The organism is Maribacter confluentis (assembly GCF_030505015.1).
Lineage (GTDB): Bacteria > Bacteroidota > Bacteroidia > Flavobacteriales > Flavobacteriaceae > Maribacter > Maribacter sedimenticola.
On record NZ_JAUKUC010000001.1, the window covers coordinates 173015 to 1095760 of the forward strand.

Genomic DNA, 922746 nt, shown 5'->3' on the forward strand with positions numbered 1-922746 from the left:
CATATCCAATTCCGTTAGTTGGCCTTTTGATTCTTCATCAATAACTGTTAAGTAATAAGCATTATCTACATATTCATTAGCGGTCAATACAAATAACCTTCCAGTAGAAGGTATCATATCCACAGGTTTTTTATCCAACATAATATCTACAAACGAAGCCTGACCACCCGTTCTTGAAATGGACCGTATAGCGAATTGGTCATTCTTGCTGGCTAATTTCTATATATAGGCTATATATATTGCATTTTCAGTATAAGCAATAGCAGTAACTTCAATATCACATGGATTTATATCGGTAAATGCGGTTATGACAAAGGAATTATCATTTTGTGCGTTGAACACTTGAACAAAGGCTTGACAATTATTGGTATAATAATAACCTATACTTTGTTGGTCCCTATAGTTTTGGGAAGTATTAGGAATCTTTTCAAATCCCACGGATTCTTCCTTTTGTTCCATACCATCTTCCGCAGCGGCCAAAATCACTGCAGATGTAAGGCCATCCTTTTCCAAAATAACAGTATAATCGGCATCGATTAAGGAAGAAGGCTCTTCCGTATCAATATTGGTAACCGTATCACAAGCTAGGATACTTAGGGCCATACCAATATAGGCCACATAGTTGTAGGTTTTCATAAAACATTGATTTGGGTTAATCTATTTTATGCTTAAACAGCGTACATCTTATTACGTTGCTCCTTTAATGCCTTGTCAGACATATATTCATCAAACGTAGAATACCGATCAATGTTGCCCTTAGGAGTTAATTCTATAATCCTATTTGCAACCGTTTGGGCAAATTCATGATCATGGGTGGTAAACAGTACCGTTCCCTTAAAATTCTTTAGCGAGTTATTAAATGCAGTAATACTTTCCAGATCTAAATGGTTGGTAGGTTCATCCAACATTAACACATTGGCCCTTAATAACATCATTCTACTAAGCATACAGCGTACTTTTTCTCCTCCGGAAAGAACCGTACATTTCTTTAATGCCTCTTCTCCACTGAATAACATTTTACCAAGAAATCCTCTAATATATACTTCTTCTCGCTCTTCCTCGGTTTTGGCATACTGTCTTAACCAATCTACAAGATTTATGTTTTCGTTAAAAAATTCAGCATTATCTGCCGGAAGATAGGATTGTGTAGTGGTAACACCCCATTGAAAAGATCCCTTATCCGCCTTTTTGTTCCCGTTTATAATTTCATAAAAAGCTGTTGTAGCCCTTGAATCCCTTGAAATTACAGCAATTTTATCCCCTTTGGCGAGATTTATATTGATATTGTTAAACAACAATTCTCCTTCATCCGTAGAAGCGGAAAGTCCTTCTACCTGTAAAATCTGATCGCCGGCCTCTCGTTCCCTATCAAAGATAATTGCCGGATATCTTCTACTAGAAGGCTTAATATCATCTACCTTTAATTTGGACAACATCTTCTTACGAGATGTAGCTTGTTTACTTTTAGCTACGTTGGCACTAAAACGTGCAATAAACTCTTGCAACTCCTTGGCTTTCTCTTCAGATTTCTTATTCTGTTGTGCTCTTTGGCGGGCTGCCAATTGGCTACTCTCATACCAAAATGTGTAGTTACCCGAGTATAGATTAAGTTTTCCAAAATCAATATCCCCAATATCCGTACATACCGTATCCAAAAAGTGACGGTCATGCGAAACTACGATCACTGTATTTTCATAATCTGCCAAAAAGTTCTCTAGCCAACTAATTGTTTCATAATCCAGATCATTGGTAGGTTCATCCATAATCAATACATCCGGATTTCCAAATAAGGCCTGTGCCAAAAGTACCCTTACCTTTAATTTGGAATCAAGTTCCGACATCAACGTATAATGATATTCTTCATTGATTCCTAAATTGGAAAGTAAAGCCGCGGCATTGCTATCCGCGTTCCATCCGTTCATTTCTTCAAAGCTAACCTGCAGCTCCCCTATCCTATCTGCATTCTTATCATCATAATCAGCATAAAGTGCATCTATTTCCTTTTTAATTTCATACAAAGGCTTATTACCCATTACCACGGTTTCCAATACCGTATAGGCATCGGCAGAATTATGGTTCTGCTCCAAAATGGACATTCTTTTACCTGGCTCTAGATGAACATGGCCGGAAGTAGGTTCAATTTGTCCTGCAAGAATCTTTAAGAATGTAGATTTACCTGCACCATTGGCACCAATGATACCATAACAGTTTCCTTGGGTGAAAGCAACGTTTACTTCATCGAACAACACCCTTTTTCCAAATTGTACAGAAAGATTAGATACAGAAAGCATAATAACAGTAATTTAAAAATCCGTGCAAAAATACAGAATAAATAAGCTTTTTCAAGTATGTAAAGCATCTATTTCCATTAAGTTATTATACTTTCAACTTCACAATATTTAACTAGCCGTTAACAGCTACCAGCCCTTACGTTCCTTATTTTTGGAATGTATCAGTCCCTAATACCATATGATTAGAATTCTACTCTGTACAATTGTACTTTTTTCTGTAGCCTGCACCTCTTCCAAAAAGGATTCGGAAACCGTTCTATTCGCAGGCGAAATCGTAAACCCTACCAGTGACCAAGTAGTACTTTTTAAGGGCGGGGAAAAAATTGATTCTGCCAAACTGGACAGTAAGAATAGATTTAAATTCAATTTGGCCAATATAGAAAATGGTCTTTACCATTTTAACCTTGCTCCCGAGTACCAGTATGTATATCTAGAAAAAGGAGATAGTTTAATGGTTAGGCTCAACACCATTTATTTTGATGAATCCTTAGTGTTTTCCGGAACAAACGAGGAGCTTAACAATTTTCTTTTGGAATTGTTTTTATCTGCAGAAGAGGAAGATAGAGCAATGTACGCTGAATATTATGAAATGGAACCTCAGGAATTTCTTTCCAAAATTTCAAGTCTTAAGAATGATAAGTTAAAACGATTGAACGAACTAAGAGCAGAAACTGCCATTTCTGATGATGGCTATGAACTTTTGGCCGGTAATATTGAATATACGTACAATAGGTATAAGGAAATTTATCCTTTTCAACATAGAAGAAAAACTGCAGAGGAAAATATACATGAACTCCCAAAAGGTTTTTATGCCTACCGTAACACCATTAATTACAACAATAAGAATTTTACCTACCTAAGACCCTATTACGATTTCATGAAGGCCCATTTTGGTAATATGTCCTATATGAACTGTATAAAAGGCTGCGAAAATAGAAACTTTAATACCAGCAAACATTTACATTTTAACAAGCACAAACTGCAATTGATCGACAGTCTTGTTGTGGAGAAGGAATTAAGGGATAATTTGTTCAGAAATGTGGCTTTTGACTATCTTTTAAAAAGAAAGGACAAACCTGAGTACAATGAAATGTTCTTGAATGAATTTAAAACGGTCTCCAAAAACAACATGCATATAGAGGAGATTGAAAATCTATACCAAGGAATAGCTAACCTACAGCCTTCCAAGGTCATACCTAATTTAAGCGTTGCCTCATTTGATAATGAGACCAGAACACTGTCAGAGATTGGAAAGAACAAAAAGGTAATGTTCTATTTTTGGTCAGGAAACAATAAAAAACAATACCAAGAAATTTTTAAAAGAGTAGCGGAACTAAAGGACAAAAAACCCGACCACGAATTTGTAGGTATCAACATTAGGACGGACTACAGCGATTGGAAGGTCATTTTAAAAAACCTAGGTGTGGACACCCGATCCCAATACCATACGGACAACTATAAGGAATTTACCGAAACATTGGTCATCTACCCTATGAACAAGGCCATAATAACCAATAATGGCGTAATAGTAGACGGTTTTTCCAACATTTATTATAATTGAATTTAAATCCGGTATTCTTCCGGTATATCCTTAATTGGCGCTATGCCGCTCCAATAATCTTTCAAACCAAAGACCCGGCAAAACACTTTTAAGAGTCAATGAAAGTTTTTGAATAAAAGACCCAACCTTGTAATGGGGCCTAGGATTTTTTGTTTCAATAATTTTAGCAATCTTTCTGCCAACATCACGTGGATCGCCACCACCGTCCACATCTTGATCAATAGATTCCAATGTGCTTTGATACTTTTCTTTATAAGGAGAGTTTTCAAATACAGGAGTGTGATACCTCCCTGAAGCTATATTAGTTGCAAAATCCCCTGGTGCCAAAGTGGTAAATTTCACCCCAAAAGGTTTGGTCTCCATTCTGTAACTTTCAGTTACCAATTCCAAAGCTGCCTTACTTGCAGAATAAATACCCCTATAAGGTAATCCCATATAACCGGCTATTGAAGTAATATTGATTATTAAACCATGTTGCTGACGACGCATTATGGGCAAAACTTCATTGATGACACTGAGAGGACCGTTAAAATTAGTAGCAAAGGCCTTAATGATTTCCTCTTGAGGAGTTTCTTCCATAGGTCCCGTAATACCCACTCCGGCATTGTTTATCAAAACATCCAAGGTATCTTCTTTTTCCATTAGCGTTGAAACCGCTTTAGCTATGGTAGCAGTGTTACGAACATCCATTTCCAAAAGTGGAAAATCTTTAAACAAGGGGTATTTTGACTTGTTACGTGTAGTGCCATAAACTTTATATCCTTGCTCTGTTAGATAAATGCCTACCGCCTTTCCTATTCCCGAAGAACCGCCTGTTATTAAAACTACTTTTGAATTCATTTTTCAGAAAAATAAGTGAATCAAAACCATAGATAATTCTGGTTTTTAACAAGTTACCTTTTTAAAAATTATTTGAATATAAGGTACAAAAAAAGGCAAGCTACCTACATCGCACCGCTACGACCATATACCCTTGCTGCGTTCCCGCCCTGGGGGATTCTACAGGAGCTGGTCGTGTAGGACTTGCCAGCTGCAAATATACAATCTTTTAAATCTTTCACAATCCTTTTAGTTTCTAATTTTTATGAATTAAATTGCCTTCTCTAAACAGCAATTCTTACGTGCTGAAAATCAGTATAGAAACATAAATACCAAAAATTTTTAATGAGAATAGTTAAGATAATTTGCATAATTCTTATACCGAGCCTTTATATGGCATGTGGCAGTGGCAATCAAAAAGCATCGAATTTATTTGAAATCACCATTGATAAAAATGTCAAAAAAATTACACAATTTGATGAAATAGGTGTTACCATTAAAAATAAAAAAAATAAGGATATTAACCAGGTCACCTATAGTATAGACGGTAAAGATGTTCCACTTACCAACAATACAATTAAAATTGATGTATCCACTCTAGGGAATAAAACCCTTACCGCTAAAATTAATTTTGAAGGTGAAACCGTTATAATCAATAAGAACATTAAAGTTTTTTCAGCAAAAGCTCCTGAAATATATACGTATAACATTATAAAGGAATATCCTCATGATACAGGTGCCTATACACAAGGATTGGAGTTCTTCAATGACACCCTATATGAAAGTACGGGTAAGAACGGAAAATCATTTTTAAGGAAATTAGATTTTTCAACTGGCAAGGTTTATGAACAAATAAATTTGGACGATAGTTATTTTGGAGAAGGCATTACCATATTAAACGACAAAATTTACCAACTTACTTGGAAAAGCGGACTTGGATTTATTTATGACCTACATACCTTTAAGAAATTGGATAATTTTCAATATGGAAAAAGTCGTGAAGGATGGGGACTTGCCAATGACGGCAATAAAATATTTAAGAGTGATGGAACGGAAAAGATTTGGTTCATAAACCCTAATACCATGACCGAGGATGGTTATATTGAAACCGTTACCAATTCATCTATCGTAAATTCCGCAAATGAATTGGAATTTGTTGATGGAAAACTTTATGCCAATGTATATCAAAAGCCTAGTGTCATGATTATCGATAGTAATTCTGGTGCCATCGAAGGAGTTATTAATTTTAGCGGACTTAGTGATTTAATAACAAAATCGGCAGATTGGGACAAGGTAAACAATGTTTTGAACGGTATAGCTTATCATCCTGAACGGAAAACTTTTTTCGTTACCGGAAAATTCTGGGATAAAATGTTTGAAGTAAAAATCCAGAAAAAATAATATGGATGTATACAGGAAAGAACTTATAGTTTCTAAAGATGACCTGGATGACCTGAACCATGTTAACAATGTTCGTTATGTCCAATGGATTCAAAATATATCAAAAGAGCATTGGCAGCACAAAGCCCCCAATGAGCTGCAAGAAGAAGTAATTTGGGTAGTACTAAGTCACCATATTGAATACAAATCTGCGGCATTTTTAAATGACCCTATAGTCATGACAACTTATATCAAGACGAGCATAGGAGCAAAATCTACCAGAATTGTAGAAATGATTCATGGAAAAACACAAAAGGTATTGGTTCTTGCCCGTACGGAATGGTGTTTATTGAACAATAAGACCAATAGGCCTATTAGGGTGTCCGATAAACTAAAGGATATTTTCCTTTAACCTGAAAAATATAACGGTTGTGCGAGTAAATTTTCTTATTGTATTCTCTGCCATCATTGCCTTAATTGTTACTACTTCCTGTAGAAAGAATTTTGAATATTCCCCAAGTATGGGGCAATTGACCTTTTCCAAGGACACGGTTTTTCTCGATACCGTATTTACCAATATTGGCAGCAGTACATACACATTAAAAGTGTATAACCGCACTAAAGAGGATATGTTTATCCCTGAAATATCCTTAAGAAACGGCGCCGATAGTTATTATAGATTAAATGTGGACGGTGTGGCGGGTAAAACATTTAACAATATTCCATTATACGCTCAAGACAGTCTGTATATACTAATTGAAACGACTATTGAGATTACGGATAATAGTAATGAAATTATATATACGGATGCCATTTTGTTTGATCAATCTCCTTTTCAACAATCCGTTGAATTGATTACATTGGCAAAAGACGCCATTTTTTTGCATCCCAATAATTGGGGAAGCAATGCAAACAATATCACTTTATATACCGATGAAAATGGTGATGAAGTAAGCGTAAACGGTTTTGAACTTAGTGAAGATTCGTTACATTTTACTGCCAATAAACCATATGTGATTTTTGGTTACGCCATAGTACCTGATGAAAAAGAACTTCATATCGATGCTGGTGCAAGGGTATATTTTCACAACAATTCCGGTTTGGTCGTAAGGGAAAAAGCTCGTATTACAATTAATGGCAAATTGAGTAATGATAAGGAGCGTTTAGAAAATCAAGTGATTTTTGAAGGAGACAGACTTGAACCTGCTTATAATGATATGCCCGGTCAATGGGGGACTATCTGGATAAGTAAAGGAAGTATTGGAAACACTATAGATTATCTGACCATTAAAAATGCGCAGATCGGATTATTTATTGAAGGGGAAGCAATACAAAATACAGAATCACTGGTCATAAGAAATAGTCAGGTTTATAATAATGGCCAACATAATATCTGGGCCAAACAAGCAATTATAATAGCAGAAAACCTTGTTTTAGGTGGTGCAGGCTCTACCTCCTTGCAAATAGAAAACGGAGGCCACTATAATTTTACGCATTGTACCATTGCCAATTATTGGAATAAAGGGTTTAGAATTGTACCAACCCTTACCGTTTCCAATAGTTCCAGAAGTAATCCAGAACTTCATTTTGATTTAGTACAACTTGATTTTAAAAATAGCATCATTGATGGCAATACGGCATATGAACTAGAACTTACCCCATCTAATGATAAATTGTTCAACTTCAGTTTTCTAAATTGCCATATACAATATACACAAGACCAACTACCCGCTGAGGATGGTCCGTTATATGATTTTCTAAATACGGATTATTATTCCAACATCTATACGGGAGGTAATTTGGATTATTTCAAACCTTCCAGCAATGATTTTAGAATAGGTCTGGATTCTTATGTAATTGGTAAAGGCGACCAAAATATTGCCAACAATGTACCAAATGACCTACTTGGAACCACCCGGACATTAACTTCAGATTTGGGTGCATATCAAGCAATAATGAAAGAAACGAGCGAATAACAAGCTTCAACTTGAAAGGTTTTTCTCTCACAAAGCCTATATACATTGATTTTATCAAAAAGTCCTCCATTTTTATAAGGACATTCTTGGTCCGTAATTAGCTGGCTATAAGTAATTTCGTAGAAGACACTAATTTCTTTTGGATTACACGTACACCATAATAGATTCTGATGCTGTTTCCAATTTGCAGTTACATGCATTTTTGGATGAATATGGTGATTTTGAATGTATTAATACCACCACAAATCCCAATGATGGATTAAACGATATTTTAAAGTTTAGTCCAGATATCGTGTTTATCAACCTTAACCATGATTATGCATCCATATTTTTAATGGTCATGGAAATACACCAATACGTAAATGAACTACCTATACTTATTGGTATAGCTACTTCCAAGGATTATGCCTATGATGCTATAAAAAATGGCTTCTTTGATTATTGGCTTCAACCCTTTAATGAATTTGACATTAGAAAATCATTATTAAAGTTGAAAAAGAGGATGCCAAAGGAGAAAGCACCCGCAACCTTGTGCTTAAAATCATATAACGATTTTCAGTATTTGAACACTAATGATATCCTTTATTTAAAAGCCGACAATAATACTACAGAGTTTTTTATGAAGGACGGTACCGTAACCAATGCCTTCAAGACACTAAAAACCTTTGAAAATACGTTACCTAATAACTTTATACGTATTCACCAGAGTTATATCGTCAATACTGATTATGTTTCTAGGATAAATTTTGGAAAATCTATTTGCGCTTTAAAGACCGTCAACGAACAATTACCGTTCTCTAAAACGTATAGGGAAAATATGAACAACCTTAAGAAAGTATTGTCTAGAAATACACTAAGTTCCCTAAATTAACGAATTCTCTCAAAATCAGGTCATTTACTAGCAGATTCCACCTTTTCACTAAAGTGTGGAAAAACAAACTATTTAAGTGTTATATGGATATTACTTTGGCAGTATAATAAACCAAAAACCCCTAAAAACACACAAAATGAAAAAAGTAACGAGTATTTTAGCAGTAGCAGTAATGGCGTTAGGCATGGCAACTTTTGTAATTGAGAATAGTGCCAATGAATTTGATTTTTTAAATGATATTTCTAAAGCTTTGGCTTGTTCTGATTGTTCAGCTGAATTGCCTCCTAGAGGTGGACAGTCTGGCGTAAGCTAGTCAGCTACTATTACCATATAAAAAGTCTTCAACCTGCGGTTGAAGACTTTTTTTTTATACCTTGGTTTCAATAATATCCCTTAAACCTATTTCTTGCTTAAAAAATACCTGCATACAATTCTAATCTTAATCTCACTTCAAGCTTGTACCAACTCGGATATTAAATTGGACGATAACGTTCCATCTACTAACAATGATAGCATTAGTATTTGGATTAAGGAGGGTCAAAGTATCAAGAATAACAATGATAAGAAACTACAATTACTGCAAAAAGCGGTACAGTATGCCGACCAACAACCATTCGATACTGTAAAAGCCAAATACTATTCCCAATTATCCTTTAACCAAAGTTTTACCTTTGATAGTACACTCTTCCGTTTAATCAACAAAAAAGCAATACAACTAAATGAGAGAATCCAGGATTCTTTGTCCTTAGCCAATAGCTATTGGGATCTGGCTCTTTATTATGATAAATATGCCGTTCAGGATAGTGCATATTACGCATTTAACGAAGCTCAAAAAGTCTTTGAAAGACTCAATGAAATAGAATTATCTGGAAGGATACTGTTAGAAATGGCTAAAATTCAAATTGAAATAAAAGACTATATAGGAAGTGAATCAGCAATTATAAAAGCTATTGAACAATTTAAAAAAACGGACAATACACTTTTGCTTTACCACAGCTATAACTTATTAGGTATTTTATCAGGTGCTTTGGGTGAGTATGACAATTCTCTTTCTTACTATAATGAAGCATTGTATTATCTAAGTTTCTTAAATTTTAAAAATTACGAAGAAGCGCAAGTTATCAATAATATAGGGGTTCTATATAGAGATAAAAAAGAATACAAGAATGCAATTGAAAATTTTTTCAAAGTAATTACAACTAAAAACATATTACAGGACAAACCTAAGTTATATGCTATAGCGTTAAGCAATTTAGCAGCTTGCAAACTTTATAGCGAAGACACTTTAGGGGTAAAAAGCATTTTTAAGCGAGCAATTGACATTAAGACTAAAGAAGAACAAACTGCAAGCCTTGCCGGTTCTTATTTTAATTTTTCTGAATACTTAGTTTATTCTAAGGACACATTAGCAGCTATAACAAGTGCCAAAAAAGCGGAAACTCTTTCATTGGAAAGTGAAAACCTTGAAATCCTACTTCAAACTTGGTCACTATTGGCGACTTTAGACAAAAAAAATTCAATAGATTATTTTGAAAAATATATTCAATTAGACGATAGTTTACAAAAAGAAGAACGTAAACAACAAAACAAATTTGCACGTATCCGGTTTGAAACCGATGAATTTATTGCAGAAAATGTGGAGCTTGAAAGTGAAAAGAACATTCTTTCCAGACAACGCAGTATTTGGATTGCCATTGCAGGGGGGTTATTTTTATTAGGACTATCCATCTATATCATTATTACCCAACGTGCCAAAAACCAAAAACTTCGTTTTGACCAACAACAGCAGGCCAATAACCAGGAAATTTTTAACCTTATGCTTACCCAAAAACAAAAAGTTGACGAGGTTAAACGGTTGGAACAGAAAAGAATTTCAGAAGAGTTGCATGACGGCGTACTTGGCAAAATGCTGGGCGCTAGAATGATTTTGACCGGATTAAATAAACGTGTTACTGAAGAAGCCATTGCCGAAAAATCAAAGGCATTGGGCTCTCTCCAAGAAATTGAGAATGAGATTCGTTCAATTTCTCATGAACTGAGCCATACCGCTTACCAGAAGATCAACAACTTTACAGATTCTATAGAATCACTTTTAGATGCTGCTAAAAGAAATGTGGCCATTAATACTTTCTTTAAATTCAATGAAGATGAGGATTGGGATAGTTTGGACGGGGATATTAAGATCAATGCCTACAGAATTATCCAAGAAACGTTTCAAAATGCAATTAAACATGCCCAATGCAGCATATTTGAAATAACGTTTCTTAGAACGGATGATGAATTTAAGATAATTATGAGTGATAATGGGGTAGGTTTTAAAAATGTAAAAGGCAAAAAAGGTATAGGTATCAGAAATATTACTTCTAGGATCAATAAGCTAAACGGTGCATGGAACATAGAATCCGCAAAAGGTAAAGGAACCACAATTACGTTAAGGATACCCATTAAAAATAAATCAAATAATTTTATTGATAATAATAATACAAGGTTTGAAAACGTTTAGTAACTTACAATAGCATAGAATAACCATAATGGATTCAACAGTAAGGATTTTAGCGGTAGATGATCATGAAATGACGACTTTAGGATATAAATATATCTTGGAAGATTCTGATTTTAATGATTTTAACGTAAAAGTTGAAATCGCAAAAAGTTTTGAAAAAGGTAAGGCCAAGATTGAACTATCAAAAAGAGCCATTCCCTATGATATCATTCTATTGGACATCCAGCTTTTCTCAGTAGAATCCAAAGACCCCAGAACTGGTATTGACCTTGGTATTTTAGCAAGAGAAGAAGTACCTAAATCAAAAGTTGTATTTATGTCTTCATACAGTGACAATTACCGTATCAACAATATTTTTAAAAAAGTTAATCCGGACGGCTACATGGTAAAGTCAGAGATAGATGAACTTTCTTTAAAAAGTATGGTAGAGACAATTATGAAGAATTCATCTTATTATACTGCGAGTGCCTTGGCTGCCATAAGAAGAAGAATGTCCAGTGATATTGTAATCGATGATCAAGATCAAAAAATTCTTTATCATCTATCACAAGGAATCCATACCAGGGATATTGCCCCTTTGATCGGTTCTGCCAATACTACGGTCGAAGCTCGTAAAAGACAACTGAAAGCGTTATTTGATATAAAAAACGGCAACGATTTAGCACTAATCAACGAAGCCAAAAATCGTGGTTTTCTTTGAATATCAACTACTTGAATTAAGTAATTGATTTACAGGTGATTATGATTTATCATTATCATTTTATTATAATATCCTCCAAAATTATATGGTTTTCCTAGTTTTATAAAATTGAGGGGAAAAGTATCTTTATAGAAAGAATGCTATAAAAAATTGCTTATGCCTTTCAATTTTGAAAACTTTATCAACAATTCTAGATTAAAATTAGAATACAATAAAGAGATAATTGGCTTAGATGAATTTCTATCTACCCTAGAGTTTTATTACTTTTCTACAATAAAATTAAAGAGTAAGAGTATAACCTCTAACGGAATAAATCTGGTACTGGAATTTGATTGTAACTTGGATTTAATGGAATTATTTTCACATTTCAATACAGGTAGATGGGGCAATAACCATAAAAACGAAGCGCCTTTACAACACGGTTTGGAAGTACTTAATTTGAAAAACAAACATGTAATAGATATAGATGAGCTTACAATTTCGTTAAATGATACCAGTATTGTAATAAAGCGCATTTATGATAAAAGTATTCCTACTCAAATTAATGATATTTTAAAACAGATTGCGTGTAATTATGTCTTTATGACCAAGGGACTTACACAAAAACCTTATGAAATTTTTGTGCCCATTTTTGAAGAAAATTTGGAAAATTCAGAAATTTCAGATTCAGCCATAGATTTTGCCCCAAAATCTTATTTAGAATTCTGGGGCATTTATCTTGACAAGGATGATGAGGCCTCTATTTATGACGTAATGCGTAATACTTACGTTAGCGGAGACCTCGAGTTTCTAACAGAATAAATAGATTCATGACCTAGGCGTTGAAAATAGGCCTGGTATTCATCATTGCATTAACCTTGGACTTTACGGTTTTCAAGGTTTCTTCATCTTCTGGGTTGTTGATGACCTGATCAATTAAATCAACCACAACCCCCATATCCGCTTCTACTAGACCACGTGTGGTAATTGCTGCAGTACCAAATCTAATACCAGAAGTTACAAAAGGTGATTTATCGTCAAAAGGTACCATATTTTTATTTGCGGTAATATCTGCTTCTACCAATGCTTTTTCGGCATCTTTACCGGATATATTTTTATTTCGCAAATCGATCAACATCATGTGGTTATCCGTACCGCCAGAAATAATATGATAATTACGCTTTACAAATGCCTTGGCCATTGCATCGGCATTTTTCTTTACCTGCTCAATATATGTTGCATACTCACTTGTTAAAGCTTCACCGAAAGCAATAGCTTTACCAGCTATCACATGTTCTAACGGACCTCCTTGGTTGCCAGGAAAAACGGCCAAATCCAATAAAGTTGACATTTTTCTTAGCTTACCGTTTTTTAAGGTTATCCCAAACGGATTTTCAAAATCTTTTCCCATCAATATTAAACCTCCCCTTGGCCCTCGCAAAGTTTTGTGCGTTGTTGTAGTCACAATATGGCAATGCGGTATTGGATTGCTCAATAAACCTTTTGCAATTAAACCTGCAGGGTGAGATATATCTGCCAATAAAATAGCGTTCACACTATCCGCAATTTTTCTAAAACGGGCAAAATCCATGTCTCTACTATAAGCAGAAGCACCTGCAATTATCAACTTAGGTTGCTCTTTGGTAGCGATCTCTTGAATTTTATCATAATCCAATCTACCAGTCTCCTTATCCACCCCATAAAATACAGGCTTATACAATCTTCCCGAAAAGTTAACCGGAGATCCGTGGGTCAAATGCCCACCGTGCGATAAGTCAAAACCTAAAATTTTATCTCCTGGCTTTAAACATGCATGATAAACGGCAGCGTTTGCTTGCGAACCCGAATGTGGCTGCACATTGGCATATGCGGCACCAAATAGCTCTTTTGCACGATCAATGGCCAACTGTTCTACCTTATCCACAACTTCACAACCACCATAGTAACGCTTTCCAGGGTAGCCTTCTGCGTACTTATTTGTTAGAACGGAACCTTGGGCCTCCATTACTTGGGGACTGGTAAAATTTTCTGAAGCTATCAATTCAATTCCATTGATCTGACGTTGCTTTTCTTCTTCTATTAGATTAAAAATCGTAGTGTCGCGTTGCATGCTGTTCTTTCTTTTGAATAAGTTGCAAAAATACAAATAGACTATCTAATGAAATATAAAAAAGTTCAAAAGGGATTATTTTTTATTAAATAAAAGTTAATAACTATCTATGGTTTATCTGTTTTATTCCAACCATGTATGGATTTCATCGAAAATATACTATTAATCACCCCCATTCGTTATCTATTCAGCTATTTGTGGCACGGCTGTTGAAATAGCTCTATTGAATTCTAAAATTATCAGTCATGAAAAAATTTCTACTATTCAGTTTTATAGGAATACTCCTTTCATGTAGCGGAGTTAAAAAAACACAAGAAGCCCTAAATACAGGCAATTACCTTGGCGCAATCAACAAGGCACTTGTAAACATTGCAGAAAACAAGACCAAAAAAAGCAATCAGACCTATATTGTTCTTTTGGAAGAAGGTTTTAAAAAACATGCTGAGCGGGAATTACAGCATATAAAATTTTTAAAAAAAGATGGCAATCCTGCTAATTTTGAAGAGATATACAATACCTATAACAACCTAAAGGCTATCCAAGAGCGGATCAAACCGTTATTGCCGTTATATATTCAGGATGAAAACAGGAAGGCTCAATTTAGTTTTAAAAATTACGATGATAATATCATAGCTTCTAAATTGAATCTATCTGACTATTTATATGATAGGGCAAACAACCTAATAAACAACGCCACTTATAAATCTGATTATAGGACTGCTTACAATGAGCTGAATTATTTACAGCAACTTAATCCTAATTTTAAAGATGTAACTTTAAAAATAGATGAAGCTTACCAAAAAGGATTGGATTATGTTTTGGTAGAGATGAACAATAATACGGATATGGTTATTCCACGACGTTTAGAGGATGAACTCTTGAATTTAAATACTTACGGACTTAACAACCAGTGGACGGAATACCATACCAATGAAATTAAAAATAGGGTGTACGACTATTTAATGGAGCTATCTTTTGAAAATATAAATATTTCACCGGAACAGATAAGCGAAAAGCAAATAAGCAAGGAGAAGCAGATTAAGGATGGGTATACGTTTGTGGAGGATCGCAATGGCAATGTGGTATCGGACAGTTTAGGGAATAGCATTAAAATAGATAAGTTCAAGACGGTTCGTTGTGATTTTTATCAATTTACACAATTTAAGAGTGCGGAAGTTACTGGTGTTGTAAATTTTATAGATTTAAAAAAACAACAAAAAATAAATCAATACCCTTTGAGCAGCCAATTTGTTTTTGAGCATATATATGCCAACTATAGCGGTGACAAAAGAGCCTTGGACAATAATTTAACGGCATTGTTACAGCGTGCAAGAGTACCTTTTCCAAGCAATGAGCAAATGGTATATGATGCAGGGGAAGACTTAAAGAACAACCTCAAAAATATTCTGAACAGACAAAGTTTTAACTAAAAAAAAGCCCCAAATTTCTGGGGCTTTTTTTTATACATATTCTTCTAAGTCTACATCTGAAATTGCACCATGGGAATTATGGTAGACCACTACCCCATTTTTAATGATGAGCATCTGGGGCGATTGATGCATAACGTTAAACGTAGCGGCAATTGCATTGGACACCTCTCTATAGGCAAGTAAGTCTAAAAAATGAAAATCCATTTGCCCTTCATCCAGCTTATAATTGCCCTTGAACATATTCAGGACCATTCTACTGATACCACATGTGGTAGAATGTTTAAAAATTACTTGTGGCCTTGCGGCGGATGCTTGCTTTATTTCTTCTAATTGGGCAACCATGGTCAAATCTTGCCAAGGAATTGATTTACTATTTTGCTCTCCTTTGTTTTTTGCCCCTCCAAAAATTCCACTAAATATTCCCATAAATTATCTTCGGTTTAATGTTCTTGATACACATTGAACCTGACTATTTGTCTGTTATTTTTTATTAAATCAAGCCATTTTGTCTTACCTTATTACTTGGTAAGATTATTGAACATCACACCTCAAAAGTATTACAATTAACTAAAAATACAGATAATGAACATAAATAATTTTACTATAAAATCCCAAGAGGCTATACAGCATGCCCAACAGATTGCACACAATTTGGGGCATCAACAAATAGAGAATGAACATTTATTCAAGGCCTTAACAGAGGTTGAGGAAAATGTTATGCCCTTTTTACTTAAAAAATTAGGGGTAAATTTTACATTGGTACAACAGATATTGGATAAAGAGCTACAGAGTTTTCCTAAAGTAACGGGTGGTGACATTCAGTTTTCAAGAGAAGCAGGCAAATCGCTCAATGAAGCCAGTGCCATTGCAAAGGAAATGGGAGATGAATTCGTTTCCATTGAACATTTGTTTATATCCATTTTACGCTCTAAAAGCAAAATTGCCCAAATATTAAAAGACCAAGGTGTTGCGGAAAAACAATTGAATACCGCAATTGCAGAATTAAGAAATGGTGATAAAGTCACCTCGCAAAGTGCTGAGGATAATTACAATTCATTACAGAAATATGCAAAAAACCTAAATCAACTTGCAGATAGTGGTAAATTGGACCCAGTTATTGGTAGGGATGAGGAGATTCGTAGAATTTTACAAATCCTATCTAGGCGCACCAAGAACAATCCAATTTTAGTAGGCGAACCTGGTGTGGGTAAAACAGCCATTGTAGAAGGTTTGGCGCATAGAATTATTCAAGGGGATATACCGGAAAACCTCAAGGAAAAAGTTATCTATTCCTTGGATATGGGCGCCTTGATTGCAGGAGCTAAATATAAAGGTGAATTTGAAGAGCGCCTTAAAGCGGTTATTAAGGAAGTAGTTAGTGCAGATGGCAACATTATCCTATTCATAGATGAAATACATACTTTGGTAGGTGCCGGTGGCGGCCAAGGTGCCATGGATGCGGCCAATATTCTAAAGCCGGCCTTGGCACGTGGTGAATTAAGGGCAATTGGGGCTACCACATTAGATGAATATCAAAAGTACTTTGAACAGGACAAGGCTCTTGAACGAAGGTTTCAAAAAGTTGTCGTAGACCAACCTGATACTGAAAGCGCAATTTCCATCTTACGGGGTATCAAGGAAAAATATGAGGCCCACCATAAGGTCCGTATAAAGGACGAGGCCGTCATTGCTGCCGTTGAACTTTCCCAACGTTATATTTCCAATAGGTTCTTACCGGATAAAGCTATTGACTTAATGGATGAAGCAGCATCCAAGTTACGAATGGAAATTAATTCCAAACCAGAGGAATTGGATGTGCTTGACCGTAAAATCATGCAATTAGAAATTGAAATTGAAGCCATAAAGCGTGAAAACGATAAACAAAAGCTAAAGGTCTTAAATTTAGACTTAGCCAATGTTAAGGAAGAACGTAATGAAATATTTGCTCAATGGGAAAGTGAAAAAACAGTTGTGGACAATATTCAACAAACAAAGTTGGACATTGAAAACTACAAGGCAGAAGCCGAGCGTGCAGAACGTAACGGGGATTATGGTACGGTTGCCGAAATTAGATATGGCAAGATTAAAGAGGCACAGGAAAAACTTACCAAGTTGCAAGATGACCTCAATGCGCAACAAAATTCGGGAACACTTATTAAAGAAGAGGTTACCAGTGAGGATATTGCAGAGGTAATTGCCAAATGGACTGGAATTCCGGTTACCAAGATGCTACAGAGTGAACGTGAAAAATTGCTGAAATTAGAAAAGGTATTGCACAAACGTGTGGTTGGCCAAGAGGAGGCTATTGAGGCCGTTTCAGATGCCATACGAAGAAGTAGGGCCGGCTTGCAAGATGCCAAGAAACCAATTGGATCGTTCTTATTCTTAGGCACTACAGGTGTTGGTAAGACTGAATTGGCCAAAACATTGGCAGCATATCTGTTTGATGATGAAAACGCAATGACCCGAATAGATATGAGCGAATATCAAGAACGCCATTCGGTTAGTAGATTAGTAGGCGCCCCTCCAGGATATGTGGGGTATGATGAAGGAGGCCAATTGACAGAAGCGGTCAGAAGAAGACCATATTCAGTAGTACTTTTGGATGAAATTGAAAAAGCCCATCCAGATACGTTCAATATTCTTTTACAAGTATTGGATGAAGGTAGGTTAACCGATAATAAAGGTAGGGTTGCAGATTTTAAAAACACTATTATAATCATGACAAGTAACATGGGTAGTGCAATCATTCAAGAGAAATTTGAAAATACAGATGATATCTATAGTGCAACTGAAGCGGCTAGGATTGAAGTTCTTGGTCTACTGAAAAAAACGATTAGACCTGAATTTATCAATAGGATAGACGATATTGTAATGTTTACGCCTTTGACCAAAGATAACATTGAGGAAATTGTAAAGTTGCAGTTAGAAAATTTGAAGAAGATGTTGGATAAGCAACAAATTACTTTGGATGCTACCCAGGAAGCTATAGAATATTTGGCAAACAAGGGATATGATCCACAATTTGGAGCACGGCCCGTCAAAAGAACGATACAGCGGGAAGTGTTGAACAATCTTTCCAAATCGTTGTTAGGCGGTGAAATCAAATCTGATAGTGTAGTACTGTTAGATGCTTTTGACAACAGCCTTGTATTTAGAAATCAAGAGGATATTACCGTATAATTTTATAAATTGATAATTAAGCGTCCATATAAATAATATGGACGCTTTTTTTTATCAACAATATATACCATACAGTATAGATTTTTTATATTCGCATAAAACCGTCGAATATGTCTACCAAAGCCGAAAGAACGACCGCCTATATTATTGAGACAGTCGCACCAGTGTTCAACAAGCACGGTTATATTGGCACCAGTATGAGCGATTTGACCGAAGCCACCAATTTAACCAAAGGAGCGTTATATGGCAATTTCGAAAATAAGGAGGCGTTGGCCCTATCTGCCTTTGAATATAACCGCACTTTGTTATTAAACGCGATAGATGAACAACTGGCCATTGAGGGCACCGCAATGGAGAAAATCGGTAACTTAATCGCTTTTTATAAAAAATATGATGTATTTACCCTTACTATGGGTGGCTGCCCCATTCTTAATGTGGGTATAGATGCACAACATAATAACCGGTTACTGGCTTCCGCTACAAAGGAAACCATTAAGGACATTGAGGGTAAAATTGCATTGGTCCTTGAAAACGGGGTAAATAAGGGCGAATTTAAACTTCCTGTTACGCCCTTACAGTTTGCAAAGCAATTATTTACCATTATACAAGGCTCTATTGCAATGGCAACCTTGACCAAGGATAGAAAATATTTATTGAATACGGTTACCTACTTGGAAGTGCTCATTAGGAGAGAACTTAAATAAAACTTAATACCCTTTTATAAAAAAAGGGCATCCTTTCACAATAGATAAAAGCAATACTGGGTATAGGTATTATACCCCATAACTATTTACCCGTAACCCTAAATATCCATAACTTTTCAGTATAACGGCCATTTAACTTTGAATCTCTAGCCTGTCTGGCTTCTTTTATTGTGTTATACTTTCCTAAATATACATAATTGTACTTATTCAATGAACGGTAAAAAGATTTAGGATTTAAGCCTTTTTTACCCATATCCGCCATAAAGGCATCTAAATACTTCTTGGTTCCAAATACATTAGCTATTAAATAATAACCTGGGGTCAAAGAGCCTTCTTTTTCCACTTCTTCATACTTCTCTCCTGCCCTTGGCTGTACCACTTCATTACGTGCGGCCAATTGCTCCGCTTCGGCAATAGCGGCATTTGCCTTTGCTATTGAATTTTGCTTTTGCTGCTGCAACGCCGCTAAGGCCTCTTCCTTTTGTCTTATATCCAATGCTATGGAATCCTGCTTCCTTTTTTGATCCAACGCCCTTGCTTCGGCTAGTGCTTGTGCTGCTTTGGCTTCTGCAATGGAATCACGCATTTTTCGTAAATCTCTTTTGGAAATCTTTTCCTCAGCTTCAGCCAATCGTGTAGATTCCGATATGGAATCCTGTATTCTTTGGGCCTGCAACTTTTCCAAACGGTCTTGCTTTTTGGCCTCTCTTTTAACGGCAAGCTTTTCTGCCCTAGTCAATTCATCCTTAACCAGTTCTTCTTTTTCCTTTTGGGCCGCTATCAACTCTTCTTCAAGTTGATCCTCCGTAGATTGTAATTTGCCCAATTTATAAGACGTTACCAATTCAAAGGATGGGTCCTGACCTTTCAGGTCGTTATTGGTACCTACTTCAACAAGAGCACCTATGGACAATCGTTTAAAAAACCTGCCACCTACTCCACCAGATATACCATAAAAACTATTATAACCTCCTTGCACCCAATATTTGTTAGTGGTCAACAACGCTTGTAGCCCCAATTGATTATCCACGCCCGGTACGGTTTTATAATATAAGGAAGGTCTTAGAACTGAATTATTATCCCCATTTAAAATTGAAATGGGAATATCGTAACTGGCCAACGCAAAAAACATTCGGTCACCCGGGTCGGAGTTACGTTCATTTGTGCTAAAGTTATAGTCAAACAAATTTTCGGACATTAAACCTATATTGAATTTATCGACCCTTAAATTTATACCTGGCGCCATTTGAATAATAAAATCATTGCTAATGGTGGCCTGAATTGGATTGGGCACAAAAAAGCGTTGATCGGCCAATTTTTGCTGAAATGCAAAAAGGTTAAGTCCAACACCCAGAAATACATCCTCATTCAATTGAATGTTGTACGCATAGTTCAATGCTGCGCCCGTATTTAAATAAATACCGGTATTATGTTGAAAAAAACCCACACCTGCTGCGGAGACTTCATTGATATTGGCCGTATAGTTTATAAATAATGATGTAGGATCGGCATCATACGTTTGCCATTGCCATCTGGCCCACATGGCAATGGAAGACGGATTGTTGCGCCCTAAGCTATATGCCGGATTTAATAAGCTACTATTATATTCAGTAAGGTTTTGTTGTCTAAAATCAGTAGGCAGTACGACATCCTGCGCCCTTAAGCCTAAAACTACAAAACCAATAAGAAGTGCCCCACAGAATTTTTTCATATGCAAAAAAACAAAAAATAGACTATTTATAGTACTATTTTAAACTAATTTTAGTTATTAAATTAATCCAATAAATTTAATTTTATGAAAGTTGTAAAATTTGCGCTTCTTATACTGCTAACCTTTACACTATCCTGCAAGGAAGAACCAGCAAAAGATAAACCAAACGAAGAAATTACGGTTTCAACTTTTTACTTGATTAGACATGCGGAAAAAATAAGAAGTAACCCAGATGATGCGGATCCAGAATTAAACCAAAAGGGTTTGGGTAGGGCAATGCATTGGGCAGAAATATTTAATGACGTAGAGTTGGATGCCATTTACTCTACCAATTATAACAGAACATCCATGACTGCTGCTCCCACATCGGTCAAAAAAAATATTGACGTTCAATATTACGACCCTAGAATCCTTGACATTGAACAATTTAAGGCAGATAACCTCAATAAAAATGTTCTTATCGTAGGCCATAGCAATACCACCCCGGAGTTTGTCAATTTATTGATTGAGGAAGATAAATTTACAGATATCGATGATAGTGAAAACGGTACTTTGTTTATCGTTCAAATTGTCAATGATATACCCACCGTAACCAAACTTTTGTTTAACTGTAATTGCCCTGACTAAGTAATGGCCAATACGTTAAAACGCCACTTAATCAAATAATGACAATTTTCCCTCACTTTCATACAATTGTGCTTATTTTTGCTTTTAATGCAAAAGAATATTAACATTAAGAACAAAAGAGCTCGGTTTGAATATGAGCTTCTGGATAAATATACAACGGGAATAGTTTTGGCCGGTACCGAAATAAAATCTATTCGTGAAGGTCGTGCCTCCATTTCCGAGAGTTTCTGTGAATTTAACGACAAGGGAGAATTATTTGTCATTAATATGCAAATAGATGAATATTCCCATGCGTCTCATTTTAATCATAAACCCAAAGCTGAACGTAAATTACTCTTACAAAAAAGAGAGCTTAAAAAATTGAGCAAAGAGGTAAAAACATCAGGACTTACAATTGTCCCCTTAAACCTTTTCATAAACGAAAGAGGATTGGCCAAGCTACAAATAGCATTGGCAAAAGGTAAAAAATTATACGACAAAAGAGAAGTACTTAAAGACCGCGACAACAAACGTAACCTTGATCGTGTAAAAAAGAACTTTAATAATTAGTTCTTAAATAATTAGTTCTTATTTTCAAGTAAGGGCACAAACTTAAAAGAACCGTATTCTGTTTTGGAAAATTCTTTTTCGGTCGCTCTTACGAACAAGGTCATAATTTGTTCCTCAAATCCAATTGGTATGACCAATCTACCCCCTACCTTTAGCTGAGACAACAGAGCCTTTGGTACTTCTGGAGCACCTGCTGTTACTATTATACGATCAAACGGTGCATTTTCAGGAAGCCCCTTGTATCCATCCCCAAATATGATTTTTTTAGGGCGATATCCCATTTTTTTAAAGAATAAGTTGGTTTTCTTGAAAAGTTCCAATTGACGTTCTATGGTATAAACCTTTACCTTAAGGTTCAATAATATTGCGGTTTGATATCCGCTACCCGTACCTATTTCCAACACTTTGTGCCCTTCTGCCAATTGCAATAATTCAGTTTGAAATGCAACGGTGTAAGGATGTGAAATGGTTTGGTTCGCAGCAATAGGAAAAGCTTTGTTCTGGTAGGCATGCCCTTCAAAACTGCTATCCATAAATAAATGTCTAGGAATTTCTCTTACGGCGTCAAGAACTTTATTGTCCGTAATTCCCTTATCAATCAATAGTTGCGCTAAATGATTGCGCATTCCCCTGTGTTTTAAGGTATCTCTCAATGGTAGTTGGTTTGGAAACCAAAGTTAGCAAAGTTCTTTCAACCAACGAAGACCCTGTTCAAAACTTAAGTTCAAATTCATAAAAATTGAATTTCCTCATGGGATAAAACTACACAACTATGCGTATTTTTGAGAAAAAAGAAACAAATGTTAAAAGTTGGTGTTTTAGGAGCCGGGCATCTTGGAAAGATACACCTTAGATTGCTTAAAGAATCTCCAAAATATGATTTAATTGGGTTTTATGATGCGGATATTATTAATGGCAATAAAGTAAGTGCAGAATTTGGTTATACTTATTTTGATAACATTAATGAGCTTATTGCTGCAGTAGATGTAGTAGATATTGTTACTCCCACCCTTTCTCATTTTGAATGTGCCAAAAAATCAATAGAACAGGGGAAACATATTTTTATTGAAAAACCAATTACCCATACCCTACAAGAGGCACAATCTTTATTGGATTTGGAAAAGAAATTCGGCGTGAAAGGCCAGGTAGGACATGTAGAGCGCTTTAACCCTGCCTTTACATCTATAAAAGATACGATCAAAGAACCTATGTTCATTGAGAGTCATCGTTTGGCGGAATTTAATCCAAGAGGTACGGACGTACCCGTGGTGCTAGACTTAATGATTCATGACATTGATGCCATTCTCAGTGTGGTAAATTCTAAAGTTAAACAGATAAACGCTAGTGGTGTATCGGTGATAAGTCAATCCCCAGATATTGCAAATGCGCGCATTGAATTTGAAAATGGTTGTGTAGCCAATTTAACGGCCAGTAGAATATCGCTGAAAAATATGAGAAAATCAAGGTTCTTCCAAAAAGATGCGTATATCTCGGTAGATTTCTTGGAGAAAAAGGTTGAGGTAGTAAAAATGAAGGATGCTCCCAAGGAAGCTGGTGATTTTGATATGATTCTACAAAATGCTGAAGGCATCAAAAAACAAATATATTTTGAAAACCCCTCTATTGCTTCCAATAATGCCATACTAGATGAATTGGAATCTTTTGCAGATGCCATAAATAATGATACTACACCGGTAGTAAGTTTACGACAAGGTACACAGGCCCTAGAAGTGGCCTTACAAATTATTTCATCATTTAATACTACATCTATATGAAAACAATTGCCGTAATTGGTGCCGGTACCATGGGTAATGGTATTGCCCATGTTTTTGCACAATGCAACTATAATGTACATTTAATAGATGTATCACAAACGGCCTTGGATAATGGTATAGCCACCATAATCAAAAATTTGGACCGTATGCTGGCAAAGGAAAAAATAACTAAGACCGACAAGGAAAATACGCTATCCAATATCAAATGTTTTACAACTTTGGAAGAAGGGGTTGTCGGTACCGACCTTGTCATAGAGGCCGCAACTGAAAATGTAGAGGTTAAATTGGGTATATTTAAAAAACTAAATACCCTTTGCGATCCGGAAACTATTTTGGCATCCAATACCTCCTCAATTTCCATAACCCAAATTGCCGCAGCCACCACTAGACCACAAAAGGTAATTGGCATGCACTTTATGAATCCGGTACCTATTATGTCGCTAGTAGAGATCATAAACGGTTATAGCACATCAAAGGACACTACCGATCTCATTATGGACCTTTCCAAGAAATTAGGTAAAACACCCACAAAGGTAAATGACTACCCTGGTTTTGTAGCCAATAGGATTTTAATGCCCATGATCAATGAAGCCATAGAGACTTTACACCATGGTGTTGCCGGTGTTCAAGAAATTGATACGGTTATGAAATTAGGAATGGCACATCCTATGGGACCTTTGCAATTAGCGGATTTTATTGGTTTAGATGTTTGCCTATCCATATTAAATGTTATGTATGATGGTTTTAAAAATCCAAAATATGCACCTTCTCCCCTATTAATCAACATGGTCATGGCTGGGAAACTAGGAATTAAATCCGGAGAAGGTTTTTACGATTATTCCAAAAGTAAAAAGGCGGAAATTGTCGCTAACCAATTTATAATTTAAAACTTATGTCCATAAAGGAAAATTTAGCCGCTATTGTTCAATCTCTTCCGGACACGGTTACATTGGTTGCCGTGTCCAAAACAAAGCCAATAACAGATTTAGACCAAGCTTATGCGGAAGGCCAACGTATCTTTGGAGAAAACAAGGTTCAAGAAATGACCGAAAAGTGGCAAGCAATGCCAAAGGATATAGAATGGCATATGATCGGACACTTACAAAGAAACAAGGTCAAATATTTGGCGGAGTATGTAGCTTTGATTCATGGCGTGGATAGCCCAAGATTACTTAAGGAAATAAATAAACAGGCAAAAAAACACAATAGAACCATTTCCTGTCTATTGCAGGTACATATTGCAGAAGAAGATACCAAATTTGGATTCGACGAAAAGGAATTAATAGAACTTGTTGATAATGAAGATTTTAAATCATTTGAAAACGTTAAAATCGAAGGATTAATGGGGATGGCCACTTTTACCGATGATAAGGAGCAAGTACGCCGTGAGTTCAAAAATCTTTTTACGTTATATAAACAACTACAATCTAAATATGCAGATTTTAATATTCTTTCTATGGGCATGAGCGGTGATTATAAAGTTGCCATAGAAGAAGGCAGCAATATGGTACGTATAGGAAGTAGTATCTTTGGGTCACGAAATTAATTGTAAACCAACCTCACTTAAAAAACCATTTTTACTGAATGTACGCAATTTTAGATATTGAAACCACTGGTGGTAAATTTAATGAAGAAGGCATTACGGAAATTGCTATCCATAAATTTGACGGTCAACAAGTGGTGGATAAATTTATAAGTCTTATAAATCCTGAAAAGGAAATACAGCCTTTCGTAGTCAAATTAACAGGAATCAATAATAAAATGTTAAGGACTGCCCCCAAATTTTATGAAGTAGCCAAAAGAATTATTGAAATTACAGAGGATACCGTTTTAGTAGCGCATAATGCTCAATTTGATTACAGAATCCTACGGACGGAATTTAGAAGGTTGGGTTATAACTTTGAGCGCAAAACCTTATGTACCGTAGACCTTTCAAAATTATTATTACCAGAAGCAGAATCATATAGCTTGGGAAAATTGGTAAGATCTTTGGGTATTCCGGTAAGTGATCGCCATAGGGCTAATGGTGATGCCCTGGCCACCATAAAACTATTTAAATTATTGCTTGCCAAAGATTCCGAAAAAGTAATTATCAAAGAAACCATACGCAAAGAAAGCCAAGGTGAGCTTTCTGAAAAACAATTAGATATCGTTAGAGACCTGCCCAATAAAACAGGAGTATTCTACATGCATAATAAAGATGGGGACATCATATATCTGAATAAGACTACCGATATTAAAAAGAAGGTAAACCAACTCTTTACCAAAAACGGGGACAAATCACGAAAATTGGCCAAAGACACCAAAAAAGTCACTTATGAGGAAACAGGAAATGAATTGGTGGCCATACTGAAGGAATACGAAGAACTTTTGAAACTTAGACCTAAGTACAATGCCATACCAAGAAAAAGAATGTACTCCCATGCCTTATGTAAAGAGAAGAATGAAAATGGGTATATAACATTACGCATAAAACCATACAAGGAGTGCAAGGAACCTCTAGGATTGTTCAATGGTATTTTTAGCGGAAAAAATCATTTGTTTAAAATAACCAAAGAGTTTCAACTTTGCGAAAAACTTAACGGCATAAGTGAAGCACGATCAAATTGTTCCAATTATGACGATGGATTATGCCTTGGAGCATGTATAGGCAAAGAACCTGAAGTAACTTATAACAAAAGGGTTACGGCTTCTATAGAGAAGTATAATTTGGCCCAGAAAAACGTGGTATTGTTGGACAAAGGAAGGGAAATTGGCGAACAAAGTGCTATCTTAATAAAAAATGGCTCACTGGTTGGTTTAGGATTTTATGATCTTAACCATCAAATAAATAATATTCATATCTTGGAAAACCTTATTACACCAATGAACGGAACCAGGGATGCCAATTTTCTTATTGAATCATACTTAAGAAAAAAGAAAGTACTTAAAACAGTAGAGATATATTCATAAATTGAAAGAGGAAGAAAAATTATCGCCTTGGCAGAACAAGCTTCATGAAATTATTTACGAAGCGGATACCCCTATGGGTAAATTGTTCGATATAATTCTTTTTATACTCATAATTTTCAGCATTATACTTATTATGCTGGAAAGTGTAAAAAGTATTGATGTTAAGTACCATAGGGTACTACTTGTTTTGGAATGGGTTATCACCATATTTTTTACCATAGAATATATTGTCCGTATCATTTGCATTAAAAAGCCGTCTAAATATATATTCAGCTTTTATGGTATCATTGATTTTCTATCTACCATACCATTATATATCTCCTATATTTTTGCAGGATCTCAAGTCCTATTGGCCGTTAGAGCCTTTAGACTTTTAAGGGTATTCCGGATTTTAAAATTGGTTCAGTTTTTAGGAGAGGCGTCACAACTTAAGAGTGCATTAAAAGCCAGTAGGGCCAAGATTACAGTATTTCTTTTTGCCGTACTTATTGTATCAGTAATGATGGGTACCCTAATGTATATTGTAGAAGGAGATGAAGCAGGATTTACTAGCATACCTACCAGCATCTATTGGACCATTGTTACCCTTACCACTGTTGGATATGGAGATATTGCACCTATTACCCCATCTGGTCAATTTATTGCTACCATAATCATGCTATTAGGTTATGGAATCATAGCCGTACCTACGGGTATCGTTACAGCAGAATTTGGTAGACAGACCAGGGACAAGACAGGAAATTTAAGTGCCGGTAATTATATTCATGTAAACACCCAGGCCTGTCCGTCATGTACCAAAGAAGGTCATCGTGATGATGCTACGCATTGCTATAATTGTGGATCAGTATTAAATGAATAAAAAAGCACTGATTTCAGTAACCGGCCCTACTGCCATAGGTAAGACCAAACTTGCCATAGCATTGGCAAATCATTTCAATACAGAGATCGTTTCAGCTGATTCTAGACAGTTTTTTAAAGAAATGAGTATTGGTACCGCGGTGCCCACAGCAAGTGAACTTGCACAGGCCAAACACCATTTCATTCAACATAAAAGCATTGTGGAACCTTATACTGTTGGTGATTTCGAAAGAGAGGCACTCAATAAAATTGCCGCTCTTTTCAAAAAGCATGAGGTAGTGGTTATGGTAGGAGGCAGCGGACTATATGTAAATGCTGTTACAGAGGGTTTAAATAACTTTCCATACGTCTCTCCAGAAATACGGTCAAATCTTAATCAAACCTTGGAAAATAAAGGATTACCCTATTTGCAGGAAACCTTAAGGGAATTGGATCCGGAATATTTCGGAAAGGTTGATATACATAATCCACAACGCGTAATAAGGGCTTTAGAGGTATGTATTGGAAGTGGCCGACCCTATTCAACTTTTATCAATAAACCTAAAGAAAAAAGAGACTTCAGCGTCATTACCGTAGGCCTTAAAGCCGATAGGCCTGTAATATATGACCGAATAAATAAAAGAGTTGACCTTATGATGGAAGAAGGTTTGTTAGCAGAGGCCAAAAGCCTACATTTCTATAAATCGTATAACGCATTACGAACTGTAGGATATAAAGAATTGTTCAGATATTTTGAAGGTGAATGGACTTTGGATTTTGCCATTGCCGAAATCAAAAAGAATACTAGGAGGTTTGCAAAACGCCAACTTACCTGGTTCTTAAAAAATATAGACACACTTTGGTTCAACTATGATGATGATCTTAGCACGATACTTCTTAAAATTGATGAAGAACTAGTAAACCTAATTCATGAATAATCCACAGATTTTATTTGTAATGGGTGTTTCGGGTAGTGGAAAAACTACCATAGGCACACTATTGGCACAAAAATTAAATATTCCTTTTTTTGACGGAGACGATTTTCATCCGGCTTCGAACATTAAAAAAATGAGCGATGGTATTCCATTAAACGATGACGACCGCCAAGGTTGGTTGGAACGATTAAATAAACTTGCCCTAGAACATACAACAACGGGCGCTGTAATTGTTTGCTCCGCTTTAAAGGAAAAATACAGGGTTATTTTAGGAAATCAATTAGAAGGTTTACACAAAATAGTTTACCTGGAAGGAAGTTATGAACTTATCAATGATCGGTTGATTCAGCGCAAAAATCATTTTATGCCCAAAGGATTATTAAGGTCACAGTTTGATACTTTGGAAATCCCCCATGATCCCATAACCGTATCCATTGACCAATCTCCTGAAGCCATAGTAGCGGATATTATAAAAATGTTATAACTAAAAAAGCATCCTAAACCGGATGCTTTTAATTTTCATAGGATTATAGGTAGATTATTCGCCCTCGTTCTTAACAACTAAACGGAAACCTTCACCGTGAATATTTAAAATTTCTACGGTATCATCCACTTTTAGGTACTTACGTAATTTTGCAATGTATACATCCATACTACGTGACGTAAAGTAATTATCGTCCCTCCAAATTTTGGTCAATGCCAATTCCCTGGGCATTAAGTCATTTTCATGTAAGGCCAATAAACGTAGAAGCTCATTTTCTTTAGGAGATAATTTAATAGCTTCATTATCCTTATATTTCAAAAATCTTAGTTTAGAATTTAGATGAAAACCACCAATTGTAAATTCAAACTTTTTACTATCCGCCAAACCATTGGAAGCTTTACGTTGTAAAATGGCCTTTAGCTTCATCAGCAATACTTCAGAATCAAAAGGTTTGTTCAGGTAATCATCCGCCCCTGCCTTATATCCCTTCAAAACATCTTCCTTCATTGTTTTCGCCGTAAGAAATACTATTGGAACGTTCTCATTTTTCTCCCTAATTTCCTTCGCCAATGTAAATCCATCCTTATAGGGCATCATTACATCCAAAATGCAGATATCAAAATTATCCTTCTTGAACTTTTCAAATCCCTCCATTCCATTTTTAGCCAACGTAACATCAAAGTCGTTCATTGACAAATAATCTTTCAATACAATTCCAAAATTTGGATCGTCCTCAACTAAAAGTATTTTCTTATTTATTGTTTCCATAATATTTATATTAACGGCAGTTTGATGTAAAATGTACTTCCTTTTCCTTTTTCGCTCTCGGCATAAACTTCGCCTTGATGATCTTCAACAATTTTTTTAACGTACGCAAGCCCCAGCCCGTGTCCTTTTACGTTATGGATATCACCTGTGTGCTCCCTGTAAAATTTTTCAAAAACTTTTTTAACAACGGCTTTGCTCATACCGGCACCTTGATCCTGTACCTTAATGATTATATAATTTTTAGCCCGTTCCGTAAAGACATCTATTTTAGGTGCCTCATTGGAATATTTAATGGCATTGTCCAGCATATTAACGATTACATTGGTAAAGTGCATCTCGTTTGCCAAAACCTCTGAGCGTTCTGCATCTAAATGGGTGTGTATATAACCTCCCCTGTCCGCAACGATCAAATCTACATGGGTTATTGCATCCTCTATGATTTCATGCACGTCTACCCTATCCTTACTGATATCCAATTGATTTTTCTCCAATTTGGATATTCTTAAAACGTTCTCAACTTGTGCATGCATACGCTTGTTCTCATCACGAATCATTTGCAGATAACGTAATACCTTTTCTTGATCCGCAATAATTTTTGGATTTCGAATTGCCTCTACGGCTAGGTTAATGGTTGCAATTGGTGTTTTGAACTCATGCGTCATGTTATTGATGAAATCCGTTTTTATCTCGGAAATCTGTTTCTGTCTTATCAACTGATAAATTGCGCCTGCATAGGCCACTACAATTATTATCGTGAACAATAATGACAATAGCGCAAGTCCCAAAATAGACTGTACTAAAAATCGTTTCTTTTTAGGAAAGGAAATTAACAGGTCAAAATTGGAAATTCCCTCAAAATCAACAAACATTGGCGCTTTATAAACATTGGTCTCCGCATATTTAAATTTGGAAGATTTCACCTTGGTGGGCAAACCATTGCTATATACTCCGTACTCAAACGCAATATCTATTCCCCTATTCTCAAGTTCTCGCTGTAATAAAAGTTCAATTTCCTGTTTGGAAACTCTTTTATGAATAGGAACCCGTTTTGCATATACCATGAACATCTCTTCCATAGCAGCCTTTTCCATCTTATTAAGGCCATCAATCTTCTCTATACGTTGAATGGGGTTTAAACGAAAACGATTGCCTTCCAGGTCAAAATCCTCTTTCCAAATCGTAGTTTTTCGCCTACTGGTCAAATTTTTTATAATGGTGGTGTCAACACCATCACCGTTATCAAAGAACGTAGATGAAATGCCATAGTCCTCTTCCAAAATGCCGTGTTCATACAGCATTATTTCATTGGAGTTGACATCTCTATCAATAAAGAAAAAATTAAACAGCTGCGTACCCTTAAGTTCACCGATACTATCCTTAGCATTCAAATATCTATCAAAATAGTCTTTAGTCTCTCTTTCCGATATTTTATTGGTGATGCTGTTCAATGCTTCTGAAACACTACTTGAAAATTGCTCTTCACTGTTATCAATGGATTTTTTGATCCAGAAACTTTGAACGAAAATCAGACCAATAAGCGAAAGGCTCATTAAAACTATTAAGAGCACAAATAACTTTTTGTTCATTGGAGCATAAAATTAAAGATTTAACAGATAGAGGATTGTACGTTTAACCTAACCTTAACAAAAATGTTAAAATTGGGGGACTAGTAGTATTTAGCAAGGATACGCTTATGTAGGTCCAAAACATTTTGACGGGTTTGGTCAAGGTCAATGTTTTCAATTATATAATCTGCCAATTTGACCTTCTCCTTATCTTCTAGCTGATTTTTAATTCTAGAAAGAATCTCTTTCCTAGTATTTTGATCTCTTTGTAAAACCCGCTCTATTCTTAGTTCTTTTGGAGCGGTAACCAAAATTACCTCGTCATATAACTTTTGGGCATTGTTCTCAAATAAAAGTGCGGTCTCCTGTATAACATAAGCAAAAGTCTGTACCTTGGACCATTTCAAAAAATCCTTTCTTACTTTTGGGTGTACTATAGCGTTTAACTGTTCTAGCAAGTTTTTATCCTTAAATACTTTCTCCGCAATAAAAGCTCTATTTAATTTCTTGTCTTTAAAAGCCTTTTCGCCAAAAAGTGCTATTAACTCTTTTTGTATATTCTTTGAGGAATTCATTAACTCCTTGGCCCGAACATCTGAATTGTAAACGGGCACACCTAAATCCTGGAACATTCTTCCCACAGTAGTCTTGCCACTACCAATTCCACCGGTAAGTCCTATTACAATCATTCCCGCCTTAATATAAATTCCACTTCATTAGCATTCATCTGGGCGTTATGTAAGGTTTTTGGATAACGTTCCAGTGTAATGGAAAGCCTATTTTCTGTTTCATCAGCAACCTTTAAATAATCTGCCACTACCATAAAATCATTGATCTCAAGTTCTTTTAGATCTTGGATGGTACCTTGGCAACGCACTTGGACAATTTCGGGAAATGTACGCACCTTAACTCCTTCCGGCACATTGATTACCGTAACCGGTATTTCCATTACCTGTTCAGAAAATTTTACGACCTTACCCTTTATCTGCACATTGGTAGCTGAAAAATTAATTCCGTCCAAATCTTGAGGAAGCTTAAGGGCCACTTGTTCCGAAAATGAGCTAGTGATATTATTTAATTGTAAAAGTTCCGTTTTTAAGGTATTAATGGTATCTATCTTACTTTTTGGCCCTGTTATTTCTATAGAATCCGGAAGAATACCAATTTTACCCTCTAAAATATGGTTGGTAGCATACGTGATATCCAACGTGGCGATAACGGGAACTTTCTTTGTTTCCAAAGAAGTAAAATCAAAATAAATGATATCACTATCAAAATCGGTTAATGTACTGTAATTATTCAGTTGGTCCTCTAATTGTATTCGTATTTGATCGGAGGTTAAATAATACAAGGAATCCTTCTCTACCATTTTACTGACATCCAACGTAATATGCTTTGGTTTTAGATGATAACCCAGAAATTGAAATCCGGCCGCCGTTAGCCTTACTTGAATTTCCTCTTTAGGCGAATTGGCCAACAAATGCTTAGAAGGTACATTTATATAATTGACATAAAACGTTGTATTACTAGTATATGTTTGGGACAATTTATTAATAAACCATGCTAATGAGGCACAAATCAAAAACAAAAGAAAAACCTTTACTTTTCTTTTTTTTAATCCCGTACGTATCCATTCCAATAGCGGTTTCATTGCGTTTATTTAAAGAACAGTTTTGGAAATATTTCATTGGCTTTTTTACTGCTGACCGCCAAACAAATTGTTGATTTTAGAAATCCATAACCATATCCTATGAACTGCACTCCTGTTGCAAAAATGGCTAAAATAGAAACTAAAATGTTTTTGGTTTTCAATAATGCATCCAACCATAAAATACTAAAATATAGAACATAGCAAAACAATGGTAGATAAACTCCTAATCCTACCAAAATTACTGCGAAAACAAGGCCCAACGAGAATAACGTTGGAAACCAATAGGTAAGCTTTCTAGTAGCTGGGTGCCATTTATTTAAAATTGGACGTACCATTCCAAATTTATTGACCTGTGTATAAAATTTTTTCCAATCTATACGTCTTTTGTGATATACAAAGGCTTCAGAAATTAATTTTGTCCTATACCCTTTGTTCCAGATGCGTATGGTTAAATCTGGATCTTCGCCAGGATGTATTTTACCGTACCCCCCAACTTTACCAAACACCTCTTTGGAAAGTCCCATATTAAAACTTCTAGGTTGAAATTTATCAACCGCCCTTTTACCACCGCGTATACCACCTGTGGTCAAAAAGGATGTCATAGCATAATTTATTGCTTTTTGAACGACCGTAAAAGATTCATGCGCGGCATCTGGACCTCCGTAGCAATGCACAAAATCCTTTTGTAAACTTTGCTCTACCTCCGATAGGTAATTAGATGGAAGAATACAATCCGAATCAAGAACAATAAAGTAATTACCCTTGGCCCTCTGCATACCATAATTTCTAGAATCCCCTGGGCCTGAATTGTCTTTTTTATAATATGAAATAGCAAGGGCATTTGAAAATGCCCTTGCTTCTTGTTCTGATGAAATGGTAGAGCCATCCTCAACAATAACCACCTCAAAACCCTTTTGATAGGTCTGTAAGGACAAGCTATCCAATAACTCCCTAATTTCATTGGGTCTATTGTACACGGGAACGATAAAAGAAAACGATAATTCCATTATTACTTTCCTCTAATGAATAGGCTCCAAAAAAATTGGAATATTAAAAACCTGATTAAAATTTCTCTATTACTTCTTGACTTACCCCGGTGTTGGAGAAGCCTCCGTCATGGAATAAATTTTGCATGGTCACTTTTCTGGTCAAGTCAGAAAACAATGTAACGGTGTAATCCGCACAGTCCTGAGCAGTAGCATTACCAAGTGGCGACATTTTTTCAGCGTAGCTTATGAAACCATCAAAACCTTTAACACCTTGTCCAGCAGTGGTGGCGGTTGGTGATTGTGATATAGTATTGACCCTAACCTTTTTTTCCTTACCAAAGAAATAACCAAAACTACGGGCTACTGACTCTAAATAGGCCTTGTTGTCCGCCATGTCGTTATAATCTGGAAAAGTACGTTGTGCCGCCATATAGGTCAATGCAACAATACTACCCCACTCATTCATGGCATCTGCCTTATACAACGATTGCATAACCTTATGGAACGATAAAGCGGAAACATCCCAACCTTTGGCCGTAAAATCATATTTTTCATCGGTATAGGCGCGGCCCTTACGCACGTTTACGGACATTCCAATGGAATGAAGTACGAAATCTATCTTGCCTCCTAAAATTTCAACTGCTTTTTCAACTAAATTATCCAAATCCTCTACACTGGTTGCATCTGCAGGAATTATTTGAGAGCCGGTCTTTTTTGCCAATTCGTCTATTTGACCCATTCTCATTGCTATTGGGGCATTTGTCAATACAAAAATACCGCCTTCATCGTGTACGGTCTGTGCCGTTTTCCAAGCAATGGAATTTTCGTCCAATGCACCAAAAATAATTCCCCTTTTTCCTTTTAATAAATTATATCCCATGTTCGTTGATTGTATTGTTTAGTTAAAGACCAAAGATATCCAAAATATGTTAAAACCTTATTGCAGGTTTCTTTAAAAACTCCAAAATTGACCTATAAATTAACTTCCCTAATAGTTGATCAAAATTAAAGACATGTAGTTAGAACGTACTATAAAATTAAATAGAGCTACCCAATAATTGTTTAGCATGTGCCAATGCCGAATCTGATAGATCTTTACCACTTAACATTTGTGCCAGCTCTACGATTCGCTCTTCTTCGGCCAATTTTTTCATATTGGTCATGGTACGCTCCTCTCCTTCAGTTTTGAACACTTTAAAATGATGGTTTCCTTTAGAGGCCACTTGTGGTAAATGTGTAATGGAAAAAACCTGAAGGTCTCCGCTCATTTCCTTCATTATGTCCGCCATTCTATTGGAAATTTCACCTGAGACCCCTGTATCGATTTCATCGAACATAATGGTGGGTAATTTTTCATATTTGGCTAAAATGGCCTTAATGATCAACATAATCCTAGAGAGCTCACCTCCTGATGCCACTTTTTTCAATTCGCCATAATTTCCTCCCCTGTTTGCGGTAAAAAGAAAATGTAGCTCATCCATACCTGTTGCCGTAAAAGAATCTACGGCATTGAGATTAATTTGAAAAGAGGCACTGGGCATACCTAGTTGGGCAAGGTCTGCCTCTAATTTTGATTTTAAATCTGGTATTACTTCTTTTCTTTTTTCCCGTAATACTACCGCTTGCTCCTCCAATACGGATTGCATATCCTGTAGCTCCCTGGTCTTTAGTGCAATTTTCTCATCTAAATGTGCCGTTTCAAAAACCTTGTCGGCCAATTCGTTCTTAATTTCTATAAGCTCTGAAACATCGTTTACATTATGCTTCTTTAGCAGGTTATAAAGCAATTGCAGCTTTGAACTTACTTGTTCCAGTGCTTCGGGATTAGGCTCTACACCCTCTTGTATATGTTGTAATTCCGAATTGATATCATCCAATTCTATTAAAACGGATTGTACACGCTGATAAAGCTCTTTGTAATTTGCTCCAAAATCCACCAATTTAGAAAGTGACTGCCGCATTTCGGTAACCAAAGACAATACCCCAATTTGCTCATCATTGAACAACTGATCCCCTTTGGATAAATGTTCCATGATCAATTCTACATTGTTCAACTGCTCATATTCCTCTTCCAAGGTTTCTACTACCCCAACTTTTAATGGTGCCTTTTCCAACTCGGACAATAAAAATGTATTATAGTCCTGCTCCTTGTTGGCGGTAAGTTGCACCTCCATCATCCGATCCAGTTCTCCCTGTGCCTTGCGGTATGCCTTTAAAGACTTAACATAGGCAGCAAGACGCTGTTGGTTATTGGCCAAGGCATCTACCAGTTTTAACTGAAATTCATTTTCAGTAAGCTGCATGGTCTGATGCTGGGAATGGATATCTATAAGATTTTCTCCCAAACGCGACAACACATCTAATGTAACCGGCGTATCGTTAATAAAAGCCCTTGACTTCCCACTGGGCAAAATCTCCCTACGGATTACGGTATGCACATCATAATCCAAATCATTTTCCTCAAAAAAAGATTGAAGTCCATAGGTATCTATTTTAAATACACCTTCAATTATACATTTTTGATCTTTTAAACGTAGGGAAGATAAATCTGCCCTTTTGCCTAGAACCAAGGATAGACCTCCTAAAAGAATGGATTTACCTGCACCCGTTTCTCCCGTAATTACGGTAAAACCTTTATCGAAGCCCACTTCTAAGCTATCGATCAATGCATAATTAGTAATGGAAAGGGTTGAAAGCACGTTTCGGAATTTTAGAACTACAAAGGTAATCTATATTCCGTTTTGAAAAAAGGCTCAATATTTAATATCGTTCCAAGTAGATGCGTATAATGGAGCAATTTTGTTCAGTGTTTCCTTCAGCTTAACGATATCTACTTTTGGACCATCCGAAAAAATATTCAATATCTCCTCTGATTTGGCATCAAAGAACGTTGATATTAAAAATGCATTTGGTCTTCTATTGATCATGGTTTGAAACAAATTCATAGTACCCGCTATCACCTGCTTGCCCGTGCTATTATTGTCTGGCATGATATCCAAGCCTTTTCTATGATAATTGTACATAGCAATACGGTACTCCCTATAGGTATTGGACAGTAGATTGTCAACCAGTTCAAACCTACTACGGTTAGAGTCCGCAGATTGGCTCCAACCGGCAGAATTACTACCTTGAGCCATAGTTACAATATTCTGGGCTTTTCTATAATATTCCGTGCCACCTTCCAACGAGAACGTATCCGCATCCAGCCCTATGATAATATATGCATAATACGCCAGTACACTTACCAAGTTGGACTCAAATTGGTTATCGTTAAAGATCAATGGCTGAAACTCGATATACTGAAAATTGAATTGATTGTCCTTATAATTAAAAATAGGCGAAGAATAAGAGGTATTATAAACCGGTCTTGAAGATTGTATCTGAATATTACCTTTAAATCTATTTGATTCATATTCCGTTATGGTAATGAACATTTGTGCGTTGATCCGCTCATTTTCCTTAAAAACCCTACTCGTCCATTTAGACTTATTAATAAAATCATTCAACGAACGCTCTAAGGTTTTGAACACTTGTAGATCTCCTTGTGATAACTGATCGGAGTTTACAGTAACCGTGCAGTTTAATTCTTGCCCACTTACCCCAAATACCATAAAACAGCAAACCACTAGAAAAATAAATCTACGCATATCGTCTCTTGATAATTTCATTAAAAATGTCGACCGCAACTTCTGCCTTGGTCTTTAGTTCAAACGCAGTTATCGTTGAATTGGTATCTATAAATGAAATTTTATTGGTTGTACCACCAAAGCCGGCCCCTTTGTCCTGTAGCGAATTTAACACGATGGCGTCCAAATTCTTACGCTGCAATTTACCCAAGGCATTAGCAACTTCGTTTTGGGTTTCCAAAGCAAAACCTACAAGGAATTGTTCCTTTTTTTGTTCTCCGAGAGACATTAGAATATCTACATTCTTAACCAATTCCAAGGTGAAACTGGCATCGGATTTTTTTATTTTTTGTTCCGCTACGGTTTTAGGCTTGTAATCCGCTACGGCTGCAGCACAAATAACAATATCGGCATCCTTAAAGTATGCATGTGCATGCCTGTACATTTCGTCTGCAGAAACAACCGGAACTACTTCAATATTATCATGGACAACACTATGCCTCGTAGGCCCCGTCACCAAATATACCTGGGCACCTAAATTGGCCGCAGTTTTAGCCAGCTCGAAACCCATGAGCCCTGTTGAATGGTTTCCTATAAAACGTACAGGGTCTATAGCTTCATACGTAGGACCAGCGGTTATGAGGACCTTTTTACCAGAAAGCGGTAATCCTTTGTTCAATTGCGCTTTAATAAATTTGATGATTTCTTCGGGTTCCGCCATTCTACCTTCCCCATGTAGACCACTGGCAAGTTCACCACTGGCAGCAGGGATAATGTAATTACCAAAAGATTTCAGAATACTCAGGGAGTTTTTGGTACTGGGATGCTTGTACATATCCAAATCCATAGCCGGAGCTACATATACAGGACATTTGGCAGAAAGGTATGTGGCCAACAATATGTTATCACAAGCACCTGAGGCCATTTTGGACATCGTATTTGCAGTCGCAGGAGCTATGACCATTAGATCGGCCCATAGCCCAAGTTCTACATGATTGTTCCACTCCACACTATGTTCCTCAGATTTCACAAAATCCGATATGACCGCATTCTTGGATAAAGTAGCCAAAGTAAGTGGCGAAACAAAAGAGCTGGCACTATCGGTAAGGATAACCTTAACGTTAGCGCCAGCTTTTATGAATAAACGAACTAAGAAAGTAGTCTTATAAGCAGCAATCCCTCCGGTTATGCCTAAAAGGATGTTTTTGCCGTGCAACATATTCTTAGGCGTCTTTTTCTGTATTCCTGTGATAAATTTTATCCATTAACCACTCCTCTACCGCCATTGCGTGAGGTTTTGGTAATTTTTCATAGAACTTGGAAACTTCTATTTGCTCCTTATTTTCAAAAACCTCTTCTAGGCTATCACTATATGTAGCAAATTCTTCCAATTTCTCCAAAAGCTCTTTTTTAATCTCAGAATTTATCTGAACAGCACGCTTTGCAGTAATTGAAATAGCTTCATAAATATTCTCGGTAGGCTTGTCAAACTCATTACGGTTAATGGTAACAGTAGAAACAGCAGCTTTAGAGTTTTTTAAATCGTTCATATTCATAATTAAATTATTTACTTTGATTCAACGCCTTGATCTTGAAAACGTTGTAATTCCTTATCAATTTTTTCTAAAAGATTGGTCGCTTTTTTATCGTATTTAGACTCCGGATACTTCTTTTTTAGTGCCAAATATGCGGCCTTGGCCTCATTTAAACGCTCTTCTTTTAAACTTTCAAAACTGTTCATGGCCATATGGGTAAGAGCATCCATTTTAATGAACATGGCATCTTCCCTGTAAACGGATCCAGGATTATCAGAAACGAAGTTATCGCTTGCGGTCACCGCAGATTTCAACATATCAAGATTAAATTCTCCCAATTTGTTGTACTGCTTAACAATTTCAAATGATTTACGCTCCTTTTTTACCGTTAATTCCCTGGCCATATTGTTGGCTTCAGCAAAAAATTCAGAATCAGGGTAGGTATTGATAAAATTTTGAAGTTTTAAAAGGGCCTTATCAGTATCAGATTGATCTAAAGAATATTCTGGAGAAAGTTTGTAAAAACTTTTGGCTCCCAAAAAAGATGCTTCAACAACCTTATCACTCTTTGGATAAGATTTTACAAAACGCTCAAATTGATAGCCCGCCATATTGTAATCACCACGCTCAAAGTAACTATTGGATAAAAAGAACATAACACGTTCACCTTGTGGCTTACCAACATATTTTGGTGCTATTTGTTCATACAGTCTATTGGCTCTTTTAAAGTCGCCCTCCGCATAAAATTTTTCTGCCAGATCATACTTTGCTTTTACATCATCGTTCTTAAGCACTTTTTGGTACTCGTTGCACGATTGTAAAGCAATGGTAATCAACAGAATTGGGAATATTCTCCTCATATTAAAAAACATTTTGCAAAATTAGTGATTATCAATGGATTTAAAAAACATTTTAAACCAATAAAAATACATGCTTTCCATGGCAGAAAAGTCCCTTTTATGGAAGATTTAACGAAAATTATGCAGGTATGCGCACTATGGATTCCATAAAGGAAACTATACGATGTTTCAATGCATCTGTTGCACGAATCAATGGTAAGCGTACGTATGGTTTGGCAAGACCTAAGTATTCTATCATTACCTTAACACCCGCCGGGTTTCCTTCTTCAAAAATAAGTTGCATGCCTTCCTGCATTTTATAATGAAGTACGTAGGCCTCCTCCACATGTCCGTTCATGGCTTCATGGACCATTGATGAAAATTCTAGCGGAAGTCCCTGCCCTATTACGGAAATAACCCCTTCACCACCTGCTACTATGGTGGGTAACGCGGTGATATCATCGCCAGAAAGTACTAAGAAACCTTTTGGTCGCTTAGCTATTAATTCCTGTATCTGTATCATATTGCCACAGGCTTCTTTGACGGCAACGATATTGTCAAAATTCTTTGCCAATCTTACCACGGTATCGGGCAACATATTACTTCCCGTCCTACCTGGTACATTATAAAGTATAATTGGTAATGGAGATGCATTGGATATGACCTTGAAATGTTGGTAAATACCTTCCTGGGTTGGCCTGTTATAATAAGGGGACACAGATAATATGGCGATATACCCCGTTAGATCAAGGGTTTTTAATTCCTCTATAAGGCCCATAGTATTATTACCACCTACACCTAGCACTAACGGAAGTCTACCGGCATTGGCCTCCTCTACCGTATTCATGACCAGTTGCTTTTCTGCTTTGGTCAATGTTACCGATTCTGCTGTAGTACCCAATACTACCAAATAATCTATATGACGTTCAATATTATAGGCTACTACTTGTTTAAGAGCAACTACGTCTACTGTACCATCTTCTTTAAAAGGCGTAATCAATGCAACACCTGCTCCTTGTAATTCTTTCATAACTAAATCTCCTTAAAAATGCCTAAATATTTTTTCAGTTCCTTTTTAAATACCTGAAAATCCTTTAATGGTGTATCAAAAATTAAATCATTGTACAATGGGTCCACTTCTTTAAACCCTACTTTTAACCGTGCTTTTGTTTTTACCGTCATCAAGTTTAACAAAAGACTATCTTCATCATAATAATTGACCAAAAGATCATATTCCCTTCCCAAAAACTCATGGGCATAACTATTCTCTATTTCACCGTTCCAACCTAAATCCTTATCTGAAAATACAGGTGTGGCATAGGGTGAATTTTTATCATATAACCGCTTGTATCCTATTATTTTAACTGCATTTGGACGTAAAGAAAACTCTTCCTGAAACTGAAAAAACACTTCAGATTTTTCAAACCTATCCAAATCCACAATACAACCTAAAGAACGTATTCCCTTTTTCTCACGGGTTACTGCTACAGGATTGACCGATAATTGTTTCAATAATTTTCGACCAGATTTCTGTTTGAACTTGTCCTTAATAACTTTTAAAAACATGTATTTTTACATTTACACAAATGTAAATAATATCCCTGCAACTCTATGGCGAAGTTAAAACACTTTGATTATTTAAAAATAAAACACTTTGTTATATTTATAACAATTAGTCTCTCCTTATCGTGTAAGGAAGGGATACCAACTATTTCCTCTATTGAAGGAAACAGAATTACCATAGACAGCAATTCTACGGCCATTGATTCCATACAGGAATTTATAACACCCTATCACGATAGAATTGAGGAAATATTAACTAACCCTCTTGCCTATGCCCCTTTTACCATTAGCAAAACCGATGGTCAATATAATACTACGGCCGGCAACCTCATGGCAGATATCGTATTGCAACAATCTCAACCCATATTTAAACAACGTACAGGAAACAATATAGATGTTGTCCTTTTAAACCATGGCGGAATACGCGCTACAATATCAAAAGGAAATGTAACGGCCAGAACGGCCTATGAGGTAATGCCTTTTGAAAATACAGTAGTCGTAGTAGAATTAAAAGGCAGTTCGCTACTTAAAATGATAGATTATTTAAGCAAGGCAAAGAGAGCACACCCAATTGCTGGTATGCAGTTGGTACTTAATAAAGACTATAGCGTACATACGTTTTCCATCAATGGAAAACCTTTGAATAAGGAACAAACTTATTTTGTGGCAACCTCCAATTACCTGGTCACAGGTGGGGATAACATGAATTTTTTTAAAGAATATGTATCCATCACCGAAACCGAATATAAGATACGTAATGCCATGATAGATTATTTTACCAAAGTAGATACGCTTGCACCAAATGTAGATTCACGTTTTTATCAGCTACAGTAATATGAAAAGAAGAACATTTATTAAAAATACCGCAGCAACATCCGGTTTATTGACTTTGGGTGGACTTGGGTTGAATGGGTGTACCACCCCATCCAAAAAACATATTACTATTTTACATACCAATGATGTTCATAGCCATATAGACGCCTTCCCAATGGACCATGCTAATTTTCCCGGCCTTGGAGGATTGGCCCGTAGGGCCGGACTAGTGGAGCGCATAAGGAAAGAGAATCCCAACACCTTGCTATTTGATGCCGGAGATATCTTTCAAGGCACACCGTATTTTAATTTTTATGGGGGCGAACTTGAATTTAAATTAATGAGTATGCTCAATTACGATGGGGCAACAATAGGAAATCATGATTTTGATAATGGCATAGATGGACTCCTTGCGCAAATGCCTCATGCTAATTTTGATTTTATCTCCGCTAATTACGATTTTTCCAATACACCATTGCAAGGACTGACCAAACCCTATCAAATATATATAAAGGATGGTTTAAAAATTGGGGTTTACGGATTAGGAATTGAGCTGAATGGTTTGGTAAGCAAACAATTATATCAGGAAACAAAATATTTAGATCCTTATGAACTTGCCATTGAAACAGAGCAGCAATTAAAATTAACGGAACAATGCCATTTAATCATCTGTCTTTCGCACTTAGGATATGAATATGCCTCTATCAACAAACCAGATGATTTAAAATTGGCAAAAAAAACCAAATACACAGATTTGATTATTGGAGGCCATACCCATACATTCTTGGAAAAACCTACTATAATCAGCAATGCTAATGATAGGGACGTCTTGGTGAATCAGGTGGGGTGCTTTGGCGTTCACTTGGGCAGGATAGATTTTAATTTTGATACCGAAAAAAATACAGCCTCCGGCTATTCCATAAAAGTCTAAAATTGTAACTAATGATTCAAATACTGCGTACAGACTCTCAAAACCCGGATTTTAAGGATTTAGTTAGCCTTTTGGACAACGACCTTGCAAAACGTGACGGTGAGGATCATAGTTTCTATGCCCAGTTCAATGGTATTACCCATCTAAAACATACACTGGTTTTGTATGAGGACGATATGCCTATAGCCTGTGGCGCTATTAAAAAGTTCAATGAAACTTCAGTTGAGGTAAAACGAATGTTCGTACTACCAGAAAATCGCGGTCAAGGTTTTGCTTCTAAAATTTTGACAGAATTGGAGGAATGGGCAAAAGAATTAGGTTATAAAACCTGTGTGTTGGAAACTGGTTTGAGGCAGCCAGAAGCTATAGCCCTTTATAAGAAAAATGGTTATCAGGTTATTGCCAACTATCCACCTTATGTTGGCATAGCAAATAGTGTTTGTTTTAAAAAAGACCTATGAAAACAAGAATAAGGGACTTTATGAGAAGCAAATAAAAATTTAACGATATAGATTTCAATTGTTTAACACAACGAAGGGCAATTTTTTAAGGTTATTTTTATTAAATTTAGCTTGCATCAACTTAAAAACAACACTCATAAAAATGTACAGTCAACTACGTTCCACAATTTTACTCTCCGTTTCAATATTTTTTGCCATTTCTTTCTGTTTTTCACAAAATGAAATTCAATTTCCTGTTGAAGTGGGTGTTAAGCCAGAAAGTATAACCAAAGGTTTCAACGGCAATTATTATGTTACTTTAATGAACGGCAAAGATGAAGGTGATGGTTCCGTAGTACAAATTTCTACAGAAGGCGTCACGACCTTTGCCAATGGCTTTAATGAACCAAAAGGAATAGTTTACCTAAATAATCACCTATACTTTTCTGATATTACCCGTATTTGGAAAATTGATGAACAAGGAAACAAAAGTATATTTGTCGATAAAAATGACTTCCCTAAAGAGGTGTTATATTTAAACGATGTGTCCATAAATGCAGATGGCACAGGAATTTATGTAGCCGATATGGGTGCCACCCAATACATGCGCGACAAAGACAATAACCTTTGGCCCCTAGAAAGTGATGAGGCTAAATTAGTACCAGAGCTAGGTCGTATTTATCATATAAATTTAAAAGGCAATATTACTATTGCCCAAGACACGAACCCGTTAATGCTAAACCCAAATGGCGTTGGTGTTGACAATAATGGCGATATCATGGTTGGTGCATTTTTTAAAGGAAATTTCTTAGTAAAACGTAATGGACAACTAACTCCTTTAAAAGGAGAATTTAGAGGTGCAGATGCAGTTGAGCAAGACAGTAAGGGAGATTATTATATCAGTAGTTGGGCTTCTGGTACAGTATGGAAAATAGATGGTACTACAGAAGCGTCTACTGTATTGATTGATAATCTAGAATCTGCTGCAGATTTTTATTTGGAAGAGGAACAAGGTAGATTGCTCTTACCTGATATGATGGCCGGTAAAATCTATTCAGTAAGTATCAATAATTAAAACCATTTGGGCAACCTAATTTTAGACAATCCTAATATGAATAATGAACTAAAATTTACCTTTAAATTAGGTACACGTAATTCATTCTATGACTAATTTATTAAACGAAACTGTACCTATAAAAGTAGTATTAGGTATTGTCATCGTACTATTAAGTGTAGCGTTGTTCATCTTTTACCTATTCTTAAAATCAAATAAGGGTAAAAATAAAGTTGACACTATTACGAAAAAAATTCCACGTAAAACTGATGTTCCTAGCCATACAGATGTACACGGATGGATGGAAAATTCAAAAAAAGCATTATTGCAAATAGACCATTTATCCCAAAACGAAATTAACGCATTAAAGGATGAAATAGCTAAAAGGCAACTGATGTACAGTACCTACACCACTAACCCCATAATTTCCAACAATACGATTAAAAACCTACTGGGTACGTACCATATCATAGGCTTTAATCAAAATGAAGACAAAAGTAGGTATTCAGGATTTCTACACTTAAAACAAACGGGAAATCACAGGGTTCATGCAGAATGGGTAATTGGTGGTGAGCAAACCCAAGTTGGTACTGGTTTTTATAACAATAATATTTTGGTCATTAATTTTTCTTATGAAGGTGATGCATATAAAATATATAAAGGCGTAGTTGTATATAAAGTCTTGAATCAATCTATTTTAAACGGATTTTGGTCAGAGAAACATGCAAGCGATTCTTGGCTAGGAATTGAAGAAGGTAGAAAGTTAGCTGACACAGAAACAATAACAAACCTGGCTACATTAAATTAGTTATTAAACTTCTTATATATAAAATTTTAAGAATTAGTCACGATGGGATTTAAACTGTTTCCACTAATGTTGACCGCATAAAAAAGCCCAACCGAAGTTGGGCTTTTTCTTAATATCAGTTTTCATTTTCATAGCCTACCGGGCGTTTCCACCTTACCGGTGCCGCGGGTTCCGGTTTCATGATAAACTCTTGTGTTTCCAATAGTTTCATGGCTTCTTGAACGGCGCGCTCCAATTGTGGGTCTTTACCGGCCACAATAGAATTTGGGTCTTGTATGACTTCTATATTAGGCGATATTCCTATACCTTCCACATCCCACTCTCCATCATTGTTATAGAATCCGCCACGTGGCGCAACCATACGTCCGCCATCAATAAAACGCGGAGTATCCCAAGTACCTACCAGACCACCCCAAGTTCGGGTTCCTACCAAGGGACCAAGACCTTTCTCCTTAAACATGTAAGGCAGCAAATCACCTCCGGAACCGGCGCGTTCGTTTATGATCATAACCTTAGGTCCCCAAATTCCTGCTATGGGAGAGGTCCAAGGTCTATTATCGTTGGCTTTACTATTGAAATAGCCAAAAGGTTCCCGTGCCATTATATCAATCATATAATCTGCAGCGGAACCACCACCATTGTTTCGCTCATCCAAAATAACCCCTTTTTTATCCTGCTGCGAAAAATAATATTTATTGAAACTTTCAAAACCCGGATTACTGGTATTGGGAATGAATACGTAAGCTAATTTTCCGCCAGATAATTCATCAACCTTTCTTCTATTCCCTTCTACCCAATCAATAAAGCGTAATTGGTATTCATTTTCAACAGGTTTCACGGTCAAACTTCTAGACCCGTTCATTGATGGTGAATTATTCACGGAAATATTGATAGTACGATCGGCGGTCTGTTCCAACAAAGCATATATATTTTGATTTTGAGCCACTGGCTTTCCGTTGATGGCAACTATATAATCGCCTTCTTTAATATCAAGACCGGGCATTGCCAATGGAGCCCTTATGTTAGGATTCCATTTTTCCCCGGTGTAGATTTTCTCAATTCTATAATACCCATCAACCACATTGAAATCGGTACCTAGCAATCCTACGGGAACCTCATTTATTTTGGGCATATCCCCTCCAGATACATAGGAATGCCCAATGGCTACTTCCCCACTAAGTATATCCACTATATAGTTAAGGTCCGTTCTATGCCTTACATGCTTTACCCAAGGTTGGTACCAACTATAAACCTCATTCCACGGTGCCCCATGAACATTGTCCACATATAGGAAATCTCTCATATAACGCCAGCTTTCCTTGAAAATCTGTGCATATTCTGCCGTAGGGTCTATTTTTAATTGTGCCGAAACCGCTATTTTATCATCTGGTTTGGGTGCATCTTTTGTTCCGGTAATGGTCCACCCTGCTTTATGCTTTAAAAGGGTATGTGCACCATCTTTTGAAACTACCATTTGGGTTACCCCATCTTCAAAATCGGTCGCCTTTTCCTTGGCAATGTCATAATTGTGTATTTTTAGCCCACCTTCATTTGGGATGGCTTCGGCAACGAACACCTGCTTTTCCGAACCCGCCTGTAAAAATTGATAGTCACGCGCAGGTAAGTCCAAGGCCACTATCCTATTTTGAATGCCAGAAAATTCTATTTGTACCGGTTTTATGGTTTTCTTAGGTTCATCTTTGTCCTTTTTATCCTTTTTGGATGATGTTTTGGTCTCATCGGACTTAGCTTCGTCTATATCTTCTTCATCGGTCTTTGGAAGATTTGGGGCTTTACCTTGTGCGCTCAACACAAGGGCATAAAGGCTACGGGTAATACTTGGGTCATAGGAGCTCATATCTAACCACCCCGATGCCAGTCCATAATCCGTACTTGCCAAAAAGTAAAGGTATTCACCCGCAACGTCCCACACCGGACTGGTAGCATCTGCTGTACCATCCGTTACCTGCACCGCTTTTCCGCTTTGGGTATCATAAATAAAAACCGCTTTAAAATGACTGTCCAGTTGTTTTTCATAAGTTAACCAACGGCTATCTGGCGACCATACAGGGTTCATGGACCTATTAGGGTGTGCATAACGGTCCGTATCAACCTTATTAACCTTTCCTGTAACAAGGTTTATGGTCCAAATGTTATAATCCGTATCGGTATAGGCAATGAGATTACCGTTGGGCGACCAATCCGGTTTAAAATAAAATGTAGGATTCTCAAGGGGGTATGTTTTCCTGTTTTGCCCAAATTGGTCTGCCACCACCAACTGGTATTCCCCACTTGCATCAGAAAACCATGCAATTTTATTTCCTTTAGGGGACCATATGGGAGACCTATCCGCAACCCCGCTACTCTGAGTAAGGTTTCGCCAGCTACCCGCTTCCTTTGGGAAAGTGAAAATATCGCCACGGTATTCAAAAACGGCACGTTTGCCATTGGGTGAAATATTGGGATTAATTACATTGTTGGCGGTGACCTCTTCCCAACGGGAACGACTAAAATTCAAATCCCCCTTAACACTGATGTTAATTGTTTTGGCCTGCTTGGTGGCAATGTCCAAAATATGTAAACGCCCACCTTGTTCATAGACTAATTGATTTCCTTCGGCATCTAGGCTTTTAACATCAAATTTTTTATGAAAGGTTATTTGTTCCTCAGTTTGGGTAGCGGTATCATAGCTCCAGATATTACTGGTATAATCACGCTCCGATAAATAGTATACTTTTTTTTCTATCCAAACCGGATATAAATGACGTTCTTGATCTAATTGTGGGGTGGTGGTCAACTCATAGGTATTTAAATCTACGATCCAAATGGGCATGGCCTGTCCACCACGGTAATTACGCCACTCCGGGTCCCAAGAAGTGATCGGTGTATATGCTATATGGCTTCCATCTTCAGAGATTTCCCCATAGGCCCCTCTAGGAATTTCCAAAGCCTTGGGCAGACCACCCTCTATGGATACCGTATAGAACTGACTGGTCATGGTAGGTCTTGCTTTTCGTGTAGAACGGAAAAGAATTTCACCATTAGGTGTCCAACCCTGAACCTCGTCTACCGAAGGGTGAAAGGTAAGCCGCTTTGGTGTACCACCTGTTGCGGGAATAACATACACATCATCATTGCCCTCATATTCTGCCGTAAAAGCGATCCATTGCTCGTTTGGCGAATAATGTGGCGCATATTCATAGCCCATACCGCTGGTTAACCGTATGGCATCACCACCGGTAACCGGTGCCTTCCATAGGTCATTTGCGTAAATAAAGACTACTTCGTTCTTAGATAAGGTAGGTTGCCGTAGCAATAATGTTTCTTGGGCAGCCATGCCCCATACCACCAATACTGTGGCGGCTAAAAGGAATTGTTTTTTCATACGGTTTTGTTTAGATGGCAACTTTAGGGTAACATACTACAGCACCCTTCATGATGACTAAAATTAAGGATTAAAAATGGTTGCAATAAACAACTTATGTTAAGATGTTCTTACAAAAGCTTTATAATTACTCGTAGTATTCTTTGGAAAAAAAACGATCTTCGTTATCAACAACTACCAATATAAAACCAATTAATTAAACAGCAGAGCAATCACTATAACAATGATAAAACGGCTACTCATAACATTATTGACTACTGTACTATTATTATCCTGCAAACAGGAACATAAAAATGAGTTCACCCCTAAATCGTTAGCAAATACGACGTTGACTTCTACAGCATCTAATGAAAACCAAAAAATACAATTAGATTCCATTGCCGCATGGATAGATACTACATATCTATACACCAATACAAAGGGAAAACAAATTATTGTACAAAATAGTTTGCCAAAAGGTGGCCATACCCATACTTTTTCCAATGGACAAAAATTTGTCTACGCTATTTTTTGGTCACGTATCATCAATACTACAGAAGCACCTTTTGAACTATCACTTAAAATGCCCAAAACTTCCATTCCGCAGGGAACATCTTTCGACAATACCCTAAACGTACTACTGCCAAATGCTACAATGCGTATTGATAAGGTACCGTTATTTAACTATGGCCTTACAGATTTAGAAGCTGCCCTAGAAAATTCGCTCCAAAAACGAACGTCATTAAAATTGACCATACCACCTAAGGAAACCAAAATATTTTATGTGATTACACTCTTTAGAAAAGGATTGAACGATAAAGTGCGTGCGGGTTTCATCTTTAAGGATAATAAGGCTTGGTACAAGGTCAATTATACAGAAATACCATGTGGGCTGGTTTATCCAGAAAACCTAGTATCAAGGCATTAATAGAGTGGCCATCCATAAGCATTTACTTTAATCTTAAGCTTTTGAAATAGCATATAACACAGTTCTAAAAATCGTAATTATATAATGCAAAAATCCATATTCCCAAATCAACTAGCCGTTACCCTCTAAAATAAACTCAACAATTTTTTGTAATTCAACATCCAAAGAAATATCCGGATAGGTCCTACCAGCCAATCGATACCAATAACCTGCGTTAAATCGGTCTCCCTCTTTTCTATGTAAGTATGCATGCATCCAACTACCCAATTTACTATGAAGTTCCTGTGCAATATCATGTGCGGCCTCCCAATTTTTCTGAGCATCATACCACATTGCCTTTAATGCATCGGGCCAGTCCTTTGGTGGATCGGAAAGTTGTAAAGTGGAATTAAATTCCGAATAGTTTTGTGGCATCATGTTGTTACCCTTTTTACCAATTTACCTACCGTTAATCCCTGCCCTATAATTGAAAAGACAACTACTATATAGGTAATAACCAAAAAAACATCCCTATGCATGGCTTCTGTAAGTCCTAAGGCCAACGCAATGGATATTCCTCCCCTTAACCCGCCCCAAGTCATGACCAAATTGGTTTTGGGAACAAAATCCAACCTTTTCTCAAAAAATTTAATGGGGAGCAACAATGATAAGTACCTACATAGCAATACTAAAGGTATGGCCATTAGACCGGCAATTATGTAATCCGTTTTAAAAGATAGTACCAGCATTTCCATACCTATCAATACAAACAATAATGTGTTCAATAAAATATCCAACAGTTCCCAAAATTTATCCACGTAAGTCTCGGTTGTTGCCGACATGGCAGAATTACGTACCGTATCGTTACCGACCACCAAACCTGCCGCCACCATGGCCAAAGGGGCCGATAAATGAAATTTTTGTGCAATTAGGGTTCCAACCATGACCGTAGCCAAGGTGATAATAACTTCAATGTCATAATCATCTATGGACCTCATTAACTTATAGGTGCCCCAACCCAAGGCAAGGCCCAGTGCCAGACCACCAATGACCTCAACACCAAAAAGCTCTAAAATTTCCAATGGGGAGACCGCTACCTCCGTAGAGGATGCCAATTGAAAAATAGTTAAGAATACCACTACCCCAACTCCATCATTGAACAATGACTCCCCAACGATTTTAGTTTCCAACTGCTTAGGGGCTCCTGCTTTTTTTAATATGCCCAATACGGCAATGGGATCCGTAGGCGATATCAATGAACCGAACAATAAACAATAGATAAAGGCAATATCCATACCCAATATTTGAAGTAGATAATAGACACTGGTGCCTACTAAAAACGTTGACACCAGAACGCCTAAGGTAGAGAATACCAATATAGGCCAACGTTGTACCCTTAACTGTTCAAAATTGGTATGCAATGCTCCTGCAAAAAGTAGAAAACTCAACATGATATCCAACAAAACAGATTTGAAATCTATCTGTGTAATGATATATCTTTCCGCGTTTATCAACGTATCATCTACATAGCCAATAGCAAATACCACTAAAGTAAATACAATGGTTATTAACATTAAGCCAATGCTGTTTGGCAATTTTAAAAAACGGGCATTGATATAGCCAAAAATGGCCGATAAAAATACCAGTACTGAAGTTATCGTAAAAATATCCATATTCATTTTAGGTCAACATGTTTAAAAATTCCTGTTCAGTAATTATGGGTACTCCCAATTTTTCCGCTTTAACTCTTTTGCTCGGTCCCATTTTATCTCCGGCCACCAAGTAGGTAGTTTTTGAGGAAATGGATGAGCCCACTTTACCACCGTTATCCTCAATTTTTTTCTTTAGTTCGTTCCTACCCAATTGTTCAAATACACCGGAAACTACAAAGGTATTGCCTTGCAATATATTTGTCTGGTTTTGTAACTTTTCCGCAGAAATGGACATTTGCACACCATAGCGCCTTAAACGTTCTATGGCATCTAAATTCTTTTCATTGGCAAAAAACTGGATAACACTTTGTGCAATGCGCTCCCCTATTTCATCTACTGCCGTCAGATGTTCCAAAGGCGCTTCCTTGAGCGCATCAATATGTTTATAGGCCTTTGCCAACTTCTTGGCTACGGTTTCACCTACATAGCGAATACCCAAGGCAAACAACACCCGCTCAAAAGGTACTTTTACGGATTCTGCCACACCTTTTATTAAATTCTCCGCTGATTTTTCTGCCATACGTTCCAAGGGCAAAATATCCTCCTTGGTCAATTGATATAAATCTGCATAATCATTGATAAGTCCTTCCTTAAACAATAGCTCTACCGTTTCTCCTCCCAAACCTTCTATATCCATGGCCTTTCTTGAAATAAAATGCTGAATACGACCCGTAATTTGGGGCGGACATCCATACTCGTTTGGACAATAGTGCTTGGCATCACCGGCTGTACGGGTCAATGGTGTTCCGCATTCAGGACATTCATGGATATACTCCGTAGGTTTAGAATCCGCAGGCCTTTTTGTAAAATCTACCGCTATAATCTTAGGGATGATTTCCCCACCTTTTTCAACAAAGACCGTATCGCCCACACGAATATCCAATTTCTCTATCTGGTCCGCATTGTGCAACGAAGCCCTTTTAACGGTAGTTCCTGCCAACAGCACAGGTTCTAAATTGGCTACCGGCGTTATAGCACCCGTACGCCCTACTTGATACGTAATTTCATTTAAAACGGTGAATACTTGTTCCGCCTTAAATTTATAGGCCATGGCCCACCTTGGTGCTTTTGCGGTATACCCTAGTTCCTCTTGATACTGCAGACTATTAACCTTAATGACCACTCCGTCAGTTTCATAGGGCAGTTCATGACGCTTAACATCCCACTCCTCTATAAATGCCATGACCTCAGTGGTAGTCTTACAAAGCTTGGCTACCGTAGGAACCTTAAAACCCCATTCCCTGGCCTTTTCCAACATTTGGAACTGGGTTTCAAAATTTAAATCCTTTCCTACTATACTATATAACAAACAGTCCAATGGTCTTTGGGCCACAATGCTACTATCCTGAAGTTTAAGGCTGCCGGATGCGGTATTTCTAGGATTCATATAAGGCTCCTCGCCTTTGGCAATACGTTCTTCATTCATTTTCAGAAAACCATCAAAAGGCAATACAATTTCCCCCCTAATATCAAATTTTTCAGGATAATCGCCTTTTAATTGTAAGGGTACGGATTTTATGGTCTTGATATTATTGGTGACATCATCTCCCTGAATACCATCACCGCGAGTTACGGCCTTTACCAACTTGCCATTTTCATAGGTGATACTTATTGACGCCCCATCATATTTTAGCTCACACGTAAATGCTACCGTCACATCCCCTAAATTGCGTTGTATTCTTTTTTCCCAATCCTCCAAATCCTCTTTGGAATAAGAATTGTCCAAGGAATACATACGGTGTTCGTGTACCACGGTCTCAAAATTCTTGGTGATCATACCGCCTACCCTTAACGAAGGTGAGCTGGGATCATAGTATTCTGGATGCTTTGCCTCTAGCTCCTGCAACTCCTTAAGTTTCATATCAAATTCAAAATCAGATATGGTAGGATTGTCTAATACATAATAATTATAATTATGCTCCCGTAGTTCTTTTCGTAATTCTAATATTCTCGCTTCCATTTAATTTATAGCTGCTCTTTATTCATCCTATATTGGGTAGGTACAGGTGGCTAACCGTTCATTATTTACAGTAAACGCTCCACATTGACAGTTACCTGATTGATCTTTGAATCTTCTCTATTCTACCATAATCCTTATAACTATCGCCAAATACCATAATACTTTTTATTTTTTTATTCCCTTTAACATTCTGTGATTGCCATAAAGATCCTTTCGTAACTCCACATTCTTAAACTTGTTTTGGACCAACAATTGTTTGGTTTCTTCACCTAAATACTGATTGATTTCCAAATATAAGCTACCATTTTGATTTAAATTCCTTGTTGCAAAATGCACAATGGCCCTATAATATTTTAATGCATCATCATCAGGAACAAAAAGGGCCAAACCAGGCTCATTGCATAAGACATTTTTTTGCATATTAGATTTCTCCTGTTCCCTTACATAGGGCGGATTGGATACGATTATATCAAAACGCTGTACATTATCCGTATGGTAGTCAAAAATATCCGCAAGTTGAAAATCTATCTTAACCCCCTGTACAGCAGCATTTTCTTTGGCAACCAATAAAGCCTTTGGAGATATATCCAAGGCCTTTACGTGAGCATTAGGTAAATTTTTAGCCAAGGAAATTGGAATGCACCCACTACCGGTACCCATATCCAAGATATGTATTTTGGTATCTACACCTGCTTTATCTTCCAAAATCCACCTTACCAATTCCTCGGTCTCGGGCCTAGGTATCAAAACATGTTCGTTGACTTTAAAATCCATATCCATAAAATGGGCAATACCGGTAATATATTGAATAGGTTTTTCCTTCTTTAACTGAGACAAGGCATTGAACAATATCGTTTCCTGATCTTTATCAATAACCAAGTTAGGTTCAAATACCAGAGCAAAACGTTCCAATTTAAAATAATGCGCAGTAAGTATATAAAAAAAGCTGGTAACTTCATCTTTGGAGTAGAGCGTATCGAGCTCTGAATGAAATATGTTCCTTATTTCCCGTAGTAACACAACTATAATATTTTAAGCATGAACACAGGACAGGAATAATGGCCTGTATCTCCCATTCTAGCGTCTATATATTCAAACCCCATTTTCTTATATAGTTTCTGGGCCGCCTTCATGTAAGGCATGGTTTCCAGATAACAAGATTCAAAACCATATTCCTTTGCACGTTCCAAACACGCCCGTATCATATTATGGCCAATTCCCTTACCCCTTGCCGATTCCAGGAAATACATTTTTTGAAGTTCACAAACATTACCCTTGTAATTATCCAATTGGGCTATCCCTGCACAACCTAAAATTGTTCCTTCATGTTCCACAACAAAGTAGGTAGCCCTAGGCATATCATAATGCTGGTACATGTTATCTAAAGATGGGTCTTCATATGCGGTACCTACCTTTGGAACCCCCAAATCTATCAGCACTTGCCTTATCACCTTGGCTACTTGGACATTATCCTCTTTTTTGATTTCCCTGATCACAACATTTTCCATGGCAAAAAGACAATAGGTTTTAAAGTACTATTTTTGATCTGTGAAGATACGTGATATGTGTAAAAAGGTAAAGTTTGATGTCCATTAATAATCCTCAGCCAAATAAAAAAGTACCGCCATCTGTAGATTTACTTACTAATGATGAAATATACATGCTACGGTGCATAGAAATCGCGAAGTACGGCCTTGGCTCTACTGCTCCCAACCCTATGGTAGGTGCAGTCATTGTCCACAACGGAAAGATTATTGGAGAAGGGTTTACCAGTGCATTTGGAGGAAACCATGCAGAAGTAAACGCCATACATTCCGTAAGCGATAAATCCCTATTAAAAGATGCGACAATTTATGTGACCTTAGAACCGTGCTCCCATTTTGGCAAAACACCGCCCTGTGCGGACCTGATCATACAAATGGGCATACCCAAAGTGGTTATAGGTTTAAAGGACCCTCATGAAAAGGTTGCAGGGAATGGTATTAAAAAACTTAAAAATGCAGGATGTATCGTAAAAGTGGGTATTCTGGAACAAGAATGTAAAGATCATCATGCACGTTTTTTGACCAATTGTAATAAGAAAAGGCCTTATATCATCTTAAAATGGGCGGAGACCATAGATGGTTATATAGCACCAGACACGTTACTACGTGGTGATAAAAAAGAACCATTTTGGATTACCAATACCCGATCAAGACAATTAGTGCACAAATGGCGAAGTGAGGAACCTGGTATTCTTGTAGGCACCAATACTGTAATGGCCGATAATCCGCAACTAAATGTTAGGAATTGGACCGGAAAGAACCCTCTACGCATTGTACTTGATCGCGAACTAAAAATACCTTCAACCTATCATATCTTTAATGGAAAACAGCAAACCTTAATTTGTACCCAAGTTGTAGACAGCAAACAATACAACTCCAACGCAAGGTATAAAATCGTCGATTTTGAAGCTAATTTGGCACAGCAACTATGTAAAATCCTGTACGAAGAAAATATTCAAAGCATCATTATTGAAGGTGGTTTGCACACCTTGCAAAGTTTTATAGATGCAAATATTTGGGATGAAGCCAGAATATTTAAGGGAACCAACCGTTTTGGCACTGGCTTGTCCGCTCCAAGGATCAAAGGTTATATAACACAACACTCTCAAATTTTAAACGACCAATTAACCGTATTACATAATGATCAAGAACATTATATTTGACTTTGGCGATATCTTTATTAACTTAAATAAAGAAGCGCCCTTATTGGAAATGGCTAAATTTGGATTTACCGAACTGACTCCAGAACTAGATTCCCTTTTCAAGGAATACGAAATGGGACTTATGGGTTCCGAAGAATTCCTACATCGACTACAATCGGTCTTTACTACGGCCAGCATTCAGCAAATAAAAGCGGCTTGGAATTCTATCATCTTGGATTTTCCAGAGGAGCGTTTACAATTTATTGAACTTTTACGGCAAGAAAACAAGTATAGATTGTTTCTTTTAAGCAACACCAACGACCTTCACATAGAAAAAGTAATAGCATCAATGGGGATGGAACGTTTTCAAAGGTTCAAAATATGCTTTGAAGCATTCTACCTTTCCCAAGAAATTAAGATGCGCAAACCAAATGCGGATATTTTTGAATATGTATTACAAAAAAATGCATTGGTTGCCAATGAAACTTTTTTTGTGGACGACACCAAAGAAAATACGGATAGCGCCGCCAAATTGGGTATGCAATGTTGGAATTTACAAGTAGGCAAAGAGGATATCCAAGAAATTTCAAGGCATCTGTAAATGTTATACCTAGCGTTAAGCATTCTCTTCTCTAGCCTAATTTTTGTTGTTTTTAAATTATATGCCAAATATGGTGTACAGACTCTTTTTGCAATTATTGTAAATTATTTTGTAGCCTGTAGTGTTGGACTTTTTAATTATTCAGGTCCCATTACCTTGGTAGACGTGCCACAAAAAAGTTGGTTCTGGGGCAGCCTATCATTAGGTCTGTTATTCATACTTATATTTAATTTAATGGCGGCTACTTCCCAAAAACTTGGTGTATCCGTAGCATCTGTAGCAACCAAAATGTCTTTGACCATACCGGTTCTTTTTGGTGTATTTTTCTACAAGGAAATTCTTGGCATACTAGAAATCATAGGTATTATCCTTGCGCTATTGGCCGTGTATTTTGCCTCCTTAAAGGAACAAAAAATAAAGGCCAATAAATGGGCATTTGCCCTACCCGTACTTGTATTTCTGGGCTCAGGAGTTATAGACACCAGTATCAAATACGTTCAAGACGCCCATATGCCAGAGGAAGAATATGCCCTATTTTCCGCTACGGTATTTAGTTCGGCAGGGGTTATAGGACTTTTTTACATCTGTTTAAATTCTACCAAAGTACCTTTAAAATTTAATTTTAAAAATATCATTGGCGGTATTTGCTTGGGAATACCCAACTATTTTTCAATTTTTTATTTACTAAAGGCTTTACAGCACCCCACTTGGAACAGCGCATCGGTATTTACGATCAATAATGTGGCCATAGTCATGTTTTCCACCCTTTTAGGAATTATATTGTTCAAAGAAAGACTTACCCCTAAAAATTGGTTAGGCATTGTTTTAGCCGTATGCAGTATTATTATGGTCGCTTTTGGACAACATCTAACAATGCTCATATAAACATTTCAAATTCAAATGGATTCCTATCGTACTATTCTGAAACCTACTTCACCTATCCTTTTCAAAGAACGGAAAAGTAAATTCTTTGGGTATTGTTTTCCGGTGAACGATGAAGAACAGATAAAGCAATATATAGCTTCCTTAAAAAATGAATATCCTACGGCCAACCATGTTTGTTATGCATGGCAAATTGGTACGACTAAAAAAACTTACCGAGCCAATGATGACGGCGAACCCAATAATTCTGCAGGTATGCCAATTTATGGACAGCTACAATCGTATGATGTTACCAACACCCTTGTAGCCGTCGTCCGCATTTTTGGAGGTACAAAACTTGGCGTAGGCGGATTAATTACAGCTTACAAGGAAACTGCCAAGATAGCATTGGAACAAGCACAAATCATTACCAAGATTATAAAACAACAATTTAAAATTGAATTTGAGTATGCTGAAATGGATGTGGTCATGCGTATGATCAAAAAACATCAACTGGAAATTATATCCCAAGACCTACATTTAAAATGTTCAATGGTGATAGCTGTTAAGAAAAGTGATTTTAGACGGACACTGAATCTTTTTAAGACACAACACAAACTAAAAATCAAAACTGACCAATAGAAATCAGTAGTTCAATTTTTTTAACAAAAAATCAGGACACCTAGTAGGTCTTTTTCTCTTTATATCCATAAATACCAGAACAGTATTTGCCGTGGCCAATAGCTCACCCGCCTCATTGGTTATTTCATAATCAAATTCTATTCTAACCACGGGTTTTTTGTTCAATATTACCTTAACGGTAATCAAATCATCGTACAATGCAGGCTTCAAGTAATTGATTGATAAACTAATAACAGGAAGCATAATTCCATCCTCTTCCATTTTTTTGTAGGAAATACCCAACACCCTTAACCACTCTACCCTTGCCATCTCTAAATATTGAGCGTAGTTACCATGATAGACAACGCCCATTTGGTCGGTTTCACTGTATCTTATTCTAAAAGAAATTTGATTTGATCGCATTTATTCGGAGTAAAAAGTATATATTTAAAAGCTCCCCCTATGGGTTGACGAACATGAGAAAAAAAAAGGTCATATTCAATGATAATCAATTTTTTTTTTAAATAAATTGTTCACATATTTGCCCAAGTTGAATGAGAACATTGATTGAATTTTTCAATCGCCTTTAGCTAAATGCTAACCTTAAAAAGTGAAGATTTTATTATGAGTGTTACTGCTAATTCCGTATGGAAAAACTGTTTGGTGTTTATTAAGGATAATATCCAACCGCAGGCATTCAAAACTTGGTTTGAACCCATTAAACCAATTAAGTTAACCGAAAATGCATTAAGTATACAAGTTCCCAGCAAATTCTTTTATGAGTGGCTGGAAGAACATTATGTGAAACTTTTAAAAGTTGCACTGACCAAGGAATTGGGAGAAACCGCAAAGTTGGTCTACATTATACGCATGGAGAATACCTATGGTAACAAAGAACCTTTCACAGAAAAGATTCCAAGTTCCAACAGGGGAGCAATGGCCGCCCAAGAAATGGATGTACCCATTAAGTCTAAAAACCCAGAATTACGCAATCCGTTCGTAATACCAGGTATACGTAACATAAAGATAGAATCCCAGTTAAACCCAAATTATAATTTTGATAATTTCCTGGAAGGGGATTCCAACAGATTGGCAAGATCGGCGGGTATGGCAGTAGCCAACAAACCTGGCGGAACATCCTTTAATCCGTTATTGGTCTTTGGTGGCGTTGGTCTAGGCAAAACACATTTGGCCCATGCCATAGGAGTTGAAATAAAGGATAAATATCCAGAACGTACTGTGCTATATATTTCTGCTGAGAAATTTACACAACAGTATATAGAATCTGTTAAGAAAAATACTAGAAATGATTTTATCCATTTCTATCAGTTAATAGATGTACTGATCATTGATGACGTACAGTTCCTATCTGGAAAATCCGGTACCCAAGATGTATTTTTCCATATATTCAACCATTTGCACCAAAACGGCAAACAGGTAATCCTTACTTCTGACAAAGCTCCTGTAGACATGCAGGATATTGAACAACGATTGCTTTCAAGATTTAAGTGGGGCCTATCTGCAGAATTGCAAAGTCCGGATTATGAGACAAGAATTTCTATCCTTAAGAATAAATTATATAGAGACGGGGTTGAAATTCCAGAAGATATTATTGATTATGTTGCCAAACATATCAAAACAAATATCAGGGAATTAGAAGGCGCAATAATTTCATTGATTGCACAGTCTACCCTGAACAAACGGGAAGTAACAATAGAACTTGCGCAGCAAGTCGTAGAGAAATTCGTGAAGAACACCAAACGAGAAGTATCTATTGATTACATCCAGAAAGTAGTCTCCGATTATTTTGAGATGGATGTTGCTACGCTTCAATCCAAAACGAGAAAGAGGCATATTGTACAAGCAAGACAATTAGCCATGTTCTTTGCAAAAAAATTCACCAAGGCCTCATTGGCAAGTATTGGATCGCAAATTGGCAAAAGAGACCATGCAACCGTTTTGCATGCATGCAAAACAGTGGACAATCTTGCGGAAACAGATAAACAGTTTAGGAAGTACATTGACGACCTTACCAAAAAATTCTCATAATACCCCTGCCCCATGAATGTGTTGATGGTTTGCCTAGGAAATATCTGTAGGTCCCCATTGGCGGAAGGTATACTCCAAAATAAAGTAGCGAACTCCCAAATAAAAGTAGATTCTGCAGGTACTGCCGGTTACCATATAGGCAACCCACCAGACCCAAGATCAATAAAAATAGCTTTTGACCACGGAATAGATATCAGCAAGCAACGATGCCGAAAGTTTTCTATTTCAGATTTTGACCGTTTTGATTTAATCTACGCTATGGACAAAAGTAATTATAGAACTATTATTGCCCAGGCCCGTAATACAGAGGATAGCTCAAAAGTAAGGTTAATTTTAAACGAAATAGATGCTACGGACCGTGAAGTTCCGGATCCTTACTATGATTCCAACGATGGATTTGAGAACGTATTTCAGATGATCGATGAAGCTTGTGAAATAATAGCCGCCAAAATAAATAAATAATATGAGTACACAGCACAGCGAAAAATCTGGAAGTGTTTATTTGATTCCATCTACCTTAGGAGATATGGCCCCTTTAGAGGTGTTACCAATTTCCATAAAGCAAACAATAGAGCGGTTAGATCATTATATTGTAGAAAACGAAAAAACCGCTCGCCATTTTATTAAAAAGATAAGTCCAAGAAAATCCCAGCCATCACTTAAATTATCCTTATTAAACAAGTTTACTGAACAACAAGAAATACCTACATTCCTAAACCCCTGTTTAGAAGGTTTTGATATTGGTATCCTTTCAGAGGCCGGTTGCCCCGGTATTGCAGACCCGGGTGCAGCGGTAGTCAAAATCGCACATGAAAAAAATCTACAGGTAGTACCCTTGGTAGGCCCTTCATCCATATTATTGGCATTAATGGCAAGTGGCATGAACGGCCAAAATTTCGCCTTTAACGGCTATTTACCCATTGATGGAGCCGAACGCAAAAAACATATTAAAACCTTGGAACGAAAAAGCAAGGAGGAAAATCAATCGCAAATATTTATTGAAACGCCCTACCGCAATAATAAAATGTTAGAAGAACTGATTAAGACATTGGCCCCAAGTACAAGAATTTGCGTTGCCGCAGATATTACTTTGCCTACGGAATATATTAAAACCAAAACGGCTATAAATTGGAAAAGGGAACATGTAGATTTACATAAACGACCTGCAATCTTTATTATTCAAGCATAAAAAAACCTTGACAAAACAATGCCAAGGTTTCCCATTTTCATATCTACTTAAACTTTTAAATTCTAGGGTTTCTTTTTGGTGAAACTATAGAAATATCATAACCTGAAAACTTTTTCATATAATTAGATATACTTGTACCATATCCGTCCTTTATGTCCATTCTTCCTTGTGACCTTAAGAAGATCTTTACATTTCCTGGACCCGCTAGATGCGCAGCGGCCAATATTCCGGATTCCGTAATCTCAATTCCCCGCATTTTCATTCCTACAAAACGCTTTATATCTTTACGTAAAATCCACTTATTACGTGAAATATTAACATAGAACGCACGTTCCTGCAATTCCGGATTGCGTAAAAAATGATTGCCGTCATAGATGCCTACAAGTGCCAATGTCCCTAAACCAAATTGATATTTTCCTAAATATCCGTAAGTATTGGTAACAAAATAATTTCCTTGAGATTCTTTAAAGGCCAAGGCTTCCTTAAATCCTATAAACTGACTGCCAATATAGGGAGGTCTAATTTTATAACCGGGTAAAGATGTTTCGTCCTGAGGAAACGAAACTAAAGTAGGTTCTTTCATTTTAAGCTGATCCGGAACACTAACCTTTAATGTTTTAAACCCGTAACCAGATAAAATAAACATCATAACAAGAGGACAACTTATCAATATCCATCTTTTCATAGTATCTATTTCTTAAGACCTACGGCGACTACTATTTGCCTGCTTAAATTTCAAAGACAAAGGTAGAATGGAAATTTATGTAGAATGAGAAGGTTCTGTTAAAACTATCAAGATTTAGTTAACAAGTGCTAAAATTCAGGTAATTTACCTATCTTTTGATTTTACGGGAGTTTATCCACCGGATGTATTGTGCTTTATTTCGGTTATGTTGCGCCAAACTTTCCGCGAACATATGATACCCAAATTTTTCAACATTGGCTACAAAGTAATAATAATTGTGTTTTTCCGAATTTAAAACAGCATCCACTGCAGTAATGTCCGGCATGGCAATTGGTCCAGGAGGCAAACCTAAATACTTGTAGGTATTATATGGAGAATCCAATTCCAGGTCTTTATATAGCACACGTTTAATAACCGTATCAAAATTTCCCGTTTCTTTTTTTATGGCATAGATTACGGTTGGATCTGCTTGTAACAACATATTTTTTCTTATTCTGTTCAAGTAAACTCCCGCAACCCGTGGCCGCTCATCTACTTTTGCAGTTTCCTTATGTACTATGGAAGCCAATGCCATAACTTCGTTTGGAGATAACCCCAAAGCATTTGCCTTATCCTTACGTTCCTTGGTCCAAAAACGTTGATATTCCTTCAGCATTCTATCCCTAAATCTTGTAGCAGATGTATTCCAGAAAAATTCATAACTGTTTGGAATATATACCGCTAATTTATTGGCATCATTAAAACCATTTTCATCTAAAAAAGCTTTATCCTCAAATGCTGCCAACAATGCCATACTATCCGCCTCTATCTGTGCCGCTATCCTACCTGCCAAATCCTGTAGGGTCTCTTGATTATTAAATGAAACCTTCACCGGTAAGTTGCCGCTTCTTAGGGAGTTTACCAGCTCATTATTATTCATGCCCTTTTTAAGCCTGTATTTACCCGCTTTAATATTCTGTAGATATCCTTTCTTGTCCGCTGCAGATTTAAATGATTCCCAATTGTCTATATAAGGTGTCAATTGTTCTTTCAATAAATCTATTGAAGAATCGGTAGGAATGTACACATAAGCTTCTTTCGTTTCAAAACTGGTATTGGGCGTAAAAAAAGTACTATAAAGAATATAGGCAAATATTGCTCCACCAATTAATCCCAATACTGCTACCCCTAAAATAATTCGCTTAATGTTCATTACGTATTCAATTTTTGCAATAAAATTTCATTCTTGTATGTACTCCCCACACGTACCCAATCTTTTTTTACACCTACGGGAATGAATCCTAATTTTTGGAACAAATGCATACTTGCCATATTATCTTCCAATATATTGGCATATACCTGCCGTAAACCCAACACCTGAAACACATAATTACACAATAAACTTATGGCTTCTGCCCCAACACCTTTATTACGCAGTGCCTCATCATGAATAACTATTCCGAGACCTGCCCGCTTATGGTTGGGGTCAAAATCAAATAGATCGATCAATCCAATTGTCTTATGTTCAAGATTGCTGATTACCAAACGCAATTGTTTTACATCATAAATATCCCTATGGGCATTGTCCAAATACAGCTGTAGCACATCTTTGGAATAAGGTGTAACCGTGCCACTTATTTCCCAGACCAAGGTATTGTTTTCCAATTCATATAGGAAATTCAGGTCCTTTTGTTCCAAGGCCCTTAAATACACAATATTTCCTTTTAATGTTACCACTCCATTTCGCCTTTAAATACTTGTTTAGCCGCTCCTTTTAAATAAATATCAGTGTAAGAGCCATTATTATATTTAAAATCAACATATAAATTACCGCCCAATGCATTTATCGCAATTTGGTTGGTACTAGTCTTTCCTAAATGGTGCATTGCCAAGGCTACCGCAGTAACCCCGGTACCACAAGATAGTGTCTCATCTTCTACACCACGTTCATAAGTGCGTATATTAAATCCGTTCGTTGTATTTGCTTCAACAAAATTAATATTACTTCCTTTCTCTCCATACACCCCGTACCGTAAACGAGCTCCTTCTTTTTTTACATCATATTGCTTTAGACCTTCCACCATTTGCACATGGTGTGGCGAGCCTGTATTCATAAATAAGGCGTTGGACTTTTCCTTTATTTCACTAACATCCTGCATTTTTAAACTTACCATGCCCCCCTGTATTAGTGCCTTATGGGGCCCATCTATGGCCATAAACTCCATTTCATCATCAACTATACCTAAAAAATGGGCAAAAGCCACAATACATCTTCCGCCGTTACCGCACATGGTACTTTCATTACCATCCGCATTAAAATATACCATCCTAAAATCTGTGTCATCATCATTTTCCAATAAAATGAGGCCATCTGCACCTATTCCAAACCGTCGATCACATAAATGCGCGACCAAGGTGTTATCCGTATGGAAAAAGTCCCCGTTTCGGTTATCGATCATGACAAAATCGTTCCCTGTACCCTGATATTTATAAAATGTATTTTTCATATTATTTTAAAGTGACAAATATACCACATAATTAAGTTGCAAAGAGTAGTTAAAAAGTAGTTAAACGCTTATAAATACTCATAAAAACCAGTAATTTTACAGGTAGTTTGCTAAATTTAAATAGATTATGAAAAAAATAGCTAGTCTTCTTCTTGTAGCAGTTTTTGCAGGTGCAATTACCTTAGTGGGATATAAATTTTTCATCGAGAAAGAAAACTTTACCATTATTACCCAAACTAGTGAGAATGGTTTTGTCAATACGAGCTATACACCCACTTCCGCAAAAGGAGCGGGTATAAATGAAGTGGATTTTACCACAGCTGCAGAAAATACGGTCAACGCTGTAGTTCACGTGGCCAATATTACCCTCAGGAAAAGCCCCACCACCATATTTGATATTTTCTATGGGCATGGCGGTAGTACCGTTCCCCAAATTGGAACGGGATCAGGAGTCATTATTTCATCTGACGGATATATAGTTACAAACAATCATGTCATTTCCAAAGCAAATCAGTTACAGGTTACCTTGAACAATAATAAAACCTATGATGCGGAATTGATTGGAACAGATCCCAATTCAGATATAGCCTTATTAAAAATAGATGCAAAGGAAAAACTTCCTTATTTGGCATTTGCGGACTCTGACCAGACTAAGATTGGGGAATGGGTCCTTGCCGTTGGCAATCCGTTTAACCTTACCTCTACGGTAACTGCAGGTATCGTTAGTGCCAAAGCGCGTAATTTGGGCAAGCACCAATCCTTTATCCAAACGGATGCCGCGGTAAACCCTGGAAATTCCGGTGGTGCATTGGTAAATACAAATGGTGACCTGGTGGGCATCAATACAGCAATATCATCCCAAACTGGTTCATATATAGGATATTCCTTTGCAGTGCCCAGTAATATTGCCAAAAAGGTAGTTCAGGATATCCTGGAATATGGTAATGTACAAAAAGGATTTATGGGTATTAGTCCCGCTCCTGTAAATACACGTGATGCCATTGAAAAAGGAATCAATAATATAGATGGTGTATATATTGAACGTATAGAGCCTGAATCCGCTGCAGAAGAGGCAGGTATGAAAATTGGGGATATTATTAAAAAAGTGGACGAAATTACCGTACACAAATATCCCGACCTAACCGGATATCTTTCTACCAAACGACCTGGCGACACCTTAAATGTTGTTATCGACAGGGATAAGGAACTTATGGAATTGCCGCTAACACTAAAAGAACGGCAACAGTTGGTAGTTCCAGAAATGGGTCTTGAAGTCAGAAACCTGACCGAACATGACAAGAAAGTGTATAGGACCAAAACCGGGGTTAAGATTATTGGTGTGCCCGAACGGTATAGAGGATATGGTTTGTCCGAAAAAGTAATCATAAAAGTAGATGAGGTAGAAATTGGGAATATTGACGATGCATACAATGCATTTGGCGCTATTTCAAAATATGATAAAACGGTCATTACCATGTTGGGATCCAATGGTGAACGAGATCGATTGATTTTCCAATAGTAAACTTCTAAAAATTAAAGCCTTCGCAATAACGAAGGCTTTTTTAATAATAATTCACATTAAAAGCTTTTAATTTTCATAATTTCGCAAAAAACAACAAAAAATCCATCAACTGATTATGGTTCCAACCACCACGTATGAGAAGGAATTGGCCTTTCAGGCCGATCGAAGAAAGGCGACAACAGAATTCATAAAAATTGTAAGTGACCTATGGTATGATAAATCGATAGAAATTGTTCTGTTCAAGAACCAAGTAATCGATAAAAATGTAAGTGACATTATTCATTTGCATGAATATGCAGGTGAGTTTGTCCAGAAACCAATATCAATTTTTGATTCCGTAGAAATTTTACGCGCAATATCAAGTATTCCTTTACCTCCTGCCAAATTGGACATTGGTAAACTAACCTATGAATTTCACTCTGACGATAATACATTTGACAATGTAAAGGAATTTGTGTTCGATAAATTAAAAACCGCACAGAACTACAAAACTATAGAACCAAAGGATGTTGTGCTTTATGGTTTTGGCAGAATTGGCAGATTAGTTGCCAGAGAATTGATGTCCAAAACCGGTAAAGGAAACCAAATGCGGTTAAGGGCCATTGTGGTTAGAGGAAAGGATACTAGCGAAAATCTTGAAAAAAGAGCCAGTTTATTACGTACCGATTCCGTACACGGAATATTTAACGGTACCGTAAATACCGATCATGAAAACCAAAAATTAATCATTAACGGCACAACGGTCCATGTAATCTATGCGAATGCACCGGAAGAAATAGATTATACAGCATACGGAATCTCCAATGCCCTAATCATTGATAATACAGGGGCCTTGAGAACTAAGGAACAGCTAGAAAGGCATTTAAAGGCCAAGGGAGCAGAAAAAGTATTACTTACCGCTCCCGGTAAAGGAATAGCCAATATTGTACATGGTGTCAATCATTTAGAATATGATCCTGATAGCGCCCAATTATTTTCAGCAGCATCCTGCACCACAAATGCAATCAGTCCTATCCTAAAAGTTATTGAAGAAACCTTAGGTATAAAGCATGGACATTTGGAAACCATTCATGCATATACCAATGATCAGAACTTGGTGGATAACATGCACAGTAAATATCGTAGAGGTAGGGCCGCAGCATTAAACATGGTAATTACGGAGACCGGTGCCGGAGAGGCGGTTGCCAAGGCTTTACCCTCCCTTCAAGGCAAGCTGACTTCAAATGCCATTAGAGTGCCCGTACCAAACGGTTCCTTGGCCATTTTAAATATAGAAGTTGACCAAAAAACCTCCTTGGAAGGTATCAATACCATGATCAAAAAATATGCTTTGGAAGGAGATTTGGTAGAGCAGATAAAATATTCGCTCAACAAAGAACTTGTATCTAGCGACATCATTAGCACTTCTGCTCCATCTATATATGACAGTTGCGCTACCATAGTTTCAGATACAGGAAAAAAAATAGTACTTTACATATGGTATGATAATGAATACGGTTACTCGCATCAAGTCATACGATTAGCTAAATATATTGCCAAAGTGCGCCGCTTTACCTATTACTAATTTTAAGAAAAAACATCTTTTTTTTAATACGCTACGTACATTAATAAAGGCTTATAACCTTTGCCCTTTTTTTTTTCTAAATTGACTTTAATAAATTACTTTAGCCCACTCTAAATCATTTTTTTTTAATACAAGAACCTATTACATGAAATTCAATAGAATACTATTAGTTCTGGCATTCCTACTTGTTGCAAACCTACAATATGCACAAGAAATTGAAGAAGATGACAAACTATCTTTAGATGAAGGACCCATTAGCAATCAGTTCGACTATATATCCAAACGCTCCGGTAATTACAGGGCAGATGGAGTCAGGTACGAGGTCGTCAAGGAATCCAACTTATTCAAGATACGTAAAAACGTATTGGATTCCATCGCTGCTATGAACAAGAAAACGAGTGAACTTAAGGCTACAATATCCGAACATGAGACCACCATTAGTTCTTTGAATAAAAAGTTGGAAGAAACCACTACTAACCTAGTGGCGGTAACAGAAGAAAAGGATAGCATGTCATTTATTGGTATTCCGGTATCAAAAGGAACCTACAATTTTATATTATGGACCATTATTGGAGGGTTGTTCCTGTTACTGGGCTTATTTATTTATAAATTTAGAAACAGTAACATCCTAACTCAAGAGGCAAAACAGAATTTATCCGAACTTGAGGTAGAATATGAAGATCATCGAAGAAGGGCACTGGAACGAGAGCAAAAGATCAGTAGGCAGCTTCAAGATGAAATCAATAAACAGAAAAAAACGAAATAAATACACAAGCTCCTTACCAAGGAGCTTTTTTTTACCATGAATACTATTTTACAAGTTGATTTAGCACAGGTCAGGGATATGGTTCATCTCTTTGACGGCTACCGTATTTTTTACGGACAGCAGTCAAATATCCATGCCGCAACTTTATTTTTGAACGAGCGAATCAAAAACCAAGAATCAATCATTTTCACATCATATATAGATGGCAAGGCCGTAGGATTTGTACAATTATACTTTACGTTTTCATCTGTAAGTCTAGAACCCTCCCTAATTTTGAACGACTTGTACGTTGATCCTATTTTTCGCAATAAAAACATTGGAAAAGATTTGTTGCTAAAAGCCCAAGAGTATTGTACTTCCCATAATTATAAAGGTTTGGCCCTAGAAACTGCCGTAGACAATCCTGCCCAGAAATTATATGAAAAATTAGGCTGGAAAAAAGATTCGCATTGTTTTCACTACTTTTGGTCGGTTAAATAATCCGCTTACACACCATGCGTATAGACATCATTACGGTATTACCCGAATTATTGACCAGTCCTTTTGAAGCTTCAATACTTAAAAGAGCCATTGAAAAGAATTTGGTTGAAGTCCATTTTCACAATCTCAGGGATTATACCACAACTAAATATAGAAATGTAGACGACTACCAATTTGGTGGTGGAGCAGGAATGGTACTCATGATTGAACCAATTGACAAATGCATATCCAATTTAAGGTCACAACGAGATTATGATGAAATCATATATATGACCCCAGATGGCGAAACCCTAAATCAGCAAATGGCAAATCAATTGTCCATGGTAGACAACATCATAATTTTGTGCGGCCACTATAAAGGTGTTGACCAAAGAATAAGGGACGCCTATATCACTAAGGAAATTTCAATTGGCGATTATGTGCTCTCCGGTGGCGAATTGGGGGCAGCCGTCCTTTGTGATGCAGTAATTAGACTTTTACCCGGCGTACTCAATGATGAAACCTCAGCCCTAACCGATACTTTTCAGGACGGGCTCTTGGCCCCACCGGTTTATACAAGGCCAGCGGAATATAAAGGTATGAAGGTACCCGATGTACTTTTAAGCGGTAATTTTGGCAAAATAGAGGAATGGCGCGAAAACCAGGCCATGGAGCGAACCGAAAAACTACGTCCGGACTTATTAAAATAAAATATAACCCCTATAATTTTAAAAATCGCAAAAAATACTTGTAGGTTATAAAATTAGGATTATTTTTGCACCCTGTTAGAACAACCTCTGACGAAAATCGTGAATGTTGCTTTAACCTAATTCCAATTAACAATACAATGGAATCATTAATAAAATTTGTACAAGACGAATTCGTAACCAAAAAAGAATTCCCTAAGTTTTCATCTGGTGACACTATTACAGTGTACTATGAGATTAGAGAAGGTGAAAAGACCAGAACACAGTTTTTTAAAGGTGTAGTAATTCAACGTAGGGGAACCGGCGCTACTGAAACTTTTACCATCCGTAAAATGTCAGGTACCGTAGGTGTAGAGCGTATCTTCCCTATCAACTTACCTGCTCTTCAAAAAATTGAAGTTAATAAGCGTGGTAAAGTACGTAGATCTAGAATTTACTATTTCCGTGAATTGACCGGTAAGAAAGCCAGAATTAAGGAAGTTAGAGGATAATAAATATCCGCAATCATATAAAAGCTCCGTTTCAATTATGAAACGGAGCTTTTTTTATAAACAATTGTGAACAACGCAAGTTTACAACCTGTTGATTAATAAATAGTTAAAAAAAAACGAAAACAAACAAAATTTTTTATATCTTGAGGTGTGATTCTTAAATAAGGATAACCAAGAAATCCGATGTTAAGGTCATTTCAAAGTTTGCGTTCTTTGGATTATTACTGAACTTGATAGTTGCAATGCAATAGATTCAAGTGAGTTAAAACAAATAAGGCTGTCGCTTTATCCTAGTTTTAATGAATTAATTATTATGACTTATGTAATTAAGCATTATGTAATTAATGAAGGTAATAAAAATGAAATATGATGTTATCCTGAACGGCTTGTTAAGGATATCCATTATTTCAAACGTTGAATCAGTGAAGCGGGTGCAATCAAGGGTTGCCGTTTTAATGAAAAATTAAAACAAACTGTCCGTAAACTTTTTCTAAAAAGCCATATCAATGTACTTGTACAATGATATGGCTTTTGTTATTTCACAAATCTTCCTTTCTATCCTTAAATATTCAGGCAAATCCTATCTTTTTAGCCTATATAAAATTGTATATTTGTTCCGCTTTAATTAAAAACAAAACCAAATATGTCCAAAATATTTTATACCAAAACTGACGAGGCGCCAGCATTGGCAACAGAGTCATTTTTACCTATTGTAAAAGCTTTTACCAAAACTTCGGGAATACAGATTGAAACCAAGGATATTTCACTTGCAGGCAGAATAGCCGCAACTTTTCCAGAATTTTTAACGCCAGAACAAAGGGTATCTAACGATTTGGAAGAATTGGGCAAAATGGCCAAAATGCCGGAAGCAAATATTATTAAGCTACCTAATATCAGTGCCTCCGTACCGCAATTGAACGGCGCCATTAAAGAGCTGCAGGCAAAGGGATATAACTTACCCAATTATCCTGACGAGCCTAAAAATGACCAAGAAAAAGAAATAAAGGCAAAATACGATAAGATTAAAGGTAGTGCCGTAAACCCTGTGTTAAGAGAGGGGAACTCTGACCGTAGAGCTCCAAGAGCCGTTAAAAACTACGCCAAACAAAATCCACATAGTATGGGGGCCTGGAGCTCAGACTCCAAAACCCATGTTGCTACTATGGGTGAAGGTGATTTCCAAGCCAATGAAAAATCCTTGACCGTGCCCAACGCAACTGCCGTACAAATAAAATTGGTAAGCAACGGTGCTACATCCATACTAAAAGAAAATATTGACCTATTGGCCGGTGAGATTATCGATGCCACAGTTATGAGTAAAACAGCGTTATTAGACTTTCTTAAAAAAGAGATTAAGGACGCTAAAGATAAGGGTGTATTATTTTCCGTGCATTTAAAGGCTACAATGATGAAAGTATCGGACCCAATTATCTTTGGACACGTAGTAGAAACGTTTTTAAAGCCGGTATTCAAAAAATATGAGGCCACTTTTGACAAGTTAGGTATTAGTCCTAACGACGGTATGGCCAGTTTATATCAAAAGATAGCACAATTACCTTCCGAAGAAAGCAGCCAGATCCAAAAAGATTTGGACGAAGCTTTTAATGACGGTCCAGATTTAGCCATGGTAAATTCAGATAAGGGAATTACCAATCTACATGTACCTAGTGATATAATTATTGATGCTTCAATGCCAGCAATGATTAGAAATTCTGGAAAAATGTGGAATGCCGAAGGTAAATCACAAGATACGAAAGCTGTTATTCCAGACAGTAGCTATGCCGGTATTTATACTGCAACAATAGATTTCTGCAAGAAACATGGTGCTTTTGACCCCACCACGATGGGCACGGTACCTAATGTAGGCTTAATGGCACAAAAGGCAGAAGAGTATGGCTCCCATGACAAGACTTTTGAAATTCAAGAGCCTGGTAAAGTTCAAGTAGTGGACATTGCTTCCGGAAAAGTGCTTTTAGAACATGAAGTTGAACAAGGGGATATTTGGCGTATGTGCCAGGTGAAAGACGCCCCGGTTCAGGATTGGGTGAAATTGGCCGTATCAAGAGCTAGGGCAACCAATGTCCCTGCAATTTTTTGGTTGGATAAAAACAGGTCCCATGATGCGGAACTGATAAAGAAAGTCAATGTTTATCTAAAAAACGAAGACACCCAAGATCTTGATATTCAAATTATGGCTCCTACGGCAGCTACGGAATTCACCTTAAAAAGGATGAAGGCCGGTAAAGATACTATCTCCGTTTCAGGAAATGTTCTTAGGGATTACTTGACCGACCTATTCCCAATTTTAGAAGTGGGTACCAGTGCAAAAATGTTATCGATCGTTCCTTTAATGAACGGTGGAGGATTGTTCGAGACTGGAGCAGGTGGTTCCGCTCCTAAGCATGTGGAGCAATTTATGGAAGAAGGACACCTGCGCTGGGATTCGTTGGGAGAATTTTTGGCCTTAGGCGTTTCTTTGGAATTTTATGGCGAGAAAAATGATAATGCCAAAGCTAAGATCCTTGGGGATACATTGGACAGTGCCACTGAAAAATTCCTATTGAACGATAAGTCTCCATCAAGAAAAGTAAAGGAACTGGATACTAGAGGTAGTCATTTTTATTTAGCCAAATACTGGGCGGAAGCTTTGGCCGAACAGAATGACAACGCAGATTTAAAAGCTATATTCACCACGGTAAGCAGTCAAATTAACCAACAAGAAAACCAGATTCTTCAGGAATTGATCGATGCCCAAGGTTCTGAACAAAATATAGGCGGATATTATAAACCAGATGAAGTACTAGTGGAAAAAGCTATGCGTCCTAGTACAACGTTAAATAATATTCTTAATACCCTATAAAAGCAATAATATTTACAGTCAATACCCTTAACCAATGGTTAAGGGTATTTTTATTGGGTCTATTTTTAACTTAGGAACATCTTACTTTTCTAAGTATTTTTACAAAAAAAATTGATGAAGGAATATTTACTCATTATTCTTTTTTGTGCTTTTCTTTTTCCGTCTGTTTCTTGTGGCCAACAAAAGTATACGCTAAGTGGTACCATTTCAGAAAATCAAAGTAATGAAACACTAATTGGGGTTACCGTTGCGTTTCCTGAATTACAAACAGGGGTTACTACCAATGAATATGGTTTTTACTCCATCACCCTACCAGAAGGAACCTACAAACTCCGTATCAGCTATTTAGGTTTTACCGATATCACACAGGAAATCGTTCTATCCGAAAATAAAAAAATAGATTTTTTTATGAACGAAGAGGCCGAGCAGTTAGATGAAGTCATTGTTAGCGAGAACGTGGAGAAAATGGATATTAGAAAACCTCAAATGAGCGTCAATACCTTATCCATTGGCACTATTAAAAAAATACCGGTTATTTTAGGCGAGGCAGATGTCATAAAATCTATTCTCTTACTACCTGGAGTAACAAATGCAGGTGAAGGGGCATCTGGTTTTAATGTTCGTGGTGGAGCTGCCGATCAGAATCTAATTTTATTGGATGAGGCCATAATCTTTAATTCTTCTCATTTATTTGGTTTCTTTTCTGTATTTAATCCAGATGCGATAAAAGATGTAAAATTGTATAAAGGGGGGATTCCGGCTCGTTATGGTGGCAGGGTTTCATCTGTACTGGATATCTTTCAAAAAGAAGGAAATAGCAAGGAATTTAAAATGAATGGCGGTATAGGAGCCGTGGCAAGCAGACTATTATTGGAAGGCCCAATTAAAAAAGATAAGTCCGCCTTCTTGATTGGTGGAAGAGCTTCATACGCACACCTTTTTTTACCCCTGTTCGATATTGATAATACCGCTTATTTTTACGATTTAAATACCAAATTAAATTATAGGCTTAACGAGAAAAACAACATTTTCCTAAGTGGTTATTTTGGAAGGGATGTTTTTGGAATCAATGATAGTTTTGTAAACACTTATGGTAACGCTGTTGGAAATTTTAGGTGGAATCATCTATTCTCAGATAAATTATTTTCCAACCTATCATTAATTTATTCCGACTATTATTACGGGCTAAAATTGGATTTTGTTGGGTTTAACTGGAATTCAGGCATACGTAATTTTAATGTAAAATATGACCTTAAGCATTACCTAAGCGACAAACTTCAAGTAAACTACGGTATCAACAATGTATATTATCAATTTAATCCGGGTAAGATTAAACCTAGCAATTCCGAATCCGGAATTGTAGAAGAGCAATTAATACAAAAATATGCCAATGAATTTGCCGCTTACATTGATGTGGAACAACGTATTACGGATAATTTAAGCGTTGGTTATGGATTACGCTATAGTCATTTTATGCGTTTAGGCCAAGATGAGCTAAATGTCTATGCCAATAACAATCCTGTGGAATTTGATCCTTTATTACTAATTTATAAGGAAGCGGAGCCCATAGATATAATCAATCCCGGTAGAGGCACCACATTATCTACTTTTGGAAATTTTGAACCTAGAGCTTCCCTATCCTATACAATGACAGCGACCAGCTCGGTCAAGGCCAGCTATACCAGATTGGCACAATACCTACATCTCTTATCCAACACAAGCTCCCCTACCCCTTTAGATGTCTGGACGCCAAGTGGCCCATTTATTGAACCACAGTTGTTGGACCAATATGCCCTTGGCTATTTTAAAAATTTGGCAGATGGGGATTATTCTGTGGAAAGTGAAGTATTTTACAAAGATGTACAGAATAGAATTGACTATATAGACGGTGCAAACCTTATAGCCAACAATGCCATTGAACAGGTAATTCTAAACGGCGAGGCAAGAGCGTATGGTCTTGAACTTTTGTTACGTAAAAATGAAGGTAAGTTACAAGGATGGCTAGCATACACACTATCTAAATCTGAACAACGAACACCGGGAAGAGCAGCGGTTACCGATAATGGCAGGAGTAATTTGGAATCTGGCATCAATTTTGGCAATTGGTACAATACACCGTATGATAAAACCCACGATATATCCGTATTCGTTAGCTACGATTTAAATAAAAAATGGAGCTTTAGCAGTAATTTCACTTATCAAACCGGTCAACCTACCAATTACCCCATAGGCCAATTTGAATTTGAAGGGTTAACCATTCCATACTATGGACAACGAAATAGCGAGCGCTTACCGGACTATAATCGTCTTGACTTATCCGCAACTTTGACCCCTAGAAAAAATTCGGAAAGAAAAATTAAGGGAGAATGGGTTTTTAGCCTTTACAACGTCTACAACCGTCGTAATGCCGCTTCAATTAATTTTAGACGCAATGATGACACCGGGGCCAATGAAGCTGTTAGAACCTCTATATTTGGCATTGTGCCCGCAGTAACTTATAATTTTAAACTGTAAGATCATGAAAAAACTAGCATTGATCCTATTGATGATTTTGGTTGCATCCTGTGAGGATGTAATAGACGTAACCTTACCGGAAAACGATATAAGACTTATTGTCAACGGCGTTATACGCGTAGATGAAACGGAAGAATATGTGCCTATTGAAATCACGGTAACACAGAGTAGTTCCTTTTTTGAAACCAATACTGTTGCCAATATAAAGAACGCTGTTATATATTATGGTACACCAAATTTAGATGCACCTGAAATACTTGAAGGAGGCGGAGTTTCTAATTTAACCGAACTTGAACCTGGTAGTGGTAAATGGGTGCCTGATCCATCATTTGATAGTGATCAAAGAATTAGGGTTCAAAATATTAATGAAGGAGATGTTTTTCAACTTATTATCGAGACCGAACAAGAACGCTATTTTGCTTCTACCACATATGTAAAATCAGTACCAATAGACAGTTTGGAACAAGGGGATCAAACTCTATTTTCCGGAGATGAAACCGAGGTCATTGTAACTTTTACCGATAATGGAGAACGAGATGATTTTTATATTCTGGATTTTGACTTTAATGAATATTTAGTTACCGAAGATGAATTCTATCAAGGTCAAACATTTGTATTCTCCTATTTTTACGATGCCGATCTGGCCTTGGATACAGATGATACCGTAGAAATAAGTCTATTGGGTGCTACAGAGGCATTCTATAATTATATGAACCAAATTATTGTACAATCAGGTGGTGACCAGGGTCCTTTTCAAACTCCTGCAGCTACGGTTAGGGGCAACATTACCAATATAACTGGTATTGACAATGATGACGTCAAAGATAATGTAGAGCGGTCAAACAATTTTGCACTAGGTTATTTTGCAATTGTGCAGGAATACAAAAAAAGTATCGTTATTCAACATGAAGAGAACTGATAAAGATTTGCTTGTTAAAGGCCTTAAAAGACTAGCAACCACGGTAGTGTTAATGTTTACTGCACCGTTTGTGTTATGGCAAGCTTTTAAAAATCAAGAACATCCGTTATTTTGGCCTGTGTGCATTTTGGGGATTATTTTAGCCGGCTGGGCAGTCATTATGGGGTTTAAAGGAATATCCACCATTGTTGAATCCGTCTTCGGCAAAAAAACAAAAAACAGCTAATCCTTGGGTACTTTGGTCGTTTTTTTCCATTTGTTGTAAAGTTGGTCATAATCATAGTCCAACACGGTTGCCTGCCGTTCCAATTTCCCTTTTGAAAAAGCGCGCTGTAAGATATCCTCGATAAGATAATCCTCTTCAATCTGGTCCGGATGAAACTCTTCCTTTATACTGATTTTAAATAATTTGGCCGTGGTATTGTACCAAAAAGCACGCCATCCATTTCTTAAATCCTTTACCAAATCAAATGCGGTAGAACCGGTTTGTCTATATATCAGTTTCACCAAAATTTGGCCTTCTGTACGGGTAAGCTTTTTTAACTCTTCAGAAAATTCCTCTTCAATGTATTTCTGAACCTTTTTTGTATACTTATTACGTTTTCGCTTATTCTTTATACTTGCTAAACTATCATTCAATTCCACCAACCGTTCTGCGGCAAGTTTGGCATAAGGATAGACTTTTTCAGTTTTTCTACGCAGAATATAATACCGCAATTTATCGTCATATGACGAAAATTTAAGTTTCCCAAAAACATAGGCCTCTTCAAGTGCAATTGAACTTTGTATCAATGAGTCACCTGCAACAATGATCATTCTTTCGGAAATGGAATCCAATTCCTGTTCCTCTACTTGGGAAAAACATAATGATATGGAACCTCCTATAATTAAAAAGAATACGAATACATATTTCATTGACACAGGTTAAGCAAAAGTCTTGCCAAAATTAACGATTAATACAAAAGGTTATTATTAATACAACGCTAATATTGTTAAGTTTGTATCTTAAAATTATGTAGATGGCGAATAAAAAAATAATTACGGATAAGTCCTTGGACTTTTTTGAAAAATACTTAAATAATGCTGCACCAACCGGTTATGAATGGGAGGGGCAAAAATTATGGATGAACTATCTTAAACCATATGTGGATACCTTCATTACCGATACTTATGGTACGGCCGTAGGTGTTATTAATCCAGATGCCAAATACAAAGTGGTTATAGAAGGTCATTCCGATGAAATTTCTTGGTACGTAAACTATATTACGGACAATGGTTTGATCTATGTCATCAGAAATGGAGGTAGCGATCACCAAATAGCAACTTCCAAATGGGTAAATATCCATACTAAAAACGGTATTGTAAAGGGCGTTTTTGGATGGCCTGCCATACACACCCGCAAAGGCGAAAAAGAGGAACTTGCTCCAAAATTGGACAATATCTGTATTGACATTGGCGCTAAGGATAAAGCCGAGGTAGAGAAAATGGGCGTACATGTAGGATGCGTTATAACCTATCCGGATACATTTCATGTTTTGAACGGTGATAAGTTTGTATGTAGGGCAATAGATAACCGTGCCGGTGGTTTTATGATTGCAGAAGTGGCCCGTTTACTTCATGAAAATAAAGTTAAACTACCTTTTGGTCTTTATATTACCAATTCCGTTCAAGAGGAAATTGGACTTCGCGGGGCAGAAATGATTACACAGACCATAAAACCCAATGTGGCCATTATTACGGATGTATGCCATGATACCACCACACCAATGATCGAAAAGAAAACCCAAGGTCATACTGAAATAGGATTGGGACCTGTAATTTCCTATGCCCCTGCGGTACAGAATAAACTGCGTGAACGTATTATAGAGACCGCAGAAGCAAAGAAAATACCTTTTCAACGAATGGCCGCATCCAGATCAACAGGTACGGATACCGATGCTTTTGCCTATAGCAATGGCGGCGTTGCATCTGCATTGATTTCTTTACCTTTAAGGTATATGCACACAACGGTTGAAATGGTTCATAGGGAGGATGTTGAAAATGTAATTCAACTTATTTATGAAACATTATTAAATATTAAGGAAGGGGAAACCTTTAGTTATTTCGATTAAACTTTAAAATCCCTCCTCATTAATATGGAGGGATTTTTTTTACAAATGGATGAACTAATTGATATATTACATGAGGATGGTTCCGCTACAGGTACATCTCAAATGAAGTCTATTGCCCATGCAAAAGGGCTATTTCATGCAACGGTACATATTTGGTTCTTTACAAAAAGGGGACAAATTCTATTGCAGAAACGGTCTATTACCAAAGATACATTTCCGGGATTGTGGGATGTTTCCGTTGCTGGCCACATAGGGTTCGGAGAAACCGCACTTTATACTGCAATAAGGGAAGTAAAGGAAGAAATAGGGCTGGATATCAAAAAAGAACAACTTATAAAAATCGGAATTTTCAAATCGGTTCAAAACCATTCCAATACGTTGTTGGATTGTGAATTTCACCATACCTATATTTCTGAATTATGCGTACCGGTAACCTCATTGATTAAACAACAAAGTGAAGTAGATGACCTTAAGCTAATGTCCTTGGAAACTTTCCAAACTAAAGTGGAAAATATAAATACCAAGCAATACGTTCCACATTCACTGCAATATTACAGCACAATTATCAAAGCCATACAACATGAGCTGCTAGAGGGTTGAAATAAACTTATCCAATTCAGAAAATGAATAGGTAGTCTGTTCACCACTTTCCATATGTTTTACTATAAAAGAATTTGAATTCAATTCTTCCGCGCCCAAAAGAATGACATACGGTACTTTTCTATTATTGGCATATTTAAATTGCTTCTGGATTTTGGCATTGGACGGATACACATCTGCAAATACACCATTTTTGCGCAATACGGTTATCAACTTTAAGGAGGCAAGTGCCTCTTTTGCCCCAAAATTAAGACATAGCACATCCAATGTTCTATCAACGGACTTCGGAAAAAGGTTTAGTTCCTCTAACACCAAATAGATTCTATCTAATCCAAATGAAATTCCCACTCCGCTCACATCCTTCAATCCAAAAATACCGGTAAGATCATCATATCTTCCTCCACCGCCAATAGAGCCCATTTTAACACCGTCTGGAGCTGCTACTTCAAAAATAGCCCCAGTGTAATAATTTAGTCCTCTGGCCAAAGTAACATCTATAGTAAGTTTTGCAGTTTGCAGACCAATGGACGAAATGGTTTCCAGGATATACCGAAGCTCCTCCAAACCTTTCTTACCTTCCTCTGAACTTTCAAGTAAGGTTTCCAAACGTTCTAATTGATTAACATTACTGCCCTGTGGTTCAAACAACGGTGACGCTTTATCAATAGCTTCTTTGGAAATGCCTTTTGACAGCATTTCCTTTTTTACACCTTCTTCTCCAATTTTATCCAACTTATCCAAAGCAACCGTAAAATCTATCAATAAATGTTTGGCACCGATTACTTCCGCAATACCGGCCAAAATTTTACGATTGTTCATTTTAATGGTTACGCCGTCTAACTTTAAATCTGCAAATACCGCATCATAAAGCTGTATGAGCTCCACTTCCTGCAGCAATGAGTCTGAACCAACCACATCCGCATCGCACTGAAAAAACTCTCTAAAACGGCCTTTCTGTGGTCTATCTGCACGCCAAACCGGTTGAATTTGATAGCGTTTAAAAGGAAAATCCAATTCATTCTGGTGCATAACCACGTAGCGGGCAAAAGGAACGGTCAAATCATACCGTAATGCCTTTTCCGTTATTCTAGGTGCTATAGTTGCCGAGTTTTTAGAGCTATAGGTAACATCGTCTACCTTGCTTATAAAATCGCCCGAGTTTAATATCTTAAAAATTAAACGGTCTCCTTCTTCCCCATATTTACCTAATAAGGTCTCGGAATTTTCAAAAGAGGGTGTTTCTATAGGTTGAAAACCATAGGTTTGAAAATTTTTCTTTATACTATCGAAAATATAATTACGTTTTGCAATTTCTGAAGGAGAAAAATCTCGCGTACCCTTTGGTATGGATGGTTTTTGTGCCATGAATGTTTGATTGATATTACAAATATAACCTTCATTGACCTAGACTACAATGAAGAAGAACTAATAAATAAATGCAAGTAGTTTTATGACGGTTCAATTACATTCTCAAACCATTGGTACAACTCCCCTTTGGTTATGACCGCACCTTGTTGCAGCAACAAAAACTTATCTACGTTCTTATCATCTGTATAGGCTTTGGAAGCCGTAAGGTATTCTACAAAGTCCGATTGCCAATTTTTCTTGAACCAACCAAAGCCTTCTTTTGTGGTGAGGTCAACTTCTGGGTTCATTACCTTGACCGAAATCAACTTCATTTCCTTATCCGTAAGATGAAACAAATGCATTTGATCCTTAGAAATATTTTCCAAGTAGCCTACCTTGGTCAACACTCCTTCCCACACCAAATCACTAAAAATATCTATTTCCTCTTCTGCCACTTTTGGCTTATCCTTTTTTATCTTCTCCCACTCATCTCCCGTAATGGATTGTGTAGCCAAAAAATTAATGAATTCTTGGTGCAATTCTTCCAATTGTTCCTTTGTAAGTCTTGTATACTTCATATTGCAAAAATAAAAAGCCCCAACAGAATTGTCAGGGCTTTTTTAACTTTATTTCACTTTTTAAAAAATATAACGTAGACCAAATTGAGCTTGCCATCTTGACAATAGACTTGCATCATAACCAAAAGTTTCCGTTAAATCTGGATTAAATGTATAGGTAGGTACGATTGTATCCGAATCTACAGATACACCAACCGGCTGTATATTATTTGGTTGTTGCACCAAGCCCCATTCAGAACTGATCATATTTCCAATATTCAATACATCTATACTGAATTGTATAGTATTTATTTTGGTGGCAGATACATTAAACTTATAATCCTGAAGAATTTTAAGGTCCCATCTACCTCTCCATGGCGCCAATGCCCCATAGCGTTCGGCATACTGTCCTCTTCTACCGCTCAAATAATCGTCCTGCTCAATATAGTTATTGAATGCAGCTCCCTGTCCAGCAGCTGAAAATTGCATTTGATCAATTTCGGCTGGTGTAGGTACATAGATCAAATCATTGATCCCGGAACCGTCACCATTAATATCACCTCCATATGTGTAGTTGAATCTTCCTCCTTGTGCATATTCAAAAAATGTTGAAATGGTTGTCCCCCATTTATCATTGCCATAAGTCCAATTTTTACTGGCCACACCGATAAATCTATGCTTATCCCCATATTTTGAAGGTGCTAGAACATCTGCATTGGCGTCGTTGACCACTGGGTTACCTACAAAGGCATCTGATGTAATCTCCGCTTCAATAGAATTTACATCCTTGGCGTCCAAATAGCTATAAGCCACCATAGTATACAGACCGTTATCAAAAGTTTTCTCAGCTTTTAATGATGCGTTCCAAATTCTACCCTTATTGGAATTGGTAAATACATACGGACCGGCACCTAGACCAAAACTATTCAATAAATCGGCATCTGTATAAATTGCCCTTGTATCCACGCCGGATAAATTACCAGAAGGGGACGTCAATGCCCAATTCTGGACATGTGGACCATTAATATCTTTGGTGTAGGAGACATCAGCAGTAAGTACCAGACCGTTATCCAAACGCTTGTCCGCACCTATGTTGGTTCTCCAAACTTGTGGAAATTTATATTCTGGATCCACAGCCTGAAGGAAAAATACATCTGGGGCAGCTATTTGGTTTCCTAACCATACAAATGGGAAACGTCCTGTAAATAATCCTGACCCACCACGTAATTGCAATGAACGATCTCCGTAGACATCATAATTGAAACCTACTCTTGGAGAAATCAGCCAATCATTGGTTGGCATTTGGGTATTATCAATAAATACCGTTTCTCCTGTATTTGGGTTTTGATAAGGTTGATCTGCAATTACAAAAGCCCTATCTATGACATCTTGTGCTTTTTCTGCAGTATCATAAAACAAAGGCTTATCAAACCTTACGCCATAGGTCAACTTGAACTTTTCACTCAAGTTCCATTCGTCTTGTACATAAAATGCCAATTGACCCACATTGGTTTCTGCCAGTGCCCAACCTTCACCATCCGGAACACTATTATTTGCGTTAAAGGTTGATAGCGGCCCTGCAAAGTCATATGTGGTTGCATCGAAATCTGCTATATCAACACTACCGAACAAATCAAAACCATAAGCAGTAAGGTTAAATGAATTGTCGAACATAAATTTTTCCAACGAAAAACCTACAGTATAGGTATGATCGCCCTTGTAGAAATTAAGATTGTTCGTTACCTGAAATACTTTTTGATCCAATCTGTTATTTGCGGAAAACGGTTCATGACCCGCAATAATGTAATTAGAACCATCCTTGGATATATTAATTGATGGCGCTGGAGTGGAAAAAGGATTTCTATAGTCGTTGAAATGGGTATACCCTACCTGTAATTTATTCGTAGCAGTTTCCGATAGGGTACTGTTCAATTCAATTTGAACCGATTTTAATTCATTGTTGATCTCATAACCAGAGTTCTGGAATTGAAGCGTATTGGCACTTGGCCCTCTAAACTGAATAGCAGTAGGGTGCGCCGGCTTTTCCTTACTGGCGTTCAAGAAATTATAAATGACCGCCAATCTATTGTTATCATCAATATTCCAGTCTAATTTAAGCAAACCCTTGGTAGACTCTGCCTTATGCACAAAACCTTCATATGCGCCGGGATCATAACCAACTGCCAATAATTGATTTCTCACTGCAATTAAGTCGCTCTCTAACACCCTAGATTCGTTAATTGCACCAGAACCTGTATTAGGCACCCAACCATTGGTTCCTAAATCTGTTCTATCATCTTTTTCAAAATTGGCAAAAAAGAATAATTTGTTTTTTATAATAGGGCCACCTATACTTACACCATATTGATTTTGTTCCAATTTTGGTTTAACAACATCTTCCCCTTTTACCTTGCCCCGGTCATATCCTCATTTCTAAAAAAACCGTAGGCAGTACCATGGAATTCATTAGATCCACTTTTTGTTACAGCATTAACGGATGCTCCGGTGAAACCTGACTGTGTAACGTCATATGGTGCAGTAGAAACCTGTATTTGGTCTATGGCATCCAAGGAAATAGGTTGAGAATCTGTCTGGCCGCCAGGTGTTGCCGCATCTAATCCAAATGGGTTATTGAATATGGCACCGTCCAACGAAAAATTATTGAACTGATCGTTTCTACCCCCAAAAGAATTACCGCTAGCCGTTGGTTCCAATCTTGTAAAATCCTGTGCTGATCTGGTAATTGTAGGCAAACGTGTCAGCTCCCTTCTGCCCACATTGGTCTCTGCCCCTGTCCTATCACTATTAAAAGTCCCTGAACGATCAGATACTACGGTCACCTCGTCCAACGATTGACTTTCGCTAGTTAACTGGGTATCAACATTAAATGTTTGGCCCAAGGATAAATAGACATCATTTAGGGTATAGGTCTTAAAACCAACATATGTAATCTCCAATATATAGGGACCGCCTACACGGAGGTTTAATAAATTGAACCTACCATCTTCATTTGTAATGGAACCATACTTTGTTCCCGTTGGAGTATGGACCGCTACAATATTGGCGCCAAACAAAGGCTCCTTTTGATCATCTACGACCAAACCCCTAATGTTGGAGGTCGTAACCTGAGCGTAACTTGTTACTGTTAGTATGAAAAATAACAGTTGAAACAATACTTGTTTTTTCATAAAATTAGTTTTGAGGTGGTTATGAGTTATCGGCCAAAAATAAGCATAAAAAAAAGAGCTATGCATGCATAGCTCTTTTTATATTATTAACAAATCTTGTTATTACTTTTTCTCGGCAACAACTTCAAATCCAAAATCAACAATAACCTCACGGTGTAATCTGATCTGTGCATTATATGGTCCGGTTCTTTTAACCGCACCACCCAAGATGCTAATGAATTTTTTATCGATTTCATGCCCTTCTTTTCCAAGTGCATCTGCCAAATCACCATTAGTTACAGAACCAAACAATTTATCTGCAGCTCCTGTTTTAGCAGTTATCTTCAATTCTAAAGCCTTTAATGCCTCTTCTGTCTTTTTGGCGGCATCAATTACTTTTTTCTCTTTGTGTGCTCTTTGCTTTAGGTTTTCGGCCAAAACTTTCTTAGCCGATGTAGTAGCCATAGCGGCCAAGCCTTGAGGAATAAGGAAATTTCTTCCATATCCGTTCTTAACATTTACTATATCGTCTTTAAAACCTAAATTCTGTACGTCTTCTTTTAATATAAGCTCCATGATACTTTTCTTATTATTTTAATAAATCAGCAACATATGGCATTAACGCCAAATGACGAGCTCTTTTTACCGCTTGGGCCACTTTTCTTTGATACTTCAAGGAAGTTCCGGTAAGTCTTCTAGGTAATAATTTACCTTGCTCGTTTACCAACTTCAATAAAAAATCCGCATCCTTATAATCCACGTATTTAATACCGGATTTTTTAAAACGACAATACTTCTTTTTTGTGTTGGTTTCAATGTTCAATGGAGTTAGATACCTGATCTCCCCATCTTTCTTTCCTTTTGCCTGTTGTTGTAATGTTGCCATAATACTTAAGCTTTAGCGGTTTTTTTGTTTCTTGTTCTTCTTTTTTCTGCCCATGCAATGGCGTGCTTGTCCAATTTAACGGTCAAGAAACGCATAACACGTTCGTCTCTTCTAAATTCCTGCTCGTAAGGCATAACGACCTCACCGTTGCTAGTGAATTCGAACAAGTGATAAAATCCACTCTTCTTGTTTTGGATAGGGTAAGCTAATTTCTTAAGCCCCCAGTTCTCTTTGGCTACCATTTTGGCGCCATTCTTAATTAAGAAATCCTCGAATTTCTTAACTGTTTCCTCTATCTGAACATCAGATAGAACGGGATTCAAAATGAAAACAGTTTCGTAATGGTTCATATTATATTTGTTTTAAGGAGTGCAAAAATAGATATTATTTTAAAATAATTATAAGAAATGTGAATATTCTTCGTTATTGAATGGTAACAACATTAAAAAAATAAACCAAATCTTAAACATATGATCATTACCAAGTACACGATCAACACTGCATTGTTCACATCTTTAGTTGTAGTTCAGCAGGTTTTTTCGGTTATTTGTCGATGATTTAACCCCACAAATCAGCCCTTATGAAGTTAAGAAGTATCATCGTTGACGATTCGTCCATGCAAAGGATGGCCGTAGCAAAGTTGGTAAACAATCATCCTAATTTAACTATGGTAGCAGAATACAGCAATGCTATCGAAGCAAAAAATGGAATCAAGAACCATGAGATCGACCTTATTTTTCTTGATGTTGAAATGCCAATTATCACAGGATTTGACCTACTCGAGTCCCTAGAAAACAGTCCTCAGGTAATATTGATTACCGGAAAACCAGATTATGCACTAAAAGCATTTGACTATGATGTAACGGATTATTTACATAAACCAATTACCATGGCACGCTTTGATGCATCTGTGAAAAGAGCGGTTGCAAATTATGAACAAATGCATCGCGTGAACGAAGATGAAGAACACATTTTCGTAAAGAGCAACCTTAAGAAAAGAAAGGTTATATTAAATGATATTAAGTGGATAGAAGCACTTGGTGACTATATAAAACTAGTAACCGATGAGGCAAATATCGTAATCTTATCAACAATGAAATCTTTTGAAAAGCAATTGCCGGAAGACAAGTTTTTAAGAATACACAAGTCTTATATCATTAACCTAGAGAAGGTTGAAAAATTCAATAGTAAAAATGTTGAGGTTAGCGGTAGATCAATACCATTGAGCAGAAATAAAAAAACAGAATTGGCCGAAGCGCTAAGTAACGTATAAGAATATGAGATAATTCTACTTTAAAAGACCGCCTAACAGCGGTCTTTTTATATTATATATGGTCTACATTATAAATTACGCGTACACTACGGTACAAGGATACCGCCTTAAAGGATGTTTCTATACGCCTGATATTGGCTTTAGTCCTTGCCAAGGATTCCCCACTATGCACCTTTACCATAATATGTTTTAAATATTGATTTCTTATCCTGGCAACAGGCGGATACTCCGGACCCAAGACCGTTCCTCCAAAATTTGATCGTAACGCCCCAGCAAACCAATCTGCAGCCTCATTGATTACATTATAGTTTTTATGTTTAAACGTGACCTTAATGATCCTACATATTGGCGGATACTTAAATTGCCCCCTCTCATACAGCTGTTCCGCATACATATTTTCATAATCGCCCGTGGTAACCTGCTTTAAAATTTGATGGTAGGGATTATAGGTCTGTATAAGGACCTTACCCCGCTTTTTCGTTCGTCCAGCCCTTCCTGAAACTTGGGTCAATAATTGATATGTACGCTCGTGGGCCCTATAATCCGGGAAATTCAATAAGGAATCCGCATTCATAACACCTACCAAGCTCACATTCCTAAAATCCAGACCCTTGGTCAACATTTGCGTACCTACCAAAATATCCAATTCCTGTTGTTCAAAAGCTGTTATTATTTTTTCGTACCCATGTTTTCCGCGGGTAGTATCCAGATCCATACGGCCAACCTTTGCGCTGGGAAATAATGCAGAAACCTCTTTTTCTATCTGTTCCGTACCAAAACCTTTGGTATCCAATTCTGGACTACCGCATGCAAAACAACTTTCTGGTAAAGCGGTATGATGTCCACAATAATGGCAGCGCAACTGGTTTCTGTATTGATGATAGGTCAAGCTTACATCACAATTGGGACATTGAGGCGTATGGCCACATGTTAAACATTCCAACAATGGTGCAAAACCCCTTCTGTTCTGGAACAAAATAATTTGACCGCCTTCGTTTAGGGTTTCATCTATACCCACGAACAGTTGTTCAGAAAAATGTCCTTTCATCCGCTTTTTACGGGTTGCTTCCTTTATATCCACAAGCTCCATATCCGGCATGAGCACATTGCCATATCTTCTTGTAATTTCCGCATAGCCATATTTATGTGACTGTGCATTAAAATAACTTTCTATACTAGGGGTTGCCGAACCCAAAAGTACATTTGCCTTGTGCATAAGGCCAAGCACTATAGCAGCATCACGCGCATGATATCTGGGAGCCGGATCAAATTGCTTAAAAGATCCCTCATGCTCTTCATCTACAACTACCAAACCTAATTTGCCAAAAGGTAGAAACATGGCCGATCTAGCCCCAATGACCAATTGCGCCTTTGGCTTGCCCTGCAACACATTCTGCCATACCTCTACCCGCTCCTGAACATTATATTTAGAATGATATATTGCAATCTTATCACCAAAATATTCCTGTAGCCTACTTATCAACTGGGTAGTCAAGGCAATTTCCGGTAAGAGATACAATGCTTGAAGACCTTTTTCCAAACATTCCTCCAAGAGCTTTACATATACCTCGGTTTTACCGGAAGATGTTACTCCTTTCAGCAACGTAACCTTATCTTCTTGAAAAGATGCTTTAATATCCAGCAAGGCTTGTTCCTGATACTCGTTCAGCGCTTTACTATCAACATGCTCCGTATCTCCATCATAGTTTACCCTATCGGTTTTTATAAAATATTCCTCTAGAATAGCCTTGTCCACCAAAGATTTAATAATAGCTTTTGAAGTATTGCTCGATTTTTCCAGCTCGGAAACCTTTATTGGTTTTCCGGTACTTCCCTGTAATTGAAATAAAGTGAGTACAACTTGGCTTTGTTTAGGTGCCCTAGTTAAGGTATGTAATAGGGCCTCTAATTTCTCATCCGTTGAATACTGGGAACCTAAACGAACATAGCGGACCAACTTAGGTTTATATTGTTCATATACCTCTTCTTTAAGCACAATGACTTTTTTGGCCAATAACCGTTCTAGGACGGGCAAAATGTTTTTCCGTTCCACAATGGCAGAAACTTCTTGAACCTTAAGGACAGATTGATGCTGCAATGCCTCGAACACTAAAAATTCATCGTCCAACAAATCATTTTCATCAATCTCATAAGCCGTATTACGGAGTACCAAGGTTTCACTTTCCAACAAAAATGCACTTGGCAGTGCACTGCGCACCACTTCCCCCAATGTGCACATGTAATATGAAGCTATCCATTCCCAATGTTTTAACTGTGTATCATGTACAATAGGATAATCATCTAAAAGCTGGTGAATCTCCTTAGCTTCATAGGCTTGTGGCGGGTCTTGGTGTATACTATATACCAAACCTGTATAAATTTTTGATTTGCCAAAAGGTACCGCAACACGCATACCAGGCTTTAACAAACCAGCTTCTTCACTTGTAATACTATATGTAAATAGACGCTCTAACGGAATGGGCAATATGACATTGATAAAGTTTGCCATACCAATTACCCCTCTACGCGGACCCAAGTTTGCGTCCTATAGATAAAGGCCAAATACCCCCTTACCTTCAATTCATCTGAATTATCAGGATTCAACCAAATCTTAAACCTGAATGTCATGGCCTGTTCTGGGTCAAAAAGCCTTTTACCTTTCCACTCCCCATCATCATTTCGTTCTCCTGCCGTAATAATTTCCATGCCCTCTACCGGTTTATCCTTTAACTCCCCATCGCATTTAACACAGGTTACCCCCTCTTTACCTTCTTCCAATATTTTAATGACCTTACCATACATTAAACCGTCCTTTTCATAAATTTCTATGACCCCTTTTGGTAATCCGGTACGATCATCTATGGTTTTCCATTTACCAAATACGGATTGACCGTATGCACTTACCGTACACATTATTATACATAGGTAACTAAACTTTATAATTAGGTCTCTCATTCTTTTCTTGTGATTTTTCTAAGTGTATTCAGGGAGGCATTAAGCTCAAACCCCAACAGCAATATATTGGAATTTAACCAGATGTATACCATTAATATCAATAAACCTCCCAACGCCCCATATAATTCATTATACCGTGCAAATTTCTCTACATAAATACCGAACAAATATGAAGTGATTAAAAAAAGAATGGTTGTCATTAATGCTCCAAAGGAAAAAAACCTAGCTTGCTTTCCTTCCCTGGTTCCAAAATAATATAAGATTGCCGTAGTAAAGTACGATAGAACAATAAAAAATAACACTTTTGCAATTTGGACACCTACTACTTCCTCTTCACCAAGAATGTATCCTCCTTGCCTTGCTGCAAATTCCGATAAATAGCCCAGTACGTAAAATTCAAAATATACAAAGGCCACAAAACCAAAAATTATTAAAATGGCCAAAATAAGACCTACCATTAACGCATAAAGATACTGCCTGAAAAAATGACGTGTAAGCTCTATATGGTACGATGTCTCAAAACCCCCAAAAATGGAGTTGACACCATTGGCAATTAGAAAAATGGACAATACAAAAGATGAAGAAAGAAGCCCACCTCTCTTTTGATCCTTGATCTGTTGAAACACCTCTCCAAAATATTCTCCTGTGGCCGTGGGCAAAAATGATTCCAAGAACAATCTAAACTGTACCTCAAAATCTCCATGTTCAATATTAATATAGGGTAATAAAAAAGGGACCAAAGTCACCATAAAAATCAATAAAGGGAAAAGTGCCATAAACAGGCTAAATGCAATTGCACTTGCGCGTGTGGACAAAGTTCCTTTTAATATGCCCAAAACATACATTTCCAAAAGGTCATATACAGATAGCCCTTCAAAGCCTGGCAACCTAATCTCTTTCAATAACTTTACGAGCCAGTTAATAATAGGGATTTTATCTAGTTTTTCTTCGACCTCCAATGACATTTACACCGCTTTTAAGCTTAAGTCCATATTATATACAGAATGGGTCAAAGCCCCAGAGGAAATATAATCTACCCCACATTCAGCATATTCCCTAATGGTTTTTTCATTAATACCCCCAGAAGATTCTGTAAGGCATGTATCTCCAATTAATTCTACTGCTTTACGGGTATCTTCATAATTAAAGTTATCAATTAAAATCCTGTACACACCACTGGACTGTAATATTTCCTTTATTTCCTCCAAATTTCTTGCTTCCACGATAATCTTTAGATCTTTGCCGGTAACATCTAAATATTTTTTTGTTTTTTCGATAGCTTTGGTAATACCTCCTGCAAAATCTATATGGTTATCCTTTAACATAATCATATCATACAATGCGAATCTATGATTTTCCCCTCCTCCTATTTTTACCGCCCATTTTTCCAATGCACGTATTCCCGGTGTAGTTTTTCTGGTATCCAAAATTTTTGTTCCCGTGCCATTTAATAAATTGACGAACATATTGGTCTTTGTTGCAATAGCACTCATTCGTTGCATGGCATTAAGTACTAAACGCTCCGCCTTTAAAATACTTTGTGAACTTCCTTCAACATAGAATACAACATCACCATATTTAACAGATGACCCATCCTTAATCTTTACATCAATTGTTAAATCTGGGTCTACATAATAAAAGACCAGTTTTGCAAAATCTACACCAGCTATTACACCTTCGTCCTTTACGAGTAATTTTGCCTTTCCGGTAGCCGTATTTGGTATACAGGCCAATGAACTATGGTCTCCATCACCCACATCCTCACGAATGGCATTGGCTATTATTAACTTTATCTCCTCCTTAAATTGTGCTTCTGAAATCATATATTAGAATGTATTGCTATGCTAATTTACAAATCCATTTGTGAAATTGATTTACTTTTGAACTATGACTATAAAACTTTTGGCCATTGGCAAAACCGATAGTTCCCAATTACAAGAACTAATTGATGTATACGATAAACGATTACAGCACTATATCAATTTTGAAATAGAGCTGATACCCGATTTAAAGAAAACCAAAAATCTATCCGAAGAACAACAAAAAAGCAAAGAGGGCGAATTGATTCTTAAAAAAATAGCCCCTACCGATGTACTTATAGTCCTTGACGAAAAAGGTAAACACTACTCTTCTGTAGAATTTTCTGCTTTTTTACAGAAAAAAATGAATTCAGGTATAAAGCAACTGGTCTTTCTAATTGGTGGACCTTATGGCTTCAGTCATGAAATATATGCCAAGGCTTCTGGTAAAATCAGTCTATCCAAAATGACCTTTTCACATCAAATGGTGCGCTTATTCATTACAGAACAAATATATAGGGCCTATACCATTTTAAGAAACGAACCCTATCATCACCAATAGATTAGCCTTTGTAACCGTTTTAAACTTTTTATATGTACAAAAAAAGTCCGAATTTAAGTGCTTAACCCAATTTCGAACTTTTTAAGATGTTATGTTTAAATTTCTAAGAACATTTAATATAGTACCCTAAACTTAATGGTATTCTCTACTTTTTTCAAAGCCTTGATTACATCCTTATTATATTCCCTATCCAAATCCGTTATTACATAGCCTACTTCATTATCGGTAGATAAATATTGACTGGAAATATTCAACTCATATTCTGCCAATACCTTATTGATTTTGGCCATAATGCCAGGTACGTTTTTATGAATGTGTAAGAAACGGTGAGATTTATTTTGCTTTGGCAAACGTATGTTTGGGAAGTTTACCGCATCTACCGTGTTGCCGGAATTGATATAATCCATAATCTTGTTGGGTACAAAGTCCGCAATATCCCTTTGTGCCTCTTCTGTACTGCCACCCACATGTGGAGTTAATATTACATTGTCAAAACCTTGAAGTTTTGTTTGGAAACTACCGTTACTGGCAGGTTCATCCGGATATACATCTATGGCCGCACCGCCAATATGACCTTCTTTTAACGCATCTGCCAAAGCATCTATGTCCACCACAAAACCACGAGACAAATTAATAAGCATGGCTCCTTTTTTCATTTGCTTTATCTCACGTGCCCCAATAAAATTCTTATTGGCCTTATTATCGTCTATATGCAACGTGACCACATCCGATACGTTTAGCAAATCTTCCAATGAGTTGCATTTTACCGCGTTGCCCAAGGCCAATTTGTCATCCACATCATAATAATATACCCGCATGCCCATGGCTTCTGCAAGTACGGATAATTGTTTACCAATATTTCCATAACCTACAATTCCCAAGTTCTTTCCACGTACCTCACGAGAGCCTGCAGCCGTTTTTTGCCATTGCCCTTCGTGTATTTCCCTACTACGATCAAATACACTACGCATTAACATAATGATCTCACCAATGGCCAATTCTACCACTGATCTTGTATTGCTATAAGGAGCATTGAATACTACAACACCTTTTTTCTTAGCATGTTGTAGATCTATTTGGGTAGTTCCTATACAAAACGCACCTACTACCAATAATTTATCCGCGGCGTCCAAAACTTTTTGGGTAACCTGGGTCTTTGACCTTATACCCAAAACATGTACGCCCTTGATCTTTTCAAGTAGCTCCTCTTCTGGCAAGCTGTGTTTAATAAGTTCTACGGAAAATCCGTCTTCAGATAGATTTTCAAATGCAGCGGTGTGCACATTTTCTAATAATAGGACCTTAATCCTATTTTTTGGGTACGAGATATTTCTTGGCAATTTATTCACAAATAAAAATTCATCTAAACTTGGTGTAACATAATCCGCATTGTTTGCGGCCTTTTCTCTATGCACGTTCTCGGTATATGCAAAAAATTTATCTGCAATACCTGCCTCGCGCATTACGTAATCACTATGCCCATCCCCTATTACTTGAACCTCTCCGTCCAAATCCATTTGCCTAAGACAATCAATTTTGCCATTATGCTGAGATAGTACATTTTTTTCATCAAAACCAATGATATTACCTTCTTCGTCGAATTTAAATGTATTTGCATACACTCTTTCAGACGGAATATTATATTCCTCTACAATTGGATCAATAAATTCTTTAAAACCACAGGATATCACATAGATATCATCTGCGTATTTCTGAAAAAACTCTTTATTGGATTCAATAGATTTTGAAATCTTATTACGTAGTTCCTTTACCAAACCGTCCAAATCTTCCTTCTTGGCATTGAGCAACTTGATACGACGTTCCAAGGATTCCGTAAACGAGATATCTCCATCAATACCCAGATTAGTGATCTTCTGTATTTCCTTGATCACATCTTCTTTATTGGACTTACCCTCTAAGGTCATTTCCGCAAGAACATCCAATGCCTCTACCCTGGTCAAGGTACTATCGAAATCAAAAACGTATTTTCTACTCAATTCGGTCATTGCCAACTACTGTTTTAGATTTAGGTTTCTGGTTAAAATTAAGCATCAAAAGTAAAAATTAAATTTGTCCTGTTAAACGATATCCTGTAAATAAAACAAAAAGGATTGGTTATGATGCATATATAATCAAAAGGCATGGACCTACTCCAAAAATTGTAGTATTACGCTGGCAAAACCCTTGGTCTTATATGTCTTGTTATGATCTCCTTTTACTATGGCAAACTTACCGTTTTTAAAGGCTTTGCTCAAACTTTCTGAATTTCCGTTTTCAAGATCCTGATCTCCGCGCACCACCAAAACTTCCGTTTTAACGGCCTTCAATTCTTTTTTTAAAGTTACAGGTTGATATTTCTGCTGCAAATGCAATGACCTTAGATCTGCATTAATCGACTTTGCATAATTGACCGCACCAATAGTTAGTTCGTTTACATCTCCGTTGAATGCATTTGCGAACATGATCCGCCTATCCCACTGTGGGTTGATAAAATCTATTCCCATACCGCCCAATACCGCTTTTGATATTCGTTTATCCTCGGTCAACAATTTGGCCAACAAAATACTTCCCCTGGAATATCCAATTGCTAAATATGCAGTGATCCGCAAATGATCCATTAATAATTTAAGATCCATAATTTCGGAATTACCGGCATATGCAGCATCCTTCTGGGGTTTTCCAGATTCTCCATTTCCCCTTAAGTCTGGTATTATTACCCGGTAACCATTTGCCAACAAATCTTTTTTTAGTTCGGTATTGTCCCATGACTTTCGTGTATTTATAAACCCATGTATTAACAATACCGGCTTTCCTTCCCCTTCATCTGTATATACAATAGGTACCCCATCAAATGAAACAAAGGTATTTTCCTGGGCACCACCAATTGAACAAAATAGTAAAAGGCATGTTATTAGAACACTTTTTCCATACATACTAATGGTATTGAGACATATATAATAATCCGGCCAAAATTGCCAAACCAAAACTAACCAGAGTTCCTATCAAAATATATTCCGTAAGCTTTCTATTGTTTCGTTCCTTAAGGTCATTAAACCGGAATACGGATTTAGCGGCTATCAATAGACCAATGACCTCCCACCTGCCAATAACGATGAAGATCAAAACAAATAGACGCTCTATCATTCCAATATATTTACCGGCATTTGGCAAGGATTTATGATCTGTTTCTATCTGGTTGGCCATGCCTTCCAAAACTTTACCCATTATGATCGCTGCCGGATAAGTTACAAATACAATTGCCGTAACCAAGTACCAGTCCATATCCTGAAACAACAAAACGGTCCTTCCACTTAGATCCCCATAAAATACACATATGTATATCAATAACACATGTAATCCTTGATCTATAAAAAAAGGAATGCTCTTATTTTTAAACATGGGATCGGTATATAATTTAAGAATATCTATACCTAAATGGCCAATAGCTATGACCAACGCCATTTTCCATAGGGCAAGGTCCCACAATAAAAGCATATAAAGTACAAAATGCAGTAAAACGTGTAAGTACAAATACTTGGAGGAAACTTTATTGGATTCCTTATGTACCACCCACTTAGTTGGCTGAAGGACAAAATCCCCTATTAAATGTGCCAAAATTAATTTTATAAATATCAACATCTTAAATTTCCGTGATTATCTCTTTATAATAATTCAATAAATTCAATACCAAATCCAGCCTGGCACGTTTTAAACGTTGGCTAACCGCAGATTGCTTTATTCCCAGTTTTTGGGCTATTTCTTTTTGGGAATCATCAGGATGATCTAAGACCAAGGCTACAATTTCTGCAGATACCACACTCCAATCATCCATAAAATCAAGTGCTAATTGTAACATTAGGTTCAAAGTACGATCATATTGGGCCACACCTGTTGCAATGCTTAAATTGACCTTGCTATCCTTGAGCGATTCAAAATTCCTACCTGAACGTTGGTATGCAGGACCATTAGATTCCGTTACCCCAGAACCTATATAGGTTTCTAACCCTATTCCTATTCCCATTCTAACATCAAGACCCTTTATGGTCTTAAGCATTGCCTTTATTCTTATTGCAGTAAACAGCGCATTTTGTTTGGTAACCTTTAATTGAAATTCATCTCCTCTATAAATTTCCCAATTCATGGGCGATGCACCAAATTGATTAAAATATGTTTTTAACATATCAATCCATTGTGAGGATGGATAATTTTCAGAATTTATAATGTCACCTGTTATAATTGCAATCATAACTATTATTTAAAACACTAATATATTCAATTATAAGCAAATTAACTAATATTTTTAAGTATTAGTGATTTAGATAATATATACATTGTAAATTGTCTAAAACCAACGTCTGGTCAACGTACAATATTCCTTATATGCACGCCCAAATTTTTCCTTTAAAACCAATTCTTCCGGAATTATCTGAAAACGGTTCATATAAGCAACAAATGCAGCGGCTACCAGAGTATTAAACGCATTGCCCAAATACACGCCTAAGGCCAATAACGTAAGCAACATGGCTAAATACATAGGATTTCTAGAGTATTTAAAAATACCATCTACCACTAATTTGGCCGCCTTGTCCGGACGGGTTGGATCTACGGTAGTCTTTGCCCTATAAAACTGAAATAAGGATATAAAAACAATTACAAAGGCTGAAACCAATAAAGCCTTAAAAAGCAACAAGCGTCCAAAAAAATCAAAATGGCCAAAAGGCAATACAAGATCAAGACCGTACATTAAAAAGCCAAAGACCAAAAACACCAAAGCGGGAGGTAACTTTAATTCCATTTTATAAAATTACTACTTTTGAAAATCAAAACTAATTAATTGGTCCCCCAAATTATTGCAATGAAACTTGTTTTTGCTACACACAATCCTAACAAATTAATAGAATTACAAAAATTGGTTCCTCCTTCGTTAGAACTAATAAGCTTAGAAACGCTGGGGTGCCACGAAGCCATTCCAGAAACCGAGAATACTTTGGAAGGCAACGCAAGATTAAAGGCCAATTATATTACGAACACCTATCAATTACCATGCTTTGCAGATGATACAGGACTGTTGGTAACCTCACTAAATGGTGAGCCCGGCGTTCTCTCCGCACGATATGCCGGTCCTGAAAACAATGCACAGGCCAATATGTCCAAATTATTGACCAAATTAGAAGGGTCAACCGATCGTTCGGCTTATTTTAAAACCGTTATAGCACTAAATTTAAACGGTGAAACCCATATATTTGAGGGAAAGGTGGATGGTGAAATTACCATGTCTCAATATGGAGAACAAGGGTTTGGCTATGACCCCATATTTAAACCTACAGGCTATGACCAAACATTTGCACAATTACCTTTGTCCGAAAAAAATAAGATTAGTCACAGAGGCAGGGCGTTTCAAAAATTAATAGCGTATTTAAAGCATACTAATGTCACAAGATAAAAACTACAGGGAAACAGTAGAAGTTTCGGTCGCATCTGAAAAAGCGGAAGCCATAGGCGGTGTCCTTATTGCAATATTTGCCGCCCTCATGGCTATTTCACAAATGGTAAACGGAGAGCTGGAGGAAGAAATGATGATCGCACACAACAATGTAGTCAGCTACTCCAACTGGTACCAATCCAAAAGTATCAAGGAAAGTCTCAAGGAAAGTGAATATGACTATTTAAACGCCTTGATCAGCACAGGAATCGTTACCGAAGACAAAATTCCCATTGTAGAAGAAAAAATTAAAGCGGTACAATACAAGATAGAGAAATATGGAGCCGAAAAAACTGAAATTCTAAACGGTTCCGCCAGTGTAGGACAAGATAACTGGACCCAAGACCTTGAAGGCGAATTAGGAAAAATAACCGGTGTCAAGGAATGGCAAGAACTGGCAGCATCCTATGATTATGCCACCAAAAAATTTGACTATGGTATGCTTTTTTATCAAATATGCATTGTATTGGGCGCTGTCTGTATAATTATTTATGATAATCCCTTGTTGCAAAAAAGCCTAATCGTACTTATGATTATATTTGGCATTATAGGAAGCATCCTATCTATATACGGCTATGTATTGGCTCCTTAATACTTTCCTATTTATTATACTAGTCCAATAATTCGTAGTACCTTTGCAAATTAATTAACGCCGCTGGTATAGCATGTGTTGCGCTGAGTCTAATTTAAGGTTATATCGATAATCGCTCTATGCAACATTCATATTTGCGATTTAGTATAACATATTTATGACAAAGTTTGAAGCACTGGGACTGCAGAAGTCCTTATTAGATGCTGTTACCGACATGGGTTTTGAAAATCCATCTGAAGTACAAGAAAAAGCAATTCCAATTTTATTGGAAAGCGAAACCGATCTAGTTGCCTTGGCACAGACCGGTACCGGTAAAACCGCCGCATTCGGTTTTCCATTAATCCAAAAAATTGATAGTGACAGTAGAACCACACAGGGTTTGATCCTATCTCCTACCCGTGAGCTTTGCTTACAGATCACCAAAGAAATGCAAGCCTATTCCAAATACGAGCGCAACATCAACGTTGTAGCCATTTATGGTGGCGCCAGTATTACGGAGCAAGCAAGGCAAATTAAGCGTGGTGCCCAAATTATTGTGGCCACCCCCGGTAGAATGAAGGATATGATCAGTAGAAGACTGGTAGACATTTCCAAGATCGACTATTGTATTCTTGATGAAGCTGACGAAATGCTGAACATGGGCTTTATGGAGGATATCAAGGATATCCTTTCCGGAACCCCCAACGACAAATCTACATGGCTGTTCTCTGCAACCATGCCCAAGGAAGTCGCCATTATTGCTAAAAAATTCATGCACTCACCACAGGAAATTACGGTGGGAGCCAAAAATTCAGGCGCTACTACGGTACAGCACGAATATTATGTTGTAGGCGGACGTGATCGTTATCCTGCGCTTAAAAGATTGGCAGATACCAACCCGGACATATTTGCAGTTGTTTTTTGTAGAACCAAGAGAGACACCCAAAAGGTTGCTGAAAATTTAATAGAAGACGGATATAATGCAGGTGCACTGCATGGTGACTTGAGCCAAAACCAACGAGATTTGGTAATGAACTCGTTCCGTAAACGCCAAATTCAAATGTTGGTAGCTACGGATGTTGCTGCACGTGGAATTGATGTTGACGATATTACCCATGTAATCAATTACCAGTTACCTGACGAAATAGAAACCTATACACACCGTAGCGGAAGAACGGGACGTGCAGGTAAAACCGGAATTTCAATGGTTTTGATCACCAAAAGCGAACAACGCAAGATCAGGGCAATCGAAAACAAGATCAACCAAAAGTTTGAATTGAAAAAAGTACCCACGGGAATGGAAATCTGTGGTATTCAACTTCATCATTTGGCCAATAAAATCAAGGATACCGAAACCAGTTCTGATATAGACAGTTACTTACCCGCCATTAACGAAATATTGGAAGGTATAGATCGTGAGGAACTGATAAAAAAATTGATTTCCGCGGAATTCACAAGATTCTCAAACTATTATAACAAATCCAAGGACCTAAATTCACCTGATGGCGGAAAGGACAGGGGAGATAGCAGAAGAGGTGGTGAAATACCTACTAATGGTGCGGTTCGTTACTTCATCAACGTTGGTGAAAAAGATGGGTATGACTGGATGTCATTGAAGGATTTTGTACGAGATACCGTTGGTCTGGGACAAGAAGACGTATTTAAAGTAGATGTAAAGGAAAGTTTTTCTTTCTTTAATACTGAATCTTCATCCACGCAACAAATTTTGGACAAGTTTACAGATTTTAAGGTAGATGGTAGATTTGTTAATGTGGAAGTATCCAAAAACCCCGGTGGCGGTGGCGGCGGTAAACGTAGAAGCTTTGGCGGAGGCGGTGGCTTTAAAGGCAAAAGAGGCGCAAAAAGGGATGATGACAGAAGTGGTTCCGGCAAGGGACGAAGAAGGGAACGGAGCAAATCTGATAGTCCAAACTCGGGAAAAAGAAGATCAGGCACTAAAAGAAGAGGTGATTTCTTTTAGTTAATTGTATATTAAAAAATACGCTTCGGCGTATTTTTTTGTTTTGTTTGCATATTAAACCCCTTGTTAACAGCATGAAGCATATTCTAGTCTTATTTTTTATTTGTTTATCATTTATTGGTTTTGCCCAGGACGGGGATGACGCACAACGTATAAAAGCAGTGGTTATCAATGCGCAGACAGCTTCTCCTTTAGAAAGTGTGCACGTTGTCAATTTAAACCAGGTATTTGGCACAATAACCAACGAAAAAGGGGAATTTACCATTACAGCGGCAGTAAATGATACGCTATACTTTTCATTTCTTGGTTTTAAATCACAAAAAGTACGTGTAACCAATGATATGTTCAAATTTGAAAATACTGAAATTGCCCTTACTGAATTGGCCTATGCCCTTGAAGAAGTTATCGTAAGGCCTTATCAACTTACCGGCTATTTAGAAATTGACGTCAAAAACCTTCCGATCAACAATGCATACCAATATAGTATTTCCGGATTGGGCGTAAGCTATGAGGGCGGAAACAAGAACCCTAGCGCGGTAACAAAGGTATTGGGAGCCATATTAAATCCTGCTGACCTGTTACGGAATCTATTTGGCAAAAAACCCGCACAATTACGTAAATTAAGGCAAATGCGCGAAGACGACGAAATAAGAAATCTACTTGCATCTAAATTTGATCGTGAAACTTTGACGGAATTTCTTCAATTGGAAAAAGTTGATATTCAAGACATCCTTAATAATTGCAATTACTCCAAATCATTTATCACAACGGCCAATGACCTTCAAATTTTGGATGCCATAAGCAGTTGCTATGAAGAATACAAAGTTCTAAATAGAAAAAAATAATATTTTTTAGACTCGGTTCCTTGTTATAGCTTTAGCAAAAATAACACGGAAATGAAATCTAACATACTTACCATACTTTCTATTTTTCTTTTTGTAGCCTGCCAGCCTACCGTTAAAGAGAATAAAGAAAAAACCCAGAATTCATCCCTCACAACAGGTCAAGCGGTTACACCAAACCCAAATTTTCAATGGGAATCTGCCACAATCTATTTCTTACTTACCGATCGTTTTAATAACGGCAACCCTAGTAATGATATTAATTATGGGCGCGATCAAGAGACTGGCAAATTAAGAGGGTTCATGGGCGGTGACATACAAGGAATAATCCAAAAAATTGAAGATGGTTATTTTACGGACCTGGGTGTTAATGCAATTTGGTTTACTCCGGTAATTGAACAAGTGCATGGCGCAACGGACGAAGGTACCGGTAACACATATGCCTATCATGGATATTGGGCCAAGGATTGGACCTCTTTGGACCCTAATTTTGGTACCGAGGAAGATTTGAGGAATTTGGTAAAAAAGGCACATGAGAAAGGAATTAGAGTTCTGTTGGATGTAGTTTTGAACCATACCGGCCCGGTAACGGACCAAGATCCGCTCTGGCCGCAAGAATGGGTCAGGACCTCACCCACGTGTGAATTTACAACCTATGAAAATACTACAAATTGTACTTTGGTTGAGAACCTTCCAGATATACTAACAGAATCCAATACAGCTGTAAAACTACCCGATGCCTTATTGGCCAAATGGAAAAAAGAAGGTAGACTTAGTGAAGAACTAGATGAGCTTGACGTATTTTTCAACAGAACAGGACACCCCAGGGCACCCCGCTTTTATATCATGAAATGGCTTACGGATTATATACACCAATTTGGAATAGATGGCTTTAGGGTAGACACCGTTAAGCACGTCAACGAAAACGCATGGGCAGAATTATATACGGAAGCTGCTGCTGCATTTAAGCTTTGGAAGCAAAAAAATGCATCATTGGTCTTGGACGATAATCCGTTTTATATGGTGGGCGAAGTTTACAACTATGGTATCTCGAGCGGAAGGGATTTTGATTTTGGGGATAAAATGGTTGATTATTACGCCAACGGTTTTAAGAGTCTTATCAACTTTGAACTAAAGACAGATGCAGAAAAGGACTATGAAACCATATTTAAAAAATACAGTAAACTGTTGCACACAACCTTAAAGGACAAAAGCGTGGTTAATTATCTTACCTCACATGATGATGGCCAACCGTTTGACAAAGAGCGTAACGACCCGTTTAGGGCTGCCAACGTGTTATTATTGACCCCAGGAGCCTCTCAGATTTATTATGGTGATGAAACGGCAAGAAACCTAACGATTGAAGGTACCCAAGGTGATGCCACACTGCGGTCCTTTATGAATTGGAACGAGTTGGATAGCATTCCACAAACAAAAAACATTCTGGAACATTGGCAGAAAATTGGGCGTTTTAGAAATGATCACCCAAGTATCGGTGCAGGAATCCATAATCGCCTTACTGAAAAACCTTATGCTTTTAGCAGATATTTCTCTAACGAAAAGTACACGGATAAAGTCGTAATTGGACTAGACCTTCCTAATGGCAAAAAATCAATCTCCGTAAAAGGCATTTTTGGCAATGGCACAAAATTATATGATCGGTATACGGATACCTATGTCGTTGTGGCCAATCAACAGGTTGAATTGGAAAATGAGTTTAACACTGCTCTTCTGGAACTCGCCGAGCAATAATTATTTGATTTCATATAATCACATGATAATTAATTAGAACGAATAAAGAGCTGCTGTAATAGTTTGTACCCAATATAAATAACGATAGCAAAATTGATATAGACCGCTTTAAAATTTTATGAACTCAAAATGTGAATTCTGTGCCTTCGAAAAATTCTAACCATTTAAGATGGTATGTTTACGAATAACTAATTTATTCACCTTACAGTTGATCCTTTAAATTTTGCAATCCTTGTTCAAAATCTTTACCTACCATTTTATCCATGTTCATAAACAACATCAATATGCTCATTGGAAATTTATTTCGCCCGGCAAAGCCCCATGTCAATTTACTTTTATTAGGGCCTAATTCTATTAAATCCATATAACATTCAGATTCGGACTTATAAGGTTTTAAGAACCTTAAATCTTGTTCCACACGCTTTCCTTCTACAATTTTGGTGATTTCTTGCTCCCCCTCTCCTACTTCTTTATTACCGTTCCAGTAACTAACAGCACCTACACTACCATCTGTACCAATAATTTTTTGTTCCATGTTAGGATCCTTTCTAGACCAAGGTGACCATTGGGTCTGCTTTTCCAAGTATTTAATATGTTCCCAAACCTTACTAGTTGGATGATCTAATTCAATACTTCTGTAGACATGATAATTTTTAGGCGCAATCAAGGCAAGTACCAATACAATGAACAATACTATTCCTAAAATAATGATGAGGGTATACATGTTGGTGGTAAATTGGTTATTTACAACAAGTTAATAAAAAATTAATTATCCCGTTCATATCGTTCAAGAATATCATCAATGCTTTTAATGGATTTTTTGGTCCAATCCAATCGCTTGGCGATCATTTCATCTGGAGTTAGTTGCCAATCTATTTCGGTTGATTTTAAATGTGTGGTCAATTGTTGAAGGATTATTGCAGCCGAGACGGAAATGTTCAAGCTTTCCGTAAAGCCTACCATTGATATTTTTAAGGAGGTATCCGCATTATTTAACACATATTCACTTAAACCCTTCCTTTCCGTACCAAAGAACAAGGCTATTTTATCCGTTACTTGAAAGTCTTGAAGTAAGGAACTATTGGCATGGGGGCTCGTTGCAACAATTTTATAACCTTGGCCGCGCAATGCGTCCATAGCTTCACTTGATTCCTGATAACGTATAATGTCCACCCATTTTTGGGCGCCCATTGCAATTTCGCTATCCAAACGTTGACCGTATTTACCCTCAATAACGTGTGCTTGCTGTATTCCAAAAGACTCACAGCTACGAATGACCGCACTGGTATTGTGCATTTGATATACATCTTCTATGGCTACCGTTATATAATTGGTCCTTTGGCTCAACACCTCATTAAAACGCTCTATTCTTTCCTTGGAAATAAATTGCTCCAAATATGTTAAAAGCTTTTCATTTATCATGTTGACAAGATAAGAAAAGTATATTTTTAAGCTGAAATGAACGACTATATGAAAAACATTGTTGTATTGACCGGAGCTGGAATTTCTGCAGAAAGTGGATTAAAAACCTTTAGAGATGCCAATGGGTTATGGGAAGGTCATAATGTTATGGAGGTTGCCACCCCAGAAGGGTTCAATAAAAATCCGGAGTTAGTGCTTGAATTCTACAACCAACGCAGAAAACAGCTACTGACCGTTTCGCCCAACCAAGCCCATAGGGCACTGGTAAAGTTGGAGCAGCTCTACAATGTTACGATAGTTACCCAAAATGTCGACGATCTTCACGAAAGGGCCGGCAGTAGCCATGTTGTGCATCTTCATGGAGAATTATTAAAGGCCAGAAGCACAAAAAATCCACATGATATATTTTACTGTTCCAATAATATCTGCGTAGGTGACCTCTGCGAGAATGGTTATCAAATTAGACCACACATTGTTTGGTTTGGCGAAGCGGTACCATTATTGGAGGACGCCGTTGCGTATACCCAAATGGCAGATATTTTGATCATCATAGGAACTTCCATGCAAGTATATCCTGCCGCTAGTCTAATAGATTTTGCCAGACCGGAAACCCCTATATATTTTGTTGATCCCAATCCTGCTTTAAGCAGTGCAAAAAATTTAACCGTAATTTCCAAAAAAGCGGTGGAAGGGGTCCCTACTTTGGTAGCTTCCCTAATTGATAAATAACTCGAGTGCGCTTTACCCAATCTAAAATTTCATTTTTTTCAATTTCGGTCAGTGCGGCCTCACGGTGTAAATAGGTATATGAAGTCAATGGCATCTCTTCATTGCCTACCACCTCTTCAATTTCCTGTAACAAATGATTTTTTTTATCCAATGTGTAGTGCTCCCATTTTGAAAAATTCAAATGTTCCTTACCTTCCTGTACATGGTCAGCGATCCAATAAGATATAGGCGCAATATTATTGTACCATGGGTAGGCCGTATTGTCACTATGACAATCAAAGCAAGAGTTTTTAAGGGTATTTTTAAGGCTTTGTGACGGGTTCGTTTCCTTAGTAAAAATTACGGTATGATCACCAGGGGAAATATTTTTTGTAGGACTATAAAACTGCATGGCAACCAATATCAAAACCACGCCTAGGCTAATTTTTTTTAGTATTTTCATATTTGGGGGAAATATGAAATAAAGATACAATTTTATGACAAAGGAAATGCTTTGTAATGCTTTGAATTACATCAATGCATCACGGGAGAAAAGAGGTGAAATGGCGGCAACCATTTTATCCCAACCCTCGTTAATACCTTTGCTAATCGAAATTATGAAAGACGATAAGGCTCCGTTGTCCGCCAAGGCCAGTTGGGTCTTGGAATTTGTTGCCAAAGATGATATTCACCATATATTCCATAACATACAACCTTTTAAGGATGCTTTGCCTTATCTATCACTTGAATCTTCCATTAGGCCCGCATCCAAGATCTGTGAACTATTGGTAAGCTATCAATACGGCGACGGCCCAAAATACAAACTCACCAAAACAGAATTAAATACTATTGCAGAGGTAGCTTTTGATTGGTTGATAGGTGAGCATAAAGTGGCCACCAAAGCATATGCAATGACCACATTATTCTCACTAGGAAAAAGTATTGATTGGATACATCCAGAATTGGAGCAAATCTTGAAACTGAACTTTGAATATGGGAGTGCCGCTTATAAAGCCCGCGCAAGGATGACATTGAAAGCAATTGAAAAGCTTAAAAAGGACTAAGACATCTACCCGTATACCTAATTTTAAATAAATGCCCTTGTAACTTCTGCGCATAAGTGTTTTAAACTATAGCGCTAATAGGTATATTTGCCGCTTAATAATACAACCATTGATTATGTCTCTTAACGCACTTAATGCCATTTCTCCAATTGATGGCCGCTATAGCTCAAAAACCAAAGCACTATCTCCCTTTTTTTCTGAAGAAGCACTTATAAAATACAGGGTTAGGGTAGAAATTGAATATTTCATAGCACTATGCGAAATACCATTGCCCCAATTGGCCGATTTTGATAGCAATAAGTTCGAAGCGCTCAGAAAACTATATACAGATTTTTCGACCGCTGATGCACAAGAGATAAAGGAAATTGAAAAAACTACCAACCATGATGTCAAAGCTGTAGAATATTTTATAAAAAAAGCGTTCGATTCGTTGGGCTTGGCAAAGTATAAGGAATTTATCCATTTTGGATTGACATCCCAAGACATTAACAATACTGCTATTCCGTTATCGATCAAGGAAGCCATGAACGATGTTTATGTTCCCCAGTATCAAGAATTACTGGAGAAAATCAACGCCCTATCAGAAGAATGGAGCTATGTACCCATGCTTGCCAGAACACATGGGCAACCTGCATCCCCTACCCGTTTGGGCAAGGAAATTATGGTCTATGTAGTACGCTTAAAAGAGCAATTTAATTTATTGAACGATATCCCTAGCGCTGCAAAATTTGGTGGTGCTACAGGAAATTTTAATGCACATTTGGTGGCATACCCATCTATAGATTGGAGAACGTTTGGTCGCAATTTTGTTCAGGAAAAATTAGGTCTTCAACATTCATTTCCTACAACGCAAATAGAGCACTATGATCATATGGCCGCTTTATTTGATTGCCTTAAACGCATCAATACCATTGTCTTGGATTTAGATAGAGATTTTTGGACCTATGTTTCCATGGATTATTTTAAACAAAAAATTAAGGCTGGTGAAATTGGCTCTTCCGCAATGCCGCATAAAGTGAACCCTATAGATTTTGAGAATTCCGAGGGTAATCTTGGTATTGCCAACGCTATTTTTGAACACCTATCTGCCAAACTACCCGTCTCCAGATTACAAAGAGACCTTACGGATAGTACCGTTCTACGTAATGTAGGAGTACCTTTTGCACATACGATGATCGCTTTTCAATCTACCCTAAAAGGATTGAACAAATTATTATTGAACAAAATAAAGTTTGAACAAGACCTTGAAAATAACTGGGCCGTAGTTGCAGAGGCAATACAGACTATATTAAGACGAGAAAGTTATCCTAATCCTTATGAAGCTTTAAAAGGTCTAACACGCACCAATGAAACTATAAATAAAAATTCCATTGCCAATTTTATCGATACTTTAGATGTATCCAATGAAATTAAAGAAGAGCTAAAACAGATTTCTCCAAGTAATTATACGGGAATTTAAATCACTTTTAATTCATTTACATTTTTCTTTGGTCCATTTCGATTAAAGCTAATGATTTGACTTTCAAAATTTTAGTTTTGTGTTTTAACATTATTAATTAAACACAAAATTAAACGTATATGCAAGCAAATTTCTCAGTAGAAGAATCAGTTAGTAGTCTTTGGGAAAAATTAGGGGGCTGGTTAGATGCCATTATTTTAAAATTGCCAAATTTGATAATGGCAATTTTGGTCATGTTCTTATTTTATTTATTGGCCAGGGGAATACGTAAAGTTTTACGAAGAACCATCCTAAGGAAAATCTCTCAAGTATCCATACAGGAAATTATTGCAAAAGTCGTTTTCGTAACCATTATTTTAATAGGGTTTTTTATAGCTCTTGGCGTATTGGACCTTGATAAAGTACTTACCAGTATTTTGGCCGGTGCAGGTGTTGTTGGTTTGGCCATAGGTTTGGCCTTGCAGGGCACACTTAGCAATACATTTGGCGGATTGATATTGTCCTTTATGCCTCAGCTTAAAATAAATGATTTTATAAAGGCAGACGGTGTATCTGGATTTGTTACCGAGATAAGTTTACGCAATATCATTATAAAACAACCGGACAATAATGTTGTGGTTATTCCAAATTCAAAATTTATTGACGGTTCCTTTACCAATTATTCCATGAACAACAGAAATAGAATTTTTGTTCATTGCGGTGTTGGTTATGAAAGTGATCTACAAATGGTAGAAGACTTGACAGTGAAGATTATCCAGGATAATTTTAAACAGAACGACGGGGAATCCGTAGAGTTCTTCTTTACTGAGTTTGGAGATAGCTCCATTAATTTTATGGTTCGGTTTTGGGCAGATTGTGTCAATGTAAAACAAGAACATGCCGCAAGACATAAGGCCATTAAATTGATCAAGACCCATTTTGATGATAGGGAAATCAATATTCCGTTCCCAATACGTACCTTGGATTTTGGCAAGAACAGTCTACAAATGGTTAAAGACCAAGCATAAATAAAAAATCCCGTAGTAAAATTACAACGGGATTTTTATTAAAATTCAACTAATCTATTTATTAATTTGTACTTCATGTGGATAAGGTATTTCAATACCAGCTTTATCCAATGCATGTTTACTTCCTTCAACCGTAGCAAAAAAAACATCCCAATAATCTTCTGGCTTACAAAAAGGTCTTACCACCAAGTTTACGGAACTATCTGCCAGTTCTGAAACATTAACCGAAGGAGCCGGATCTTTTAGCACTTTAGGGTTGGCCACCAACATCTCTAACAGAACTTCCTTGGTTTTTTTAAGATCAGAACCGTAATCCACACCTACTGTCGTATCTACCCTCATTTTACCTTCTGCTGTATAATTGATGATATTACCGTTGGCAATGGCTCCATTGGGTACAATAGCCAATTTGTTCTGTGGGGTAATCAATTTTGTGGTGAAAATTTCAATTTCCTTTACATTTCCCAAAACACCTTGTGCTTCGATCAAATCACCAATCTTGTAAGGTTTAAATATGATTAAAAGCACACCTCCTGCAAAATTGGACAACGATCCCTGTAAAGCCAAACCTATGGCCAAACCTGCCGCTGCAATAACGGCTGCAAAACTGGTGGTTTCTACACCTAATACGGATATCACCGTAATAATCAAAAAGATGGTAAGTGCCCACTTTACCAAACTCAACAAAAATTTCTTTAAAGATTCATCGTAATCTTGGTCGGCCATTCCTTTTCTTATTACCCCTACCAATTTCTTTATAATCCATGAGCCTATCAAATACATTATAATGGCCATAATTACTTTTGGCCCATATTCCAATACCAAATCAATTCCTTTGTCAATCCATAATTGTGCTTTCTCCATGTTTTTCAATTTTAGGTTGTTATTTATTGTTCTTATTTATAAGACACCATAAATTGTTTAAAGTCACTTTAATCGCTCTCTACTGCGTTAACAAAAAAAAAGCCCGTTATCTAAAAATAACGGGCCGTTTATAGTTAAAACTCAAAAACTCAACCTTTAAAAAAACTTCCTAACTGTTCCAAGCCTTCTCCATTAAAGTCGGATTTTTCCATAGCTTGCAACAATTGAACGAAACTGGCGGGATTCATATCGTCACCCAAGACACGAACGAGAATCAACCCTTTTTCATCATTATCGCCGTAAATAACAATTTCGTCTATTGAATCGTCATCACCCTTTAATTGTATAGTGGCTTTACCAAAGGAGGTATTCATTTTCATTAATTCGCTAAAATCACCACCTTTTAAAATATTCTTTATCGCTACCTTCTGCGTTTCATAATCGGCCGCGTTCACTTCGTTTTTCTTGAAGGCCAGAATATTTAGCTTTTTGAGAGAATTTGCGGTCTTTGCCTGGGTCTCGCTTAAATTGGCCTTTTCTACGTTAAATATACTTGCCGGGATATCAAATGACATAAAGTTGGGGTTTTCCGCATTTGCAACAAAATATTGTTGTAGGCTCTGTTCAGAAGAACACGAAGTAACCGCAACGGCCAATAAAACAACCAAAATCCTTTTTATATTTTTCATACTTCTCAGTTATTAAATGACAAAGGCCTTTTCCAAAAGGAAAAGGCCTTATATCCTATTTTATCTATTTGCCCGATGCCTTGTTCAAATCCTTTGGTAAATTCATTTTATTGGTCAATGAACCAATTTTATTTAGATCAATATCACCGGTGAGACTTACCAATACGGTCTCCAATTTGCGACCATGATCACCGACCTCAACATTTTCCAAACCGGATACGAACATTAACAGTTCTGTGACATGGTCCTTTTTGGCTCCATCCCTAACATAGAATTTTACATTAACATCTTTATCCTTTACACGCATCAGTTCCTCAAGTTTAGAAGATTTAAGATATTTTTTAACGGTCGCCGTCATATCTGCCGAAACCCCGGCATCCTCTGTCATAAAGACCTTAACATTCTTTAATCCACTTGCGATGTCCATAAATTCCTTAGCTTCGGCATCATCGCTCATACCGCCAATTTTAGAGACCAGGTCTATCATCCCCTTATTAACGATTACGGAACCTACGTTGTCCATATTCTCGTATTTGTCGAATACAGATTGTGAAAAGCCCATTAAGGGTACCATTGCCATTAAAAATACTACTGCTACTTTTTTCATGATTGTTGTTTTTAGACCACTTCACTTAATTAGTTTCCATGATCGATTAATTGATGAATTTTAGACGTTCATTTATGATGCGTTGTGTAAGGGCCACCATATCCTGAACTTGTTACTTATTTCCCTTATTTCCTGCTTTACCTAATTGGTCGCCACCAGGTAAATCCATCTTATCGGTTAATTTTGAAACTGATTTTAAATTGATATCTCCCGTTAAGGACAATAGTACGGTTTCCAATTTTTTACCGTTAATATCAATATCCATTTCCTTCATGCCGGTCACGAACATTAGCAATTCCTTTACGTGATCACTATCCTTGCCTTCCTTGACATAGAATTTCACATTAGAACCGCCATCGCGTACGCGCATCAACTCTTCAAAAGATGAACTCTTTAACCGGTTGGTCACCCAATTATCCACGTCCTTGGAAATGGCCGGGTCCTCCGTTGTTATTACTTTAAAACTGGTGATTGAATTGACCAGTTCAAAAAACTCCTTTGCCTCTGGATCATCTGAACTTACACTCATTTTACCGAGCATCTGAAACATTTTTGGCTGCATGGCAACAAATGTTACCTTATCATTGTCCTCATACTTTTCAAATATATCCTGTGCTTTAGAAAGTATTGGGGCCAATACAAACAGGGCCAATAGTATTATCTTTTTCATTTTATTTACTTTTTCGTTAAAAATTTATTCGTTGTTTTCTCAAATTCCTCTAAGTGATAGAGTTGCTCTGTGCCTTTATTGAAATTCATTGCCAATAATGCAAAGGCCTCTTTTGCGGACTCTATTTCCTCTTGGGTATACTCATCTGCCAAAGTAACCGGCGCCGGTGTAGGTTGATAAAAGTATAGCCCACATATAAAGACTGCAATTGCAGCTACAGAAACCCATTTTAAATACTCTTTTCTAGGTTTTAATGGGACCAGCTTTGTAAAGCATTCTTTTTTTGCCTGAGTAAAATAATTGAACATAGGGGCATGCTGCGCTAAATGTGGTGCAACATCGTCACCGGAGAAATACGACCTTAACATTTCTTCCTCTGCTACCGTAGTGGTCGCTTCAAAATATTTCTCTATTAATCTTTCTATATTATGCAATTCCATAATTATGCTTTTCCATTAATTTTTCTCTTACCGTTTTTCTTGCCCTGGACAATGCAACCCGTATAGCCGTAGGTTTCATGTCAAGTAATTTTTCTATTTCATCGTAATCATATTGTTCCACATCCCTTAATTGTAACACCATTTTCTGCTGTTCCGGCAATTCATCCATTATACGTTCTACCCAATTGACACTATCCTTAGCTTCTACCTCGTTCTGCAACGATGTGCTGGAATCCGTATAATTACTATGGACCAATTTTAAATTTCCAGCTTGTTTTGACTTTAATCTATCCAAACAAAAATTTTTGGTCATGGTCATGGCAAATGCCTCTACGTTATTATAGGATGTAATTTTACTCTTCTTGGACCATAACTTGATCAGTATCTCTTGCGTAGCGTCCTCAGCTTCTTCCGTAGATACCAACAACCTTTTGGCCATGCGAAAAAGTTTATCCTTAAAAGGCATTACAATATTTAAAAACTCTGTTTGTTTCATTTTTGGTTTGGCTGTTCATAAGCTTGCTAACAGGCTTACAAAATGAAGACGAAGTAGAACGATTTTTGTTACAATTAATTTTTATTCTGATGACTTGTGAGTAAATTTAACATCTTAAAGCTTGTAATTTACGTACATAAATGAAAATGCATTTACTTAGGTGCTATACAAACATTCTATTTTTGGAATGTTTTTTGTTCTTTAGGTAAATATTCACTAAAAAAATTATTATGAAAAAATTTTTCCTGTCCCTACTGTGCCTAGGGTTAATTGCAACTTCTTGTAACAAAAATGACGACGACCCCATTATTGAAGAAGAAGAAAAAGAAGAGATTGAAACCCCCGTTGAGGAAGAAGAAGTTGTTGACATTGAAGTACAGAATTTTTTATGGCAGACCCTAAACCTGTATTATTTTTGGCAGGGTGAAGTTACGGATCTTGCGGATGACCGTTTTGATACACAAGCTGCTTATGAGGCCTATTTAACGGAAAATGATAATCCAGTAGACCTGTTGGAAAATAAGTTGCTTTTTTCCGAGGACAGATTTACCTTTTACGATGAAAATTATAGAGAATTGGTCAACAGTTCTGCAGGGGTATCCAAAAGTAACGGTCTACAATTTGGACTTTCCTTGATCGGCAATACGGATGATGTATTTGGTTATGTAGAATATATTATCAAAAACTCTGATGCAGCCGGTAAAGATATTAAAAGAGGTGATGTTTTTATTGGTGTTAACGGTACCCGGTTGAACAGGGATAATTATATTTCGCTTTTGTTCGGCGATAATGATACCTATACGCTTAACATGGCTGAAATAAATAATAATACCATAAGCCCTACCGATAAGGAAGTAACACTGACCAAGGTAGAAGGTTTGGTAGAAGACCCAATTCATGTTACTGAAATCATTACTGCTGGCGACAGGAAAATCGGCTATTTCATGTACAATCAGTTCGTTTCTGGTACGGAAGATGAAATGAACGCAATTTTTGCCGATTTTAAAGCGCAAAACATCACGGACTTGGTATTGGATTTAAGGTATAATCTTGGAGGTCGTGGCTCAACTGCCGCCGTATTGGCCAGTTTAATCTATGGTACCAATACCAACGACCTTTTTTATAGAACCAGGTACAATGATAAACTACAATCGCAATTTGACAGTAGTTTTACCGATAATTACTTTGTAGGTACTACAGGTACGCAAGATGGTAATAGCGATGCGGCATTGACATCGTTAAATTTACCTCAGGTATACATTATAGCCACAGGTAGCTCTGCCTCTGCCAGTGAATTGGTCATGGTAGGCCTTGAGCCATACATTAATGTGGTACACGTTGGTACGACCACCATAGGTAAAAACCAAGGTTCAGTCTTATTTGTAGATGACCCGGAAGGCGGTAATGTTTATGATCCAGAAAGAGAAGATCAAATTAACCCCAACGTGCAGTGGGGATTACAGCCTATTATAAGTAAAGTGGAGAACGCCAGTGGGTTTTCTGACTATTCAGAAGGTTTAAATCCAGATATTGAACTTGACGAAGATATTACCAACCTTGGAATTTTGGGAGATGCTAATGAGCCCCTATTGGCAAGGGCTATTCAGGAAATCGTTGGTCAAGGGGCCAAAAGAAATTTTGAGGTACAGATACCTGCAAACCTTATTTCCAGTTCTAAGCTTCATAATCCACGTAACGCCACGCTTTTGCTTAATAATGGTAAAATGCCTACCGGTGATCTACTATTGCCCAAAGAATAAATAAGGAATAGTTTAGTTTAAACATATATGAAAAAGAAATTTTTGGCGCTACTCATCTTTTGCCTTGTACTATCATGCTCAAAGGATGAGGATTTAACCTTGCCCACTACGGTAGACCCAGATGGTTCCGCAGATGTAGAGGTACAGGATTTCATGTGGAAGGCCATGAACTTTTGGTATTTCTGGCAAGAAAATGTAGATGACCTTGCAGATGACCGGTTTACAAATACTACTGAAGGTAGGGCAGAATACACCGCTTTTTTAGATTCTGAAGACAGTCCTGCTGCGTTCTTTGTAAACAAGCTTCAGTATATTGAGGACCGTTTTAGTTTTTATAACGATGATTATAGGGAACTCACCAATTCATTAGCCGGTATTTCCAAGAGTAACGGATTGGAATATGGTCTGGTACGTTTTCAGGATAGTGAAGAACTGTTTGGTGTGGTTCGTTACGTTGTTCCCAACTCCAATGCTGCAACTACCAGCATCAAAAGGGGCGATTTGTTTACGGGAGTGGATGGACAAACATTGAACTTATCCAACTATCAGCAACTCTTATTTACTGGCAACGATACCTATACGTTGAATATGGCCGAATTTGTCAATGGCTCCATAAGCCCTACCGATGAGGAAGTAGAACTTACCAAAGAAGAAGCTTTAGCGGAAAACCCGATTTTAATTTCCAAATCCTTTGAAATTGGCGGTGCCAATATTGGTTATATCATGTATAATCAATTTACCAACGAATATGATGATCAGTTATACAGTGCCATACAAGCCTTAAAATCAGCAGGTATTACCAGCTTGGTGATGGATTTAAGATATAATCCGGGTGGCTCGGTAAATACAACACGTTTGCTTGCTAGCATGATTTATGATACCAATACTTCTAATATTTTTTTAAGGAAAAGGTACAATGATAAATTGCAGGAGCAGTTTAACGATAGTCAATTAGAGGTGTATTTTACGGACAAGATAGATGGTACTACTATTAATAGCTTAGGACTTGATAAATTATATGTGCTAACATCCGCTAGTTCTGCCTCGGCAAGTGAATTGTTGATCAATAGTTTGGAACCTTATATGGACGTTATTCAGATTGGGGATGTTACAAGAGGTAAGAACGAATTTTCAACCACTTTGGTAGATGATCGTGACAATTCCTATTTATATACACCATCAAGGGTCAATAAAATTAATCCTGACAATCAATGGGCCATACAGCCCTTAATAGGTAGAAACGAAAATGCGGAAGGTTTCTTTGACTATACCTCTGGATTACAACCAGATATTTTCTTAAAGGAAGATTATGGCAATCTAGGTATTTTAGGTGATCAAAATGAACCTTTATTGGCAAGGGCCATACAGGAAATAACGTCAGAAACGGGCAAGCGCGATTTTACGGTCCATAACCCTATAGATATCATCGGAAGTTCAAAGATGACAAATCCTATGAACAATAAAATGATCGATGATACCGTCTATGACCAATAGTTTTTATTTAACTTTAGTAAAGAAATAAGGGCAGCTTTTCAGCTGCCCTTTTTTTGCTATAAACTTAGTTTAAACCCTAATCTTAAATTTAGACCTTTAGTGGTATAATCAACTAGTTCTGTATATTCTTCATTCAAAAGATTATCAACACCTACAAAAGCCCCGAAATTATTTGAAAACTGATGTTTCACCTGAAGGTTTACCAATGAGAAACTATCTAAGTTTACATTGGTAAAGGTGGCAAAATCGGTATCGGTACGATCAGATACAAACTGATAAGATGCGCCTAAAAATGTTTTATCCGCAATAGTGTAACCAATTGTAGCGTTAACCTTGCTCTTTGGTATTCTCAACGCCAAACCTTCTTTAGAATTGGTATACGTGTAGTTGGCGTTAATAGTTAAATCTTTTGTTGGTACAGCAGAAAACCCTACTTCTACCCCATTAAAATGTGCTGTATCTGCCAAATTGCGATACTGACTTTGAAACGTATTTGGGTCTATGGTTACATAATCGATTCTATCATCTTCGGTTCTATTAAAATAAACCGCATTTATCGTAAAGCTATTTGAAAGTCTATATTCTAAACCTCCTTCAATAGTAGTATCCTCTTCAGGATTCAAATCTGGGTTTGCACCAAATGGTCCATATAATTGTGATAAATTAGGCGCTATATATGAGGTAGCAAATGAACCTAAAAACTTCAGATATCTAGAATTAATATTTATTCTATATGATGGATTAAAATTGTAGATAAAATTAGAACCATAATCACTATGGTTATTTAAACGCACACCTGCATTTATGTTAATTCCACGCTTACCCACATACACAACATTTACATAAGGGTCTACTGTATTTGTGTTTTGCTCTTCACTGAACAAAGTCTGACTGTCTATATAATTCAGTCCTACAATAGTATGTATGTTTTTATTAAATGTATACTTATTGAATACATCTAAAATATAAGATTGTGAATCGTATGCCGCGGGAAAACTTGAAACAAAAGACCTGTCTATTTGATTAAACGCCGTATTTACATGGATACTTCCTTTTTCATACCTATACGTTGAAGCTAGACCAAAACGAGATTGCTCACCGGAAAACGAGAAATCGGCATCTTCAATTGGAAAACCGTTGTCATAATCACTGTTCAGTTTATTATAAAATGCAGAAGCTGTAACGCCAAAACGTTCTGTAAACTGATAACCTACTTTCAAATTACCATCAACTCGTGAAAAAGCATCTGCTTCAGTACCAATAGCAGCAGATAGCCCATCGGTAAATTGATGTCCACCAGAAGCCAATACAGAGAGTTTTCCATGTTTTGCCGATACATTTACCGTATTGGAAAAATCAGAGATATTAAAATTTTGGTCATCCTGAGATTGGTTGGTTCCCATACTCGAAATCACTTCCGTAGAAAGCCCTTCTTCCTTTGCCTTTTTGGTAGTAATATTAATTACAGCTGTTGCCGCTGAATTACCATAAAGTGTACTTGCTGCTCCTTTTAAAATTTCAATACTTTCGATTTGAGAAGTATTTAATAAACGTAAATCATACTCTGCACTGGTACCTGATGGGTCAGAAACCTGAATTCCATCAATTATAACCAATACCTGGCGGTTATTTCCTCCCCTAACATAGGTTGATAAATTTTGACCGGCATAACTTCTTGTTCCATTTATTTCTATACCGCTTTTGGTATTGATGATTTCGGCAACGGACCTACCTTGATTTTGTTCCAATTCTTTTTGAGAAATGGAAATGACGGTTTTACCGGAATTTTCACGCTTTAGCTCAAATCGTGAATCACTCACCACGACCTCGTCTAGTTGTAAAATGTTGGTTGAATCCTGTTCTTGTTGCGCTCCTACTTTAGCGCATAACAATACTGTGACCGTTGGCCACAAAAAATAATTTTTCATTCGTTTAAATTCATAAACGGGAGCATAGTATGTCTGTACCCATACGTAAACCTTTATCCCGAAAGTTTAACATTGTTGTTTGAATAAGGCAGGTCTCCTGACTCGTTTTATGTTATTTTGCCTTCCCATGTTTCTATACCGGATTAGAAAACAAAGTGGCTATGCAGTAAATAACATCCTCTTAAACGAGGTACCAATTAAAACCTATTCGTCAATAGATGTGGTTGGCATAAACTTACAGTTGCGGGAACAGTTCCGGATTTATACCGGATTCCCTTTTAATTTCACTGCCATAAGCAGCGAAAACCAAAATTCACGGCGAAAATAAACATTTTGTTTAATCTTTCTAGGTAAACTTTTATAATACTACTTTTGAAAAAAAGACGTAAAAACAAATGCTTAAAAATCTTCTCATATTCGGTTACGTACTCTTTTTATGCGGATGTAAACAACAAAAGACAGAATCGCCCCCACTAGAATCTGCAGTTGAAAATGTAGCTATTAGCCATGCAAATGGTTTTACAATAGAAAAACAAGTCTCTGGCATTACGATTATTAAAATATTGGCACCTTGGCCAAATGCGGAAGCTTCTTTTACGTATGCATTGATTCCTAAAGAGAAACAAGCATTCATATCCTTGGATAAAAATCAATACGACGCCATCATATCCGTACCAATCGATAATATTGTAGTAACCTCAACTACCCATATACCTGCACTTGAAGCTTTGGGAGTCCTGGATAAGCTTGTAGGGTTCTCAGATACCAAATACGTATCTTCTAAAGCCGCGCGAAAACGAATTGACGCCGGTCAAATCAAAGAACTTGGCATCAATGAAAGCTTAAACACAGAAGCTGTTTTAGCACTTAAACCCGACTTGGTAGTGGGTTTTGCCGTTAGTGGAAGTAATAGCGCTTACGAAACATTACAACGCTCTCAGATACCCGTAATTTATAATGGTGATTGGGTAGAAGAAACACCATTGGGTAAAGCGGAATGGATTAAATTTTTTGCTCCCTTCTTCAATAAAGAATCTGAAGCAAATGTCATTTTCGCTGAAATTGAAAAGTCGTACCTCGTTGCAAAAAAATTAGCAAAAACTGCACATACAACGCCCACTGTACTTAGCGGCGCAATGTATAAAGATGTATGGTATTTACCGGGTGGTAAAAGTTGGGCGGCAAATTTTCTTAAAGATGCCAACGCAAATTACTTATGGAAAGAAACACCTGATAGCGGTAGTCTATCCTTAAGTTGGGAAAATGTTTTACTCGAAGCCAAAACTGCAGAATATTGGATTGGACCTGCGCAATTTAAATCGTATACTGAAATGGAATCTTCAAGTGCACATTATGTTCAGTTTGATGCGTTTAAAAATAAAAAAGTATACACTTTTGCCAATACCGTTGGTGAAACCGGTGGTAATCTGTATTATGAACTAGCACCGCAACGCCCTGATATTGTGTTGAAAGATTTAATTCATATTTTACATCCCGGTCTTTTACCCGAGCATGAACCTTTCTTTTTTAAACCGCTAAATTAATTGCTTAAACAACCTACATATAGTATTCATTTTATTGCTTTACTCATAGTATTGTTTATTTGTTTGGGCTTAAATATAAGTCTTGGTTCTGTCAGCATTTCGGTCATGGACACCATTAATGTTATTTTTGGTGCCGATATTACCGATTCATCCACTTCGTATATTATTTGGAACTATCGTATACCAAAAGCCCTAACCGCCATTTTGGTTGGTAGTGGTCTGGCCTTAAGCGGTTTATTAATGCAAACCCTTTTCAGGAATCCACTTGCTGGCCCGTATGTTTTGGGTATCAGTTCCGGGGCAAGTTTAGGCGCAGCGTTATTGATTATGGGCTCCTCCCTATTTTCAGGAATTATGACGTTTTCCGCTTTTAACGATATTGCTTTGGCAGTTGCAGCTAGTACAGGTAGTTTTCTTGTGCTTTTAGTTGTGCTTACCGTAGCCGTTAAAATTAAAGATACCATGGCACTTCTTATTATTGGTTTAATGTTTGGCAGTATTACTAGTGCTATTGTAAGTGTACTCTCCTATTTTACAAAAGCTGAAAAATTACAACAATATATCTTTTGGGAATTTGGAAGTCTAGGTAATCTTACCTGGACGCAATTATCAATTCTGTGCCTTTGTACATGCATAGGCATACTATTAAGTATATTTTCTATTAAATCTCTCAACGCATATTTACTAGGTGAGAATTACGCAAAGAGTTTAGGAATCCATTTGAAAAAATCGCGTTATACCATTATCATTGCGACCGGACTTTTAGCCGGATGTATAACCGCATTTGCAGGACCCATAGCGTTTATTGGTCTAGCGGTACCCCATTTAACCCGACAACTATTTCACACAACCGACCATAAAATTTTAATACCAGCTGTTCTTTGTTGTGGCGCTATCTTAATGTTGATTTGCGATACAATTGCGCAACTACCAGGTTCAATGAGCGTATTGCCAATTAACGCCATAACCAGCTTGTTTGGAGCTCCTGTGGTCATTTGGTTATTGGTCCGGAAAAAGAAAATGATGTTTTAATGCAAACGAGATAAAGTTATCAAAGACAAAAACATAAATAGCACACTGACTGTCAGTAATTTATCTATTGGATATGACAAAAAAGTCATTGCCGATAGTATTTCATTCGACTTAAAAAAAGGGGAACTTGTTGCTATTGTTGGCGTTAACGGCATTGGTAAATCTACATTACTACGCACCATTGCCGGATTTCAACCAAAACTATCCGGTTCCATACAAATTGAAGGAAAAGAATTAGCAAATATTGATTCGTTGGACTTGGCCAAAAAGGTGAGTGTGGTACTTACAGAACCTATCGCATCTAAGAACATGTCCGTAAAAGAGTTATTGGCATTGGGAAGACAACCATATACGAATTGGTTAGGCAAATTATCTGTTGATGACATGGCATTCATTACCAAAAGTGTAAAGCTATTGGAGCTAACCCCATTTCTCGATAAGAAATGCTTTGAATTAAGCGACGGACAATTGCAACGTGTAATGATTGCTAGGGCCTTGGTTCAAGACACAAGTATTATACTTTTAGATGAACCAACTACGCATTTAGATTTATATCATAAGGTGCAGATTTTAAAACTCCTGAAATCTATTGCTCATCAAACCAAAAAAACAATTCTTTTTACGAGTCATGAAATAGAGTTGGCCATACAGTTATGTGATAAAATGTTGATTTTAGACGGACATACCAATCCGTTTGAAGAGCCTTGTAAACATATTGAACATAAAAATTTTGAAACTTTATTTCCTGCAGAACTGATTTCATTTGATGCCAACTCTGGTACTTTTAAAATTAAAAAATAAAGGGTTTAAAATCTATATCAATTTAGGTCTTCCTTAAGTTGAATAAATCAGGATAGGTGCTTTATATTTTTAATACCTGATCCAGTATCTTTACTGTATCACATTTAAACACTCATGAACGAACTATATATATACTTCCTAATTGCTATTCTATGCCTTGCAATCGGCTATTTTCTAGGTAATTATATACAGCAATTAAAAACAACTTCTAAGCAAAGTGCTTTGGAGGAGCGCGAACAGCAAATGCAAGCTAATTTATCGGTTTTACAAGAACGCCTTAAAGAGACAGAGCAACAGAAACTTTCGCTACAATCAGAAAAGGAACAGCTTGGTAACAGAATTGTACGGGCACAAGCTGACATGGAGCATTTGCACGATAAAAACCGTGAACAGAAAGAAGAGGTAGAAAAGCTCCAGGAAAAATTCACAAAGGAATTTGAAAACTTGGCCAATAAGATTCTAGAAGAAAAAAGCTTAAAATTCACGGAGCGGAACGAGAAGAATATTAAAGATATTCTAACTCCTTTAAATGATAAAATACAGCTTTTTGAAAAGAAAGTAGAAGCTAGTCAGAAAGAGAACATCAGTATTCATTCTGCCCTGAGAGAACAACTTTTGAATCTTCAATCTCAAAACTTGAAAATTACCCAAGAGGCTGAAAACTTAACTAAAGCCTTAAAAGGTGATAGTAAAATGCAAGGGAATTGGGGCGAATTGGTCTTAGAACGTGTTTTAGAAAAATCAGGTTTAGAAAAAGACCGAGAATATACGGTTCAACAAAGTTTTACTAGAGCTGATGGTAGTCGTGTACTGCCCGATGTTATTATCAATCTGCCCGATGGCAAGAAAATGATCGTAGATTCCAAGGTTTCCCTAACGGATTACGAGCGTTATGTAAATGCAGATGAAGAGCTTAAGGATTCCTATTTAAAAGACCACATCAACTCATTACGTAGGCATGTTGCCCAGTTGTCCGCTAAGAAATATGAGGACCTTTATGAAATGGAGAGTCCCGATTTTGTATTGATGTTCGTTCCCATAGAACCCGCATTTGCAATTGCTATTAATCAAGATAGTTCGTTATACAATAAAGCCTTTGAGCAGAATATTATCATTGTTACTCCCTCTACCCTTTTAGCTACGTTGCGTACCATAGACAGCATGTGGAATAATGAAAAACAACAACGAAATGCCATTGAAATTGCACGACAAGCAGGTGCACTCTATGATAAGTTTGAAGGATTTGTAAATGACCTGATGAAAGTGGGCAAAAAAATGGATGAGGCAAAAAGTGAGTATAAAGGGGCTATGAACAAACTGGTAGAAGGCCGCGGCAATATTGTAACGAGTATTCAAAAATTAAAGAAAATGGGTGCCAAGGCCAAAAAAACGATTCCGGAAGCTGTTTTAAATAGAGCTTTGGAAGATGAAGACATAGATGAAGAACCAAAATTGAAATTATAAGAAACTTTAACAACTACGGTATAACATATTAAAGGTTTACTAGTAAAACTAAAATTTCAGCTATATCTTGACCCCGCATTAATTTTGTTGTTGAACAGATTTTTTTAAAATTTAAACCACATGAAAAAAATACTTTCACTTATAGTTTTTGGTGTTGTAGCACTGGGAGCCATTTATTATGCCTTTATCTACTTTGTGTCATTTAGCGAAGGAGTGCGTTCCGGTGAATTGATAAAACTTACCCGTAAAGGCGTTATTGCAAAAACATGGGAAGGTGAGATCAGTCAAGGAATATCCGGTGCACAAATTTTTTCTTTTTCTGTTCTGGACAAGGACAAAGAGGTCATAGAAAAGTTAAAGGAATACCAAGGCCAGTACGTTAAGGTAAATTACACAGAGCGTTATGCCACTTTTTTCTGGCTGGGAGACACTAAATATTTTATTACCGATGTAGAACGTGAACAATCTCCACATTTTAGAAATTAGTTGAATTTATAATTGTTTAAAGCACATCCCCAACAGATGGAAAAGTATAAAAACGTAAAGGAATCAAGGGTATCCATAACAGAACTTATGCTACCCTCACACTCCAATTTTGGAGGCAAGGTTCATGGCGGCTATATTTTAAACTTAATGGATCAAATAGCATTTGCATGTGCATCCAAACATTCACAACAATATTGCGTTACGGCATCTGTCAATAGGGTGAATTTTCTTAATCCCATTGAAGTGGGCGAGCTGGTTACCTTAAAGGCAAGCATTAATTATACAGGCCGTACCTCAATGGTGGTTGGTGTACGCGTGGAATCTGAAAATATTACCACAGGAAAGAAAAAGCATTGTAATTCCTCTTATTTTACAATGGTTGCCAAAGGAGATGATGGCAAAAACGTTCCCGTTCCCGGACTAATCATATCCGATGATCAAGGGGTACGCCGTTTTGCAAGGAGCAAATACCGCAAATTAGAAGCCCAGGAACGTGATACCAAATTTGAATCAAAAACGTTTAACCCGCAAGCCTATATCAAGGAGTTGGAAAATGAAAATATTAAGATTGATCTAAAGTAAGCAGTTTTGCCGCTGCGGCATCCATGAACCAAACTAAATCCTTAGTCTTTGGAGATACATGACTTGCAGGGTAATCCAAATAGTCCTCTTCCCGATCAATTATAACCTTTACTTTCTCCGCCTTACTTTTTCCAGTAACCAAAAACGTTACTGTTTTTGCATTGTTGATAATCCTACCGGTCAATGAAACCCTAAGTTGACCCGATTCCGGATGCATGGCCACCTCACAATTGTCCGGTGAGACCCACAACTTTAATTCATGTGGAAATATGGATGCCGTATGCCCGTCATCTCCCATTCCAAGTATGACCAAATCAAATTGTGGCAAACCCAATTCCTTGGGCAACAGATCTTCTAAGAGTTCACCATAGCGTTTTGCCTCTTCCTTTGGATTTTCTTCACCTTTAATTCTATGGATATTTTTCTCCGGTATATTAATTTTGGACAACAAATGTTTTACCGTCATCTTATAATTGCTCTCGTCATCATCCGGTGCTACACAACGCTCATCTCCCCAATAAAAATGAATAAGGTTCCAATCTACTTTATCGGAAAATTTTTCCGCTAGGACATCAAAGACTATTTTAGGGGTACTACCACCAGATAACGCCACATGAAATGGGCTTTTAGTGAATGATTTTTCTATAAAATACTTTGAAAATTCCTCTGCAACCTTTTCTTTATTTTGATAAACTTTAATTTCCATTCTCTATACTATATTTTATAACGTATTACAGGTTTTAGCAAATTACACAGAAACCTGGGTCATCGGCTAAATTTTCACTAGGGTTGCGCCACTCCCCTAGACCCTCTATCAAATCATTGGCATTTTCCGGACCCCAAACACCTGCGGCATATCCGTACATTTTAACATCTTTACCATTTTTCCAGTAATCCAAAATAGGATCAACAAAGGCCCATGCCGCCTCCACTTCATCTGCCCTGGCATACAAGGTGGCATCTCCTTGCATAGCGTCCAATAACAGTCGCTCGTAAGCTTCCATAACATGATTTTCGGTCAAGCTAGAATAGTAGAAGTCCATATTGGCACGTTCCACCTCAAAACCTTGGCCCGGAACCTTAACACCAAATTTCAACAATATACCTTCATCTGGCTGTATCCTAATAATTAATTTATTGTCTTTATTGCTTACACCCGATTCCTTAAAAATTTGATGATGTGGTGTCTTAAAATGTATGACCACCTCTGTTACCTTTGTGGGCATACGTTTGGCCGTTCTTACATAAAAGGGTACATCTGCCCATCGCCAATTATCAACAAAAAACTTAATGGCGGCAAAGGTTTCCGTAGTTGAATCCTCGTCCACACCATCTTCTTCCCTATATCCCTTAACTTCCTCCCCTTCTATTTTAGAGGCCACGTACTGTGCCCTTATTGTATTTTCATAGAGGGTTTTTTCATCTGTCATTATCTTAAGGGACTTCAACGCCTTTAACTTCTCATTACGTATTTCCTCTGCATTGGCACTTAATGGGGGTTCCATTACGATCAAGGCTACAATCTGTAATAGATGACTTTGAAACATATCCCTTAACGCCCCACTCTTATCGTAATATCCTCCACGTTTTTCCACACCAACGCTCTCCGCATTTGTAATTTCTACGTGGTGTATGTAATTTCTGTTCCAAAGCGGCTCAAAAATACTGTTGGCAAAACGGGTAACCAATAAATTTTGAACGGTCTCCTTGCCTAAATAATGATCTATTCTAAATATCTGTCCTTCTTTAAAATAGGAATGTAGCCCTTTGTTAAGATCCTGTGCTGTTTCTAAACTATATCCAAACGGTTTCTCAACGATCAGCCTTCGCCAACCACTGGTCTGATCGTTTAATCCTTGATCGGATAAATTTTTAGCTATAGGCTCGTAAAGACTTGGTGGGGTAGATAAATAAAAAATATGGTTTCCGTTAGTGCCATATTTTTGATCAAGGTCAGAAATGCGTTTTTCCAAACGTTCATATGAAGTATCATATTCTGAACCCAAGTCCTCATAAAATAGTTTATTGGCGAACTTTTGAATAAATTCCTCATCAAACTGCTTACGGTCCTCCTCAAGATAAACACTTTCCAAAACTACCTTGTTCCTGAATTTTAGATCACCAAGGTCACTTCTACTAACACCAAGCACCACAAAGTTCTCCGGAAGATGATTGCCCTTATATAAATTAAAGATTGCGGGAATTAATTTTCTTGCGGTCAAATCTCCAGATGCTCCAAATATGATGAGCATTTGATTGTCTGTGTTCTTCATAAACGCTTTCTATACTATTTTTAGAATATATTGATAAGAAAAGCAAATTTACGTTGCTTTGCAACTGCATTAACCATTAAAGTCAATATTTTAAATTAATTTTGAACTATACCGTATAGGGCCTAGGAATTCCTATAACAAAATAAATTCCTAAAGTGATAATTTAATTCTATAAACAACTTTTTATGTACGATTTTGGATTGGTAGGTCTTGGAGTAATGGGACGTAATTTTATACTTAATGTTGCGGATAACGGATTCTCTGCCTTTGGGTATGATCTAGATGCCGAAAAGGTGAATTCCTTAAAAAATGAAGGGGGAAATTTAGAGCAAGTAGATGCCTCTACCAATATTAAGACCTTTGTAAAGAATCTTAAGCAGCCACGTAAAATAATGTTACTGGTACCTGCCGGAAAAGTTGTAGATGCCGTAATAGAATCATTGTTACCACATATTGACAAAGGCGATATCATCATTGATGGCGGTAATTCCTTTTTTACCGATACCGACCGTAGGGAAGCTACGTTACAGAACCGGGGCATCAATTTCTTTGGGGCCGGGGTTTCAGGAGGTGCCAAAGGAGCTCGTAAGGGCCCAAGTATTATGCCCGGCGGATCCAAATCTGCCTATGAGCATATAAAGCCCATATTTGAAGCTGTATCCGCAAAATATAATGGTGAACCCTGCGTAGCTTATTTAGGTCCAAAATCTGCAGGTAATTATGTTAAAATGGTGCATAACGGTATTGAATATGGCCTAATGCAACTTACTTCCGAAATATATGATGTATTAAGAAAAGGGGGCGATCATGATAATGATGAATTACATGACATTTTCGCCAGTTGGAACGCTGGTAGGTTACAGTCTTTTCTTGTAGAAATAACCTCTGAAATCTTTAAGCAAGAGGACACACTGGTCAAAGGCCGTTTGGTTGATCAAATTTTGGATAAGGCCAAGCAGAAAGGTACGGGTAAATGGACCAGCCAAAATGCGATGGACCTGGGTATACCGGTCCCCTCTATAGATGTGGCCGTTAGTATGCGCGAGATTTCTGCATTAAAAGATGAAAGAATCAAGGCAGATGCCCTTTATGATAGACCAACCGTGCAACATATGGAAAAGGCACAATTGACCGATCTTTCAGAAAAGGCATTGTATTTCTCGTTTATTGTTACCTATGCCCAAGGATTGCACCAATTGGCAGATGCCTCTAAAGAATATGGATATCAACTGGATATTTCTGTCATTGCTAAAATATGGAGGGCCGGTTGTATTATCCGTGCAGGCCTACTAGCAGATATCACCGAAGCATTTAAGGCGGAGCCTGCATTACCTAACCTTTTGCTCTCTGCCACATTTGTGGATAAGATCAAAGATACCGTTGATGCAGCCAGGAAGTTAGTTGCCTTTGGGGCAACAAACGGTATACCGCTTCCAGGACTATCCAATTCACTTACCTATTTTGATGCTTATACCTCTAGTAAGTTACCGCTGAACCTTATTCAGGCTCAACGCGACTACTTTGGGTCTCATACCTATGAGCGATTGGACAGAGAAGGAATTTTCCATACCGAGTGGGAAGCTTAATATCACAAAATTGAAAACATCCGTATTTAAAATATTTGGATATTGTACAATGGCACTTTTGGTACATACCATGAGTTCCTGTAAAGAGGTCAACCCCAAGGAACAACCTGTAGAAATTTTGGATGACCATACATTGAACAGAAGGGCAAATGCCGCCATTAGCGATTCATTATTGCGGCAGGTTTATGTGCCAATCTATTCCGATATCTATAACCAGACGAGGGACACAAGGACGTTGCTTACCGCTACGTTAAGCATACGAAACACCAGTATTCGTGATAGTCTATTCGTTAGTAAAATAGATTATTATAATACTCAGGGAGATTTGGTTAGAAGTTATCTTGATTCCCCTATTTACCTTAAGCCTATGGAAACTATTGATTATGTTATAGAACAGCAGGACACCTCAGGAGGTAGCGGAGCCAATTTTATCATAGATTGGTATTCCAAGAAAAAATTGAATCCCCTGTTCCAGGCAGTAATGGTAGGTGGTCTTGGCGCACAGGCTTTTTCCTTTACAACGGAAGGTGTTGAAGTAGAGCAAGAATAGACCTTTTTTAATCTGGTATTGGCAAGTTTATTATGAACTATGACAACAAACATTTTAAAGTTGTTACAACTTCAGAAAATGGGGAAACCGGCAATGAAACCATTTTTCTTTATAAACAAAACGGTGCTGTACTTACCGCCACCTATTCAGGAGGCCAAATTAAAACAGGACACATACTCGGTATTGTTGATACCAACGGAACAATAGATATGCGCTATCATCAAATTAATGTGCAAGGTGAGCTCATGACAGGCATATGCCGATCAACGCCCCAAGTTCTGCCAATTGGAAAAATTAGACTTCATGAGCAATGGCGTTGGACATCAGGAGATAAATCCGAAGGGGTTTCCATTATAGAAGAGATTTAAGCTAAAAACAGTACAATGCAAACGTTCCACAATAAGATTGCCCTCGTAACCGGAGGAGCTTCGGGTATTGGAGAAATCATGGTTAGATTACTCCTTGAAAGAGGGGCTACGGTCATTATATGGGACATTGACGATAGTGCTTTTACCAGGTTGCAATCTACTTACGGCACTTTGGGCTCTTTGGTGCTTATGAAGGTTGATGTTACCGATATCCAAAGCATACATGCTACGGCAAAAAACGTTTTAAACGACTTTAACGGGGTAGATTTTCTTATTAATAATGCAGGTATCATTGTAGGCAAGTATTTATCTGAACATACCGTAGAGGATATAGATAGGACCATGCAAATTAATGCTAATGCCCCTATACACGTTACCCATGCATTTATAAATTCCATGATGGAGAGAAATACGGGTCATATATGTAATATTGCTTCGTCCGGCGGCTTATTATCTAACCCAAAAATGTCCGTATACGTAGCAAGTAAATGGTCCCTAATAGGTTTTTCCGAAAGTGTACGCCTAGAAATGGAACAATTAAACAAGAACATTAAGGTAACCACCGTAATGCCTTATTATATAGCTACCGGAATGTTTAAAGGAGTACGTTCAAAAATTCCCATCTTGAAACCTGAAGCAACTGCAGTGACCATCATCACCGCTATAGAGAAAAACAAAAAAATGGTTACGATACCCGGTTATATGTATAGATTGATACGTTTTGCGCAGGCTGTACTTCCAATAACAACTTTTGATTGGCTTACCGGTAAAGTCCTTGGGGTATATCATACCATGGACCATTTTACTGGAAGACCACCTAAAGAATAAAAGTTTCCTATTTTAATAGCTTACTGGGTGGATATCCAAATTGTTTTTTAAAGCAACGGCTAAAATATAACGGATCATTAAACCCAATTAAATTCGTAACCTCAGAAACATTGTACTTTTTTGTTTTTAATAAGGACGCTGATTTTTTCAATCGTACCGTCCTAATAAATTCCGTAGGTGCCAAATCTGTCAGTTCCTTTATTTTCTGATATAATTTAGAGGAGCTCATTCCCAACTCTTGGCATAGAAAAGAAGTTGATAAATCTGATTTATCCAAATTGGAATTGATCAACTCCGTAACCTTGAGCATAAGCGACTTATCTACGGGAGAATGTGTGAGCAAGCTGACCTCACTTTCTGTTTCGGCCGCAAATTTTGCTTTAAGATCCAAGCGTGTTTTAATAATATTCTCTATCATTAATTTTAACAATGACGGATCAAAAGGTTTTATCAAATAACCGTCCGCACCTGTGCCATATCCTTTGACCTTATCCTTATTATCTGACAATGCAGTCAATAATACTACGGGAATATGACTTATAAATTGATCGTTCTTTAGTTTCTCACAAAACTCGAGTCCGTTCATTACGGGCATCATTACATCCGATACACATAATGTAGGTCTTATCTGTCTACAAAGAGTCAATGCCTGATATCCATTTTCCGCTTCATATACTTTATAAAATCCAGACAAATAATCCACTAAATATTTTCTTAGTTCCGCATTGTCATCTATTACCAATATTTTTTGTTTTAATCCGGTATCTTGAATAATTTTTTTGGGTGCATCTTTCAATTCTTCGTTTTTGCTATGTTTTGGCAACGAAAGTTCAAACACCTCATCGTCCTCATAAAATCTACGTTCTATTGGCAATTCTACCATAAATATGCTACCCTTGTCCAAATTACTTTTTACCTCAATGTTACCTTTATGGAGTTCCACCAATGATTGTACTAATGAAAGACCAATTCCTGACCCCGTGTTGTTTTGTTTGGTGGAGGTGGCTTGGTAAAACCTATTGAAAATCTTTTTCTGACTTTTCTTGGAAATACCTATCCCATTATCACTTACTTCTATATTTAATTTTCCTGTTTTTTCATTATAGCGTAAATAAAGTTCTACGTTACCAAAATCCGGCGTAAATTTTAATGCGTTGGATAATAGATTATACAGAATTTTATCAAATTTGTCATTATCTATCCAACCATGTATATCTTCATTTTCCGTGATAAAACTTAGTTCAATATTCTTGTTATTGGCCAATTCCTTATATGAATCGAATATATTTTTTGAATAGGCCAAAATATCCGTTTCCATTGTTTTTAGCTTAAGTTCACCACTTTGTGCTTTTCTAAAATCAAGAACCTGGTTTACCAAAGAAAACAACCTGTTTGCATTGTTATGAATTAGCTCATACCTGCTTTTTTGGTACGTTGTCACTTGCTGTGCATTATCTTCCAACAGTTGTTTAACAGGTCCTAAAATAAGGGTCAGTGGTGTTCTGAGTTCATGTGAGATATTCGTGAAGAAACGTAATTTTTCATTGTTCAATTTAACATCATGTTCCCTATTGACCTTTTCCGTCAATAATTCTTGTTTTAACCGAATACGATTCTTAATCTCCCTCCTTACCAAATAAATTACCGAACCTAAAAGAATCAAAAATAATAGGATTGCCTTGGGGGTCATCCAAAAAGGGGGGTAATCTCTATTTGATAAGATGCGGTCTCACTCCATTGTCCATCACCGTTTCTGGAACGAATCTTGAATATATAATCCCCTGGAAATAAATTGGTATACTGTACCGTACGGGAAAAACCTGTGGTAGTGATCCATTGATCATCAAAACCCTCTAGCATATATTGAAAACTGTTCAGCTTTTCGTTGGCAAAAGTAGGTTCTGAAAATTGCAACGAAAAATTTCGGTTATCATAGTTGAGCTCTACCTTTTTGGAAAGGTTGATATCCGATCGTAACGGAACTTGGCCGTTGACTTCCATACCAGGCGTAACTTCTTTGTTCTGTATCCTAAACGCAGTTATGACCGGTGTTGTGCTAGATAGGTTCCTCTCCAATGTTTCCGTAGAAAAATGGATAATGCCACTTTTGGCGCCAAGATAAATATTCCTGCCATCTGCGGTGTAAAACCCCCCGGAGCTAAATACGTCTAATCTATTACCACTATTTACTTGATAGATATTTGCCTCATTGGTCAAAGTATTGAGTTTTGCAATACTGTTATTGTTCATATTGAGCCACAGGTTATTATCACTATCGTTCAAAATATCGGTTACCCATCTGCCCGAAAGTTCTTTATGTTTTAAGTAGGTCTGAAAACTATCTGATGTACGGTCATAATAACTAAATCCATATCTTGAGGAAGCCCAAATAATATCGTTATCATCTTTAAGGATATCACTCACGTTATTAGCATCAGGAAAGTTTATTTTTTCGTCCGAAAGTGCATCATAAACCTTAAATTCCCCAGAATCCATACTCAAACGAACAATACCTGTCTCTGTTGCGGACCATATGTCATTACCATCCTTGACCATGGTATTGATTTGAAAACCATCTAAAAATCTTTGATCATAAGGTGTTACGCTTAAATTTTCCGTATTCAAGAGTACTGCTCCCTCACCAAAAGAACTTACTAAAACAGTATTTGTGTTGAGCTGTGTAAATGCCAACACTGGCGAAGCCGTAAAACCGGTCTCAATGACTTTTGCTTTATTACGGATGTAGTCATATACCTGCACTTTGCCGTTCCATAGTCCACAATAGAAAAGCTTACCATCTACCGTATAAATACTGGCCATATCCGTACCAATGTCCAATAATGCTTCATACCCATTACCATTGGAAACAAAAAGACCGTTATTTCTTGTAGCTACAATGATCCTATCATCAAATGCTTTTGAGAATCCCCTGATTCTAGGTGCCTTGTTACCTATTAGTCTTGAGATATCCTTATTGAGCGCAAACTGATTTTCAACCGGATCATACTTATCCAGACCATCTTCAGTGCCTATCCACAACACACCAGATTTATCAAAAAACAATGCCGATACCAAATTGTCCACCAACGATGTACCGTCTGACAAAACGGATTGGTGAAGTTCATACTTCCCTTCGGTCAAATCTTCCATTTGATGGCATACCACTACCCCATCTAAAGTCCCTAACCAATATTTGCCATCAGGGGCCCTTGCCAATGCCAAAAAATACGGTCCTAGATTATTACCTTGTTCATTTTTAGAAATAACCAAATTGTTAAAGCCATCTATTGCCAAATCTAATTTATACAGTCCCTCTCGTGTTCCTATAAATAGGTCTCCCTTATGATCTTGATCTATGAAATTTATATAGGGGTTTATTTCGGTACTATTGGGAATATCCAAAGTATACCTTTTAATCTGTTGAATGGCTCCTGATGCATTTAAATAAATTTTTGCCACCCCGCCAGAGCCATAACTACCGATCCAGATATTACCTTCCTTATCTTCAAATATATCTTTAACGTAGTTAAAACCCTCTATTTCAACATGCTCAAAACTATCTTTGTCAGGATACAGGATACTTAACCCCTCATTCTTTGTTCCTACCCAAATCCGTTGAAATTGATCAATATATATAGATCTGATCTCTTGATCTGGCAAGGCATCTTTTTTATTGTCCTCAGGAAGATAGGTATGGAACGTGTGGGTATCCATATTAAAACGAGTTAGTCCGCCACGGGTACCTATCCACATGGTATTGGTCCGCTCATCTATCTCAAGGGCGGTTATATCATCGTTCAACAATGTTTTTTGTCCTGGAGAAGTACTTAGATATTGTTTGAATTGATAGCCATCAAATCTATTAAGCCCGGAAAATGTACCAAACCATAGAAAACCATGTTTATCTTGGTTAATATATCTAACCGAATTATGGGAGAGCCCGTTGTTATCATTATAATGATTGAATTTCAGGTTTTGCGAACTTAACTGTAAGCTCACCAACACCATCAACATAAAACTATAACAATATTTCATTGAATGTTCACTATCTATTTATTCTCATAAAATAGGCATTTAAACGCTTAACAAACAAACTTTACCTAAAGCTTTTCTAGTTGTTGCAAAAGCTCCTCATCTATAGAATTAATTGATGCATCTTTGAGGATAATCTCACTTTTATTACTTTTTGGCACCACTAATCTTGAAAGTGTAATATTGGAGACATCATCAAATATTATGGCAGGTCTAAAATCCTCATTTTCCAAAGTAAAGATGATATTTTTCATAGTAATGCCCGTTACATGACGTACATATAGCCCATACGCAGGAAGCTCTCCAAACATGGAAAATTCTGGATAGCCTTTTACCTCTTCCTTTACTTGATTTAATCTACTCAATGGCACATAGGCCATTCCTTTGGACGCCCTGCCCGGATATCTAATCGTAATATTTTCTAATTGAACATTTTCTACATGGTGCCCTTCAATACCTGTAATAGAAGATGGAAATGGATTATGAAAGAAATTTACTTCTGGTCCCCTTAAATCATAGTCGATATCTGGCCTGCCAAATGGCACCTGAACATCTATATTCGTTATACTAACATCCTTGACTACACCTGCTCTGTCCCCTGATCGATGACCCAAACGTATAAATAATGCATTACCGGTATTTAAGGCCGTTATGTTATTTACCGTAACGTTTTCTATAATTCCCCCATCAACCGATTCTATGGCAATGGCCGATCTAAACGTATCAAAAACTTTAATGTTCTCTATGGTTACGTTCTTGAAACCACCTAAGGATGCAGTACCAAACTTAATGGCACTGGCGCTGGACCTAATGGTGCAATTTGCAATATATATACCATCATTATAATGGTCTTTAGAATGCGATTTTAAACAAATACCGTCATCTGCAGCATCTATATTACAATTGGTTATACTAACATTTTTACAATCTACAATGTCAAAACCATCGTTGTTCCAATAGGCTCCGTTATGAATAGTGACACTATCATACCTAACATCCGTACATTGCTCAATGGTCTGGAGCCAACTGGCGGAACTCTTTAGGGTAACATTGGAAAAATTTACATTGGTACACCTAAGTAAATTTATCAATTCTGGTCTTTGCAACTCATTTGGCCGCATGCGCTTCTTATTATATTTAGGGTCTATACGCTCCCCAATGTGGTGAAGACTATCTATGGCCAATGCCAATTTCCTCCCTTGTCCATCTATAGTTCCTTTACCGGTTATAGAGATATTACTGGCTTCCTTTGCCACGATCAAAGCCAGGTTACCCTGCTCCAATTTCTTATATTGATAGGCGTCTGTAGTGCCCAATAATACAGCACCCTCATCTAATTGCAAATGTACATTATCCTTTAGCTCAATGGTACCTGACAAATATGTACCCTTTGTTAAAACAACCTTGCCTCCCTTAGCCTTATGTGCCGCATCTATAGCTTGCTGTATGGCTTGCGTACTTAATTCATCTCCTTTGTCCGATGCCCCAAAATCAGTTACTTGGTACTCTTTTATGTTTTGGAGTTGCGTTTGGCCCATTGTGGTACAGTGGGTCAACAATAACAAGGTAAATACTAATGGTATATATAATGGATTCGTTTTCATTCCTGTTTAATTTGCACTGTTTTTCATATTCAATATTAATTCTCCTCCTTTTACAATATCTGAATGCCGTATGTTATAATTGGGCAATTCCGCACCATTGAATACCGGTATGTCAGAATATATATTGGATGCATTGTTGTCCTTTGCCTGTATAATAAATGTTTCTCCTTGATAATATCCAGGATGAAGTTTAATGCTAATTTTATTGAAGATAGGACTCCCTATTTGGTATTCAGGATTTTCCTCTGTGCCTCCGTTCATTTGAAATAATCCTATTTTATATAATACATTAAGGCTTCCCATTAACCCCTGATCTTCATCGCCATTATATCCTGTATTTGGTGCTAGTCCGCTAAAGGCTTTTTCAACAACCTTACGGGTCCAATATTGCGTTAAATCTGGTCTACCCAGTTTATTGAACACAAATGGAGTCTGTATAGAAGGTTGATTACCTAGGTTTACGGGAATTCTTCTATACTCCGGATGCAGTTCACTTTCATGGGAATTTCCCGAGGTAAAATTCAATTCCTCTGCCTTTTTAAATTGCGCGTTCAATTTGTCAACCGCAGTATCCTTTCCTCCCATTAAAGCACTTAAGCCATCCATGTCATGGGGAACAAACCAGGTAGATTGGGCCGCATTAGATTCCACAAACCCGTTTTCATATACGTAGGGATCAAAATCTTTTGACCATTCCCCCTCCACATTCCTAGCCTGCATCCATCCGCTAGCAGAATTGAATACGTTTTTGTAATTCTTTGAACGATTTTCAAAATATTGCCGATCTTCCTCCCTGCCAATTTTTTTGGCCAATTGAGCCAAGGTAAAATCTTGATAGGCGTACTCCAAGGTTTGTCCAGATCCATCTAAATGAATCCCAAATTTACCCTCTGGCAAAGGCCAAGGCACATAGCCTTTCTCCAAATAATATTTTAGCCCTCCGCCTATATCCGTATCATGTTCATAACCTGCTTTGCCCATGATTCCTCCAAGCATATGGTTTTTTTTCAGAGCAGAATAAATGGTATCCAATTGTTCGTTTACAATTCCTTTTTGAATGGCAGATACAATAAAGGGTGTTGAGGATGCGCCAGTCATTACATTGGTATAGTTGCCGCCAGATGGTCCTCTTGGTACCAGCCCACCATCTTTATAATACTGCATTAACGATTGGCTAAATTCATGCATAATATCAGGGTATACCAATCCCCAAAGGGTATTTATCGTCCATTGCGCACCCCAAAAGGAATCCGAGTTATAGTGGTTAAACTTTGGAGACCCTTGTTCATTAAGGGGTAATTGCCCTATTCTAAACTCCTTGCCCGTATTGTCCGGATACGCCCCATTGACATCACTAATAATCCTTCTTCCCTGTAAGGCATGCCACAGATCGGTATAAAATCTTCGCTGGTCCTGATCGGACCCCCCTTCTATCTGAATACGGGACAACATTGTATTCCATTCCAACTTGGACTCGTTTACAGTTTTACTAAAGTCCCAATGAGGAAGTTCCGTAATTATATTGGTCTCCGCATTATTGATAGAGGTATATGAAATACCAACCTTCATCAACACAGGATCTTCAGTGTCGTTCAATACCACCATATAATTATTGGTCTGCTCATCCTGTTCAATAGTAGCTATGGGTGTATTGAACTTTATTTTAAAATATGTAGTCAACGGTTTTGGTCTTCTTCTGGTAGGTGTCATCACAAAACTCCCGGAAAGTTCCATATTGGAATCTTTTTGCAGGGTGCCATCAATATTCTCGTTTGGTCCCAATACGGTATTCAAATTCAATAGAACCGAACGTGACTTAGTTCCTTTAGCATAGGTATATTTATGAAAACCTACCCTCTTTGTACTGGTCAATTCTGCTGTGATACCATACCGCTCTAATTCCAAATAATGATACCCCGGTGATATAATTTCCTCATTATGGTCAAAACTTGAATAAAAATCAGTAAAAATAGTGCTATCCCTTTCTGTTGTGGTTTTTATAGGCATAACGGAAAGACCGGACATTTGCCATGCATGTATATGGCTAAATCCTTTAATAGTGTCCACTTTGTAACGATAACCACTGCCCCAAGCACCATTAATTTCCGTATCTGGACTTAGGTTTACCATACCAAAAGGCCTGTTGGCAGATGAAAAGAAAAACCAACGTGAATTTTCAGTATCCAATTGTGGGTATACCAAATCTACCAGTTGTACTTCCATATCATTCTTATCCTTTTCGCATGAGGCAAGGCACAAGGCTAGAATTATCAATTTTAAACTATCCCAGAATAACGATTTTTTCTTGTTGACCATTGGTGTGGTTTATTGATTGCTTACTTATAATTTTATATTGATTTTACTTCAACCTTAACTTAAGGTTAAGCTATGGGCAAAAGGTGTAATACCTGTTATATATACATGTTCGCCATCTGTTTGTAGTGTCCCGTTATGATATCCGTATTGTTCACTTTCCAATCTAGAAACCCGATCATGCACGTACAGCCCCGGCCCAAATGTAATTTGATCCTCTCCTACCTGATACATTCCAAAACCCGATTTAAGTAAATGTTTATCGGTATCCAAGGTTGTTGTTCCGGTTAACGTACCCCCTTTTTCAAAACACATCTCCAAGGTAACTTCCACATGGGGCGGTCCATCTACCTTGATATCAATGTTAAGTTCTCCGTTTTGCTCAATTAATGTTATGTCCGTAACCTGTGTTTTAACATTACTCTTTTTCCTAGAATCAAAGTCCATTTTGTTCCAAAATCTTTTATCGTGAGATTCCGATAATTTATAATCCCCATTATCCAAATGATACTGCTTTTCTAAAGGCTGGTAATAATAGGCTTCTTTCTTTTCATGTAATTTATAGGATGTTCCTTGTTTTGTAATTCCTTCGCTTCTAAAATAACCCATTCTAAAGAATGATGTTGACAATCGCATGTGTTTTAATATCACCGCTCCCTTACGATACGTTAGAAAATTTGGGTTCGATGATTTCCCCGATACAATTTCCAGCGGCCTATCAATACCACCAAATAAGGTCATTGTAATATTACCTCTCTTTATCCTGACCAAATGGGACGATGAAAACATCTTTTCATACTCCTCAAATACAAGATTGGATTTAGGCAACTCATACCCCAATTCTGGCTCAATCATAAATTCTATCAAGGAACGGGAAAGAATAACAGAATCAAAATCAGCAAATCCTTCTATTTGTTTCGTCATATATACCAGTAAAGGATTTTTAGTCCGTAGAGCCATATATCTATACTGCACATAAAACTTGGTTATTGTAGAAGGTCGTAATTGATCTTGCCTTCGAGAATCAATAGAGACTACATCACCATTTGGCTCTGTATAATAGCAATAAGTAATCAAGTTTTTAAGAACTGAATCTAGAAGCGCTGGCCTTTGTAGCGTTTTTGCAATGGTTATCAATGCCCTGTTGATGACGGCGGAATAATTGGCACTACGCTCAAGATAATGACCATCATTATTGGTATAAACACCTTCCGCCAACCATTGCTCTATCCTATTGACGTATTTTTCGTCAGGATAAAGTTCATAAATTCCCGCTATAGCTGCACAGACCACCCATCTATGGTTTGGGGTATGTACACCACCAGTTACCATTGCTTCCCCGGCATTTAAGATAAATTTTTCTATGCTTTTAGTCAAAATATTGGTGTTCTTGAAGTTGTCTTTTTTCAAAACACTCATTGCACCACATACATGCTCCAATACAAATGCCGTATCCGGAGGTGATTGCCGGTTTCCTCCAGAATCCAACGTACCATCTTCATATTGACCCTTCAATAAAATATCAGCATAAAGTTGCAAAGCTTCCAATACGGGTTGTGACCGATAAAAATCTGAATCCTTATGGGAAAAAGAAGCTGCCATAACGGATATATTCCTGGCAACACTTCTATAGGAAGAAAATCTTGTTGAACTGGACAATTTCTCTTCATTTAACAATGATTCGACACTTTGATCATTGGCCTCTAAAAATCTTGATATTAGTAACTTATCACTTTTTTTATCTGCAAGTTTTGTACCCATTGCCCATATACCTTGACTATACCATAATCCGGCCATGGCCAAGCTACCCACTGATAAAAATTGTGCACGACTTATATTATTTTTCATGGTATGTTATAATGGCTAATGATTTCTTCCTTTAAATGTACTATTTCATTCTCTTAATTGATCCTGAACCATTCAATATCCTAAGCTGATAATAGGTATTAATGTATTTCTTACATAGTATAAAAATGAATAGAAGAAGGGCGGACAAACCAGTCCGCCCTAACTAACAAAAAACTGCTCACTCAACTAACAAATTTTCATGTATGCTTTTAATATCCAGGATTTTGCTCAATGTTATTATTGGATAAAATAATTTCCGTGGCCGGAATTGGTCTTAACAAATGAACAGATGGATCAAATGAACCATGGTCCACTACATGCGGGTTGTATTGATTAATACGCTCCTGCAATTTTCCGGTTCTTTTCAAATCGTTCCACCTACTGGCTTCACCGGCTAGTTCCAGGGCTCTTTCATTTAAAATATCATCAATTGTTACGGTAGCATAAAAATCCGCTTCTCCTGTTGCTCTTTCCCTTACAATATTGATATGGAAAAGCGCTTGTGCCGGACTTCCCGCTCCCAAATAAGCTTCTGATGCAATTAAATGCGTTTCTGCAATCCTAAATACAAAAGTATCCCGGTAACCGCCTTCAAGCTCATCAAAACCAACATCTTCAAATTTTTTGAATATCGGGAAATTTGCAAAGATTGTATTATCCGTATACTGATAATTAACTCCGGCCACATTTTCCGGCGAATCATTAAAGTAATATTCATCTGGCTGATACACATAGTATCTGTTTAGTTTATCCGATAGGTCATCTTCTGAAATCGCCTGCTTTGGAAAATAGATGATGGTATCACCAACCGCAATGTTATCCGTACCTACCGCATCCTCAGTATCTGTATACAATACCCTATGAAAGGTTGCCTCATCCCTGGTATCGTTTTCATCAAAAAGGGAATAGAAAAATTCTGTAGGCATAACATCACCACCTCTTATACCGTATGGGTTTTGTCTACTCATACCCGGTAATTCATTCACTGCAAATCTTATGATTGAATGCTTGGTGTTGTTTCTATCCTGAAAATCTCCTCCGAAACCATATTGAATGGAAAACAAGATTTCATCGTTTACCTGATTGTCATAATCAAAAACTTCAGCATAACTCTGTGTTCTGATATCATATCCACCTATAGCGGTTTCCGCCAAACTTGCGGCCGTACTAAAATCATTACTATCTCCAAAAGATGTATAAGCCCTAGTCAAATATACCTTTGCCAATAGATGCTGTGCCGCTCTCTTTGAAAGTCTGCCGGTTGCGGGCGCATCCTCCAAATTTGGAATGGACTCTTCTAAATCGGTAATTATTTGTGCATATGTTTCCTGCTCACTAGCACGGACATAATCAGAACTAATTTCATTGATTTCCTCTAAGGTAAGTACTACCCCACCAAACTGTTGCACCAGATTAAAATAAGCCATAGCACGCATTGTTCTAGCTTGTGCAATACCATTGTCCCTTGCAGGAATATTAGAAGGTGTCCATTCTATTTCATTGGTATATCGGTTTATTGCAATATTGGCTTTACTGATAACATTATAATTATCCCGCCACTCATTGGCAAACTCCCCTGTACTACTATTAATGTTTACATATACGTTTAAAGGTTGTAAATCTGTATTTACATTGCCCTGGGAGGTAAATATATCCGTACCGAGCATATGGATATCATATCCTTTGTACACGGCCCGTAATGAGTTATACACACCAACAACCAGCCTATCTGCATTGTCTTCCGTTATAAAATCCTCCCCTGTTAAATTAGAGAAATTTTCCTCTTCAATATATTTATTACAAGAATAGGCAGTAACAGCTAGAGCTGCAAGCATAAGCAACCGCCCTACATTTTTTTTATATCTATTCATTTTCTTAAATTTTATTTTTAGAATGCTACTTTTAAACCAATTAAGGTAGTCCTGGTCTGAAAACTCATATCATATGAATTCTGTAAACCTGTTTCTGGATCGGGTCCTTGAAAATCAGTGAACGTAAAAGGATTTTGAACATCTATGGACAACCTTGCGCTGGTCATATGAAACTTATCCAACAAGGTTGCAGGAAAACTATAGCCTAGACCAATATTTCCAATTTTCACAAAAGACATATCCTCAAAAAAGTATTCGCCTTGTGTTGGGCCTATTCCCGGTAACGGGTTATCTGCATTTGGTGAATCAGGTGTCCAATAGGCAGCATCTATCTTACTAAACCTCGTTTCACCATTGGTATCATGATGTTGATGAAATTCCGAATGGCCAAAAACACCTTGTCTTGTATACATCATCACTGACATATCCAAATTCTTGTATTTAAAATTATTGGTCATACCCCCAGTCCAATCCGGTGCCGTAGTCCCAATTACGACCTTATCATTGGCGGCATCTAGTATACCATCATTATTCTGGTCAACATACTTATGTTCCCCTGGTACTGCATTATATACTGCGGCCTCAGCTGCTTCGTCTATTTGCCAAATACCATCCTTTTCATAAGAATATATAGCATCTGATGGCTGGCCCACTATTAAGGCACTATGCCTACCAAATACTTGTAAGTCCAAATCTCCTTCCAGCTTCAAAATCTCATTTTTGTTCTTGGCAAAATTTAAACTTGTATTCCAGCTAAAATCCTCTGTCTGTATATTCTTGGTATTCAAGGTAAATTCTATACCTCTATTGTTCATAGAACCAAAATTCCCTACCGCACTGCTAAATCCGGTAACATTCAACAAGTTTCTTGAAAATATGGCACCTTCCGTGGTCTTGTCATATAATTCCAACGAAAAATTAACCCTGTTGTTCAGCATACCAAAATCTACACCTAGGTTCACCTCGTCTGAAACTTCCCATGTCAATTCCGGATTTGAAAGACCGCTTACAATATTTCCGTTCGTTAGATCATCACCAAATAGATAATTGCTATTGTTCAAGAAAGCAAACGATCTATAGGGCGATACCGTATTGTAGTTTCCGGATTTACCATAACTGATCCTGAATTTTAAGTTGGTCAACCAATCTGCATTCTGTAAAAATTGCTCTTCACTGGCACGCCATGCAAAAGCAGCGGATGGAAAGAAATTCCATTTATTACCTTCGGCAAGTTTAGAAGCTCCATCATATCTACCTGTAAAAGTGAACAAGTACTTATCATTGACATTGTAATTTATACGTCCTGCAACAGAAGCCGTGGTTTCCTTTTCATAATAAGAACTATATTGCCTAACATCCGTACCGGCGCTTGTATTATAAAAACCGTGAAAATCCGGAACATTCCTGGTTTCTATATTATTTCCTTCCAATTGGTTGTAATATACAGAAGTGATTAATGTTGCACCCAGTTTCTGCTTGTCCGTAATGTCAAAATTAAAATCGGCCGTATTATCCCATGTATATGAGTTCCTTAAATCTACCCCATAATAAGCCCTGGTCCTGGAGGGATCGTTTCTTGCAGATTTAGTAAGTAACCCCCTATGCTCACCATTTCTGGTAGATGATAAATTAGGGGAGAACGTAGTTTTTAACTTTAACCAATCGCTAGGCTCATATTGAACATAGAAATTAGAGATTACATTTAAAATCCTTTGATTGTTTTTCCATGCCCCGTTTACCTCATAATACGGATTTACGAATCGCTGGTCCTCGTTATCAGGATATAATATCAATTCACCATTATCATCAAAAGGATCTGCGGTAACCGGCAATCTATAGGCGCTTCTAAATAGTTCCCTACTTCCTTTTTCTTGTTCTGAATAGGAGAGATATGCCCTTAGACCAATGGTAAAACGATTCATCTTTTTGGACAAGGAAGTTGAGGCGGTATACCGCTCATATGCCTGGTCATTACCTACGACACCCTCATCTTTTAAGTAACCTATAGAACTGTTGTATACCAAACCATTTTGCCCTCCGGACATAGAAACTGTATGGCTTGACTGAACCGCTGTCCTGGTAATATAGTCTATCCAATCAAAATAATTTCTATTGGCGATATTGTCCGTTTCCCCATTATCAAAGAATGATTGGCTTCTATTAATCGTATAATTATCAAAATCTGCAGGGGTAGGATCTGGTGTTGAACTATTCAACCATTCTGCCTTCCATTGCTGTGCCCTTAAATTATCATCTATAAATTCAATATATTCATCCCCGGACATGATATCCACCAAATTGCTCGCGGAACTTACCCCAAAAGAGGCGTCATATGAAAATTGTGTTTTACCTTCAATACCGTTCTTGGTGGTAATTATAACAACACCGTTAGCTCCCCTTGATCCATAAATAGCAGTGGCCGAAGCATCTTTTAGAATATCCATTTGTTGAATATCCGCAGGATTTAAAATATTGATGTTATCCAAGAATATCCCATCTACCACGTATAAAGGTCTGGATAAATCTGCCGTAACATCATCACTCTGCCCATCCGCATTTGCCTGGTTACTATTGGTAATTACCGTATTACCCCTTACCCTAATGGATAACGGTGAACCAGGCTTGGAATTTAAACGCCTTACATCTACACCGGCAACCGTTCCACGAACCGCCTGACCCAAATCCGTTCTACGCTGTTCCGTTAATTCCTCTGCTCCAATAGATGCTACAGCGCCCGTTAAATCTGTTTTCTTAACGGACCCATAACCAATGACTACGACTTCATCTAGTTTTGCCGTATCCTCTACAAGAATTACATCTATTGTAGTTTGATCTTGGTATATAATTTCTTGACCCTTAAAACCTAGATAACTGAATACCAATGTTTCTCCTTTAGAAACCCTTATTTGATAATTTCCATCAAAGTCAGTTACCGTTCCGTTAGAGGTTCCTTTTACCATAATGTTTACCCCGGGTAAAGGAGTACCGGTTTCATCATTCACAACCCCAGAGAGTTGATCTTGGGCCCATAACGTAGAGCCCAGGCCCAGACAAATGACCCATATTAATTTTTTAAGTCCGTTCATAAGTTGATTGTTTAGTAGTTACGGACCTAATATATTTTACCTTAAGGAAATTAATATGGACAAATCATTCCGAAACATGGATTTAAAGTTTACAAAACAATTAATTACTTGATTTTCAGCTATTTATAAGTTTTAAAAAATTAACATTTTGTTTACAAACGATGTATTTTTTAAAAAAATACATGCATTTTCTTCAATTTTATAGTATGAATTTTAGCAAAACAAAACAATATTGACATGGATTTATTAAGATTAGTAAATTGTACACCCTACTATTGCGATTTTAAAAAAGATAATCGCCTATATAATGCAAAAAGGTTGATTTTCTTTTGGTTTATAAACCCTAACTTGTATGTAGAATTGTTATAATTATATTCACTCCACTAGGTATGGCAAAAGCACAATATTCCATTTATGTTATTGAACTATCCAAGAAAATATATACTGAAAACAAAAAGTTCAGGGAGGCCAACCCTCAATTTAATGGTGTCCTGGAATGTTTGTATGTAGGTATGACCAGCAAAACACCCAAAGAACGTTTTGAACAACATAAAAACGGCACATTAAGTAAAAAAGGAATTAATATTTCATCATCCATCGTAAGAAAATATGGGCTATATCTTAGGGGAAGCCTATACAATCATATACCATTAATACCAACTAAAGTAGAGGCGTTAAAGATGGAAAAACAATTGGCATTGGAATTGCGCAGAAAAAAATATGCGGTCTGGTTCAATTAATATAGATTGTCCTGTAAAGCATTACACGTTTTTCATAATCTATTGTACTGCCGGAGTAACGGCATCTAACAGTTCATCCTCCATACCAAAATATTTTAAAGCGAAGCCGAAAGCAATTACGGATAATATAACGCCAACCAAAAATATGGTATAGGTCCAACGTAGCAATCTATACTTGTGCTGAAGTACTTTTCCTAAATAGTAAAGATCCATGGTCAAGGAGTCATATATTGACTCTTTATTTTTTATTATGTTCCTTATTTTTGATTTAAAATCTGAAAGATCCATTGAATGAAAGTTGCCAAAAAATAAAAAATTGGTATCCTTTTTCTTTATATCATCTTCCATAAGATTAGCGTTATCCACTTTGGGTCTGGTTGCTAAAACGGACATAATCATAGAAGCAATACTAAACAATATAAAGATTACTGTTGGGTAAATTAAATATGAATTGGAGGGCGCATCCAACTTGGGCAAAAGATTGGCCAATAACAATGAAATGATAATAGCATTGACCGATAGTAAAATATTTGCTTTTGTATCTGCTATATCACTTAATTTAATATGGTTTCTTAATTCAATACGGTAAAGGGATTGTATAGCACGTTGAGGACTTTCATCTTTCAATTTTGCCTTTAGCGTCTCTTTTTTATAATTCTTTTCCGCTTTTTGGATGGAAGAAATTAAGGAAAGCATATTATCTTCCTTTTTTTCCTGCCAATTTTCCTTGGCATAATCCGTATAGAACGTATGCTGAACCCTAAGTTTTTCCACATATTCCATTCGCCATGTATGCAGATCGGGAACTTTTTTCTCAAAATTTTGAAGTTCTAAACGCAGTAATTGTAAAAGTTCCTCAAAAACATTAGAAGCATAAAAATAGGTATTGATATCCTTAACCAATGCTTCCTCATTAGTTGTAGGATGTTCATTGGACCAAGCTTTTTCAATAAGCTTACCAACTTGATCTATTTCTTCTTCCGCAACTTCTTCTTGCCTTAAAAAATCTACGGCCAATTGCACACTTTCTGTAATGTGCCCATCATAATCTTTAGCGTATCCTGCATTTAAAAAATAAATTGCGACCAATACAAGATTTTGATCTATTTGGGTGTTATCCTCCTCTAAAATCAATTCCGCTTTTTTCACCAACTTATTGGTATACCCTTGACTATGAAAAAGAAAATTTTTATTCAATTGTTCCGCTAACAAAATTTTTACATATTTGGCCGCTTTTTTTACATGGGTAGAATTCATACTTGTGGTATTTACCTTATTTCTTGATTATGACTTTTAATGTTTTGATTTATTATCTTTTATTGTTATCGTTCCCCGAACAACTGAAACAGGCCAATTGGGTGTCATTCAACTTTAAATCCTCTGAGCCGTTTAATGGTTCGGTTACTGGTTCTGCGGAAGCAACAACATCATAAAATTCCTTGGCATAGGTTACCAAATCATTCCTTCTTTGCTTTATTTTACCAATCAAATTATCGGCATCCAATTCACGAATTTCTTTAGGCCATACCGCAAATGCCTTGGTAATTTCCTTATCTGATAATAATACTTGCAGTTCCCTAGCTTCCACCTTAAAAATATTTTTATCAAAATCTTTCATAAAATAAATATCAAAGGGAGAAACCAAACCTTTTAAAAAATCGATATCACTTTCAAATGATTGAACCTCCGGCAGAAATGTATTATTGGAAATTAATGTGGGGAGTACACCCTCAAGATTAAAAAACGCATTATCTCGATCACAGGGCATGGGAATTGCTACCTTCATCTCTGAACTATCCTTGATTGCCCAACCCCACTGTTTGGAATGGCGGTCCCAATCACCAATAAGCAGATCGAACAACCTGGCCCTTACCAAGGCGGTATGATCAATAATTACATTTTTATTTTTCTCAAATTTAAGTTCTTGCAGATCCTCAGTGTCAAGCAATGTCCTTACCGCATTTAATCCTAACCATTGTGCGTTTCCTTCTGTCTCATATTCCAATAGAAATAAACGGTTACCGAATTTCTCGTTATAATTGCCCAAAAAGTCCTGTTCAGGAACAAAGACCAACTGTGGTCTGGTATTTAATATTTTTGCCGCATCAGCTAATTTGGCGACTACCAAGGCTGCATAAGGATGTTGTGCAGAAATACCATCCACCACTATATTTTCCAATCCAAGTGATTCTGCCACTTTAGGAATTAATGGCGAGGGATCTTTACTAACACTTCTAAGGGTAAGCAATGTACCATCTGCTGTTTTCAGCTTTAAGGAATGTGTCTGGTGACCTCCACCCTCTTCTAAAATATGTACCCCGTCAAGTAAGGTATCCAAAAAGACGATAGGTACTTTTACTGGAGTTGACCACGCTTTTCTATATTGCTCTCCTTGCATTATGTTCTTTATAGTATTGCCTTCATAAAGTGTGCTGGCCGCAACCAAAACAGAATCAAATTCCCTAAAATTGATTTGTTTCATTTCTTCACGACCAACAATTTCACAAGTGTCGAAGGTTTTAGAAGTACTTGAAAGCGACCAATAACTGAAACCCACAAAAAGTGCTATCACAATAATTACAGCTAAAAGAACTTTTTTTCCCATTTCTACAGTTAGATTCCCATACTGTAAGATTACCTATTTTTTGAACGAACTTAGTTTGCTATAAATTTTTATTTTAACCTTAAACAATAATTTTAAAAGGATATTATAGGTTTTATAGGGTATTGCCGAAAGTTATCGTTACACTAAAAATCCGGTATAAAAAAAGGGGTAAACAACGGCCTTGGCCATGTTTACCCCAAATTTTCTGATTTAAATTTTTTATTTACTTAAATACATTTTACGCCTTGCGTAAAGATTGTAAAACTCATCGTCCTTAAGACTATCTATAAATAATATACTTTCACCTGTACTCTTCATTTCAGGCCCCAAATTCTTATTGACATTAGGGAATTTATTGAAGGAGAATACCGGTTGTTTAATTGCAAAACCTTCCAATTGCGGATTAAATGTGAAATCCTTGACCTTTTTTTCACCCAACATTACCTTGGTAGCGTAATTTACATAAGGTTCCTTATACGCTTTTGCTATAAACGGCACCGTACGTGATGCTCTTGGATTGGCTTCAATAATGTAGACTACCTCATCCTTGATAGCAAATTGTATATTGATTAGACCTACTGTATTCAATGCCAATGCAATTTTCTTGGTATGATCCTTTATCTGCTGCATTACCAATTCCCCTAAGTTAAAAGGTGGCAATGTAGCATTGGAATCCCCGGAATGTATACCGCAAGGCTCAATATGCTCCATAATACCAATAATGTAAACATCTTCCCCATCACAAATGGCATCTGCCTCTGCTTCTATTGCACCGTCTAGATAATGGTCAAGCAATAATTTATTATTTGGTATTTTGCGAAGAAGGTCCACAACATGCTCTTCCAATTCCTCTTTGTTGATTACAATTTTCATTCCCTGACCACCTAATACGTAAGAGGGTCTTACCAATAATGGAAAATCCAATTCTTCTGAAAGGGTCAATGCTTCATCTGCCGTTTCTGCTACCCCAAATTTTGGAAAAGGAATATCATTTTCTTTTAACAGCTCTGAGAAGCTTCCCCTATCCTCTGCCAAATCTAGCGATTCAAAACTAGTGCCTATGATCTTAATACCATATTTGGATAATTTCTCCGCCAATTTCAATGCGGTTTGACCACCTAACTGAACAATTACACCTTCTGGTTTTTCATGACGGATGATATCATAAATATGTTCCCAGAATACAGGCTCAAAATATAGCTTGTCCGCAGTATCAAAATCTGTAGAAACCGTTTCTGGATTACAATTGATCATTATAGTCTCATAACCACATTCTGCCGCGGCCAAAACACCATGTACACAACAGTAATCGAATTCTATACCCTGACCAATACGGTTAGGTCCCGAACCTAGAACTACAATTTTCTTTTTATCGGTAACTATACTATCATTCTCCACATAACGGGCACCTTCAGCAGTTTCAATTTCTGCTTCAAAAGTAGAATAGTAATACGGTGTCATTGCTTTAAATTCTGCGGCACAGGTATCTACCAGTTTATACACCCTGTTGATGTTCAGTTCGGTACGTTTGTTATAAACTTCGCTTTCATAACAATCCAACATATGGGCAATTTGTCTATCGGCAAAGCCTTTTTGCTTGGCCTCTAACAACAAATCCTTAGATAAAGTTGCAATGGTGTATTTGGATATTTCCTTTTCCAAGAAATGAAGCTCCTCATATTGCTTTAGGAACCACATATCTATTTTGGTGATTTCATGAATCCTACTCAACGGAATTCCTATTTGAATGGCGTCATAGATCACAAAAACACGGTCCCAACTTGGAATGGTCAATTTACTGATGATCTGCTCATAATTTTTATAGCCTTTACCATCCGCTCCCAATCCATTTCGTTTTATTTCCAGGGATTGAGTTGCTTTATGCAAGGCCTCTTGAAATGAACGCCCAATACCCATAACTTCCCCTACGGATTTCATCTGAAGCCCTAAAGTCCTGTCCGAACCTTCAAACTTATCAAAATTCCAACGAGGTATTTTTACGATGACATAATCCAAAGTTGGCTCAAACAATGCCGATGTAGACTTTGTAATCTGATTATCCAATTCATCAAGCGTATAACCTATTGCCAATTTAGTTGCAACCTTTGCTATAGGATACCCAGTAGCTTTGGATGCCAATGCCGATGACCTTGATACACGTGGGTTAATCTCAATTGCTATAATATCTTCTTTCTCATCTGGACTAACGGCAAACTGCACATTACACCCTCCTTCAAAATCTCCAATACTGCGCATCATATGAATGGCCATATCACGCATTTTTTGGTATGTTTTATCAGATAGGGTCATTGCCGGCGCCACGGTTATGGAATCTCCGGTATGAATACCCATTGGGTCCATATTTTCTATAGCACAGATAATTACGACGTTATCGTTCTTGTCCCTTAATAGTTCCAGCTCATATTCTTTCCACCCCATCAAGGCCTTATCGATCATTACCTCATGAATAGGTGAAATCTCCAGACCATAACTCAACTGTTCGTCAAAATCCTCTGCCTTATAAACAATGGAAGCTCCCGCACCGCCAAGTGTATATGAAGCCCTAATTACCAATGGAAATCCAAATTCCTGGGCAATTTCCTTTCCTTGCAAGAATGAGGTTGCCGTTGCTTGTGGTGCCATGCCTACACCAATTTTCAGCATAAGTTCCCTAAACTGCTCCCTATCTTCGGTTATATTGATTGCATCGATATCCACACCGATCAACTCTACTCCAAAATCTTCCCAAATACCCTTTTTATCGGCCTCTATACAAAGATTCAATGCTGTTTGACCTCCCATGGTGGGCAAAACCGCATCAATTTGTGGATGGGCCTTTAAAATTTCAACAATAGATTTTGTGGTCAATGGTTTTAAGTATACATGATCCGCCATAGAGGGATCCGTCATAATGGTTGCCGGGTTACTATTAATTAAGATAGTCTCTATACCATCTTCTCGTAATGAACGCAAAGACTGACTACCGGCATAATCAAATTCACATGCTTGGCCTATTACAATTGGGCCTGATCCTATTAATAAAATTGAGTTTAAATCTTTTCTTTTCGGCATTTTTGAAATATATATTTTGGGAATTGGTCAAAAAAAAGGTGTTACTTTCAGAAAAGTAACACCTAAATATTTTAAAAACTATACAATCATTATTTTTTATGTCTTGTTTCAGAGGAAACAGTCAATTTCTTTCTTCCTTTTGCTCTTCGTCTAGCAAGAACCTTTCTACCGTTTACGGAAGCCATACGCTCACGAAAACCATGTTTGTTCTTTCTCTTTCTCTTTGACGGCTGATATGTTCTTTTTTGTCCGGGCATCTCTTAAACCTTTTCTATTATTTGATATTTTACAGAATCCTCTGTGAAACTGGGCGCAAATATACAAAGAGTTTTTTCTTTGGCAAGTGCTTATGAAAAAAATATTTTTATAATTCCGTACGGCTGAAAACAATGCTTTTGACTAATTTTGCCAGAATTAAACTTTAGTAGTGCCGTTGCCTATATTTTATTGGACTTACATGTACATACCATAGTATAGGCCAACAACCAATTAGATAAAAACAAACCTAAAACATGTTCAATAAAAATTTAAAATTAGTCATAGCCGGACTCATCATTGCATTTGCCATTTATCAATTTATAGAAGGATATATAGGTAATGGTATAAGCCTTCTGTTGTTATCCACTATTTTTATCTTCCTTTATTTCAGAAATGAAATCATTCTTTTGGCATTTATGCGCATGAGAAAACAAGATTTGGAAGGAACTAAGAAATGGCTCGATAAAATTAAAAACCCAGAAGCGGCATTGACCGTAAAACAACAGGGATATTTTAATTACCTACATGGCATTATATTCTCACAGACCAATCTTACCCAAGCGGAAAAATATTTTAAGAAAGCCCTAAAACTTGGCCTGACCATGGATTATGATGTAGCCATGGCCAAACTAAGCCTTGCCGGTATAGCCATGCAAAAAAGACGTAAAAGAGAGGCAACTACGTTACTGAACGAAGCTAAAAAATTGGACAAAAACAATATGTTGACCGATCAGATTAAGATGATGCAACAACAAATGAAAAAAATCTAGTTCTTTTACTTAGCCATTACATAGTATCCTTTGTTAGGAATTTCTATAGTATATTTTTTACCGGAGGCATTATTTAAATGGGGTTCCCTTAACCAAGGATTGTGGCGCTTTAAAATTTTGTAATTGATTTCGTATTCCTGTGCAAAGTCGGCAAAATCACTTACAGGTGTATCTACCTCTACCGTAAAGGTCGGTACTGCGGTATACATATCATCCTTATCTATATGAAATCCATATTTCTCAGGATTGGAAAGTATTTCCTTAATGGCCATAATCCTAAATACATACCTACCGGTTTCGCTACCCAATAAAAGATCCCAATACGTATCTACCTGTTGAATCTTTAAATATTTGTTCACGGCCCCAGGGCCTGCATTATATGCTGCCGCTGTCAATGCCCAACTACCATACCTCTCCTTCCATTTTTTTAAATATTTACAGGCAACTTCCGTGGACTTTTCCAAATGATAGCGTTCATCTACGTTAGCGTTAACCTCAAGACCGTATTCCCTACCAGTATCCCTCATTATTTGCCAAAATCCTGTTGCACCTGCGGGTGAAACCACATTGGTAAGACCACTTTCCGCAACTGCCAAATATTTAAAATCATCTGGAATACCATTTTTAGCCAATATTGGTTCTATGATCGGAAAATATTTGTTCGCCCTTTTCATTAACAATAAGGCATTGGACTGCCAATAGGTATTGACCAAAAATTCCCTATCCACACGCTCCATAATTTCTGGATCTTGCTGTGGTACCACCTCGCCGGCAAAATTTAAGTCCTCCGGAATATCTATAGACGAGATTCTATACTCAGATGCTACATTAATTTGTACACTATCATTGGCAACCACTGTAGCGTTTAAATTATTTACACTAGTAGATTGTACGGCAAAAATTAAAGTTCCCGCTACAAAAACGACACCCAAAAGCATCAATATATTTTTTATGACTTTCATATATGACAATTTAAAATTTTTCAACCTTAATAGGTTTCTACCAAAGGTATATATAGAACTTTCTTATTCCAAAATAATTGCAGGCAAGTTCTCATTAAACCATTTTGCGCGATGTATTATCATCGTATGCGTACCGTTGGGAACCGTAATACAATCCTTTATTTTGGTTATGGGAAATACCATATCCTTTTCTCCGTGAATATGTATTAGATTATTGGGCAACGCACTTTGTTTCCAATGAACCATTTTGTCAATACACCAATCTATATAGTTTGTATCTCTAACGGACATATAACGCTTATACAAGTCCAACCTTTTGACCACTGGTTCACCAAATGCATATTTGGCCAGAAATTCAACATTATTCACCAATCTGGTAGGTAAAATTTTATGAACACCAGTATAACGGGCAAAATTCATCTTATTGGGCATTTCTTGGGTCAACTTAATGCTTGATATTATAATTACTTTTTTTACCTCTATAAATTTCGACATTTCCTGCACCAATAGCCCTCCCAAAGAAACCCCGAGCAATACACTGTTCCCATGTTCTATCTTTTGGCACATCTGTTCTGCATAGTTTGTAAACGTACAGTTGTGCGGAGGTATATCCCATTCTAAAAAATGCATCTTAAAATGCGTGTTGGGCAATTTTATATATTCAAATATAGCTGAACTAGCAGCCATACCGGGCATACAATAAACATGTATTAAATTATCGTTCATACGCATCAAACCATGTAAAAGATAGGAAATTAGGGATTTTTTAACTACTTTTGGTACAGAGTGTGAAAATCACCTATAACGATATAGGAAAAATTACGTACAGCATTTCAACAACAATAAATTACGATAGGAGAACGTCGTAATTTTTTTGTCTAGTACCAATACAAAAATAATCTATATGAACGATGTTATCATTAAGGACAATTCTTTTTTGCGCCAATTTGAAACGACCGTAAACGGTCATCTTGCCAGAATAGAATATTCTTCTCAAGAACGCAAAGTATTTCTTACCAAATTAGTTGTTCCCGAAGAAATTACCGAAGAAGGTTTTAAAGAAAATTTCATCAAAGCCGTTCTTAGCACCATACAGGAAAAAAATCTAAGAGTGGTACCTACCAGCCCGCACATTGCAGGATTTTTAAGAAAGAATCGATTACAGTATAAAGAAATGCTTCCTATCGGTATTCGAATTTAAGACATGTAAAAAGCCTTTCCGTTGGAAAGGCTTTTTTTTATACTTCTATACTTTGTTTTATAAATTCAAATCTCACTAAACCATCATTGGCTATTTCGGTCAATCTTACCTCATGCAAGGTATTTACCAAGTCCGGGTCCCAAGGTGACTTTACCTTAACGTAGTTTTCCGTAAAGCCATGGATATACCCTTCTTTATTTTCCCCTTCAAACAAAACCGTCAGTTCGTTTCCTAATTGGCTTTCATAAAACGCCCTTCTCTTTTTTACGGAAAGCCCACGTAACATTTTGCTTCGCTTACTCCTTACCTTTTTTGGAACAACACCTTCCATATTTGCAGCGGGAGTATTGTCCCTTTCAGAATAAGTAAACACATGTAAATAAGAAATATCCAAATTATTTAGATAATGATAGGTCTCCAAAAAATGTTCTTCTGTCTCACCTGGAAAACCAACAATGACATCTACACCAATACAACAATTTGGCATGATAGTCTTTATGCGTTCAACACGCTCAGTATACAGTTTGGTCATATACCTGCGCTTCATCAATTTTAATAACCTATCGCTACCACTTTGCAGAGGAATATGAAAATGAGGTACAAAGGTATTGCTCCGGGCAACAAAATCTATGGTTTCATCCTTAAGTAGGTTAGGCTCTATAGAAGAAATGCGTAACCTATGGATGCCCGATACGTTGTCCAACGCCTGAACCAAGTCTAGAAAAGTATGTTCATGTCTTTTGTTCCCAAATTCACCTTTACCATAATCACCTATATTTACCCCTGTCAAGACAATTTCCTTAATTCCCTGTGCAGAGATATCTTTGGCATTCTGCAATACATTTTGCAAAGTGTCACTTCTAGAAATACCACGTGCTAACGGTATAGTACAATAGGTACACTTATAATCGCAACCATCCTGCACCTTTAAAAAGGCTCTTGTACGGTCACCAATGGCATAACTACCTACGTAAAAATCAGCGTCCGCAATTTCACACGAATGAATTTCACCATGGTCATTCTTGGTCAAATCATTAATGTAATCCGTAATCTTGAACTTTTCCGTGGCACCAAGTACTAAATCTACCCCATCTACATCTGCCAATTCTTCTGGTTTTAACTGGGCATAGCACCCAACCGCAGCAATAAAGGCATCTTCATTATTTTTTTGTGCCTGTTTAACAATGGTCTTGAATTTTTTATCCGCATTGTCCGTAACCGAACAGGTATTGATTACGTACATATCTGCCCTTTCGGTAAAATCTACACGCTCAAATCCTTCATCGGTAAAATTTCGGGCAATGGTAGATGTTTCCGAAAAATTCAATTTACATCCTAACGTATAAAAAGCTACCTTTTTTTTCATCCTACTATTTCTTACAAGGTGCAAAAATACTTAAAGTTTATTGGAGCCACCAAGAACCAAAGTACCTCATAATATACTCACTGCTTAATACTTTCTCCATTTTTTGGTAATCTCGAACACATGCCTTAAAATATCCGCCTCTATTTCGTTGAATTCCACACCCCTTCTTGCCATCATTACCTTAGCTACATCAAATGCCTTTTCTGGCTGATAGGAAGAAAATCCAGAAGCGCCTCCCCAACTAAAGCTAGGGACAAAATTTCTAGGAAATCCCGGGACGTAGATATTACTGTTTACCCCAATAACCGTACCCGTATTGAACATGGTGTTAATGGCCGTTTTACTATGGTCCCCCATCATGAGCCCGCAAAATTGCAGACCGGTCTGTTCAAAACTTTCCGTAGCATAATTCCATAAACGCACTTTTGCATAATTGTTCTTCAGGTTAGAGTTATTGGAATCCGCACCTATATTACACCATTCTCCCAATACCGCATTACCTAAATACCCTTCATGCCCTTTACTGGAGTAGCCAAAAATTACCGAATTGCTTACTTCACCACAAACTTTACTATAGGGACCAATGGTAGTCGCCCCATAAAGCTTGCCTCCCATTTTAATGATAGCGTGGTCACACAATGCCAAACCTCCCCTAATAAGACTACCTTCCCATATTTCTGAATTCCTACCTAAATATATTGGTCCGTCAGTGGCATTTAATATACTATATTCCACTTTTGCCCCTTCTTCCAAAAACACCCGCTCAGGATGTATTACCTGATTGGTCTTGGGTATAGGGCAACTTGTTCTGCCTTTGGTCAAAAAATCAAAATCTGACTGTAAAATAGTGGCATTTTTCTCAAAAATATCCCATGTATTGTTTATTTGCTCTATTGTCTGATCAAACACAATTTGCTCAAAAACAGAAAGTTGTGCATTATCCTTAACACTTGCACTACAATAGGCCACCACCATATCATCTTTCATGAGTACTTGTTCCATTTTTAAAGAATCAATTGCCTTTAACAATGCGTTTGACGGTAAGATGGATGCATCAATAAACACATTCTCGCTCTCTTTGTGCAATGGAAACTTAGCCCTTAAATAATCCTCGGTCAAGGACGTAACCCCAACTTTTAAGTAAGCCGCCCAGCGTTCACGCATCGTCATAATACCAACCCTAATTTCAGCAACCGGACGTGTAAAGGTAAACGGCAATAAATGATCCCTACGTGGACCATCAAAGAGAATATAATTCATACAAGATGATTTTTAACAAAATTAATAAATATCCGCAGAGGTACTATATTTTATGGTTAAGTGTTCCTAAAACCAAGTTGAATGCAAAAAGAAACGCCCTCGAACAAATTCGAGGGCGCTATATTCTAGTATATAAGAAAAATTAATTGTACACCAATTTCTACTCTTCTTTCTTTTCTTCCTTAGCAAATTTCTTGTACTTGTTCTTAAACTTATCGATACGACCTGCGGTATCCAAAAATTTAGCCTTACCAGTGTAAAACGGATGTGATGTTCTTGAAATTTCCAATTTGACCAAAGGATATTCAACACCTTCAACCTCTAAAGTCTCTTTTGTTTCAGCTGTTGATTTCGTTAAAAATACTTCATCATTAGACATGTCCTTAAAGGCCACTATCCTGTAATTTTCTGGGTGTATATCTTTTTTCATTTTAAAAACTTTATTGCGCCCATTCCGACGGGCACTCATTTTAAGGCTGCAAATTTAGTGAAAAACTCCAAAGTAACAATTAGAAACAACAAAAAATATAAAAAAATAAATTGCAGACTTATGTAACATTGTCATACATTACCATACCAATATAGAAATCAACCTTTAAAAATAAAAATCATGGAAGAAAACCAACCAAAAACTGGCAAGTTTGCCTTGAATTATGGGCTAGTTACTGGAATAATCGGAGTTATATTCGGCATCATGCTCTATATCATGGACATGCATTATGAGCAAGGAGCGGCCGTACAAATTACACAGACCTTAATTCTTGCCGCAGGTATTGTTATGGCAATCATACAATTTAAAAAGACCGGCAACGGACTTTTATCAATATCTGAAGCTTTAAAAATTGGTGCAGGTGTAGCTCTAATTGCTGCAATTGTAGGATTATTATATTTCTTTTTACTTTCCAATGTCATAGAACCTGACTATTTAGATAAAGTATACGAAATAGGTAAAGTAAAAGCTATGGCAGACAACCCCAGCCTTACCGAAGAACAAATTGATCAAGGTATAGAGATGCAAAAAGGGTTTGCATGGGTCATGTATCCTATAGGTCTTATAATTAATGTTGTAATTGGCCTGATCATTGGCCTAATCACCGGTCTTATTCTAAAAAAAGAAGAAGCGGCTTATTAATACCTAAGTAATTGTAGTATTTTTGGGGGCAATACCAGAAGTAGCACATGCAATTATCTATTGTAATTCCATTACTTAACGAAGAAGAATCACTTAAGGAACTTCATGATTGGATTGTATCCGTAATGCAATCCAATCATTTTTCTTATGAACTACTTTTTGTGGACGATGGCAGCACGGACGGTTCCTGGAATGTCATCAACCAACTTTCACAGAAAAACCCATTTGTCAAAGGAATCCATTTCCAAAGAAACTTTGGCAAATCACAAGCCTTGCACGCCGGTTTCAAGGCGGTTACAGGTGATGTAATTATCACTATGGATGCAGACCTACAGGATAATCCAGAAGAAATACCCCAGTTATACCAAATGATAACCGAACAAGGTTATGAGCTGGTATCCGGTTGGAAAAAGAAACGTTATGATTCTATAATCTTCAAAAATACCCCATCTAAATTATTCAATTGGGCCGCCAGAAGAACATCTGGAGTTCGTCTTCATGATTTTAACTGCGGCTTAAAGGCCTATGCCAAGGATGTGGTCAAAAACATTGAAGTTTCTGGAGAAATGCACAGGTATATCCCCGTATTGGCAAAAAATGCGGGTTTCTCAAAAATTGGGGAAAAAGTAGTTCAACACCAAGCCCGCAAATACGGCAGCACTAAATTTGGTATGGAAAGATTTATAAACGGTTTTTTAGATTTATTGACCATTTGGTTCGTATCAAGATTTGGAAAACGGCCCATGCATTTGTTCGGTGCCCTTGGTGTACTTATGTTCTTTATTGGCTTTTCTTTTGCCATTTATTTAGGTATCGATAAATTATTCATAAATCCGTTTGGAAGATTGATTACGGATCGGCCTCAATTCTATATTTCATTGGTTGCCATGATTATTGGTACTCAGCTATTCTTGGCAGGGTTTCTTGGTGAAATATTGATCAGGTCTAAAAAAGGGGAAAACAGATATATTGTATCCGAAGAAATTAACACGTCGCTTTCTGATAACTAAAATTCTCATTAACTTAATAGCATATAAACAACAACCATATGGATAATATCCTTGACACGGCCAAAACATGGCTGACCGATTTTTTTGATCCTGCAGTCAAAAAAGAAATTGAACACCTGATCGCCAATGATCAAGAGGAACTGAACGACCGTTTTTACAAAAATATGGAGTTTGGTACAGGTGGCATGAGGGGCGTAATGGGCGTAGGTACCAATAGAATAAATAAATACACCTTGGGCAAAAGTACACAAGGACTTAGTAATTACCTGAATAAAGTCTATACAGGTGAGGAAATCAAGGTCGTAATAGCTTTTGATTGCCGTAATAATAGCGATACTCTGGCAAGAACCGTCGCAGAAGTGTTTTCTGCCAATGGTATCAAGGTTTTTCTATTTTCAGAATTACGGACCACCCCAGAACTTTCATTTGCCGTAAGGTATTTAGACTGCCATGCCGGTATAGTTTTAACGGCATCCCATAACCCACCGGAATATAATGGATATAAGGTTTACTGGACGGATGGCGGACAAATTGTACCACCACAGGACGGAGAAATTATAGCGGAAATCAACGCCCTTGGTTTTGAAGATATCAAATTCACTGCCAACAATGCGCTTATCCAAGTTATCGACAAAGAAGTTGATGATGCCTTTATTCAACAATCGGTTCAGGCCGGTAGTTTCAATGCAGATGGCAAAGATGATTTTAAAATTGTGTTTACCTCATTGCACGGAACCTCTATCACCGCAATACCGGAAGTATTAAAACAAGGTGGGTATGATAACGTTACGATTATAGAAGAACAAGCAAAACCAGATGGTAATTTTCCCACGGTGAAATCCCCTAACCCAGAGGAGTCAGAAGCACTTTCCATGGCCGTAAAAAAAGCTAAAGAAATTGGTGCGGACATGGTTGTAGGTACTGATCCAGATAGTGACCGTTTAGGTATTGCCGTGCGTAATCTTGAAGGTGAAATGGAAATTGTTAACGGAAACCAAGCTATGGTTTTAATGACAAAATTCCTTCTTGAAAAAAGAAAGGAAAAAGGCTTTAAAGGAAATGAATTTATTGCCACAACCATTGTATCTACCCCAATGATGGAGGCTATGGCTAAAGCTTACGGAGTAGAGTTCAAAACATCACTTACTGGTTTTAAATGGATCGGCAAAATGATCAAAGACTTCCCTGAATCTGATTTTATTGGCGGAGGCGAAGAAAGCTTTGGATATATGGTAGGTGATTTTGTACGTGATAAAGATGCGGTTACCTCTACCCTATTGGCATGTGAAATAGCCAGTCAGGCAAAAGCTAATGGCAGTTCTTTCTATAAAGACCTAATTCAATGTTATGTTGATTATGGCTTCTATAAAGAGCATCTAGTTTCCATTACCAAAAAAGGAATCAGTGGTGCCGAGGAAATTAAGCAGATGCTTAAGGATTTTAAAGAAAACCCAGTGGAATCAGTTGCTGGCTCCAAGGTTAAATGGATCGAAGATTACAACACATCAATCGCAAAAAATGTATTGACCGGTGAAGAAAAGGCCATTGTTATACCAAAATCCAACGTATTAATATACGAAACCGAGGATGGTACCAGAATTGCCGCAAGGCCTAGCGGTACGGAACCTAAGGTTAAATTTTACATCAGCACGAATACAAAATTGGAGAAGACTGAAGATTACAAAAAAGTATCGGCAGAACTTGATCAGAAAATCAAGAATATTCTTTCTGAGCTTAACTTAGGTTAATGAACTATTTTAAAAAGATCCTTCGCTTTGCGAAGCCTTACAGGATATACGCACTACTGAACATTATTTCCAATATTTTTTATGCACTGTTTTCAACATTGGCAATGATATCCTTATTTCCAATGTTGAACGTGCTTTTTAAGCAAACAGAGAAAATATATACCAAACCAGAATGGACAGGTATTTCTAATTTAAAAGATTATGTAACCGACACTTTAAACTTTTTTGTTACGGAACAAAGCGAACAAAGTGATCCTGGGGAGGTGCTCATGCTTATGGTTGGGTTGATCATTACAATGTTTCTTCTTAAGAATCTTTTTAATTACTTAGCCATGTACTTCATTACATTTCTGCGCAATGGCGTTCTAAAAGATTTGAGAAACGAACTGTATGACAAAACAATAGAATTGCCCATATCCTATTATTCCGAAAAAAGAAAAGGTGATACAATTGCCCGCATTACATCAGATGTATTGGAAATTCAACATTCGTTTTTATCTATATTGGAATTAATTGTAAGAGAACCATTGACCATAATTTTTACAATTGCAGCCATGTTGGCTATTAGTCCCAAGCTAACACTATTTGTATTTTTATTTCTACCGCTCTCCGGTTTTCTAATTTCATTGATAGGAAAATCCTTAAAACGAAAATCTGACAAGGTTCAAAATGAACAAGGTTTCTTTTTATCCATCTTAGAGGAAACTCTAGGTGGGTTACGAGTCATTAAAGCATTTAATGCGGAATCTGTATTTGCCAAAAAATTCCAATCTTCCACAAAAAGGTTTTTCAATTTTTCCAATAGTCTGCTCAATAGACAAAACTTAGCATCCCCAACGAGCGAGTTTTTTGGTATAGCCGCCATAGGCGTAATTCTTTGGTATGGAGGTCAAATGGTTCTTGTAGACAAAACATTGGAAGCTGAGCTCTTTATTACGTATATGGCACTGTCCTATCAGATACTTACTCCTGCCAAATCTATAAGCAAAGCATCTTATAGTGTCAAAAAAGGTAATGCGGCGGCTGAACGTGTTTTAGAAATTTTAGAGACAGAGAACCCTATTGCAGAGATTAAAAATCCTATTGAACAAACGTCATTTGACAGTGACATAAAACTTCAGCATATTTCGTTCAAATATGAGGATGAATACGTACTTAAAAACTTTGACCTGACGGTAAAAAAAGGTACGACCGTAGCCCTTGTTGGGCAATCCGGTAGCGGTAAAAGTACCATAGCCAACCTTGTTACAAGATTTTACGATGTCAACGAAGGTGAAATAAGTATTGACGGCAACAATATTAAAAACCTGAGTAAAAAATCGCTCAGAGGTTTAATGGGACTTGTTACCCAAGACTCCATTCTGTTCAATGATACCGTAAAAAACAACATAGCGCTAGGAAAGGAAAATGCTACGGAAGAAGAGATTATGGCTGCGGCCAAAATTGCCAATGCACATGATTTTATCATGGAACTACCTAAAGGTTATGACACCAATATCGGGGACAGTGGCAACAAATTAAGTGGAGGACAAAAACAACGGCTGTCCATTTCAAGGGCTGTCTTAAAGAATCCGCCCATTATGATTTTAGACGAAGCAACATCTGCCCTGGACACTGAGAGCGAACGTTTGCTTCAGGACGCATTGGAGAAAATGATGAAGAACAGAACCTCCATAGTAATAGCCCACCGTTTATCTACCATACAAAACGCGGACAACATTGTAGTTCTGCAAAAAGGGGAAATTGTGGAACAAGGTACCCATACCCAATTGTTAGCGTTGAACGGCACTTATAAAAAATTGGTACAGATGCAATCGTTGGCATCCTAAAGGCCGCTTATATTGAACAAGCAGTAGCGAAAATTAACGTTGCCGTTAAACCTTTTTATAATTTCTTAGTCCTAATGATGAACAAACCTCAAGAACCATTGATAGCAGAGGAAACACTTGTACAGGAACTCAAGACCCAGAATACCCAGGCAAAAGCCTTTGAGGTATTGGTAAGTACGTACAAAGAACGACTCTATTGGCAGATCAGGGGCATTGTACTAAATCATGACGATGCTGATGATGTGTTGCAAAATACGTTCATTAAAATCTATAAGAATATTGATGGCTTTAAAGGTGACAGTCAACTTTTTTCATGGATGTACAGAATTGCCACCAATGAAGCTTTAAGTTTTATTAAACAAAGGGCAAAAATTCAAGGTTTGAACGATGTAGACTACCAAGAGAAGCTGGTTGCCAATTTACAAAGTGATGTTTATTTTGAAGGTAACGAAATACAGTTAAAGTTACAGAAGGCAATTGCAACATTGCCCGAAAAGCAAAAATTGGTGTTCAATATGAAATATTTTCAAGAACTAAAATATGAACAGATATCGGAAATTCTTGAGACAACCGTAGGGGGACTAAAGGCCTCTTACCACCTTGCGGTAAAAAAAGTAGAACAATTTTTAAAAGAGGATTAAACTATTTATGTATTTGATAGTCAAATAAGTATAATGAACAATAATAACAAACATCCGTTTAAAACACCAGAAGGCTATTTTGATAGTTTTCAGGATAAACTTATGGCTAAATTATCAGATGATCATGTAGCTATACCAATGGATAATGCTTTTAAGGTTCCCGATAATTATTTCGAAAACTTCAATGAAAAGCTTACTGAAAAGCTATCTGAGGAAACCAAAGTAATACCATTGTTCCCAATCAAGAAAGTAATAGCTATTGCAGCATCCGTAGCGGCTATTGCCCTTGTTTTTTTCGGTTATCAATGGAACAATGTAGAAGATGTCAATTTTAGCGATTTGGCCAATACCGATATTGAGGCCTATTTTGAAAATACGGAGTTTGACCTAACCTCTTATGAAATAGCAGAAGTGCTGCCTTTTACAGACACAGAGTATTCCAATATGTTGAGCCTACCTATTGATAATGAAAACATATTGGACTATTTAAGTGATAATATAAATGATTTTGAAGAACTTAATTTACAGGAAAATGAATAAATATATTGTAATACTATTTATGCTTTTTACCGCTTTCTCTTTTAGTCAAAATAAAAAAGATTGGGAAAAAATAAAATCCTTAAAAGTAGCCTACATTACAGAAAAATTATCCTTGGACAGTAGGGAAGCACAAGAATTTTGGCCTATATACAATGAATATGAGGAGAAAAGACATGCTTTAGGTCGTAAAGACCATAATGAAATTAGGAGCAAATTAAAGAACAGTGATGATCTTACGGAAAAGGATGCCAAAAAATTACTGGCGTTAAAAATTTCCATTGAAGAAGATGAAGAGGAACTGGACAAGGCCTTACTTTTGGAAGTCAGTAAAGTTACTTCTGCTAAGAAAGCATTGCTTTTACTAAAGGCCGAAGAGGATTTTAAACGTGATCTGATCAAACAATATCGCCATAACAAAGGTGGTAAATAGCCTATTGAAATTTAATTTTGGCAATGCGGTTCTTGCCTGCGGCGTAAGCTATGCTATCATTTTGAAACCTAAGGGTGTAAAATGACTCTTTTGAAAGTTCTCTCCAACTGTTACCCCTGTCAGATGAATAGGAGATACCGGTGAAGCCAACCGCAACTATTCCGTAACCATTGGTTCCCGGCACAAATTGTACACAACTTTTATATCCTGGCTCCATGTTGTTGGCCAATAGGTTCCAAGTTTTTCCTCCATCTACCGTAATAGCCTTATTGGCATTGGCATCATCTGGTTCAGTATAATCACCCCCAATGGCAATTCCCGTATTGGCATCGTAAAAATCTATGGAATAAATTCCTTCCGTAGGTTGGGTATTGCGGATGGGCGTACTGAATGCTTGCCATGATTTACCTTTATCCGGGAGAACAAGATTCTACCCGAAGTGGTGGCCAGCCAAATATTATCCCCAATAGTTTTGATATTGCTATTACTGGCAGCAAAAGCACCTTCACCCACAATACCTTCCGGTAGTAGGCTACAGGGTATCTTGGACCACGTATTTCCTCCATCGGCGGTTGTGATAATACTTAAGCAACCGCCTACGCTATCACCAAGTGCTATACCGTCCAAATCATTTAAAAATGTCATGGCATCATAAAAAACACCTTCTCCCTCCTCTTTGTATACCACTTGCATCTGTCCATTACCACCCGTTTTATACAATAGAGCAGGTGATTCTATGGACAACATAAAAAAATCATTAGATGTATGTGCCACAGCCCTAAAATGCGGATTTCCTTCTGGTGAAGAAATCGTATTGGCCCTTACTTTTCCAGTACCTAATTCAATAGTGCCAAAAACACCGTTATTGGCCACAAAAGCCAAACTATTACCCATAAGCTCAATAGCTCTTACACTAATAGAATCGATATAAAGGGTTTCAATTGTCGCAGATGTAAATGTCACCGGTTGTTTGCTTTCGGTACAGGAAACCAGTAAAACAATCAATAGAAGTACATAGCGCATGATATTATCGTATAAAGTTTCTCAAAAATAAATGGAATCACTTCTAAAACAATACCTTTGCACCCTAATTTTTTGAAAGACCACGGCTTAAAAGGTGCAAGCTTTTTCTCAGTGACACAATCTTTCAACCATAATAAACAATATCTCTTCTCATGAAATTACATAGAAATCTCGTGTTTGCCGTAATAGATGCCCTTAATCTCATTTTTAACGAAAATGAATATGCGGACAAGGTCGTTCAGAAAGTACTTCGTTTTGACAAACGATGGGGTGCTCGCGACCGAGGATTTATTGCCGAGACCACTTATGAAATGGTAAGGTTCAAAAGATTATATGCAGAAATTGCAGAAGTAAAAGCACCCTTCAGCAGGCCGGACCTGTTTAGAATGTGGGCCGTTTGGGCGGTTTTGAAAGGAATAAAATTGCCGGATTGGAAACAAATAGAACCCACACCGGAAAGAAGGATAAAAGGAAAATTCGACGAGCTTTCAAAAATTAGAAAATTTAGGGAAGCTATTCCAGATTGGATAGATGAACTGGGTGAAAAAGCTTTGGGCGATAAGTTGTGGACAGAAGAAATAGCCAAACTCAATGAGCCGGCTGAAGTTATTTTACGTACCAATACTTTAAAAACCAATAAGGAAACATTAAGAAAAGCATTATTGGACGAGAATATTGTAGCCGAACCTATACGTGGTTACCCAGATGCCTTAAAATTGGTTGAGCGTGCAAATGTATTTGTAACACAAGCCTTTAAAGATGGTATGTTTGAAGTACAAGATGCTTCCTCTCAGTTGGTTGCCGCATTTTTGGATGTAGAACCTGGTCAACGGGTAGTTGATACCTGTGCAGGTGCCGGTGGAAAATCATTGCATTTGGCTTCCTTGATGGAGAATAAAGGACAGCTGATTTCCATGGATATTTATGGTAGCAAGCTTAAGGAACTAAAAAGAAGGGCAAGACGTAACGGAGCACACAATATTGAAGTTAGGGAAATAGATTCTTCCAAGGTATATAAAAAATTATATGGTAGTGCAGATAGAGTGCTTATAGATGCCCCATGTACGGGATTGGGCGTTTTAAGAAGAAACCCAGACTCCAAGTGGAAAATGCAACCCGAATTTCTGGATAAAATCGTGCAAACGCAACATGAGATTATTAGAAACTATAGCAAAATCGTCAAACCTGGTGGAAAGATGGTCTATGCTACTTGTTCCATACTGCCACAGGAAAATAGTCATCAAGTACAGTCTTTCCTTAAATCTGAAGAGGGTAAGGATTTTACGTTGGTTAAAGACAAAAAAATATATGCCTCAAAAAGTGGTTATGATGGTTTCTTCATGGCTTTATTGGAAAAAAGCAATTAATTAAAAAATTCAAAATCTATAAGCAAGTTTCAATAGTAATATTCTTGGCAACAACCTATATTCAGTTGTTGTATTACCTACATCATTAATAGAGAATGTTCTAAAAGTGTTATTGTCAAATAAGTTCCTACCATCAAAAAATAACGTCAACTTATTTTTCTTTAAAACATACTTTGCGGTCACATCTAAAAAGTAGTAAGTATTTACACCTTGAAGATTGCCAAAGAAATAGCGTTCGGTTTTAACGTCTAAAGTTAACTTATCGGTAAAGGCAAAAGCTAAGTCCAAATAACTAGTGTTATTAGTGAATTTATTATTAAACGTGCTAATTTCTATTGAATTTGATAACCACTCGGTTCCTACATTGTAATTAAAAAAACCGCTAAAAGCAGATTTTAATTTTATTTGGTAACTGTTAGTTTGATTTTTAACTATCCTAAGGCCAGTATCATTAATATTATTCTGAAAATTAGATTTTGAGTACCCTAAACTAAGTTTAAGAGTAGATTTCAATTTCCTAAAATAAAAGTTTGAATATGCAGCAGCATTTAAAAATTCTCTATCCTTAATTAGTATTTTCTCCGACAATGAAAAATTTGGATCATACGAAGTATTGGTTGAGAAAAAATCATTGTTCTTCATATAATTTAGAGACAATCCCGAAAAAAAACGGCTTGAAAAGTCGCCTACTTTATAATTGAAAGAATAATTAAATGCGTTTAATTGATTAAAATCTCCTGAGCCCTTCGAAAAAAACCTAAACCCTGTAAGCGAATAATTGTTAGAGGTACTTAAAACATCAGCGTTATTTGTTGTTATACTTACCGATGTATCTATTTCATTAGATTTATTTATTTCCCAGTTAAGACCTAAGCTTGGGTTAATAAAAAATACTGATTGACTCTTGTCGTTTTCCGAAAATTCTAAATTATTGAAGAGTTGGTGAAAATCTAATTTACCTATAAACCCAATCTTATTTATTTTAAAAAGATACTTGGTTTTAAAATACAAATCATTAGTTCTATATACTAAAGTATTCTGAAAGCCATCTGGATTTTCTATAAGTGCATTGTTATTTTTTATATTAAAAATTGATTGTAAATCATCTATTCGCAGTTCGTTACCTAACTTAAATTCTAGTAAATTACCATTTTGTTTTTTTCTAAAAGATGACCTTCTACCCCAAAAAATTGATATTGATTCTCACTTATTTGAGAAATATTATTAGCATTTGAGATTTCAGGAAACAAATCTTGATATAAAAAACGGTTAACAGTAAAGTTTTGTGGCGAACTTTCTTTTATATATCGCCCTGTTAATAAGAAAACTTTTTTATCAGCAAACCTATCAGAGTAACCGATTTTATAGTCAAAAAGATTATTATTAGATGCTAATGATTGCAAAATGGAAAGTCCGTTAAAATTTAAATCAGAGTTATCCTTAAAATTAGAGTAATTAAATTTTGTTGTTGATTCCAACATTTTACGTTCTGATATATCATACGTTATATCTATCTTACCAAAAGCAGTAAGCTTATTATTTGATATTATAACGTCCTCTGTGTTTGTAAAACTAAATCCACTAGAATTAAAATTATCTATAGTATTGCTAAAAAACTGAATTTCGTCTGTATTTAAAAACCCCAAGGTTTTCAATTTTACTTTATTAGACAGGTTATAAATAGCATTCAAGGAAAGTAGTTCTGCATCATTAAAGTTAGTTCTGCTCTCTTTAAAATCATTAATACTACCACTAATATTGTTTAAGGTCTGTAATCGCTGATTATCACCTATACTTGAGGGCTCACCAGAACGGTAGGGTCTTATTAATTGGTTAATATCACCTGTAGAATCATCCCCGGTATTATTAAGATTACTTAAAAAATAAAACTTTTTCTTTTTACTGAAATTAGCCAGATTACCCTTAATGGTATAAAAATTAGAAAATTCTAAGCCATATCCCATGGTAATATCCCCAAACCAAATGTTTTTAGCTTCTTCCTTAAGTTTCAAATTAAGCGCAACTTTATCGCTATTTTCAATACCTTTTAATAATCTACTATTAGAATATTTTTGAAGTAACTCAACACTCTCCAAAGGGTGTACCGGCAAACTTTTTGATAATATTTTATATCCTTTCTCAAAAAAATCATCACCGTCTACCATCAATTTTTCAATTTCTTGGTTTCCAAACTTTATTGTCCCGTCAGAATCTACATTTATTCCTGGTAAATTTTTAAGCAAATCTTCTAGCACTACTTCATTACCTCTTAAAAATGTTTTTACTTTATATACAACCGTATCCTTTTTAATATCAATAGGTAGATCTGCATTGACACTTACCTCATTTAATTCAAAAAGTTTCTCTTTAAGTTCAAAATCCTTTTTTAAATTTTTAGTGTTTTTAGTAATAGAGATAGGCTGTATTAGTTTTTCATAACCTAACATAGAAACAATGAGGTTAAAATCTCCTGTTTCATCCAACTCTAGCTCGTAAAAACCGCTATTGTTACTATAAGTATAAGCAACAGTTATTGAATCTTGTGATTGAAGTAATAGACTACTGTAAGGAATTGGTTTTTGGAAGGCATCCATAATAAAACCAGTAATATTTGTTTGGGAAACAATCGTGCCTGTCGTTAGAAAACTTAAAATCAGAACAAAAAATTTTATCCGCACATTACCTTGATTTATAAAATCTATTATTCTTTATTTGAACCGTTCTTTTCCCACTCATATATAAGCTCAAGCCCAGGTGGCTCTGTATAGCTAGAAGAAACGATAGTAGTATTTCTATCGGTATTCAGAGAACTGACATATGCAAAAAACTCTTTTTGCTTTTCAGGCTTTTCTTTGGTTACAAATTCTTTTAAGGACATTTTTTTAGTCCCTACCGGAATCTGTATGTTTTCGCCTTGGTTTTGGGTAATATATTTTGATAACCTGAAAAGTATTAAACCCTCATCATCTGTAGCTTCTACAATCAATCCAGGTAAACCCTGTAATTTCCAAGGACCATAAGGCACGGGGATGTCATTTGCAAACCAGACTATATAAGTTCTACCCCTAAAGTATCCAGTAGCCTTCTGACATATTAAAGTATTTAGATTTTTGAATTCCTTTTCTATTTTCCAATTAATATTCGGTATTTCTTCATCAAGAATATACACTTCTCTAAATCCGTAAACTTTATTTAAAAAGATTTTTAATTCTCTATTTAAATAATATTCCGGTCTATCATCGGAATCAGGTAAATTTATTTGCACGTTTCCATTTTCATCCAATGTTCTTTCTTCTTCAACAAGTGCCTCTGATTTTAATAAAGTATAATTTGAATGATTGGATGTAAATTTTAAAACTCCATTACTTTTGTAATTAATAATTTTATTTACATATACATATTCTGCGACACTAGTTCTTTGAGCATATGAAAAATATCCAACTAAAAGAATCAAATAAATAAATTGTTTTATCATAGCATTCGTTTTAATGACAAAACCTTTATTATAGGTTTTGTCATTAGATTTCTTTTACTAATTGGACTCCAGAAAAGAACAATTTCATTCTAGCATCAAATTCAGCTACATTGGCTGCAGCAGTAAAATTTGGATGGCATAATTTCTACAAATGAGGTGTGTTCTATAGTTACTAGTTATATAAGTCTATTTAAGTTAAACTAAAATACTACTCTGATTTCAATGTTGGATACTGAATCCCCAACTGCTCTAAATAAGTATCATACTTAGTCTCATCATAATAGAATTTTTCCAAAGCAGGTCTAAATTGTTCTTGTTTATCCTTGTTCAGGTAAATTGGAGGCATATCACTTTCTGAAATCATAGGTTGATATTTGGTATCCTTTTGTTGTTCATTGTTAAAATAGTCCCATGCACCTTTCATCAATTCGGGTTTTAACAGAAAATCCAATATGGTCATGGCTTCAACCTTTGCTCCGGCTACAACTCCTTTATGTGCTATTGGTGTGGCCATGGCAATGGCATTGCTCCAATGATGGCCTTGAAGTCCGGGTATGTTAGACGGATACCTCAGGGTAACCGTTGGAACTTTCCAAGAAATATCACCAATATCATCAGAACCACCACTTACGGGTTCAATTACAGGAAGGCCCAAATCAGCTAATTCCGTAGATAGACCTTCTACCTTTTCCGAACCGACTTCTGTCTGTACCGCCTTTGCCAATTTTTGGTCCGCCTCTGACCATTCCGGCAAACCTACTTGTTTTATATTCCCGTACATAGTTTCGGCAATAACCTTATTATAGTGCCTTGGCCAGGCAGTGCCCAAAACCTTGGAGGACATGGTAGTGCCGGTCATCATTGCCGCTCCTTTTGCCATATCGTTGGCCATGGCATACATTTCCATGATCCCTTCATATTTAATATCCCTAAAATAGAACCATATAGATGCTTTTGAAGGTACCACGTTTGGCTGATCTCCAGAATCCGTAAATATAGAATGGGAACGTTTTAAGGGGTGTAGGTGCTCACGCTTGTAGTTCCAAGCAATATTCATTAGTTCAGCAGCGTCCAGGGCACTTTTCCCTCGCCAGGGAGATCCTGCGGAATGTGCGGCTTCACCATCAAAACTATATTCAACGGATATTAGACCGGTGCCCCTTGTGGGTCCATAGGAGACTCCTAAATTATTGCCCACATGCGTAAAGATGCACATGTCTATATCATCGAACAAACCATCTCTAACGTACCACGCCTTTGCGGCCACAAGTTCTTCGGCAATACCGGGCCAGACCAATAATGTACCTCCTATTTGCTCTCTCTCCATAATCTTCTTTACGGCAAGGGCAGAAGAAATATTCATTGGAATTCCGGAATTGTGACCTTCACCATGGCCAGGCGCACCTTCTACAATGGGCTTGTGATAGGCTACACCAGGATATTGTGATGCTTTAGGAATGCAATCCACATCACTGCCCAAGGCTATAACAGGGCCGTCACCATTGCTCCAAGTAGCAAACCACGCCGTAGGTATGCCAGATATTGAAGTTTCTATTTCAAATCCGTTTTCGATTAATATCCCGGTAAGGTATTTGGACGACTCTACTTCCTGAAAGCCTAATTCGGAAAAACTGAAAATTTTATCGACCATGACTTGGGATTGCTTCTTATTATCCTCGACTATGGATGCGACTTCGGCCTTTAATTTTTCAATTTGTTTGTTTGATCTTTTCTTTTGGGCAATTGCACTACTCATCATAGAGAGTGAGCAAATTGCCGCTAATAGGATAGTTTTTTCTTTCATGGTTGGTTTGAATTAGCTTCTAAAAAGATACGCAAATTCAATCGCCCTACCGTGGCTCTACATTAATTTTTGTCTAATTAAGAACCTACAACCCATTTTTTTGATATTAATAGCAATTTTTGCATGCCAAAACCATACTATTGTAAAGCTGTCTTAAAACAACGGCAACTGTTGGTTCTGCGGCGCGTCTGGCACAACTACTTTTTCCGTCTGTTGTTTTTGCCCCCAACGCATCATAGCTTGTACAACAGGTAACAAGGACTTTCCTGCGGGTGTTAAAGTATATTCCACACGTGGCGGAATTTCTCCATATAAAGTGCGGTCCAATATGCCCGTCTTTTCCAATGATTTTAATTGTTTGCTTAACATTTGGCGATTTATCCCATCTATGGCTTCAAATAATTTATTAAATCTATTCGTACCCTTAGAAATATGATATAAGAGTATGGGTTTCCATTTACCTCCTATCATATCCATACATTTTGATAGCGCCTGTATATCGCTTTTATGCTTTGTCATTTTGTCCCAAATTTAATATTGATGCCTATTTTAGTCGTGTAAATATTGCCTTTCCAAAAGTCTTAAAAACAGACTATAATTTAATCTTATATAAAAATCTAAAATTCGAACCTAATTTAAAAACTATCGGCAATTTTTAGTTCATTGGATAAAGGTAAAACAAAATCCTACTTTTTTCATTAACAATTACTGTTTAAAAGTGTTTCAAATTACCGTGAAAAGTAACTGCTAAAACCTTAATTTTGTACTTTAAAAATCAATACCAGACTCGTTATAATGATTCACTTTTTTGGGGAACCTAGCAAAAAGGTTTTTGCGGTACAGACCGCTAAGGAACTTTCAACTGAAAATACCGGTAAACTTATATGGTTGTTTGGCAACCTACCGAAAATAAATGCGGCGTCACTTGACGCCTTTTTTGTTGGGCCTCGTGCCGCAATGATAACTCCCTGGAGTACCAATGCTACTGAAATCACCCAAAATATGGGTATTGAGGGTATCATTAGAATTGAGGAATTTAATGCCGTAGATGAGCATTTTACAGGATTTGATCCAATGATTTCGCAGAAGTATAAGGTATTGGACCAAGATGTGTTCACTATTAGCGTTGCACCCAAACCTATATTGGAAATTGAAGATATCCAAGCCTTTAATCTACAAGAAGGTTTGGCCCTCAACGAAGAGGAAGTGCAATACCTGGAAAACTTGAGTAAAAAAATAGGTCGTAAATTGACCGATTCAGAAGTTTTTGGTTTTAGTCAGGTCAATTCTGAACATTGTAGGCATAAAATATTCAACGGTACATTCGTAATCGACGGAGAGGAAATGCCTACCTCCTTATTTAAATTGATCAAGAAAACATCCCAGGAACATCCTAATGATATCATATCTGCCTATAAGGACAATGTAGCTTTTGTAAAAGGACCAAAGGTGGTACAGTTTGCCCCTAAAAGTGCAGATAGACCAGACTTTTATCAGGAAAAGGAATTTGATTCCGTTATCTCCTTAAAAGCGGAAACCCATAATTTTCCTACTACTGTAGAACCTTTTAACGGGGCGGCAACCGGTGCAGGTGGTGAAATACGGGATCGCTTGGCCGGCGGAAAAGGGTCCTTACCTTTAGCTGGAACGGCCGTATATATGACCGCATATTCCCGTTTGGAACAAAACAGACCTTGGGAAAAGGGAATGCCAGAAAGAAAATGGTTATACCAAACACCAATGGATATCTTGATCAAAGCATCTAACGGTGCTTCTGATTTTGGAAACAAATTTGGTCAGCCGCTCATCTCTGGCTCGGTTTTAACCTTTGAACATGATGAAGCTTCCTCGCCTTTTGACAGTACCGATGACAATATGTCGTCAGCTTCACAAAATCAACGCAGATTAGGCTTTGACAAAGTTATTATGCAAGCTGGTGGTATAGGCTACGGGAAAGTTGAACAAGCCATTAAGGACAAGCCCCAAACCGGAAATAAAATTGTAATTCTTGGGGGCGATAATTATAGGATCGGTATGGGCGGTGCGGCTGTGAGCAGTGCAGATACGGGGGAATTCAGTTCCGCGATAGAACTCAATGCTGTTCAACGCTCTAATCCTGAAATGCAAAAAAGGGCCGCAAACGCTATTCGTGGTATGGTGGAAAGTGATGAAAATACCATTGTCTCCATTCATGATCACGGAGCTGGTGGTCATCTTAACTGTCTTTCTGAACTTGTTGAGGAAACAGGCGGAAAAATAGATTTAGATAAATTACCCGTTGGCGACCCTACATTATCAGCCAAGGAAATTATAGGCAATGAATCACAGGAGCGTATGGGGTTGGTCATTGGTAAGGACCATATAGATCTATTAAAACGAATTGCCGATCGCGAACGCTCACCAATGTATGAAGTGGGCGATGTTACAGGTGATGATCGTTTTACGTTCGAATCCAAGACCAATGGAGACAAACCAATGGACCTGGAACTTTCAGATATGTTCGGCAGTTCTCCAAAAACAATTATGACCGATAATACCGTGGCTCGAAATTATGCCAATGCCAACTATTCGCTTGAATATTTTCATGATTACTTGGACGAGGTTCTTCAATTAGAGGCCGTGGCCTGTAAGGATTGGCTTACCAACAAGGTTGATCGTTGCGTAGGTGGTCGTGTTGCCAAACAGCAATGTGTGGGGCCGTTACAATTACCTTTGAACAATTGTGGTGTAATGGCTTTGGACTTTAAAGGCAAGGAAGGGATTGCCACTAGTATTGGGCACTCCCCTATCTCTGCTCTTATAGACCCATCCGCAGGTAGCAAGAACAGTATTGCAGAAGCTTTGACCAACTTGGTTTGGGCACCGTTAAAAGATGGTTTGGCCTCCGTTTCCTTATCCGCCAACTGGATGTGGCCCTGCAAAAATGAAGGAGAAGATGCCCGTTTATATAAAGCAGTACAAGCTGTTTCCGAATTTGCAATTGAATTAGGTATCAATGTACCCACTGGAAAGGATTCCCTTTCCATGAAACAAAAATACAAGGATGGTGATGTAATATCTCCGGGTACCGTGGTTATATCCGCTGCGGGCAACTGTAATGATATTACCAAGGTTATAGAACCTGTTCTACAAAAAGATGCCGGGTCTATCTATTACATCAATCTATCTAAGGATGCCTATAAATTAGGAGGTTCTTCATTTTCACAATCAAGGAACAGTATTGGTAGCGAAACCCCCACCATTACGGACTCCGCATACTTTAAAACTGCTTTTAACACCATCCAAACCTTAATTAAGGAAGATAAAATTGTTGCAGGGCACGATGTTGCCTCCGGCGGGTTGATCACAACACTTCTGGAACTGTGCTTTGCGGACACTGAACTAGGGGCCGATCTTGACCTTACCTCATTGGGCGAGGCAGATACCATAAAAATTCTATTTTCTGAAAATGCAGGAGTTGTGCTACAGGCAAAAGATGACAGCATAGCCAATATTTTTACATCTAACAATATAGATGCAATTAAATTGGGTACCGTTACGAGCAAAGCCGTTCTTACCATAAAAAACAATGGTATGGAAATGGGACTAAATATAGAAACCTTACGGGACACTTGGTTCAAGACATCATTCCTTCTTGACAATCAACAGACTGCAAATGGTCTGGCCAAGGACAGATTTGAAAATTATAAGGTTCAACCTTTGCAATATACCTTTTCCAATAAAACCCCTATAAGCCTGCCAAGTAAAACCTTAAACGCAAGCAAAGACAGACCTAAGGCCGCCATTCTCCGTGAAAAAGGCAGTAACTCTGAACGCGAAATGGCCAATGCAATGTATTTGGCCGGTTTTGATGTGAAAGACGTTCATATGACCGATTTAATTTCAGGACGCGAGAATTTGGAGGACATTCAGTTCTTAGGAGCTGTTGGAGGTTTCTCCAACTCAGACGTTTTGGGAAGCGCCAAAGGATGGGCGGGTGCCATCAAATACAATGAAAAGGCCAACACCGTTATCAAGAACTTCTTTGCTAGACCAGATACGCTATCGGTCGGTATATGCAATGGTTGCCAATTGTTCATGGAACTGGACCTAATAAATCCAGAGCATGAAACCCATGGTAAAATGACCTATAACGATTCCCATAAACACGAAAGTAACTTTACATCCGTAGAAATACAGAAAAACAATTCCGTAATGCTTTCCTCATTGGAAGGAAGCAAATTAGGGGTTTGGATTTCTCACGGAGAAGGTAAATTCTCATTACCGCTTTCTGAGGACAACTATGATATCGTTGCCAAATATGGTTATGAAGGATATCCGGCAAATCCAAATGGTAGTGATTTCAAGACGGCAATGCTTTGCGATAAAACCGGTAGACACCTGGTGACAATGCCCCATATAGAACGTTCTATTTTTCCATGGAACTGGGCACATTATCCATCAAACAGAAAGGATGAAGTTTCACCTTGGATTGAAGCTTTTGTGAATGCCAAGGATTGGATTCTTAATCACCAATAATTAAATTTTGAGAATAAAAAACTGTGTGCGCCCCCTCAATTGGGGGAACACAGCTATTTAAAACCTAAACATCTATCTTACCAATATTCTACCACTCCATGTTTTTTCATTGGAATTTTTTAATTTATATAAATATAGTCCTGGATCCAGGTCTTTACGTTCTATAATTATTTCATTTTGACCTTCTACACTATCACCTTCAAGATGATGACTACCTAACAAAGTACCATTTAAAGTATATAAATCAAGGTCAAATGATCCTGCGTTTTCGTCATAAAAATAAAGGCTTGTTCTTTCTATCATAGGATTTGGGTATACTACAGATTTGTTTAAATTATTATCGACGAAAACTTGTGCCGCCTCTCGGTTATGGAAATCTATATTTTGTAGCTCCAATGATCTCTCTTCGGCATATTCATTATTAGCTACTAAATTGAAGGAAATAACCTTAATGTTGGAAAAGTCCGTACCTTCATCCGCATCATTCTTAAAATCAGCATTAAGAAGTGTATAACCTTTCATTTCTGTAGTTAAGGCTATAAAAGTCTGAAAAATTGTGCCGTCACCTTTTATCAACTGAACTTCTAAGCTTCCTGTGCCCATAGCCTCAAAACTCATTTTGGCGTATTCGTTAAGGTTTACAGCAGAAAACCTAGGATTTAAGGCCCTGTAGACTCCTAAGTAACTTTTTGTAGTTCCTGTTAATTTAATATTTCGCTCTATAGGGTATCCGTCTCCCACATAAGGTCCGTCGGCTGGCAATACCTCATAATTAGATACCATGGTATCAACTCCAGAATCATCCAATCCCCAAGGGGCATCAGCAACAAAAAGGTCATCTGGTGTTTGCCCTAATCCGGCACTTATCCTAAAGCCCATATCAAATAAAGTACCGGTTTTAAGAGCAACTGCATCCAAATATCCTTCAATATCCGCTGTTACCCCTAAACTCTCCGTGTCACTGGTTTCCGTTAATTTTAAACCACCTTCTAGATTAATATGATCCGAATTATTGTTGTTCACTATATTTAACAATACCTCTCCATTTTTATAGCTGGCCGATTTAACAAATACTGGTGGCGGTGTTGATCCGTTATATTGTGAAATTTCAGAATTTGCTTCCAAAAGATTTAGTATCTCATCTGCCAATAGCAATAGATCATCTACTGAACTGGACCAAATCTGAAAATTATAAAAGGAGGTATTACTCGTATAGGCATCAATGTTCCAATGAGATTCTATTATAAAATTACCGTCATTATTAACCCTTGCAGAGAACGTCAAAGCAAATTCTTGACTACCGTCCGGTTGTTTAATAATGGATTTGATGAAGTCTTTTTCCCTTAATTGTATGTTAGAGACCGATAATAATTGTGCTCCAAGAAAACGGTCACAGATAAATTTGCTATGCTCATATACCTGATTATCGGTTTTAATTACCATTAAAGAACCTAAATTATCCATTCCATTTAAATAATCTACGGAATAAATGTCCGATGCATTGGTCAAATCCAGCAAATCACTTGGAGATGATTCAATTGTACTTGTCTCGCCAATAATACCCAAAGGAACCAATGAATTTAGGGGAATATTGAAAATGTCAGTTTTGGCATTTAGACCGTACAAGGCACTTTTCACTAATTTTTTGGCCGTTTTCTTATCAAAAACATAATTTGCCTTGGCTCTATTATAATTACGTTTACTGATTAAATTCGCCAACCTGTCATTACTTTCCAATCCACCTTTATTAGCACTAGAAGTCGTAACGATTACCGGGCAAGTAGCTACACCTGAACAAGAGGGGTCATCACAATCAATTAATCCGTCACCATCATCATCAACACCGTTTAAACAATCTTCTTGCGGCACTGGGGCGGTAGGACAACGTGCACCATCATTACTTGAAGCTGCCGGACCAAAGGCGAAAATATTGGACTGTATAACGCCCAACGCAATATCTTGCACTTGTTCTATCTTATATACCGAACCGGTCTGGTTTGCAGAAACATAGAAATTGCCGTCCACATCAAAATAAACCGCACCAAACGTATAATTTAACCCTTGAAGTATGGGTACAACTCCTAAAGCTTTAACCACTCCTGTATCTGGATCAATCCTATAAAGAATATTGGTACCTTTTTCTACAGTATACAACATATTGTCCGCAGCATTAAATGCCCAGTCCGCTATGGACATGGACTGAGTTAATTCAAATGCTCCTAAAAATTCTAGATAAGTAGATGAGCTAGGATTAATATCTACTTTGTAATATGAGGATCCTCCTGCTTTAAAATAATATATACCATTTGCGGAAATATCACCTACATACTTATTTCCTGTTGGCAACTCAGGAATGGTATATTGCTCTATGGAATAATCCTTACCAATACGCACGATTGTGCTGGAAGGGGTAGACAAATAGCCCCAAAGAAATCCATCTGTAGTGTTATAACCTACACCATTAATATTACCAGCGGTAATATCCTCAGCAACTAAGTAGGAGCTACCCGATGCCAAATCCAACGCATAAATATCATTATACTGAAATAAATAGGCATTATAGTCACAATTAAATGGTTCCGCTTGGGAAAGGACTTTGCTACACGCCAATACTAGGATAAGCAAAAAGGTGAAGTTATAAAATGGTAAAATGGTGTAATTTTTTTTCATGTTTTCTACAATTTCAATATAAAAATTAGGAACAAAAATAATTCTAAAAATTAAGGAATTTTCCTACTTTTATTTTAACTGCATACATAACCCGTTCATTTGCAATTTATTGTAGACGAATAGTTAAAATTATCCCCAAGGCTAGCTGAACCTTCAGATTAAGAAATTTATAATCATAAGCTATTTTATTTGTCAATACAATTTTAAAATACCGAGTTCTTTCATTATTTTGCAAAAAAGTTTATAATCTGCATATGCAAAAAATAACCCGTCTATTCGATATACCTTATTATCAATTAGAGCATTTTAACCTTGAAAAAGCTCTAGTAACCAAAAAAAACGGGAAATGGATCGCCACTTCCACGCAAGAGTATATTAATAAAGCAAATGCCATAAGCAGGGGTTTGCTTCGCTTAGGAGTTAAACCTAATGACAAAATAGCCGTTATCTCATTGACCAACAGAACGGAGTGGAATATTTTAGATATTGGAATATTACAGATCGGCGCACAGAATGTACCAATTTATCCCACTATTTCTGAAGAGGATTATGAATATGTGCTAAACCATTCAGAAGCACAGTATTGTTTTGTATCGTGTACAGAGGTATTGACAAAGGTCAACAATATCAAGGGCAATGTAAAATCCCTTAAAGGAGTATACTCGTTCAATGAAATAGATAATTGCCCTAATTGGCAAGAAGTATTGGACCAAGGTGCGGATACGACCAACCAAGAAGAAGTAGAAACGTTAAAGAATAACGTTCAACCATCTGATCTTGCAACTTTAATCTATACTTCGGGTACCACGGGAAGACCAAAAGGTGTAATGATGAGCCATAATAATTTGGTGTCCAATGTTGTAGCAAGTAAAGAACGTGTTCCCTCCAGCACCAATGATACAGCGTTAAGCTTTTTACCCGTTTGCCATATTTTTGAACGTATGATTCTTTATCTCTACCAATATTGCGGAATTGAAATTCATTTTGCCGAAGGGTTGGATAAAATAAGTGATAACTTAAAGGAAGTAAAACCAAATTTAATGACCGTAGTACCCAGGTTGTTAGAAAAGGTATATGAATCTATAATTGCAAAAGGATCAAGTCTAACGGGTATAAAAAAGAGTCTGTTCTTTTGGGCCGTTGGTGTAGGTCTAAAATTTGAACCTTATAAGGCCAACGGGTGGTGGTATGAATTTAAACTTTCCATAGCACGCAAGTTAATTTTCAGCAAGTGGCAAGAAGGCCTAGGAGGTAATCTTGGCATAATGGTATCCGGTAGTGCCGCTCTACAGCCCCGTTTAAGTAGAATTTTTGGCGCCGCAGGTATTCCTGTAATGGAAGGTTATGGTCTTACCGAAACTTCACCTGTCATTTCTGTAAACGATGTACGCAACAACGGGTGGAAAATTGCCACCGTAGGTAAGGTCATTTCAGATGTGGAAGTAAAGATTGCCGAAGATGGCGAAATTTTATGCAAGGGCCCTAACGTAATGATGGGTTATTATAAGGATCCAGAAAAAACCGCCGAGGTTATCAAGGATGACTACTTCCATACAGGGGATATCGGTGAAATAGACCATGAAGGTTTTTTGCGGATTACCGATCGCAAAAAGGAAATGTTCAAAACTTCCGGCGGTAAATATGTGGCACCCCAATTGTTGGAGAACAGATGCAAGCAATCCCGTTTCATTGAGCAGATAATGGTTATTGGTGAAGGTGAAAAGATGCCCGCTGCACTTATTCAGCCCAATTTTGATTATATCTATGAATGGGCCAAGAAAAATAAAATTACCGTAGGTGAAAATTCTGATATCGTACTTAATGAAAAAGTAATTGCAAGATTGGACGAAGAAGTTACCAAGGCCAATGAAAATTTTGCCAAATGGGAAAAAATTAAGCAATTTAGGCTTACGCCGGACATCTGGAGCATTGAAGGCGGACATCTTACCCCTACAATGAAATTGAGAAGAAAAATCATCAAGGAAAAATACATTGACCTGTACAATGATATTTATGGATATTAAGACCATATTCCACAGAAATTAGAAAATCCCAAACGGAATTTTAATCTACTGCCCGGGTTTAATTAATCTTTTAGCCAATTCTTGTTAAATACGGCATTCCGTAATTTTATATAGGCAATTGTAGCAAATTCAAAAAAGGAATAGGTTTTGCTTAAATATTTCATAAATTTATTATGCATGCATAATAAATTTTATTATATTTGGGCTGCAACCACCAGCGTATGAAAGAAGTTACAATTGATTATGCACTTAGAGCTACTTGGCAAGCCGTAGCTAGAATGTATAATGAAGAAGCAAAGAATTTTGATTCTACAATGGCAGTAGGTTTTACTTTATTGAGTATTGACCCCAAAACGGGAACTCCATCTACCGCTTTAGGACCTAAAATGGGCATGGAAGCTACAAGTCTTTCCAGAATCTTAAAGAGTATGGAAAAAAAAGGGCTCATTCTAAGAAAGCCTAACCCAGATGACGGAAGAGGGGTATTAATCTATTTGACCGAAATGGGTCTGGAAAAAAGAAACCTTTCTAAAAGTACCGTACTTCAATTTAATGAAGCTATTAGGCAAGAAGTGGACCAGGAAAAAATTCTGAACTTCTTTGAGGTTACGGAAACCATCAATAAACTAATTGCGGACAAAAAATTATTTTCAAAAAATATATCAAATTAATACCGATTAAACTACATGAACAAGCATATTAAAAAAGTAGCAGTTATCGGCTCTGGAATAATGGGTAGTGGCATTGCTTGCCATTTTGCCAATATTGGAGTCGAAGTATTACTATTGGATATCGTACCAAGAGAACTTACGGAAAAGGAAAAAGCCAAAGGCTTAACACTTAACCATAAAGTTGTTCGTAATAGATTGGTTAACGATTCATTGGCTGCAGCACTAAAATCTAAGCCCTCCCCTATTTATCATCAAAAATTTGCAGATCGGATATCTACTGGAAACTTAGAGGATGATATTGCAAAAGTGGCCAAGGTTGACTGGATCATTGAAGTGGTCGTAGAACGACTTGATATTAAAAAAATGGTGTTTGAAAACTTGGAAAAGCATAGGACTCCAGGTACATTGATTACATCCAATACATCGGGCATTCCCATTCATTTTATGAGTGAAGGCCGTAGTGAGGATTTTCAGAAACACTTCTGTGGAACACACTTTTTTAATCCCGCACGATATTTAAAATTGTTTGAAATTATTCCTGGACCCAAGACTTCACCTGAAGTACTGGAATTTTTAAACGGATATGGAGAAAAATTTCTAGGTAAAACATCGGTTATCGCAAAAGATACCCCTGCTTTTATAGGCAATAGAATAGGCATATTCAGTATCCAAAGCCTTTTTCATATGGTCAAGGATATGAACATGACTGTAGAAGAAGTAGACAAATTGACCGGTCCGGTAATAGGTCGTCCAAAATCCGCAACGTTTAGAACCGTAGATGTTGTTGGTCTGGACACTTTAGTGCACGTAGCCAACGGAATTGCGGATAATTGTAAGGATGATGAAAAGTTAGAACTCTTTAAACTGCCTGGTTTCATCAATACCATGATGGAGAACAAGTGGTTGGGTAGTAAGACCGGCCAAGGTTTTTATAAAAAATCCAAAGATGAAAAGGGCAAGACTGAAATTTTGACGTTGGATTTGGATACCATGGAGTACCGTTCCAAGAAAAGTGCAAAATTTGCCACTTTGGAACTTACCAAAACAATAGATAAGGTCGTTGATAGATTTAAAGTATTGGTTGCAGGAAAAGACAAGGCCGGTGAGTTTTATAGAAAGAACTTTGCGGCCCTTTTTGCTTATGTATCACATAGAATACCTGAAATTACGGACGAACTTTATAAGATTGACGATGCCATGAAAGCTGGGTTTGGTTGGGAACACGGACCTTTTCAAATTTGGGATGCCATTGGTGTCGAGAAAGGAATAGAAATAATGAAAGCGGAAGGAGAAACACCTGCTGCTTGGGTAACGGAAATGCTCGCAGCCGGAACTACTTCTTTTTATGCCGTTAAGGATGGCGCTACCTACTATTATGATATTCCAAAAAAATCGATAGAAAAAATACCTGGACAGGATTCGTTTATCATTTTGGATAATATTAGAAAATCCAAAGAGGTATTTAAAAATAGCGGCGTAGTCGTTGAAGATTTAGGAGACGGAATCTTGAATGTAGAATTCCAATCAAAAATGAATACGATTGGGGGCGATGTTCTTGCCGGACTTAATAAGGCAATTGACCTTGCCGAAAAAGATTTTCAAGGTCTTGTTGTTGGTAATCAAGCCCCAAACTTTTCTGTTGGTGCTAATATCGGTATGATATTTATGATGGCCGTTGAGCAAGAGTATGATGAATTGAACATGGCAATAAAAATGTTTCAGGATACCATGATGCGCATGCGCTATTCCGCCATACCAACAGTATCCGCACCCCACGGTATGACTTTGGGCGGTGGCTGTGAGCTGTCATTACATGCAGATAAAGTAGTAGCCGCTGCTGAAACCTATATAGGTTTGGTTGAATTTGGAGTTGGTGTAATCCCAGGTGGTGGCGGTTCTAAGGAGTTTGCCTTGCGAGCACAAGATTTGTTTCATAAGAACGATGTTGAACTGAACGTACTTCAAGAATACTTTTTAACAATAGGTATGGCCAAGGTCTCCACTTCTGCCTATGAAGCGTATGATCTAGGAATTTTACAATCGGGCAAGGATATTGTGGTGGTGAATAAAGACCGACAAATTGCTACCGCTAAGGCCCATGCTCAATTAATGGCCGAGGCAGGGTATACCCAACCTGTAAAACGTAAGGATATTAAAGTTTTAGGCAAGCAGGCTTTAGGTATGTTCTTAGTAGGTACGGACTCTATGCAAGACAGTAACTATATAAGTGAGCATGACAAAAAGATTGCAAATAAACTGGCATACGTAATGGCCGGTGGTGATCTGTCTGAACCAACACGCGTATCGGAACAATATCTTTTGGATTTAGAGCGTGAAGCATTCCTGTCATTATGTACGGAACGTAAGACATTGGAAAGAATTCAGCACATGTTAAAAACAGGTAAACCATTAAGAAACTAAAAAGGATATGAAACAAGCATATATAGTAAAAGCATATAGAACGGCAGTAGGAAAAGCACCAAAAGGGGTTTTCCGTTTTAAAAGAGCTGATGAATTGGCCGCCGAGACCATTCAGCATATGATGAGTGAGGTACCCCAATTGGATAAAAAACGTATTGACGATGTTATTGTGGGCAATGCTATGCCAGAAGGTTCCCAAGGTTTGAACATGGCACGTTTAATATCACTTATGGGATTGGATATTGTGGATGTACCGGGGGTGACCGTAAATCGTTTTTGTTCTTCAGGAATTGAAACGATTGGTATTGCAACTGCAAAAATTCAGTCAGGAATGGCAGATTGTATCATAGCAGGTGGTGCAGAAAGTATGAGCTCCGTTCCCATGACAGGTAATAAACCGGAATTAAACTATGATTTGGTAAAATCTGGCCATGAGGATTACTATTGGGGAATGGGTAATACCGCAGAAGCCGTTGCTAAGCAGTTCAATGTATCTAGGATAGACCAAGATGAGTTTGCATACAATTCCCATATGAAAGCACTTCGCGCCCAGGCCGAAGACCGTTTTCAAGAACAGATTGTTCCCATAACGGTTGATCAGACTTACGTTGATGAAAATGGTAAAAAAGCAAATAGAAGTTATACCGTTTCCAAGGATGAGGGACCAAGAAAAGGTACCAGCAAAGAAGCTTTGGCCGGTTTAAGACCTGTGTTTGCCGCAGGTGGTAGTGTAACAGCCGGTAACTCCTCGCAAATGAGCGATGGTGCCGCTTTTGTTCTTATCATGAGCGAAGAAATGGTCAAAGAGCTCAATATTGAGCCTATTGCACGTTTGGTAAATTATGCCGCTGCCGGTGTAGAGCCTCGTATTATGGGTATTGGACCTGTAAAAGCAATTCCAAAGGCACTAAAGCAAGCTGGTTTAAAACAAGACGACATTGAGTTAATTGAATTGAACGAAGCATTTGCCTCACAATCCTTGGCCGTTTTGCGTGAGCTTGACCTAAACCAAGATATCGTGAATGTTAATGGTGGAGCAATAGCCTTAGGACATCCATTAGGATGTACCGGAGCCAAACTTTCTGTTCAATTGTTTGATGAAATGCGTAAGCGTAATATGCAAGGCAAATACGGTATGGTAACAATGTGCGTGGGTACAGGACAAGGTGCCGCAGGTATTTTTGAATTTTTAAACTAAAATAATTTTGCAGTAAATAAGTAATGGTTATAGCAACAAGGCCATACTTCTAAAATTACATAATACTAAAAAAATGAGTGCAGAAACAATAAATAAAGACATTCTTAGAGGAGGACAATTTCTCGTCAAGGAAACCAATTGTGAAGATATTTTCACCCTAGAGGACTTAAATGAGGAACAACGAATGATGCGTGATAGCACCAAGGAATTTGTTGACAGGGAATTGTGGGCGCATTGGGAACGTTTTGAGAAAAAAGATTATGCGTATACGGAAGAAACTATGCGCAAAGCCGGTGAATTGGGCTTATTGAGTGTTGCCGTTCCAGAATCCTATGGTGGAATGGGAATGGGCTTTGTTTCTACTATGTTGGTCTGTGATTATATTTCTGGCGCTACAGGTTCTTTTAGTACTGCATTTGGAGCGCATACCGGTATTGGCACCATGCCTATAACATTATACGGTACAGAAGAGCAGAAGCAAAAATATGTGCCTAAATTGGCTTCAGGTGAATGGTTTGGTGCATATTGCCTTACTGAACCAGGTGCCGGATCAGATGCAAATTCCGGTAAAACAAAAGCGGTGTTATCAGAAGATGGAAAAACGTATAGCATTACCGGTCAGAAAATGTGGATTTCAAATGCTGGTTTTTGTAACCTGTTTATCGTATTTGCCCGTATTGAGGATGATAAGAATATTACAGGATTTATCGTTGAAAATGACCCTAGTAATGGCATATCATTAGGAGATGAAGAAAAGAAATTAGGAATTCACTCCTCCTCTACCCGTCAGGTATTTTTCAATGAAACAAAAGTTTCTGTGGATAATATGCTCTCAACAAGAGGAAATGGATTTAAAATAGCAATGAATGCATTGAATGTAGGTCGTATTAAATTAGCGGCTGCATGTTTGGAAGCCCAAAGAAGGGTAATCAATGAAGCAGTAAATTACGCCAATGAACGAATCCAATTCAAAACTCCTATTGTTAACTTTGGTGCTATAAAAGCCAAATTGGCAGATATGTCCACCAATGCCTATGTAGGAGAATCTGCCTGCTATCGTGCCGCAAAGAATATTGAAGACCGTATTGCTATTAGGGAAAGTGAAGGTAATACCCACCAAGAAGCCGAATTAAAAGGTGTGGAGGAATATGCAATTGAGTGCTCAATATTAAAGGTAGCAGTATCCGAAGATGTTCAACATACCGCTGATGAAGGTGTTCAGATTTTTGGCGGAATGGGCTTTAGTGCAGATACACCAATGGAATCTGCTTGGAGAGATGCAAGAATTGCACGTATCTATGAAGGAACCAATGAAATCAATAGAATGTTAGCTGTAGGTATGCTTGTTAAAAAGGCTATGAAAGGTCATGTAGACTTATTGGGACCTGCAACTGCCGTTGGTGAGGAACTTATGGGAATTCCTTCCTTTGATACTCCTGATTTTTCTGAGTTGTTTGCCGAAGAAAAAGATATTTTAAAAAGACTTAAAAAAGTGTTTTTAATGGTGGCTGGATCTGCAGTTCAAAAGTACGGGCCTGAATTGGAAAAGCACCAACAATTAATGTTGGCGGCATCTGATATCCTAATTGAAGTATATATGGCAGAATCTGCCCTATTACGTACGGAAAAAAATGCGAAACGTTTTGGTGAAGAAGCACAGGCTACGCAAATAGCCATGTCCAAACTTTATCTTTTCAATGCCGTTGAAAAAATCATCAATAAGGGCAAGGAAGCTATAATCTCCTTTGCAGAAGGTGATGAGCAACGCATGATGCTAATGGGACTTAAACGCTTTACAAAATATACGAACTACCCTAATGTAGTAGCTTTACGCACACAAATTGCCGATAAAGTTGCCGCAGACAACGGGTATACCTTTGACTAGTTCAGATTACCTTTTTGTTGTTTGGTAAAATGAATAGGAACCGCCCTTAAAAGGGCGGTTTTTTATTTGCTCAAATTCTAACATACCGCTAATTTTGAACAATGCACAAGGAACTACTCAAACAAGTATATAGTCCATCTGAATTTAATTCCATTGGCCATTCACTTATTGACCAATTAACAGAACACTTGAAAAACAAGCTTTTTCAATTATCCAATACGGCAATACCATGGAACACTCCAGAAAACGAGCTACAATTCTGGAAAGAGTTTTTGCACCATGGAGACAAAGCGGATATATTCAAGGAAATAGCAAAACACACCACTTATATCCACCATCCCCACTATATGGGACATCAAGTTGCCCCTCCTGCTCCTATAACCGCGCTATCTGGATTGATAAGCTCGTTATTGAACAACGGCACAGCAGTTTATGAAATGGGTATGGCGTCAAATGCCATAGAACGTATAATAACTAAAAAACTATGCGAAAAGATAGGATATGGCCCCAACTCTGCCGGTTCCTTACTTCTGGCGGAACCCTAGCCAACCTAACCGCTTTGTTGAGTGCCCGCAAGGCCATTACCCAAGCAGATATATGGAACAAGGGTACGGTGAACCAACTAGGTATTATGGTTAGTGAAGAGGCTCATTATTGTGTTGATCGTGCCGCGCGTATTATGGGCATGGGTGAGCAAGGTATCGTTAAAATTCCCGTAACCGATGATTTTGCAATGAATACAGACGTGTTACTTGCAAAATATGAAGAAGCTAAGACAAAAGGCATTGAAATATTTGCAATTGTTGGTAGCGCACCGTCTACGGCAACCGGAATTTTTGATGACTTATCAAAGATTGCCGCATTTGCCCAAAAAATGAATATATGGTTTCATGTGGACGGTGCCCATGGAGGTGCAGGGATATTTTCAGAAAAATATAGGCATACCTTAAAAGGAATAGAACATGCGGATAGTGTAGTGATAGATGGACATAAGATGATGATGATGCCCGCCTTGACGACTGCTCTCCTTTTTAAGGATGAAGTCAATGCAAAGGCTACGTTTAGCCAAAAAGCAGACTATTTATTGTCAGACTCGGAACATGAAGATTGGTATAATTCTGGCAAATGTACCTTTGAGTGTACAAAGAATATGATGGCTATCTATTGGTTTGCGCTACTAAAATTTTATGGTGAAGAAGTTTTTGACGCTTACGTAACCCAATTATATGATATGGGAAAACTGTTTGCGGACCTTATTGAAGATGAGCCCAATTTTGAAGTTGCCATAACTCCAATGTCCAACATTGTTTGCTTTAGATATTGTTCCCCATCTTTGACCTTAGAACGTGAGAATGCGCTAAATGCAAAAATTCGCCAATCTTTGTTAGAAGATGGCGAATTTTATATTGTACAAACCAAATTAAGGCAAAAATTCTATATGAGGATTACCGTAATGAATCCGTTTACGAACATTGACCACTTTAAGAATCTCATACAAAAAATAAAAAGATTCGTATTATAATCAATCTCGTAACGACTCTACCATTTGATCTTCACTGTCTTTCTTTGAAAAGTTAATGGCACATTCTATTAACGCTAGATGTGAATAGGCTTGTGGAAAATTACCGAGCAATCGTTTGGTCTTGAAATCTATGTCCTCACTAAATAATCCTAAATGATTGCTATAGCCCAATAAACGCTCAAAATATTCCAAAGCCTTCTTACGCTCGCCAATTTTAAACAAACTATTGATATACCAGAACGTACATACGGTAAAGGAAGAAGATGGCAGTCCAAAATCGTCCTCATTTTTGTATCGGTATAACAGTCCATCATTACTTAACTCTTTTCCAATGGCATGGACCGTACTAATGTAACGTTCATCTTTGGCATCCACACATCCGTAGGATTCCATTAACAAAACTGAGGCATCCAATTCCTTAGACCCATAAGATTGGGTGTAGGCGCCAACTTCATCATTCCACGCGTTGTCATAGATATCTTTCCATATCTCCGCTCGTATTGGCTCCCATTTTTCAATTTTATGCTTCTTATCAAGCATTTCCGCTACTTTGATCGCCCTGTCCAATGCAGTCCAACATAATACCTTAGAAAATGTAAAATGTCTGTCCTCAGCTCTAAATTCCCAAATACCCTTATCCGCATCTTTCCAGTTATTACTAACGATCCAAACAATTCCTTTGGTAATGGCCCATAGATCCTCCCCGTTATCGATATCAACACTAAACTTTACCATTTGCTCATATATGACATCCATTAAAATACCATAAATATCATTCTGCTTTTGGTGATAGGCCGCATTACCTACTCTAACGGGTTTGGAACCTTTGTAACCGGCCAAGTGATCCAATGTTTCCTCCGTTAACTTCTTTTCCTTATTAATCCCGTACATTATCTGTAGTTTTTCTGCCTTATCCGGGATTAAATCAATAATAAACTGCAAGTAGCGTCTTGCCACATTTTTATGGCCAAGTTCAGATACTACCTTGATTACCATAGATGCATCACGGATCCAACAAAAACGATAATCCCAATTCCTAACCTCACCTATGGTTTCTGGCAAGGAGGTTGTTGCCGCAGCCAGTACGGCACCGGTCTTATCATAACTCAATAACTTTAACGTAAGGGCACTTCGTGAAATTTCCTCATTGAATTTTTTATAGGTTGGCGTTAAATTGGACCAATTCAACCAATAGACCCTTGTATTTTGTAAATCTAAATAAGCACGTTCCGTAGTAGGCAACAACAATTTTTCATTATATCCTATTAATATATATCCATCCTCAGTAAGTTCTATTTGCTCAGAATTTACAATACGTTCTTTAGCAAAGGATGAATATAGAAATATGGTATCAAACTTTACATCATGGGTTAAACTGGCCACAAAATCTTTTTTTATAAAGGATTCCGTTGTTCCTATAGCATATTCAAGCTTTGGATCATATAGTACCGAGAATTTGGGTGTACCGGATACGTATTTAAAATAGCGAATCAATTCTGGCGGAGCATGATATGCATTACCTTCCTTCCTATACCTTGGCATAAAATCATGGATCTCAAAATGATGTTCCCCAGATTTAAAGGAAGTGATCAATATATTGGTATATGGTTCATATTTCTGGGTAATTTTATAACTATCATCAACATGTATTTCAAAACTACCCCCTATTTCCTCATCCAGTAATTTTGCAAACACAGATGGACTGTCAAATTCTGGCAAACAACACCAATCTATGCTTCCTGTTTTTGATATTAATGCTGCACTTCTACAATTTCCTATTATTCCGTAGTCTAAATTATCCATTCAATAAAATTCTTGATTCATTTGAGGTTTCAATTGGTATTGCCCTCCTTTTTCACGAAATTTAGAAAAATAATTTTCAAGAAGAAGCAAATAAATCTCTTTTATGGCTAAAACTATCATTATCTCAAATAGATTACCTGTTCAATTACAAATTAGCAATGGAGACATTACGGCCGTTCCAAGCGTAGGAGGATTGGCAACCGGTATGAAATCCGTTCATTCTGGTGGAGATAGTCTGTGGATCGGATGGAGCGGACTTACGGATGAGGAAATACCAGAGGAACTTGTTTCTAAAATTGACAGCGCCCTAGCCGAACATGGTTCCAGCAAGGTAAACCTTACCGAAAAGGAAGTGGATGGTTTTTACTATGGTTTTAGCAACAGGACCATTTGGCCCTTATTTCATTATTTCTTGGAATATTCCGAATTTGAACTGGAAAGTTGGGAAATCTACAAAGCGGTCAATCAAAAATTTGCCGATGCCATTTTAGAAAAGGCCAATAACGATGATACGATTTGGGTACATGATTATCAATTAATGCTTGTACCACAAATGGTACGTGCAGAAAGGCCGGATATTTCAATTGGTTTCTTTTTGCATATCCCATTTCCCTCTTATGAGATTTTTAGAACATTGCCATGGCGTAAAGAGGTACTTTCCGGGCTTTTGGGCTCTGATCTAATTGGTTTTCACACCTATGATTACGAACGTCACTTTTTAAGTTCCGTAAGAAGGCTTTTAGGCTTGGAAGTAAGCTTTAATGATATTTATTTGGATGACCGTATTATTAAGGTGGATTCTTTTCCTATGGGCATTGACTATAAAAAGTTCAGCAATGCGGCCAAAGAACATTCCCAACGAAGCGAAGACGAAAAATCAGAACTTCAAAAAAGGTTGGATACCCATAAGAAATCTGCTCCAGATGCAAAATTCTTTTTGTCCATTGACCGCCTTGATTACACAAAAGGTATAGCCAAACGTCTTAAGGCATTTGAGTATTTCTTGAACAAATATCCGCAGTATAAGGAAAAAGTACGTCTTATTATCCTTGCCGTTCCTTCTAGGTCAAACGTTCCCCAATACCAGTTATTGAAAAGGGAAATAGATGAATTGGTGGGCAGAATCAATGGTGAACTTTCTACCGTAAGCTGGACACCTATTTGGTATTTTTACAGGTCTATGCCTTTTGATAATCTGATCGACCTTTACACATCATCGGATATTGCATGGTTAACCCCCATTAGGGATGGTATGAATCTGGTAGCCAAAGAATATATTGCTACAAGAACAGATCAGACCGGAGTGCTTATATTGAGCGAAATGGCAGGTTCTGCCAATGAGATGAACGAATCCTTATTGATCAATCCAAATAACTTTGAACAGATCGCCGATTCTTTGAACGAAGCCTTGAACATGCCTAAGGAAGAGCAGATTTCACGTAATGCCCTGTTGCAAAAAAGATTGGAACGCTATAATGTAGAAAAATGGGCCAATGACTTTATGAACTCCTTGATCAATCAAAAACATAATAATCAAACTTATGTATCTAGCCGTTTATCCGTAGATGTGATGAACGTGATCATGAAAGAATATAAGAATGCAAAAAGAAGGTTGGTCTTCTTGGATTATGATGGCACGTTGGCCGGTTTTCATAATGACCCCCAAAAAGCTTCACCTGATGAAGCGTTGTACGAACTGCTAGATCAAATTTCTTCACAGGAAAATACGGATATGTATTTAATCAGTGGCAGGGACAAGGAAACATTTACCAAATGGTTCCTTCCCAAAAAATACAATATGATCGTTGAACATGGTGTATGGATCTCACAAGATGGAGAAGAGTTTAGAATGCTTGAAACGGTCAAAAAAGATTGGATGGAAAAAATTCTACCGGTTCTTGAGTCTTTTGTTGATCGAACACCTGGAAGTTTTATTGAAGAAAAGAATTATTCTTTAGCTTGGCACTATAGAAATACCGATCCAGATTTTGGACAAAAGAGATCGGTAGAACTAAACACGGTATTAACCAGTCTTATAGCCAATGATGACCTCAGCGTGCTAAATGGAAACAAGGTTATGGAAATAAAGAGCAGTAACGTAAACAAAGGTAGAGCCTCTATGCGAGTTTATACGGAGCATGAATATGACTTTGTTTTTGCTATTGGTGACGATTGGACCGATGAATTTATGTTTCAGGAATTACCTGATGACGCCGTAACCGTTAAGGTTGGTAGGCAAAAAACACAAGCTAAATACTTTGTGGACAACACTAAAAACGTGCGTTCCATTTTAAAAAGGTTTGCAGAGAAGCATTGATACTTACCTCAATTTAATTTTATGACATTTAAGTGTTTTTGGCTATTGCTTAGTATTATGCCCTTTATTCATCTGCAAGCCCAACTAGGCACAGAGGTATATTTGACCAATTTGGAAATGGAAGTTGATTCCTTGTATATAAATAATGCCATTAATATTTCCAATAACGAAGGTTATGATAATCAGCCTTCGTTTTTTGATAATGACAATTTGTTATTTGCAGCTACGAGAAACGGTCAAACGGATATTGCGTTGTACCATATTAACGACAGGTCTGTTTCATGGCTTACCAATACCACAAATGGCAGCGAATATTCCCCAACGAAAATACCAGGGAAAAATGCGGTTTCAGCTATTAGATTGGATGATAATGGTTTACAAAGACTTTATGAATATAATTTGGACACCAATGAACACGGCGTTCTTTTGGATAGTTTAAAAGTTGGTTATCATGTGTGGTTTTCTAAAGACTTACTGGTCTGCACGGTTTTGCGCGAAAATAGAATGGACCTAGTTATATCCAACTTAAAAAATCTTACCAATATTACGGTTCAACAAAATGTGGGCAGGTCTTTACATAAAATACCTGATAGCGATCTTATAAGTTATATTTCAAAATCTAACACCACAAATATGGTCAAATCGTTAAATCCTCAATACTTAAATTCAGAGGATATCATATCATTGCCAGAAAATTTAGAAGATATTAGTTGGTTGAAAAACGGAATCCTAATTACTGCTTTTGACAATAATATTCTATCGTTTAATCCAAAAAAGGATAAGAATTGGAAAATGGCCTATCAAATCAATAATCCAGATGTGAACAGTATCTCTAGGTTGGCCATAAGTCCGCAAGGAAATTATTTAAGTTTTGTTTCCAATGATTCACAAAAAAGAATTGTTGACCAGCAAGTTGAAACGTTCAATGCCCGAGATGTCAATGCATTTGCAAATTGTTTTTCCGAAAACGTTATTGTCTCTAATTATCCAATGGATACACTGTATGTTGGACGACAAATTCTCAAGGAAAAATATCAACTTTTCTATGATAGAACACCGTCTGTAGAGGTAAAAGTCGCCTCTAGGATACATCTGGGGCAGACCGTCATAGACCAAGAACAGGTTACCGTTGGTGGAAAACAGCATCAACAAGTTGCAATATATAAAGTTGATGGACTTATAAACAGTATGACCTTTATCCAGGATTTACCCACTAAATATGATCCGGAAATACTTGTACAACGCCAGCTTGAAGGTTATAACCAAAAAAACATCAATACTTTTTTAAGCCCGTACGCTGAAAATGTAAAAATTTATGGTGACAATGGCGTACTTAGAACAGCGGGTATTGAAAACATGCGAAATCGATATTCTGATTTTTTTGCAACGACACCAGACCTACACTGTGAATCAAAGAATAGAATCGTGATCGGTAATATTGTCATAGATGAAGAATTTATAACGGCCAACGGTAAGTCCTTCTCGGCAATAGGTATTTATGAAATTGAACATAATAAAATAGCCAAGGTTACCTTTTTACATTGATCTATTGAAGCAAACGCTACATATACTCCCTATTATAATAGTTTCACAGTTTGCCTGTACCTCAACTTGGTTTGCGGGCAATGCCATTATACAATCGTTGGCCAAAAATTTAAATTTTGGTCCTGATATTGTTGGTTATGTCATCTCATCAGTACAATTCGGATTCATAATAGGCACATTGATTTTTGGAATTCTAATGATTGCCGATCGATTTTCGCCCTCAAAAGTTTTTATGGTGTGCGCTTGTTTGGCTGCTTTATCCAATTTAACCCTTATTGCACCTAATTTGAACATCTCTGGTTTATTGCTTGCTAGATTTGGTACCGGCTTTTTCCTTGCCGGTATCTATCCGGTAGGAATGAAGATTGCAGCCGATTATTATGAAAAAGGACTAGGGAAAGCTTTGGGCTTTTTGGTGGGCGCCTTGGTTTTAGGTACTGCATTTCCTTTTCTAATAAAAGGTACATCTTGGGCAAATGATCCTAATAGTGTTATAAAGCTTACTTCTGGTATAACCGTCTTGGGAGGTTTTCTACTAGTAGCACTTGTACCTAACGGTCCCTACAGGGTGGCAAGCACCTCTTTACAATTAAATGCAGGTCCAAGACTTTTCAAAAATCATGATTTTAAAAAAGCCGCTTTTGGGTATTTTGGCCACATGTGGGAGCTTTATGCCTTTTGGGCATTTACCCCTATTGCCTTGCAATGGTTTTCTAATAAGACCGACAACGATTTATCGGTTTTTTTATGGACGGGAATCGTAATTGCGCTAGGTGGGCTATCCTGTGCTTTTGGAGGAATGATCTCTCAACGTATAGGAAGTAAAAAGGTTGCATTGAAAGCGTTGCTTACATCCGGCATATTCTGTTTTATTTCGCCCGTAATATTCGTATTGCCCGTATATCTATTTTTGACATGTTGGTGTTTATGGGGAATAGCCGTTACAGCAGATTCTCCTCAGTTCTCTAATCTGGTAGCCTCTTCTGTATCCCCACAATTAAAGGGTACAGCGCTTACTATTGTAAATTGTATTGGTTTTGCAATTACTATTATTAGTATTCAGCTCCTTGGATTGCTTCAAACAATTATCCCAATTAATTTGTTATTCATACTGCTAGGTATAGGCCCATTATTAGGTGTCTACTACCTCATACAAAAGAAAACGAAAAAAAGCTATTGAAAACAACTCTTTAAAACTTTTTAATTACGGTTAGACCGGATATAGTTTTTCGCATCAAATTATGGTCGCCCTTATATTTTACTTAATTTTAGAAGCAAATTGCCAACACTATATTTTCCTATTAAAAAACTTGAAATGAAAAACCTTTACCTATTCCTATTTTTAGCTTTTACGTTTGTAATAAACGCCCAGACCGATCAACGCATTTATGATATTATAGATGCAGTTTCTGCCGAACGAATTAAAAACGATGTTACCAAACTGGCAAATTTTGGTACAAGGCATACATTAAGCGATACGGTTTCCAGTACCAGGGGAATTGGTGCTGCAAGAAGATGGATCAAAAGCGAATTTGAAAAAACCTCAGCTGCATGTAATGGTTGTCTAAATGTGTTCTTTCAAAAAGATTTGGTAAAAAAAGGAGCCAATCAACGTATTGTAAAGGATGTTGAAATTGTAAATGTCCTGGCAATACAAAAAGGAACAACTTATCCTAATAGATTTATCATCATGAGTGGTGATATAGATTCACGTGTTAGTGACCCTACCAATTTTACAGATGATTCACCGGGCGCAAATGATAATGCTAGTGGAATGGCCGGTACCTTAGAGGCTGCCCGCGTACTTTCTAAATACACCTTTGAAAACAGTATAATCTATATGGGACTTTCCGGAGAGGAACAAGGTCTCTTTGGCGGTGGTGGCGTAGCTCAATACGCTAAGGACCAAGGCTGGGAAGTTATCGGTATTTTTAATAATGACATGATAGGTAACATTAAAGGTGTGGACGGCACGATCAGCAACGTAGATTTTAGAATTTTTTCAGAGCCCGTTCCCCCTACGGAAACAGAAGAACAAAGAAAGGCAAGACGTTTTTATGGAGGTGAAGTAGATGGCGTTTCTAGACAATTGGCTAGATATGTTCACAAAAACGTAACGCTGTATATGCCCGAAATGAACCCAATGATGATATACCGTCTAGACCGTTTTGGTCGTGGTGGTCATCACAGGCCATTTAATGACGCAGGTTTTCCAGGTATACGTATCATGGAAGCCCATGAAAATTATACCCAACAACACCAAGATATACGTGTAGAAGATGGCATTGCCTATGGTGATGTACTGGAACACGTAAATTTTGAATATGCCGCTAAACTGACCGCGGTAAATGCTATCAACCTGGCATCACTGGCCTGGGCGCCACCAGCACCTATGACCGTTAAGATTGGCGGTATCGTTCAGCCTGCGGCAAAATTTCAATGGAGTAAGGTAAATGGTGCCAAAGGTTACAAAATCTATTGGAGGGATACTACTTCCCCTACTTGGGACAATAGCCGTTATGTTGGCGATGTCACTGAATTTGTTTTGAACGGTATTGTAATCGATAATTATTTCTTTGGCGTATCTGCAGTTGGTGAAAACGGATTTGAAAGTCCCGTTGTATTTCCAAATGGAATATTTAGGTAAACACCTTTTAACATTATTGAATCCCAAACTATTTTAATCGCAAACATGAGAAAAACAGCATTTGCAATTTGTTTAGGTCTTGCTGGACTATTACAAGCCCAAACTTTTACTGAACAAGATACCCTTAGAGGCAGCATAACTGCAGAACGCGCTTGGTGGGATTTAAATTACTATCATTTAAATATTGAAGTTGACCCTGCCGAAAAATATATCAACGGTACCAACACTATACGTTACAAAGTATTACAACCGCATCAGGTCCTACAAGTTGACCTACAACCTCCTTTGCAGATTGAAAAAGTTATGCAAGACGGAAAAGTTTTGGATGTAGAGCATAACGGCAATGCCCATTTTATTACATTGACAAAACCACAGATTAACGGTGATTACAATGAGGTAATTATCACATATTCCGGAAAGCCCAAAGAAGCGGTCAATGCTCCTTGGGATGGCGGATTTTCTTGGAAAAAAGATAATAACGGCAAAGATTTCATTGCCACTTCCTGCCAAGGTCTGGGAGCAAGTGTATGGTGGCCCAATAAAGATCACATGTATGACGAGGTAGATAGTATGTTGATTAGTGTAAAAGCCCCAAAAGGTCTAATGAACGTATCTAATGGACGACTAAGAAGTATCGACAAAGAAACCAATACCTATCATTGGTTCGTTTCCAATCCTATTAACAATTATGGAGTAAATGTAAATATTGGAGATTACGTTCATTTCGATGAAATATACCAAGGAGAAAATGGTGCCCTGGATATGGATTACTACGTTTTAAAGGATAATTTGGAGAAAGCAAAAGAGCATTTTAAAGATGCCCCAAAAATGATGAAGGCTTTTGAACATTGGTTTGGTCCCTACCCGTTCTATGAAGATTCGTTTAAGCTGGTTGAAGTACCTTATCTAGGCATGGAGCATCAAAGCTCCGTAACTTATGGCAATCAATATCTAAAAGGGTATTTGGGTAGAGACCTATCACGATCTGGATGGGGACTAAAATTTGATTTTATCATTATCCATGAAGCGGGTCATGAATGGTTCGCCAATAATATCACCTATAAGGATGCAGCGGATATGTGGGTGCATGAAGGTTTTACCTGCTATTCCGAAAGCCTGTTCTTGGACTATCATTATGGTACTGAGGCAGCGAACGCTTATGTTCAGGGTATTCGTAAAAATATACGCAACGATAGACCAATCATTGGTATATACGATGTTAATTATGAAGGTAGTGGAGATATGTATTATAAAGGCTCCAATATATTACATACGTTAAGACAGGTTGTCAACAACGATGAAAAATGGCGCACGATACTACGAGGTCTAAACAAGGAATTTTATCATAAAACAGTTACTACGGCACAGATTGAAACATATATTGCCGAGCAGATGGACTTGAACTTAAAACCTTTCTTTGACCAGTATTTACGTACTGTTGAAATTCCTGTCCTGGAATATAAAATTAAGGACAATAAATTCATGTACCGGTACACCAATACTAATACAGACTTTAGGCTTCCTATACGTATTTATGTAGAAAACAACCCCTTTTGGATCAAACCTGGTAATAAGTGGCAAACCAAAAAACTTAAGGGCGATCTAAGTACACTAGCAGTAGACCCAAATTTTTATATCAATAGCCAACAGGTAAATGAATAACAAGCGTATTAAGTACAATGGTTATAAGGTATAAATGTTGGCCTTAGCGTCAAGGGTGCACAAATAATTGTGTTATTTTTAGTGCATACCATCCTTAATCAATGAAAAGAACTTTCGTAAAATTTAGAAATAGTGCTTTTAGAAGTTTTATTCGAAGGCATTCTAAATACGCCCCCATCCTTTTCTTCATTGGGGGTTTTATATTTGACACATTGACCTTGGGCCGCATAGACCGTACTTATGACCTAACGGTTCTATGCCTACACATGACATCCCTTTCCATTACCCTTTACCTCTACAATTTGGCAGACGACGGTAAATGGAAACATACATTCCTTGAACGATATACAGAGTATCTGCCCTTGGCAATTCAATTTTTCTTTGGAGGCCTTTCCAGTGCGTATGTCATCTATTTTTCAAGAAGTGTCTCCTTATCCAAAACGGCATCATTTTTTATAATTCTGGTCCTATTATTGATTGCCAATGAATTTTTAAAAAAAAGAATCTCCAACAAATACCTGCAATTTGGGGTTTATTATTTTATCAGTTTTACCTTCTTTGCATTTATGGTACCCGTATTCCTAAAGGAATTGAACAATATGGTCTTTTTGATTTCTGGGGGAATAAGCCTATTATGTACCTTGGTTCTTTTGACCTTTATTTACAGTAAAAGTCCTAGCACAAGAAAAGAAATACAATTAGGCAAGATGATCGGTATTATATTGGTCATATATGCGGTAATAAATCTGTTCTATTTTATGAAGCTCATACCTCCGGTACCCCTTGCCCTGGATAAAGGAATCGTAGCCCATAACATTGAACTGAAGAATAATGAATACCACGTTACTTATGAGGCAGAAGATTCTTATGTTTTCTGGCGAAAACATAATTTGGAATTTAGCTATACTCCAGACCAGAATGTCTATATCTTTTCTTCAATCTTTGCTCCTACCAATTTAAAAAAAGCGGTTTTTCATCGTTGGAGATGGTATAACCCAAAGACCGAAGAATGGGAGAATTTAGATGACATTGGTTATGATATTACCGGTGGTAGAGATGGAGGCTTTAGAGGATATACGTTCAAAAATAATATTAGGCCCGGGGAATGGGAAGTACAAGTGCTAACCGAGGAAGAGCAGGTCTTGGGGGTGATCGGGTTTACCATTATTGAGAAAAATACCAATTATGGCAAAAAACTAAAAACAGAACGATTTTAGTTGGTTTTACTACGTACCCCTATTCATTTATAGTAAAAAATATCATAATTTTTCAAAGCTTTTGGTCGTTGTATGCAAACTTAGCCTACCTTCGTTTCCCTAATTTTTATTGATTGTCAATATACCATAAAGTCCGAGCCGTAGAACGTGTTTTCTACCAATTGGAAAAGGAGGTGGGCTCCTTTCAAAAATCCACTGGGTTAGGCTGTGTTGCCGGTTGCGGCAAGTGTTGCACAAAACCGGATATCAATGCCACTGCTTTGGAATTTCTACCTTTTGCCTATTCATTATTCAAGAATGGAGAGGCGGAGCTATATTTGGACCAATTGAACAATGATCGCTCTACAACACTTTGTCCTATACTGAATTCAATTTTATCCCCCGGGAAATAGGCTTTTGTTCAGATTATGCACATAGGGGTCTAATTTGTAGACTATTTGGTTTTTCAGCTATGCTCCACAAGAACAATAAGCCTACGCTAGTAACATGTAAACCTATTAAGGAAGGAAAAACGGAAGCCGTCCTTCATGCAGAAAGACATATTGCCGCAAATAAAAATTATCCCCTAATCAGTGATTATTACATGCAACTTAGGTCAATAGATGCTTCATTGGGAGAAGAACTATACCCTATTCGCATAGCTATTGCAAAGGCTATTAATGCCGTACTAGGCTATTATGCTTATCGCAGACCGCCCAGAGGAACTAAAGTTGCTTAAAGTATTTATGACTTCAAAAAGATAAAATGTACATTTATTGGTCTAAATAAGTTACAACCCCTTTAGTGGGCATGAACACAAATTATAATGAGTATTACTTCTGAAATTCCTAAAACAATAACTGACGAATTAGGGAATGATCACCCAAATTGGGCACTGGTCTTAAACGCCACCTTGAATTTTTTCGATTGTACCACGGGTACCATACATACACTTGACCAAAACTCACTATTACAATTGACGGCCCATAAAGGAATTCCCGAATTCTTAATACCTAAACTTACCACCATCCCCATAGGAAAAGGTATGGCCGGTATTGCTGCAGAACGAAAAAAACCAGTAGAAATGTGCAATTTACAAACCGATGATTCTGGTGTAGCCAGACCCTCTGCCAAGGATACTAAAGTAGAAGGTTCATTGGCCGCACCCCTATTACATGACAATACCCTTTATGGTACTATTGGAATAGCAAAACCTATTCCCTATGACTTTTCCGAAAAAGAAATATCCCTGTTGATGCAAATTGGAAATTTGATCAGTAAGAAAATGATCAAATAAAAAGTATGTAAACAATAGAATCTAATTATATATCAAAAAAAAAGCCCGCTATTAGCGGGCTTTATCATTTTTGAATTTCCTATTTAAAAATAGCACTGGTCAAGGCCAGCTGTGAAAGTTCCTTACCTTCCTCCCCTTTAAAGGTTACATAATACGGGCCGCTACCTGAAATCGTTCCCGTTATGGGAACTGTGAACATGGTACCTTGCGTGCCTTCTGGCTGTGCATTTAATCTTCCAGATCCCACAAGAGGACCATCTGGAGTGTTCTCATGGATTTCAAAATCAAAATACATAGTAGGAGGCGATTGCCATCCTGCGGTAAAAGAAACTGATTTTACTCCTTTTAAAGATATGTCTTCCAACATGAACCAACCGCTAGATTTTCCTATCAGCAGTAAGTCCATGCCACCAAATTGCATAGCCTGCATTCCGTCAAGCTTCATCTGGTCATTAAATTTTAAGGTACTGCTAGGTATTGCTATTGATTTGGAACCTGTTAACGGTATGGTACCTTCCGCACCATCATCAGTATAACTTGCCGTAATTACGAGCATATGCCCTGGTGTAGTCGGTGCTGCGGTTATACTGCCTTTGGCAGGTAATGATTTCTCCTTCTTCTGCTCTCCGGACAATGAAAGAATATATAACGCAATCTGTCTAGACTCATCTGAAGTAATTTTTGGGTGTGCGGGCATGGTAACCTCTCCCCAAACACCACTACCACCGGTAACGATTTTACCCTGCAGATATCTGGCGGCATCACGCCTATCCTTATACTTCATTGCAATATCCTTATAATTTGGTCCTATGGACGCTTCTGCTTCCTTATGACAGGTTTTGCAGTCCATTGCCTGTGTAAGTGCTTTTCCGGTCACCGCCGCTGATACCTGCTGATGTCCTAAATTCATAGCTACTTTATCCATGCCTTCCAAATAATCGACACTAACAAAAATATTGTCCGAATCTATAGGAGTCCCATCTGCATCAGTAACGGTAACATCGTAAGCTATCTTTTGTCCCGGCAGGTAAAAAGAGGGGGTTTCCCCACCTAATGATATATTGACCTCCGGCCTTGAATTTCCTGCTACAATACTTGAACTTTCACTTGTAGCGGACGCTCCTTTATCATCGCTAACGGTAACGTTCAATTTATAGGAACCTGCATCATTATACGTGTAATTTACACTTGGATCCGTCGTTTCCTTGGTATCTCCGTTTCCAAAATCCCAAAGATATTGTACGGCATCGCCCTCACGATCATTAGATACTACATTGGCCGTTACGGTCAACGGTAATTTACCCGATGTTTTATCGATTGTAACTTCGTTTATTAAAGGTGGCCTGTTTCCGCCATTGAACTCTATGTATCCCAAGGCTGAATTTGCATTCTGTGAAAACCATCCACTACCATATTCCAACAAATAGATCTTACCATTGGGACCTACTTCCATATCTATAAGGTTGTTCAGTTTTATTTGGGGTGCAAATGGCTCCATTTTACTAAAACTGCCATCCTCCGCTAAATGAACGGCAAACATCCACCCACGCATCCAATCATATATTATGACCTTGCCGTCATAATAACTCGGTAATTTTTCATCACCTTCATATAAATCGGAATAGTATGTTGGACCGGCCATTGCATTTCTACCACCAGTTGTTGTTTGTGGAAAGCTAGCGGACTCATCATAAGGGTAATATACATAAGCTGGTATTGCTGGTGGTAATTCATTTAGCCCCGTATTGTTTCGGGAGGTGTTCATTGGTCTTTCCGGATTAAATTCCTCACCAGTTTCGCCCGTTTCATAGTTATATTCCTTGTAAGCAAAGTTGTCCCCAATAAATAAAGGCCAACCAAAATTGCCCGGTTTACGCGCCTGGTTCATTTCATCATATCCTTTAGGACCTCTTGTGGCCAAACTATCTGCCCTGGCATCTGGCCCTACATCTCCCCAATACAAATAGCCCCTTTTGATATCTACGGATATCCTATAAGGGTTTCTATGTCCCATGGTATAAATTTCCGGTCTTGTTTTCTCGGTTCCTACGGGAAACAAATTTCCTTCTGGAATAGCATAACTACCGTCTTCATTGACCTTAATCCTTAAAATCTTACCTCGTAGATCATTGGTATTGGCCGATGTTCTACGGGCATCATATTGTTCATGACCCGGGGTATCGTTCAACGGGGCAAACCCATTGTTTACATATTTTTGGTCCGGCTCATTAAATGGTGTAGAATTGTCCCCTGTTGAAAGATAAAGGAGATTATCGGGTCCAAAGGCAATGGATCCTCCCGTATGGCAGCATATTTCCCTTTGGGAATCTACCTCAAGAATCACTTGTTCAGATGCTAGGTCAAAATTACCATCCTTATATTTAAAACGCGATAATCTATTGACCCAATCATCTCCTGTTGGTGCGTAATATAGATAGATCCAATTGTTATTTTCAAAATCTGGATCTTTTTGTAGGCCCATCAATCCCTCTTCCGCATTTACTCCCGGGGTGTTCAAGGTTTTGCTGTACACATCTAATTTTGCAACCTCGGTCAATGCTTTTGTCTCATCATTATATAAGATCACTTCTCCCCTACGTTGGGCAATCAACACATCACCATTGGGCAAAACGGCCATTTCAGTAGGTTCAAAAAATCCTCCTTCATTTAATGTAACCTTTGCAAAACGGTCAGCATCTGGGGGTATTTGTGACGATACCTTGGAATAGTCCAAATTTAAATTGTTACCAATGGCATATTGTATTCCGCCCAATACATGTTTTAGAAACAGCTCCTCGGAAAAACTGGCATCGGTATGGCCTCCTCCTGTATAAAATGCGCGTCCTCCATCAAAATCATGATACCAAGCAATAGGATGGAAATCTCCATTGGCCCCTCCTTCATAAGTTGACTCGTCCAAGGTCATCAATACCTTAACTTCTGGATTGATATTTTTGTAATTGTAGAGTTCATCTGTCCTGTTCCAAACCGTGTCCGTGAAAAATTCCGTGGCTTTAAAGGTATTGTCCTTAATGATAAAATCCGCCGTAGGCGTACCACTAGGATGGCTTAGAAATTGGGCGCCGGCAAGTTTATTGTACCATCCCCAGTCATATTCCGTATCTGCCGCTGCATGAATACCCACATAGCCACCCCCGGCCTGTATATAACGTTCAAATACTGCTTCTTGATATTGGTCCAGCACATTGCCCGTGGTACTTAAAAAAATAATGGCGGCATACTGCCCTAAATTTTCCTCGGTAAAGAGTGATGCATTTTTAGTGGTATCTACCACAAAGCCGTTCTCCTTACCCAATTTTTGAATTGCCGCTATCCCGGCAGGAATAGAAGCATGTTTAAACCCCATGGTTTTAGAGAAGACCAAGACCTTAGGTTCTCCCTCCCGTTTATTGCCACCACAAGAGACAATAGTAAGTGCAAAGCCCAAAAGCAGCACCAGTAACATTTTTTTCATACGTAAGTTGTTGATTAGTTGTTGTTGAATTGCTAAAAGTAGGGCGTGTAATTGTAAATACCAATACTTTAAATACCAAAGATTGTATTTTTATGAAAATTTAACCCTTAAAATGTAGGATTATGACAAAAATACCTGAATTCTATTTCAAAAATGATACTGAATTTAGAGAATGGCTACACAATAACCATTTGCAATATACGGGGATACATCTCATTTTTTATTCCGTTGCCCATATAAATGAAAGCATGCGCTGGGAAGAGGCGGTACAAGTAGCTTTATGTTACGGCTGGATAGACAGTACGGTTAAAAGTTTGGGTAACGGTAAGCGCAGGCAATATTTTTGTCCTAGAAAACCTAAGAGCGTTTGGAGCAAAGTCAACAAAGACCATATCAAATTTTTGAAAGCTGAAGGTCTTATGCATTCTGCCGGATTGGATGCCATACAAGTTGCAAAGAAGAATGGTTCCTGGACCGCTTTGGATGATGTTGAAAACGGAATAATCCCCAAAGACCTTCAATTAGCTTTCAATGCCAATGCACAAGCTTTTACCCACTTCAAGAATTTTACCCATAGCCAACGGAAAAGCTATCTGTATTACTTGAACCAAGCCAAAAGACAAGAAACCAGAGATAAAAGAATTATAGAAATTATTTACCATTGTGAACAAAACCTTAAATACAGAGGCAATGGAGGTTGGCAAGCTTCCAAAAAATAAAAAACAGCTTATCCGTAACCCCTTAGTATAAAATCCTACATGTTACAAAATGCCGTTTCCTTTAAAAGAATGATCTATCATATATTCTTTTTACCTTTCCTTGACCAAAATACAATACATTATGAAAATTTGGAAAACGGGAAAGATATTTACCGCAGGTGCGATCATATTCCTTTTGGGTTGTAAGGAAACTAAACCGACCTATGATGTAGTTTTTAAAAACGGAAACATCATCAACCTAGAAAATGGCAGTATTGTCAATGCCGATATTCTGATAAGGAACAATAAAATTGATACCATATCCACAAACACCGACTTTAATTCGTTTGAGGCCAATACCATAATAGATGCCAAGGACAAATATATTGTCCCCGGCTTTTGGGACAACCACACACATTTTAGGGGTGGCGACTCGTTAACGGAAGCAAACCAAAAGTTTTTAAACCTTTTTATGGCCAATGGAATAACCACGGTCAGGGATGCTGGCGGAGATTTAACGTCTGCCGTTCTTTCATGGCGTAAGGCCATTGCGGAAAATAAAATGATCGGTCCCAGAATTTTTACATCAGGACCAAAAGTTGACGGCGTTGGAGCTACTTGGGCCGGTTCTTTGGAAGTGGACAGTGCCAATGATATTGCAAAAGTGTTAGATTCATTGCAATCCATACCCGCAGACTTTGTAAAAATCTATGATAGCCGTATAACTGCGGACCATTACTTGCAGACCATTGCAGAAGCTGAAAAAAGAGGTCTAATTACATCTGGTCATATGCCCTTTACCGTTGAATTGGATGCTACAATTAATGCCGGTATAGATGCCATTGAACATTTATATTACATTATGAAAGGTTGCTCTACCAAAGAAGAGGCTATTACCCAGCAACTGCTAAAAGATGAAATTGGATTTTGGGATGCCATGCCCTTACTACAGTCTTCCTTTGCAGATTCAACTGCCTTAAAAACATTCAAGAACCTTAAGGATCATAACGTATTTGTGGTACCTACCCTTCATATAGGAAGAGTACTTAGTTATTTGGATGAAGAAGACCATACCAATGACGACTATCTAAAATATATTTCCAAAGGCATACAAAAAACCTATAGGGGAAGAATTGCGCGTGTAGAACATGCTACGGAACAACAAGTTGCAGACCGCAAGGCATTGGACCAATTTTTTGGGGAACTTGCCCTTAAACTTCAACAAAACGGCGTATCCCTCTTGGCGGGTTCGGATAGTGGTGCCTTCAATAGCTATACGTACCCAGGTATTTCCCTCCACAAAGAAATGGAGGCTATGGTCAACATTGGTATTTCACCATTAGATGCGTTAAGGGCTTCCGCCTACAATGGTGCCCTATTTTTAAAACAGGATGCCGATTATGGAAGCATTGTGGCCGGTAAATACGCAGATATTATTTTACTGAACAACAATCCGCTGGAAAACATTAGACATACTAGAGATATCTTTATGGTCCTGTCCAACGGAAATTTACATACAGCATCAGATCTGCAACAACTTTTAAAAGAGGCCGAAGTCAATTAAACATTATAAATTATGAGATTAGCATTCTTTATCTGCCTATTCTATTCAGCATCCGGTTTTGGTCAAATACTCTTAAAACCAGACCGGGTTTTTGATGGTACCGAACTGCATGAGAATTGGGTCGTTTTAGTAGAACAAAATCAAATTACCTATGTGGGCAAGTCAAACGGCGTAGCACTACCGGTGCATACCCAGGAAATAGTATTATTGGGAAGTACCTTAATGCCGGGCATTATTGAAGGACATTCCCACGTATTGCTGCATCCTTATAACGAGACGGATTGGAATGACCAAGTATTAAAGGAATCGCCAGTGGAACGTGCCATAAGAGGCACCGTACACGTAAAAAAGTCATTGATGGCGGGTATTACCACTATGCGCGATTTAGGTGCGGAAGGTGCAGGCTATACAGATGTGTATTTAAAGAAAACCATTGACCAAGGTATTATTGATGGACCGCGTTTATTGGTTGCCGGCCCTGCAATAGTTGCTACAGGTGCTTATGGTCCCAAGGGCTTCCATGACGGGGTAACCGTTCCCCTTGGCGCAGAACCAGCAAGTGGCGTGGATCAATGTATAGCGACCGTCCGTAGACAAATGGGAAATGGTGCCGATTTTATTAAAATATATGCAGATTATCGTTGGACTCCCGGAGCAGATTCCCAACCAACATTTTTACAGGAAGAAATCAATGCCATGGTTCAAACTGCCTCTACAGCAGGGAAATATGTGGTTGCCCATGCCAGCACCCCAGAAGGTATGAGACGAGCTATTTTAGCCGGCGTGGAAACTATTGAACATGGCGATGGCGGTACTTTGGAAATTTTTAAGTTGATGAAAGAAAAAGGAATTGGACTATGCCCTACCCTAGCTGCCGGGGACGCCATTACCCAGTACCGTGGCTGGAACAAAGATATGGACCAAGAACCCGAGCGAATAGTGCAAAAACGCAACTCCTTTAAAAAAGCCTTGGAATCTGGTGTGCAAATTGTTTTTGGTGGTGATGCAGGTGTATTTCCACATGGTGAAAATTACCGCGAAATGGAACTAATGGTAGCATATGGAATGAAACCCATAAAGGTATTGCAAACTGCAACGACTGGCAATGCAAGCATGTTTCACCTAAAACGCTTAGGACAGTTGAAAACAGGTTTTTTAGCCGATATCATTGCCGTAAAAGGCAATCCTACCAAAGATATATCTACTATGAAAGATATTTCTTTTGTGATGAAAGATGGTAAAATCTATTAATCATAAGTAAATATATCCATTATATCAAGGTCGGTAATGGCTACAACCATCTCCACCCTGTTTTTATAGGTGGGTATATATTGTGACAGTTCAAATTTTTGAGATGAACTCGCACATCTAGGATAGTAGACCGTCATTGTTTTATCCTTAATTTGTTGCTTATAGGAAGATGTTTCCTGTATGGTATAGTTATAAAAAGTAATCTAGGGCAATACATTATATAACCTAGCAACTGTAGTGGATTCTTGTTGTAAGCAATGGTGATTGCCTTGTTCATCCTGAACAACCCTTATGGCTTCAATCGCACAAATTATTGTTTTAGGCCGTAATAGTAGGCTTCCCAATATGAATATCAGTAAAACCCAAATTTTCTTATCCAATGTTTCATTAAATTAAAAGTGAATGATGTCATCTTTAACCAATACCTTAAAACATAAATGTAGATTGAAATTCAAAACGAATATTACAGGAATTTTAAGTTTCCTGATTCTTAATTTTAACTGCACTGGATACAATAAAAGTAATGAACGTTATTTCAATGACACGCTGCAGTAACCCTTTATAATTGGATTCCGCATCAGCAAAAAGTACCGCAACAACTACACCGCTTAATAAAGCCATTGCAAAACTAATTCTGGACAAGTTATGGTAAGATGTAAATTTTTGCAATCCCATGCCAATTATAAGTATGCATAAGGGAAACACCAAATAGGTCAACGAGGCCGCAGCATTATGTATAAGTTGTGCCGTACTGGAATTGCCTATGGTGGTTGGGCACCCTGCATCACAAGGAAACAAACCAACTAACATTGTTCCAATCCCATAAAAAATGGCAAGGCCAAAAAATCCAGTTTTTATCCTACTGGAATTTGGTAGATATTTTGGGGCTTTAAAACAGTATAAGGTGGTAAACAAACCGCTAGGCACATATCCCAAATATTGTAAATAAGCTCCATACTTGGTATTAGAGGCAAAAGATTCACTAATATATTGACCAATTATGCTATAATCCTCTATTAATAATGGACCAACGATAGCCGCAACGGCAAATAAAGCTATTCCCGCTATTCCAATGTACGCTACTAATTTGTTGGTCATTTAATATAGATGTTGATTAACCCATATGACGATATTATAATGATTACGTTACACTATTTAACCATTTTATTGGATTCCTCCCATGATTTCCTTAAATCTGAAGAAAGTACACTACTACCGTCATGGCGCCATCCAGGTGGTTTCACCAAATATTTTAACCTGTTCCACAATGAGGTTTTGGAAGTAAAGAAATCGTCCAGCATTTTATACCATTCCAAGAAGGCAATTTTTACTGGGTTATAGCTGTCTATATTCTTTACCAATCCATAGACCGGTTTTTCGTCTTCCGGTTCAAAAGTTCCAAACATCCTATCCCAAATTATAAAGATTCCTGCATGATTTCTATCCAAGTATTGGGGGTTAGTTGCATGATGAACCCTATGGTGACTTGGTGTATTGAAAACAAATTCGAACCAGTTGGGCATTTTGTGTATCAGTTCCGTATGTATCCAATATTGATAAATTAAACTTACGGACATTTGTACCAATACCATAACAGGATGAAAACCAATTATTATTAAGGGAATCCAGAAAATAAACGTATAAAATCCACCGGACCAGGTCTGTCTCAATGCCGTACTTAAATTATAATTCTGTGAAGAATGGTGAACAATATGACTGGCCCAAAACAGTCTACTTTCGTGACTTGTCCTATGAAACCAATAATAACAGAAATCTTCGGCAAAAAGTAATATCAACCATGCCCACCATGAAAACGGTATCGCAAATAGGTGAAATAAATTATATAAAGCATAAAAAACACCCAATGCCAGGCCTTTGGTAAACAAACCTATAGCTACATTACCCAGACCCATAAGTATCGAGGTACAGGCATCCTTAAATTCGTAATCTTCCAATTTTAACTTAACGGTCAAAATAACTTCCAATACCACCGTTGCCGCAAAAAAGGGAATTGCGTAATGAATTAAATTAGGAATTTCCGGAATCTCCATATATTGATATTGCCCTTTACAATTTACGAAACTATTGTAATCCCAGCAATTTGTTTATAGTAGAAGTTGCTCATCTAATATACCCCGCGTATATGTACATGCACCTTTTCTTTATAAAAAGTGTCCAAATCGTTCATTAGTTTTTTAGATAATGGAGCTAATTCACTTGCTTTGGCATTATCTTTAATATGGTTAGGAGAACTTGCTCCAGGTATTATGGTAGTTACCTCTTTATGGTCCAAAATCCACCTTAGTGCCATCTCAACCATACTTATTTCCGAGGGACAAATTGTTTTAAGCTCATTGGCAAGTTGCACCCCTTTATTGAACGGTAGACCCGCAAAGGTTTCACCTACATTAAAAATTTCACCATCCTTATTAAAATTTCTATGGTCGTTTTCCGAAAATGTGGTACCCGAACTAAATTTACCGGTGAGCAATCCACTGGCCAAAGGCAAACGTACAATGATGCCCACACCTTTATCAGCGGCTTGTGGTAATAACTTTTGAGTCAATTTTTGTCTAAAAATATTATAAATAACTTGGAGCGATTGTAACCCTTCCTGCCTTAAGCAAATTAATCCTTGTTCCACACTTTCCACACTTGCTCCAAAATGCAGAATTTTACCTTCATCTTTTAGTGTTCTCAGCCAATTGAAAATATGTCCATTTTTTAATTCTTGTGTGGGTATACAATGCAATTGAACCAAATCCAGACACTCTACATTAAGCCGTTTTCTAGATGAATCTACACTTTCCCTTAATGCTTGTTCCGTATAGGAATTTGGAAATACATTGGCCCCACGGCCAAACTTGGTCGCTATTCTAATATTTGCTTTTGTACGTTTTAAAAAATCGCCAATGAGTTTTTCACTTCTGCCATCTCCATATACATCTGCGGTATCAAAAAATGTAATGCCACTAGCTACGGCTTCTTCCAATATTTCAAAAGCCTTGTTTTCTTGAATGCCTTTGCCCCAATTGCCGCCAATCTGCCAACAACCTAAACCCACTTCACTTATTTCAAAACCTTTATTACCAAGTATTCTATTTTTCATTCAAGTATTTTATTTTCTATTTACCATTGATTAAGATAAAAACCAATGTATAAATTTTGTTCGTTATTTACCTCCTTTATTATCCTAGACTTAATACTGGGTCATTAGATGAATACTACCAAAACCTTTAATTAGTACCATTCTGATTTTTTTTTAAATTTTTAAACGATGGCTTCCTGGTTCAAATCCAACGCAATACCCAGAAGGATTGAGGTATTGCTTTTGGTTACAGATTGAAGGGTGTGCAATTTGCTTTTCTTATCACATACTGTTTATGGGTATTGTCCGCAAAAATTTTTATTCCTCTAACAGTATAATAGTTAGGTCGAGAAAGCCTTCATTATAACTAACAAAATCTAGCTGATAGGTGTAATTACCATTAGTCAGCGGTGTTTCACCAACATAATCAATTGGTTGTATAGTATACGTTTCCTCTCCAATATTCAATTCAACATAGGCATATCGATAGGCTTTGTTAAAGTTTTTGTATTCAGAAACTTGGTTTGACTTTAAATTACCATAGTTGGTGGTATTGACTATAATATTTTCGAAGTCCATATCGGTGACATTATATAAGCGAATGTTCACATCATTATTGGAATCATCTTTTGAACAATTAGAGAAAAGACAAATTGCAAAAATTAAGATTAAAATTTGTTTCATTTTTATTGTTTACTGCTCAAATAAGTTTTCACATTAAGTTAATTCTAATTTTTACCAACGCTTTAGTATAATCGTCAGTTATGGGTTATATATGTTAATTTTCGTTTTACACTGACCTTTCTTTATTGTTCATGTTTTTGTTTTCGTTCTTAGCCGCTATTATTTATGTACCATGTTGTAAAATGTGTTTTAATTAGTTTGTTCCGTTTTTGGCATCAATAAGTCCCTTTTGCATTTCTTCCTTAAATTGTGTATCTGGGTAATCGACAAGACCTGCTTCAAAATATTTGATCGCATTTTGGTAATCTTTGTGTTTTAAATAAAATTGGCCAAAACGATTTTGCCAGTAGCCTGAAGAATATCTTTTGGTCGTCAAGACATCACTGAATTCATTCATAAAGAAATTAAAATATTCAAAATTATCCCTGTTCCATGCTAACCAAATCAATGCATTTTTTGTGCTATTATCTATTTGTCCATCACCCCCAAAACGTCGTGCTCTTTCTTTGAAATAAGTAGTCAGGTAATTCATTCCGCCTAAATCTATAAATTGTTGAATACTTTCAAAAACTGGTGAATCGTAATTATGATAATAGTATTTTAACCCTTTATATAGCGCTAAATAGGCTAATGATTCATGCACTTCATCATTAAACAAATCGTATTTCCAAATAAGGTTCTTAGGATTGTTCTCTTTTAATATTTTATGGAATGCATCTGTTGAACCTATATAATAAATATCTTTTCTGGAGTTGGCCATAAAGAGATATTTATCTTCTTTTGAAGTAAACTCTTTCACTAAATCTTCATAAGCATAACCACCGTCAGTTATAATAGCTCCATTAAATTCACTTGTTGTTAAAATTAATTCACTTAAATAATAAGCGGCAGCTTCCCAGCCAAAAATGACCCTTTCATTATTTGTCCTATAATTAGTATCTATGTAGTGTACTATTTCATTAATTAAGAATTCACTAAACTTTTTTCTTTCATCATTGAACAATGTTCTTCTTAATGGATTGCTATTGTTGATACCTACAACAATCATTTCTGGTATAGCACCAGGAGTTCGTAGGCTTTTTTGAATTGCTACGCCGCTTAAAAAATACCATTGTCCATCTAAAATATATAGAACAGGATAGTCTTGATTTGAATCTGAATAACTATCTGGTGTGTAAATTTGAATTGTCCTATCTTGGTTTAATATAGCAGACTTAATAGTATGATTAAGGCCAATAGTAATTTGAGAGGTATTTTCCTGTGCTATACCTATTGTACTGACAAAGCCGCAAATGATAAAAATGAATGTTAACTTCATGGATTTGAGTTGGCTTAAAGTTAATATTTTCAAGTTAGAAGGATGGCAAAACCAAACTACAGCCATTGTTGCAACCTGTGTTTCTATTTTAAATATTAAATTTTATTCTCTGTAAAATAGAAAAAGTTATCCATTAGTTTTCTTTTATTCACACTCAATCTTGTAAAAATAGTAACTGGCCTAGTAATTAACATTGTTTTAAAATTCAATACTTTTGGCTTACCAAATTCAAATTGATTATCATGAATAGAATTTAAAATTTCAAACCCTTTACTATTTGTTTTAATTTCACCATTATTCCATAATTCCCATCCAAATTTAATTGTAATTCTATTTTTTCTAAGAATTATAAAATCAAAATCAATAGAGGCATCATAAGCACAATATTTTTCAACTACCTTCCAATCTTTTTGGTATAATTCATGAATATATTTCCTCCAAAGTTTATAATATATATTAACGGCAGTCTTCATTTCAAAGATTGGCTACAAGGTTTGGTCCAGGTGTAGGCGGAGGCGAGGAAACTTTTTATTACCATCTACTCACGCAGCAAAAGCTTATTGTTTAGTTTTATTTTTTTATTCAAAGCTAAATTGGAAGATTTAGCGACATAGAAAATATACACAGACCTTTAGATTTAGCCCTAATGTCCGCATTTTTTCATTCTAGGCATTGTTTTAGCTAGTTTCTTGTTTTTAGGTATTCTTTGATCCTAGAGTCAAATCTTGGGTCTTTCCCATAATCATAACCGTCCGCTTGCCCAAACTTTAATTTAAAATCTAGTTTTGGTTCTGAATAAACACCACCACAACCGTATGGAGATTCTGAGTTCAAAAACCAGAAACCATAGATTATCTCTCCATTTAAAATCATGGCAACCGCTAATCCGTCCAATGGAATTTTTAGTAAATCAATTTTTACTCGTCCTTTTTCTGTTAAAATAAGTTCTTGAGAATTCCAATCGAAATGAGCAATATCTGAATCTGTTAGAATTGGTTTGTCAAATAGGTCCTCCTGATTAATCTTTAAATCACAATAATTTCCTTTCCTATTATTTTCAAGAAAGTCTATTGACCTCCAATTTAATTGATATATTTCAATTCCATTTTTACCATTAAAATCACATGAAAAAAGTAAAAGAGTAAGAATGAACAACAACCATTTCATATTATTTAAATTAGTTATATCGTGTTTGTATACTATTAGTTGCGTGGTTTAAGTACTAAATTTAGCAAATAAATCACAGATAGAAAGTGCTCCAGGACTTTGGCAAGTAGGCTAAAAATCAGTAATTAAATTTATACGGTGTTGCCAATTCGTTATTTTTAATCGTTCATATTATTCAATCATTCTGATTTCCATATTCAGCGTTTGAGTGAATTTAGTCAGCATTTTAATTCGTAAGCATATTAATTTCAAGTATAGCAGCAAGTGTAATAAATCTCAAAATATGTGATATTATAAGTACCAAAAACACTCTTAAAACTAAATATATTTTTTTGTATCGGTATCCTGAAAAAAATTGATAAAAGAACCAAAAAGCATAACCAAAACCAATTAACGCATATATATTAATTAGTGGTCTTATCAGCGATTTATCATCATTGAAAGCAAATGATAAGGTAAGAGGTAATCCCAGTACAATTAAACCAGACCAAGAATAGATATTCATTATTAAATGTTCAGCAAAATTTAGTTTGCTTCTTCTAAAAAACAGATAAATGGAAATAGTTGTGACACAAATAACAATTAAATAGGTGAGTTGCGGATAAGTTTCGAAAATTTGATCTAGTGAATCCCCAGAATTCTTAAACATTTCCGGTAATGCCTCATTACTATTTACATTGCCAAAATCGAGCAAAAATTCAATTGCGATTAGTAATATTAATAGACTAAAAGCATTAATATGTCGTATTCTTTTTCCTTGAATATATTCTCTGATGCTATGCCCAGGTCGTGTAAAAAGCTCTTTTATAGTGAAGAAAAAACTTTTGTTAACGTTAAAAATTCCGTTTAATACTCCATTATCAAAAATATAACTAAACGAAAACCGGTGTGTTGATGTTTTTTGTCCACAATTTGGGCAGAAATTTTCCTTGACCGAATTATTACAATTTAAACATTGCATTTATTTGTGTTTTTTTCTTTAGTTAAAAATTGCATTCCACGATGAATGGCAACAGCTAAATATCAGTACCAGTAACTATATTAAGTTGTTGCGCGTATAAATTTAATTTTGGAAATAACTATTCTACTTCTTTCATCAATACCTCAATGGACTTTTCCAATTGTTGATCAATACCCTTTACAATTATTTCTGGTTGGTTTTTAATTAAAATATCTGGATTGGTCTCGTTGTTCTCCATCCACTCACCTGCTTTGTTCTTTGCACTAATTGGAACAACGCCCCAACGCCCACCATTGGGCAAACGTTCCCAACCGGCCCAACTACAGGTTCCCGGTACCGGCATACCAACCGTTTTACCAATTTTTAAATCAACATATCCACTTGCAAAGCATGAACCATCACTGTACATTGATTCATTGAACATGGCCAATGTAGGCTTGGTCCATCTAGACGTAGGTTCACCGCCTACTACCCTGGTCTCCGTTTCATAGGACAAAAAGGGTACTCCCGTAAAGAACATGGCCAAATCCGCAACTAAATCTCCACCTCCATTAAACCGCGTATCTACAATAACCCCCTTCTTGTCATTAAACTTACCCAACATTTCTTCATAAATGCTTCTATAAGGCCCGTCACTCATACCGGGAATATGCACATAGCCCAATGTACCGTTACTCTTTTCCAATACATCCTTTTCATTGATGTTGACCCAGCGCTTATACAACAATTTATTTTCTTCGTTCAAGGAAATGGGTTTTACGGTAATTTGCTTTCTTTTGTTATTGTCTCCCAGAATATCTAACAATGTGAATTCCCCTTCTATCCGGTTTAAGTAATAGGCTGCATCTACTGTCGTATCAATTTCAATACCGTTTATCCTTTCAATGATCATTCCCGGTTCTATATCAAATCCGGCTTTGTCCAAGGGTCCATTTTTAATGACCTCCATAATTCTTAATCCTTTACCCAAATAACCATAATCTATAAAAATACCAAGAGAAGCTGTCTTATCACCGTTTTCAATTGTATCGGTGAACCGGCCTGCGGCATGGCTTACATTCAACTCTCCCAACATTTCCGAAATCATTTCTGCGAACTCATAATCATTGCCAATGTGCGGCAAATACTTTTCATATTCGGTACGCATAAAGTCCCAATCTACACCATGAAAGGTAGAGGTATAAAAAATTCCCTTTGTCCTTAACCATATGTGACCGAACATATATTCTCGCTCCGCATCCACGTCCAAAACCATTTCGGCATTTAGTTTTACCGGTTCGGTCTTTTTTGCCGTTAAATCAACTTTTGAAATCTTACCGTCCGCTAAAAGAAACAAATTTTCCTTTTTTGTATCCCATTGCAAACTTCCGGATTTGGCTCCCAAGGCAACCAATTGTTTGGTGTTCTTGGTCCGTATTTCGGTTTCCCATAGATTAAGATTTTTTTCAAAACGGGTCAGGTAGTATAATTTTTCGCCATCCTTGGACAACACGGCATCCGCCAATAAAGAAGAGTGAATGGTTAAACGGGATTTTCTTTGTTCCACATCTTCCAAATCAAATATCAAGGGTTTTACCTCTTCTTTATTATCCGCTTTCTTTTTCTTCTTATCATCATTGGAAGCCGCTTCCTTTTTTTCCTTTTCCGCATCCTCTATCAGTTTTAACAAATCATACTCTTCCTTGGATTTGTTGAACTTGTCCCATGAATTTTTATTTAGGAACATACTGTACACATCTAATTCTGACCTACCGCTTGTAGCGTAACTTTTAAGACCATCCCTATTGGAGAAATATAGCAACTGGTTTCCTTTGTCTACCCATTTTGGCGAACCATCATAATAGCCACTTTGCGTTAAATTCTTCCTTTGCTTGCCATCTTTGGAAATCAGCAATACTTCTGAATTACTTAATGATACCCCCCAGCTTACCAGCAGCCAATTACTATCTGGGCTCCATTTAAAATATTGGTCTCCATCTTGCATATGGTAAAGCTCCTTAGGGGTTAGCAATGTAAATTCTTCCTTTGTTTTTAGATTCTTCACTTTTAAGGTTCTTCTGCCTTCTACATAGGCCATATAGGTACTGTCCGGGGAGAATTCCGGTAAATAATTGTCCTCCTTTGAACTCACTAGTGTATCCTCCCTAAAAACGGTTGCAGCAAAAAAATAAGGCTCCTGTGATCGTGCTTTTGAAGTTTTAAAAATGGACCACTTGCCATTTCGTTCACTTGCATAGGCCACACTTTGGCCATCTGGCATGAACTTTACAAATCTTTCCTGTTGCGGGGTATTGGTAATGCGTTTGGTCAACGCACCATCTACCGAGGTAACAAAGACTTCCCCCCTGCTTATAAAAGCTATTTCCTTTCCATTGGGCGCTATATCCATTTCACGTACACCACCGTTAATGGAAATATACGCGGTAGGGTTATTTTCTTCTTGTGTTCTAATGATGATATTGACCTTTTTTGGATCTTGACCCTCCTTAAGAGTATAAATTTCACCATCATAGCCAAAGGCCAATATATTGTTTCCTATACTTAAAGAGCGGACGGGATGTGTCTTGAAATTAGTTAGTTGGGTAGGCTGAAGGTTTTCATCCAAACTTTTGGAAAATACGTTGAACGACCCTTTGCGTTCACTTAAATAAAATATGGCCTTTCCATCCTTTGCAAAAACCGGATTACGGTCCTCCCCCGCAAAATCGGTTAATTTTACATGCTCCCCTGTTGCAGGTATATACGACCAAATATCTCTGGTAATGGCAGATACGTGATGCTTTCTAAATACATCTTCATATCCTTTTTTATCATGATACACCATTTTTGTACCCTCATTGTTTATCTGAACATCTTCTGCAGGAACGGTCAGTACCTGCTCCACGCGCCCTCCTTCCTTGGAGACACTATAGAGTTCCGGTTGTGTGCCGGTAGGATATTGTCTGTGCGCAACGGCATCTAACCGGGTTGCCCCAAATAACACTTTATCATTTTCCGCGGAAAAACAAAAGGGTGTTTCATCATTGCTATGAAACGTTAGTCGGTTTGCGGGACCACCATCTGCATTCATTACAAAAACATCAAAATTTCCATACCTATTGGACGAGAAAGCAATTTGCTTGCCATCCTTACTCCATACGGGAGCGTAATCATGGGCGGCATGAAACGTTAGTTGTTTGGCAAGACCACCAACTGCATCAACGGAGAATAGATTGCCCTTATAGGTAAACGCTATGGTTTTACCATCTGGCGCTATAGATGGATACCTTGCCCATTTAGGGTTGGTTTGGGCAAAACCGGCAAGGGTAAAACAAGGTAAAATTATGGCACAAATAAATTTTCTCATACGTTATTCGTTGATGGTTAGCTGGTGGGTAAGGTAGGAAATTGATTTGTTTGCCACAAAGGAAGAATGACCAATGGATCGGTTTTCTACATACTTGGCATTACCCTTAAATCTGCTTAATTTTATAAATCAATAAATATCCTGATTTTGAACGAAGAGCAATATTGGACACAGCGCTATAAGGAACACCACACCGGATGGAACATTGGATACCCGTCTACCCCCATAAAAGATTATATAGACCAGCTAGACGACAAAGAAATTAAAATATTGATTCCCGGTGCGGGGAATGCCTATGAAGCGGAATATTTATGGCAACAAGGATTTAGGCAGGTACATATTTTAGATATTTCTATTTTACCATTACAAGCTTTTATTGAACGAAATGAAAGTTTTCCTAGATCACAGGTGCATCATGGGGATTTCTTTGATTACCATGACCAGTTCGACCTTATCCTGGAACAGACGTTCTTTTGCTCCTTTGTACCTACGGATGAAAATAGAAGGGCCTATGCCAAACATATGGCCAGCCTTTTAAAATCTAATGGTAAACTTGTTGGTGTCTGGTTTGATTTTCCCTTGACAGAGGACATGGAAAATCGCCCATTTGGAGGAAATAAAGAATTATATATCAGTTATTTAACCCCTTATTTCAAAACGATCACTTTTGATCGCTGTTATAATTCCATTCCCCCAAGATTAGGTAAAGAGTTGTTCGGTATTTTTGAGGTTCTGTGACCATAATTTGTAGTGCGTTATCTTCTGCTCGCTTTTCGTTGTCCCATGTCCTTTTTCGGTCATTCTGGTTGCGTTCCATTAACAGTTTGGATCTTTGCCACATCTTACGTTATCGAGATGTTAGGAACACTGATCTTATGGATTGCATCTTACCTTGCTATTAAAAAACTGAACATTGCTCGCTGATTCTGGCACGGATACGAACAGCAGCACACTGAATACCGTTGATCGGCAACAATCAACCAATAACCAACACCAAAACTGTTAAAGGATTATAGATTCTTCAAAAGTATTCACTGTTAACATCCTTTTAAGAATACTTCCCTTTCTTTTCTGCTATTTTTAGAAACATAACTAACAAACCGCTCAAATGACAAGAAAATTACTCTCCATTTTGATGCTTTTCGCATCTGTTTTACTTCCTGCCCAAGAATTTAAAATGGACCTCGTACAGGACCTTAAACCCCGTAATATTGGACCTGGCGGTATGAGTGGCCGGGTTACGGCAATTGATGTCGTTAGCAGCAATCCAGATATTATGTATGTAGGAACAGCTTCGGGAGGATTATGGAAATCTACCTCAGGCGGTATAAAATGGGAACCTATTTTTGACAAAGAGGTCACGGCGTCCATAGGTGCGGTCGCAATCCAACAAAATAATCCTTCCGTAATCTGGGCAGGGACCGGTGAAGGTAATCCTAGAAATAGTTTAAATGGAGGGTACGGTGTCTTTAAATCCTTGGATGGGGGAAAAACCTGGAAATCCATGGGGCTTGAAAAAACGAGACACATCCACAGAATAAAAATAGACCCCATGAATCCTAATACCGTATATGTGGGAGCCATTGGTTCCCCTTGGGGCGAGCACCCGGAACGTGGTGTCTTCAAAACTACGGATGGTGGCGATACTTGGGAGAAAGTTCTCTTTGTAAATAATAAAACCGGTGTGGCGGACATGATCATGGACCCCACAAACCCCAATAAACTGATTGCGGCAATGTGGGAACACAAACGTGAGCCTTGGTTCTTTAACTCCGGTGGTGCCGGCAGTGGACTATATATGACCCATGACGGCGGTAAGAATTGGAAAAAATTGACCGAAGAGGATGGGTTGCCCGCAGGTAATCTAGGAAGAATTGGTGTGGCCATAGCCGCAGGCAAACCTAATGTGGTCTACGCTTTGGTAGAGGCCAAAAAGAATGCGCTCTATAAATCTGAGGATGGCGGATTTAAATGGAAAAAGGTCAATGATAAAGGAGATATAGGCAACAGGCCTTTTTATTATTCCGAAATTTATGTAGACCCGGAAAACGAAAACAGGGTATTTTCCGTCTTTACCTATGTCAACGTATCCCAAGATGGCGGTAAGAACTTTGAACAATTAATGCCGGCCTATGGAGTGGACAACGGGATACATCCAGATCATCATGCTTTTTGGATACATCCGGAGAATGGTCAGTTCATGATGGACGGTAACGATGGCGGACTCAATATCTCTAAAGATGGAGGTAAAACATGGCGCTTTATCGGCAATTTGCCGGTGGCCCAGTTTTATCATATAGCCACGGACAACGATTATCCGTACAATGTTTATGGCGGAATGCAGGATAACGGTTCTTGGCGTGGACCAGCCTATGTTTGGAAGGCACAGGGCATTAGAAACAGTTACTGGCAAGAAATCAGTTTTGGAGACGGTTTTGACGTGGTTCCCGATCCTGAAGATTCCAGATATGGCTATACCATGAGCCAACAAGGTTTTGTACAACGTTTTGATCACGAAACGGGTAACAATTATATTGTTAGGCCTACCCCGCCAGATGCAAAAACAGAACTGCGATTTAATTGGAACTCGGCCATAAGCCAGGACCCTTTTGATAATAGCACCGTATATTTTGGAAGTCAATTTGTTCATAAGAGTAGTGATAAAGGTTTGACCTGGGAAATAATTTCCCCTGACCTGACCACTAATGATCCAGAAAAACAAAAACAAAGTGAAAGTGGTGGACTTTCCATGGATGCAACAGGTGCAGAAAACCATACCACGATTTTGGTCATTGAACCTTCTTCAGTAGAAAAGGATATGCTATGGGTTGGATCAGATGATGGTCGTGTGCACTATACCCAAAACGGTGGTGAAACCTGGACAGAGGTAACCGCCAATTTAAAAGGTCTGCCCAAAGGAAGTTGGATTCCCCAAATTAAAGCATCTACACGCAATAAGGGTGAGGCCCTCTTAATTGCCAACGACTATAGAAGGTTCAATTACACCCCTTATGCATATAGAACAAAGGATTATGGCAAAACGTGGACCAGGATAGTAGATGCCAATGATGTGGAAAGTTATACCTTATCTATTATTGAAGATCCTGAAAATCCTAATCTAATGTTCTTGGGAACGGATGACGGGTTATACCTATCGTTCAACGCTGGAGAAAAATGGCAAAAATGGACCGAAGGATTTCCAACCGTATCAACAAAGGACCTGGCCATACACCCAAGGGAACAAGATTTGGTCATTGGTACATTTGGAAGGGCCGCATGGGTGTTGGACGATATACGTCCGTTACGAGCCTTGGCAACGGATTTAAGTATATTGAACAAGGACGTTGAGCTATTTGATCCTCCTACCGCTTATCAAGCAGCCTATCAACAACCAACGGGAAGCCGTTTTGGTGGAGATGCCCTTTACCAAGGTGAAAATAGAAAACAAGGTGCAATGATTACGTACTACCTGAAAACGGGCAAGAAAGAGGGCAACGCAAAAAAAGATAAGGAGGAAAAAGGCACCACAAATAAAGCCGATAAGGGCAACGTGGCCAAGGATACCTCATCTACGGAACAACCCAAATTAACCGGGGTACAGAAAAAGGATTCTATACAGTTTGATTTTTATGATGGTGACCGACTTTTAAGAACCTTAAAGTATAAGACGCCTGAAAAACCTGGGTTCCATAGAATATACTGGGGAATGGATGAAAAAGGACCGGAAAGGCCATCCCGAAAAATTCAGACCAGGAAAAGGGAATCCGGCGGTGTAGACGTTAAACCGGGAACGTATACTATTAAAATGATGTATGGGGATGCAATTGAAGAATCCTCCATTACCGTAAAATCAGACCCACGTTTACAAATTTCACCAGAAGCAATCAATGCAGTATATACCAATGGAAAGCTTTTGGAGTCCTATATGCAAAAGGCTACGGATGCCGTTAAGCAATTGGTAGAAAGTAAAACAGTCGCAGAACAATTTCAGAAAGACCTAAAGAAATTGGACGAGAAGAAATACAAGGAACAAATTGAAGCATCCAAAGATATTATCAAACAAACAGATTCTGTAATAGCCCTTTACCTGGGTAAGGTGGATAAGCGTCAAGGAATTACCCGAAATAAGGAAATTACGGTTATGCAACGGCTTCAAAACGCAAGAAGCTATGTAGGATCCCGCAAAAATGGTATGACCGCTACAGAAACCCAATTAATCAATTTTGCCAAACAGGAATTAGGAACCGCATTGGACAAAACAAATAGTTTTTATACGGATGATTGGGCAAAATACAAAGCGGCAATGGAACGTTTGGACCTATCGCCATTTAAAGAAACCAAAACATTTAACATCAATTAATAGATAAAGAAGCGTATAAAAAATGAAGAACATTATAGCTATAATGGCATTATGTATTGCTACACTACATGTCAATGCCCAAAATGAAGGTACGGGTGAAGATGATTTTGGCAGTTGGTTCATGTATTTTGGCACTAATAAAGTTTCAGATAAATGGAGTGTTCATACAGAAGCACAGTTTAGATATTATGAAATGGCAACCAATTTTAACCAATTGTTATTGAGGACAGGTGCAAATTATCATATCAATGACAACGCTATAGCTACTTTAGGATACGGTTTTATAGAAACGGATCCTACCTTTAGTGCATTTGATATTCTAGGTGATGATGTATTTTTTGAAAACAATTCCATATCAGAGCACAGGATCTTTGAACAGTTTATTTTGAAAAATAAGGTATGGGAATTTAAGTTTGAACATCGTTACCGATTGGAACAGCGTTTTGTGCAGGACAATTATACCAAGGTAAGCAATACCTTGCACCGGGCCAGGTACAGAATACAGATGACCTTGCCCCTAACCGATATTTTTTTCTTAAATTTCTATGATGAAATTTTCATAAATCTACAAGACAATGCTTTTGGTCAGAACCGTGCCTATGCGGCACTTGGGGTAAATGTTACTGAAGATTTAAGCATGCAATTTGGATACCTAAAAAATCATTTTACCGGGGCTAATTTTGACCGTTTGCAGGTTGGGGTATTCTATAATACGGATTTAAGCGGTCTGTTCAAGAAAAAGGAATAATTTTCAGCCACATATAAATGCAATCGTTTTTCATGTTAAAATCGATTGTATATGAGCAAAGATTGTAGGTATTAATATGTAACTTTATGGTCTAACCTAAAAAACACGAATATGAAAATATTAAAATTTGAAATAGCATTTTTAGCGCTAATTGCAGCCTTTAGCTGTAAAGAGGTCAAAAAAGAGACCAATGAGGCCAAAGAAGAAGTAGAGGAATTAATGGAAGAAGCCAAAGCGGAAATGAACGAAGAGGTCACTACCATTAAATTCATGATGGAACCCAAGAGCGATAGCGAGGTAAAAGGTGAAGTTACTTTTACCGAAGAGGATGGTGAAGTAAGCATGACGGCAAATTTAACCGGTCTTTCTGAAGGAGAGCATGCCATACATATTCACCAAACTGCAGATTGTTCTTCTGCTGATGGAACATCTACCGGTGGACATTGGAACCCTACCAATGAACCACATGGAAAGTGGGGAGCTGCAGAAGGCTACCATAAAGGAGACATCGGTAATTTTACCGCTGATGCAGATGGTACTGCCAATGTTGAGTTTTCCACAGATGAGTGGTGTATTGGTTGTGGTGATGAAAACAAGGATATTCTTGGTAAAGGTGTAATCGTTCACCAAGGTGTTGATGATTTTACCTCGCAACCCAGTGGCGCAGCCGGGGCACGTATAAGTTGTGCGGGCATTATTGAATAGAGTTAAATATAAAATTTATAAAAGCTGTTCTAAGAGCAGCTTTTTTTATTTTTAACGAATATAAAAATTGATGTATGCAACTAGACCTATTGGTTGAGCAGTTCAGGAAAAAAGACCCCAACGCTTTCAAAACACTACACGAAATGTATGCAGATAATATCTGTGGGGTCATCAATACCATTGTAAAAGATGACGGAGTAGCTCAAGAAATCTGCCAAGACGTATTTATTAAAATTTGGAATAATGCAGAAAGCTATAATTCCAGTAAAGGAAGGTTCTTTACATGGATATTGAATATAGCCAGAAATGCGGCTATCGATGAAATACGCAGTAAAACGTATAAAAATCAAAAAAAGAACCTTTCTGCAGATTACTTCGTAGGTATTTTAGAAAGCAGGGAAGAGGAACATATGGCGGTAGATACCAAAGGGTTAAGAAAACTCGTGAAAAATTTAAAGGAAAAATGTGTTCAGATCATTGAACTATTATACTTTAGAGGTTATACGCAAAAAGATGCTGCCGAAGAGCTGAACATTCCTATAGGAACTGTAAAAACAAGAAATAGAAGTTGCATTTCCCAACTAAGGGAAAACATGGAAAGCATATAGAATGGATGTACAAAAATACATAGCATCGGGAATATTGGAACTTTATGTGGCCGGTATCCTTTCTGATAAGGAAAATTTGGAAATAGCCAACTATGCCAAGGAATATCCGGAAATCAAAAAGGAAATTGAAGCCATTGAAGCTTCCATATTGACCTTATCCAAAAAAGCATCTCCGGGTGTTTCTTATACCTTTCAATCCTTAATGGACAGAATTAACAAGGGAGGTAAGGTTATTTCAATGAATAAACGATCTAGTTCCGCTATGACGTATATTGGTTGGGCCGCCTCATTATTATTGGCAATTGGTCTGTTCTTTATGTACCAACAAAATCAGGAACTTAAATCTAACATTGAAGTTGTTGAACAACAAAATACTTCTTTGGAACAGCAAATAGCGGACACTGATTCTTCATTGGAAAAAACGCAAGAATTATTGAATACGATTAGGGACAAGGATATTAATGTTATTGCCCTTGGCGGGCAGACGGTATCCCCTACCTCCTATGCAAAGGCTTATTGGAACAAAAAAGAAGAAAAGGTTTACATAGATGCCAAAGGCTTACCGGAACCACCAGATGGTTTTGTGTACCAAGTCTGGTCTTTGAAATTATCGCCCCTTACACCAACAAGTATGGGACTCCTTGAAGATTTTGCTACAGATGAGAACAAGGTATTTGCTTTGAACAATCCTAACGAATCAGAGGCATTTGGTATTACACTTGAACCAGCGGGCGGAAGTGAATCTCCCACCTTGGAACAATTATATACACTTGGTGTAGTGTCCGCTTCTTAAAAAATATATGTATAGTTTAAAAGGGCAGTTAGTTATTAACTGCCCTTTTTTTATTATTTTTCGCCCATGAATTTAAAGAAAATTTTTGGGACCGTATTGACCTTATTAGGTATTGGCGGTCTGGTATACGCGGCAATCTTATTTGGAAACAGTTCCGGCACTACCAAACAACTTATTGTATATGGAGTGTTGGGCGCAATATTTTTCTTTTCGGGCATTGGATTGATACGAACGACGAGTAAGGGTTAAATGATTATTGAGGGCTATAGGTCTTTGCTTACCTTATGCAGACCAAGACTTTTAACCAACCATTTAGGTAGTGTTTTATACGGATTTCTTTTCTTGAGATTTAAATATATGCCCAATGATTTTAAGATAGGTACCTTATGGGTTTCTACCAATTCTATCAACGTACCGTCCGGATCTTCTATATAACTAAAGTGACCCGCGGCATCTCCCATATCAAAACTGTTGGAACTATCCACCGTGAAGGGCGTTTTCAGAATCTTGGCCTTTTCCCTTAAGGAGTCCATACCCTGTACATCAAAACAAAGATGTATATAACCCAAATCTCCCCATAAACGGTCCTTGAAAATTTTTGTAGGCGTACCTTGTAGCATTTCCACCAATTCTAATTGGGTGGGACCCAATAAATCCCCAAAACCACCTATATGCTTACGATTTTGACCAAGGATTACCTTTCTATACTTTTTATTGGCTGCAGTACCATTAGTCTCTATATCATCAAACAGCACTACCGTATAGCCCAACATCCTTTTATAAAATTCTAAGGATCGCTCCATATTGCTAACTCCTATAACAGCACCCATAACACCACCACATTTAGACTTTTGCGCACTGAACATATAGGAATCCTGTACCATTTGCACTTTATTACCAAATGGATCATCAAAATAAAAACTGGCACTATGTGGTAATGTATTTATGATACCGGTTAACTGCAATACCCCTATTTGTTCTAGGTAACCATGCATGGATACAAGGTCCTTACACCTTATCTTCATGGCATATATTCCAAGATCACCCAGAACAATATCATTTTGAGCAGCTGTGGGAAGCCTATCCTTAAATTGCCAAATTTCCAGACCGCCACCCCCCATTAAATTTAATGATAAATAGGCATCACGCTTTTCTGCCTTACCATTGGTATACCGTGTCATCAACGACGCAACTGCCTCATCCTTAAACAATAACACATTAAAACCTAAATGCTTTCTATACCAATTAAATACGGTTTTAGTATCCAGGACCCCAATACCAATTTGCTGAATACCATTTATTACCTCAACCATTATATGGGGTTCGTATCAATTTATTATGAAGACTTTTTAATGTGCAACTGGGACAACCCAATTTGAACAACATTACTAAAAGCAAATTGGAAAGGTTAACCCTAAGATAAGAATTACACTCATACTTACGAGCAGAAACCACTAGATCATTTTTTATAATGGTATATGGCACCTTGCCCTTTTTCATACGGTTAAAAAATTCAAAATCCTCCATAAGCACCTGTTGCTCATCAAACGCGCCTAAATTGTTAAAAACAGATTTACGTATGAACAGACATTGGTCTCCCCCTCCGGTAAAAAAACCATCCTTTGCGGTAAACGATGCGTTCATTTTAAGAAACCATGTTTCCTTATCAAACCTATAGGAAAAGAAACCGGCATCAAAACCATTCTCCAAGCGGTCTAAAATATTATCCAAAAAATTGGCCGGTGGTAAGACATCTGCATGTAAAAAAACCAAAACATTGCCCAATGCCATTCGTGAAGCTTCATTCATTTGGGCCGCACGACCTTTGTTAATACAATTGATTACATTAACTTTTGGAATACTGCTTAGCGATGACGTTGCGTCATTTGTTGATGGGGATGCGGCAATGATAACTTCCAGAAGTTGCCGGTGATGTAAAAAAACCGCACTGTTAAAAAGACGTTCCAAATTAACGTACTCATTATGTGCTGGTATTATTATACTGATCATATATTCGTACTACTTTTGGAAAATTTTTACCTTAGAAATACCGTCTTTCAATTTTTAATGTTTTGACTTTCCTCTACCTACGCAAATTGATGAAAATAGTTTTAATTCTGATACAAATTATAAAAAAAAGGTCTTTGTAATCACTTAATTATTGATACGACTAACAATCCACAAACCTTTTCCCCATATTTACGTAATTAAGATATTCTAATAATACATATATGAAAAATTACCTGTATTCCTTGTTGGTGTTCTGCTTTACATTCTTGGTCCATTGTGAAACTATAAACGCACAAACTTCGACAGATACACCAGAGGACTTTAATAAATTGTCAGAATTATTTCTACAAAAAATCATTGATAAAGAAAACACGCAAGAGCTACAGGATATTTTTGCTAATACCACCATTGCAACACTTGACGAGGCCCTGGATTCCAATGCTAAACGGTTGGCATTTTGGATAAACATCTACAATGCGTATATACAGGTGATATTACAGAAAAACCCAGAATTATATGATGATCGTGGTAGTTTTTTTAAAAAAGAGCAAATTAAAATAGCCGGAGAAACCATTTCGTTTGCCAAAATAGAACACGGTCTTATACGAAAGTCACAATTTGAATATGGCCTTGGCTATATTAGAAAATGGTTTCCTAATAAATTTGAACGAAAATTACGTGTTAACGATCCCGTGTATCATATTCATTTTGCATTAAACTGTGGCGCAAAGGACTGTCCGCCCGTAGCAATATATGAGTGGCAACGTTTAGATGAACAGTTTAATAAAGGTACCCAACAGTACCTTGAAAGAACCACCGACTATGACCCAAGTACCAAAGTTGCTACAATTAGTTCTTTATTTAATTGGTTTAGGGGCGATTTTGGTGGGAAAGGCGGTATTAAAAAAATATTGAAGAATAAAGGTTTTATACCTACTACCAAGGGTATAGACTTGGAGTATCAAAATTATGACTGGACTTTGGACCTCAATAATTTTATTGAGCTTTAATAAGTTTAAAATGCCTCGTTTATGGTAAAATAAAATTGACCTCCTTCACTGGAGATTCCATAGTCTACCCGTAATCTTGTACCTTCCTTTTTGTTGACTATATATCTGAACCCACCACCAAATGCACTTTTGTAGGAGGTATTAATAGCCTGGCTCAACGATGGTATTACAGTTCCCGAAGCACCAAATACAGCTCCTTTAAATCTTCTATAAATAGGAAAACGCAATTCCGTTGCCAAACTAATTTCATTCTTATCAAGATAACGCCTGTTATCAAATCCCCTTGTTCTCTTGGTTCCCAAATAATTTAAATCCTGAAATGGCGTACCACTACTACGGGTACCAAAAAATAAGTTGGAAGCTAAAATGATATCCCCTTTTATTCGCTGATAATAGCGGGTATCCAGCTCAAATTTCCGATAGGAGAAATCAGATCCCAGCCATGGGGCACTATTGTAAAAGACCCCCTCTATATACCAACCTTTTGTAGGGTGAAATATATTATCACGTGTATCGTAAAGGGCCAACAATCCAATATTGGATATTGTTCCCCCATCCTTTCCTATAATATCCGCTGTTGCATCAAGAAGTCCATTAGGTTCTGGCTCCAATACATTATATCCATCAAATTCATAGCCCAAACCAACAGAGAATCCTTGAAACAATTCCCTATATGCAGCTAGGCGAAACCTAGGAAAATCTGCAGTATACAGCTCTTTGTCCTCCTCTCTGGAATCCATTCCCAAACCGTAATAATTATAGAAATATTTATAATAGCCCAGCTCTCCCTTAAACCTCCAACGTTCCTCATCCAAATAAAATTCATATGGCATGAACATTAAAAACTGTTTTTTAGAGGTAAAGGTAATGCCCAGTTGTACGGAAGAGGGTCGCGTAGTTGTTTTTTCACCCTTTAACCTAAATGTGGATAGACCCAATGCCCCATAACCCAAACCGGTTTCCGGTGTATAAAATACTACGGGCAAGACATTTAATCTTAAGTTTTTTATAGTGTCCTTATCCACTTGCTTTGATTGTCCATGTAAAAGGTAACACCCACCTGTAAGCAACACAAAAAGTATTCTTGCTATATTTTTTTGCATATGGGTAAAATAACGACATAATAGTTGCTATTAATGCTCTTAATGCAGTAAATACTAACTAGAATGGTAAATTTGCACTGGAATTATAATTTTCACCTCACTTCGTTATATGAAGGTCAACCTAGGTCTACTCAAAAAAATATGTATAGGGGTATTTGTATTGTTGGGCACAGTATCCGCCACTCAATTGGGCAATTTAAAATTCTCCTTTGATTTTAGTCAGTTCTTTCCCGAAGAGGATCCGGACTTGGCGTTTTATGATGATTATGTTGAGAAATTTGGTACAGATGACAACTTCTTGCTTATAGCTGTAAAAAACAGTCCCAATATCTTTCAACAGGAATTTCTAACCAATTTTAATTCCTTTTCCCTTGAAAGCAAGGGCTTTGAACATGTGATGGAGAGTAGTTCCTTGACCACCCTATCATACCCGCTAAAAACATCGTTTGGTTATACTACCCTACCCATTATACATATTGATGATACTTTACAATATGAAAAAGACTGGCGCAAAATTCAGGAAGATTCCTTATTTACCAATGTACTCATAGATGCCAATAGATCATCAATTGTACTGGCCTTAAAAACCGAGGATAATTTGGATTATAAACAGTCCGGTGTGTTATTGGACAGTGTACGTGCCTCCTTAAAAAGGCATCATTTAAATTCCTACCATATTTTGGGAAGGGCGTTTTTTTACGAGGCCATAGTGGATATGCAGAAAACAGAGGTACTAACCACCACCATTGTTGCCTCTATCCTTGTTTTTATAATCCTACTATTGGTTTATCGTAGTATGCCCGTTGTCTGGATTTCCGTATTTTCAATCGCCCTTTCATTGTTACTGTTCATGGGACTATTAGCAGTTTTGGGGAAAGAACTAAATGCAATGGCCGTATTTTATCCTGTGCTAATGCTCATTGTTGGTACGTCAGATGTTATCCACCTTACGGATAGTTATATACGAAAACTTCAAAACGGCTTACCGCGTTATACCGCTATACTATCTTCGTTAAAGGAAGTAGGTATGACTACCTTATTGACCTCGGTAACCACTGCTATAGGTTTTGTAACTCTTCTATCGTCTAGATTGGTCAGTATCCAAGACTTTGGAATCAATGCCGCAATTGGTGTTTTAGTTGCCTATTTTACGGTCATTTTCCTGACCGGTTCATTATTAATCAGTCTACCGGAAAAAAAACTGATTGGTGGCAAAAGTGTTTCTATAAAATGGACAACCTATTTATTGCGCCTAAATACATTTACTAGGGAATATCCTAAAAGTATAATTTTTGGGACCGTAGTTTTTACACTACTCTGCTTTCTAGGAATTTATCTCATAAAAACCGATTATGAATTTAAGCAAGCCTTACCGGCAAGAAGTAAGATTGCTGCAGATTTTGATTTTTTCCAAGAAAATTATGCAGGTTTTAGACCACTGGAAATTGCAGTAACCAGCAAGCCAAAGTTCAAAGTGACCGATTTTGAGGTTGCGCAAGAAGTTGAAAAATTATTGGTCCATTTAAAGACCCTTAAAAGCATTGGCAACGTACAATCTGCAAACTTGCCCTATAAAATCATCAATAAGGCCTACCATCTGAACAACGCCGATTATTTTAAACTCCCACCAGACAAATCTTCTTTTGAAAAATATAAAAAAGATGCCAATCGCTTAGTACGTAAACAATTGGGACAGTTTATCTCTGAAGATGAAACCGTGGCCCGTATCAACGGAAAGTTGCAAGACGTAGGAACGGACAGCCTTAGCGTAGTTTATAAAAGTATTACTGATTTTGCCACAACCCAGATGGATACTTCTATCGTTACGGTAAAGATTACAGGCAAAAGCATCTTACTGGATAAAAATTCAAAATACATTAGAAAAAATTTGTTGGAAGGACTGTTGTACGGTCTTCTTTTAATTGGGGTGATCATGGCATTTATTTTCAGGGACATTAAAATTTTCCTGATATCACTTGTGCCCAATATTCTTCCAATTTTATTTGCCGGTAGTGTACTTGGCTTTTTAAATATACCGCTAGAGGCATCATTATCCGTGGTTTTTGCAATTGTATTTGGCATAGCGGTAGATGATACCATTCATTTCTTGGGAAAATACAAACTAGGCATGACCCAAGGGCTAAGCAAAGAGGCCGCGCTGGAAAAAACCTTTGTACAGACTGGTAGGGCATTGGTCATCACCACCATTATCCTGTTCTTTGGATTTATGGTCATGTTATTCTCCATTCACCAACCCAGCAGAACAATAGGATTGATCATAAGTGTAACCCTGGTAACGGCCTTAATACTGGATTTACTCCTGCTACCGGTACTTTTAAGAAAATTGATTAAATAGAATTATTGGTTTTATTAAGCGTTTTTTGAAGAGATCTATACGCGAAAATTGTTTTTCCAACCAATAAAATCATTAAGCTAATCCATAATGTGAAGAGTAGGTATTCCATAACATTACTAGTTTTAGTGACAACATTTAGTTAACGTATTTAAGATGCTGGGGCATTTTAAATGTATTTGGTCGATAAATATATGCATTTCATCCATACAAATCTTAAAATCTGTTAATTTTTCGACGAAATACCTAAAAAATAACAGAGCCGCGGATAAACCACGGCCCTGAAAAAAAACAATCCAACCTAAAACAAACCAGAAATGAAAATAATTGGGCAATCAATTACAAATCTTGGATCTGCTTTTCCATATGGGGCCCTAGTTCATATAACGCCCCTATTAATTCTCCTTTAAGTTTTTTGACCTTGTCATAGATACCATTGGCCTTATATACTTCTGCCGCCTGATACAATAAAGCGGGCTCAAAGGTTTTTCCATAAACATGGGTATCCATTAATTCCATAGCCTTTTCTTTATCACCCTTTCTTAAATGGCTAAATGCCAGCCAGCTATATGACTCTGGCGTAGGTCTGTTCATTACTTCACGATTAGCCAAATTGAGCGCTTTGTCGTATTGTTCGGTTTCGTCCAAGTACAACCCTAAATTATATGCATTGTACATGTCACCATAGGCCGGGTCCTGCACCAAGGTAAAATAGCGATCTAAATTTTTTGTACGAACCAAGTCGTTCCCCATATAATCCGCTATTTCCGCTTTTAGTAAAAAGTAGTCCGGAGCACGGTATGTCTCGGTCACGGAATCCAAAATTCTAATGGCTTCCTTAGGATTGTTATCATTAGAAAAAAGAATCCAGGCAATACCTTTTTTGGCATAGGCATTATGTTTATCAATGGCCAACGCTTTTAGATAATGGTCATATGAATCCTTTATTCGCCCCGCATGTCCGTAATAATCCGCCAAGTTGGTATAACTCCACAGCATAAGTTCACTGTTTTTAGCCGACTCCGCTTTTTTTCCTGCCAATTCCATAAATTTTATGGTCGTATCCAAATCTCCCTTATAATCGTTCCATTTGGCAAGGCGAATCATATATCCAAAATCTGACATATTCCTTATACTATCCAAATACTTTTCTGCTAGGGTATAATTGCCCAACTCCATATGGATATCAAAATAAATGCGTTGTCCCTCTACTTTACTACCATTTATCGCCATGGCCGAATCCGTTAATTGTAAAGCTTCCTTAAAACGGTGCTGTGAAATATAATTTCTTGCCAAAGCCCTGTAATAACCGGCCTTACCAATTGCCGCAATTTCTACGGCCCTTTTAAGGCTTTGCTCTGCCTTTTTCAAGTATTGGATATCCCCAGTCCGTTGAAAGTATCTGCTGTATTCACCGCCTACTATACCAAAACTGGTTAGCTGCATACTATCTGGTCTAATTTTAGAGTTCCATAAATCAAAATATTTAGATGAGGTGCTCAATTCCTCCACTTCTAAATAGTTATTATAATCCGCTTGTTGTGCTATACTCCCATTATTCTCTTTGGAACTACAGGAGGATATCAATATCATTATTATTAAAAGCCTTACAAATATCATTAGGTTGTGTTTTATTTTGGATTGTTTAAAAAAAGGGGAGCTTTTCAACTCCCCCGCCCTTCTTTTTCATAAGCAATTAGGGTTGTGCCTTTCTTATCATAGCTATTACGATAAGGGGAAGGCAACTTTTTATTCTGGAGCTCCCAAATATGGGAAGGTAGTACCTACAGTTGCGGTAAGCCCAACACCGTCTGAAGTTAACCTTGGTAAATCTGCCATACCGTCATCATTGGTATCCTGTCCACTAAATCTAGCACCGTCACCACCACCGAACAATAAGATCAATGAAACATCGATTACATCATCCTGAGGGGTTCTTCCGGTTAGACCTACTGCACCTTCATAATTTGGAGCACCACTACCTCCATTAAAATATGTTGTTGGCAAATTTGGTGCTACTTCCAATACATCGTTGGCCAATACAGTTGTCAAAACCGTAGCCGTAACCGGGTTATTGGTATATCCATCATCTGTAGGCCCGTTCAAAATATCACCTAAAATATTAGGCTCAAAATTTACCGCTTCTGGGTCAGCTCCTAAAATGTTTGCATAAACATCATGGTATGCTTCCAATCTTGCTTCAAATGCAGCTTGAAACGTTGCTTCCATTTCAGAAGGAATAGAAACGTTATGCATTTCCTTGGTGGCCTCATCTGCACTTAATACCGTATTGATACCTGGTCTACCCATAAAATCCACCTGTGCGTAGGTCCCAGAGAAATCCGGTTCCATAGGCTCCATAGCATCTTCACAAGGTTCACAGGTAGAACCGCCGCAATCCACGCCCGTCTCATCACCGTTCATAATACCATCATTACAGGTTGCAGTATCTACAACCGGTGTATTATCATCATCATTGTTACAAGAAGCCAAAGCCATCATTGCACAAAGCGACAAAAACGTATATTTTATATTTTTAAATTTCATTTTATTACTTTTTATAAGGTTATTATTGTTTAACATTGGTAGTTACCCAAGTTTTGTAAACAGGTAGTTGTAATACATTTACAGCGGTTGTTTCGCCTAACATACTATTTGGTATTTCAATGACAATGGACATTGTGTTTGCACCATCAAAAGTATCCACTGCGGTTTCATCATCATCGTCTGATGTATTGGGGTCTCCAGCAGGTTTAAACCCTAAGGGAGCCGTACCACCAATTACTTCGTTAAACTGAAAAAAATCAAAGAAAAATGCATCTTGCCTAGGGCCTGCAAATAACGATACCCCGTCTGCCGTAGTTTCTAGAATTGCGGTTTCAGCCGAAATATCTACCGAACCTAAAGGGGAATCTACCATAACGGTACCGTTCAATCCGGTTTCGCTAGGTACAACGGGTCCAAAAAAGTACATTTTACCGTTTCGTGGAATGGCCTGAATGACCAAATCTTCAACAAGATCACCGGTTCTGTCTATATTGATTTCCATCAATACGTTTTCATCAAATGTACCATAGGCCAAATCTGGCAGCACATTGGTTTGTAAGTCTACCGCAAAAACGGTATTGTCCGAACCTTCTGTAGGTTCAAACGCATAAAAATCGGCAATGTCTGCCGTTGTGTTGGTTACCCCGGGCGCATCAATATGATCTGCCGCAACTAAAAGGCCCCCAACTAAGGCCAAAGCCCCAAGTCCCATAAATAATTTTGATTTTTTCATTATCTTATTTTTAGATTAGAATCACCCTTACTTACGAGACATTAAATGGAAGGTTCATTTTTTTTCAAAAAAAAATTAAAATATCCTATATAATTCACTAAAATTCAGAATACAACAATTATAAATACCCTTTTTTATAAGACTTTAGATAATATACATTACTTAACCAACCTTATAATATTTGGCTAACTTTGCGCATTAAAACAGTGAAAGTATGAACCCGTCTGCCTCTGGCTGGATTGAAAAATATGGCTCGGTCGTTCAAAAGAACCAAAACGCATATCCAAATTTTGATACCCTATATTCCGCTTTGAGAAAAAATGGATTTGTGTATGGACTAAATGCGGACATACCCCATTTCATACGACCGGAACATACCTTATCTGAAGATGAAAAGGCAAAGATAAATTTATTGAATGCCCTATATTTTACCTATAAGATAGAAGCGCACTCCACAGATTATACTGTTTTTATTACCGAGGTCTTTAAATTTTATCAAATTCTAAAAATTAACAAAGTAGGTTTTTTCGATAAATTGCTTACAGGAAACAAAACTTCCTCAAAGTTGGAAAAACTCATGGCCTCCCGTATATATATAGAGGACAACATTTTCAGCAAAACATTCAATAACCTTATTACCAACTCCTTACTGTTTATTGATGTATTGCTTTTTAAGCATTATTTAAACCATGCCGTTAATTTAAAGTCAAAAGCCGAAGAGATTGAATATTTGGCCATTAACATTACCTACCATGCCTTAAGTTCCAAGGAAGCTCAACGAAAGGATAACAAATTATCCCAATTACTAGCTTCATCATTAACCTATATAGAATGTGCCAGTCATACCTTTGATGGGTCTTATAGAGATCGATTGCTTAACAACAAGGATATATGGGAAAATAGATATTTTCTGGATATGGCCTGTTTGACCGTTTGGGAAGACCACTCCTTAGATTATACGGAGTCTGATTTTATTTTTGGAATAGGAAAGGATTTGGGACTTGCCAATGCTATTATCTTGGAATCCATTACCCATGTTACCGCTTTTTTTAAGCTTAATATGCATACTATTCATTATTTGAAGGAGAAAAATCTGGCCCATCAATTTTACGACAGTATGGGTAAGATCGTAAAAAAATTAATTCTCAGAAATAGCAAACGTCTGGTTAAAGAGCTTTCACAAAGTGCGGAATTGGTTTCCTTATTATCCAAATCTACGGTGAGGGACCTCAGTAATGATGAAAAGAGAAAAGTACAAAACCAACTCTTGGATATTTTTAAGAGCATACCCTCATTGGCCATTTTTATTTTGCCCGGTGGGGCTATATTACTACCTATATTTATCAAATTAATTCCTAAATTACTGCCGTCTGCCTTTGACGAAAATAGGATCGATGATGAAGATTTTACTGATTAAGCAAAACAGCATTGACCATTATGGTTATTCCAGCCACAATTTAAAGTCCTTTACCTTTTCCCTACTTACTATAATTTCCAATTGTGGATTGTTGTTCAATTTAATCTGTAGTCTAGAATTGGTGTAGGAGATGATATCCTTTATATAATCCACATTCACAAAGTATTTGCGACTTACCCTAAAAAAGGTTTGTGGCTTCAATTCCGGTTCCAACTGTTCCAAGGTAGTATCCAATAAATAATTACGTCCATCCTTGGTCGCCGCATAGGTCCCTTTATTTTCACTAAAAAAACACTCTACATCTTCTGCATTGATGATCTTTAAATGTTGCCCTACCTTGGCCGTAAACCTTTTTTTGTATTCCCGTTCTAACGGATTTACCAACAATTTCTTGATGTCCTCAAAATCCAAAGCTATTTTATTGGGCTCTACGGCTGTTTTAAAACGAGTACGGTATTTATTTACCGCCTGTTCCAAGTCTTCATCATCAATAGGTTTAAGGATATAATCTATACTGTTCAATTTAAACGCCTGTAAGGCATATTCATCAAAAGCCGTTGTGAATATTATTGCACTATGCACCTCAACCACATCAAAAATTTCAAAGGATAGACCGTCTGATAACTGGATATCCAAAAAAATTAAATCTGGATGCTCATTGTTCTGAAACCATTCTATGGCCTCGTCAACGGAGTGTAACATAGTCGCTATGGTTACATCTAGTTCTTCCAGCATTCTAGATAGTCTGCGTGCCGCAGGTTTTTCATCCTCAATAATAATGGTCTTCATAATTCCTTTTGTATAATATCCTGTATCATTTTTTGTTCCCACTTAATCAGCATTTCAGGCTTGGTCCACTTAAAACGAACTAAACGTATCCTGAAGACTACCAGCGCATGAATTGTTAGAACAATTGACCAAATTATTGGAATACTTGCAATATTCCACATAACCCATTGCTTAAATCCATTGTCCGTAATAGCCGCTATATCAAACCAATTAAATATATCTTTTGACACAAATAAAATCAATACGTTGGCCGTGATGAACAATCGACAATGTTTGAAAAATTTTTTAATACTTTCAATACGTAGAAGGGCCCTTTGCTCTTTACTATGTTGTTCCAATTTGTTCATGCCTATCTAAATTTATCTGCTTCCTTTTGCTCTTGTTCTACAAATTTTCGTATTTGTCTTTCCTCCCAATCTTTTGAGAAAAAGGGATTAAAATGGTATACCCTTGCCCCATGAAATGCTAAACCAATCCCCCAAAAAAACGGCGTAGAAAAAGTTCCAAAGTTAAAGAACGCTTCATTGAAAGATTCCCCGCTGTTCATTCTGGCCATAACGGTCAAACTCATTATAAAGAGATTTACCAATATGTAGACAAATAAATGAATATAAAATCCTTTTAACTCCTTAACCTGTTTTTTGGCTCTTGCCAATTTCTCGTTTTGTTCAAATTCGTTTATTTCCATCTTTGTTCGTTTTCTTCCTGTTGAATAAAATCTCGTAACTTTCTTTCTTCCCAGTCCCTACCAAAGAAAGGATTAAAGTTAAAGATTTTAATTGCCTTTAAAAAAAGGCTAATTGCGAATGCAAATACCACCCATAAAAACCAAGGGTAACGCCATTCATTAAAATAATAATTTATTGCGGCTACGATTACTATTGTACCTAAGGCCGAAAATACCTTGCCATAGAACTCCTTTAACTCAACAACCCGCTCTTTTGCTTTATTATATTTTGTATTGTCCATGATGCCTATATTTTTTATTAAAACTCATTCATATATTCCTTGATCTTTCTCTCCTCCCATTTCTTTCCGAATAAAGGATTATATCCATATGCGTAAAGACCGTTCATCAACAAACCAAACCCCCATCCTAGCGCAGGAAAAATAGCCCATGGAAATTGAGTAGTCCTATAATTTATATACGCCAAAATGGGTATTACTATACAATAGGCCAATAGATTTCCGTAAAATCCTTTTATGGCATTTACTTTTTCCTTTGCTTTTTGATACTTATAGTTTTCGCTGTTCATTAAATTGGTTTCCATCTTAATTTGTTTTAGGTTATTATTTGTTTTCTATACCTCAAATCTCGGTAGAAAGTGCAGGTTTTAAAAAATAGAACTACCCAGTTGTAAATTTTAATGACTGAATTGTAAAAAGTGGTGTTATATAATTTTAAAAGCCAAATTACCATGCCCGTACTATATAGAAGTTTGATGACGGTACGTGCAAATTAACTCGTAAAATCTCCTAAAAGCGGACCATGAAGTTTAAAATATTTGATCAGGAATAAGGACATAACCATCCTTAAAATGTGAGATATTATAAAATTATCCAATACTATTTATATAGGTGTATAGCTATCATACGGGTATGGGTATTTAAGCAAAGATGAAAGCCTAAAAGTTCTCATCCTCCATATATTGTTTTATTTTGCGTTCTTCCCAGTTCTTACCAAAGAACGGATTATAGCCATAGGCTTTAAGACCATGGCCCACAAGACCAAAACCCCAACCCAAAGCCGGAAAGATTACCCAAGTAAAACTTGTTGTTCTATAATTGATATAGGCAAGTACGGGAATCACTATACAATACGCCATAAGGTTTCCATAAAACCCTTTGATCATCTCAACGCGCTCCTTTGCCTTTTCATAGCGTTTGCTACTTATAAAGGATTCCTGCGTTTCCTTAAATGCAATTTCAGTGGTCAACATAGGCAAACGTACCTTAAACTCCCGGTCGTTCTTAAAAATCTGCATTTCTTCTTTGGTAAGAATGGCATATCGTTGACGTATATTTTGTAGGCCTACCCCACTACTTTTTTTAACCACTTGTTTTTCCTGCAAATTATTACTTACGTACAAATAGTTGCCCTCTTCGTAAATTTTAATATGAAGTGGTTTGGCAGAAGTTACAATATTGTGCTTTACGGCATTCTCCAATAATAATTGTAGGGATAAAGGAACAATTTTTGCTTCCGGGTTTAAGGCCCTTTCCGGAATTTCAAAAATGATACTGTCCTCAAAACGCATTTTTAACAAGCGCACATAGGTTCTGGCAAATTTAAGTTCTTCATCTACCGAAATCAGATTTTTACTTTTCTGCTCCAATACATATCTATAGACCTTGGATAGGGATGTTGTAAATTTTTGAGCCTGATCGGGATCTTCTTCAATTAAGCTGGTCAATACATTTAAACTATTGAATAAAAAATGTGGGTCTAATTGATTTTTAAGTGCATCGAACTTTGCAGAGGCAGAACCTGCTATGATCTTTTGTTCCTTTACCTTGGTATCCTGTAGGGCCTTATAAAAATAAAAAGCGTGCAAAAAGAGTGAAATAATAAGGGTAATGACCAAAATGCCCAAGTAATGACCAAGACTCTCGGTCTCTAAAAATTTAGAGAAGTCATTTCCAAAAAGTACTACCTCTATAAAACATCTTAGTAGGGCAAATGCTAAAATAGTTAGAAGTATAGAACCTATGGCACCATACCACAATCGTTTTTGAGTATGTTTTTCCCAACTATATATTTTGGAGATATATTGGTTGAAATAAGCATTTACGAAGGTCAGTACAAAGGAATAGAGAAAAGTTATACCTGCAAATTGAAGTTCCCCATACCACGTCATAGTGTCCCAGTCGGAAAATAAAAGATTTATGATTACAATGAACAGGGTAATAATTACCCCTATTTTCAACACTTTTAAAAAATTACCCATACCCTTCCTTGCTCAATTAACATTACGCCAAATACGCAGTACCTCTTCCAAAATTCTAAAAATAGGTATTTGTTTCATAACCTGTAATCTTAAACTGGTTCATAATGCAAGCCTAAAATTGCAATCCTTTATATAAAACAAAAATAATTACAGTCCGAAATGTCAAAAATGACCTCCGAACTGTAATTAGGATTGGTTGCTTGGTTGTTAACTCGTAAACGTAAAATTAGGTAATTTTATAAGTTCACCGCCTTTCATGGCAGATTCATGGGACAGTATTCCTACACACGTGATATTTGCGGACTGTCTAGCATTAGGATAGGGCGAAGTACCTTTTACCAAGGCATCTATAAAAGCATGCACCAAATGCGGATGAGAACCCCCATGTCCCGCTCCTTGGGTAAAGGACAAATGCTGATTATCATCTTCATCATATACTCCTTCTGTCGTGAAAGATTGAATTTCCTTTGGTAACAGTTTTGCAAAATCTGGACTTTCCACTTCTTCCGGAATTTCCGGTTCCGGTTTTTTAGCGGTATGGACTACCAAAGGTTTGCCTTCAATTAAAGGCCATTCCACTGATTTTTTGGAACCATAGACTTCTATACTTTCCCGGTACTGTCTGGCTACATCAAACAAGGAACGGTATACCTGGGCACTTAAATCAGAATTTCTAAACTTAATATGTGTAGTTTCTACGGCATATGGCGAATTGTATTCCTTTATCAGTTCCTCACGTATAGTTCCGGAACCGAAACAAGAAACATATTCCGCTTCATCCCTGGTCAAACCTAAAACCGGGCCAACACAATGGGTAGCGTAATGCATTGGCGGTAAACCAGGCCAGTAATTTGGCCAACCATCCATATCCTGTTGATGGCTAGCTTTTAAAAACTGAACCTTACCCAATTCTCCATTATCGTATAGCTCCTTCATATATAAAAACTCACGCGCATAAACCACGGTTTCCATCATCATGTAGGTAAGACCTGTTTGCTCCGTTAACTCCACTATTTGTTTGCATTCATCCACAGTCGTAGCCATGGGAACGGTACAAGCAACATGTTTGCCCGCCCTTAATGCCTGGATAGATTGTTCTCCATGGTTTGGTATAGGCGTATTTATATGAACAGCCTCTATTTCATCATCCTTTAGTAGTTCTTCATAAGACGTATATCTTTTAGCTATACCAAATGCATCTGCAATTTCATTTAATTTATCTTCATTACGTTGGCAAACCGCTACCAGCTCCGCATTAGGGTGCTTCTTATAAATAGGAATAAATTCTGCACCAAAACCTAGTCCTATGATGGCTACTTTTATTTTCTTTTCACTCATTCTTGATCTCTTAATCGTTAAACGTTCTTTTTAAAAATTCCAATCCTTGTTTAGCAAAAGAATCTTGGTCATCGGCTAATTTTCTCCAGATATTTACAGCGGCGGCCAACTCCTTTATTTCTGGTGTAAAACTTTCAATTACCATTGCACCGTTATACTCAATATCCTTTAGACCATCAGCAAAATCTTGCCAAGGGGTTAGACCAGTTCCTGGAATTCCCCTATGGTTTTCAGAAACCTGTACATGTATCAATTTATCACCAACGGAATTTATGGCCTTACGTATATTGTTTTCCTCTATGGTCATATGAAAACCATCTAACGCAACTTTAACACAATCTTCATTGATGTCCCCAATTAAGCGCATTACTTCATCTGCGGTATTTATAAGGTCGGACTCAAACCTGTTCAAGGGTTCCAACGCAATTTGTAGTGCATGTTCCCGAGCCAAGGATGCAAGCTTTCTTAAATTCTTTACCGATCTATCCCATTCTATTTTACGTTGTTCATCTGTTGCCAACCTGGCCTTACCTACGGCTGCATATAATGGACCTGCCACAAAATTAACCTCCAACTCTTTTGCCTGTTCAAAACATCTTTTGGCAAATTCAAAACAATTGTCATGGAGAACAGGGTCCGCCGCGGTCAAATCCTTATCATCCCCAAATACAATACATACGGTAGGTGTTAAACCATTATCGCCTAAAGCCTGTTTAACTTGGGCAACATCTACAAGCGAAGGGTTTTCCAATGGAATTTCCACCACATCAAAACCCATTCTTTTTATCTTGGGAAAAAGTGCGATCGAATTGGTCGTAAACGGTGACTGCCACAACCAAGTACTTACGCCAAATGTTATGTTACTTTTCATCATTGCTATACTTACTCCTCAATTATTCTACAATCATTACCCCTTGCATAATTCTCCAATGCCCAGGGAACGTACAAATAAAAGGATATTCCCCCGGCGTAGAGGGCGCTTTGAACTTTAGGGTATAGGTTTCATCTGGATTCAACAATGGTGTCGCAAAAAGAACATCACTCATTTGTGGTACATAATTTAACTGTGCCGCATTAGGGTCAGCGGCCATCTTATCCGCCGCGGTACCCACTACCTCTTTTTTTCCGGGTTTGGTAATTACTAGGTTATGCTGCATAAAATCAGGATTCTCTAAAACCAAGGCAACTTGTTCACCCGCCTTAACCCTAAATTGGGTTACATCATATTTCATTTCATTGGTGATGGTTTTCATCTGTATGACTTTAGCATTAACATCCTCTATTTCATCTGCCATAGATTCTGTGGCACCTTCTCCATAATACTTCATCAATAGCGTGGCGATATCGGTGTTGGAATATGTTTTGGCCAATTGCCCAGTACTATTTATTTCCACCTTATATTTCCATTGCCCATGAATCCTGATCAATTCATCACCTGATTTAATATATAATTGCCAAAAATTACCATAAAGTCCACCTTCTCCACCATTATCCTCTACCCTTACGGCAATTGTGTTTTTTCCTGGCCTTAAAACTCCCTTGGGAATATCATAAGTTCTGTTGGAACTATAACTAGAAGCCATTCCACCAACTTCAACACCGTTAACGTACGTAATATCAGAATCATCAATAGGTCCCAGGGAAAGAATACTGGCCTCTTTGGCCATTGCGTCCGGTACATTTACTTCTTTTCTAAACCAAATGACACCGTCCATGTCCAAACCGGCATCCTCTATATACTGGGGAATTTCCATAGACTCCCAGTTGCTATCGTCATATGTTGGCGAACTAAAATCACTCACCTCATTACCGGGAGCTTTAAAACCGGGATTTGCTTCCATAAATGCATTTAGATATCCACTTACATGTTTTGCCGCAGCGGCATATAACGCTTTGAACAACCATAGGTCATTGATAACCTCATCCTTTTTTCCAAGATCGTGTAGTAATGAACCTACTTTTTGTGATGATGGCCTTGATGTAAAATAGATAAGGGCGGACAACTGTACATTTGGATCGCGATCATTTAAAGTATTGGCCTTGAACAAAGCATCATCACTATCATCATTTTTAGGTAATAACTGAATGGCCGCCTTACGTACTGCAGAGGCTTTATGGTACAAAGCTCCCTTAATAACACCCACTGCATTGCTATCGGTATCCATGGCATCCAAACCATCAATAGTCCAAAGGGCATGCATTGCCGCATTGTTTAAGCCTTCATCATCTACTTGTTTGGTATTTACCAATTTATATAGATCGTTCAACACATCTGTCTTACCTCTTTCTACCAATAGGCGCTGTGCCGTTAACCTCCAAAATTGATTATCGCTACCCAAAGCTTCGAGTAGGGCGTCTGGGTCATCCTTGGATAATTGCATTTCCTCATAGGTATAATCATTTTTGGGTACAATACGCCAGATTCTTCCATGTCCTTTATCACGTAGCGGATTAACATAGGCATTTCCCTCTCCATTTTCGGCATCATAACCACCCCTTTCCGTATTGGGCGTGGGGTTATGCTGTACAATAAAATTATACCAATCCGCTATCCAAACGGCACCATCAGGACCGGTTTTAGCATCTACAGGTGAACTCCACTCATCTGAGGAGGCAAATAGATTTCCTGCATCTTCTTCCAAATATCCTGCTCCATCCCTTACAATTTTTGCTTGATGTACCACACCACCGGTTGGCTCACATACAAAAGCAATACGGTTCCAATATTCCTTTGGATATGCCCTTGCGGTATAGAAATGATGGCCTGCAGCTGCCGTAAATCCTCCAAAAACATCTACTTGCCTTACGTTTGGCGTAATAGGCTGCATAAAATAATGGCCGTCTATTTTTGCACTACCGTCTTTTCCAATACCTTCTACATGGGCCAATGCCGCATTAGGAATCCCAACAAATACACTATGGGTATTATTGGCAGTGGATGCAAAAATTGAATTATCCTCTGTAAGCCCCAAACCCCACGTATTGTTGCTAGTATTGGTCAATACTTCAAACGTCTTACGCTTGGGATGAAACTTGTATACATTTTGATTGAATTTATATTCATCTCCAAAAATCTCACCGTCAAACCCGGAATATCCTACTACCCCATAGAGGTTATTGTCTATACCATATTGTAGATTGGACGGTCCTGCATGGGTATCGAACGTACCCCAACCGTCTATAAGAATCTCTTTTACATCGGCCTTATCATCACCATCTGTGTCCTTTAAAAAAATAAAATGTGGAGCTTGTGATACGACAATGCCTCCGTCATAAAAGGTAAAACTGGTAGGGATATTCAATTTATCCGCAAAGACGGTTACCTTATCTGCCTTACCGTCTCCGTTGGTATCCTCCAAAATCTTCACTTTATCATCACCTTCACTATTATCGTTACGTACCGTATTGGGATAATCTACGGTTTCAATGACCCATAGCCGACCTTTTTCATCCCAGTTCATAGCAATTGGATTAATAATTTGTGGCTCCGAAGCAAATAGTTCAACTTTGAAACCGGCAGGTACCTGAATTAATTTCTTCGATTCTTCTGGCGACAACGGTAATTGATATTTTGGCGCGGGATCTCTCTTCTCATAATTAGGAATATTTGCGCGTTCCTCATAAGTTAAGGTCGGCATATCTTTCATAAAACCCTCCCAATTCTTTTTAACCTGATCATTGACCGCCCAAAGTATACCGTTCTTTACCAAGTCCTGAAATCCTTTGTTCTGCCATGTTCGCTCATCATGTCCATAAGCGGTATAAAAAACCTTACCCTCTCCTAAACGTTTAACCCATGTCCAAGGTTCATGATGGTCTTCCTCAACCCTTTCCATTAAAACGGTAATATCATCTGCAATTTTATCATGTACATAGGTTTCGTCCCATGTTTCAAAAGGGGTCAGATTTTTTGTGATAGGATGCGCCTTATCTACAATATCCGCAGTAAAGGTATCGGTCTCGTGACTCATGAATTGCGCCCCTACCAAATTGATGTATTCAGGAGAATTTTTAAAACAGAAGCTAGCGGAATGAATAGGAATAAATGCATTACCTTCCTTTACAAAATTGAGCAGGGCGTTCTCCTCTGCTTTTGCTAATTCCTCATGATTGGCATACACAATGAGACCATCATATTTTGCAAGATTTTCGGTATTTAGGTCAGAAGGCTTTTCTGTATACGATATATTAATACCATCCTTGGTCAACGCCGAAGCCAATATTGGAAAATATTCCCTTGAGTTATGGTGCTCTATTTCATGTCCTAAGAATAAAAGTTCTATCCTGCGAGGAGCATCATCCGTTTGTTTCTTTTCGGTGGGTGAACATGCCGCAAAAAACAAGAGTATAATTAGTACTTTGAGCGACGGGTAGTTGATTTTCATAATGAACGTTGTTTTGTTATTTCAATATTACATAAAATAGTACCTTGGAAATCACTCTTATTTACCACATACTGACTGTATTTTATCATTTCATTTTATAAATGATAGTTTTATTGATAAATTAGTATGCAATTACGACCTTTCAATTTGTAACACCTTAATGAAATCTGCTCTTCAAAAATCTCCGATTCCAGAAACAAAGGCCTATTTGGCTAGAACATTGAACGAACCGGTTTTTGACCCACATTGGCACTTTCATTCTGAATATCAATTGTTCCTTGTGCTGGAAGGAAGTGGCACCAGGTTTATTGGTGATAACGTAAAATCCTATAAAGCAGGAGATATTACCTTTACAGGTCCAAACCTACCACACATGTGGCGTAGTGAACATGTGCATGAACAGGAAAAAAATATTGCATGGTCCAAAGGGGTGGTAATTTATTTCCATGAAAATTTTTTGGGGGAGAATTTATTGAAGACCGATGAGGCGATACGCTTAAGACAGGTATTCCATAAAAGTCGTAGGGGTATGGAATTTACTGCAACGACCGCCACAATTTTACAGAAATTAATGCTGGAGTTATTGGACAAAGATGGCTTTGAAGGAATTCTACATCTATTAAAAATACTGGACTTCATTAGCCAAACCAAGGAATATGGTATATTGGCCAGCCCCGGTTATACCAATACCCTACGCGAAGCCGATACCCAACGTATGTTCAATGTCTATGCTTTTGTAATGAATAATTTTAAACGTAGGATGACATTGGATGAACTGGCTCAATTGACCAATATGACACCTACCTCGTTTAGTAGATATTTTAAACTTCATGCCAATAAATCATTTTCTGAATTTGTGAGCGAAATACGCATAGGCCATGCCTGTAAACTGCTTATAGAACAGAAAATGAATGTATCCCAGGCTTGCTATGAAAGTGGATTTTCTACCTTATCCAATTTCAATAAACAGTTTAAGAACATTACCCAACGTACGCCCTTGGCCTACAAAAAAGAATATGAAGTCTATTAATAATTAATGGTACCCGCTATATAAATTTGACTGTGGATTATATGGCTTAAAAATTCAGCATGCTATATTTTAGAATATGTTGTTTTTGATTTTATTGGCACCGTTATGAACAGTCCACCGGTATCCATGGCATGTACCAACTTGTACTGATGGAAAATGTCTGACTTTCGTTCACCATTTTGGTACCATACACATTCTACGTAGCTATTATTATATAAAACGCCAAAAATGGGATTTTTTTTTGAAACGTATTTGAGCACTTGCATTTTAGGCGAATTGAGCAATCCTTTGACCTTTACCCAATCACCTAGTTTAAATTTTCTTGACATAATACTACCTTTTAAATGATTGAACATTTTGGTAGTTAGGAGGCCTATTGGCCTCCTATTATACCATTCTTTAAACTGTAATTAAGAAATTTTAATATTCCTTGCCGGCTTTTGTTTGGCCTCTTCTTTTTTGGGCAAGAGAATACTTAAGATACCATCCGTGTAATTGGCATTGATCTTATCATCATCTACGGTTTCAGGTAAGGTAAATGATCTTTTAAAAGAAGCATAGCCAAACTCCCTTCGTGTATAATTGGAATTTTTTTCTTCCTTATCTTCCTTGGTTTCCGTATATATGGATAAAACTTGATTATCTAGGTCAATATGAAAATCAGATTTTTTAAGGCCCGGCACTGCCATCTCCACCATAAAGGCATCGGCAGTTTCCTTGATGTTTACTTTAGGTAAGGATATTCCGGTATTAAAATTAGAGGTGAATACCGATGGTAAATCCCGGTTAAACAAATCATCGATCCAATTAGACCATAATGGGAAGTTTACATTTGAAGTAGTGTTTGTTAAACTTCCGTTTTTAGGAACAGTTACTAAATTGCTCATAACTACAAAATTTTAAATTAAACATTATTTCAAATCTGAAATCGTAAAGACTTCATTATCATACAAGCAAATTAAATACCAAATTAGAATAATACCATAAGTTGACCATGATCCAATTATAAATTCTGTCAAATTATCAGAAGTGATGTCAAATTTTCTTTTTTTAAAAATGTCAAATTGACATTTTTAAATGACAGCATTGCACCTATTATAGCTTTCTCTTTATTGTACCTATACTTTATCTGTTTTACCTTAATTTAATGTTTTTATTGCTATGGGTCAAATTTGCCATCTTTCTTAATTTATGAACCACGATCAACCAATACAATTATCTGAACCAATTTCTATAACCCTTGTCATCCCATGCTATAATGAGGAGTTTCATATAGAACATACGTTAAGACAAATTACTTCACATCTTCTTGAATACCCTACCTTTTCTTTTCAAATCTTGGTCTTGGACGATTGCAGTACGGATAGTTCCCTGGTTATTTTAAACCAAATTGCCAAAAACAATCCGGTAGATATCACAATTTTGAGAAATGAAAGCAATAAGGGAATCGTAACCTCAACCAAAAGATTATTGCAAACCGCGCTGTCCCTAGGACCACATTATATTCTAAAATGTGATATGGATACCGATGTACCCCATAAAATGGCCATTTCAATGTTCTTGGAACTCATTGAGCAAAACAGATCCAGCAAAATACAAATTCTTATAGGTGAACGCTTTGTTGCAGATCAAAACCAACTATCACCACTGGAAATTTCGGAGCAAGAAAAAATGAGGGTCTATCTAATGGAAGGTTTAAAAATTAAAAATTACAACCCTGTTTCTTCAGGAACGGTACTATTCACAAAAAATGTCATTGAACAACTTTTGCAACTGCCCATTGTAATCTCCTATGATATGAAATGGGGATTGGATTTTTTATTATGTCTACTGGCCCATCAATTAAATTTTCCGGTGCAGAAAGTAACTATTACCAATGGTAACTATAGCCCCAGCCGACGCAGTATTGCCAAGATCAAAGCACAATATGCAGCGTATTATAACGTACTTCAACTCGTGGAAAATTGTAAAAAGCTCAATTAGTACCACTCCATAATTCGATATCAAAAATTATATAAACAAAACCGTACTATACATAGCTCAATACAATCAATACAGTAAATTTGCAGGTGTAAAATTGGTACCTTGAACGCATGAACTTAACCATAGAAAACATATTACTGGTGGGCTCCTTATTGCTATTTATTAGCATTATAGTCGGGAAAACCTCGTATAAGTTTGGTGTGCCTACCCTTATTCTGTTCTTGGCCATAGGTATGTTGGCAGGATCGGACGGTATTGGCGGCATTAGGTTCAATGATCCACAACTTGCACAGTTCATAGGTATTGTATCGCTTAATTTTATCTTATTTAGTGGTGGCCTGGATACCCACTGGAAAGGGGTTAAACCTATTTTAAAGGAAGGCTTGGTACTTTCTACCCTGGGGGTATTGCTTACCGCGGTTACCCTAGGTACCTTTGTGTACTATATTACGGATTTCACCATCTATGAAAGTATGTTGCTGGGCTCTATAGTCTCATCAACAGATGCGGCGGCGGTATTCTCTATATTGAGGTCAAAAAATTTAGCCCTTAAAAACAACTTACGGCCCACCTTGGAATTGGAAAGCGGAAGTAATGACCCAATGGCCTATGTACTCACGCTTGCTTTCTTGACCTTGGTCATCAATCAAGATTTAAGTGTATTCTCTATTATCCCCTTGTTCCTACAGCAAATGGTTTTGGGCGGAATTGGCGGATTTGCATTTGGGAAATTGAGCGAGATTATCATCAACAAGATTAAACTTGGGTTTGAAGGTCTGTATCCCGTATTGGTCATAGCGCTAATGTTCATTACTTTTTCTGCCACGGACGCCGTTGGTGGTAATGGTTTCCTTGCCATCTATATTTGTGCAGTGTATCTGGGCAATCAGGATTTGATCCATAAATCTACCATTATAAAAATGTTCGATGGTTTGGCATGGCTAATGCAAATTGTATTGTTCCTTACATTAGGACTTTTGGTATTTCCCTCAGAAATCATCCCGTATATGGGACTTGGAATCCTTATTTCCGTATTCTTGATCGTTGTGGCGCGCCCCGTAAGTGTATTTCTAAGCTTAATGTTTTTTAAGATGAGAATGCGTAGACGGTTTTATATTTCTTGGGTAGGTCTACGCGGTGCCGTACCCATTGTGTTCGCCACTTACCCATTATTGGCCGGTATAGATAAAGCAAATATGATCTTTAACATCGTATTCTTTATTTCCGTAACCTCTGTTCTTATACAAGGAACCACACTTTCTTTATTCGCAAAATGGTTGCATGTGGCCTTGCCAGATGAAGTTAAGCCAATTACAGAGAATGATCGGTATATTTTAAACCTCCCCAAGTCAGAGATGGAAGAGGTAACTATTCCTGAAAATAGTTTTGCGGTCGATAAACGAATTATTGACCTGCATTTCCCAAGGTCCGCATTTATTGTAATGATCAAAAGGGACAATAAATTTGTACGTCCCGGAGGCGCTACCGTTATTAAGGCAAACGATATCTTGGTATTGTTGTTGGATAATGAAGATAGCTTGAAAGAAGTGAATCAAATTCTCGACCAAAATGTTGTCGCGTAACATGAAAAAAGTGGGTCAATTACTTAAGGTTTTTACACTTCTCTTAACGTATAGTTTTGGGATGTTTAACGCAACGGACAATGCTTCCACCGTAAACGAAATCCATGTAGTCCAGGATGAAGGTCAAAATCAAATTTTAAAGGCCTCCTCAAGGGCCCTGTCCCCGCATGCACAACAGCCCCAGATAACATTTTCCGATAGCACCGAAAGTATTACCCTAGATTTTAAGCTATCGCTATCGAGTTTTAGCCTGCTAAACAGTAACCAAGAACTTTTCTTTTATTCTAGTTTTAAGCAGTACAACAATTACTTTACTACCCTACTGGTCAGACACCGAAAGTCTAACCTCATATTTCCTTTTCATAATTTCTGGTAAGTCCGTTCCCCTGCCACATATTCCATTATGTTGGCTATATCCTTAATATAAAGCAAATCAATTGCTTTATATACATAGCAATCTTATCAATTTTAATAATTACCAAAATGGAAATAGGAGTTGCCGTAATTGGCCTTACATCTGTTGCACTCTGTGCAATACCTTTTATTCTAACCAATAGAAATAGAAAAATAAAGGAAAGAAAAGTATTTACAACCTTACAAAATGTTGCAAAGAAGCATAATGCAATTGTAGAAGAATATGAGCTATTTGGCCATTATGCCATAGGTATTGATCAAAAGAACAAATTTGTGTTTTTTACTTCAATCACAAACGAAATAATTCAAGAACAATACATTGAATTAAGCAATATCCTAACATGTGAAATTGCAAATATTGGCCGCAATAATCATAAGAAAGAAAAAATAACGGAACGGTTAAACCTAATATTTTTTCCAAAAGATGTAAATGAGAGCAACAAGGTGCTGGAATTTTACAATGCTGAAACGCATTTTCAATTAAGTGATGAATTTCAATCTATTCAAAAATGGAACAATAGAATCAAGACCTTGTTGGCCTAAAACCAAGTAATTTATCATTAAACAAAAAACAGCAGGTGCATGGTCATATCATTTAGCTTTTAAAAGTTCAAGTACCTGCTGTTCTCTTTATTATTTTTATAGCCATTTGCTTAATACACATTATGAATCTGTAACCTAATTTTATATTGGGGATACGCAGTAATTTCCTGAAAAGGATTTATAAGTTATTGAAATAGGATCGCTTTATTTCATTTAATTTTGCGGCATGGTCAGAAATGTACAATTGCGGTTATCATTAAAAGAAGAAGCTACACCTAACGGTCTAGAATTGCGTACCGCCAACTATTTAGGTCTAGAAGAAGGTTCCTTTAAGATCAAGGTGCTTAGAAAATCTATAGATGCCCGTAAACCAAAAATTGTTTTCAACTATAAATTGGCCGTATATATCAACGAACCGGCTCCTAAAGATGCCATAAATTTTGACTATAAAGATGTTTCCAAAGCCAAACCAATACATATTATAGGCTTTGGTCCTGCAGGAATGTGGGCCGCACTGCGCTGCTTGGAAATGGGGTACAAACCCATTGTACTGGAACGGGGAAATAATGTTAAAGATCGTAGGCGAGATTTAAAAGCCATTAACCAAGACCATCAGGTAAATCCGGAAAGCAATTATTGTTTTGGTGAAGGAGGCGCAGGAACTTATTCTGACGGTAAATTGTATACCCGTAGTTTAAAACGGGGAGATGTTCGTCGCATCTTTGAAAGCCTTGTATACCATGGCGCTACAGACCAAATTCTTGTAGATGCCCATCCTCACATCGGCACGAACAAATTGCCCAAAATTGTACAGCATATTAGAGAGGTGATTATTGATCATGGTGGCGAAATTCACTTTAATACCAAGGTGACGGATTTAATCATTAAAAACAACACTTTAAAAGCCATTATTCTTAACGAAAAAGATGAGATGCCCGTTAAACGGGTAATTCTTGCTACCGGACATTCCGCTCGAGACATTTTTACATTACTACATAAAAAAGACATTGCCCTAAAAGCAAAATCTTTTGCCATGGGTGTGCGTGTAGAGCACCCGCAACATATTATTGACAGCATTCAATACCATTGTTCCGGTGAGCGACATGAATTGTTGCCCGCAGCGTCATATAGTCTGGTAGAGCAGGTTAAGGACAGAGGCGTTTACTCCTTTTGTATGTGTCCGGGTGGCTTTATTGTTCCCGCCGCTACATCACCAGGCGAAGTTGTGGTCAATGGCATGTCACCATCAAAAAGAAATAACCTTTATGCCAATTCAGGTATTGTAGTAGAAATTAACGTTGACACGGATATTCCCAAATATGAAAAATTTGGCGCATTAAAAGGTTTGGAATATCAAAAGGATTTAGAACGGTTGGCATTCACTTCTGGCGGAAGAACGCAGACCGCACCGGCACAACGTTTAACTGATTTCGTAAACGGAAATTTGTCCGAAGATTTGAATCCTACCTCCTACCAACCCGGATTGAAATCTGCACCATTACATTCACTATTGCCCAAATTAATAGGTAGTAGATTACGACAAGGCTTTAAAGCCTTTGGAGAAAAAATGCATGGCTATTACACGCGTGAAGCTAATATCGTTGGGGTGGAATCACGAACTTCTTCTCCGGTAACCATCCCAAGGAACGAGCAATTGGAACATCCGGACATTAAAGGTTTATTTCCTTGTGGAGAAGGCGGTGGATATGCAGGTGGTATTGTTTCAGCAGCTATGGATGGCGAAAGATGTGCCGAAGCTGCCATGGCGGGACTTTAAAATCCAAGTACAAACCCAAAAATTAAGTTCAAAATAAGTTGTTGGTTGTTGGAAAAATGAAAATTTACAAAGCAAATTTTTCATTACCAAAAGTCTTTCCTCTCTACTCTATTTTCTCCTTTCCACTTTGTACTTAATACTGTAAACTGTAACTGGCAACTGAAAACTGAATACTGAATACTGAATACTGAAATTATGCCATTTTTGGTTTGTTGGCCTTAGTGATGAAATTCAACGCTTTTTTAATTTTTGAATTTTTATACTTGTACAAACGCGCAACCTCCATTTTATTGTTAGCAGTTTCTGTGATTGTAATGTCTTCTACAATGCTCATTTCTATAGTAGCTACCTTAACTTCCTTTGTAGAATTTTGAGCTTGGGCAGTGAAGCTTAAAAAGATGATGAAGATGATTGTTACTATTGTTTTCATGACTTGCGTTTGTTACACTAATAGAACGCCCAAGACCTTGTTTTACTAGGTGGTGAATCGCTGAAAAACACCAAATTCTCGTTACTTGACATAGATTCGGACTAAGTGCAAAATCTTGTCGATAAACGACATCAGCCCTGCTTTCAGCTTACCGATATTTAGTGTCGTTAATCGATGTAAAGGTGAAATTCAAATACAAACTCAAGTACATAAAAAGAAGATAGAATAAAGATTTTGATTGTTGATTGTTGGTTGTGGGTTGTGGGTTGTGGGTTGTGGGTTGTGGGTTGTGGGTTGTGGGTTGTGGGAAAAAATAAATTTTGCGAAGCTAAATACACTTGATTAGGAACTAATCAAAAAAGTCTATTCTCTTTGTTCTATTTTCTATATTCTTACTTCCAACTACTTTATACTTAATACTTAATACTTAATACTTTATACTTTGTACTTTGTACTTAATACTTTATACTTTGTACTCTAACCTCACTTTACATTTCCTTCCACATTTAAGTGTACCTTTGCGGCTTATTAAAAATTATGACATTTAAAGAACTCGGCTTAGCCGAACCCATCCTTAAAGCCTTGGAAGCTGAAGGATATACCCACCCAACACCAATTCAAGAACAATCTATACCTATATTGCTAAAGGGCAAGGACCTTTTAGGGGTTGCACAGACCGGTACAGGAAAAACCGCTGCTTTTGGCATTCCAATTCTTCATCATCTTTATGAAGGAATTAGTCTTAGCCAATCCAAAAGAAAGGTAAAAGCTTTGGTAGTGACCCCCACACGTGAACTTGCCATTCAAATAGGTGAAAGTTTTACCGCTTATGGCAAACACACCGGACTAAGGAATACCGTTATTTTCGGTGGAGTAAAACAAGGTAAACAAGTTAACGCCTTAAGGGGCGGAGTTGATATATTGATTGCCACACCTGGGCGTTTGTTAGATCTAATGAACCAAGGTTTAATCTCCTTTAGGGATTTGGAGCATGTTGTTCTGGACGAAGCCGACCAGATGTTAGATATGGGCTTTATTCACGATATTAAAAAAATTATAGCCAAACTGCCTCCAAAAAGGCAATCCCTATTTTTTTCGGCCACTATGCCAAAAGATATTGTGGAGCTATCCCGTAAAATGTTGGGCGATTTTGAACGGGTGACGATTAAACCTGAACAGGCTACCGCAGAAAAAGTTGAGCAGGGCGTATATTTTGTGCAAAAAGCCAACAAACCTAAACTATTGGTGCATTTATTGGAACAACAACCACAAGATTCGGTACTTGTATTTTCGCGCACAAAACATGGCGCGAACAAAATTGTCAAAAAATTGGCCCAAGCAGATATTCGTTCTGCCGCAATTCATGGCAACAAGTCCCAAACAGCAAGGCAAAAAGCTTTGGGCGACTTCAAGGATGGCAAGCTAAAAGTATTGGTAGCTACTGATATTGCGGCAAGGGGTATAGATGTTGAGGAGTTGTCCTTGGTCATTAACTATGACCTACCCAATGTTTCTGAAACCTACGTACACCGTATTGGTAGAACAGGTCGTGCCAATGCAAGCGGTACTGCCCTTTCTTTTTGTGATAAAGATGAAAGACCTTATTTAAGGGATATTGAAAAATTAATCAAACAAGAAGTTCCCCGTTTAGGTCCGCATCCTTTTATGGATGATTCTCCAGAGGAAAAGGAGGATAGGCCACAAAGACAGCCAAGATCCAACAACCGTTCCAGGGGTCAGAACAACCATAAAAAAAAATCCGGGAATTCAAATTTTAGAGGTAAGAACAACAGAAATACCAATAAACCAAAACCTAGAAATTTTAATAGCAGTTCTGAATAGCATTTTATAAAATACGATGTATCCTGTATCTTTAACCTTTATTTTGGCAAGGCATGAAGAAACAGGTATTGGTTTATGGTAGCGGGCGACATACAGTGCCCTTTTTAAGATACATGGCAGAGGCAACCGGTAAGGATAGACCCAACCTCTGCTTTATACCTACAGCTAGTGGTGAAGACCGGGATTATATAAATTCTTTTCATGAAGTCTGTTCCCAGATTAATGTAGTACCACATGTCATGAGCGTTTGGATCAATTCCTATGACCAAAAAGAAAGTTTCGAGGAAATTATCTCTAATATGGATGCCATTGTTGTGGGCGGCGGCAACACCCTAAATATGCTTGCCATTTGGAAAGCCCAAGGTATAGATACCGCACTTAAAAATGCATATGACAACGGCGTAGTAATGGGTGGCGGAAGTGCTGGTTCCCTTTGCTGGTTCAATGGTGGAACTACGGATTCCAGACCTAAGGAATTGAGTATTGTAAAAGGGATGTCATTCATTGATAAAAGCCACTGTCCACATTACAACTCAGAAAAATATAGACGTCCACTCTATCATGAAAACATTCTATCCGGAAAACTTTCAGAAGGCTACGCGTGTGATGACCGATCTGCTATTCATTTTATTAACGAAGAAGTACATACGTCCGTTTCATTAGATGCAGATAACCACTCTTACCATGTTTACAGTAAAAATGGTGAAATCGTGGAAAATTGCTTACCAAATTCCATAATCAGTTAATCTAACTTTGATATCGAATTTATAGGTAGATATAAAAATTTCAAGGTTTTAAAGATTGTTTACTGCCCAAAAAGTAATTTCAAATGGTTTTACTCACTCAAAAAATTATAGCGGAATTTAAAACAAATCAGCTATAACCCTATTCATTCGGCAATATTCAATTAAAAATCAGGATGTTAAGCCTTTAAGTAAATTCTATTCAGGATTTAATACAAGTTAAAGCTAATTTCCTTAATTTAAACAACTACAAAGTCTCCCCAAATTTTATTTTGAAAATCAAATTATGATTGGTCATTAAATTGATCAATTAGAATACGGTTTTGTTTTTAAATATTTAGAAATGGCCTTAAACTCCATTGATAGTATTATATACTTCATTTTTCTAAATAGCCGTAGTTATATAGTATCGACCAAGTAATGAAACCGACCAAGCATATTGAAGTTACGGCATTAGATGTTTTTAATAAGTGGTTACACAGTTATTTAAATGTCTCCGCAAAAACCTATGTTTCTAATTTTAATTATGACACTTGTTTTAACGGTACTTCCTTATATGGAACATTTTTAATTTGTTCTACTACTACCAATTTATTTACTGGCATTATTGAACAAGGTTCAACCTCAGAGTCTATAATTCATAGATTTAACTTTGGCGTGAGCATGAGCTATGATATGGTATCCAAACCACACGGTAAAGAATTCCACGAAACCACAAAAGAAGGTGAAGGCACCACTTTCATAATTAACTTAAGAATACATGATTAAACAATCCCTCCTATTCATCACGCTATTTTTCTGTATGCTATTTACGGCAAGTGGGCAAGAAAACCCGGTAGATAAAAATGGATTGGCACTAGATACAATCGTGCATTTTACGAAAGCAGATTTAGATTCAATTTTTGGTTTAAGGTTGACAAATAAAGCAGGTTGGATTTTTAAATCAGGAAATAGCCAAGATGCATCATCCATAGACATTGATTTAGGGGGTTGGGAACGATTAAACCCTTCTCAGATAACCAATGATATGGCAGATAGTTCTGGCAAATTTGAAGGCTGGTTCAGGTTGCAATTTACCATTGATAGTGCTTTAGCAAAGCTTCCACTCTATTTGGACAAAGAAGACCATGCAGCAGAGGATATTTATATAAATGGAAAGTTGTTCCGTCAATTTGGAGAAAAAGGGAATGACAGAGCCTCGTTTAAAGAGCATATTCAAGATTTTGAGATACGATCTCCTATTTTTTTAGAACCTGACACTACATATACATTAGCCATACATTATGTTGACTATAGTACCTATTGGGGCATTGCTAAATTGCTTTATTTGGGCTCTACCAGATTTGTTACCAATGACTATTTTGACTACATGAGTTTTATAGGATATAAACAATTATTTGACTTATTGAGTTCTTTGATTTTCTTCATTCTTTTCTGGCTTCTTTATTTCCTTATTAAAGAGGAAAGTGAACTACTTTTTATCGCTCTTTTTTCTACTATAATGGTATTAGAGAATTTTAGCACAGCTTTCTATGGTGGTGATAGTTTGTACTTTACAATTCCTTCTCATTACATGATAATACTTACATATTGCGGATTCTATTTACAATTATGTTTTTACTTATTCTGCGTTTTGTTCGCCTATAAAATATATTATGGAAAAGTTCCTAAATGGCTTATTTTGGCAAGTTTGATCATACCATTATTTTTCTTCTTTTTAAATAACGATATAGGGAATTTCCTATATTTTATATTTAAAATCAGTATTGGCCTTTTCTTAATCTACCTATCCATAAAGTCTAAGAATAAAGTTTTATCTGCTAGAATACTTCTTTATTGTTTAACATCATCTTATGTCCTTACTCTTGTTGGACTTTTAGTAAGACAATCCTCTACAAAAGATGATTTTAGTCTAAGGTTAATAATGGTTCATAGTGATACGATCGGTAAAGCCATTCTCTTTTTAGGCATGTTGGCATTTGTCGCTTATCGCATGAGAGAGAAAAATGAGGATATGAGGCAAAATGCAATGGAACTTGTAAAGGTTGAAGCTGAAAAGAGTGCACTTATTACTTCACAAAATGAAAAGTTAGAATTAAAAGTAAAAGAAAGAACATCAGCATTAAATCAATCTTTAGAAGAATTAAAAGCCACCCAATCTCAACTCATCCAATCTGAAAAAATGGCGAGCCTTGGAGAGTTAACTGCTGGTATTGCCCATGAAATTCAAAACCCTTTAAACTTCGTCAATAATTTCTCAGAGGTAAGCAATGAACTTGTTGATGAAATGAACGAGGAATTGGATAAAGGAGATCTTGAAGAGGTGAAAGCTATTTCGTTGGATATCAAACAAAACCTTGAAAAAATAAACCATCACGGCAAACGTGCGGACAATATTGTAAAAGGTATGTTACAACATTCTAGAAGCAATAGCGGCACAAAAGAACCTACGGACATCAATGCCCTTGCAGATGAGTATTTGCGCTTGGCCTATCATGGTCTGCGGGCAAAGGATAAATCATTTAATGCAGAACTCATTACAAATTTTGATGAAAGCATTGGAAAAGTAAATATTGTACCACAAGACATGGGGCGGGTAATTCTCAATTTGATCACCAATGCTTTTTATGCGGTAAACGAGAAAAAACAAAAGGATGTTAGTTTTAAGCCCATAGTAACTGTCAGTACCAAAAAGTCTGATGAACATATCACCATTAGTGTTTCTGATAATGGTGATGGTATTCCAGAAAAAGTCAAAGAGAAAATATTCCAACCGTTTTTCACCACCAAACCTACAGGACAAGGTACCGGCTTGGGCTTAAGCATGAGTTATGATATTGTAACAAAAGGACATGATGGAAAGTTAAAAGTGGAAACAACAAAAAATAAAGGAACCACATTTATTATAGAATTACCAAACTAGACCAACAACCAAACCAGTATGAAAAATACACAACAAAGTAAACTTGTACTTATAATTGGCTTTTTCTGCTGCTTGTTTTTGGTTTCTTGCCACAAACAAAGCAAGTCCGAAACGGAAACTACAGTAGGTGATTTTAAGGTTCCAGAAACCATTCCTTTACAATTTACGGAACCAGAACCTTTTGAATGGGAAACCATAACCAACAACACCCTGACAACTCCCGTTACTTATGATTTAAACGTAGATGCCTTGCCCAGCAAACCATTTGAACTAAACACGTTTAAACCGCTAAAATCCGCAATGAAGGAATACGATTTGGACTGGAACAGTTTTCCGACAGAAAATATAACGTTTGATTCTATATCCTTTACTATCACAAAATCTACCATAAAAAAACCAATCATTACCAAAATGAAACCCCCTGGTAATATTGCCGGTACGAACGTAAATCTTCTACAGCTTTCTACAAATGAAGGATTGCCCTCTAATGATATTACCTCCTTTTTAGAAACTGAGGATGGTAGTATTTGGGTAGGTTCATCCTCCTTCACATCATTAACACTTTATGACGGTGAAAATGCATTTATCTATGACTACAATACAGTTTACAAAATGGAATTTGACAAACAAGGCAAACTTTGGTTGGTTAGACCTGCAGATCGTATTATCAACGTATTAGATTTTGATAATAATATAGAATACACCATTACTAGAACTGAAAATTTTACCCCGTTCGATGTTCTCTGCGACTATACCGGTACTATGTATATAGCATCGCTAAACGAAGGCTTCTATACTATGGATTCGGAATTAAAAAGTTTTCAAAAAGTAAGCAACGTAAATAGTAATAAACCCTGGAGACTTTTTGAAGATAGCAATAATAACCTTTGGTTAGGTTTTACAAATCATTTGAGGGTTTTAGATAGAGACAGAAAGAAACTTAAAACACTTTCAAAGATTGCAAATATTGAAATAAACTCAATAGTTTGGGATGTTACAGAAGATCAAACGGGTAACATTTGGCTTAACTATCCATATTCTTCTGCAACTAGTAATATTACTAATCCTAGGGTTTTACGACTCTCCTTAAAAGAAAATACAGTAAAAGTATTAGATGCTGAAAATGGCTACAGCATAATAGGTACCGAATTGGAAGAAGATAACGAAAGTAACTTCTGGATATTGGGAGCCAAAGAGGCGTTTATATTAAGTAATAATCTGGAAAAACATAAAACAATAGCTTTAAATAGCACACTACAAGGCTCTCTAAAGATTCCTAGACCCTTAAAAAGAAATGATGGCTCTTTATGGATTGCCAGTACGGATAATGGAGTGCTAATTACCACAGATTACACTTTACAAACAGAATATTTTGATGACACAAGAGGTTTATTAAATAATGAAATATGGGAAATAGAAGAAGACTCAAATGGTGACATATGGTTAGGTACGGCTGCGGGAATCAATATTATTAACTTGAATAATAATTCTATAAGAGCTCTTAGTTTTGAACAATTACATTGTAATCCTAACACAATTAATTTCATTAAAGAGATTACACCTAATATGTACTTTTTAAATACTAGAGATGGCTTTTCTATTCTTGATCGGCAAAAAAATAAACTCACCTCATACGCCAATGGTTCTGATCTTTTCGGAGCAGGTATTGCAATTATCAATGAGCATACTTTTGCCATATATTCGAGAACGGGTCTGTATGTCTATAATATTAAAACCAATAGCTTTAAAAAAATAGTATCCAAAAGTGACCCTGATATTTTAATAGCGGGAAGCGGATCAATAATGGTTTATGACAAAGAAATTCTTTGGACCCCTACTACGAACGGATTAGCCAAAGTAAATTTAAAAACGAACACCGTAAGTTACCTTAGAGAAGAACAAGGTCTTAGCAATAACAATGTATCCACAGCCAAAATTTCAAATGAAAGAGAGCTATGGTTAGCTACCGAAAATGGTGTTAACATACTTAACTTAGAACAAAATACGCTAACCCCAATAAAGAAAGAAAACGGACTATACCCTACTGATTTTTATGATCTGACAGAAAAAGGAGGTATCATGTACGCTGCTAGCGGTAATGGCTTAATTGCCATGGAAAAAGCCACTGCAAAAACAACAGATAAAGGTTTCTACAATTTTAATGCAGGACTTGGTTTTAAATCGAACGATTATTTACAAGATTCCCCTAAATTTTTAAAAAACGGTCAGTTTTGGTCAGGTGTTACGAGTACTTCCAATGAATGGAAACTACTTGTTCTTAACTCAGAACCACAACAAAATAGTACTAATGGAACAGTGAAAATCAACAACATGTTCGTCATGGATGAAAACCCGTGGTTCGATTTAACTATTATAAAAGATTCTACAAATGTGCAAACTTCAGCCTATGCCAGTACCAATAGTATAAGTTGGGATTCCGTTAAACCTCCTTATAAAATTCCCGAAGGTCTTACACTCCCCTATGACCAGAACAGTATTAGTTTTAGCTATGGTAGTGATGCTATATTTAATAGGGATAAACTAAACTATCGATTTATTCTAGATGGTGAAGATGAAGATTGGAGCTATGCTGCAAATGCCACAAAGACCAAAAATTATTATAACTTAAAACCAGGGGATTACACCTTTAAAGTGGCTGTTAAAAGTGCTAATAGCGATTGGTCCGTACCAGATGCACTTTCATTTAAAATAAAGCCGCCATGGTGGCAAACTTGGTGGGCATACTTGCTCTTCGGTTTAATTGCAGCTAGTATTTTAAGGGCATATATTGTATTTAGAGCTCGAAAACTAACTAAGGAAAATAGAATATTAGAGGAGCGAGTTAGTCATAGAACAGTTCAGCTTAAGACTAAAATAGACGAATTAAAATCCACACAATCAAAGCTTATACAATCCGAGAAAATGGCAAGTTTGGGTGAACTCACCGCTGGTATTGCCCATGAAATTCAAAATCCGCTAAACTTCGTCAATAATTTCTCTGAAGTAAATAAAGAACTTCTGGAAGAACTGGAAGAAGAAATTGAGAATGGTAATTATGATGAAGTAAAGGCTTTGGCTAAAGATGTATCTGCCAATGAGGATAAAATTATCTTTCATGGCAAACGTGCCGATGGTATCGTAAAAGGAATGCTGCAACATAGCAGAAGCAGTACCGGTCAAAAAGAAATGACCGATATCAATACTTTATCAGATGAATACCTACGCCTAGCCTACCATGGTTTACGGGCAAAAGACAAAAGCTTCAATGCCACGTTGAATACTGATTTTGATGACTCAATCGGCAAATTGAATATCGTAGCTCAAGATATGGGTAGAGTTATTCTAAACCTTATAACCAATGCCTTTTATGTGGTAAAAAAGAAAAAAGAAGAAAACCCAAATGGTTACGAACCTACCGTTTCGGTAACTACAGAAAAGAAAGATACTATGGTATTTATAAAAGTATCGGACAATGGCAACGGAGTGCCTAAAGAGGTATTGGATAAAATATTTCAACCTTTTTTCACGACCAAACCTTCTGGGGAAGGAACCGGATTAGGACTATCACTAAGCTATGATATTGTAAAAGTACATGGCGGTGAATTAACTGTTGATACCAAACAGGGAGAAGGCACCACCTTCACCATAGCATTACCAATAAAATAACCACAAAAAACCACCTTATGAAAATATTAGTTGTAGATGACGAACAAGATGTTAAAGTGCTTTTTCAACAGCGTTTTAGAAAAGAAATACGAAAAGATGAATTAGAGTTTGTATTTGCCTTTTCTGGCGAAGAAGCCTTAAACTTAATGAAAGCAATGGAACATGAAGCAGTACTTATATTATCTGACATTAATATGCCTGGTATGAGCGGATTGGAATTATTAGATACCATCAAAAAAAATTATGTAAAACCGCCTCCTATGGTTATGATGATTACCGCCTATGGAGATGATGAAAATAGAACAATGGCAAAAAATCTAGGTGCAGATGACTTTCTAACCAAACCTTTAGATTTTTCACTCCTTAAAGACAAGCTGATAACCTTAACCTAAGACTATGGCAAAGATAATGGTAGTAGATGATGAGACGGACTTAGAGATACTCATCAAACAAAAATTCAGGAAGCAAATACGGCAAAACGAATACGAGTTTGTATTTGCTATAAACGGTAGAGATGCGCTAGAGAAACTTGGGGAAAATCCCGGTATAGATATTGTTTTGAGCGATATTAACATGCCTGAGATGGACGGTCTTACCCTACTCTCGGAATTGCACGAATCTAGCCCTTTAATTAAATCGGTTATTGTTTCCGCCTATGGTGACATGGAAAATATTCGTGTAGCCATGAACCGAGGTGCCTTTGATTTTATCACCAAACCCATAAACTTTGAAGACTTGACCATTACCATGGAAAAGACTTTAAAGCATGCCATGGAAATTAGAAAAACGCTGCAGGCCATTAAAGAAAACAATATTCTAAAAATGTATGTTGACGAAAACGTACTCAATTTTATGGGTGGCCAAGAGTATGAGTCTAAAATAATGGCAAACGAGAATATTGAAGGTACTATTATGTTTGTTGACGTATGCGGATTCACAAAAATAAGTGAGACCACTAGTCCTGACATTGTTGTTTCAATGCTCAATACCTATTTCGATACCATGGTAAAAGAAATAATGGAGCAAGATGGTATCATAGATAAATTTATAGGTGATGCCGTTATGGCCGTTTTTAGAGGAGAATATCATTTAGACCGTGCCATTGATGCCGCATTGGCCATTAGAAATCAAGTGAACAACTTACCTAAAGAGGAAGGCAAAGAAACATACCAGCCAAAGGTTTCCATAGGTATTAAAAGTGGTGAAATGATTTCGGGCAATATTGGTTCCGCCACTCTTAAACGTCTAGATTACACCGTAATTGGCGATACCGTAAATACGGCCGCCAGGTTGCAAGATGCTGCTAAGGAAAATCAAATAATTATTTGCGAAGGTTGCTATGAGCAGGTTAAAGAAGCTTTTAAATGTGAGAACCTAGGTAGTATTAACATGAAGAACAAAGCACAACCTCTTACGGTGTACAATGTTATAGAATAGTGATTGAAATTAAACTTAAAGCCATGACCAAACTGATTGACAATAAAAACCTGAATTCCAATAAAACCAAACAAAAGCATAACCCATTGTCCGCTTTTGAGAAAGGTCTTTTAGATGAATTAAAATCCAAGGGACATTCAGAAGAATTAGTAGATCACTATTGGGGCACCATTAATTATGTAGCTGGACTCATAAAAGCTTCGGAGTTAAAAGCCGGACTTATACTTTCCTTCTACGGTATTATTTTAAACTTTATCTACCAAAGTGCTGCTCCTGTTATGCATTCTGTTTCGAACGCTATTTTGTTCTACATACTAATTGGATTGTGGTTTGTAGCTACCGTAATATCTATTTTTTATAGTGTACGATGTTTTATACCCAAGTTAGAAGGCAACTATAGTGATAACGTCTTTTATTTTGGTGATGTCATAACCAAGTTTGGTACTATAAAAGAATTTTCAAAGAAATTTTATGATGTAAGCATTAATGAACAAGAAGTTTTTGAGCAATTAGGGGAGCAAATCTATATCAATTCTAAAATATCGGCTTGGAAGTTTAGAAATGTGCAACGATCTATTCGGTTTTTAGCCATTAGTCTAGTGCTTTTACTACTAACTGCAATCTATTATGGGTTCCTAAGACTGCTATAACAACTATGAGTACAATTTTAAAGAAAGCACAGCATATGTACTTTTTCTCATAAATAACTATGCGGGACATATTAAAACTAGAGCATCATATATTAATATTTTAATCAACCGATCACTTATAAAAAATTTACAACCAGTTAGTTATGATTAAAGTGAGATTACACTTTTAAAAAGTGAAAATGAAAAAAGTAAGATTTATATTCTTTCTAATATGTCTTCAAAGTTCCGTTTATTCGCAAACAGAACTAGATTCTTTATACCAGATATGGAATAATGAAAAATTGAACGATAGTATAAGGGCTCAAGCATATAATGACTATATCTATGACGGATTTTACGCTTCACAACCTGATAGTGCTCTTATTTTATTAAAAGAACTATATCAATTTACCAAAAAAACAAAAAACGACCAGGGCCTTATTGAAGCCCTTACCCTTAAAGGTTACCTACAATTTAGAATGGGCGATTATACCAATGCCCTAGTTTCGTATGACGAAGGTCTTGAACTTGCCGAAAAGATTAACGACAAATTAGGTACAGCTGATATTCTGATAAAAATCGGATATATATACCATGACAATGAAGATGTAGTTAACGCCTTGGTATACTATCAAAAAAGCTTGAAAATCTATGAGGCAGAAAATGATCTCAATGGCAAGGGCTCTATCTATAATGAGTTTGGTAGTATTTACTTATCAAAAGATGAATTTGACAAAGCATTAGAGTATTATAAAAAAAGTATAGCCATTAATAATGAGTTGAATGATGAAGACAGTAACTCTTCAATGTACATCAACATTGGCAATCTTTACCTCGCAAAAGAAGAATTTGAACCAGCCTTGGAATATTATGAAAAAGGTTTAAAAATTGAAAAAAAGAAAAATGACAAATTAGGAATTGCAGCTGGCCTATCGGGTATTGGCACTGTTTATCTTGAACAAGGAGAAACCGAAAAAGCCCTAGATTTTCTTCAAAAAAGCTTTGATATCAGTGAAAGCATTAATGATATACAAGGTGGTGCGAATTCATTATTAACGATTAGTGATATTTATCTTGATAAAAAAAACTATCTAATGGCAATTTCATTATGTAAAAAAAGCCTTGAAATGACGCAAAAAGTAGGCGATTTAGGCGGACAAGAATTCGCATGCGAGTGTTTATATGAGGCCTACCGAGCATTAAACAATAATAAGGAAGCTTTAATTTATCATGAAAAAATGATTCTTATAAGCGATAGTATTAAAACCGAAGATTTAGCCATAAAATTACAGCAAATAGAATTCGCAAAGAAAGTAATGGCAGATAGTTTGGTTCAAATTGAGAAAGACATGGCCGTGCAATTACAGCATAAAGCAGAGGTTCAACGAAAAGATAAAAATAGAAACTTGGCAATTGGCGTCGGTTCAATCTGTTTTCTTTTAGCGCTTGGTTTTTTCTCAAGATGGCATTATGTAAAAAAGTCAAAGGATATTTTAAAGAAGGAAAAAGATCGATCAGAAAGTCTTTTGTTAAATATTCTGCCAGCGGAAATTGCAGAGGAATTAAAAGAGAAAGGTGAGGCACAAGCCCGTGATTTTGATTTAGTTTCTATCTTATTTACTGATTTTAAAGGTTTTACAGAAATGTCGGCAGAACTTTCTGCAGCTGAATTAATTGGTGAAATCAATCACTGTTTTAAGGCGTTTGACCTTATCTGCGAAAAATATAAAATTGAAAAGATTAAAACCATTGGAGATGCCTATATGGCGGCGGGTGGCTTACCCATTCCTTCTACAGATTCCGTACAGAATACGGTTTTAGCCGCTTTAGAAATGCAATCTTTTATGACCAAACGATTTTCAGATTTAGAAACAACGGACGGATTTACATTTGAAATGCGATTGGGCATACACACAGGTCCCGTGGTTGCCGGTATCGTGGGGGTTAAGAAATTTCAATACGATATTTGGGGAGATACCGTAAACACTGCAGCACGAATTGAAAGTAGTGGTGCTGTAGGTCAAGTAAACATTTCTCAAAGTACCTATGAACTATTAAAAGACAACAATCAATTTAATTTTACCCACAGAGGAAAAATACAAGCAAAAGGAAAAGGAAAAATAGATATGTATTTTGTAACACCTAAAGACTCCGGTGATTAATCTATAAACTATAAATTTTCAATTGGCAACATAGCCTTTCACATAATATTAATCTTGATGAAATTTATAATTCTCATTTTTTTTTTGCGCTAACTATAAATGATTCTCCTATGTATAATAATTACCAAAAAAACTACTCCATGAAATTTCTTTTATCCATTATTACATTTGCGTTCACGTGTATATTAACAGCACAAACCGATGCCGAAATGGCATTGACAACAGTCAATAAAAATGATATTGAAGGCCACATCTATTTTTTAGCAGACGATGTTTTAAATGGCCGTGCAACAGGGTCGCCAGAATTAAAGATTGCCGCATCTTACCTTGCAAATACCATGCGTGGCTATGGTATAAAACCTAACCCAGCTACAAAATCTTACTATCAAACTTTTAATCTTTTACAAACAACTCCACCAAATATGCTAAAAGTTGCTATAAATGGAGATAACTACCCCCATACTATTGCAGTGGAAGCTAATGAAACTGAACTTTCTGGTGAAACCGTATATCTTGGTTTTGGTACCGAGGACGATTATAAAGGAAAAAATGTAAAAGGTAAGCTTATCATAGTAAACGGGGGAACCCCAGAATCTTCCGATGCCAGAGCTGTTTACGGTGCCCATAAGGTAAAACAGCAATTGGCAATTAAAAATGGTGCTATAGGTATGATAGAAATGACTTTGCTAGAAGAGGACTGGTGGTCTAGAATTTCTCATTTAATGGGAGAAAATGTAAAGATTCCGGATGCAACCGATGCAGAAGGTTCAAAAAATGATTTCATTCATCTTTGGGTAAATACGACCGCAGAAAAATTAAGTGCATTCAATACTTCCAAGTTATCCTATTCTATTGAAACCGACGGAAAGAAAGAAAAAACACTGGTCACCCAAAATGTTGTCGGGGTATTAGAAGGGACAGACCCAAAACTAAAAAATGAATACATTATGTATTCAGCTCATTATGACCATGTGGGTATTGGCACCCCTGACGCCAAAGGAGATAGCATTTATAATGGAGCCCGAGACAATGCCATTGGTACCACTGCAGTTTTAAGTATGGCAAAGAATCTTGGCAAGTACCCTACTAAACGGTCTGCCGTATTCATTTTTTTTACGGGCGAAGAAAAGGGTTTGTTAGGTAGTCAATACTACGTAGCGAATCCTTTATTTCCGTTAAAGCAAATTGTATATGGTTTTAATACCGATGGTGGTGGCTATAACAATACCAAATTAGCCACCGTAATCGGTTTAAACAGAACAACAGCCAAAAAACACATTGTTGCGGGAGCTGCCGCTTTTGGTCTTGAAGCTATTGATGACCCTGCTCCCGAGCAAGGACTTTTTGATCGCAGCGATAATGTCAGCTTTGCCAAGGTAGGAATACCTGCTCCCACCTACTCCACCGGTTTTGATGTTTTTGATGATGAAATAAACAAATACTACCACCAAGCCGGTGATGAGGCCGATAGTTTGGATTATGACTATCTATTGAAATTTTATCAAGGGTATGTACTTTCGGGTAGAATGATAGCCAACGATCCTGAAACCCCTTTTTGGGTAAAAGGTGATAAATATGAAGCGGCAGCCAATATTTTGTACGGTAAAGTTCTTGAAGCTCCTATTAAAAATTAAAACCCTCTAAAACAAAATTATTTGAAGCCGAGAAATTGTAACGATTGACCAATGATTAATTTCTTTAGAAAAATCCGTAGAAACCTGCTCGAAGAAGGTAAAGTCTCCAAGTACTTCAAATACGCAATCGGTGAAATTATTCTCGTTGTTGTTGGAATATTGATTGCATTACAGATTAATAATTGGAATGAGTCTCGTAAAAGCAGAGAAGTAGAATTGAATTACCTTAAGAACATTCAAGAAGATATACTATCGGATTCTTTATATTTTGAAAGAAGTTGGTTTAAAAGTGGTGATAAAAAAATACAAGGCTTAAATAAAGCTAAAAATTATTATCTGAACGGTATTATACCAACAGATACCATCACATTTATAAATGATGTTGCTTATGGTGGTATTTATGGCATCGGCAGGCTTACCCCTAATAACAGAACTTATAATGAGTTATCAAGTACAGGTAATATTAGCCTAATCTCAGACCAAGACATTCGTGATGAGATTGTTGCGTACTATTTAAATTTAGAATTCTTATATGAATATGGTGCCGATTCACGTAGTGATTATCCTCATTTTATGAACTCATATAAAGTATTTAACCCTAAATTTCCAGATTCAGTAAGTCCCGCCGAAATCCCCATTCTTTTAAAAATGATGCGTAAGGATAAATTTTACCAACTCACTAATTCAGAATTAACCTATGCCTATTCTATTCTAAATAGGCTTGAGTATGTCAAAAAAGATGCTGCACTCTTATATCACAGAATAGATAATTATTTAGAGCATCATGAAAAGTAAGATTCAAGCTAGTTTTTAATTACTCATCACTTACCACTCCACGTTGAAGAAAATGATTGTGCTCAATGTATACTTTTATTATAATTTAACATTAAAGAAAAAATTCAGCAGACTCAAAGAACCCACCCCTTAATTCCCTCCCAAGAGGGGAAAAACACGTTTTAGTTTGTGGGTTTCTGGCAAATTTGAAGTTTTAAAAACAACAATAATCTACCCAAAGTTCTTTTAAAGCAATAAACTATTCCCCTCCCTGGAGGGTCTAGGGGTGGGCAATACAAATGGTGAATCAATCTGCTAGTGCTCTCAAAAATCTACAAACCTTTATAAGCCTTTAACACATTCTCAATCTTAGCCTCTGTCTCTTCATCCATGTTTTGAAGTTCTGGATGCTCTAACAACCACTTTACGGTCCTCTTTATCCCTTCCGAAAAAGGTATCGTAGCTTTAAAACCCGGTACAAAGGTTTTTATTTTAGTATTATCAAAAAGTACACTTTCTGCCTTATCCGCTAATAATGTCCCTGTAAACGATGGTTCTATCCTGCATATGAAATCTGATGCAATATGAACTATTTTCGCCTCTTTGCCCAGGGCATCGGCTAAAATTTTATAAATCATGTTCCAGGTCAATACCTCATCTGATGTGATATGAAAAGCGTGGCCAATAGCAGTTTGTAATCCTAAAAGGCCTACAAATCCCTTTGCAAAATCATCTGAATGCGTTACGGTCCACAGCGATGTTCCATCTCCATGGATGATAATTTCCTTACCGTCCAAAATACGTTGAGCGGTATTAAATTTATCAAATCCGCCAATAGCTATTGGTATGACCGTATCATAGGTCAATGATGGCCTTACAATTGTAATAGGGAATCCATTATTTCGGTATTCTTCCTGCAAACGTTCCTCACAAGCAATTTTATCCTGTGAATAATCCCATAACGGATTGTGCAACGGCGTAGATTCAGTGATTACCGGATAACTTAACGGAGTCTGGTAACAAGACGCGGAACTAATAAATATATATTGCTTGGTCTTTCCCTTAAATAGTTCAATATCACGTTCAATATCTTGTTTGGTAAACGCGATCCAATTGACCACAACATCCCAATCATGTTTTTTTAATTCGCTTAATTCCTCGGGTTTATTAATGTCACCAATTATAGACCGAGCACCTTTGAGCTCAACTTTTGCCTTGCCCCTGTTCAACACATATAAATCTATTCCGTTTGCAATGGCCAATTTACTACTAGGTGTACTTATATTTCCGGTTCCACCAATAAACAATACTTTCATCTATTATTTTATTTATCTGATAATCAAATTTTCAAACTAACTTATATTATATATCCCTATAAAAGGTCAAACCATTTTTAAAGGGATCGTAAAAGGCAAATTCCTTGGTACCCCACGCCGTTTCTCGCAACAAGGTGTGGGGATTAAAAATATCCTTTTCTGCGTATTCAGTATACAATGCTTGGATATTTTGGGTAACGATACGCAACATGGGCCGATCAATTTCCAATTCCCATTCCTTAACATCGTGCCATTGTAAATGTATTTCTATAGCATCTCGTATGACCCCGGCATACTTAGGTTTTTTGGCATCATCCGCAAATGCAATCCTAAAACCCAAACGGTTGACATAAAAATCCAACGCCTCTACAACATCCCAAACGGGAAGCACGGGATGTATTTGATATAAATAGCCTTTTACCTCCATACCGTGAAAATACAAAAAGCAATAAATAACAGTTGTTAAGAAAGCGTTTATACTTTGAATTTCACCTTATTCGTGAGTGAAAAGAATAACAATATCATTATCTTCATAAAGCGAAAACAATATATAAATTCAATAAATGAAAATTGCGCTTCAAATATTAATGGTCCTACTATTTACAACAACTACTATAGCACAAGATGCCATAGTAATGAGCTATAACATTAAATATGACAATACCGGTGACACCATAAATAATTGGAACGATAGAAAGGAAGCCATGGTTAATCTAATTACACATTATCAACCGGGTATTGTGGGTATGCAAGAGGTGTTGGACAGACAATTGAGTTATTTGAACCAACATCTAAAAGGATTCAATTACGTTGGCGTAGGTCGTGAAGATGGCAAAACAAAGGGCGAGTACTCCCCTATTTTATTCAATGCATCAAAATATAAAATGATACAAAGTGAAACTTTTTGGCTGTCCAATACTCCCCAAAAAATTTCTGTGGGGTGGGATGCGGCACTAGAACGAATATGTACCTATGCCTTATTCCAAGACCTACAAACGCAAAAGCAATTTTGGGTGTTCAACACACATTTTGACCACAGGGGAACGTTAGCCAGGGAAAAATCCGCACAGTTGATCGTGGCTAAAATAAAAGAACTCAACACAGAAAATTTACCCGTTATACTTATGGGTGATTTAAATTTAAAACCCCAAGAAGCACCAATTCAATATTTAAAAAATGTGCTACAAGACGGCCAATTAATTTCCAGACAACCCTTTTATGGGCCAACTGGTACGTTTAACGGGTTTGACCATAAAAAAAACCTTACGGATAGGATAGACTATGTATTTATAAAGAATGCAACCGTTAACAGGTATATACATATTGATGACCGAATGGAAAATAATAAGCATATCTCTGACCACCTTCCGATATTGGCACATGTTCAATTAAATTGAACACTTAATTCTGTGGGGTCATAAACAAAGCTCAAGGCCTTATTGAACAACCGTTTATAAGGATGTAGCTACTAAACTACTATGAACGAAAGCCTTTTTACCGCTGGCGGTAAGTACATGGGCCCACTTGTTTGTATAGCCCAGTAATTGTAACGTATCACTTTTAATTGCCTCTCCCACAACCAAACTATTGGTGGTAGGACTATTTCTTAGATTGGCCCTTGTTGAAGAAACCTTTAGTTGAGGTGTGATCGGCAAAGGATTCGTCAGTTCCGGCTTGGTGGTCTTCCATACAAATGGTAACGGATTAACCGCTCCTTTACCGGTTTTATATATACCGAAATGTAAATGCGGCGCAGTAGTCCTGGCATTGCCTGTATTACCTACCAGACCCAATGTATCTCCTACGTTGACCCTATCTCCTACCTGTGCCATAATACTATCTAAATGGGCATAGTAAAGCGACTTTCCCAACAAACCGGTACGCAACCACACTTGTTTACCGCCCAACCCCCTATTACCTGCTGAAGTAATTCTACCCTCCGCGGCGGCAACCACCGGGGTGCCGCGTGTGGCAAATATATCTATACCTTCATGTAAACGTGCGCCGGCATCGCGCTTGGCACCCCAAAAACTTTGTACGGCATCATTAGTGCTCCCTGCCACAGGAAACATGAACCTGGGCGTATTGTACATTTGTATCTCAAAATCACCTAGAGCATTTATTTCCGGTTGTATCAATATTTTATAGGTACCTGTTGTTTCAATGTCAACCTGCAATATAGGGCTGTTGATTTCATTTTGTGCAAATTGAGTAATGCTACTATCTGATGCTATTTGCAAGACGTCTATAAAAAACCGACTCTCTTCTTCCCTATTTTTTATATCAACATGTAATGTTACTCCCTCTTCCAAAAAGAGGTTATAACTATAGACCACATACCTATGGGAAAACCCTTTGGCTATTTCCACATAGGGCAAATTAATGAGCAAACTATCTTTTCTTGCTTCTTTAAACGCTCTTTCCCATATAGCAAACTGTTGATTATCGTTCTCAAAATTTCGTGCATAAATTTCCCTAGCGGTAGGTTGTACCAGTACATCTGCCACCTTTCTTATCTGCTTGCAACCTATTGAAATCAGTACAAGAAGTAGAATTGCACATTGTATAAAAGTCGTTCTTCTTTTCATGAAACTTCTGGAAAAGAAAAAATCGGGCAAAATGGCCCGATCTTTTCAACTTAGTCAAATGCTTATTTTTTTAAAAAGTCTATTAGGATATCGTTCAGTTCTTTGGCATGGGTAATATTAAGTCCATGTGGAGCCCCTTCAATGATCTTATAGGTATTATCGTTAATTTCCGCTGCTGCCTGTTTGGCCGAGGTTTCAATGGGCACCGTAGCATCTGCATCTCCATGTACGATCAACGTAGGCACATCCACATTCTTCAGCTCGGACCTAAAATCTGTATGCATCCAAGCCAAAGCAGTCTGTATGGTAGCTCTGGGCGAAGCAAAGGAAGCAATGGTAAAATCATAATCTAATTGTGCCTGACTTACCCGCTCACCTTTATTCTCGTCAAAATTATAGAACCCTTTACTGAACTCCTTTAAAAACCCTACCCTATCATTTTGTAGAGCATCTATAATATCATCCAATTCCTTTTCCGCTACGCCATCTGGATTATCAGATTTTTGCTTTACCAAAGGAATAATTGAGCTGATCAATGCCGCTTTTGCAATTTTATCAGAACCGTAATCCGTTAAATAACGGACTACTTCTCCACCACCCATAGAAAAACCGACAATAATGGCATCATTTAAATCCAATTTTTCAATTATGGCCTGTAAGTCACTGGCCAAAGCAGAATAACCATAGTCTTCCCATGGTGCGGAAGATGTACCAAAGCCTCTCCTGTCATAAGAGATACACCGAAACCCTTCCTCAACGATTTTCCATACTTGTTGTTCCCAAGATTTCCTACTTAACGGCCAACCATGTATAAGTATGACCGGTTGTCCACTTCCATAATCTTCATAAAATATATCTACAGGTTCTTTTGCTTTTGTTATTGTTATAAATGGCATATTCTTTATTTAAAAATTTCAATACAAGATAGCTATCGTCATTGAGTAGACTTAGCGTAAAACATTAAATAATTTGCTCATAAAAAGGAAGGAATATCGTTTATATTTACGGTATAAAACGTAATCCATGTTTATACCGGAACACTACAGGAACAATGACCCAACAGAGATACGCAACTTCTTAAAAAATAATAGTTTTGGTATTTTAATCAATACCATAGAAGGTAAACCTTGGGGTACACATATTCCTTTGGAACTTACCCAAAATAAAAAAGGTACTGAGGTTTTGGTAGGACATATAGCCAAGGCAAACCTTCAAAGTAAAAATCTAGCAAACGGAGATCAAGTCCTATGCATTTTCAACGGTCCGCATAGTTATATCTCCTCCTCTTGGTACACAAAAGAAGAGGTTCCAACATGGAACTATGTTGCCGTTCACGTTTACGGAACGGTTAAATTACAAAGTCAAGAAGAGCTTCTAGATGCCCTGCATCAATTGGTTAATAAGTATGAAAAAGCTTCTGAACATCCTATCTCCTTAAATGATATGTCCAAAAAAACCATGAGACAGGTTACGGGCATAATAGGATTTGAAATTACCATTAATGAGATACAGGCCGTTCACAAATTATCGCAAGGCAGAAACCAAGACCATGCAAAGATTATTGACGAATTGGAAAAAAAAGGCCCTGCAGAGAAGGCGGTTGCGGGTGAAATGAGAAAAATGATGCCTTAATATAGCAGAAACAACAAACCATTTCCAATTTTTGACGTAAATAAGGTAGATTCTTAAAAGGCTAATATCATGACCTATCTACTTTTTTCCCTTATTATGACGTTTGTATCGGTATTATTATCAATTACCTATTTTGCCTATAAGGACTTAGAACACTATTTAGAACAAAGGCCATAAATGGAGAGAATATAACATGGCCCCTTTTTACTACTCCAATTTTATTAAGTCAAATTATACTCTAAATGGATGTACATGTACCTTAGGCATCGTGTACTTTTAAATGGTTATTAATTTAAGGAAATTTATGAGCGATGTTTTAATGATTTATCAATTTTCCAAGGAAAGGAAACTTAGCAACTGGCATATAGTAAATGATGAGGTCATGGGCGGTGTCTCCATGGGACTTGTTCAATTGAACAAAGAGGGTAAAGGTGTTTTTAGCGGACATGTATCCTTAGAACACAATGGCGGTTTTTGTTTGGTGCGGTACGATATGGATAGGATTGATGTATCAAAGTTTTCATCTTTTGAAATTAGGTTAAAGGGCGATGGAAAAAAATATCAATTTAGATGTAAATCCGGAGAGCATCAACGGCACTCTTATATTTATCATTTTACGAGTAGCAAGGAGTGGAAAACCATTACCATACCATTCTCGAAAATGGAACCATTTTTTAGAGGAGATGCCCTAAAGATGCCTAATTACCATGGCGATTTCCTTACTCAGATAGGTATTTTAATTGGTAATAACAAAGAAGAGGATTTTAATCTTGAATTGGACTATATCCAATTAAAATAACACCTTTACATAACATCTGTAAGTATTATATTATCAACGCTTTATCAATACCATTATCAGCATTTATTAGAATTAATACCATAATTTAAGACCATCTGTTCAACCGTAGGATTTCATTTCCAATTTGGATTAATAATTTAATGATACAGTAAAATCATTTATAGGTTCTAAATATAGTTTTTGGTAACTTTATAGCCTTAAACTATACATATGACCATTACCCAATTGCAATATGTACTTGCCGTAGCGGAATATAAAAACTTTACGCTTGCTGCAGAGAAGAGTTTTGTTACACAGCCTACCCTTAGTATGCAAGTACAAAAGTTAGAGGATGAACTTGATATTCTTCTTTTTGACCGTAGTAAAAAGCCCATTACCATAACAGAAGTTGGTAAAAAAATTGTGGAACAGGCCAAGAATATTGTCAATGAGGCATCACGGATAAAAGATATTGTTGAACAGGAAAAAGGATACATTGGCGGGGATTATGTGTTAGGAATTATACCTACCATAATGCCAACGTTACTACCTATGTTCTTAAAAACCTTTATACAGAAGTATCCAAAGGTAAATTTGATCATAAAGGAGCAGAATACGGAAAGCCTGATCAAAAACATACAAGATGGCCATTTAGATGCCGCAATAGCGGCTACTCCTTTAGAGATAGATTTTATAAAGGAAAGACCATTATACTATGAACCTTTTGTTGGCTATGTACCTAATGAGCATCGTTTGGGCAACAAAAAAGAACTGGTCCCGGAAGATTTGGATATAGCCGATATTTTATTGCTACAAGACGGACATTGTTTTAGGGAAGGCGTATTAAATCTTTGTAAGACACCAAAAATAGGCGGTGAACATTTTAGTCTGCAAAGTGGAAGTTTTGAAACCTTGATCAACCTATCTAACGAAGGACTGGGAATGACATTACTCCCCTACCTGAACACCATTGAACTAGATACCGGAAAAAAGAAACAACTTAAATATTTTAAAGAACCTTCACCTGCCCGTGAAGTTAGTTTGATCTACCACAAAAAAGAACTAAAGGTACAAATAACCGATGCCCTAAAAGATGTAATTACAAGTGTAGTACGCGGTGCAATTGCTTTTCAGGATGTTAAGATTATTAGTCCGTTGAACAAATAAACTACTGCTTCTTGTAGCGGTAATAACAGCCTTCTATACACATATTGGGGTACGTAGGCGACAATGTCAAAATTGTTTTCACGTCATTAAAATTGGCGTTAAAGCCCAAGGTATCTTTTGCCGTATCGTTATTAACGTATAGCATAAGTTCATTTTCATTTATTTCATAATCTCCTGTTTGCCCTGGTGTTGTTGCCGTGGCCGTTTTTTGAAAACTACCATCTGATCGGAATAAATACATATGCCCTTCGGCTACATCTTTCCAATCGGTTTCGCCACCTGGGCTTATATACGTTTCCTTTAGCAACCACTCACCCACTATACCCGTTTCATCTATTGGGGTATCGTAAAAAATATCATCTTTTTGACACGTTAGAAAGAACAATAATAAAATTGATATGGAAATTTTCATAACATCTATTTATTAAATAGATACAGGAACAGCTAATTGGTTGCTTACAAAAAGAGCCACTTTACAGTGGCTCTTTGTTATGATTTTAAATAAATTAAACTTTGTTGTAATTCTGGCTTGTCCGTAATATAATGTTCCAACCAGATTTTCAATTCTTCTACCTCTTCCGGTAGTAAGGTCATGAGCGCTTTTTTTAATTCTTTGCAAAAAAGCAATGTATCAAAGCTCACTTTTTTAAGTACTGTTTTACTATACTCTAGCATTGAAATAGCCATGATTTACATAAATTAATTAGTTTGTTGTGGTATAAAGATAAACAGATTTGGAGGGTTAATATTGTATATAAAAAGTTAAAGTAAACGTTTGCGTGTTAAATTTTTCAAGACTTTAAAGATGAATCTTTTGTACTTTAGAAGCCATGAAGAATTTACTTTATATCCTTTTAGTTACATTGACCTTTACCGCTTGCCGTAGCTCTAGGGCCTTGCTTACAAAACAACTGGATAATAAGTTATCTACCCCATTTTACAAAAATCAATTTACAGGTATTTTAGTGATCGATGCCGAAACCAAGGATACCATATACGATCGCGAAAGTGATAAATATTTTATACCTGCCAGTAATACCAAAATATTCACCCTGTACACCGCTATTAAAACCATCCCAGACCACATACCCGCCCTTAAATATATAGAATCTAATGACACCCTATATTTTGAGGGTACAGGCGACCCATCATTTCTACACCCGTATTTAAGGGATTCCACTGCATTTACATTTTTGAAAAGCAAGACCAATTTGGTGTATGTAACGGATAATTTTCAGGATAAAAAATATGGTCCAGGTTGGGCATGGGATGATTATCAATGGTATTATTCCCCAGAAAAAAATGCTTTACCCATTTACGGAAATGTGGTAATGATAAATACAAATCAAGGAATACAGGTCACTCCCCCTTATTTCAAGGATAGTGTGCTAAATATGAACCATACCGACCAACGCAAGGAAACTTCCAATTTATTTTTTTATCCAACCCAAGGTCGTGATACTTTAGAAATACCCTTTATCACGAGTACGGTAACTACACGCTCTATCTTGGAAAATACCTTGAATCAAAAAATTACAACACGGCCGGGTATGCCCAAGGGAACAAAAAAAACCTTGCGTGGCATAAATGCAGATTCCCTATACATTAGAATGATGCACGAAAGTGATAATTTTATTGCAGAGCAGTTATTGATCCTTACGGCATCTGAGTTAAAAGATACGTTGAGCGGTGCTATGGCCAGAACTTACATCTTGGAGAACCAGTTGGCCGATCTAGTTCAATCACCGCGTTGGGTAGATGGTTCCGGATTATCAAGGTACAATTTGTTTACCCCACAGAATATGGTTGAAGTTTTAAACAAACTATATATAGATTTACCTAGGGAACGTTTATATACTATTTTCCCTGCCGGAGGACTATCCGGTACATTAAAAAATAGATTTGCCGGCAATCAAAAACCATATATTTATGCCAAATCGGGTAGTCTGAGCAACACTTATTGCCTAAGTGGATATTTAATTACAAACTCTGGAAAAACCTTGATTTTCAGTGTAATGAACAATCATTTTAGAAATTCAACAAGTGATGAACGCACCCATCTTGAAGCAATGTTGCAAATGCTGCGAGATCACTACTAGCTAGGTTACCCTTGTAGAAACATGTTGAACATACTTCTCTTTCAACAATTTAATCTTGGGCGCTATGTGGGTTTTACAGAACGGTTTATCAATATCGCTGAAATAATAATTTTGAAATTGTTCTTCGGATGATTTAAAAGTTCCGAACGAAAGTATATCCGTAATTAATGGGGCATTAAAATCTTGTTGCAACTCTGACATAATTTTTAATAGAACAGGCTTGTCATTTTTCTTAAAATAATAAATGGCAGAACGATACTTGTTACGCATAGAATGGTTATTGGTACTTCTATGAGTATCTAAATGAATGGCAACCAAATCCTTCAAATCTATTATCTCTGGACTATAATGTACAATCACCGCTTCCGAGAAATTTCCCATATTCTCCAATGGCGCAATAAAACCTTGTTCAACCTTAACAACGCCTTTAAGTGCCATAAATACAGCTTCCGTACACCAATGACAACCACCTCCAAACCGTATGGTATCTAAATCATCCATATATTTTTGTCGGATGTTTTTGCTTAAACTATCCCATTTAATTTGGCATAATGTAGCAGTACAATAGTTTTTGCGTCATTGATTTCACCGGTGGCGATCATTTCCATTGCTTTATCAAAAGGATATTCCAATACTTCAATATTTTCAGTTTCGTCCTCAGCGCCACCACCTTCACTGACTTTCATGCTGTCATCGTACTCACCAACGAACAAATGCAAGATTTCGGTTACGGAACCGGGGACATATAAGTTTGCATCACTTTTTTGACATTATTGATCTTATACCCAGTTTCCTCCTCGGTTTCCTTCCGTATACAGTCCGCCGGGTTGTCACCATCCAATAAACCGGCACAAACCTCTATCATCATACCATTATCATTTCCGTTTACATAGGTAGGCATCCTAAATTGCTTGGTCAATACCACTGTACCTTTATCCGCATTGTACAAAAGTATGGCCGCCCCATTGCCGCGGTCATATGCTTCACGATTTTGCGTTTCCCAAGTACCATCTGGTCTTTGATATTCAAATGTATATTTATTAAGGGTGTACCAATTATCCGATAAAATTTCCCTCTTTATATTGCGTACTTTATTATTTTTCAATCTACAAGAAATTTAAGTTTGACCATAAATATACCTTAGAATCCTGATTTCATTAATAAACCATCATAAAGAATATGCCTTATGATGGTCTATTGTAGTGAAGCTATTTAAAGCATCTCATTAGAATTTTAAAAACTTAACCTAAACTCCATTTATTCCCAACCTCGGAAAGCGGCTTGCAAGGTTCATATTCTCCTGGAACGGGATCATAATTCAAAACATTTTTACCAATTTCTTCAGACGTCATATATGCCCAAATGGCCATGGATTTCATAGACCTGTAAAAACCAATTTCTTCTTGAGGCCCTACACCAGTACCCCATACGCCTTTGCCAAATTTACCTGAACTTTTTTCGGCCTCATTCAATACGGCCGTTTTATCGTCATCGCTTAAATTATAAAATACATCACCATATTTAGAAGAACAATTTTCATTAAAAGCGGCTATATCCGCCCTCATGTGTTCTTGTCCGGCCTTATCGTAAGATTTAGCAATTACCGTATCGATGAAAATGTCCGATTTTACATCTAAGGCACCTGGTGTATCTGTTCTAGGTAAAATCTTATCTACCAAGGAAGCAATAGTGTTTGCCTCTACATCCGTAAAGAACAACGGTTTCCAATCTAATCTATTTTCAGATTTACAAGATTCAAATAATGAAAGCATGGAAGGCATTAAAAATGTTGCTCCCGCAAAAAGTCCTGTTTTTTGTAACGCTTTTCTTCTGTCCATTGCCTAGATATTTAATTTTTTTAATTCTGATACCGCATAGTCCGCTGCTCTGGCCGTTAATGCCATATAGGTTAATGACGGATTTACACAAGATGACGAGGTCATACACGCACCATCCGTCACAAATACATTTTTAGCGGCATGCACTTGGTTAAATCCGTTTAATACGGAAGTCTTTGGATCACGCCCCATTCGTGCTGTACCCATTTCGTGCACTCCGTATCCTGGCGGGTGCTCATTATCAAAGCCTAAAACATCCTTAACCCCGGCTTTTGTGAGCATTTCTACGGCATCTTCCTGTATTTGTTTGTTCAACGCTTTTTCATTTTCCTTGAATTCAGCATCTATAGTTAATGTCGGTTGCCCCCATTTATCCAAAACGTCCGTATTCAAGGAAATTTTATTATCGTGGTACGGTAGGCATTCCGCAAAACCTGTTATGAACATTTCCCATGGACCGGGTTTTAGTATGCTATCCTTATAACCTGCCCCAAATGCTTCTACATTTGCCGCATTACCTCCTCTATAGGCTCCTCCTTGATAACCAAAACCACGTAAAAATTTATCAGATTTACTCTTCTCATCAATGTTCACATATCTGGGAATATAGATGCCATTAGGTCTTCTCCCTTTATAATATTTATCTTCAAAACCTTCTACCGTTCCTATTGCACCTACTCTATAGGTATGGTCCATTAGGTTATGGCCCAACTCACCACTATCATTACCCAATCCGTTTTCAAAACGGCTAGATTTAGAGTTCATGAGTATCTGTGTTGTGCTTAAGGTCGATGCGTTGACGAATATTATTTTTGCCGAATATTCTATGGCCTCATTGGTCTCGGAATCAATGATTCTTACTCCGGTGACTTTTTCCTTTTTTTCATCATAAACCAAGGATTGAACAATTGAGAAAGGTCGTATGGTCAGGTTTCCTGTAGCATTTGCCGGAGGTAAAGTAACGGCATTACTACTAAAATAAGCTCCGTACGGACAACCACGGCTACATCTATTTCTATTTTGACATTGGCCCCTACCGTTGTGGGGTTGGGTTAAATGGGCTACCCTTCCAATAATCATGTTTCTACCGGAAAACTCCTCCTCTATCCTACTTTTCACATGTTTTTCAACACAATTTAATTCCATTGGTGGTAAAAAATGACTGTCCGGTAATTGCGGTAAACCTAAGGCCTCTCCACTAATGCCCGCAAATTTCTCCACATAAGTATACCAAGGTTCTATATCCTTATATCGGATAGGCCAATCTACTCCATGGCCGTCCTTGGCATTTGCCTCAAAGTCCAAATCGCTCCATCGGTAGGTCTGCTTGCCCCATAACAAAGACTTCCCCCCCATTTGATGGCCTCGCAACCATAAGAAAGGCTTTTCTTCCGTATATGGATTAGCTTTATCATCTGCCCAAAAATGTTCCGTATCTGTACCGATCCAACCAGACCTGATAGCCTTATAATGTTTTTCTTTCTGCTCTGGTGTTAGACCGCCCCGTAGTTCCGTATCCCAAGAATCCACGTTCATGGTAGGATAATCCACTACATGCTCAACAATACGCCCACGCTCCAGCACTAATGTTTTCAATCCTTTTTCACAAAGTTCCTTTGCCGCCCATCCGCCACTAATTCCCGATCCAATAACGATCGCATCATAGGTGACCTCCTTCTTTGCATCAATATTAAAATTTGCCATTATTTGGTTTGAGTTGATTTCTACACCCAATTTAGTTGATTTAATGCACGTGTCAAACTTTGTTCGTTTTCTAGCTATTTACTATCTACATAGATTACAGCCTAAACTTTAAAATTAAGTATTGTGTTTACATCATAATATGGATTAAACAATCCAAAAAACCAACATCCATACCTTCGAAAACCTTTTCGTAAAAAGTGTACCTAACAGGTTATTTTATTACATTGATAGCCTCATACAGGTTATCGGGCAAATACTATTGGTTTTAACACCGCTTTTTTTCTATCTTTTCATAACAAACCATAAACCAACTTCTGTATTGAAAACTACTTACATTTACTTGATTCTGTTCGTATTGGTTCTTTCTTCCTGCAATGAGGGTACAAAGGATCTGCAACAAAAAAAATTACCGAGAATTGCCATTGCCGGTCTAGGAATTGAAAGTAGCACGTTTTCTCCCGCCCTTTCTACGGAAGAAGCCTTTCATGCAAAAATTGGGGATTCCGTCTATAACAGATATCCTTTTTTACAGCTGGATTCATTACAGAGACAAAGGGCAGAATGGATACCAACACTGGTAGGCAAATCTTTACCAGGAGGTACCGTAACGAGAGAGGCTTATGAATCCTTGTTAGCCAAAAGTTTAAAACTTCTTGAAGAAAACGGACCGTATGACGGACTTTTTTTTGATATACACGGTGCAATGAGCGTTGTTGGTTTGGATGACCCAGAGGGAGATTTAATAGCACGTATACGTGAGGTCATTGGCGATGATGTTCTGGTATCAACTTCCATGGACTTACATGGCAATGTCTCTGAACGATTGGCACAACATTCCGATCTCATTACATGCTATCGTATGGCGCCGCATGAAGATGCAATACAGTCTAAAAAAAGAGCTGTGAGCAACCTTATAGATAGATTGGAAAATGGCAAAGGTAAACCTGCATACAAAGCTTGGGTTCCCGTACCCATACTTTTACCAGGGGAAAAAACGAGTACACGCATAGAACCGGGCAAAAGTCTGTATGCAAAAATTCCGGATATCACAAAACAAGACGGAGTAATTGATGCGGCTATCTGGATAGGCTACGCTTGGGCAGATGAACCAAGAAACCATGCCGTGGTTATGGTGACCGGTGACAATAAAGAGCAAGTTGAACAGGGAGCTGAACATCTAGCACAAAGTTTTTGGGAGGTTAGAAAACAATTTGAATTTGTAGCCCCTACCACCACTTTGGACGAAAGTTTGAAATTGGCATTGGCCAGTGACAAAAAGCCATATATGATCAGTGACATGGGAGATAACCCTACCGCTGGCGGTGCAGGTGATGTAACATGGACATTAAAACAATTGCTCGCAAGGCCAGAGTTTGCATCTGATAATGGTACATCGTTAATTTATGCCTCCATTCCCGGACCAGAATTTGTAGCTAAAGCCCTTGAAATAGGAGTCGGCGGAAAAATTAAAGCTGAAGCTGGAGCTGCAGTGGATAACCGCTTTGCAGGACCATTGACTTTAGAAGGTACTATTACGACCATAAAGCAAGGCGATGTCAATGCAGAAGTTGAGGTCGTAGTGAAAATTGGGAGCATACATGTTATAGTTACCAAAAAAAGAAAGCCTTACCACCATTTGAGCGATTTCACCAATTTAGGGCTGAACCCAAAGGAAACAGATATTGTAGTCGTAAAAATAGGTTACTTGGTACCTGAACTATATGATATGCGGGGGGATTGGATTATGGCCCTGACTCCTGGCGGAGTTGACCAAGACTTAAATAGATTGGGGTACAAGCGTATTAAAAGGCCAATGTTTCCTTTAGATGCCGATATGGAAAACCCGGATCTATCCGCACGGTGGATACCGGCTTCCAATGCCGAATAACTAAACCGTAATCGCCTTGTTCAAATAACGTCTAAAAGGCAGCATTTCTTTATACACCTCAATTAATTTTTCATCAAAATTTTGATTGAAGGTCTGCGCTGTCGCAAAAGTTGTTTCAACCCCGAAGGTTTTATTTCGAAGCAATTCTATGTGCTTATGGTCATTAGAAAATCCTTTCGGGGATTTAGTCAATTTCGCATCTTCATATAATCCACCAAAAAGTGTTTTGAATGATTTTTTATTCAGGATTTTTTGAAGTTTATCACCATTATAATCTATAGCCTCCCTAACACTACGTACTACTTTTGGTTCCGGTCTCCATAAACCGCCAGCAAAAATGCATCGTTCTATACCCAACTCAAAATAGAAATCTGCTGTATTTGGTTTTTTATCAAATCCGGCACCAAAGTGATCTTTGTACACGGGTTTGTTGGGATGAAACATCAAATTATTATTAATTCTATTGATGCCCTTTTTACCGGGCGTATCGTAATAATCCTTATCAATATGTGATAGTCTATTATTCATACTATCTAGCCAATTGATATATTCATCCCGTACTTCCTTATACCATTTTCGGTTTGCATCCATCCATTCCTTATTGTTATTCTTTTGAAGTTCTTTAAGGAATTCTATTTGATTTTTGAAACTCATTAATTAGTTGTTGGTTGTTGGTTGTTGGTTGTTGGAATGAACCAAATTCAAGTTCAAAAGTCAAGTTCAAGTGCAAATTTATAACCTACCTCATACTTAGTACTTAGAACTTTGTACTTCCGCTTAATACTTTGTACTTAATACTTGATACTTGATACCTGATACTTGATACCTGATACTTGATACCTGATACTTGATACCTGATACTTGATACCTGATACTTGATACTTGATACTTGATACCTGATACCTGATACCTGAAACTTAATACTTAAAATTAAAACCGATTATCTCCACCAACGATATCTCCTAATGTACCTAGAATACTTCCTTCACCTTTGTCCTTTCCTCCACGAGGAATAGAAGCAAGAACCCTGCCCGCCAAACGACTGAACGGTAATGATTGAATATATACGGTACCCGGACCTCTTAACGTCGCAAAAAACAGTCCTTCACCCCCGAATATGGTATTTCTGATACCCCCAACAAACTCTATATCATAGTCCACATCTTTTGTAAAGCCAACAATACATCCGGTATCAACTTTCAACACTTCTCCAGGACCTAAGGTTTTCTTAGCCAAGGTTCCGCCGGAGTGAATAAAACTCATTCCGTCCCCCTCTAATTTTTGCATGATAAATCCTTCACCTCCAAAAAGTCCACGTCCCAATTTCTTTGAAAATTCAATTCCAACTGAAACGCCTTTAGCGGCGCATAAGAAAGCATCTTTCTGACAAATAAAACGACCACCCATTTCAGATAAATCTACTGGTAAAATCTTACCTGGGTATGGCGATGCAAAACTGACTTTTTTCTTTCCCTGACCAATATTCAAGAAAGCGGTCATAAAAAGACTTTCTCCCGTTAACATACGTTTACCCGCAGAGAATATTTTACCTAAAACACTATTATCTTGATTACTGCCATCTCCAAAAATGGTATTCATTTTTATATCCGTATCCATCATCATAAAGCTACCCGCCTCGGCTACTACCGCCTCCTGTGGGTCTAGCTCTACTTCTACATATTGCATTTCTTCTCCAAAAATTTCGTAGTCTATTTCGTGTGCGTTCATTGTATAATTTATTTTTGATTGATGACTATTAGATGTGCATTAGCATGCAAATGTTACATATCCGGTAAGATTTTTTTAATGACACCTGATAATTCTTTCTTTTTTTGGGTGCCAATCAAATACTTTGAGCCATTTTTTAAGATAATGGCCAGTCCAGTATTTCCTTTAACGTTATATACCGTACCATGTTTTAAACTTAGCCGAATACCATAGCCTACAAAACCATATGTAATCATTTCGGCTTTTTCAATATCCTTAGTGTTGATAATCTTTTTTACAAATAACAAATGCCTAATTTGTATAGTGTCTTCTGTAATTATCGTCTTTAGTTTTGAGAATGCGATAAATAGAATTACCAATAACAATACTAAAAAACTAATCCAAAAACTTTTAGGTGCTGTTATAGAAAATGAAAGATTGCCAGATGTATTGGGAGCGGTCTGAAAAATAGGAGCTAGAACTTGATATACCAAAAGAGCCAAAGGAGTTATCAACAATATCCATAACCATCCTTGGGTGAATTTCTGAGTTTCCTTAAAATATATTTTGTTCGCCAAAGGTTGCTTAAAATGATAAACTTCCTTAAATATAGGGGAAATACTACTTTGTTAATTAACCGATTGCAATTCTATATCAAAAATTAAAACGGCTCCACCAGGAATTCCCGATCTACCCGTATTACCGTATGCCAAACGAGAGGGTATCAATAATATACCACTACCGCCTTCATTAAAATATGTGATGCCTTCTGTCCACCCGGCAATAACTCCACTTAAATTAAAGGTAATGCCATCTCCTTGACTATCGTCAAATACAGAACCATCTGAAAAATATCCTTTATACGCCACGGTAACATCAGAACTTGCCGTTGGTGCCGCACCTGTTCCTTGATTTTCAATTACATAATAAAGTCCGGAAGGACTTTTTTGAGCATCTAAATTATTATCGTTTATATAGGTAATTATCTCTTCCTCGTTCTCAGCCGTAAAATCGGTCGTTGGAATTTCTGATTTCGAATTATCGGGTAAACAACTTACTACCAACAATAACAACAAGGGAACTAAACACTTTTTCATTATTATATATTATTATTTATTCAATTAAATTTCTTTCTATTTTGGGTAATTCTCCCGTACACTATCTCTTTTTTAAACGCACCGTCCATTCAAAATTAAATGTACTGACCACAACCCCTTCCTCGTTTACACCTACGGATTTCATCCAAATGGTCTGCCCTTCTCCCGTGGCTATGGTTCTTTCCAACGCACCTTTTATTAAATGCCCATCCGTACAGGTAAATGTTATCTTACCTGTTGCCTTTTTAGAAAAATTGGCTTTATTATTGGCCACCAGCATTGAAATTTTTTTTCCAGTAGCCTCTATTTGGTCTATCATCATGGCACCTGTGGACAACTCTGCGGCCATTCCTTGCACGGCCCAAAACATGGAATTGAACGGATTTTGATTGATCCATCTATGTTTTACGGTAACAATTGCACGTTCCTTATCTATTTCCCTTAAACGCACTCCGCACCACCAGGCGGCCGGTAGTTTCATAAAGGCGAACATATTGAATTTACTAGCGGTAACAGCCATATACTTTTATTATTTCGATAAAAGTAGCCATAATTTACAGTATTCTAAAATGTTAAATTAATGTTAAATATTAGTACTATGCGTTACATAGTACCTTTTTTTAGACATATATTTGCATAGGAAGTTAATAGGTTATCAACGTAATTGGTCTTAACCTAGTAACCAAAACATCAATCATCAAATAATACATCAATCATGACAGAAACATTAACCAAGCACGAAAGAAACCTCTCTGCAATTATCCATGCAAGTACGTTTTCCAAGTATTTTATTCCTTTTGGGAATTTTATTATTCCCCTTGTATTGTGGACCGCCAATAAAAAGGAATATGATTTCGTAGACCATAACGGTAAGCAAGCGCTGAATTTTCAAATTAGCATTTTGCTCTACTCCATTTTAATTGGCATGATCAGTTTGCCCTTCTTTTTAGGCGGACTGATTCCAAATCTCTTTGATTTTGACCATTTTGGATTTTCAACATTTTCAAATCTGAACTCGGTAAATTTTCATTTTGATAGTGACCATTTCTTTGGACCGTGGATGATACCTGCAGGAGTTTTGGTTTTTGCCCAATCAGCTTTGTTCATCATTAATATTGTGTATACCATATTGGCTACCATACGTACTAATGAAGGCCAACACTTTCAGTATCCGCTAACCATTAAGTTTATCAAATAATTACCGTAATCATTAAAAATAGGTACTCATCACACCTTAAAGAGTTTATCGATCAATCAAAAAAAATCAATCAGGATGTTTATTCATCAATCAAAAAACGAACAGTTAATCTATGCAGACAACAGGGACCATGGAGCAACCCCAGCAAGAGGGGGACTGCATAAAAAGCAAAAAGACATTATGAACGTAGAAAACACAAAAGCACAAATGCGAAAAGGGGTTCTGGAATACTGCATCCTGTCCATCTTAAACGGGCATGACAAGTATGCATCAGAAATCCTAGAAACGCTAAAAGATGCCAAAATGCTGGTAGTAGAAGGAACAATCTATCCGCTACTTACCCGGTTAAAGAATGCCGGACTCTTGAACTACAGATGGGAAGAATCCACATCTGGACCGCCAAGAAAATACTATACCTTAACCGAGACGGGAAAACTCTTCTTAAAGGAATTGGACACTACTTGGGACGAACTGAGAAAAGCAACCAACCTGGTAACCAACACTAAAAACAGCTAACAATGAACAAGACAGTAAATATAAATCTAGCAAACATGCTCTTCCATATTGACGAAGAGGCATATAATAAAATGCGAAGGTATTTGGAATCGGTAAAACGGTCCTTTGCCAACACACCTGGAAGTGACGAGATCATTGCGGATATAGAAGCCCGTATTGCAGAATTATTCCATGAAAAACTGGAGAACGACAGACAGGTAATTACCCATAAGGAAGTGGACGAGGTCATTGCCATTATGGGCCAGCCCGAAGATTATATGGTAGATGAGGAAATTTTTGAAGATGAGCCAAGGGCAAAAAGTACCGGTACAAAGACTAGGGTCAAAAAATTATTTAGGGATACCGATAAAAAATATGTTGCAGGTGTTTCTTCCGGACTTGCCCATTACTTTGGCATTGACCCCCTTTGGATACGTTTGATATGGATTTTCCTTACCATTTTTACATGGGGCGGCTTCATCTTTATCTACGGCCTGTTATGGATCCTTATTCCAGAGGCAAAGACTACCTCTCAAAAATTGGACATGAGCGGCCAAGCCGTTAACATTAGCAATATTGAACGTAAGGTCAAAGAGGGTTTTGATGACGTAGCGGATCGTGTAAAAAGTGTCGATTACGAAAAAGTAGGTGACACCGTCAAAAAAGGAGGGAAAACAATTTTTGACACCTTTGGTGATATTGTCATGTTTATTTTTAAGATTTTTGGCAAGTTTATAGGTATTTTATTGGTCATTATTGGGGCCACAACCTTAATAGGTTTATTTGTAGGTATGTTTACCGTTGGTATTTTGGATGTGATCCATGTACCGGGTATTGATTTTTACAATGTGGTGAATTCTACCAACATGCCAATCTGGGTGGTATCTTTACTGGCATTTTTCGCTATTGGTATTCCTTTTTTCTTTCTAATGTACCTTGGGCTTAAAATACTGGTGAACAACCTAAAATCCATAGGTAGTATTGCTAAGTTTTCATTGCTGGGCTTATGGCTCATATCCATAATTCTATTAATTGTCTTTGGAATTAGGGAAGCGGCATCGCACGCATATACGGGTAGCACATCCGTTGAGAATGAAATTACGAGCGTAATACCTTCAGATACCATTGCCCTAAGAATTATAACGACAGATGAGTTCGATTATGAGAAAAACATGCATATGGGAGATACGTTTATTTCTTATGATGAGGCAGGTAACAAGATCTTGGTTTCTGATGATGTGCGTTTCCGCATAAGAAAGTCAAAGGACAGTTTAGTGCGTATTCAAGTACGTAAAGAAGCAGACGGACCATCTAACAGGGAAGCAAAGGAAATTGCGGAGCAGATAAATTATGATTATGAGATAAACGGTAATACCATTTCCTTAAATGATTATCTGACCACACAAGGTCCAAAGTTCAAAGATCAGGAAGTACGTGTAAATGTATTTTTACCGGTAGGCACCATATTAACCTATGAACAGGACAATAGCAGAAATTGGATTACGACCATGTCTACAGACAGGGATGTGGATAACCTGGAAGGCTATGTTTGGGAAATGCAAGATAATGGTGAACTCCATTGTTTAGACTGCCCTGATTATCTGGGTATTCAAAATGAGGATGAAAACAAAAACCGTATCAACATTAATGGCCAGGGCATAGATATCAATATTAACGGCAATGGGGAAAAAGGAAAAATTATGATCAATGAAAACGGTATTGATATCGATGTCAACGATAACGGAGAAATGTTTAAAATGAAAGTGGACGAGAACGGCGTAAAGATCAACGCCAATGACAGTATCAATTAATTACAGTTCGGTTACCAGTATCTACAGTTGGGTAAGATATTGTGGTAACAACCTTATAAAAACATCAAATTTACATCAATCTAAAAACAAACAATCATGACAACATTAGTAAGAATTACAGTAGCTCTAGTCTTAGCCCTCTTATTATCCTCTTGCGGCTTTGACATTAACTTTGGGGATTTTGGTTCAGGGGAAAAAGGTAACGGCGTGGTCGTTGAGGAAACCCGTGAAATAACCGAAGAATTTACCGTAGTATCGGCATCGGAAGGTCTTGAGGTATATGTTACCCAAGGAAGCGATTTTGATATTCTGGTAGAGGCAGATGAAAATATTATGGATTTGATCGGTACCGATATTAGAAACGGCAAACTTAAAATTCATGCCATAGAGAACATTGGCAGAGCTACCAAAAAAGTATACGTTACTTTACCAAAAGTAAGTGGTCTTTATGCTTCTAGTGGCGCACAATTAACGGCAGAGAACATGATACAGTCAGAAAAACTGGAAGTAGATGCAAGTTCCGGTGCAATTTTAAGCGCCAATGTAAATGTTACGGATATGGAAGTCGATGCCAGTAGCGGAGCCAATATTACATTATCCGGCACGGCCAAAGAAGTATATGTGGATGGTAGCAGCGGTGCCAATATCAAAGCCGGCGACTTAAAGACGGTTGCCTGCAATGCGGATGCAAGCAGTGGTGCAAATGTGAGCATCCATGTACAGGATAATTTAACCGCAGAAGCATCTAGCGGTGGCAACATCTCGTACAAAGGCGAACCTTCCGTACAAAAGAACAAATCGGTTTCCGGTAGCGTACACAAGTATTGATTACAAGGAACAGGATAATTAAAAACCCGCTGAACATTCAGCGGGTTTTCATTTTTTAGTAGCATCCTTATCTGTATATTAGTACTATGCAAGTACTCTTAAAAAAATATTCCCTCCCCCTAAAACATACATTCAGTATTTCCAGGGAGTCCCATGATGTTCAGGATACCCTCATCGCTGCCTTGACACTAAACGGTAAAACCGGATATGGTGAAGCTACCTCCAATCCCTACTATAAAATTACTGTAGATAGTATGGAAAAGGAGATAATGGGGATCGAGGAAGAAATAACCACCTTCAATTTTACCACCCCAGAAGTATTTCATCGATTTTTAACCTCCAAAGGCTTATCCAATTTTGCTGTCTGTGCATTAGATTTAGCGGCACATGACCTTTATGGTAAATTGAAGGAAAAACCACTGTACACCCTTTGGGGCACGGAGAATAACCATTACCCCATAACCAACTATACCATAGGTATTGCCAGTATTGATGTTATGCGGGATAAGATGCAGGAAATGCCGTGGCCTATCTATAAAATTAAATTGGGCACTCCAGACGATGTAGCCATAGTGAGAGAATTACGAAAACATACCAACGCCGTTTTTAGGATAGATGCCAATTGTGCATGGACCGCCCAAGAGACGATATTTAACGCCCCAATTCTTAAAGAGCTAGGCGTAGAATTTTTGGAACAGCCCTTAAAAGCCAATGACTGGGCCGGTATGGAAGAGGTAATGCACCATAGCGTATTACCGGTAATTGCAGATGAAAGCTGTATTGTAGAGAGCGATGTTGAAAAATGTGCCCTTCACTACACGGGTATCAACATAAAATTGACAAAATGTGGCGGTCTTACCCCTGCCCTGCGCATGATCAAAAAAGCCAAACAATTGGGCCTAAAAGTTATGGTGGGTTGCATGACGGAATCTACCGTTGGCATCTCTGCCATTGCGCAATTATTGCCACAGCTAGATTATGTAGATATGGACGGTGCCTTATTGTTAAAAAAGGACATTGCTACGGGAGTACAGATTACTAACGAAGCAAAAGTTATCTTTCCTAAATTGGCCGGCAGCGGTATTCAGCTCCTAGAATAATGTATAACCTAAATGAATTTCCGGGAAGAGAAGTAAAAATAGGGGGTAAAAATTATCTGTATTTTGGCGGCACCTCCTATTTAGGGTTACAGACCAATATGGCTTTTCAAGCGCTTTACCTTGAAAACATGAAAAGATATGGTACGGGGTACGGTGCATCGCGTAAATCCAATATTAAACTTTCCGTGTATGATGAAGTAGAGCATTATTTAGCCCATATCGTTGGTTCAGAACAATGTATGACCATGTCCTCCGGTTATCTTGCCGGTCAGTTAATTTATCAATTCTTGTGCAAGAACGACCACAAGCTATTTTACGCACCACAAACCCATTCCGCATTATCCAATGAGATGACCAATAAGTATGCTACTATTTTAGCAATGATCACGGATTTGAAAAAATTTCCAAATCAGGAAAAAGTAATCTTATTGGACAGCATAGATTTTAACGGTCAGCATTATCCGGATTATCATTGGCTAACGTCCATACCCTTACAACATACCACCTTAGTGGTCGATGATTCCCATGGAATTGGCATTACCGGAATTAACGGTAGTGGAAGCTATCGATTTTTACAATCCCTTAACCCTAAGAACCTAGTGGTTTCATGTTCCTTAGGAAAGGGATACGGTATAGGTGCCGGTGCCATTTTTGGCTCTAGTACCATGATAGAACGATTAAGGGATACAGAAATGTACGGAGGCTCCAGTCCTGCCGCTCCAGCTGCTTTAGCTACAATTAAGGATGCGGAACACATCATTCATGAGAAACAATTGGTATTACAAAAAAATTTAACCTTGTTCACCAAGAATGTACAGTTACCATCCTTGTTCAAGTTCTCTACAGGCCATCCTACGTTTAGCTTTCAAAATGAACAATTGACATTGTACCTAGAAAAAAATGGAATTATCGTTACCAATTTTAGATATCCTACTTCCAATGATGCGGTAATGAGCCGTATTGTAATCAGTGCGTTACATACGGCGGAAGACATTCTTACCCTATGTGATACCATAAATCGCTTTGACCCTTCTTGATTTATTATATCAACAATCAAATAGATACATAATTATTAAATCCATAATTAACATGGACAATTTATGTTAATTTATAAATAATTATCGTATCTTTTTAGTACTCATTCAACACAATTATTAACTTAAACCTTACCATTATGAAAAAAATTATAGGATTAATTGCATTATTGCTCATTTTGGTTTCAGCAGCCTCTACCAATACCCTTAAAACTGACTATATGCACACTATTGAGGGCACTTGGGAATTAGAAAGTTTTTATAATTATGATGGCCAACAGGTCATTGATACCGTACCCACAACAGACGGTTACCGGCAGGTTAAAATGTACTACAACGGTAAAATAATGTGGAGCCGTTATGTACCGGTAGACAAAGTAGGAAGGTTCGGTTATGGAACGTACCATATTACTGAAGACCGCCTGGTAGAAACCTTGGAATACGGTGACAATGAAATGATACAGGCTATGGATACTATGAGGATCTTTACCTTTGAACTAATGCTGAGCGATGATAAGTTCAGCCAAATTAGTTTAGACGAGGAAGGAAACCGGACGTTCTCCGAAAATTACAAAAGAATCGATTAGACCGTTTCTAAACATGAAAAAGCGCCATTTTCTAGAAAATGGCGCTTTTTTCATGGTATTCTTGCAATTTATATTTTATACTGCCCTGCAACGGTCTCTTCCACAGAACCAATTTCTGCCAAATATCGTTCCGCATCCAATGCGGCCATACAACCTGATCCAGCAGCGGTAACCGCTTGCCTGTACTCTTTGTCCTGAGCATCGCCACTTGCAAACACCCCAGGTAAATTGGTCTTGGTTGACTTGCCTTTGGTTATTAAATAACCCGTCTCGTCCATATCCAGTTGACCTTTAAATATATCCGTATTTGGCTTATGCCCAATGGCAATGAACAGACCCGTAATGGCAATTTCATCTTTTTCGCCGGTTTTATTGTTCACCATACGTAAACCTTCTACCACTTGGTCGCCCAAAACCTCATCTACTTCCGTATTATAACGTACCTCAATATTCTTAAGGCTGTTTACCCTATGCTGCATTGCTTTGGAAGCCCTCATTTCATCCCTTCGTACCAACATGGTCACCTTATTACAAATATTGGCCAGATAAGAAGCCTCTTCCGCAGCGGTATCACCTGCCCCAACAATGGCAACATCCTGACCTTTATAGAAGAATCCATCACAAACTGCACAAGCAGATACGCCGCCGCCGCGCAAACGCTGCTCACTTGGAATATTTAGATATTTTGCCGATGCTCCTGTAGAAATGATAACCGTTTCTGCCTCAATCTCCTTTTCGCCATCTGCAATAACCTTATGGATGCCTCCCGGTACTTTGGAAAATTCCACTGCAGTAATCATCCCGATCCTTACTTCCGTTCCAAAACGTTCCGCTTGCTGCTGCAACTGCACCATCATCGTAGGCCCATCGATACCTTCAGGATACCCGGGAAAATTATCTACCTCGGTCGTGGTCGTTAACTGACCTCCAGGTTCCATACCCGTATACATTACCGGTTTTAAATCTGCCCTGGCGGCATAAATTGCCGCAGTATAACCTGCGGGACCAGATCCTATAATCAATGTTTTAACGCGTTCTATTTTATCAGACATAATTTGAAGTTGTTCAGTTTTCGTTCTACTACAAAAGTAGGTTTTTGAGCAAAAAACTTACAATTAAGTTATCAAAAGTTTTAATCTGCATATAAGGAGAATATATGCTAAACAAAGGGATGCCAATAGTTGATGTAAAATTATAACGAAGTCTTAATTTTTTGTAAATTTATGAACCCCAACACCTTTTCTCCCGTACATATTAAGAGAACCATTAACAATTACTATATGAGAACATTAAAATGTGCCATAGTAGAAGACTCCAACGTACACAGGATTTTACTGGAAAGACTGGTTGAAAAGAACGTTCAATTGCAACTATACCGATCTTTTAGCAGTGGTTCAGAGGCACTGTCGGTAATTAACAAATTACCGGTTGATCTCATTTTTTTGGATATTGAAATGCCCATTATAACCGGATTTGAGTTTCTAAGAAAACTTAACGTACCGGCACAAGTCATTATTATAAGCCAAAATCCCAAATATGCCCTAGAAGCCTTTGATTACAATGCGACTGATTTTTTATTAAAACCTTATAGCAAAAATAGATTTGATATTGCGATAGGAAAAGCCATTGAAAAATTTAGAAAACGCTCGTTGTCCAATACGGACGGTAAATTAATGGTAAAACATAACTTAAAACAGGTAGAACTCAATATACATGCTATTCAATGGGTAGAGGCCTTAGGCGATTATGTAAAAGTCATTACCCCAGAAAAGAACTATGTAATCTTGTCCACTATGAGTGCTTTTCATGAACGACTAAAAGATGATAAGTTTGTTCGCATCCATAAATCCTTCATCATCAACTTAAATATGGTTGAACGGTACAATCATGAATTCATAGAAATAAAGGATAAAAAAATACCGATAAGCCGAACCAAAAATTTAGAGTTGGACAAACTTCTCAATTGTGTGGATTAATGAACTTATTGCAGCATTTTTACAGTTGCAACCGTTCTAAACCCTGTGTGTTCCAAAGCAGAATCCATGCTGGAACCCATACGTGCCGATATACGATAGCTTGCACAATACGATGCACTACATAGAAATGACCCCCCTTTTATCACCTTCTCCCTTGCTAAAGGATTGTTCGGTGTAAACGGTTCCAATGCCCCTGTAGGATTTAAGATCACTTTGCCCCTATTTGTATACTCCTTGTAATACCCACTATTATACCAATCACTGGTCCATTCCCACACATTACCCGCCATATCATATATTCCATATGCGTTTGGTGGATACGATTTAACGGGTGCCCTTAATTCAAAACCATCTAGTTTAGTGTTTTCATTTGGAAAATTTCCTTCCCATGTGTTGGCACTCTTAACCAGTTGGCCGCTATCATTGCCCCACTGATAGATTGTTCCAAATTTTCCAGCCCTAGAGGCCAATTCCCACTCGGCTTCCGTAGGTAGGCGTCTTCCCGCCCATTTGCAATAAGCCATTGCATCTTCATAAGCCACCTGCACCACTGGGTAATCCTCTTTACCCTCAATTGAACTTTCAGGCCCATTGGGATGTTTCCAATTGGCCCCAATAGACCATTGCCACCATTGTGAAAAATCATAAAGATTTGCAACCGGAGATTTGGTTTTTTTGAATGTCAACGATCCTGGGCGTAAAATGGAATCATGTGGTTTTGGGGTTACTTCGGGTACTTGCTTCTTTAATTCATTCCAATCTATACCGCGCTCCGCCACGGTTATATATCCAGTTTCCTTGACAAATTGCGCAAATTCCTTATTGGTAACCTCCGTGACATCCATAAAAAACCCGTCTACCAAGACTTCTATTGCCGGTTTCTCATGCCCCATGGCCATTTTATCCATACCTACGGCTCCTTGCTTAAATGCCGCCCCTGGCACCCATATCATACCCTCCGGTACGGCAATATCAGCTGGTTGTTCCACAAAAAGTTTATGATTTGGTGCTACACCACCCGTTTCTTGCACAGCTTCTTCATGCGCGTTAGCATTGCTCTTTGGTTCCGTTTTGCAACATGCCAACATAGAACAAATCAGCATCAATACAATTAAATTGGTCCTTCTTTTCATCATAATCATTTACATGCCCAAACTAGTTTTTTACTGGTTTACTTAGGACCGATTATATAAGAAAATGATAAATTTTTCGGTTTTATCTGATACTCGTCATGTGGCAACAATCCCCAACTATTATCCCCGCCTACTCCCATCTGACTATGGTCTATGTTGATATTTATCAAGTCTCTGTTAGGAATATCATAAGTATGTTGCTGTCTTTTTTCATCGCCCTCATCAAAATCTGAATTTAACTGGTGATGCGCACTAAATCCAAAGAGTTGAGGAGCGCTTACGGTAATCCCCTGTCCGGCATCATTGGTAAAGGATACTGTCCTAATATCCGTTCTATACCCATTTTCTTGAGGTCGGATATATTCATAGTACAGATCTGATACTTTAGATTCATATACCCCTACCAACGCGGAAGTTTTACGATCCTGGTAATTTTCATGTTCTCCACGGCCATACCACGTTACATTGTCATAACTTTTATCAATGATCAAATTATTTCCGAATCTTGGCAATATTGGCAGATTATTATCAATGCCATCCAATGCAGTACGTACCAATATTTGCCCTTTGTTATTTATGGTATAGGTTACGTTCACCTGCCCTTTTACGGAGGGTAACCCATATTTTGCGGACAATTTAAAATCTTTCCGAATCTTAAATGGATTCTTGGTCAGTTTTACGGCATCGATACTCTTTTTTCCTTCATTGGAATTCACCTCTAAACTGACTAAACTTTGAGTTTCCGTAGCCTCTTTCCAAACTTTTAGGCGCTTGGGCATATTATAGCCATAATCATTATCCGTTGGCGCCCTCCAGAAATTTACGCTCGGACCTTTTTGCAGTAAATTTCCCTGCCCATAATCTATATTTACCAACATACCATTGGCACTGTCAAAACCAATTTTAAAGCCATTTCCCGTTACGGTAATAATCTTATCCTCTTTGGTAACTTCAAGTCCGTCTATATCTTCTTCAAAAATAGTGGGCGTATAATCCGTAAGTTGAAATTGCTCATACGCCAGTAAAAAATGTTCCGGTATCAAGGCATCTGCCTTTTTAGTGGTCATATAGACATTTAATAAATACTCGGCATCTTCTTCCTTGAGCTCCGGTAATGCTATTTGTACGTCTTGAGTGGCATAAGGGGCAACATTGACATCCGCTATTTTACCATTGGCGATCTGTTCACCGTTCTTCAATAGCCTCCATGAAAAATTATATGCCGATAAATTGGTGAAATCATACATATTCTTCAATGAAATTACACCGGATTTAGGATCGTCAGAATTGAACTTTACATACTGGTAAACCTTTTTCACCTCATATAAGGATGGGTGTGCAGAGCGATCCGGATCTACCAAGCCATTTAAACAGAAATTATTATCGTTCTGTATTTCGGCACCGCCTAAATCGCCACCAAAGGCATAAAACTCCTCACCGTTCTCATTTACCGCCTTTAAACCTTGGTCTACCCAATCCCAAATGAATCCTCCTTGAAGAACATCATATTTTTCTATCACATCCCAGTAATCTTGAAGATTGCCTACACTATTACCCATGGCATGGGCATACTCACACTGAATCAAAGGGCGTTGTGGATTGTTTTCCGCATATGCAATAGTTTGTTCTATGGTAGCATACATGGGTGCCTGTATATCTGAATTTGCATAATTAGTGGCACCCTCATACTGCACTGGCCTAGTCTCATCTTTAGACTTTAACCATGCATACGTAGCTTCAAGATTTTTACCGTTACCCGCTTCATTGCCTAAAGACCATGTTACGATAGAGGTATAATTTTTATCCCTTTCATACATCCTAATGGTCCTGTCCAAATGCATTGCTTTCCATTGCGGCAAATAACCCGGATGTATTTTTTTTGCCTCCTCATTATTGTCCAATCCTTGATTGGTAGTACCCATACCGTGTATTTCTATATTGGCCTCGTCCACCACATAAAAACCGTATTTGTCCGCCATTCTATAAAAGAATTCATTTTTTGGGTAATGGCTGCACCTAATGGCATTTATGTTACTGCGTTTCATCACCTCCATATCCTTTAAAGTAATTTCTTTACCGATTACATGCCCCGTAACCTCATCATGATCGTGAAGGTTTACCCCTTTGACCATTACTGGTTGGCCGTTCACCAAGAACTGGTTGTTCTTAATCTCTATTTTTCTGAAACCTATTTTAGAACTAATGGCCTCAATAACATTTCCTTTTTTATCTTTTAGGGTAAACAATAAGGTATGGAGATTGGGTTGTTCAGCATTCCAAGTCTTTATATTAGGTAATTCCTTTTCAAATTGGATTTCGGTACGTCCTTTTGGTAAATCTATTTTTTGACTAGTAGCATACACCTCTTTTTCACCATCTAATAGGGCTAAATCTACCTCGTATCCTTTGGCATTTTTACCAGTGTTACTATACTCTAGATTCAAACTTAATTTTCCGTTAGTATAAGTATCATCTAAATCTGCAATTACCCTGTAATCATATAAAGTTGCGTCATTTGTGGCATATAGATACACATCTCTGTCAATACCGCTTAATCGCCAAAAATCTTGGTCTTCCATATAACTGGCATCAGACCAACGCAACACCTGTACAGCCAAAGTATTGTCACCTTCTGTCAAATAATCCGTAATATTGAATTCCGCAGGTGTTTTACTGCCTTCGCTATAGCCTATCATTGTACCATTAAGATATACGTACATTGCCCCGCTAACGCCGCCAAAATGCAAATACACTTGCTTACCGTCCCAATCCTTTGAAATCTTAAAATTACGTTTATAGCTACCAACAGGATTTTGATCATGTGGTATGAACGGTGGATTCTTTGGAAAGACGTATTCTATATTGGTATAGATAGGTATACCATGCCCTTGCAATTCCCAATTGGAAGGCACCTTTATCTTGTCCCATCCAGAAGTATCAAAGTCATTTTGAAAAAAAGTTACAGGCCTTTCCGGAACACTAGCCACATATTTAAAATCCCATTCTCCGTTCAAGGATTGATACAATGGGGAATTCTCCCAGCTTTCATTGGCCAAGGCATTTTCTATATCTGCATACCTATAAAAAGAAGCAGTAGGGTCTAAACGGTTTATTTGAAATATTTCCGGATTCTCCCACTCAGGGTTCTCCCATTTTGGAGCCTGGGCCTGACCAAAAACTGAAATTAACAAAAAAGTGAATGCGTAAAATTTTAAGCTGCTTTTCATATTATGCGTGTTCTACTGTATGCTTCCGTACAACGGAAAATTGGATTTAATACTATTGTTTTCTCATTTTGGCCCTAGCCAATTACCAATATTCATATTTTATAGCTTAAAAATATAAATTTTCGGCAATTTTGAATCCCTGCAAAATACAACTAAACTTGGTAAACGAGAAGGAAAAAATAAGTGAACGGGGCCATTTCCTTTCATAAAATGAATAGCCAATAATTATTGACTTAACAATCCATTTTCCAATAAGGGAATTTGAAAACGTACCGTAGTAGGCATGGTATGCTCTATTTTGAAAATGCTGTCCGCCCTTTGTAGTATTTCAGGATGTTTAGATGCAATATTGTGCTGTTCCAATGCATCTACATTTAGGTCATAAAGTTCTAAGGTGGGCGGCATATCATCCTTTATATGTTGGCGTACTACCTTCCATTTGCCCATTCTAATGGCAATCTGGCCTCCGTATTCCGGAAACTCCCAATACAAAAAATTATGTTGTTCTTGATTTTGTTGACCTAGCAGCGTAGGCAATAAACTTATACCGTTCGTTTCTTGCTTAATTTCAAAATCTGTAATATCTGCAAAAGTGGCCAACATATCATAATGTGCAGATACGTGGTCACTAGTAGTACCTGGATTAATTTTACCTGGCCAAGTAAAAAATGTAGGCACTCTAATACCGCCTTCATAAACAAATCCTTTGCCCCTACCATACCCACCCTTAAATGGTTTGGCACTATCAAAATATTTGGGATCCGCTCCACCTGCATAACTTGGTCCGTTATCCGATGTAAAAACGATCAATGTATTTTCATAAATATTCTCATCTTTCAATTGCTGAACCAACTTACCCACATTTTCATCAAAATAGGAAACCATGGCGGCATAGGCGGCATGTGGTGTGCGATGCGAAAAATACCCATTACCGTTACCTGAAAGGTAGGGTTCTTCTTCACCGAATTTTTCTATATAATAATCTACCCAACGCTGTGGTGCCTGTAATGCTACATGCGGAATGGGAGTTGCCCAATACAGGAAAAAAGGATGGTCCTTATTCTGATCAATAAAGCCGGTAAGTTCTTGGAACATTAAGTCCGGTGCGTAGTCCGTTAAAGTGTAGTCCTTATAATTCTCAAGATTTATTGGATCCAAGCCTTTTGGAAAAGGTGAACTAGGTGCAACGGTATCATTTGCCAAGTGCACACGGTTTCTGTTCTTGTATAGGTGTAACGGGTAGTATGTATGTGCCTGACGTTGGCAATTGAATCCATAGAAAAAATGGAACCCCATTTCGTTGGGTATGGAATGCGTATGTGGCGCTCCCAAACCCCATTTACCAACCAACGCCGTTCTATAGCCAACATCCTTTAAATAGGAAGCAATTGTTTTTGTTCCTTGAGGTACCGGTCGCTGACCCTCTAACGTAGAATCCATTGCCATTGCTTTGTAATTCCAGACATCACCACGCTCGTTCCACTCATCATTACCACGAATAAAGGCCTTACCGGAATGTTTACCGGTAAGAAACATATATCTGGCCGGTGCACATACCGGAGCACTTGAATAATGCTGGGTAAAAATCATACCCTGTTTTGCCAGGGCATCTATATGGGGTGTTTCTATCTTTTCCTGACCAAAAACACCTATTTCAGCATAGCCCAAATCATCTGCTAATATGTAAATGATGTTCGGTTTTTGTTCTGTAGGCGCTTCTGACTTCTTTTCTTCATTACAGGACAAAAAAGACAAAGCAATAAAAAGACCTAGAAATAGATTTCTCATGTGGTATAGGTTGATTGATAGCTTTAAAGATATTGAAATATCTAAAACTTTAGGGGCGAATAGCGTTCTCAACCATTACATATTCATATGTTCAACGTTGTCCTATATCTTAAGAATTCAGTGCTATATAACCGGATGATTTTGCATCTACTGAATAAACGCACAGATAATTTTAACTTCTAATTACTTACTGATAATTTGGGATTTATATCGTACTATTATCACTACCAATTAATTGAAACCCTTAAAAGTCATTGTAGCAACCTAAAAAACTTACTGCTAGTTGGTAGGTATTCTTAAATATTAAGAATTAATGGAGATCATATTACATTAAGACATAGTTAGCAGAAGTTTTTACTCTATGTCATAATATATTTTTAGAATGTCAACAATTTTACTTTTTTCAATTCCATTTCCCATTCAATTTATTGACTATAATTTAGGCTAGAAATTATCAATCGTAGTAGAAATTCTTTTTTACAATGTAATACGACGGTTTGAGTCCCTGAACAGAACAGGGTTAACTAGCGTTACTTTTTCGCCACACTCAACAATTTTTTTCCGTCTAATATAAAATTTAAAAAAATTTGCGGACATCATAAAATATATAGCCCTAACGAATAATCACCTTAGCCAACATTTGGCATTGGTTTAATACCACCAATTGCATTACATAGAATTGAATACAGGTTTTTAGCGCAGTATAAATTTCTATTGCTCATCGATTTAAGAACGATTTCATTTTATTTACGCAGATTAGCACGTTTTGAAACCCATTCGAGTAACGTCTATTAAGAAAACTAAGCTGAGAAGTCCATAAGAGTAAATGTTACCTTTGAGTAAAGTCCATTCACTATTTATTCAAATATAAATGGGCTTTAAAATTCTTATTATTTTTTGCTTTTTATTTCGTTCCGGACTATTAATATTATACCAGCAATGATTATTAAAATTGCGCTAATGAAAAGGGCAAAATCTATAGAGTTTACTTTGTTTGAAAATTTATAATTTAAAACATTTATTAACATTGCAATGATTATGAGAATGGAAGATAGATTGCGCTTAATCATAATTAATATTTTTCAAACTAAATAATGGTAATAAGCCTAATAACAAATAATTATATGCCACCTATATACATACTAATATAAAATAAAATAAAAGCATCACTTTAAAGTGATGCTTCTTATATCAATTAGACTAATTGGTTACAATTAGTTTCCTTTTTTATAATCGGCCAAGAACTTCTCCAAACCACTATCAGTCAATGGGTGCTTTAAAAGTCCAGTAATGGCACCTAAGCCACCGGTCATTACATCCGCACCTATTTTGGCACAATCAATAATATGCATTACGTGACGTACAGAAGCCGCTAAAATTTCTGTTTCAAAACCGTAGTTATCATAGATCAAACGGATATCCGCTATTAAACCTAAACCATCCGTAGAAATATCATCTAAACGGCCAATAAACGGCGACACGTAGGTTGCACCTGCTTTTGCAGCCAATAATGCCTGGCCAGAGGAGAATACCAACGTACAGTTTGTTCTGTACCCCTTATCGGAAAAATACTTAATTGCCTTAACCCCTTCTTTAATCATTGGCACTTTAATGACGATCTGTGGACTGATCTTAACCAGCTTCTCCCCTTCTTCGATCATACCCTCAAAATCGGTAGAAATTACTTCTGCACTTACATCACCGTCAACCAGATCACATATTTTTTTGTAATGTGCCAAAATATTCTCCGCGCCGGTAATGCCTTCTTTTGCCATCAAGGAAGGATTAGTGGTTACACCATCTAAAATACCCATATCCTGAGCTTCCTTGATCTCGTCTAAATTTGCTGTATCTATAAAAAATTTCATCCTTATCTTATTTTAATATTGTTATTTACTTTAAAAAATCAACTACTTGTTGATATACCTGATCTCCGGTAAAGCCAAATTTCTCATCAAGAACCGTTGCGGGTGCAGAATATCCAAAATGCTCCAATCCAAAAACCTTACCATTTGGTCCGGCCAGACCTTCCAAGTTTACGGGCAAACCTGCCGTAAGACCAAATACCGGTTTGTTTGGCGGAATTACCTTTTCTTGGTAAGCCTGCGGCTGCTGTCTAAATATACCTTCTGATGGGATAGATGCAATATTCACCTTCAACCCCTCTTTTTCTTCCAATAATTTTGTGGCCGCTACCAAGGTAGAAACCTCAGAACCATTGGCAATTAAAATAACATCCGGGTCAGCTACTTCCTGTACCAGGTAACCTCCTTTTTCCGCTCCCAAAGCTGCCTCGAAACGGGTACCGTTCATTGCCGGAACATCTTTGATACCTTGTCTGGACAAGATTAGGCCCGTGGGTGTCTTTTGGTTTTCCATTGCCATTTTCCAAGCTACGTTCGTTTCTTGAGAATCTGCAGGACGCAAGGCAACAAAACTCTGCTCATGACTATGGTTCTTTAATTTTTCCAACAAACGTATTTGGGCTTCTTGCTCTATTGGCTGATGTGTAGGACCGTCCTCACCTACCCTAAAGGCATCATGCGTCCAAACAAACTTTACCGGTAATTCCTGAATGGCACTTAAACGAATGGCCGGTTTCATATAATCAGAGAATACAAAGAACGTTGCCACCACTGGGATTACCCCACCATGAAGGGCTATACCGTTTGCTATCGTTGCCATTGTCAATTCTGCAACGCCGGCCTGTAAGAATGCACCGGAGAAATCACCTTTCTGCAATACGCTTGTTTTCTTAAGGAATCCATCGGTCTTATCACTGTTGGACAAATCTGCGGAGGAAACGATCATGTTTTCTACATTTTCCGCCAAGTACGCCAATACATTGGACGATGCCGCCCTTGTTGCCTGACCTTCTTTTTGCTGAATTGAAGAAAAATCCAATGCTGGCATCTTCCCTTCCAAGAAACCATCTAGCTTAGCGGAGAGCTCGGTGTTTTGTGCACGCCATGCGTCTATTTCCTTCTTTTTAGCTTGGGCCTCATCTTTCTTTCTATTGATGATGCCTTCATAATATTCCTCTACCTGGGCATAAATATCAAAAGGATTTTCTACATCTGCCCCTAAATTGACCAAGGTCTTCCCATAGTCCGCCCCTGTATCGCCAATTGGCTTACCGTGTAGTTCCGTATACCCCTCATATGAAGTACCATCTGCGGTTACACAACCTTTTCCCATAATGGTCTCCCCAATGATCAACGTAGGTTTTTCGGTTTCAGCATTGGCATCTTTTAACGCTTGTCTAATTTGCTCATGATCATGACCATCTATGGTCACAACTTTCCAACCCCATGCTTCATACTTCATTGCGGTATTCTCAGAAGTAACCTCATCTGTTTTAGAGGAAAGCTGAACATCGTTGGAATCATAGAACATAATAAAATTGCTCAATCCCAAATGACCGGCAATCCTTCCTGCCCCCTGTGATATTTCTTCCTGTACACCACCATCGGATATAAATCCGTAAACCTTATGGTTCATCCAATTTCCAAAACGTGCTTTTAGAAAATTAGCCGCAATTGCCGCACCAACACCCATTGTATGACCTTGGCCCAATGGACCAGATGTATTTTCAATACCCCTTGCCACATCTACTTCTGGGTGACCCGGTGTTACCGATCCCCATTGTCTAAAATTGGCAACATCATCCTTTGCATAATTACCCAATAAATAATATTGGGCGTACATTAGCGTGGATAGGTGACCAGCATCCATGAAAAAACGGTCACGAAATGGCCAGTGCATGTCAGATGGATCGTAGTTAAAAAACTCAGAATATAAAATATGCATATAATCTGCCCCGCCCATTGGTCCGCCTGGGTGTCCGGAGTTCGCCTTTTCAACCATGGCAACCGCCAATGCCCTAATATTATCTGCCGCTAATTGATCTATTTCCTTATTCATTTATTAATCAGATTATTTTTTAAGGTTCGTGTTTTTTTGATTTCTTAAAAATCTACCCAAAGATACTTTATCTAAAGCGCTAATTAAAATATTTGAAGCAACATAATTCTATAGCTTTCAAGTCATAAGCCCCTTTATACCGATAGTGTGGATTATTAGCGCTTTCGAAAGGGTTTTCGAAAATATATTAAGGAAAAAAAATAACCTATAACCTTTCTTAGTTACTAAAAACAAGACCATTACACCTTTAAAAAGATATACTCACTAGTAACCTTAACAATACCAATATTCCTTTGCTAATTATTTCCAGCCGCGTTAGGGTCCAATTTCACCTTTATTAATGTCACAAAATTTTCTTTTTCTGTATTTAGGACCGGAAGGTATTACCCACCTACAAATAATACTTACGACCAAAATCAAAGATTATATCCTTGTTCCTAACGACACCATTAAAGCTATCTTCCAAGCAAGCTACCTTTTTCTACTTACCGCTTTTTCTCCTTCTGCAACAATGACCACATTGGTCGTGGTTAAAAACAAGCCGGTTTCTACAATCCCCGGTATAGCCTTTAAGCATTGCTCCAAATCTGATAACGGTTCATCACAATTCCAAATATTTACATCAATAATATCGTTATTTTCATCTGTCCTATAGACTTGATCACCCTTTAATCGTTGTATAGGTTCCAAATTCATGGCCTCCAGTTCACTAATGATCAATTGGGTAGCAAACGGTATGGTCTCTATGGGCAATTTAAATTTTCCCAATCTTGATACCCTCTTGGACGAATCTGCTATGATAATATTTAAATCGGTATTATGGGCCACAATTTTTTCCCGTAACAATGCACCTCCCCCGCCTTTAATCAATTGAAATTCTTCATTGACTTCATCCGCACCATCTATGGTAATGTCCAGCCTTTTTGCCTCAGCAAGCGTAATTATTTCTATTCCTAGGCTTTTTGCCAATTTTTCGGTCTCCACGGATGTTGCCACTGCTTTTATATTAAGTCCGTTCTTGACCATTTCGCCAATGGCCTGGATCATATAAAAGGCCGTAGAACCCGTACCCAAGCCTACCTTCATTCCAGATTTTACATATTTTACCGCTTCCAAGGCAGCAACTTTTTTTTCGTTAACCCCGCTCACTTTTCGTTTATTGTTAGTTACTAATTTCTGGCGCTAAAGATATTTATAATAAACCGAAGCGTTTGAACTATATTTTGCAAATGCCGAATAATTAGTGATACCCATAACTAACTTTGCCATATTTCAACAAAAGCCTTATCCGGTAATCTTTTTCGGCCACACATTTAGAAATATTACTATCAATAAAATCCAAATTATGATGGTTATTTATTGGCTGAAGTTAAAAGCTGACAAATGTCATAGTATTACAATGTCATCATTTTCATCTTTGATATAAGTTTTAGCAATAACTATGCAGACTACAAATTGTTTTCATTGCGGGGATACATGCACGGGTACGTTAATTACATTTGACGAAAAACCTTTTTGTTGTGCAGGATGTAAAACGGTCTATGAAATCTTTAGCAGTAACGATCTCTCATACTATTACGACCTGCAGGAGGCTGCGGGTACAACACCTAAAGCTATAGAAGGTAAATATGATTTCCTTGATAACGAAGAAATCATATCTAGGTTAACGGAGTTTAATGATGGCGCCGTACAGATCGTAAACCTTTACATCCCTACCATTCATTGTAGCTCCTGTATCTGGATATTGGAGAATTTAAACAAGCTGAACCCACAGGTAACCAATTCTCAAGTAGATTTTCCACAAAAAACTATTCGGGTTACCTACAAGCAGGAAGGCATTAGTTTAAAGGAACTGGTATTGCTATTGGCAAAAATTGGCTATGAACCTTACATATCCTTAGAGGATTTTGAGGGCAGTAAAAAAACAACGGATAAAAGTCTGCTCTATAAGCTGGGCGTAGCCGGATTTGCATTTGGGAATGTCATGTTCCTATCCTTTCCGGAATATTTTGACCTAGGCTCTAGCGCCGCTTCTGGGGGAGAATACTGGCTGAACAAATATCAAGATGTTTTCCGTTGGCTCATGTTTGTTTTCTCGTTACCTGTGGTTTTCTATGCCGCAAGTGATTATTTTGTATCCGCCTTTAAAGGCTTACGTGCCAAAATCTTAAATATTGATGTACCCATTGCCCTTGGCATCGTAGTTCTTTTTCTTAGAAGCACGTTTGATATAATCTTTAACCTTGGCAGCGGATTTTTTGACTCGCTTACCGGGTTGGTATTCTTTCTCCTACTTGGTAAATTCTTTCAACAGCGTACCTATAGCTTTTTGTCCTTTGAGCGAGATTACAAATCTTATTTTCCCATAGCCATAACTCGCCTAACCCCTAATGGAAAGGAAGAAACGGTACCCGTACAGGAAATTGCCAAAGGTGATAGAATCTTGATCAGAAATGAAGAAATGGTTCCGGTAGACGGCAAGCTTACCTATGGCAATGCGCAAATAGATTACAGTTTTGTTTCAGGAGAGTCAGAACCGGTATCAAAAAAAATTGGAGAACAAATTTTTGCAGGCGGAAAACAATTGAGCGGGGTCATAGAAATGATTGCCTCCAAATCCGTTTCCCAAAGCTATTTAACCCAGCTATGGGGCAATGCAGTCTTTAAAACGGATAAGGCTACCGCATTCCAAAACCTTACGGACAGTATTGGTAAACGGTTTACCGTTGGGGTACTATCCATTGCTTTTTTAGCCACGGCATTCTGGCTTTTTTATGACCCCGGTAAAGCCTTGAACGTATTTACCGCGGTATTGATCATTGCATGTCCTTGCGCAATAGCATTGGCCTCTCCTTTTACACTTGGCAACATGCTCCGTATTTTTGGGAAGAAAAAGTTCTACATTAAAAATACGCAGACCATTGAACAATTGGCCAAGATAGATACTGCAATATTTGATAAAACAGGGACGATTACGACCACACAAAAAAGTACGGCGCACTATGAGGGTATGCCTTTAACACCTGATGAGGAATCTATATTGAAAAATACCATTAGGGCCTCTAACCATCCTTTAAGCAGATCTTTATATGATCTTCTTAAAGAACAGGATATCATAACATTAGATGAATACGAGGAACATATTGGCAATGGGCTAAAGGGCTCAAAAGACGATATTAAAATGAAAATTGGTTCAGCAAATTTTGTGGGTAAGTTTACTACTGAAAATTTAATGGATACCTCAATTTATATCAGCTCCAACAATGCGTATAAAGGGCGCTACGTTTTTCATAATCAGTATCGCGAAGGGTTGTCCTCCGTTTTCAAGAATATGTCAGAAACATTGAATTTAGCAATCCTATCAGGTGATAATGAGGGTGAAAAAGAACGCCTAGAGGCACTACTTCCTAAATTGACCCCGTTGTATTTTAACCAAAAACCGGAAACAAAACTTAATTTCATCAAAACTTTACAGGATCAAGGAAAAAAAGTGTTGATGGTTGGTGATGGACTAAATGATGCCGGTGCCCTAGCCCAAAGTAATGTAGGCATTGCCATATCAGAAAACATCAATGTATTCTCCCCCGCATGTGATGCAATTTTAGATGCTTCCAAATTTCAACAGTTATATCAATATATCCTAGCATCCAGAAAGTCAATACAAATAATTAAAATGAGTTTTGTTCTATCCTTGCTCTATAATTGTATAGGCCTCTACTTTGCCGTCACCGGGCAATTAGAGCCAGTTATTGCAGCAATCTTAATGCCGCTTAGCTCTATAAGTATAGTTGTGTTTACGACGATAATGACCAATCTTTTAGGAAGAAAACTTTCTTAAAATTGAACACTAACCCAATTGGGGTATTCAATTTATTTTTAATAAAAAATCAATTCTTCACTCCTTTAGTTTTTAACTCATCGGAATTATCACATTACCCTAAATTATTGATTTAAAGCAATATAACAACACGTTATTTACATTTTTAAAACCCGAAAATACGGTTGTACTCGGAAAATAATAAAGTATGACAAATGTCATTTTCTAAGGGCTTTTCCACTCCTAATTTTACAGCATAATTCAATTAGGTATGAGTGTAATTTATGTGTTATTGACGATTAGCCTGGTAGTGGCAATCATCTTTTTTATCGCTTTTATCATTTCGGTCAGGCAAGGCCAATATGATGACTCTTACACCCCTTCTGTTCGCATGCTTTTTGAGGACGAACTGGTTAAACCTAAAAAAAAGTAAAGTAAAGAGTAAATGATTAAACGTGTAGGACATTTGCAAATTAAAAAGAGTCTGTTCTCTAATTTCTTTTCTCTCTGCTCTCCATTCAATAAAAATAAAATCCAACTAAATAAACAAGTATAATTATGGAAGTACAGCAGTTTTATTACGATAACAAAATCGTGAAAAATTTCCTTTATGCAACCATGTTCTGGGGTATTGTGGGTATGTCTGTAGGCTTATTATTGGCCTTCATGTTCATGTTTCCAAATTTAACCGACGGTATATCATGGTTAAGTTTTGGTCGTTTACGCCCGTTGCATACCAACGCGGTAATCTTTGCATTTGTAGGGAATGCCATTTACGCAGGAGTCTACTACTCTACACAACGATTGTTAAAAGCCCGTATGTACAGTGATTTTCTCAGCAAATTTAATTTCTGGGGATGGCAATTGATCATTGTAGCCGCCGCTATTACCCTTCCGTTGGGTTATACTAGTTCTAAGGAATATGCAGAGCTGGAATGGCCCATAGATATAGCCATTGCATTGGTATGGGTGGCTTTTGGTATTAACCTTATAGGCACCATGATCAAAAGAAGACAGCGCCACCTGTATGTGGCCATATGGTTTTACTTGGCAACATTTGTTACTGTAGCGGTACTACATATTTTCAATAGTTTAGAATTACCTGTAACGGCACTAAAAAGTTATTCCGTATACGCTGGGGTACAAGATGCTTTGGTACAATGGTGGTATGGGCATAATGCCGTGGCATTTTTCCTTACTACTCCCTTTTTAGGGCTTATGTACTATTTTGTTCCCAAAGCTGCGAACAGACCGGTGTATTCATACAGACTGTCCATTGTACATTTCTGGTCATTGATTTTTATTTATATCTGGGCCGGTCCTCACCACTTATTATATTCCGCTCTACCAGATTGGGCCCAAAACCTAGGAGTAGCTTTTTCAGTCATGCTTTTGGCTCCATCATGGGGCGGTATGATCAACGGATTGTTAACCTTACGTGGTGCTTGGGACAAAGTGCGTACCGATCCGGTCCTAAAGTTTATGGTTGTCGCGATTACCGGTTATGGTATGGCCACTTTTGAAGGTCCTATGCTATCCCTTAAAAATGTAAATGCCATTGCCCACTTCAGCGATTGGATTATTGCCCACGTTCATGTAGGTGCCTTGGCTTGGAACGGTTTCTTGACCTTTGGTATGATCTATTGGTTGGTTCCAAAAATGACCAAGAAGAAATTATTCTCTACCCCATTGGCCAACTTCCACTTCTGGATCGGTACACTTGGTATTATACTTTATGCCCTACCTATGTATGTTGCCGGTTTTACTCAAGCCTTGATGTGGAAAGATTTTAATCCTGATGGCACTTTGGTGTATGGAAACTTCTTGGAAACCGTAAACGAAATTATGCCTATGTATTGGATGCGTGCCATTGGTGGCAGTCTTTATATAGTTGGTGCAATCGTAATGGTTTACAATGTAGTACGAACCATTAAAGCCGGTAGTGTCATAGAAGACGAATTGGCAGAAGCTGCTGCCCTTACAAAGGTTTCAAAAAGAAGAACGGCCGGTGAAACATTCCATACTTGGTTAGAGCGTAAACCAATTCAATTGACCATTTTGGCTACCATTGCCATATTGATCGGTGGTATCATACAGATTGTACCTACCATATTGGTGAAGTCCAATATACCGACCATTACTAGTGTAAAACCTTATACACCCTTAGAATTGGAAGGTCGTGACCTGTATATTAGAGAGGGCTGTGTAAGTTGCCATTCACAAATGGTTCGTCCTTTTAGAAGTGAGGTTGAACGTTATGGCGAATATGCCAAAGCCGGTGAATTTGTTTATGACCACCCTTTCTTATGGGGAAGTAAGCGTACAGGACCAGATTTATTAAGGGTTGGTGGTAAATATTCCGATAACTGGCACTTGAACCACATGTACGACCCACAAAGTACATCATCTGGCTCCATTATGCCTGCATATGCGTGGTTGGTACGTAATAAGCATGACAGAAGCGATATTCAAGCAAAAATGGAAGCTATGGTTACTCTTGGTGTTCCTTATACAGAAGAAGACATTGCAAACGCCAATGCCTTGATGGATGCACAAGCGGAAAAAATAGAACAAAACCTATATAGTGATCCTGACTTTGCAAGAACCTATGAGGCCGATAAAAAATATGCGGCAGAAAACGGTGAGGAATTTACAGAAATGAGAGACCGTGAAATTGTATCCTTAATAGCCTACCTACAACGATTGGGTACGGATATTAAAATTAAGGAAACTGGCGAATTATTATCTGATAACAAAAACTAAAAAACATGTTCAAATTTGTAAAAGGTTACATGGAAACCATAGATGGCGTAGCAACCTACCCCATGATATCATTGCTCATATTCTTTGTTTTTTTCACCCTCTTGTTTTGGTGGGTTATAACAGCCTCTAAATCATATATCAAAGAAGTTAGCGAATTACCCTTAGAAGAAGATAACCAACAAAATAAAGACCTATGAAAAATAATACAGCTTGGTGGTTTAGAATAACAGTGGCCTTTTTTATGGTCGTTGTACTTATGGAGATTTATATAGAAAGTGGCGATAAACCGGCTTTCATTACCTACCCTACTATGATGATCGGCTTTATGGCCTTGATTTTACTGTTACTATTGGCCATTGCATTTATTGTTCAGGCTATAGAAAACGTATTGTTCAACACCTTGGATGAAGAAGCCAAACTACGGTATCTGGCAGAAAAAAATAAAAAATGGGAATGGACATGGGGCAAAAAAATGTATGCCAAAATGTTGGGCAGCAAGCCTATAGAGTCTGAAGAGGAAATTATACTTGACCATAATTATGACGGTATACGAGAACTGGACAATAACTTACCACCTTGGTGGGTATACCTGTTCTATGCATCAATAGTATTTGGTGTAGTTTACTTATTGCGCTTTCATGTCTTTAACGATTACGACCAAAAATTGGAATACGAGCAAGAAGTTGCAGCAGCCCAATTGGAAATTGAAGAATACAAAAAAACGGCTAAAGGCCTTGTAGATGCCAGCACGGTAGAACTATTGACCGATGCCGGCGACCTTAATGCCGGTAAAGGCATATTTGAAAGTAATTGCGTGGCCTGCCATATGGCAGATGGTGGCGGTGGTATAGGTCCTAACCTGACCGATCAGAATTGGATTCTTGGCGGAGGCATTAAAAATGTGTTCAACACCATTTCCGAAGGTGGTCGTGATGGTAAGGGTATGATCGCTTGGAAACAGAATCTAAAACCAGCAGAGATAGCCCAGGTTGCAAGTTATGTACTGAGTTTTCAAGGCACTACACCTGCAAACCCTAAAGCGCCGGAAGGAGATATATGGGCAGATCCCAATGCTCCGGCCCAGGAAGCTCCGGTAGAAACTGATGTACCTGAAATCGCAATAGACTCGGCATCGGTTACTATGAACTAATATTGATGGAGGGCCGTACCTCCCAAATGCAGTAAAGAAAATAGTATGTCGCAAGATCAAGATCATTTCAGGGATTCTATAGGCACCATAAAGGAAGATGGTAAACGGGCTTGGGTATTTCCAAAAAAACCCAGTGGCAAGTTTTACCAGTACCGTAAATATGTTAGCTATGGACTCCTTGCATTCTTGATCTTGTCCCCTTTTATCAAAATTAACGGCAACCAATTTTTAATGTTCAATGTCCTGGAAAGACGTTTTAATATTTTTGGTTTTCCATTTTATCCTCAAGATTTTCACCTATTTGTAATTTCCATGATAATTGGGGTGGTCTTCATTGCATTGTTTACCGTTGCATTTGGCCGTATTTTTTGTGGATGGATGTGTCCACAGACCATATTTATGGAAATGGTCTTTCGTAGAATTGAATATTGGATAGACGGTGACCGTGGTGCCCAAATGCGATTGGACAGACAGGAATGGAACGCTGAAAAAATTAGAAAAAGAGTGCTTAAATGGAGCATCTTTTTTATCATTTCCTTTATTATTGCGAATGTGTTTCTTGCTTATCTGATTGGTAGTGACCGCTTGATACAATACATTACGGACGGACCGGCACAGCATATAAGTACAATGATCTCTTTGTTGATTTTCACGGCCGTGTTTTATTTTGTCTTTGCTTGGTTTAGGGAACAAGTTTGCATCATTGCCTGTCCTTATGGCCGTATGCAAGGAGTACTATTGGACAACAAATCAATTGTTGTTGCCTATGACCACAAACGTGGTGAGGCCGAAAATGGAAGAAAAAAATGGCGTAAGAACGAAGACCGTGAAGCACTTGGCCATGGTGATTGCATAGACTGTTTTCAATGTGTAAACGTTTGTCCAACGGGAATAGATATCAGAAACGGAACTCAGTTGGAATGTGTTAATTGTACGGCATGTATTGATGAATGCGATACCATCATGGAAAAAGTAAACCTACCAAAAGGTTTGATCCGTTATGCCAGTGAAGATGAAATTACCAAAAAAGAGAAATTTAAGTTTACGCCCCGTTTAAAAGGGTATACCGCCGTATTGATTATATTGACAGGGGTACTAATAGGTATGATGTTCCTGAGAAACGACCTTGAAGCAAATATCCTAAGGCTACCAGGGCAACTGTACGAACATAAAGAGGGAAACATCATCAGTAATGTGTATACCTACAAATTGCTGAACAAAACCACTAAAACGGTTGAGGACGTTCAATTTAAATTAATATCCCCAAAAGGTGAAATTAAACTGGTACGCCATGAAAATTTTGACGTAAAACCAGAGGCCTTGGCAGAAGGTACGTTGTTTATAGAGATAAATGCAGCTGTATTAAGCGGGGATAAGAACAACCTTAAGATAGGAGTTTACAGTAAGGATAAATTAATAGAGACCACCACGGCGCGCTTTTTGGCACCACGCAGTTATAAATAGCAAAATAAAATCACCATGAAAATTAATTGGGGTACCGGTATTGTTATAGCCATAATAGGTTTCATAAGTTTTATCATGTTCTTCGTTGTCAAAATGACCACAAGCCATGATGCCAACCATGATTTGGTTACCGAGGACTATTATAAGGCAGAGTTAGGCTATCAAAAAGAAATAGATGCGGAACAAAAAGCAAAGGACGAAATAGAACCGCTACAGGTAACGAATGTAAAGGAAGGTCTTTTGATCGTTTTCCCAAACCATTATGACGTATCTGCGGTATCAGGAAATGTGTCCCTTTATAGACCATCTAATAAGCACTTGGATTTTGACTTACCCATTGCCTTGACAAACTCAAAATTCCTCATACCTAATGAACGCTTGTTGGATGGTCGTTGGGACATTAGAATAGCATGGAGCTATCAAGGAAAGAATTTCTTGTTTAAAAAAAGTATAACCCATTAATAAAAAATGGTACTATCTGCCCTCATATTAGGATTTATGGGAAGTTTGCACTGCGTAGGAATGTGCGGACCCATTGCCTTTATGCTTCCGGTAGATAGGACAAACCCTTATAAAAAATTTGGACAGATATTCATCTATCATATAGGACGTTTATTGGCATACGGTATCATAGGTCTTGTATTCGGATTATTGGGTAAAGGGCTTTCCATCTTTGGTATACAACAGAAACTTTCTATTGCTATTGGTATTATAATGATCCTGATTGTTTTGATCCCGTATCAAACTTTCAACAAGTATAATTTTTCCAAACCTATTTTTAAATTGGTATCCAAGGTAAAGAATAGATTGGGCAAAGAGCTCCAAAAAAAATCTCCCGATACCTTCTTGACCATAGGATTCCTAAATGGATTTCTACCTTGCGGTCTGGTTTATATGGCCCTTTTTGCTTCTATTGCAATGGGTAGTTCAATACAAGGCGGACTATATATGCTCCTATTTGGCATAGGTACCATACCACTAATGACTACCGCAATTTATTTTAGCAGTCTGTTAAAGGGCGGTATAATACAGAAAATTCAGAAGACCATACCTGTATTTGTAATTGCCATTGGTATTCTATTTATACTAAGGGGTTTAGGCTTGGGTATTCCATATATCTCTCCCGCTCCCGCTCCTGCTACGGATATGGTTAGCAACTCCATAGAATGTCATAACTAATTTCCAATATTCCAAACCATGAAACTTTCACCAAATGATATTGTACTTAGGCCAAGGTTTCAGCTTACATTGGTACAGGATAAGGAAACCATATTGACCCATTTTCAACATGCTATGGACCACCCTTTTGTCATTAAGCGATTGGATGAACATGTCTTTATAAAATTCAATAACCTCAACAATCACTTTTGGTCGCCACAATTGCATTTAGAAATTGTAGATGAGGATAATACTTGTAAACTATATGGAGTTTTTGGCCCCAACCCTACTTTATGGACCTTTTTTATGTTCATCCATTTTGTCATTGCCATACTATTTATTGTGGTGGGGATATGGGCCTATTCAAGTGCTTCTCTTGGCAAAAACTACCATATACAATTAGGAGGAATGGTCATACTTATACTTTTATGGACGGTACTTTATTTCCTTGGCAGGGCAGGAAAAAAAAAGGGAAAACCACAAATGTTACAATTATATAATTTTATGATGAATGTTCTTACAGAATGAATTTAAAATCTTTAACTCACTTTAGTATATTTGATTCTTGTTCAATAGTCTAATAACCAAACTAATGAAGCGTATTTTTATTTTTTTACTGACCCTATTTTCTCTACAAGTGCATATGACCGCACAGCAACAGGACATTGAACCAACGGGTACCGAAAACATTGCCTATAAATGGGGCAAAATGGCATTGGACGCCACTGCATCCGATACCGAAAAATTTAAGCCAAGGCCAACCATCACCTCCCGATATTTAGGTTTAATATTTACCACAATTTTCGATGCATGGTCCAGATATGACCAAAACGCTATTCCGGTATATTTAAAAAATGTGGAAAGAAGACCTTTGGCAGAGCATTCCCTATCCAATAAAGAAATAGCCATTAGCTATGCCGCATTTGGCGCCTTGAAGGAATATTATTATTCCGATACCGATATGTTCCGAAAATTTATGATAGATCTAGGCCTTGATCCGGATAACGAATCTTTGGACCCCTCTACTGCAGAGGGCATAGGCAATCTAGCAGCAAGGGCTACTATTGAAGCCAGAAAATATGATGGAAGCAATCAATATGGTGAAGTATCAGGTTCCAATGGCAAACCCTATTTTGATTATACTAATTATAGTCCTGTAAATACCGCAGATGAAAGTACGGATATCAACCGTTGGCAACCCAAATATTTTTCAGATGGCAAAGGAGGGCAGTTTGCACCTGGTTGCCTAACCCCATATTGGCAAAAGGTTACCCCCATCACCCTTACCTCAGCCGATCAATTTAGACCTGGACCGCCACCAATGGTGGGCTCGGAACAATTAAAACTTGAGGTTAAGGAAGTGGTTGACCTGCAGGCAAACCTAACCGATGAGGATAAAGCCTTGGTTGAATTTATGCGAGATGGACCACAATCTGTTCAACAGGCCGGTCACTGGCTAAAATTTGCGCAAGATGTTTCTAGAAGGGACAACCATACCCTAGATGACGATGTAAAAATGTATTTTCTAACCGAAATTACCGCCATGGATGCATTTATTGCCTCTTGGGACTCTAAAATGTTCTATGATTTTGCAAGACCTTATGCGTTGGTTCATGAATATTATAAGGATAAGACCATTAAAGCGTGGGGCGGACCCGGAAAAGGTATCGTAGAAATGAAAGGTCAGGAATGGAGACCGTATTCCCCAGATGTTTTTCTATGCCCTCCTTTTCCCAGCTATACCTCTGGCCATAGTACCATTAGTGGGGGCTGTGCAGAAGTATTACGGCTCTTTACCGGGGATGATAATTTTGGGGTATCCGTTGAATTGGTTCCAGGAACCTTAACGGAATTAAATGCCAAATACTATGGAAAACCGGTTACCATAACTTTCCCGACCTTTACAGAAGCAGCCAATATGGCCGGTATTTCCAGGGTTATGGGAGGCTACCATATTCAAGCTGATAATATTGCCGGATTACAATTGGGAAGAGATGTAGCGCACCAAGCTTGGAAGTTCTACAACAAACACCTAGGTAATTAAAATTTTACAGGGAATACATTAAATAAATAAACCCAAGGCATATGCCTTGGGTTTATTTATGTTTATAGATGTGGTTAGTAGCTATATCTTAAATGTAATTACAGGAATCCTGGCATGGTTAACAACGTCCTCACCTATACTTCCATTAAAAAAATGCGATATGCCTTTACGACCGTGGGTAGGTATGGCTATAGCATCTGCTAAAATTGTGTTCCCATAATTAATAATACCCTGCTCTACGCTATAATCATTATATACTTCAACTTGGTCCGCTGCGTTTGCCTTGGTCAAAAATTTATTGATTTTCTGATAAGCATCCCTATTGCTCATAAAATTATCGTTGGGGGTATTGATATATACGACTTCCATAGACGCTTTGAACAGTTCTGCAAATTCCCTTGCTTTTTGAAAAGCCGGTAAACTATCATCATTAAAATCACAGGCAAAAACAAATCTTTCAATAGTAAAATCTGTTATTTCCCCTTTAATGACCAAAACGGGTACGGTAGCATTACGTACTACCCGCTCGGCATTGCTACCGATAAAGATTTCCTCAAAACCATTTGTGCCGTTAGATCCCATGACGATTAAATCTGCACTATGGTCTTCGGCAATTGAATCCAATTCACTATACACCTTATAATGTTTAATAATGGGGGTTACCGTTAGTCCTTCCAGATAAGGCTTGGACAAAAATTCCTTCAAATTCTTTTCTGCCAGTTTTACTAGGAATACGGTCTGTTCCGCATACACCCCATCTGGTGAGGTAAGCAAAGCTTGATTAAGCTCCAACATATGAACCACCAACAGCTCCCCGCTGAATTTTTTAGCCAAGTCCGCCGCAGCCTTAAGGGCATGACTGGATTGTTCCGAAAAATCTGTAAGTACAATAATCTTTTTCATGATTTTGTTATTTGAAGTTCATTTTATGTTATCTAAGTTAATTCTTAAACGGTCATTGAAAACAACTTTGTTTCCGGTGCTTTCTTTTGCAATGGTAAATCAAATGCCATACAAACATTCCTCACAAAAGGTCTTCCCTTTTCGGTTATCTTTAAGTTACCTTCCGTAATTTCAACTATACCGTCTTCCTCTAGCTCACTCAACCTTTCCAATATACTGTCCATTTGGGGCAAGTACAATTTAAAAGCGCTCCAAGAAGTCTTGAAGTGGCACATTAAATTTAAGATATGTCTACGTATAATTTGGTCTTCTTCAGTTAAAATATGACCCCTATACAAGGGTATAATATTGTTGTATACCAAATTTTGATATTCTTCAACATTCTTAACGTTCTGCGCAAATCCGTACCAACTATCACTAATACTGGATGCACCCAAACCAACCATTAAATGGGTATTGGAGCTGGTATACCCCATAAAATTCCTATGCAAGCTGCCCGTTACCATAGCCTGGTACAATGCATCTGTCTCCAATGCAAAGTGATCCATACCAATTTCTCGATACCCACTGGTCTGCAACATTTTTTTACCCATTTCATACTGGGCCCTTTTTTCATCGCCCGCCGGGAGATCTGCATCATTATATCCCCGTTGACCATTACCCGCCAACCAAGGCACATGGGCATAACTGTAAAAAGCGATCCTGTCTGGTTTTAACTCCTTGGTTCTTTCAATAGTATGTACCACATGTTCCAATTTTTGATGTGGCAATCCAAAGATGATATCATGGCTCACGGACTCATACCCTATTTCCCTGGACCATTGGGTAACGTTACGTACATTTTCAAAAGGTTGTATCCTATTAATTGCTTTTTGTACGGTTTCATTGTAATCCTGTACCCCAAAACTGACCCTTCTAAATCCTACATCGTATAATACCTGTAAATGTTCCTTGGTGGTATTGTTGGGATGACCTTCAAAACTAAAGGAGGCATCTGTAGCCTTGTTCGCAATCCTTAGAATTCCCTCTATGAGAAATTTTAAGTTTTCTGGTGAAAAGAAGGTTGGTGTACCACCACCCAAATGAAGTTCTTTGATTATTGGCCTATCATCGAACAACGCTGTATAAAGTCGCCACTCCTTAATAACGGATTTAAGATAGGGTAATTCCACATCATGCCTCTTGGTTATACGTTTATGACAACCACAGAAGGTACACATGCTTTCACAAAAAGGCAGATGGATATAAAGGCTTATACCCGTAGTTGAATTGCTCGCATGAAAGCTTTTTTTGACCGTTTCTTCCCATTTTTTACCGGAAAATGTAGAAATATCCCAAAATGGTACGGTTGGGTAACTGGTATACCTAGGGCCTGGTACATTATATTTTTGAACAAGCGAACACATAGTATTTGATTTTACTACAAACTTATGTACCCATCCTAAAAAATAATATGACTTTTATCAGTTTCATATTGGGTACAAGCCATTAATTTTGATTTTTTGGGATATCAACTTAACCAAGGCCTTGTGTAACCATTGTTACGTTATCAAAAAGTGCAATCCAATAACTTTGCTCTAAATTTTAATCATATGCTATTAAAGGGTACCAAACTATATAGTATACTTTTTATTAAGTGTCCTAGGTGTCATAAAGGGGAATTTTTAGAAGCCAATCCCTATAAATTAAGTAACTTCAACAAGGTGAAAAAACACTGTCCCAAGTGCGATTTAAAGTATAGCATAGAACCCAGTTTCTATACGGGGTCCATGTATGTCTCGTATGCTGTTGGTATTGCCGTAGCGGTTGCAGTTTACGTGCTGACCTTACTTTTTGGCCTACAGACAAGCATAGGAACATTGTTTACGTTGATTGTTGTTGCCTTGGTATTGACAATGCCATGGATTGCCGCAGTCTCTAAGATTATTTGGGCCAATTTCTTTTTTAAATTTGACAAGAAAATAGCACAGAACGTTAACTAAAATTGATATGATACAGGATTTAAAAGAACAGTACGGAACTATTTTTGAAAATGAACTAATCAATGAAATTGTTCAGGTAGGTACTTTTAAAGAGGTTCCCGAAGGTTTTAAGTTAATTGAAATAGGTGATTATTTAAGGGGTATGCCCCTTCTCATATCTGGAGCTATTAAGATTTTAAGAGAGGATGAGGATGGTGATGAGTTATTGCTATACTATCTTGAAAAGGGAGACACCTGCTCAATGACCATGGCATGCTGCATAAACGATGCAAAAAGTGAAATAAGGGCCATTGCCGAAACCAATGCAAAGTTGATAATGGTGCCCATTCAAAAAATGGAGGAATGGACGGCCAAATACAAATCATGGCGCAACTTCGTATTCAATAGTTACCACGAAAGATTGAACGAGCTTTTGAGTACTTTGGATAGCATCGCTTTTCAAAAAATGGACGAACGCTTGGTAGGCTACTTAAAGGAGAAGGCCAGGGTTACCAAAGATGATATCATACATAACACGCATCAGGAAATTGCTTACGACCTACACAGCTCTAGGGTGGTGATCTCTAGACTATTAAAAAAATTAGAGGAAATGGGCAAAATAAAACTTCATAGAAATTATTTGGAAATAATTCAATTATAGTGCCTCTGTAACCATTGTTACTGCCAAGGACGGGCACCCGCAATACTTTTGTGGTATTAAAAAAATATCATGGAAATATTGCATATTATTGGATACTTCAGCGCCTTGGTCATTGGCATTTCATTAGGACTCATTGGCGGTGGCGGTTCTATTTTGGCCGTACCTGTTCTGGCCTATCTGTTTACCATCAATGAAAAAGCTGCTACGGCATACTCCCTATTTACTGTAGGGGCCAGTGCGCTTGTTGGAGGCTGGCAACAACATTTAAAAGGATATGTAGATTGGCGTACCTCCATAGTTTTTGGCATACCTGCCATTATTGGTGTTACTATGGTAAGACATTATGTAGTACCAGCAATGCCAGATGTCCTCTTTGAAATTGAACAATTACAATTTACCCGCAGAATGGCCATGTTCGGCCTATTTGCACTTTTAATGATTCCAGCGGCATACTCCATGCTTAAAAAGGAAAAAGTTATAATTACTAAAGGTGACGTTGCCTATAATTATCCGTTAATTCTTCTAGAAGGATTATTGGTTGGCGGTATTACAGGACTGATCGGTGCTGGTGGCGGTTTCTTGATCATACCCGCATTGGTCATTTTGGCAAATGTAGAAATGAAAGTCGCCGTAGGAACCTCATTGGTCATTATTGCCATAAAATCTTTGCTTGGTTTTCTTTTGGGCGATGCTATGACAATGCTCATAGATTGGAGCTTTCTCTTCCTGTTTACCGGCCTTTCGCTGATAGGCATCTTTATTGGTAGCTACCTTGGCACTTTCATTGACGGCAATAAGTTAAAAAAAGGTTTTGGTTATTTCATTCTTGTTATGGCTGCCTTTATTTTTTACATGGAATTTTTTTAATATAAAATTCCTTATGTGACCAATGTCACTGTACAACATGTTTTCTTCAAGTAATTTTAGGTATTAATCAATACAATTATATCATGAAAGTAGAACAAATTTATACCGGATGTTTGGCACACGCTGCCTATTATATAGAAAGTAAGGGTGTAGCCGCAGTTTTTGACCCATTGCGCGAAGTTCAGCCTTATTTGGAACGTGCCAAAAAAGATAATGCAAAAATCAAATATGTCTTTGAAACACATTTTCATGCAGATTTTGTCAGCGGACATTTAGACCTACAGAAAAAAGCAGGAGCTGAAATCGTATTTGGTCCCGGAGCTAAACCGGCATACAAGGCAACAACGGCAAAGGACAATCAGATATTTGAAGTTGGCGATTATAAGGTGAAGGTTATCCATACCCCTGGCCATACCATGGAGAGTACCACGTATCTTTTAATTGATGAAAATGGTAAAGAACATGGATTGATAACGGGAGATACCCTGTTTATTGGTGATGTAGGTAGACCAGATTTAGCACAGCATGTAGTGGCCGATCTTACCGAAGAAAAATTAGCGGCACATTTGTACGATTCGTTAAGGAATAGAATCATGCCCCTAAATGATGATTTGATCGTTTACCCTAATCACGGGGCGGGCTCAGCTTGCGGTAAAATGATGAGCAAGGAAACAACGGATACTTTAGGCCATCAAAAAAAGGTCAACTATGCTCTAAGACCGGACATGACCAAGGAAGAGTTCATTAAAGAATTGTTGACCGGTTTAACCACACCTCCGGGGTATTTCCCCAAAAATGTCATTATGAACATACAGGGGTATGAAAGTCTAGATAAAATTATGGATCGGGCAACCACGCCATATTCTCCAGAAGCTTTTGAAGCCGTAGCCAATGAAACAGGTGCATTGGTACTGGATACCCGAAATGCGGAAGATTTTGCAAAAGGCTTTATTCCAAACAGTATCAACATAGGACTGGATGGTAGTTTTGCCCAATGGGTAGGTGAAATGATTCCTGATATAAAACAGGAAATTCTCTTGGTAACCTATAAGGACAAGGAGGAGGAAGCCATTACTAGACTGTCCAGGGTTGGATATGACAATACGGTAGGATTCTTAAAAGATGGATTTGATTCTTGGAAAGGCGCAAATAAGGCATATGAAACTAGTGATCGAATAGACGCTACCACATTGGAAAATTTAATTGCTACCAAAAAGCCTTTGGTTATCGATGTAAGAAAAAAGAGCGAATATGATTCTGAACATGTTATTGGGGCTATCAATGTTCCTTTAAACGAAATAAACCAGCACCTTGCTCAATTTCCCAAGGACCAACCTTTTGTCCTACATTGTGCGGGTGGTTACAGGAGCATGATCGCCGCATCTATTTTAAAACAAAGGGGATGGCAGGATTTTACCGATGTCAAAGGTGGATTTGAAGCTATTTCCAAAACTTCTATTCCTGTATCTGATTACGTCTGCCCCACAACACTATTATAATTTAAACCAAAGAGAGCCTTGTAAGTACGGGGTTCTTTTTTTTGCCCCCTACCCTATGTAACTTTAGTTACTGTGCATGAATGGCCCAATCAGTAATTTTGACCATAATTAAATCATTGAATAATGAAAGTAGAACAAATTTATACAGGTTGTTTGGCGCAAGGTGCTTATTATATTGAAAGTAATGGAGAAGTTGCCATAATTGACCCATTAAGGGAAGTACAACCTTACATAAACAAAGCAAGGGCCAATAACGCTACTATAAAATATATTTTTGAAACCCATTTTCATGCAGATTTTGTTAGTGGTCATGTAACCTTGGCCAAAGAAACTGGTGCTGATATTATATACGGACCAAAAGCAAATCCGTCTTTTAAAGCTATAATAGCAAAAGATAATCAAGAATTTAAATTAGGTGATATTACCATTATTGCATTACACACTCCTGGTCACACCATGGAAAGTACCACATATTTACTAAGAGATGCCAATGGTAAAGACTATGCTATATTTAGCGGAGACACTTTATTTTTAGGTGATGTGGGCAGACCTGATCTTGCTCAAAAAATGGGCGAATTGACAGAGCGTGACCTAGCCGGATTCTTATTTGACAGTCTACGTGAAAAAATTATGCCTTTAGCAGATGACGTCATCGTCTATCCCGCTCATGGTGCCGGTTCTGCATGTGGTAAGAATATGATGAAAGAAACAGTAGATACCTTGGGCAACCAAAAGAAAATGAATTACGCTTTACGTTCAGATATGACCAAAGAAGAGTTTATTGATGAAGTGATCGATGGTTTACTACCACCACCTCAATATTTTCCTTTAAACGTAAAATTGAACAAAGAAGGTTATGAAGATATAAAAGAAGTCTTGGAACGTGGTACAAGAGCTCTTTCCCCAAAGGCTTTTGAAGCTGCTGCAAATGAAACAGGTGCCATTGTATTAGATGTGCGAAACCAAGATGATTTTGCGGCTGGTCATATACCACGTTCTATTTTTATTGGTCTTGATGGTAGCTTTGCTCCTTGGGTAGGTGCTTTAATAGCCGATGTTAAACAGCCTATTTTATTGGTTACTCCTGTTGGTTTGGAAGAAGAGGCAGTAACTAGACTTTCTAGAGTTGGTTTTGATGGTACTTTAGGGTATTTAGAAGGAGGTTTTGATGCTTGGAAAAAGGCAGCAATGGAATATGATACCGTTAGCCAAGTCGATGCCAACAAGCTTAAAGAAGTTCTTGAAACTGAAAAAGCACCTGTATTTGATGTGCGTAAAGAATCTGAATTTCTATCTGAACATATCCTAGATGCAAAAAATGCTCCGTTAGATTTCCTAAATGATCATTTAGCAGAATTTCCAGAAAAGAAACAGTTTTATGTACACTGTGCCGGTGGTTACAGAAGTATGATTGCGGCATCTATTTTAAAAAGTAGAGGTATTCATAATCTAATAGATGTAAAAGGAGGATTCAAATCAATAAAAGAAGCAGGGATACCAGTATCAGATTTTATCTGCCCTACTACACTATAGTCAAAATTATTATTGGACACGATATTTTATTATGTTAAAACTTGATTTAGTTTTTAATGCTGTTTAAAGGCAGTTTGGTTGATGTTAGGAGGGATACTTTTTATACTAAAGTACCCCTCCTTTTTTTTCTGATTTATTTATGCTATGTAACTAGTGTTACTGTACCTATTGCCTCCTAGCTGTACCTTTAGTTAAAACTAGATGAACATGGAAACAATACAAAATAATGAAATAGCAAGCATGCCTAGAATTGGGGATATTGCTCCAGATTTTGAAGCTGTAACAACTATAGGAAAAATTAAATTATCTGAATTTGCAAAAGATAAGTGGATCGTCATGTTTTCGCATCCTGCAGATTTTACACCGGTATGCACAACTGAAATGAGTGGATTTGCACTAAGAAAACAAGAATTTGAAGCACTTAATACTGCGCTGTTGGGTTTAAGTATAGATAGTGTGCATGCGCATTTAGGATGGGTACAGAACGTTCGCAAAAATACAGGTGTATATTTTGATTTTCCTATTATAGCAGATTTGGACATGAAGGTTTCCAAGAAATACGGAATGCTTCAGCCTAATGAAAGTGAAACTGCAGCAGTACGTGCCGTTTTCTATATAGACCCAAAGAAAAAAATAAGACTAATAATGTATTACCCACTAAATGTTGGGCGAAACATGGACGAAATCTTAAGGGCTTTAGAAGCTTTGCAAACATCAGATGAGTATAAGGTAGCAATGCCTTTGGATTGGAAAAAAGGTGACAAGGTCATTGTATCCCCACCAAAAACCTTAAATGAACTTAATGCTCGTATTGCCGATGATACTTTGGAAAAGGTTGATTGGTATTTAGCTAAAAAAAGTCTTAATTAATTTTTTATTGGTTGGTTTTGAAAGTAACGGTCAAAAAAAAGATCGTTACTTTCTATTATTGAATATTCATTTTAAATAAAACACTATGTCATTTTTAAGTACCCTCTTTGGTAAAAAAGAAGTAACCACAGGTAATATCACTATATTGAACAAGAACGAATACGCAACCCAAATCATCACCAATAACATTAAGCCTATTGATGTAAGAACTGCCTTGGAATATGGTGGTGGCCATATAAAGAATGCTATAAATGTGGATTTTTTCAATACTGGTAATTTTGAAAAATATTTTGAAAAATTAAATAAAGAAAAAGCAGTTTATGTGTATTGTAGATCAGGAGCTAGAAGCCAAAAAGCAGCACGTAAACTGTTAAAGATGGGCTTTGAACAAGTGTTTGACCTAAGGGGTGGTTATAGTGCATGGAAATAAACTATAAAATTGATTTAAATGAAACATTTTACTTTACTATTAGGGCTGCTTTTTTTAATAGGGTGTAAAGAGTCTCCGAAAAATAAACAGGAGAGCTTAGATGATGTTACGAATGAATCCAAAATCAATAATACTATGGTCGTTGACCTGAAAACCAACGATAGTATCCTGCTAGAAAAAGGAAAAAAGTTTGCACAGAGTACCCAAAAAGTTCTAGGTAAAAATCTTATGACAAGCTTACAAAAAAGCGGTACCATTAGTGCTGTAGAATTTTGTAATGAAAAGGCATATCCGCTTACCGATAGTATGGCACTTGTTCATCATGCCAAAATTAGAAGGGTCAGTGACAAACCAAGAAATATCAACAACCAAGCAAACCAAAAAGAACTGGAGTATATTGAATTTTTTAAAACAAAAATCAATAATAATGAGCCTTACGAAGCAATAATCTCAAACGAGGAAGGTACTACTAATTTCTTTTCCCCAATTATTACCAATGCTATGTGCTTAAATTGCCACGGAGTTCCCGAAATTAATATTGATCCAAAGGTTACACAACTTTTGAATAATAAATATCCAAATGATCAAGCGGTTGGCTATACAAAAAATGAGGTAAGGGGTATTTGGAGTATAACTTTTAATAACGAACTAAATAAATAAGATATGACATCAATAATTCCTATACAAAATTTAAAATGTGGTGGCTGTGCCAAAACTATTATATCTAAACTAGAAGAAATTCCTGCTATTACCAATGTATCCGTAAATGTTGAATTATCATCGGTTTCTTTTGAGGCTTTAAAAAAAGAAGATATCGCTACGGTAAAATCTAAATTAAAGTCCATAGGATACCCCAGCTTAGATGAAGAAAATTCCGTCTTGTCCAAAGCCAAGTCGTTTGTAAGTTGTGCTTCTGGTAAACTAGCAAACTAAAATTAAGAATAGAAAAAGGAGAAGGAACTAAATGTTACTTCTCCTATTTTTAAAACCGTGGGTAACCTGCCCTAAAAAGTCCTTTGGTAAATTTTCGTCACCAGGATAACCCAACTTCACCTTGCCACTGTCTTCAGGTATATAATTGGTCTTAAACAAATAATCCCATAGACTAAGGCTAATTCCAAAATTAACACCATACGTACCTGGCGGCAATTCATAGGCATGATGATACAGATGCATGACCGGGTTATTGAACACATATTTTAAAGGTCCCCAAGTAATTTTTATATTGGAATGGTTTATATGACCAATTGCAATAGCAGCAAAATGAACAATATAAGCCTGTTCCGGTTCAAAACCTCCCAATACCATAACCCCAAAAGTCTTTAATGGTTTATAGAGTATATTCTCCATCCAATGGTACCTTAGGTGGGCTGCAAATCCCATTTCTTTTACGCTATGATGTACCTTATGAAAATTCCATAGAAAAGCATATTTGTGAAGCAAGATATGGGTAAACCACTGAACAAAATCCAACACTATAAAGAATACCAATAACTGTCCCCACATGGGCCAAGTAGATATATCGATCAAGGCCAAACTATTGGATGAAATGCCAATATCCTCAAAAAATACTTGAAGTATCTTATAAATACCGCTTATCGCAATTGCAAAGAGAAAGAAATTGAAAAACATATAAAAAGCATCCAGCCAAAAATCCTTTCTAAAAACACCTTGTTCCTTACGCCATGGAAATATAATTTCCAAAACCCACACCAACAAGGAAATCAGTATCAATCCCCAAAAATAATTCAGGTACCATGGAACATTAAAAATAATTGATTTCCATGTCCAACTTAACGTTCCGGTGATTGCGTTTAAAAATGCATCTAAATATGCTTCCATTGATTATTAGATTTTTACAAAAATACCATAAATACGCCCTCCTATATGCAACCTATGTTACCTAAACCATACTTTTGACTATCTATTGAACATGACCAATGTCATACCATATTTAATTGATTGCGATTACTTTGCAAAAGTAAGTCCAGCTATAACAGGTAACTTTAAACAAGTTAATGCTTGGCTGGAATCTTACATCTTTGTTTAATTAGTAAAACAACCTATCATGAGAAAAAATATGGGAAGTACAGACAGATTTATTAGAATCTTTATTGCCGTTGCACTTTTAACTACTTTTTATACGGATACCGTAACTGGAACTTTTGGTTATATATTGGCTGCTATTGCAGGCGTTTTAATTCTTACCACATTTGTTAGTTTCTGTCCGCTATACACGCTATTGGGCATAAATACCTGTAAAATGAGAAAGTAGGCTTACTTTAATATTTATTAATTACTTCATCTTTGTACTATTTAAAAATTATAGTTTAGAATTATATCTAAATGAAACAAATCAACCTTATTGAAATAGAAATTAGGGTTATCAGGAATATCCCCATTTCCCATTTTAGAGGTAATCAATAATTCTGGTCGTAGGTTTTTAATTTTCTTTATTTTAAAGAAAATATCCAGGTTGATATGGGTATAATCTGGCATTGCATATTTATTTAAAATAGCATTGGTTACATCTGGTTTCCAATGCTTTCCAATACTCAACATTGAAATTAAGTTTAGATCCTCTTTAAGAATTTTAAACTCTTGTTTATAGTTTAGAACCAGTGCATGATTATCCGCAGAACCTTCGCTACGCTCTCGTTTTTGGAAGCTGAACAAGTCTTCCCTACCCCATTCTCTTGGAGAAATGAATTGACCTTGTGGTAAAATTCTATTATAGGCCAAAGAAACTAATCTTACATTATCCGTATAGACTATTTTCAATCCTAAAACATCTACTGTATTTTGATTAAAATATCGAAGGGAATCTATAGCATTACCCCCATCTCCAATTTTATTTTGATGTAGCCACTCCCCTGCTATTTGCACAGATTTAGATAACTTAAAAGAAGGTTTAATATAAATAGAATTGAACACATTTTCTACATATTGGTTCCATACGTTTATTCTTAAGTTCTTCGCTAATTCAAAATCTGAATTAAACATCAGTATATAATCCGACTCCGTATTTTCAGTATATAGGGAAGCATTTCCAAACCTATTTCTACCTACAGGGTATGTTCCTATACTCTCGCCTATACCATAAAATTGACCTGTAGACCTTGGTGCTATTTCATTTAATAATCCAAATTGAAAGGTGTTTTTACCTATTTTATAATTATACCAAAAACCCTGTACTAAAGTTGGTATCATTCTACCATCTTCAGGGTTTATAAGAGGTGTATTAATCTTCATACGCCCTAGGGTAAAGGCATGCTGGTTCAATTTATATTTTGCATATAATTCACCCAATAAAAAAACTGCATCGTTATTTAAGTTCAATCGATCAAACAATCCTTCTTCATACCTACTAATTCTACCAGTAGCATCGTCAGGAACAGTTAAATCCTCTAGTCCTATATTAGTAGAATTATATAAGGCTGCACCAACTTCTAAATTATCTGTAAATTGATATTGGTATTTTAATTTACCGCCTGTGGCCAAGGCATTAAAGTTTTTTAAATCACCTTTGTTTGCTGTCCGCATATAATAGGTTCGCCATTGTCCGGAAAAGGTTCCTTTCTTGGTGCTGAGGGTATCTTGACCTATGGACAAAAACGGAAGGCAATAAATGAGTATTAATAGAATTCGCATAATGCCTACTTTGTTTTTGTAATTCCGTATTTCTTTTTATAAAATTCCATGATGGGCGGAAACGGTCCGTATTTGTGTTGTTCTGGAGAAAAATCATCTACCCAAGGACCGTAAGGTGTAGATACCGGTTTTAGTTTTTTGTCCGGATAATCATTTTCGGTATTAAATTTATGAGGGCGAGAAAAACTATTGATATAGCCCGCTACATGATAAGCTTCTTCGTCCGTAAGTTTAGGATTGTCCCAAGTAGCCTGTAAATAAGGCATATTACTTTTAATGAATTCTGCAGCGGTAATAACCCTGTTCATACCTGCACCATCGTTAAAGCTATCCGGTCCCCACAAGGGCGGATAGGTATATCCCTTACCAACTTCAGTATTTAGAACGCCAGCTCCATTTTCACCATGACAAATAACACACTCTTTGCTATACACTTGCTTACCTTTCACTAAATCTACCTTTTCATCTGGAATCTTAATTTTGGGATATCCCTTAAACTCAGCCTTTTTACTTTCCGGAATATCTTCGCCCAACCATTCCATATATGCTATAATGGACTTCATTTGTTCTGAATCCACTGGTAGTATTTTACCGTTCATACTTCGTTCCATACAACCATTGATACGATCTTCAATGGTGCCCATTTTATTTGCTCTACCCCCAAATTGTGGAAAGCGCTCCAAAATACCTACCCAAGAGCCGGAACCTGCCTGGGCCCCTTTTTGCAAATGACAATTGGAACATGCCAAATTATTGCCACTATACCGATCTTCTGGCCTAACGGCGTAAGGACCCATATAAGCAGACGTTTCTGAAATAAGATAATATCCAGATTTAACCCTACGGGGCATATTGGTCAACTCTAAAATTGCATCTTTAGCTTTCCAATTTTCAATAGAAACTATAATTTCAGTTTTATCTAATATTTCATTTTTAGAATTCGGTTTATAGGTCAACAACCATATAAAGACAAGGCCTATTAAAACAAAGACTATTATAAATAGCTTAAAAAGTTGTTTTGCCAATACCCGTAATTCATTCATAGAAATATAATCTTAAGCTAATTTAAATAACGAATCTATAATTATACGATCAATAGTACTGTAACCAAGGTTACATTTACGTTAAATACATTAATTTACTTTTATTCCTTTTAAAATAACTGACATTAGAGATAAATAATATTTAAATTTAAACCAACACTATCTTTGAAAATTCAACGAAAATGAAAAATGCACTTCTAATTGCCATTGTACTTATGGGAACACAAATTGTAACATCTCAAGATTGGACCACGCCCATTATAGATGGTTATGGAAAAATAAAAGATTTTAAAAATATGGCATCTTTACCTGACCCCACCAAAGAATACAATGTGGTCTTTGACCTTAAGGATGAGCGGGAAATGGAAGGTACCAATATTGGGTATTTTAAGATTGCCCGCTTGATCAACATGTTGGGAGCCAATGGTATTTCTGCTGACAAGGTTCATATAGTGGCCGCCATTCATGGTGGTGCTACCTTTACCGCCCTGAACAATGAAAAGTATAAAGCAAAATATGAAAAAGAAAACCCAAATGCCGAAGTTATAAAGCTTTTAAAAGACTATGGAGTACAATTTTATGTTTGTGCACAAGCTACTGCGGCCAGAGGAATTGAGGCAAACGATTTAAACCCAAACACCGAACTAGGTCTATCGGCTATGATGGTCCTTGCCAATTATCAAATAGATGGTTATATTTTGATGCCTTAAATACTGTACTACTTTACTAAAAACTAGAGGGGCTTTTGGCCCCTTTAGTTTTTATATATCTTTTTGATTGTTCTTACCGTTAAAATTCGTTAAAAAACCTTCAAATGTAACTAAGGTTACCTCAATCCATACGACTATAAACTAAGTTTATCAACTGTTAATTCAGTAATAAGAACAACTGATCAATACATCCAATTTAAATAGAAAGATTATGACAAATTCAAGTTTATCAAATATTGGTTTAGATACCAACAGCTCTAATGAAACTGCCAAATTTTTAAATGATTTACTCTCAAACTATCAAATGTTCTATATGAACTTAAGAGGTTTTCATTGGAATATTAAAGGAAAAAAATTTTTTGAACTACATCTCAAATTTGAGGAATTATACAACGATGCTTTGATAAAGGTCGATGAAATTGCGGAACGGGTACTTACCTTAAGCAATACCCCACATCATTCCTTTTCAAAATATATTGAAAACGCTGAAATTAGGCCTGTGGAAAATGTAGTGGATGGCGATAAAGCTGTTGATCATATTTTAAGTAGCTTGGGCATCTTATTGCAAAAAGAGAGAGCTACCCTTAAAATAGCCGCTAAAGCCGATGATGAAGGTACCGTTGCCCTAATGAGCGATTATATTGTTCAACAAGAAAAATTGGTTTGGATGCTTTCCGCATACAAGGACTAATTTTATATAGTATTGTAACTAAGAATCCTGGAGTCAATTATCAAACTCCAGGTTTTTTTTTACATTAACCTATGTCTCAATTTATTTATGTCAGTGATATCATTATACAATTTCATTCGTAGTTTCATTTTCGGGCAATTTGGACAACTTGTAGGTTCATGGACATTCTTTAACATTAGAACTGGATATATGTAACCTTTGTAACCATATAAAAATTCCCTAGTTCGTATCTTTGTTATCTTCTTAACAAATTGATTTTTTATGGAAAATATAGATGCTGCAAGACTACAAATGGCGTTTACCCTTATTTTCCATATTGTATTTGCCTGCATTGGTATGGTTATGCCATTTTTTATGGTGGTATCCCACAAAAAATGGTTGAATACACGCAATCCCATTTACCTTACACTCACAAAATCATGGCAAAAAGGTGTTGCCATTTTCTTTGTAACAGGTGCCGTATCCGGTACTGCACTTTCCTTTGAACTAGGTCTCTTGTGGCCTGAATTCATGAAACATGCAGGCCCCATTATAGGAATGCCGTTTTCATTAGAGGGTGCAGCATTTTTTGTGGAGGCCGTTGCTTTAGGATTTTACCTTTACGGATGGAAAAAAATTCCCGAAACTTTTCACTGGTTTACCGGTATCATTGTAGGTATATCTGGAGTAATGTCCGGTATTTTAGTAGTTTCCGCCAATGGTTGGATGAATGCACCTTCCGGTTTTGATTACATTAATGGCGAATTCTTAAATATAGATCCGGTAAAAGCACTATTTAATCCTGCATGGTTCAACCAAGCTTTGCACATGACCTTAGCCGCTTTTACGGCTACAGGCTTTGCCGTAGCAGGTATTCATGCTTACCAAGTTTATAAAAAACGTAATGTTGAACTACATAAGAAAGCATTTAAAATAGCCATAGCATTTGCCGCCATAGCTGCTATTCTACAGCCCTTAAGCGGAGATCTTTCTGCCAAGGATATTGCAGAAAGGCAACCCGTTAAGTTGGCTGCCATGGAAGCGCATTACGAAACCAAAAATGGAGCTCCGCTCTATATTGGCGGAATTGTGGATAACGAAACTCAAGAGGTCAAGTACAAGCTGGAAATTCCCAATGCCTTATCCTTTCTTGCTTTTGGAGATTTTAATGCCGAAGTAAAAGGATTAAATGATTTTCCTAAAGATGAGCAACCTAATGTTGCCATGGTCCATTACGCTTTTCAGACCATGGTGGGACTAGGCACACTTTTAATGATAGCGGGTATGCTATTTTTTGTAGCCAAGTACAAAAAGAAATCTTGGTTCAATATGCCAAAATTCTGGTTGTTGTTTGCGCTTTTAGCTCCATTGGGCTTTGTTGCCCTTGAAGCTGGTTGGATCGTTACCGAAGTTGGTAGGCAACCTTGGATCATACACAACATTATGAAAACCAAGGATGCCATTACCCCAATGCCGGGTATTGTATTTAGTTTGTATACGTATATAGCTGTATATACCATATTGACCATTGCGGTAACATGGTTAATGGCCAGGCAAATTAAATTCTTGAACAGTGTTAAAACCAATGAAGCATGATCTACGTTGTACTAGCCTTTCTTGCCGTTTCTTTATTGCTCTACGTTTTACTGGCAGGAGCAGATTTTGGCGCGGGAATCATTGAGTTGTTCTCCTCTAAAGAAAACCAAGCTATCAATAAGAAGACCGTCTACCAAGTAATGGGTCCGGTTTGGGAGGCCAACCATATTTGGATCATTATTTTAATCGTGATTCTATGGATCGCCTTCCCCCATTACTACAACATTTTAGTGCTCGCCCTACATATTCCATTGACCCTGGTGTTACTGGGTATAACCCTTAGAGGTGTTGCCTTTGTATTTCGATATTATGATGCCTATAAAGACAGTTCACAAATTTTATATGATTGGATGTTTAAAACCTCTAGTCTAGTTACCCCAATATTCTTAGGCCTTACCATGGGCGGCGTGGTCAGTGGAGACATTATTAATCCATCACAAATGGAAAACCATAGTTTTTTGGAAGTTTATGTACACTCTTGGTTCAATATTTTTTCTATTTTAACGGGATTCTTTTATGCAGCCCTTTGTGCTTTCTTGGCATCGGTATTTTTAATTGGTGAGGTAGATGACACCAGTAAATCCATGTACATGAGAAAAGCCTCTATAGCAACTATAGTAGTAGTTTCTTTGGGTTTTATAACATTGGCATATGGGTATTTGTCAGGTATCGCTTTTGTTGTAGATTTCATTAGTAACATCTGGTCGGTCTCTGCCATTATCGTTTCCGGCATTTTATTGTTTCCGCTATGGAAAAATATTAAATCCGGTAGAAGAATTATTTCTAGGGCATTGGCCGGTATGCAAATATTCTTTATTCTATTTGCGGCCACCATTACACATTTTCCAAACATACTTTTCACTACCAACGGTAGCATCAGTATTTATGAGCATCCTGTTCCTGATAGTGTAATGAATGTTTTAGGTATTTCATTGCTCATAGGTGGTGTACTGATTATTCCCGGACTTATTCACCTTTTAACATCTTTTAAATTAATCAAACTATTGGAGAAATAGCTTTTGTAACCAGGGTTACACAATACTACTTTTAAATTCCATTACTTTGCAAATTAAATGAATATTATGAATTTGATTTACGATCCCTGGCCATGGTATGTAGCCGGACCTTTAATTGCCCTTACTATGTTTGTTTTGCTATATATCGGCAAACAATTTGGTATGTCTTCCAACTTAAGAACCATGTGCTCTATTGGTGGTGCCGCAAAATATTCCGATTTCTTTAAGTTCGATTGGAAAGCGCAACGATGGAATCTAATTGTTGTTCTTGGTGCGGTCATTGGCGGATTTATCGCTTCTCAATTTATGTCCAACAATACGGTAAAAATAAATCCTGAAGTTGCACAACAACTTTCAACGGATTACGGAATTGAAAGCGCGAGTGAAGCTTATTTACCAACGGAGCTTTTTGCTTCTGAAAACCTAACTGATCCATTTGTACTTGCCGTGCTGATTTTAGGCGGATTCATGGTTGGGTTTGGTGCGCGTTATGCGGGTGGTTGTACCAGTGGTCACGCTATATCCGGACTAAGTAATTTACAGTTGCCTTCTTTGATTGCCGTGATTGGTTTCTTTATTGGCGGCTTGGTTATGATTCACCTTTTATTCCCCCTAATTTTTAGTTAACATGAAGTATTTAAGTTATTTGACCATAGGTATATTTTTCGGCATTATCATGTACAAATCTGAAGCTGCTTCGTGGTTTCGTATTTATGAAATGTTTCAGTTTGGGTCTTTTCATATGTATGGCATTATTGGCTCTGCCCTTGTTCTAGGTGTAATTGGCGTTCAGATTATTAAAAGAAATAACATCAAAGCCATTGGGGGAAAAGAAATGAACTTGCACCCCAAAAGAAAAGGTGTTACCAATTATTTGATTGGTGGAATCATTTTTGGATTAGGATGGGCGTTGGCAGGTGCTTGTCCTGGTCCTATGTATGTTTTGGTAGGTGCTGGTTACTCTTCTATCTTAATCGTAATTGCAAGTGCTATTCTAGGCACTTTCGTTTACGGTTTGCTAAAAGACAAACTACCGCATTAAAACCGATTTAGCTTTGGGCGGATAATTTTGGTGATAACCACAACCATCCAATACCCAGTAAAAAGAGTATATAAAAGAATAGTAACGATATAGGACGGTTTACCATAACTGTCCTATTTTCTTTTAATGCATTACCAAACTGTTTTGCATTCGCTTCTCTTTTATGAGATGCTCTTAAAGGTTTCCAATCATCGACATCATAAACGTAATAGGAAAATTGGGTGGTACTGTCTCCCTCTACTGCCAGAGTATTCCACCCTGCTTTCTTCGGATAGGTAGTACCCGAATATTTAAAGGACACGGTTGCATCTTGTATCAATGGAATACGTCTTTTTTCTGTATTCATTATCTGAAAATTTTCCAAACCTGTACGTAATACAAAAGAGAAAGGCTCGCCCACTTTTGGCAATTGCGTTTGCGATTGCCATGCTACCACTTGTTCTTTTCGTTGTACGATCTTATCTAAAATCTTAGTCCAAATGCTCTTATAGGCTTGATTCTTTCCCTGCAACACTAACTGATAACTATTGAACAATGTTGTGGTTGCAACTCTACCCAAGCCCAATTGCCTGTAATACGATAATTTTCCAAGTTCATTTGAATCTATAGCATTCACAGCGAATGTTTCATTAAATGTAAATGGATATTTTTCTATGTTGACGGTACTATTAGGCAATTGCACCTCATTTATGCCATCGCTTTTAAAACTAAAATAAGGCATTGCTTTACCAAGTTTAAACAGTAGTTCCGTTGGTTGAATAAAAAAGCCTAATCCATTTTCACGCATGCTATGTTCAAAGTGATCTTTTACCGTTTTTCCGAAATTAAAATAGGTTTCGGTATCTGTAATAACTACATTGAACTTACTTAAGCTCTCCTTGGTAAATAGATAAATTGGCGATGCTTTCGTATTAAAATACTCGAACTTATACTTGCCTTTTGTCAACTGACTACGAACCGTAACGTCATACCCCTGATCCGCTAAAAAATTCTTGAGGTATTTTATTTCAAATGTTGGAAAAGTGTTTACGATCAACACACGAAAAGGTTCTTTTTCACGAATTGTAATTGGTAGCGGATTCGATGCTAACACCTTACCCACACTATCTTTCTGGGATAATTGAAAAATAAAATCACCACTAACTTTTGGCACTGTTTTTAAAGAGAAATTTTGCGAACTCCTGTCTTCTAAAAGAATGGAATCCAACCCATTACCACGTGAATCTTGCAATACCAAGATGGAACCTAGTTTCGGTTTGGCATAAGTTCCGTTCAGCCTAAACTCATCCCCTAAAACAAGGTGATCATTAAATTTTACTTTGGTAATACCTGGGGTAATTTCGTTAGGCAAGTAGCTTGTGGGTATACTATCAAACCTATAAAAATCATAAGGTGCTACTCCATCGCCAATAATCACCAGACTTGTGAGCGAATCTAAAGCCCTACGAACCGATTGCTTGTGGTTATATTCCAATACCTGAATTCCCTCATAAATAGACTCTAAACTATCTTGTTGTGCCGTTCGGTAACCTTCGGTTAAAAGTAGTCCTTGCTTGTGCTGTATTTCTACTTCTTTGCTAGGTTCTAAAATAATTAAAATTAAGGCGAACAGGGTTATAAATGCTATTATAGCATTTAAAGTAAACCTACCCTTGTTTCGTGTTTGCCATTCCTTAAAAATAAATGCAGCAAATAACAATACACCACATAAAATTATAGGTAGTAGCAATTCTTTCTGTACAAACAAAATTCCATCAATCATACACTTTCAATTGTTTTAGAAATAGTGAATTAATTTCGTCTGTATACACTTTTTCTGATCCGGGTACTTGCGGCGTGCTTGGCAAAGCCAATAACAATCCTTTTTGAACGAATTGGTAATTTTCAAGGGTTCTTCCTGTGTTGTTCTCTATACTTTTTAAGCCTTGCAAGACCTGCAAATATTTACCCGGGTTGTCTATAGCCAACTGTGCCAGCTCATTGCCTGCAGCAGTAAAAAGTATAGTATCATCCTCCTTAAACTCTTGTTCGCCTTGCACCAACTGTTCCAAACGGCTAACTGCGTTTTCAATAGCTTCAAAAGGTAGATCTGCACTAGTAGTTTCGTTTTTAATATAATTTTTAATGTCCTTTATTTTTCCGGTAAGCCTACTTTCCTCCTTAATAGGTGGTGGGTCAAATCCTATTCGGTGCACATAAATACGAGCACTATTTTTAATTTCTTGAATATATTTTAAAGCCTCGTATTGAAATGGCAACGACTTTTCTGGTTCGTATAATCTCAGATATAATTCGGCATCCCACATGATACTTAATGCCTTTCTTAATTTTGTTTTTAAGGATTCTTCGAACAAGGTGGATTCTTCTGGATCATCATGATTATGAAGGTAATCATGCAAAGGGTCTTCTGGTTCTTCGCTTGTATCTTCATTTTCATGCTCATCCTGTTCTACCAAGTTATGCTCGTTATCACCATCATGGTCATGCATAAATTCTTTTAGTATATTTTCTTGATCTTCAGCATGATCATGGTCTTCACCTTCTTCATGACTTTCGATCACGGCAGGTGCTTCTTCCATCTCAGATTCATCGCCCATAAACTGTCCGTATTTTAAACGCAGCGCTTTTTGATCAAACCCCAATTCATTACTTCTCGATTTAAATTCTTGAATTGAAATGCTGGGTTTATCCTTTATTAATTTCTCGGTATCTATAATCAATTGTCGCTGACTTCTAAAATAATCGGGCATTTGGTCTACGCCTAAAGTTCCTTCTACACCAAATTGCTCTCCCACGGTATCTTTGATTACTGCAAAATACGTTTCGCTACGTGCCACATTACGCTTCGGCTGTTTTTCATCAAAGGCTTCTATATAAAAATAAAGCTCATCGCCTACTTCCATTTTCAAGGCATTTAGATCTAGTGTTTTGGTGGCTCGTATAGATTTGGTTCCTTTTGAAATGGCTTCCTTAAAATTCAATTTTTCTTCCCTAAACTTTACAGACTCTCCCGTTCCTTTACTTACTGTTGCAATAATGTAGCTTTCATCAATTCCAAAATCATCTGTAATGGTACTTTGCAGTTCTACCAATTTTTTATCGGAAAAATCAAAATAGGTGTATTGCTCCAATCCTAAAATCTCTATCTCGGGCGGATTATCCGCTACTGCCTCCAACGAAAACAAATCGGATGTAAACTCTGTTCCTTCTTCATTTTGAAATTTGAAACTATAAAAACCTGATGCTGTTAAAGGCAATTGTACTTGATAACCTGTTTCTGATTTTTGCATGGGCTTTAACTCGCCCATCACATCTAATACCGGTGCTACAACTGCGGCATCAAATTGTAACTTCCAGTGAATTTTGGCTCCGGTAACAGCCTTTATATTTGGGTCTGCTGTAATTTTACTTCCCAATCTTGTGTACGATGGATAAATAACCCGTATTTCCTGCTTCTCAATTGCCGGTATACTGCTTTTAGCTTGTACACTATCCGTTCCCACGAACTGAATTTGCTCGGTATTTTTAGGATTGTTCAGCTCGTCTACTACCCCGCGAAATATAGCCAATTTGTGCAATACAAAGCCAAGTAATATACAACCTAGCATGACTAAAAATGCTTGTTTCAGGGCGTTTGGCGGACTTATATCTCCCAATCTTTTGGTGAGTTCTTCCGAAACCTTATAGCGTTGTAATCTGGCTAAATTGGATAAGCTGTCTTCTGGTTGTAACAGCAGCCCCGTGCTGAATGATGCTTCTGAGACGTGGGCATCTATATAGGAACTTGTTGCGTTCAAATTATGCTTCCAAGGCTTTTTCCTGAAGACAAAAAGTAAAACACTCATAATGAATGTTACCAAGCCAAACCAAACAGTTTCAGTAATAAAATAGCATAGTACGGCAATGCCCAAGGCATACAGAAAAACCTCGGCGTATGACAACAACTGCCATCGCTTTTGAAATTTCATTAAATGCAACTTACCTTGTTCCATCACTGTTTGAGTTTATATGCTACAAAGCGTTCCACCAATAACAATACTAAGAGGATTAACCATAAGTACGGATTCACATTCTGACTTGCCAATTGTTTTTGCTTCTTTTTACTAGGTGTATAAGTGGTTTCCAATTCAGTCGCAGTTACCGAACGATGATCTACCTCAGCTATAAATTTTTCAACTTCACTATTATTATCCAGCAATTGCAACAATTGCTCCGTTAAACGTTCCGTAACCGCATTCTCTGAATTTATGCGTTTGGTCAAATAGAACGTATGCTCGGCTACACCGGCAATTATCATTGATTTTGATAGCGCATCCTCTTTAAAAGCTAGTAACTTTTTAGCCGTTTTAGGGGAAGGTTTTGCACTCAGCCAGATGATGGCATCTGCTACTTTGTTGGCTACTACTTCCGTATCTAAGCTAGATTCTACCTGAATCTCCCTATCCGAATAAATGGAAAGTGCCTTTAACGCTGCCTCTATATACAACTTGTCCTTCTGTAAACTATCGGAATAATAAAGTGCTATTTTAATGGGTTTCTGAACATACACAGGAATTTTCTTAGACGGATTCGTTCCTGCAATTACTAAACTATCACCATTAGTGTTAAGCGTAAATTCATCGCCTAACTTGATATTTTTTTTGCTGACTTTGGTATCAAACGGAGTACTCTTGCCTGTAAACACTTGTAAACCGTTCTTCTTTTTATAGGCTAATAAAGGTGTCTCCTTCGCTAATGCAGAATCAATGACTACCCAATGCATCTTATGCTTGGTTTCCGGTCTAGCCCCTTTTAATCCTTTTGCAAAACCCTTGGTAAAGACAACAATACTATCGGTCTTCAGGGCATCCATTTCAGATGCCAAAGCCCAATAATCAGGTAGGAAATGCTGCGTAGTTATGTCTTGTTCATTTTCCTTTAACGGTAAGCCTTTACGCAACAGTCTAATTTCTTGATCATCGCTTATTTCATTGAAGCGAGACATAAAACCAGTATGCTGCATCAGCTCTGGTTCAATGATGTAAGTCAGGGATGTAGTAATCACTTTTGAATGCAATTGTGGTTTTGCCATCAACAATACCAATAGCGAAATGATGCCCATGCGTAATACCAATAACCACCATTCATTCAATTGAATACTGCTAGATTGTTTTGATTTTGATTCTGATAACCACTGTACACTACCAATTTTTATGGTCTTTGCTTCCTTTTTACTCCATAAATGGATGGCTATGGGAACTAGAAGTCCCAATAAAGCCCATAAATATGAGGGATGTGCAAATGACATACTAACCGATTCTTTTTCGTTGTTTTAAAAATAACTGAATTGCTTCACCCAAAGGTGCATCCATTCTAAATACATGATGGTCTATTCCGTTGGATAGCAATTCTTCTTTTATACTTTTCAATCTATTTTCAAGAGCATTTAAATATTCGGTTTTTGCCTGCTGCGTATCTACCTTTATTCTTGCCCCTGTTTCCCAATCCTCAAAAGTGATGTTAGCACCGTAATTGAAATCCATCTCGGCAGCACCCATAATTTGTAAAACCACCACCTCGTTCTTGGCGGATTTTAATCCCTTTATAAATTTTGAAATCTCGTCACCAGTTTCATACATATCCGTCAAGAAAAAAATCAGCTCCTTCCCTCCTCTGTTCGGTATGCGCTTGTTTGAAATATGGGCTGCCGGCCACTTTCCATTGTTTGAGAGTTTAATCAACTCTAACAGCAACCTGTTGTAATGCTTTTTATCCGCTTTAGGATATATGCTAACGGCATCTTTTTCATTTAAGGCGAATAAGCCCACGGCATCACCTTGCCTATGCGCCAAATACGCTAAGGTAGCCACCAACACGCGAATAAAATCTACCTTTGACAATTCGGTTTCCTTGTGCAGCATAGATGCACTGGTATCTACAATAAACTTAATAGTTACCTGACTCTCAATTTCCGACTGTTTGATGTAATACCTGCCCGAGCGTGCCAACATTTTCCAATCTAACAGCCGTAAATCGTCACCGGGTTCGTAACCTCTGTACTGACTAAATTCCATTCCAGGACCTACGCTGGCACTTCTATTTAAACCCGCCGTAAAGCCCTCTACTACAATGCGCGATATTAAGGAAAGTCCCTCAACCGTATTGATGACCTCTGGTTTTAATAAATCTTGATAGTCCTGTTTTGCCATAAACTCGATAATCCAGAGTTATTATTTACTTTTTAGTTAAATGGCACTCAGTAAATGGGTTGCCACTTTATCAGACGTAATGCCTTCCGCTTCTGCCCTGAAATTCACCAAAACCCTATGACGAAGTACGGGCAATGCCACTGCTTTAATATCATCTAATGTTACCGCTAACCTACCTTCTAACAAGGCATTAGCCTTTGCCGTTAAGATCATAGCTTGACCTGCACGCGGACCTGCACCCCAATCTACCCAATCTTTCACATACGCATCGGTCGTGGTTTCTGGGCGGGTTGCCCTGATGATATCACTCACAAAACTGATGAGCGCATCACTGATGGATACCTCTCTTACCAGCTGCTGCAAACGCACAATATCATCACCCGATATTACTCGGTTCAATTTCTTTTTAAAAGTACCCGTTGTCGCTTTTAAAATGGCTTCTTCATCTTGCTGTGTTGGGTATCCTATTTTGATGTACAACAAGAATCTGTCTTGTTGTGCTTCGGGCAAAACAAATGTACCAGACTGCTCAATCGGGTTTTGTGTAGCCAGTATAAAAAATGGTTTATCTAACTGATAGGTCTTATCTCCGTAAGTCACCTCAAACTCCTGCATAGCTTCCAACAAGGCTGCTTGTGTTTTTGGTGGCGTACGGTTAATTTCATCCGCCAGGATAATATTAGAGAAAATAGGACCCTTATTGAACTTAAAGAACTTTTTACCCGTAGTATGGTCTTCTTCTAAAATCTCTGTCCCAATAATATCCGAAGGCATTAGATCGGGCGTAAACTGTATTCTTTTAAACTTTAAATCGATGGCATTTGCCAAAGTTCTGATCATTAGTGTTTTTGCCAAACCGGGAACCCCTTCTAACAATGCATGACCACCAGCTAAAAACGTAATCAGTAATTGCGATACAGTATCTTCCTGCCCGATAATCACTTTCCCGATTTCTTGCTTTAAGGCACTTAATTTACCGGAAAGCATTTCTACCTCATCTGCAATGCGTTGTAATTCTTTATCCATTCAAAAATGTGTTTATGAGGTTAGGGCATACATGACAATGTTTACCCCAAACCGTGTATTGTCTATTTTGTACCAACGTTTGTTTCTAAAATCATAATCCCACTCGCAACCATAATCCTTATTACTGTACAGTACCCCTATTCTACCGTTGATGACTATTGCCTTTAAATAATCGTGCACCAAATCATCGCCCCAGCCGTTCAGCTCTTGTGATGTGGTGGGCGGACCGTCTTCAAAATCAAAGAATATGGTATAGATTTCATGGTCATTGGGTATTTTTTTTAATTCGGAAGGACCAAATATTTCTTCCATTTGCCGCTCAAAGGATTTTGCGAACAAGCCGTCTATATCGTGATTGCAGTCATCGACAAAAACAAAGCCTCCGTTGCGCACATACTTCTCAAAATTCTCTTTTTCCTTCTTGGTAAACTCTACCAACTTATGACCTGAGATATAACAAAACGGACTCTTGAAAATATCATCGCTTGCCAAGGTGATTATCTTCTCTTGCGTATCTACTTTCAAGGTGGTGTACTCTACCAATGAGTTCAACAGATTGGATGGCATGCGCTGATCCACATCCCAATCACCGGACTCATACTGTAATCTCGTAAAGAAAAATTCGTTGCTCAAGGGCAAGTAATTAGTGTTTTTATTCCGATTGAAAAAAGAAAACTGGCTGATGTGAAATTTCACAATCAACCAGTTTATAGTGCTTTATAATGCCTTACACCGCATCTGAAAGACTGGTAAACGTAAAGTCGCGCACCTTCATATACGGTATTAAATTACCATTGATACGTACTTGTTTTCCTAAAGTTTCTAGATTGTTCAGCATGATGATCGGACTCTCATTAAACCTGAAGTTTTTTACAGGATATTTAATTTCACCGTTTTCTATGTAGAACGTTCCGTCCCTGGTAAGTCCCGTATATAATAAGGTTTGTGGATCAACGCTACGTATATACCATAAACGTGTTACCAAAATTCCTTTTTTCGTACTCTTGATCAAATCCTCTAAACTGGCATCGCCACCAGCCATAATTGCGTTCGACGGAAAAGGAACTGGCTCCACACCTTTTTCCTTTGCCCAAAAACGGTCATACGCCAAGTTTTTCACCACTCCGTTTTCAATCCAACTCGTCTTTTTTATAGGTTGCCCCTCTCCGTTCCAAGTAGCTGTAGGTACTTCTGGGTGCAATGGGTCTGAATAAATATTGACACGCTCATCCACTATTTTCTCCCCTATCTTATTTTTACCTTCAGGAGCGGACATAAAGCTTCTTCCTTCATCTGCAGAACGCGCATTTAAAGAACGAAACATGTTACGTAACAAATCTGCCGAGGCAGCTGGCTCTAATATCACCGTATATTTCCCTGGCTCAATTGCTTTCGCCTCTCTTGAAAGTACTGCTTTATCAATTGCGGTCTTTGCGGCTTCTTTCGCATCAAACTTATCTACATCGTTAAAATCTCTTGTTACCCAACCAGAACCGGTACCATCATTGGTACGCATGGTTACTGTGAAATCAACATCGGTAGATTGATTGTAAGCGAACAGCCCCTTAGAGTTGATCATAGCGCTAAAACCTGCGGAATCGTTTAAAAATCCTGCTGCGGTAACATCTTTTGCAGCTGCAGGTACAATACTGCTACTTGCTACTTCTGCTCTATACTCCGGCGTTATGTTTGCTGTTGACCCACTATATGTGATCGATTCATCATACTCTTGCGGACCTAAAGGTTCCATAAACTCAGGATTCTCAGGAGAAAGTTGTGCCAACTCCTCAGCCCTTCTCACTACTTTTTCCAACGATGCATCATCGAACTCATCAATAGTTGCCGTACCTGATTTTTTACCGAAGCTAGACTGTACCGCCAAGCTTTGGTTAGAACTGTACCCAGATGTAGATACCGTATTTCTTGCATATCTTATATTACCACTATTATACCCGCTTAAATTAATTTCGCAGGTATCGGCTTTGGAAAAGCTCAATGCCTTCTCCAATATTTTTCTTGCTTCTTCTTTTGTATAAATTGCCATTGTTGTTCTTTTTAGAGTGAAACAATTAAATGTTTCTACCTGTGTTAATTACGTTTACATCATTGAACCTGGCAGTAGAACTACCATGAGATACAGCGCTCACCTGAGAAGGCTGCCCTTTACCATCGAAGAACGTACCAAACAAACGGTAATCATCCTTATCGCAAATCTTAACACATGAATTCCAAAATTCTTGGGTGTTACTTTGGTAGGCTACATCTTCTAACATACCTACAATTTCACCATTTTTAATCTCGTAAAAAACAGTACCACCAAACTGGAAATTATAACGTTGCTGATCAATAGAGTAAGAACCTCTACCAGCAATATAAATACCTTTTTCTACATCCTTTATCATTTCGGCAATAGAGTACTTTTCTTTACCTGGCTCTAATGATACGTTTGGCATACGCTGAAACTGAACATCGTCCCAACTTTGTGCATAGCAACAACCGTGAGATTCCTCTTCACCGATCATATGTGCTTGGTCACGTATGGCTTGGAAATTTGTCAATACGCCGTTTCGTACCAAATCCCACTTTTTAGCTTTCACACCTTCATCATCATAACCTACAGCGCCTAAAGAACCCACTTGGGTCTTATCCGCAACAAGATTTACAATGTCGCTACCATATTTAAAGTTGCCCGATTTTAATTTATCCAATGAAGCAAAACTTGTACCTGCATAGTTGGCTTCATAACCCAATACACGATCCAATTCCAATGGGTGACCTACAGACTCATGAATAGTTAAACCTAGGTGATTAGGCTCTAATACCAAATCGTACTTACCGGCATCAACAGATTTTGCCGTAAGTTTTTCTCTTGCCTGTTTTGCTGCGATAGTGGCATCTTCTACCATGTCATAGCTATTTCTATATAAACGCAATCCAGCAGGACCATCAATTTTCTCGGATTCCAATCCGTCTAAATACTCATAGCCCATACCAACTGGAGCACTCATATTCTCCCTGGTCTTAAAAGTACCGGCAGTCTTGTCCACGGCAGTTACTCGTAGTGTTGGCCACAAGCGATGAATATCCTGATCAATATAAGAACCGTCTGTTGAAGCAAAGTACTTTTGCTCATTGACCATAAATAAGGCGGAGTTCACAAAGTTTGCTCCGTTATCCAAAGCAGCGGCATTTGCGCTTAGCAAAAGGTCTACTTTTTCTGAAACCGGAACTTCCTTAAAATCCTTTTTGATCGGAGTCTTCCAAGACACTTCTCCGTATGCGTTAACAGGAGCTAACTTCACCGGTTCTTTTTGAATTTTAGAGTTAGCTTTTGCAATGGCAACTGCCTGCTCCGTCGCTTTTTTAATACCATCTTCGGTAACACTATTGGTAGAGGCAAAACCCCATGTACCGTTAGCGATTACACGTATACCTATACCAAAGGATTCTGTATTGACCACGTTTTGAACTTTGTCTTCCCTAGTGAATACATACTGATTTAAATACCTGCCTATACGGGCATCTGCATAGGTAGCACCTAATGATTTGGCAGTATTTAAGGCAACATCTGCCATTCGTTTTTTCACCAAGGCATCCATACCTGGTTCCAGTAACGCCTCTGTAGGGATGTCGTTACCTAGCAAAAATGATGGCATCATCAATGCTCCGGCACCCAACCCGGCGTACTGTACAAAATCTCTTCTTTTCATGTGTTCGTTTTAAAATGGTTTTTATGATATATATTTCTAGAGAAATACATAAGTAGAATGCCGATGTGTCAATGCCAATAATGGAGGCGAAAATAAAAGAATGCCGGTCATACACATAATCCACATTGCATGGCTACTATCCTTCTTTAAAAATAGAGAGGCTTTTTTAACAATTATGTTAATCTTAACATAAAATATAACTTTAAACGCTGTTTTTGAGAATAATGTAAAATTGTATACTACCTTTTGATTTTCCCCTTATATAGCTTTCAAAAAATTGGTTAACCATAATTGAATTGTTCTGCCTTTCAGTACCATAACCATACAGATGAAATGAACATACCTGATTTATATCATAGGTTGTCCTCAGCATGCTACCTACATTTAATTCATCATCAAAACACAATAGCTATGAGAAGAAATTTAACTGAAGAGGAATGCAAGGCAATACTGGAAAAAAATTATATTGGACGGTTAGCTTACATATCTGCAGGATTTCCACATATACTTCCTATTACTTTTTACTATGATGTAAAACATAATACTATTATAAGTTATTCTGCCGATGGACATAAGATAAAGGCCATGCGAAAAAACAATGCAGTTAGTATGGGCGTCGATGAAATTTCTTCAATAGAAAATTGGAAATCCGTTTTGGTGCAAGGTACTTTTGAAGAATTGTCTCGCATTGATGCCAAACATATGCTACATGAATTTTCTGAAGGGGTAAAAGAAGTGCTGCTAAATAAATACGGGGCATATCCAAAATATATCAGTGAATTTTCTGCTAAAATAAATGCCGAAGATGCACCAATCGTATTTCGCATTAATATAAGCGATTTTACAGGAAAACTTAGGGAAAATAAGTCAGCGAATTAAAATTTTATACCTAATAAATACAAAAAGCTCCCATAATCAATTGGGAGCTTTTTAAATTTCTATTCATCCTTAATTACTTTCGATCAAGAACCTTTTTTCAAAACTCTCCTTTAAAAATCTACGGGCATCCGTTAAAATCCGCTCCACCTCAGTAAAATTGGTCCCTCTAATGTGCGCTATTTCCTTTAAGGTAAAACCTTGATGTACAAAAAGCTCAAAGACGGTCCTCATGGCTGTATTCATTTTTCCCAGTACCAAACGCATATGACGTTCAATCCGTTCCTTGTTCAAGGACTCATCTAATTTTGCGGCAAGTTTCTTTTCATCATCAGTGATAAAGACATGATCCAAGCTATAATCTCCTTTATCATAGGAAGAATCATCCAGTTCCTCTAGCATGACCAGGTCACCATCACCATCTGTACTATAATTTTTCTCCATGGCAGCCCATTCCGGTTTGGAATACGCATCTATATTCTCAAAAAAAAGCTGATCAAATTCCTCCTCCACTAAACTATCCTCTAACAAGCGGTCTACCGTTTTAAAAAGAAATGCATGAAGTTCATCCTCATTACCAATTTTGTCCATATGATCATAGACTTCTATAAATAGCTGATCGGTAAAATCACTGGGATCAAACATATCCTTGTTCAACGTACCATTGGCAACAGCACTATTGAGCCTATTGGAAACATACCGGTAAATTCTGGGTAGTATTTTCATTAGTTCATTGTTGAATGCTTCTTGGTCATCTTTCTTTTTTAAAGTAATTAAATTGGTATATGTCTCTTCTAAAATAATGCGAACAGTCTTGTTTACGATTTTCATAGTACTGAGATTAAAGTTTTTATAGTACCCTAAAATTGCATCCTTTTACACATAAATACTATGATAATTATCAGTACCGACCAATTGATTTTCCTATAATTTGGTGATTTTCAAACAATAAAGAATTATCTTAAAACGGTCTATCAATTTGCATTCATGAATACACCCAAAGATTTTGGAATTTCTGGCCTTACGGACCAAGAGGTGATGGCATCACGGACCAAATATGGCTCCAATACCTTTGACCACCAAAAGGAAAATAGCTTTGTGGACGCCCTTAAAAGTTTAGCCAAGGAACCTATGGTCATTCTTCTATTGGTAGCCTCTGCTATATATTTTTTTACAGGTAATTGGGGTGACGGTATTTTTTTGGTTGCGGCCATTATATTGGTAGGTTCCATTTCCCTATATCAAGATTCAAAAAGCAGAAAGGCCCTTGAGAACCTCAAAAATCTTACTCAACCCAAAAGTAAGGTCATACGTAACGGTGAGGTAATTGCCATTGATAGTCATGAATTGGTCATAGGCGATTATTTTATGGCAGAAGAAGGTAGCACCATTTCTGCTGATGGTGTCATTCAACATTCTAACGATTTTTCTGTAAACGAATCTATTTTGACGGGCGAATCTTTACCGATCTACAAAGATGCCAATGGCCCAAATCCGGAAATATTTACTGGAACCACCGTTGCAAGTGGATTGGCCATAGCACAAATTACAGCTATTGGCGCCAAAACCTCATTAGGTAAAATTGGTAAGAGCCTAGATCAAATTACCGTAGAAAAAACCCCATTAGAACTAAAGATCTCAAATTTTGTAAAATTAATGTCCATCTGGGGCGGAGCAGTATTTATCCTTGTTTGGATCATTAACTACCTTCGTTCCGGTGCCGTTCTTGATAGCTTATTAAAAGCACTCACCTTGGCCATGAGTATTCTTCCTGAAGAAATTCCCGTTGCCTTCACAACCTTTATGGCTTTAGGCGCATGGCGACTCATGAAAATGGGCATTGTGGTCAAACAAATGAAAACAGTGGAAACATTGGGCAGTGCCACGGTCATTTGTACGGATAAGACAGGTACCATTACCCAGAACAAAATGGCCTTGGCCAAACTGTTTACGATGCAAACCTATGCCATTGTCAATGCGGATGAAAACCTGGAACAACCAGAAAAAGACCTAATTAAAATGGCCATGTGGGCCAGTGAACCTATACCATTTGACCCTATGGAAGTGGCATTGCACAATGCATATGGTAGCTTCTCCCAAGTTGATGAGCGACCAAATTATAAAATGGTTCACGAGTATCCTTTAGGGGGTAAACCACCAATGATGACCCATTTATTTGAAAATGAAAATGGAAATTTGATCATTGCGGCCAAAGGAGCGCCAGAAGCCCTAATTGCAGTCTCTAACCTTACGTCAAAGCAGATAGAAAAACTACAGGAAACTATTTATAACCTAGGAAGGGAAGGGTATAGATTACTGGCCGTTGGTCAAGGTATTTTTACGGGAATAACCTATCCAGAACACCAGCAGGATTTTAAGTTTGATTTTATGGGGCTTGTAGCATTTTACGACCCTCCAAAAGATAACATTAGCCAAGTATTACAGGATTTTGACAAAGCGGGAATACAAGTTAAACTGGTTACGGGGGATAATGCAAATACCGCTATGGCCATAGCCAAACAAATTAATTTTATTGGCTATGAAAAATCAATGACCGGTGATGAACTTATGAAATTGACCGATCAGGAATTAAAAGAAAAGGTCAAGACGGTAAATGTTTTTTCAAGGATGTTTCCAGATGCAAAACTTAGAATCGTAAATGCCCTGAAAGAAAATAATCAAATTGTAGCCATGACGGGGGATGGAGTTAATGACGGGCCAGCCTTAAAGGCTTCACATATAGGTATAGCCATGGGCAAAAAAGGAACGGAAATAGCCAAAGAGGCCGCCTCCTTAATCTTGGTGGACGATGATCTCTCCAAGATGGTCGATGCCATTGCCATGGGCAGAAAAATCTACACCAATTTAAAAAAGGCCATACAGTATATCATATCCATACATATTCCCATAATATTGACCGTTTTTATTCCCTTGGCTTTGCGGTGGATATACCCAAATATATTTTCACCTTCACATGTTATTTTATTGGAGTTGATCATGGGACCTACATGCTCCATTATATTTGAAAATGAGCCTATGGAAAAAAATTTAATGGACAAAAGACCTCGCCCGTTCTCCACCACTTTTTTTAATTATAAAGAATTGGCCACTAGCATTCTACAAGGACTTGTCATCACCATTGGTGCACTTTTTATCTATCGTTATGCGGTTGAAGCTTCCTATAGTGAAAGTACTACCAGAACTATGGTATTTTTGGTCTTGATCATAGCCAATATCTTTTTGACCTTGGTCAACCGCTCATTTTATTATTCCATTTTTACGACCATTAGGTACAAGAATTCCTTGGTCCCCATAATTATCGGCATCACCGTACTTTTAACATTATTCTTACTCTACCTACCCGTATTGACCCACTTTTTTGAGTTTGAACGTTTGACACTAACACAGATTGGAATGTCAATCATCGTAGGCACGGTATCCGTTTTATGGTATGAACTGGTGAAATGGGGCAAACGCCGCTAAACCCTATTAAACTACAGTTTTTGACCGTAAGCCAAATCGCCCGCATCCCCAATACCGGGAAGAATGTATCCTCTGGTGTTTAATTCGGGATCAATGGCGGCGATCCATAAATGGGTGTTATCCGGAAAAATATTGGCTACCTTATCTATCCCTTGCCGGGAACCTATAACCGAAACGATATGAATGGCCGCAGGAGTTCCGTGCTCCTTTAATGCCAATAGTACATTTTCCAAAGTGCTTCCCGTGGCTAGCATAGGATCTGTTAAAATCAATATTTTACCAGTCAAGGTAGGTGCCGCAAAATAATTTACGATTACTTTAAAATCATCGGCATCGCCTTCATGTTTACGAAAGGCGGATATAAAACCATTTTCCGCAGTATCAAAATAGTTCAATAATCCTTGGTGAAGGGGTAGTCCTGCACGTAAAATAGAGCAAATAACCAATTGTTCCTTACTAAGGTTCATTGGTTTAGAACCTAAAGGTGTTTCTACCGTAGTAGTACTATACGACAATGATTTGCTCAGTTCATAACCTAACACCTCCCCAATACGTTCTATATTTCGTCTAAAGCGCATAGAATCTTTCTGAATATGTACATCTCGTACTTCAGAAATAAACTGATTTAGAACAGAATTTTCTTCACTTAAATTATGAATGATCATGGTTGTCAATTTTAAGGTAAGGTACCATTTACAAATATAAAAACTTGAATGTATCAATATCACGTATCAATACATTCAAGTTTTTCTCATCATTTAAACCGACTAATATTAGGCAGTGAGCATTCCACCATCTATTAAGTGTGTACAACCGGTAATGAACTTACTTTCATCAGAGGCCAAGAAAAGGGCTATCTCGCCTACCTCCCTAGATGTGGCATAACGTCCAAAAGGTACTGCAGCAGTGAAGCCATCCTTTACCGTCTTAGGACTTTCCGGTGACATATCGCTTTCAATCCTACGCATCATATCATTATCAACCGGACCGGGATGTATTGTATTCACACGTATTTTCCTTGATGCATTTTCTATGGCAGCAACTTTCATTATTCCTACCACGGCATGTTTGGAAGCCACATACGCCCCAAGATTGGCAAAACCCTTTAAACCTGCAACGGAAGACGTAATCATAACGCTACCGCCAATTTCCATTTTAGGGATTATGTATTGACAGCCAAACCAAACGCCCTTTATATTTACATTGATTACCTTATCAAATATATCTTCCGGATAATCTGCTATATTCTGGGCAACCCCCTCAATACCTGCATTGGCAAAAAAGATATCTATTTTGCCAAATGTCTTTAAGGTAAAATCCAAAAACTTAAGGGTATCAGTCTTACTGGAAACATCCGCTTGAACAAAAGCTATGTTTTCATGTGTTAACTCTTTACGTAATCTGTCAATGGCATTGGCATCATTATCGACCAACACTACTTTTGCACCTTGATCCAAAAATAAATTTGCCGTAGCCATACCTATACCTCCAGTACCCCCGGTAATAACGGCTACTTTATTGTTCAACCTTTTCATAATTCTTAATTTTTTGTTTGTAGTTGTTGTATGACCCATCCTTGATCTGGCTTATGGGTGGCCACTAATTGTGCATTGAGCATTTTTGCACCAATAGTGGGTACTTTGTACCGTTTAACGGTCATTTGTATATGGTCTCGTTTTCCAAAATATTCGGCAATCTCACCGTTGCTAGAAATAAGTACATCAAAAAATTTATATTCATAAATTTTCAGCTTGAATTCATTTTCGCCCTTGAATGTTTTGTCGACAAAAACAGCGGTAGCGTAACCATCATTAAAGGGGGTCACATTTAAGAACTGTGGGGGGAACACCACCGCTCCTGTTTTATCCATGAATCCAAATACGGGTACACCATCTTCAACTTTCTGTGATATGGCACAAAGTCCTTCATTGAACATGGGGTATGGTGCACCAAGAGCAATTGCGTTATCTTGAGATGGGTTCCAATACACATCATCACGAAAATCTACCACCAGTTTTCCTTCCTCATCTATAAATCCCCATTCACCACCTTTGCGAACAGCGGCCAGGCCTTCACTAAAAGGTGCTATTTCATCTATACCTTGTACCATTTGTGCCGAAATGGGAAGTACGGCCAAGACGGTTATCGCTAAAAACATCAATCTATTTTTCATAATTCTCATATTTTAAGTTTATTAAAGTAATTCCTTAATAATCCATTTATTATGACCATTGTCATATAGGTAGATTACCACTATCCATGCTCCGTAAACAAAATTTCAATTTTTGATAAAACAATCAATTCTGCCTTATTTTTACCGGCATAAGAATTGGCCATTGCGTTGGCCGTATCCAAAATCAATCGTTTTACCTCAGGAGTAAATAGGTTATAATGTTCCTTATAGAACATGTTAAATTGCTGAAGACAGTCCGTAGATTTTTTATCATATTCCAAACACCAGTCAAAGGTTGTTTCTATCCTAAAGGCAGCATCAGAACCATATTCATCCTCTATATCATCAATGTGCAACCAATAACTTCGAATAAAGGACCTTAAATGATCAATTTCCTTTATATGTACCGTACCGTCCGCACTTGCCAAAGCGTAAAATACTTTCCCTAAATTTTCATATAGCTCCAGACCAAATTTTTGAGAGTTCAACATTTTTGTATATTTAAGATTATCAAGTAGAAAATTTACTTTTATATTATCACCTTTACTATGATAATTATCAGTTAAGGATTATATTTAGAAATGAATGTTTTTGAAAAGGACAGTAATGTTTTCCATCTGCTTTCAGAAGGAATATCCGAAGGAATTATTTTAGTAAATACCGCACAGGAAATTGTAGCGACCAATTCCTCTGCCGAGGAAATGTTTGGATATAAAAAGACGGAACTCATAGGAAAATCATTAGATTGTATTATTCCAAAACGGTATCATCATAAACATGATGGGCATTTTTCAAGCTTCATGAAAAAAAGTGAAAAACGGAAAATGGGACATGGCCGTGATCTTAGCGGACTAAGAAAAAATGGCGAGGAATTTCCTGTTGAGGCCGGTCTTAATCCTTTTACGCTATATGGAAATACGTATGTTATGGCTTTGGTCACCGATATTACGGAACGTAAAAACTATACGTTAAACTTAGAGCAGACCGTACAGGAACGCACAAAGCAATTAACCGATGCCCTGGAGAAGGAAAAAGAACTTAATGAGCTGAAAACCAGATTTTTATCTTTGGTATCCCATGAATTTAAAACTCCCTTGAGCAGTATTCTTACCTCCGTGACCTTATTATCCAAGTATACAGAAACTGGCCAACAAGAAAAAAGAGACAAACATGTAGACACCATAAAATCCAAGGTACGGCAGTTAGATACTATACTTAATGACTTTTTATCCGTTGAGCGCCTTGAACTGGGCAAAGTTAATTACAGCATTGAGGATTTTCCTTTAAGCAGGGTCATTAATGAGGTGGTCTATGATGCCAATATGTTATTGAAAACTGGACAAAAAATCCGCTATCCAGACAATATAGATGAAGTGGTCGTTACCTTTGATGAAAAAACATTGGCCCTAGCCCTGTCCAATTTGCTTCAAAATGCCATAAAATATTCTCCAGAGGAAACCACTATAAAAATAATTTTCACCATTAAGGATGATTACTTTACCATTCAGGTTACGGATGAAGGTATAGGAATTCCCAAAGAGCAACAAAAACATATATTTGACCGGTATTTTAGAGCAGAAAATGCCCTGCTTAATCAAGGAACCGGTATAGGTCTAAACATATCTAAACAACATCTTGAAAATTTGGGGTCTACCCTTTCTTTTGTAAGCCAAGAAAATGTGGGGTCAACATTTACCATCCAAATTCCAAGAAACATAAAAAGTAATACCCAATGAAAACCGTTTTACTCATAGAAGATGACAATATTTTAAGGGAGAATACCGCAGAACTTTTAGAATTATCAGGTTATGATGTAGTCACGGCTCCTAATGGAAAAATTGGTATAGCGACCGCAAAGGAAAAAAAGCCGCATATAATTGTATGTGATATCATGATGCCGGAAGTGGATGGCTACGGTGTGTTGGATGCCCTTTCCTCCGATGAATCCACCCAATATATTCCGTTTATATTCTTATCCGCAATAACGGAGCATAAGGCTATACGCAAAGGAATGGATCTTGGTGCCGATGATTACCTTACCAAACCTTTTGAAGAAGAGGATTTAGTTAGCGCCATTGAAAGTAGATTGGCAAAATCCAAATTGCTCCATCAGCTAAAAACAAATACTACTGAAGAAATTAACGATCCAGATGCCATTGGTAACCTCAATCAATTAAAAAACTATTTTGACGATCATGGAGAGATCATTAAAATGAACGAAGGTGAGACCATTTATGAAGAAGGGGTCCGATCAACCTACGTATATTTAATTTTAAAAGGAGCCGTAAAGTGCCATACCATGGACCAAGATGGTAAGGAATTGATTACCACCCTATACCATGCAGATGATTTCCTTGGATTTACCTCTTTGATGAACAATAGTGTAAACCAAGAATCTGCTACTGCCTTGGAACAGGTAGAACTAGCTGCGGTAAGTAAGGAACATCTACACCAAATAGTTGCCGAAAACCACACCATACCGTTAGAGCTCATGACACTTTTATCGGATAATATTTCTGAAATAAAACATCAACTACTACAAATGGCATACAGTTCCGTACGAAAAAAAACTGCCCAAACTTTACTGCAGTTTGCGGAAATCATGAACAATGATGCCTCAAAGCCAATACGAATCTCACGTGCAGATCTGGCAAGTGTAGCTGGTATTGCCACTGAAAGTCTAATACGCACCTTATCTAGCTTTAAAAAGGAAGGACTGATTGAAATTGAAGGAAGGAACATACGTATTAAAGAACTAAAAGTACTGCAATACGTAACCTAATTCAACTTAATAACGCTCACTTTACGCTCCTCATGACATTTATCATAGGTTTTCTTTTGGACCTCAAATACTTTTATCACGTCCATAAAAAGAATTGCCATGAAAAATATACTCATTCCTACAGATTTCTCCGGTAACGCAGATCATGCTATCTCTTACGCCTTAAACCTGTTTAAATGTGAACGTACCAATTTTTATTTCATCCATGCCTATGCAGATGAAGTATATGGTCCTTTTCATAATGTGGACGATACCAATTTTGAAAAAAACAAAAATTCAATTGAAAATTTAACCAATGGCAAATTAAACGAATTAGTAACCGAAATTAGAGAGCGTACGCACAATCCCAAACATGTATATGAAGCGGTATCTTCTTTTGAATCGCTCGTAGATGCAGTCAATAATTTTAGCAACCTTAAAAATATTGACCTAATTATTATGGGGACCAAAGGCAAGACAGATGATGCACGTATAACCTTTGGAAGTAATACCATACAAGTATTTAAATATGTTCAATGTCCGGTTTTGGCCATACCCGATGGAATTGAGTATACCCAACCTAAAAAAATACTGTTTCCTACGGATTATATGGTACCTTATAAAAGAAGGGAGCTTAAGCTTTTGGATATTTTGGCCGCCCAATTTAAGTCGCAGGTCCATAGTCTGTACATTTCGGATTTTGAGGATCTGAGCGTAAGGCAACTGGATAATAAAAAATTCTTGGAGGAATCGTTGCCCAATGCACGACTTTCTTTTGTGGTTACCGCTGTAGCAAACCGGGCCACAGCAATCATGAACTATATTCAGGAACACCAAATCAACCTTTTGGTCATGGTAAATAGCAGGCATTCCTTTTTAGAGGATATGCTATATAGGTCCACTATTGATGAAATCGGACTCAAACCACCGGTTCCTTTTTTGGTCATGCAAAATTTACCGCGATAACCTTAAACCCGTTACCATGAAAAAAATACTTGTTACAACAGATTTTTCAGAAAACTCTTGGAATTCTATTTTCACGGCATTAAAAGCGTATGCCCAAACGCAATGTCACTTCTATATACTGCATGCCTATGAACCCTCTGCATTAAATGTTATGGGGAGTAAGACCCAACAACGACTGGGGGTAATTTATGATTCCTTAAAAAAATATTCAGAGAAGGAATTGGAAGAAATGTTCTCCTATTTCAAGATCAACCATAAAAACCCACTTCATGAAATTTCCACAATTTCCAAAGCAGGTGCTTTGACCGATGCCGTTGCAAACATTGTTGCAAAAAACGATATTGATCTTCTAATTATGGGGACACAGGGAGCAACGGGAGCCAAAGAAGTATTTTTGGGCAGCAACACCGTTAAAGTTCTTAAGTCCATTACGCATACCCCCATTTTAACCGTACCTGCGGGATTTAACTTTCAACGTTTAAAAACCGTTTTGTTCGCCACGGATTTCGCAGAACCGTTCAAAAAGAATGAGTTGGAACCACTTGTAGAACTTGCCAAAATATGGCATGCGAGCATAGAAATCGTGCATGTTGCCGTAGAATTTATCCTTAGTGATACGCAGCAAATGAACAAGGAAAAATTAATGGAACGCATGAAAGGTCTTGACCTCAGCTTTAAGAATATACCTTTTGAAGTCAATGTTTCCACTAGTATTAATAAATATATTGCCGATGACACTGCTAGTATTTTAGGAATTATTAGACATCAACATACATTCTGGGAAAAGGTAATTGGAGAGGCGGTAGTCCATAAACTGGCATTTCATGCCAATATACCGGTATTGTTTCTGCCCCAATAAATAGTTAAGGTAATCGTATATCAACAACAGAGAAAATGAAAAATATTTTAATCCCGACAGATTTTTCAGATAATGCATGGAATGCCCTGCTTTATGCAATTTCTTTTTTTAAAAAGACCCATTGTACGTTTCATATACTTAATGTAAATGCAATAAATACAAATGTTAGTGGAGAAACGGCAATGTACATTGCCCCAGAATTATTGGAAGAAACATTATTGGCGGAAAGTAGAGAAAAATTAAAAGCCCTGATCAAAAAAATTGAACAACTTCCGCTCAATGTAAAACATGAATTCAATACACTGTCACTCTATGGTTTTCTGACCGATCATATTAAAATGCAAGTAAAGGAAAAAAATATTGACCTAATCGTTATGGGGACCAAAGGTGCTACCGGTTTAAAGTCGGTTTCTATTGGAAGTAATACCGGAGATGTGATTACTAAAGTACCATGCACTGTAATGGCAGTACCGGAACATGCTACCTACCATAGTGTTAAGGAAATAGGATTACCGTCAGATTTTCAAGTGAAATATCATTATAAGATTTTAAGTATATTAAAAGATATTATTTCACTTAAAAATGCGGCAATACGATTATTGTATGTTTCGTTAAGAAACGAAAAACTTAGTCCCATACAAGAAAGTAACAAAGCATTTTTAATTGATTATTTTAAGGATAATGAGTGCTCGTTCCATTTAGTTACGGGAAAAAAAATAGATGAATCCATACAGTGTTTTACGGAAAGTAGAAATCTGGATTTATTAGTGATGGTTGCAAAAAACCTGAATTTTTTGGAACGTATACTTTTTAGGCCTACGGTAGAGAAAATAAGTTATCACACCAAAGTGCCATTTCTTGTCATCCACGAAACATAATAGCTATTTTTTTGGCTACCCTATCTTTTGGAACAAGCTTTAGGTTAGTTCAGATATTATTTTTTTAAGTTCAACTTTTTCCAACATACCTACGTGTCTCCATAGGGGTTCCCCATTTTTAAACAGAAGTAAAGTGGGTACACTTTTGACGGTATATCTACGCCCAAGTTTCTTCTTGACATCCACATCTATTTCCAATATGTTGAATGGACCCTGCACTTCTTTATTTATCGTGTGCAGCATTGCGGACATGGTTTTGCACGGTAAGCACCATGGTGCAAAAAAATGTACCAATGTTGGCACTTCTGAACTTATTTCTTTTCTAAACCCCATAACGATAGCTTTTAAGTTCTTTAATACTAAGAAAATACAAAAAGTTGACAACTGACGAATATCATAGCCTATATAATGGTCTCTCCTTAATTTCATATCATAAAATTTACTCCTATGACACGTATTTTGTTACCTACGGATTTTTCTGCAAATGCCTTGAATGCCATAACGTATGCACTTACGTTATATAAAGACGTTAAATGCACATTTTATCTATTGAACAGTTATATGCCCCCTGTATACCATACGGAATACTTAATGGGCAGCCCGGCACAAATTGGTCTGGGTGACGTGGTTCAGCAAAAATCAATGTCTGACCTTGAGGAGTTGAAGGAACAACTTATTCGTGATTTCAACAACCCTTTACATACCTTTATTACACATTCTGCCCTAAATGTACTTTCTAGCGAAGTTACCCGAACAATCCAGGCAGAAGGTATTGACATTGTCATTATGGGTACACAAGGTGCTACAGGGGCAAAAGAGATATTGTTGGGCACCAATACCGTACATGTAATTAAAAATGCACAATGTCCGGTTATGGCCATACCTTCCGGGTTTGAATATGAAATTCCGGAGCAAGTTCTTTTTCCTACGGATTATGAAGTATCACTTAATGAGCAAAAGTTATCACAACTGTTGCAAATCGTAAGGATACACGGTTCCCTTATCAACGTTATGCATGTACATACCGGTTACGACCTAAATCCCGTACAAAGAAAGTACAAAGAACAACTGGAAAAAATATTACATAAAAAAGCATTGTTCCATGATGTTCCCAGTAATGAAATTACTACAGCTATAAACAATTTTCAATTAAAGCAAAAAATTAATTTACTGGTCATGGTTCAAAACAAACATACTTTTTTGGAGCGCCTTTTCATTGAACCGGTTATTAAAAAAATAGGGTTTCATGTCAACATTCCTTTTCTGGTAATTCCTCAATTTTAAGCTATGCAATTAAAAAATATTCTAGTCGCCACAGATTTTTCCCATGAGGCATATAATGCACTCTTTTATGCTACCCAGCTTTTAGCTTCAGAAAAATGTACCTTTCATATCATTAATTGCTATAATGACCAAAGTTCAGCCTTAGGTTCAAGCAAAGGGCTTTTTATAAGTAAGAAAGAACTTTCCGACTTACATCATTTATCCCAGGAAAAGCTCACCGAGACTGCACATAGAATAGTGTTGGACACCAATAATACATTACATAAATTCCATACAATATCCGAAAAGGGAACATTATTGAACGTAATATCTAAAGCTTTGGAAAACCTTTCCGTTGATCTCATTGTAATGGGCAATAAAGGGCAAACCGGTGCCAAGGAACTTTTTATGGGGAGTAATACCATACAAATTGCCAAAACAATAACACAGTGTCCTATTTTAGCAATACCCAAGGAAATTGCCTATACTTCATTTGATGATATTGCATTTGTGACTGACTTTAAAAAGGGATGTACGCGTAGTACTTTGTCCATGCTGTTGACCATTTCCAAAATTGCAAAAGCAGCTATTAACGTACTCCACATCAAAGAGTCTGAAATAATGACCCATAAACAGGTCTCAAATAAAAAGCTCCTGAAACTTTCACTTGCAAAAACACCCCATGATTTTGAAGAAGTCTTAAATTATACGAACAAGGCCAACGTTATTCAAGATTTTTTAAACTCAAGGGATATTAAATTTCTAGCTATGGCCTATCACAGAAGAAACTTTTTAGAACGCCTGGTCAAGGAACCCGTAATTATGGATTTAAGTATTTATGCCGCAGTTCCTTTCCTGATCTTACCGTTAAACGACTGATATTTATCATAGTAAATAAAAGGATTGCGCTCTACATTTAGTACACAATCTAACACGTATTTACTATGAATAAGCGTATACTTATACCCACTGATTTTTCTAAAAACGCATTGAATGCCGTAAGATATGCTATAGACCTATATGCAAAACTTCATTGCGACTTTTACTTTCTAAATGTCTTTAGCGTTGAATCATATACGAACACCAATTTATTGATGCCAGATGAGGATAGTGAGGTCTTTATCAGGGCAAAGGAAAAGTCAGAAAAAAATTTCTTAAAACTCCTGGAATCCCTTGCTGCCCATGGCGATAATTTTAAGCATAATTTCTTTACCATTTCTACCTGTAGCTTTTTATCCGAGGCCATTAAAAAAATTATCGGGGAGAAAGATATAGAACTGGTGGTTATGGGTACCCATGGTGCAAGTGGCTCTAGAGGATCTTTAATGGGAAGCAATACGGTTATGGCAATGGAAAAGATTAGGGAATGTCCCGTAATGGCCATTCCTAGCGAATACTCCTTTTTCCCGCCTACCGAAATTGTATTTCCTACGGATTACAAGGATGCCTTTAAAAGAACGGAACTAAGATATTTAATGGAGATTGCAAAAATGCATGAGGCAAATATTGCGGTTCTTCACTTAAACATGTCTAAAGAATTAACACAAATACAGGAGGACAATAAAAAATTATTACATGCCATTTTAGGGGAAGTTGCTCATGATTTCCATGTATTGGCAAAACGTAATCTTGCTAAGGGCATCCAATCTTTTGTTGAGGAGAGAAATAGCGACATAATCGCATTTATCAACCATAAACATTTCTTTTTCAGTAGTGTTTTCACCAAACCTTTGGTCAAGGCAATTGGTTATGATTCAACTATCCCAATTCTGGCCCTACATTAATTATCAGTAAAATATTGAACATGAAAAATACAGGTATATGGCTTAATAGCAAACATGCATATGTTGTTCACCTCACGAACGGAAAAGAGGAAATGGAAAGCATAGCATCCAATATAGAATTCTTCAATAGGACCGGTACAGGGGGCAGCCGTAAAAAAACTGGAGCTACACAAGATATTAGTAAAGAGAAAAAATATCTGGAGAAATCTAAAATTCAGTTTAAAACCTATTTTAAGGCTATTGCAACTGCCATTGAACACAGTGATCGCATTGTCCTTTTTGGACCTGCGGATATTGACCAAAAGTTGAGTAAGGAATTGACGGAACATTACCCGGCCATTGCTCAAAAACTTTTAGGAACGGTGAAGGTTGATCGTATGTCACAGAATGAAATCGTAGCATTGGTAAGGGATTATTATCTCAAAAACCAGTAATTAGCAGCAATAACTAACCCGTATACCTCCCTTTCACGAACAGTTTTTAAAAGTAATCTATGGATACTATAGCACAGCTGACCGAAAACCCAACGGTATTAAAAGTGGCAAAACTTCTTTTATGGATTTTAAGTATAGTTCTTACCATTGGTTTTATACGAAGAACACTCAAAAAACGGATAGAAAACATAACCATACGTTACAAGGCCCAAAAAGGTGTAGAGGTTATTGGCTATATGCTTATCATTTTCTTAATATTAATGGCGGTAACCGTCGACAGTATGAAAGATTATACCATTATTATAGGGTTATTCACTGCCGGTATAACTTTTACTTTACAGGAACTGATCTTAAGCATCGCAGGGTCTTTCTATATCTTTTTTGTGAGAGTCTACAAACCTGGTGATCGTATAGAAATCAATAATATTAAGGGTGATGTTATTGATATTGACAGTATTTATACCACTATAATGGAAATGGGAGAATGGGTAAATAGCGACAATTATTCCGGTAGAATCATAAAAATCAGTAACGCTTTTGTGTTCAAGGGACCAATTAAAAATTACTCTATGGATTTCCCTTTTGTTTGGGATGAGCTAAACATATTAATCACCTTTGACTCTGACACGGATTTGGCCAAAACCATAATGATGGATTGCGCCACGCAACTATTATCATCGTATACGGAAAAATCAAGGGCCAAGTGGCAAGAAATGGTGGAACATTACTATATAGAAAATGCCACTTTGGAACCTACCATTGCTATAGAACTAACGGATAATTGGATTCAGTTGAACCTTAGGTATATAACGGATTACAAAAGAAGAAGACATACAAAACATGAACTTTTTGATCACATAAAAAAAGCAATTTCCAAATCTGAGGGCAAAGTAAAACTAGCTTCTACCACCCTACAATTATTACCGGTACCACCATTGGACATTCATTTAAAAAATTGATATGAACACGCACCATACCATTGAAATCATAAAATCATCTGGACAAAAGGTAATGTTTTCGCTAGACAAGTTAAGAACTTCCTTAAAGCATAGTGGAGCCGATCATGAATTGGTAGAAGAAATCCTGAGCAAGGTTACCGATGAACTTTTTGAAGGTATTACCACCAATGAAATTTACAACCGGGCATATGCATTGCTTAAACAGCATAAATCCGTATACGCTTCTAAATACAAATTAAAAAAGGCCATTTATGAACTAGGGCCTACCGGTTTTCCTTTTGAGCGTTTTGTTGGTGCCATTTTACAATACTCCGGCTATACGGTAAATATAGATATTGTACTAAATGGCGCATGTGTAACACATGAAATTGATGTCGTTGCCGAAAAAAATGAAATGGCTACCGTGATCGAATGTAAATTCCATAACGAGGAAGGCCGTAACTGTAATGTAAAGGTTCCGCTTTATATACATTCAAGATACAACGATGTAAAGGCACATTGGGTAACCAATAGCAACAACAAACCATTGGATAAGGGTTGGGTGGTCACCAACACAAGGTTTACGGAAGATGCCCTGGCCTATGGTAAATGCGCCAACCTCTACCTCTTAAGCTGGGACTACCCCACAAATGATGGACTCAAGGAAAGGATAGATAGATTAAGCCTCTACCCTATTACCGTTAGCAATCTACTTACCAACAGGGAAAAACAGTTCTTATTGGGACGCAATATTGTACTCTGTAGGCAATTGATAAAAGATAAATTCTACTTGGATCATTTAGGTGTTTCAACGGAAAGAAAAGCTAAAATATTGAATGAAATAAAGCAACTCTGTAAAGCATAGACCCATGAATAAAATAAAAATAACCTTCCTAGGTGCTTCGGGCACGGTAACAGGCTCCAAGTTTTATTTGGAAACACCGGAAAAAAACATAATGATAGATTGTGGTATGTTCCAAGGTTTAAAGGAATTACGCACAAAAAATTGGGAACCTTTATCCATAGATGTTTCCTCAATGGATTATGTTCTGCTTACACACGGGCATTTGGACCATACTGGATATTTGCCAAGGTTGGTGAAAGAAGGATTCAAGGGTACCATATTGGGTACGGAACCAACACTCTCCATTGCAAGGACCATATTATTGGACAGTGGAAAAATTCAGGAAGAGCAAGCCAAAAAAGCCAATGAGGAAGGGTTCTCAAAACATACTCCCGCATTGCCATTTTATACGGTTAAAGAGGCAGAAGCCACCATTAAACTGTTTTCAAGTTGCGATAAGGATGAATGGATTACATTATCCGATCATTGTAGGTTCAAGTTTAGATATAACGGTCATATTATTGGGGCAACTTTTATAGAATTGGAGATATTTGAGAAAATATTTGTATTCTCAGGTGATATAGGAAGGTTAAATGATGAACTGTTAAACCCTCCTGAACGCCCCCAATGGGCAGACTTACTTTTTTTGGAAAGCACATATGGCAACAAACTGCACCCAAAGGAAGATATTACTGAAATTTTAAGTGAACTTATCAGTAAGACCATACATGACAGGGGCACCCTGATCATTCCTTCCTTTGCCGTAGAAAGGTTACAGCTGCTCATGTATATATTATGGCAGTTGTACAAAAAGAACGCCATTCCCAATATTCCAATTTTTATAGATAGCCCCATGGGCAATAATGTATTGGACGTATTTGAACAATTTCCAGATTGGCATAAACTTACGACCAAGGAATATCAGGCCATGTGCGATCATTTTACCATTATATCATCCTTTGCGGATACCTGGAAAACAATTGATGATAAAAGGCCAAAAGTTGTCATTGCCGGTAGCGGTATGGTTACCGGAGGCAGGGTCCTTACCTATTTAAAACAACTTGTAGACATCCCAAGCACCAAAGTGCTATTGGTAGGGTTTCAAGCAGAGGGCACCAGGGGAAGGCAATTGTTGGACGGTGCTCATGAAATTAAAATTCATGGAAGGTATTATCCTGTAAAAGCAAGCATACATCTTATTGAAAGTCTTTCTGCCCACGCCGATCAACATGGACTACTGCATTGGATAGGTGCCATTAAAAACATTCCTGAAAAAGTATTCCTTATTCATGGTGAGGCTACTGCCTTAGATGCGTTTCGGGTAAAAATTAAAGCTACAAAAGGTTGGGACTGCCATATTCCCAAGTTGAACGAGATTTTTGAGCTGTACATCTAGTTTGCTAGTTAGACAAAAATCAGGCTGACCATTATCATTTTCTGACATTTTTTTAAATACTACATTGTCGGTTGTAAAGACCGATAAAAATAGTTCCATGAAAAAATTACTGATTATCCTATCCTTGACATTAATGAGCTGCTCTTCCATCAGTTTGGTGGAAAACTGGAAAAATCCGGATATTGTTTTATTCCACGCCAATAAGGTTCTTTTGGTAGGAATGGCCAAAAATTCAGATACCAGAACACATTTTGAGACCGAACTTTTAGAGGAGTTCAAAAAAAGAAATGTTGATGCCATGCGCAGTATAGATGTCTTTGACCTATCCCTAACGGATTCCAGAAAAACCGATAAAGAACTTGACGATGTGGAACAAAGCCTTTTGGACAAGGATTTCGATGCCATTTTATTGACCAAGATTACCGGTTCTGAAGATCGTGAAAAGTTTTTAAAATCCATAAAAAGATGGGACGACCACCAAGCCCGGTTCAATGATGATTATCTGGAACATCAAGGTATTTATTGGGATGACAATTACTATGAAAAATTTACCGTATATCACGCGGAAACAACTTTATACTGTATCTGTGAAGGTAAGGAACGGTCCATGATATGGAGGGGAATCATTGATATTACAGACCCTAACGATATTGATAAGGCTATTGAAGATTATATTAAATTAGTAATTACGGCAATGGAAGAGCAGGATTTGGTCTTCCTATCACAAGATGATTGATTAAAACAGCGGACTTAACACCCTACCAATACCTTCCTTAAGTTTTTTGCCCCAAGGTCTTTCTATGTACTCCGTATAATTTAATTCCTTACCAATGGCGCAATCCTGAAGAAAATCTTGTTTTAACAACTTAGCGAACTCTTTATTGTAGACCAGTGCATTTACCTCATAATTCTGTTCAAAACTACGGTCATCCAAATTAGCGGTCCCTATGGAGGATACCGCATCATCGCTTACCATTATCTTACTGTGTAAAAAACCATCCGGGAATAGATAAATTCTAATTCCGGCTTTTAAAAATAGCTCAAAATAGGACTGTACCGACCAGCTTACTACCGTATTATCTATATTTTCAGAAACCAGTAAACGTACATCTACCCCACTAATGGCCGCAGTAAGCAAGGCTCGTATCAAGGCCTGTCCTGGAATTATATACGGATTAGTAATGAAAATATAATTTTTGGCCATATTGATTATTGAAAAATAGGTCTGCTCCAAAACAGGAAAATCATCATCTGGGCCACCGGCAACGATCTGTACCAAATTTTTTGAAGGTTCAAATTCATCTTGCTCTAAATATTGCAAAGGCTGTAGAACCTTACCACTCACCAAATACCAATCTGTCATGAATACTTGGTTTAAATGTAATGCGGACGGTCCTTTCAACATTAAATGCATATCATGCCATTTGCCCAAACCAACTTGACCCTTTAGGTACTTATCCGATATATTGATACCTCCGGTAAAGGCTATCTTACTATCAACCACAATAATCTTCCGGTGGTTTCTATAGTTTAACGACGAAAAATAACGCCCAAACTTAAAAGGCAGAAACGGATACACCTCTACCCCTATTTTAATAAGTTGTTTAATGTATTTTTTACTTAACGAAAAACTCCCTATGCCATCATATATCATTCTAACTTCCACCCCATTGGCAATCTTTTTTTCAAATAGGGCCAAGAGTCTATCCGCTAATTCACCCTCCTCAAAAATATAATACTGAATATGAATGTGCTGCTGTGCATTTTCCAATGCATTAAAAATTGTATTGAAGGTGGTACTGCCATCCTTTAATAATTGTAACGTATTATGAGGTGTAGGGGGAAAATGGGAAGTAGCATACCCATGGGTCATTAATTTACCGTATTTTCCATCAAATACATTGATATGGCTATCCTGGGGCTTTGGCAGTTTATTGAAAAGGTCTTTCTTTAACCTGATCAACTTATTCTTTCTTCTATTTCTGCCCAATAGTAAATATAACAGAATTCCGCCAACAGGAATGGCAAATATGGCCAATAGCCATGCTAAACTTTTGGTTGGCCTTGCACCATGAATGATTATGGAAATCACGATTACAATGGTCAGTACAATATAAATGCCAATAAAAATTACCGTCCACATAGTCTTACAATTTACGACCTAACTTTAGAGTAACCCATAGGCTACCCCATTTATTGGTATCACTTACAAGATATACCTGTACGATCAATAGCTCAATGATATTTGTCATACACCACGATCACGGTGGTAACCATAATCACTTTTCTATTTATGCATCTTATCCAAAATATCTATAATCTCGGTTTTCTTTCTAACCGAAACGGGAACATTTTCTCCATTCTTGAGCATTAGATAACCGCCATCTGTTTTGATATAGGCGCTTATGCATTGCAGGTTGACCAAGTGACTTTGGTGTACACGAACAAAATCATGACTACTTAATAAATCGGCAAAGTATTTTAGTGTCTTTGTTACGAATATCTTGCGTTTATCTTGAAGGTGGAAAATGGTGTTGTTACTATCGGATTCACACCGAATGATATCGTCTAGACTGACAATGATAATTTGGTCTAGTGTATGTAACGATATCTTATTAGGTTTTTTCTCTGGCGCTGAAATGGTCTCCTTTAAAATCTGCAAACGCTCTTTATTGGGCTGTAATTGCTCTTTTGCTCTTGCAATTGCCAAACTTAAATCGTCATTAGAATATGGCTTTAATACATAGTCAATAGCTGCGAATTTGAATGCACGTATCGCAAATTCATCACTTGCAGTTACGAATATGATCTTCGATTTTAAGTCTGGAAAAATCTCTAAAATATCAAAGCCTGTACCGTCACCTAACATGATATCCAAAAACAGAATATCGGGCTGATTTTTACGTAGCACTTTAGCGGCTTCCACTACACTCTGCGCCGTGGCGATAATTTCAATTTCTGGGTGCTGCGTCTCAACATCCCTTTTTAAAAGGGTTAAGGCGTCAATCATATCTTCTACTATAATCGCTGTATGCATAGGTGTTTAATAATCTGTTAGTAAGGGTATTTTAAAGGCAATCTTGGTTCCATCAACACCACCATCTTCATTTTTTATTTCACTGATATGCAAGGTATTTTTACCTGCAATGGATTCCAATCTTTCTTTGGTAACGGTTAATGCCATAGATTGATGGTCCGTTTTTACCTTTTCGTTCTGTGATTTAAAAATACCCAATCCGTTATCAATGATACTACAATGTAAATCGGTTTTTGAAGTGGTGAAGCCTATTTCCAATTTCCCTTCCTTTTTGCCTTTTAATATTCCGTGTCGTATAGCATTCTCCACAAAAGGCTGAATAAGCATGGGCGGTATCAATATCTCTTCGGCATCGGGAGTGGTTTTAACTTTTATCGCGTATTCAAAAGGTTTTTGCGCCATTAACTGCTCTACCTCTATGTAATGTTTTAATGCTTTTATTTCTTGGTCTAGACCGATATGCTCTTTTCTTGAATTTTGTAGTGTTTCCCGTAACAGTATGGCAAAACTATTAATGGTAGCATCCATCTTATCTGGTTTGGTGCCTGCCATTGCCTTTACACCATTTAAAACATTAAAAATGAAATGCGGATTCATTTGTAATTGCAGCGCTTTTTGCTCTAGGGTCAACAAATAGTTTTGTGTTTTCAAGCGTTCCTGTTCCGCCCTATTTTTTGCCTTTATCTTACGTATATACCACCAACCAAAGCCTAATAACAGTATCACCGCCAATGCCAAAACCGACCATTGAAACCAGTCTTTTTGGTATAGCGGACTATCAATGAAAAAGCGGAATGCTATAGGCTCACTTTCCTGCCATCTGTAATTTCTGGATTGTACCGAAAAGGTATGTGCGCCATACGCCAAACCTGCAAAATTTTGCTTATTCTCCTTTACCCAAGGGCTCCACTCATTATCATCTAGCCGAGTTCTATACGCTACTTCGTTTGGGTGGTCAACATCTACCGTTCTAAAGGAAAAACCCAATTGTGTTTGATCGGGAGTTAATTGTAAAATTTTGTTCGTATTCGTCCAATCTTTTAAGATCAAGGAATCGATAGTTTTATACCGCTCTTCTACTCCCGTAAAATATACTTTTGGTGCAGCCGCTGTTTTCTTACTTTCGCTAGGGATATGCTTGGTCAACCCATAAATAGCACCAAACCACAAATTACCATCCTCATCTTTATCGACCGCATTTAAGCAGGTTTCTATACCTAAGAATCCGTCGTTTCTACCAAAATGATAGATATCTACAATTTCGTTCGTTGCACTAAGTTCTATTTTATCTACACCGCGTTCAGAACCTGCCCACAGGTTGCCTTGATCATCAAAAATAAGCTGATATATGTTATTGGACGATAAGCGTTTACTCCCCTTTAGCTGCTGAAAATTTACCGGATTCGAACTGTTGGCATACCAAATTCCCTTACCTGAAGTTCCCAAGAAAATAGTATCATCATGAAACAAAATGGAACCGATTGCAGTTTGTTCTTCCAAGCCTGTTTCTACAGTGGTTACTTTATTATTTTCTATATACCCCAAATGACCCTTCTGGGTTGCGTACCAAAATTTACCATCGGTATCTTTTACCATGCTTTTAATGAGCATATCTGTAATACCATCTCTACGAGAAAAGGTTTTGCCAATGACCAGACTGTCTTTTTCTGAATAGTACTTGAATTTCACTATACCATGGGCATAGGTTGCCGCCCATATGTAATCATCGTCTGCAATTACGGTTCTAATCCAATCGGAAGGAAATCCTTTGCTTTCATCAATGATATGATTTGCCGTGCGTTCTACCGAAACCGTATCAATTTGTATAAGGTAATTTTCGCTCGATGAAAACACCAAGCTGTCTACCATCTTGGTCTCTCTAAAAAGCAAGCCTCTATTATCTGACCCTGCCCAAATATTGCCCTTGGCATCACTAGTGATGGTCTTGATTTTCACATCAAAAAAAGTACCCTCGTTAGTTAATGGGTGAATGCCTTCAGAATCAATTTTTGTCAAGCCTTTTTCCGAAGTGGAAAACCATAATCCGTCCGGAGCGTTATGTACCGCATAAATGCGATTGCCCTTTAAGCCCGTTCGCTGATCATAATGTTTAAAATTGTTCTGAAAATACTTGTAGAATCCGCCACCCGATGTAGCGATCCAAATATTGCCGTTTTCATCATTTATAACCTTTCTTATGTGTGGTGTTGCCAAACCACTAGCAGTATTCAATCTTTTTATTTCTGAAAATGTTGTGGTCTCCACAATGGTAACTCCCTCATTATCTGTAGTTATCCACAACTCATCTTCATTTTGAATTGACATGGAATTTATACGTGAGGGCTCTGGCATTAAAAAACGATTATCGGTTGTAGCCTTATCGATTATAAAGACACCATCATCAAATGTTGCTGCAATAATGTGGTTGTTATGTGCTATGACCGACTTGAAATTATTCTTCTCAACTTTTACAATTTCGGTAGCGTTGTTACCCAATTCTTTTAATTTCCACAAAGCTTTGTTGGTCGCTAGCCAGTAATAATTTCCATCAAAAAAAACCGAATTGATTTCACTATTGTCAACTTCTGAATTGAAATTAACCTTGCTTACCAGCTTATTTTTGCTGTAGGTATAGAGTCCATTTTTGGTCGCTAAAAATAACTGACCAACAACTGGAAAAAATTGAAGTATTTGCGGAGCTTCTAAATTAACAAAGTTGTTTTTTACCTTTATGGAAAGTCCTTTTTTTGATCCAATAAACAAGGAGTCGTTAACGGCGTAAAGTGCATCAATATAATTGGAAAGTAAGCCATCACTCTCATTCCATACTTCAAAAATTTCTCCGTCAAAATTTGCCAGTCCGCCACCTTGAGCCCCTAGCCACAAGTAGCCCATATCATCTTGTACAATATCATATACCTGTGATTGCGGTAAACCATCTGCAATGGTATATGACCGTAACTGACTGTTTTGCGCAGACAATTGTATTGTTATAAAACAACAGCAAACAATCAAAAAGTATTTAATTATCAGATTCAAAAAAAACGGATTTCTTTTACGTAATAAACTAACGCCAATGCTACTATAATATTTGATAAAGCGAACGGTCTTCTACCCTTACATTTTGGTACTCATTAGCACCATTAGACTGCAAAATAGGTGCCAATACGCACAGCACCGTAGTTTTTCCTTTTATAATTAGCGTATTACCATTTACCGAACTTCTCCAACGAAATTTTTCTATCGGAATTTGCAAGGCAAACAATACCTCCGCCATTTCTGGGGATTCTGAAACCCAATCCATGATAGCTTCCTTATCTGCCAATTTAGGCATATCGTTGCTGTTCTCAAAAGTAAATTCCCATTCAACCGGAATATTAAATTTAAAACTATAAGCTTCACCAAATGAAGACTCTTGTCTAGTGGTTAAAGCAGTTAACCAATCTATATGTACATCTGGGTAGTTTTCTCTAAATTCTTGGGATAGAAATGCCGGTCCTTTAGACTCTGCCGTTGGGTAATACCCATAGTAAGGTTTTGCCAGATAATGTTCTGCATATTTACCCCCAAATACATTAAAATAGGGCGATGCACTTACTTGACCTGCCTTAAAAACATCCTTCAATTCTGTTAATAATGCTTTGTTTTCGCCCAATCCACATGAATGAAAAATAATCTTGGTATTGCCCGTATATTCTTTGCAAATGCTTTCTACGTTATACTCCCTAACTGCATGTGCTAAACTCTTTAAAGTAATACGTTCGCCATTTTCCTTAATTCTCATGGACATTCCTAACCAGGCATTGCTATGGCTTACTACGTGAATTTCTTTAAACCGAACTTGGTTTTCCCCTGCATTATTGATGTAAGCGATTATCTCACTAATGGTATGCAAACCCTCTACAATAGGCATTCCCTGTTTTTGAAAATACTGTTTTGCATTGCTGTAATAGGAATTGTCACTCTCATCAAAACCAGCTATAAATACGATAGATTCTTGAATGCTTATGTTTGGTAAAGCAAGTGCCGTTTCCGACTGCTGCGAAAACGGCTTATTGCCACCAAGCATTAGCACACTCACCAATACGATAATAAAACACTTGTTCATCATTGCTTTATTTTAAAAGTCTATACTTACTACGGCATTGTCTTTTATTTCACGGTTTTCTTGCTTTTTTATCAGCTTAGAACCGTTCCATATATACGGCGTGGTAATAAATTCTACATTATTTTGAGCCAAAGCATCATCTAAGGATTTTATGTTCTTTGTAATCGTTGTTTTCAATAGAATGGTACTTTTTACCCCTTGCATATCAGACGGAAAAACAAAATGTTCTGTCTTTAAATAATTATTATCGGCATAATCCACCAAATCTGCCACTTTTATGAATCTGCCATTGTTCCAAAATACATAGCTCTTCCCTACTTGATATCCGGATTCCGCATCGGCCAGATCAACTGTAATAACATCTTCTACATTGAACAAACCAAGACTACCATGGTTTTCAATATGAACAGGTATTGCATGTAGGCTATCGAATACGATCTTATCTAACTGTTGGCCGTTTTTAAAAGCCCGAAGTTGATAGTTTACCTTGGTAAGACCTGCTTCGTTTTGCGTGCTACTTTCATAACCGTACACAAATTTTACTTGATTGTCCGCAATACTACCAAAGGATTTTTGAGCTATCATACCGCCCCAAACCCATCCGGTTTCATTTTCTGTGGTAACCCTGTACCAATGACTGTTTACACCGTCTATTTCTTTGCTGTACAGACTTTTTTCCCATAATACCATTTTGGTACCGATATCCAACAAACCTACTTTTTTACTTCGCACCGATGGCTTTTCCCGAAGAAAAACCTTGTGTGCAAGCAGGTATTCATAATTTAATTCTTCCACAGGAATTTCTTGGTCCATAATTTCAAATTCTACTTGTTCTGTTTGGGCAAATAAGTTTACCATAGCGAACAAGCTTAGGAACAGGGCACTTTTCTTTACATTTCTCATTTTTCTAAAATTTAAGGGTTAATAATTAATTGCCGTTAAGGCTTCTTCCTGACCAAAGTCATCATCGTTCCAAGCAATACTTCTTAAAACTGAGATATCTTTAATCGTATGGGTTTCCGTGTATTGCACCACTGCGCGTAATATGGTTCCTTCCTTCCCAAAGGGTTGATTGGGAAAAATGTAGTGTATATCCGAAATTGGATCATAACCGTATTCATTTTTAATACCAGGCAGCGCTATAACATCATAATCTTCAGTTACCAAATAATACTGTTCTTCCGTACTTGCACAACATGTATTATATTCTAGGGTGATTTTCAAAATTTCGGTGATACCTTCTAATGCCGGTTCTTCTAAAACCGAGATTCTTATTTCATCTAACAGACCAAAATCTGCAATATTTAAAGTGGCAATAGACTTCTCTGGATTGTTGGTTACAATGACATCTACCGCCCAGGTGTCTTCTTCCTCTTGCCCAACGGTTCTTTGGTTAGTAACATCATAGGTATTAGTTAGTTTAAACTCTTGTGCATTAGTGGCACAAACACAAATTACGAACGCAAAAAAGATGAATTTTCTCATGATAATTATTTTAGTTGTTTTCTTTCTACACTACTAAATTACTACGGAGACAAGGCTTTTATAAGGGTGTTCTAGTATTCGTAGCTATTCATCTAGAATTCGTTGAATAGCCCATATTTATTCAAGTTTCAACATGTTTATTCTTCAATGTATTGCAAAAGAAAAACCTGCAAAATGACAGACATCTTACAGGTTTTCTTCTCCTTTCGGAGAACCAACTAACCAAAACTAACTACTTATTTTTTCAATGTTAATGTGATTTCTTTTTTAACGGATTTTAAACTTATTTTTACAAAATCCAACAGCATACTTTCATCAACTGTCCAGCTGCCATTCTCAAATTTTTCTACACGTATAACCTTGCCTTGAGCATTGAATTTTATACGCAGACTTTCATACTTTTTTAAGTATTCCGAAACTAATTTGGCATACATCACTTTAAATTCCATCGTTAACTGTCTTTTTACATTCTTTGCTATCTCGTCTTCAAAAATGATGTTGAACGTACGTTTGAATTTACTGGTTTCTTTGACCTCAGCTTCTGCTCCTACGGCGGAATTGTTTACGTTATCTGGCATTGGCAACGGCTGTTTTACCTTCGTCAACGTACCATCTTTATTGACTATGGCTTCATCAACCGCTACAAAAGAGGTGTAATTCGTTAACAAGTTATATTTGAGTCCTAGTGCCACCACCTCAGCTTTCACATCTTCATTAAATAGCTTGTGGTAATCATCCAATTCCCCTATTCGCTTTCTAGCCCACAAATAACCCAAGGCTTTGTTCTGCTTGCTTAATTGCCCGTCAGATACGTTAAACACCTGTCTAAAACGTTTTTTACCTTGATATCCAGTGACGATAATTTTCCCTTCTGCCTTACCCTTATATTTGCCGTGAACCACAACCGGTCTTGCTGCAAATACATCTGGTATGCTTTTTTGGGCAAGGTCGTACATATCAAACCCTTTCGATTCAATCTTTACTCGTGTCAATAATGGAGTTGCTATATAATTTGCAAAGTCTTTAGCCACTTCTGCAGCTTCTTCAGACGTTGTGGCAATGAACGATTCGCTGTTAGAAACCTTTGCCATACCTTCAACTAAATACCTATTGACACTAGAACCTATACCAAAGGTGAAGACACTGGCTTGGTCTAGATTGTTACGTACAAGTTCAAAGGCTTCTTTTTCAACGCTTACATAACCATCGGTGATGACCACCATAGACCTTGCTACACTCATATCTTTTCTAGGCAGTTTATATGCTGTTTTTAGCGCACTTAACAATTGTGTGCCTCCACCGCCTTGACCTTCGGATAAAAACCGAATTGCCGCCTCTATATTCTGCTCGTTTATTTCTACAGGCACTGCGCTAAACATAGTTGAACTTGACGCAAACAGTTGTACATTGAATGTATCCGTCATTCGTAAACCACATAGAAGATTGCGCATTAAGGTTCGTGATACTTCTAAAGGATACCCGTTCATAGAGCCCGATACATCAACGATAAACAAATATTCACGTGAAGGAATATCGGCTAACACTACATTCTTGTGAGGTTCCATTTGAAAAGAAAAGAAGTTTTCTTCTTCGCCTTCGTATAGCAATAATCCGGTTTGTATTTGATTGCCCCTTAAATTGTATTTCAAGATAAAATCTCGGTTCGATGGATTTTTATTTTTTTCGGATAGTACAATCTCGGCTGTTTTCACATCAGGATAATCCACTTTAATTTCGTGTGATGCACTATTGACATGCTGAATGACCATACCTGCGTTTAGCCTAACCGAAATATCGAAATCAAAACTATCTGCAATACCTTTTGCCGTGTAGGGCATTGCAAAACCACGTTCTATTTCAGTACTTTCCCCAGTAAATCGTGGACCCACTACGGCAGGTGCCACAAACTGATATTCCCCATTTACAGGCACTAACATTTCGGTATAGTAAATATCAATGGTTATTTCATCGCCAGGCATAATATTGCCCACATTCATTTGAAACACATTGGGTCTATGTTGCTCTAACTTTGCAGCACGCTTACCTTCTTCAATGGCGGTATCGTAAACTTTTTTAGCTTCTTGCTTTTCAAATATTTTGGCAACTACAAGTCGGTCATCAACAATCATATGCATTTTATGAACCGCTGCCAGTGTAGATAGCGGAAACACATACTTAGCTTCTATAGCCTCCGTTCCTTTATTTTGATACACTTGTGTAACGCGGACATGAGCAATGGTACCCGCTATATTTGCTTCTGTAATGGAAGATTTTAAAGGTATAATGGCGTTCTCGGTAGAGAGCAATAAATACGGACTGTCAGTATCTTGGGAAAAACCTGCATAGTAGATTGCGCACAGTAAAAAAGTGTAAAATAGTTTCATGATCTTTGTATTAGATTAATATTTCTTAATCAAATCTAACAGTGAACAATCGCTAAAAAGGATGGGTTTTAGTATTCGTTGGGTATTATCTAGAATTCGTAATTAATCTTTCCTTTAAGATGGTATATATGGTCATAAGTGATATCCGTTAAAAGACAAGGAAAGTTAAATTAGTCCTTTAAAAGAAGTATACCTTAAAAAATATCTTTGCTAGTATTGGAAATGCGCATTATCAATTGCACTTAAAAGATATAACTGATTATAACTTAAAAATTCGTTCCATCGGCACCCATTTTTGTCCGGGTTTAGCACTTGGAATAGCTTGTTGATATTGCCACATTAATTTTTCCCATTCTTGTACTTTGGGATTTTCCGCATCATTTTTTGCTTTCGTCTCCGCATCATAATCTTTGCCCACCTCCATGATCATGTAAAGTCGATTGGCATGAAGATATATTTCCATATCTACTATTCCCGCATTCTTAATGCTCTGTATAATCTCTGGCCATACCTCCTTGTGATAAGCCCTATACTCCGCAATTAATTTTGGGTCATCCTTAAGATCGCAAATAAAACAGTGCCTAATGGTTTTCAAGACCTACATTTTTTTTAAGAGATAATTTAAATACATAATGACCATAAAATGTTACAACAAGGAAACAAGTAAGGGGTAAAACGAACGAAAAATTGACTTCCGGTACGCCTAAAATTTTCAAATCGGTATAACCTACTCCTCCCATATCTAAAATTACTCCCTGTAATGTAGGCGTTAATGCCCCGCCCACAATAGCCATGACCAAAAATGCCGCTCCAAATTTTGCATCTTCCCCTTGACCTTCCAAAGCAATGCCATAAATGGTTGGAAACATGATGGACATAAAAAATGAAACCATAACCAATGCAAATAGCCCAACCATACCGGGAACAAATATGGTAATTACAGTACAAAGGCAAGCGCCAATGGCGAACAACCGCAAAAGTTTGCCAGAATCTATATATTTTAACAATAATGTTCCCGTGGCCCTGCCCACCAAAAACAATATTAATGCCGCAATTCCAAAATTTACTGCAGTGGCATTGTCCATACCAAATGATTCCGCATACTGGTAAAGATAGGTCCAACACATGATCTGTGCCCCAACATAAAAGGCTTGTGCCACTACTCCTCCTACAAATTTCCTAGATTTAAAAAGGCGTCCTATAGACTTACCTACGGCCACTTTATTTTCCTGTTCTTTATGACGGGGCATTTTTAAGACCGCAATGACTACCAAGAATATTAAAACAACCAAACCCAAAAAAACGTATGGATCACGAATTACGGCCAAATCTGCAGTACGTACCACTGCCTTGGCGCTATCCGATAAAGTAGCATATACGGCAGAACCATCTGGTAATGTATCATCTGACCGTAAGGAGGATAAAATAAATTTTTGCGCTACCAATAAACCTAAAAGTGCTCCAACGGGATTAAAGGCCTGTGCCAAATTTAGACGCTGTGTAGCCGTTTCCTCTGACCCCATAGACAAAATATAAGGGTTTGCCGTAGTCTCCAAAAATGCTAGGCCAAAGGTTAATATATACAATGCCGCCAAAAAAAAGTTGAATTCCTCATAGGCCGCCGCCGGATAGAATAACATTGCACCCAGGGCATAGAGTGCCAGTCCCAGAATAATTCCCTTTTTATAGGAAAACCTATTTACAAAAATAGCCGCCGGTAGTGCCATTGTAAAATACCCGCCATAAAAGGCAAACTGGACCAAAGAGGCTTGAAAATTATCCAGTTCCAATACCTTTTTAAATGCAGAGACCATTGGGTTGGTGATGTCATTGGCAAAACCCCACAGCGCAAATAAAGAAGTTATCAGCACAAAAGGAACAATGACTTTTTTGGAAACTATTGGTGTTTTTTGTGGCTGATCCATGGGTAGTTATAATACTGGTTTATCTAAATGGGTATAACCTCCGTCCACAAAAACAAGCTGACCGGTGGTATGGCTAGATCTTGAAGATAGTAGAAAAAGTACCATATCCGCTATTTCTTTTTCTGTCGTCATGCGTTTTTCAAGAGGAATTTTATCGGTAATGGAACGTAATTTTTCTTCTTGATTATCAAATGTTTTGATCCAACGCTCGTATAATGGGGTATAGCACTCCGCAACTATTACTGCGTTTACACGTATTGAATAAGGTACCAATTCTACCGCCCATTCCCTGGTCAACGCATTGCGTCCTCCATTGGCCGCCGCATAACCGGAAGTACCGCCCTGCCCCATTACGGACGTCTTTGAGCCAATATTCACTATTGACCCCTTGTTTTGTTTTAGCTGTGGCAAAACCAATTGGGCCATTTGATAATAATGTGTCAAATTTTTATGGATCGATTCCGTAAACTGTTCTACGGTACCATGTTCCAATCCTATGGAATCATTTACCCCTGCGTTGTTAACCAGGCCGTCTATTTTACCAAATTCGGCAATTGCATCATCTACGGCTTGCTGACATGCTTGCCCATCCATTAATTCCGCATAGGCCTTACCTGCTCTAAACCCTAAGCGTTCTATTTCCGTAACGGTAGCATCTACGGTCTGTTTATTTCTACCAATGATAAATGGAATTGCTCCTTCGGCAGCCAAACCCATACTTATACCCTTACCAATACCGGCGGAACCACCGGTAACTAAAATCACCTTATCCTTTAAGTATAAATCCATTTACTATTAGAAATTAATAACTAGCCTAAGGTATAAGAATTTTTGGATTTAACTACCTATTGAATAAAATCCGCAGGCTGTACCACCTAAAACCAATGCCCTTTCCTTATCACTTAACTTTTTCAAATAATTATCTACCAATGTTTTGACCTTACGGTAATCGGAAGCCAAAAGACATACGGGCCAGTCTGACCCAAACATGATTCTCTCCGCCCCAAATACATTAAATACAACATCGATAAATGGTATTATCTCCTCTTCTGTCCAATTGGTCCAATCTGCCTCTGTAACCATACCGGACAATTTCACATAAACATTAGGGAACGCAGCTAATTTTTTTATGTCATTAGACCAGTTGACCAACCCTTCTTCCTTAATTGCAGGTTTTCCAATATGATCCAACACAAATTTGTTATCGGGAAAACTATGTACCAAATCTAAAACATGGGGCAATTGGTTGTGGTAGACCAATAGATCATACGTTAAATTAAACTTGGCCAGTTCTGCCAAACCTTTCCTGAACGCGGTATCATAAAAGAAACTATCGTTCTCTGCTTGTAATATCCAACGAACTCCTTTAAAATAAGGGTCTTCCTTATATTTACTTAAGCGTTCGGCTACCTGCTCATTACGAAGGTCTACCCAACCTACGACCCCTTTAATACAATCATACTGGTTGGCCAAATGCAACAAAAATTCTGTTTCTTCCTCAGTTTGTGCCGTTTGTACCGCAATACAACCGTCTACACCATTTTCTTTTAATATGGGCTCCAGGTCATGCGGTAAAAAATCGGTTTGAATAATGGACATATCATCAGAAATCCACTCATGATGTTCTGGATGGTAAATCCAAAAATGTTGATGACTGTCTATGACCATTACCCCTTATAATCCATTACCTTTTGCTTTGAAACTCCTAACCCATCAATACCCAATTCCATAACATCTCCGTTTTTAAGGTAAAGAGGTGGGTTTAATCCCAGTCCAACACCAAAGGGTGTTCCAGTAGAAATAACATCACCGGGCAACAAGGTCATAAACTGGCTGATATAGCTAACGACTTCCTGCACATTGAATACAAAGTCCGATGTTGAACTGTTCTGCATCATTTTACCGTTTAATTTTAACCAAAGGTTTAAATCATTAGGATTTTCTATTTCTTCCTGTGTAACCAAATAAGGTCCTAATGGTGCAAACGTATCGCAACTTTTACCCTTTACCCATTGGCCTTCACGTTCCAATTGAAAGGCTCGTTCACTGATATCATTGTGCAAAACATAACCTGCAATATGATCCATGGCCTCCGTTTCCGATACATAGGAAGCTTTTTTACCAATAACTATCGCCAGTTCTACCTCCCAGTCGGATTTAGTACTGTTTTTGGGAAGAATTACCGTATCATAGGGTCCTATGATCGAGGAAGTAGCCTTAAAGAACAACACAGGTTCTTTAGGTATTGACATACCGCTTTCGGCTGCATGTTTGGCGTAGTTCAACCCTACGCATACTATTTTTGAAGGTCTACAGATCGGAGATCCCAAACGTACCGCACCGTCAACTCTATTACACGTATCCGTATTTTCCTCTAGCCATTTGGCCAATCTCCCTACTCCATTACTTCCAAAAAATGCTTCAGTGTAGTCCTCTCCAAATGAGGAAACATCTATCCGGTCGCCATTTGATAATTGTATACCCGGTTTTTCAGAACCTACCTCTCCAAATCTAATCAATTTCATATGTACTAATTTTCAAATTTTATTAATTCCCTTCTAAAGCATCAACCATTCAATTTTATGAATCCGCCGTCTATTGGGAAATCGGTTCCCGTTACGAAAGAGGCTTCGTCCGCGCACAGGTATAAAGCTAAATTAGCTACTTCTTCTGGAAGTCCCATACGCCCAATAGGTTGTGTTTTGGACAATTTAGCAAACATTTCCTTTTCCTCCCCTGGATAGTTATCCTTAATGAAACCATCTACAAAAGGCGTATGTACCCTTGCCGGCGAAATACAATTACAGCGAATGCCATATTGTACATAGTCTTTTGCTATGGAATAGGTCATGGTCAATACCGCGCCTTTTGACATGGAATAGGCAAACCGATCTGCCACCGCAACGGATGATGCCACGGAAGCCATATTGATGATTACACCTCCTTTTTCCTTCATGTGGGGCACTACGCTATACAGACAATTGTACACACCCTTTACATTTACATTATAAATTCTGTCAAAATCCGTTTCACTGGTCTGCTCCACATTACCTACATGAGCAATACCTGCATTATTGATTAATATATCTATGGTATGTTCTTTCGTAATTGAACCTACAACTTGCCCTACATTTTCTTGATTGGCCACATTACATTGATAAACAGAGGATTTTCCACCTTCTTCCAAAATTTCGCGCTGGGTCTGTTCCGCATTTGCAACGTTCATTTCCAGAATCATAACATGGGCCCCTTGTGCCGCCAAGGTTTTTGAAATTGCCTTTCCAATTCCACTTCCACCCCCTGTAACGATGGCCGTTTTATGTGCTAAACTAAATTTCATATAACTTATTATTCATTTCCGACACCCAATATTCCCCTTTGGGAAAACTGTACGTATCCATAGATGCCGTTTTCATGGTAATACTATAACCGGGGTTTTCCGGTGCCATATAGGCCCCATTCTTAATAATGACCGGATCTACAAAATGTTCGTGCAAATGATCCACATATTCTATAATCCTATCGTTCATGGTGCCGCTAAAGGCTATAAAATCTATCATAGATAAATGCTGTACATATTCACAAAGACCAACGCCTCCCGCATGGGGACAGACCGGTATCCCAAATTTGGCCGCCATTAACAATATGGACAGTATTTCATTAACACCGCCAACCCTACAACTATCTATCTGACAAATATCCATTGCCCCGGCCTGCATTAATTGTTTAAATATAACCCGATTTTGACAATGTTCACCCGTGGCCACCTTGATCGGGGCTATGGCATTTGCTATTTTTGCATGACCAAGAATATCATCTGGACTGGTAGGCTCTTCTATCCAATACGGATTAAATTTCTTTAAGTGCTCCATATTTTCAATGGCCTCATCCACGTCCCACTTTTGGTTGGCATCCATCATTAGCTGTAAATCGTCACCAATTTCTTCCCGTATGATACCCGCCCTGCGCATATCATCCTTTAGGTCAGAACCTACTTTCATTTTCATATGCTTAAAGCCCTGATGCTTGGCTTGTTTACATAAATTACGCATCTTATCATCAGAATACCCTAACCATCCGGCAGAAGTAGTATATGCAGGATAACCATTTTCCACAAGATATGCCATACGCTCATTTTTTGTGGATTCCTTGGCGGTAAGCAATTCCAAGGCCTCATCTGGCGAAACAGCATCCGTTATGTACGTAAAATCTATACATTTTATCAATTCTTTCGGAGTCATTTCCGCAATTAATCTCCATAACGGTTTGCTCTCGGATTTAGCATATAGATCCCACACCGCATTTACCATTGCTGCCGTTGCCAAATGTATTACACCTTTCTCAGGACCTAGCCAACGTAGCTGGCTGTCTCCCGTAATCATCTTATAAAAGGTGCCCATATCCTGGGTAAACGTGTGCAAGGATTTATCTTTGACCAAATAAGAAAGGGCTTCTATAGCCTTGGTACAAATCTCGTTGCCCCTACCAATGGTGAACGTTAGTCCATGACCTTCCAAATTGGGGATATTTGTTTTTAGAATGACATACGCCGCAGAATAATCGGGGTCCGGATTCATTGCATCTGACCCATCAAGTGCTTTACTAGTGGGGAACCGGATGTCCTTTACCAAAACATCCTCTATTATAATTTCATTGTTCATTAACCATACATTAAAGATTGAAAGTTATATTGATTTGAACCCCACAACAAATGAATTAACGACCAAAACCTATACTTTTTTTGCATCCCGGTTTTTGTTATTCTACTACTTATACTTTGAAATAAATTCGGTAGGAGTTATTCCTTTTATAATCTTAAACTGTCTGTTGAAATTTGAAATATTGTTAAAGCCCGATAAAAATGCAATGCCAGTAATGCTCTCTTCATCATTCAACATTAATTTACAAGCATATCCTATACGCATTTCGTTTAAGTATTTGGTAAAGGATTTTCTGTGCACCTTTTTAAAATACCTGCTAAAAGCAGATTTGTTCATCCCTATTTTGTCCGCTACGTCACAAGCACTTATTTGGGAATTAAAGTTTTCATAGATGAACTCATAGATCTGGTCCAATCTTTTGTTCTCTGTTCTACGAAAAGAGTCTAAATAACCCAGACTTGAAAGCAGTTCATAATGTTCATGATCGGCAAGTAATGCAAGAATATCCAGTAATCTAATGATTTGATCAATTGGTCTCAATTCATTTAATTCCTTTATTTTATGAATAATTCCGTCTTCAACATCTATAAATTTAATTCCTAATTCCGCCCGGTCCAAAAGCTGGGAAATTTTGTTCATTTCCGGTACTTCCAAAAAATCATCGCCTAGAAAATTTTTTAAAAAATGCACGGATATGGCCTCTGCACTTAGCCCACTTCCCTCTTCAAAATATGCGTCGTCATTTAACCACATATGGGGAATATTCTTTCCGATCAATACCAAATCGCCCCCTGTAAAACGTTCTATATTATCGCCAATAAAACGCGTACCCGAACTTTTGACCACATGGACCAATTCTATTTCTGGATGATAATGCCAGACCCTTAAAAAATTACTTTTGACCTCACGATTTATGGTCAAGGACCTATTTAATTCACTAGTTCTGTTAAGTAGATGTAATTTCACGTTTGCAATTGAAATTTAAAAGAACATGAATTTACGAATTGTATAAATAGTATTGGTGATGATTTTGGTTTTAACACAAAGAATAATGGTTTTCTTAATTTTAGCACCTTACTTATGGCTTAATAATTCTATAGAGGCCAAATCTAAAATTCTTGACAGGTCATGGCAAACCGCATTTGTTTCTAGAATAAATACGGTATTTTTACTTTAATATTCAATCTTCATTATATGGGCTATTTCCAGTCTTATAAAAAAACCAATCTATTTGCCGTTACCATGCTATTTTTAAGTTTGGCAGTATGGGGCCAAAATCATGGAACTGAGAAAAAACACCCTTTCACCAACGGATTGATTCATGAAACCAGCAGCTATTTACTTGAGCATGCACATAACCCGGTCAATTGGCAACCTTGGGACGAAACTATCTTAAAGGAAGCAGAAGAATTGAACAAATTAATAATTGTGAGCGTGGGGTATTCCTCTTGCCATTGGTGCCATGTTATGGCCAAGGAAACTTTTGAAGATGAGGAAGTAGCAAAATTAATGAACGCCAATTTTATCAACATAAAAGTTGATCGGGAAGAACGCCCGGATATTGATCAATTATACATGACAGCCGTGCAATTGATAAAAGGACAAGGAGGTTGGCCCTTGAACGTTATATTATTACCCAATGGAAAACCGCTATATGGCGGCACCTACCATACCAAGGATCAATGGATGAACATACTTCATAAAATTACCGAATTGTTTACCCAGAACCCTGAAAAACTATATGAGTTTGGTGACACCATTACCGATGGTATTTCTTCTCTTAATTTTATGTCTCCTGAGGATTCCGCGGATTTTGCATCTAGTGGTCAATTAAACGAGTCAATCATTAAATGGAAAAATTCTTGGGACACCATTTGGGGCGGTACCAAAGGTCCCGAAAAATTTATGCTTCCAGAAAATTTGACTTTCCTACTAGATTATGGATTGCTTTTTAAAGATGACACTGCCCTTGAACATGTAAGAACTACCTTAGACAATATATTGCTTGGTGGTATTCATGACCATATAGAAGGTGGGTTTTATAGATACAGTACGGACCCGTATTGGAAAGTTCCCCATTTTGAAAAAATGCTTTACGATAACGCCCAACTAGTAAGCATATTCTCAAAAGCCTATAGTGTGTTCAAAAAAGAATCCTATAAAAATGCAGCTATAAGAACCCTTTCTTTTCTTGAGTCTAAAATGAAAGATCAGGATGTAGGATTTTTTGCCACCATTGATGCAGATAGTAACGGTAAGGAGGGCGCATTCTATATTTGGAGCGAACAAGAATTTAAGAAGGTCATCACCAAAAATTATGACCTTTTCGCCACCTATTTCAACATTGATAAAAAAAATGAGATCGAAGGCGGAAATTATATTTTACATCTTTCCAAAAACGATCATGAGTTTGCCAAGGAACATGGATTAAGTCTGGCAGATTTCACAAAATTGCGCAACCAATGGATCAATACACTAAAGGTCCAAAGAGATTTGCGCAATGCACCACGTATAGATAGCAAAATAATTACTTCTTGGAACGCTTTAATGATTACCGGATATGTAGATGCATACCGGGCGTTCGGCACAAAAAGATATCTTGTAGAAGCTCAAAAAACCATGGATTTCATTAAAACGGAAATGTATACGGGTACACTTAGTCATTCTATGGTAAACAATAACCTTAACACCAATGGCTTCATAGAGGATTATGCATTCGTAATACATGCCGCCCTCAATCTCTATTCCGTTAGTCTTGATGAAAAGGACCTTTATTTTGCCCAAAAATTAACAATACAAACAAATTCATTGTTTCTAGATGAGGAAAGTTCATTTTACAGGTATACCGACCATACCAAACATATTGCAAAAATCATTAAAACCGATGACGGCGTCATTCCTTCCCCAAATTCAATTATGGCGCTTAATTTATTGAAATTGGGCCATTTGTTGTACAATACCGATTTTATGGAGCAGAGCGACCGAATGTTAAAGGCTATGCAGCCCCAACTACTTACGCATTTAGAAAGTTACAGTGTTTGGGGTTCTTTACTTTTAAAAAAAACGCACCCCTACTATGAAGTTGCAATTGTTGGCAACAATGTTAGCACAATGATGCGGAACTTAACTGCAAACTACACGCCCAACACCTTGGTCATTGGCACCCGGAACAAAAGCGAACTTCCGTTGTTCGACGGCAGGTTCATTGAGAACGAAACATATATCTATGTCTGTCAGAACAGTACGTGTCAACTTCCGGTATCTACTGTAGAGGAAGCATTGCAACAAATGCATTAACCAAAAATGATGCTTTAATCCGTATTGATCTTTATGAGCTGAATTTCATCATTATTATTGCCAATGATAAAATAGTCAGAGTCCTTGCCCTTTAATTGTCTTATCCTTTTAGCGTCCTTGTTGATGAACAATCCTGTTTCATTAATTGTTTTTGCCGCAAAAGAACCATTCCCATTTCCCAGCATCAATAAGCCAGTGCCAGCATCGTTTCTAGGAGTTTCAACTTCAAATCCGTAACAATTACCAACGACCAACACATCTAAATTACCGTCATTGTTAAAATCATGCACTACCATATCCTCAATATTAGAGAATTGGGCCTGTACAGGTAAAGGAGAATGTTGAAATCTACCATTGCCTAAATTTTCAATATAGATAGATGCAAACGTATCTGTTATATAATGCAGGGCTTCTTCTAAATTGTCCTTGCCATAAACCTGGTCAATTTCTAATGAGGCAAATAGATCATACTTTTTAAATTCTTCCTTTAGGCTTGGTATTTGCTGGGACGAACAGGAAAAACCCCTTAACGGAAAATGTTTGTCATTGTTATAGTATCCCAAAACAATATCACTACTACCATTACCATCAAAATCATCATAATACACATCAAACGGGGTTTCATTAGTCGTTTTGTATTTATTATTTAGACCTAAGTTTCCCGCTATCAAATCTATATCCCCATCATTATCAAAATCTCCCTGTTGTACACTATACCACCAACCAGCAGTAGTTTCAAAATCATTGACCATGGCTTTAGAAAGTGTTCCATCGGTATTTGAGAACAATGTAATTGGCATCCATTCCCCTACCAAAAACAAATCTGTATCACCATCTGCATCATAATCGGCCCAAATAGCATCGGTAACCATACCAACCTCATTGAATTCCGGCGCCAATTCATCCGTTTTATTAATCAATTGCCCTTTTTCATTAACAAACAACATACTTGAACTTGGTAAGGGGTACTGGTGAGGTATATGTCTACCTCCTACAAAAACATCCATATCCCCATCTTTATCGTAATCCATAACCTTTACTACGGAACCACTTATTGGTTTACCGTTCAGCAAGGCTCCTTTATTAAAATTTCCCTTACCATCGTTAAGGTAAAGGCGATCCATATAATGGATATCATTTTTTACGTAGGCATTGCCACCACTAACTACAAAGAGGTCTTTGAACCCATCGCCGTTAATGTCCACAAATACGGCATCTACGTCCTCATAATTTTTTTCCCCTTCCCATAAACGTTCAGCAATACTTTTATAACTCCCCGTTTTATCTTGCATATACAGCATAGCCTTCTCCCCAAATGCACCACCAATGAACACGTCATCCAATCCGTCATTATTAATATCGGCAACGGCCAATGCAGGTCCAAATTCTGACATAGTATGGGGCAATAGAACTTGAAGTGCATAGTCATTGAATCTGTTTTCCTTATGTTTAAATTTTAATGAACCCCCCGTATGCTCCGAAAACATTTTCGGCACTTCAAAAGAGGACGATATCACTTTTTCCTTTCCAGAAGTAATGCTCACGTCTATCTGTTGGTTTATTACCGGATCATAGATTTCGGTACGCAATCCAGTAGGCCAGTTAACGAACAAACTATCAACACGGGCGTGGTTTCCCAAACCAAAATGAATAACGGGTTCACTTACCGAAAACATGCCACGTGCGCTAGTAGTCTCTGCATATTGCTGTTTACCGTCACCATAATAAATTTGCACATTTGCCCCCAATACGACTTCATTCTTGGGGTCTGACAATTGTATCCTTAAAAAATTGTTATTTGTATTGTTCCTTAAAATATGTGCTATTTCATTGACATTGTTCAATACCATATCCAAATCACCATCATTATCCAAATCACCATAGGCAGCACCACTTGAAAATGTTTTTTTATCGATTCCCCAATTTTCGGATACATCCTGAAATTGATACCCATCTACGTTCTTGAAGGACTTGTTTTGCATTTTAGTTGAAGGAAATAGGGCCACCATTTCATTATGGTCTACCACATCCCAAAGGGAATTATAGTCGGCATTGCCATGTTTGCCTACATATTCCTGTAATTTTTTGTTGATATACAGTTTTATCTTTACATCTGCATCTGTGTTTCTGATATCCCTAACAATACCGTTTGAAACAAAAATATCCTTGTACCCATCATTATCAAAATCAGCGATTAACGGAGACCAACTCCAATCTGTACTGGATACACCAGATAGCTGCCCGATCTCACTAAACGTACAGTTTCCATTATTTAATTGTAGGGCATTGTACATATATTGATAATTCCAGCCCTTATCCACAATTTTCCAAAACTGATCTGGATTCATACCGCTCATATTGGATTTTAGCCTAAAATTATCATTGGCCGCCATATCTACCGTAAAAATATCCAACAACATATCATTATTGATATCGGCAATATCTACCCCCATTGCATAATATGAAGTATGTTTAAATGCCTTATTGGACACATTTTTAAACGTTTTATCTCCCTGATTGATATAAAGTGCATCCGGTGCATCAAAATCATTGGCAACCACAATATCCGGATAACCATCTTTGTTGATATCCCCTACGGTTACCGCATTGGCATAAGAGGGACTCAAGACCTTTGCTTCTTTGGATACATTATAAAATATACCGTTCCTGTTCTCATAGAGTTGTGGAGCATATTGTTCATCTGTTAGCTCCCCATTATCTGACATGACCTTATATTTGGAATACAAACCAGGATTAGGTGGCTGCCTCAACAAGAATGCATCTAGGTCACCATCTAGATCGTAATCCAGAAATGCGGCACCACGGGTTCTTGTAGTATCTCCCAAACCAACTTTTTGCGCTGCTTCCACAAATGTGCTGTTGCCCTTATTGATGTATAATTTATTACGCCTCCAGTCCGGACGATCATCATACAATTCTTTGGTCACATAAATGTCCAAGAGTCCATCATTATTGATATCAATCATGGATACAGATGAGGACCAACCTTTATCCACCGCTAGAATGCCACTTTTTTTGGTAATGTCCTCAAATACAAAATTGCCCTTATTTAAATATAACCTATCTTTTTCCTGATTTCCACAGAAATAAATATCCAATAATCCATCATTGTTTACATCTCCCAAGCCAACCCCGGCCCCTTGATAAAAGTTATCGTAAATGAAAAAATTCTCATTGTCCGTTGGTTTTAATTTGTTATTGAAATCAACGTTGCTCTGCCTAGCCGGAACATAGTCAAACAACCTAGCTTGTTGGCCATTGACATACACTGAAATAAAAAACATTAAAAGAATGATTTTCTTCATGAACCTAGATTGAATAGGGTTATTTAATAATTATTGATTGGAGAAAAGTAACAATTTCCAAAGATATAATCTTGATAGCTGTTTGTAATATGAACTTAAAATGAAAAAAGGAGATTTATACAAATCTCCTCTTTCCTTTACACTAACTCAACAATTGTATCTGTACTAAAAGATGAACTAATAAAACAGATTTCATATTTTAAAAATTATTCGGCATCCCACCATACTCTAGTGGTAAGCAAATCCGGACCTTGACTTGCAACGGCCGCATCATAATTTTCTTTGTTCGTTACGGCCTCACCCGTAAAATAAGTCAACCTTCTAGGAATGGTACCATTGGTAACATTACCAGGATAGTTTACTGGAGTCAATACAGGAAACCCTGTTCTTCTCCAGTTTGCAAATGCCTCATATTCGTTCAAGAACGTAGCAGCCCAGTATTGGGTATTGATTTGCTCCAATGCATTTGCCGGGTCATATGGGTTATCTGCCAAGTAAGTTGCAATATCCGCATCATCAATGGCTGCATCCTCAGAATACAGTTCTAAAAACTTCATGGCAGCGGTTACACCAGCATTATAGTGATCTTCTGCAGCTGCAGCACCACCAGCAAGACCCCATCTTACGGCAGATTCTGCCAACATAAATTCAACTTCTGCATATGTTTGGAAGAACATTGGTGCATCCAATCCTTGCAACGTGTTGGAATTTACTTCAGAATAAGTAGACATATCATCACCACCCGGTGCATTTGCAATGGTTGTACCATCATACCCATTTGGCAATCCTTTCTGAACAGCAACATCATTATTACCATCTGGCAATGCTACCAAAACCGGCATTCTTGGATCACCTTGCAAGAAATCCATGAAAGTTTTACTGATTCTTGAAGAACGGTCGGCAAGGAATACCTCACTATTTCCGTTTTGTAAAATTCCGTTACCAGATTGGTGAATTACATAAGCTATATCCTCATTTGAGGTCATTACACCACCCTCTATAGCGGTTTGTGCCCATTGTTGCGCCAAGGCAGGATCTCTCTTTACCAATCTTAATCCTAAACGTAACATCATAGAGTTGGCCCATTTCTTCCATTTGGTCAAATCACCATTGAATATGATATCTGAAGTACCCAAGGCACTTGTACCACCGCTCAAAGCATCCGATGCTTCCTTAAGTTCGTTCAACATGTCTTTGTAAATGAACTCTTGGTCATCATAAACCGGTCTCAATACCCCATCAATAAATCCTTTACCAGCTTCACTGTAAGGAATATCACCATAGATATCCGTTAATCTGTGAAAAGAGAATACACGTAGTATCCTAACCATAGCATACTCAGGAGACGCGGTCAATTCATCGGCCTCTAATTGAGCTTTCATGTCTTCCAAGGTCTTAATGGCCTGTGGATATTCCGCTTCCCATAAAGCACCGGCGTAACTTGTACTTAACGTATACTTATCCCCATTCCAATATCCTTGCGTGCTTGCTAGGTGTTGCATCATTACGGAACAGTAAATAAAATTACCTCTCCAAGACTCATAACGTTGCCCCGCAGTATACAATACCGCTTGTGGAAATTTGTATTTCACATCTAATGTTGGAGCATATGTAGGGTCTACATTGATATCCTCAAAACCTTTATCACACGACGTGAAGAAGAGCATTGAAAATACCGCTAAATAAAATATATTTTTCATAGTTTTCCTTTTTAAAATTTAACATTTAAACTTAATCCGTAACTTCTAGTTGAAGGAAGACCAAAACGCTCTAAACCTGCACCAAAACTAGCGTTGAATGAAGATTCTGGATCAATATCCTGTGTATTTCTCATGATGTAGAACAAGTTTCTGGCTATCAAGGAAATGTTGGCACTCTTTAAGAACGTTTTAGATATTACACTAGATGGCAGATTATAGCCTAAACTAAGTTGTCTAAGTTTAATAAAGTCGGCATCTTGAATATGCGCCTCTGCTATAGAGTATATTCTCTGATAGTAAGAACTTACATTTTCTGGGGCTATAGTAGTAGAGAAAGGCGCTCCTGCAGCATCTACACCACTAACTGACAATCCGTTTTCCCTTCCTTCCAATGTGTTTTTACTTGCACCGTAGTAGGTAGCATAAGCACTGGTACCAGAGGCAATCTCTGCTCCAAATTTAGCATCGATCAAGAAGTTAAGGTTAAAGTCCTTGTAACGGAAGTTATTGGTAAGACCCATTGAGTAAGGTGCTACACCGTTGCCCAAAAATTTATTCTCACCTATGGATGGAGTACCGTTACTGTCATATTGAATTTCACCGGCATCATTTCTTACGAAAGAAGTACCGTAAAGCGCACCAATTGGTTTACCAACTATTGCACCAGACTGAACATTAACACCAGTTGCTTGGTCACCTGCAAATATAGGATTGTCATCAGCATCTGTCTTGACCACCATATTTTCGTTATATCCTAAGTTATAGGTAATGTCCCAATTAAAGTTTTCCGTTCTTACAGGAGCACCGGTCAATAGAAGTTCCACACCTTGGTTGGTTACCTCACCAATGTTGATGACCGCTTTTGTAAATCCTGTAGTTCTTGAAATATCTATAGGCACAATATCATCTGTAGTCTTATTGTTGTAATAAGCAAAATCGATACCAAATCTATTATTGAACATCTTAAGATCAAAACCTATTTCATATTCTGACTTGGAGAATGGCGTAAGGTTGATGTTCGGTAATTTATTGGAATCCGCACCACCTACACCACCAATGGAAACAGGAGTACCCGTAGCAGTATATGTATCATTGATACCATATACCAATGACAATTGATAAGGGTCGTTAGCTCCACCACCTATATCAGAATATCCTGCACGAATTTTACCAAAGGTAATCCAGCTAGGCATTTGAAAGGCATCGGAAAAAATGAAACTTGAACTAACCGATGGATAGAAGTATGAGTTTGGAGATGTTTTCCCTGCCAACGATAATGTAGAGAACCAGTCATTTCTACCGGTAACGGTAAGATATAAATAGCTGTCATAAGAAAGTTCCGTTGAAAAATAAACACCTGATCTTTTATTCTTAGAAAAAGAATATCCGTAGTTTTTTCTAGCAACGTTACCTATGGTCACTAAATCAGGAATTACAAAATCCTGACCATTTAACTCTGTTCTTTCATTGGTGAACGTATTACTGTTGGCCCCTAAAACAATGTTGGTAGCAAACTTCTCCGTAATATCTTTTTCTATACCTAAAATTACGTCCGCATCTACCGTAGATACATTGTATGTAGTTTCGGTCATTCCTCCCAAGTTCTTGTAAGCCGTACCGTAAGGTTCTACATTGGTAATACTTGCAGTATATTGATCAATACCTGCCCTACCCATTGCATATAACCAATCTGTCAATTCATATCTTAAAGTACCGGAACCAATGAACCTGTTTTTATCACTCTCATTGTTAAATCTTTCGGTTACCCAATATGGATTTTGGTGATAGGTACTTGCCGTAGAAATTAAGTATTCTGAACCAACTTCATTGTAACCTGGTCTTGAATCCAAACCTGCAACCGTTGTTCCTTCCTGAAAGAATCCTGGTTGGTAGTCGGCCACATTTACGTTGGCCGGTGATAAGGCAACCGTAAAGTTAGAGTTACCTGGAGAATCTGAAAGTCTTGGTCTGTTCTTAACGTTCTCTATTACATACTTACCGTTAACGTCCAAGGTTAATTTTTCGTTCATCACCACTCCTGCGTTTATAGAGAACGACTTTCTGTTCAAACCTGCATTTGGCGTAATATCAGAGTTAGTTAAATCCGTACCTGAAAACCTAAAGTTATATCCGTCACCAGATTTGCTTACCGCAACCGTATTGGTAAAGGTAGTAGCTGTGTTGAAAAAGTTTTTTACGTTATCTCCAGCATTACTATATGGTCTACTAACACCATCAAACTGAACAACGCTTGAACCATCAAGTTTTGCTCCCCAAGAGTTGATACCGGCATCCAATGCCTCTAATCTATCAGATGGGGCAACGCCATTGGTTCCTTGACCATATTCTTTTTGGAAATCGTACAAATCTGTCATAGCAGATTCCATCAACAATGAACTTGAATATTCAACACCAAAACCATTTTGTTGTTTTCCTGATTTTGTGTTGATGATAATAACACCATTTGCTGCCCTAGATCCGTACAATGCCGCGGCCGCACCACCTTTAAGTACACTCATACTGGCAATATCATCTGGGTTGATACTGGAAATACCATCACCAAAATCCGCCCCGCCCCAACGGCTTGCAGATCCTAAATTCTGGTTGTTGATAGGAATACCATCTACAACATATAAAGGCTGGTTGGTACCACTTGCAGAAGAAGCACCACGAATAACCACGTTACTGGTACCAGAAGCTCCCGTTGCGGACCCGGTAATATTAACACCAGCTACCTTACCTTGTAAGGAATTAATGGCACTTACTGTTTTTACACCGGAAAGCTCACCACCGTCTACCTGTGTAAGGGAGTACCCTAAGGCCTTTTCCTCCTTTTTAATACCCAATGCAGTAACGATTACCTCGCCCAACTGTTCCGCATCCTCTTCCAAGGTTACGTTGATAACTGTTTGGCCAGATACCGCAATTTCCTTTTTGGTATAGCCAATAGAGCTAAATACCAAGGTAGCACCATCGGTAACATTGATGGTATAGTTACCATCAAAATCTGCAGATGTACCATTACTGGTACCCTTTTCTACAACATTCACACCAGGGAGAGGAGAACCCGACTGGTCTGTTATTGTACCTGAAACCGCTTGTGAAAATGCTCCTTGAAAGGACAGCATAGCCACAAACAGCAATACATAGTTGAATTTTTGAATCATTATCGAATTGTTTTAATTAGTTACTTAGTTTAATGTTATCTTAAGGTTTTCTTAATACCAAATATATAGTCTATAGAAACCTTTCAAATGAAGGATATTCGCCATCACTTGTACAATATTTGCAATACCATTTTTTTTCATTTCTGAACCCAACTGATTTTCAGATCAATTCAGATTTTCCTCACCTCCTTCCATTCTGGTTGTGCAACTTGGCTTATATGTTAATTGATTTTAATTTCATCCATGAACAACCATGAACCCCCGTCATTTCCAGGATAGGGACCATTGACCGCATGAATTTTTATATACCTGGTCTTGGTATGGCCAAAAGAAATCTTAACCTCCTGTATTTCATCCGTATTGGCATTTTTAAACGGAATTTCCATGATATCCACTTCTTGAAATTCAATATTGTCCTTGGAAAGGGAAATGGAAATTGCCGTGGGATAGAAAATATCCGGACCTTGGTTTTGTAGAAAACCCAATACGATTTCAGAAATGTCTTTCTGATCCAACAGATCTATGGTCAGCTCCACATCCTTGTTCAGCCAAGCCTGCCATTGTCCGTCGTGAAAATTTTTACTGCCCCGCAACACATTGACCAATGTAGATTCTCCCTCACCTGCATAACTACTATTATATAAGGTATGATATGTAACCTTTGCACCCACACCTTTATGAAAATCATATTGCTGTATAAATAATGGAGAAATAGCTTTACCGTCCTCATAAGCTTTTGCAGTAATCGTTACCGATGAATCAATAGTAACGGGAGCGGTATAGGGTATAAAATTATCGGCATCATGGGCAAATGCATAACGTATATCGGCATCATCAAATTCATTATGCAGTTTAACCGATATTGATTTTGAACCAATGTCCACGGTTGCACTATCCCTAATGGCATACGCACTTTTGGAAACATTGACACCCATGAACTCCAACCTTTCGTTGATTACTTTTAATCGTTCGGAAAAATTGCTCCAATTACGTTGTTCCTTGGTACTCCATAAGGTTTCCGATAAGGCGAGCAACCTAGGAAAAAGCATATATTCAGAATGTTCTTCCGTAGGTATATATTCTGACCATAGATTTGCCTGTCCCCCCATTACAAAAGATTCCTGTTCCTTGGTCATAGTTGGAATTACAGGGTCAAAACCATACACTTTCTTAAGCGGCAGATAACCGCCAATGGCAATGGGCTCCGTATTCTGTGGTCCTTGGTATTGGTCAAAATAACAGAACTCCCCAGGCGTCATTATGACCTTATGCCCTTGTTCTGATGCCTCCATACCTCCTTGTGTTCCACGCCAGCTCATTACTGCAGCGCCTGGTGCCAAACCGCCTTCCAAAATTTCATCCCAACCAATTATCTCCTTGCCTTTAGCATTAATATACTTTTCCATTCTACGGATAAAGTAACTTTGCAATTCTTCTACGGACGCCAACTTTTCTTCTTGCATTCTTTTTTTGCAGTGGGGACAAACTGCCCAATTGGTCTTGGTGGCTTCATCTCCCCCAATATGGATATATGTTCCTGGAAACAAGTCCGCCACCTCATCTATTACATTTTCCAAGAATAGAAATGTTTGTTCCTTGCCAGCGCAATAAATTTCTGTTATTGGCCATACTCCACCGGAAGGTACACCAATAGGATTTTCAAAACAGCTCAACTCAGGATAAGCGGCAATTGCACTCATTACATGTGCAGGCATTTCAATTTCAGGTACTACGGTTATTCCCAATTTATCCGCATAATCAACCACTTCCTTAATTTGTACTTGAGTATAAAATCCACCATAACCAGCTGCTTCACCTGCTTGGGTAACTTTTCTCGAGTTCCAGTGTTTATCTTCCTGATCTGCCCTAAAGCCGCCTATCTCGGTAAGTTTTGGATATTTTTTAATCTCTATGCGCCAACCTTGATCATCTACCAAATGCCAATGAAACGTATTTAATTTTAGGAGGGACATTCGGTCCAAGGTTTTTTTAATATATGCGATATCAAAAAAATGTCTTGAGACATCTAACATTACCCCTCTGTACTCATATCTGGGACTATCCTCAATTTCCATGACCGGAACCGACCAATTTACGTGAGATTGTATTTGTTTGCTTTCCATTTCCTTGGGCAAAAGCAAACGCAAGGATTGCATACCATACACCAAGCCATTTTTGGTTGATGCCTTCAACTGTATATACCCTTCATTGATGGATAGTTTATATGCCTCGGCAGCAAGACTGGTATCTACCATTATTTGTACATAATTGGCCGTGGGAGGGCTAGATACTATGGCCATATCAAAACCTGCGGCAATCTTCAACCTTTGGGACAAGATCAACGTTGGTTCTACATATGCATCATTTTTAACAACCAATACGGTACCTTTATCAAAAGTAAAGTACCCTTGGTCCTTTTTCATTTGGTTGGGCTGTGGAATAATGGCCGAAATACTATTGGCAGGACTTTCAGCTGGGTCATAACACGATGTGAGCACCAACGCCAAACCCATAATAATTAACTGCCGTATTTGTTTCAATCCCACAATACCTTGATTTGCAATACCATTCATACCGTTATGTATTGTATTACTTAGCTTTTGATTCCTTAAAATCCTTTATCATCTTCCATTGGGCTTCGGTAATTGCCGGACCATCAAAGAAGGATACGCCCTTGGCCCCGTTCTTTTGTGCATATTTCATGGCACTCAACAATTCTTCCGGTTGCATATCCGGTACATAAATACCTGTATGTAATTCCACATTACGCTTCTCAAGATCATTCACCCCTTGCCCTGTTGCATAACCTATCCAATCTATTTCCTCATTATAAAATTGATTGTATATCATAGGCAAGACGGCGTCAATATTCCATTTATCCCAACGTTGGCGTACCATATGGTCTGCCATTTCCGGATACGGAAATACGGCTGCAGTTAATTTTTTACCATTTTTATGTGCAATTTCATAAGAGGCATCCACCACTGCCTTTACCCTGTTCAACCTAAAATTTTTCCATTCCATATCAATGGCAGGATTATCAAAATCGTTAGGGTTCTTATGGTGCATTTTTTCAAAGGTTGACGTACAAACCTCACAATAACAAAAATCATAGGTAGGTAGCTCTACCTCTTGCTGTAAGTTATATTTTGGTAATAGACCTATTGGCAAGAAAATGTCCGAATAGCGTATATAATCCAAATGTACACTGGCCACACCATCGACCTTAGACAAGCCTTCTACCAAGCTTAAAATGTGCTCTCTAGATTCCTTTCTGGTAGGACAAAGCCACTTATAATATCCTACATAAGGCGGTTCATCATAACATGATTTCCCATCCCTACTTACCGCATACCACTCTGGGTGTTGCTCCGCAATCTTATCTCCTGGTCTATTCATGGTAAACATCCATGCATGCACTTCTAACCCCATACCTAAGGCCAACGGTGTCAATCTCGCCAAAAGTTCAGGATCAGTGTAGGTATTGATCAATACGGCATCTATGCCATTATCCGCGTATTTGGCAAACTCTTCTACATAGGAATCATCTGTACGGGACGCGTCTGCGGTTATCCAAGTCCAAAATTTAAATGGGCCGGACTCCTCTTTCTCCAATAGTGCCGTTTCCTTTTCTTCCTTATTCCCATTGCATGAGACCATAAAAACACTTAAAAGAATACAGGACATGATCATGCCCACATTATCTCTGTTCAATAAATTTCCCATCTGTATCTATCACTAATTGTTTACCACTAAAAGGACTCTTGGTATAAACCAAATAACCCTTTAATTCCTTTTTAATTTCTACTACTATAGATTTACCCTTTATCTCCTTGGGCGGATAAGTAAAATTTTCCATTTCATTTTCCTGTATCATTTTGCGATATATTTCATACATATACCACTTTATATAGTCATCATCTGGAATGACCACCTTATCCTGTTGTAAATTTTGTTCCGCAAAGTAAATATAGCCCCATCGTTCCGGTTCATGCATATTTATGACTTCTTGAGGGCTCCATACCCAGTTGTATTCCGGTTCATATTGACCATTTTCTTTTTTCTTCCTGCCATAACGATCGTTCTCCAGATCAAACTGCCAATTGACCCTAGAAAAATTTATTCTCCAAAACTGGTCCTTAGGTGGTACTGCTCCTTTACTGGCCTCTCCCAACACATTCCATGGTATGGATATCTCAACGGCCCATCCTTTATCACGATCTTTTGAATTGTTTAAGGTGCCATTAATATGCACAGCAGATTTTACACCCTCCATATTCCAGTGATTCAATACATTACCTTGGTTTCGGTATGGTTTGGTGAGGTACAGATCCCAAATAGTATTTAAAACATTAATTTCAAATTCCATATAATTATGGGTATCCCCATCTGGATCTATAAATATTTCAAAATCGTTATTGTAGAAAATAACCGTATCGCGCTGTTTTAACGTTCCCCAGATATGGGGTTCTTCCATTTCCGCATAAAAATGCAAATAGGTATCGTCCCATACCATCTTTACCCGTGTTCTGTATTTAGGCGTTAGGGTTCCTTCTATATCTATAAAATCCGAGGTCCATTTTGCATTTTTCCATGCGACTTCATTAGCAAGTCCGTCAATGGTCAGTTGCCCCTTAGCCTTAACGGCTACGTAAGTCTTGGGTACTTGTTGGGCAGTTCCCGTACATGCAAAAAGGATGCATGTTACCATGGTAATGAACAGGTTTGGTGTTTTTGGCATTAAGATTAGTTAGTTGGTCTGTTTAAAGCTAGAACCGCTTTCATATCAATTTTCAGAAATCTGATTATGACGTCTAGAAGACGGCAAATTTAGGTAACGTCCAATAAAAATTAACAGCGGTACTCTCAAATATTGGAAACCATTTGTTATTATCGCATAAAATTTAGACCAACAACGGGTTTAGAAAGTCGAATACAGTATTTGAATAGCGTAAATTAATGGCCGCAAAGAAGAAAATAAATGACATTATAGAAAGTAAAGGCTCCGAGAGTTATAAAATTCATTACAAATATCATATCATCTTCTGGTCTATTTATATATTGTTCAACACATTACGTTGGGGAAGCTTACATAACGACTATATTTATTCTATCAAAACCAATTTAATAGGGTTTCCCATACACATGGCATTGGCATACTTCAATGTATATTTTCTAATGCCGGTTTTCGTTTTTAACAAACGATATTCGGAATACACCCTGGCCATTTTAGGGTCATTGGCGCTTATGCTTGTCGTAAAATTTAATTTAACCTACTATTTGATCGACACCAATGTAATGCCAGAGGCTTCTGAAGTAGTCAACAGTATCACCCTTAATTATGCCATTGTTACCATGTTCGGTGAGCTGTATGTAGTATCCTTCGTTACGGCCATAAAAATTACCATAGATTGGCTAAGGGAACACCAAAAGCTTCATGAATTGGAAACCAGGCAATTAACATCTGAACTAAGTTTTTTACGATCACAGGTATCTCCCCATTTCTTCTTCAATACCTTGAACAATATTTACTCACTGACATTGGAAAAATCAGATAGGGCACCAGAAGTGGTTTTAAAACTATCTGAATTAATGCGTTACCTTTTATATGCAGCAAGGAAAAACAAACAGGATCTACAGAGTGAAATTGAATTGATACAGAACTATCTTGATCTGGAAAAAATAAGGTTTAATGACTCCCTGACCATTAATTTGAACATAACGGGCAATCTTGACAATAAACGTATTGCACCTATGCTGTTGATCCCTTTTGTAGAAAATAGCTTTAAACATGGCGCCAATAAGACTATTGAACCCTTGACCATAGATATTAATATTTCCGTCAAGGAAAAAAAACTATATTTTGAAATCGCCAATCCTATACCCGAAACCTTGGTCACGAACAGATTGGCCGAGGAAGAAGGCGGTATTGGCCTTTCTAACGTTAAAAAACGGTTGGAACTGGGATACCGGCCAGATGAATACGAACTGAACATTACAACTACAAATAATATATTTAAAGTGTTTTTAAAATTGAACGTATGAAGAATTTAAAAGCTGTAATTATAGATGATGAACCATTAGCGGTCAATGTTATTAAAAAATATATTAAAGAGGTCAAGGAGCTTGAGCTCTTTAAAACCTTTACCAATGCCGTAGAGGCATCTTCCTTTGTACAAAAAAATCCAGTGGACATCCTATTTCTGGATATTAATATGCCAATACTCAACGGACTGGATTTTTTGGAAAATCTAACGAACAGACCAATGGTAATCATTACCACGGCCCATGAGGAATATGCACTTAATTGTTACGAACTAGAGGCTATAGATTATTTGGTAAAACCTATACCTTTTCCAAGATTTCTAAAAGCCGTTAATCGGGTACTGGAATTAAAGACCAGTACCAAGGAAATTGTTTCGGAAAAAGAAGAGGTAGACCATCTTTTTATAAAAATAGACAAGAAAAAGCATCAAAAAATATACTTTGCCGACATCAGCATTGTAGAGAGCTTAAAAGATTATATAAGGATAAAAACAACCAAAGGAAATTTCATTGCCCATAGGACCTTGAGTAGTTTTACAGACGAGCTGCCTTCGCATAAATTCATAAGAATCCATAGATCGTTTACCGTAGCACTGGACAAAGTAGAATTCATTGAAGGTAACAGCCTATCTATTGAGGGGGTAAGATATACCATAGGCAGAAGCTATATTGAAGATGTAAAAAAAGCCATTTTTATGTAATCTAAGGATTAGCAGTATCTTTATTCGGAAATTTAAAGGTATAATTTAAACAAATCTGTATTTCCAAATTCATTAAACATATTGTTTGAAATTACATCTACTACATAAAAATTTAAGGTCCAACGTTTTATTTTCTTCATTTACCGGAGATGAATTTTTAAAACTATGGCATTACCACCCTGAACTGGAACTTGTATATATAGTTTCTGGAAAGGGCACTTTATATGTAGGAGATTTCATTGGAAATTTTGAAAGCAACAACATTTTCCTAATAGGCTCCAACATTCCCCATATGTTTGACAGTGCCCCTAATTTTGAAGGTGAATCCTCTTCTATAGTGGTACACCTTAATTATGATTTTTTAAAAAAATTGGGACAGTTGGGAGAAGAATTCAATTACATAAATTCATTACTGCTTTTAAGCAACCGGGGCCTAAAATTCAACACCAAGGAAAGCCAAAAATTCAAATACCTTTTTCATGAATTGGCAGAAACCTCCTCAGATGAAAAAGTATTGCAGACCTTAAAAATTTTATATCGTTTGTCCTTAATTGAAAATCTAGCCAAATTAGGCAGTATTGAGTGGATAGAGCAAATTAATATTGCTGATGACCGTATTAATACCGTTATAGAATATATCATGATGAATTTCAAGAACGAAATTCAATTAAATGAAATTGCTGAAATGGTAGCCATGAACAAAACAGCATTTTGTCGCTACTTTAAACAGAACACCCAAAAAACATTCGTGAATTTTTTAAATGGCGTACGTATTAATTATGCATGCAAATTACTTAAGGAAAACAATGCCTCTAATACCATTTCAATGGCATGCTATAATTCCGGATTTAACAGTCTATCCTATTTCAACCGTATTTTTAAAAAAAATATAGGATGTGCGCCTTCTGAATACCGATAGACTTTATACCCTTTTCTCTATATAATTTTGACTTAAAACATAGGAGGCATTCATATTTTGCACAATTTGTATTGGTTTAGGTAAAAATTTAGTTTGAATTCTTTTATTATTCCATTTATTTTGGCCTCAAATTTTAAGCTTGTCCATAAGCATTGAAAAAAAAATCAAATCTATAATTTAATGTACAGACCTAATATTTCACTTAGTTCCCCCTATCTCCTGTTAGTACTTTGTTTTTGCATTCTTTTCATACAAAGTTGTTCGCAAAAAAATGATACTATATTGGTGTTTAGCAAAACCCAAGGTTTTAGGCACGGGTCTATTGAAGCAGGAAACCTTGCATTGCAAAAATTAGGCACGGAAAATGGATTTAAGGTCGTTACTACCGAAGATGCCGACTATATCGTAGAGGACTCCTTAAAAAGCTATGCTGCGGTAATATTCAACAATACTACTAGGAATATATTAAATGACGTTCAGCAAGCAGATTTTGAACGCTACATCCAGGCTGGCGGTGGTTTTGTTGGTATCCATGCCGCCACGGATACCGAGTATGATTGGCCATGGTACAATAAACTTGTGGGTGCTGTCTTTAACGACCATCCGCGCATACAAGAAGCCAAATTGAATATTGAAAACAATGCTCACCCGTCTACACAACATTTAGGGGAAAAATGGTCCAAGAGCGATGAGTGGTACAATTTTAAAAATATCAATCCAAATATAAATGTCCTGATTTCTATTGACGAAAACAGTTATGAGGGCGGTACAAATCCTGAGGGCCATCCCATAGCATGGTATCACGCATATGATGGCGGTAGGGCCTTCTATACCGAGATGGGACATACCAATGAGACTTTTGAGGACCCGTTATTTTTGAAGCATCTATTTGGCGGTATTACCTATGCCATAGGCGATGCTACCTTAGATTATTCCCTAGCCACTACGGACAGGGTGCCGCCAGAGGACCGCTTTGTTAAGAACGTATTGGATTTTAACCTAAATGAGCCCATGGAGCTCGACGAGTTGCCCGGAAGGGGAATTTTGTTCATTGAACGCCACGGTACTTTGAAGCTTTTTGATTTTGAAACGGAACAAACAAAGACCATTGCACAGCTAAATTTGTTCTATGGCAACGAAGATGGATTATTGGGACTGGCAGTAGGCCCCAATTACCTTGAGAACAATTGGGTATATCTGTTATATTCCAACAAAGGGGATATTTCCAAACAACATGTATCCCGTTTTACCTTAAAGGATGACATCCTTGATCTGGAATCCGAAAAAATTCTACTGGAAATTCCTACGGACAGGCAGTGTTGCCATAGTGGTGGCGCCTTGGAATTTGGTCCTGACGGAACCCTTTTTATAGCCCTTGGCGATAATACCAATCCTTTTGAATCTTCAGGATTCTCACCTATGGACGAAAGGTTGGACCGTGCAGGGTTCGATGCCCAGCGCTCTGCCGCCAATACCAATGACCTTAGGGGAAAAATATTGCGGATAAAACCAGAGGAAGATGGTAGCTACACTATCCCAAAAGGCAATCTGTTTCCCGTAGGTACGGAAAAAACAAGACCGGAAATCTATGCTATGGGACTAAGAAACCCTTTTAGACATTCTATAGATAGCAAAACTGGAATTCTATATTGGGGAGATATAGGTCCAGATGCAGGTAAGGCTGATCCCAACAGGGGACCTAGCGGAATGGGAGAATACAACCAAGCCAAAAATGCAGGTTTTTGGGGCTGGCCTTTTACTAGAGGGTACAATGAAGCATACAATGATTTTGATTTTACGACCAATATGTCAGGTGCAAAATTTGACCCAGATAACCTTATCAATGATTCCCCACATAATACGGGTATCCAGAAATTACCTCCGGCACAAAAATCCATGATTCCTATGACCTATTATAGATCAGAAGAATTTCCATGGATGGGCCAAGGAGGAATCAACCCTATGGCAGGCCCCGTATTTCATAAAACGGATATGCCCAACGCAGAAAATCTATGGCCTCCTTACTATGAAGACAAATGGTTTGTTTATGAATGGATGAGAGATTGGATTTATGTGATCACTCTAGATAAGGAGTACAATTATGTTAAAGCCGATGCCTTTATGCCCAATGAGGAATTCTCCCATCCTATGGATATGATCTTTGCGTCCAATGGCAATATGTATATTCTGGAATATGGTCAAAAATGGAACTCCCAAAACCTGGACGCCAGATTGAGCAGCATATCGTATATCAAAGGCAATAGGGAGCCGGTCGCAAAATTTACACACGACAAAACTGTAGGTGCGGCACCGTTGACCGTTGCTTTCTCAGCAGAAAACTCAAAAGATTTTGACCATGATGCGCTTACATATGACTGGTATTTTACAGGAGATTCTCCTCAATCGCAAGAAATGAATACCGAGTATACCTTTACCGAAGACGGAATTTACAATGTAACCTTAAAGGTAACGGACAGCAAAGGAAACACAGCGTCTGCCAACACGAAAATTTTGGTCGGTAACGACGCCCCTACCCTAAACATACAAATAGCCAACAATGACACTATATACTGGGATGGAAAAAAAATAGATTATACCATTATCGTAGAAGATAAACAGGATGGCTCTACTGCTGATCAAACCATTGCCGCAGAAGATGTAAAGGTAACTTTTGACTACATACCGGAAGGCCGTGATTTCGTTATAGCCACTTTAGGGCACCAACGCAATCTTGAACCCATTGGCAAAAAGGCCATTGAAGTTTCCGACTGTAAAGCATGCCATGCCGTTAAGGAAAAAGTCAACGGTCCAAGTTATATAGACATTGCAAAGCGTTATGGCGCGGAAGATACCGGTTATTTGGTCTCTAAGATCATAAAAGGCGGTGGTGGTGCCTGGGGAGAAAATGCTATGTCCGCCCATCCCCAGCTTACCGTAGAGGAAGTTACGCAAATGGTAGATTACATCCTTAGTCTAAAACCACAAAAAAAGACAGGCCAGAAATCATTGCCGTTGTCCGGAACCATTACATTCAACGATCATTTAGGTAAGGCAGGTGAAGGTAATTATGTACTTATGGCTTCCTACCGGGACAAGGGCAACAAAACCCAACCTAACTCTGAACTTACCGTTAGCGAACAGGTCATCTTTAAAAGTCAAAAAATTGAAGCAGAAAACGCCAACGAAATCAAAGAGGGCACGGGTACCTGGAGTACAAGCAAATCTCGGGTTGTGGGTGTTTTACAGCATGGGGCATATCTAAAGTTCAATGCTATTTCTTTTCAGGACCTAGAGCATTTAAAGTTTGCCGCCTTCTATAATATGGATCAAGAATTCAAAGGTATCATGGAGGTTCGTGAAAATAGTATGGACGGACCATTGATAGGCAAGCAATATCTAGAACATAATGGTAAGGAAGAAACCATTTACTATACCATTCCTATATCCCCTAATGTTGAAAAGGCCGATCTGGTCCTTGTTTTTAAGAACGAACAGGACACCACTCAAAATATTTGCCATGCAGACTGGATTTCATTTGACTATAAACGATAACACAGTATGGTAATGTAAGAGGGCTTCAAACTTTTTGAAGCCTTTTTTATGCATTGATTATTCCGTTATTGGCCAGATACTATACGCCCATCCTCCATTTCAATGATATAGTCCGTTCGTTTGGCAAAATCTTCGTCATGGGTTACCACTAACAAAGATAGCCCTTCCTCTTCCTTTAATCTTTTAAAAATATTGAACACATTGTCAGAGTTATAACTATCCAAATTACCGGTAGGTTCATCCCCCATTAATATAGAGGGATTATTGATCAATGCCCTGGCAATCGCAACCCGTTGTTTTTCACCACCAGAAATGCGCGACGCCTTTTGCTTTGCCAATTTTTCAATTCCTAGCATGCTTAATTTTTCATAGGCGTCATTCTCTATTTCCATATTGGACTTACGGGCCAATTTTTTAGCGGGTAGCATTACATTTTCCAATACACTAAATTCCGATAACAAATAATGGAACTGAAATACGAAACCAATATGTTCATTTCTAATTCTGGAAAGTTCAGATGCAGGTTTACCCGTTACTAAGGTATCGTTTAAGAATAACTCTCCGGTGTAATCCGTATCCATTGTTGAAAGTATATACAATAAAGTAGATTTCCCAGACCCAGACTTTCCCATAATTGATGCAAACTCTCCTTCTTTTATGGCAAAGGAAATATCCCTTAGGACATGAAAATCCTTAGGTTTCAAAAAATGCTTATTGATATTTTTTGCTTCTAACACATTATTCATTCCTACACTATGTTAAGTACCTCTAATAATTTTTACCGGATCAATATGCTTTGCCTTATTGGATGGCAGCCAGCCCGCAATACAGGTAGAGATCAGCGCAAACACAATACCTATGATATAGTAGGTAACACTAAAATTTACCGGATACGTATTTATGGTTGGCAGCGCTTCAGTCTCAAAAGGTAGACCATCAATGATTACAGAAAGCACATAGCCCAATACCAAACCTAAAATGCCTCCTACTATACCAATAATCATTGCTTGACTCATAAATATAAATTGAACATCCGTACCTGAAAAACCTGTAGCTTTTAAAATTGCTATATCCTTCATTTTTTCATAAATGAGCATATTAAGGATATTATAAATACCAAAACCCGCAACGATGAGCAAGGTGATGGATACGGCATAGGTAATTAAATTTCTAATATTTGAACCGGTCTCAAATTGTGCATTGGCCTCATTGATGTCCGTGGCCGTAACATTAAATTGCTTTTCAAGAAATTCTGCCAATTGTGGTGATTGTTCAATATCGTAAAGCTTAATATTGATGTCGGTTATATAATTTTGAGATTCACCCAGAATACGTTGTACCGTTTTTAAATTGCAAAAACTCTGAACATTATCCACATCCGCAATACCGCTTTGATAGAGGCCTACAATTTTAAGGGGCACAAGTGCCCCGGCTACCGTGCTCACTTGCACCCTATCTCCTACAGATAAGGACATTTTATCTGCCAACCCGGCACCCAATAAGATTCCTTTATCCATATTTTTTAATGCTTCTGGCGAACCCTGAACAATGTAATCGCGCATATTGGACAATCTGGTTTCTTCCATAATATCCACACCTACTATACTGCCCCCCAGTTCAATAGACCCGGATAGGTAAAAAATCTGTGCGCGTACTTGGGGAGTGGCCCCCTTTACTACATCTTTATTTTTTAGATAATTAAGTATTGGTAGCGCATTGTGAATTTTCTTTTGCCCCTGTTTGGGTTTAATGGAACTTATTATATGCACCGAGTTTTCAAATTCTTCATAGAGTGAAATAGGTTGATCTTTTGTTGGTGCAATTTCATTGTATAAATGAATATGGGGAGTTTGGTTTAAAATTAAACTGTCCAGCATAGTATTGAGTCCGGTCATAAAACTGACCAAGGTGATATAGGCCCCAATACCAAATGTTACTCCCAAAGCTGCCGTTACGGTGGATTTCATCTTGGTTAAAAGATGTGTTTTGGCAATATTTAAAATTACCTTCCAGTTTATCATTGCGTTGGCTTAATTATCAAGGTGGTTTCCGTTATACCGGACAGAATTTCTACCTGTTCTAAATTTTGTAACCCTACCTCAACATCTATATCCCCTTTTGGCGTCATAACCTTGTTGCCGTCCATCAAATAATCACGCGGTATGGTAAGAACGTCTTTCTTTTGGGCTATTACAATATTTGCTTCACCGGCCAATCCTGGGTACAGTAATTTAGGTGGTTCGTTGAATAATGCCTCAATTTTAAAGGTCTGCAATCGCTCTTCTTTTTGCGGGTAAATCTTACTTACCCTTGCAGTATATATTTCATTGGGATATGCCTCTAAAACAATAAGTACCTGCTGATTTAATTGTATTTTGATGATATCTACCTCATCAATCAACATTTCAATTATAAAATCATTGGCACTACCAATGGTACCAAGCGGCTCTACGGTGCTAACCAGTTCCCCAGGTTCCTTATATAGTGCGTATACCCTTCCTGCAATTCTGCTATTTACCGTAAAATCATCTGTGGTTATCTTGTTAGATTGGTAACTGTTCTTTGCCTGTACCATTTTCGTTTCCAATTCAAAACGCGTTCTGGCATAACGTGCTTTTAAAGTTTTATGTTGATTTTGCGATAGTTGAAAAGCCAACATTTTGGTGTCATACTCGGCTTTGGAACCAATTCCTTGTTCCCATAGGCGTTGCTGCCTGCTAAAATTAAGAGAATCGTTCAAGTATTTTAATCTAGCCGCATAAACCTCGTCTTCAATCTCTTTTAAAACTGCGGCATTACCTTCTAAATTCTCTTTGGATTGTCTTAATGCCAAGTAGGCATTCTCGGTCTGTAGTTGTGGGGCACGATCAATAATTTGAAGAATGGGGTCACCTTTTTGAACCAGATCTCCCTCTTCTTTAAAGTTATTGTCCAAAATACCACCTACCGCGGCGTATAGTTGGTATAAACTGTCCGGCTGTATAGTTGCGGATGCATACACGGACATGGTAAGGGTCGTTCTTTTAGGTAAAATGTTATCTTCATAACCTTGACAACCCCCAATTAACAATGAAAGAGCTATAATTTTAAAAAAGCGCATATTTCTTAGATTACCTTAACCAAAGTAACTACTAAAGAATATGTTAGCCTATGAGTAAAATCATATAAATTTAATTACCACCCCTAATATAAAGGCATTTAGTAAAAATCCAATTCTGCAATAGCCGCCTTAAGCCCATTGCCCGCAATTTCATTAGCCTGTAATTTAATATACCTTGCTTGGAACTTCTTATTGAACCTAAAGGTACGTTGTGTAGGGTCATTGATCAGGTTGCCAAAGGTAAAACTATCCTGTTGGGTCCAAACCTTACCATCTAGACTGGAAAAAATAGTTCCTTTTTCAATCATGCTTTTGGATATTGAAGTGGGCGGTGTATATGCAAAAGCACTAATTTCCAATTCTTCACCCAAATCAATTACTACGGATTTATTCCCATCATTTTCTTGGGATTGCCAATATGTATTGGGATTCTCATCAAATAGTAATTCTCCCTCATGCTTTTTCTGTGCGCTACTTGACTCTACCAATGTCCAAGACATTTTTGGAATTCCAAACCTAAACGTGGCGGTACTTCCTTTCTCCCCATTCATAATAGCCACCGCTTTGACCTCACCTTCTCCAAAAACAAAGGGATCGGTAAACAAGGAAGACGATGAATTTGGTACTTGCCCATCCGTAGTGTAAAATATCTGCATGCCCTTGTTTAAATTGGCCCCGGCGTTCTCCCCATTGGGATTCCATCCAAAATCAGACATTTTAGGAACAATACTGACTTCTCCCTTACTATTTCTGCTAAACTGTAACTGTGGTGGCCTACTCTTAAAATAATGCGCTGAAATATGCTGCAAAACGGGTGTATATCTTGATGCCAAGATACGGAGCCTTAGTTTGGTAGTCTCAATTTCCGGAAAACGCAATATTCTTTTGTAACCAATGTTGGTTGCACTAGCAACTTCTTTCCATTCATCATTGATCCAGGCATCCAACGCATGTTCGGATACACGTTCTCCATATACCTCAACATGTTCCTGAACTAAAAATCTATTGATCTTAGTAGCCTTAGGTAACGTCACCTCAACAATCGGTTCCGCATCCTGCAAAATTAAATGCGTTTTATTATCCTTTTCCAGGAGTTCCTTAGGCCCATCTGCGCCGTCCAATAAGCTTACCCCGTACGTTTCCTTAATTCTTTGGCCGGTTTCTTTAAGTACCTGTACATCTTGGTCAGAAAATTCCCCTTCCCTATTGGGGGGTATGTTCAATAAAAATATAGAATTGCCACCAACAGAACGTTCATATATATCAAAGACATCGTCTGTAGTTCTTACCTTTTGGTCGGTATCATCCCTGTAAAACCATCCTTCCCTTATAGAGGTATTGGTTTCTGCTGGCTGGTAATGTAAAAACTTACCGGCAACCAATTTTTTCATACTCCCTACATCTTCGTCCGTTATATCGGCAAAGAGATTCATTGTTCTAGGGTCTTCATCATATGGCACAACGTTCCACTCGGTATCTCTGGTTGCCCCTGCTTCATTACCGCACCATCGCGTTCCTTCTTTTCCAAAAACTACAGCATTAGGCGCTAGGGCAGTTATTAATTTCTTCCAATCCCTATATTTATATTGTTGATTTCCTTTACGTTTGGGGTGGGCACCATCAAACCAAACCTCATCTATAGGTCCATACTCCGTCAGTAATTCAAACAATTGGTTTAAGAAATACTCATTATAATCATCCACTTCAAACTCAAAAGTGGTTTTATTTTCAAAGGGTCGTCCTTCTACCTTCCTAGGAATCGTACGTTTGGTATACTTACTTAAATTGCCATAAAGACCGGCTGAATTTTCTATTTGATATAAATCTGCTGGAGAGAGATAGACTCCCAATTTAATGCCATATTTTTTACAGGACGCAGCTAATTCCTTAACGACATCTCCTTCTCCATTTTTATATGGAGAAGACATTACCCCGTGTTTTGTATACCTGCTCTGCCATAATACAAAACCATCATGATGCTTGGCCGTAATGATTACTTTTTTCATTCCCGCATCTTTCATTGCCTGGCACCATTGATCTGTATTTAGGTTTTTTAAATTAAAGATAGCAGGGTCTTCCATACCATTACCCCACTCCATTCTAGTAAAGGTATTGGGGCCAAAGTGTACAAAGGCGATAAATTCGTCCTTTAATGCTTCAAATTGATTTTTGGATGGAACAATATGTGCAGCTTTTATCCTTACGGAATCTTCAATGTCATCATTATCCAATGCCATCGTGTTTTCAGTTGACAAGGCCAATGTAGGCTTGCCTTTTGGCGTACAGGATGTCAACCATATGCACAATGTAATAATGCTTAAGAAATAACCGTATTTTTTTGGGGCTATCATACACATATCCATAATTTTTAATTATTAAGAATGTACATATTGTACAGACATATTCAAAACTAATGGAATATATAAATAAATACCTACGCAAAGATGACCAAAAGCAATACTTTTTTTGCAAGCTTTACTGTTGACCAAACCTTTTAGTTCAATGAAATGCAAATAACAAAGTGAAGGCTATCGCCTACCCACTTTTTGCTCCCAATTCCTTACATGAACTATGTTCATGACCTATTTGAAAACAGGATTTGTATAATCCTAATGAACCCTCATTGTAAATAATAAAGTGAAGGCTATCGCCTATCCCCTTTTTGTTCCCAATTCCTTACATGAACTATGTTCATGACCTATTTGAAAACAGGATTTGTATAATCCTAATGAACCCTCATTGTAAATAATAAAGTGAAGGCTATCGCCTATCCCCTTTTTGTTCCCAATTCCTTACATGAACAATGTTCATGACCTATTTGAAAACAAAAAGTGAACTGCTTTCACAGTTCACTTTCTCATTCAGTCGGGATGACAGGATTTGAACCTGCGACCACTCGACCCCCAGCCGAGTGCGCTACCGGACTGCGCTACATCCCGAGACTAACAATACAGCAAAAAATAAAAGTGCTATACCGTTTATTTACTTGAAAAGTAACCGGATAATAGTTCTTAAACTTTTTATTTAACGATTAGATTCTCAAATTAAGGTTGCAAAAATAAAAAAGTTAATCGGTTTCCAAACTATTAATCCAATCTAAAACCAATAAAGGCCATTTTCTTAATATTTCATTGTCCTCTGCCATCCCAAATCCATGCCCCCCTTCTTCAAAAATATATAATTGGCCACGCTCGTTGGACTTTGCATTGTGCAAGGCAAAAAAATGTTCACTATTGGCCACCGGAACGGCTTTATCATCCATTGCATGAATTAAGTACGTAGCCGGGGTATCTTCATTAATCTGCAGATCGCTGGAAAATTGCATGACCTTTTCGGCAGATGGATTTTTTCCCAACAGATTATTCCTTGAACCTTTATGTGTGTTTTCTCCCATGGTAATTACCGGATACATCAAAACCATAAAATCCGGTCTAGCACTTAAGCTATCAATCTTATCCACGGCCGTATATACCATATTATCGTATTGGGTACCTAAAGTTGAGGCTAAGTGCCCACCAGCGGAGAAGCCTATTATACCAATATTGACGGGATCAATGTTCCATTCTTTTGATCTGCTCCTCACCAACCGTATAGCCCTTTGGGCATCTATTAAGGGCACATAGTGCTTATCTATTTGAGTTTCATCAGAAGGCAATCTATACTTGACTACAATGCCCGCTATACCATGATCTACCAAAAACTTGGCAACCGAAGTACCTTCCCAGTCATAGGCCAGAATACCATACCCTCCTCCCGGAAAAATTAACATTGCCTTTCCCGTAGCTTTTGATGCATGTGGTAAAAAAACTTCTATTGTAGGTTTTTGTACCCTGCTGATTTTTAAAATGTCCGTATACTCTTGAACTTCTTTTATATCGGTTTTTAATTGGTTGGGAATTTTATCTTTGGGCCAAATATCAATAACCAATTCCTTATTGGCGGCACATCCTCCCAAAAGGGTCAGTGCCAGGACAAAAATCATTATAAAAGGCAGCCTAATCATTACACTCCCAATTAAAATTAGCTATGGGGTCATTAGAGGCTCCTTGAAGGTTATAATGCCACCATTCTGTCCTAGTGGACCAAAATCCATGTTTTTCCATTGTTTCCTTCAATAATTTCCGGTTGTCCAAAATTTGTTGGGGCAGGTCATAATTATCGTGATAAGCTCGCTTTCCAAAAAAATCAAAATCTGTTCCCATATCCAGTTCCTCACCGTTCAATGATACCAAGGTTATGTCAACAGCCCCTCCTTTATTGTGTATTGAGCCCTTAACGGGATTGGCGACGTATTGTGGATTGGGAACAATTTTCCACATTTTATATTGAACAGAATTGGGACGGTAGCAATCAAAAAATTTAATCTTGACCCCATTTTTATGAAAATCGGCATTTGCAGCCATTAAGGCCTTAACGGTTTTAACCCTGGTATAGCATTCCGCACAGTCATAAACCTTTTCCTTTAAAAAATTGTTTTGGGTAGCGTATCTTAAATCAAATGCAAAACCATCACTGTAATCGGCTAATCTCACAAAGGTGGTGTCCCTTAACGAATCCAATGGTATTATTGTTTTCAACCGTGGCGTTTTCGCAATATCGGTTTTGGATATGGTAACCGTTTCGGGAATAGGTTTATGGGTTTCAAAATCGCCATTTGCGGATTTAACAGTATCCTTACAACCTACAAACATAACAGTAAGTAAAAATAAGCATATCAACCTTTTAAAATATGATCCATTTTTAATCAAACCCATCCATTTCATATTAAGCAAACTAACTTATAATTTCTTTTAAGCTGTAAGCCAGTAGTAAAGATTATTTACCTACCTTATACCTACTGCTTTTTAAGCAATTTAACCAAAAACAATGAACCAACATATTATTGTTCCCTTCTGCATACTATTCTTATTTATTTCCTGCGGCACACCAAAAGAAGTCGTTTTGGACACTAACCACATAAAAGAATCTCCTTGGTTATTAGGGTTTGAAAAAACAGCCCTTAACCCTATTATGCAGGCAGATTCATCTTACTCGTTTATTGATCCTATTTCGAAAAAATCAGTTTCTTAGCAAAAAGCCGATGTTTTTAACCCTGGTGCCATTGTACGGAACGATACCGTTTTTCTATTGTTTAGGGCAGAGGACAATCCCGATGCCATATTAGGTGGAAGAACTTCAAGAATTGGGTTGGCGTATAGTACAAACGGCATCAATTTTACCAAATATCCTACACCGGTGCTATATCCTGACAATGATGAATTTGCACAATGGGACCAGCCTGGTGGAATAGAAGACCCAAGAATCGTTGAAACAGAAGATGGGACGTATATTATGCTGTACACCAGTTGGAACAAGAATATTGCCAGACTATCCAGTGCCACTTCCAAAAATTTGAAAAAATGGACAAAACATGGCCCTGTTTTTGAACAAGAACATGGTGGTAAATTCTTGAACGAATGGAGCAAATCCGGTGCTATCGTTACAGAATTGGTCAATGGTAGATTGCTAGCCAAAAAAGTAAACGGAACATTCTTAATGTACTGGGGCGAGTTATTTGTTAACTTGGCTACCTCCACTAATGGCATAGATTGGAAACCGACACTGAACGAAGAAGGGAAGTTACTGGATAGTTTTACCCCTACCCTCAATGAATTTGACAGCCATTTAACCGAACCCGGACCCCCTGCAATATATACTGATGCCGGCATTCTTTTATTATATAATGGAAAAAATCTTAGTGGAGAAGGCGCTACCTCTAAATATCCGGAAGGAACCTATTGTGGTGGTCAAGTATTGTTTGACAAGGAAAATCCTACAATTATGATAAAAAGACTGGAAACCCCTTTTATATGCCCAAGCCTACCTCATGAAATTAGTGGTCAGTACAAAGCGGGGACCACCTTCATCCAAGGCTTGGTATTCTTTAAAGAAAAATGGTTCCTGTACTATGGTACGGCAGATTCAATGGTTGGTTTAGCAGTAAGAAATAAATAAAACCATTCGTAAAGCCAGTGTACAATGAAGTTAATTAAACTATTCATTCTTTCCCTTTTTATAACAGGTATTGGCTGTACAGAAAAGAAAACCATAGAAAAACCTTTGCCTACACAAAAAAGACCAAATGTCATCCTGTTTTTGGCAGATGATCAAGGTTGGGGCGATTTGAGCAGTAACGGAAATTCCAATCTGCACACACCACACATAGACGCTATTAAAAATTATGGGGCATCTTTTGATAATTTTTATGTGCAACCCGTTTGCTCCCCTACAAGAGCTGAATTATTGACCGGAAGATATTTTACCAGAATAGGCGTATATGAAACTTCATCGGGTGGCGAACGTTTTAACCTTAATGAAACCACCATAGCGGAAATACTTCAGGAAACAGGTTATAGAACGGCGGCATTTGGCAAGTGGCATAATGGTATGCAACCGCCTTACCACCCTAATTCTAGAGGATTTGAACAGTTTTATGGTTTTGCGTCTGGGCATTGGGGTAATTATTTTAGCCCCATGCTGGAAAACAATGGGAAACTTGTTCAAGGAAAAGGTTTTTTGGTAGATGACCTTACCAGCCAAGGAATTAATTTTATAGAAAAGCATGCAAACGAACCTTTTTTCCTTTACCTACCCTATAATACCCCACATAGCCCCATGCAGGTACCGGACGAGTATTGGAACAAAATGAAACATAAACCATTAGATTCATTAGCCTCCGTAGATAAAGATGAAGACCTGCAATTTACGAAAGCCGCTTTGGCCATGGTGGAAAATATCGATACCAATGTAGGGCAAATAATGACTACCATAGAACAATTGGGATTGGAGGAAAACACCATCATCATCTACTTATCTGACAACGGACCTAATGCATACAGATTGAACGGTGGAATGAAAGGTAAAAAAGGAAGTGTAGATGAATGCGGCGTGAGAACACCTTTCTTTATCAAATGGCCCGGCCATATAAAAAACGGATTAAATCTTGTTGATAAAGCCGGAAGTATTGACTTGCTACCTACTCTTTGCGGCTTATTGGAAATACCTGTAAGCACCAATAAACCTATTGATGGCAAAGATTTAAGTGCTTTGCTTTTACAAAAGGACACAACGGTAAAGGAACGTTTAATATTTAACCATTGGAACGGAAAAACAAGTGTTAGAAATCAGCAATTTAGGTTAGATGAGGAAAACAGGCTTTATGATATTACCATAGACCGCGGACAGAAAATAGATGTTTCCCACATATATACCACATTAAGAGATTCCTTGATAGCGGCCAAGGAGAATTGGCAAGTAGAAACCATGACACTTCACAAAAACAACGATAAACGTGCTTTTGCATTAGGCTATCCACAAGCAATATACACACAGCTACCTGCAAGAGATGGTATTGCCCATGGTGCCATAATACGCAGTAACCAATGGCCCAATGATTCTTTCTTTACCAATTGGAAATCAGTCAATGATTCCATTAGTTGGGATGTTGAGGTAATGGAAGAAGGACGATTTCAAGTTCATTTCTACTATACCTGTCCAGAGAAAGATTTGGGTTCAATAGTAGAATTAAGTTTTAACGGAAGCAAAATACCAAGTAAGATAACGGAAGCCCACGACCCAGAACTATTAGGCATGCACAATGATCGTGTACCGAGAATGGAATCTTATGTAAAAAATTTTAAAGCGCTTGATTTAGGAACTATTTCCCTTACTAAAGGTAACGGCATTCTTACCCTTAAAGCTCTGGAAGTAAAGAAAAGCCAAGTTGGCGATTTTAGGTTGTTACAATTTAAAAAGGTGGAATAAAATAAAGCTCCAATTCAATTATGATCGGAGCTTTTTTTGTGTACTATATCCTTGAGGCTATTCCAGCGATTTTAAATACGTTAAGCTTTGCGGTACCTGAGATACCACATTTGTAGATTCATCTTCAATAAACATATATTCTATACCCAATTTCTTTGCTTCGGCAACAATACCTGCAATATCTATTTGCCCTGTACCCAGGACTACATTGGTTTCATCATCTTCATGCCCTGTATCATTACCCTCAACACCTTTTTCCATATCCTTTAAATGTAGTAATGTAATCTTACTAGGATACTTTTTCATTAATGCCAAAGGATCCTCACCGCCATGTTGTGCCCAGAATACATCTAGCTCAAACGTATAATTGGTAGCATTCTTTGCCATATAATCAAACAAAGTTCCTTTTCTATAAGGTCTAAATTCGTAGCCATGCGGATGATAAACCAAAATAAGTCCGCTTTCCTGAAGCTTCTTACCTGCTTGGTTGAATACTTCACTGGCATGTTTGGTTTCTTCCAAAGCCCATTTATTACCTTCATGCGGCACCCAAGCGCACATTACATATTTTGCGCCAAAATCCTTGGCATCCTTAATGACTTTGCCCACATTATTTTCAAGGTCTTCAAAACTGGCTCCTACACTAACCATCTCCAGTTTATTCTCTGCAAGCAAGGCCTTAAACTCCTCTAAAGGCATGTCATACGTTCCACCGCCTTCAATTTTAGTAATACCCCACTCATTGATCAACCCCAGTGTATTGGCTACATTTACCTTAAACTGATTCCTAAGACTATATAGTTGAAGTCCCACTTCTTGGGCCTGTGCCATATATCCGCTACCGATAAAAAAGGCTGCAATGATTATTTTTTTCCTCCTCATAATCCGTTTATGTAAGTAAATTGCCTTCATCATCCCATTCAGCAATGACATTTCTCTTGCTTTGGTCCACACACTTGGCTATCCATTCCGGATCATAGGCAACACCGTGCTGATCTAGAACATCTTGCGGAACGCCATCCCACACATTAGGGGTATTCCCTTTATATCCCAAATCTGCAATACCTACTTCAGAAGTATAATAACCAGTTACCGTGAGGCCCCTCATGGTGTAAAAAAACTGAATTTCCAAAGGTTGTTCACTCAATGGCTTTTCCGTATCATGCCAACAGATCTCATCACAAATCTGTTTTTTCTGTTCCAAGGTTGTCGATTTAAATTCGGTTCCAAATTCCGTATTACTTTTATGATCCAACCACATTAGTCCACCAAGAAGTGTAGGAGCCATTTCAGGAATATCCTTGCCCATAAATTCAACAAGTTCCGGTACTCCTGCCTCTATTGGTCCGCCATGGGGTTCTTTAGGTGGAAGAATTACTACTGCCAACGCAGCTATAGTTTCCATTTCATGCTCATTGAACAATTGTTCTGCATTCAATTTTTCTATACGCTCCAATTCGGCGGGGGTTCTTCCAAAATATTTTTCAGTACTGGTAATGATGGTTTCATCTATAGACTCGCCATTTTCAGTCTTACAGGAATTGAACACCAATCCGGTACCCGCAGCGGCACCACCAAGTATTAGGGTTTGTAAACTTTTTCTTCTATCCATCTTCTAAATATTTTGTGCCTTTAACTGTTCTATGATATAATCAGATGCCCTCCATGAAAGTGCCATAATGGTCCAAGTACAGTTTTTGTCCGCTTGTGATACAAATACCCCTGCATCCACTATAAAAACATTATCTACATCGTGCAATTGCTGAAACTTGTTCGTAACCGATGTTTTTGGGTCATCTCCCATTCTTGTCGTACCAACTTCATGAATAATCTCACCTGGTTTATGCAATCCATAATCTTGGTCTTTACCGGGTTTTTCCCCTAAATAATGTCCGCCCATGTTATGTATGATTTCTTCAAAGGTATCATGCATATGTTTGGCCTGGTTTCTTTCATATTGCGACCATTTATAATTGAACTTCAGTACGGGAATACCGTATTGATCAACAGTAGTTGGATCAATCTCACAATAATTATCATAGCTGGCCAAGCCTTCTCCACGACCACCAAAACCTATGACAGAACCATAGTATTTCTTAACATCGTCCCGTAAACTATCGCCATATCCTCCAGACTTTAATCCAAAATATTTATTCATTGCATTTGGGTCCCAACCAAACCCATAATTAGGCTGACTCATACCGCCCCAAACCTCTATATGGTATCCTCTAGGGAAATCCAATTTGGAATTATCTCCCCACCAGGGTGAGTAAACGTGCATACCCCCAACACCATCTTCATTATATGATGTTTTACGGTTCATTAGACCTGGTATTACTCCAGCGGCACTAGCTCCGGTTGAGTCATGCAGGTATCTTCCCACAAGGTTACTACTGTTTCCAAGTCCATTAGGATGTTGTTTACTCTTTGAATTTAAAAGTATACGTGCTGAGCTACAAGCAGATGCGGCCAAAACTACTACCTTGCCCCTTAATTTATACTCTTTTCTGTCCTCTTTGTTGATATAGGAAACGCCGGTAGCCTTACCTTCTTCATTGGTCGTTATTTCACGTACCATGGCATTTACGAACAATTTTACTTGACCACCACTTTTTTGGGCAGGAAAGATTAAACAGCTACCTGCGGAAAAATCCGCATAAATTTGGCAAGATCTACCACATTGGCCACAATAAAAACAGACTCCACGATCCTCATTGATACGTTTGGTCAACATTGAAAGCCTACCAGGTATAACCGGTATGTTAGATTTTTTTGCTCCGTTAATATAGAAAAGCTCATGCAATCTTGGTTTTGGAGGAGGCAGGAAAAATCCGTCAGGATCGTTTTCCCTTCCTTCATTGGTTCCAAAAACCCCAATGAGTTTGTCCAATTTATCATAATAGGGTTTTACGTCCTCATAGCCAATAGGCCAATCATCTCCATGCCCATCCCTTGTTTTTCCTTTAAAATCCTTAGGTCCAAATCTCAAGGATATTCGCCCCCAGTGGTTGGTTCTACCACCTAGCATTCGCGCTCTCCACCATTTAAATTCGGTACCTTCTGCATGGGTATATGGTTCTCCCTCAACTTCCCAATCTCCCCAGGACATATCCCATTCTCCAAATGCACGGGTGGTTCCCGCTCCCCTTCTTGGGGAATCATAAGGTTGTTTTAACTGGGTCATGGTCTTTGGGTCCGCAGGATCAAAAAATGGACCTGCCTCTACAACCGCAATATTAAGGCCGGCATCTGCCAACTGTTTTGTTGCCATACCACCACCGGCTCCTGAACCGACTATGATGACATCATAAATTTCTGAGGATTCTTTTATCTGCATAATCTTTCTATTTGTTCGAGCATACAATGTAAATATTAATAAAAAATTGTAAATATGTTTTTAGCTGAATAACGTAATATGTTCTACAGGCGTCTGCTTTTATAGTGCTATCGATACCTATTTATCCTGTTATTATTCGCTGGTAAATGTAGAAGCGGGCAAGTCCGCCTCATTAAATAGATTTCCTATAGCCGTACTTTTCCAAGCATAACGCACATGCACCGGGGCTTTCACTTCCTTGGCACTTACACGCACCACTCCTTTCTTTAAGCTTGCCTTGGCAGGATACCAAACCCCATTCTCTCCACTAATTTCAAAATGGTCTATTTGCTTACCCTTGACATACATTCCTTCATCATTATGAAAAGATACCTCTAGGGCATTCCCCTGGACTTTAACCATATCATACAACGGGCCATTAACTTCCCCGTCAAAAGTATTAAAATGATATTTTAGGGCGATATTGGCAAGTCGCAATCCCACATCCTGCTTGTTTTGGGGATGAATATCATCAACAGTGCAAATATCACTTGTTATGGCCATGCCGGTATTCTTTAAGGACAACGTTCTGCGCTGTTGGTCCCTGACAATACCTCCTTCATACGTTCCACCATACTTGAACGGTGCTATTTGTACATAATAAAATGGAAAATCATATTGCCATGCCGTCCTCCATGAAGTAATCATATGGGTAAAAAGATTTTGGTAGGATGATGCGTTGGCTGTGTTGGATTCTCCTTGATACCATAGAACCCCAGAAATCTTAAAATTGGTAAGCGGGGCAATCATTGCATTATATAACACAGACGGTTCAATGGTAACCCATTTATTGGGTTTTAGGGATTTATGCGCATTAGCTAATTCCGGAAAAGATTCAAAAACATTTTCCGGTGTCCATACTTCGGCACAGGATGCTCCCCAGGAAGCATCGACCAAGCCAATGGGTACATTTAACTCCGCTGCCACTTTCTTAGCAAAAAAATAGGCTACTGCACTAAAATCGGGCATGGTTTCCGATGTACAGGCTTCCCAAGTTCCCTCTACATCTTCCAGTGGATGAAGTGCCGTTCTTTTTTGCACGGTAAACAATCGTATTTTATCATTGTTCGCATTGGCAATTTCAAATTCCTTATTGTCTATTGTACTGTTGGCGCTCCACTCCATATTACTTTGTCCTGAGCATAGCCAGACTTCCCCGATCAATACTTGCGTAAAAATAATTTCATTTCCTTTTCCGGTAAACTTAATGGAATACGGCCCACCTGCTTCAGGTGTTTGCAAAGTTACCTGCCATTTTGCATTATTCCCGGTCTTTACTGCTACCGTCTTATCGTTCCAACCCGTATAAATTTCAAATTCCTCGTTGGGGTCTGCCCAACCATACAGTAATACTTCCGCTTCTCGTTGAAGCACCATTTTGTCCGAGAAAATATTGGGTAAGGTAATTTCCGCTTTGACAATAGCCGTTGAAAAAATGAAAATCACTAATAAATAAAATCGCATTTTAAAGATAGAAGTGTTAACGGATTTAAATATAAGCAATTATTCAACCTATTTTTTAATAAATAATTAATTTGCACTTTCTTTTTATTGCTAATTTCATAACGATGAAATAATTTATTAATACATATCCCTGATTAAAATTGAACATTATGCCCAATACCCTTCATAGACGACATTTTTTAAAAGCCGCTTCTGCCTCTCTACTCCTATCATCCTTAAGCACTTACGGATTTGAATTCTTTAAGGACGAGCAGCCTAAAAAAGTTGCTTTGATCGGTACCGGCTGGTATGGCACAAGTGATTTATTGCGACTTATACAAGTAGCCAATGTGGAGGTCACTGCGCTTTGTGATGTAGATTCGGTTTTTCTAAACAATACCGCAAACTTAGTAGCCCAGAGACAGAAAAACGGTAAAAGACCAAGATTGTTCATGGATTACAGGAACATGCTGGATACCATGGATTTTGATATCGTGCTCATTGGCACCCCAGATCATTGGCATGCGCTTATGTGCATAGCGGCACTACAATCTGGCGCTCATGTATACGTTCAAAAGCCCACGAGCGTAGATGTTATAGAAGGTGAGGCCATGATTGCCGCGGCAAGAAAATACAATAAAGTAGTACAGGTTGGCACACAACGAAAGAGCACGCCCCATTTAATATCGGTCAAAAAAGAAATTATAGATACAGGATTACTTGGCACTATTGGCCATGTAGACATGTGCTGCTATTACCATATGCGCGCCAATGACAATCCGCCCGAACAACCGGTACCTGATCGTTTGGATTATGAAATGTGGACGGGTCCGGCCCCTATGCGGCCCTATGACGGGTTACCGCATAGAAGGTGGTGGCGAACATTTAGGGAGTATGGAAATGGTATAACCGGGGATATGTGCGTTCATATGCTGGATACCGTTAGGTGGATGTTGAATTTAGGATGGCCCAAACGCATAAGTTCCGAAGGTGGAATTTTTGTTCAAAAAAATGGTAAGTCAACTATTTCCGATACCCAATCTGCAGTATTTGAATACGAAAATTTCAATTGCAACTGGCAGCACCGTACCTGGGGAAATGCCGCTGATCCGGAATACCCTTGGGCCTTTAAAATCTATGGAGAAAAAGGTGTGCTCAAAGCCGATGTCATGAAGGCGGAATTTGTTCCTGTAAACGGTGATGCCCCAATAAAATTCGAGGTGCTTTATGAGCGAGAGGCCTATCCTGAAGACCTTAATGAAAAAGACATAGAATTACATGCAGCACCGGCAACTAGAAGACATATGCTCAATTTTTTAAAAGCCATACAAAATGGCACAAAACCTATTGCGGATATTGAAGAAGGACACATCTCCTCTGCCAGTTGCATATTGGCCAATTTGTCAATGGATCTTAAAAGGCCATTGGTATACGACCCCAAAAGCAGAACGGTTGTTAATGATCGGGAAGCAACTGACCTCTTGCAACGTACCTACAGGGGAAATTGGGTACACCCACATCCAGATACCATTTAGACTATTGCATTTTTTTGGTTGAGCCCCTTACCAATAAGCTGGTCTTGACCGTTTTGGTCTCATAAGGAAGTCCCGGATTTTGTATTCTATTGATCAAGAGTTTGGCAGTAAGTTCACCAATATATTTTCCATGTTGGCTAACCATGGTCAATGACGGAGTTACATACTTGGACAATTGCCCATTGGTAAACCCAATTATAGAAATATCATTGGGCACATTATACCCCCTAGCCTTTACAATTTCCAATACTTTTACAGCAGTAATCTCATCAAAGCCAATAATACCCTCTATGGTCTTATAATTTAAAAGAAAGGACATTAGCAGATCAAGGTCGTCCTTGGGCGTTAGGTTCATGACCAATTTGGCATCGAACGGAATCTTAAATTCCTCTAATGCCTTCTTATAGCCCAGTAACCTTAATTTCCCTACACTTGAACTTCCCGTTGGGTTAACGACCGCTATATTGGTACAGCCCACATTGATCAAGTGCTTTGTCGTTTTATAACCAGCCTCAAAATCATCTACTACTACCTTATCACATTCCAAAGCATCTGCAACCCTATCGAACAAAACAACAGGTATATCATTGTTTATAATATCTATAAGGGCATCATGCTTATTTTCATTTTGCGTTTCCTCTGCCAGGGATATAATCAATCCATCAACGGTGCCAGAATCAAAAAACTCCAAGGTTTTACTCTCTTTTTCACTGGACTCATCGCTTATACAGCTAATAATATTATACCCGTTCTCATTGGCCACTTTTTCAATACCGTACAATACTTGAACAAAAAAATAATTAAGGATATTGGGTACTACAACACCTATGGTCTTGGTACTTCTATTTAAAAGGTTTAGGGCCAGCCTGTTTGGCTTGTAATGCTTGGCTTTTGCATATTCCTGAATTTTCGCCTTTAAATCAGCACTGATTTCATGACTATCGTTCACAGCTTTGGAAACTGTTGAGATAGAAACCTTAAAATGCCCAGCAATGTCCTTTAAAGTAACTTTCTTCATGCGTTTATTGATTAAAACGTCCCATTACAAACTTAGCAAACCTTTTATATATAAAAAGCAAACTGTCCCAAAGGAATACCAAGGGACAGATCGCTAGTATATTAAGCTTTTACAATCCCTAAACCAACATGTTAAATGCCGGTATAAGGAATCGGTGCATTATATATATTGGTTGATGATATTTTCAAACAATTCTTGCTTACCGCTTTGCAAGGTCAACTCACCATTTTCCTTTGCAATTTCATAAAGATCCATAAAGTCCAATTTGCCATTTTCGAAATCTTTTCCTTTTCCGGCATCAAAAGAACTATATCTTTTTTCACGTAACGCATTGTAGGCCGATGAAGAAATGATTTTATCCGCAGTCAATAATGCTCTGGCAAAGGTATCCGCACCTCCAATATGTGCCAAGAACACATCTTCTAGATCGGTACTGTTTCTTCTGATCTTGGCATCAAAGTTTACGCCACCACCTTGTAAGCCACCTGCGGCCAAAAATACCAACATGGCTTCGGTGGTTTCTTGGATATTGTTAGGGAACTGGTCCGTATCCCATCCGTTTTGGTAATCTCCTCTGTTCGCATCCAAACTACCTAACATGCCGGCTTTGGCGGCAACGGCCAATTCATGTTGAAAAGTATGTTGGGCCAGAGTTGCATGATTGACCTCTATATTCATTTTAAAATCCTTATCAAGACCATACTCCTTTAAGAAACCAATAGCTGTAGCAGAATCAAAATCATACTGATGTTTCATTGGCTCCATTGGCTTGGGCTCAATAAAGAAATTACCTTTAAACCCTTGTGATCTAGCATAATCCCTTGCCATGGCCAAAAATTGACCCATGTGGTCCAGTTCACGGCCCAAGTCTGTGTTCAACAAGGACATGTATCCTTCACGACCTCCCCAGAATACGTAATTTTCACCACCTAAGGCAATGGTTGCGTCTAAAGCCAACTTAATTTGGCCACCGGCCCTAGCCAGTACATTAAAATCTGGATTGGTAGCTGCACCGTTCATGTATCTTGGGTTAGAAAAACAGTTTGCCGTTCCCCATAATAATTTTTTCCCAGACGCCTTTTGCTTCTCCTTTACATAATCTGTTATAGTTGCCAATCTCTTTTCAGATTCCGCAAATGTGGGTGCTTCCTGTATTAAATCAAAATCATGAAAGCAATAGTAATCAAAGCCAATTTTTTCAAAAAATTCAAATGCCGCATCGGCCTTATCCTTTGCCGCTTGTACGGGATCGGATGATTTATCCCATTCAAAATTTTGGGTACCAGGACCAAAAGGGTCCGAACCCTGACCACAGAACGTATGCCAATAAGCGGTAGAAAACTTAAAATGTTCTCTCATGGTCTTACCGGCAACTACTTGCTCTGGGTTATAGTATTTGAAAGCCAATGGATTATCGGATTCCTTCCCTTCAAACTTGATTTTATCAATTCCTTTAAAATATTCCTTGTTTGACATTATGTTGATTTTATTTGTTGTTTAAGATTAATTCCAATTCATTTTTCCATGCGGCATATGCTTTTTCATACCCCGTTTTGTCCGTTTTGGGACTAAAGGTTGTCACATAATCATTCTCTAAAATTGCCTTGCCGTATGCCTCAAAATCTCCCTTATGCAAATTAGCGGCCCTGGCCGCACCAATAGCACCGGTTGTATTATAAATTTCAATATCGTACCCTATTAGCGTTGCCACGGTGGAAGAAAATATTTCCGACCTAAAAAGGTTATCGTTTCCTGCACGCATGACATTGACCTTTATACCGTCTGATTTCATGATTTCCATGCCGTAAACAAAAGAGAAAGCAATACCTTCCAATGCCGCCCTACATAAATGTCCTTTGCCATGATTGTTCAAGTTCAGGTTTACGATCCTTGTTCCAATATCCTGATTTTTAAGCATTCTTTCCGCTCCGTTACCAAAGGGTATTAGCGCAATACCATCAGAACCGATCGGTACTTCATTGGCAAGGGTGTTCATTTCATCATAGGATGCTACATTAAGGTTGTTCAATAACCAACGGTATTGTATTCCAGCACCATTAATACATAATAACTTACCAATTCTTGCAGGTTGCCCGGGGTATAGTTGACATGCGCAAAATTATTTACCCTAGAACTTTCCTTGACCGACAAATTATCCGTAACCGCATAAACTACACCAGATGTACCACCAGTAGCCGCCACTTCACCCGGTTTAAAAACATTTAAGGTCAATGCATTATTGGGTTGATCGCCGGCCCTGTACAATATAGGTGTGCCAAGCTTAATGCCACTTTCCGTTGAGCCCTTCTCGTTTACGTTGGATTGTACCGAAAATGTATCAACAATATCAGGAATCAGTTCTTTTTCCAAACCATAATGATCTAACAATAGTTGGGCAACGGCATCATGTTTAAAATCCCATAAAATACCCTCTGACAACCCTGATACAGTTGTATTTACCACTCCCGAAAATTTATAAGCAATATAATCCCCAGGCAGCATGATCTTGTAAATTTTAGCGTATACCTCCGGTTCATTTTCTTTTACCCACTTTAATTTAGAAGCGGTAAAGTTTGCAGGAGAATTCAACAAGTGGGTATCGCATACTTCCGGTCCAATTTCTTCATAAGCTTTTTCGCCAATTTCAACTGCCCTACTATCGCACCAAATAATGGATTTACGTAACGGGACACCATCCTTATCTATTAGGACCAATCCGTGCATTTGATAAGAAATGCCAATACCGGTAATCCCCGTTGCATTAATATGGTATTCATTACATAAGCGTTTTATGCCACTACATACATACCCCCACCAATCTTCCGGGCTTTGCTCTGCCCAACCATTTTTAACCGCCTGCATGGACATTTCTGTCTCCGGTTCCGTAACTACACCAATACTTTTGCCTGTTGAAGCATCGACTAAGGCAATCTTTATTGATGAACTTCCTATATCTAGTCCTAGATGATACATATTTATTGTGAGTTGATTTTAGCTGTAATAAGTTAAACCAAAAATAACTACTATACGCCCACAACATGTTTATTGCCACGAAAATAAATAGTAGAGCGCTATATCCTGTAGGTCAAAAAAACAAAAACATCCTATAACAAATTAAAAATCAATTTGTTATAGGATATTTTACTGTTCGAAAATTATCGAAAGGGTTTTCGTAAAAGGCTATACTACTATAATTACAATCTGCTAATATTCCTCCAATTGGTTTTGTAACCGTTCCAATTTGGTAAGTGCCTCTGATTTGGAATTTACATCTAGTTTAAGATAAATGTTCTGGATATGGAAATTGACCGCGCTGGGTGTCACGAACAGTTTTTCCGCTATCATTTTATACGTTGCACCTTGACATAGAAAATCTACGATCTGGTTTTCACGTTCAGAAAAGAAAGCAAACGTTCTTTTATGGAAATTGCTTATAAACTTTTTTACGATATCATTGCTCATAGCAGCACCTTCCTTTTCTATACTGCTTAAGGCATGCTCAAGTTTATCCAAGGTCAATGGTTTGGTCAAGTATCCGTTGGCCCCTTTTTAAAAGCTTTTTTAATAACTTCAAAATCATTGATTTCACTGAACATAATAATATTGATACCCCAGTTCTTTTTCCTAAATAATTTAATGGCATCTATACCATTAATATCATCCAAGTCAATTTCAGATAACACTATTTGTGGCCTAGTATGCTTAAAATCCTTTAAGGCTAGGTTGGCAGAAGTATAACTTCCAACTAGTTCATAATCTTCCAATGCATCAAAATGGTTTTTATAAACAATGTGCATTGAGCTATCTCTTTCTAAAATTATTATTCGAGTCTTAGTATTTTTCATGTCTTCCAATATTTAATACTGTCATGCCGGGAGCCGCACAACAAAAGTTTTGTTTTAAATACAATTTGGAATCTAAATACGTACTTGAAATTTTTACAAAATCTACCCTAATACACTTATACCCTGTAAAAGGATATTGTATTAAAAGGCGTAAAATTGTCCTATAAAAATTCTGTACTGAAGTAGTAGTTTAAATTCCGGTTACAATTTAAAATCTAGCTATTGACTTGTCTAGATGTAAAATTGAATGAATTAAAACGCAAACAACTTTTTAGGAAAATGATTTCTAAAAGGAATCCAGAAATTGAAAAATTACGATGAATGAAATCGCTTAAAAATAGTAGGTAATTGTTTTTCATGGTTTTGGGGGGATTTGGGGTTAAACAATGTTTACAATTAATTTGGTTCGAGAAATATATAGTTAAATGTTATAACATCGTTAAAATCATAAGAATTTTCGTTCAAATGCAATGTTTTGAATAAAAATGCTACCGTTCATCGATGTTTTTACTTTCCCCAAAAAAAAAATTATGTTCAACCAATAAGAAAAAAAGGAGGGGCACCCGTTATCCCCCCGGACAACACCCCTCCTTTTATTGACAATTTAAATCAATCATAAATCCCCGTTATCTAAATCATATTATTCAATACTCATATCATCGTCTTCAAACGTGTTGGATACTGTAGCAGTGGTTTCATTCACCTGCATTATCCATTTTTCATCATTATACTTACCGTTTAAATTTGTACTTGCGGCCATTTGGGCCTCATTCTTATAATCATAATCTGCCAGGTATACATAGTAAAGTCCGTTTTCCTTATTATAAAATTGTTTTGGATCTAAGCCTTTTGACCTTAACTCTTTCATAAAAGCATTTAAATATTTTGTTTGGCTGTATACATTGGCAATTACATAATATCCGGAATTCATTCCTATAACATCTGAATCTACCATCATCTTTACGGGCAGTTCCTTGAAATTGGCCCTTCTGCTGTTTGTATTTGCAATTAAAGATTCATCTTTCTTATTTATTTCATTGGCTACATAGGCAGTGGGTTCCTCTGCACTGTAGTCCTGTAACGAATTCTTGATGGTGGTGTCTATATCATTTCTTAACATCCTAACAATAAGATTGAACCTTTCTTCGAAAGCTGCAATTCTTACTTCTTCAATAGAATCTTGCCTCATGATCAGCTCATCCAAGACCATTTTATTCTGGTAGGCCAAATCTGTTGCACTTGCACTATACATCTCTTTGGCATTGCTTGTTTCCATTGCTTTTTCCACGTTTTTGGCTTTGCTAGATGTTCTGGCATTGTCGCGTTCCTCTATAAGGTGGGCTATTTGTTCTTCGTAGTTTCGCACAATATTATCTATTTGATTATCTGTACTATTATTCGCAACGGTAATGCCCAAATCATCATCCTTAAACGTATAGGCCAATGTTATTTCATGGTTCCAACCCAAATTGGCATCTTGCTTTGCAATATCTTTTTCCATTAAATATCCCAACGACATTTTCTCGCTTAGATTAAACCCAAGACCTGCAGATATACCGTAATCCCGATCATAAGTAGTTTGAATCCATCCATAATTTGGCATATCCAACAATAATGAACCAAAGTAATACAGACTACTGTCATAATTTTGTCCTACCTGCACCATGGGCATAAAACGGGCATTTTCAAATAGCCCTCTAGAATTTTTAAAGTCATGGGTATACTGCATAGAGGCCTTGACACTTTTTGTGGAAAATTCTGTTAAAAACTCATTGGTTGTTTGGTTATATTTCAACAAATCCTCAGCGTATAGGCCAAAATCAAACTTGCCCAATGATAGATTAATACCTGGTTGAACAGCTATTTTACTTTCTTTTCTGGCCTCTGATAGTTCTGGATCTTCTTCACTGATCACAATCCTATTTTTGTCCAACCCTTGATTAAAATAGGTAATATTGGTACCGAACGTTAATACCGATTTATCAGCCAAACGTACAGAGGAGGCATAGTTGGCATTAAAACCAAATTCCTGGACCACACCGGCCCATTGGCTATATACCCCTATACCTACGGCTGTTTGATCACTTAGCTTGTTACTGAAGCCTAAGAAATAATTTTGGCTATTATCATCGAACGTGGCATATTGGTTTCTATGAAGAATATTTAAATATGATTTATTCTCTCGTACCAAGGAATAAGTGGGGTTAATAAAGAACCTATTGAAATATAATTGATTGTGGTACGTACTACTGGACCCAAGATTGGCATTGGTTTCCTGGCTTTTTACAGTCTGGATCAGAGCCAACAGGAACAAAGCAATAAGAAAACTATTGATTTTTAATGGACTTTCCATAACGTATGATTTTATGATTAAAGATTTATTTTGTCTGGGGTTTGGGGGGAACTATTTCAATGAATAATTGGGGGAGTTTATTCATCATCAAATACAGAACTTGAATACTGCATTTGTTTATCTGTATTAAATGCTTCTAAAAAACGATAATCTCTATCTTTTTCACTAGCCGGCTTATCATTTAGGTTAAATGCTACGTGATTTCCTATTCCAGTAGTAGAATCCCTATTGGAGACTACAAATCCGGAACCATCTTTTTGCAACATGTTTACAGAATACTCATCATATGCGCTATTAATGTTTTCTCCCATATTTACGGCAAGGCCTACATTTCTTTCCCCTACCTCAACAAGGTATACATCTAGGCCTCCAAAACCTTCATGGCCTTCTGATGCAAAAACCAATTGATTGTTGGAAAGTGGATTAGGATGCATATCATCTTTGACGGTATTTACCTTTGTTCCAAGATTTTTTGCCATACCCAGGCTTCCATTTTTATGAATGGTGGCCACATATATATCATATGCCCCAAAACTGCCCGGCATATTGGAAGCGAAAAATAAACGATTACCATCTGGAGATACGGCAGGGTGTTTTGCGGAATAGTCCGAAGGGCATACGGCCACCTCGGTGATTTTTTTCCATTCGCCCGCTATCTTATCGGCCTTGTAGATTTTATGTACTTTCCTTTTTTTCGAAAAAAGCCCTGTAACCGGCTTACGATAGGTTGCCTTACTGAAATAAGCCGTGTTACCGCCATTGGTCAACGCTACGGGTGGTGCATACTCGCCGTCTAGCTGAATATCATTGGTTCCGGTTGATACCATTTCTGTATTGGAAGAAGTGGTGTTCCAAGGCAAAAAATTGGACCTATTATTGGAAGAGAGTTCTGTAGGTGCCACATAATGGGTCATTTTGTAGTCATCCTTTACCAGTTCCGTCCAGTTTTCATCACTAATTTCATTCTGGACTTTTTTACCCAATTGGGAAACGGCATGGTCGTATCTTTTCTGATAGCTTTTATTTAAGGTTCCATCTTCTGAAACCTCAATTAGCCTACCATACCAATACAGTGCATTTTCGTATTTTTTAGAAAGAAAATTGGCATTACCAAGGTCTTCAAAAATTTCTTCATCTTCATAACCGAGCGCTTTTAACTTATTATAGTTTTCAGTACGTTTGGAAATTTCCGAAACCTTACGTTGTTGAAATTTGGTGGGTTCTTGATTCATGGCCAAATTTTGACCATAACCCACTGTAGCCATGCAAGCAAGCAAAAGGCCACATTTAATTGAATTGTTCATGATTGTAGATTTTGGGGGTTAATACCCCAAAGTTCCAATAACAAATTCAATACGTTCTTAATAAAAATTCATAGGTTTTTATAAAATATATGAACCAATTCATTCATAAACCAACTTAAGTTATTGATAATCAATTACTTTTTAAAATTTACAGCCCCTATGAATTAATTTTTTTCTTTTTCTTTTTATCCGATACATATTTATATCCTAAATAGGCCAGCTGTAAACCTACTGCGGCAATCTTTAATTTTCTACTACGTACTAGAAGTTTAGCAACTCCGAACAAAGGTGATAATCCCATAATTCATTCATTTTTATGTGAATCACAAATTACCATTAGTACTAGAGTTTGCTTAACTCTATCCATTTAAAATATAGGCATAAACCCACTAACTTATTGATAGAATGCAAAACATATATTAAATTATGCTTACAGCAAAACTCTTGATGTTTAAGGTCAACTAAAGGTCTTTTTTCAATCTAATTTAGAGTTGAAATGAAACCGTAAGGATTACCCTTACATAAAACAAAATAATATGAACACAGATATAGAAAAAATTGAAAATCGTTTAAAAGACTTAGTTTCCAAGAACGAAGATGCCATAAAAGGTTTTGAAAAAGCATCTGAAAATGCAGAACAAGTAGGTATAAAAAGTTATTTTGAGAACAGGGTTGTAGAGCGTATGCAATTTTTAAGGGAGTTAAGGGCCGCAGTGCCGGAACTGGATTTGGGCAGCGTTGAAATTAAAGGTAGTGCTGCAGGAGCCGTTCATAGAACGTGGATGGACGTTAAATCATTTTTTGCCGGAGATAATGACGAGGCCATGTTAGAAGAGGCCGTTAGAGGAGACAAGGCCGCTATTGAAGATTACGATAAGGCTTTAGCGGAAACCATGATACCTCCCAGAGTCAAAGACCTTATAAGAGCGCAAAAAGAGAAATTGCAGAACGACCTGGAAACTTCTGAAATATTGGAAGAATATAGGTAACAACAAACAAAAGCCCTTGCAAATGCAAGGGCTTTTTTATTTTCATAAGCATTAATTATCTACAAATTTTTACGAGGTCTTAAGACTTTTATTCTTTCGCTTTTTTTGTAACCATTGCTTATAGAACTTTTTACCAAAATAAAGTATTAGGGCCTTCTTCATTGTTTTAATAGGTTTTTAGTTTATCCTTCCTTTTTCTTAACTGTCGCTCCAGTTCACGTACGGACTCACTCACCGATTCCTCAAAATTTTCGTTACTGGCTTCAGCAAAAATTCTGGGACCGGGCAAACTCAATCTAATATTACAGATTTTACCCGTATCAGTAGATGATGTGTTTTCATCCTTAAAAAACACATCTGCCCGTATTACATCATCAAATTTAGCGTGCAGTTTATTTAATTTTTCCTTGGCAAACGCTTCAAGCCTATCACTTGCCGTTACTCCGTCATACTCATATATAATATCCATATATCTATTTTCTATTTATCAACGTTAACCATCCAACCAATTCCAAAACGATCGGTACATCTACCAAAATGTCCCCATTCACGTTCCCTAAATTCATGATGAACCTGTCCTCCACTGGATAAATCCTTGAACAATTGTTTTCCCTCGTCCAAATTATCCAAATCAACACTCATATTAATCTGGTTTCCATTGTTCAAAGGGGTATCTGGTGAAGCATCATAAGCCATAAAATGAACGCCTTTACCTTTTAATTCCGCATGCTGTAATTTTTGACGGTATGATGACGGAACATCTATTTCCTTATCTTCATACGTTTGCCTATTCTTTACTTCCGCACCAAACAAATTGGCGTAAAAATTCAATGCCTCTTGGCAGTTTCCGTTAAATGCTAAATATGCTTGTATTTTCATTTTATATTGTTTTTATACAAGGTACAACAAGAAGCATTTTTGGTTTGGCTTATACCATTTTCTTATTGATTCATTTCATTTTGCTCAAATATTACTTCAATACAATCTTATTATCATCAATAAATTGAAAAAACGATAACTTTTCATCTGTACCTGTATACATCAAATTAGTGGAAAGATCAAATAAATGTGCCTCCGTTTCGAAAAAATGCATCATATAACCAGCTGTATTTACAAAAGCGACATAATCCCCAATGGCCGGTAGCCTGTTTAAGCTTATTTTTCGCTTCAATAACACATCCCTTTCTAAACAATATGCTCCAGTAAAAAATACATCAACGTTCTCCTTATCTAAAGTTTCACTGGTATGAATTATATATGGATCCAATAGAAAATCTGCGCTTGAGCTCATCATCTGGCTCATATTCATCTCAAGACCAACCAACCATTGTTTTTTGGCATCTTGTTTTCTATAGACTACTTTGGCAATGGTCATGCCTACTTGGTCCAATAAGGAACGACCAGGTTCTATCCTAATTTCAAAATGGTTTTTACGCAGTAATGCTGCCAAGGATAATCTAGAATCGGCATCTACAAAATCCAAAACTTCTTTTAAAAATGAATTTTTGTTTACCTTATTGAAGTACGGATAGGTATTTAATTTTCCACGTAACTTACCATCTTCTAACCTGTACCCCAACCCATTATCATTGAAGGTAATGGTATTGTTTCCGGTTGTAACGGCTTTTTGTAACGAATCATTAAAATCTATCCATTGGCGTTCATCTTCTAAATAATTCATGAGAATACCCCCGCCCATATCAATAAATGTAATAGGATACCCTTTTCCTTTTAAGTCATTTCCAATTTTAATACACGTTAATAGTGCAATACTACGCTGGTAGGTTGAATATCCGTCCAAATGAAAATGAAGTCCTGTGACATCTAAGTTTTCAAAGGTCTTTGTATCACCTACATATGATTCAATAAAATTTGTGACTTGGTCAATATCAAAACCAAACCTGCTATATAACTTTTCACCATTGACCTCAAATCCACTTATACGGAAACCAACTATGGCCCGCAGACCCATTTTTTTTGCTACTTGTTCCGTTAACACACATTCATCCTCGTTATCTAAAATTATTGGAACCTCATTTTTTATGGCCAGTGCTATTTGTTCTTCAGTCTTAATGGCCGATGTCAATACTAAATTTTTACCATTTCCTCCTAGGGCCAAAGATTGTTCCAACTCTTTAAAACTTGCGGTATCCACTCCTATGCCAGATGCAAACGCTTGTTTTACCAAGCCCTTGGATTTATTGGCCTTTCTAGCATAGAAAATTTGATATTTTAATTCGTACGATTCAAATAAATCTTTATAACGTGCACAGTTAACGTTAAATGTAGGTAAATGGTGAACATTAATGGGAGAACCGTACTTTTCCATTACCCCTCTTAATACTTCTTGGTCATTAAAAATTTCGTGCATCCAATGCGACGTAATTGGGGTCAACCCTTTTTTTTGATTGCCTTTATAATACTTGTTCTTCTCTTTCATAATGTGCTATTCTTCTATCTTTGTTCTGTAGGACCTTACAAATATTTTTGGCCCAGATCGTAGCAAAATCATTGCGGGTACGCGAAAGGGTATCATTATCATACGTTATACCCTCTGTAGGTGTTCCGTAAAACGTAAAGGCCTTATTGACCTCACCATATTCATTTACTGGATTTCCATTTTTATTTAAAGCGATACAACCGGGATGATAAGTAGAACTTGATGAATTTATAAAAGGAGTGATATACTTGTTTTTCTCTAAATTCTGATAAAGTTTATTTTCAAATCCCTGCTGTCCGGCCCTGGGAATGGTAGCATTGATTAAAAATTGAACCTTTGTTTTTTTTCTCTTTTCCCCAAATAGCGACCATTCCCCATCATCATTACCTTTCACCACCGTTACCGATTTTGCAAAGGAAAAATTTAATAACCCACTGGTATGAAGCGCCAATATTTTTTTCATGTTCTCAATAGGTGGTCCGTACGACAGCCTATTGAACAGCCCAAAATAAAATGTGTCAAATTCTTTATGCGAAGCTGCATCCAAACCGCCATAACTATATAGTTCATTAAACAAAGGACTTATTTTTCTCCAGGTACTTACGGCCGCAATAAATGGACTTTTATCAGCCCCCAATTCCGCTTCATGAATTAAAAATTGAATATACTCCCTTAATTCCCCATTAGTAATATTCCTTTTTTCCGCAAAAGGATTTACAATATGCTGCCAACTAAAATAGGCAACATCTCTAAATTGCTTATGAAATTGCACTACTTGCGCCCTTATCTTCTCAAAATCAATACCTCCCTTTAGCTCCCAACCATATTGTTGAAATAAGGTACGGTAATATGCCCAATAGAATTCTTTCTTTATTAATGGCAAAAGAGTCTCATTAAAGTTGATTGGTCTTCTCGCTTTTATTTTGATAAGCGCTTTCTCGGTAAAAAATTGAAGGGGTTTATCATCTAACGGGGTTCCATCCCTGGGAACCATTGGCAACCCAGACCTTGAAAATAGATGCATTTGTTTGGGTTCCTGACCAGATGCCACGTAGCTAAAAAAATTATCCGCATTTTTAATAAAATTACCTCCCCTACCTTCCGTTAACCCTAAAACGGCATCTATGCACGTTAGCCCCATTCCCTTAATCGCCACAGACGTTCCTGGCGCTACCACAACAAGTTTTTTATCGGTAGGGTATATAAAGCCAATATTGTTCTCGGATGCCCGTTTCGGCGCAATGTGAGATTTATATGTAATGTGCCCCGTGGTAAATAGGATTTGATCTACCGCTATTGTTGATTCTTGTTTTTTTTCATTTGTATAATACAAGGCAAAGCCCTGTTTACTATTTTCCACATTTACCACCCAGCCTATGTGAGGTACAACTTTAACATTAACAGGTAAATGGCTTATTAGATTATGATAGCACTCATTTAAATATGTACCCACCTTTGCCCTAGGGGCAAAATCAGTAGTTGAACTATTTTTCACATTTCTTTCCTTCAACCATGCTACAAAATCTGGAGTATGGTTTGTTATCGGCTTTGGTAATTGCTTGGGCCACACGTTAATGTTTCCATTGGCGTAATTCATGATAAGGCAGTACGGCTGATCGGTTCTATACACATCACCTGCACCAAAAAAGGAGGTACTATTGAAAATATGAACCTCAACATTTTTTGAGATTGCCCTATCTTTCAAAAAAGCCGTAAGACGCTCAAGACCATACAGGCCCTTAGGTCCAAAACCTACAATTGCAATCTTGTATATATGTTCATCGTTCATTTCATCCATTCCTCTTACCATCCACCTAAAGGGGTAAATGCGGATTTACTTTCCGGCAATTCCCTTAACAGCCATTTTTTGTTATAAATAGTATCCAAATACCGTTCACCGCGGTCGCAAAGAAATAATGCGCAATTGCTGTCTTCCCCAATCTTATCCGCATACTTTCTTACCGCACTTATCATACCGCCAGATGAACCACCACAAAGTATTGCCTCTTTTTCTAACATAGACCAACACCCCCTAGCGCAATCAACGTCATCAACATATATATAATCATGTATTCTGGAAGTATCCAAAAATTGTGAGGGCACTCCTGCACCATGACCTGGAATAAGTCGTTTTAACGGTGGACCGCCAAACAACACACTACCAACTGCATCTACAGCAATGATTTTGGTGTTCAAATTATTCTCATATATAAAATCGGCACAGCCCATAAGCGTACCACAAGTACTTGTGGCAACAAATAGATAATCTAACTTTCCATGCAGTGCATCTAATATTTCCGTCATAGTAGAATGATGGGTCAACGGATTATCCGGATTACCATATTGGTTGGTCCAGAAACTATTGGGTATGGTATTTAACAACCATTGTACCCGTTCTAACCTTGCCCCCAAGAACCCCCCATTATCCAAAGGTTTGGTTACCCTTTCAATACGTGCGTTATAGGTTTTCAATATTTTTTCCGTGTGTGAATTCAATTTTGGGTCCACCACTACCACAAGCTGAAGTCCATAGTACAAACATGCCTGGGCCAGGCCTACGGCCATATTCCCGGAGCTGGACTCCACAATAGTATCTCCCTTTTTTATCCTGCCATTTTCCAACGCCTGCTTAAGAATAAACAACGAAGTCCTGTCCTTTATACTTCCTCCCGGATTTGCAGCCTCTAATTTGCCATATAGATTAAACTTTTTCTCTTCTACCATATTTGCAAGATTGACCAAAGGAGTACTTCCAATAGTGTCTATAATAGATTCTGATAGTTTATGTGTTATATTTTGAGTTATCATATGCTACGAATTTTGACCATGTTCAAGTTACAATGAGCACAGTCTTTTTGTATTTCATAAAAATACCCGCATCCTGCGCAAACAAATAGCACAATACCATCTATAAATAGCTCTTTTACCTTTAGAAGCAATAATTTGCAAATAAAGCACAGGTATACTTTTTTTGTTTAAATCTCCCCTCATAAATCAAGCATAAATACGAGCTCTTATTAAGTCACCCTTTCAATGCCATACGCCTTGCTAATTTTAACGCTAATTAATTGGAATTTTATGACCGATGCATATAAAAAATCCTTAATTTCAAAGGACTCAAACAAACAGTAAAAACAAATGGCTAATTTCAGTTTAAAAATCAACGGAAAAACAGAACAAGTAGATGTTGACCCTACCACCCCAATGCTCTGGGTGCTACGCGACCATTTACAAATGGTAGGCACCAAATTTGGTTGTGGTATAGCCCAGTGTGGCGCCTGTACGGTACATTTAAACGATAATGCGGTACGCTCCTGTCAACTTCCGGTCTCGGCAGTTGGAGAGCAAGCAATTACGACTATTGAAGGACTCTCAGAAAATGGCGACCATCTTGTACAAAAAGCTTGGTTAGAAGAGGATGTATATCAATGTGGCTACTGCCAAGCCGGACAAATCATGAACGCTAGTGCATTTTTAAAAAAGAACCCTAACCCAACTGATGAGGAAATAGAAAATGCCATGCACGGAAATATCTGCCGATGTGGAACTTATACGCGAATAAAAAAGGCTATTAAAAATGCCGCTAATCTACAAAATGCGTAGTTTTTTTACCCCTTTAACCAAAGGGTTGTTCACCTCCATAAAATTTTAAACAAATGACACTCATAAAAACATCAAATAACAGACGCTCCTTTCTTAAAAGCAGTACACTTGCCGGTGGAGGCCTTTTATTAGGTTTTAGCTGGTTGGTCTCATGTAACCCAACACCGGAACAGGTAAGCAGAATGCCCAAAGAATGGTTCAATATCAACGCCTTTTTAAAAATTGGCGACAACGGCATTGTAACGATTGCATCACCAAACCCTGAAATTGGTCAAAATGTAAAAACCAGTATGCCCATGATCGTTGCGGATGAACTCGGCGTAGACTGGAACAATGTAATCGTTGAACAAGCACCATTGAACACAGAAATCTTTCAAAGGCAAATAGCCGGTGGTAGCCAATCTATTCGTGCAAGCTGGGAAGGTCTACGTATGGCCGGAGCCACCGCAAGACATATGTTGATCGCTGCCGCTGCTGATACGTGGCAGGTACCTGCTTCGGAAATTACCATTGAAGCAGGTGTTATTGCACACAAAGGTTCCGATAAATCCGCAGGATTTGGTGAGATGGCCTCAAAAGCGGCCACCATACCCGTACCCGAGGAAGTAGTGCTAAAGGATACCAAGGATTTTAACATCATTGGTACCGATAGACGTAATGTGGACGGACCAAACATTGTAACAGGAAAACCATTATTCGGTATCGATATTCAAGAAGAGGGCATGTTAACGGCAATGATCGTACATCCGCCAGCTTTTGGAATGAACTATAAATCAATGAATGCAGAATCCGTATCATCCATGCCCGGGATAAAAGAAGTATTTCCCATAGATGTATACCCTGATGACATGGAACAACAATGGTCTGACGGTGGCGGTATTGCAAAACTGGTAGCAATAGTTGGCGAGAGTACGTGGCAATGTATGATGGCAAAGAAAGCGCTGAACGTTGAATGGGAAAACTCATCTACCCTAGAAAGTACGGCTTATCATGAAGAGGCTTTGGAAAAATTACTGAATACCAACGCCAAGGAACCGGCACGAAACGATGGTAATGTCACCAAGGCTTTTAACCGTGCCGCACAGGTCATTGAACGTACCTATAGTGCACCCTTTCTTGCGCATAATACCATGGAGCCCATGAATTTTTATGCTGATGTCACCGCTGAACGCGCAATACTGAATGGGCCTATACAAACCCCGGAATTTTTGGAAAAATCCTTGGCTTCACGTCTAAATCTGCCGGTAGAAAAAATTGATATAAAAATGACCCGAATGGGCGGCGGGTTTGGAAGAAGACTCTATGGTACCTTTGGCGTTGAGGCTGCGGTAATTTCGCAAAAGATGCAAGCCCCTGTAAAATTGGTCTATACCCGTGAGGATGACATGACACAAGGAACGTACAGACCCACCTATAAAGTGAAATATAAGGCCGGTTTGGACAAGGATGGAAATTTAATTGCCTGGCATGTAAAAGGCGTTGGCTCCAATGACGACCTCATTTTTGAAAATAGGTTTCCAGCGGGTGCGGTAGATAATTATAAAGCGGAGAAATTTGTTCTAGAAACCAATGTTACTACAGGAGCATGGCGTGCGCCCCGTTCAAATTTTGTTGCAGGTGCGGAACAATCCTTTATGGATGAAGTTGCCGAAGCGGCCGGAAAGGACCCTATAGAATTTAGATTAGAATTATTTGACAGGGCCATGAAAGATCCTGTGGGCAACCCTGAAAAGAATGATTATGACCCAGAACGTTATGCAGGTGTCCTTAAGTTGGTCAAAGAGAAATCTGGTTGGGACGGAAGTGTAAAAAATGGCATAGCAAGAGGAGTATCCGCTTATTATTGCCATAATTCCTATGTTGCCCAAGTGTTGGATTTGGCCAAGGATTCCAATCCGCCAAAAGTAGATAAAGTTTGGTGTGCGGTAGATTGCGGAATCGTAATCAACCCTATGGCGGCAAAAAATCAAATTGAGGGAGGTATTATAGATGGTATTGGTCATGCCACTTATAGTGAAATGACCTTTATTGAAGGTAAACCCCAACAATCCAATTTTGATACTTACCGCTTAATTCGGTATAAAGAAGCGCCAAGGGAAATAGAAAGTTATTTTGTGGATAACGGCATTGACCCCACAGGACTTGGAGAGCCTTCATTACCACCGGTGGTAGGCGCATTGGCAAATGCCTTGTACAAAGCAACCGGTCAAAGATATTATAAACAACCGTTTATTACGGAAAAACCTGTTTTAGGTTAATACCCTTATGCTATAGTGAAATTTGAAAACGCGGTAATGGGTTACATTACGGCGTTTTCTTTTGCTATTATTCCTGTACCAAATCGCGGTTTAAACCTAAAATTTCATTGGACTTTTTTAGGCAAGTATTAAACAAATTTTTGGTAACTTCCTGGGTATAAAACGGCACCATTTTTTTAAGTAATTGTGTACCCTTATCCGTAGTCATTATTTCGGGAAACGCTTTTTCCAAAACATTCAACATAATCTTCACGGAAGTAGATGCCCCAGGTGATGCGCCTAACAAACAAGTGATCTTGCCATCCTTACTGCTTACCAATTGGGTTCCAAATTCCAACGAACCGCCTTCAAATTCATCTTTTTTAATGGTCTGCACACGTTGACCGGCCACTAAAATTTCCCAATCCTCATTTTTGGCATCTTTTATAAATGTTCTAAGGGATTCCATTCTATCCTCAAAACTCATGGCAACCTGTTCTATAAGATATTTTGTTAGTGGTAAGTTGTGCCAAAACACGCCCCACATAGAAGGTATATTGTCAAAATTGATAGATTTCAACAAATCCAAATTTGAGCCTTCTTTTAAAAATTTGGGACTAAACCCTGCAAACGGCCCAAATAGAAGTTCACGCTTACCATTGATATATCGTGTATCTAAATGGGGAACCGACATGGGTGGATCACCTATACCCGCCTTACTATATACTTTTGCATTATGTTGTTCAATAATCTCCCTATTCTTACAGACCAGCCATTCCCCACTCACCGGAAAACCGCCGTAACCATCTTTTTCTTCAATTTCCACTTTTTGCAACAATAATAGACTGCCACCTCCAGCACCTATAAATACATGTTGGGCATCTAAGGTACTTTTTTTGCCATTTTTAAGGTTTTCCATTTTAAGAAGCCAATCCTCATCATGGTCTGGATCAATATCCTCTACCTCCGTATTAAACAAAACTTTTGTATTATATTCCTTTTCTAGTATGGCAAATAGATGTTCAGTTAACGCCCCATAGTTCATTTCTGTTCCCCTATCTATTCTAGAGGCGGCCATAGTCTCTTCATTTGTTCGTCCGCGTATCATTAGGGGAAACCAATTCTCCATCTTATTCACATCTCTAGTAAATGTTATGGTATTAAACATAAAATGCTCCTTCAACGCTTTATAACGTTTTTCCAAATAGTCCGCATTCTCTTTGCCCCTTACCCAACTATGATGTGGCACCGGATTTATAAATGATCTGGGTTCTTTAATTAATCCTTGGTCCACTAAATAAGACCAATATTGTTTAGAAATTTCAAATTGTGTACAGATATCAATTGCCTTGGTAATGTTTACATCCCCATTTTTATCCGCTGGCGTATAATTTAACTCGCACAAAGCTGAATGACCTGTACCGGCATTGTTCCATGCAGCTGAACTTTCTTGTGCCACTTTATCCAACCGTTCAACAATAAGTACCTTAAGATCTGGCTTTAACTGTTTTACCAGTAATGCCAAGGTTGCACTCATTATACCCGCCCCTACACATACTAAGTCATATTCTTTTCTTAACTCCATTCAAATCACTATTTTATTTCACTATAAACGTTTGAAAAGGTACTTATTTCAAATGGTATTTACTAAATGATTTGGCATTTTAAACCTTGTTCCAAAAACAAAAAACAGGCCTAGAGGCCTGTTTAATATCTTGTTTTAGCTAGCGGTTCAGTCCATTACAAACTTAAATCCTGCGGTAATAATACTGGAACTAAACGTTGTATTTCTATCGTATTTATAAAATTTCACATCAATACTCTTAAAACCTAATTTCCAAATATGCATTGTGGTAAAAATGTCCGTATACGATATACCCACTCCAAATTGATTTGCCGAATATTCCGATAAATCATAATCTGAAGTGTAAAATGTATCCGTAGACAAAGCTTCTTCATATCCCTTGAAATAATCTGCGCCAGACTGTTCGTAAAATCTGTACGAAGGATATACCGTAAACTTATCCGATAATTTAATGGGCAGTTCCACATTTGCGGTGTGTGACCTTATTCCCCAATCATCATTATAATACCGATAATAACTTCTTACAACAATGGTTTCATTAACAAACCAGTTTAAACGCACGCCCGCCGCAATTTTAAATCGGCTATCGGGTAATTGCTCTATGGCATCCGCAAGTTGAAAGTTTTCTATAAACGAATCGTCAACATCTGCAAAATATACGCGTTGAAACGGTGTGGAAAGCAACCCTTGTTGCCTAACCAAATCCAGTGCTAATGAACCTTGCAGATTTTTACCTAGAATTTGGGAGAACCCAAAGCCCAAGGTGTAAGAATTTCTGGATTCATCGGTAAATTTTTCAAACACAGGATCGTAATTGGCATTACCAATTATTGTTTTATTTGAAAAGAACCCATTGGCCAAACCATTGGCTCCGCTGGCAAATGGCCTCAACTCCGTGGGATAAATAGAATTCCAAGTATCGAGATATACATTTGCATTTATACTAACCTCGGTATTTTTCTCATTGAACAATTTGGTTAATCCTCCCCCAAAACCAACAGAAAAATAATCGTATTCCGAGGATACCGAAAGTTTACCTGAAACGATTGTATTTCTATCATCTGAAGTATGGCTATATGCGCCCGTAATATTTGCCCAAGTATCTGAACTTGAAGCTCCGGAACTAGCTACAAAAGGATCTGCCGGTTGTGCGCCGTCAAATGGATCAACATTACTTGATGATGCCGATGTATACGCTGAAACGCCTGCATCAATGGTTAACACGTCATCATCGTTAAGAGGAATGGCCACTACAAATGTCCCCGTAATGTCAATTAACTCTTCAGTTCCCAAACCTCCACTTACAGCGGCATTATCACCATCCTGTGAATAATAACTGGTCAAAAAATCCACCTCGGTAGTTTCCAAGACTCTTTTTTTATACGTCCTAACAGAATCTTGATTTTGCTGGGCATAGCCCGTTGCCGTTAGGAACAGTAATACCAAACTACCTATTTTCTTGAAAAAATTCATTTTTTGCAACTTTACGCACCCATTAATTACAACCACAACCTCCGCCTGTTTTACCTCCATTGGCCCCAGCGGCAGCTTCCCTATACGAATGCATAATCGTTACATTACGGTCCACCTTTTTATCCTGCAAAGCCATATCCGGGTCATTGATATTTATTTTTTCATATTCCTTTAAAACCGTACAGCTACTCAACGCGCTAATAACAAGCACCAGAACTAATAATGTTCGTATCATGATTTTTCTATTTCTATATTTTTTGATGTAATGATATTTCCTTTATCATCTATAATAATGCACGCTACTTTTGGCAATTGTTCAATACGATTTAACCCGACATTCTTACCCATTACAAATACCGATGTAGCGAGGGCATCTGCCAATTCCGCTTTTGGCGCAAACACTGTAACACTAATGATTCCCGTAGCCGGATAGCCACTCCTTGGGTCTATTATATGCGTATATCTTACATCCTCAAAAGTTACGTACTTTTCATAATTTCCGGAAGTTACTACCGCCCCATTGGTAATGGGCAATACAGCGAACACCTTGTTTTTGTCCATAGGGTTGGTTATGGCAACATTCCATTCGTTTCCATTTGGTTGCTTGCCCCAAGTATTCATATCACCGGACGCATTGATAATCCCTGCAACGACACCCTTGGCAATCAATACATCTTTAGCCTTATCTGCCGCATACCCTTTACCTATGGCTCCAAAACCAATTTTCATGCCTTTTGATTTTAGAAAAACCGTACTGTTCTCCTTATTCAGCACAATATGTTGATACCCTACTTTAGAAACGGAGGCCTTGATTTCCTCTGCGGTAGGCATTTCCTTCATGCTACCATCAAACCGCCAGATGTTGTCCATAGAGGCATAACTGATATCAAAAGCCCCATCTGTCAATTTGGAAATACTTATCGCCCTTTGTATAAGTTCAAATAATTCCGCATTTACCTGTACCGGTCGTATACCTGCATTTCTATTGACCTCAGCTGTCTGAGAGTTTGCGTCCCAAGAGGAAATTAGTTGCTCTATCCTTGTTATTTCATTGACAGCCAAGTCAATATATCCATTAGCTTCAACAGGATCTTTAGCAACCACCGTAATATCAAAACGGCTACCCATTAACTTCATGGTACGTTTATAGGGTTCTTGGGCAACCAATAGGCCCATATAGCACAGGGTTAGTATGAAAAAACTGTTCTTCACCTATTCAATAAAGGAATTTAGTTCATTTATATATTCAACGGGAGAAAGCTTTTTATAGCTTGTTTCACCATACACCTTACCTGTAGCGTCCATGACCACTACAAAAGGAAATATTCCGTTACCATTATATTTTTCAGCCAAGGCCTTGTTCTTATTCAATTGTTGAATAGGCAAGGCATTACTCTTTTTTCGCGGAAAATCTGCCTGTAGCATGACATAATGGTCATTGGCATATTCCCTAAATTCCTTAGTAGACCATACGCTCCTATCCAATTTAATACATGGAGTGCACCAATCCGAACCTTGAAAGACAAGGACAATTGGCAAATTTTTAGCTTTTGCCAATTCTTGTGCCCTAGTAAAATCTGTCTGCCAATCTTGAGCAAACGAAACGTTTATGTAAAGGATAGCACATAAAATGAAAACTACTTTTTTCATTGTGGTCATTTTTAAATTGCAAGTTTCAATTATTGTTCCAATTATTTCTTAAGGTATCTTAATAATTATGGTTTACGGTCATTTACTCTCCCATTAAATTAAACGCGCCCTTGGTCAAAAATTGCCTGTTTAAATTATCTCCCGATAGGTTCTCCAGAGCTGTCATTTCATTATAATCACCATTAGTTGTAACTGTCATCCGCTTAAAATAGTATTGATCATCCAATTTATCGTCAAGGACCAATATATAAGCTTGGTCATCTACAATGTTTATAGCCTCTGTAGGCAACGCCATTTTCTTTGTTGATTCCGTAATTATATTTGCTTCTACGAACATGCCGGTTAAAAAATTTGCCTTTTCCTCGTTTTCTAAATGTGCATGAACCTTTATTGTCCTATTTTCGTCAATAGAAGTCCCTACCAAATGCACTTGGGCCTTAAAAGTCTCCCTTGAAGATTCAGGAATTTTGAATTCGACCATTTGTCCTTTCTTGATATTCATGACATCCTTTTCAAATACGGAAAGTTCTAAATGGATATGATCATTATTAATAATCTCCATAATAGGTACTGCAGGGGAAACATACGTTCCTTTTGAAACATTCACCTTTGTAATACTACCCTCTATGGGCGCAAAAATTGATGCCACAGAACTAATATTACCTTTTTCAACCTGTTCTGTAGATATGTTCATCATATTTAATTGTTTACGTAAGCCATTATAGGTTGCAACGGCAGTTTTATAATCGCTCTGAGCCTTAAGAAAACTTTTCTGTGAAGAAATTTTCTCGTCTACCATGGTCTGCTGCCGGTCGTACTCTGCCTGTAAATAGCTTAGTTGCCCATGAATTTCCATATATTTTTGCTGTAAGGCTACGAACTCCGGATTTTCTATAGTCACCAATAATTGACCTTTACGAACCCGATCACCTATAAGCAACGGAGCCCTTTTAATATAACCGCCCATTTTGGCACTAACTACAGCCCTATTTTCCGGTGGTACATCTATCATCCCTGAAGTAGTAATCATAACCGGAAATTGCATTTCTTTAATAACATCCAACTTCATATTATTTTGGTCAAATTGTTCTTGGGAAATTTGAATACGGTCATCAGTACCTGCAACTGATTCCCCGCTTCCCTTGGGCGACTTTTCTTCACCCCCACAACTTACAAGAAATGCAAGCATTAATACGTTCAAAATTTTATAACTATGTTTTTGCATGATGCAGAATTTATAAGGTTAGGTAATTAATATTTGCGGCGGTTTGGTTATACTCCTTTAATTTTTCCAAATAGCCCAATTGAATATCATAGGCACTTTCCAAACTCTGTATATATTGATAGAAATCAATTTCACCATTTTTAAAACTAATCTGGGCAGTCCTTAATATTTCATCTGATAGTACCGTTCCCTCATTTTCATAATAATTGAGGGAATTTTGTATCTGCTCCAATTCCTTTAATAGGATGTTTTGTCTTAATTGCAGTTGAACCCTGTACGAAACCGATTCTGTCACTGCCCGTTCCTTAGCAATTTTTGACGCTTTAATTTTGGCGGCCTGCCCACTGAACAATAAAGGAATTTTCAACCCCAATTGATATCCTATGAGATTGTCGTTCAATGCTGAATTTGACCCTTGAAAGTAAGCTAAACTGATGTCTGGAAGCAATTGCTGTTTTTCAATAGTACTTTCTGCAGCCATTAGTTGCATTTGTAACTCATAAAAGGCCATCTCCGGAGAATTTTCAATTGGCGCATTCAATACATCCATTTTAAGATGAATTTTCTGTGATAATACCAAGCTATCTTCAACTTGAACCAATCCGGACAAATTACTATATGCAGTAGCCAATTCTTGTACGGCCCGTTCATAGTCCAAGTTAATTTTTCGTTGTTTTGAAGCCGCTGTTATCTTTTCCAAATAATTGGTTTCACCTAGTTCAAACTTTCTGGCGGCAACAGAAGAGAAATTGGCATACAGACTATCTAAACGTTTGTAGACCATTGTTTTTTTACGTGCAACCTGATATTCATAGTACCTAATTGTCACAGCTCTTTTTAAAGCTTTACGCTGAATATCGAATTCCGTTAGTACTAAATTGTTTTTTACTTTATTCACCCTCTTTTGGGAGAAATATTCAGTAGGAAAACGAAAATCCTGTTGCACACCAAATACTTTTAACGGCACCCCGTTAATGGCTAAATTATTTTCATCATACTCATAATACACATGGGTCTTATCAAAATTAAAGGCACTATTGACCATGGTCCTTGATACCTCAACTTTAGATTGCCCGGCTTTTATACCCATATTGTTTTCAAGGGCCAAGGATATCAATCCGTCAAGATCTTGAGTTTTTGTATTCTGTGCCGATGCGCCAACCGATAATAGCAGTGCAATAAAAGCGATACCATTTTGCAGCGTTGTTTTAGGAATTGGCTTTCTAGAATATTCATATTTATCAAAAATTGAATAGAGCACCGGTAAAACGACCAAAGTCAAAATGGTGGCCGTAAAAAGTCCCCCAATTACTACAGTTGCCAAAGGTCTTTGGACTTCTGCCCCTGCATTGGTAGATATCGCCATTGGCAAAAAACCTAGGGCAGCAGCTGAGGCCGTTAACAATACAGCTCTTAAACGGTCTGTAGTCCCTTGTTTTATCAACGCATCTAAACTGGGGAACGCCTGCTTCTTTAATTCCTTAAAATGCTCTATTAAAACTATTCCATTGAGTACGGCTATACCAAACAATGCTATAAAACCCACGCCTGCGGATATACTGAACGGTAGACCTCGCATCCACAACAGTACAACGCCACCAACAGCCGCCAATGGTATTGCGGAATAAATTATCAATGCTTCCTTTACCGATTTAAATGCAAAATACAGGAGCACAAAAATGAGCAATAACGCAATAGGCACAGCAATTAAAAGGCGGTCTCTTGCGCTCTGTAAATTCTCAAATTGTCCGCCATAGGTTATGGTATACCCTATTGGTAGTTTAACGTTCGCCATTATCAATGTTTGAATATCGTCCACTACAGATTGTAGATCGCGGTTACGAACATTAACCCCAACTACTGTTCGGCGTTTGGTATCGTCCCTAGAAATTTTTGCCGCCCCTTTTTTATAACTGATTTCCGCCAGTTCTGTCAAAGGCACTTTACCACCTGTAGGAATATCTACATATAGGTTTTTAAGGTCATCCAAATCTTTTCGCTTATCCTTTTCTAAACGAACCACTATATCAAATCGCTTTTCTCCCTCAAATACACTGCCTGCAGTTTTACCTGCAAATCCCATGGATACCAAATCATTCAAGTCTTGAATGTTCAATCCATAACGGGCAATTTTGGCCCGGTTGTAATGAACCCTCATTTCCGGTAGACCCGCTATTTTCTCAACACTTATATCTGCAGCACCTTCTACCGTTTTTATCAAATTACCTATTTCGCTCCCTTTTTGAGCCAGTACATCTAAATCCGGTCCAAAAATCTTTATGGCAATATCTGCCCTAACTCCAGTAATCAACTCATTAAAACGCATTTCTATAGGTTGGGTAAATTCTACTTCTATACCCGGTATTACGGCCAATGCTTTTTTGAACTTGTCCGCAAGTTCATCTTTGGAGGTTGCACTGGTCCATTCCCCTTTTGGAGCCAATTTAATGATAACATCGCTTTCTTCCATTGACATAGGATCGGTAGGAACTTCTGCGGCACCTATTCTGGTAACAACCTGTTGTACCTCCGGAAAGTTTTTCAATAGAATTTTTTCGATTTCGGTAGTAATTTCAACAGTCTTGCTCAATGAAGTCCCTGTTTTTAAAACGGGCTGGATTACAAAATCCCCTTCATCCAATGTAGGTACAAATTCACTACCCATGGTACTATATAATACTATTGCACCTAAAAGAAATACCGTTGCAACACCTAAAACAATTTTTTTGCTATTTAATGCCCATTCAATTATAGGCATATATTTCTTGTTCAACCAATTCATTAAACGAACGGAGATGTTCTTATCGGTTTGCTTGGAGGGCTTTATAAAGATTGATGCCGCTACCGGTACATAGGTAAAACATAAGATCATTGCCCCGATCAGCGCAAAACTAAATGTCAATGCCATAGGCCTGAACATTTTGCCTTCTACACCACTCAAAGACAATATGGGTATAAATACGATCAAAATGATCAATTGTCCAAAAATGGCCGAATTCATCATTTTTGAAGCTCCATTAAAGGTAATTTCATCTTTTAAATGCTGCTTTTCTAACTTTTGCAGACTATTTAATTCTTGCTGTTTCCTAGTAATCTCGAACGCTATGAATTCTACAATAATTACTGCCCCATCGATGATAATGCCAAAATCAATAGCTCCTAAACTCATTAAATTGGCATCTACTCCGAAAATGTACATAAGCGATAAAGCGAATAACAAACACAACGGAATTACTGATGCAACCACTAAACCAGACCTAAAGTTGCCCAATAAAAGTACCACCACAAAGATGACGATCAAACATCCTAAAATTAAATTTTCCGTAACCGTAAAGGTTGTTTTTGAAATTAGCTCACTACGCTCCAAAAACGGATTAATGTAAACGCCCTTTGGTAGTGAAGTTGAAATTAATTCCACACGTTCCTTGACCGCTTCTATCACTTTTTTAGAATTTGCATCCTTAAGCATCATCACCTGTCCTAAAACTTTTTCCCCTTCCCCGTTGCCGGTTATTGCTCCAAAACGTACTGCACTTCCAAAATCCACTGTTGCTATGTCTTTAATATAAATTGGAATACCATCATTTTTCACTACAATATTTCTAATGTCATCCAAAGAGGCAACCAAGCCTTCACCACGAATAAAATACGCCTGATTGACTTTTTCTATATACCCACCACCAGAAACGCTATTGTTATTTTCAAGCGCCCTAAATACATCACTAGCAGTAATGTTCATGGCGTTTAACTTTTGGCTATTGATGGCTACTTCATATTGCTTTAAAAATCCGCCCCAGGTGTTCACTTCAACAACACCGGGTATGCCTGATAATTGTCGTTTTACTATCCAATCCTGTATAGTTCGCAAATCCGTTGTGGTATAGGTGTCCTTATACGCTGGCTCCACCTCTAAAATATACTGGTAAATTTCTCCTAGTCCCGTAGAAATGGGTCCCATTTGTGGAGTACCAAAGCCTGAAGGAATGTTTTCCGATGCAGACGCTATCTTTTCCGCAATTAATTGCCTGGGCAAATACGTTCCCAGATCATCATCAAATACAATGGTTACGACAGATAGTCCAAATTTGGATACAGACCGAATTTCCTGAACTCCGGGTAAATTGGCCATTTCCAATTCTACGGGATAGGTAATGAATTGCTCCATATCCTGTGTAGACAGATTCCGTGATGTGGTAATGACCTGAACCTGATTATTGGTTACATCCGGTACCGCACCTATGGGAATCTGTGATAGTGCATAAAGCCCATACCCCACAATGAACAGAGTGAACAATAGTACTACGAGCTTATTCCTTAAACTGAAATTAATAATTTGTGAAAGCATCTTTTCATATACATAAATGTTAGTCGCCCAAATTCACAACAAGGAATTTGAACTAAATAAATTAAAAATCGATTATGTTATGAAAAGCGCGGGGGCTGTAAGATACCCTGGGTATGTAATGTGGATGTAGGCGCATGATAATGAAAATTTGCGGCGCTATAATCCAAAAATTCCACTAGGTTAAAATCTGCCTTATAGGTATTTATAAAAATGTCCGCTATACAGGTGTGGGACGTACTACTGTGATTAAACGGCAGTTTTTCATGGTCTTTCTTCTCTTCTTGATGGTCCCTTTGGTGCTCTGCCTTTAATTCACCATAATGTTTGGACAGAAAAACGATAATATTGTCCCCATACTGTTCATTATGGAACTGCGCATGCTCTATCAATTCATCCAATTGAACGATATCATCATAGTGCACGCCAAAACTTTGCAGCATGATCAGCGATGATAATAGTATGGAAAACAGCTTGTTCACTTTAGTAAAATTAATAAAATTATGTTTGCACAAGTTTCTTGACATATTCAAAAAAGCCAATTCATATTCATTCTAATTTGAAAGATTATACACATCCTTTAAAACGGAAATGACCATGCCCTCATCATATGTTTTCAAGTCATAACGTATACGGAGCTTGGTACCTAAAGGGGCATAGTAATAGACCCTCCAAGAATCTGCTTCCCCTAATCCTATACAACCATTGGAATATGCTTTACCCAAGGTTTTAGGATTTGTGGTGGGGTGAATCATTTGACCGTTCCTAATTGCATTGATCTCTGTCTCTATCCATGGTATTTGTGGCATCATCGTAGTTTTTTCATCATCCCTTTTGGTGACATAAAAACGCTTGCCGTTTACTGGGTTATAAAAATCAGGATGCCTTACATGTTTAATGATGGAACCTTTGCCCGTTTTTGTCCTTAAATCTGTTACACGGTCACCAAATTTTAGGTACCGCTCCCTATGCTGGCCCACTCTAACCGAAAACGTATATAACAATATGGAATCTTGAAAGATGCGCAGTTTATATTCCGGTACATTTACATCAATTTCTGTATTTGAAAATGCTTCCAACAATTTACACGCACTTAACGAATCTGGAATATGGAGTTGACTTCCTTTGGGCAATACGATCATTTGTCTTTGATCATATACAAAGGAATCACGAGCAATCATTCTATAATAATCCGTGTTTTCCAAAGTATCTATAATCCAAGGATTATGGCGTACCAACAAATGTTCCGATAAATCATATGGCACAATGCTATCATAAGTATTGACCACAGAATCCATGAACTGAAAATAGGCACCTACTTTTACATCGTTCAATATCTGAACAAACCTCTTCTCTTCTACCAATGGCCTATACTCCATTGCCACACCAATACTATCCGTTTGCACGTTCTCTACATGTTGTTGTGTATTTGTCTGGCAGGCGACAAAAAAAACCAAACAACATATCCGTATCGTCATCTTCATATATCTTAAATGATTTTTGACCATTATACTTTTTTTTTAGCGTTTACTTTCACCAAACCACCATCGTGTTCGCATGGGTTTTTTAATGAGCCCAAATCTTTTAACTGCATGTTCCTTTAAATGAGCCTTCATTTCCTCAACGGAATCGGTTAAAAACATCAAACCCAAATCTTCTTTTGAAATACTTTCATTTTCAGCCATAATCTCAATATGCCTGTACAGTTCCTTATGATATTCCTTACCGAAAATAATTACGGGGAAATTGTGGATCATTTTTGTCTGTATCAACGTTACAGCTTCAAACAGTTCGTCTAACGTGCCTATTCCGCCAGGCATTACAACAAATGCATACGAGTACTTCAACAACAAAAACTTGCGTACAAAAAAATAAGGTATATTAATCCATTTATGTAAATAGGGATTGGGCTCCTGTTCATGTGGCAAGATAATATTACATCCTACAGAATATCCATTGTTTAGAAAAGCCCCTTTATTGGCTGCTTCCATTATACCGGGACCGCCTCCGGTCATTACAGTAAACCCCATTTCCGACAAAGTTTTACCAACTTCCGCTGCCTGTTTGTAATAATCATTTTCCTCAGAAAAACGTGCAGAACCAAAAACGGTAACACAGGGGCCTATAAAATGTAGTTTTCTAAATGCTTTGATGAATTGAAACTGCACCTTAAACGTAAACCAAAGTTCTTTGAACCTGCTCCGTGGCCCATCTAGGAAAGCACGCTCTTCCGTTAAAAACCAAGGGAATCCTTTTTATTTGTTTTATGCATTTTCTGAACTTTGATTAAATACCCAACCAAAGTACCTTGAACAAAGTAATTTAAAAATGACAATGCTCATACCTGAACTATGAGCATTGTCATTTTTAGCCATGATTATCCTATTTATGTTTGTCGCTTTTAGTATTAATCGTGTGAATTATGGAAATTGGCCTATATAGCATCCAATCTTATTTCATATCATTTAAAAGGGCCTATTTAGGCGTAACAATACTTATATTTATAACGAAGATTTTTAGCATACGGTTCATTTAAACATTATCCATAACCAAGTATCCGGGATGATACAAAAGCGAACTTTTAAAATGTAGTACATACCAAAAAATTACAATACGTGAGCAAAGCCATTTATATTGTCACTACCGAGCCCAATAGCGGAAAATCCATTGTTTCTTTAGGGCTTATGCAACTCTTACTGGGCAAGACGGCCAAAGTAGGGTATTTTAGACCTATTATAGACGATGTTCCTGATGGAAAAATAGATAACCATATAGATACGGTTCTAAGTTATTTTAATGTAGACATGGTACCGGAAGAGGCTTATGCCTATACCCGTAGCCAAGTGGTTCAACTTAAAAACCAGGATAAGGACGATGAAATCGTAGGACACATTATCCACAAGTTCAAAACCATTGAAAAACGTTTTGATTTCGTATTAGTGGAAGGAACCGATTTTTCTGGGGAGGGAACCATTATTGAATGGGATATTAATGTGCTCATTGCCAAAAATTTAGGCATCCCTGCAATTATCCTTGCCAGTGGTAAAAACAAAACGCTAGATGAACTTTTGGGCAATCTTTATATGGCCTATGATTCGTTTATGGAAAAAGGTGTTGAAGTACTATTGATCATTGCGAATAAAATACAGCCAGAAAATTTAGATATTGTCAATGAGGGGCTGCAGAAAAAACTCCCTGAAAATGTCTTGATCGGTACTATCCCCATGAATACCATTTTAGGACGCCCAACCATCAAGGAAATATCGCAAGAATTAGATGCCAAAATATTATTTGGCGAAGCATTTATAAATAACCAAGTAGCCGGTTTTGGTGTTGGTGCCATGCAACTGCGTAATTATATCACCCATTTAAAGGAAGACAGCCTGGTCATTACTCCCGGTGACAGGGCAGATATTATTTTAGGTGCTTTGCAAGCCAATATTTCAACCAACTACCCCAAACTTTCCGGTATAGTATTAACGGGCGGACTCCTTCCCGAAGATTCCATTACAAAATTGATTGAGGGTCTAACGGATATCATCCCCATACTTTCTGTTGCCGGTGGCACCTATGCGGTAACCAATAAAATTGGCACTATAAGACCTCGTATATATGCCGATAATACAGAGAAAATCTTGACTTCCATCCAAGAATTTGAAAAACACGTGCCCACCAAGGAATTATCCGAGCGCTTGATTACCTTCAAGGCAAAGGGTATTACCCCTAGAATGTTCCAATATAATTTGCTGCAAGAGGCCAAATCCTCCAAAAAGCATATTGTACTGCCCGAAGGAGTAGATGAGCGTATCCTTTTAGCCACTAAAAAATTAATAGATGCGGATGCGGTTTCCATTACATTATTGGGCAATAAAGAACAGATTAGGACTAAAATTACCGAATTGGATATTGACCTTGACCTTGAGACCATTAATATCATTGATCCAACTGAATCACCAGTTTTTGATGAGTACGCCAATACCCTATTTGAATTAAGGAAACATAAAAATGTAAACTTGGCCATGGCCAAGGATTTAATGGAAGATGTTTCTTATTACGGTACAATGATGGTTTATAAAGGACATGCGGATGGTATGGTGTCCGGAGCGGTACACACTACCCAACACACTATTCGCCCTGCGTTACAATTTATTAAGACCAGACCTGACGTATCCATAGTCTCTTCCATTTTCTTTATGTGCTTGCCCAATAGGGTTACCGTTTTTGGCGATTGCGCGATCAATCCAAACCCATCAGCTGAACAATTGTCAGAAATTGCAATTTCCTCTGCCGCTACAAGTACTGCATTTGGTATAGAACCAAAAATTGCCATGCTATCCTATTCCTCAGGTACATCTGGCGTAGGAGAAGATGTGGACCGGGTTCGCAAGGCTACTGAAATCATCAAAACAAAAAGACCCGATCTAAAGGTAGAAGGACCAATACAGTATGATGCCGCCGTAGATGCCAAAGTAGGATTAAGTAAGTTACCCGATTCTGAAGTTGCCGGACAGGCAAGTGTATTTATTTTTCCCGATTTAAATACTGGCAACAATACATACAAGGCTGTGCAACGGGAAACAGGGGCATTGGCAATTGGACCTATGTTACAAGGATTGAACAAGCCCGTAAACGATTTAAGCCGTGGTTGTACTGTAGAAGATATATTTAATACCGTAATCATCACCGCTATACAGGCGCAAGGCCTTTAACCCAATTTTATGAATATCTTAATTATAAATTCCGGTAGTTCTTCCATCAAATACCAACTTTTGAACATGCCTTCCGCACAAATTATTTGCGCAGGAATAATTGAACGTATTGGCAGTATCGATGCCATTTCTTCCTTTACATCAAATGATCATAAGATAGAAAGGACCTGTACGATAAACAACCACAGGGAAGGTCTGGAAAGAATAACGGAATTACTTTTAGATTCTGAAAAAGGAGTTATTGAAAGTACGGACAATATTGATGCCATAGGCCACCGGGTGGTACATGGGGGAAGCACTTACACAAAAACCACCTTAATAAATGATGATGTAAAAAAGAGCATAAAAAAACTATCTCCTTTGGCGCCACTTCATAATCCTGCCAATTTAGTAGGCATAGAAATGGCGGAAGCGATCTTTAAGAACGCTCAACAAGTTGCCGTCTTTGACACCGCTTTTCATGGTACTATTCCCGTAAAGGCCAAACAATATGCCATTCCCCTACCCTTATATGACGAAAAAGGCGTACAGGCATACGGATTTCATGGTACCAGTCACAAATATGTATCTGAAAAAGCAAATGCTTATTTAAACAATCAAAAGACCAATTTAATTGCAATTCACTTAGGGAATGGGTGTAGTATTACGGCCATTAAAAATGGTAAAAGTATAGACCACAGTATGGGTTTTGCACCGTCTAACGGATTAATTATGGGAACACGTAGTGGAGATATTGACCACTCCATAATTTTCTATATGGTTGACAACCTGGGCTATAGCCTATCCGAAATAAATGAACTACTGAACAAAAAAAGCGGTATGCTTGGCCTTACCGGTTATAATGATTTGCGTGATATTGAAAGCCAGGCAAGTAATGGCAACCAAAAATGTATGCTGGCCCTAGAGATGAACGCCTACCGCATAAAAAAATATATAGGCGCCTATACTGCCGCCATGAACGGATTAGATGCCATAATCTTTACTGCCGGTATTGGGGAAAATTCCAGCTTAATGCGTAAGCTTGTCTGCCAAGATATGAGCCATTTCAATATAGTTTTGGACGATGCAAAAAATGATTTAAGAGCGGCAACTATCCGTGAAGTAAACACCATTGATTCCAAGGTTAAGATTCTGGTGGTTCCAACCAATGAAGAATTGGAAATTGCGCAACAAGTGTACCAGTTACTTACTTAATTACAGCATACAGATACTGCTCTTTAAACCACAAGACTATATCAATCCCTTCATCCAACTGAATAGTGCGTTGTGATTATATACAACAATATAGTTCTATAATAACTTGTAGAATATGATGCATGTCATTTCAACCGCATTTTAATGGATGTACATTTAGGTTGAGTAAATTCAATAACACCTAAATTTAAACATCATGCAGAACGACAACGGAAATGTATTATTGGCCCTATTAACTGGCGCAGCAATTGGAGCAGGAATCGGTATACTTTATGCTCCGGACAAGGGCATTGAAACTCGCCATAAAATAAAAAGAAAAGTAGAGGATACCGGACATGATTTAGCAGAACGTTTATCCCATGCCAAAGACGAACTAACCAAAACGGCAAACGAAAAGAAGGACGTATTCGACAGAAAATTGGATGAGGCCATTGCCACCATGAGTTACAAGGCAGATGACATCATTGATAAATTGGAGAGAAAACTAGAAGACCTTAAAGCTAAAAATGCCCAACTACAAAAATAGTACGTATGGCTTTTGAAGAACTAAAAAATGACCTCATTGGGTTACAGACCGAAATGGGGTCATACATAGAACATAGCGAGGAATATTATAGACTTAAAATATTCAAGGTCCTTTCCAAAAATGCAACAGGTCTATTACAATTGGCACTAATTGGCATTAGTGCTCTCTTGGCATTATTGTTCCTATCCTTTGCAGCATGCCTTTGGCTTTCTGAATTAATGGACAGTTATTTTGGTGGGTTTGTGGTCATTTCCGGTTTTTATATCTTTCTGGCATTTGTATGCTATCTATTCAGGGAAAAATTGAACAAACCTGTACTCAAAAAATTATCCACCTATTATTTTTCGTGATATGACAAAAGCATATACATCCTTCAAAGAAATAGATAATCGACTTAAAGTTTTGGAGCTTCAACGGGAAATCAACAAGGAAAATTTAAAACTATTGGCGCATCATACTAAAGTAGATTTGGTTCCACAGACGTTTCGTACCGGTATAGGCGCACAAATGCTAAACACCTCTACGGTTAAAAGTGCTATCATTACTTTCTTTTCCAATAGATTGTTACGGTATATTCAACATAAAAGAACTTCAAAAAAATCCTAACAACTACATGACCATCACAATAATATAAAACATCTAGTATGAAAATTGGACTTGTGCTCTCTGGTGGGGGTATGCGTGGTGTAGCGCATATTGGGGCCATAAAAGCATTAGAGGAGCATAATATTTTCCCTTCGTATATTGCCGGTACAAGTGCAGGTGCCGTTGTAGGAGCACTATACGCCAACGGTTGCAGTTGGCAGCATATGCTTGAACTTTTTAAAACCGTAGACCTGTTTTCAGTAAAGAAATATGCAAGAAACAAACCAGGATTTGTAGATGCATCTAAATACTATGATCTCTTACGCACCTATTTACCTCATGATAATTTTTCCTCGCTTAAAATTCCTTTATACATAACAGCTACTAATTTATTGGATGGAAACCTGAAAGTTTTTCATCAAGGCGAACTTATTAGGCCAGTATTGGCTTCTGCAGCAGTACCCGGTTTTTTTGCCCCGGTACAGATTGAAGATGGATATTATATTGACGGGGGCACCTTAAATACGTTTCCTGTAGAACTTATTAGCCATTTTTGCGATCAAATTGTAGGTGTATACGTTAATCCATTTAAAAAGGTAAGCATGGAACATCTAAAACATTCCTACCACATTTTGGAACGTGCCTATCATATCATCCTCGCCAATGAATCACTGTCAAAATTTGGGGATTGTAACTTGTTGATTCAACCCAAAGGGTTGGAAAATTACAATATGTTTGCTGCAAAAAACATTGATACCATATTTAAACTGGGTTATGAATCCGCAATGGACGAAATACGTTCAAATACTTCTTTTATACAAACATTGAGTTCAAGCGTAAGGGATTAATTATTCCGTTTTCCTTACGTTTTCATCATACAGCCCATTTGAAAACAGGGTGAAAAACAATATGTCATTTTAAGTAGCTGCAGTTCTTAACAAAATTAATTCACTAATATTGGTCTTATCAATTACACCAACTAGTTTCCCTTGCTCAAGTACTGGAAAAAAACCATTTCTTTCCCTTTCCAACAGTTGCAATACCTTCATTAACCCCTCAGATAAATTAACAGTACTAAATTTGGTTTGCATGATGCTGCCCACCAGAGTTTCGGGTGCTTTGGCGTGTTCTATTATATTTTTTTGTGTCAATATCCCTACAATTTTCCCATTGTCAACTACCACAAAATCTTTCTCTGTTCCCCCCAAAAGGATTGCAATGACTTCCTTAACTTTACTATGGGTATTTAATTGTGTTATATTGGTCATGGTAGCATCCTGGACCGAATATCCTTTGAGCAAATCTCCCTGTTTTACCATTTGATTTTCCCCATAGGCCGCAAGAAAGATAAACAGTGCTATCAATATTAAAAAAGGATTAAAAAATAAGCCAAGTACAAAAAATATCATAGCTAACCCTTGACCAAGACTTGCAGCGATTTCAGTAGCCTTTACACGCCCAAGATTAAAGGATAGCAATGCACGCAATACGCGGCCACCATCCATTGGAAAGGCTGGTATTAGATTAAAGACGACCAACATTGCATTGGCTAAAAACAGGTAGAATAAAAAATTCCGTAAGGTTGGTTCATAAAGCAATTCCTCCATAACAATAGCATCAAAATTAAAGTAACTACGTACCGGGACTACCAAGAGAAGTAAAATGGCAATAATGATGTTCACCGCAGGACCTGCCAATGCAATCCAAAACTCCTGTGCAGGTTTTTCAGGCATTTTTTCCAATGTTGCAACACCGCCTATTGGCAATAAGAGTATGTTCTTGGTCTGTACCCCAAAATATTTAGCGATCAGGGCATGCCCCAATTCATGTAAAACTACACAGAAGAACAATACCACAATAAGGGCTTCATTGAGCAATATTCTGTTAAGACCACTGCCTTTCTGAAACTCTAAAAACGCTACCCATAAAAGTAAAAGTATAAAGGTCCAGTGAACTTCAATCTTTATTCCGGATACCTTTCCTAAACGCATGACACCTTTCATAACTACCAATTTTTCACCAAGATATTCTAGACCTAGATCTATACCAATGACAATGGTCATAGCACCAAAATATTCCTACGACTATAATTGAACTATGTTTTGAACATTACCATCAAAAACAGAATTTTTACTTTTACCGTAAACCCAGTGGTCAATGGTATAGTGCCCGATAATAAATTAAGATGCGGCAACCCGGTATATGAACCCGGAGAGGGCGTAATCAATGTGTCTCGCGTAATAAAGGAACTTGGGGGCACTTCCTTATGTATGTACATATCCGGCGGACCTAAGGGGATTCATCTTCAGGAACAATTGACAGATTTACAAATTGACCAACAGATAATCCCTATATCTGGATGGGTACGTGAAAACCATGCCGTAGCCGATACCAAGAACAATGCCCAATACCGATTTGGAATGCCGGGACCCTTAGTTAAAAAAACGGAATGGCAAAGAACATTAATACAATTGGATGCCGTTATTGAAGAAGATGATTTCTTGGTAGCAAGTGGTAGTATGGTAGCGGAAATGGTGTTGGCCTTTTCAAAAAATAAATCAATCAAGGAAATGGGTATTTACGGAGTAGCCTGTGGTACGGCGGCAACCATGAAAGAAGGTTCACAACTTTGTAAAAAGAACGATGTAGATGAGCTGAAAATTCCTAAATAATGGCCAACTGATTATATGTCCAAATCTCCGGATAACTGCCTTAAAATAATTTCCGATAGCTTAGCCTGAAACTTGGCATTGCTAAACCTCACCTTGGCATTAATATAGTTTAATTGCGCAGTTCTAAACTCTAACGTTGGTATTATGCCTATGCGATATTTCTCTACGGTTATGTCTAAATTTTCCTTTGCTATGGCCTCATTACTTTCTTCCAATTCAATTAAACTGATATTGGTCAGATAGGTTTGATATGTAGTACTAAGAATTGATAATAACTCTTGTTGCTGTTGGGCAATGGCAATTTCAGCATTCTCTAACTCTAAACGACCTATTTTTTCATTTCTGTTTTGATTAAAGCCATCAAAAAGATTTAAAGTGGCCCCAAAACCATAATTAAAACCTCTGGAATTGGCACTCGTAGTAAACCCAAGACTTGATTCTGACCTGCCAAAATTATAACCTGTTGTTGCAAAAATAGTAGGATATCTGGCCGCACGTACCTGTTTTAAATCCAATTCATTTATACGTTTGTTAATACGCTCTGCATTTAATTGTGGGTTATTGGAGATGACATCCGCTTCCAGCTCCGGTAATAAAAGACTTTCATCTACATTAATTTCCGTAGCGACCACAAATGCCGTCTTTAAATCTCGTGCCAGTTGTTCATTCAATTGGATTTTGGTGTTGGCATATAATTCCCTCTGCCGCTGCATTAGCGTTTGGTCCGTATTTAAATCTACCTGGGCGTTCAGGACTTCCAATTTTGAGGCCTTACCAATGGTAAACCTATTTTGGGCCAGCTCAACCCGTTGTTTGGATATTAGTATGGTACTATCCAAGGCCGTTAGCTGTTGCTGTTGCTGTACCAAATCATAATAAGTGATCATTACCTCGCCCACTTTGGCCAAAATAACTTGTTTTAGTTCTACCTCGCCTAAATTCTGATTTTGTTTCAATTGTTCCAGATTGGCGAACATGCGTAGGCCATCAAACAAGGTCCAATCCATGGCCACACCATAATTTAAACTATTGTTCTTTGCATTGTCCTGTTCTACCTGGGAACCATCTGAACGGGTTTGCGATAAATTCTGTACACTATTATTATCCGTAATACGGGCTTCCAAAGTAGGAAGCATGCCTGCATAACCCGGACTTACCCCTATGGAATCAATTGCGAGATTATTGCTGGCGGTAATAATACTGTAATTATTCTCTATTGCTATTTTTACCGCTTCATGCAAGGAGAGCACTTCTTGTCCCCGGACATTGCACCCAACTAAGAATACAATAAAAAATATAATCCTGTAATAATTCATTTTAATATGTTTCAAGCACTTTAAACTCCGATCTTTCTACTTTTTCACGTGACCACAGCATATAAAGTGCAGGAATTACAAATAACGTTAGCAGTAAGGAGAACATGGTCCCACCAATGATCACTACCCCCATGCCTATTCTACTGGTAGAAGCCGCTCCCAAGGATAACGCTATGGGCAAAGCTCCCAAGGCAATGGTTAAACTGGTCATTAGAATAGGCCGTAGTCTAGATTCCGATGCCTGTAGAATTGATTCTCTTTTTCCTAATCCCTGTTCCCGTAATTGATTGGCAAATTCTACAATAAGAATACCGTTCTTGGTTACCAGACCAATTAACATTATGGTGCCTATTTGACTGAAAATATTCCATGACTGTCCAAATAACCACAAGGAAAACATGGCTCCGGCAACGGCCATAGGTACGGTCAGGATAATGATAAAGGGATCTATAAAACTTTCAAATTGGGCAGCAAGAATTAAGAAAATCAACAGTAATGCCAATCCAAAAGCAAATAGGGTATTTGAACTACTTTCAACAAAATCCCTTGATTCTCCGCCCAAATCCGTAGTAAAGGATTCATCCAATACTTTATCCTTTATCCGCTCCATGGCCTCAATACCGTCGTTGATGGTTTTACCGGGTGCTAAATTTGCAGATACGGTAGCAGACATGTACCTATTATTGTGATATAGTTGTGGTGGACTACTATGTTCTGATGTTTGAACCAAGTTGTCTAATTGAATCAACAAACCATCTTTATTTTTGACAAAGATCGATGTCAAATCCATCGGTGCATTTCTGTCCTCTTTATCAAATTGACCAATTACTTGATATTGCTTTCCGTTCATTAGAAAATATCCAAAACGTTGTCCGCTCAAAGATAGTTGCAGGGTTTGGGCAACATCTATTACGGACACCCCTAAACTTTCAGCCTTCTCACGGTCTATGGTCACATAGATTTCAGGCTTATCGAATTTTAGATTAACGTCTACAAAGGAAAACGTCTCATCATTTTCGGCCTCAGCCATAAATGCAGGAATATTTTCTTCTAACTTCTTAAAGTTTTGGGCTTGTATAATAAACTGAATTGGCGGTCCTCCTCTTCTATTCACTGAAATTGTAGGTCGCTCAGATACGTTAGATTTACCACCGACATATGCTTTAGCCCATCGCCCAAGGTCATTGGCAATATCATTTTGAGAACGCTCTCGCTCACTTGGGTCAACCAAAGCTATATTTGCCCTACCACTATTAACTGATGATGACCCAAACCCTGGTGAGGTAAGTACAAGACTAACTTTCTTTTCTGGAATAGAATCATTTATCAAATCTGTTATATCGGTCATTAAGCGGTCCATGTATTCATACGAAGAACCTTCTGGGGCATTTACACTTAAGCGAACAAAACTACGATCATCATAAGGTGCGGTTTCTTTTGGAAGTAGTATGTAGAACACCGCAATTAATCCTAAACATCCTGCCAAAATTGGAAAACTCAACCACTTTCTTTTCATAAATTCCCTAAGCGATTCTGCATAGGAACGGTTCATTCTCAAAAAATACTTCTCCGTAAAATGATAGAATTTTGATTGTTTCTGTTTGCCGGGTTTGATCAAGTAAGCATTAAGCATAGGGGTCAGTGACAAAGAAACAAATGCGGAAATCAAAACTGCCGCACCTAAGACCACCCCAAACTCACGGAAAAGCCTGCCTACAAAACCTTCCAAAAAGATTACCGGAAGAAACACCGCTGCCAATGTTATTGAAATGGATATGACCGCAAAGAATATTTCATTAGACCCTTTTATGGCCGCCTCTATAGGGCTCATACCCTCTTCTACTTTTTTATAAATATTTTCCGTTACCACAATACCATCATCCACTACAAGTCCCGTGGCAAGTACAATGGCCAAAAGTGTAAGCACATTAATACTATACCCAAACAGCCACATAATAAAGAAAGTGGCTATCAAGGATACTGGAATATCTATTAAGGGCCTTAGGGCCATGGACCAGTTTCTAAAGAAGAAGAAAATGACCAGGATAACCAATACTATTGAAATCAATAAGGTTTCCGCAACCTCGGTTACAGCCCTTCTTACAAAGACCGTATCATCAATTACCACGTTCAATTTAAAACCTTCGGGCAAATCTTTTTTTAGCTTTTCATATTCCTCATAAAAAGCATCCGCAATCTCCAAATAATTGGTTCCTGGTTGTGGAATGACCGCGGTAGCGACCATTGGCTGACCGGAGTCGCTCATCTTGGTCTCCATGTTTTCCCCTTCCAAACTTGCCTTACCAATGTCACTTAAACGAACCAATTTTTCCCCATCTGCCAGAATAATAATATCGTTGAACTGCTCTTCCGTATTAAGATTCCCGATTGTCTTTACCGTTAACTCCGTATTTTCTCCGGTTAATTTTCCAGATGGCAATTCTACGTTCTGTGCCAACAATGCGGTCCTAACATCTGCCACTGTAAGTCCATAGGAAGCCAATTTCAATGGGTCTATCCAAAGGCGCATTGCATACCTTCGCTGTCCCCATATTTGTACGCTACTTACCCCAGGTATCGTTTCTATCCTTTGGGCAATAACGTTCTCTGCGTAGTCTGATAGTTCCAATATATTCTTTCCATCGCTCTGTACGGTCATGGAAAGGATACGTTGTGCATCGGCATCAGATTTGGAGACTACCGGTGGCGCATCCAAATCTTCCGGCAAACGCCTTACCGCTTGTGACACCTTGTCCCTTACATCATTGGCCGCATCTTCAAGATTTTTGTCCAAGTTAAATTCTATACTAATAGAACTTGAACCTTGTACACTAGAAGAGGTTATATTACGTATACCGTCAATGGAATTGATCGCTTTTTCCAATGGTTCAGTGATCTGAGACTCAATTATATCTGCATTGGCACCTGAATAACTGGTTCTCACAGATACTTGCGCCGGATCAATGGAAGGAAATTCACGCACCCCTAAATATGTATAACCAATGATACCGAATAGGATTAAGGTAAGGTTCATTACAATGGTCAGAACCGGTCTTTTTATACTTAAGGTCGATAAATTCATTATTCTGCGGTTAACGTTACAGGTTCTTCAAATTGAATATTGACGGGAGTACCATTTTTCAAGGCCATAACACCATAGGTCAAAATAGTGTCCCCTACCTTTAGGCCAGAAACCACCCGTACCTCATTACCCGTCCTTGCCCCGATCTCAACATCGATTTCCTTGGCTTTACCTTGTTCTGCAATAAATATTCTTTTACCGTTCTGTACAGGTATCAAGGCTTCTGACGGTACCATTAGGGCATCATCTATACTTTCCAACGGCAACATTACATTGGCATAGGTTCCCGGGTATAACTTACCTTCCTTATTTTCCGCAATGGCCCTCATTTTCAATGTTCTAGTAGCAATCTCAACTTCTGGCTCAATGGCATACACCTTGGCCTTATATTCCTCTTTGGAATCTGAAGTAGTAAAACTCAACTGCGAACCTACAGATACTTGAGACGCATATTTTTCCGGAATTGAAAATGTAATCTTGAGCTTACTGGTATTGACCAATTTGGCGATCAATGTCTGTGGGGTTACATAGGTGCCTTTAGAAATATACCTCAACCCAATGGTTCCCGAAAAAGGTGCCCTAACTACAGTTTTTGAAAGTTGCGCCTGTATTAATTGCGATTCTGCACTGGCAGATTGGTAGTCCGCACTCACAATATCATATTCCTCTTGACTTATGGCCTGTTTTTCCAACAATAATTTTGCCCTCCGTTCATTTTCCGAGGCTAGTTTTTGGGCCGTTCGCACTTTGGATAATTGCGCCTGTAACTCTATATCATTGACCTTGAACAATACTTGGCCTTCGGTAACCTTACTGCCTTCATTAAAATTAATACGTTCAACAATTCCGGAAACCTCACTCCTTATCTCAATTTGTTCATTGGCTTCTATGGTTCCGGATAAGGAAATATTATCATTGAACTGTTGGGCATTGAGCACCATCCCCTTTACTGAAGTTGCTTGTTCTACTGCATCATTGGCCTTAGATCCGCCAATTTCATTGTTTGCATTTATGCGATATACTATTAGGGCGGTAATTCCTATTAAAAGTAGGCTATAAACAATGTATTTTATTTTCATTTGGAAGTTTGGATAATTATTTGGCAAACCGGTATCGTCTACTTCACAAATCTAATTCTTAAAGGCTGTTTTATAGAAATGTTAGGTATTATTTAACACCGTTTTAATACACCAATTAGCTCTTTTTATACATATACACATTTGATTAAAATGTGCATTACACTGTATGACTTACAATATTTGAAAAGGTTTAACGAAATAAAAAATTTAACATTTTATTTGTTTAAGTGAACTGTATTACCTTAAAACGTTCAATAAGGTTTCGCCAACATGATGAAATATATAACGCTACATCTTATTCCGAAACCAAATAACTTCTATCCCAATCTTTCCAAACGACTTCATATCCTTGGGATTGTATCATTTCTGTGATTTCCACTGTGCTTCGCTCGTCAGATATTTCAAACTGTTCCAAAGATTCAGGGGCAACCGCATAGCCACCTGGATTGGTTTTTGATTCCGCACTAATGGATGTAATACCTAGGTTAATAATATTATCCCTAAACACTTTACTCTCTCTAGTGGACATGGATAATTCCACATCTTCGTCCAACAGACGATAGGCACAAATTAACTGGACCAAATCCGCATCGGTCATTGCTACCTTAGGCTCCACATCTCCTTGGTGCGGACGTAGGCGTGGAAAGGAGATGGAATACTTGGTTTTCCAATATGTTCTTTGCAAATATTTTAAATGCAACGCCGTATAAAAACTATCTACCCGCCAATCTTCCAAGCCGAACAAAGCACCTAACCCAATTTTATGAATGCCCGCCCTACCCAAACGGTCCGGTGTTAACAATCTAAAATCAAAATTTGATTTTTTACCTTTTGGATGGTGGGTCCTATATGTTGCCTTATGATAGGTTTCCTGATATACCAAAACTGCATATAGTCCTTCCGCGATCAAGGTTTCATATTCTGCTTGGTCCAATGGTTGTACCTCTATACTAATATTAGAAAAATGTTTACGAATTAAGGCTATGGCATTTTTTAAATATGCTACACCTACCGTTCTGTTTGCTTCTCCCGTTACCAAGAGAATATGATCGTAACCCAATTTTTTTATATAGGCCACCTCATCCAAAATCTCCTTATCGGTTAGGGTTTTTCGTTTAATGTTATTGATCATACTGAACCCACAGTAGGTACATATATTTTGGCACTCATTGGAAAGATACAAGGGTATATACATTTGCATGGTTTTCCCAAAACGTTTTTTGGTCAATGCGCTACTTCGCTGTGCCATTTGTTCCAAATATGGTTTGGCCGCAGGGGAAATCAATGCTTTAAAATCTGATAACATAATCTTTTCCTTTGCCAACACACGTTCTACATCTAATGCTGTACAGCCATAAATTTCCTTTTCCAGCATATGCCAATCATACCTTTCAAAAATTTCCTTAAAACTATTCATGCAAAAAAGAAGTTAGCGGGCTGCTTGCAGCAGCATGTTCCTGAATAGGTGCCAATTTTGCCAAGTAAGCCATTCTCCCCGCCTCTACGGCCTTTGCGAATGCCATTCCCATAGCTACCGGGTCGTCAGAAACGGCAATTGCCGTATTAACCAGAACAGCATCTGCACCCAACTCCATGGCAAAGGCCGCATGGGACGGTGCGCCAATACCTGCATCAACTATAACCGGTACATTGCTTTGCTCAATGATGATTTCCAAAAAATCCTTGGTCATAATACCCTTATTGCTGCCAATAGGTGCTCCCAATGGCATTACGCACTGTACACCAACTTCTTCTAGGCGTTTGCACAACACGGGGTCTGCGTGTATATAAGGCATTACCACAAAGCCCAACGCTACAAGTTCTTCAGCTGCCCTTAAGGTTTCAATGGGATCTGGCAATAGGTATTTTGGATCTGGGTGAATTTCTAACTTTACCCAATTTGTTTCCAAAGCTTCCCGTGCCAATTGAGCTGCAAAAACAGCCTCTTTGGCCGATCTTACTCCAGATGTATTTGGTAGAAGATTAATGTGATTATCCCTTAAATGTACCAATATATCATCTGAAGAATTATGGACCTCTACCCGCTTTAACGCAACGGTCACCAGTTCACTTTTAGAAGCAATAATGGCCTGCCGCATATTTTCCGAGCTTTTAAATTTTCCCGTACCGGTAAACAATCTTGACATAAACGATTTACCGGCAATTGTTAACTTATCTTTCATTTATTTTCATGTTTAAAGGCAGTCCAAACCTGTTCCTGTACATTACCATCCAGTAATTTTTTAAAGTGTGCTATGGTATTAAAATCTTTGGTTATTCCTCCCGATGCCGCTATGCCGTACACCCCGGTCTTTAAGATAACCGGAACGTCTTCCAACGTTATGCCGCCAATGGCAATAATTGGTGTTTCCGTGTTCAGCTTTTTTATGATTGTAACATAACCATCAACACCCAATACGGGACTCAAATTTGCTTTGGTCAATGTGAACCTAAACGGCCCCATACCAATATAATCTACTTTTTTAGCAATTAATTCTTGTGCCTGTTCCAATGTATTGGCCGTAGCACCGATTATTTGCCAAGAATATAAATGTTTACGGGCCGTTTTTGGACAGGTATCGTTCTGTCCTAAATGAACTCCATCAGCTTTTACCTCTTTGGCTACTTTATAATAATCGTTGATAATCAACCGGGTTTGGAAACGAGCAGTAATTTCCCGTGCTTGTTCTGCTGCTTTTAAAACAGCAGGTTCTTTAAATTTCTTTAATCGCAACTGCACCAATTCAATGCCGCTACTACAGGCATTTTGAATGTTCGATAAATGCTCGTCTACTGTTTTACCTTGCGATATATAATGCAATTTCGGTATCATTCTGTAATTATTTTTTTGTGTAACCCCAGCAAAGAGGGGTGGGAGTTTAAATATTCCTCCGTATATTTTTTAGCGTTTCTAGCGGCATCCTCCAAACCAATATCAAGTGCCAAATTACTGGCAAGTGCAGATGACAACACGCATCCACTACCATGTTTTTCCAATACCTCACTTAAAAAGGGGGTAAGTTCACCATAACAAATTGACTATAATACAACTCGTCATACCCCTTTTTATCCGCACGGTGTCCACCTTTTAAATAGATGTTGGTATAATTGGCCATATGCTCAAGTGTCTCTTCAATAGTCATTTGCGGATACAAACACTTAATCTCATCATAATTAGGGGTAACGATGTAACATTTACTCCATATTTCATCCAATACATTTTGTTCTTCGCCATTGTGAAAATCAAACCCTGAGCTTGCTTTTAATATTGGGTCCAAGACAATTTTGACCTTGGGATGTATTGCGTGTAATGTATTTACAATACGGAGCATTGCAGGCCAAGATTCTACAAGCCCTATTTTGACGATGTCAATGGTATATTTTTCAAATAAAACTTCTATCTGAGCCAAAACAGATGGGACGGGCACCCAACTACATTCCTTAAAATCATTCTCATTTTGCACCGTTATGGCCGTACAAACCGAAAGGCCATATAATCCGTGCGCATCAAATGTTTTTATATCTGACGTAATACCGGCACCACCACTAGGATCGTGACCTGCAATAGAAAGTATGTATTTTAAATTATTCAAAATATTGTTTCATTTTTTTAAAAGATTCAACAGGTTCATTGCTGTTCCAGATACCACCTAACACTCCAACTCCTTTAAAACCTAAAGTTTTGAACTCTTCTATATTTTCAATTGAAACACCACCCATACCAATGATTGTTTTGTCAATATGGTTTACATCAAACCCACGACCTTTATACCCCGGTTTTGAGATAGACGAAAAAACAGGACTCAATAAATGATAATCGAATTCAAAATAACAATTGTTCAATACTTCCGGTTCATGAAATGAGCTACTAATAGACTTGCCATACATCTCAAGGTTTTTAAAATAGTGCCCAAGATTGTCAATATGGTCTATTCTGTGTTGTTCTTGAAAATGAATTCCCTTTAAGTCAAATTCATTTACCAGTTCGTGGTACAAATGCACCACTACCCTATTATGATACTTGACATCCAATTCATTTAAATAAGCCCGGTGGTCCTTTAAACTTTTATGGGGCTTACGCAAATGAAAATAGTGCAACCCTTCATCAAACAATTGGTGAAGAATGTTCAATTCATGTTCCATATCATGCTCCGGGGCTATAACTACTATCATTTATTATGGTTTATATAAAATTCTGTTTTAGGCACTAGTATCATTTAAGTTAGGGATTGAAGCGGCATCCTTTTTTTTTATTTCAAAAAAAGATACAGCTGAAAGCCCGACCGCACTTTTACAAGTGCGGGAACTACCTACACATTTTACAAATACACTTCTGATCCGTTTTGCTTGAATTCTTCTGATTTTTCCTTCATGCCCTTTTGCATGATTTCATTGTCCACAATATCATTTTCCGCGGCAAAATCCCTCACTTCCTGGGAAATCTTCATGGAGCAGAATTTTGGTCCGCACATAGAGCAGAAATGGGCAATTTTGGCACCGTCTGCCGGCAAGGTCTCATCATGATATTCCAATGCGCGTTCCGGATCTAAACCTAAATTGAACTGATCGCGCCAACGAAATTCAAAACGAGCCATACTCAAGGCATTGTCACGATGCTGCGCCCCAGGATGCCCTTTAGCCAAATCTGCCGCATGGGCCGCAAGTTTATAGGTCACCACGCCAACGCGAACATCTTCCTTATTTGGCAATCCTAAATGTTCTTTTGGCGTTACATAGCACAACATGGCGCAGCCGTACCAACCGATCATGGCGGCACCGATACCCGATGTAATATGATCGTAACCTGGTGCAATATCTGTTGTCAATGGTCCTAAGGTATAAAATGGTGCTTCATCACAGACTTCTATCTGCTTTTCCATATTCTCTTTGATCATATGCATGGGTACATGCCCAGGTCCTTCTATAAAACACTGTACCTCATGTTTACGGGCAATTTGTGTGAGCTCTCCCAAAGTCTCCAATTCGGCAAATTGTGCTTCATCATTTGCATCTGCAATAGAACCGGGCCGTAGACCGTCACCTAATGAAAAAGCTACGTCATACTGCTTTAAAATCTCGCAAATATCTTCAAAATGTGTGTATAAAAAACTCTCTTTATGATGTGCCAAACACCATTTAGCCATGATCGACCCGCCACGGGAGACAATGCCCGTTACACGATTTGCGGTCATGGGCACATAGCGCAACAATACCCCGGCATGTATGGTGAAATAATCCACGCCCTGCTCTGCCTGCTCTATTAGGGTATCCCTAAAAATTTCCCATGTTAAATCTTCTGCAACACCATTTACTTTTTCCAATGCTTGGTAAATGGGCACCGTGCCAACGGGCACCGGTGAGTTTCTTATAATCCACTCCCGGGTTTCGTGGATATTTTGCCCCGTGGAGAGGTCCATAATATTGTCTGCCCCCCAACGGCAGGCCCAGACCGCTTTTTCCACTTCTTCCTCTATTGATGATGTAGTGGCGGAATTTCCAATATTGGCATTGATCTTGACCAAAAAATTTCTACCCAAAATCATAGGTTCCGCCTCTGGATGATTAATGTTGGACGGTATTACCGCACGACCCCTGGCTACTTCTTCCCTAACAAACTCCGGTGTGATCTTAGCTGGAATAGAGGCTCCAAAATGCTCCCCTTGATGTTGCTTTCTAATTTGGGTCATTTCATCTATACGCTGATTTTCACGAATAGCAATATATTCCATTTCGGGGGTAATGATGCCCTTTTTGGCATAATGCAGTTGCGTTACGTTCTTACCTTTTTTGGCACGTAGCGGTTTTTTTAACAATGAAAAACGCATATGATCCAAACTGCTATCATTTAAGCGCTCATTACAATATTTAGAGGTAAAACCGGGCAAGCGCTCTACATCTCCACGATCTAGAACCCATGGTTCCTTAATACGCTCTATACCTTCATGGACATTGATGACCGTATTGGGGTCTGTATATGGCCCAGAAGTATCATAAACGGTTACAGGTTCATTGGTCGTAACCTTTCCCGTAACAGAATGCCTGGTATCACTAAGCGCTATTTCTCGCATAGCTACTTTTATCTGTGGATGTATACGACCCTTTACATAAATCTTTTTTGAGTTAGGAAAGGGTTGCCTGGTAATTTTACCTTCTTTTGGTGCGGTGTCTTTATTTATCATTTGAAATGTGTTTTTTAGTTCAGGATAGGTCATCCTCCTTGCGTGGCCTGAATTATTAGAATATTGTCGTCATTGGACAATATTGTGGATTCCCATAAATTTTTAGGTACAATGGCGTTCTGTATTGCTACAGCAATACCGGTCTTTGGAGAGTCTAAATGCTGAAGTAAATGAAGAATAGAAGTGCCTTCCTCAAGTTCTAACCGTTCCTCATTGACCCAAATCGTTATCATATACAGTATATTTTAAATATGCTGTAACCAATTAGGATGTTGAGAAGCTTTTGAATTGACATTTTGTGGCGCAGAGATCCACCACTATCATAAAAAGATGCGTAAACACATATTGCAATGCGTTTTTCAACTTTTCCCTTCGTTGGTACTAACCAAATCAGGTTCAAAGGGTTTTTCTCAGTCCTAGATCAATAGAACACCCCTAAAGTTTACGGTATAAAGTTATATAAAAATTTTAATGATTATGAAGGTAAAATGTTTTAAAATTTCTATTAAGAACAATCATTGTTTTTACTAATGCTATTAATCAAAATTGAATCCGGGGGCATATCGAGTAGAAAAAAAATAAACCTAACTCAAATCTTGATATCCCATATAGCGCATTTTCAACAAATGATTTCATTAAAAAAAATTGACTCTAAACCAAGGTTAAGCATGAAATCTTACACGATATCAATCCAGAACTGGTGGTGGTCCTATTTTCCAACTTTATTAAAAATGTCATAAACCACGATAATGCCGGCAGTCATATAGAAATTAGTACAAAAGCCGAAGAAATAGGTTTTTATAATGCCACCAAAAATGGCCCTATACACCCTGAACTGTTTCTACGTTTTAAGAAATCGGAAAGTTTACTTTAGGTCTTGGCCTTTCCCTCATTACAAAAATTTGTCGTCTTCATAACATAAAATTATCCTATGAAAACCTGATCGACACCCATAAATTCCGACATTTATTCTAATACAGATTCTCTACAGAATTAACATATAGTTTTACGACCAAGAAAATGAAAAAATCAATTTTTATCATCATCGTATGCACTCTTGTAATTTCATGCAAACAGATATGTATACCCCAAAATGCAAAAGTCATTTATGAATAAAGTTTCTGAAGCAGAGGATATACTTTGGACTGTAGAAAACAATTTTTACCAGGTCTACTATTTTTTATTAGCAAGACATACAAGCTCCTATTTTGATGAACAAGGTCAATGGGTAGAGACAGAAACAGAAATAGCAGTAGATGAACTACCCCACAATGTTCTACAAGCGCTACGAACCAAGATGGGAGAATATGAGATTCTAGATAAAGAATTAGTAGCAACCAGAGCGGGTAAAATACTCCATGAAGATGATTTAGAAAAAGACGGTAAAACCTATGATATCCTTTTTAATCAGGAAGGAAAAATTTTAAGAAAGAAAAATTAAAGCACTGCAAAAACCATATGCTGAATCTTAGACCCCTTTTTATAATAACCATTATCTTTTTTCAAAGTTGTAAGCAAGCTGTTCAACATAGTAAAAATGCCTTACGACCTAAAACTATAACAGAACAAATACCACATGATACAGATGATCCGGCCATATGGATCAATGAGGACAACCCTGAAGAAAGTTTGATTATAGGAACCGATAAAAATGAAGATGGTGGTCTTTATGTATATGATTTAAACGGAAAAATTATTAAAAGCAAAACCGTAAAAGGCCTTAAACGTCCTAATAATGTGGATATTGAAGAGTTTGAAATGGGTGAAGAAGAATTCTCCATTGCCGTCACCACAGAAAGGTTAACCAATAAAATACGAATCTTTAGAGTGCCAGAAATGACACCTATTGACAATGGCGGAATACCTGTTTTTGAAGGCGAAGAATTTAGAGCCCCTATGGGTGTAGGGCTATACAAAGATGCTGATGACCAAGTTTTTGCTTTTGTAGGAAGAAAATCCGGACCTGCCGATGGTTACATTTGGCAATATAAATTAGAAGGTGATGCACAAGGAAATATTACCGGCAAAAAGGTTCGAGAATTCGGAAAATACAGCGGGAAAAATGAAATTGAAGCAATAGTTGTTGATGATGAATTAGGCTATGTTTACTATTCCGATGAAGGTATTGGCGTAAGAAAATATTATGCGGATGTGGATAGAGGAAATGAGGAACTAGCCCTTTTTGCCAACCAAAATTTTACCGAAGACCATGAAGGCTTAAGCATTTACCAAACTGATTTAGGTACAGGGTATATCATTGTATCTGACCAACAAGCGAATAAATTTCACCTTTTTTCTCGTGAAGGCTCTAATAGCGACCCACATGACCATCAATTAGTTAAAGTAGTAGAGCTCATGACCAATGAAAGTGATGGTTCTGAAGTTACCAATGCATCACTGGGAACACTTTTTCCAAAAGGACTTTTTGTGGCCATGTCTGACGACAAAACATTCCATTTCTATAGCTGGGAAGACATTGCAGGTGAAAATCTGTTAATTGCTCCAGATGGTTTACCTCAGCACACAATGAATGCAATCCATCCAAAATACATTACGGAAAATGTAGTATTCGATACCGACGACCCTGCAATTTGGATTGATAAAAAAGACCCATCCAATAGTTTCATTATTGGCACGGATAAAGAAGATGGTGGTGGATTGTATGCCTTTGACTTACAGGGGAAAATTATTAAAGAAAAATGTGTGCTCGACTTACAACGCCCCAACAATGTTGATATCGCGTATGACTTTAAGTTAAACGGAAAACTTGTAGACATTGCCGTTACTACAGAAAGAAGTAATAATCAATTGAGAATATTTTCGCTACCCGACATGAAACCTATAGATGGAGGTGGACTTCCTGTATTCACGGATAGGGAAATTAGTGACCCAATGGGGATAGCGCTCTACACCGACCAAAAGACCAAAGAAATTTATGCTATTGTTGGTCCAAAAATAGGGCCTGCCACTGGGTATTTATCGCAATATAAAATTCATAGTTCACCAAAAGGTACAGCCATGATTACCAAGGTTAGAGATTTCGGAAACTATAGCGGTGTTAAAGAAATTGAAGCCATCGCCGTTGATAATGAATTGGGATATATTTATTATTCTGATGAAGTTTATGGAGTTCGAAAATACTATGCCGACCCGAAAAAAGGAAACGAAGAATTAGCCTTGTTCGGTACTAAAGATTTTGGTCGTGATATAGAGGGAATCAGTATTTATAAAAATGATGATGGAACAGGATATATTCTTATTTCCGACCAACAACAAAATACGTTTAACATCTACCCTAGAGAAGGTGCTAAAAACGCACCTAACAATCACGTATTACTAAAATCCGTAGAACTTTTAACCCTAGAAAGCGATGGGTCTGATGTTACTTCTGTAGCTATTAACGAAGAGTTCCCAAAAGGTATGTTCGTTGGTATGTCTACGGATAAAACATTCCACATTTACGACTGGCGCGATATTATGTCCGAATAGTGCATCCGAAAACATAACTTATAAAATTGCCTAAATATAACTTCAATTAAAACCTTTTTTACTTCTAGCAATACTAGCGATACCTTTAATGAGTGCCCCTCTTATGCTATGGTTCTATTTTTCATTTGTGCCACAATCTCTTTAAGGATATCCTTTTCAAATGCCTTTAATCTAGGAAGAATAACTTTTTTTTGGGCCTTAACAAGTCTTGTTCTTGGCAACGCCTTAGAGTTTTACTTCAACTATTTTTAAATAAAATTTCACCTTAAGGTTACCCATTCACAAAATGTTTTGGATTACAACTTATTATTGAGTTACAGCTGTACTGTAATTGACCGGCATTTGCCCCTACCAAATATTCCACAATTTGTCATCTATGATTAGTTGCACCGTGAAGCGGTGCTACATTGATGTGTAAGCTTACATTGTGTGTTATTTTTTACTTACTTATTAGAATCAATGTCCATTCAGAAATTCCAAAATCTGCATAGGGTTGTTTAACAAATTATATATTTTATTTTTCATTTGTTATATCTTACAGTGATGCTATAATACAAATATTGCCATGCAATTGATTAATGACGTTTTTGTTTTAGACCTTTTTAATCTAATTTTATTCATTATTAGGTCTTATGCCATAAAGTAACAAATATCCTATCATCCAAAATTCTCCAATGGTTGCGGGTAGCGGGAGAAATCTATTAAAGCTAAAATCAATTCCGGAGTAGCGTATAATCGTAGAAATTAGATAGCCTAACCCCCCTAAAACAATAACTCTTCCTAACCAAATAGGCATTCTTTTTGATTGAATGACTATGTATCCCATAGGAAATAACCAAAGCCCAAAGAAAAGACCACCAATACCCCAAGCATTTGAAATTATATTTTGCAAAACCTCAATAAGTACAATTTTATCTTGCATAACGCTTATATCAGAATTGGCAATACCTATTGCGGAGGCGATTGAAATTGCGCTTATCATTATAGCTAAAGCATTCACCATTCCCCATATACCCAAAGTCCAAGCTTCCCATTGATAACTATCCTTAAATAATTTGTAAAAATAAACTGCGGTAAATGCCTGGGATATTACGATAGCAAACTCTAATAGCAACCTAATCCTCGCAGTAGATTCTAACTCTACTAAATTCGTTAGCGTTTGTTCGGGGTTTCCAGACACAAATATTTGAGAATGAAAGACCATAAACCCTAAAATTCCTGAAATAGCCATCATTAAATACCACACGCCAGTTATTCGTGCAGTTTTAATCAGTTGTTTTTGTTCTGTAGTTACAATCATAAATAATTTGATTTTAATATTAATACTAATTCTGACGATGTAATAAAGTTATTGTTACCGTTTTGCACTAACGGCATATGACAAGAGTATGCGCATAAAGTCCATAAAGACTTCGAAACTTCCGGAAACCAAGAAAATAAAGGGAAGCCTTCAAATGCATTTACCTCTCGTCTTACCTTCTTCATGAGTTTTTTTTACGTCTCAATAATTTTACGATACGATTGATTACGATTTCCGATAAATTCCATTCATATCCTTCAAAATCTGTTGTGTTTATAAATTGAACGACTACGGTATCGATGTCTTCATGGTATTCTGCGAGACTCTGATAACCTACTACTAGACCTCCATGATCATATACATAGGGATAAATGTCCCTTTCACCTTCATTAAACACAGAACCATCGTTCAATGCCCTAAGAAATAGGCCTACATCTTCTGCTGTGGCCACCATTCCATATTCCCTAGCTTTAAAATCTTCATCATATCCAACATAGTAGCCGCTCATCACATCATCCAAATTCACTTCCTCAAGTGAAAAGAATGTGTTTTTCAGTTCAAGGGGAATCAGGATTTCCTGCTTGATATATTGTTCATGACTATACCCTATCGCTATTTCGATGATTTGACGTAGCAATAAATAGTTCGTATTTGAATATTCATATCCATTATCCGGTTCAAAACTAGCGGGCAGATCAAGGGCAAATTCAAGTGCGTTTTTACCATTTTCCAGTTCATTTTCCCAATACGCAGGATTATTGGTAAAATTGGGAATACCACTTCGGTGTTGAACCATAGATCTAAGCGTTATCATTTCTGCATTTTCAATTCTTCCCACAAGTTCCGGAAAGTAGTCGGATAGCGTTTCATCTAAGGACAATTGTTTATTATGGGCCAACTTGGTGACGGCAACGGCAACATACAATTTGCTGATACTTGCAATTTTGAACAGAGCTTTTGGGTCGGACGGTATTTTATTTTCGCGATCTTTCCAGCCGCCCGCATAAAATGCTGGTGGTTCTCCTGCTTCATCCACATAAACGATCATGCCATCAAATCCGTGGCCAATGGCTTCGTCCACTTGGTCTTGGACGTTATCGGGTAAGGGTAAAATCCATGCCTTTACCAATATCCATGGAACAAAGTACAAAGAGCCAATGCTTACCAAAATGAATAAGATTCTGAGTATTTGTTTTGTTTTTTGCTTTGTCATTATTCTGTAGTTTTTTACTATCTGAAAATTTATAAGTATTTAACTTTGGCCTTCTTATTATTAGCCTGAATGCAGTGCCTTGTGATTCCTTTCTTTCTAAATAGCAGTTCCATACCCATAACATTGCCCAATACTCTGGTCATTGGTCTTAACTTTCTATTCGACTATTAATAAACCGTACTTTTAGCTTTTCTTAAAGATCTGATGCCTAAAACTAGCAGTGATGCTATTAAAACCAAGAAATAGATAGTAGTGGTTGTACTCTTAATGAGACTAAAACTGCTTGTTATCGTTACTGAGCTTTTGTTTATATCGGGATAGCTGTTCAATAAAGCAATGATTCCTATGTTTTCTGCGTAGTACATCGCTCCGGCTAATAAAGGCAAAAGACAGAGATAGGTGAATGGGGTTTTTAGTTTGTCAAGTTTGTTCAGAAAATAGGCAAGTACCAAGCAATAACATATTCCGAATAATAGCGGATAAACCATATCTAAAGGTAATTGATAACTTAAATAAGTCTTACGTCCAATTTCCCCAAGTGTGTTGAACAATTGGTTGACATAATTGAAGTCATATCCCATTGGCAACATATCAAGCAATTTCATTCCATTTGAAAATTCCATTGTTTTGGGAATAGTAACCGTGAGCATCAATACATATATTGCATTGGTAACTATGAAAAGTGATACTACTTTTTTACCTGCAATATTCCTTTGAAGCCATTTGGTCATTTGTTTTGTTTTTCGATTTTTCATTTTTTCAGTACTAGTGTTTGGCAAATTGGTTTTGAAATTAATCATTAGTAATTGCATCAATTTCTTCGATGACGTTCTCGCCTAAATCCCTTAATTGAACATACAAAGCAACCATGGTATCAAACTGCCAAGCTGCTAGACTAATGACGTTTCGATAGGGGACGGCCGATGTATATGCGGCAAAATCCTCAAAATACTCCGCTTGGGTTGTCGCTCTTAGTTTTAGGGAATCTGGAGGCACAAAGGCATAAGCGAGCATCAAAGACCTATCGAACTGGGTGGACAGATACGCCTGCTGACTTTTTGCATAGTCATTATAACTCTTTTCGCTTGCTGCAATTTCCTCAATTAAACTGTGATATCCGGTCAAGAGGGAATCCAATGGCGTATTGTTGATTTTGCCAAAGTAGCTGGAATTTTTTAATGCCTCATACCCCCCCATATTCGGTTTAAAATTTATATCTGCAAAAGCGAACCCACTGGACATAAAAAGAATTAGGTTTTCGTCTTCTGTCTTGTCCAAGATGCTTGTACGGGCCTTTTTACAGAGCTCGGCTATTTGCGTTCTACCCCTAGTTATCGAGTCCAGTTTATAAAGGTCCTCAATGGTATGGGACTTGATTTTAACCAAATACTCTTTTAAAGCATAATTATCCTTTTTGGCTTGGTTCCAATTGTTGATTTGTAAGGCAATCAATATACCTATGACGACCAGGACAATTTCGCCAATGGCGTAAATGAAATATTTACTGAAGTTATTTTCTGAAAGGAATTTTAGACGGATTTTTCTAAATATTTTCATAATTAGTTATTGTTTGGTCATGTATTACAAATCGTTTCCATTTTGTTGAAGTATTTCAATCACAATGTTGACTTCTTTTATGGAGACTTATTTAGGTTTTGAATATTCGATTAATTCCTCTACGTATAGAAAATCACCTTGATTCTGAGTGAGCTTTATGAAGTTTTTTACAGCAGGTGCATACAACCAAACCTCCTCTTCATTTGCGCTATACCCTCTGGAATTCGTGGTTTTACCGGTGTATTTAATGGTGTATGCCATGAATGTTCCAGCTTCTACCGTTTCTTCCTTATAGGACAATATTTCGGCATTCTGACTTTGGCTTCCAGTAGTTCCATCTTGACTGGTCCAATTGTTTTCATATTTCCATTTTTTACCCACTTCTAGAGGCCAATCATACTTGGGTGTTTCGCTAACTTCTGGTTTAACAATATCGCTAACAGGAATAGTATCCTTACCAATATTCATACCTAAAACTCCATTAAAATTGACTATTTCTCTTGTATCCGTCCCATTGGAACGTACTTCTCCTTCGGTAGTCACCCCCTTATACTTCCATACCCATTTTTCACCAACTTGATAATCACCTAAAGTTGGTTGTTGGGTGATATTAGATTTCTCAGAGCTGTTACAAGCACTAAGTATTACTATTGATATAAATATTACAATTTGAATTTTCATGTTAAACTATATTTTAAATGTGCTTACTTCTCTTTAATGTCTTTTCTCCCCTTGTTAAGGGCGTTCTTTAATTAATTCTAACCCGAGTTTTAACCAAAGTCAAGAATTTTTATTCCTTGTATTCTCAGTTCAGGTTCGAGGTTGAAGTTTTTACTTTTTCAGTTTTTTTGTGAATCCATTTCAATCCGAATAATGATCTTAAAAAACCAAGCCTTCTAAGAACGAACTCATAAATGAGAAAACAACCTACACCCGTAAAAACTAGGATAGCAACAAATTTCAATAGGATAGGTATCTCCAATGGTAATATGAGCAGTGCTCCTACATATAAGACAAACATGTGAATGATATAAACAGGGTATGCTGCCTGGCTTAAATAACTTAAGATTTTACTTGTTTTATTCAAGTACTTATACCCGAGACCGAAAATCCCAAAAATCCAACAATTAGATTCAATGGCCGTCAGATAGCCTGGTGCTTCCGTAGCATATATAAAATATCGGATGCCGAACAAAACAGCGGCCAAACCAATATATAACCACCTCCATTTTAAAACGGTCTGCCAAAATGTTTTGCCGCTATAAACGAAAAGAAAGCCAAACAAAAAAGCAAGAAAGCCATTAAAAAAGCCATGCCAGGTCTGGGCGTACAATGAAAACAGCTGGGGCTTTACCAACAAAACCTCTAGGACAAAAAACAGAGATATCAACAAAGGGGCACCAGGATGGCCCATGAGAGACGATAACATCCTTTTTATTTTACCGTTTCCATCCTTTTTCAGGTAGTAAAAAAACGGTAAGAGTATAAGTACGTACACAAAGATATTCCCCAAGAACCATAAATGGCCTTGATGGGGAAAATAACCTAATGGCATATTATAATACAGCTGAAAAACAAACATGTGCAAGGTGGTGATGGCAACAATACCAAATAGGAAGGGCAAGAGAATCCGCTTTGTACGTTCCAAAATTAACTGCTTCCAATTTCGTTTGCGCATCGCAAAGTAGAGTCCCATTCCCGATACATAAAATAATAATGGAATACGCCAAACGTTGAGCATGGTCATAGGTTTCCATAAACCCTCCAGGAATTCATCGCTCTTTATAAAGCCTATGAACATGGCCCACGGTTGAAATATGATGGCTATATGATAGATTAATAGCAAACCTATAGCTATAACCCGTAGCCAGTCGATATCGAATCTTCTTTCAGTTATCATTATAATATCTATTTTAAGAGGATTACTGCAACATCATCGCAATGACAGGACGGGTTTTTTCGATTTCCATCAAGTCGATTTGTAAACCTATAGGACCTAATTGTTGCTGGAGCATTTCATAAATCGGCTTTATTTCCGCAAAAGGCCCCATTACACTTTCCCTTGGGGTCATACCAAAGTTGTTCTTTGCAGTCTTATCGGCTTTTGCATCAATAAGCGACTGTACCACTTCAACCCTACAGAAAAATGCGGCTGTATGCAAAGCAGTAGCCCCGTCGTTATTTTTAACTGTTAAATCCGCACCGGCATCAATAAGCAGTTGTGCTATTTTATTTTTTCCAAAGCTTGCCGCAGTGATTAGTGGTGTGGCCCCGGTCATGGGGTCTTTTATGTTCAAATCCGTTCCTGCCGAAATATGCTGTTTAACTGCTTCAAGATTGTTAGATAGTATTGCTGTTTGAATATCGATTTCAGGTTTTGCAACCGCCGACTTGGCTTCAGTATTATTGGTTGCCCCAACTTTTGTTTTATTGTTGGACTGACCGCAAGCCGCTGTTAATAAAAGGAGAACTAACGACATGTTTACCAAGGTTCCCAAAAAATTAATTTTAAGTGTTTTAAGCATGGATTTATTATTTAAGTTTAATAGGTATTCGTGAATATTTGATTTCATGATTATGATTTTTTATGATTATTGATATTATTTTTTTCACTATTTAGAACCAGCTAAAGCCAATTCCCAAACTAAATTGCACCGCCTCTCTGTCAATGTTACTTTCTAGTTTTACCCCTCCTAGGAGCACTTTAGATTGAACATTTAAGGCAAATTTGTTTTTTCTGTACACTTCGTAGCCGGTACTCACCATAACTGCTATCCCAGTATTCCAATCATCATTTACATTGTCTTTAATATCATATAGTGCAGGCGAATCTATGGCTAAACCAGCACCACCATGTATCCACCATCGGTCTTTTACCCAGTACTGAACAGAAGGTATAATGCCACCAAAGTGTCTGTCATTATCATTAACCGTGTAAATCATTCCAGGTGCAGAAACGGTAATGGCGAAACGGTTATTTAACATATAACCGAGCTTTAATTCAGGGAAAGTTCCACCGCCTTGTGCGTCATCAAAACTTTGAGATCCCGCACTATCTTCTATACTTATAATCCCACCACCTAGACCAAATTCAAACATAAAACCATCTCGATTAAAATTGTTTTTGGCGTAGGAATTGTATTGAGCAAATGCCATTGCAGAAATTAAGGTAAAGGCAGTACACGCCATTTTTAGTATTATTTGTTTTTTGATTGTTTTAGTCTTGACTTTGTTATTTAATTTTAATAGGTATTCGTGAATCCGTGATTTCATGATTATGATTTTTGATTATTCCTTATAATTTTTATTATGACATGGGATAGACATTGATGAGGGCCTATCCCTTTATCTAATCCTATTGAACAGGTGTTCTTAATGAAGGTTCTGTCTCGATTCCGCCCAACGGATTCTCTTACTGTCCTTTAAATGGGTAAGGAAAGTGAACCTTCTGGATTCCGTAGGCGGTTGACCTGCCTGACCGGCAGGCAGATTGATGGTTATTCTCATGACTGTATTGTTTTTTGATGTTTTCTTACTGCTAGTAATTAGCGATTAAAGTTTCTGTACTGCGCCCATTGGGTTCTTTTGCTGTTGCTAAAAGATGAGAAGTACTGTCCTGTTCTTGATTCCGTTACTGTTCTTGTAATTGATGCTTTCATGATTTAATTTTTATGTTATTATAATTGTTTGAATTGTGATTAGCGACTGAAGTTCCTATACTGTGCCCATTGTGCTCTTTTGCTAATGCTTAGTAAAGAAAAGTACTGTCCAGTTCTAGATTCCGTTACCGTTCTTGTGATTGATGCTTTCATAATTATTGTTTTAAATTGTTTGTTATGATTTTTGTTGATACAAAGTTGCTGTAAAGCTTGAAGCAACACGTATGAGCTATGCGGAGGACTATGTAAAGTTTCAGGAGGCAATAAAAATTATGGCGCAAGCATATAAATTATGACGCAAAAGATGTTTTTTCCGTTGATTATTCAAACTTCAGGACAGCGTGTAGTTCCCTAGATTTTCATTAATTTAGAGCTAGTAAAAAATAAAATGTCAAGCCCATCGTCCAACAAATCAATATTTATTGAACAAGCGGAAGCTATAATTCTGGAGAATTTGGCCAACGAGCAATTTGGGGTGTCCGAACTGGCCGAGACTATGCATATGAGCCGGTCTAACCTGCTAAGGAAAATTAAGAAGCAGACTAAACTTTCCGCAAGCCAATTTATTCGTCAAGTTCGCCTTAAAGAAGCTATGGTCTTGCTCAAAGAAGATACTTCAACGGTTTCCGAAATTTCGTATCAAGTAGGCTTTGGAAGCACATCGTATTTTATTAAATGCTTTCGGGAACACTATGGATATCCTCCTGGGGAGGTTGGAAAAAACATGGTGGCTATAGAAGAGGAAAAGGATCAGACCAATTTTTTAAAGCGATATAGATGGCCTATCATTGCCGCAATATGTGGAATAGTACTAACGATCACTTTCCTGCTTTTAAATCAACAGGATGCTTTATACAATACTGTAGACAAACTAGAAATAGAACGATCGATTGCCGTATTGCCCTTTAAAAATGAAAGTGCAGATTCCACCAATCTTTATTTTGTAAACGGGCTCATGGAATCTGCTTTAAACAACCTGCAGAAAATCGAAGATTTGAGGGTCATTAGTAGAACCTCAGTTGAGAAATACAGAAAAACGGACAAGGGTATCCCCGAAATAGCTAACGAACTTAACGTTAACTATCTAGTAGAAGGAAGTGGGCAACGCGTAGGTAATCAGGTTTTACTTAATATTCAACTGATCGAAGCTTCATCGGATACTCCGATTTGGGTAGAACAGTACAATCAGGAAGTGGTGGACATCTTTGCATTGCAAAATGATGTAGCGAAGAAAATTGCCGATGCCATTGAGGCGGTTGTAACACCGGCAGAGTTGGAACAAATAGAAAAAAAACCAACTCAGAACCTAGTGGCCTACGATTATTACCTTCAAGCACTTGATCCCTTTTTTTCCAGAACGAATCAAAGTCTTCATCAAGCTATTGAATTGTTTGAAAAAGCAATTGAAGAAGATGCGGAGTTTTCAATGGCCTATGCCAACATTGCCATATCATATTATCTTCTCGAAATGTCTCAAAGAGAAAAACAGTATACTGAAAAGATTAACAGCTATGCAGATAAGGCTTTACTTTATGATTCAAAATCTGCTGAAGGCTTGGTCGCCAAGGCTTTTTATTACATACAAACAAAAGAATATCAGTTAGCCCTACCTCATCTTAACAAGGCGTTGGAATATAACCCTAATTCATCGCTGGCGGTACAAATACTTGCGGATTTCCATTTTCGTATGATTCCCAATACCAGCAAATACTTGGAGTACGCTTTGAAAGGGTTTCATCTTAATGTTGCCAGTGATTCTGTTACACAAAGCTATACCTGTTTAGGACTCAGTAATGCCCTAATTTCATCAGGTTTTATAGATGAGGCGTTAAAATATGTGAACATGTCACTAGATTATAATGCTGAAAATTATTTTGCCCCTCACCTAAAAGCATTCATCTTGTTTGCTAAGGACGGGGATGTAGAGCGGACCAGAAATTTAGTAGTTAAGGAATGGAAAAAAGATACTACTCGGCTAGACCTACTACAGGATATTGGCAAGTTGTACTATATCGAAGAAAATTATGACAAAGCCTATTACTATTTTGAAAAATTTGTCAATGCCAGAAAAGCTAGTGGTTTGAGCACTTATTTGCAGGAAAATGTAAAAATAGCACAGGTATATAAAAAGATGGGATTAGACACGGAAGCTGAGCGGCTTTTTAATGATTTCTCGGCATACTGTGAACAAGATAAGTCTTCTTACCGAAGTATAAGTCTAGTTTGGTATTATGCTTATCTGGGGAAAGTTGATGAGGCTATTGAACAACTTAGATTATTTTCCGAAATAGAAAATTATATATATTGGTTTTTATTAATTGAAGATGAGCCACTTATTAAACCCTTAAAAAGTCATCCTGAATTTGAGAGCCTCATGCAAAAAATTAAAGACCGCTTTTGGGAAAATCAGATTAAACTTAAAAAGACTTTAGAGGAAAACGAACTCATATAATGAATTAAATTCTTCTTAAACAAAGTTTATTGACTGATTTATAAAATACGGTTCGTATTATTACGCAAGTATTGCCCTATAAAATCACAGACTTTCAAAACAGCTATTTTAAAGAGCTAAACTTTTTTTAACGTAGTCCTCTATTTACTCACGATCTTTTTTAGAAATATCGTTGATTGGCTTTTTAAAGACGTTTTAATAAAAGTTTTAAACAATTATTCCATTTAACTTAAATGCTGAAAAGTTGCCATTTAGTTCTAATCCAAAGTTCCCCGAAAACTCTAAAGTTAAAACCTTATACACAGATTTTAATAGATGCTTGATAAAATCGGGACAGGTAACAGAATAAATTAGATACCTAATATCACATGCTTAGGTATAATTTTAAAGTATTTTAAAAAAAAAATAAAACCCTGTAAATATTTAATTTACAGGGCTTTAAAACATTTAGTCGGGGTGGCAGGATTACAACCTACCCCTATATTTATATCTATATCAATTAGTTACATCTTTAAATAACAAACTGTTGACCGATTTGTTGACGGTGTTTTAAATGAACTTAAAGTAAATTGACTTAATTTCTGATCGCGTAAAGATATAATTTGAGTAATTCAAAATAATAAAAGCGCATATTTTTTTATAAAATCTATCCAACAATTTCCCCGACTCTTGTTAAATCTTCACAAGACTTTTTAGAAAAGCGCGGTACACACCTCAGGAGTATCGGAATTTGAATTAAACCATGATATTTTCCACGACCATTTAAAAATTACTGATTTAAAAAAAATATTAACTGGCTATTTAACTTATACTATCCAAAGTGGTAACCTGTCTTGTCATGAACGCTATCGATTTTTCCAATATATAATGGGAAACTTCCTTATGAGGGAAATGGCCTATTTAAGCGATTATGAGCTTCTGGTATAGACCATACAGAAGCTTCATTTCATGAGTGGCACCAATACCTCCTGTAATGTACTTTTTCTTTTCTACCATGTTTTTCCATAAATTATCAATGGCATTATGGTAATCGGAATTATCTTTTTACGCAGCAATATCGGTCATGCCAGCGTACATATAAACTGCACGTACCGCATGCCCTACTGCTTCGTCTTGTTGCACCACGGGAAGATGATCCTGAGAATACTCCCCAAAAAGTTCGTGATTTTCCGGGTTACCGCAATTATCCAAAAAAATATTTTGCTAAATCCAGGTAGGCATCAGTTCCGGTAACTTCATAAAGCTTGATTAATCCTGTTTCAATAATTTGATGACCTGGTACTGTGGTTATTTTACCTTCCTCATTTCCAAAGGTTGCTACCATTAAATCCGCATTCTTTAAAGCGATATCTAAAAAGTTGTTTTTACCAGTGGCTTTGTAATGTACAACGGCTGCCTCATATATATGACCTGCATTATATAATTCATGACTAAAAGTCAAGGATTCCCAACATTTACCTTCTGTAACAGCAACCTATTCTGCAGGCGGTTATGCAGGATTTATTGTTCCCTAGGTTGTTAAGTACCCATCTGGCTCTTGGCCTACCTCATCGATACCAATCAAAGAATCCAACAACTTTTCCAAGGGAGGATTAGGCGAACTTATCAAGGAGTTTGATGCCCCTACTATCACCTTATAAACATCGGAATCATCAAAGGGCATTACTACACCTCTTACCTTGCCTTTCATTTTACCACCAGAAATCAAGAAATTATCAAACCTGCCCTCTTCCTTACATTTTTGTATGGCATAGGCGATTGTTTTATCCTGAACACGCTTAATTATAGGTAACCAAAAGTCATCGGTTAGCTTAACATTCTAAATATTTACAGGAGAAATATCATACTCAACTGTAGATTCTGAGGTAACATTTTCTGCAGAATCTTTTATAACATTCTGCTTGCACCCCAAAAAATCTTAAATAGAAGTAGCAAGGACAATTTCGAGGATTGTTGGTTTCATAATTTAACTTTTTACTTTGTTCCTTCCAATACTAATACTGAAAAGGGAGGTACGCTAACTTCTAGCAAACCTTTCTTAAACTTGAAATTCTTGAAATTTTTAGGCTCTATCTTATTTGGATCTTCAAAGGAATTATGGTCTTGTAAATTTTTAGAATTCAAAAGCGACCCTGTCATATTTTTTAGTCCCAGCTCGTTCAAATCAATGAAAACAGGAGTACCATTTTTTGTGTCTATATTGGTGAACGAAATATGGATTTTATCGTTTGCATCCTTGGAAGCAGAAACTGTTAATGCAGGTAAGGATTCTCCGTTGTAAGAATACATAGGAGAATTAAATGATAAAGGAATTAACGTGGCGTCCTGATGAACTTTGTACATGTTCATCACATGATAGGTTGGCGTTAAAATCATTTTTTCCTTATCAGTAATAATCACGGCCTGCAAGACATTTACGGCTTGAGCCAAATTTGCCATTTTTACGCGGTCTGCATGATTATTAAAAATATTCAAGTTCATTCCTGCAATCATGGCATCACGCATTGTATTTTGCTGATACAAAAAACCAGGATTGGTACCTTCCGATACTTCATACCAACCACCCCATTCATCAACGATAAGGTCAACTTCCTTATTCTTATCATACTTGTCCATAATTGCCGTATGCTTAACGATAAGCTCCTCCATTAACCAAGACTCTTTCATAGTTTTGAAATAGGTGTCTTCATTAAAATTCACATCTGGGCCCTTCGCATCCCAGTCGATAACCGAATAATGGTGAAGGGCAACCCCTTGCAACATATTTTTAGGAATGTTTTTCATCAAAACTTCCGTCCAATTGTAATCATCATTACTTGCTCCGGAAGCAATTTTATAAATACCGCCTTCCATATCGGCATCGGACATGAAGGTTACATATTTCTTATAGATATCTGCATAATATTCCGGACGCATGTTACCTCCACAACCCCAAGCCTCGTTACCTATACCCCAATATTTCACTCCCCACGGTTCGTCTTTACCGTTTTGGCGTCGTAAGTCGGACATTGGACTCTTTCCCTTGAAATTTGTGTACTGTACCCAATCTGCTAATTCTTGAACACCTCCACTACCAACATTTCCGGATAAATAGGGTTCCGCGCCAAGCTCTTCACATAAATTTAAAAAATTATGGGTACCAAAACTATTGTCCTCTGTAACTCCGCCCCACCATGTATTTACTATGGTTGGCCTTTTATCCAAATCACCAATACCATCCATCCAATGGTAGGTATCCGCAAAGCAACCGCCTGGCCATCTTAAGTTAGGAATTTTCAATTCTTTTAGGGCATCTATAATATCAAGACGTACACCAGCTGAATTCGGTATAGCGCTAGAATCACCTACATAAAAACCTTCATAAATACATCTACCTAAATGCTCTGCAAAATGCCCGTAAATATGTTTACTGATTATAGGCGGGCTTTCAATGTCTGCCAATTCAATTTTTGTCTGCCCAATTACTAATTGGCAATTGAAGATTACAATACATAATAAAATGGTCAAATTTAAATGCTTAAACATAAAAAAATAGGTTATAATTAGTGTTAACATAAGAACTACCAGAGTATAATTTTTACTCCGTTAAAACAAATGTGGTTTGATAACAAAATGTGTTGTTCTATCAGGAACAATAATAATAAAAAAAAGTGTACTTAAAACACTTAAATTTAAAAATTTAACAGGATTATCAAAAAAATCAAAATAGGTAGCTTGTAAACTTTTATTATATACTATGTCTCTCAACAATTTTGATAAAGAAAGTAAATTACTTTAAACTGTAGATTGTATCATTCTCGACTTCAGTAAAAAAAGAACATAAACTATTAGTTATATGATAGGATAAAAAGCCCGAAATAGAAAAAAAATTCTTAGTGGCTGGCGTTTTGAAAAAAGAAAACTCTATGAACTGATCATTAGAATCTAACATAGTTTTATCAGCCTTAATAATACCATTTGGAATAGCTATACCCCTAGGGTAAATAGTAACCCGACAGAACGGTTGATATCCATTGCCTAAAATGTTTTAATAAATAATGCTAGAAATTTAAAGGAACTATTGAGGTATAATCCCATTAACTTGGCTAGTTTAAAAAACGTGTCACAACTACTATTTGATTATGAGCGAATGATTGAAAAGACAATTGCACGTTTTTAAAAAAGAACTTTGAACACCCCCACAAGTTTTGAACTATTATCTTAACGATTTACAATGCGCCAACTTTAAAAAATATATAAAGTCATTCTTTCCAATAAATGGACAAAAAAAGTTTTATAAACGAATTTAATTCATCTAATAATTATAGCAATACAAAATAAAAAGACGAGTTATGCAAAAAAGGGCTTATCTGTTTCTATTTAATGAAGAAAAAACACGAACAAGAAATGGAATAAGGACTTAATTTTTAAGGTATAAAAAAATTAAGTTAATACTAGCCCCTTACATGTTTTAATCCTACGGCTAATTCAATGTAAAAAGGGTATATTTTAATTTTACATTATTGGTTATTGATGCTATAAAACCAATTTTTTTTAAAATAGAGGCACAATAAATAAATAGTGCCTCTATTATACAAATTAACTAACTACAACTTCTAATTCTGAATTTCACCTGAAAAGCCTTCACTTACATCTCTTCCTGCAAGACCATCTGCGACACCCTTATATGCAGGTTTTCTTCCGAAATTTGCATCAAAGACATTTGGAGATTCATCAGGTAACCAGAATTCATGCTCATTTTCCTTATCCGATAAATTCCATAAGGTTATTCCATATTGCTGTTCGGTAGGTACAAATTCTTTAAAAGAATCTATGACAAATTTATACATTTCGGCCTGTTGAATTAATTGTTCCAATGTAGGTGAGGCAGTACCTAGCCTCACATCTAGCTCAGATATTTTAATAAGCTTGCCGCTAGCCGCTAATTTTTTAAACATTTCTATAATATTCTCTCTATTGGTATCTAAAGAAATATGCATTTGTGTGCCAATACCATCTACAGTAGCACCTTGGCTTTCGATGTATTGTGTATATTCTATTATACCATCACATTTTGCCAGGCTAGCTTCAAGATTATAATCGTTTATAAAAAGTATATCTGTAGGATTGCCATATTGCCTGGCTAAATTAAAGGCCGTTACCGCATAATCAGGACCAAGGTATTTTACCCAATAAAAATCATCATTTGCCAATTCAGTTACATTGCCATCACGTAAACTTCCTCCTTCTTTCATAGGTTCGTTTACTACATCCCATGCAAATACATCCTCTTTATAATGACTGACCATACCTGCAATCCAATTTTCCATGGCTTCGCCTATAATAGCTGTTTTTTCTTCATCTGATTTTTCTATGATCGTAGGTTCAGAACCACCCGTTACCTCACCAGAAGTGAAAACAATATCATCTATGGTATAGGTGGTGGCAGATTCACCAAAATCAAAAATAAAACGTATTCTACCATCAGTAGTTGGAGTTACGGTTTGGGATATTTGAACCCAATCTGTACCAACAGCTATACCACCATAGTAATCTCCACTATAATCTTCACTTTGAAGCTCAAATTGCAACGTTGCCGGCGAACTTGCCTTTACCCAGAACGAGCAAGTATATTCCGTACCCATTTCTAAAGGTTGGTCGAATGTAAATACTTGTTGTGCTTCATAGCTTTGTGCTTCGGTTGGATTAGTTAATACCATGGCATAACCTGTATCACCAAAACCAGCACCTTCTACCGTTACCTCTCTTGTAGAGTTATTTCCATACCCATCCCAACCATCTAGTGTTCCGTTTTCAAAATCTCCATTTGTAATAAGGTTTACAAAAGATGGTTCTGCATCTAAATCTACTACACTGATATTATCTACATCAAGATAATACGTAACATTTGGTAAGTACCCTAAATCGAAGGCCATACCGAAAGAAGTATCCGTAAAATCACTGACCGTAAATTTAACTTGCTGCCACTGAGACGTTGTAGAAAATGATTCGGTAAACTCACCTCCCGTATTATACCAATCTTGGTAAGGGTAATTATTCTCAAGACCACTAAAAGAAATTCTTCCTTGCCCAGCTTGTTCTGATTTTATATAAAAGGAAACTTCATATGTATGACCCATAACTACAGGAATATCAGGAGTTATCAACTGCAATTCATAGGGCTGAGCAGAAGCTGTACCCGAAATCAATCGTACTGCCTGTGAGTTACCGGACAAACCGTTATCATTTATTATAGAAATACCTGCACCTGCATTAAATGCTCCCCACCCGTTCAATGTGCCATCTTTTAATCCTGACAAGTCCAACGAATTTGAACCGCTAGAACCTGGGATTACCGTTGATGCTATCAGTCCGTTTAAATAACTGGCATTTTGGTTCGCATGCCAAACCAATGTGTGACCATAAATATCAATACCTGCCTCATTCGTCAATGCCACAAAATTATCAACAGATTCAAAATTGATTTCTCCTTGTGCATTGACCATTGGACCATGCTTCATTGCATAACCAACAGTTACATCGTCATAATTCTCATTAACAAGGTTACGATATTCTACATTATTTACATATAAATCCATTATAATCCCTACTCCCAATATATTATCGGTATATGTCTTTAGAGCATCATATCTGCTGATTTTTTCATCTAAATCTAACGGCAGTTCTGCTTGAGCAACCTCATTGTCTTCATCTACAACTTCCCATTCCATAATGGTATCGTCGCAAGAGAAAAGTATTAAGGCACAAACCACAAAGCTTATCATTCTTATATTTTTCATATCTTTTTTGTTTTAAAACCGATAAACGGTTTATTAATTTTATTCAGGAAAATCACTCAGTGCCGGCACTTCCAATGAAACAATTCTCCAATTGTCCGTGTACACGGCAATGGAGGTTTCAGATGCCGCAAACACTTCATCACTATTGCTATCAATTACATTGCTTAACGCTATGTCTGAATTATTAAAGAAGAAACCGAAATTTTTAAAAGTTGCTCCTTCTCGGTATTGAAGTACATCTTCAAATGTGAACTCGCCATCAGAAAAAAGATAAAATTCACTCAATGGCACGGTTACCGTAGTCCATCCTGTTGTTTGAAAAGGTTCTACCTCCCCTTCTACAATCCAAGGAATATAATTATAGACGCCACCTGAAAATTCTCCTCCGTTGAAATTATTGATTAACAATATTTGAATAAAACCAGTTCCCTCCCAAGGTTCTGGCACATACACCTCAAACTGAAATGCAACAGAATCAACTGGTGTCGTCACCGGTATAAATGAGGTATAAGCACTTCGCCAACTTTCACTACCACTAGTAAATACTTCAGAATTACGATTAGCGCCAGCGCCAAAAGTTTCTCCATCAGCAGGACCGTGATACACATAATTACCTTGCGATATGTTCCCCTCTCCAACTGTGGCAGATTGTAATTCGTCTAGGCGTATAGTGTTACCAAATTCGCCAAGTGCACCTGTACCATCGAAATTTAGTATTAATCCGTTACGCACATTAAAATAAGAGGGAGAATACACACGACCATTCGCTGTTTCCGCTAATAAAGGTCCGCCACTATCTGGTATACCGGAAGGTACCGTTACTGTAAAAAATTCTCCATCTACCGCATCGAACGTGATACCAGTTGTAACTTCAATATTCCCTGGAAAAATAACTTTTGAAACTTCAAGCAATCCCGTTCCAAAAACTGTAATCTCCTCTCCTTCATTGGGCAGGGTGTTAGAAATATTGGTGATTGTAGGGGCAGAATCCCTAATCTCAAAAGAGTAAATAGTTTCTTCTCCTCCTCTAACTAAACGTATTGTATTTCTAGCAACTTCATCTGCATCTACGGTTGGGGTGTCTCCTGAAATACGAACCAACAATGAACTATCAGAAACGTAAACGGTATTAAAGAATGTTTCAAATCCATTAATATAGATTTTTGAAAGACCGGTAAAACCTGAACCTTGAAGGCGTAGTAGTTGGCCTAGACGAGCAAAGTTTACAGGTCTATCCTGAACAGTAGAATTTACATCTTGCAAATAAACGCCGGTGATGTTAATTGTACCATTCATAGTATCATCTTCATCACATGCCGTAAAGAATAGCACAATTAACAGCAAACCTATAGGAACTGCAGATGTGAAGATTTTTTTTAAAACAATTATATTTTTCATTTTACTGATTTATTTAAGTAGTTGTTGATGAATTTAAAAAAGGTCGGTAATGCGCTCTTCCGTAAAATCATAAGGTACTGGAGGTTCGGCTAACAAGGGATTTTGAACCACTTCGGATTCTGGATAAGGCAAAAGCAATATACCCTCGTTTACCGCACCAACTGCTTGGGTAGCGACGTCCCGGGTTTCATCTATAGTAACCTCATTTGTTTCGGCATCATAGGTAAAAGGAATGATAGTACCTCTATCTTGATTATCTATAAAATTGAGTACTTCTTGCTGCTCGTAATAAGAGCGTCTTACCAAATCGTACCAAAATTGCCCTTCCATACATAATTCTATTCTCCGCTCTTTAAAAAGTTCATCGACCGTTAAGATTGATAAATCATTTAATCCGGCCCTTGACCTTAGTGAATTGACGTATAGCAATGCATTAGCATCAGTGGTACTTTCATTATTGCCCAATACGGCTTCTGCATAATTTAAATAAACCTCACCAAGTCTTAACATATATGTATTAAGTGCCGAATTTTGTCTAGAAATGGCCGAGTTATCTTTTGTAGACCCTACTACTCCCTTTTTTACATTTAAATAGGTATTTTCATGATCAACGATATACCCCCCATTTTCTTTATTGATTTCGGGATAATAATCTCCATCTGCCATCCAAGTGGACTTACGACGAAGGTCATTGGTTTCATAAACCTTAAGTATGTCATATGATGCTCTTGTAAAAAAACCATAGGCAGCGTCGTCACCTGTAATTTCTGAGTTAAGAGCAAAAAATGCTTGATGCGCATTGCCTACTCCATATTCACCATTAGGAACCCATTGAAGGGCAAACATCGACTCTTCGTTGTTATTATTTTCAACTTTAAATAAATCTGCATAATCTGTCATCAAAGAATAAGGTCCTTCTTCTATGGCCAAAGTTGCTGCTTTTAACGCCTGATCTAAAAGCGCTTGATCCCGTTGTCCACTATTTGGGTTATCGCTCAAACCTGCGTAAGAAAGATAAAAACGAGATAACATGCCATATGCACTATATTTTGTTACACGACCTGTTTGACGTGCCTGTTCTGGTAAATATTTAGCTGCATATTCCAAATCACGAATTGCAAATTCATAAACATCGCTTCTAGGACTTGTATTTACTATAGGATTTTGAACTAATTCAGATGGGTCCGTAGATATTATAACATTACCCCACAACGAGGCAAGGTACCAGTAAGCCGTACCCCTCATAAACCTGGCTTCTGCTATAAATTCACGCTTGACCTCTTCATCAACTTCACTACCTTCAATACCAAGTATCGCCCTATTTGATTGTTGAACAACAATATAGAGTGAACCCCAAGCTTCTACCAAAGGACCAGTCAAGCCTGTTTCGGTTAAATCGGAAAATGGAAAAATATAATCAGAAAATGGTGCATATAAATTATTCGAACGGCCATCTCCCAACCCAAAATAGAATTTATCATTGAACGAAAACCAAACCCTGTTATACAAAGGCCCTGTAGCCGCTAAAAAATCTTGTTCTGATTGAAAAAAGTTTTCTTTCGATATTTGATCTGAAGTTGAAATATCCAACTCATTACTGCATCCGAAGAGAAAAATAACAAGTAAGGTTACTAAGACATGTTTCATGGATAAATATATTTTCATTAGTTTCTTATTTTTAAAATTTGGCATTGATCCCTATTGTATAAATATGAGGTGATGGATAACGGGCATTGTCAATACCTGTAAGTAGCACATTCTGATTAATTGAACCTATATCTGGATCATAACCAGAGTATTTGGTGAATGTGAATACATTTTGCATATTACTATACACCTTAAGATTATCTAACCCAAATCTTGCCACAAAGTCCTTAGGTAAATTATAGCCTAACGAAATATTCTGAATTCTTAAATATGACCCATCTTCCACAAACCTGTCGCTATACCTAAAGTTAGAAGTTGAAGCTGCAGAAGATGCCGCTATTCTAGGCATGTATTTATCACCACTAACTATTTCTACGTTTCTATAATCATTGGGTCCATTTGGGTCAATTAATGCTAACTCGGCATAATCCAATGCGGTATTTAAAAGGTTGGTATTTCCACGTGGATTTTCTAAAAATCGTCTTTGATAATTAACCACTTCATTACCGTAAGATCCAGATAAAAATATGGTCAGGTCTAAACCTTGGTATGAAAGGGTATTACCAATGCCAAATGTAAAGTCTGGAGCAGGATTACCTATATAAGTTCTATCCTGTTCGTTTATAACACCATCATTATTTATATCGGCAAACTTGTAATCACCAATCCACGTAGCATTCTCTCCGATACTATTAACATCGCTAGGCAAAGGAGTCGGTGTTACCTCACCTGCTGCATTTCTATAATAAAAATCTGTGGCTTTTTCAAATCGCCCAATTACCTTATAACCATAAAATTGACCAATTGGCTGCCCAACTGCGGTACGAGTTACAATAGTGGTTTCAGAACCTTCACGTAATGTTTCATCTAGAATGCCTGTTTCAGAATTTAAGGATAACACCTTATTCCTGTTCATAGAAAATACGATGTTAGAACGCCAAATAAAATCTTTTGATTCGGCATTTACAGTATTTAAGGTTAGTTCAATACCCTTATTTTCTAACGACCCGATATTTACAGTAGGCGCAGCAGTGGCTCCTACTCCACTACTCCCTGCATAAGCTGGCAAAGGTAATTGCAATAAAAGATCTTGGGTCTTTTTATAATATATATCGGCGATAAATTCTACTCGATTATTAAATAAACCTATATCCAATCCTAAATTACTTGAATAGGTGGTTTCCCATTTTAATTCTGGATTCGCGGTATTAGATGGTAGTAAACCCGTGCCTTGGTTGGTTGCGGATGCACCATATAAAGATGTAAATGCATAATTAGGAACACTTTGATTACCTACAGCACCCCAACCAACACGTAATTTTAAATTGTTAATCGTTGTACTCTCCTTTAAAAAATTCTCATTTGAAATTTTCCATGCCAGTGCTGCTGAAGGAAACCATCCCCATCTATTTTCTTTTGCAAACCGAGATGAACCATCATAACGCAACGTGGTAGTCAATAAATATTTATCATCGAATGAATAAAATACCCTGCCGAAATAGGAACTTATTGAATTACTAAATCTCGCATTATTATTACGAGCAGTTGTTGCATCGCCCAAATTTAAATCAGTAGCTGTATTGGTAAGATATCCTGAGCGATATCCAAAAAGATTTTCAAAACTACTTTCTTGATATTCTTGTCCTAATATGGTGTTGAGGGTACTTTTACCGAATGTATTATCATATGTCAGTAAATTAGAAATATTGGAATATTTACTATATGCTTTTGTTCTTGTACCCTCTCTAATATCATTTTCAATTGCCCCAAAAGTGTAAGAAGGATTAAATGTATAGGCATTTGAAAAGCCATAATCAATAGCATATTGTGTTTTGAATTTCAATCCTTTAAAAAGATTTAGTTCAGCAAAAGTATTTGCTCTAATTCTAGCAGTTTCGTTACGGTTATCTCTAATTGTTGCCAAACCAATAGGGTTGTTTTGAACAAATTCATCAGTATCAGGCCCGTCAAAAGACCCATTTGCATTTCTTATGGCCACATTCGGTGTTTGTCTTAATGCAATGGAAATAAGCGACCCATCTGAAACCGTAGTTGTCTGTTTTGAATTATTAAAGGCGAAATTAATTCCAACCTTTAAATAATCTTTAACTTGAGAATCTAAAACACCTCTCAAATTCAATCTTTCAAATGCAGATCCGAATGCAATACCCTCTTGATCTAAATATCCAAGACCCATTGAATAAGTACTTTTTTCACTACCACCCGAAATGGAGAGATTGTGACTTTGTATAAAAGCCCGATTAAATAAAGCTTCCTGCCAATCGGTACCTTCCCCTAATAAATCTGGTCTAATAAAATTAGCGTCTCGTTGAACAATCCCTAAATCAGCTCTTGTATTCTTATGTATAGCATATTCCTGTAGATTAAGTAGGCTTAATTTTGTAGGTATTTCTTGCCATCCAACATAAGAATCTAAGTTGATGGTAGACTCCCCTTTCTTACCACGTTTTGTAGTAACTATTATAACTCCGTTAGCCGCCCTGGAACCATAAATGGCAGTTGCAGATGCATCTTTTAAGACATCTAACGAAACAATATCTGAAGGGTTTATGGCAGAAAGTGCATTCTGCGAACCAGAACCTGTAGTATTATCTATAATTACTCCATCAATTACAAAAATAGGTTCATTTGAACCTGTTAATGAACTAATTCCTCTTATTCTAATAGAAGAACTGCCACCTGGCGCCCCACTATTCTGTTGCAATTGTACACCTGCCGCACGCCCTTGTAATACTTGATCTATAGATGTTGGTACAGACTGTTCTATAGATTCTGCCGAGACTGAAGTTACGGAACCGGTCAAATCGGTTCTTTTTAAAGACCCATAACCAATAACCACAACTTCGTCTAAAGAGGAAACATCGAAGGCCAAGTTTACATTTATCTCTGTTTGACCATTTATAGGTATTTCTTGAGTCTTGTAACCTATAGAACTAAATACTAAAACTCCATTGGTCGGCACATTTTCTAATAGATAGTTACCATCAAAATCTGCTGAGGTACCTATAGAAGTCCCTTTTAAAACTACATTTGCAGCCGGTATAGGAGCATCTTCATCTGAAATATTTCCAGTTATGCTAATTTGAGCATTGACCTCCATTAAGCATAAGAGTATAAAAAAGGTAAAACCGAACTTCTTCATAAATCGGATTTTAAATACTGTTTTTTTTTTCATAAAAGTTAATTTCAAAAGTGTTGTTTGCATTTTCTTCTAAGACAACTCAAACAATACTTTCACTAGTATTATTTAAAACTATGATATAAGAAAATGGGTTGGTTTAAGTTAGGTCAATCACTAAAGAATTCATGATTTATTCAATTCTTAAATTCTTCCTATTATCCCCTTTCAAACTTACTTTCTTGCCTTACAAGAGAGTGTCACATATCGTGCTTTATTGTGTAAATTTTGTAGCATTTGTATTTATAAGGGTATTAAATTGCTATAAATTCTATTTAATTGCGTTTTTTTATGATATCGTAAATTAAGTAAGGTTCTTAAAATGATCCATCTTAGTAGATATAAGTTGAATTTAAAAATGTTCTTATTGAAAGGCTGTTTTTGCAAATACATTTTTATTACATTAAAAATGCGTGATTAGTTTGAAGATGGCATTTAATATTTTACAATAAATACTATGGTTAAAATGAAATTTATAGACCAAAAAATAAACTCTTATTTAAAAGCAGCATATACATTAACAGGTCTATTACTTGTGTCATTTACAAATGCATTTTCACAAGAAGCGAATCTTCCTAAATATAAATTCAAGAGTTTAAAAAATAGCCATACCCAAAGGGCCGTTTCATCTATTTCACAAGATCATCAGGGTTTTATTTGGATGGGAACTTATGGGCTAGGTATAAACAAGTATAATGGTATAGATTTTATTTCATACCAATTTAACGAGTTGGATAGCACAAGTGTGAGTAACTCCCTAATTCATGAAACTTTTGTTGATAGCAATAATAGGGTTTGGATAGGAACTGAAGTTGGTCTAGACATTTATAATAGAGAGCAAGATAATTTTACTCATATCCAATTATTAAATAAGAATCTTCCTAAAATAAATATTTCCGTCCAAACAATTATAGAAGATACTGACGGTACTATCTTTGTAGGCACGCACCAACAAGGCCTTTTTAAGATTGACCCAAATACCTTAAAAGTAGAACGCATAAATGTTTTAGGCGTAAAATACCTTAGTAATTTACTCATTAATAAATTGGTCTACTTTGAAAATAGAATTCTAGCAGGAAGTAATTTGGGACTTTTGGAATTAGAAACAGAAAGTAAAAAAAAACTACAGCCTTTAAGCCTTAAAACTTTTAATGGCGAAATAGCTGTTACAGTTTCAATAGAGACAATGGAGGTAGATTCCAAAGGTACTCTTTGGATTGGAACCAGCGCTAAAGGACTAATTAAAATTGACGGTAATGAAAAAGGCCGCTATAGTGTAGATAAACTCAATTTTACATCAAAAAGAGTATTATCAATACTAGAAACCCCTAGAAATACCATTTTATGTGGAAGCGAAAATGCAGGTATGTTCGAAATTGACAAAAATGGAGAAATACTTAATCATTATATAAACGAAAAATTTGAGAAAGGAGCTATTAAATCTAATTCTATTTGGGATTTATTCTTGGATAAACAACATCGCATATGGATTTCTTACTATAATAAAGGAATTGGTGTATTTGATAAAAATCATGATAAATTTTCAGATTTAGAAAGTAAAATCAATTACGTTAATTCATTACAATCTAGTTCAGTTACCGGTATCTGTGAAGATGACCAACAAAGGTTATGGCTAGGAATTGACGGAGGTGGTATTGATGTTTATAGTATAGAAGAACAAAAATTCACACATCTTTTAAATACAGACAATCCTATAGCGAAAGGGTTAAATGCTTCTGATGTTCAAACTCTTTTTAAAGATAGTAAAGGAAATATGTGGGCAGGAACATGGAATTCTGGAATATACTTTTTACCAAAGGGACAGCAGAAATTCATTAATTACACTATAGAAACTACAAAAGGCGAACTAAATTCAAATAGGATTTTAAGCTTTTCCGAAGATTCTAACGGGACCATATGGATAGGAACTTTCTCTAATGGAATATATTCTTTTGACCCAACAAATTCTACGTTTACATCGTACAACAGTACGATATTTAAAATCAACAAATTAAGCTACAGTGATGTACGCTGTATTTACGTGGATAGTGAGGATAATATATGGATTGGAAGTAATGCCGGACTTTTTAAATTAATTAAAAAGAACAATAAATTTGAATTAGAATCACTTACACAAAGATTGCACAATAATGCAGATAGAAAACCACGTTATACTGGACTTGTTTTGCAAATTTTCGAGGACTCAGCGAAAAATATTTGGTTAGGTACAGATGGTACTGGTCTTTTTAAATATAGTATGAAAAAAGACAATTTTTCCCGTATAAATCCTGATGGATTCAATAAAGTTACTGTTTCCTCAATTATAGAAGACGAAGACAATACTATTTGGGTTGCAGGTAACAATGGTATATCAAAATTTAATATCAATGACTCTACAGTTACTAATTTTTCAGTCAATGATGGTTTACTTACCAATGATTTTAATATCAATTCAGTTTTTAAGAATGATCATGGCACTCTATTTTTTGGATCATACGAAGGTGTAAATTATTTCAACCCTAACAGTTTACCTTTTAACAGTAATGTATCTACAGTTTATTTATCAGATCTTAAGCTTTTTAATAAAAGTGTAGTTCCTGGTCAAAAAAATTCTCCTTTAAATAAGGTACTATCCCAAACTAAAGAAATTACTTTAAAACATAATCAATCTGTATTTACAATTGATTATGCCCCAATAGATTTCACAAGACCAGAGAAAATAAATTTCGCATATTATTTAGACGGATTTGAGCGTGATTGGAATTTTGTCCAAAATACAAGAAGCGCAACATATACCAATTTGCCTGCAGGTGAATACACCTTTAAAGTTAAAGCTGCAAATAGTGATGGTGTATGGAATGAAAATTCCGTAAACCTTCATATAGAAATTCTACGGCCGTGGTGGCTTACAAATTGGGTAATATTCTGCTATTTTATTTTATTCTTGGTAGCATGTTATTACCTGTTCCAATATTTAAATTCTAGATTAAAAACTAAAAGATTAATACTTCAAGAACGTGAAAAGTTTGTTCAAGAAGAATTACTTAATAATAAAAAAATACAGTTTTTCACAAATATATCTCACGAGTTTAGAACTCCTCTCACACTAATTTTAGGCCCTCTTGAGTATTTAATGAATGAAGCCAATTTACCCGAAAACATTAGAAAAAGGCATAATATTATTCAGAAAAATGCTGTACGACTAAAACGCTTAATTGATGAATTAATGGATTTTAGAAAACTTCAATATAATGAAATACCACTAAAAATTACTCATTTCAACCTTAGTCAATTATTAGAAAATATTATTTCACACTTTACTGAAGAGGCCGAACAAAGAAATATAATGTTATCATTAGAGAAAACAGATGATGAGTTAATGCTTTTAGCCGACCGAAGTAAAATTGAAAAAATAATTTTTAATATACTCTCAAATGCCTTTAAAAGTACACCTACAAATGGTATTATTACTTTGATGTTATCATTTAAAAAAGAGCATCTTTTTAATTTACATAGCGAAGAATTTACTTCTGATGCTGTAGAAATTAGTATCGAAGACACGGGTAAAGGTATTGAACCAGACGAGTTGAATAATATTTTTGATAGATTTTATCAGGTCAAAGAACTAAATGAACAATATTATGGTGGAACAGGTATAGGTCTAGAGCTTGTTCGCAGTTTTGTAAACCTTCATAGAGGTGAAATCAGTGTTGAGAGTGAAATAGGTGTAGGTACAAAATTTAAAGTATTAATTCCTTTAAATAACAACCAAATTGACACCCAAAATAGCGAAACCACTAAAAAATTGGAACCTAATATATTACCCATTATAAAGAGCACTATACTAAACCATAATGAGGTACCAACCGATACTAGAGAACAAAAGAAATCAATTTTAGTAGTCGAAGATAATTTTGAACTTTCTTCTTATATTAAGGACGAACTAAAAGAAAATTATAAAGTGATCATTGCCGAAAATGGAAAAAAAGGGCTGCAATTAGCTTTTAAGAACGTACCAGATTTGATTATTTCTGATGTAATAATGCCCATTATGAACGGCATCGATTTTTGTAAAGAAGTAAAGAACGATTTAAAAACTAGCCATATACCAATATTAATGTTGACTGCTAAAGCCTCATCAGATGATTGGGTAGAGGGCCTTGATTCGGGTGCAGATGTATATATGAACAAACCGTTTGAAATGAAAATAATGAAATCACATATCAAACAACTCATCAACAACAGATCTATACTATATTCAAAATATTTAGGTGAAAGCAAATTTGATATAAGTGAATCAAAAACTACTTCAATCGATCAGCAATTTATCTTGAACATAGTAGCATATGTCAATAAAAATATAAATGAACCAGATTTAAATGTAGAAAAACTCGCTAGTGAATTTTTTCTTAGTAGAAGTCAATTATATAGAAAAATTAAGGCTTTAACAGGTGTAACTGCAAACGAATTAATTAGGAACATTAGATTGGACAGGGCTAAAGAGCTGATTGAAAATACTGAATATTCTATTAGTGAAATATGTGATTTTGTTGGTTTCTCTTCACCTTCCTACTTTTCAAAATGTTTTAAAAAATATTTTGGTATTCCGCCAACTGATTTAAAAAAGGATTGATCTTTTAATTATTATTAATGAAAAAGAGATTACACGTTTAAAAAAATAGTTTGATTGTCGATAACAAATTGACAACTATAAAAAAAAATTCAGAAGCCACTGTCGTCAGCTATTTCAAATATTAAGTTTGAATCCTTTCAAGGTAACTAAGAAAAAACTCGCAAATAGTTATAAAACCCTAATAATATTCCAACTTATCCAGAAGCATCTATAATTGATTCTGTTGGACGAGATGCTTCATCGTATTTTCAAGAGGTAAACAATATTACCGCTAGGGCAATCGACAATCCTAGGCGTTATATATTCTAAGAGTTTTTTTACGTTCACCGGGCTCCAAGTAATCTCCATGTCATAATAATTTTATATGCAGACCTACCCAAGAAAATGCTTTTTATAATGGAGCTGATGTAGATTTCTTTAATCGATTACTTCGCAAATCTACCCAATCAATATTTTTTTTTAAAGTCATGATTCTTAGCCTTTTCTAATAAAAATCATTTTCCTTTTTATTCTGGTCCGCTTGTTCGACTACACATTCATTAATCCCAAATTTATTACTTATTGGTGTGCGGTAGTCAGGTAAAAAGTCCTTTCTAATTTCCAACATTTCATAGTCTATCCAAGCATATTTTTCCTTATCACACTGCCAAAAACGCTGATGTGAACCTATAATCATTACTAATTACTTTAATCAAAATTTACAATGGCCTTTACGACTCCAGTTTCTGGAAGTAACCATGAATCAAAATTTTTTATCATTTCAGAAAAATGTACTTGGTGCGTAATAAATGATTTTGTTGGAAATTCTTTTATATGTTTGATGACGAATTGAAAATCTTCCTGCGTAGCATTTCTACTACACATAAGGGTTGTCTCCTTGGCATGAATCTGTGGATGGCTATAGGTTAATTCACCTTTAGATAAACCTACCAAAATATATTTTCCACCATTTGACATATAATCGATTCCCGACTCTAATGCCTTGCGGTTTCCTGTGGCATCAAAAACTGCTGTAGCCATATCTCCTCCAGTGATTTTCGCTATTATTTCCTTTGGTTTACCCATCACATTTATAGCGTGGGCGACACCTACTTCTTTTTTAACAAAATTCAACCGTTCATCGTTTACATCCAATGCAATAACGTTTGCCCCTACTATTTGTGCCAGTTTAATTAAACCAATGCCAATGGGACCACATCCAATTACAACTATAGTATCACCTATTTTAACGTTGGATCTTCTTATCGCATGGGCACCAATAGCCAACGGCTCAATAATTGCCATTTCATTAAAAGAAAGGTGGTTTACTGGAATTAACAAATCTGCCTTAACACTGATAATTTCTTGCATTCCACCGTCAGCATGAACTCCTAGCACATTTATATTTGCACAACAGTTTGTCTTACCATTTTTACACGCAATACATGTACCGCAACTCACATAAGGCATGACGATTACTTGGTCTCCTACTTTTAGCTTTTCCTTATTTTCATCGATTTCTATAATCTCAGCGGCAAGCTCGTGCCCCAATATTCTTGGATACTTAAAAAAAGCTTGATTACCTACATACGCATGTAAATCCGTTCCACAAATACCAACCCGGTGCACCTTAAGTAATGCTTCCCCCTCTTTTTTTAACGGTACTTCTTTTTCCAATAATTTAAAGTGATGTGGTTTCTCACATATTATATATTTCATCAACCGTTGTTTTGTAATAAGATTATTATATAATTATTGAATTATTGCAGGTAATCTCCCCCTCATCAAGCTTTTAAAATCTATACATACTAACCTAGCAATATAAATCCTTGACAAATATTTAAAAATTTGTGCTTGGTGCTGATAATTTAAACACCAAAAAGGAACTTTTTTCAAAAAAAATCAAAAAAGTATCCTAAAATATAAATTAAATATAGGATTGTGTGTATATTCAACACTTAAATTTTAATTATCATTGTTAATAGATGAAAAAGTCATTTTTTCTAACCCTATTTTTGTTAACAACTATAATCTATAGTCAAAACTCCAATAATTTAAAGCTTTGGTATGATGAGCCTTCTGGTGACATCTGGGAAAATGCACTGCCCATAGGAAACGGTCGCATCGGAGCCATGGTTTATGGCAATGTAACCAATGAGGTTTTTCAACTTAACGAGCATACGGTTTGGAGCGGCAGTCCTAACCGTAATGATAATCAGGATGCATTAAAAGCTTTACCAGAAGTGAGACAGTTGATTTTTGATGGAAAATATAAGACTGCAGAACAACTAGCCAATGAGAAAATCATTACCAAAAAATCGCATGGCCAAATGTTTCAACCCGTGGGTAACCTGGAGCTGTCGTTTTCAAACCACAACGAATACGAAGATTATTATCGGGAATTGGATATCAGCAATGCCATTAGCAAAACCTCCTATGCACTAGATGGGGTTAACTACACGCGGGAAGCGTTCGTTTCTTTGGCCGACCGGGTCTTGGTCATAAAAATTTCTGCTGATCAACCGGGTAAAATTTCATTTACCGCAAATTTCAGTTCACCGCACTTAGACCCAAAAATAGAAATCCAAGAAAACAGTCAACTTTCACTTTGGGGTAAGACGAGTAGTCATGAAGGGGTGGAAGGTAAAGTAGAGTTTAATGCGCTGGCCAAAATAAAAATCAATAAAGGTACGGCCATACAGGCCAATTCTTCCATTGAAGTTAAAAATGCAGACGATGTTATTATCATGGTTTCCATTGCTACGAACTTCAAATCATACCTTGATTTGGGTGGTGATGAAATGGAACGGGCAAAAGTTTATTTGGATAATGCTTTTGAAAAGGATTATGACCAATTAAAGGCAGAGCACATAAAAAAATATCAAAAGCTTTTTGAGAGGGTTGTTTTGGATTTTGGATATTCGGAAGATTCAAAACTCCCAACGGATGTGCGTTTATCGAATTTTAGAAATACCGAAGACCCCTCGTTTGTGGCCCTATATTTTCAATTTGGAAGATATCTATTGATATCCTCATCACAACCTGGCGGACAACCGGCAAACTTGCAGGGAATATGGAACCGAAGTATGAAACCAGCGTGGGATAGTAAATATACGATCAATATTAATGCGGAAATGAATTATTGGCCTGCGGAACGTACCAACCTCTCGGAATTGCACGAACCGTTTCTTAAAATGGTGAAAGAACTTTCGAAAACAGGAAAAGAAACCGCAAAAGTTATGTACGGTGCAAAAGGTTGGATGGCTCATCACAATACCGATATATGGCGAACAACCGGAGCCATTGACGGTGCATTTTGGGGCATCTGGAACGGAGGTGGTGCATGGACCAGCCAACATCTTTGGGAACATTATTTATATACGGGTGACACCTCATTTTTACAATCCATCTATCCTATTTTAAAAGGTGCTGCCGAGTTCTACGCTGATTTTTTGGTAGAACATCCTAACTATCCCTATTCGGTCATTGCACCAGGGAATTCTCCCGAAAACGCCCCAAAAGAACATCAAGGATCTTCCATTACGGCCGGATCCACCATGGACAACCAATTGGTTTTCGATGTTTTTAGCACTGTAATACAGGCATCTCAGATTTTAGAAATAGATAATGCCTTTACCGATTCCCTAAATACATTGCGAAAAAAATTACCCCCCATGCAAGTGGGCAAGCACAACCAATTACAGGAATGGTTGGATGATGTAGATTCGCCCGAAGATCATCATCGGCATATATCGCATTTGTATGGACTTTTTCCGTCCAATCAGATTTCACCTTATAGAACCCCAAAACTTTTTGCAGCTTCCAAAAATACGTTACTTCAACGTGGTGATGTATCCACAGGATGGAGCATGGGATGGAAAATAAACTGGTGGGCTAAAATGCAAGACGGCAACCATGCCTATAAATTGATAAAAGACCAATTGACCCCGGTTGGCATAAATAAAGGTGGAGGCGGTACCTACAACAACCTTTTTGACGCACATCCACCTTTTCAAATCGATGGTAATTTTGGGTGCACTTCCGGCATTGCCGAAATGTTGTTACAAAGTTCCGATGGGTCGGTTCATTTACTCCCTGCCATTCCGGACGCCTTAAAGACGGGCTATGTAAGCGGTTTAAAAGCAAGAGGCGATTTTGAATTGGTTTCCATGGAATGGAAGGATAAAAAATTAGTAGTCGCTACAATCAAATCAAATTTGGGAGGAAACCTTCGGCTTCGAGTGCCAAATACCATAGAATTAGTCGGAACAGGTACCTTAAAAAAAGCGGAAGGCGAAAATCCAAACCCACTTTTTTATGTACCTGAAACGGCTACAGCCATAATTTCCAAGGAGTCCACCTTGGAAAATCTTGAATTGAAAAACACGTTTCTATACGATTTGGAAACTGTAAAAGGAAGGATATACATCTTTTTAATGAAGAAGTAAGCATGAACCGGTTCTACGCACATACTGCTTTACTCGTTTTACTGATGCTTCAGTTTTCCATTCATGCCCAAAAGAAAAAAGCTCAAAATCCTATTTTATTTACCGATGTTCCGGATGCATCTATGGTGCGTGTAAGAGACACGTATTATATGAGCAGTACCACCATGCATTTGAGTCCAGGGGTTCCTATCATGAAATCTAAAGACTTAATCAATTGGGAAGTGGTGAACTACGCTTATGACCGACTCGGTGAAGTGGATGCCATAAATTTGGAGAATGATGAAAGTGCCTATGGAAGAGGTTCGTGGGCAAGCTGTATACGTTACCATAATGGAACATTTTATGTGTTCACGTTTGCTGCCACTACCGGAAAAACTTATGTCTATTCTACCAAGGATATAGAAAACGGTCCATGGAAAGAAACCACTTTTGAACCTTCTTATCATGACCTCACGGTACATTTTGATGATGATGGCAAGGTCTACATGATTTGGGGTGCCGGAAAATTGATGATTGCCGAACTTGAAAACGACTTGTCCGGTGTAAAAAAAGGAACGGAGCGCGTATTGATTGAAAATGCCAGTGCACCGGCCGGTGACAATATTATGTTGGGCGCAGAGGGTTCACAACTCTTTAAAATCAACGGAAAATACTATCTCTTCAACATTACCTGGCCTAGAGGTGGCATGCGTACCGTATTAATTCACCGAGCGGATAACATTCATGGCCCTTGGGAAGGCAAACTTGCCCTTCAGGACAAAGGAGTAGCCCAAGGCGGTCTCATAGATACCCCCGATGGTGAATGGTTTTCCTATCTATTTAGGGATTATGGCTCTGTGGGACGTATTCCATACATCGTTCCCGTCAAGTGGAAAGATGGTTGGCCCATATTAGGCGTAGATGGGAAAGTACCTGACACCTTGAACTTACCACCAAGTGTAGGATTGATTCCTAATATCGTAGCATCCGATGAATTTGAACGTAAAAAAAATGATTCTAAACTTCCATTGGTTTGGCAATGGAACCACAATCCTGTGGAATGTTTATGGTCACTTTCAGACCGTAAAGGTTTTTTACGATTGACCGCCGGGCGAACGGACCAAACCTTGGTGGCTACCAGAAATACACTCACACAAAGAACGATTGGGCCCATTTGTACGGGCGTAACTTCCATAGACGTTTCCAATATGAAGGAGGGTGATAATGCCGGATTGGCACTTCTCCAAAAAAACTACGGCTGGGTCGGTGTAACCCATGAAAATGGAAACAATAAAATTGCCATGGTTTTGGGTAACGATGAAGGTGAAAAAAAGATAGAGGAGGTAACACTACATCAAAAAACAATCTATTTAAAAGCAAGCTGTGATTTTACCAACAAAAAGGACGTGGCTTGGTTTTATTATAGTTTAGATAACAAAAATTGGAAAAAAATAGGGTCGGAATTAAAAATGTCCTATACCCTACCCCATTTTATGGGATACCGCTACGGACTCTTCAACTATGCTACCAAAGAGGCAGGAGGTTTTGTAGATTTCGATTATTTCCGAATAAAAAATGAATTGACAGAAATGAATTAGCAACCTTATTAACAACAACAACACTTATGAAACAACAAATAAAGCTACTAGTACTCGCAGTTGCTTTTGCAGGCAATATTCCTTTAGGATTTGGCCAGCAGTCCAACAAAGTCATTGAAGATTTTAAACCTTCTTCGGTCAACCAATCTGGAAAAGAATATCCCCAAGTAAATTCTGAAGGGAGGGTCCGTGTACAGATTTCCGCTCCAGAGGCCAATAAGGTCCAATTGGATATTGGGGCTGTAAAATACGATTTGGTAAAAGATGAAAATGGTGTTTGGACGGGTGAATCGTCCCCACAGGATGTAGGATTTCATTATTACCAATTGAATATTGATGGAGCTTCCGTACCAGACCCCGGGAGTCTTTATTTTTATGGTGCAAGCCGTTGGGGTTCCGGTATTGAAATACCTGCAAAGGATGATGAATTTTACGCCCTAAAAAATGTACCTCATGGTGAGGTCAGGGAAAATATTTACTACTCCAAGACCAATGATGCCATACGTCGCTGTTTTATCTATACCCCACCGGGATATCAGGAGAACCTTGAAAAAAGATATCCTGTACTTTATCTACAGCACGGTGGTGGCGAAAATGAAACCGGATGGTCTAGTCAAGGTCATGCCAACCTCATCATGGATAACCTAATTGCAGAAGGTAAGTCAGAACCTTTCATCATTGTCATGGACAATGGCTCATGGCATAGGCCAAGAAAAGCATCTACGGCAGATAGGTCTCAAGGAACTTGGCCACCCCAAGGCTGGGCAGATGATTTTATGAACACCTTGCTAAAGGATATTATTCCCATGGTAGATTCAAAGTTTAGAACCATACCAGATGCCGATCATAGAGCCATGGCAGGTCTTTCTATGGGAGGGATGCAAACGCGCATAGTCACTTTGGCACATCCAGAAGTCTTCTCGTACGTGGGTATGTTCAGCGGTGGCAGCATTAGTCCGGAAGATGTGGAAGAGTCTCCTGCCTTTAAAGATGAGGTTAAAACCTTGTTTATTAGTTATGGTAGTTCTGAATTGGAGAACAGAAGGTCTGGTTTCGGTGGAGATCCCAAAGCAAATACACAAGCTTTAGCCAATACAGGTATGGACACCCATTTCTATGTTTCTCCCAATACCGCCCATGAATGGCAAAGTTGGAGAAGAAGCTTACATGAATTTGCACCACTATTGTTTAAAAATTAAAACTTGAATCAACATGACACACTATAAAATTGCACTATTATCATTTTTATGCCTAGGTACCTCCATTGCCTTGGGACAGACAATAAAAGAGGATTTTAAACCTTCTACGAAAAACCAACCAGGCAAGGAATATCCCCAAGTGAATTCCCAGGGCTATGCCCGATTTAGAATTGAGGCACCTGCTGCGGACAGTGTTCGGGTCAGTTTAGGTCTGGGTGGACGAGGTGGCACTTTGTTGGAAAAAGGCGAAGACGGCTTTTGGACCGGCACTACGGAAGGGCCTATGGACGAAGGCTTTCATTACTACCACGTGAATGTGGATGGCGGTACTTTTAACGACCCAGGAGCCAAGAACTATTACGGTTCCGTACGCTGGGAAAGCGGCATAGAAATTCCTGCCTATGACCAAGATTTCTATGCGTTGAAGGATGTTTCTCACGGTAAGGTGGAACAAATCCTGTTTCCTTCACCTAGTACGAACACCTCAAGAAGGGCATTTGTGTATACTCCACCCGGATATGCCAAAAATCCAAACAAAAAATATCCGGTACTGTACCTCCAACATGGTTGGGGCGAAAACGAGACCGCATGGAGCAACCAAGGTCACGCCAATTTGATTATGGACAATCTTATTGCCGAGGGTAAAATCGAGCCCTTTTTGATTGTAATGACTTATGGTATGACCAATGAAATTAAGTTCGGTGGTCTTCGGAGTTTTGACATTACCCCTTTTCAAACCGTATTGGTAGACGAACTGATTCCTTATGTGGACGAAAATTTCAGAACCATAGCCGATGAAGATCATCGTGCCTTGGCCGGTCTTTCCATGGGCGGTATGGAAACCAAGATGATTACCTTGAACAAACCAGATGTATTCTCCTATTACGGTTTGTTGAGTGGCGGTACCTACGCCCCTGAAGATGTGGACAAAGAAGATGTTAAACTTATATTTCTAAGCTGCGGTAGTAAGGAACGCCCAAAGGCGATTAAAGCGGCTACTGAAAAATTAAAAGAGGCTGGTTATCCAGTAGCTTCCTATATTTCTGAAGGCACAGCCCATGAATTTCAAACCTGGCGACGCAGTTTGAAAGAAATGGTTCCTAAGTTGTTTACAAAGTAAAATGCTCAATTCCAAGAAAACATGAAAAAAAGCATTTTTACGCTGGCGTTCATCACATTATTTGGATATGGATACAGTTTTGCCCAATCCGTAAGTATTGGTGGGTACCAACCTTCGGTAACCAATCAACCAGAAAAAGAATTTCCGAAGGTCAATTCGGAAGGAAAAGTAAGGGTTCAGATTTTGGCTCCCAATGCCACAGATGTTCGTTTGGATATTGGAGGGGTTAAATATGAAATGATCAAGGATGCAAATGGAATGTGGACGGGGGAATCTGCTCCACAAGATGAAGGCTTTCATTATTACCAATTAAACATTGACGGTGCATCTGTTCCAGACCCAGGCACCAAGTATTATTATGGCGCTGGTAGATGGGGAAGCGGCATTGAAATACCGGCCAGCGATAAAGAAATTTATGCCCTTAAAGACGTACCGCATGGTTTGGTTTCAGAGAAAATCTATTTCTCGGAGATTACCAAGGCTTGGAGGCGTTGTTTTGTCTATACCCCGCCCAACTACCATAAAGAAACAAACAAACGTTATCCTGTGCTCTATTTGCAACATGGCAGTTTTGAGGATGAAACGGGATGGGCCTCCCAAGGGCATACCAATCTGATTTTGGATAATCTTTTGGCCGATAAAAAAGCGGAACCGATGATTATCGTAATGGATAACGGTTATGCCTATAGACCGGAAAAACTGGAAAAAAATCAGTCCAGTGGCAGACCTGCCTCTGCTTTTGAGGAAGTGATGATGACCGAAATCATTCCCATGATCGATGTTGAATTCAGGACCAAACCGGACCGTACGCAAAGGGCTATCGCCGGACTTTCCATGGGAGCTAACCAAACTATGCGTATTTGCATGAACAACCTAGATTCCTTCGCTTCTTACGGAGGTTTCAGTGGTACTTCCAACTACCCCAGTAGTGATGCTATAGACACCGCCACTTTCTTGAATGGGGTGTTTGATGAGGGTGCGTCGCTTGATGAAAAAATGGATGTTTTCTTTTTGAGTATGGGCACCAAAGAACCTAATCCCTTTCCAGGGTCTATTGGCGCCTTCAAAAACATGCTTGACCAACAAGGTATTGCATATATATTTTATGAATCACCCAAGACGGCCCACGAGTGGTTGACATGGCGTAGAAGTCTATATGAATTTGCCCAGCTCATTTTTAAAAATTGAAGCAAACGATGAAACTCTAAAACACTACTATGATTATTAAGAATTTTTATTTACAAATTTTCACCTCGACTCTGCTGTTAACCTCAGCTCTTGGCTTTGGTCAGCAAGCGAATGTCAATCTTGACTATAAACCTCAAAAGAACACGGAAGGGTTAATACCTTTTAGTGCAAGAGTAAATTCCCCTGAGGTGCATGATGACCAGACCGTTACTTTCCGAATTATTGCTCCGGAAGCTCAAAAAGTGGAATTAAATCCAGGGGCAATTAACGCTGCCCTGGGTAAAGGAAGAGAGCCGATCCCTTTTATCAAAGGGGACGAAGGACTTTGGACATTGACCATTGGGCCACTTCCACCTGATATGTACGCATATCATTTAAGGGTAGACAACGTTCAAATAGCCGATCCGAACAACACACAGGCCGCTTTTACGGCGATGCCACCCTATAGCCAATTAATCGTACATGGAGACGGTCCAGCATATTATGATGCTAAAAATGTACCCCATGGGAATGTCACCCGACATATTTATCATTCGGATGTTACCAATGGCGAACGGGAACTGTATGTTTATACTCCTCCCGGTTATGACCCTACAACAAAATATCCGGTACTTTACTTAGTTGGGGGTAGTGGCGAACTACCATCAAACTGGATTTTTGACGGAAGAGCAAACTTTATAATGGATAATCTTTTGGCAGAAGGCAAGGCAAAGCCTATGATTATTGCCATTCCCAACAATCAGGTCATCCATAGAAATCATCCTGAACATACACAATTGACCTTTGGTATTTTTGAAAAAGAGCTAAGAAACCATGTCATTCCAGTAGTGGATGAGCATTACAGCACCATTAAATCCCCTAAATGGAGAGCCATTTCTGGATTGTCTATGGGAGGGCGTCATAGTATGTTCATTGGTTTTAGGTCACTTGACCTTTTTGCTAATTTTGGAATTCTAAGCGCCGGTGACACAAAACCTGAAGAAACCCTTACTCATTTCTTGAACGACCCAAAGATTAACGAAAAGGTCGATTATCTTTTTGTAGGTCAAGGAACCAAGGAAGCAGAAGGTTTTTTCAACGCAAGGGTTCAAGGTTTGGTCGATGGTTTAAAAAATCACGATATAGAACATGAATACTATGTGGGCGGAAATGGAGGTCATGATTGGTCTACTTGGCGCCATCTATTGTACTATAGGTTTTTACCTAACCTTTGGAAAGGCTTAAACAACTAAACAATATCATCAGTTATGAAAAATAGTACGCTAGCTCTTTTTATAATAATCGTAATTTCTATGGTATCCTGTAAAAAGGAACAAGAAGTAATCCCAGGCCAAGTTAAAATCGCAGATGGTATCGTTCAAGGTATCGTCAAAGATCGTCTCACCATATTTAAGGGAATTCCTTTTGCCGCACCTCCAGTAGGCGATTTACGGTGGAAAGCCCCTCAACCCGTAAAACCGTGGGAAGGCGTTAAGCAAACAACCGAATTCAGCCCTGCTCCTATTCAAGGGAACGACCAAAATGGAAAGAGCGAAGACTGTCTGTACCTGAATGTTTGGACCCCTTCAACCTCACCCGAAGAAAAATTTCCCGTACTCGTATGGATTTATGGTGGTGGTTTTAGCTTTGGTGCTACATCCGAACCTGTTTACGATGGGGCGGCTCTTGCCAAAAAAGGAGTAGTCTTGGTCAGTATTGCCTATCGCGTAGGTCAAATAGGCTTTTTGGCACATCCTGAATTAAGTGCTGAAAATACAGATAAAGTTTCTGGCAACTACGGTATTCTAGACCAAATTGCTGGTTTACAATGGGTCAAGGACAACATTGCCGCCTTCGGAGGCGACCCCAATCAGGTTACCATTTTTGGAGAATCTGCCGGAGGTATTTCGGTGAGTATGTTATGTGCCTCCCCTATGGCTAAAGGATTGTTTCAGGGTGCCATTTCCCAAAGTGGCGGCTCTTTCGGTCCATCCAGACCCGTAACATTCCCTGGAGAAAATATGAAAACCTTAGCCACTGCAGTACAAGAAGGCTTGGACTATGCCGAAAAGGTAGATGCAAATTCGATACAAGATCTGAGAAACACTCCGATAGACGAACTACCTATGGGCATGGGCATGGGGGGCGCATGGCCCATTATCGACGGTCATGTGATTCCCGAGGATCAGTATAAATTATATGGGCAAGGAAAATTTAATGATGTACCAGTGCTCATCGGTTATAATTCCGATGAAGGCGCTAGTTTCTCACGTGAAAAAACTCCAGAAGAATTTATAGCAAACGTTGAAAACAGATACGGCCAGTTTTCTAGAGACTTATTGGAGGCATATCCCGTTGGTGAAAATTCCATTCCCAAAACTGCTAGGGATTTGGCCCGTGATGCCGCTTTTGGCTGGCATACCTGGAGTTGGGCCAGATTACAATCTCAGAAAGGAAATTCAGAAGTGTATTACTACTACTTTGATCAGCATCCGGAGTATCCCAAAGATTCAGAACAATTTGGGTATGGTTCGCCACACGGTCAGGAAGTAGCCTACGTTTTCCAAAATCTAGAACAAAATAATCCTAATCTGTCAGCATCCGACCGTGCTATTTCCGAAGCAATGGGTACCTATTGGACAAATTTTACCAAATACGGTAATCCAAACGGAGACAACCTTCCAAAGTGGCCTGCATTTACTGAAAAAAACCCTGAAGTGATGTATTTTCAACAAAAACCACATGTAGGTCCGGTGCCTAGTGAGGCTTCCTTAAATGTGTTAAACAACTATTTTGAATGGCGAAGGAGCGATGAAGGAAAAAATTGGGTAAATCAATAAATATGAAAAAACTACTTTACTTTTTTATTTTTTTGAGCGCTACCCTATTAAGTGCGCAAAACAATACAATGTCAAGGGACAGTATAGCCAAATACACCCAACTAGATTTTGCCCAAATGAAGGAGCAATTGGGCATCACCATTCCTAATCGTACTGGACCTTCCGGTAATCCTTCGGATGCTAATGCGGCTAATACAGACGAGAACAAAGTTGGTTCCTATTCCCTTCCAGACCCATTAATTACTTCGAATGGTACTCAAGTTTTAACAGAACAAACTTGGTGGGATATCAGAAGACCGGAAATAGTAGCACAATTTGAAAAGGTGATGTACGGTCGTGTACCCGATAATATTCCTCATGTAAGTTGGACTATCATGTCTGAAAAAGATACTACTGCCGGTCCGTATCCGGTTACGGAAACCTTACTACTGGGCAAGGTAGAAAATTCCGACTTCCCAAATATTGAAGTCAACATAGAGTTAGTAATAGGCCTCCCGAAAGACACAAAAGAAGCGGTGCCTTTGGTTACCCGTTTTGGCTTTATCAAATCGCCTTTTGGTCCTCCGCCTGCAGAGCCCAACAGTTATTTTATGTCCTCCTATGAACCTTTATGGAAACAACAACTGATCTCACAAAAATGGGGTTATGCCATATTGGTACCTTCATCTATTCAAGCGGATAACGGTGCGGGGTTAACCTCAGGGATAATAGGTCTGATCAATAAAGGAGAACATAGAAATCCAGAAGATTGGGGAGTGCTCCGTGCTTGGGCCTGGGGAGCAGAAAGAGCCATGGACTACTATGAAACTAATCCAAAAATCGATGCCTCAAAAATTGGTATTGAAGGAACTTCTCGCTATGGTAAGGCGGCCTTGGTTACCATGGCCTTTGACCCAAGGTTTTCTTTGGGCTTCATTGGTAGCTCAGGAGCTGGAGGCGCATCCTTGTTACGAAGGAATTTTGGTGAGATGTTAGAAAATTTGGCTTCTAGTGGAGAGTACCACTGGTTTGCAGGTAATTTCATTAAATACGCTAGCACGCTCACGGTAAATGACTTGCCCGTTGATGCCCATGAACTTATCGCATTATGTGCACCTAGACCTGTTTTTATAAGTGTAGGGTCACCGCATATCGAAGGAAATTGGGTGGATGGTAAAGGAATGTTCCTAGCAGGAGTGAAAGCCGGGCCTGTTTATAAATTATTGAATAAAAATGGACTTTCCACAAACACCTATCCTACTATGGGAAATGCATATACCGATGGTGAAATAGCTTTTAGACAACATGCGGGAGGGCATAGCACAGGTCCTAATTGGAGTACATGGATTGCTTGGGCACATAATTACTGGACAGATAAATAAGAATCAATACAACTATTTGAATACATAAAAAATGAGAAAAAAAAATTCACTTTTAGCAATGGCCGTTATATCGCTGTTTGCAATGGTAAGTTTTACAGTCGCAGAATACAGTTCGTATCCTCCTAAAAAAAATAAACCCATTTTTACTAAAGTCATCTATGAAGGTAATGATGAGGTCTACAACGAATATACTTTGGAGAACGATGAATTTTTCAACCCTATTTTGCAAGGTTGTTATCCTGACCCTGCCATTACTCGTAAGGGAGATGATTATTATATGGTTTGCTCCTCTTTTGCAATGTTTCCTGGAGTACCCATTTTCCACTCAAAAGACTTAGTCAACTGGACTGATTTAGGCGGTGTTTTAGATGACATTACTGAATTCAACCCTCATGATACTGGTATTAGTCAGGGTGTTTATGCTCCTGGCATAACGTACAACCCTCATAATGATACTTTTTATATGATTGTTACGGCTTTTTCCGGTGGACTAGGAAATATCATCGTAAAAACAAAAGATCCTATGAAAGGTTGGGTCAGTCCCATTAAGCTAGATTTTGGTGGTATTGACCCCTCTATCTTCTTTGATGAAGACGGCAAAGGATATATTGTTCACAATGATGCCCCGGATGAAGGCAAAGAATTGTACAACGGACATAGGGTCATTAAAATATGGGAATATGATATCGAGAACGATCAAGTGATTGCCGGTACGGATAAAATCATCATAGATGGTGGTGTGGATATTACTGAAAAACCTATTTGGATAGAAGCTCCACATATCTATAAAAAAGACGGAAGTTATTATCTAATGTGTGCCGAAGGAGGAACCGGAGATTGGCACAGTGAGGTGATTTTTAAAAGTGATAGCCCAAAAGGACCTTACATTCCCGCTCCAAGGAATCCTATTTTGACCCAACGCTATTTTCCAAAAGAAAGAGAAAATAAGGTAGACTGGGCCGGGCACGCCGATTTGGTCCAAGGTCCGGATGACGAATATTACGGCGTATTCCTGGCCATTAGACCCAATGAAGAAAATCGTGTAAATACAGGACGGGAGACCTTCATTCTTCCTGTAGATTGGTCAGGTGAATTTCCAGTATTTGAAAATGGTTTGGTACCTATGGAGCCAAAACTTAAAATGCCGGAAGGGGTCACCAATAAAACCGGTCAAAATGGCTTTTTACCCAATGGAAACTTTACGTATGAGGAAGATTTTTCTTCGGATAAGCTAGATTTTAGATGGATCGGTTTACGGGGAACACGAGAAGCCTTCATCAAGCAAACCAAGAAAGGTTTGGAAATTACTCCTTATAGCACCAACATCAAAGAACGAAAACCTACCTCAACGCTATTTCATCGCCAACAGCATAAAAACTTTTCATTTTCCACTACGTTGAACTATCAACCAAAATCGGAAAAAGATTTGGCCGGAGTTACAGCTTATCAAAATGAAAATTCAAATTACGTTTTTGGGGTAACCAAAAAAGACAAGGACTACTATGTGGTTCTTGAAAAAAACTATAAGCCGAACATACAGGCCGAATTGAAATCTGAAATACTGGCAGCGCAAAAAATTAACTGGAACAATTCCATTAATTTGAAAATTGTTGCCAATGGCGATAAATATGAGTTCCAATTCGCATTGAACGGAGCAGATTTTAAGACTTTGGGAGGTACCGTATCTGGCGACATCTTATCTACTGATGTAGCGGGAGGTTTTACCGGATGTTTACTAGGGCTCTATGCTACTACTGCAAATGATGCCTCGCCTAAATAGAAAAACAAAAGACTTTTTGTGGTTAAAAAACCAAAAAAACAGAGGTGAAATTAAAAAGCTAATATGAAAAAAAATATTTTTTACCATATAGTTTTATTCTTGTTATCATTTTCCGCTATAAATGCTCAGGAAATAATAAATCTATATTCTTCAGAAATTCCAAATTCAAAACCATCGGAAATAAAAGAATCTGGAGAAGGCATGTATCGAGATGTTACCAATCCAACATTAGAGTATTTTAAACCAAATCCAGAAAAAGCCAATGGAACTGCTATCATTCTTGTGCCGGGAGGTGGTTATAGCGTTGTTATTTACCAAGGTGAAGGTGTGGGCAATGCCAAATCTTTGGCTGAACAGGGTATTGCCGCATTTGTATTGAAATATCGCTTGCCTAATGATGACATTATGGAAGACCGAAAAATTGGTCCGCTTCAAGATGCCCAACAAGCGATTAAATTGGTGCGTGAAAATGCTGAAAAATGGGGCATTGATGCTTCCAGAATTGGTATTATGGGCTTTTCTGCTGGTGGACATCTAGCCTCTTCTGCAGCAACACATTTTGAAACATCTTATATTGATAATCCAAATAATACCAGTTTAAGGCCCGATTTTCAAATTTTGGTATATCCCGTAATCAGCATGACTTCTGATTTAACCCATGGCGGTTCACGTGATGCGCTTATTGGAAAAACACCCTCAGAAGATGATGTAACGTTATTTTCAAACGAACAACAAGTAAAAGAAAATACGCCTCCTGCCTATTTAACACATACTGCCGATGACACTATGGTAGATGTAGATAACAGCATTTCTTATTTTGAAAGTTTAAGACACCATAAAGTAGATGCTGAAATGCATATTTACCCCAAAGGCGGGCATGGATTTATATTTAGACATCAAGGATGGATGGACCCATTGTTTGCATGGCTAAAGCGAAATGATTGGATGAATTAAACTAACTATATAAGTAACTATGAGAACCAAACAATTATTAATCTTCACCTTTATGTTCGCGTTGGCATTTACTATACAAGCGCAACCTCCAAGAGGTCCATTTGTGCATTCGCCACAGGTACATGATGACAAAACCGTCACTTTTGAGTACTTGGCCCCAAATGCTGAAAAAGTTATATTAAGCGGTCAATTTTTAAATGGCGGACCTGTTGAAATGACCAAAGGCGATCAAGGTATTTGGCGTGTTACCGTTGGTCCAATACAACCAGATATATATTCATATAACTTTATTGTAGATGGTACTTCTGTAATGGACCCGGGAAATGTTGATTATTTCCCTAATGAACGTTTTAAAGGTAGTATTCTATTGGTGCCAGGCGATGAACCACGAATGTATGAGTTGAGGGATGTGCCCCACGGTGCTGTAACTTACGAATATTACCCTTCCTTAGAAGGCTCTACGGGTTCCGTGGTAGTTTACACGCCACCTGGGTATGATGATTATCCTGATAAAAGTTACCCTGTATTTTATTTAATAAGCGGTACTACCGATACAGAAGAAACCTTTTATAAAGTTGGCAGAACCAATTTTATTTTAGATAATCTTATTGCAGAGGGTCTTGCCGAACCTATGATAGTTGTAATGCCTTATGGAAATGTAGCTGCAAGAATTGCTGAACAAACCGGCGATGTAAAACCACAAGACCCACCTCGCGATAGTGAAGCTTCAAACGCAAGAATGAAACAGATAGAGAACGATTTGATTAAAAATATCATCCCCTACATTGAATCTAATTACAGAGCAATTAAAGATAGAGAGAGCAGAGCCATTGCCGGTTTTTCAAGAGGTGGCGGACAAACACTAAGAATAGCTTATGGCAATATGGACACCTTTGCTTGGGTTTGCTCCTATGCTGCTTCATCTTCCCCAGAGGATATGCATACCGATTTTGTTTCCGTAAGTAGCAACCCAGAACAAACCAATAAAATGCTAAAATTGAATTGGGTGAGTGTTGGTAATTCAGATTTCATGTATAGACCAGTAATGGATTATATGAAGTATATGGATGAGCATAATATCAAGTTTCAAGGACTTGTCACTTCTGGCGGTCATACTTGGATGAACGTAAAGAAATTTGTAACCGAATCTGCTCAATTACTTTTTAAATAATCATCATGAAAAAAATTATACATACAGCCTTCATACTATTGATTTCGTTTCAAATGGTGAACGCCCAGAGAGCCCCTAGGTTAAGTTCTCCTGATGTTGATAAAAACAACAATGTTACCTTTAGGTATTTTGCCCCTAATGCTAAAGAGGTTTTGTTAAGTACCGAAATTGTTGCTGAACAAATTGCCATGAAAAAAGATGAGCAAGGTGTATGGACAACAACCATCAAAAAAGTCACTCCAGATATTTATCCGTATAGCTATAAAGTTGACGGTATAGAAGTGGCAGACCCTAACAACACTTACGTTTTTGCCAACGAGCGTTTTAAAAGAAGTATTGTAGATATTCCGGGGAATAAACCTTTGGCACACTCCCTTAGAGATGTTCCACATGGTAAAGTGACTTACCGATACTATGATTCTAAAACATTAGAAACTACACGGAGAGTATTGGTTTATACGCCTCCTGGTTTCGATATGCAGGATAAAACGAAAAAATATCCTGTACTTTATTTAATTCATGGTGGTTCGGACACTGAAGAAACTTGGACTAAAGTTGGAAAAGCTAATTTAATCGCAGATAACTTAATTGCCGATGGCAAAGCAACTCCTATGCTAATTGTAATGCCTTACGGGAATGTTCGTCCGGCGCCCTTGTCAGATTTCACTAAAGATGTGATGAATGATATCATTCCTTTTATTGAAAGTAATTACCCTGTTTATACTGACACTGAAAAAAGAGCTATTGCAGGATTTTCTGTTGGTGGAGGGCAAACATTGAATATCGGTTTAACAAATACGGATAAGTTCTCATATATTTTCTCTTTTGCGCCTTACACAGCTACCCAAGAGTTCACTCAAAATTTCACCAATTGGAACCCCGATACCAAAAAAATAAATGAGCAATTAAAACTGTTCACCATCAGTATAGGAAAAGACGATTTTCTCTATGAAAGTGTTCAAGGCAATTTAGCCATGTTTAAAGAAAAGAAAATTAATGTGGAACCTATTTTTGTTTCGGGCGGCCATACTTGGATGAACTGTAAATTATATCTAACACAATCTCTTCAACGGGTTTTTAAATAATTATAAAATGGGTAATCTTATAGAATTGAAAATTATGAGAAAAAGTACCTTACTGGTTTTTATGGTTTTAGTAGCTTACTTAACTAATGCCCAAAATTCCAACAACTTTAAAAATGTGAAATACAAAAATCTCTTCCAAGAGTATGGCTATAAAAAGAAAGACATTAATAAAAAATTGTCAAAAGCCTATTATGATGTTTTTGAAGGCCCAAATCGTGTGTATTTTCAAGTTGGGGATTCTATGGGCTATGTTTCAGATATTAAAAACAAAGATGTTAGAACCGAAGGCATGTCTTATGGTATGATGATTGCCGTTCAGTTGGATAAAAAAGATGTTTTTGACAAATTATGGCGTTTTTCCAAATCTTACTTGCAACATCAAAGTGGCCCAAGAGAGGGGTATTTTGCATGGAGTTTCAACCCGGAAACCATGAAGCAAAATTCACCTGGTTCTGCATCTGATGGCGAATTTTATTATGTAACAAGCTTGTTATTTGCATCCAATAAATGGGGAAATAAAACTGGCATTGATTATTACAAAGAAGCCAAACGAATTTTAGATGCCATGTGGAGTAAAGATGGTACGGGTAATATATACAACCTCATCAACACAGAGCATAGACAAATAACTTTTGTACCAGAAGGCAATAATTATAACTGGACAGACCCTTCTTATCATTTGCCAGCATTTTATGAAATATGGGCTGCTTATGCCAAAGATGGGCATGAAGAATTTTATATGGCTTGTGCAGATACCTCACGCGTTTTTTTACACAGAGCAACACACCCAGTAACAGGTCTTAATTCTGACTATACTGAATTTAGTGGCAAACCGCACCCTACACGTTGGATGCCACCAGGTTTTCGCTACGATTCTTGGCGTGTTCCAATGAATATAGCTATGGATTATGTTTGGACAGGTAAGGATGCAGAATGGAAAAAAGACTATGCAACCCGTTTTCAAAATTTCTTAAGATCAAAAGGATTAGATACTTATGACGACCAGTTTAATTTAGATGGTACCAAACCAGATTTTATACTTCAAGCAGGTCCAGAAAAAAAACTTAGACATTCTATTGGCCTAGTTTCTACCGCTGCAACAACAGCACTAATAAAAAACGATAAAGGCAGTAAGGACTTTATTGATGCCATTTGGAATGCTAAATTAGAACCTTATGAAGATGGTTATTTTGACCCATATTATGACGGATTGCTCTATCTATTTAGTCTAATGCACTTGAGTGGAAATTATCAAATAATTACGCCCAATTAAATATATAGAATGAAAAAATATGTTTTAACTGCCATAATTAATTTCATAGCTCCTTCTGAAGGTTTTGCGGAAGAAAATGACGTAATAGCTAAAACAAACATTACTGGACATGAGCACCCAACAATTTTACCCAATTATCGTGTCGATTTTCAGATAGATGCGTCCAAAGCCAAAAGTTTACAAGTTGTTTTAGGTAGCACATACATTATGTTGATAGCTATAATTTCATTTATAAAAAGTAACTATTCTGTTCATTCAAACTCTGAAAATTTGTCCATGTTTAAAGAAAAAAAATGTAAAGCCTTTTATAGTTTCTGGTGGCCTTTCTTAGATGATTTGCAAACCATATTTAGCAAATTCCCTACAACAATTGTTTAAAAAAATAAGTATAAATAAAACCATATGAAAAAACTAATTCGCTTACAGCTATATACCTTCCTTTTTTTGGTAGTAAATTCATTGTATTCCCAAAATTCCAACTTCCATATATATTTAAGCTTTGGTCAATCGAATATGGAAGGAAACGCTAAAATTGAAGCACAAGACACCGTGAATGTCAATGAACGTTTTAAAGTGCTACAGTGTGTAGACTGTCCAGACCTTAATAGAGAAATGGGTAAATGGTACACCGCAGTGCCTCCCCTTAGTCGTTGTAATACCGGATTGACGCCAACCGACTATTTTGGTAGGGCAATGGTCGAAAAATTACCGGATAGCATAACAATTGGGGTAATCAATGTCGCCGTTGGCGGATGTAAAATAGAACTGTTTGATAAAGATAAGACCAAAGAATATCTGTCTACAGCCCCGGATTGGTTAAAAAACATGGCCAAAGAGTACGATAACAATCCGTATCAACGCTTGGTAGATATAGCCAAAGTGGCTCAAAAAGATGGTGTAATCAAAGGTATTTTGTTGCATCAAGGTGAATCAAACACAGGTGATTCGTTGTGGCCCAAAAAGGTGAAAGTTGTTTATGATAACCTAATTAAAGATTTAGGTTTGAACGCCAAAGAAACCCCTTTGTTTGCGGGTGAAGTGGTGCATGCCGATCAAGGTGGGATTTGCGGAAGCATGAATGCTATTATTGCCACCTTGCCAGGGACCATACCCAATGCCCATATTGTATCCTCTAAAGGTGTTCCGGATGCTAAGGACAACCTTCATTTTAATGCTGAGGGATACCGAATTTTAGGAAAAAGATATGCGACCAAGGTGCTTAATTTAATGAGAAACAGGGCGAATGACCCTGTAATGACCAAGCACGCCCCAATAGGTTTTGATGTGCCAAAAGAACAAATCAAAAAAGGAAAAATCGATAGTATAACTTATAAGTCTAAAACTGTGGGTACCACAAGAAAAGCTTTAGTGTACACCCCACCAGGTTTCAATAAAGCTAAAAGATATCCTGTGTTGTATCTGCTTCATGGTATCGGGGGAGATGAAAAAGAGTGGTTTACCCAAGGTACGCCGCAAGTTATACTTGACAATCTATATGCCGAAGGTAAATTAGAGCCCATGATAGTGATTCTGCCCAATGGCAGGGCAATGAAGAACGACAGGGCCGAAGGCAATATCTTCTCAGGCGATAAAATAGCGGCTTTTACCAATTTTGAAAAGGATTTGCTAAACGATCTTATTCCGTTTGTAGAAAAGAATTTTAAAGTTTATAAGGATAGGGAGCAAAGGGCTTTGGCCGGCCTATCCATGGGCGGTGGTCAAACATTGAACTTTGGCCTTACCAACCTGGATAAATTTGCTTGGATAGGCGGATTTTCTTCTGCGCCCAATACTATGGCTCCTGAGAAATTATTGACAGACCCTACCAAGGCCAAAAAACAAATAAAACTGCTTTGGATTTCTTGCGGAGACGAAGACGACCTTATGCCTTTCAGTAAAAGAACAAGCGATTATTTTAGAGACAATCAAGTGCCCCATGTTTTTTATATAGAACCGGGAGGGCACGACTTTGAAGTATGGAAAAACGATCTGTACATGTTCTCACAATTACTTTTTAAACCGGTGGATAAAGACAAATTTGATAAATACAGTGTATTGGGCACACCTGCTAGTACAAATATCAGAAGGTCGCAATACCCTCAAATATTGCCCGATAGCAGGGTCGTTTTCAAGACCAAGGCACCAAATGCCAAGACCGTTCAGATTGATTTGGGCCAAAAGTATGATATGGACTTTGACGAAGAAGGGTATTGGTCGGTAACCACTGACTCCATTGGTGAAGGATTTCATTATTATTCGTTGGTCGTAGATGGTGTTGCCTTGGCAGACCCGGCAAGCGAATCGTTTTATGGTATGGGACGTATGGCCAGCGGCATTGAAATTCCTTTTAGAGGAGATGATTATTACGCCAAGACCAATGTACCTCATGGCGATTTAAGGGTCAACGAATATTTTTCACAAGCTACACAGTCTTGGCGCCAAATGTATGTGTACACCCCACCCGGTTATGATAAGACAAAAGAATCGTATCCTGTATTGTACCTTTTGCATGGGGGCGGCGAAGACCAGCGAGGTTGGGCGCAACAAGGCAAGACCAATTTTATAATGGACAATCTTATTGCGGCTAACAAAGCAAAACCCATGATTATTGCCATGCTAGATGGTAACGTACCCAGTTCAGGATTTAATAGTGATGGCTTTGTGGCATTTGAAAATGAACTTTTAAAAGGAGCTATTCCGTTTGTAGAAAGCAAATATAGGGTTAAGACAGATGCCAAGAACAGGGCCTTGGCCGGGTTATCTATGGGAGGCCTACAGACCTTACATGCAGGGGTTCACCATACCGATAAATTTGCTCATTTAGGGGTATTTAGTTCGGGTTGGTTCGCTAATAACGACGAGCTTTCTAAACCTCAATATGACTATATGAAAGAGAATGTAGAGAAAATTAACAATAACCTTAGCAATTTTTTCATATCAATGGGCGGTGAGACTGACATAGCTTACCATAATTGCAAGGTAATGATGAAAAAATTTGATGAAATGGGTGTAAAGTATGATTACAGTGAGTACCCCGGTGGACACACATGGCCCGTTTGGCGCCATGACATTTTCAAATTCGCGCAGCTTTTATTTAAGTAATAGGCGCAACTTTTAGGTGTTTTTAATAAAATCATTTTAAATACAGGTAATCACAGAAAATAAAAGAACATGAATCGTATTTCTTATAATTTGAAAGCTGTTTCCATAATACTTATTTTAATTTCAATTTATAGTTGTAATACTACTTCCAGACCAGAATGGGAAGTACGAAATAACGAATTGATAAAGGAATATGGACTCAACGTAAGGGAACTGCCGAACCAACCTTCTACAGGAATAAATCCCAACTTAGATGTGGGTACCGCTAAAAACCTTCAACTTTTGGATAATGTGGAATTATATGATGGTGTCACAGCAAAAATTTTCTGGGGGAAAGAAAATTTAGTAAGCATATTAGAATTAGCGCCAAATATTACGATACCTAATGAAAAATTAACCACGGATAGATTTCTCATTGTCATGGAAGGAACTATTAATCTCAAAAGCAAGGATAACAATCTCAAAATGATTTCCAAAAACCGTGAAGAACCGGATGGCACCCATAGCGGAACTCCCCGGATGGATATTATTTTTCAGAAAAAAGGAAGCGATAGCGAAATTGCAGTTGGTGACAAAGCAGCTAAGGTCATGGAAGTCTATAATCCTATTCGGTTGGATTATTTAGAAAAAATAGGTATTACCGATTTACCATCTGAAATTCAAGAAAGAAGCACCAGCATACAAGCTACCATTGTTCCCAATACTGTTTATGACTTTTATGATATTCAGTTAACCCAAATTAAAAAAGGTGTATTTACAAGACTTGTTTCCGCAGGAAATATGCAGCTCAGTTTTGTGTCGGCAGATCCAAATGCTGAATCCCAAGCACATATTCATCCAGAGGAACAGATTACTCTTTTGTTAAGGGGAAGCCTAACAAAAACGGTTGTGGATAAAAAGCTAAATCTAGAACCAAAAGATATTGCATTTGTACCCGGAAATATGGTACATGCTAACATTGCAGGTGATACAGGCTTTGATGCACTTGAAATTTTTAATCCTATACGTGAAGATTATATTAAGAAGCAGCAAGCGTTACTTGAGAAATATTACCAAATAATTCCAAAAGATGCTCAACTAAAACTACTAATCGACGGTGCAAAGACAAAACCGAATTTGACCTTTAGTGAAGGTCCTAAATGGATGAACGGTAAACTATATTTTTCCAATATGTACTTTGACCAGAATTGGAACGCCGACCCAAAGAAAAGCACTATTGTAGCTATGGAAGCAGACGGAACATATACAAATATTATTGAAGGTAAAATGCAGGCGAACGGTCTATATCCCTATAAAAATGGGAATTTGCTAGTCTGTGATATGATAGGGCATCGCGTTGTTGAAATGACCACCTCTGGAGTAGTGGTACGGGTCATTGCGGATTCCTACAATGGAAAACCTATAGACGGTCCAAACGATATCATTACCGATAGCAAAGGTGGAATTTATTTTACGGATCCGCAATTTACTATGGAAACTGAAAAATTTCAACCTGGAAGGTCGGTATATTACATATCACCAGATAAAAAAGTTATTCGGTTATTAGAACCCAACGAATTTGCCATGCCTAACGGAATTTTACTCTCGCCGGACGGCAAAACGCTTTACATCAATAATTGTTATGATGATGAGACTTGGTATCCCATAAATAGCTCCAAGGAAAATTTTGTTTGGGCTTATGACGTAAACGATGATGGTACCATATTCAATGGAAGAAAATTTGCCGAATTACGCTTAACGGGCAACGTCCTTGATCGTAAAGGCAAATCCTCTAGTGCAGACGGTATGGCAATCGATACCATGGGGAATATTTATGTAGCCACTTATTTAGGAGTACAGATATTTGATAACCAAGGAAACTTTACAGGTGTAATCAACCTTCCTTCATTTCCTGTAAGCTTAGGTTTTGGTGGAGAGGATATGAAAACGCTTTACATCGTCAGTTATGATAAAATTTATGAGATTCCGACCCATATGAAAGGTTACGTAAATTATCTCTAAATAAATACTTTCCGGAACGGATTTGATGAAGTGGCCGAAATTATTGGAAACCTCCATTGGTGTAATCGAAAATGCGGATTATCTATCGGTAGATTAAAAGCGTGATATTCTCCTTAATAACACAGTACGATTTTTTAATTTGGATGCTTCCAAGTTCAAATGAATGGCGTTTTGCTGTAATAAATAAGCCCAACTTCATGTTTTTATAAAAAATAGAGTTGGGCTTTTTAGTTATTGACTTAGGAATTACGTAATTGATTGGTTTGGATGTTTACACCATAAGTATCTCCTATTTTACCCCCATGCGTTCCAAGGTGTAAGTCACGAATGCATTTATACCAAATTCCCATTTAGGAATTTGATTCGTTAAATTCACCCAATTAATTAATTTACCTAGTTTTGGAGAGGAAATAACTACTTCATCGTTAATTTTATGGGTGAAACCCATTCCCTCTTCACCCCTGTCCAAGGTTGGTGCGAACATAGTACCACAGAAAAGTACAAACCCATCTGGATATTGATGATTGTCACTCAAGACTTGGTTTACAAGTTCCTCCGGTGATCTGCTTATTTCACCCATATCACTAGAGTCCTCCAATAAAAATCCATCTTCTCCTGCTATTTTTAGAGATACCTTAGCGGTTTTTAAATCCTCCATCGAAAACGTCTCATCCAACATTCTATACAAAGGCCCTATGGCACAAGAACCGTTCTGATCTTTTGCCTCTCCTAGGAGCAGGGCACTTCTGCCCTCATAATCCCTTAAATTTACGTCATTACCCAAAGTTGCCCCCACAATTTGTCCTTTATTGGTGACTACCAAGACCACTTCAGGTTCAGGGTTATTCCAACTTGAATCATGATGTACGCCGACTTCGGCACCAAAGCCTACAGCTGAAAATGGTTGGGACTTGGTAAAGACTTCAGCATCAGGACCAATTCCCACTTCTAAATATTGGGACCAGATTCCCATCTTCTTCAATTCCTCCTTTAACTTCATTGCATGTTCAGATCCTGGTCTAACATTATGAAGACCTTCACCAATGGTCGAGGTAATTTCGCAACGTATCTGCTTTGCCAATCTAGGGTCTCCTTTGGCCTTTTCCTCAATTACACGTTCCAACAGGCTTTTAATGAAAGTTACACCGCAGGCCTTAATTGCTTGGGAATCGTTTGGGGATAGTAAATAAGGTTTATTCTCATCTCTATTTTGAAAAAGTGAATTATCCAGGATTTCCTCTAATTTTGCTACTTCGGTTATTTTGGAATCCTCTGTATTTAAAACCTTTTTATAATTAGGACTATTAATTAGTTCACTTGTAGAGTTAAAATAGTGAGATAGGTCATAAACCGTTCCCATATGTACCCAGATTACATGTGGGCCAGCTATATTTCGATAGGCTAATTCTTTTGGTATGTGGCATCTTCCTATCCATGTACCTTCATTCGCCATTCCTGGGATTATCTGATTTTTTTCCATGTATTCATTTAATAGTTATTCAATTGTTTAAACTATATCCGAAGCTATTTCCTCACTAAGGAAACTTCTTCCTAATAAGTAATATTGACTGTAATCATTATCAATCTTAAAAATATGAAACCATCTTTAAACCGATATAAAAATCAATCATCGGGCATATCACATTTACTATGGTCATTTATATGGTTTTCGAACATCATCACCCATAACGTCATACCCCCGCCACTTAAATTCTTTGGCTAGACCTGAGGCAGCTGGCCAAGCAATCTGATGTTGCTCACTTGCTACCCACTTTCTACGATTTTCTTCAGTATCGAAAGATATCTGTATCTGGTAATTGAATGTGGTAGGTTCCGCTTGAATTTCCTTCGCCAAATCATTCTTAAATAATCGAAGTAATTTTGAGTTAAGATATCCATCTTGCACGACCATGGCCGGCACATAGATAGAATAATACATTTTTTCAAAAGCAACTGCATTTTCCTTATCCACCACAAAATCCATCTGCAAGGTCATCGCCTTAGGTTTCTCAAAAGGCTTAACGATTGCAGATCCACTATCATTTGATGCCGCAATGCCTACGACCAAAATTTCAAGATTATCGTTACCTGTACTGGTCCATGAAATTTTTTCCCCTAAACCTGCATAAAAGGAATCGTCTTTTTTAACTATGGTCGACTCTGAACCCACAGTTACATTACCGCCTCCATTCATCACATAGTACACTTCTTCAACACCCTCTAATTGCCGCTTTTCAGTTTTGCTGCCAGAAGGAACAACCAAATGGTCCACATGATGCCAATCTGTTCGAAATACATCCGGTCTTAAAATACGGTTAAATAGAACTCCTTGTCCTTTGTAAACCACGTTATTTGGCTTTAGTTGATTTTTATCCAATCTAGAGGCTACAAACGTTGGAATTTCATCCGTCTTAGAACCAACAAGATCATCATTCAAGTCAAAAGCATCTCCCTGTGCCTTAACTTCACTTACAGCAAAATTTAACCATCTAAGCGGTTTACCCGAAGTATTATAAATTCCGTGAGAATCACCAAGCTTACAAGGAACCAAGGCTGGACCTTTAATTTTCGATGTTCTTCCATTAATGGTAAACTCTGCCTCCCCATTAAGAATAACATACATTTCTTCAATGGTGTGGTGAAAATGATGGCCAATTCCCGATTTAGGCTGAATTACACCCGAGTGTAAATACAAGAAATTAGTGGCCATATCGTTGCTTCCGATTAGCTGTGTAAACCCCATTTTACCGGCTCCGGCATGTACCCCACTCAATTCACGGTATGTAGAAGGGTCATTGTGGACGACCCTATCATTCAAGTTTTGCGCAATGGAGATGTTGCCCATTAGACCGCACAAAAAAATTAGGATTGGTTTCATAATAGTGTACAATATTTTGTTCGATTCAAAAATTATAATTTGGAACTCTTGCTAAAAAAACTACTTCTTATCCGGAATTCCATATACCACATATCCCTTGGCAATTGCTCCTGGTTTCTTTGAATGGTCATAACTATCTTTTCTAAAATTGGAAGTGGCATTAATTACCAAATATTCCTTTCCATTCAAAGTAAACATGCTAGGTTGGGCATTGGTCTCATTGCTCAATGTAGTCTCCCAGAGCACACTTCCATCTTCGCTGTCCAGAGCATAAACCCTTCCACCTTTAGCCGTCACAAATACGATTCCAGTAGAAGTAATGACCATTCCCTTTCGCTGCGTTCCGTTGGGTGCTCCTTTGCTTTCATCACCTTGCACGTATAGTGAATCTACTCCAATAGGTCTTCTCCATTTTATAGTTCCATTGTTAAGGTCATAAGCTAGAATTGAAGACCAAGGTGGGTCTATAAGACCAGGCCAATCCAAGCCATAATCCGTAGTGTATCTGGCTTCTGGATGCTTAACACCTTCTGGATATTTCTCCATTGGAGCTCCACGTTGTGCATCAGGCGGAATTATTACCCCTCCCGAAGCTACAACAGGGCCATCTACAGGTGCTACCTCCTCATTGCCGCGTCTAAAATTCCTGCGTTCTGGATCACCCCCAGAAATTGGAACAAGGCTTTTAAAGAAGCTTCATCTACATGGACTAAACCAGGCATTACCCCCTTTCCATTTATAACCGTATTCCTAAATTCAGAATAAAACATGTGATGTCCAATGTTTTTTAAGGAAGGGCCTGCCCCACCCTCCATATTTGGACCGTGGCAGGATATGCACGAAGAACTATACAAAGATTTTACCTTATCCACATCATTTAACGTAAGCTCTTTATTAATTGGTTCTACCTTACTCAATCTATAGGTGGAAGCATATTCTTGAGTCTGAATGTACATTATCCCATTTTCGGGGTCTGCCGCAGTATTACCATAATTTGCGCCCCCTAAAGCCCCTGGCATCATTATAGTTTCATATTGGTCTGAAGGTGGTACATACAACCCGGTTTTAGCAGAATCTAATCGTTGTAGCCAATCATGCCTGAGACTATCCGAAAAGAAAGGATTCAAATTTTCTTTCGTTACCTCGTGTCTTGTAAAACTTGGTAGTGATGTTATGGGCTGTGTTGGCCAAGATTCTTCCCCTGGCATTTGGCTTTTAGGAAATGGTTTTTCCTCAATGGGAAATAATGATTCACCGGTTACACGGTCGAACACAAAAACAAAACCATGTTTGGTAGCGATGGCCACGGCGTCCACTTTCTTACCATCCTTATCTACGGTTAATAATTGAGGCGCCGGTGAAAGGTCATAATCCCAAAGATCGTGATGAACGGTTTGGTAATGCCAAATTCTTTCGCCCGTTCGGGCATTTACGGCGACTAGGGAATTAGCAAACAGGTTACTTCCCAACCGATCGGCGCCGTAATAATCGTAAGTAGGCGATCCAATGGGTAAATAAGCGATTCCACGTTCGGAATCTACCGAAATTTCACTCCAAACATTGGCACCGCCAACATATTTATAAGCATCCTTGGGCCAAGTATCATAGCCGTATTCCCCGGGGTGAGGTATGGTATGAAAGGTCCATTCCAATGTGCCCGTTACCACATTGTAAGCCCTTATATGACCTGGAGGAGAAAAATAAGCTTCCCCAGGTGCAGAACCTAATATTAAAAGGTCATCATAGATTACCCCCGGCATCATGGATTGTATTCTAGTTACCGATGTAGGATCACGATCCAATCCTTCCCTAAGGTCAACATATCCCTCTGTTCCAAAATCTAAAATTGATTTTCCCGTATCCGCATTTATTGCCTGAATGGAATTATTAAGGGTAAATAGTAGTCTTTTGTCTTTTTTGTCTTCGCTTTCCCAATAGTTGATTCCCCTTCTTGTAATGCCTGGCAGATCTGTGTGTATCCAAAGCTCTTCTCCAGTCCTGGCATGAATAGCGATTAGGGAACTATTCTTTCCCAATACATACATGGTACTGTCCACAATAATTGGGCTGAAAAAATAAAATCGATCATCACCCGATGGATAGCTCCACAGCATTTGCATTTCTGACACGTTGGACTTTGTAATGCTAGGAGATTCAAAAAATTTTGATTGGTCCGGGCTACCACCGTAATGGGACCAGGTAGTATGTTCTAATCTCTTCTCCGTTTCAGTTTCGCACCCAATCATTATACTGGCTATAGCAAGCGTGATAAGGACTAATCGATAGAAATAAGACCATTTATTTTTTATCATTGTAATGAATAAAATAATAGCTCATCCAGCTAAAATTGTTTTACCAAGTTCTTTTCTTTAATATTTCCTCAATTTGTTCTTTGGATACCGGAAGGTCATCAATATGCTCGTTAAGCCATTTGCTGAAATCCTTTTCAATTTCCTCGGCCCAACGCGTATCAATTTGTCCTGCAGTATAGACACCTTCCTTAATCCGAAGATGACCGAACATATCTCGCAAACGAACAACTTCTGATGTTGTGGCCACTTTCTCCGCCAAATGTGGTGGAATAAATGTCACTACACCCATTTTACCTAAAACAACATCCCCAGGCATTACAGTTACCGTTCTAATTCTAGTGGGTTGATTAATACCTACCAGCATAGTATTCAAGTCTCCTGGAGGATTATGGTGTGATGCATCGTAACTGGTATAGAAGGAAGTGAAACCTCCAATTTCCATCAACCCTTCAACATCTCTAAGTGCTCCGTCGTATACAATTCCATTACCAGTTTTAGCAAATATTGCATTACCTACATTATCTCCAATAGTAGGCCCATCCTTATCAGCACCAAATTGATCGGCCACGTAAACATCGCCCTTCACCAAAATATCTACAGGCCAAGTATTCTGTCCACGCTTTCCTGCTGCTTTTCCACGGTCATCTATGGCTTTCCACACATCTGGACGGCCTGGCATAAATGTTGCCGTAACGGCACGACCTACCAAAACGCTATCCGCATTAATCAATTTCCAATCTTCAGCAATTTGATACCGGTATCCTTCATTTTTCATCACGGCCCAGGCCTCCTCAACACTTACAGATTTCATCCTTTCTAAAAGATCATCGGAAACTTTTGGCCTTCCGTCTTCATAACGCTCTCCCGTCCATTGCGGAGTTAAAAAAATAAGTTCTTCCTTACTGATCTGTTGCCCCATAACCTGGATTGCCAGACCGACAAGAACCATTAGGGGCAAATACTTTTTGCGTAACATAATTGTCTCTATTTAAATTGTTATCAATTATTCAAAAAACGGTATACCTTCCGGTGCGTATTTTCTCATCGCATCCTCATTGATATCCACTCCAATACCCGGTTTATCTGAAACTTTAACGAAACTATCTTTAACCCAATCTCCTTCATCATACGTAACTATTTCCTTGAACATTGGATCTGTGTGGAAATAGGATTGCCATTCCATTAAATGAAAATTAGGTACCGAGGCGCATACATGTGCACAAGCCATTGCTCCTAAAAACGAAGCAACCATATGTGGAGAAAAAGGAACATAATAAAGGTTCGCTAGGTTGGCAATACGTTGACCTTCTCCAAGACCACCACATTTTTGGAGGTCTGGCATTATTATATCTACACCATTATCCAACAACTGTTTAAAACCGTGCCCTAAATATACATTTTCACCTGCCGAGATTGGTGTACTTGTTTCTTCTGCAAGCGTTTTGAAGGCATCAAAATTTTCTGCAGGAATTGGCTCCTCTAACCAAGTAAGGTTTAAATCCTCGACTTTCTTTGCAATAGTTTGGGCTGTTACATGATCATAGCGTCCGTGCATATCCACACATAAATCTATTTTTGGCCCGACTGCTTCTCTAACGGCAGCAAGTTGATCATACATTCTTATAATTTCGCCAGGACTAGCTGTCCAATTATACCTATCATACTTATCAGGATCGCTTGCATAATCTAAATCAAATTTAAGTGCATTGAAACCCCAGTTTTTAATAGCATCTTTTGCCGCTGTTGCAAAGTCATCTGGTGATGGGAAACGAACACGGTATAGTGCGGTATCACAATACACCCTTACCTTATCCCTAAATTTGCCTCCAAGTAATTTATAAACCGGTAAGTCCAAAGCTTTACCCGCCAAATCCCATAAAGCAGTTTCTATTGCCGAAAGAACGGCGACGTAAGTACCCGACTGCCCACCACCGAAATGACCTGCACGACGAATATCTTCAAATATTTTATGGACATTAAACGGACTTTGATCTTTTAAGAAAAAACCCATTTTTTTGACCAAATGGTAAGTACCGGGAACGGCATCTACGCCCTCTCCGCAACCATAGATTCCTTGGTTGGTGTGTATTTTTACAAACAGGCCGCTTCCGCGACGAATAAAACCACATTTTACATCTGTAATCTTTAAGTCCGAGGGGGCAGAAAGTTTCGGGTTTTTGTCAATAGCCGTTACATATTCACTACCATAAGTATTTGAAACCATACCCAATCCGGCACCGGCCATTAGTGATTTTGATATAAAAGATCTCCTTGAATTTTTCATACTTTAAAATGTTTGTTTATATATGTTTTTGTTACTGATTTTAATTGGCTGAAATAGGTTCTGGAGTTTTCTCTGTAGGTTTTCCATGCCAATAAGAAGCTATAATTGAACCGGTTATATTCATTAAAGGTCCAAAAACGGCAGGTGCCAAGCCCATTGTAGCTATTTTGCCAAGACTGTTGGCAATACCAGAAGCCAGACCCGCATTCTGCATACCAACTTCAATAGCAATAGTCCTAGAGTCTTCTTCAGACATTTTAAACAGTTTTGCATACCAGTATCCCAATAAATAGCCGAAAAAGTTATGTACAAGTACAAGAAGCATGAGAATTCCACCTATTTCCAACAGGCTATCCCTTCCAGCTGCCGTAATAATTGTAATAATTAGTCCAATGGCAAGCATAGAAATTAAGGGCATAGCCTTATCCAACCACTTAACACTATTACCAAAAATTTTATTAAAAACAAGCCCCGCACCGATAGGTATAATTATCATTTTTATGATACTCCACATCATAGCCAAAACATCAATCTCAATAAATTCTCCCGCAAACACTTTCATCATAAGTGGTGTAAGGAACGGCGCTAATAACGTAGCAATAGAGGTTATAGTTATGGAAAGGGCCACATTGGCTTTTGCCAAAAACGCCATAACGTTCGATGCCACACCACTTGGCGAACAACCAATAAGGACTATACCAGCGGCAATTTCCGGTGGGAAATTGCTTAACTGTGCCAAGCAATAACCAACTATAGGCATTACTATCAATTGGGCAGAAACTCCTATAAAAACTCCCTTAGGCGATTGAAATACAGCACCAAAATCTTTGATGCTCATTGTTGTTCCCATCCCGAACATGATAATTTGTATCAATGGAATGATTAAAACCGTGTATTTAAAATCTCCAAAATTGGTAAAATAGGAAGGATAATATAAAGCAGCAGTAACCCCTGCAAAAATCATGGTTGTAAATATTAGTCCTTTCATTTTTTCATAGCCATTGAAACCAAATGCCAATAAACCAAAGAAACCAAGAATAAAAAGTCCGGCTTTGTCTATCTTCCCTGTAACTATCATACCGATAACAACTAGAAATATAAGGCTAGCCAAGCCTAACGAAACTGAATAAATATTTAATTTTCCCAAAAGTAAAAGTATTATAGTTTAAATGCCTGTCTTGCCAATAATTTCCAATTACCATTACCCTTTTGAAATATTAAAAGACACCCAATGTTCACCTTGGCCGGCATACCGTTGTTAATGCCCTCACCATTAAAAACATGGCGCACGATACCTACGTCGTCAACTATAGATATCGTTTGATCTATAGGAGTAATTGAAGTAAACTGAAATGAACCATTCAAGACCCCGTCAACGTATTCAGATTTGTTTTCAATCTTACCGTTAGAGTGACCATAGCTCAATTTTTCTAAAGTCAAATCTTCCAGTACATCTTTGTCTTTTACCACCATTGCAGTATAAATTTCCTTAACCTTACTTTCAATTTTGGCTATTTCATTCTTATTATTTTGAGCCATTAAATTTGTTGAACTGCATGCAACAGAAACTAATAAAAGGCATAATGACATGTTTATCAATATTTTTCTCAACTTCAAATTACTATTCATATTTACCATACAAGATGTTTTAATAATTTCCCTTCCTAAAAAAGTAAGGCGGGGAACTCCCTTTTTTAGGAGTTCTCCTGCCAAACTCAGACTAACTCAAACCACTTACTTAGTTTTTTCATTAAAATCAGAATCTCTCTTTTTTATTAGAAACAAACCCTTAACCTGAAAATTAATTATCCCAAAAAACCCTGGAAACTAAGTTATCGCCTCCTATAGCACTAACTGCAGCGATATAGCTATCAGAATTTGCCGATCCTTCTCTATCAGGATATGTCATTCTATGAACAAAACCATCACCTCCATTTGCCAATAGATTATCGTTAAAATCATTACGTTCTAAATCTGGAAAACCACTTCTTCTAACATTTGCGAATGCTTCGGTACCATTACGGTAATTGGCCAACCAATACTGAATATTTATAAGTTCCAAAGCATTGGAAGCATTAAAGGCAACTTCAAGTTGGGCTAAATAAGCATCTATGTCAGATGTTGGTATGGGCTGCGTATTGGGATATAACGAATATATATCCATATTGGCTCTAATACCTTCTTCATAGTAAGTTTGGGCATCTCCTGCGATCCAGCCTCTCAAGGCGGCTTCTGCCAGCAATAAAGATGTTTGTCCATAGGTTACATAAAATGCCGGTGCTGCCGGAGAGGCCGCAGCGAAAACATTAACTTGACTATAGTCAAGACCTGTACCCTTTGGCCCTCTGTACCCAAGGGACGTGTCGGATAATTCCAAATCAGAAACACCAATTGGAACGCCAAATTGATCATCCAAATCCGTATTTGGATTCGTTTCATTTGCCACTGCCCCTGGATCTTCAAATTTGGCTATCATATACTTACCTCTTGGATCATTAGTTTCCTTTAGTTGATTTACCAATGGTTCTGTTGCATAGTTAAAAAAAGAAAAATCTCTTAATACTGCATTATCAACCCAAGTATAAACGTTCCCATCATATTTGATATATGCATTATCGTCATTTGATGTCATAACTCCTCCTGTAAAAGCCTCTGAAACTATAGATTCCGCTGTTGATGGGTCTACTTTTGAATAACGCATACCTAATCTTAACAATAGTGAGTTGCCTAATTTTCTCCATTTAGCAACTTGTTCGGTAGCTGAACTAGTGGGAATTTCGCTATTGCTTCCATAAAAAAGATCATCAGAAACAAATTCACCGGCTGGGTTCAACCCTGCCAATCCAGCGGTTATTTCATTATAAAGATCTGCGTAAATTGCTGCGTCGTCGTCATAAGCAGGAAAATAAGTTATATCACTAACCGCCTTACCAGCTTCAAAATAAGGTACATCACCATAGGTATCAACAACTCCCATGAAAACCTGCGCTTTCCAAATACGAATCATACTCAATAAGTTTATTCGATTTGTATCCTCCCCCAATAATGTCATTGCTTGGGTCAAGTTCCTTATTACAGAGGGGTAAGAATCATTCCATTTGGGATTGTTTACCCCATCAATATCCTCATTAAAATTAAAACCCAAGGTAGCTCCTTGATTGTAGGGAATTACAAAGTGTTGTACAATGGTATGTTCCGCTGCCCAAGTTCCTAAATGGCTTCTCTGTGCTCCAGCAAATAAAAGTGCTGGGTCTACCTCATTAACAGCATATGGATTGGTGTTCACTTCCACAAAATCCTTGTCGCACCCTTGAAAAATAAGGCAGACTAAAACTATGGATAATATGTATTGTATAGTTTTCATGGTTCTAGAATTTAACATTAAGACTAAAATTAAAATTACGGGTAGTAGGCAGCGCTGAATTTTCATAACCCGCCCTAAAATCACCGGAGGACTGAATAGCTTCAGGATCGAGCCCTGGAATATCCTTATAAAGAATTGCGACATTTCTACAAGAAGCAGCTATGGTCAATCCCTTTATAAACTTCATATCTGCCGCATTAGAAACAATATCAGTAAGATCATAGGATAATGAAATACTTCTTAACTTGACAAAGTCAGATTTAAAGGTAAATGGATCTCCTATTTGAAGATTACGGTAATCTGCATAAAAAGATTGTAAATTGCTTACCGCCGTTGTATTGGCCTGTCCTGTGCTTTCATATACACTATTAGGTACAGTTACACCATTTTCCCCTTCTCTACGGCCTTCAAGGGAAAACTGGGAATGTCCTTGCCTGGTCATGTTCAAATGAGTGGATGATAACATAGTACCTCCAAACCTATAATCAACCAAGAAACTAAAATTCAGATTTTTATAGGAAAAATTATTGTTCCAACCTCCAACATGTTTTGGTATGGAGCTCCCTACCGGTAAAAATCCATTTGTGTTTTCAGCTCCGGGCGTATCGCCGTTTGTAGCCAATAATCTACCATCATCATTGACCAAAATCTGACCATTTTCATTTCTCCTATAGGTTCTGGTATATAATTGGTTCATTGGTAATCCTTCCGTATATCTTAGCTCCCCAAGAAATTCGTTTCCGGTCCCATTAAAGAAAATCAATAAAAGAGTACCACTATCGTTCCCAACATCCAGTACTTCTGTAGAAAGATATGCATTGTTCCAGGTACTTGCCCACCTGAAATCTTCAGTTTGTATAGGCACCACTTCTACTAAAGTTTCCAATCCGCTATTTCTCAAGGATCCTAAGTTTTGCTTTGAATTATCATACCCAGATGCATTGGAAAGTGTTACATCTAACACTTGATCGGTCGTAACTTTATCAAAAGCTGCAATATCCAGCCGTAAACGACTGTTAAACATTCGCATTTCCAGACCAATTTCTTTCTCTGTAACCGTAAAAGGTTGTAAGAATGGATTTGGAGCAAAGTTACCTGCAACACCAGCAGTTGTCTGACCATTAAAAGGCGGATTCAAGGTGTAGTTAAGAATACCTTCATAAGTACCAACACCGTTTGCGCTGCCTACTTCTGCCCAAGAACCTCTTAATTTACCATAACTCAACCAGCCTTGCTCTTTCATCAATTCAGAAAAAATAATACTTCCAGATACTGAAGGATAAAATACACTATTGTTATCCGGATTAAGCACCGAGAACCAATCCTGTCTTCCCGTAAAATTCAAGTACATTAAATTATCATAACCAAATTCAGCTAAACCGTATAATGAATTGATTCTGAAAGTACTAAACTGGTAGGGTTGAAAACCGGCTTCATCGGTTTCAAAACTTGTACCATTCGTGATAGAATAAAGGTCAGGAACAACAAACAGTCTTGAATATTGAGCATTTCTTTGAAATTGCGAACGCCAAGTGTTACCTCCGAAGCTTGCATCAACAGAAAACTTTCCAAATTCTTTGTTTGCACCTAATAGGAAGTCAGCATTTACATCACGGGTTTGGGTCTGTTGAATATCGTAACGACCTCTATAAAATCCCGTATCTCCCTCTAGGGTAGTTGTTGCTCCTGCTCCATTCAGCTCATTCCACTCCGTAAAATTGGTAGCATAGTCATAATTATACCGCCCTTGAAGATACAGCCAATCCGTAAATTTATATCTTAAAGTAGCTGTCCCCAACAAACGGTTTCTATTATCATTAAAAAATTGATGTTTTTGTAGTTGATAATAAGGATTGTTTATCGTTCCTAAAAATCCATTGGTACGAAGTTCCGTACCCGTAACAGGATCAATGGCACTTTGTTCGTAAGCTTCAACAGGAGTAGAAATAGCCAACCTATTGAAAAAACCCACGGCACCGGGTCCTTGTGTACCAATCTGTGGTGGATTGATATTCTCCTCATTGGTATAGTTAACGTTTAAAAGCATATTTAACTTCTCTGTAACGTTATAGTTTATACCTACATTAAATATACGTTTCTTATATTCATTTGACGGTTGAATGCCTTCAGCTGAAGTATTCGCAAATGAAGCTCGGAAACTTCCTTTCTCATTACCTCCTGAAAACCCAATAGTATTAGTAAGGTTTGTTCCTGTTCTAAGGAAATCATAGAGTTGATATGGGTTAGCCGAATAAGGCCTAGATACCCCATCAAAGTTTACAGTGGGTACGCCATCAAATCTTTCGCCAAAACTAAACTGCCCTGTACTTTGGGCCTCTCCCTGAGTCTGAGGGCGCGTTCCACCAGTTCCTTGCCCATATTCGGTTTGACGTATTCCATCCAAAAAATTCAACGCATGTGAAGTAGTAATACTTGATGTAAAATCAACGCCAATTCCTTGGTTTAAGCTACCTGTTTTTGTTGTTATGATTACCGCTCCATTAGCTGCCCTTGCACCATAAATAGCGGCAGCAGTAGCACCCTTAAGTACGGTCATACTTTCAATATCGTCTGGATTTAGATTTTGTAGGTTATCCCCAAGATCCCGTTGATTATCACGGCCATTGGCACCTCTAGCACCTTGGTCTATAGGAAGACCATTGATTACGAACAACGGCGAATTACTTGCTCCTGCAAATGCAGATTGACCACGCAAACGTATTTGAACACTTGCACCAGCTCCTGCTGATGGAGGACTAATGTTTAAGCCTGCAACCTTACCTTGCAGAGACTCCATAGCGTTTACCGTTCTGGTTTTGGTTAGCTCCTCCGTATCAACCGAAGTCACTGCATACCCTAATTTTTTGGCATCTCTTTTAATTCCTAGACCAGTTACGACCACTTCGTCTAAGCTTTGCATATCTTCTGCCATAGTAACATCCAGAACACTGGATTGGCCTGTTAGTAATTCCTTTCTAGCAAAACCGATGGAACTAAAAATTAAAGTGGCATTAGGCTGTGTTAGAGTTATGGTATATTCACCATCAAAATTCGTTGCAACGCCATTAGAAGTTCCCTTTTCCACAACAGAAACTCCTGGAATAGGCTGCCCATTAACATCGGAAACCGTACCTGAAATACTCTGTTGAACACTAACGGTTGTTGTTTCCTTATTTTGTTTTTTTTGTAATTTATTGTCTGACTCTTTTGATTTTGGTTTTAATACAATTTGATTTCCCTTAAAAATGAATTCAATATTTGAATCATCAAAAAGTACTGAAAGGATTTTGTCTAAAGCTGTGTTTTTTACATTGATGGACACAAGTTTTGATGTGTCTATCTTTTTAACATCGTATAGAAACTTAAAGTCGGTTGCGACTTCAATTTCTTCCATCACCTTAATAGTTTGTACATTTTCTAAATTAAGGGTTATTTTGGTTTTTTGCGAAAATGAACTCGCTTGAATGGAAAAGAAAGTCGCAATCAAAAATAGGGTTAAGAGTTTGGTTCTTAAACCAATTTTCATTGTATTGGACATCTTGGCCCCAATGGGTCTATTATTTTTCATATCGTAAGTTGATTATTGGTTATTTTTTTTTGTTCCCTAAAACCGAGTACGTTTTACATGGGCATTTGTCAGTTTCTTTGTTTCATAGGCCTAGTGTTTATCATTTTTTAGTTTGTAAATATGTATCATATCCCCATTTATTTCATATTCAAATGGTGTTTCAATTTTGAAAGTTTCCAGTACTTCCTGCATGGTCTCAGTTTCAAATGTTGCCGTAAAAAATCTTTCATCCAAATCTTCGTATTCATTATTAATTTTTACATTATAATGTCGTTGTAATCGTTGTACTATAGTTGAGAACTTCATTTTCTTCATAGTTAACTTACCTTCTATCCAACTTGTATACAATTCAGTATTTACTTTACTTACTACCATTTGTTTCTCATTTGTATTCCAATCTGCCTTGTAACCTGGTGAAAGCAATGTGGAATCATCTTCATCATAAGAGTCCCCTGCTTCATAAAGCCGAACAGAACCTTCAACTAAAACTGTACTTTGATTGGTATCTTCTGGGTAAGAAGTAACATTGAATTTAGTTCCTAACACCCTAACATCCATCTTTCCTGTTGTTACAATAAAAGGACTATGAGCATTTTTACGAACATCGAAAAAGGCTTCACCAATAAGGGAAACCTCCCTATTTTTCCCCTTTATAAATTTTACAGGATACCTTAAAGAAGACCCTGAGTTAAGATTAACCGCAGTTCCATCTGAAAGAACGACTCTAAATGTTTTCCCATTAGGTACATGAACAGCGTTATATTCAAGATCCTCATCATCCGCACCATGATTGAGTGAGTAATCGACAACCCCGTCATCTTTTCTTCCTATAACACCCCCATTTTCAGCAACAAGACTATATTCTCCTAATTGGCTAAGCTCCTGTATTTCACCATTTCCCCTTTCCAAAATAACTGCCGTGGGATCAAATTGAGTTTTAATTACATTCTGAGTATTTGAAGACCTGTAAAAAAAAAGACATCCTATTAAACCCACAAAAACTGCGGCATAACGGAATAAACTATTGTATGTAAATCTACTGTCTTTTCTAGGTCTATTTTTTTGAATTTCAGCTGAAATTAAGTTCCAAGATTCTTGCGGATTAATATCATTGATATTTGGAAGTAAGACATTATTTCGATGTAATTCTTTAAGCCGTTTATAGGTTAAAAAATTTTCATCATTTTCGGACAACCATTTTTTGAAAAGAATTTCTTCTTCTCTATTTAATTGTTCACGTAACTTTTTAAGGATAATTTCTGCTATCAACTTGGTCTTTTTTAAAAAGAGGAAAACTCCCTCCTACTTATAAGACCCTACTAAAAACAAAACGGGTAGTGAATATGTGAAGTTTTTTAATATTTTTTTATCAAAGTGATATTTTATAATACCCAAAAATACACATCCTTTAAATTTAATCGTAAAATTTTAAACGTCTTTTTTAGATGGTATTTCACAGTATTGACCGTAATACCCATTATTTCGGCCGCATTTTCATATTTAACACCTTCTAAAACACAAAGTTCAAACACCTTCCTCGTCTGATCAGGTAGGGCATCGATTTCCCTAAATAAAGTCTGTGATATTTCTGAACGAATCAATTCATGCTCATAAGATGGAACTTCGTTTGAATAATTTTTAATTAAAAAAGTTCGTTGCTTCTTTTTAATTCTTTTTAAACTTTCGTTTCGAATTGAAGTACTTATATAACTTTTAAAATCCTTAATAGGTTCATTACATTCTTTTTGTAAAAGTTTAACAAAAATACTTTGTACTACATCTTTCGAATCGTCCAAATCGCCAACATAACTAAAGGACAATAAACACCACTCCTGATAATGTTTCAGAAACATTTGCTCAAGAACCAATGCACTTATTATTGCCATTTTACTGTTTAAAATGTTAAAATTTGATTATAAACTCAATATTAAATTATATTTGTTGCTATAAAATAATTGTATATTTCACACTTAATTTGATGGCAATATATTAATTTGATATTATTTTTACAATAAAAAAATTGATTTAACATTTTACATTCACTGTAATTGAGGATTTTATCATATTTAATATAAAATATATAAGAATTAGACAATTCATTACAGTGCACAGTAACCAGAATTAATTGAAATTAAGGTTTAAGAAAAATTTTAAACAAAAAATCAATAATGACACGATAGATAAAGTGGAAAATAAAATGAATTTTAAATCCAAAATGTTGAATGTGTGTCGGGCAAAATAAATATTACAATTAGTAATGATAATGGGCTCCGAAACACGCTACAATGATTAAAATATTTCAATCTTTGAACAATTCTCAGAATAGATTTGTTGTATGGAGAACCACCTTTTTTTTAGTAATGTACAGATGAATTAAAATAAGATAATTTAACGTATTAAGTTTAGTTAAAACGAAACTAAACACAAGTGAGAACTTAAAAATAAATGTAAAATTCAAAATTATAATTATTAATGGCAAAAGCGATTATTACTGAACAAAATTATATAGCAGGAAATTGGGTCACAGGAAAGGGTAAAGAATTCCGGTCATACTATCCAGCTACAGCAGAAAATGGCAAAATATATATTGAAGCTGACCAAGAACAGGTTGATGTAGCAGTAGAACAGGCTACAAAAGCATTTGAAACAGTTAAGAAAAAAAGTATTGCTGAAAGGGCCGCATTCTTGGAATCCATTGCTGAAGAATTAGAGGATTTAGGAGATGAACTCATTGAAGTTTGTGATATGGAAACTGGATTGGGTGAAGTACGACTTAAAGGAGAAAGGGCTAGAACTTGTGCACAACTCCGTGCCTTTTCTGCCTTGGTAAAACAAGGCCATTGGCAACAGGCAAGAATTGATACGGCCCTACCAGAACGGCAACCACTTCCAAAGCCCGATATTAGACGTATTTTTAGGCCAATGGGAACCATTGCCGTTTTTTCGGCTTCCAATTTTCCTTTAGCGTTTTCAATATTGGGAGGCGATACCGCATCAGCAATTGCCGCAGGTAATTGTGTAGTTGTCAAGGCACACCCTAGCCACCCAGGTACTTCCAGGCTATGTGCGGAGGCTATGCAAAGAGCGATTCTGAAAAACAACTATCCACCAGAAATGTTTTCAATGATACAGGGAGTTTCCCCAGAAGTAAGTCAAGCCTTGGTTCAACATCCACAATTAAAAGCGGTCGGTTTTACAGGAAGTACTCATGTGGGTAGGATCTTATTTGATTTAGGAGCATCTAGACCAAATCCAATACCTGTGTTCGCAGAAATGGGAAGCACTAATCCTATGATTATTCTACCTTTGGCCATTGCAAATAACGGAGTTGAAATTGCAAAAGGTTTAGCAAATTCCATAACCCTTGGAACGGGTCAATTTTGCACCAAACCAGGCCTGATTTTAATCCTAAAAAACAAAAACAGCCTGGAGTTTGTTGGTAATTTAAAAAACGCTCTAGAATCGATTTCCATTGGTCATTTTTTAAACACTAGAATCCAAAATAGTTTTCAAAAAGATGTAAAAAAAACAGCTACTGTTACTGGTATAGAAATGGTTTCAACTAAAGATGAAGGTGGAAAACTATTTGAAATCGATGCCAAGCATTTTTTGCAATCCCCTAAGCTAGAAGATGAAATCTTTGGGCCTGCCGCTATTTTGATTAATTGTGATACTATAAATCAAATAAATAAAATAATTGAAACCTTTGGAGGTCATTTAACGGGAACAATTTTTGCTGATGGTGATCCGGAACTTCCCTCTATTAAAGACTCATTAGAAAATAAAGTTGGAAGATTAATTTTTAATGGATTTCCTACTGGTGTAGAAGTTTGCCCTTCTATGCATCATGGAGGTCCCTATCCATCATCTACTTTTCCTGCAACCACTTCTGTGGGAACTGCTGCCATTGAACGATTTTGTACTGTAAAGTGTTATCAAAATATTCCTGAAGAACTTTTGCCTAAAGCATTGCAAAATAAAAATCCGGATAAGATTTTACGAATGGTTAATGGAGTTTATACTACGGAGGATATCTAAAAACTTAAACAATAAGTATAAAAATGAAATATTATAATATTAATTGAGAATTGGGTATATAAAAAGAGGTGGTATTCCTTAAATTATAGCATTAAAAAACGTGAAAGGTGCACATAATATGAACAAAAAAAAAGAATAGTTCATGATTTATTCGATTAATTCAAAGCAACCCGTGAATGCATTATAACCGGAATAATATTATTTAGTTAACTACTAAGTTAGAATCAGTAACAATTTTTTGTAAAATTCCATATACTATCAAAAAGACTATAATATATCATTTTTTTAACTCCTAATATAAGCAAGGCAGAATAAGCTTTCGGCGTTACATTTTTTATGGTCAATGCATTTGACGTTTTAACAAATCTCGGCCAAAATTTACAGTTTAATACTTGTTGACCGATTTGTTGACGTTTCTATTGGAATTAAATGATAAATTTTGATATCCCTAAAAACGAAAAAAACCTGTTAATCATAAGATTAACAGGTTTTTGCTATAGATTGATACTATAATTTGTCGGGGTGGCAGGATTCGAACCTGCGACCTCCGCGTCCCAAACGCGGCGCGATAACCGGGCTACGCTACACCCCGAAATGGTTATCAAAAAATATGTCTCTCAACATATCGTTGCGGAGAGACAGGGATTCGAACCCTGGGTAAGTGTTTCCACCTACGACGATTTAGCAAACCGCTCCTTTCGGCCACTCAGGCACCTCTCCAGTAATTCTTCAATGAACTGTTGCTCTAAATAGCGGATGCAAATGTATAAGTATAACTGGTTTTACACAACTATTTTTGCTATTTTTTTTGAATATAAAATTAGCCGCCTGTTACTCAGGATATTCCACACGTAAATGATAAATATTGGTCAGCTTTTGTTTGAATATTTTTTTGATGGTTTCTATCTCCTTAAAAGTAATATCCGCATTTAAAAACTGGTTGGCCTTCATCTGGCCCGAAATTATCTTGTCCACAAATTCATCGATAATTAAAAACGTTGGATCCTTTAAACTTTTAGATGCGGCCTCTACAGAGTCCGCCATCATCAATATTGCCGTTTCCCTTGAAAAAGGTAAGGGACCGGGATACCTGAAATCTTCCTCGTTGACGCCATCACCTTTTAAATCCTTCTGTTTCTTATAGAAATAATACACCATTGTTGTTCCATGGTGAGAACGTATGAAATCAATAATACGATCGGGAATTTTATTTTTCCTTGCTAACTCTATCCCTTTTATTACATGGTCAATAATTATTTTGGCACTATGCTTTGGGCTTAATTCATCGTGTGGGTTTACATTGGTAATCTGATTTTCCGTAAAAAAGGTTGGGTCGTTCATTTTACCTATGTCATGGTACAGTGCCCCTACCCTTACCAACATGGCATTTGCACCAATCTCGTTAGCTGCGGCCTCCGCCAAATTGGCAACTTGCAAGGAATGATGAAAGGTACCCGGAGCTTTATTGGATAGCTCTTTTAACAATTTAGAATTTGTATCCGATAGTTCTAGTAAGGATACATCGGATACAAGGCCAAATAATTTTTCATAGATGTAAATAAGTGGCTGTACAAATAAGGTTATCATACCATTTAACAGAAAAAGGCCAAATGTAAACCATTGTATATCGCTTAAATCTCCTTCATGAATGGTATGAAAGGCCAAATAACCAATAATATAGATTAGGGTAATCTGTCCTACACTAACAAAAAGATTTGCTCTTTTATATAGTTCCGAAACAGTTAGAATCGTTACAATGCCGGTAATTATCTGAAGAAATATATACTCAAAACTATTGGGCACCACAAACCCCAATATCAATACGGCCAAGACATGGACAAAGAGCCCTAAACGGGCATCAAAAAATGTTTTTAAAATTAATGGCAATATGCACAAAGGCACTACAAACACCAGTTCATCATTATATTTTACTACCATGGTAGTAATGAATACCATGAGCAACATATTAAAGAAAATAAAAGTGACCTTGGTATTATTGTCATATACTTCTTTTCTATATTTTTTGAGAAAAAGAAATAGCATAATCAACACTAGGGCCACCAGAACGGTATAACCTATTAAAATGTAGTAATAATTATTTGCCGTCCATAATTCCGACTCATATTCCCCTTTTAATGATTCTAGTATTTTTAGATTTTCCGCCTCAACAACTTCACCCTTTGCTATTATTAAACGCCCTTGGTCAACAGTACCTCTCGTATAGGATAGTTTGGAAAGGGCCTCATCCCTTGCTTTCTTCGTTAAACTATTATCAAAACTTACATTTGGCGTAATTAAATCAAAAAATAAGGCTTGGGTTTCATTTTCAAACGATGAGAGGTTGTTCTGAGCCAGAACGCTGCTTACCAATTCATTGATTTCATTTATTTTAAAAAAATCCGTTACCCTAACCTTTCTTGCCTCATTTTCCTTAACTAAATAAATAAAATTACGCTGTACCTGCTTTCCACTATTCTGTAAAATACCTTTGGTATAAATAGAATCCAATATGGCCTCCGAAACATTTTTTAGTCTATTTCTTTGACTGTTCCTTAACCCTATATCCTGCCAAGTTTCATTAAAGGCTACTTGAAATTCTGCCCGTAGATCATCAACAATATTTTGATCATACCTATAATATGGTAACTGATTACGCTCAATAGCCTGTGTTTCTTCCGCTATTTCCGCATCGGTTTTTTGTATGGAAAAGTCAAAGGGCGCATAAAGATTATCGTACTGCCAAGGTTTTCCTTTCTGAAACTCATATTTGAACTTTCCTCCCTTGGGCAAGAAGAAAACAATAAACGCTATCGCTACTATATATAATATATATTTAAATATGAGCGATTGCTTTTTATATAGATTGTCCAAAAGAAAATATTATTATGTTCATCAAAAATAGAAAATATTAATCTGATAACTAGTAATTGAAAGGATATCCCGCGGATTGCTATAGAATTTAGTAATTTCGTAAAATCAACAAAAATAGAATAATGAAAGAGGTCGTTATTGTTTCAGCAGTTAGAACGCCAATTGGAAGTTTCATGGGTGGTTTATCTACCATTACCGCTCCCAGATTGGGAGCTATAGCAATTGAAGGCGCATTACAGAAAATAGGCTTGGATGCCAATTTGGTCAATGAGGTCATTATGGGCAACGTTGTGCAGGCCGGTACAGGTCAAGCTCCCGCCAGACAAGCGGCAATTTATGCTGGAATCCCTAACACCGTACCATGCACCACCATCAACAAAGTTTGTGCATCCGGTATGAAAGCGGTTATGCAAGGTGCACAGGCTATAGCTTTGGGAGATGCTGATATCGTCGTTGCCGGCGGTATGGAAAATATGAGCTTGATACCACACTATGTACACATGAGAACAGGTACAAAATTTGGGCCCGGCACCTTAATTGACGGTATGCAAAAAGATGGACTGGTAGATGCCTATGATGAAAAAGCAATGGGTGTGTGTGCAGATGCTTGTGCCGTAAAATATGAGTTCTCAAGAGAGGAACAGGACGCCTATGCCATACAATCCTATAAACGCTCTGCCAGTGCCTGGGATAATGGAAAATTCTCCAATGAAGTAATACCCGTGCCTGTACCACAAAGAAGAGGTGAGCCCATACTTGTTGAAAAGGATGAAGAATACAGCAATGTGTTTATTGATAAGATACCAAATCTAAGACCTGCTTTTTCCAAAGATGGTACGGTAACGGCCGCCAATGCCTCTACCATTAACGATGGTGCTGCAGCATTGGTATTAATGAGCAAGGAAAAGGCCAAGGAACTTAATTTAAAACTCTTGGCAAGTATTAAAGGATATGCGGATGCCGCCCATGAACCGGAATGGTTTACGACCGCTCCTGCCAAAGCGCTTCCAAAAGCCTTGACCAAGGCACAGGTGTCCATTGACGATATTGATTTTTTTGAATTCAACGAAGCCTTCTCCGTCGTAGGTTTGGCCAATATGAAATTATTGGGGTTAACGGACGACAAGGTAAATGTTAATGGTGGCGCTGTATCACTTGGCCATCCGCTAGGATGTTCCGGAGCAAGGATATTGGTTACCTTAATCAATGTGTTGGAGCAAAATGAGGCAAAACTTGGTGCGGCCGCAATCTGCAACGGTGGCGGTGGAGCATCGGCAATGGTAATAGAAAGAGCATAAATAAGCTACATGCAATACGGAATTTGTCATTTAAGTATTATTCCCGTACGGAGTACTCCAGATGAAGTAGCTGAAATGGTCACCCAACTTTTGTTCGGAGAGCATTTTAAAGTGTTGGAATCTAGAAAAAATTGGTCAAGAATCAAGACATTGTTCGATAAATGCGAAGGATGGATCATGAACAATCAACTGGTATTTATTCCCGAAGATGAATTCAACACTTTGAAAGAATGTAAAGAGGAAAAATTGGCGGCAGAATTGATTACCTATGTTGAAGATGAACATAAAATTCTTACCCCAATCTTAATAGGGTCCAGCATACCCAACACCCCCTCTTTACCCTTAAGTTTTGATGGAGTTATTACAAGCGAAAAACAATCAAAGGACAATATTGTTAGAACAGCGTTACTATATTTAAACTCCCCTGAGGTTAAAGGTGGAAGAACACCTTTTGGTATTGACGCGGCGGGATTTGCCCAAATGGTCTATAAAATTAATGGATATAAACTTTTACGAACAGCAGAAAGACAATCAACGCAGGGTGATGCACTAAGTTTCGTTGAAGAAAGTGAGGCGGGCGATCTAGCCTTTTTTGATAATTCCAGCGGGTCAATTGACCATGTAGGCATCATTATGGAAAACAATTATGTTATTCATGTACACGGTAAGGTACGTATAGACCGCTTGGACCATACGGGTATTTTTAATAACGACTTAAGAACGTATACCCATCAATTAAGGGTCATTAAAAAAGTGATATAAAAAAAGGCCCTTTTTAGGGCCTTTTACATTTTTATAATTATAAAGGATTACTCTCCTAACATCTTTTTCATTTTCATGAAATTTTCATTGTCTCCCATTGCTCCATAAATATTCTTCAATTGGATCATGATATTTTCATTTTCAGGATTGGTCTTTAGTGCTTCTTCCAAAATATCTGCACCTTGCTTGAACAAACCATCTTTTTTCATCTTTAATTCATCATACTTAGCAATGTCCGCTCTTGAATTACCTAATGAATTCATTTCATCTATCATACCGTTACCCTCGTTTACATACGTAGTAGATAAGTTAAGATACGCATTGGTGTAACCTGGATCTATTTCAATTGCTTTTCTATAAGACTTTCTGGCATCATCATAATTTTCTTGCTCCATACTAATAACACCAACGTTGTAATGCAAATCCGCATTGTCCGGTGCCAAGGAAATGGCCTGTGCCATTAACTCTTTAAATTTCTCTTTGTCTCCTTGGTTGAAATAAAGATTGGCTTCGTTCAATATTAAATTAACATCTTCCGGATCGTTCTTTCTAGCTGCCTTATAAGCCTCCAAAGCTTTCTCGTCCTGTCCTAATTGCGTATAGATCAATGCGGTATTCTTTACGATTTCAGCTTTTTTAGAAGGTGTTTTTTCATCTATGGGATCTGTATATGTCCCTGATTTAACCATAAGGTCACGTTGAACCTTATCCATTTCCTCCACTTCACCAGATGCAGTGTTGGTAGCTTTATAAACTATACCACCCCCATCGTAACCGATTTCCTGTAGTTTGTTGTAGTAATCCAAAGCCATTTCATAATGACCTCCATTAACAGCACTACCGGCCGCATAATATAAATATGATGTATCCCTAGGACTAAGGGTATAGCTCATATATAATTTCTCTGCAGCTTCCTTAAATTTTTTGTTACCATTGTCACTTACCGCAGAATTTACCAAATCTGCCGTTAGCGCAGCCATATATTGCTCTGTTTCACCGGTATACTTTTGTTTACCGGAAGCCTCCTCAATTTCAATTACCTTTTTAAAAGCATCTGCTGATTGCTTAAACGCATCATTATTACCTTTTTTGGCCAAATCACTGTAAATTTTACCTTTTGTAAAATAATATTGAGCCTGCACTTTTTCATCTGCAGAAGCTATGGTTCCCGAAGCCGCATCAATAGCAGTTTGAGCCGCCTGCGCATCGCCACCTTTCAAAGCCTTTTCCGCAGCTTTTATTTCATTCTTTTGTGCAAACCCGACCATAGTAAAGGCCAAAGCCGCAACAAGTAAAATCCTATTCTTCATTTTTAATATATTAATTATTAGTGTTTAAAATTTAGATGTTTATTCTTCAGAATCATCCGGTGTATTCGTATCAAGCTCCGTGCCATTATCCGTATTTACCTCAATATCAAGTATTTCGGATTCTTCCAAATCATCTTCATCTTTCATGACTTTGGCAACAGCGGCAATGGAATCGTTCCCCTTAATATTAATTAACCTAACACCCTGGGTTGCTCTACCCATGACCCTTAAGTCTTCTACGCTCATACGAATTGCGATTCCGGATTTGTTGATAATCATAAGATCATCCGAATCCGTCACATTTTTAATGGCTACCAATCCTCCGGTCTTTTCGGTAACGCTTATGGTTTTGACCCCTTTACCACCTCTGTTTGTAATTCTGTAATCCTCAATACTTGATCGTTTACCATACCCTTTTTCAGAAACCACCAAAATCTCATCCTCAAAATTATGTACGGAAACCATACCGATTACCTCGTCCTCTTCATTTGCCAAGGTAATACCCCTTACACCAGAGGCATTTCTACCCATTGGCCTGGTCTTACTTTCTTCAAAACGGATTGCCTTTCCAGATTTAAGTCCTAAGAATATCTGACTTGAACCTGTGGTCAATTTAGCCTCTAACAATTCATCTCCGTCACGCACGGTAATTGCATTGATACCATTTTGCCTAGGCCTTGAATATTGTTCCAAAGATGTCTTTTTGACCACACCTTTTTTAGTGGCCATTATGACATAATGTCCGTTTATATACTCCTCATCCTTTAAATCTTGCGTACAGATAAATGCCTTGACACTATCATCCTGCTCAATATTGATCAAGTTCTGAATTGCCCTTCCTTTAGATGTTCTACTACCTTCTGGTATTTCAAATACACGCATCCAGAAACATTTTCCTTTTTGCGTAAAGAAGAGCATATATTGATGATTGGTACCTACGAACAGGTGTTCCAAGAAATCTTCATTTCTGGTAGAGGAGGCTTTTTGACCAACCCCGCCCCTGTTTTGCGTTTTATATTCTGACAAAGGTGTTCTTTTGATATAACCCGCATGAGAAATGGTAATGACCACTTGCTCGTCCGGGATCATATCTTCCATACTAAGATCACCACCAGCCAAATTTATTTCAGATCGTCTTTCATCACCGTACTTATCCTTTATCTCCAGCAATTCATCTTTGATGATCTGCATCCTACGCTCCTTTTTCTCAAGAATATCTTTCAAATCAGCAATTAATAGCATGATTTCCTCATATTCAGACCTTAGCTTGTCCTGTTCCAGACCGGTAAGTTGGCGCAATCTCATTTCAACGATTGCCTTGGCTTGGATTTCACTAAGCTTAAAGCGCTCGATCAAGTTGGCCCTAGCTTCTTCTGCATTGCTAGATGCCCTGATGATGGCAATTACTTCATCAATATTATCCGATGCAATGATCAACCCTTCCAGGATGTGTGCACGATCCTCTGCCTTTTTCAATTCAAACTGCGTTCGCCTAACCACCACTTCATGGCGGTGCTCAACGAAATAATGGATCATGTCCTTAATGTTCAACAATTCTGGCCTACCATTGACCAAAGCAATATTATTGACACTAAAAGAAGTCTGCAGCGCCGTATACTTATACAGCATGTTCAATACAATATTAGGTATTGCGTCTCTCTTTAAAATATAGACGATACGCATACCGTTACGATCAGACTCGTCACGTATATTGGATATGCCTTCAATTTTCTTTTCATTGACAAGATCGGCAGTCTTCTTGATCATGTCTGCCTTATTGACTTGATACGGAATTTCATGCACTACAATACATTCCCTTCCCTGTACTTCCTCAAAAGTAGCTTTGGCACGCATCATGACACGTCCCCTTCCTGTATGAAAGGCCTCCTTTACCCCATCATAACCATAGATAATACCACCGGTAGGAAAATCCGGTGCCTTGATATGGGTTATCAGCTCATCTATTTCAATATCATTATTGTCAATATAAGCTACCGTACCGTCAACAACTTCTGATAAATTATGTGGTGGCATATTGGTTGCCATACCTACCGCAATACCAGATGCACCGTTCACCAAAAGACTGGGAACCCTGGTTGGCAATACAGTAGGCTCCTTTAATGAATCATCAAAGTTTAATTGATAATCTACCGTCTCTTTTTCGATATCAATAAGCATGTCATCCGCAATCTTGCGCATACGGGCTTCCGTATAACGCATTGCAGCAGGGCTATCACCATCTATAGAACCAAAGTTTCCTTGCCCGTCCACAAGCATGTAACGCAAACTCCACTCTTGGGCCATACGCACCATTGCATCATAAACCGAGGTATCTCCATGGGGATGATACTTACCAAGAACCTCCCCGACAATACGGGCAGATTTTTTATGGGAGCTATTACTTCTAACCCCTAATTCATGCATTCCAAACAAAACCCTTCTGTGTACTGGCTTTAATCCGTCTCTAACATCCGGAAGAGCCCGTGACACAATGACCGACATTGAATAATCAATGTAGGCAGATTTCATTTCATCCTCAATATTAATAGGTATTAATTTTTCACCGTCTGCCATTTAAAATCTTCTGTTTTTTAATTAGTAAAAAAGCATGCCAATATACTTAAATCCTAGGCGTTATAAGAATAACTAAGTTTAATAATATTATAATTTATTAACAGTTAAGGCACAAATGTTAATTTTTAATTTATACGCATATTTTTTAACCGATAGACGCACATTTCAAGGGTTTTACAATAACTTTAACGATTATAGGTACGGTATTTGCCATTGATTGAAGGAGATTTAGTAATTTTATAGTTGATAATATAGTATATGGATGATAATTTTTCCCCAAGAGTTAAGGATGTAATTGCTTACAGCAAGGAAGAAGCATTGCGACTTGGTCACGATTTTATCGGAACCGAGCACCTTATGTTAGGGCTTCTTAGAGATGGAAACGGGAAGGCCATAAGCATTTTAGATGCATTGGAAGTTGATTTGGACCACTTACGAAGAAAAGTGGAAATTCTTAGTCCGTCCAACCCAAATGCTAGCGGCGTACAAAAAGATAAGAAAAACCTGCACTTAACGAGACAAGCGGAACGTGCCTTAAAAACAACTTTTTTAGAGGCTAAATTATTTCAGAGTTCCTCGATCAATACTGCACACCTCTTACTTTGTATCCTGAGAAATGAAAACGACCCTACAACCAAGCTTTTACATAAGTTAAAAGTTGATTATGACGGCGTAAAGGAACAGTTCAAGTTTATGATCACCAGTGATGACGATATGGTAGACGGCCCAACGGCCGAATCTTTCCCAAGTGATTCCGAAGAGACCAATGAAGGAAAGGAAAGTACATTTGGATCTACTGCAGGTCAAAAAGGAACCAAAAAATCCAAAACTCCGGTATTGGACAATTTTGGTAGGGACCTTACCCATATGGCCGAAGAAAACAAGTTGGACCCTGTCGTTGGTCGCGAAAAGGAAATTGAACGTGTTTCACAGATATTAAGCCGTAGAAAGAAAAACAATCCTTTGCTTATTGGCGAGCCCGGTGTTGGCAAAAGTGCCATAGCCGAAGGTTTGGCTTTGCGTATCGTCAACAAAAAGGTTTCAAGAATACTTTATAATAAAAGGGTGGTGACACTAGATTTGGCTTCCCTTGTTGCGGGTACAAAGTACCGTGGTCAGTTTGAGGAGCGAATGAAGGCGGTCATGAACGAACTTGAGAAGAACGATGATGTTATTTTGTTCATTGACGAAATTCATACCATTGTAGGTGCTGGTGGAGCCACCGGTAGCCTAGATGCTTCCAACATGTTTAAACCTGCCTTGGCAAGAGGTGAGATACAATGTATTGGTGCTACGACATTGGATGAATATAGACAGTATATTGAAAAGGACGGCGCTTTGGAAAGAAGGTTCCAAAAAGTAATCGTTGAACCAACTTCTATTGACGAAACCATAGAAATACTTCATAATATTAAAGGTAAGTATGAAGATCACCATAACGTGACCTATACCGATGAGGCCATTGTCGCCTGTGTTAAACTTACCAATAGATATATGACAGACCGTTTTCTTCCAGATAAGGCCATTGATGCCCTGGATGAGGCTGGCTCACGCGTGCACATTGTAAATATGGACGTTCCCAAACAAATTCTTGAACTGGAAAAGAAACTGGAAGATGTTCGTGAGCTAAAAAATAGCGTTGTCAAAAAACAAAAGTATGAAGAGGCAGCTAAATTGCGTGATGATGAAAAAAGTTTGGAAAAAGAACTTGCCATAGCACAAGAACGCTGGGAGGACGAAAGTAAACTCAATAAAGAAACCGTAAGTGAGGACAATGTTGCAGATGTGGTTTCCATGATGAGCGGTATACCCGTAAATAGGATTGCACAAACAGAAAGCAATAAATTGGCAGAATTGCCGCAGCTTATCAAATCTAATGTTATTGGCCAAGACGAAGCGGTTGCCAAAGTTTCCAAAGCTATTCAAAGAAATAGGGCTGGGCTTAAAGATCCCAATAAACCAATTGGCTCTTTTATCTTTTTAGGGCAGACCGGTGTAGGTAAGACACAATTGGCCAAGGTTCTGGCTAAGGAACTTTTTGACTCGGAAGATGCTCTTATCCGTATAGATATGAGTGAGTATATGGAGAAATTCGCCATTTCTAGATTGGTGGGTGCACCTCCAGGATATGTGGGTTACGAAGAAGGCGGACAGTTAACTGAAAAAGTTAGAAGAAAACCTTATTCTGTCATTCTATTGGACGAAGTAGAAAAGGCGCATCCAGATGTGTTCAATATGCTTTTACAAGTGCTTGATGATGGATTTTTAACCGATAGTCTGGGACGTAAGATTGACTTTAGAAATACGATCATTATTATGACCTCCAATATTGGAGCCAGACAATTAAAGGATTTTGGGCAAGGTGTAGGTTTTGGTACATCGGCAAAAAAATCTCAGGAAGACGCCCATCAAAAAGGAGTTATTGAAAATGCGTTGAAAAAAGCATTTGCTCCTGAGTTCTTGAACAGAATAGATGATGTTATCGTTTTCAATGCTTTGGAACGAGTTCATATACATCAAATCATTGATATTGAACTTGCAAAACTGTATAAGAGAATTAAGGATATAGGATATCATTTAAATCTTACAGACAATGCAAAAGATTATATAGCGGAAAAAGGTTTTGACAAACAATACGGTGCAAGACCACTAAAAAGGGCAATCCAAAAATATATAGAGGATGCATTGGCTGAAGAGATAGTAAATTCCAAACTTAAAGAAGGGGACAGTATTTATATTGACCTTGATAAAAAGACCGAGGAATTGACCATCGATATAAAAAAGGCTGAAGAGGAATCTCCCAAGACCTGATACAAGTATTAAATTACCTAAAAGAAAAGGAGTCCTACTTTGGACTCTTTTTTTGTGCAAAATTTATATGATTATGTAAGATTTGAAATACACGGATATCCGCTATACGCAGTACGTACGATATTTATGTGTTTTAACTAATATTTTGCCCCAGGAATACGCTTCAATTTACATTTGCTATAGACACACTATATTAATACAAGCCGAATGAAAGTTGGATCAACCAAAAAAAAGAAGGTAGTAGTACGCGAGTACGAATTGGAAATAGGAAAAATTCAAGTATTTGATAATTATATGGTATCCATCTTTAATGAAGGTGCAACCCTTACACTTGAACGAGCATATCAAATTATAGGCATCTCGGAAATCCATTTTAGGAATAAAAATTTTGGATTCATTAGTTTGCGCAAAAACTCATTTGCCATTGACCCTACCATTTATAACTATTTAAAGCAACTGGAGAACCTTAAAGCTTTTGCCATCGTTTCTGTAAAAGAAATAGATATGCATAACTTTAAGATTGAAAAATTGTTCTACAAAAAACCTATGAAGTTTTTTATAGAATACGACAACGCTTTAAAATGGGTAAAAAGAAGGGTTAGCTCATAAAACTATTGCTGAGCTTCCGGTTCCGCTTCACTAGGTTGGGGCTGTTCCGGAATCTGAAACAAATCAAGATATGCATTCCCTAAATTGGATATTAGGTCTGTTGCTACCATAGATTGATACCCTGTTTTTTCAACCGCTATATCCCCTGCTTTGCCATGCAGGTACACACCAAATACTGCGGCATTCAAAGCTGAATAACCTTGCGCCCGCAAGCCGGATATAATTCCCGTTAGTACATCTCCACTTCCCGCAGTGGCCATTCCAGGATTACCCGTAGTATTCACATACCCTTTCCCGTTTTGTACAACAATGGTATTTGCACCCTTTATAACCACTACACATTGGTGTTGGTCAGAGAATTTTTTGACCTTGTTCAATTTATCAAAATCGTTTTTCCATTTACCAATCAACCGTTCCAACTCTTTAGGATGTGGCGTCAATATAGTATCTTTTGGCAAGTGCTTAAGTAAGTCCTTATGTTTTGAGAGAATATTGATCGCATCAGCATCCAACACCAACGGCTTTTCATTGCTTTTTAAAAATGAGCCGAATGCCATAATGGTTTTATCATCAGTACCCATACCCATACCTACACCTATAATTGTAGGGTCAATCTCAAAGGTAATGTCGGTAATTATTTTTTCATCCTTATCCGTCAATACCATTATCTCTGGTAGCGAAGTCTGCAAAATAGAGTAGCCAACTGCGGGCAAATAGGCCGTAACCAACCCACAACCGGCATGCAAGGCCGCATTTGACGATAAACATACCGCGCCAATCTTACCATAACTTGCCCCAAGAATTAACACATGCCCATAAGTACCCTTATGGGCATATTTCTCTCGTGGTCTATAAACGGTCAACACTTCATTTTTACCAATTAATTCATATGCGGTTTCTGTAGAGCTTAAATAATCTACATCTAGCCCTATATCCAAGGCTTCCCATTGTTCTACGTAAGGACCGGATTCCGGTAAGAAAAAAGTAAGTTTAGGTGCCTGGAAGCTTAACACATAATTTGATTTTATGATAGCATCAAAATCTTTTGGACTTTGATCACTGAACAACCCCGAAGGAATGTCTATAGATAAAATAAAGGCTTGCGAATTATTAAGATGCTGAATTAATTTTATCACCCAAGCGTCAGGAGTTCTATTGATACCTATGCCAAAAATACCGTCAACAATAATATCATCCTTACCTATAACAGGCAATTCATCATCGGAATTCATAAAATTTGGCCAACATTTACGTTCCTTTAATCGTGCTAAATTGATTAAAAAATCTTCTGAACGTTTTTCGCTGTAGTTGACTACATAAACGGCAATATTGTAACCATGCTCCAACAAATGTCTAGCCAAGGCAATGCCATCTCCCCCATTATTGCCTATACCACAGAACAAATGTATTTTTACCGGGGCGCCTTGCATTCTTAAATGCATCCAATTAAATAATTGTAACGATGCGCGCTCCATTAACTCCTCACCGGCAATACCTTGTTTTTTCGTGGTAATCTGATCTGCCTTATATATTTGTTTTGCGCTAAATAACTTCATTCTTTATGCTATTTTGAACTAAAAAGTAACGATTCCGTAAAAAATTGTGGAATCATTTGATTAAGATACCAAATGTACTACTTTTGATTTTCAACCAATAGTATTATGGACTGCGAAAAAACAGACATAACAATTAATATTACTTCTGTAACCAATTGCTATGGTTCTACAACCGCATGGTTCACCCTTAGGGGTTAAAATCTATATATCTCCGTTTCCGTGTTTAACTACACCATATCTTTTTAAAAAGTCAATATTTCAATAGCATGAAAGTATTAAAATTTGGAGGTTCATCTGTAGCCAATCCTGAAAATATTATTAAAATAAAGAATATCATTTCCAAATATGAAGACCAAATTATTTTGGTCGTTTCTGCATTTGGGGGTGTAACGGACCATTTATTAGAAGCCGGTACGTTGGCATCTACACAAGATGAATCTTACAAAAAAGTGCTTGCCACTTTAGAGGAAAGACATTTAACGGCCACAAAACAATTACTGCCCGTAAATGCACAAAGCCGCGTTTTGAGTAAGGTAAAAAGTGAATTCAATGAATTGGAAACCTTATTGGAGGGTGCTTTCTATATTGGTGAGATTACCCCAAGACTTTCTGACAGAATCGTAAGTTTTGGAGAATTACTTTCCTCTTACATTATTAGTGAATACCTTAAAAGCGAGCAATTGGATGCGAAGTTCAAGGATAGTAGGGAAATTATCATTACCCAAAAACTGAACGGTAAGAATATGGTGAACTTTGCCAAGACGAATGCCAATTGTATAGCATATTTCAAGGCGAGCAATGCAAAAATAACAGTATGTCCCGGATTTATTTCCACCTCTGAAGAAGGAAATTCTACAACATTGGGAAGGGGAGGTTCTGATTATACCGCAGCAATATATGCCGCAGCACTTGATGCTGAAATTCTGGAAATATGGACAGATGTTAGCGGTATGTATACCGCCAATCCTAAAATGGTAAAACAAGCCAAAGCAATTCCCCATATTTCTTACGAAGAAGCCATGGAACTATCGCACTTTGGCGCCAAGGTACTATACCCACCCACTATACAACCTGTGCTATCCAAAGGTATATCCATTGTAATCAAAAACACCTTTGACCCAGAGGCCAATGGCACCCTGATTACCAAATCAAAAAATGAAAAGGGAAAGACGGTCAGAGGCATTAGCCATATAGGAAATATTGCATTAATTTCTCTGGAAGGTCCAGGTATGGTAGGTATACCAGGTATATCCAAACGTTTTTTTGAAGTACTTTCTCAAGCAGACATTAGCGTTGTCCTTATTACACAGGCTTCATCCGAACATTCTATTTGTGTAGGAATTTCAGCCGATGATGTTGAAAAAGCGGTTCAAATAGTAAATGAAGCTTTTGAATATGAAATAGAAAGGGGACGAATTAAAACGGTTATTCCCGAGAAAGATTTAGCTATTGTTGCTTTAGTGGGCGATAATATGAAAAGCCACCAAGGATTAAGTGGTAAAATGTTCAGCACACTTGGAAAGAACAATGTCAACATCCGCGTAATTGCACAAGGTGCCTCTGAAAGAAATATTTCATGTATCATAGATCAAAAGGATGTTAAAAAAGCTTTGAATGCCCTACATGAAGAATTCTTTGAAGAGAATATTAAACAACTGAACCTATTTGTAATGGGCGTTGGTAATGTAGGTGCAAAATTTCTTGAACAGATAAGGTCTCAACGTAAATTTTTGAAAGAGAACTTAAAATTGAACATTCGTGTTATTGGCATGTCCAACTCTAGAACCATGTTTTTTGACGAAAAGGGTATAGACCTAAATACATGGCAAGAAAAATTGGCAAATGGTCAAAAAGCAGACAAGTCCAAATTTCTTGAATTGGTGAATACGCTAAATTTCAGAAACAGCATATTTGTGGACAACACCGCAAGTGAAGATGTTTCAACTTCTTATAGCGAATATTTAGGCAATAGTATTTCCGTTGTTACCTGTAACAAAATTGCATGTTCTTCGGCCTATGAAAATTATGCCCATTTAAAATCCTTGGCAAGAAGCTATAATGCCCCATTTTTGTTTGAAACCAATGTTGGTGCAGGTTTACCTATAATTGACACGCTAAAGCACCTTATTGCTTCGGGCGATAAAATTTTAAAGATTCAAGCTGTACTGTCCGGTAGCCTAAACTTTGTGTTCAACAATTTTAACGATACCACAACTTTTCATGATGTGGTAAAACAGGCCCAGGAAGAAGGGTACACGGAACCGGACCCTAAAATAGATTTAAGCGGTGTAGACGTTATGCGCAAAATATTAATCTTGGCCAGGGAGAGTGGTAACGTACTGGAAATATCCGATATAAAAAATAATCCCTTTCTACCTGAAGAAAGCTTAAAGACCACTAATAACGAGGATTTCTTTGCTTCATTGATAAAGCACGAACCTCATTTCCAAAATCTCTATGCTAGCGCTAAAAATGCTGATAGTAAATTAAAATATGTTGCACAGTATGATAATGGTGTGGCCAGTGTAGGTCTACAAGAAATTCCAAAAGGCCATGATTTTTATAATTTGGAAGGTAGTGATAATATCGTTTTGTTCTATACGGAACGTTACCCTAACCAACCCATGATCATAAAAGGTGCAGGTGCAGGTGCCGATGTTACGGCTTCTGGTATATTTGCCGATATTATAAGAATAGGTAATTTTTAATTGACGTATAAATCGTTTTGACCATGAATGAGAACGAAGTTAAAGTCTTTTGTCCTGCTACAGTTGCGAACATATCTTGTGGATTTGATGTTTTGGGCGTTGCCCTGGATGCGGTAGGTGACGAAATGACCGTAAGAAAAGTTACTGAAAAGGGAATAAAAATTACCAAACTTAGCGGACAAGACCTTCCCAAGGAGACCTTAAACAATGTTGCCGGAGTTGCCGGTAATGCATTTTTGCTGGCTGCGGATTACGAAGGTGGTTTTGAAATAGAGATTAATAAAAAAATAAAACCTGGCAGTGGAATTGGCAGTAGTGCAGCAAGTTCTGCCGGTGCAGTCTGGGCCATGAACCATCTATTGGACTACCCTTTCAATAATACCGACCTGGTTAAATTTGCCATGGAAGGTGAACGGTTGGCAAGTGACGTTGCCCATGCGGATAATGTAGCCCCTGCCCTATTTGGTGGGTTTACCCTAGTGCGCAGCTACAGCCCGTTGGACATTATTACCATACCGGCACCATCAGAACTATTTATTACCATAATACATCCACAAATAGAAATTAAGACATCTGATTCCAGAAAAATCTTGAAAACAACAATTTCAATGGAAACAGGAATAAAACAATGGGGAAATGTTGGAGGTCTAATTGCAGGACTTTTTAAGGAGGACTACGCCCTTATCGGCAGATCTTTGGAAGATCATATTGTTGAACCCATACGTTCCATACTCATCCCCGGATTTGACGAGGTCAAAAAAACAGCTTTATCTGCCGGTGCCCTTGGCTCTGGAATTTCTGGGTCGGGACCATCCATATTTGCCTTTAGTAAAGGAAAAGAAACCGCCATCAAAGTCGGTAATGCCATGAAGTTGGTATATGATAAAATTGGCATTGCCTATGAGATCCATGTATCCAAAATTAATACGGACGGCGTACGTCCCCTTTAAAAATCTCACATTTTTATAACCTAAAAAATAGTCATCTTGAAATTCTATAGTTTAAATGGCAAAGCGCCAGTTGTATCATTTGATGTTGCCGTAGTCAACGGTATTGCCCCGGACAAAGGATTATATTTCCCAGAACAGATAAATTCCTTACCTAAGTCGTTTTTTGAGACTATTGAAAATTTATCCAATGAAGACATCGCCTTTACCGCCATTCGTCAATTCGTAGAAGAAACCATACCTGATGATATTCTTAGAGGTATTTTAAAAGAAGTGTTGGACTTTGATTTCCCTGTAGTCGATATAACTCCAAATATTGGCACCTTAGAACTTTTCCATGGCCCCACCATGGCCTTTAAAGATGTTGGCGCAAGATTTATGGCTCAATGCCTTGGTTATTTTTCACGGTCCCATAAACAAGAGGTTACCGTATTGGTCGCTACTTCCGGTGATACGGGAGGTGCAGTTGCCAATGGCTTTTTAGGCGTAGATGGAGTAAACGTGGTCATACTTTACCCAAGTGGAAAAGTCAGTGATATTCAAGAACGACAATTGACCACCTTAGGACAAAATATTACTGCCTTAGAGGTAGACGGCACTTTTGATGATTGCCAAGCAATGGTAAAAAATGCATTCTTGGACAAGGATTTGCTACAACATCTAAAATTAACATCGGCAAACTCTATCAATGTTGCCAGATGGCTTCCCCAACTATTTTATTTTTTATTTGCGTACAAGCAAGCGAAATCCAAAGGAAAGGACATTGTATTTTCTGTACCTTCTGGAAATTTTGGTAATATTTGTGCTGGTTTCGTGGCTCAACGTTTAGGAATGCCGGTTAAACATTTTATAGCCGCCACCAATGTAAACGATACCGTACCCCAATATATGATGACAAAGGAATATAGTCCAAAACCATCTACCGCTACCATATCAAATGCAATGGATGTTGGCGACCCAAGTAATTTCATCCGTATTCGTCATTTATTCCAAGATAATTATGAAACATTAAAGGATAACTTATCCTCCTACTCCTTTAATGATGTGCAAACCAAGCAAGCTTTGAAAGAAATATATGCTATTAACGGGTATATTGCCGACCCTCATGGTGCCGTAGGTTATTTAGGCTTAAGGAAATACCAAGAGCAACACCCAAATGTATATGGTATATTCCTGGAAACCGCACACCCTGTAAAGTTTCTGGATGTCGTTGAGGATACCCTAACGGAAAAACTGGAAATTCCTAGCCAGATATTACGGGTTATGGGCAAGAACAAAGCATCTATTAAAATTGCCACTTACCAAGATTTAAAGCAGTATTTGAAAAAATCATAAGCTAAAATTGTAGTTGACAATATTTTCCTAAATAGCTAATTTGTCAGAATTGCTTCTATTTATTTTCGATAAATTTGTAAGGTCGATAAATATAGAAGATGAAAAATACAGCACTTACTACAACACATGAATTGCTAGGGGCAAAAATGGTTCCTTTTGCCGGATACAATATGCCAGTTTCGTACGAAGGGGTAAATGCCGAACACGAAACGGTACGGAACGGTGTTGGGGTTTTTGATGTTTCGCACATGGGAGAATTTTTAATATCCGGTCCCAATGCATTGGACCTTATACAGCGTGTAACTTCCAACGATGCTTCAAAATTAACCATAGGAAGGGCACAATATAGCTGCATGCCCAATGAAACGGGTGGTATTGTAGATGATCTTATTGTTTATCGCATAAAGGATGATCAATATCTATTGGTCGTTAACGCTTCCAATATTGATAAGGATTGGGCACATATTGCTGCTTATAACAAGGAATTCAATGCAGATATGCGCAATATTTCTGAAGATTACTCCCTTCTTGCCATACAAGGTCCAAAAGCAGTTGAAGCTATGCAATCACTTACTTCCATTGACTTATCTACTATAAAATTTTATCATTTTGAGGTGGCTGATTTTGCCGGTATAGACCATGTTATTATTTCTGCAACGGGCTATACAGGCTCCGGTGGATTTGAAATTTATTGTAAGAACGAGGAGGTAAAACAAATTTGGGACAAGGTTTTTGAAGCGGGAGCCGAATTTGGAATAAAGCCGATCGGATTGGCCGCTAGGGACACCTTACGTTTGGAAATGGGGTATTGCCTATATGGAAATGATATTGATGATACAACTTCCCCATTTGAAGCAGGCTTGGGCTGGATCACTAAATTCACTAAGGATTTCGTCAATTCAGAGGCTCTGGAAAAAGAAAAGAAACACGGCCCGGAACGAAAATTGGTCGCTTTTGAATTGGATGAACGAGGTATACCAAGACATGGGTACGATATTGTAGATGGAAATGGAAAAACTATTGGTACCGTAACCTCCGGTACAATGTCCCCTTCTATGGGAACTGGTATAGGTTTAGGTTACGTACCTACGGTATTTTCAGCATACGGTAGCAAAATCCAAATCCAAATCCGAAAGAAGGCCATTCCTGCAACAGTGGTCAAATTGCCATTTTACAAAGCCAAATGATCGATTTTCAACACGTACTTGATACTATACATCAAACAGCACAAAAAACGGACGACCGAGGTAAAATAGCAGATTATATCCCAGAATTGGCAAAAGTGGATAAGTACAAGTTTGGTATTCATCTAGTGAACATGAACCAAGAGAATTTTAGTGCAGGTGATTCTAATGAGAGGTTTTCCATACAAAGTATTTCTAAAGTTTTTACCTTAACTATGGCACTTGGTTTAATTGGCGAAAAACTATGGACACGGGTAGATGTAGAACCTTCCGGTGACCCTTTTAACCATTTATCCTTGTTGGAGTTTGAAAAAGGAATTCCTAGAAACCCCTTTATAAATCCTGGTGCCATTGTTGTTGCCGACGTCTTGATATCCCATTTAAAAAATCCTAAGGATGAGTTTTTAGCTTTTGTTAGAAATATTGCGGATGATGAGACCATTGATTATAATAGTACAGTAGCCGCATCGGAAAAACAGACCGGGTTTCATAATTATGCAGCTGCCAATCTACTTAAATCGTTCAAGAATTTAGAAAACGATGTAGAGACCGTGCTCGATTTTTATTTTCATCAATGTTCACTTACAATGAGCTGCGCCCAATTAGCGAATACATTTTATTTATATATCAATAATGGACGGTGTAGAAGAAAGAACACCCATTTAACGAGCGGTCAGGTAAAACGTATCAATGCCTTAATGCTTACATGTGGTTTTTATGATGAAGCCGGTGAATTTGCCTTTGAAGTAGGACTACCCGGTAAGAGTGGTGTTGGCGGTGGCATAGTAGCACTGCACCCCAATAAATTTTGTGTCGCCACGTGGTCTCCGGGTTTAAATGAAAAAGGAAATTCCAAACTAGGTATGCTAGCTTTGGAAAAATTAACAACTGAAACAGAACTCTCCATTTTTTGAAATTAGATAATAAAAAAATATTAATCCTTGGTGGTAGTGGATTTATTGGGAATGCTATATATAAAGAGCTTTGCAATTATTTTGACACTTATGCCACCTATTGCCATGCCGCTAGTACATATGCGGACAACAAACAATTTATACACTATAATTTAGAAGAAGATGATATCGTAGAGCTATTGGAAGAACTACGGCCACAGATAATCATATCTGCATTACGGGGTAATTTTACGGCGCAGGTCATTGCACATGAGCATATATTGGAATATGTCACTAGAATGAATTGTAGAATATATTTTATATCATCTGCCAACGTTTTTGATGCCTATAGCAAGTATCCATCCTACGAAATGGACAAGACATTAAGCGAAAGTATTTTTGGCCGACTTAAGATAAGGATTGAGAATATGATGTTACGCTTACCTAAAGAGAAGATGGTAATACTAAGGGTACCCATGGTATTTGGCAACAGCTCTCCTAGAGTTCGTGAAATGAAAAAGGCCATTATAAACAATGAGCCTGTTGAGGTCTTCCCTAATTTAATTTTAAATGTAACCAATGACGATAAGGTAACCCAACAAATTCATTATCTTATCAATAGAAACAAAACTGGTATTTATCATTTGGGCAGTAATGACCTAACACACCATGAAGATTTTATAAAAGAAATTCTGGAACGTGTAGGAAATTTTAACCCAATCTTAAAAAGGGTATATACGACCAATGAAGACAGATATTTGGCCGTACTGCCCAAAACAAATAAATTACCTAAAAATTTACAGTTTACGTATCAGGATATAATTGATCATCACGTACTTAATTAAAAAATCATATGAAAGAAATAGAAAAATTCACAGATGAACAAATTGCCGACTATCTAGGACAATTAGATGGTTGGGAATATATAGACGGGGCCATAGAAACTACGTTTGAATTCAAGGATTTCAAAGAAGCGTTTTCCGTTATGACCCACATTGCTTTTGAATGTGAAGCACAAAATCATCACCCAGATTGGAGCAATGTATACAAAACATTGAATATTAGGCTAAGTACCCATGACGCCAATGGGGTCACTGAAAAAGATTTTGTTCTTGCACGGACAATTGAGGATATTATTGAAAGCGAATAATCACAAATTAACATGTAAACCCTATTTGTACGGACAGTGGTCTTCAAATTTTTGAACATCGACTGTTTTTGTACATTTGTCTTAAAATAATTTACCATGGGAAGAGCTTTTGAGTTTAGAAAAGCACGTAAAATGAAAAGATGGTCTGCCATGTCCAAAGCCTTTACTCGTATAGGTAAGGATATTGTTATGGCCGTAAAGGAAGGCGGACCCGATCCAGACTCCAATGCACGTCTTAGAGCGGTCATACAGAATGCCAAGTCCGTAAATATGCCAAAAGACAATGTTGAACGCGCCATTAAAAGGGCTAGTGACAAAAGTCTTGGGGATTATAAAGAAGTATTGTTTGAGGGCTATGCACCACATGGTATTGCCATATTGGTAGAAACCGCTACCGACAATAATACAAGGACAGTGGCCAATGTAAGAAGTTATTTTAATAAATGTAACGGTAATTTGGGCACCTCGGGATCTGTAGAATTTATGTTTGACCATACGTGCAACTTTAGGATCCCTGCCGAAGGTATTGACCCAGAAGAACTAGAATTGGAACTGATAGATTTTGGTGCAGAAGAAGTGTTCGTTGATGATGACGGAATTTTGATTTATGGCCCCTTTGAAAGCTTTGGAGCATTGCAAAAAGAATTGGAAAACCGAGAAATAGAAATATTATCATCTGGTTTTGAAAGGATACCACAGGTAACCAAAGCTTTATCTGAAGAAGAGGCTGCTGATGTGGAGAAACTTTTAGAAAAGTTGGAAGAGGATGATGACGTACAAAACGTATACCATTCTATGGAGGAATAAATTTTTATAGAATGTAAGCAATAAAAAAGGAGACCAATATGGTCTCCTTTTTAGTTTCTATATGCTAAATTTCTATTGCCGTTGAATCAACATTTGTTGCTGAAATTCTAGCCCTGATACATCTGTCGTTTTTACAAAATAGGCACCTGTAGGAATTTCCAAAACATTAACCGGTGTACCTTGCTGGTCAATAAGTCCTCCTTTGATCGTTCTGACCAACCTACCTGTAACATCAAATATTTGAATAGTACCTACAGTGGTGGGTTTTGTAAAACTTAACGTAGTTTCTACCGATGCAGGATTTGGATAAATGGCCAAACTATTTTCTGACTTTGTTTCTGTGTAACTTTTACCAGAATTTCCAGAACTAAGGTTAATGACCTCTAGATTATCATATAATGCGTAACCTGCATTCTGTTGTGCATAATTACTGAAGAACCACAAATCTATGGATTCAATATCCTGAGGTACCATAATGGTAGTCTCATATCTAGACCATTCGTTACCAAAAGTATTAGCTCCCAACGCGGAATTTGCCCTGTTGTCAGGATTAATTTCCAATCTAGCAGTACCTGAAACACTTTTACCATCAACCCCAATGAACAACTCATCTCCCGCAACAATGCCATATTCGTCCAGTTTAATTTTAATCCTGTAGGTACCCCATGGCTGTCCGCTGTCCATATTACCAACTTCCAAAGCACAAGAGCTTCCGTTCGTATCATCTGACGTACCTGCAACAGTATCTACACCCAATGCCGTAGTTCCTGAAGGAAGTACAATAGCAGCATGCTCATTGAAAAGATCATTGGAACATGTAGTATTCAAAGTTTCAAAAACATTTACCAAAACCGTATCCATGGCCGTTGCCCCTAAATTATCCGTAACGGTCAACACCACTTCATGTTCCCCTATATTTAAAGTAACTATAGGGTTTTCACCAACAGCAATTTCAGATTCATTCAATGACCAAGAATACGATACAATTTCACCATCTAAATCAACACTGTTAGTACCATCCAACATAAGAGTTTCACTACCGTCCATGTCACTATCTTCCTGTGTAATATCGTTACCTGCATTGGCTATTGGCAATAAATTCTCATCATTGTCACTTAAATTAATTACCGTAAGATTATCATAAAGTGATGTACCTGCTATAGATTGCGCGTAATTACTGAAAAACCATAAATCTATACTTGCAATATTGGCAGGTACTGTAAACGTTGTTTCATATCTGCTCCAGTTAGTGCCAAAAGTCATAGACCCCAAAGGAGCATTTGGTGAATTATTAGGATTAATTTCCATTCTGGCCGTACCTGTTACACTTTTTCCATCAACTCCTATAAATAGCTCATCGCCTGCATCAATACCATAATCAGATAAGTTAATAGCTATACGATACGTACCCCAAGGTTGGTTATTATCGAGATTACGAACTTCTATAGCACAATTACTATTATTGGTGTCAAAAGTTACGCCCGTTACACTATCTACCCCTAACGCAATTGTACCTACTGGTAAAGCTATGGCTTCATCTTCATTTTCCAAATTATCAGAACAAGCTATTATAGGGCAATCTTCCCCTGCATCATTAATTATCCAACCATTACCATCTATAAGTTCCTGTCTTTCCATAGCTGACGTACAAAAAGAAATATTTTCGGCCCCTAGGGTTATTCCTTGTAGTGTTGGCCCATTTTTCCACCCTATTAAGGTTGCATCATAATTTTCAATGGAAAGGCCAGAATCATCTAGCATACCATCCATGTTTGTTATACTATTCAATGACCATTCTCCCAGTGATTGATTAAAATCAGCTGCTTCTTTAAACATTGAATTCATTCGTTCAACTTTAGATACGTTCCAAGCGGATATATCTTGATTAAAACCACTCTCCCTAAACATTCCAATCATTTCTAATACATTAGAAACATCCCAATTACCTAAAGGCTGATTAAATTTTGTTGTCCCGTAAAACATACCCAACATTGTTCTCCCGTTGGATACGTTCCATGAATTAAAAGATTCGTTTCCAATTAGACTGCTGCACCCACTAAACATCTCTCCGAAAGAAGTAACATTGCTTACATCTGGAATGTCAGTTGCTGTTACATCTAAATTGGTACAGCCTTTAAAGGCCTCTGCCATGCTAGACCACGTATTATCTCCCCATTGAACTATATATTCTAATTTGTCCTTATCTCCTGCGCCGTTAAAAACAATAGTTGGAAAATCTCCAATGATAGAAACTGTATACGTACCAGCATTTGAATAGGTATGGGTTGCATCACCAGTAAACCCAGATTCTATTATACCATCTCCCCAATCCACACTATAATTATAACCGCCTATATCAGAAGTTGGTAAGGTTATTTGGGTATTTGCAGAAACCCCAGGGTTATCTGTTTTCCATGTAGTTACAAATGCATTACTGAAATCTATTGGACATTTTTCTCCAGCATCTGTAATATGCCACCCAAAATTGTCAATTAAATATTGTCGTGCCTCCTTAGAAGCGCAATAATGTTGATTTGTCCCAAGAAAAACATTGTGCTGCAAGTCCGCTAACAAACTCCAACCAATTAATGTTTTATCATAATTTTCAATGGAAAGATCAGAGCCATCAAACATATTAGCCATATCGGTTACATTAGATACATTCCAAGAACTCAAATCTTGATCAAATGAGGTATAACCGAACATATATTGCATTTTGGTAACGTTTGAAACATCCCAACCAGAAAGATCTTGATTAAAACTTCTAACATTACCGAACATGGATGTCATTTCAGTTACATTTGAAACATTCCAGTTGCTAATGTCCTGATTGAAATTAGAGCTTTCAAACATTGCAGTCATTTTTATAACATTACCTACATCCCAGTTACTTAATGGCTGGTTAAATGACTGAGCGCTATGAAACATGAAACTCATATCAGTTACGTTAGATACGTTCCAATTATCAATTGAATGGTTAAAAGTAGATGCGCCACCAAACATCGAATTCATAAGTGTAACGTTACTTACCTCCCAATTGGAAATATCTTGGTTGAAAATGGTGTTATTTGAAAACAAATAATTCATAAACGTAACATTACTTACATCCCAATTAGAAATGTTAGCATTGAAATTTTTACAATTAGTGAACATGCTTTCAAGATTGATAATATTGCTTACATCCCAATCATTAAAAGATTCATTCCCTTTTAAATTACTACAGCTTGCAAACATATTTTGCAAGGATTGTACTTGGCTCAAATTAGGTGCATCCGTGGCCAATATATCGAGATTTGTACAACCAGAGAACGCAAATGCGGCATATTGCCATACTATATCTCCCCACTGGTTGACTGCCAGTATTTTAGTAGCATCACTGTTAGACTCATTACCGGGATAACTTCTGAAATTAATTGATTCTACCGTTCCGGAAATTGAAACCGTGTAAGTTCCTGCCAATTCATACGTATGTATTTGCTCTCCATATAAATTATCCGTAATAATACCGTCTCCCCAATCAACCGTGTAAGGACCTCCCCAAATTGGCAGACTTATTTGATTATCATTTGTCATTCCTAAATTATCCGTTTTCCAAGTGGAAACAAATGCATTTTGTTCCGGACAACTTTTTCCATTATCAGAAATTGTCCAATCAAAATTTTCAACTAAAACCCGTTTAGCGCTCTCTCCTAAACAATAAGAACTTAAACCCGCATTAAACTGAACATTAGGTTGCAAACTCTGTAACCTGCTCCACCCTACAAGCGTATTATCATAATTAACGGTTGTTAGTTGAGAGCCTTCAAACATTTGATTCATTGTAGTTACCTGACCAACATCCCACGTGCCCAAACTGTTTTTAAATCCGCTATTTCTGAACATAGCCGACATGTCAGTGATTTGTGAGGTATCCCAATCCCCTAATATTTGATTGAATAAAATGGCACCTTCAAACATTTTATCCGCTTTTTGCACAGAAGACATATTCCACTTATTAAAACTTGAATTCCCAATTAATGAACTACAATTTTCAAACATGGAACCTGTACTGGTAACCAATGAAAGGTCTGGAGTATCACGTGCAGAAAGATTTAAATTTGTGCATCCTGCAAAAGCCCCTTGCATGAATTCCCAACTAATGTCACCCCATTGGTCAATAGATTGTATTTTATTTGCATTGACATCGTCTTCCTCAAAATAAATTCCTGGAAAATTTCTTGAAATTGATACGGTATATTCACCAGCTTGAGCATAATTATGGGAAATGTTACCTGTAACATTGGTATTGGTTGAACCATCGCCCCAATCTATATCGTAATCATAATTTAAAGAATTCCCATTTTCCACATTATTAAATGTAGGTATGGTAATTTCATAAGACGGGTTATTATTTTCAGAAACATTCCATGTCGTTACAAATGGTCTAAAATCACTTATATCACAATCTTCACTTTTACCTGAGTCCACTATCTGCCAATCATAAAGAGCTGCCAACCCAGCTCTTGCTTGCGCGGAATTACAATAAAATTTATCATTAGCCCCCAATTCAACCCCTAATCTTAAATTAGGCAACTTATACCAACCATTTAAAATATTATCATAATTTTCATTGGTAATTCCGGAATCATCGAACATTGAATCCATGTACATGACTTTACCAATATTCCACAAACCTAAATCTTGATCAAAGTTTATGGCATTTGAGAACATGTAAGACATATTACTAACGTTTTGAACCTGCCAATTACTTATATCCTGATTAAATGATGATGCATTTAAAAACATACCATACATATCCTTAACCTTACTAACATCCCAATTAGAAATATCTTGATTGAATGATGTATTATATGCAAAGAGCAGAGCCATCTGTTGTACATTGGAAACATTCCAATTACTAATGTCTTGATTAAAGTTAGATTCTTTAAACATTCCACTAATACCTATAGCGCTTTGTAAATTCCAAGATGCTACAGGTTGATTAAAATTTGCGGCACCAGCAAACATGTCATAAAAATACCTTACGTTACTTACGTTCCATGAATCAAGAGGTTGATTAAATTGCAATGCATGGGCAAAAACAGCGGTCATTTCATCAATATTTAGAGTATTCCAGTCATTAAAATAACTATTGCCTACTAAAGAATTACAACCTTGGAACATTGCGGTTAAACTTTTTACCCATGTAAGATTCGGAGTATCTTCTGCAACGACATCTAAATTTGAACAATTAATGAATGCACCATTCATAGATGACCAACCATAATTACCCCATTGTTCTACAGTCAATATCTTCTGACTATCCCTCTCTACATCCCAGCCACCAAAATATATTCTAGGAAAATCACCTGAAATAGAAACAGTATATATACCGGGCGTTTCATAGGTATGGGTAATATCACCTGTAACATTTGTATCGTTTGTGCCATCGCCCCAATCTACGGTATAATCATAAATTAATTTCTCTTCCCATGATTGGGAAGTATATGTAGGTATTGTTATTTGATTATCATTGCTAACTCCAGAATTATCGGTTTTCCAAGTTGTAACAAACGGTATCTGCTCTTCTAAACCGCAATTACGGGCAAGGCCTTTATCATTAAAGGACCAACTATATGTATCAATCAGAAATTGACGTGCTTCTTCCCCGGCACAAAAACTTATTTGATATGCTCCTAAATTTACGTCATTCTTGAGTTCAGGTAGTTGACTCCAACTTATTAAAGCAGCGTCATAATTCTCAGTAGACAACCCGGAATAATCAAACATATTATACATGAATTCGACATTTGAAATATCCCAATTACTTAAATCCTGATCAAAAGAAGAAGCAAAATAAAAAGCTGTAGATAAGCTGGTTACTTTAGAAACATCCCAATTACTGATATCTTGATTGAATTCTTGTGCATTATAAAATATACTCCCCATTTGGGTAACGTTCTCAATATTCCAATCTCCTATATCATGATTAAATTTTACAGCACCGGCAAATAAATTATCCATGGAATACACATTACCAGTATTCCAACTACCTATATTCTGATTAAACATTTTTGCTTCCATAAACATACTGGTCAGGAATATTACATTACTGGTATCCCAAGTGTCTAATTCTTGATTAAATGCCTCGGCATATGCGAACATATTGGTCATATTTTGAACTTGCCCCACATTCCAATCACTAATGGGTTGATCAAATTTTTTCGCATGAAAAAATAATTCTGCCATATATTTTACGCTAGAAGTATCCCAATTGTTAATCGACGAATTAAACACCAACGATTGAGCACCTGAAAACATACCGGCCATATTCTGAACAAATGTTAAATCAGGAACATCTGTAGCTGTAACATCCAGATTAGTACAACCGGCAAAAGCATTTTGCATAGATTGCCATTGTATATCTCCCCATTGATTAACCAGAATTATTTTATTACTATCACTATTATTACCATAAGGGTTATTAAAATAAATATGGGGAAATTGACCTATGATGGCAACCTCATAGGTGCCAGGAATCACATAAGTATGCGTAATTGGACCTGTTACATTTTCAGAAATTGAACCATCTCCCCAATCTACGGAGTAATCGTATGTTCGGTATTGGTTGGTTGGTATCGTTATTTGATTTGGTCCAGAAACACCTGGATTATCTGTTTTCCATGTAGTAACGAATGCATTGGTAAAATCTATAGGACATTTTTCACCGCCGTCAGTAACGACCCAACCAAAATCATCAATCAATTTTTGGCGAGCCGCAACCGCCACACAGTAATTACTATTACCCGCATTAAAATCAACTCCGCTTTTTAAATTGGTTCTACCAGACCAACCGAGTAATAATAAATCATAGTTGACTGTTGATAACTCAGAATTACTGAACATAAACCTTGCATCAGTAAGGTTTGTAATATTCCAATTGCCAATATTCTGATCAAAATCACTAGAAGCAAACATATTGTGCATATCTTTTACACTTTCTACATTCCAAGTAGATATATCCTGATTGAAAGGCGAGGCGTTAAACATTCCACCCATAGTTTCAACTTTTGACACGTTCCAATTTGAGATATCTTGGTTAAATGGTGAATCCTTAAACATTTCGTTCATATTTATCACTTCTCCAACATCCCAATTTCCTATAGGCTGATTGAATGGTGTGAAAGCGAACATGTTTCTAAGGTCATTAACGTTAGAGACATCCCAATTACGAATATCAAAATTGAAACTTGAGAAAAAGAACATCCCATTCATTTTATTAACATTCCCTGTCTCCCACTTATTCCATGAAATATTATCCACCAAAGAAGTACAGGAATGAAACATATTTCTTAAATCGTTGACATTAGAAAGGTTGGGAACATCAGACGCTAACATTTTTAAATTAACACAACCATCAAACGCAGACTTCATAGTTGACCAATTTATGTCTCCCCATTGATCTATTGACAATAACTTAGCCTTATCATTATCAAATTCTAGAGCACCATTAAAATAAATACTTGAAAAATCCCCAAAAATTGATACTGTATATGTACCGGGAACTTCATAGGTATGCGCAATATTTCCAGTAACATTTGTAGAAAAATTACCATCGCCCCAATCTACCCTATAGTTGTAAATTTCACCAGGCATGGTAGGAATTGAAATTTCGTTATTTCCTGAAACTCCTATATTATCTGTTTTCCAGGTAGTAATAAATGGCCTGAAAGACTCTATCTTTTCTATAAGTAAATTATCATAAAACACACTTCCCGGAGTATTTCTTGTGTAGTTACTAAATAACCAGATATCTATAGTTTCTACTTCGGGAATTATAAATGTCTGTTCTGCCCTAGACCATATATTGGTAAAGTTTTTAGCAAAAATTGCACTATTGGCCCTATCATCAAGATTTATTTCAATTCTTCCATACCCTGTATTGTTTCTTCCATCTATTCCAATATAGAGTTCGTCACCTGGAACGAGTCCCAAATCTTCTAAACGTAATTCTATATGATAACGCGCCCAAGGTTGGTTACTATCTTGATTAATAACCTCTACTGCACAATCGCTATTATTGGTATTAACAGATGTGCCCAAAACGCTATCACCGCCAGCTTCCAAAATTCCTTCATGCAAGGATAATCTTGAATTCTCATTTATAAGGTAATCATTACATTGTTGGGAAAATAAGGATGAAACAAATAGCACTTGAAAAAATAAACACAGAAAAAAGTTGTAGGAATTCTTCATTGATTAAGGTTTGGTTATAAGTAATTTCATACAATACTATTATTAATAGTAAAAACTATATGTATTTCTCGACCATGTACAATAATAAACGGTAGCTGACTTTTTTAACTGTACATTCTACACCAAAGATTAACCCGTAACTTTTAACTGGACCGTAAATAAAAATGGAGGCCTACAAGAGGCCTCCATTATAAGAATATAGAGTATTAATTTACTGCCTTTCTATGAGCATTTGTTGCTGGAACTCCATGCCAGATTCATCTATGGTTTTTACAAAATAAGTTCCCGTAGGTATTTCCTGAACATTAACAGGAGAACCATTTGAATCTATCAGCCCACCTTTTATAGTCCGCACCAATCTTCCCATAACATCAAATATTTGAATGGTACCTACAGTGGTGGGTTGATCAAAACTAATTGTAGTTTCTATATTGGCAGGGTTTGGATATAGACTTAAGCTATTTACCGGCTGCACGATTTCATTATTCTTGGCAGTAAGTCCAGGAACATCAAGTTTAACAATCCTTAAATTATCATAAAGTGCAATACCGGGTGTACTTTGAGCATAATTACTAAAGAACCATAGATCTAAAGTCGTGACACCGCTAGGTACAATAAAGGTCGTGTTATAATTTTCCCATTCACTACCAAAAGTTTTAGAACCCAATGAGGTGTTAGGTGCGTTGTTACGGTTTATTTCCATTCTTGCCGTACCGGTAAGACTTTTACCATCTATCGATACATACAATTCATCTCCCCAGGTGATGCCCTGTGCCGCCAAATCAATGGTAATCCTATAAGATCCCCAAGGTTGACCATTATCTGAATTGCTCACTTGCAATGCACATGGACTATCATTGGTATCCGTTGAGATTCCTACAGCAGAATCCACACCCAATGCAATTGTACCTGCAGGTAATATCATACCTGAATATTCATTCTCTAAATCATCTGTACAGGCTATTGCCAAAGGATCGGTAACAGTAATTCTGACCGTATCTGTATCTATAGCATTTTGAATATCCATTACAGTTAATTCCACCTCATGGACCCCTACATTAAATGTTACAGTTGGCGATTCTCCGCTTGCGATTACGGAACCGTTCTCCCTCCATGTATAACTAATTATTTCTCCATCAAGATCGGTACTATTAGAACCGTTCAACGAGACTTCTTCACTACCATCTTGGTCTAAATCCTCTACATTAATATCATTTCCGGCATTAGCTATTGGAATTAGATTATCACCTGTATCACTAAGATTTATAACAGATAAATTATCATAGAGTGCAACACCGGCACTAGACTGGGCATAATTACTAAAGAACCATAGATCTAAAGTCGTTACACCGCTAGGTACAATAAAGGTCGTGTTATAATTTTCCCATTCACTACCAAAAGTTTTAGAACCCAATGAGGTGTTAGGGGCATTATTACGATTTATCTCCATTCGTGCCGTACCTGTTAAACTTTTGCCGTCAACACTAATGTTTAGTTCATCGCCAACCCTTATGTCATAGTCAGTCAATCTTATTGCTATTCGATAAGAACCCCATGGCTGTCCGGCATCATTATTAGCAACTTCCAAAGCACATGGACTGCTATTGCTATCCGAATCTATACCTAACGCAGTATCCACTCCGGCCCCAATGGTACCCAACGGTAATACTATTGCCGGATGTTCGTTCATTAACCCATTAGGACACTCGGTAACAACCAAAGGTTCCACAATTGAAATCTGCACTACATCAGTATCTTCGGCCCCTTCATTATCAACGACCGTTAATTCTACAGTATGTACGCCTAAATCAAAATCTACAGAAGGTGTAGGGCCCGTCGCTATAATTATACCATTTTCCGCCCAACTATAAGAGATAATATTACCATCTAGGTCAATACTATTGGTTGCGTTCAACTGTACGGTCTCCACCAAATTATTATCGGTATCCTCAATGACAACATCATTTCCTGCGTTGGCAATTGGTACCAGGTTTTCACCGACATCGCTAAGGTTCCTTACAACAAGATTATCATAAAGTGCAACTCCGGGACTGGATTGTGCATAATTACTAAAGAACCATAAATCCAAACTAGTTAACCCTGCCGGAACTATGAACGTGGATTCATATCTACTCCAATCACTACCAAAAGTTCTTTGAGCTATGGCCGTATTGGGCGCATTATTACGGTTTACTTCCATTCTTGCCGTTCCGGTAAGGCTTTTACCATCTACACCTATGAACATCTCATCACCTTCACTAATACCATAATCCGCCAGACGAATTGCAATACGATAAGTTCCCCATGGCTGGCCACTATCTTGGTTACTAACACCCAATGCACATGGACTACCATTGGTATCCGTTGAAATTCCCAGTGCAGAATCTACCCCCAACGCTCTGGTACCCGCCGGTAAAACAATATTTGGATCCTCGTTAGGTAAATTGTTCGCACATGCAACTATAGGTGCTGCCTCAACGGTCACCGTTGCTGTACATTCATCCTCGTTCCCCGCTGCATCTATTACTGTCAAAATTACTTGATTGGTGCCTATATTGCTTTCATCAAAACTACTAGGTGATACCGACATTGATGCAATTCCTACATTATCGGTTGAACCACCATCTACATCAGCAGCAGATATAGTTCCAAATCCAGAAGCGTCAAGTACCAAAGTAAAATCTTGACAAATAGCTTCAGGTATGGTTGTATCTGGAGCAGCTTGTACCGTGACCGTCGCCGTGCAACTAGCACTATTTCCAGACGTATCTGTTACCGTCATTGTAACCAGGTTTTCCCCAATATTCAATTCATTAAAACTGGATGGCGAAATTGATATGGAGGCTAATGCAACGTTGTCCGTTGATCCACCATCCACATCTGATACGTTAAGACTTCCCAATCCAAATTCATCTAGCACCAATGTAAAATCTTTGCAGACCGCTACTGGTGGCGTTGTGTCATTTTCAGGTTCAATTGTAATTAACTGATTACATGAGGCACTATTTCCACTGGTATCCGTTGCCGTCCAAGTCCTAGTAATAACTTGGTCAACGGTAGCATCAATAAAAGTTATCCCATCAATACCAATATCGTCCGTTGCCGTAGCCGTACCCGTTTCAGAAGGGTCGGTCGACTCCCCAAAAGCAACAGTAACATCTGCGGGACAGGTAATGACAGGTGGGGTTACATCTGCACAAATACCTAGAGGATCAATTATTGTATATGTTATATCATAAGGTGTTTCGTTGCCATTAATATCCCTAATATAAAGAGTAACAGGATTAACACCAAGATTTGCACAGGTGTACGTTGCTGGTCCCGTTACGCCTACTGCTCCCTCTACACCGCAATTATCATCTCTACTTACTACTGCTCCTATAGCAAATACGTTAGGTGTCACCTCTCCTAGTGCATCTAATTCAAGAACAACATTTTGGACTACCGCTGTTGGGGCTTCATCATCTGTCACGGTTATAATCTGTTCACAGCTTTCAGAAGTGTTCCCTTCCTCATCGGTTGCAGTCCATGTAATAATTGTTTCACCTACTTGAAAAGGATCTGTCAAGGTCAATAATGCTCCATCACTTCGTACAAAATCAATGGTAATGTTCTCCGGCAATGTTACGTTATCGGTTGCCGTAGCTGGTATAATTGGGAAGCTTGCCTCGCATAACCCTATATCATTACTCATAGTTACATTAGGCGAGCATGTAATAATGGGAGCTTCAACATCCACTTCTGCCGGTGTTCCCGGAGAGCCAATGTCAGCTCCAGAATTACCATGAACCCCTATACTGGTATATGCCGTAAACAATGGTGTAGCAACATCAACTGTACTCAATGCCCAATTTCCACCTTGTTGATTATCCGCAGATAAATCCGTAAGATAGATTGATGCAAAACCATCATCCGAAGGCCAAGGCAATTCATTGGTGTAATCTACCTGTTCCACTACATTTAACTGGGTCTGGTTATCTCCATCATAATTTAAATAGCTACTCCAAATACCAATAGTATCCCCTCCATTATTTCCCAAAGAAGGAAAATCCGTAACTGGAATTAGATTAACATCTCCCCAAGCATCTTTAAACTGATCTTGAGTCAAGTCTGCATCGTAAAGGATAACCGACCCTTGTGGTGGTATAATTCCTGAAACAATATTGGCAGAAGCTATTGACGAGCCCTGGTTATCATCTAAAACATAACCTGCCAAATCTATTGGCTGTAGGCCTTTGTTATAAATTTCTATCCATTCCCAAACACCGTCCGTTCCATTTGGATTGTACATGATTTCAGTTATCAATAAATCTGAATCTATTTTTGATACGGTAAAAGCCTCGGAGCTTCCCGTGCAACCATTATCATCTACTACCTCAACTGAATAGTTACCTTCAACTACTATAATGGTCTGTGTAGTTTCTCCTGTAGACCATAAATAATCTACAAAACCGGGTCCGGCATCAAGTGTAACACCACCACTACCCTCAACATAGGAATTTGGCCCGGAAATAAGTGGTAAAGGCAAGGGGTTCACGTTTAAAATAGCAGCATTACTTATAATATTACAATCATCTGTTGGGTCTACAGTTCCTTGGTCATCTGTAATTACCACACGGTATTGCAGGCCACTGCTTTCCATCTGAACTGGAGAATTCAATGATAAGGTTGCGGTACCGTCCTGATCGGCTACATCTGTCCATTCTGTTAGACCATTACCCAAGGCTTGCCAGTTATAGCTTAAAATACCTGTACCTGATGCTACTACAGTAAATTCTAACGTTGTCTCATCTTGACATAATGTTACATCTTGTGGTTGGTCGGTAAAGGCAAGAGCACAGGAAGGAACTCCCATTAAAACCAAATCATTGCCATCGCCACCAATGTAACTTAGAATACCACTAAAGTCACCAAAGTTTATTTCCGAACCTTCTTCCAATCCTTGAAACGTTCCCGTAATTGGTCCTGTTCCATTATTTTCTATAATTATAATCTCATCACTCTCTGCATTATTATAACCTCCAATGAGATTTAAATTTGCTCCTACCAAACTTACATTGTTACTCACTACAACTTGGTCATAATCTACACCAGGGATATTTCCGTAAACTTCAACATTAAATGTACTATTGTCTTCTTCCAAGTTACTGCTACTCTGAATTGTCAAATCTATCGTTGAGATTATCCCTGGACTTGTTCCCGGAGAAATTTCGGATTGGCGATTAACATTTAAACCGCCTATAATAGACCCTACACCGGTCATAGTACTTTGAAATAAATTTATAGGTATCGTAGAATTAATACTTGCACCATTTAATTCAATTGATCCATTACTAATGCCGTTTAATGAAAGAAATTCCAAAAATCCATTTTCAGCTATAGTTATCTCAAAACCATCAAAAACTATAGATTGATTCGGCATACTTATTGCGTCATTTAGATATACCGTATTAGTTCCAAGTAAACCTTCAAATATTATACTATTGGTAATGTCCGATAATGGAATTTCTACAGTATTAGGATCTATTTGAATTATATTAGGTAAACTAGACCCAATAGTACTTGAACTTAAAATTCGTAGATTCCCGTTAAGGGTAGAAAGTTCAAAATTATCATCGCTATCCCCACCATCTACATCGGTTACAAATAACCTATCGAATTCATTTGATGTTATTTCCGTATCCACATTTAATTCAGAAGACTCCTCAATACAGAACTTGGTAGTTTGGTAAAAGCCAAAAGTACCACCGGTAAAAATTGTACGATCTGCACTAGCTAAAATATAAGAACCTACACCATAACCACTGTTCATACCATCATTATAAGCATCGTACATTACAAAACGATATTCACCTGGCTCCAATGGCGCAGGGGTTATCGGGTTGCCATTACTATCAAAATTTTGTTGTAGTGTTTCTACCAAATTAGTAGAACTATTCGCAGAAGTGTAATCTCGGCCATCGATAATGTAACCTTCAGGGCCAAATAAACGCCATTGGGTTTCATCAGCATATTGATCAAAAGTAATATCCACGGTAATATCACCTGTATCACAAACTGCAGGAGTCGGAGCTACACCAAACGGTTCTCCTACACCAACAGCATGCCAAGCATTGGTCACTGCAATTTCTTCTGAACTTCCAGCACCAAACAAATCAATGGCTGCCAAAATTGACCCCATTCGTGCATCCTCAAAATCGGACAACTGTGTTAAATAGTTCGCCAAATTATTGTAGGCAATAGCTCCTGCTTTTTCCATACCTATGGCATTTACTCCATAAGCATCTCCGTTATCATTGGTACCTGAACCACCAACACTTAATAAATAAAACCAGTAATTTTGTACTCCAGAATTTATATGAACCCCACAAAGATCATTTGTATTTACCGGTCGACAATTTATTGTATTAATCCAATGCGTTCCGCCATACGTGTCTGGATCTGAATAAGCATTAGGATTGCTCATAGATCGCAATGCCCCTCCACTTCCGCCAAAACCAATAGCATCACCCATTAACCAATCGTTGGTACCTTGGGCAAAAAATTCAATGGATTCCCCAAATATATCTGAAAATGATTCATTCAAAGCCCCAGACTCATTCTGATAAACTAAACTTGCCGTATATTCGGTAACTCCATGGGCAATTTCATGACCTACTATATCTAATGCTACTAAGGGACCATAATTGACACCATCTCCGTCGCCATAAGTCATCCTGGTTCCATCCCAAAACGCATTTATATTATTATTATACCCCAATCCTATTAAATTGGTACTTACATAAGATTTTAATATAGAACCTGTATCATCAAAAGAATTTCTACCATGTTCTTGCATAAAATATTTATGCGTTTGTTCTGCACCATAATGTGCTTGCACTCCAATTTCACTTCCTGAAAACACATTGGTACTGCTAGTGAAATCCGTAGCCAAGGTATAATCAGTACCATTATTCATGTTATAGGTTTCTATACCATTACCATCCGAAACCTGACGTAAAGAATACAAGTTGTCAGTAAAATCTGCCATAAAATTTACAGGGCCATTATACAAGCTTTCTCCAGACGCTGGAGTATCCACTGTATGTATTTTGTTATTAACAAATAAAACCTGACCATTGTCCGCATCAATATATATGTCTACTCTCTTAATAGGTTTTAGGGCATAAACATCAAATTTATACGCTAATTTTGGAGAATTAAAATCCTGGTTTATTACCGGGAAAATCACCAATTCACCAGTTGGCTTACTATAACCATCAACCATGGCCGCCTCTGCCGGATTGTCCCATAAGTATTGTTCAGCACCTATATATGTTATAGCACTATTTAATGCAGCTGTAGCAGATATAGATGGTGCTGTAGACAAATTTTCTATTTCGAATACACTATTGGAAATAGCTTGGACAGTACCTTCTTTAGAATGTATTATAGATTGACCAAACTCAACTTTTATACCTCTATAATATTGTTGATATTTCTGGTGATCTACACCTTTTTCGTCTTTTTTAGTTGCTACTTGCTGAAAACTTATATTGTTTGAAAGATTAAAATTTTCAAAAACAGCTTGAGGACTTATTTTGCCCTTCGTTTTTAAATTGGGAGGCAAAACCTCAATTCCTCTAAGTTTTTTTTTGGGTACTTGTTGCGAAAACGAATTGCCCGTAGAGAATAGAATGAACATAGCAAGACACCTTGCAATAAAAATTGGTTGGATTTTCATGATGCGTAATTTAGATTTAAAAAAAATGTGTGAGGTTTACTTATTACATGTAGCCAACGAGAGTAGAGAGATAAGAAAGAATTTTTTTTATGAAACTTTCTTTTCCAAAAATTTATAGTATTAATAAAAATTGGTGAGATGTAAAATTCTCCCATACTCAATTGGTTTTGATTTAAAACCAAAGCACAGCTAGGCATTCTTGTAAAACGTGGGGTTTACTATCTAAATTTTTTTGGGGGAATACTTTCAGATTGCTTTAGCAATTTTGACTAAAATCTTCAAGCGAGGTGATAATATACAGGAATTATTTTAACAAATCTTAACAAAAGTATATTTACCCATTTATGATCGTTTATATACCATTAAATTCGTTAAAATACACGTTTATCTATACAATATATTCTAATGTATTGCATATCAATACTTTTTTATACAGCTATTATCTATTAAGAAATATTGACTTTTTTAAATACAAAAGGCCCGCCTCCCAAAAGCGGACCTTCTCCCAATTAAAATAACCTAAAACCTATTTTTAAAATCTTGATGTTCTAATATTACGGCGCTCTTCCCAGTCATTAGCTGAACGCTTTATACCTTACTTACGAGAAGATTTTCTATAGGTTTTATTACAATTGTTAAAAAAATAGTCCTTTTGTCGAATTAATACACTGTGAAGTTTAAAAGGAGTGCTTATTTAATGAGCCTAAAATTAGTTATTGTGCTTACCCTCTACCCCATCAAAAAAAGCATGGTATTTTTTAAAATCCAAAACCTGATCATCTGTTGGGTATTCCGGTTTTGATAACCTGATTTCTTTCTTGCCATAATCAAACGCCACCAAAACTATAGGCACATGTGCTGTTTTGGCTATAAAATAGAACCCTGTCTTCCATTTCTCTACCTTTTTTCTAGTACCCTCTGGAGATAACGATAATCTAAACTTTTCGCGTTCGTTAAAAATTTGAGCCGTGGCCTTTACCGTGTCATTCGTTTTAGAACGATCTATGGGGGCGCCTCCTGTCCACCTAAAAAACCACCCAAAAGGTGAATCGAAGAGACTTTTCTTACCTATGTAATTTATTTCCTCGTCCCAGACTTTGCGTACCAATAGCCCCAAAAGAAAATCCCACCAACTGGTATGTGGCACTACGATAAGAACAAATTTCTTCAGTTCAGATGGAAATCTTCCCTTTATTTTCCATCCTAAAAGTCTAAAGTATATGAATTTGGCGAATTGCTGCATCGAGCTGGTTTATAAACAAAGTAAGTTTTCTCGACTTAGCTTGAACGGAGTACGTTTTTAAGATTATATTTTTTTATAAATAGATGCCAATTTTTTGGGCGTAACGATAGTTTTCCAGTTTTCCCCCAAGGCATTTTCCCATAGTGGCGCCATGCCCATAGCCACGGTAATCATGGTGTTCATTTCTGCCTCCGATAAATTTGCACAAATTCCCGCGGGAAGTTCAATGGTATGTTTGTGCAACATTTTCTTGAACATTGATACACCCTCTGGATAAAACTCCTCCAAATATTGAAACACCAGACAATTGCCAATTCCGTGCTTTACACCCAAAACATAGCCAAGACCGTAACTCATGGCGTGGGCCACACCTACTTGGGAGTATGCAATGCTCATACCTCCATGCCAAGAGGCCATCATTAATTTTTCCCTACTATCCGTAGCTGAATTTGTAGCCAGAAAAACTTCCTTACAGAGTTCCAAGGATTTTTCCCCATAGCTTTTGCTAAAAGCATTTAAAAACGTACCATTGAGCGACTCAATACAGTGAATAAAACAATCCATACCGGTATAAAACCATTGATCTTTGGGTACACCTTCTGTTAAATCGGGATCCAATACTACTTGATCAAATGTTGTATAATCAGAATTAATGCCCAGCTTTTTATCCGGACCCATTAAAACCGTTGTTCTGGAAACCTCTGCACCTGTTCCGCTAATGGTAGGAACACCTACATGATAAACCGCAGGGGTATTTACAAGGTCCCACCCTTGATAATCCGATGCGGAACCTTTATTGGTCAACATCAATGCCACGGCCTTGGCCAAATCTAACAATGTACCACCGCCTATTCCTATAATGCCTGAAGGTAACTCACCAAAATCAGCCAAAATCTTTTTCACGAGCGCATCTACCTGCTCTGTTTTTGGTTCCTCATTGGAGGATATCAAAATAATTTGATCACAAAAAATTGTTGGTATCCTTTCTAAGAGTGGCTTATTCTCAAAAACATCATCGACCAAAAAAATCATAGGTGCTTCCGAATGCCTTCGCTTAGGCATTAAAATGTCTCCTAACTGATCAAAACTTCCCTTACCATATACCACCCGAGGTACCATTGGGAAATTTCTATATTGTTCTGAAGCTCTTGTAGGTATGTTCTTCAATGCAATTTCTTTTTTCTCCTCCATTATTATACGTATTCCAGAATATCGGTCAAGGCAGAAATGGTTATATATCCATTATTCTCCACTGGTTCCAACACTTCTTCATGCTGCCAAGTAGTATGAAAGGGTACATGAACGGCTCTGGCACCAATACCTACCAAGGGCAATACATCTGACTTTAAGGAATTTCCTATCATTAAAAATTCACTTGGCGATATTTGTAGATGATCCAAAAGATCTCTATAATTCTTTTCCTTTTTATCGCTCAAAACCTCTACATGATGAAAATATTGCGATAATCCAGACCGTTCAATTTTTCGCTCTTGATCCAACAAATCGCCTTTGGTCAAAACTATTAACCTATACTTGTCCTTTAATTGCTCTAAAACCTGAGTTACGCCATTTAGTAATTCTACCGGCCGGGATATCATCTCCTTACCTAGGTTCAAGCATTCCAAAATTGTTTTTTGGGATACTTGATTGTTTGAAAGTTCCAAGGCGCATTCTATCATGGACAGCACAAACCCTTTTATACCATAGCCGTATAAATCTAGGTTTCGTATTTCCGTGCTAAATAGTTCTTGGTCTATCTTATTTTTGGTCTCATACTTTTCCAATAGTGATGTGAATTTTTCTTCCGCATCCCTAAAATAGGTTTCGTTGACCCATAAGGTATCATCGGCATCAAAACCAATAACGCGTACTCCTTCAAAATTTATTTCCATGCTGCTTGCGCTTTCTTTAAATCGTCTGGCGTATCTATTTCTATACCTTGTACATTGGTCTCCACCATTTTAATTTTCTTGCCGTATTCCAAATACCTGATGGCCTCTATTTTTTCCGTGGCTTCTAAAGGTAACATGGGTAAACGCTGAAAATCCATCAATGCACTTTTTCTAAATGCATAGATGCCTTTGTGTTTATAATATACCGTATGATCATTTTTAGCCCTTGGATAAGGAATGGGCGACCTGGAAAAGTAGAGTGCAAAATTTCTGTTGTCCACAATGACCTTAACCGTATTTGGATTATTGATTTCCTCTTCATCGGTTATCCTTACCATTAACGAAGCCAAATCTATTTCCTTATGGATATCCGCTTCAAAAACTTTCATTACCCCTTCTAAACTTTCCCTATCCGTAAAGGGTTCATCTCCTTGCACATTGACGATAATATCCACGTCCATCTGCATTACCGCTTCGGCAATGCGGTCACTACCACAATCATGTTCTTTCTTGCTCATTATGGCCAGCCCACCTTCCTTGATAATGGTATCATAAATAAGATCACTATCTGTAACTACATACACGTCATCAAACAACTTGGTCTTTACTGCCGCTTCATACGTTCTTACGATTACGGGCTTACCGGCCAAATCCTGCATTAATTTTGCCGGAAACCTAGATGCCGCATACCGGGCAGGAATCATTGCTATTATCTTCAATTCTTATGATTTTATGATTTTGTCCTTGGTCTTATACTTCTATAGATCCTAAATATGATGACCAAGATTATAATGACCAAAACTGCGGCCAAAATAGGTGCAAATATAGATGCTGCGGAAACTACTACGGCCGTACCGGTCTCAACCGTTGCCAATACCGGGTTTGCAACACCACCCGTGGTGACCGAAGATGCCAACCGGCCCGTTGCCCCGGCAGATTTAATTGCCGTTGCTGTACCGCCGCCAGCTATTATTGCCAAGGACCACGTAATGACAGGGTCCAAGTCCGCCACTGTTGAAACCATGACCGCAGTACCTGCTATGGCGGCCAAGGGTACCGCTATACTGTCCAATAAATTATCGAACCACGGTATGAAATATGCGAAAATCTCCAATAAAGTAGCACTCCCTAACGTCATAACGGCTACTAAACTTCCAATCCATTCCCAATTATCGTTCAATTCCCAAACACCAAAAAAAGAAGCCAAACTTAAAGCGAACAAAGGTAAAAAGACCCTAAAACCAACCGATGCCGCCAGGCCAACCCCTAAAAATATACTTAAAATAGTTTCCGATGTCATTTTCCTTTTTTAATTGTGGGCAACAGTAAACTTACCATAATCACTAAAATAAACTTTTATTAATCAACAAAAAAATCATCTTTAAAACCTATAAGATATAATTTATGCTTTGCCCTTGTTACCGCGGTATACAACCACCTTAAATATTCTTTGTCCATACCATTTGGCAAATAGGGCTGTTCTACAAAAACAGTGTTCCATTGGCCGCCTTGAGATTTATGACAAGTTATTGCATAGGAAAACTTTACCTGTAGTCCATTAAAATATTTATTGTTCTTTACCCCTAAGAATTTTTTATACTTGGAGGATTCGTGCGCATAGTCCTTCATTACCTCTTGGTATAGCCTATTTCCGTCCTCATAACTTAAAGAGGGAGATTCTGCCGTAATGGTATCTAAAAGCAGTACCGTTTCAAAAGGTGCCATGTTGGGATAATCCACCATTTTTACCTTGACCTCGGCAAATTTAAAAGTATAAATCTCCTTTATAGTATAAATTTCCAATACTTCAATTATATCGCCATTGGCAATAAAACCGGCCTCTGAATTTGGTTTTAACCAATAGTAATTATTTTTGACCACCATCATAAAATCTCCAACTGCCAAATCATTTTCCAAGAACAGAATACGTTCACGTATGTTCTGGTTGTATAAATTGGCGCGCTTATTGGAACGCACAATGAACGCAGTCTCTTCCTTACCGTTTTCAGAATAAGAGCTATCTATAGCTTCCTGGATTTCATTGCCATCTATTAACCTTACAATATCCGTAAAGGGGTGTACATCAAATTTAAAGTCATCAAAAAAATCTCCCTGCAATTGTTCCCTTAATAAAGTTGCGTTGGCCAAAATACCGGAATCCCCAGCCTGTCTTACCACTTCATTCAACTCCAATCTAACGACCTCTTTGTTATAGGCCATGGAAATCTTATCGGCATCCAAAGCGGGACTCAGCACCAAATGCACCGGTGGTAATTGTGCCGTATCTCCTATAAGCAACAGCTTGCACTTATGACCGGAATAAACGTACATCATAAGATCATCTAAAAGGGACCCGTTCTCAAAAAGCTTGGAATCTGCCGCAACATCAGGTATCATTGATGCCTCATCAACGATAAACAATGTATCCCTATGTTTATTTGGGGCCAATACAAATTGCACTCCGCCCCCACCTTGCTTTTTAGGAAAATAAATTTTTCTATGAATTGTATAGGACTGTGTCTGTGAATAATTGGACATCACTTTTGCGGCCCTACCCGTGGGTGCCATTAGCACCGCTTTCTTCTGTACTTTCCATAAACTATTTACTAAAGTACCGATCAAAGTGGTTTTACCAGTACCTGCATACCCCTTTAACAAAAAAACTTCATTCTTTTCGTCAGAGAGCGTAAATGCTGCCAATTTTTGCAAAGCCACTGATTGTGTGGCAGTTGGTGTATGCGGAAATTTAGATTCCAGGATACTATAGAAAGATGCGGGAGTTATTGGTTTCATGAGCCATCAAAGATAAAGATGATTTTTAGGCCAAAAACTTTTACCATTAAAAAAAAATTGTAGATTTGTGAAGACCACTAAATTAAATTAACATATACGAAATGAAGACCATTATACAGATTGTACTTTGGGTTGGGTGTATCGCTTTAGGATACCTAATTTATAACTCCATTACTGGACCAATTAAGTTTAAGGAGGTAAAACAAGAACGTTATGCCCAGGTAGTAGCTAAATTAAAAGATATTAGAAATTCTCAAGAAGCGTACAAAACCGTTAATGGTAAATATGCGAATGACTTTAATAGTCTTATCCGTTTTATCGATACCGGTAAATATATAATTACACAGCAGAGAGATTCTTCTTTTATGGAATTTGACAAAACTTATCAAATTGACTTACTTAAAGAAGTAAAAATAATCGACACCTTAGGTTTTGTATCCGTTAAAGATTCTCTTTTTAAGACCGATAATAGATATAAGAGCTTAATGGATGTACCTACGGCACCAAACGGTGAAAAGTTTGAAATGAAAGCCGGCTACGTTGAAAAGAGTGGATACAAAGCTCCTGTATTTGAAGCTAAGGTTGACAAAGACGTAATTCTTTATGATCAACCAAAAGATCTTTTGACTCGTGAAAAAGCCGCAATTAGTGTTGAAGAGGTAAACGGACCATCTATTAAAGTTGGATCAATGGAAGAAGTAAGTACGAGCGGAAACTGGCCTCCTGTTTATGACAAGAAAAACGATCAATAACCGTACAGACATCGCGGATAAACATTTTAAGAAATTGTCCATTCAGGTTAGCTTGAATGGACTTTCTTTTTGTGTGGCAGACACTGTTACGCAGCATTTAATAATTTCCGATGCCGTCGTGTTTTCTGAAGAGATGAACCCTATGACCTTACAGGCAGAATTGGTGAAGCTTTTTAAAAAACACAATTTAGAGCAAATGGCGTTCGATGAAGTGATAACAGTACATAGAAATACGCTGTTTGGCTTGGTACCCAAATCACTGTTCAACGAAGATAACCTATTGGAATATTTAAAATTTAACACCAAGGTATTGGCCAATGACGTTCTTGCATATGATGAAGTTGAAAATCAAGACCTTATCATTGTTTACGTTCCTTACATGAATGTCAACAACTACATTTATGATCTATTTGGCGAATTTACCTATATGCACAACAGTACCGTTCTTTTACAATCCTTAATGAACAATCTTAACCAAGACCAAGAGCCCGTTTGCTATATTCATGTCAAAGAAGTACAGATGGATGTTACCGTACTGAACTTACGTAAGCTGATTCTTTATAACAGCTTTACCTATTCCACAAAAGAAGATTTTATTTATTATGTGCTTTTTGTACTGGAACAATTGAACCTAGACCCCAAAACTACCAATGTCAGGGTTTTTGGAACAATTGACCAAGATGACCCAATTTTTCAACTTTGCCATACCTATATTAAACATTTAAGCATATTTACCCCAACTATACCATCATCTATAAATATGGAGAGTCCTTTTACATCTACAATGGACTTCACTCTTATCAATACCTTATAATGCGCATCATCTCAGGAAAACATAAAGGGCGAAATTTGATCGCCCCAAAAAAGTTACCGGTAAGACCTACAAAGGATATGGCCAAAGAAAGCCTGTTCAACATTTTACATAATTCCTATTATTTTCCAGACCTTAAGGTGTTGGACCTATTTGCAGGGACAGGAAATATAAGCTATGAGTTTTCATCAAGGGGCGTTGAAGATATCCTCGCTATAGATGCACATGCAGGTTGCATAGACTTTATAGAAAAAACCGTTGACATGTTGGAGATGAACATTAGGACATTTAAAAGCGATGTTTTTGCTTTTCTTCAACGTAATACCGAGCAGTTCGATATAATTTTCTGTGACCCCTTTTATGATATGGATTTGGCCGATTTTGAAAAAATTCCGCAATTGGTATTTGAAAATAACCTTTTATTAGAGGGTGGCGTTTTGATCATTGAACATTCCAAACGTACCAGTTTGGACCATTTGCCCCATTATAGTAATTCACGAAAATATGGTGGTAGTGTTTTTAGCTTTTTTAAAGAACAATAGATGCGCTCATTGCGTCAACCCTATTCACAAGTTCTTTCCTTTTTCAATAGGGCCAGCTGAAAAATTGAAACTTTGTTGATTCCATAAAAAAAGCAGGCCATAAGCCGGATTCTGTTCGTTCTGAAAACAAATTCAGAATTGCCTTATCATTTATCTAGACCTTGGGTTGCCCCAAGGTTCTAACCGCCTACCCTTCGACTTGGGCGTGCAGCCCTCAAGTATCGATTTACATGACGTTTCACCGTATAGAGTTTACCTGGTTTCACTACAGCCTAACTGTACTTGCTTTCTGTTGCACTTGTCCTCACTTTTCAGTGGGCGGGCGTTACCCGCTATACTGCACTATGGTGTCCGGACTTTCCTCGTTTTATCCCAAATTAATGGGGATAATCCGCGATAAGGTGGCCTGCGTTGCGCAAATGTACTGCAATTGTTGATAACTAAGGATGATCTCCAGCCTTAATTCACTTTAGAATTAAGCACTATATTTATATTTGTAATAGCATAAATCATCGTATACTTTTGGAACCATTTATTGTATCGGCACGTAAATACAGACCTCAAACCTTTAAGGACGTTGTAGGGCAACAGGCCATTACCAATACATTGCAAAACGCCATTGACAAGAATCATTTGGCACAAGCTTTATTGTTCTGTGGGCCCAGAGGTGTTGGTAAGACCACTTGCGCACGAATATTGGCCAAACAAATCAACAGTGATGGTACCGAAGGTGAAGACGAAGATTTTGCCTTTAATATTTTTGAGTTGGATGCGGCCTCCAATAACTCCGTAGATGACATTAGAAACCTTATAGACCAAGTACGTATACCCCCACAGGTAGGTAAGTATAAAGTATATATTATAGATGAGGTACATATGTTGTCTCAATCTGCTTTCAACGCTTTCTTGAAAACCCTGGAAGAACCGCCAAAGCACGCCATATTTATTTTGGCCACCACTGAAAAACACAAGATTATACCAACGATACTTTCCAGATGTCAAATATTTGATTTCAAGAGAATTACCGTTAAAGATGCCGCTGAATATTTAAAATATATTGCGGAAAGCCAAGGCATCAATGCTGAGGAAGATGCCTTACATATCATTGCTCAAAAGGCAGATGGCGCCATGCGCGACGCGCTTTCAATTTTTGATAGGGTTGTCAGTTTTTCCGGTAGCGAACTAACACGTAAAGCGGTTACTGAGAATCTAAATGTTTTGGATTACGACACGTACTTTGAAGCTACCGATTTTATTTTAGAACATGACATCCCAAATCTATTGCTGCTGTTTAATAAAACTTTGTCCCTAGGATTTGACGGACATCATTTTATTGCCGGTTTAGCATCACATTTTAGAGATTTGATGGTTTGCCAGCATCCGGATACCATTACCCTTTTAGAGGTTGGTGAAGCTGCACAACAATTGTACAGGGAACAAAGTAAAAAAACCGCTCCCGCTTTTTTATTGCATGCCTTGACCATTGCCAATGATTGCGATTTAAAATACAAGACCAGTAAAAATCAGCGCCTTTTGGTGGAACTTACCCTAATGAAACTTGCCTCTATCGATTTTGATGGAGAAAAAAAAAATCCTGAATCGGTAGCTCTTGATAATACTACCATAGATTTTATTGCTCCATCCTCTTTTTACAAGCAATTTCCAAGACCAAAAAAACATAAGGCAATAAATGTCACGGCAAGTAGCAATAAGGAGCTCAACTATGAAACGCAACAGCAATCTCCTAACAACCCAAAACAGGAGCCGCAACAACTAGCTGGGGCAGAACATAAGACTGAACCCAATTTGCCAAAAGTACAGGAAGGTGAAGAGGTTGTCTTACAACCCGAAACAAGCGTAAAGGAACCTGTACTTTTTAAAAGTACGCAAAGTGCTCAGGTAGAGCCAAAAATTGACAAAAGTACTACGGAGCCCAATGAATTGGTTCCCAAGAAAATCAATATCAATATTCCTAAAAAACGGGTATCCGGTTTATCTATTTCTAGCTTAAATGCCAAGAAATTACATGAACAGAACAAGGTTGAAGTGGTAATTGATGAAAACAACTTACCAAAAAATGCCTTTACCGAGGAAGAATTACGCAAACATTGGGCAGATTTTGTAGAGATTATTGATCGTAAAGGACAGAAAATTTTAGCCTCTAACCTCCATACCGATGTTCCTAAGCTTAAGGAAAATTTCATTATTCATATAGAACTTCCTAACGGAACCATGAAGAAGGAAATAGAGCGAGAACAATTTGAGTTAATGGAATATTTACGCACCAAGCTAAACAATCATTTTATAACTTTAGAAATCGGGGTCAATGAGGCATCCGCTAAAAAATTCGCCTTTACCCCAGAGGAAAAATATCAAAAATTACGTGAAAAAAATCCTGTTATTGATTTGCTAAGACAAGAATTTGACCTTGATCTATAATTTACTCTTTACGCGAAATCCAAAAATTAAAAAGACTACACCAATAATTATAAGACCAAAGGCTTCCCTACCCAACTCAACGGTTTTTATATCACCATCATTCAAATCAAATCCTTGAAAATTAGATGGATACAAATACAAAAATCCTACACAACACAAAATTCCCAAAAGAATAAGTGGCTTAAATCCAATTTTTTGTATGGCAAATGCCAAGGAAATTGCGGCGGCAATTACATAGATCGCTACCCAAAGCATAGCATCTGGGTCGTTATATTGCAAAATGGCACCAACAGCGAACAAAATAGCGAATACATAACCCAAAATCTTAAATAATACCTTCATAGCATGTTAGTTTAAGAGGTGATCTTCAATAAGATCACGCACTTCTATTGCTGTAATACTTTCTTTCTTTACAGCCGTTTTATAATTGCTTATAAAAATTGGAAAATCCTCTTGATCTTCGGTTATTCTACCATGAGACCCTTTTATAAGCGTAGCATCAATCGGTATAATATCCATTACCGTTCTAAAGCCCAATTTCTTCTTTAACAGCTTACCTACAACTTTTGCCATAACCAATTTATCCTTGGGATCCGTTAACATTTCCACAGGATCATAACCAGGTTTTTTATGGATATCTACCATTCTGGCATAATCCGGAGCTTTAGCATCATCTAGCCAAAAATAATACGTGAACCAAGAATTATTATCTGCTACCACTACAATATCCCCGCATCTTTCGTGTGCAATATGATATTCATCTAACGCTGCTCCATATAGCACTTTCTCCACACCTTCTAAAGGTGTAATCAAATCTACAATTTTTTGAATACTCTCTAAATGCTTGCAATAAATATGCGCAATTTGATGGTCTGCAACTGCAAATGCATTACTTGCACCAGCATCTAAAAGTTCCAACCCACGCTCCTCTCTTATGGCCAAATATCCGGCTTTGCGTAGTACCCTGTTAAGATGTATTGGCCTGTTTACATTTGTAATTCCATATTCCGACAATATGATTACATTGGCACCAAGTGCTTCATAATGCAGCACCACATCTTTAATTACGGTATCTATTTCCAACAAATCCTTTGCAATTATGGAAAAATCGAGCCCGTAACGTTGTAAATTATAATCTAAGTGTGGTAAATAAATAAAAGTTAGGTCCGGATTATGCTCTTTATCCGTCAATAAGGCCGCATTGGCAATCCATTTAGAAGAATTGATCGTAGTTTTAGGTCCCCAAAACTCAAACAATGGAAATGTGCCAAGTGTAGCCTGCATTTTGTCCCTTAATGCTGCAGGATACGAATAAATATCTGGAATCTTTCTGCCATCCGCCAAATAATTAGGTCTTGGGGTTATACTAAAGTCAACATTAGAATACATATTGTACCACCAAAAATGATTGGCACACGTAAAATCTGGGTGTTTTGCTTTTAAATCGTCCCAAATTTTATTTTGCTGTACCAATTTATTGGATTGCCGCCAAAATTTTACTTCACATTCATCTTTAAAATACCACCCATTTCCCACAACTCCATGTTCAGAAGGCCATTTTCCGGTTACATACGTAGATTGCACCGAGCAAGTAACCGCTGGCAAAATTGGCTGTATATACGATGCGCTCCCTCTTTCTAGAAACGACTTAATAAATGGTGTGTGTTCCCCTATTAATCTTTTTGTTAACCCAACTACATTTATAACTACCGTTTTGTTCATTTTATAGGCGTGATTTTAACCATTCTATTTCTCTAATAATGGATACCGATAAATCTTGTTTTAAATCCTGAGGAAGTACGTCCCAAGTATATGTTTCTATTTCTAAATGTTCTGTAACAGGATTATCCCTTATATAATCTAACGCTTTTATTATATGGTCTTGAGTGGAATATAACGCCCCGTACGTTTCTAAAAATAAAGGTACATGGTAATGCGCTCGTAATTCTTGATGTTCCTCTCTTTTGTCCAAAACTTCAGGGAGATCACTATAGGTTTTTACCCTATCATCTATTTTTTCCGTTACTTGATGCAGGTATGTAGGCTCGTTAAACTTTGAAAGTTCGCTCCAAATTGCTTCATTATTTTCACCATCAAATAGTATTTTCAATGCGGCACTTACTTGTATTTTACCAATTCTAATCTGCTGGTCCCTAAACTTGGAAAAAGTATCTTTTGGTTCTTCATACGCCAATGAAAAATGGCAAATATCGTAACAAACAGTTATATATCTTTTGATGAGCAAAGCGGCCTCAGCATCACTCAAGCCTAATTTTGCCTTGAAGAAGGGAATTCCTATTGGAAGCAAATACGTGGAAAAGAAATGTAAAACCTCATCGCTATTTTCCAAAAGTCCGTCCGGTTCCGGTTCAATATCCAGATGCATATATTTACCTGCGGTCTTTTCCAGTTCCAGCAAATAATCTGCCACTTGAATCATATGCTTGGCACCAATTTCAAATGCCTTTACAGTTTCTTTTGTTGTTTTGTACCAATATTTATAAGTAATTGGCGATGTTGATATACCCCCATTTAATCCGTTAGGCAACAACACCGACAATTGTTTGATCATGCGTTTGGTATATATCACCCGTTCATTGGTAGTCCAGTCCGGAGCATGGACTAAATCCTTTACCCGTTCATCATGAAAATTGCCGTACGGAAAACCGTTCATGGTAAATACATACACTTCATTTTGGATCAACCATTCTTGAAAAGTGGCCATATTTGAACCAATTTCAAGCTCCTCACTTGCTTTATTGGATAACCTGAGCCCTAATCCAAATGGAGCAGTAGCTGAAACCTTACTTTTAATTTTCGGTACATGTTCCTGAATACTGTCAAAAGTGCTTTTCCAATCTTGACCCGGTGTATATTAGTACAATATGTTACGTGAAGATCCTTAATTACCAGCATGTCCTTAGTTTAATGCAAATTGATGGTTTAGTCTTACAACGGCTTGCTTCATAAGTTGTAAATCTATAGTATGTACATCATGTTTTACTCCTAACCCTGCAATTAGTGTTATGGTCAGTTCACCCCCCAAATGTTCCCGAAATTCCTCTAAACCATTAAGCAGCGTATCAATTTCACCTGATGACTTAACGGGAAGCGAAAGGTCAAAACCTATATGTATCATTACATCCAAAACATGTTGTAGGTCGGCATCTGATATTAAACCGATCAAATGTGCATAGGTAACATCTAAGGCAATTCCCTTTGCAACAGCCTCTCCATGGCGTAGTTCATAGTTGGTCATGAACTCCATCTTATGTGCAGCCCAGTGTCCAAAATCCAAAGGTCTTGAAGAGCCCGACTCAAATGGGTCGCCCCCTTGCGCAATATGGTGCATGTGCATTTCCGCACATTTGTAGATTACATATTGCATGGGTTCCATTTCCCTGTTTTTTAAGGCAATTGCGTTATCCGCAATGTATTTAAAAAAATTGTTATCCTTTATCAATGCTACTTTGATCGCCTCGGCAATTCCGGAAATCCAATCTCGTTGTTCCAGGGTTCGTAAAAAACCGCTATCATTGATAATTGCATATGGAGGTGCAAAAGTCCCTAAAAAATTTTTTTTCTTGAATGCATTTACACTATTCTTTACCCCTACGGCAGAATCGTTCTGGGAAAGCACCGTTGTAGGTATACGTATTAATTTTACTCCCCTATGGGCAATTGCCGCAGCATAACCGACCATGTCTATAACGGCTCCCCCACCAATAGCAATTACAAAAGAATGACGACAGATCTTATGGGTATTTATTCCCTTTAAAACGGAATCTATGGAATCGTTACCATTCTTGACCTGTTCCCCCCCAGGAACCACAATACTACCCGTAAACTTCATTACCGCTTCATTGGCCTTGCAATATGCACTTATTTGGGAAACTAGGTCTGGGTGATGGTTTTGAACACCATCATCCACAATGAACAATAATTTAACCGGCTCAAAAGTCTTGTAATCCGCTATTAACGTTGTGAACAATGAATTTTGAATATTGAAAAGTCCTGTTGTGAAATAGAGTTGATATTCATACTCTACTTTAAAAGACTGTTTTATAGATGGTAACTGCATATAAATTTTAGGTTACTGCAAACAATTTAGATAATAATATGGATAAAGGTAAAAGCAACAAAACGGCCAACGCTAGCTGCCAATTGGCAAAACCGGCAACCCAACAAGCATTCATTATAATTAACGACAAAACCCCTGCTATTACCGCCTTTTTAATGTTTTTTGGCGAATTGTCCTTGTAGGCTTTAATCAGTGGTTTAATGGTAAAAAATGCAAAAGCCAATAAAAACGGTACCAACACCAACATATTATCCGTTTTTACTACTGTTATTAACGCTATGGACAGGAAGACTATTGTATACAAAATACCTGCCCAAACTATATGCTTTTTATTATCACCATGAACCTCTCCTCTACTGATTAAGGTAATGGCAAAAATATATACGACCGGGACCAAGGAAATATACCAATGCGTAAGACTTCCTAAAATAGACAGCCCCATTAAAAGGTTTAAACCGCGGCAAATACCCATATTTAATGGACCAGCAAAACCAAACTGCTTAAAATAACCATCATACGTTAAAATAGCCGTCGTTAAGACCACAGATATAATTCCTGATAATACGGTACATTTAAATGCCAAGGCAATTCCTATCAAAATTAAAATGGCACCAAAATAAAGGGCATTTCGTTTAGGTACGCGTCCGCTTGGTATGGCTCTTTCAGGTCTTTCCAGAGCATCTAATTCAGCATCAAAAACATCGTTAAATACCACTCCGCCCGCATATAATGCAATTGATGAAAATACCAATAAAAATACATCACCCCCATTCTCGCTTAAAAATGAAAGAACTTCAATATTCCGTAAATATAAAATAATAGCAATACCCGCAAATATATCAGCTGCCGCAGTTGGTAGGTTTGCAGGCCTCATTAGCTCTAAATAGCCCTTTAAAGCCTTCCTCATTAGTGAATTTTATCAGTTTTTTGAATTTTAGGATTTTGCCCCCTTAAAACGCTATTATTGTTATATAATTCAGTTTGATCGATTCCTTTGGCATTCATCCAATCAGATTCCTTCATTTTTCCATTTTTACCAAAGGCGTCCAAAGCATTTTGATAACAAGTTTTTTTAACATGTTTCTCTGCAATACCGTTTTTTAACATTAAGGATGCGGTTTTTGGTACTGCAAGCGGATCACTAACGCCCCAATCCGCAGAACTATCAACTATAATATCTGTACTACCATATTTCTTTACCACTTCAACCATTCTCTCATTTCCCATTTTGGTATTTGGATAAATGGTAAATGCAGCAATAAATCCTCTGTTCAATACTTCTTCTACCGTTTCCTCATTATTATGGTCTATTATAACCCTTTTAGGGTCTAAACCATGCTCTAAACACACTTCCATACTTCTGATCGTGCCCGCTTTTTTATCCCTGTGCGGAGTATGAACTTGCACCACCATATCCAATTCCTTTGCCAATTCTAATTGTATTCTAAAGTATTTGTCTTCAGCGGCAGTTTGGTCGTCATATCCAATTTCCCCAATAGCAACAACATTCTCCTTATGAACATATAATGGCAAAAGTTCAATTACCTGTTCCGCTAAGGCCTCATTATTGGCTTCCTTAGAGTTCAATCCAATTGTACAGTAATGTTGTATTCCAAATTGGCTGGCCCTAAATGGCTCCCATCCCACTAAACTACTGTAGTAATCTTGAAAAGACCCTACTTTAGTCCGTGGTTGGCCTAACCAAAACGAAGGTTCAATAAGCGCTACAATACCTGCTTTGGCCATTGCCTCATAATCATCTGTAGTTCTTGACGTCATATGAACATGAGGGTCAATAAACATCATTTTATCTTTCATTCTATTTATTGTTTAAGGGTATTCCAACTAATATTATTTGTTTCCGCTTCTTCTTTGGCCTCTGGATAATTGTTCAATAATTCCAAAGCCTTATGATTCCCAGAATGTATACAACATAAAACCGCTGCCCTATTTTCCCAAACATCATCACTTTCAAAGAGGCGTTGTATATCATCTAATAAAGCTTCATTTAAAAATGTAGTAACCGGTCTCCAAAATAACGGGTCAACTTTTCGCTTAGCTGCCCAGCGTTCATGGGCATAATCCGATATAATTCTTGCCAAATCCTTATTTGCGCGTTGATCGATCGATTCTATTTTTCCCAGGTCACGCTCCATAAAAGCGGCCTTTAAATACATTTGATTCCACTGTTGCTCATCAAAATAGGTCGCAGGATATGGATTATTCAATGCAATGGCATCAAACACAGTTGCAATATTAGTACGTAAAGCCTCTACTGCAGTATTTTTATAGGCCTCTGGATTAGGCAATAATACCAAGTATTTTAAAAAAGTCTCTAATTCACCTGTATCCGCCACTTCTATAATAGTGGCCACCTTAGGGGTATAAAAATCCAGGTCCTGCTCTAGGACCGCAGAGAGCAAATATATACGGGCAATCTGCAATAAACTTGCGTAATGTGTCCTAAAATAATTGACAGTATCATTTTTTTCCCCTTCAAAATTTACAGGTTCAGAACCATCAAATTTTACGTTTGAAATACTATAAGCCATAAACAAATCTTTAGAAGATCTGTCAGCTGATATCTTTAAGATTTTATCATTTAGCCACGTAATACTTTCCGGCTTTCCATATTTCAACAATATATCCTGAATCTCTTTTTGAACATGCATTTTCTTACTGAATTCTCTTTACCTCAAAAATAATTATTATTAACTAGTAAGTTGTTAAAGCTATTTGAATAATATTGGTGAAGTCGATAAAATCTTTATAATTTTGAATAAAATGATTGTATGTTAGGCTTAAAATTACCCACGGACCCAAGATGGGTGAATATTGTAGAAAAAAATATTGACGAAATCCTTACCGATCACGCCTATTGTGAACAGAAAGCTGCCAGTACGGCTATATCACTAATCGTTAGTTTTCCTGAATATACAGAACTTGTTGAGGAAATGATAGCTTTATCCAGGGAAGAAATGGGTCATTTTAAAATGGTACACGACCTTATCTTGCAACGAGGCAATACCTTGGGCAGAGATCGTAAGGATGAATATGTCATTGAATTGCTAAAATTTTTTCCCAAAGGAGGAAGCAGGACCACCCAATTGGTGCATAGACTATTATACGCCGCCCTTATCGAAGCACGTAGCTGTGAGCGTTTTAGATTACTTTCTGAAGAACTGGAAGATAAAAAACTAGCCGACTTTTACCATAAACTAATGGTTAGCGAAGCTGGTCATTATACCATGTTCCTAAAATTTGCCCGTAAATACGGTCAATTGGAAGAGGTCAATACCAAATGGAACAACCTTTTGGAATATGAGGCCCAAATCATGAAAGACCTTGGCACCAAAGAATCTATCCACGGATAATATTATCCTTTATCTTTTTTCAGGTTTTTTGCATAATATTCATAAGTAGTAAACTGTGACCTAACTTTAGGCGGTTTTGTCTTACGATAGGCATTATCTTGCTTTTCAGAAAAAATACGTGCCTTCATATTATCTTTCCAACAGATTTCAAAGGTATCCATCAACTCTTTTTTAATATCCTCATCATATATAGGACAACCAACCTCAACCCTATAATCAAGGTTTCTTGTCATCCAATCTGCAGAAGAGATGTAAACTTTTGGATTTCCTCCATTGGCAAATGCGAATAGTCTGGTATGCTCCAAAAATTTATCGACTACACTAATGGCTTCTATGTTTTCACTCATACCTTTAATTCCTGGTACTAAGCAACATATACCTCTTATGATTAACTGGATCTTTACCCCCGCCCTACTTGCTTCATAAAGTTTGTCGACCATTTTATAAGAAGTAAAACTGTTCATTTTTATCTTTATATAGGCCTCTTTGCCCAAGATAGCATTGGCAATTTCCACATCTATAAGTTTCATAAACGCATTTTTTGTATAGTGGGGCGAAACTATTAAATGCTTGTACTTATTGATTTTATAGGTAGTTTCAAAAAAGTCGAACACTTTGTTCAATTCCTTTAATATGGGATCATGGGCGGTAAACAAAGTATAATCCGTGTAAATTCTGGCTGTGGACTCATTAAAGTTACCGGTGCTTATAAAACCGTACCTTTTAATGATATCACCTTCCTCACGCTCTATAAGACAAATTTTACTATGAACCTTTAAACCTGGCACACCAAAAATAAGCTTAACACCTTCTGCTTGAAGCTGTTCTGCATATTCTATATTTGCTTGTTCATCAAATCTGGCCTGTAACTCTATCTGTACGGTTACCTGCTTTCCATTTTTAACGGCATTGATCAAAGAGGCTGCAACTTGTGAATTGCTTGCCAATCTATACACCGTTATTTTTATGGATCTAACCTTAGGGTCCAAGGCAGCTTCACGCAAAAATTTCAATATATAGGTAAACGTATGGTAGGGAGTATACTGTAGGTAATCCTTTTTAGCAATACTTTCCAAAATACTACCTTCTACACTTAAGCCTTTTACCGGCAATGGAGTAATCTTGTCATACAACAGATCCTTTCTGCCTAAGCTAGGAAAGCCCATATAATCCCTTCGGTTATGATATCTACCACCGGGTATAACACTGTCGGTATCCTCAATATTCATTTTCTCCTTTAAGAATGTCAACGTATCCTTTTCTATACTTTTATCATATACAAAACGAACAGGATCACCTATTTTCCTATGCTCTACACTGGAGGATATTTTTTCGATAAAACTTTTGCTCAGGTCATTGTCCATATCCAACTCGGCATCCCTGGTTATTTTAATCATATGTGCGGTGATGGAATCATACTCAAACATGGTAAAGATATTATCCAAACAATATCTGATCATATCATCCAGAATAATGATATAGCTTTTGCCGTTTTCTTCCGGAAGGGCCACAAAACGGTCTATACCTTTTGGTATTTCAATTAAAGCATAGCGCTTTTCCTTTTTTCGCTGATCACCTTTTATGACCATTTTTACGGCCAAATATGCCGCAGTATCTTTTAATGTAGGAAACTGGGTAAGATCATTTAAAATAATGGTCATGAGCTGCGGACTTACTTCCTTTAAGAAATAGGCCTTAACGAATTCCTTTTGGCGTTCGTTCAACTCGGTTTCCTTTAAAATAAATATATTTTTTGCCTCTAGTTCATGTTCTATCTGTTTAAGAATCTCCAAACTTTTGGTCTGCTGATCAATTACAATTTTGGTGATTTCTTCCAAAAGATCTTTAGCCTTCTCTCCCCCAAAACACTTTTACCATTTCTGCCCGCCTCTACTATACGTTTAACGGTAGCATACCTTACCTTAAAAAATTCATCCAAATTATTGGAGAAGATTCCTAAAAATCGGAGTCGTTCAATCAGCGGTACATTTTTATCGGCACTTTCCTGTAAAACCCTTTCGTTGAACCACAGCCAGCTAATCTCTCTATTTACATATTGGTTATTGTTTCTTACCATGCCTTTAATTGCTTTGGAAAAATAGTTTGTATTGTAGCGCCTTGGGTAATTGCCGCCCAAGAACTTTCTTTAAATTGTATATGTACAAATCCACTAGTGGGCACATTTTCAAGATGTTTGTCCCCAAATAGATTTGCCAAGTAAGTAAATGCGTGGTTATGGCCAAAAATTAAAACAGTCTCCAAAGCATTATCCAAATGCCTGATTACATTGATAACCCTTTCTCCGGAAAAATCATAAAGATCATTAACTATGCTAAAATCCTTTAGGGAATGGCCCATTTCACCAATACATATCATGCACGTATGTAAGGCCCTATTGGCGGGGCTGGAGTAAACATGATCTATGCTATAATTATGTTTTGCCAATTCTTTACCTACCAGATGTGCATCTGTTATTCCCCTTTGGCCAAGTGGCCTGTCCTGATCGCCAACGTTCAGTTCCCATGATGACTTCCCATGACGCATTAATAATAAATTTTTCATGATTGCTACTTCCGTTTTATGGTGCCAACCGTTCCATTTTCCAATCTACACCATTGATAAGCGAATATCTAATACGATCGTGCAACCTATTGGGCCTACCTTGCCAAAATTCAATGGATACCGGTCTTACCAAATAACCACCCCAATGCTCTGGCCTAGAAATTTCCTTACCGGCATATTCCTTTTCCAGTTCCTGTAATTTACTTTCCAATACTTCTCTTGAAGTTATCACCGAACTTTGATCCGAAACCAAAGCCCCCAACTTACTACCATCTGGTCTAGATTCAAAATAACCATCAGATAAGTTTTTGGCCAATTTTTCAGCATTTCCCTTAATGATAACCTGGCGTTCTAAATTTGGCCAAAAAAAGGAAATACACACCTTGGAATTTTCTTGTATGGCCTTCCCCTTTTCACTATTGTAATTAGTATAAAAAACAAACCCTTCATGTGTATATTTTTTGAGAAGCACTACCCTACTTTTTGGAAAACCGTCCAAACCAACCGTAGATACGGTCATGGCATTTGGTTCATCTATTCCGTTAGATTCTTCAACCTCATAAAACCAAGTTTGAAACAATTGCATTGGATTATCGGAAATATAATCTTCCAATAGGGCACTTTTTTCATATGTTTTTCTATATCCGCTTAAGTCTTTCTGCATTATTTTCTTCTTAAAAACAAGATAAACAAAGTTCTAAAAAGAAAAGGAATATTAGCGGTATAAAATGCGCATAAAATTTAAAAATTGAATACGCGCCCGTCATCTGCCAAGTGCACGTTCGCAAATATGGTCTCTGCTTCTTGCTTAAACAAATCTATACTTTTATAACGAGTAGAATAATGCCCCAATATCAAATCCTTAACATTGGCCTGCTTTGCTATCTTTGCAGCCTGCATGGCGGTCGAATGTTTAGTTTTAGTGGCCAATTGCGCCTCTGATTCCAAAAAAGTAGATTCATGATACAGAACATCCACACCCTTAACATATTTGGCGGTTTCTTTGGTATAAACCGTATCACTACAGAAAGCATACGATTTTGGAGGTGCAGGGTCATAAGTCAACTCGTTATTGGAAATTAAGGTTCCATCATCCAATATTATATCCTTACCGTTTTGAATATTACGATAATAGGCTATATCTATACCGTACGCTTCTACCGCCTCTATATTCAATTTACGTTTGGCCAATTTCTCCTTAATCAAAAATCCGTTGGTATATATTCTATGGGACAATGGTATGGTCGTTACCGAAATTTTGGCATCCTCAAAAATAAGCTCAGGCCCAATACCGGTAAGTTCATGAAATATTAGCGGATAGTTGGTCCAAGAATCTCCCAATTTCATCAGTAAGGTAATTGCTTCCTTAATACCTTTTGGTCCATAGATATGTAATTCTTTTTCTCTACCCAAAAGCCTCATTGTAGAAATAAAACCTGGCAGACCAAAAAAATGATCTCCGTGTAAATGGGAAATAAAAATATGATTGATTCTAGAAAACTTGACCTTATGCTTACGTAATTGTACTTGCGTACCCTCGCCACAATCCAACAACAAAATATGCCCATTGATTTCCAAAACTTGTGCCGTAGGATTTGTTAACGTTCGAGGAGTTGCAGCATAACAACCCAAAATGGTAAGACGCATAGACAATTACAATAAAAATTTGCACTACCAACAAAATTGTTGCAGCTTCATTAAAGACCTTATACAATCAGACTTAAAACAACTGAAATTTGGACTTAGATACCCAAATCCCTCTCTATCTCCTCCATTTCCACAATATCACGTGCTTCTTGTAAGGTAGGTACCAAATTGATTTCTTCGGGTACATCATCATAGGAAACCTTGCCGGAAACCAACACAAACGATTTACCGTTTTTCTTATGCTTCTTGGAAATTTCCAAAAAAGACAAGACGTTGTACGGAGTAAACTTTGAAAAACCCAAAAGGTCCACGACTAAATTATCATTCTTTAGCTTGGAATATTCCTTCTCTAAATTTTGTAAAAAGATGTCTATGGAAATGTTTTCCTGGGATATGATTATCAGTGATTCCTCATTATTAAAAACCATATTACTTTATTTTAGATGCCAATAAATAAATTACGGCCATACGTATGGCCACCCCGTTTTCTACCTGATTTAAAATGATGGATTGTTTAGAGTCCGCAACATCGCTTGTAATTTCCACGCCCCTGTTAATTGGACCCGGGTGCATTATGACGATTTCTTTGTCCAAACTGTCCAATAACTTTTTATTTACACCAAATTGTTGGGTATACTCCCTCGTAGTGGGGAAGTAACTGATGTCCAAACGTTCATTTTGTATTCTTAACATATTGGCAACATCGCACCAATCCAAAGCTTTTCTTAAATTTGTTTCCACACCCACACCAAGCGATTCAATATATTTTGGCAATAAGGTCTTTGGTCCGCAAACCTTAACGTTTGCCCCTTGCAATTTTAAGGCGAATATATTTGACAATGCCACCCTAGAATGCAGAATATCACCCACTATAACTACATTCTTACCGGCTACGTCCCCTAATTTTTCCCTAATGGAATAGGAATCCAATAAGGCCTGTGTAGGATGTTCATGTGCACCGTCACCAGCATTGACTATTGACGCCTTTACATGCTTGGAAAGAAATATGCCCGCACCAGGGTTAGGATGCCGCATTACAACCATATCCACTTTCATGGACAAAATGTTGTTTACGGTATCTATAAGTGTTTCACCTTTTTTTACGGATGATTGGCTAGCTGAAAAATTAAGCACATCTGCAGATAGCCTTTTTTCCGCCAATTCAAAAGACAATTTAGTACGTGTACTATTTTCAAAAAAGATATTGGCAATGGTAATATCACGTAGAGAAGGAACCTTTTTAATAGATCTATTGATTACCTCCTTAAAATGATCGGCAGTTTCAAAAATAAGCTGAATATCAGATTCATTAAGATATTTGATTCCCAATAAGTGTTTTACACTCAGTTCGCTCATTTCGTTATCTATTTACTAAATATATGATATCCTCACCGTCATTCTCCTTCCACATTACCTTTACCTTTTCGTCATTAATAGCATCTACTTGTCTGCCCCTATAATTGGGCTGAATAGGTAAATGCCTACTAAACCTACGGTCTATTAAACATAACAATTCCACATCCTTTGGTCTTCCAAATGACTGCAATGCCGTCAATGCCGCATTAATACTTCTACCTGTATACAGTACGTCATCAATAAGGACTACATTTTTATCCTCAACCAAAAAATCTATATTGGTTTTAGTAGCTTCTAAAGTTTTGTCCCCTCGTCTAAAATCATCCCTATAAAACGTAATATCCAGAAAGCCCAAATCTATGTGCTTTACTTTATATTCATCTTTTAAAATTCTGGTCAACCGTTGTGCCACGAACTTACCACGCGGCTGTATACCAATAAGTACCGTATTTTCAAACGTTAGATGATTTTCTAATAACTGGCAAGCCAAACGATGAAGGATAATGTTGATTTCTTTGGAAGAGAGTAAGACTTTTTGACCCATAATAAACCAGCCGTGCGTTTAGCTCAACAAAAATAGATAATTCTAGCTAAACTTTAGTACTTAAAATTGGGAAGTAAAGTCTAAAATTTCAACACCGTATTTTTAAGGCTTAAGAATCATAATCCCAAAATAGAAAAGAAAGCCTCTTTATGACTTTCCCCAATTGGTATTCTAACATCATTGATTACAATTCTATTTCTTTGTACGGTCTTGATAAAATTGACATTTACAATGAACGATTTATGCACCCTTAAGAATTGATTTGGAGGTAATTTACCCATAATCTCCTTAAAGCTCATTAAGGTAAGTATGGTCTTGTTCGTATTACATATATGGATTTTTAGATAATCCTTTAGACCTTGTATATATTCTATTTGGTCCAAGTCTATCTTAATACTTTCATATTCCGCCTTTACGAATATGAATTTCTTTTCTGCCATTGTATCCCCTATAGATGGGAAAACATTGGCCACCAATGCGGGGTTCTCTTTTTTGGAAATTAAATCCTGCACCCTTGACACCGATTTTATAAAGCGATGATATGGAATAGGTTTTACCAGGTAATCTACCGCATTCAACTCAAACCCATCTACTGCATATTGTGAGTAGGCCGTTGTAAAGATGAACAAAGGCCTGTTGTCCAAAGTTCCCATAAAATCAATGCCGTTAATCTGAGGCATTTCTATATCACAAAAAATTAAATCTATTTTCTTGTCCTTTATATCTGTAATGGCATCTAAAGGGTTGGTATAGGTGTTTATCAATTCAAGAAAATCCAACTTTTCACAGTAACCTGATAAAATCTCTATGGCCAATGGCTCATCATCTATTATAATACATTTCATAAGCCCTGTTTTAATTGATAAATGGTTAGTGATACCTCGTAATTATTACCATCATTATCTACCTTTAATTCATGTAGTGCCGGATAAATTAATTCCAGCTGATTTCTAATATTTTCAAGCCCTATCCCAGAATTTTTAGAAGGCTCCCTAAATATTCCTATTTTGTTCTTTACATTAAGGTAAATAGATTCATCGGTTATGGTCAAGGTGATTTTAACATAGGTCTTTCCTTTATAATCCGTTCCGTATTTAAAGGCGTTTTCAATAAACGATATGAACAACAATGGAGGCACGGCCCTTCCCCTATCTTCACCGGTAATCTTTAATGAAACATTTTCACTATCAGACAATCGTAAACGCTGTAATTGAATATAGCTTTTGATATAGTCCAGCTCTTTGTTGAGCGGCACCAAATCCTTATCTGCCTCATACAACATATACCGCATTAATTCAGAAAGATCCACAATTGCTTGGGAAGTATCTGGAGATTTTTTAACCGATAAAGCATATATTGTATTCAGTGTATTAAACAAAAAATGAGGATTTAACTGTGCTTTCAATAATTGCAGTTCAGATTTTATGCTTTCCTTTTCTACGGACAATCTTAAATTCTCATTACGTTTCCACTCCACATATAAACGCAAAATTGCACTTATGACATAAGGTATTCCAAAACTTATAAAGGATCTATAAATTGGTGTATATCCAAAATTTCTTCTTGGCCCTGGACCAAAAAATGCATTGTCCGGAATAATTGGTTCATACATATGGTGCAATACCATAACGGAACACATCAATAACACTAGTGATACCATGATATAAAAAAGCACATTCTTCTTAAGTAAAAGTGCCGGAACCAAATAAAAATAATTGATATAGAACAAGGCAATAATTGCCACCAACTTAGGCAATAGGTCTGATGGTATTCTTTGGGCATTGTTCACCACCGGATAGAATGCAAACCCGTAGAGCAACATCCAAATGCTAATATGCACCAGAATCTGAACCCGATTTTTAACCAACAATTTTACCATTTGCACAATAGGCTCAATGAACCAATATTTTAAACTTCTCGAGCTCAGAAGGTAAAACTATAGGGCTCTTTCCTGTATTTAATTTGGATACTACAAGATGTGCCACTGCTATTGCCTGTTCCTTGGTGGCAAAAGGCTGTTTTCCTGCTATACCCGGTATGTAATCTTGAACTATCAATACTTTTTTGCCCTTCATAATTTTATAGCCAAACCCCCCATTCAACTCTACCACCTCTCCATACATGGCGTGTTTATCAACAATTTGCTGGTATTGATATATTCCAAAAAATACAATCATCAAAAATAAGAGGACACCTATGTTAAATTTTGCCTTAGAACTCATAAATAAATGTTTAAAAATGGGCCAACCCTTATCGATTGACCCAAAAAATTAACAACTCAAATCCTTAAATACCCTTTAATCTTCTTCCTCGTACTCATCCAAAGGAAAAAACTCATCTAGATTGTCCAAATAAAGACTACCTGTTCTGCCCATTCCAATAAAAGCTCGGTTTCCATTGGAAAACGCAATTGCATCTTGCCTGGTAGCACCTTCAAATGAAGTTTTTTGCTCCCATTCATCAGTTACCGGGTTATATTCCCAAACGGTATTTGTGGCACCGTTCAATTCTCCACAGGCAATATACCCATAGCCATTAAGGGTAAAACCTACTGCATTGCTACGCGCAATGGCATAGTCATCCTCTTCGTCCAAATCCAATTTTTTGGTCCAATTTTCCGTTGCCGGGTCAAACACCCAAAAATCGTCCAGATAAACCCCATTGGAAACGCCCGTACCCAAGTATACCAGCCCATTTATGGTAAAACTAGTGGCAGAACGACGTTTATTACCGCCATAACCTACCAACTCTACCCAATTATCAGCAACGGGATCGTACTTATAAAAATCCTTTTTATCATTCTCACCATCATATCCGGTACCTACATAACCATAACCATTTACGCCGAACGCTACAGCATTTCTTCTTGCGGAAGGTAATGGTGCAATTACTGTCCACGTATTTGTCGTAGGGTCATAGGAATAAAAATCACTTAGTTCATCTACACCATCATAACCTGTACCTATGTACCCCTTGCCATCAATCTCAAAACCAACGGCCGCATTTCTGGCAACACCGGGAAAATCGGCCTTTTGAGACCAATAATCCCCTTCCATGTCATAAGCCCAAAAAGATGCCAAATAATCATCACTGTCATAACCTACCCCCATATATCCTATGTCATTGATCGTAAACCCAGAAACACTGCTACGCGCACTTCCGTCAAAAACGGATTTCTCGATCCAGTTACCTAGATCTTCATCATCGTCATCACTATTACAACTTATAAATAGTAAGGCTACGGCCGCCATACTTGTTATTCTTAAAAAATACGTATTGCTTCTATTCATCGTTTTTATTTTAATTGCCATTTTGTTTGCTCCAAATCTAGTAGAGCAGTCATCCTCCCTAAAAATGCAATAGATAAATTATGGTTTTTAACATACCAAACCGGCAATTTAATCTACCAATGCGTACTTGCCTTTAGTAGTACTATTCACTATGTTCATCTTATAACTTTCCCAGTTGGTCTATTGCGGTTTTACGAACCATAGTTGGTTTCTAGTTTTGAGAAAAACATAAGTTCAATGCACATTGTAAAACACCCAAAACCCAAGATATTTGGGATTATACCCTTTCTAGCCCTTTACATTATGGTAATGTCCTGTTCACAGGAAAATTATAATGACTCTGATTTTGTAGCAGGCGAAACATTCACCAATAGTAACATTCAACTTTATCATATAGATACTCTGAGCGTTGAGACCTCCACCATGAAATTTGACAGTATTTTAACTTCTGAGTCTACTAGAATTTTAGTGGGCAGGTACCATGATTCGATTTTTGGTACGGTAAACGCGTCAGGCTTTATGCAATTTCTACCCTCAACTTACAGTATTGACACGGAAGCCCAGTTTGATAGTATTGTTTTTATTGCCGGATATGACAATTATTATTACAACGATACACTACAAAAAAATACAATTGAAATTAAACGGATCAGCGAACAATTGAAACCTGCAGATGGGGATAATTTTTACAACACAAGTACAATTACCCATGACGAAGAAAACCTAGGATCAATAGAATATTACCCAAGACCTATTTCCGGTGATTCCATACGAATTAAACTTATGGACCATTATGGTACGGATATATTCGATCAACTTCAAGAAAAGAATATTGTAAATACCGATGAATATATAGATAGATATAAAGGTATTGCCATGGTTCCAAGGGGTAGTGACAACGGATCGATAATTGGATTTTCAAAAAGCGCCGACCGCACCTTCGTTAGGTTATATTATAGCATTCCTACTTCTGAAGAGTCGGTTCAAGGATATTTGGATATACGATTAAATACTACAAGTACGCCTATACCTTTTTTTAACCAGATTACCGCTGATGCCCCAATTCCTCCACTACAAACATTGATCAACAGTGAAATAAACTTGGCTAGTGCGGCCTCTAATAATCAAAGCTACATACAATCCGGTATTGGTATAGCCATGCGTCTGCAGTTTCCAAATATGTCCACATTATTTGATATTCCCGGTAACGGAACTATTCTTGACGGTGTACTCAAGATTAAACCTGCACCCCTATCCTATAGTGACGAATTAATACTGAGCGATTCCCTTGCCGTTTATGTCGTTGACCACAATAATGTACTAACGGAACAATTAAGCATTTCCGGTAGCGCTGTTTATGCCATCCTAAACAAGGAAAATCAAGAGTTTAACGATATATATTACCAATTACCCTTAGCTTTTTATCTAGAGGAACTACAATTAAAAAGTAGGGATAAGGATGACGCCCTGATCTTACTTCCCATAAATTATAATTCTACCGTTGATCGCTTTGTGCTAAATGCAAACGGTAATGGAACCAACGAAACCATATTAGAACTAACCTATGCAATATATGATGAGGAAGAATAAGCAGCAGTGCCTAATTTTGATTATTTTTTTAATTACGTTATACCATGGAAGGGCTCAATCCGAAGCACTTACAAGCTCCCCATATTCCCTCTACGGTCTAGGAGTAATCAACCAAACCAGCATTGGCAAGTTCAATGGCCTAGGATATAGCGGTATAGGTACTAAATCAATGTATGAGTTAAATAACTTAAACCCTTCTACCTATGCGCTCATTCCCCAAAATTCTTTTCTATATGATATTGGGATTACAGGAGAATTTAACAACTACAGCAATAAAAGTACTTCCGAAAACAAAACTATCATAAACTTCTCCAATTTAGCTTTTGGGTTTAGAATTGCGGAAAATCTTGGCGCAGGTATTTCCCTAATACCCTATAGCGATGTTGGCTATTCAATTTTGGGCGTAAGCACCAATATAGAAGGTTCCACACAAACCTTTATAAGTAATATTACCGGCGTTGGGGGATTAAGCGATTTACGCCTAAATATTGGTTACGCCCTAACGGACCGCTTTAGGATAGGGTTAAGTACTTCTTTCTTATTTGGCAACATTGAAGAAAATGAAGCCTTTATCTATAATTCTACCACATTTGAATCTACTGAAAAAACCAATTATAATGGTGCTAGGATTGGATTTGGAATGCAGTGGGATATAATGGACCAAATCACCATAGGTGCTACCGCGCAACTACCTACCAGTTTAAACGGACAATTAAAGCGGTCGGTAACAAAGAATCTATATGGTACGGAAATTAGTGTAGAAGACGAGAAAACCGATAACGTGGCCGACTTTAATTTACCCTTGGAACTTGGTGTAGGACTTAGCTTAAAGCCCATTGATCAAATTACACTTAATGCAGATTACATGAAAAACTTCTGGAGCAACACCAACCAGTCGGAAAATATTGGCACATATACCGATCAAGATATCTTTGCCCTTGGCCTGGAATATGTTAAGAACCACAAAGGTTATAAGTATAGCCAAAGAATTAGATATCGATTAGGCTATAATTACGATAACGGATATTTAAATATTGCGAATAAAAAAGTTGAAGGTTATAACATTACCGCAGGTATAGGCATACCTACAAGTAGAGGTACACATTCCATGATCAACCTATCTTATAGCTATGGTTCAAAAGGCATTTTACAAAACGTATTGGTCAAGGAAAATTACCATCTATTAAGTTTAAACTTAAGCTTAGAAGACCTATGGTTCGTTAAAAGAAAAGTCAACTAAAACTCACAAAAACGTAATCCTTAAGAATCTCCACTAGTAATTCATTTTATAGGAACCCTAATAGGTACCGATAAGGTGATAACTAAAAAGCCCGGACAATAGTCCGGGCTTTTACTTATAATCCTTTTAAAGGATCTATATCAATGAAATTACTTCTTCTTAGAATCAGCTTCCATTTTGTCTTTCAACGCTTGTAACGCATCGTTAGCATCACCTAAAGTTGGCTTAGCTTCATCTGCACTAGCTGCCTGTCTTTTGACAGCTGCTTTTACATTACGTTGCTCTTCTTCACGGAAAATAGCAGTATGACTAGCTACTACGCGCTTGAAGTCTTTGTTGAACTCAATAATCTTGAATTCAGCTTCATCGCCTTTACCTAGTTTTTTACCATCTTCTTTTTCCAAGTGACGTTGTGGAATAAATGCAGTAATATCTTCGTTAAATTCAATTGTTGCACCTTTATCAACTACATCAGAAATGGTTGCCGTATGAACTGTACCCAAAGCGAATTCAGTTTCATATTTATCCCATGGGTTTTCAGTAGTCTGCTTGTGACCTAAGCTCAACTTACGACCTTCAACATCAAGTTCCAATACTTCAACTTCTAAAGTATCACCTACGTTAGTAAACTCAGATGGATGCTTGATTTTCTTAGTCCAAGAAAGATCGGAGATGTAAATTAAACCGTCTATACCTTCCTCTAGTTCAACAAAAACACCAAAGTTTGTAAAGTTTCTTACAATACCTTTATGCTTAGAACCTACAGGATATTTAGTAGTAATATCAGTCCAAGGGTCCGGAGTCAATTGCTTGATACCAAGAGACATTTTACGATCTTCACGATCCAATGTTAATACAACCGCTTCTACCTCATCACCAACATTTACGAAATCCTGTGCAGAACGCAAGTGCGTAGACCAAGACATTTCAGAGACGTGGATAAGACCTTCAACACCTTCAACAACTTCAATGAATGCGCCGTAATCAGCGATAACAACAACTTTACCTTTTACTTTATCACCAATCTTAATTTCATCGGATAAAGCTTCCCAAGGGTGCTTCTCCAATTGCTTAAGACCTAATTGTATTCTAGATTTGTTTTCATCAAAATCAAGAATTACAACATTTAATTTCTGATCTAATTCAACAACCTCGTTCGGGTGGTTGATTCTGCTCCAAGAAAGGTCAGTAATGTGAACTAAACCATCAACACCACCAAGATCAATAAAGACACCGTAAGAAGTAATGTTTTTAACAACACCTTCCAATACCTGTCCTTTTTCAAGTTGGCTAATGATTTCTTTCTTCTGCTCTTCAATATCAGCTTCAATAAGAGCTTTATGAGAAACAACAACGTTTTTAAATTCGTGGTTGATCTTTACAACCTTGAATTCCATTGTCTTGTTAACATACTGGTCGTAGTCACGAATTGGCTTAACATCAATTTGAGAACCTGGTAAGAAAGCTTCAATACCAAATACGTCAACGATCATACCACCTTTAGTTCTGCACTTCACAAAACCACTAACGATTTCTTCTTTGTCATGAGCCGCATTAACACGGTCCCAAGCCATAATAGTTCTCGCCTTTCTGTGAGATAATACTAATTGACCACTTTTATCCTCACGAATATCGATCAATACCTCTACCTTGTCACCTACTTTTAATCCTGGGTTGTAACGAAATTCGTTTAACGAAATTACACCTTCAGATTTTGCATTGATATCAATGATAGCTTCCCTATCAGTAATATACACCACTTTTCCTTCAACAACTTCTGCATCTGCAGTGTCAACGAAATTTTCGGCTACCAATTTTTCAAATTCCTGCAATTTAGAATCATCAACACGCTCAATTCCTTGTTCGTATTTCTCCCAATTGAAGTTTTCTAAAAATTCTTGAGGATCTTGCTGTGGAGTCTCTACAGCAGTTTGTTGTGTTGCTTCGGTAGTTTCAGCTACCTCTGCGTTTGTTTTTTCTTCAGCCATTTGCTGATCAATAATTTGTATTCCATAACCTTATCAAGACTTAGGCAACGACTATGAAAGTTGTTACGTTTATTTTTTTAACTATCCTTTTTCTCTTGATATGCTTGCAAAAAAGGTGTGCAAAACTAATCATTTTATTTCAAATAGGCAACCTACATTATTAAGTATCAAGGCAATTAAATTTTATACGGCCGTTTTTAAGAAAAATAATTTTAATATGCCTATCTTACAAGCATTATATTAACCATTAAATAAAAGATTATTATGAGTGTTAAAGCAAAATACCAAGGTGTTCTAGACCTAGGTGAGCAATTGGGAATAAAAGATGGAAACGTTACCGTTGAAGGCGATATTCTTAAAGTAAAGGGACAAGCAAAAACTCCTTATGAAAAAGATTTGATTTGGGACAAAATCAAAGCCATTGGCGGAGAGAGCCCATCTGATATAAAAGCAAATATTACTGTAGAAGATGATTCTGTATATCACAGACATGTTGTCAAAAGTGGCGAATCATTGAGCAAAATAGCAAAACATTATTATGGTGATGCTATGAAGTATAAGTCCATTTTTGAGGCCAATACCGGTATTTTGAAAAATCCTGATGTAATTCATCCTGACCAGGTATTGGTTATTCCTAACAAATAAGTTGCAAAGCAATTATTATAAATAAAAAGAGGTTAGCGCTGCTAACCTCTTTTTTTATGTCTATTTATTGATGATCCTTAGCGCATGCTCATAAATTCTTTGGAACTGATCTTCCAAACCTACGTCGCTATTGTCAAAATCTATGGCGTCCTTGGCTTTTACCAGTGGTGAAATTTCCCTATTGGAATCTATATAATCACGCTTTTGAACATTCTCCAAGATATCCTCATATTGAACGTCCTCTCCCCTATCCAGCAATTCCTTATACCTTCTTACCGCTCTTTTTTCTGGTGATGCAGTCATAAAAATCTTAAGTTCGGCATCTGGAAAAACTACGGAGCCTATATCCCTTCCATCCATAACAATACCTTTATCAACACCCATTGCCTTTTGCAATGAAACCAATTTTGAACGTACCTCTGCCAGTTCTGAAACCTGACTAACATTCTTGGAAACGGGCATTGTCCTAATCTCCTTTTCTACATTTAAATTGTTCAAGTACATTTCCGCAAATCCAAGATCCTCGTTGAACACGAAATTTAATTCTATCCGATCTAACGCATTTACCAAAGCATGTCTATCAATTTTACCATCCTCTATAAATCCGTTTTGCATTGCAAACAGGGTTACGGCACGGTACATTGCACCAGTATCAACATAAATGTACTGAAGCTTTTTTGCCAACTGTTTGGCCAGAGTACTTTTACCTGTAGAGGAAAAACCATCTATTGCTATGGTAATCTTTTTCATATTCTAAAAATAGGAATAAAAGGACGTTTATAGGTCCTTTGCATTTTTTACATTTTGGTCCGTTAAGGCAATATCGATCACTTCAGACATTTCCTTAACATAGTGAAAAGTTAGCCCTTTTAAATAAGATTCCTTAATTTCCTTAATATCACGTTCATTATCCGCACATAATATAATCTCCTTAATACGTGCTCTTTTGGCTGCAAGGATCTTTTCCTTAATACCCCCAACCGGAAGTACCTTTCCTCTTAAAGTGATTTCTCCCGTCATCGCCAAACTCTTTTTTATACGCTTTTGGGTAAACAAGGACACCAAAGACGTCAACATGGTGATACCTGCACTTGGACCATCTTTTGGTGTTGCACCTTCCGGTACATGAATATGAACATTATATTTTTCAAAAATTTCCGAATCTATACCAAATCGTTCTGCATTGGACTTGATATACTCCATTGCGATTGTAGCAGATTCCTTCATTACCTTACCAAGGTTACCCGTTATGCTCAGCGCTCCCTTACCCTTGGAAAGTATGGATTCTATGAACAGAATATCTCCACCTACACTGGTCCATGCAAGTCCGGTAACTACACCCGCTACCTCATTATTCTCATATTTATCCCGTTCCATTTTAGGGGCACCCAAAACCTCAATGATCACATCATTGCTTACCTTAACATCATATTCCTCTTCTGTGGCAATGGATTTTGCCGCGTAACGTACCATTTTCGCTATTTGCTTCTCCAATGAACGTACACCCGACTCTCGCGTATATCCTTCAACGATTTTTTCCAATTGGGGTTTTCCAATCTTTAAATGACTTGGATTTAGGCCGTGTTCCGTAAGTTGTTTGGGCAATAAATGTTTTTTGGCAATCTCTACCTTTTCCTCTATGGTATACCCACTAACATGGATAATCTCCATACGGTCCCTTAATGCAGGTTGAATGTTGCTCAAATTATTGGCCGTGGCCACGAACATGACTTTAGAAAGGTCATAGCCCAACTCCAAGAAATTATCATGGAAATCACTATTTTGTTCAGGATCCAATACCTCTAACATTGCAGAGGACGGATCACCTTGGTTACTATTTGACAACTTATCTATCTCGTCCAAAATAAAGACAGGATTGGAGGTACCGGCCTTTTTTAAACTTTGGATTATTCTACCGGGCATTGCGCCTATATAAGTTTTACGGTGACCTCGTATTTCTGCCTCATCACGCAATCCACCAAGAGACATTCTAACATATTCCCTACCTAAAGCTTCCGCTATGGATTTACCCAAAGAGGTCTTACCTACTCCTGGAGGTCCATATAAGCACAGAATTGGCGACTTCATATCATTCCTTAATTTAAGAACTGCCAAATACTCAACTATCCTACGCTTTACATCCTCCAGACCATAGTGATCACGGTCCAATATACGCTGTGCACGTTTGAGGTCAAATTTATCCTTGCTATATTCTTTCCATGGCAACTCAAGTAATAAATCCAAATAATTTCTTTGGATGGAATATTCCGCCACTTGAGGGTTCATACGTTGCATTTTGGACAATTCCTTTGCAAAATGCTCCTTAACCTTTTTACCCCATTTTTTCTTCTTGGCCTTTTCCTTCATTTCCTCCAATTCCTCATCATAGGAAACACCACCCAATTCTTCTTGAATGGTCTTCATTTGTTGGTGCAGGAAATATTCTCGTTGCTGCTGATCCAAATCATTTCTAACTTTGGATTGAATGTCGTTCTTAAGTTCTAACTTTTGCAGTTCAACATTCATATATTTCAACGTAGCCAAAGCCCGCTCCTGTAAACTACCGATCTCCAATAGTTCCTGCTTGGCCTTAACATCCAAATTAAGATTGGAAGAAACAAAGTTGATGAGAAATGAATCGCTTTGGATATTTTTAATTGCAAAAGAAGCTTCGCTAGGAATATTTGGATTATCCCTAATAATCTTTAGTGCCAATTCCTTTATGGATTCTATAATGGCAAAAAATTCCTTGTCGTTCTTCTCCGGCCTTATTTCACTTGTTTCCCTTACGGTAGCCGTAATGTAAGGTTTCTTGGTCAAGACCTCTGCAATTTCAAAGCGTTTTTTTCCTTGGATGATAACCGTAGTGTTTCCATCAGGCATCTGTAGCACCCTTAAAATTCTGGCCACGGTCCCCAATGTGTTAATATCCTTTACTTCCGGATTCTCCGTTTCTTCATCTTTTTGGGAAACTACACCAATAACCTTTGACCCATTATTGGCATCCTTGATCAGACGAATACTCTTGTCCCTGCCCGCAGTAATAGGAATGACCACACCAGGAAAAAGAACCGTATTCCTAAGTGGTAATATAGGCAAGGTCTCTGGCAGGGTCTCACTGTTCATCTGTTCTTCATCTTCAGGGGTCAATAATGGTATTAACTCAGAATCCTGATCGATTCCCTGTAAGGACATATTGTCAAAATTTGAAAATTTAGAATCTTTCATACTCATATATCGGTCATTCTGTCATTATAAAAACAGAATTTTATTTTAAGAAATTATACATTACAACTATATTAACGCCCCTAAGAGCGCAATTACAGTGCCTAACGCTTTTTTTACATCAACACTATTTCAATTCCTGTGCCAATTAAAAAAGAAACCGGTGCCATATCCTAAAATATAGCACCGGTTAATCAATTTATTTTCTATTATTTAATTCTTTATCACCTTTTCCACATGTACATTGCCATTACCTGTTGTTAGTGATATAATATAGACCCCTGGTTGATATTGTGACAAATCTACATCTATAGTTCCTTTTCTATACTTATCATATGATCTAGAGTACAGGATTACATTATTGGGACTGATCAGGTTCAATGCCAATTCTTGACCGTCATAAACAGATGTATCTACCGAAACCCAACTTGCCGTAGGATTAGGGTACACCGTAATTGGCATTTCCGCATCGTTATCAGTACCAAGAGTTGATTTAAAAGGCAATACTATGTCCTCTTCCACTTTGCGGACCGATAAATTAGTAAACTGTACCAGTCCGGTTTCATTGCCTTGTGCATAATTTGAAAATAACCAAATATCAAGTGTTCGTACCAAAGGTAAAATGGTCATACGTCCAGAATATGTACTCCACTCCGTGGTAAAATTATGCCCTATTTGCCATGCATTAGGTCTATTGTTTTGAGCTACCTCTATACGGGCATTTCCTTCTATCGTTTTCCCATCAATACTAAATTCCAACACATCGCCGACGCCTATACCATTTGCCTCAAGATCAATGGTAATGGAATATCGTGCCCAAGGTTGATTTTGATCACTATTGGCTATTTCAAAAATACACCCTAAACCTAAATTGGAATCAGCAATATTTCCCGCTGTATCCAAACCAGCATCCAAACGACCATTCGTCAACTCAATTTCATCATATATGTTCGTTAAAGTATCACCACATGCTGGCTGTGGAACTGTTTCCTCTTCTTGTTTCTGAATCGTTAAATTATTGAACATGGAGGTTCCCGGGGCTATATTGGCATAATTGGAAAATAACCAAATATCAAGTGTTGTTATATTTTCCGGAACAATAATTTCCTGCTCGTAGGTAGTCCATTCATTTGAGAACGTATGTCCCAAAAGCCATATATTAGGCAAATTATCCTGTGCAATTTCAATTCTAGCATTACCGTCCAGACTTACCCCATCTACCGTTACCTCCAAAACATCTCCCGGTTGTAAACCATTATCCTCAAGATTAATGGACATGGTATATCTTGCCCACGGTTGATTTTCGTCTTCATTGGTAACTTCCAAAACACAATCACCTACCTCCTCTATTTCAACACCTTGGGAAATATCCAGCCCTGCGGTTAATTTTTCTTCTTCAATTATAAGAGAGGACCTTAAATCACCAAGGGGGTTTTCGCATATATTCCCAGGCTCTTCAATATCCAAAATCTTTTCTACCACAAGATTGTCAAACAAAGCTGCACCTTTTTCCAAGGTGGCATAATTGGAATATAACCATATATTCAGTGTAGAAATATCATTGGGGACTTTAATAGTTTTGGTATATGTAGCCCATTCATTGCCAAAAGTATGACCCAATAACCAATTGTTTGGTTTATTATCCTGGGCGACCTCAATTCTAGCATTGCCACCATCACTTTTACCATCTAGACTAAACCTTAGGTTATCCCCTGCTACCAATCCCAAAGTTTCCAAGTCAATCGTTACTATATACCGTTCCCACAACCTCCCATCTTGTAGCGTAGCTATTCTTAATGAACAGTCAAAACCATTGGTGTCTATCTCTTCTTTTTCTACTTGAAGGTATTCTTCATAATAAATACCGTTTGGTAAAGGCAATTCTGTGTTTTCATTCCTCAATTCATCAATACATACCTCCACCGTAGAGCTAATGACGTTTAAGGTAAATATTGTAAAACAACCAGAACCCATTGTTATCCTATACTCTCCTTCATCATCTTTAAACACGCTATCCAGAACCAATACCCCATTGGTGACCAATCCGCTTGGCGATGTAACTGTATACATGGCATCATCTACAACTGGCAGACCAATTGACACAACGCTACCTTCATCTACCACGGTAGTTACTTCATTTTTAACCCACGCCCCTTCACCAATTTTAAATTCAGGCTCAATAGACTCATTGTCACAATAATCAACCAGCAAGGTTTTGGTGCAATCTTCCGTTGTTGCAAATACATATTCACCTAAATCTTCCACTGATATAGCCGAAATACTCAAACCATTCTCTATAAGCTCTCCCTGTGGGGTGGTTATGGAATAATCTTGATCAATTTCCTTAAGTCTCAACCCTAAAGATAATCCTTCCGCTATCGTTAAGGTTTCCTCAGTGATAGTAACCCATGGGCCATCTCCAATTTGGTATTCTGGTTGTATACTAGTAAGATCACATACTGGTTTGGGTATTATCTTAAGCTCCAAAGTAGCCTCGCAACCTTTATCGGTCTTGAACGTATACAATCCTTCATTTTCCACATTAACACTATCAATGGTATAGTCCATTTTTACTTCCTCGCCATCCGGTAAAATAATGGTAAACAACTCTGTGTTGGGTAAAATGCTAAGAACTAGCTTATCTCCCTCATCAAGTTCCAAAACATCCTTACCGCTTTCCCATACCCCGTTTACTTGATATTCTTGGACAATACTATTTGCCGGGCAGCGATAATCCATTGACCAGGTGGCAAAAAAGTTGGAAGTTATATCCCCTACTTTCGAGAAATTACCGGTCACATACAATTGCTCTTCTTCCGCTGAAAAAAGTATTGAATTAATAACCCCATCCGTACCTACTTGCAAATTTTCACCAAGAGGTTGCCAACCACCAATTTCTGACCATTTTGCAATGTTGTTTACAATAATAGTTTCGGATTTTTCATTACTTGCAAAAACAAAATTTCCAGCTACAAAAACTTCATCATTATTCGCAACAATAGAATTTACACTTCCGCTCAACCCATTGCCTAAAGTTTCCCATTCCTTAGTCACTAAATTCCACCTAGCTATTCTATTTACCGTTTCACCAGAGGCAATATTAAAATTACCCCCAACATATACAAAGGAATCATCCAAAGCCATTGCCTCAACGAAACCACTTGTGCCATTGGCCAATGTGCCCCATTCACTACCATTCCAAGTTGCAATTCTAGGTGTATTTGTAATGCCAGCGGTATCAAAATTACCACCAACATATACAACATCGTTATCGTCTATGACAATTTCCCTAACCTCGTTGTTAAGACCAGAAATCAATGAACCATTGGGCATTATGGCCTGCCATCCGTTTTCCCAAATAGCTATATTGTTTACTTCAATTCCACCGGCGTTTACAAAAGCCCCACCTACATAAATTTTGGATTGTGAATCAACCGCAATTTTTGCAACGGTACCATTTGTTCCAGACCCCATGGCAGACCAAGTATTGCCGTTCCATAAAGCAATATTATTTGCGGCAATTCCATTAACGTTACTAAAGGTACCGCCAATAAGCAATTCGTTATCAGCATTCATGGTTATGGTCTTAACCTCTCCATTTACATTGCCCAACGTATTTTTCCAACCCGTCTTCTTATTATAGACCCCTAGATTATTGACAACTGTTTCGCCAATACTGGTAAATGAGCCCCCTACATAAATATCATCGCCATTTTCGAAAATACAATTGATAACTCCATTGGTACTTTCGGTAATGCCTGTCCAATATCCTATACCACTAACATCCAATGGACCATTATCCTCAGGTTCGTCTCCGCCTGAAATCTTGAATATTTTAGCGGCATTTCCATAACTACTAAAATACATTTCTCCATCCTCATCCAATCCAAAACTAGAAACATATTGGCCGTTGGTTCTAAAAAGCAAGGTATTTTCAACACTATCCAGACCTTTGCCAATATTAAGGGCCCAAACCCTTCCAGTAACATAATCCGCATAAATATACTTGCCCTTTATCAAAGTGTTTTCACTTTTTCCATTGTATACATACCCTCCCGTAATTGAACGATCTCCAAAAGAATGATCATATTGAAAGATGGGCTTTACATCTTCTTTGGTTGCCAACGTAGTAGAAGATTTATAAATGGCATCACCTTCTAACCTGCTCCAACCATAATTTCCTCCGTTAACAATAACATTTATTTCCTCATAATTATCCTGACCTACATCCGCACCTATTAGCATATCTCCATCAAAAGAAAATTTCCATGTATTCCTTATACCCCATGAATATAGTTCGTCCAGTCCTGTTTTGCCCACCCTAGGGTTATCCGTAGGTATTTCATAATTCCCGTTGGGCAGGTCTGGGTTGGTTTCCAAAGGATTACTATTATCCAGATCCACATCTATTCTTAGAATACTACCAAAAATATTCTCTAGATTTTGGGCATTCCCCATAGGGTCACCGCCGCCGCCGCCGTCACCTACGGAAATATATAGATAACCATCTGGGCCAAATCCTATTTTACCACCATTATGGTTAGAATTATTTTGATTTTTATCAAAACTGAAAATTTCCAATCTACTTAATTTATCCGCACTATTTGGGTTTAAGGGATCAACACGATATCTGGCCAACACCACCTCAACACCTACTCCGGAAACACTGCTCCGTTGGGTATGGTATACAAAAAAATATCCGTTAGACTTATAATTTGGATGAAAGGCAAGTCCCAATAAACCTATCTCCTGACCTGAGGAAAAACTGACAATATCCTCAATATCTAAAAAAAGAATAGCTCTATTGGTGTCTGGTACATTTTCAAAAACCTTAATAGCTCCTTGTTGCTCCACAACGAACAACCTATTGGAGCCGTCATTGGCATTCTGAATTTCAACAGGAAATTGAAAATTTAAATTTGGAAAAGCATCTTCATATGTGATTTTTTCTTGCGAAAAACCACTAAGAGCAAAACATAGAAAAAATAAAAAATGAAGTAATAGTTTGTTCATAGGTTTGGGGTTAGATATAATGGAATGTTTAAAAATTTCGGTCAAATTCAAGATATCTACGTTGAAAACTCAATATTAGATGCCCATATTAATAAATCAGGTAATATTTTCGATGAACTACATTCATCAACTAACAATCCCGTTCTTTAAAAAAATTGATGAGTCCTTTTTTCCACCTTACAAAAGACCTCCAAATAAAACTCTATTTATACTAAAACATTACACCATTTAATAAAAAAATTATCTTAAACTGTAACAAACCTTAAATTGATATATCATTACATAAACCAATCACTTTTTGAGCCAACAAAGAGAACATATTGATGAGCTATTGCTGTCATGCATGGCCGGTAAACAAAGTGCACAGCTAGAAGTGTACAACAAGTATTACAGGGCCATGTACAACACAGCACTAAGAATTGTTAAGGATACTGCCCAAGCAGAGGATATTATGCAAGAATCGTTTTTAAGCGCATTTACTAAACTGCATACTTTTAAAGGGGAGGTTACTTTTGGATCTTGGTTAAAACGTATTGTGATCAACAATAGCATCTATCAGTATAGAAAGCAGCAAAAAAACAAGGAAGTTGCATTGGATGAAGTAATGTACAAGGTCGAAGATCATGACGGAATTGACCCCACTCATGTGTTTACTGAACTAAAGGCTCAAAAAGTGATGGAAACCATGAAAGATTTAAAGGAAAATTACAGAGTGTCTTTGACCTTACATTTAATTGAAGGGTATGATTATGAAGAAATGAGTGAGATCATGAATATAAGTTATGCCAATTGCAGAACCATGGTCTCAAGAGCAAAAGATAGCTTAAGAAAAAAATTAATAGTAGAAAGCCGATGAAAAATGATAACATAGACGATCTGTTCAAGAAGTTGCAAGGCAATTTTGATACTGAAGAACCTAAAGATGGGCACCAGCTGCGCTTTTTGGAAAAATTGAATGCGGTCAATGGTAAAAAGACAATAACGACCAAAAAGAATAGTTCTTGGTTGAGCTGGGCCTCCATGGCCGCGGCAATAGCCCTTTTAGTAACCGTAGGAATATTCCAAGTTGGAAACTACAACACCAAAGAGGAAAAAGTTGCACAGATTTCGCCAGAAGTTTCCAAAACGCAATTTTATTTTGCAAATCTTATAGAGGAGCAAGTAAAAGAATTGAATTCAGAAAAATCTCCTGAAACGGAAAAGATTATAAACGATACCATGTTGCAATTGCAAAAATTACAACAAGATTACACCAAAATGGAACAGGACCTCCTTAATGGTGGTAACAGCAAATTGATCTTAAGTGCCATGATCACCAATTTTCAAACAAGAATTGAACTGTTAAAAGAAGTAATGTCCCAAATAGAAAATATTAAATCAATAAAAAACACACATGATGCAAACTATACTATTTAAATATTCATGCATATTCTTTTTAGCATGCTCCACCATATTATCTGCCCACGATACAGATTTTGACGGTAAGCATACCAAGGAAAAGATCATAAAAAAAGAATTTAACGTAAATGCAGATGCACTGTTGAAAGTCAGCAATTCTTATGGTAATCTAAACATAACCTCCTGGAGCGAAAACCGTGTTGTTATTGAAGTCCATATCAAGACCAATGGCAATAACGAGGAAAAGGTTCAAAAAAAACTTGATGACATTTCCGTTGAGTTTGATGCAAGCAAATCAATGGTGTCCGCAAAAACCATTTTCGACAAGAAAAATAGCGGATGGGGATGGAGCTGGGGCAATAACAATAATGTCAACATGCAGATCAACTATACCATTAAAGTACCCATTAAGAACAATGTAGATCTAAGTAACGACTACGGTAATATTATCTTGGACAGAATTGATGGCCATGCCAAAATATCCTGTGATTACGGGCGTATGGAATTGGGGGAATTAAGGGGGCGAAATAATTACTTGAATTTTGATTACACCTCTAAATCTACCATAGGTTATATAAATAGTGGCGAAATAAGGGCAGACTATTCCGGTTTTACCATTGATAAAGCAGGAGATCTAAAAGTAAATGCAGATTATACGAACGCAAGCATCGGTATTATGAAAAACCTGGAATATGTAAGTGATTATGGTAATATGGATGTAGAAGAACTCAATTCCATTGATGGCAACGGCGACTATATTACCGTTAAGTTGGGAATAGTGCATGGCAATGTATCCATTGTTTCGGATTACGGCAGCGTAAGAATAGATGAGCTAGCCAAGGATGCAGGAAACGTAAGAATACAGTCTGATTATACAGGAATTAAAATAGGATACAATAATCAATATCACTTTGATTTTGACATCACTGCCAGTTATGCCGGTGTAAGCGGTAAAGATGATTTAACAGTCAATGTAAGTACAGAAAAATCCTCCAATAAACATTATGAAGGTTTCTATGGTTCCAGAGGCAGTGGAAACACCGTCAAAATTAACAGTGATTACGGAGGTATAAGCTTTATTAAAAAATAACTAATCGATTAAAAATGAACATTATGAACAAATTTTTTACTTTAATTTTTATGGGGTTTCTTTCTTTATCCTGTGTTGGACAGTGGGGAAAAACCATTAAGGGTAACGGGAACAATGTTACCATTGAAAGAACTACAGGTGATTATGATGGTGTGGCGGTTTCCGGATGGTTTGATGTTGAGCTGGTATCAGGTAATGAAGGAAAAATTATCCTTAAAGGCGAAGAAAACCTATTGGAATATATCATTACCGAAGTTAAGAACGGTAAGCTTGTTATTAAGACCGAAAAGGGAGTCAACCTTAAGACAAGTAATTGGAAATCTGGTATTCATATTACCGTACCTGTGGAATCCATAAATTCCGTAGCTATGTCCGGCTCAGGTGATATCGTAGGTAAAACCACCCTCAGCGCCGATAATTTCAGTACCGCAATGTCCGGATCGGGAGATATAACATTGGACCTAGACACCAATAGCTTAACGGCAACCATGTCCGGGTCTGGCGACATGTCCTTAAGCGGCAAAACAACAGATTTTGAAGCCACCATATCCGGTAGTGGAGATATTGAAGCCTACAGTCTAGACGCGGACCATGTAAATGCAACAGTATCTGGATCGGCAGATATTCAGGTCACGGCAAAAAAATCCATTAAAGCTAGAGTTTCCGGTTCCGGGGATATAACCTATAGAGGAAATCCGGAAAAAATAGATACCAAAACTTCGGGTTCCGGGGATATCTCAAAAGGTTAACAGCATAACCAAAATAGCGAACAATCACGATCAAGAGGCCTCCTTAATGAGGCCTTTTCACTTCTTTAACCCTTACCAATAAAAACATCCCCACTAAGAAAAAGATGCCCAAAAATATAATAGAGCTTCTCATACTGCCAGTCCTTTGGGCGATTGCCCCATATATAAATGTGCCTATTATAATTCCTATTTTTTCTGCCACATCATAAAAACTAAAGAAAGATGTAGTATCCGTAGTGCTAGGTAAAAATTTGGAATAGGTAGATCTAGACAATGCCTGTATACCCCCCATGACCAAGCCAACACACCCGGCAGCTATATAAAAATCCGTAGGTGTTATCACAAAATAGGCATAGATACAAATACAGACCCAGAGGGCATTTATTACGATCAGGGTCCTAATATTTCCATATTGTTCCGAAGCTTTTGCCGTAAGCGTTGCCCCCACTATGGCCACTAGCTGTATTACCAAAATACTAATGATCAAACCGGTGGTTCGTTCCGTGTCCGTACCCCAAGCAATTTCTTCTTCCCCAAAATAAGTAGCTATGAGCATTACGGTCTGCACCGCCATACTATAGACAAAAAATGCGCCCAGATATCTCTTTAACCTAACCTGCTCCCCAAGTTCTTTCCAAACCTGCTTTAGCTCCTTAAAACCATTTAACACCACATTGGTTCTTTCACCTTCCTTCTTATATCCTTGAGGCAGAAAATAAAAACTATATTGAGCGAACAACACCCACCAAATACCTACGGTAACAAAGGAATATTTCATTGCCTTTATTTCCGCAGCTCCGGATTCATCTGTTGTAATACCGAACAAATCCGGGCGCATTACCATGGCCAAATTGAACATTAACAAAAGTACACTACCAATATATCCTAAAGTAAACCCTTTAGCACTTATGGCATCTTGTTGTTTTGGAAAAGCCACATCGGGCAGGTAAGAATTATTAATGGCAAAACTTACCCAAAAGCCCACCAAACCAAAAAAATAACACAACAGGCCAAAATAAATATGTTCCAAAGAAAACCAATAAAGGCCAACGCAAGAGAGGCCGCCCAAATAGCAGAAAAATTTCATGAACACCTTTTTATTTCCTAAATAATCCGCTATACCGGAGACCAAAGGTGTTATAATGGCAATACAAACAAAGGCCAAGGAGGTTGTATAACTTATTAATGGCGCCCTGGCAATTTCTCCGCCAAATACTGTTACTTTTTCAATACCGGCAACTCTAAACAACGCCCCGTAAAATATGGGGAATACCGCCGAGGATATCACCAAACTATATACAGAATTTGCCCAGTCATAAAAGGCCCATGCGTTCAACAATTTTTTACTTCCCTTTAAAACCAGCGTCTTTGTCATATATAAAAATAAAGCCGTTCATTGCTGAACGGCTTCAATATACAATAATCAGTTAAGTTTTTTTTACCTAAATGTAGTCACTCCAAATTTTGCTGCTTCTTCCTTGGCCAATGGTGCCCAAGCGGTAAGGTTATTAATCCTTGTATCGTTAGATGGGTGTGTACTCATAAATTCCGGTGGAGCTTGACCACCGCTATTTGCCTTCATACGCTTCCAAAGTTCTGCAGCTTCATAAGGGTCATAACCTGCAATGGCCATAATCTGCAAGCCGATCCTATCGGCCTCTGTTTCATGACTTCTGCTAAAAGGTAACATTACTCCTACCTGAGAACCAATACCATAGGCCTGATTAAATAAATTTCTTTTTTGCTCATCCTGTATGGCTATATTTCCGGCAACGGCACCTACCTGTTGCAAGGTTCCCGCACTCATGCGTTGTGCACCGTGGTCTGCCAAGGCATGGGCTACTTCATGGCCCATAACCACTGCAACACCCGTCTCTGTCTGGGTTATTGGCAAAATACCGGTATAGAACACAATCTTACCTCCAGGCATACACCACGCATTTACCGTTTCGTCGTTTACCAAATTATATTCCCACTTATAATCCTTTAAATATCCAGGATACCCATTTGCAGTCAACCAACGCTCTGCAGCAGCGGAAATTCTTTGTCCAACCTTGGTTATCATTTGTGCCTCGGTAGTACCTGTTACAACTTTATTCTCTGTAAGAAATTGATCATATTGCGCAAATGCAGATGGGAAAATCTGACTATTGGGGTAAAAATTTAATGTCTTTTGACCGGTAAACGGATTTACCTTACATGCCGAAACCCCTAGAAATACTGCAAGTATTAATACTATTTTTTTCATTTTCAAAATTTATGGTTAATGTTATCAAAATACAAAGTTATATATTTCCTGTAATGTGCAATAGGGTAAAGTTTTTGTCTATTCGCAAAACATGGTCATTTTCCAACAATAAATTTTCCAAGACTATTTCCTCATTATCTACCATTACAGTTTTTATTTTGAAAGGCAAACCATAAAAATTTAGCCTAATGGTCTGATAGTCCGTTTCAAAATCGCCGTCTTTAAAGAGTTGCACCGTTACGGAATTTTCTTTTCCCGTTAACTTAAAATTGCTTAAGGCATACCTACCCTTTTTGTAATCATATCCGTTGGCGGCATCTTCATAAACTTCTGAAGTTTCCGTTCCTTCTTTATAATAAACATCCAACAATAACTCATCTATCTTCTTTTCCCCTACATATTGTTGAATGGGATATTTTGGTATTATGGCACCTGCCTTTACAAAAACCGGTATTTTATCCAACTCTGCAATTACCCACTTTTCCTTACCGCCCTCTACACGTTCTTGGGTCCAAAAATCATACCAAATTCCTCTTGGCACATACAGTCTTCGGCCCTGTGCATTAGGTTCTTGGATTGGACAGACCAATATTTTTTCGCCAAATATAAATTCATCCGTTCTAAAATGGGTCTGACTATCCTCTTGATCAAAGAACACCAAAGATTGTATCATTGGTAAATTTTCCTTTGAATATTTATAGAACATGGTATACAAATAAGGTAAAAGCTGGTACCGTATTTCAATAAATTTCCTTACCACATCCGTGATCTCAGTCCCAAAGGACCATGGTTCCTGATCGCCGTGATCTCCGCTGGAATGTACCCTGCAAAATGGATGAAAAATTCCCAATTGTATCCATCTAGCAAAAAGTTCACCATCTGGCTGTTCAGCAAAACCACCAATATCCGAACCAACAAAGGAATAACCACTTAAACACATGCGTTGTATTTGCACATTGGCTATCCATAAATGCTCCCAAGTGGCCACATTATCACCGGTCCAAGTAGATGAATAGCGCTGTGTACCGGCAAATGCAGCCCTGGTTATCACAAACGGCCGTAAAGGATACACATATTTTTTGACCCCTTCATATGTGGCCCTTACCATTTGCATTCCATATACGTTGTGGGCCTTTCTATGGGTACATGGATAGCCATCATAATTGTGTCTGGTATCCAAAGGGGCCGTTTTGGACGGTACTTCCATAACGGCGGGTTCGTTCATATCGTTCCAAACGGCATGTACCCCTAGCTCCGTCATGAATTCTTTGTACAGTTCTGCCCACCACTCCCTTACTTCAGGATTGGTGAAATCAGGAAAATTACATTCTCCCGGCCACACCTTACCGTGCATTAACGGTCCATCTCCACGTTTGCAGAAATAATCATTTTCCAAGGCTTCATTATAAACCCAATAATCACGATCTACCTTTATACCGGGATCGATCATGACCACCGTCTTAAATCCATCTTCCTCTAGCTCTGCAATCATTCGTTTTGGGTCCGGAAAATGATTTTTATCCCAGGTAAAACATTTGAACCCTTCCATATAATCAATATCCAGGTAAATGGCGTCACATGGTATTCGCAGTTGCCTGAACTGTTCCGCTATTTCCTTTACATTGCTTTCCGGATAATAGCTCCATTTAGATTGGTGGAACCCAAGGGCCCACAAGGGCGGTAGCTCTGGCGTACCGGTAAGACTAGAGTATGAACTGACCACTTTGGACATTTCAGGACCAAAAATAAAGTAGTAATTCATTTCGCCACCATCTGCCCAAAAACTTGTTACGTTTCTGCGCTCGTGAGAAAAATCAAAACTTGTTTTAAAACTGTTGTCAAAAAATATTCCGTATGCGTTACCTTTTGTAAGACCAATAAAAAAGGGTATGGCCTTATAAAGCGGATCTTGCTCCTTTGCATAGGCAAACTGATCCGTAACCCAATTTTCTACTTTTTTACCCTTTAGGTTGCTATGCATGGCCTTATCTCCCATTCCATAAAAGCTTTCTCCAGTTTGGGTAATCTTGCTCATTTTTACGGTATTGCCCCCGTATTCATAGTTTTCCTCCCAATGAAAACCTAATTCATCTTCATTAATAATGGTGCCGTTTAGGTCAGATATCTGTACCCTAAGGGTCATCTTATCGACCAACACGCTCAGCCTAGCGGTGGTGATGATATATTCCGTATTGTTCTCTACCACCTCTAACTTACTGTAACCCATAGTACCCTCTGGGTCTATGGCATAGGAAAAATCAGGTTCAAAAATATGGTTTACCGCATATCTAAACCTAAATACACTACCTCTAAGAATGGTAATTTGTAGCACTACACCGTTAGCCGTAGTAAAATATAGTTTATCAGTGTCCTGGGTAAACTCGACTATATGATTGGGATAAAGGTTGCCTTTATATTCAAGCTCGGTATTTGTTATCATGAAATGGTATTAAAAAATATCAAAAACAGTAATCATATATTACTTATGACAAACTATTTAGCTCCTATATTATTTTATAATCACTATGCCCAATGGCGGTATAGTGATTTCAATGGATTTGCTATGGCCATGTGCGGATTTATTAACGGTTTTAATGACTTTATTAACGTTACCACCACCACCGTATTGTACTGCATCGCTATTTAAAACTTCCTTCAATTTTCCTTTTTTTGGTATACCAATCCTATATTTTTCACGTGGAATAGGAGTAAAATTACAGGCTATGATCAAATCATTTTCTTGATCATGTCCTTTACGTACATAAGTTAAAATGGAGTTTTCATGGTCACTATAATCTATCCATTGAAAACCCTCTGGACTAAATTGTTTTTCGTACAGTGCCGGTGAATTTTTGTAAAAATGGTTTAATTCCTTTACAAAACGCTGTATGCCCAAATGTCCATCATACTGTAATAAGTGCCAATCTAGGCTTTGTTCAAAATTCCATTCTGCGGTCTGCCCAAATTCTCCGCCCATAAACGTTAACTTGGTGCCCGGGTGGGTAAACATATAACCAAAGAGCAACCTGAGATTGGCAAATCTTTGCCATTCATCTCCCGGCATTCTATATACAAGTGATTGTTTACCATAGACGACTTCATCATGTGAAAATGGTAACATAAAATTTTCAGTGAACGCATAGGTCATACTAAAGGTAATATCATTTTGGTGATGCCTTCTGTATATGGGTTCTTTCTTAAAAAATTGTAGCGTATCGTGCATCCATCCCATCATCCATTTCATGCCAAATCCTAAACCACCATGTTCTACAGGTCTGGATACTCCTGAAAATGCCGTAGATTCTTCCGCAATGGTCTGCACGCCCTCATAGTTACTATAAACTGCCTCGTTCAGTTCCTTTATGAAGGAAATGGCTTCCAAGTTTTCGTTGCCACCGTAGATATTCGGTTCCCACTCCCCATCTTCCCTAGAATAATCCAAATATAACATAGATGCCACCGCATCTACCCGTAAGCCATCTACATGAAACTGGTCCAACCAGAAAAGTGCGTTACTGATCAAAAAGGCACGAACCTCATTTCTACCATAATTAAAGATCAAACTTTTCCAATCATTATGGTACCCTTTTCTTCTGTCCGGATGTTCATATAAATGAGACCCATCAAAATAACCAAGGCCATGGGCGTCCTCAGGAAAATGTGAAGGCACCCAATCCAATATTACGCCAATATCATTTTGATGAAAGGTATCTACCAGCAATTTGAACTCCTCTGGCGTACCAAATCTGGAGGTAGGAGCAAAATAACCGGTTAGCTGATATCCCCAAGACGGGTCATAAGGATATTCCATGACCGGCATGAACTCAACATGGGTGTACCCCATTTCCTTTACATACGATACCAAATCCTGGGCCAATTCTATGTAGGATAGAAATTTATGTTCCTTATTTTTTTTCCACGAACCTAAATGTACTTCATACACGGAATATGGGCGATCAAGACCGTTTTTATCCTTCCTATAACCCATCCATTCCTTATCTTTCCATTGATGATCGGATGTCCAAATGATCGATGCCGTTTTTGGCGGATGCTCACTATATCTTGCAAACGGGTCCGCCTTCTCTGTCCAGACATCGTTAATGGTTGATTGAATCTTATATTTATAGATTTCTCCCTTGCCTATATTCGGGATAAATCCTTCCCAAATACCACTGGCATCCCACCTTACGTTTAAGCGGTGTTCATCTGCATTCCAGCCATTAAAATTCCCTATGACAGAAACAGATTTTGCACTGGGGGCCCAAACCGCAAAATATGTACCCTCTATCCCATCTAGCGTTAAAAGATGTGATCCCAATTTTTCATATAGCCGATAGTGTTTACCGCTTTTAAATAGATTGATATCAAAATCGGTAAATAATGAGTGAACTAACACGTGAGCCATATTATCGCTTTATTTTTTTGTAAAGCTAATCAACTTATAAAGATTGCCGACAAGCTTTGATAATTGTTAAAATTATAAATGTTAATATCCGATTTATATATTACATTACCAAAATTGGAACGCTTTTTGAAACAGAACATCAAAATAATTACTTTAACATATTAACACAGATAATTATGAAAAAACTGAATTTATTTTTAGGAGCTCTAGTTACCCTATTTTTTATATCATGTGAAGGTCCGCAGGGTCCTCCTGGTTTAGATGGGTTTGATGGAGCGAACGGTGAGGACGGAATTAACATTCTAGGAAAAGTAGTGGATATAGAAGGATCATTTACCCTTGAAAACGATTATTCCATATTTTATGAATTTCCAAATAATGTAGAGGTCTTTGAAACCGATGTCGTTCTTGTCTATATTCTGTGGGATCAAACAGAGGATAACAATGGTGACCCTGTAGATATTTGGAGATTATTACCACAAACTAGAATTTTGGACCAAGGCTTACTGCAATATAACTATGATTATACTTTTTTTGATGTCAGTATATTCCTAGAATCAGACTTTGACCTAGGTACTTTGCAATCTGGTGATACGGACAATCAAGTATTTAGAATTGCCATATTACCTGCAGAATCGACAACAGGTAAATTAGATACCTCTAACATTGCTTCCGTAATGGCACATTTAGGGGTTAATGAAGATGATGTACAAAAAATACAAATAGACTAATTATAACAACCTTCATAATAATCACATAAATGCCTCTGGAAATAATTCAGGGGCATTATTTTTACTTCAATATTTTTTTAAAACCTTTGCATAAAAAACCCGTAGTTATGTTATACTGAAAGGTGTATGAATTTTAACGACTAAAACAAAAAAGACTGCAGCATGAAATTACATTTTATATTGGCATTAACCGTTCTACTTACCAGCTGTAACGGCAATTCACAAGTCAAAAAACAAGCTACCTCCAAGGAAAACGGACAGGAAAAAGAGTTTAAAATTCAAAAAACAAAAGCGGAATGGAAAAAAGAATTGACCGATGCTCAATATTACGTGCTTCGTGAAGCTGCAACCGAAAACCCATTTACCAGCGAATTATTGGACAATAAAGAAAAAGGAACATATGTATGTGCGGCATGCTCTACCCCCTTGTTCAAAAGTGAAACCAAGTTTAAGTCAGGTACAGGATGGCCAAGTTTTTATCAAGAAATAGAAGGTAACGTTGGCTATGATGTGGATTACAAAATTGGTTACAAAAGAACGGAAGAACATTGTGCCACGTGTGGCGGACACTTGGGTCATGTTTTTGAGGATGGTCCTGCACCTACGGGATTAAGGCACTGTATAAACGGAGTGGCATTAAAATTTGTTCCCGAAAAATAAGACTTCGCGCGGGACCCCCCTACCATTAGACAACTTTTAAATATAGCTAATATTTATTTAAAATATTAACCCACAGTTACATACCTACAACAATTGGGGTATTAAAGTCATATTTTTAAAACGTTTTACAAAATCCCGTTTTGGTTTTGTACTTTTGCCCTTCAATTTCAAACATCAAAAAAATCAAAATATGAGCACTTTCGACATTATTGTTTTAGGTAGTGGTCCAGGAGGATATGTTACTGCAATTAGAGCTTCACAATTAGGATTTAAGACCGCCATTATTGAAAAAGAAAGTCTAGGCGGTGTTTGCTTAAATTGGGGCTGTATTCCTACTAAAGCACTACTGAAGTCTGCACAGGTATTTGAGTACTTAAAGCATGCAGATGATTATGGAATAAAGGTAGATAATGTGGATAAGGATTTTGATGCCGTGGTAAAAAGAAGCCGTGGCGTTGCAGATGGCATGAGCAAGGGTGTTCAGTTTTTGATGAAAAAGAATAAAATTGAGGTCATAAAAGGCTATGGAACCCTTAAACCGGGCAAAAAAATCTCCGTAAAAGCGGAAGATGGTTCTGTGACCGAATACAGTGCCAACAATATTATTATTGCTACCGGGGCTCGTAGCCGAGAACTTCCCAGTCTACCACAGGACGGCAAGAAAATTATTGGTTACAGGGAAGCCATGACCTTGGATAAGCAGCCTAAGAAAATGATCGTTGTAGGAAGTGGCGCTATAGGAATAGAATTTGCTTATTTCTATAACTCCATGGGTACAGAGGTTACCGTTGTAGAATATTTACCGAACATAGTCCCTGTTGAGGATGAGGATGTTTCCAAACAATTGGAACGAAGCTTTAAAAAAGCCGGTGTAAAGATTATGACCTCTGCAGAAGTTACTTCTGTTGATACCTCTGGTGAAGGTGTAAAAGCCACCGTAAAAACGGCCAAGGGAGAGCAAATTCTAGAGGCTGACATTGTACTTTCCGCAGTGGGCATCAAAACGAATATTGAGAACATTGGTTTGGAAGATGTGGGTATTGCCACAGACCGTGATAAGATTTTAGTGAACGATTTTTACCAGACCAATATCCCAGGTTATTATGCCATTGGTGATGTTACCCCTGGTCAGGCGTTGGCACACGTAGCCTCTGCCGAAGGTATTATCTGTGTAGAGAAATTAGCGGATATGCATGTAGAACCATTGGATTATGGCAACATACCTGGTTGTACGTATTGCTCTCCTGAAATTGCTTCGGTTGGACTAACGGAAAAACAGGCCAAGGAAAAAGGTCTGGATATCAAAGTTGGTAAATTTCCTTTTTCTGCAAGTGGTAAGGCAAAAGCTTCCGGTGCTTCAGATGGTTTCGTAAAAGTAATTTTCGATGCTAAATACGGCGAATGGTTAGGATGCCATATGATCGGCGCCGGTGTTACCGATATGATAGCTGAAGCTGTATTGGGACGTAAACTAGAAACTACGGGCCATGAGGTCCTTAAGGCGGTACACCCACACCCAACAATGAGTGAGGCGGTAATGGAAGCGGTAGCTGCAGCTTACGATGAAGTAATACATCTATAACCCAAAAAAATAAGTAAGGCATGTTAAAACTATTTCGAGCAACGGCAATTTTAGAAGGTATCTCCTATTTGGCGTTGTTCGGAATTAGTATGCCCTTAAAATATTGGGCCGAAATTCCCGGACCAAATAAAATTATAGGCAACATACATGGTATTTTGTTTATTGCCTATATTATTTTGACCGTAGTTGTGGGGCTCAAATATAAATGGAGCATTAAGAAACTACTTATTTTTGGTATTGCCTCCTTATTACCTTTCGCTACTTTTTACGTAGAAGAGAAATATCTAAGGAAACAAAATGCCATTTAGCATTAATCTGCCAAATTGAACTTATATATCTTTCCATCAAAACTACAGAGATAAAGTTCTTTATCTGCATCTATCCCAAATGAGGATATACTAAGACCGGATTCCGATATCAATTGGTTGTTACCGGATTTATCCAATGCCCATATCCTACCGGAAATAAAATCCCCATATACATAGTACCCATTTAATTCCGGTACATTATTCCCCCTATATACGTAACCTCCGGTTATAGACTTATCATTGTTTTCGTGGCCATATTCATATAGTGGAAGTATTGTACCATCAACAGCACAATCAGCCTCTTTATAACATGATGTACCTTCTAACGAATTCCAACCATAATTTCCTCCTTTTTCTATTAGGTCGATCTCTTCCTTCTGATCTTGCCCTACATCACCGGTCCAAATTGTATTATCCTGTAAGTCAATGCTAAGCCTCCAAGGATTTCTTAACCCATAGGCAAAGATTTCGGCCCGTGCATCTTCCGTATCAACAAAAGGATTATCAGCAGGTATGGCGTACTCCAGACCAGTATCCTCATTATCGACGTCTATTCTTAAAATTTTGCCTAAAAGATTCTCCAAATTCTGTGCGTTGCCATCCGGATCACCTGATCCACCACCATCACCTGAAGCAATATATAGGTAACCGTCCGTACCAAAGGCCAATTGTCCTCCATTATGATTGGTATACGGTTGCGGTATGCGTAACAATATTGTTTCACTTGTTGAGTCTACTTGGTTAACGTCACCTTCAGAAACCTTGAACCTAGAGACAACCGCCTCCGAAGTATTTGGGGTATAGTATACAAATAGAAAACCGTTTGCACTATAATCCGGATGAAAGGCAAAACCTAACAATCCCAATTCATTTTCCGTAGCAATTTGTCCGGAAAGATCCAAAAACGTTGAAGTCTCCGTTACGCTTTCCTTATTTTCAAAAACTTTTATCAAACCGCCCTTTTCAGCTACAAAAAGACGATCGGTGCCATCATTAGGGCTTTGAAGGTCTAACGGACTTGTAAAATTTAAATTTGAAAATGCGTTTGTAAGTGTTATGGTGTTGTGTGGAAGTGGAGTATGAGCCAACTCATTTTCATCACTACACGATAAACCCAATACGGTTATAGCGCTTATAAGGAATATACCTAATTTTTTCATAGTAGTCTTTAATTTACTACTATCTACGAATTACCGGATTTGATCGGATGTTAAAGAAAACTAATAATTAATCTTTGATAAAACTTTGTATGGCCAGGTCATAACTTTTTAGGCCAAACCCCAATATTACACCTTTTGCAGCTGCCGAAATATATGAAACATGCCTAAACTCCTCCCGTTGATGGGTATTGGAAATATGGACTTCGACTACAGGTGTTTCTACAGCCTTGACCGCATCTCCTATGCCCACAGAGGTATGGGTATATGCCGCTGCATTGAGCACTATACCGTCATAGGTAAACCCAGTTTCCTGAATCTTTGATATAATTTCCCCTTCAATATTGGACTGAAAATATTCTAGTTCAACATCCTTGAATTTAAATTGAAGTTTTGTAAAATATTCCTCAAATGTCTGTGCTCCGTAAACTTCCGGTTCCCTTTTTCCCAATAAATTTAAATTGGGGCCATTTATAATGATAATCTTCATGCCATAAAAGTAACAAATGTTGCCCTAACAATCATCTGTTATTTACATAAGTACAGGTAAAGAAATCAACCGAGCATTAACGACGTGTTCTATACTTAGGTTCAAAATTATATACCAAGCCTAAGGTAATGGTAGTCCATTTTGCCTGATCTAAATTTATATTGGTATAGGATAAATTAACTTCTGAACTTGAACTTGTCAGATAAGCGATCGTAGGTCTGTAATATACTCCACCATCATTGCTATCGTTTATTCCCATGGCCCAACCAACATTACCACCAAAAGAAAAAGAATTGGATGTCCAGAAACGAACACCCGCGGATAATGGTAAAAATTGAACAGGCTCCAAATCAGAAAGGGGTATGGTAGATTGGTACTTTTCCGCAAATCCGTGAATATACCCAACAGCAGGGCCAATATCCACTACTTCCCCCAAAGGATACATATAGGAGGCATCCGCTCCTAAAACCACGCTTACCGCATCATTGAATTCGTTTAGCGGCAAACCTGCCTGTATTCCCAATTTAAACCCTTCCTGTGCACTTAGACGTAAACCCAATAGAACAAAAAAGATTAAGAAGCCTACTTTTTTCATACTTTAAATGTTGATTTTGCTAAGTGTTGAACGTTTTCACATCTGTATTATTATATCTTGGCCATAATAGGTCTTGTCAATTCATAAAATTACCAAGATGATTATCTTTAGGCCATGAACTGGAACCAAGCCCTAAAAGACTATACGGTATATCTAAAATTGGAAAGAGGACTTTCAGACAATTCCATCCAAAGCTATACACGGGATATAGAAAAATTAATGGCATTTTTGACATCCCAAACTATAACTACAGGGCCTTTGGAAATAGATAAGACCACGGTTCAACAATTTGTCTACGAAATTGCCAAAGTTGTAAATCCTAGGTCACAGGCTAGAATTATCTCTGGACTTAAAAGTTTTTTTACCTATCTAATATTTGAAGAATATAGAAATGACAACCCCTTGGATTTGATTGAATCACCCAAAATTGGAAGAAAATTACCAGATACGCTTTCCGAAAAGGAAATAGACAATTTAATAGGTGCCATAGACCTGGGCACACCAGAAGGTGAACGCAATCGCGCCATATTGGAAACATTGTATGGTTGTGGTTTGCGTGTTTCAGAGCTAATTAATCTTAAAATATCCGATTTATTTTTTGACGAGGGATTTATAAAAGTAACAGGTAAAGGTAATAAGCAACGTTTTGTTCCTATTAGCCTCGTCAATATGAAATATATTTCTATCTATAGAAATGAAATAAGGGTACACCTAAATATTAAAGAAGGATTTCAAGATATTTTGTTCTTGAACAGAAGAGGAAGGCAACTTACCAGAGCAATGATCTTTACGATTATTAAAAACTTGGCCACAACTATTGGGTTACAGAAAAATATTAGCCCACATACCTTTAGGCATTCATTTGCGACCCATTTATTGGAAAATGGAGCGGACCTGCGTTCTATACAACAAATGCTAGGTCATGAGAGTATTACCACCACAGAAATATATATGCATGTGGACCGCTCCCATCTGGCCGATGTAATGAATACGTATCACCCCAGGAAGGAATATTAGAATCTCCACTTGCCCCCAATGGTATGAACTGCCGGCATTTCTATCAATTTTTCCCCAAATGCACCTATGGCATCCTTGTTTAATTGTACATTGCTTTTTATCTCGACCATGAAGTTATCACTTATATCATAACCTGTACCAGCCACAAAACCAAGACGATAAGGCGCCTCCATTAATTCTTGACTTTCCGTAGCTATTTCAACTTCCAAACCTGATAGTAAATATAATTTTTCCGTTAGATAGACCTTTCCTAAAAGATTAGTCCTAAATCTTTCCGTTTGCAAATAGGTATCATAAAACCCATGGAGCTCCATTTGCAAACCATTAGGGATACCATAGCCTACCAAAAAAGATTTATGAACATCGCCAATAGCCGTAACAGGATAGGCATTTCCAGAAATTGACAACTTAGATAATGGTAAAGCATTGGTTGAAACCGGATCCTCTGTGGTTTGACCAAACATTGTATTTACGGAAATAAACAAATAAGTTGATACAAGTATTTTAAAACTACTAGTTTTCATTTCCGGTTGATTTTACCTTGAAGATATTTAAATTACAACTAGGAAAGAAATACTTGACAAAATTTTAACTGTCAGGCACTTAACGCGCCTAGCATCTGAACAATAATTGGGATACGGGGTATATTAATCATGTATAGATCAATCCTTAAACTGGCTATAATCTCTTTTGTAAGGGCGGATAATTAGTCTTGCCTCCCTATCAAATCTTATATAATTATACACCCAATTAATAAAAACGACCATTCTATTTCTAAAGCCTATCAGAAAAAATAAGTGTACGAACATCCAGACAAACCATGCAAAAATACCTTGAAAACGGTAGCCCTTAATATCACATACGGCTTTGTTTCTACCTATGGTTGCCATACTGCCCTTGTCATTATATACAAAGGGTTTCATAGGTTTATGTTCCAATAATTTGACCATGTTTTCCCCTAACAGCCTTCCTTGCTGAATGGCCGGTTGGGCAACCATAGGGTGTCCACGTGGGTTATCTTCCGTAGCCATACATGCAATATCACCAATTGCAAAAATTTCCGGATAACCAATTACTTGGTTAAACTCGTTAACCTTAAGCCTATTTCCTCCAGCCAAAACATCGGCAGCGTCCAAACCTTTAATGCTTGCCCCTTTTACCCCAGCAGCCCAAATTACCGCTGCGGACTGAAAGACCAAATCTGTTTTGGTGGTAACCGTTTTGCCGTCATACCCGGTTACGCGTACGCCTTTCCATACCTGTACGCCCAATTCCTCTAAAAAGTCCTCGGCTTTTTTGGATGCTTGGATACTGAAACCTGGTAACAGGCAATCTCCCCCTTGTATTATATTTATTTGTGCCCTTCTAGTATCCAGATCCGGATAATCCTTAGGTAATATCCCTTTTTTAATTTCCGCCAATGCTCCTGCCAGTTCAACTCCCGTTGGCCCGCCACCAACGATGACAAAATTCATTAAAGCATCACGTTCATGATAATCATCCGTTAAAAGGGCCTGTTCAAAATTTTCCAAAATCAAACTTCTTAAATTAAGCGATTGTGGAATAGATTTCATGGACATGGCATGATGCTCTATTTCTGTATTACCAAAGAAATTTGTCTCTGACCCTGTTGCGACTACTAAATAGTCATAGGATAGATCACCGATATCCGTTTTTATCTTTTTATGTCCTGGGTCTACCTCGGTAACTTCTGCCAAACGAAAGTAGAAATTGTCATATCCAATAAGCACTTTACGCAATGGATACGCTATGGAGTCTGGCTCCAATCCACCTGTTGATACCTGATATAAAAGGGGCTGAAAGGTATGGTAGTTGTTTTTGTCCAACAATACTACCTGTACTTCTTTTTTGCTTAATTTCTTTGCGAGGGAAACTCCCCCAAAACCACCACCTATGATTACGATTCTAGGATAGCTTGAAAGTGGTATGTTCATAGTTTTTAACTTGACGGCAAAATTAATCAAATGGACTACTACTTTAAAATAATATTCTCTTTTTAGTATCTTTAAGGCCTAACTCAAATAACTGACATCATGCGAAAAACCCTTATTTTATCAATATTACTCGGCGCCACCTTCCTATCTGTGAGCGCGCAGAAAAGTGAAAAGGAAGTACTTCAAAAATTAGAGCAAAAAAGTAAGGAATACGGAATTATAGCTCAAAATATTTGGGATTTCGCAGAAATGGGCTACCAGGAAGAAAAAAGTGCGGGTCTATTGCAAGAGACCTTGGAAAATGCCGGCTTTACCATAACCAAGGGTGTTGCCGGTATCCCGACCGCCTTTATTGCGGAATATGGCAGCGGAAGCCCTGTAATAGCTATTTTGGGAGAATATGATGCTCTACCGGGACTTTCCCAAAAAGCGGTTGCCGAAAAAGAATCTGCGGACAAAGCTGCAGGCCATGCCTGTGGACACCATTTATTCGGTACCGCGTCTACCGCAGCGGCCATCTCTACCAAAGAATGGTTGGCAGCCAACAAAATGCAAGGTACCATACGTTTTTACGGCACACCTGCGGAAGAAGGTGGATCAGGAAAGGTATATATGGTCCGTGAAGGACTTTTTAACGATGTAGACATTGCCCTTCACTGGCATCCGGGAGCGCAAAATGCCGCAAGCGCAGGTGCTGCGCTGGCAAACAAATCAGCAAAATTTAGATTTCATGGTATTTCCGCTCATGCCGCAGGTTCCCCAGATAAAGGAAGATCCGCCCTTGATGGCGTAGAGGCAATGAACATTATGGTCAACATGATGAGGGAACATATACCGCAAGAGGCTAGAATTCACTATGTCATAACTTCCGGAGGTAAAGCGCCCAATGTGGTACCAGATTTTGCAGAAGTTTACTATTATGCCCGTCATAATTCCCGTAATGTTGTTATTGATATTTTTGACAGAATGGTTAAAGCGGCAGAAGGCGCAGCACTGGGTACAGGTACTACAATGGATTATGAAATGATCGGTGGCACCCATGAACTCTTACCCAACCTAACCTTACAAAAACTTGTTCATGATAACTTAACGGAAGTTGGTGGTATAGCATACACAGCGGAGGAAAAAGTATTTGCCGATAAAATTGCCAAAACATTAGGAATGGAAAAGGCAGACCTTAATGTTGCCAAAAATATACAGCCATATAAAACCGAAGCAAGGGCCTATGGTTCTACAGATGTGGGCGATGTTAGCTTTACGGTTCCTACCGTTGGTTTTGGCACGGCCACTTGGGTTCCCGGAACTCCCGCCCATAGCTGGCAAGCGGTTGCGGCCGGCGGTACATCTATTGGCAATAAAGGTATGATGGTTGCGGCAAAAACTTTGACCAAAACCGCTATGGACCTATTTAAGGACAAAAAATTGGTGGAGCAGGCAAAAACAGAATTTTTGGAAAACAGAGGGGCTGATTTTAAATATATCCCACTTTTGGGCGATAGGGCTCCAGCATTGAATTATAGAAACTAAAATTCATTCAACTTTTTAAAAATGTCCAAGGTAATCCTTGGACATTTTTAATTTTCGTAAAATAGATGTAACAAAAAAAACTTTTGTTAGACTAATTACGTAATAACCACCAACCACTAGTGAACAAAGAACTGGAACACAAATTTGTGACGGAGCTGCAAGACAATCAAAATATTGTCCATAAGGTGTGTACACTATATACCAATGACCGCGATTCTCACAACGATCTGTTCCAGGAAATTACCATTCAACTGTGGAAAGCCTATCCCAAATTTAGGGGAGATGCAAAGTTTAGTACATGGATGTATAGGGTTGCCTTGAATACGGCAATAACCCTCTATCGTAAAAACAAAAAGAGAATTGATACGGCGGATTACGAATCCGTAATTTTTAAGATAAAGGCAGATGAATATGACGAAACAGAGGAACTTCAGTTAAAATTGATGTATAAGGCCGTAAAACAATTGGGCGATGTCGATAAAGCGCTAGTGTTCCTATACCTGGAAGATAAAAATTATACGGAAATATCAGATACATTGGGTATTTCAGAAGTAAATGCGCGTGTTAAAATGAACCGTATCAAAAACAAATTAAGAACCATTTTGAATCCATAATATATGACGGATGAATTGGAATTATTGAAGAAAGATTGGCAAAACAAGGAGTTTAACGTTCCTAAGCTAAGCTATGAAGATATTCATAAGATGATTTGGAAAAAATCCTCATCTATCGTAAAATGGATATTGATCATTAGTATTTTGGAATTTTCCGTGCCCCATCTTCTTTACTTATTCCCTTCCATGAGAGAGGGCATGGAGGTTTATGAAAAAATTGGTGTTTCCCAATATCTATTTGGACTATCTGTATTTATTTATACCGTTGCCCTATATTTTATCTTTCAATTCTATAAACGATTTAAGGAAATTTCCGTTCTGGACAATTCTAAAAACCTGATGAGGAAGATTATAAAGACCAGAAAAACGGTGAAACATTATGTTATCTTTTCCTTGTCCATGATCATGGTCACGATCATAATCATGATTATAGGTGTTTACCTCAACGATAATATTGCACTGGCATTCCCTGAATTCAAAGAAGGATTGGCCAATGTATCTCAAGAAAAGCTCAAAATTACCATTATGCTAGCCATTGGTATTTTTGGAGTAGTACTCACATTATTTATGGGAGGGGTTTATTTCCTTCTATATGGCCTACTCCTAAGAAAGCTAAAAAAGAACTATACGGAACTAAGACAATTGGAAATTTAAGGTGTTTTCCACTTTCGCTGCTTGTTCTCTTCTTCATATGCCAAAAGGTCCGCTTTTGAGATTACCTTTAAGAAGGACGGATGTTGTTCTATGGCATATTCCAATTTTTCTATAATGGACTCTGAAGTTTCATTGTCATAATCTATCTGTAAAGGTTCTTTGATGACCATGGATTGCAGTATACCTTTTTTCTTGATACGCAGCCCTTTCTTATCAAACGAACGTCTAAAACCATCAATTACAACAGGAACCACTACCGGTTTATATTTTTTGATGATATGAGCGGTGCCCTTTCGTAGCGGTTTCCAAGGTGTTGTCGTACCTTGGGGAAAAGTAATGACCCAACCATCGTTCAAGGCCTTGCCTATATTAGAGATATCGCTCATTTTAACCTGGCGCTTTACATCCTTGCCCTCTGACCGCCATGTTCTCTCCACACTGACGGAACCCGCATAGGCCATGATCTTTGTCAACAGACTTTTTCTCATTGTCTCCGCGGCCGCAACATAGTACATATTCAGTTTTGGTTGCCATATGTAGCCTAAATTCTTAATGGAATCTTCCCTACCGCTTAAACTTGCATTGAACACATGAAACATTGCCACAACATCCGCAAAATAAGTTTGATGGTTACTTACGAATAGCACATTCCTATCCGGTAAATTCCTAATAATTTCAGAACCTTCAATCTCCAGCGTATTAAAACGTTTATACCGCTGATGTGAAAGCACCGCCAAAATACGGATAAGCCATTTCTTTAAAAATAAATTATGCCCAAAAGGGTTTGTTTTAAATAATCCCATAGATGCTAAAATAAATAATTAAGCTTACATCACTTGCTTTAATAACTCTTTAATCTCGCTCAACATCATTGCTGTTGCCCCCCAAACAATATAACCATTTAATTTAAAGGCAGGTACTTCAATATTGGAGGCATAAGACGTGGTCAACTTTTTTGTTACGATTTTTTTTTCATCCATAAAATCGAGCAAGGGAACCTCTAAAATTGTCTCTACTTCCTTATCCTGCTTACGAAAAGGTTTTGGTTCTTTGTAAAGTCCCATATAGGGTTGTACCATAAAATTGCTGGGCGGTATAAAAATAGTGGACAACTCTTTCACCACCGTTACATCTTTTGGCTCTACCCCTACTTCCTCATGTGTTTCGCGCAATGCGGTATTTAAAAGCCCATTATCAATTCTTTCTACCTTTCCGCCTGGGAAGCCAACTTGATTGGAGTGTACGCCTTTGTATGTTTTACGCAGAATAAGCAAAAGGTTCGTTTTTTTTTCTTCGGATGGATAAAACAAAGCCATTACCGCTGCTTTCCTAGGATTTTTTTGTGTCAGGTTTATTTGTTTTAAGTCCGCTACACGACCTTGTGGAGCCATTTTATATTGCGAAGCCTCACCTGGTAGCGGTAAATCTTTTATTTTTGAGACCTGATGTTCAAATAAATTAAAATCCATGACCCTAGCTAAATCCTATTTATATATTATTGTGGCCGCCCTGTTAACAATAAGTTGCAAAGATACCGCTAAGAAACCTGAAAGTCCAATTATTAACACGGAGACACGCATAGATTCCACAAAAATTAAAAGCGACTCCCTTGCCAAACAAGAGGAAGAAAGTTTTGAACTTACAGAGGACAACGCCATTGATTTTTTCTATGAATACCAGCAAGATTTAAAGGCCAATAAAGTAAAGATTACCACCAGTTTGGGCAGTTTTACGGTTGAACTTTACGAAAATGTGCCCTACCACCGTGCCAATTTTATTTATTTGACCCGCAAAGGTTATTTTGACTATACCCAATTTCATAGAGTGGTCAAAAACTTTATAATTCAAGGAGGAAATTCTGATGACCGCAAAACAGGTAAGAAACGTAATGAAATTGGAAGATATTTACTACCACCGGACACCCGTAAGGGACATAAACACCATAGGGGCACCATATCTATGCCCAGCAGTGAAATGGACAATCCGCATATGCTAGCTTCCCCTTATGAGTTCTTTATCGTTGTTACCGATCCAGGCTCTTACCACCTAGATAATGAATACACTCCTTTCGGCAGGGTCATTGAAGGTATGGATGTAGTAGATAAAATAAACAATCAACCTGTTGGTGAGGGTGACTGGCCCATGCAGAACATTTACATTACCAAAGCGGAGGTCATTGAATAAGAGATATAGAAAAATCTACGATAACTTACATACTCTACGTTAAATGTGGAATGACGAGCCTATACATGGTCTTTCATGTTTTACATAAAAATGTAAAGCATCTTACCAATTATATTTCCCGATAAATATTGGGCAATGAAATTTTGAATTTAACGGCCAGTATACGCATGACAATAATGGTCAATATAGCCAATGAATGGGCTATGGTATTACTTATAACTGGAAATTGTATAAGTAAAAAATATACCAATCCACCTAGAATACATACGGTAGCATAAATTTCTTTTCTAAATATAACTGGTATTTCATTGCAAAGGATATCACGGATCACACCACCAAAACATGCTGTTATAGTACCTAACGCTATACACATTACCGGTGATAGATCTGCCGCAATCCCTTTTTCTACACCGGCCATGGTATACAGACCTATACCAATGGTATCAAACAAAAAAAGAGATTTTCTGACGTATTTTAGCTGCTTTACAAATAGTATGGCCAAAATAACGGTAAGCACAATGACCAAAATATGTATAGGCGCATTTAACCACCCTACGGGTCTAATACCAATTAACAGATCCCTTAAAGTTCCACCCCCAACTGCAGTTACGAAAGCGATAATCAACACTCCAAAAACATCGAGTTTTTTTTCCATGGCCACCAATACCCCAGAAATTGCGAACGCAATGGTTCCTAATATATCTATAATATAATAGAACATAAGCTATAGTTGTTGGGTAAAGTAATTATAGTCTTTTAAAACGGTTTCTAAATATGGTTTATCATATAATTCTGAATTGGTCAATAAAATACTATCCACTTTATCCCTCAACATTTTTAATGTCTTATAATCATTACTCTTTTTGGCTATACGAAACGTTTCCTTGATCAGCCGTACATCTTTGTCCGTCAGCATGGTAACATTTGTAAATACGGGCACATAAGTATCTTCTACCTCTTCCAAAATGGTATGCGATACTTTTGTCTTTTGTTTTGTACTAATGACCACCGTTCCTGCAGCGGCATCTCCCAAACGCTGTTTCCTGTCAGAAAATAAAATGGTCAATATACCTATTGCACCCAAGAACAACCAAATATCTACCAATCTTAACATCCATCGTGTAAGATAATTGCTCCAATGTACAGGTGAGCCATCTATTTTCACCACCCGCATTTTCATCAACATTTTACCAACAGTTCTTCCATTAAATATGATATGCATTAACAAACTATAGAACATGGCAGGCAGAAAAATAAGTGCTACCAATCCACGTTGTGTCCATCGGTCATCATACACATATCCTATGGCATCTCCTATCAGATTTACCAACATGGAATACAAATAAAGAATAAAAGCATCTATTAAAAATGCTAAAATTCGTTCACCAATACTGACTATGGTATAATTAAGATTAACATTTTGCGTTGTATTGATTTGGAGGTTATTCATTAAGTCTTAAATTTAACAAGGTAAATACTATATATGCGCGAAGCTGCTTTTGTAAGGCAAAATAAAGAAAAATGGATTGCTTTTGAAAAGGCTATCGCCCTTGGCCGCAATACAAACCCCGATGAGCTAGCCAATGGTTACATTCAATTAACCAATGATTTGGCATACGCGCAAACCTATTACGCAGAAAGTAAGACTTTATTGTATTTGAACGAACTTGCTGCACAGGCCCATCAAAAAATATATAAAAACAAAAAAGAAAACCGCAATCGGATTGTTGATTTTTGGCGTACGGAATTTCCGTTGTTCTTCAGACAATATCATAAAACAATGGGTATTGCATTTTTGATTTTTATTGTGGCATCTGCAATTGGTGCACTTTCTGCCCTGAACGACCCTACGTTTGTCCGATTGATCTTGGGCGATGCATATGTTAACGAAACCTTGAACAACATTGCAAACGGGGACCCGGCAGCAATCTATAAGGGCGGAAGTGAAATTGGAAGTTTTCTTGGAATAACCATAAACAATATAAGGGTCGCATTCCTAGCCTTTAGTTTTGGAGTTATTACCAGTATAGGTACCGCATATATACTTTTTAGCAATGGGGTAATGTTAGGGGCCTTTATTACCTTCTTTTACACAAAAGGTGTTTTTTTTGAAGCCAATAAACAAATTTGGCTACATGGTACTATTGAAATCTCGGTAATTATTATTGCCGGATGTGCTGGTTTAATTATGGGCAACAGTATTCTTTTTCCAAAAACATACTCAAGACGTATTTCTTTTATGAAAGGTGCCAAAGACGGATTAAAGGTTGTTGTGAGCACCATTCCTTTCTTTATCCTTGCAGGCTTCATAGAAGGTTTTATAACTAGATATACCAATATGCCTAATTGGTTGGCAATATTAATTATAGCGGCCTCGTTGTTTTTAATTGTATTCTATTATTTGGCATACCCTATTATTCTTAACAAAAAATATGAAAGACAACTACATACCACTGCGGGTAAACCGTGATTTTGGAGAAATTATTTCCGTTTATTTTGATTTTTTTAAACAGAACATTAAAAATTTCACCAATGTATTTATAAGCTATAACGGTCTATTTATGATCGGCCTTTTGATCGCAAGTTATCTATTGGTATCTGGAGTTATAGGATTAATTGCTTTTGAGACCAATAATAATTCTTTCTCGGACTCTATGGGTTTTGAAGATAACTATTACATCTACCTTGTTATTGGCAGTGGACTTTTTTTCATCATCTTTATTTTGGTGGCCATTCTTAACTATTCGTTATCCACAAGCTACATGATCAAATATGAGGAAAAGAAGAACAATACGTTCAACAAAAAGGAAGTTTGGGCATTTGCAAAAAGCCAGTTGGGAAATATTGTCCTATTTATTTTACTACTTATCCCTATTTACCTGGCATTTATGATAGTAGCCATTATGATGGCCATAATACCCATTCTTGGCATGTTTGCCCAATATATTGTTCAATTCTTTGTTGCCGCTTGGATCGGGGTTTCTTTTTTTGATATGCTGAACAAACAAAAAGGGGCAATAGATGCTTTTGGTGAAGGGTGGCGATTAGTGACCAAAAACTTTTGGAAATCCGTAGGGGTAAATTTTATCTTGGGCTTATTACTTGGCCTTTTGCTAATGCTTACCCTAATGATACCGGGTATAATTTTAGGCATTTACACCTTTCATGTTGTAGAAAATGATGTTGATTTTGCCAACTCAATTGTAACTACCGTAGTATACACTATAGGTACCTGTTGCATCTTGATAACGGCAGTTTACGGGCAATGCCTTTCTCAATTTGTAAATGGTATCCTATATTATGCATTACATGAAAAAACGTACAACGAACATACCAGGGCCACTATTGAACAAATAGGACTAAACGATTAATTTGAAGTATAGATTATTGCTAATATTATGGGTACTGCATTCCTATTGCGCTTTTGGGCAATTAGGTAATACAGCGGACATTCCTATAGATTCCACTTCCACTATTACACCAAAGGAGTGGACAGAGGATTTGTCCCAAAAATATATAGGAGAAGAATTCAATTACCAAATCAAAACCGGAGAATCCCAAAATTTACTTGCGCGCTTTATTACGTGGATAGGTCAAGGATTGCAACGTGTATTCGGCATAGAAATATCACCTCAGGTGCTTCAGGTTGTTGAACACATCATCTATTTACTAATGGCACTATTGGCCATTTATTTATTGGTCAAAGTTCTTACCAACGAAAGCTTCAATTCCATTTTTACCAGAAAGGCCAAAAATTTGGGTACGGTAAATCTTACTGAAGAACATATAGAAACTATAGACTTGCACAAACTGCTTCAAGATGCATTGCAAGTCCAAAATTATAGACTAGCAATTAGATATCAATTTCTTTTAACGTTACAAAATCTTTCGAAAAAAGAAATTATTAGCTGGCATTTTGAAAAAACAAATTCCGATTACTTATCCGAAATCAAGGAAAAAAACCTTAAGCAAGGATTTAAAAAGGTTAGTTACCTATATGATCATATATGGTATGGAGAGCAAGAGATTGACATTGACAGGTACGACCAGTATACATTGGAATTCAATTCTATAAACCATTTAATAACAGTATAGATTTGGGTAAACGTTCAAAAATAATACTAGGTCTTTTAATAGCGGTACTAATAGGTATCATAGCTACAGAGATCGTACGTCCCAAACCAATTAACTGGAGGCCTTCATTCACTTCTAGTTCTAAAATACCTTTTGGGTGCTACGTACTTTATCAGGAATTGCCCACACTTTTTCCAGATAGTAAAATAGAAACGGTAGAGGAAAGTATTTATAATGTTTTGACCACCCGTGATTCCAGTAAGATTTCCACTTATATAGCAATTAACAATATGCTTTCTTTTGACAATCAAGAGAGCAAGCAATTATTGAATTATGTAGCTAAGGGAAACCAAGTCTTTATTGCTGCCAACAATCTTTATGGGATTTTGGCAGATACCTTGAACATTGAGATGGAAAGATATTATGATTTCAAGGAAGATACGGCCAGTGTTAGTTTGACCAATACACGTTTTAAAACTGCACAGTTTAGGTTTGAACGAGGTGCGGACCCTGTTTATTTCACTAGTGTGGACACTTTAAATACTGAGATACTTGGCCATATCAGTTTTACCGAAAAATCATTTCTACCAACGGAAATGGATACCTTAAAAAGTAAACCTAACTTCATTAAAACAGCTTTTGGTAACGGCCATTTTTATATCAACACGTTGCCGGCCGGGTTCAGCAACTATTATTTATTGAACCGCTCCAGCAATTATAGTGCACAAAGCCTGTCTTATTTGACCAATGATTATCTGTATTGGGACGATTATAAAAAATCCGGGAGAAAAATAATAACTTCTCCCATGCGGTTTGTTTTGAACCAACCCGCATTAAAATGGGCTTATTATCTTACAATCTGTGCGTTGCTGTTATTTGTGATTTTTAAGGCAAAAAGAGAGCAGCGTATCATACCTATTGTTTCTCCCTTGGAAAATTCCTCGGTAGAATTTGCAAGGACCGTTGGGACGCTTTATCATCAAAACAAGGATTACACCAATCTAAACCATCAAAAAATCAATTATTTTCTATCCTTTATTAGAAATAGATATTTTGTTAATACCGCTATATTGGATGAAGCATTTATTAGGACCTTGGCCAATAAATCCGGTAATAGTATCAACGACACCAAAACATTGGTCACCCTTATATTAAACTTAAAAAACAAACCTATACATACAGAACAGGATACGGTTACCTTATCTAAAAAAATTAATGCATTTAAAAAATCTTATGGAAGATAATTTACAAGAAAACACTCCACAGGAGTTTAATTCACGAATAGATTTATCCCAACTTCAAGAGGCCGTCGCCAAAGTAAAAACCGAATTGGGCAAAGTAATTATTGGACAACAAGAGATGATAGAATTATTGATCATTTCTATCCTTGCCAATGGGCATTCCTTAATTGAAGGTGTACCCGGTGTAGCCAAAACAGTTACCGCAAAACTTTTGGCAAAGACAATGAACGTAGAGTTTAGCCGTATACAGTTTACGCCAGATTTAATGCCCAGTGATATTTTAGGCACCTCTATATTCAATGTCAAGACTTCTGAGTTCGAATTTAAGAAAGGACCAATTTTTTCCAACATTATTCTTATTGACGAAATAAATCGTGCACCGGCAAAAACCCAGGCAGCCTTATTTGAAGCCATGGCCGAGCGCCAAATTACCATTGATGGACACGAATACCCTATGCAACCTCCATTTTTGGTTTTCGCAACGCAAAATCCTGTAGAACAAGAAGGCACATACAGATTACCGGAAGCTCAATTAGATCGCTTTTTATTTAAAATCAATGTACGGTACCCATCCCTGGAAGAAGAGGTGCGTATCTTAGAGACCAAACATCAACAAAAGAACAATGATGTTGAACTCATGGTCCAATCCGTATTGTCCGCCAAGCAAATTGCGGAATATCAAAACACCATCAAGGACATCATCGTTGAAGACAACCTTTTAAAATATATTGCGGCAATTGTCAATAATACAAGAACGAATGCCAATCTATATTTAGGAGCATCCCCAAGGGCCTCCATTGCCATATTAGATGCCTCCAAAGCTGTTGCCGCAATCAATGGCCGTGATTTTATCACCCCAGATGATATTAAAAAAGTAGTGTCCCCTATTCTATGCCACCGTGTAATCCTAACTCCTGAAAGGGAAATGGAAGGACTTACTGCTGAAAAAATGATTCAAGATTTAGTGCAGACCATTGAAATCCCAAGATAAAGGATTGTGAAGAAAATTTTTAAAAATATATACTTGCAACCACGTTTTTTTCTGCTTTTTGCGGGCATTGTTACCTGTTTTCTATTGGCTTATATTTTTGAAAATATCATGGTCGTTGCCAAATCATTGTTTTATGCGTTTATTGCTTTTTGCATTGTGGACATCCTCCTTTTGTTTTTTTCCAAAGGTAATGTAAAGGCCCAACGCATTCTGGCAGACAAACTATCCAATGGAGACGAAAACGGTATCGATATTATAATAAACAACTTTTATTTTTTTAAAATAGATATCACCATCATAGATGAGCTGCCTTTTCAATTTCAAAAGCGTGATTTTAAAATTATAAGTTCAATAAAAAGTGGCGGAAAACAAACATATTCCTATTCCTTAAGACCTGTGGAAAGAGGTGTCTATGCGTTTGGGAACTTGAACATTTTTACCAGTTCTCCCATTGGGATATTGACCCGTAAATACACTTATGACCAAGGGCAGGAAGTGCCGGTATATCCTTCTTTTCTACAGCTAAGAAAGTATGTCCTATTAGCTTTTAGCAATAAACTATTTGAGCATGGCCTTAAAAAAATTAGGAGAATTGGCCATACAATGGAATTTGAACAAATTAAAGATTATATACAAGGTGACGATATTAGAAATATCAACTGGAAAGCTACTGCCAAGAAAAATCAGTTAATGGTCAACCAGTTTCAAGATGAAAAGTCACAACCAGTCTATTCCATTATAGATAAAGGCCGTGTTATGAAAATGCCGTTTAATGCATTAAGTCTTTTGGATTATGCTATAAACGCTACACTGGTCATTAGCAATATTGCCCTTAAAAAAAATGACAAAGCTGGTATGTTTTCCTTTAGCAATAAGGTTGAGAACAGAGTGGTTGCAGAACGCAGAAGTGCCCAAATGAACTTGATTTTGGAAACACTTTACAACCTTACTACCAATTTTGTGGAAAGTGATTTTAGCAGTTTGTATATTGATATCAAAAGAAATATACCCCAAAGGAGCTTATTACTATTATATACTAATTTTGAAACCCTAGATGCCTTGCATAGGCAGCTTCCTTATTTACAAGCAATTGCAAAACAACATTTATTGGTTGTCATCTTTTTCAAGAATACAGAATTACTTTCGTTTGCCAGCCAAAAGGCTATAAGTAGCAAAGATATATTTGAGCAAACCATTGCTGAAAAATTTATATACGAAAAAGAGCTTGTGGTCAACGAACTGCGTAAATATGGTATTCAAACAATTTTGACCAAACCGGAAGAACTTACACTCAATACAATCAATAAATATTTAGAGATCAAGGCCAAAGGCCTCCTATAACCCTACCTTAATAAATAGGCGGCCTGTAGTACAGCCGTAATATCACGTGAACCCGTTTCAGGATTTAATGGTAAATTAAGATCCGGTATTTCACTATTTTCTACGACCAAGCAGCCGCAATATTTGCCCCCACCGGTCCTTCTTCTAGTATTGCTGGTCAGTACATCCAACGCCAAACCAGATACTATTCCGCCTAAAGTCGTAAACAGGACATCCCTTCCTTCAAATGAAGCTCCCCTGGGTTGATCGTACAAGGTTTCCTTTGCAATTGCCGCACCAAAACTACTGCCCACGGCACCCACCCAGGTCCAACCCCGTTTTCCATCAAAAATCTTATGAGCGGCATAGCCCCCAACACCTCCTATGACAATTCCCGCTCCAAAATGCTTGACCGCATCATCACTACCTTGGGCCTTTAATTGAAAAAACATAAGCAATAAAAGCGTACTTAACATAACGTGTTTCATTGTGGGAACTTTATTTTATTTGTCATTAAAATTTTAAAAATAGTCTGCAAATTTATACTATCAATAAACAATTTCAATAGGTATAACCCTACCTTTATTCATTAAAAAAATAGCCCTTAACAAAATGGACTAAGTAATTTGTTACTACCATATTCGACCAATATCATACATAAACAAAGCACATGAAAACTATATATCACGAAGCAAAAACTAGAGGCCATGCGGACCATGGATGGTTAAAATCTTATCATAGTTTTAGTTTTGCAAACTACCATAATCCGGAACGTATGCACTTTGGCGCCCTAAGGGTACTTAATGATGATGTAGTGGCTGCCGGCCGTGGATTTGGTACACATCCCCATCGTAACATGGAAATTATTTCAATACCATTGCAGGGAGACCTTAAACATATGGATGATATGGGTAATTCAACTGTAATTAAACAAGGTGACATACAAGTTATGAGTGCCGGAAGTGGCTTATCGCATAGCGAATTCAATAAAAACAACGACCAAGAGGTAAAGTTTCTGCAAATTTGGATATTCCCCAATCAGTCTGAAGTAACCCCACGCTACGATCAAATTTCTATTTCTGATAAAGAGGTCGCCAATGGTTTAACGCAAATAGTATCTCCCAATACCGACGACGACGGAGTGTGGATTCATCAAGATGCATGGTTTTATCTGGGCAGTTTTAATATGGAAAAATCAGGAAATTACAAACTTAAAAACAACCATAACGGCGTATATGTGTTTGTATTGGATGGCGAATTTGAAATTAATGGGCAGTTACTGCAAGCAAGGGACGGTTATGGCATTTGGGAAACGGATACATTTTCTTACCACGTAAAGTCCAATGCTAAAGTTTTATTCATGGAAGTTCCTATGCAATTATAATCTTATTTAAGGTTTAAATAGTTAGCATATCCTTAAAAGAAATTAGAGATTAAATATGCATTTTTTTCATTATTAAAAATGCATTTTACTGTGTATTTGCATACAACTTTCATATATTTAAAAGTGTAAAGCATACAGGTAAAAAGTTAAACAAAATATATGCTTAAAAATGTGAATTTATTTGTTCCGTTGAGGATTATTTAAAAAATCCTTAACTATAAGCAAATCATATTTTTTAATTCAATTTGAAATAATAGCTTATACTTTTTGTGATAAAAAACGTAAATCATAACGCCCCGGACCAAAATATCAATGAAAATAGTTTATTAGACCATATAGGTTTGATCACCCTACTTTCTGCGCTATTTACTTTTTTCATGTTCCTATACACTATGTTCAATAACACAAGGCTTTTACAAATAATAGCCTTCGTAATTTTTCTAGGTTTTGCTCTAGGTTTTATTATGAACATTCTAAAATTGGAAAAGGCCACACGGCTGTACATGTCGCTATTTCCTCCCACCATGTTTATGATCATCATTGTCTTGATCGGAGGTTTTTTTGGTCAAGCCTTGGCCTTTGCCACCATGGCATTTTTAGCGTTCATTGCCTATCGTAATAAACCTAAAATTAGACTCGCCATTATTATCTATGATATTATGGCATTTATAGTTCCAACGCTTTACATAACTTTTTATGGCCCCATTTTAGGTGTCATAAATTTACCTTATGATGAAATTTTAGTTTACATAGCATGTCTAACCTGGCTTTCGCAGACCTTTAGAGTGTATGATGAAACAAAGACCCGAAAATATACCAATGAGCTGGAAAAAAATAATACTATGCTAAAGGCCAACGAAAAGGCATTACAAAAAGCACAGAGCAATCTTGAAAAGCAAAATCAAAAGCTTTACGACCTTAACCAGGATTTAAATAAAAAAAATAAACAAATTGAGGAATTCACTTTTATCGTGACCCATGATCTTAAAAGTCCGTTAAACAACATTAATATTATTTCTCATCATCTCCTGGACCAACCGGACACTACTACCTTTAAAGAATTCAAAGAACATTTTCAACATTTAGAAGGCAGTTCCACAAGAATGACTAGCTTGGTACTTGGTCTTTTAGAGTATGCCGAAACAGGCAATAGCGATAAAATGAAAGTTATAAATTGCCAAGAAATTGTGCAACAGATTATTACGGACCACTCCCAATTGATTAAGAACAATAGGGCAACCGTGCTAATTAACGACTTACCCAACATTGTTGGCCGTGAAAGGGATATACGCATGCTCTTTCAAAACCTATTACATAATGCCCTAAAATTCTCTTCAGTAAGAAATGCTCCAAAAATTGTAATCTCCTCAGATGAAAAAGACAATTTTTACCAGTTTAAAATGAGCGATAACGGTATTGGTATCTCCAAAGACCAACAACAGAATATATTTAAGGCATTTAATAAATTGCATCATCAATCTGAATTTGAAGGCTCTGGAATTGGTCTATATGGTTGCAAACGAGTAGTAGAAATCCATGAGGGCGATATTTGGGTAGAATCCATAAAAGACCAAGGAAGTACTTTTTACTTTACTATTAGCAAAAATTTGCAAGTTCAGGAATATTCACAACCCGTACACTAAATCCTGAACATGAAAAAATGCCTTATCTTACTTTTTTCAATAACGATTAAAACCGTTGGTCTAGCCCAGGAGAAACCCATTCGTTTAGGAGTCGCAGGTCTCACCCATGGCCACGTAGGTTGGATTTTGGGCCGTGAAAACCAAACGGATATGGTTATGGTAGGAATTGTAGAACCCAATAAGTTACTTGCCAAGAAATTATCCAAGGAATTTGGGTTTCCTATGACAATGGTTTTTGATTCTATGGAGGAAATGATCGCAAAAACTAAACCGGAGGCCGTTGCTGCATTTGGAAATATTAAAGATCATTTAAAAGTAGTGCAGGAGTGTGCTCCTAAAGGGATACACATAATGGTAGAAAAACCTTTGGCCACAACATTTGATGATGCCGTTAAAATTGCCAATTTAGCAAAAATATATAAAGTTCATGTCCTTACCAATTATGAAACATCATGGTATGAAACCAATGTCAAAGCATTAGATGAACTAAAGAACGGTACCATTGGTGAGCTAAGAAAGGTAATAATTAGAGATGGTCATAAAGGACCAAAAAAAATTGGGGTTTCACAAGAGTTTTTGGAATGGCTTACGGACCCGGTTTTAAATGGTGGCGGAGCTATAACGGATTTTGGGTGTTATGGGGCAAACCTAATGACTTGGATCATGAATGGGAAAAAACCGCTGTCTGTCACCGCTGTTACACAACAACTACAAGCAGATAACAATCCAAATGTAGATGATGACGCAACCATAATTTTAACCTACCCCAACCAAATGGCTATATTGGAGCCTTCTTGGAATTGGCCTATTGGCAGAAAGGATATGGAACTTTACGGCACCAAAGGAGCCATTTATGCAGATAACCCTACACAGTTAAGGATAAGAATATCAAAGGGCTACAGTCAATTTACAGAAGAGATTTTTTTACTGCCCCAACGTAAAAAACCGTTCAACGACCCTTTTTCGGTATTCACGGCAGTGATAAAAGATGAGTTGCAATTACCACCTTTTAATGTATATTCATTAGAAAATAACATGGTTGTAATGCAAATTCTTCAAGCGGCCATTGAGAGTGCCAAATCAGGTAAGACCATATACTTAACAAAATAACACATGAACGCTACTTATAAGAAAATTTTTGGAGGTGATCGATTAAAGGCCAAAAGGGTTGAACTTATTTTACTGGACAGCAATATTATTCCAATTTGTAAGGATGAGGGAGAATCTGCAAGATTAGCCGGTTTTAGCTCATCGTTACCACAGTTTATAGAAATTTATGTTCATGAAGACGAGGAAGTAAAAGCGCTATCACTAATATCCAATTTAGAGTGGGACAATTAAAATAGTATAAAACTTGCTGTAATGGGCAAAATGTTAACTAAAAAAGTCTCCTATACGGAGACTTTTTATTAGGTTAATTATCTATCATCCCTTGCTTAGCGGAGTTATTTCCAAGGTCTTGAACTCAACTGGGCCATGATCACCTTGTATCATGATCGGACCTGCCTCTTCCTCCTTATTGTCCAATGCGCCCCCCGTCATCCCATCAATATTCTGATTGGATATAATGGTCTTACCATTAGCAATGATAGTGACCCTTCTACCAATTAAGGTAATTTCATAGCTTTGCCACTCCCCTGCTTTTTTTGCCATGTTCATATTGGGCGATATAAGGCCGTAAATACCCCCAAAATAAATAGAGGAGGCCTCCAAACCAATATTATCAGCAATTTGCACTTCATAACGCCCCCTTAAATATAAACCACTATTGCTACCTTCTGGATATCTAAATTCTGCCTTTAATTTAAAATCCTTAAACTTTTGTTCAGAGATTAAATTAACCCCGGATTGTGCGCTGGTTAAAATTCCATTGACCACCTTCCATTGATTACCTTCTATCTCTTTCCATCCATTTAAATTCTTACCATTAAAAAGCTTAACTGCTTTGCCTTCCTGGACATTATCATAAAAAGGTAAATTTGGTGCTTTAACAGCGCTCCATTCATACTTTTTTCCATCTACATACACCATAGTACCTTTTAAGGTATCGTCATCCAATTTTCCTTCAAATACCATATTAGATGCCCCTGGCTCCCACTGAGGTGGAATTTCAAAAGAAAATATTCCCCCATATTTCTTAATTTCCGCAATGGGTCTTGCGCTACCAAAAGCATAGGTAAACCTACCTATTAACCTACTGTTGCCAGAATGTCTAATTTCAAGCCAAGATGGCAATTCCTCACCTTCTTGATTAATGGTCAAATTCCATTTTCCTTCCAAGGGATGCCCTTCTTGTGCCTTTGTATCCGTAGCATTTAACATTACAATCATGAGAAGAAGCAAGGTTGTTTTAATCATATTCATTATTTTGAGTTTTTTTGAGTAGTTTCAAATATAATTCAACTTTTAAACACTATTTCCAAACAGCGCACTAAATAATGATAAATTAGAAAAATATACATCATTGTATTATGATGTTATTAATTTAACCTAACGCAAATTTCATTATTGAATATCTGCATAATTTGTTACATTTAAAGCTCATTTCAACGAAACATCATAATGACATTTTTCAAAAAATTCCTTTTAGGAATACTTCCCCTATTTTTAATTGCCCTATCATCTTGTGAACCTAAAAAACCAAAAGAAATTCCTTTGGTCATTCAAAAAGACAGCACGGCATTGTTAGAGGCCGTTGAATTGGCAAGGAAAAGTATTTCAGCAACAGTTGTAGATGGCTTAAACCTTAGTTTATGGGCTTCCGATTCCTTGGCACCGGACCCTATTGCGATGGACATTGACAATGAAGGAAAAGTATATTTAACAAGATCGAATAGAAATAAAAACTCTGAATTTGATATCCGTGGGCATAGGGACTGGATGACAGAATCCATTTCATTTGAAACCGTGGAGGACAGAAGAGCTTTTCTTCATAGAAAATTTGCACCTGAACTCAGTAAGGAAAACCAGTGGTTCCCAGATTTGAACAATGACAGTATCCATGACTGGAGAGATCTTGCTGTAGAAAAAGATGAAGTTTGGATGCTAGAAGATACGGACAATGATGGCATTGCGGACATCTCTACTCAAATCCTAAATGATTTTAATGATGAAATTAATGACCAAGCAGGTGCGTTATTGGTTAGGGACGAAGATATATTTGTAGGTATTGGTCCGGGAATGTACCGCCTTACAGATACCAACGGCGATAAAATACTGGATGAAAAAACCAGTATTGCAGAAGGTTTTGCAGTTCATATAGGATTTGGTGGACACGGTATGTCCGGTGCCATTGAAGGTCCTGATGGAAAAATTTACTGGGGCATTGGCGATATAGGTGCTAATATTACCACTGTTGATGGCGATAACCATAAATACCCGAATGAAGGTGTCATAGTAAGAAGTAATCCTGATGGTACTGATTTTGAAGTATTTGCACACGGATTGCGCAATACCCATGAATTTGTTTTTGATGCCTATGGCAATATAATCTCTTCTGACAACGACGGTGACCATAAAGGCGAAAGCGAGCGTCTGGTCCATATTGTTGAGGGATCGGATGCCGGTTGGAGGGCAAATTGGCAATATGGTAAATATACAGACCCCAAGAATAATGGTTATAATGTATGGATGGATGAAAAATTGTTTACGCCGCGTTGGGAAGGACAGGCCGCATACATAATACCACCCATACAGAATTTTCACAATGGCCCAACCGGTATGAGGTATAATCCCGGTACGGCTTTGGGCAAAAAATGGTTAAATAGATTCTTTCTGGTGGAATTTGTGGGAGACCCTACACGTTCCCATATATGGTCCTTTGACCTAAAACCAAAAGGTGCATCGTTTGAACTTAACACGGATGAGTCTATCCTAAACGGAATATTACCTACAGGTATTGACTTTGGTCCAGACGGGGCCTTGTATCTTGCAGATTGGATTAATGGCTGGGGAAGTAAGGATTTTGGACGCGTATGGAAACTTGATGTTACGGAAGATAGCAATGACCTGGAACAGGAACGCTTAGAGACCCAACGCTTAATGACCCATAATTACAAGGACGATGATACCGATAATTTGGTGCAATTATTGGCGTATCCGGATATGAGAATTCGTCAAAAAGCACAATTTGAGTTGGCCAGGAGAACATTTTGGGGCTACCGCGCATTAAAAAAGGTTATTACGGAAAACGATAATCAGTTTGCACGAATACATGCTATTTGGGGCATTGGCCAAATTGCAGCAAATGATAAGGATGATGCAAAACCGTTACTAGCATTACTGAACGACGGAGACCCGGAAATCATAGCCCAGACCGCTAAGGTTCTAGGTGATATTCGTTATGAAAATGCAGCGGATAGTTTAATAAACCTTACAAAGCATGAAAACGATAGGGTTAAATTCTATGCGGCCCAAGCTTTGGGACGCTTAAAGTATGAGAATGCCATAGAACCGTTAATGGAAATGATTGTCCAAAACAACGATAAGGATATTTACTTACGCCATGCGGCCGTTCTGGCATTATCAAGAATTGGCAAGGCAGAACCACTTTTAGCTCTTGCGAATAACGAAAACAGAAGCTTACGTATTGCCGCAGTTCTGGTTCTGAGAAAATTACAGGACCCAAATATAGCGGTTTTCCTATCTGATAAAGATGAGTACATTGTTACAGAAACAGCCAGGGCCATCAATGACGACCTCTCTATTGAAGAGGCGCTACCAGCATTGGCAGGAATTCTAGAAAACAAAAAATATACATCTGAACCATTGGTAAGAAGGGCCATTAATGCCGCATTACGAGTTGGTGGTGAAAAGGAGCTGGAACTCTTGGTCAATTTTGCAAAGAGAAAAGATGTATCCAATATTTTACGTGGAGAGGCCTTATCAGCCCTTGGCACATGGAACAAGCCTTCCGTTTTGGACCGTGTTGATGGAAGATACCGGGGTGAAATTGTTAGGGAAGGCAATCAGTTGCAACAAAAAATAGAAAAGGATATTCCTTTTTTCCTTAATGACAGTAATCCTGAAATCTTGATAGGTATTTCCAAAACCATTAGTGAACTAGGCATACAATCCTACAACACTGACTTGTATAGGATTTTCAGGTATAACCGGTCTCCAGAAGTTAGGGCTACGGTACTTAACACGTTAGGTAATCTTGGGTATGTAAATATGGAGAACATTATGGAAACGGGAATGCAGGATGCCAATGAACAAGTTAGAACGGCAGCGGTTGGTCTATTGGCAAAATTAAACCTACCAAAGGAAAAATTGCCTGCTATAGTAGGTCCTATTTTTAGAAAAGGTTCCGTTTCTGAACAACAGCGTATGCTAGATGTATTGGGAGATCTTCCTGTAGAAAACAGCAACGCTATTTTGGCAAGCCTTATCGACAAGGCTAGTAAAGACCAATTAAAACAAGGGATTATGCTAGATTTAATGGAATCTGTCAAAGCCACTGAAAATCCTAAGTTGATTGCTCAATTAGACAAACTTAAACAAGCAGGCTATTCGGCAGATTCTTTTCAAGAAACCTTGCACGGAGGTAATTGGTGGGCCGGCAGAAATGTATTTAACGGTAACCCTACCGCTCAATGTGTACGTTGCCATGCCGTTAACGGTTCAGGTGGTGAAGTTGGACCCGCATTGGACAATATAGCCAATGTATTGACAAGGGAACAACTTTTGGAAGCCTTAATAGAACCCAGTGCACGCCTTGCCCCAGGGTATGGTTCGGTGACATTGACCTTAACGGATGGCCAAAAAGTACAAGGTGTTTTAATAGAGGAACACAAACATGATCTTTTACTAAAAACTTCTGAAGCCGAGCCTTTGGAAATACCATTACAGCGTATCAAAAAAAGAGAAAACTCCATGTCCGCAATGCCAGCTATGGGGCGCATGATCTCTAGACGGGAACTGCGTGATCTTATGGAGTATCTGGGAAGTTTAAAAAATGAGAAAGCAGCGGAAATAGCAGAAGGAGTCTAGGTTACAAATCGGATATTGCTTTTTTTCTTGCATGAAATTCGTTTATGATCTCTTCAATAATTTGGGCAGCTGGTTTTATGTCATGTATCAATGCAGATACCTGACCTATTTCCAGCTCTCCATCATCTAAATCACCCAAAAACATTCCTTTTTTTGCCCTACCCCTACCAAGAAGGTTTTTTAGTTCAACTACAGAAGCTCCTTTGGCATATGCACTTTGGACTTCATGATAAAATTTATTCTTTATCAATCTAACCGGAGCCAATTCCTTTAAGGTCAAATGGGTATCGCCTTCCTTAGCATTTACGACTGCTTCCTTAAAATTTATATGGTTGGATGCTTCACTGCTTGCTACAAACCTACTTCCTATCTGTACGCCATCTGCACCTAGCACCATGGCGGCCAACATTGCACTGCCCGTTGCAATTCCGCCTGCGGCAATTAAAGGCACTGAAATTTTTTCTCGTAAAGCAGGTATTAAAACCATTGTGGTCGTTTCATCACGACCATTATGCCCCCCAGCTTCAAAGCCTTCCGCAACGATTGCGTCTACACCGGCATCTTGTGCTTTAAGTGCAAATTTTAGACTACTGACCACATGTACCACCTTAATGCCCCTTTCCTGTAAAAAACCGGTCCATGTTTTTGGATTTCCTGCAGATGTAAACATGATTTTTACATCTTCCTCCACAACAATATCCATTAGCTGGCCAATATCCGGATACAGCATGGGTATATTAACACCAAACGGCTTATCCGTTGCACTTTTACACTTTTGAATATGTTCCCGTAGAACTTCCGAATACATACTGCCCGCACCTATGACTCCTAAACCACCATGAGTAGATACCGCACTGGCCAATCTCCAACCACTGGTCCATACCATACCACCTTGCACTATAGGATACTTTATTTTGAAAAGTTGGGTTATTTTATTTTGTTTCATAACAATATATGGATGCACGCAAAGGAACAGTATATCCTAAGATTATTAAGAGATCACTCCAGAACCAATAAGGTCATCTTCTAGATACCAAGCTACAAATTGACCTTCAGTAATTGCGGATTGCTGCTCTTTAAAATCTACATACATACCGCCATTTACTTTATAAAGCCTTGCATCCTGTAATTCCTGACGATAGCGAATTCGTGCTTTTACAGGTAGACTTTCATCAATCTGTAATGCCAAATCTGGCCGTACCCAATGAATTTCCGCATCTTTAACAAATAAGGCCCTCCTATACAATCCAGGATGCGATTTTCCCTGACCCGTATAAATAATATTGTCCTTAACATCGGTATCTATTACAAATAAAGGTTCCTTGGTGCCACCAACCTGCAATCCTTTACGCTGCCCCTTGGTGAAATAATGCGCACCTTGGTGTTCCCCTACAATCTTACCATCCGTAATTTTATACACATGCTTTTCAGCATAAAATTTCAACTCTGATTGAACATCGGTAAAAACGGGTACATCCTGTGCATAATTATCCCATTGAGCAGAAACTTCAACTATTTTGCCTTTTCTAGGTTTCAATTGTTGCTGTAAAAATTCCGGTAGTCTTACTTTTCCAATAAAACATAGACCTTGGGAATCTTTTTTATCTGCAGTGATCAAGTCCATTTTCGCCGCAATTTCGCGTACTTCTGGTTTCGTTAATTCACCAATGGGGAATAAGGTCCTGGACAATTGCTCTTGAGACAATTGACACAAAAAATAAGACTGATCTTTATTTCCATCCTTGCCTGCCAATAATTGATAGGTCTTGCTTCCATCTGCGTTTAACAAAGTTCCTTTTCTGCAATAGTGACCGGTTGCCACGTAATCAGCTCCTAATTGTAGGGCTATCTTTAAAAAAACATCGAACTTTATTTCCCTATTACATAATACATCAGGATTTGGGGTCCTGCCCATCTCGTATTCCCTGAACATATAATCTACTATACGCTCCTTATACTCAGTGCTCAAATCAACGGTCTGAAAAGGAATTCCCAATTTTTCCGCAACGATCAACGCATCGTTACTATCATCTAACCACGGACATTCCTCTGATATTGTTACAGAGTCATCGTGCCAATTCTTCATGAACAGGCCAATAACATCATACCCTTGCTCCTTTAAAAGGTATGCCGCTACACTGGAATCCACTCCGCCAGAAAGTCCTATAACTACTTTTTTCATCTCATCTTCTTGGTCGTAACAAAATTACAAAATTTCATTTCAACACATTTTTTTTTCAACCGTATGAATTTGTCGCTATATGAACGGTTCAGGATTACAATTGCTTTCCTTTTGTCAATTACAAAACATTTTTCATTAAAATTATTTTGTTAAACTTTTATAAAATATAATTAAACAAAATAATTCTATTGTACATTTAAAGTATCAACAATATTAATCTTTATAATAATGATTTAGATATTATGTTTATTTCTTCAACTTATTAATTAAACAATTTAAAAACACCGCTATGAAAAAAATGTTACGATTTAAGTATTTTATGTTATTCGCCGCGTTGTCCGTAATGATATGGTCATGTGACAATGACGATAATGATGAGGACCCAATGGTAGAAACCAAAACCATTGTTGAAACCGCTCAGGCCCAAGAAGCACTTACTTCTTTAGTTACCGCGTTGACTACGGCAGATAATTCTGAAGGGACGGACTTAGTAGGCACTTTAAGTTCTACTGGCCCGTTTACTGTTTTTGCTCCTACGAACGATGCATTTACCGCGTTATTGAACCAATTGGATGGATTTGATTCCTTATCAGATTTTGACACGGACGAAGAAAGAGAACTCTTAACTACCATATTAACTTACCACGTCGTTGCAGGGGTTGCTGCAAAATCTGGAGATTTAACGGACGGCATGACCGTAACTACCGTTCAAGGAGAGGATATTACCATAAATTTGGAAGGTGGCGTATTTTTGGATGATGCAACCGAGGTTAATGCAAAAGTAGTTATTGCCGATGTGGAAGCCAGTAACGGTGTTGTACATGTCATCGACAAAGTTATTTTACCACAAGCAATTATTGATGCGTTGAACGAAGGTTCCATGACCAATGAAAATGGAACTTTGACCGATATAGTAGTGGCAACGGAACCATTATCACTTTTAGAGGCAGCGGTTATCAAAGCAGATTTAGCAGCAACGCTAAGTACAGAAGGTCCGTTTACCGTATTTGCACCTACTGATGATGCTTTTATTGCATTATTGGAAGCATTGGGAGATGACTATAATAGTCTTGACGATTTTGATACCGAAGAAGAAATTGCGTTATTGAAGAATATTCTTCTATACCATGTTATCCCGGCAAAGGTACTATCTACCGACTTATCAGAAAGTGCCGTGGCAACCGCTTATACGGATAACAGCATTGAAGTAATTGCTTCGGGCGATACTTTTGTTATTGGTGATGCCTCTGACACCAATGCCAATATTACAGGTGTTGATATTATGGCTTCCAATGGTGTTGCCCATACTATAGATAAAGTATTGTTACCACAGGCGGCAATTGATTTTGTAGCGTCCTTACAATTAAAAACCATTGTGGATACCGCCGTGGCTACAGATGACTTAAGTCTTTTGGTCGATGCCTTGGTACAGGCAGATGCCGGACTAGTCGAAACCCTAAATGGCGAAGGACCTTTTACGGTTTTTGCACCTACCAATGCAGCTTTTGTAGCGTTATTGGACCTTTTAGGAGAAGATTTCAATAGCCTAGCCGATTTTGATACCGATGAGGAAAAAGCATTATTGACCAAAGTACTGACCTATCATGTAGTAGCCGGTGCCGCAGCTTTCTCAACTGGATTGAGCAACGGACAATCTATTGAAACCATACAGGGTGAGAATGTAACCATATCCCTCATGGAAGGATCCGTACAAATTATGGATGCTACTGAAATAAATGCTACGGTAGCCCTTGCAGACGTTGAAGCGAGCAACGGTGTGGTTCATGTAATCGACAAAGTTTTATTACCACAGGAAGTTTTGGACATGCTAGCGTCCATGAGTCTAAAGACTATCGTTGAAATAGCCGTAGAAACAGATGACTTAAGTTTATTGGTGGATGCTTTAGTACAAGCCGATGCCAATTTGGTGGAAACATTAAACGGTACAGGGCCATTTACCGTTTTTGCACCAACTAATGATGCATTTGTAGCATTATTAGAGACATTGGGAGATGATTATAACAGCCTTGCGGATTTTGAAACTGATGAAGAAAAAGAATTATTGGTTACTATATTAACCTATCATGTAGTTGCCGGTGCAGCTACATTCTCTACAGACCTAAGCAATGGTCAAATGATAGAAACCTTTCAAGGTGAAAATATTGGTATTGTTTTAGAAAATGGAGGTGTTAGTATTATGGATGCAACAGAAATGAACGCCAATGTAGCTATAGCGGATGTTACCGCCAGCAATGGTGTGGTACATGTAATAAATAAGGTTTTGTTACCCCAAGCAGCTTTGGACGCCCTTGCCCCATCAGTACCAAATATTGTGGAGACAGCACAAAGTGTGGATGACTTGAGCTCGTTGGTAGCCGCATTGATCCAAGCCGATGCCGGATTAGTGGAAACTTTGAGCAGTGAAGGTCCTTTTACGGTTTTTGCACCAACAAACGAAGCTTTTGCCACGTTTTTGAATGATTTAGGAGCTAGCTATAATAGTTTAGAAGATTTTGATACAGATGAGGAAAAAGCCTTGTTGGCGCAACTTCTTACTTATCATGTTATAGCAGGCGCTGCCGTGGCCTCTACCGACCTTACCGACCATCAGGAAATTGTAAGTGTACAAGGAGAATCACTATTTGCAATTTTAGGCAATGGTGTACAAATACAGGATAAAACACAGGTTAACGGTAATGTAGTTACGGCAGACGTAATGACAAGCAATGGTATAGTACATATCGTGGATAAAGTATTGTTGCCACAGGAAATTATTGATGCATTGCATTAATCTCCCCCGAAATACAATTAGTAAGATTAGGCCCTCTTTTTAAAGGGGGCTTTTTTAGACCGATTTTGTAAACATCATCAACCACTCCTTTAGCATACAATAAACCCTCCTTGACAACTAAGTTTTGAAACCCCTAAATAATAACCTCATCTTTAACATCCCAAATCTTACCAAACCAATCCTTAATCAATGGCAAAAGCCCTTTCAAAACTGAAAGGGCTTTTTATTTCAATACATCTGTTAGTCAACGTTCATTTACTTCTTTTTTTGAGCTTCTGCCTGCTCCATCATCTCTCGCATTTTCTTCTGAAACTTATTCTCCTTTTTGGGTTTTTTCTTATTTTCTTGAATTTGTGCATGTATTTTATCATTATCTATGATAAAGTTCTTAATGACCAACATTATACCAATGGTTATCATATTGGAAACAAAATAGTACAAACTAAGTCCACTTGCATAATTGTTAAAGAAAAACAACATCATGAACGGCATTAGGTACATGATAAATTTCATATTGGGCATACCAGGTTGCGTTGGCATGTTCTGCCCAGTGGTCATCATCATATAAAAGAATATGGCAATAGAAGCCAATATTGGGAACAGACTTACATGATCACCATAAAAAGGTATTGAAAATCCTTCTGGAAATTGATAGATAGTATCAAATGAGGAAAGGTCATCTGCCCATAAGAACGATTTTTGACGCAGCGCGAACGAAGTCGGGAAGAACATGAACAATGCGTAGAAAATGGGCATTTGTATAACCGCCGGGATACAACCGCTCATAGGACTCACCCCTGCCTTACCATACAGCTTCATCGTCTCTTGCTGCTTCTTCATTGCGTTGTCCTTATACTTTTCACCAAGTTCAGTAATTTCTGGTTTTAAAACCTTCATTTTTGCTTGGGACAAGTACGATTTATAGGTCACGGGAGACATTGCCAAACGGACTAAAATGGTCATAATAACAATAGCTATACCATAAGGAAAATAGGTACTTATCAACGAATAAAACGGAGTAAATACATAACGGTTGATCCAACCAAAAATACCCCAACCAAACGGTATGGAATCCTCTAAGCCCAAATCCTCGTACTTGGAAAGTACCTCAACATCCGTAGGACCAAAATACCAATGCAAATCCTTGGCTATTTCACCACCTTCCAATTCTATAGGAAGTTTTGAGGAATACGCCTTGGTAAAACCAAATGTTCTACTTTCCTCCTCTACCAAATTGACCGAAGCAAGTTCACCGGATTTAAATGGCTCGTCCGCAGCTAAAATACTGCTGAAAAAGTGTTGTCTATAAGATATCCATTTAATATCCTCCTCTGTTTCCTCGTCATCACTCCCCTCGGACAACTTACTGATTTTATCATCCTCATGATTGTAGGTCAACCGGGTATATCTATTTTCATATTCTATGCTCTTGGAGTGGCGAATACCTTTTAACGCCCAGTCCAATTCAATTGGCTTATTGGAACTGATCACATTGTCCAAACCTTTTGTCTTAATCTGAAAATCTACCAAATACTCATTTGGTTTCATTTCATACCTGTATTCAAGGTACTGATTGTTGGCCGTTTTAGCTTTTAACGATAATATTTGGTTACCGTTGGCCTTGCTCAAAGTAGGCTCAAAATAAAGGTCCTTGGTATTCAAAACCCTGTTATCTGTCGTGGAAAAATCAAGACCAAACGAGGCGTTACCATCCTTGACCAAATACACAGGAACAGAATCATAGGTTACGAAATTTTTCATTTTCGCCTCTACGATCTGTCCACCCTTATTGCTTATTTTCAATAACAGCACTTCATTTTCCAATGTGGTTATATCATTGGACGGTTTGGTAAAACCAAATGCCCCAAGTTTTCCTTGGTACGTAGCTACGGCGGTAGAATCCTGTAAATCTAATTGTTGAACTTCAGTACTAAGGGTCTCCGTAGTTTTTTCCGCTGCTTTGGCGGCTTCTACCTGTTCCTGTTTAGCTTTTTCCGCCGCCAACTCCTCTGGGGTAGGTTGATTTTGGTAAAACATAAAGATGAGTATTCCAAAAATCAGCACAAAGCCAATAATGGAGTTAACATCAAATTTCTTTTCTTCCATGAGGTAATTCTAAATTAATTGGGAATATTACAAATTCAAGACAGCAAATATATGCCCAAAAATAATGTTTATGCCAATGTGGCATTAGTTTGTGATTTTTTATATGCCAGGGCCGCTTTAACAAATCCCACAAAAAGCGGATGGGGATTAGCCACGGTACTCTTATATTCCGGGTGATATTGAACACCAATAAACCAAGGATGGTCCTTAGCCTCTACAATCTCCACCAAGTTGGTTTTTTTATTGAACCCCGTAGCGATCAAGCCGGCATGTTCCAATTTATCCAAGTACGCATTGTTAAATTCATACCTATGACGATGACGCTCTGATATTTGCGCTGCGCCACCATACACTTCCCGCACCAAACTACCTTCTTTAAGATCACAATCCCACGCACCTAAACGCATGGTACCTCCTTTATCGGTAATTGTTTTTTGCTCTTCCATGATACTGATGACCGGGTCTGGTGTATTTTCATCCATTTCGGTAGAATTTGCATTGGCCAATTGCAATACATTTCTGGAAAATTCAATAACCGCCATCTGCATTCCCAAACAAATTCCAAAAAATGGAATTTTCATTGTTCTGGCAAATTCCACGGCCTTTACCTTCCCTTCTATACCACGCTCCCCAAATCCTGGAGCAACCAAAATGCCGTCCAGTCCTTTGAGTTTCGTTTTATAATTGGAAACCGTAAGATATTCAGAATGTACAGATTTTACATTGACCCTTACCTCATTAGATGCTCCTGCATGTATAAATGCCTCTAAAATAGATTTATAGGAATCTTGCAATTCAACATATTTACCCACCAACCCAATGGTTACTTCATTTTTTGGGTTTTTATGGCGTTGCAAAAATTCGTTCCAACGGTCCAAATCAGGCTCAACGGTATTTGGTAATGCCAATTTTTGTAGGGTCACGGTATCCAAACCTTCTTCCTGCATCAATAATGGTACATCATATATAGTAGATGCATCTATACTTTGAATGACAGCTTCACGCTTTACGTTACAAAAAAGTGCCAATTTATCCTTTATCTCATCAGAAATTTGATGCTCTGTACGGCAGACTAAAATATCTGCCTTGATACCACTTTCCATTAAGGTCTTGACCGAGTGCTGTGTAGGCTTTGTTTTCAATTCGCCCGCAGCGGAAAGATAAGGCACCAATGTCAGGTGAATTACAATGGCATTATTATCTCCAAGCTCCCACAGTAATTGCCTAACCGCCTCTATATATGGTAACGATTCAATATCACCAACAGTTCCCCCTATCTCAGTAATAACAATATCATACTCGCCACTTTTGCCCAAAACCTGAACGCGCTCCTTGATTTCATTGGTAATATGAGGAACTACTTGTACCGTTTTCCCTAGAAATTCGCCTCTACGCTCTTTTTGGATTACGCTTTGGTATATTCTACCCGTAGTAACATTATTGGCCTGTGAGGTACGAACGTTTAAAAATCGTTCATAATGCCCCAAATCCAAATCTGTTTCCGCTCCGTCATCGGTCACATAACATTCGCCATGCTCATAAGGGTTTAACGTTCCTGGATCTACGTTGATATAGGGATCCAATTTTTGAATGGTAGTTTTGTAGCCGCGAGACTGCAGTAATTTCGCCAAAGAGGCTGCAATAATGCCTTTTCCTAATGATGAAGTAACGCCTCCCGTAACGAAGATGTATTTGGTTTGTGCCATGTATCGAATTCTATGTTACGGGACACAAAGTTACAAATTGAGGACAGAACTTGACGGATTTACCTAGGAAAATGTTTTTGTATTTTTCGAATTATGGATTCTAGCCCATTTACTCGTATTTCCAACGTAGATTTCAATAATTCTCCCAATTTTCCAACAGGAAATCCTTTTTGCTGAAACCAAATTAAATAAGGTTCCGGCAAATCTATTAAGTACCGCCCTTTATATTTACCAAAAGGCATTCTATAATGGGCCAATTCTATAAGTTTTTGCTTGTCTAAATTAATTTCCATTTTTAAATCTAAAAAAATTATCTTTAAGGAATCATCAACTTATACAACATGAAAAGAAGAAATTTTATTGGAACATCAGCAGCTGCCTCTGTTGGTTTCTTAACAACCTCAGCAGTAATGGCCAACAATGAAAATAAAAATCTATCCCCTAAATTAAAATACAATATTAACCATAGCGTATGTTATTGGTGCTATGATTCCATTCCTTTTGAAGATTTTCTTAAACATTTGGTAGCAATGGACATTAGATCCATTGACCTGGTAGGTCCGGACGAGTTTCCTTTATTAAAAAAATACAATATTCATGCCTCCATGTGTTGGGGGGCTGGCAAAGGTATTGTTGAAGGCTGGAACGACCCAAAACTTCATGATGAACTTATTGCAGATTATGAGCGCGTAATCCCTTTGGTTGCCGAGGCCGGATATACCAATCTTATTTGTTTTAGCGGAAATAGAAATGGTATGGACGATATGGTAGGCTTACGTAACTGTGCAAAGGGACTAAAACAATTGATGCCATTGGCCGAAAAACACGGTGTAGTTTTGCAAATGGAACTTTTAAACAGTAAGATCAACCATAAGGATTATATGTGCGACACCTCTGAATGGGGCGTTTCTCTTTGTGAAACCATAGGTTCTGAAAATTTTAAATTATTATATGATATCTACCACATGCAAATTATGGAAGGTGATATTATTAGGAATATCCAAGACTATCACCAATATTATGGTCACTATCATACGGGAGGCAACCCTGGTCGTCATGAAATTGATGAGACCCAGGAAATATTTTATCCTGCCGTAATGAAAGCTATTGTTGAAACCGGTTACACAGGTCATGTGGCACAGGAATTTGTGCCCAGCTGGGAAGACAAACTAGCCGCCTTAAAACAGGGGGTTACCATTTGCGATGTATAAATAGCTTCCTAAGAGTTTTCAAAAAAAGGCATCTTTCTAAAGGTGCCTTTTTTGCTTATAAAAATTATTGTTTTAAAACAGCTTCAATCTCGCCCACCCATCTTTCCTGAACGGTTAAATTCCTGGAATAATTGGTCTCTGCATCATATTTGTTCTGAAAATCATTTAACTGACGTAAAGTAGCCTTATATATTTTGCGCACTTCCTCCTTTATATTCTTTCCAAAACTTGCATTTTGCAGACGCGTTCTGAGCTTTCGAGCATAAAGTTCTGTAATATCAAAATGCAGTTGTTCGTGCAATAAGGTATTGTCATTACAAACTGTTGGCCTATACCAAGAACGTGTAGGATAAAAATAAGCATGCACATTAAAGTTCACCTTCATATCCCCGCCTTCATGATAAGTAGAAAAATCATAGCTAATACCACTTGCGGTAGTGGCAGCCGCATTTGCCCCATTAGGCACATCTCCTTTAAAATTAGCCCAATTTAGTCTGAAATCCGGACTCCAAGGTATTTGCTCTTGGCCATAGACCCATACAACCTGAGCCAACAGGAATAGCACTCCGAGCTTAATATGATTTATAGATCCCAATGATAGGTTATTACTTTCTCTATATCAGGATGAAGGCTGTATAGCACGGGACAGGTATTGGCCGTATGTTCCAATATTTTCCTGTCTTTACCCGAAACTTGAGCCGGTAAATGTAGCTCTACTTCAATTTTTGAAATTCTTCTTGGCGAAGGGGACATATGTTTGGTTACATCCGCTGTAGAACCCTCTAATGCAACTTCCAAACCTTTTGCCTTAATGCCCATCATAGTGAGCAAGCAGCTTGCCAAACCCGTGGCTACGGTATCGGTAGGCGAAAATGCTTGCCCCAGACCATTATTGTCAACAGGGGCGTCCGTTACAAAGGAACTACCGGATTTTACATGTATACATTCTGTTCTTAAATTGCCGTTATAGGTTACTTTTGCCGTCATGTTATTTCAATTCCTTTATTCTTAAATCATCCATCATCATGATATAGGAAGCTTGGTTATAATAACCGGAAATTCCCTTACGTTCATAATCGAACTTATTGCCGTTATATTCCGTTTCTCCAATAAACCTTGATATATCTATCAAATCATTTTTATAGGCTAGTTTCAACAACAAATCATAGGTCAGGTCAAAGCCTCTTACCGCATAACGGTCCGGATCGTCACCAAAACGTTTTCTGTAACGTTCCACAAATGAATTATTGCCCACCACACGATTTACCGATGGATAGGTGAAATTTAAATTGGATAGATGAGTGTTGGATATAACATCGTTTTCAAATGCAGAATTCATATCTGTTGTAAACATGCGCACCTTTACCTTATCCTTGTCTGACAGGGGGTCAAAAGCTGTATTGTTGAAGGAATTTAAAATGGATACCACACTGGCAACCAATCTATAATTTTCCGATTCTACAAAAACCCAGTTTGGAACCTTATTTGAAAGTAAGGTCTGTAACTTATCCCTATTAATACCTATATTTTTTTCCTCTTCCTTGACTACAACAACCTTGGCAGTAGGGAAATGGTCCAAAATTGCCTTTTGCCTATTCCTGCTTTTTTCATCGGCAATTACCAAAATGGTTTCATTGGTATGTGTTCCTTCCACATAATCCAACATATGATCTACCAGCACATCTTCATTGGTATAGGAGAAAAATACGTTGTCCAGACTTATATCGCTCTTTGCGGGAACAGGCGCTACTACAGGAATATTGTATTTGGAGGCCTGCACAGCAGTTTCCTTTAAGGAAGCAATATCCAATGGTCCAAAAATGGCATTGTAACTTCCTAAATTTTCTGCCTGAAGTATGTTTTTGGTATGCAGTAGGTCCAACTGATTGTCCAAAGTTTTCACATTGACAGAAACGCCCAAGGACTGCAAGGAATCTATTGCCACCAATGCCCCGGAATAAAGCCCAAGACTATATTTTAAACTATTTCTGGAATCAATTACTTTTTCCGTCCCTTCTTTATCCGCCAAATTCAACTTATCTAAACGAAACGGCAATAGGAACAAAACTTTAGGTGTAATGGCTACATTGATGCTATCCAATAAATTAACCTTGTCCAAAACCAACGAATTACGCACTTCATAATCCCCCACATTGTCCTTTGGCAATTTCAAGATCATACCAGCCTTTAGACCATCCTTTAAATCTGGGTTCAGTTGGGTAAGTTCTGCCCATGTCATTCCAAATTTTCTGGTCAACCTGAATTCATTCTGTTTTGGCTTTACCTCATAGAAGATGTAATTATCGGTATTAATGACACCGGGATCAACCTTTTTTTCCGGAATTCTAATAACCATACCCTCCTTAAGTCCACCACGTTCGGTAATTTCCGGATTTAAGCGAACTATTTCATCGGACTTTACACCAAATTCCTGTTCCAGTCTATAAAAATTCATTTTAGCAGGTACGGTGTAAGAAATAAAAAGCTCCGTTACCTGATTAGAAACTGTACTGCCCGCAATTTTTGGCATTAACAGTTCATACCCTTCGGACAAATAATTGTTTGTCTTGGACAAGCCAGGGTTAAGCACCAACATACTGTCAATGGTTATTCCATATTTATGGGCAATACTCCATCTTGTCTCCTTTGGTGCAACGATATACTTTTCATAATCATCAGAATTCAAAGGATTTTCTACCACAGCAGGTGCCTTAAATTTTGGAATGCGCAGTTCCATCCTTTTCTGAAGCGGAGAAGCATACAGTACCTTATTATATTTTTTGAGCTCATCTTCCGTAATCTTATACTGCTGGGTAATTCCAAATATAGTTTCCTTTTTTCTTACCCTGTGTGTAGTAAACCCGATAGGCTCCCTAGCAGTGGCGGAATCCTGCATTATATTCTTATTGAGTACCGATACGGCATCTGTAGTCCGGGAAGCGACTTTTGCCCCCGGAACGACCAATATTGTATTTGGCCTTAAAGCTTGACCAGCTTTAATCTCTTTATTGTACTGTAAAATATTAGCAGGGGAAACACCATACATCTTGGAAATACTCTCCAAGGTCTCTCCGGATTTTACTTCATGTGTATTGAACTTTTGGCCCAATGCGGTACACGAAACCAAAAAGCAAAAAGCACAAATTAGATAAAGCTGATTTACTATATATTTCATATTATTCCCATTCTATTGTTGCTGGCGGTTTTGAACTTATATCATATACGACACGATTGACGCCAGGGACTTTATTGATGATATCATTTGAGGTTTTTTGCAAAAACTCATATGGAAGATTAACCCAATCTGCAGTCATACCGTCCGTACTTTCTACAGCTCTAAGTGCAACACATTTTTCGTACGTACGCTCATCTCCCATTACCCCCACACTATTTACCGGCAACAACATGGCTCCTGCCTGCCACACTTTATCATATAACCCCCATTCCTTAAGTCCATTGATAAAAATGGCATCTACTTCTTGTAAGATCGCCACTTTTTCCGGGGTGATATCCCCAAGGATACGAATTGCCAACCCTGGCCCAGGAAACGGATGCCTGCCCAACAACGACTTATCTATTCCCAAACTTGCACCTACCCTACGAACCTCATCCTTGAACAACATTTTTAAGGGCTCTACCACTTTTAACTTCATAAAATCTGGCAAACCACCTACATTATGGTGGCTTTTAATAGTTTGCGAAGGGCCACCGGTTGCGGACACTGACTCAATGACATCTGGGTAAATGGTACCTTGTGCCAACCAAGTTGCATTTTCCACTAAATGCGATTCATCATCGAACACCTCAATAAATACACGTCCTATAGTTTTCCTTTTGGTTTCCGGATCACTCTCCCCAGCCAAATCATCCAAAAAGCGTGCCGAAGCATCCACACCCTTTACATTTAGACCCATGCCCTCATATTGCTTCAATACATCTGTAAATTCATTTTTACGCAAGAGGCCATTATTAACGAAAATACAATGAAGGTTCTTGCCAATAGCCTTATGCAGCAATACGGCCGCCACGGAAGAATCAACCCCTCCGGACAATCCTAAAATAACTTTTTCGTTTCCAATTTTTTGTTTCAACTCCGCAACGGTCTTGTCCACAAATGCATCTGGGGTCCACGTCTGTTCCATTCCGGCAATTTTCACCAAAAAGTTTTCCAGGACCTGTTTTCCATCCGTAGAATGGTATACCTCTGGGTGAAACTGGATAGCATAGGTTTCCTCCCCTTCAAATTTAAACGCTGCATTTTCAACATCATGCGTACTTGCCAAAAGGGTTGTATTTTCCGGTAGATGCTTGATAGTATCCGCATGGCTCATCCATACTTGGCTACCTGCGTCTACCTTATCAAAAAACGGTTCGTTCCCCTTAACAAAGCTAAGGTTTGCCCTACCATATTCCCTAGTATTGGATTTTTCTACACTACCCCCATTAAAATGGGCCAAATACTGAGCGCCGTAGCAAACTCCCAATAACGGCTTTTTACCCCTAATGGCAGATAGGTCCGGGTGAGCAGCATCATCTCCCCTAACGGATAAAGGAGATCCAGACAAGATTACAGCCTTATAACCGGAAAGGTCCTCTGGCAATTTATTATATGGCTTGATTTCAGAAAAAATGTTGAGCTCACGAACGCGTCTACCGATCAATTGGGTATACTGTGAACCAAAATCTAATATTAGGACTTTATTTTGCATGGGCAAAAATAGCAAATTGACGGTTCTTGAAAAGTATCTTTTGGTTATATTTAAACTTCATTTCAATTTTTTTTATGAAAAATGTAAGTGCTATAATTTTTGGAGCGGCAATAATCATTGCAGCCTTTTTCCTAGGAAATGCTTATGTGCGTAGGGCCAACCCTCCATAGATTATTTCGGTAACCGGGCTGGGGAACGAAAATTTTACCTCTGACCTTATTGTATGGGAGGGACAATTTTCATCTAATAGCACAGTATTGAAAACCGCATTTGACCAATTGAACAATGATAAGGAAATCGTAAGGCAATATCTGACTTCTAAAGGTATTCCTGCAGAAAATATCATTTTCAACAGTGTACAGACTACAGAAATGCGTGACAATCAATATGACAACGGAAATTATGTAGGCAGTATCTTTAGGGGTTATCAACTGACCCAAACCTTAAAAATAGAATCTGAAGACGTGGCATTAATTGAAGGGGTATCCCGTGAAATTACAGAACTGCTCAATAAAGGGGTACAATTTAACTCATACCCTCCAAGATATTATTATACCAAATTAGCCGACCTTAAGATTGAAATGATTTCCAAAGCCACGGAAGACGCGCGAATACGTGCAGAAAAGATAGCTGAAAATGCAGGTAGCGGTTTAGGAGACCTTGTATCCGCAAATATGGGTGTATTTCAAATTACCGGTCAAAATTCTGGAGAAGATTATAGTTGGGGCGGAGCTTACAATACGTCCTCCAAAAACAAAACCGCATCAATAACCATGAGATTGGAATACAAGGTAAAGTAATTCCTTAACTTTAATTGATCGCTTTCAAGGATTTGGATCAAAGCCAACTACAGTTTCCTTATGCCTAATTTCATAAAACAAAAGCCCGGTAATCAACCGGGCTTTCTAATCAACCAACCATTAATTTGAATACAATAAAAAGAATAATCTTTTTCATAACAATCTGTATTCAACCCTTTTGTCGTATTAATTTTTAATTCCTTACATGCCTTTAAAGAAAAAGCCCAGGAACCACCCTGAGCTTTTCAACTAAATCTAAACCAACTTCAAACCAAAAAAAATCAAAATTTAATTTTCATAGCCATTTTATATATAACAACTACATAAAGCTTTACCCTACCCTACTTGGCTTTTATTTTTAACTTTAACAAAAAAAATACAATGTCCGATGTCTTTTTTGAGGAAATGCGTAATGAAATATTCAATGGAGTCAATGAGCATGGACATCCATTTAGAACCATTTCCCTAGCAACCGTTGGTCATAATGCCATACCCAGATTATGTACCGTTGTCTTGCGTGAGGTCACCAATGATTTAAAACTGACCTTTTATACCGATAGCAGGTCCCAAAAAATAAGTAATTTAATGTTGAACGATCAAATTGGCCTACTTATGTACCATCCTCATAAATTATTGCAGATAAAGGTTGAAGGACAAGCACATATTGTAAAGGATGTTGAACGATTAAAGGATACATGGAACAACATACAGCCTAATAGTCGGCGGGATTATATAACCCAACATAGCCCTAGTAGTAAAATAACCAATCCTAGTACTATTGAATACTTAAACGATGGTCATTATTTTACCATGATCGATGTTGTGCCACAAAAAATTGAATTCCTCAAACTTAAAAGACCTCATCATATACGAATAGCCTTTGAAAAGAAACAGGATACTTGGAGCAGCACATTTTTAGTTCCCTAAAGCGGAATAAAAATAAATATTCTGCTTTTCCTTCCCAAAATCAAGGATGCTGTCCATAACTACATACTGCCCATTAGCGGGTTTGTTAAATGACACTTGAAGTTTAGGTTCTCCGGTATGCTTATCCTCATACGAATAATCATCTTGGGCTATGATAGTACGTCCCGGTCGTAATAAACGTATATTTCCTGCATAGGTAACATTAGGCAACGTCCATTGATCATCAGGATATTTATCCTCCAACATTTTTGCGACAGGATGAAATCCATATTGAACAGAAGACTTAATCTGCAGCAATTGCTCCAAAGGTGTTCTGACCACTTGGGCAAATAGTACACTATAAAATAACCAATATCCTATTTTAACGACCTTCATTCCATTTTTTAATTCAATGGACTCCATCAATAAAATGGTAAAGGGTATGAATAGTGGCAAAAGCCACCTAGTTTCTACTTTCTGGGTCTGAAATACTACGAAAAACAAGAGCAATACAAGAAACTGGACTATTGCCATTTTTAAAAACCAACTGTTGACAGGCTTTTTAAAGGTTAAAACTTTAAAAAAGAAGCCTAAAGCCAAAACGATCAGCATTACGTATACCAAAGCCAATATTCCCTTGAGAAAAGTAAGTACCGGTAGTAATGAAAATGTGGGCTTTATGGTATTGCCCATAACCTTTTCCTGAATACTTTCCGATAGGAAAACCTGATAACCTGAGAAGCCCAATAACCAAGATATATGTGGATAGATTATGGCCAAGGCGATAATTATGGAAATTAATACACGGATATTCCAAATTGCCGAAAAAAGTTTTTTATCCCAAATGGAAACCACCAATAATGTGATTAAAAAAAACACAAAATTATATTTGGACAAGATTCCTACGCCTACCAAAAGACCCAGCAAAACGTAGTACGGATATGTTCTATATTTTATTAATTGATGTACGCAAAAATAGGTGCCAATTATAGCTATGCACAACAAACTGGTATGTGACAACCTTCTAAACATAAAATCTATACATACCGGCACCAATACCAATAGTAGGGTTGCCAATTGCGCCTTGGTATTATGTTTTAACCGTACCAATGCAAATCTATATAGGACAAATAAGGTCAATGCAAAAAGTATCCCACGAAATAAAGAAAACGCTATTTTATGTACACCAATGATTTTGTTGATACCATATTGGACCCACGTATATAAGGGAGGTTGATCATCATAACCTAATCTTAACCATTGCGTATAATAGGCCTGTTCGGCATCTTCCAATTCCAAGGCGCTTTTTAACAAGGTGATTCCGGTAATTGCCAGAAAAGAAATAAATGCAAGCAGGGCTACCTTATATCCAAAATCGCCTTTGCCTACCATTATGTACAGGTTATCACAGTAAAATCTAATGACAAGGGCTGCAATGCCTTGACTAACATAGGTATTAATTCCTTACCATATGCTAGATAAAATTCAGCAAAATTAAGGTTACGCTCCTGCAAGGATTGTCTGGGGAAAAGTTCATTCTGTATTTCCGTTAACCTAATTACATGATCTTTCAATTTTATTTTCTGTGCTTTTAACAGACGTTTTTCCAAAGCATCCAATCCTTTTTTTTGCTTGACCTCTTGCGCCTTTACCGCTCCTAAAAAAGATTTGTCCGTTTTTTCCGCCAAGTCATATAAAGCCTCAAATTGTGCTTCCAATGCCTTTTTTTGGGGTGTAAAATCAATATCTATATTAGAAATTTCCCTTATCTTTTTATTGATAAGACTACTTTGTTTTAAGAACAGATCGGACTTGGAAATTTTCATTCGAGCAAGCTTATCGGCCTGTTTATCCGTAATCAGTAATGCTGAATTTCTGACCAACAAAATAGGAAAAGGTACGTTCATTGCTTGGAAAGTGCTCTTAAGCTCCAACCAATATGCTATTTCACCCCCACCGCCTATATAACAGAGATTAGGTAATATTACTTCTTGGTAGAGCGGCCGTGCAATGACGTTCGGTGAAAACCTTTCTGGTGAATTTTCCATCTCATGTACCAGTTCTTCCTTGGTAAATGAAAGTTCCGTATCATTTACATAATACTTACCCTTACTTTCCACAATTCGCCCACGAACACCATCCGCCAAATAAAAATAATTGATTTCACGCGGATTCACTTGTACGGTATAGTCCATAGACAACTTTTCCAAGTCAACAATAGTGGCAGATACTTTATCAAAAGCTATTTGCTCAAAAATATCCTTCTTTATAAAAGGCACCAGCATCTTTTTCAATTCCTTGTCATCCCCATCAACTATAACCAATCCATATTGGGAAAATAATTCATTGGCCAAGTACCGGGTAGCATCAGTTAAATTATCATGTTCAAGATATGAAGCCTCAAACAGCTCTTTTAAATCTTGTGCATTTTTACTGTCACCAATAGTATTTGCGAACAAGTTAAAGACTTCATTTAAGCCTTCTGTGGACAAGTTACCTACCGCACCACTGGCCTTTTTGTTCCATTGAAATTTTAAGCCTTTGTAATTGAAATAATTGATTTCCTCAAAATCATGATCTTCCGTAGCCATCCAATATATAGGCACAAAATTGTTTTCAGGAAACGCAGTCTTTAATTCCTTTGCAAGATTTATAGTGGAAATTATCTTATACAAGAAGTATAATGGCCCCGTAAAAAGGTTCAACTGATGACCGGTTACTATGGTAAAAGTATTGTCTTCCTTTAACAACGCTATATTCTCGCGTGTTTGTTCCGATGCATTTACCTGTTGATATTGATTACTTAAGGACCGGAATAATATGGTGCGCTGTTCCGTAGTAAAACTCTTTCTCTTTTCCTCAATTTGACCTTTAAAACCTTCTATGGAAGGAAATCTATGGTACAATGGCTTTAATTTTACATCTTCTGCAATGTAATCACAAATGAGCTTTGAAAAGTATCCAGTTTTATCTAAGGGTAAACAATCAATATCCATACAAAAATTAAAAACGAGGTAAATATAAAACCCTTTAGGCTTATTGTTCCTAAAAATACGTTAATTAGCTCAAGTACCAACTACCTATTTACTCGCTAAAATACACTTCATTAAATGGTGGTTTAGCATTTAATTTAATAGATTTGGCCGTATCGATTAGAACCGACCATATGAAAACAAAATTACATTTTCTTCTTTTAGTATTACCGTGTATTGCCATTGCCCAATTGAAATCTCCCTCAGAGTTTTTAGGCTACGAGTTGGGAACCCAATTTACCAGACATCATCAAGTAGTAGATTATTATGAGTATTTGGCCCAGGCAGAACCACAGCGCATGAACCTTATGGAATATGGCAAGACCAACGAACGCAGGTCTTTGTTGTTAGCAACAATCTCGAGTAAATCCAATATGGACAATCTGGAGCAAATTAGATTGGAACATTTAAAAGGTATGAAAGGCGAAGGAGCCCCAAACAAAGCTATCGTTTGGCTGAGCTATAATGTACATGGCAACGAAAGTGTTAGCACAGAGGCGTCAATGCAGACCATATACGACCTATTGACCGTAAAGAGTGACTATCTGGAGGATATTGTCGTTTTAATAGACCCATGCATTAATCCCGATGGAAGGGACCGGTATGTAAATTGGTACAATCAATATAAAAATTCACCCTTTCAAGTAGACCCCAATAGCAAGGAACACCATGAAGGATGGTGGAGTGGCCGCAGCAACCATTACATGTTCGATTTAAATAGAGACTGGGCCTGGTTAACACAGGTAGAAAGCCAACAACGTTTGGTACAGTTTAATAAATGGTTACCTCACGTTCATGTTGACTTTCACGAGCAAGGAGTTGACAACCCCTACTACTTTGCCCCTGCTGCAGAACCATTTCACGAAGTGGTTACCAATTTCCAAAGAGAGTTTCAACGTACAATAGGTAAAAACCACGCCAAATACTTTGATGAAAATGGATGGTTTTATTTTACCAAAGAGGTATTTGACCTTCTTTACCCCAGCTACGGCGATACCTACCCTACCTACAATGGTGGCGTAGGAATGACCTATGAACAAGGTGGTAGCGGTCAAGCAGGTTTAGGCATTGTAACCGCTATTGGCGATACGCTTACTTTGAGGGATAGGATTTTGCACCATCATACTACCGGACTTTCAACCGTAGAAGTGGCATCCAAAAATATTACCAGGCTAAACGATGAGTTTAAAAATTTCTATGCCGATAAAGGCTACACCTACAAAAGTTACATCCTAAACGGAAATCCAGATAAAATAGAGGCTCTTTCCAATTTATTGGACAAGCATGACATAAAATATAATGCAGGTGTAAATACCACGGTAAAAGGGTACAATTATAAGACTGCCAAAACAGGTTCCTTTAAAAGTTCTGGCAATAGTTTGGTCATACCATCTAACCAACCAAAAAGTACCTTGGTCAAAGTCTTGTTTGAGCCCATTGCAAAATTAAGCGATTCTGTCACCTATGACATTACCGCATGGTCCCTACCATACGCCTATGGTCTTGATGCCATTGCCAGCGAAACTACGGTCAACGGTGTAGGTGTTGTACAAGACAATACCGACTATAGTGCTATAGCACCCAATAGTTATGCATACTTAGCGGATTGGAACAGTATGAAAGATGCTAAATTCCTTGCAGAACTTCTACGCGAAAAAATACGGGTTCGTTTTGCACATAAACCATTTACCTTAGATGGCAACGCCTATGAACGCGGAACCCTCATCATTACCAAAAGTGACAATAAAAACGTAAAGGATTTCAACGTAATTCTTAAGAAAGCAGCGGTTACCCACAAGAAAAAAATAACCGCTACCAATACCGGCTTCGTAGAAAGCGGAAAGGATTTTGGCTCTAGCTATGTTGATGTAATTCAAAACCTGAACATTGCCGTCCTATCCGGTAACCCTACATCTACACTTAGGTTTGGTGAAATTTGGAATTTCTTTGAGCAGCAATTAAACTATCCTGTTTCCAATTTGGATGAATCTTATTTTCATAAGGTAGACCTTTCTAAATATGATATTCTTATTCTACCAGATGGTCGTGGTTATAATTCTTTCTTGAACAAACACATCAAACAAAAGATCAAGGACTGGGTTAAAGCAGGCGGAAAATTAATTGCCATGGCCGGTGCAATTGATGGACTTTCATCGGATAAGGATTATGCCATTAAGGAAAAAGAAACAAAAAAAGATTCTACCATTAACCTAGAATCATTTGAAGTCTCTGAACGTGAGCAGATCAAATCGGCTATTACCGGTGCCATCTTTAAAGCTACAGTAGACAATACAAATCCGCTGGCATATGGATATAGCGATACTTATTTTACCCTTAAATTGGGAGATCGGTCCTATAATTACCTTGAAAACGGTAGTGCCGTATACCTAAGCGAAGGTGCCAACGAACCCGTATCTGGCTTTGCCGGTAGCGAAGCTAAAAAGAAAATAGCGGAAACCTTGGTTTATGGCACGCAGCGAATGGGCAAGGGTCAGGTTATCTATATGATAGACAATCCTTTGTTCAGAGGTTTCTGGGAAAATGGCAAACTATTTTTTGCCAATGCGCTCTTTATGGTGCATTGATTACAAGAACCCGGGTCATTAAAGCTATAATTGTTTTATTTTATAGGCTTACACGACAGTTAAATTGTATAGTAAGCATGTTCTAAATAAGACATCAACGAAAGAATATCCATGAATTATTCCTTTTAATTCATGGATATTTTTTGACCTACCGTTATCTCTTTCCAACAAATTGCGGGTTTAAACGTTATTTTTAACGAAATCAATCCTAGAGGCATTAAAACCAAACCGCATGGAGGCCAACCAAGACCAAATTAACGAGTTACTTCAAAAATTGGAACTATTATTAAAGAAACAGCAAGACTTTAATATTCAGGTCAACGAAATACGACGGGATATCCAAATTCTTAAAAAGGAACAATTTGAAAAAGACAATAGTCCCTACGTAAGCAACATACCATTACCAAAGGAACAATTAAATGAAGAAACAATTTCCCCTAACCAGGTTCCGCCAATAAAAAAGACCAAAACAGTACCACAAGTAGCGGCAATTCAAACTTCGCAACAAATACAGCGCAAAAAAATTACTGAACCCCGCAAGACAAAATCTAATATTGAAAAGTTCATTGGGGAAAACCTAATCAATAAAATTGGAATTTTAATTACTATAATAGGGGTGGTCATAGGAGCTAAATATACCATTGAAAATAACCTTATAAGCCCTTTGACCAGAATTATTTTGGGTTACTTGCTTGGCCTGGCGTTATTAGGTTTTGGTTTTAAATTAAAAGCTAAATACTTGAACTACAGTGCGGTTTTAGTAAGTGGCGCATTGGCCATACTATACTTTATTACTTTTGCAGCCTATGATCTCTATGGATTATTCAATCAAATAACAGCATTTGTAATAATGTTGATATGTACGGTGTTTGGGGTGGTAGCATCCTTGAATTACAACAAACAGATAATAGCACATATTGGATTAGTGGGTGCATATGCCGTTCCTTTTCTTCTTAGCAAGAATTCTGGAAATGCAGCGGTTCTCTTTAATTATATGGCCATAATCAATACGGGTGTTTTGGCCATAGCCATTCAAAAATATTGGAAGGCATTGTATTATGTTTCTTTTGCCTTTACATGGCTTATATATAGCGGCTGGTCTATGTTTTCAAGAGAGTCTACCGAGTTCACCATGGCCATTGCTTTTTTAGCCATATTTTTCTTGATCTTCTATATTACTTTTTTAGCTTTTAAAATATTAAAATCGGAACAATTTAAGATATCGGATATAGTTATGATCATCTTGAACTCATTTTTATTTTACGGCCTTGGTATCTCTCTAATAAACGAACATGAAAACGGGGAATCCTTTTTAGGTCTTTTTACATTGACCAATGCTGTTGTTCATTTTATTGTCACTATATACATTTACAAAAGAAAATTAGTCGACCAAAACTTGTTCTATTTAACATCCGGTTTTGTGTTGACATTCATTACCATTGCCATACCGGTACAGTTAGATGGTAATTGGGTCACCCTACTTTGGGCGTCCGAAGCAGCCCTTCTTTTCTATATTGGAAGAACAAAAAAAATAGCCTTTTATGAACACCTATCCTATATCCTAATATTATTATGTCTGTTTAGCCTATTAATGGACTGGACAGAGACCTACCTAAATTATAGTTTCACTAATAGATATACCAATATAGAACCGTTCTTCAACAGTACAATGTTGACCTCCATTTTATGTATTCTAGCTTTGGGCTTCATAAACTTTATCTTACATAGATTTACGATCCAAAAAAAATCTATGGTCATGCAAATAATGACATTTGCCTTACCGGCAATGCTTCTTGCTACTTTTTATTTTTCCTTTTACCTAGAAATTGCACACTACTGGGACAACGCCTTTGAAGCTTCCCGTCTTAAATTGAGTACTGAGGACGGTTCGGAATTTCCAAAATATAATTATAACCTTACAGATTTAGGTAGTCTTTGGAAGCTTCTTTATACCGTTATGTTTGCTGGTATTCTAAATTTATTGGCATCCTATACGTTTAAAAATAGAATTTTCAGTATTGCAAGTCTATGTTTTGCTTTGTTGGTTATAATCGCTTTCTTGACCAATGGCCTTTATAGGTTAAGTGAATTAAGACAAAATTTTATTTCCAGGGATATAGAAACCACGTATTATATTGGGACCTATAACATTTACTTACGATATATTGCCATTGGATTCTTTGCTTTTTTAAGCTATACTACCTACACCTTGATCAAACAATCGCATGTAAAGATTAATTTTAAAATACCTTTTGAACTTATCATGCACTTGTCCATAATTTGGATTGCCAGTAGTGAATTATTGAATTGGCTGGATTTATCCAATATTGAACAATCCTACAAATTAGGTTTAAGTATTTTATGGGGACTATATGCTTTGTTACTCATTGCACTGGGAATCTGGAAAAAGAAAAAACACCTTCGTATTGGGGCCATTATTCTATTTTCCTTTACGCTGATCAAGTTATTCTTTTATGATATTTCATCATTGAACACCATTTCCAGAACTATAGTTTTTGTTTCCTTAGGGGTGTTGCTTTTGATTATTTCATTTTTATATAATAAATACAAACATATCATAGCTGATGAAACCAAGAACTAATGTTTACGTTTTCCTTTTTTTCCTTGTCTCTTCATTTTGCCTTGCGCAAATGAATACGTATTCCAAAAAAGTAGCACTGAACGGAGTATCTGATCAATGGCATAAAATTATCCTTTCAAATGAATGTTTTCAAACGGTAAAGCCTGACCTCTCAGATATACGCATTTATGGCATCACGCAGAACGACACTATTGAAGTTCCGTATTTTTTAAGTCTTTCCAAAGAAATTAGGTCTAACACAACCATACCCTTCAACCTTCTGAACATTGTGGATGACCGGAAAGGATATTATTTTACCTATGAGCTAGACGCATTGGAAACCATTAATGAGATACAGCTGAATTTTGCCAATATAAATTTCAACTGGACGGTCAGCTTAGAAGGCAGTCAAGACCAACAGGAATGGTTCAACATTTTAAGAGATTACAGAATTCTATCCATAGTAAACGAACAAACCGATTACTCCTATACCAATCTAAAATTTAAAAATTCAAAATTTCCCTACTATAGAATAACTATAAACACCTCTGAAAAACCCATATTAAAATCTGCCACAATATTAAAACGAGCCGTACAAGATCCGGAATACCACACGTACCCTGAAAACAAGTTAGAAATCCAAGAAGAAAATAAGAATACTATAATACATGTTGACTTAAAAAAGAAATATGCCGTAAGCCTTTTAAAACTAGCAATTGACAATTCTGTAGATTATTATAGACCACTTACCATTCAATACCTAGTGGACAGTACCAAGACGGATAAAGGTTTTCATTACAACTACAGGACATTGGCAAAGAGAACACTATCTTCCATGGAGGCTAATATCATTAATATTCCCAGCACCCTTACCCAAAAATTTAGACTGATCATTGCAAACAATGATAACCAACCCCTTGAAATTAAAGAGGTCGTAACTAAAGGTTATATTCATACACTTACGGCCAGATTTACAAAACCAGCATCATATTACCTTGTTTACGGAAAATCACCAGACCGCTATCCCATTTATGATATAACGAACATAAAAAACAATATACCCCAAAACATTTCAGTACTTACCTTAGGTAATGAACAGCAAATTGCAAAAAAGGGACAAATTGTTTCAGGACCACTTTTTAAAAATAAAGTTTGGCTTTGGGCGATTATAACTATCATTATAATGGCCTTAGGATTCTTTACGGTGCAAATGATGCGCAAAAAAATATAGATTTATTAGCCCATTAGATTAAATGTGCATCTTACAAGTGCACTATTTATCTATTATTGCTCAAAACTACTGATTGCCCCGTGCATGATGATGGTGCAGGTTATGGCATTTAGATAAGGGTAAGCTTAAAATATCATATATTTATCGCACTATAAATAAATAACACATAACCATATTTTGAAAATGAAAAAATCTATCCTAAGAATTACGTTGGTTGCAGTCTTATGTATTACTTGTAACCAAGCTTTTTCACAAACTACGAATATTAGCGTCATTGATAGTGCCGCTACCATTGAACCTAAACTAAAATTTGGCTGTGGTTTTGGCCTTAATTTTTTAGGAGGAACCAATATAACCCTATCACCTAATTTACGCTACGCAATAAGCGATAAGTTTAATTTAGGTGCCGGTATTCAAGGTAGTTATACATCTATAAAGGATGTTCAAAAAACAACCACATTTGGCGCCAATATAATTACGGAATACATACCAACCCGAAAGTTCACCACTTTATTGGAATTTGCGCAATTAAAAGTGAACAACACTAGAGAAACCCCTACGGGTGAGGTAAAAGATGACTTTTGGGAATCTGCGCTATTTGTAGGTGCAGGGTTTAATATCAATAATAAAATTACCGTAGGCGCTAAATACAATGTACTGTATGATGACGATGAGAGTGTTTATACCAGTCCTATCATACCTTTTGTCAATATTTCTTTTTAAAAAATTATCATTAAAAAACCCTAATGGCCGTTTTAGCTACCATTAGGGTTTTACATTATCCGTGAGTTTTATAGTTATTATACCGGTTCTCCGTACAGGTCAAAATCTGCCGCTTCTGTAATTTTTACATTTACAAATTCCCCTTGTTTTACATAATGCTTGGCAGCATCTATCAACACTTCATTGTCCACATCCGGTGAATCAAATTCTGTTCTACCTATAAAGTAATTACCTTCTTTACGATCAATGATGCAACGAAAGGTCTCCCCTACTTTTTTCTGGTTAAGCTCCCATGAAATTTGGGACTGTATTTCCATTATGCTATTGGCCCGGTCTTGCTTAACTTCTTCCGGCACATCATCTACTAACGTATATGCATGTGTATTTTCTTCATGACTATAGGTAAAGCAACCTAAGCGTTCAAAACGCATAGCCTTTACCCAATCCTTTAAAATCTCAAAATCTTCCTGGGTTTCTCCTGGGTAACCAACAATCAAGGTTGTTCTTATGGTCATTTCCGGTACTGCCGCCCTAAAGTCCTGTAACAGCCGCGTAGTCTTCTCTTGTGTTGTTCCACGGCGCATACTTTTAAGAATACGGTCAGAGATATGCTGCAAAGGTATATCCAAATAATTACACACTTTTGATTCACGGTTCATGACCTCTAAAACGTCCATTGGAAAACCTGAAGGAAATGCGTAATGCAATCTTATCCATTCTATGCCCTCTACCTTGACCAAGGCTTCCAACAAGGTCCCCAAATTACGCTTCTTGTAAAGGTCAAGGCCATAATATGTAAGGTCCTGAGCTATAAGAATCAATTCTTTTACCCCTTTGGCAGATAATTTTTCCGCTTCTGTAACCAATTCCTCAATTGGTTTACTTTTATGCTTACCCCGCATTAACGGTATTGCACAAAATGAACAAGGCCTATCACAACCTTCGGCAATTTTTAAATAGGCATAGTTTTTAGGGGTAGTTGTCAACCGCTCGCCTATAAGTTCATGTTTATAATCGGCCCCTAATGCCTTCAATAGTCCTGGTAGCTCACTCGTACCAAAATACTCGTCTACATTGGGTATCTCTTTTTGCAGGTCCGGTTTATAACGTTCGCTCAAACAGCCGGTAACAAATACCTTGTCCACTACACCTTCTTCTTTCTTTTGAACATACTCTAAAATTGTATTAACACTCTCTTCTTTTGCATTGGCTATAAAACCACAAGTGTTGATTACAACTATATTTCCTTCCTCTTCATGAACCACTTGTTTATTATTGGCCTTCAATTGGCCCATAAGCACTTCAGAGTCGTAAACATTTTTTGAGCAACCTAAGGTTACCACATTGATTTTGTTCTTCTTAAGGGTTTTTGTCCTCATAATTTTAATTGGGGTGCAAAAATACGATATGGGTCTTTAAAAACGTTAGATATGGACAAATTTACCAGTAATCTTAACGGGTTACTTGATAATTAGTGTACTAACTTAAAAATGATCATGAAATTTCCCCACTTTTGCTACCTAGTTACTTTAGTATCAGTCCTTTTTTCCTGCTCAAAGGAATCCAATACAGAAACCGATAAAACCATTGACCCTCCTATTGTTATCGATTTAGTACCAACAAGTGCATATTTCCCTCCAATTAGTCGCACTAATCAATGGGAAACCGTTTCGTTCAATGCATTAGGGTGGAATGAGGAGAATGTACCTACATTACTAAACTTTTTGGAAGAAAATGATACCGATGCTTTCATAATCCTAAAGAATGGTCGTATTGTCTTGGAGGAATATTTTGGTGATTTTACTATGGACGATAACCATGCCTGGAACTCTGCTGGCAAAAATTTAACCGCAATGCTTACCGGCATAGCCCAAGAAGAAGAATACTTAAACATAACCGATGCTTCTTCCATTTATTTGGGAGAAGGATGGACTAGCCTTACCCCAGAGCAGGAACAAAATATCAGTATTAAAAACCAGCTGACCATGACCACTGGTCTGGACTATACCGTAGACAATAATTTTTGTACAGATCCAGAATGTCTACAATATCTCAAAGAACCAAATTCCAATTGGTATTACCATAATGCTCCGTATACTTTATTGGACGATGTAATTGCAAATGCCGTTAATACTGATTTTAACACGTACTTTTCTGAAAAAATAAAAGAACCCATTGGTATGCAAGGTACCTTTATAAAGATAGGTTATAACAATGTATTTTTTAGTACCGCAAGAAGCATGGCCCGCTTTGGAATATTAAACTTGCAAGAAGGAAATTGGGACGGCACCACTATCTTGAACGATATGGACTATTTTAATGCAATGACCAATACCTCACAAGACCTTAATCTAGCGTATGGATATTTGTATTGGCTTAATGGCAAGGAAAGTTTTAAACTGCCCAATTCTGAAGATACGTTTACGGGAAATTTAATTCCTAACGCCCCAACAGACCTATACGCCGCCTTGGGAAAAAATGACCAGAAATTGTATATGGTACCCAGCATGGATTTGGTAGTCGTTAGAATGGGAGGTGCCAGTGATGAAGAACTTTTAGGACCTTCTAGTTTCGATAACGAAATATGGGGGTATATAATGGATATTATACAACAACCAACTCCTTAACCATCAGCTAGTATTTTACCGATATCATGAAATACCTTCTCTATTAGAAGACTACATTGCGTATTTTTGCAAAAAAAATTGATGGATTTTAAAACTTTGGCCGAAGAGCGTTACACTACCAAGATTTTTGATGCTAGTAAAAAAATACCTGAAACCCAGATAGAAGAATTAAAACATATTCTTAAGCTTAGCCCTTCATCGATAAATAGCCAACCTTGGTTATTTTCATTTATATCCAATGAGGAAATCAAAAATTCGTTAGCTGAAGCATCTTTCTTCAATGCCCCAAAAATTAAAAATGCAAGCCATCTAGTTGTTTTTAGCGTAATGGATAATCTTGAACGTTTTGAAAAACACGTTGAGGACAATCTTGCTGAAGGTTCAATAAATTATTATAAGCAGTTTATCAAGGAACAACCAGCGGACACTACCATTACCTGGCTTACCCACCAAGTTTACCTTTCCCTTGGCTTCTTTTTGGCCGCCTGTGCCGCAATGAAAATAGATTCTACCCCAATGGAAGGTATAGAGCCTTTGAAATACAAAAAAGTTTTAAAATTGAAAGACCATAAAGTTCTTTTTGCGGTTGCGATCGGTTATAGAGATAATGCAGATAAAAATCAGCCAAGTATTAATGGCAAATCAAGATTAACGGTAGACAAGGTAGTGGAATCCATTAAATAATCGATAAGGACAATCAACATATACCTAATCTTCGCGCTCTAAGGTAAACAAGGTAATTTCTGGACGTACATTAAAACGCACCTGCAACAAACAACCTAAGGCCCTATTGATGTAGAGTGATCTACCATCTTCCAAATCTATGACACCTGCCGTATAATTTCTATTCTCGACCGGTAGCATAGGTGGTGGCAGGAATGGAGGCTTTACCTGTCCCCCATGTGTATGACCAGATAATATCCAACCTTTATAATTGTTCCATACAGGCAAATCGCAAACATCCGGATTATGACATAAAACAATAGTAGACGCACCTTCTTTAAATTGTTTCATAGCCTTTTCGGGATAAAAATTTATACCCCACATATCATCTATACCTATTATTTGCAATCCGCTCATTTGAACAGCTTCATTACGCAATACCGTAACACCGGCATTGATCAATTGTCCCGTAATCTCAGAGGCAACCCGCTCTTCCTCATAATTTATCCCATAATCATGATTTCCCAAAACTGCTACCGTACCCATACTGCCCGTGACCGCATGTGCCAACACATCTTTTAACTGTATAAATTGGCTGTCGTCCTCATAGCTAACATAATCTCCGGTATACACAACAAAGTCTGGTTTTAAGCTTTGGGCCTCCTTAAAGGAATCTATAATATATTGGTAATCAAAACTGTTGCCAATATGGATATCACTAATTTGCATTAAGGTCTTACCGATCAAATGTCCGGGTAAATTTTTAACGGGCATCTTTATACGAACAAATTCCAACCAAAAGGGTTCTAACTGCCAACTGTACATTCCTGCCAATATCCCTAAGCCAGCACCCCATTTAAAGGTTTCCTTTAAAAACTTTCGTCTCTCCATCCTATCCTTATAGGTTTTACTCCCCGTAACCCTTAGGCATTAAGCGTACTTTAAAATTATTTTCAAAAGCTTTTCCCATTCTAAGTAAATGTGCTTCAGAAAACTGTTTCCCAATAAACGTAAGGCTAATTGGCTCCCCTGTAGGTTTATATCCCATAGGTACTGTCAGTGCTGGATACTTTGCTACGGCAGCATAGCCGGCATGGTAATTATTAATGGACAATATTGCATCCAAATTATGGCTATCCATTGCGGTATCAAAAAACAAACGACCATTCTTTTCCAAATTGGCCTTTATTTCCAGTAATTTTTCATTTGAGGTAGTATCGGCAATAATACCCTCAAAAAGTGATTGGCCGTATGGTATCCTTACGTTCGAATCCAAATTATTAAAATGGATAACATCTTCTACGGAACCTACCTTTACCTTTTCTGGTCTACTATGATTTTTTAAATATTTGGGTAAATCGTTCCTCATATCAATATTAAGGATACTAAGGAAACCATCCATTTTGACATCCGGCGGGGTAAATTCCACAATTTGTGCACCTGCTCGTTTTAAATTCTCTATAGTAGTTCTATACATACTATCAGTCTTTATAAGTTCTGCAAACGCACCAAGCCTCATTTCTCCTAAATTTTCAGGATGAAGTCCCGCTGATAATATACCCGGAAAATCTTTTTCTACCGATGCGGAATCTTGTGCATCATGGCCCAGCATAGCAGACAATAATATTGCATTGTCCACAACATTTTTTGTCATGGGTCCAGGTGTATCCAACGTACTTGAAATAGGTACAATACCAGTGCGACTAAGCAAACCAATGGTTGGCTTTAAACCTACAATAGAGTTTTGACTGCTAGGAGAAAGTATTGACCCTGATGTCTCCGTACCTACTGCCGCAACTGCATAATTTGCCGCAATTGATGTTCCACTCCCAGAACTTGAACCTCCGGTTTCAAAAATTCTTCTGCCATAGGGGTTTAAGGTTTGACCACCATAGGCACTATAGCCAACCGGACAACCTGAGCACAAAAAATATGCCCATTCACTCAAATTGACCTTTCCCAAAATCAAAGCCCCGTTCTTCTTTAAATTGGAAACGATAAATGCATCGCCTACCTCGTTATCCATTAAGGCTATGGAACCTGCCGTTGTTTTCATACCGGCAGTATTAATATTATCCTTTAGTAATATTGGCATACCATATATTGGATGCTTAATTTTGGGCGACCTACCCATTTTCCTATCCTCATCCAATTCCCGTGCCTGATCTACTATTTGAGCATTTAAAGCTATTACCGTGTTTAATGTGGTTGTATTGTTCAATTCATATTTATAAATACGGTGCAAAAAGAACAAGACCAATTCTTCATAAGTAAGTGCTTCTTTTTCTATATGGTCTCTTATCGTAAATATGTTCTGTTCCAAAATCATTGGAGCCAAAGCATGGTATCTTTCTTCACTTAGTTTGGTCACTTCACTATACAAAGGCACGAACACTTCATTCTTATCCAAAATTTTAGATTGTATCAGCTTATACTGCATACGCTCAATTTCATGATCTGCATGTGCCGCAACCTCAACAGAATCATTATATGGCGACCATAACACAATTTCTTCTTTCATAGAATTTTGCTTCTCCTTACATGCGCTTAACAAAACGATCGTTATTATCCCCAAAATTTTTTTCATAATATTAAATCGTTGATTATTTTTTAGACTCCCAATCCTTAATATTGGCCTTGTTTAACCGTACAAACTCATCTTTATTTAATTGTTGCGCCAATTCCATAGATGCCTCTGCATAGGATATTGCCTCTTGGTACTGTTCCATATCCGCCAAAATCAATGATTTTACACGATAATAAAAATAGGTGCCACCACCTAACGCAATAGCATTGTCCACATATTCCAAGGCCAACTCAGGTTCCAAACCTTGCTCTTGGTAATACCTGGCAATTTCATAATAGGTTTGTGCATTGGGCAATTCTTTTAAGGCCAAATCTATCTGGTCCTGCATATGCCTTTTGGTATCAACAACTATAGGTATAACTAGTTTAGTATTCCCCCAATGCCAGGTCATCTGTAAACCGTTATGATCAATAGCATCAAATGCTATTTGGAAACTCTCTTGAAAGTCCTTAGTTTTTTTAGGTACTATGGACAACCTTAACACATCTTCTTTTTCATTATATGCATTTCTACCATCTCCCCAATGGTTTATATTCTTATGAAAGACAATTTGCCATTCATCTGTTTCGGGAAAAGCATATAGGGCATATGTACCTTTTTCAAGTTTGGTATTATTGATGTACACTGCTTTATTGAACGTTATTTTTGTAGAGGCATTTGCTCCAACCCGCCAAATACGACCAAATGGTACCAAGCCAGACTCGCCATTGGGTGCAATCCCAAATAAATGTCGACCGCGTGCCGCTGGTCTTGAATATTCAACTTTAATTTCGGTAAAGCCCACTTCTTGAACTAGTGTAGAAAAAGGGCTTATTTTAGGATGGTTTATTTGTGCCTTACAAAGGCTAACCGTAGTGAGCAACAATACAAACCAGGTGAATTTCAATGGCTATAGTTTAAAGAAAGAATCTACAAATTCATATTTATTAAATACCTGTAAATCCTCAATACCTTCTCCAACCCCAATAAATTTTACAGGAATCTTGAACTGATCGGATATACCTATGACCACCCCTCCTTTGGCTGTACCATCCAATTTTGTAATGGCCAAAGCGGTAACTTCGGTAGCTTTTGTAAATTGTTTGGCTTGTTCAAAGGCATTTTGACCGGTTGAACCATCTAACACCAAAAGTACCTCATGTGGAGTATTTTCCACAACCTTTTGCATTACACGTTTTACCTTGGTCAACTCGTTCATTAAATTGACTTTGTTGTGCAAACGGCCAGCGGTGTCTATAATGACCACATCCGCATCTTGGGTTACGGCGGAACTTAAGGTATCAAAAGCAACGGAAGCGGGGTCACTGCCCATTTGCTGCTTGACTATGGGTACATCTACACGATCCGCCCAAACCTGTAACTGGTCTATGGCAGCTGCCCTGAACGTATCAGCAGCACCTAAGACCACCTTTAATCCTTGTTTTTTATATTGATAAGCCAATTTACCAATTGTAGTGGTCTTACCTACACCATTGACACCAACAACCATAATAACATATGGTTTCTTTCCTTCAGGAACACTTAGACCTACATTTTCATTCTGATCGGTCTCCGATAATAGTCCGGCAATTTCCTCACGTAGAATACCATTAAGTTCTTCAGTACCCACATATTTATCACGGGCAACCCTTGCCTCTATTCTTGTAATTATTTTTAAGGTGGTATCTACCCCCACATCCGAGGTCACCAACACTTCTTCAAGATTATCCAGAACATCATCATCTACTTTGGACTTTCCGGCAACCGCTTTCCCCAATTTAGAGAAAAAATTGGTCTTTGTTTTCTCCAAACCTTTATCCAAGGTCTCTTTCTTCTGTGTAGAAAATATCTTTTTAAATAAGCTCATCGTTTCAACTATAGTTATTCAAATATAAAAATTAAAAAGCCCCTTTCGCAGGAAAGAGGCTTACAATAACTACAAAAAGTTATTAATCTTATTTCTTGGCAATCCAAGCATCCACCAATTCTGGTGCCATTACTTGCTCAACAAAAACATAAGCACCGGATTTTGGTGACTTAACCATTTTTATTGCTTTTGTCAATCTTTTAGAACTTGTCTGTAAACTTGCTACGGTTTTCTTAGCCATGACTTATATTTTTATGGTCTTCGTAAAAACGAAAATCTATTTAATTTCTTTATGAACGGTCATTCTCTTAAGAATAGGATTGAATTTTTTAATTTCCAATCTCTCAGGAGTGTTCTTCTTATTTTTTGTGGTAATATATCTAGAAGTTCCAGGTTGTCCAGATTCCTTGTGCTCAGTGCACTCTAATATTACTTGTATTCTATTGCCTTTCTTTGCCATCGTACGCTATATTTTCCAGATTATTTTATAACTAATCCTTTTGCTTTTGCCTCTTTTAACACAGCAGAAATGCCTTTTTTATTGATACTTTTTAAAGCTCTTGTTGAAACTTTAAGCGTAATCCAACGGTCTTCCTCAGGAATGTAAAAACGCTTCTTTGAAAGATTTACATCAAATCTTCTTCTGGTCTTATTGATTGAAAACGATACGTTGTTCCCAAACATCGCCTTCTTCCCGTAATTTCACATACTTTTGACATCGTGCTGACTTTTTCTTTTAAACAGGGTGCAAATTTATATCATTTTTATCGTACAGACAACATAATACTTCACATTTTTAAAATTTCTTTTTGAAGCAGCTCAAATGCCTTATTTACAGACTTTTCCACAATACGTTCGCGGTTGCTCCCCATCTTAAATTCTTGTACCAATTGTATTTTTTCTCCTTCTATGGCGATAAACACGGTTCCTACCTCCGCATCGGAGTCTCCTTTTGAAGGTCCGGCATTCCCGGTTGTAGCAATTGCAAAGTCGGTTTTCATCAACTTTCTTACCCCCTTTGCCATAGCACCGGCTACTTGCGCACTTACCACGGAATGGGCATCTACTAGCTCTTGCGGCACACTCAAAACATTTACCTTGGTTTCCGTAGCATAACTTACCACACTACCCTTAAAGTACTTGGATGCCCCCGGTATGGATGTTAAGGTACTGGCAATTTTCCCACCGGTAAAACTTTCCGCAGTTGAAAGGGTCAATCCCTTCTTGGTCAATAATCTTGCTATTAGTTCCTCCAGTGATTCATCATCCTCAAGGCCCAACATGATATCATGGATCATAGGATACAACTTTTCGCATACCGCATCTACGCTCTCCATGAGCGGGGAATACTCAGGGCCCTTTGCCGATATCCTTAAGCGCACCTTGCCCAAATTAGGCAAATAGGCCAATTTTATATGTGATGGAAGCGCGTCTTCCCAAGCTTCTATCCTATTGGCAATTGCACTTTCCCCCAGACCATATGTTGTTATAGTCCTATGGATGATATACGGTCTTTTATATAATGCCGAAAGTTTGGGTATTACCCGCTCCTTCATTAAATGTTTCATTTCAAAAGGCACACCGGGCATTGAAACAAAGGTAACCCCGTTTTGATACATCCACATGCCTGGCGCAGTGCCATTGTCATTATGTAGCACTTCTGCCTTACTTGGCACCAAAGCTTGTTTACGGTTGATATCCGATATAGGTGTGGAATTGATATACTTGGCAAAAAGTTCTTCTACATGGGCCAATACGGCAGGATCCTCTACCAAGTGATCATTAAAATATTCACAGAAGGTATGCTTGGTTACATCATCCTTTGTAGGTCCCAGCCCCCCCGTAACCAAAACAACGTCTACCCGTTTGGCGGCATCAGCAAAGGCATTTAAAATATGGGTACGGTCATCTTGAACCGAGGTTATTTGAAATACCGATATCCCAATTTTGTTTAACTCTTGGGCGATAAAAGTTGAATTCGTATCAATAATTTGACCAATGAGAATCTCATCGCCAATGGTAATTATTTCTGCAAGCATTATAAGTCAAAATCTTTTTTAAGCTCGGCAATTACCTGTGTTATATCGGTCTTAAGTAGGGGAAATCTTTTTTCTATCTCGTCCATATTGCCCACTTCTTTGCCCAAGGTCTCCATCTCCAACGCAATTGCACGGGTCTGTTCCATTCCCAATAAATCTACATTGGGCTTTATTTTATGTGCCAATTGGTATACCTGACCATGATCCTTAGCCACTAACGCTTTCTCCAGCAAATCCATATCTTCTGGCACTTCCTCTAAAAAAACGGAGATTACAGAATTTATAAAATCCTGATCTCCCTCTGCCATCTCATTTATCTTATCCAGGCTATAAATCATTATTTAATTTTTACGGTAAAAAGTTCCTTGTTCTCCAAGCTCCCCGAAAGATAGTCATTTGTACTTATTTTGCCAACACCCGCAGGCGTACCCGTAAAAATTACATCTCCTTTTTTGAGCATAAAAAAAGTAGATACATAAGCTATCAGTTCATCTATCTTCCAAAGCATTAATCTTGTGTTTCCTTCCTGTACCACTTGATCATTTTTTAACAGCTTAAAATTTAAGTCGTTAAGGTCTTTAAATTGATTTTTATTCAACCACTCACCTATAACCGCTGCACCATCAAACCCTTTGGCCTTTTCCCACGGCAGTCCTTTTTCTTTCAATTTTGCCTGTAGGTCCCTAGCGGTAAAATCTATTCCTAAACCAATTTCATCATAGTACATGGGTGCAAATTCCTTGGCTATATGCTTACCTACCTTCTTTATTTTTACCAGAATCTCAACTTCATAATGAATATCATTGGAAAATTCCGGAATGTAAAAATCCTGTTGCTTGGGCAATACAGAAGAGTCTGGCTTTATAAACACAACAGGCTCCGTTGGTCTTTCATTATTAAGCTCTTGAATATGGGCAGCATAATTTCTACCTATACATATTATCTTCATCCTTATTTCTTTTTGGACATTTTTAAACTGATGGCCGGAATTAAGTTTTCATTGTTCCCCGGTGCCTTAATCATAAAATCCGACCATTCTCCCATACCGTATACCATAGTCTTGAAATTTTGATTTTTTTGATATACAGCGGCAAATGTTGGAGCAAAACGATCTTCTACTATTTTTTCCTTGGATAACGGATGTTCATAGGAGTTCATATACCAATTAAAAGGCAAGAACAACCATTCCAATCCTACATAAATTCCTTCATCAGGAATCCTAATGCCCAAACCGGAAAGATCAATAGATACAAAATCTTCCTCAACGGAGGTTTCCAAAATTATACTCTTACGAATTAGGTCATGATCCGGCTTTCTTGTTTCCTTGTTCACATCATAGACCCTAAGCCTAAATTTGGATGAACTTCTTTTAAAACGGCTGTTCTGCTGCATGAACACCGTAATTTTTTCAAGATATTTTTTAGATGCGCCAATGTTAGGAAAATACAATGCCAGCACCCAAGGGGTTTCTGCTGAGGAAAACCCACTTTTTATACTATAGGAGCCTATAGGATTCAATACCTGGGAGTCTCCCAAATCCTTGGACACCACCACTTCCTCCAGTTCAAAGGTATCTTCCTTAAGCCTTATCTTCTTCTGTTCCCTTAAACGTTTAACCGAAAGGATGGTGTCCTTATAGCCCAACGCGGAGATATGTACCTCACGTTCCAAAAATGATTGGGGCACATCTACATAAAAATATCCATCATCATTGCTTGACGTACCCTTTAAAGTCTTTAGGAAACTTATATTGGCGTAGGGTATTGCCTGCTCATTCTTTTCATCAAGGATGTACCCATCAATTAATATCTCCTGTGCCTGACAGAGCTCAACAACTAACAAGAACAATACTAAAATCCTCATTATTACCCTAGTTTATTATTAAGTTTGCTCAACTTAATCTGTGTCAGTATTTTTTTAGTATACAAAGGAAAGTCCGCATTGAGCATCCAACCAAAATAACCAGGTTCGTTTTCAAGTACATCATGTACTTTTTTTCCCTTATGCTTACCAAAAGCAAAAATTTCTTCCCCTTCCTCATCCATGGCAATAAAACCAGCAAAATCCACTGATTGTTTTCTTCGTGAAAATTCAGAAAGTTTCTTTACGTTGTTCTCCAAATCCGGATACCTATCCAGTTGTGACAACAATACCTCATAAGTTGCATTAGTATCTGCCTCTGCACTGTGGGCATTGGATAAATCCTTTCCACAATAGAATTTGTACGCTGCCTCCAATGTACGTTTTTCCATTTTATGAAAAATAGTCTGTACATCAATAGATACCGTATTTTTCATATCAAAATCAATACCTGCACGTAACATTTCCTCTGCCAATAACGGAATATCAAACCGGTCAGAATTAAATCCACCCAGATCAGCATCCTTTATCATTCTATAGATTTCTTTGGATAATTGTTTAAAAGTAGGCTCATTGGCCACTTTTTCATTGGTAATGCCATGCACATCTACCACTTCTTGCGGAATGACCATTTCTGGATTTACCAGCCAGGTCTTACTTTCCTTATTGCCGTTTGGATACACCTTAAGGATAGAAATTTCAACAATACGATCTTTTGCCACATTGACCCCTGTGGTTTCCAAATCAAAAAAACAGATAGGCCTGGTCAGCTTTAACTCCATATTAAATACACTTTTTACAAAGATACCTTTCGTTATGCAAATGCTCTAATACAGGCCAATTAAAATTTAACATAGCCATACACCGTTTTATAAAAGATAAGGAACATACATATTGAGCAAAGAACAAAAGCCATCCTAAAAAAGGCCAGAACTCATATAGTCCACTTTTTTTTAGCGACTATACGGATAACCTGTAGCCAATAAAAACAAAAGTGGCATTTGTTAAAACACATGCCACTTATATGCTAATTGTTATGTTAGTTTAAATTTCACGATTTACATCCCAGGCCTCTAAATAATCCGCTACGGCCTTTGCAAACATACTACCCAATGCGCCATTGACCACTCTATGATCATAGCTATGGGAGAGATACATTTTACTACGTATTCCTATGAAATCTCCTTCCTCCGTTTCAATAACAGATGGTATTTTACGTATTGCCCCCAAAGCAAGAATACCCACTTGTGGCTGATTTATAATTGGCGTACCAAAGACACTACCAAATGTACCTACATTGGTTACGGTATATGTTCCGCCCTGAACTTCATCAGGCTTTAAGGCATTGTTTCTTGAGCGCTCTGCCAAATCATTGACAACTTTAGCCATACCTACCAGATTCAACTGATCTGCATTCTTTATGACCGGCACAATTAGATTACCGTCTGGCAATGCGGCGGCCATACCTATATTAATATTCTTCTTTTTAATTACGGTATCCCCATCAACAGAAATATTCATCATGGGATATTTTTTTAACGCTTTGGCCACTGCTTCAAGAAAAATTGGGGTAAACGTTAATTTTTCTCCTTCCCTTTTCAGGAATGCATCTTTCATCTTTAAACGCCAATTCACGATATTGGTAACATCTACCTCTATAAAACTTTGCACATGGGCCGATGTAGATATGCTTTCCGCCATATGTTTGGCAATCAATTTTCCCATTCTGGACATAGGAATAACCTCATCGCCGCCCGCAACTGATGTTTTGGATGTATTGGAAACAGTATTTTTAGATGTATCACTACCAGTTATCGAACCGTTCTGGGAAATATTTTCCAGCACAGGTTCCTTTTTAATGACCTGTCTATGTTGCTCAGCTTTTGCCTTACCATTCTTGACATAAGCTAAAATATCATCCTTGGTAACCCTGCCATCTTTTCCTGTGCCGTCAATAGCTTCTAACTCCTCAAACGAAACACCTTCTTCCTTGGCAATATTTTTTACCAATGGTGAATAAAAACGTTCCGTATCGCGTATGACCAACTCTGGTGATACTGCCGCCTTGGCCTTTTCAAAGGTTTCGACTGTCGCCGTCACCATTTCTTCCTCTATTGGTTCTAAATGTTGCGGTTCTACCTGCCCCACTTCTTCAGGCGCATCCTCTACACCCTCAACTTCTATTATAGCTACGGTCTGCCCTACTTTAACTACATCATCTACTTTAAAACACTTCTCCACCAACACACCGTCAACCTCACTGGGCACCTCACTATCAACCTTATCCGTAGCAATTTCAAAAATAGCCTCATCCATTTCTATAGTATCCCCTACCTCTTTCAACCATGCCGTTAATGTTGCCTCTGCAACACTTTCCCCCATTCGTGGTAGTTTCAATTCAAATTTTGACATATCGATAATTTATAGCTTGTATTAGATATATTTTTTGCAAAAATAACAAAAATAACGCCTTTATGATGACATTACTATTGTTTTAAAGTTCTAATCTTGTCTTAAGGAACCTTCAAAAGGAACGCGATTAAGGATACTTCTACCCAGGGTCACCTCATCTGCATACTCCAATTCATCACCCACTGCTATACCTCTAGCTATTGTGGATGTCTTAACGTTAATACCTTCCAATTGTCTAAATATGTAGAAATTAGTAGTATCGCCCTCCATCGTAGAACTCAACGCAAAAATCAACTCCTTTATTACCCCCTCTTTAACCTTCTCCAACAAAGAGCCAATTTTAAGGTCCTGGGGGCCCACGCCTTCCATTGGAGATATCTTACCGCCCAAAACATGGTATTTTCCCCTGAACTGGCCCGTATTTTCTATTGCCATTACATCCCTTATATCCTCTACAACACAAACCAGTGAATTATCTCTTTTGGGATTTGCACAGATTTCACACAAAACCGTATCCGCAATATTGTGGCAATTTTCGCAAAATTGAATTTTGCCCCTAAGGTCCACCAAAGACGTAGCAAGATCATCCGTACGTCTTTCTGGTTGCTTTAACAAATGTAATACCAATCGTAAAGCCGTCCGCTTGCCAATACCTGGCAATTGCGATACTTCATACACAGCATTCTCTAATAATTTCGATGAAAAATCCATAGGCTAATATGGGCATAAATTTACGACTTAAGTTGAAAAATATGCTGCCCCGTTAACACAAAATTCTAATACTATCCATAGGAACAGTTTTACCATAGAACACGCATAGTTCAAAGGCCTATAAAATTGCACCTTAAGTTTCAACTATTTCACCACGTCATATAACTTTTTGTAATTTGGCATCAAATTAAAATTCATGAGTGCCTCCCACATATTATTATTGATTTCAGGTTATTTTGTTCTGCTACTGGCTATATCTTACTTTACCGGAAAGAACGACTCCAATGAGGATTTTTTCAAGGCGGGAAAACAATCGCCCTGGTACCTGGTAGCATTTGGTATGGTAGGCGCTTCTTTGTCCGGTGTTACCTTTATATCCGTACCAGGCTGGGTAGATGCCTCTCAATTTAGCTATATGCAGGTTGTTCTAGGTTATTTCCTTGGCTATCTAGTAACCGCTTTTGTCCTATTGCCTATTTATTATAAACAGAACGTAACCTCCATTTACCAATATTTAGACGATCGGTTTGGCTTTGTTAGCTACAAGGTGGGTGCCGTTTCATTCTTTATATCACGGGTATTGGGAGCGGCCTTTAGATTATTTTTAGTGGCTATAGTGTTACAGCAATTTGTATTCGATGCATGGAACGTTCCGTTTGAAATTACGGTAACCCTTTCCATTTTATTAATTTGGGTTTATACCTTTAGGGGCGGAATTAAAACCATCGTTTGGACAGATACCTTACAAACCCTGTTCATGCTCGTATCCGTAATACTTTCAATTTACTTTATTCTGGAAATGCTTGATTGGACATTTGTTGAGTTCCTGGGCTCTACAGAATTGGAACATTATAGCAAAACATTTTTTACCAATGATTTCTTTTCCAAGAATCATTTATTAAAATCTTTTTTAGGCGGTATGTTCATTACCATTTGTATGACAGGACTAGATCAAGATATGATGCAAAAAAATCTTACCTGTAGAAATCTGGGCGAAGCTCAAAAAAACATGGTCAGTTTTAGCGTTGTTCTTGTCATAGTAACCTTTATTTTTTTGTTACTTGGTGCATTATTGTTCATTTATGCCGACGTACACCAAATAGCACTTCCGTTAATGGATGGCTCCCCAAAATCAGATTTATTGTTTCCAGAGATAGCCCTTAACAGCGGCTTGGGACTAACCGTAGCTGTAACCTTTATGTTGGGACTTATTGCTGCGGCCTATAGCAGTGCGGATAGTGCACTCACCTCATTGACCACCTCTTTTTGCGTAGATTTTCTTAATACCGAAAAAAAATCGCAACAGGTAGCTAAAAAAATTCGCCGTAAAACCCATATTGGCATGAGTCTACTTTTAATACTGGTCGTAATTTCCTTTAAATATATCTTAGACAGAAATGTGATAGACGGTCTACTTACGGTTGCTTCTTACACCTATGGCCCGCTGCTGGGCTTGTTTTCGTTTGGTATTTTCACTAAATATAAAGTATACGATAAATACGTTTGGGTAGTAGCTTTAGTCTGCGTTGTAAGCATCCTTACCTTGGCCAAGATTCCGAGCGAGTTTTTAGGAGGTTATGAATTTGGATATGAACTTCTTCCCTTAAATGGTCTCCTAACTTTTATTGGCTTATGGATCATTCGTAAAAAACCGGTTACAGAAGCAAATATTAAAGATATCGCCTAAGAAAAATATATTAGTATTGCCCGGTACCCAATAACACTAAGGTGCACGCAATATCCACCTCTATACCATTCTTTTTCAATAGGTTATAAAATACAGGATTTTCCGTTCCAGGGTTAAAAATAACCCTTTTGGGATTCAAGGAAATTATGCTTTGGTAATATTCTTCTTGTCTTTTAGGATTTAGATAGAGCGTAATTGTATGAATATCATTAATTTTGTCCAAATTAGTATAGATTTCGACTCCAGAAACATTTCCTGCTCTTAATCCAAAAGCACATGTTTCTACCCCAGCAGCTACTAGTCTATTGATTGCAATGTTACTGTAACGGTTTGGTTTTAAGGATGCTCCAAAAACTAGGGTCTTTTTCATATTAATTTAAAGATGTTAAAGTTTGCTTGAATTGTAACTAATTGCGCAATATTTCGTCTATTAGTAAAGTTAGATACTATCTAACTCCATTTAAAATATTGTTGGTAACGCTATATGTTTATAGTTAATGGTTAGTGTTTAGTATAGCCTATCAGCATTTGAAGCCCGGCTTCCAAACTATTTTGGTTGTCGGGTTTCTTTTTGCACCCTTACCTAATGCCGGTAAATTTTTAAATATTTTAAATTGTAATATTCGCCCATATAAGTAACAAACCACATTTTATAGCGTCTATTATAATGTATAGGGGTTATTCAATAAAGAAGATTGGTTGGTTTTTTTCGTATTGGATACCACTATATAATAGCACCCGTAGAAATTTTACGGGTGCTTTATTTTACCATTTTATGATAACACTGCCCCATGTGAAACCGCTTCCAAAAGCGGCCAAAACGACCAAATCGCCAGGTTTTACCTTACCGGCCTCCCACGCCTCTGTTAACGCAATAGGTATAGAAGCTGCAGTGGTATTCCCATAATTCATAATGTTATTGAACACCTGATCATCGCTTAATTGAAATTTCTTTTGGATGAATTGAGATATTCTCAAATTGGCCTGATGCGGCACTAATAGATCAATATCCGTAGATTGTAAATTATTTTTTTGCAACCCTTCAATAATTACTTCGCTAAAACGGACCACGGCATTTTTAAATACGAATTGACCGTTCATATAAGGATAGTAAGATTCATCTTTTTCATCATTGTCCTCTATAATATCCGTCACCCATCTTTTACCCATTCCAGGGGCTATTAAAGATAGTTCCTCAGCATGTTGCCCTTCTGAATGCAGATGTGTAGATAGAATTCCTTTGGTATTGTCCTCTTCCCTACTTAATATTGCGGCCCCGGCACCATCGCCAAAAATTACGGATACCGCCCTACCCCTTGTAGTCATATCCAAACCATGGGAATGAAGCTCAGAACCAATTACCAAAATATTTTTATACATACCCGTCTTTATATACTGGTCCGCTACAGAAATTGCATATACGAATCCAGAACATTGATTACGGACATCCAAGGCACCAACGGTTTTAATCCCTAAATCTCGTTGTACCAGAACACCGGGACCGGGAAAGTAATAATCCGGACTTAAGGTGGCAAATACTATAAAATCTATATCATCCTTATCTATACCCGCTCTTTCAATTGCAATCTTAGCAGCCTTAACACCCATGCTCGTAGTGGTATCTCCATCACCCTTGACCACATGTCTTCGTTCCTTGATTCCTGTGCGCTCCTGTATCCAAGCATCATTTGTATCCATGACTTTGGACAAGTCATCGTTAGTCACTACGTTTTCGGGCACATAATGACCAAGGCCAATTATTTTTGAGTTGTACATAGTAATATTTTTAGCCTGATAGTTCAGGTATCATTAATGTTGCAATATAAACAACTATTAAGAATTCACCTTAAAATTGCAACAATCCCTACGAATAATAAAATTTGCCCGGTCCTTAATTAAGATATTTCTTATAATCATTGATCTTTACATGTGCTTTTAAATCATGTAGTAAATTGTAAAGACCAAAGAACGTCCGGTTCATATATAAAAAATGTTTAGAGCCTCTATTTCCGTTCATTTTCCTAATTTGTTTATCAGAAGAGAACTGTTCTCCCAAATCTGCAATTTTAGACCAAAATGCTTCATTTCCAAAATCAAATTCATCCGCATGAAAAGGACTGGTAAACAGACTTAACAGTTGATGAAAAATAGATGAAAAGAACGTAATTTCCTTATCTGTATCATTGGGCAATAAAATTTCCAACTCATACAATTTTTCAGTAAATACACGCTGATCGGAGATGTTCTCCGGCTTAGCCAATTCAAAATAAGGTTTATAAAATGAATCAGGCACTTCTTTAATGCAACCAAAATCTATGGCAATTAGCTCATTCTTTTTATTGACCAAAAAATTACCAGGATGGGGATCGGCATGGACCTTGCGAAGACCATGAATCTGATACATATAAAAATTCCACAAGGCCTGACCCAATTGATTTCCTATTTCTTGGGTGAAATCTGTTTTTGTAAACTCGCTTAAATGCTTACCCGTCATCCAATCCATAGTAATTATGCGGGAACTTGAAAGCTCTGGATAATAAGTAGGAAATTTAATGTTCGGGATTTGTTTACAGGCATGGGTAATTTCTTGACTTTGGGAAACCTCCAATACATAATCCGTTTCTTCTACCAATTTATTCTCCACCTCTTTAAAATACTTATCAGAATCCTTTCCTTGTAGGTTGAACATACGGCTTGCAATTGGCTTTACAATTGCCAGATCGCTACTAATACTTTGAGCTACACCAGGGTATTGAATTTTTACGGCCAATTGCTTGCCATTTTTGGTTGCCTTGTGTACCTGACCTATACTAGCTGCATTAACAGAATCCTTATTAAACGTATCAAAAATCTCTTCTGGATATTTATCCAAATACTTTTTAAAGGTTTTTCTTACCAATGGTGCGGACAAGGGAGGTACCGAAAACTGCGACAGGGAAAATTTTTCCACATATGCATTGGGCAATAAGTTTTTCTCCATGCTTAGCATCTGGGCCACCTTTAACGCACTACCTTTTAAAGACTTAAGTCCATCATAGATGTCCGTAGCATTATCCTCATCCAATTCATCTCTTGTAGTATTGGGGTCAATTATTTTTTTACCAAGGTACTTGGCATAATTACCACCGATTTTCGCACCGGTACGCACCAATTTACTGGCGCGCTCTATTTTCCCTGTAGGTATCTTATCTAATGTTTTCAATCGGTATAAATTAAATTAGGCAAATGTCTCCCTGTATAGAAATTTTCCAAAATCAAGAATATTATCCAATGGAGTGTTATCAAATACATCGAAAATAGTGTTTACCGATTTTTCAATGGCTACATCCGTTTTCTCAAAACCGGGTGAATCATCTGTTCTCCAAAAATTCATTAGAAATAAAACCTGCAGCCATGCTCCTTCAGAAAATAATTGGGGATTGTGCTTTGTTAGCTTAGAACTTTTGCTCACATTTCCTTTATTGATCAAGTCCTTAGCAAAATCCTTCACCTTTTTTCTTAACTCCTTTACCTGCATCATATTTTTGAGCGGACTGGGAGCATTATCCATAACGAACAATACATAACTACGATTTAGGGTCAAAACTTCAAAAAACGTGAATAAAAAAGTGAGCATTTTATCCCTATTTGCAAATTCCCCATATTCCTTGTTCTTATGAATTACCTTTATCGTGTTATCAAAAAATGTGGTCCATATACTTTTTTGCAAAGCGCCGATTGACCCAAAATACAAATAGAAATCACTTTCAACAATTGCATTATCCTTACAAAACTTATATACCGATTTGGGTACCTTCTCATGCTCCAGCACATAATCCATATATAATGACATAATAGACTCCTTAGATGTTTTTTTTGTTTTGACTGCCATATAGATAGTTTTTTCACAATTTCAAATAATATAGGTTTTGTTCATTGATTACTTGTTTTTGTTTAGCAAAAACGTGTTACCCAAGAAGATAACACGTTTTCAAAACAACCAAACCAATAAATAATCAACTTGTGATTATAGCATAAAATTCTTTTTCATAGCAATAGTTATAATCACGTTACAAATATACATTATGTTTAAGTTATTATTACAATAATTAAACAAAATAATATGTTAAACTTTTAAACCACCCATAACTGTCAGTTTGTCACAATAAGTGAGTATGGTATTTTTTTTGACCTATGCACCCTGAACATTTATAAATCAATATTACTATTACTTAATAGCGAAAAAATATTAGAGATATGGCAACAGGTAAAATTAATGTGTCCGTAGACAACATTTTTCCATTGATCAAGAAATTCTTGTACAGTGATCACGAAATCTTTTTAAGGGAATTAATTTCCAATGCAACGGACGCCACCCTAAAATTAAAACATTTGACCACCATTGGCGAGGCCAAAGTGGAATATGGAAATCCTATTATTGAGGTAAAGGCCGATAAGGAAGGTAAAAAACTTCATATCATTGACCAAGGTCTTGGAATGACGGAGGAAGAAGTTAAAAAGTACATCAATGAAGTGGCTTTTTCCGGTGCAGAGGAGTTTTTGAACAAATATGAGGACTCTGCCAAGGATTCTGGTATTATTGGTCATTTTGGCCTTGGATTTTATTCTGCCTTTATGGTGGCACATAAGGTTGAAATTATTACCAAGAGCTATAAAGATGAACCCGCTGTGCATTGGTCATGTGACGGTTCTCCTGAATTTATTATGGAAGAAGCCAAAAAAGAAGAGCGTGGTACTGAAATTATTCTGCATATAGCCGATGATTCCACAGAATTTTTAGAAGACACCAGAATAAAGGGGCTATTGAACAAATACAACAAGTTTATGCCGGTACCTATTAAATTTGGTACCAAGACAGAAACTTTGCCAAAACCAGAAGGCGCTAAAGAAGATGACCCGGCACCAACCAAAGAGGTAGACAATATTATCAACAACCCAAACCCAGCTTGGACAAAGCAGCCCGCCGATTTAAAGACAGAGGACTATAAGAGTTTCTACAGGGAACTTTACCCGATGCAGTTTGAGGAACCTCTTTTCAACATACACTTAAACGTTGATTACCCGTTCAACCTTACCGGTATTCTTTATTTTCCAAAGCTTACGAATGATCTTGCCCAACAGAAAGACAGGATTCAGCTTTACCAGAACCAGGTTTTCGTAACGGATAACGTGGAAGGAATTGTACCCGAATTTTTAACCATGTTACGTGGGGTCATAGATTCTCCTGATATTCCCTTAAATGTTTCACGTTCCTATTTACAGGCAGACGGGGCTGTTAAAAAAATATCTTCTTATATCACTAGAAAAGTAGCCGATAAATTGAATTCTCTGTTCAAAAATAATCGTGAGGAGTTTGAGGCAAAATGGAACGATATAAAAATCGTTATTGAATACGGTATGCTTTCCGAAGAAAAATTCTTTGAAAAAGCAGATAAATTCGCCTTATACCCTACTGTTGATGGTACCTATCTAACATTTGAAGAACTACAAGAAAAAATTAAGGATAACCAGACCGATAAAGACAATAAGCTTGTTATCCTTTACACGTCAGACAAAGAAGCACAACATAGTTATATAGAAACAGCGAAGTCCAAAGGCTATGAAGTCCTATTATTGGATTCACCGATCATTGGTCATCTCATGCAAAAATTGGAAGGGTCAAAAGAAAATATTTCGTTTGCCCGTGTTGATGCAGACCACATTGATAAATTGATTCAAAAGGAGGATACGCAAATTTCCAAATTATCGGACGAAGAAAAAGAAACCTTAAAATCGGAATTGGAAAAAGTCATTGGCGAAAAGAGCAGCTATACCGTGCAACTTGAAGCAATGGATAGTGATGCATCTCCTTTTACGATAACAGAGCCGGAATTTATGCGCCGTATGAAAGAAATGCAGCAAACCGGTGGAGGCGGTATGTTCGGTATGGGACAAATGCCAGAAATGTATAACTTAATCGTAAATACGAACAGTGCATTAGTAGGTGAAATTCTTGCTACCAAAACAGCAAAGAAAAAGGAACGTTTAATTAACCAGTCCTTGGATTTGGCCAAATTATCCAAAGGGTTGCTCAAGGGCAAGGACCTAACCGAGTTTATTAAACGAAGTTATGAGATGGTGAAATAATACCCTTAAAACATAAAATATAAAACCGCTTCATAATTGAAGCGGTTTTTTTATTTAAACAATACCAAATCACTAGGCTACCAATAAATTGGCCCTGTTCCCAAGTACTTTTCAGCAATGGGCTGATAGTAATCCAAGACCTCATCCAAATCATAAACTTTTTGACTTTTGGTATACAGATCATATTTATTGAAATCCTTTATAATCTCAAGATATTTTGCGTCTTTCTCATTGACAATTTCCTTATACGCCCCTCCGGAATGCCATGGATAAAAAGAATGATAACGAATCATGACCATTGCCTCCTCAGGTAACGAATTGGTTTTATGATTATTTAGAACTTGGTATAAATATTCATCATGTCCCCAGGCTAAATCTACATTATCAATACCACAACCTGCTTCATAAATACCTGTTGGCGTGTTGTATTTTTCATTTTGCATATCCTCGTTCAACGCATTGAATTCCGGATATACACATGAGTCCGGTAATTTACAGCCTACAATAAAAACGTCACCGACCATGCCCCATTGCTCTGCCTGGCTAGTACCATCCTCATCGCTTCCTTTTAAGAACATTACTTTGCCCAAATCATGAATAAGTCCTGTTAATTGCATCCAATCCGGCCTATTATCTGCGCGTATTGCTTCAGCACTTTGTATCAAATGTTGAATATTAGGTAAATTAATATCCGGATCACTTACGTCTATTAAACTGTTTAAATGACGCATTGCTTCCCAAAGATCCATTGGTGTGTCATATGTCAAATACTTTTTATGCATACGTTTTACATAATCCAAGGTTTGGTTTTTTCTCATTTTACGATAATGTTCCTTTACCGCAGCGGACACATCTGGAGCCTCGTAGTCCCTGAAAATTTTTTCCTCCATGATTAATTTATTTTATTGTTAATTATAATACTAAAATTTTAAACATTTCCCAAAAGAACATACAGAATTACTGTAAACAACACAAGAAATACGCTAAAAGGCTTGGCATATTTCCACGGTTTTAAATCCAGGATTCCAGAATCTTTCATTTCAAATTTTTCCTCTTTAGTGAAAAAATAGGAAACCAAATGCATGATTATGATGTTGAGAACAAATTCTAGTCCCCATATATGAACAAAGTGAAGCTCTACTTCAAAACCAAAATTTAAGATGACATAAAAAAACAAGCCGAATACCAAACCTGCTTTTGCACCTGTTGCCGAAACTTTGGGAAAAAGAAAACCGGCAATGATCACACTGGCAATGGGTATAAAAAATATACCGTTAAGTTCTTGTAACAATTGATATAGTCCTTCTGGTGCATTGGCCACAAAAGGTGCGATCGCAATGGCCCCTATAGCCAAAATAGCGGACGTAAGTTTACCTATGCGCACCAATTTGAGCTCACTTATATTGGTATTGATATACCGCTTAAATATACCTAGACTAAATACGGTGGCGGCACTGTTCAAAGCACTATTGAACGTACTTAAAATTGCCCCCATCATTACGGCAACAAAAAAACCGGTCAACCATAATGGCATTACCTTTTTCACCAATAAAGGATAGATATTGTCCTGATCTTCATAATACGCCCCACCAAAATAATAAAAGGCAATAAGCCCTGGCAATACAATAATCAATGGCACCAAAATTTTTAATAATCCGGTATATAATAATCCCTTTTGGGCTTCCTTTAAATTAACCGCCCCCAATACACGTTGTATAATAGATTGATGCATGGTCCAAAAGTAAAGTTGGTTTACCATTAGCCCCGTAAACAACACTTCAAACGGCAGAATGGCCGTACGTGCACCCTCACCTACGCCTGGCTCGTTACTGATGACGTTAAATTTATCCGGACTATTTTGAAAAACGGTTTCCAACCCACCAAGCATATTACCATCACCAATACTCAATAATGCCAAAATAGGAACCAAAAGTCCTGCAACCAATAGTCCAAATCCGTTTATGGTATCAGTATAAGCTACCATTTTTAAACCTCCAAAAATGGCGTAAATTGCTCCTAATGTCCCTACCGTTACTATGGTGATGACGATTCCCTGTTCCCTACTTACGTTCAACAAAGTTGATATCTCAAATATAGCTTCAATATTCAGCGCCCCGGTATACAATACTATAGGTAGCAAAGTGGCCACAAAGGAAATGATCAATAATAAGGCTACCAATGTTCTGGTAATACCGTCAAACCTTTTTTCCAAATATTCAGGTATAGTAGTAAGGCCCATCCGTAGATATTTAGGTGCAAAATAAAGTGCTCCTACCACTAATGCCAGTGCAGATGTTACTTCCCATGCAATGATTATGGCTCCATTTTTATAGGCAGAACCATTCATACCAACCAAATGCTCCGTAGATATATTGGTCAATAACAATGACCCGGCTATTACAATACCGGTTAAAGACCTACCTCCTAAAAAGTAACCATCTTGAGTATCTAACCTATCTCTACGTAATTTATAGGTTGCGTAAAACGCTACAAAACCGGTAAATAAAATAAATGTTAAAAAAGCCATCGTTGGTAAATATAGAAAAATACTCGTATTGTAGTGTAAAAATTACACCTACCCATTGTTTGTTTTATAAAAAAATATATACTTTACCTGTTATTAACCATAACACTTTTAAAACAATTTATATTAAGCGCTATTTATCAGTTACTTAATAAATATATTCTGAAAATTTATTGTTTATACTGGTATTTTCTTTTTTTAACAAATTGTTAATTAATTGTAAAATTGCCGTAAACTACAGATTGTAAACAGATAGTTTATGTAACTGACCTATATCAATTTCTGTTTAAAACACAGTTTTAATTCCTTATTATTACCTGCTTTTTTAAGCAAAGGACTAACTGCTCCATTAATATTGGCTAATGCTTTTTCAATAAATACTGGTCCTTTTTTTATCTTCACCGCATGAAAGTAGTGTCTACAAATATTGGAACACCCGTAACCTTTGAATGGAACGGTAAAAAAGAACAGACAGGTATTTTTAAATATCCAACAGAAAACGGACTGTTCCTAGGTAAAAACGATGTCCAAAATGATACGGTCATTGACCGGGTACATCATGCCGGTACGAATAAAGCATGTTATTTATTCTCTGCAGAGCAATATGGATTTTGGAAACCAAAATATCCCAATCTTTCATGGAACTGGGGAATGTTCGGTGAAAATCTAACTATATCAGGACTTGATGAGTCAGAAATGCTAGTTGGTAATATCTACAGAATTGGCAAAGCCTTGGTACAAGTTACCCAACCACGGGAGCCTTGCTATAAACTTGGGGTACGCTTTAATGATGTAAAAATCATAAAGGATTTTATTGCACACAACCACCCAGGGACATATGTAAAGGTTATAGAAGAAGGACGTGTGACTATTGGAGATAGCGTTATATTAGAACAAGCCTCTACCAACACCTTATCCGTTCAAAATTTTTATCAGCTACTTTATGATAAAGAGAAAAATAAAGATATGTTAGCTTTGTTCATGAGCAATGATGCGGTACCTCTATATAAAAAAGAGAAATTTAAAAAGTTCCTATCTTAAAACTTAATACCATTTAAATGAAAAAAATTCTAATCATACATGTAATCTTATTGGGGTTAATAACTCAGGCGCAAGAAATCCCAAATGCAGATATAAGAACCAACCCTACTACCCATAATGTTGGCTTCATAACCCTATTGGTCCATTATTATGACGATGGGTTAAAGTTAAATCCATTAAATGCTACATTTCAAGGAGATAGAAGGTATAATGATACTTTGCCCAATTTTTTATCCGATGCCTATAAAAAAGAATTGAAGGATTATTATACCTCCTATTTAAAAATGTCAAAGAAATTTGATGGTAAAAAATTATCGGAGACAGAACTGATGTCCAATGCCATCTTACAATGGGAATGCGAAATTAATCTAGATGAACTGGCTTTTGAAGATTATACCCCTATAGACCAGATGTGGTCCATGAACCTGATGATGGGCCAATTGGCCGGTGGCACCAGTGCCCAACCTTTTAATACTGTAGAAGACTATACCAATTGGCTAAAACGATTGGATGACTATGTAGTTTGGCTAGATACTGCCAAAACCCGTATGCAAAAAGGAATCAAAGCCAAAAATGTGCTTCCTAAATCATTGATAAAAAAAGTATTGCCACAATTACAAAGTATACTCACGAATAACATTGAAACTAACCTGTTTTTTAGCCCAATCCTTAATTTTCCCAATGATTTTTCCTCTGAAGACCGTGAGCGCTTAAAGCGTGCATATACCACAATGATCTCCGATAAAATTATACCGGCCTACAAGGCATTACATGATTTTATGGCTACGGATTATTTGAGCGCAGGGCGCACGACCAGTGGCATACAGGATATACCCAATGGAAAAGCGTACTACGCACATCAAATAAAAAAATATACGACCACTTCCATGAGCGCTGAGGAAATCCATAAAATTGGACTTAGCGAAGTAGCCAGAATAAGTACCGAAATGGAAAAGGTGAAACAACAGGTTGGATTTAAAGGTAACCTTAAGGAATTTTTTGCACATGTTAGGACAAAGAAGGAATTAATGCCCTTTACAGACCCACAACAGGTAATTGACAATTTTAATACAATCCATAAAAAAATAACCCCTAGGGTAAATGAATTGTTCAGTAAACAACCTAATACCCCTTTTGAAGTAAGAAGAACGGAATCATTTAGGGAAGCATCTGCTAGCGCCGAGTATAATCCTGGTTCGTTAGATGGTACCAGACCCGGTATTTTCTACGTACCCATACCAGATGTTACCTCCTACAATATGTATTCTGATGAGGATTTATTTTTGCACGAAGCAATACCCGGCCATCACTTTCAAATTTCCTTGACTCAGGAAAACAACGACCTGCCACAATTTAGAAAAACCTTGTGGTATAGTGCGTATGGTGAAGGTTGGGCCCTATATACGGAATCCTTGGGCAAAGAATTGGGACTATACACTGACCCCTATCAATATTTTGGTATGCTTGGCGCAGAAATGCACAGGGCTGTCAGGCTAGTGGTCGATACCGGTCTACATGCTAAAGGATGGACAAGGGAGCAGGCCATTGCTTATTCTTTGGATAACGAAGCTGAATCAGAAGCCAGCATTACCGCGGAGATCGAACGCTACATGGCCAACCCCGGACAAGCACTATCCTATAAAATTGGACAATTGAAAATTTTAGAACTCCGCGCAAAAGCCGAGAAAATGCTAGGCAAGGATTTTGAAATTAAGGTATTTCATGAAAAAATATTGGAGACCGGTTGTGTTCCTCTGGCAATTTTGGAAAGTAAGATTACAGAATGGATCAATGCGAATATGAAATTTTAATTGGTCAAATCTAAATAACCCGTATATGAACAATCCTTGGCATTTATATGTAATGGCACTTATTTACATACTTGCCGGAATCATGCATTTTGTAAAACCCAAAGTATATTTAAGAATCATGCCTAGATACCTACCCTTTCATAAGGAATTGATACTGTTAAGTGGTGTGGCTGAAATATTGTTAGGTATTGGATTGTTTTTTAAGGAAACAAGAACGCTGGCATCATTTGGTATAATAACTATGCTCTTGGTATTTCTATTGGTACACTTTTACATGCTTTCCAGTGAAAAAGCCTCGGCAGGATTTCCAAAATGGATTTTATGGGCAAGGCTACCCTTGCAAATTCTACTTATCTATTGGGCCTATAGCTACATAATATTCTAAAATAAAAAGGGGACGCTCCCGTCCCCTTTAATGAAATCAACTTAAATCAACTTAATTAACAACAAACTCTTCAGTGTATGTTTTACCAGCAGACTTTACGGTTACTACGTAAACCCCTGGGAAAGCATCTGCAAAATTGAACGCTTTTTCTACGATCAATTCATCTATAACTTCTTGTGAAAATACCGTTCTACCTTCGGCATCATATATTTTAATGGCCATCTTAGACTTATCCAAGTTTAGATAGTTCATAAGTATCATATTGTTGGTCTTTCTGAAGAACGGCTTAATATCTTCATCCGCGTCAACAATTTTTACATTATTCTTATCAAGAACTATGGTATAGGAATAGTTTTTAAGATTGTCATCTGCAGAAAGGAAATAAACACCATCTGCCAAATCTTTAAAATTCAATTTTTTACTGAAAAGTCCTTCAGATACTTTTTCTGAATAGATAACATTCAAATCAGAATCCATCAACTTGATCTGCACACCTACTGATGAAGCTTCCATCGTCAATACGACGCTCTTAGCTTTTCCAGCAGTTAAAAGGTTCAATTTTGGCTCTCTTGCCATGCCTGCTACTGTAGCGAACATGAAGGCAACTACTGTGGTAATCTTTAGAATGTTTTTCATAATAAATTATTTTTAAGGGTTACATATAATTTACACTACAAACATACGCTCGTTTTCTAGTGCCCACTACATCATATTTTCCCAATTTATGTGCTATTTTAACCTCTTCACTATAACTTAACACTGCATAAGATAAGATTACATAGAATTAGGTTAATTTTGCAAAGTAGACCCTTATTTAGGTTGATTAATTTTATAGTATTAAACATTTATTATGGTAAAGCAGAAACCTACTTTCGAAGCTATTGAACCAGATTTTGGACATTCCTTTACATACCAAAGGTTTGATGAACATAAACTGAACAAGAACAATGTTTGGCATTACCACCCAGAATTAGAATTGGTATATGTAAACGGTGGATCCGGCAAACGTCAAATTGGTAGCCATGTATCCTATTATACCAATGGCGACCTTATACTAATAGGTAGCAATTTGCCCCATTGCGGCTTTACGGATGCCCTTACGGGAAATACAAGTGAAACGGTGGTACAGATGAAGGTGGATTTTTTAGGTCCCGATTTTTTTAACCTTCCGGAAATGAAAAAGATACAAAGCTTATTTAGTAAGGCGAGCGGTGGTATTGCTTTTTCCGGTAAGACCAAACGAAAGATCGGGGACAAAATGGAGGTCCTGGAATACCAAACCGATTTTCAGCGCCTTTTATCTATCCTTAATATATTGAACGAACTTGGAAATTCTGATGATATGCGTCTTTTGAATGCAGAAGGTTTTTCATTTACTACAGATGTAAAAGACAATGACCGTATAAACATTGTATTCAACCATGTAAAAAATAATTTTAGGGAAGAAATTACACTTGAAGAGATATCTTCTATGGTAAGTATGACCATACCTTCTTTCTGTAGGTATTTCAAGAAAATCACCAATAAGACCTTTATACAGTTCGTAAACGAATATAGACTGGTACATGCATCTAAACTTTTGGCAGAAAAACCAATGAGTATTACCGAGGTATGTTTTGAATGTGGATTCAATAATTTTTCCCATTTTAATAAATCGTTCAAAGCCTTTACAGGACAAAACCCTTCTGAGTATAGAAATGAACTAAAAACGGTCTTGGTTTAATGCAAAGTCTTTTTGACGATAGTATTGAGTTGGATTTACCTGATAGCGATATCTGTTATATACCCCGTTTCCTTGACCGATCAAGAGCCAATTATTTTTTTGATGTTCTTAAAAATAACACCCCATGGCAGCAAGATAATATTACCGTATTTGGAAAGACCTACCCACAGCCAAGGTTGACGGCCTTATATGCTAATAACGATAAACCGTATTCCTATTCCAACATTACCATGCACCCCATGCCCTTTACTAAGGAATTATTGGAAATTAAAGATGGGTTGGAAACATTTGCCAAAGTTGAGTTCACCACATGTTTGTTGAACAGATATAGAACCGGTAGTGATAGTAATGGTTGGCATGCGGATAATGAAAAGGAGCTAGGTGAAAATCCTATAATTGCATCCATTAGTTTAGGTGCGGCACGTTTTTTTCATCTTAAACATAATACACGACCGGACATTAAGCATAAAATAAACCTGCAACATGGTAGCTTGCTCTTGATGAAAGGAAAAACCCAGCATTATTATAAACATCAGATTGCAAAGACCGCCAAAGCGGTTGAGGAACGTATTAACCTGACCTTTAGGATTATTAAATAATCCTTAAAGTTTAAGAACCATGGTAAAAAGTTAAGGTTAGGCCGTATCTTTATAATGCTATGAACAAAGAATTTACAGAAAGAGCCCTGGACCGTATTATAGAAATGGCCTGGGAAGATCGCACACCATTTGAGGCCATTACATTTCAATTTGGAATTACGGAACAGGAAACCATCGCAATTATGCGAAAGGAAATGAAACCCAGTAGTTTTAAAATGTGGCGCAAACGGGTTCAAGGAAGAGCCACTAAACACGCTAAATTAAGAGCCGATGATATGGGCCGGTTTAAATGTTCCAGACAACGGAATATTAGCGGTAACAAAATAACCAAACGATGATTACTTAAAAACATCGTTTAATACCGTTGCCAAACGTACTCCACCTTTTTGTAATTGGGATGTTACGGTAGTCCACCAATCATAACTATATCTATACCCCAACTTTTCACCGGTTTCCACAGAGGCATAAACTTTCGTAGCCAGTTGATGGGACTCCTCTACCCAATCCAAGAGGGTACCGTTCTGCAAATTGTTTAGCCCCTCCTTGCTTAGTTTAGGATATTCCATGGCCAATTCGGTAAAGCTCATACCGTTGTCCTCTATCATATTGGAATCCCAAACACGATGTAAATTGGTACCGTCACCGAACCATTGCAGTTGTATATCATTACCTCCCTTATCCTCAAATCTACCTACGTGCATAGGTTGGTGCAAGTCACCTATAAGGTGTATCAAAAATTTAAGATAAAAGGCCTTATCTTCTTTACCACTGTTTTTATCTTGTATTATTTGTATACAGGTATTGACACCCTGAACAAGGTCCCCGTACTGGCTGGGCTCAATTTGATCATAGGTCTTACCAAAAGGAATATTTACATAATGCCATGCGCTAAATTTGCTGAAGGCCCTATCTGCCTTAATCTCATCGGCAAAATTTGAAACAGCCGCCAAACTCTTTCCATCCAATAATTTTTCAATGGCCCGCTTTGCCTTTCTATTTAGATGCTCCTCCGCAATTTCCCCAACGACCCTGTGCCCCATTTTGGACCATACCATATCATTTGCCCTTGTGTTAGGGTACATCAACATACATAGTACTAAAACAACAATATTTTTCATCACTACAAATTTTGCCAAAAATAGGATTTCAAATTTTAAGGTATTGTTAAAACTTCGGTAAGGTTAAATTTATATTAGAACTTGCATCAATGAAAAAAAAATCGCTTAAAAAACCTCAACGCAAACACAGCTTTTTTAAAATAGTTGGATATACCCTATTAAGCCTCATAGCATTTATTCTCCTTTTTATTGGTAGTGTACAGATTGGGCTATGGGGAAAGTTGCCCTCTAAGGAAGAATTGTCAACCATTCAATATCAAATTGCCTCTGAAGTATTTACGGCAGACAGTGTATTAATAGGCAAGTATTATCTATATGACCGGCAACCCGTTACGTTCAATGAATTCCCCGAACATTTAAGACACGCATTGATTGCCATAGAGGACGAGCGTTTTTATGAACATTCTGGTGTTGACTATAAAAGCCTAATACGGGTAGCGCTCAAAACGGTACTAATGGGGGACAATGCATCCGGAGGCGGTAGTACCATATCACAACAATTGGCAAAAAACCTTTACCCTAGAAAAGAACGCAACCACACCAATTTAGTCGTAGATAAGGTCAAAGAAATGATCATCGCCAAAAGACTTGAAGGTATTTTCAACAAAGATGAAATTCTTACCCATTACCTAAATACCGTATCTTTTGGTGATAATACCTTTGGTATTGAAAGCGCCGCACTAAAATTTTACAATACCAGAACCAAAAATCTAACTGTTCCACAAGCTGCCACCTTGGTGGGGATGTTAAAAGCTACCTACGGCTACAACCCAAGGTTATTTCCCGAAAAAAGCATTAATAGAAGAAATTTAGTTTTAACGGCAATGTATACCAACAACTATCTATCAGAAACGGATAAAACAAAGTTTCTAAAAGAAGATTTGCAGTTAGATTATCGTGAATTTGATTACAATGCTGGTACGGCTCCTTATTTTAGGGAAGAGGTTAGAAAAGAAATGTTGCAATGGATTTCCGATCAAAAAACCAATGGTTTAGACTACAACATTTATACTTCAGGTTTAAAGATTTATACCACCCTTAACTATAAGATGCAACAAATTGCCGAAGATGTTTTGGTTGGTCATATGGGCAAATTACAGGCCGATTTTGAAAAAAGTTACGGCAACCGTGCTCCATGGTTAAAGGATAAGGGACTAATGGAAAAAATTGCAAAACGAACCAATAGCTATAAAAGACTACAAAAGAATGGTTTATCGCATGGACAAATAATAGATAGCCTATCCAATGACCACAGAATACGCACCTTGGGCAGCTGGCAAGGTGACAAGGAGGTTAAAGCGTCTACCATGGACAGTATTAGCCATTACACAAAATTTCTAAATACAGGTTCTTTGGCCGTAGACCCAACTAATGGTGAGGTTTTGGTATGGATTGGCGGTATAAATTTTAAACAGTATAAATTTGACCATATTTCTCAAAGTAAGCGACAGGTTGGCTCCACGTTTAAACCTATTGTCTACACGACAGCCTTGGAACAAGGTATAACACCTTGCACTTATTTTTCTGCGGAAGAAGTCCAATATGACAACTTAAAAGGTTGGTCACCAAGCAATTCAGGAAATAAAGATGAAGCTTATCTTAATTATTCCATGGAAGAAGGACTTAGTAATTCCGTAAACACTGTTGCCGTTAAAGTCTTGGAAAAAGCAGGTATTGGCAATGTCATACACATGGCAAAATCCATGGGTATTTCAGAAAAATTGCCCAATGAAGCATCCATTGCCTTAGGAACAGGGGAAATCAATATTCTAGAACTTGCACAGGCCTATACGAGTTTTGTCAATAATGGCAAATCAACCAAACCATTGTTGATCAAAAGAATTACCAATCAAAAAGATTCCATTTTGGCTGATTTTAATTCTACTATCGAGGAAAAGGCCGCTTTTTCAAAAGAAACGGGACAAACCATGATAGAGATGATGAAATCTACCATAAATTCAGGAACTGCAAGTAGATTGAGAACTACCTACGGACTCAAAAACGATATTGCGGGCAAGACGGGTACAACACAAAACAATAAGGATGCTTGGTTCGTAGCCTTAATGCCAAAATTGGTACATATAACTTGGGTTGGCCTTGACCAGCATGAAATAGGCTTTAGCAATACAGGTATAGGTCAAGGAGCAAATGCCGCACTGCCTTTATTTGGACTTTGGATGCAACAATTGAATAAGCAAAAAGATTTTGACCCTTATACAAAAAGTAAGTTCCCCAAACCTTCACAGGAGGTATTGAACGCATTGGATTGCGACCCGTTTAAAAAAGACGGTTTTTTTAAACGATTGTTTAAGAATCCCAATAAAAAGAAGACCAAAAAATTCAACGGTTAATCCTAAAGACATAAATAACGCTACAGCAACCATTTATTGAAATTAATTTCATATATTTATGATATCATTTTAATATCATTTCCCATGAAAGTAGAAAAAACCCATAAGGCCCAAAATGGTTATGTTATGTTAGCCGTAGTATTTGTATTGTTATTTGGCGGAATTGCGCTTCTTAAAATTTACGTAGGCGTTCTAATGATTGTTGCGGCTTTGATCATGTGTACAGGTTTCGTTTTAGTCAATCCAAATAGTTCAAGGATGCTGTTGTTGTTTGGTAAATATATTGGTACCATAAAGGAGAATGGCCTTTTTTGGGCAAATCCCTTGTTTACCAAAAAAAGAATTTCCTTACGTGCCAGTAATTTTGATAGTGAGCGGTTAAAGGTCAATGATAAGTTGGGAAACCCTATTATGATAAGTACTATACTGGTATGGCGGGTTACCAATACGTATAAGGCGGCTTTTGATGTTGATGATTATCAAAATTTTGTACGTGTACAGACAGATGCCGCGGTACGCAAATTGGCAAGCATGTATCCTTATGATAATTTTGCAGATGAAGGTCTTGATGAGGATATCACCTTAAGATCTAGTGTAAATGAGGTGAGCGAAGCCTTGGAACAAGAAGTCCAAGAAAGACTTTCAATGGCAGGTATAGAAGTTTTAGAAGCAAGGATAGGCTATTTGGCCTATGCACAGGAAATTGCCAATGCCATGCTTAAACGTCAGCAGGCAACTGCAATTGTTGCGGCAAGGCATAAAATTGTAGAAGGTGCGGTAAGCATGGTGGAAATGGCATTGGAAGAGTTGAGTAAAAAAGATTTGGTAGCTTTGGACGATGAACGTAAATCTGCCATGGTAAGCAACCTAATGGTCGTGCTTTGTTCTGACAAGGATGTTGCGCCAATAGTAAACACCGGTACGTTGAACCATTAACATGCACACATTGAAATCAAAAAAAACACATTGAAAATAGTATCAGCATTCTTGTTGTATGAGTAAAAAAAAGCCATTTGCATTACGTATTAATGAAAATATGTTGAAATCCATTGAAAAATGGGCGGCAGATGAATTCCGTAGTACTAATGGCCAGATTGAATGGATGTTGATGAAATGCCTAAAAGAAGCCAAACGGGAGCCCAAGGACAAGAAACCCGATTAAGTTTAGCATTTATTTAACGAAACAAAAACTTAAATTTGGTCTACCATCTAACCACCATTTAAATGACCAGGTATATAAGCACTATTGTGCTATTACTTTTTTTCTTTAAAATTCAGGCTCAAGACATCAATAAATCATTTGTTGTCAAACAAGTCAATACACAAATAGAACCGGATGGTATCCTTGACGAGCCCCAGTGGAACACTGCAGTGCCCGCAACTAATTTTTGGCAATATTTCCCATTAGATTCCATACAGGCCACTAAGCAGACCGAAATTAAAATGCTTTATGACAACGACAACCTTTATGTAGGCATTACCGTTTATACGGCTGGTAACGATTACGCCATACAATCCTTAAAGAGAGATTTTAGGGCCGGCAATAGCGACAATATCACCCTTTTGTTCGATACCTTCAATGACGGCAACAATGCTTTTCTTTTTGGTATTAACCCGTATGGGGTACGTAGAGAGGGGTTGGTTTCCGGTGGCGGACTCAATTTAAACGGATTCACCATTTCATGGGATGTAAAATGGAAAGGAGATTCAGAAATCTATGATGGTTACTATACGTCAGAAATGGTCATACCCCTTACCGCTTTTAAATTTAAGGAAGGTGAGACCAAGTGGAGGTTCAACAGTTATCGGTTTGATACTCAATCCAACGAAAACAGTACTTGGATGAACATTCCCCAAAACCAAAATATCTATGGCCTTACTTTCATGGGCGATATGATTTTTGAAAACCCTCTGGGAAACTATAGAACGCCCCTTGCCTTTATCCCTTATATCAATACCATTGCCCAAGAAGATTTTGAACTTAATGATACCAATACCACCATTAAGGTAGGAGGTGATGTCAAAATCCCTATTGGCAACAGTATGAATCTTGATGTAACCGTAAATCCAGATTTTTCCCAAGTAGAAGTTGATGACCAAGTAACCAACCTGACCCGCTTTGAGGTATCGCTTCCTGAAAAAAGACAATTCTTTATTGATAACAGTGACCTTTTTGGGAGCTTTGGCGGCGGTAGGGATGCCAATCCATTTTTCTCAAGAAGAATAGGGATTGCCAAGGATACGGCGGACAATTCCATAGAAAATAAAATTATAGGCGGAGTTCGCTTAAGCGGTAAAGTAAATAAATCCCTGAGGTTGGGCTTTTTAAACCTACAGACAGAAGAAGACCTGGAGATGAACATTGCCTCTAACAACAACACCATGTTTGCCCTGCAGCAAACGGTGTTTGGCCGCTCCAATATTGGTATGTTCTTTATAAATAGGGAAACGTTAAAAGATTATGATTTTCAGGCCCCGGAAGACCGTTACAACCGTGTAGCGGGTGTAGATTACAATCTTATATCTGACAATAATGTGTGGAACGGCAAATTCTACGTGCATAAATCCTTTGCCCATAATGCCGGATCCAAGGATTTGTCAACTGGAGCGTTTTTACAGTACAATTCCAGAAATTGGAACTTTTTTGAAGACCTAGTCTATTTGGGTAACGATTTTAGATCCGATCTTGGATTTATCCGTAGAACGGATATTTTTAAAAGTGCCACAATGATCGAACGTATATTCTGGCCAGAGAACAGTGCACTGCAAACCCATAGCTTTCAATTTTTTCCCGTAATTACCTGGAGTCCTGACACCAACTTCACCAAAACAGATTATGATCTAATGGGAGCTTGGGAATCCAAGTTTAAAGACCAATCTGAAATAAATATTGGCTATAGCCATTCCTATACCTATCTACTGGATGAATTTGACCCAACCAATACAGACGGCGCCGTAGCACTACCCAGTGAAGTAGGCTATCATTATAATAACGTATCCATAGAATACCAATCTGATGGAAGAAAAAGATTTGGATTTAAGGTTGAACCTTCCTATGGTAGTTTTTTTAACGGCGATAGATTTTCCGTTCAGGGAGAAATGTATCTAAGATTTCAGCCAAAGGTATTTTTGATCATGAAGGCCAATTATGATAAGATTACCCTGCCTGCACCCTATTCCAGTGCAGATATATGGCTTATAAGTCCTAAAATAGATGTAACATTAAGTAAATCTATTTTTTGGTCAACCTTGGTCCAATATAGCAATCAACGTGATAACCTAGGTTTTAACTCTAGGTTACAATGGCGCTTTGCTCCTTTATCAGATTTATTTATCGTATACAATGATAATTATTTTGTCAACGTTTTTGAACCAAAATTCAGGTCGATCAATCTAAAACTTACCTATTGGTTAAATATTTAAAATGAATTATAAAATATTATGTTCTGACCTGGACGGCACCCTATTGTCTACCAAGAGCAATGTTTCCAGCTTTACAATATCCCAAATAAAGCGAATCAAAGATACCACAAGGATTATATTGGTTTCGGCGAGAATGCCAAACGGTATGTATTATATACAAGAGAACCTAGGTATTACGGACCAACCTATTATTTGCTATAATGGCGCTTTAATACGTAATGGAAATCAAGAAATCTTATCCGTTTTTATCCCAGTACACCTACTTCAAAAAATACATGAACTTACTTTTGAGCTCAATGCCGATATGGGATTATATTATAACAATGAATGGTATGTGCCCAACATTTCGGAAAGGGTAGAAAAAGAAATAAAATATACCAAGACTACACCTGTCTTTCAAGAAACAACAACCACATTATCCAATTGGGAGCAAAGACAATTAGGTGCGCATAAAATAATGCTGATGTGTACACCAGAAAGTGCAGATCGGTTAATGCCACAATTGGCCAATACCTTTGGCAATGAACTAAACCTCTACCGGTCTAATGACACCTTAATAGAAATAGCGCCTAAGGCAGTTTCCAAATTGACCGCAATACGTTCACTTTTAAAAAAGGGAGAAGAATTGGATGATGTAATCGCCTTTGGCGACAATTATAACGACATAGAAATGCTGGAACATGTAGGATGCGGTGTGGCCGTAGCTAACGGAAGAGAGGAAGTTAAGGCCATTGCCAACCACATAACCTTAAAAAATACTGAGGACGGTGTAGCCCATTTTATAAAGAATCACCTTGTATTTTAAGTATATTTGAATACAAAACCTACCAACTTAACTATGTACCTACTTTCTACCCACCCAATTATTACCAATGATACCGTAGTTTTTGGTCTACTTGCACTTTGTCTTGGTTTTATCTTTTATTCATCAAGTTTAAAAAATGGATTTTGGGGGAAATTTTATAGCGTAGTACCTGCGGTACTAATGTGCTATTTACTACCGGCTATACTAACAAGTACGGGAATTATCTCAGACGAATTATCCAATTTGTATTTTATGGCCAGTAGATACCTATTGCCAGCGGCCTTGGTATTAATGACCCTGAGCATTGACCTAAAGGCCATATCAAATCTGGGCTCAAAAGCGATCATTATGTTCTTGACCGGTAGTGTAGGAATTATTATTGGTGGGCCACTAGCAATTTTGATCGTTTCCATATTTTCACCGGAAACCGTAGGCGGTAATGATTTTGATGCCATATGGAGAGGCCTATCCACTATAGCCGGTAGCTGGATCGGTGGAGGGGCCAACCAAGCCGCCATGCTAGAAATTTTTCAGTATAATCCTGAAAAATATGGAGGTATGGTCCTAATAGATATTGTGGTAGCCAATGTTTGGATGGCTATCGTACTTTTGGGCGTTGGCAAGACCAAACAAATAGATACCTGGTTGAAAGCGGATACTTCTGCCATTGAGACGTTAAAGATAAAAGTCTCTACGTTTACCGAAAAAATTACTAGAGTACCTACATTGCAAGATTACATGATATTATTATCATTGGCCTTTGCCGCTGTTGGGGCCGCGCATTTTTTTGGCGACTATATCAGTACGTTTTTAAATGGGAACGTAGAAGCTGTAAAAGACCAGAAGAGCTTTTTATCGTTCTTGGGTTCAAGTTTCTTTTGGATGGTAGTTATTGCCACTACCATTGGAATAGCCTTATCCTTTACCAAAGCCAAAAATTACGAAGGAGCCGGCGCAAGCAAGATCGGGGGCATGTTTATTTATATCCTAGTGGCCACAATAGGTATGAAAATGGACCTTGGAAAAGTGCTTGAAAACCCCGGACTAATCGCTATAGGATTTATTTGGATTACCATTCATGCCGGATTAATGATTCTTATGGCAAAACTTATCAGAGCCCCTTATTTCTTTTTGGCAGTCGGTAGTCAGGCAAATGTTGGTGGGGCGGCCTCTGCACCCGTAGTGGCAGCCGAGTTTCACCCATCGCTTACATCAGTTGGGGTACTTTTGGCCGTATTGGGTTATGTAGTAGGCACCGGTGGGGCCTTGCTATGTGCCTATTTAATGGAAATTGCATCTGCATTATAATCCCTATTTTACGAACAAAATACTTTCATGGCTCCCATATCTACTAAAATTTACAGATATTTGCGCCCTAAATTTATCCAATGAAAAATTACATTTATGCTTTAATCGCCCTATTTGCACTCAATTCTTGTGGCGATAACCAAAAGGATACATTAACCGTAACCGGTAATATCAAGGGACTTAAAAAAGGTACCGTTTATTTACAGCATATTCCTGACTCTATCTTGGTTTCCGTAGATTCTATTACTATAAAAGGTGATGGTAAATTTACATTGCAAACAGAACTTAAAAGTCCTGAAATATTCTATTTATACCTGGATAAAAAAGATAACAACGATATTAACGACAGGATAACCCTTTTTGCTGAACCGGGGACCGTTACCGTACAGACAGATTGGAATACTTTTGATACCACAGCCAAAATAACCGGGTCAGAAAGTCATGAAAAATTGGAGGAATACAGAAAAACAATGTCCAATATTAACAAGAAGAATGTTGAAATCATGATGGCTGCCGCAAGGCCGGAAAATGAATTGGCACAAATAAGTATAGATTCCTTACAGAATATTAGCAATAGAAATACCCAAAGGGGATATGCATATTCTATCAATTTTGCATTGAACAATAAAACATCTTTTATTGCACCCTATATTGCGGTGAAGGAAATTCCAGATGCCAATAAAAAATATTTAGATTCTATTTATGGATCATTGTCTGAAGAAGTTGCCAATTCTAAATATGGCAAAGAGCTTGCGCAACTCTTGAACAAATAAAATAATCAAAAATTAAAAAAGCATCCTCTTATAAAAGGATGCTTTTTTTTGGTTCAACTATTTTAATCTTGATCAGGACAATTTGTTCAAGTCCTCTACCAATTTAGAAGCTTTTACTTCCAAATCCTTCCGTACGGATTGAAAATGGGCTTTTTTGTTTTCCACATTTGGCTTGTTCACTTCTGCAATAAGCTCATCAAAAGCATCAATTGCATTGTCAATGATAGCCGCTCCTTCTTTAGAAGTACTATTGCCATTAGCCGCATCGACTATATAAACACCTTCTATAATGTCACCAAGAACATTATTAATATCTTTTTTTAAATTTTTAATACTTGCCATTACTATTTATTTTTTGCAAAAATACAATTTTAGAATTGCTGTAAGCTTTTTTACCGTTAAATAGTGACTTCCAATAATTTTGCTCCTGAAGACAACAATTCTATTTTATCTGTCATTGCCGGTAAAAGTACTGTCTCCCCTTTTACTATCTGGACTTCCCCTTCAGCCGTTTTAACGACTGCCTTACCTCCAACGCACATAAAAATGGTAAAAGAATCCCTTTCTTTGGTATTCAAGACTACATCTTGGGATAGTTCTATAAAATTGGTTTTAAAATAAGGGCAATCAACCATAGATTGCATTTTATTCAATTCCTTAGAATATGATACCTTAAAATCATCTTTCTTTTCATAATCTACCGCATCCAAAGCCAATTCCGTATGTAACTCCCTAAGATTACCTTCCTTATCCTTTCTATTAAAATCGAACACCCTATAGGTAACATCTGAGGTCTGTTGTATCTCTGCCAACATTACCCCTGCTCCTATAGCATGAATTTTTCCCGTATTAATAAAAAATGTGTCCCCTTCCTTAACCTGTTCATAGTTTAACAAGTCTAACAACGTATCATTTTCAATACTTTCCGCATATTCCTTTTTTGATACATTTCTATTGAAACCTACGATCAATTCTGCATTTGGGTCCGCATCCATGATATACCACATTTCTGTTTTACCAAAAGAATTATGTCTTTTCTTGGCCAATTCATCGTTAGGATGTAATTGTATGGACAAATCTTGCTTGGCATCAATAAACTTTATTAAAATTGGAAATTCCGTCCCAAAACGATCTACTACATTTTTACCAAGCAATGCTTCTGCATGGGTTTCTATCAATTCCTGTAAGGATGTGCCTTGTAATTCCCCATTGGCAATTACCGAAACATCACCCTTTACCGTAGATAATTCCCAGCTTTCACCGGTAATATCACTTTCTATTGGTTTACCTAAAACCTCTTTTAATTTAGTACCTCCCCATAGCCTTTCTTTCAAAATGGGCTTAAATTTTAAAGGATAGATATTCATAGATTTAAATTTTAATTGATACGATCTCTGTTACAACGTAGAAAGTTTCCCTTTCATATAACGGCTAGAAGAATTACCCTGAAAATGTAACAAAATTTCTAGGGGTCTCATAAAGTACAACCTCCAGTTCATGGGTATCTATAATATGTGGTCTCAACCTATTCCATATTACTACGACAATATTCTCTGCTGTTGGATTTAAACTTTTAAATTCCGGAACTTCTATATTTAAATTTTTGTGATCAAGATAATCTTCTACTTCTTCCTTGATCAAATCCTTCAAAATTTTCATATCCATCACAAAGCCAGTTGCCTTATCGATTTCTCCGGTAACACTTACAATTAGTTCATAGTTGTGACCATGAAAATTTGGATTATTACATTTGCCAAAAATCTCTGAATTTTTTTCTTCGTCCCAATCTTTTCTATACAGTCTATGTGCCGCGTTAAAATGGGCCTTTCTACTAACTTTTACCTTCATTCCTTTCAGTTTAACTTAAATAAGTGTTGGTAAAATTTTTCGAATATAATTTTAAACCATACTGTATATTCTTCAGGGTTTTTGGCAATATCCTGCCTTACAAGTTCTGGTGACATCCATTTCCATGACTCTACCTCTAACGAATTTATGTCTGGCTCTTCATTATAATTTCCCAACATAACATGATCAAATTCATGCTCTGTAAGTCCATTATCAAAAGGGGCTTTATAAATAAATGAAAAAAGTTCCTCCAGCTCTGCCTGAAAACCCATTTCTTCCTGCAATCTTCTTTTACCGGCATCTATATTGCTTTCCCCTACTCGTTGATGACTACAACATGTGTTGGTCCATAATAAAGGAGAGTGGTATTTGGATGCCGCACGTTGTTGCAACATAATTTCCCCCTTATCATTGATAATGAAAACTGAAAACGCCCTATGCAACAACGCCTTTTCATGAGCCTCCATTTTGGGCATAGTACCAATTTGTTCGTTCTCCTTATTTACCAGAATTACTTCTTCTTCCTTCATTTAGTAAAAATAAGGGGTTTAACTTATTTTACGAAAGAGAAGGCCTATAATAATTCGTTAATAGCAACCAACGTTTAAAAGAATCTTGGTGATTTCAAGTTATTTTTAGTAGAAATAAAATCATATCTGAATATCACCTCAAAAGAACCATCATTGAATGATGCATTGCCCAATTCAGTAGTTTCCTTGTCATAGGCAATACCAATCAAAAACTTATTTGAAACATTAAATCCGGCCATGCCGCTGAATGCCGCATCCCACCTATAGGCAGCTCCTAAAATAAATTTTTCGTTCAGCATAAAGTTGGCGGACAAATCTACCTGTAAAGGTGCGCCACGAACCAATTTGGTCAATATTGTAGGTTTGAATTTTAAAAACTCGTTAAGATCCCATACATATCCCGTAATCAAATAAAGATTCATTTGTTCCTTGGCGGTAGATAGATTTTCTTCCTGAAAATGAGTGGTTTCCAATAATCGTGGAACCGATAGGCCTAAATAGTAATTATTGGTGTGGTAATAAACACCCGCACCAACATTAGGCGACAACCTATTGTCTATATCCTGTTGTAATGTGGGATCGGAACTATATTGGTTTAGCTCTGAAAACCTAATATCCAATAAATGGGCACTGGCCTTTAATCCAAAACTGACCCTACCAACTTCGGATGTCCATATAGTATAGGAAAAATCTATATCAAAATTATTTTCCGTTGTGGGGCCTATTTTATCCTTTACTATTGAAAAACCTAAACCAACTCCCCTGTAACCAATGGGCGAATGGATATTAAATGTTTGGGTAGTTGGCGCTCCGTCCAGGCCAACCCATTGTGATCTATGTAATGCCGCAATACTGATATGCCCCCTAGAACCTGCATAACCAGGATTTACACTTACCGTATTGTACATATATTGGGTATACTGTGCATCTTGCTGCCCAAAGGAAAACATACCATATACCAAAGCCATTAACTGGACTGTTTTTTTGATATGCATGTATTCCAAATATTTATACATCATCAACATTATTATCTATTTATATATATGTATCCAGAAAGTGTTTTAATTTCACCGTTTGGCAATTCATAATCTAAAATGTAGAAGTATGTGCCTACCGGTAATTTACGTTCTGTGTCTACTGTAATCCTTCCTTCCGAAGTACCATCAAATACATTGCCCTCTGTGTTATAGGCTTTTGTAATGTAGACTGCAACCCCCCATCTGTTATATATTTTTAAAGTATTGTTAGGGTAATTTTGTAATCCAGAAATCCTTAATACATCATGGATACCATCACCATTAGGTGTAATAACGTTGAAAACTTCTATTTCTTCTTCAAATTCACCTAAATCTGAATCCAAATAGTTAGGAATGCCATCTTCATCGGAATCATCATCCAAATAATTTCCATTAAGGTTTACATCTTCGTCAATAGTTGATATACCATCGTCATCATCATCGGTATCCCTGTAGTCAGATTCTTCATCGCCATCAGTATTTGGCAAATCATTGTAAGGGTCATTAATTTCATCGTTGACATCCACATCAACTATTATAGATGCTTCAAATCCATCATCCAATCCATCATCGTCTTTATCAGAACCAATTCTAACCACATCGGCAATTCCATCCTGATTATGATCATGCCCTTCAATAATATCGGGCACATTATCATTATCACTATCCTCATCTAAATAATCGGGCAAGTTATCACCATCAGTATCAATAGGAAATATACCTGTTAATCCATTTACCTCATAAGTATCGTCAATACCATTACCATTTACATCCATGCCAGATGGCGGAATATAATCTGCAGTGGTCTGTGCTTCAACGTTATCAGGTATACCGTCACCATCACTATCTATATCCAAATAATCTGGGAAACCATCATCATCACTATCAGTAGGATTAGTAGATGGATCATTATCCCCATCAAGATTTAAATCTTCGAAACTATCCACAATACCATCATCATCACTATCCAAATCAACACCATAAGGACTGATTAAAATTGTAATGGTAGCGGTATCACAATTCCCGTTTAAATCACAAACCGTATATTCAAAAGCATCTGTACCCAAATAATTATTATTAGGAAAATATGTAGGAATATCATCTGACGGATTATCAGGTGTTCCGTTATCATCTACGGTAACCGATCCATTACTTGGCTGAGTAACACTGAACGTACCGCTAAAAGATAAATCATTATCATTTGCTTGCCACGTATCTATAACATCTATTTCATTAATATTTATAGCTATAGAATCATCATTGGTATCTAAAATAGGCAATACATCTATGGTAACCGTAGCAGTGCTACAATCGCCATAGGCATTACATATGGTATATTCAAAACTGTCGGTTCCATTAAAATCCACATCCGGGGTATAGGTGACCACATCATCCAAAGGATTATTAGGTGTTCCTCCATCTTCTATTGTGACCGTACCGTTAGCAGGATCTGTAGTGGTTAACGACCCTACATCTGGCAAATCCACATCATTATCATAAATAGCTATATTAACAGGAATTTCCTCATCTGTCGTTACGATATCATCTTCCAAATCCGCAGCTTCAGGTAAACATACCACCGTGAAATTTGGTAGACTAAACGTATTACCTGCTTTTGTTACCGTAGCCGTATATTTTACTACAGCATCCGTGGCTATCACCATTGGCCTTAATTGATCTCCTGTTAATGGCGGATTCCAACTTACCGTAGCGGCCGCCGAAACATTTGACGTAATATCCATAGTCACCTCATTATCTGGATTATTACAATCCGTAACTATAAAATAACCTGTGGCGTTGGAACCACACAAAGTACCATCATATGTGGCAAAATAAATACCGGGCCGGGTTACTTCATAAAAAGAATCCGTTGCCAGTATCGTAGAGGTGTCGGAAGCTTCATACCAACGAAAATTATGCTGATCGCTATCCGTAGGTGCCTGCAACAGAAATTGAGCGTGAGATGCTAATGTTCCCAGCACTGTGGTAACAATGCTGAGAACAATAAACTTATATATAGCTATTTTTTTCAAATTCGTTTGGGATCTATACTTTAACCAACAATCTATTGGGCTACAAATACAACGTTTATCAATGTATTGTAATCTGTTGGCGTGGATATTACATCATAGGACATAATCCCAAGTGCATTTACACTTACATTGGCAAATACTGTAGTATCATAATACGTAACATAATAATACAATTCATTATTGGCATATGTAGGAATTGCTGCCGGCGCACCCGCACTTGCCACTGATGGTGTACCATATTGTACAAGGTATTCTGCATGTAAATCTATTGTTCTATCTGTACCGGTCGTTGCCACATCTACGGCAATAGATGGTGGGTAAAAAATATTTGGCCTGGTATTACTGATTACATATGGTGTAGCCGCACTACCATTACCCGTAACACTTATATCTGTTCCTGCAGTAACAACTGTTTCTTCCACAGCAGGAACGGATAAATTGTAATTGATACCGCTTGGTGTTATGGTTACTGACCCATCCGTTGAAGTCAAGGTTTGAATTTCATTGCTAGAACTATTATCGTTATCCGCAATAGATACCGAACCTCCACCATTAGATAATAACAACGTAGTACCGGATCTACCTAAAACCTGAATTTCGTTTGAAGGGTCCGAATCCGCATCCCTAATATCTATCGTAGTATTGTTACCATTGGTAATCTGGATTTCGACACTCTCATTTGCAGTGACCACGGCACTCGACAGGTCCTGCTCATCAGTTCCCAATGCTGATAACGGCACATCAAGGTTGCCACCGCCATCGGTCAACCTCAGGTTGCTCCCTGATATCCCGAAGGCCGTGTTGTATTCATTCGTAGCGTCATTATCCGCATCGTCCACATTGTCCACGTTGTCCGCAAAACCTGCAGGCACTCCCGTTAGGCTGCTCCACTGTCCGTCAAAATCATCCGATGCGTTCGTATCGTAGTTGCTCAGGTCTATCGTGGTAGCACCGGGGTCATCGGTCAAACTAATTACCCCACCGGTGAACTGAAGATCCTGTATCTCATTGGTAGCGTCACTATCCGCATCCCTAATATCTATCGTTGTATTGTTACCGTCAGAAATCTGTATCTCGACACTCTCATTGGCAGTAACCACGGCACTCGACAGGTCCTGGTCGTCAGTATCTACAGTGGCGTCAGGTACATCTATAGTGAAATTTGGATACGTACCGCCAACCGTTACGTTACCGTTGCCGCCATCTGCAATCGATACTGTTTGGTCAGGTGCCGTATTGGTCACCTCGAAATTCTGACCAACTTGATTGACAGATATTCCCGTACCAGCACTTACCGTCTGGTTCTCGTTGGTTGGGTCGCTATCCGCATCACGGATATCTATCGTTGTATTGTTACCGTTGGTAATCTGAATTTCGACACTCTCATTTGCAGTGACAACCGAACTGGACAGGTCCTGCTCGTCAGTTCCCAATGCTGATAACGGCACATCAAGGTTGCCACCGCCATCGGTCAACCTCAGGTTGCTCCCTGATATCCCGAAGGCCGTGTTGTATTCATTCGTAGCGTCATTATCCGCATCGTCCACATTGTCCACGTTGTCCGCAAAACCTGCAGGCACTCCCGTTAGGCTGCTCCACTGTCCGTCAAAATCATCCGATGCGTTCGTATCGTAGTTGCTCAGGTCTATCGTGGTAGCACCGGGGTCATCGGTCAAACTAATTACCCCACCGGTGAACTGAAGATCCTGTATCTCATTGGTAGCGTCACTATCCGCATCCCTAATATCTATCGTTGTATTGTTACCGTCAGAAATCTGTATCTCGACACTCTCGTTTGCAGTGACCACAGCGCTCGATAGGTCCTGGTCGTCAGTATCTACCGTGGCGTCAGGTACATCTATAGTGAAATTTGGATACGTACCGCCAACCGTTACGTTACCGTTGCCGCCATCTGCAATCGATACTGTTTGGTCAGGTGCCGTATTGGTCACCTCGAAATTCTGACCAACTTGATTGACAGATATTCCCGTACCAGCACTTACTGTTTGATTTTCATTAGTAGGATCGTTGTCCGCATCGTCCACGTTATCTACGCCATCATTATCGACCGTAATGGTTCCCCCATCCGCTAAACCAATGGTAGATGTTCCATTACCATTATCCGTGATCGTGGATGCCTGGAATGATACCGGTGCTCCATTTTCATTGGTATAGGTAAAACTTCCATCCCCGTTATCCGCCAAAGTGGTAATCGTTTCTGATATTGTAACAGAAGCAACATTTAAATATAATGCCCCGTCCGTTCCAAAAGCAAGATCATTATCTGCGTTTGTACTTATTAGGTTTACCGACTCCGTTCCACCACCATCCGTGATTTCCAAAGTTCCATTCGTAATTCCACTTCCTGTATTGTATTCGTTTCCGATTACATTATCCGCATCGTCCACGTTATCTACGCCATCATTATCGACCGTTACCGAATTGCCATCGACATCCGCAATCGTAGAAGTACCGTCGCCGTTATCCGCTACCGTGGTAATCTCATTCCTTGGGTCGTTGTCCGCATCGTCAACATTATCGACTCCGTCATTGTCAACCGTTACCGAATTGCCATCGACATCCGCAATCGTGGAAGTACCGTCTCCGTTATCGGCTACCGTAGTTATTTCATTCCTTGGATCATTATCATTGTTCGCTGGGATGGTTACCGATAAATCAAAATTATCGCCGGTCCTTACTACATCTACGGAACCATCACCAGATGCTACCGTCTGTATCTCATTCCTTGGGTCGTTGTCCGCATCATCAACGTTATCCACTCCGTCATTGTCAACCGTTACCGAATTACCATCGACATCCGCAATCGTGGAAGTTCCGTCTCCGTTATCCGCTACCGTGGTAATCTCGTTTCTTGGATCGTTGTCCGCATCGTCCACATTATCCACGCCGTCATTGTCCACCGTTACCGAATTGCCATCGACATCCGCAATAGTGGATGTTCCGTCGCCGTTATCGGCTACCGTGGTAATCTCGTTTCTTGGGTCGTTGTCCGCATCGTCCACATTATCGACACCATCATTGTCCACCGTTACCGAGTTTCCATCGACATCCGCGATCGTGGAAGTACCGTCTCCGTTATCCGCTACCGTTGTAATCTCGTTTCTTGGGTCGTTGTCCGCATCGTCCACATTATCCACTCCGTCATTGTCAACCGTTACCGAATTGCCATCGACATCCGCAATAGTGGATGTTCCGTCGCCGTTATCCGCTACCGTGGTAATCTCATTCCTTGGGTCGTTGTCCGCATCGTCAACATTATCCACTCCGTCATTATCGACCGTAATGGTTCCGCCATCCGCTAAACCAATGGTAGATGTTCCATCGCCATTATCCGTGATCGTGGACGCCTGGAATGATACCGGTGCTCCATTTTCATTGGTATAGGTAAAACTTCCATCCCCGTTATCCGCCAAAGTGGTAATGGTTTCTGATATTGTAACAGAAGCAACATTTAAATATAATGCCCCGTCCGTTCCAAAAGCAAGATCATTATCTGCGTTTGTACTTATTAGGTTTACCGACTCCGTTCCACCACCATCCGTGATTTCCAGAGTTCCATTCGTAATTCCACTTCCTGTATTGTATTCGTTTCCGATTACATTATCCGCATCGTCCACGTTATCTACGCCATCATTATCGACCGTTACCGAATTGCCATCGACATCCGCAATCGTAGAAGTACCGTCGCCGTTATCCGCTACCGTGGTAATCTCATTCCTTGGGTCGTTGTCCGCATCGTCCACATTATCCACGCCGTCATTGTCCACCGTTACCGAATTGCCATCGACATCCGCAATAGTGGATGTTCCGTCGCCGTTATCCGCTACCGTGGTAATCTCGTTTCTTGGGTCGTTGTCGGCATCGTCCACATTATCCACTCCGTCATTATCGACCGTTACCGAATTGCCATCGACGTCCGCAATCGTAGAAGTACCATCGCCGTTATCGGCTACCGTGGTAATCTCATTCCTTGGGTCGTTGTCCGCATCGTCCACGTTATCCACGCCATCATTATCGACCGTTACCGAATTGCCATCGACATCCGCAATCGTAGATGTTCCGTCGCCGTTATCGGCTACCGTGGTAATCTCATTCCTTGGGTCGTTGTCCGCATCGTCCACATTATCCACGCCGTCATTGTCGACCGTTACCGAATTGCCATCGACGTCCGCAATCGTGGAAGTACCGTCGCCGTTATCGGCTACCGTGGTAATCTCATTCCTTGGGTCGTTGTCCGCATCGTCCACATTATCCACTCCGTCATTGTCGACCGTTACCGAGTTTCCATCGACATCCGCGATAGTGGATGTTCCGTCGCCGTTATCGGCTACCGTGGTAATCTCATTCCTTGGGTCGTTGTCCGCATCGTCCACATTATCCACTCCGTCATTGTCGACCGTAATGGTTCCGCCATCGGCTAAACCAATGGTAGATGTTCCATCGCCATTATCCGTGATCGTGGATGCCTGGAATGATACCGGTGCTCCATTTTCATTGGTATAGGTAAAACTTCCATCCCCGTTATCCGCCAAAGTGGTAATCGTTTCTGATATTGTAACAGAAGCAACATTTAAATATAATGCCCCGTCCGTTCCAAAAGCAAGATCATTATCTGCGTTTGTACTTATTAGGTTTACCGACTCCGTTCCACCACCATCCGTGATTTCCAAAGTTCCATTCGTAATTCCACTTCCTGTATTGTATTCGTTTCCGATTACATTATCCGCATCGTCCACGTTATCTACGCCATCATTATCGACCGTTACCGAATTGCCATCGACATCCGCAATCGTAGAAGTACCGTCGCCGTTATCCGCTACCGTGGTAATCTCATTCCTTGGGTCGTTATCCGCATCGTCAACATTATCCACGCCGTCATTGTCCACCGTTACCGAATTGCCATCGACATCCGCAATCGTGGATGTTCCGTCGCCGTTATCCGCTACCGTGGTAATCTCGTTTCTTGGGTCGTTGTCCGCATCGTCCACATTATCCACGCCGTCATTGTCAACCGTTACCGAGTTTCCATCGACATCCGCAATCGTAGAAGTACCATCGCCGTTATCCGCTACAGTGGTAATCTCGTTTCTTGGGTCGTTGTCCGCATCGTCCACATTATCGACTCCGTCATTGTCAACCGTTACCGAATTGCCATCGACGTCCGCAATCGTAGAAGTACCGTCGCCGTTATCGGCTACCGTGGTAATCTCATTCCTTGGGTCGTTGTCCGCATCGTCCACATTATCCACGCCGTCATTGTCCACCGTTACCGAATTGCCATCGACATCCGCAATAGTGGATGTTCCGTCGCCGTTATCGGCTACCGTGGTAATCTCGTTTCTTGGGTCGTTGTCCGCATCGTCCACATTATCGACACCATCATTGTCCACCGTTACCGAGTTTCCATCGACATCCGCGATCGTGGAAGTACCGTCTCCGTTATCCGCTACCGTTGTAATCTCGTTTCTTGGGTCGTTGTCCGCATCGTCCACATTATCCACTCCGTCATTGTCAACCGTTACCGAATTGCCATCGACATCCGCAATAGTGGATGTTCCGTCGCCGTTATCCGCTACCGTGGTAATCTCATTCCTTGGGTCGTTGTCCGCATCGTCAACATTATCCACTCCGTCATTATCGACCGTAATGGTTCCGCCATCCGCTAAACCAATGGTAGATGTTCCATCGCCATTATCCGTGATCGTGGACGCCTGGAATGATACCGGTGCTCCATTTTCATTGGTATAGGTAAAACTTCCATCCCCGTTATCCGCCAAAGTGGTAATGGTTTCTGATATTGTAACAGAAGCAACATTTAAATATAATGCCCCGTCCGTTCCAAAAGCAAGATCATTATCTGCGTTTGTACTTATTAGGTTTACCGACTCCGTTCCACCACCATCCGTGATTTCCAGAGTTCCATTCGTAATTCCACTTCCTGTATTGTATTCGTTTCCGATTACATTATCCGCATCGTCCACGTTATCTACGCCATCATTATCGACCGTTACCGAATTGCCATCGACATCCGCAATCGTAGAAGTACCGTCGCCGTTATCCGCTACCGTGGTAATCTCATTCCTTGGGTCGTTGTCCGCATCGTCCACATTATCCACGCCGTCATTGTCCACCGTTACCGAATTGCCATCAACATCCGCAATAGTGGATGTTCCGTCGCCGTTATCCGCTACCGTGGTAATCTCGTTTCTTGGGTCGTTGTCCGCATCGTCCACATTATCCACTCCGTCATTATCGACCGTTACCGAATTGCCATCGACATCCGCAATCGTAGAAGTACCATCGCCGTTATCGGCTACCGTGGTAATCTCGTTTCTTGGGTCGTTGTCCGCATCGTCCACATTATCCACTCCGTCATTGTCCACCGTTACCGAGTTTCCATCGACGTCCGCAATCGTGGATGTTCCGTCGCCGTTATCGGCTACCGTGGTAATCTCGTTTCTTGGGTCGTTGTCCGCATCGTCCACATTATCGACACCATCATTGTCAACCGTTACCGAATTGCCATCGACGTCCGCAATCGTAGAAGTACCGTCGCCGTTATCGGCTACCGTGGTAATCTCATTCCTTGGGTCGTTGTCCGCATCGTCCACATTATCCACTCCGTCATTGTCCACCGTTACCGAATTGCCATCGACGTCCGCAATAGTGGATGTTCCGTCGCCGTTATCGGCTACCGTGGTAATCTCATTTCTTGGATCGTTGTCCGCATCGTCCACATTATCCACTCCGTCATTGTCCACCGTTACCGAGTTTCCATCGACATCCGCAATCGTGGATGTTCCGTCGCCGTTATCGGCTACCGTGGTAATCTCATTCCTTGGGTCGTTGTCCGCATCGTCCACATTATCGACTCCGTCATTGTCCACCGTTACCGAGTTTCCATCGACATCCGCGATCGTGGAAGTACCGTCTCCGTTATCCGCTACCGTTGTAATCTCGTTTCTTGGGTCGTTGTCCGCATCGTCCACATTATCCACTCCGTCATTGTCAACCGTTACCGAATTGCCATCGACATCCGCAATAGTGGATGTTCCGTCGCCGTTATCCGCTACCGTGGTAATCTCATTCCTTGGGTCGTTGTCCGCATCGTCAACATTATCCACTCCGTCATTATCGACCGTAATGGTTCCGCCATCCGCTAAACCAATGGTAGATGTTCCATCGCCATTATCCGTGATCGTGGACGCCTGGAATGATACCGGTGCTCCATTTTCATTGGTATAGGTAAAACTTCCATCCCCGTTATCCGCCAAAGTGGTAATGGTTTCTGATATTGTAACAGAAGCAACATTTAAATATAATGCCCCGTCCGTTCCAAAAGCAAGATCATTATCTGCGTTTGTACTTATTAGGTTTACCGACTCCGTTCCACCACCATCCGTGATTTCCAGAGTTCCATTCGTAATTCCACTTCCTGTATTATATTCGTTTCCGATTACATTATCCGCATCGTCCACGTTATCCACGCCATCATTGTCCACCGTTACCGAATTGCCGTCGACATCCGCAATAGTAGAAGTTCCGTCGCCGTTATCCGCTACCGTAGTAATCTCATTCCTTGGATCGTTGTCCGCATCGTCCACATTATCGACTCCATCATTGTCCACCGTTACCGAGTTTCCATCGACGTCCGCAATCGTAGAAGTACCATCGCCGTTATCGGCTACCGTGGTAATCTCGTTTCTTGGGTCGTTGTCCGCATCGTCCACATTATCCACGCCGTCATTGTCAACCGTTACCGAATTGCCGTCGACATCCGCGATAGTGGATGTTCCGTCGCCGTTATCCGCTACCGTAGTAATCTCATTCCTTGGATCGTTGTCCGCATCGTCCACATTATCGACTCCATCATTGTCCACCGTTACCGAATTGCCATCGACGTCCGCAATCGTAGAAGTACCATCGCCGTTATCGGCTACCGTGGTAATCTCGTTTCTTGGGTCGTTGTCCGCATCGTCCACATTATCCACTCCATCATTGTCCACCGTTACCGAATTGCCATCGACATCCGCAATCGTGGAAGTTCCGTCGCCGTTATCGGCTACAGTTGTAATCTCATTCCTTGGGTCGTTGTCCGCATCGTCCACGTTATCCACTCCGTCATTGTCCACCGTAATGGTTCCGCCATCGGCTAAACCAATGGTAGATGTTCCATCGCCATTATCCGTGATCGTGGACGCCTGGAATGATACCGGTGCTCCATTTTCATTGGTATAGGTAAAACTTCCATCCCCGTTATCTACTACATTAGTAATCGTTTCATTTATATCAACGGGCGTAATTCCTGGTTCAGAAATAGTTGCAATTCTATTCCCGCCAACAATATTGGTAACACTTACATCATCGTCAGCAAGATTATCTACATATGCTTTATTTACAGCATCATTGGCATTAACTGGTGAACCTAAGTCTGTAATAACATTACCAGCAGCACTAGGATCTCTTGTTAAAACATCTTCTAAATCTTGTAATTCGTTCTGGTCGTCTTTATCGCCATCTAACAATTCACTCGCCGCAATAGCATCAGTCAATTCCTGGTCCGTAGCAAACGTATTATTTAAATCAACTCCGGTTGCACCAGGTGCAGGGTTGGTTAATTCTAAAGTTGTTCCTGTTAATGCTACATCTGAAAGCTCATTTTCTGGATCTGGATCCGCATCTGGCGCAGCACTTCCTCCTACTTGTTGCCAAGTTGTACCATCCCAAGCGTATAATTGACCATTATCAGTATCTACATAAGTATCACCTGAATTTGTTCCATTTGCAATTGGAGGACCAGAATCCAAGACAGCTAACTCGTTGGTTTCATCTTCATCTGAATCTATAGAGTTAATCGTATAATTGCCATTTCCATCATCATCTACCGTAACAGCTCCCGTACCGGCAGTTACCGTTTCACTTAATGAAGATAAATCTACATTTGCCGACGAACCTCTTTCAATATCTATTTGAAGCTGGTTAGTAGCATTTAACGTGGCTCCCGTAAGGTTTTGATTGTCACTGCTATTGTTCGCTAAATCTGCGATAGCATCTTCTACCGTTGTTTCATTCACCGAGTCGCCATCTACATCAATAGGAGTCAATAAATTTACCTGTGATGCATCCTGGTCATCAGTTCCGTCAAAGGAAATTGGAGTACCATCACCATTGTTGAATGTAAATGTTCCGTTACCGTTATCCGTTAATTGAGATTTAGTAATTGTTTGTGTGCTATTATCCTCACGGGTAAAAGTCAAGGTACCATCATTATTATCAACGATACTTGTAATCGTCTCGTTGATGTCAGCCGTGGTTCCGTCGGCCTCGGTTACCGTTGCAATACGGTTACCCGCTACAAGGTTAGTAATCACCAGTCCGTTCGTATCGATGACCACATCGCTACCGTCATTGTTCGTAAAGGTATAGGTACCGTCAGGGTTCGCCGTTATATCAGATTTTGCTATGGTCACACTGGCACCAGCCTCGTTCACCAAGGTCACGTTTCCATCATTGTTGTCCACTATGCTCGTAATCGTCTCGTTGATGTCAGCCGTGGTTCCGTCGGCCTCCGTTACCGTTGCTATACGGTTACCCGCCACAAGGTTGCTGATCACCAGTCCGTTCGTATCGATGACCACATCGCTGCCGTCATTGTTCGTAAAGGTATAGGTACCGTCAGGGTTCGCCGTTATGTCAGATTTTGCTATGGTCACACTGGCACCAGCCTCGTTCACCAAGGTCACGTTACCGTCGTTGTTGTCCACTATGCTCGTAATCGTCTCCTGGATGGATACCGTGGTACCGTCCTCCTTTTCATAGACACCGATCTCGTTGCCCGTGGTCAAGGTACCACTGATATCGGTTATCGTCTCGTTGATGTCAGCCGTGGTTCCGTCGGCCTCCGTTACCGTTGCTATACGGTTACCCGCTACAAGGTTGCTGATCACCAGTCCGTTCGTATCGATGACCACATCGCTACCGTCATTGTTCGTAAAGGTATAGGTACCGTCAGGGTTCGCCGTTATATCAGATTTCGCAATCGTTACGCTGGCACCCGCCTCGTTCACCAAGGTCACGTTTCCGTCGTTGTTGTCCACTATGCTCGTAATCGTCTCCTGGATGGATACCGTGGTACCGTCCTCCTTTTCATAGACACCGATCTCGTTGCCCGTGGTCAAGGTACCACTGATATCGGTTATCGTCTCGTTGATGTCAGCCGTGGTTCCGTCGGCCTCCGTTACCGTTGCTATACGGTTACCCGCTACAAGGTTGCTGATCACCAGTCCGTTCGTATCGATGATCACATCGCTGCCGTCATTGTTCGTAAAGGTATAGGTACCGTCAGGGTTCGCCGTTATATCAGATTTCGCAATCGTTACGCTGGCACCCGCCTCGTTCACCAAGGTCACGTTACCGTCGTTGTTGTCCACTATACTTGTAATGGTCTCGTTGATGTCAGCCGTGGTTCCGTCGGCCTCGGTTACCGTTGCTATACGGTTACCCGCTACAAGGTTGCTGATCACCAGTCCGTTCGTATCGATGACCACATCGCTACCGTCATTGTTCGTAAAGGTATAGGTACCGTCAGGGTTCGCCGTTATGTCAGATTTCGCAATCGTTACGCTGGCACCAGCCTCGTTCACCAAGGTCACGTTACCGTCGTTGTTGTCCACTATGCTCGTAATCGTCTCCTGTATCGATACCGTGGTACCGTCCTCCTTTTCGTAAACACCGATCTCGTTGCCCGTGGTAAAGGTGCCACTGATATCGGTTATCGTCTCGTTGATGTCAGCCGTGGTTCCGTCGGCCTCCGTTACCGTTGCTATACGGTTACCCGCTACAAGGTTGCTGATCACCAGTCCGTTCGTATCGATGACCACATCGCTGCCGTCATTGTTCGTGAAGGTATATGTACCGTCAGGGTTCGCCGTTATATCAGATTTCGCAATCGTTAGGCTGGCACCAGCCTCGTTCACCAAGGTCACGTTACCGTCGTTGTTGTCCACTATGCTCGTAATCGTCTCCTGTATCGATACCGTGGTACCGTCCTCCTTTTCGTAAACACCGATCTCGTTGCCCGTGGTCAAGGTACCACTGATATCGGTTATCGTCTCGTTGATGTCAGCCGTGGTTCCGTCGGCCTCCGTTACCGTTGCTATACGGTTACCCGCTACAAGGTTGCTGATCACCAGTCCGTTCGTATCGATGACCACATCGCTACCGTCATTGTTCGTAAAGGTATAGGTACCGTCAGGGTTCGCCGTTATATCAGATTTTGCTATGGTCACACTGGCACCAGCCTCGTTCACCAAGGTCACGTTTCCATCATTGTTGTCCACTATGCTCGTAATCGTCTCCTGTATCGATACCGTGGTACCGTCCTCCTTTTCGTAAACACCGATCTCGTTGCCCGTGGTCAAGGTGCCACTGATATCGGTTATCGTCTCGTTGATGTCAGCCGTGGTTCCGTCGGCCTCCGTTACCGTTGCTATACGGTTACCCGCTACAAGGTTGCTGATCACCAGTCCGTTCGTATCGATGACCACATCGCTACCGTCATTGTTCGTAAAGGTATAGGTACCGTCAGGGTTCGCCGTTATATCAGATTTCGCAATGGTTACGCTGGCACCCGCCTCGTTCACCAAGGTCACGTTACCGTCGTTGTTGTCCACTATGCTCGTAATCGTCTCCTGTATCGATACCGTGGTACCGTCCTCCTTTTCGTAAACACCGATCTCGTTGCCCGTGGTCAAGGTGCCACTGATATCGGTTATCGTCTCGTTGATGTCTTCCGTTGTACCATCTGCCATTGTTATCGTCCCAATTCTACTACCGGAAATGGTATTGGAAATGGATAGCGAATTGGTATCAATAGTTTGTTCAAGACCCGATTCATCCGTATAAGTATATGTACCATCACCATTATCGTTAAGTGTGGATATAGAAGTGTCACCAATAGTGGTAATATCACCATCCGCACTTGTAAAGTCATAGGTGCCGTCGCCATTATCAACCAAAGCAACGGTTCCTGCCGCTGCATTAATTTCATCAATAGCATCCTTGACATTTGTGGCCGATAATAATGAGGTTGAGTTATCGTATATAATCTCTGATGCTGTTCTGTCCAAAGTTGACAAATCTGCAGTAACGGTATTTCCGTTTTCAATTTCAAGGGAAAGAATATTGGTCAAAGGATCAAAACTAAAATTTTGAAGATTTTGGTCATCCGAAGAAGTCAATTCCCATGAAGCTCCATTCCAATAATAAATAGTTCCTGTATCCGTATTTACATACAAGTCTCCCAAATCTGCACCAGCAGGAGTTATGGCTCCAGGAGTAGAAACATCTGTACCTTGAAGTACTTCACAATTACATTGGTCTTCTAAGGTTACCGTTGTTTGTGCCACAGTAATCCCCGACAACATCAATGCAATCATCACCATAATTGTTTTGATGGTAAAATTCAAGGTTGTGGTAGTCTGACTTTTCATACTTTTTATATTCAATTCCACTTTCAAAAAATCGTTGGTCATATAGGTTATTCTATAAGTGCTTCTTAGATTCATCCGTTTATTTCTCGATTAAACGAATCACCAGTTTTCACTTAACACAAATATTGATTATAACAAGTGCTCCTTAAAATAAATGTTGTGTACACTGATATTTGCACAGTATAGATAGGCAAACATGAGGTTAGCTAATTCCAATTACGTATTAGTGATTGGTGGTTGTTTATCGAGGAGGCACCCTAATTTCAGTAGGTTACAGGAGTCAAAAAAACTTTAGAACTGTAAAATTGGATTATAGAATCCAGAGAAAAAAAGTTTAAAAATTATTCTTTTTTCAGGGATAATAAATATTATCAAAAGCATTTAATTCAGATGCATTCTTTTTAACAAACTTGTTTATAAACACGTTTGTTAAAAAAAATGCATGATATAGAAAATATTAATTCGTTTTTACCCTGTACGTTATCCTGCTATTGGTAATAACCGTGTAAGCCTTTATAATAACTTCTGGAGAAAATTCTGAAGTTGAATTTGACCTTGTACCTGTTGTGGTCACTAAATCACCAATGGCAGTTCCTGGCGGTAAAGGAAATACAAACTTATATTTATTTGTATTATCCGTATTTCCATCTTCATCCGTATATAACGATATGCTACTGTCTTGGTCATTTGCGCTACCTTCTACGGCCGTACCAATATAAATTTGACCTTCACCATAATCTTGAGTTAAGCCCAATTGATTGTCTCCCAAATTGGCCGTTCCTTCATTGACATCCGTAAAAAATACTTCTACCGTTGTTCCCGGAGATGCCCAACCCGTTACCACTAAATTAGACCCTGCCACATAAACGCCAGATAATATTGGAAAATTTTCCAAATCATTAGGTCCAGAATCTCCATCCGCACTATCATTTAGGGTTACCCCATCCATATCCAAATCAATACCAAGACTTGGCACCATAGTACCATTGGCATAAATAGAATTTTGCGTAATCCTATTCATACTACCATCCGTTATAACAATACCTGCACTTCCATTGGAATAAATTCTATTTTGCCCTATAATTGTATTTTCACCATCTATCTTTATAGCCATACCCTCATAATTACCAGAGCAATTTCCTCCGTTTTGCCCTGAAAACCCAATGGAATTATTTGAGATTGTTACACCATCCACACGATCAATTTCAATACCTGAAGATGCAGCATTTTCAATTAAGTTGTTTTGTATCGAAATACCACTACCATCCTCAATAATAATATTATCGGCACAGGCATCACCTCCATTGGTCTCCAAATGATTTAATTCTATTAAACTATTTGTTCCACCATCAATAAATATCCCCGATTCTATATTTCCTGTAATATAGTTAGAGGTTATAATGGCATTTCCATCCATTTGCTCCACACCATAATCAACATTTCCGGAGGATGCACCCTGCGCATTTACTCCAAGTATATTACCAGACACCGTAGCAGACCCCCCAAGAATACGTACCGCTGCATTATTATTTGCATATACAGATATATTTCTAAGTTCCACATTTGTACCATCTAAATTTATAACATCGCCACCATTTCTATGAATTTGTATTTCCGGCCTATTATAATTTGGTAATATGGTATTAGTTACACCTACTCCCGTACCTCCAGAACCAAATGTACCTGGATTGGTGTTTCCTGAATAAGCCTCTTGAGTTCTTCCGTCAATTATTGTTGTATTACCTGTAATATCGGACAGAGGATTTGAATTGTCCAAAAATATATCGAAATAACCAGATGCATTATAGTTGGCATCTGCAGCCCGCCCCATTGAATCGCCAGTTGGTGGTATCATAAAAATTGATACATCCTCACCGGCCGCAGGGTCAAAAATGGAATTTGCATCTATATCCAATCCCGCCTCACCCAGGGTGTTACTATTTAAAATAAACTGTTCCAAAGAACCCTGACCAAATTGATTGGTATTTACAATTGTATTAAAATTATATCCGAAATCTATATTAGCTACACCACTGCTTGCAATATTCACCAAGGATAAACTTTGAGAATCAGCAAATATTCCTAATGCAGAATCTGAAATTGCAGTTGGATCCGCACCCCCAATTTCATCCAAAACTTCAAAATTGTTATTAACATCACCATAGCTTCTAAAGGTTTGTACCGGGACACATGTTGTACAGTTTATACCGTTAACCCTAGTAGACCTAACTGTTGAATTCACCAATTTTACATAGTAATCACCATCTGCCATCCCACCAAAACTATAGTCTCCGTTAACCTTTGAATTGGTTCTTCTAACAAATGTTCCATTACTTTCATATAATTCTACAATTGCTCCCGATACACCAACACCGTTTGCATCTGACATATTTCTGCCAAGACCGCCCCCATAATTAATATCTTCAAAAACAGTACCCGCAATTAGGTTTGAAGGCACCTTCAACACCACCGCTGCAGAAATGATAAAATCCTGACCAACATCCACATTTGCAGTTACTTGTGAATCCCCTGGTGAAACATAGGTTGAAATATCATACGTGTCCAAATCTACACCGTAAGTCGTACTCACATTATAATCTGGACTGACCGTATTATCGAACAAGGTAGAATTATATGCATTATTACCTGTCTGCCCACCATCTCCAGTCAATTGAAACGATTGATTTGATTGATTGGTTATGGACAACCTTTCACCATTGGGATTGGTAGTTCCGGAACTATTACCATCTAGCGTTGAGTCTCCTTCCCATGATAAGAACGAAGCTTTTGCACCTGCTCCTGCAATTGCATAAAAACTATCTAAGGTAAATGAATTACCCGCATTACTTAAACCATCAAAACCTTGGTACAAATTAATATTTACCGCAGGTAAATTTGGATCTTCATAAAAGACAAATAATGTCCAACCACCCAACACCGTAGCCGATGAGCAGTACGTATTTGAATTATCTACGGTTAAATCTGAAAAGTCAAAGACATTTGTTGATGGATTACCAACGCTCTGGACAATTGTCGTTACATCACTTACATATCCATAAAAGTTTCTATTGGTAAGTGTAGTCTGGTATTGGTAATTTGCATTTACCGTTTGTCCTTCAAATGTAACTGAACCATCTACAACTGTACTGGAATGTGCCCAGTATAAATATGCCTTTTTAATGGTTGCCGTATTTGGTATAGGTGAAATTAACGAGTTGGAAGAAGAAGTGGTTATTGCGCATGGATCGGTATTATTATCATTTGTCCTTAAGGAACCTCCTGTTGTGGAATAGTCGTAGTAGCCATCAAATTCCTGAAATAAGGTTAAGGGATCATTGGCCAAAATTTGAGAATTGATATACCCATCTGCTGTATCACTATAATCTACAGTGGCATATTGGGCCGTAGCATCAGAAAACCCTACCGTAAAGTATTCAACTAGTTCAGGAACCCCATCATCTACAATTGGCACAGAAAAAGTCTGAACATTACCAACCGCACCGGTAAATGTAAGTGTACCGTTTACTGAGATATAATCACTACCATTGTTTGCCGTTCCATCACTAACCATATATTCCACAGTAAAAGGCGTCTCCACAAAACCAAATAAAAGATTATTATAACCATGACGATCACGTACATGGGTAACGGTGAAAATAGCACTACCTGCATCTTCATCTACATAGACATCATCTACAACAATTTTTGGACCAGGAGGAGAACATGTGACATCTGCCTGCCATCCATTACCAGATGTATTATTATTTGAGGTAAATCTAAATGTTAAACACCCATTATTGTTGGTAGCAAAAACCTGGGTTGGGACGTTATCATTATCATATTGACCTAAAAGTGTAGCACCGGTTGTACTACCATCATACACATATAAGACATCTCCCGGGATTACATCAAACTGTTGAAAGTCCAATTGAATGTAATTGCCTGCAGTATCCGGACAAATGGTATATACGATATCCTCATTATCGGAATAATTACCGATTCCTCCGGAGTCCAGAAAAATATCATTACATGTGGTTGCCGTTTGACCATCGGTAATAATCAATGCGTCATTCGCCAATATGGTACCAATTGCCGAATCTGTGATATCTACATTAGGATCAGTTGTAGAAGTAAATGAAAACCTAAATGTTTCATCCCCCTCAAATATCGTATCATCCGTTATAAATATAGTAATGGTTTCCGTATCCCAAATAGTACCATCAAAATTTAAAGTTCCACTAGATGCCGTATAATCTTGACCAGCAATAGCAGAAATATTTGTAGTAGTATAATCAACACTATAGGGACCACTAGCTGCACTGCCACCATGCCTAACCGTAAAGGTTGCGGTACCCGCATTTTCATTTACAGTAACATCGTCAACCAATACTTCCGAGCCAAAAGTTGCAGTAAACAGTACATTATCAATATAAATGGTGTCTGAATTTTGCCAATTTGTATCTACGGGAAAAAATATTATTGCCGGATTAGAGGCTATTTGAGCGGCCGTTAAATTATAGGTAATAGAACCGCTACCACTATTAATTCTTTGCACAAAACCCCAATCATTATTATCTGCATTATATACAAATACATCAATTCCTTCACCACCCGCAGAGGTTGCATCATAATCCAATGTTAACGTAGCCGAAGAAGCACCGTCTAATGGAACAAATCTATAGATCCATCCATCATCACTATTTCTAAATCTAAGTCTGCCCCCAGTTATCCTAATACTACCTCCCCAAGCTTCATTACCATCATTTTGCTCTATCCAGTTAGAACTAAAATTTTGGGTCCCCTCATTTATGCCGTACGAAGTACTGGTAAAGGTATCTAGATAAGTTTCTTGTGCATACAAACTTGTTGCAGAAAGCAATAAAAGCAATACACAATACAGATATTTTAAATTCATAATTAAAATAATGGGCCGTTTAATTCACTAGAAAAAAATTCCAATAAAATAACAATCGTAAAAATAAACAGGTAAAAAGCCTAAGCCTAATAATTGTTGTGAAGTAAGATTATACCTAAGTGAACGAAAGGAAAAGTGCGGTTTACTTAAAATTAAATTGATTATACGTTCATGTATTTCATCTATAAAGCTCCAAATAGCTTCACATCTCAAAAGATTCAAAACTTTCATAATCAAATTACTCCTTGACCATAAATCATAAAAAAAAGCAACCAGACATCCTGATTGCTTTTTTTATTGAAAATTAAAATTCTATTCCAATATTATAAATTCCGACCTTCTATTTATATCGTGTTTAGAAGCGCTACATTTTACGTCGTCCGCACATTCATTTAACAATTTGGTCTCTCCATATCCTTCACTTACCAACCTATCATTGGATATACCTTTCTTAATCATATAATTAATGGTAGATTCTGCCCTTTTCTGTGAAAGCCATAGATTATAAGATGCTGGTCCCCTACTGTCCGTATGCGAATTAACCTTTAATTTTAAGCTTGGATACTTTTCCATGGCGGCGATAACTTTTTCAATTTCCACTTCAGAATCCTTTCTAATATTATATTTATCAAAATCAAAATATATGGTGCTCAACTGTAGCAACTTGGCCAAATCATCACCAAAACCGGCAGTAATCCTATCTCTTTCCAAATAAAAATCAATAATCTTGGGCTTACCGTCCGATATTCCAATATACTCTTCAAAAGGAATATATCCTTCCATAAGCGCTCTTACAAAATTGCCTTTGTTGCAATCCAGTTCTAAACTATACGTACCTTTAGAATCCGTAATTGTAGAAAATAGTTCATTGTTTTCCTCATCTATAACCTTTACCGTTGCACCGACCAATACTTCATTGGTTATTTTATCCCTAACCGTACCCGTAACCTGTTGTATACAGTCAAACACTAATGGTTTTGTTTCCGTAAAGCTATATATATCGTCATATCCAAGACCGCCCTCCCTGTTAGAGGCCATGTAGCCGGTACGCAGTTCTTCATTGAAGATAAATGTAAAATCATCTCCTTTACTATTTACCGGTTCCCCAACATTTAAAACTTTACCCGTAAAATCCTGACGTAATATTTTGGTTGCAAAAACATCTAAACCTCCTAGACCGGGATGTCCATCAGAAGAAAAATACAAAATTTCCCCAGCTGTTACATAAGGAAAAGTTTCACGTGCCTCAGTATTTATATTTGGACCTAAATTCTGTGGTGTTCCAAATGTACGATCTTGATTTATCGTAACCATATACAGGTCCGATTCTCCAAATGTTCCAGGCATATCAGAAACAAAATAAAGTGTTTTCTCATCTGGACTTAATGCAGGGTTTGCTATAGAATATGCATCACTGTTAAAAGGAAGTTCTTCTATTTCCCCCCAAGTACCATCTTCCATCACGGCAGCCCGAAAAATTTTTAAACGAATGATTCCCTGTTCGTCCTTTACGTACTTACCGTCTACAATATTATTTCTTGTAAAATATAATGTTTGACCGTCTTTTGTCACCACAGAGGTGGATTCATGTAATCGTGTATTTACATTCTCACCCAACTTTTTTACTTTGTTGATAGATGCACTATCCGCATTAACCACATAGAGGTCCAAAAAGTCCTTGGCATTCCAGGTATGACGATATCGCGCAAAATTTCCGGTATCACGGTCAGAAGAAAATATTAACCCTTCCTTATAAAAAGAAGGTGCAAATTCTGAATAGGGTGAATTAAATTCAAAAGGTCCTATATTATATCTCCCTGAATTGTCCTTTATTTCCTGCATGAAATCACGGTCTTCAGTAAAAGCAGTTGCGCGGCCATCTCCTTTTGTAACTTCAATGAATTTTTTCATTATTGAATTTGAAATTTCATAATCCCCTAACGATTTTAGTGTTTGGGCATACTTAAAGTAGTCCTCTGGCGTGGCTTCCGCAGAATAATCCGCTACAAGTTTTTTATAGGTATCGGCCGCATCTTTGTAATCAGCATTATAATAATATGAATTACCTAATTTCCTAAGCAAATCTGCAGAAACATAGCCTTTATCCAAAACCTTTTTGTAAATATCGATTGCCGGACTAAATGAATAAGCTTCAAATTTTTCATTGCCCTTTTCAATTAATCGTTCTTGAGCATGGATAAAATCATGACCAAATAATAGTAGCGCAAGTATTAATAGTACTCTTTGTCCCATAGTAATATTCTCCATTTAGAAAAAACGAGGTGATACCAGTCTTTGAAAGGATTTCACCAATTCATATCTTAACAATACTTCAAATGAACCATCGTTAAACTGTGTGCCTCCCAAATCTGTTGTTTCCTTATCGTAAGCCAGACCTATCATAAATTGATCGGATATCTGAAAACCTGCCATGGCACTTAGTGCAGCATCCCATCTATAAGCCGCACCAAAAGTGAATTTATCATTGAACATAAAATTGGCGGACATGTCTACTTGTAAAGGAGCACCACCTACCACTTTTGTCAATAAGGCCGGTTTAAATTTTAAATTACCGTTTAAGTCAAACACATACCCCGTTATCAAATAAAAATTAATTCTTTCCTTTGACAAAAATTGAACACTTCCCGCATCTCTTTGCGAGTTATCGAAATGCTCTGTTTGAAATAAGTTTGGAGCAGATAATCCTGCATAAAACTCATTGGAATGATAATAAAGTCCCACCCCTATATTAGGTGAAAACCTATTTTCAATATTATCCGCATTTACAGGTTCCTCATCAAAATTGCGCAACTTATTAAAGTCCAAATTCAATAAATTTCCACCGGCCTTAAGACCAAATGATAATTTACCTTCTGCAGAAACATCAACTGTATACGATACCACAGCATCAAAATATGTCTCTTGAACTACCCCGTCTCCTATTTCATCATTAACTATAGATACACCATAACCCAGTTTGCTATTTCTGATAGGGGATTGTATGTTCAACGTCTGTGTTTTTGGAGCTCCTTCCAAACCTACCCATTGTGATCTATACAAACCTGTTATACTAAGTTGCCCCCTTGACCCTGCATAGGCCGGATTGACACTCATGGTATTAAACATATATTGAGTGTACTGAGCATCTTGTTGTGCCATTACCGTTCCACAGTAAAACAAGAACCCACTTAGTACAACTAATAATTTATTTTTAATATTCATATTTAAAACTATTATCTACTTATATATAGATATTCACTATCTACATTATTTACTCCGTCCAATGTGGTATATTCAAAGATATAATAATATATACCGGCAGGAAGATACTCATCTACACTTAACGTAGACCTTCCTCTTGACCTACCGTCGAATACATTATTCTGGTTATTATAATTCTCTCCTTCATACACTGCCACTCCCCATCTATTGAAGATTTTTAAAGTACTATTACGAATTTGATCTACACCCCTAATAAATAAAAACTCATTCCTGCCATCACCATTTGGAGTCACCATTTGATTGACCTCTATCTTAAATTCTTCCGGTGGTGTTGTAGGGTTCTCGTTTGTTACCGTAATATCAACTACGGCAGTATCACAATTTCCTATACTATCACAAAGCGTATACTCAAAACTATCAGCACCTTCAAAACCTTCATTTGGAAAGTAACGTATTGTATCATCAGAAACATCATTTGGAGTACCACCATCATTGATTTCAATTACTCCGTTTGATGGCTCCGTTACTGTAATTGTACCAACTTCAGGAACACCAAAGTCATTTTCCAAAATTAATATTTCAACTTCTGTATCCATTGTAGTTGTGGCAACATCGTCCACAGCATCCAATTCCTCTGGTTCGCCTACCGTAATCGTAATGGTTGCGGTATCGCAGTTGCCCAACGTATCGCATACCGTATACTCCAGACTGTCCGTACCTTCAAAACCATCGTTAGGGGTATAGATCAGGGTATCATCGCTGATATCGTCCGGGGTTCCACCATCATTTATGGCTACCGTACCATTGGACGGCTCCGTAGTGCTTATCGTTCCATCGGACGGTATGCCTAGGTCGTTTTCCAATATGGCGATTTCAACCGCCGTATCCAATGGCGTACTTGCAACATCATCAACTGCATCCAATTCCTCTGGTTCCCCTACCGTAATCGTTATGGTTGCGGTATCGCAGTTGCCCAACGTATCGCATACCGTATACTCCAGACTGTCCGTACCTTCAAAACCATCGTTAGGGGTATAGATCAGGGTATCATCGCTGATATCGTCCGGCGTTCCACCATCATTTATGGCTACCGTACCATTGGACGGCTCCGTAGTGCTTATCGTTCCATCGGACGGTATGCCCAGGTCGTTTTCCAATATGGCGATTTCAACCGCCGTATTAAATGGCGTACTTGCAATATCGTCCACAGCATCCAATTCCTCTGGTTCGCCTACAGTAATCGTTATGGTTGCGGTATCGCAGTTGCCCAACGTATCGCATACCGTATACTCCAGACTGTCCGTACCTTCAAAACCATCGTCAGGGGTATAGATCAAGGTATCATCGCTGATATCGTCTGGCGTTCCACCATCATTTATGGCTACTATACCATTGGACGGCTCCGTAGTGCTTATCGTTCCATCGGACGGTATGCCCAGGTCGTTTTCCAATATGGCGATTTCAACCGCCGTATCCAATGGCGTACTTGCAACATCGTCAACTGCATCCAATTCCTCTGGTTCGCCTACCGTAATCGTTATGGTTGCGATATCGCAGTTGCCCAACGAATCGCATACCGTATACTCAAGACTGTCCGTACCTTCAAAACCATCGTTAGGGGTATAGATCAGGGTATCATCGCTGATATCGTCCGGCGTTCCACCATCATTTATGGCTACCGTACCATTGGACGGCTCCGTAGTGCTTATCGTTCCATCGGACGGTATGCCCTGGTCGTTTTCCAATATGTCGATTTCAACCGCCGTATCCAATGGGGTACTTGCAATATCGTCAACTGCATCCAATTCCTCTGGTTCGCCTACCGTAATCGTTATGGTTGCGGTATCGCAGTTGCCCAACGTATCGCATACCGTATACTCCAGACTGTCCGTACCTTCAAAACCATCGTCAGGGGTATAGATAAGGGTATCATCGCTGATATCGTCTGGCGTTCCACCATCATTTATGGCTACCGTACCATTGGACGGCTCCGTACTGGTTATCGTTCCATCGGACGGTATGCCCAGGTCATTATCCAATATGGCAATTTCAACCGCCGTATCCAATGGCGTACTTGCAACATCGTCAACTGCATCCAATTCCTCATTATTAATTTGATCCGGGTCCAGGTAGTCAGGGGTGCCGTCACCGTCCGTATCGTCGTCCGTAGGGTCACCGTCGCCATCGGCATCCTCGTCGGGCGTATCGATACCGTCGCCATCGTCGTCAAGGTCGCGGTAGTTCACGTCCTCGGTGCCGTCCGTATCGGGAAGGTCCGTCGCAGGGTCGTCTATCTCGTCGTTCACATCGAATCCGTCGTTCACGTCAGATCCCTCGTAACCATCGTCAAGTCCGTCACCATCCGTGTCCACTCCAGTATAAGTCTGGTCGGGAATGCCATCATAATTAAAATCGTTGCCCTCGTTGTTGTCGGGCACCGAATCGTTGTCGCTATCGTCATCAAGATAATCGACATTGTCCGTGCCGTCCGTGTTCACGGGGTCAAGGCCACCTATGTACGCGCTGTTGACCCCGTCGTTGGACGCATACGTGGCCGAATCGTCCGCATTGGGCGCTATGTAGCCCGATGTGGTCTGTGCCTCTACGTTGTCAGGTATGCCGTCGTTATCGCTGTCTATATCCAAGTGGTCGGGCCTGCCGTCATTGTCCGTATCGGCAGGGTCCGTCAACGGGTCGTTGTCCCCATCGATGTTAGGGTCCTCCACCGTATCCAATATCCCATCGTTGTCATCGTCAAGGTCTACACTGTCCGGTACCCCGTCCCCATCGGTATCCGTACCCTGATCAGGGTCCAGGTAGTCAGGGGTGCCGTCACCGTCCATATCGTCGTCCGTAGGGTCACCGTCGCCATCGGCATCCTCGTCGGGCGTATCGATTCCGTCGCCGTCGTCGTCAAGGTCGCGGTAGTTCACGTCCTCGGTGCCATCCGTATCGGGAAGGTCCGTCGCAGGGTCGTCTATCTCGTCGTTCACATCGAAACCATCGTTCACGTCAGATCCTTCGTAACCATCGTCAAGACCGTCACCATCGGTATCGGTACCGGTATAGGACTGGTCGGGAATGCCATCATAATTAAAATCGTTGCCCTCGTTGTTGTCGGGCACCGAATCGTTGTCGCTATCGTCATCAAGATAATCGACATTGTCCGTGCCGTCCGTGTTCACGGGGTCAAGGCCACCTATGTACGCGCTGTTGACCCCGTCGTTGGACGCATACGTGGCCGAATCGTCCGCATTGGGCGCTATGTAGCCCGATGTGGTCTGTGCCTCTACGTTGTCAGGTATGCCGTCGTTATCGCTGTCTATGTCCAAGTGGTCGGGCCTGCCGTCATTGTCCGTATCGGCAGGGTCCGTCAACGGGTCGTTGTCCCCATCGATGTTAGGGTCCTCCACCGTATCCAATATCCCATCGTTGTCATCGTCAAGGTCTACACTGTCCGGTACCCCGTCCCCATCGGTATCCGTACCCTGATCCGGGTCCAGGTAGTCAGGGGTGCCGTCACCGTCCGTATCGTCGTCCGTAGGGTCACCGTCGCCATCGGCATCCTCGTCGGGCGTATCGATACCGTCGCCGTCGTCGTCAAGGTCGCGGTAGTTCACGTCCTCGGTGCCGTCCGTATCGGGAAGGTCCGTCGCAGGGTCGTCTATCTCGTCGTTCACATCGAATCCGTCGTTCACGTCAGAACCTTCATAGCCATCGTCAAGTCCGTCACCATCCGTGTCCACTCCAGTATAAGTCTGGTCGGGAATGCCATCATAATTAAAATCGTTGCCCTCGTTGTTGTCGGGCACCGAATCGTTGTCGCTATCGTCATCAAGATAATCGACATTGTCCGTGCCGTCCGTGTTCACGGGGTCAAGGCCACCTATGTACGCGCTGTTGACCCCGTCGTTGGACGCATACGTGGCCGAATCGTCCGCATTGGGCGCTATGTAGCCCGATGTGGTCTGTGCCTCTACGTTGTCAGGTATGCCGTCGTTATCGCTGTCTATGTCCCTAAAATCTGGCTGATTATCGTTGTCTGAATTTATTGGCGTAATACCACTAGGGGTATAAACATCATCCATACCGTTTCGGTTATTATCAACACCTCCGGGGGCCAAATAACCATCAATTGACTGGCTTTCATTATTATCTAAAATACCATCATTATCAGAGTCTTTATCACGATAATCCGGCATACCATCACCATCAGTATCAACAGTACTTAAACCATCTTCATAAGCATCATCAATGTCATTACAATTGGTATCACCTAGCGGTCTAAGATAACCGGCGGACGTCTGAGCCTCTACTTTATCCTTAATACCATCCGCATCAGAATCAAAATCACGATAATCCGGAAATTCATCATTATCAGAATTTATAGGAATTATCCCAAAACCGTAACTACCTTCGTACGCATCATCCAAACCGTTAGCGTTACTGTCTATATTTAAGGGCGCCACATAGCCTAAAAAGGATTGTGCCTCAACATTATCCCTAATACCATCAATATCAGAATCTATATCCAAATAATCAGGAATAGGTTTACAACTTCCTCTTATACCATCTGTATTTACCGGGGTTAAGCCCAACATGCCAGATTGCTCAAAAGCATCATCCAAACCATTACCATTATCATCCCTGTTCCATCTAACAATAAAGGTTCCGTTGCCCTGGGCTTCAATTGTATCCAAAATACCGTCATTATCCGAATCAATATCCAAATAATTAGGAATTCCATCTCCATCTTGGTCAGACGGATTGGTCAAGTAATTATTGTCCCCATCCTCATTTTGGTCTTCCACAGTATCCAAAATGCCATCATCATCCTCATCAATATCCGTATCATTGTTGGTAGTGGTATCGTTATTTTTATACATCAAAGAACCCTCCTGATTAGCCTTGCTAAATTGGATCCCGATTATAAAAAAAGAAAAACATATTAGAAATAAGTTTGAAAGTTTAAACCTAAATCCATCAATCTTCAATAATGTAGTTTTACCCATAAGTGTTTAGTGTTTTACTAATCACCATGGCAATGTAGTGTTGCGTTTTGTATAAGAAAGTGGGGCTTACTTAATAAAAAACTATGCTAAGATATAGTATAAATATTTCAACACAAATAGTTTTTCCTTTATCCATCAAATACAAAAGATGAACTACTTATTAATTTGTTGAAAGTTACATTAATATCCTGTCAATACAATTAAGTACGGTATAAGTTAAGAAAAAGACTATGTAATGCGAAAATTCTTTTCACCACCCTTACTTTTTACAAAAATTCTTTTCACCCGCTTTCGCTATACTTTTTAATTTTGATTTTTGCTTTAAATTACAGTAAGATGGAGAATACAAATTAGCTTATTTTTGCACAAATATTTTACATGAGTTTTAAGCAAGAAATAGAACGAAGAAGGACTTTTGGCATAATTTCACATCCTGATGCCGGTAAAACCACATTGACCGAAAAATTGCTACTCTTTGGTGGCGCCATACAAGAAGCAGGAGCGGTAAAAAACAATAAAATAAAAAAGACCGCTACCAGTGATTTTATGGAGATAGAGCGACAAAGAGGTATCTCAGTTGCAACCTCTGTTCTAGCTTTTATATACAAGGACAAAAAAATAAATATCCTTGACACACCTGGCCATAAGGATTTTGCAGAAGACACTTTTAGAACATTAACAGCAGTTGATAGTGTAATCGTAGTTATTGATGTTGCCAAAGGTGTGGAAGAACAAACGGTAAAATTGGTTGAAGTCTGCCGAATGAGGAAGATACCCATGCTGGTTTTCATAAATAAAATGGACCGTGAAGGACAAGATGCCTTTGACCTATTGGATGAATTAGAGCAAAAACTAGGGTTATCCGTTACACCATTAAGTTTTCCTATAGGTATGGGATATGATTTTAAAGGGATTTACAATATTTACGAAAAAAATATTAACCTATTTAGCGGGGATAGCAAAAAAAATATTGAACAGACCATTGCCTTTGATGATGTCAACAACCCAGAATTGGAAAAAATAATAGGTTCCAATGCCGCTGAAGAACTTAGGGATAATCTAGATTTGGTATGGGGAGTTTACCCAAAGTTCAACAAGGAATTATATTTAAAGGGTGATCAGCAACCTGTTTTTTTTGGTTCAGCTCTTAACAATTTTGGTGTTAGGGAACTTTTGGACTGTTTTATTCAAATAGCCCCTACACCACGCTCAAAGAATGCCGAGGAGCGTATGGTAGAAGCCAGCGAAAAGGATATGACCGGATTTGTTTTTAAGATTCATGCCAATATGGATCCAAAACATAGGGACCGTTTGGCTTTTATTAAAATAGTTTCTGGAACATTTGAACGAAATAAGCCATACCTACATGTAAGACAAGGAAAAAAATTAAAGTTTTCAAGCCCCAATGCTTTTTTTGCGGAAAAAAAAGAAATTGTGGACATTTCCTATCCTGGAGATATTGTTGGCCTGCATGACACAGGTAACTTTAAAATTGGGGACACTTTGACCGAAGGCGAAATTTTGCATTACAAAGGGATACCCAGTTTTTCTCCAGAACACTTTAGGTACATCAATAATGCCGACCCCATGAAATCCAAGCAATTGTACAAAGGTATTGACCAATTGATGGACGAAGGTGTGGCACAGCTTTTTACCTTAGAATTAAATGGCCGAAAGGTAATTGGTACCGTTGGCGCCCTACAATTTGAAGTAATACAATATAGACTAGAACACGAATATGGTGCCAAATGTAGCTATGAAAATTTCAATGTTTACAAAGCTTGTTGGGTAGGAACCGAAAATAGAAAATCAGAGGAATTCAAAGAATTTGAACGTGTAAAGCAAAAATTTTTAGCAAAAGATAAAAGGGGCCAGTTGGTCTTTTTAGCAGATTCACAATTTTCGTTGCAAATGACGCAACAGAAATATCCTTCTGTGAAGCTTCACTTTGTTTCGGAATTTGATTAAATAAAAAAGCCCAATTTAAATATTGGGCTTTTTTTTATGCTTCTCCCGTAGGTCCAAAATTTAGAGGTATGGAAGGTTGTTCATAATCTTTTATCGTTCCATGTGCCTTTTCAAAACGTTGCACATTTTCGTTTAAAGCTTTTAAAAACTTCTTTGCATGTTGGGGGGTCAAAATTATTCTACTTTTAACCTTTGCTTTTGGCGCACCAGGCATCATACTGATAAAATCCACTACAAATTCCGAAACCGAATGATTTATAATGGCTAAATTGGAATAGATTCCTTCGGCCATCTTTTCATCCAACTCTATATTGATTTGTTTTTGATTCGGATTTTTATTCTCACTCATAGTTTTTAATTATAAAAAAAGACCCTCAAATTTAATTTGAGGGTCTTTGATATTAAAATCTTAAGGCCTCTTTTCTGGCCATTATCTCATCATACTCTTCCTTAGATCCTACGATTATGCTATCATAGTCCCTCATTCCTGTACCTGCCGGAATCTTATGACCTACGATTACATTTTCTTTAAGACCCTCTAACGTATCTATCTTACCACTTACTGCAGCCTCGTTCAGAACTTTTGTCGTTTCTTGGAACGATGCAGCAGAGATAAATGACTTCGTCTGTAATGAAGCCCTTGTAATACCCTGCAATATTGGGGTGGCTGTTGCCGATACGGCATCCCTTGCCTCTACAATGGCTTTATCACTACGTTTAAGCAATGAATTCTCGTCCCTCAATTCCCTTGGTGTAACTATTTGACCAGGTTTCAAGTTTTCCGAATCACCGGCATCCATGACAACTTTTTTACCGAAAATATTATCATTTTCCTTAATAAAGTCATCTTTATGAATTAATTGGTTTTCCAAGAAAATTGTATCTCCCGGATCAACGATTCTTACCTTTCTCATCATTTGCCTAACGACTACCTCAAAGTGCTTGTCATTGATCTTTACACCTTGTAACCTATACACCTCTTGCACTTCGTTCACCAAGTACTGCTGTACGGCAGATGGTCCTTTTATTGCCAATATATCCTCAGGAGTAATAGAACCATCCGATAATGGCATACCTGCCCTAACATAATCATTTTCCTGTACAAGGATTTGATTAGATAGCTTCACCAAATATTTCTTTACTTCTCCCAATTTGGATTCAATGATTATCTCACGGTTACCTCTCTTGATCTTACCAAAAGAAACAACACCATCAATTTCGGACACCACCGCTGGGTTAGAAGGATTTCGTGCCTCGAACAATTCAGTTACCCTAGGTAGACCACCGGTAATATCACCTGCCTTTGCAGATTTACGTGGTATTTTAACCAAAATCTTACCTTCCTTGATCTTATCACCATCATCTACCATAATGTGGGAACCTACAGGTAAGTTATATGAACGCAAGGTTTCTCCTTTATTATCTTGAATCAATAAAGTTGGAATCAACTTTTTGTTTCGAGATTCAGAAATAACTTTCTCCTGGAAACCAGTTTGTTCATCTATTTCTACTTGATATGTAACACCTTGTTCAATATTCTCATAGGCGATCTTACCTGGGAATTCAGAAACGATTACACCGTTATAGGGATCCCAAGAACAAATAACATCTCCTTTTTCCACCTTTGCACCATTTTCCACAAATAATTGTGAACCATAAGGAATATTGCTTGTACTTAAGGTTATACCAGTTTTTGCATCAACAACTTTAATTTCCGTTGTTCTTGATATTACGATTTCAGCCGGATTACCATCCGAACCTTCACCGGTTACCGTTCTTAAATCCTCAATTTCAGCAATACCCGAGAATCTTACCTCTAATTTGTTGTCCTCTGAAATGTTACCTGCAATACCACCTACGTGGAACGTTCTTAGTGTAAGCTGTGTTCCTGGCTCACCAATGGATTGTGCTGCTACAACACCTACAGCTTCACCCCTTTGTACCATTTTATTGGTAGATAGGTTTCTTCCGTAACATTGTGCACAAATTCCTTTTTCAGCCTCACATGTCAATGCCGACCTTACCTGAACTTTTTCTATAGGAGAATTCTCTATTTTCTTAACATCGCTCTCCATGATATGCTGACCAGCCTTTAAGATCAACTCTTCCGTCATTGGATTGTAAACATCATGTAATGATACACGACCCAAGATTCTTTCTCCAAGACTTTCTACTACCTCTTCATTTTTCTTAAGCGCCTGTACTTCTACACCTCTTAAGGTCTCACAATCTTCAGTATTAATAATTACATCTTGAGAAACATCTACCAACCTTCTTGTTAGGTAACCAGCATCAGCCGTTTTAAGGGCCGTATCCGCAAGTCCTTTACGAGCACCGTGTGTTGATATAAAGTATTCAAGAATGGAAAGACCTTCCTTAAAGTTAGATAAAATTGGGTTTTCAATAATCTCACCACCACCGGCAGTAGATTTTTTAGGCTTAGCCATAAGACCACGCATACCCGTTAACTGGCGAATTTGCTCCTTAGAACCCCTTGCACCAGAATCAAGCATCATATACACAGAGTTAAACCCTTGTTGATCCTCACGAATACGTTTCATTGCCAACTCAGTTAACTGAGCATTGGTAGATGTCCAAACATCAATTACCTGATTGTAGCGTTCGTTGTTTGTTATTAGACCCATGTTATAGTTTGCCATAATGCCGTCAACTTGACCATTGGCATCTGCAATCATTTCATGTTTCTCTTTTGGTATAATAATATCCCCTAAACTAAAAGATAATCCTCCTCTAAAGGCAAAATCATACCCTAAATTCTTAATTCTATCCAAGAAATCTGCCGTTGTTGGCACATCTGTTACGGCTAAAATTCCACCGATAATATCCCTAAGGGATTTCTTGTTCAAGACATCATTGATATAACCTGCCTCTTCAGGAACTTCCATGTTGAACAATACTCTACCTACAGTTGTTGGTATTATCTTATATACCAACTCTCCTTCTTCATTAAAATCCTTGGCCCTTACCTTGATACCGGCATTCAAATCTACCTTACCTTCATTAAAGGCAATTTCAACTTCTTCAAACGAGTAAAAAGTAATTCCTTCACCTTTTACAATCAACTCAGGCGTAGATTTTCTTTCTTTGGTCATATAATATAGACCCAAGACCATATCCTGTGATGGTACCGTAATAGGAGAACCGTTGGCAGGGTTCAAAATATTATGCGAAGCCAACATCAATAATTGACATTCTAGAATAGCCTCTGGCCCTAAAGGAAGGTGAACCGCCATTTGATCCCCATCAAAATCCGCGTTAAACGCAGTACAAACCAATGGGTGCAGACGTATTGCCTTACCTTCAATTAATTTTGGCTGAAAAGCTTGTATACCTAAACGGTGCAATGTAGGAGCCCTGTTTAACATTACAGGATGCCCTTTCAGTACATTTTCTAAGATATCCCAAACTACAGGCTCTTTTTTATCTATAATTTTTTTAGCAGATTTTACTGTTTTTACAATACCTCTTTCAATCAGTTTTCTGATAACAAAAGGTTTGTAAAGTTCCGCAGCCATATCTTTAGGCAGACCACATTCAAACAACTTCATTTCCGGACCTACAACAATTACCGAACGCGCAGAGTAATCAACACGTTTACCTAAAAGGTTTTGACGGAAACGACCTTGTTTTCCTTTCAATGAATCTGAAAGTGATTTTAAAGGTCTATTTGATTCTGTTTTAACAGCAGATGCTTTTCTTGTGTTATCGAACAACGAATCCACCGCTTCCTGAAGCATACGTTTTTCATTACGTAAAATTACTTCTGGAGCCTTTATTTCAACTAATCTTTTCAGACGGTTGTTACGGATAATTACCCTTCTATAAAGATCATTTAAATCTGATGTTGCAAAACGGCCACCATCCAATGGAACCAATGGACGTAATTCTGGTGGTATTACCGGAATTACCTTCATAATCATCCACTCTGGCTCGTTCTCTCTATTTTCTTGGGATTCCCTTAATGCCTCTACAACCTGTAGACGCTTTAAGGCCTCTGTTTTACGTTGTTTAGAGGTTTCCGTATTTGCCTTATGTCTTAACTCAAAAGAAAGTTCCTTTAAATTAATCCTTCCCAATAGATCAATTAAACATTCCGCCCCCATCTTAGCGATGAATTTATTAGGGTCAGAATCTTCTAAATATTGATTTTCTTGAGGAATGGTATCCAAAATGTTCAAATATTCCTCTTCTGTCAAGAAATCCATTTTCTGAATTTCCTCACCTTCAGGACCTTTGGCAATACCTGGCTGTATTACTACATAACGTTCGTAGTAAATAATCATATCCAATTTCTTGGACGGCAAACCTAAAAGGTATCCTATTTTGTTGGGTAAGGAACGAAAGTACCAAATATGTGCTACAGGAACTACTAGGTTAATATGACCTACACGATCCCTACGAACCTTTTTTTCCGTTACCTCCACACCACAACGATCACATACAATACCGCGGTAGCGAATACGCTTATATTTTCCACAAGCACATTCATAGTCCTTTACAGGGCCAAAAATACGCTCACAAAACAAACCATCACGTTCTGGTTTGTGCGTTCTATAATTAATTGTTTCAGGCTTTAAAACCTCACCTCTAGATTCTGCCAAAATTGATTCTGGCGATGCTAAACCTATTGAAATTTTATCGAACCTTTTTACTGGGTTATTATCTTTTATTCTTGCCATAATAGCGTGCTGATAATGTTTTAATTTTTTTTACTTATAGTCTTCAATAGTAACTATTGAACTACTCCTCAAGTCTAATATCCAAACCTAATCCCTTAAGTTCGTGCATTAAAACGTTGAAAGATTCTGGTAAACCAGGTTCAGGCATTGTTTCGCCCTTAACAATAGATTCATAGGTCTTAGCTCTTCCGATTACATCATCGGACTTAACCGTTAAAATCTCACGTAAGGTTGCGGATGCACCGTAGGCCTCAAGTGCCCAAACTTCCATCTCACCAAAACGCTGACCACCAAATTGAGCTTTACCACCCAATGGCTGTTGCGTAATCAAAGAGTATGGTCCAATAGATCTAGCGTGCATCTTATCATCTACCATATGTCCTAGTTTCAACATATAGATAACACCCACGGTGGCCGGTTGATCAAAACGTTGACCAGTTCCTCCATCATACAAATATGTATGTCCAAATCTTGGAATTCCCGCTTCATCCGTATAAGCATTGATCTCGTCCAATGTGGCACCGTCAAAAATTGGAGTGGCAAATTTCTTACCCAATTTTAGGCCAGCCCATCCCAATACAGTTTCATAAATCTGCCCAATGTTCATACGCGATGGTACACCTAATGGGTTCAATACGATATCTACGGGAGTTCCATCTTCTAGGAACGGCATATCCTCATGACGTACAATCCTGGAAACAATACCTTTGTTACCGTGTCTACCCGCCATTTTATCACCAACTTTTAGTTTACGTTTTTTAGCTACATAAACCTTGGCAAGCTTCATAATACCCGCTGGTAATTCATCCCCAACAGAAATGGTAAACTTATCCCTTCTCAAGTTACCTTGTAAGTCGTTAAGCTTAATCTTATAATTATGAAGCAAATCTGCTACCAATGCATTTGTTTCATTATCCGTAGTCCAACTTCCACCCACTAAATGAGCAAAATCATCCACAGAGTTCAACATTTTCATAGTATACTTCTTACCCTTAGGCAAAACTTCTTCCCCTAAATCATTAAGTACTCCTTGTGAAGTTTTACCATTTACTATCGTAAACAATTTCTCAACAAGAACATCTTTTAATTCTTGGAACTTTACTTCGTATTCCAATTCCAATTTAGAAAGCTCTTCCTTATCTTCTGAACGTTTTCTCTTATCCTTTACCGATCTAGAGAACAATTTCTTTTCAATTACGACCCCTCTTAATGAAGGCGACGCTTTTAAAGAGGCATCTTTTACATCACCAGCCTTGTCTCCAAAAATGGCACGTAACAATTTTTCTTCAGGTGTAGGATCAGACTCCCCTTTAGGAGTAATCTTACCAATTAGAATATCACCGGGCTTAACTTCAGCACCTATTCTAATCATACCATTCTCATCCAAGTCTTTAGTAGCCTCTTCAGATACATTAGGAATATCATGCGTAAGCTCTTCTGCCCCTAATTTGGTATCCCTAACTTCCAAAGAATATTCATCAACATGGATAGAGGTAAAAATATCTTCACGTACAACCTTCTCCGAAATAACGATCGCATCCTCAAAGTTATATCCTTTCCAAGGCATAAATGCCACGGTCAAGTTTCTTCCCAAGGCCAACTCACCTTTTTCGGTTGCATAACCCTCACATAATACCTGTCCTTTTTTAACCCTATCCCCTTTTTGAACAATTGGCTTTAGGTTAATATTGGTTCCTTGGTTGGTTTTTCTAAACTTCACCAAGAAATAGGTTTTCTCGTCTTCGTCGAAACTTATTAATCTTTCGTTATCAGTTCTATCATATTTGATGGTAATTTTCTGAGAATCAACATATTCAATAACACCATCGCCTTCCGCATTGATCAACACCCTAGAATCTGAGGCTACCTGTCTTTCAAGACCTGTTCCCACGATTGGAGACTGTGGCTTCAACAATGGTACCGCCTGGCGCATCATGTTAGAGCCCATCAACGCCCTGTTCGCATCATCATGTTCCAAAAATGGAATCAATGAAGCAGAAATAGAAGCAATTTGGTTTGGTGCAACATCCGTATATTGAATATCAGATGGGTCTACTACTGGGAAATCTCCTTCTTCCCTTGCAATCACTTTATCCACACTTATCTTACCGTCATCATCCATAGGAATGTTTGCCTGAGCAATTTTCATTCCTTCTTCTTCCTCTGCACTTAAATATGCATAGTTTTTATAATCCACTACAGCGTCCGTCACCTTTCTATAAGGCGTTTCCAAGAAGCCCATAGGATTCACTTTCGCAAAAACAGAAAGTGAAGATATAAGTCCAATGTTTGGACCTTCTGGAGTTTCTATAGGACAAAGACGACCATAGTGTGTATAGTGAACATCACGAACCTCAAATCCTGCACGTTCTCTTGAAAGACCGCCTGGACCTAAAGCCGATAATCTTCTCTTGTGCGTAATCTCAGCAAGTGGATTTGTTTGATCCATAAACTGCGATAACTGGTTAGTACCAAAGAAAGAATTGATAACCGAAGACAGTGTCTTGGCATTAATCAAATCTATAGGTGTAAACACTTCATTATCACGAACGTTCATACGCTCACGTATTGTTCTGGCCATACGGGCAAGACCAACACCGAACTGAGATGACAATTGCTCCCCTACAGTTCTTACACGACGGTTAGAAAGGTGATCAATATCATCGATCTCTGCTTTTGAGTTAATTAACTCAATTAAATATTTAATGATTGTTATGATATCTTCCTTTGTCAAGACCTGCTTGTCCATTCCAATATCCAACTGTAACTTCTTGTTCATTCTGTAACGACCAACCTCACCTAGGTTATAGCGTTGGTCAGAAAAGAACAATTTATCAATTATACCACGTGCAGTTTCCTCATCTGGCGGTTCTGCATTACGTAATTGACGATAGATGTGCTCAACAGCTTCCTTTTCAGAATTTGTTGGATCCTTTTGTAACGTATTATGGATAATGGCGTAATCTGATTGCGCATTATTCTCCTTATGTAACAAAATAGTCTTAACATCTGCATCGATTATTTCTGCAATATGCTCTTTTTCCAAAATAGTATCACGGTCCAATACTATTTCATTACGTTCTATTGAGACAACTTCACCTGTATCCTCATCTACGAAATCTTCGTGCCACGTGTTCAACACCCTAGCCGCCAATTTACGTCCCAATACTTTTTTAAGCCCGGCATTAGAGACCTTTACTTCTTCTGAAAGGTCAAAAATTTCTAAAATATCCTTATCACGTTCAAAACCAATAGCTCTGAACAAGGTAGTAACCGGTAATTTTTTCTTTCTATCGATATAAGCATACATTACGCCATTGATATCGGTAGCAAATTCTATCCATGAGCCTTTGAAAGGAATTACCCTGGCAGAATATAATTTAGTTCCATTTGCATGAAAAGACTGACCAAAGAAAACCCCTGGTGATCTATGTAACTGAGAAACCACAACTCTCTCTGCGCCATTGATAACAAAAGTTCCACTTGGTGTCATATAAGGTATAGTACCCAAATACACATCTTGTACGATAGTCTCAAAGTCTTCATGTTCCGGATCGGTACAATACAATTTTAAACGTGCCTTTAAGGGAACGCTATATGTAAGACCTCTCTCAATACATTCTTGAATAGAATATCGGGGTGGATCAATAAAATAATCTAAAAACTCCAATACAAACTGATTTCTAGTATCAGTTATTGGAAAATTCTCCATGAAGGTATTGTATAAACCTTCATTACCTCTTTCATCTGATTTAGTCTCAAGTTGAAAAAAGTCTTGAAAAGATTTAATCTGAATATCCAAGAAATCCGGATAATCCGGTGTATTTCTTGCGGAAGCAAAGCTTATTCTTTCAGTCTGATTTGTGAACATCTACGGACAGTGTTTTGATCGTGAGTACTAAAGGGGTAGTATACTTCTTAATATACCTAAATCTATAAAATGGCTTAGGTCTAACCGCAAAAAGCGAAAAGACCTAAACCAAAAGTAATATGGTTGTTGCTATTATTTAAGCTCAACTTCTGCTCCAGCTTCTTCCAATGATTTTTTGATACCTTCTGCTTCATCTTTAGAAACAGCTTCCTTAACAGCTTTTGGTGCGCTGTCAACAATATCCTTAGCATCTTTCAAACCTAAACCAGTCAATTCCTTAACCAATTTAACTACTGCTAACTTAGAAGCACCTGGTGCTTTCAAGATAACATCGAATTCTGTTTGAGCTTCACCAGCATCACCACCTTCAGCAGCACCACCACCAGCGGCAACCGCTACAGCTGCAGCTGCAGGCTCAATACCGTATTCTTCTTTTAATATATCAGCTAACTCGTTTACTTCTTTTACCGTAAGGTTAACCAATTGTTCTGCGAAATCTTTTAAATCTGCCATTTTCTATCGTTTAATAAAATTTTAAAATATACTTAGTTTATAGTGCGTACTTATTTTTCAGATAATGTCTTAAGAATACCGGCAAGTTTACCACCGCCAGATTTAAGTCCAGAAATAACATTCTTGGCCGGAGATTGTAACAATCCGATTATTTCACCAATCATTTCTTCCTTAGACTTAATGCTAACCAAAGCATCTAAGTTTTCATCACCTATATATATTGCTTCTTCAACAAAAGCTCCTTTTAATAAAGGCTTTTCAGATTTTTTTCTGAAGTTCTTTATCAATTTAGCTGGAGCATTGGCTACATCAGAAAACATCAAAGAGGTATTTCCCTTTAACACTTCCGGCAATTCGCCAAATTCTTTGTCTGAAGCTTCCATTGCTTTTGCAAGCAAGGTATTTTTAACAACTGCCAGTTTAATGTTCGCCTTAAAAGCAGCTCTTCTTAAATCTGAAGTTATACCGGCATTTAAACCGGATATATCTGCTAAATAAATACTGGAACTATTAGCCAACTGCGCAGTCAAATCTTCTATAACCGTTGCTTTTTCTTCTCTTGTCATACTATTAATTTTTAACTAGCAGTTCGTTATACTGACTTTGGGTCTAATTGCAAACTTGGGCTCATTGTACTTGACATGAAAACAGTTTTCATATATACACCCTTTGCAGCAGTTGGTTTCATCTTATTCAATGTATCCAACAACTCTTTTGCGTTATCCACCAATTTATCCGCTGAGAAAGACGCTTTACCTATCGCAGCATGTACAATACCTGTTTTATCGACCTTAAAATCGATTTTACCCGCTTTTACTTCAGATACAGCCTTGGCCACATCCATTGTTACGGTACCCGTCTTTGGATTCGGCATTAAACCTCTTGGTCCTAAAACACGACCTAAAGGACCTAATTTACCCATAACGCTTGGCATTGTGATGATAACATCGACATCTGTCCAACCGCCTTTTATTTTTTCCAAGTACTCATCTAACCCAACATAATCAGCGCCTGCTTCTTGAGCTTCAGCTTCCTTGTCCGGCGTTACCAAAGCCAAAACCTTAACGTCCTTACCGGTTCCATGTGGCAATGTTACCACACCACGTACCATTTGATTAGCTTTCCTTGGATCAACACCCAAACGAACCGCCAAATCAACTGAGGCATCAAATTTTGTATTGGTTATCTCTTTAATTAAAGCAGAAGCCTCTACCAAAGAATATAATTTATCCTTTTCTATCTTAGAGTGCGCTTCTTTTTGCTTCTTAGTTAACTTTGCCATTTAATTGCTTTTAAGATTTTAAAAAGGTTTTTTACCTGACACCTTCATACCCATAGACCTAGCAGTACCAGCTATCATACTCATAGCCGATTCCACGGTAAATGCGTTAAGGTCAACCATTTTATCATCGGCTATTGCCTTGATTTGGTCCCAAGTTACACTCCCTAATTTTACTCTGTTAGGTTCGCCAGATCCTTTTTTAATCTTAGCCGCTTCCAATAGCTGAACTGCCGCTGGTGGTGTTTTTACAACAAAGTCGAAAGACTTATCCTTGTAAACGGTGATAACAACTGGTAATACCTTACCTGGTTTATCCTGCGTACGAGCGTTGAACTGCTTACAGAATTCCATAATGTTAACACCGGCAGCACCTAAGGCGGGTCCAACCGGTGGCGATGGATTCGCTGCACCTCCCCTAACTTGTAGTTTAACTACTTTACCTACTTCTTTTGCCATTGTTTAAAATTAAATTGAAAGTGTGTTTACGGAAGCAACACTACTTTAATTATGTATGTAACACTTAATATTATACTTTTTCAACCTGCATATAACTTAACTCTAATGGTGTTTTTCTTCCGAAAATCTTAACCATTACCTCAAGCTTGCGTTTTTCTTCGTTTATCTTTTCGACCGTACCGTTGAATCCATTGAACGGACCATCTATTACCTTTACGGTCTCCCCAAATACAAATGGTATGGCAACACTATCGGTATTAACCGCCAGCTCATCTACCTTACCAAGCATTCTATTAACTTCATTCTTTCTTAAAGGAACAGGATCTCCGCCTTTTGTTTCCCCTAAAAATCCAATAACATTAGTGATAGAACGAATAATATGAACCATTTCTCCTCCCAAATTGGCTTTAATCATAATATAACCAGGGAAATAAACACGTTCCTTATTAATTTTTTTACCGTTCCTGATTTGCACTACTTTCTCTGTAGGAACAAGTACATCCTCTAAATAATCAGAAAAACCGTGACGTTCAACTTCGCTTTCAATATAGCCTTTGATTTTATTCTCCTGACCACTGACCGCCCTTACAACGTACCATTTCTTTTCCAATACTTCTGACATAGGTCCTCTTAGTTTAAAACAGTGTTGAAATATAACTTGATCACCTTACTGAAGACCGTATCTACACCCCAAGTAGCCAAAGCAAATAGGATAGAAAACACCGCTACAACAACCATTAAATTTGATGATTCTGCACGTGAGGGAAGAGTAACATTATTCCTTAACTCTTCAACGGATTCTTTTATATATGTGAACATCTAATTCTGTTTTACAATTTCAACTAATGAGATTTCAACCTCTATACTCTTGCGCACGGGAGGAGAGACTCGAACTCCCGACACCTGGTTTTGGAGACCAGTGCTCTACCAACTGAGCTACACCCGTAAAAAATGGCGAATCTAATAATTCACCTATTCTTTTATTTGCATGTAAAGGTGTCCCGCATGAGCAGGACACCCTTATATACAATACTCTTTAGATTGAATTAATCTATAATCTTGGTTACCTGACCAGCACCTACAGTTCTACCACCTTCACGGATAGCGAAACGTAGACCTACGCTCAATGCGATTGGCTGAATCAACTCAACAGTAATAGTAAGGTTATCACCAGGCATTACCATTTCTACTCCTGCAGGAAGTGCAATGTTACCAGTAACGTCTGTCGTTCTTACATAAAACTGTGGACGGTAGTTATTATGAAATGGCGTATGACGACCACCTTCTTCTTTTTTCAATACATAGACCTCAGCTTCAAACTTAGCATGTGGCTTAACAGAACCTGGCTTACAGATTACCATACCACGGCTAATTTGAGATTTTTCAATACCTCTCAACAAGATACCTACGTTATCACCAGCTTCACCTCTATCCAATATCTTACGGAACATCTCAACCCCTGTAATAGTAGAGTTCAATTTCTCCGCACCCATACCAATGATCTCAACTGGATCACCAGTGTTTGCAATACCAGTCTCTATACGACCAGTTGCAACAGTACCACGACCAGTAATCGTAAATACATCTTCAACAGGCATTAAGAAATCCTTATCAACATCCCTAGCAGGAAGCTCGATCCAGCTATCAACAGCATCCATCAATTCCATTACCGTATCAACCCATTTTTGCTCACCGTTCAATGCACCTAATGCAGATCCAGCGATTACAGGTCCATTATCACCATCATACTCATAGAAAGAAAGCAATTCCCTTACTTCCATTTCAACAAGCTCGATCAACTCCTCATCATCGACCATATCCACTTTGTTCATGAAAACAACGATTCTAGGAATACCAACCTGGCGACCTAAAAGGATGTGCTCACGAGTTTGTGGCATTGGACCATCTGTAGCGGCAACAACTAAAATAGCACCATCCATTTGAGCAGCACCGGTAACCATGTTCTTTACGTAATCCGCGTGACCAGGACAGTCAACGTGAGCGTAGTGACGGTTAGCTGTAGAATACTCTACGTGTGAAGTGTTAATAGTAATACCTCTTTCTTTTTCTTCAGGAGCGTTATCGATAGAATCGAAACTTCTCAGTTCAGAAAGACCTGCGTTTGCCAATACAGTAGTAATAGCAGCAGTTAATGTAGTTTTACCGTGATCCACGTGTCCAATAGTACCTATATTTAAGTGCGGTTTGGAACGATCGAAAGTTTCCTTTGCCATGTTTAATGAATTTTAATCTTAGTTTATATTAGTGTACAAATTTATACCTTAATTGAGCCAATGACGAGAATTGAACTCGTGACCTCTTCCTTACCAAGGAAACGCTCTACCCCTGAGCTACACCGGCGTAAAGTGTCGAATCTATTTACAAAAACAGACTCCTGCCTTCGCAGGGACGACATTTCTGTCTAATTATTGAGCGGGAGACCGGGTTCGAACCGGCGACATTCAGCTTGGAAGGCTGACGCTCTACCAACTGAGCTACTCCCGCTTATAACATTACAAAATTTCAATAAAATTACTTTAAAAATAGTTTTGTGGGGAGAGCAGGATTCGAACCTGCGAAGACGTAGTCAGCAGATTTACAGTCTGCCCTCGTTGGCCGCTTGAGTATCTCCCCTCAAACTAATATTTTAAAGAACTTCAGAGCCGATGGAGGGACTCGAACCCACGACCTGCTGATTACAAATCAGCTGCTCTAGCCAGCTGAGCTACATCGGCTTATTTACGACTTTTATCGCCATAAAAAAGCCCGCTATTTCTAACGGACTGCAAATGTATAGTATTTTTTGTTTATTCAAAACAAATTTTAAAAAATTTTTATCATGCCTGCACTCTTAATTTTTCCTTTTGTTTTATTAGCCTTCTTTCCAACGAATTACACGCAGAGTCTACAGCCTCCTCAAATGATTTACATTGCTTTTTTACAACGAATTTATCCTTAGGTACGTTTATTTTTATCTCGACTATCTTATTTACTTTAGAACTCGTATTTTCCACCTTCATGTAGACGTCCGAACTAATGACCTTTGAATAAAAGGTTTCTACCTTGTTAAGCCTGTTCTGCAAAAAATCTATCAACTTACGATCTGCATTAAAATTTACCGATTGTGTATTTACTTTCATACTCAGAAATTTTATGGCCAAGAAAAATGTTGGCCTGATTAGACGATTATTACTTGTTACCCCTTGGGTGCGCTTTTGCATGAACTTTTTTTAATTCTGCAATACTATTATGTGTGTATACCTGGGTAGACGCCAAGCTAGTGTGCCCCAACAATTCTTTGACCGAATTTAAATCCGCACCTTTATTCAAAAGATGGGTGGCAAAGGTGTGCCTTAAAATATGCGGGCTGGTCTTCACCTTGCTTGAAACCATTCTAAAATACTTGTTTATTACTCTATAAACAAGTGTTTCATATAATTTATTGCCAGATGCCGTTAGAAAGATAAAATTGGAATCATTTATCTGTTCAAGCCCTAGGCGCTTATTCAAATAGCCTATAATCATTTCCTTAGTTTCCTGCAGCATTGGGATCAATCTTTCCTTGTTTCTTTTACCCAATACCTTAATGGTTTTGGCGTCAAAATCAATATCCGATACTTTTAACCCAATAAGTTCCGCCCTACGCATACCGGTCGTATACAGAATATGTATTAACAATTGATTTCTACACCCTTCAAAAGTATCAGTAAATTCAATGGCGGAAAGTACACCCCTCATCTCCAGTTCAGAAAACGGCACCTCTATTTTCTTGGATGTTTTCAATGCCCTATGCTTTATTAAAGGACTAACATTAATGACCTCTGTTTTTTGCAAAAATTTATAATACGCCCTTAGCGATGAAATTTTTCTGTTAATGGACCTATTGTTGATCTTTAGCTCAGATAACCTAACTATCCAACTTCGCACAAGAGCATATTCAATATGATCTATGTCCTCAACCCCAAACGCCGCCGTAACAAACTCACAGAACGAAATTATATCACTTTCATAAGCCTTTACGGTATGATCGGAATAATTCTTTTCCAATAATAGATATGAAGTAAATTCAGCTATAAACATTACTTAAAGGTATCAAAAGATTTATGTTAGTTAAGATTTGCGCAAAAAAAATCCCGCATAAAGCGGGATTTTCTATATTATAAAAACAAAGTTTAGATTTCTTCTTGATCTCTAAGACCTTGAATATATTCTGCTTTTTGGATTTGAGCTCTACGAACTACAGATGGCTTATTGAACTGTTGACGCTTACGTAACTGTCTCATTGTACCTGTTTTATCGAACTTTCGCTTAAAGCGCTTTAAAGCTCTATCTATGTTTTCTCCTTCTTTTACTGGTATTATTAACATGGGCTAAACCTCCTCTCTTTATGATTAAGGGTGCAAATATAAGAACTAAATTCATTTTAGCAACCTATTATCAAATTTTTAAAAATTATTTATCTATTGCTGAACAGTAGCAGGTCTGTACTCCTTTTTATCAATAACCATCTTGGCAATTATCTCCCTAAGTATTTCAGAGGTTCCACCTCCAATTGGACCCAACCTACTATCCCTAAAGTTTCTGGCCATAGGATAATCCTCTATATACCCATATCCACCCAAAAACTGCAAACATTCATACGCCACCTCATCTGCTACCCTCGTTGATTTTAATTTTGAAATGGTGGCTTCCTTTACCACATACTGTCCTTTGTCCAGACGATAAGCTACAGAATAATTATACTCCTTGCACATATCTATATCTGCATACATATCCGCAACCCTGTGCCTTAATACTTGAAATTGGTCGATCGTCTTGCCAAAAGCCTCTCGCTCCGACATATATTGTAGTGCATATTCCAAAAAATATTCCGATCTGGCATGTGCATTGACGCCCATGATCAACCGCTCAAGGGAAAAATGCTCCATGATATAGGAAAAGCCCATATTCTCTTCACCCATAAGGTTCTCCACGGGTATCATGACATTATCGAACGCCAGTTCTGCCGTATCCGATGCTCTCCAACCCAATTTATTCAACTTGTTGGCCGTTACCCCTTTACTCTGCCGGTCTACTACAAAAATACTTATGCCCTTATTACCCAACTCAGGTGCCGTCTTGGCGGCAACGATCATATAATCCGCATACACGCCATTGGTTATAAAGGTTTTTGAACCATTTAATATATAATGGTCCCCTTTACGAACTGCCGTGGTACGCATTCCTGCAACATCACTTCCACCAAAAGGTTCAGAAACACAAAGACACCCAACCTTATCACCATCCACACTAGGTCGTAGATACTTTTCCTTAACAAAAGAATCGCCTTCCTTGTTCAAATGGGTCATTGCCAAATATGCATGGGCCCAAATTGCCGCAGCAAAACCTCCGGAATTCACCTTTTGCAATTCTTCCAATAAAATTACGGTATAGAACAAATCAAGACCTAGACCACCATCTTCCTCCGGTGTGGCAAGTCCAAAATATCCCATATCACCAAATTTCTTCCAAATAAACCTTTCAATAGTTCCATTGGCCTCCCATTTATCTATATGCGGAACAACTTCTTTCTGTAAAAATTCTTTTAAGCTTTCACGAAAAAGTTGATGCTCTTCCGTGAAGTACATACTTTGCATAGCGTTTTTTTTAGAGCGACAAATATAAACCAATTCTCTCAATTCGTTCCGATGGAAATCCTTCAATTTTTAACAATTCGTTCAAAGAATTAATACTTCCGTTGAGATTACGATAATTTACAATACGCTGGGCCACCACTTTTTGAATATATATCAATTTTGATAGTTCTTCTACCGTGGCCGTATTTACATTAATTTTTTCAACTTTTGGTTTGGATAGGACCTTGAACCGCTTAAGCGTTTTCTCCACAACCTCATCTTCAAGTCCATATACATCAAACAATTGTTCATCTACTAAAAAGCCTCCTAGTCTATCCCTGAATTTTATAATTCTAGTTGACAATTTTTCCCCAATTCCGTTTATTGTTTGCAATTGTTCTGCCGTCACTTCATTAATATCTAGAATAGGAATTGATTTTGAATAGTTTTTATGTTCGCTACCAAATTGTTTACTTTCAACAGCACCGATCTTAGACTTGGCTACCCATTCTGGAAAATTAAAATTTGGCGAAATAGCTTTTAAGAGTGAATCTGATATTAATGTGACTTTTTGGAACTCTTCTGCAGAATTCACAAATTTACCGGTGTTCCTAAATTCATGTAACCTATCTATTTCTTCTACGGACATGCCCAAACTATATCCTTTATAGTCCGAAATAAAATTAGGATTGAACTTATAGATAATTTTGTCTTTCTTTTCCGCCAGTACCTGTTTAAGCGAATCTATGCGTTGCTGCTCAGTAAAATTGCTTTTTAAGGGAAAACCATCTCTTATATAATTGTGGTTTACATAAAAAAAGATTTGAACCAACACAAGGAACAACAGCAAAAAGAAAATCCCACTACGTTCTTGTTTAGTGAACTTAAAGTGGGATTTTAATTTTTTCAAAAGGTATGGTAATTAATATACTTTTTTAATTGCCGTTAAATAACGCTCAAAACTCTTTTTTACTTTAGGAAAAAGTATGAGCAGACCTATCATGTTAGGGAACACCAATGCCAAGATCATAGCATCCGAGAATTTTATTACCGCATCTAACGTTGCTGCGGCTCCTATTACTACAAACATTAAAAACAATACTTTGTAGATAATATCTGCGGTCTTTCCACGACCAAATAAATATTTCCATGATTGAAGACCATAATAAGACCAAGAAATCATTGTAGAAAAGGCAAATAGGATTATGGCTATTGTTAGGACATATCTAAAGCCAGGAATTACGGAATCATATGCCATAGAGGTTAGATCCACCCCACCTACATAATTACCTGTTTCACTCAACATTACCGTACTACCAATACCGTTACCGTACTCAAAGGCACCGGCATCCATATTAAAGAAAATTATCACCAATGCTGTCATGGTACAAATGACCACCGTATCAATAAATGGTTCAAGTAGTGCTACAATACCCTCACTTGCAGGATACCTGGTTTTAACGGCAGAATGCGCTATCGCCGCAGAACCTGCACCCGCTTCATTGGAAAAGGCCGCACGTTGGAAACCAACAATTATAACACCTATGATACCCCCAATAGCAGCATCAGGAGAAAAAGCTCCGGAAAAAATCATTCCAAAAGCATCACCTATATATTTTATGTTGGCAAATATGATCACCAAAGACGCCAATACATAGATACCTGCCATAAAAGGCACAATTTTTTCTGTAACACTGGCTATCTTTTTAATACCTCCAATAATTACTATGCCTACCAAAATAGCAAGTATTAAACCAATAATTACACCTGTGGCACCACCTTCTAAATTGAGCATTGAGGTCAATTGTACAGCTGCCTGGTTAGATTGAAAAGCGTTACCTCCACCAAATGAAGCACCAACGCAAAGTACTGCGAATACGCCAGCAAGAATTTTACCTAATACTTTTAAGTTACTTTCACTTAATCCCCTGGACAAATAATACATTGGCCCACCATACACTGTTCCATCTGGACCAACGTCCCTATACTTGACACCAAGGGTACATTCTACGAATTTTGTTGACATTCCTATTAGACCACATACGATCATCCAGAATGTTGCACCAGGTCCTCCTAGGGCAATGGCGACCGCCACACCTGCAATATTCCCTAAACCTACGGTACCAGAAACCGCAGTGGCCAAGGCTTGAAAATGACTAACTTCACCTTCTTCACTTTCATCACGTATGGTATCTGGGATATCACCGTCTTCGGTCATGTGCATTTGAACTTTTTCAAGACCGTATTTTTCTATCTCCTCATATTTTCCACGTACCACATTAATTGCCAAAGGAAATTTACTTATACCTGGAAATTTGAAATAGATCGTAAAAAAAGTTGCTCCTGCAATCAATAGAATTAAAACTATGGGTATATCAAAACCTGCAATGGGAACGGATGTTAACACCGTAGCCTCCCACCATATTGCAAATGGCATAAAAGCGTCGTTCACTTTTTCATCAAGACCTTTTTCCTGTGCAAAGGTCAATGTTGGTATTAAAAATGATAAAATGATCAGAAGTCTATACTTCATAGTTTTCAAATTAGTTATTGAATTTAGTTAGTTAATCTAGCAATATCTTAAAAATTATGGATGCAATCAAATTTATACGACATAAAGATTTTTATTCTATATGAAACATTTTGTTCAATTTTTTAATTTGTTCCGGTCTGCCCAACACTATAATCTTGCTCTTTGGCTGTAATTTTAAATCTGCCTCAGGATTTATGGTATAATCCCCATCAGGTGAAATATACCCAATAATTGTGCACCCTGTCTTTTTTCTAAGATCTAGATCCCTAAGCGAATTACAATCTATTTGATCCGCAAAATCCTCAATGGCCACTTCTTCCAAATTAGTGGTATTCTCACCCTCCATAGATAATTTATCCATAAACGTTATTAAATCTGGCATAACAACCAAGGAGGCCATATGGTCACCTCCTATTTTATCTGGCATTATTACTTTATCCGCACCCGCCAAAAACAACTTTTTTTGCGATGTCACCAATGATGCCCTACTAATGATAAAAAGATTTTTCTTTAACTGCCTTGCAGACAATACAACAAAAAGATTGGCCGCATCATCCGGTAATGTAGCTATAAGGTATTGTGCCCTTTGAATACCTGCGGTCATTAGTACTTCATCATCATTGGCATCACCCTCAATAAAAAGAACCTCATCCTCATAACGCTCAATAACTTCCTTGTCCTTTTCTATAACGACAAAGGGTCTTTTATACGCCTTTAACCTCTCCGCCGCTTGCATACCGTTCCTCCCAAAACCACACACTACTACATGTTGATTTAAATTTTCAATAATATTCTTCATCTTCTTCTTTTTTAATAATTGCAAGGAATTTCTTCCCAACATATACTCCGTAATCACGGATATGGCATAACCAAATATGAAAACGCTGGTCACAATTAAAATAACCGTAAAAATTTTACCGTCCGCACCCATTGGCCTAACCTCGGAAAAACCAACCGTTGTTACGGTAATAATGGTCATGTAAAATGCATCTACCCAAGAATAATCAGATATAAATCTATAGCCAATTACCCCAAAGGCCAATACCAAAAGCATTAACGCCAACGCCAAATATATCCTAGACTTGAACAGGTGTATCATATTTTACAAATCAAAAACGGAATTTCTTTTGGTATAGATGAGATCTTTTATCCTAAGCCAAAATGCCAGAAAAAGATAAAGGGCAAAGCCAAAGCCAACTGTGACAAATGTTAGGTAAATAAAGGATGTCCTTACCACCCTAGCTCTTATACCTAATCTTTCGGCAATTCTACCGCACACTTCAAAACCTCTTTTTTGTAGATAATGCAATAAGTTATAAAATAATTTCATGGAGTATAAAATTAGACTTTTATATTCATTAATTGGGCACCTATGGCACAATCCAAACATTTGCCGGTTTTACAATATGCATTGTAGAGTTGAAGATAAGCTTGGGAAGATTTTGCATTTGTAATCTGTCCCCCAATGTCCCTATATCTTTCAATAATACTGTTTTGTTCATTTTTAAAAGTACCCATCAATTGAAATAATGCATCATTATTTGTTTGACCAGTATATTGTTGATAGCTAAATTTTAAAGGAATTACCGTATTTATCATAATTAGCTGAACAAAAGAATCTGTAATATGCTTAATTTTACTATTAGATTCTTTTTCAAACGTGTAATGGGTATTCCAATATTCATTTGTACCCAAATCCACTAGATCAGATGCATTTACATCTTGGCTATCTATTAAATTTTGAAACAAACTATTATTGGTAGCATAAATTTTGGAAAACTGTGCGAGTCTTATGGTAGGAAAGTTAAGTGGCCTTAATTTAAAAAATTTTGGTTTGGTCAAAGGCTGAACTAAACGGTATTTGGACTTTAAATATTGATATTCCCTATATAACCGATTATAGTAGCTATCTAGCCCCGGTTCCTGTTCTAACAACCCTGCCTGCCCCATGAGCAAACTTTCCATTACCAAAGGTTTCCCAAATAACTTTCTGACTATAGAATAGCGTATAGATTTCCCAATGGCCAAAAATGCATCTGCATTTATTTTGGAACCAAAATTTTTTAAAAGCATCAAGAACAGAACATATTCCCAATCATTGTCTGTAAATTTCAACAATTCTTTAATTACCCCGGACTTGCCCTGTAAACGCTCTATGAACAGGCGGTCAAGCCAATTTTCCCTTATGAACGTATCAACTTGCTTAAACTCATTCTCGCAATTTATAAATTTATAATTCTTAGTATTGAATAGTTGCTTGTACGTTTCAAGCAATGCTACAGAAATATATTCCTGCAAGGATAAGGTGGGTATTTGAGTACCATCTTTTCTATATACTGAAACATCGTCTTTCCAAACCACATGAAGAATGACATTGTCGTAACTTGCATCTAATTGGTGGTTATGTGCAAACCAATCTGAAGATTTTATATGGATTTCTACGTTGCCGGCCCATAGTTGGCCGTCCAGTTCTATTTGGGCATTAAAAAAATCGGGACCGCTTAGTTGGTTGTGTAATCCAGAACTCTTTACCTGAATAGATTTACCACATGTGGACTGCAGACCGTTTAAAGGATATTTTTTGTATTTCCATAAATAATGCAGTAAATCCTCTTTCATTTCCTAAAAATAAAAAACCCGCCGTAAAGCGGGTTAAATTATTATAAGAAATTATTATTCTGTCTCACCTTCCCAATTCATAAAACCTCCTTGAAGGTTATACGCATTCTCAATTCCTAAACTATTCATGATTGAACACGCTTGTCCGCTTCTGTTACCGGACCTACAATACACATAATAATTTTTGGACTTGTCCAATTTCTGTAATTCCTCAACGAACTCCTGTCCTTTATATATATCAAGATTAATTGAATTGGGAATTATACCGTCTTCCAATTCTTCTTCTGTTCTAACATCAAGTATAACTGCATTGGGATCGTTTTCCAATTGCTCTTCCCAATCTTGTTGTGATAAATCTGCCATAGTAATTAATTATAGGGTAAAAATAATCGATTTTTATGAAAATCATACCCTCCTTAAAATTTAACAAAAAATTAATCGTAATAAAAACCAACTAGATAAAAATCTGATTACATTTGTATATACAAATATTGTATTAACATGAATGTAGAGGAAATTATTAAGACCAAAACAAACATACCATTACCCAAGCGCACAATTATTCATTTATCATTGGTTGTGAACAAGATTGATGAAATAATTGCTACCGCACTCAAACCTTATGAAATTTCCATTCAACAATATAATGTACTAAGTATTCTAAGGGGTCAGAAAGGAAATCCTGCAAATTTATCTACAATTAACGAACGCATGGTAACAAAAATGAGCAATACCACTAGGCTTGTAGATAAATTGATTATGAAAGGTTTTGTAAAGCGCCGTGTGTGCAAGGAGAATAGAAGAAAGGTTGAAATTTTAATTACGGAAACAGGATTAAACATCCTTACGGAAATTGATGGTATACTTTTTGAAACTGAAAAACGTATTCTAGAAAATTTCAACGAAAATGATTTAAATGAGTTTAATATTTTACTTGATAAATTTTAATTACTATACATGAAAAACGTTCTAGATAAGCTTAACTGGCGATATGCCACCAAAATGTTCGATGCTTCCAAAAAGGTATCTAAAGAAGATTTAAACATACTTTTAGATGCGGCAAGACTTACTGCCTCATCATACGGGTTGCAACCCTATCATTTTTATGTCATAGAGGACAAGGATGTTAGGGCCAAATTAAGAAAAGCCTCATATGATCAGGCACAAATTACTGATGCATCGCACCTTTTGGTATTAGCAAATAAACCTACCTTTGACGAAAGTTTGGTAGATAATTATATTGATAATATTATAAAGACTCGCGGGGTTTCCAAAGGTGATGTTGAAGGATATTCCAACATGATGAAAGGGGCACTAATGGGATTGCCAGATGCACATAAAAACTCTTGGACATCAAACCAGACCTATATTGCCCTTGGTAACCTATTGACCATTGCCGCAGAGATGGAAATAGATACGTGTCCTATGGAAGGTTTTGACAAAGCTCAATACAACGAAATATTGGGATTAGCAGAGAATAACTTGAACGCGGCGGTAGTATTGGCCGTAGGATACCGTTCTAACGAGGATAAGACCCAACATTATCCAAAGGTTAGGTATTCCAAAGAAGAAATTATTACACATATATAAATTAACACAAACATTAAAAATTAAAAAAAATGAAAAAATCATTATTAAGTTTAGCATTGGTTGCCATATTTGGATTAACGGCAACTGCCTCTACCCCAAAGGAAGATGAGAAAAAACAAGTAAACGTTAGCGCCAGTACAGTAACATGGAAAGGATATAAAGTTACTGGGGAACATAATGGTACCATTAAACTTAAATCAGGTTTTTTGGAAATGAACGGTAAAAAATTAACCGGTGGTGAGTTTGTAGTAGATATGACCACTATCTCTTGTAGTGATTTAGAACCAGGACAAGGAAAAGAAAAACTGGAAGGTCATTTAAAATCTGGCGACTTTTTTGGAGTGGAAAACCACCCAACCTCCAAATTGGTTTTTACTTCAGTTAAACCAATGAACGATACGTCTTATACCGTTACCGGAGACTTGACCATTAAAGGTATTACCAGTCCCGTAACTTTGGTTGTTTCTATGTTTGAGAACAAAGCTACAGCTACGATTAAAGTTGACAGAACAAAATTTGATATTAAATATGGCTCTGGTAGCTTCTTTGATAATTTAGGGGATAAAGCTATCTATGATGAGTTTGACCTGGTAGTTGACCTTGCTCTTTAAATTGCTATTTAATTTTAGAATTAAATTTTAAACAATTTTAAATCCCTTTGATATATTTCAAAGGGATTTTGCTTTTTGATACCGTAAAGTTTGAAAGTTTAATTTTCCTTTTTATATTTGATGCTCAATGAAAAATTTAAATGTAAATACTTGGTGGTGGAGCAACTTACGAAAAACATCGTGAGCAAAGCATCATTGTAGTAAAACTATATAAAGGCTTGTCATCACGACAAGCCTTCTTTATTTTATCAAATTACCTTATGACCTATCAATTTAAAACATACCACAAAAAAATACTGGCGGACACCGTAACCCCTGTAAGTGTTTACTTAAAAATAAGAGACCGTTTTCCAAACAGTATTCTGTTAGAAAGTAGTGATTACCATGCTAACGACAATAGTTTTTCTTATATCTGCTGCAATCCTATTGCATCTATAAAAGTTGAAAACGAACATATCTATACACAATTTCCTGATGGAAATACAGAAACAATGGAAATTACACCAGAAACGGATGTAGTTAATATCATAGATAATTTTAGCAAAACCTTTAAAGCAGATAGTAATGATTTTAAATTCATAAATAACGGTTTATTCGGTTATATGGCTTATGATGCCGTTCGTTATTTTGAAGATGTAACATTATCTCCCAAACCGGACTCCATTAAAATTCCGGACATCTATTATGCTGTATATCAGAATATCATTGCTATAAATCATTTTAAGAACGAGGCATACCTTTTTGCACATTGTTATGACGCTGAAAATAATATTCCTGAGTTGGAACAACTTCTTCAAATCAGAAACTTTGCCACCTATAATTTTAAAATAGAGGGAGATAAGGATTCTAACTTATTAGATGAGGAATTTAAGGAACATGTTGCCCTTGCTAAAAAACACTGCCAACGGGGCGATGTTTTTCAGCTGGTATTAAGCAGGCGTTTTTCCCAAGGATTTAAAGGAGATGAGTTTAACGTATATAGAGCTCTACGTTCCGTAAACCCTTCTCCCTATCTTTTTTATTTTGATTATGGCGATTTTAAAATTTTTGGCAGCTCTCCTGAAGCACAACTTATTGTCAGTGACGGCAAGGCAGAGATACACCCAATAGCCGGTACTTTTAAAAGAACGGGCAATGATGAGCAAGATGCACAGCTTGCCAAGGAACTTAAGGCAGATGATAAGGAAAACAGTGAACATGTCATGCTTGTGGATTTGGCCAGGAATGATTTAAGCAGGAACGGTAATGTTGTACAAGTGGAAAATTATAGGGAAGTACAGTTTTTCTCTCATGTAATCCACTTGGTTTCCAAAGTCACCGGTATGAAAAAGAACAATATCCCTACCATGAAAGTAGTAGCGGACACCTTCCCGGCGGGCACATTGAGCGGAGCTCCAAAACATATGGCCATGCAGCTTATAGAAAAGTATGAAAAAACCAGTAGGGGTTACTATGGTGGCGCTATTGGGTTTATGGACTTTAAAGGCAACTTTAACCACGCCATAATGATCAGGACCTTTTTAAGCAAAAATCACAAATTACATTATCAAGCGGGTGCGGGACTTGTTGCGGCATCCAACCCAGAAAGCGAGTTACAGGAAACATATAATAAATTGGGAGCACTGACCAAAGCTTTGGAATTAGCTGAAGAAATTTAACATGAAGAAAATATTAGTCATAGACAATTACGATAGTTTTACCTATAACCTAGTCCATTATCTGGAGGAACTTGGTTGCGAGGTAATCGTAAAACGTAACGATCAACTTACATTGGATGAAGTTGACGCTTTTCAGAAAATAGTCTTATCACCTGGTCCCGGTATACCTGATGAGGCAGGCCTCTTAAAACAGATTATCGCTACCTATGCCCCTACCAAAAGTATTTTTGGCGTATGCCTTGGCCAACAGGCAATAGCAGAGGTTTTTGGCGGCACATTAATTAATATGGACGAGGTATACCACGGTATTGCTACTAAAATAAACATTACTAAAGAGGACCTGATCTTTACGGACATGCCAAAGGAAATTGAAGTTGGACGCTATCATTCCTGGGTTGTAAATGCCAATCTACCAAATGAACTAGAAGCTACTTCAGTTGATGAAAACGGACAGGTAATGTCCTTGAGGCATAAAAAATATGATGTTCGCGCAGTTCAATTTCATCCAGAATCAGTACTGACACCACAAGGCAAAAAGATGTTGGAGAATTGGTTAAACCTGTAATACCAAGTAACTAGAAAACTTAAGCAAGAAAATAGCGTAGTAATTGCCTATTACTTAATAGTATAAAAATGAAGGAAACACTAAATAAACTTATTAATCACGAAACATTGTCCAAGGAGGATGCTAAGCATATTCTAGTGAATATTGCAAAAGGTGATTACAACACCAGTCAGATAGCAGCATTCCTAACCGTATATATGATGCGTAGTATTTCCCTTGAGGAACTGGAAGGATTTAGAGATGCCCTGTTGGATCTTTGCCTGGCAGTTGATTTATCTGCCTATAACCCTATTGACCTTTGTGGTACCGGCGGTGATGGTAAGGACACCTTCAATATTTCTACATTGGCATCATTTGTTACCGCCGGTGCAGGAGTTAAAGTAACCAAACACGGTAATTATGGTGTTTCTTCTAAATGTGGTAGCAGTAATGTTATGGAGTTTTTAGGTATTAAATTTAGTAATGACCCCGGTTTTTTGGAAAAATGTATCGATCAGGCCGGCATATGTGTTTTACACGCTCCACTTTTTCATCCTGCCATGAAAAATGTAGCACCCATTCGCAAAGATCTGGCCGTAAAAACATTCTTTAATATGTTGGGTCCTATGGTAAACCCCGCTTTTCCAAAAAACCAAATGGTAGGTGTCTTTAATTTGGAACTTGCTCGTATGTACGGTTACCTCTATCAAAAGACCGATAAAAATTTTACCGTCCTACATGCTTTGGACGGTTATGATGAAATTTCATTGACCGGTAACACAAAAACTATTTCCAACCATACGGAAAGTATGTTGAAGCCTTCTGATTTTGGTGTAAGCCAAATTATGCAATCAGATATAGTTGGGGGAGATTCCATTGACACTTCTGCTCAAATTTTCCTGAACGTATTACAGGGCAAAGGCACGGAAGCACAGAACAATGTGGTATGTGCCAATGCGGGTATTGCCATTGCTACAGTTGAAGACCTTACACCCGTTCAAGGTTTTGAACGCGCAAAGGAATCGTTAATGAGCGGAAAGGGACTTGCGGCATTGAAAAAAATACAGGAGCTGAGTAGAAATTGAGAAATAAAAAATAATTTGTCAAAAACACAAATGCATAGCAGTAACTAATGAATATTCTTGATAAAATAGTAGCCGACAAACGGAAAGAAGTAGATTTAAAAAAATCAATACTATCCATATCATACTATGAAGCTTCAGTTTTCTTCAAAAGAAGTACAATTTCTTTGGCTAAGGCGCTAAAAACAAGTGATACAGGTATTATATCTGAGTTTAAACGCAGGTCTCCATCAAAGGAAAGCATTAACCAAAACGCCAACGTTGGCCAAGTGGCAAAAGGGTATGAAAAAGCTGGCGCTTGCGGTATGAGCGTATTGACGGACATTAAATATTTTGGTGGATCTTTAGAGGATTTGATTTTGGCCAGGGCATCCGTACAATTGCCCTTGCTCCGTAAAGAATTTATTATTAGCGAATATCAAATTATAGAAGCCAAGGCATTTGGTGCCGATGTTATTTTATTAATAGCCGCTATCTTGACCAAGCAAGAAATAAAAAAGTTCTCCGAGCTTGCAAAAAGTTTAGGCCTAGAGGTGTTACTAGAGGTGCATAATGAGGAAGAGTTGCACAAATCCATAGTGCCCAGTTTAGACATGTTAGGAGTAAACAATAGAAACCTCAAGAATTTTGAAGTAAGTCTAAATACGAGTAAAACCCTTTCCCAACTAATTCCGGATGACTTTGTAAAAGTTTCCGAAAGTGGTATCAGCTCCATTGACGCAATCAAAGAACTTAGACCTTACGGATATAAAGGGTTTTTAATTGGTGAAAATTTTATGAAGACCAATGACCCGGGCAAAAGTGCCCAAACATTCATTAAAAATTTAAAAACGCAATGAAACTCAAAATTTGTGGAATGAAACATAATACGGCCGAGGTTGCACAATTGCGACCAGATTACCTTGGCTTTATCTTTTGGGAACATTCCTCAAGATTTTTTGACACTGAAATTCCACAGCTACCCCACCATATTAACAAAGTAGGAGTTTTTGTAGATGCCACACCCAAATATATCATTGAAATGGTGAAGAAGCATCAACTTCAGGGAATTCAGCTTCACGGACAGGAAAGCCCAATATATTGTAAAAACATTTCATTGGAACTTATAAAGGAAAATCAAAAAGTGAGCATTATTAAAGTGTTTTCCATTAAGGATGAGTTTGATTTTGGAATATTACAGCAGTATGAAAATTGTTGTGATTTTTTTCTGTTTGATACGAAAGGAAAATTACCGGGAGGCAATGGCTACACCTTTAACTGGTCTGTTCTAAAAAATTATCCGTCTAACAAACCTTATTTTTTAAGTGGAGGCATTGGACCGAACAACCTGGATAAAATCAAAGAATTTTTAGAATTGCCTGAATCCAAATACTGTTATGCCATTGATATCAATAGCAAATTTGAATTACAACCCGGATTAAAAAATATTGAAGAATTACAAAAGTTTAAAAAAGCGCTATGAACTATAATGCAGATGAAAAAGGATACTACGGTGAATTTGGTGGTGCCTTTATCCCTGAAATGTTGTACCCAAACGTAGAGGAATTACGACAAAATTATTTAAAGCTGATGTATGAAGAATCTTTCCAAAAAGAATTCCATCAACTCTTAAAGGATTATGTGGGCAGGCCTTCTCCCCTATATTATGCAAAACGGCTTTCAGAAAAACATGGCTGTAAAGTCTATCTTAAAAGGGAAGACCTCAACCATACCGGCGCCCATAAGGTAAACAATACCATTGGTCAAATCTTAATGGCCCAAAAACTCGGTAAAACAAGAATTATTGCCGAAACCGGTGCCGGACAACATGGGGTAGCTACCGCTACGGTCTGTGCACTAATGGGTATGGAATGTATTGTGTATATGGGGGAAATAGACATTGCACGCCAAGCACCCAATGTTGCCCGTATGAAAATGTTGGGTGCAGAAGTAAGACCTGCCAAATCCGGAAGCAGAACCCTTAAGGATGCCACAAATGAAGCAATAAGGGATTGGATCAACAATCCTGTAGATACACACTATATCATTGGCTCCGCTATAGGACCACATCCATACCCAGATATGGTAACAAGATTTCAATCCGTAATATCCGAAGAGATAAAATGGCAGTTGAAAGAGAAAGAAGGTCGTGAAAATCCAGATTACGTGGTAGCCTGTATTGGTGGCGGAAGCAATGCCGCGGGCACTTATTACCATTTTCTCCATGAACCGGAAGTAGGTATAATTGCGGTTGAAGCTGCTGGTAAGGGAGTTCACTCCGGCGAAAGTGCAGCTACGTCTGCCCTTGGAAAAATAGGTATTATCCATGGCTGTAAAACCATGTTGATGCAAACCGCTGATGGGCAGATTACAGAACCATATTCCATATCTGCAGGACTGGACTATCCTGGGGTAGGACCAATGCATTCACACCTATACACATCTAAAAGGGCAGAGTTCTATTCCGCAACAGATGATGAGGCCATGGCAGCAGGATTGGAACTGTCACAACTGGAAGGCATCATACCTGCCATTGAAACCGGCCATGCATTCGCCATTTTCAATCATAAAAAATTCAAGAAAGATGATGTGGTCGTAATAAGTCTATCAGGTAGAGGAGATAAGGATTTGAACACATATATTGATTATTTTAAGTTAGCATAACATAACACCTTATGAGCAACAGAATCAACACCAAATTAAAAGAGGACAAAAAACTATTATCCATATATTTTACAGCTGGATATCCTTCACTGAACGATACGGTGCAAATCATAGAAGACCTAGAAAAGAACGGGGTAGATATGATCGAAATTGGACTGCCCTTTAGCGACCCGTTAGCTGACGGACCTACCATACAGGAAAGCTCAACGGCGGCATTGCACAATGGCATGACCACAGAGATCTTATTTCAACAGATCAAGGATATACGCAAATCAGTTTCCATACCCTTGATCATTATGGGTTATTTTAACCCGGTATTACAATATGGTGTTGAGGCCTTTTGCCAAAAATGTCAGGAAATTGGCATAGACGGACTCATTTTACCTGACCTCCCCTTAGATGTCTACCAAGAGGAATATGAGGCTTTGTTCAAAAAATATGGACTGATCAATGTTTTCTTGATTACTCCACAGACCAGTAACGAGCGTATTGCCGAAATTGACAAGGCCTCTAACGGGTTTATTTATATGGTAAGTACTGCCAGTGTCACTGGATCTAAATCAGGATTTGGCAAAGAGCAGGAAAATTATTTTGAGCGTATTGCCGCTATGAACCTTAAAAATCCGCAAATAGTTGGTTTTGGAATCAAGGACAAAGAAACGTTTACGCAAGCTACAAAAACCGCCAAAGGCGCAATTATTGGATCAGCATTTATAAAATTTTTGACCTCAAGTGGGCCTAAATCAATCTCACAATTTGGTAAAAAAATTCGCTAAACAAGTTTTCTTTTCAAACAGAATAGATATCCGTTTATAATTTCTAACCAAGCTTTACTTAGCCATGAAATTATCATTGTGGTGCTTACCTACAATTAGCAATGTTCTAAAACACACAATTACAAATAGTTAGCTGTAAGATTTTATATACATCTATTTAAACCAAAGGTACATTACCAAAAAAATTGGGTGTTAATCGAGTTATTGAGCTCACCAACGCCCATACCTCTATTTTTATGTGGTTAAACCAAACCATAATGAAAATAAAACTACCATTAGTCCGTACCAAGAAAATTGCATTGGGCATCTTTTCCTTATGTCTATTAAGTGCCATTCCCTATTTTTCGGGATCGGGCTTGGATAGTCCAGAACCTATGGGCGCTTTTTTAAACGGAGCATTCCCAGATAAATCCAATGCCAGCGATCCCTATATCAGTGTTTTTCCAAACTTGAGCTTTGATTCTCCATTGACCTTTACGCCGGTTCCCAATACCAACAAATTGGTTGTGGGCCAACGGGACGGTAAAATCTATTGGTTTGAAAATAGGAACGATGTTGCGGGCAAAAACCTTTTAAAAGATTACTCCAATGAGGTTGGTGTAGTTTGGGACGGAGGCTTTTTAGGTTTGTCCATTCACCCTGATTTTGGTACTAATGGTAAAAACTATTTTTATCTTTTCTATACGACCAAAGATGGACAAGGACGAGATTACCCAGATTCCTTCTTAAGTGGTTTTGGTTGCAGCAGGGAAGATTACTGGGGCGGCTTTTTAATTTTAAAAAGAATAGAGGTAGATCCCGTTTCAATGAATGTTATTGTTAACAGTAACCTTGAAATGATAAAAATGCGTATGTTCAGTTCCACTCACCGTGGTGGTGGAATGGCGTTTGGTGACGATGGTTTTCTGTATATCCCAACAGGTGACCAATCCGCTTATAGCAAACCACAGAACAGTACTACCAATTTAGATGGTGGCGTACTACGAATAGATGTGGACCAGGACCCAAATAAGAGTCATGCCCCAATAAGAAAAATGCCACAAGGAGGCCGTTTTCCTGATGAAATTTCAGGTGTTGGTTATGGTATTCCAAATGACAATCCTTTTTTAAGTCCAGACGGCAGCAGATTTGAAGAATATTATACCTTAGGCCATAGAAACCCTCATAGAATGACCAAGGATAAACTTACGGGAACCTTCTATATAGGGGAAATTGGTGAAGGTACACATGAAGAAATCAATATTATTAAACCAGGTAAAAATTACGGCTGGCCTGTATATGAAGGTTACTACAACCGTGGTACTTCCTGTACCAATTTATTGGATGGCATGCCACATGAAGGACCGTTGGTGGCTTTTCCACGATCGGACGCCAATGCACTTATAGGTGGCTATGTTTACAGAGGGGCGGCAATGCCGGATTATTATGGAAAATATATCTGTGCAGATTATGGCGTAGGTGAAGAAATATGGGCAGTGGACATTGTAACGGGAGCGTACGAGACAATTACCCAATTCTCGCCCACAAATATCATTTCATTTGGCGAAGATCATAATGGGGAGCTATACCTGCTCAGCCAAGGTAATAACGTAAAATTGTATAAGCTTAGACAACAAGGTGAATTAGAGGGCAGTGTGCCTCAACTATTATCAAAAACTGGAGCTTTTACCAATTTACAGACATTGGAAACAAATTCAGGAATATTACCCTATGAACTAATTGAATCCTTTTGGTCCGATGGTGCCGAGAAAAAACGTTGGATGGCGGTTCCAAATAACGGAACACACAACACACCTACAGAGCAAATTTCTTTTTCCGAAAATGGTGATTGGCAATTTCCGGTAGGCAGTGTTCTAATAAAACATTTTGAACTGCCCATAGATGAAAACAATCCGTCATTGACCAAGCGCTTGGAAACCAGGTTTTCCATAAAGGCCAGTACAGGGTCATTCTATTTTTTAACCTATAAATGGAACGAACAACAGACCGATGCCGTATTACTACCCAATGGCCTAGATGAAAACATTACCATTACCAAAACAGATGGCAGTACCGCCACACAAAAATGGAGCTACCCGTCTACTCAAGATTGTATTTCATGTCATAACCCTGCAACCGGTGGTGCCCTAGGTACCAATACTAGATATTTGAACAGTGATTATACCTACCAAAAAACAGGGCGTACAGCAAACCAATTGGTAACACTCAGTCATTTAGGTGTGCTTAACGAAACCATTACGGATGCAGCTACAGTTGATTTTCAAACATATAGGGCATTAGACGACCCATTGGCTACCTTAGATGAAAAAGCAAGGTCATATATGGACTTAAATTGTGCGTATTGCCATAGGCCCGGTGGTACGGGAGACAGGGCCCAGTTTGACCTTAGACTGTTCAACACTCTAGCCCAGACCGGTCTTTTTGATGCGGGTACCAATACACCCATAGGTATACCTGGAGAACGTATTTTTGTACCAGGTAATGCCGATGAATCTATTTTATTCCACAGAACAAATTCGGTCGACCCTAGTATTATGATGCCCCCAATTTCCAAAAACCAAGTTGATGCCAAGGCGGTGCAACTCATAAGGGATTGGATCGATCAAATGGACCCCGAAACTTGCGGAATACGTAATGTAACTGAAGATTTTAGCAACACCTCCGCTAATGAATGGACTACATCCGGAACGGCATCTACGGGTACTTTTGTAATAGCCGACCCCACAGCTCAGACTTCCTCTGGTATTCTAACACAACCAGAGGACGATCATAGCGCTACGGATAACAATGCGTTCTTCACCGCGACCAACACATCCGTTGGCGTTAATGATGTGGACGGAGGAGTAGCCATTGCAACTTCCCCTACCTATACCGTAGTAGACGAATCGGAACTGTCAATCTGGTATTTCTTTGGACAACGGGATGCCGGTGACGATAACAGTGATTATTTTCTTTTGGAATACTCAATTGACGGTGGGGCTACCTATACAACTTTGGCGTCTTATGGTGATGAGACCGTAGTGGCAAGTTGGACCAATGCTACCGCTATTATTCCTTCAAATTCCAACTTGGTCGTTAGGGTATCCGCAGCTGACGGACCTAATGATGGCGATATAGTGGAAGCAGGTATTGATGACTTTACCATTACATCAATTTGCCCGGACCCCATAAGGGTCACGGCGGTTGAATTGACTCCTGAAACATTAAATTTAATTGAAGGAACAACGCAACAATTGAATGCCCTTGTAAGCCCTGCAGATGCCGATGATATCTCGGTAACTTGGTCCTCCGACAACAATGACATTGCAACTGTGGATTCTAACGGTGTAGTAAATGCCATTCAGGAAGGGACTGCCACCGTTACGGTAACGACCAATGATGGTCAATTTATGGACACCACTGTAATTTCCGTTGAACGTGCCCAAATTCCAGTTACCGGTATTTCCCTTTCACTAGAAACATTGACACTTATCCAAGGCCAAGCCGCCACCCTAATCGCTACGGTGGCCCCACAAGATGCAGATGAAAAAGAGGTCGTATGGACTACGAATAACCCACAGGTTGCTACAGTGGACAATAATGGCAAGGTAACGGCAACAGGTTTGGGAGAAGCCAGCGTTACTGTAACGACCCTGGACGGAGGCTTTACGGCATCTACCTTTATTACGGTAAACTCTGCACCCAATGTTGAAATGTTAATTGCCCCAAACCCTGCAGATTATGTGGTTTATGTATACTTTGGGTATTCTGAGCCTTTGAACATCACAACCTTACATATTTATGACCAGAACAACAATCTTGTAAAAACATTTACCGATCCGGCATCTATCTTGGATGGTGAAAACTATAGATTGCCCATAGCAGATTTACCCATTGGAAACTATACGATAGAAGGTGTAAGTACCATAGGTATTTATCAAAAAACATTAAGCATTTTCAGGGAAAGTATTTCCGTAACGGGAATTACCCTTAGCTTACCGAACGCAAATGTACAGGTGGGCAATGAATTAACGTTAATACCTACAATAACTCCATCAAATGCAACCGATAAAACGGTACTATGGAATTCTGACAATTCCAATATTGTAACCGTGGATAGCTCTGGTAATATAAAAGGCGTATCCGAAGGTATTGCCACTATAACGGCAACAACGGTAGACGGAAATTTTACGGCTACAAGCACGGTGAACGTAAGTACCAACCCCGTTAACAATGTAACTATATTAATGGCCCCTACACCAGCGGATTATGTGGTCTATGTATTTTTTGATGCGTTGGAACCTTTGGAAATAACCGCCTTGCGTATTTATGATGACAATAAAATCTTGGTCAAAACTTTTGATGACCCTACATTGGTATTGGTAGAAGGTGATAACTATAGGCTTCTTATCAATGATCTGCCAGTGGGTGTTTATACTGTAGAAGGTGTGAGCACTACAGGAACGTACAGCAAGCAACTTACCATAGCCCGTGATAATGTACCGGTAACAGGTTTGACCTTAGGAATAACCACGGCCAATATGATCGTTGGGGAACAATTGACCATACCGGCAACGATTGTTCCATCAGATGCAACGGACAAGACCGTTATATGGAGCTCAAGTGACGAGACAATTGCTACGGTAAATGAATTTGGAACGGTAACAGCGTTATCACAAGGAGAAATAACCATTACGGCGATAACGGCAGATGGAGATTATGAAGCAACATCTACCATTACCGTAGAGCCCATAATAATGTTAATTGCCCCTAACCCGGCAACGTTTGTGATCTACGTATATTTTTATTCCCCCAACCCCATGGAAATATCGACTATAAATATTTATGATGCTATGGGAAGATTGGTCAAGACCTTTAATGACCCTGAAGCCACTTTGGTTGAAGGTAATAATTATAGGTTATTGGTAGAGGAATTGCCCTCAGGTTATTATTTTGTTGAAGGTGTTACGTCATTGGGAAATTATCAAAAACAAATTGTAATTGAATAATCGTCATTGTGAATATTTAAAAAGGCCATCTAGATCAGATGGCCTTTTTTTTTATGAATGTAATAATAATAATATACCCAGAAATACATTGACAAATAAAATTTTAGCATCAATTATAAGCACATCAAAATTCGTAAAAGGATACTGGTCAATCAGCCCGAATTTACCACGCTTTTTGTTACATTTAAAGAATATATGATGAACATTGATATGAAAAAATTTCTATTTCTTTTAATTACCATATGCACCGCCCAAAGCTATGCCCAAGATTCTACATTAATAAAGTCCAAAGTGGCCAATGCCATTACAGAACTTAAGGATTTTGTTTTATTACCAAATGATGCCAATAATGCAGATGATATTGATACCAACCTGTATTGGCTAAGAAAAAAATTTACGGAAAGAGGTTTTAACTCATCCATTCTGGAAACGGAAGGTTTACCCCTATTTTTTGCCGCTTTGCCCATAGACGACAATAAACCAACCATTTTATTCTATATGCACTTTGACGGCCAATCTGTGGACATTTCAAAATGGGACCAACAAAATCCGTACGAAGTGGTATTAAAATCTAAAGAAGAGGATGGTTGGAAAACCGAATCTTTTGATGCATTGAATGACGATATCAACTACAACTGGAGACTTTTTGGACGTTCTACATCAGATGACAAAGGACCTATTATCATGTTTTTAAACGCAATTGACATCTTACAAAAGGAACAAAAAACCCTACCCTTTAATATCAAAGTAATTTTGGATAGTGAAGAGGAAAAAAGTAGTGCTCCATTGCCAAAAGCGGTACGTGTCTATAGGGATTTATTAAAAGCGGATTATTTAATCATCAATGACGGTCCGGTTCATTCCTCTGGCAAGCCCACCATTGTATACGGTTGTAGAGGTATCACCACATTGTCCATTACTACATATGGTCCTTTAAGACCCCAACATAGTGGACACTATGGTAATTATGCACCAAACCCTGGAATGCAACTAGCCCATTTATTGTCATCTCTAAAGGATACCGATGGCAGGGTTCTCGTCAACGGATTCTATGATGGTATAGAACTAAATGAAGCTACTATGGCAGTTTTAAAAAGTGTACCTGACAATGCCAATGAAATAAATACAAATTTAGCAATTGCCAATCCGGAAAAGGTCGGCTCTTTTTATCAGGAATCCTTACAATATCCTTCCTTGAACATTAGGGGGCTGGGTTCCGGTTGGATCGGTAAGAATGCAAGAACAATCGTGCCTGCAGAAGCAACGGCAGAACTGGATATAAGATTGGTGCCAGAATCCGATGGCAATAGGTTGAAATCCTTGGTGAAAGAACATATTAAAAATCTTGGTTATCATGTAATGTCCACGGTCCCTACTAGGGAAGAACGTATGAAATTCGATAAAATAGTCACCATTATGGAAGGAAACGTAACGGATGCCTTTAGAACAGATTTGACCAACCCTTTTGGCAATGCCTTAGTGAAGACCATGGAATCCAAATTTGGCGAAAAACCCGTACAGATTAGAATCATGGGCGGTACCGTGCCTATTTCCCCATTTATCAATGAATTAAAAATACCGGCTTTTATCGTGCCTATGGTCAACCCGGACAATAATCAACATAGCCCAAACGAGAATCTAAAAATAGGACAGATTGCGTATGGTATACAATTGTTCCATGCTATACTTCATAGTACCGTCGTTCCCGAATAAATTGTTTTAACAGTTACTAACAAAGGTTTACAAGTGCCTTAACGGAAATTATAATTGATTTTTGTTAGTTTAAAGGTGAACTTAAAAAATGAAGAAAATGGGAATTATAAAAGATAATAAAAAGTTTAAAAGAAAGGTTGAACAAAGTAACCCTACCAACCCTACTGGAAATACGGATGTAGATACCAATAAATTTGATATTGACAAGGGTACAATAAAAGATCAACAAAATAAGATGTAACCATATTGACCTTAATACAAAAGCCCGATCTATATAGATCGGGCTTTTTATTGATATCACTATAGCTTTTTAGGCCGAGTTTCTACTTGCATTAATGTTGCCATATAAAGATCGGGTAACAATCTTTTCATACAGTTCCTTAAACTCGGTTCCTTCTCCAATGCGTTGCAGGGCATATTGTTGAATAACCAATAACGGCAATACTATATTTTCCCTTATGTTGATTGATTCCCTGGATATGGCTTCTTTTTCCATTAAGATTTCCATACCGGACAATTTGAGCAACATTGCTTTGGAAAGTTCATACTCAGCATGTAAAATATCCCAAAAAGCACCATATTCCTCATTTTCCTTCATATAGCTTGTAAGCTCAAAATAGCATTTGGACAAACTCATCATACTGTTCATCATCAAAGCTTGGAAAAAAGGTACTTGGTCATATAACCTTTTTGCCTCTTCAAACCTGCCATCATCCTCCAAGGTCTTGAGTGCGGATCCTATTCCATAATATCCGGGAACGTTTTGCTTTAATTGGCTCCAAGATCCCACAAAGGAGATTGCACGCAAATCACTAAGTTCCAGTTTAGCCTTATTACCGCGTTTACCCGGCCTACTACCAATATTTGCCTTGGTATAATATTTAAGCGTACTCATATTTTCCAAGTACGGCATAAATTTGTCATGGTGTTTTAGAGCGTCATACTTTTTAAAGCTCAATTCAGAAAGTTCTTCGATCAATGTCCTATCAGCATCGGAAATAGTTATTTCCTTTCCTAAAATGGTATTGGACAGCCCTGCGGTCAATAGCTGCTCACTGTTATAGATAAACTGTTCCTTTGTTCCATACGTACTGGTAATGGTCTGTCCCTGAATGGTCAATTGAATTTCGTTATTGGCCACCTTATTGGTCTGCGCTGCATAAAAACGATGTGTTTTTCCGCCACCCCTTGCCGGTGGCCCCCCCCTACCATCAAAAAATATTGCCGCTATATCATTTTCCTCACATACGGCGGAAAGTGATTCCTTGGTCTTTAAAATGGACCAATTGGCCTTGAGATAACCACCATCTTTGGTACCATCAGAAAAGCCTAGCATTATAGTCTGCTTTTTATTCCTATTCTCCAAATGCGCCTTGTATTCCGGTAAATTGAATAAGAACTGCATAGTTGCCTCGGCATTGTCCATACCTTTCATGGTTTCGAACAAAGGCACAATGTCAAAAGTAATATTCTTGCCTGACCAACCACACCATCTAAACAAAGCGTAAACAAAAAGTATGGAGAATACATCTTCAGAATTACTTATGATATAACGGTTACAGCCTTCTTCCCCATTTTTTTCCTGAATAGTCTGTAATTGCCAAATATTCTTAATGGTATCCTTTACGATTTCCTCGTCATAATCATTAGCTGTCAACTGAAGGTCTTCATGTAATAAAATATCTATGAGACGGTCTTGGGATAATTCGCTTAGTTCAGTTTTTATTAGGCCATGTTTTTTTAAGACCTCGGTCATTACCTTAGTATGCATACTATGGTCCTGACGAATATCTATTGTAGCAAAATGTACCTTAAAAATTTTCACCTTATCTATAAAACGATCTAAATCGCTTAAGTAAAGACTCTGGTATTTATCAATTAAAATTGCACGAATTTCTTCCAAGGGTACCATTAGATCATCATAACCGATATCCTTTGTACTATCAAACATAGCAATATACAAATTGGACCGAAGTTTATGCAAAGGTTCCTGCACCGCCTTGAACGTAAGTTTATGCAACAATCCTTTAAGATCATTGTAATAGCATTTCATTAAGGTCAACCGTAGTTCGTTCATTACATCCTTGGTAATATCTGCCGTTACGAACGGGTTACCGTCACGATCTCCACCTGGCCAAAAACCTAACTTAACAATATCATGGTTCTCAAACTTTTTAGCACCAACACTTCCCTTTATATAGGCATACATATCACCAATGGCATCATAGTACACATGTCTTAGGGTATAGATTATATTTTTGGCCTCATCTAAAGGAGTGGGTTTTTTAGCATTGATCAAAGAGGTAAGGCCTAATTGCTGTAACCCCACATCTATTTCATCAATTTTATCTTCAAGGATAAGCGTCCTTAAATTGGTAATAATATCAAGAACCGCCGGGGTATAGAATTGTGTAGGATGGGCCGTTAAAACAATTCTTGCACTAAACGTGCTCAACTTGTCCCAAATGGTATCCCACGCATTGTTCTTCTCAACCAACTGAAAATAGTCCTTTAACGATAATGAACTAGAGTGCTTGTGCAATTTTGGAAACGCCGCATCTTCCACACTATCATAAAGCACCACTTGGCGCTCTACATATTGTATAATGCGAAACATAAAATCTATTTGCTCCTTTTCAGATTTTGTATCCACAAAATTCTCAAAAAAGTTTTCTAGGATTTCCTTGGGATTTAACCCGTTGCTCAACCCTTTTTCCGACTGATTCAGTAATAAAGGAATTAGCATACCTACATTCTCAATATTCTCGTACGGAAGATTAAGAAATAGACTATTGTAAACATTAAACTTATTCTGGACAGACTTCTTAAATTCTGCCAACCTTTCTTTTTGCTGCATATTTCAAAAACTTTATGCCACTAACTATTTGGCAAACATGATAAATTTCGTGTATAAATATCGCTAATCCTAAAGAATCTAGGGCATGATTTTAGCGAAATATCAGAATACTGGCAGGATACCACAAAATTGTACGTATTCACAACAAATATTCCAAAAAACAGCACTACCCCTATACCTTTACTTTGTAATTAAGTAAATAAATTTTCATTTTCATATAGTGTTCTCGTAAAAGAGTCTTGTCTACAAAGCAAGACTCTTTTTAGTTTATACCACTTTTAAAAATAATCTTTATACTGCATTACACGAAAATCCAAAGTAGTAAACTCCGGGTTGTTCAATTTTAATTTTTTGTAACTTTCCAAACTCCCAACTGCCCTATTTGCAGCCCCGGATGGTGCCGTTAACGATACGGTCTTAATCTCCACTCCTGTTTTTGGATGAATAAACCTATGTATCCTAGGAACCTCATCGCTAATTTTTTTTAAGGAGATACCGTAATCCCTTAAGTGCTTACGAAAAAAATATTCCGGACCATTTTTACTGTTACCCCCCGTAAACAATAATATTTCTACTTTAGGATATTCTTCAAGATAGGATAAAACATTACGCAGAACAATTTGTTGCATGCCAATATCGGAAGCATCTATTTTATTTCTTTTGGCCGCAGCGACTATATCACATATACCAATTTTATGTTGTTTAAGAAAGCGCTTTCGTTGGTCTACCGCTTCTTGTGTGGTCTCAAACCTTAAGTTTAAATTGTAGATACGGTCCAATATGGGCCATAATTGACCATCACGACTGCCATAACAGAAGTCTACATCACCCTCCTTTAATTCTCCCGTGGTAAACCTTGGTGGCGGCAAGGTACCTACAATTAACTTTACCGTATCTTTTTGTATAAATGGTTTGTAAGGATGGGTATGTAAAAACATAAACGGGTCAAGGGTTTAATTACATGAGTCCAAGAAAATATCCATTCCTTTCTAAATTACTAACTTTAAATGAATGTATAAACTTAAATTATGGGCAAAGGAGACAAAAAATCTAAAAAAGGTAAAATTTCAAATAATTCCTATGGAGCCAGAAGACCTAGAAAAATCAAAAAAAGGCCTACAGTTGAAGAAAAAATTAAGGTGAATAAGAAAAAATAAAACTATTCGTCTATCCTAAATGTCAGCGCTATATTTTCCTCTTCATCAATGGTTATTTGATACGTATAAAAACCAACAGGCAATGTATCTGAAGGCACTTCCTCAGGAAAATAATTATAACTTGTTGAATCTGTTAAAATGGTCAATGCAGTAGTTTGGTATGCCGTATCATATTCCAAATATGATGAAAATTCGTCAGGTGCAATATTTTCATAAACGGTGTCGCGTTGGGTTATCCGTACCTCGTTAAAAAAGAATGGGGTACTATTTTGTATCCTAATGTTTACCATATCAATATTATCATCCCTATCGGTACAAGAAAACAAAAGAACCAAACCAAGAACAGCTAGTAAGAATACCCTTTTCATATATGTTATTTAACTATAATCAATAACGTAAAAGCGTAGATAATATTTTACCTTATAAATACGGGCTGGTTCTGTTTTACGGTATGTTCTGGGCTAAATTGGTAATCATCCAAATTAAATCCTTTTATATCGTCCAAGGTATTTGCATTATGATCAATGATATACCGTACCATAGACCCCCTAGCCTTCTTAGCAAAAAAACTGATGATTTTTAGTTTATCATTTTTCCAATCTTTAAAAACGGGAGTAATGATAGTTGCCTTAATATTTTTGGGCTGTAATACATTATAATATTCATTACTGGCAAGATTGACCAACAATTCTCCTTCTTTCATCTCATTATTTACAAATTTGGTGAGCCTATCTCCCCAATATTCGTACAGGTTTTTTTTTCTTCCAATTTTTAACGAGGTACCCATTTCCAATCTGTAAGGTTGCATAAGGTCCAGAGGTTTTAATATACCGTATTGGCCCGATAAAATTCGTAGCTTTTGTTGAAGTTCCATTATTTTATCCTCTGACATGGAATAGGCATCCAACCCTTGGTACACATCTCCACTAAACGCAAAAATTGCCTGCCTTGCATTTTTTGGTGTAAAAGGAGTGGTAAAATCTTGATTTCGCTGCCAATTCAATTCTGCCAATTTATCTGATATGGACATAAGCTCTGACAGGGCCTTAGGTTTTTTCTTGGACAATATCTTATTGAGCTTAATGGCATCATCTATAAACTTGGGTTGCGTATATTCCTTTACAGGAAGTGTACTCTCATAATCCAATGATTTGGCCGGCGAAATAATAATTTTCATAATGCAATTTTATTTGACCACAAAAATAAAGAGGAAATAAAGGAAGACCAATAGAATCTTATATAAGACTTTTAATGATACTATTGAAAAATCCTATTCTATACTGTTTTTAGTGTATTGGCGCCACTTTTCTATAGCATTGACCATATCTTCCGGTAATTCAGAATCAAAACTCATATGCTTGCCCGTGACCGGATGAGTAAATCCTAAAGTTTTGGCATGTAAGGCTTGTCTGGGCAGTAACTTAAAGGTATTTTCCACAAATTGCTTGTACTTGGTGAAGGTAGTTCCTTTTAATATACGTTCTCCCCCATAACGCTCGTCATTGAACAAGGTATGGCCTATGTATTTCATATGCACACGTATTTGGTGCGTTCTACCGGTTTCCAATCTACACGAAACCAATGTAACATACCCCAAACGTTCCAGTACCTTAAAATGCGTTACAGCTTCTTTACCTTCTTCACCATCTGGAAAAACATGCATCTGTAGCCTGTTTTTAGGATTTCTTCCTACATTTCCTTCAATAGTACCTTCATCTTCCTCCACATTACCCCAAACCAAAGCAATATATTCACGCTCAGAAGTTTTATCAAAAAATTGCTTTGCCAAATGGGTCATTGCGGCTTCGGTCTTTGCAACGACCAACAATCCGGAAGTATCCTTGTCTATCCTATGAACTAATCCTGGTCGTTCGTTACTATTTACCGGTAAGTTATCCGTATGGTGTATAAGTGCATTGATCAAGGTTCCCGAATAATTGCCATGACCGGGATGTACTACCATACCTGCAGGTTTATTAACCACCAATAGCACTTCATCCTCATAGACAATATCCAATGGAATATCTTCTGGAATCAATAAAAATTCATGTGGTGGATGCTCAAACATGACTTTTACCTCATCTCCCGCCTTTACCTTGTAATTAGATTTTACGATTTCGTCATTTACCCAAACATGACCATCTTTTGCTGCTTGTTGAATTTTGTTCCGTGTAGCGTTCTCTATAAAGTTCATTAAAAACTTATCTACCCTTAACGGCACTTGACCTTTTGAAGCTATAACACGATGGTGTTCAAAAAGTTCGCCATCTTCATTTTCGGGTTGTTCAATATTGCTCATTCCTGTTCTGAATCTGCTTTTATTATAGCACGTTCCGGTATTGAACCATTACCACAAATCAATTCTATTTTTGATGTTTTAGGTAATTTATCACCTGGCTTAATATATTTTCCCTTAAATTTTAATTGGTACACCATATCCTTACCCAATTCATCTACATAAGTAACGCGCTCAACATCCAGACCAACAGCCTTTAGCATAGAGGAAGCATTTCTCTTGGTGACTTGTATTATTTTTGGCACGGTCACTTTCTTATAGCCAGAAGGGTTTACGGTGAAATATATTTTCCTATTGGTCTTTACCTTGGCCCCGGCAGAAGGGGTTTGTTCTATAATAGAAAACCTAGGATAATCTGGATTGTAATTCGCCGAATCTAAAACCTCATATCTAAGACCTGCATCTTCAATGGATTTTCGCATTTCCATGACCGATTGTTTAGAAAAGTCCGGAACCTCCACAAATTCACCATGATTAGTGGTGCTCTTAAGCCAATTCAAGACTAAAAAAATTATGATTATGGATAATAAAAGGGCGAGACCTAACTGAATTAAAAAGGTCTTACTCCTTAAAAAATTTAAAAAATTTCTCATACGTACAGTTTGACCCAACAAATATAGTGAATGCCCCCTTACCAATTGGCGGCTTCTTTTCGTAAGTTCCCTTCAACTTTATCAACCCTTAACGAAAATTAATGGTGGATGTCCCTTTTTTATTTTGCTCCAATACTTCATCTTTGCCATAACATTCTCTTTTTGTAAAATTCATGAAAAAAAATATAGCAATTATAATGGGCGGCTATTCCAGCGAATATAAAATTTCGCTTAAAAGTGGCAATGTAGTCTATACTTATTTGGATAAAGAAAAGTTTAATCTATACCGTATACATATTTTTAAGGATAAATGGGTTTATGTAGATGATGCCGGTACAGAAGTACCAATTGACCGTAACAACTTTTCCATATCTTTAAATGGCACCACCATAACCTTTGATTGTGTTTTTAATGCCATACATGGAACGCCAGGAGAAGACGGACTCATGCAGGCCTATTTTAAACTGCTGAACATACCGCATACTTCTTGTGGATTTTACCAAGCCGCACTTACCTTTAACAAAAGAGATTTGCTTAGTGTTTTAAAACCTTATGGCATAAAATCCGCCCCTGCCTTTTATTTAAATTTAGGGGACAAAATCAATGAAACAGATATTATTAATAAAGTGCAATTACCATGTTTTGTCAAGGCCAATAAATCTGGTAGTAGCTATGGTATTACCAAAGTCTATAAAAAGGAAGAATTAAGGAACGCCATTGCCACAGCCTATAAAGAGGACGATGAAATTATTATTGAAGGTTTTTTGGAAGGTACGGAAGTTTCTGTTGGTGTATTAAAAATCAATGGAATTACCACGGTATTACCTATTACTGAGATTGTAAGTGAAAACGATTTTTTTGATTACGAAGCTAAATATGAAGGTAAATCCCAAGAAATAACCCCGGCAAGAATCAATGACGAGCAACTTGCCAATGTAACCACCGTATCCAAAAAAATATATGATATACTGAAAATGACCGGTTTTTCCAGAAGCGAATTTATTTTTATTGGCAATGAACCGTATTTGTTGGAGATGAATACCACACCAGGATTGACCACAGAAAGTATTTTACCCCAACAGGCCAAAGAAGCAGGTATAACCTTGCCCCAGCTATTTGAAAATGCCATTATAGAAGCATTGTCCTAATTTGCCTATATTTAGAACGTAAAATACATTTATGAGACGCGCAATTTTTCCCGGTTCTTTTGACCCCTTGACCTTGGGGCACCATGATATCATTATGCGGGGTATTACCCTTTTTGATGAAATAATTATTGCCATAGGTAAGAATGCCGATAAAAAATATATGTTCACATTAGAGCAGCGCATAAAATTCATTACTGAAACTTTTAAGGGCCAACCTTCCATTTCGGTAAAATCCTATCAAGGGCTTACGGTAGATTTTTGTAAGAAAGTAAACGCCAATTTTATTTTAAGGGGACTAAGAAATCCAGGGGATTTTGAATTTGAGAAGGCTATTGCCCATACGAACAGAAAATTATCTGAGATAGAAACCGTGTTTTTATTGACCTCATCGGGCAAATCCTATATCAGTTCCTCTATTGTAAGGGATGTAATACGTAATAATGGTGATTATACCGGGCTGGTACCTCCTTTTGTAAGAAAATAGAGAAAAAGACCCTTTACACCACACAAAAACAGTTTTCAACAACACTTATTGATAAAATGACAACAAATCGGCTTTAAAAATTAGAATATTCCATTATTTTAGTAGGAAAATTCTTTCCGACTATGCTAAAATCAAATAAGAGTATCATATCGTCCTTAGATTGGATTGCACAAATTCCCTCCTCCATTGCAATCATAGATACCGATCTAAAATTAAAAAGCGCTTCTCCAAAATGGCTTTCAACATTTAATTTTTGTTTAGAAAAAATCAAGGACCAACAAATTCTTGACCTATTTCCACAATTAGGACCAGAGTTCCAAACAAGGCTATCTTATAGTCTAGATGGTCTCAGGGATATAAAATTTAAGCATAGCCCTATCCTCCAAACGGATACACAGCAAAATTCATTTTGGCATTTAAACCCTTGGAAAGATGGTTACGGAAATATAATTGGCGTTATCATTAAAGTAGAAACCATATCAAAAGCTCAAGAACTGCAATGGGAATTAAATAAGACAAAACGCCTTCTAGATGAAAAGAGTTCCATCGCACAAATAGGAAGCTGGGAATACGATATCAAGGAAAACAATTTACAGTGGACACCTGCAGTATATAAGATTTATGGTGTTACCAATGAATTCATACCTACTATAGAAAAGGCCATTCATTTTTATTTACCTGAAACCTCTAGAAAAACCATAAAGGATTCCTTGAAAAATGCCATACAATCCGGCTTACCTTGGAATGAAAAATTGAAATTAAAACAAAAGGACGGTACGGTTATCTGGGTAAATTCCATAGGGCGCCCAAAATTTAAGGATGGCAAGTGCACAAGAATAATTGGTACCATACAAAATATTACCGATACCATTCTAGCAAATTCAACAACGCCCACCGTAGAACCAGCCAAGTATCCCTTATTTGAAAAGGTCCCTTTTGGTTTAGCTATTATTGATTGGTCATCTGGGCAAATTAAAGATGTAAACAATAGACTTCTACAACTCACGGAATTTGAGAAAACGCATTTCCTTCAACGACGTTTCACTGAATTTATCAAAAAAACCCAGCAAACGGACTTTGGCATGCTTAGTAAGCAATTATCGGATAGCGGTGAGTTCAGTGCATTTAAAACTACATTTACCACCAAGAACAATAAGAATATTACTATACAGATTTATGGGACAGTTCTTCAGGGTGATATAGATGACAATATACTCTGCACTATTGAAAATATCTCATCACAAACCAACTTGGAAAGAAATTTTAAGAAGACCATTAGGTTATCTAAGGAAAAAAATGAAAAGCTATTGAACTTTGCCCATATGGTGTCTCACAACCTTAAGACGCATGCCACCAACTTTTCATTACTGCTTAACTTTTTAAATGCAGAAAATGGCGTGCACGAACGCAAGAAATTAATGAATATGTTGTTTAGTGCATCTGACAACTTAACGGAAACAATAAAAGGATTAAGGGAAATAGTTGAGATACGTTCCAATATTAATCTAGAAAAAAAATCACTTTCCCTCAACGAACATGTTTTCCTAGTGGAGCAAAATGTAGCCGGTCTATTAAAGGAGACCAAAGGTAAAATTGTAAATGAAATAGCAGATACCGTAACAATTAAATCATTGCCTGCATATCTCAATAGCATTTTGACCAATTGCATCACAAACGCTATCAAATACAGAAAAGAAGGAAAAAGTCCCATAATCATAATTAGTGCCAAGGAAGAAAAAAATTATACGGTATTGAGCATTGAGGACAACGGAATTGGTATTGATCTTGAAAAACATGGCGACAAACTCTTTGGGCTATACAATACCTTTCATAGAAATATGGATTCTAGAGGAATTGGCCTGTATATAACTAAAAATCAAATAGAGGCAATGAACGGTAAAATAACCGCAATGAGCACTGTAGGACAAGGAACAACCTTTAAAATTTATTTCAATAAAAATTGATGGAGATTTTCTAAAATTGCCCCTATATCCTATTACACAACGTAATTTGAAACATTCACAACAAATATACCTTAAACCTACAAACACCAACTAATTTAGTAAGAAATTACATCGGTATGATTAAAGTTCCCCAAACATCGAGTACCTCTTTTATAATTAAACAATTGCCAACACCAACGGCATTTGTTGATACAAATTATAATATTATACATGCATCTGACAAATGGATGCAATTGTTTAAAAAGCATACGACTACACATAAAAAGTCCAGCCTTTTTAAATTGTTTCCCAACCTGAGTCCTAAATGGAAGAACGTGCTTGAAAACTGTTTTAAGGGTAATCCCCAACCATTAGGTATACACCAGGCACAGGATGACAATAACAATGAGTTATGGTATGAGTGGTCCAATTCTCCTTGGTACGATAACAATGAAGAAATTATTGGTGCCATTATACAGATTACGGATATCACAGATTCTATAAATAGCGAACTGGAACTTAATAAAAAAGACCTGTTATTAAAACAGCAGTCTGAAATAACTAAAATTGGCAGATGGGAGTATGATATAAATAACAATATCCTAACTTGGTGTAACATTACCAAGGCAATTCATGAAGTTCCGCCGCATTTTACCCCCAATATTGAAAATGCCATTTACTATTATAAAGAGGGCCATAGCCGTAATACAATATCCATGGCGCTATTTGAAGCTCAGGAAAAGGGCAAGGCATGGAGCAATCTAAAATTACAGATCGTAACCGCTAACGGAAAAGAAAAATGGGTTATGGCTGGTGGTAAACCAATTTACCACAATGGGGAATTAGTTGGTCTAATAGGTACATTCCAAGATATACAAGACCAGGTAGATGCCGACAACAAGACCTTGAACAATGAAAAATTATTGAGGACCTTGATTGACAATCTACCCGTTAACGTATACATAAAGGATACGGAATCTAGAAAGATATTGGTCAATAAAGCAGAGTGCGATTTTCTAGGCGTTGATAGTCCCGAAGAAATTTTAGGAAAAAGCGACTTTGACCTCTATCCTGCAGAATCTGCTGCCAGATCCAGGGAAGAGGACTTAATGGTAATGAATACCTTAAAACCCATTATCAGTAAGGAAACGCTTAACATAAAATTAGACGGCAAGGAAACCTCCTTCCTAAGCTCCAAGATTCCATTACTCAACAATAAAGGAGTTGCTTATGGTATTGTAGGTATAAGCTTGGACATCACCGCATTAAAAGAAAAGGAAACAGAATTAAGGAATATTATCAACATTGCATCTATCCAAAATAAGAAGCTGTTGAATTTTGCGCATATCGTATCGCATAACCTAAGATCGCATTCGGCAAATTTCAGCATGCTGCTCGACTTTTTAAATGATGAGGAAGATGAGGATGAGAAAAAGCGGATTATTAAGATGCTATCTGATTCCTCCAATAATTTATTGGAAACTTTGGATAATTTAAACGATGTTATTTCAATAAATACCAATACCAATATTGATAAAAAATCAATCAACCTATATAATAAGGTATTGGATGTACATCAATATTTAACAGGATATCTTCTTAACAACAAGGCGGAGATAAAGAATACTATACCCAAAACGTTTAAGGTAAAATCAGTACCTTCTTATTTGGACAGTATATTAAATAATTTCATTACTAATGCCGTAAAATATAAGGACCCTAAAAGAAACTCTAAAATTGTACTAAGTGCATTCAAGGAAGATGGTTATTCCGTATTGACCATTGCAGACAATGGCTTGGGAATTGATCTTGAAAAACATGGCAAAAAATTATTTGGCATGTACAAAACGTTCCATGAGCATAAAGATGCTAGAGGTATTGGTCTTTACATTACAAAAAATCAAATAGATGCCATGAACGGTAAAATTGAAGTGAGCAGTGAAGTAGGAAAAGGAACGGAATTCAAAATATTCTTTAATGACAAAAATTAGTGAGATCACTATAATCGATGATGATGCTATTACGGTTTTTGGTTTAAGAAAGTTAATTAGCCTTGCCGTTGAATGCGATATTATTGAATCTTATGCAAACGGGTTGTTGGCCATAGATGCCATGAAAGAAAAACTACATAAAAATAAATCTATCCCTAAAATATTATTTTTAGACATCAATATGCCTATAATGGACGGATGGGAATTTTTAGAAGCGTTTATACAATTACCCATTAAGGATAGGGTACGAATTAATATCGTTACATCTTCAATAGATCCCTATGACAAAAAACAATGGGAACATTACAGGACCAAAAGCCACCATTTGATCACGTTCAATCAAAAACCAATTGATAAATCCAAAATAGAGGATATAACAAAAATTGCCGAAAGCGTAAACTAATGATTAAATTTGTGCTTGTTTAACCGCATGCACACGCTTAATCCTTATTCCGGCAATGAGATCATTACTTCTATTTGTTATCTTTTCCCTATTATTTTCATGTAAAAAGGTTGAGGAAAACTACATACAGGAATTCCCTACCCCTTTTGAACAATCCAATAAAGAAGAAACGGCCACATATGAGGAGGTTTTGGATTTCTATAAAAAACTTGCCAAAGAGTTCTCCAGTATAAATATGCAAACTATTGGCACTACAGATAGTGGCCATCCATTACATGTCGTCACCTTTAGCCCAAAAGGCAACTTTAACTTTAAAAAGCTTAGCGTTGACCATACATTAATGCTAATAAACAATGGTATTCACCCAGGTGAAAGTGATGGTATTGACGCTACAATGCTTTTATTCAGGGATTTGGCCAGTCAAAAAATAGAAAGTCCCAAACAAACCATCATTGCAACTATCCCAATCTATAATATTGGAGGGGCATTAAACAGAAACAGTACCACCAGGGCAAACCAAAATGGCCCAAAGGCATACGGTTTTAGAGGTAATGCCAGAAATTATGACCTTAATAGGGATTTTATAAAGAGCGACACCAAAAATGCGGCAACTTTTGCCGAGATCTATCACCTTATCAATCCTGATGTTTTTATTGATAATCATGTTAGTAATGGTGCAGACTACCAATATACCCTTACACACCTTTTTACCCAACATAATAAATTGGGTGGTGCTTTAGGTAATTATGTCCATCAACAATTTATGCCCCTTTTAAAGGATTCCCTATTACAGGACAATTGGGAAATTACTCCCTATGTCAATGTTTTTAATAAACCACCGGAAACCGGGTTTCAACAATTTATGGACCACCCAAGATATTCCACCGGATACACCACCCTTTGGAACACCTTGGGCATGATGGTTGAAACCCATATGTTGAAACCCTATAAAGAACGCGTAGCGGGCACCTATGAACTCATGAAAAATATGATTGCCTTAAGTGATATTGAAAGTCCTAAAATTAAGGAATTTCGCACATTAAGGGCCAAAGAGTTGGCAGATGCTCAATATTACCCTATTGCATGGCAAGTAGACACAACAAAATCCAGTACAATTAAATTTAAGGGGTTTACAGCAGATACCATTACTAGTGAGGTTACAGGTTTTCCTAGATTAAAATTCAATAGACAGGCCCCAATAGAGAATGAAATTGAATACAAGGACTTTTTTATGGCATTGGATTCTATTGAAATACCCAAAGCCTATGTAATTGGCAAACAATGGTCTTCTATCATAGATAGGTTGAACATGAACCATATACAATATGAAACCATTAAAACGGATACCCTCATCCAAATTGAATCTTACAGCATTACGGATTACCAAACAGTGAGTGCTCCTTATGAAGGTCATTACCTTCATTACAACACCCAACTTTCAAAAGAAGATAGAGCTCAAAATTTTTATGCCGGCGATATTATTGTACCTGTTGATCAACCTGGTATTAGATATATCATTGAGACCTTGGAACCATCAGCTAAGGACTCATTTTTCAACTGGAACTTTTTTGACACCATTTTACAACAAAAAGAAGGATTTTCACCGTATGTTTTTGAAGACACCGCAATACAGATACTTAAAAATAATCCCGATTTACAAACTGCCTTTGAGAATAAAAGGAATACTGATCCCAATTTTAAGGAAAATTGGTATTCACAATTAGATTGGCTGTTTAAACAAAGTGATCTTTATGAAAAGGCACATATGCAATATCCTATATATAGGATTGCACGTACAGATTAATCCCCTTCAAATAAAATCTTGATATTGGCATAGGAATTCTGTAACGCCTTTTGGATCTTTATGGGTCCTTTCCATCTTACCTTTACGATTCCCTCTTTTTTCTCCGGTTTCAACTTACCGTTATAATCGGTCTTCATTGCATACCAATGCACTTGTTTTAGGGTATAGATGCCACCGTTCTTAAAAATATGGTATGTGGTGCGTAAAAAGTTTTCAATCTTTAATCCTTTGACCCCGGTTTCTTCCATGACTTCGCGTATGGCACAATCCTCTATTGATTCGCCCTTATCCAATTTACCCTTGGGCAAGTCCCACTTATCGTTCCTATATATAAACAATACCTTTCCTTCCTCATTGGTTACCACCCCTCCGGCCGCGACCACCAAAGGAATTTCCTTGGTGAATTTTTTTAGAATTTCCTCATGGTTTGGATGATAGATATAAGCCTCCGTTAATTTTTTCTTTTTTAAAGATTTAATTGCTTCTTGAATTGAATCTTGGTTGAGTAGAAAATACTCCCCATTTGCCGTTTCTGATAGTTTATTTGTTAAAATCAAAGGCAATTCATTGACAAAAACTTTATACATTTGCATCATGGTTTTAGACAAAAACACGGCTAAAAAAACAGCAGAGCTTCTGCTGCAAATTAATGCAATAAAATTGAAACCCGAAAATCCTTTTACATGGGCTTCTGGTTGGAATTCCCCTATCTATTGCGACAATAGAATTTTACTGTCCTACCCTATTATAAGAAATTATATAAGGGACGAAATGGCTAAGCAGGTAGAGCAACTCTACGGCAAGCCAGATTGTATTGTAGGTGTTGCAACAGGGGCCATAGGAATTGGGGCATTGGTAGCAGACAAGCTTAACCTACCCTTTGTTTATGTAAGGCCCCAACCAAAGTCACATGGCAGACAAAACCAGATTGAAGGGCATTTGGAGGCCAACCAGACCGTAGTGGTCATAGAAGACCTTATCAGCACCGGTAAAAGTAGCCTTAATGCCGTTGATGCTTTACGTGACCAAAAGGCAAACGTAAAAGGAATGTTGGCAATTTTCACCTATGGTTTTCAAACCGCATTGGATAATTTCAAGGATAAAAATACAGAGCTGCATACTTTAAGTAGTTATGAGTATCTAATAGAACAAGCATCTGACACAGGCTATGTAAAAGATGATCAGTTAAAAACATTAATGGAGTGGAGAAAAGACCCTTCTAAATGGACAAATAAATAAATATGTTTATAGAATCGCCAAAGGCAGAAGTTGCTAAAACACAAGAGGATACGTATAATTTCTTAAATGACCTGTCAAATTTTAGACAATTAATGCCAGATAACATTGATAAATTTGAAGTCCTTTCAGAAAACCGGTTTCTTTTTGCATTAAAAGGAATGCCGGAAATTGTTCTAGAAAAAAAAGAGGAAACCCCATATAATAAATTGGTGCTTGGGGCGGCAAGTGATAAACTTCCCTTTACATTAACTGCTGATATTATAGAACTATCCACTGAAAAAAGTGAGGTTACCTTAAGTTTTAATGGTGAGTTTAATGCTATGATGGCCATGATGATCAAGACCCCTATCACCAATTTCATTAAAACACTTTCAACAAATTTGGCCAAAGTTTAGTATTGCAACTGAACTTCCTTTAACCCAAATTCGCGTAAAGTACCATCATCTAGCTCAACTTTGAGCTTACCACTTTTACTTACCCCTATAATACTTCCGGATAGCATATTCTTATCTTGGTCCAAAAAATGGCTATGCTCCCCATTTTTAAATAAATTGGATTCATAGGATTTATAGAGCCTTTCTTCCATGTCAACCATAGGTCTTTTTAAATGCCGGTATAAATGATCGACCAGAATGCCGAAAATGTTCTCCAAGTTTTGTTCGCTACCAAAAATATTGATCAAAGAAGATGCATTTGGGGCATAATTAAAGGCCACTTGGTTTACATTTAGTCCAAAACCAATGATACTCCTTTTTATTTTACTGCCAGCCAGCATATTCTCTATTAAAATACCACCAATTTTTGAATTACCTGACAGAATGTCGTTAGGCCATTTTACACTTAGATTGGGTACTCCCAATGTCTGCAAAGCCTCTAAAATTGCTAGTGAAACAGAAATACTAAGTACAAACATTTTATCCACAGGAATAGCTAAATCTTTTTTTAAAAAACTGATTGCTAGATTTTTACCTTCTTCAAACTCCCATTTGCTATTTAACTGCCCCCTACCTGCCGTTTGATTTTTCGTCATTACAACCGTAAAATCATTTAAATTGGTCTGGGTCGATAATTCTTTTAAATAAGTATTTGTAGAGGCCGTGGCATCAAGTTTGATTATTTGCATTTGCGGTACATATTGTTATTCTTTAATGTATTGTTAAAAACTAGACCTAAAAGAACAAAAAAATAATAACTTTGTAAAAATTAAAAATTTTGAATGCAGGAAAGAAAAGCTAGCGTAGATGAGTTAATTGCATTAATTATACAAGGAGTTGACGAAGTAAAAGGACACAATATAAATCTATTGGATTTAAGAGAAATTGAAAATACCGTTTGTGATTACTTCATAATTTGTAACGGTACATCCAATACGCATGTAAATGCTATCGTAGGATCAATCCAAAAAACAGTAAGCAAAGCAATTCAAGATAAACCTTGGCATGTAGAAGGCGAGGATAATGCCGAGTGGGTACTAATGGACTATGTAAACGTCGTAGTTCATGTATTCCAAAAGCAAGTTCGTGAATATTACGATATAGAAGGCCTATGGGGTGACGCAAAGTTCACCGTCATAGATAGCAGCGTTAATCAATAAAAAATTAAAATGGCAAAAGAAAACAAAACAAATCCAAAAAAACCAAAATTTAGCTCTTGGTGGATTTATGGATTGGTAGCAGTATTACTTATAGGCTTTCAACTATTTAGTAGTGATGATTTGGCAAGTACCAATAAGACAACTACCTCAGAACTTCAAGAATATTTACGGAACGGGGATGTCAAGAAAATTCTGATCATCACAAACACCAACCAGGCAAAGGTGTTTTTGACCGATGAGGCAATTGCAAAAGATGTCCATAAGGACGTTAACGAAAAGTCGTTTTTGCCCACATCTGACAATGTACCCCAATACACTTTAGATTATGGTGATCTTCAAATATTCCAGAATGAAATTACCGATATTAAAAAGGAGAACAATTTAGATACCATCATAGAATTTGGAAAGGAATCAACGGCCATTATAGATTTCTTACTGTCCTTGTTGCCTTTTGTACTTATCATTGGTATATGGATTTATTTGATGCGTAGAATGTCCGGCGGTGGCGGTGGAGGCGCAGGAGGTCAAATTTTCAACATTGGAAAATCAAAGGCTAAACTGTTTGATGAAAAGACAGATACAAGAACATCGTTCAAGGATGTTGCCGGTTTAGAAGGCGCAAAGGAAGAAGTTGAGGAGATTGTTGAGTTCCTAAGAAATCCGGACAAGTATACCTCCTTAGGTGGTAAAATACCTAAAGGTGCATTATTGGTAGGCCCTCCAGGTACCGGTAAGACGTTATTGGCAAAAGCGGTTGCCGGAGAAGCCAAAGTTCCTTTCTTCTCGTTATCTGGTTCAGATTTCGTAGAAATGTTCGTTGGTGTAGGTGCATCTAGGGTACGTGACCTCTTCAAACAAGCAAAAGACAAATCGCCTGCTATCATATTCATTGATGAAATTGATGCCATAGGTAGAGCAAGGGGTAAAAATAACTTCACGGGATCTAACGATGAGCGTGAGAATACCCTTAATCAGTTATTAACGGAAATGGATGGTTTTGGAACCAATACTAACGTAATTGTACTAGCCGCCACCAACCGTGCCGATGTATTGGATAAAGCATTGATGCGTGCCGGTAGATTTGACCGTCAAATATATGTTGACCTACCGGATATTCGTGAGCGCAAGGAAATTTTTGAAGTTCACCTAAGACCCATTAAAACCCTGGAAACGTTAGATCTGGACTTTTTGGCCAGACAAACCCCGGGATTTTCTGGTGCGGATATTGCCAATGTTTGTAATGAAGCAGCATTAATTGCAGCAAGAAACGAGAAAAAAGCAGTAGACAAGCAAGATTTCCTTGATGCGGTAGATAGAATCGTTGGTGGACTTGAAAAGAAAAATAAGATTATAACTCCAGGAGAGAAAGAAACCATAGCTTACCATGAAGCCGGTCATGCCACTACGAGTTGGATGCTGGAACATGCCGCTCCATTGGTCAAGGTAACCATTGTACCAAGAGGCCAATCTTTGGGTGCCGCATGGTACTTGCCAGAAGAGCGTTTAATCGTAAGACCTGAACAAATGTTAGATGAAATGTGTGCTACTATGGGCGGTAGGGCTGCAGAAAAAGTCATCTTTAATAAAATATCTACCGGTGCGTTAAGTGATTTGGAAAAGGTAACCAAACAAGCTAGGGCCATGGTTACCATTTACGGACTTAATGATGAAATAGGAAATATAACCTATTACGATTCTTCAGGTCAAGATTCTTACGGATTCTCCAAACCATATAGTGAGGATACTGCTAGAAAAATAGACGCTGAAATCTCTAAGATCATAGAAGAACAATATCAAAGAGCCATAAAAGTCCTAACGGAAAATAAAGATAAACTTACCACTTTGGCAGAAAGATTATTGGAGAAAGAAGTTATCTTTAAAGAGGATTTGGAAAAAATCTTTGGCAAACGAAATTTCGAAAAAGATATCTTAGCTTTAGAAAACGAAAAAAAACTGAACGAAGAGAAAGATTCTAAGGAAATAGAAGATCAGGAAATTACAGAGAATAATTAATATTGCATTAATTTAACCGGCAATTGTTATAACAGAATAAATGGGGATTTTAGATATGTTATTTGGTGGGGGTAAAAAGAAGGTTTCTAAAGAAACTGCTGAAACCCGTGGTGACCATATGCCAGACCTAAACATTCCCGTAGATGAGAAATTTACCATCCATTTTAAAAAAAATGGTGGTAAATTCATTTACTGTATCAATGATGCCGAAATTTCCAATGCCATACAGAATATTGTAATCGAGAACAATTGGGAAAACGAGCCTTTTTATATTTTAAATAAAAGACTTGCCGAAAAATTCTCAAAGGAATCTATTACCTACACCGACAATCCTAGGGATAGCGAGGTGTTTTTCACTACATGCGAACATCTAATAGCCCAAAATGGCAGTATATTGGTGTGCTCCAACCAGTTATTGGAAAAAAAGGTAAATGAACTTCCAAGTAACGTTGTGGTTTTTGCAACCACAAGTCAATTGGTAGAATCTATAGGCGAAGGTCTAAAAACGATCAAGAAAAAATACGGACAAAAAATACCGGCCAATATTACAACGTTAAAACACTTTAAGGCTACCGCAGAAAATTCAGATGATTTCCTAACCTATGGTAGTAGCACTAAAAATCTTTATCTTTTACTACTGGAAGATTTATAGTATGAAGGAAATTTTACGAAGGTCATTAACAGGGGCGGTTTATATCATCCTATTGCTATCTGCAGTTTTTCTCAGTTCAGATGCTTTTGATTTTTTGTTCATGACCTTTGGCCTAGCGTGTCTTTACGAATATAAAAAGCTGGTAGGATTAAAAGGCTATCATATTTTTGCTGCTTATTTGGCTCTTTGGTGGGCGTTTATTTATTTGGTGAAAGACCATCAAGTAATCAATATATTAATGGTAATTACCATTGCCGTTGATTTATACCTGCTCTATAATTTATTTTCCAAAAAGGAAATTAAGTATACCAAGTTTTTAAAATTTATAATTGGCCTGTTCTATATAGGAGGAGGTTGTATTTTTTTAACTATGATTCCTTACAAGAATGATGCTTTTGCAAAATTATTGATTATGGGAATTTTTATATTAATTTGGGTAAACGATTCCTTTGCCTATCTAGTAGGGAAAAGCATTGGCAGAACTAAATTGTTTCCATCGGTTTCGCCTAAGAAAACGGTTGAAGGTACGCTGGGCGGACTAATTTTTGCACTTGCCGCAGCTTATTTGATCGCTACACAGGAACAGTTGATAAGTCCTATACAATGGATGATTATGGCTACTGTAATCGTTGTAGCGGGTAGTATAGGGGATTTAATAGAATCTAAATTTAAAAGAGCGGCAGGAGTTAAGGACAGTGGTGCAATTTTACCCGGTCATGGTGGAATGTTAGACCGTTTGGATAGTCTTGTATTTGCTGCACCTTTTGCCTATTTAACGTTAAATATTTTTAGTTATGTTTCATAGAGAGGGACAAAAAATTATATTGTTTTCTTTTTGCCTGGTTGGTATAAGTGTCATTTTAGCACACTATTTCATAGACATCTCATGGTTAAAACTTACCGTTCAGTTACTTGGATTGGTAGCCATGGTTGCTATTTTGCAGTTTTTTAGAAACCCTAAAAGGCTTGCTATTAAAAACTTTGATGAAATCCTTTCTCCTGTAGATGGTAAGGTTGTAGTCATTGAAGAAGTTTTTGAAAAGGAATATTTTAAGGAAAAAAGAAGGCAGGTATCTATTTTTATGTCCCCCACCAATGTACATGTAACCCGTTACCCCGCAAGTGGCACCATATCTTTCTCCAAGTACCACCCAGGGAAATATCTAGTAGCCTGGCACCCTAAGGCCAGCGAGGAAAACGAACGTACGACAGTAGTAATTAAAACCCCTAAATTTGGTGAAATCCTTTACCGCCAAATAGCAGGTGCCATGGCAAGGCGCATTGTAAATTATGCTGAAAAAGGAGAAAGTGTACAACAGGGAGACGATTCCGGTTTTATAAAATTTGGTTCTAGGGTAGACTTGTTCTTACCTTTAGATAGTCAAATTAATGTAAAATTGAATCAAAAAGTAAAAGGAGCGCAAACTTGCATTGCCACTTTTGTTGACCCAAATGAAAAAGAAGAAATCACTTATTGAGTTTGAAAAGGCCGTAGCCTATGTCAATAGTTTTACAGAGCCTATTCCTGCCGATGTTCTTCTAAAGCTATACGCCTACTACAAAATTGCAAATTCCAATTTTGACAACCCTGGCAGCAAAACCCCTTTAATCAATGCATTTAAGGCAAATGCACTTTTTCAGGCTAAAAATTTAAGTAAAAAGGAAGCCATGAAATCCTATATAGCCTTAGTGGAAAAAGAGTTGAAATAAGCCTAATATCATGGTTTATTCCCGCAAAATAAACCCTTGGCCATGAATATTATCTATACTCAAACTATCATCCATCTCCAAATATTTACGTAATCGTGTAATAAATACGTTCAAGCTTTTCTTGTTAAAGTAGTCATTTACACCCCATAATTTTATCAAAATATCCTTATGACTACACAATTTATTCTTTCTCACCACCAAATAATGTAATAGTTCACTTTCTTTGGTCGTCAAGTGAAATGCTTCATTTTTAAACATCAATTCTTGATTGATCACATTAAATGTATACCTGCCAATCTTAAAAATGGTGGCTTTTTCCCCAGCTGTGGTTCTTATGGACATCCTGGACAATAAATTTTCTATTCTAATGACCAGTTCTTCTTCATCAATAGGTTTTTTCAAATAATCTACTGCGCCTATATAAAAACCTTTTAATACGTCTACTTTAAGAGAACGTGCGGTCAAAAACAAAAAAGGTAGCTCTGGAAAACACTCTTTAATTTGTTCGGCAAGGGTAAAGCCATCCATACCTGGCATTGTAATATCCAATATTGCCAAATCATATTTTACGGTTTCCAAATTTTTAAGTGCACTTTCCCCATTGGTAAACCAACTTATTTCAAAATTTTTCATCCTAAGGTATTCGGATAACAAATACCCTAGATCTGTACTGTCCTCTACTAAGATTATATTATGTTTATTCATTGCTCAGGGGTATTAAAAGAGATATTTGGGTTCCCTTGCCAACCTCACTTTTCACTTCAACTTTTCCTTTATGTTTTTCCACAATATTTCTTACGTAACTTAATCCAAGTCCGTAACCTTTTACCATAGTGCGCTCATTGCCCGTAACCCTATAATACTTTAAAAATATCTTTTTCTGTTCATTTAAGGATATTCCTTGACCGTTATCCGCTATCTCAATGACCAACCAATTATCCTTTTTAAAAGCGTTGAGTTGAATGACCGGGCTTTCTGCATATTTCTTTGCATTGTCCAAGATATTGTTAATCGCATTTTCTAAATGAAAAACTTCAGTTCTCAATATAAATTCCCCTTCGTGTATCTGATAGCTAAAGGTTGCCTTTTCAATGGTCACCAATGTGGCAAATTCTTTGCACAAATTGAGCAAATAAGGTCTAAAATCAACTTTTTCAAAATTTAAAACCTTCTTTTCGGACTCTAAACTACCTAGCTCCAAAACTTTGTCAATATGTACAGATAGTCTTTTTACCTGCTGCCTGATCATTTCTAAAATTGGTTTTTGATTTGACAGGGCGGTTTCATCCAAAATTTTAGTGGCCAAACCAATTGAGAATACAGGTGTTTTTAATTCATGGGTTAAATTATTAATAAATTCATTGGTCGTGGTAATTACACGCCGTTGCCAATAAAATGTTCGCAACACCCAGACTACTGCAATACAAATACCCAAAATGAATAGGATACTCGGTAAGGTAAAACCATTTAACTTGGATAAAAAATACCCGTTCAAGTTCCTAAAATGTAATTCTAGCACTAGTCTTTTTCCAAGAAGTTGAGATAAATATCCGGTAAGCTCAATAGGATAAGACTCCACATTGTCCTTAACTTTAAATTGTTTTGGCGATTGAAGATAAAATGCAGAATCCTTGGTGTGAAGGGTATAACTAAAGTCTGAATCAATCCCATTATTAACCAATTTTTCCGTGATATAATCATTTAAGAAAAAACTTGAGGCATCCTGTATACTATCTACGCTCATGGTAAAATATGCAGTATCCTTTTTAAGGGCACTGCCCAATAAAAAGGTGAGCTGGTTTTTGGATTGTAATCCTAAGGAAACATCACTACTTACTTTACCTAGATTAGTGTTGAACTGGAGTTTTGCCAGATTAAGACCAATCTTTAAATATTGGTATTGTATAATGGCCAATCCAAACAAGGAAATAAATAAAAGGGCTACATACAGGTTTCTCTTCTTCCACATAATCCTTAAAGAAACTCAATTAGTTCTTAATATTAAACAAACTTAAACTTTCATTAAGTGCATTAACTTTTCATTAATCTTTTTTGCACATTGGTTAACCCCAAAATTAGGTGATAGTATTAATTTGGCCGTGAGTTAATTAATTAAACTTAAGTCACTTAAGTTATTTCAAATCATATTATGGTCATCTTCTTAATTTTAGGAGTTGACCATTTTCTATCAAACGACCAAACCAACAATATTATGAACCGCAAACAACTACCTTTATTGGTTATTTTTTTAATAACAGTATTAAATGTTAAGGCACAAGGCTGTGTTGCCATTCGCCACTTTTCCTCATGTGTAGGAAACAGCCTTGAAAACAACATTATAGGGAAAGGGGACTTTCAATTGGGTTTAAATTACAGATACTTTAAATCCTTTAGACATTTTAGGGGTACGGAGGAAGAACCGGATCGGGTAACGAATAATACAGAGGTGGTCAATTACTCCCATAGCACGGATTTCTTTTTAACTTATGGCATAAACAAAAAATTATATACCAGTATTACCATACCTACCGTCTTTAATTCAAGATCATCTTTATATGAGCATGGACGCAATGAAAGAAATACGACATTTTCAAGGGGACTTGGTGACATTCGTTTAGGTGTGGGCCTTTGGCTTTTGGACTTTGAAAAACATACTGAAGGAAATATTGCAGTTGGTCTAGGCTTAAAACTACCTACCGGAAATTATAATGCTTCTGATATCTTTTACAATGTAGGTCCAAGTGGTGAGCCGCAGACCAGACCGGTTGACCAATCCATACAACCTGGTGATGGCGGTCTAGGTTTTACCTTGGATGCGCAATTATACCAAAAATTATCGAATGGTATTTTTGGTTATGCCAGCGGTTTCTATCTTGTTAATCCTAGGGAAACCAATGGTATAAGAACCTTTAGGGAAACTTTAAATCCTATTCTTGAAAATGAGGCTATAACGGCGGTACCTGATCAATATTCCATAAGGACGGGATTAAGTTTTACCCTATCCCCTACGCTTTCAAGTTCTTTGGGTGCACGTTATGACTGCGTACCGGTAAAAGATTTAATTGGTGGCAATGATGGTTTTAGGCGACCCGGCAATGTATTATCAATTGACCCCGGACTAGCTTTGAACCAAGGTAATTTTTCCTTTAACCTAAATGTTCCTTTTGCTGTACGAAGAGAACGCCCACAAAGCATTACCGATCTACAAACAGAACAAGCTACCGGTTCTCCAAGACACGGAGATGCCGCTTTTGCCGATTATGTGATAAATTTTGGAGTTACATATAGAGTGTACAATACTAAAGTTAAAATTGACCAAGAATTACTTGATGAATTCAAGAAATAAAATGTTAGAGTAACGTTATGACCTATAAATTAAACGTACAGTTCAATAACAGAATTTTACCATCGACCATTGGTTTAGTCTATCTTTTTTTTGGTCTTCTTAAATTTTTTCCCAATACCAGCCCAGCAGAAGACCTTGTAGAAGAAACGATAACCAATCTAACATACAACTTAGTTCCTGATCAAATGGGCTTATTACTCCTGGCGAGTTTTGAAACTTTCATAGGAATAGCATTCCTAGCAAATCTTAGAAATAAATATATCATCTATTCTGCCATAGCACATATAGTAATGACATTTACACCGGTATTTATTTTACCTGAACTTCTTTTTGGTAAAAATGAATTTACAATCACTTTATTAAGCCAATACATATTTAAGAACATAATTATTTTAGGAGCATTTTTATTTTTTATAAAAGAATTTAAAGTGGATAAGAAAAAGGGTTATAACCGACCAATTATTAAAACCTATTAAATATGACTCTTTTAATCATATCATTCATATAAGTCCGTAATATCCGCATCACAAATTGAACAAAACAGTTCATCCAATTTCGTACATACATCCTTAAAAAAACGTTCTCCTTTTTCTTTAGTGGCAAATTCCGGATTACCTATACCCGTATCATTACTAACTTTGGACCATTGTCTTTCTGCCCAAGCCCAGCCCTCATTGAAAGCCTTGATCCTGAATTGTTTAGAAGCTCCTTTTCCCCATTTTTCTTTGGAAAGCACTAAATCCGGCCTTAAATAAAGCATTAAACTGGTTTCCATTTCATCTGCATGATCACCTTTTTCCTTAAAATATGCGGTCTTATCCAACATGGGAGGAAAGAAGCAAAAACTAATGAACATTTTGGGGAACAATAATCCAAGTTCTCTTACTATTGGCTTAAAATTATTACCACCGTGACCATTGAACAACAATAGTTTGTAAATACCCTGCCTGTTCAAAACTGTTACCAAATCCTTTAAAATGGCCAATTGCGTAGAAGGATTAAGATTCATATCCAGATAAATATCTGTTTGACCGGTATTTACACCATAGGGAATCGTAGGAAGTACAATTACTTTTTTTCCCTTATTCCAAGATTGTCCCGCGGCATATTCTACCATATGCTCAGCTTGATAATTATCCGTACCATAGGGTAAATGGTAATTATGGGCTTCCGTGGCACCCCAAGGTAAAACAGCAAGCTCAATTTGTTCATCCTTTAAATGGTTCCAATTTGTCTCGGCAAGTACATATGGTCGTATCATACTATTAAAGATAATAAAAGATTGTCTGTTTCTAGAAGTGATAACCTAGACCTAAATTTAAATTAAATATGTTTTAAGAAACTATCCCAATGAGACATAAAAAAACCCTTGAAAAAATCAAGGGTTCATTTATATTAGAAAGTAAATATTTACAATACTTTTTTACCTGAAATGATATTGTATAGGATTACAATAACCGCAATTACCAATAAAATATGTACTAAACTACCTGTGGCCAATCCAGGAACAATTCCTAACATTCCCAATAACCATATAATTATACATATCACTGCTACTAACCATAATAAACTTCTCATAATGTGTGTTTTTAGATTGTTATAGGTCAAAAATAGATTTAATGTTAAAAACACCTTAACTCAAATAAAAGCATTACTGACTCAAAATTTTAAATTTTACTGTAATTTAATGAGCAAACGTATTCACAGCCAATATCTTACAAAAGGTTTTCCTTGAAAAAATCTATTGTCCTACCCCACGCCAATTCTGCGGCTTCTTTATCATACCTAGGTGTTGAGGTGTTATGAAAACCATGGTTTACATCAGGATAGAAGAAGACTTTATATTTTTTATCATGTTCTTTAAGAGCTTCCTCATAGGCAGGCCATCCGGCATTAACTCGTTCATCCAATCCTGCATATTGCAACATTAAAGGGGCATTGATTTTTGCTATCCCATCTGTTGGCTGGCCACCATAAAATGGTACGGCAGCAGCCAATTGTGGTACCCTTACCGCCATCATATTGGAAATCCACCCTCCAAAACAAAAGCCTACAACACCTATTTTTCCCGTGCAATGCTCGTTTGCTTTTAGATAGTCAAATGCAGCAATAAAATCCTCTAGCATTTTATCCCTATCCCTGGTTCGTTGCATTTCTCTACCTTTATCATCATTACCTGGATAACCACCCAATGGACTCAAGGCATCTGGAGCAATGGTTATAAAGCCTGCCAATGCAGCACGTCTGGCCGTATCCTCCACATACGGATTTAATCCCCTGTTTTCATGGACTACGACAATACCAGGTAATTTACCGGTGGCCGATTTTGGTTTGGACAACAATGCCTTAATTTCACCTCCGCCCTTTGGTGAATTGTAGGTGATAAAACTTGAATCCAAGTCTGGATTATCCTTATCTACCAAAAAAGTGTCCTCATAATTGGGCATTAAGAAACTCATTAAAGAAGGTACGGTTAACCCGCCAACGGCATAGACGGACAATCTTTGAACAAAATCTCGCCGTTCCAATTTGTTATGGGCATAAGCATCGTACAAATCAAATACCTCTTGTTTTATATCCTCTTTTCGTAATGGTTTCATGTTCCCGTATTTTAAGTGTCTCTTAAAAATACAAAAAGAGGTTGGGAACATGACATATTTTAACAATAGAAAAAGCCTCATTACCAATTACTTGACAATGAGGCCTACAACTTTTAAAAATTGCCACTAGCTTAAACTGGCCAAACTTTTTTCAAGCGTTTCTATCTTGGCTTCTGCATCTGCCAGCTTTTGCCGCTCTATTGCAATTACATTTTCTGGCGCATTGTTTACGAATCGTTCATTGGAAAGTTTCTTTTGAACGGATTGCAAAAAACCTTTTGTATAAGTGAGCTCTTCATTTATTTTTTTGATTTCCGCCTCAATATCAATTGCCCCCTCCATAGGTACAAAATATTCATTACTCTTAACACGGAACGTTAGTGCGCCTTCCAATTGCTCGTCTAGATAATCTATTGACGACACATTGGTAAGTTTTGCAATTACAACATCCCAACGTTTACCGGCCCCTTCTGTATTCAATACGGAAAGTTCCAACGATTCTTTCATAGGGATATTTTTGTTCTTCCTAATGGTACGAATACCCGCAATAACTTCCGCAGTAAAATCAAACTCCTCTATCAATTGTTCATCAATAGTACCTGCCGTTGGCCATTTGGCAATTACCAACGCCTCATCCGCATTTCTCTCCTTTATATGCTGCCAAACTTCCTCTGTCAAAAATGGCATAAAAGGGTGCAAGAGTTTTAAGTTCTGTTCAAATAGATGGATTACCCTATCAAAACTAGTACGGTCTATGGGCTGTTGATAAGCCGGTTTTATAATTTCAAGCAAGGATGAGCTATAATCGTCCCATACCAATTTGTACACGGACATCAACGCATCTGAAATACGGAACTTACTAAAGTGGTCCTCAATCTCCAACAAAGTCTTGTTCAATTTGGATTCATACCAATCCAATCCAATTTTGGACGCTTCGGGTTGTGGAATATCCGCAATTTCCCAACCTTTTAACAAGCGAAAGCCATTCCATATTTTATTGGCAAAATTCTTTCCTTGTTGGCATAAGTCCTCATCGAACATTAAATCGTTTCCTGCAGCGGAACTTAACAATAATCCTACCCTAACCCCATCTGCACCGTAATCATCTATAAGTTTTAGGGCATCGGGCGAGTTACCAAGGGATTTGGACATTTTGCGACGTTGCTTATCGCGAACCAATCCCGTAAAATAAACATTCTCAAAAGGTCTTTTTCCTCTAAACTCATATCCTGCAACGATCATTCTTGCTACCCAGAAGAATAGAATATCCGGACCTGTAACCAAGTCGTTCGTTGGATAATAATAATTGATTTCCTCATTATCCGGATCCATAATGCCCCCAAATACACTCATAGGCCATAACCAAGACGAAAACCATGTATCTAGCACATCGGCATCCTGCCTTAGATCAGTCTTCTCAAGACTTGAATTTCCAGATTTTTCCCTGGCTAGTTTTAAAGCGTCTTCCAGATTTGCCGCAACCACAAAATCTTCTTGACCATCTCCAAAATAATAAGCCGGAATTTGTTGTCCCCACCATAATTGCCTGGAAATATTCCAGTCCCTAACATTTTCCATCCAATGACGGTAAGTGTTCTCAAACTTCTTAGGATACAATTTAACGTCTCCACTTTCCATGACCGCATCTAGGGCCGGTTTTGCCAAGTCTTCCATTTTCAAGAACCATTGATCTGACAATTTAGGCTCTATTACGGCTTTGGTTCTTTCAGAAGTACCTACTTTGTTAATGTGGGTTTCGGTCTTTACCAAATATCCCCTTTCCTCTAATTCCTTTGAAATTTCCTTTCTTACAACAAAACGATCTTTACCCTCATAATGCAGTCCAAAACTATTTAGGCTGGCATCATCGTTAAAAATATCAATAGTCTCCAAACTATGCTTCTCACCTAAGGCTTTGTCATTTATGTCATGTGCAGGAGTCACTTTTAAACAGCCTGTACCAAATTCCATATCAACATACTCATCCTCTATAATTGGAATTACCCTATTACATATAGGTACTATGACCTTTTTACCCTTTAAATGTGTAAAACGATCATCGTTAGGGTTTATACAAATGGCGGTATCCCCTAAAATTGTTTCCGGCCTTGTGGTAGCTATGGTCACTTTCTCATCTGATCCCTCAATATCATATGCCAAATAGTACAAAAGACCCTGCTTTTCTTCATAGATTACCTCTTCATCTGACAAAGTTGTCTTAGCCTCTGGATCCCAATTGACCATTCTATATCCACGGTATATTAATCCTTTATTATAAAGGTCGATAAAAACCTTGATCACACTATCATAACGTTCTTGATCCATGGTAAAAGCAGTACGGTCCCAATCACAGGAGCATCCTAGCTTTTTTAACTGTTCCAGAATTATACCACCATATTGATGTGTCCAATCCCATGCATGTTTTAAAAACTCATCTCTGGTAAGTTCATTTTTATTGATTCCCTGTTCCTTTAATTTGGCTACAACCTTAGCCTCCGTTGCTATAGATGCATGATCGGTTCCAGGTACCCAACAGGCATTTTTGCCCAATAAACGGGCTCTACGTATCAGTACATCTTGTAAGGTATTGTTAAGCATATGCCCCATATGCAGTATACCTGTAACATTTGGCGGAGGAATAACAATACTGTAGGGCTCCCTATCATCAGGAACGGAATGAAAATAACCGTTTTTCATCCAATACGCATACCAATGGCTTTCTGTGGACTTTGGGTTATATTTTGATGGAATTTCCATAATTGGAACAGTTTTTGAATAATAATTAAATGGGTTATTTAAAAATAAAGCCGAATTGACATTCTAACGGTCATTTCAGCTGAATTTTACCTAAATATAAATACGAAACAAAAATAAGTAACGTTAGAGTATAACAAAAGGATTTTGAGGTTGATCTGAAAAGATTTAATTTTGAAGTCCACCCAAAATTAATTATGATGAAAAAAATAGTACTTGTATTATTTGTTGGCCTGCTAGGTTTAAGTGTAACGGCACAGGATACCGCAGCCAAAATAGAGTTTAAAACAGAGACCGTAGATTATGGTGAAATCACTAAGGGATCTGATGGAATAAGAGTTTTTGAATTTACAAATACCGGTAATGCACCGTTAATCATCAGTAAAGTAAGTTCTAGCTGTGGATGTACTATTCCTAAAAAACCGGAAGATCCAATTTTACCGGGCAAGACTGGTGAAATTCAGGTAAAATATGATACGAACAGAGTTGGCCCTATCAGAAAGGCCATTACTGTTATTTCCAATGCCGATACGCCAACAAAGGTTTTGAAAATCAAAGGAGAAGTAAAAGCTGCAGACGGAACAAAATAAATAGATTGTACAAATTTAGAAGTTAGGCCCAACACTTGTGTTGGGCCTTTTTTTATCCATAAATTAGTCGAACAAAGGTTTAAGTACAAAGCTAAAAAGTAAATCATTATTGTAACGTTCTACCAATACCTTTACTTTTTTATGTTTTTTTTCATTTAACATGGTCATTATTTCTTGAAGTTTATAGCGGTAAATTCGTTTACCGTTAACCGCCAAAATGACATCTCCTTCCTGCAGCCCTGCGGAATGTGCCGGACTCCCTTGCCGTATTCCTGACACGATTATCTCAGGGACTAAGCTAAGCCTAGTAGCACCCTGTAAAATTATTTGAACATCGCCATACGTTCTTTCATTATTATGAACTACCCCATTACGATCGGCAATACGTTCCGCCACATAACGTACCCCGGCGTGTTCCAAATTTATTCCACTAATATTATAAGTAAACATTTTATTAAAATTGGCATTCTTTCTAAGGACCAACTTACGGTTACCATAATCAAATACTATATTGAACCGTTTTAGGACCTCCCCCCCAAACTGCCATTTCTACCTCCAAAATCCATAATACTATTAAAGGTTTCCATATCTGGAAAAGCCGCTTTGGCATCCTTTAAAACAAAATCCGAAATCTTTAAACGGTGAATTTTTGTACGTTTTCCATAAATATTTCCTGCCAGCCCCTTTCCTAAAAAATCCTCATAATACTTATGGGGAATTTTCAATTGGTCATCCTCAAACAACCAAACGGCATCACTGCTGCCCGTATCCAACAAAAGCTTCACAGGTACTTCCTTATCATCCTTTACCAAGACGCTAGCGTTCAAATAAGCCTTTTTACGTATTACCGATAGGTCTAAAACCCTAGAATTTTTTGCCGTTCTATGGGTGTAGCTGTCCGGATCGTAAAACTTAATGGATTTGTTCGTGTAGTTTATATCGACCACAAAATCCCTAAACAAATCATAGCCAATGATACCATGAATAGGCACCCCCAAATTGGGAGAGAAATTAATTCCGGCATCCATGACAACAAAAATATTCTGCATTAAGTTTTGCACATTACCCAATTTAACCTTGTTTCCAGTAGATTTTAAAGCGTTAATGGGATCACCCTCACCAAGCCCGTTAATAGTTATTTCCGTAACATTATTCAGTTGAATGGAATCTTGATCGGATAAATTGAAGAGTATTGGTGTACCCACCCCAGAATCCAAGACAAATGATAGTTCTGTCCCATTTACTTCTACCGGTATCACCATTAAGTTATTGATAAGTTCAAACTTGACTTTATGAAATTTTTTCCCGTTGGTCAATTGATATTTTTGGGAAAAACATGCCAAGGAAAAAGATAGCACCAACAAGGAAACCAAAAACTTTTTTACGTGTAACATAATCGTTTTGAATTGGTTAACCTCTTCAAGATACATATTTTTTAGGAGCAATACTTTATTTTAACATCAGAATCGTACGTCAAATAAAACCCAATTAAATTGTAAGAACCATAATCATTTATCACTTTTGTGTAAAATAAATTTGAACATGCCATCAGTTTCCAATAAAGGGCTACAAATGCCACAATCCCCTATACGTAAACTTGTTCCTTTTGCCGAAAATGCAAAAAAGAACGGAGTTAAGGTTATACACCTTAATATAGGACAGCCAGATATTAAAACACCTCAACAGGCGTTGGATGCGGTAAAAAATAATGATATAGCCGTTTTGGAATACAGCCGTACGGAAGGCTCGGAGACCTTTAGGACCAAAATAGCCCATTACTATAGTAAGAACAACATTCCTGTTGACCCATCTGACATAATAGTAACTACCGGCGGATCAGAAGCTTTGTCATTCACCATGAACTCCATAGCTGATACAGATGACGAAATTATTATACCGGAACCCTTTTATGCCAATTATAACGGATTTGCTACTGCCTGTGGGGTAAAAGTTGTACCAGTGGTATCTAAACTGGAGGATAATTTTGCCCTACCCCCTATTGAAGAATTTGAAAAATTGATTACTTCCAGAACTAGGGCCATTTTAATATGCAACCCGGGCAACCCAACAGGTTATTTATACAGTAAGGAAGAAATTCAAAAACTGGCGAAATTGGTTAAAAAGCATAATATTTTTCTTGTTGCCGATGAGGTATATAGAGAGTTCACCTATGACAATAGAACGCACACTTCTATCTTAAAAGAAGAGGGAATAGACGACCATGCCATTATCATTGATTCCGTTTCCAAACGCTATAGTATGTGCGGGGCCAGAATTGGTTTTTTGGTGTCCAAGAACAAAGAATTCATAGCAACGGCATTAAAATTTGCCCAAGCTAGGCTCTCACCGCCCACCTATGCACAAATAGCCAGTGAGGCCGCTATGGACACACCCGATACGTATTTTGAAGAAGTAAAGACCGAGTATGTGGCCAGACGAAATTTACTTATTGCCGAGTTGCAAAAAATTGAGGGTATTAAAATTGCCAAACCGCAAGGCGCATTCTATTGTATTGCAGAACTGCCCATAAAAGATGCCGATCATTTTGCCCAATGGCTTTTAGAAGACTTTAGGGTAGATAATGAAACCGTTATGGTGGCCCCGGCCGCAGGATTCTATGCAACGGAAGGGCTGGGAACCAACCAAATAAGGATTGCATATGTTTTGGATAAGGAAAGTTTAAAAAGAGCGGTACATATTCTTGCCGAAGCCCTAAAAATTTATAAAGGTTAATGACCGTACTCGAAAATTTTTCACTTAAGGACTACAACACATTTGGTATAGCGGCCCGTGCCAAATACTTTGTTGAAATAAATTCCGTAAGCGCATTGCAAGAAATATTAAGCAATGACAGCTATCCAAGAAAAATATGTATTGGTGGCGGCAGTAATATGTTGCTTACAGGGGATATTGATGCCTTGTTCATCTACATAAATATCAAAGGCAAGGAAATCATTAATGAAAACCAAGAACAAGTAAGCGTCAAAGTAATGGCCGGGGAAAATTGGCATGAGCTGGTATTATGGACACTGGATAATGATTTTGGCGGTATTGAAAATATGTCCCTTATACCTGGAAATACAGGAACTGCCCCCATACAGAATATTGGCGCTTATGGTGTTGAACTTAAGGATACTTTTCTAGAATGTGAAGCTGTACGCATTTCTGACCAAAAACTGATTACGTTTTCCAAGGAAGACTGTGCTTTTGGATACCGTGATTCTTTATTCAAAAATAAAGGGAAAGATAAATTCGTTATTACATCGGTTACTTTTTCATTTACAAAAAAGCATCATATCATCAAGACCGGTTATGGGGCCATTGAGGAAGAATTATCTAAAAATTCGATTGCCAATCCAACCATTAGAGATGTTTCTAATGCGGTCATAGCAATACGTCAAAGTAAATTACCTGACCCAAAGGAACTAGGGAACAGTGGCAGTTTTTTTAAAAATCCAATAATTTCCAAAAAAGCGTTCAATATTTTTATTGAAGCTCAACCAAATGCGCCATATTATAAAGTTTCCGAAGATTATTTTAAAATTCCTGCCGGATGGTTAATAGAGCAATGCGGGTATAAAGGCAAACGCATTGGCGATGCCGGCGTACATACAAAACAGGCACTGGTTCTTGTAAATTATGGAAATGCTACCGGAGAGGATATTTTAGGTTTAGCGGACCAAATCATTAACGAGGTTATGCGTCGCTTTGGTATAAAAATCGGTCCTGAGGTAAATATCATAAAATAACCCCCGTAAAAGTTTACAGGGGTTATTACCAAACCAAACTAACCAAAAACAAAGTGGTAGTTACCAGCTAACCACTTATTAGATATATATTTTCATATAACGCTTCGTTAACAATCAATTTTATAATTTAGCGTTTATGCATATACGGTCTAACCGGGCAGTTTGGATGTTCATTTTAGAAAAAACTTGTGCATCTTTATAAATTATGAGCACGTTATTAGAAAATCATATTGTAGAGCTGTTACAGGAGCGAAATGAAAAAGCCATTTCCCTCTTGTACGATAACTATGCAGACACCTTGCTGGGTGTAGCCAACAAAGTGGTCAGAGACCCTGAACTGGCACAGGACGTGGTTCAAGAATCTTTCGTTAAAATCTGGAAAAAAGCAGATTCCTACGACCCTAAAAAAGCCAAACTATTTACTTGGCTTTTTAGAATTACCCGCAATACCGCTATAGACAAATTAAGAAGTGTCAATACAAAAACAGATAAGGAAATCCAAATAGACGTTTCTGACGTATATACGTTAGGCATAGAAAGTACAAGGCCAGAATTAATGGATGTAAAAGAACATCTAGGAAAAATTGAAGATAAGTATCAAATTGTTCTAGAAGCTCTTTTTTTCCAAGGTATGACCCAACAAGAAGCAAGCGAAGAATTGGACATTCCTTTAGGAACCATTAAATCAAGGTTAAAAATAGGTTTACGTGAATTAAGTAAAATCTATGGTCCTTCACTAGTCACATTGTTATTAAACTTCGTATTATGAAAGACAAAATAAAAAAATTTCTAGACTCTGATCTTTTAGAGCAGTACCTATTGGGTACCACTACAGAACTGGAATCCTTACAGGTAGAGCGTTATATCGCCATGTACCCGGAGGTACGTGATACGTACAACGAGCTACAGGAAAACCTGGAACTCTTTGCCAAGCAATATGCCATAGAAGCTCCACAGGGTCTTAAGGATAAAATCCATTCCAGAATCAAATCTGAGCGCGTTGGCAGAAAAAAATTCTTCAATTATGCCATAGCTGCTAGCATAGCCGCTATAATGTTTGCTGGGATATCAACTTTTTTCTGGAGCCAGAACCAAGGATTACAGGAAGAAAATAGTGTGGTAAGCAATAAGATAAAGCTGCTGGAAGAAAACATGAAGGAACAGTTAGAGGATGTTCGTAATCAATTTATAGTGTTGAACAACCCGCAGACCAAAAAATATAATGTAAAAGGAAACCAAAAAGCAAAAGAGCTGAAAGCGGTTGCCTATATCAACCCTGTTAAAAAGTTATCTTACATTAACGTAAGTAAGTTACCTAACATACCAGAGAGCCAATGTTTTCAAATGTGGGCAGAGGTAAATGGTAAAATGATCAATCTAGGGGTAATAGAAGAAGCGGGCGATCAACAAAAATTAATGGCCTTACCTTATGCGGACAACGCAGTAGGTTATATAACCATAGAACAAAAAGGTGGTAATCATACTCCTAATGTGGATAATATAGTCGCCAATATAGCGTACTAGACTTTTACATATAAAGTATTCTTAAAGCCCCAATTTTGGGGCTTTATTTTTTTATCTTTGCATAAAATAGGCATATGAAACTAATATTTTTGACCATTGGATTGTTAGCACTGGCGTTTGCCGGTATCGCCATAAAAATTTGGGCGAAAAAAAATGGTGAATTTGCAGGTACTTGCGCAAGCCAAAGCCCTTATTTAAATCAAGACGGACAAGCCTGTGGCATGTGCGGTAAGTTACCTAGCGAGCAGGATTGTAGAAAAGAAACAATTTCGGAATAAGGTAATTTAATTTGTAAATTGAGTTCCCACAATACTTTTATTTGAATAACGCAGACGATTTAGAAACAACGATACTTAAGGCCAAAGAAGGCAACCAGATTGCTTTTAGCCGTTTGTTGGATATGTTTTGGAACGATGTCTATGGTTTTCAATTAAAACGTACCGAGAACGAAAACGATTCTGAGGATATTACCATACAGACCTTTTCCAAGGCATTTGACAAAATACATACCTATAATGATAAATATGTTTTTAAAACATGGCTTATTGCCATATCCAAAAACATTCATATAGACCTGGTCCGTAAACGCAAAAAAAGTTTGTTGGATTCAAGAAGTAATTCTGAAGCTATTACCACCGTATTGGATGTTGCACCTACCATGGAAGACCAATTGATCCAAGAACAGAATCTGGCCGATTTGTTGCACGATATCAAAAAATTAAAGCCACATTATCAAGAAGTCATTAATTTAAGATATTTTCAAGAGCTTAGCTATGCAGATATTGCAACTGCCCTGAACGAACCCATGAACAATGTAAAGGTAAAATTGTTGCGGGCAAAAAAATTACTTTTGGAAATAATCAAAAATCGCAAATAACCGATTATAAAGGCACATAGATATAACGATTTTTTCTAAAAAATTTATCGCCCATTGTCTTCTTTAACGAGACTTTTTTAGTTCGTATATTTGTATTAAAATTATAGCATGTCCACAGTCTTAAAAGAAAACGTTGCCCCACCTAAAGGCAAACCAAAATGGTTAAGGGTTAAATTACCTACCGGTAAAAAATACACGCAATTACGTGGCTTGGTAGACAAATATGACCTGCACACCATTTGCACAAGTGGTAGCTGCCCAAATATGGGCGAGTGTTGGGGAGAAGGAACCGCTACATTTATGATATTGGGCAATGTTTGCACCAGGTCTTGTGGATTTTGCGGTGTAAAAACTGGAAGACCAGAGCAAGTAGATTGGGCAGAACCTGAGAAAGTTGCACGTTCCATTAAGATAATGGGAATTAAACATGCGGTGATTACTTCAGTGGACAGAGATGATCTTAAGGACATGGGATCCATTATTTGGGCCGAAACCGTGCAGGCCATTAGAAGAATGAATCCACAAACTACGTTAGAAACCTTAATACCTGATTTTCAAGGAATTGAAAAGCACTTGGATAGAATTGTAGCCGTTTCTCCAGAAGTTGTTTCGCATAATATGGAAACCGTTAAAAGACTAACGCGTGAAGTGCGTATACAAGCTAAGTATGAGCGTAGTCTAGAAGTCCTAAATTACTTAAAAAAAGAAGGTATCAATAGAACCAAGTCCGGGATTATGTTGGGCCTAGGAGAACATGAGGATGAAGTAATCACTACGTTGGCAGACTTGCGTAAGGCAGATGTTGATGTAGTTACCATAGGGCAATATCTACAACCATCAAAAAAACATCTTCCTGTAAAGGAATTTATAACTCCGGAGCAATTTAAAAAATACGAGGAAATTGGTCTTGAAATGGGTTTTAGACATGTAGAAAGCGGTGCTTTGGTAAGGTCTTCTTACAAAGCCCATAAGCATATACTATAATTTTACAAGTTCCATTGATAACACTTCATGGACATGCAAGTTCCTGGAATAACGATCATAGGTATAATTTACCCTCATTTAACCAATGCAAAAAATAAATATTGGCATTAATGGTTTTGGTAGAATCGGCAGAACCCTATTTAGGCTTTTATTGCAACATGAACACTTAAATGTTGTAGCTATCAATGATTTGGCAGATGCCAGGACTTTAGCACATTTACTTAAATACGATAGTATACATGGACCATTGCATCAAGAAATTGATTACACGGACCAGCACATTATTGTAGATAAACAGACCATAGCTTTGACCAACCATGACCATCCTTCCAAAATAGATTGGTCTACTAATCATGTTGATCTGGTGGTAGAATGTACGGGTAAGTTTAAGGAAAAGGAAATTTTGGCACATCATATTAAAAATGGGGCCAAAAAAGTAATTCTATCCGTACCACCAATAGAGGATGACATTAAAATGATCGTTTTTGGAATAAATGAGAATACATTATCCGCCTCTGATGACATTGTCTCTAATGCCTCATGTACGACAAACAATGCGGCTCCAATGATCAAGGTTGTCAATGACCTTTGCGGAATAGAACAGGCGTATATCACCACTATACATTCTTACACTACGGACCAAAGTCTGCATGACCAGCCCCATAGGGATTTAAGAAGGGCACGTGCCGCCGCACAATCTATTGTACCTACCACCACCGGGGCGGCAAAAGCATTGACCAGAATCTTTCCCCAATTGGCAGATGTTATAGGTGGTTGCGGTATTAGGGTACCCGTTCCCAATGGTTCTCTTACTGATATTACCCTAAATGTAAAAAGGAACACTTCTATTGAAGAAATAAACAATACATTTGAGAAAGCGGCACAAACGGAGTTTAAAAACATTCTCTGCTTTACAAAAGACCCTATAGTTTCTATAGACTTAAACAATAGTTGTTACTCTTGTACGTTTGATTCTTTAATGACTTCGGTTATCGGTAAAATGGTCAAGATTATTGGCTGGTATGATAATGAAACCGGATATAGTAGTAGAATTATAGATTTAATTAATTTTATGAACGGTAAAAAGTATATTTGAAAACCATCAAATTACATAAAGCGTTACTCTTTATATTGGTTCCATTATTTTATATAATGGCATCCACAACTCTATTTTGTCAGGATTTTGTACAGCCAAAAGAAATTCAGCCCTATTTTGACCAGGCCAGAACTTTTAGAAATCAAAATAAAATTGACCTAGCCCTAGAAACCCTGAATACCGCTGCTTCGGAAGCGGAGAAGAATGAAGATGTAAAATCATTAATTGACAGTTTACATGAACTGGCACTACTCTATCTTAAAATAGATAAAGAAGGTGATACTGAATTCTATTGGGACCGCGCCAGTGTATTATTAAAGGATATTGAATATCCTTATGGTGACGCCATGCATAAATATATTGAAGCAATTCTTCTATATAGAAGCAAGCGCAACTTTCAAGCTTTATTTATGATCAATGAGGCCAAACAACTTAACAATGATCGTAATTTTTTCAATAATTTAATTTTGACAGAAGCCAAAATCTATATTAATCTTGAAAAGTATGAGAGCGCCACAAAAAATCTAAATTCATTGATCGTCAATACAGATGTTTATGAAAAAGAATATTTGGCCACACAAGCTTATTTGACCCTTGCAAAATTAAACCTAAGAACCAATAATTTAACGGAGTCCGCAAAAAATGGGGAGAATGCTCTTGCCCTGGCTACGCAAAACGGATTTTTAGTAGATATAAAAGATGCCAACACATTGTTGACCAATGTTTATGAAAAATTGGGATTATACCAAAAATCATTGGTAAATAGCCAAAACTTGGTCAAGCTTAAAGATTCTATCTTTAATGTCGATAAAATTAAAATTGAGGCCAAAACTGCAGATAAAATAAGGGATGATTACAAAACAGAGGAAATTGCCCGTCAAGAAAAGAAAATTGAGGAGCTGACAGAATCCCAGAACAGATCAGAATTTACTACGATATTGATCAGTTCGTTTTTAATTATTATTTCATTATTGGCCGTAACCCTTTACCGAAACAATCAAATAAAATTAAAGACCAACGACCTTTTACAGACTAAGAACAAGGAACTGCAAATTGCCCGTGATGGTGCGGTACAGGCCATGGAAGCCAAAACAAATTTTCTTTCAACGGTAAGCCATGAGCTCAGAACACCTCTTTATGCGGTTACAGGGCTCACCCATTTACTGTTAGAGGAAAATCCAGAGGAACATCAAAAAGAACATCTAAAGGCCCTAAAATTTTCTGGAGACTACCTGCTTAATTTCATCAACGATATTTTACATATCAATAAAATTGATGCCAATAAACTGGAACCCCTAAACATGGAGTTCAACCTTAAAAAAGTCATTAACGAGGTTATCAATTCATTATCCCAAAGTGCCAAGGCAAACAAAACCAAATTGATATTGGAGTATGATGAAAGCATACCCGGACATTTGTTGAGCGACCCTCTTAAACTTTCACAAATATTCATGAACTTGATAGGAAATGCAATTAAGTTCACCAAAGGAGGGGAAGTACGCATTACCACCAAATTATTGGAAAAAAATAATGATCAGGTTAAGATATTTTTTGAAGTAACCGACAATGGTATTGGTATTTCAAAAGAAAAGCAAAAAAGTATTTTTAACGGATTTGAGCAAGGGTCCATACAGATCAACAGGGAATATGGCGGTACTGGTCTAGGCCTTACCATTGTAAAAAGCCTATTAGGTTTGTTCAACAGTAAAATAGAATTGGAAAGTACCTTGGGCGAAGGAAGTTCATTTTCTTTTGAGATTGCAATGACCAGTATGGAAGACCTTCCGGAGGATTTTACTTTTGAAACGGCACAAAAGGACTATGATTTTAAAAATCTTCATCTGCTTATCGTTGAGGACAATAAAATCAACCAAGTCATTACCAAAAAAATGCTGACTAAAAAAGAAATGACCAGTGACATTGCCAATAATGGTCATGAGGCAATTACCCTAGCGAAAGAAAATGTGTATGATGCCATATTAATGGATATTCATATGCCCGGCATAAGCGGTGAGGAAGCAACCATTGAAATAAGAAAATTTAATCAAGACACTCCTATTATTGCTTTGACAGCAATTTCGTTAGATGACAGTTTGGAGAGTTTTTACGCCGCCGGATGTAACGATGTGGTTACAAAGCCATTTAAACCAGAGGTATTTTATCAAAAAATAGGTGAGAATATTTTTGACAAAAAACCTAATTCAATTTCATAAAATTGTACAGTTCCTTTTGGAACAATTCGTTATCCTGAGCGTTAAACGTATGGGATACTTCTATAAAATGTAAGTTATCTAAATGTGATTTCAACCTTACATAATCTTTCTCCGTAGTTAAGATGCAATCCTTTTTTCTCAGCAAGTTTAGCTCCTTATCGGTAAAGAAATGATGATCGTTAAATTTAAGATGTTCAAAAACTAGCCCTTCCTTTTTTAAAAATTGCAATAATGGGTCTGGATTTGCAATACCTGTAACCAAGGTAACATGCTTACCCCTAAGCTCGTGTAAATAAATACGATTACCCTTTAATTGCTTATTATAGCTTAAATGACCAAACAATACTTGCTGGTTTATTTTTGGACCAATCTTGGACCTGATGGCATCCTTCTCATGTTCAGATAAATTGGCCGGACACTTGGTTACCACAATCATATGGGCGCGTTTTGCCTCGCCCTTATTATCTCGTAAACTTCCCGTTGGTAAATACCAATCTTCTATATATAGATTGTCATAGGCCGTTAATAGAATTGAAAATCCAGGATTTACTTTTCTATGTTGAAAAGCGTCGTCCAGTAAAATTACATCAGGATGTACATTTCTTTTCAACTGGGCTATACCGTTTCTTCTATCGGCATCTACAGCAACAGCTACTTTTGGAAACTTGCTTTTTAACTGATAGGGTTCATCGCCCATATCCTCTACTCGAGTATCCCCTGTGGACAACAAAAAGCCAGTTGTTTTTCTTTTGTAGCCCCTACTTAATATAGCTATGGCATAATTATCCTGTAATATTCTTACCAGCAATTCTATCATTGGGGTTTTACCAGTGCCACCAACGCTTAAATTGCCCACACAAATGGTTTTTACAGCAAAAGTCTTTGAAGAAAATATACCATAGTCAAAACACTTATTTCGTATAAAGACGATAAGTCCATAAATGAATGAAATGGGCAAAAGAAGTTTTCGTATTACCTGCATTAGTACGAAATTATAATAATTTATCTTTGAATATCTTATTTTTCAACAAAATGACCATAAACGATATTACGAATATCTTAGAGGAGTTTGCACCGCTAAACTTTGCAGAGGATTTTGACAATGTAGGCCTTTTAATAGGCAATTCAACCACAGAGGTCACCGGAATCTTGGTAACATTGGATACCTTGGAAAATGTAGTGGATGAAGCCATTGCTAAAAAATGTAACCTGATCGTTAGCTTTCACCCCATAATTTTTGGGGGACTAAAAAAGATAACCGGCAAAAATTATGTGGAACGTGTAGTAATCAAAGCCATAAAAAATGACATTGCCATATATGCCAACCATACGGCTTTAGATAATGCAAGACATGGGGTAAATGCTAAAATTTGTGAAGTGTTGGGCCTAAGCAATACCAAAATATTATTGCCCCAAAAATCTACGTTTAAAAAATTGACGACCTATGTTCCGGTAGAAAATAGTGATGATGTTAAACATGCCCTCTTTACAGCTGGTGCCGGAGAAATTGGTAATTATTCTAACTGTAGTTTTTCCGTAGAGGGCAAAGGAAGTTACAAGGCCAATAGTAATGCCAATCCCACAAAAGGAACCATTGGGGAAACCCATACGGAACAAGAAATCATGCTTACTTGTACCATGACCAAAAATAAAACCACGGCAGTGGTCAATGCGTTATTGGACAGCCATCCGTACGAGGAAGTAGCTTATGACATTCAAACATTGGACAACACCAACCCCTACATAGGTATGGGAATGATCGGAGAATTGGCAAATGCGCTGCCAGAACAACAATTTTTAAGTGATTTGAAGCTTAAAATGAAAACACCGATTGTTAGACATTCAAAATTTTTAAACAGACCAATTAAAAAAGTTGCCGTTCTTGGCGGTAGCGGATCGTTTGCTATTAGTGCGGCAAAGGCAGCAGGTGCCGATGTTTTCATAACCGCAGACCTTAAATATCATCAATTTTACGAGGCTGAAAACCAAATTGTTTTAGCAGATATAGGACACTTTGAAACTGAGCAGTTTACAAAAAACCTTTTAGTTGATTATCTTACAAAAAAAATTCCTAATTTTGCAGTCCATTTATCGGAAAGTATAACAAATCCCATCAATTATTTTTAATATGGCAAAAAAAGAAGATTCCTCTGTAGAAGCGAAGTTAAGAGCATTATATGATTTGCAATTAATTGATTCTAGAGTCGATGAAATAAGGAATGTTCGTGGAGAACTACCTTTAGAAGTAGAAGATTTGGAAGATGAAGTCCTAGGCCTAAAAACGAGAATGGATAAACTTAAAACTGATTTAGAGAACATCAACTTCGAAATCGGTGCCAAGAAAAATCTAATTGAAGAAGCTAAGGCCCTAATTAAAAAATACGGCGAACAACAAAAAAATGTTCGTAACAGTAGAGAATTCAATTCTATCAGCAAAGAATTGGAATTTCAAGAATTGGAAATACAGTTGGCAGAAAAGAACATTAAAGAGTTCAAGGCCCAAATAGAGCAAAAGAAAGCTGTAATTTCTGATACTAAAGAACGTTTAGCGGAACGCGAGGCACATTTAAAGCATAAGAAGGGCGAGTTGAACGCCATATTGGCCGAAACGGAAAAAGAGGAAAAAGCTTTATTGGAAGAGTCCATCAAGTTTCAGGATAAGATTGAAGAACGTTTGGTAAAAGCTTATGCGCGTATTCGCAAAAACGTTAAGAACGGTTTAGCCGTTGTACCTATTGAAAGAGGTGCTTCAGGTGGTTCTTTCTTTACTATTCCACCCCAAGTACAGGTAGAAATTGCCTCAAGGAAAAAAATAATTACAGATGAGCATAGTGGTCGTATTTTGGTTGACCCAACGTTAGCCGAAGAGGAAAGCGAAAAAATGCAAAAAATGTTCGCAAAGTTATAAGAACAATTCATCATGAGAATTAAAAAGGCCATCTTTTAGAAGATGGCCTTTTTTTAATATATTACTTTTAATGAGGCTACATCACCTTTTACTAATATTATCTGCACTCTTTCATATCCATATGATAAACGCACAAACAATCAAGGATTTTCAATGGAAGAATAGAATACTAATTTTAAATAGTAACTCAACCAATACCAGTTCGGTAGACCAAGCCATACAAAAAATCAATGGGGCACAGCAGAACGTTCAGGAAAGGGACCTCATGGTCCTTATTCTCAACAAAGACAAATTTTATACTTTAGAAAATAAATTGGTAGACCTTAAACCGGTTGCCTCTCTCAATACTTTAAATGATGGCTATATCTTAATTGGTAAGGATGGTGGCATTAAAGCACAGGAACCATATCCTTTGGACCTTAAAAATTTATTTGACCTCATTGATAGTATGCCCATGAGAAAGTCTGAAATAAAATCAAAATACTGATTAGCCCAATAGTTCCAATATTTTTTCCTCTACTTCCCTACTATCCCATTTTTTATCCAAATCGGGCATTTTCATCACCTCTTTCATAATGGCCTCTTGCGCATCTCCTTCTGCCAATGCTTCTGCATAAGGTCTTAGGGAAAAGGTAACTCTACTATATGCGGGCACCCATTTATCCGGATATTTGGAGGCAAAGTGTTTTTCAATTTTCTTTTGTAGCAAAAAATTGGCATCTGCGGTCTTACTGCTCATTTCCACAAAATTTCGATAACTTAATTCTGCAATGGCGTCCGCATTAGGTTTTCTCCTTTCTTGATAGGTCTGAAAAATTTTTTCCCAATCATTGCCCAGTTCTTGTATTATCTGGTCCAGCACATAAATATCCTCAAAACCGGCGTTCATTCCCTGACCATAAAAAGGAACAACTGCATGTGCAGAATCTCCCACTAGCGCTACTTTGTTCCAATAGGTCCATGGGTAACATTTCATGGTAACCATGGCACTGGTAGGGTTTTTAAAAAAATCTTCCGTTAAGTTTTCTATTTCATTTTTTACATTGGGAAAATAGGTCGTAAAGAACAAGACCGCGTCTTGCTTGGTCTTAATACTTTCAAAGGATACATCCCCTTCAAACGGCATGAACAACGTACACGTAAAGCTACCATCCAAATTGGGCATGGCTATGAACATAAATTTGCCCCGTGGCCAGATATGAAATGAATTTTTGTCCAATTTATGTGTACCGTCACTATTGGCAGGTATGGTTAGTTCCTTATATCCTACGTCAATAAAATCCTGGGAATAATCAAACCTACTGCGGCGCTGCATTTTGTGGCGCACCCTAGAAAAGGCACCGTCACAGCCAAATACCAAATCATATTCGTATTCTTTCCATTCTCCTTTTTCACTCTCACCCGTAAATATTTTAGCCTCTGGCAAATCTATATCCCATACCTTTTCCTCAAAACGAAAATCTACACCATTTTTTTCGGCAAGGTCTATCATCTTCCTGTTCAGTACTCCCCTGGATATGGACCATATAGCTTCACCGTCCTTTCCATATTTTTGATAATACTCTGGTTTACCTATAACATGCATGGCACGCTTGTCCAATGGAATGGCAATGGTCTTAATCTCCTCTTCCAGGCCCACGGCTTTTAAGGCATTCCACCCCCTATTGCTCATGGCCAAGTTGATCGACCTTCCTGAAAATTCTATATTTCTAATATCGGGCCTTCTGTCGAACACCGTTATGCGGTGCCCGTATCTTTTTAAATAAATTGCCAGTAATGAACCTACTAGTCCGGAGCCTATAATGGCTATATTTTTTCTTTCTTGGGTCATGCTTGAGGCTTTATGCCATCATTAAGTGAATGTTAAATGTAACAAATAATGAACTATTTATAGCATTCATTATACAAACTAAACAAATCAATTTGGAATTCTTACGATAATAATGTTTAACTTTATTTAAAATTAATTAAACAATTTTTATTTTGAAATATTTCAATATTGAAGCGTTGCAAAAACTTCCCAGCAGGCACAGGGCCCACCTCATCAATACCTGCACCGGATATAAATCTGCCAATCTAATTGGGTCAAAGGATAAAAATGGTATCACTAATTTAGCGGTCTTCAATTCCGTAGTACATATTGGTAGTAACCCTCCAATGCTAGGTTTTATTTTTAGACCATTGACCGTAAGGAGAGATACTTACCATAATTTTAAGGAAACCGGTTTTTTTACGGTCAATCAAATAACTAGTTCAATTATCAAAGCGGCCCACCATACATCCGCCAGTTATAATCATGATATTTCAGAATTTTCAAAAACCGGTTTAACCGAAATGTATTTGGATGATTTTTTTGCCCCGTACGTAGCGCAAAGTAATATAAAGATAGGTTGTAGCTATATAAACGAGTATACGATTAAGGAAAATGGATGCCTATTGATTATTGGAGCTATTGAACACTTGTACCTACCGGAAAATATTATTCAAGACGATGGCTGGTTACACTTAGAGAAAGCGGATACGGCTGCTATTATTGGGCTAGATGGTTATGCATTGCCTAAACTGTTAAACAGGTTCAATTATCAACAACCAGATGAACTCATCAAAACCATCTTATAATGGCCCATAAGAAACAATTTTTACCAACCAAAATCTGTGCGGTATGCAAAAGACCATTTACGTGGCGCAAAAAATGGGAAAGCAATTGGGAAGAGGTAAAATATTGTAGCGAAAAATGTAGAAGAAATAAAGCTTAACCAAAAACTATATCATGAACAATATCATTTGGTTTAGAAATGATTTAAGAATAGAGGACAATATTTCATTGGTTCATGCCATGAAAGGCAAAAAGGTTATAGCCTACTATTGTTTTGAATCACTTTTTTTTAAAGAGGATATATATGGATTTAAAAGAACTGAGAAATTTAGGGCCAAATTTTTAATAGAGACCTTAAAAAATTTAAAAGAGCAGTTAAAACAACTCCATATACCCTTATTTGTATATCAAGGAGAATCAGCTACCCATCTTACGCAATTGATAAATTTACATCAAATAGATAATGTGTATTTACAGAAAGAATGGACAAGAGACGAGCAGGATATAGTTAATATGGTTAAGAATAAGGCAAGGTCTACCACGTTCATTGAAACCTTTGATCAATTTTTATTTCATCCAGAGGATATACCCTATTCATCCTATGACTCCATACCTGAAATTTTTACGAGTTTCAGAAAAAAATGTGAGCTTAGCGTAAAGGTAAGGCCCATAGCCAAGATCACTCATACATTACCTTTGGATAATCTTATTGAAACCCATACGCATATACCTACCATAACGGAATTAGGATTTAATGAGTTCACCGTGGATAAACGAACGGCCTTTCCCTTTAAAGGGGGCACTTCTGAAGCCAAAGAAAGAATTGACCACTATTTTTGGAAAACCAGAAAACTTGCATATTATAAAAAGACCAGAAACGGACTGGTTGGCACTGATTATAGTTCCAAACTATCCCCATGGTTGGCCAATGGCAGTATCTCACCTAGAATGATCTTTTGGGAAGTCAAGCATTTTGAGAAAGAAATAACCAAGAACCAAGATACCTATTGGCTCATATTTGAACTTATTTGGCGTGATTATTTTAAATATATATCCTTAAAACATCAAAATACTATTTTTCTGCAACAGGGTATTCTCCAAAAAAAATATGATTGGAAAAACACCAAGGGCATGAAAACCGATTGGATAAACGGTATGACCAATGAACCTTTTGTAAATGCCAATATGAAAGAATTGGCTATGACCGGTTGGTTGAGCAATAGAGGAAGGCAAAATGTAGCAAGTTTTTGGTCAAAGGAAAAAGAACAGGATTGGCGTATAGGAGCTGCCTATTTTGAAAGTATGCTAATTGATTATGATGTGCACAGCAACTATGGAAATTGGATGTATGCCAGTGGAGTGGGCAATGACCCAAGGGACAGAAAATTTAATATAAAAATTCAAGCTGAGCGCTATGATGGTAATGGCAAGTACCAACGTCTATGGTTGCAGGATACCTTGTTTTAACTGCCCCCCACAAATAAGATAATTTAAAACACAGAAAATGAAGACCTTACGCTTAATTCTTGGTGATCAATTAAACCAAAACCACTCATGGTTCAATACCGTTGATGAAAATGTTATTTATATCATGGCGGAAATGAGGCAGGAAACGGATTATGTAAAACACCATATCCAAAAAGTAGTGGCTTTTTTTATGGCCATGCGCGACTTTAAGGACCAGCTCACGTCCAAAGGGCATCACTTTATCTATTACACTGTTACCAACCCAGAAAACCCACAACAACTTAAGCAACTGATAACACAGGCCATTGAGAAAAACCAAATACATAGATTTGAGTATTTATTACCTGATGAATATAGGTTGGACCAGCAATTAAAGGAAATTTGTGCAGACCTGACAATAGATAGCGCATTTTTTGATACGGAACATTTTTATACCACTCGTTCACAATTAAAGGATTTTTTTAAGGGAAAAAAACAATTGATCATGGAGAGTTTTTACAGAATGATGCGTAAAAAACATAACATCATGATGGTAAATGATCAACCTGAAGGTGGCAAATGGAACTTTGACCACGCCAATCGTAAAAAATGGAAAGGTCAACCAACCATACCCCATGAAAGGGGCTTCAGGAAAAACGTCACGGAAATTTTAAAAGAATTGGAAGAGGCCAATGTAGAAACGTTTGGATCAATTGACCCTGAAAAATTTAGCTGGCCCGTTACTAGAGCGGACTGTCTTTCCGTACTAAACTATTTCTGCAATGAACTTTTAGTACATTTCGGTGACTACCAAGATGCTATGCATGAAGGTCAGAAATTTTTGTTTCATTCGCGCATATCGTTTGCCATGAACGCGAAAATACTATCCCCAAAAGAGGTCGTAGACAAAGTTTTGGACCACTATTATAGCCATAAAGATGATATACATATCTCGCAAGTAGAAGGCTTTATACGGCAAATAGTGGGATGGCGTGAATACATGAGAGGTATTTATTGGAAAGAAATGCCAGATTACAAAAACATGAACAAATTGGAAAACACCAATAAACTGCCAGATTTTTATTGGACCGGAAATACCAAAATGAACTGTTTAAAACACGCTATTGGCCAAAGTTTGGATACTGCCTATGCCCACCATATTCAACGACTTATGATTATTGGCAACTTTTCCTTGTTAACACAAATGCACCCAGATGAGGTGGACAAATGGTACCTGGGCGTATATATAGATGCCCTAGAATGGGTAGAAATCACTAATACCAGAGGCATGAGCCAGTTTGCAGATGGCGGTATAGTGGCTACAAAACCATATGTAAGCAGTGCTAATTACATACATAAAATGAGTAATTATTGTGGAAATTGCCAGTATAGCTATACTAAAAAAATCGGTGAAAGCGCATGCCCTTTAAATGCTTTATACTGGAACTTTTTAGCAGAAAAGAAAAGTCATTTTAAGGACAATCAACGTATGGCCATGATGATGTCCCTATTGGAAAAAATGGATGGAGAAAAATTAGCGGAACTGCAAAAAAGAGCGCATCTAATAATTCAAGATCCTGATGCTTTTTAATTCCAAAACTAACTATAAAAATCACTAAAATTCATTTCTTTTTTAAATTGAATATTCCCGTTAAAAACCCAAAAAAATATAGTATTAAAAAATCTGGCGAAAACAAGAATTATTTTGAAGGGTATAGCATCCCATTTCTTAAAATCCTACGAATTTATTAGCGTAACGTTTTTGACATTTTATCAAAAAAAAACGCTGTTATCCCCTAATGGTATGATTACTATCGATTAACGACATTACGTTATCGACAAAGTAATTTTAACACTTTTCACCATACTCTTACAACAAATCCATAGTTTAAAAATTAACAAAAACCGCAATAATTCAACTTTTAAGAATTTTAAATTATTTGCACTTAAATTATTGATTTTCAGTATTTTATACTTTGAAAATTAAAAAATGTTAAAATTTTAAATTTTTTTTGAAAGAAAATTACTGCAAACAAAAAACCACAACTTTTACTTACTACACAACAACAATTTAATTATAAGTTTTTATCAGCGTTATTTTGTCATTATACGTTTACTGGCAGATTTATAGCCGTGGACGTACAGTTTTGAACGACGAACTAGAAAGTTCAATTTTAATGAATAATCTATCTCAACAATGTTCAAAGTTTGACATAAAAACAATTTGACCAGTTGCCGTACATATCTATAAAAAATTTGTTCGGCCAAAAGTTAAGTGTAAGAAATGGTAGTTTCTGATAATCGACCTATGACCAAAAATTTTATTGCAGTATTAACCTGTATTTTGTTTTGCCTTTCCAGTACCGTAACATTTGCTCAGTGTTTTAACGACAATACAAGTTTTGAAAGTGGTACTACCGAGTATGACTTCTATGACGGGTCATACATTGAGAACGACCCTTCATATGTATTAACAGGAAGCTCCGCTGGTGCAATGCCTTCGGTAGGAGATGTCATCGAGACCGTCTATTTACCTATCAATACCAACGATGTTATTGATTTATCATTCTTTTACAATAATGTGGGGAATACAGGAGATATTGAAATTGCCTTGATATATGTTAGTAACTCCAATCAATTAAGAGGAGTAAGCAATTTTGTAATTCCCAGTGATGGCTCTGGAGCCTATAAAAATGCCAATTTTACCGATACTGCTCCAGGTGGATCTAGATGGTTTTATTTACAAGTTACCAACAGCACCAATGGACCTGTTTACCTAGATGATATTTGTTTATCCATGGTTGAAGAAATTTGTGATAATGGTATCGATGATGACGGTGATGGCTCTATTGATGAAAATTGTTTTAGTATTTCTGATGCCAGTGCTACAGAAGGTGGCAATATGACATTTACCCTATCAACAACGACTAGGTCTCTTTTATCCAGTAAAACGGTAAACCTTATTTATAGTAACTTAACCACAACAAATGCAGATTTTACTGGACCATCTGCAGTAACAATTCCAACAGGATTTACATCGGTAAACTTTACCGTAGTAGCAGAAGATGATGATTGGGTAGAAGCGACGGAACAACAATTTGAGATACATTTTACCAGTAATGATGATATAGAAGTTAATTATAGTAAACGAAAGGGAATTGGTACAATTACCGATACAGATGTGGCCTATGTCACAGGTGGCAATTATGATGTCACCGAAGGGGGAACAATAAGCTACGGACTTACTTTGTCCACAGGAACAAATACAGGCGGTCAACAATATGTTGGCATAGAAGATGCCTATGCGGTAGATTTCCAAGTTTTGGAATATACGGGTTCTGTTAGTCCGGCCAGTGATGGCACGGATTTTAATGCGTTTACCACAACAGCTACTTTTCCCGCTGGATCGGTTGCAGGATCCCAAATTTTTATAGATATCCCTACAACGGAGGATTCTTTAGTAGAACCTTCGGAAGAATTTCATGGTGTAAAATCACAGAATTCCGCAGAGTCCACTAAATATGGCTCTGGTCCTTCAAGAGTATCCATAAATACGGAAAGTTCTTCGTTAAGAATACATGACAATGATGCGGCGACCATAAGCATAACGGATGCTAGTGTTATGGAAAATATAGGCAATGCCAATATTACCTTTACATTGAACGGTGCCGTTCAGAATCAGTTTGATATTGACTATGCCACCGCGGACAATACAGCCCTAGCTACAACTGACTATACTACCAATACTGGAACTATCTCTTTTGTTGGTACTGATACTGAAGCCCATATAGTTAGTATTGGCATAACCAATGATTTGGTGACCGAACTACAAGAGAGTTTTACTTTGAACCCAACGTACAACCCTTCAACGGTTGCTTTGACCAATTATGTCCCACAACAAATTAACTTTACCCCTACGGTTTCTACCATTACCATTGAGGATGATGACCTTGATACCGATAATGATGGAATTAGGGATGCCGTTGATATTGATGATGATAATGATGGTATATTGGATACGGTTGAATGTAATAATATATCCTATGTAGAAAATGGTGATTTTGCAAGGTATATTACAGAAGTTCCGGGTTGGACATTGAGCGGAAATCAATGGCTTATAGATACGGATAGGGCAATGTTTCCTGATTGGAACGGTATAGGTAATGCCGATTTTTATCAAACCGTAACCGTAACTCCCGGAGAGACATATGTACTGTCTTTTGACATTGGCGCTTTAAGACGTGATCCCGTTCCTGTTGAAGTAAATCTTAATGTACTGGTAGACGGAGCACTTGTATATACTGAAAGTTCAGAGGAAATTATTAGTGTTAACGGACAAGCTGCATACGGTAACCAAAATCTTAATATGGAAAGGAGAACGGCAACATTTACACCTACCTCATCTTCTGTAGAAATAAGGTTTGTAGGTGTATCCTCTATTGATCCCCATGATGTTGTTTTTGTAGATAATGTAGGTTTTTTAACCTGTAATGATACCGATCAAGATACAATACCGGATGTACTGGATACCGATAGTGATAATGATGGTTGTTTTGACGTTATTGAGTCAGGTGGTTCAGATGCGGATGATAATGGTAATCTTGATGGCGATGGTGTCAACTCTAAAGGGCAAGTTACGACCGGAGGTCTAATTACCGACGGTTATGATGGCATAACTGGAAATGAATTTATTGCGACGGAAATTACCGTAAACAATTTACCGCAAGACCAAAATGTCAGCATTGGTGACCCTGCAAGTTTTACAATAGATTTAGCCGCTAGAAACACTACGGATTTCTCCGCTGGAACACCAGATTTTACTGGACCAGGTAGTTCTGATAGCGCTAGTCAATTTGTATATCAATGGCAGGAAAAAGGTACAGATTTAACTGAAGGAGGCAATTATACCGGTACCAATTCCGCTACCTTGAACATTGCAGATGCCACAGGACTGGATAAAAACACATATACCGTAATAGTATCACACAATGACAATAGCTGTTATTCCACGAGTGAAAGTGCTATTTTATATTTAGTTCCTGAAATAACTATTGATGATGCATCTACTACAGAAGGTTCCAATCATATTTTTACGATTACCGCATCAAACAGTACTGATCAAGATGTTGTTTTTAATATAAACTATTCAAATTTAACAACTACTAATTCAGACTATTACGGCCCTACGACGGTAACACTTTTGGCCAATACGACTTCAGTATCATTTAATGTAGCTACAGTTGACGACGCATTGTTTGAAGGTACCGAAAATTACACCACAACAATTAGCTATTCTTCTGGAGGCAATGTGAATATTATCGATAACGAAGGAGATGGTCAAATTTCTGACAATGATGATCCTGCTCCGGGAGAAGGTATTTCCGTAGCAGATTTTTCCGTTAGCGAAGATGTTACCGGAGGAATCGCAAATTTCGTTTTTACCTATACAGGTCCTGAAGTAGAAAAACCGTTTACATTAGAATACATTGTAAATGACGGTAGCGCACTATTATCTTCAGATTATTTGATCAATGGAGGGAATACAATAACTGGAGTAATTTCATTCCCGGCCAATACTAGAAATGGAGATACACAGAGCCTTGCCATTGACATTATCAATGATACTTATATTGAACCTACGGAAGATTTGACCTTGGACATTACGAACAAGTCCTTTTCTAATCTTATTATCGTAGACAATTCAGCTATTGGAACCATTACCAACGATGAGATTCCTGCAGCAGGAGAAGGAATTTCAATCGCAGATTTTACGGTTAATGAAGGAATTACCGGCCCAAATACTGTTGACTTCGTCGTTACTTATACAGGACCTTCCGTTGAAAATGCATTTACTGTAGATTATGCCCTTGCAGATGTAACCACTACCGCAGGATCGGATTATAGCGCCAGTGCTACTGGAACGATCACTTTTCCTGCAGATACCGCTGATGGAGATACACAAGTCATTACGTTATCAATAACTAATGACAACATCATTGAAGGTGATGAAAGTTTAACGGCTACATTATCCAATTTATCCAATACCCTTTTGACCATTGTAGATGGAAATGCCACCGGTATCATAGAAGATAACGACACCACACCATCCACAGGTTTATCCGTTGCAGATTTTACGGTTAACGAAGCAATAGGTACCGTCAATTTCGTAGTTACCTATACAGGGAAAAACGTTAAAGACGGATTCACAGTAGATTACGCCATCAATAATGGAACCGCTTTATCCGGTCAGGACTTTACGGCAGACCTTGCCAATCAACTTTCATTTCCAGCTGGTACCACCAACGGAACCACAAGGTCGGTAGCCGTTACCATTAATGATGACTTGATTATTGAGGGGCCTGAAAATTTAAGTTTACAATTGTCCAATCTATCAACATCCTTGCTTAATCTAGTAGATCCGGATGCTTTAGGTACAATAACCGACAATGATACCAAAACGGCCACGACAGGTCTTACCGTTGCTGATTTCTCCGTTAACGAGGCTGGCAATACCGCTAACTTTGTCATTACATATAACGGTAAGGAAGTTCAAAACAGTTTTACCGTAGATTATGCTATTACAGATGGTACAGCAACCGTAACTGCGGATTATAATGTTAGTCCACTTACAGACACCTTGACATTTCCTGCTGGTACTCAAGATGGTGACCAATTGACCGTTGCCATAGATATCTTAGAAGATGTAATTATAGAAGGCAACGAAACCTTAAATTTTGCGCTTAGCAATCTTTCTACGACGCTGATCAATATTGTTGATGGCACTGCCGTAGGAACTATTGTGGACAATGATATAAAAACCGCTACAACGGGCTTAAGTGTTGCAGATTTTTCCATTACTGAAGATGGTGGTACCGCTAATTTCGTCATTACTTATAACGGATTGGAAGTACAAGAAGCCTTTACGGTAGATTATAACATTGCCGACATTTCCACAACGGTCAACGCTGACTATACGGCTACACTTACGGATCAAATATACTTCCCCTCAGGAACTTCCAATGGGGACCAAGTATCTATAACTGTTAACGTTATTAATGATAATCTTATAGAGGCCAATGAGCAATTAAGCCTGCAATTATCCAATCTTTCAACCAACCTGATAAATATTGTCGATGCAAATGCAAACGGTACTATCACAGACAACGATAATACGTCGGATAAAGGAATAGATTTTCAAAACTTAACGGTAACCGTTACCGAAGGCGACCCAGGTGATACCGTGGAAGCCAGTTTTATCGTTGAATTTATTGGTGATATAGATACAGGGGAAACCATTGAGGTAGATTATTTAATCAACAACGGTACTGCCGCCAATGCTACCGATTTCTCCCCTCCTGCTACGGTTCAGACATTGACCTTTACCAACTTGACCAAAACAAATACCATTACGGTTCCTATTCTTAGCGACAATACGGTAGAAGCTGTGGAAGATTATTACGTGGACCTTGTAGCTATACGGTCTAATGTAGGTATCAGATTATTGAACAACCGTGCAACAGGAATTATTAATGATGATGATGGGGGTAGTTTATCCGTTGCCGGTTTTAGCATTGTTGAGCAGACCAATTCCATTAATTTTGATGTGTCCTATAGTGGCGACAGGGTTGTTGGCGGATTTACGGTAGCTTATCAAATTACGGACATTTCCACTACTTCTGGGGTAGATTATACGGTAGAGACTTCTTCAACAGGTATTTTAACGTTTACCGGCTTGAATAATGAGGTAAGGTCCGTACAGATTAACGTAATAGGTGATTCCTTTATTGAGCCAAATGAAGACTTACAGATAACGATTTCAAGTCCGTCAATACCACAGGTTACCATTGCGAACAACCAAGCTACGGGTACCATTGTCAATGATGACTCGGGTAGTATTTCCGTAACCGGTTTTTCTGTGGATGAGTACAATACCACCGCTAATTTTAATGTAACCTATACCGGTCAGCCCATAAATGGCGGATTTACGGCTTCTTACGTAATCAACGATGTTACCACGACTTCCGGAACGGATTATACAGTAGCATCACAAACAGGTACCCTAAATTTTACGGGTGCCAATAATCAGGTGTTACAGGTACCGGTCAACATTATTCAGGATGCTATTATAGAAGGAAATGAGACCTTGAACATTACTATCACTTCAATTTCTCCCAATTTAGTAACCTCTTCAAATAGTACTGCTACGGGTACAATTGTAGATATCAACCATCAACCAACTGCTGTTGATGATTCCTTTGTGGTTTTCGGTACAACGGATTTAACCATTTTGGCCAATGATGATTTTGGTTTCGACGGTCCCGCGGGCGTTAATTCACTTCAAGTAGATGCCGCTCCAATAAATGGTACGGTAACGATTATGGACAATGGCACCCCAGGAGATTCAACGGACGATTATTTTGAGTACCTACCAAGTCCGTCATTTAATGGTAACGACTCATTTACATATATAATCACGGATTCTAACGGCTCAACGGATACGGCCACCGTAAATATTTATGTAAACGATACCAATCTAAAGAAAGATTTTGAAATTAGGTATCAAGGAAGTATCAACGGAGATTTTACAATGATCGCCAACAATGTACTTTCCCGTACTAGAACAGGGAACTATAATGGGGAAGATGGCAACCATGACTTTACTGACAATGTCTTTGTTGATATTGATTCTGACCCAACGACCTTTAACTCTACCAATGCCAATTTGGCAAATCCAGAACCAAGCTTGAGCTGTCTTAATATAAAGAAAGCATATTTATACTGGGCAGCGGCAGATAAAGAATATGATGGTACTACCGGTGGTGGTGCCACGGAACCCACTTGGAACTATAACCAGGTGAAATTAATGCTTCCAGGTCAAACGACCTATACGACCGTATCTGCGGATGAAGTTATCTATAGGGGCCGTAATGACCATTTTCAAAATGACCCTTATGTGTGTATAAAGGATATTACGGATGACATCAACTTGCTTGCTTCTCCTTTTGGTACCTATCAAGTAGGTAATGTAAAAGCTACGGAAAGAAGGTTATTATCGCATGGTATCAATAGTAATACCGGTACATCTGGTGGTTGGCAAATTGTATTTGTCTATGAAAACGTATCATTGGACCCAAAAAATATTACGTTATATGATGGGTATGTTCATACGTTTGCCTCTAATGGTGCAGGTGAAACGGAATTTACGTTTAGTGGTTTTGAAACTATTCCAAATGGTGTCGTAAATGGTGATGTAATGATTGGCGCATTAGAGGGAGATAGAGATCTTTCCGGAGATCAACTATTGATTTATGATGCTACAAGCAACTGGTCCAATATCAGCACAGCTTTGAGACCTGATAATAATTTCTTTAATAGTAGAATTACTATCGATGGATTAAACTATGTAAACCGTAGCCCTGCGAGTACAAATACGTTAGGTTTTGATGCCGCCTTATTTCCGTTAACAAATGGAGGTAATCAATATATTCAAAACAATCAAACATTTGCTCGATTTAAGATCACAACAGATCAGGAATCTTACGGACTATACCTCATGGGACTTAGCGTTGATGTATATCAACCAAGTTTGGGTGCCTTAAGCTTAGATGTTAATGCTACCGGTCCTTTTGATGCAGGCGAAGTGGTTCCGTTGACGTTGAATATTACTAACACTGGAAATGATGATATAGAAGATTTAGAAATTACAACCATACTCCCAGTAGAAGCAGACTTCTCTGGAGTAGGTACATTGCCTGCCGGCGTTTCACATTCTTATGACACATTATCAAGAACCTTGACCTTTACCGTTGCTAACGGTAATACCAACATGGGAGCAGATTTTGATATCGATTTTGACATTGTACTTAGGGAACAATGTTATTTCTTGGAAGATGCATGTACGGCAAGTTTTGAAATTCAATCTACAGCCACCTTTACCGGGGTAACAAACGGTAGTACGTATACCACAAATAGTTCCTCTTCTACGGATTCTTGTGGAATTGGAACACATGACCCAACGGTCATAGATGTACAACAACCTGATCAAGTTGCATGGGCAACGGCTCCAAATGCATTGAACAGAACTGTTTCATGTGACAATATTTCAGCTTTGAACAATGCAAACTCTCTGGAACCTGCAACGGCAATCTGTGATTTTACCTTGAACAAGACTGCAGGTGCATTTGTACCATCTGGCTCTTGTCCTACTGAAGGTACATATACCAATACATGGACGTTTACCGATGCTTGTGGAAGGGTAAGTGCTATTTATACCCAAGTAATCACTATTGAAGATAATGACGCTCCAACCTTTAACGAAGCCCTACCTGCGGATACGTATGCGGCACATGACAATATTCCGGTAGCTCCGGTACTATCCGCCAATGATAATTGTGATGCAAATTCTACGGTAGTCTTTACGGAAACTTATGACGGTGACAATACAAGTACATCATATACGATCATAAGAAATTGGTCCGTAAACGATTGTGCAGGTAATAACACCAACCATACCCAATATATCTATGTTAGTGAGAATGGAGACCCTATTGGTCTAAGTATATCGGACATAACGGTTAATGAAGATGCAGGCACGGCAACGGTTGTAGTTACGCATACAGGATCGGTATCCGGTGGTTTTACACTAAACTATACTACTTCTGATGATACTGCACTACAATCCAATGATTATATTGCTCAGTCTAATTTAATTTCTTTCTCCGGTACCAATAATGAAAAAAGGTCTATTACCATTACTATCAATGATGATGACCTAATTGAGGTAATCGAGCAGTTCTTCGTACAGATGAGCAATGGTACCAATACACCACCAATAAACGATAATGAGGGTATTATCACCATTACGGACAATGATAATATTCCAGGTACAACAGGGGTATCTTTTGCCAATAACAATGTAATCGTTACCGAAGGCACAAATAGCTATGCAAGATTTACCGCTACGTTTACAGGAAATATTGCTCCTGGTCAAGATGTCTTGGTAGACTACATTACATCTAATGGCATAGCAGGAGAACCCGATGATTATACGCTGACGCAGGGTACCATTACTTTTAATAGTACTACGAATTCCGCTGATATAGATGTTCCGATCATTGATGACTCCATCATTGAACAAACAGAGGATTTTATATTGACCTTATCCAATATTCAGTCTAACCTAGGTGTTGGCTTTGTTGATCAACAACTTACCAATACCGCAAACGGAACCATAAACGATAATGATAATATTCTGGGAACATCAGGTATTTCCTTTGCCGATGATACGGTCATTGTAACCGAAGGTTCTGAAACGTTTGCAAGGTTTGTGGTAACCTTTACCGGGGCCATTGCACCAGGCGAGGATGTAACTGTGGATTTTGTAACATCTGATGGTATTTCTGCCCAACCAGCTGAACAACCTGACGATTACACATATACCAATGGTACAATAACCTTCAATAGTACAACGACCACGGTCAATATAGACGTACCGTTCAATGACGATAACATCATTGAACCTACTGAAGATTTTATCTTGACCTTGTCCAATGTACAATCTAATATAGGAGTTGGCTTTGTTGATCAACAACCTACAAATACGGCTACGGGAATCATCAACGATAACGATAATGATCCTGGTGTAACAGGAATATCGTTTGAGAACGATAACATTACTGTGAACGAAGCGGATATCTCCGCTACGATCACCGTTCTTCTTACGGGTAATGTACAAGGAGGCTTTAGCATAGACTATACCACTACTCAAGACTCTGCACTGCCAGTAGATGACTATACTGCTGTGTCCGGCACTTTAAACTTTAACGGAACTGATGGAGAAAGGATTACGATTACCGTTCCTATTACCAATGATAGTTTCATTGAACCTACGGAGCAATTTTTCATCGACTTATCCAATATTTCCACTTCGTTGATTGCCATAAACGACAATCAAGGTACGATCACCATTGAGGATGACGATTTAGCGCCAGGTAACGGTATTGACTTTGTCGCAACAAATGTTGAGGTGACCGAAGGTGTTGGTGTTACGGCAGTTTTCGATGTTATTCTTTCAGGTACTTTCCAAGAGCCGTTTGATGTAGCCTTCGAAACAGCTTTTGGTACTGCTACAGCAACAGATTTCATTGCGCAATCGGATATTTTATCGTTCGCAGGTAACAATAATGAAGTTCATCAAATCACGGTAAACATACTTAATGATAATTTTATAGAACCTACCGAAGGATACTTTGTTAACCTATTAAGTACTACAAATCCTTTAGTGCCCATAAATACACCACAAGCTACAGGTACTATCCTTGATGATGATAATACTCCGGGTACCATGGGAATATCCTTTGACGCAGCGGACATCATCGTCACAGAGGGCGTGGGCGTACAGGCCGTGTTCACCGTGAACTTTACGGGTGAGATCGCGCCGGGAGAGGAAGTGAGCGTGGACTTCGCCACCAACGACGGGACAGCCCTGGACGGGACGGACTACATCGCCGACATCGGTACGCTGACCTTCAGGAACGACGAGTACACAAGGACGGTGGCCATCGATATCGTAAACGACAATTTCATAGAGCCGCAGGAGCAGTTCTCCATGGTCCTATCCAACATACAGTCCGACATGGGAATCGAGTTCGTGGACCAGCAGCCCACCAACACCAAGACCGCTACCATACTGGACGACGACAACATCCCGGGCACCACCGGCATCTCGTTCGACGCCGCGGACATCATCGTGACAGAGGGCGTGGGCGTACAGGCCGTGTTCACCGTGAACTTTACGGGTGAGATCGCGCCGGGAGAGGAAGTGAGCGTGGACTTCGCCACAAACGACGGGACAGCCCTGGACGGAACGGACTACATCGCCGACATCGGTACGCTGACCTTCAGGAACGACGAGTACACAAGGACGGTGGCCATCGATATCGTAAACGACAATTTCATAGAGCCGCAGGAGCAGTTCTCCATGGTCCTATCCAACATACAGTCCGACATGGGAATCGAGTTCGTGGACCAGCAGCCCACCAACACCAAGACCGCTACCATACTGGACGACGACAACATCCCGGGCACCACCGGCATCTCGTTCGACGCAGCGGACATCATCGTGACAGAGGGCGTGGGCGTTCAGGCCGTGTTCACCGTGAACTTTACGGGTGAGATCGCGCCGGGAGAGGAAGTGAGCGTGGACTTCGCCACAAACGACGGGACAGCCCTGGACGGAACGGACTACATCGCCGACATCGGTACGCTGACCTTCAGGAACGACGAGTACACAAGGACGGTGGCCATCGATATCGTAAACGACAATTTCATAGAGCCGCAGGAGCAGTTCTCCATGGTCCTATCCAACATACAGTCCGACATGGGAATCGAGTTCGTGGACCAGCAGCCCACCAACACCAAGACCGCTACCATACTGGACGACGACAACATCCCGGGCACCACCGGCATCTCGTTCGACGCAGCGGACATCATCGTGACAGAGGGCGTGGGCGTTCAGGCCGTGTTCACCGTGAACTTTACGGGTGAGATCGCGCCGGAGAGGAAGTGAGCGTGGACTTCGTGACCAACGACGGGACAGCCCTGGACGGAACGGACTACATCGCCGACATCGGTACGCTGACCTTCAGGAACGACGAGTACACAAGGACGGTGGCCATCGATATCGTAAACGACAATTTCATAGAGCCGCAGGAGCAGTTCTCCATGGTCCTATCCAACATACAGTCCGACATGGGAATCGAGTTCGTGGACCAGCAGCCCACCAACACCAAGACCGCTACCATACTGGACGACGACAACATCCCGGGCACCACCGGCATCTCGTTCGACGCAGCGGACATCATCGTCACAGAGGGCGTGGGCGTACAGGCCGTGTTCACCGTGAACTTTACGGGCGAGATCGCGCCGGGAGAGGAAGTGAGCGTGGACTTCGCCACCAACGACGGGACAGCCCTGGACGGAACGGACTACATCGCCGACATCGGTACGCTGACCTTCAGGAACGACGAGTACACAAGGACGGTGGCCATCGATATCGTAAACGACAATTTCATAGAGCCGCAGGAGCAGTTCTCCATGGTCCTATCCAACATACAGTCCGACATGGGAATCGAGTTCGTGGACCAGCAGCCCACCAACACCAAGACCGCTACCATACTGGACGACGACAACATCCCGGGCACCACCGGCATCTCGTTCGACGCAGCGGACATCATCGTCACGGAGGGCGTGGGCGTACAGGCCGTGTTCACCGTGAACTTTACGGGCGAGATCGCGCCGGGAGAGGAAGTGAGCGTGGACTTCGTGACCAACGACGGGACAGCCCTGGACGGAACGGACTACATCGCCGACATCGGTACGCTGACCTTCAGGAACGACGAGTACACAAGGACGGTGGCCATCGATATCGTAAACGACAATTTCATAGAGCCGCAGGAGCAGTTCTCCATGGTCCTATCCAACATACAGTCCGACATGGGAATCGAGTTCGTGGACCAGCAGCCCACCAACACCAAGACCGCTACCATACTGGACGACGACAACATCCCGGGCACCACCGGCATCTCGTTCGACGCAGCGGACATCATAGTGACAGAGGGCGTGGGCGTTCAGGCCGTGTTCACCGTGAACTTTACGGGCGAGATCGCGCCGGGAGAGGAAGTGAGCGTGGACTTCGCCACCAACGACGGGACAGCCCTGGACGGAACGGACTACATCGCCGACATCGGTACGCTGACCTTCAGGAACGACGAGTACACAAGGACGGTGGCCATCGATATCGTAAACGACAATTTCATAGAGCCGCAGGAGCAGTTCTCCATGGTCCTATCCAACATACAGTCCGACATGGGAATCGAGTTCGTGGACCAGCAGCCCACCAACACCAAGACCGCTACCATACTGGACGACGACAACATCCCGGGCACCACCGGCATCTCGTTCGACGCCGCGGACATCATCGTGACAGAGGGCGTGGGCGTACAGGCCGTGTTCACCGTGAACTTTACGGGTGAGATCGCGCCGGGAGAGGAAGTGAGCGTGGACTTCGTGACCAACGACGGGACAGCCCTGGACGGAACGGACTACATCGCCGACATCGGTACGCTGACCTTCAGGAACGACGAGTACACAAGGACGGTGGCCATCGATATCGTAAACGACAATTTCATAGAGCCGCAGGAGCAGTTCTCCATGGTCCTATCCAACATACAGTCCGACATGGGAATCGAGTTCGTGGACCAGCAGCCCACCAACACCAAGACCGCTACCATACTGGACGACGACAACATCCCGGGCACCACCGGCATCTCGTTCGACCCTACCGATGTTATTGTAACTGAAGGTGTAGATCCAGAGGCTATCTTTACAGTTAACTTCACCGGAGAAATTACACCCGGAGAAGATGTGACCGTAGAATATGTTACCTATGACGGTACTGCAATGGATGGTTTTGATATGACGGCACAAATTGGGTCGTTGACATTCAACAATGGAAACTATACCGCAACAATTAATATACCTATTCTTGATGATAGTTATATAGAGCCGCAAGAGGCATTTACGGTAGAGCTATCAAACATACAGTCCAATATGGGGATAGAGTTCCTAGATCTTCAACCTACCAATACGGATACAGGTATCATTAACGATGATGACAATATTTTGGGTACAACAGGTATCTCTTTTGATTCTGCCGATGTCATTGTAACCGAAGGTGTTGATCCAGAAGCAATATTTACGGTCAACTTTACAGGATTGATTACCCCTGGAGAAGATGTTACCGTGGATTTTGCTACCTATGATGGTACTGCTGTTGACGGTTCCGATATAACGGCACAAACTGGTACGTTAACCTTTAACGATAATAATTATAGCGTAACTTTTGCCATACCGATATTAAATGATGAAATCATTGAACCAATAGAGGAGTTTACCACGGTATTATCAAATATACAGTCTAATATGGGGATAGAGTTCCTAGATCTTCAATCTACCAATACGGATACAGGTATCATTAACGATGATGACAGCGATCCATCTACTAAAGGTGTAGAATTTGATCTTACATCCATAACCGTAAATGAGGATGCCGGTACGGTAAGTATAGATGTTGTACTTAACGCACAGGTTCAAGAAGAATTCACTGTTGAATACTATACCGTTGATGCCACCACAATTGAAGGTGACGATTATATTGGCGTTTCAAGAAATTCACAAACCTTGACATTTGGCGGTATTCATGCGAACACACAGACCATTGTCATAAATATTATAGATGATATTATCATTGAAGATCCTGAAAATTTCAGGGTTATCCTAGAGAATATTTCATCACCATTGGTAGGTATACTTTCCAATGATATTACAACGGTGACCATTGTAGACAATGATGGTGATGAAGGTTGGCCTACCGATGTTACTATTGAGGCTTGTGATAGCATACCTGAGGTTTACGAAATCACCTCGGATAGTACATGTGCCATATCTGTAGCGTATGATGAATTAATTGAAGGACAGGATGATGAATGTGCTACGGAATACACAATTACGAGAACTTGGACGGTTACAGATTGTGTAGGCAATGTGCGCACCCACACTCAGGTAATTACAATTGAAGATACCGTTGCACCTACGTTCAACGAAGAATTGCCACAAAATATGACTGTGGAATGCAACATGGTTCCAGATGCGGTAACACTTACGGCTACGGATACCTGCGACCCTAATATTGATGTGGTTTTTGAAGAAACCATTACCAATGATGCCAACTGTGCCCTTGGTTACACTGTTACAAGAACTTGGAACGCAACAGATTGCGCAGGTAATAATGTTGAGCATACACAGGTAATAACAGTTGAGCCCACGGGACCAATTATGACAGAGGCCTATGAAGAGGAAATCTCCATCATATGTGGGGATGAAATACCGGCCGTACCTGAATTGATATATACCGGTGGTTGTGATAATTATGAAGTGGTATTCAATGAAGAAACCCAATATGCCACTGATAGTGATGACTTCATGATCATCAGAAATTGGGAGTTAACAGATTCTTGCGGCAATACGGCATCGTTTGAACAAATCATCTTTGTTCTTCAACCTCAGCTAGAAGAGATAACGATCAATATCTGTATTGAAGACCAGCCAATTGATTTACTAAATTATTTACCACAGGATTTTGACCAAAACGGCACATTCATGATTCTTGAAGGGGATGTGGTCCTTGAACAAAGTTTCTTTGACCCAATGAACCATGAGCCTGGAGAATATAAAATAGCTTACAGTTCTACAGAAGGAACATGTAAGTACTATGTAGATTTTACGGTCTTGATAGATACGGAATGTGTACCATGTGGTAGAGGGGAAATTGTATTGTCCAAAGCGGTAACCGCAAACGGCGATGGTGTCAATGATTACTTTGAGATAAAAGGTGTGGAATACTGTACGTTTAGTTTTGACATTATGATCTTCAATAGATGGGGAACCAAGGTGGCAGAAATTCAGGATTACCAAAATGATTGGGGCGGTGTTGCTCCTAGCGGATCATTTGGTCAATCTGGTATGTTACCAACCGGTACTTACTACTATATCATTACGGCAACCGATAGGGAAACCGGTAAAATACTTGAACCTTTTAACGGATATATATACCTGGGAACCGAATAAAAATAATGTAAAGTGTAATGTTGCCCCTTTGTGATCAGGTCAACATTACACTATTTAAACCTTAACATACATACTTTCTAACACATTCATTTTTAGCATTGTACATAAAATTTATCACGTAATGATTATATCTGATAATAGCATCAGTTCATCGAGTAAAAGGTATAAGAACGAATTTTACAAAGCAATGACCGTCTAATTTTTAAAAGTATGTAGCATCAACCTAATTTTGATAACAATAAGATTAACCTACTTATAAAAAATACATAGCGGTAATCGCTAAACCCTGAACTATACCATGAGAAAAGCTCATATTCTTTTAGCCGTACTACTTTTTATGGGTGCCTTTGCCAAAGCGCAACAGCTACCCCAGTTTACGCAATACATGTACAACACCATTTCAGTTAACCCCGCCTATGCAGGTAGCCGGGAAACATTAAATGCCACAGTACTGCACAGAAACCAATGGGCAGGTCTAGAGGGAAATCCAAGAACGAGTACCTTTTCGGTTCATAGCCCATTAAAAAATGAACGAATAGGTTTAGGGGTGTCATACATCAATGACCGTTTGGGCTTTGAAAGTACCAATTACTTTTATGCCGATTTTTCATATACCGTTCCCGTTAGCGAGGAAATAAACCTACGCTTTGGTTTAAAGGGTGGCGCAACTAGTTATAACCTGGTTAACCCAGACCCCAATGATCAATTTTTCAATTCCAACTTTAACAGTATTAACCCTAATTTTGGTGCCGGTGTATATATTGGCTCTAACAGATGGTATGCGGGTATTTCTTCCCCAAGAATCCTTAATACCGATTTGAACGAGGGTGAATTTCAGGCATTGGAACGAAATAGTTATTACGCCATTGGTGGACTTGTGTTCGACTTGTCGGCTACCACAATATTCAAGCCTACCATAATTACCAAATTTACCAATGGTGCTCCGGCCACTTATGATTTTACCATCAACTTTTTGTTCAACGAAAAGTTTTGGATCGGTACTTCCTATCGTGTAAACGATGCTTCAAATTTTGGTGCCATGATGGATTACCAAGTATCAAAGGATTTTAGGATCGGTTACGCCTATGACCTACCGACTTCTGCGGTAAGACCGTACACCGGAGGAACCCATGAAATTATTTTAATCTATGAAATCAGAAAGAAAGTATTAGGTCCTGTAAAATCCCCAAGATATTTCTAGAACCCTAAATCAAACGCAATGAAAACGTATAAAACCTACTCCATATTAACGCTACTTTTCTTAGTAGGCCAATTTGCCTTTGCACAATTTGCCTCCCAAAAAAAAGCCGATTATTACTTTAGTAAATTCTCTTATGCCAAGGCAATACCGGAATATGAGAGAATGATAGATTCAGATTTAAATTCTGAGTATGCACACCAACAATTGGCAGAATGTTATTTGCTTATTAGAGACTATAAAAAATCCATACCCCATTTTAAGGCGGTAATCAATAATGCAACTTTGCCTACGGATTATTATTTTAAATATGCCATGGCACTTTATGCAAATGGTGATTTGGATGAGTCTGAAAAGTGGATTAAAAAATATAAAAAATACAATAAAAACGATTCTAGGGTAAAACGCTTTTTAAAGGATGGCAACTTGGCATCTGTAGTATTTAACAGTAGACAACGTTATGAAGTAGAGCCCGTTTCATTTAATTCTACAGATAGCGATTTTGGAATCTCTAGATTTAAGGGCAATCTATATTTTGGTTCATCTAGACGAGATGAAGTTACCGGAGATACCTATGGTTGGAACGATGAACCTTGGTTAGATCTTTTTGTAGTTCAGGAAGATAATGATATGTCCATGCCAAAAAGGTTAAAAGGTAATGTAAATACCAAATTTCATGAAAGTAGCGTAGCGTTTTCTACGGATTACAAAAATGATACGATTATGTATTTTACCCGTAACAATTTCTATGATAAAAAGGAAGGTTACGGAGCATCTAACGAAATCAATCTAAAAATATATACCGCCAAATTTATTGATGGAGAATGGGTAGAAAACAGTAACCTGAGAATTAACAGTGATTATTACTCTACAGGACACCCTTCCGTAAACAAGGCCAGAACCCGAATTTATTTTACCAGTGACCGTCCGGGCGGTTATGGAGGTACAGATATTTATTATGCTGAAATTCATGAACGCGGTGGTATACAGACACCGGTGAATGCAGGTCCGATCGTGAATACTGAAGGAAATGAAATGTTTCCGTTCATAAATGAGGAAGGAAAATTGTTCTTTAGTTCAGATGGCCATGTTGGTTTCGGTCAATTGGATGTGTTCTCTACAATTTCCGATGAGGATGGTAAGGTAATCGATATTATTAACTTAGGCACCCCTATAAATAGTTCCAGTGATGATTTTGCTTATTATGGACTTCCTAACGGACTTGAAGGTTATATCAGCTCTAACCGAGAGGGTGGTATGGGTAGTGATGACATCTATAAATTTAAGTTTACCCCTTCATTGGATGTAGAAGGGTATGTTGTGGATGGTGTAAACGAACAAATGTTGGATAGTGTGCAGATAAAATTGTATGATCAAATTACCAATACCATGGTTGCACAGACTATGACAGATGAGAACGGGTATTACAGATTCCCAGTAAATAGAAAAACTACATATATGATAGAGGCGGTTAGAAAAACACACCCTCATAAAAATTTGTATTTCAATACATCAGAAACTCCAAAGGCTCAGAAAATATTAAGGCAAGACATTGTTTTGGAACCTGTTCTTGACCTAAAGTTATTGGCGGGACTTAACAAAATATATTTTGATTTCAACAAAAGTGATATACGCCCAGATGCCGCCAAAGAATTGGATAAGGTTATTAAGGTAATGAACCAAACATATCCGGATATGATTATTAAACTGGAATCTCATACAGATCCTGTTGGTAGTCATACCTATAATGACAACTTATCGGAAAGTAGGGCAAAATCTACTTATGAATATCTTATAGAAAACGGCGTCTCAAAGGATAGGATCGTCTCTTATAAAGGTTTTGGTAAACGTATGCCAATTAACAAATGTACCAGTAAACAAGATTGCACGCCAGAGGAACTTGAACTGAATAGACGAACCGAATTCCCTATTTTACAGATTAAAAAAGGTAGAATCGTATCAAAATAAACCAAACAACTGATCAACCATAAAAAAGTCCTTTACCGCACTGGTAAAGGACTTTTTAATTTTTCTTAAGAAATTCACTTATTTCATAATACCGTCCACTATTCCGTATTCAATAGATTCTTCGGCATTCATCCAGTAATCCCTGTCAAAATCCTTTAATACCTTTTCATAGTCCTGACCACAATTATCTGCCAATATACGGGCACTAAGTTCTTTTGTCTTTATTATTTCCCTAGCTTGGATTTCAATATTGGATGCCTGTCCTCTTGCTCCTCCACTTGGTTGATGAATCATTACTTGTGCATGGGGCTGTATAAACCTTCTCCCCTTTTTACCTACAGAAAGTAATATTGAACCCATTGATGCCGCCAATCCAGTACAGATGGTAGACACCGGACTTTTAAGGGACTTAATAGTATCGTACATGGCAAAACCAGAAGTAACATATCCTCCAGGGCTATTGATATAAAGCTGTATTTCCTTATCATTCTGCATATCTAGATATAACAACCGATCAATTACATGTTTTGCAGAATCGTCATCAACCATACCCCATAGGAACACCTTTCTTTCTTCCAACAATTTCTCATCTATGGCTTCCTGAATTTTTCCTTTTTTAGCACTCATATTTTAAGTTTATTTATCAATAACAAAATTAAGGAATTAATTGGTAAACAAATACGGCAAAGACCAACTCAATTCTTACCTTAAAACCTTTAAAAAGTTTGTTTATGGTCTATTCAATTTTGGTTTCATCTACGGTAACCGTTTTTTCCACTACTTTTTTAATAGGGATAACAACTTTGCCGGTCTTGGTCTTTATAATCATGGATATGTTATCTATGCCTATAACGGTCCCTTGTAGTTTACCTATTTTTACCTTGTCCCCTACTTCATAAATTTTTCGGGTATAAAATGTCCTGAGTAAGTCTCCAACTACTTCCCGCGACCCCAAACCTAATGCAAGGGCTATTGCCAAGAGGAAAGCACCCAAGATAATAGTAAAGTTGTTTGTAACGATTTCAGTATCTACCCCGGCCTGGTTCAAGGCGGTAATACTAACAAATACAATTATGAGATAAAATAGCACATTGCCCAATATTTTGCCTCCTCCCATTCCAATAGAATCAAAGACTTTTATAATTGTTTCCTTGATAATTTTAGCCAGGTATAATCCAATCATAAAAATGACCAATGCAGATAATAATATAGGCAGATATCTCAATAAATTGGCTATCTCAGAAGATATGATGGTAAGCCCCATGATATCTGATGCCACGATGATGAACACTAACCACAAAAGCACTTTTATAAATGTGACCAGCAGTTTAGCGATATCTACTTTTAAATCTGCATCACCAAATAATTTGGCATCATTGATTTTTTGACTAAACCGGTCCAATTTAATTGCCTTGAATATGCGTTTTAGTACAAAGGTGGTGACCTTAATGATCAACCAACCAAAAATCATTACGATAAAAGCACCAAATATCCCTGGTAAAGCGGCCGCAATATCCCTGAAAATATTGCTTAACGATTCAAAAGTAAGGTCTTTCCATTTATCAACTGTATCCATTCTTTATGTGTTTACTGCTAGTGTAAATAATTATTTATTTGTTTTGAGCATACCTTCTATAATCGATGCAAAATTACCTGTAAACAGGTTTGTCAGCTCCATGACAAGTTTAGCCGCAGCAATGTCGTCCATTACCTTTTTACGCAATTCCGGGGGGACATTTTTCATATCCTCCTCTAAAATCTTAAACGGATTCTTGTCTTGTTCTAACATTAAGGTAGGGTTTTATACATTTCTACTACTTTGGCCTTGGCCCTTTTTAGCCTCATTTTTATAGCACTTGGTTTTATTCCCAAAACATCTTCCAATTCTTTAATAGAAGCCCCGTCCTGGTATTTTAAAAGTAACAATGATTTGTCTTCGGGTGCAATTTTCTCCAAAGCTTTCTTTAGCTTATCTACCTGCATCTGCAGCAACAAATCATCGGTTACCTCAATGGGGACTTCGGGTGTGGTCTCAAATTTGACCGAGTTGTCCTTTATTCGTCTTTCCTTATTTCTATTGACATAATTTACACAGAAATTATAGGTAAAGGAATACAACCAGGTAGAAAACTTTGAAGTTCCCTTAAACGAACCCAATTTAACAAATAACATTAGAAAGATATCTTGGGTAAGGTCCTCCGCCTCTTTATCAGACCTTGCAAATCCTAGACATTTGTTATATACTAATTTAGAATACCGATCATATAGTTCCCCAAACAAAAGTGCATCCTTTCTTATAACAATTTCACGTACCAAATCAATATCGGAATAATCACTATAAGCCGTATTGGAAGTTGATTTGTCTCCAAACTGATTTCCAATAATTATAAAACAAAGTCTTTTAAGAAACGTCACTGGTACTATAGGTTTACAAAAAATAAAAGTAGGTTAAAGATTTGGTAATTGATATATTTGATACCAAATGTATTAAAAATGAAAAAAATACTCATCCTTGCCGTTTGCTCCCTAGTCCTTTCCATTAGTTGTAAAACCGACCGTAGTACACAGGAGAAAGAAGCATCTTCCCCAAAAGAAATAACAATCTTGGAAAAAGTTGCAAATGCGCATGGTTATGAGGACTGGAAAGATATAGCCAATATAAAATTTACATTTAACGTGGATAGGGATTCCTCTCACTTTGAGCGCACATGGTCATGGAACACCAAAACCCATATGGTCATTAAGACTACCCGCCAGGACACCATATCCTATAATAGAAAAGCGGTTGATAGCACTACGGCTAGTACAGATGGTGGTTTTGTAAACGATAAATTCTGGCTTTTGGCCCCTTTTCAACTGGTATGGGACCAAAATAATTTTTCATACGAACATATAGAGCAAATAGAGGCACCTATAAGCAAGCAAAAAATGCATAAACTTACCACGGTCTATGCAAATGAAGGTGGATATACCCCTGGAGATGCCTATGATTATTATTTTGGCGATGATTATATCATTAAGGAATGGGCATTTAGAAAAGCAAACCAAAAAGAACCCAATATGGTGACCACTTGGGAGGAGTATAAGAAATTAAGTGGCCTGAACATAAGTACAATGCACAAAAGACCGGATACAGATTTTTCACTATACTTTACAGGGGTTGAGGTTAAACAATAGGGATTAAAGTTTGATGTATTTTCATCGAAAATCAATAATTCATGAAAGTATCATTTTTTACATTCATCCTATTTTCAATTTTTGGTTATTCCCAAAATACTTTGAAGGCCATAGTAGTTGATAATGTTGATAATTTGCCGTTAGAATTTGTTGGTATTTTCAATACTGAAGACCATACCGTTACCAATGAAGACGGGCGTTTTCAATTTTCCTCTTCTTTAGACTCCATAACCATCTACCTGGTAGGTTATGATAAAATACGCACCACCTTTCAAAAAGTTAGTGATACCGTATACCTCAACAAAAGTGTTTTAAAATTAAATGAGGTTACCGTAACCAACCAAAAAACATTATGGCAAAAAATTGGTGATTCAATACGATCAAACTATCCTATTTACCCTTACAAGGAGCGATTTTTTCTTAGAGGGGTCTTAAGATATAATGGAGAAATTACCAGAATCCAAGATATACAGGGAAAACTGGAAAGGAGAACACTTTTATATACCAAAGATATAGTGCCCAACTCTAAAGATTTTAAGGTTGAATTGACCAATATGCGTAAAGTAGGCTTGGTAAAGGATGAGAATCAAGTCTACTTTATTTTTGAAACTTTTTATGAGCTTTTCATGAATTTTACCCCCATTAATGCCACCGGAGATGCTTTTAATTTAACCGAATCTACCTTTGAGAATGAACGTAAGACCAAGCTTGGTTTTCAAAACAAACCTGAGTTTATCAATGAAGAAGTAAAAGGCCATTATATTATAAACAATACCAACAACGCCATTGAAAGAATTTACATGACCATACGCTATAAAAACAATCCTTATAATAAGGATGGGGATACTAGATTTAGAACGGTTACCATAGAAAAAGAGATGGCACTTTCCAAATCATCAAACACGAACAAATATTATTTAGCAAATGCAAAATATGAGGTAAAGGTAGAGATAACGGATGACCAGAATTCATATACATCGTTTTATGATGTATCATTTATTCTTACCACAACGGACAATGAAGGGTCCTTTGAGGTCAAAAAAAATGTAAATGCTACCAAAGATTTGTTTAAGATTAATTATCCGTATGACCAAAATTTTTGGAAAGGGCAAAACCAATTATTATTGACAGAAGAAATGTCCAACTTCATTGAAAATGTACAGGACCCCAATAATGAATTTAAAGTAAAAAGCAATATCAAGAATTGATCTAAACGTTCTTTTTCTTTAATAAAAAGGTAAAAAGTAATATTAAAAATCCACAGGCCAACAATACTACAAAGCTTCTGGTAAGACTATAATTTTCTGCCAAAAATCCTAAAATTGGTGGTGCACACAAAAATCCGGCATAACCGGAACCGGCTATAAATGCAATACCCTTGGAAGAATCTACACCCTTTACATTACCTCCTATTCTGAAAACTTCAGGCACAATGACCGAAAATCCTAAACCGTTCATGGCAAACCCAATTATAGTAAGTACCGTGTCCGCACTTAAGACCAAAAGATATCCTAAAATAGCTAAGAGTGCACCTAAAGCCACTAATTTATTTGAACCAATGGATTCATTTATGCCATCGCCTAAAAACCTGCCCAGGGTCATAGTTATTTGAAAACCTAAAAAGCCTAATCCCCAAAAAGTTTCCGGCGCCAGGGTTATTTCTTTTAAATACAGTCCGCTCCAATCTACAATGGCACCTTCACTACCCATGGCCACAAATGATATAAAACCCAACAGAAGCAAGGGTTTTAGAAGTCCTAACTTAAAAGGTTCCTGTACAAGCTCCTCAGCAGTTTCATCAATAAATTGATTTTTAAATCTAAAATTGACGATCAATACCAACCCCACGGCCAAGAACATGTGTAAGACCGGATTTGATAGCGGACCTATTAAAAAACTGCCCATACCGGCCAAAACGCCACCCAAGCTAAAAAAACCGTGAGAAGCTGACATAAATTTTACCTTGTCCTTTTTCTCTATTTCAGTGACCAAGGTGTTCATGGATATATCCGTAAGACCATTAGAGGCTCCAAATAGAAAAAGGGCCACCATTAATACATAATAATTAGCAGCCATTAAGGGCAACATAGCTGCCGCACAGCTAAACAGCACTCCATAAAAAGTAGTTTTACCAACACCTACCCTATTAATGATTGAAGATGCAAAAGGAAAAATTGAAAATACACCCAATGCCAGAAAAAAAATGGCAATGCCCAATTGAGATTTATCAATGCCCAAATTCTCCTTTACCGTAGGAATATATATTGCCCACGTACCAAATAAAATATTGATACTTGCAAATACCCATGACGGACCAAAGTAGCGCGCATTTCGTAATATTAAGCTCAATGATTTCATTTAGAATTGGATGTTGGTTAAGTAAAATGAAATACTCCGGTTCTATTTCTACCTTTTAATTGGCAAGAACTCCTGCTTTTAAAATTTGACCAAAACGATACATATCTTCATAAGAACAATAAAAAGGAGCAGGTGCCAATCGTATTACATTAGGTTCTCGCCAATCTGTAATTACACCGTTCTCCATTAAATAATTAAATAATGACTTACCGTGACCATGTAAAAATACAGATAGTTGACAACCGCGATCTTTTGGTGTAATTATTTCAAAAGAACTATCAACTTCCTTATCTATTTCATGCAATATAAACTCTAGATAAGAAACGATCTTGTTTCTTTTTTCTATCAAAGCATCCATACCCACTTCCTCAAATAAAGTTAAAGAAGCCAAATATGGCGCTATGGACAATACCGGAGCATTACTTATTTGCCAAGCATCTGCATTTTCCATTGGTTCAAACTCAGGTTTCATTAAAAATCGGGTCTCTTTTTTCGTTCCCCACCAACCCTCAAATCTAGGTATATCCGTTTTACCTAAATATTTTCGGTTTACAAAAATACCCGATGCATTGCCCGGACCGCTGTTCATATATTTATAACTGCACCAAGAGGCAAAATCCACTTCCCAATCATGTAAGTTTAGCTTAACATTTCCTACAGCATGGGCCAAATCCCAACCAACCATAGCACCTACAGCTTTTCCAGCTTTGGTGATGGCCTTCATATCCATTACTTGCCCATTATAATAATTTACTCCGCCAATCAATACTAAAGCAAGCTCATCGCCCACCTCATTAATTTTTTGAATAACATCTTCCGTACGCCAATAATGCTCTCCTTCCCTTTTTTTAACTTCTATAATGGTGTCCTTTGGGTCTAAGCCATGGAAACGTACTTGACTTTGAAACATGTATTGATCACTGGGAAACGCTTTTTCCTCACAGATAATTTTAAAACGCTTTGTAGTTGGCCTATAAAAGGAAACCATTAACAAGTGTAGATTTACCGTAAGGGTATTCATAACGGAAACTTCCTCTGGCAACGCACCTACCACTTTAGCTAAAGGTTCGGCAAGTTGCTCGTGATAGTCCCACCATGGCTTTTTAGCATAAAAATGACCTTCTACGGCCAATTCTGCCCAATCTTTCATGACCTCATCTATAAAACCCTGTGTACGTTTTGGTTGCAGACCCAATGAATTGCCCGTAAAATATATGACCTCCTTACCATTTACCTTAGGAAAGATAAACTCATCCCGGTAAACCCCAAGTTGGTCAATGGCATCCAATGATTTTGCAAATTCCAATGTATTCTTAAACTCCATATCAATTTTTATAAAAAAGTAAAGATAAGCCCATAAACAAATTTAACATGACCAAAACCTATCATTATTCTTTGGTTCGCAATCTCATTTCAATCATGTGATTATTGAAGCCAACTTTTTCATATGCACGTAATGCAGGTTGGTTACCACTATAAACGGTCAACCTTAATTCAGATAACCCATTTGTACTAGCCCACTGACTTAAACGGTTCATAATCTTACCGTTTACCCCTTTTCCCCTATAGGATGGATGCGTATACATAAAGCCCAAATAGGCATAATGTGTATGATCCAAATAGGGTCTGGCAGGTTTTTCCAGTGCATAACCAGTACCCACTATTTTCTCTTGGTCACAAGCTACTATTATAATAGCACGTGGATTGGACATAAGTGCCTCCAAATCATAATAGGTAACCTTTTCATTTTTAATTGTGGGGTCCATTGGCCGTTCTGCCTTAATGACTTCCTGCTCATATTCCCTTAAAACTACCAGATCATCTAGGTTAGCTTCTCTAATTTTTAATATCATAGCTATTTCAACAAATATTCCAAACCATTAAATTAAGGCTTAATACGCTATTTTTGCAAAAAGAAACATATGCATTTTCTGTCGCCACTTTTAGAATCATACTTAGCGGATAATTCCCAAGAGGAGCCTAAGTTACTACAGGAGCTCACGCGTGAAACCCATTTAAAAGTCATACAGCCCAGAATGCTTACGGGTCATTTTCAAGGCCGTGTATTAAGCTTGCTCTCCAAGATAATTAGACCACGAACAATTCTTGAAATAGGTACCTATACCGGATATTCCGCCCTTTGTCTAGCAGAAGGTCTGCCCAATGACGGCATTTTGCATACCATAGATGTCAATGCAGAATTGAAACGCATTCAGCGTAAGTATTTTGACCTAAGTGGTTATGGACCCCAAATTGTACAGCATATAGGCAATGCCTTGGATATTATTCCACAAATGGACCAAACCTTTGACCTCGTCTTCATTGATGCGGAAAAAAAACAATACGATCATTATCTAGAAGCGGTATTACCAAAAACCACATCTGGTTCCGTCATTCTTTCGGACAATGTTCTTTGGTCCGGTAAAGTAGTGGAACCATTGGACCCAAAGGATAAGGCGACCAAGGTTTTATTAAACTATAATAAAAAGTTGAGCGAGCATCCTTTATTGGATACCGTACTATTACCCATTAGGGACGGACTTACTTTAAGTAGGGTGAAATAAGCTTGTGGTATACCCTATAAAAGAAATAAGCGGATAGTGCTCCAAACAGTGCTCCGGCCAAGAGATCTAATGGGTAATGTACCCCTAGATAAATTCTACTCATTATGAACAATACGGGCCAAATAAAACCTAGTACCACCCATGACACATATTTTCGTAGACAAAAAGTCACAAAGGCCATGATGGAAAAAGAAATAGCGGCATGGGCTGAAAAAAAACTATAACTGGACGGATTTTTTACAATCCTGATCATCATTTTTAAATCCTCATCATTATTGGGTCTAGGCCTAGCTACAATCTGCTTAACCAAATTGGTAAGTGTTTCAACAAAAAAAACCATGACCAACAAGGTAACGATCAAGGTAAAGGCTTCCCTTTTGGGATATTTAATAAAAAATAAAATCAAAATCCCTAAAAACAAGGGAATCCATGGAGGGTATTTGGTAACGGTTGACCAGAAAAAATCATAGGGTTGCTCCCCAAGGTTGTTTAGATAGATAAAAGCATCACGATCCCATTGTAGAATACTATCTAACATTATGGGTTTACTTTCTCTTTATACTACCTGTAACATCACTTATATTCTTGCCTACGTCGCTTATTTGTTTTTTAACGTCCTTGGCCAAACCAGAGTCTATATCCTTCTTCATATCATCGATATCTTTTTTAATATCCTTAACGAAACTGGTATCTATCCCCTGTTTATCCGCACTTTTTTGTATCTCTTGCTTAATATCCTCGGTGGCATCTTTTAATTGACGCATACCTTTTCCCAATCCCTTGGCAATGCCCGGAATTTTGTCCGCCCCAAAAACCATCACCACTATGAACATAATGAAGAAAATTTCCGCGCCGCTAATAAATAATGAGTACATCATAATCATGCTACAAATATAAACAAGTTTAGTATCCAAATTAAAAAAGCCCCGTAGTTATACGAGGCTTTTATAAAATATATTTTCGTCCTAATCTCCTTTGATACCTTCTTTCATTTGATCAAAATCGCTCTCCTGCTCTTTCCTTGGCCAACTATTGTTGGTCGTATCAATATCCGCAGTTTCCATTTTAGGATCAATTTCCACGCCGGTCAATTCTGAGGTAGATGAAACAACGATCATTACCTCACTGGAGTTCTTTCTCCAAATTTCCGGAGGATAGGTGACATTTTTAGTAGTCCCATCCGCGTAGGTATATTCAACGATCAACGGCATAGGCAAACCACCGGGACTATTATAGGTAATCTCATAAAAATATTTTGGCTCTTTAACGGCCGCCCTTTCCGCAGCGGTCATGTTGTCCATCATATATTCCTTAAGGGTCTGGGAAGTCTCTGAAGGCAAGTTGTTCTTCAATTCCGGTGCAACGATACTTGCATCGTCAAACTCTTCCAAATACACAAGTGGTCTAAGATCCGCCTCTGTCATACCACGTTCAGACAAATAAGCCTGCATTTTCTTGTTTGGCTTATCGCTCACATAATATTTTTTGATGTTCTTAACGCCCATATCCACATAATCCGTAGTATAGAACCAACCTCTCCAATACCAATCCAAGTCTACCGCAGAGGCATCTTCCATGGTCCTGAAGAAATCTTCTGGAGTAGGATGTTTAAATTTCCATCGCTGCGAATAGGTCTTGAATGCATGGTCAAAAAGCTCACGACCCATAACGGTCTCTCTTAAGATATTCAAAGCAGTAGCCGGTTTACCATAGGCATTTGGGCCTAGTTGAAATACATTTTCAGGATTTGACATAATCGGGGAAATTGTACTCTGATCGCCGCTCATATATGGAACGATCTTGGCGGGATCACCTCTTCTTGATGGGTATTTCTCATTTGGCGCAATAGCTTCCGGATACAATTCTCCAAATTCCTGTTCTGCCATATATTGCATAAAGGTATCCAGACCTTCATCCATCCAGCCCCACTGACGTTCATCTGAATTTACGATCATAGGAAAGAAATTATGGCCTACTTCATGGATAATTACACTGATCATACCATATTTTGTCCTATCGGAATAACTACCGTCCGCATTGGGTCTACCATAGTTCCAGCAAATCATAGGATATTCCATTCCCTGATTCTTGGCATGAACGGATATTGCTTTTGGATAAGGATATTCAAAGGTATGAGATGAATACGACCTTAAGGTATGTGCCACCGCCTTTGTGGAATATTCTTCCCATAACGGGTTGCCTTCCTTTGGATACATCGAAACGGCCATTACATCCCTATCGCCCATTTTAACGGCCTGCATGTCCCAAATGAATTTTCTGGAAGTAGCGAAGCCAAAATCACGTACATTTTCAGCCTTTAGCTTCCAGGTCTTTGTTTTGTCGGAAAAACCTTTTTCAGCTGCTTCCGCTTCTGCTTGGGTAACGATCAATACAGGTTTATCATAAGATTTCTTGGCCTGCTCATACCGTTTCATCATTTCCTTGGTATATACTTCCTTTCTATTCTGAAGAACTCCTGTGCCGTCCAATATATGGTCTGCCGGTACGGTAATGTTTACTTCATAATTGCCAAATGGCAATGCAAATTCTCCATTGCCCCAAAATTGATGGTTTTGCCATCCTTCTACATCATTGTAAACCGCCATTCTAGGAAAAAACTGTGCTATAACATAGGCCCTGTTTCCATCTTCAGCAAAATATTCATAGCCAGACCTTGCCCTATTTACGGTATGATCTGGAATATTATAATTCCATTTAACATTAAAGGAGAACTTTTCCCCACTTTTTAACGGAGTGGGCAAATCAACCCTCATCATGGTAAAATTAATGGTATAAGGCAATGCCTTACCAGAATCGTCCTTAACATGTTCAATGACAAAACCTCCATCAAAAGCCTCGGTCATATATTTACCTACAAATGTTTTTGCCTCATCTGCAATAGGCACTCCACTACCATTTTTCAATAAAGCCTTAGAGTCCTTGGTCCTTATGTTCTGGTCCAATTGCACCCATAAGTATTCAAGTTGATCTGGGGAATTGTTGGTATAGGTTATGGTTTCCTCTCCATAAATCTTGGCGTTCTTGTCATCTAACCTAATATCCATTTTATAATCTGCCTGTTGCTGATAATAATCAGGCCCAGGCGCCCCAGATGCGGACCTATATGTGTTTGGGGTTGCAAATTCTTCATAAAGTTGTTTGAACTTACTTTGGTTGTAATGTCCAGGTTCCTTTTCATTGCTTGCCGGTTCCTGTGCAAAGGATACCGCTGTAAAAAGGAATAAAATAGAGGCAAATGCGTACTTTATTCTTATCATTTTGAGTTTGTTTTTAGTGTTCGAAAAATAAAGTTTTTAAAAGGATTTCTTAATGTTATGTTACAAGTTTAACATTCCTTTAGTATGCGATTTAATGAGTACGTGGCTCTTTTTTTTATTATCCACCTTAATATGAACAACATTTTGCTGGTCATCAAAGAGGTCCGTAAGTACCTCGTTCGTTATTCCGATCTGTTTTAATTCATCGCGTTGTATATTGGGTACTTCCAAGTAACAGATTACCATATCCGTATCGTACTTTTTACCAATAAAATTATAGGTAACCGTTTCCCCATTTATTTCGACCACAAATTTGGTGCGCAAATATTTTTCAAGATATTCACGATCCATGGAAGACTCACGATCGGTACCCAATTTTGCAGGTATGCCGTAACGTTCATTGATGACACTATTCATGTCATCTATAAATATGCGTGTTATGATCTGTACGGACCGGTCCTTTTCTGAATAATCTACATTAGTAACACTGATATAAAATTTATGTACACCTGTAAAGGCAAAAAAAGGCAACAACAGGGTGAGCAAACCAATTTTAAGAAATTTCATGTTCAATTATTTATGTGACCCTTTGCAAAGTATATGCCAAATTGCAAAATGCTAATCTAATGCATTGTTCTTTCTATAAAGGATACTTTTTTGTCTTAAGTACTCCCAAAGCGCAATACGGTCATGTGTGTCTACCACCTCTTGAAAACGGTAATCCACTTCGCAATAATAGAGAAAATCATCTATTTTTTCCATAGGTATGCGTAAGATTTCCACATATTCCCCATCCGTAAAAAAATCACGGACCCTTTGGGTTCTTTCATATAGTTTGTTTCTTGCAACCCGTTGTTTAAGCATTTTGGTTCGCCCGGTAATGGCATTGATAAGCGGATCAAAGCTCATTATAGGGTTTGCGGTAGCAGCTTGTAGTTCACGCTCCGCTTTGGTAGGAATACGTACATATGCATTGGGCAGGCCTAAAGTAGAGGCGGTAACTACCGGATCAATGGTAAGGGTCATTATATCCTTACTTAAATCACCACTAAGGTTGTAAGGGGTTACGGTAACTTCGTCCAATTCTGTCAACGCATCTTCCAGTCCTATGGTAATCATTTTACTTGCCATGATCGATGGCGTAACCACTACAATTTTCTTTTTATACTGTATGGCCGAAAATTCTAACGTATCCATGATATGTACGGGAATGGAAAAAAAACCATTGTTATCCGTTATGGTTGCACGCTGGGTGGTCAAGTTCAAAACATGTGTAGCGGCAACATCGCCATCATCACTGTACACCCTACCTTCCAACTGTTTGGAGCCATCCGTTTGGGCGACGGCCGTTAGCGTAAAAAAAAATAAAAAAATTAGGAGATTACTCCTCATCTATTTCCTTGAGAAATGTTTTACTGTTCGTTACCAGGGCATCTATCAACTGAAATTCATTCTCTTTCTTTAAGAGCGATTGCGCTGGCATTCTGGTATCACAGTAGATTAAAAATTCATTGATTCTATCTTGTGGTATCTGCAGGTCTACCACAAAGAACGTATCATCATACACTTGGCGTAATACCTCACTGACCTTTAGCTTAGGACCTATCTCCTCCTTCTCGCTTTGTGATTTAAAAATTGCCCGGAAAATATTGACAAAGTTCAATCCATTCTGTAGTCCCCTTTCAGATTGGGAAAGGGCAATGTTCTCAACTTCCGTACTACGATCAATTTCATATTCATATTCCTTGAATTCTTCATTCTTTAGCTTTAAAAAACGCTCTTGCTGTTCTGGAGTAATGACCACTTCATCCAATTCGGTCACTTTTTCATTTACCTCTACGACCAACCTATTGTTCTCCAATATATCTTCGGTAATGGTTACTACTTTTATATTGTAGTTAATGGCCGTAAATACCAGTTCATCCCCTACCTTAACATCAATTTTAAATTGTCCTTGATCATTGGTAATTGTTGCTCTTTCCGAGGTAGTGTTTATTACATTTTCATTGGGTACGCCTTGGCTCATGTAAATAACGGACCCTAGCAATGGTCGCCTGTCCATATCTTGTGCACATACCGTTGCCACAGTGAAAATTGCGAATATAAAAAGTAGTTTTTTGGTCATTTATTTGTGTTTAAAAAATCTGATACCTTTTTCTAAGGAATTTAAAATATAAAGAAAAGATATGTAAGCATCATAAAAAAAAAGCCGCCAATAAACTTTTGTTAATTTCTTGGACCTATGAAGCTTCTAAACCGCCTATTTTTCATGATATCAAGGCAATAACAATACCTTTTGCCGAACTTCCATGTAATTGAACCTATATGTATAATATTTCAACCTATAAATAAAGCATAATTAATAGATAATTCTATTTTTGTTACCCACTATTTTTTGCCCTAAAACGCTTAGTATGAAAGCCATAATATTCTTTTTTCTGATTGCATTGTTCACCGTACCAACGGTTACAGGACAAATAAAAATTGGAGACAACCCACAAAATATTGACCCGGCCTCTGTACTGGAACTGGAAAGTTCCTCTAAAGTATTGGTCATTACACGTGTTACCACCGCAGAGATGGATGCCATTTTACCACAGCGGGGTGGAATCGTGTACAATACGGATGCCGAATGTATTTACTATTATGACGGTGTTGCTTGGATCAATCTATGTGATGCGGTCGATTTCAATATCACAAACGACCCCATAATAAATAATAGAAGCACTATTGCCATTACCCAGAGCAATGCGGGCTATAACCTGGAAGTGGCCAAGAACAGTATTTTAGGAAACAATATCGTAGATGGAGGTATTGGGGCCGTAGATATTGCCGATAACTCCATTACACAAGATAAATTGGCCGAAAATTCCGTAGGCTCAAGTGAAATTAGGGAAAATGCCGTGGGTTCCGTAGAGCTAAAGGAACGTAGTATACAAGCGGTGAACATAGCGGAACATACTCCGGGACATATTTTGATTACCGATGAAAACGGAATCGTGGTTTGGCAAGAGGCAGATGCCCTAAAAGGTGCCATTGCGGACGAATTTACCATTACCGGTGACGGCACACTGGAAAATAGGCTGGAATTATCGGAAGGTATACAGCTTAATATCTCCAACAACACCACCTTGATCGCGGACCATATCGTAGCGGACGAAGATACGGATGACACCAATGAACTTGTAGACCTGTCCTTTGATAAACTGACCAATACCCTAAGCATTAGCAAATCTGCTACGCCCAACGGGGGATCGGTAAATCTAGAGGCAGTTATAGGTTCAGATGACCAAGAACTTACCCTAAACAACAATATTTTAACCCTTGAAGCTGGTGGCGCTCCAATAGACCTCACCACCTATTTGGACAATACGGACGAACAGATCTTGAGCATTAACGGCAATGTACTTTCCATAACCGGGGGCAATGACATTACCTTACCCGCCGGTGCAGCAGAAGTAGATGGGGACGTCAGGAACGAATTACAGGACCTGGCCTTTGACAACGCTACCAATACCCTAACGTTGACCACGCCAGGCACACCGGGCAATCAAGTGAACCTTAGTGGTTTGGCAGGAGGTGGCATTACTTCCTTGAACAACGGATTTATCTTGGTGGGCAATGCTACCAATGAACCTACGGAGGTTTCCATAGATGGAGATGCCACTATGAACAATATTGGGGAATTGACCATTAAGGACGGGGTAATTACCCCGGCCAACATAGAGCCCCTAACACCTACTCCCACGGCAAACCAAATGTTGATCACCAATACGGCAGGTGTGGTTACTTGGGCTCCCGCCGGATCGGGAACCAACGCATTGGACAATGGTCATATTTTTATAGGTAACGATTTAAATACAGCAACACCGACTGTAGTACAAGGAGCTGCCAGTTTAAGCAATAATGGTACGTTGACCCTATTGAACAAGGTAGTGGAAGGTGCAAATATTGCGGATGAAACCATTGTTTTGGAAAATTTAAATCAAAATGGCGCAACGAACGGACAAATTATTAAATGGGACCAATCCTTAAATGCAGGTGCGGGTGCTTGGACCGTGGCAAATGATCTAACAGATGGTACGGGTATACCAACATTGGCGAGTGGCACCATGTTAATAGGCAATAACGCAAACTTACCTAATGAAGTAACTATTAGCGGAGATGCAACTATTTCCAATACTGGAGTTTTAAGCATTTCGCCATTAGCAATCTCAGATACTGAACTAGCTGAAAATTCCGTAACAACAGAAAAACTAGCGCCAGGTACCGCTGCCGACCAGCTACTCCAGTTCGACGGCACGGATTGGGTCCTAATCGATGAAAGCGACATCTCCGCAACGGTCACCGAAGTTGACGGTATCGTAGGGAACGAAATCTCCGCGGTTGCAGACGGAACGCTCCTACTTACAGGCGCGGGTACGGCCGCCGACCCATTGACCCTCGACGTTGCGCCTTTGGGAATCGGTACCGCCGAAATTGCCGCAAATTCGGTAACTCCAGCCAAAATAGCCGAGGGTACCGCTGCCGACCAGCTACTCCAGTTCGACGGAACGGATTGGGTCTTAATCGACGAAAGCGACATCTCCGCAACGGTCACCGAAGTTGACGGTATCGTAGGGAACGAAATCTCCGCGGTTGCAGACGGAACGCTCCTACTTACAGGCGCGGGTACGGCCGCCGACCCATTGACCCTCGACGTTGCGCCTTTGGGAATCGGTACCGCCGAAATTGCCGCAAATTCGGTAACTCCAGCCAAAATAGCCGAGGGTACCGCTGCCAACCAGCTACTCCAATTCGACGGAACGAATTGGGTCCTAATCGACGAAAGCGACATCTCCGCAACGGTCACCGAAGTTGACGGTATCGTAGGGAACGAAATCTCCGCGGTTGCAGACGGAACGCTCCTACTTACAGGCGCGGGTACGGCCGCCGACCCATTGACCCTCGACGTTGCGCCTTTGGGAATCGGTACCGCCGAAATTGCCGCAAATTCGGTAACTCCAGCCAAAATAGCCGATGGTACCGCTGCCGACCAGCTACTCCAATTCGACGGAACGGATTGGGTTCTAATCGACGAAAGCGACATCTCCGCAACGGTCACCGAAGTTGACGGTATCGTAGGGAACGAAATCTCCGCGGTTGCAGACGGAACGCTCCTACTTACAGGCGCGGGTACGGCCGCCGACCCATTGACCCTCGACGTTGCGCCTTTGGGAATCGGTACCGCCGAAATTGCCACAAATTCGGTAACTCCAGCCAAAATAGCCGAGGGTACTAACGGACAGGTACTGACAACAAATGCAGCTGGCGACGTAGTTTGGGCACCACCATCAGGAAATAACCTTTCAACAACCAATTTAACTCAAACCGCAGGGCAAGATCGAACATATGATTTAAATGAGAATGACTTAACCTTCGACATTACAAATAGCACACTTTCTTTTGCCGGAATAAATAGTTATGTTGGAATAGGAAATATTACTCCTCAAGACAAGTTAGATGTTGACGGGCAAATTAGAGCTAGAAATGGTTTTGGAGCTTCTAATGGCACTTCTGGACAACCATCATTAGGTTTTTATAATGATTCTGATACTGGAATTTATAGAGGAAATCTAGTTGATCATCTAAGATTTTCAACTAATGGCGATGAAGCTATGGTAATAGACCCTGGTCAAAATGTGGGCATCGGCACTGCAACTCCATCTGCAAGATTACATGTAGTCGGTGATTCAAGATTCGACGGAAATGTATTAGTTAATGGTACAGTCACAACGGTTCCAGATTATGTTTTCCAAAAATATTTCTTAGGTAATAGCAATTTAAAACCTGACTATGATATGCCAAGCTTGTTAGAAGTGGAGAATTTCATAAAGGCAAATCACCATTTACCCAACGTACCCTCTTATCTTGATATTGAAAAACAAGGGGGAATTATCATCAATAAAACTACCTTAACCAACCTAGAAAAAATAGAAGAGTTATTTTTACATACCATTGAGCAGGAAAAGAAAATTAAGGCCTTGGAAACGACCAATAAGGATATGGCCAACCAAATAGAACTCCTTAAAGCGCAAATGGAGGAAATTAAACAATTGATGTTAGAAAAAACAAAGGAATAATGAACAAGCTACATCTACTTATTTTTTTCCTGATCGGCTTATGCGTTTCTGCCCAAACTGCCCTATACAATAATGGCAATTTACGTATTCACGAAGGGGGTTCCTTGGGTTTTCACACCAACCTTATCAATGCCTCACCTATGGACGGCAACTTGGGATTGACCGGTTTTTACGGCACAGCACCTTTAATGGTTTCCGGAGAATTTACGCCGCAATTCCATGATATGGAAATTGCATTGGAGAACGACCTATTGTTGGCCCTAGGGGTCAATAATAGCAACAATACCAATTTTATTCTGGGCAATGTCCGTACACCGTTGACCCAACCTGAAATTTTTTATACCTTTTTGGATGATTCCTTCTATACGGGAGAAAACGACCTATCTAAAGTTGAAGGGTATGCTGCCATTACCAATAAACAGGAATTTATTTTTCCTATAGGTGACAGGACTTTTCTACGTCCGTTAATCATAAGATCAACCAGTATAAATCTTTTTGCAAAATGCGCATATTTTTATGAGGATGCCAACAATCCAAACTCATTCCCCGGCACATATAATACGCTAAATACGGCATTGGATATCGAATTGGTCAGCAATCAGGAGTTTTGGCGTCTGGAAGGTAACGTACCCAGTACTGTTTCCCTTACATACAATACCCGCAGTGGCTTGCAAGACCTCACGGACGATGTTACTAAGATCATCCCCGTAGGCTACAGCAAGTTTTCAGGAAGGTGGGTAAATTTAGCAGGCAGTGCCGCCACCGGTACCGTAAACGAAGGTATTGTAAGTACAGAGGAATTTATTCCTGATGATTATGAAATTTTAACCCTTGGGGTTTCCAAAATTCCGTATGAACCTTTATCGAAGGAGGTCTTGACATTGGACAACTATATTGTTTCCGCAAATGGAGACGGTATAAACGACACTTTTTTTATCCCGGAAATTATGGATAAAGGAAATAATTTAGTTCAAATATATGACCGTTACGGGCTCAAGGTTTTTGAATTAGAGAACTATACCAATGAATTTATTGGATTTTCTAATTTGAACAATATTCCCCTAAACGCCGAGAAAGGATTACCTGCAGGTGTTTATTTTTATACCATTGCCCTCATCGACGAAGAATTGAACTACCAAGGCTTTTTGTATTTGGCCCGATAGTTGAAATAAAATACTCATGGTATTTTCTATGACCATTTTTGCGTTAAAATTGGCTAGGACACATCTTAAAATCTTATTTTTAACTTATGAAGCGAAGAAATTTTATTCAAAAAAGCAGCTCAGCAGCACTGGCAATTTCATTATTGCCCACTGTATTTATAAAACAGGATGATTATGAATATTCCATATTGGAACTTATGGGCAAGGCTGATATTGAATTGTTCGGCAAAGGAATAAATCTTAGAAAGGAAGCCCATGACGCATTTTTAGAAATGAAAATGGCAGCCTATAATGCAGGCATTGATTTAAAGGTTGTCTCAAGTTATCGTGATTTTTCCCGTCAAGAAGCCATTTTTGAACGCAAGTACATTACCTATACCGATGAAGGAATGGCACCTCTGAACGCTATTGACAAAATAATTGAATACTCAACGATACCCGGTACAAGCAGACACCACTGGGGTACAGATATTGATATTGTAGATGGTTATCGTAAAGTGGAAGGCGATGTTCTCGTCCCAAGTAAATTTGAAGCCGGAGGTCCTTATGAGGACTTTAAATTATGGATGGACGAACATTCTGAAACCTATGGTTTTTATTTGGTCTATACCAATGACCCAAAAAGAAGGGGTTTTAAATATGAGCCTTGGCATTATAGTTATGCTCCCCTATCCATACTTATGCTTGAACAATTTAGAGGCAAAAATATTGCCGCCCTATTGACCAAGGAAAATTTTTACGGCGCCGAACATTTTACCAAAGGCTTCTTACGATCCTATATCCAAAACAATATTTTGGATATTAATGAAGACCTTTTGTAGGCATTTTGTATTTTAGGCCCTGTATTAGAACACATTACCATGAACAGAGGAAGTTGGAAAATTAGAATATTCATAGGGTTGGCTATTGTAGCCTTTGCCTTTATACAAAAATGTAGCAATACGGAGGAAAACCCTTATACAGGACGTTCACAACATATTACCATGACTTCCGAGCAAGAAATTGCCATTGGCCTACAAAGTGCTCCGGAGATGGCGCAACAACATGGGGGCCTATATCCAGATCAGCGATTACAGTCATTCGTAGCCTCGGTAGGCAACAAATTAGTACAGAACAGTATTGCAAGGGAAACTCCCTATCGTTATGATTTTCATTTACTTGCAGATGACCAAACTATTAATGCCTTTGCATTGCCCGGGGGACAGTGTTTTATTACCTATGCCCTTTTTTCCCAGTTGAACGAAGCGCAACTTGCGGGAGTTCTGGGACATGAGATAGGTCATGTTATTGGCAGACATTCCGCAGAGCGTATCGCAGATAGCCAAACATGGCAGACAGCCACAATGGGCGCTACGGTAGGTGCCGGGGATATTGGGGGTATTGTGGGTAGCATTGGCCAAAATACATTATTGAAAAATGGCCGTGGGGACGAATTGGAAAGTGATGAACTAGGTGTTCTTTTTATGATACAGTCCGGATATGATCCCTACGAAATGATCAGGGTCATGGAAATTTTAAAAGCTGCCGGCGGTCCTAATCGTGTACCTGAATTCCAAAGTACACACCCAGATCCCGAAAATCGTATTGAAAAAATCAAAGAGGCCATAGCAAAGTACCAAAACCAAGGTTAATCGATTATATTGGTCTTTTAACGTGCTACATATATTCCCAATGAGAATATTTTGTAACTTTGAGTAAGTCCCAAGCTTATTTTACCATATTGAATTGCCTTTATAGCTATGATGTAATCATAGAAGAACACTATAATGGGAACAATTACACATTTTAAAAATATATACGTTCAGGCGTTTGAAAATTGCAAACCTGGTATTTTGGTTTCTATTTTAAAAGTCTATTCGGTATTTTGTGCCTTAATGTTGTTTATGGCATTATATGCCTTTGTATATAGAGCCGCAAACGGTTTTGAATTTTAACGCTTTTACTCTTTTACTTGAACACTATTTGGAGTAGAAATTCATTATATAATAAAGGCTCGTTGAAATTCAACGAGCCTTTTATATTCCTGTGCTATAACTTTATGAATTTTCCTCAATAATTGACAAAACTTCTTTAGCATTGGACATTTCTGCATACTCCTTGGCAGTATAGCCCTTTTCACTCTTCATATTTAAATTTGCCCCGTTCAACAATAATACCTTTAGGACCTCTACCCTATTGTATCTAGCGGCGAACATGGCCTATGTCATTCCCAAAGATTTTTCATTTGGTCCATTACATATGGCAATGAGACTACGTACCTGCTCCACATCTCCTTTCATTGCCGCTTTACATAACGGACTTATGTCATCGTTTACTGCACTAAACTCGTTATTTGCAGAAAAATCCTTGACCGTATTTGCGTATGATACTGAGAACGATAGTAGTCCCGCCAACATCAAAATTGAAATTGATTTTTTCATAATTATTTCCTTTTAAATTGATTTAAATTATTGATAAAATAAAATTAAACTATAATAAATGACAATAATTTAATTTAAGAAAGAAATAATAAATATTTAACATTTCTAAAATGTATATGGTGATACGTTAATTTTAATGTTACCTAATTTATGTTAAGCCTACCATTGAGCAAAGGCAATAAAAAAGCCATTACAATATATGCAATGGCTTTTTTATCAAGTTAATTGATACAGCTATTAGCTTTAATTCCCTAGTGCTACTTCAATAATTTGTAAGGCTTCCTTAGCATTTGAAAGCTCCGCATACCTTTTGGCAGTAAACCCTTGGTTGCTAACAGCCTTGATATCCGCACCATTTTGAATTAGGAGTGATAGCACTTCTACTTTATTATACCTTGCAGCGAACATAAGCGGAGTCATCCCCAAAGATTTTTGATTTACATCCTCGCCCATGGCAATCATTTTTTTCACCATTGCAATATCGCCCTGTATAACGGCTTTGCAAAAGGTATTTACTTCAACAACTCTTGTTAGATGTGTTGTTTCAGAAGTTGTTAATCTGTTGGATTCTTTGGCCATAGCATTGGCCCCCATGGCAAAAATTACCATAGCGATAGTTAACACTGTTTTTTTCATGATGATTGATTTTAATTGATGAATTGATTCTATAGAAAAGACGTCTACAATGAAAAAATGTTTCATGCTTTAACAGACTTATAACTAAACTTTAACAAAGACGGGGCATTTGACCCTTTATGACCACATATATTATTTAGGTTATAATAAATTTATTGAACCCCCCTTAAAAATCTGTAAATATCACAAAAGACCAAAATTATAACTTGCCTGTTTGAAAATAGCGCCAGATCTAAAAAAGGCGGGTTTTCTAGTAGCTTAACTAAGTAGAACATAGTATTTTTGCCATCTAAACCTAAGTAAAGATGAACAAGAAAGTAATCTTAATGATATTGGACGGTTGGGGAAAATCTCCAGACCCTGCAGTATCTGCAGTAGATAAAGCAAACACTCCATTTATTGATAGTCTATATACCAATTATCCTAACTCCAATTTGTTGACCGACGGTATGAACGTTGGCTTACCGGAAGGACAAATGGGCAATAGCGAGGTTGGCCATATGAACTTGGGTGCAGGTAGAATTGTCTATCAGGATTTGGCCAAAATAAACAAAGCTGTCAAAGAGAATACCCTTAAGGACGAGCAAGTTCTAAAAGATGCTTTTGAATATGCAAAGACGAACAATAAGAATGTACATTTCTTAGGTTTGGTAAGTGATGGTGGCGTACACAGTCATACCAACCATATTAAGGGCCTTATTAATGCAGGGTACGCTTCCGGGGTAAAAAACATGTATATACATGCATTTACCGATGGTAGGGATGTAGATCCAAAAAGTGGCAAAGGTTTTTTAGAGGATTTAGTACAATTTTCCGCAGATAAAAATACCCAATTGGCAACGGTCGTTGGAAGATATTATGCAATGGATCGTGACAAACGTTGGGAACGTGTAAAAGAAGCATATGATGTCATAGTAAATGCGGTAGGTGAAAAATCTACGGATATAGGCGCAAGTATTCAACGCAGTTACGATAATGAAATAACGGACGAGTTTATAAAACCAATCGTGATGACCACTACAGATGGTACACCCATAGCAAGTGTAATGGAAGACGATGTGGTCATATTTTTTAATTTTAGAACAGATAGGGGAAGAGAACTTACTCAAGTACTAAGCCAAGAAGATATGCATGAACTGAACATGCATAAATTAAAACTTTATTATGTAACCTTGACCAATTATGATGAATCGTTCATTGGGGTAAAAGTGGTCTACAACAAAGATAATATTGTTGAAACCCTTGGAGAAGTTTTATCCAAAGCTGGTAAAAAACAAATACGCATAGCGGAGACGGAGAAATATCCACATGTTACCTTTTTCTTTAATGGCGGAAGAGAAGTGCCCTTTGATGGAGAATCTCGCATATTATGCCCTTCCCCAAAAGTTGCTACCTATGATTTAAAGCCAGAAATGAGCGCTTATGAAATTAGGGACAAAATCATTCCTGAGCTACAGGAAGGTGAAGTAGACTTTGTCTGCTTAAACTTTGCCAATCCAGATATGGTTGGACATACCGGTGTAATGGAAGCAGCCATAAAAGCTTGTGAAACCGTAGATGAATGTGCCAAAGATGTAATTACTACGGCATTAGCAAACGACTATACCGTATTGGTCATTGCAGATCATGGTAACTGTGAAACCATGATTAATGCGGACGGAAGTCCAAATACGGCCCACACCACAAACCCGGTTCCTCTTATTTTGGTGGATAAGGATATTAAAAAAATAAATGATGGCGTATTGGGGGATATTGCTCCTACCATTTTAAAACTAATGGGTGTAGAAAAATCTAAATATATGACCCAACATTCATTGGTTTAGTATTTTAGGTTTTCCCATTTTATAGAACGTATGATTAAAATAAAAACAGCCGAAGAAATTGAATTGATGCGAGAGAGTGCATTGATTGTCTCCAAAACATTGGGTATGCTCGCAGCAGAAGTTAAACCTGGCGTCACTACCCTGCAATTAGACACATTAGCGGAAGCCTTTATCCGTGACCACGGCGCGGTACCCGGTTTTCTAGGCTTGTATGATTTTCCCAATTCGCTATGCATGAGCCCCAATGCACAGGTGGTACACGGAATTCCTAATGACAAACCATTGGTAGACGGGGATATTATTTCTATTGACTGTGGGGCGCTTAAAAATGATTTTTATGGCGACCATGCCTACACTTTTGAAGTTGGTGAGGTTTCTCCTGAAATTAAAAGATTATTAGAGGTTACCAAACAATCCCTGTATGTAGGTATTCGTGAATTTAAAGTAGGCAATAGAGTTGGGGACGTAGGTTATGCCATACAAAAATTCACTGAAGAACATGGCTATGGTGTGGTACGTGAACTTGTTGGTCACGGATTGGGCAGAAAAATGCACGAAGATCCAGAAATGCCAAATTATGGTAGGCGCGGAAGGGGCAAAAAATTTGTGGAAGGAATGACGGTCGCAATTGAACCTATGACCAATATGGGCACCAAACATATTAAACAATTAAAGGATGGCTGGACAATTTTAACAGCTGATGGTGAGCCCAGTGCACACTTTGAACATAATGTTGCCATCGTAAACGGTAAGCCAGAGCTACTTTCCACATTTAAATATATTTACGACGAATTAGGTATTGAAAGCAATGAAGAAGATGAATTTAGGGCATCTCCAATAGCAAATTAAACAAGGTAGATGAAGAAAATTTTTAAATTTTTTCTAAACCTTGTTCCCAGACCTGTACTGATATCATTAAGCTATTTGGTTAAACCTTTCTTTCAAATTTATTACCGTGGTAATTCCTATGAAGACCCTATAGACGGAAAGAAATTTCGTAGCTTTTTGCCTTATGGTTATGAACATCCCCGCGAAAATGTTTTATCACCTTCTACCCTATCCTTGGAACGTCATAGGTTACTTTGGTTATTTTTAAAAAACGATACAGACTTTTTCTCCGCTCCTTTACATGTCTTACATTTTGCCCCTGAACAAGCATTCTATAGGCGATTTAAAAAACTGAAAAACTTAAATTATGTTACTACAGACTTAAATTCCCCATTGGCAGATGTTAAAGCGGATATCTGCAATTTGCCATTCAATGACGATACCTTTGATGTTATTCTATGCAACCATGTACTTGAACATATTCCTGACGACACCAAGGCACTGAAAGAACTTTATAGGGTTATGAAACCAGGTGGCTGGGGAATATTCCAAGTACCACAGGAACTAGACCGTGAACGTACATTTGAAGATAATACCATTGTGGATAAGGTTGAACGTGCAAAAATATTTGGTCAATACGACCATGTACGTATTTATGGTAAAGATTACTTTAATAAGCTGAGAAGCGCTGGCTTTACGGTTACCGAAATAGCGTATACCAATGAACTATCGCCTGGGGAAATTGATAGATACAGGTTGGCAGAAGGCGAAATTATACCCTTTGTTCGTAAATGATCAGTGAACTACCACATCCTTGAAACCTTTGGTCAAAAATTCCTGTGTTTCGCCAAATTCATCGGAATAAATGATATAAGCCTCTAACGTTTCATTTTCCGCTACCAGTTTAAAAGCTTCATCCAATTCCATGGCCATAAAAGCGGTAGCATAAGCATCAGCAGTTGCACAATTATCTGCCAAAATAGTCACGGCCAATGTGTTGGAAATTTGAGTAAAACCTGTTTTAGGATTTACGGTATGAACATACTTTTTACCTGTTGAATTATCAATCCTAAATTTTCTATAATTACCAGATGAAGCCAATGCGCGATCGTTTAGATTAATGAGTATCTTGGCCTTTCTATCAACCATCATCTCTGGATCATCTATACCCACCACCCAAGATTTTCCTTTTAAGGTATTTTTACCTTTTGCCACTAGTTCACCACCAACCTCAATTAAATAATTTTGCACACCTTTGGCATCTAACATTGTTGCAAGTCGGTCTATGGAGTAGCCTTTAGCTATTGCATTAAAATCTATATATATGTTAGGTGCAGTTTTTTTCACGTAATTTTCAGCAGTCAAAGACACTTTATCAAAACCCACGTATTGTAAAAGACTATCCACTTTTGCACTATCCATAGTTATTTGGCGCTCTGGCCCAAAACCCCATGCATTTACCAAAGTACCAACAGTAGGGTCAAAAAATCCACGTGTATTCAAATGAATATCTTTTGCAAGCTTAAAAACTTCCTGAAACATGTGATCTACCACCAAAGTCGTATCCCCATTATTGATTTTTGAAATATCAGAATTTGGAATATAAGTGGACAATGATCGGTTGATAACCGTAAAAACGGAATCTATTTCATTTTGTACGTTGATTTTTTCATCGGATATAACAACTATATTATATGATGTTCCCAATGCACCTCCAGAATAATCACTTCTAAAATTGCCTTCTTTTTTACAGGATACCCCACAAACCGATATTATCAATATTACTAAAAGCCATTTTCTCATATCTCTACCAAACCATCAAAATCAACAATATATTCTTCGTTTAAGTATACCGGTAAATTATGGTCTGCCGCATTGACCAAACCTACACCTGCATAAAAAGTGGTAGCTTCAAATTTAAGCGCATGCTCTTTCATTTTCTTAAGGTCTGACATAAAAAAATCCATGTCCTTTGGATCAGCAGGATATTCTATAGCCTTGACCACCACAAAACGCATTTTTTTTTCCTTTATACATACAAATTGCGGGTTCTTACGCAGCTCACTGTTTACAGCCAAAAACTCAAAACCATCATCCTCTAACTGTTTGCCCACAATGTTCATGGCCAAATTATGTAATTCCTGTTCAGTTAAAACGTGCATTTCATTCTTTTTTACAAAAAAACCGATATAAAGTATATCGGTTATGTTATTTAAAATCAGATAGTTATAATCTATCCGCCAAAATCGTCAAATCGGATATGCTCATCTGGAATACCGAAATCTTCTCCCATTTTTTGAACGGCCTTGTTCATCAAGGGAGGACCACAGAAATACAACTCGATATCCTCAGGAGATTCATGGTGACTTAAATAGTTATCTATTACACAATTATGAATAAATCCTACAAAACCATCACCGGGAGCATCTATATTCTCTTTTACTTTCCAATTATCCTCTTCTAGAGGTTCGGATAATGCCAAGTAGAATTTAAAGTTTGGAAATTCCTCTTCCAATTTATAGAAGTGATCTAAATAGAACAATTCTCTCTTGGAACGACCACCATACCAGTATGTTACTTTTCTCTTTGTCTTTAAGGTTTTGAATAGATGATATAAATGAGAACGCATGGGCGCCATACCTGCACCACCACCTACGTACAACATTTCTGAATCTGATTCATTGATGAAGAATTCACCGTAAGGACCAGATATTGTACACTCATCACCAGGCTTCAAGTTAAAGATATAAGACGACGCAACACCAGGGTTAACATCCATCCAACCATTTTTAGCACGATCCCATGGCGGAGTAGCAATACGTACGTTCAACATAATTTCTCTACCCTCAGCAGGGAAAGAAGCCATTGAATAAGCTCTCTCAACAGTTTCCGGATTCTTCATTACCAAAGGCCAAAGATTGAACTTATCCCACTCAGCTTGAAACTTATCCGGAGTTTCATGTTCCTCTGGGTGCGCAGTAATATCGATATCAGCATACTTTACCTCACACTCAGGAATCTCAATTTGGATATAACCGCCAGCTTTATAGCCCATATCCTCAGGAATTTCGACTACAAATTCCTTAATAAAAGAAGCAACGTTATAATTACGCACCACTTTTGCAGGCCATTTCTTAATACCGAATACTTCTTCAGGAATGGTAATTTCCATGTCTTGCTTTACCTTGACCTGGCAAGCTAAACGTGCACCATGATTCAATTCTTTTTTGGAGAAATGAGGAGTTTCAGTAGGTAAGGCCTCACCACCACCAGATAAAACATGACACTCACATTGAATACATGTTCCGCCACCACCACAAGCGGAGGGTAAAAACACTTTTTGGTTCCCCAAAGTGGACAATAATGAACCACCAGAGGCCACTTCTATCTTCTTTTCCCCATTAATGGTTATGGTCACAGGACCAGAAGGAGATAATTTTTGTTTTGTAAACAGAAGTAATGCAACCAATACCATTAATAGTATTAGAAATGCGACAACGGTTATTAGTATAGTTCCGCCAGTACTTGCAGCTAAAATCATATTTATTTTTTTACGTCGTTATAAGAAATGACCTTTTCGTCAACTTCAGTTTTCTTTTCTACAATCTCTTCCTTAGGTTCAACAACCTCCAATTGTTGTACTTGGTTTACTTGTTCGGTAGCTTCTTCCGTCTCCTCGCCACCGCCAGTCAACATTCCCCCAAAACTTTGAAAACCGATTCCCATTAAACCGGTAATGATAAAAGTTATTCCAAGCCCTCTTAAAGGTGCAGGTACATTACTGTATCTGATTTTTTCTCGTATTGCCGCAATCGCCAAAATAGCCAAGAACCAACCTATACCGGAACTAACCCCGTAATTAAATGCCAAGCCCAATGTTTCAATTTCCCTAGCCTGCATAAATAGTGATCCGCCTAAAATTGCACAGTTTACCGCAATCAATGGCAAGAATATACCAAGTGAATTGTATAATGAAGGAGAAAATTTTTCTACCACAATTTCTACTAATTGTACCATAGTAGCTATGGTTGCTATAAATAAAATAAAGGATAGAAAGCTAAGGTTATATTCGGCATACTCTGGACCTAACCAAACCAATGCACCATCTTGTAACAAGTATTTATCCAACAACCAATTTAAAGGCACCGTAACCGCCAATACGAATATTACAGCAGCACCTAAACCAACCGCAGTAGCCACTTTTTTGGATACCGCCAAATAAGAACACATCCCTAAAAACACAGCAAATACCATGTTATCAATAAAGATGGACTTAAAAAATAATTCTACATGTTCTAACATAATTTCTACTTAAATGTCTGTTTAATTCTCTTCTACAAGTGCAGGATTCCTTGAACGCTGTACCCAGATTATAATACCTACTACAATTAAGGCGGCCGGAGGAATAATCATGAAACCATTGTTCTCATAACCAGTAGCATATAATCCGGTTTTGGATATAGGATCCCCAAGCACAGGAATACCAAACAGTGTTCCTGAACCTAAAAGCTCCCTAAAGAACCCAACTATAACCAGGATTACACCATAACCTAGAGAGTTACCTATACCATCTAAAAATGAACGCCATGGTCCGTTAGCCAAAGCAAATGCTTCAAAACGCCCCATGATTATACAGTTCGTAATAATAAGACCAACGAATACAGCTAACGTTTTACTCAACTCATAGGCAAAAGCTTTTAAGACCTGATCCACTATAATTACCAATGTTGCCACAACGATCAACTGAACGATGATTCTAATTTTTGACGGAATTATATTTCTCATTAAGGAGATAACTACGTTACCTGCTCCTAAAACGAACATTACCGAAATAGCCATTACCAATGACGCTTTTAATTCTGCCGTAATAGCCAAGGCAGAACATATACCTAATACCTGAATGGTGATAGGGTTATTATCCGCAAGCGGATCCGTAATTAGATTTGTATCTTTTTTTGAGAGTAGTGCCATATTACTTTGCTCTAATGGTTTCTAAATAAGGTTTGTATAATTTAACGGTTTCCCTGATCATTGCGGATACACCGTTACCTGTGATCGTAGCACCTGCCAAGGCGTCTACTTCATTATCGTCTTTGGTATTGTTTAAAGGGTCATTGTTTCCTTTGGCAACATCAATACCCGCATACTGGGTGCCTTTTAAAATGGTTTCCCCTTTAAAGTCATCCATAAAATAACGCATCTTGATATTAGCACCTAAACCGGGAGTCTCTCCTTTATGGTCAAAATAGACACCTTGAACGGTCATTGTATTATCTAATGCGATAAAGCCCCAAATAGCGTCCCAAAGCCCTTTACCGTACATAGGAATGATATAAAAATTCTTTCCATCCTTTTCTCCTATAAATACGGGCAACTTATAATCTTCGCCTTTTTTTATATTGGCCAATTGCTTTTTTAAATCAATTAAATATGCTTCATCATCTTGGGTAATCTGATCACCTTGGATCACCAATTGTTCCTTGATGTAACTTGCAAACTCATCCTCTACAACATCCGTAGGTATAAAATTAACACTACCTGCGTCATCTCCATTTTCATTTACGCCCATAGCGTAAAGAATGTTCTGCTGTTTTTCAAAACGCTCGTTCTCTTTGATATTTGGACGCAATGCCGATGCCAAAAAAGCTAGAATCGACCCTACGACCACAACCATAACGGCCGCAAAAATTACGGTATAACTGTTTTTATCTGTACTAATTGCCATAATTAAACTGTTTCAGCTTTAAGTTCTTCTGCTTTACCATCTGAATCCTTTGGATAGATCGTAGCATCTTTTAATCGGTTCATTCTTCTTTTAATATTACCCCGTACCACATAATGGTCTATAGTTGGTGCAAATACGTTCATTAATAAGATAGCCAAGAACACCCCTTCTGGATATGCTGGATTGAATACACGAATCATTACGGAAATAAACCCAATAAAGAAACCATAATACCATTTGCCCTTATTGGTCTGGGATCCCGTTACCGGATCAGTAGCCATATAGACAATTCCAAATGCTAGTCCACCAACAATGAGATGTTTCCAAAACTCAAAACTCATTAAACCATAAAATTTGCTAGACTCTGCAACCCATCCCAAATCTACTACCTGGTTAAAAATAAAGCCCATTACCAATGAACCAATTACGGCACTTACCATAATTCTCCAGCTGGCAATTTTGGTAAAAATCAAGAATAATCCACCCAAAAGAATAAGAAAAGCAGAGGTTTCACCTACAGAACCAGGAATAAAACCATAAAACATATCCGATACGGAATAGGACATTTCCGCTCCTTTATTCTGTGCCAGATATCCTAAAATTGTTTCTCCTGAAATAGCGTCCAAATTAGCACCGGCCAAAATTTCCTCCGATCGCTCACGTGCACCATGTACCCATACCTTATCACCACTCATCCATGTAGGGTAAGCAAAGAATAAAAAGGCCCTAATTGTCAATGCCGGATTCAAAATATTCATTCCGGTACCACCAAAAACCTCTTTACCGATTACCACACCGAATATTACGGCTACGGCCAACATCCATAACGGAGTATCTATAGGCACGATTAGAGGAACTAACATACCGGTAACCAAATACCCTTCCTCAACCTCATGACCCTTGATAACGGCAAATATAAATTCCACTATAAGACCTACACCATAGGAAACCACCACTAACGGCAATACTTTTATAATACCTATCCAAAAATTGTCCCAAGTAAGGAAATCGTTCATTAATGAAAAATCCGCAGGAAATCCATTTATGGCAGAGTAATGCTGATACCCGGCATTGAACATAGAAAATATCAACACCGGTATCAAAGCCATGATTACCGTGTTCATTGTTCGTTTTAAATCATCTGCCGCTTTTACGTGTGTACCACCTGCATGGGTAGTTTCATCCGGCGCAAACAAAAAAGTATGAAAAGCGTTGAAGGCAGGCGCCATCTTTTTACCCTGATACTTTAGTTTAAGTTCGTGTAATTTACTTTTTAAACTCATTTCTTATCCTATTTCTTTTTGCAATAAATCTAACCCCTCACGAATAATTTTTTGGTGTGGTTGTTTGGAAATACATATAAACTCCGTTAACGAAAAATCTTCTGGAGCCACTTCATATAAGCCCAACTGTTCCATCTCATCCAAATCCTTTACCATGCACGCTTTTAAAAGCTGCATAGGATAAATATCCAAAGGAAAAACCTCCTCATACTGGCCAGTTACCACAAACGCCCTGTGCTCACCATTGGTATTGGTCGTTAAATCATACTTTTTATTTGGCTGTAACCATGAAAACGTTAATGCCCTGGTAGCTGAAATTTTATTGAATACTGGCTTGTTCCATCCAAAAAACTCATAGTCATCACCCTCTGGTATTACGGTTACCGTATTATTATAAGTTCCTAAATAACCATCTGGCCTACTTTTGGAACCGGTTAACACATCACCATTGATTACACGAAAATTTTCTTCATTTACACCACTGGCATATAAAAAGGTAGAAATTTCCGCACCAATTTTGGTTTGATAATATTTAGGCACTTTAACCGAAGATCCCACAAGAGCAACAATACGTTCCGCATTATATTTTCCTGTAAGTAAATATTCGCCAATAATAACCAAATCTTGGGGAGATACCGTCCATACCAATTCCCCTTTGTTGATTGGGTCTATTCTATTGATCTGGGTACCGACCAAACCTGCCGGATGTGGACCGGATACTTTATGTAATTCCACCCCTTTTAAAGTTGACAAAGGAGAAGTTCCCTTAGCATCTACGGACACATGGACTTTACCCGGCGTCAATTTACCCAATGCGGTAATTGCTGCCTGCAATTCCTTTTCCTTGCCCTGCAGTACATAATTTACATTTGCCTGTAACGGGGCACTGGCATAGCCTGAAACAAAGATTGATTTTGGCGTAGTATCAGGATTAGCGATAACATCATAAGGACGTTGCTTAATGAACGGCCAGCATCCACCTTTTAACAATGAAGCTTTGATCTCTGCCTTAGACGCTTTTTCCACATCTAACACAGACCCTGTAATGGACTCCTGTGTTTTGTCTGCCAAGATTTTCAATGTCAAAATGCGTCTTCTATCCCCTCTTTCTATCTCAATAAGCTCACCACTTACTGGAGAAACAAAAAGCATTTCTTCTATATTCTTATTATAGAACAGCGGCTCACCGGCTTTGACTTCGGCACCTTGCTTTACCAACATCTTAGGGGTAATACCATGAAAATCACTAAGCTGAATTGCGTAAACATTACTTAGAACAGCTTTTGAAGTAGCTTGTTCCGCGGCGCCCACCAGGTTAATATTGAGCCCTTTTTTAATTCGTATGTCTTTGGACATTTGCGTGTAGACCTTTAGGTTAACAAAATTTGACGCAAATTTAAGTACAAAAACTTCGTTTTCATAATTATTACCCCATAATTTAGACAATACAACGAGCTATATTTTTTAGGTATCGTTTTTGTTTACCTTTACCACATAAAAAGCTATTAAATGCGTTATTTCGTTAAACTTATTATACTATTGGTATTTCTTCAAAACGCTGCCGCACAGGTCCAGGAAGAGGTAAATCCGCCAAACCATATTAAATCCATCATATTTAAAGGTCCAACGGACGATCAATTTCCCATAATAAAAATAGGCGAGCCTATTTACCTTGAATTTGATGATATACTGGCCAATGAACAGGACTATTATTATAAAATTACACATTGTGATTACGATTGGAACAAATCTGCACTTTTAAAATCCCAGTATCTTGATGGGGTGGACAATCAACGTATCATCAATTATGAAAACAGTTACACAACTTTAGAGACTTATAGCAATTATCAATTGACCATACCTAATGACAATGTACGGCTCAAGGTAAGCGGCAACTATCTAATTGAAATCTACAACAACAATTACGAACTACAGTTTTCAAGAAGATTTGTCGTCTATAAGGATTTGGTCAATGTGGGAGGCAGTATTAAACGTTCGCGCGATTTTAATTACTTGAACGAAAAGCAAGTGGTCCAGTTTACTATTCAGCCCAGTAGTTTACGTTTGGTGAACCCCAAAAAAGAGATCAAGGTAGCCATTCTACAAAATTATTACTGGCCTACAGCCATATATGACATATCTCCACAATACACCATTGGCAGTGAACTTGTTTATAAATACGACCAAGAAACTGCATTTTATGGTGGTAACGAATATTTACTGTTCGATACGAGCGACCTTAGAGCGCCTAGTTCCCAAATATCCAGTATAGAACTTTCTGACCTGTACAACCATTACCTATTTGCGGATAGCCCAAGGAACGACCAGTCATACACCTATTTTCCCGATATTAACGGAGATTTCGTTATCCGAACATTACAAGGTGACGATGCTTCTAGGGAAGCTGAGTATTCCTTGGTTCATTTTAGCCTGCCTTATACCGAATATATAGCATTGGACGATGTATACGTTTTTGGAAAATATAATAATTATGCATTGACTGATGAAAACAAAATGATCTACAACGAGAATACGGGCATGATGGAAGCAACTATTAAAATGAAGCAAGGATTCTACAATTATAAATATGTATTAAAAAACAATAAGGGTATAGATTTGAACGCCGTAGACGGAAATTTCCACTTTACCGAAAATAATTATGTTATTTTGGTTTATTACAGAAATTTTGGAGATATGTACGACAGTATTATTGGCGTAGGATCCGCCAATTCAAGAAATATAACCAACTAATGTATCTTTACGTTTTTCATCGCTTATGAAAAACCCACCAACCACCAGAACAACCGGCAGATACAAATTGCAATATAGAGGCGTTGAATGCCTTAATTGTGGTCATCCCTTAGACCTTAGCGATAAATACTGCCCAAATTGTTCCCAAGCAAACAGCACTAAAAAACTTTCACTTTTAGATTTTTTTGAAGAGTATTTTACCAATATCCTTTCTTATGACTCCAAAATCCTACAAACGCTTACCGCGCTTCTTTTAAGGCCAGGAAAAATAACGAGGGACTATATTGCGGGTAAACGCCTTTCTTACACCAATCCTTTTAGATTTTTACTAAGCCTGGCCATAATTTATTTTCTATTGATCAGTATTAGCGGTGAATTTGAAAATTTGAACAAATTTGGGTTGGAAAACAAGGAATCCATCTTCAATTTCCAAAAGCAGATCAATAACATAGAATTTGATTCTGAAGAAGAAAAGAAACAAGCATTGGCCGCTATAGACTCGTTGAAAAAACAACAGTACATTGGCAATAAAATCAATAATAAAGATTCCATAATCCTTTCCAACCCAGTTCTTTATTTTAAAAATATAAATAACGATGGGGTTACTGAAAGATTTTTTAACAAGATACAGTTCTTCAATGCCGCTATTAAAAATGATACGATATTTAGTTTCACGGAAAGTGTAGCCAAATACAATCTGGCCAACTCTACCGAGAATGAAATGGCATACAACCTATCCAACAGTTTGGTGGAAATAGAAAAAAGACCGGGTACTTTCGTAAATACCTTAATTTCAAAATCACCCTTTGCCACATTCTTCTTTCTACCTTTCTTTTCTTTGTTCATATGGTTGGCCTACATCAGAAAAAAACACACTTATACCGATCATTTAATCTTTAGTTTTCACAATCAATCGTTATTATTTATCTTGCTCATTGTTAGCTATTTGGTAAATGCCATTTTCAACTTTAGCAGTGAGGGTATTTTTATAATGATTTTCGCCCTCTATCTGTACAAGGCAATGCGAAATTTCTATCAACAAGGACGATTTAAAACGATTATAAAATATGTATTCCTGAATTCTGTTTTTATAATTTTAGGAATCATTGCAATAACAATTTTAATAGCTGCTAGCGTATTTACATATTAAGTATGATCACACAGGTAACCAAGGGCATAAAAATATCGGTTCAGACCAGTTTTGAAGGTACGTTCTTTAAAAACTACAAAATGCATTATGCATTTGGGTATACCATATGCATTGAAAACCAAAGTAAGGATGCAGTACAGCTCACATCTCGCCATTGGAAAATATATGATTCCCTAAATGATATGGAAACATTGGATGGTGAAGGCGTTATAGGAAAAAAACCTGTTATCCAACCAGGAGAATCACATACCTATAATTCCGGTTGCTTATTGACTTCACCTATCGGTGCCATGAAAGGTCACTACAACATGTCCAATTTTAACACCTCAGAAAAATTTAGGGTTTACATTCCCACATTTAAGTTTAGTGCCCCATTTGCCCTGAACTAACACTTTTTTAAACTACTTATTAGTTTTAAGTCCAACACCGTTTTAGTACCTTTGGTCAACTTTTTAATTTAAAAAATTTGACAATGGGAAAAGGTTTTTTTCAAGTTCCAAAAGCTATTAACGAACCAATTAAAAGCTACGCTCCAGGCAGTCCTGAAAGGGCATTGGTTCTGGAACAATATAAAGCATATTATAATGACCAAATAGATATACCTATGTATATAGGTCCTGATGAAGTGCGTACTGGAAATACAAAACCTATGTCACCACCTCACGACCATCAGCATATAGTTGGCACCTACCATACGGCTACAAAAAAGAATATTCAAGATGCCATTGACAATTGCCTTACCGCTAGGGAGGAATGGGCCCGTGTAAGTTGGGAACAACGTGCCTCTATATTCTTAAAAGCGGCCGATTTGATCGCAGGTCCTTACCGTTCAAAGATCAATGCGGCTACAATGATCGCCCAGTCAAAAAATATACACCAAGCTGAAATAGATGCTGCTTGTGAACTAATTGATTTTTTAAGGTTCAACGTGGAATACATGTCCCAAATCTATGCTGAGCAACCCGCATCAGCTGCAGGAATTTGGAACAGAGTGGAATATAGACCACTTGAAGGCTTTGTATACGCAATTACACCTTTTAACTTTACCGCAATTGCCGGTAACTTACCAGCAAGTGCTGCCCTAATGGGCAATGTTGTGGTTTGGAAACCTAGCGATAGTCAGATATTTTCAGCAAAGGTTATCGTGGATATCTTTAAAGAGGCCGGTATACCGGACGGGGTAATCAATGTGGTATATGGAGACCCGGTAATGATTACGGATACCGTACTGGCAAGTCCAGATTTTGCGGGAATTCACTTTACTGGCTCCACCCATGTATTTAAATCATTGTGGAAACAAATTGGAACCAATATAGATACCTACAAAACCTATCCAAGAATTGTTGGGGAGACCGGTGGCAAGGATTTTATTTTAGCACACCCTACAGCAAACACCAAACAAGTTGCTACGGCAATATCCAGGGGGGCATTTGAATTCCAAGGTCAAAAATGTAGTGCGGCGTCTAGGGTTTATCTTCCCAAATCCACATCTAAGCAAATTTTGGACTTGGTTAAAGCGGATATCGATTCTTTCAACAAACCTGGTTCTCCAGAAGATATGTCCAACTTTATAACAGCAGTTATCCACGAAGGCTCTTTTGATAAATTGGCCAAATATATTGACCAGGCCAAAAAAGATACCCAAGCAGAAATTGTTGCCGGAGGTAATTATGATAAAACAAAAGGTTATTTCATTGAACCTACCGTGATCGTAACTACTGACCCAAAATACACAACTATGGAAACGGAACTTTTTGGCCCTGTAGTTACCGTATATATCTATGATGATGCAGAATGGAGCAAAACCCTTGAATTGATAGACACAACATCTGAATATGCTTTGACAGGCGCAGTACTTTCAAAGGATAGATATGCTATTGAAGAGGCTACCAAGGCGTTACAGAATTGCGCAGGTAATTTCTATATTAATGACAAACCTACCGGAGCCGTAGTTGGCCAGCAACCGTTTGGTGGCGCAAGAGCATCCGGAACAAACGATAAGGCTGGGTCCGCACAAAACTTATTGCGCTGGGTTTCCCCAAGGTTAATAAAAGAGACCTTTGTCACCCCAGAAAATTATAGATATCCCTTTTTAGGGTAATTTTTAAAAAAGGCCGAAATTGAATTCGGCCTTTTTTATTGAAAATCTAAAAATAAAGAGGTACATTGAAGAATTAATCAATTTCTTATTTCTCACTTAACACACTAATTATGAAAAAGTTACTATTGTTACTTGCAGTATGCTGCTCCTGTATTTCATATGCACAGGATGAACTGGCACAAAACACCATTAAGGCGGTTTTAGCCGGTAACCAATCTCAAGTTATACAACTTGCTGAAGCTTTCCCTGACGATAAATATGATTGGCGACCTACGGAAGGGGTCAATTCGGTTGGCGAGGCTTTATTACATGTAGCGGGCGGAAATTATTTTCTAGCCTCTAAACTGGGTTTTGCTCCCCCAGAAGATGTCGATGTAATGAACTTGGGCAAAATAACCGGTAAGGAAAATATTATAGCGGCATTAAAAAAATCCAATGATTTTGTCCTTGAAAAGATTACTATGGTAGAGGACGGACAATTAAACGATGAAGTGGATTTTGGGTTTATGAAAGCAAATAAATTAGGCGGACTTCTTGCGATTATGGAACATAATGGCGAACATAAAGGACAACTAATAGCTTATGCCAGATCAAACGATATTGTTCCACCTTGGAGCAAATAACATCAAAAAGTATTAAGTAATTCTAGCCTTTAATCATTCATTGATTGAAGGCTTTTTCTTTTGCAAAACTATTTATCTTTCATGGAACCTTCCAAAAAACTGTTTTTACAACAAAGCCAATTGCCCTACATACTGCTTGCTCTTATAAGGACTACAACCTAAAATACATCACTGTAGATAATTTTTAAATGCAATGGTTAATTGAAAAAAAAAATTCTTTAATATTTCTATCAATTCCAATTTTTTACCATGCTACGGATTTTATATGAACAAAAATCATAATAGGTGAATAGTTTAAAACGGCGAAGGTCTATTTATAAATAAGCACAATAACGATAAACACAATATCAATGTAAATTTAACGTTAATTAATTGTAAATTACAAGTAAATTTACGAAATTCAAGTTCACCTTAAATTTAGTCTGCTATGAAAACTTCAACAAAGATTGTCAAAAAAGCTAGTTTCCATATTGCAACTTGGAACGCTGTAAAACTATTCGTTCAAAAATACAGAAGAGCTTACTACCAAGCCTTTAGCCTGTAAATATTTAAACACAATGTATACTACCTCTTAAATTTTAAGGGGAGATACACCATTTTTTTAGTTTCAAAAAAATCTTCCTTGAAATAATCCGCCAAATCATAAATTTTGGCCGTCTTGTAATCCTTAAGTTCCTCTATCAAATCCCCTCCCTTTAAATACAGTATTCCATTACGGATTTCATGTTCGGACTCTTTTTTTATTTTTCCTTTGACCCAATGTACAAAGGTGGGCATAGCGGCAACCGCCCTACTCACAATAAAATCAAATTGCCCAGGTATTTCCTCTACACGCTTATTAACGGTAGTAACATTGGTCAACTGCAAACCTTCAACAACCTCATTGACCACCTTTATTTTTTTTCCTATGGAATCTACCAAGGTAAAATGAACTTCAGGAAATAAAATGGCCAAAGGTATACCAGGAAAACCACCTCCGGTACCCACATCCAATATTAAAGCTCCATTATTGAACGAAGTGAATTTTGCAATAGCCAAAGAATGTAAGACATGTCTAAGATATAATTCATCGATATCTTTTCTGGATACCACGTTAATCTTTTGATTCCAATCCTTATATAATTCTTCTAACTTCTTAAATTGATCTTTTTGGTTTTCCGATAAATTGGGAAAATATTCAAATATGGTTTCAACAGTCATCCGTATCTTTGTAAATAGATTTTATTAGTATATTCACTTTTGCAAAGATTTCGCTTTTAATTAAGCTATCAAACTATTATACATTCATTTAAGTTATAAAAAATTAATATTACCCCATTATGGAACAAAAAACCATACGTTTTTCAAGAACGGATTCTGCAAAGTTCTTCAAGACCTTGAACAGCAGAGTAAACGATTATTTTAAAACCAATAAGTTGAAAAAAACAGGAAACTGGAAATTACACCTTAAAACGGTAGTAATGTTCACCCTTTTCCTTGCTCCCTATTTTTTAATATTGACATTAGGCTTGCCCACTTGGGCCAATTTACTTTTAACAATAGTAATGGGAATTGGTATGGCAGGTGTGGGCATGAACGTAATGCACGATGGCAACCATGGTGCATACTCCAATAAAAAATGGGTAAACAAACTAATGGGCAGCAGTATTTACATATTGGCCGGCAATGTATACAATTGGCAAGTACAGCATAATGTATTACACCATACCTATACCAATATCCATGAACATGATGAGGATATGGAAGCTGGTAGAATATTACGTTTTTCCAAACATGCCGAATGGAAAAAACACCATAGATTTCAACATTTTTACTCTGTTTTCCTATACGGCCTATTGACCTTCAATTGGGCCATTACTACAGATTTTCAGCAAATGTACCGATATATGAAACGTAAATTATCATATGGAAAACTACCGAGCGCCACATTAAATTGGAGTACATTGATCATTACCAAAATTTTATACATTACTATTTGGATCGTTATTCCCATGCTAATATTGGATATTGCTTGGTGGAAAATATTGATCGGCTTTTTTCTAATGCATTATGTAGCGGGTGTTATCCTTAGTGTCGTTTTTCAACTTGCACATATTGTAGATGATGCGGACACTCCGTTACCAGATCAATCCGGAACAATGAAAAACACTTGGGCCATTCACCAATTGTTTACTACGGTCAATTTTGGAACTAAGAACAAGATCGTAAACTGGTTTACCGGTGGCCTGAACCATCAAGTAGAGCACCATATCTTTCCAAATATCAGTCATGTACATTACACAAAAATTTCCAAAATTGTGAAACAGACCGCACAGGAGTTTAATTTGCCATACCACGAGTATAAAACTACCAGAAAAGCTATAATTTCGCACTTTAAACATTTAAAGGAATTAGGCAAGGAGCCTTCATTACAATATTAGAAATTTAAAGTACCTATGAGCAATCAACTTTCGGATAGGATTAACAGTGTTACACCGTCAGCTACTTTAGAAATGGCTGCAAAGGCCCGTGAATTAAGAGCCGCTGGAAAAGATATTATTGGCTTAAGTTTAGGCGAACCGGATTTTAATACTCCTGATTATATTAAGGAGGCGGCTATAAAGGCCATCAACGACAACTACAACTCATACTCTCCAGTAGATGGGTATGTAGATTTAAAAAAGGCAATTATCACTAAATTCAAAAGAGATAATAACCTTACTTATGACCCTGCACAAATTGTTGTATCCGCAGGTGCAAAACAATCATTGTACAATGTAGCCCAGGTAATCTTGAACCCTGGTGACGAAGTTATTTTACCTTGTCCATATTGGGTAAGTTATAGTGATATTGTAAAACTGGCAGATGGGGTCCCCGTGGAAGTTCCTACAACCTTGGAGAACGATTTTAAGATGACCGCACAGCAGTTGGAAGCGGCCATAACGCCTAAAACCAGGATGCTTTGGTATAGCTCACCTTGTAATCCTAGCGGCTCTATATATAGTAAAGAGGAGTTACGTGCCTTGGCCGATGTGTTACAAAAACACCCGCAAATCATTGTGGTAAGTGATGAAATTTACGAACATATTAATTATGGTGTCACAAAACATGCTTCTATGGCAGAGTTTGAGGACATGTACGATCGCACTATAACGGTAAATGGTGTTGCAAAGGCATTTGCTATGACCGGATGGCGAATAGGATATATTGGTGCACCAGCATATATTGCCAGAGCTACCAACAAACTACAGGGCCAAGTTACCAGTGGATCAAACTGTATTGCACAACGTGCGGTAATTACAGCATTGGAAGAATCTCCAGACCGTATTCAGTATATGGTAGATGAGTTCAAGGAACGTCGCAAATTAATATTGGACCTATTGAACGATATTGAAGGTTTTAAATGCAATGAGCCTGAAGGGGCGTTCTATGTATACCCAGATGTAACTTCCTTTTTTGGCAAGACATTCAATAGTACAACAATAAATAACGCTTCTGATTTTTCCATGTATATTTTAGAGGCTGCCAATGTTGCCACCGTTACAGGCGATGCATTTGGTAATGGAAATTGTATTCGTATATCATACGCTGCCTCAGTAAAGGAAATTAAAGATGCAATGTCAAGAATTAAGGAAGCGTTAAAATAAAATTACCGCTTACTTATTCGTAAATAAAAGTCTCTTCTAACGAAGGGACTTTTTTTATTGCCCAAATTCAATTAGGTATTCTTCCAAAAATAAGGCGTTAAGAGAATCAATACGGTAAATAATTCCAACCTGCCGGCCAACATTAAAAATCCGCACCACCATTTGGCCAATACCGGCAAGCCATTAAAGTTACTGACAGGATTTAAACTACCTAGGGCAGGACCTACGTTGCCCAACGAAGATGCGGAACCGCCTATGGCAGATTCAAAATCCAACCCTATAAAACCTAGTACTAGGGCGCCTATGATAAACAACAACATATAAAGCACAAAAAAACCAATGATGTTATAGACAATTTTTTCCTTGACCGTTTTATTGTTATAACGAACGGGAATTATGGCATTGGTATGTAAGGTTCGTTTAAATTCCAACACACCATTCTTTATAATAAGCAGATGCCTCATTACCTTAATGCCCCCAGCGGTAGAACCTGCGGACCCTCCTAAAAAAAATAGGCCAAAAAAGAATACGGTCAAAAATGGTGTCCACTGCGTAAAATCCGCACTAACAAAACCAGTAGTGGTTATCACCGATACAATTTGAAAAAGTGCATGTCTAAAAGCACTTTCAGCATTTCCTAAAACCATAGGATACCCCGGTGTCATATCCGTTATGTTAGCCTTATAATAAATTACGACTGCGACAATTAGCGTAAAGACCAGAACAAAACCGGCATAATATCTAAACTCTTCATCTTTGAAGACTTTCTGAAACCTTCCTTTAAAAGCAAAATAGCTCAATACAAAATTACTTCCCGCCAAAAACATAAAGAAGATAACGATATATTGTATTAAGGGCTGATCGTTCCAATGGGCAAGACTAGCATTTTTAGTGGAGAAACCACCTGTGGACAGTGTAGCCATAGCATGGTTTATGGCATCGAAAAAAGACATTCCGGCTACTTGCAAAAGTATGGTTTCCGCTATGGTATATCCAAAATAGATCAACCATAAACGTTTGGCCGTATCGGTAATCCTAGGGTGCAATTTATCCCCGCTTGGCCCAGGTGCTTCTGCGGAAAAAAGCTGCATACCCCCTATTCCCAATAAAGGCAATATTGCTATGGCCAATACAATAATTCCCATACCACCTATCCAATGGGTTAAACTTCGCCAGAACAAAATACCTTCCGGCATGGCTTCAATATCGTCCATTATGGAAGCTCCCGTAGTAGTATACCCGCTAACAGTCTCAAAAAAAGCATTGGTGATATCTGGTATAGCCCCGCTAAACAGATAGGGCAACATACCGGAAATTGACATCACGACCCAACCAAAAGTTACTATAATATATCCTTCTTTTTGCTTTACTTCTTTTTTATGACCCCTTGTATAATACATGGCAAAAACGCCTACAAACATTGTTGTAATGGAAGCCAATGTTATGCTTAATGTAGCACCGTCCTTATAAACACCACTGATCACCGCGGCCAAAAGCATAAACCCCCCATTACAGAGTAAAAGGAGTCCCATTAAATGGAATATGATTCTTAGATTAAGCTGCATACTAAAGGAACATTCGTTCTATTTTAGGAATCTCTGATGGCAAACAACATACTACGACCCTGTCACCTTCCTTGATCTTGAATCCACCTAGGGCAATATGGCCAACTCCATCCCTTACAACGCCACCTATGGTAGCTGCCTTAGGAAAATCCAAGTCCCTAATAATAGATCCGGTAACCTTGGAATTTCTTTTGACGATAAATTCCAACAGTTCGGCATTTAAATTGTTCAAACGCATTAAAGCTACGACCTCACCTTTTCTAATATGCCTAAAAATATTGTTGGCCGCCAATAATTTTTTATTGATCAATGTATCTATACCAATAGAGTGAGAAAGCTGAAAATAATCCATATTCTCTACCAAGGCAATGGTCTTTTTTATATGTTTAGACTTCGCCACCAGGCAAGACATAATATTGGTTTCGGAATTACCGGTTACGGCAATAAACGCATCCATGGATTCTAAACTTTCCTCCTCCAATAATTCAACATTTCTACCATCCCCGTTGATGATTAACGCGTTGGGCAATTCATCTGCCAGGTCAAATGCCTTTTCCTTGTTCTTTTCAATTAACTTAACATTGAATTTATTGGCACATAGATCTCGGGCAGTTTTGTATCCTACCTTACTGCCACCCAATATCATTACATTCTTTATTTCGGCTTTTTTCTTTCCTGTAAGTTTATATAATTCATCAACACCTTCCTTAACCGTTATAAAGTATACTTGGTCACCTTCCTTGAACAAGGTATCTCCTCTGGGAATTACCGTGTATTGTGTACCTGTACGTTGCAGGGCAATGGGCATAAAATGAAGTTCAGGAAAAATATTTGCGGCCTCCTTTACCATTTTACCCACGAACGGTGCTGATTTAATTAAGGAAACCCCTACCATGATCAACTCCCCTTCCTCAAACTCATAAGTATCGTTAAAAGCGGATTTGTTCAGCAACAATTGTATTTCAGTAGCAGCTAATGCCTCAGGGGAAATTAATTCATCGATCCCTAGATCAGAAAACCTTAAAAGATCTTTGTGCTTTATAAATTCTGTATTGGAAATCCTGGCAATGGTACGTTTACAACCTAATTGTTTTGCCAACATGCACAACGTTAAGTTCGTTGTTTCAGAGGAAGTTACCGCAATAACTAGATCAGAATCCTGAACCTGGGCATCACGCAATACTTCAATAGAGGTTGCATCGCCTTTTAAAACCCGTATATCCAAATGATTGTCCGCATATGCAAGACTTTCCTTTTGACTATCGATCAAGGTTATATCCTGTGATTCATAGGAAAGTAATTTGGCCAAATGAAAGCCAACCTCTCCAGCACCAGCAATTATAATCTTCATTTATATTGTTAGACCGCTAAACATCAAGATATTACTAGAAGTTACTTCTTTACCTATGAACAATGGTAAAACTATCCTGATAATCGTAGCAATTATTATGGGGCAAAATTACATAATTTAATTAGTTTATTATTTATTTTCAGTTCTTTAACCAAACATGGTGCAACCCTGACCATAAAATTAGAATTAAGCATGTGGTATATTGTATCTTTGTGAAAAAATTTGCGATGTCACAAAAAGTTACACCTTACAAAGATTCTGAGCTTGGCAAAAAAGAACAGGTCACCAAGATGTTCGATACCATTTCTACAAACTATGATGGCTTAAATCGTGTAATCTCTTTTGGTATAGATATTAAATGGCGAAAAAAAGTGGTTGAACTATTAAAAAAAGAACAGCCAAAATCTATTTTGGACATTGCCACCGGTACAGGAGATTTGGCCATAGCCCTAGTCGATACAGGGGCCAAACGAATAGTTGGCTTAGATATATCTCCCGGTATGCTAACCGTTGGAAAAGAGAAAGTAAAAAATAAAGATTTGGACCATACAATTGAGTTGGTCGTTGGCGATAGTGAAAACCTAAGTTTTGAAGACAATACTTTTGACGCCGTTACCGTATCTTTTGGGGTGCGTAATTTTGAGACCTTAACCACAGGAATGGCCGAAATACTACGTGTTTTAAAGCCAAATGGAACCTTGGTTATCCTGGAAACCTCCGTACCCACCAAAACCCCATATAAGCAAGGGTACCGTTTTTACACCAAAAACATTCTTCCATTAATAGGAAAACTTTTCTCCAAGGACAATTCCGCTTACGGTTATTTAAGTGAATCTGCCTCGGTTTTTCCACATGGTGAAAAGTTCAACAATATTTTACGGGAAATTGGGTTTATAGATGTAACGAACAAACCTCAAACATTTGGGGTGGCATCTATCTATATTGCAAAAAAGTCCGCTTAAGGAAATTAGAATTTGCTTTACGGATTAATTGCTCTACAATCGTAAACCAGGATATATGAAGATATGGTTTTTTATACCCGTATTGGTATTGATGACAACAACTTCGTTAAGTGCCCAATTTAACGAAAACCCTATACTAAACAAGCAGAACGAAGACAAAAAGTTCTTGAACTGGGGCTATTTCCTAGGATTGAACCAATATGACTTTAAGTTTGAATACAAAGAAAATGCACCTGATATTCTAGTTAGCAAAAGTTTTGGTTTCAACGTGGGACTTATAGGAGAAATGCGTTTGAACGATCATTTGGACTTGCGCTTTGAACCCGGACTTCATTATGGTTCTAGATTGTTGGGTTTTCCCGGATTTGACGAGGAACGCGATGCCATTAGGGAAGTAAAATCAACATACATCAATTTTCCCATCCTATTAAAGGCGAGCGCCAAAAGATTTGGAAACTGGAAACCTTTTGTTATTGGTGGGGGCTCTAGAAGTTTAAACCTTGGCAGCAATGAAGAAAGTTTGGACGATAATAGCTCTGGTACCTTTAGAATGAAAAAATGGGTCTACAATTACGAACTAGGCTTTGGTATTGATTTTTATTTGGAATATTTTAAATTCACCCCATCTATCCGTGGCGTATTTGCCATAACCGATGAACTGGTACCGGACCTTGACCCCAACAGCCCATGGACGGGAAATATTGAATCCATGAAAACTCGCGGCATCTTCATCAATTTTACCTTCGAATAGACATTTGAAATTAGTAAAAGTCATAAAAAGTAATGGTTACACCCCACTACTTTCTTATTTCATGTAATAAAATTGCCGTTGCGGAAGCTACATTTAAACTTTCCGTAGTTTTGTTACCAAATTGCGGTATGGCTATTTTGTCGGTACACAATTCAGTAACTCTACTTGAAATGCCCTTGCCTTCATTTCCCATGATCATAATTCCTTTTTTAGGCAATGAATAGGTATTGATATTGGACCCATCCATAAAAGTGCCATAAACGGGGAGGTCTGTTGATCTTAAAAAGGAATCCAAATCTACATAATGTACGTTAACCCTGGCAATAGATCCCATAGTGGCCTGTAGAACCTTGGAATTGTAGCAATCCACGGTATCCAACGAACAGACTATATCCGTTACCCCAAACCAATCGCACAAACGTATGATAGTCCCTAAGTTACCCGGATCCTGTACGCCATCCAACACCATAATCCAGTCAGACAGAATATCCATTTCTTTTTTTGGGATGTGGAAAACCCCTAAACACCCATTGGGGTTTTTTAAACTACTGATCTGTGCCAATTCTTTTGCAGAAATTAAATTGACCCTACTGTCTCCTAAGTTAAGCTCATTGGGTGCCGTTGCAAAAATTCCGTAGCATTTAAAATTAGAGCCCACCAATTCCTCAACGGACTTTTTTCCTTCAATAACAAACAGCCCGTGTTCATTTCGGTACTTTTTTTGCTGTAGACTTTTGATAAGTTTCAATTCACTTTTGACAACCATACAAATAATGTATTTTTGATTTCTATGAGGACGGCACTTTGCTCCAAAAACAACATGGCTAAATTAAGCTTATTATCCCTACTGGCAATAGTCTTGCTATCCTGCAACTCACTTAAAAAAGTAGAGGAAGATGAATATTTGGTGACCAAAAACCTAATTTATGCAGATTCTGTAAAAATTAATAATGAAGAACTGGAAAGTCTCATATACCAAAAACCCAATTCTACAGTTTTAGGCTACCCTCTGCGACTTAATTTATACAATCTTGCCAAAGAAAACCCAGATTCATCGTACAATGCATGGTTAAATAAAAAGGAAAATAGAAAAAAAAGACTGGAAAAATTCTTGTCCACCAAGCAAGTAAACCGTTTGGGAGAATCCTTTCTGGTCAAAGGCTTAAGCGAATGGCTAAAGGATATAGGTGAAGCACCAACAATACTGGACACCACAAGAACACGCCTAAGCCTTGCGAGGCTTAGCGCCTATTATCAAGGTAAAGGGTATTTTACAAATAATACCAGCTATGAAATCGATACCACCAAAAACAAAAGAAAAGCCAAGGTCAATTACCATGTATCCCTTGGGGAGCCCTATATAATAGACTCGCTTTCCAACGATATTTCATCTACGGCAATTGATTCGCTTTATTTTTTAAATTCCGCTAATTCATTGGTCAAAGAGGGTCAACAGTTTGATTTGGCCAATTTTAATATGGAACGGGAGCGACTAACCGGAATATTCAGAAACAGTGGTATACGCAACTTTCAGGAAAGCTCCATAACATTTGATATTGTTAGGGACACCGTTAAATCTGCGGATGACCAGAAAATGAACATTACCCTTAACATAGGCGATCTAAAAATAAGAGGCGAAAATGAGGTGACTACATCTGCCTACAAGGTAGA

At 37.8% G+C, this 922746-nt stretch carries 770 protein-coding genes, 8 tRNA genes, 2 other RNA genes, 8 pseudogenes and 2 riboswitches (2 of these 790 only partly in view); of the genes and pseudogenes, 366 read left to right on the forward strand and 422 right to left on the reverse strand.

Features of this window, described 5'->3' with window-relative positions; genetic code table 11:
* The 3 genes from Q2T41_RS00875 to Q2T41_RS00885 all read right to left on the reverse strand — a co-directional run.
* Positions 1-117 carry the 5' end (the start) of a hypothetical protein gene (locus Q2T41_RS00875; protein ID WP_304434318.1) on the reverse strand. It extends 489 nt beyond the left edge of the window, so only the first 117 of its 606 coding nucleotides appear in the window; the start codon lies at positions 115-117; its stop codon lies off the left edge, out of view.
* Between the two features lie 102 nt (positions 118-219).
* Entirely contained in the window at positions 220-636 is a 417-nt protein-coding gene (locus Q2T41_RS00880; RefSeq protein ID WP_304434320.1) for a hypothetical protein, read from the reverse strand.
* A 32-nt stretch (positions 637-668) separates the two neighbouring features.
* Complete coding sequence (locus tag Q2T41_RS00885; RefSeq protein ID WP_089260234.1) at positions 669-2291, reverse strand: ABC-F family ATP-binding cassette domain-containing protein; 1623 nt, start codon at positions 2289-2291, stop codon at positions 669-671.
* A gap of 178 nt (positions 2292-2469) precedes the next feature.
* Here Q2T41_RS00885 and Q2T41_RS00890 point away from each other — a divergent pair, with 178 nt between their 5' ends.
* A complete protein-coding gene (locus Q2T41_RS00890; protein ID WP_304434322.1) occupies positions 2470-3852 on the forward strand; it encodes a TlpA family protein disulfide reductase in 1383 nt (460 codons plus the stop codon).
* Between the two features lie 30 nt (positions 3853-3882).
* Here Q2T41_RS00890 and Q2T41_RS00895 read toward each other — a convergent pair whose 3' ends face one another.
* The gene (locus tag Q2T41_RS00895) at positions 3883-4692 is read right to left on the reverse strand and encodes an SDR family oxidoreductase (RefSeq protein ID WP_089260232.1); all 810 of its coding nucleotides are present in this window, start codon (positions 4690-4692) and stop codon (positions 3883-3885) included.
* A gap of 90 nt (positions 4693-4782) precedes the next feature.
* Positions 4783-4881: signal recognition particle sRNA small type (gene ffs, locus Q2T41_RS00900), an RNA gene on the reverse strand.
* Between the two features lie 135 nt (positions 4882-5016).
* On the opposite strand from ffs, the gene Q2T41_RS00905 reads away from it, so the two are divergent.
* From Q2T41_RS00905 to Q2T41_RS00940, 8 genes are all read left to right on the forward strand, one after another.
* Positions 5017-6072, forward strand: a complete 1056-nt coding sequence (locus Q2T41_RS00905) for a glutaminyl-peptide cyclotransferase (protein WP_304434325.1) — start codon at positions 5017-5019, stop codon at positions 6070-6072.
* A 1-nt stretch (position 6073) separates the two neighbouring features.
* Complete coding sequence (locus tag Q2T41_RS00910; protein ID WP_304434327.1) at positions 6074-6463, forward strand: acyl-CoA thioesterase; 390 nt, start codon at positions 6074-6076, stop codon at positions 6461-6463.
* Between the two features lie 19 nt (positions 6464-6482).
* Positions 6483-8027 (forward strand): hypothetical protein, encoded by a 1545-nt coding sequence (locus tag Q2T41_RS00915; protein ID WP_304434329.1) that lies wholly within the window; start codon positions 6483-6485, stop codon positions 8025-8027.
* A 139-nt stretch (positions 8028-8166) separates the two neighbouring features.
* Positions 8167-8898 (forward strand): LytR/AlgR family response regulator transcription factor, encoded by a 732-nt coding sequence (locus Q2T41_RS00920; RefSeq protein WP_304434331.1) that lies wholly within the window; start codon positions 8167-8169, stop codon positions 8896-8898.
* Positions 8899-9034: 136 nt separating this feature from the next.
* Positions 9035-9211 carry a hypothetical protein gene (locus Q2T41_RS00925; RefSeq protein ID WP_186435518.1) on the forward strand — a complete coding sequence of 59 codons (177 nt, stop codon included), beginning with the start codon at positions 9035-9037 and terminating at the stop codon, positions 9209-9211.
* Positions 9212-9304: 93 nt separating this feature from the next.
* Positions 9305-11401 carry a tetratricopeptide repeat-containing sensor histidine kinase gene (locus tag Q2T41_RS00930; RefSeq protein WP_304434334.1) on the forward strand — a complete coding sequence of 699 codons (2097 nt, stop codon included), beginning with the start codon at positions 9305-9307 and terminating at the stop codon, positions 11399-11401.
* A gap of 28 nt (positions 11402-11429) precedes the next feature.
* Positions 11430-12101, forward strand: a complete 672-nt coding sequence (locus Q2T41_RS00935) for a response regulator (RefSeq protein ID WP_089260226.1) — start codon at positions 11430-11432, stop codon at positions 12099-12101.
* 156 nt (positions 12102-12257) lie between these two features.
* Entirely contained in the window at positions 12258-12902 is a 645-nt protein-coding gene (locus tag Q2T41_RS00940; RefSeq protein WP_304434336.1) for a hypothetical protein, read from the forward strand.
* Positions 12903-12915: 13 nt separating this feature from the next.
* Here Q2T41_RS00940 and glyA read toward each other — a convergent pair whose 3' ends face one another.
* Positions 12916-14190 (reverse strand): serine hydroxymethyltransferase, encoded by a 1275-nt coding sequence (gene glyA, locus Q2T41_RS00945; RefSeq protein ID WP_304434338.1) that lies wholly within the window; start codon positions 14188-14190, stop codon positions 12916-12918.
* A 245-nt stretch (positions 14191-14435) separates the two neighbouring features.
* Between glyA and Q2T41_RS00950 the strand changes: the two genes are divergently transcribed.
* On the forward strand, positions 14436-15620 hold the full coding sequence (locus Q2T41_RS00950) for a hypothetical protein (protein ID WP_304434340.1): 1185 nt from the start codon (positions 14436-14438) through the stop codon (positions 15618-15620).
* 30 nt (positions 15621-15650) lie between these two features.
* Here Q2T41_RS00950 and ytxJ read toward each other — a convergent pair whose 3' ends face one another.
* A complete protein-coding gene (ytxJ, locus tag Q2T41_RS00955; protein ID WP_304434342.1) occupies positions 15651-16046 on the reverse strand; it encodes a bacillithiol system redox-active protein YtxJ in 396 nt (131 codons plus the stop codon).
* A 156-nt stretch (positions 16047-16202) separates the two neighbouring features.
* On the opposite strand from ytxJ, the gene clpB reads away from it, so the two are divergent.
* Together clpB and Q2T41_RS00965 are read left to right on the forward strand one after the other, a co-directional pair.
* Positions 16203-18803, forward strand: a complete 2601-nt coding sequence (gene clpB, locus Q2T41_RS00960; protein WP_304434344.1) for an ATP-dependent chaperone ClpB — start codon at positions 16203-16205, stop codon at positions 18801-18803.
* Between the two features lie 110 nt (positions 18804-18913).
* The gene (locus tag Q2T41_RS00965) at positions 18914-19507 is read left to right on the forward strand and encodes a TetR/AcrR family transcriptional regulator (protein ID WP_089260220.1); all 594 of its coding nucleotides are present in this window, start codon (positions 18914-18916) and stop codon (positions 19505-19507) included.
* 82 nt (positions 19508-19589) lie between these two features.
* On the opposite strand, the gene Q2T41_RS00970 is transcribed toward Q2T41_RS00965, so the two are convergent.
* Positions 19590-21218, reverse strand: a complete 1629-nt coding sequence (locus Q2T41_RS00970) for a PorP/SprF family type IX secretion system membrane protein (RefSeq protein ID WP_304434346.1) — start codon at positions 21216-21218, stop codon at positions 19590-19592.
* 84 nt (positions 21219-21302) lie between these two features.
* Between Q2T41_RS00970 and Q2T41_RS00975 the strand changes: the two genes are divergently transcribed.
* Positions 21303-21845 (forward strand): SixA phosphatase family protein, encoded by a 543-nt coding sequence (locus Q2T41_RS00975; RefSeq protein WP_304434347.1) that lies wholly within the window; start codon positions 21303-21305, stop codon positions 21843-21845.
* A gap of 87 nt (positions 21846-21932) precedes the next feature.
* Complete coding sequence (smpB, locus tag Q2T41_RS00980; RefSeq protein ID WP_089260217.1) at positions 21933-22394, forward strand: SsrA-binding protein SmpB; 462 nt, start codon at positions 21933-21935, stop codon at positions 22392-22394.
* An 11-nt stretch (positions 22395-22405) separates the two neighbouring features.
* Here smpB and Q2T41_RS00985 read toward each other — a convergent pair whose 3' ends face one another.
* A complete protein-coding gene (locus tag Q2T41_RS00985; protein WP_304434350.1) occupies positions 22406-23047 on the reverse strand; it encodes a protein-L-isoaspartate(D-aspartate) O-methyltransferase in 642 nt (213 codons plus the stop codon).
* Positions 23048-23194: 147 nt separating this feature from the next.
* On the opposite strand from Q2T41_RS00985, the gene Q2T41_RS00990 reads away from it, so the two are divergent.
* The 7 genes from Q2T41_RS00990 to Q2T41_RS01020 are packed head-to-tail and all read left to right on the forward strand — an operon-like array spanning position 23195 to position 29377.
* Positions 23195-24169, forward strand: coding sequence for a Gfo/Idh/MocA family protein (locus Q2T41_RS00990; protein ID WP_304434352.1), 975 nt, complete (start codon positions 23195-23197; stop codon positions 24167-24169).
* Entirely contained in the window at positions 24166-25056 is an 891-nt protein-coding gene (locus tag Q2T41_RS00995) for a 3-hydroxyacyl-CoA dehydrogenase family protein (RefSeq protein WP_304434354.1), read from the forward strand. The genes Q2T41_RS00990 and Q2T41_RS00995 overlap by 4 nt, the downstream gene beginning before the upstream one ends.
* A gap of 5 nt (positions 25057-25061) precedes the next feature.
* Complete coding sequence (locus Q2T41_RS01000) at positions 25062-25715, forward strand: YggS family pyridoxal phosphate-dependent enzyme (protein ID WP_304434356.1); 654 nt, start codon at positions 25062-25064, stop codon at positions 25713-25715.
* 38 nt (positions 25716-25753) lie between these two features.
* Entirely contained in the window at positions 25754-27121 is a 1368-nt protein-coding gene (locus Q2T41_RS01005; protein ID WP_304434358.1) for an exonuclease domain-containing protein, read from the forward strand.
* A gap of 1 nt (position 27122) precedes the next feature.
* Positions 27123-27980 (forward strand): ion transporter, encoded by an 858-nt coding sequence (locus tag Q2T41_RS01010; RefSeq protein WP_304434360.1) that lies wholly within the window; start codon positions 27123-27125, stop codon positions 27978-27980.
* Positions 27973-28896, forward strand: a complete 924-nt coding sequence (gene miaA, locus Q2T41_RS01015; RefSeq protein ID WP_304434362.1) for a tRNA (adenosine(37)-N6)-dimethylallyltransferase MiaA — start codon at positions 27973-27975, stop codon at positions 28894-28896. The genes Q2T41_RS01010 and miaA overlap by 8 nt, the downstream gene beginning before the upstream one ends.
* The gene (locus Q2T41_RS01020; RefSeq protein ID WP_304434364.1) at positions 28889-29377 is read left to right on the forward strand and encodes a gluconokinase; all 489 of its coding nucleotides are present in this window, start codon (positions 28889-28891) and stop codon (positions 29375-29377) included. The genes miaA and Q2T41_RS01020 overlap by 8 nt, the downstream gene beginning before the upstream one ends.
* 54 nt (positions 29378-29431) lie before the next feature.
* Here Q2T41_RS01020 and Q2T41_RS01025 read toward each other — a convergent pair whose 3' ends face one another.
* From Q2T41_RS01025 to Q2T41_RS01085, 13 genes are all read right to left on the reverse strand, one after another.
* Positions 29432-30145: a response regulator transcription factor gene (locus tag Q2T41_RS01025; protein WP_089260209.1), complete on the reverse strand. Its 714-nt coding sequence runs from the start codon at positions 30143-30145 to the stop codon at positions 29432-29434.
* A gap of 5 nt (positions 30146-30150) precedes the next feature.
* On the reverse strand, positions 30151-31731 hold the full coding sequence (locus Q2T41_RS01030) for a sensor histidine kinase (RefSeq protein ID WP_304434368.1): 1581 nt from the start codon (positions 31729-31731) through the stop codon (positions 30151-30153).
* Positions 31732-31811: 80 nt separating this feature from the next.
* On the reverse strand, positions 31812-32399 hold the full coding sequence (gene coaE, locus Q2T41_RS01035; RefSeq protein ID WP_304434370.1) for a dephospho-CoA kinase: 588 nt from the start codon (positions 32397-32399) through the stop codon (positions 31812-31814).
* Positions 32396-33361 carry a CdaR family protein gene (locus tag Q2T41_RS01040; RefSeq protein WP_304434372.1) on the reverse strand — a complete coding sequence of 322 codons (966 nt, stop codon included), beginning with the start codon at positions 33359-33361 and terminating at the stop codon, positions 32396-32398. The genes coaE and Q2T41_RS01040 overlap by 4 nt, the downstream gene beginning before the upstream one ends.
* Before the next feature lie 5 nt (positions 33362-33366).
* Positions 33367-34368 (reverse strand): glycosyltransferase family 2 protein, encoded by a 1002-nt coding sequence (locus Q2T41_RS01045; protein WP_304434374.1) that lies wholly within the window; start codon positions 34366-34368, stop codon positions 33367-33369.
* Positions 34369-34423: 55 nt separating this feature from the next.
* A complete protein-coding gene (locus Q2T41_RS01050) occupies positions 34424-35230 on the reverse strand; it encodes an enoyl-ACP reductase FabI (protein ID WP_304434375.1) in 807 nt (268 codons plus the stop codon).
* Positions 35231-35387: 157 nt separating this feature from the next.
* Complete coding sequence (recN, locus tag Q2T41_RS01055) at positions 35388-37049, reverse strand: DNA repair protein RecN (RefSeq protein ID WP_304434377.1); 1662 nt, start codon at positions 37047-37049, stop codon at positions 35388-35390.
* Between the two features lie 54 nt (positions 37050-37103).
* A complete protein-coding gene (gene porD, locus Q2T41_RS01060) occupies positions 37104-37997 on the reverse strand; it encodes a type IX secretion system protein PorD (protein ID WP_304437389.1) in 894 nt (297 codons plus the stop codon).
* Positions 37990-39195, reverse strand: coding sequence for a bifunctional phosphopantothenoylcysteine decarboxylase/phosphopantothenate--cysteine ligase CoaBC (gene coaBC / locus Q2T41_RS01065; protein WP_304434379.1), 1206 nt, complete (start codon positions 39193-39195; stop codon positions 37990-37992). Before coaBC ends, porD begins: the two co-directional genes overlap by 8 nt.
* A gap of 4 nt (positions 39196-39199) precedes the next feature.
* Positions 39200-39532, reverse strand: a complete 333-nt coding sequence (locus tag Q2T41_RS01070) for a DNA-directed RNA polymerase subunit omega (RefSeq protein WP_171017225.1) — start codon at positions 39530-39532, stop codon at positions 39200-39202.
* Between the two features lie 11 nt (positions 39533-39543).
* A complete protein-coding gene (locus tag Q2T41_RS01075; RefSeq protein WP_304434382.1) occupies positions 39544-40371 on the reverse strand; it encodes an outer membrane protein assembly factor BamD in 828 nt (275 codons plus the stop codon).
* A 118-nt stretch (positions 40372-40489) separates the two neighbouring features.
* Complete coding sequence (dapA, locus tag Q2T41_RS01080; RefSeq protein ID WP_304434384.1) at positions 40490-41380, reverse strand: 4-hydroxy-tetrahydrodipicolinate synthase; 891 nt, start codon at positions 41378-41380, stop codon at positions 40490-40492.
* 2 nt (positions 41381-41382) lie between these two features.
* A complete protein-coding gene (locus Q2T41_RS01085) occupies positions 41383-41916 on the reverse strand; it encodes a DUF6913 domain-containing protein (protein WP_089260198.1) in 534 nt (177 codons plus the stop codon).
* 45 nt (positions 41917-41961) lie between these two features.
* Between Q2T41_RS01085 and Q2T41_RS01090 the strand changes: the two genes are divergently transcribed.
* From Q2T41_RS01090 to Q2T41_RS01110, 5 genes are all read left to right on the forward strand, one after another.
* Positions 41962-42747, forward strand: coding sequence for a 5'-nucleotidase C-terminal domain-containing protein (locus Q2T41_RS01090; protein ID WP_304434387.1), 786 nt, complete (start codon positions 41962-41964; stop codon positions 42745-42747).
* Between the two features lies 1 nt (position 42748).
* Positions 42749-43657: a bifunctional metallophosphatase/5'-nucleotidase gene (locus Q2T41_RS01095; protein WP_304434389.1), complete on the forward strand. Its 909-nt coding sequence runs from the start codon at positions 42749-42751 to the stop codon at positions 43655-43657.
* Positions 43658-43668: 11 nt separating this feature from the next.
* Complete coding sequence (locus tag Q2T41_RS01100) at positions 43669-44118, forward strand: GNAT family N-acetyltransferase (protein WP_304434391.1); 450 nt, start codon at positions 43669-43671, stop codon at positions 44116-44118.
* Between the two features lie 142 nt (positions 44119-44260).
* Positions 44261-45172, forward strand: coding sequence for an NHL repeat-containing protein (locus Q2T41_RS01105; protein ID WP_304434393.1), 912 nt, complete (start codon positions 44261-44263; stop codon positions 45170-45172).
* A gap of 88 nt (positions 45173-45260) precedes the next feature.
* On the forward strand, positions 45261-45959 hold the full coding sequence (locus Q2T41_RS01110) for a hypothetical protein (RefSeq protein ID WP_304434395.1): 699 nt from the start codon (positions 45261-45263) through the stop codon (positions 45957-45959).
* 115 nt (positions 45960-46074) lie between these two features.
* On the opposite strand, the gene Q2T41_RS01115 is transcribed toward Q2T41_RS01110, so the two are convergent.
* Complete coding sequence (locus Q2T41_RS01115) at positions 46075-49344, reverse strand: S41 family peptidase (RefSeq protein ID WP_304434397.1); 3270 nt, start codon at positions 49342-49344, stop codon at positions 46075-46077.
* Between the two features lie 223 nt (positions 49345-49567).
* On the opposite strand from Q2T41_RS01115, the gene Q2T41_RS01120 reads away from it, so the two are divergent.
* Positions 49568-50251: a hypothetical protein gene (locus Q2T41_RS01120; protein ID WP_304434399.1), complete on the forward strand. Its 684-nt coding sequence runs from the start codon at positions 49568-49570 to the stop codon at positions 50249-50251.
* A gap of 111 nt (positions 50252-50362) precedes the next feature.
* Here the strand turns inward: Q2T41_RS01120 and Q2T41_RS01125 are convergent, their stop codons facing one another.
* The 5 genes from Q2T41_RS01125 to Q2T41_RS01145 form a co-directional block, all read right to left on the reverse strand.
* The gene (locus Q2T41_RS01125; RefSeq protein ID WP_304434401.1) at positions 50363-50668 is read right to left on the reverse strand and encodes a hypothetical protein; all 306 of its coding nucleotides are present in this window, start codon (positions 50666-50668) and stop codon (positions 50363-50365) included.
* Positions 50665-51903 carry a cation:proton antiporter gene (locus Q2T41_RS01130; protein ID WP_089260598.1) on the reverse strand — a complete coding sequence of 413 codons (1239 nt, stop codon included), beginning with the start codon at positions 51901-51903 and terminating at the stop codon, positions 50665-50667. Before Q2T41_RS01130 ends, Q2T41_RS01125 begins: the two co-directional genes overlap by 4 nt.
* 7 nt (positions 51904-51910) lie before the next feature.
* Positions 51911-53902, reverse strand: a complete 1992-nt coding sequence (ligA, locus tag Q2T41_RS01135) for an NAD-dependent DNA ligase LigA (protein ID WP_304434403.1) — start codon at positions 53900-53902, stop codon at positions 51911-51913.
* 165 nt (positions 53903-54067) lie between these two features.
* Positions 54068-54922, reverse strand: a complete 855-nt coding sequence (gene prmC, locus Q2T41_RS01140) for a peptide chain release factor N(5)-glutamine methyltransferase (RefSeq protein WP_304434405.1) — start codon at positions 54920-54922, stop codon at positions 54068-54070.
* Between the two features lie 2 nt (positions 54923-54924).
* Positions 54925-55410: a GNAT family N-acetyltransferase gene (locus Q2T41_RS01145; protein ID WP_304434406.1), complete on the reverse strand. Its 486-nt coding sequence runs from the start codon at positions 55408-55410 to the stop codon at positions 54925-54927.
* Positions 55411-55562: 152 nt separating this feature from the next.
* Between Q2T41_RS01145 and ribD the strand changes: the two genes are divergently transcribed.
* From ribD to Q2T41_RS01165, 4 genes are read left to right on the forward strand one after another with little or no spacing between them, the layout of a single operon-like run.
* On the forward strand, positions 55563-56609 hold the full coding sequence (ribD, locus tag Q2T41_RS01150) for a bifunctional diaminohydroxyphosphoribosylaminopyrimidine deaminase/5-amino-6-(5-phosphoribosylamino)uracil reductase RibD (protein ID WP_379921830.1): 1047 nt from the start codon (positions 55563-55565) through the stop codon (positions 56607-56609).
* Positions 56587-57189, forward strand: coding sequence for an HAD family hydrolase (locus Q2T41_RS01155; RefSeq protein WP_304434409.1), 603 nt, complete (start codon positions 56587-56589; stop codon positions 57187-57189). The genes ribD and Q2T41_RS01155 overlap by 23 nt, the downstream gene beginning before the upstream one ends.
* Positions 57190-58074, forward strand: a complete 885-nt coding sequence (locus Q2T41_RS01160; RefSeq protein WP_304434411.1) for a GRP family sugar transporter — start codon at positions 57190-57192, stop codon at positions 58072-58074.
* Between the two features lie 15 nt (positions 58075-58089).
* On the forward strand, positions 58090-58692 hold the full coding sequence (locus Q2T41_RS01165; RefSeq protein WP_304434413.1) for an IMPACT family protein: 603 nt from the start codon (positions 58090-58092) through the stop codon (positions 58690-58692).
* A gap of 3 nt (positions 58693-58695) precedes the next feature.
* Here the strand turns inward: Q2T41_RS01165 and Q2T41_RS01170 are convergent, their stop codons facing one another.
* Positions 58696-59094 (reverse strand): acyl-CoA thioesterase, encoded by a 399-nt coding sequence (locus Q2T41_RS01170; RefSeq protein WP_304434415.1) that lies wholly within the window; start codon positions 59092-59094, stop codon positions 58696-58698.
* A 201-nt stretch (positions 59095-59295) separates the two neighbouring features.
* Here Q2T41_RS01170 and dnaA point away from each other — a divergent pair, with 201 nt between their 5' ends.
* Genes dnaA through Q2T41_RS01185 form a run of 3 tightly spaced genes read left to right on the forward strand, consistent with a single transcriptional unit; the run spans position 59296 to position 61909 of the window.
* Positions 59296-60720 (forward strand): chromosomal replication initiator protein DnaA, encoded by a 1425-nt coding sequence (gene dnaA / locus Q2T41_RS01175; RefSeq protein ID WP_089260596.1) that lies wholly within the window; start codon positions 59296-59298, stop codon positions 60718-60720.
* Between the two features lie 12 nt (positions 60721-60732).
* Positions 60733-61182, forward strand: a complete 450-nt coding sequence (locus tag Q2T41_RS01180; protein WP_304434417.1) for a low molecular weight protein-tyrosine-phosphatase — start codon at positions 60733-60735, stop codon at positions 61180-61182.
* A gap of 1 nt (position 61183) precedes the next feature.
* A complete protein-coding gene (locus Q2T41_RS01185; protein ID WP_304434419.1) occupies positions 61184-61909 on the forward strand; it encodes an SAM-dependent methyltransferase in 726 nt (241 codons plus the stop codon).
* 55 nt (positions 61910-61964) lie between these two features.
* On the opposite strand, the gene Q2T41_RS01190 is transcribed toward Q2T41_RS01185, so the two are convergent.
* From Q2T41_RS01190 to dapF, 4 genes are all read right to left on the reverse strand, one after another.
* The gene (locus Q2T41_RS01190) at positions 61965-62594 is read right to left on the reverse strand and encodes a hypothetical protein (protein WP_304434421.1); all 630 of its coding nucleotides are present in this window, start codon (positions 62592-62594) and stop codon (positions 61965-61967) included.
* A 148-nt stretch (positions 62595-62742) separates the two neighbouring features.
* A complete protein-coding gene (gene mltG / locus Q2T41_RS01195; protein ID WP_304434423.1) occupies positions 62743-63786 on the reverse strand; it encodes an endolytic transglycosylase MltG in 1044 nt (347 codons plus the stop codon).
* Entirely contained in the window at positions 63786-64310 is a 525-nt protein-coding gene (locus tag Q2T41_RS01200; RefSeq protein ID WP_304434425.1) for a GNAT family N-acetyltransferase, read from the reverse strand. Before Q2T41_RS01200 ends, mltG begins: the two co-directional genes overlap by 1 nt.
* Entirely contained in the window at positions 64304-65080 is a 777-nt protein-coding gene (gene dapF / locus Q2T41_RS01205) for a diaminopimelate epimerase (protein WP_304434427.1), read from the reverse strand. The genes Q2T41_RS01200 and dapF overlap by 7 nt, the downstream gene beginning before the upstream one ends.
* Before the next feature lie 127 nt (positions 65081-65207).
* Here dapF and Q2T41_RS01210 point away from each other — a divergent pair, with 127 nt between their 5' ends.
* The 11 genes from Q2T41_RS01210 to Q2T41_RS01260 all read left to right on the forward strand — a co-directional run bounded on the left by Q2T41_RS01210 (position 65208) and on the right by Q2T41_RS01260 (position 77108).
* Positions 65208-66599, forward strand: coding sequence for a S1C family serine protease (locus Q2T41_RS01210; protein WP_089260176.1), 1392 nt, complete (start codon positions 65208-65210; stop codon positions 66597-66599).
* Between the two features lie 118 nt (positions 66600-66717).
* Positions 66718-68166: a glyceraldehyde-3-phosphate dehydrogenase gene (locus Q2T41_RS01215; RefSeq protein WP_304434431.1), complete on the forward strand. Its 1449-nt coding sequence runs from the start codon at positions 66718-66720 to the stop codon at positions 68164-68166.
* A 145-nt stretch (positions 68167-68311) separates the two neighbouring features.
* The gene (locus tag Q2T41_RS01220; RefSeq protein WP_304434432.1) at positions 68312-68932 is read left to right on the forward strand and encodes a tRNA (guanine-N1)-methyltransferase; all 621 of its coding nucleotides are present in this window, start codon (positions 68312-68314) and stop codon (positions 68930-68932) included.
* Positions 68933-68968: 36 nt separating this feature from the next.
* Positions 68969-69412, forward strand: coding sequence for a GNAT family N-acetyltransferase (locus Q2T41_RS01225; protein ID WP_089260173.1), 444 nt, complete (start codon positions 68969-68971; stop codon positions 69410-69412).
* 14 nt (positions 69413-69426) lie between these two features.
* The gene (gene trmD / locus Q2T41_RS01230) at positions 69427-70101 is read left to right on the forward strand and encodes a tRNA (guanosine(37)-N1)-methyltransferase TrmD (RefSeq protein ID WP_089260172.1); all 675 of its coding nucleotides are present in this window, start codon (positions 69427-69429) and stop codon (positions 70099-70101) included.
* A 137-nt stretch (positions 70102-70238) separates the two neighbouring features.
* Entirely contained in the window at positions 70239-70589 is a 351-nt protein-coding gene (gene rplS, locus Q2T41_RS01235; RefSeq protein WP_089260171.1) for a 50S ribosomal protein L19, read from the forward strand.
* A 344-nt stretch (positions 70590-70933) separates the two neighbouring features.
* Complete coding sequence (locus Q2T41_RS01240) at positions 70934-71056, forward strand: hypothetical protein (RefSeq protein WP_304434434.1); 123 nt, start codon at positions 70934-70936, stop codon at positions 71054-71056.
* 176 nt (positions 71057-71232) lie between these two features.
* Positions 71233-73449, forward strand: coding sequence for an NADP-dependent isocitrate dehydrogenase (locus Q2T41_RS01245; protein ID WP_304434436.1), 2217 nt, complete (start codon positions 71233-71235; stop codon positions 73447-73449).
* Positions 73450-73563: 114 nt separating this feature from the next.
* Positions 73564-75963, forward strand: coding sequence for a TonB-dependent receptor (locus Q2T41_RS01250; protein WP_304434438.1), 2400 nt, complete (start codon positions 73564-73566; stop codon positions 75961-75963).
* Positions 75964-75967: 4 nt separating this feature from the next.
* Positions 75968-76882, forward strand: a complete 915-nt coding sequence (locus Q2T41_RS01255) for a DUF4249 family protein (protein WP_304434439.1) — start codon at positions 75968-75970, stop codon at positions 76880-76882.
* A complete protein-coding gene (locus Q2T41_RS01260; RefSeq protein ID WP_304434441.1) occupies positions 76869-77108 on the forward strand; it encodes a DUF6095 family protein in 240 nt (79 codons plus the stop codon). Before Q2T41_RS01255 ends, Q2T41_RS01260 begins: the two co-directional genes overlap by 14 nt.
* Here the strand turns inward: Q2T41_RS01260 and Q2T41_RS01265 are convergent.
* On the reverse strand, positions 77105-77797 hold the full coding sequence (locus tag Q2T41_RS01265) for a DUF4294 domain-containing protein (RefSeq protein ID WP_304434443.1): 693 nt from the start codon (positions 77795-77797) through the stop codon (positions 77105-77107). The two genes, Q2T41_RS01260 and Q2T41_RS01265, sit on opposite strands and share 4 nt — an antisense overlap.
* Positions 77798-77901: 104 nt before the next feature.
* On the opposite strand from Q2T41_RS01265, the gene Q2T41_RS01270 reads away from it, so the two are divergent.
* Together Q2T41_RS01270 and Q2T41_RS01275 are read left to right on the forward strand one after the other, a co-directional pair.
* The gene (locus Q2T41_RS01270) at positions 77902-78993 is read left to right on the forward strand and encodes a M42 family metallopeptidase (RefSeq protein WP_304434445.1); all 1092 of its coding nucleotides are present in this window, start codon (positions 77902-77904) and stop codon (positions 78991-78993) included.
* Positions 78994-79017: 24 nt separating this feature from the next.
* Positions 79018-79593: an NUDIX hydrolase gene (locus Q2T41_RS01275; RefSeq protein ID WP_304434447.1), complete on the forward strand. Its 576-nt coding sequence runs from the start codon at positions 79018-79020 to the stop codon at positions 79591-79593.
* Here the strand turns inward: Q2T41_RS01275 and hisS are convergent.
* From hisS to rpsF, 6 genes and pseudogenes are all read right to left on the reverse strand, one after another.
* A complete protein-coding gene (hisS, locus tag Q2T41_RS01280) occupies positions 79582-80958 on the reverse strand; it encodes a histidine--tRNA ligase (protein WP_304434449.1) in 1377 nt (458 codons plus the stop codon). The two genes, Q2T41_RS01275 and hisS, sit on opposite strands and share 12 nt — an antisense overlap.
* An 83-nt stretch (positions 80959-81041) precedes the next feature.
* Complete coding sequence (locus Q2T41_RS01285) at positions 81042-81518, reverse strand: DUF6495 family protein (RefSeq protein ID WP_304434450.1); 477 nt, start codon at positions 81516-81518, stop codon at positions 81042-81044.
* A 60-nt stretch (positions 81519-81578) separates the two neighbouring features.
* Positions 81579-84685, reverse strand: a pseudogene (locus tag Q2T41_RS01290) (TonB-dependent receptor).
* A 102-nt stretch (positions 84686-84787) separates the two neighbouring features.
* Positions 84788-85240 (reverse strand): 50S ribosomal protein L9, encoded by a 453-nt coding sequence (rplI, locus tag Q2T41_RS01295; RefSeq protein ID WP_089260161.1) that lies wholly within the window; start codon positions 85238-85240, stop codon positions 84788-84790.
* 13 nt (positions 85241-85253) lie between these two features.
* The gene (rpsR, locus tag Q2T41_RS01300) at positions 85254-85550 is read right to left on the reverse strand and encodes a 30S ribosomal protein S18 (RefSeq protein WP_027067300.1); all 297 of its coding nucleotides are present in this window, start codon (positions 85548-85550) and stop codon (positions 85254-85256) included.
* 5 nt (positions 85551-85555) lie between these two features.
* On the reverse strand, positions 85556-85900 hold the full coding sequence (gene rpsF / locus Q2T41_RS01305; RefSeq protein ID WP_089260160.1) for a 30S ribosomal protein S6: 345 nt from the start codon (positions 85898-85900) through the stop codon (positions 85556-85558).
* Between the two features lie 230 nt (positions 85901-86130).
* Here rpsF and Q2T41_RS01310 point away from each other — a divergent pair, with 230 nt between their 5' ends.
* On the forward strand, positions 86131-86823 hold the full coding sequence (locus Q2T41_RS01310) for a LytR/AlgR family response regulator transcription factor (RefSeq protein WP_058103007.1): 693 nt from the start codon (positions 86131-86133) through the stop codon (positions 86821-86823).
* Between the two features lie 52 nt (positions 86824-86875).
* Here Q2T41_RS01310 and priA read toward each other — a convergent pair whose 3' ends face one another.
* From priA to nadC, 4 genes are read right to left on the reverse strand one after another with little or no spacing between them, the layout of a single operon-like run.
* Positions 86876-89332 carry a replication restart helicase PriA gene (priA, locus tag Q2T41_RS01315; RefSeq protein WP_304437390.1) on the reverse strand — a complete coding sequence of 819 codons (2457 nt, stop codon included), beginning with the start codon at positions 89330-89332 and terminating at the stop codon, positions 86876-86878.
* A gap of 5 nt (positions 89333-89337) precedes the next feature.
* A complete protein-coding gene (locus tag Q2T41_RS01320) occupies positions 89338-89778 on the reverse strand; it encodes a DUF2147 domain-containing protein (RefSeq protein WP_089260158.1) in 441 nt (146 codons plus the stop codon).
* Positions 89775-90743 (reverse strand): YihY/virulence factor BrkB family protein, encoded by a 969-nt coding sequence (locus tag Q2T41_RS01325; RefSeq protein WP_304434479.1) that lies wholly within the window; start codon positions 90741-90743, stop codon positions 89775-89777. Before Q2T41_RS01325 ends, Q2T41_RS01320 begins: the two co-directional genes overlap by 4 nt.
* Complete coding sequence (nadC, locus tag Q2T41_RS01330; protein WP_304434480.1) at positions 90744-91601, reverse strand: carboxylating nicotinate-nucleotide diphosphorylase; 858 nt, start codon at positions 91599-91601, stop codon at positions 90744-90746.
* 64 nt (positions 91602-91665) lie between these two features.
* Here nadC and rlmH point away from each other — a divergent pair, with 64 nt between their 5' ends.
* Positions 91666-92139 (forward strand): 23S rRNA (pseudouridine(1915)-N(3))-methyltransferase RlmH, encoded by a 474-nt coding sequence (rlmH, locus tag Q2T41_RS01335; RefSeq protein ID WP_304434482.1) that lies wholly within the window; start codon positions 91666-91668, stop codon positions 92137-92139.
* A gap of 113 nt (positions 92140-92252) precedes the next feature.
* On the opposite strand, the gene serA is transcribed toward rlmH, so the two are convergent.
* From serA to Q2T41_RS01360, 5 genes are all read right to left on the reverse strand, one after another.
* The gene (gene serA / locus Q2T41_RS01340; RefSeq protein WP_304434484.1) at positions 92253-94145 is read right to left on the reverse strand and encodes a phosphoglycerate dehydrogenase; all 1893 of its coding nucleotides are present in this window, start codon (positions 94143-94145) and stop codon (positions 92253-92255) included.
* 141 nt (positions 94146-94286) lie between these two features.
* A complete protein-coding gene (locus tag Q2T41_RS01345) occupies positions 94287-95072 on the reverse strand; it encodes an alpha/beta fold hydrolase (protein ID WP_304434485.1) in 786 nt (261 codons plus the stop codon).
* 1 nt (position 95073) lies between these two features.
* Complete coding sequence (locus tag Q2T41_RS01350; RefSeq protein ID WP_144800700.1) at positions 95074-95778, reverse strand: DUF3307 domain-containing protein; 705 nt, start codon at positions 95776-95778, stop codon at positions 95074-95076.
* Position 95779: 1 nt separating this feature from the next.
* Positions 95780-96385 (reverse strand): SatD family protein, encoded by a 606-nt coding sequence (locus Q2T41_RS01355; RefSeq protein ID WP_304434489.1) that lies wholly within the window; start codon positions 96383-96385, stop codon positions 95780-95782.
* Positions 96386-96481: 96 nt separating this feature from the next.
* Positions 96482-96934 carry a methyltransferase family protein gene (locus tag Q2T41_RS01360; protein ID WP_304434490.1) on the reverse strand — a complete coding sequence of 151 codons (453 nt, stop codon included), beginning with the start codon at positions 96932-96934 and terminating at the stop codon, positions 96482-96484.
* A 60-nt stretch (positions 96935-96994) separates the two neighbouring features.
* Here Q2T41_RS01360 and Q2T41_RS01365 point away from each other — a divergent pair, with 60 nt between their 5' ends.
* From Q2T41_RS01365 to Q2T41_RS01385, 5 genes are all read left to right on the forward strand, one after another.
* The gene (locus Q2T41_RS01365; RefSeq protein WP_304434492.1) at positions 96995-97582 is read left to right on the forward strand and encodes a non-canonical purine NTP diphosphatase; all 588 of its coding nucleotides are present in this window, start codon (positions 96995-96997) and stop codon (positions 97580-97582) included.
* Positions 97569-98213, forward strand: coding sequence for a DUF4337 domain-containing protein (locus tag Q2T41_RS01370; protein ID WP_089260148.1), 645 nt, complete (start codon positions 97569-97571; stop codon positions 98211-98213). The genes Q2T41_RS01365 and Q2T41_RS01370 overlap by 14 nt, the downstream gene beginning before the upstream one ends.
* Positions 98214-98370: 157 nt before the next feature.
* Positions 98371-100173: a DEAD/DEAH box helicase gene (locus Q2T41_RS01375; RefSeq protein ID WP_089260147.1), complete on the forward strand. Its 1803-nt coding sequence runs from the start codon at positions 98371-98373 to the stop codon at positions 100171-100173.
* Positions 100174-100247: 74 nt separating this feature from the next.
* Positions 100248-101018 carry a carboxypeptidase-like regulatory domain-containing protein gene (locus tag Q2T41_RS01380; protein WP_089260146.1) on the forward strand — a complete coding sequence of 257 codons (771 nt, stop codon included), beginning with the start codon at positions 100248-100250 and terminating at the stop codon, positions 101016-101018.
* Positions 101019-101069: 51 nt separating this feature from the next.
* On the forward strand, positions 101070-102767 hold the full coding sequence (locus tag Q2T41_RS01385) for an alpha-amylase family glycosyl hydrolase (protein ID WP_304434496.1): 1698 nt from the start codon (positions 101070-101072) through the stop codon (positions 102765-102767).
* A 202-nt stretch (positions 102768-102969) separates the two neighbouring features.
* Here Q2T41_RS01385 and Q2T41_RS01390 read toward each other — a convergent pair whose 3' ends face one another.
* Both Q2T41_RS01390 and Q2T41_RS01395 read right to left on the reverse strand, forming a co-directional pair.
* Positions 102970-103491, reverse strand: a complete 522-nt coding sequence (locus tag Q2T41_RS01390) for an SRPBCC family protein (protein WP_304434498.1) — start codon at positions 103489-103491, stop codon at positions 102970-102972.
* A 41-nt stretch (positions 103492-103532) separates the two neighbouring features.
* Positions 103533-104186 carry a TrmH family RNA methyltransferase gene (locus Q2T41_RS01395; RefSeq protein WP_304437391.1) on the reverse strand — a complete coding sequence of 218 codons (654 nt, stop codon included), beginning with the start codon at positions 104184-104186 and terminating at the stop codon, positions 103533-103535.
* 51 nt (positions 104187-104237) lie between these two features.
* Here Q2T41_RS01395 and Q2T41_RS01400 point away from each other — a divergent pair, with 51 nt between their 5' ends.
* The gene (locus tag Q2T41_RS01400; protein WP_304434500.1) at positions 104238-104918 is read left to right on the forward strand and encodes an SIR2 family NAD-dependent protein deacylase; all 681 of its coding nucleotides are present in this window, start codon (positions 104238-104240) and stop codon (positions 104916-104918) included.
* Here Q2T41_RS01400 and Q2T41_RS01405 read toward each other — a convergent pair.
* On the reverse strand, positions 104887-105360 hold the full coding sequence (locus tag Q2T41_RS01405) for a heme-binding domain-containing protein (protein ID WP_089260142.1): 474 nt from the start codon (positions 105358-105360) through the stop codon (positions 104887-104889). The genes Q2T41_RS01400 and Q2T41_RS01405 overlap by 32 nt on opposite strands.
* 34 nt (positions 105361-105394) lie before the next feature.
* On the opposite strand from Q2T41_RS01405, the gene Q2T41_RS01410 reads away from it, so the two are divergent.
* The 3 genes from Q2T41_RS01410 (at position 105395) to Q2T41_RS01420 (ending at position 108427) form a co-directional block, all read left to right on the forward strand.
* On the forward strand, positions 105395-105961 hold the full coding sequence (locus Q2T41_RS01410) for an adenylosuccinate lyase (RefSeq protein WP_304434502.1): 567 nt from the start codon (positions 105395-105397) through the stop codon (positions 105959-105961).
* Positions 105962-106076: 115 nt separating this feature from the next.
* The gene (gene purB, locus Q2T41_RS01415; RefSeq protein ID WP_304434504.1) at positions 106077-107420 is read left to right on the forward strand and encodes an adenylosuccinate lyase; all 1344 of its coding nucleotides are present in this window, start codon (positions 106077-106079) and stop codon (positions 107418-107420) included.
* A gap of 119 nt (positions 107421-107539) precedes the next feature.
* A complete protein-coding gene (locus Q2T41_RS01420; protein WP_089260139.1) occupies positions 107540-108427 on the forward strand; it encodes a mechanosensitive ion channel family protein in 888 nt (295 codons plus the stop codon).
* Positions 108428-108481: 54 nt separating this feature from the next.
* On the opposite strand, the gene Q2T41_RS01425 is transcribed toward Q2T41_RS01420, so the two are convergent.
* The 6 genes from Q2T41_RS01425 to Q2T41_RS01450 form a co-directional block, all read right to left on the reverse strand.
* Positions 108482-109291: a mechanosensitive ion channel family protein gene (locus Q2T41_RS01425; protein ID WP_304434507.1), complete on the reverse strand. Its 810-nt coding sequence runs from the start codon at positions 109289-109291 to the stop codon at positions 108482-108484.
* 149 nt (positions 109292-109440) lie between these two features.
* Positions 109441-109980: a GFO_1091 family lipoprotein gene (locus Q2T41_RS01430; RefSeq protein WP_304434508.1), complete on the reverse strand. Its 540-nt coding sequence runs from the start codon at positions 109978-109980 to the stop codon at positions 109441-109443.
* 64 nt (positions 109981-110044) lie between these two features.
* Positions 110045-110587 carry a GFO_1090 family protein gene (locus Q2T41_RS01435; protein WP_089260136.1) on the reverse strand — a complete coding sequence of 181 codons (543 nt, stop codon included), beginning with the start codon at positions 110585-110587 and terminating at the stop codon, positions 110045-110047.
* A 112-nt stretch (positions 110588-110699) separates the two neighbouring features.
* A complete protein-coding gene (locus Q2T41_RS01440; RefSeq protein ID WP_304434510.1) occupies positions 110700-111257 on the reverse strand; it encodes a GFO_1090 family protein in 558 nt (185 codons plus the stop codon).
* A gap of 5 nt (positions 111258-111262) precedes the next feature.
* Positions 111263-111697, reverse strand: a complete 435-nt coding sequence (locus tag Q2T41_RS01445) for a PG0215 family putative anti-sigma factor (protein WP_304434512.1) — start codon at positions 111695-111697, stop codon at positions 111263-111265.
* The gene (locus tag Q2T41_RS01450) at positions 111684-112193 is read right to left on the reverse strand and encodes a GFO_1088 family ECF-type sigma factor (RefSeq protein ID WP_089260133.1); all 510 of its coding nucleotides are present in this window, start codon (positions 112191-112193) and stop codon (positions 111684-111686) included. The genes Q2T41_RS01445 and Q2T41_RS01450 overlap by 14 nt, the downstream gene beginning before the upstream one ends.
* Before the next feature lie 230 nt (positions 112194-112423).
* Here Q2T41_RS01450 and Q2T41_RS01455 point away from each other — a divergent pair, with 230 nt between their 5' ends.
* Both Q2T41_RS01455 and Q2T41_RS01460 read left to right on the forward strand, forming a co-directional pair.
* A complete protein-coding gene (locus tag Q2T41_RS01455; RefSeq protein WP_304434515.1) occupies positions 112424-113953 on the forward strand; it encodes a GFO_1087 family putative carboxy terminal peptidase in 1530 nt (509 codons plus the stop codon).
* 27 nt (positions 113954-113980) lie between these two features.
* On the forward strand, positions 113981-115447 hold the full coding sequence (locus Q2T41_RS01460; protein ID WP_304434517.1) for a GFO_1087 family putative carboxy terminal peptidase: 1467 nt from the start codon (positions 113981-113983) through the stop codon (positions 115445-115447).
* 56 nt (positions 115448-115503) lie between these two features.
* Here the strand turns inward: Q2T41_RS01460 and Q2T41_RS01465 are convergent, their stop codons facing one another.
* On the reverse strand, positions 115504-117375 hold the full coding sequence (locus Q2T41_RS01465; protein WP_304434519.1) for a TonB-dependent receptor plug domain-containing protein: 1872 nt from the start codon (positions 117373-117375) through the stop codon (positions 115504-115506).
* Between the two features lie 70 nt (positions 117376-117445).
* Positions 117446-117701: riboswitch (cobalamin riboswitch) on the reverse strand.
* A gap of 69 nt (positions 117702-117770) precedes the next feature.
* On the opposite strand from Q2T41_RS01465, the gene Q2T41_RS01470 reads away from it, so the two are divergent.
* The 6 genes from Q2T41_RS01470 to Q2T41_RS01495 all read left to right on the forward strand — a co-directional run bounded on the left by Q2T41_RS01470 (position 117771) and on the right by Q2T41_RS01495 (position 123284).
* Positions 117771-118919, forward strand: coding sequence for an ABC transporter substrate-binding protein (locus tag Q2T41_RS01470; protein WP_304434521.1), 1149 nt, complete (start codon positions 117771-117773; stop codon positions 118917-118919).
* Positions 118920-119951, forward strand: a complete 1032-nt coding sequence (locus Q2T41_RS01475; RefSeq protein WP_304434523.1) for a FecCD family ABC transporter permease — start codon at positions 118920-118922, stop codon at positions 119949-119951.
* A gap of 153 nt (positions 119952-120104) precedes the next feature.
* Positions 120105-120752, forward strand: coding sequence for an ABC transporter ATP-binding protein (locus Q2T41_RS01480; protein WP_367186903.1), 648 nt, complete (start codon positions 120105-120107; stop codon positions 120750-120752).
* A gap of 114 nt (positions 120753-120866) precedes the next feature.
* Entirely contained in the window at positions 120867-122216 is a 1350-nt protein-coding gene (locus Q2T41_RS01485; RefSeq protein ID WP_304434525.1) for a DNA recombination protein RmuC, read from the forward strand.
* 120 nt (positions 122217-122336) lie between these two features.
* Positions 122337-122702 carry a 6-phosphogluconate dehydrogenase gene (locus Q2T41_RS01490; RefSeq protein ID WP_304434527.1) on the forward strand — a complete coding sequence of 122 codons (366 nt, stop codon included), beginning with the start codon at positions 122337-122339 and terminating at the stop codon, positions 122700-122702.
* Positions 122703-122738: 36 nt separating this feature from the next.
* Positions 122739-123284 (forward strand): acyl-CoA thioesterase, encoded by a 546-nt coding sequence (locus tag Q2T41_RS01495; protein ID WP_144800721.1) that lies wholly within the window; start codon positions 122739-122741, stop codon positions 123282-123284.
* Here Q2T41_RS01495 and pgl read toward each other — a convergent pair.
* Positions 123265-123990, reverse strand: coding sequence for a 6-phosphogluconolactonase (pgl, locus tag Q2T41_RS01500; protein WP_304434529.1), 726 nt, complete (start codon positions 123988-123990; stop codon positions 123265-123267). The genes Q2T41_RS01495 and pgl overlap by 20 nt on opposite strands.
* A 34-nt stretch (positions 123991-124024) precedes the next feature.
* A complete protein-coding gene (zwf, locus tag Q2T41_RS01505) occupies positions 124025-125557 on the reverse strand; it encodes a glucose-6-phosphate dehydrogenase (protein ID WP_304434531.1) in 1533 nt (510 codons plus the stop codon).
* 185 nt (positions 125558-125742) lie between these two features.
* On the opposite strand from zwf, the gene gnd reads away from it, so the two are divergent.
* Genes gnd through Q2T41_RS01525 form a run of 4 tightly spaced genes read left to right on the forward strand, consistent with a single transcriptional unit; the run spans position 125743 to position 128889 of the window.
* The gene (gnd, locus tag Q2T41_RS01510) at positions 125743-127143 is read left to right on the forward strand and encodes an NADP-dependent phosphogluconate dehydrogenase (RefSeq protein WP_304434533.1); all 1401 of its coding nucleotides are present in this window, start codon (positions 125743-125745) and stop codon (positions 127141-127143) included.
* Entirely contained in the window at positions 127094-127693 is a 600-nt protein-coding gene (locus Q2T41_RS01515; RefSeq protein WP_304434535.1) for a DUF3124 domain-containing protein, read from the forward strand. Before gnd ends, Q2T41_RS01515 begins: the two co-directional genes overlap by 50 nt.
* Before the next feature lie 32 nt (positions 127694-127725).
* Positions 127726-128061: an avidin-fold protein gene (locus Q2T41_RS01520; protein WP_304434537.1), complete on the forward strand. Its 336-nt coding sequence runs from the start codon at positions 127726-127728 to the stop codon at positions 128059-128061.
* A gap of 15 nt (positions 128062-128076) precedes the next feature.
* On the forward strand, positions 128077-128889 hold the full coding sequence (locus tag Q2T41_RS01525; protein WP_304434538.1) for an SDR family oxidoreductase: 813 nt from the start codon (positions 128077-128079) through the stop codon (positions 128887-128889).
* Between the two features lie 7 nt (positions 128890-128896).
* Here Q2T41_RS01525 and Q2T41_RS01530 read toward each other — a convergent pair whose 3' ends face one another.
* The 7 genes from Q2T41_RS01530 to Q2T41_RS01560 form a co-directional block, all read right to left on the reverse strand.
* The gene (locus Q2T41_RS01530; protein WP_304434540.1) at positions 128897-130579 is read right to left on the reverse strand and encodes a hybrid sensor histidine kinase/response regulator transcription factor; all 1683 of its coding nucleotides are present in this window, start codon (positions 130577-130579) and stop codon (positions 128897-128899) included.
* A complete protein-coding gene (locus Q2T41_RS01535) occupies positions 130576-132924 on the reverse strand; it encodes a ligand-binding sensor domain-containing protein (RefSeq protein ID WP_304434542.1) in 2349 nt (782 codons plus the stop codon). The genes Q2T41_RS01530 and Q2T41_RS01535 overlap by 4 nt, the downstream gene beginning before the upstream one ends.
* Positions 132925-132989: 65 nt before the next feature.
* Positions 132990-134525 (reverse strand): glycoside hydrolase family 28 protein, encoded by a 1536-nt coding sequence (locus Q2T41_RS01540; protein WP_304434544.1) that lies wholly within the window; start codon positions 134523-134525, stop codon positions 132990-132992.
* A gap of 6 nt (positions 134526-134531) precedes the next feature.
* Entirely contained in the window at positions 134532-136841 is a 2310-nt protein-coding gene (locus tag Q2T41_RS01545) for a GH92 family glycosyl hydrolase (RefSeq protein ID WP_304434546.1), read from the reverse strand.
* Between the two features lie 54 nt (positions 136842-136895).
* A complete protein-coding gene (locus Q2T41_RS01550) occupies positions 136896-138686 on the reverse strand; it encodes a hypothetical protein (protein WP_304434548.1) in 1791 nt (596 codons plus the stop codon).
* Positions 138687-138895: 209 nt separating this feature from the next.
* On the reverse strand, positions 138896-140557 hold the full coding sequence (locus tag Q2T41_RS01555) for a RagB/SusD family nutrient uptake outer membrane protein (RefSeq protein ID WP_304434550.1): 1662 nt from the start codon (positions 140555-140557) through the stop codon (positions 138896-138898).
* A 17-nt stretch (positions 140558-140574) separates the two neighbouring features.
* On the reverse strand, positions 140575-143643 hold the full coding sequence (locus tag Q2T41_RS01560) for a SusC/RagA family TonB-linked outer membrane protein (protein ID WP_304434552.1): 3069 nt from the start codon (positions 143641-143643) through the stop codon (positions 140575-140577).
* 389 nt (positions 143644-144032) lie between these two features.
* Between Q2T41_RS01560 and Q2T41_RS01565 the strand changes: the two genes are divergently transcribed.
* Positions 144033-144383: a GIY-YIG nuclease family protein gene (locus Q2T41_RS01565; RefSeq protein ID WP_089260593.1), complete on the forward strand. Its 351-nt coding sequence runs from the start codon at positions 144033-144035 to the stop codon at positions 144381-144383.
* A gap of 39 nt (positions 144384-144422) precedes the next feature.
* Here the strand turns inward: Q2T41_RS01565 and Q2T41_RS01570 are convergent, their stop codons facing one another.
* The 4 genes from Q2T41_RS01570 to rpmH form a co-directional block, all read right to left on the reverse strand.
* Positions 144423-145640 (reverse strand): Pycsar system effector family protein, encoded by a 1218-nt coding sequence (locus tag Q2T41_RS01570; RefSeq protein WP_304434554.1) that lies wholly within the window; start codon positions 145638-145640, stop codon positions 144423-144425.
* Between the two features lie 52 nt (positions 145641-145692).
* A complete protein-coding gene (locus Q2T41_RS01575; RefSeq protein WP_304434556.1) occupies positions 145693-146988 on the reverse strand; it encodes a hypothetical protein in 1296 nt (431 codons plus the stop codon).
* Between the two features lie 219 nt (positions 146989-147207).
* Complete coding sequence (gene carB / locus Q2T41_RS01580; protein ID WP_089260110.1) at positions 147208-150060, reverse strand: carbamoyl-phosphate synthase large subunit; 2853 nt, start codon at positions 150058-150060, stop codon at positions 147208-147210.
* An 89-nt stretch (positions 150061-150149) separates the two neighbouring features.
* Positions 150150-150317 (reverse strand): 50S ribosomal protein L34, encoded by a 168-nt coding sequence (gene rpmH, locus Q2T41_RS01585; RefSeq protein WP_027067351.1) that lies wholly within the window; start codon positions 150315-150317, stop codon positions 150150-150152.
* A gap of 255 nt (positions 150318-150572) precedes the next feature.
* On the opposite strand from rpmH, the gene Q2T41_RS01590 reads away from it, so the two are divergent.
* Positions 150573-151088, forward strand: coding sequence for a DUF2892 domain-containing protein (locus Q2T41_RS01590; protein ID WP_144800733.1), 516 nt, complete (start codon positions 150573-150575; stop codon positions 151086-151088).
* Between the two features lie 5 nt (positions 151089-151093).
* On the opposite strand, the gene Q2T41_RS01595 is transcribed toward Q2T41_RS01590, so the two are convergent.
* Both Q2T41_RS01595 and Q2T41_RS01600 read right to left on the reverse strand, forming a co-directional pair.
* Positions 151094-152050 (reverse strand): lytic transglycosylase domain-containing protein, encoded by a 957-nt coding sequence (locus Q2T41_RS01595; protein WP_304434564.1) that lies wholly within the window; start codon positions 152048-152050, stop codon positions 151094-151096.
* Between the two features lie 63 nt (positions 152051-152113).
* On the reverse strand, positions 152114-152776 hold the full coding sequence (locus Q2T41_RS01600) for a YqiA/YcfP family alpha/beta fold hydrolase (RefSeq protein WP_304434566.1): 663 nt from the start codon (positions 152774-152776) through the stop codon (positions 152114-152116).
* Positions 152777-152954: 178 nt separating this feature from the next.
* Between Q2T41_RS01600 and Q2T41_RS01605 the strand changes: the two genes are divergently transcribed.
* Positions 152955-153251: a GNAT family N-acetyltransferase gene (locus Q2T41_RS01605; protein WP_304434568.1), complete on the forward strand. Its 297-nt coding sequence runs from the start codon at positions 152955-152957 to the stop codon at positions 153249-153251.
* 37 nt (positions 153252-153288) lie between these two features.
* On the opposite strand, the gene mtaB is transcribed toward Q2T41_RS01605, so the two are convergent.
* From mtaB to Q2T41_RS01620, 3 genes are all read right to left on the reverse strand, one after another.
* On the reverse strand, positions 153289-154617 hold the full coding sequence (gene mtaB, locus Q2T41_RS01610) for a tRNA (N(6)-L-threonylcarbamoyladenosine(37)-C(2))-methylthiotransferase MtaB (protein WP_304434569.1): 1329 nt from the start codon (positions 154615-154617) through the stop codon (positions 153289-153291).
* 84 nt (positions 154618-154701) lie between these two features.
* Positions 154702-155877, reverse strand: coding sequence for a GlmU family protein (locus tag Q2T41_RS01615; protein WP_304434572.1), 1176 nt, complete (start codon positions 155875-155877; stop codon positions 154702-154704).
* A gap of 160 nt (positions 155878-156037) precedes the next feature.
* Complete coding sequence (locus Q2T41_RS01620; RefSeq protein WP_089260591.1) at positions 156038-156307, reverse strand: type B 50S ribosomal protein L31; 270 nt, start codon at positions 156305-156307, stop codon at positions 156038-156040.
* Between the two features lie 180 nt (positions 156308-156487).
* On the opposite strand from Q2T41_RS01620, the gene Q2T41_RS01625 reads away from it, so the two are divergent.
* The 7 genes from Q2T41_RS01625 (at position 156488) to Q2T41_RS01655 (ending at position 163207) form a co-directional block, all read left to right on the forward strand.
* Entirely contained in the window at positions 156488-157009 is a 522-nt protein-coding gene (locus Q2T41_RS01625) for a DUF4199 domain-containing protein (protein WP_304434575.1), read from the forward strand.
* A 47-nt stretch (positions 157010-157056) separates the two neighbouring features.
* Positions 157057-158019: a glycosyltransferase family 2 protein gene (locus tag Q2T41_RS01630; RefSeq protein WP_304434577.1), complete on the forward strand. Its 963-nt coding sequence runs from the start codon at positions 157057-157059 to the stop codon at positions 158017-158019.
* 38 nt (positions 158020-158057) lie between these two features.
* Positions 158058-159767 (forward strand): phospho-sugar mutase, encoded by a 1710-nt coding sequence (locus Q2T41_RS01635; RefSeq protein WP_304434579.1) that lies wholly within the window; start codon positions 158058-158060, stop codon positions 159765-159767.
* Positions 159767-161596, forward strand: coding sequence for an ABC transporter ATP-binding protein (locus Q2T41_RS01640; RefSeq protein WP_304434580.1), 1830 nt, complete (start codon positions 159767-159769; stop codon positions 161594-161596). Before Q2T41_RS01635 ends, Q2T41_RS01640 begins: the two co-directional genes overlap by 1 nt.
* Positions 161597-161670: 74 nt before the next feature.
* Positions 161671-162237 (forward strand): RNA polymerase sigma factor, encoded by a 567-nt coding sequence (locus tag Q2T41_RS01645; RefSeq protein ID WP_304434582.1) that lies wholly within the window; start codon positions 161671-161673, stop codon positions 162235-162237.
* A gap of 33 nt (positions 162238-162270) precedes the next feature.
* Positions 162271-162777, forward strand: coding sequence for a hypothetical protein (locus tag Q2T41_RS01650; RefSeq protein ID WP_304434584.1), 507 nt, complete (start codon positions 162271-162273; stop codon positions 162775-162777).
* Complete coding sequence (locus Q2T41_RS01655) at positions 162770-163207, forward strand: hypothetical protein (RefSeq protein WP_089260099.1); 438 nt, start codon at positions 162770-162772, stop codon at positions 163205-163207. Before Q2T41_RS01650 ends, Q2T41_RS01655 begins: the two co-directional genes overlap by 8 nt.
* A gap of 1 nt (position 163208) precedes the next feature.
* Here the strand turns inward: Q2T41_RS01655 and Q2T41_RS20710 are convergent, their stop codons facing one another.
* Complete coding sequence (locus tag Q2T41_RS20710) at positions 163209-163436, reverse strand: beta propeller repeat protein (RefSeq protein WP_367186809.1); 228 nt, start codon at positions 163434-163436, stop codon at positions 163209-163211.
* A 110-nt stretch (positions 163437-163546) separates the two neighbouring features.
* The gene (locus Q2T41_RS01660) at positions 163547-164230 is read right to left on the reverse strand and encodes a WD40/YVTN/BNR-like repeat-containing protein (protein WP_367186810.1); all 684 of its coding nucleotides are present in this window, start codon (positions 164228-164230) and stop codon (positions 163547-163549) included.
* A 152-nt stretch (positions 164231-164382) separates the two neighbouring features.
* Here Q2T41_RS01660 and Q2T41_RS01665 point away from each other — a divergent pair, with 152 nt between their 5' ends.
* Positions 164383-165597 carry an RsmB/NOP family class I SAM-dependent RNA methyltransferase gene (locus Q2T41_RS01665; protein WP_304434586.1) on the forward strand — a complete coding sequence of 405 codons (1215 nt, stop codon included), beginning with the start codon at positions 164383-164385 and terminating at the stop codon, positions 165595-165597.
* Between the two features lie 9 nt (positions 165598-165606).
* Here the strand turns inward: Q2T41_RS01665 and Q2T41_RS01670 are convergent, their stop codons facing one another.
* The 5 genes from Q2T41_RS01670 to Q2T41_RS01690 all read right to left on the reverse strand — a co-directional run bounded on the left by Q2T41_RS01670 (position 165607) and on the right by Q2T41_RS01690 (position 171395).
* A complete protein-coding gene (locus Q2T41_RS01670) occupies positions 165607-165885 on the reverse strand; it encodes a hypothetical protein (RefSeq protein WP_304434588.1) in 279 nt (92 codons plus the stop codon).
* Positions 165886-166733: 848 nt separating this feature from the next.
* The gene (locus Q2T41_RS01675; protein WP_304434590.1) at positions 166734-168191 is read right to left on the reverse strand and encodes a carboxypeptidase-like regulatory domain-containing protein; all 1458 of its coding nucleotides are present in this window, start codon (positions 168189-168191) and stop codon (positions 166734-166736) included.
* 107 nt (positions 168192-168298) lie between these two features.
* The gene (locus Q2T41_RS01680; RefSeq protein ID WP_304434592.1) at positions 168299-169072 is read right to left on the reverse strand and encodes a GLPGLI family protein; all 774 of its coding nucleotides are present in this window, start codon (positions 169070-169072) and stop codon (positions 168299-168301) included.
* 208 nt (positions 169073-169280) lie between these two features.
* Positions 169281-170876 carry a zinc-binding metallopeptidase family protein gene (locus Q2T41_RS01685; RefSeq protein WP_304434593.1) on the reverse strand — a complete coding sequence of 532 codons (1596 nt, stop codon included), beginning with the start codon at positions 170874-170876 and terminating at the stop codon, positions 169281-169283.
* A 153-nt stretch (positions 170877-171029) separates the two neighbouring features.
* Positions 171030-171395 (reverse strand): winged helix-turn-helix transcriptional regulator, encoded by a 366-nt coding sequence (locus tag Q2T41_RS01690; protein WP_089260093.1) that lies wholly within the window; start codon positions 171393-171395, stop codon positions 171030-171032.
* A 276-nt stretch (positions 171396-171671) separates the two neighbouring features.
* On the opposite strand from Q2T41_RS01690, the gene purL reads away from it, so the two are divergent.
* Positions 171672-175394, forward strand: coding sequence for a phosphoribosylformylglycinamidine synthase (gene purL, locus Q2T41_RS01695; RefSeq protein ID WP_304434595.1), 3723 nt, complete (start codon positions 171672-171674; stop codon positions 175392-175394).
* Positions 175395-175466: 72 nt separating this feature from the next.
* Here the strand turns inward: purL and Q2T41_RS01700 are convergent, their stop codons facing one another.
* Entirely contained in the window at positions 175467-178064 is a 2598-nt protein-coding gene (locus Q2T41_RS01700) for a DUF6923 family protein (RefSeq protein WP_304434597.1), read from the reverse strand.
* 254 nt (positions 178065-178318) lie between these two features.
* Between Q2T41_RS01700 and Q2T41_RS01705 the strand changes: the two genes are divergently transcribed.
* From Q2T41_RS01705 to Q2T41_RS01735, 7 genes are all read left to right on the forward strand, one after another.
* The gene (locus Q2T41_RS01705; protein WP_304434599.1) at positions 178319-180088 is read left to right on the forward strand and encodes an AMP-dependent synthetase/ligase; all 1770 of its coding nucleotides are present in this window, start codon (positions 178319-178321) and stop codon (positions 180086-180088) included.
* 221 nt (positions 180089-180309) lie between these two features.
* Complete coding sequence (locus Q2T41_RS01710) at positions 180310-180759, forward strand: MarR family winged helix-turn-helix transcriptional regulator (RefSeq protein WP_089260090.1); 450 nt, start codon at positions 180310-180312, stop codon at positions 180757-180759.
* Between the two features lie 15 nt (positions 180760-180774).
* Entirely contained in the window at positions 180775-183180 is a 2406-nt protein-coding gene (locus Q2T41_RS01715) for a 3-hydroxyacyl-CoA dehydrogenase/enoyl-CoA hydratase family protein (RefSeq protein WP_304434601.1), read from the forward strand.
* A gap of 7 nt (positions 183181-183187) precedes the next feature.
* Positions 183188-184378 (forward strand): acetyl-CoA C-acyltransferase, encoded by a 1191-nt coding sequence (locus Q2T41_RS01720; protein ID WP_304434603.1) that lies wholly within the window; start codon positions 183188-183190, stop codon positions 184376-184378.
* Between the two features lie 73 nt (positions 184379-184451).
* Positions 184452-186263, forward strand: coding sequence for an acyl-CoA dehydrogenase FadE (locus Q2T41_RS01725; RefSeq protein ID WP_089260086.1), 1812 nt, complete (start codon positions 184452-184454; stop codon positions 186261-186263).
* 101 nt (positions 186264-186364) lie between these two features.
* Positions 186365-186808: a hypothetical protein gene (locus Q2T41_RS01730; RefSeq protein WP_304434606.1), complete on the forward strand. Its 444-nt coding sequence runs from the start codon at positions 186365-186367 to the stop codon at positions 186806-186808.
* Complete coding sequence (locus Q2T41_RS01735; RefSeq protein ID WP_304434608.1) at positions 186748-187785, forward strand: pyridoxal phosphate-dependent decarboxylase family protein; 1038 nt, start codon at positions 186748-186750, stop codon at positions 187783-187785. Before Q2T41_RS01730 ends, Q2T41_RS01735 begins: the two co-directional genes overlap by 61 nt.
* Here the strand turns inward: Q2T41_RS01735 and Q2T41_RS01740 are convergent, their stop codons facing one another.
* Positions 187786-189588, reverse strand: coding sequence for a glycoside hydrolase family 15 protein (locus Q2T41_RS01740; protein ID WP_089260084.1), 1803 nt, complete (start codon positions 189586-189588; stop codon positions 187786-187788).
* Between the two features lie 103 nt (positions 189589-189691).
* Between Q2T41_RS01740 and Q2T41_RS01745 the strand changes: the two genes are divergently transcribed.
* The 9 genes from Q2T41_RS01745 (at position 189692) to Q2T41_RS01785 (ending at position 200252) form a co-directional block, all read left to right on the forward strand.
* A complete protein-coding gene (locus Q2T41_RS01745; protein ID WP_304434610.1) occupies positions 189692-191905 on the forward strand; it encodes a bifunctional alpha,alpha-trehalose-phosphate synthase (UDP-forming)/trehalose-phosphatase in 2214 nt (737 codons plus the stop codon).
* Between the two features lie 21 nt (positions 191906-191926).
* Complete coding sequence (locus Q2T41_RS01750) at positions 191927-193450, forward strand: nuclear transport factor 2 family protein (protein WP_304434612.1); 1524 nt, start codon at positions 191927-191929, stop codon at positions 193448-193450.
* A 4-nt stretch (positions 193451-193454) separates the two neighbouring features.
* Positions 193455-194630, forward strand: coding sequence for an MFS transporter (locus Q2T41_RS01755; RefSeq protein WP_304434614.1), 1176 nt, complete (start codon positions 193455-193457; stop codon positions 194628-194630).
* Between the two features lie 135 nt (positions 194631-194765).
* Positions 194766-196097, forward strand: coding sequence for a M28 family peptidase (locus tag Q2T41_RS01760; protein WP_089260081.1), 1332 nt, complete (start codon positions 194766-194768; stop codon positions 196095-196097).
* A gap of 45 nt (positions 196098-196142) precedes the next feature.
* A complete protein-coding gene (locus tag Q2T41_RS01765) occupies positions 196143-197759 on the forward strand; it encodes a M1 family metallopeptidase (RefSeq protein ID WP_304434617.1) in 1617 nt (538 codons plus the stop codon).
* A gap of 101 nt (positions 197760-197860) precedes the next feature.
* Positions 197861-198976 carry a DUF2914 domain-containing protein gene (locus Q2T41_RS01770; RefSeq protein WP_304434619.1) on the forward strand — a complete coding sequence of 372 codons (1116 nt, stop codon included), beginning with the start codon at positions 197861-197863 and terminating at the stop codon, positions 198974-198976.
* A 113-nt stretch (positions 198977-199089) separates the two neighbouring features.
* Positions 199090-199368, forward strand: coding sequence for a hypothetical protein (locus Q2T41_RS01775; protein ID WP_304434621.1), 279 nt, complete (start codon positions 199090-199092; stop codon positions 199366-199368).
* A 59-nt stretch (positions 199369-199427) separates the two neighbouring features.
* Positions 199428-199694: a hypothetical protein gene (locus Q2T41_RS01780; RefSeq protein ID WP_304434623.1), complete on the forward strand. Its 267-nt coding sequence runs from the start codon at positions 199428-199430 to the stop codon at positions 199692-199694.
* 87 nt (positions 199695-199781) lie between these two features.
* Positions 199782-200252, forward strand: a complete 471-nt coding sequence (locus Q2T41_RS01785; protein ID WP_304434625.1) for a GAF domain-containing protein — start codon at positions 199782-199784, stop codon at positions 200250-200252.
* Between the two features lie 79 nt (positions 200253-200331).
* Here the strand turns inward: Q2T41_RS01785 and Q2T41_RS01790 are convergent, their stop codons facing one another.
* Positions 200332-203727, reverse strand: coding sequence for a ThuA domain-containing protein (locus Q2T41_RS01790; RefSeq protein WP_304434627.1), 3396 nt, complete (start codon positions 203725-203727; stop codon positions 200332-200334).
* Between the two features lie 122 nt (positions 203728-203849).
* On the opposite strand from Q2T41_RS01790, the gene Q2T41_RS01795 reads away from it, so the two are divergent.
* The 3 genes from Q2T41_RS01795 to Q2T41_RS01805 all read left to right on the forward strand — a co-directional run bounded on the left by Q2T41_RS01795 (position 203850) and on the right by Q2T41_RS01805 (position 207240).
* Positions 203850-204446 (forward strand): YdeI/OmpD-associated family protein, encoded by a 597-nt coding sequence (locus tag Q2T41_RS01795; RefSeq protein WP_304434629.1) that lies wholly within the window; start codon positions 203850-203852, stop codon positions 204444-204446.
* A gap of 121 nt (positions 204447-204567) precedes the next feature.
* Positions 204568-205989 (forward strand): amidohydrolase family protein, encoded by a 1422-nt coding sequence (locus Q2T41_RS01800; RefSeq protein ID WP_304434631.1) that lies wholly within the window; start codon positions 204568-204570, stop codon positions 205987-205989.
* 12 nt (positions 205990-206001) lie between these two features.
* Positions 206002-207240, forward strand: a complete 1239-nt coding sequence (locus Q2T41_RS01805; protein ID WP_304434633.1) for a metal-dependent hydrolase family protein — start codon at positions 206002-206004, stop codon at positions 207238-207240.
* A gap of 203 nt (positions 207241-207443) precedes the next feature.
* On the opposite strand, the gene Q2T41_RS01810 is transcribed toward Q2T41_RS01805, so the two are convergent.
* The 10 genes from Q2T41_RS01810 to Q2T41_RS01855 all read right to left on the reverse strand — a co-directional run bounded on the left by Q2T41_RS01810 (position 207444) and on the right by Q2T41_RS01855 (position 217804).
* Positions 207444-207620, reverse strand: a complete 177-nt coding sequence (locus Q2T41_RS01810; RefSeq protein WP_304434635.1) for a hypothetical protein — start codon at positions 207618-207620, stop codon at positions 207444-207446.
* A 94-nt stretch (positions 207621-207714) separates the two neighbouring features.
* Positions 207715-208338: a DUF998 domain-containing protein gene (locus Q2T41_RS01815; protein ID WP_304434637.1), complete on the reverse strand. Its 624-nt coding sequence runs from the start codon at positions 208336-208338 to the stop codon at positions 207715-207717.
* 53 nt (positions 208339-208391) lie between these two features.
* A complete protein-coding gene (locus Q2T41_RS01820) occupies positions 208392-209291 on the reverse strand; it encodes a sterol desaturase family protein (RefSeq protein ID WP_304434638.1) in 900 nt (299 codons plus the stop codon).
* A gap of 74 nt (positions 209292-209365) precedes the next feature.
* A complete protein-coding gene (locus Q2T41_RS01825; RefSeq protein WP_304434640.1) occupies positions 209366-210349 on the reverse strand; it encodes an aldo/keto reductase in 984 nt (327 codons plus the stop codon).
* A gap of 297 nt (positions 210350-210646) precedes the next feature.
* Positions 210647-211012 (reverse strand): hypothetical protein, encoded by a 366-nt coding sequence (locus Q2T41_RS01830; protein WP_304434642.1) that lies wholly within the window; start codon positions 211010-211012, stop codon positions 210647-210649.
* Positions 211013-211205: 193 nt separating this feature from the next.
* The gene (locus Q2T41_RS01835) at positions 211206-212396 is read right to left on the reverse strand and encodes an alpha/beta hydrolase (RefSeq protein ID WP_367186811.1); all 1191 of its coding nucleotides are present in this window, start codon (positions 212394-212396) and stop codon (positions 211206-211208) included.
* Between the two features lie 29 nt (positions 212397-212425).
* Positions 212426-212803 carry a hypothetical protein gene (locus Q2T41_RS01840; RefSeq protein ID WP_304434645.1) on the reverse strand — a complete coding sequence of 126 codons (378 nt, stop codon included), beginning with the start codon at positions 212801-212803 and terminating at the stop codon, positions 212426-212428.
* Between the two features lie 208 nt (positions 212804-213011).
* Positions 213012-213497 (reverse strand): hypothetical protein, encoded by a 486-nt coding sequence (locus tag Q2T41_RS01845; RefSeq protein WP_304434647.1) that lies wholly within the window; start codon positions 213495-213497, stop codon positions 213012-213014.
* Between the two features lie 226 nt (positions 213498-213723).
* Positions 213724-214458 (reverse strand): DUF3667 domain-containing protein, encoded by a 735-nt coding sequence (locus Q2T41_RS01850; RefSeq protein WP_304434649.1) that lies wholly within the window; start codon positions 214456-214458, stop codon positions 213724-213726.
* A 118-nt stretch (positions 214459-214576) separates the two neighbouring features.
* Positions 214577-217804, reverse strand: a complete 3228-nt coding sequence (locus Q2T41_RS01855) for a S41 family peptidase (protein ID WP_304434651.1) — start codon at positions 217802-217804, stop codon at positions 214577-214579.
* Between the two features lie 147 nt (positions 217805-217951).
* Here Q2T41_RS01855 and Q2T41_RS01860 point away from each other — a divergent pair, with 147 nt between their 5' ends.
* The 7 genes from Q2T41_RS01860 (at position 217952) to Q2T41_RS01890 (ending at position 225267) form a co-directional block, all read left to right on the forward strand.
* Complete coding sequence (locus Q2T41_RS01860) at positions 217952-218542, forward strand: methyltransferase domain-containing protein (protein ID WP_367186812.1); 591 nt, start codon at positions 217952-217954, stop codon at positions 218540-218542.
* A gap of 370 nt (positions 218543-218912) precedes the next feature.
* On the forward strand, positions 218913-222164 hold the full coding sequence (locus Q2T41_RS01865; protein ID WP_304434653.1) for a VPS10 domain-containing protein: 3252 nt from the start codon (positions 218913-218915) through the stop codon (positions 222162-222164).
* Positions 222165-222186: 22 nt separating this feature from the next.
* Positions 222187-222912, forward strand: a complete 726-nt coding sequence (locus Q2T41_RS01870; protein WP_304434655.1) for a DUF2490 domain-containing protein — start codon at positions 222187-222189, stop codon at positions 222910-222912.
* Positions 222913-223023: 111 nt separating this feature from the next.
* A complete protein-coding gene (locus Q2T41_RS01875; protein ID WP_144800775.1) occupies positions 223024-223617 on the forward strand; it encodes a superoxide dismutase family protein in 594 nt (197 codons plus the stop codon).
* A gap of 74 nt (positions 223618-223691) precedes the next feature.
* Positions 223692-224225, forward strand: a complete 534-nt coding sequence (locus Q2T41_RS01880; RefSeq protein WP_089260061.1) for an RNA polymerase sigma factor — start codon at positions 223692-223694, stop codon at positions 224223-224225.
* Position 224226: 1 nt separating this feature from the next.
* Positions 224227-225018 (forward strand): anti-sigma factor, encoded by a 792-nt coding sequence (locus Q2T41_RS01885; protein WP_304434659.1) that lies wholly within the window; start codon positions 224227-224229, stop codon positions 225016-225018.
* Between the two features lie 66 nt (positions 225019-225084).
* The gene (locus Q2T41_RS01890) at positions 225085-225267 is read left to right on the forward strand and encodes a hypothetical protein (protein ID WP_304434661.1); all 183 of its coding nucleotides are present in this window, start codon (positions 225085-225087) and stop codon (positions 225265-225267) included.
* A gap of 14 nt (positions 225268-225281) precedes the next feature.
* Here Q2T41_RS01890 and Q2T41_RS01895 read toward each other — a convergent pair whose 3' ends face one another.
* Positions 225282-226331 carry a VOC family protein gene (locus tag Q2T41_RS01895; protein ID WP_304434662.1) on the reverse strand — a complete coding sequence of 350 codons (1050 nt, stop codon included), beginning with the start codon at positions 226329-226331 and terminating at the stop codon, positions 225282-225284.
* On the reverse strand, positions 226324-227028 hold the full coding sequence (locus tag Q2T41_RS01900; RefSeq protein ID WP_304434664.1) for a glycosyltransferase: 705 nt from the start codon (positions 227026-227028) through the stop codon (positions 226324-226326). Before Q2T41_RS01900 ends, Q2T41_RS01895 begins: the two co-directional genes overlap by 8 nt.
* A 221-nt stretch (positions 227029-227249) precedes the next feature.
* Here Q2T41_RS01900 and Q2T41_RS01905 point away from each other — a divergent pair, with 221 nt between their 5' ends.
* Positions 227250-228038: a DUF547 domain-containing protein gene (locus Q2T41_RS01905; RefSeq protein ID WP_304434666.1), complete on the forward strand. Its 789-nt coding sequence runs from the start codon at positions 227250-227252 to the stop codon at positions 228036-228038.
* A 5-nt stretch (positions 228039-228043) separates the two neighbouring features.
* Here Q2T41_RS01905 and Q2T41_RS01910 read toward each other — a convergent pair whose 3' ends face one another.
* Complete coding sequence (locus Q2T41_RS01910) at positions 228044-229141, reverse strand: BamA/TamA family outer membrane protein (protein WP_304434668.1); 1098 nt, start codon at positions 229139-229141, stop codon at positions 228044-228046.
* A gap of 109 nt (positions 229142-229250) precedes the next feature.
* Between Q2T41_RS01910 and Q2T41_RS01915 the strand changes: the two genes are divergently transcribed.
* A complete protein-coding gene (locus Q2T41_RS01915) occupies positions 229251-231497 on the forward strand; it encodes an efflux RND transporter permease subunit (protein WP_304434670.1) in 2247 nt (748 codons plus the stop codon).
* Positions 231498-231833: 336 nt separating this feature from the next.
* On the opposite strand, the gene Q2T41_RS01920 is transcribed toward Q2T41_RS01915, so the two are convergent.
* The 3 genes from Q2T41_RS01920 to Q2T41_RS01930 form a co-directional block, all read right to left on the reverse strand.
* Positions 231834-233114 carry a tetratricopeptide repeat protein gene (locus tag Q2T41_RS01920; RefSeq protein WP_304434672.1) on the reverse strand — a complete coding sequence of 427 codons (1281 nt, stop codon included), beginning with the start codon at positions 233112-233114 and terminating at the stop codon, positions 231834-231836.
* A gap of 129 nt (positions 233115-233243) precedes the next feature.
* A complete protein-coding gene (locus tag Q2T41_RS01925) occupies positions 233244-234041 on the reverse strand; it encodes a DUF4331 family protein (protein WP_304434674.1) in 798 nt (265 codons plus the stop codon).
* Positions 234042-234063: 22 nt separating this feature from the next.
* Positions 234064-234774, reverse strand: coding sequence for a DUF4331 family protein (locus tag Q2T41_RS01930; RefSeq protein ID WP_304434676.1), 711 nt, complete (start codon positions 234772-234774; stop codon positions 234064-234066).
* A gap of 214 nt (positions 234775-234988) precedes the next feature.
* On the opposite strand from Q2T41_RS01930, the gene Q2T41_RS01935 reads away from it, so the two are divergent.
* Entirely contained in the window at positions 234989-236191 is a 1203-nt protein-coding gene (locus tag Q2T41_RS01935; RefSeq protein WP_144800784.1) for an LETM1-related biofilm-associated protein, read from the forward strand.
* A 24-nt stretch (positions 236192-236215) separates the two neighbouring features.
* On the opposite strand, the gene Q2T41_RS01940 is transcribed toward Q2T41_RS01935, so the two are convergent.
* From Q2T41_RS01940 to Q2T41_RS01980, 9 genes are all read right to left on the reverse strand, one after another.
* Positions 236216-236980 (reverse strand): LytR/AlgR family response regulator transcription factor, encoded by a 765-nt coding sequence (locus Q2T41_RS01940; RefSeq protein ID WP_144800785.1) that lies wholly within the window; start codon positions 236978-236980, stop codon positions 236216-236218.
* Positions 236977-237327, reverse strand: a complete 351-nt coding sequence (locus Q2T41_RS01945; RefSeq protein WP_304434679.1) for a 2TM domain-containing protein — start codon at positions 237325-237327, stop codon at positions 236977-236979. The genes Q2T41_RS01940 and Q2T41_RS01945 overlap by 4 nt, the downstream gene beginning before the upstream one ends.
* A gap of 2 nt (positions 237328-237329) precedes the next feature.
* Positions 237330-237668: a 2TM domain-containing protein gene (locus Q2T41_RS01950; RefSeq protein WP_089260048.1), complete on the reverse strand. Its 339-nt coding sequence runs from the start codon at positions 237666-237668 to the stop codon at positions 237330-237332.
* On the reverse strand, positions 237659-237949 hold the full coding sequence (locus Q2T41_RS01955; RefSeq protein ID WP_304434681.1) for a 2TM domain-containing protein: 291 nt from the start codon (positions 237947-237949) through the stop codon (positions 237659-237661). The genes Q2T41_RS01950 and Q2T41_RS01955 overlap by 10 nt, the downstream gene beginning before the upstream one ends.
* Positions 237950-237966: 17 nt before the next feature.
* On the reverse strand, positions 237967-238251 hold the full coding sequence (locus tag Q2T41_RS01960) for a 2TM domain-containing protein (RefSeq protein WP_304434683.1): 285 nt from the start codon (positions 238249-238251) through the stop codon (positions 237967-237969).
* Positions 238252-238605: 354 nt separating this feature from the next.
* Positions 238606-239928, reverse strand: a complete 1323-nt coding sequence (locus Q2T41_RS01965) for a 2TM domain-containing protein (RefSeq protein WP_304434685.1) — start codon at positions 239926-239928, stop codon at positions 238606-238608.
* 207 nt (positions 239929-240135) lie between these two features.
* Positions 240136-241266, reverse strand: a complete 1131-nt coding sequence (locus tag Q2T41_RS01970) for a Gfo/Idh/MocA family protein (protein ID WP_304434687.1) — start codon at positions 241264-241266, stop codon at positions 240136-240138.
* Positions 241267-241276: 10 nt separating this feature from the next.
* Positions 241277-242140, reverse strand: coding sequence for a sugar phosphate isomerase/epimerase family protein (locus Q2T41_RS01975; RefSeq protein ID WP_304434689.1), 864 nt, complete (start codon positions 242138-242140; stop codon positions 241277-241279).
* 19 nt (positions 242141-242159) lie between these two features.
* Positions 242160-245651: a PVC-type heme-binding CxxCH protein gene (locus Q2T41_RS01980; protein ID WP_304434691.1), complete on the reverse strand. Its 3492-nt coding sequence runs from the start codon at positions 245649-245651 to the stop codon at positions 242160-242162.
* A gap of 160 nt (positions 245652-245811) precedes the next feature.
* Between Q2T41_RS01980 and Q2T41_RS01985 the strand changes: the two genes are divergently transcribed.
* Positions 245812-246681: an AraC family transcriptional regulator gene (locus Q2T41_RS01985; RefSeq protein ID WP_144800793.1), complete on the forward strand. Its 870-nt coding sequence runs from the start codon at positions 245812-245814 to the stop codon at positions 246679-246681.
* Positions 246682-246743: 62 nt separating this feature from the next.
* Here Q2T41_RS01985 and Q2T41_RS01990 read toward each other — a convergent pair whose 3' ends face one another.
* Complete coding sequence (locus tag Q2T41_RS01990; RefSeq protein WP_304434694.1) at positions 246744-247037, reverse strand: YodC family protein; 294 nt, start codon at positions 247035-247037, stop codon at positions 246744-246746.
* A 54-nt stretch (positions 247038-247091) separates the two neighbouring features.
* On the reverse strand, positions 247092-247568 hold the full coding sequence (locus Q2T41_RS01995; protein ID WP_304434696.1) for an Hsp20/alpha crystallin family protein: 477 nt from the start codon (positions 247566-247568) through the stop codon (positions 247092-247094).
* A gap of 304 nt (positions 247569-247872) precedes the next feature.
* Here Q2T41_RS01995 and Q2T41_RS02000 point away from each other — a divergent pair, with 304 nt between their 5' ends.
* The 5 genes from Q2T41_RS02000 (at position 247873) to Q2T41_RS02020 (ending at position 252981) form a co-directional block, all read left to right on the forward strand.
* Positions 247873-248664, forward strand: a complete 792-nt coding sequence (locus Q2T41_RS02000) for a glycosyltransferase family 2 protein (protein ID WP_304434698.1) — start codon at positions 247873-247875, stop codon at positions 248662-248664.
* 110 nt (positions 248665-248774) lie between these two features.
* The gene (locus tag Q2T41_RS02005; RefSeq protein WP_304434700.1) at positions 248775-250247 is read left to right on the forward strand and encodes a potassium/proton antiporter; all 1473 of its coding nucleotides are present in this window, start codon (positions 248775-248777) and stop codon (positions 250245-250247) included.
* Position 250248: 1 nt separating this feature from the next.
* Positions 250249-250623, forward strand: a complete 375-nt coding sequence (locus tag Q2T41_RS02010) for a hypothetical protein (RefSeq protein WP_304434702.1) — start codon at positions 250249-250251, stop codon at positions 250621-250623.
* A 107-nt stretch (positions 250624-250730) separates the two neighbouring features.
* Complete coding sequence (locus Q2T41_RS02015) at positions 250731-251204, forward strand: hypothetical protein (protein ID WP_304434704.1); 474 nt, start codon at positions 250731-250733, stop codon at positions 251202-251204.
* 226 nt (positions 251205-251430) lie between these two features.
* Positions 251431-252981, forward strand: coding sequence for an NAD(P)/FAD-dependent oxidoreductase (locus tag Q2T41_RS02020; protein WP_304434706.1), 1551 nt, complete (start codon positions 251431-251433; stop codon positions 252979-252981).
* Between the two features lie 193 nt (positions 252982-253174).
* Here Q2T41_RS02020 and Q2T41_RS02025 read toward each other — a convergent pair whose 3' ends face one another.
* Entirely contained in the window at positions 253175-253411 is a 237-nt protein-coding gene (locus Q2T41_RS02025; protein WP_304434708.1) for a hypothetical protein, read from the reverse strand.
* A 537-nt stretch (positions 253412-253948) separates the two neighbouring features.
* Between Q2T41_RS02025 and Q2T41_RS02030 the strand changes: the two genes are divergently transcribed.
* From Q2T41_RS02030 to Q2T41_RS02080, 11 genes are all read left to right on the forward strand, one after another.
* Entirely contained in the window at positions 253949-255253 is a 1305-nt protein-coding gene (locus tag Q2T41_RS02030) for a DEAD/DEAH box helicase (RefSeq protein WP_089260032.1), read from the forward strand.
* Between the two features lie 53 nt (positions 255254-255306).
* The gene (locus Q2T41_RS02035) at positions 255307-255999 is read left to right on the forward strand and encodes a Type 1 glutamine amidotransferase-like domain-containing protein (protein WP_304434710.1); all 693 of its coding nucleotides are present in this window, start codon (positions 255307-255309) and stop codon (positions 255997-255999) included.
* A gap of 417 nt (positions 256000-256416) precedes the next feature.
* On the forward strand, positions 256417-256764 hold the full coding sequence (locus Q2T41_RS02040) for a hypothetical protein (protein WP_304434712.1): 348 nt from the start codon (positions 256417-256419) through the stop codon (positions 256762-256764).
* Entirely contained in the window at positions 256757-258919 is a 2163-nt protein-coding gene (locus Q2T41_RS02045; protein ID WP_304434714.1) for an ATP-binding protein, read from the forward strand. The genes Q2T41_RS02040 and Q2T41_RS02045 overlap by 8 nt, the downstream gene beginning before the upstream one ends.
* An 18-nt stretch (positions 258920-258937) precedes the next feature.
* The gene (locus Q2T41_RS02050) at positions 258938-262585 is read left to right on the forward strand and encodes a sensor histidine kinase (RefSeq protein ID WP_304434716.1); all 3648 of its coding nucleotides are present in this window, start codon (positions 258938-258940) and stop codon (positions 262583-262585) included.
* 17 nt (positions 262586-262602) lie between these two features.
* Positions 262603-262977, forward strand: coding sequence for a response regulator (locus tag Q2T41_RS02055; RefSeq protein ID WP_304434718.1), 375 nt, complete (start codon positions 262603-262605; stop codon positions 262975-262977).
* 4 nt (positions 262978-262981) lie between these two features.
* The gene (locus Q2T41_RS02060) at positions 262982-264022 is read left to right on the forward strand and encodes an adenylate/guanylate cyclase domain-containing protein (RefSeq protein WP_304434720.1); all 1041 of its coding nucleotides are present in this window, start codon (positions 262982-262984) and stop codon (positions 264020-264022) included.
* Positions 264023-264045: 23 nt separating this feature from the next.
* The gene (locus Q2T41_RS02065) at positions 264046-264672 is read left to right on the forward strand and encodes a Pycsar system effector family protein (RefSeq protein WP_304434722.1); all 627 of its coding nucleotides are present in this window, start codon (positions 264046-264048) and stop codon (positions 264670-264672) included.
* A gap of 179 nt (positions 264673-264851) precedes the next feature.
* Positions 264852-266813, forward strand: a complete 1962-nt coding sequence (locus Q2T41_RS02070) for an adenylate/guanylate cyclase domain-containing protein (protein WP_304434723.1) — start codon at positions 264852-264854, stop codon at positions 266811-266813.
* A gap of 140 nt (positions 266814-266953) precedes the next feature.
* Entirely contained in the window at positions 266954-268447 is a 1494-nt protein-coding gene (locus Q2T41_RS02075) for a M28 family peptidase (protein ID WP_304434724.1), read from the forward strand.
* 51 nt (positions 268448-268498) lie between these two features.
* On the forward strand, positions 268499-269242 hold the full coding sequence (locus tag Q2T41_RS02080; protein WP_304434725.1) for a DUF6090 family protein: 744 nt from the start codon (positions 268499-268501) through the stop codon (positions 269240-269242).
* A gap of 311 nt (positions 269243-269553) precedes the next feature.
* Here Q2T41_RS02080 and Q2T41_RS02085 read toward each other — a convergent pair whose 3' ends face one another.
* Both Q2T41_RS02085 and Q2T41_RS02090 read right to left on the reverse strand, forming a co-directional pair.
* The gene (locus tag Q2T41_RS02085; protein WP_304434726.1) at positions 269554-270537 is read right to left on the reverse strand and encodes an SDR family oxidoreductase; all 984 of its coding nucleotides are present in this window, start codon (positions 270535-270537) and stop codon (positions 269554-269556) included.
* A 46-nt stretch (positions 270538-270583) separates the two neighbouring features.
* A complete protein-coding gene (locus tag Q2T41_RS02090; RefSeq protein ID WP_304434727.1) occupies positions 270584-270964 on the reverse strand; it encodes a glyoxalase superfamily protein in 381 nt (126 codons plus the stop codon).
* A gap of 136 nt (positions 270965-271100) precedes the next feature.
* Here Q2T41_RS02090 and Q2T41_RS02095 point away from each other — a divergent pair, with 136 nt between their 5' ends.
* Positions 271101-271934: an endonuclease/exonuclease/phosphatase family protein gene (locus Q2T41_RS02095; RefSeq protein WP_304434728.1), complete on the forward strand. Its 834-nt coding sequence runs from the start codon at positions 271101-271103 to the stop codon at positions 271932-271934.
* Between the two features lie 54 nt (positions 271935-271988).
* On the opposite strand, the gene Q2T41_RS02100 is transcribed toward Q2T41_RS02095, so the two are convergent.
* Positions 271989-273125: a M23 family metallopeptidase gene (locus tag Q2T41_RS02100; protein WP_304434729.1), complete on the reverse strand. Its 1137-nt coding sequence runs from the start codon at positions 273123-273125 to the stop codon at positions 271989-271991.
* Between the two features lie 62 nt (positions 273126-273187).
* Positions 273188-274021, reverse strand: coding sequence for an alpha/beta fold hydrolase (locus Q2T41_RS02105; RefSeq protein WP_304434730.1), 834 nt, complete (start codon positions 274019-274021; stop codon positions 273188-273190).
* A 127-nt stretch (positions 274022-274148) separates the two neighbouring features.
* Here Q2T41_RS02105 and Q2T41_RS02110 point away from each other — a divergent pair, with 127 nt between their 5' ends.
* The 3 genes from Q2T41_RS02110 (at position 274149) to Q2T41_RS02120 (ending at position 276702) form a co-directional block, all read left to right on the forward strand.
* The gene (locus tag Q2T41_RS02110) at positions 274149-274757 is read left to right on the forward strand and encodes an FMN-binding negative transcriptional regulator (RefSeq protein WP_304434731.1); all 609 of its coding nucleotides are present in this window, start codon (positions 274149-274151) and stop codon (positions 274755-274757) included.
* Between the two features lie 304 nt (positions 274758-275061).
* Positions 275062-275556, forward strand: coding sequence for a CIA30 family protein (locus Q2T41_RS02115; RefSeq protein WP_304434732.1), 495 nt, complete (start codon positions 275062-275064; stop codon positions 275554-275556).
* Positions 275557-275766: 210 nt separating this feature from the next.
* Positions 275767-276702, forward strand: a complete 936-nt coding sequence (locus Q2T41_RS02120; protein ID WP_089260014.1) for a LysR substrate-binding domain-containing protein — start codon at positions 275767-275769, stop codon at positions 276700-276702.
* 1 nt (position 276703) lies between these two features.
* Here the strand turns inward: Q2T41_RS02120 and Q2T41_RS02125 are convergent, their stop codons facing one another.
* Together Q2T41_RS02125 and Q2T41_RS02130 are read right to left on the reverse strand one after the other, a co-directional pair.
* A complete protein-coding gene (locus Q2T41_RS02125; RefSeq protein ID WP_304434733.1) occupies positions 276704-277114 on the reverse strand; it encodes a lipocalin family protein in 411 nt (136 codons plus the stop codon).
* A 77-nt stretch (positions 277115-277191) separates the two neighbouring features.
* Positions 277192-277389, reverse strand: coding sequence for a hypothetical protein (locus tag Q2T41_RS02130; protein WP_089260012.1), 198 nt, complete (start codon positions 277387-277389; stop codon positions 277192-277194).
* A 143-nt stretch (positions 277390-277532) separates the two neighbouring features.
* Here Q2T41_RS02130 and Q2T41_RS02135 point away from each other — a divergent pair, with 143 nt between their 5' ends.
* Positions 277533-278801 carry a D-alanyl-D-alanine carboxypeptidase/D-alanyl-D-alanine-endopeptidase gene (locus Q2T41_RS02135; RefSeq protein ID WP_304434734.1) on the forward strand — a complete coding sequence of 423 codons (1269 nt, stop codon included), beginning with the start codon at positions 277533-277535 and terminating at the stop codon, positions 278799-278801.
* Here the strand turns inward: Q2T41_RS02135 and Q2T41_RS02140 are convergent, their stop codons facing one another.
* The 4 genes and pseudogenes from Q2T41_RS02140 to Q2T41_RS02155 form a co-directional block, all read right to left on the reverse strand.
* Positions 278802-279302, reverse strand: a complete 501-nt coding sequence (locus Q2T41_RS02140; protein WP_304434735.1) for a peptide-methionine (S)-S-oxide reductase — start codon at positions 279300-279302, stop codon at positions 278802-278804.
* A gap of 23 nt (positions 279303-279325) precedes the next feature.
* Positions 279326-279906: pseudogene (nudK, locus tag Q2T41_RS02145) on the reverse strand (GDP-mannose pyrophosphatase NudK).
* 136 nt (positions 279907-280042) lie between these two features.
* Positions 280043-280639 (reverse strand): gluconate 2-dehydrogenase subunit 3 family protein, encoded by a 597-nt coding sequence (locus Q2T41_RS02150; protein WP_304434736.1) that lies wholly within the window; start codon positions 280637-280639, stop codon positions 280043-280045.
* 3 nt (positions 280640-280642) lie between these two features.
* Complete coding sequence (locus Q2T41_RS02155; protein ID WP_304434737.1) at positions 280643-282343, reverse strand: GMC oxidoreductase; 1701 nt, start codon at positions 282341-282343, stop codon at positions 280643-280645.
* A 319-nt stretch (positions 282344-282662) separates the two neighbouring features.
* Between Q2T41_RS02155 and Q2T41_RS02160 the strand changes: the two genes are divergently transcribed.
* A complete protein-coding gene (locus Q2T41_RS02160; RefSeq protein ID WP_304434738.1) occupies positions 282663-284231 on the forward strand; it encodes a M81 family metallopeptidase in 1569 nt (522 codons plus the stop codon).
* Here the strand turns inward: Q2T41_RS02160 and Q2T41_RS02165 are convergent, their stop codons facing one another.
* The 5 genes from Q2T41_RS02165 to Q2T41_RS02185 form a co-directional block, all read right to left on the reverse strand.
* A complete protein-coding gene (locus Q2T41_RS02165; RefSeq protein WP_304434739.1) occupies positions 284232-284885 on the reverse strand; it encodes a DUF2461 domain-containing protein in 654 nt (217 codons plus the stop codon). It abuts the gene before it with no gap.
* Positions 284886-285161: 276 nt separating this feature from the next.
* Positions 285162-285959 carry a TIGR00266 family protein gene (locus Q2T41_RS02170; RefSeq protein ID WP_304434740.1) on the reverse strand — a complete coding sequence of 266 codons (798 nt, stop codon included), beginning with the start codon at positions 285957-285959 and terminating at the stop codon, positions 285162-285164.
* A 53-nt stretch (positions 285960-286012) separates the two neighbouring features.
* Positions 286013-286516 (reverse strand): hypothetical protein, encoded by a 504-nt coding sequence (locus tag Q2T41_RS02175; protein WP_304434741.1) that lies wholly within the window; start codon positions 286514-286516, stop codon positions 286013-286015.
* 51 nt (positions 286517-286567) lie between these two features.
* Positions 286568-287035 carry an FKBP-type peptidyl-prolyl cis-trans isomerase gene (locus Q2T41_RS02180; RefSeq protein WP_304434742.1) on the reverse strand — a complete coding sequence of 156 codons (468 nt, stop codon included), beginning with the start codon at positions 287033-287035 and terminating at the stop codon, positions 286568-286570.
* Between the two features lie 61 nt (positions 287036-287096).
* Positions 287097-287555 carry a DUF4442 domain-containing protein gene (locus tag Q2T41_RS02185; RefSeq protein WP_304434743.1) on the reverse strand — a complete coding sequence of 153 codons (459 nt, stop codon included), beginning with the start codon at positions 287553-287555 and terminating at the stop codon, positions 287097-287099.
* Positions 287556-287750: 195 nt separating this feature from the next.
* Here Q2T41_RS02185 and Q2T41_RS02190 point away from each other — a divergent pair, with 195 nt between their 5' ends.
* The 7 genes from Q2T41_RS02190 to Q2T41_RS02220 all read left to right on the forward strand — a co-directional run bounded on the left by Q2T41_RS02190 (position 287751) and on the right by Q2T41_RS02220 (position 294088).
* Entirely contained in the window at positions 287751-288233 is a 483-nt protein-coding gene (locus tag Q2T41_RS02190) for a DUF4870 domain-containing protein (protein WP_089260002.1), read from the forward strand.
* A gap of 180 nt (positions 288234-288413) precedes the next feature.
* Entirely contained in the window at positions 288414-288749 is a 336-nt protein-coding gene (locus tag Q2T41_RS02195) for a PadR family transcriptional regulator (protein WP_068484071.1), read from the forward strand.
* Positions 288750-288751: 2 nt separating this feature from the next.
* Entirely contained in the window at positions 288752-290539 is a 1788-nt protein-coding gene (locus Q2T41_RS02200) for a PspC domain-containing protein (protein ID WP_089260001.1), read from the forward strand.
* 96 nt (positions 290540-290635) lie between these two features.
* On the forward strand, positions 290636-291367 hold the full coding sequence (locus Q2T41_RS02205) for a head GIN domain-containing protein (RefSeq protein ID WP_304434744.1): 732 nt from the start codon (positions 290636-290638) through the stop codon (positions 291365-291367).
* A gap of 86 nt (positions 291368-291453) precedes the next feature.
* A complete protein-coding gene (locus Q2T41_RS02210; protein ID WP_304434745.1) occupies positions 291454-292467 on the forward strand; it encodes a dipeptide epimerase in 1014 nt (337 codons plus the stop codon).
* Positions 292467-293504, forward strand: coding sequence for an aminotransferase class I/II-fold pyridoxal phosphate-dependent enzyme (locus tag Q2T41_RS02215; protein ID WP_304434746.1), 1038 nt, complete (start codon positions 292467-292469; stop codon positions 293502-293504). Before Q2T41_RS02210 ends, Q2T41_RS02215 begins: the two co-directional genes overlap by 1 nt.
* Positions 293505-293641: 137 nt before the next feature.
* Positions 293642-294088 carry a hypothetical protein gene (locus Q2T41_RS02220; protein WP_304434747.1) on the forward strand — a complete coding sequence of 149 codons (447 nt, stop codon included), beginning with the start codon at positions 293642-293644 and terminating at the stop codon, positions 294086-294088.
* 68 nt (positions 294089-294156) lie between these two features.
* On the opposite strand, the gene trxB is transcribed toward Q2T41_RS02220, so the two are convergent.
* Positions 294157-295140, reverse strand: a complete 984-nt coding sequence (gene trxB, locus Q2T41_RS02225; RefSeq protein ID WP_304434748.1) for a thioredoxin-disulfide reductase — start codon at positions 295138-295140, stop codon at positions 294157-294159.
* Between the two features lie 171 nt (positions 295141-295311).
* Here trxB and Q2T41_RS02230 point away from each other — a divergent pair, with 171 nt between their 5' ends.
* The gene (locus Q2T41_RS02230) at positions 295312-296064 is read left to right on the forward strand and encodes a LytR/AlgR family response regulator transcription factor (protein ID WP_304434749.1); all 753 of its coding nucleotides are present in this window, start codon (positions 295312-295314) and stop codon (positions 296062-296064) included.
* Positions 296065-296069: 5 nt separating this feature from the next.
* On the opposite strand, the gene Q2T41_RS02235 is transcribed toward Q2T41_RS02230, so the two are convergent.
* The 6 genes from Q2T41_RS02235 to rpiA form a co-directional block, all read right to left on the reverse strand.
* Positions 296070-297200 carry a formylglycine-generating enzyme family protein gene (locus Q2T41_RS02235; RefSeq protein ID WP_367186813.1) on the reverse strand — a complete coding sequence of 377 codons (1131 nt, stop codon included), beginning with the start codon at positions 297198-297200 and terminating at the stop codon, positions 296070-296072.
* A gap of 35 nt (positions 297201-297235) precedes the next feature.
* Entirely contained in the window at positions 297236-300424 is a 3189-nt protein-coding gene (gene lacZ / locus Q2T41_RS02240) for a beta-galactosidase, LacZ type (protein ID WP_304434751.1), read from the reverse strand.
* A gap of 225 nt (positions 300425-300649) precedes the next feature.
* A complete protein-coding gene (locus tag Q2T41_RS02245; RefSeq protein ID WP_304434752.1) occupies positions 300650-302212 on the reverse strand; it encodes an arylsulfatase in 1563 nt (520 codons plus the stop codon).
* A 1214-nt stretch (positions 302213-303426) separates the two neighbouring features.
* Positions 303427-304080, reverse strand: a complete 654-nt coding sequence (fsa, locus tag Q2T41_RS02250) for a fructose-6-phosphate aldolase (RefSeq protein WP_089259989.1) — start codon at positions 304078-304080, stop codon at positions 303427-303429.
* Positions 304081-304105: 25 nt separating this feature from the next.
* Positions 304106-306136, reverse strand: coding sequence for a transketolase family protein (locus tag Q2T41_RS02255; protein WP_304434753.1), 2031 nt, complete (start codon positions 306134-306136; stop codon positions 304106-304108).
* A 471-nt stretch (positions 306137-306607) separates the two neighbouring features.
* Positions 306608-307285, reverse strand: a complete 678-nt coding sequence (rpiA, locus tag Q2T41_RS02260) for a ribose-5-phosphate isomerase RpiA (protein ID WP_304434754.1) — start codon at positions 307283-307285, stop codon at positions 306608-306610.
* A 292-nt stretch (positions 307286-307577) separates the two neighbouring features.
* Here rpiA and Q2T41_RS02265 point away from each other — a divergent pair, with 292 nt between their 5' ends.
* From Q2T41_RS02265 to Q2T41_RS02310, 10 genes are all read left to right on the forward strand, one after another.
* A complete protein-coding gene (locus Q2T41_RS02265) occupies positions 307578-309974 on the forward strand; it encodes a heavy metal translocating P-type ATPase (protein ID WP_304434755.1) in 2397 nt (798 codons plus the stop codon).
* Between the two features lie 250 nt (positions 309975-310224).
* The gene (ccoS, locus tag Q2T41_RS02270; RefSeq protein WP_144800875.1) at positions 310225-310386 is read left to right on the forward strand and encodes a cbb3-type cytochrome oxidase assembly protein CcoS; all 162 of its coding nucleotides are present in this window, start codon (positions 310225-310227) and stop codon (positions 310384-310386) included.
* Between the two features lie 125 nt (positions 310387-310511).
* A complete protein-coding gene (gene ccoN / locus Q2T41_RS02275) occupies positions 310512-312716 on the forward strand; it encodes a cytochrome-c oxidase, cbb3-type subunit I (RefSeq protein WP_304434756.1) in 2205 nt (734 codons plus the stop codon).
* 5 nt (positions 312717-312721) lie between these two features.
* Positions 312722-312913, forward strand: a complete 192-nt coding sequence (locus tag Q2T41_RS02280) for a CcoQ/FixQ family Cbb3-type cytochrome c oxidase assembly chaperone (RefSeq protein ID WP_089259983.1) — start codon at positions 312722-312724, stop codon at positions 312911-312913.
* Positions 312910-313866 carry a cbb3-type cytochrome c oxidase N-terminal domain-containing protein gene (locus Q2T41_RS02285; protein WP_304434757.1) on the forward strand — a complete coding sequence of 319 codons (957 nt, stop codon included), beginning with the start codon at positions 312910-312912 and terminating at the stop codon, positions 313864-313866. Before Q2T41_RS02280 ends, Q2T41_RS02285 begins: the two co-directional genes overlap by 4 nt.
* A 45-nt stretch (positions 313867-313911) precedes the next feature.
* Positions 313912-315330 (forward strand): cytochrome c oxidase accessory protein CcoG, encoded by a 1419-nt coding sequence (gene ccoG / locus Q2T41_RS02290; protein ID WP_304434758.1) that lies wholly within the window; start codon positions 313912-313914, stop codon positions 315328-315330.
* A 15-nt stretch (positions 315331-315345) separates the two neighbouring features.
* Entirely contained in the window at positions 315346-315792 is a 447-nt protein-coding gene (locus Q2T41_RS02295) for a FixH family protein (RefSeq protein ID WP_304434759.1), read from the forward strand.
* A gap of 6 nt (positions 315793-315798) precedes the next feature.
* Complete coding sequence (locus Q2T41_RS02300; RefSeq protein ID WP_304434760.1) at positions 315799-316509, forward strand: sulfite exporter TauE/SafE family protein; 711 nt, start codon at positions 315799-315801, stop codon at positions 316507-316509.
* Between the two features lie 18 nt (positions 316510-316527).
* Positions 316528-317016: a GTP-binding protein gene (locus Q2T41_RS02305; RefSeq protein ID WP_304434761.1), complete on the forward strand. Its 489-nt coding sequence runs from the start codon at positions 316528-316530 to the stop codon at positions 317014-317016.
* Positions 317017-317080: 64 nt separating this feature from the next.
* Entirely contained in the window at positions 317081-318532 is a 1452-nt protein-coding gene (locus tag Q2T41_RS02310) for a vanadium-dependent haloperoxidase (RefSeq protein ID WP_304434762.1), read from the forward strand.
* An 81-nt stretch (positions 318533-318613) separates the two neighbouring features.
* Here Q2T41_RS02310 and Q2T41_RS02315 read toward each other — a convergent pair whose 3' ends face one another.
* Together Q2T41_RS02315 and hemN are read right to left on the reverse strand one after the other, a co-directional pair.
* The gene (locus tag Q2T41_RS02315; RefSeq protein WP_304434763.1) at positions 318614-319435 is read right to left on the reverse strand and encodes a universal stress protein; all 822 of its coding nucleotides are present in this window, start codon (positions 319433-319435) and stop codon (positions 318614-318616) included.
* A 44-nt stretch (positions 319436-319479) separates the two neighbouring features.
* Positions 319480-320841: an oxygen-independent coproporphyrinogen III oxidase gene (hemN, locus tag Q2T41_RS02320; RefSeq protein ID WP_304434764.1), complete on the reverse strand. Its 1362-nt coding sequence runs from the start codon at positions 320839-320841 to the stop codon at positions 319480-319482.
* Between the two features lie 186 nt (positions 320842-321027).
* Between hemN and Q2T41_RS02325 the strand changes: the two genes are divergently transcribed.
* The 9 genes from Q2T41_RS02325 (at position 321028) to Q2T41_RS02365 (ending at position 328189) form a co-directional block, all read left to right on the forward strand.
* Complete coding sequence (locus Q2T41_RS02325; RefSeq protein ID WP_144800893.1) at positions 321028-321417, forward strand: DUF983 domain-containing protein; 390 nt, start codon at positions 321028-321030, stop codon at positions 321415-321417.
* A gap of 7 nt (positions 321418-321424) precedes the next feature.
* The gene (locus tag Q2T41_RS02330) at positions 321425-322057 is read left to right on the forward strand and encodes a Crp/Fnr family transcriptional regulator (protein ID WP_089259973.1); all 633 of its coding nucleotides are present in this window, start codon (positions 321425-321427) and stop codon (positions 322055-322057) included.
* Positions 322058-322126: 69 nt separating this feature from the next.
* Entirely contained in the window at positions 322127-322924 is a 798-nt protein-coding gene (locus Q2T41_RS02335; protein ID WP_304434765.1) for a sulfite exporter TauE/SafE family protein, read from the forward strand.
* Positions 322925-323007: 83 nt separating this feature from the next.
* The gene (locus Q2T41_RS02340) at positions 323008-324423 is read left to right on the forward strand and encodes an MBL fold metallo-hydrolase (protein ID WP_304434766.1); all 1416 of its coding nucleotides are present in this window, start codon (positions 323008-323010) and stop codon (positions 324421-324423) included.
* A gap of 123 nt (positions 324424-324546) precedes the next feature.
* Entirely contained in the window at positions 324547-325956 is a 1410-nt protein-coding gene (locus tag Q2T41_RS02345) for an MBL fold metallo-hydrolase (protein WP_304434767.1), read from the forward strand.
* 207 nt (positions 325957-326163) lie between these two features.
* Positions 326164-326826, forward strand: a complete 663-nt coding sequence (locus Q2T41_RS02350; protein ID WP_304434768.1) for a peroxiredoxin — start codon at positions 326164-326166, stop codon at positions 326824-326826.
* An 85-nt stretch (positions 326827-326911) separates the two neighbouring features.
* On the forward strand, positions 326912-327256 hold the full coding sequence (locus Q2T41_RS02355) for a rhodanese-like domain-containing protein (RefSeq protein WP_304434769.1): 345 nt from the start codon (positions 326912-326914) through the stop codon (positions 327254-327256).
* An 18-nt stretch (positions 327257-327274) separates the two neighbouring features.
* Positions 327275-327916, forward strand: a complete 642-nt coding sequence (locus Q2T41_RS02360) for a Tll0287-like domain-containing protein (RefSeq protein WP_304434770.1) — start codon at positions 327275-327277, stop codon at positions 327914-327916.
* 3 nt (positions 327917-327919) lie between these two features.
* The gene (locus tag Q2T41_RS02365) at positions 327920-328189 is read left to right on the forward strand and encodes a heavy-metal-associated domain-containing protein (RefSeq protein WP_304434771.1); all 270 of its coding nucleotides are present in this window, start codon (positions 327920-327922) and stop codon (positions 328187-328189) included.
* 27 nt (positions 328190-328216) lie between these two features.
* On the opposite strand, the gene Q2T41_RS02370 is transcribed toward Q2T41_RS02365, so the two are convergent.
* Positions 328217-329098 (reverse strand): sterol desaturase family protein, encoded by an 882-nt coding sequence (locus Q2T41_RS02370; protein ID WP_304434772.1) that lies wholly within the window; start codon positions 329096-329098, stop codon positions 328217-328219.
* A 226-nt stretch (positions 329099-329324) separates the two neighbouring features.
* Between Q2T41_RS02370 and Q2T41_RS02375 the strand changes: the two genes are divergently transcribed.
* The gene (locus Q2T41_RS02375; RefSeq protein WP_304434773.1) at positions 329325-329531 is read left to right on the forward strand and encodes a YgaP family membrane protein; all 207 of its coding nucleotides are present in this window, start codon (positions 329325-329327) and stop codon (positions 329529-329531) included.
* 41 nt (positions 329532-329572) lie between these two features.
* Here the strand turns inward: Q2T41_RS02375 and Q2T41_RS02380 are convergent, their stop codons facing one another.
* Both Q2T41_RS02380 and Q2T41_RS02385 read right to left on the reverse strand, forming a co-directional pair.
* Positions 329573-330907 (reverse strand): OprD family outer membrane porin, encoded by a 1335-nt coding sequence (locus tag Q2T41_RS02380; protein WP_304434774.1) that lies wholly within the window; start codon positions 330905-330907, stop codon positions 329573-329575.
* A gap of 5 nt (positions 330908-330912) precedes the next feature.
* A complete protein-coding gene (locus Q2T41_RS02385) occupies positions 330913-331950 on the reverse strand; it encodes a c-type cytochrome (protein WP_304434775.1) in 1038 nt (345 codons plus the stop codon).
* 182 nt (positions 331951-332132) lie between these two features.
* Here Q2T41_RS02385 and Q2T41_RS02390 point away from each other — a divergent pair, with 182 nt between their 5' ends.
* The 6 genes from Q2T41_RS02390 (at position 332133) to Q2T41_RS02415 (ending at position 336984) form a co-directional block, all read left to right on the forward strand.
* Positions 332133-332660, forward strand: a complete 528-nt coding sequence (locus tag Q2T41_RS02390) for a DsrE family protein (RefSeq protein ID WP_304434776.1) — start codon at positions 332133-332135, stop codon at positions 332658-332660.
* Positions 332661-332871: 211 nt separating this feature from the next.
* Positions 332872-333351 (forward strand): Dps family protein, encoded by a 480-nt coding sequence (locus Q2T41_RS02395; RefSeq protein WP_304434777.1) that lies wholly within the window; start codon positions 332872-332874, stop codon positions 333349-333351.
* 261 nt (positions 333352-333612) lie between these two features.
* On the forward strand, positions 333613-334926 hold the full coding sequence (locus Q2T41_RS02400; RefSeq protein WP_304434778.1) for a cytochrome ubiquinol oxidase subunit I: 1314 nt from the start codon (positions 333613-333615) through the stop codon (positions 334924-334926).
* Positions 334923-335942: a cytochrome d ubiquinol oxidase subunit II gene (locus Q2T41_RS02405; protein WP_304434779.1), complete on the forward strand. Its 1020-nt coding sequence runs from the start codon at positions 334923-334925 to the stop codon at positions 335940-335942. The genes Q2T41_RS02400 and Q2T41_RS02405 overlap by 4 nt, the downstream gene beginning before the upstream one ends.
* A gap of 66 nt (positions 335943-336008) precedes the next feature.
* Entirely contained in the window at positions 336009-336569 is a 561-nt protein-coding gene (locus tag Q2T41_RS02410) for a YeeE/YedE family protein (RefSeq protein WP_304434780.1), read from the forward strand.
* 1 nt (position 336570) lies between these two features.
* Complete coding sequence (locus Q2T41_RS02415; RefSeq protein WP_071339764.1) at positions 336571-336984, forward strand: DUF6691 family protein; 414 nt, start codon at positions 336571-336573, stop codon at positions 336982-336984.
* Positions 336985-336991: 7 nt separating this feature from the next.
* On the opposite strand, the gene Q2T41_RS02420 is transcribed toward Q2T41_RS02415, so the two are convergent.
* The 9 genes from Q2T41_RS02420 to Q2T41_RS02460 all read right to left on the reverse strand — a co-directional run bounded on the left by Q2T41_RS02420 (position 336992) and on the right by Q2T41_RS02460 (position 348281).
* The gene (locus Q2T41_RS02420; RefSeq protein ID WP_304434781.1) at positions 336992-338746 is read right to left on the reverse strand and encodes a hypothetical protein; all 1755 of its coding nucleotides are present in this window, start codon (positions 338744-338746) and stop codon (positions 336992-336994) included.
* Complete coding sequence (locus Q2T41_RS02425; protein WP_304434782.1) at positions 338739-340976, reverse strand: tryptophan-rich sensory protein; 2238 nt, start codon at positions 340974-340976, stop codon at positions 338739-338741. The genes Q2T41_RS02420 and Q2T41_RS02425 overlap by 8 nt, the downstream gene beginning before the upstream one ends.
* Positions 340976-342271, reverse strand: a complete 1296-nt coding sequence (locus tag Q2T41_RS02430) for a BatA domain-containing protein (protein WP_304434783.1) — start codon at positions 342269-342271, stop codon at positions 340976-340978. Before Q2T41_RS02430 ends, Q2T41_RS02425 begins: the two co-directional genes overlap by 1 nt.
* Before the next feature lies 1 nt (position 342272).
* Positions 342273-343172 carry a DUF58 domain-containing protein gene (locus Q2T41_RS02435; protein WP_304434784.1) on the reverse strand — a complete coding sequence of 300 codons (900 nt, stop codon included), beginning with the start codon at positions 343170-343172 and terminating at the stop codon, positions 342273-342275.
* Between the two features lie 36 nt (positions 343173-343208).
* Positions 343209-344198, reverse strand: a complete 990-nt coding sequence (locus Q2T41_RS02440; protein ID WP_304434785.1) for an AAA family ATPase — start codon at positions 344196-344198, stop codon at positions 343209-343211.
* Positions 344199-344210: 12 nt separating this feature from the next.
* Positions 344211-344831, reverse strand: a complete 621-nt coding sequence (locus tag Q2T41_RS02445; RefSeq protein WP_304434786.1) for a DUF4159 domain-containing protein — start codon at positions 344829-344831, stop codon at positions 344211-344213.
* 94 nt (positions 344832-344925) lie between these two features.
* On the reverse strand, positions 344926-346242 hold the full coding sequence (locus Q2T41_RS02450; RefSeq protein WP_304434787.1) for a TldD/PmbA family protein: 1317 nt from the start codon (positions 346240-346242) through the stop codon (positions 344926-344928).
* A gap of 25 nt (positions 346243-346267) precedes the next feature.
* Positions 346268-347908, reverse strand: a complete 1641-nt coding sequence (locus tag Q2T41_RS02455; RefSeq protein WP_304434788.1) for a TldD/PmbA family protein — start codon at positions 347906-347908, stop codon at positions 346268-346270.
* Positions 347909-348110: 202 nt separating this feature from the next.
* Positions 348111-348281 carry a hypothetical protein gene (locus Q2T41_RS02460; protein ID WP_304434789.1) on the reverse strand — a complete coding sequence of 57 codons (171 nt, stop codon included), beginning with the start codon at positions 348279-348281 and terminating at the stop codon, positions 348111-348113.
* A 38-nt stretch (positions 348282-348319) separates the two neighbouring features.
* On the opposite strand from Q2T41_RS02460, the gene Q2T41_RS02465 reads away from it, so the two are divergent.
* Positions 348320-348787: a pyridoxamine 5'-phosphate oxidase family protein gene (locus tag Q2T41_RS02465; RefSeq protein ID WP_304434790.1), complete on the forward strand. Its 468-nt coding sequence runs from the start codon at positions 348320-348322 to the stop codon at positions 348785-348787.
* 69 nt (positions 348788-348856) lie between these two features.
* Here the strand turns inward: Q2T41_RS02465 and Q2T41_RS02470 are convergent, their stop codons facing one another.
* Entirely contained in the window at positions 348857-349615 is a 759-nt protein-coding gene (locus Q2T41_RS02470; RefSeq protein ID WP_304434791.1) for an RNA polymerase sigma factor, read from the reverse strand.
* A 156-nt stretch (positions 349616-349771) separates the two neighbouring features.
* Here Q2T41_RS02470 and Q2T41_RS02475 point away from each other — a divergent pair, with 156 nt between their 5' ends.
* On the forward strand, positions 349772-352267 hold the full coding sequence (locus tag Q2T41_RS02475; protein WP_304434792.1) for a cation-translocating P-type ATPase: 2496 nt from the start codon (positions 349772-349774) through the stop codon (positions 352265-352267).
* Between the two features lie 11 nt (positions 352268-352278).
* Here the strand turns inward: Q2T41_RS02475 and upp are convergent, their stop codons facing one another.
* From upp to Q2T41_RS02495, 4 genes are all read right to left on the reverse strand, one after another.
* Positions 352279-352932 carry a uracil phosphoribosyltransferase gene (upp, locus tag Q2T41_RS02480; protein WP_304434793.1) on the reverse strand — a complete coding sequence of 218 codons (654 nt, stop codon included), beginning with the start codon at positions 352930-352932 and terminating at the stop codon, positions 352279-352281.
* A 108-nt stretch (positions 352933-353040) separates the two neighbouring features.
* The gene (locus Q2T41_RS02485) at positions 353041-353802 is read right to left on the reverse strand and encodes an SDR family NAD(P)-dependent oxidoreductase (protein ID WP_304434794.1); all 762 of its coding nucleotides are present in this window, start codon (positions 353800-353802) and stop codon (positions 353041-353043) included.
* 5 nt (positions 353803-353807) lie between these two features.
* Positions 353808-354440: a WG repeat-containing protein gene (locus Q2T41_RS02490; RefSeq protein ID WP_304434795.1), complete on the reverse strand. Its 633-nt coding sequence runs from the start codon at positions 354438-354440 to the stop codon at positions 353808-353810.
* 80 nt (positions 354441-354520) lie between these two features.
* A complete protein-coding gene (locus tag Q2T41_RS02495) occupies positions 354521-354931 on the reverse strand; it encodes a hypothetical protein (RefSeq protein ID WP_304434796.1) in 411 nt (136 codons plus the stop codon).
* A gap of 90 nt (positions 354932-355021) precedes the next feature.
* Between Q2T41_RS02495 and Q2T41_RS02500 the strand changes: the two genes are divergently transcribed.
* The 5 genes from Q2T41_RS02500 to Q2T41_RS02520 all read left to right on the forward strand — a co-directional run bounded on the left by Q2T41_RS02500 (position 355022) and on the right by Q2T41_RS02520 (position 359904).
* Positions 355022-356176 (forward strand): PAS domain-containing sensor histidine kinase, encoded by a 1155-nt coding sequence (locus tag Q2T41_RS02500; RefSeq protein ID WP_304434797.1) that lies wholly within the window; start codon positions 355022-355024, stop codon positions 356174-356176.
* Positions 356173-357222, forward strand: coding sequence for a response regulator (locus Q2T41_RS02505; protein ID WP_304434798.1), 1050 nt, complete (start codon positions 356173-356175; stop codon positions 357220-357222). Before Q2T41_RS02500 ends, Q2T41_RS02505 begins: the two co-directional genes overlap by 4 nt.
* A gap of 99 nt (positions 357223-357321) precedes the next feature.
* Positions 357322-358167, forward strand: a complete 846-nt coding sequence (locus tag Q2T41_RS02510) for a universal stress protein (protein WP_304434799.1) — start codon at positions 357322-357324, stop codon at positions 358165-358167.
* Between the two features lie 16 nt (positions 358168-358183).
* Positions 358184-359026: a universal stress protein gene (locus tag Q2T41_RS02515; protein ID WP_304434800.1), complete on the forward strand. Its 843-nt coding sequence runs from the start codon at positions 358184-358186 to the stop codon at positions 359024-359026.
* Positions 359027-359061: 35 nt separating this feature from the next.
* Positions 359062-359904: a universal stress protein gene (locus Q2T41_RS02520; RefSeq protein WP_304434801.1), complete on the forward strand. Its 843-nt coding sequence runs from the start codon at positions 359062-359064 to the stop codon at positions 359902-359904.
* Between the two features lie 39 nt (positions 359905-359943).
* On the opposite strand, the gene Q2T41_RS02525 is transcribed toward Q2T41_RS02520, so the two are convergent.
* On the reverse strand, positions 359944-360333 hold the full coding sequence (locus tag Q2T41_RS02525) for a thioredoxin family protein (RefSeq protein ID WP_304434802.1): 390 nt from the start codon (positions 360331-360333) through the stop codon (positions 359944-359946).
* Positions 360334-360351: 18 nt separating this feature from the next.
* Between Q2T41_RS02525 and Q2T41_RS02530 the strand changes: the two genes are divergently transcribed.
* The 8 genes from Q2T41_RS02530 to Q2T41_RS02565 all read left to right on the forward strand — a co-directional run bounded on the left by Q2T41_RS02530 (position 360352) and on the right by Q2T41_RS02565 (position 367299).
* The gene (locus tag Q2T41_RS02530; RefSeq protein ID WP_304434803.1) at positions 360352-361188 is read left to right on the forward strand and encodes a universal stress protein; all 837 of its coding nucleotides are present in this window, start codon (positions 360352-360354) and stop codon (positions 361186-361188) included.
* A 3-nt stretch (positions 361189-361191) separates the two neighbouring features.
* Positions 361192-362046 (forward strand): universal stress protein, encoded by an 855-nt coding sequence (locus Q2T41_RS02535; RefSeq protein ID WP_304434804.1) that lies wholly within the window; start codon positions 361192-361194, stop codon positions 362044-362046.
* Positions 362047-362111: 65 nt separating this feature from the next.
* Complete coding sequence (locus Q2T41_RS02540) at positions 362112-362951, forward strand: universal stress protein (protein ID WP_304434805.1); 840 nt, start codon at positions 362112-362114, stop codon at positions 362949-362951.
* Positions 362952-362971: 20 nt separating this feature from the next.
* Positions 362972-363385, forward strand: a complete 414-nt coding sequence (locus tag Q2T41_RS02545; protein ID WP_304434806.1) for a hypothetical protein — start codon at positions 362972-362974, stop codon at positions 363383-363385.
* Positions 363386-363444: 59 nt separating this feature from the next.
* Positions 363445-364344 carry a mechanosensitive ion channel family protein gene (locus Q2T41_RS02550; RefSeq protein ID WP_304434807.1) on the forward strand — a complete coding sequence of 300 codons (900 nt, stop codon included), beginning with the start codon at positions 363445-363447 and terminating at the stop codon, positions 364342-364344.
* 1 nt (position 364345) lies between these two features.
* Entirely contained in the window at positions 364346-365188 is an 843-nt protein-coding gene (locus tag Q2T41_RS02555; protein WP_304434808.1) for an ATP cone domain-containing protein, read from the forward strand.
* Between the two features lie 4 nt (positions 365189-365192).
* Positions 365193-366563, forward strand: coding sequence for an MBL fold metallo-hydrolase RNA specificity domain-containing protein (locus Q2T41_RS02560; RefSeq protein WP_304434809.1), 1371 nt, complete (start codon positions 365193-365195; stop codon positions 366561-366563).
* Between the two features lie 97 nt (positions 366564-366660).
* Positions 366661-367299, forward strand: coding sequence for a hypothetical protein (locus Q2T41_RS02565; protein ID WP_304434810.1), 639 nt, complete (start codon positions 366661-366663; stop codon positions 367297-367299).
* Here the strand turns inward: Q2T41_RS02565 and cls are convergent, their stop codons facing one another.
* The 15 genes from cls to Q2T41_RS02640 all read right to left on the reverse strand — a co-directional run bounded on the left by cls (position 367300) and on the right by Q2T41_RS02640 (position 385129).
* The gene (gene cls / locus Q2T41_RS02570) at positions 367300-368706 is read right to left on the reverse strand and encodes a cardiolipin synthase (RefSeq protein ID WP_304434811.1); all 1407 of its coding nucleotides are present in this window, start codon (positions 368704-368706) and stop codon (positions 367300-367302) included.
* 144 nt (positions 368707-368850) lie between these two features.
* Positions 368851-369600 (reverse strand): LytR/AlgR family response regulator transcription factor, encoded by a 750-nt coding sequence (locus tag Q2T41_RS02575; protein ID WP_304434812.1) that lies wholly within the window; start codon positions 369598-369600, stop codon positions 368851-368853.
* A gap of 6 nt (positions 369601-369606) precedes the next feature.
* The gene (locus Q2T41_RS02580; protein WP_304434813.1) at positions 369607-372582 is read right to left on the reverse strand and encodes a sensor histidine kinase; all 2976 of its coding nucleotides are present in this window, start codon (positions 372580-372582) and stop codon (positions 369607-369609) included.
* A 100-nt stretch (positions 372583-372682) separates the two neighbouring features.
* Entirely contained in the window at positions 372683-373711 is a 1029-nt protein-coding gene (locus tag Q2T41_RS02585) for a hypothetical protein (protein ID WP_304434814.1), read from the reverse strand.
* Positions 373712-373720: 9 nt separating this feature from the next.
* Entirely contained in the window at positions 373721-374611 is an 891-nt protein-coding gene (locus Q2T41_RS02590; protein WP_304434815.1) for an SH3 domain-containing protein, read from the reverse strand.
* Positions 374612-374629: 18 nt separating this feature from the next.
* The gene (locus Q2T41_RS02595) at positions 374630-375193 is read right to left on the reverse strand and encodes a hypothetical protein (protein WP_304434816.1); all 564 of its coding nucleotides are present in this window, start codon (positions 375191-375193) and stop codon (positions 374630-374632) included.
* A gap of 236 nt (positions 375194-375429) precedes the next feature.
* Positions 375430-377577, reverse strand: a complete 2148-nt coding sequence (locus tag Q2T41_RS02600; protein WP_304434817.1) for a VIT and vWA domain-containing protein — start codon at positions 377575-377577, stop codon at positions 375430-375432.
* Positions 377578-377836: 259 nt separating this feature from the next.
* The gene (locus Q2T41_RS02605) at positions 377837-378172 is read right to left on the reverse strand and encodes an L-rhamnose mutarotase (protein ID WP_304434818.1); all 336 of its coding nucleotides are present in this window, start codon (positions 378170-378172) and stop codon (positions 377837-377839) included.
* The gene (fucP, locus tag Q2T41_RS02610) at positions 378159-379502 is read right to left on the reverse strand and encodes an L-fucose:H+ symporter permease (protein ID WP_304434819.1); all 1344 of its coding nucleotides are present in this window, start codon (positions 379500-379502) and stop codon (positions 378159-378161) included. Before fucP ends, Q2T41_RS02605 begins: the two co-directional genes overlap by 14 nt.
* Positions 379503-379508: 6 nt before the next feature.
* Complete coding sequence (locus tag Q2T41_RS02615; RefSeq protein WP_304434820.1) at positions 379509-380291, reverse strand: L-fucose dehydrogenase; 783 nt, start codon at positions 380289-380291, stop codon at positions 379509-379511.
* Between the two features lie 48 nt (positions 380292-380339).
* On the reverse strand, positions 380340-381170 hold the full coding sequence (locus Q2T41_RS02620; protein WP_304434821.1) for an amidohydrolase family protein: 831 nt from the start codon (positions 381168-381170) through the stop codon (positions 380340-380342).
* On the reverse strand, positions 381170-382027 hold the full coding sequence (locus Q2T41_RS02625; RefSeq protein WP_304434822.1) for a fumarylacetoacetate hydrolase family protein: 858 nt from the start codon (positions 382025-382027) through the stop codon (positions 381170-381172). Before Q2T41_RS02625 ends, Q2T41_RS02620 begins: the two co-directional genes overlap by 1 nt.
* A gap of 41 nt (positions 382028-382068) precedes the next feature.
* The gene (locus Q2T41_RS02630) at positions 382069-382842 is read right to left on the reverse strand and encodes an SDR family NAD(P)-dependent oxidoreductase (protein WP_304434823.1); all 774 of its coding nucleotides are present in this window, start codon (positions 382840-382842) and stop codon (positions 382069-382071) included.
* Positions 382832-384163: an L-fuconate dehydratase gene (locus Q2T41_RS02635; protein ID WP_304434824.1), complete on the reverse strand. Its 1332-nt coding sequence runs from the start codon at positions 384161-384163 to the stop codon at positions 382832-382834. Before Q2T41_RS02635 ends, Q2T41_RS02630 begins: the two co-directional genes overlap by 11 nt.
* Before the next feature lie 105 nt (positions 384164-384268).
* Entirely contained in the window at positions 384269-385129 is an 861-nt protein-coding gene (locus tag Q2T41_RS02640; RefSeq protein ID WP_089259914.1) for an AraC family transcriptional regulator, read from the reverse strand.
* Between the two features lie 85 nt (positions 385130-385214).
* On the opposite strand from Q2T41_RS02640, the gene Q2T41_RS02645 reads away from it, so the two are divergent.
* Both Q2T41_RS02645 and Q2T41_RS02650 read left to right on the forward strand, forming a co-directional pair.
* On the forward strand, positions 385215-385340 hold the full coding sequence (locus Q2T41_RS02645; RefSeq protein WP_304434825.1) for a hypothetical protein: 126 nt from the start codon (positions 385215-385217) through the stop codon (positions 385338-385340).
* 17 nt (positions 385341-385357) lie between these two features.
* Entirely contained in the window at positions 385358-387460 is a 2103-nt protein-coding gene (locus tag Q2T41_RS02650) for a thioredoxin domain-containing protein (RefSeq protein WP_304434826.1), read from the forward strand.
* Positions 387461-387474: 14 nt separating this feature from the next.
* On the opposite strand, the gene Q2T41_RS02655 is transcribed toward Q2T41_RS02650, so the two are convergent.
* The 6 genes from Q2T41_RS02655 to Q2T41_RS02680 all read right to left on the reverse strand — a co-directional run bounded on the left by Q2T41_RS02655 (position 387475) and on the right by Q2T41_RS02680 (position 400394).
* Positions 387475-390786 (reverse strand): VCBS repeat-containing protein, encoded by a 3312-nt coding sequence (locus Q2T41_RS02655; RefSeq protein ID WP_304434827.1) that lies wholly within the window; start codon positions 390784-390786, stop codon positions 387475-387477.
* 206 nt (positions 390787-390992) lie between these two features.
* Complete coding sequence (locus tag Q2T41_RS02660) at positions 390993-392486, reverse strand: SusD/RagB family nutrient-binding outer membrane lipoprotein (RefSeq protein WP_304434828.1); 1494 nt, start codon at positions 392484-392486, stop codon at positions 390993-390995.
* 11 nt (positions 392487-392497) lie between these two features.
* Positions 392498-395653 carry a SusC/RagA family TonB-linked outer membrane protein gene (locus Q2T41_RS02665; protein WP_304434829.1) on the reverse strand — a complete coding sequence of 1052 codons (3156 nt, stop codon included), beginning with the start codon at positions 395651-395653 and terminating at the stop codon, positions 392498-392500.
* A gap of 221 nt (positions 395654-395874) precedes the next feature.
* The gene (locus tag Q2T41_RS02670; RefSeq protein WP_304434830.1) at positions 395875-398226 is read right to left on the reverse strand and encodes a glycoside hydrolase family 20 protein; all 2352 of its coding nucleotides are present in this window, start codon (positions 398224-398226) and stop codon (positions 395875-395877) included.
* A 16-nt stretch (positions 398227-398242) separates the two neighbouring features.
* Complete coding sequence (locus Q2T41_RS02675; protein ID WP_304434831.1) at positions 398243-399379, reverse strand: glycoside hydrolase family protein; 1137 nt, start codon at positions 399377-399379, stop codon at positions 398243-398245.
* Positions 399354-400394 carry a carbohydrate-binding family 9-like protein gene (locus Q2T41_RS02680; protein WP_304434832.1) on the reverse strand — a complete coding sequence of 347 codons (1041 nt, stop codon included), beginning with the start codon at positions 400392-400394 and terminating at the stop codon, positions 399354-399356. The genes Q2T41_RS02675 and Q2T41_RS02680 overlap by 26 nt, the downstream gene beginning before the upstream one ends.
* Positions 400395-400612: 218 nt before the next feature.
* Here Q2T41_RS02680 and Q2T41_RS02685 point away from each other — a divergent pair, with 218 nt between their 5' ends.
* The 4 genes from Q2T41_RS02685 (at position 400613) to Q2T41_RS02700 (ending at position 406870) form a co-directional block, all read left to right on the forward strand.
* Entirely contained in the window at positions 400613-401698 is a 1086-nt protein-coding gene (locus Q2T41_RS02685) for a sensor histidine kinase (RefSeq protein ID WP_304434833.1), read from the forward strand.
* Positions 401695-402399 (forward strand): LytR/AlgR family response regulator transcription factor, encoded by a 705-nt coding sequence (locus Q2T41_RS02690; protein WP_304434834.1) that lies wholly within the window; start codon positions 401695-401697, stop codon positions 402397-402399. The genes Q2T41_RS02685 and Q2T41_RS02690 overlap by 4 nt, the downstream gene beginning before the upstream one ends.
* A gap of 85 nt (positions 402400-402484) precedes the next feature.
* The gene (locus Q2T41_RS02695) at positions 402485-403318 is read left to right on the forward strand and encodes an AraC family transcriptional regulator (protein WP_304434835.1); all 834 of its coding nucleotides are present in this window, start codon (positions 402485-402487) and stop codon (positions 403316-403318) included.
* 285 nt (positions 403319-403603) lie between these two features.
* Entirely contained in the window at positions 403604-406870 is a 3267-nt protein-coding gene (locus tag Q2T41_RS02700; RefSeq protein ID WP_304434836.1) for a ThuA domain-containing protein, read from the forward strand.
* Between the two features lie 65 nt (positions 406871-406935).
* Here the strand turns inward: Q2T41_RS02700 and Q2T41_RS02705 are convergent, their stop codons facing one another.
* From Q2T41_RS02705 to Q2T41_RS02735, 7 genes are all read right to left on the reverse strand, one after another.
* Positions 406936-407616 carry an ABC transporter ATP-binding protein gene (locus Q2T41_RS02705; RefSeq protein ID WP_304434837.1) on the reverse strand — a complete coding sequence of 227 codons (681 nt, stop codon included), beginning with the start codon at positions 407614-407616 and terminating at the stop codon, positions 406936-406938.
* A 12-nt stretch (positions 407617-407628) separates the two neighbouring features.
* Positions 407629-408891 (reverse strand): ABC transporter permease, encoded by a 1263-nt coding sequence (locus tag Q2T41_RS02710; RefSeq protein WP_304434838.1) that lies wholly within the window; start codon positions 408889-408891, stop codon positions 407629-407631.
* Entirely contained in the window at positions 408888-409970 is a 1083-nt protein-coding gene (locus Q2T41_RS02715) for an efflux RND transporter periplasmic adaptor subunit (protein WP_304434839.1), read from the reverse strand. Before Q2T41_RS02715 ends, Q2T41_RS02710 begins: the two co-directional genes overlap by 4 nt.
* 98 nt (positions 409971-410068) lie before the next feature.
* Positions 410069-412321: an alpha-L-fucosidase gene (locus Q2T41_RS02720; RefSeq protein ID WP_304434840.1), complete on the reverse strand. Its 2253-nt coding sequence runs from the start codon at positions 412319-412321 to the stop codon at positions 410069-410071.
* 514 nt (positions 412322-412835) lie between these two features.
* Positions 412836-412909: transfer RNA gene (locus Q2T41_RS02725), tRNA-Pro, on the reverse strand.
* 128 nt (positions 412910-413037) lie between these two features.
* Positions 413038-413973 (reverse strand): alpha/beta hydrolase, encoded by a 936-nt coding sequence (locus Q2T41_RS02730; protein ID WP_304434841.1) that lies wholly within the window; start codon positions 413971-413973, stop codon positions 413038-413040.
* Positions 413966-414661 (reverse strand): M15 family metallopeptidase, encoded by a 696-nt coding sequence (locus tag Q2T41_RS02735; protein ID WP_304434842.1) that lies wholly within the window; start codon positions 414659-414661, stop codon positions 413966-413968. The genes Q2T41_RS02730 and Q2T41_RS02735 overlap by 8 nt, the downstream gene beginning before the upstream one ends.
* A 250-nt stretch (positions 414662-414911) precedes the next feature.
* On the opposite strand from Q2T41_RS02735, the gene Q2T41_RS02740 reads away from it, so the two are divergent.
* From Q2T41_RS02740 to Q2T41_RS02750, 3 genes and pseudogenes are all read left to right on the forward strand, one after another.
* Positions 414912-415040 carry a hypothetical protein gene (locus Q2T41_RS02740; protein ID WP_304434843.1) on the forward strand — a complete coding sequence of 43 codons (129 nt, stop codon included), beginning with the start codon at positions 414912-414914 and terminating at the stop codon, positions 415038-415040.
* Positions 415041-415058: 18 nt separating this feature from the next.
* Positions 415059-415964: pseudogene (locus Q2T41_RS02745) on the forward strand (glycoside hydrolase family 130 protein); the annotation flags it as partial.
* Positions 415965-415988: 24 nt separating this feature from the next.
* Positions 415989-417773, forward strand: coding sequence for an arylsulfatase (locus Q2T41_RS02750; RefSeq protein ID WP_304434844.1), 1785 nt, complete (start codon positions 415989-415991; stop codon positions 417771-417773).
* A gap of 57 nt (positions 417774-417830) precedes the next feature.
* Here the strand turns inward: Q2T41_RS02750 and Q2T41_RS02755 are convergent, their stop codons facing one another.
* The 4 genes from Q2T41_RS02755 to Q2T41_RS02770 form a co-directional block, all read right to left on the reverse strand.
* Positions 417831-418655: a sugar phosphate isomerase/epimerase family protein gene (locus Q2T41_RS02755; protein WP_304434845.1), complete on the reverse strand. Its 825-nt coding sequence runs from the start codon at positions 418653-418655 to the stop codon at positions 417831-417833.
* Positions 418656-418662: 7 nt separating this feature from the next.
* The gene (locus Q2T41_RS02760) at positions 418663-419385 is read right to left on the reverse strand and encodes a gluconate 2-dehydrogenase subunit 3 family protein (RefSeq protein WP_304434846.1); all 723 of its coding nucleotides are present in this window, start codon (positions 419383-419385) and stop codon (positions 418663-418665) included.
* Between the two features lie 3 nt (positions 419386-419388).
* Positions 419389-421110, reverse strand: a complete 1722-nt coding sequence (locus tag Q2T41_RS02765) for a GMC family oxidoreductase (RefSeq protein ID WP_304434847.1) — start codon at positions 421108-421110, stop codon at positions 419389-419391.
* A 132-nt stretch (positions 421111-421242) separates the two neighbouring features.
* Entirely contained in the window at positions 421243-422652 is a 1410-nt protein-coding gene (locus Q2T41_RS02770; protein ID WP_304434848.1) for a sialate O-acetylesterase, read from the reverse strand.
* Between the two features lie 110 nt (positions 422653-422762).
* On the opposite strand from Q2T41_RS02770, the gene Q2T41_RS02775 reads away from it, so the two are divergent.
* Positions 422763-424127, forward strand: coding sequence for a Gfo/Idh/MocA family protein (locus tag Q2T41_RS02775; protein WP_304434849.1), 1365 nt, complete (start codon positions 422763-422765; stop codon positions 424125-424127).
* A gap of 1 nt (position 424128) precedes the next feature.
* Here Q2T41_RS02775 and Q2T41_RS02780 read toward each other — a convergent pair whose 3' ends face one another.
* From Q2T41_RS02780 to Q2T41_RS02815, 8 genes and pseudogenes are all read right to left on the reverse strand, one after another.
* Positions 424129-425145 (reverse strand): LacI family DNA-binding transcriptional regulator, encoded by a 1017-nt coding sequence (locus Q2T41_RS02780; RefSeq protein WP_089259892.1) that lies wholly within the window; start codon positions 425143-425145, stop codon positions 424129-424131.
* A 159-nt stretch (positions 425146-425304) separates the two neighbouring features.
* Positions 425305-426621, reverse strand: coding sequence for a xylose isomerase (xylA, locus tag Q2T41_RS02785; protein ID WP_379921538.1), 1317 nt, complete (start codon positions 426619-426621; stop codon positions 425305-425307).
* A 10-nt stretch (positions 426622-426631) separates the two neighbouring features.
* Positions 426632-428118, reverse strand: a pseudogene (locus tag Q2T41_RS02790) (xylulokinase).
* 231 nt (positions 428119-428349) lie between these two features.
* Positions 428350-428676, reverse strand: a complete 327-nt coding sequence (locus Q2T41_RS02795) for a response regulator transcription factor (protein WP_304434850.1) — start codon at positions 428674-428676, stop codon at positions 428350-428352.
* On the reverse strand, positions 428673-428990 hold the full coding sequence (locus Q2T41_RS02800; RefSeq protein ID WP_304434851.1) for a response regulator: 318 nt from the start codon (positions 428988-428990) through the stop codon (positions 428673-428675). The genes Q2T41_RS02795 and Q2T41_RS02800 overlap by 4 nt, the downstream gene beginning before the upstream one ends.
* A 640-nt stretch (positions 428991-429630) precedes the next feature.
* Entirely contained in the window at positions 429631-431343 is a 1713-nt protein-coding gene (locus tag Q2T41_RS02805) for a PorP/SprF family type IX secretion system membrane protein (RefSeq protein WP_304434852.1), read from the reverse strand.
* A 77-nt stretch (positions 431344-431420) separates the two neighbouring features.
* Positions 431421-432647: a TolB-like translocation protein gene (locus Q2T41_RS02810; protein ID WP_304434853.1), complete on the reverse strand. Its 1227-nt coding sequence runs from the start codon at positions 432645-432647 to the stop codon at positions 431421-431423.
* A gap of 157 nt (positions 432648-432804) precedes the next feature.
* The gene (locus Q2T41_RS02815; protein ID WP_179213150.1) at positions 432805-432948 is read right to left on the reverse strand and encodes a hypothetical protein; all 144 of its coding nucleotides are present in this window, start codon (positions 432946-432948) and stop codon (positions 432805-432807) included.
* A 235-nt stretch (positions 432949-433183) separates the two neighbouring features.
* Between Q2T41_RS02815 and Q2T41_RS02820 the strand changes: the two genes are divergently transcribed.
* On the forward strand, positions 433184-433636 hold the full coding sequence (locus Q2T41_RS02820) for a ferritin-like domain-containing protein (RefSeq protein ID WP_304434854.1): 453 nt from the start codon (positions 433184-433186) through the stop codon (positions 433634-433636).
* Between the two features lie 166 nt (positions 433637-433802).
* On the opposite strand, the gene hpf (Q2T41_RS02825) is transcribed toward Q2T41_RS02820, so the two are convergent.
* The 5 genes from hpf (Q2T41_RS02825) to sbnA form a co-directional block, all read right to left on the reverse strand.
* Positions 433803-434105: a ribosome hibernation-promoting factor, HPF/YfiA family gene (gene hpf / locus Q2T41_RS02825; protein WP_089259885.1), complete on the reverse strand. Its 303-nt coding sequence runs from the start codon at positions 434103-434105 to the stop codon at positions 433803-433805.
* A gap of 11 nt (positions 434106-434116) precedes the next feature.
* Positions 434117-434515, reverse strand: a complete 399-nt coding sequence (locus tag Q2T41_RS02830; protein WP_089259884.1) for a VOC family protein — start codon at positions 434513-434515, stop codon at positions 434117-434119.
* A gap of 91 nt (positions 434516-434606) precedes the next feature.
* On the reverse strand, positions 434607-436076 hold the full coding sequence (locus Q2T41_RS02835; protein ID WP_304434855.1) for a type III PLP-dependent enzyme domain-containing protein: 1470 nt from the start codon (positions 436074-436076) through the stop codon (positions 434607-434609).
* Positions 436051-437886 carry an FAD/NAD(P)-binding protein gene (locus Q2T41_RS02840; protein WP_304434856.1) on the reverse strand — a complete coding sequence of 612 codons (1836 nt, stop codon included), beginning with the start codon at positions 437884-437886 and terminating at the stop codon, positions 436051-436053. The genes Q2T41_RS02835 and Q2T41_RS02840 overlap by 26 nt, the downstream gene beginning before the upstream one ends.
* The gene (sbnA, locus tag Q2T41_RS02845; RefSeq protein WP_304434857.1) at positions 437880-438884 is read right to left on the reverse strand and encodes a 2,3-diaminopropionate biosynthesis protein SbnA; all 1005 of its coding nucleotides are present in this window, start codon (positions 438882-438884) and stop codon (positions 437880-437882) included. The genes Q2T41_RS02840 and sbnA overlap by 7 nt, the downstream gene beginning before the upstream one ends.
* A gap of 330 nt (positions 438885-439214) precedes the next feature.
* On the opposite strand from sbnA, the gene Q2T41_RS02850 reads away from it, so the two are divergent.
* Together Q2T41_RS02850 and Q2T41_RS02855 are read left to right on the forward strand one after the other, a co-directional pair.
* On the forward strand, positions 439215-439679 hold the full coding sequence (locus Q2T41_RS02850; RefSeq protein WP_304434858.1) for a (2Fe-2S)-binding protein: 465 nt from the start codon (positions 439215-439217) through the stop codon (positions 439677-439679).
* Between the two features lie 53 nt (positions 439680-439732).
* Positions 439733-441937: a xanthine dehydrogenase family protein molybdopterin-binding subunit gene (locus Q2T41_RS02855; protein WP_304434859.1), complete on the forward strand. Its 2205-nt coding sequence runs from the start codon at positions 439733-439735 to the stop codon at positions 441935-441937.
* Positions 441938-442004: 67 nt separating this feature from the next.
* Here Q2T41_RS02855 and mqo read toward each other — a convergent pair whose 3' ends face one another.
* From mqo to Q2T41_RS02905, 10 genes are all read right to left on the reverse strand, one after another.
* The gene (gene mqo / locus Q2T41_RS02860; RefSeq protein ID WP_304434860.1) at positions 442005-443501 is read right to left on the reverse strand and encodes a malate dehydrogenase (quinone); all 1497 of its coding nucleotides are present in this window, start codon (positions 443499-443501) and stop codon (positions 442005-442007) included.
* Positions 443502-443648: 147 nt separating this feature from the next.
* On the reverse strand, positions 443649-444974 hold the full coding sequence (locus tag Q2T41_RS02865) for a DUF3570 domain-containing protein (protein WP_304434861.1): 1326 nt from the start codon (positions 444972-444974) through the stop codon (positions 443649-443651).
* 22 nt (positions 444975-444996) lie between these two features.
* A complete protein-coding gene (locus tag Q2T41_RS02870) occupies positions 444997-445209 on the reverse strand; it encodes a DUF4266 domain-containing protein (RefSeq protein ID WP_089259877.1) in 213 nt (70 codons plus the stop codon).
* Positions 445206-446150 carry an FAD:protein FMN transferase gene (locus Q2T41_RS02875; RefSeq protein ID WP_304434862.1) on the reverse strand — a complete coding sequence of 315 codons (945 nt, stop codon included), beginning with the start codon at positions 446148-446150 and terminating at the stop codon, positions 445206-445208. The genes Q2T41_RS02870 and Q2T41_RS02875 overlap by 4 nt, the downstream gene beginning before the upstream one ends.
* Before the next feature lie 36 nt (positions 446151-446186).
* A complete protein-coding gene (locus Q2T41_RS02880; RefSeq protein WP_304434863.1) occupies positions 446187-446624 on the reverse strand; it encodes a thioredoxin family protein in 438 nt (145 codons plus the stop codon).
* An 82-nt stretch (positions 446625-446706) separates the two neighbouring features.
* On the reverse strand, positions 446707-447849 hold the full coding sequence (locus tag Q2T41_RS02885; RefSeq protein ID WP_304434864.1) for an efflux RND transporter periplasmic adaptor subunit: 1143 nt from the start codon (positions 447847-447849) through the stop codon (positions 446707-446709).
* A 10-nt stretch (positions 447850-447859) separates the two neighbouring features.
* Positions 447860-452194, reverse strand: a complete 4335-nt coding sequence (locus Q2T41_RS02890) for a CusA/CzcA family heavy metal efflux RND transporter (RefSeq protein WP_304434865.1) — start codon at positions 452192-452194, stop codon at positions 447860-447862.
* Positions 452195-452271: 77 nt separating this feature from the next.
* The gene (locus tag Q2T41_RS02895) at positions 452272-452673 is read right to left on the reverse strand and encodes a hypothetical protein (RefSeq protein WP_304434866.1); all 402 of its coding nucleotides are present in this window, start codon (positions 452671-452673) and stop codon (positions 452272-452274) included.
* Positions 452674-452745: 72 nt separating this feature from the next.
* On the reverse strand, positions 452746-453699 hold the full coding sequence (locus Q2T41_RS02900; RefSeq protein ID WP_304434867.1) for a L,D-transpeptidase: 954 nt from the start codon (positions 453697-453699) through the stop codon (positions 452746-452748).
* A 12-nt stretch (positions 453700-453711) separates the two neighbouring features.
* Positions 453712-454359: an LOG family protein gene (locus Q2T41_RS02905; RefSeq protein ID WP_304434868.1), complete on the reverse strand. Its 648-nt coding sequence runs from the start codon at positions 454357-454359 to the stop codon at positions 453712-453714.
* A 447-nt stretch (positions 454360-454806) separates the two neighbouring features.
* Here Q2T41_RS02905 and pta point away from each other — a divergent pair, with 447 nt between their 5' ends.
* The 6 genes from pta (at position 454807) to Q2T41_RS02935 (ending at position 460053) form a co-directional block, all read left to right on the forward strand.
* Positions 454807-456900: a phosphate acetyltransferase gene (pta, locus tag Q2T41_RS02910; RefSeq protein WP_304434869.1), complete on the forward strand. Its 2094-nt coding sequence runs from the start codon at positions 454807-454809 to the stop codon at positions 456898-456900.
* A 9-nt stretch (positions 456901-456909) separates the two neighbouring features.
* Complete coding sequence (locus tag Q2T41_RS02915) at positions 456910-458094, forward strand: acetate/propionate family kinase (RefSeq protein WP_304434870.1); 1185 nt, start codon at positions 456910-456912, stop codon at positions 458092-458094.
* A gap of 196 nt (positions 458095-458290) precedes the next feature.
* Positions 458291-458620 (forward strand): YtxH domain-containing protein, encoded by a 330-nt coding sequence (locus tag Q2T41_RS02920; RefSeq protein ID WP_304434871.1) that lies wholly within the window; start codon positions 458291-458293, stop codon positions 458618-458620.
* 5 nt (positions 458621-458625) lie between these two features.
* Positions 458626-458970 (forward strand): hypothetical protein, encoded by a 345-nt coding sequence (locus Q2T41_RS02925; RefSeq protein WP_304434872.1) that lies wholly within the window; start codon positions 458626-458628, stop codon positions 458968-458970.
* 1 nt (position 458971) lies between these two features.
* Positions 458972-459226: a DUF6327 family protein gene (locus Q2T41_RS02930; RefSeq protein WP_304434873.1), complete on the forward strand. Its 255-nt coding sequence runs from the start codon at positions 458972-458974 to the stop codon at positions 459224-459226.
* Positions 459227-459264: 38 nt separating this feature from the next.
* Entirely contained in the window at positions 459265-460053 is a 789-nt protein-coding gene (locus Q2T41_RS02935; protein WP_304434874.1) for a patatin-like phospholipase family protein, read from the forward strand.
* A gap of 69 nt (positions 460054-460122) precedes the next feature.
* Here the strand turns inward: Q2T41_RS02935 and Q2T41_RS02940 are convergent, their stop codons facing one another.
* Positions 460123-461268 carry a M50 family metallopeptidase gene (locus Q2T41_RS02940; RefSeq protein WP_304434875.1) on the reverse strand — a complete coding sequence of 382 codons (1146 nt, stop codon included), beginning with the start codon at positions 461266-461268 and terminating at the stop codon, positions 460123-460125.
* Between the two features lie 39 nt (positions 461269-461307).
* Between Q2T41_RS02940 and Q2T41_RS02945 the strand changes: the two genes are divergently transcribed.
* On the forward strand, positions 461308-461877 hold the full coding sequence (locus Q2T41_RS02945; RefSeq protein ID WP_304434876.1) for a PfkB family carbohydrate kinase: 570 nt from the start codon (positions 461308-461310) through the stop codon (positions 461875-461877).
* 11 nt (positions 461878-461888) lie between these two features.
* On the opposite strand, the gene Q2T41_RS02950 is transcribed toward Q2T41_RS02945, so the two are convergent.
* The 11 genes from Q2T41_RS02950 to thiS all read right to left on the reverse strand — a co-directional run bounded on the left by Q2T41_RS02950 (position 461889) and on the right by thiS (position 473766).
* A complete protein-coding gene (locus Q2T41_RS02950; protein WP_304434877.1) occupies positions 461889-463193 on the reverse strand; it encodes a TolC family protein in 1305 nt (434 codons plus the stop codon).
* 1 nt (position 463194) lies between these two features.
* Positions 463195-466275 carry an efflux RND transporter permease subunit gene (locus tag Q2T41_RS02955; protein WP_304434878.1) on the reverse strand — a complete coding sequence of 1027 codons (3081 nt, stop codon included), beginning with the start codon at positions 466273-466275 and terminating at the stop codon, positions 463195-463197.
* Positions 466275-467354, reverse strand: a complete 1080-nt coding sequence (locus Q2T41_RS02960) for an efflux RND transporter periplasmic adaptor subunit (RefSeq protein ID WP_304434879.1) — start codon at positions 467352-467354, stop codon at positions 466275-466277. Before Q2T41_RS02960 ends, Q2T41_RS02955 begins: the two co-directional genes overlap by 1 nt.
* A gap of 295 nt (positions 467355-467649) precedes the next feature.
* The gene (gene thiH / locus Q2T41_RS02965) at positions 467650-468771 is read right to left on the reverse strand and encodes a 2-iminoacetate synthase ThiH (protein ID WP_304434880.1); all 1122 of its coding nucleotides are present in this window, start codon (positions 468769-468771) and stop codon (positions 467650-467652) included.
* The gene (locus Q2T41_RS02970; protein ID WP_304434881.1) at positions 468764-469537 is read right to left on the reverse strand and encodes a thiazole synthase; all 774 of its coding nucleotides are present in this window, start codon (positions 469535-469537) and stop codon (positions 468764-468766) included. Before Q2T41_RS02970 ends, thiH begins: the two co-directional genes overlap by 8 nt.
* Entirely contained in the window at positions 469534-470187 is a 654-nt protein-coding gene (thiE, locus tag Q2T41_RS02975; RefSeq protein WP_304434882.1) for a thiamine phosphate synthase, read from the reverse strand. The genes Q2T41_RS02970 and thiE overlap by 4 nt, the downstream gene beginning before the upstream one ends.
* The gene (locus Q2T41_RS02980) at positions 470184-470351 is read right to left on the reverse strand and encodes a bifunctional hydroxymethylpyrimidine kinase/phosphomethylpyrimidine kinase (protein ID WP_304434883.1); all 168 of its coding nucleotides are present in this window, start codon (positions 470349-470351) and stop codon (positions 470184-470186) included. The genes thiE and Q2T41_RS02980 overlap by 4 nt, the downstream gene beginning before the upstream one ends.
* 8 nt (positions 470352-470359) lie before the next feature.
* Positions 470360-470947 (reverse strand): bifunctional hydroxymethylpyrimidine kinase/phosphomethylpyrimidine kinase, encoded by a 588-nt coding sequence (locus tag Q2T41_RS02985; protein ID WP_304434884.1) that lies wholly within the window; start codon positions 470945-470947, stop codon positions 470360-470362.
* Positions 470940-471527 (reverse strand): thiamine phosphate synthase, encoded by a 588-nt coding sequence (locus Q2T41_RS02990; protein WP_304434885.1) that lies wholly within the window; start codon positions 471525-471527, stop codon positions 470940-470942. The genes Q2T41_RS02985 and Q2T41_RS02990 overlap by 8 nt, the downstream gene beginning before the upstream one ends.
* A gap of 146 nt (positions 471528-471673) precedes the next feature.
* Positions 471674-473533 carry a phosphomethylpyrimidine synthase ThiC gene (gene thiC, locus Q2T41_RS02995; RefSeq protein ID WP_304434886.1) on the reverse strand — a complete coding sequence of 620 codons (1860 nt, stop codon included), beginning with the start codon at positions 473531-473533 and terminating at the stop codon, positions 471674-471676.
* Positions 473534-473562: 29 nt separating this feature from the next.
* Positions 473563-473766, reverse strand: a complete 204-nt coding sequence (thiS, locus tag Q2T41_RS03000; protein WP_144801122.1) for a sulfur carrier protein ThiS — start codon at positions 473764-473766, stop codon at positions 473563-473565.
* A gap of 117 nt (positions 473767-473883) precedes the next feature.
* Positions 473884-473980: riboswitch (TPP riboswitch) on the reverse strand.
* Positions 473981-474641: 661 nt separating this feature from the next.
* Between thiS and Q2T41_RS03005 the strand changes: the two genes are divergently transcribed.
* Complete coding sequence (locus tag Q2T41_RS03005; protein ID WP_304434887.1) at positions 474642-474974, forward strand: PepSY-like domain-containing protein; 333 nt, start codon at positions 474642-474644, stop codon at positions 474972-474974.
* A 17-nt stretch (positions 474975-474991) separates the two neighbouring features.
* Positions 474992-477022 (forward strand): phytase, encoded by a 2031-nt coding sequence (locus Q2T41_RS03010; protein ID WP_304434888.1) that lies wholly within the window; start codon positions 474992-474994, stop codon positions 477020-477022.
* Positions 477023-477635: 613 nt separating this feature from the next.
* Here Q2T41_RS03010 and Q2T41_RS03015 read toward each other — a convergent pair.
* The 9 genes from Q2T41_RS03015 to Q2T41_RS03055 form a co-directional block, all read right to left on the reverse strand.
* On the reverse strand, positions 477636-478322 hold the full coding sequence (locus tag Q2T41_RS03015) for a DUF4386 domain-containing protein (RefSeq protein WP_304434889.1): 687 nt from the start codon (positions 478320-478322) through the stop codon (positions 477636-477638).
* A gap of 181 nt (positions 478323-478503) precedes the next feature.
* The gene (locus Q2T41_RS03020) at positions 478504-479535 is read right to left on the reverse strand and encodes a serine hydrolase domain-containing protein (protein WP_304434890.1); all 1032 of its coding nucleotides are present in this window, start codon (positions 479533-479535) and stop codon (positions 478504-478506) included.
* A gap of 167 nt (positions 479536-479702) precedes the next feature.
* Complete coding sequence (locus Q2T41_RS03025) at positions 479703-480266, reverse strand: hypothetical protein (RefSeq protein ID WP_304434891.1); 564 nt, start codon at positions 480264-480266, stop codon at positions 479703-479705.
* 61 nt (positions 480267-480327) lie between these two features.
* Entirely contained in the window at positions 480328-481092 is a 765-nt protein-coding gene (locus tag Q2T41_RS03030; protein WP_304434892.1) for a DUF6090 family protein, read from the reverse strand.
* A gap of 87 nt (positions 481093-481179) precedes the next feature.
* Positions 481180-481773 carry a hypothetical protein gene (locus Q2T41_RS03035; protein ID WP_304434893.1) on the reverse strand — a complete coding sequence of 198 codons (594 nt, stop codon included), beginning with the start codon at positions 481771-481773 and terminating at the stop codon, positions 481180-481182.
* A gap of 124 nt (positions 481774-481897) precedes the next feature.
* Complete coding sequence (locus Q2T41_RS03040) at positions 481898-482992, reverse strand: acyltransferase family protein (RefSeq protein WP_304434894.1); 1095 nt, start codon at positions 482990-482992, stop codon at positions 481898-481900.
* Positions 482993-483014: 22 nt separating this feature from the next.
* Entirely contained in the window at positions 483015-483665 is a 651-nt protein-coding gene (locus Q2T41_RS03045; protein WP_304434895.1) for an ankyrin repeat domain-containing protein, read from the reverse strand.
* 43 nt (positions 483666-483708) lie between these two features.
* On the reverse strand, positions 483709-484281 hold the full coding sequence (locus tag Q2T41_RS03050; protein ID WP_304434896.1) for a hypothetical protein: 573 nt from the start codon (positions 484279-484281) through the stop codon (positions 483709-483711).
* Positions 484282-484464: 183 nt separating this feature from the next.
* Positions 484465-484599 carry a hypothetical protein gene (locus Q2T41_RS03055; RefSeq protein WP_304434897.1) on the reverse strand — a complete coding sequence of 45 codons (135 nt, stop codon included), beginning with the start codon at positions 484597-484599 and terminating at the stop codon, positions 484465-484467.
* A 540-nt stretch (positions 484600-485139) separates the two neighbouring features.
* On the opposite strand from Q2T41_RS03055, the gene Q2T41_RS03060 reads away from it, so the two are divergent.
* Positions 485140-487203, forward strand: a complete 2064-nt coding sequence (locus tag Q2T41_RS03060; protein WP_304434898.1) for a helix-turn-helix domain-containing protein — start codon at positions 485140-485142, stop codon at positions 487201-487203.
* A gap of 900 nt (positions 487204-488103) precedes the next feature.
* Here Q2T41_RS03060 and Q2T41_RS03065 read toward each other — a convergent pair.
* The 7 genes and pseudogenes from Q2T41_RS03065 to Q2T41_RS03095 all read right to left on the reverse strand — a co-directional run bounded on the left by Q2T41_RS03065 (position 488104) and on the right by Q2T41_RS03095 (position 500190).
* Positions 488104-488199: a hypothetical protein gene (locus tag Q2T41_RS03065; RefSeq protein ID WP_304434899.1), complete on the reverse strand. Its 96-nt coding sequence runs from the start codon at positions 488197-488199 to the stop codon at positions 488104-488106.
* A gap of 187 nt (positions 488200-488386) precedes the next feature.
* Positions 488387-488989 (reverse strand): annotated as a pseudogene (locus Q2T41_RS03070) (beta-L-arabinofuranosidase domain-containing protein).
* Positions 488990-489177: 188 nt separating this feature from the next.
* Complete coding sequence (locus Q2T41_RS03075) at positions 489178-490728, reverse strand: alpha-N-arabinofuranosidase (RefSeq protein WP_304434900.1); 1551 nt, start codon at positions 490726-490728, stop codon at positions 489178-489180.
* 1070 nt (positions 490729-491798) lie between these two features.
* The gene (locus tag Q2T41_RS03080) at positions 491799-493982 is read right to left on the reverse strand and encodes an endo-1,4-beta-xylanase (RefSeq protein ID WP_304434901.1); all 2184 of its coding nucleotides are present in this window, start codon (positions 493980-493982) and stop codon (positions 491799-491801) included.
* Between the two features lie 39 nt (positions 493983-494021).
* Complete coding sequence (locus Q2T41_RS03085) at positions 494022-495380, reverse strand: glycan-binding surface protein (RefSeq protein ID WP_304434902.1); 1359 nt, start codon at positions 495378-495380, stop codon at positions 494022-494024.
* 33 nt (positions 495381-495413) lie between these two features.
* A complete protein-coding gene (locus Q2T41_RS03090; protein ID WP_304434903.1) occupies positions 495414-497027 on the reverse strand; it encodes a RagB/SusD family nutrient uptake outer membrane protein in 1614 nt (537 codons plus the stop codon).
* Positions 497028-497058: 31 nt separating this feature from the next.
* The gene (locus Q2T41_RS03095; protein WP_304434904.1) at positions 497059-500190 is read right to left on the reverse strand and encodes a SusC/RagA family TonB-linked outer membrane protein; all 3132 of its coding nucleotides are present in this window, start codon (positions 500188-500190) and stop codon (positions 497059-497061) included.
* Positions 500191-500692: 502 nt separating this feature from the next.
* On the opposite strand from Q2T41_RS03095, the gene Q2T41_RS03100 reads away from it, so the two are divergent.
* Complete coding sequence (locus tag Q2T41_RS03100; protein WP_304434905.1) at positions 500693-504859, forward strand: two-component regulator propeller domain-containing protein; 4167 nt, start codon at positions 500693-500695, stop codon at positions 504857-504859.
* 484 nt (positions 504860-505343) lie between these two features.
* Here Q2T41_RS03100 and Q2T41_RS03105 read toward each other — a convergent pair whose 3' ends face one another.
* Both Q2T41_RS03105 and Q2T41_RS03110 read right to left on the reverse strand, forming a co-directional pair.
* Complete coding sequence (locus Q2T41_RS03105) at positions 505344-505535, reverse strand: hypothetical protein (protein WP_304434906.1); 192 nt, start codon at positions 505533-505535, stop codon at positions 505344-505346.
* Between the two features lie 11 nt (positions 505536-505546).
* Positions 505547-506557: a zinc-binding alcohol dehydrogenase family protein gene (locus Q2T41_RS03110; RefSeq protein WP_304434907.1), complete on the reverse strand. Its 1011-nt coding sequence runs from the start codon at positions 506555-506557 to the stop codon at positions 505547-505549.
* Positions 506558-506853: 296 nt separating this feature from the next.
* Between Q2T41_RS03110 and Q2T41_RS03115 the strand changes: the two genes are divergently transcribed.
* The 16 genes from Q2T41_RS03115 to Q2T41_RS03190 all read left to right on the forward strand — a co-directional run bounded on the left by Q2T41_RS03115 (position 506854) and on the right by Q2T41_RS03190 (position 529916).
* Positions 506854-509286, forward strand: coding sequence for a glycoside hydrolase family 95 protein (locus Q2T41_RS03115; RefSeq protein ID WP_304434908.1), 2433 nt, complete (start codon positions 506854-506856; stop codon positions 509284-509286).
* Between the two features lie 2 nt (positions 509287-509288).
* Positions 509289-510863 (forward strand): glycoside hydrolase family 43 protein, encoded by a 1575-nt coding sequence (locus tag Q2T41_RS03120; protein WP_304434909.1) that lies wholly within the window; start codon positions 509289-509291, stop codon positions 510861-510863.
* A gap of 26 nt (positions 510864-510889) precedes the next feature.
* Complete coding sequence (locus Q2T41_RS03125) at positions 510890-512062, forward strand: alpha/beta hydrolase (protein ID WP_304434910.1); 1173 nt, start codon at positions 510890-510892, stop codon at positions 512060-512062.
* A gap of 13 nt (positions 512063-512075) precedes the next feature.
* On the forward strand, positions 512076-513182 hold the full coding sequence (locus Q2T41_RS03130; RefSeq protein WP_304434911.1) for an alpha/beta hydrolase-fold protein: 1107 nt from the start codon (positions 512076-512078) through the stop codon (positions 513180-513182).
* A 21-nt stretch (positions 513183-513203) separates the two neighbouring features.
* The gene (locus tag Q2T41_RS03135; protein ID WP_304434912.1) at positions 513204-514370 is read left to right on the forward strand and encodes an alpha/beta hydrolase-fold protein; all 1167 of its coding nucleotides are present in this window, start codon (positions 513204-513206) and stop codon (positions 514368-514370) included.
* A 29-nt stretch (positions 514371-514399) separates the two neighbouring features.
* Positions 514400-515602, forward strand: coding sequence for an esterase (locus Q2T41_RS03140; RefSeq protein WP_304434913.1), 1203 nt, complete (start codon positions 514400-514402; stop codon positions 515600-515602).
* Between the two features lie 15 nt (positions 515603-515617).
* The gene (locus Q2T41_RS03145) at positions 515618-517189 is read left to right on the forward strand and encodes a carboxylesterase/lipase family protein (RefSeq protein WP_304434914.1); all 1572 of its coding nucleotides are present in this window, start codon (positions 515618-515620) and stop codon (positions 517187-517189) included.
* Between the two features lie 2 nt (positions 517190-517191).
* Positions 517192-518550, forward strand: coding sequence for a glucuronyl esterase domain-containing protein (locus tag Q2T41_RS03150; protein WP_304434915.1), 1359 nt, complete (start codon positions 517192-517194; stop codon positions 518548-518550).
* Positions 518551-518581: 31 nt separating this feature from the next.
* Positions 518582-520330 carry a glycoside hydrolase family 43 protein gene (locus Q2T41_RS03155; protein WP_304434916.1) on the forward strand — a complete coding sequence of 583 codons (1749 nt, stop codon included), beginning with the start codon at positions 518582-518584 and terminating at the stop codon, positions 520328-520330.
* Between the two features lie 63 nt (positions 520331-520393).
* A complete protein-coding gene (locus Q2T41_RS03160) occupies positions 520394-521284 on the forward strand; it encodes an alpha/beta hydrolase (RefSeq protein WP_304434917.1) in 891 nt (296 codons plus the stop codon).
* 19 nt (positions 521285-521303) lie between these two features.
* The gene (locus Q2T41_RS03165; protein WP_304434918.1) at positions 521304-522455 is read left to right on the forward strand and encodes an alpha/beta hydrolase-fold protein; all 1152 of its coding nucleotides are present in this window, start codon (positions 521304-521306) and stop codon (positions 522453-522455) included.
* A 5-nt stretch (positions 522456-522460) separates the two neighbouring features.
* Positions 522461-523540 (forward strand): esterase, encoded by a 1080-nt coding sequence (locus Q2T41_RS03170; RefSeq protein WP_304434919.1) that lies wholly within the window; start codon positions 522461-522463, stop codon positions 523538-523540.
* A gap of 7 nt (positions 523541-523547) precedes the next feature.
* On the forward strand, positions 523548-524813 hold the full coding sequence (locus Q2T41_RS03175; protein ID WP_304434920.1) for a family 8 glycosyl hydrolase: 1266 nt from the start codon (positions 523548-523550) through the stop codon (positions 524811-524813).
* Positions 524814-524822: 9 nt separating this feature from the next.
* Entirely contained in the window at positions 524823-525191 is a 369-nt protein-coding gene (locus Q2T41_RS03180; protein ID WP_304434921.1) for a hypothetical protein, read from the forward strand.
* Between the two features lie 24 nt (positions 525192-525215).
* Complete coding sequence (locus Q2T41_RS03185; protein ID WP_304434922.1) at positions 525216-527915, forward strand: alpha/beta hydrolase-fold protein; 2700 nt, start codon at positions 525216-525218, stop codon at positions 527913-527915.
* A 69-nt stretch (positions 527916-527984) separates the two neighbouring features.
* Positions 527985-529916 (forward strand): SMP-30/gluconolactonase/LRE family protein, encoded by a 1932-nt coding sequence (locus Q2T41_RS03190; RefSeq protein WP_304434923.1) that lies wholly within the window; start codon positions 527985-527987, stop codon positions 529914-529916.
* Positions 529917-530205: 289 nt separating this feature from the next.
* Here the strand turns inward: Q2T41_RS03190 and Q2T41_RS03195 are convergent, their stop codons facing one another.
* The 12 genes from Q2T41_RS03195 to Q2T41_RS03250 all read right to left on the reverse strand — a co-directional run bounded on the left by Q2T41_RS03195 (position 530206) and on the right by Q2T41_RS03250 (position 546208).
* The gene (locus Q2T41_RS03195; protein ID WP_304434924.1) at positions 530206-531396 is read right to left on the reverse strand and encodes a fumarylacetoacetate hydrolase family protein; all 1191 of its coding nucleotides are present in this window, start codon (positions 531394-531396) and stop codon (positions 530206-530208) included.
* A gap of 174 nt (positions 531397-531570) precedes the next feature.
* Positions 531571-532794 (reverse strand): cupin domain-containing protein, encoded by a 1224-nt coding sequence (locus tag Q2T41_RS03200; protein WP_304434925.1) that lies wholly within the window; start codon positions 532792-532794, stop codon positions 531571-531573.
* Between the two features lie 60 nt (positions 532795-532854).
* A complete protein-coding gene (locus Q2T41_RS03205) occupies positions 532855-533340 on the reverse strand; it encodes an outer membrane protein assembly factor BamB family protein (RefSeq protein WP_304434926.1) in 486 nt (161 codons plus the stop codon).
* A gap of 71 nt (positions 533341-533411) precedes the next feature.
* Positions 533412-535040, reverse strand: coding sequence for a c-type cytochrome (locus Q2T41_RS03210; protein WP_304434927.1), 1629 nt, complete (start codon positions 535038-535040; stop codon positions 533412-533414).
* 106 nt (positions 535041-535146) lie between these two features.
* Positions 535147-536082 carry an RraA family protein gene (locus tag Q2T41_RS03215; RefSeq protein ID WP_304434928.1) on the reverse strand — a complete coding sequence of 312 codons (936 nt, stop codon included), beginning with the start codon at positions 536080-536082 and terminating at the stop codon, positions 535147-535149.
* 27 nt (positions 536083-536109) lie between these two features.
* Entirely contained in the window at positions 536110-537390 is a 1281-nt protein-coding gene (locus Q2T41_RS03220; protein ID WP_304434929.1) for a mandelate racemase/muconate lactonizing enzyme family protein, read from the reverse strand.
* Positions 537391-537430: 40 nt separating this feature from the next.
* Complete coding sequence (locus Q2T41_RS03225) at positions 537431-538537, reverse strand: bile acid:sodium symporter family protein (protein ID WP_304434930.1); 1107 nt, start codon at positions 538535-538537, stop codon at positions 537431-537433.
* Positions 538538-538548: 11 nt separating this feature from the next.
* Positions 538549-538980, reverse strand: a complete 432-nt coding sequence (locus tag Q2T41_RS03230) for a nuclear transport factor 2 family protein (protein ID WP_304434931.1) — start codon at positions 538978-538980, stop codon at positions 538549-538551.
* A 211-nt stretch (positions 538981-539191) separates the two neighbouring features.
* The gene (locus tag Q2T41_RS03235; protein WP_304434932.1) at positions 539192-540754 is read right to left on the reverse strand and encodes a SusD/RagB family nutrient-binding outer membrane lipoprotein; all 1563 of its coding nucleotides are present in this window, start codon (positions 540752-540754) and stop codon (positions 539192-539194) included.
* A gap of 4 nt (positions 540755-540758) precedes the next feature.
* Positions 540759-544322, reverse strand: a complete 3564-nt coding sequence (locus Q2T41_RS03240) for a SusC/RagA family TonB-linked outer membrane protein (protein ID WP_304434933.1) — start codon at positions 544320-544322, stop codon at positions 540759-540761.
* A 90-nt stretch (positions 544323-544412) separates the two neighbouring features.
* Positions 544413-545591 (reverse strand): FecR family protein, encoded by a 1179-nt coding sequence (locus Q2T41_RS03245; protein WP_304434934.1) that lies wholly within the window; start codon positions 545589-545591, stop codon positions 544413-544415.
* 113 nt (positions 545592-545704) lie between these two features.
* Entirely contained in the window at positions 545705-546208 is a 504-nt protein-coding gene (locus Q2T41_RS03250) for an RNA polymerase sigma factor (RefSeq protein ID WP_304434935.1), read from the reverse strand.
* A 586-nt stretch (positions 546209-546794) separates the two neighbouring features.
* Between Q2T41_RS03250 and Q2T41_RS03255 the strand changes: the two genes are divergently transcribed.
* Positions 546795-548360 carry an aldehyde dehydrogenase (NADP(+)) gene (locus tag Q2T41_RS03255; protein ID WP_304434936.1) on the forward strand — a complete coding sequence of 522 codons (1566 nt, stop codon included), beginning with the start codon at positions 546795-546797 and terminating at the stop codon, positions 548358-548360.
* Positions 548361-548877: 517 nt separating this feature from the next.
* Here Q2T41_RS03255 and Q2T41_RS03260 read toward each other — a convergent pair.
* The 3 genes from Q2T41_RS03260 to Q2T41_RS03270 all read right to left on the reverse strand — a co-directional run bounded on the left by Q2T41_RS03260 (position 548878) and on the right by Q2T41_RS03270 (position 551231).
* Positions 548878-548952, reverse strand: a tRNA-Pro gene (locus tag Q2T41_RS03260).
* Positions 548953-548991: 39 nt separating this feature from the next.
* Positions 548992-549080, reverse strand: a tRNA-Ser gene (locus Q2T41_RS03265).
* Positions 549081-549191: 111 nt separating this feature from the next.
* Positions 549192-551231, reverse strand: a complete 2040-nt coding sequence (locus Q2T41_RS03270) for an HD family phosphohydrolase (protein WP_304434937.1) — start codon at positions 551229-551231, stop codon at positions 549192-549194.
* A 122-nt stretch (positions 551232-551353) separates the two neighbouring features.
* Between Q2T41_RS03270 and Q2T41_RS03275 the strand changes: the two genes are divergently transcribed.
* Positions 551354-552529, forward strand: a complete 1176-nt coding sequence (locus Q2T41_RS03275; protein ID WP_304434938.1) for an acetyl-CoA C-acyltransferase — start codon at positions 551354-551356, stop codon at positions 552527-552529.
* A gap of 9 nt (positions 552530-552538) precedes the next feature.
* Complete coding sequence (locus Q2T41_RS03280; RefSeq protein ID WP_089259844.1) at positions 552539-553291, forward strand: C40 family peptidase; 753 nt, start codon at positions 552539-552541, stop codon at positions 553289-553291.
* A gap of 47 nt (positions 553292-553338) precedes the next feature.
* Here Q2T41_RS03280 and Q2T41_RS03285 read toward each other — a convergent pair whose 3' ends face one another.
* Together Q2T41_RS03285 and gyrA are read right to left on the reverse strand one after the other, a co-directional pair.
* A complete protein-coding gene (locus Q2T41_RS03285; protein WP_304434939.1) occupies positions 553339-554601 on the reverse strand; it encodes a tetratricopeptide repeat protein in 1263 nt (420 codons plus the stop codon).
* Positions 554602-554640: 39 nt separating this feature from the next.
* A complete protein-coding gene (gyrA, locus tag Q2T41_RS03290; RefSeq protein ID WP_089259842.1) occupies positions 554641-557175 on the reverse strand; it encodes a DNA gyrase subunit A in 2535 nt (844 codons plus the stop codon).
* Positions 557176-557433: 258 nt separating this feature from the next.
* Here gyrA and Q2T41_RS03295 point away from each other — a divergent pair, with 258 nt between their 5' ends.
* Together Q2T41_RS03295 and Q2T41_RS03300 are read left to right on the forward strand one after the other, a co-directional pair.
* Positions 557434-559986, forward strand: coding sequence for an ATP-dependent Clp protease ATP-binding subunit (locus Q2T41_RS03295; protein WP_089259841.1), 2553 nt, complete (start codon positions 557434-557436; stop codon positions 559984-559986).
* A 207-nt stretch (positions 559987-560193) separates the two neighbouring features.
* The gene (locus tag Q2T41_RS03300) at positions 560194-560595 is read left to right on the forward strand and encodes an STAS/SEC14 domain-containing protein (protein WP_304434940.1); all 402 of its coding nucleotides are present in this window, start codon (positions 560194-560196) and stop codon (positions 560593-560595) included.
* 2 nt (positions 560596-560597) lie between these two features.
* Here the strand turns inward: Q2T41_RS03300 and Q2T41_RS03305 are convergent, their stop codons facing one another.
* Positions 560598-562151, reverse strand: coding sequence for an NAD(P)H-hydrate dehydratase (locus Q2T41_RS03305; protein WP_304434941.1), 1554 nt, complete (start codon positions 562149-562151; stop codon positions 560598-560600).
* 266 nt (positions 562152-562417) lie between these two features.
* On the opposite strand from Q2T41_RS03305, the gene thrA reads away from it, so the two are divergent.
* The 8 genes from thrA to Q2T41_RS03345 all read left to right on the forward strand — a co-directional run bounded on the left by thrA (position 562418) and on the right by Q2T41_RS03345 (position 571175).
* On the forward strand, positions 562418-564859 hold the full coding sequence (thrA, locus tag Q2T41_RS03310) for a bifunctional aspartate kinase/homoserine dehydrogenase I (RefSeq protein WP_304434942.1): 2442 nt from the start codon (positions 562418-562420) through the stop codon (positions 564857-564859).
* 23 nt (positions 564860-564882) lie between these two features.
* Positions 564883-565809, forward strand: coding sequence for a homoserine kinase (locus Q2T41_RS03315; RefSeq protein WP_304434943.1), 927 nt, complete (start codon positions 564883-564885; stop codon positions 565807-565809).
* Between the two features lie 36 nt (positions 565810-565845).
* The gene (gene thrC, locus Q2T41_RS03320) at positions 565846-567141 is read left to right on the forward strand and encodes a threonine synthase (RefSeq protein WP_304434944.1); all 1296 of its coding nucleotides are present in this window, start codon (positions 565846-565848) and stop codon (positions 567139-567141) included.
* A 98-nt stretch (positions 567142-567239) separates the two neighbouring features.
* Positions 567240-568328 carry a glycine cleavage system aminomethyltransferase GcvT gene (gene gcvT, locus Q2T41_RS03325; RefSeq protein ID WP_304434945.1) on the forward strand — a complete coding sequence of 363 codons (1089 nt, stop codon included), beginning with the start codon at positions 567240-567242 and terminating at the stop codon, positions 568326-568328.
* The gene (locus tag Q2T41_RS03330; protein ID WP_304434946.1) at positions 568325-569239 is read left to right on the forward strand and encodes a glutaminase; all 915 of its coding nucleotides are present in this window, start codon (positions 568325-568327) and stop codon (positions 569237-569239) included. The genes gcvT and Q2T41_RS03330 overlap by 4 nt, the downstream gene beginning before the upstream one ends.
* Positions 569236-570063 (forward strand): sugar nucleotide-binding protein, encoded by an 828-nt coding sequence (locus Q2T41_RS03335; protein ID WP_304434947.1) that lies wholly within the window; start codon positions 569236-569238, stop codon positions 570061-570063. The genes Q2T41_RS03330 and Q2T41_RS03335 overlap by 4 nt, the downstream gene beginning before the upstream one ends.
* An 8-nt stretch (positions 570064-570071) precedes the next feature.
* On the forward strand, positions 570072-570368 hold the full coding sequence (locus Q2T41_RS03340) for a 4a-hydroxytetrahydrobiopterin dehydratase (RefSeq protein ID WP_089259832.1): 297 nt from the start codon (positions 570072-570074) through the stop codon (positions 570366-570368).
* 96 nt (positions 570369-570464) lie between these two features.
* Entirely contained in the window at positions 570465-571175 is a 711-nt protein-coding gene (locus tag Q2T41_RS03345) for a YebC/PmpR family DNA-binding transcriptional regulator (protein ID WP_304434948.1), read from the forward strand.
* Between the two features lie 72 nt (positions 571176-571247).
* Here the strand turns inward: Q2T41_RS03345 and Q2T41_RS03350 are convergent, their stop codons facing one another.
* From Q2T41_RS03350 to Q2T41_RS03385, 8 genes are all read right to left on the reverse strand, one after another.
* Positions 571248-579410: a BspA family leucine-rich repeat surface protein gene (locus Q2T41_RS03350; protein ID WP_304434949.1), complete on the reverse strand. Its 8163-nt coding sequence runs from the start codon at positions 579408-579410 to the stop codon at positions 571248-571250.
* A gap of 211 nt (positions 579411-579621) precedes the next feature.
* Positions 579622-587133, reverse strand: coding sequence for a M4 family metallopeptidase (locus tag Q2T41_RS03355; RefSeq protein WP_304434950.1), 7512 nt, complete (start codon positions 587131-587133; stop codon positions 579622-579624).
* Positions 587134-587842: 709 nt separating this feature from the next.
* A complete protein-coding gene (locus Q2T41_RS03360; RefSeq protein ID WP_144801316.1) occupies positions 587843-588376 on the reverse strand; it encodes a 1-acyl-sn-glycerol-3-phosphate acyltransferase in 534 nt (177 codons plus the stop codon).
* 63 nt (positions 588377-588439) lie between these two features.
* Positions 588440-589567, reverse strand: a complete 1128-nt coding sequence (locus Q2T41_RS03365) for an iron-containing alcohol dehydrogenase family protein (protein WP_304434951.1) — start codon at positions 589565-589567, stop codon at positions 588440-588442.
* A 2-nt stretch (positions 589568-589569) separates the two neighbouring features.
* On the reverse strand, positions 589570-590268 hold the full coding sequence (locus Q2T41_RS03370) for an HAD family hydrolase (RefSeq protein ID WP_304434952.1): 699 nt from the start codon (positions 590266-590268) through the stop codon (positions 589570-589572).
* Positions 590259-590972 (reverse strand): 3-deoxy-manno-octulosonate cytidylyltransferase, encoded by a 714-nt coding sequence (gene kdsB / locus Q2T41_RS03375; RefSeq protein ID WP_304437395.1) that lies wholly within the window; start codon positions 590970-590972, stop codon positions 590259-590261. The genes Q2T41_RS03370 and kdsB overlap by 10 nt, the downstream gene beginning before the upstream one ends.
* A 26-nt stretch (positions 590973-590998) precedes the next feature.
* A complete protein-coding gene (locus Q2T41_RS03380) occupies positions 590999-591568 on the reverse strand; it encodes a DUF4126 domain-containing protein (protein ID WP_089259824.1) in 570 nt (189 codons plus the stop codon).
* 59 nt (positions 591569-591627) lie between these two features.
* Positions 591628-593061: an ATP-dependent DNA helicase gene (locus Q2T41_RS03385; RefSeq protein ID WP_089259823.1), complete on the reverse strand. Its 1434-nt coding sequence runs from the start codon at positions 593059-593061 to the stop codon at positions 591628-591630.
* Positions 593062-593162: 101 nt separating this feature from the next.
* On the opposite strand from Q2T41_RS03385, the gene Q2T41_RS03390 reads away from it, so the two are divergent.
* From Q2T41_RS03390 to Q2T41_RS03400, 3 genes are read left to right on the forward strand one after another with little or no spacing between them, the layout of a single operon-like run.
* The gene (locus tag Q2T41_RS03390) at positions 593163-593813 is read left to right on the forward strand and encodes a hypothetical protein (RefSeq protein WP_089259822.1); all 651 of its coding nucleotides are present in this window, start codon (positions 593163-593165) and stop codon (positions 593811-593813) included.
* On the forward strand, positions 593791-594627 hold the full coding sequence (locus Q2T41_RS03395; protein WP_304434953.1) for a DUF3822 family protein: 837 nt from the start codon (positions 593791-593793) through the stop codon (positions 594625-594627). Before Q2T41_RS03390 ends, Q2T41_RS03395 begins: the two co-directional genes overlap by 23 nt.
* Positions 594627-595166: an RsmD family RNA methyltransferase gene (locus Q2T41_RS03400; RefSeq protein ID WP_089259820.1), complete on the forward strand. Its 540-nt coding sequence runs from the start codon at positions 594627-594629 to the stop codon at positions 595164-595166. The genes Q2T41_RS03395 and Q2T41_RS03400 overlap by 1 nt, the downstream gene beginning before the upstream one ends.
* Before the next feature lie 85 nt (positions 595167-595251).
* Here the strand turns inward: Q2T41_RS03400 and rnpB are convergent.
* Positions 595252-595579: RNase P RNA component class A (rnpB, locus tag Q2T41_RS03405), an RNA gene on the reverse strand.
* A gap of 109 nt (positions 595580-595688) precedes the next feature.
* Here rnpB and Q2T41_RS03410 point away from each other — a divergent pair.
* Positions 595689-597605, forward strand: a complete 1917-nt coding sequence (locus Q2T41_RS03410; protein ID WP_304434954.1) for a DNA polymerase III subunit gamma/tau — start codon at positions 595689-595691, stop codon at positions 597603-597605.
* On the opposite strand, the gene Q2T41_RS03415 is transcribed toward Q2T41_RS03410, so the two are convergent.
* From Q2T41_RS03415 to Q2T41_RS03445, 7 genes are all read right to left on the reverse strand, one after another.
* The gene (locus Q2T41_RS03415; protein WP_304434955.1) at positions 597600-597947 is read right to left on the reverse strand and encodes a transmembrane 220 family protein; all 348 of its coding nucleotides are present in this window, start codon (positions 597945-597947) and stop codon (positions 597600-597602) included. The genes Q2T41_RS03410 and Q2T41_RS03415 overlap by 6 nt on opposite strands.
* Before the next feature lie 6 nt (positions 597948-597953).
* Positions 597954-599327 carry an alkaline phosphatase family protein gene (locus tag Q2T41_RS03420; RefSeq protein ID WP_304434956.1) on the reverse strand — a complete coding sequence of 458 codons (1374 nt, stop codon included), beginning with the start codon at positions 599325-599327 and terminating at the stop codon, positions 597954-597956.
* Position 599328: 1 nt separating this feature from the next.
* On the reverse strand, positions 599329-600441 hold the full coding sequence (eboE, locus tag Q2T41_RS03425; RefSeq protein WP_367186904.1) for a metabolite traffic protein EboE: 1113 nt from the start codon (positions 600439-600441) through the stop codon (positions 599329-599331).
* A gap of 84 nt (positions 600442-600525) precedes the next feature.
* A complete protein-coding gene (locus Q2T41_RS03430; RefSeq protein ID WP_304434957.1) occupies positions 600526-601686 on the reverse strand; it encodes a 3-dehydroquinate synthase in 1161 nt (386 codons plus the stop codon).
* Positions 601687-601693: 7 nt separating this feature from the next.
* The gene (gene eboC, locus Q2T41_RS03435) at positions 601694-602593 is read right to left on the reverse strand and encodes a UbiA-like protein EboC (protein WP_304434958.1); all 900 of its coding nucleotides are present in this window, start codon (positions 602591-602593) and stop codon (positions 601694-601696) included.
* Positions 602593-603504, reverse strand: coding sequence for a TatD family hydrolase (locus tag Q2T41_RS03440; RefSeq protein ID WP_304434959.1), 912 nt, complete (start codon positions 603502-603504; stop codon positions 602593-602595). Before Q2T41_RS03440 ends, eboC begins: the two co-directional genes overlap by 1 nt.
* 5 nt (positions 603505-603509) lie before the next feature.
* Positions 603510-604358 carry an EboA domain-containing protein gene (locus Q2T41_RS03445; RefSeq protein WP_304434960.1) on the reverse strand — a complete coding sequence of 283 codons (849 nt, stop codon included), beginning with the start codon at positions 604356-604358 and terminating at the stop codon, positions 603510-603512.
* A gap of 120 nt (positions 604359-604478) precedes the next feature.
* Here Q2T41_RS03445 and Q2T41_RS03450 point away from each other — a divergent pair, with 120 nt between their 5' ends.
* The gene (locus Q2T41_RS03450; RefSeq protein ID WP_304434961.1) at positions 604479-605060 is read left to right on the forward strand and encodes a MiaE family protein; all 582 of its coding nucleotides are present in this window, start codon (positions 604479-604481) and stop codon (positions 605058-605060) included.
* 2 nt (positions 605061-605062) lie between these two features.
* Here the strand turns inward: Q2T41_RS03450 and ppk1 are convergent.
* The 11 genes and pseudogenes from ppk1 to Q2T41_RS03505 all read right to left on the reverse strand — a co-directional run bounded on the left by ppk1 (position 605063) and on the right by Q2T41_RS03505 (position 614459).
* A pseudogene (gene ppk1, locus Q2T41_RS03455) lies at positions 605063-607137 on the reverse strand (polyphosphate kinase 1).
* The gene (locus Q2T41_RS03460) at positions 607131-607622 is read right to left on the reverse strand and encodes a SixA phosphatase family protein (RefSeq protein ID WP_304434962.1); all 492 of its coding nucleotides are present in this window, start codon (positions 607620-607622) and stop codon (positions 607131-607133) included. Before Q2T41_RS03460 ends, ppk1 begins: the two are co-directional and overlap by 7 nt.
* A 16-nt stretch (positions 607623-607638) precedes the next feature.
* Positions 607639-608286 carry a pyridoxamine 5'-phosphate oxidase gene (pdxH, locus tag Q2T41_RS03465; RefSeq protein WP_089259808.1) on the reverse strand — a complete coding sequence of 216 codons (648 nt, stop codon included), beginning with the start codon at positions 608284-608286 and terminating at the stop codon, positions 607639-607641.
* A 77-nt stretch (positions 608287-608363) separates the two neighbouring features.
* The gene (locus tag Q2T41_RS03470; RefSeq protein WP_304434963.1) at positions 608364-609269 is read right to left on the reverse strand and encodes a ribonuclease Z; all 906 of its coding nucleotides are present in this window, start codon (positions 609267-609269) and stop codon (positions 608364-608366) included.
* Between the two features lie 95 nt (positions 609270-609364).
* Positions 609365-609697 carry a ribonuclease Z gene (locus tag Q2T41_RS03475; protein ID WP_304434964.1) on the reverse strand — a complete coding sequence of 111 codons (333 nt, stop codon included), beginning with the start codon at positions 609695-609697 and terminating at the stop codon, positions 609365-609367.
* A gap of 1 nt (position 609698) precedes the next feature.
* Positions 609699-610625 carry an aspartate carbamoyltransferase catalytic subunit gene (locus Q2T41_RS03480; RefSeq protein WP_089259805.1) on the reverse strand — a complete coding sequence of 309 codons (927 nt, stop codon included), beginning with the start codon at positions 610623-610625 and terminating at the stop codon, positions 609699-609701.
* Between the two features lie 4 nt (positions 610626-610629).
* Positions 610630-611169, reverse strand: a complete 540-nt coding sequence (pyrR, locus tag Q2T41_RS03485; RefSeq protein WP_089259804.1) for a bifunctional pyr operon transcriptional regulator/uracil phosphoribosyltransferase PyrR — start codon at positions 611167-611169, stop codon at positions 610630-610632.
* A gap of 116 nt (positions 611170-611285) precedes the next feature.
* Positions 611286-612014, reverse strand: a complete 729-nt coding sequence (locus Q2T41_RS03490; RefSeq protein ID WP_304434965.1) for a LytR/AlgR family response regulator transcription factor — start codon at positions 612012-612014, stop codon at positions 611286-611288.
* Positions 612011-613048, reverse strand: a complete 1038-nt coding sequence (locus Q2T41_RS03495) for a sensor histidine kinase (RefSeq protein WP_304434966.1) — start codon at positions 613046-613048, stop codon at positions 612011-612013. The genes Q2T41_RS03490 and Q2T41_RS03495 overlap by 4 nt, the downstream gene beginning before the upstream one ends.
* A 13-nt stretch (positions 613049-613061) precedes the next feature.
* Positions 613062-613391 carry a DUF4907 domain-containing protein gene (locus Q2T41_RS03500; RefSeq protein WP_304434967.1) on the reverse strand — a complete coding sequence of 110 codons (330 nt, stop codon included), beginning with the start codon at positions 613389-613391 and terminating at the stop codon, positions 613062-613064.
* A 75-nt stretch (positions 613392-613466) separates the two neighbouring features.
* The gene (locus Q2T41_RS03505; RefSeq protein ID WP_304434968.1) at positions 613467-614459 is read right to left on the reverse strand and encodes a Kelch repeat-containing protein; all 993 of its coding nucleotides are present in this window, start codon (positions 614457-614459) and stop codon (positions 613467-613469) included.
* A gap of 237 nt (positions 614460-614696) precedes the next feature.
* Here Q2T41_RS03505 and Q2T41_RS03510 point away from each other — a divergent pair, with 237 nt between their 5' ends.
* Both Q2T41_RS03510 and bamG read left to right on the forward strand, forming a co-directional pair.
* A complete protein-coding gene (locus tag Q2T41_RS03510; RefSeq protein ID WP_304434969.1) occupies positions 614697-616049 on the forward strand; it encodes a DUF4270 family protein in 1353 nt (450 codons plus the stop codon).
* Positions 616033-617289 carry a BamG family beta-barrel-assembly machinery protein gene (gene bamG / locus Q2T41_RS03515; protein ID WP_304434970.1) on the forward strand — a complete coding sequence of 419 codons (1257 nt, stop codon included), beginning with the start codon at positions 616033-616035 and terminating at the stop codon, positions 617287-617289. The genes Q2T41_RS03510 and bamG overlap by 17 nt, the downstream gene beginning before the upstream one ends.
* Positions 617290-617438: 149 nt before the next feature.
* On the opposite strand, the gene rpsA is transcribed toward bamG, so the two are convergent.
* A complete protein-coding gene (gene rpsA, locus Q2T41_RS03520) occupies positions 617439-619277 on the reverse strand; it encodes a 30S ribosomal protein S1 (RefSeq protein WP_304434971.1) in 1839 nt (612 codons plus the stop codon).
* Between the two features lie 264 nt (positions 619278-619541).
* Between rpsA and Q2T41_RS03525 the strand changes: the two genes are divergently transcribed.
* Positions 619542-619922 (forward strand): LysM peptidoglycan-binding domain-containing protein, encoded by a 381-nt coding sequence (locus Q2T41_RS03525; RefSeq protein WP_089259797.1) that lies wholly within the window; start codon positions 619542-619544, stop codon positions 619920-619922.
* Positions 619923-619982: 60 nt separating this feature from the next.
* Here the strand turns inward: Q2T41_RS03525 and cmk are convergent, their stop codons facing one another.
* The 3 genes from cmk to Q2T41_RS03540 all read right to left on the reverse strand — a co-directional run bounded on the left by cmk (position 619983) and on the right by Q2T41_RS03540 (position 628160).
* Complete coding sequence (gene cmk, locus Q2T41_RS03530) at positions 619983-620672, reverse strand: (d)CMP kinase (RefSeq protein ID WP_304434972.1); 690 nt, start codon at positions 620670-620672, stop codon at positions 619983-619985.
* 27 nt (positions 620673-620699) lie between these two features.
* Positions 620700-623150, reverse strand: coding sequence for an endopeptidase La (lon, locus tag Q2T41_RS03535; protein ID WP_089259795.1), 2451 nt, complete (start codon positions 623148-623150; stop codon positions 620700-620702).
* Between the two features lie 210 nt (positions 623151-623360).
* Positions 623361-628160, reverse strand: coding sequence for a PQQ-dependent sugar dehydrogenase (locus Q2T41_RS03540; protein ID WP_304434973.1), 4800 nt, complete (start codon positions 628158-628160; stop codon positions 623361-623363).
* 298 nt (positions 628161-628458) lie between these two features.
* Between Q2T41_RS03540 and Q2T41_RS03545 the strand changes: the two genes are divergently transcribed.
* Genes Q2T41_RS03545 through Q2T41_RS03560 form a run of 4 tightly spaced genes read left to right on the forward strand, consistent with a single transcriptional unit; the run spans position 628459 to position 631397 of the window.
* Entirely contained in the window at positions 628459-629016 is a 558-nt protein-coding gene (locus tag Q2T41_RS03545) for an RNA polymerase sigma factor (protein WP_089262930.1), read from the forward strand.
* Positions 629013-629576, forward strand: coding sequence for a hypothetical protein (locus Q2T41_RS03550; RefSeq protein WP_304434974.1), 564 nt, complete (start codon positions 629013-629015; stop codon positions 629574-629576). The genes Q2T41_RS03545 and Q2T41_RS03550 overlap by 4 nt, the downstream gene beginning before the upstream one ends.
* Positions 629557-630648, forward strand: coding sequence for a hypothetical protein (locus tag Q2T41_RS03555; protein ID WP_304437397.1), 1092 nt, complete (start codon positions 629557-629559; stop codon positions 630646-630648). The genes Q2T41_RS03550 and Q2T41_RS03555 overlap by 20 nt, the downstream gene beginning before the upstream one ends.
* Before the next feature lie 23 nt (positions 630649-630671).
* Positions 630672-631397: a head GIN domain-containing protein gene (locus tag Q2T41_RS03560; protein ID WP_304434975.1), complete on the forward strand. Its 726-nt coding sequence runs from the start codon at positions 630672-630674 to the stop codon at positions 631395-631397.
* Positions 631398-631440: 43 nt separating this feature from the next.
* Here the strand turns inward: Q2T41_RS03560 and Q2T41_RS03565 are convergent, their stop codons facing one another.
* The 4 genes from Q2T41_RS03565 to glgB form a co-directional block, all read right to left on the reverse strand.
* Positions 631441-632772 (reverse strand): MFS transporter, encoded by a 1332-nt coding sequence (locus tag Q2T41_RS03565; RefSeq protein WP_304434976.1) that lies wholly within the window; start codon positions 632770-632772, stop codon positions 631441-631443.
* Between the two features lie 63 nt (positions 632773-632835).
* Positions 632836-633645 (reverse strand): M48 family metallopeptidase, encoded by an 810-nt coding sequence (locus tag Q2T41_RS03570; protein ID WP_089262924.1) that lies wholly within the window; start codon positions 633643-633645, stop codon positions 632836-632838.
* Positions 633646-633682: 37 nt separating this feature from the next.
* Positions 633683-636085 (reverse strand): glycoside hydrolase family 31 protein, encoded by a 2403-nt coding sequence (locus tag Q2T41_RS03575; RefSeq protein WP_304434977.1) that lies wholly within the window; start codon positions 636083-636085, stop codon positions 633683-633685.
* Between the two features lie 69 nt (positions 636086-636154).
* Entirely contained in the window at positions 636155-638050 is a 1896-nt protein-coding gene (gene glgB / locus Q2T41_RS03580) for a 1,4-alpha-glucan branching protein GlgB (protein ID WP_304434978.1), read from the reverse strand.
* 176 nt (positions 638051-638226) lie between these two features.
* On the opposite strand from glgB, the gene Q2T41_RS03585 reads away from it, so the two are divergent.
* The 4 genes from Q2T41_RS03585 (at position 638227) to Q2T41_RS03600 (ending at position 641331) form a co-directional block, all read left to right on the forward strand.
* A complete protein-coding gene (locus Q2T41_RS03585) occupies positions 638227-638781 on the forward strand; it encodes a collagen-like protein (protein WP_304434979.1) in 555 nt (184 codons plus the stop codon).
* A gap of 162 nt (positions 638782-638943) precedes the next feature.
* On the forward strand, positions 638944-639441 hold the full coding sequence (gene msrB / locus Q2T41_RS03590) for a peptide-methionine (R)-S-oxide reductase MsrB (RefSeq protein WP_304434980.1): 498 nt from the start codon (positions 638944-638946) through the stop codon (positions 639439-639441).
* 190 nt (positions 639442-639631) lie between these two features.
* Positions 639632-641023, forward strand: a complete 1392-nt coding sequence (lpdA, locus tag Q2T41_RS03595; RefSeq protein ID WP_304434981.1) for a dihydrolipoyl dehydrogenase — start codon at positions 639632-639634, stop codon at positions 641021-641023.
* 20 nt (positions 641024-641043) lie between these two features.
* Positions 641044-641331 (forward strand): DUF3817 domain-containing protein, encoded by a 288-nt coding sequence (locus Q2T41_RS03600; RefSeq protein ID WP_304434982.1) that lies wholly within the window; start codon positions 641044-641046, stop codon positions 641329-641331.
* Between the two features lie 2 nt (positions 641332-641333).
* Here Q2T41_RS03600 and Q2T41_RS03605 read toward each other — a convergent pair whose 3' ends face one another.
* The 3 genes from Q2T41_RS03605 to Q2T41_RS03615 form a co-directional block, all read right to left on the reverse strand.
* On the reverse strand, positions 641334-642491 hold the full coding sequence (locus Q2T41_RS03605) for a PQQ-dependent sugar dehydrogenase (RefSeq protein ID WP_304434983.1): 1158 nt from the start codon (positions 642489-642491) through the stop codon (positions 641334-641336).
* Positions 642492-642558: 67 nt separating this feature from the next.
* A complete protein-coding gene (aroQ, locus tag Q2T41_RS03610; RefSeq protein WP_304434984.1) occupies positions 642559-642978 on the reverse strand; it encodes a type II 3-dehydroquinate dehydratase in 420 nt (139 codons plus the stop codon).
* Between the two features lie 76 nt (positions 642979-643054).
* Entirely contained in the window at positions 643055-643573 is a 519-nt protein-coding gene (locus Q2T41_RS03615; RefSeq protein WP_304434985.1) for a hypothetical protein, read from the reverse strand.
* Positions 643574-643687: 114 nt separating this feature from the next.
* On the opposite strand from Q2T41_RS03615, the gene xerD reads away from it, so the two are divergent.
* The gene (gene xerD / locus Q2T41_RS03620; RefSeq protein ID WP_304434986.1) at positions 643688-644590 is read left to right on the forward strand and encodes a site-specific tyrosine recombinase XerD; all 903 of its coding nucleotides are present in this window, start codon (positions 643688-643690) and stop codon (positions 644588-644590) included.
* Here the strand turns inward: xerD and Q2T41_RS03625 are convergent.
* On the reverse strand, positions 644587-645114 hold the full coding sequence (locus Q2T41_RS03625) for a hypothetical protein (RefSeq protein WP_304434987.1): 528 nt from the start codon (positions 645112-645114) through the stop codon (positions 644587-644589). The genes xerD and Q2T41_RS03625 overlap by 4 nt on opposite strands.
* 138 nt (positions 645115-645252) lie before the next feature.
* Positions 645253-646545 carry an NAD(P)/FAD-dependent oxidoreductase gene (locus tag Q2T41_RS03630; RefSeq protein WP_304434988.1) on the reverse strand — a complete coding sequence of 431 codons (1293 nt, stop codon included), beginning with the start codon at positions 646543-646545 and terminating at the stop codon, positions 645253-645255.
* 99 nt (positions 646546-646644) lie between these two features.
* Between Q2T41_RS03630 and Q2T41_RS03635 the strand changes: the two genes are divergently transcribed.
* The 3 genes from Q2T41_RS03635 to Q2T41_RS03645 all read left to right on the forward strand — a co-directional run bounded on the left by Q2T41_RS03635 (position 646645) and on the right by Q2T41_RS03645 (position 649340).
* Positions 646645-648072, forward strand: coding sequence for an amidohydrolase (locus Q2T41_RS03635; protein WP_304434989.1), 1428 nt, complete (start codon positions 646645-646647; stop codon positions 648070-648072).
* Between the two features lie 119 nt (positions 648073-648191).
* Positions 648192-648686 (forward strand): RNA polymerase sigma factor, encoded by a 495-nt coding sequence (locus Q2T41_RS03640; protein ID WP_089262898.1) that lies wholly within the window; start codon positions 648192-648194, stop codon positions 648684-648686.
* Between the two features lie 3 nt (positions 648687-648689).
* Complete coding sequence (locus tag Q2T41_RS03645) at positions 648690-649340, forward strand: DUF8845 family protein (protein WP_089262896.1); 651 nt, start codon at positions 648690-648692, stop codon at positions 649338-649340.
* Here Q2T41_RS03645 and Q2T41_RS03650 read toward each other — a convergent pair.
* Positions 649337-650143 carry a lysophospholipid acyltransferase family protein gene (locus tag Q2T41_RS03650; protein WP_089262894.1) on the reverse strand — a complete coding sequence of 269 codons (807 nt, stop codon included), beginning with the start codon at positions 650141-650143 and terminating at the stop codon, positions 649337-649339. The genes Q2T41_RS03645 and Q2T41_RS03650 overlap by 4 nt on opposite strands.
* Before the next feature lie 24 nt (positions 650144-650167).
* The gene (locus Q2T41_RS03655; RefSeq protein ID WP_304434990.1) at positions 650168-650809 is read right to left on the reverse strand and encodes an NUDIX hydrolase; all 642 of its coding nucleotides are present in this window, start codon (positions 650807-650809) and stop codon (positions 650168-650170) included.
* Here Q2T41_RS03655 and Q2T41_RS03660 point away from each other — a divergent pair.
* Positions 650808-651524, forward strand: coding sequence for a peptidylprolyl isomerase (locus tag Q2T41_RS03660; protein ID WP_144801404.1), 717 nt, complete (start codon positions 650808-650810; stop codon positions 651522-651524). The genes Q2T41_RS03655 and Q2T41_RS03660 overlap by 2 nt on opposite strands.
* Before the next feature lie 109 nt (positions 651525-651633).
* Here the strand turns inward: Q2T41_RS03660 and Q2T41_RS03665 are convergent, their stop codons facing one another.
* Both Q2T41_RS03665 and Q2T41_RS03670 read right to left on the reverse strand, forming a co-directional pair.
* Complete coding sequence (locus Q2T41_RS03665) at positions 651634-652245, reverse strand: trimeric intracellular cation channel family protein (protein ID WP_089262888.1); 612 nt, start codon at positions 652243-652245, stop codon at positions 651634-651636.
* Between the two features lie 3 nt (positions 652246-652248).
* Entirely contained in the window at positions 652249-652974 is a 726-nt protein-coding gene (locus Q2T41_RS03670; RefSeq protein ID WP_304434991.1) for an RDD family protein, read from the reverse strand.
* Between the two features lie 33 nt (positions 652975-653007).
* Between Q2T41_RS03670 and Q2T41_RS03675 the strand changes: the two genes are divergently transcribed.
* The 6 genes from Q2T41_RS03675 to Q2T41_RS03700 are packed head-to-tail and all read left to right on the forward strand — an operon-like array spanning position 653008 to position 659171.
* Positions 653008-653994, forward strand: a complete 987-nt coding sequence (locus Q2T41_RS03675) for a stage II sporulation protein M (RefSeq protein ID WP_304434992.1) — start codon at positions 653008-653010, stop codon at positions 653992-653994.
* On the forward strand, positions 653957-654895 hold the full coding sequence (locus Q2T41_RS03680) for a hypothetical protein (RefSeq protein ID WP_089262882.1): 939 nt from the start codon (positions 653957-653959) through the stop codon (positions 654893-654895). Before Q2T41_RS03675 ends, Q2T41_RS03680 begins: the two co-directional genes overlap by 38 nt.
* Before the next feature lies 1 nt (position 654896).
* Positions 654897-655619, forward strand: a complete 723-nt coding sequence (locus tag Q2T41_RS03685) for a hypothetical protein (RefSeq protein WP_304434993.1) — start codon at positions 654897-654899, stop codon at positions 655617-655619.
* 2 nt (positions 655620-655621) lie between these two features.
* Entirely contained in the window at positions 655622-656842 is a 1221-nt protein-coding gene (locus tag Q2T41_RS03690) for a DUF4350 domain-containing protein (RefSeq protein WP_304434994.1), read from the forward strand.
* Positions 656832-657830: an AAA family ATPase gene (locus tag Q2T41_RS03695; RefSeq protein WP_304434995.1), complete on the forward strand. Its 999-nt coding sequence runs from the start codon at positions 656832-656834 to the stop codon at positions 657828-657830. The genes Q2T41_RS03690 and Q2T41_RS03695 overlap by 11 nt, the downstream gene beginning before the upstream one ends.
* A 33-nt stretch (positions 657831-657863) precedes the next feature.
* Positions 657864-659171 (forward strand): DUF58 domain-containing protein, encoded by a 1308-nt coding sequence (locus tag Q2T41_RS03700; protein WP_304434996.1) that lies wholly within the window; start codon positions 657864-657866, stop codon positions 659169-659171.
* A 2-nt stretch (positions 659172-659173) separates the two neighbouring features.
* On the opposite strand, the gene Q2T41_RS03705 is transcribed toward Q2T41_RS03700, so the two are convergent.
* Entirely contained in the window at positions 659174-659638 is a 465-nt protein-coding gene (locus Q2T41_RS03705; protein WP_304434997.1) for a hypothetical protein, read from the reverse strand.
* 182 nt (positions 659639-659820) lie between these two features.
* Between Q2T41_RS03705 and Q2T41_RS03710 the strand changes: the two genes are divergently transcribed.
* The 4 genes from Q2T41_RS03710 to Q2T41_RS03725 all read left to right on the forward strand — a co-directional run bounded on the left by Q2T41_RS03710 (position 659821) and on the right by Q2T41_RS03725 (position 663518).
* On the forward strand, positions 659821-660534 hold the full coding sequence (locus tag Q2T41_RS03710; RefSeq protein ID WP_304434998.1) for a pirin family protein: 714 nt from the start codon (positions 659821-659823) through the stop codon (positions 660532-660534).
* A gap of 269 nt (positions 660535-660803) precedes the next feature.
* Positions 660804-662177 carry a sensor histidine kinase gene (locus Q2T41_RS03715; protein ID WP_304434999.1) on the forward strand — a complete coding sequence of 458 codons (1374 nt, stop codon included), beginning with the start codon at positions 660804-660806 and terminating at the stop codon, positions 662175-662177.
* Between the two features lie 9 nt (positions 662178-662186).
* Entirely contained in the window at positions 662187-663287 is a 1101-nt protein-coding gene (locus tag Q2T41_RS03720; RefSeq protein ID WP_304435000.1) for a Gfo/Idh/MocA family protein, read from the forward strand.
* Between the two features lie 3 nt (positions 663288-663290).
* Positions 663291-663518, forward strand: coding sequence for a putative signal transducing protein (locus Q2T41_RS03725; protein WP_304435001.1), 228 nt, complete (start codon positions 663291-663293; stop codon positions 663516-663518).
* Positions 663519-663602: 84 nt separating this feature from the next.
* Here Q2T41_RS03725 and Q2T41_RS03730 read toward each other — a convergent pair whose 3' ends face one another.
* Positions 663603-664535, reverse strand: a complete 933-nt coding sequence (locus Q2T41_RS03730) for a 3-keto-disaccharide hydrolase (RefSeq protein WP_304435002.1) — start codon at positions 664533-664535, stop codon at positions 663603-663605.
* A gap of 204 nt (positions 664536-664739) precedes the next feature.
* Here Q2T41_RS03730 and Q2T41_RS03735 point away from each other — a divergent pair, with 204 nt between their 5' ends.
* A complete protein-coding gene (locus Q2T41_RS03735) occupies positions 664740-668168 on the forward strand; it encodes a HEAT repeat domain-containing protein (RefSeq protein WP_304435003.1) in 3429 nt (1142 codons plus the stop codon).
* Position 668169: 1 nt separating this feature from the next.
* On the opposite strand, the gene Q2T41_RS03740 is transcribed toward Q2T41_RS03735, so the two are convergent.
* Positions 668170-669114, reverse strand: a complete 945-nt coding sequence (locus Q2T41_RS03740; RefSeq protein WP_304435004.1) for an NAD(P)H-dependent flavin oxidoreductase — start codon at positions 669112-669114, stop codon at positions 668170-668172.
* Between the two features lie 45 nt (positions 669115-669159).
* Entirely contained in the window at positions 669160-670350 is a 1191-nt protein-coding gene (gene mnmA / locus Q2T41_RS03745; RefSeq protein ID WP_304435005.1) for a tRNA 2-thiouridine(34) synthase MnmA, read from the reverse strand.
* A 289-nt stretch (positions 670351-670639) separates the two neighbouring features.
* Between mnmA and Q2T41_RS03750 the strand changes: the two genes are divergently transcribed.
* The gene (locus tag Q2T41_RS03750) at positions 670640-673141 is read left to right on the forward strand and encodes a fasciclin domain-containing protein (protein ID WP_304435006.1); all 2502 of its coding nucleotides are present in this window, start codon (positions 670640-670642) and stop codon (positions 673139-673141) included.
* A 255-nt stretch (positions 673142-673396) separates the two neighbouring features.
* Here Q2T41_RS03750 and yidC read toward each other — a convergent pair whose 3' ends face one another.
* The 3 genes from yidC to Q2T41_RS03765 form a co-directional block, all read right to left on the reverse strand.
* Entirely contained in the window at positions 673397-675247 is a 1851-nt protein-coding gene (yidC, locus tag Q2T41_RS03755; protein ID WP_304435007.1) for a membrane protein insertase YidC, read from the reverse strand.
* Between the two features lie 68 nt (positions 675248-675315).
* Positions 675316-676953 carry a CTP synthase gene (gene pyrG, locus Q2T41_RS03760; protein WP_089262854.1) on the reverse strand — a complete coding sequence of 546 codons (1638 nt, stop codon included), beginning with the start codon at positions 676951-676953 and terminating at the stop codon, positions 675316-675318.
* A 59-nt stretch (positions 676954-677012) separates the two neighbouring features.
* On the reverse strand, positions 677013-677246 hold the full coding sequence (locus tag Q2T41_RS03765; protein WP_304435008.1) for a DUF3820 family protein: 234 nt from the start codon (positions 677244-677246) through the stop codon (positions 677013-677015).
* 48 nt (positions 677247-677294) lie between these two features.
* Between Q2T41_RS03765 and Q2T41_RS03770 the strand changes: the two genes are divergently transcribed.
* Positions 677295-678164 (forward strand): hydroxypyruvate isomerase family protein, encoded by an 870-nt coding sequence (locus Q2T41_RS03770; RefSeq protein WP_304435009.1) that lies wholly within the window; start codon positions 677295-677297, stop codon positions 678162-678164.
* A gap of 64 nt (positions 678165-678228) precedes the next feature.
* On the opposite strand, the gene Q2T41_RS03775 is transcribed toward Q2T41_RS03770, so the two are convergent.
* From Q2T41_RS03775 to guaA, 4 genes are read right to left on the reverse strand one after another with little or no spacing between them, the layout of a single operon-like run.
* The gene (locus Q2T41_RS03775) at positions 678229-678759 is read right to left on the reverse strand and encodes a DUF922 domain-containing protein (RefSeq protein WP_304435010.1); all 531 of its coding nucleotides are present in this window, start codon (positions 678757-678759) and stop codon (positions 678229-678231) included.
* Entirely contained in the window at positions 678747-679151 is a 405-nt protein-coding gene (locus Q2T41_RS03780) for an OsmC family protein (protein WP_304435011.1), read from the reverse strand. Before Q2T41_RS03780 ends, Q2T41_RS03775 begins: the two co-directional genes overlap by 13 nt.
* A 1-nt stretch (position 679152) precedes the next feature.
* A complete protein-coding gene (locus tag Q2T41_RS03785) occupies positions 679153-681339 on the reverse strand; it encodes an amino acid ABC transporter substrate-binding protein (protein WP_304435012.1) in 2187 nt (728 codons plus the stop codon).
* 1 nt (position 681340) lies between these two features.
* Positions 681341-682873, reverse strand: coding sequence for a glutamine-hydrolyzing GMP synthase (guaA, locus tag Q2T41_RS03790; protein WP_089262842.1), 1533 nt, complete (start codon positions 682871-682873; stop codon positions 681341-681343).
* A gap of 74 nt (positions 682874-682947) precedes the next feature.
* Here guaA and Q2T41_RS03795 point away from each other — a divergent pair.
* Together Q2T41_RS03795 and Q2T41_RS03800 are read left to right on the forward strand one after the other, a co-directional pair.
* Positions 682948-683673: pseudogene (locus Q2T41_RS03795) on the forward strand (SIMPL domain-containing protein).
* Positions 683674-684054: 381 nt separating this feature from the next.
* Positions 684055-684600 (forward strand): pyridoxamine 5'-phosphate oxidase family protein, encoded by a 546-nt coding sequence (locus tag Q2T41_RS03800; RefSeq protein ID WP_304435013.1) that lies wholly within the window; start codon positions 684055-684057, stop codon positions 684598-684600.
* Here Q2T41_RS03800 and Q2T41_RS03805 read toward each other — a convergent pair.
* Both Q2T41_RS03805 and bshC read right to left on the reverse strand, forming a co-directional pair.
* Positions 684589-685971 (reverse strand): ArnT family glycosyltransferase, encoded by a 1383-nt coding sequence (locus Q2T41_RS03805; protein ID WP_304435014.1) that lies wholly within the window; start codon positions 685969-685971, stop codon positions 684589-684591. The genes Q2T41_RS03800 and Q2T41_RS03805 overlap by 12 nt on opposite strands.
* Positions 685971-687575 carry a bacillithiol biosynthesis cysteine-adding enzyme BshC gene (gene bshC / locus Q2T41_RS03810; protein WP_304435015.1) on the reverse strand — a complete coding sequence of 535 codons (1605 nt, stop codon included), beginning with the start codon at positions 687573-687575 and terminating at the stop codon, positions 685971-685973. Before bshC ends, Q2T41_RS03805 begins: the two co-directional genes overlap by 1 nt.
* Before the next feature lie 170 nt (positions 687576-687745).
* Between bshC and Q2T41_RS03815 the strand changes: the two genes are divergently transcribed.
* From Q2T41_RS03815 to Q2T41_RS03830, 4 genes are all read left to right on the forward strand, one after another.
* Complete coding sequence (locus tag Q2T41_RS03815) at positions 687746-690196, forward strand: M14 family metallopeptidase (RefSeq protein ID WP_304435016.1); 2451 nt, start codon at positions 687746-687748, stop codon at positions 690194-690196.
* Between the two features lie 232 nt (positions 690197-690428).
* Entirely contained in the window at positions 690429-692798 is a 2370-nt protein-coding gene (locus Q2T41_RS03820; RefSeq protein WP_304435017.1) for a DUF2339 domain-containing protein, read from the forward strand.
* Positions 692799-692847: 49 nt separating this feature from the next.
* A complete protein-coding gene (locus Q2T41_RS03825; protein WP_304435018.1) occupies positions 692848-694008 on the forward strand; it encodes a DUF3999 family protein in 1161 nt (386 codons plus the stop codon).
* Positions 694009-694191: 183 nt separating this feature from the next.
* Positions 694192-694731, forward strand: a complete 540-nt coding sequence (locus Q2T41_RS03830) for a hypothetical protein (RefSeq protein WP_304435019.1) — start codon at positions 694192-694194, stop codon at positions 694729-694731.
* A 77-nt stretch (positions 694732-694808) separates the two neighbouring features.
* On the opposite strand, the gene rimO is transcribed toward Q2T41_RS03830, so the two are convergent.
* On the reverse strand, positions 694809-696110 hold the full coding sequence (gene rimO / locus Q2T41_RS03835; RefSeq protein WP_304435020.1) for a 30S ribosomal protein S12 methylthiotransferase RimO: 1302 nt from the start codon (positions 696108-696110) through the stop codon (positions 694809-694811).
* A 117-nt stretch (positions 696111-696227) separates the two neighbouring features.
* Here rimO and Q2T41_RS03840 point away from each other — a divergent pair, with 117 nt between their 5' ends.
* Together Q2T41_RS03840 and Q2T41_RS03845 are read left to right on the forward strand one after the other, a co-directional pair.
* Positions 696228-697358: a serine hydrolase domain-containing protein gene (locus tag Q2T41_RS03840; RefSeq protein WP_304435021.1), complete on the forward strand. Its 1131-nt coding sequence runs from the start codon at positions 696228-696230 to the stop codon at positions 697356-697358.
* Positions 697359-697439: 81 nt separating this feature from the next.
* Positions 697440-698042: a nitroreductase family protein gene (locus Q2T41_RS03845; protein WP_304435022.1), complete on the forward strand. Its 603-nt coding sequence runs from the start codon at positions 697440-697442 to the stop codon at positions 698040-698042.
* Between the two features lie 24 nt (positions 698043-698066).
* On the opposite strand, the gene Q2T41_RS03850 is transcribed toward Q2T41_RS03845, so the two are convergent.
* The 14 genes and pseudogenes from Q2T41_RS03850 to recR form a co-directional block, all read right to left on the reverse strand.
* Entirely contained in the window at positions 698067-698912 is an 846-nt protein-coding gene (locus Q2T41_RS03850; protein WP_304435023.1) for a metallophosphoesterase, read from the reverse strand.
* Between the two features lie 16 nt (positions 698913-698928).
* On the reverse strand, positions 698929-700608 hold the full coding sequence (locus Q2T41_RS03855) for an amidase family protein (protein WP_304435024.1): 1680 nt from the start codon (positions 700606-700608) through the stop codon (positions 698929-698931).
* 16 nt (positions 700609-700624) lie between these two features.
* Positions 700625-701494, reverse strand: coding sequence for a DUF2911 domain-containing protein (locus tag Q2T41_RS03860; protein ID WP_304435025.1), 870 nt, complete (start codon positions 701492-701494; stop codon positions 700625-700627).
* A gap of 3 nt (positions 701495-701497) precedes the next feature.
* Positions 701498-702454, reverse strand: coding sequence for a signal recognition particle-docking protein FtsY (gene ftsY, locus Q2T41_RS03865; protein WP_304435026.1), 957 nt, complete (start codon positions 702452-702454; stop codon positions 701498-701500).
* A gap of 88 nt (positions 702455-702542) precedes the next feature.
* Entirely contained in the window at positions 702543-702695 is a 153-nt protein-coding gene (locus Q2T41_RS03870) for a DUF4295 domain-containing protein (protein ID WP_089262813.1), read from the reverse strand.
* A 36-nt stretch (positions 702696-702731) separates the two neighbouring features.
* Complete coding sequence (gene rpmG / locus Q2T41_RS03875; protein ID WP_058105695.1) at positions 702732-702914, reverse strand: 50S ribosomal protein L33; 183 nt, start codon at positions 702912-702914, stop codon at positions 702732-702734.
* Positions 702915-702934: 20 nt separating this feature from the next.
* Positions 702935-703173 (reverse strand): annotated as a pseudogene (rpmB, locus tag Q2T41_RS03880) (50S ribosomal protein L28).
* A 69-nt stretch (positions 703174-703242) separates the two neighbouring features.
* A complete protein-coding gene (locus tag Q2T41_RS03885; RefSeq protein WP_304435027.1) occupies positions 703243-704493 on the reverse strand; it encodes a competence/damage-inducible protein A in 1251 nt (416 codons plus the stop codon).
* Positions 704493-704831: an Hpt domain-containing protein gene (locus tag Q2T41_RS03890; protein WP_304435028.1), complete on the reverse strand. Its 339-nt coding sequence runs from the start codon at positions 704829-704831 to the stop codon at positions 704493-704495. The genes Q2T41_RS03885 and Q2T41_RS03890 overlap by 1 nt, the downstream gene beginning before the upstream one ends.
* Positions 704831-705442: a fumarylacetoacetate hydrolase family protein gene (locus Q2T41_RS03895; RefSeq protein WP_304435029.1), complete on the reverse strand. Its 612-nt coding sequence runs from the start codon at positions 705440-705442 to the stop codon at positions 704831-704833. The genes Q2T41_RS03890 and Q2T41_RS03895 overlap by 1 nt, the downstream gene beginning before the upstream one ends.
* A 2-nt stretch (positions 705443-705444) precedes the next feature.
* A complete protein-coding gene (locus tag Q2T41_RS03900; RefSeq protein ID WP_304435030.1) occupies positions 705445-706356 on the reverse strand; it encodes a carboxypeptidase-like regulatory domain-containing protein in 912 nt (303 codons plus the stop codon).
* 2 nt (positions 706357-706358) lie between these two features.
* A complete protein-coding gene (locus Q2T41_RS03905) occupies positions 706359-707135 on the reverse strand; it encodes a 3'-5' exonuclease (RefSeq protein WP_089262803.1) in 777 nt (258 codons plus the stop codon).
* A 262-nt stretch (positions 707136-707397) separates the two neighbouring features.
* Positions 707398-708765, reverse strand: a complete 1368-nt coding sequence (locus Q2T41_RS03910) for a dihydrolipoamide acetyltransferase family protein (protein ID WP_304435031.1) — start codon at positions 708763-708765, stop codon at positions 707398-707400.
* A 90-nt stretch (positions 708766-708855) separates the two neighbouring features.
* Positions 708856-709476 (reverse strand): recombination mediator RecR, encoded by a 621-nt coding sequence (gene recR, locus Q2T41_RS03915; RefSeq protein ID WP_304435032.1) that lies wholly within the window; start codon positions 709474-709476, stop codon positions 708856-708858.
* A gap of 196 nt (positions 709477-709672) precedes the next feature.
* Here recR and Q2T41_RS03920 point away from each other — a divergent pair, with 196 nt between their 5' ends.
* Positions 709673-711163 (forward strand): sodium:solute symporter, encoded by a 1491-nt coding sequence (locus Q2T41_RS03920; RefSeq protein ID WP_304435033.1) that lies wholly within the window; start codon positions 709673-709675, stop codon positions 711161-711163.
* 10 nt (positions 711164-711173) lie between these two features.
* Here the strand turns inward: Q2T41_RS03920 and Q2T41_RS03925 are convergent, their stop codons facing one another.
* The 4 genes from Q2T41_RS03925 to Q2T41_RS03940 form a co-directional block, all read right to left on the reverse strand.
* Positions 711174-711533 (reverse strand): CoA-binding protein, encoded by a 360-nt coding sequence (locus Q2T41_RS03925; protein WP_089262795.1) that lies wholly within the window; start codon positions 711531-711533, stop codon positions 711174-711176.
* Positions 711534-711928: 395 nt separating this feature from the next.
* Positions 711929-712939 carry a 3-oxoacyl-ACP synthase III family protein gene (locus Q2T41_RS03930; RefSeq protein WP_304435034.1) on the reverse strand — a complete coding sequence of 337 codons (1011 nt, stop codon included), beginning with the start codon at positions 712937-712939 and terminating at the stop codon, positions 711929-711931.
* A gap of 115 nt (positions 712940-713054) precedes the next feature.
* Positions 713055-714365 carry an ABC1 kinase family protein gene (locus Q2T41_RS03935; RefSeq protein WP_304435035.1) on the reverse strand — a complete coding sequence of 437 codons (1311 nt, stop codon included), beginning with the start codon at positions 714363-714365 and terminating at the stop codon, positions 713055-713057.
* Between the two features lie 15 nt (positions 714366-714380).
* Positions 714381-715034, reverse strand: a complete 654-nt coding sequence (locus Q2T41_RS03940) for a TetR family transcriptional regulator C-terminal domain-containing protein (RefSeq protein WP_304435036.1) — start codon at positions 715032-715034, stop codon at positions 714381-714383.
* 365 nt (positions 715035-715399) lie between these two features.
* Between Q2T41_RS03940 and htpG the strand changes: the two genes are divergently transcribed.
* The gene (gene htpG, locus Q2T41_RS03945; RefSeq protein WP_304435037.1) at positions 715400-717289 is read left to right on the forward strand and encodes a molecular chaperone HtpG; all 1890 of its coding nucleotides are present in this window, start codon (positions 715400-715402) and stop codon (positions 717287-717289) included.
* Between the two features lie 77 nt (positions 717290-717366).
* On the opposite strand, the gene Q2T41_RS03950 is transcribed toward htpG, so the two are convergent.
* Positions 717367-718179, reverse strand: a complete 813-nt coding sequence (locus Q2T41_RS03950; protein ID WP_089262785.1) for an inositol oxygenase family protein — start codon at positions 718177-718179, stop codon at positions 717367-717369.
* Between the two features lie 38 nt (positions 718180-718217).
* Positions 718218-719816 carry a solute:sodium symporter family transporter gene (locus Q2T41_RS03955; RefSeq protein WP_304435038.1) on the reverse strand — a complete coding sequence of 533 codons (1599 nt, stop codon included), beginning with the start codon at positions 719814-719816 and terminating at the stop codon, positions 718218-718220.
* 402 nt (positions 719817-720218) lie between these two features.
* On the opposite strand from Q2T41_RS03955, the gene Q2T41_RS03960 reads away from it, so the two are divergent.
* From Q2T41_RS03960 to Q2T41_RS03970, 3 genes are read left to right on the forward strand one after another with little or no spacing between them, the layout of a single operon-like run.
* Positions 720219-720854: an MOSC domain-containing protein gene (locus Q2T41_RS03960; RefSeq protein ID WP_304435039.1), complete on the forward strand. Its 636-nt coding sequence runs from the start codon at positions 720219-720221 to the stop codon at positions 720852-720854.
* 17 nt (positions 720855-720871) lie between these two features.
* The gene (locus Q2T41_RS03965; protein WP_304435040.1) at positions 720872-722665 is read left to right on the forward strand and encodes a DUF885 domain-containing protein; all 1794 of its coding nucleotides are present in this window, start codon (positions 720872-720874) and stop codon (positions 722663-722665) included.
* A gap of 25 nt (positions 722666-722690) precedes the next feature.
* Entirely contained in the window at positions 722691-723050 is a 360-nt protein-coding gene (locus Q2T41_RS03970; protein WP_304435041.1) for a DoxX family protein, read from the forward strand.
* 51 nt (positions 723051-723101) lie between these two features.
* On the opposite strand, the gene Q2T41_RS03975 is transcribed toward Q2T41_RS03970, so the two are convergent.
* Positions 723102-723686 carry a T9SS type A sorting domain-containing protein gene (locus Q2T41_RS03975; protein ID WP_304435042.1) on the reverse strand — a complete coding sequence of 195 codons (585 nt, stop codon included), beginning with the start codon at positions 723684-723686 and terminating at the stop codon, positions 723102-723104.
* Positions 723687-723900: 214 nt separating this feature from the next.
* On the opposite strand from Q2T41_RS03975, the gene Q2T41_RS03980 reads away from it, so the two are divergent.
* Genes Q2T41_RS03980 through Q2T41_RS03990 form a run of 3 tightly spaced genes read left to right on the forward strand, consistent with a single transcriptional unit; the run spans position 723901 to position 725710 of the window.
* On the forward strand, positions 723901-724773 hold the full coding sequence (locus Q2T41_RS03980) for an AraC family transcriptional regulator (protein ID WP_089262773.1): 873 nt from the start codon (positions 723901-723903) through the stop codon (positions 724771-724773).
* Positions 724773-725372, forward strand: a complete 600-nt coding sequence (locus Q2T41_RS03985) for an alpha-ketoglutarate-dependent dioxygenase AlkB family protein (RefSeq protein WP_304435043.1) — start codon at positions 724773-724775, stop codon at positions 725370-725372. Before Q2T41_RS03980 ends, Q2T41_RS03985 begins: the two co-directional genes overlap by 1 nt.
* 59 nt (positions 725373-725431) lie before the next feature.
* Positions 725432-725710 carry a TIGR03643 family protein gene (locus Q2T41_RS03990; protein WP_304435044.1) on the forward strand — a complete coding sequence of 93 codons (279 nt, stop codon included), beginning with the start codon at positions 725432-725434 and terminating at the stop codon, positions 725708-725710.
* Here the strand turns inward: Q2T41_RS03990 and Q2T41_RS03995 are convergent, their stop codons facing one another.
* A complete protein-coding gene (locus Q2T41_RS03995; RefSeq protein WP_304435045.1) occupies positions 725711-726490 on the reverse strand; it encodes a S1/P1 nuclease in 780 nt (259 codons plus the stop codon).
* A gap of 89 nt (positions 726491-726579) precedes the next feature.
* Here Q2T41_RS03995 and Q2T41_RS04000 point away from each other — a divergent pair, with 89 nt between their 5' ends.
* The 7 genes from Q2T41_RS04000 (at position 726580) to Q2T41_RS04030 (ending at position 735150) form a co-directional block, all read left to right on the forward strand.
* Positions 726580-728841: a transglycosylase domain-containing protein gene (locus tag Q2T41_RS04000; RefSeq protein ID WP_304435046.1), complete on the forward strand. Its 2262-nt coding sequence runs from the start codon at positions 726580-726582 to the stop codon at positions 728839-728841.
* 84 nt (positions 728842-728925) lie between these two features.
* Positions 728926-729777: an SPFH domain-containing protein gene (locus Q2T41_RS04005; RefSeq protein WP_304435047.1), complete on the forward strand. Its 852-nt coding sequence runs from the start codon at positions 728926-728928 to the stop codon at positions 729775-729777.
* A gap of 58 nt (positions 729778-729835) precedes the next feature.
* Complete coding sequence (locus tag Q2T41_RS04010) at positions 729836-730003, forward strand: type II toxin-antitoxin system antitoxin (RefSeq protein ID WP_089262761.1); 168 nt, start codon at positions 729836-729838, stop codon at positions 730001-730003.
* A 62-nt stretch (positions 730004-730065) separates the two neighbouring features.
* Complete coding sequence (locus Q2T41_RS04015; protein ID WP_304435048.1) at positions 730066-732264, forward strand: DUF5916 domain-containing protein; 2199 nt, start codon at positions 730066-730068, stop codon at positions 732262-732264.
* 1 nt (position 732265) lies between these two features.
* Positions 732266-733069: a Cof-type HAD-IIB family hydrolase gene (locus Q2T41_RS04020; protein WP_304435049.1), complete on the forward strand. Its 804-nt coding sequence runs from the start codon at positions 732266-732268 to the stop codon at positions 733067-733069.
* A gap of 33 nt (positions 733070-733102) precedes the next feature.
* Complete coding sequence (locus Q2T41_RS04025; protein WP_304435050.1) at positions 733103-734377, forward strand: DUF819 family protein; 1275 nt, start codon at positions 733103-733105, stop codon at positions 734375-734377.
* Between the two features lie 80 nt (positions 734378-734457).
* Positions 734458-735150: a DUF4369 domain-containing protein gene (locus Q2T41_RS04030; protein ID WP_304435051.1), complete on the forward strand. Its 693-nt coding sequence runs from the start codon at positions 734458-734460 to the stop codon at positions 735148-735150.
* A 72-nt stretch (positions 735151-735222) separates the two neighbouring features.
* Here Q2T41_RS04030 and Q2T41_RS04035 read toward each other — a convergent pair whose 3' ends face one another.
* From Q2T41_RS04035 to Q2T41_RS04085, 11 genes are all read right to left on the reverse strand, one after another.
* Positions 735223-735492: a hypothetical protein gene (locus Q2T41_RS04035; protein WP_089262751.1), complete on the reverse strand. Its 270-nt coding sequence runs from the start codon at positions 735490-735492 to the stop codon at positions 735223-735225.
* 56 nt (positions 735493-735548) lie between these two features.
* Positions 735549-736511, reverse strand: a complete 963-nt coding sequence (locus tag Q2T41_RS04040; protein ID WP_304437398.1) for a type I phosphomannose isomerase catalytic subunit — start codon at positions 736509-736511, stop codon at positions 735549-735551.
* A gap of 79 nt (positions 736512-736590) precedes the next feature.
* Positions 736591-736998 (reverse strand): 6-pyruvoyl trahydropterin synthase family protein, encoded by a 408-nt coding sequence (locus Q2T41_RS04045; protein ID WP_089262749.1) that lies wholly within the window; start codon positions 736996-736998, stop codon positions 736591-736593.
* Positions 736999-737003: 5 nt separating this feature from the next.
* Positions 737004-737528: an isopentenyl-diphosphate Delta-isomerase gene (idi, locus tag Q2T41_RS04050; RefSeq protein ID WP_304435052.1), complete on the reverse strand. Its 525-nt coding sequence runs from the start codon at positions 737526-737528 to the stop codon at positions 737004-737006.
* A gap of 74 nt (positions 737529-737602) precedes the next feature.
* Positions 737603-738523, reverse strand: a complete 921-nt coding sequence (locus tag Q2T41_RS04055) for a PorP/SprF family type IX secretion system membrane protein (RefSeq protein ID WP_304437399.1) — start codon at positions 738521-738523, stop codon at positions 737603-737605.
* A 32-nt stretch (positions 738524-738555) separates the two neighbouring features.
* Complete coding sequence (locus tag Q2T41_RS04060) at positions 738556-740577, reverse strand: T9SS type B sorting domain-containing protein (RefSeq protein ID WP_367186825.1); 2022 nt, start codon at positions 740575-740577, stop codon at positions 738556-738558.
* Positions 740578-740609: 32 nt separating this feature from the next.
* Positions 740610-753164 (reverse strand): beta strand repeat-containing protein, encoded by a 12555-nt coding sequence (locus tag Q2T41_RS04065; protein WP_304435053.1) that lies wholly within the window; start codon positions 753162-753164, stop codon positions 740610-740612.
* 382 nt (positions 753165-753546) lie between these two features.
* Entirely contained in the window at positions 753547-758004 is a 4458-nt protein-coding gene (locus Q2T41_RS04070; protein WP_304435054.1) for a Calx-beta domain-containing protein, read from the reverse strand.
* Between the two features lie 312 nt (positions 758005-758316).
* Positions 758317-760257 (reverse strand): OmpA family protein, encoded by a 1941-nt coding sequence (locus Q2T41_RS04075; protein WP_304435055.1) that lies wholly within the window; start codon positions 760255-760257, stop codon positions 758317-758319.
* Between the two features lie 15 nt (positions 760258-760272).
* Complete coding sequence (locus tag Q2T41_RS04080; protein ID WP_144801541.1) at positions 760273-761226, reverse strand: PorP/SprF family type IX secretion system membrane protein; 954 nt, start codon at positions 761224-761226, stop codon at positions 760273-760275.
* Between the two features lie 11 nt (positions 761227-761237).
* On the reverse strand, positions 761238-766112 hold the full coding sequence (locus Q2T41_RS04085; RefSeq protein WP_304435056.1) for an Ig-like domain-containing protein: 4875 nt from the start codon (positions 766110-766112) through the stop codon (positions 761238-761240).
* A 504-nt stretch (positions 766113-766616) separates the two neighbouring features.
* Between Q2T41_RS04085 and Q2T41_RS04090 the strand changes: the two genes are divergently transcribed.
* Positions 766617-768206 (forward strand): peptide chain release factor 3, encoded by a 1590-nt coding sequence (locus tag Q2T41_RS04090; RefSeq protein ID WP_304435057.1) that lies wholly within the window; start codon positions 766617-766619, stop codon positions 768204-768206.
* A 34-nt stretch (positions 768207-768240) separates the two neighbouring features.
* On the opposite strand, the gene Q2T41_RS04095 is transcribed toward Q2T41_RS04090, so the two are convergent.
* The 25 genes from Q2T41_RS04095 to Q2T41_RS04215 all read right to left on the reverse strand — a co-directional run bounded on the left by Q2T41_RS04095 (position 768241) and on the right by Q2T41_RS04215 (position 790158).
* Positions 768241-768555, reverse strand: a complete 315-nt coding sequence (locus Q2T41_RS04095) for a DUF3467 domain-containing protein (RefSeq protein WP_089262949.1) — start codon at positions 768553-768555, stop codon at positions 768241-768243.
* 52 nt (positions 768556-768607) lie between these two features.
* Positions 768608-772906, reverse strand: coding sequence for a DNA-directed RNA polymerase subunit beta' (gene rpoC, locus Q2T41_RS04100; RefSeq protein ID WP_304435058.1), 4299 nt, complete (start codon positions 772904-772906; stop codon positions 768608-768610).
* Positions 772907-772967: 61 nt separating this feature from the next.
* Positions 772968-776777: a DNA-directed RNA polymerase subunit beta gene (gene rpoB, locus Q2T41_RS04105; RefSeq protein ID WP_089262953.1), complete on the reverse strand. Its 3810-nt coding sequence runs from the start codon at positions 776775-776777 to the stop codon at positions 772968-772970.
* Positions 776778-776909: 132 nt separating this feature from the next.
* Positions 776910-777290 (reverse strand): 50S ribosomal protein L7/L12, encoded by a 381-nt coding sequence (gene rplL, locus Q2T41_RS04110; protein WP_089262955.1) that lies wholly within the window; start codon positions 777288-777290, stop codon positions 776910-776912.
* A 50-nt stretch (positions 777291-777340) separates the two neighbouring features.
* Positions 777341-777856: a 50S ribosomal protein L10 gene (rplJ, locus tag Q2T41_RS04115; RefSeq protein ID WP_304435059.1), complete on the reverse strand. Its 516-nt coding sequence runs from the start codon at positions 777854-777856 to the stop codon at positions 777341-777343.
* A 26-nt stretch (positions 777857-777882) separates the two neighbouring features.
* The gene (rplA, locus tag Q2T41_RS04120) at positions 777883-778572 is read right to left on the reverse strand and encodes a 50S ribosomal protein L1 (protein WP_089262959.1); all 690 of its coding nucleotides are present in this window, start codon (positions 778570-778572) and stop codon (positions 777883-777885) included.
* An 18-nt stretch (positions 778573-778590) separates the two neighbouring features.
* Positions 778591-779028, reverse strand: a complete 438-nt coding sequence (gene rplK, locus Q2T41_RS04125) for a 50S ribosomal protein L11 (protein WP_144801555.1) — start codon at positions 779026-779028, stop codon at positions 778591-778593.
* Positions 779029-779098: 70 nt separating this feature from the next.
* Positions 779099-779650: a transcription termination/antitermination protein NusG gene (gene nusG, locus Q2T41_RS04130; protein ID WP_089262964.1), complete on the reverse strand. Its 552-nt coding sequence runs from the start codon at positions 779648-779650 to the stop codon at positions 779099-779101.
* Between the two features lie 8 nt (positions 779651-779658).
* Positions 779659-779847, reverse strand: a complete 189-nt coding sequence (gene secE / locus Q2T41_RS04135; RefSeq protein ID WP_068484277.1) for a preprotein translocase subunit SecE — start codon at positions 779845-779847, stop codon at positions 779659-779661.
* 54 nt (positions 779848-779901) lie between these two features.
* Positions 779902-779974, reverse strand: a tRNA-Trp gene (locus Q2T41_RS04140).
* 100 nt (positions 779975-780074) lie between these two features.
* Positions 780075-781262, reverse strand: a complete 1188-nt coding sequence (gene tuf / locus Q2T41_RS04145) for an elongation factor Tu (RefSeq protein WP_089262966.1) — start codon at positions 781260-781262, stop codon at positions 780075-780077.
* Between the two features lie 55 nt (positions 781263-781317).
* A tRNA-Thr gene (locus Q2T41_RS04150) sits at positions 781318-781389 on the reverse strand.
* 71 nt (positions 781390-781460) lie between these two features.
* Positions 781461-781533: transfer RNA gene (locus Q2T41_RS04155), tRNA-Gly, on the reverse strand.
* Between the two features lie 47 nt (positions 781534-781580).
* Positions 781581-781662: transfer RNA gene (locus Q2T41_RS04160), tRNA-Tyr, on the reverse strand.
* Between the two features lie 27 nt (positions 781663-781689).
* Positions 781690-781763 (reverse strand) — tRNA-Thr (locus Q2T41_RS04165).
* 102 nt (positions 781764-781865) lie between these two features.
* Positions 781866-782168 (reverse strand): ribosome hibernation-promoting factor, HPF/YfiA family, encoded by a 303-nt coding sequence (gene hpf / locus Q2T41_RS04170; protein WP_089262968.1) that lies wholly within the window; start codon positions 782166-782168, stop codon positions 781866-781868.
* Between the two features lie 49 nt (positions 782169-782217).
* Positions 782218-783108 (reverse strand): tyrosine-type recombinase/integrase, encoded by an 891-nt coding sequence (locus tag Q2T41_RS04175; RefSeq protein WP_304435060.1) that lies wholly within the window; start codon positions 783106-783108, stop codon positions 782218-782220.
* 92 nt (positions 783109-783200) lie between these two features.
* Positions 783201-783395 (reverse strand): 30S ribosomal protein S21, encoded by a 195-nt coding sequence (gene rpsU / locus Q2T41_RS04180; protein ID WP_027067859.1) that lies wholly within the window; start codon positions 783393-783395, stop codon positions 783201-783203.
* A gap of 93 nt (positions 783396-783488) precedes the next feature.
* Positions 783489-784664, reverse strand: a complete 1176-nt coding sequence (locus Q2T41_RS04185; protein WP_304435061.1) for an acyl-CoA dehydrogenase family protein — start codon at positions 784662-784664, stop codon at positions 783489-783491.
* A 10-nt stretch (positions 784665-784674) separates the two neighbouring features.
* Positions 784675-785553, reverse strand: a complete 879-nt coding sequence (locus Q2T41_RS04190) for a ComEA family DNA-binding protein (protein ID WP_304435062.1) — start codon at positions 785551-785553, stop codon at positions 784675-784677.
* A gap of 12 nt (positions 785554-785565) precedes the next feature.
* Positions 785566-787176: an alanine/glycine:cation symporter family protein gene (locus Q2T41_RS04195; protein WP_304435063.1), complete on the reverse strand. Its 1611-nt coding sequence runs from the start codon at positions 787174-787176 to the stop codon at positions 785566-785568.
* A gap of 91 nt (positions 787177-787267) precedes the next feature.
* Entirely contained in the window at positions 787268-788275 is a 1008-nt protein-coding gene (locus tag Q2T41_RS04200; protein WP_304435064.1) for a potassium channel family protein, read from the reverse strand.
* Positions 788276-788278: 3 nt separating this feature from the next.
* Complete coding sequence (locus tag Q2T41_RS04205) at positions 788279-788506, reverse strand: PspC domain-containing protein (RefSeq protein WP_089262980.1); 228 nt, start codon at positions 788504-788506, stop codon at positions 788279-788281.
* Between the two features lie 11 nt (positions 788507-788517).
* Positions 788518-789795 (reverse strand): DUF2851 family protein, encoded by a 1278-nt coding sequence (locus Q2T41_RS04210; RefSeq protein ID WP_304435065.1) that lies wholly within the window; start codon positions 789793-789795, stop codon positions 788518-788520.
* Between the two features lie 54 nt (positions 789796-789849).
* Positions 789850-790158 carry a rhodanese-like domain-containing protein gene (locus tag Q2T41_RS04215; protein WP_304435066.1) on the reverse strand — a complete coding sequence of 103 codons (309 nt, stop codon included), beginning with the start codon at positions 790156-790158 and terminating at the stop codon, positions 789850-789852.
* A gap of 138 nt (positions 790159-790296) precedes the next feature.
* Here Q2T41_RS04215 and Q2T41_RS04220 point away from each other — a divergent pair, with 138 nt between their 5' ends.
* From Q2T41_RS04220 to Q2T41_RS04280, 13 genes are all read left to right on the forward strand, one after another.
* Positions 790297-790743: a MarR family winged helix-turn-helix transcriptional regulator gene (locus Q2T41_RS04220; RefSeq protein ID WP_089262986.1), complete on the forward strand. Its 447-nt coding sequence runs from the start codon at positions 790297-790299 to the stop codon at positions 790741-790743.
* 9 nt (positions 790744-790752) lie between these two features.
* On the forward strand, positions 790753-791385 hold the full coding sequence (locus tag Q2T41_RS04225; RefSeq protein WP_304435067.1) for an NAD(P)H-dependent oxidoreductase: 633 nt from the start codon (positions 790753-790755) through the stop codon (positions 791383-791385).
* A 29-nt stretch (positions 791386-791414) separates the two neighbouring features.
* Positions 791415-791996, forward strand: a complete 582-nt coding sequence (locus Q2T41_RS04230; RefSeq protein WP_089262990.1) for a YceI family protein — start codon at positions 791415-791417, stop codon at positions 791994-791996.
* A 260-nt stretch (positions 791997-792256) separates the two neighbouring features.
* Entirely contained in the window at positions 792257-793654 is a 1398-nt protein-coding gene (locus Q2T41_RS04235) for an anthranilate synthase component I family protein (RefSeq protein WP_304435068.1), read from the forward strand.
* 1 nt (position 793655) lies between these two features.
* Positions 793656-794219 (forward strand): anthranilate synthase component II, encoded by a 564-nt coding sequence (locus Q2T41_RS04240; RefSeq protein ID WP_304435069.1) that lies wholly within the window; start codon positions 793656-793658, stop codon positions 794217-794219.
* A gap of 68 nt (positions 794220-794287) precedes the next feature.
* Complete coding sequence (gene trpD, locus Q2T41_RS04245) at positions 794288-795283, forward strand: anthranilate phosphoribosyltransferase (protein WP_304435070.1); 996 nt, start codon at positions 794288-794290, stop codon at positions 795281-795283.
* A 47-nt stretch (positions 795284-795330) separates the two neighbouring features.
* Entirely contained in the window at positions 795331-796119 is a 789-nt protein-coding gene (trpC, locus tag Q2T41_RS04250) for an indole-3-glycerol phosphate synthase TrpC (protein ID WP_304435071.1), read from the forward strand.
* 17 nt (positions 796120-796136) lie between these two features.
* Positions 796137-796742: a phosphoribosylanthranilate isomerase gene (locus Q2T41_RS04255; RefSeq protein ID WP_449288631.1), complete on the forward strand. Its 606-nt coding sequence runs from the start codon at positions 796137-796139 to the stop codon at positions 796740-796742.
* Positions 796739-797923: a tryptophan synthase subunit beta gene (gene trpB / locus Q2T41_RS04260; protein WP_304435073.1), complete on the forward strand. Its 1185-nt coding sequence runs from the start codon at positions 796739-796741 to the stop codon at positions 797921-797923. The genes Q2T41_RS04255 and trpB overlap by 4 nt, the downstream gene beginning before the upstream one ends.
* Before the next feature lie 11 nt (positions 797924-797934).
* Complete coding sequence (trpA, locus tag Q2T41_RS04265; RefSeq protein WP_304435074.1) at positions 797935-798699, forward strand: tryptophan synthase subunit alpha; 765 nt, start codon at positions 797935-797937, stop codon at positions 798697-798699.
* A gap of 257 nt (positions 798700-798956) precedes the next feature.
* Positions 798957-803687: an Ig-like domain-containing protein gene (locus Q2T41_RS04270; protein WP_304435075.1), complete on the forward strand. Its 4731-nt coding sequence runs from the start codon at positions 798957-798959 to the stop codon at positions 803685-803687.
* Between the two features lie 210 nt (positions 803688-803897).
* A complete protein-coding gene (locus Q2T41_RS04275; protein WP_304435076.1) occupies positions 803898-805400 on the forward strand; it encodes a M20/M25/M40 family metallo-hydrolase in 1503 nt (500 codons plus the stop codon).
* Positions 805401-805497: 97 nt separating this feature from the next.
* Positions 805498-805641, forward strand: a complete 144-nt coding sequence (locus tag Q2T41_RS04280; RefSeq protein WP_179213228.1) for a hypothetical protein — start codon at positions 805498-805500, stop codon at positions 805639-805641.
* Positions 805642-805710: 69 nt separating this feature from the next.
* Here Q2T41_RS04280 and Q2T41_RS04285 read toward each other — a convergent pair whose 3' ends face one another.
* Both Q2T41_RS04285 and Q2T41_RS04290 read right to left on the reverse strand, forming a co-directional pair.
* Entirely contained in the window at positions 805711-808257 is a 2547-nt protein-coding gene (locus Q2T41_RS04285) for a phosphoenolpyruvate carboxylase (RefSeq protein WP_304435077.1), read from the reverse strand.
* 278 nt (positions 808258-808535) lie between these two features.
* On the reverse strand, positions 808536-809195 hold the full coding sequence (locus Q2T41_RS04290; RefSeq protein WP_304435078.1) for a uracil-DNA glycosylase family protein: 660 nt from the start codon (positions 809193-809195) through the stop codon (positions 808536-808538).
* A gap of 90 nt (positions 809196-809285) precedes the next feature.
* Between Q2T41_RS04290 and Q2T41_RS04295 the strand changes: the two genes are divergently transcribed.
* A complete protein-coding gene (locus tag Q2T41_RS04295) occupies positions 809286-809414 on the forward strand; it encodes a 30S ribosomal protein THX (protein ID WP_304435079.1) in 129 nt (42 codons plus the stop codon).
* 2 nt (positions 809415-809416) lie between these two features.
* Here Q2T41_RS04295 and Q2T41_RS04300 read toward each other — a convergent pair whose 3' ends face one another.
* The 4 genes from Q2T41_RS04300 to Q2T41_RS04315 all read right to left on the reverse strand — a co-directional run bounded on the left by Q2T41_RS04300 (position 809417) and on the right by Q2T41_RS04315 (position 812303).
* The gene (locus tag Q2T41_RS04300) at positions 809417-809782 is read right to left on the reverse strand and encodes a hypothetical protein (RefSeq protein WP_304435080.1); all 366 of its coding nucleotides are present in this window, start codon (positions 809780-809782) and stop codon (positions 809417-809419) included.
* Positions 809783-809829: 47 nt separating this feature from the next.
* The gene (gene yaaA, locus Q2T41_RS04305; RefSeq protein ID WP_304435081.1) at positions 809830-810591 is read right to left on the reverse strand and encodes a peroxide stress protein YaaA; all 762 of its coding nucleotides are present in this window, start codon (positions 810589-810591) and stop codon (positions 809830-809832) included.
* 93 nt (positions 810592-810684) lie between these two features.
* Positions 810685-811713 (reverse strand): RluA family pseudouridine synthase, encoded by a 1029-nt coding sequence (locus Q2T41_RS04310; protein ID WP_144801610.1) that lies wholly within the window; start codon positions 811711-811713, stop codon positions 810685-810687.
* On the reverse strand, positions 811710-812303 hold the full coding sequence (locus Q2T41_RS04315) for a PASTA domain-containing protein (protein ID WP_304435082.1): 594 nt from the start codon (positions 812301-812303) through the stop codon (positions 811710-811712). Before Q2T41_RS04315 ends, Q2T41_RS04310 begins: the two co-directional genes overlap by 4 nt.
* A gap of 173 nt (positions 812304-812476) precedes the next feature.
* Between Q2T41_RS04315 and Q2T41_RS04320 the strand changes: the two genes are divergently transcribed.
* From Q2T41_RS04320 to Q2T41_RS04345, 6 genes are all read left to right on the forward strand, one after another.
* Entirely contained in the window at positions 812477-813451 is a 975-nt protein-coding gene (locus Q2T41_RS04320; protein ID WP_304435083.1) for a D-alanine--D-alanine ligase, read from the forward strand.
* A 31-nt stretch (positions 813452-813482) separates the two neighbouring features.
* A complete protein-coding gene (gene coaD, locus Q2T41_RS04325) occupies positions 813483-813935 on the forward strand; it encodes a pantetheine-phosphate adenylyltransferase (protein WP_304435084.1) in 453 nt (150 codons plus the stop codon).
* A 122-nt stretch (positions 813936-814057) separates the two neighbouring features.
* Positions 814058-815899 (forward strand): ATP-binding protein, encoded by a 1842-nt coding sequence (locus Q2T41_RS04330; RefSeq protein ID WP_304435085.1) that lies wholly within the window; start codon positions 814058-814060, stop codon positions 815897-815899.
* 116 nt (positions 815900-816015) lie between these two features.
* Entirely contained in the window at positions 816016-817869 is a 1854-nt protein-coding gene (locus Q2T41_RS04335; protein ID WP_304435086.1) for a PAS domain-containing sensor histidine kinase, read from the forward strand.
* The gene (locus Q2T41_RS04340; protein WP_304435087.1) at positions 817856-818272 is read left to right on the forward strand and encodes a response regulator transcription factor; all 417 of its coding nucleotides are present in this window, start codon (positions 817856-817858) and stop codon (positions 818270-818272) included. The genes Q2T41_RS04335 and Q2T41_RS04340 overlap by 14 nt, the downstream gene beginning before the upstream one ends.
* 55 nt (positions 818273-818327) lie before the next feature.
* Positions 818328-820076, forward strand: a complete 1749-nt coding sequence (locus Q2T41_RS04345; RefSeq protein WP_304435088.1) for a M14 family metallopeptidase — start codon at positions 818328-818330, stop codon at positions 820074-820076.
* Here Q2T41_RS04345 and Q2T41_RS04350 read toward each other — a convergent pair.
* Positions 820073-820663 (reverse strand): NUDIX hydrolase, encoded by a 591-nt coding sequence (locus Q2T41_RS04350; protein WP_089263101.1) that lies wholly within the window; start codon positions 820661-820663, stop codon positions 820073-820075. The two genes, Q2T41_RS04345 and Q2T41_RS04350, sit on opposite strands and share 4 nt — an antisense overlap.
* A gap of 7 nt (positions 820664-820670) precedes the next feature.
* Between Q2T41_RS04350 and pyrE the strand changes: the two genes are divergently transcribed.
* Together pyrE and Q2T41_RS04360 are read left to right on the forward strand one after the other, a co-directional pair.
* Positions 820671-821315 carry an orotate phosphoribosyltransferase gene (pyrE, locus tag Q2T41_RS04355; protein WP_304435089.1) on the forward strand — a complete coding sequence of 215 codons (645 nt, stop codon included), beginning with the start codon at positions 820671-820673 and terminating at the stop codon, positions 821313-821315.
* Positions 821316-821317: 2 nt separating this feature from the next.
* Positions 821318-821710: an SRPBCC family protein gene (locus Q2T41_RS04360; RefSeq protein WP_304435090.1), complete on the forward strand. Its 393-nt coding sequence runs from the start codon at positions 821318-821320 to the stop codon at positions 821708-821710.
* Here the strand turns inward: Q2T41_RS04360 and Q2T41_RS04365 are convergent.
* Positions 821707-822438 carry a biotin--[acetyl-CoA-carboxylase] ligase gene (locus Q2T41_RS04365; RefSeq protein WP_304435091.1) on the reverse strand — a complete coding sequence of 244 codons (732 nt, stop codon included), beginning with the start codon at positions 822436-822438 and terminating at the stop codon, positions 821707-821709. The two genes, Q2T41_RS04360 and Q2T41_RS04365, sit on opposite strands and share 4 nt — an antisense overlap.
* Before the next feature lie 93 nt (positions 822439-822531).
* Between Q2T41_RS04365 and rsfS the strand changes: the two genes are divergently transcribed.
* The 6 genes from rsfS to Q2T41_RS04395 are packed head-to-tail and all read left to right on the forward strand — an operon-like array spanning position 822532 to position 827284.
* On the forward strand, positions 822532-822909 hold the full coding sequence (gene rsfS, locus Q2T41_RS04370; RefSeq protein WP_089263038.1) for a ribosome silencing factor: 378 nt from the start codon (positions 822532-822534) through the stop codon (positions 822907-822909).
* Positions 822910-822918: 9 nt separating this feature from the next.
* Positions 822919-824922, forward strand: coding sequence for an ATP-dependent zinc metalloprotease FtsH (ftsH, locus tag Q2T41_RS04375; protein WP_304435092.1), 2004 nt, complete (start codon positions 822919-822921; stop codon positions 824920-824922).
* Positions 824923-824962: 40 nt separating this feature from the next.
* Positions 824963-825574: an LUD domain-containing protein gene (locus Q2T41_RS04380; protein ID WP_144801636.1), complete on the forward strand. Its 612-nt coding sequence runs from the start codon at positions 824963-824965 to the stop codon at positions 825572-825574.
* 1 nt (position 825575) lies between these two features.
* Positions 825576-826379 (forward strand): phosphatidate cytidylyltransferase, encoded by an 804-nt coding sequence (locus tag Q2T41_RS04385; protein ID WP_089263044.1) that lies wholly within the window; start codon positions 825576-825578, stop codon positions 826377-826379.
* Positions 826369-827052 carry a phosphatidylserine decarboxylase family protein gene (locus Q2T41_RS04390; RefSeq protein ID WP_144801639.1) on the forward strand — a complete coding sequence of 228 codons (684 nt, stop codon included), beginning with the start codon at positions 826369-826371 and terminating at the stop codon, positions 827050-827052. Before Q2T41_RS04385 ends, Q2T41_RS04390 begins: the two co-directional genes overlap by 11 nt.
* A complete protein-coding gene (locus tag Q2T41_RS04395; protein WP_089263048.1) occupies positions 827027-827284 on the forward strand; it encodes an acyl-CoA-binding protein in 258 nt (85 codons plus the stop codon). The genes Q2T41_RS04390 and Q2T41_RS04395 overlap by 26 nt, the downstream gene beginning before the upstream one ends.
* A 15-nt stretch (positions 827285-827299) precedes the next feature.
* On the opposite strand, the gene Q2T41_RS04400 is transcribed toward Q2T41_RS04395, so the two are convergent.
* Together Q2T41_RS04400 and Q2T41_RS04405 are read right to left on the reverse strand one after the other, a co-directional pair.
* Positions 827300-827989: a response regulator transcription factor gene (locus Q2T41_RS04400; protein ID WP_304435093.1), complete on the reverse strand. Its 690-nt coding sequence runs from the start codon at positions 827987-827989 to the stop codon at positions 827300-827302.
* Positions 827982-829253 carry a sensor histidine kinase gene (locus Q2T41_RS04405; protein ID WP_304435094.1) on the reverse strand — a complete coding sequence of 424 codons (1272 nt, stop codon included), beginning with the start codon at positions 829251-829253 and terminating at the stop codon, positions 827982-827984. Before Q2T41_RS04405 ends, Q2T41_RS04400 begins: the two co-directional genes overlap by 8 nt.
* A 180-nt stretch (positions 829254-829433) precedes the next feature.
* On the opposite strand from Q2T41_RS04405, the gene Q2T41_RS04410 reads away from it, so the two are divergent.
* Positions 829434-830630, forward strand: a complete 1197-nt coding sequence (locus Q2T41_RS04410; RefSeq protein WP_304435095.1) for a transporter — start codon at positions 829434-829436, stop codon at positions 830628-830630.
* A gap of 17 nt (positions 830631-830647) precedes the next feature.
* Positions 830648-831106, forward strand: a complete 459-nt coding sequence (locus Q2T41_RS04415; RefSeq protein ID WP_304435096.1) for a doxx family protein — start codon at positions 830648-830650, stop codon at positions 831104-831106.
* Between the two features lie 20 nt (positions 831107-831126).
* Here the strand turns inward: Q2T41_RS04415 and Q2T41_RS04420 are convergent, their stop codons facing one another.
* The 4 genes from Q2T41_RS04420 to Q2T41_RS04435 all read right to left on the reverse strand — a co-directional run bounded on the left by Q2T41_RS04420 (position 831127) and on the right by Q2T41_RS04435 (position 835987).
* Positions 831127-831891: a creatininase family protein gene (locus Q2T41_RS04420; RefSeq protein WP_304435097.1), complete on the reverse strand. Its 765-nt coding sequence runs from the start codon at positions 831889-831891 to the stop codon at positions 831127-831129.
* A 149-nt stretch (positions 831892-832040) separates the two neighbouring features.
* Positions 832041-832208 carry a lmo0937 family membrane protein gene (locus tag Q2T41_RS04425; RefSeq protein ID WP_027067903.1) on the reverse strand — a complete coding sequence of 56 codons (168 nt, stop codon included), beginning with the start codon at positions 832206-832208 and terminating at the stop codon, positions 832041-832043.
* A gap of 137 nt (positions 832209-832345) precedes the next feature.
* Positions 832346-833230 carry a dienelactone hydrolase family protein gene (locus Q2T41_RS04430; RefSeq protein ID WP_089263058.1) on the reverse strand — a complete coding sequence of 295 codons (885 nt, stop codon included), beginning with the start codon at positions 833228-833230 and terminating at the stop codon, positions 832346-832348.
* 126 nt (positions 833231-833356) lie between these two features.
* Entirely contained in the window at positions 833357-835987 is a 2631-nt protein-coding gene (locus Q2T41_RS04435) for a valine--tRNA ligase (RefSeq protein ID WP_304435098.1), read from the reverse strand.
* A gap of 194 nt (positions 835988-836181) precedes the next feature.
* On the opposite strand from Q2T41_RS04435, the gene Q2T41_RS04440 reads away from it, so the two are divergent.
* Positions 836182-836574 carry a DUF1573 domain-containing protein gene (locus tag Q2T41_RS04440; RefSeq protein WP_089263062.1) on the forward strand — a complete coding sequence of 131 codons (393 nt, stop codon included), beginning with the start codon at positions 836182-836184 and terminating at the stop codon, positions 836572-836574.
* A gap of 63 nt (positions 836575-836637) precedes the next feature.
* Here Q2T41_RS04440 and Q2T41_RS04445 read toward each other — a convergent pair whose 3' ends face one another.
* Together Q2T41_RS04445 and Q2T41_RS04450 are read right to left on the reverse strand one after the other, a co-directional pair.
* Positions 836638-837024: a PDZ domain-containing protein gene (locus tag Q2T41_RS04445; RefSeq protein ID WP_304435099.1), complete on the reverse strand. Its 387-nt coding sequence runs from the start codon at positions 837022-837024 to the stop codon at positions 836638-836640.
* Positions 837025-837095: 71 nt separating this feature from the next.
* On the reverse strand, positions 837096-838004 hold the full coding sequence (locus Q2T41_RS04450) for a pepsin/retropepsin-like aspartic protease family protein (RefSeq protein ID WP_304435100.1): 909 nt from the start codon (positions 838002-838004) through the stop codon (positions 837096-837098).
* Positions 838005-838116: 112 nt separating this feature from the next.
* Here Q2T41_RS04450 and Q2T41_RS04455 point away from each other — a divergent pair, with 112 nt between their 5' ends.
* From Q2T41_RS04455 to Q2T41_RS04495, 9 genes are all read left to right on the forward strand, one after another.
* The gene (locus tag Q2T41_RS04455) at positions 838117-839307 is read left to right on the forward strand and encodes a pyridoxal phosphate-dependent aminotransferase (RefSeq protein ID WP_144801662.1); all 1191 of its coding nucleotides are present in this window, start codon (positions 838117-838119) and stop codon (positions 839305-839307) included.
* A complete protein-coding gene (murB, locus tag Q2T41_RS04460) occupies positions 839307-840323 on the forward strand; it encodes a UDP-N-acetylmuramate dehydrogenase (RefSeq protein WP_089263066.1) in 1017 nt (338 codons plus the stop codon). The genes Q2T41_RS04455 and murB overlap by 1 nt, the downstream gene beginning before the upstream one ends.
* Positions 840324-840528: 205 nt before the next feature.
* The gene (locus Q2T41_RS04465) at positions 840529-841092 is read left to right on the forward strand and encodes an RNA polymerase sigma factor (RefSeq protein ID WP_089263068.1); all 564 of its coding nucleotides are present in this window, start codon (positions 840529-840531) and stop codon (positions 841090-841092) included.
* On the forward strand, positions 841089-841847 hold the full coding sequence (locus Q2T41_RS04470) for an anti-sigma factor domain-containing protein (RefSeq protein ID WP_089263070.1): 759 nt from the start codon (positions 841089-841091) through the stop codon (positions 841845-841847). Before Q2T41_RS04465 ends, Q2T41_RS04470 begins: the two co-directional genes overlap by 4 nt.
* A 74-nt stretch (positions 841848-841921) precedes the next feature.
* The gene (locus Q2T41_RS04475; RefSeq protein ID WP_089263073.1) at positions 841922-842125 is read left to right on the forward strand and encodes a membrane or secreted protein; all 204 of its coding nucleotides are present in this window, start codon (positions 841922-841924) and stop codon (positions 842123-842125) included.
* A 41-nt stretch (positions 842126-842166) separates the two neighbouring features.
* Positions 842167-842724, forward strand: coding sequence for an RNA polymerase sigma factor (locus Q2T41_RS04480; RefSeq protein WP_144801668.1), 558 nt, complete (start codon positions 842167-842169; stop codon positions 842722-842724).
* Positions 842725-842832: 108 nt separating this feature from the next.
* A complete protein-coding gene (lipA, locus tag Q2T41_RS04485) occupies positions 842833-843708 on the forward strand; it encodes a lipoyl synthase (RefSeq protein ID WP_304435101.1) in 876 nt (291 codons plus the stop codon).
* Between the two features lie 85 nt (positions 843709-843793).
* Positions 843794-844804 carry a type I glyceraldehyde-3-phosphate dehydrogenase gene (gene gap, locus Q2T41_RS04490; protein ID WP_304435102.1) on the forward strand — a complete coding sequence of 337 codons (1011 nt, stop codon included), beginning with the start codon at positions 843794-843796 and terminating at the stop codon, positions 844802-844804.
* Positions 844805-844860: 56 nt separating this feature from the next.
* Positions 844861-847017: a hybrid sensor histidine kinase/response regulator gene (locus Q2T41_RS04495; RefSeq protein ID WP_304437401.1), complete on the forward strand. Its 2157-nt coding sequence runs from the start codon at positions 844861-844863 to the stop codon at positions 847015-847017.
* Here Q2T41_RS04495 and lpxK read toward each other — a convergent pair.
* A complete protein-coding gene (gene lpxK / locus Q2T41_RS04500) occupies positions 847001-847999 on the reverse strand; it encodes a tetraacyldisaccharide 4'-kinase (RefSeq protein ID WP_304435103.1) in 999 nt (332 codons plus the stop codon). The two genes, Q2T41_RS04495 and lpxK, sit on opposite strands and share 17 nt — an antisense overlap.
* A gap of 50 nt (positions 848000-848049) precedes the next feature.
* On the opposite strand from lpxK, the gene Q2T41_RS04505 reads away from it, so the two are divergent.
* The 3 genes from Q2T41_RS04505 to Q2T41_RS04515 all read left to right on the forward strand — a co-directional run bounded on the left by Q2T41_RS04505 (position 848050) and on the right by Q2T41_RS04515 (position 850412).
* Positions 848050-849144, forward strand: coding sequence for a Nif3-like dinuclear metal center hexameric protein (locus tag Q2T41_RS04505; RefSeq protein ID WP_304437402.1), 1095 nt, complete (start codon positions 848050-848052; stop codon positions 849142-849144).
* A 1-nt stretch (position 849145) separates the two neighbouring features.
* Complete coding sequence (locus Q2T41_RS04510; RefSeq protein ID WP_089263083.1) at positions 849146-849925, forward strand: zinc ribbon domain-containing protein; 780 nt, start codon at positions 849146-849148, stop codon at positions 849923-849925.
* Positions 849926-849995: 70 nt separating this feature from the next.
* Positions 849996-850412 carry a DUF4174 domain-containing protein gene (locus Q2T41_RS04515; RefSeq protein WP_304435104.1) on the forward strand — a complete coding sequence of 139 codons (417 nt, stop codon included), beginning with the start codon at positions 849996-849998 and terminating at the stop codon, positions 850410-850412.
* Here Q2T41_RS04515 and Q2T41_RS04520 read toward each other — a convergent pair whose 3' ends face one another.
* A complete protein-coding gene (locus Q2T41_RS04520) occupies positions 850413-851756 on the reverse strand; it encodes an FAD-dependent oxidoreductase (protein WP_089263087.1) in 1344 nt (447 codons plus the stop codon). It lies immediately after the preceding gene.
* Positions 851757-851908: 152 nt separating this feature from the next.
* On the opposite strand from Q2T41_RS04520, the gene Q2T41_RS04525 reads away from it, so the two are divergent.
* From Q2T41_RS04525 to Q2T41_RS04560, 8 genes are all read left to right on the forward strand, one after another.
* Positions 851909-852544: a flavin reductase family protein gene (locus Q2T41_RS04525; RefSeq protein ID WP_304435105.1), complete on the forward strand. Its 636-nt coding sequence runs from the start codon at positions 851909-851911 to the stop codon at positions 852542-852544.
* The gene (locus Q2T41_RS04530) at positions 852544-852681 is read left to right on the forward strand and encodes a DUF2256 domain-containing protein (RefSeq protein WP_089263091.1); all 138 of its coding nucleotides are present in this window, start codon (positions 852544-852546) and stop codon (positions 852679-852681) included. Before Q2T41_RS04525 ends, Q2T41_RS04530 begins: the two co-directional genes overlap by 1 nt.
* 14 nt (positions 852682-852695) lie before the next feature.
* Positions 852696-853988: a DASH family cryptochrome gene (locus Q2T41_RS04535; protein WP_304435106.1), complete on the forward strand. Its 1293-nt coding sequence runs from the start codon at positions 852696-852698 to the stop codon at positions 853986-853988.
* Positions 853989-854025: 37 nt separating this feature from the next.
* Positions 854026-855558, forward strand: coding sequence for a cryptochrome/photolyase family protein (locus Q2T41_RS04540; protein ID WP_304435107.1), 1533 nt, complete (start codon positions 854026-854028; stop codon positions 855556-855558).
* Between the two features lie 717 nt (positions 855559-856275).
* Positions 856276-867534 (forward strand): Calx-beta domain-containing protein, encoded by an 11259-nt coding sequence (locus Q2T41_RS04545; RefSeq protein WP_304435108.1) that lies wholly within the window; start codon positions 856276-856278, stop codon positions 867532-867534.
* Positions 867531-871652, forward strand: coding sequence for a Calx-beta domain-containing protein (locus Q2T41_RS04550; protein WP_304435109.1), 4122 nt, complete (start codon positions 867531-867533; stop codon positions 871650-871652). Before Q2T41_RS04545 ends, Q2T41_RS04550 begins: the two co-directional genes overlap by 4 nt.
* A gap of 298 nt (positions 871653-871950) precedes the next feature.
* On the forward strand, positions 871951-872853 hold the full coding sequence (locus Q2T41_RS04555; protein WP_304435110.1) for a PorP/SprF family type IX secretion system membrane protein: 903 nt from the start codon (positions 871951-871953) through the stop codon (positions 872851-872853).
* 18 nt (positions 872854-872871) lie between these two features.
* A complete protein-coding gene (locus tag Q2T41_RS04560; protein WP_304435111.1) occupies positions 872872-874818 on the forward strand; it encodes an OmpA family protein in 1947 nt (648 codons plus the stop codon).
* A 78-nt stretch (positions 874819-874896) separates the two neighbouring features.
* Here the strand turns inward: Q2T41_RS04560 and Q2T41_RS04565 are convergent, their stop codons facing one another.
* The 4 genes from Q2T41_RS04565 to Q2T41_RS04580 all read right to left on the reverse strand — a co-directional run bounded on the left by Q2T41_RS04565 (position 874897) and on the right by Q2T41_RS04580 (position 877233).
* On the reverse strand, positions 874897-875445 hold the full coding sequence (locus tag Q2T41_RS04565; protein ID WP_089263340.1) for a ClpP family protease: 549 nt from the start codon (positions 875443-875445) through the stop codon (positions 874897-874899).
* Between the two features lie 109 nt (positions 875446-875554).
* Positions 875555-876394: a mechanosensitive ion channel family protein gene (locus tag Q2T41_RS04570; RefSeq protein WP_144801697.1), complete on the reverse strand. Its 840-nt coding sequence runs from the start codon at positions 876392-876394 to the stop codon at positions 875555-875557.
* Between the two features lie 30 nt (positions 876395-876424).
* Positions 876425-876607, reverse strand: coding sequence for a hypothetical protein (locus Q2T41_RS04575; protein WP_089263344.1), 183 nt, complete (start codon positions 876605-876607; stop codon positions 876425-876427).
* Positions 876607-877233, reverse strand: a complete 627-nt coding sequence (locus Q2T41_RS04580) for an RNA polymerase sigma factor (protein ID WP_089263346.1) — start codon at positions 877231-877233, stop codon at positions 876607-876609. Before Q2T41_RS04580 ends, Q2T41_RS04575 begins: the two co-directional genes overlap by 1 nt.
* Before the next feature lie 78 nt (positions 877234-877311).
* On the opposite strand from Q2T41_RS04580, the gene Q2T41_RS04585 reads away from it, so the two are divergent.
* Positions 877312-877995, forward strand: a complete 684-nt coding sequence (locus Q2T41_RS04585; RefSeq protein WP_304435113.1) for a hypothetical protein — start codon at positions 877312-877314, stop codon at positions 877993-877995.
* 41 nt (positions 877996-878036) lie between these two features.
* On the forward strand, positions 878037-879203 hold the full coding sequence (locus Q2T41_RS04590) for a peptidase associated/transthyretin-like domain-containing protein (RefSeq protein WP_304435114.1): 1167 nt from the start codon (positions 878037-878039) through the stop codon (positions 879201-879203).
* 1 nt (position 879204) lies between these two features.
* Here the strand turns inward: Q2T41_RS04590 and Q2T41_RS04595 are convergent, their stop codons facing one another.
* From Q2T41_RS04595 to Q2T41_RS04605, 3 genes are all read right to left on the reverse strand, one after another.
* Complete coding sequence (locus Q2T41_RS04595) at positions 879205-880353, reverse strand: MFS transporter (protein ID WP_304435115.1); 1149 nt, start codon at positions 880351-880353, stop codon at positions 879205-879207.
* 55 nt (positions 880354-880408) lie between these two features.
* Positions 880409-881677, reverse strand: coding sequence for a kynureninase (gene kynU / locus Q2T41_RS04600; RefSeq protein WP_304435116.1), 1269 nt, complete (start codon positions 881675-881677; stop codon positions 880409-880411).
* A gap of 64 nt (positions 881678-881741) precedes the next feature.
* Positions 881742-882206, reverse strand: coding sequence for a GNAT family N-acetyltransferase (locus tag Q2T41_RS04605; RefSeq protein WP_304435117.1), 465 nt, complete (start codon positions 882204-882206; stop codon positions 881742-881744).
* A gap of 69 nt (positions 882207-882275) precedes the next feature.
* Here Q2T41_RS04605 and Q2T41_RS04610 point away from each other — a divergent pair, with 69 nt between their 5' ends.
* The gene (locus tag Q2T41_RS04610; protein WP_304435118.1) at positions 882276-882917 is read left to right on the forward strand and encodes an O-methyltransferase; all 642 of its coding nucleotides are present in this window, start codon (positions 882276-882278) and stop codon (positions 882915-882917) included.
* Here the strand turns inward: Q2T41_RS04610 and Q2T41_RS04615 are convergent.
* From Q2T41_RS04615 to Q2T41_RS04640, 6 genes are all read right to left on the reverse strand, one after another.
* A complete protein-coding gene (locus Q2T41_RS04615) occupies positions 882895-883455 on the reverse strand; it encodes a phosphatase PAP2 family protein (RefSeq protein WP_304435119.1) in 561 nt (186 codons plus the stop codon). The two genes, Q2T41_RS04610 and Q2T41_RS04615, sit on opposite strands and share 23 nt — an antisense overlap.
* 7 nt (positions 883456-883462) lie before the next feature.
* Entirely contained in the window at positions 883463-883801 is a 339-nt protein-coding gene (locus tag Q2T41_RS04620) for a Sec-independent protein translocase subunit TatA/TatB (protein ID WP_379920950.1), read from the reverse strand.
* Positions 883802-883882: 81 nt separating this feature from the next.
* Positions 883883-886195, reverse strand: a complete 2313-nt coding sequence (locus Q2T41_RS04625; protein WP_304435120.1) for a M1 family metallopeptidase — start codon at positions 886193-886195, stop codon at positions 883883-883885.
* 60 nt (positions 886196-886255) lie between these two features.
* Entirely contained in the window at positions 886256-886762 is a 507-nt protein-coding gene (locus Q2T41_RS04630; RefSeq protein ID WP_304435121.1) for a DUF6702 family protein, read from the reverse strand.
* A 51-nt stretch (positions 886763-886813) separates the two neighbouring features.
* Complete coding sequence (locus tag Q2T41_RS04635; RefSeq protein WP_304435122.1) at positions 886814-887587, reverse strand: BamP family beta-assembly machinery protein; 774 nt, start codon at positions 887585-887587, stop codon at positions 886814-886816.
* On the reverse strand, positions 887577-888320 hold the full coding sequence (locus Q2T41_RS04640) for a BamP family beta-assembly machinery protein (protein ID WP_304435123.1): 744 nt from the start codon (positions 888318-888320) through the stop codon (positions 887577-887579). The genes Q2T41_RS04635 and Q2T41_RS04640 overlap by 11 nt, the downstream gene beginning before the upstream one ends.
* A gap of 289 nt (positions 888321-888609) precedes the next feature.
* Here Q2T41_RS04640 and Q2T41_RS04645 point away from each other — a divergent pair, with 289 nt between their 5' ends.
* The 5 genes from Q2T41_RS04645 (at position 888610) to Q2T41_RS04665 (ending at position 895414) form a co-directional block, all read left to right on the forward strand.
* Positions 888610-892317, forward strand: a complete 3708-nt coding sequence (locus tag Q2T41_RS04645; RefSeq protein ID WP_304435124.1) for a phage tail-like protein — start codon at positions 888610-888612, stop codon at positions 892315-892317.
* Positions 892317-893480 (forward strand): T9SS type B sorting domain-containing protein, encoded by a 1164-nt coding sequence (locus Q2T41_RS04650; RefSeq protein WP_304435125.1) that lies wholly within the window; start codon positions 892317-892319, stop codon positions 893478-893480. Before Q2T41_RS04645 ends, Q2T41_RS04650 begins: the two co-directional genes overlap by 1 nt.
* An 86-nt stretch (positions 893481-893566) precedes the next feature.
* Positions 893567-894301 carry a M15 family metallopeptidase gene (locus tag Q2T41_RS04655; protein ID WP_304435126.1) on the forward strand — a complete coding sequence of 245 codons (735 nt, stop codon included), beginning with the start codon at positions 893567-893569 and terminating at the stop codon, positions 894299-894301.
* A 39-nt stretch (positions 894302-894340) separates the two neighbouring features.
* On the forward strand, positions 894341-895111 hold the full coding sequence (locus Q2T41_RS04660) for a M48 family metalloprotease (protein WP_304435127.1): 771 nt from the start codon (positions 894341-894343) through the stop codon (positions 895109-895111).
* 135 nt (positions 895112-895246) lie between these two features.
* Positions 895247-895414 (forward strand): DUF6747 family protein, encoded by a 168-nt coding sequence (locus Q2T41_RS04665; protein ID WP_304435128.1) that lies wholly within the window; start codon positions 895247-895249, stop codon positions 895412-895414.
* A 102-nt stretch (positions 895415-895516) separates the two neighbouring features.
* Here Q2T41_RS04665 and Q2T41_RS04670 read toward each other — a convergent pair whose 3' ends face one another.
* The 3 genes from Q2T41_RS04670 to Q2T41_RS04680 all read right to left on the reverse strand — a co-directional run bounded on the left by Q2T41_RS04670 (position 895517) and on the right by Q2T41_RS04680 (position 896602).
* Positions 895517-895675: an ankyrin repeat domain-containing protein gene (locus Q2T41_RS04670; protein ID WP_304435129.1), complete on the reverse strand. Its 159-nt coding sequence runs from the start codon at positions 895673-895675 to the stop codon at positions 895517-895519.
* A gap of 3 nt (positions 895676-895678) precedes the next feature.
* A complete protein-coding gene (locus Q2T41_RS04675) occupies positions 895679-895900 on the reverse strand; it encodes a hypothetical protein (RefSeq protein ID WP_304435130.1) in 222 nt (73 codons plus the stop codon).
* A gap of 243 nt (positions 895901-896143) precedes the next feature.
* Positions 896144-896602 (reverse strand): ankyrin repeat domain-containing protein, encoded by a 459-nt coding sequence (locus tag Q2T41_RS04680; protein ID WP_304435131.1) that lies wholly within the window; start codon positions 896600-896602, stop codon positions 896144-896146.
* Between the two features lie 239 nt (positions 896603-896841).
* Here Q2T41_RS04680 and gpmI point away from each other — a divergent pair, with 239 nt between their 5' ends.
* The 3 genes from gpmI to Q2T41_RS04695 are packed head-to-tail and all read left to right on the forward strand — an operon-like array spanning position 896842 to position 899982.
* The gene (gene gpmI / locus Q2T41_RS04685) at positions 896842-898359 is read left to right on the forward strand and encodes a 2,3-bisphosphoglycerate-independent phosphoglycerate mutase (RefSeq protein WP_304435132.1); all 1518 of its coding nucleotides are present in this window, start codon (positions 896842-896844) and stop codon (positions 898357-898359) included.
* A 30-nt stretch (positions 898360-898389) separates the two neighbouring features.
* Positions 898390-899208, forward strand: a complete 819-nt coding sequence (map, locus tag Q2T41_RS04690) for a type I methionyl aminopeptidase (protein WP_304435133.1) — start codon at positions 898390-898392, stop codon at positions 899206-899208.
* A 9-nt stretch (positions 899209-899217) separates the two neighbouring features.
* Positions 899218-899982, forward strand: a complete 765-nt coding sequence (locus Q2T41_RS04695; protein ID WP_304435134.1) for a class I SAM-dependent methyltransferase — start codon at positions 899218-899220, stop codon at positions 899980-899982.
* Here Q2T41_RS04695 and Q2T41_RS04700 read toward each other — a convergent pair whose 3' ends face one another.
* The 8 genes from Q2T41_RS04700 to Q2T41_RS04735 form a co-directional block, all read right to left on the reverse strand.
* The gene (locus tag Q2T41_RS04700) at positions 899983-900990 is read right to left on the reverse strand and encodes an FAD:protein FMN transferase (protein WP_304435135.1); all 1008 of its coding nucleotides are present in this window, start codon (positions 900988-900990) and stop codon (positions 899983-899985) included. It abuts the gene before it with no gap.
* Positions 900987-901349, reverse strand: coding sequence for a DUF8840 domain-containing protein (locus tag Q2T41_RS04705; protein WP_304435136.1), 363 nt, complete (start codon positions 901347-901349; stop codon positions 900987-900989). Before Q2T41_RS04705 ends, Q2T41_RS04700 begins: the two co-directional genes overlap by 4 nt.
* Before the next feature lie 71 nt (positions 901350-901420).
* Positions 901421-902728, reverse strand: a complete 1308-nt coding sequence (gene nqrF, locus Q2T41_RS04710; RefSeq protein WP_089262247.1) for an NADH:ubiquinone reductase (Na(+)-transporting) subunit F — start codon at positions 902726-902728, stop codon at positions 901421-901423.
* 2 nt (positions 902729-902730) lie between these two features.
* Positions 902731-903489 (reverse strand): NADH:ubiquinone reductase (Na(+)-transporting) subunit E, encoded by a 759-nt coding sequence (nqrE, locus tag Q2T41_RS04715; protein ID WP_089262249.1) that lies wholly within the window; start codon positions 903487-903489, stop codon positions 902731-902733.
* A 21-nt stretch (positions 903490-903510) separates the two neighbouring features.
* Positions 903511-904158 carry an NADH:ubiquinone reductase (Na(+)-transporting) subunit D gene (locus Q2T41_RS04720; RefSeq protein WP_304435137.1) on the reverse strand — a complete coding sequence of 216 codons (648 nt, stop codon included), beginning with the start codon at positions 904156-904158 and terminating at the stop codon, positions 903511-903513.
* Between the two features lies 1 nt (position 904159).
* Complete coding sequence (locus tag Q2T41_RS04725) at positions 904160-904912, reverse strand: Na(+)-translocating NADH-quinone reductase subunit C (RefSeq protein WP_304435138.1); 753 nt, start codon at positions 904910-904912, stop codon at positions 904160-904162.
* Positions 904913-904914: 2 nt separating this feature from the next.
* Positions 904915-906195 carry an NADH:ubiquinone reductase (Na(+)-transporting) subunit B gene (locus Q2T41_RS04730; RefSeq protein WP_144801769.1) on the reverse strand — a complete coding sequence of 427 codons (1281 nt, stop codon included), beginning with the start codon at positions 906193-906195 and terminating at the stop codon, positions 904915-904917.
* A 3-nt stretch (positions 906196-906198) separates the two neighbouring features.
* Complete coding sequence (locus tag Q2T41_RS04735) at positions 906199-907551, reverse strand: Na(+)-translocating NADH-quinone reductase subunit A (RefSeq protein WP_304437403.1); 1353 nt, start codon at positions 907549-907551, stop codon at positions 906199-906201.
* Positions 907552-907704: 153 nt separating this feature from the next.
* Here Q2T41_RS04735 and Q2T41_RS04740 point away from each other — a divergent pair, with 153 nt between their 5' ends.
* The 5 genes from Q2T41_RS04740 (at position 907705) to Q2T41_RS04760 (ending at position 912820) form a co-directional block, all read left to right on the forward strand.
* Entirely contained in the window at positions 907705-908946 is a 1242-nt protein-coding gene (locus tag Q2T41_RS04740; protein ID WP_304435139.1) for a type IX secretion system plug protein, read from the forward strand.
* A gap of 25 nt (positions 908947-908971) precedes the next feature.
* Positions 908972-910096, forward strand: a complete 1125-nt coding sequence (locus Q2T41_RS04745) for a DUF3667 domain-containing protein (protein ID WP_304435140.1) — start codon at positions 908972-908974, stop codon at positions 910094-910096.
* A 2-nt stretch (positions 910097-910098) separates the two neighbouring features.
* Positions 910099-910485 carry a Co2+/Mg2+ efflux facilitator ApaG/CorD gene (apaG, locus tag Q2T41_RS04750; RefSeq protein ID WP_089262263.1) on the forward strand — a complete coding sequence of 129 codons (387 nt, stop codon included), beginning with the start codon at positions 910099-910101 and terminating at the stop codon, positions 910483-910485.
* An 83-nt stretch (positions 910486-910568) separates the two neighbouring features.
* Positions 910569-912197 (forward strand): L-glutamate gamma-semialdehyde dehydrogenase, encoded by a 1629-nt coding sequence (gene pruA, locus Q2T41_RS04755; protein WP_304435141.1) that lies wholly within the window; start codon positions 910569-910571, stop codon positions 912195-912197.
* 110 nt (positions 912198-912307) lie between these two features.
* On the forward strand, positions 912308-912820 hold the full coding sequence (locus Q2T41_RS04760; RefSeq protein ID WP_304435142.1) for a DinB family protein: 513 nt from the start codon (positions 912308-912310) through the stop codon (positions 912818-912820).
* Positions 912821-913384: 564 nt separating this feature from the next.
* Here the strand turns inward: Q2T41_RS04760 and rsmG are convergent.
* A complete protein-coding gene (gene rsmG, locus Q2T41_RS04765) occupies positions 913385-914020 on the reverse strand; it encodes a 16S rRNA (guanine(527)-N(7))-methyltransferase RsmG (RefSeq protein WP_304435143.1) in 636 nt (211 codons plus the stop codon).
* 119 nt (positions 914021-914139) lie between these two features.
* Between rsmG and Q2T41_RS04770 the strand changes: the two genes are divergently transcribed.
* Together Q2T41_RS04770 and Q2T41_RS04775 are read left to right on the forward strand one after the other, a co-directional pair.
* Positions 914140-915240: a fatty acid desaturase family protein gene (locus Q2T41_RS04770; protein WP_089262271.1), complete on the forward strand. Its 1101-nt coding sequence runs from the start codon at positions 914140-914142 to the stop codon at positions 915238-915240.
* A 15-nt stretch (positions 915241-915255) separates the two neighbouring features.
* Positions 915256-916446, forward strand: a complete 1191-nt coding sequence (locus Q2T41_RS04775) for a pyridoxal phosphate-dependent aminotransferase (protein ID WP_304435144.1) — start codon at positions 915256-915258, stop codon at positions 916444-916446.
* Between the two features lie 71 nt (positions 916447-916517).
* Here the strand turns inward: Q2T41_RS04775 and Q2T41_RS04780 are convergent, their stop codons facing one another.
* Together Q2T41_RS04780 and trkA are read right to left on the reverse strand one after the other, a co-directional pair.
* Entirely contained in the window at positions 916518-918011 is a 1494-nt protein-coding gene (locus tag Q2T41_RS04780) for a TrkH family potassium uptake protein (RefSeq protein ID WP_304435145.1), read from the reverse strand.
* A gap of 1 nt (position 918012) precedes the next feature.
* Positions 918013-919362, reverse strand: a complete 1350-nt coding sequence (gene trkA, locus Q2T41_RS04785; protein WP_089262277.1) for a Trk system potassium transporter TrkA — start codon at positions 919360-919362, stop codon at positions 918013-918015.
* 227 nt (positions 919363-919589) lie between these two features.
* On the opposite strand from trkA, the gene ubiE reads away from it, so the two are divergent.
* Both ubiE and porT read left to right on the forward strand, forming a co-directional pair.
* Complete coding sequence (ubiE, locus tag Q2T41_RS04790) at positions 919590-920324, forward strand: bifunctional demethylmenaquinone methyltransferase/2-methoxy-6-polyprenyl-1,4-benzoquinol methylase UbiE (protein ID WP_304435146.1); 735 nt, start codon at positions 919590-919592, stop codon at positions 920322-920324.
* Positions 920325-920379: 55 nt separating this feature from the next.
* Positions 920380-921075: a type IX secretion/gliding motility protein PorT/SprT gene (gene porT / locus Q2T41_RS04795; RefSeq protein ID WP_089262282.1), complete on the forward strand. Its 696-nt coding sequence runs from the start codon at positions 920380-920382 to the stop codon at positions 921073-921075.
* Positions 921076-921121: 46 nt separating this feature from the next.
* Here the strand turns inward: porT and Q2T41_RS04800 are convergent, their stop codons facing one another.
* Positions 921122-921841, reverse strand: coding sequence for a TrmH family RNA methyltransferase (locus Q2T41_RS04800; protein WP_304435147.1), 720 nt, complete (start codon positions 921839-921841; stop codon positions 921122-921124).
* A gap of 54 nt (positions 921842-921895) precedes the next feature.
* On the opposite strand from Q2T41_RS04800, the gene tamL reads away from it, so the two are divergent.
* Positions 921896-922746 carry the beginning of a translocation and assembly module lipoprotein TamL gene (tamL, locus tag Q2T41_RS04805; RefSeq protein WP_304435148.1) on the forward strand. The gene runs 1708 nt beyond the window's last position, so the window shows 851 of its 2559 coding nt (coding positions 1-851); the start codon lies at positions 921896-921898; its stop codon lies off the right edge, out of view.

Bases quoted from the DNA above. Each gene is read 5' to 3' on its own strand.
- Q2T41_RS00880 (WP_304434320.1), bottom strand. From the start codon at position 636: ATGAAAACCTACAACTATGTGGCCTATATTGGTATGGCCCTAAGTATC.
- Q2T41_RS00885 (WP_089260234.1), bottom strand. From the start codon at position 2,291: ATGCTTTCTGTATCTAATCTTTCTGTACAATTTGGAAAAAGGGTGTTG.
- Q2T41_RS00890 (WP_304434322.1), top strand. From the start codon at position 2,470: ATGATTAGAATTCTACTCTGTACAATTGTACTTTTTTCTGTAGCCTGC.
- Q2T41_RS00895 (WP_089260232.1), bottom strand. From the start codon at position 4,692: ATGAATTCAAAAGTAGTTTTAATAACAGGCGGTTCTTCGGGAATAGGA.
- Q2T41_RS00905 (WP_304434325.1), top strand. From the start codon at position 5,017: ATGAGAATAGTTAAGATAATTTGCATAATTCTTATACCGAGCCTTTAT.
- Q2T41_RS00910 (WP_304434327.1), top strand. From the start codon at position 6,074: ATGGATGTATACAGGAAAGAACTTATAGTTTCTAAAGATGACCTGGAT.
- Q2T41_RS00925 (WP_186435518.1), top strand. From the start codon at position 9,035: ATGAAAAAAGTAACGAGTATTTTAGCAGTAGCAGTAATGGCGTTAGGC.
- Q2T41_RS00935 (WP_089260226.1), top strand. From the start codon at position 11,430: ATGGATTCAACAGTAAGGATTTTAGCGGTAGATGATCATGAAATGACG.
- Q2T41_RS00940 (WP_304434336.1), top strand. From the start codon at position 12,258: ATGCCTTTCAATTTTGAAAACTTTATCAACAATTCTAGATTAAAATTA.
- glyA (WP_304434338.1), bottom strand. From the start codon at position 14,190: ATGCAACGCGACACTACGATTTTTAATCTAATAGAAGAAGAAAAGCAA.
- Q2T41_RS00950 (WP_304434340.1), top strand. From the start codon at position 14,436: ATGAAAAAATTTCTACTATTCAGTTTTATAGGAATACTCCTTTCATGT.
- ytxJ (WP_304434342.1), bottom strand. From the start codon at position 16,046: ATGGGAATATTTAGTGGAATTTTTGGAGGGGCAAAAAACAAAGGAGAG.
- clpB (WP_304434344.1), top strand. From the start codon at position 16,203: ATGAACATAAATAATTTTACTATAAAATCCCAAGAGGCTATACAGCAT.
- Q2T41_RS00965 (WP_089260220.1), top strand. From the start codon at position 18,914: ATGTCTACCAAAGCCGAAAGAACGACCGCCTATATTATTGAGACAGTC.
- Q2T41_RS00970 (WP_304434346.1), bottom strand. From the start codon at position 21,218: ATGAAAAAATTCTGTGGGGCACTTCTTATTGGTTTTGTAGTTTTAGGC.
- Q2T41_RS00975 (WP_304434347.1), top strand. From the start codon at position 21,303: ATGAAAGTTGTAAAATTTGCGCTTCTTATACTGCTAACCTTTACACTA.
- smpB (WP_089260217.1), top strand. From the start codon at position 21,933: ATGCAAAAGAATATTAACATTAAGAACAAAAGAGCTCGGTTTGAATAT.
- Q2T41_RS00990 (WP_304434352.1), top strand. From the start codon at position 23,195: ATGTTAAAAGTTGGTGTTTTAGGAGCCGGGCATCTTGGAAAGATACAC.
- Q2T41_RS00995 (WP_304434354.1), top strand. From the start codon at position 24,166: ATGAAAACAATTGCCGTAATTGGTGCCGGTACCATGGGTAATGGTATT.
- Q2T41_RS01000 (WP_304434356.1), top strand. From the start codon at position 25,062: ATGTCCATAAAGGAAAATTTAGCCGCTATTGTTCAATCTCTTCCGGAC.
- Q2T41_RS01005 (WP_304434358.1), top strand. From the start codon at position 25,754: ATGTACGCAATTTTAGATATTGAAACCACTGGTGGTAAATTTAATGAA.
- miaA (WP_304434362.1), top strand. From the start codon at position 27,973: ATGAATAAAAAAGCACTGATTTCAGTAACCGGCCCTACTGCCATAGGT.
- Q2T41_RS01020 (WP_304434364.1), top strand. From the start codon at position 28,889: ATGAATAATCCACAGATTTTATTTGTAATGGGTGTTTCGGGTAGTGGA.
- Q2T41_RS01025 (WP_089260209.1), bottom strand. From the start codon at position 30,145: ATGGAAACAATAAATAAGAAAATACTTTTAGTTGAGGACGATCCAAAT.
- Q2T41_RS01030 (WP_304434368.1), bottom strand. From the start codon at position 31,731: ATGAACAAAAAGTTATTTGTGCTCTTAATAGTTTTAATGAGCCTTTCG.
- coaE (WP_304434370.1), bottom strand. From the start codon at position 32,399: ATGATTGTAATAGGACTTACCGGTGGAATTGGTAGTGGCAAGACTACT.
- Q2T41_RS01040 (WP_304434372.1), bottom strand. From the start codon at position 33,361: ATGAAACCGCTATTGGAATGGATACGTACGGGATTAAAAAAAAGAAAA.
- Q2T41_RS01045 (WP_304434374.1), bottom strand. From the start codon at position 34,368: ATGGAATTATCGTTTTCTTTTATCGTTCCCGTGTACAATAGACCCAAT.
- Q2T41_RS01050 (WP_304434375.1), bottom strand. From the start codon at position 35,230: ATGGGATATAATTTATTAAAAGGAAAAAGGGGAATTATTTTTGGTGCA.
- porD (WP_304437389.1), bottom strand. From the start codon at position 37,997: ATGCGTAGATTTATTTTTCTAGTGGTTTGCTGTTTTATGGTATTTGGG.
- coaBC (WP_304434379.1), bottom strand. From the start codon at position 39,195: ATGTTGCACGGCAAAAACATCCTTTTAGGCATAACCGGAGGGATTGCT.
- Q2T41_RS01070 (WP_171017225.1), bottom strand. From the start codon at position 39,532: ATGAATATGAACGATTTAAAAAACTCTAAAGCTGCTGTTTCTACTGTT.
- Q2T41_RS01075 (WP_304434382.1), bottom strand. From the start codon at position 40,371: ATGAGGAGAATATTCCCAATTCTGTTGATTACCATTGCTTTACAATCG.
- dapA (WP_304434384.1), bottom strand. From the start codon at position 41,380: ATGAAAGAATTACAAGGAGCAGGTGTTGCATTGATTACGCCTTTTAAA.
- Q2T41_RS01085 (WP_089260198.1), bottom strand. From the start codon at position 41,916: ATGTTTTTAAAAGTTATTAAGGACAAGTTCAAACAGAAATCTGGTCGA.
- Q2T41_RS01090 (WP_304434387.1), top strand. From the start codon at position 41,962: ATGGCGAAGTTAAAACACTTTGATTATTTAAAAATAAAACACTTTGTT.
- Q2T41_RS01095 (WP_304434389.1), top strand. From the start codon at position 42,749: ATGAAAAGAAGAACATTTATTAAAAATACCGCAGCAACATCCGGTTTA.
- Q2T41_RS01100 (WP_304434391.1), top strand. From the start codon at position 43,669: ATGATTCAAATACTGCGTACAGACTCTCAAAACCCGGATTTTAAGGAT.
- Q2T41_RS01105 (WP_304434393.1), top strand. From the start codon at position 44,261: ATGTACAGTCAACTACGTTCCACAATTTTACTCTCCGTTTCAATATTT.
- Q2T41_RS01110 (WP_304434395.1), top strand. From the start codon at position 45,261: ATGACTAATTTATTAAACGAAACTGTACCTATAAAAGTAGTATTAGGT.
- Q2T41_RS01115 (WP_304434397.1), bottom strand. From the start codon at position 49,344: ATGAAAAAACAATTCCTTTTAGCCGCCACAGTATTGGTGGTATGGGGC.
- Q2T41_RS01120 (WP_304434399.1), top strand. From the start codon at position 49,568: ATGATAAAACGGCTACTCATAACATTATTGACTACTGTACTATTATTA.
- Q2T41_RS01125 (WP_304434401.1), bottom strand. From the start codon at position 50,668: ATGATGCCACAAAACTATTCGGAATTTAATTCCACTTTACAACTTTCC.
- Q2T41_RS01130 (WP_089260598.1), bottom strand. From the start codon at position 51,903: ATGGATATTTTTACGATAACTTCAGTACTGGTATTTTTATCGGCCATT.
- ligA (WP_304434403.1), bottom strand. From the start codon at position 53,902: ATGGAAGCGAGAATATTAGAATTACGAAAAGAACTACGGGAGCATAAT.
- Q2T41_RS01145 (WP_304434406.1), bottom strand. From the start codon at position 55,410: ATGGAAAATGTTGTGATCAGGGAAATCAAAAAAGAGGATAATGTCCAA.
- ribD (WP_379921830.1), top strand. From the start codon at position 55,563: ATGCTACGGTGCATAGAAATCGCGAAGTACGGCCTTGGCTCTACTGCT.
- Q2T41_RS01155 (WP_304434409.1), top strand. From the start codon at position 56,587: ATGATCAAGAACATTATATTTGACTTTGGCGATATCTTTATTAACTTA.
- Q2T41_RS01160 (WP_304434411.1), top strand. From the start codon at position 57,190: ATGTTATACCTAGCGTTAAGCATTCTCTTCTCTAGCCTAATTTTTGTT.
- Q2T41_RS01165 (WP_304434413.1), top strand. From the start codon at position 58,090: ATGGATTCCTATCGTACTATTCTGAAACCTACTTCACCTATCCTTTTC.
- Q2T41_RS01170 (WP_304434415.1), bottom strand. From the start codon at position 59,094: ATGCGATCAAATCAAATTTCTTTTAGAATAAGATACAGTGAAACCGAC.
- dnaA (WP_089260596.1), top strand. From the start codon at position 59,296: ATGAGTGTTACTGCTAATTCCGTATGGAAAAACTGTTTGGTGTTTATT.
- Q2T41_RS01180 (WP_304434417.1), top strand. From the start codon at position 60,733: ATGAATGTGTTGATGGTTTGCCTAGGAAATATCTGTAGGTCCCCATTG.
- Q2T41_RS01185 (WP_304434419.1), top strand. From the start codon at position 61,184: ATGAGTACACAGCACAGCGAAAAATCTGGAAGTGTTTATTTGATTCCA.
- Q2T41_RS01190 (WP_304434421.1), bottom strand. From the start codon at position 62,594: ATGAAAAGATGGATATTGATAAGTTGTCCTCTTGTTATGATGTTTATT.
- mltG (WP_304434423.1), bottom strand. From the start codon at position 63,786: ATGAACATTAAGCGAATTATTTTAGGGGTAGCAGTATTGGGATTAATT.
- dapF (WP_304434427.1), bottom strand. From the start codon at position 65,080: ATGAAAAATACATTTTATAAATATCAGGGTACAGGGAACGATTTTGTC.
- Q2T41_RS01210 (WP_089260176.1), top strand. From the start codon at position 65,208: ATGAAAAAAATAGCTAGTCTTCTTCTTGTAGCAGTTTTTGCAGGTGCA.
- Q2T41_RS01215 (WP_304434431.1), top strand. From the start codon at position 66,718: ATGGTTCCAACCACCACGTATGAGAAGGAATTGGCCTTTCAGGCCGAT.
- Q2T41_RS01220 (WP_304434432.1), top strand. From the start codon at position 68,312: ATGAAATTCAATAGAATACTATTAGTTCTGGCATTCCTACTTGTTGCA.
- Q2T41_RS01225 (WP_089260173.1), top strand. From the start codon at position 68,969: ATGAATACTATTTTACAAGTTGATTTAGCACAGGTCAGGGATATGGTT.
- trmD (WP_089260172.1), top strand. From the start codon at position 69,427: ATGCGTATAGACATCATTACGGTATTACCCGAATTATTGACCAGTCCT.
- rplS (WP_089260171.1), top strand. From the start codon at position 70,239: ATGGAATCATTAATAAAATTTGTACAAGACGAATTCGTAACCAAAAAA.
- Q2T41_RS01240 (WP_304434434.1), top strand. From the start codon at position 70,934: ATGAAGGTAATAAAAATGAAATATGATGTTATCCTGAACGGCTTGTTA.
- Q2T41_RS01245 (WP_304434436.1), top strand. From the start codon at position 71,233: ATGTCCAAAATATTTTATACCAAAACTGACGAGGCGCCAGCATTGGCA.
- Q2T41_RS01250 (WP_304434438.1), top strand. From the start codon at position 73,564: ATGAAGGAATATTTACTCATTATTCTTTTTTGTGCTTTTCTTTTTCCG.
- Q2T41_RS01255 (WP_304434439.1), top strand. From the start codon at position 75,968: ATGAAAAAACTAGCATTGATCCTATTGATGATTTTGGTTGCATCCTGT.
- Q2T41_RS01260 (WP_304434441.1), top strand. From the start codon at position 76,869: ATGAAGAGAACTGATAAAGATTTGCTTGTTAAAGGCCTTAAAAGACTA.
- Q2T41_RS01265 (WP_304434443.1), bottom strand. From the start codon at position 77,797: ATGAAATATGTATTCGTATTCTTTTTAATTATAGGAGGTTCCATATCA.
- Q2T41_RS01270 (WP_304434445.1), top strand. From the start codon at position 77,902: ATGGCGAATAAAAAAATAATTACGGATAAGTCCTTGGACTTTTTTGAA.
- Q2T41_RS01275 (WP_304434447.1), top strand. From the start codon at position 79,018: ATGGAGGGATTTTTTTTACAAATGGATGAACTAATTGATATATTACAT.
- hisS (WP_304434449.1), bottom strand. From the start codon at position 80,958: ATGGCACAAAAACCATCCATACCAAAGGGTACGCGAGATTTTTCTCCT.
- Q2T41_RS01285 (WP_304434450.1), bottom strand. From the start codon at position 81,518: ATGAAGTATACAAGACTTACAAAGGAACAATTGGAAGAATTGCACCAA.
- rplI (WP_089260161.1), bottom strand. From the start codon at position 85,240: ATGGAGCTTATATTAAAAGAAGACGTACAGAATTTAGGTTTTAAAGAC.
- rpsR (WP_027067300.1), bottom strand. From the start codon at position 85,550: ATGGCAACATTACAACAACAGGCAAAAGGAAAGAAAGATGGGGAGATC.
- rpsF (WP_089260160.1), bottom strand. From the start codon at position 85,900: ATGAACCATTACGAAACTGTTTTCATTTTGAATCCCGTTCTATCTGAT.
- Q2T41_RS01310 (WP_058103007.1), top strand. From the start codon at position 86,131: ATGAAGTTAAGAAGTATCATCGTTGACGATTCGTCCATGCAAAGGATG.
- priA (WP_304437390.1), bottom strand. From the start codon at position 89,332: ATGGCAAACTTTATCAATGTCATATTGCCCATTCCGTTAGAGCGTCTA.
- Q2T41_RS01320 (WP_089260158.1), bottom strand. From the start codon at position 89,778: ATGAGAGACCTAATTATAAAGTTTAGTTACCTATGTATAATAATGTGT.
- Q2T41_RS01325 (WP_304434479.1), bottom strand. From the start codon at position 90,743: ATGTCATTGGAGGTCGAAGAAAAACTAGATAAAATCCCTATTATTAAC.
- nadC (WP_304434480.1), bottom strand. From the start codon at position 91,601: ATGATTTCAGAAGCACAATTTAAGGAGGAGATAAAGTTAATAATAGCC.
- rlmH (WP_304434482.1), top strand. From the start codon at position 91,666: ATGACTATAAAACTTTTGGCCATTGGCAAAACCGATAGTTCCCAATTA.
- serA (WP_304434484.1), bottom strand. From the start codon at position 94,145: ATGACCGAATTGAGTAGAAAATACGTTTTTGATTTCGATAGTACCTTG.
- Q2T41_RS01345 (WP_304434485.1), bottom strand. From the start codon at position 95,072: ATGTATGGAAAAAGTGTTCTAATAACATGCCTTTTACTATTTTGTTCA.
- Q2T41_RS01350 (WP_144800700.1), bottom strand. From the start codon at position 95,778: ATGTTGATATTTATAAAATTAATTTTGGCACATTTAATAGGGGATTTT.
- Q2T41_RS01355 (WP_304434489.1), bottom strand. From the start codon at position 96,385: ATGATTGCAATTATAACAGGTGACATTATAAATTCTGAAAATTATCCA.
- Q2T41_RS01360 (WP_304434490.1), bottom strand. From the start codon at position 96,934: ATGGAATTAAAGTTACCTCCCGCTTTGGTGTTTTTGGTCTTTGGCTTT.
- Q2T41_RS01365 (WP_304434492.1), top strand. From the start codon at position 96,995: ATGAAACTTGTTTTTGCTACACACAATCCTAACAAATTAATAGAATTA.
- Q2T41_RS01370 (WP_089260148.1), top strand. From the start codon at position 97,569: ATGTCACAAGATAAAAACTACAGGGAAACAGTAGAAGTTTCGGTCGCA.
- Q2T41_RS01375 (WP_089260147.1), top strand. From the start codon at position 98,371: ATGACAAAGTTTGAAGCACTGGGACTGCAGAAGTCCTTATTAGATGCT.
- Q2T41_RS01380 (WP_089260146.1), top strand. From the start codon at position 100,248: ATGAAGCATATTCTAGTCTTATTTTTTATTTGTTTATCATTTATTGGT.
- Q2T41_RS01385 (WP_304434496.1), top strand. From the start codon at position 101,070: ATGAAATCTAACATACTTACCATACTTTCTATTTTTCTTTTTGTAGCC.
- Q2T41_RS01390 (WP_304434498.1), bottom strand. From the start codon at position 103,491: ATGTATACCCTCATCATTATTTTAGGAATAGTATTGTTCATTGTATTG.
- Q2T41_RS01400 (WP_304434500.1), top strand. From the start codon at position 104,238: ATGAAAAACATTGTTGTATTGACCGGAGCTGGAATTTCTGCAGAAAGT.
- Q2T41_RS01405 (WP_089260142.1), bottom strand. From the start codon at position 105,360: ATGAAAATACTAAAAAAAATTAGCCTAGGCGTGGTTTTGATATTGGTT.
- Q2T41_RS01410 (WP_304434502.1), top strand. From the start codon at position 105,395: ATGACAAAGGAAATGCTTTGTAATGCTTTGAATTACATCAATGCATCA.
- purB (WP_304434504.1), top strand. From the start codon at position 106,077: ATGTCTCTTAACGCACTTAATGCCATTTCTCCAATTGATGGCCGCTAT.
- Q2T41_RS01420 (WP_089260139.1), top strand. From the start codon at position 107,540: ATGCAAGCAAATTTCTCAGTAGAAGAATCAGTTAGTAGTCTTTGGGAA.
- Q2T41_RS01425 (WP_304434507.1), bottom strand. From the start codon at position 109,291: ATGGAGAAAGCACAATTATGGATTGACAAAGGAATTGATTTGGTATTG.
- Q2T41_RS01430 (WP_304434508.1), bottom strand. From the start codon at position 109,980: ATGAAAAATATAAAAAGGATTTTGGTTGTTTTATTGGCCGTTGCGGTT.
- Q2T41_RS01435 (WP_089260136.1), bottom strand. From the start codon at position 110,587: ATGAAAAAAGTAGCAGTAGTATTTTTAATGGCAATGGTACCCTTAATG.
- Q2T41_RS01440 (WP_304434510.1), bottom strand. From the start codon at position 111,257: ATGAAAAAGATAATACTATTGGCCCTGTTTGTATTGGCCCCAATACTT.
- Q2T41_RS01445 (WP_304434512.1), bottom strand. From the start codon at position 111,697: ATGGAATTGCATAATATAGAAAGATTAATAGAGAAATATTTTGAAGCG.
- Q2T41_RS01450 (WP_089260133.1), bottom strand. From the start codon at position 112,193: ATGAAACAAACAGAGTTTTTAAATATTGTAATGCCTTTTAAGGATAAA.
- Q2T41_RS01455 (WP_304434515.1), top strand. From the start codon at position 112,424: ATGAAAAAATTTTTCCTGTCCCTACTGTGCCTAGGGTTAATTGCAACT.
- Q2T41_RS01460 (WP_304434517.1), top strand. From the start codon at position 113,981: ATGAAAAAGAAATTTTTGGCGCTACTCATCTTTTGCCTTGTACTATCA.
- Q2T41_RS01465 (WP_304434519.1), bottom strand. From the start codon at position 117,375: ATGAAAAATTATTTTTTGTGGCCAACGGTCACAGTATTGTTATGCGCT.
- Q2T41_RS01470 (WP_304434521.1), top strand. From the start codon at position 117,771: ATGCTTAAAAATCTTCTCATATTCGGTTACGTACTCTTTTTATGCGGA.
- Q2T41_RS01485 (WP_304434525.1), top strand. From the start codon at position 120,867: ATGAACGAACTATATATATACTTCCTAATTGCTATTCTATGCCTTGCA.
- Q2T41_RS01490 (WP_304434527.1), top strand. From the start codon at position 122,337: ATGAAAAAAATACTTTCACTTATAGTTTTTGGTGTTGTAGCACTGGGA.
- Q2T41_RS01495 (WP_144800721.1), top strand. From the start codon at position 122,739: ATGGAAAAGTATAAAAACGTAAAGGAATCAAGGGTATCCATAACAGAA.
- pgl (WP_304434529.1), bottom strand. From the start codon at position 123,990: ATGGAAATTAAAGTTTATCAAAATAAAGAAAAGGTTGCAGAGGAATTT.
- zwf (WP_304434531.1), bottom strand. From the start codon at position 125,557: ATGAAGAACACAGACAATCAAATGCTCATCATATTTGGAGCATCTGGA.
- gnd (WP_304434533.1), top strand. From the start codon at position 125,743: ATGTACGATTTTGGATTGGTAGGTCTTGGAGTAATGGGACGTAATTTT.
- Q2T41_RS01515 (WP_304434535.1), top strand. From the start codon at position 127,094: ATGAGCGATTGGACAGAGAAGGAATTTTCCATACCGAGTGGGAAGCTT.
- Q2T41_RS01520 (WP_304434537.1), top strand. From the start codon at position 127,726: ATGAACTATGACAACAAACATTTTAAAGTTGTTACAACTTCAGAAAAT.
- Q2T41_RS01525 (WP_304434538.1), top strand. From the start codon at position 128,077: ATGCAAACGTTCCACAATAAGATTGCCCTCGTAACCGGAGGAGCTTCG.
- Q2T41_RS01530 (WP_304434540.1), bottom strand. From the start codon at position 130,579: ATGACCCCCAAGGCAATCCTATTATTTTTGATTCTTTTAGGTTCGGTA.
- Q2T41_RS01535 (WP_304434542.1), bottom strand. From the start codon at position 132,924: ATGAAATATTGTTATAGTTTTATGTTGATGGTGTTGGTGAGCTTACAG.
- Q2T41_RS01540 (WP_304434544.1), bottom strand. From the start codon at position 134,525: ATGAAAACGAATCCATTATATATACCATTAGTATTTACCTTGTTATTG.
- Q2T41_RS01545 (WP_304434546.1), bottom strand. From the start codon at position 136,841: ATGGTCAACAAGAAAAAATCGTTATTCTGGGATAGTTTAAAATTGATA.
- Q2T41_RS01550 (WP_304434548.1), bottom strand. From the start codon at position 138,686: ATGAAAAATAATATAAGTCGTGCACAATTTTTATCAGTGGGTAGCTTG.
- Q2T41_RS01555 (WP_304434550.1), bottom strand. From the start codon at position 140,557: ATGAATAGATATAAAAAAAATGTAGGGCGGTTGCTTATGCTTGCAGCT.
- Q2T41_RS01560 (WP_304434552.1), bottom strand. From the start codon at position 143,643: ATGAACGGACTTAAAAAATTAATATGGGTCATTTGTCTGGGCCTGGGC.
- Q2T41_RS01565 (WP_089260593.1), top strand. From the start codon at position 144,033: ATGGCAAAAGCACAATATTCCATTTATGTTATTGAACTATCCAAGAAA.
- Q2T41_RS01570 (WP_304434554.1), bottom strand. From the start codon at position 145,640: ATGAATTCTACCCATGTAAAAAAAGCGGCCAAATATGTAAAAATTTTG.
- Q2T41_RS01575 (WP_304434556.1), bottom strand. From the start codon at position 146,988: ATGGGAAAAAAAGTTCTTTTAGCTGTAATTATTGTGATAGCACTTTTT.
- carB (WP_089260110.1), bottom strand. From the start codon at position 150,060: ATGCCGAAAAGAAAAGATTTAAACTCAATTTTATTAATAGGATCAGGC.
- rpmH (WP_027067351.1), bottom strand. From the start codon at position 150,317: ATGCCCGGACAAAAAAGAACATATCAGCCGTCAAAGAGAAAGAGAAAG.
- Q2T41_RS01590 (WP_144800733.1), top strand. From the start codon at position 150,573: ATGTTCAATAAAAATTTAAAATTAGTCATAGCCGGACTCATCATTGCA.
- Q2T41_RS01595 (WP_304434564.1), bottom strand. From the start codon at position 152,050: ATGAAAGTCATAAAAAATATATTGATGCTTTTGGGTGTCGTTTTTGTA.
- Q2T41_RS01600 (WP_304434566.1), bottom strand. From the start codon at position 152,776: ATGAACGATAATTTAATACATGTTTATTGTATGCCCGGTATGGCTGCT.
- Q2T41_RS01605 (WP_304434568.1), top strand. From the start codon at position 152,955: ATGAACGATGTTATCATTAAGGACAATTCTTTTTTGCGCCAATTTGAA.
- mtaB (WP_304434569.1), bottom strand. From the start codon at position 154,617: ATGAAAAAAAAGGTAGCTTTTTATACGTTAGGATGTAAATTGAATTTT.
- Q2T41_RS01615 (WP_304434572.1), bottom strand. From the start codon at position 155,877: ATGAATTATATTCTCTTTGATGGTCCACGTAGGGATCATTTATTGCCG.
- Q2T41_RS01620 (WP_089260591.1), bottom strand. From the start codon at position 156,307: ATGAAAAAAGATATACACCCAGAAAATTACAGGATAGTGGCCTTTAAG.
- Q2T41_RS01625 (WP_304434575.1), top strand. From the start codon at position 156,488: ATGGAAGAAAACCAACCAAAAACTGGCAAGTTTGCCTTGAATTATGGG.
- Q2T41_RS01630 (WP_304434577.1), top strand. From the start codon at position 157,057: ATGCAATTATCTATTGTAATTCCATTACTTAACGAAGAAGAATCACTT.
- Q2T41_RS01635 (WP_304434579.1), top strand. From the start codon at position 158,058: ATGGATAATATCCTTGACACGGCCAAAACATGGCTGACCGATTTTTTT.
- Q2T41_RS01640 (WP_304434580.1), top strand. From the start codon at position 159,767: ATGAACTATTTTAAAAAGATCCTTCGCTTTGCGAAGCCTTACAGGATA.
- Q2T41_RS01645 (WP_304434582.1), top strand. From the start codon at position 161,671: ATGATGAACAAACCTCAAGAACCATTGATAGCAGAGGAAACACTTGTA.
- Q2T41_RS01650 (WP_304434584.1), top strand. From the start codon at position 162,271: ATGAACAATAATAACAAACATCCGTTTAAAACACCAGAAGGCTATTTT.
- Q2T41_RS01655 (WP_089260099.1), top strand. From the start codon at position 162,770: ATGAATAAATATATTGTAATACTATTTATGCTTTTTACCGCTTTCTCT.
- Q2T41_RS01660 (WP_367186810.1), bottom strand. From the start codon at position 164,230: ATGCGCTATGTACTTCTATTGATTGTTTTACTGGTTTCCTGTACCGAA.
- Q2T41_RS01665 (WP_304434586.1), top strand. From the start codon at position 164,383: ATGAAATTACATAGAAATCTCGTGTTTGCCGTAATAGATGCCCTTAAT.
- Q2T41_RS01675 (WP_304434590.1), bottom strand. From the start codon at position 168,191: ATGGATGCCTTCCAAAAACCAATTCCTTACAGTAGTCTATTACTTCAA.
- Q2T41_RS01680 (WP_304434592.1), bottom strand. From the start codon at position 169,072: ATGATAAAACAATTTATTTATTTGATTCTTTTAGTTGGATATTTTTCA.
- Q2T41_RS01685 (WP_304434593.1), bottom strand. From the start codon at position 170,876: ATGAAAGAAAAAACTATCCTATTAGCGGCAATTTGCTCACTCTCTATG.
- Q2T41_RS01690 (WP_089260093.1), bottom strand. From the start codon at position 171,395: ATGACAAAGCATAAAAGCGATATACAGGCGCTATCAAAATGTATGGAT.
- purL (WP_304434595.1), top strand. From the start codon at position 171,672: ATGATTCACTTTTTTGGGGAACCTAGCAAAAAGGTTTTTGCGGTACAG.
- Q2T41_RS01700 (WP_304434597.1), bottom strand. From the start codon at position 178,064: ATGAAAAAAAATTACACCATTTTACCATTTTATAACTTCACCTTTTTG.
- Q2T41_RS01705 (WP_304434599.1), top strand. From the start codon at position 178,319: ATGCAAAAAATAACCCGTCTATTCGATATACCTTATTATCAATTAGAG.
- Q2T41_RS01710 (WP_089260090.1), top strand. From the start codon at position 180,310: ATGAAAGAAGTTACAATTGATTATGCACTTAGAGCTACTTGGCAAGCC.
- Q2T41_RS01715 (WP_304434601.1), top strand. From the start codon at position 180,775: ATGAACAAGCATATTAAAAAAGTAGCAGTTATCGGCTCTGGAATAATG.
- Q2T41_RS01720 (WP_304434603.1), top strand. From the start codon at position 183,188: ATGAAACAAGCATATATAGTAAAAGCATATAGAACGGCAGTAGGAAAA.
- Q2T41_RS01725 (WP_089260086.1), top strand. From the start codon at position 184,452: ATGAGTGCAGAAACAATAAATAAAGACATTCTTAGAGGAGGACAATTT.
- Q2T41_RS01730 (WP_304434606.1), top strand. From the start codon at position 186,365: ATGCACAAGGAACTACTCAAACAAGTATATAGTCCATCTGAATTTAAT.
- Q2T41_RS01735 (WP_304434608.1), top strand. From the start codon at position 186,748: ATGCGAAAAGATAGGATATGGCCCCAACTCTGCCGGTTCCTTACTTCT.
- Q2T41_RS01740 (WP_089260084.1), bottom strand. From the start codon at position 189,588: ATGGATAATTTAGACTACGGAATAATAGGAAATTGTAGAAGTGCAGCA.
- Q2T41_RS01745 (WP_304434610.1), top strand. From the start codon at position 189,692: ATGGCTAAAACTATCATTATCTCAAATAGATTACCTGTTCAATTACAA.
- Q2T41_RS01750 (WP_304434612.1), top strand. From the start codon at position 191,927: ATGACATTTAAGTGTTTTTGGCTATTGCTTAGTATTATGCCCTTTATT.
- Q2T41_RS01760 (WP_089260081.1), top strand. From the start codon at position 194,766: ATGAAAAACCTTTACCTATTCCTATTTTTAGCTTTTACGTTTGTAATA.
- Q2T41_RS01765 (WP_304434617.1), top strand. From the start codon at position 196,143: ATGAGAAAAACAGCATTTGCAATTTGTTTAGGTCTTGCTGGACTATTA.
- Q2T41_RS01770 (WP_304434619.1), top strand. From the start codon at position 197,861: ATGAAAAGAACTTTCGTAAAATTTAGAAATAGTGCTTTTAGAAGTTTT.
- Q2T41_RS01780 (WP_304434623.1), top strand. From the start codon at position 199,428: ATGCTCCACAAGAACAATAAGCCTACGCTAGTAACATGTAAACCTATT.
- Q2T41_RS01785 (WP_304434625.1), top strand. From the start codon at position 199,782: ATGAGTATTACTTCTGAAATTCCTAAAACAATAACTGACGAATTAGGG.
- Q2T41_RS01790 (WP_304434627.1), bottom strand. From the start codon at position 203,727: ATGAAAAAAATGTTACTGGTGCTGCTTTTGGGCTTTGCACTTACTATT.
- Q2T41_RS01795 (WP_304434629.1), top strand. From the start codon at position 203,850: ATGACAAAAATACCTGAATTCTATTTCAAAAATGATACTGAATTTAGA.
- Q2T41_RS01800 (WP_304434631.1), top strand. From the start codon at position 204,568: ATGAAAATTTGGAAAACGGGAAAGATATTTACCGCAGGTGCGATCATA.
- Q2T41_RS01805 (WP_304434633.1), top strand. From the start codon at position 206,002: ATGAGATTAGCATTCTTTATCTGCCTATTCTATTCAGCATCCGGTTTT.
- Q2T41_RS01815 (WP_304434637.1), bottom strand. From the start codon at position 208,338: ATGACCAACAAATTAGTAGCGTACATTGGAATAGCGGGAATAGCTTTA.
- Q2T41_RS01820 (WP_304434638.1), bottom strand. From the start codon at position 209,291: ATGGAGATTCCGGAAATTCCTAATTTAATTCATTACGCAATTCCCTTT.
- Q2T41_RS01825 (WP_304434640.1), bottom strand. From the start codon at position 210,349: ATGAAAAATAGAATACTTGGTAATAAAGGTTTTGAAATAAGTGAAGTG.
- Q2T41_RS01830 (WP_304434642.1), bottom strand. From the start codon at position 211,012: ATGAAACAAATTTTAATCTTAATTTTTGCAATTTGTCTTTTCTCTAAT.
- Q2T41_RS01835 (WP_367186811.1), bottom strand. From the start codon at position 212,396: ATGGCTGTAGTTTGGTTTTGCCATCCTTCTAACTTGAAAATATTAACT.
- Q2T41_RS01840 (WP_304434645.1), bottom strand. From the start codon at position 212,803: ATGAAGACTGCCGTTAATATATATTATAAACTTTGGAGGAAATATATT.
- Q2T41_RS01845 (WP_304434647.1), bottom strand. From the start codon at position 213,497: ATGAAATGGTTGTTGTTCATTCTTACTCTTTTACTTTTTTCATGTGAT.
- Q2T41_RS01850 (WP_304434649.1), bottom strand. From the start codon at position 214,458: ATGCAATGTTTAAATTGTAATAATTCGGTCAAGGAAAATTTCTGCCCA.
- Q2T41_RS01855 (WP_304434651.1), bottom strand. From the start codon at position 217,804: ATGAGAAAATTTATTTGTGCCATAATTTTACCTTGTTTTACCCTTGCC.
- Q2T41_RS01865 (WP_304434653.1), top strand. From the start codon at position 218,913: ATGACAAGAAAATTACTCTCCATTTTGATGCTTTTCGCATCTGTTTTA.
- Q2T41_RS01870 (WP_304434655.1), top strand. From the start codon at position 222,187: ATGAAGAACATTATAGCTATAATGGCATTATGTATTGCTACACTACAT.
- Q2T41_RS01875 (WP_144800775.1), top strand. From the start codon at position 223,024: ATGAAAATATTAAAATTTGAAATAGCATTTTTAGCGCTAATTGCAGCC.
- Q2T41_RS01880 (WP_089260061.1), top strand. From the start codon at position 223,692: ATGCAACTAGACCTATTGGTTGAGCAGTTCAGGAAAAAAGACCCCAAC.
- Q2T41_RS01885 (WP_304434659.1), top strand. From the start codon at position 224,227: ATGGATGTACAAAAATACATAGCATCGGGAATATTGGAACTTTATGTG.
- Q2T41_RS01890 (WP_304434661.1), top strand. From the start codon at position 225,085: ATGAATTTAAAGAAAATTTTTGGGACCGTATTGACCTTATTAGGTATT.
- Q2T41_RS01895 (WP_304434662.1), bottom strand. From the start codon at position 226,331: ATGGTTGAGGTAATAAATGGTATTCAGCAAATTGGTATTGGGGTCCTG.
- Q2T41_RS01900 (WP_304434664.1), bottom strand. From the start codon at position 227,028: ATGATCAGTATAATAATACCAGCACATAATGAGTACGTTAATTTGGAA.
- Q2T41_RS01905 (WP_304434666.1), top strand. From the start codon at position 227,250: ATGAAAAATTACCTGTATTCCTTGTTGGTGTTCTGCTTTACATTCTTG.
- Q2T41_RS01910 (WP_304434668.1), bottom strand. From the start codon at position 229,141: ATGCAAAAAAATATAGCAAGAATACTTTTTGTGTTGCTTACAGGTGGG.
- Q2T41_RS01915 (WP_304434670.1), top strand. From the start codon at position 229,251: ATGAAGGTCAACCTAGGTCTACTCAAAAAAATATGTATAGGGGTATTT.
- Q2T41_RS01920 (WP_304434672.1), bottom strand. From the start codon at position 233,114: ATGATATTTGTAAGGCTTTTAATAATAATGATATTGATATCCTCCTGT.
- Q2T41_RS01925 (WP_304434674.1), bottom strand. From the start codon at position 234,041: ATGAAATTTAAAAATATAAAATATACGTTTTTGTCGCTTTGTGCAATG.
- Q2T41_RS01930 (WP_304434676.1), bottom strand. From the start codon at position 234,774: ATGAAAAAATCAAAATTATTTATGGGACTTGGGGCTTTGGCCTTAGTT.
- Q2T41_RS01935 (WP_144800784.1), top strand. From the start codon at position 234,989: ATGAACCCGTCTGCCTCTGGCTGGATTGAAAAATATGGCTCGGTCGTT.
- Q2T41_RS01940 (WP_144800785.1), bottom strand. From the start codon at position 236,980: ATGAAGACCATTATTATTGAGGATGAAAAACCTGCGGCACGCAGACTA.
- Q2T41_RS01945 (WP_304434679.1), bottom strand. From the start codon at position 237,327: ATGAACAAATTGGAACAACATAGTAAAGAGCAAAGGGCCCTTCTACGT.
- Q2T41_RS01950 (WP_089260048.1), bottom strand. From the start codon at position 237,668: ATGGAAATAAACGAATTTGAACAAAACGAGAAATTGGCAAGAGCCAAA.
- Q2T41_RS01955 (WP_304434681.1), bottom strand. From the start codon at position 237,949: ATGGACAATACAAAATATAATAAAGCAAAAGAGCGGGTTGTTGAGTTA.
- Q2T41_RS01960 (WP_304434683.1), bottom strand. From the start codon at position 238,251: ATGGAAACCAATTTAATGAACAGCGAAAACTATAAGTATCAAAAAGCA.
- Q2T41_RS01965 (WP_304434685.1), bottom strand. From the start codon at position 239,928: ATGGGTAATTTTTTAAAAGTGTTGAAAATAGGGGTAATTATTACCCTG.
- Q2T41_RS01970 (WP_304434687.1), bottom strand. From the start codon at position 241,266: ATGAGTGAAAAGAAAATAAAAGTAGCCATCATAGGACTAGGTTTTGGT.
- Q2T41_RS01975 (WP_304434689.1), bottom strand. From the start codon at position 242,140: ATGATGAAAAGTAACATAACATTTGGCGTAAGTACTTGGTTGTGGCAG.
- Q2T41_RS01980 (WP_304434691.1), bottom strand. From the start codon at position 245,651: ATGAAAATCAACTACCCGTCGCTCAAAGTACTAATTATACTCTTGTTT.
- Q2T41_RS01985 (WP_144800793.1), top strand. From the start codon at position 245,812: ATGAAATCTGCTCTTCAAAAATCTCCGATTCCAGAAACAAAGGCCTAT.
- Q2T41_RS01990 (WP_304434694.1), bottom strand. From the start codon at position 247,037: ATGTTCAATCATTTAAAAGGTAGTATTATGTCAAGAAAATTTAAACTA.
- Q2T41_RS01995 (WP_304434696.1), bottom strand. From the start codon at position 247,568: ATGAGCAATTTAGTAACTGTTCCTAAAAACGGAAGTTTAACAAACACT.
- Q2T41_RS02000 (WP_304434698.1), top strand. From the start codon at position 247,873: ATGAACCACGATCAACCAATACAATTATCTGAACCAATTTCTATAACC.
- Q2T41_RS02005 (WP_304434700.1), top strand. From the start codon at position 248,775: ATGAACTTAACCATAGAAAACATATTACTGGTGGGCTCCTTATTGCTA.
- Q2T41_RS02010 (WP_304434702.1), top strand. From the start codon at position 250,249: ATGAAAAAAGTGGGTCAATTACTTAAGGTTTTTACACTTCTCTTAACG.
- Q2T41_RS02015 (WP_304434704.1), top strand. From the start codon at position 250,731: ATGGAAATAGGAGTTGCCGTAATTGGCCTTACATCTGTTGCACTCTGT.
- Q2T41_RS02020 (WP_304434706.1), top strand. From the start codon at position 251,431: ATGGTCAGAAATGTACAATTGCGGTTATCATTAAAAGAAGAAGCTACA.
- Q2T41_RS02025 (WP_304434708.1), bottom strand. From the start codon at position 253,411: ATGAAAACAATAGTAACAATCATCTTCATCATCTTTTTAAGCTTCACT.
- Q2T41_RS02030 (WP_089260032.1), top strand. From the start codon at position 253,949: ATGACATTTAAAGAACTCGGCTTAGCCGAACCCATCCTTAAAGCCTTG.
- Q2T41_RS02035 (WP_304434710.1), top strand. From the start codon at position 255,307: ATGAAGAAACAGGTATTGGTTTATGGTAGCGGGCGACATACAGTGCCC.
- Q2T41_RS02040 (WP_304434712.1), top strand. From the start codon at position 256,417: ATGAAACCGACCAAGCATATTGAAGTTACGGCATTAGATGTTTTTAAT.
- Q2T41_RS02045 (WP_304434714.1), top strand. From the start codon at position 256,757: ATGATTAAACAATCCCTCCTATTCATCACGCTATTTTTCTGTATGCTA.
- Q2T41_RS02050 (WP_304434716.1), top strand. From the start codon at position 258,938: ATGAAAAATACACAACAAAGTAAACTTGTACTTATAATTGGCTTTTTC.
- Q2T41_RS02055 (WP_304434718.1), top strand. From the start codon at position 262,603: ATGAAAATATTAGTTGTAGATGACGAACAAGATGTTAAAGTGCTTTTT.
- Q2T41_RS02060 (WP_304434720.1), top strand. From the start codon at position 262,982: ATGGCAAAGATAATGGTAGTAGATGATGAGACGGACTTAGAGATACTC.
- Q2T41_RS02065 (WP_304434722.1), top strand. From the start codon at position 264,046: ATGACCAAACTGATTGACAATAAAAACCTGAATTCCAATAAAACCAAA.
- Q2T41_RS02070 (WP_304434723.1), top strand. From the start codon at position 264,852: ATGAAAAAAGTAAGATTTATATTCTTTCTAATATGTCTTCAAAGTTCC.
- Q2T41_RS02075 (WP_304434724.1), top strand. From the start codon at position 266,954: ATGAAATTTCTTTTATCCATTATTACATTTGCGTTCACGTGTATATTA.
- Q2T41_RS02080 (WP_304434725.1), top strand. From the start codon at position 268,499: ATGATTAATTTCTTTAGAAAAATCCGTAGAAACCTGCTCGAAGAAGGT.
- Q2T41_RS02085 (WP_304434726.1), bottom strand. From the start codon at position 270,537: ATGAAAGTATTGTTTATTGGTGGAACCGGAAATATAAGTACACCTAGT.
- Q2T41_RS02090 (WP_304434727.1), bottom strand. From the start codon at position 270,964: ATGGAGGTAAAAGGCTATTTATATCAAATACATCCCGTGCTTCCCGTT.
- Q2T41_RS02095 (WP_304434728.1), top strand. From the start codon at position 271,101: ATGAAAATTGCGCTTCAAATATTAATGGTCCTACTATTTACAACAACT.
- Q2T41_RS02100 (WP_304434729.1), bottom strand. From the start codon at position 273,125: ATGAAAAGAAGAACGACTTTTATACAATGTGCAATTCTACTTCTTGTA.
- Q2T41_RS02105 (WP_304434730.1), bottom strand. From the start codon at position 274,021: ATGCCATTTATAACAATAACAAAAGCAAAAGAACCTGTAGATATATTT.
- Q2T41_RS02110 (WP_304434731.1), top strand. From the start codon at position 274,149: ATGTTTATACCGGAACACTACAGGAACAATGACCCAACAGAGATACGC.
- Q2T41_RS02115 (WP_304434732.1), top strand. From the start codon at position 275,062: ATGAGCGATGTTTTAATGATTTATCAATTTTCCAAGGAAAGGAAACTT.
- Q2T41_RS02120 (WP_089260014.1), top strand. From the start codon at position 275,767: ATGACCATTACCCAATTGCAATATGTACTTGCCGTAGCGGAATATAAA.
- Q2T41_RS02125 (WP_304434733.1), bottom strand. From the start codon at position 277,114: ATGAAAATTTCCATATCAATTTTATTATTGTTCTTTCTAACGTGTCAA.
- Q2T41_RS02130 (WP_089260012.1), bottom strand. From the start codon at position 277,389: ATGGCTATTTCAATGCTAGAGTATAGTAAAACAGTACTTAAAAAAGTG.
- Q2T41_RS02135 (WP_304434734.1), top strand. From the start codon at position 277,533: ATGAAGAATTTACTTTATATCCTTTTAGTTACATTGACCTTTACCGCT.
- Q2T41_RS02140 (WP_304434735.1), bottom strand. From the start codon at position 279,302: ATGGATGATTTAGATACCATACGGTTTGGAGGTGGTTGTCATTGGTGT.
- Q2T41_RS02150 (WP_304434736.1), bottom strand. From the start codon at position 280,639: ATGGACAGAAGAAAAGCGTTACAAAAAACAGGACTTTTTGCGGGAGCA.
- Q2T41_RS02155 (WP_304434737.1), bottom strand. From the start codon at position 282,343: ATGGCAAATTTTAATATTGATGCAAAGAAGGAGGTCACCTATGATGCG.
- Q2T41_RS02165 (WP_304434739.1), bottom strand. From the start codon at position 284,885: ATGAGTTTCAAAAATCAAATAGAATTCCTTAAAGAACTTCAAAAGAAT.
- Q2T41_RS02170 (WP_304434740.1), bottom strand. From the start codon at position 285,959: ATGAACGCACACGAAATAGACTACGAAATTTTTGGAGAAGAAATGCAA.
- Q2T41_RS02180 (WP_304434742.1), bottom strand. From the start codon at position 287,035: ATGAAAAAGTGTTTAGTTCCCTTGTTGTTATTGTTGGTAGTAAGTTGT.
- Q2T41_RS02185 (WP_304434743.1), bottom strand. From the start codon at position 287,555: ATGGCTGTTACCGCTAGTAAATTCAATATGTTCGCCTTTATGAAACTA.
- Q2T41_RS02190 (WP_089260002.1), top strand. From the start codon at position 287,751: ATGACAGAAACATTAACCAAGCACGAAAGAAACCTCTCTGCAATTATC.
- Q2T41_RS02195 (WP_068484071.1), top strand. From the start codon at position 288,414: ATGAACGTAGAAAACACAAAAGCACAAATGCGAAAAGGGGTTCTGGAA.
- Q2T41_RS02200 (WP_089260001.1), top strand. From the start codon at position 288,752: ATGAACAAGACAGTAAATATAAATCTAGCAAACATGCTCTTCCATATT.
- Q2T41_RS02205 (WP_304434744.1), top strand. From the start codon at position 290,636: ATGACAACATTAGTAAGAATTACAGTAGCTCTAGTCTTAGCCCTCTTA.
- Q2T41_RS02210 (WP_304434745.1), top strand. From the start codon at position 291,454: ATGCAAGTACTCTTAAAAAAATATTCCCTCCCCCTAAAACATACATTC.
- Q2T41_RS02215 (WP_304434746.1), top strand. From the start codon at position 292,467: ATGTATAACCTAAATGAATTTCCGGGAAGAGAAGTAAAAATAGGGGGT.
- Q2T41_RS02220 (WP_304434747.1), top strand. From the start codon at position 293,642: ATGAAAAAAATTATAGGATTAATTGCATTATTGCTCATTTTGGTTTCA.
- trxB (WP_304434748.1), bottom strand. From the start codon at position 295,140: ATGTCTGATAAAATAGAACGCGTTAAAACATTGATTATAGGATCTGGT.
- Q2T41_RS02230 (WP_304434749.1), top strand. From the start codon at position 295,312: ATGAACCCCAACACCTTTTCTCCCGTACATATTAAGAGAACCATTAAC.
- Q2T41_RS02235 (WP_367186813.1), bottom strand. From the start codon at position 297,200: ATGATGAAAAGAAGGACCAATTTAATTGTATTGATGCTGATTTGTTCT.
- lacZ (WP_304434751.1), bottom strand. From the start codon at position 300,424: ATGAAAAGCAGCTTAAAATTTTACGCATTCACTTTTTTGTTAATTTCA.
- Q2T41_RS02245 (WP_304434752.1), bottom strand. From the start codon at position 302,212: ATGAGAAATCTATTTCTAGGTCTTTTTATTGCTTTGTCTTTTTTGTCC.
- fsa (WP_089259989.1), bottom strand. From the start codon at position 304,080: ATGAAATTTTTTATAGATACAGCAAATTTAGACGAGATCAAGGAAGCT.
- Q2T41_RS02255 (WP_304434753.1), bottom strand. From the start codon at position 306,136: ATGAATAAGGAAATAGATCAATTAGCGGCAGATAATATTAGGGCATTG.
- Q2T41_RS02265 (WP_304434755.1), top strand. From the start codon at position 307,578: ATGCAGACTACAAATTGTTTTCATTGCGGGGATACATGCACGGGTACG.
- ccoS (WP_144800875.1), top strand. From the start codon at position 310,225: ATGAGTGTAATTTATGTGTTATTGACGATTAGCCTGGTAGTGGCAATC.
- ccoN (WP_304434756.1), top strand. From the start codon at position 310,512: ATGGAAGTACAGCAGTTTTATTACGATAACAAAATCGTGAAAAATTTC.
- Q2T41_RS02280 (WP_089259983.1), top strand. From the start codon at position 312,722: ATGTTCAAATTTGTAAAAGGTTACATGGAAACCATAGATGGCGTAGCA.
- Q2T41_RS02285 (WP_304434757.1), top strand. From the start codon at position 312,910: ATGAAAAATAATACAGCTTGGTGGTTTAGAATAACAGTGGCCTTTTTT.
- ccoG (WP_304434758.1), top strand. From the start codon at position 313,912: ATGTCGCAAGATCAAGATCATTTCAGGGATTCTATAGGCACCATAAAG.
- Q2T41_RS02295 (WP_304434759.1), top strand. From the start codon at position 315,346: ATGAAAATTAATTGGGGTACCGGTATTGTTATAGCCATAATAGGTTTC.
- Q2T41_RS02300 (WP_304434760.1), top strand. From the start codon at position 315,799: ATGGTACTATCTGCCCTCATATTAGGATTTATGGGAAGTTTGCACTGC.
- Q2T41_RS02305 (WP_304434761.1), top strand. From the start codon at position 316,528: ATGAAACTTTCACCAAATGATATTGTACTTAGGCCAAGGTTTCAGCTT.
- Q2T41_RS02310 (WP_304434762.1), top strand. From the start codon at position 317,081: ATGAAGCGTATTTTTATTTTTTTACTGACCCTATTTTCTCTACAAGTG.
- Q2T41_RS02315 (WP_304434763.1), bottom strand. From the start codon at position 319,435: ATGAAAAAGATTATTGTACTTACAGATTTTTCGGAACAATCCAGTCAT.
- hemN (WP_304434764.1), bottom strand. From the start codon at position 320,841: ATGTGTTCGCTTGTTCAAAAATATAATGTACCAGGCCCTAGGTATACC.
- Q2T41_RS02325 (WP_144800893.1), top strand. From the start codon at position 321,028: ATGCTATTAAAGGGTACCAAACTATATAGTATACTTTTTATTAAGTGT.
- Q2T41_RS02330 (WP_089259973.1), top strand. From the start codon at position 321,425: ATGATACAGGATTTAAAAGAACAGTACGGAACTATTTTTGAAAATGAA.
- Q2T41_RS02335 (WP_304434765.1), top strand. From the start codon at position 322,127: ATGGAAATATTGCATATTATTGGATACTTCAGCGCCTTGGTCATTGGC.
- Q2T41_RS02340 (WP_304434766.1), top strand. From the start codon at position 323,008: ATGAAAGTAGAACAAATTTATACCGGATGTTTGGCACACGCTGCCTAT.
- Q2T41_RS02345 (WP_304434767.1), top strand. From the start codon at position 324,547: ATGAAAGTAGAACAAATTTATACAGGTTGTTTGGCGCAAGGTGCTTAT.
- Q2T41_RS02350 (WP_304434768.1), top strand. From the start codon at position 326,164: ATGGAAACAATACAAAATAATGAAATAGCAAGCATGCCTAGAATTGGG.
- Q2T41_RS02355 (WP_304434769.1), top strand. From the start codon at position 326,912: ATGTCATTTTTAAGTACCCTCTTTGGTAAAAAAGAAGTAACCACAGGT.
- Q2T41_RS02360 (WP_304434770.1), top strand. From the start codon at position 327,275: ATGAAACATTTTACTTTACTATTAGGGCTGCTTTTTTTAATAGGGTGT.
- Q2T41_RS02365 (WP_304434771.1), top strand. From the start codon at position 327,920: ATGACATCAATAATTCCTATACAAAATTTAAAATGTGGTGGCTGTGCC.
- Q2T41_RS02370 (WP_304434772.1), bottom strand. From the start codon at position 329,098: ATGGAAGCATATTTAGATGCATTTTTAAACGCAATCACCGGAACGTTA.
- Q2T41_RS02375 (WP_304434773.1), top strand. From the start codon at position 329,325: ATGAGAAAAAATATGGGAAGTACAGACAGATTTATTAGAATCTTTATT.
- Q2T41_RS02380 (WP_304434774.1), bottom strand. From the start codon at position 330,907: ATGCGAATTCTATTAATACTCATTTATTGCCTTCCGTTTTTGTCCATA.
- Q2T41_RS02385 (WP_304434775.1), bottom strand. From the start codon at position 331,950: ATGAATGAATTACGGGTATTGGCAAAACAACTTTTTAAGCTATTTATA.
- Q2T41_RS02390 (WP_304434776.1), top strand. From the start codon at position 332,133: ATGAAAAATGCACTTCTAATTGCCATTGTACTTATGGGAACACAAATT.
- Q2T41_RS02395 (WP_304434777.1), top strand. From the start codon at position 332,872: ATGACAAATTCAAGTTTATCAAATATTGGTTTAGATACCAACAGCTCT.
- Q2T41_RS02400 (WP_304434778.1), top strand. From the start codon at position 333,613: ATGGAAAATATAGATGCTGCAAGACTACAAATGGCGTTTACCCTTATT.
- Q2T41_RS02405 (WP_304434779.1), top strand. From the start codon at position 334,923: ATGATCTACGTTGTACTAGCCTTTCTTGCCGTTTCTTTATTGCTCTAC.
- Q2T41_RS02410 (WP_304434780.1), top strand. From the start codon at position 336,009: ATGAATTTGATTTACGATCCCTGGCCATGGTATGTAGCCGGACCTTTA.
- Q2T41_RS02415 (WP_071339764.1), top strand. From the start codon at position 336,571: ATGAAGTATTTAAGTTATTTGACCATAGGTATATTTTTCGGCATTATC.
- Q2T41_RS02420 (WP_304434781.1), bottom strand. From the start codon at position 338,746: ATGATTGATGGAATTTTGTTTGTACAGAAAGAATTGCTACTACCTATA.
- Q2T41_RS02425 (WP_304434782.1), bottom strand. From the start codon at position 340,976: ATGGAACAAGGTAAGTTGCATTTAATGAAATTTCAAAAGCGATGGCAG.
- Q2T41_RS02430 (WP_304434783.1), bottom strand. From the start codon at position 342,271: ATGTCATTTGCACATCCCTCATATTTATGGGCTTTATTGGGACTTCTA.
- Q2T41_RS02435 (WP_304434784.1), bottom strand. From the start codon at position 343,172: ATGGCAAAACAGGACTATCAAGATTTATTAAAACCAGAGGTCATCAAT.
- Q2T41_RS02440 (WP_304434785.1), bottom strand. From the start codon at position 344,198: ATGGATAAAGAATTACAACGCATTGCAGATGAGGTAGAAATGCTTTCC.
- Q2T41_RS02450 (WP_304434787.1), bottom strand. From the start codon at position 346,242: ATGGCAATTTATACAAAAGAAGAAGCAAGAAAAATATTGGAGAAGGCA.
- Q2T41_RS02455 (WP_304434788.1), bottom strand. From the start codon at position 347,908: ATGAAAAGAAGAGATTTTGTACAGTACGCCGGGTTGGGTGCCGGAGCA.
- Q2T41_RS02460 (WP_304434789.1), bottom strand. From the start codon at position 348,281: ATGCTGAGGACAACCTATGATATAAATCAGGTATGTTCATTTCATCTG.
- Q2T41_RS02465 (WP_304434790.1), top strand. From the start codon at position 348,320: ATGAGAAGAAATTTAACTGAAGAGGAATGCAAGGCAATACTGGAAAAA.
- Q2T41_RS02470 (WP_304434791.1), bottom strand. From the start codon at position 349,615: ATGAAAATCGTAAACAAGACTGTTCGCATTATTTTAGAAGAGACATAT.
- Q2T41_RS02475 (WP_304434792.1), top strand. From the start codon at position 349,772: ATGAATACACCCAAAGATTTTGGAATTTCTGGCCTTACGGACCAAGAG.
- upp (WP_304434793.1), bottom strand. From the start codon at position 352,932: ATGATCATTCATAATTTAAGTGAAGAAAATTCTGTTCTAAATCAGTTT.
- Q2T41_RS02485 (WP_304434794.1), bottom strand. From the start codon at position 353,802: ATGAAAAGGTTGAACAATAAAGTAGCCGTTATTACCGGGGGTACTGGA.
- Q2T41_RS02490 (WP_304434795.1), bottom strand. From the start codon at position 354,440: ATGAAAAATAGATTGATGTTTTTAGCGATAACCGTCTTGGCCGTACTT.
- Q2T41_RS02495 (WP_304434796.1), bottom strand. From the start codon at position 354,931: ATGTTGAACTCTCAAAAATTTGGTCTGGAGCTATATGAAAATTTAGGG.
- Q2T41_RS02500 (WP_304434797.1), top strand. From the start codon at position 355,022: ATGAATGTTTTTGAAAAGGACAGTAATGTTTTCCATCTGCTTTCAGAA.
- Q2T41_RS02505 (WP_304434798.1), top strand. From the start codon at position 356,173: ATGAAAACCGTTTTACTCATAGAAGATGACAATATTTTAAGGGAGAAT.
- Q2T41_RS02510 (WP_304434799.1), top strand. From the start codon at position 357,322: ATGAAAAATATACTCATTCCTACAGATTTCTCCGGTAACGCAGATCAT.
- Q2T41_RS02515 (WP_304434800.1), top strand. From the start codon at position 358,184: ATGAAAAAAATACTTGTTACAACAGATTTTTCAGAAAACTCTTGGAAT.
- Q2T41_RS02520 (WP_304434801.1), top strand. From the start codon at position 359,062: ATGAAAAATATTTTAATCCCGACAGATTTTTCAGATAATGCATGGAAT.
- Q2T41_RS02525 (WP_304434802.1), bottom strand. From the start codon at position 360,333: ATGAAATTAAGGAGAGACCATTATATAGGCTATGATATTCGTCAGTTG.
- Q2T41_RS02530 (WP_304434803.1), top strand. From the start codon at position 360,352: ATGACACGTATTTTGTTACCTACGGATTTTTCTGCAAATGCCTTGAAT.
- Q2T41_RS02535 (WP_304434804.1), top strand. From the start codon at position 361,192: ATGCAATTAAAAAATATTCTAGTCGCCACAGATTTTTCCCATGAGGCA.
- Q2T41_RS02540 (WP_304434805.1), top strand. From the start codon at position 362,112: ATGAATAAGCGTATACTTATACCCACTGATTTTTCTAAAAACGCATTG.
- Q2T41_RS02545 (WP_304434806.1), top strand. From the start codon at position 362,972: ATGAAAAATACAGGTATATGGCTTAATAGCAAACATGCATATGTTGTT.
- Q2T41_RS02550 (WP_304434807.1), top strand. From the start codon at position 363,445: ATGGATACTATAGCACAGCTGACCGAAAACCCAACGGTATTAAAAGTG.
- Q2T41_RS02555 (WP_304434808.1), top strand. From the start codon at position 364,346: ATGAACACGCACCATACCATTGAAATCATAAAATCATCTGGACAAAAG.
- Q2T41_RS02560 (WP_304434809.1), top strand. From the start codon at position 365,193: ATGAATAAAATAAAAATAACCTTCCTAGGTGCTTCGGGCACGGTAACA.
- Q2T41_RS02565 (WP_304434810.1), top strand. From the start codon at position 366,661: ATGAAAAAATTACTGATTATCCTATCCTTGACATTAATGAGCTGCTCT.
- cls (WP_304434811.1), bottom strand. From the start codon at position 368,706: ATGTGGACGGTAATTTTTATTGGCATTTATATTGTACTGACCATTGTA.
- Q2T41_RS02575 (WP_304434812.1), bottom strand. From the start codon at position 369,600: ATGCATACAGCGATTATAGTAGAAGATATGATTGACGCCTTAACCCTT.
- Q2T41_RS02585 (WP_304434814.1), bottom strand. From the start codon at position 373,711: ATGATGAACAAGTGTTTTATTATCGTATTGGTGAGTGTGCTAATGCTT.
- Q2T41_RS02590 (WP_304434815.1), bottom strand. From the start codon at position 374,611: ATGAGAAATGTAAAGAAAAGTGCCCTGTTCCTAAGCTTGTTCGCTATG.
- Q2T41_RS02595 (WP_304434816.1), bottom strand. From the start codon at position 375,193: ATGAGAAAATTCATCTTTTTTGCGTTCGTAATTTGTGTTTGTGCCACT.
- Q2T41_RS02600 (WP_304434817.1), bottom strand. From the start codon at position 377,577: ATGAAACTATTTTACACTTTTTTACTGTGCGCAATCTACTATGCAGGT.
- fucP (WP_304434819.1), bottom strand. From the start codon at position 379,502: ATGGATCAGCCACAAAAAACACCAATAGTTTCCAAAAAAGTCATTGTT.
- Q2T41_RS02615 (WP_304434820.1), bottom strand. From the start codon at position 380,291: ATGGATTTATACTTAAAGGATAAGGTGATTTTAGTTACCGGTGGTTCC.
- Q2T41_RS02620 (WP_304434821.1), bottom strand. From the start codon at position 381,170: ATGGTCATAGACAGTCATCAACATTTTTGGATTTACCATCCAGAACAT.
- Q2T41_RS02625 (WP_304434822.1), bottom strand. From the start codon at position 382,027: ATGAAATTGATTAGATTTGGAGAGGTAGGTTCTGAAAAACCGGGTATA.
- Q2T41_RS02630 (WP_304434823.1), bottom strand. From the start codon at position 382,842: ATGAAATTTAGTTTAGCACATAAAACGGCCATCGTTACAGGGGGTGGA.
- Q2T41_RS02635 (WP_304434824.1), bottom strand. From the start codon at position 384,163: ATGAACAATGAAATTATAATAGAGGATGTTTTGGTAAAGGACATCCGG.
- Q2T41_RS02645 (WP_304434825.1), top strand. From the start codon at position 385,215: ATGGTTTTCTTAATTTTAGCACCTTACTTATGGCTTAATAATTCTATA.
- Q2T41_RS02650 (WP_304434826.1), top strand. From the start codon at position 385,358: ATGGGCTATTTCCAGTCTTATAAAAAAACCAATCTATTTGCCGTTACC.
- Q2T41_RS02655 (WP_304434827.1), bottom strand. From the start codon at position 390,786: ATGAAGAAAATCATTCTTTTAATGTTTTTTATTTCAGTGTATGTCAAT.
- Q2T41_RS02660 (WP_304434828.1), bottom strand. From the start codon at position 392,486: ATGAAAAATATATTTTATTTAGCGGTATTTTCAATGCTCTTCTTCACG.
- Q2T41_RS02665 (WP_304434829.1), bottom strand. From the start codon at position 395,653: ATGATTCAAAAATTCAACTATGTATTGCTGTTTGTGGCTATGCTGTCC.
- Q2T41_RS02670 (WP_304434830.1), bottom strand. From the start codon at position 398,226: ATGAATGGTATTGCAAATCAAGGTATTGTGGGATTGAAACAAATACGG.
- Q2T41_RS02675 (WP_304434831.1), bottom strand. From the start codon at position 399,379: ATGGGAAATTTATTGAACAGAGATAATGTGGGCATGATCATGTCCTGT.
- Q2T41_RS02680 (WP_304434832.1), bottom strand. From the start codon at position 400,394: ATGCCAAAAACACCAAACCTGTTCATTACCATGGTAACATGCATCCTT.
- Q2T41_RS02685 (WP_304434833.1), top strand. From the start codon at position 400,613: ATGGCCGCAAAGAAGAAAATAAATGACATTATAGAAAGTAAAGGCTCC.
- Q2T41_RS02690 (WP_304434834.1), top strand. From the start codon at position 401,695: ATGAAGAATTTAAAAGCTGTAATTATAGATGATGAACCATTAGCGGTC.
- Q2T41_RS02705 (WP_304434837.1), bottom strand. From the start codon at position 407,616: ATGAATAATGTGTTAGAAGCAAAAAATATCAATAAGCATTTTTTGAAA.
- Q2T41_RS02710 (WP_304434838.1), bottom strand. From the start codon at position 408,891: ATGATAAACTGGAAGGTAATTTTAAATATTGCCAAAACACATCTTTTA.
- Q2T41_RS02715 (WP_304434839.1), bottom strand. From the start codon at position 409,970: ATGCGCTTTTTTAAAATTATAGCTCTTTCATTGTTAATTGGGGGTTGT.
- Q2T41_RS02720 (WP_304434840.1), bottom strand. From the start codon at position 412,321: ATGATAGCCCCAAAAAAATACGGTTATTTCTTAAGCATTATTACATTG.
- Q2T41_RS02730 (WP_304434841.1), bottom strand. From the start codon at position 413,973: ATGATTAGGCTGCCTTTTATAATGATTTTTGTCCTGGCACTGACCCTT.
- Q2T41_RS02735 (WP_304434842.1), bottom strand. From the start codon at position 414,661: ATGTTTGTAGGTTGTAAGGATACTGTTAAATCCGCAAATGGCGATTTT.
- Q2T41_RS02750 (WP_304434844.1), top strand. From the start codon at position 415,989: ATGAAGTTAATTAAACTATTCATTCTTTCCCTTTTTATAACAGGTATT.
- Q2T41_RS02755 (WP_304434845.1), bottom strand. From the start codon at position 418,655: ATGAGGAGGAAAAAAATAATCATTGCAGCCTTTTTTATCGGTAGCGGA.
- Q2T41_RS02760 (WP_304434846.1), bottom strand. From the start codon at position 419,385: ATGGATAGAAGAAAAAGTTTACAAACCCTAATACTTGGTGGTGCCGCT.
- Q2T41_RS02765 (WP_304434847.1), bottom strand. From the start codon at position 421,110: ATGCAGATAAAAGAATCCTCAGAAATTTATGATGTCATCATAGTCGGT.
- Q2T41_RS02775 (WP_304434849.1), top strand. From the start codon at position 422,763: ATGCCCAATACCCTTCATAGACGACATTTTTTAAAAGCCGCTTCTGCC.
- Q2T41_RS02780 (WP_089259892.1), bottom strand. From the start codon at position 425,145: ATGAAGAAAGTTACTTTAAAGGACATTGCTGGGCATTTTAAGGTTTCT.
- xylA (WP_379921538.1), bottom strand. From the start codon at position 426,621: ATGTCAAACAAGGAATATTTTAAAGGAATTGATAAAATCAAGTTTGAA.
- Q2T41_RS02800 (WP_304434851.1), bottom strand. From the start codon at position 428,990: ATGAAAAATACTAAGACTCGAATAATAATTTTAGAAAGAGATAGCTCA.
- Q2T41_RS02805 (WP_304434852.1), bottom strand. From the start codon at position 431,343: ATGGAAAGTCCATTAAAAATCAATAGTTTTCTTATTGCTTTGTTCCTG.
- Q2T41_RS02810 (WP_304434853.1), bottom strand. From the start codon at position 432,647: ATGAACAATTCAATTAAATGTGGCCTTTTGCTTGCTTGCATGGCTACA.
- Q2T41_RS02815 (WP_179213150.1), bottom strand. From the start codon at position 432,948: ATGGGATTATCACCTTTGTTCGGAGTTGCTAAACTTCTAGTACGTAGT.
- Q2T41_RS02820 (WP_304434854.1), top strand. From the start codon at position 433,184: ATGAACACAGATATAGAAAAAATTGAAAATCGTTTAAAAGACTTAGTT.
- hpf (WP_089259885.1), bottom strand. From the start codon at position 434,105: ATGGATATTATATATGAGTATGACGGAGTAACGGCAAGTGATAGGCTT.
- Q2T41_RS02830 (WP_089259884.1), bottom strand. From the start codon at position 434,515: ATGAAAATACAAGCATATTTAGCATTTAACGGAAACTGCCAAGAGGCA.
- Q2T41_RS02835 (WP_304434855.1), bottom strand. From the start codon at position 436,076: ATGAAAGAGAAGAACAAGTATTATAAAGGCAATCAAAAAAAAGGGTTG.
- Q2T41_RS02840 (WP_304434856.1), bottom strand. From the start codon at position 437,886: ATGGTAAGAGGAATGGATGAAATGAACGATGAACATATATACAAGATT.
- sbnA (WP_304434857.1), bottom strand. From the start codon at position 438,884: ATGATAACTCAAAATATAACACATAAACTATCAGAATCTATTATAGAC.
- Q2T41_RS02850 (WP_304434858.1), top strand. From the start codon at position 439,215: ATGGCTAATTTCAGTTTAAAAATCAACGGAAAAACAGAACAAGTAGAT.
- Q2T41_RS02855 (WP_304434859.1), top strand. From the start codon at position 439,733: ATGACACTCATAAAAACATCAAATAACAGACGCTCCTTTCTTAAAAGC.
- mqo (WP_304434860.1), bottom strand. From the start codon at position 443,501: ATGGAGTTAAGAAAAGAATATGACTTAGTATGTGTAGGGGCGGGTATA.
- Q2T41_RS02865 (WP_304434861.1), bottom strand. From the start codon at position 444,974: ATGAATTTTTTCAAGAAAATAGGTAGTTTGGTATTACTGTTCCTAACG.
- Q2T41_RS02870 (WP_089259877.1), bottom strand. From the start codon at position 445,209: ATGATACGAACATTATTAGTTCTGGTGCTTGTTATTAGCGCGTTGAGT.
- Q2T41_RS02875 (WP_304434862.1), bottom strand. From the start codon at position 446,150: ATGGGCCTATTGGTTGCCCAAGAACCCTATAAACGTACCATGAAGTTA.
- Q2T41_RS02880 (WP_304434863.1), bottom strand. From the start codon at position 446,624: ATGAAAAAAGTAGTTTTCATTTTATGTGCTATCCTTTACATAAACGTT.
- Q2T41_RS02885 (WP_304434864.1), bottom strand. From the start codon at position 447,849: ATGCAAAAACATAGTTATAAAATTTTGAACGTATTAATGCTTGCATTT.
- Q2T41_RS02890 (WP_304434865.1), bottom strand. From the start codon at position 452,194: ATGCTTTCACAAATTATTAATTTCAGTTTAAGGAATAAGCTCGTAGTA.
- Q2T41_RS02900 (WP_304434867.1), bottom strand. From the start codon at position 453,699: ATGGTCAAAAATCATTTAAGATATATGAAGATGACGATACGGATATGT.
- Q2T41_RS02915 (WP_304434870.1), top strand. From the start codon at position 456,910: ATGAATATCTTAATTATAAATTCCGGTAGTTCTTCCATCAAATACCAA.
- Q2T41_RS02920 (WP_304434871.1), top strand. From the start codon at position 458,291: ATGCAGAACGACAACGGAAATGTATTATTGGCCCTATTAACTGGCGCA.
- Q2T41_RS02925 (WP_304434872.1), top strand. From the start codon at position 458,626: ATGGCTTTTGAAGAACTAAAAAATGACCTCATTGGGTTACAGACCGAA.
- Q2T41_RS02930 (WP_304434873.1), top strand. From the start codon at position 458,972: ATGACAAAAGCATATACATCCTTCAAAGAAATAGATAATCGACTTAAA.
- Q2T41_RS02935 (WP_304434874.1), top strand. From the start codon at position 459,265: ATGAAAATTGGACTTGTGCTCTCTGGTGGGGGTATGCGTGGTGTAGCG.
- Q2T41_RS02940 (WP_304434875.1), bottom strand. From the start codon at position 461,268: ATGACCATTGTCATTGGTATAGATCTAGGTCTAGAATATCTTGGTGAA.
- Q2T41_RS02950 (WP_304434877.1), bottom strand. From the start codon at position 463,193: ATGAATTATTACAGGATTATATTTTTTATTGTATTCTTAGTTGGGTGC.
- Q2T41_RS02955 (WP_304434878.1), bottom strand. From the start codon at position 466,275: ATGAATTTATCGACCTTAAGTATAAAAAGACCGGTTCTGACCATTGTA.
- Q2T41_RS02960 (WP_304434879.1), bottom strand. From the start codon at position 467,354: ATGAAAATAAAATACATTGTTTATAGCCTACTTTTAATAGGAATTACC.
- thiH (WP_304434880.1), bottom strand. From the start codon at position 468,771: ATGAATAGTTTTAAGGAAATTTTTGAAAGGTATGATTGGCATATGCTG.
- Q2T41_RS02970 (WP_304434881.1), bottom strand. From the start codon at position 469,537: ATGAAAGATAAGTTAACAATTGCCGGTAAATCGTTTATGTCAAGATTG.
- thiE (WP_304434882.1), bottom strand. From the start codon at position 470,187: ATGATACCGAAATTGCATTATATATCGCAAGGTAAAACAGTAGACGAG.
- Q2T41_RS02990 (WP_304434885.1), bottom strand. From the start codon at position 471,527: ATGATAGTAGTTATAGCCCCGGAGCATGATATGGAACATGAATTGAAC.
- thiC (WP_304434886.1), bottom strand. From the start codon at position 473,533: ATGATAAATAAAGACACCGCACCAAAAGAAGGTAAAATTACCAGGCAA.
- thiS (WP_144801122.1), bottom strand. From the start codon at position 473,766: ATGATAACGATTTGGGTCAATGAGGAACGGTTAGAACTTGAGGAAGGC.
- Q2T41_RS03005 (WP_304434887.1), top strand. From the start codon at position 474,642: ATGAATAAAGTTTCTGAAGCAGAGGATATACTTTGGACTGTAGAAAAC.
- Q2T41_RS03010 (WP_304434888.1), top strand. From the start codon at position 474,992: ATGCTGAATCTTAGACCCCTTTTTATAATAACCATTATCTTTTTTCAA.
- Q2T41_RS03015 (WP_304434889.1), bottom strand. From the start codon at position 478,322: ATGATTGTAACTACAGAACAAAAACAACTGATTAAAACTGCACGAATA.
- Q2T41_RS03020 (WP_304434890.1), bottom strand. From the start codon at position 479,535: ATGACAAAGCAAAAAACAAAACAAATACTCAGAATCTTATTCATTTTG.
- Q2T41_RS03025 (WP_304434891.1), bottom strand. From the start codon at position 480,266: ATGACCAAATGGCTTCAAAGGAATATTGCAGGTAAAAAAGTAGTATCA.
- Q2T41_RS03030 (WP_304434892.1), bottom strand. From the start codon at position 481,092: ATGAAAATATTTAGAAAAATCCGTCTAAAATTCCTTTCAGAAAATAAC.
- Q2T41_RS03035 (WP_304434893.1), bottom strand. From the start codon at position 481,773: ATGAAAATTCAAATTGTAATATTTATATCAATAGTAATACTTAGTGCT.
- Q2T41_RS03040 (WP_304434894.1), bottom strand. From the start codon at position 482,992: ATGATAACTGAAAGAAGATTCGATATCGACTGGCTACGGGTTATAGCT.
- Q2T41_RS03045 (WP_304434895.1), bottom strand. From the start codon at position 483,665: ATGAAATCAAATATTCACGAATACCTATTAAACTTAAATAATAAATCC.
- Q2T41_RS03050 (WP_304434896.1), bottom strand. From the start codon at position 484,281: ATGGCGTGTACTGCCTTTACCTTAATTTCTGCAATGGCATTTGCTCAA.
- Q2T41_RS03055 (WP_304434897.1), bottom strand. From the start codon at position 484,599: ATGAGAATAACCATCAATCTGCCTGCCGGTCAGGCAGGTCAACCGCCT.
- Q2T41_RS03060 (WP_304434898.1), top strand. From the start codon at position 485,140: ATGTCAAGCCCATCGTCCAACAAATCAATATTTATTGAACAAGCGGAA.
- Q2T41_RS03065 (WP_304434899.1), bottom strand. From the start codon at position 488,199: ATGGTAGAAAAGAAAAAGTACATTACAGGAGGTATTGGTGCCACTCAT.
- Q2T41_RS03075 (WP_304434900.1), bottom strand. From the start codon at position 490,728: ATGTTTAAGCATTTAAATTTGACCATTTTATTATGTATTGTAATCTTC.
- Q2T41_RS03080 (WP_304434901.1), bottom strand. From the start codon at position 493,982: ATGAAAAATATAAGAATGATAAGCTTTGTGGTTTGTGCCTTAATACTT.
- Q2T41_RS03085 (WP_304434902.1), bottom strand. From the start codon at position 495,380: ATGAAAAATATAATTGTTTTAAAAAAAATCTTCACATCTGCAGTTCCT.
- Q2T41_RS03090 (WP_304434903.1), bottom strand. From the start codon at position 497,027: ATGAAACATGTCTTAGTAACCTTACTTGTTATTTTTCTCTTCGGATGC.
- Q2T41_RS03095 (WP_304434904.1), bottom strand. From the start codon at position 500,190: ATGAAGAAGTTCGGTTTTACCTTTTTTATACTCTTATGCTTAATGGAG.
- Q2T41_RS03100 (WP_304434905.1), top strand. From the start codon at position 500,693: ATGAAATTTATAGACCAAAAAATAAACTCTTATTTAAAAGCAGCATAT.
- Q2T41_RS03105 (WP_304434906.1), bottom strand. From the start codon at position 505,535: ATGATTATAGGTTCACATCAGCGTTTTTGGCAGTGTGATAAGGAAAAA.
- Q2T41_RS03110 (WP_304434907.1), bottom strand. From the start codon at position 506,557: ATGAAATATATAATATGTGAGAAACCACATCACTTTAAATTATTGGAA.
- Q2T41_RS03120 (WP_304434909.1), top strand. From the start codon at position 509,289: ATGAACCGGTTCTACGCACATACTGCTTTACTCGTTTTACTGATGCTT.
- Q2T41_RS03125 (WP_304434910.1), top strand. From the start codon at position 510,890: ATGAAACAACAAATAAAGCTACTAGTACTCGCAGTTGCTTTTGCAGGC.
- Q2T41_RS03130 (WP_304434911.1), top strand. From the start codon at position 512,076: ATGACACACTATAAAATTGCACTATTATCATTTTTATGCCTAGGTACC.
- Q2T41_RS03135 (WP_304434912.1), top strand. From the start codon at position 513,204: ATGAAAAAAAGCATTTTTACGCTGGCGTTCATCACATTATTTGGATAT.
- Q2T41_RS03140 (WP_304434913.1), top strand. From the start codon at position 514,400: ATGATTATTAAGAATTTTTATTTACAAATTTTCACCTCGACTCTGCTG.
- Q2T41_RS03145 (WP_304434914.1), top strand. From the start codon at position 515,618: ATGAAAAATAGTACGCTAGCTCTTTTTATAATAATCGTAATTTCTATG.
- Q2T41_RS03150 (WP_304434915.1), top strand. From the start codon at position 517,192: ATGAAAAAACTACTTTACTTTTTTATTTTTTTGAGCGCTACCCTATTA.
- Q2T41_RS03155 (WP_304434916.1), top strand. From the start codon at position 518,582: ATGAGAAAAAAAAATTCACTTTTAGCAATGGCCGTTATATCGCTGTTT.
- Q2T41_RS03160 (WP_304434917.1), top strand. From the start codon at position 520,394: ATGAAAAAAAATATTTTTTACCATATAGTTTTATTCTTGTTATCATTT.
- Q2T41_RS03165 (WP_304434918.1), top strand. From the start codon at position 521,304: ATGAGAACCAAACAATTATTAATCTTCACCTTTATGTTCGCGTTGGCA.
- Q2T41_RS03170 (WP_304434919.1), top strand. From the start codon at position 522,461: ATGAAAAAAATTATACATACAGCCTTCATACTATTGATTTCGTTTCAA.
- Q2T41_RS03175 (WP_304434920.1), top strand. From the start codon at position 523,548: ATGGGTAATCTTATAGAATTGAAAATTATGAGAAAAAGTACCTTACTG.
- Q2T41_RS03180 (WP_304434921.1), top strand. From the start codon at position 524,823: ATGAAAAAATATGTTTTAACTGCCATAATTAATTTCATAGCTCCTTCT.
- Q2T41_RS03185 (WP_304434922.1), top strand. From the start codon at position 525,216: ATGAAAAAACTAATTCGCTTACAGCTATATACCTTCCTTTTTTTGGTA.
- Q2T41_RS03190 (WP_304434923.1), top strand. From the start codon at position 527,985: ATGAATCGTATTTCTTATAATTTGAAAGCTGTTTCCATAATACTTATT.
- Q2T41_RS03195 (WP_304434924.1), bottom strand. From the start codon at position 531,396: ATGGAAAAAAATCAGATAATCCCAGGAATGGCGAATGAAGGTACATGG.
- Q2T41_RS03200 (WP_304434925.1), bottom strand. From the start codon at position 532,794: ATGAAACCAATCCTAATTTTTTTGTGCGGTCTAATGGGCAACATCTCC.
- Q2T41_RS03205 (WP_304434926.1), bottom strand. From the start codon at position 533,340: ATGGAGAAATATCCAGAAGGTGTTAAGCATCCAGAAGCCAGATACACT.
- Q2T41_RS03210 (WP_304434927.1), bottom strand. From the start codon at position 535,040: ATGATTGGGTGCGAAACTGAAACGGAGAAGAGATTAGAACATACTACC.
- Q2T41_RS03215 (WP_304434928.1), bottom strand. From the start codon at position 536,082: ATGTTACGCAAAAAGTATTTGCCCCTAATGGTTCTTGTCGGTCTGGCA.
- Q2T41_RS03220 (WP_304434929.1), bottom strand. From the start codon at position 537,390: ATGAAAAATTCAAGGAGATCTTTTATATCAAAATCACTAATGGCCGGT.
- Q2T41_RS03230 (WP_304434931.1), bottom strand. From the start codon at position 538,980: ATGTCATTATGCCTTTTATTAGTTTCTGTTGCATGCAGTTCAACAAAT.
- Q2T41_RS03235 (WP_304434932.1), bottom strand. From the start codon at position 540,754: ATGAAAACTATACAATACATATTATCCATAGTTTTAGTCTGCCTTATT.
- Q2T41_RS03240 (WP_304434933.1), bottom strand. From the start codon at position 544,322: ATGAAAAATAATAGACCCATTGGGGCCAAGATGTCCAATACAATGAAA.
- Q2T41_RS03250 (WP_304434935.1), bottom strand. From the start codon at position 546,208: ATGGCAATAATAAGTGCATTGGTTCTTGAGCAAATGTTTCTGAAACAT.
- Q2T41_RS03255 (WP_304434936.1), top strand. From the start codon at position 546,795: ATGGCAAAAGCGATTATTACTGAACAAAATTATATAGCAGGAAATTGG.
- Q2T41_RS03275 (WP_304434938.1), top strand. From the start codon at position 551,354: ATGAAAGAGGTCGTTATTGTTTCAGCAGTTAGAACGCCAATTGGAAGT.
- Q2T41_RS03280 (WP_089259844.1), top strand. From the start codon at position 552,539: ATGCAATACGGAATTTGTCATTTAAGTATTATTCCCGTACGGAGTACT.
- Q2T41_RS03285 (WP_304434939.1), bottom strand. From the start codon at position 554,601: ATGAAGAATAGGATTTTACTTGTTGCGGCTTTGGCCTTTACTATGGTC.
- gyrA (WP_089259842.1), bottom strand. From the start codon at position 557,175: ATGGCAGACGGTGAAAAATTAATACCTATTAATATTGAGGATGAAATG.
- Q2T41_RS03295 (WP_089259841.1), top strand. From the start codon at position 557,434: ATGGATGATAATTTTTCCCCAAGAGTTAAGGATGTAATTGCTTACAGC.
- Q2T41_RS03300 (WP_304434940.1), top strand. From the start codon at position 560,194: ATGAAAGTTGGATCAACCAAAAAAAAGAAGGTAGTAGTACGCGAGTAC.
- Q2T41_RS03305 (WP_304434941.1), bottom strand. From the start codon at position 562,151: ATGAAGTTATTTAGCGCAAAACAAATATATAAGGCAGATCAGATTACC.
- thrA (WP_304434942.1), top strand. From the start codon at position 562,418: ATGAAAGTATTAAAATTTGGAGGTTCATCTGTAGCCAATCCTGAAAAT.
- Q2T41_RS03315 (WP_304434943.1), top strand. From the start codon at position 564,883: ATGAATGAGAACGAAGTTAAAGTCTTTTGTCCTGCTACAGTTGCGAAC.
- gcvT (WP_304434945.1), top strand. From the start codon at position 567,240: ATGAAAAATACAGCACTTACTACAACACATGAATTGCTAGGGGCAAAA.
- Q2T41_RS03330 (WP_304434946.1), top strand. From the start codon at position 568,325: ATGATCGATTTTCAACACGTACTTGATACTATACATCAAACAGCACAA.
- Q2T41_RS03340 (WP_089259832.1), top strand. From the start codon at position 570,072: ATGAAAGAAATAGAAAAATTCACAGATGAACAAATTGCCGACTATCTA.
- Q2T41_RS03345 (WP_304434948.1), top strand. From the start codon at position 570,465: ATGGGAAGAGCTTTTGAGTTTAGAAAAGCACGTAAAATGAAAAGATGG.
- Q2T41_RS03350 (WP_304434949.1), bottom strand. From the start codon at position 579,410: ATGAAGAATTCCTACAACTTTTTTCTGTGTTTATTTTTTCAAGTGCTA.
- Q2T41_RS03355 (WP_304434950.1), bottom strand. From the start codon at position 587,133: ATGAAAATCCAACCAATTTTTATTGCAAGGTGTCTTGCTATGTTCATT.
- Q2T41_RS03360 (WP_144801316.1), bottom strand. From the start codon at position 588,376: ATGCAGCAATTCGCCAAATTCATATACTTTAGACTTTTAGGATGGAAA.
- Q2T41_RS03365 (WP_304434951.1), bottom strand. From the start codon at position 589,567: ATGGAGGAGAAAAAAGAAATTGCATTGAAGAACATACCTACAAGAGCT.
- Q2T41_RS03370 (WP_304434952.1), bottom strand. From the start codon at position 590,268: ATGGAAATAAATTTTGAAGGAGTACGCGTTATTGGTTTTGATGCCGAT.
- kdsB (WP_304437395.1), bottom strand. From the start codon at position 590,972: ATGATTCCTGCCCGGTATGCGGCATCTAGGTTTCCGGCAAAATTAATG.
- Q2T41_RS03380 (WP_089259824.1), bottom strand. From the start codon at position 591,568: ATGACATCGGAAACTATTTTAAGTATATTTTTAGGGGTTGGCCTGGCG.
- Q2T41_RS03385 (WP_089259823.1), bottom strand. From the start codon at position 593,061: ATGAAACCAATAACTCCCGCATCTTTCTATAGTATCCTGGAATCTAAA.
- Q2T41_RS03390 (WP_089259822.1), top strand. From the start codon at position 593,163: ATGAAGACCATTATACAGATTGTACTTTGGGTTGGGTGTATCGCTTTA.
- Q2T41_RS03395 (WP_304434953.1), top strand. From the start codon at position 593,791: ATGACAAGAAAAACGATCAATAACCGTACAGACATCGCGGATAAACAT.
- Q2T41_RS03400 (WP_089259820.1), top strand. From the start codon at position 594,627: ATGCGCATCATCTCAGGAAAACATAAAGGGCGAAATTTGATCGCCCCA.
- Q2T41_RS03415 (WP_304434955.1), bottom strand. From the start codon at position 597,947: ATGAAGGTATTATTTAAGATTTTGGGTTATGTATTCGCTATTTTGTTC.
- Q2T41_RS03420 (WP_304434956.1), bottom strand. From the start codon at position 599,327: ATGAACAAAACGGTAGTTATAAATGTAGTTGGGTTAACAAAAAGATTA.
- Q2T41_RS03430 (WP_304434957.1), bottom strand. From the start codon at position 601,686: ATGCAGTTACCATCTATAAAACAGTCTTTTAAAGTAGAGTATGAATAT.
- eboC (WP_304434958.1), bottom strand. From the start codon at position 602,593: ATGAGGAAGGCTTTAAAGGGCTATTTAGAGCTAATGAGGCCTGCAAAC.
- Q2T41_RS03440 (WP_304434959.1), bottom strand. From the start codon at position 603,504: ATGAAAGATAAAATGATGTTTATTGACCCTCATGTTCATATGACGTCA.
- Q2T41_RS03445 (WP_304434960.1), bottom strand. From the start codon at position 604,358: ATGCATGTTCAAAAAGAGATTCAGGATATATTGTTGAAATATGGAAAG.
- Q2T41_RS03450 (WP_304434961.1), top strand. From the start codon at position 604,479: ATGTTAGGCTTAAAATTACCCACGGACCCAAGATGGGTGAATATTGTA.
- Q2T41_RS03460 (WP_304434962.1), bottom strand. From the start codon at position 607,622: ATGAAAAATTTATTATTAATGCGTCATGGGAAGTCATCATGGGAACTG.
- pdxH (WP_089259808.1), bottom strand. From the start codon at position 608,286: ATGCAGAAAGACTTAAGCGGATATAGAAAAACATATGAAAAAAGTGCC.
- Q2T41_RS03470 (WP_304434963.1), bottom strand. From the start codon at position 609,269: ATGCGTCTTACCATTTTGGGTTGTTATGCTGCAACTCCTCGAACGTTA.
- Q2T41_RS03475 (WP_304434964.1), bottom strand. From the start codon at position 609,697: ATGGTTTTTAATAATGAGGAATCACTGATAATCATATCCCAGGAAAAC.
- Q2T41_RS03480 (WP_089259805.1), bottom strand. From the start codon at position 610,625: ATGAGCGAACTGAGTGTAAAACACTTATTGGGAATCAAATATCTTAAT.
- pyrR (WP_089259804.1), bottom strand. From the start codon at position 611,169: ATGGGTCAAAAAGTCTTACTCTCTTCCAAAGAAATCAACATTATCCTT.
- Q2T41_RS03490 (WP_304434965.1), bottom strand. From the start codon at position 612,014: ATGAAATGTATTATAATAGATGATGAGCCATTGGCCATAGAGATTTTA.
- Q2T41_RS03495 (WP_304434966.1), bottom strand. From the start codon at position 613,048: ATGGTAAAATTGTTGGTTAAAAATCGGGTTCAGATTCTGGTGCATATT.
- Q2T41_RS03500 (WP_304434967.1), bottom strand. From the start codon at position 613,391: ATGAGTTCTAAGGCAAAATTTAACATAGGTGTCCTCTTATTTTTGATG.
- Q2T41_RS03505 (WP_304434968.1), bottom strand. From the start codon at position 614,459: ATGAATAGAAGCAATACGTATTTTTTAAGAATAACAAGTATGGCGGCC.
- Q2T41_RS03510 (WP_304434969.1), top strand. From the start codon at position 614,697: ATGCACATTGTAAAACACCCAAAACCCAAGATATTTGGGATTATACCC.
- bamG (WP_304434970.1), top strand. From the start codon at position 616,033: ATGATGAGGAAGAATAAGCAGCAGTGCCTAATTTTGATTATTTTTTTA.
- rpsA (WP_304434971.1), bottom strand. From the start codon at position 619,277: ATGGCTGAAGAAAAAACAAACGCAGAGGTAGCTGAAACTACCGAAGCA.
- Q2T41_RS03525 (WP_089259797.1), top strand. From the start codon at position 619,542: ATGAGTGTTAAAGCAAAATACCAAGGTGTTCTAGACCTAGGTGAGCAA.
- cmk (WP_304434972.1), bottom strand. From the start codon at position 620,672: ATGAAAAAGATTACCATAGCAATAGATGGTTTTTCCTCTACAGGTAAA.
- lon (WP_089259795.1), bottom strand. From the start codon at position 623,150: ATGAAAGATTCTAAATTTTCAAATTTTGACAATATGTCCTTACAGGGA.
- Q2T41_RS03540 (WP_304434973.1), bottom strand. From the start codon at position 628,160: ATGAACAAACTATTACTTCATTTTTTATTTTTTCTATGTTTTGCTCTT.
- Q2T41_RS03550 (WP_304434974.1), top strand. From the start codon at position 629,013: ATGAAAAATGATAACATAGACGATCTGTTCAAGAAGTTGCAAGGCAAT.
- Q2T41_RS03555 (WP_304437397.1), top strand. From the start codon at position 629,557: ATGCAAACTATACTATTTAAATATTCATGCATATTCTTTTTAGCATGC.
- Q2T41_RS03560 (WP_304434975.1), top strand. From the start codon at position 630,672: ATGAACAAATTTTTTACTTTAATTTTTATGGGGTTTCTTTCTTTATCC.
- Q2T41_RS03565 (WP_304434976.1), bottom strand. From the start codon at position 632,772: ATGACAAAGACGCTGGTTTTAAAGGGAAGTAAAAAATTGTTGAACGCA.
- Q2T41_RS03570 (WP_089262924.1), bottom strand. From the start codon at position 633,645: ATGAAAAAAATAGTATTAATACTTGCAGTATTTCTAGGGGTTTCGGCA.
- Q2T41_RS03575 (WP_304434977.1), bottom strand. From the start codon at position 636,085: ATGATAACAAATACCGAGCTTGAATATAAAGGCAACCTTTATCCCAAT.
- glgB (WP_304434978.1), bottom strand. From the start codon at position 638,050: ATGGCTCACGTGTTAGTTCACTCATTATTTACCGATTTTGATATCAAT.
- Q2T41_RS03585 (WP_304434979.1), top strand. From the start codon at position 638,227: ATGAAAAAACTGAATTTATTTTTAGGAGCTCTAGTTACCCTATTTTTT.
- msrB (WP_304434980.1), top strand. From the start codon at position 638,944: ATGAAATTACATTTTATATTGGCATTAACCGTTCTACTTACCAGCTGT.
- lpdA (WP_304434981.1), top strand. From the start codon at position 639,632: ATGAGCACTTTCGACATTATTGTTTTAGGTAGTGGTCCAGGAGGATAT.
- Q2T41_RS03600 (WP_304434982.1), top strand. From the start codon at position 641,044: ATGTTAAAACTATTTCGAGCAACGGCAATTTTAGAAGGTATCTCCTAT.
- Q2T41_RS03605 (WP_304434983.1), bottom strand. From the start codon at position 642,491: ATGAAAAAATTAGGTATATTCCTTATAAGCGCTATAACCGTATTGGGT.
- aroQ (WP_304434984.1), bottom strand. From the start codon at position 642,978: ATGAAGATTATCATTATAAATGGCCCCAATTTAAATTTATTGGGAAAA.
- Q2T41_RS03615 (WP_304434985.1), bottom strand. From the start codon at position 643,573: ATGAAAAAAGTAGGCTTCTTAATCTTTTTTGTTCTATTGGGTTTACGT.
- xerD (WP_304434986.1), top strand. From the start codon at position 643,688: ATGAACTGGAACCAAGCCCTAAAAGACTATACGGTATATCTAAAATTG.
- Q2T41_RS03625 (WP_304434987.1), bottom strand. From the start codon at position 645,114: ATGAAAACTAGTAGTTTTAAAATACTTGTATCAACTTATTTGTTTATT.
- Q2T41_RS03630 (WP_304434988.1), bottom strand. From the start codon at position 646,545: ATGAACATACCACTTTCAAGCTATCCTAGAATCGTAATCATAGGTGGT.
- Q2T41_RS03635 (WP_304434989.1), top strand. From the start codon at position 646,645: ATGCGAAAAACCCTTATTTTATCAATATTACTCGGCGCCACCTTCCTA.
- Q2T41_RS03645 (WP_089262896.1), top strand. From the start codon at position 648,690: ATGACGGATGAATTGGAATTATTGAAGAAAGATTGGCAAAACAAGGAG.
- Q2T41_RS03650 (WP_089262894.1), bottom strand. From the start codon at position 650,143: ATGGGATTATTTAAAACAAACCCTTTTGGGCATAATTTATTTTTAAAG.
- Q2T41_RS03660 (WP_144801404.1), top strand. From the start codon at position 650,808: ATGACCCTAGCTAAATCCTATTTATATATTATTGTGGCCGCCCTGTTA.
- Q2T41_RS03655 (WP_304434990.1), bottom strand. From the start codon at position 650,809: ATGGATTTTAATTTATTTGAACATCAGGTCTCAAAAATAAAAGATTTA.
- Q2T41_RS03665 (WP_089262888.1), bottom strand. From the start codon at position 652,245: ATGTTCTATTATATTATAGATATATTAGGAACCATTGCGTTCGCAATT.
- Q2T41_RS03670 (WP_304434991.1), bottom strand. From the start codon at position 652,974: ATGAATAACCTCCAAATCAATACAACGCAAAATGTTAATCTTAATTAT.
- Q2T41_RS03675 (WP_304434992.1), top strand. From the start codon at position 653,008: ATGCGCGAAGCTGCTTTTGTAAGGCAAAATAAAGAAAAATGGATTGCT.
- Q2T41_RS03680 (WP_089262882.1), top strand. From the start codon at position 653,957: ATGAAAGACAACTACATACCACTGCGGGTAAACCGTGATTTTGGAGAA.
- Q2T41_RS03695 (WP_304434995.1), top strand. From the start codon at position 656,832: ATGGAAGATAATTTACAAGAAAACACTCCACAGGAGTTTAATTCACGA.
- Q2T41_RS03705 (WP_304434997.1), bottom strand. From the start codon at position 659,638: ATGAAACACGTTATGTTAAGTACGCTTTTATTGCTTATGTTTTTTCAA.
- Q2T41_RS03710 (WP_304434998.1), top strand. From the start codon at position 659,821: ATGAAAACTATATATCACGAAGCAAAAACTAGAGGCCATGCGGACCAT.
- Q2T41_RS03720 (WP_304435000.1), top strand. From the start codon at position 662,187: ATGAAAAAATGCCTTATCTTACTTTTTTCAATAACGATTAAAACCGTT.
- Q2T41_RS03725 (WP_304435001.1), top strand. From the start codon at position 663,291: ATGAACGCTACTTATAAGAAAATTTTTGGAGGTGATCGATTAAAGGCC.
- Q2T41_RS03730 (WP_304435002.1), bottom strand. From the start codon at position 664,535: ATGATTAAAACAACCTTGCTTCTTCTCATGATTGTAATGTTAAATGCT.
- Q2T41_RS03735 (WP_304435003.1), top strand. From the start codon at position 664,740: ATGACATTTTTCAAAAAATTCCTTTTAGGAATACTTCCCCTATTTTTA.
- Q2T41_RS03740 (WP_304435004.1), bottom strand. From the start codon at position 669,114: ATGAAACAAAATAAAATAACCCAACTTTTCAAAATAAAGTATCCTATA.
- mnmA (WP_304435005.1), bottom strand. From the start codon at position 670,350: ATGAAAAAAGTAGTTATAGGACTTTCTGGCGGAGTGGATTCCAGTGTA.
- Q2T41_RS03750 (WP_304435006.1), top strand. From the start codon at position 670,640: ATGAAAAAAATGTTACGATTTAAGTATTTTATGTTATTCGCCGCGTTG.
- yidC (WP_304435007.1), bottom strand. From the start codon at position 675,247: ATGGAAGAAAAGAAATTTGATGTTAACTCCATTATTGGCTTTGTGCTG.
- pyrG (WP_089262854.1), bottom strand. From the start codon at position 676,953: ATGGCACAAACCAAATACATCTTCGTTACGGGAGGCGTTACTTCATCA.
- Q2T41_RS03765 (WP_304435008.1), bottom strand. From the start codon at position 677,246: ATGGAAATTAATTTAGACAAGCAAAAACTTATAGAATTGGCCCATTAT.
- Q2T41_RS03770 (WP_304435009.1), top strand. From the start codon at position 677,295: ATGAAAAGAAGAAATTTTATTGGAACATCAGCAGCTGCCTCTGTTGGT.
- Q2T41_RS03780 (WP_304435011.1), bottom strand. From the start codon at position 679,151: ATGACGGCAAAAGTAACCTATAACGGCAATTTAAGAACAGAATGTATA.
- Q2T41_RS03785 (WP_304435012.1), bottom strand. From the start codon at position 681,339: ATGAAATATATAGTAAATCAGCTTTATCTAATTTGTGCTTTTTGCTTT.
- guaA (WP_089262842.1), bottom strand. From the start codon at position 682,873: ATGCAAAATAAAGTCCTAATATTAGATTTTGGTTCACAGTATACCCAA.
- Q2T41_RS03800 (WP_304435013.1), top strand. From the start codon at position 684,055: ATGTCCGATGTCTTTTTTGAGGAAATGCGTAATGAAATATTCAATGGA.
- Q2T41_RS03805 (WP_304435014.1), bottom strand. From the start codon at position 685,971: ATGGTAGGCAAAGGCGATTTTGGATATAAGGTAGCCCTGCTTGCATTT.
- bshC (WP_304435015.1), bottom strand. From the start codon at position 687,575: ATGGATATTGATTGTTTACCCTTAGATAAAACTGGATACTTTTCAAAG.
- Q2T41_RS03815 (WP_304435016.1), top strand. From the start codon at position 687,746: ATGAAAACAAAATTACATTTTCTTCTTTTAGTATTACCGTGTATTGCC.
- Q2T41_RS03820 (WP_304435017.1), top strand. From the start codon at position 690,429: ATGGAGGCCAACCAAGACCAAATTAACGAGTTACTTCAAAAATTGGAA.
- Q2T41_RS03825 (WP_304435018.1), top strand. From the start codon at position 692,848: ATGAATACGTATTCCAAAAAAGTAGCACTGAACGGAGTATCTGATCAA.
- Q2T41_RS03830 (WP_304435019.1), top strand. From the start codon at position 694,192: ATGAAAAAATCTATCCTAAGAATTACGTTGGTTGCAGTCTTATGTATT.
- rimO (WP_304435020.1), bottom strand. From the start codon at position 696,110: ATGAGGACAAAAACCCTTAAGAAGAACAAAATCAATGTGGTAACCTTA.
- Q2T41_RS03840 (WP_304435021.1), top strand. From the start codon at position 696,228: ATGAAATTTCCCCACTTTTGCTACCTAGTTACTTTAGTATCAGTCCTT.
- Q2T41_RS03845 (WP_304435022.1), top strand. From the start codon at position 697,440: ATGGATTTTAAAACTTTGGCCGAAGAGCGTTACACTACCAAGATTTTT.
- Q2T41_RS03850 (WP_304435023.1), bottom strand. From the start codon at position 698,912: ATGGAGAGACGAAAGTTTTTAAAGGAAACCTTTAAATGGGGTGCTGGC.
- Q2T41_RS03855 (WP_304435024.1), bottom strand. From the start codon at position 700,608: ATGAAAAAAATTTTGGGGATAATAACGATCGTTTTGTTAAGCGCATGT.
- ftsY (WP_304435026.1), bottom strand. From the start codon at position 702,454: ATGAGCTTATTTAAAAAGATATTTTCTACACAGAAGAAAGAGACCTTG.
- Q2T41_RS03870 (WP_089262813.1), bottom strand. From the start codon at position 702,695: ATGGCTAAGAAAACCGTAGCAAGTTTACAGACAAGTTCTAAAAGATTG.
- rpmG (WP_058105695.1), bottom strand. From the start codon at position 702,914: ATGGCAAAGAAAGGCAATAGAATACAAGTAATATTAGAGTGCACTGAG.
- Q2T41_RS03885 (WP_304435027.1), bottom strand. From the start codon at position 704,493: ATGCTTGCAGAAATAATTACCATTGGCGATGAGATTCTCATTGGTCAA.
- Q2T41_RS03890 (WP_304435028.1), bottom strand. From the start codon at position 704,831: ATGATTTATAGCCTGGATAAGATAAATGAGATGGCAGAGGGAGATCAG.
- Q2T41_RS03895 (WP_304435029.1), bottom strand. From the start codon at position 705,442: ATGAAGATAATATGTATAGGTAGAAATTATGCTGCCCATATTCAAGAG.
- Q2T41_RS03900 (WP_304435030.1), bottom strand. From the start codon at position 706,356: ATGAGGATTTTAGTATTGTTCTTGTTAGTTGTTGAGCTCTGTCAGGCA.
- Q2T41_RS03905 (WP_089262803.1), bottom strand. From the start codon at position 707,135: ATGGAGTTAAAGCTGACCAGGCCTATCTGTTTTTTTGATTTGGAAACC.
- Q2T41_RS03910 (WP_304435031.1), bottom strand. From the start codon at position 708,765: ATGTCAAAATTTGAATTGAAACTACCACGAATGGGGGAAAGTGTTGCA.
- recR (WP_304435032.1), bottom strand. From the start codon at position 709,476: ATGGATTTTTCATCGAAATTATTAGAGAATGCTGTGTATGAAGTATCG.
- Q2T41_RS03920 (WP_304435033.1), top strand. From the start codon at position 709,673: ATGAGTGCCTCCCACATATTATTATTGATTTCAGGTTATTTTGTTCTG.
- Q2T41_RS03925 (WP_089262795.1), bottom strand. From the start codon at position 711,533: ATGAAAAAGACCCTAGTTTTTGGAGCATCCTTAAAACCAAACCGTTAC.
- Q2T41_RS03930 (WP_304435034.1), bottom strand. From the start codon at position 712,939: ATGTACAACTCAAAAATAATTGGCCTTGGTCATTATGTGCCCGAAAAC.
- Q2T41_RS03940 (WP_304435036.1), bottom strand. From the start codon at position 715,034: ATGGCAGTCAAAACAAAAAAAACATCTAAGGAGTCTATTATGTCATTA.
- htpG (WP_304435037.1), top strand. From the start codon at position 715,400: ATGGCAACAGGTAAAATTAATGTGTCCGTAGACAACATTTTTCCATTG.
- Q2T41_RS03950 (WP_089262785.1), bottom strand. From the start codon at position 718,179: ATGGAGGAAAAAATTTTCAGGGACTACGAGGCTCCAGATGTGTCCGCT.
- Q2T41_RS03955 (WP_304435038.1), bottom strand. From the start codon at position 719,816: ATGGCTTTTTTAACATTTATTTTATTTACCGGTTTTGTAGCGTTTTAC.
- Q2T41_RS03960 (WP_304435039.1), top strand. From the start codon at position 720,219: ATGAAAGTAGTGTCTACAAATATTGGAACACCCGTAACCTTTGAATGG.
- Q2T41_RS03965 (WP_304435040.1), top strand. From the start codon at position 720,872: ATGAAAAAAATTCTAATCATACATGTAATCTTATTGGGGTTAATAACT.
- Q2T41_RS03970 (WP_304435041.1), top strand. From the start codon at position 722,691: ATGAACAATCCTTGGCATTTATATGTAATGGCACTTATTTACATACTT.
- Q2T41_RS03975 (WP_304435042.1), bottom strand. From the start codon at position 723,686: ATGAAAAACATTCTAAAGATTACCACAGTAGTTGCCTTCATGTTCGCT.
- Q2T41_RS03980 (WP_089262773.1), top strand. From the start codon at position 723,901: ATGGTAAAGCAGAAACCTACTTTCGAAGCTATTGAACCAGATTTTGGA.
- Q2T41_RS03985 (WP_304435043.1), top strand. From the start codon at position 724,773: ATGCAAAGTCTTTTTGACGATAGTATTGAGTTGGATTTACCTGATAGC.
- Q2T41_RS03990 (WP_304435044.1), top strand. From the start codon at position 725,432: ATGAACAAAGAATTTACAGAAAGAGCCCTGGACCGTATTATAGAAATG.
- Q2T41_RS03995 (WP_304435045.1), bottom strand. From the start codon at position 726,490: ATGAAAAATATTGTTGTTTTAGTACTATGTATGTTGATGTACCCTAAC.
- Q2T41_RS04000 (WP_304435046.1), top strand. From the start codon at position 726,580: ATGAAAAAAAAATCGCTTAAAAAACCTCAACGCAAACACAGCTTTTTT.
- Q2T41_RS04005 (WP_304435047.1), top strand. From the start codon at position 728,926: ATGAAAGTAGAAAAAACCCATAAGGCCCAAAATGGTTATGTTATGTTA.
- Q2T41_RS04010 (WP_089262761.1), top strand. From the start codon at position 729,836: ATGAGTAAAAAAAAGCCATTTGCATTACGTATTAATGAAAATATGTTG.
- Q2T41_RS04015 (WP_304435048.1), top strand. From the start codon at position 730,066: ATGACCAGGTATATAAGCACTATTGTGCTATTACTTTTTTTCTTTAAA.
- Q2T41_RS04020 (WP_304435049.1), top strand. From the start codon at position 732,266: ATGAATTATAAAATATTATGTTCTGACCTGGACGGCACCCTATTGTCT.
- Q2T41_RS04025 (WP_304435050.1), top strand. From the start codon at position 733,103: ATGTACCTACTTTCTACCCACCCAATTATTACCAATGATACCGTAGTT.
- Q2T41_RS04030 (WP_304435051.1), top strand. From the start codon at position 734,458: ATGAAAAATTACATTTATGCTTTAATCGCCCTATTTGCACTCAATTCT.
- Q2T41_RS04035 (WP_089262751.1), bottom strand. From the start codon at position 735,492: ATGGCAAGTATTAAAAATTTAAAAAAAGATATTAATAATGTTCTTGGT.
- Q2T41_RS04045 (WP_089262749.1), bottom strand. From the start codon at position 736,998: ATGAAGGTAAAAGTTAGTAGAAAGGCCCATTTTAACGCGGCACATAGA.
- idi (WP_304435052.1), bottom strand. From the start codon at position 737,528: ATGAAGGAAGAAGAAGTAATTCTGGTAAATAAGGAGAACGAACAAATT.
- Q2T41_RS04055 (WP_304437399.1), bottom strand. From the start codon at position 738,523: ATGCATATCAAAAAAACAGTCCAGTTAATGGCTTTGGTATATGGTATG.
- Q2T41_RS04065 (WP_304435053.1), bottom strand. From the start codon at position 753,164: ATGAATCTAAGAAGCACTTATAGAATAACCTATATGACCAACGATTTT.
- Q2T41_RS04070 (WP_304435054.1), bottom strand. From the start codon at position 758,004: ATGAATTTAAAATATCTGTATTGTGTATTGCTTTTATTGCTTTCTGCA.
- Q2T41_RS04075 (WP_304435055.1), bottom strand. From the start codon at position 760,257: ATGGGACAAAGAGTACTATTAATACTTGCGCTACTATTATTTGGTCAT.
- Q2T41_RS04080 (WP_144801541.1), bottom strand. From the start codon at position 761,226: ATGAATATTAAAAATAAATTATTAGTTGTACTAAGTGGGTTCTTGTTT.
- Q2T41_RS04085 (WP_304435056.1), bottom strand. From the start codon at position 766,112: ATGTATAAAAATAACGATACCACTACCAACAATGATACGGATATTGAT.
- Q2T41_RS04090 (WP_304435057.1), top strand. From the start codon at position 766,617: ATGAGTTTTAAGCAAGAAATAGAACGAAGAAGGACTTTTGGCATAATT.
- Q2T41_RS04095 (WP_089262949.1), bottom strand. From the start codon at position 768,555: ATGAGTGAGAATAAAAATCCGAATCAAAAACAAATCAATATAGAGTTG.
- rpoC (WP_304435058.1), bottom strand. From the start codon at position 772,906: ATGGCAAGAATAAAAGATAATAACCCAGTAAAAAGGTTCGATAAAATT.
- rpoB (WP_089262953.1), bottom strand. From the start codon at position 776,777: ATGTTCACAAATCAGACTGAAAGAATAAGCTTTGCTTCCGCAAGAAAT.
- rplL (WP_089262955.1), bottom strand. From the start codon at position 777,290: ATGGCAGATTTAAAAGATTTCGCAGAACAATTGGTTAACCTTACGGTA.
- rplJ (WP_304435059.1), bottom strand. From the start codon at position 777,856: ATGACAAGAGAAGAAAAAGCAACGGTTATAGAAGATTTGACTGCGCAG.
- rplA (WP_089262959.1), bottom strand. From the start codon at position 778,572: ATGGCAAAGTTAACTAAGAAGCAAAAAGAAGCGCACTCTAAGATAGAA.
- rplK (WP_144801555.1), bottom strand. From the start codon at position 779,028: ATGGCAAAAGAAGTAGGTAAAGTAGTTAAACTACAAGTTAGGGGAGGT.
- nusG (WP_089262964.1), bottom strand. From the start codon at position 779,650: ATGTCAGAAGTATTGGAAAAGAAATGGTACGTTGTAAGGGCGGTCAGT.
- secE (WP_068484277.1), bottom strand. From the start codon at position 779,847: ATGTTCACATATATAAAAGAATCCGTTGAAGAGTTAAGGAATAATGTT.
- tuf (WP_089262966.1), bottom strand. From the start codon at position 781,262: ATGGCAAAGGAAACTTTCGATCGTTCCAAACCGCACTTAAATATAGGT.
- hpf (WP_089262968.1), bottom strand. From the start codon at position 782,168: ATGAAAGTAAATACACAATCGGTAAATTTTAATGCAGATCGTAAGTTG.
- Q2T41_RS04175 (WP_304435060.1), bottom strand. From the start codon at position 783,108: ATGTTTATAGCTGAATTTACTTCATATCTATTATTGGAAAAGAATTAT.
- rpsU (WP_027067859.1), bottom strand. From the start codon at position 783,395: ATGTTAATAATACCAGTAAAAGAAGGAGAAAACATAGATAGAGCTTTA.
- Q2T41_RS04185 (WP_304435061.1), bottom strand. From the start codon at position 784,664: ATGCAAAGTATGTACTTCACGGAAGAGCATCAACTTTTTCGTGAAAGC.
- Q2T41_RS04195 (WP_304435063.1), bottom strand. From the start codon at position 787,176: ATGAAGTATAGACTTCTGATCATTTTATCATTTTTAATACCAACATTG.
- Q2T41_RS04200 (WP_304435064.1), bottom strand. From the start codon at position 788,275: ATGATACACCTGTTCAAGTCTAGGATATATTTGGCGTTGGCGTTAATG.
- Q2T41_RS04205 (WP_089262980.1), bottom strand. From the start codon at position 788,506: ATGAAATTATTTTATAACTTATTGCATTATCTACAAAAAAGAGGTTTT.
- Q2T41_RS04210 (WP_304435065.1), bottom strand. From the start codon at position 789,795: ATGAAAGAGGATTTACTGCATTATTTATGGAAATACAAAAAATATCCT.
- Q2T41_RS04215 (WP_304435066.1), bottom strand. From the start codon at position 790,158: ATGGCAGATTTATCACAACAAGATTGGGAAGAGCAATTGGAAAACGAT.
- Q2T41_RS04220 (WP_089262986.1), top strand. From the start codon at position 790,297: ATGAATGTAGAGGAAATTATTAAGACCAAAACAAACATACCATTACCC.
- Q2T41_RS04225 (WP_304435067.1), top strand. From the start codon at position 790,753: ATGAAAAACGTTCTAGATAAGCTTAACTGGCGATATGCCACCAAAATG.
- Q2T41_RS04230 (WP_089262990.1), top strand. From the start codon at position 791,415: ATGAAAAAATCATTATTAAGTTTAGCATTGGTTGCCATATTTGGATTA.
- Q2T41_RS04235 (WP_304435068.1), top strand. From the start codon at position 792,257: ATGACCTATCAATTTAAAACATACCACAAAAAAATACTGGCGGACACC.
- Q2T41_RS04240 (WP_304435069.1), top strand. From the start codon at position 793,656: ATGAAGAAAATATTAGTCATAGACAATTACGATAGTTTTACCTATAAC.
- trpD (WP_304435070.1), top strand. From the start codon at position 794,288: ATGAAGGAAACACTAAATAAACTTATTAATCACGAAACATTGTCCAAG.
- trpC (WP_304435071.1), top strand. From the start codon at position 795,331: ATGAATATTCTTGATAAAATAGTAGCCGACAAACGGAAAGAAGTAGAT.
- Q2T41_RS04255 (WP_449288631.1), top strand. From the start codon at position 796,137: ATGAAACATAATACGGCCGAGGTTGCACAATTGCGACCAGATTACCTT.
- trpB (WP_304435073.1), top strand. From the start codon at position 796,739: ATGAACTATAATGCAGATGAAAAAGGATACTACGGTGAATTTGGTGGT.
- trpA (WP_304435074.1), top strand. From the start codon at position 797,935: ATGAGCAACAGAATCAACACCAAATTAAAAGAGGACAAAAAACTATTA.
- Q2T41_RS04270 (WP_304435075.1), top strand. From the start codon at position 798,957: ATGAAAATAAAACTACCATTAGTCCGTACCAAGAAAATTGCATTGGGC.
- Q2T41_RS04275 (WP_304435076.1), top strand. From the start codon at position 803,898: ATGAAAAAATTTCTATTTCTTTTAATTACCATATGCACCGCCCAAAGC.
- Q2T41_RS04280 (WP_179213228.1), top strand. From the start codon at position 805,498: ATGGGAATTATAAAAGATAATAAAAAGTTTAAAAGAAAGGTTGAACAA.
- Q2T41_RS04285 (WP_304435077.1), bottom strand. From the start codon at position 808,257: ATGCAGCAAAAAGAAAGGTTGGCAGAATTTAAGAAGTCTGTCCAGAAT.
- Q2T41_RS04290 (WP_304435078.1), bottom strand. From the start codon at position 809,195: ATGTTTTTACATACCCATCCTTACAAACCATTTATACAAAAAGATACG.
- Q2T41_RS04295 (WP_304435079.1), top strand. From the start codon at position 809,286: ATGGGCAAAGGAGACAAAAAATCTAAAAAAGGTAAAATTTCAAATAAT.
- Q2T41_RS04300 (WP_304435080.1), bottom strand. From the start codon at position 809,782: ATGAAAAGGGTATTCTTACTAGCTGTTCTTGGTTTGGTTCTTTTGTTT.
- yaaA (WP_304435081.1), bottom strand. From the start codon at position 810,591: ATGAAAATTATTATTTCGCCGGCCAAATCATTGGATTATGAGAGTACA.
- Q2T41_RS04310 (WP_144801610.1), bottom strand. From the start codon at position 811,713: ATGAGCAATATTGAACAACCCGAAAATGAAGATGGCGAACTTTTTGAA.
- Q2T41_RS04315 (WP_304435082.1), bottom strand. From the start codon at position 812,303: ATGAGAAATTTTTTAAATTTTTTAAGGAGTAAGACCTTTTTAATTCAG.
- Q2T41_RS04320 (WP_304435083.1), top strand. From the start codon at position 812,477: ATGAAAAAAAATATAGCAATTATAATGGGCGGCTATTCCAGCGAATAT.
- coaD (WP_304435084.1), top strand. From the start codon at position 813,483: ATGAGACGCGCAATTTTTCCCGGTTCTTTTGACCCCTTGACCTTGGGG.
- Q2T41_RS04330 (WP_304435085.1), top strand. From the start codon at position 814,058: ATGCTAAAATCAAATAAGAGTATCATATCGTCCTTAGATTGGATTGCA.
- Q2T41_RS04335 (WP_304435086.1), top strand. From the start codon at position 816,016: ATGATTAAAGTTCCCCAAACATCGAGTACCTCTTTTATAATTAAACAA.
- Q2T41_RS04340 (WP_304435087.1), top strand. From the start codon at position 817,856: ATGACAAAAATTAGTGAGATCACTATAATCGATGATGATGCTATTACG.
- Q2T41_RS04345 (WP_304435088.1), top strand. From the start codon at position 818,328: ATGAGATCATTACTTCTATTTGTTATCTTTTCCCTATTATTTTCATGT.
- Q2T41_RS04350 (WP_089263101.1), bottom strand. From the start codon at position 820,663: ATGTATAAAGTTTTTGTCAATGAATTGCCTTTGATTTTAACAAATAAA.
- pyrE (WP_304435089.1), top strand. From the start codon at position 820,671: ATGGTTTTAGACAAAAACACGGCTAAAAAAACAGCAGAGCTTCTGCTG.
- Q2T41_RS04360 (WP_304435090.1), top strand. From the start codon at position 821,318: ATGTTTATAGAATCGCCAAAGGCAGAAGTTGCTAAAACACAAGAGGAT.
- Q2T41_RS04365 (WP_304435091.1), bottom strand. From the start codon at position 822,438: ATGCAAATAATCAAACTTGATGCCACGGCCTCTACAAATACTTATTTA.
- rsfS (WP_089263038.1), top strand. From the start codon at position 822,532: ATGCAGGAAAGAAAAGCTAGCGTAGATGAGTTAATTGCATTAATTATA.
- ftsH (WP_304435092.1), top strand. From the start codon at position 822,919: ATGGCAAAAGAAAACAAAACAAATCCAAAAAAACCAAAATTTAGCTCT.
- Q2T41_RS04380 (WP_144801636.1), top strand. From the start codon at position 824,963: ATGGGGATTTTAGATATGTTATTTGGTGGGGGTAAAAAGAAGGTTTCT.
- Q2T41_RS04385 (WP_089263044.1), top strand. From the start codon at position 825,576: ATGAAGGAAATTTTACGAAGGTCATTAACAGGGGCGGTTTATATCATC.
- Q2T41_RS04390 (WP_144801639.1), top strand. From the start codon at position 826,369: ATGTTTCATAGAGAGGGACAAAAAATTATATTGTTTTCTTTTTGCCTG.
- Q2T41_RS04395 (WP_089263048.1), top strand. From the start codon at position 827,027: ATGAAAAAGAAGAAATCACTTATTGAGTTTGAAAAGGCCGTAGCCTAT.
- Q2T41_RS04400 (WP_304435093.1), bottom strand. From the start codon at position 827,989: ATGAATAAACATAATATAATCTTAGTAGAGGACAGTACAGATCTAGGG.
- Q2T41_RS04405 (WP_304435094.1), bottom strand. From the start codon at position 829,253: ATGTGGAAGAAGAGAAACCTGTATGTAGCCCTTTTATTTATTTCCTTG.
- Q2T41_RS04410 (WP_304435095.1), top strand. From the start codon at position 829,434: ATGGTCATCTTCTTAATTTTAGGAGTTGACCATTTTCTATCAAACGAC.
- Q2T41_RS04415 (WP_304435096.1), top strand. From the start codon at position 830,648: ATGACCTATAAATTAAACGTACAGTTCAATAACAGAATTTTACCATCG.
- Q2T41_RS04420 (WP_304435097.1), bottom strand. From the start codon at position 831,891: ATGATACGACCATATGTACTTGCCGAGACAAATTGGAACCATTTAAAG.
- Q2T41_RS04425 (WP_027067903.1), bottom strand. From the start codon at position 832,208: ATGAGAAGTTTATTATGGTTAGTAGCAGTGATATGTATAATTATATGG.
- Q2T41_RS04430 (WP_089263058.1), bottom strand. From the start codon at position 833,230: ATGAAACCATTACGAAAAGAGGATATAAAACAAGAGGTATTTGATTTG.
- Q2T41_RS04435 (WP_304435098.1), bottom strand. From the start codon at position 835,987: ATGGAAATTCCATCAAAATATAACCCAAAGTCCACAGAAAGCCATTGG.
- Q2T41_RS04440 (WP_089263062.1), top strand. From the start codon at position 836,182: ATGATGAAAAAAATAGTACTTGTATTATTTGTTGGCCTGCTAGGTTTA.
- Q2T41_RS04445 (WP_304435099.1), bottom strand. From the start codon at position 837,024: ATGTTTACTTATAATATTAGTGGAATAAATTTGGAACACGCCGGGGTA.
- Q2T41_RS04450 (WP_304435100.1), bottom strand. From the start codon at position 838,004: ATGTATCTTGAAGAGGTTAACCAATTCAAAACGATTATGTTACACGTA.
- Q2T41_RS04455 (WP_144801662.1), top strand. From the start codon at position 838,117: ATGCCATCAGTTTCCAATAAAGGGCTACAAATGCCACAATCCCCTATA.
- murB (WP_089263066.1), top strand. From the start codon at position 839,307: ATGACCGTACTCGAAAATTTTTCACTTAAGGACTACAACACATTTGGT.
- Q2T41_RS04465 (WP_089263068.1), top strand. From the start codon at position 840,529: ATGAGCACGTTATTAGAAAATCATATTGTAGAGCTGTTACAGGAGCGA.
- Q2T41_RS04470 (WP_089263070.1), top strand. From the start codon at position 841,089: ATGAAAGACAAAATAAAAAAATTTCTAGACTCTGATCTTTTAGAGCAG.
- Q2T41_RS04475 (WP_089263073.1), top strand. From the start codon at position 841,922: ATGAAACTAATATTTTTGACCATTGGATTGTTAGCACTGGCGTTTGCC.
- lipA (WP_304435101.1), top strand. From the start codon at position 842,833: ATGTCCACAGTCTTAAAAGAAAACGTTGCCCCACCTAAAGGCAAACCA.
- gap (WP_304435102.1), top strand. From the start codon at position 843,794: ATGCAAAAAATAAATATTGGCATTAATGGTTTTGGTAGAATCGGCAGA.
- Q2T41_RS04495 (WP_304437401.1), top strand. From the start codon at position 844,861: ATGGCATCCACAACTCTATTTTGTCAGGATTTTGTACAGCCAAAAGAA.
- lpxK (WP_304435103.1), bottom strand. From the start codon at position 847,999: ATGCAGGTAATACGAAAACTTCTTTTGCCCATTTCATTCATTTATGGA.
- Q2T41_RS04505 (WP_304437402.1), top strand. From the start codon at position 848,050: ATGACCATAAACGATATTACGAATATCTTAGAGGAGTTTGCACCGCTA.
- Q2T41_RS04510 (WP_089263083.1), top strand. From the start codon at position 849,146: ATGGCAAAAAAAGAAGATTCCTCTGTAGAAGCGAAGTTAAGAGCATTA.
- Q2T41_RS04515 (WP_304435104.1), top strand. From the start codon at position 849,996: ATGAGGCTACATCACCTTTTACTAATATTATCTGCACTCTTTCATATC.
- Q2T41_RS04520 (WP_089263087.1), bottom strand. From the start codon at position 851,756: ATGACCCAAGAAAGAAAAAATATAGCCATTATAGGCTCCGGACTAGTA.
- Q2T41_RS04530 (WP_089263091.1), top strand. From the start codon at position 852,544: ATGGCCCATAAGAAACAATTTTTACCAACCAAAATCTGTGCGGTATGC.
- Q2T41_RS04535 (WP_304435106.1), top strand. From the start codon at position 852,696: ATGAACAATATCATTTGGTTTAGAAATGATTTAAGAATAGAGGACAAT.
- Q2T41_RS04540 (WP_304435107.1), top strand. From the start codon at position 854,026: ATGAAGACCTTACGCTTAATTCTTGGTGATCAATTAAACCAAAACCAC.
- Q2T41_RS04545 (WP_304435108.1), top strand. From the start codon at position 856,276: ATGACCAAAAATTTTATTGCAGTATTAACCTGTATTTTGTTTTGCCTT.
- Q2T41_RS04555 (WP_304435110.1), top strand. From the start codon at position 871,951: ATGAGAAAAGCTCATATTCTTTTAGCCGTACTACTTTTTATGGGTGCC.
- Q2T41_RS04560 (WP_304435111.1), top strand. From the start codon at position 872,872: ATGAAAACGTATAAAACCTACTCCATATTAACGCTACTTTTCTTAGTA.
- Q2T41_RS04565 (WP_089263340.1), bottom strand. From the start codon at position 875,445: ATGAGTGCTAAAAAAGGAAAAATTCAGGAAGCCATAGATGAGAAATTG.
- Q2T41_RS04570 (WP_144801697.1), bottom strand. From the start codon at position 876,394: ATGGATACAGTTGATAAATGGAAAGACCTTACTTTTGAATCGTTAAGC.
- Q2T41_RS04575 (WP_089263344.1), bottom strand. From the start codon at position 876,607: ATGTTAGAACAAGACAAGAATCCGTTTAAGATTTTAGAGGAGGATATG.
- Q2T41_RS04585 (WP_304435113.1), top strand. From the start codon at position 877,312: ATGAAAAAAATACTCATCCTTGCCGTTTGCTCCCTAGTCCTTTCCATT.
- Q2T41_RS04590 (WP_304435114.1), top strand. From the start codon at position 878,037: ATGAAAGTATCATTTTTTACATTCATCCTATTTTCAATTTTTGGTTAT.
- Q2T41_RS04595 (WP_304435115.1), bottom strand. From the start codon at position 880,353: ATGAAATCATTGAGCTTAATATTACGAAATGCGCGCTACTTTGGTCCG.
- kynU (WP_304435116.1), bottom strand. From the start codon at position 881,677: ATGGAGTTTAAGAATACATTGGAATTTGCAAAATCATTGGATGCCATT.
- Q2T41_RS04605 (WP_304435117.1), bottom strand. From the start codon at position 882,206: ATGATATTAAAAATTAGAGAAGCTAACCTAGATGATCTGGTAGTTTTA.
- Q2T41_RS04610 (WP_304435118.1), top strand. From the start codon at position 882,276: ATGCATTTTCTGTCGCCACTTTTAGAATCATACTTAGCGGATAATTCC.
- Q2T41_RS04615 (WP_304435119.1), bottom strand. From the start codon at position 883,455: ATGTTAGATAGTATTCTACAATGGGATCGTGATGCTTTTATCTATCTA.
- Q2T41_RS04620 (WP_379920950.1), bottom strand. From the start codon at position 883,801: ATGATTATGATGTACTCATTATTTATTAGCGGCGCGGAAATTTTCTTC.
- Q2T41_RS04625 (WP_304435120.1), bottom strand. From the start codon at position 886,195: ATGATAAGAATAAAGTACGCATTTGCCTCTATTTTATTCCTTTTTACA.
- Q2T41_RS04630 (WP_304435121.1), bottom strand. From the start codon at position 886,762: ATGAAATTTCTTAAAATTGGTTTGCTCACCCTGTTGTTGCCTTTTTTT.
- Q2T41_RS04635 (WP_304435122.1), bottom strand. From the start codon at position 887,587: ATGAGGAGTAATCTCCTAATTTTTTTATTTTTTTTTACGCTAACGGCC.
- Q2T41_RS04640 (WP_304435123.1), bottom strand. From the start codon at position 888,320: ATGACCAAAAAACTACTTTTTATATTCGCAATTTTCACTGTGGCAACG.
- Q2T41_RS04645 (WP_304435124.1), top strand. From the start codon at position 888,610: ATGAAAGCCATAATATTCTTTTTTCTGATTGCATTGTTCACCGTACCA.
- Q2T41_RS04650 (WP_304435125.1), top strand. From the start codon at position 892,317: ATGAACAAGCTACATCTACTTATTTTTTTCCTGATCGGCTTATGCGTT.
- Q2T41_RS04655 (WP_304435126.1), top strand. From the start codon at position 893,567: ATGAAGCGAAGAAATTTTATTCAAAAAAGCAGCTCAGCAGCACTGGCA.
- Q2T41_RS04660 (WP_304435127.1), top strand. From the start codon at position 894,341: ATGAACAGAGGAAGTTGGAAAATTAGAATATTCATAGGGTTGGCTATT.
- Q2T41_RS04665 (WP_304435128.1), top strand. From the start codon at position 895,247: ATGGGAACAATTACACATTTTAAAAATATATACGTTCAGGCGTTTGAA.
- Q2T41_RS04670 (WP_304435129.1), bottom strand. From the start codon at position 895,675: ATGTTCGCCGCTAGATACAATAGGGTAGAGGTCCTAAAGGTATTATTG.
- Q2T41_RS04675 (WP_304435130.1), bottom strand. From the start codon at position 895,900: ATGAAAAAATCAATTTCAATTTTGATGTTGGCGGGACTACTATCGTTC.
- Q2T41_RS04680 (WP_304435131.1), bottom strand. From the start codon at position 896,602: ATGAAACATTTTTTCATTGTAGACGTCTTTTCTATAGAATCAATTCAT.
- gpmI (WP_304435132.1), top strand. From the start codon at position 896,842: ATGAACAAGAAAGTAATCTTAATGATATTGGACGGTTGGGGAAAATCT.
- map (WP_304435133.1), top strand. From the start codon at position 898,390: ATGATTAAAATAAAAACAGCCGAAGAAATTGAATTGATGCGAGAGAGT.
- Q2T41_RS04695 (WP_304435134.1), top strand. From the start codon at position 899,218: ATGAAGAAAATTTTTAAATTTTTTCTAAACCTTGTTCCCAGACCTGTA.
- Q2T41_RS04700 (WP_304435135.1), bottom strand. From the start codon at position 900,990: ATGAGAAAATGGCTTTTAGTAATATTGATAATATCGGTTTGTGGGGTA.
- Q2T41_RS04705 (WP_304435136.1), bottom strand. From the start codon at position 901,349: ATGCACGTTTTAACTGAACAGGAATTACATAATTTGGCCATGAACATT.
- nqrF (WP_089262247.1), bottom strand. From the start codon at position 902,728: ATGATTTTAGCTGCAAGTACTGGCGGAACTATACTAATAACCGTTGTC.
- nqrE (WP_089262249.1), bottom strand. From the start codon at position 903,489: ATGTTAGAACATGTAGAATTATTTTTTAAGTCCATCTTTATTGATAAC.
- Q2T41_RS04720 (WP_304435137.1), bottom strand. From the start codon at position 904,158: ATGGCACTACTCTCAAAAAAAGATACAAATCTAATTACGGATCCGCTT.
- Q2T41_RS04725 (WP_304435138.1), bottom strand. From the start codon at position 904,912: ATGGCAATTAGTACAGATAAAAACAGTTATACCGTAATTTTTGCGGCC.
- Q2T41_RS04730 (WP_144801769.1), bottom strand. From the start codon at position 906,195: ATGAGTTTAAAAAGTAAATTACACGAACTTAAACTAAAGTATCAGGGT.
- Q2T41_RS04735 (WP_304437403.1), bottom strand. From the start codon at position 907,551: ATGTCCAAAGACATACGAATTAAAAAAGGGCTCAATATTAACCTGGTG.
- Q2T41_RS04740 (WP_304435139.1), top strand. From the start codon at position 907,705: ATGCGTTATTTCGTTAAACTTATTATACTATTGGTATTTCTTCAAAAC.
- Q2T41_RS04745 (WP_304435140.1), top strand. From the start codon at position 908,972: ATGAAAAACCCACCAACCACCAGAACAACCGGCAGATACAAATTGCAA.
- apaG (WP_089262263.1), top strand. From the start codon at position 910,099: ATGATCACACAGGTAACCAAGGGCATAAAAATATCGGTTCAGACCAGT.
- pruA (WP_304435141.1), top strand. From the start codon at position 910,569: ATGGGAAAAGGTTTTTTTCAAGTTCCAAAAGCTATTAACGAACCAATT.
- Q2T41_RS04760 (WP_304435142.1), top strand. From the start codon at position 912,308: ATGAAAAAGTTACTATTGTTACTTGCAGTATGCTGCTCCTGTATTTCA.
- rsmG (WP_304435143.1), bottom strand. From the start codon at position 914,020: ATGACTGTTGAAACCATATTTGAATATTTTCCCAATTTATCGGAAAAC.
- Q2T41_RS04770 (WP_089262271.1), top strand. From the start codon at position 914,140: ATGGAACAAAAAACCATACGTTTTTCAAGAACGGATTCTGCAAAGTTC.
- Q2T41_RS04775 (WP_304435144.1), top strand. From the start codon at position 915,256: ATGAGCAATCAACTTTCGGATAGGATTAACAGTGTTACACCGTCAGCT.
- Q2T41_RS04780 (WP_304435145.1), bottom strand. From the start codon at position 918,011: ATGCAGCTTAATCTAAGAATCATATTCCATTTAATGGGACTCCTTTTA.
- trkA (WP_089262277.1), bottom strand. From the start codon at position 919,362: ATGAAGATTATAATTGCTGGTGCTGGAGAGGTTGGCTTTCATTTGGCC.
- ubiE (WP_304435146.1), top strand. From the start codon at position 919,590: ATGTCACAAAAAGTTACACCTTACAAAGATTCTGAGCTTGGCAAAAAA.
- porT (WP_089262282.1), top strand. From the start codon at position 920,380: ATGAAGATATGGTTTTTTATACCCGTATTGGTATTGATGACAACAACT.
- Q2T41_RS04800 (WP_304435147.1), bottom strand. From the start codon at position 921,841: ATGGTTGTCAAAAGTGAATTGAAACTTATCAAAAGTCTACAGCAAAAA.